General features: G+C 41.3%; 808 protein-coding genes, 11 tRNA genes, 2 other RNA genes, 7 pseudogenes and 1 riboswitch (2 of these 829 cut by a window edge). Of the genes and pseudogenes, 331 read left to right on the forward strand and 497 right to left on the reverse strand.

From position 1 onward, the window contains the following. The 3 genes from QQK00_RS06470 to QQK00_RS06480 all read left to right on the forward strand — a co-directional run. Positions 1 to 1,386, forward strand: the 3' portion of a protein-coding gene (locus QQK00_RS06470; protein WP_284216665.1) for a response regulator. The gene continues 237 nt to the left of window position 1, outside the view; 1,386 of the gene's 1,623 nt are visible here — the last part of the coding sequence; its start codon lies off the left edge, out of view; the stop codon is at positions 1,384 to 1,386. 106 nt (positions 1,387 to 1,492) lie between these two features. After that, the gene (locus QQK00_RS06475) at positions 1,493 to 1,846 is read left to right on the forward strand and encodes a PadR family transcriptional regulator (protein WP_284216666.1); all 354 of its coding nucleotides are present in this window, start codon (positions 1,493 to 1,495) and stop codon (positions 1,844 to 1,846) included. Continuing rightward, positions 1,846 to 2,535, forward strand: coding sequence for a MotA/TolQ/ExbB proton channel family protein (locus QQK00_RS06480; RefSeq protein ID WP_284216667.1), 690 nt, complete (start codon positions 1,846 to 1,848; stop codon positions 2,533 to 2,535). The genes QQK00_RS06475 and QQK00_RS06480 overlap by 1 nt, the downstream gene beginning before the upstream one ends. Positions 2,536 to 2,741: 206 nt before the next feature. On the opposite strand, the gene QQK00_RS06485 is transcribed toward QQK00_RS06480, so the two are convergent. Further along, a complete protein-coding gene (locus QQK00_RS06485; protein WP_284216668.1) occupies positions 2,742 to 3,422 on the reverse strand; it encodes an AraC family transcriptional regulator in 681 nt (226 codons plus the stop codon). Between the two features lie 189 nt (positions 3,423 to 3,611). Between QQK00_RS06485 and QQK00_RS06490 the strand changes: the two genes are divergently transcribed. Beyond that, on the forward strand, positions 3,612 to 4,412 hold the full coding sequence (locus QQK00_RS06490) for a sulfite exporter TauE/SafE family protein (protein WP_284216669.1): 801 nt from the start codon (positions 3,612 to 3,614) through the stop codon (positions 4,410 to 4,412). 228 nt (positions 4,413 to 4,640) lie between these two features. Here QQK00_RS06490 and QQK00_RS06495 read toward each other — a convergent pair whose 3' ends face one another. Continuing rightward, on the reverse strand, positions 4,641 to 6,749 hold the full coding sequence (locus QQK00_RS06495) for a peptidase domain-containing ABC transporter (protein ID WP_284216670.1): 2,109 nt from the start codon (positions 6,747 to 6,749) through the stop codon (positions 4,641 to 4,643). Positions 6,750 to 6,790: 41 nt separating this feature from the next. Then, a complete protein-coding gene (locus QQK00_RS06500; RefSeq protein ID WP_284216671.1) occupies positions 6,791 to 7,972 on the reverse strand; it encodes an HlyD family secretion protein in 1,182 nt (393 codons plus the stop codon). 363 nt (positions 7,973 to 8,335) lie between these two features. Between QQK00_RS06500 and QQK00_RS06505 the strand changes: the two genes are divergently transcribed. Continuing rightward, a complete protein-coding gene (locus QQK00_RS06505) occupies positions 8,336 to 9,292 on the forward strand; it encodes a hypothetical protein (protein WP_284216672.1) in 957 nt (318 codons plus the stop codon). A 127-nt stretch (positions 9,293 to 9,419) separates the two neighbouring features. On the opposite strand, the gene QQK00_RS06510 is transcribed toward QQK00_RS06505, so the two are convergent. Then, the gene (locus QQK00_RS06510) at positions 9,420 to 12,134 is read right to left on the reverse strand and encodes a TonB-dependent receptor plug domain-containing protein (protein WP_284216673.1); all 2,715 of its coding nucleotides are present in this window, start codon (positions 12,132 to 12,134) and stop codon (positions 9,420 to 9,422) included. Positions 12,135 to 12,431: 297 nt separating this feature from the next. On the opposite strand from QQK00_RS06510, the gene glpQ reads away from it, so the two are divergent. After that, entirely contained in the window at positions 12,432 to 13,421 is a 990-nt protein-coding gene (gene glpQ / locus QQK00_RS06515; protein WP_284216674.1) for a glycerophosphodiester phosphodiesterase, read from the forward strand. A gap of 16 nt (positions 13,422 to 13,437) precedes the next feature. Here glpQ and QQK00_RS06520 read toward each other — a convergent pair whose 3' ends face one another. Then, a complete protein-coding gene (locus QQK00_RS06520; RefSeq protein ID WP_284217573.1) occupies positions 13,438 to 14,244 on the reverse strand; it encodes a flagellar protein MotY in 807 nt (268 codons plus the stop codon). Positions 14,245 to 14,463: 219 nt separating this feature from the next. On the opposite strand from QQK00_RS06520, the gene rnt reads away from it, so the two are divergent. Then, positions 14,464 to 15,114 carry a ribonuclease T gene (rnt, locus tag QQK00_RS06525; RefSeq protein ID WP_284217574.1) on the forward strand — a complete coding sequence of 217 codons (651 nt, stop codon included), beginning with the start codon at positions 14,464 to 14,466 and terminating at the stop codon, positions 15,112 to 15,114. A gap of 117 nt (positions 15,115 to 15,231) precedes the next feature. Next, a complete protein-coding gene (locus QQK00_RS06530; protein ID WP_284216676.1) occupies positions 15,232 to 15,426 on the forward strand; it encodes a (2Fe-2S)-binding protein in 195 nt (64 codons plus the stop codon). A 125-nt stretch (positions 15,427 to 15,551) separates the two neighbouring features. Here the strand turns inward: QQK00_RS06530 and QQK00_RS06535 are convergent, their stop codons facing one another. Further along, a complete protein-coding gene (locus tag QQK00_RS06535) occupies positions 15,552 to 15,875 on the reverse strand; it encodes a Grx4 family monothiol glutaredoxin (RefSeq protein WP_284216677.1) in 324 nt (107 codons plus the stop codon). A gap of 229 nt (positions 15,876 to 16,104) precedes the next feature. Between QQK00_RS06535 and sodB the strand changes: the two genes are divergently transcribed. The 3 genes from sodB (at position 16,105) to QQK00_RS06550 (ending at position 18,865) form a co-directional block, all read left to right on the forward strand. After that, positions 16,105 to 16,689, forward strand: a complete 585-nt coding sequence (gene sodB / locus QQK00_RS06540; RefSeq protein ID WP_284216678.1) for a superoxide dismutase [Fe] — start codon at positions 16,105 to 16,107, stop codon at positions 16,687 to 16,689. 106 nt (positions 16,690 to 16,795) lie between these two features. After that, the gene (locus QQK00_RS06545) at positions 16,796 to 17,929 is read left to right on the forward strand and encodes a Kelch repeat-containing protein (protein WP_284216679.1); all 1,134 of its coding nucleotides are present in this window, start codon (positions 16,796 to 16,798) and stop codon (positions 17,927 to 17,929) included. 81 nt (positions 17,930 to 18,010) lie between these two features. Then, a complete protein-coding gene (locus QQK00_RS06550) occupies positions 18,011 to 18,865 on the forward strand; it encodes an SDR family oxidoreductase (protein WP_284216680.1) in 855 nt (284 codons plus the stop codon). A gap of 36 nt (positions 18,866 to 18,901) precedes the next feature. Here QQK00_RS06550 and QQK00_RS06555 read toward each other — a convergent pair whose 3' ends face one another. Further along, a complete protein-coding gene (locus QQK00_RS06555; protein ID WP_284216681.1) occupies positions 18,902 to 19,396 on the reverse strand; it encodes a GNAT family N-acetyltransferase in 495 nt (164 codons plus the stop codon). A gap of 77 nt (positions 19,397 to 19,473) precedes the next feature. On the opposite strand from QQK00_RS06555, the gene QQK00_RS06560 reads away from it, so the two are divergent. From QQK00_RS06560 to QQK00_RS06580, 5 genes are all read left to right on the forward strand, one after another. Further along, positions 19,474 to 20,019: a pseudouridine synthase gene (locus QQK00_RS06560; RefSeq protein WP_284216682.1), complete on the forward strand. Its 546-nt coding sequence runs from the start codon at positions 19,474 to 19,476 to the stop codon at positions 20,017 to 20,019. Between the two features lie 185 nt (positions 20,020 to 20,204). Further along, complete coding sequence (gene mnmA, locus QQK00_RS06565; RefSeq protein WP_284216683.1) at positions 20,205 to 21,416, forward strand: tRNA 2-thiouridine(34) synthase MnmA; 1,212 nt, start codon at positions 20,205 to 20,207, stop codon at positions 21,414 to 21,416. Further along, entirely contained in the window at positions 21,413 to 22,036 is a 624-nt protein-coding gene (gene hflD, locus QQK00_RS06570; RefSeq protein ID WP_284216684.1) for a high frequency lysogenization protein HflD, read from the forward strand. Before mnmA ends, hflD begins: the two co-directional genes overlap by 4 nt. Before the next feature lie 15 nt (positions 22,037 to 22,051). After that, complete coding sequence (purB, locus tag QQK00_RS06575; protein WP_284216685.1) at positions 22,052 to 23,434, forward strand: adenylosuccinate lyase; 1,383 nt, start codon at positions 22,052 to 22,054, stop codon at positions 23,432 to 23,434. Between the two features lie 27 nt (positions 23,435 to 23,461). Continuing rightward, positions 23,462 to 24,706 (forward strand): adenylate/guanylate cyclase domain-containing protein, encoded by a 1,245-nt coding sequence (locus QQK00_RS06580; protein WP_284216686.1) that lies wholly within the window; start codon positions 23,462 to 23,464, stop codon positions 24,704 to 24,706. A gap of 86 nt (positions 24,707 to 24,792) precedes the next feature. Here the strand turns inward: QQK00_RS06580 and kdsA are convergent, their stop codons facing one another. Genes kdsA through hemA form a run of 5 tightly spaced genes read right to left on the reverse strand, consistent with a single transcriptional unit; the run spans position 24,793 to position 29,350 of the window. Beyond that, positions 24,793 to 25,638 (reverse strand): 3-deoxy-8-phosphooctulonate synthase, encoded by an 846-nt coding sequence (gene kdsA / locus QQK00_RS06585; RefSeq protein WP_284216687.1) that lies wholly within the window; start codon positions 25,636 to 25,638, stop codon positions 24,793 to 24,795. Between the two features lie 13 nt (positions 25,639 to 25,651). Then, positions 25,652 to 26,011, reverse strand: a complete 360-nt coding sequence (locus tag QQK00_RS06590) for a SirB2 family protein (protein WP_284216688.1) — start codon at positions 26,009 to 26,011, stop codon at positions 25,652 to 25,654. Positions 26,012 to 26,071: 60 nt separating this feature from the next. Then, positions 26,072 to 26,950: a peptide chain release factor N(5)-glutamine methyltransferase gene (gene prmC / locus QQK00_RS06595; protein WP_284216689.1), complete on the reverse strand. Its 879-nt coding sequence runs from the start codon at positions 26,948 to 26,950 to the stop codon at positions 26,072 to 26,074. Positions 26,951 to 26,971: 21 nt separating this feature from the next. Continuing rightward, a complete protein-coding gene (gene prfA, locus QQK00_RS06600; RefSeq protein ID WP_284216690.1) occupies positions 26,972 to 28,063 on the reverse strand; it encodes a peptide chain release factor 1 in 1,092 nt (363 codons plus the stop codon). Between the two features lie 15 nt (positions 28,064 to 28,078). Continuing rightward, entirely contained in the window at positions 28,079 to 29,350 is a 1,272-nt protein-coding gene (gene hemA, locus QQK00_RS06605) for a glutamyl-tRNA reductase (RefSeq protein WP_284216691.1), read from the reverse strand. Positions 29,351 to 29,551: 201 nt separating this feature from the next. Between hemA and lolB the strand changes: the two genes are divergently transcribed. From lolB to QQK00_RS06635, 6 genes are all read left to right on the forward strand, one after another. Next, positions 29,552 to 30,163: a lipoprotein insertase outer membrane protein LolB gene (lolB, locus tag QQK00_RS06610; protein ID WP_284216692.1), complete on the forward strand. Its 612-nt coding sequence runs from the start codon at positions 29,552 to 29,554 to the stop codon at positions 30,161 to 30,163. A 4-nt stretch (positions 30,164 to 30,167) separates the two neighbouring features. Further along, positions 30,168 to 31,016: a 4-(cytidine 5'-diphospho)-2-C-methyl-D-erythritol kinase gene (gene ispE, locus QQK00_RS06615; RefSeq protein ID WP_284216693.1), complete on the forward strand. Its 849-nt coding sequence runs from the start codon at positions 30,168 to 30,170 to the stop codon at positions 31,014 to 31,016. 93 nt (positions 31,017 to 31,109) lie between these two features. Next, a complete protein-coding gene (locus tag QQK00_RS06620; RefSeq protein WP_284216694.1) occupies positions 31,110 to 32,057 on the forward strand; it encodes a ribose-phosphate pyrophosphokinase in 948 nt (315 codons plus the stop codon). Positions 32,058 to 32,212: 155 nt separating this feature from the next. Then, positions 32,213 to 32,608, forward strand: coding sequence for a hypothetical protein (locus tag QQK00_RS06625; protein ID WP_284216695.1), 396 nt, complete (start codon positions 32,213 to 32,215; stop codon positions 32,606 to 32,608). A gap of 143 nt (positions 32,609 to 32,751) precedes the next feature. Then, positions 32,752 to 33,750, forward strand: coding sequence for a glucosamine-6-phosphate deaminase NagB-II (gene nagB-II / locus QQK00_RS06630; RefSeq protein WP_284216696.1), 999 nt, complete (start codon positions 32,752 to 32,754; stop codon positions 33,748 to 33,750). A 59-nt stretch (positions 33,751 to 33,809) separates the two neighbouring features. Beyond that, positions 33,810 to 35,084 (forward strand): sugar MFS transporter, encoded by a 1,275-nt coding sequence (locus QQK00_RS06635; protein ID WP_284216697.1) that lies wholly within the window; start codon positions 33,810 to 33,812, stop codon positions 35,082 to 35,084. 2 nt (positions 35,085 to 35,086) lie between these two features. Here the strand turns inward: QQK00_RS06635 and QQK00_RS06640 are convergent, their stop codons facing one another. The 8 genes from QQK00_RS06640 to QQK00_RS06675 all read right to left on the reverse strand — a co-directional run bounded on the left by QQK00_RS06640 (position 35,087) and on the right by QQK00_RS06675 (position 51,728). Then, positions 35,087 to 37,372: a GH92 family glycosyl hydrolase gene (locus QQK00_RS06640; protein WP_284216698.1), complete on the reverse strand. Its 2,286-nt coding sequence runs from the start codon at positions 37,370 to 37,372 to the stop codon at positions 35,087 to 35,089. Positions 37,373 to 37,377: 5 nt separating this feature from the next. Further along, the gene (locus QQK00_RS06645; RefSeq protein ID WP_284216699.1) at positions 37,378 to 39,165 is read right to left on the reverse strand and encodes a sodium:solute symporter family protein; all 1,788 of its coding nucleotides are present in this window, start codon (positions 39,163 to 39,165) and stop codon (positions 37,378 to 37,380) included. Positions 39,166 to 39,173: 8 nt separating this feature from the next. Next, the gene (locus tag QQK00_RS06650) at positions 39,174 to 41,702 is read right to left on the reverse strand and encodes a beta-mannosidase (protein ID WP_284216700.1); all 2,529 of its coding nucleotides are present in this window, start codon (positions 41,700 to 41,702) and stop codon (positions 39,174 to 39,176) included. 43 nt (positions 41,703 to 41,745) lie between these two features. Beyond that, positions 41,746 to 43,539 carry an endo-beta-N-acetylglucosaminidase gene (locus QQK00_RS06655; protein WP_284216701.1) on the reverse strand — a complete coding sequence of 598 codons (1,794 nt, stop codon included), beginning with the start codon at positions 43,537 to 43,539 and terminating at the stop codon, positions 41,746 to 41,748. Continuing rightward, the gene (locus tag QQK00_RS06660; RefSeq protein ID WP_284216702.1) at positions 43,532 to 44,494 is read right to left on the reverse strand and encodes a glycosylasparaginase; all 963 of its coding nucleotides are present in this window, start codon (positions 44,492 to 44,494) and stop codon (positions 43,532 to 43,534) included. Before QQK00_RS06660 ends, QQK00_RS06655 begins: the two co-directional genes overlap by 8 nt. A gap of 65 nt (positions 44,495 to 44,559) precedes the next feature. Next, positions 44,560 to 47,385, reverse strand: a complete 2,826-nt coding sequence (locus QQK00_RS06665; protein ID WP_284216703.1) for a discoidin domain-containing protein — start codon at positions 47,383 to 47,385, stop codon at positions 44,560 to 44,562. Between the two features lie 44 nt (positions 47,386 to 47,429). Beyond that, entirely contained in the window at positions 47,430 to 50,369 is a 2,940-nt protein-coding gene (locus QQK00_RS06670) for a TonB-dependent receptor (RefSeq protein WP_284216704.1), read from the reverse strand. Positions 50,370 to 50,720: 351 nt separating this feature from the next. Next, the gene (locus QQK00_RS06675; RefSeq protein WP_284216705.1) at positions 50,721 to 51,728 is read right to left on the reverse strand and encodes a LacI family DNA-binding transcriptional regulator; all 1,008 of its coding nucleotides are present in this window, start codon (positions 51,726 to 51,728) and stop codon (positions 50,721 to 50,723) included. A 224-nt stretch (positions 51,729 to 51,952) separates the two neighbouring features. On the opposite strand from QQK00_RS06675, the gene QQK00_RS06680 reads away from it, so the two are divergent. From QQK00_RS06680 to ychF, 10 genes are all read left to right on the forward strand, one after another. Beyond that, complete coding sequence (locus QQK00_RS06680; RefSeq protein WP_284216706.1) at positions 51,953 to 54,325, forward strand: GH92 family glycosyl hydrolase; 2,373 nt, start codon at positions 51,953 to 51,955, stop codon at positions 54,323 to 54,325. Between the two features lie 2 nt (positions 54,326 to 54,327). Further along, entirely contained in the window at positions 54,328 to 55,584 is a 1,257-nt protein-coding gene (locus QQK00_RS06685; protein WP_284216707.1) for a sugar MFS transporter, read from the forward strand. Next, on the forward strand, positions 55,581 to 56,588 hold the full coding sequence (locus QQK00_RS06690) for a carbohydrate kinase family protein (protein WP_284216708.1): 1,008 nt from the start codon (positions 55,581 to 55,583) through the stop codon (positions 56,586 to 56,588). Before QQK00_RS06685 ends, QQK00_RS06690 begins: the two co-directional genes overlap by 4 nt. Positions 56,589 to 56,596: 8 nt before the next feature. Next, the gene (locus QQK00_RS06695) at positions 56,597 to 57,811 is read left to right on the forward strand and encodes an AGE family epimerase/isomerase (protein ID WP_284216709.1); all 1,215 of its coding nucleotides are present in this window, start codon (positions 56,597 to 56,599) and stop codon (positions 57,809 to 57,811) included. Between the two features lie 28 nt (positions 57,812 to 57,839). After that, positions 57,840 to 60,062, forward strand: coding sequence for a GH92 family glycosyl hydrolase (locus QQK00_RS06700; protein ID WP_348521140.1), 2,223 nt, complete (start codon positions 57,840 to 57,842; stop codon positions 60,060 to 60,062). Then, entirely contained in the window at positions 60,052 to 62,490 is a 2,439-nt protein-coding gene (locus QQK00_RS06705) for a GH92 family glycosyl hydrolase (protein ID WP_284216710.1), read from the forward strand. Before QQK00_RS06700 ends, QQK00_RS06705 begins: the two co-directional genes overlap by 11 nt. Before the next feature lie 21 nt (positions 62,491 to 62,511). Then, a complete protein-coding gene (locus QQK00_RS06710; protein WP_284216711.1) occupies positions 62,512 to 63,267 on the forward strand; it encodes a copper homeostasis protein CutC in 756 nt (251 codons plus the stop codon). Between the two features lie 264 nt (positions 63,268 to 63,531). Beyond that, entirely contained in the window at positions 63,532 to 64,167 is a 636-nt protein-coding gene (locus QQK00_RS06715; RefSeq protein ID WP_284216712.1) for a 50S ribosomal protein L25/general stress protein Ctc, read from the forward strand. A gap of 3 nt (positions 64,168 to 64,170) precedes the next feature. Beyond that, positions 64,171 to 64,764, forward strand: coding sequence for an aminoacyl-tRNA hydrolase (gene pth / locus QQK00_RS06720; protein WP_284216713.1), 594 nt, complete (start codon positions 64,171 to 64,173; stop codon positions 64,762 to 64,764). A 9-nt stretch (positions 64,765 to 64,773) separates the two neighbouring features. Continuing rightward, on the forward strand, positions 64,774 to 65,865 hold the full coding sequence (ychF, locus tag QQK00_RS06725) for a redox-regulated ATPase YchF (protein WP_284216714.1): 1,092 nt from the start codon (positions 64,774 to 64,776) through the stop codon (positions 65,863 to 65,865). Positions 65,866 to 65,925: 60 nt separating this feature from the next. Here ychF and QQK00_RS06730 read toward each other — a convergent pair whose 3' ends face one another. Both QQK00_RS06730 and QQK00_RS06735 read right to left on the reverse strand, forming a co-directional pair. After that, positions 65,926 to 66,690 (reverse strand): helix-turn-helix transcriptional regulator, encoded by a 765-nt coding sequence (locus QQK00_RS06730; RefSeq protein WP_348521141.1) that lies wholly within the window; start codon positions 66,688 to 66,690, stop codon positions 65,926 to 65,928. Next, positions 66,614 to 66,940 (reverse strand): hypothetical protein, encoded by a 327-nt coding sequence (locus QQK00_RS06735; protein WP_284216715.1) that lies wholly within the window; start codon positions 66,938 to 66,940, stop codon positions 66,614 to 66,616. Before QQK00_RS06735 ends, QQK00_RS06730 begins: the two co-directional genes overlap by 77 nt. Positions 66,941 to 67,168: 228 nt before the next feature. Between QQK00_RS06735 and QQK00_RS06740 the strand changes: the two genes are divergently transcribed. From QQK00_RS06740 to QQK00_RS06785, 10 genes are all read left to right on the forward strand, one after another. Next, positions 67,169 to 69,139, forward strand: a complete 1,971-nt coding sequence (locus QQK00_RS06740) for a choice-of-anchor Q domain-containing protein (RefSeq protein ID WP_284216716.1) — start codon at positions 67,169 to 67,171, stop codon at positions 69,137 to 69,139. A 191-nt stretch (positions 69,140 to 69,330) separates the two neighbouring features. Further along, positions 69,331 to 70,332, forward strand: coding sequence for a hypothetical protein (locus tag QQK00_RS06745; RefSeq protein ID WP_284216717.1), 1,002 nt, complete (start codon positions 69,331 to 69,333; stop codon positions 70,330 to 70,332). Between the two features lie 105 nt (positions 70,333 to 70,437). After that, positions 70,438 to 70,514, forward strand: a tRNA-Met gene (locus QQK00_RS06750). Positions 70,515 to 70,539: 25 nt separating this feature from the next. Then, a tRNA-Leu gene (locus QQK00_RS06755) sits at positions 70,540 to 70,624 on the forward strand. A gap of 5 nt (positions 70,625 to 70,629) precedes the next feature. Further along, a tRNA-Gln gene (locus QQK00_RS06760) sits at positions 70,630 to 70,705 on the forward strand. 40 nt (positions 70,706 to 70,745) lie between these two features. Continuing rightward, positions 70,746 to 70,821, forward strand: a tRNA-Gln gene (locus QQK00_RS06765). A 270-nt stretch (positions 70,822 to 71,091) separates the two neighbouring features. Continuing rightward, on the forward strand, positions 71,092 to 72,498 hold the full coding sequence (locus QQK00_RS06770; protein WP_284216718.1) for an alpha/beta hydrolase: 1,407 nt from the start codon (positions 71,092 to 71,094) through the stop codon (positions 72,496 to 72,498). Positions 72,499 to 72,593: 95 nt separating this feature from the next. Further along, positions 72,594 to 73,709, forward strand: coding sequence for a sensor histidine kinase (locus tag QQK00_RS06775; RefSeq protein ID WP_284216719.1), 1,116 nt, complete (start codon positions 72,594 to 72,596; stop codon positions 73,707 to 73,709). Beyond that, positions 73,706 to 74,431: a LytR/AlgR family response regulator transcription factor gene (locus QQK00_RS06780; protein WP_284216720.1), complete on the forward strand. Its 726-nt coding sequence runs from the start codon at positions 73,706 to 73,708 to the stop codon at positions 74,429 to 74,431. The genes QQK00_RS06775 and QQK00_RS06780 overlap by 4 nt, the downstream gene beginning before the upstream one ends. A 466-nt stretch (positions 74,432 to 74,897) precedes the next feature. After that, positions 74,898 to 76,313: an alanine/glycine:cation symporter family protein gene (locus tag QQK00_RS06785; protein WP_284216721.1), complete on the forward strand. Its 1,416-nt coding sequence runs from the start codon at positions 74,898 to 74,900 to the stop codon at positions 76,311 to 76,313. Positions 76,314 to 76,415: 102 nt separating this feature from the next. On the opposite strand, the gene QQK00_RS06790 is transcribed toward QQK00_RS06785, so the two are convergent. After that, positions 76,416 to 76,904: a hypothetical protein gene (locus QQK00_RS06790; protein WP_284216722.1), complete on the reverse strand. Its 489-nt coding sequence runs from the start codon at positions 76,902 to 76,904 to the stop codon at positions 76,416 to 76,418. Positions 76,905 to 76,934: 30 nt separating this feature from the next. Continuing rightward, positions 76,935 to 78,158: a hypothetical protein gene (locus tag QQK00_RS06795; protein WP_284216723.1), complete on the reverse strand. Its 1,224-nt coding sequence runs from the start codon at positions 78,156 to 78,158 to the stop codon at positions 76,935 to 76,937. Between the two features lie 326 nt (positions 78,159 to 78,484). On the opposite strand from QQK00_RS06795, the gene QQK00_RS06800 reads away from it, so the two are divergent. Further along, the gene (locus tag QQK00_RS06800; RefSeq protein ID WP_284216724.1) at positions 78,485 to 78,832 is read left to right on the forward strand and encodes a PadR family transcriptional regulator; all 348 of its coding nucleotides are present in this window, start codon (positions 78,485 to 78,487) and stop codon (positions 78,830 to 78,832) included. Beyond that, positions 78,829 to 79,497, forward strand: a complete 669-nt coding sequence (locus QQK00_RS06805; protein ID WP_284216725.1) for a hypothetical protein — start codon at positions 78,829 to 78,831, stop codon at positions 79,495 to 79,497. The genes QQK00_RS06800 and QQK00_RS06805 overlap by 4 nt, the downstream gene beginning before the upstream one ends. Positions 79,498 to 79,616: 119 nt before the next feature. Here QQK00_RS06805 and QQK00_RS06810 read toward each other — a convergent pair whose 3' ends face one another. Then, positions 79,617 to 80,378: an exodeoxyribonuclease III gene (locus QQK00_RS06810; protein WP_284216726.1), complete on the reverse strand. Its 762-nt coding sequence runs from the start codon at positions 80,376 to 80,378 to the stop codon at positions 79,617 to 79,619. A gap of 243 nt (positions 80,379 to 80,621) precedes the next feature. On the opposite strand from QQK00_RS06810, the gene QQK00_RS06815 reads away from it, so the two are divergent. Then, on the forward strand, positions 80,622 to 81,914 hold the full coding sequence (locus tag QQK00_RS06815) for a Xaa-Pro dipeptidase (protein ID WP_284216727.1): 1,293 nt from the start codon (positions 80,622 to 80,624) through the stop codon (positions 81,912 to 81,914). Positions 81,915 to 81,941: 27 nt separating this feature from the next. On the opposite strand, the gene bla is transcribed toward QQK00_RS06815, so the two are convergent. Further along, complete coding sequence (gene bla, locus QQK00_RS06820) at positions 81,942 to 82,856, reverse strand: subclass B3 metallo-beta-lactamase (protein ID WP_284216728.1); 915 nt, start codon at positions 82,854 to 82,856, stop codon at positions 81,942 to 81,944. Positions 82,857 to 83,091: 235 nt separating this feature from the next. Between bla and QQK00_RS06825 the strand changes: the two genes are divergently transcribed. Then, the gene (locus QQK00_RS06825) at positions 83,092 to 83,637 is read left to right on the forward strand and encodes a heme NO-binding domain-containing protein (RefSeq protein ID WP_284216729.1); all 546 of its coding nucleotides are present in this window, start codon (positions 83,092 to 83,094) and stop codon (positions 83,635 to 83,637) included. Positions 83,638 to 83,640: 3 nt separating this feature from the next. Continuing rightward, positions 83,641 to 84,597, forward strand: coding sequence for a sensor histidine kinase (locus QQK00_RS06830; protein WP_284216730.1), 957 nt, complete (start codon positions 83,641 to 83,643; stop codon positions 84,595 to 84,597). Here QQK00_RS06830 and QQK00_RS06835 read toward each other — a convergent pair whose 3' ends face one another. Together QQK00_RS06835 and QQK00_RS06840 are read right to left on the reverse strand one after the other, a co-directional pair. Next, positions 84,598 to 85,497 carry a pirin family protein gene (locus QQK00_RS06835; RefSeq protein WP_284216731.1) on the reverse strand — a complete coding sequence of 300 codons (900 nt, stop codon included), beginning with the start codon at positions 85,495 to 85,497 and terminating at the stop codon, positions 84,598 to 84,600. It lies immediately after the preceding gene. Between the two features lie 4 nt (positions 85,498 to 85,501). After that, complete coding sequence (locus QQK00_RS06840; protein WP_284216732.1) at positions 85,502 to 86,458, reverse strand: glutathione S-transferase family protein; 957 nt, start codon at positions 86,456 to 86,458, stop codon at positions 85,502 to 85,504. 108 nt (positions 86,459 to 86,566) lie between these two features. Between QQK00_RS06840 and tcdA the strand changes: the two genes are divergently transcribed. Continuing rightward, positions 86,567 to 87,346: a tRNA cyclic N6-threonylcarbamoyladenosine(37) synthase TcdA gene (gene tcdA, locus QQK00_RS06845; RefSeq protein WP_284216733.1), complete on the forward strand. Its 780-nt coding sequence runs from the start codon at positions 86,567 to 86,569 to the stop codon at positions 87,344 to 87,346. 73 nt (positions 87,347 to 87,419) lie between these two features. Here tcdA and QQK00_RS06850 read toward each other — a convergent pair whose 3' ends face one another. Then, entirely contained in the window at positions 87,420 to 88,064 is a 645-nt protein-coding gene (locus QQK00_RS06850; protein WP_284216734.1) for a hypothetical protein, read from the reverse strand. Positions 88,065 to 88,202: 138 nt separating this feature from the next. Here QQK00_RS06850 and QQK00_RS06855 point away from each other — a divergent pair, with 138 nt between their 5' ends. Both QQK00_RS06855 and QQK00_RS06860 read left to right on the forward strand, forming a co-directional pair. After that, positions 88,203 to 89,114, forward strand: coding sequence for a LysR family transcriptional regulator (locus QQK00_RS06855; protein WP_284216735.1), 912 nt, complete (start codon positions 88,203 to 88,205; stop codon positions 89,112 to 89,114). A gap of 13 nt (positions 89,115 to 89,127) precedes the next feature. Next, complete coding sequence (locus QQK00_RS06860) at positions 89,128 to 89,535, forward strand: hypothetical protein (protein WP_284216736.1); 408 nt, start codon at positions 89,128 to 89,130, stop codon at positions 89,533 to 89,535. 72 nt (positions 89,536 to 89,607) lie between these two features. On the opposite strand, the gene QQK00_RS06865 is transcribed toward QQK00_RS06860, so the two are convergent. Next, on the reverse strand, positions 89,608 to 90,087 hold the full coding sequence (locus tag QQK00_RS06865; RefSeq protein ID WP_284216737.1) for a DUF2919 family protein: 480 nt from the start codon (positions 90,085 to 90,087) through the stop codon (positions 89,608 to 89,610). Between the two features lie 170 nt (positions 90,088 to 90,257). Continuing rightward, on the reverse strand, positions 90,258 to 91,148 hold the full coding sequence (locus QQK00_RS06870) for a class I SAM-dependent methyltransferase (protein WP_284216738.1): 891 nt from the start codon (positions 91,146 to 91,148) through the stop codon (positions 90,258 to 90,260). A gap of 226 nt (positions 91,149 to 91,374) precedes the next feature. On the opposite strand from QQK00_RS06870, the gene QQK00_RS06875 reads away from it, so the two are divergent. Next, on the forward strand, positions 91,375 to 92,022 hold the full coding sequence (locus QQK00_RS06875) for a substrate-binding periplasmic protein (RefSeq protein ID WP_284216739.1): 648 nt from the start codon (positions 91,375 to 91,377) through the stop codon (positions 92,020 to 92,022). Between the two features lie 36 nt (positions 92,023 to 92,058). Here QQK00_RS06875 and QQK00_RS06880 read toward each other — a convergent pair whose 3' ends face one another. Beyond that, complete coding sequence (locus QQK00_RS06880; RefSeq protein ID WP_284216740.1) at positions 92,059 to 93,033, reverse strand: 5'-methylthioadenosine/S-adenosylhomocysteine nucleosidase; 975 nt, start codon at positions 93,031 to 93,033, stop codon at positions 92,059 to 92,061. Between the two features lie 152 nt (positions 93,034 to 93,185). Between QQK00_RS06880 and QQK00_RS06885 the strand changes: the two genes are divergently transcribed. The 8 genes from QQK00_RS06885 (at position 93,186) to QQK00_RS06915 (ending at position 97,900) form a co-directional block, all read left to right on the forward strand. Next, positions 93,186 to 93,518, forward strand: coding sequence for a DUF3392 domain-containing protein (locus QQK00_RS06885; RefSeq protein WP_284216741.1), 333 nt, complete (start codon positions 93,186 to 93,188; stop codon positions 93,516 to 93,518). A gap of 81 nt (positions 93,519 to 93,599) precedes the next feature. Then, entirely contained in the window at positions 93,600 to 94,193 is a 594-nt protein-coding gene (locus QQK00_RS06890) for a Crp/Fnr family transcriptional regulator (RefSeq protein WP_284216742.1), read from the forward strand. Positions 94,194 to 94,287: 94 nt separating this feature from the next. Beyond that, complete coding sequence (locus tag QQK00_RS06895; RefSeq protein WP_284216743.1) at positions 94,288 to 94,914, forward strand: NAD(P)H-dependent oxidoreductase; 627 nt, start codon at positions 94,288 to 94,290, stop codon at positions 94,912 to 94,914. 1 nt (position 94,915) lies between these two features. Beyond that, positions 94,916 to 95,374 (forward strand): DMT family transporter, encoded by a 459-nt coding sequence (locus QQK00_RS06900; protein WP_284216744.1) that lies wholly within the window; start codon positions 94,916 to 94,918, stop codon positions 95,372 to 95,374. Beyond that, complete coding sequence (locus tag QQK00_RS06905; protein WP_284216745.1) at positions 95,364 to 96,113, forward strand: GNAT family N-acetyltransferase; 750 nt, start codon at positions 95,364 to 95,366, stop codon at positions 96,111 to 96,113. Before QQK00_RS06900 ends, QQK00_RS06905 begins: the two co-directional genes overlap by 11 nt. A 200-nt stretch (positions 96,114 to 96,313) precedes the next feature. After that, positions 96,314 to 96,940, forward strand: a complete 627-nt coding sequence (locus tag QQK00_RS06910; RefSeq protein ID WP_284216746.1) for a LysE family translocator — start codon at positions 96,314 to 96,316, stop codon at positions 96,938 to 96,940. A 501-nt stretch (positions 96,941 to 97,441) separates the two neighbouring features. Continuing rightward, the gene (locus QQK00_RS20445; RefSeq protein WP_348521142.1) at positions 97,442 to 97,567 is read left to right on the forward strand and encodes a hypothetical protein; all 126 of its coding nucleotides are present in this window, start codon (positions 97,442 to 97,444) and stop codon (positions 97,565 to 97,567) included. Positions 97,568 to 97,570: 3 nt separating this feature from the next. Next, entirely contained in the window at positions 97,571 to 97,900 is a 330-nt protein-coding gene (locus QQK00_RS06915) for a hypothetical protein (protein WP_348521143.1), read from the forward strand. 85 nt (positions 97,901 to 97,985) lie between these two features. Here the strand turns inward: QQK00_RS06915 and QQK00_RS06920 are convergent, their stop codons facing one another. Next, positions 97,986 to 98,501, reverse strand: coding sequence for a rhodanese-like domain-containing protein (locus tag QQK00_RS06920; protein WP_284216747.1), 516 nt, complete (start codon positions 98,499 to 98,501; stop codon positions 97,986 to 97,988). A 36-nt stretch (positions 98,502 to 98,537) separates the two neighbouring features. After that, positions 98,538 to 98,819, reverse strand: coding sequence for an ArsR/SmtB family transcription factor (locus QQK00_RS06925; RefSeq protein WP_284216748.1), 282 nt, complete (start codon positions 98,817 to 98,819; stop codon positions 98,538 to 98,540). Between the two features lie 132 nt (positions 98,820 to 98,951). On the opposite strand from QQK00_RS06925, the gene QQK00_RS06930 reads away from it, so the two are divergent. The 3 genes from QQK00_RS06930 to QQK00_RS06935 all read left to right on the forward strand — a co-directional run bounded on the left by QQK00_RS06930 (position 98,952) and on the right by QQK00_RS06935 (position 100,124). After that, positions 98,952 to 99,608 (forward strand): Crp/Fnr family transcriptional regulator, encoded by a 657-nt coding sequence (locus QQK00_RS06930; RefSeq protein WP_284216749.1) that lies wholly within the window; start codon positions 98,952 to 98,954, stop codon positions 99,606 to 99,608. Between the two features lie 74 nt (positions 99,609 to 99,682). Continuing rightward, positions 99,683 to 99,871, forward strand: coding sequence for a YgaP family membrane protein (locus tag QQK00_RS20495; RefSeq protein WP_431307723.1), 189 nt, complete (start codon positions 99,683 to 99,685; stop codon positions 99,869 to 99,871). A gap of 124 nt (positions 99,872 to 99,995) precedes the next feature. Further along, positions 99,996 to 100,124: a hypothetical protein gene (locus tag QQK00_RS06935; RefSeq protein WP_284216750.1), complete on the forward strand. Its 129-nt coding sequence runs from the start codon at positions 99,996 to 99,998 to the stop codon at positions 100,122 to 100,124. A gap of 112 nt (positions 100,125 to 100,236) precedes the next feature. On the opposite strand, the gene QQK00_RS20500 is transcribed toward QQK00_RS06935, so the two are convergent. Next, on the reverse strand, positions 100,237 to 100,641 hold the full coding sequence (locus QQK00_RS20500; RefSeq protein ID WP_431307724.1) for an MAPEG family protein: 405 nt from the start codon (positions 100,639 to 100,641) through the stop codon (positions 100,237 to 100,239). Between the two features lie 77 nt (positions 100,642 to 100,718). Continuing rightward, entirely contained in the window at positions 100,719 to 101,180 is a 462-nt protein-coding gene (locus QQK00_RS06940; RefSeq protein WP_284216751.1) for an SRPBCC family protein, read from the reverse strand. Positions 101,181 to 101,316: 136 nt separating this feature from the next. Here QQK00_RS06940 and QQK00_RS06945 point away from each other — a divergent pair, with 136 nt between their 5' ends. Beyond that, the gene (locus QQK00_RS06945) at positions 101,317 to 102,102 is read left to right on the forward strand and encodes a helix-turn-helix domain-containing protein (protein WP_284216752.1); all 786 of its coding nucleotides are present in this window, start codon (positions 101,317 to 101,319) and stop codon (positions 102,100 to 102,102) included. Between the two features lie 204 nt (positions 102,103 to 102,306). Beyond that, the gene (rimO, locus tag QQK00_RS06950; RefSeq protein ID WP_284216753.1) at positions 102,307 to 103,752 is read left to right on the forward strand and encodes a 30S ribosomal protein S12 methylthiotransferase RimO; all 1,446 of its coding nucleotides are present in this window, start codon (positions 102,307 to 102,309) and stop codon (positions 103,750 to 103,752) included. Positions 103,753 to 103,758: 6 nt separating this feature from the next. On the opposite strand, the gene QQK00_RS06955 is transcribed toward rimO, so the two are convergent. Continuing rightward, positions 103,759 to 104,127 (reverse strand): VOC family protein, encoded by a 369-nt coding sequence (locus QQK00_RS06955; RefSeq protein ID WP_284216754.1) that lies wholly within the window; start codon positions 104,125 to 104,127, stop codon positions 103,759 to 103,761. An 88-nt stretch (positions 104,128 to 104,215) separates the two neighbouring features. On the opposite strand from QQK00_RS06955, the gene QQK00_RS06960 reads away from it, so the two are divergent. Next, the gene (locus QQK00_RS06960; protein WP_284216755.1) at positions 104,216 to 105,112 is read left to right on the forward strand and encodes a LysR family transcriptional regulator; all 897 of its coding nucleotides are present in this window, start codon (positions 104,216 to 104,218) and stop codon (positions 105,110 to 105,112) included. Between the two features lie 16 nt (positions 105,113 to 105,128). Here the strand turns inward: QQK00_RS06960 and kdsB are convergent, their stop codons facing one another. From kdsB to QQK00_RS06985, 5 genes are all read right to left on the reverse strand, one after another. After that, on the reverse strand, positions 105,129 to 105,881 hold the full coding sequence (gene kdsB / locus QQK00_RS06965; RefSeq protein ID WP_284216756.1) for a 3-deoxy-manno-octulosonate cytidylyltransferase: 753 nt from the start codon (positions 105,879 to 105,881) through the stop codon (positions 105,129 to 105,131). Then, positions 105,881 to 106,081 carry a Trm112 family protein gene (locus QQK00_RS06970; protein ID WP_284216757.1) on the reverse strand — a complete coding sequence of 67 codons (201 nt, stop codon included), beginning with the start codon at positions 106,079 to 106,081 and terminating at the stop codon, positions 105,881 to 105,883. The genes kdsB and QQK00_RS06970 overlap by 1 nt, the downstream gene beginning before the upstream one ends. Further along, positions 106,071 to 107,099, reverse strand: a complete 1,029-nt coding sequence (gene lpxK / locus QQK00_RS06975; RefSeq protein WP_284216758.1) for a tetraacyldisaccharide 4'-kinase — start codon at positions 107,097 to 107,099, stop codon at positions 106,071 to 106,073. Before lpxK ends, QQK00_RS06970 begins: the two co-directional genes overlap by 11 nt. A 12-nt stretch (positions 107,100 to 107,111) precedes the next feature. Beyond that, the gene (gene msbA, locus QQK00_RS06980; RefSeq protein ID WP_284216759.1) at positions 107,112 to 108,866 is read right to left on the reverse strand and encodes a lipid A export permease/ATP-binding protein MsbA; all 1,755 of its coding nucleotides are present in this window, start codon (positions 108,864 to 108,866) and stop codon (positions 107,112 to 107,114) included. Positions 108,867 to 108,930: 64 nt separating this feature from the next. Next, complete coding sequence (locus QQK00_RS06985) at positions 108,931 to 111,285, reverse strand: DNA internalization-related competence protein ComEC/Rec2 (RefSeq protein ID WP_284216760.1); 2,355 nt, start codon at positions 111,283 to 111,285, stop codon at positions 108,931 to 108,933. Positions 111,286 to 111,334: 49 nt separating this feature from the next. Between QQK00_RS06985 and QQK00_RS06990 the strand changes: the two genes are divergently transcribed. After that, positions 111,335 to 111,856: a DUF2062 domain-containing protein gene (locus tag QQK00_RS06990; RefSeq protein WP_284216761.1), complete on the forward strand. Its 522-nt coding sequence runs from the start codon at positions 111,335 to 111,337 to the stop codon at positions 111,854 to 111,856. 39 nt (positions 111,857 to 111,895) lie between these two features. Here QQK00_RS06990 and ligA read toward each other — a convergent pair whose 3' ends face one another. From ligA to smc, 3 genes are all read right to left on the reverse strand, one after another. Further along, entirely contained in the window at positions 111,896 to 113,926 is a 2,031-nt protein-coding gene (gene ligA / locus QQK00_RS06995; RefSeq protein ID WP_284216762.1) for an NAD-dependent DNA ligase LigA, read from the reverse strand. A 170-nt stretch (positions 113,927 to 114,096) separates the two neighbouring features. Then, complete coding sequence (gene zipA / locus QQK00_RS07000) at positions 114,097 to 115,644, reverse strand: cell division protein ZipA (RefSeq protein ID WP_284216763.1); 1,548 nt, start codon at positions 115,642 to 115,644, stop codon at positions 114,097 to 114,099. Positions 115,645 to 115,666: 22 nt separating this feature from the next. Further along, positions 115,667 to 119,116: a chromosome segregation protein SMC gene (gene smc, locus QQK00_RS07005; RefSeq protein ID WP_284216764.1), complete on the reverse strand. Its 3,450-nt coding sequence runs from the start codon at positions 119,114 to 119,116 to the stop codon at positions 115,667 to 115,669. Between the two features lie 294 nt (positions 119,117 to 119,410). On the opposite strand from smc, the gene cysZ reads away from it, so the two are divergent. Then, positions 119,411 to 120,145, forward strand: coding sequence for a sulfate transporter CysZ (cysZ, locus tag QQK00_RS07010; RefSeq protein ID WP_284216765.1), 735 nt, complete (start codon positions 119,411 to 119,413; stop codon positions 120,143 to 120,145). Between the two features lie 29 nt (positions 120,146 to 120,174). On the opposite strand, the gene QQK00_RS07015 is transcribed toward cysZ, so the two are convergent. The 4 genes from QQK00_RS07015 to pnp all read right to left on the reverse strand — a co-directional run bounded on the left by QQK00_RS07015 (position 120,175) and on the right by pnp (position 125,497). Further along, positions 120,175 to 121,812, reverse strand: coding sequence for a tetratricopeptide repeat protein (locus QQK00_RS07015; RefSeq protein ID WP_284216766.1), 1,638 nt, complete (start codon positions 121,810 to 121,812; stop codon positions 120,175 to 120,177). An 8-nt stretch (positions 121,813 to 121,820) separates the two neighbouring features. Further along, positions 121,821 to 122,708, reverse strand: a complete 888-nt coding sequence (gene nlpI, locus QQK00_RS07020) for a lipoprotein NlpI (RefSeq protein ID WP_284216767.1) — start codon at positions 122,706 to 122,708, stop codon at positions 121,821 to 121,823. A 147-nt stretch (positions 122,709 to 122,855) separates the two neighbouring features. Continuing rightward, a complete protein-coding gene (locus QQK00_RS07025; RefSeq protein ID WP_284216768.1) occupies positions 122,856 to 123,161 on the reverse strand; it encodes a DUF1244 domain-containing protein in 306 nt (101 codons plus the stop codon). A 215-nt stretch (positions 123,162 to 123,376) separates the two neighbouring features. Continuing rightward, entirely contained in the window at positions 123,377 to 125,497 is a 2,121-nt protein-coding gene (gene pnp, locus QQK00_RS07030; RefSeq protein WP_284216769.1) for a polyribonucleotide nucleotidyltransferase, read from the reverse strand. Positions 125,498 to 125,834: 337 nt separating this feature from the next. On the opposite strand from pnp, the gene QQK00_RS07035 reads away from it, so the two are divergent. Further along, positions 125,835 to 126,212 carry a hypothetical protein gene (locus QQK00_RS07035; protein ID WP_284216770.1) on the forward strand — a complete coding sequence of 126 codons (378 nt, stop codon included), beginning with the start codon at positions 125,835 to 125,837 and terminating at the stop codon, positions 126,210 to 126,212. 66 nt (positions 126,213 to 126,278) lie between these two features. Here the strand turns inward: QQK00_RS07035 and nhaR are convergent, their stop codons facing one another. Further along, positions 126,279 to 127,181, reverse strand: coding sequence for a transcriptional activator NhaR (nhaR, locus tag QQK00_RS07040; RefSeq protein WP_284216771.1), 903 nt, complete (start codon positions 127,179 to 127,181; stop codon positions 126,279 to 126,281). Positions 127,182 to 127,305: 124 nt separating this feature from the next. On the opposite strand from nhaR, the gene QQK00_RS07045 reads away from it, so the two are divergent. Further along, the gene (locus tag QQK00_RS07045) at positions 127,306 to 127,644 is read left to right on the forward strand and encodes a hypothetical protein (protein ID WP_284216772.1); all 339 of its coding nucleotides are present in this window, start codon (positions 127,306 to 127,308) and stop codon (positions 127,642 to 127,644) included. Between the two features lie 64 nt (positions 127,645 to 127,708). Here the strand turns inward: QQK00_RS07045 and QQK00_RS07050 are convergent. The 6 genes from QQK00_RS07050 to ftsH all read right to left on the reverse strand — a co-directional run bounded on the left by QQK00_RS07050 (position 127,709) and on the right by ftsH (position 133,305). Further along, a tRNA-Leu gene (locus QQK00_RS07050) sits at positions 127,709 to 127,794 on the reverse strand. Between the two features lie 16 nt (positions 127,795 to 127,810). Next, positions 127,811 to 128,179 carry a preprotein translocase subunit SecG gene (secG, locus tag QQK00_RS07055; protein WP_284216773.1) on the reverse strand — a complete coding sequence of 123 codons (369 nt, stop codon included), beginning with the start codon at positions 128,177 to 128,179 and terminating at the stop codon, positions 127,811 to 127,813. Then, the gene (tpiA, locus tag QQK00_RS07060) at positions 128,180 to 128,920 is read right to left on the reverse strand and encodes a triose-phosphate isomerase (RefSeq protein ID WP_284216774.1); all 741 of its coding nucleotides are present in this window, start codon (positions 128,918 to 128,920) and stop codon (positions 128,180 to 128,182) included. It abuts the gene before it with no gap. A 93-nt stretch (positions 128,921 to 129,013) separates the two neighbouring features. Continuing rightward, a complete protein-coding gene (glmM, locus tag QQK00_RS07065) occupies positions 129,014 to 130,354 on the reverse strand; it encodes a phosphoglucosamine mutase (RefSeq protein ID WP_284216775.1) in 1,341 nt (446 codons plus the stop codon). An 11-nt stretch (positions 130,355 to 130,365) separates the two neighbouring features. After that, complete coding sequence (gene folP, locus QQK00_RS07070) at positions 130,366 to 131,202, reverse strand: dihydropteroate synthase (protein ID WP_284217577.1); 837 nt, start codon at positions 131,200 to 131,202, stop codon at positions 130,366 to 130,368. A 171-nt stretch (positions 131,203 to 131,373) separates the two neighbouring features. Continuing rightward, complete coding sequence (gene ftsH, locus QQK00_RS07075; RefSeq protein WP_284216776.1) at positions 131,374 to 133,305, reverse strand: ATP-dependent zinc metalloprotease FtsH; 1,932 nt, start codon at positions 133,303 to 133,305, stop codon at positions 131,374 to 131,376. A 673-nt stretch (positions 133,306 to 133,978) separates the two neighbouring features. Between ftsH and yhbY the strand changes: the two genes are divergently transcribed. Then, positions 133,979 to 134,275: a ribosome assembly RNA-binding protein YhbY gene (gene yhbY, locus QQK00_RS07080; RefSeq protein WP_284216777.1), complete on the forward strand. Its 297-nt coding sequence runs from the start codon at positions 133,979 to 133,981 to the stop codon at positions 134,273 to 134,275. A 49-nt stretch (positions 134,276 to 134,324) separates the two neighbouring features. On the opposite strand, the gene QQK00_RS07085 is transcribed toward yhbY, so the two are convergent. Continuing rightward, positions 134,325 to 136,727, reverse strand: a complete 2,403-nt coding sequence (locus QQK00_RS07085; RefSeq protein WP_284216778.1) for a Lon protease family protein — start codon at positions 136,725 to 136,727, stop codon at positions 134,325 to 134,327. A 185-nt stretch (positions 136,728 to 136,912) separates the two neighbouring features. On the opposite strand from QQK00_RS07085, the gene leuS reads away from it, so the two are divergent. From leuS to lipA, 13 genes are all read left to right on the forward strand, one after another. Further along, entirely contained in the window at positions 136,913 to 139,537 is a 2,625-nt protein-coding gene (leuS, locus tag QQK00_RS07090; protein WP_284216779.1) for a leucine--tRNA ligase, read from the forward strand. Beyond that, entirely contained in the window at positions 139,537 to 140,124 is a 588-nt protein-coding gene (locus QQK00_RS07095) for an LPS-assembly lipoprotein LptE (protein ID WP_284216780.1), read from the forward strand. Before leuS ends, QQK00_RS07095 begins: the two co-directional genes overlap by 1 nt. Before the next feature lie 7 nt (positions 140,125 to 140,131). Further along, the gene (holA, locus tag QQK00_RS07100; protein WP_284216781.1) at positions 140,132 to 141,160 is read left to right on the forward strand and encodes a DNA polymerase III subunit delta; all 1,029 of its coding nucleotides are present in this window, start codon (positions 140,132 to 140,134) and stop codon (positions 141,158 to 141,160) included. Positions 141,161 to 141,172: 12 nt separating this feature from the next. Continuing rightward, complete coding sequence (nadD, locus tag QQK00_RS07105; protein WP_284216782.1) at positions 141,173 to 141,931, forward strand: nicotinate (nicotinamide) nucleotide adenylyltransferase; 759 nt, start codon at positions 141,173 to 141,175, stop codon at positions 141,929 to 141,931. Then, positions 141,928 to 142,245 carry a ribosome silencing factor gene (gene rsfS, locus QQK00_RS07110; RefSeq protein ID WP_284216783.1) on the forward strand — a complete coding sequence of 106 codons (318 nt, stop codon included), beginning with the start codon at positions 141,928 to 141,930 and terminating at the stop codon, positions 142,243 to 142,245. Before nadD ends, rsfS begins: the two co-directional genes overlap by 4 nt. Before the next feature lie 34 nt (positions 142,246 to 142,279). Then, the gene (gene rlmH, locus QQK00_RS07115) at positions 142,280 to 142,750 is read left to right on the forward strand and encodes a 23S rRNA (pseudouridine(1915)-N(3))-methyltransferase RlmH (protein WP_284216784.1); all 471 of its coding nucleotides are present in this window, start codon (positions 142,280 to 142,282) and stop codon (positions 142,748 to 142,750) included. Positions 142,751 to 142,759: 9 nt separating this feature from the next. Continuing rightward, entirely contained in the window at positions 142,760 to 144,697 is a 1,938-nt protein-coding gene (gene mrdA, locus QQK00_RS07120; RefSeq protein WP_284216785.1) for a penicillin-binding protein 2, read from the forward strand. Beyond that, positions 144,684 to 145,814, forward strand: a complete 1,131-nt coding sequence (rodA, locus tag QQK00_RS07125) for a rod shape-determining protein RodA (protein ID WP_284216786.1) — start codon at positions 144,684 to 144,686, stop codon at positions 145,812 to 145,814. Before mrdA ends, rodA begins: the two co-directional genes overlap by 14 nt. Before the next feature lie 29 nt (positions 145,815 to 145,843). Continuing rightward, positions 145,844 to 146,773 (forward strand): septal ring lytic transglycosylase RlpA family protein, encoded by a 930-nt coding sequence (locus QQK00_RS07130; protein ID WP_284216787.1) that lies wholly within the window; start codon positions 145,844 to 145,846, stop codon positions 146,771 to 146,773. Between the two features lie 162 nt (positions 146,774 to 146,935). Next, complete coding sequence (locus QQK00_RS07135; protein WP_284216788.1) at positions 146,936 to 148,081, forward strand: D-alanyl-D-alanine carboxypeptidase family protein; 1,146 nt, start codon at positions 146,936 to 146,938, stop codon at positions 148,079 to 148,081. Next, the gene (gene ybeD, locus QQK00_RS07140; protein WP_284216789.1) at positions 148,081 to 148,344 is read left to right on the forward strand and encodes a DUF493 family protein YbeD; all 264 of its coding nucleotides are present in this window, start codon (positions 148,081 to 148,083) and stop codon (positions 148,342 to 148,344) included. The genes QQK00_RS07135 and ybeD overlap by 1 nt, the downstream gene beginning before the upstream one ends. 27 nt (positions 148,345 to 148,371) lie before the next feature. Then, positions 148,372 to 149,019 (forward strand): lipoyl(octanoyl) transferase LipB, encoded by a 648-nt coding sequence (gene lipB, locus QQK00_RS07145; protein ID WP_284216790.1) that lies wholly within the window; start codon positions 148,372 to 148,374, stop codon positions 149,017 to 149,019. Next, the gene (gene lipA, locus QQK00_RS07150; protein WP_284216791.1) at positions 149,012 to 149,974 is read left to right on the forward strand and encodes a lipoyl synthase; all 963 of its coding nucleotides are present in this window, start codon (positions 149,012 to 149,014) and stop codon (positions 149,972 to 149,974) included. Before lipB ends, lipA begins: the two co-directional genes overlap by 8 nt. A 67-nt stretch (positions 149,975 to 150,041) precedes the next feature. Here lipA and QQK00_RS07155 read toward each other — a convergent pair whose 3' ends face one another. The 4 genes and pseudogenes from QQK00_RS07155 to QQK00_RS20505 all read right to left on the reverse strand — a co-directional run. Continuing rightward, positions 150,042 to 151,268, reverse strand: a complete 1,227-nt coding sequence (locus tag QQK00_RS07155) for a threonine/serine exporter family protein (RefSeq protein WP_284216792.1) — start codon at positions 151,266 to 151,268, stop codon at positions 150,042 to 150,044. 616 nt (positions 151,269 to 151,884) lie between these two features. After that, on the reverse strand, positions 151,885 to 152,916 hold the full coding sequence (locus QQK00_RS07160; protein WP_284216793.1) for a Kelch repeat-containing protein: 1,032 nt from the start codon (positions 152,914 to 152,916) through the stop codon (positions 151,885 to 151,887). A 294-nt stretch (positions 152,917 to 153,210) separates the two neighbouring features. Further along, entirely contained in the window at positions 153,211 to 153,582 is a 372-nt protein-coding gene (locus tag QQK00_RS07165; RefSeq protein ID WP_284216794.1) for a hypothetical protein, read from the reverse strand. Positions 153,583 to 153,710: 128 nt separating this feature from the next. Next, positions 153,711 to 153,935: pseudogene (locus QQK00_RS20505) on the reverse strand (transposase); the annotation flags it as partial. 279 nt (positions 153,936 to 154,214) lie between these two features. On the opposite strand from QQK00_RS20505, the gene QQK00_RS07175 reads away from it, so the two are divergent. Together QQK00_RS07175 and QQK00_RS07180 are read left to right on the forward strand one after the other, a co-directional pair. Next, positions 154,215 to 154,502 carry a hypothetical protein gene (locus QQK00_RS07175; protein ID WP_284216795.1) on the forward strand — a complete coding sequence of 96 codons (288 nt, stop codon included), beginning with the start codon at positions 154,215 to 154,217 and terminating at the stop codon, positions 154,500 to 154,502. 74 nt (positions 154,503 to 154,576) lie between these two features. Next, positions 154,577 to 155,776 (forward strand): cupin domain-containing protein, encoded by a 1,200-nt coding sequence (locus QQK00_RS07180; protein ID WP_284216796.1) that lies wholly within the window; start codon positions 154,577 to 154,579, stop codon positions 155,774 to 155,776. A 75-nt stretch (positions 155,777 to 155,851) separates the two neighbouring features. On the opposite strand, the gene QQK00_RS07185 is transcribed toward QQK00_RS07180, so the two are convergent. From QQK00_RS07185 to fdhD, 4 genes are all read right to left on the reverse strand, one after another. Beyond that, the gene (locus tag QQK00_RS07185; protein ID WP_284216797.1) at positions 155,852 to 157,138 is read right to left on the reverse strand and encodes an anhydro-N-acetylmuramic acid kinase; all 1,287 of its coding nucleotides are present in this window, start codon (positions 157,136 to 157,138) and stop codon (positions 155,852 to 155,854) included. A gap of 58 nt (positions 157,139 to 157,196) precedes the next feature. Continuing rightward, a complete protein-coding gene (locus tag QQK00_RS07190; protein WP_284216798.1) occupies positions 157,197 to 158,846 on the reverse strand; it encodes a flagellar assembly protein A in 1,650 nt (549 codons plus the stop codon). A 103-nt stretch (positions 158,847 to 158,949) separates the two neighbouring features. Further along, entirely contained in the window at positions 158,950 to 161,271 is a 2,322-nt protein-coding gene (locus QQK00_RS07195; protein WP_284216799.1) for an FdhF/YdeP family oxidoreductase, read from the reverse strand. Positions 161,272 to 161,304: 33 nt separating this feature from the next. Further along, on the reverse strand, positions 161,305 to 162,096 hold the full coding sequence (gene fdhD, locus QQK00_RS07200) for a formate dehydrogenase accessory sulfurtransferase FdhD (protein ID WP_284216800.1): 792 nt from the start codon (positions 162,094 to 162,096) through the stop codon (positions 161,305 to 161,307). Between the two features lie 262 nt (positions 162,097 to 162,358). Here fdhD and QQK00_RS07205 point away from each other — a divergent pair, with 262 nt between their 5' ends. Then, the gene (locus tag QQK00_RS07205; protein WP_284216801.1) at positions 162,359 to 163,279 is read left to right on the forward strand and encodes a 2-dehydro-3-deoxygalactonokinase; all 921 of its coding nucleotides are present in this window, start codon (positions 162,359 to 162,361) and stop codon (positions 163,277 to 163,279) included. 52 nt (positions 163,280 to 163,331) lie between these two features. On the opposite strand, the gene QQK00_RS07210 is transcribed toward QQK00_RS07205, so the two are convergent. The 4 genes from QQK00_RS07210 to QQK00_RS07225 form a co-directional block, all read right to left on the reverse strand. Continuing rightward, entirely contained in the window at positions 163,332 to 164,330 is a 999-nt protein-coding gene (locus QQK00_RS07210) for an SMP-30/gluconolactonase/LRE family protein (RefSeq protein ID WP_284216802.1), read from the reverse strand. 9 nt (positions 164,331 to 164,339) lie between these two features. Continuing rightward, on the reverse strand, positions 164,340 to 164,984 hold the full coding sequence (locus QQK00_RS07215) for a bifunctional 4-hydroxy-2-oxoglutarate aldolase/2-dehydro-3-deoxy-phosphogluconate aldolase (protein ID WP_284216803.1): 645 nt from the start codon (positions 164,982 to 164,984) through the stop codon (positions 164,340 to 164,342). 27 nt (positions 164,985 to 165,011) lie between these two features. After that, positions 165,012 to 166,244: an MFS transporter gene (locus tag QQK00_RS07220; RefSeq protein ID WP_431307732.1), complete on the reverse strand. Its 1,233-nt coding sequence runs from the start codon at positions 166,242 to 166,244 to the stop codon at positions 165,012 to 165,014. Positions 166,245 to 166,361: 117 nt separating this feature from the next. Further along, positions 166,362 to 167,516, reverse strand: coding sequence for a mandelate racemase/muconate lactonizing enzyme family protein (locus QQK00_RS07225; RefSeq protein WP_284216805.1), 1,155 nt, complete (start codon positions 167,514 to 167,516; stop codon positions 166,362 to 166,364). 462 nt (positions 167,517 to 167,978) lie between these two features. Between QQK00_RS07225 and QQK00_RS07230 the strand changes: the two genes are divergently transcribed. Further along, positions 167,979 to 170,327 carry an agarase gene (locus QQK00_RS07230; RefSeq protein WP_284216806.1) on the forward strand — a complete coding sequence of 783 codons (2,349 nt, stop codon included), beginning with the start codon at positions 167,979 to 167,981 and terminating at the stop codon, positions 170,325 to 170,327. Positions 170,328 to 170,375: 48 nt separating this feature from the next. On the opposite strand, the gene QQK00_RS07235 is transcribed toward QQK00_RS07230, so the two are convergent. The 3 genes from QQK00_RS07235 to QQK00_RS07245 form a co-directional block, all read right to left on the reverse strand. Beyond that, positions 170,376 to 170,585 (reverse strand): hypothetical protein, encoded by a 210-nt coding sequence (locus QQK00_RS07235; RefSeq protein ID WP_284216807.1) that lies wholly within the window; start codon positions 170,583 to 170,585, stop codon positions 170,376 to 170,378. Between the two features lie 104 nt (positions 170,586 to 170,689). Further along, positions 170,690 to 171,502 (reverse strand): alpha/beta hydrolase, encoded by an 813-nt coding sequence (locus QQK00_RS07240; protein WP_284216808.1) that lies wholly within the window; start codon positions 171,500 to 171,502, stop codon positions 170,690 to 170,692. A gap of 30 nt (positions 171,503 to 171,532) precedes the next feature. Continuing rightward, positions 171,533 to 172,639 (reverse strand): Zn-dependent alcohol dehydrogenase, encoded by a 1,107-nt coding sequence (locus QQK00_RS07245; protein WP_284216809.1) that lies wholly within the window; start codon positions 172,637 to 172,639, stop codon positions 171,533 to 171,535. Positions 172,640 to 172,686: 47 nt separating this feature from the next. On the opposite strand from QQK00_RS07245, the gene QQK00_RS07250 reads away from it, so the two are divergent. Next, the gene (locus tag QQK00_RS07250; protein WP_284216810.1) at positions 172,687 to 173,547 is read left to right on the forward strand and encodes a helix-turn-helix transcriptional regulator; all 861 of its coding nucleotides are present in this window, start codon (positions 172,687 to 172,689) and stop codon (positions 173,545 to 173,547) included. A gap of 27 nt (positions 173,548 to 173,574) precedes the next feature. Here the strand turns inward: QQK00_RS07250 and QQK00_RS07255 are convergent, their stop codons facing one another. The 5 genes from QQK00_RS07255 to QQK00_RS07275 form a co-directional block, all read right to left on the reverse strand. Next, complete coding sequence (locus QQK00_RS07255; RefSeq protein ID WP_284216811.1) at positions 173,575 to 174,828, reverse strand: NAD(P)/FAD-dependent oxidoreductase; 1,254 nt, start codon at positions 174,826 to 174,828, stop codon at positions 173,575 to 173,577. Positions 174,829 to 174,845: 17 nt separating this feature from the next. Next, complete coding sequence (locus QQK00_RS07260; protein ID WP_284216812.1) at positions 174,846 to 175,154, reverse strand: 2Fe-2S iron-sulfur cluster-binding protein; 309 nt, start codon at positions 175,152 to 175,154, stop codon at positions 174,846 to 174,848. Positions 175,155 to 175,178: 24 nt separating this feature from the next. Continuing rightward, a complete protein-coding gene (locus QQK00_RS07265; RefSeq protein ID WP_284216813.1) occupies positions 175,179 to 176,351 on the reverse strand; it encodes a cytochrome P450 in 1,173 nt (390 codons plus the stop codon). Between the two features lie 243 nt (positions 176,352 to 176,594). Beyond that, positions 176,595 to 177,677 (reverse strand): glycoside hydrolase family 117 protein, encoded by a 1,083-nt coding sequence (locus QQK00_RS07270; protein ID WP_284216815.1) that lies wholly within the window; start codon positions 177,675 to 177,677, stop codon positions 176,595 to 176,597. Between the two features lie 11 nt (positions 177,678 to 177,688). Next, the gene (locus tag QQK00_RS07275; protein ID WP_284216816.1) at positions 177,689 to 178,633 is read right to left on the reverse strand and encodes a sugar kinase; all 945 of its coding nucleotides are present in this window, start codon (positions 178,631 to 178,633) and stop codon (positions 177,689 to 177,691) included. Between the two features lie 367 nt (positions 178,634 to 179,000). Here QQK00_RS07275 and QQK00_RS07280 point away from each other — a divergent pair, with 367 nt between their 5' ends. Continuing rightward, a complete protein-coding gene (locus QQK00_RS07280) occupies positions 179,001 to 179,861 on the forward strand; it encodes a sugar phosphate isomerase/epimerase family protein (protein ID WP_284216817.1) in 861 nt (286 codons plus the stop codon). Positions 179,862 to 179,923: 62 nt separating this feature from the next. On the opposite strand, the gene QQK00_RS07285 is transcribed toward QQK00_RS07280, so the two are convergent. Beyond that, positions 179,924 to 180,676, reverse strand: coding sequence for an IclR family transcriptional regulator (locus QQK00_RS07285; protein WP_284216818.1), 753 nt, complete (start codon positions 180,674 to 180,676; stop codon positions 179,924 to 179,926). A gap of 146 nt (positions 180,677 to 180,822) precedes the next feature. Between QQK00_RS07285 and QQK00_RS07290 the strand changes: the two genes are divergently transcribed. After that, positions 180,823 to 181,581: a phytanoyl-CoA dioxygenase family protein gene (locus QQK00_RS07290; protein WP_284216819.1), complete on the forward strand. Its 759-nt coding sequence runs from the start codon at positions 180,823 to 180,825 to the stop codon at positions 181,579 to 181,581. 238 nt (positions 181,582 to 181,819) lie between these two features. Next, positions 181,820 to 182,668, forward strand: a complete 849-nt coding sequence (locus QQK00_RS07295; RefSeq protein ID WP_284216820.1) for a substrate-binding periplasmic protein — start codon at positions 181,820 to 181,822, stop codon at positions 182,666 to 182,668. Positions 182,669 to 182,770: 102 nt separating this feature from the next. Here QQK00_RS07295 and aldA read toward each other — a convergent pair whose 3' ends face one another. Genes aldA through QQK00_RS07315 form a run of 4 tightly spaced genes read right to left on the reverse strand, consistent with a single transcriptional unit; the run spans position 182,771 to position 187,160 of the window. After that, positions 182,771 to 184,219, reverse strand: a complete 1,449-nt coding sequence (gene aldA / locus QQK00_RS07300; RefSeq protein WP_284216821.1) for an aldehyde dehydrogenase — start codon at positions 184,217 to 184,219, stop codon at positions 182,771 to 182,773. Positions 184,220 to 184,221: 2 nt separating this feature from the next. Then, a complete protein-coding gene (locus QQK00_RS07305; RefSeq protein WP_284216822.1) occupies positions 184,222 to 184,989 on the reverse strand; it encodes an SDR family NAD(P)-dependent oxidoreductase in 768 nt (255 codons plus the stop codon). Further along, a complete protein-coding gene (locus QQK00_RS07310; RefSeq protein ID WP_284216823.1) occupies positions 184,986 to 186,017 on the reverse strand; it encodes a zinc-dependent alcohol dehydrogenase in 1,032 nt (343 codons plus the stop codon). The genes QQK00_RS07305 and QQK00_RS07310 overlap by 4 nt, the downstream gene beginning before the upstream one ends. 9 nt (positions 186,018 to 186,026) lie before the next feature. After that, positions 186,027 to 187,160, reverse strand: a complete 1,134-nt coding sequence (locus QQK00_RS07315; protein WP_284217578.1) for a mandelate racemase/muconate lactonizing enzyme family protein — start codon at positions 187,158 to 187,160, stop codon at positions 186,027 to 186,029. A gap of 197 nt (positions 187,161 to 187,357) precedes the next feature. On the opposite strand from QQK00_RS07315, the gene QQK00_RS07320 reads away from it, so the two are divergent. Further along, positions 187,358 to 187,966, forward strand: a complete 609-nt coding sequence (locus tag QQK00_RS07320; RefSeq protein WP_284216824.1) for a GntR family transcriptional regulator — start codon at positions 187,358 to 187,360, stop codon at positions 187,964 to 187,966. 171 nt (positions 187,967 to 188,137) lie between these two features. On the opposite strand, the gene QQK00_RS07325 is transcribed toward QQK00_RS07320, so the two are convergent. The 4 genes from QQK00_RS07325 to QQK00_RS07340 all read right to left on the reverse strand — a co-directional run bounded on the left by QQK00_RS07325 (position 188,138) and on the right by QQK00_RS07340 (position 192,524). After that, on the reverse strand, positions 188,138 to 188,956 hold the full coding sequence (locus QQK00_RS07325; RefSeq protein WP_284216825.1) for a sugar phosphate isomerase/epimerase family protein: 819 nt from the start codon (positions 188,954 to 188,956) through the stop codon (positions 188,138 to 188,140). Positions 188,957 to 189,033: 77 nt separating this feature from the next. Further along, a complete protein-coding gene (locus QQK00_RS07330; RefSeq protein WP_284216826.1) occupies positions 189,034 to 190,272 on the reverse strand; it encodes an MFS transporter in 1,239 nt (412 codons plus the stop codon). Between the two features lie 15 nt (positions 190,273 to 190,287). After that, positions 190,288 to 191,340 carry a sugar phosphate isomerase/epimerase family protein gene (locus QQK00_RS07335; RefSeq protein WP_284216827.1) on the reverse strand — a complete coding sequence of 351 codons (1,053 nt, stop codon included), beginning with the start codon at positions 191,338 to 191,340 and terminating at the stop codon, positions 190,288 to 190,290. A gap of 11 nt (positions 191,341 to 191,351) precedes the next feature. Further along, positions 191,352 to 192,524, reverse strand: coding sequence for a Gfo/Idh/MocA family protein (locus QQK00_RS07340; RefSeq protein ID WP_284216828.1), 1,173 nt, complete (start codon positions 192,522 to 192,524; stop codon positions 191,352 to 191,354). A 149-nt stretch (positions 192,525 to 192,673) separates the two neighbouring features. Between QQK00_RS07340 and QQK00_RS07345 the strand changes: the two genes are divergently transcribed. Together QQK00_RS07345 and QQK00_RS07350 are read left to right on the forward strand one after the other, a co-directional pair. After that, the gene (locus tag QQK00_RS07345; protein ID WP_284216829.1) at positions 192,674 to 193,405 is read left to right on the forward strand and encodes a helix-turn-helix domain-containing protein; all 732 of its coding nucleotides are present in this window, start codon (positions 192,674 to 192,676) and stop codon (positions 193,403 to 193,405) included. A 56-nt stretch (positions 193,406 to 193,461) separates the two neighbouring features. After that, the gene (locus QQK00_RS07350) at positions 193,462 to 194,691 is read left to right on the forward strand and encodes a DUF6786 family protein (RefSeq protein WP_284216830.1); all 1,230 of its coding nucleotides are present in this window, start codon (positions 193,462 to 193,464) and stop codon (positions 194,689 to 194,691) included. Between the two features lie 491 nt (positions 194,692 to 195,182). On the opposite strand, the gene QQK00_RS07355 is transcribed toward QQK00_RS07350, so the two are convergent. After that, positions 195,183 to 195,851 (reverse strand): GntR family transcriptional regulator, encoded by a 669-nt coding sequence (locus tag QQK00_RS07355; protein ID WP_284216831.1) that lies wholly within the window; start codon positions 195,849 to 195,851, stop codon positions 195,183 to 195,185. A gap of 161 nt (positions 195,852 to 196,012) precedes the next feature. Between QQK00_RS07355 and QQK00_RS07360 the strand changes: the two genes are divergently transcribed. Then, positions 196,013 to 196,708, forward strand: coding sequence for an SDR family NAD(P)-dependent oxidoreductase (locus QQK00_RS07360; protein ID WP_284216832.1), 696 nt, complete (start codon positions 196,013 to 196,015; stop codon positions 196,706 to 196,708). A gap of 38 nt (positions 196,709 to 196,746) precedes the next feature. Here QQK00_RS07360 and QQK00_RS07365 read toward each other — a convergent pair whose 3' ends face one another. Further along, positions 196,747 to 197,649, reverse strand: coding sequence for a LamG domain-containing protein (locus tag QQK00_RS07365; protein WP_284216833.1), 903 nt, complete (start codon positions 197,647 to 197,649; stop codon positions 196,747 to 196,749). Positions 197,650 to 197,721: 72 nt separating this feature from the next. Here QQK00_RS07365 and QQK00_RS07370 point away from each other — a divergent pair, with 72 nt between their 5' ends. Next, on the forward strand, positions 197,722 to 199,224 hold the full coding sequence (locus QQK00_RS07370; RefSeq protein WP_284216834.1) for an alpha-L-fucosidase: 1,503 nt from the start codon (positions 197,722 to 197,724) through the stop codon (positions 199,222 to 199,224). Positions 199,225 to 199,323: 99 nt separating this feature from the next. Here QQK00_RS07370 and QQK00_RS07375 read toward each other — a convergent pair whose 3' ends face one another. Beyond that, on the reverse strand, positions 199,324 to 199,956 hold the full coding sequence (locus tag QQK00_RS07375) for a hypothetical protein (protein WP_284216835.1): 633 nt from the start codon (positions 199,954 to 199,956) through the stop codon (positions 199,324 to 199,326). Positions 199,957 to 200,383: 427 nt separating this feature from the next. On the opposite strand from QQK00_RS07375, the gene QQK00_RS07380 reads away from it, so the two are divergent. Together QQK00_RS07380 and QQK00_RS07385 are read left to right on the forward strand one after the other, a co-directional pair. Then, positions 200,384 to 202,156, forward strand: coding sequence for a ricin-type beta-trefoil lectin domain protein (locus QQK00_RS07380; protein ID WP_284216836.1), 1,773 nt, complete (start codon positions 200,384 to 200,386; stop codon positions 202,154 to 202,156). A 208-nt stretch (positions 202,157 to 202,364) separates the two neighbouring features. After that, complete coding sequence (locus QQK00_RS07385) at positions 202,365 to 203,150, forward strand: lipase family protein (protein ID WP_284216837.1); 786 nt, start codon at positions 202,365 to 202,367, stop codon at positions 203,148 to 203,150. A 9-nt stretch (positions 203,151 to 203,159) separates the two neighbouring features. Here QQK00_RS07385 and QQK00_RS07390 read toward each other — a convergent pair whose 3' ends face one another. The 3 genes from QQK00_RS07390 to QQK00_RS07400 form a co-directional block, all read right to left on the reverse strand. Then, complete coding sequence (locus QQK00_RS07390) at positions 203,160 to 204,314, reverse strand: DUF1501 domain-containing protein (RefSeq protein ID WP_284216838.1); 1,155 nt, start codon at positions 204,312 to 204,314, stop codon at positions 203,160 to 203,162. Beyond that, positions 204,314 to 205,693 (reverse strand): DUF1800 domain-containing protein, encoded by a 1,380-nt coding sequence (locus tag QQK00_RS07395; RefSeq protein WP_284216839.1) that lies wholly within the window; start codon positions 205,691 to 205,693, stop codon positions 204,314 to 204,316. Before QQK00_RS07395 ends, QQK00_RS07390 begins: the two co-directional genes overlap by 1 nt. Before the next feature lie 175 nt (positions 205,694 to 205,868). Then, entirely contained in the window at positions 205,869 to 207,233 is a 1,365-nt protein-coding gene (locus QQK00_RS07400; RefSeq protein ID WP_284216840.1) for a serine hydrolase domain-containing protein, read from the reverse strand. A gap of 149 nt (positions 207,234 to 207,382) precedes the next feature. On the opposite strand from QQK00_RS07400, the gene QQK00_RS07405 reads away from it, so the two are divergent. Beyond that, positions 207,383 to 209,539, forward strand: a complete 2,157-nt coding sequence (locus tag QQK00_RS07405) for a sulfatase family protein (protein ID WP_284216841.1) — start codon at positions 207,383 to 207,385, stop codon at positions 209,537 to 209,539. Between the two features lie 417 nt (positions 209,540 to 209,956). Beyond that, positions 209,957 to 212,323, forward strand: coding sequence for a beta-galactosidase (locus tag QQK00_RS07410; protein ID WP_284216842.1), 2,367 nt, complete (start codon positions 209,957 to 209,959; stop codon positions 212,321 to 212,323). 15 nt (positions 212,324 to 212,338) lie between these two features. Here the strand turns inward: QQK00_RS07410 and QQK00_RS07415 are convergent, their stop codons facing one another. The 3 genes from QQK00_RS07415 to soxR all read right to left on the reverse strand — a co-directional run bounded on the left by QQK00_RS07415 (position 212,339) and on the right by soxR (position 216,657). After that, positions 212,339 to 212,845, reverse strand: a complete 507-nt coding sequence (locus QQK00_RS07415) for a DUF3087 domain-containing protein (RefSeq protein WP_284216843.1) — start codon at positions 212,843 to 212,845, stop codon at positions 212,339 to 212,341. 224 nt (positions 212,846 to 213,069) lie between these two features. Beyond that, entirely contained in the window at positions 213,070 to 215,937 is a 2,868-nt protein-coding gene (locus QQK00_RS07420; RefSeq protein ID WP_284216844.1) for a TonB-dependent receptor, read from the reverse strand. A gap of 252 nt (positions 215,938 to 216,189) precedes the next feature. Continuing rightward, the gene (gene soxR, locus QQK00_RS07425; protein WP_348521145.1) at positions 216,190 to 216,657 is read right to left on the reverse strand and encodes a redox-sensitive transcriptional activator SoxR; all 468 of its coding nucleotides are present in this window, start codon (positions 216,655 to 216,657) and stop codon (positions 216,190 to 216,192) included. Positions 216,658 to 216,769: 112 nt separating this feature from the next. On the opposite strand from soxR, the gene QQK00_RS07430 reads away from it, so the two are divergent. Both QQK00_RS07430 and QQK00_RS07435 read left to right on the forward strand, forming a co-directional pair. Then, entirely contained in the window at positions 216,770 to 217,186 is a 417-nt protein-coding gene (locus QQK00_RS07430) for a VOC family protein (RefSeq protein ID WP_284216846.1), read from the forward strand. Continuing rightward, on the forward strand, positions 217,179 to 217,730 hold the full coding sequence (locus QQK00_RS07435) for a flavodoxin family protein (RefSeq protein ID WP_284216847.1): 552 nt from the start codon (positions 217,179 to 217,181) through the stop codon (positions 217,728 to 217,730). Before QQK00_RS07430 ends, QQK00_RS07435 begins: the two co-directional genes overlap by 8 nt. A gap of 35 nt (positions 217,731 to 217,765) precedes the next feature. Here QQK00_RS07435 and QQK00_RS07440 read toward each other — a convergent pair whose 3' ends face one another. After that, complete coding sequence (locus QQK00_RS07440; protein WP_284216848.1) at positions 217,766 to 218,320, reverse strand: acyloxyacyl hydrolase; 555 nt, start codon at positions 218,318 to 218,320, stop codon at positions 217,766 to 217,768. Between the two features lie 179 nt (positions 218,321 to 218,499). Between QQK00_RS07440 and QQK00_RS07445 the strand changes: the two genes are divergently transcribed. After that, positions 218,500 to 219,330 carry an AraC family transcriptional regulator gene (locus QQK00_RS07445; RefSeq protein ID WP_284216849.1) on the forward strand — a complete coding sequence of 277 codons (831 nt, stop codon included), beginning with the start codon at positions 218,500 to 218,502 and terminating at the stop codon, positions 219,328 to 219,330. A 143-nt stretch (positions 219,331 to 219,473) separates the two neighbouring features. Further along, positions 219,474 to 219,908, forward strand: a complete 435-nt coding sequence (locus tag QQK00_RS07450) for a hypothetical protein (RefSeq protein WP_284216850.1) — start codon at positions 219,474 to 219,476, stop codon at positions 219,906 to 219,908. A gap of 75 nt (positions 219,909 to 219,983) precedes the next feature. Here the strand turns inward: QQK00_RS07450 and QQK00_RS07455 are convergent, their stop codons facing one another. Beyond that, the gene (locus tag QQK00_RS07455) at positions 219,984 to 220,904 is read right to left on the reverse strand and encodes a LysR family transcriptional regulator (protein WP_284216851.1); all 921 of its coding nucleotides are present in this window, start codon (positions 220,902 to 220,904) and stop codon (positions 219,984 to 219,986) included. 166 nt (positions 220,905 to 221,070) lie between these two features. On the opposite strand from QQK00_RS07455, the gene QQK00_RS07460 reads away from it, so the two are divergent. The 5 genes from QQK00_RS07460 to QQK00_RS07480 all read left to right on the forward strand — a co-directional run bounded on the left by QQK00_RS07460 (position 221,071) and on the right by QQK00_RS07480 (position 225,226). Continuing rightward, complete coding sequence (locus tag QQK00_RS07460; RefSeq protein ID WP_284216852.1) at positions 221,071 to 221,388, forward strand: DUF1330 domain-containing protein; 318 nt, start codon at positions 221,071 to 221,073, stop codon at positions 221,386 to 221,388. An 11-nt stretch (positions 221,389 to 221,399) separates the two neighbouring features. After that, positions 221,400 to 222,092, forward strand: coding sequence for a hypothetical protein (locus QQK00_RS07465; RefSeq protein ID WP_284216853.1), 693 nt, complete (start codon positions 221,400 to 221,402; stop codon positions 222,090 to 222,092). A gap of 106 nt (positions 222,093 to 222,198) precedes the next feature. Continuing rightward, a complete protein-coding gene (locus QQK00_RS07470) occupies positions 222,199 to 223,083 on the forward strand; it encodes an NAD(P)-dependent oxidoreductase (protein ID WP_284216854.1) in 885 nt (294 codons plus the stop codon). An 89-nt stretch (positions 223,084 to 223,172) separates the two neighbouring features. Next, positions 223,173 to 223,775, forward strand: a complete 603-nt coding sequence (locus QQK00_RS07475; protein WP_284216855.1) for a DUF2239 family protein — start codon at positions 223,173 to 223,175, stop codon at positions 223,773 to 223,775. A gap of 17 nt (positions 223,776 to 223,792) precedes the next feature. Next, the gene (locus QQK00_RS07480) at positions 223,793 to 225,226 is read left to right on the forward strand and encodes an MATE family efflux transporter (protein ID WP_284216856.1); all 1,434 of its coding nucleotides are present in this window, start codon (positions 223,793 to 223,795) and stop codon (positions 225,224 to 225,226) included. Between the two features lie 15 nt (positions 225,227 to 225,241). Here QQK00_RS07480 and QQK00_RS07485 read toward each other — a convergent pair whose 3' ends face one another. Together QQK00_RS07485 and QQK00_RS07490 are read right to left on the reverse strand one after the other, a co-directional pair. After that, positions 225,242 to 229,633, reverse strand: coding sequence for a hypothetical protein (locus QQK00_RS07485; protein WP_284216857.1), 4,392 nt, complete (start codon positions 229,631 to 229,633; stop codon positions 225,242 to 225,244). Positions 229,634 to 229,752: 119 nt separating this feature from the next. Next, the gene (locus tag QQK00_RS07490; RefSeq protein WP_284216858.1) at positions 229,753 to 229,962 is read right to left on the reverse strand and encodes a hypothetical protein; all 210 of its coding nucleotides are present in this window, start codon (positions 229,960 to 229,962) and stop codon (positions 229,753 to 229,755) included. A gap of 403 nt (positions 229,963 to 230,365) precedes the next feature. Here QQK00_RS07490 and QQK00_RS07495 point away from each other — a divergent pair, with 403 nt between their 5' ends. The 3 genes from QQK00_RS07495 (at position 230,366) to QQK00_RS07505 (ending at position 235,207) form a co-directional block, all read left to right on the forward strand. Then, positions 230,366 to 233,056, forward strand: a complete 2,691-nt coding sequence (locus QQK00_RS07495; protein ID WP_284216859.1) for a TonB-dependent receptor — start codon at positions 230,366 to 230,368, stop codon at positions 233,054 to 233,056. Positions 233,057 to 233,110: 54 nt separating this feature from the next. Beyond that, positions 233,111 to 234,217: a hypothetical protein gene (locus QQK00_RS07500; RefSeq protein WP_284216860.1), complete on the forward strand. Its 1,107-nt coding sequence runs from the start codon at positions 233,111 to 233,113 to the stop codon at positions 234,215 to 234,217. Between the two features lie 84 nt (positions 234,218 to 234,301). Beyond that, a complete protein-coding gene (locus tag QQK00_RS07505) occupies positions 234,302 to 235,207 on the forward strand; it encodes a metallophosphoesterase (protein ID WP_284216861.1) in 906 nt (301 codons plus the stop codon). Positions 235,208 to 235,217: 10 nt separating this feature from the next. Here QQK00_RS07505 and QQK00_RS07510 read toward each other — a convergent pair whose 3' ends face one another. Beyond that, entirely contained in the window at positions 235,218 to 238,181 is a 2,964-nt protein-coding gene (locus QQK00_RS07510; RefSeq protein ID WP_284216862.1) for a TonB-dependent receptor, read from the reverse strand. Between the two features lie 132 nt (positions 238,182 to 238,313). Beyond that, entirely contained in the window at positions 238,314 to 239,192 is an 879-nt protein-coding gene (locus QQK00_RS07515; RefSeq protein WP_284216863.1) for a LysR family transcriptional regulator, read from the reverse strand. Between the two features lie 106 nt (positions 239,193 to 239,298). Between QQK00_RS07515 and trxA the strand changes: the two genes are divergently transcribed. Further along, positions 239,299 to 239,619: a thioredoxin gene (gene trxA, locus QQK00_RS07520; RefSeq protein ID WP_284216864.1), complete on the forward strand. Its 321-nt coding sequence runs from the start codon at positions 239,299 to 239,301 to the stop codon at positions 239,617 to 239,619. A gap of 168 nt (positions 239,620 to 239,787) precedes the next feature. Here the strand turns inward: trxA and QQK00_RS07525 are convergent, their stop codons facing one another. From QQK00_RS07525 to QQK00_RS07545, 5 genes are all read right to left on the reverse strand, one after another. Beyond that, the gene (locus tag QQK00_RS07525) at positions 239,788 to 240,627 is read right to left on the reverse strand and encodes a LirA/MavJ family T4SS effector (protein WP_284216865.1); all 840 of its coding nucleotides are present in this window, start codon (positions 240,625 to 240,627) and stop codon (positions 239,788 to 239,790) included. A 198-nt stretch (positions 240,628 to 240,825) separates the two neighbouring features. Next, complete coding sequence (locus QQK00_RS07530; protein ID WP_284216866.1) at positions 240,826 to 241,665, reverse strand: hypothetical protein; 840 nt, start codon at positions 241,663 to 241,665, stop codon at positions 240,826 to 240,828. Positions 241,666 to 241,674: 9 nt separating this feature from the next. Further along, positions 241,675 to 242,052, reverse strand: a complete 378-nt coding sequence (locus QQK00_RS07535; protein ID WP_284216867.1) for a GntR family transcriptional regulator — start codon at positions 242,050 to 242,052, stop codon at positions 241,675 to 241,677. Positions 242,053 to 242,382: 330 nt separating this feature from the next. After that, a complete protein-coding gene (locus QQK00_RS07540) occupies positions 242,383 to 243,360 on the reverse strand; it encodes a FecR family protein (protein WP_284216868.1) in 978 nt (325 codons plus the stop codon). A gap of 11 nt (positions 243,361 to 243,371) precedes the next feature. Further along, the gene (locus QQK00_RS07545) at positions 243,372 to 243,908 is read right to left on the reverse strand and encodes an RNA polymerase sigma factor (RefSeq protein WP_284216869.1); all 537 of its coding nucleotides are present in this window, start codon (positions 243,906 to 243,908) and stop codon (positions 243,372 to 243,374) included. A 230-nt stretch (positions 243,909 to 244,138) separates the two neighbouring features. On the opposite strand from QQK00_RS07545, the gene QQK00_RS07550 reads away from it, so the two are divergent. Beyond that, a complete protein-coding gene (locus tag QQK00_RS07550) occupies positions 244,139 to 244,969 on the forward strand; it encodes an HAD family hydrolase (protein WP_284216870.1) in 831 nt (276 codons plus the stop codon). Between the two features lie 122 nt (positions 244,970 to 245,091). On the opposite strand, the gene QQK00_RS20510 is transcribed toward QQK00_RS07550, so the two are convergent. After that, positions 245,092 to 245,238, reverse strand: coding sequence for a DUF2059 domain-containing protein (locus QQK00_RS20510; RefSeq protein WP_431307733.1), 147 nt, complete (start codon positions 245,236 to 245,238; stop codon positions 245,092 to 245,094). A gap of 128 nt (positions 245,239 to 245,366) precedes the next feature. After that, positions 245,367 to 245,966, reverse strand: coding sequence for a hypothetical protein (locus QQK00_RS07555; RefSeq protein WP_284216871.1), 600 nt, complete (start codon positions 245,964 to 245,966; stop codon positions 245,367 to 245,369). 278 nt (positions 245,967 to 246,244) lie between these two features. Between QQK00_RS07555 and QQK00_RS07560 the strand changes: the two genes are divergently transcribed. Further along, the gene (locus tag QQK00_RS07560; RefSeq protein WP_284216872.1) at positions 246,245 to 247,195 is read left to right on the forward strand and encodes an alpha/beta fold hydrolase; all 951 of its coding nucleotides are present in this window, start codon (positions 246,245 to 246,247) and stop codon (positions 247,193 to 247,195) included. A 185-nt stretch (positions 247,196 to 247,380) separates the two neighbouring features. On the opposite strand, the gene QQK00_RS07565 is transcribed toward QQK00_RS07560, so the two are convergent. From QQK00_RS07565 to dapB, 7 genes are all read right to left on the reverse strand, one after another. Continuing rightward, on the reverse strand, positions 247,381 to 247,956 hold the full coding sequence (locus QQK00_RS07565) for an ATPase (protein WP_284216873.1): 576 nt from the start codon (positions 247,954 to 247,956) through the stop codon (positions 247,381 to 247,383). Between the two features lie 12 nt (positions 247,957 to 247,968). Then, positions 247,969 to 248,385 carry a hypothetical protein gene (locus QQK00_RS07570; protein ID WP_284216874.1) on the reverse strand — a complete coding sequence of 139 codons (417 nt, stop codon included), beginning with the start codon at positions 248,383 to 248,385 and terminating at the stop codon, positions 247,969 to 247,971. 194 nt (positions 248,386 to 248,579) lie between these two features. Next, positions 248,580 to 248,656: transfer RNA gene (locus QQK00_RS07575), tRNA-Pro, on the reverse strand. 170 nt (positions 248,657 to 248,826) lie between these two features. Further along, positions 248,827 to 249,303, reverse strand: coding sequence for a transcription elongation factor GreA (gene greA / locus QQK00_RS07580; protein WP_284216875.1), 477 nt, complete (start codon positions 249,301 to 249,303; stop codon positions 248,827 to 248,829). Positions 249,304 to 249,502: 199 nt separating this feature from the next. Continuing rightward, positions 249,503 to 252,730 (reverse strand): carbamoyl-phosphate synthase large subunit, encoded by a 3,228-nt coding sequence (gene carB / locus QQK00_RS07585; protein ID WP_284216876.1) that lies wholly within the window; start codon positions 252,728 to 252,730, stop codon positions 249,503 to 249,505. A gap of 9 nt (positions 252,731 to 252,739) precedes the next feature. Then, complete coding sequence (gene carA / locus QQK00_RS07590) at positions 252,740 to 253,891, reverse strand: glutamine-hydrolyzing carbamoyl-phosphate synthase small subunit (RefSeq protein WP_284216877.1); 1,152 nt, start codon at positions 253,889 to 253,891, stop codon at positions 252,740 to 252,742. Positions 253,892 to 254,214: 323 nt separating this feature from the next. Beyond that, positions 254,215 to 255,018 carry a 4-hydroxy-tetrahydrodipicolinate reductase gene (dapB, locus tag QQK00_RS07595; protein WP_284216878.1) on the reverse strand — a complete coding sequence of 268 codons (804 nt, stop codon included), beginning with the start codon at positions 255,016 to 255,018 and terminating at the stop codon, positions 254,215 to 254,217. Between the two features lie 163 nt (positions 255,019 to 255,181). Here dapB and QQK00_RS07600 point away from each other — a divergent pair, with 163 nt between their 5' ends. After that, complete coding sequence (locus QQK00_RS07600; protein ID WP_284216879.1) at positions 255,182 to 255,862, forward strand: cytochrome b/b6 domain-containing protein; 681 nt, start codon at positions 255,182 to 255,184, stop codon at positions 255,860 to 255,862. 37 nt (positions 255,863 to 255,899) lie between these two features. Here QQK00_RS07600 and ahr read toward each other — a convergent pair whose 3' ends face one another. Together ahr and QQK00_RS07610 are read right to left on the reverse strand one after the other, a co-directional pair. Then, positions 255,900 to 256,907 (reverse strand): NADPH-dependent aldehyde reductase Ahr, encoded by a 1,008-nt coding sequence (gene ahr, locus QQK00_RS07605; RefSeq protein ID WP_284216880.1) that lies wholly within the window; start codon positions 256,905 to 256,907, stop codon positions 255,900 to 255,902. Between the two features lie 84 nt (positions 256,908 to 256,991). After that, entirely contained in the window at positions 256,992 to 257,468 is a 477-nt protein-coding gene (locus QQK00_RS07610; RefSeq protein ID WP_284216881.1) for a c-type cytochrome, read from the reverse strand. Between the two features lie 299 nt (positions 257,469 to 257,767). Here QQK00_RS07610 and QQK00_RS07615 point away from each other — a divergent pair, with 299 nt between their 5' ends. From QQK00_RS07615 to QQK00_RS07635, 5 genes are read left to right on the forward strand one after another with little or no spacing between them, the layout of a single operon-like run. Next, on the forward strand, positions 257,768 to 258,928 hold the full coding sequence (locus QQK00_RS07615; RefSeq protein WP_284216882.1) for an extracellular solute-binding protein: 1,161 nt from the start codon (positions 257,768 to 257,770) through the stop codon (positions 258,926 to 258,928). A gap of 57 nt (positions 258,929 to 258,985) precedes the next feature. Next, a complete protein-coding gene (locus QQK00_RS07620) occupies positions 258,986 to 260,128 on the forward strand; it encodes a CaiB/BaiF CoA transferase family protein (protein WP_284216883.1) in 1,143 nt (380 codons plus the stop codon). Continuing rightward, positions 260,125 to 261,270, forward strand: a complete 1,146-nt coding sequence (locus tag QQK00_RS07625; RefSeq protein ID WP_284216884.1) for a CaiB/BaiF CoA transferase family protein — start codon at positions 260,125 to 260,127, stop codon at positions 261,268 to 261,270. The genes QQK00_RS07620 and QQK00_RS07625 overlap by 4 nt, the downstream gene beginning before the upstream one ends. A gap of 15 nt (positions 261,271 to 261,285) precedes the next feature. Beyond that, positions 261,286 to 262,068 carry an enoyl-CoA hydratase/isomerase family protein gene (locus QQK00_RS07630; protein WP_284216885.1) on the forward strand — a complete coding sequence of 261 codons (783 nt, stop codon included), beginning with the start codon at positions 261,286 to 261,288 and terminating at the stop codon, positions 262,066 to 262,068. Positions 262,069 to 262,087: 19 nt separating this feature from the next. Beyond that, entirely contained in the window at positions 262,088 to 263,536 is a 1,449-nt protein-coding gene (locus QQK00_RS07635) for an aldehyde dehydrogenase family protein (RefSeq protein WP_284216886.1), read from the forward strand. A 179-nt stretch (positions 263,537 to 263,715) separates the two neighbouring features. On the opposite strand, the gene dnaJ is transcribed toward QQK00_RS07635, so the two are convergent. The 3 genes from dnaJ to grpE all read right to left on the reverse strand — a co-directional run bounded on the left by dnaJ (position 263,716) and on the right by grpE (position 267,662). After that, on the reverse strand, positions 263,716 to 264,855 hold the full coding sequence (dnaJ, locus tag QQK00_RS07640) for a molecular chaperone DnaJ (RefSeq protein ID WP_284216887.1): 1,140 nt from the start codon (positions 264,853 to 264,855) through the stop codon (positions 263,716 to 263,718). A gap of 110 nt (positions 264,856 to 264,965) precedes the next feature. Further along, complete coding sequence (dnaK, locus tag QQK00_RS07645; protein ID WP_284216888.1) at positions 264,966 to 266,894, reverse strand: molecular chaperone DnaK; 1,929 nt, start codon at positions 266,892 to 266,894, stop codon at positions 264,966 to 264,968. 129 nt (positions 266,895 to 267,023) lie between these two features. Then, positions 267,024 to 267,662, reverse strand: coding sequence for a nucleotide exchange factor GrpE (gene grpE / locus QQK00_RS07650; RefSeq protein WP_284216889.1), 639 nt, complete (start codon positions 267,660 to 267,662; stop codon positions 267,024 to 267,026). Between the two features lie 213 nt (positions 267,663 to 267,875). Here grpE and QQK00_RS07655 point away from each other — a divergent pair, with 213 nt between their 5' ends. From QQK00_RS07655 to QQK00_RS07670, 4 genes are all read left to right on the forward strand, one after another. Next, positions 267,876 to 268,955: a GGDEF domain-containing protein gene (locus QQK00_RS07655; protein WP_284216890.1), complete on the forward strand. Its 1,080-nt coding sequence runs from the start codon at positions 267,876 to 267,878 to the stop codon at positions 268,953 to 268,955. A 112-nt stretch (positions 268,956 to 269,067) separates the two neighbouring features. Beyond that, entirely contained in the window at positions 269,068 to 269,940 is an 873-nt protein-coding gene (gene nadK, locus QQK00_RS07660; RefSeq protein WP_284216891.1) for an NAD(+) kinase, read from the forward strand. Positions 269,941 to 270,024: 84 nt separating this feature from the next. Further along, positions 270,025 to 271,701: a DNA repair protein RecN gene (gene recN / locus QQK00_RS07665; protein WP_284216892.1), complete on the forward strand. Its 1,677-nt coding sequence runs from the start codon at positions 270,025 to 270,027 to the stop codon at positions 271,699 to 271,701. Between the two features lie 125 nt (positions 271,702 to 271,826). Then, positions 271,827 to 272,174 (forward strand): outer membrane protein assembly factor BamE, encoded by a 348-nt coding sequence (locus QQK00_RS07670; protein ID WP_284216893.1) that lies wholly within the window; start codon positions 271,827 to 271,829, stop codon positions 272,172 to 272,174. A 55-nt stretch (positions 272,175 to 272,229) separates the two neighbouring features. Here the strand turns inward: QQK00_RS07670 and QQK00_RS07675 are convergent, their stop codons facing one another. From QQK00_RS07675 to prmB, 4 genes are read right to left on the reverse strand one after another with little or no spacing between them, the layout of a single operon-like run. After that, positions 272,230 to 273,216 carry a TolB-like translocation protein gene (locus QQK00_RS07675; RefSeq protein ID WP_284216894.1) on the reverse strand — a complete coding sequence of 329 codons (987 nt, stop codon included), beginning with the start codon at positions 273,214 to 273,216 and terminating at the stop codon, positions 272,230 to 272,232. Between the two features lie 2 nt (positions 273,217 to 273,218). Then, positions 273,219 to 274,424 (reverse strand): MFS transporter, encoded by a 1,206-nt coding sequence (locus QQK00_RS07680; RefSeq protein WP_284216895.1) that lies wholly within the window; start codon positions 274,422 to 274,424, stop codon positions 273,219 to 273,221. Between the two features lie 19 nt (positions 274,425 to 274,443). Beyond that, a complete protein-coding gene (gene aroC / locus QQK00_RS07685; protein WP_284216896.1) occupies positions 274,444 to 275,544 on the reverse strand; it encodes a chorismate synthase in 1,101 nt (366 codons plus the stop codon). 8 nt (positions 275,545 to 275,552) lie between these two features. Beyond that, on the reverse strand, positions 275,553 to 276,536 hold the full coding sequence (prmB, locus tag QQK00_RS07690; protein WP_284216897.1) for a 50S ribosomal protein L3 N(5)-glutamine methyltransferase: 984 nt from the start codon (positions 276,534 to 276,536) through the stop codon (positions 275,553 to 275,555). A 90-nt stretch (positions 276,537 to 276,626) separates the two neighbouring features. Here prmB and smrB point away from each other — a divergent pair, with 90 nt between their 5' ends. Further along, positions 276,627 to 277,178, forward strand: a complete 552-nt coding sequence (gene smrB, locus QQK00_RS07695; protein ID WP_284216898.1) for an endonuclease SmrB — start codon at positions 276,627 to 276,629, stop codon at positions 277,176 to 277,178. Between the two features lie 30 nt (positions 277,179 to 277,208). Here smrB and QQK00_RS07700 read toward each other — a convergent pair whose 3' ends face one another. Next, positions 277,209 to 277,331, reverse strand: a complete 123-nt coding sequence (locus tag QQK00_RS07700; protein WP_284216899.1) for a DUF3149 domain-containing protein — start codon at positions 277,329 to 277,331, stop codon at positions 277,209 to 277,211. Between the two features lie 479 nt (positions 277,332 to 277,810). Between QQK00_RS07700 and QQK00_RS07705 the strand changes: the two genes are divergently transcribed. From QQK00_RS07705 to QQK00_RS07715, 3 genes are all read left to right on the forward strand, one after another. Further along, on the forward strand, positions 277,811 to 280,597 hold the full coding sequence (locus QQK00_RS07705) for a TonB-dependent receptor (protein WP_284216900.1): 2,787 nt from the start codon (positions 277,811 to 277,813) through the stop codon (positions 280,595 to 280,597). A gap of 124 nt (positions 280,598 to 280,721) precedes the next feature. Then, complete coding sequence (locus QQK00_RS07710; protein ID WP_284216901.1) at positions 280,722 to 282,275, forward strand: tryptophan halogenase family protein; 1,554 nt, start codon at positions 280,722 to 280,724, stop codon at positions 282,273 to 282,275. Between the two features lie 10 nt (positions 282,276 to 282,285). Further along, positions 282,286 to 283,008 (forward strand): SapC family protein, encoded by a 723-nt coding sequence (locus tag QQK00_RS07715; RefSeq protein WP_284216902.1) that lies wholly within the window; start codon positions 282,286 to 282,288, stop codon positions 283,006 to 283,008. A 60-nt stretch (positions 283,009 to 283,068) separates the two neighbouring features. On the opposite strand, the gene QQK00_RS07720 is transcribed toward QQK00_RS07715, so the two are convergent. Together QQK00_RS07720 and gshA are read right to left on the reverse strand one after the other, a co-directional pair. Beyond that, positions 283,069 to 283,692, reverse strand: a complete 624-nt coding sequence (locus QQK00_RS07720; protein WP_284216903.1) for a transglycosylase SLT domain-containing protein — start codon at positions 283,690 to 283,692, stop codon at positions 283,069 to 283,071. A 97-nt stretch (positions 283,693 to 283,789) separates the two neighbouring features. Next, positions 283,790 to 285,382 (reverse strand): glutamate--cysteine ligase, encoded by a 1,593-nt coding sequence (gene gshA / locus QQK00_RS07725; RefSeq protein ID WP_284216904.1) that lies wholly within the window; start codon positions 285,380 to 285,382, stop codon positions 283,790 to 283,792. 311 nt (positions 285,383 to 285,693) lie between these two features. Between gshA and QQK00_RS07730 the strand changes: the two genes are divergently transcribed. The 4 genes from QQK00_RS07730 to QQK00_RS07745 are packed head-to-tail and all read left to right on the forward strand — an operon-like array spanning position 285,694 to position 289,499. Continuing rightward, entirely contained in the window at positions 285,694 to 286,257 is a 564-nt protein-coding gene (locus QQK00_RS07730) for an Hpt domain-containing protein (RefSeq protein ID WP_284216905.1), read from the forward strand. Beyond that, positions 286,258 to 286,974 (forward strand): TIGR01621 family pseudouridine synthase, encoded by a 717-nt coding sequence (locus tag QQK00_RS07735; RefSeq protein ID WP_284216906.1) that lies wholly within the window; start codon positions 286,258 to 286,260, stop codon positions 286,972 to 286,974. Then, on the forward strand, positions 286,967 to 287,872 hold the full coding sequence (locus QQK00_RS07740; protein WP_284216907.1) for a ketopantoate reductase family protein: 906 nt from the start codon (positions 286,967 to 286,969) through the stop codon (positions 287,870 to 287,872). Before QQK00_RS07735 ends, QQK00_RS07740 begins: the two co-directional genes overlap by 8 nt. A gap of 58 nt (positions 287,873 to 287,930) precedes the next feature. Next, positions 287,931 to 289,499, forward strand: coding sequence for a sodium:solute symporter family transporter (locus tag QQK00_RS07745; protein ID WP_284216908.1), 1,569 nt, complete (start codon positions 287,931 to 287,933; stop codon positions 289,497 to 289,499). A gap of 182 nt (positions 289,500 to 289,681) precedes the next feature. Here the strand turns inward: QQK00_RS07745 and lysS are convergent, their stop codons facing one another. Both lysS and prfB read right to left on the reverse strand, forming a co-directional pair. Beyond that, the gene (gene lysS / locus QQK00_RS07750) at positions 289,682 to 291,235 is read right to left on the reverse strand and encodes a lysine--tRNA ligase (protein ID WP_284216909.1); all 1,554 of its coding nucleotides are present in this window, start codon (positions 291,233 to 291,235) and stop codon (positions 289,682 to 289,684) included. 210 nt (positions 291,236 to 291,445) lie between these two features. Next, a protein-coding gene (gene prfB / locus QQK00_RS07755; protein WP_284217579.1) for a peptide chain release factor 2 occupies positions 291,446 to 292,544 on the reverse strand; the annotation gives its coding sequence in 2 pieces (ribosomal slippage) (positions 291,446 to 292,468 and positions 292,470 to 292,544; 1,098 coding nt in all). Positions 292,545 to 292,681: 137 nt separating this feature from the next. Here prfB and QQK00_RS07760 point away from each other — a divergent pair. Next, on the forward strand, positions 292,682 to 293,524 hold the full coding sequence (locus QQK00_RS07760) for a DMT family transporter (protein ID WP_284216910.1): 843 nt from the start codon (positions 292,682 to 292,684) through the stop codon (positions 293,522 to 293,524). A 47-nt stretch (positions 293,525 to 293,571) separates the two neighbouring features. Here QQK00_RS07760 and argS read toward each other — a convergent pair whose 3' ends face one another. The 5 genes and pseudogenes from argS to QQK00_RS07785 all read right to left on the reverse strand — a co-directional run. Continuing rightward, positions 293,572 to 295,305, reverse strand: a complete 1,734-nt coding sequence (argS, locus tag QQK00_RS07765) for an arginine--tRNA ligase (RefSeq protein WP_284216911.1) — start codon at positions 295,303 to 295,305, stop codon at positions 293,572 to 293,574. Between the two features lie 12 nt (positions 295,306 to 295,317). After that, positions 295,318 to 296,904 carry a peptide chain release factor 3 gene (gene prfC, locus QQK00_RS07770; protein WP_284216912.1) on the reverse strand — a complete coding sequence of 529 codons (1,587 nt, stop codon included), beginning with the start codon at positions 296,902 to 296,904 and terminating at the stop codon, positions 295,318 to 295,320. 99 nt (positions 296,905 to 297,003) lie between these two features. After that, on the reverse strand, positions 297,004 to 297,597 hold the full coding sequence (locus QQK00_RS07775) for a mobile mystery protein B (RefSeq protein ID WP_284216913.1): 594 nt from the start codon (positions 297,595 to 297,597) through the stop codon (positions 297,004 to 297,006). Further along, a complete protein-coding gene (locus tag QQK00_RS07780) occupies positions 297,590 to 298,051 on the reverse strand; it encodes a mobile mystery protein A (protein ID WP_284216914.1) in 462 nt (153 codons plus the stop codon). Before QQK00_RS07780 ends, QQK00_RS07775 begins: the two co-directional genes overlap by 8 nt. A gap of 161 nt (positions 298,052 to 298,212) precedes the next feature. Then, positions 298,213 to 298,503, reverse strand: a pseudogene (locus tag QQK00_RS07785) (antirestriction protein ArdA); the annotation flags it as partial. A 78-nt stretch (positions 298,504 to 298,581) separates the two neighbouring features. Between QQK00_RS07785 and QQK00_RS07790 the strand changes: the two are divergent. The 3 genes and pseudogenes from QQK00_RS07790 to QQK00_RS07800 all read left to right on the forward strand — a co-directional run bounded on the left by QQK00_RS07790 (position 298,582) and on the right by QQK00_RS07800 (position 300,940). Further along, positions 298,582 to 298,959: a transposase gene (locus QQK00_RS07790; RefSeq protein ID WP_284216915.1), complete on the forward strand. Its 378-nt coding sequence runs from the start codon at positions 298,582 to 298,584 to the stop codon at positions 298,957 to 298,959. Next, positions 298,907 to 300,067 (forward strand): annotated as a pseudogene (locus tag QQK00_RS07795) (IS30 family transposase). Before QQK00_RS07790 ends, QQK00_RS07795 begins: the two are co-directional and overlap by 53 nt. A gap of 45 nt (positions 300,068 to 300,112) precedes the next feature. After that, entirely contained in the window at positions 300,113 to 300,940 is an 828-nt protein-coding gene (locus QQK00_RS07800) for an IS3 family transposase (RefSeq protein ID WP_284217581.1), read from the forward strand. A gap of 214 nt (positions 300,941 to 301,154) precedes the next feature. On the opposite strand, the gene QQK00_RS07805 is transcribed toward QQK00_RS07800, so the two are convergent. The 10 genes from QQK00_RS07805 to QQK00_RS07850 all read right to left on the reverse strand — a co-directional run bounded on the left by QQK00_RS07805 (position 301,155) and on the right by QQK00_RS07850 (position 313,915). Then, positions 301,155 to 303,269: a GumC family protein gene (locus tag QQK00_RS07805; protein WP_284216916.1), complete on the reverse strand. Its 2,115-nt coding sequence runs from the start codon at positions 303,267 to 303,269 to the stop codon at positions 301,155 to 301,157. Positions 303,270 to 303,502: 233 nt separating this feature from the next. Then, entirely contained in the window at positions 303,503 to 304,681 is a 1,179-nt protein-coding gene (locus QQK00_RS07810; RefSeq protein WP_284216917.1) for a glycosyltransferase family 4 protein, read from the reverse strand. Position 304,682: 1 nt separating this feature from the next. Further along, positions 304,683 to 306,053 (reverse strand): O-antigen polysaccharide polymerase Wzy, encoded by a 1,371-nt coding sequence (gene wzy, locus QQK00_RS07815; RefSeq protein WP_284216918.1) that lies wholly within the window; start codon positions 306,051 to 306,053, stop codon positions 304,683 to 304,685. Further along, a complete protein-coding gene (locus QQK00_RS07820; protein WP_284216919.1) occupies positions 306,019 to 307,122 on the reverse strand; it encodes a glycosyltransferase in 1,104 nt (367 codons plus the stop codon). The genes wzy and QQK00_RS07820 overlap by 35 nt, the downstream gene beginning before the upstream one ends. Next, on the reverse strand, positions 307,123 to 308,484 hold the full coding sequence (locus tag QQK00_RS07825; protein WP_284216920.1) for a lipopolysaccharide biosynthesis protein: 1,362 nt from the start codon (positions 308,482 to 308,484) through the stop codon (positions 307,123 to 307,125). It abuts the gene before it with no gap. Next, complete coding sequence (locus QQK00_RS07830; RefSeq protein ID WP_284216921.1) at positions 308,481 to 310,352, reverse strand: polysaccharide biosynthesis protein; 1,872 nt, start codon at positions 310,350 to 310,352, stop codon at positions 308,481 to 308,483. Before QQK00_RS07830 ends, QQK00_RS07825 begins: the two co-directional genes overlap by 4 nt. After that, entirely contained in the window at positions 310,327 to 311,523 is a 1,197-nt protein-coding gene (locus QQK00_RS07835; RefSeq protein ID WP_284216922.1) for a DegT/DnrJ/EryC1/StrS family aminotransferase, read from the reverse strand. The genes QQK00_RS07830 and QQK00_RS07835 overlap by 26 nt, the downstream gene beginning before the upstream one ends. A gap of 14 nt (positions 311,524 to 311,537) precedes the next feature. After that, a complete protein-coding gene (locus QQK00_RS07840; RefSeq protein WP_284216923.1) occupies positions 311,538 to 312,170 on the reverse strand; it encodes an acetyltransferase in 633 nt (210 codons plus the stop codon). Then, entirely contained in the window at positions 312,160 to 312,759 is a 600-nt protein-coding gene (locus QQK00_RS07845) for a sugar transferase (protein ID WP_284216924.1), read from the reverse strand. Before QQK00_RS07845 ends, QQK00_RS07840 begins: the two co-directional genes overlap by 11 nt. Then, positions 312,743 to 313,915, reverse strand: coding sequence for a glycosyltransferase (locus QQK00_RS07850; RefSeq protein ID WP_284216925.1), 1,173 nt, complete (start codon positions 313,913 to 313,915; stop codon positions 312,743 to 312,745). The genes QQK00_RS07845 and QQK00_RS07850 overlap by 17 nt, the downstream gene beginning before the upstream one ends. 341 nt (positions 313,916 to 314,256) lie before the next feature. Between QQK00_RS07850 and QQK00_RS07855 the strand changes: the two genes are divergently transcribed. Further along, entirely contained in the window at positions 314,257 to 314,625 is a 369-nt protein-coding gene (locus QQK00_RS07855; protein ID WP_284216926.1) for an EamA family transporter, read from the forward strand. 54 nt (positions 314,626 to 314,679) lie between these two features. On the opposite strand, the gene rimI is transcribed toward QQK00_RS07855, so the two are convergent. The 8 genes from rimI to QQK00_RS07895 form a co-directional block, all read right to left on the reverse strand. Then, complete coding sequence (gene rimI, locus QQK00_RS07860; protein WP_284216927.1) at positions 314,680 to 315,126, reverse strand: ribosomal protein S18-alanine N-acetyltransferase; 447 nt, start codon at positions 315,124 to 315,126, stop codon at positions 314,680 to 314,682. Then, the gene (locus tag QQK00_RS07865) at positions 315,113 to 315,400 is read right to left on the reverse strand and encodes a hypothetical protein (protein ID WP_284216928.1); all 288 of its coding nucleotides are present in this window, start codon (positions 315,398 to 315,400) and stop codon (positions 315,113 to 315,115) included. The genes rimI and QQK00_RS07865 overlap by 14 nt, the downstream gene beginning before the upstream one ends. A 21-nt stretch (positions 315,401 to 315,421) precedes the next feature. Further along, positions 315,422 to 315,498 (reverse strand) — tRNA-Trp (locus tag QQK00_RS07870). A gap of 48 nt (positions 315,499 to 315,546) precedes the next feature. Beyond that, on the reverse strand, positions 315,547 to 316,437 hold the full coding sequence (locus QQK00_RS07875; protein ID WP_284216929.1) for a phosphotransferase: 891 nt from the start codon (positions 316,435 to 316,437) through the stop codon (positions 315,547 to 315,549). Further along, positions 316,427 to 317,050, reverse strand: coding sequence for a nicotinamide riboside transporter PnuC (gene pnuC, locus QQK00_RS07880; RefSeq protein ID WP_284216930.1), 624 nt, complete (start codon positions 317,048 to 317,050; stop codon positions 316,427 to 316,429). The genes QQK00_RS07875 and pnuC overlap by 11 nt, the downstream gene beginning before the upstream one ends. Further along, positions 317,047 to 317,304 (reverse strand): YkoF family thiamine/hydroxymethylpyrimidine-binding protein, encoded by a 258-nt coding sequence (locus tag QQK00_RS07885; RefSeq protein ID WP_284216931.1) that lies wholly within the window; start codon positions 317,302 to 317,304, stop codon positions 317,047 to 317,049. The genes pnuC and QQK00_RS07885 overlap by 4 nt, the downstream gene beginning before the upstream one ends. Positions 317,305 to 317,336: 32 nt before the next feature. Next, entirely contained in the window at positions 317,337 to 319,403 is a 2,067-nt protein-coding gene (locus QQK00_RS07890; RefSeq protein WP_284216932.1) for a TonB-dependent receptor, read from the reverse strand. Between the two features lie 48 nt (positions 319,404 to 319,451). After that, positions 319,452 to 319,554: riboswitch (TPP riboswitch) on the reverse strand. A gap of 74 nt (positions 319,555 to 319,628) precedes the next feature. Beyond that, positions 319,629 to 320,054, reverse strand: coding sequence for an acyl-CoA thioesterase (locus QQK00_RS07895; protein ID WP_284216933.1), 426 nt, complete (start codon positions 320,052 to 320,054; stop codon positions 319,629 to 319,631). 57 nt (positions 320,055 to 320,111) lie between these two features. Between QQK00_RS07895 and QQK00_RS07900 the strand changes: the two genes are divergently transcribed. Next, positions 320,112 to 322,247 carry a tRNA(Met) cytidine acetyltransferase TmcA domain-containing protein gene (locus tag QQK00_RS07900; protein ID WP_284216934.1) on the forward strand — a complete coding sequence of 712 codons (2,136 nt, stop codon included), beginning with the start codon at positions 320,112 to 320,114 and terminating at the stop codon, positions 322,245 to 322,247. A gap of 35 nt (positions 322,248 to 322,282) precedes the next feature. On the opposite strand, the gene QQK00_RS07905 is transcribed toward QQK00_RS07900, so the two are convergent. The 7 genes from QQK00_RS07905 to QQK00_RS07935 all read right to left on the reverse strand — a co-directional run bounded on the left by QQK00_RS07905 (position 322,283) and on the right by QQK00_RS07935 (position 330,693). Beyond that, complete coding sequence (locus QQK00_RS07905; RefSeq protein ID WP_284216935.1) at positions 322,283 to 323,545, reverse strand: tetratricopeptide repeat protein; 1,263 nt, start codon at positions 323,543 to 323,545, stop codon at positions 322,283 to 322,285. A 2-nt stretch (positions 323,546 to 323,547) separates the two neighbouring features. After that, positions 323,548 to 324,162, reverse strand: a complete 615-nt coding sequence (locus tag QQK00_RS07910; protein ID WP_284216936.1) for an energy transducer TonB — start codon at positions 324,160 to 324,162, stop codon at positions 323,548 to 323,550. Between the two features lie 2 nt (positions 324,163 to 324,164). Next, complete coding sequence (locus QQK00_RS07915; RefSeq protein WP_284216937.1) at positions 324,165 to 324,563, reverse strand: ExbD/TolR family protein; 399 nt, start codon at positions 324,561 to 324,563, stop codon at positions 324,165 to 324,167. A gap of 11 nt (positions 324,564 to 324,574) precedes the next feature. Beyond that, positions 324,575 to 325,099, reverse strand: a complete 525-nt coding sequence (locus QQK00_RS07920; RefSeq protein ID WP_284216938.1) for a MotA/TolQ/ExbB proton channel family protein — start codon at positions 325,097 to 325,099, stop codon at positions 324,575 to 324,577. A 1-nt stretch (position 325,100) separates the two neighbouring features. Further along, positions 325,101 to 326,459 (reverse strand): MotA/TolQ/ExbB proton channel family protein, encoded by a 1,359-nt coding sequence (locus QQK00_RS07925; protein ID WP_284216939.1) that lies wholly within the window; start codon positions 326,457 to 326,459, stop codon positions 325,101 to 325,103. A 6-nt stretch (positions 326,460 to 326,465) separates the two neighbouring features. Further along, positions 326,466 to 327,230 carry a DUF3450 domain-containing protein gene (locus tag QQK00_RS07930; RefSeq protein WP_284216940.1) on the reverse strand — a complete coding sequence of 255 codons (765 nt, stop codon included), beginning with the start codon at positions 327,228 to 327,230 and terminating at the stop codon, positions 326,466 to 326,468. 508 nt (positions 327,231 to 327,738) lie between these two features. Continuing rightward, positions 327,739 to 330,693, reverse strand: coding sequence for a TonB-dependent receptor (locus QQK00_RS07935; protein ID WP_284216941.1), 2,955 nt, complete (start codon positions 330,691 to 330,693; stop codon positions 327,739 to 327,741). 248 nt (positions 330,694 to 330,941) lie between these two features. On the opposite strand from QQK00_RS07935, the gene QQK00_RS07940 reads away from it, so the two are divergent. Beyond that, a complete protein-coding gene (locus QQK00_RS07940; RefSeq protein ID WP_284216942.1) occupies positions 330,942 to 331,208 on the forward strand; it encodes a late competence development ComFB family protein in 267 nt (88 codons plus the stop codon). Positions 331,209 to 331,440: 232 nt separating this feature from the next. Here the strand turns inward: QQK00_RS07940 and QQK00_RS07945 are convergent, their stop codons facing one another. Next, positions 331,441 to 334,377: a TonB-dependent receptor domain-containing protein gene (locus tag QQK00_RS07945; protein ID WP_284216943.1), complete on the reverse strand. Its 2,937-nt coding sequence runs from the start codon at positions 334,375 to 334,377 to the stop codon at positions 331,441 to 331,443. A 237-nt stretch (positions 334,378 to 334,614) separates the two neighbouring features. Further along, positions 334,615 to 334,711: signal recognition particle sRNA small type (gene ffs, locus QQK00_RS07950), an RNA gene on the reverse strand. 240 nt (positions 334,712 to 334,951) lie between these two features. Between ffs and QQK00_RS07955 the strand changes: the two genes are divergently transcribed. After that, complete coding sequence (locus QQK00_RS07955) at positions 334,952 to 335,428, forward strand: Lrp/AsnC family transcriptional regulator (protein WP_284216944.1); 477 nt, start codon at positions 334,952 to 334,954, stop codon at positions 335,426 to 335,428. A gap of 7 nt (positions 335,429 to 335,435) precedes the next feature. Here the strand turns inward: QQK00_RS07955 and maiA are convergent, their stop codons facing one another. The 6 genes from maiA to pspA form a co-directional block, all read right to left on the reverse strand. Further along, complete coding sequence (gene maiA, locus QQK00_RS07960) at positions 335,436 to 336,101, reverse strand: maleylacetoacetate isomerase (protein ID WP_284216945.1); 666 nt, start codon at positions 336,099 to 336,101, stop codon at positions 335,436 to 335,438. A gap of 24 nt (positions 336,102 to 336,125) precedes the next feature. Continuing rightward, positions 336,126 to 337,679 carry a transcriptional regulator TyrR gene (gene tyrR / locus QQK00_RS07965; RefSeq protein ID WP_284216946.1) on the reverse strand — a complete coding sequence of 518 codons (1,554 nt, stop codon included), beginning with the start codon at positions 337,677 to 337,679 and terminating at the stop codon, positions 336,126 to 336,128. A 122-nt stretch (positions 337,680 to 337,801) separates the two neighbouring features. Further along, positions 337,802 to 338,587: a phenylalanine 4-monooxygenase gene (gene phhA, locus QQK00_RS07970; protein ID WP_284217582.1), complete on the reverse strand. Its 786-nt coding sequence runs from the start codon at positions 338,585 to 338,587 to the stop codon at positions 337,802 to 337,804. 202 nt (positions 338,588 to 338,789) lie between these two features. Continuing rightward, positions 338,790 to 339,254, reverse strand: a complete 465-nt coding sequence (gene pspC / locus QQK00_RS07975) for an envelope stress response membrane protein PspC (protein WP_284216947.1) — start codon at positions 339,252 to 339,254, stop codon at positions 338,790 to 338,792. Next, positions 339,251 to 339,490, reverse strand: a complete 240-nt coding sequence (pspB, locus tag QQK00_RS07980) for an envelope stress response membrane protein PspB (protein ID WP_284216948.1) — start codon at positions 339,488 to 339,490, stop codon at positions 339,251 to 339,253. The genes pspC and pspB overlap by 4 nt, the downstream gene beginning before the upstream one ends. A 71-nt stretch (positions 339,491 to 339,561) precedes the next feature. Beyond that, a complete protein-coding gene (gene pspA / locus QQK00_RS07985) occupies positions 339,562 to 340,269 on the reverse strand; it encodes a phage shock protein PspA (protein ID WP_284216949.1) in 708 nt (235 codons plus the stop codon). A gap of 222 nt (positions 340,270 to 340,491) precedes the next feature. On the opposite strand from pspA, the gene pspF reads away from it, so the two are divergent. From pspF to QQK00_RS08015, 6 genes are read left to right on the forward strand one after another with little or no spacing between them, the layout of a single operon-like run. Next, positions 340,492 to 341,643 (forward strand): phage shock protein operon transcriptional activator, encoded by a 1,152-nt coding sequence (gene pspF, locus QQK00_RS07990; protein ID WP_284216950.1) that lies wholly within the window; start codon positions 340,492 to 340,494, stop codon positions 341,641 to 341,643. Between the two features lie 58 nt (positions 341,644 to 341,701). Then, positions 341,702 to 343,288: an ABC transporter substrate-binding protein gene (locus QQK00_RS07995; RefSeq protein WP_284217583.1), complete on the forward strand. Its 1,587-nt coding sequence runs from the start codon at positions 341,702 to 341,704 to the stop codon at positions 343,286 to 343,288. Then, positions 343,281 to 344,312: an ABC transporter permease gene (locus QQK00_RS08000; protein ID WP_284216951.1), complete on the forward strand. Its 1,032-nt coding sequence runs from the start codon at positions 343,281 to 343,283 to the stop codon at positions 344,310 to 344,312. Before QQK00_RS07995 ends, QQK00_RS08000 begins: the two co-directional genes overlap by 8 nt. Further along, positions 344,299 to 345,192 carry an ABC transporter permease subunit gene (locus QQK00_RS08005; RefSeq protein WP_284216952.1) on the forward strand — a complete coding sequence of 298 codons (894 nt, stop codon included), beginning with the start codon at positions 344,299 to 344,301 and terminating at the stop codon, positions 345,190 to 345,192. The genes QQK00_RS08000 and QQK00_RS08005 overlap by 14 nt, the downstream gene beginning before the upstream one ends. Next, positions 345,192 to 346,220, forward strand: coding sequence for an oligopeptide/dipeptide ABC transporter ATP-binding protein (locus QQK00_RS08010; protein ID WP_284216953.1), 1,029 nt, complete (start codon positions 345,192 to 345,194; stop codon positions 346,218 to 346,220). The genes QQK00_RS08005 and QQK00_RS08010 overlap by 1 nt, the downstream gene beginning before the upstream one ends. Beyond that, positions 346,217 to 347,005 (forward strand): ATP-binding cassette domain-containing protein, encoded by a 789-nt coding sequence (locus QQK00_RS08015; protein ID WP_284216954.1) that lies wholly within the window; start codon positions 346,217 to 346,219, stop codon positions 347,003 to 347,005. The genes QQK00_RS08010 and QQK00_RS08015 overlap by 4 nt, the downstream gene beginning before the upstream one ends. Before the next feature lie 91 nt (positions 347,006 to 347,096). Here the strand turns inward: QQK00_RS08015 and QQK00_RS08020 are convergent, their stop codons facing one another. From QQK00_RS08020 to QQK00_RS08090, 15 genes are all read right to left on the reverse strand, one after another. Next, positions 347,097 to 347,708: a DUF4402 domain-containing protein gene (locus tag QQK00_RS08020; RefSeq protein WP_284216955.1), complete on the reverse strand. Its 612-nt coding sequence runs from the start codon at positions 347,706 to 347,708 to the stop codon at positions 347,097 to 347,099. A 147-nt stretch (positions 347,709 to 347,855) separates the two neighbouring features. Further along, entirely contained in the window at positions 347,856 to 348,668 is an 813-nt protein-coding gene (locus QQK00_RS08025; protein WP_284216956.1) for a fimbrial biogenesis chaperone, read from the reverse strand. Positions 348,669 to 348,684: 16 nt separating this feature from the next. Beyond that, on the reverse strand, positions 348,685 to 349,161 hold the full coding sequence (locus QQK00_RS08030; RefSeq protein ID WP_284216957.1) for a DUF4402 domain-containing protein: 477 nt from the start codon (positions 349,159 to 349,161) through the stop codon (positions 348,685 to 348,687). Between the two features lie 5 nt (positions 349,162 to 349,166). Then, the gene (locus QQK00_RS08035) at positions 349,167 to 350,117 is read right to left on the reverse strand and encodes an SPOR domain-containing protein (protein ID WP_284216958.1); all 951 of its coding nucleotides are present in this window, start codon (positions 350,115 to 350,117) and stop codon (positions 349,167 to 349,169) included. Positions 350,118 to 350,186: 69 nt separating this feature from the next. Next, entirely contained in the window at positions 350,187 to 353,183 is a 2,997-nt protein-coding gene (locus tag QQK00_RS08040) for a hypothetical protein (protein ID WP_284216959.1), read from the reverse strand. A gap of 98 nt (positions 353,184 to 353,281) precedes the next feature. After that, positions 353,282 to 354,415, reverse strand: a complete 1,134-nt coding sequence (locus QQK00_RS08045) for a sodium ion-translocating decarboxylase subunit beta (RefSeq protein WP_284216960.1) — start codon at positions 354,413 to 354,415, stop codon at positions 353,282 to 353,284. A 5-nt stretch (positions 354,416 to 354,420) separates the two neighbouring features. Then, positions 354,421 to 356,223, reverse strand: coding sequence for a sodium-extruding oxaloacetate decarboxylase subunit alpha (gene oadA / locus QQK00_RS08050; RefSeq protein WP_284216961.1), 1,803 nt, complete (start codon positions 356,221 to 356,223; stop codon positions 354,421 to 354,423). A gap of 9 nt (positions 356,224 to 356,232) precedes the next feature. Then, positions 356,233 to 356,481 carry an OadG family protein gene (locus QQK00_RS08055; RefSeq protein WP_284216962.1) on the reverse strand — a complete coding sequence of 83 codons (249 nt, stop codon included), beginning with the start codon at positions 356,479 to 356,481 and terminating at the stop codon, positions 356,233 to 356,235. A gap of 159 nt (positions 356,482 to 356,640) precedes the next feature. Continuing rightward, positions 356,641 to 357,189 carry a hypothetical protein gene (locus QQK00_RS08060; protein ID WP_284216963.1) on the reverse strand — a complete coding sequence of 183 codons (549 nt, stop codon included), beginning with the start codon at positions 357,187 to 357,189 and terminating at the stop codon, positions 356,641 to 356,643. A 126-nt stretch (positions 357,190 to 357,315) separates the two neighbouring features. Then, positions 357,316 to 357,392: transfer RNA gene (locus QQK00_RS08065), tRNA-Arg, on the reverse strand. A 143-nt stretch (positions 357,393 to 357,535) separates the two neighbouring features. Beyond that, positions 357,536 to 357,612 (reverse strand) — tRNA-Arg (locus QQK00_RS08070). 88 nt (positions 357,613 to 357,700) lie between these two features. Beyond that, a tRNA-Ser gene (locus tag QQK00_RS08075) sits at positions 357,701 to 357,793 on the reverse strand. 179 nt (positions 357,794 to 357,972) lie between these two features. Then, positions 357,973 to 358,161, reverse strand: coding sequence for a carbon storage regulator CsrA (gene csrA, locus QQK00_RS08080; RefSeq protein ID WP_284216964.1), 189 nt, complete (start codon positions 358,159 to 358,161; stop codon positions 357,973 to 357,975). 175 nt (positions 358,162 to 358,336) lie between these two features. Next, on the reverse strand, positions 358,337 to 360,934 hold the full coding sequence (gene alaS / locus QQK00_RS08085) for an alanine--tRNA ligase (protein WP_284216965.1): 2,598 nt from the start codon (positions 360,932 to 360,934) through the stop codon (positions 358,337 to 358,339). Positions 360,935 to 361,063: 129 nt separating this feature from the next. After that, complete coding sequence (locus tag QQK00_RS08090) at positions 361,064 to 361,522, reverse strand: regulatory protein RecX (protein WP_284216966.1); 459 nt, start codon at positions 361,520 to 361,522, stop codon at positions 361,064 to 361,066. Positions 361,523 to 361,623: 101 nt separating this feature from the next. On the opposite strand from QQK00_RS08090, the gene QQK00_RS08095 reads away from it, so the two are divergent. From QQK00_RS08095 to QQK00_RS08120, 6 genes are all read left to right on the forward strand, one after another. After that, complete coding sequence (locus QQK00_RS08095; RefSeq protein WP_284216967.1) at positions 361,624 to 362,841, forward strand: GNAT family N-acetyltransferase; 1,218 nt, start codon at positions 361,624 to 361,626, stop codon at positions 362,839 to 362,841. Positions 362,842 to 362,920: 79 nt separating this feature from the next. Continuing rightward, positions 362,921 to 364,993 (forward strand): M13 family metallopeptidase, encoded by a 2,073-nt coding sequence (locus QQK00_RS08100; protein ID WP_284216968.1) that lies wholly within the window; start codon positions 362,921 to 362,923, stop codon positions 364,991 to 364,993. A gap of 202 nt (positions 364,994 to 365,195) precedes the next feature. Then, positions 365,196 to 366,167, forward strand: a complete 972-nt coding sequence (locus QQK00_RS08105; protein ID WP_284216969.1) for an ABC transporter ATP-binding protein — start codon at positions 365,196 to 365,198, stop codon at positions 366,165 to 366,167. Beyond that, positions 366,164 to 366,940, forward strand: a complete 777-nt coding sequence (locus QQK00_RS08110) for an ABC transporter permease (RefSeq protein WP_284216970.1) — start codon at positions 366,164 to 366,166, stop codon at positions 366,938 to 366,940. The genes QQK00_RS08105 and QQK00_RS08110 overlap by 4 nt, the downstream gene beginning before the upstream one ends. A gap of 17 nt (positions 366,941 to 366,957) precedes the next feature. Beyond that, positions 366,958 to 368,091: a sensor histidine kinase gene (locus QQK00_RS08115; protein WP_284216971.1), complete on the forward strand. Its 1,134-nt coding sequence runs from the start codon at positions 366,958 to 366,960 to the stop codon at positions 368,089 to 368,091. After that, positions 368,084 to 368,686 (forward strand): response regulator transcription factor, encoded by a 603-nt coding sequence (locus QQK00_RS08120; RefSeq protein ID WP_284216972.1) that lies wholly within the window; start codon positions 368,084 to 368,086, stop codon positions 368,684 to 368,686. The genes QQK00_RS08115 and QQK00_RS08120 overlap by 8 nt, the downstream gene beginning before the upstream one ends. Positions 368,687 to 368,796: 110 nt before the next feature. Here QQK00_RS08120 and QQK00_RS08125 read toward each other — a convergent pair whose 3' ends face one another. The 5 genes from QQK00_RS08125 to QQK00_RS08145 form a co-directional block, all read right to left on the reverse strand. Then, positions 368,797 to 371,616: a hypothetical protein gene (locus QQK00_RS08125; RefSeq protein ID WP_284216973.1), complete on the reverse strand. Its 2,820-nt coding sequence runs from the start codon at positions 371,614 to 371,616 to the stop codon at positions 368,797 to 368,799. Positions 371,617 to 371,896: 280 nt separating this feature from the next. After that, entirely contained in the window at positions 371,897 to 372,478 is a 582-nt protein-coding gene (locus QQK00_RS08130; RefSeq protein ID WP_348521146.1) for a DUF938 domain-containing protein, read from the reverse strand. Positions 372,479 to 372,547: 69 nt separating this feature from the next. Beyond that, entirely contained in the window at positions 372,548 to 375,175 is a 2,628-nt protein-coding gene (gene metH / locus QQK00_RS08135) for a methionine synthase (RefSeq protein WP_284216975.1), read from the reverse strand. Positions 375,176 to 375,196: 21 nt separating this feature from the next. Beyond that, positions 375,197 to 376,246, reverse strand: a complete 1,050-nt coding sequence (locus QQK00_RS08140; protein WP_284216976.1) for a homocysteine S-methyltransferase family protein — start codon at positions 376,244 to 376,246, stop codon at positions 375,197 to 375,199. A 16-nt stretch (positions 376,247 to 376,262) separates the two neighbouring features. After that, positions 376,263 to 377,183 carry a homoserine O-succinyltransferase gene (locus QQK00_RS08145; protein WP_284216977.1) on the reverse strand — a complete coding sequence of 307 codons (921 nt, stop codon included), beginning with the start codon at positions 377,181 to 377,183 and terminating at the stop codon, positions 376,263 to 376,265. A gap of 339 nt (positions 377,184 to 377,522) precedes the next feature. Here QQK00_RS08145 and QQK00_RS08150 point away from each other — a divergent pair, with 339 nt between their 5' ends. Genes QQK00_RS08150 through QQK00_RS08160 form a run of 3 tightly spaced genes read left to right on the forward strand, consistent with a single transcriptional unit; the run spans position 377,523 to position 380,162 of the window. Continuing rightward, the gene (locus QQK00_RS08150; protein ID WP_284216978.1) at positions 377,523 to 377,987 is read left to right on the forward strand and encodes a hypothetical protein; all 465 of its coding nucleotides are present in this window, start codon (positions 377,523 to 377,525) and stop codon (positions 377,985 to 377,987) included. Positions 377,988 to 378,029: 42 nt separating this feature from the next. Further along, on the forward strand, positions 378,030 to 378,461 hold the full coding sequence (locus QQK00_RS08155; RefSeq protein ID WP_284216979.1) for a BLUF domain-containing protein: 432 nt from the start codon (positions 378,030 to 378,032) through the stop codon (positions 378,459 to 378,461). A 15-nt stretch (positions 378,462 to 378,476) separates the two neighbouring features. Then, positions 378,477 to 380,162: a methyl-accepting chemotaxis protein gene (locus tag QQK00_RS08160; protein ID WP_284216980.1), complete on the forward strand. Its 1,686-nt coding sequence runs from the start codon at positions 378,477 to 378,479 to the stop codon at positions 380,160 to 380,162. A gap of 198 nt (positions 380,163 to 380,360) precedes the next feature. Here QQK00_RS08160 and QQK00_RS08165 read toward each other — a convergent pair whose 3' ends face one another. Then, positions 380,361 to 381,959: an NHL repeat-containing protein gene (locus QQK00_RS08165; RefSeq protein WP_284216981.1), complete on the reverse strand. Its 1,599-nt coding sequence runs from the start codon at positions 381,957 to 381,959 to the stop codon at positions 380,361 to 380,363. Between the two features lie 451 nt (positions 381,960 to 382,410). On the opposite strand from QQK00_RS08165, the gene QQK00_RS08170 reads away from it, so the two are divergent. Together QQK00_RS08170 and QQK00_RS08175 are read left to right on the forward strand one after the other, a co-directional pair. Continuing rightward, positions 382,411 to 382,890 carry a hypothetical protein gene (locus QQK00_RS08170; protein WP_284216982.1) on the forward strand — a complete coding sequence of 160 codons (480 nt, stop codon included), beginning with the start codon at positions 382,411 to 382,413 and terminating at the stop codon, positions 382,888 to 382,890. Then, positions 382,877 to 384,100, forward strand: coding sequence for a helix-turn-helix domain-containing protein (locus tag QQK00_RS08175; protein ID WP_284216983.1), 1,224 nt, complete (start codon positions 382,877 to 382,879; stop codon positions 384,098 to 384,100). Before QQK00_RS08170 ends, QQK00_RS08175 begins: the two co-directional genes overlap by 14 nt. A gap of 49 nt (positions 384,101 to 384,149) precedes the next feature. On the opposite strand, the gene QQK00_RS08180 is transcribed toward QQK00_RS08175, so the two are convergent. Both QQK00_RS08180 and QQK00_RS08185 read right to left on the reverse strand, forming a co-directional pair. After that, positions 384,150 to 384,785 (reverse strand): sulfatase-like hydrolase/transferase, encoded by a 636-nt coding sequence (locus QQK00_RS08180; protein ID WP_348521147.1) that lies wholly within the window; start codon positions 384,783 to 384,785, stop codon positions 384,150 to 384,152. 77 nt (positions 384,786 to 384,862) lie between these two features. Beyond that, complete coding sequence (locus QQK00_RS08185; RefSeq protein WP_284216984.1) at positions 384,863 to 385,321, reverse strand: sulfatase-like hydrolase/transferase; 459 nt, start codon at positions 385,319 to 385,321, stop codon at positions 384,863 to 384,865. A gap of 330 nt (positions 385,322 to 385,651) precedes the next feature. Between QQK00_RS08185 and QQK00_RS08190 the strand changes: the two are divergent. Then, positions 385,652 to 387,721: pseudogene (locus tag QQK00_RS08190) on the forward strand (S9 family peptidase). A gap of 69 nt (positions 387,722 to 387,790) precedes the next feature. On the opposite strand, the gene QQK00_RS08195 reads toward QQK00_RS08190, so the two are convergent. The 13 genes from QQK00_RS08195 to flhA form a co-directional block, all read right to left on the reverse strand. Next, positions 387,791 to 389,137, reverse strand: coding sequence for a M24 family metallopeptidase (locus QQK00_RS08195; RefSeq protein WP_284216985.1), 1,347 nt, complete (start codon positions 389,135 to 389,137; stop codon positions 387,791 to 387,793). A gap of 103 nt (positions 389,138 to 389,240) precedes the next feature. After that, on the reverse strand, positions 389,241 to 391,112 hold the full coding sequence (locus QQK00_RS08200; protein WP_284216986.1) for a sulfatase-like hydrolase/transferase: 1,872 nt from the start codon (positions 391,110 to 391,112) through the stop codon (positions 389,241 to 389,243). 90 nt (positions 391,113 to 391,202) lie between these two features. Then, positions 391,203 to 391,646, reverse strand: a complete 444-nt coding sequence (locus QQK00_RS08205) for a DUF2802 domain-containing protein (RefSeq protein ID WP_284216987.1) — start codon at positions 391,644 to 391,646, stop codon at positions 391,203 to 391,205. A gap of 182 nt (positions 391,647 to 391,828) precedes the next feature. Beyond that, the gene (locus tag QQK00_RS08210; RefSeq protein WP_284216988.1) at positions 391,829 to 392,320 is read right to left on the reverse strand and encodes a chemotaxis protein CheW; all 492 of its coding nucleotides are present in this window, start codon (positions 392,318 to 392,320) and stop codon (positions 391,829 to 391,831) included. A gap of 90 nt (positions 392,321 to 392,410) precedes the next feature. Then, positions 392,411 to 393,085 carry a chemotaxis protein CheW gene (locus tag QQK00_RS08215; RefSeq protein WP_284216989.1) on the reverse strand — a complete coding sequence of 225 codons (675 nt, stop codon included), beginning with the start codon at positions 393,083 to 393,085 and terminating at the stop codon, positions 392,411 to 392,413. An 11-nt stretch (positions 393,086 to 393,096) separates the two neighbouring features. After that, positions 393,097 to 393,852 carry a ParA family protein gene (locus tag QQK00_RS08220; protein WP_284216990.1) on the reverse strand — a complete coding sequence of 252 codons (756 nt, stop codon included), beginning with the start codon at positions 393,850 to 393,852 and terminating at the stop codon, positions 393,097 to 393,099. A gap of 179 nt (positions 393,853 to 394,031) precedes the next feature. Next, complete coding sequence (locus QQK00_RS08225; RefSeq protein WP_284216991.1) at positions 394,032 to 396,293, reverse strand: chemotaxis protein CheA; 2,262 nt, start codon at positions 396,291 to 396,293, stop codon at positions 394,032 to 394,034. 12 nt (positions 396,294 to 396,305) lie between these two features. Further along, entirely contained in the window at positions 396,306 to 397,067 is a 762-nt protein-coding gene (locus QQK00_RS08230) for a protein phosphatase CheZ (protein WP_284216992.1), read from the reverse strand. Between the two features lie 27 nt (positions 397,068 to 397,094). Further along, on the reverse strand, positions 397,095 to 397,478 hold the full coding sequence (cheY, locus tag QQK00_RS08235; protein ID WP_284216993.1) for a chemotaxis response regulator CheY: 384 nt from the start codon (positions 397,476 to 397,478) through the stop codon (positions 397,095 to 397,097). Positions 397,479 to 397,516: 38 nt separating this feature from the next. Further along, positions 397,517 to 398,245 (reverse strand): RNA polymerase sigma factor FliA, encoded by a 729-nt coding sequence (locus QQK00_RS08240; protein WP_284216994.1) that lies wholly within the window; start codon positions 398,243 to 398,245, stop codon positions 397,517 to 397,519. 10 nt (positions 398,246 to 398,255) lie between these two features. Beyond that, positions 398,256 to 399,107: a MinD/ParA family ATP-binding protein gene (locus QQK00_RS08245; protein WP_284216995.1), complete on the reverse strand. Its 852-nt coding sequence runs from the start codon at positions 399,105 to 399,107 to the stop codon at positions 398,256 to 398,258. Continuing rightward, positions 399,104 to 400,615: a flagellar biosynthesis GTPase FlhF gene (gene flhF / locus QQK00_RS08250; protein WP_284216996.1), complete on the reverse strand. Its 1,512-nt coding sequence runs from the start codon at positions 400,613 to 400,615 to the stop codon at positions 399,104 to 399,106. The genes QQK00_RS08245 and flhF overlap by 4 nt, the downstream gene beginning before the upstream one ends. Positions 400,616 to 400,647: 32 nt before the next feature. Next, positions 400,648 to 402,747 carry a flagellar biosynthesis protein FlhA gene (gene flhA, locus QQK00_RS08255; protein ID WP_284216997.1) on the reverse strand — a complete coding sequence of 700 codons (2,100 nt, stop codon included), beginning with the start codon at positions 402,745 to 402,747 and terminating at the stop codon, positions 400,648 to 400,650. 199 nt (positions 402,748 to 402,946) lie between these two features. Between flhA and QQK00_RS08260 the strand changes: the two genes are divergently transcribed. Both QQK00_RS08260 and QQK00_RS08265 read left to right on the forward strand, forming a co-directional pair. Beyond that, positions 402,947 to 403,450 (forward strand): hypothetical protein, encoded by a 504-nt coding sequence (locus tag QQK00_RS08260; RefSeq protein WP_284216998.1) that lies wholly within the window; start codon positions 402,947 to 402,949, stop codon positions 403,448 to 403,450. Between the two features lie 289 nt (positions 403,451 to 403,739). Next, complete coding sequence (locus tag QQK00_RS08265; protein ID WP_284216999.1) at positions 403,740 to 406,580, forward strand: TonB-dependent receptor; 2,841 nt, start codon at positions 403,740 to 403,742, stop codon at positions 406,578 to 406,580. Positions 406,581 to 406,678: 98 nt separating this feature from the next. Here the strand turns inward: QQK00_RS08265 and flhB are convergent, their stop codons facing one another. From flhB to QQK00_RS08310, 9 genes are all read right to left on the reverse strand, one after another. Then, positions 406,679 to 407,809: a flagellar biosynthesis protein FlhB gene (gene flhB, locus QQK00_RS08270; RefSeq protein ID WP_284217000.1), complete on the reverse strand. Its 1,131-nt coding sequence runs from the start codon at positions 407,807 to 407,809 to the stop codon at positions 406,679 to 406,681. 15 nt (positions 407,810 to 407,824) lie between these two features. Further along, on the reverse strand, positions 407,825 to 408,622 hold the full coding sequence (gene fliR / locus QQK00_RS08275) for a flagellar biosynthetic protein FliR (protein WP_284217001.1): 798 nt from the start codon (positions 408,620 to 408,622) through the stop codon (positions 407,825 to 407,827). Positions 408,623 to 408,630: 8 nt separating this feature from the next. Continuing rightward, on the reverse strand, positions 408,631 to 408,900 hold the full coding sequence (gene fliQ, locus QQK00_RS08280) for a flagellar biosynthesis protein FliQ (RefSeq protein WP_284217002.1): 270 nt from the start codon (positions 408,898 to 408,900) through the stop codon (positions 408,631 to 408,633). 3 nt (positions 408,901 to 408,903) lie between these two features. Continuing rightward, positions 408,904 to 409,668, reverse strand: a complete 765-nt coding sequence (gene fliP / locus QQK00_RS08285; RefSeq protein ID WP_284217003.1) for a flagellar type III secretion system pore protein FliP — start codon at positions 409,666 to 409,668, stop codon at positions 408,904 to 408,906. Beyond that, positions 409,661 to 410,179 carry a flagellar biosynthetic protein FliO gene (gene fliO, locus QQK00_RS08290; protein WP_284217004.1) on the reverse strand — a complete coding sequence of 173 codons (519 nt, stop codon included), beginning with the start codon at positions 410,177 to 410,179 and terminating at the stop codon, positions 409,661 to 409,663. The genes fliP and fliO overlap by 8 nt, the downstream gene beginning before the upstream one ends. Continuing rightward, positions 410,139 to 410,552, reverse strand: coding sequence for a flagellar motor switch protein FliN (fliN, locus tag QQK00_RS08295; RefSeq protein ID WP_284217005.1), 414 nt, complete (start codon positions 410,550 to 410,552; stop codon positions 410,139 to 410,141). The genes fliO and fliN overlap by 41 nt, the downstream gene beginning before the upstream one ends. A gap of 2 nt (positions 410,553 to 410,554) precedes the next feature. Next, the gene (fliM, locus tag QQK00_RS08300; protein WP_284217006.1) at positions 410,555 to 411,634 is read right to left on the reverse strand and encodes a flagellar motor switch protein FliM; all 1,080 of its coding nucleotides are present in this window, start codon (positions 411,632 to 411,634) and stop codon (positions 410,555 to 410,557) included. A gap of 30 nt (positions 411,635 to 411,664) precedes the next feature. Further along, positions 411,665 to 412,186: a flagellar basal body-associated protein FliL gene (gene fliL / locus QQK00_RS08305; protein ID WP_284217007.1), complete on the reverse strand. Its 522-nt coding sequence runs from the start codon at positions 412,184 to 412,186 to the stop codon at positions 411,665 to 411,667. Between the two features lie 92 nt (positions 412,187 to 412,278). After that, positions 412,279 to 414,435, reverse strand: coding sequence for a flagellar hook-length control protein FliK (locus QQK00_RS08310; protein WP_284217008.1), 2,157 nt, complete (start codon positions 414,433 to 414,435; stop codon positions 412,279 to 412,281). Between the two features lie 280 nt (positions 414,436 to 414,715). Between QQK00_RS08310 and QQK00_RS08315 the strand changes: the two genes are divergently transcribed. After that, the gene (locus QQK00_RS08315; RefSeq protein WP_284217009.1) at positions 414,716 to 415,375 is read left to right on the forward strand and encodes a DUF642 domain-containing protein; all 660 of its coding nucleotides are present in this window, start codon (positions 414,716 to 414,718) and stop codon (positions 415,373 to 415,375) included. A 28-nt stretch (positions 415,376 to 415,403) separates the two neighbouring features. Here the strand turns inward: QQK00_RS08315 and QQK00_RS08320 are convergent, their stop codons facing one another. The 27 genes from QQK00_RS08320 to QQK00_RS08450 form a co-directional block, all read right to left on the reverse strand. Beyond that, entirely contained in the window at positions 415,404 to 415,586 is a 183-nt protein-coding gene (locus QQK00_RS08320) for a hypothetical protein (RefSeq protein ID WP_284217010.1), read from the reverse strand. 165 nt (positions 415,587 to 415,751) lie between these two features. Beyond that, on the reverse strand, positions 415,752 to 416,201 hold the full coding sequence (gene fliJ / locus QQK00_RS08325) for a flagellar export protein FliJ (RefSeq protein ID WP_284217011.1): 450 nt from the start codon (positions 416,199 to 416,201) through the stop codon (positions 415,752 to 415,754). Positions 416,202 to 416,240: 39 nt separating this feature from the next. Then, a complete protein-coding gene (gene fliI / locus QQK00_RS08330; RefSeq protein WP_284217012.1) occupies positions 416,241 to 417,581 on the reverse strand; it encodes a flagellar protein export ATPase FliI in 1,341 nt (446 codons plus the stop codon). Beyond that, entirely contained in the window at positions 417,562 to 418,389 is an 828-nt protein-coding gene (locus tag QQK00_RS08335) for a FliH/SctL family protein (RefSeq protein WP_284217013.1), read from the reverse strand. Before QQK00_RS08335 ends, fliI begins: the two co-directional genes overlap by 20 nt. A gap of 12 nt (positions 418,390 to 418,401) precedes the next feature. After that, a complete protein-coding gene (gene fliG / locus QQK00_RS08340) occupies positions 418,402 to 419,445 on the reverse strand; it encodes a flagellar motor switch protein FliG (protein WP_284217014.1) in 1,044 nt (347 codons plus the stop codon). Positions 419,446 to 419,453: 8 nt separating this feature from the next. Further along, positions 419,454 to 421,151 carry a flagellar basal-body MS-ring/collar protein FliF gene (gene fliF, locus QQK00_RS08345; protein ID WP_284217015.1) on the reverse strand — a complete coding sequence of 566 codons (1,698 nt, stop codon included), beginning with the start codon at positions 421,149 to 421,151 and terminating at the stop codon, positions 419,454 to 419,456. A 15-nt stretch (positions 421,152 to 421,166) separates the two neighbouring features. After that, a complete protein-coding gene (gene fliE / locus QQK00_RS08350; protein ID WP_284217016.1) occupies positions 421,167 to 421,493 on the reverse strand; it encodes a flagellar hook-basal body complex protein FliE in 327 nt (108 codons plus the stop codon). A 213-nt stretch (positions 421,494 to 421,706) separates the two neighbouring features. Further along, positions 421,707 to 423,083, reverse strand: coding sequence for a sigma-54-dependent transcriptional regulator (locus tag QQK00_RS08355; RefSeq protein WP_284217017.1), 1,377 nt, complete (start codon positions 423,081 to 423,083; stop codon positions 421,707 to 421,709). Further along, the gene (locus QQK00_RS08360) at positions 423,080 to 424,312 is read right to left on the reverse strand and encodes a sensor histidine kinase (RefSeq protein ID WP_284217018.1); all 1,233 of its coding nucleotides are present in this window, start codon (positions 424,310 to 424,312) and stop codon (positions 423,080 to 423,082) included. The genes QQK00_RS08355 and QQK00_RS08360 overlap by 4 nt, the downstream gene beginning before the upstream one ends. A 147-nt stretch (positions 424,313 to 424,459) precedes the next feature. Next, positions 424,460 to 425,941 (reverse strand): sigma-54 dependent transcriptional regulator, encoded by a 1,482-nt coding sequence (locus QQK00_RS08365; protein ID WP_284217019.1) that lies wholly within the window; start codon positions 425,939 to 425,941, stop codon positions 424,460 to 424,462. Between the two features lie 161 nt (positions 425,942 to 426,102). Beyond that, entirely contained in the window at positions 426,103 to 427,335 is a 1,233-nt protein-coding gene (locus QQK00_RS08370) for a beta-ketoacyl-ACP synthase (RefSeq protein ID WP_284217020.1), read from the reverse strand. Then, positions 427,335 to 428,063, reverse strand: a complete 729-nt coding sequence (locus tag QQK00_RS08375) for a 3-ketoacyl-ACP reductase FabG2 (protein WP_284217021.1) — start codon at positions 428,061 to 428,063, stop codon at positions 427,335 to 427,337. The genes QQK00_RS08370 and QQK00_RS08375 overlap by 1 nt, the downstream gene beginning before the upstream one ends. Before the next feature lie 3 nt (positions 428,064 to 428,066). Further along, a complete protein-coding gene (locus QQK00_RS08380) occupies positions 428,067 to 428,525 on the reverse strand; it encodes a hotdog family protein (RefSeq protein WP_284217022.1) in 459 nt (152 codons plus the stop codon). Then, positions 428,522 to 429,721 carry a beta-ketoacyl-[acyl-carrier-protein] synthase family protein gene (locus tag QQK00_RS08385; RefSeq protein WP_284217023.1) on the reverse strand — a complete coding sequence of 400 codons (1,200 nt, stop codon included), beginning with the start codon at positions 429,719 to 429,721 and terminating at the stop codon, positions 428,522 to 428,524. The genes QQK00_RS08380 and QQK00_RS08385 overlap by 4 nt, the downstream gene beginning before the upstream one ends. Further along, complete coding sequence (locus QQK00_RS08390) at positions 429,718 to 430,257, reverse strand: DUF3261 domain-containing protein (RefSeq protein WP_284217024.1); 540 nt, start codon at positions 430,255 to 430,257, stop codon at positions 429,718 to 429,720. Before QQK00_RS08390 ends, QQK00_RS08385 begins: the two co-directional genes overlap by 4 nt. Next, complete coding sequence (locus tag QQK00_RS08395; RefSeq protein ID WP_284217025.1) at positions 430,242 to 431,507, reverse strand: NAD(P)/FAD-dependent oxidoreductase; 1,266 nt, start codon at positions 431,505 to 431,507, stop codon at positions 430,242 to 430,244. The genes QQK00_RS08390 and QQK00_RS08395 overlap by 16 nt, the downstream gene beginning before the upstream one ends. Beyond that, entirely contained in the window at positions 431,504 to 433,903 is a 2,400-nt protein-coding gene (locus QQK00_RS08400; RefSeq protein WP_284217026.1) for an MMPL family transporter, read from the reverse strand. Before QQK00_RS08400 ends, QQK00_RS08395 begins: the two co-directional genes overlap by 4 nt. Further along, positions 433,903 to 434,715, reverse strand: coding sequence for an outer membrane lipoprotein carrier protein LolA (locus QQK00_RS08405; protein ID WP_284217027.1), 813 nt, complete (start codon positions 434,713 to 434,715; stop codon positions 433,903 to 433,905). The genes QQK00_RS08400 and QQK00_RS08405 overlap by 1 nt, the downstream gene beginning before the upstream one ends. Further along, a complete protein-coding gene (locus QQK00_RS08410) occupies positions 434,715 to 435,131 on the reverse strand; it encodes an acyl-CoA thioesterase (RefSeq protein WP_348521148.1) in 417 nt (138 codons plus the stop codon). The genes QQK00_RS08405 and QQK00_RS08410 overlap by 1 nt, the downstream gene beginning before the upstream one ends. A 28-nt stretch (positions 435,132 to 435,159) precedes the next feature. After that, positions 435,160 to 436,143 (reverse strand): lysophospholipid acyltransferase family protein, encoded by a 984-nt coding sequence (locus QQK00_RS08415; protein WP_284217028.1) that lies wholly within the window; start codon positions 436,141 to 436,143, stop codon positions 435,160 to 435,162. Continuing rightward, on the reverse strand, positions 436,133 to 436,909 hold the full coding sequence (locus tag QQK00_RS08420; RefSeq protein ID WP_284217029.1) for a glycosyltransferase family 2 protein: 777 nt from the start codon (positions 436,907 to 436,909) through the stop codon (positions 436,133 to 436,135). Before QQK00_RS08420 ends, QQK00_RS08415 begins: the two co-directional genes overlap by 11 nt. Beyond that, positions 436,902 to 438,623, reverse strand: coding sequence for an ApeI family dehydratase (locus QQK00_RS08425; protein WP_284217030.1), 1,722 nt, complete (start codon positions 438,621 to 438,623; stop codon positions 436,902 to 436,904). Before QQK00_RS08425 ends, QQK00_RS08420 begins: the two co-directional genes overlap by 8 nt. Before the next feature lie 14 nt (positions 438,624 to 438,637). Next, positions 438,638 to 439,204 carry a COG4648 family protein gene (locus QQK00_RS08430; protein WP_284217031.1) on the reverse strand — a complete coding sequence of 189 codons (567 nt, stop codon included), beginning with the start codon at positions 439,202 to 439,204 and terminating at the stop codon, positions 438,638 to 438,640. A gap of 7 nt (positions 439,205 to 439,211) precedes the next feature. Beyond that, entirely contained in the window at positions 439,212 to 439,457 is a 246-nt protein-coding gene (locus tag QQK00_RS08435) for an acyl carrier protein (protein ID WP_284217032.1), read from the reverse strand. A gap of 11 nt (positions 439,458 to 439,468) precedes the next feature. Beyond that, positions 439,469 to 439,729 (reverse strand): phosphopantetheine-binding protein, encoded by a 261-nt coding sequence (locus tag QQK00_RS08440; RefSeq protein ID WP_284217033.1) that lies wholly within the window; start codon positions 439,727 to 439,729, stop codon positions 439,469 to 439,471. Further along, complete coding sequence (locus tag QQK00_RS08445; protein WP_284217034.1) at positions 439,710 to 440,495, reverse strand: lysophospholipid acyltransferase family protein; 786 nt, start codon at positions 440,493 to 440,495, stop codon at positions 439,710 to 439,712. The genes QQK00_RS08440 and QQK00_RS08445 overlap by 20 nt, the downstream gene beginning before the upstream one ends. Continuing rightward, a complete protein-coding gene (locus QQK00_RS08450) occupies positions 440,485 to 441,216 on the reverse strand; it encodes a beta-ketoacyl synthase chain length factor (RefSeq protein ID WP_284217035.1) in 732 nt (243 codons plus the stop codon). The genes QQK00_RS08445 and QQK00_RS08450 overlap by 11 nt, the downstream gene beginning before the upstream one ends. 228 nt (positions 441,217 to 441,444) lie before the next feature. On the opposite strand from QQK00_RS08450, the gene QQK00_RS08455 reads away from it, so the two are divergent. Then, positions 441,445 to 441,888, forward strand: coding sequence for an excinuclease ATPase subunit (locus tag QQK00_RS08455; protein ID WP_284217036.1), 444 nt, complete (start codon positions 441,445 to 441,447; stop codon positions 441,886 to 441,888). Beyond that, on the forward strand, positions 441,878 to 442,519 hold the full coding sequence (locus QQK00_RS08460; RefSeq protein ID WP_284217037.1) for a 4'-phosphopantetheinyl transferase family protein: 642 nt from the start codon (positions 441,878 to 441,880) through the stop codon (positions 442,517 to 442,519). Before QQK00_RS08455 ends, QQK00_RS08460 begins: the two co-directional genes overlap by 11 nt. 72 nt (positions 442,520 to 442,591) lie before the next feature. Here the strand turns inward: QQK00_RS08460 and QQK00_RS08465 are convergent, their stop codons facing one another. The 4 genes from QQK00_RS08465 to QQK00_RS08480 all read right to left on the reverse strand — a co-directional run bounded on the left by QQK00_RS08465 (position 442,592) and on the right by QQK00_RS08480 (position 445,389). Then, entirely contained in the window at positions 442,592 to 443,287 is a 696-nt protein-coding gene (locus QQK00_RS08465; RefSeq protein ID WP_284217038.1) for a 2'-5' RNA ligase family protein, read from the reverse strand. A gap of 217 nt (positions 443,288 to 443,504) precedes the next feature. After that, positions 443,505 to 443,894, reverse strand: a complete 390-nt coding sequence (locus QQK00_RS08470) for a GFA family protein (protein WP_284217039.1) — start codon at positions 443,892 to 443,894, stop codon at positions 443,505 to 443,507. A gap of 113 nt (positions 443,895 to 444,007) precedes the next feature. Then, the gene (locus QQK00_RS08475; RefSeq protein WP_348521149.1) at positions 444,008 to 444,997 is read right to left on the reverse strand and encodes a serine hydrolase domain-containing protein; all 990 of its coding nucleotides are present in this window, start codon (positions 444,995 to 444,997) and stop codon (positions 444,008 to 444,010) included. Between the two features lie 83 nt (positions 444,998 to 445,080). Beyond that, a complete protein-coding gene (locus QQK00_RS08480; protein ID WP_284217041.1) occupies positions 445,081 to 445,389 on the reverse strand; it encodes an ArsR/SmtB family transcription factor in 309 nt (102 codons plus the stop codon). A gap of 84 nt (positions 445,390 to 445,473) precedes the next feature. Between QQK00_RS08480 and QQK00_RS08485 the strand changes: the two genes are divergently transcribed. Continuing rightward, positions 445,474 to 446,529, forward strand: a complete 1,056-nt coding sequence (locus QQK00_RS08485) for an SDR family oxidoreductase (protein WP_284217042.1) — start codon at positions 445,474 to 445,476, stop codon at positions 446,527 to 446,529. A 120-nt stretch (positions 446,530 to 446,649) separates the two neighbouring features. Here the strand turns inward: QQK00_RS08485 and QQK00_RS08490 are convergent, their stop codons facing one another. The 5 genes from QQK00_RS08490 to QQK00_RS08510 form a co-directional block, all read right to left on the reverse strand. Next, positions 446,650 to 448,581: a CRTAC1 family protein gene (locus tag QQK00_RS08490; RefSeq protein WP_284217043.1), complete on the reverse strand. Its 1,932-nt coding sequence runs from the start codon at positions 448,579 to 448,581 to the stop codon at positions 446,650 to 446,652. Between the two features lie 189 nt (positions 448,582 to 448,770). Then, positions 448,771 to 449,259, reverse strand: a complete 489-nt coding sequence (locus QQK00_RS08495; RefSeq protein WP_284217044.1) for a DUF6265 family protein — start codon at positions 449,257 to 449,259, stop codon at positions 448,771 to 448,773. 201 nt (positions 449,260 to 449,460) lie between these two features. After that, positions 449,461 to 450,378 (reverse strand): DUF6624 domain-containing protein, encoded by a 918-nt coding sequence (locus tag QQK00_RS08500; RefSeq protein WP_284217045.1) that lies wholly within the window; start codon positions 450,376 to 450,378, stop codon positions 449,461 to 449,463. A 435-nt stretch (positions 450,379 to 450,813) separates the two neighbouring features. Next, positions 450,814 to 451,212, reverse strand: coding sequence for a hypothetical protein (locus QQK00_RS08505; RefSeq protein ID WP_284217046.1), 399 nt, complete (start codon positions 451,210 to 451,212; stop codon positions 450,814 to 450,816). A 77-nt stretch (positions 451,213 to 451,289) separates the two neighbouring features. Continuing rightward, entirely contained in the window at positions 451,290 to 451,739 is a 450-nt protein-coding gene (locus QQK00_RS08510; protein WP_284217047.1) for a hypothetical protein, read from the reverse strand. 688 nt (positions 451,740 to 452,427) lie between these two features. Between QQK00_RS08510 and QQK00_RS20515 the strand changes: the two are divergent. The 4 genes and pseudogenes from QQK00_RS20515 to QQK00_RS08525 all read left to right on the forward strand — a co-directional run. Continuing rightward, positions 452,428 to 452,562: pseudogene (locus QQK00_RS20515) on the forward strand (transposase); the annotation flags it as partial. Positions 452,563 to 452,877: 315 nt separating this feature from the next. After that, positions 452,878 to 453,120 (forward strand): type II toxin-antitoxin system ParD family antitoxin, encoded by a 243-nt coding sequence (locus tag QQK00_RS08515; RefSeq protein ID WP_284217048.1) that lies wholly within the window; start codon positions 452,878 to 452,880, stop codon positions 453,118 to 453,120. After that, on the forward strand, positions 453,117 to 453,416 hold the full coding sequence (locus tag QQK00_RS08520; protein ID WP_284217049.1) for a type II toxin-antitoxin system RelE/ParE family toxin: 300 nt from the start codon (positions 453,117 to 453,119) through the stop codon (positions 453,414 to 453,416). Before QQK00_RS08515 ends, QQK00_RS08520 begins: the two co-directional genes overlap by 4 nt. Before the next feature lie 179 nt (positions 453,417 to 453,595). Then, positions 453,596 to 454,632: pseudogene (locus tag QQK00_RS08525) on the forward strand (IS110 family RNA-guided transposase). Here QQK00_RS08525 and QQK00_RS08530 read toward each other — a convergent pair. From QQK00_RS08530 to QQK00_RS08695, 34 genes are all read right to left on the reverse strand, one after another. Then, entirely contained in the window at positions 454,586 to 454,735 is a 150-nt protein-coding gene (locus QQK00_RS08530) for a hypothetical protein (protein ID WP_284217601.1), read from the reverse strand. The pseudogene QQK00_RS08525 and the gene QQK00_RS08530 overlap by 47 nt on opposite strands. A gap of 333 nt (positions 454,736 to 455,068) precedes the next feature. Further along, positions 455,069 to 455,530, reverse strand: coding sequence for a hypothetical protein (locus QQK00_RS08535; protein ID WP_284217050.1), 462 nt, complete (start codon positions 455,528 to 455,530; stop codon positions 455,069 to 455,071). Between the two features lie 275 nt (positions 455,531 to 455,805). Continuing rightward, complete coding sequence (locus QQK00_RS08540) at positions 455,806 to 456,354, reverse strand: IS110 family RNA-guided transposase (RefSeq protein WP_284217051.1); 549 nt, start codon at positions 456,352 to 456,354, stop codon at positions 455,806 to 455,808. Positions 456,355 to 456,499: 145 nt separating this feature from the next. Next, positions 456,500 to 456,901 carry a type II toxin-antitoxin system tRNA(fMet)-specific endonuclease VapC gene (gene vapC, locus QQK00_RS08545; protein ID WP_284217052.1) on the reverse strand — a complete coding sequence of 134 codons (402 nt, stop codon included), beginning with the start codon at positions 456,899 to 456,901 and terminating at the stop codon, positions 456,500 to 456,502. Next, positions 456,901 to 457,137, reverse strand: coding sequence for a type II toxin-antitoxin system VapB family antitoxin (vapB, locus tag QQK00_RS08550; protein WP_284217053.1), 237 nt, complete (start codon positions 457,135 to 457,137; stop codon positions 456,901 to 456,903). Before vapB ends, vapC begins: the two co-directional genes overlap by 1 nt. Positions 457,138 to 457,228: 91 nt before the next feature. Further along, the gene (pseI, locus tag QQK00_RS08555) at positions 457,229 to 458,323 is read right to left on the reverse strand and encodes a pseudaminic acid synthase (RefSeq protein WP_284217054.1); all 1,095 of its coding nucleotides are present in this window, start codon (positions 458,321 to 458,323) and stop codon (positions 457,229 to 457,231) included. Between the two features lie 47 nt (positions 458,324 to 458,370). Further along, positions 458,371 to 459,111 (reverse strand): pseudaminic acid cytidylyltransferase, encoded by a 741-nt coding sequence (gene pseF / locus QQK00_RS08560; RefSeq protein ID WP_284217055.1) that lies wholly within the window; start codon positions 459,109 to 459,111, stop codon positions 458,371 to 458,373. Positions 459,112 to 459,168: 57 nt separating this feature from the next. Next, positions 459,169 to 460,353: a UDP-4-amino-4,6-dideoxy-N-acetyl-beta-L-altrosamine transaminase gene (pseC, locus tag QQK00_RS08565; protein WP_284217056.1), complete on the reverse strand. Its 1,185-nt coding sequence runs from the start codon at positions 460,351 to 460,353 to the stop codon at positions 459,169 to 459,171. After that, complete coding sequence (pseB, locus tag QQK00_RS08570; RefSeq protein WP_284217057.1) at positions 460,350 to 461,348, reverse strand: UDP-N-acetylglucosamine 4,6-dehydratase (inverting); 999 nt, start codon at positions 461,346 to 461,348, stop codon at positions 460,350 to 460,352. Before pseB ends, pseC begins: the two co-directional genes overlap by 4 nt. Next, positions 461,341 to 464,979 (reverse strand): motility associated factor glycosyltransferase family protein, encoded by a 3,639-nt coding sequence (locus QQK00_RS08575; protein WP_284217058.1) that lies wholly within the window; start codon positions 464,977 to 464,979, stop codon positions 461,341 to 461,343. Before QQK00_RS08575 ends, pseB begins: the two co-directional genes overlap by 8 nt. A gap of 408 nt (positions 464,980 to 465,387) precedes the next feature. Then, on the reverse strand, positions 465,388 to 465,723 hold the full coding sequence (locus QQK00_RS08580) for a hypothetical protein (RefSeq protein ID WP_284217059.1): 336 nt from the start codon (positions 465,721 to 465,723) through the stop codon (positions 465,388 to 465,390). Continuing rightward, a complete protein-coding gene (gene fliS / locus QQK00_RS08585; protein ID WP_284217060.1) occupies positions 465,704 to 466,117 on the reverse strand; it encodes a flagellar export chaperone FliS in 414 nt (137 codons plus the stop codon). The genes QQK00_RS08580 and fliS overlap by 20 nt, the downstream gene beginning before the upstream one ends. Next, a complete protein-coding gene (gene fliD / locus QQK00_RS08590; protein WP_284217061.1) occupies positions 466,118 to 467,575 on the reverse strand; it encodes a flagellar filament capping protein FliD in 1,458 nt (485 codons plus the stop codon). A gap of 13 nt (positions 467,576 to 467,588) precedes the next feature. Next, positions 467,589 to 468,089: a flagellar protein FlaG gene (locus QQK00_RS08595; protein ID WP_284217062.1), complete on the reverse strand. Its 501-nt coding sequence runs from the start codon at positions 468,087 to 468,089 to the stop codon at positions 467,589 to 467,591. A gap of 103 nt (positions 468,090 to 468,192) precedes the next feature. Further along, positions 468,193 to 469,029, reverse strand: coding sequence for a flagellin N-terminal helical domain-containing protein (locus QQK00_RS08600; protein WP_284217064.1), 837 nt, complete (start codon positions 469,027 to 469,029; stop codon positions 468,193 to 468,195). A gap of 1,017 nt (positions 469,030 to 470,046) precedes the next feature. Then, entirely contained in the window at positions 470,047 to 470,877 is an 831-nt protein-coding gene (locus QQK00_RS08605; RefSeq protein WP_284217065.1) for a flagellin N-terminal helical domain-containing protein, read from the reverse strand. A gap of 801 nt (positions 470,878 to 471,678) precedes the next feature. Then, a complete protein-coding gene (locus QQK00_RS08610) occupies positions 471,679 to 472,497 on the reverse strand; it encodes a flagellin N-terminal helical domain-containing protein (RefSeq protein WP_284217066.1) in 819 nt (272 codons plus the stop codon). A 572-nt stretch (positions 472,498 to 473,069) separates the two neighbouring features. Further along, complete coding sequence (locus QQK00_RS08615) at positions 473,070 to 473,516, reverse strand: hypothetical protein (RefSeq protein ID WP_284217067.1); 447 nt, start codon at positions 473,514 to 473,516, stop codon at positions 473,070 to 473,072. Positions 473,517 to 473,607: 91 nt separating this feature from the next. Then, positions 473,608 to 474,666 carry an SPFH domain-containing protein gene (locus tag QQK00_RS08620; protein ID WP_284217068.1) on the reverse strand — a complete coding sequence of 353 codons (1,059 nt, stop codon included), beginning with the start codon at positions 474,664 to 474,666 and terminating at the stop codon, positions 473,608 to 473,610. Between the two features lie 219 nt (positions 474,667 to 474,885). Then, positions 474,886 to 475,977, reverse strand: a complete 1,092-nt coding sequence (locus QQK00_RS08625) for a hypothetical protein (protein ID WP_284217069.1) — start codon at positions 475,975 to 475,977, stop codon at positions 474,886 to 474,888. A 16-nt stretch (positions 475,978 to 475,993) separates the two neighbouring features. Next, positions 475,994 to 476,566 carry a hypothetical protein gene (locus QQK00_RS08630; protein ID WP_284217070.1) on the reverse strand — a complete coding sequence of 191 codons (573 nt, stop codon included), beginning with the start codon at positions 476,564 to 476,566 and terminating at the stop codon, positions 475,994 to 475,996. 280 nt (positions 476,567 to 476,846) lie between these two features. Next, on the reverse strand, positions 476,847 to 478,070 hold the full coding sequence (gene flgL, locus QQK00_RS08635) for a flagellar hook-associated protein FlgL (RefSeq protein WP_284217071.1): 1,224 nt from the start codon (positions 478,068 to 478,070) through the stop codon (positions 476,847 to 476,849). Positions 478,071 to 478,087: 17 nt separating this feature from the next. Further along, the gene (gene flgK, locus QQK00_RS08640; protein ID WP_284217072.1) at positions 478,088 to 480,235 is read right to left on the reverse strand and encodes a flagellar hook-associated protein FlgK; all 2,148 of its coding nucleotides are present in this window, start codon (positions 480,233 to 480,235) and stop codon (positions 478,088 to 478,090) included. Continuing rightward, the gene (gene flgJ / locus QQK00_RS08645) at positions 480,232 to 481,191 is read right to left on the reverse strand and encodes a flagellar assembly peptidoglycan hydrolase FlgJ (protein ID WP_284217073.1); all 960 of its coding nucleotides are present in this window, start codon (positions 481,189 to 481,191) and stop codon (positions 480,232 to 480,234) included. The genes flgK and flgJ overlap by 4 nt, the downstream gene beginning before the upstream one ends. Before the next feature lie 183 nt (positions 481,192 to 481,374). Continuing rightward, on the reverse strand, positions 481,375 to 482,499 hold the full coding sequence (locus tag QQK00_RS08650) for a flagellar basal body P-ring protein FlgI (RefSeq protein ID WP_284217074.1): 1,125 nt from the start codon (positions 482,497 to 482,499) through the stop codon (positions 481,375 to 481,377). After that, positions 482,496 to 483,176, reverse strand: a complete 681-nt coding sequence (flgH, locus tag QQK00_RS08655; RefSeq protein ID WP_284217586.1) for a flagellar basal body L-ring protein FlgH — start codon at positions 483,174 to 483,176, stop codon at positions 482,496 to 482,498. Before flgH ends, QQK00_RS08650 begins: the two co-directional genes overlap by 4 nt. Positions 483,177 to 483,223: 47 nt before the next feature. Continuing rightward, entirely contained in the window at positions 483,224 to 484,012 is a 789-nt protein-coding gene (flgG, locus tag QQK00_RS08660) for a flagellar basal-body rod protein FlgG (RefSeq protein ID WP_284217075.1), read from the reverse strand. Between the two features lie 54 nt (positions 484,013 to 484,066). Then, positions 484,067 to 484,810, reverse strand: a complete 744-nt coding sequence (gene flgF / locus QQK00_RS08665; protein WP_284217076.1) for a flagellar basal-body rod protein FlgF — start codon at positions 484,808 to 484,810, stop codon at positions 484,067 to 484,069. Positions 484,811 to 485,051: 241 nt separating this feature from the next. Next, a complete protein-coding gene (gene flgE, locus QQK00_RS08670; protein ID WP_284217077.1) occupies positions 485,052 to 486,437 on the reverse strand; it encodes a flagellar hook protein FlgE in 1,386 nt (461 codons plus the stop codon). Between the two features lie 10 nt (positions 486,438 to 486,447). After that, complete coding sequence (locus QQK00_RS08675) at positions 486,448 to 487,140, reverse strand: flagellar hook assembly protein FlgD (RefSeq protein ID WP_284217078.1); 693 nt, start codon at positions 487,138 to 487,140, stop codon at positions 486,448 to 486,450. A 27-nt stretch (positions 487,141 to 487,167) separates the two neighbouring features. Then, positions 487,168 to 487,590, reverse strand: a complete 423-nt coding sequence (gene flgC / locus QQK00_RS08680) for a flagellar basal body rod protein FlgC (RefSeq protein ID WP_284217079.1) — start codon at positions 487,588 to 487,590, stop codon at positions 487,168 to 487,170. Between the two features lie 2 nt (positions 487,591 to 487,592). Then, a complete protein-coding gene (gene flgB / locus QQK00_RS08685; RefSeq protein WP_284217080.1) occupies positions 487,593 to 487,991 on the reverse strand; it encodes a flagellar basal body rod protein FlgB in 399 nt (132 codons plus the stop codon). A gap of 104 nt (positions 487,992 to 488,095) precedes the next feature. Further along, positions 488,096 to 488,923, reverse strand: coding sequence for a CheR family methyltransferase (locus tag QQK00_RS08690; protein ID WP_284217081.1), 828 nt, complete (start codon positions 488,921 to 488,923; stop codon positions 488,096 to 488,098). 1 nt (position 488,924) lies between these two features. Then, complete coding sequence (locus QQK00_RS08695; RefSeq protein WP_284217082.1) at positions 488,925 to 489,860, reverse strand: chemotaxis protein CheV; 936 nt, start codon at positions 489,858 to 489,860, stop codon at positions 488,925 to 488,927. Between the two features lie 200 nt (positions 489,861 to 490,060). Between QQK00_RS08695 and flgA the strand changes: the two genes are divergently transcribed. From flgA to QQK00_RS08715, 4 genes are all read left to right on the forward strand, one after another. After that, on the forward strand, positions 490,061 to 490,765 hold the full coding sequence (gene flgA, locus QQK00_RS08700; RefSeq protein ID WP_284217083.1) for a flagellar basal body P-ring formation chaperone FlgA: 705 nt from the start codon (positions 490,061 to 490,063) through the stop codon (positions 490,763 to 490,765). 297 nt (positions 490,766 to 491,062) lie between these two features. Continuing rightward, positions 491,063 to 491,389 (forward strand): flagellar biosynthesis anti-sigma factor FlgM, encoded by a 327-nt coding sequence (flgM, locus tag QQK00_RS08705; protein ID WP_284217084.1) that lies wholly within the window; start codon positions 491,063 to 491,065, stop codon positions 491,387 to 491,389. Between the two features lie 38 nt (positions 491,390 to 491,427). After that, positions 491,428 to 491,862 (forward strand): flagellar export chaperone FlgN, encoded by a 435-nt coding sequence (gene flgN / locus QQK00_RS08710; protein ID WP_284217085.1) that lies wholly within the window; start codon positions 491,428 to 491,430, stop codon positions 491,860 to 491,862. Positions 491,863 to 492,128: 266 nt separating this feature from the next. After that, positions 492,129 to 495,227 (forward strand): ligand-binding sensor domain-containing diguanylate cyclase, encoded by a 3,099-nt coding sequence (locus QQK00_RS08715; protein WP_284217086.1) that lies wholly within the window; start codon positions 492,129 to 492,131, stop codon positions 495,225 to 495,227. Positions 495,228 to 495,264: 37 nt separating this feature from the next. Here the strand turns inward: QQK00_RS08715 and QQK00_RS08720 are convergent, their stop codons facing one another. Then, positions 495,265 to 495,666: an LPP20 family lipoprotein gene (locus QQK00_RS08720; RefSeq protein WP_284217087.1), complete on the reverse strand. Its 402-nt coding sequence runs from the start codon at positions 495,664 to 495,666 to the stop codon at positions 495,265 to 495,267. Between the two features lie 404 nt (positions 495,667 to 496,070). Between QQK00_RS08720 and QQK00_RS08725 the strand changes: the two genes are divergently transcribed. The 3 genes from QQK00_RS08725 (at position 496,071) to smrA (ending at position 498,129) form a co-directional block, all read left to right on the forward strand. Further along, entirely contained in the window at positions 496,071 to 497,246 is a 1,176-nt protein-coding gene (locus tag QQK00_RS08725; protein WP_284217088.1) for a flagella assembly protein FlgT, read from the forward strand. A gap of 106 nt (positions 497,247 to 497,352) precedes the next feature. Further along, positions 497,353 to 497,425, forward strand: a tRNA-Arg gene (locus QQK00_RS08730). Between the two features lie 122 nt (positions 497,426 to 497,547). Then, complete coding sequence (gene smrA, locus QQK00_RS08735; RefSeq protein ID WP_284217089.1) at positions 497,548 to 498,129, forward strand: DNA endonuclease SmrA; 582 nt, start codon at positions 497,548 to 497,550, stop codon at positions 498,127 to 498,129. Positions 498,130 to 498,186: 57 nt separating this feature from the next. On the opposite strand, the gene QQK00_RS08740 is transcribed toward smrA, so the two are convergent. Together QQK00_RS08740 and purL are read right to left on the reverse strand one after the other, a co-directional pair. After that, on the reverse strand, positions 498,187 to 498,960 hold the full coding sequence (locus QQK00_RS08740) for a hypothetical protein (protein ID WP_284217090.1): 774 nt from the start codon (positions 498,958 to 498,960) through the stop codon (positions 498,187 to 498,189). 25 nt (positions 498,961 to 498,985) lie between these two features. After that, on the reverse strand, positions 498,986 to 502,870 hold the full coding sequence (gene purL, locus QQK00_RS08745; protein WP_284217091.1) for a phosphoribosylformylglycinamidine synthase: 3,885 nt from the start codon (positions 502,868 to 502,870) through the stop codon (positions 498,986 to 498,988). Between the two features lie 163 nt (positions 502,871 to 503,033). Here purL and mltF point away from each other — a divergent pair, with 163 nt between their 5' ends. Continuing rightward, a complete protein-coding gene (gene mltF, locus QQK00_RS08750) occupies positions 503,034 to 504,602 on the forward strand; it encodes a membrane-bound lytic murein transglycosylase MltF (RefSeq protein WP_284217092.1) in 1,569 nt (522 codons plus the stop codon). A gap of 446 nt (positions 504,603 to 505,048) precedes the next feature. Here the strand turns inward: mltF and tadA are convergent, their stop codons facing one another. Then, complete coding sequence (gene tadA, locus QQK00_RS08755; RefSeq protein WP_284217093.1) at positions 505,049 to 505,534, reverse strand: tRNA adenosine(34) deaminase TadA; 486 nt, start codon at positions 505,532 to 505,534, stop codon at positions 505,049 to 505,051. A 253-nt stretch (positions 505,535 to 505,787) separates the two neighbouring features. On the opposite strand from tadA, the gene QQK00_RS08760 reads away from it, so the two are divergent. Next, positions 505,788 to 506,024 (forward strand): hypothetical protein, encoded by a 237-nt coding sequence (locus QQK00_RS08760; RefSeq protein ID WP_284217094.1) that lies wholly within the window; start codon positions 505,788 to 505,790, stop codon positions 506,022 to 506,024. Between the two features lie 121 nt (positions 506,025 to 506,145). After that, entirely contained in the window at positions 506,146 to 506,343 is a 198-nt protein-coding gene (locus QQK00_RS08765; protein ID WP_284217095.1) for a hypothetical protein, read from the forward strand. A 107-nt stretch (positions 506,344 to 506,450) separates the two neighbouring features. Here QQK00_RS08765 and QQK00_RS08770 read toward each other — a convergent pair whose 3' ends face one another. Continuing rightward, on the reverse strand, positions 506,451 to 508,415 hold the full coding sequence (locus QQK00_RS08770; RefSeq protein WP_284217096.1) for a monovalent cation:proton antiporter family protein: 1,965 nt from the start codon (positions 508,413 to 508,415) through the stop codon (positions 506,451 to 506,453). Positions 508,416 to 508,631: 216 nt separating this feature from the next. Here QQK00_RS08770 and QQK00_RS08775 point away from each other — a divergent pair, with 216 nt between their 5' ends. Next, positions 508,632 to 509,534, forward strand: coding sequence for a GGDEF domain-containing protein (locus QQK00_RS08775; RefSeq protein WP_284217097.1), 903 nt, complete (start codon positions 508,632 to 508,634; stop codon positions 509,532 to 509,534). A 1-nt stretch (position 509,535) separates the two neighbouring features. Here QQK00_RS08775 and tilS read toward each other — a convergent pair whose 3' ends face one another. The 17 genes from tilS to rpsB form a co-directional block, all read right to left on the reverse strand. Then, positions 509,536 to 510,936 carry a tRNA lysidine(34) synthetase TilS gene (tilS, locus tag QQK00_RS08780; RefSeq protein ID WP_284217098.1) on the reverse strand — a complete coding sequence of 467 codons (1,401 nt, stop codon included), beginning with the start codon at positions 510,934 to 510,936 and terminating at the stop codon, positions 509,536 to 509,538. A gap of 25 nt (positions 510,937 to 510,961) precedes the next feature. Next, positions 510,962 to 511,918, reverse strand: a complete 957-nt coding sequence (gene accA, locus QQK00_RS08785) for an acetyl-CoA carboxylase carboxyl transferase subunit alpha (RefSeq protein ID WP_284217099.1) — start codon at positions 511,916 to 511,918, stop codon at positions 510,962 to 510,964. A 34-nt stretch (positions 511,919 to 511,952) separates the two neighbouring features. Further along, a complete protein-coding gene (dnaE, locus tag QQK00_RS08790; protein ID WP_284217100.1) occupies positions 511,953 to 515,414 on the reverse strand; it encodes a DNA polymerase III subunit alpha in 3,462 nt (1,153 codons plus the stop codon). 22 nt (positions 515,415 to 515,436) lie between these two features. Further along, positions 515,437 to 516,000, reverse strand: coding sequence for a ribonuclease HII (gene rnhB / locus QQK00_RS08795; protein ID WP_284217101.1), 564 nt, complete (start codon positions 515,998 to 516,000; stop codon positions 515,437 to 515,439). After that, positions 516,000 to 517,136, reverse strand: coding sequence for a lipid-A-disaccharide synthase (gene lpxB / locus QQK00_RS08800; RefSeq protein WP_284217102.1), 1,137 nt, complete (start codon positions 517,134 to 517,136; stop codon positions 516,000 to 516,002). The genes rnhB and lpxB overlap by 1 nt, the downstream gene beginning before the upstream one ends. Positions 517,137 to 517,145: 9 nt before the next feature. Further along, positions 517,146 to 517,916 (reverse strand): acyl-ACP--UDP-N-acetylglucosamine O-acyltransferase, encoded by a 771-nt coding sequence (gene lpxA / locus QQK00_RS08805; RefSeq protein WP_284217103.1) that lies wholly within the window; start codon positions 517,914 to 517,916, stop codon positions 517,146 to 517,148. Position 517,917: 1 nt separating this feature from the next. Next, complete coding sequence (fabZ, locus tag QQK00_RS08810) at positions 517,918 to 518,364, reverse strand: 3-hydroxyacyl-ACP dehydratase FabZ (RefSeq protein ID WP_284217104.1); 447 nt, start codon at positions 518,362 to 518,364, stop codon at positions 517,918 to 517,920. 121 nt (positions 518,365 to 518,485) lie between these two features. Then, positions 518,486 to 519,001, reverse strand: coding sequence for an OmpH/Skp family outer membrane protein (locus tag QQK00_RS08815; RefSeq protein WP_284217105.1), 516 nt, complete (start codon positions 518,999 to 519,001; stop codon positions 518,486 to 518,488). 63 nt (positions 519,002 to 519,064) lie between these two features. Beyond that, entirely contained in the window at positions 519,065 to 521,542 is a 2,478-nt protein-coding gene (bamA, locus tag QQK00_RS08820; protein WP_284217106.1) for an outer membrane protein assembly factor BamA, read from the reverse strand. Positions 521,543 to 521,585: 43 nt separating this feature from the next. After that, on the reverse strand, positions 521,586 to 522,932 hold the full coding sequence (gene rseP, locus QQK00_RS08825; RefSeq protein ID WP_284217107.1) for an RIP metalloprotease RseP: 1,347 nt from the start codon (positions 522,930 to 522,932) through the stop codon (positions 521,586 to 521,588). After that, entirely contained in the window at positions 522,932 to 524,125 is a 1,194-nt protein-coding gene (gene ispC / locus QQK00_RS08830) for a 1-deoxy-D-xylulose-5-phosphate reductoisomerase (RefSeq protein ID WP_284217108.1), read from the reverse strand. The genes rseP and ispC overlap by 1 nt, the downstream gene beginning before the upstream one ends. Positions 524,126 to 524,129: 4 nt before the next feature. After that, on the reverse strand, positions 524,130 to 524,993 hold the full coding sequence (locus tag QQK00_RS08835) for a phosphatidate cytidylyltransferase (RefSeq protein WP_284217109.1): 864 nt from the start codon (positions 524,991 to 524,993) through the stop codon (positions 524,130 to 524,132). Further along, a complete protein-coding gene (gene uppS / locus QQK00_RS08840) occupies positions 524,987 to 525,778 on the reverse strand; it encodes a polyprenyl diphosphate synthase (RefSeq protein ID WP_284217110.1) in 792 nt (263 codons plus the stop codon). Before uppS ends, QQK00_RS08835 begins: the two co-directional genes overlap by 7 nt. Positions 525,779 to 525,788: 10 nt before the next feature. Then, positions 525,789 to 526,346, reverse strand: coding sequence for a ribosome recycling factor (gene frr, locus QQK00_RS08845; protein WP_284217111.1), 558 nt, complete (start codon positions 526,344 to 526,346; stop codon positions 525,789 to 525,791). A gap of 12 nt (positions 526,347 to 526,358) precedes the next feature. Continuing rightward, positions 526,359 to 527,099, reverse strand: a complete 741-nt coding sequence (pyrH, locus tag QQK00_RS08850) for a UMP kinase (RefSeq protein WP_284217112.1) — start codon at positions 527,097 to 527,099, stop codon at positions 526,359 to 526,361. A 139-nt stretch (positions 527,100 to 527,238) separates the two neighbouring features. After that, on the reverse strand, positions 527,239 to 528,111 hold the full coding sequence (gene tsf, locus QQK00_RS08855) for a translation elongation factor Ts (RefSeq protein WP_284217113.1): 873 nt from the start codon (positions 528,109 to 528,111) through the stop codon (positions 527,239 to 527,241). 71 nt (positions 528,112 to 528,182) lie between these two features. Then, on the reverse strand, positions 528,183 to 528,911 hold the full coding sequence (gene rpsB, locus QQK00_RS08860; protein ID WP_284217114.1) for a 30S ribosomal protein S2: 729 nt from the start codon (positions 528,909 to 528,911) through the stop codon (positions 528,183 to 528,185). A 380-nt stretch (positions 528,912 to 529,291) separates the two neighbouring features. Between rpsB and map the strand changes: the two genes are divergently transcribed. The 3 genes from map to dapD are packed head-to-tail and all read left to right on the forward strand — an operon-like array spanning position 529,292 to position 533,601. Then, positions 529,292 to 530,083, forward strand: coding sequence for a type I methionyl aminopeptidase (gene map, locus QQK00_RS08865; RefSeq protein ID WP_284217115.1), 792 nt, complete (start codon positions 529,292 to 529,294; stop codon positions 530,081 to 530,083). Between the two features lie 60 nt (positions 530,084 to 530,143). Next, positions 530,144 to 532,780 (forward strand): [protein-PII] uridylyltransferase, encoded by a 2,637-nt coding sequence (gene glnD, locus QQK00_RS08870; protein ID WP_284217116.1) that lies wholly within the window; start codon positions 530,144 to 530,146, stop codon positions 532,778 to 532,780. Then, on the forward strand, positions 532,777 to 533,601 hold the full coding sequence (dapD, locus tag QQK00_RS08875; RefSeq protein WP_284217117.1) for a 2,3,4,5-tetrahydropyridine-2,6-dicarboxylate N-succinyltransferase: 825 nt from the start codon (positions 532,777 to 532,779) through the stop codon (positions 533,599 to 533,601). Before glnD ends, dapD begins: the two co-directional genes overlap by 4 nt. 67 nt (positions 533,602 to 533,668) lie before the next feature. Here the strand turns inward: dapD and QQK00_RS08880 are convergent, their stop codons facing one another. Both QQK00_RS08880 and truC read right to left on the reverse strand, forming a co-directional pair. Continuing rightward, entirely contained in the window at positions 533,669 to 534,121 is a 453-nt protein-coding gene (locus QQK00_RS08880) for a flavodoxin (protein WP_284217118.1), read from the reverse strand. Positions 534,122 to 534,227: 106 nt separating this feature from the next. Further along, entirely contained in the window at positions 534,228 to 535,031 is an 804-nt protein-coding gene (truC, locus tag QQK00_RS08885; protein WP_284217119.1) for a tRNA pseudouridine(65) synthase TruC, read from the reverse strand. A gap of 125 nt (positions 535,032 to 535,156) precedes the next feature. Here truC and QQK00_RS08890 point away from each other — a divergent pair, with 125 nt between their 5' ends. Both QQK00_RS08890 and QQK00_RS08895 read left to right on the forward strand, forming a co-directional pair. Further along, on the forward strand, positions 535,157 to 536,206 hold the full coding sequence (locus tag QQK00_RS08890; protein ID WP_284217120.1) for a DUF3549 family protein: 1,050 nt from the start codon (positions 535,157 to 535,159) through the stop codon (positions 536,204 to 536,206). After that, entirely contained in the window at positions 536,203 to 536,508 is a 306-nt protein-coding gene (locus QQK00_RS08895) for a DUF3301 domain-containing protein (RefSeq protein ID WP_284217121.1), read from the forward strand. Before QQK00_RS08890 ends, QQK00_RS08895 begins: the two co-directional genes overlap by 4 nt. A 659-nt stretch (positions 536,509 to 537,167) precedes the next feature. Here the strand turns inward: QQK00_RS08895 and QQK00_RS08900 are convergent. Beyond that, positions 537,168 to 537,818 (reverse strand): GNAT family N-acetyltransferase, encoded by a 651-nt coding sequence (locus tag QQK00_RS08900; protein ID WP_284217122.1) that lies wholly within the window; start codon positions 537,816 to 537,818, stop codon positions 537,168 to 537,170. A 116-nt stretch (positions 537,819 to 537,934) separates the two neighbouring features. Next, the gene (locus tag QQK00_RS08905; RefSeq protein ID WP_284217123.1) at positions 537,935 to 538,300 is read right to left on the reverse strand and encodes a DUF3192 domain-containing protein; all 366 of its coding nucleotides are present in this window, start codon (positions 538,298 to 538,300) and stop codon (positions 537,935 to 537,937) included. 291 nt (positions 538,301 to 538,591) lie between these two features. Between QQK00_RS08905 and QQK00_RS08910 the strand changes: the two genes are divergently transcribed. Continuing rightward, positions 538,592 to 538,876: a hypothetical protein gene (locus QQK00_RS08910; RefSeq protein WP_284217124.1), complete on the forward strand. Its 285-nt coding sequence runs from the start codon at positions 538,592 to 538,594 to the stop codon at positions 538,874 to 538,876. 22 nt (positions 538,877 to 538,898) lie between these two features. Here QQK00_RS08910 and syd read toward each other — a convergent pair whose 3' ends face one another. Further along, on the reverse strand, positions 538,899 to 539,474 hold the full coding sequence (gene syd, locus QQK00_RS08915; protein ID WP_284217125.1) for a SecY-interacting protein: 576 nt from the start codon (positions 539,472 to 539,474) through the stop codon (positions 538,899 to 538,901). A 124-nt stretch (positions 539,475 to 539,598) separates the two neighbouring features. On the opposite strand from syd, the gene queF reads away from it, so the two are divergent. The 4 genes from queF (at position 539,599) to QQK00_RS08935 (ending at position 543,731) form a co-directional block, all read left to right on the forward strand. Next, on the forward strand, positions 539,599 to 540,408 hold the full coding sequence (gene queF / locus QQK00_RS08920; RefSeq protein WP_284217126.1) for an NADPH-dependent 7-cyano-7-deazaguanine reductase QueF: 810 nt from the start codon (positions 539,599 to 539,601) through the stop codon (positions 540,406 to 540,408). Between the two features lie 3 nt (positions 540,409 to 540,411). Further along, on the forward strand, positions 540,412 to 541,926 hold the full coding sequence (locus tag QQK00_RS08925; protein WP_284217127.1) for a GGDEF domain-containing protein: 1,515 nt from the start codon (positions 540,412 to 540,414) through the stop codon (positions 541,924 to 541,926). Further along, positions 541,923 to 543,281, forward strand: a complete 1,359-nt coding sequence (ppnN, locus tag QQK00_RS08930; RefSeq protein WP_284217128.1) for a nucleotide 5'-monophosphate nucleosidase PpnN — start codon at positions 541,923 to 541,925, stop codon at positions 543,279 to 543,281. The genes QQK00_RS08925 and ppnN overlap by 4 nt, the downstream gene beginning before the upstream one ends. 150 nt (positions 543,282 to 543,431) lie before the next feature. Next, positions 543,432 to 543,731, forward strand: coding sequence for a ComEA family DNA-binding protein (locus QQK00_RS08935; RefSeq protein WP_284217129.1), 300 nt, complete (start codon positions 543,432 to 543,434; stop codon positions 543,729 to 543,731). Positions 543,732 to 543,783: 52 nt separating this feature from the next. Here QQK00_RS08935 and galU read toward each other — a convergent pair whose 3' ends face one another. The 10 genes from galU to QQK00_RS08985 all read right to left on the reverse strand — a co-directional run bounded on the left by galU (position 543,784) and on the right by QQK00_RS08985 (position 555,890). Next, on the reverse strand, positions 543,784 to 544,680 hold the full coding sequence (gene galU, locus QQK00_RS08940) for a UTP--glucose-1-phosphate uridylyltransferase GalU (protein ID WP_284217130.1): 897 nt from the start codon (positions 544,678 to 544,680) through the stop codon (positions 543,784 to 543,786). A 9-nt stretch (positions 544,681 to 544,689) separates the two neighbouring features. Further along, a complete protein-coding gene (locus QQK00_RS08945; protein ID WP_284217131.1) occupies positions 544,690 to 546,030 on the reverse strand; it encodes a UDP-glucose dehydrogenase family protein in 1,341 nt (446 codons plus the stop codon). Positions 546,031 to 546,131: 101 nt separating this feature from the next. Beyond that, the gene (locus QQK00_RS08950) at positions 546,132 to 547,004 is read right to left on the reverse strand and encodes a glycosyltransferase family 2 protein (RefSeq protein WP_284217132.1); all 873 of its coding nucleotides are present in this window, start codon (positions 547,002 to 547,004) and stop codon (positions 546,132 to 546,134) included. Beyond that, positions 547,005 to 547,877, reverse strand: a complete 873-nt coding sequence (locus QQK00_RS08955; RefSeq protein ID WP_284217133.1) for a glycosyltransferase — start codon at positions 547,875 to 547,877, stop codon at positions 547,005 to 547,007. A gap of 41 nt (positions 547,878 to 547,918) precedes the next feature. Continuing rightward, a complete protein-coding gene (locus QQK00_RS08960; RefSeq protein ID WP_284217134.1) occupies positions 547,919 to 549,631 on the reverse strand; it encodes a glycosyltransferase family 2 protein in 1,713 nt (570 codons plus the stop codon). A 93-nt stretch (positions 549,632 to 549,724) separates the two neighbouring features. Then, positions 549,725 to 550,642, reverse strand: coding sequence for a glycosyltransferase family protein (locus QQK00_RS08965; RefSeq protein ID WP_284217135.1), 918 nt, complete (start codon positions 550,640 to 550,642; stop codon positions 549,725 to 549,727). Further along, positions 550,639 to 551,826: a glycosyltransferase family 2 protein gene (locus QQK00_RS08970; protein WP_284217136.1), complete on the reverse strand. Its 1,188-nt coding sequence runs from the start codon at positions 551,824 to 551,826 to the stop codon at positions 550,639 to 550,641. Before QQK00_RS08970 ends, QQK00_RS08965 begins: the two co-directional genes overlap by 4 nt. Further along, positions 551,813 to 552,823, reverse strand: coding sequence for a hypothetical protein (locus tag QQK00_RS08975; protein ID WP_284217137.1), 1,011 nt, complete (start codon positions 552,821 to 552,823; stop codon positions 551,813 to 551,815). Before QQK00_RS08975 ends, QQK00_RS08970 begins: the two co-directional genes overlap by 14 nt. Positions 552,824 to 552,826: 3 nt before the next feature. Further along, a complete protein-coding gene (locus QQK00_RS08980) occupies positions 552,827 to 554,818 on the reverse strand; it encodes a rhamnan synthesis F family protein (protein ID WP_284217138.1) in 1,992 nt (663 codons plus the stop codon). 7 nt (positions 554,819 to 554,825) lie between these two features. Next, on the reverse strand, positions 554,826 to 555,890 hold the full coding sequence (locus tag QQK00_RS08985) for an HAD family hydrolase (protein WP_284217139.1): 1,065 nt from the start codon (positions 555,888 to 555,890) through the stop codon (positions 554,826 to 554,828). A gap of 205 nt (positions 555,891 to 556,095) precedes the next feature. Here QQK00_RS08985 and QQK00_RS08990 point away from each other — a divergent pair, with 205 nt between their 5' ends. Genes QQK00_RS08990 through QQK00_RS09000 form a run of 3 tightly spaced genes read left to right on the forward strand, consistent with a single transcriptional unit; the run spans position 556,096 to position 558,599 of the window. Further along, the gene (locus QQK00_RS08990) at positions 556,096 to 557,139 is read left to right on the forward strand and encodes a GSCFA domain-containing protein (RefSeq protein WP_284217140.1); all 1,044 of its coding nucleotides are present in this window, start codon (positions 556,096 to 556,098) and stop codon (positions 557,137 to 557,139) included. Next, positions 557,140 to 557,847: a hypothetical protein gene (locus tag QQK00_RS08995; protein WP_284217141.1), complete on the forward strand. Its 708-nt coding sequence runs from the start codon at positions 557,140 to 557,142 to the stop codon at positions 557,845 to 557,847. Then, a complete protein-coding gene (locus tag QQK00_RS09000) occupies positions 557,844 to 558,599 on the forward strand; it encodes a DUF1796 family putative cysteine peptidase (protein ID WP_284217142.1) in 756 nt (251 codons plus the stop codon). The genes QQK00_RS08995 and QQK00_RS09000 overlap by 4 nt, the downstream gene beginning before the upstream one ends. Before the next feature lie 8 nt (positions 558,600 to 558,607). Here QQK00_RS09000 and QQK00_RS09005 read toward each other — a convergent pair whose 3' ends face one another. Then, entirely contained in the window at positions 558,608 to 559,537 is a 930-nt protein-coding gene (locus QQK00_RS09005) for a hypothetical protein (protein WP_284217143.1), read from the reverse strand. Positions 559,538 to 559,639: 102 nt separating this feature from the next. On the opposite strand from QQK00_RS09005, the gene QQK00_RS09010 reads away from it, so the two are divergent. Next, complete coding sequence (locus tag QQK00_RS09010; RefSeq protein WP_284217144.1) at positions 559,640 to 560,431, forward strand: sulfotransferase family protein; 792 nt, start codon at positions 559,640 to 559,642, stop codon at positions 560,429 to 560,431. Here the strand turns inward: QQK00_RS09010 and QQK00_RS09015 are convergent. The 10 genes from QQK00_RS09015 to QQK00_RS09060 all read right to left on the reverse strand — a co-directional run bounded on the left by QQK00_RS09015 (position 560,391) and on the right by QQK00_RS09060 (position 571,485). Next, positions 560,391 to 563,051, reverse strand: a complete 2,661-nt coding sequence (locus QQK00_RS09015) for a hypothetical protein (protein ID WP_284217145.1) — start codon at positions 563,049 to 563,051, stop codon at positions 560,391 to 560,393. The two genes, QQK00_RS09010 and QQK00_RS09015, sit on opposite strands and share 41 nt — an antisense overlap. An 18-nt stretch (positions 563,052 to 563,069) precedes the next feature. Then, positions 563,070 to 563,906 carry a sulfotransferase domain-containing protein gene (locus QQK00_RS09020; RefSeq protein WP_284217146.1) on the reverse strand — a complete coding sequence of 279 codons (837 nt, stop codon included), beginning with the start codon at positions 563,904 to 563,906 and terminating at the stop codon, positions 563,070 to 563,072. 55 nt (positions 563,907 to 563,961) lie between these two features. Next, entirely contained in the window at positions 563,962 to 565,377 is a 1,416-nt protein-coding gene (locus QQK00_RS09025; protein WP_284217147.1) for a hypothetical protein, read from the reverse strand. 307 nt (positions 565,378 to 565,684) lie between these two features. Next, complete coding sequence (locus QQK00_RS09030; protein WP_284217148.1) at positions 565,685 to 566,632, reverse strand: type II secretion system protein GspK; 948 nt, start codon at positions 566,630 to 566,632, stop codon at positions 565,685 to 565,687. Continuing rightward, positions 566,622 to 567,317: a prepilin-type N-terminal cleavage/methylation domain-containing protein gene (locus QQK00_RS09035; RefSeq protein ID WP_284217149.1), complete on the reverse strand. Its 696-nt coding sequence runs from the start codon at positions 567,315 to 567,317 to the stop codon at positions 566,622 to 566,624. Before QQK00_RS09035 ends, QQK00_RS09030 begins: the two co-directional genes overlap by 11 nt. Next, positions 567,296 to 567,715, reverse strand: coding sequence for a type II secretion system protein (locus QQK00_RS09040; protein WP_284217150.1), 420 nt, complete (start codon positions 567,713 to 567,715; stop codon positions 567,296 to 567,298). Before QQK00_RS09040 ends, QQK00_RS09035 begins: the two co-directional genes overlap by 22 nt. Before the next feature lie 17 nt (positions 567,716 to 567,732). Continuing rightward, positions 567,733 to 568,164 carry a prepilin-type N-terminal cleavage/methylation domain-containing protein gene (locus QQK00_RS09045; protein WP_284217151.1) on the reverse strand — a complete coding sequence of 144 codons (432 nt, stop codon included), beginning with the start codon at positions 568,162 to 568,164 and terminating at the stop codon, positions 567,733 to 567,735. Further along, complete coding sequence (gspG, locus tag QQK00_RS09050) at positions 568,133 to 568,564, reverse strand: type II secretion system major pseudopilin GspG (RefSeq protein WP_284217152.1); 432 nt, start codon at positions 568,562 to 568,564, stop codon at positions 568,133 to 568,135. The genes QQK00_RS09045 and gspG overlap by 32 nt, the downstream gene beginning before the upstream one ends. A gap of 36 nt (positions 568,565 to 568,600) precedes the next feature. Further along, positions 568,601 to 569,791, reverse strand: a complete 1,191-nt coding sequence (locus tag QQK00_RS09055; RefSeq protein ID WP_284217153.1) for a type II secretion system F family protein — start codon at positions 569,789 to 569,791, stop codon at positions 568,601 to 568,603. Further along, positions 569,788 to 571,485, reverse strand: coding sequence for a GspE/PulE family protein (locus QQK00_RS09060; protein WP_284217154.1), 1,698 nt, complete (start codon positions 571,483 to 571,485; stop codon positions 569,788 to 569,790). Before QQK00_RS09060 ends, QQK00_RS09055 begins: the two co-directional genes overlap by 4 nt. A 103-nt stretch (positions 571,486 to 571,588) precedes the next feature. Between QQK00_RS09060 and QQK00_RS09065 the strand changes: the two genes are divergently transcribed. Genes QQK00_RS09065 through QQK00_RS09085 form a run of 5 tightly spaced genes read left to right on the forward strand, consistent with a single transcriptional unit; the run spans position 571,589 to position 576,288 of the window. After that, positions 571,589 to 572,524 carry a hypothetical protein gene (locus QQK00_RS09065; RefSeq protein ID WP_284217155.1) on the forward strand — a complete coding sequence of 312 codons (936 nt, stop codon included), beginning with the start codon at positions 571,589 to 571,591 and terminating at the stop codon, positions 572,522 to 572,524. Further along, positions 572,515 to 573,096, forward strand: a complete 582-nt coding sequence (locus QQK00_RS09070; RefSeq protein ID WP_284217156.1) for a hypothetical protein — start codon at positions 572,515 to 572,517, stop codon at positions 573,094 to 573,096. The genes QQK00_RS09065 and QQK00_RS09070 overlap by 10 nt, the downstream gene beginning before the upstream one ends. Position 573,097: 1 nt before the next feature. After that, positions 573,098 to 573,604, forward strand: a complete 507-nt coding sequence (locus QQK00_RS09075) for a hypothetical protein (protein WP_284217157.1) — start codon at positions 573,098 to 573,100, stop codon at positions 573,602 to 573,604. 4 nt (positions 573,605 to 573,608) lie between these two features. Continuing rightward, positions 573,609 to 575,735, forward strand: a complete 2,127-nt coding sequence (locus QQK00_RS09080) for a type II secretion system protein D (protein WP_284217158.1) — start codon at positions 573,609 to 573,611, stop codon at positions 575,733 to 575,735. Positions 575,736 to 575,745: 10 nt separating this feature from the next. Further along, entirely contained in the window at positions 575,746 to 576,288 is a 543-nt protein-coding gene (locus QQK00_RS09085; RefSeq protein ID WP_284217159.1) for a hypothetical protein, read from the forward strand. A gap of 19 nt (positions 576,289 to 576,307) precedes the next feature. Here QQK00_RS09085 and rfbB read toward each other — a convergent pair whose 3' ends face one another. From rfbB to wecA, 10 genes are read right to left on the reverse strand one after another with little or no spacing between them, the layout of a single operon-like run. After that, entirely contained in the window at positions 576,308 to 577,372 is a 1,065-nt protein-coding gene (gene rfbB / locus QQK00_RS09090) for a dTDP-glucose 4,6-dehydratase (protein ID WP_284217160.1), read from the reverse strand. Between the two features lie 14 nt (positions 577,373 to 577,386). Beyond that, positions 577,387 to 578,247, reverse strand: coding sequence for a dTDP-4-dehydrorhamnose reductase (gene rfbD, locus QQK00_RS09095; protein ID WP_284217161.1), 861 nt, complete (start codon positions 578,245 to 578,247; stop codon positions 577,387 to 577,389). Positions 578,248 to 578,259: 12 nt separating this feature from the next. Continuing rightward, positions 578,260 to 578,802, reverse strand: coding sequence for a dTDP-4-dehydrorhamnose 3,5-epimerase (gene rfbC / locus QQK00_RS09100; RefSeq protein WP_284217162.1), 543 nt, complete (start codon positions 578,800 to 578,802; stop codon positions 578,260 to 578,262). 2 nt (positions 578,803 to 578,804) lie between these two features. Further along, complete coding sequence (gene rfbA / locus QQK00_RS09105; RefSeq protein ID WP_284217163.1) at positions 578,805 to 579,686, reverse strand: glucose-1-phosphate thymidylyltransferase RfbA; 882 nt, start codon at positions 579,684 to 579,686, stop codon at positions 578,805 to 578,807. A 9-nt stretch (positions 579,687 to 579,695) separates the two neighbouring features. Then, the gene (locus QQK00_RS09110) at positions 579,696 to 581,174 is read right to left on the reverse strand and encodes a KpsE/RkpR family capsule polysaccharide export protein (RefSeq protein WP_284217164.1); all 1,479 of its coding nucleotides are present in this window, start codon (positions 581,172 to 581,174) and stop codon (positions 579,696 to 579,698) included. Next, entirely contained in the window at positions 581,171 to 581,821 is a 651-nt protein-coding gene (locus QQK00_RS09115; RefSeq protein WP_284217165.1) for an ABC transporter ATP-binding protein, read from the reverse strand. The genes QQK00_RS09110 and QQK00_RS09115 overlap by 4 nt, the downstream gene beginning before the upstream one ends. Next, complete coding sequence (locus QQK00_RS09120) at positions 581,818 to 582,603, reverse strand: ABC transporter permease (RefSeq protein WP_284217166.1); 786 nt, start codon at positions 582,601 to 582,603, stop codon at positions 581,818 to 581,820. Before QQK00_RS09120 ends, QQK00_RS09115 begins: the two co-directional genes overlap by 4 nt. Before the next feature lie 3 nt (positions 582,604 to 582,606). Beyond that, positions 582,607 to 584,313, reverse strand: coding sequence for a polysaccharide biosynthesis/export family protein (locus QQK00_RS09125; protein WP_284217167.1), 1,707 nt, complete (start codon positions 584,311 to 584,313; stop codon positions 582,607 to 582,609). Continuing rightward, entirely contained in the window at positions 584,310 to 584,612 is a 303-nt protein-coding gene (locus tag QQK00_RS09130; protein ID WP_284217168.1) for a hypothetical protein, read from the reverse strand. Before QQK00_RS09130 ends, QQK00_RS09125 begins: the two co-directional genes overlap by 4 nt. Next, positions 584,612 to 585,679, reverse strand: a complete 1,068-nt coding sequence (gene wecA, locus QQK00_RS09135) for a UDP-N-acetylglucosamine--undecaprenyl-phosphate N-acetylglucosaminephosphotransferase (RefSeq protein WP_284217169.1) — start codon at positions 585,677 to 585,679, stop codon at positions 584,612 to 584,614. Before wecA ends, QQK00_RS09130 begins: the two co-directional genes overlap by 1 nt. Positions 585,680 to 586,025: 346 nt before the next feature. On the opposite strand from wecA, the gene QQK00_RS09140 reads away from it, so the two are divergent. The 3 genes from QQK00_RS09140 (at position 586,026) to galE (ending at position 588,936) form a co-directional block, all read left to right on the forward strand. After that, positions 586,026 to 587,534, forward strand: coding sequence for a peptide MFS transporter (locus QQK00_RS09140; RefSeq protein ID WP_284217170.1), 1,509 nt, complete (start codon positions 586,026 to 586,028; stop codon positions 587,532 to 587,534). Between the two features lie 83 nt (positions 587,535 to 587,617). Then, positions 587,618 to 587,920: a DUF6170 family protein gene (locus QQK00_RS09145; RefSeq protein ID WP_284217171.1), complete on the forward strand. Its 303-nt coding sequence runs from the start codon at positions 587,618 to 587,620 to the stop codon at positions 587,918 to 587,920. Further along, the gene (galE, locus tag QQK00_RS09150) at positions 587,917 to 588,936 is read left to right on the forward strand and encodes a UDP-glucose 4-epimerase GalE (protein ID WP_284217172.1); all 1,020 of its coding nucleotides are present in this window, start codon (positions 587,917 to 587,919) and stop codon (positions 588,934 to 588,936) included. Before QQK00_RS09145 ends, galE begins: the two co-directional genes overlap by 4 nt. Before the next feature lie 85 nt (positions 588,937 to 589,021). On the opposite strand, the gene QQK00_RS09155 is transcribed toward galE, so the two are convergent. The 10 genes and pseudogenes from QQK00_RS09155 to ccmA all read right to left on the reverse strand — a co-directional run bounded on the left by QQK00_RS09155 (position 589,022) and on the right by ccmA (position 597,160). After that, positions 589,022 to 589,855, reverse strand: coding sequence for an MlaA family lipoprotein (locus QQK00_RS09155; RefSeq protein WP_284217173.1), 834 nt, complete (start codon positions 589,853 to 589,855; stop codon positions 589,022 to 589,024). Next, positions 589,856 to 591,166, reverse strand: a complete 1,311-nt coding sequence (ccmI, locus tag QQK00_RS09160; RefSeq protein ID WP_284217174.1) for a c-type cytochrome biogenesis protein CcmI — start codon at positions 591,164 to 591,166, stop codon at positions 589,856 to 589,858. 34 nt (positions 591,167 to 591,200) lie between these two features. Further along, a complete protein-coding gene (locus QQK00_RS09165) occupies positions 591,201 to 591,689 on the reverse strand; it encodes a cytochrome c-type biogenesis protein (protein ID WP_284217175.1) in 489 nt (162 codons plus the stop codon). After that, complete coding sequence (locus tag QQK00_RS09170; protein WP_284217176.1) at positions 591,686 to 592,312, reverse strand: redoxin family protein; 627 nt, start codon at positions 592,310 to 592,312, stop codon at positions 591,686 to 591,688. The genes QQK00_RS09165 and QQK00_RS09170 overlap by 4 nt, the downstream gene beginning before the upstream one ends. Next, a complete protein-coding gene (locus QQK00_RS09175; RefSeq protein ID WP_284217177.1) occupies positions 592,309 to 594,333 on the reverse strand; it encodes a heme lyase CcmF/NrfE family subunit in 2,025 nt (674 codons plus the stop codon). Before QQK00_RS09175 ends, QQK00_RS09170 begins: the two co-directional genes overlap by 4 nt. Beyond that, positions 594,333 to 594,821 carry a cytochrome c maturation protein CcmE gene (gene ccmE, locus QQK00_RS09180; RefSeq protein ID WP_284217178.1) on the reverse strand — a complete coding sequence of 163 codons (489 nt, stop codon included), beginning with the start codon at positions 594,819 to 594,821 and terminating at the stop codon, positions 594,333 to 594,335. The genes QQK00_RS09175 and ccmE overlap by 1 nt, the downstream gene beginning before the upstream one ends. Then, positions 594,805 to 595,104, reverse strand: a complete 300-nt coding sequence (gene ccmD / locus QQK00_RS09185) for a heme exporter protein CcmD (RefSeq protein WP_348521151.1) — start codon at positions 595,102 to 595,104, stop codon at positions 594,805 to 594,807. Before ccmD ends, ccmE begins: the two co-directional genes overlap by 17 nt. A 21-nt stretch (positions 595,105 to 595,125) precedes the next feature. Further along, positions 595,126 to 595,869 (reverse strand): annotated as a pseudogene (ccmC, locus tag QQK00_RS09190) (heme ABC transporter permease CcmC); the annotation flags it as partial. Continuing rightward, the gene (gene ccmB / locus QQK00_RS09195; RefSeq protein ID WP_284217179.1) at positions 595,869 to 596,573 is read right to left on the reverse strand and encodes a heme exporter protein CcmB; all 705 of its coding nucleotides are present in this window, start codon (positions 596,571 to 596,573) and stop codon (positions 595,869 to 595,871) included. The gene ccmB and the pseudogene ccmC, both read right to left, overlap by 1 nt. Further along, the gene (gene ccmA, locus QQK00_RS09200) at positions 596,534 to 597,160 is read right to left on the reverse strand and encodes a cytochrome c biogenesis heme-transporting ATPase CcmA (protein ID WP_284217180.1); all 627 of its coding nucleotides are present in this window, start codon (positions 597,158 to 597,160) and stop codon (positions 596,534 to 596,536) included. Before ccmA ends, ccmB begins: the two co-directional genes overlap by 40 nt. A 160-nt stretch (positions 597,161 to 597,320) precedes the next feature. Between ccmA and QQK00_RS09205 the strand changes: the two genes are divergently transcribed. After that, positions 597,321 to 599,633: a hypothetical protein gene (locus QQK00_RS09205; protein ID WP_284217181.1), complete on the forward strand. Its 2,313-nt coding sequence runs from the start codon at positions 597,321 to 597,323 to the stop codon at positions 599,631 to 599,633. Between the two features lie 76 nt (positions 599,634 to 599,709). Further along, complete coding sequence (locus QQK00_RS09210) at positions 599,710 to 600,039, forward strand: EscU/YscU/HrcU family type III secretion system export apparatus switch protein (RefSeq protein ID WP_284217182.1); 330 nt, start codon at positions 599,710 to 599,712, stop codon at positions 600,037 to 600,039. An 81-nt stretch (positions 600,040 to 600,120) separates the two neighbouring features. Here the strand turns inward: QQK00_RS09210 and recA are convergent, their stop codons facing one another. Together recA and QQK00_RS09220 are read right to left on the reverse strand one after the other, a co-directional pair. Next, on the reverse strand, positions 600,121 to 601,155 hold the full coding sequence (recA, locus tag QQK00_RS09215; protein ID WP_284217183.1) for a recombinase RecA: 1,035 nt from the start codon (positions 601,153 to 601,155) through the stop codon (positions 600,121 to 600,123). A gap of 315 nt (positions 601,156 to 601,470) precedes the next feature. Then, positions 601,471 to 601,980 carry a CinA family protein gene (locus QQK00_RS09220; protein WP_284217184.1) on the reverse strand — a complete coding sequence of 170 codons (510 nt, stop codon included), beginning with the start codon at positions 601,978 to 601,980 and terminating at the stop codon, positions 601,471 to 601,473. Positions 601,981 to 602,094: 114 nt separating this feature from the next. On the opposite strand from QQK00_RS09220, the gene mutS reads away from it, so the two are divergent. The 6 genes from mutS (at position 602,095) to QQK00_RS09250 (ending at position 613,157) form a co-directional block, all read left to right on the forward strand. Beyond that, a complete protein-coding gene (gene mutS / locus QQK00_RS09225; RefSeq protein ID WP_284217185.1) occupies positions 602,095 to 604,722 on the forward strand; it encodes a DNA mismatch repair protein MutS in 2,628 nt (875 codons plus the stop codon). A gap of 136 nt (positions 604,723 to 604,858) precedes the next feature. After that, on the forward strand, positions 604,859 to 606,490 hold the full coding sequence (gene pyrG / locus QQK00_RS09230; protein WP_284217186.1) for a CTP synthase: 1,632 nt from the start codon (positions 604,859 to 604,861) through the stop codon (positions 606,488 to 606,490). Between the two features lie 30 nt (positions 606,491 to 606,520). After that, complete coding sequence (gene eno, locus QQK00_RS09235; RefSeq protein WP_284217187.1) at positions 606,521 to 607,813, forward strand: phosphopyruvate hydratase; 1,293 nt, start codon at positions 606,521 to 606,523, stop codon at positions 607,811 to 607,813. Positions 607,814 to 607,833: 20 nt separating this feature from the next. Next, positions 607,834 to 608,619: a hypothetical protein gene (locus QQK00_RS09240; protein ID WP_284217188.1), complete on the forward strand. Its 786-nt coding sequence runs from the start codon at positions 607,834 to 607,836 to the stop codon at positions 608,617 to 608,619. Between the two features lie 42 nt (positions 608,620 to 608,661). Next, on the forward strand, positions 608,662 to 610,428 hold the full coding sequence (locus QQK00_RS09245) for an ABC transporter transmembrane domain-containing protein (protein ID WP_284217588.1): 1,767 nt from the start codon (positions 608,662 to 608,664) through the stop codon (positions 610,426 to 610,428). Positions 610,429 to 610,586: 158 nt separating this feature from the next. Further along, on the forward strand, positions 610,587 to 613,157 hold the full coding sequence (locus tag QQK00_RS09250; protein WP_284217189.1) for a zinc-dependent metalloprotease: 2,571 nt from the start codon (positions 610,587 to 610,589) through the stop codon (positions 613,155 to 613,157). A 62-nt stretch (positions 613,158 to 613,219) separates the two neighbouring features. Here QQK00_RS09250 and QQK00_RS09255 read toward each other — a convergent pair whose 3' ends face one another. The 7 genes from QQK00_RS09255 to QQK00_RS09285 all read right to left on the reverse strand — a co-directional run bounded on the left by QQK00_RS09255 (position 613,220) and on the right by QQK00_RS09285 (position 619,006). Then, positions 613,220 to 614,362, reverse strand: coding sequence for a nucleotidyltransferase family protein (locus QQK00_RS09255; protein WP_284217190.1), 1,143 nt, complete (start codon positions 614,360 to 614,362; stop codon positions 613,220 to 613,222). Continuing rightward, entirely contained in the window at positions 614,359 to 615,243 is an 885-nt protein-coding gene (locus tag QQK00_RS09260) for an HprK-related kinase A (RefSeq protein ID WP_284217191.1), read from the reverse strand. The genes QQK00_RS09255 and QQK00_RS09260 overlap by 4 nt, the downstream gene beginning before the upstream one ends. Continuing rightward, positions 615,233 to 615,448: a hypothetical protein gene (locus QQK00_RS09265; protein ID WP_284217192.1), complete on the reverse strand. Its 216-nt coding sequence runs from the start codon at positions 615,446 to 615,448 to the stop codon at positions 615,233 to 615,235. The genes QQK00_RS09260 and QQK00_RS09265 overlap by 11 nt, the downstream gene beginning before the upstream one ends. Positions 615,449 to 615,462: 14 nt before the next feature. Then, a complete protein-coding gene (locus tag QQK00_RS09270) occupies positions 615,463 to 616,059 on the reverse strand; it encodes a hypothetical protein (RefSeq protein ID WP_284217193.1) in 597 nt (198 codons plus the stop codon). 205 nt (positions 616,060 to 616,264) lie between these two features. Beyond that, positions 616,265 to 617,152, reverse strand: coding sequence for a S1 family peptidase (locus QQK00_RS09275; protein ID WP_284217194.1), 888 nt, complete (start codon positions 617,150 to 617,152; stop codon positions 616,265 to 616,267). Beyond that, on the reverse strand, positions 617,142 to 618,377 hold the full coding sequence (locus QQK00_RS09280; RefSeq protein WP_284217195.1) for an acyltransferase family protein: 1,236 nt from the start codon (positions 618,375 to 618,377) through the stop codon (positions 617,142 to 617,144). Before QQK00_RS09280 ends, QQK00_RS09275 begins: the two co-directional genes overlap by 11 nt. After that, positions 618,344 to 619,006: an SGNH/GDSL hydrolase family protein gene (locus QQK00_RS09285; RefSeq protein ID WP_284217196.1), complete on the reverse strand. Its 663-nt coding sequence runs from the start codon at positions 619,004 to 619,006 to the stop codon at positions 618,344 to 618,346. Before QQK00_RS09285 ends, QQK00_RS09280 begins: the two co-directional genes overlap by 34 nt. A 106-nt stretch (positions 619,007 to 619,112) precedes the next feature. Here QQK00_RS09285 and QQK00_RS09290 point away from each other — a divergent pair, with 106 nt between their 5' ends. The 11 genes from QQK00_RS09290 to QQK00_RS09340 are packed head-to-tail and all read left to right on the forward strand — an operon-like array spanning position 619,113 to position 633,421. Continuing rightward, complete coding sequence (locus tag QQK00_RS09290; RefSeq protein WP_284217197.1) at positions 619,113 to 620,204, forward strand: GNAT family N-acetyltransferase; 1,092 nt, start codon at positions 619,113 to 619,115, stop codon at positions 620,202 to 620,204. 3 nt (positions 620,205 to 620,207) lie between these two features. Next, a complete protein-coding gene (locus QQK00_RS09295) occupies positions 620,208 to 622,928 on the forward strand; it encodes a hypothetical protein (RefSeq protein ID WP_284217198.1) in 2,721 nt (906 codons plus the stop codon). Further along, complete coding sequence (locus tag QQK00_RS09300) at positions 622,925 to 623,899, forward strand: glycosyltransferase family 2 protein (protein WP_284217199.1); 975 nt, start codon at positions 622,925 to 622,927, stop codon at positions 623,897 to 623,899. The genes QQK00_RS09295 and QQK00_RS09300 overlap by 4 nt, the downstream gene beginning before the upstream one ends. Before the next feature lie 42 nt (positions 623,900 to 623,941). Beyond that, a complete protein-coding gene (locus QQK00_RS09305) occupies positions 623,942 to 625,069 on the forward strand; it encodes a glycosyltransferase (RefSeq protein WP_284217589.1) in 1,128 nt (375 codons plus the stop codon). Then, positions 625,059 to 626,060 (forward strand): polysaccharide deacetylase family protein, encoded by a 1,002-nt coding sequence (locus QQK00_RS09310; RefSeq protein ID WP_284217200.1) that lies wholly within the window; start codon positions 625,059 to 625,061, stop codon positions 626,058 to 626,060. The genes QQK00_RS09305 and QQK00_RS09310 overlap by 11 nt, the downstream gene beginning before the upstream one ends. Next, on the forward strand, positions 626,057 to 627,115 hold the full coding sequence (locus tag QQK00_RS09315; RefSeq protein WP_284217201.1) for a FemAB family XrtA/PEP-CTERM system-associated protein: 1,059 nt from the start codon (positions 626,057 to 626,059) through the stop codon (positions 627,113 to 627,115). Before QQK00_RS09310 ends, QQK00_RS09315 begins: the two co-directional genes overlap by 4 nt. A 12-nt stretch (positions 627,116 to 627,127) precedes the next feature. Further along, a complete protein-coding gene (gene asnB / locus QQK00_RS09320; RefSeq protein WP_284217202.1) occupies positions 627,128 to 629,017 on the forward strand; it encodes an asparagine synthase (glutamine-hydrolyzing) in 1,890 nt (629 codons plus the stop codon). Further along, positions 629,007 to 630,140, forward strand: coding sequence for a glycosyltransferase (locus tag QQK00_RS09325; RefSeq protein WP_284217203.1), 1,134 nt, complete (start codon positions 629,007 to 629,009; stop codon positions 630,138 to 630,140). Before asnB ends, QQK00_RS09325 begins: the two co-directional genes overlap by 11 nt. 3 nt (positions 630,141 to 630,143) lie before the next feature. After that, a complete protein-coding gene (locus QQK00_RS09330) occupies positions 630,144 to 631,052 on the forward strand; it encodes a glycosyltransferase family 2 protein (RefSeq protein WP_284217204.1) in 909 nt (302 codons plus the stop codon). 47 nt (positions 631,053 to 631,099) lie between these two features. Beyond that, entirely contained in the window at positions 631,100 to 632,137 is a 1,038-nt protein-coding gene (locus QQK00_RS09335; protein WP_284217205.1) for an acyltransferase family protein, read from the forward strand. A 30-nt stretch (positions 632,138 to 632,167) separates the two neighbouring features. Beyond that, positions 632,168 to 633,421 (forward strand): hypothetical protein, encoded by a 1,254-nt coding sequence (locus QQK00_RS09340; RefSeq protein ID WP_284217206.1) that lies wholly within the window; start codon positions 632,168 to 632,170, stop codon positions 633,419 to 633,421. Here the strand turns inward: QQK00_RS09340 and QQK00_RS09345 are convergent. From QQK00_RS09345 to QQK00_RS09390, 10 genes are all read right to left on the reverse strand, one after another. Beyond that, complete coding sequence (locus QQK00_RS09345; protein WP_284217207.1) at positions 633,418 to 634,896, reverse strand: oligosaccharide flippase family protein; 1,479 nt, start codon at positions 634,894 to 634,896, stop codon at positions 633,418 to 633,420. The genes QQK00_RS09340 and QQK00_RS09345 overlap by 4 nt on opposite strands. 1 nt (position 634,897) lies before the next feature. Next, positions 634,898 to 635,965, reverse strand: coding sequence for a polysaccharide pyruvyl transferase family protein (locus QQK00_RS09350; protein ID WP_284217208.1), 1,068 nt, complete (start codon positions 635,963 to 635,965; stop codon positions 634,898 to 634,900). Beyond that, the gene (locus QQK00_RS09355) at positions 635,962 to 637,134 is read right to left on the reverse strand and encodes a glycosyltransferase family 4 protein (RefSeq protein WP_284217209.1); all 1,173 of its coding nucleotides are present in this window, start codon (positions 637,132 to 637,134) and stop codon (positions 635,962 to 635,964) included. Before QQK00_RS09355 ends, QQK00_RS09350 begins: the two co-directional genes overlap by 4 nt. Then, positions 637,131 to 638,201: an acyltransferase family protein gene (locus QQK00_RS09360; RefSeq protein ID WP_284217210.1), complete on the reverse strand. Its 1,071-nt coding sequence runs from the start codon at positions 638,199 to 638,201 to the stop codon at positions 637,131 to 637,133. Before QQK00_RS09360 ends, QQK00_RS09355 begins: the two co-directional genes overlap by 4 nt. After that, a complete protein-coding gene (locus QQK00_RS09365; RefSeq protein WP_284217211.1) occupies positions 638,198 to 639,583 on the reverse strand; it encodes a putative O-glycosylation ligase, exosortase A system-associated in 1,386 nt (461 codons plus the stop codon). The genes QQK00_RS09360 and QQK00_RS09365 overlap by 4 nt, the downstream gene beginning before the upstream one ends. Before the next feature lie 144 nt (positions 639,584 to 639,727). Beyond that, positions 639,728 to 640,219, reverse strand: coding sequence for an acyltransferase (locus tag QQK00_RS09370; protein ID WP_284217212.1), 492 nt, complete (start codon positions 640,217 to 640,219; stop codon positions 639,728 to 639,730). A gap of 89 nt (positions 640,220 to 640,308) precedes the next feature. After that, a complete protein-coding gene (locus tag QQK00_RS09375) occupies positions 640,309 to 641,526 on the reverse strand; it encodes a TIGR03087 family PEP-CTERM/XrtA system glycosyltransferase (RefSeq protein ID WP_284217213.1) in 1,218 nt (405 codons plus the stop codon). Beyond that, complete coding sequence (gene xrtA, locus QQK00_RS09380) at positions 641,523 to 643,043, reverse strand: exosortase A (RefSeq protein ID WP_284217214.1); 1,521 nt, start codon at positions 643,041 to 643,043, stop codon at positions 641,523 to 641,525. Before xrtA ends, QQK00_RS09375 begins: the two co-directional genes overlap by 4 nt. Positions 643,044 to 643,046: 3 nt before the next feature. Next, positions 643,047 to 643,868 (reverse strand): XrtA system polysaccharide deacetylase, encoded by an 822-nt coding sequence (locus tag QQK00_RS09385; protein WP_284217590.1) that lies wholly within the window; start codon positions 643,866 to 643,868, stop codon positions 643,047 to 643,049. A gap of 36 nt (positions 643,869 to 643,904) precedes the next feature. Next, positions 643,905 to 645,314, reverse strand: coding sequence for a TIGR03013 family XrtA/PEP-CTERM system glycosyltransferase (locus QQK00_RS09390; protein WP_284217215.1), 1,410 nt, complete (start codon positions 645,312 to 645,314; stop codon positions 643,905 to 643,907). A 242-nt stretch (positions 645,315 to 645,556) separates the two neighbouring features. Between QQK00_RS09390 and QQK00_RS09395 the strand changes: the two genes are divergently transcribed. The 4 genes from QQK00_RS09395 to QQK00_RS09410 are packed head-to-tail and all read left to right on the forward strand — an operon-like array spanning position 645,557 to position 650,382. Beyond that, positions 645,557 to 646,189, forward strand: coding sequence for an XrtA/PEP-CTERM system exopolysaccharide export protein (locus QQK00_RS09395; RefSeq protein ID WP_284217216.1), 633 nt, complete (start codon positions 645,557 to 645,559; stop codon positions 646,187 to 646,189). Between the two features lie 21 nt (positions 646,190 to 646,210). Continuing rightward, entirely contained in the window at positions 646,211 to 647,788 is a 1,578-nt protein-coding gene (locus QQK00_RS09400) for an XrtA system polysaccharide chain length determinant (RefSeq protein WP_284217217.1), read from the forward strand. Then, positions 647,785 to 648,705 carry an XrtA-associated tyrosine autokinase gene (locus QQK00_RS09405; RefSeq protein WP_284217218.1) on the forward strand — a complete coding sequence of 307 codons (921 nt, stop codon included), beginning with the start codon at positions 647,785 to 647,787 and terminating at the stop codon, positions 648,703 to 648,705. Before QQK00_RS09400 ends, QQK00_RS09405 begins: the two co-directional genes overlap by 4 nt. 12 nt (positions 648,706 to 648,717) lie before the next feature. Next, positions 648,718 to 650,382 carry a hypothetical protein gene (locus QQK00_RS09410; RefSeq protein ID WP_284217219.1) on the forward strand — a complete coding sequence of 555 codons (1,665 nt, stop codon included), beginning with the start codon at positions 648,718 to 648,720 and terminating at the stop codon, positions 650,380 to 650,382. 87 nt (positions 650,383 to 650,469) lie between these two features. Here the strand turns inward: QQK00_RS09410 and QQK00_RS09415 are convergent, their stop codons facing one another. Then, a complete protein-coding gene (locus QQK00_RS09415; protein WP_284217220.1) occupies positions 650,470 to 651,579 on the reverse strand; it encodes an XrtA/PEP-CTERM system-associated ATPase in 1,110 nt (369 codons plus the stop codon). Positions 651,580 to 651,690: 111 nt separating this feature from the next. Continuing rightward, entirely contained in the window at positions 651,691 to 653,112 is a 1,422-nt protein-coding gene (gene hldE, locus QQK00_RS09420) for a bifunctional D-glycero-beta-D-manno-heptose-7-phosphate kinase/D-glycero-beta-D-manno-heptose 1-phosphate adenylyltransferase HldE (RefSeq protein ID WP_284217221.1), read from the reverse strand. Positions 653,113 to 653,159: 47 nt separating this feature from the next. On the opposite strand from hldE, the gene QQK00_RS09425 reads away from it, so the two are divergent. Next, on the forward strand, positions 653,160 to 653,489 hold the full coding sequence (locus tag QQK00_RS09425) for a GIY-YIG nuclease family protein (RefSeq protein ID WP_284217222.1): 330 nt from the start codon (positions 653,160 to 653,162) through the stop codon (positions 653,487 to 653,489). 14 nt (positions 653,490 to 653,503) lie between these two features. Here QQK00_RS09425 and QQK00_RS09430 read toward each other — a convergent pair whose 3' ends face one another. After that, a complete protein-coding gene (locus tag QQK00_RS09430) occupies positions 653,504 to 654,412 on the reverse strand; it encodes a DUF350 domain-containing protein (protein ID WP_284217223.1) in 909 nt (302 codons plus the stop codon). A gap of 137 nt (positions 654,413 to 654,549) precedes the next feature. Here QQK00_RS09430 and glnE point away from each other — a divergent pair, with 137 nt between their 5' ends. Then, complete coding sequence (gene glnE, locus QQK00_RS09435) at positions 654,550 to 657,486, forward strand: bifunctional [glutamate--ammonia ligase]-adenylyl-L-tyrosine phosphorylase/[glutamate--ammonia-ligase] adenylyltransferase (protein ID WP_284217224.1); 2,937 nt, start codon at positions 654,550 to 654,552, stop codon at positions 657,484 to 657,486. Positions 657,487 to 657,488: 2 nt separating this feature from the next. Here the strand turns inward: glnE and QQK00_RS09440 are convergent, their stop codons facing one another. The 7 genes from QQK00_RS09440 to QQK00_RS09470 all read right to left on the reverse strand — a co-directional run bounded on the left by QQK00_RS09440 (position 657,489) and on the right by QQK00_RS09470 (position 662,948). Beyond that, entirely contained in the window at positions 657,489 to 658,202 is a 714-nt protein-coding gene (locus QQK00_RS09440) for a YdcF family protein (protein ID WP_284217225.1), read from the reverse strand. A gap of 137 nt (positions 658,203 to 658,339) precedes the next feature. After that, on the reverse strand, positions 658,340 to 658,921 hold the full coding sequence (locus QQK00_RS09445; RefSeq protein WP_284217226.1) for a TcpQ domain-containing protein: 582 nt from the start codon (positions 658,919 to 658,921) through the stop codon (positions 658,340 to 658,342). A gap of 31 nt (positions 658,922 to 658,952) precedes the next feature. After that, on the reverse strand, positions 658,953 to 659,894 hold the full coding sequence (gene lpxL / locus QQK00_RS09450) for an LpxL/LpxP family Kdo(2)-lipid IV(A) lauroyl/palmitoleoyl acyltransferase (protein ID WP_284217227.1): 942 nt from the start codon (positions 659,892 to 659,894) through the stop codon (positions 658,953 to 658,955). A 104-nt stretch (positions 659,895 to 659,998) separates the two neighbouring features. After that, on the reverse strand, positions 659,999 to 660,256 hold the full coding sequence (locus tag QQK00_RS09455; RefSeq protein WP_284217228.1) for a DUF3081 family protein: 258 nt from the start codon (positions 660,254 to 660,256) through the stop codon (positions 659,999 to 660,001). Between the two features lie 77 nt (positions 660,257 to 660,333). Then, positions 660,334 to 660,915 (reverse strand): hypothetical protein, encoded by a 582-nt coding sequence (locus QQK00_RS09460; RefSeq protein WP_284217229.1) that lies wholly within the window; start codon positions 660,913 to 660,915, stop codon positions 660,334 to 660,336. Between the two features lie 8 nt (positions 660,916 to 660,923). Beyond that, a complete protein-coding gene (locus QQK00_RS09465) occupies positions 660,924 to 662,153 on the reverse strand; it encodes a hypothetical protein (protein WP_284217230.1) in 1,230 nt (409 codons plus the stop codon). Between the two features lie 3 nt (positions 662,154 to 662,156). Next, on the reverse strand, positions 662,157 to 662,948 hold the full coding sequence (locus QQK00_RS09470; RefSeq protein ID WP_284217231.1) for an outer membrane lipoprotein-sorting protein: 792 nt from the start codon (positions 662,946 to 662,948) through the stop codon (positions 662,157 to 662,159). Positions 662,949 to 663,311: 363 nt separating this feature from the next. On the opposite strand from QQK00_RS09470, the gene QQK00_RS09475 reads away from it, so the two are divergent. From QQK00_RS09475 to QQK00_RS09505, 7 genes are all read left to right on the forward strand, one after another. Further along, the gene (locus QQK00_RS09475) at positions 663,312 to 665,555 is read left to right on the forward strand and encodes an acyl-CoA dehydrogenase (protein ID WP_284217232.1); all 2,244 of its coding nucleotides are present in this window, start codon (positions 663,312 to 663,314) and stop codon (positions 665,553 to 665,555) included. 287 nt (positions 665,556 to 665,842) lie between these two features. Then, entirely contained in the window at positions 665,843 to 666,424 is a 582-nt protein-coding gene (locus QQK00_RS09480; RefSeq protein WP_284217233.1) for a thymidine kinase, read from the forward strand. A 32-nt stretch (positions 666,425 to 666,456) separates the two neighbouring features. After that, on the forward strand, positions 666,457 to 667,203 hold the full coding sequence (locus QQK00_RS09485; RefSeq protein ID WP_284217234.1) for an SDR family oxidoreductase: 747 nt from the start codon (positions 666,457 to 666,459) through the stop codon (positions 667,201 to 667,203). Positions 667,204 to 667,277: 74 nt separating this feature from the next. Then, positions 667,278 to 668,144, forward strand: a complete 867-nt coding sequence (locus QQK00_RS09490) for a bile acid:sodium symporter family protein (RefSeq protein ID WP_284217235.1) — start codon at positions 667,278 to 667,280, stop codon at positions 668,142 to 668,144. A gap of 46 nt (positions 668,145 to 668,190) precedes the next feature. Beyond that, entirely contained in the window at positions 668,191 to 669,867 is a 1,677-nt protein-coding gene (locus QQK00_RS09495) for a serine hydrolase (protein WP_284217236.1), read from the forward strand. Next, positions 669,864 to 672,401 (forward strand): PHP domain-containing protein, encoded by a 2,538-nt coding sequence (locus QQK00_RS09500; protein ID WP_284217237.1) that lies wholly within the window; start codon positions 669,864 to 669,866, stop codon positions 672,399 to 672,401. The genes QQK00_RS09495 and QQK00_RS09500 overlap by 4 nt, the downstream gene beginning before the upstream one ends. Continuing rightward, entirely contained in the window at positions 672,398 to 673,642 is a 1,245-nt protein-coding gene (locus tag QQK00_RS09505; protein WP_284217238.1) for a ligand-binding sensor domain-containing protein, read from the forward strand. The genes QQK00_RS09500 and QQK00_RS09505 overlap by 4 nt, the downstream gene beginning before the upstream one ends. Positions 673,643 to 673,669: 27 nt before the next feature. Here the strand turns inward: QQK00_RS09505 and QQK00_RS09510 are convergent, their stop codons facing one another. From QQK00_RS09510 to QQK00_RS09535, 6 genes are all read right to left on the reverse strand, one after another. Beyond that, positions 673,670 to 674,101: a DoxX family protein gene (locus tag QQK00_RS09510; RefSeq protein WP_284217239.1), complete on the reverse strand. Its 432-nt coding sequence runs from the start codon at positions 674,099 to 674,101 to the stop codon at positions 673,670 to 673,672. Positions 674,102 to 674,163: 62 nt separating this feature from the next. Further along, positions 674,164 to 674,976, reverse strand: coding sequence for an HvfC/BufC family peptide modification chaperone (locus tag QQK00_RS09515; protein WP_284217240.1), 813 nt, complete (start codon positions 674,974 to 674,976; stop codon positions 674,164 to 674,166). Positions 674,977 to 674,979: 3 nt separating this feature from the next. Further along, on the reverse strand, positions 674,980 to 675,870 hold the full coding sequence (locus tag QQK00_RS09520; RefSeq protein WP_284217241.1) for an MbnB/TglH/ChrH family RiPP precursor modification enzyme: 891 nt from the start codon (positions 675,868 to 675,870) through the stop codon (positions 674,980 to 674,982). 6 nt (positions 675,871 to 675,876) lie between these two features. Further along, on the reverse strand, positions 675,877 to 676,167 hold the full coding sequence (locus tag QQK00_RS09525) for a BufA1 family periplasmic bufferin-type metallophore (RefSeq protein WP_284217242.1): 291 nt from the start codon (positions 676,165 to 676,167) through the stop codon (positions 675,877 to 675,879). A gap of 149 nt (positions 676,168 to 676,316) precedes the next feature. After that, positions 676,317 to 676,802: a YHS domain-containing (seleno)protein gene (locus QQK00_RS09530; RefSeq protein ID WP_284217243.1), complete on the reverse strand. Its 486-nt coding sequence runs from the start codon at positions 676,800 to 676,802 to the stop codon at positions 676,317 to 676,319. 185 nt (positions 676,803 to 676,987) lie between these two features. Continuing rightward, positions 676,988 to 677,365, reverse strand: a complete 378-nt coding sequence (locus QQK00_RS09535) for an MGMT family protein (RefSeq protein WP_284217244.1) — start codon at positions 677,363 to 677,365, stop codon at positions 676,988 to 676,990. A gap of 104 nt (positions 677,366 to 677,469) precedes the next feature. Here QQK00_RS09535 and QQK00_RS09540 point away from each other — a divergent pair, with 104 nt between their 5' ends. Then, a complete protein-coding gene (locus tag QQK00_RS09540) occupies positions 677,470 to 677,880 on the forward strand; it encodes a secondary thiamine-phosphate synthase enzyme YjbQ (RefSeq protein WP_284217245.1) in 411 nt (136 codons plus the stop codon). 2 nt (positions 677,881 to 677,882) lie between these two features. Here QQK00_RS09540 and QQK00_RS09545 read toward each other — a convergent pair whose 3' ends face one another. Then, complete coding sequence (locus QQK00_RS09545; protein ID WP_284217246.1) at positions 677,883 to 678,449, reverse strand: DUF2780 domain-containing protein; 567 nt, start codon at positions 678,447 to 678,449, stop codon at positions 677,883 to 677,885. 129 nt (positions 678,450 to 678,578) lie between these two features. Here QQK00_RS09545 and QQK00_RS09550 point away from each other — a divergent pair, with 129 nt between their 5' ends. From QQK00_RS09550 to QQK00_RS09560, 3 genes are all read left to right on the forward strand, one after another. Next, positions 678,579 to 679,799 carry a winged helix-turn-helix domain-containing protein gene (locus tag QQK00_RS09550; RefSeq protein ID WP_284217247.1) on the forward strand — a complete coding sequence of 407 codons (1,221 nt, stop codon included), beginning with the start codon at positions 678,579 to 678,581 and terminating at the stop codon, positions 679,797 to 679,799. A gap of 78 nt (positions 679,800 to 679,877) precedes the next feature. Then, on the forward strand, positions 679,878 to 682,571 hold the full coding sequence (locus tag QQK00_RS09555; protein ID WP_284217248.1) for an MGH1-like glycoside hydrolase domain-containing protein: 2,694 nt from the start codon (positions 679,878 to 679,880) through the stop codon (positions 682,569 to 682,571). Positions 682,572 to 682,735: 164 nt separating this feature from the next. Next, positions 682,736 to 685,309, forward strand: a complete 2,574-nt coding sequence (locus tag QQK00_RS09560; protein ID WP_284217249.1) for a glycoside hydrolase family 2 TIM barrel-domain containing protein — start codon at positions 682,736 to 682,738, stop codon at positions 685,307 to 685,309. 55 nt (positions 685,310 to 685,364) lie between these two features. Here QQK00_RS09560 and QQK00_RS09565 read toward each other — a convergent pair whose 3' ends face one another. Beyond that, positions 685,365 to 685,865, reverse strand: a complete 501-nt coding sequence (locus QQK00_RS09565) for a YchJ family protein (RefSeq protein WP_284217250.1) — start codon at positions 685,863 to 685,865, stop codon at positions 685,365 to 685,367. 379 nt (positions 685,866 to 686,244) lie between these two features. On the opposite strand from QQK00_RS09565, the gene nirB reads away from it, so the two are divergent. The 11 genes from nirB to QQK00_RS09620 all read left to right on the forward strand — a co-directional run bounded on the left by nirB (position 686,245) and on the right by QQK00_RS09620 (position 700,610). Next, positions 686,245 to 688,803, forward strand: a complete 2,559-nt coding sequence (gene nirB, locus QQK00_RS09570; RefSeq protein WP_284217251.1) for a nitrite reductase large subunit NirB — start codon at positions 686,245 to 686,247, stop codon at positions 688,801 to 688,803. A gap of 10 nt (positions 688,804 to 688,813) precedes the next feature. Continuing rightward, a complete protein-coding gene (nirD, locus tag QQK00_RS09575; protein ID WP_284217252.1) occupies positions 688,814 to 689,158 on the forward strand; it encodes a nitrite reductase small subunit NirD in 345 nt (114 codons plus the stop codon). Then, positions 689,158 to 691,923 (forward strand): nitrate reductase, encoded by a 2,766-nt coding sequence (locus tag QQK00_RS09580; protein WP_284217253.1) that lies wholly within the window; start codon positions 689,158 to 689,160, stop codon positions 691,921 to 691,923. The genes nirD and QQK00_RS09580 overlap by 1 nt, the downstream gene beginning before the upstream one ends. Continuing rightward, positions 691,923 to 692,804: a uroporphyrinogen-III C-methyltransferase gene (gene cobA / locus QQK00_RS09585; protein WP_284217254.1), complete on the forward strand. Its 882-nt coding sequence runs from the start codon at positions 691,923 to 691,925 to the stop codon at positions 692,802 to 692,804. The genes QQK00_RS09580 and cobA overlap by 1 nt, the downstream gene beginning before the upstream one ends. Next, positions 692,801 to 693,847 (forward strand): glycosyl transferase family protein, encoded by a 1,047-nt coding sequence (locus tag QQK00_RS09590; RefSeq protein WP_284217255.1) that lies wholly within the window; start codon positions 692,801 to 692,803, stop codon positions 693,845 to 693,847. The genes cobA and QQK00_RS09590 overlap by 4 nt, the downstream gene beginning before the upstream one ends. 161 nt (positions 693,848 to 694,008) lie before the next feature. Continuing rightward, positions 694,009 to 694,614, forward strand: a complete 606-nt coding sequence (locus tag QQK00_RS09595; RefSeq protein WP_284217256.1) for an ANTAR domain-containing response regulator — start codon at positions 694,009 to 694,011, stop codon at positions 694,612 to 694,614. A gap of 3 nt (positions 694,615 to 694,617) precedes the next feature. After that, positions 694,618 to 695,655 (forward strand): CmpA/NrtA family ABC transporter substrate-binding protein, encoded by a 1,038-nt coding sequence (locus tag QQK00_RS09600; protein WP_284217257.1) that lies wholly within the window; start codon positions 694,618 to 694,620, stop codon positions 695,653 to 695,655. Between the two features lie 305 nt (positions 695,656 to 695,960). After that, positions 695,961 to 697,364 carry a CmpA/NrtA family ABC transporter substrate-binding protein gene (locus QQK00_RS09605; RefSeq protein WP_284217260.1) on the forward strand — a complete coding sequence of 468 codons (1,404 nt, stop codon included), beginning with the start codon at positions 695,961 to 695,963 and terminating at the stop codon, positions 697,362 to 697,364. Positions 697,365 to 697,466: 102 nt separating this feature from the next. Continuing rightward, entirely contained in the window at positions 697,467 to 698,393 is a 927-nt protein-coding gene (locus QQK00_RS09610) for an ABC transporter permease (RefSeq protein WP_284217591.1), read from the forward strand. A gap of 28 nt (positions 698,394 to 698,421) precedes the next feature. Continuing rightward, complete coding sequence (locus QQK00_RS09615; RefSeq protein WP_284217261.1) at positions 698,422 to 699,285, forward strand: ABC transporter ATP-binding protein; 864 nt, start codon at positions 698,422 to 698,424, stop codon at positions 699,283 to 699,285. A gap of 107 nt (positions 699,286 to 699,392) precedes the next feature. Beyond that, positions 699,393 to 700,610, forward strand: a complete 1,218-nt coding sequence (locus QQK00_RS09620) for an alginate export family protein (protein WP_284217262.1) — start codon at positions 699,393 to 699,395, stop codon at positions 700,608 to 700,610. A 92-nt stretch (positions 700,611 to 700,702) separates the two neighbouring features. On the opposite strand, the gene QQK00_RS09625 is transcribed toward QQK00_RS09620, so the two are convergent. Both QQK00_RS09625 and QQK00_RS09630 read right to left on the reverse strand, forming a co-directional pair. Beyond that, positions 700,703 to 701,356: a class I SAM-dependent methyltransferase gene (locus QQK00_RS09625; RefSeq protein ID WP_284217263.1), complete on the reverse strand. Its 654-nt coding sequence runs from the start codon at positions 701,354 to 701,356 to the stop codon at positions 700,703 to 700,705. Between the two features lie 108 nt (positions 701,357 to 701,464). Continuing rightward, complete coding sequence (locus tag QQK00_RS09630; RefSeq protein WP_284217264.1) at positions 701,465 to 703,570, reverse strand: TonB-dependent receptor plug domain-containing protein; 2,106 nt, start codon at positions 703,568 to 703,570, stop codon at positions 701,465 to 701,467. Positions 703,571 to 703,942: 372 nt separating this feature from the next. On the opposite strand from QQK00_RS09630, the gene QQK00_RS09635 reads away from it, so the two are divergent. The 4 genes from QQK00_RS09635 (at position 703,943) to QQK00_RS09650 (ending at position 707,156) form a co-directional block, all read left to right on the forward strand. After that, positions 703,943 to 704,668: a MipA/OmpV family protein gene (locus QQK00_RS09635; protein ID WP_284217265.1), complete on the forward strand. Its 726-nt coding sequence runs from the start codon at positions 703,943 to 703,945 to the stop codon at positions 704,666 to 704,668. Between the two features lie 61 nt (positions 704,669 to 704,729). Beyond that, on the forward strand, positions 704,730 to 705,098 hold the full coding sequence (locus QQK00_RS09640; protein ID WP_284217267.1) for a DUF3019 domain-containing protein: 369 nt from the start codon (positions 704,730 to 704,732) through the stop codon (positions 705,096 to 705,098). Between the two features lie 12 nt (positions 705,099 to 705,110). After that, positions 705,111 to 705,821, forward strand: a complete 711-nt coding sequence (locus QQK00_RS09645) for a response regulator (RefSeq protein ID WP_284217269.1) — start codon at positions 705,111 to 705,113, stop codon at positions 705,819 to 705,821. 30 nt (positions 705,822 to 705,851) lie between these two features. Then, the gene (locus QQK00_RS09650; RefSeq protein WP_284217270.1) at positions 705,852 to 707,156 is read left to right on the forward strand and encodes a HAMP domain-containing sensor histidine kinase; all 1,305 of its coding nucleotides are present in this window, start codon (positions 705,852 to 705,854) and stop codon (positions 707,154 to 707,156) included. Between the two features lie 55 nt (positions 707,157 to 707,211). On the opposite strand, the gene QQK00_RS09655 is transcribed toward QQK00_RS09650, so the two are convergent. Together QQK00_RS09655 and QQK00_RS09660 are read right to left on the reverse strand one after the other, a co-directional pair. Beyond that, positions 707,212 to 707,682 carry a DUF3718 domain-containing protein gene (locus QQK00_RS09655; RefSeq protein WP_284217272.1) on the reverse strand — a complete coding sequence of 157 codons (471 nt, stop codon included), beginning with the start codon at positions 707,680 to 707,682 and terminating at the stop codon, positions 707,212 to 707,214. 416 nt (positions 707,683 to 708,098) lie between these two features. Then, positions 708,099 to 709,031, reverse strand: a complete 933-nt coding sequence (locus tag QQK00_RS09660) for an SRPBCC family protein (protein WP_284217274.1) — start codon at positions 709,029 to 709,031, stop codon at positions 708,099 to 708,101. Positions 709,032 to 709,324: 293 nt separating this feature from the next. Between QQK00_RS09660 and QQK00_RS09665 the strand changes: the two genes are divergently transcribed. Beyond that, positions 709,325 to 712,108, forward strand: coding sequence for an EAL domain-containing protein (locus QQK00_RS09665; RefSeq protein ID WP_284217276.1), 2,784 nt, complete (start codon positions 709,325 to 709,327; stop codon positions 712,106 to 712,108). Between the two features lie 13 nt (positions 712,109 to 712,121). On the opposite strand, the gene QQK00_RS09670 is transcribed toward QQK00_RS09665, so the two are convergent. Further along, entirely contained in the window at positions 712,122 to 712,547 is a 426-nt protein-coding gene (locus QQK00_RS09670; protein ID WP_284217279.1) for a cupin domain-containing protein, read from the reverse strand. A gap of 164 nt (positions 712,548 to 712,711) precedes the next feature. Here QQK00_RS09670 and QQK00_RS09675 point away from each other — a divergent pair, with 164 nt between their 5' ends. Beyond that, positions 712,712 to 714,292 (forward strand): sugar porter family MFS transporter, encoded by a 1,581-nt coding sequence (locus QQK00_RS09675; protein WP_284217281.1) that lies wholly within the window; start codon positions 712,712 to 712,714, stop codon positions 714,290 to 714,292. 62 nt (positions 714,293 to 714,354) lie between these two features. Here QQK00_RS09675 and QQK00_RS09680 read toward each other — a convergent pair whose 3' ends face one another. Both QQK00_RS09680 and QQK00_RS09685 read right to left on the reverse strand, forming a co-directional pair. After that, positions 714,355 to 715,359: a S41 family peptidase gene (locus QQK00_RS09680; RefSeq protein WP_284217283.1), complete on the reverse strand. Its 1,005-nt coding sequence runs from the start codon at positions 715,357 to 715,359 to the stop codon at positions 714,355 to 714,357. Then, a complete protein-coding gene (locus tag QQK00_RS09685; RefSeq protein WP_284217285.1) occupies positions 715,356 to 715,808 on the reverse strand; it encodes a MarR family winged helix-turn-helix transcriptional regulator in 453 nt (150 codons plus the stop codon). The genes QQK00_RS09680 and QQK00_RS09685 overlap by 4 nt, the downstream gene beginning before the upstream one ends. Positions 715,809 to 716,119: 311 nt before the next feature. Here QQK00_RS09685 and QQK00_RS09690 point away from each other — a divergent pair, with 311 nt between their 5' ends. Further along, positions 716,120 to 716,449, forward strand: coding sequence for a hypothetical protein (locus tag QQK00_RS09690; RefSeq protein WP_284217286.1), 330 nt, complete (start codon positions 716,120 to 716,122; stop codon positions 716,447 to 716,449). 135 nt (positions 716,450 to 716,584) lie between these two features. Here QQK00_RS09690 and QQK00_RS09695 read toward each other — a convergent pair whose 3' ends face one another. Next, entirely contained in the window at positions 716,585 to 717,520 is a 936-nt protein-coding gene (locus tag QQK00_RS09695; RefSeq protein ID WP_284217287.1) for a LysR family transcriptional regulator, read from the reverse strand. A gap of 126 nt (positions 717,521 to 717,646) precedes the next feature. Here QQK00_RS09695 and QQK00_RS09700 point away from each other — a divergent pair, with 126 nt between their 5' ends. From QQK00_RS09700 to QQK00_RS09710, 3 genes are read left to right on the forward strand one after another with little or no spacing between them, the layout of a single operon-like run. Continuing rightward, positions 717,647 to 718,900, forward strand: a complete 1,254-nt coding sequence (locus QQK00_RS09700) for an efflux RND transporter periplasmic adaptor subunit (protein WP_284217289.1) — start codon at positions 717,647 to 717,649, stop codon at positions 718,898 to 718,900. Between the two features lies 1 nt (position 718,901). After that, on the forward strand, positions 718,902 to 722,081 hold the full coding sequence (locus tag QQK00_RS09705) for an efflux RND transporter permease subunit (protein WP_284217291.1): 3,180 nt from the start codon (positions 718,902 to 718,904) through the stop codon (positions 722,079 to 722,081). Continuing rightward, on the forward strand, positions 722,081 to 723,487 hold the full coding sequence (locus QQK00_RS09710) for an efflux transporter outer membrane subunit (RefSeq protein ID WP_284217293.1): 1,407 nt from the start codon (positions 722,081 to 722,083) through the stop codon (positions 723,485 to 723,487). Before QQK00_RS09705 ends, QQK00_RS09710 begins: the two co-directional genes overlap by 1 nt. 191 nt (positions 723,488 to 723,678) lie before the next feature. Here QQK00_RS09710 and QQK00_RS09715 read toward each other — a convergent pair whose 3' ends face one another. Further along, positions 723,679 to 725,163 (reverse strand): DUF7482 domain-containing protein, encoded by a 1,485-nt coding sequence (locus QQK00_RS09715; protein WP_284217295.1) that lies wholly within the window; start codon positions 725,161 to 725,163, stop codon positions 723,679 to 723,681. Between the two features lie 35 nt (positions 725,164 to 725,198). Continuing rightward, positions 725,199 to 726,404 carry a hypothetical protein gene (locus tag QQK00_RS09720; protein WP_284217298.1) on the reverse strand — a complete coding sequence of 402 codons (1,206 nt, stop codon included), beginning with the start codon at positions 726,402 to 726,404 and terminating at the stop codon, positions 725,199 to 725,201. 749 nt (positions 726,405 to 727,153) lie between these two features. On the opposite strand from QQK00_RS09720, the gene QQK00_RS09725 reads away from it, so the two are divergent. From QQK00_RS09725 to QQK00_RS09750, 6 genes are all read left to right on the forward strand, one after another. Beyond that, positions 727,154 to 727,654 carry a metal-dependent hydrolase gene (locus tag QQK00_RS09725; protein WP_284217300.1) on the forward strand — a complete coding sequence of 167 codons (501 nt, stop codon included), beginning with the start codon at positions 727,154 to 727,156 and terminating at the stop codon, positions 727,652 to 727,654. Then, the gene (locus QQK00_RS09730; protein WP_284217305.1) at positions 727,651 to 728,340 is read left to right on the forward strand and encodes a penicillin-insensitive murein endopeptidase; all 690 of its coding nucleotides are present in this window, start codon (positions 727,651 to 727,653) and stop codon (positions 728,338 to 728,340) included. The genes QQK00_RS09725 and QQK00_RS09730 overlap by 4 nt, the downstream gene beginning before the upstream one ends. Continuing rightward, positions 728,337 to 729,452, forward strand: coding sequence for a saccharopine dehydrogenase family protein (locus tag QQK00_RS09735; RefSeq protein ID WP_284217308.1), 1,116 nt, complete (start codon positions 728,337 to 728,339; stop codon positions 729,450 to 729,452). The genes QQK00_RS09730 and QQK00_RS09735 overlap by 4 nt, the downstream gene beginning before the upstream one ends. An 8-nt stretch (positions 729,453 to 729,460) precedes the next feature. Continuing rightward, positions 729,461 to 729,934, forward strand: a complete 474-nt coding sequence (locus QQK00_RS09740) for a DUF2269 family protein (protein WP_284217310.1) — start codon at positions 729,461 to 729,463, stop codon at positions 729,932 to 729,934. 9 nt (positions 729,935 to 729,943) lie between these two features. Beyond that, a complete protein-coding gene (locus QQK00_RS09745; RefSeq protein ID WP_284217311.1) occupies positions 729,944 to 730,330 on the forward strand; it encodes a DoxX-like family protein in 387 nt (128 codons plus the stop codon). 157 nt (positions 730,331 to 730,487) lie between these two features. Next, on the forward strand, positions 730,488 to 731,138 hold the full coding sequence (locus QQK00_RS09750) for a hypothetical protein (RefSeq protein ID WP_284217312.1): 651 nt from the start codon (positions 730,488 to 730,490) through the stop codon (positions 731,136 to 731,138). A gap of 105 nt (positions 731,139 to 731,243) precedes the next feature. Here QQK00_RS09750 and QQK00_RS09755 read toward each other — a convergent pair whose 3' ends face one another. Beyond that, positions 731,244 to 731,894, reverse strand: a complete 651-nt coding sequence (locus QQK00_RS09755; RefSeq protein WP_284217313.1) for a glutathione S-transferase family protein — start codon at positions 731,892 to 731,894, stop codon at positions 731,244 to 731,246. A gap of 113 nt (positions 731,895 to 732,007) precedes the next feature. On the opposite strand from QQK00_RS09755, the gene QQK00_RS09760 reads away from it, so the two are divergent. Next, complete coding sequence (locus QQK00_RS09760) at positions 732,008 to 732,412, forward strand: winged helix-turn-helix transcriptional regulator (protein ID WP_284217314.1); 405 nt, start codon at positions 732,008 to 732,010, stop codon at positions 732,410 to 732,412. Between the two features lie 477 nt (positions 732,413 to 732,889). Then, positions 732,890 to 733,921: a haloalkane dehalogenase gene (locus QQK00_RS09765; RefSeq protein WP_284217315.1), complete on the forward strand. Its 1,032-nt coding sequence runs from the start codon at positions 732,890 to 732,892 to the stop codon at positions 733,919 to 733,921. A 265-nt stretch (positions 733,922 to 734,186) separates the two neighbouring features. Here the strand turns inward: QQK00_RS09765 and QQK00_RS09770 are convergent, their stop codons facing one another. Next, complete coding sequence (locus QQK00_RS09770) at positions 734,187 to 734,582, reverse strand: group I intron-associated PD-(D/E)XK endonuclease (protein ID WP_284217316.1); 396 nt, start codon at positions 734,580 to 734,582, stop codon at positions 734,187 to 734,189. Between the two features lie 727 nt (positions 734,583 to 735,309). On the opposite strand from QQK00_RS09770, the gene QQK00_RS09775 reads away from it, so the two are divergent. The 3 genes from QQK00_RS09775 to QQK00_RS09785 all read left to right on the forward strand — a co-directional run bounded on the left by QQK00_RS09775 (position 735,310) and on the right by QQK00_RS09785 (position 739,473). Next, positions 735,310 to 735,465, forward strand: a complete 156-nt coding sequence (locus QQK00_RS09775) for a hypothetical protein (RefSeq protein ID WP_284217317.1) — start codon at positions 735,310 to 735,312, stop codon at positions 735,463 to 735,465. Between the two features lie 367 nt (positions 735,466 to 735,832). Further along, positions 735,833 to 738,814 carry a YobI family P-loop NTPase gene (locus QQK00_RS09780; protein ID WP_284217319.1) on the forward strand — a complete coding sequence of 994 codons (2,982 nt, stop codon included), beginning with the start codon at positions 735,833 to 735,835 and terminating at the stop codon, positions 738,812 to 738,814. A gap of 74 nt (positions 738,815 to 738,888) precedes the next feature. After that, complete coding sequence (locus QQK00_RS09785; protein WP_284217320.1) at positions 738,889 to 739,473, forward strand: hypothetical protein; 585 nt, start codon at positions 738,889 to 738,891, stop codon at positions 739,471 to 739,473. 144 nt (positions 739,474 to 739,617) lie between these two features. Here the strand turns inward: QQK00_RS09785 and gcvP are convergent, their stop codons facing one another. The 3 genes from gcvP to gcvT form a co-directional block, all read right to left on the reverse strand. Next, positions 739,618 to 742,548, reverse strand: coding sequence for an aminomethyl-transferring glycine dehydrogenase (gcvP, locus tag QQK00_RS09790; RefSeq protein WP_284217321.1), 2,931 nt, complete (start codon positions 742,546 to 742,548; stop codon positions 739,618 to 739,620). A gap of 119 nt (positions 742,549 to 742,667) precedes the next feature. Beyond that, positions 742,668 to 743,060 (reverse strand): glycine cleavage system protein GcvH, encoded by a 393-nt coding sequence (gcvH, locus tag QQK00_RS09795; RefSeq protein ID WP_284217322.1) that lies wholly within the window; start codon positions 743,058 to 743,060, stop codon positions 742,668 to 742,670. Between the two features lie 89 nt (positions 743,061 to 743,149). Further along, a complete protein-coding gene (gcvT, locus tag QQK00_RS09800; RefSeq protein WP_284217323.1) occupies positions 743,150 to 744,262 on the reverse strand; it encodes a glycine cleavage system aminomethyltransferase GcvT in 1,113 nt (370 codons plus the stop codon). Positions 744,263 to 744,423: 161 nt separating this feature from the next. On the opposite strand from gcvT, the gene QQK00_RS09805 reads away from it, so the two are divergent. Both QQK00_RS09805 and QQK00_RS09810 read left to right on the forward strand, forming a co-directional pair. After that, positions 744,424 to 745,269 carry a LysR family transcriptional regulator gene (locus tag QQK00_RS09805; protein WP_284217324.1) on the forward strand — a complete coding sequence of 282 codons (846 nt, stop codon included), beginning with the start codon at positions 744,424 to 744,426 and terminating at the stop codon, positions 745,267 to 745,269. Between the two features lie 170 nt (positions 745,270 to 745,439). Further along, positions 745,440 to 745,622: a hypothetical protein gene (locus QQK00_RS09810; RefSeq protein ID WP_284217325.1), complete on the forward strand. Its 183-nt coding sequence runs from the start codon at positions 745,440 to 745,442 to the stop codon at positions 745,620 to 745,622. A 178-nt stretch (positions 745,623 to 745,800) separates the two neighbouring features. Here the strand turns inward: QQK00_RS09810 and QQK00_RS09815 are convergent, their stop codons facing one another. The 4 genes from QQK00_RS09815 to QQK00_RS09830 are packed head-to-tail and all read right to left on the reverse strand — an operon-like array spanning position 745,801 to position 750,083. Continuing rightward, positions 745,801 to 747,027 carry a UbiH/UbiF/VisC/COQ6 family ubiquinone biosynthesis hydroxylase gene (locus QQK00_RS09815; protein WP_284217326.1) on the reverse strand — a complete coding sequence of 409 codons (1,227 nt, stop codon included), beginning with the start codon at positions 747,025 to 747,027 and terminating at the stop codon, positions 745,801 to 745,803. Further along, entirely contained in the window at positions 747,027 to 748,211 is a 1,185-nt protein-coding gene (locus QQK00_RS09820; protein WP_284217327.1) for an FAD-dependent monooxygenase, read from the reverse strand. The genes QQK00_RS09815 and QQK00_RS09820 overlap by 1 nt, the downstream gene beginning before the upstream one ends. After that, the gene (pepP, locus tag QQK00_RS09825) at positions 748,201 to 749,514 is read right to left on the reverse strand and encodes a Xaa-Pro aminopeptidase (RefSeq protein ID WP_284217328.1); all 1,314 of its coding nucleotides are present in this window, start codon (positions 749,512 to 749,514) and stop codon (positions 748,201 to 748,203) included. The genes QQK00_RS09820 and pepP overlap by 11 nt, the downstream gene beginning before the upstream one ends. Beyond that, complete coding sequence (locus QQK00_RS09830; RefSeq protein ID WP_284217329.1) at positions 749,511 to 750,083, reverse strand: UPF0149 family protein; 573 nt, start codon at positions 750,081 to 750,083, stop codon at positions 749,511 to 749,513. Before QQK00_RS09830 ends, pepP begins: the two co-directional genes overlap by 4 nt. Positions 750,084 to 750,321: 238 nt before the next feature. Here QQK00_RS09830 and ssrS point away from each other — a divergent pair. The 6 genes from ssrS (at position 750,322) to serA (ending at position 755,129) form a co-directional block, all read left to right on the forward strand. Continuing rightward, positions 750,322 to 750,505, forward strand: a non-coding RNA gene (ssrS, locus tag QQK00_RS09835) — 6S RNA. A 22-nt stretch (positions 750,506 to 750,527) separates the two neighbouring features. After that, positions 750,528 to 751,424, forward strand: a complete 897-nt coding sequence (locus QQK00_RS09840; RefSeq protein WP_284217330.1) for a ribokinase — start codon at positions 750,528 to 750,530, stop codon at positions 751,422 to 751,424. A 53-nt stretch (positions 751,425 to 751,477) separates the two neighbouring features. Then, entirely contained in the window at positions 751,478 to 752,419 is a 942-nt protein-coding gene (locus tag QQK00_RS09845; protein ID WP_284217331.1) for a nucleoside hydrolase, read from the forward strand. A gap of 17 nt (positions 752,420 to 752,436) precedes the next feature. Continuing rightward, positions 752,437 to 753,036, forward strand: coding sequence for a 5-formyltetrahydrofolate cyclo-ligase (locus QQK00_RS09850; protein ID WP_284217332.1), 600 nt, complete (start codon positions 752,437 to 752,439; stop codon positions 753,034 to 753,036). A 51-nt stretch (positions 753,037 to 753,087) separates the two neighbouring features. Beyond that, complete coding sequence (gene rpiA / locus QQK00_RS09855) at positions 753,088 to 753,741, forward strand: ribose-5-phosphate isomerase RpiA (RefSeq protein WP_284217333.1); 654 nt, start codon at positions 753,088 to 753,090, stop codon at positions 753,739 to 753,741. A gap of 158 nt (positions 753,742 to 753,899) precedes the next feature. Continuing rightward, positions 753,900 to 755,129 (forward strand): phosphoglycerate dehydrogenase, encoded by a 1,230-nt coding sequence (gene serA, locus QQK00_RS09860; RefSeq protein ID WP_284217334.1) that lies wholly within the window; start codon positions 753,900 to 753,902, stop codon positions 755,127 to 755,129. A gap of 103 nt (positions 755,130 to 755,232) precedes the next feature. Here serA and QQK00_RS09865 read toward each other — a convergent pair whose 3' ends face one another. The 4 genes from QQK00_RS09865 to QQK00_RS09880 form a co-directional block, all read right to left on the reverse strand. Next, entirely contained in the window at positions 755,233 to 755,976 is a 744-nt protein-coding gene (locus QQK00_RS09865; RefSeq protein WP_284217335.1) for a DUF481 domain-containing protein, read from the reverse strand. Positions 755,977 to 756,085: 109 nt separating this feature from the next. Next, positions 756,086 to 756,919, reverse strand: coding sequence for a DUF481 domain-containing protein (locus QQK00_RS09870; protein WP_284217336.1), 834 nt, complete (start codon positions 756,917 to 756,919; stop codon positions 756,086 to 756,088). 46 nt (positions 756,920 to 756,965) lie between these two features. Next, positions 756,966 to 757,790 carry an HDOD domain-containing protein gene (locus QQK00_RS09875; RefSeq protein WP_284217337.1) on the reverse strand — a complete coding sequence of 275 codons (825 nt, stop codon included), beginning with the start codon at positions 757,788 to 757,790 and terminating at the stop codon, positions 756,966 to 756,968. A 120-nt stretch (positions 757,791 to 757,910) separates the two neighbouring features. Then, the gene (locus QQK00_RS09880; protein ID WP_284217338.1) at positions 757,911 to 758,153 is read right to left on the reverse strand and encodes a DUF1289 domain-containing protein; all 243 of its coding nucleotides are present in this window, start codon (positions 758,151 to 758,153) and stop codon (positions 757,911 to 757,913) included. Between the two features lie 223 nt (positions 758,154 to 758,376). On the opposite strand from QQK00_RS09880, the gene QQK00_RS09885 reads away from it, so the two are divergent. Continuing rightward, positions 758,377 to 758,814 (forward strand): hypothetical protein, encoded by a 438-nt coding sequence (locus QQK00_RS09885; RefSeq protein WP_284217339.1) that lies wholly within the window; start codon positions 758,377 to 758,379, stop codon positions 758,812 to 758,814. An 89-nt stretch (positions 758,815 to 758,903) separates the two neighbouring features. Here QQK00_RS09885 and lpdA read toward each other — a convergent pair whose 3' ends face one another. The 5 genes from lpdA to ampE form a co-directional block, all read right to left on the reverse strand. Continuing rightward, positions 758,904 to 760,325 carry a dihydrolipoyl dehydrogenase gene (lpdA, locus tag QQK00_RS09890; RefSeq protein ID WP_284217340.1) on the reverse strand — a complete coding sequence of 474 codons (1,422 nt, stop codon included), beginning with the start codon at positions 760,323 to 760,325 and terminating at the stop codon, positions 758,904 to 758,906. 110 nt (positions 760,326 to 760,435) lie between these two features. Further along, positions 760,436 to 762,379 carry a pyruvate dehydrogenase complex dihydrolipoyllysine-residue acetyltransferase gene (aceF, locus tag QQK00_RS09895; protein ID WP_284217341.1) on the reverse strand — a complete coding sequence of 648 codons (1,944 nt, stop codon included), beginning with the start codon at positions 762,377 to 762,379 and terminating at the stop codon, positions 760,436 to 760,438. Positions 762,380 to 762,390: 11 nt separating this feature from the next. Continuing rightward, entirely contained in the window at positions 762,391 to 765,063 is a 2,673-nt protein-coding gene (gene aceE / locus QQK00_RS09900) for a pyruvate dehydrogenase (acetyl-transferring), homodimeric type (protein WP_284217342.1), read from the reverse strand. Positions 765,064 to 765,140: 77 nt separating this feature from the next. Continuing rightward, positions 765,141 to 765,899, reverse strand: a complete 759-nt coding sequence (locus QQK00_RS09905; protein ID WP_284217343.1) for a GntR family transcriptional regulator — start codon at positions 765,897 to 765,899, stop codon at positions 765,141 to 765,143. A gap of 71 nt (positions 765,900 to 765,970) precedes the next feature. Next, a complete protein-coding gene (ampE, locus tag QQK00_RS09910) occupies positions 765,971 to 766,852 on the reverse strand; it encodes a regulatory signaling modulator protein AmpE (protein WP_284217344.1) in 882 nt (293 codons plus the stop codon). A 79-nt stretch (positions 766,853 to 766,931) separates the two neighbouring features. Between ampE and nadC the strand changes: the two genes are divergently transcribed. From nadC to QQK00_RS09950, 8 genes are all read left to right on the forward strand, one after another. Further along, complete coding sequence (gene nadC / locus QQK00_RS09915) at positions 766,932 to 767,780, forward strand: carboxylating nicotinate-nucleotide diphosphorylase (RefSeq protein ID WP_284217345.1); 849 nt, start codon at positions 766,932 to 766,934, stop codon at positions 767,778 to 767,780. 207 nt (positions 767,781 to 767,987) lie between these two features. Beyond that, positions 767,988 to 768,413: a pilin gene (locus tag QQK00_RS09920; RefSeq protein WP_284217346.1), complete on the forward strand. Its 426-nt coding sequence runs from the start codon at positions 767,988 to 767,990 to the stop codon at positions 768,411 to 768,413. A gap of 84 nt (positions 768,414 to 768,497) precedes the next feature. After that, on the forward strand, positions 768,498 to 769,706 hold the full coding sequence (locus QQK00_RS09925; RefSeq protein ID WP_284217347.1) for a type II secretion system F family protein: 1,209 nt from the start codon (positions 768,498 to 768,500) through the stop codon (positions 769,704 to 769,706). A 128-nt stretch (positions 769,707 to 769,834) separates the two neighbouring features. Then, positions 769,835 to 770,707 (forward strand): prepilin peptidase, encoded by an 873-nt coding sequence (locus QQK00_RS09930; protein ID WP_284217348.1) that lies wholly within the window; start codon positions 769,835 to 769,837, stop codon positions 770,705 to 770,707. A 3-nt stretch (positions 770,708 to 770,710) separates the two neighbouring features. After that, entirely contained in the window at positions 770,711 to 771,316 is a 606-nt protein-coding gene (gene coaE / locus QQK00_RS09935; protein ID WP_284217349.1) for a dephospho-CoA kinase, read from the forward strand. Positions 771,317 to 771,358: 42 nt separating this feature from the next. Then, a complete protein-coding gene (gene zapD, locus QQK00_RS09940) occupies positions 771,359 to 772,111 on the forward strand; it encodes a cell division protein ZapD (RefSeq protein ID WP_284217350.1) in 753 nt (250 codons plus the stop codon). A gap of 7 nt (positions 772,112 to 772,118) precedes the next feature. Then, positions 772,119 to 772,355, forward strand: coding sequence for a DNA gyrase inhibitor YacG (yacG, locus tag QQK00_RS09945; RefSeq protein WP_284217351.1), 237 nt, complete (start codon positions 772,119 to 772,121; stop codon positions 772,353 to 772,355). Beyond that, on the forward strand, positions 772,352 to 773,251 hold the full coding sequence (locus QQK00_RS09950) for an aspartoacylase (RefSeq protein WP_284217352.1): 900 nt from the start codon (positions 772,352 to 772,354) through the stop codon (positions 773,249 to 773,251). Before yacG ends, QQK00_RS09950 begins: the two co-directional genes overlap by 4 nt. A gap of 28 nt (positions 773,252 to 773,279) precedes the next feature. Here the strand turns inward: QQK00_RS09950 and mutT are convergent, their stop codons facing one another. The 31 genes from mutT to QQK00_RS10105 all read right to left on the reverse strand — a co-directional run bounded on the left by mutT (position 773,280) and on the right by QQK00_RS10105 (position 811,734). Further along, on the reverse strand, positions 773,280 to 773,675 hold the full coding sequence (mutT, locus tag QQK00_RS09955) for an 8-oxo-dGTP diphosphatase MutT (RefSeq protein ID WP_348521152.1): 396 nt from the start codon (positions 773,673 to 773,675) through the stop codon (positions 773,280 to 773,282). Positions 773,676 to 773,701: 26 nt separating this feature from the next. Beyond that, on the reverse strand, positions 773,702 to 776,407 hold the full coding sequence (gene secA / locus QQK00_RS09960; protein ID WP_284217354.1) for a preprotein translocase subunit SecA: 2,706 nt from the start codon (positions 776,405 to 776,407) through the stop codon (positions 773,702 to 773,704). 131 nt (positions 776,408 to 776,538) lie between these two features. Beyond that, the gene (locus tag QQK00_RS09965) at positions 776,539 to 777,411 is read right to left on the reverse strand and encodes a M23 family metallopeptidase (protein WP_284217355.1); all 873 of its coding nucleotides are present in this window, start codon (positions 777,409 to 777,411) and stop codon (positions 776,539 to 776,541) included. A 301-nt stretch (positions 777,412 to 777,712) separates the two neighbouring features. Continuing rightward, a complete protein-coding gene (lpxC, locus tag QQK00_RS09970; protein ID WP_284217356.1) occupies positions 777,713 to 778,642 on the reverse strand; it encodes a UDP-3-O-acyl-N-acetylglucosamine deacetylase in 930 nt (309 codons plus the stop codon). A 103-nt stretch (positions 778,643 to 778,745) separates the two neighbouring features. Then, positions 778,746 to 779,882, reverse strand: a complete 1,137-nt coding sequence (ftsZ, locus tag QQK00_RS09975; protein ID WP_284217357.1) for a cell division protein FtsZ — start codon at positions 779,880 to 779,882, stop codon at positions 778,746 to 778,748. A gap of 69 nt (positions 779,883 to 779,951) precedes the next feature. Beyond that, a complete protein-coding gene (gene ftsA / locus QQK00_RS09980) occupies positions 779,952 to 781,181 on the reverse strand; it encodes a cell division protein FtsA (RefSeq protein ID WP_284217358.1) in 1,230 nt (409 codons plus the stop codon). A gap of 16 nt (positions 781,182 to 781,197) precedes the next feature. Beyond that, positions 781,198 to 781,962 (reverse strand): cell division protein FtsQ/DivIB, encoded by a 765-nt coding sequence (locus QQK00_RS09985; RefSeq protein ID WP_284217359.1) that lies wholly within the window; start codon positions 781,960 to 781,962, stop codon positions 781,198 to 781,200. Between the two features lie 5 nt (positions 781,963 to 781,967). Then, entirely contained in the window at positions 781,968 to 782,915 is a 948-nt protein-coding gene (locus QQK00_RS09990) for a D-alanine--D-alanine ligase (protein ID WP_284217360.1), read from the reverse strand. Beyond that, a complete protein-coding gene (gene murC, locus QQK00_RS09995; RefSeq protein ID WP_284217361.1) occupies positions 782,915 to 784,414 on the reverse strand; it encodes a UDP-N-acetylmuramate--L-alanine ligase in 1,500 nt (499 codons plus the stop codon). The genes QQK00_RS09990 and murC overlap by 1 nt, the downstream gene beginning before the upstream one ends. Further along, on the reverse strand, positions 784,411 to 785,517 hold the full coding sequence (gene murG, locus QQK00_RS10000; protein ID WP_284217362.1) for an undecaprenyldiphospho-muramoylpentapeptide beta-N-acetylglucosaminyltransferase: 1,107 nt from the start codon (positions 785,515 to 785,517) through the stop codon (positions 784,411 to 784,413). The genes murC and murG overlap by 4 nt, the downstream gene beginning before the upstream one ends. Then, complete coding sequence (gene ftsW / locus QQK00_RS10005) at positions 785,510 to 786,745, reverse strand: cell division protein FtsW (protein ID WP_284217363.1); 1,236 nt, start codon at positions 786,743 to 786,745, stop codon at positions 785,510 to 785,512. Before ftsW ends, murG begins: the two co-directional genes overlap by 8 nt. Next, positions 786,742 to 788,169, reverse strand: coding sequence for a UDP-N-acetylmuramoyl-L-alanine--D-glutamate ligase (murD, locus tag QQK00_RS10010; RefSeq protein WP_284217364.1), 1,428 nt, complete (start codon positions 788,167 to 788,169; stop codon positions 786,742 to 786,744). The genes ftsW and murD overlap by 4 nt, the downstream gene beginning before the upstream one ends. A gap of 9 nt (positions 788,170 to 788,178) precedes the next feature. Then, a complete protein-coding gene (gene mraY, locus QQK00_RS10015) occupies positions 788,179 to 789,261 on the reverse strand; it encodes a phospho-N-acetylmuramoyl-pentapeptide-transferase (RefSeq protein ID WP_284217365.1) in 1,083 nt (360 codons plus the stop codon). Next, positions 789,255 to 790,676: a UDP-N-acetylmuramoyl-tripeptide--D-alanyl-D-alanine ligase gene (locus tag QQK00_RS10020; RefSeq protein ID WP_284217366.1), complete on the reverse strand. Its 1,422-nt coding sequence runs from the start codon at positions 790,674 to 790,676 to the stop codon at positions 789,255 to 789,257. Before QQK00_RS10020 ends, mraY begins: the two co-directional genes overlap by 7 nt. Beyond that, positions 790,673 to 792,256, reverse strand: a complete 1,584-nt coding sequence (locus QQK00_RS10025; protein ID WP_284217367.1) for a UDP-N-acetylmuramoyl-L-alanyl-D-glutamate--2,6-diaminopimelate ligase — start codon at positions 792,254 to 792,256, stop codon at positions 790,673 to 790,675. Before QQK00_RS10025 ends, QQK00_RS10020 begins: the two co-directional genes overlap by 4 nt. Continuing rightward, entirely contained in the window at positions 792,243 to 794,024 is a 1,782-nt protein-coding gene (locus tag QQK00_RS10030) for a penicillin-binding transpeptidase domain-containing protein (protein ID WP_284217368.1), read from the reverse strand. The genes QQK00_RS10025 and QQK00_RS10030 overlap by 14 nt, the downstream gene beginning before the upstream one ends. Before the next feature lies 1 nt (position 794,025). Beyond that, the gene (ftsL, locus tag QQK00_RS10035) at positions 794,026 to 794,349 is read right to left on the reverse strand and encodes a cell division protein FtsL (RefSeq protein ID WP_284217369.1); all 324 of its coding nucleotides are present in this window, start codon (positions 794,347 to 794,349) and stop codon (positions 794,026 to 794,028) included. Beyond that, positions 794,346 to 795,296 (reverse strand): 16S rRNA (cytosine(1402)-N(4))-methyltransferase RsmH, encoded by a 951-nt coding sequence (gene rsmH, locus QQK00_RS10040; protein WP_284217370.1) that lies wholly within the window; start codon positions 795,294 to 795,296, stop codon positions 794,346 to 794,348. The genes ftsL and rsmH overlap by 4 nt, the downstream gene beginning before the upstream one ends. Continuing rightward, positions 795,293 to 795,751 (reverse strand): division/cell wall cluster transcriptional repressor MraZ, encoded by a 459-nt coding sequence (gene mraZ / locus QQK00_RS10045; protein WP_284217371.1) that lies wholly within the window; start codon positions 795,749 to 795,751, stop codon positions 795,293 to 795,295. The genes rsmH and mraZ overlap by 4 nt, the downstream gene beginning before the upstream one ends. 367 nt (positions 795,752 to 796,118) lie before the next feature. Next, a complete protein-coding gene (locus QQK00_RS10050; protein WP_284217372.1) occupies positions 796,119 to 796,892 on the reverse strand; it encodes a SapC family protein in 774 nt (257 codons plus the stop codon). A gap of 327 nt (positions 796,893 to 797,219) precedes the next feature. After that, positions 797,220 to 798,290 (reverse strand): alpha/beta hydrolase, encoded by a 1,071-nt coding sequence (locus QQK00_RS10055; protein WP_284217373.1) that lies wholly within the window; start codon positions 798,288 to 798,290, stop codon positions 797,220 to 797,222. A 163-nt stretch (positions 798,291 to 798,453) separates the two neighbouring features. Next, positions 798,454 to 799,203, reverse strand: coding sequence for a glutathione peroxidase (locus QQK00_RS10060; RefSeq protein WP_284217374.1), 750 nt, complete (start codon positions 799,201 to 799,203; stop codon positions 798,454 to 798,456). 88 nt (positions 799,204 to 799,291) lie between these two features. Then, positions 799,292 to 800,650 carry a PEP-CTERM-box response regulator transcription factor gene (gene prsR / locus QQK00_RS10065; protein ID WP_284217375.1) on the reverse strand — a complete coding sequence of 453 codons (1,359 nt, stop codon included), beginning with the start codon at positions 800,648 to 800,650 and terminating at the stop codon, positions 799,292 to 799,294. A gap of 88 nt (positions 800,651 to 800,738) precedes the next feature. Next, a complete protein-coding gene (prsK, locus tag QQK00_RS10070) occupies positions 800,739 to 802,760 on the reverse strand; it encodes an XrtA/PEP-CTERM system histidine kinase PrsK (RefSeq protein ID WP_284217376.1) in 2,022 nt (673 codons plus the stop codon). Positions 802,761 to 802,766: 6 nt separating this feature from the next. After that, the gene (locus QQK00_RS10075) at positions 802,767 to 803,918 is read right to left on the reverse strand and encodes a beta-ketoacyl-ACP synthase III (RefSeq protein ID WP_284217377.1); all 1,152 of its coding nucleotides are present in this window, start codon (positions 803,916 to 803,918) and stop codon (positions 802,767 to 802,769) included. Between the two features lie 144 nt (positions 803,919 to 804,062). After that, entirely contained in the window at positions 804,063 to 804,974 is a 912-nt protein-coding gene (locus tag QQK00_RS10080; RefSeq protein WP_284217378.1) for a hydrogen peroxide-inducible genes activator, read from the reverse strand. 62 nt (positions 804,975 to 805,036) lie between these two features. Then, positions 805,037 to 806,329 (reverse strand): inorganic phosphate transporter, encoded by a 1,293-nt coding sequence (locus QQK00_RS10085; protein ID WP_284217379.1) that lies wholly within the window; start codon positions 806,327 to 806,329, stop codon positions 805,037 to 805,039. 170 nt (positions 806,330 to 806,499) lie between these two features. Then, the gene (phoU, locus tag QQK00_RS10090) at positions 806,500 to 807,213 is read right to left on the reverse strand and encodes a phosphate signaling complex protein PhoU (protein WP_284217380.1); all 714 of its coding nucleotides are present in this window, start codon (positions 807,211 to 807,213) and stop codon (positions 806,500 to 806,502) included. A gap of 5 nt (positions 807,214 to 807,218) precedes the next feature. Then, a complete protein-coding gene (gene pstB, locus QQK00_RS10095) occupies positions 807,219 to 808,025 on the reverse strand; it encodes a phosphate ABC transporter ATP-binding protein PstB (protein WP_284217381.1) in 807 nt (268 codons plus the stop codon). Next, a complete protein-coding gene (gene pstA / locus QQK00_RS10100) occupies positions 808,026 to 809,570 on the reverse strand; it encodes a phosphate ABC transporter permease PstA (protein ID WP_284217382.1) in 1,545 nt (514 codons plus the stop codon). Then, positions 809,563 to 811,734, reverse strand: coding sequence for an ABC transporter permease subunit (locus tag QQK00_RS10105; protein WP_284217383.1), 2,172 nt, complete (start codon positions 811,732 to 811,734; stop codon positions 809,563 to 809,565). Before QQK00_RS10105 ends, pstA begins: the two co-directional genes overlap by 8 nt. 92 nt (positions 811,735 to 811,826) lie before the next feature. Here QQK00_RS10105 and QQK00_RS10110 point away from each other — a divergent pair, with 92 nt between their 5' ends. The 3 genes from QQK00_RS10110 to QQK00_RS10120 are packed head-to-tail and all read left to right on the forward strand — an operon-like array spanning position 811,827 to position 815,980. Beyond that, positions 811,827 to 812,366, forward strand: coding sequence for a glycine cleavage system transcriptional repressor (locus QQK00_RS10110; RefSeq protein ID WP_284217384.1), 540 nt, complete (start codon positions 811,827 to 811,829; stop codon positions 812,364 to 812,366). Between the two features lie 11 nt (positions 812,367 to 812,377). Then, positions 812,378 to 814,441: a polyphosphate kinase 1 gene (gene ppk1, locus QQK00_RS10115; protein ID WP_284217385.1), complete on the forward strand. Its 2,064-nt coding sequence runs from the start codon at positions 812,378 to 812,380 to the stop codon at positions 814,439 to 814,441. Further along, entirely contained in the window at positions 814,442 to 815,980 is a 1,539-nt protein-coding gene (locus QQK00_RS10120; RefSeq protein WP_284217386.1) for a Ppx/GppA phosphatase family protein, read from the forward strand. It begins immediately after the preceding gene. On the opposite strand, the gene QQK00_RS10125 is transcribed toward QQK00_RS10120, so the two are convergent. Together QQK00_RS10125 and QQK00_RS10130 are read right to left on the reverse strand one after the other, a co-directional pair. Further along, positions 815,973 to 816,308 (reverse strand): hypothetical protein, encoded by a 336-nt coding sequence (locus QQK00_RS10125; protein WP_284217387.1) that lies wholly within the window; start codon positions 816,306 to 816,308, stop codon positions 815,973 to 815,975. The two genes, QQK00_RS10120 and QQK00_RS10125, sit on opposite strands and share 8 nt — an antisense overlap. Positions 816,309 to 816,343: 35 nt before the next feature. Continuing rightward, a complete protein-coding gene (locus QQK00_RS10130) occupies positions 816,344 to 818,023 on the reverse strand; it encodes a hypothetical protein (protein WP_284217388.1) in 1,680 nt (559 codons plus the stop codon). 213 nt (positions 818,024 to 818,236) lie between these two features. Between QQK00_RS10130 and QQK00_RS10135 the strand changes: the two genes are divergently transcribed. Then, entirely contained in the window at positions 818,237 to 819,025 is a 789-nt protein-coding gene (locus tag QQK00_RS10135) for a sulfotransferase family protein (protein ID WP_284217389.1), read from the forward strand. Between the two features lie 64 nt (positions 819,026 to 819,089). Continuing rightward, positions 819,090 to 820,745 carry a tryptophan halogenase family protein gene (locus tag QQK00_RS10140; RefSeq protein ID WP_284217390.1) on the forward strand — a complete coding sequence of 552 codons (1,656 nt, stop codon included), beginning with the start codon at positions 819,090 to 819,092 and terminating at the stop codon, positions 820,743 to 820,745. Between the two features lie 91 nt (positions 820,746 to 820,836). Here QQK00_RS10140 and QQK00_RS10145 read toward each other — a convergent pair whose 3' ends face one another. Beyond that, complete coding sequence (locus QQK00_RS10145) at positions 820,837 to 823,821, reverse strand: TonB-dependent receptor domain-containing protein (RefSeq protein WP_284217391.1); 2,985 nt, start codon at positions 823,819 to 823,821, stop codon at positions 820,837 to 820,839. A 494-nt stretch (positions 823,822 to 824,315) separates the two neighbouring features. Here QQK00_RS10145 and QQK00_RS10150 point away from each other — a divergent pair, with 494 nt between their 5' ends. Both QQK00_RS10150 and QQK00_RS10155 read left to right on the forward strand, forming a co-directional pair. Beyond that, positions 824,316 to 825,044: a hypothetical protein gene (locus QQK00_RS10150; protein ID WP_284217392.1), complete on the forward strand. Its 729-nt coding sequence runs from the start codon at positions 824,316 to 824,318 to the stop codon at positions 825,042 to 825,044. Between the two features lie 8 nt (positions 825,045 to 825,052). After that, entirely contained in the window at positions 825,053 to 825,367 is a 315-nt protein-coding gene (locus QQK00_RS10155; protein ID WP_284217393.1) for a hypothetical protein, read from the forward strand. 58 nt (positions 825,368 to 825,425) lie between these two features. Here QQK00_RS10155 and QQK00_RS10160 read toward each other — a convergent pair whose 3' ends face one another. From QQK00_RS10160 to tkt, 4 genes are all read right to left on the reverse strand, one after another. Further along, positions 825,426 to 826,325, reverse strand: coding sequence for a fructose bisphosphate aldolase (locus QQK00_RS10160; RefSeq protein WP_284217394.1), 900 nt, complete (start codon positions 826,323 to 826,325; stop codon positions 825,426 to 825,428). Between the two features lie 367 nt (positions 826,326 to 826,692). Beyond that, positions 826,693 to 827,865 (reverse strand): phosphoglycerate kinase, encoded by a 1,173-nt coding sequence (locus QQK00_RS10165; RefSeq protein WP_284217395.1) that lies wholly within the window; start codon positions 827,863 to 827,865, stop codon positions 826,693 to 826,695. A gap of 41 nt (positions 827,866 to 827,906) precedes the next feature. Further along, positions 827,907 to 828,914, reverse strand: coding sequence for an erythrose-4-phosphate dehydrogenase (gene epd, locus QQK00_RS10170; protein ID WP_284217396.1), 1,008 nt, complete (start codon positions 828,912 to 828,914; stop codon positions 827,907 to 827,909). Positions 828,915 to 828,951: 37 nt separating this feature from the next. Next, positions 828,952 to 830,943, reverse strand: coding sequence for a transketolase (tkt, locus tag QQK00_RS10175; RefSeq protein ID WP_284217397.1), 1,992 nt, complete (start codon positions 830,941 to 830,943; stop codon positions 828,952 to 828,954). Positions 830,944 to 831,316: 373 nt separating this feature from the next. On the opposite strand from tkt, the gene metK reads away from it, so the two are divergent. Further along, the gene (gene metK / locus QQK00_RS10180) at positions 831,317 to 832,468 is read left to right on the forward strand and encodes a methionine adenosyltransferase (protein WP_284217398.1); all 1,152 of its coding nucleotides are present in this window, start codon (positions 831,317 to 831,319) and stop codon (positions 832,466 to 832,468) included. Positions 832,469 to 832,591: 123 nt separating this feature from the next. Further along, positions 832,592 to 833,389 carry a M48 family metallopeptidase gene (locus QQK00_RS10185; protein ID WP_284217399.1) on the forward strand — a complete coding sequence of 266 codons (798 nt, stop codon included), beginning with the start codon at positions 832,592 to 832,594 and terminating at the stop codon, positions 833,387 to 833,389. A gap of 143 nt (positions 833,390 to 833,532) precedes the next feature. Here QQK00_RS10185 and QQK00_RS10190 read toward each other — a convergent pair whose 3' ends face one another. Then, a complete protein-coding gene (locus QQK00_RS10190) occupies positions 833,533 to 834,360 on the reverse strand; it encodes a mechanosensitive ion channel family protein (protein ID WP_284217400.1) in 828 nt (275 codons plus the stop codon). A 288-nt stretch (positions 834,361 to 834,648) separates the two neighbouring features. Here QQK00_RS10190 and QQK00_RS10195 point away from each other — a divergent pair, with 288 nt between their 5' ends. The 5 genes from QQK00_RS10195 to ruvX all read left to right on the forward strand — a co-directional run bounded on the left by QQK00_RS10195 (position 834,649) and on the right by ruvX (position 837,834). Then, the gene (locus QQK00_RS10195; protein WP_284217401.1) at positions 834,649 to 834,846 is read left to right on the forward strand and encodes a hypothetical protein; all 198 of its coding nucleotides are present in this window, start codon (positions 834,649 to 834,651) and stop codon (positions 834,844 to 834,846) included. Positions 834,847 to 834,954: 108 nt separating this feature from the next. Then, positions 834,955 to 835,683 carry a 16S rRNA (uracil(1498)-N(3))-methyltransferase gene (locus QQK00_RS10200; protein WP_284217402.1) on the forward strand — a complete coding sequence of 243 codons (729 nt, stop codon included), beginning with the start codon at positions 834,955 to 834,957 and terminating at the stop codon, positions 835,681 to 835,683. Positions 835,684 to 835,811: 128 nt separating this feature from the next. Beyond that, positions 835,812 to 836,762 (forward strand): glutathione synthase, encoded by a 951-nt coding sequence (gene gshB, locus QQK00_RS10205; protein WP_284217403.1) that lies wholly within the window; start codon positions 835,812 to 835,814, stop codon positions 836,760 to 836,762. Between the two features lie 25 nt (positions 836,763 to 836,787). Further along, positions 836,788 to 837,363: a YqgE/AlgH family protein gene (locus QQK00_RS10210; RefSeq protein WP_284217404.1), complete on the forward strand. Its 576-nt coding sequence runs from the start codon at positions 836,788 to 836,790 to the stop codon at positions 837,361 to 837,363. 57 nt (positions 837,364 to 837,420) lie between these two features. Continuing rightward, on the forward strand, positions 837,421 to 837,834 hold the full coding sequence (gene ruvX / locus QQK00_RS10215; RefSeq protein ID WP_284217405.1) for a Holliday junction resolvase RuvX: 414 nt from the start codon (positions 837,421 to 837,423) through the stop codon (positions 837,832 to 837,834). A gap of 7 nt (positions 837,835 to 837,841) precedes the next feature. On the opposite strand, the gene QQK00_RS10220 is transcribed toward ruvX, so the two are convergent. Next, a complete protein-coding gene (locus tag QQK00_RS10220) occupies positions 837,842 to 838,159 on the reverse strand; it encodes a putative signal transducing protein (protein ID WP_284217406.1) in 318 nt (105 codons plus the stop codon). A gap of 202 nt (positions 838,160 to 838,361) precedes the next feature. Between QQK00_RS10220 and QQK00_RS10225 the strand changes: the two genes are divergently transcribed. Then, on the forward strand, positions 838,362 to 838,508 hold the full coding sequence (locus QQK00_RS10225) for a hypothetical protein (protein ID WP_284217407.1): 147 nt from the start codon (positions 838,362 to 838,364) through the stop codon (positions 838,506 to 838,508). Here the strand turns inward: QQK00_RS10225 and QQK00_RS10230 are convergent. Both QQK00_RS10230 and QQK00_RS10235 read right to left on the reverse strand, forming a co-directional pair. Beyond that, positions 838,505 to 839,623 (reverse strand): PilT/PilU family type 4a pilus ATPase, encoded by a 1,119-nt coding sequence (locus QQK00_RS10230; RefSeq protein ID WP_284217408.1) that lies wholly within the window; start codon positions 839,621 to 839,623, stop codon positions 838,505 to 838,507. The genes QQK00_RS10225 and QQK00_RS10230 overlap by 4 nt on opposite strands. Positions 839,624 to 839,635: 12 nt before the next feature. Beyond that, positions 839,636 to 840,679, reverse strand: coding sequence for a type IV pilus twitching motility protein PilT (locus QQK00_RS10235; protein ID WP_284217409.1), 1,044 nt, complete (start codon positions 840,677 to 840,679; stop codon positions 839,636 to 839,638). Positions 840,680 to 840,718: 39 nt separating this feature from the next. Between QQK00_RS10235 and QQK00_RS10240 the strand changes: the two genes are divergently transcribed. The 4 genes from QQK00_RS10240 (at position 840,719) to QQK00_RS10255 (ending at position 843,326) form a co-directional block, all read left to right on the forward strand. Beyond that, entirely contained in the window at positions 840,719 to 841,426 is a 708-nt protein-coding gene (locus tag QQK00_RS10240) for a YggS family pyridoxal phosphate-dependent enzyme (RefSeq protein ID WP_284217411.1), read from the forward strand. A 20-nt stretch (positions 841,427 to 841,446) separates the two neighbouring features. Beyond that, positions 841,447 to 842,268: a pyrroline-5-carboxylate reductase gene (gene proC, locus QQK00_RS10245; RefSeq protein WP_284217412.1), complete on the forward strand. Its 822-nt coding sequence runs from the start codon at positions 841,447 to 841,449 to the stop codon at positions 842,266 to 842,268. A gap of 15 nt (positions 842,269 to 842,283) precedes the next feature. Continuing rightward, positions 842,284 to 842,829 (forward strand): YggT family protein, encoded by a 546-nt coding sequence (locus QQK00_RS10250; protein ID WP_284217413.1) that lies wholly within the window; start codon positions 842,284 to 842,286, stop codon positions 842,827 to 842,829. Positions 842,830 to 842,891: 62 nt separating this feature from the next. After that, positions 842,892 to 843,326 carry a DUF4426 domain-containing protein gene (locus tag QQK00_RS10255; protein ID WP_284217414.1) on the forward strand — a complete coding sequence of 145 codons (435 nt, stop codon included), beginning with the start codon at positions 842,892 to 842,894 and terminating at the stop codon, positions 843,324 to 843,326. A 29-nt stretch (positions 843,327 to 843,355) separates the two neighbouring features. On the opposite strand, the gene yaaA is transcribed toward QQK00_RS10255, so the two are convergent. Further along, on the reverse strand, positions 843,356 to 844,135 hold the full coding sequence (yaaA, locus tag QQK00_RS10260) for a peroxide stress protein YaaA (RefSeq protein WP_284217416.1): 780 nt from the start codon (positions 844,133 to 844,135) through the stop codon (positions 843,356 to 843,358). A gap of 412 nt (positions 844,136 to 844,547) precedes the next feature. Here yaaA and tal point away from each other — a divergent pair, with 412 nt between their 5' ends. From tal to QQK00_RS10275, 3 genes are all read left to right on the forward strand, one after another. Beyond that, positions 844,548 to 845,501: a transaldolase gene (gene tal, locus QQK00_RS10265; protein ID WP_284217417.1), complete on the forward strand. Its 954-nt coding sequence runs from the start codon at positions 844,548 to 844,550 to the stop codon at positions 845,499 to 845,501. A gap of 37 nt (positions 845,502 to 845,538) precedes the next feature. Beyond that, positions 845,539 to 847,173, forward strand: coding sequence for a glucose-6-phosphate isomerase (gene pgi, locus QQK00_RS10270; RefSeq protein WP_284217418.1), 1,635 nt, complete (start codon positions 845,539 to 845,541; stop codon positions 847,171 to 847,173). 202 nt (positions 847,174 to 847,375) lie between these two features. Further along, positions 847,376 to 847,552, forward strand: coding sequence for a DUF3545 family protein (locus QQK00_RS10275; RefSeq protein WP_284217419.1), 177 nt, complete (start codon positions 847,376 to 847,378; stop codon positions 847,550 to 847,552). Positions 847,553 to 847,652: 100 nt separating this feature from the next. Here the strand turns inward: QQK00_RS10275 and ung are convergent, their stop codons facing one another. Genes ung through thrA form a run of 4 tightly spaced genes read right to left on the reverse strand, consistent with a single transcriptional unit; the run spans position 847,653 to position 853,043 of the window. Next, positions 847,653 to 848,318: a uracil-DNA glycosylase gene (ung, locus tag QQK00_RS10280; RefSeq protein ID WP_284217420.1), complete on the reverse strand. Its 666-nt coding sequence runs from the start codon at positions 848,316 to 848,318 to the stop codon at positions 847,653 to 847,655. Between the two features lie 13 nt (positions 848,319 to 848,331). After that, on the reverse strand, positions 848,332 to 849,615 hold the full coding sequence (gene thrC, locus QQK00_RS10285; RefSeq protein ID WP_284217421.1) for a threonine synthase: 1,284 nt from the start codon (positions 849,613 to 849,615) through the stop codon (positions 848,332 to 848,334). Between the two features lie 11 nt (positions 849,616 to 849,626). Next, the gene (gene thrB, locus QQK00_RS10290; protein WP_284217422.1) at positions 849,627 to 850,577 is read right to left on the reverse strand and encodes a homoserine kinase; all 951 of its coding nucleotides are present in this window, start codon (positions 850,575 to 850,577) and stop codon (positions 849,627 to 849,629) included. Continuing rightward, entirely contained in the window at positions 850,578 to 853,043 is a 2,466-nt protein-coding gene (thrA, locus tag QQK00_RS10295) for a bifunctional aspartate kinase/homoserine dehydrogenase I (RefSeq protein ID WP_284217423.1), read from the reverse strand. Between the two features lie 468 nt (positions 853,044 to 853,511). On the opposite strand from thrA, the gene QQK00_RS10300 reads away from it, so the two are divergent. Continuing rightward, positions 853,512 to 854,042: a PEP-CTERM sorting domain-containing protein gene (locus QQK00_RS10300; protein ID WP_284217424.1), complete on the forward strand. Its 531-nt coding sequence runs from the start codon at positions 853,512 to 853,514 to the stop codon at positions 854,040 to 854,042. 105 nt (positions 854,043 to 854,147) lie between these two features. Here QQK00_RS10300 and QQK00_RS10305 read toward each other — a convergent pair whose 3' ends face one another. The 4 genes from QQK00_RS10305 to QQK00_RS10320 are packed head-to-tail and all read right to left on the reverse strand — an operon-like array spanning position 854,148 to position 858,035. Further along, complete coding sequence (locus QQK00_RS10305) at positions 854,148 to 856,250, reverse strand: YjbH domain-containing protein (RefSeq protein ID WP_284217425.1); 2,103 nt, start codon at positions 856,248 to 856,250, stop codon at positions 854,148 to 854,150. After that, complete coding sequence (locus QQK00_RS10310) at positions 856,247 to 856,960, reverse strand: capsule biosynthesis GfcC family protein (RefSeq protein ID WP_284217426.1); 714 nt, start codon at positions 856,958 to 856,960, stop codon at positions 856,247 to 856,249. Before QQK00_RS10310 ends, QQK00_RS10305 begins: the two co-directional genes overlap by 4 nt. 1 nt (position 856,961) lies before the next feature. After that, entirely contained in the window at positions 856,962 to 857,636 is a 675-nt protein-coding gene (locus tag QQK00_RS10315) for a YjbF family lipoprotein (RefSeq protein WP_284217427.1), read from the reverse strand. Positions 857,637 to 857,642: 6 nt separating this feature from the next. Beyond that, positions 857,643 to 858,035, reverse strand: coding sequence for a hypothetical protein (locus QQK00_RS10320; protein ID WP_284217428.1), 393 nt, complete (start codon positions 858,033 to 858,035; stop codon positions 857,643 to 857,645). A 161-nt stretch (positions 858,036 to 858,196) separates the two neighbouring features. Here QQK00_RS10320 and cobB point away from each other — a divergent pair, with 161 nt between their 5' ends. From cobB to QQK00_RS10350, 6 genes are all read left to right on the forward strand, one after another. Then, positions 858,197 to 858,973: a Sir2 family NAD+-dependent deacetylase gene (gene cobB, locus QQK00_RS10325; RefSeq protein WP_284217429.1), complete on the forward strand. Its 777-nt coding sequence runs from the start codon at positions 858,197 to 858,199 to the stop codon at positions 858,971 to 858,973. A gap of 274 nt (positions 858,974 to 859,247) precedes the next feature. Continuing rightward, the gene (gene katG / locus QQK00_RS10330) at positions 859,248 to 861,461 is read left to right on the forward strand and encodes a catalase/peroxidase HPI (protein ID WP_284217592.1); all 2,214 of its coding nucleotides are present in this window, start codon (positions 859,248 to 859,250) and stop codon (positions 861,459 to 861,461) included. Between the two features lie 137 nt (positions 861,462 to 861,598). Continuing rightward, a complete protein-coding gene (locus QQK00_RS10335) occupies positions 861,599 to 862,108 on the forward strand; it encodes a hypothetical protein (RefSeq protein WP_284217430.1) in 510 nt (169 codons plus the stop codon). Between the two features lie 3 nt (positions 862,109 to 862,111). Then, a complete protein-coding gene (locus QQK00_RS10340; RefSeq protein ID WP_284217431.1) occupies positions 862,112 to 863,809 on the forward strand; it encodes a GMC oxidoreductase in 1,698 nt (565 codons plus the stop codon). 15 nt (positions 863,810 to 863,824) lie between these two features. Further along, a complete protein-coding gene (locus QQK00_RS10345; RefSeq protein ID WP_284217432.1) occupies positions 863,825 to 864,883 on the forward strand; it encodes a ferritin-like domain-containing protein in 1,059 nt (352 codons plus the stop codon). A 46-nt stretch (positions 864,884 to 864,929) separates the two neighbouring features. Continuing rightward, a complete protein-coding gene (locus tag QQK00_RS10350; RefSeq protein WP_284217433.1) occupies positions 864,930 to 865,547 on the forward strand; it encodes a DUF952 domain-containing protein in 618 nt (205 codons plus the stop codon). Between the two features lie 63 nt (positions 865,548 to 865,610). On the opposite strand, the gene QQK00_RS10355 is transcribed toward QQK00_RS10350, so the two are convergent. Both QQK00_RS10355 and QQK00_RS10360 read right to left on the reverse strand, forming a co-directional pair. Further along, positions 865,611 to 866,510, reverse strand: coding sequence for a GGDEF domain-containing response regulator (locus tag QQK00_RS10355; protein WP_284217434.1), 900 nt, complete (start codon positions 866,508 to 866,510; stop codon positions 865,611 to 865,613). A gap of 11 nt (positions 866,511 to 866,521) precedes the next feature. Next, positions 866,522 to 869,179, reverse strand: a complete 2,658-nt coding sequence (locus QQK00_RS10360) for a PAS domain-containing hybrid sensor histidine kinase/response regulator (RefSeq protein WP_284217435.1) — start codon at positions 869,177 to 869,179, stop codon at positions 866,522 to 866,524. Between the two features lie 513 nt (positions 869,180 to 869,692). Here QQK00_RS10360 and QQK00_RS10365 point away from each other — a divergent pair. From QQK00_RS10365 to QQK00_RS10380, 4 genes are all read left to right on the forward strand, one after another. Continuing rightward, positions 869,693 to 870,376: a response regulator transcription factor gene (locus QQK00_RS10365; protein WP_284217436.1), complete on the forward strand. Its 684-nt coding sequence runs from the start codon at positions 869,693 to 869,695 to the stop codon at positions 870,374 to 870,376. Continuing rightward, positions 870,377 to 871,753, forward strand: a complete 1,377-nt coding sequence (locus QQK00_RS10370; RefSeq protein WP_284217438.1) for a sensor histidine kinase — start codon at positions 870,377 to 870,379, stop codon at positions 871,751 to 871,753. A 228-nt stretch (positions 871,754 to 871,981) separates the two neighbouring features. Further along, entirely contained in the window at positions 871,982 to 872,887 is a 906-nt protein-coding gene (locus tag QQK00_RS10375; RefSeq protein ID WP_284217439.1) for a helix-turn-helix domain-containing protein, read from the forward strand. Between the two features lie 108 nt (positions 872,888 to 872,995). Beyond that, a complete protein-coding gene (locus QQK00_RS10380) occupies positions 872,996 to 874,534 on the forward strand; it encodes a serine hydrolase domain-containing protein (protein ID WP_284217440.1) in 1,539 nt (512 codons plus the stop codon). 116 nt (positions 874,535 to 874,650) lie between these two features. Here the strand turns inward: QQK00_RS10380 and QQK00_RS10385 are convergent, their stop codons facing one another. Further along, positions 874,651 to 875,208, reverse strand: coding sequence for a DUF3833 domain-containing protein (locus QQK00_RS10385; RefSeq protein ID WP_431307726.1), 558 nt, complete (start codon positions 875,206 to 875,208; stop codon positions 874,651 to 874,653). Positions 875,209 to 875,220: 12 nt separating this feature from the next. Further along, positions 875,221 to 875,727 carry a chalcone isomerase family protein gene (locus tag QQK00_RS10390; protein WP_284217441.1) on the reverse strand — a complete coding sequence of 169 codons (507 nt, stop codon included), beginning with the start codon at positions 875,725 to 875,727 and terminating at the stop codon, positions 875,221 to 875,223. 120 nt (positions 875,728 to 875,847) lie between these two features. On the opposite strand from QQK00_RS10390, the gene QQK00_RS10395 reads away from it, so the two are divergent. The 3 genes from QQK00_RS10395 (at position 875,848) to QQK00_RS10405 (ending at position 878,650) form a co-directional block, all read left to right on the forward strand. Beyond that, a complete protein-coding gene (locus QQK00_RS10395) occupies positions 875,848 to 876,819 on the forward strand; it encodes a 1-aminocyclopropane-1-carboxylate deaminase/D-cysteine desulfhydrase (protein ID WP_284217442.1) in 972 nt (323 codons plus the stop codon). A gap of 74 nt (positions 876,820 to 876,893) precedes the next feature. Continuing rightward, on the forward strand, positions 876,894 to 877,310 hold the full coding sequence (locus QQK00_RS10400) for a hypothetical protein (RefSeq protein ID WP_284217443.1): 417 nt from the start codon (positions 876,894 to 876,896) through the stop codon (positions 877,308 to 877,310). Positions 877,311 to 877,447: 137 nt separating this feature from the next. Beyond that, positions 877,448 to 878,650 carry a saccharopine dehydrogenase family protein gene (locus QQK00_RS10405; RefSeq protein WP_284217444.1) on the forward strand — a complete coding sequence of 401 codons (1,203 nt, stop codon included), beginning with the start codon at positions 877,448 to 877,450 and terminating at the stop codon, positions 878,648 to 878,650. A 51-nt stretch (positions 878,651 to 878,701) separates the two neighbouring features. Here QQK00_RS10405 and QQK00_RS10410 read toward each other — a convergent pair whose 3' ends face one another. Further along, complete coding sequence (locus QQK00_RS10410) at positions 878,702 to 881,461, reverse strand: PQQ-dependent sugar dehydrogenase (RefSeq protein WP_284217445.1); 2,760 nt, start codon at positions 881,459 to 881,461, stop codon at positions 878,702 to 878,704. Positions 881,462 to 881,778: 317 nt separating this feature from the next. On the opposite strand from QQK00_RS10410, the gene nspC reads away from it, so the two are divergent. Further along, positions 881,779 to 882,918, forward strand: coding sequence for a carboxynorspermidine decarboxylase (gene nspC / locus QQK00_RS10415; RefSeq protein ID WP_284217594.1), 1,140 nt, complete (start codon positions 881,779 to 881,781; stop codon positions 882,916 to 882,918). 85 nt (positions 882,919 to 883,003) lie between these two features. On the opposite strand, the gene QQK00_RS10420 is transcribed toward nspC, so the two are convergent. Further along, complete coding sequence (locus tag QQK00_RS10420; RefSeq protein ID WP_284217446.1) at positions 883,004 to 886,252, reverse strand: TonB-dependent receptor; 3,249 nt, start codon at positions 886,250 to 886,252, stop codon at positions 883,004 to 883,006. A gap of 399 nt (positions 886,253 to 886,651) precedes the next feature. Then, positions 886,652 to 889,771 carry a TonB-dependent receptor gene (locus tag QQK00_RS10425; RefSeq protein ID WP_284217447.1) on the reverse strand — a complete coding sequence of 1,040 codons (3,120 nt, stop codon included), beginning with the start codon at positions 889,769 to 889,771 and terminating at the stop codon, positions 886,652 to 886,654. A gap of 273 nt (positions 889,772 to 890,044) precedes the next feature. Between QQK00_RS10425 and udk the strand changes: the two genes are divergently transcribed. Genes udk through QQK00_RS10440 form a run of 3 tightly spaced genes read left to right on the forward strand, consistent with a single transcriptional unit; the run spans position 890,045 to position 892,764 of the window. Further along, positions 890,045 to 890,686 (forward strand): uridine kinase, encoded by a 642-nt coding sequence (gene udk, locus QQK00_RS10430; RefSeq protein WP_284217448.1) that lies wholly within the window; start codon positions 890,045 to 890,047, stop codon positions 890,684 to 890,686. After that, positions 890,679 to 891,890 carry a NupC/NupG family nucleoside CNT transporter gene (locus tag QQK00_RS10435; protein WP_284217449.1) on the forward strand — a complete coding sequence of 404 codons (1,212 nt, stop codon included), beginning with the start codon at positions 890,679 to 890,681 and terminating at the stop codon, positions 891,888 to 891,890. Before udk ends, QQK00_RS10435 begins: the two co-directional genes overlap by 8 nt. A 34-nt stretch (positions 891,891 to 891,924) precedes the next feature. Then, a complete protein-coding gene (locus QQK00_RS10440) occupies positions 891,925 to 892,764 on the forward strand; it encodes a 2OG-Fe(II) oxygenase family protein (RefSeq protein ID WP_284217450.1) in 840 nt (279 codons plus the stop codon). A gap of 14 nt (positions 892,765 to 892,778) precedes the next feature. Here QQK00_RS10440 and QQK00_RS10445 read toward each other — a convergent pair whose 3' ends face one another. The 5 genes from QQK00_RS10445 to QQK00_RS10465 form a co-directional block, all read right to left on the reverse strand. After that, positions 892,779 to 893,930 (reverse strand): tetratricopeptide repeat protein, encoded by a 1,152-nt coding sequence (locus QQK00_RS10445; protein WP_284217451.1) that lies wholly within the window; start codon positions 893,928 to 893,930, stop codon positions 892,779 to 892,781. Between the two features lie 153 nt (positions 893,931 to 894,083). Then, positions 894,084 to 894,734, reverse strand: coding sequence for a response regulator transcription factor (locus QQK00_RS10450; protein ID WP_284217452.1), 651 nt, complete (start codon positions 894,732 to 894,734; stop codon positions 894,084 to 894,086). A gap of 110 nt (positions 894,735 to 894,844) precedes the next feature. Next, positions 894,845 to 896,791 carry an acetate--CoA ligase gene (acs, locus tag QQK00_RS10455; RefSeq protein WP_284217453.1) on the reverse strand — a complete coding sequence of 649 codons (1,947 nt, stop codon included), beginning with the start codon at positions 896,789 to 896,791 and terminating at the stop codon, positions 894,845 to 894,847. Between the two features lie 201 nt (positions 896,792 to 896,992). After that, on the reverse strand, positions 896,993 to 898,108 hold the full coding sequence (locus QQK00_RS10460) for a Na/Pi symporter (RefSeq protein WP_284217595.1): 1,116 nt from the start codon (positions 898,106 to 898,108) through the stop codon (positions 896,993 to 896,995). 96 nt (positions 898,109 to 898,204) lie between these two features. After that, positions 898,205 to 899,257 (reverse strand): aldo/keto reductase, encoded by a 1,053-nt coding sequence (locus QQK00_RS10465; protein ID WP_284217454.1) that lies wholly within the window; start codon positions 899,255 to 899,257, stop codon positions 898,205 to 898,207. A gap of 115 nt (positions 899,258 to 899,372) precedes the next feature. On the opposite strand from QQK00_RS10465, the gene QQK00_RS10470 reads away from it, so the two are divergent. Beyond that, on the forward strand, positions 899,373 to 899,813 hold the full coding sequence (locus QQK00_RS10470; protein ID WP_284217455.1) for a VOC family protein: 441 nt from the start codon (positions 899,373 to 899,375) through the stop codon (positions 899,811 to 899,813). A 30-nt stretch (positions 899,814 to 899,843) separates the two neighbouring features. Here the strand turns inward: QQK00_RS10470 and QQK00_RS10475 are convergent, their stop codons facing one another. Continuing rightward, positions 899,844 to 900,824, reverse strand: coding sequence for an aldo/keto reductase (locus QQK00_RS10475; RefSeq protein WP_284217456.1), 981 nt, complete (start codon positions 900,822 to 900,824; stop codon positions 899,844 to 899,846). Between the two features lie 36 nt (positions 900,825 to 900,860). Then, positions 900,861 to 903,110: a beta-galactosidase gene (locus QQK00_RS10480; protein WP_284217457.1), complete on the reverse strand. Its 2,250-nt coding sequence runs from the start codon at positions 903,108 to 903,110 to the stop codon at positions 900,861 to 900,863. Between the two features lie 128 nt (positions 903,111 to 903,238). Here QQK00_RS10480 and QQK00_RS10485 point away from each other — a divergent pair, with 128 nt between their 5' ends. Continuing rightward, entirely contained in the window at positions 903,239 to 904,135 is an 897-nt protein-coding gene (locus QQK00_RS10485) for a LysR family transcriptional regulator (protein ID WP_284217458.1), read from the forward strand. Between the two features lie 82 nt (positions 904,136 to 904,217). On the opposite strand, the gene QQK00_RS10490 is transcribed toward QQK00_RS10485, so the two are convergent. From QQK00_RS10490 to QQK00_RS10515, 6 genes are read right to left on the reverse strand one after another with little or no spacing between them, the layout of a single operon-like run. Then, entirely contained in the window at positions 904,218 to 905,552 is a 1,335-nt protein-coding gene (locus QQK00_RS10490) for a tetratricopeptide repeat protein (RefSeq protein ID WP_284217459.1), read from the reverse strand. Between the two features lie 16 nt (positions 905,553 to 905,568). Then, on the reverse strand, positions 905,569 to 906,174 hold the full coding sequence (locus tag QQK00_RS10495; protein ID WP_284217460.1) for an energy transducer TonB: 606 nt from the start codon (positions 906,172 to 906,174) through the stop codon (positions 905,569 to 905,571). Positions 906,175 to 906,177: 3 nt separating this feature from the next. Continuing rightward, a complete protein-coding gene (locus QQK00_RS10500) occupies positions 906,178 to 906,585 on the reverse strand; it encodes an ExbD/TolR family protein (RefSeq protein WP_284217461.1) in 408 nt (135 codons plus the stop codon). A 24-nt stretch (positions 906,586 to 906,609) separates the two neighbouring features. Beyond that, positions 906,610 to 907,137 (reverse strand): MotA/TolQ/ExbB proton channel family protein, encoded by a 528-nt coding sequence (locus QQK00_RS10505; protein WP_284217462.1) that lies wholly within the window; start codon positions 907,135 to 907,137, stop codon positions 906,610 to 906,612. Between the two features lie 12 nt (positions 907,138 to 907,149). Next, positions 907,150 to 908,532: a MotA/TolQ/ExbB proton channel family protein gene (locus tag QQK00_RS10510; protein ID WP_431307734.1), complete on the reverse strand. Its 1,383-nt coding sequence runs from the start codon at positions 908,530 to 908,532 to the stop codon at positions 907,150 to 907,152. A gap of 17 nt (positions 908,533 to 908,549) precedes the next feature. Continuing rightward, positions 908,550 to 909,314, reverse strand: coding sequence for a DUF3450 domain-containing protein (locus QQK00_RS10515; protein ID WP_284217463.1), 765 nt, complete (start codon positions 909,312 to 909,314; stop codon positions 908,550 to 908,552). A 221-nt stretch (positions 909,315 to 909,535) separates the two neighbouring features. On the opposite strand from QQK00_RS10515, the gene QQK00_RS10520 reads away from it, so the two are divergent. Further along, positions 909,536 to 910,312 (forward strand): hypothetical protein, encoded by a 777-nt coding sequence (locus QQK00_RS10520; RefSeq protein WP_284217464.1) that lies wholly within the window; start codon positions 909,536 to 909,538, stop codon positions 910,310 to 910,312. Positions 910,313 to 910,382: 70 nt separating this feature from the next. On the opposite strand, the gene QQK00_RS10525 is transcribed toward QQK00_RS10520, so the two are convergent. From QQK00_RS10525 to phoB, 6 genes are all read right to left on the reverse strand, one after another. Further along, positions 910,383 to 910,829, reverse strand: coding sequence for a hypothetical protein (locus QQK00_RS10525; RefSeq protein WP_284217465.1), 447 nt, complete (start codon positions 910,827 to 910,829; stop codon positions 910,383 to 910,385). Positions 910,830 to 911,016: 187 nt separating this feature from the next. Beyond that, a complete protein-coding gene (locus tag QQK00_RS10530) occupies positions 911,017 to 913,701 on the reverse strand; it encodes a TonB-dependent receptor domain-containing protein (RefSeq protein ID WP_284217466.1) in 2,685 nt (894 codons plus the stop codon). Between the two features lie 68 nt (positions 913,702 to 913,769). Beyond that, complete coding sequence (locus QQK00_RS10535; protein WP_284217467.1) at positions 913,770 to 915,371, reverse strand: hypothetical protein; 1,602 nt, start codon at positions 915,369 to 915,371, stop codon at positions 913,770 to 913,772. Between the two features lie 283 nt (positions 915,372 to 915,654). After that, on the reverse strand, positions 915,655 to 916,749 hold the full coding sequence (locus QQK00_RS10540; protein ID WP_284217468.1) for a PstS family phosphate ABC transporter substrate-binding protein: 1,095 nt from the start codon (positions 916,747 to 916,749) through the stop codon (positions 915,655 to 915,657). Then, positions 916,694 to 918,004 carry a phosphate regulon sensor histidine kinase PhoR gene (gene phoR / locus QQK00_RS10545; RefSeq protein ID WP_284217469.1) on the reverse strand — a complete coding sequence of 437 codons (1,311 nt, stop codon included), beginning with the start codon at positions 918,002 to 918,004 and terminating at the stop codon, positions 916,694 to 916,696. The genes QQK00_RS10540 and phoR overlap by 56 nt, the downstream gene beginning before the upstream one ends. Before the next feature lie 22 nt (positions 918,005 to 918,026). Next, positions 918,027 to 918,716 (reverse strand): phosphate regulon transcriptional regulator PhoB, encoded by a 690-nt coding sequence (phoB, locus tag QQK00_RS10550; protein ID WP_284217470.1) that lies wholly within the window; start codon positions 918,714 to 918,716, stop codon positions 918,027 to 918,029. Positions 918,717 to 918,992: 276 nt separating this feature from the next. Here phoB and rdgC point away from each other — a divergent pair, with 276 nt between their 5' ends. Continuing rightward, the gene (gene rdgC, locus QQK00_RS10555; protein ID WP_284217471.1) at positions 918,993 to 919,883 is read left to right on the forward strand and encodes a recombination-associated protein RdgC; all 891 of its coding nucleotides are present in this window, start codon (positions 918,993 to 918,995) and stop codon (positions 919,881 to 919,883) included. 80 nt (positions 919,884 to 919,963) lie between these two features. Here rdgC and QQK00_RS10560 read toward each other — a convergent pair whose 3' ends face one another. The 5 genes from QQK00_RS10560 to folB form a co-directional block, all read right to left on the reverse strand. Next, positions 919,964 to 920,797: an HDOD domain-containing protein gene (locus tag QQK00_RS10560; RefSeq protein WP_284217472.1), complete on the reverse strand. Its 834-nt coding sequence runs from the start codon at positions 920,795 to 920,797 to the stop codon at positions 919,964 to 919,966. 136 nt (positions 920,798 to 920,933) lie between these two features. After that, complete coding sequence (locus QQK00_RS10565; RefSeq protein ID WP_284217473.1) at positions 920,934 to 921,299, reverse strand: histidine triad nucleotide-binding protein; 366 nt, start codon at positions 921,297 to 921,299, stop codon at positions 920,934 to 920,936. 27 nt (positions 921,300 to 921,326) lie between these two features. Beyond that, on the reverse strand, positions 921,327 to 922,127 hold the full coding sequence (locus QQK00_RS10570; RefSeq protein WP_284217474.1) for an undecaprenyl-diphosphate phosphatase: 801 nt from the start codon (positions 922,125 to 922,127) through the stop codon (positions 921,327 to 921,329). Beyond that, positions 922,124 to 922,636 carry a 2-amino-4-hydroxy-6-hydroxymethyldihydropteridine diphosphokinase gene (folK, locus tag QQK00_RS10575; RefSeq protein ID WP_284217475.1) on the reverse strand — a complete coding sequence of 171 codons (513 nt, stop codon included), beginning with the start codon at positions 922,634 to 922,636 and terminating at the stop codon, positions 922,124 to 922,126. Before folK ends, QQK00_RS10570 begins: the two co-directional genes overlap by 4 nt. Further along, positions 922,633 to 922,746, reverse strand: the final stretch of a protein-coding gene (folB, locus tag QQK00_RS10580; protein WP_284217476.1) for a dihydroneopterin aldolase. The gene runs 348 nt beyond the window's last position; the window shows 114 of its 462 coding nt (coding positions 349-462); its start codon lies beyond the right edge, outside the window; its stop codon occupies positions 922,633 to 922,635. The genes folK and folB overlap by 4 nt, the downstream gene beginning before the upstream one ends.

Consider the following 922,746-nt stretch of genomic DNA (forward strand, 5'->3'; position numbering starts at 1 on the left):
CTCAAAGCATCTACCGGTATTATTTTTGTAACATCTGACTCCATGCCAAATACTATCGGCCAGATACTCGATATGTATCCTGACCTTATTATCATAAAGCCTTACACGATTAGAAACCTGCTTTCTTCATTTACACATTACGAAAAAGTGCGAGACAAAATAAAACCAGCACTCGACTACCTAAATAAAAAATCATATGAACTTGCCTTAGATTTTATTGATGACAAGCTAAACAACGGCATAGAAAACCGCTTTAGGTCTGATTTCATTAAGCTAAAAGGCAGAGTTTTATTACAAGCACAAAAATACGAAAGCGCAGCAGACTTATACAACAAGGTACTCAATAGGTCGCAAAATGTAATGTGGGCACATTGGGGATTGATCAAAAGTGAATTTTTTATCGGCAAATGGAATCATTGCCAAGACATGCTCGACCGTTTAATTGAACAAAGTTTAACAAAAGACAAGGCCTATGAATGGCTTGCCAGCGTCGAATTGGGTAAAAAGAACTACCAAAAAGCAGAAGCGCTCTTAGACAAAATAAAAGAAAGTGAACTGAGTATTCAAGCAACAAGATTAAAAACCATGTGTTTCAAAATGCAGGGCAAAACAGACGCGGCAATAAAGTTACTTGAGCGCAAAATCCAAGGGAATTTAAGCATCAGAGAGCGAATGGTGGACTACACCATGGAGTTAGCAAGATACCACCTTCACTTAGCTGATCAAGTAGCAAAAAATCACCATAAACAAGATGAATTAAACGAAGCCAAGAAGCTTATTGGTCGTGCGAGTAGAAACATTTTAGATAGACACGCAGAAATGCAAAAAGACTATATGCTCGCCCTCGCGCATCTGATGGAAGATGATGCGCAAAAAGCACATAAAATTATGTTAGCCAATGAACAACACCATCGAATGGAAGACGCCAGTATTGTCACTAAAATTGATGCAGTAAAAGTATGGTTTGGTCTTGGTGAAAAAGGCAAAGCAAATGAACTACTGGAATCTTGTGACGAAACCCTTATGTCCCAAGTAAATCACATTGACAGTATTGTCAGTACAGAACTCATATCAAGCACAGAAAAATCCTTGGGTATTGAAAAGAACCGCGCCTTAGCGATTAACGAAAAAGGCATGGCGCACTTCCAGAAGAGTCAACAGACAAAAGCACTACAGTGCTTCCACAGAGCTTACGTTATGTTTCCTGGTGTGCCGGCGTTTGCATTAAACTTGTTACAGAGCCTTTATGAGTGCGGCCAGTACGAATACAAAGGCGTAAACGCAGACACCATCATTAATGATCTTCAAAATCTTGCATTAAATGACAAAAATCAACATAGATTCAATATGTTAGCCGATGCACTCTCTCATAGGGTGCGGGCATAGCGGCTCAAATTGGTCAATATATATTACAATGTACATAAAATAATACCCGCATAACTTATACATTGTATACTATATATTTACTCACTCTCTCATCAGATGATAAAAAATGTCAATTTCGAATCCGAATAAAAATTTAGGCGAATTTGAACAACTCATACTCCTTGCGATTCTGCGCGTTAATAACAAGTCGCACGGCTCCGAAATTGCCGACACAATAGAACAATACGGCAATAGAAATACTAATTTTGGGGCACTCTACACCGTACTTTCAAGGTTAGAGCAGAAGGGCTTAGTCGTGTCTGAGGTAGGAGAAGCTACGGCGAAAAGAGGTGGCCGCGCAAAGAAATATTTCAAGGTCACTGGTGCTGGTGAAATTGCGGTAAAGCAAAGCGTAAATACTATTTTAAATATGTCGAAGGGCTTGAACTTGCTCTTAGATAAAACCATGAGCATTCAATAGTGAAGAAGAATAAATCAAGCTCAAACTCGCAAAACTATCGGATACCTCCAATCGTTATTTCAATTGTCGACTGGTGCGTACCATTTGAACTAAAAGAAATAATTAAGGGGGATATATCTGAAGGTTTATTCAACCGCATGACAAATACAAAACTGACCGCTTACGTTTGGCTATTCAAGCAAATGATCGGGATTTTAAGGCATTTTTCTCCAATAAATCAAAGAGGATCAATTATGTTTATTTTTAGTTTCTTAGTCGTTTCAAGCATAGTAATAATGACATTTTGGTTAGGTGGCTCGCCAAGCATGTACTTCAACCTTCCAAGTATAATCATTGTAGTTATACCCGCATTGCTAGCGCCATTTATGATGCAGCATAAAAGTGATGTTTTTGACGCGTTTAAAGCCTTAGTGGACAACAATTCTGCAATAGACAGCATCGAAAAATATATAAGAACATTTCAGGCAATTGACAAGGTAGCCATGATGATGGGTTGGTTTGGTGTTATTAGTGGCGCTGTCGCAATGGCCAATAATATTGAACCTGAAGTATTTCCCCAAGTATTTGGGCCCGCATTTGCCGTAATGTCTTTAACTTTAATGTATGCCCTGATAGTAAAAGTACTTTGTCATTTAGCGGTATTAAGATTAAGTGGTATGCAGTCAACTAATTTCGTCAATATGGATTGAAATTCAGAATGTTTATACTAGGTTTTGGCGTAATATCGAGTAGCATCTTAATGGTATTCCCCCCTTGTTTACCGAACTCTGACTCAGGTACAGATATCCGGTTGAATCCAAATGAGGAATATACCTATCAGATACTCGTAAAGTGGCCCCTGAAAAGCTTAAAACGGTATTGCGATTTCAGGCTACACGTGCATGAGCAGATTAAGCTACGAACAATAGTAGAATGAGGGAGTTACTCCAGTATTTTGTCTAAACATATAAATAAATGAAGAAGTTGATTGGTAACCTAGATTCAACGAAACATTAGCTACCGAAACACCAATAGACAGCTGAGATATAGCAATCTGTATACTCAAGCGCTGCTTCCATTCAATGAAAGTTAGCCCTGTATCTCTTTTGAACAATCGTGTAAGCGTTCTCGATGATGCGCCACATGACTGCCCCCATTGCTTCAGTGTTATATTACTTGATGGGTTGACTTGCATCGCTTTTATCAAACCTTTTAATCGTCTGTCTCTTGGATAGGGCAGTTGCAATTTTTCAGTTGGCGCGCCATGCAATCTATCTAGAATAAGTCTCAACAACCGACCATCAGTGCCTTTCCATTCAAAATCTTGACTAATTTTATCAGCTTCAATAATGAGTGATTTCAAAAACATACTAACTTGTAAAACACAGCAGTTATCTGGCAAATCTTTCAATAGTGAACTAGCAATATAGAAACTGGTGAGTTTCAAATCCGTTATGGCTTCAACTTCGTGAACAGTAGTTGGCGTTATCCATACCCCTTGCTCTGGAGGAACTATAAACCTAAACGATGGAGTTGAAACAGCGAGTACACCTTTATGTGCATAAACGAATTGCGCCCACTCATGACTGTGCTTCATAACAATTGACCCCATGGAAATGTCGCGACTAACTAATGTCACAGGGTTTTTCAGCTTTTGTTCACTTTCTTTCGAAGGAGGTATGATTTTCAATATTGGCGTAACATCTACATTTAATGGCTATTTGTCGACATATTACCAAACCACAACAAGTATACAATCCATATTCATGTTTGAATTGGAGTTAGTATGTTTGAGGTTGATTTAGTTATTTATTTTATAATTTTGGGCGTAACTGTCGGCTTTTTTGCCGGACTACTGGGCGTGGGAGGCGGCGGGATTATGGTTCCAGTATTAAGCTTTATTTTTACATACAATGAAGTAACAACATCAAATGTGATGCATTTGGCATTAGGCACTTCAATGGCAGCAATTATTGCTACATCATTTTCAAGTTTAATGGCACATCATAGAGCTAAAAATGTCGATTGGAAGCTAGTAAAGATAATGACGATATGGGTTTTGCTTGGTACTTATTTATCTACATTTATTGCAGTTGAGTTGTCATCTGTTTATTTGGCAGTATTCTTTAGTTTGTTTATGCTCTCTGTTGGGGTAAAAATGTTTATTGGAAAAAGCGATGCCTCGTTAAAAAACAAAATCAATAAAGTACATTTAAGAGTTACTTCGACATTCATAGGCGGAATATCAGCATTGGTTTCTATCGGAGGAGGTTCTTTAACTGTCCCTTATTTGTCAAGCAAAGGGGTTGATATAAGGAAAGCAATTGGCACTTCAGCCGCAATTGGTTTTCCCATTTCGCTAGGGGGGACGTTGGGCTATGCGGTTCATGGGTTAAGTATGCCATCGCAAAACGGAATATTTACCAACATTCATTTACCGGCAGTAATCATTATATCGATACTGAGCTATTCGACAGCCCCTTTGGGAGCGAGATGCGCAAAGGCAATACCAGTTAACATAATGAAAAAAGTATTCAGTTGTATGTTAATACTACTGAGTCTCAATATGCTTTTTACTATGCTTTAGAACCAGAGTATTATCTCAAATTTAACTAATGTGCTGTGTCCATCCATTTGCTCTCAAAACTAGCAAGAGACTATTGAATTTGGTTAAGTTCGTCATTCAAAGTCATTGAACTAAGTCAAAGCCAATACAATTGGGTTTTGTTAACACCAAACGACTTTGTCGCATCTTTATTGCCAAAGTAAACTGTCGGTCCATTTTTAGTAATTTTCTTTAATCGATACCATTCTACTAACCAAGTTTAATTTCTCTGTCCGCGGTGGCGATTGTTTCTTGGCGGTGAGCCACGCTAATTCGTGTGATTTTCATCTCACTTAGTGTCGCAACCACTTTCTTTTCCATGTCAGGATCAAGTGCCGACGTAGCTTCGTCCATAAATAGAATCGACGGATTGGCATATAAAGCACGTGCAATTAGTATTCTCTGCACTTGGCCGCCACTAAGCGAACTACTGTGACTACCGGCAACTACCGTATGAAATTGCATTGGCATCGCCATAACTTCATCGAACACGTGGGCACGTTTTGCCGCTTCATATACGCGCTGTTCATCAATCACCATATCGGCAAACGCTATATTCATGTAGAGCGTACCCGATATCAAACCTTCTTGCTGACTAATAATAGCTACGTGTTTACGGTAATGACGTTTTCCAATGGCAGGTAACGGAATATCGTCGACTAAGATTTCTCCATCATTTGGGTCAATGACACCAGCTAAAAGCTTTATCAATGTGGTTTTACCCACACCAGAAGGGCCGGTAATAACTACATGTTCCCCTTCTTTAACGTTTATATCTAGGTCTTTGAATACGGGAACTCGTGAACCATCAAACGCAAAGCTCAGTTTTTCTGTTTTAACGCCACCTCGAATTGGTCGTTTAATTGCGCTGTCACCCAACATATTCTGCTCAACATCTTCCATTTCAATGTCAGACAAACGGTCTAAATCTACTTTCAATATCTTAAAAGTTAACACATTGTCGAGTAACGACTTACTTTGTTCAGAAAAAATCTCTCGATAAGCAATATACGCAAAAAGCATTCCCAAGGTAATTTCTTGCTGAATGACTGCCAATGCCCCGATGTATAAAATCACCAAACGCTCAGCATGGCCCAATAACTCATTGCTACTGGTGTACCAAAGCTTCAATTTAGATTGCACAACATTTGCGTTCATTTTTCGCAGATAAAACGCTTTCCATTGCTGATAACGCGCGCCTTCACGCCCATACAATTTTACGGCAAGCATATTGCTAATCGTTTCAAAAAACGTATGCGATTCTTTAACGCTTTCCGTAAAAAATGTCCCCGCAAACTGCACTTCCTTGCGCACAAGATAAATACGAATTAACGAATAAATAAGGAAGAATCCTGCGGATATCATTGCCATGATTGGCATATAAATAAACATTACAACAATGGTGACCAAGGACATCATGCCGTCAATAAAACCGTCGACCAACTGCTCTGTAAAGCTCTCTTTTAATTGGTCAAGAACTCTAAATTTAGTGTTAATATCTGCAATATTACGTGATTCAAAATACGTAATTGGCAACCTAATCAAACGCTGAAAAAAATATGATGAGAAGCCAGAGTGCCAGTGATAACCAATCACAATTGACGACCAGCCTCTAAATAAACGAACAACAAACACAAAAAGGGTTAAGCCAATCCCACCCGCAATGACAGGTAACAAGTATCGTTGTTCACCAGCCCCAACGAAATCATCAATAACCACTTGCGTTATTAAGGGAATACACATTACCAGCAGTTGCGCGATGAGTGTCAACGCGATTAAATTAAATAAGCCTTTACCCAAGCCATGTGAACGTGAAAATAGTTCTGTAAAGGTAAGGAGTTTCTTACTCTTTTCATTTGCACTTTCCCAACTGGTTTTAGCGACAGCAAAAGCCTCAGGTTGACCAATTTCTAACATCATTGCATAACCGGTAAAGTGCTTTGACACCTCATCTTCGGTCAAAACTAGTTTACCCACTGCTGGGTCGTGGATAGTGTACTTTTTGCCTCGTATTTTTTTTAGCACGACAAAATGCGATAAATCCCAATGCAAGATAGCAGGTAAGATTAATTCGGGCATATGCTCCATACCCAACTCATACACATCACCAATCATGCCTTCGCTTTCGCAGATACTCGATAGGTCGGCGATAGACATTCCATCCTTGCCAAAACGGTATTTACTGCGCAATTGATGAAGAGATACATCTAAACCATGATGTTGAAAACACATCACAAGAGAGGCTAAACCACATTCAGCAACTTCATTTTGGAGCACAACAGGCAGCTTATTGCCATTACCAAAAAACGAAATATCCATGTACTAATATATCTCCAGAGGGCTAAAGCGGACGGTCATGGCTAAGCTTCAAAATTAAACATTAGGTCAAACAACGACGTTCTATCTACAACGATGTCTGAATCGACTGCCATACCTGTCACCAACGTCACGTCACGCGGCACATTATCAATTTCGGCTTTAACGACAAAGTACGTAGTGTCTCCCAAGCCCTGCCCTTTTTTGTTTATCATATTTCCAGGCACTGGCGAGTTAGAGACTGATGTTACCGTGGCGTTTAGTGCACCATACTTATTCGATGGATAAGCCGCCACTTTCACTTGAATATGATTGCCGATTTTTATCTCTCTGTATTGTTTGGCAGGTACGTACAAAATCAAAGACGAAGTATCTCTGGCTTGCGACAATGTCAAAACAGACTGGCCAGATATAATCGGTAAACCTTTTTCAGTGAACAAGTTATCAACAATGCAGTTGCAAGGCGACAGCACTTGCAAACCATTTGTTAATCTCTCTTTACTTAAGGTCAGCCTTTCTATTTGCGTATTACCAGTGCTTTGCTGTTGTTTAAAGTTTTCTTCAACATTAAGCATGCGTAGTTCCAAACTGGTAATATGGCTTTTTTCTTTTATTAAATTCCCTTCGATTTGCGCCACTATTCTTTTTTGGTCATCTTCGAGTGTAGCTGCAGTTAAGCCTTGAGCAACATTCTGTTTGTATCGTTTAAGCACTTTTTTTTCGTTAACCAAAGCGTTTTCTATTTGGTTTATAACTGAGTCTTGTTCGACTAATTGCAAATCTATATTTTGCACCGTATTTAAATAGTAACGCCTTGATTCACTTAGTTGTTGTTCAATCGCTTGGATTTGTAAGCTAATATCTCTTAACTCGGTTTCTAACGACACCTTATTGCGACTTTCCAAATGCAATAAAGATTGCCCCTCACGCACTTCGTCGCCTTCGGTAACATGTATATTAGCAACAATTTGGTCATCTTCATTGATAACAATTTGATGATAATCTTTGCCAGCAATCACTTCACCAACCGCTAAAATATGAATCGGCAATTTAATAAAATAAAGAGATGTAAAAACAAACGCCAACAACACTAAAAATGCAAACGTATAAGCCGTGAGCGTTGGCGGCGACTGCACAAAAAATGGCTTTCTACCCTGTGAAAACACATTGTCTACAGATTCTTGGCGAAATGATACTTGCTCATCCGGTGACTCGGGATTACTCATCAATGGTACTCATAATAATTTTCGTATTAACAGGCGCTAAATAAATGAACTGCATATAAAGTACGAAAAACTGCAAAAAAATCATATCAATAGCGTAAAGACGGTAGAAAAGAGAATAAACGCTATATACCTGTAATTCAACCAAGGCTTACATTTGCCCTCATCATGGCTTGTTATGTGTGATTCATCATACGTGATTCATCATGCGTTAAGCACAGTCTGTTTAGCCAATGCGACACACTATTGTGATAATTCCGCTTAATTATCACACGCTTACATTGTATTGTTTACAAATTGTGAATATTTAATTTACATATCCATCTTATACTTTATTTACATTATTAGTTACCTGCTTGCTATGCCATGTATAAAACATTAAAAAAAATAATTGTTGCCGTGTCTCTCGTTACAACATTTGTCACAATATCAACTGCTGCTTTTGCGTTTGAATGGAACATCACCTCACTTCGAACGACCGTATCGAAACCAGATACCAGCCACACCTTGATTTTTGAGCCACCAAACAGCACAGACCAAAAAACAGCTTTTTTGTTGACACCTGTAAACAACGAAAGGCTCGGTTTTTTTGTAGATGTAAATGGTATTGAGATAGGCTATGCAGTGGACGTATTTCATGACGAAGTAGAAACCAAAACTCAAAACTTCTTATTCTCATACCGAAAGTTAAAACACGCCAAAATCACCTTAAATTATCAAATACTAAAAGGCCTGAATACCGAGATTGAAGACTTAAGTATTGGCAATACGAATGTGGGCTTTGAAAGCCAATTTCTTGAAAATACTAAATCTACAAAAATCGAGCTATTTGGCCAACACAACTTGTATACATTTAATGATAAAGCGTCGGTATTTGAACATTTTTTTTTGAACCGACCAAAGCTAAGCAATCATTTTGATTGGTCTGTCAGTATTGTTGGCGGTTGGTCGTTTAAACATTTGTCATTAGAAAGTCCAGAATCTATTTTAACGCAACCTAGCTTTTTAAACGATGCAGTACCTACAGTTGGTAACTTAGAGTCAAACTCGTTTAACGTAAATGTGGGGCCATTTCTTTCAGTAAATTTACCAAACAACTTTAACGCCTTTGCCGAATATAAAGTAGGCAGAGGCCATATTCGCAATACCAGCGCAGAAAACGGGTTAAAAGAGTCAGGGGACGAAAAAGCCAATGCGATAGGCGCAGGTATTTCTTGGACATCCAAAGACCAAAAAACCTTAATACTCTTACGCGGCTGGAACCAAAAAGGGCGTCATATTGAAACGTCATTTGGCGATTTATCAATAGTACGGTTTTTCTAAACAGCAGTAGCTAAAACACAAATAACTTGCAAAGGGCCAATAAAAAAGCCAACCGAAGTTTCGGTTGGCTTTTTGCATTTTTAAAGTACATCAGGATACATATTAATATCCGTGAGTAACCATGCGCTTAGTAAGTATACTTCGCTTGTAAGTACCACGTTCCACCATTAAATCCGAATGGGCTTGCTTCAGAATACAATTGACCGCTGCCGCCAGCACCTGGGTTCTCTTCTGGATACGCATCGAATAAGTTATCAACACCTAACACAAACTCAACTTGATCAGAATATTGATAAGCGACTTGTGCATCAACTAGCACTTCAGCACCTATACCATTCACGCCATTACCTGTATCGTCCCAACCACCATAGTAATTAGCACGTAAAAGCGTTCGTATGTTGCCATCAGTATGGCTCCAAGATACGTTAGCTCGAGTATTTGGTAGCAAATCTTCAATAGCATTTACGCGTCCAGCACTAATTGGGTTTACATCACCAACGCTGTCCACTTCAGTTTTATTGTAGTTAGCAGCAACAGTGATTCGAGAATCTCCACCCATGAAATCAAAGTTAATATTACCTACGATATCTATACCCGTGGTTGTGGTATCAAAACTGTTTGAAAAGAATCTAAACTGCGATAAATCATCTAAGCCAATAAAATCTTGGCGATTGATAGTACCTTGTGCGTCTAAGCTAGTTAATGCTTCGGATACGGTACCAAAATTAGCACCACCACCAGCAAAATTAAGTGCATCGAGGAAATCTACGTTAGCTCCTAACGCGACGCGATCAGTCAATTCAATATTGTAGTAATCTACTGTCCAATTAGTACCCGCTACTTCAAAACCGATACCAAACGAAAAGTTAACGGCCTCCTCAGGACCTAATTCAGGACGCCCATTACCCGCACTTTCAACAAAGTCAGCAGCTAATTGACCGGCAACCGAAGACAATGGCAATGTGCCTTGGTCAATCAACACCCCCCCAACGTTTTGCGTTGTCACGTTAGTGATGTTTGCTTGGCCAGCAGTCGGCGCGTGGAAGCCAGTAGAATAAGCTGCACGTAGCCTTACTTCATCTGTTAGATGATAAATACCAGCTAATTTAAAATCGGTCGTGTTACCAAACTCACTAAAATCTTCTGCACGAATTGCCGTTTGGAGCGTCAGGTTTTCTGTAACATCCGCCTCTAAATCGATATAAAATGCAGTACTGTCTTGAGACGCCGTTGTTGTTTCAGGGAAGCCACCGAAACCGTTGGAACTTGACGCAAAACCTTGGCTTGCCAGAGGCCCTAAAGCAAATGAAGCCGCATCACCGGCGTACAAATCAAACTCTTCCTCTCTGTATTCAGCACCAAACGCAATATTTAAGTCAGAGTACAAGCCAACATCTTGGGTATATACAAAGTTAGCATTAAACAATGTTTCCGATTGTTTTTGCCCACCAGGTACAAAATTTCTAGGCGTATCTGGGCCTAGTGACGCGTTAATCGAGTTGTTGATGAAGAAATCTGTTCTATTTGACCCTTGCTGTGCACTAACATCATAATACAAGCCATTCCCGATGCGTAAGTCGCCTTTAACACCAATCGTAATAGCTGTGTCTTCATTCGTTCCGCCAAAACGCGGTACAAACCCCGCAGGAATGGTTTCAATGAAAGAGAAACAATTTGCATCAGCAGTGACTTGCGCAAGGAAGGCAGGATCAGGGTTAACCCCGCCTTGACCACCAAGAGGAATGCCATCTATACAAGCGCCACCAGCGCCCAAACCATCTAAATCACCGACTAATACAGACGGTACACCATCGTCAGCTCTAAGGCCTGTTGTGGGATCAACTAGAGGACCTCTATAAACACCGCCGCGCTGACCAGATGGACCACCGACAACATTACGGTAAAAGAAACCACCCGTTACCATACGTTCGCCATAGTTACCAAATAAGTAAGCCGTCGCTTGCTCACTAATATCAAATTCAGAGTTGACAAAAAACTTAATGTCATCCTCTACATCAGGCTGTCCCCAATATTGCGGCACTTCGTTGGTGTAAGTATTGATTAGTTCAAAATCAGACACAGCGGTATAACCGTTAGCAATTTGGAATGCTACATCATCTCTCACGACAGAGCGTATTGTACCGTCAACTTCTCGCATTTCTGCAGTTATATTTACGAAACCGGCATCACCTAAGGGTAATCCTCCATTCGCTGATATAATAAAGTTATCTCCATCTCCTTCATAGGTAGACCCATATCTCGCTTGAACTTCAAAGCCTTCAGCATCATCCTTAAGAATAAAGTTCAACACACCGGCAATGGCATCAGAACCATATTGAGAAGAGGCACCATCTCTTAATACTTCAACTTGCTTAAGTGCCATCGACGGGATAGCAGAGATATCTACGCCTTGTGCGCCGTCAGATATACCACCTCCCAAGAAAGAAATAATGGAGCCACGGTGACGTCTTTTGCCGTTAAGAAGAACCAATACGTTATCTGGCGATAGACCACGTAAGTTAGCAGGCCTAACGATCGTAGCGGCATCACTGATAGGTTGAGAATTTATGTCAAACGATGGTACGGCAGTACGCAGCATATCCTGAACATCAGCAGATGAGTTTTGTCGAAACTCTTCACCACTAATGACATCAACAGGTACAGGAGAATCTGCCGCAGATCGGTTTGTCATTCGAGTACCAGTGACAATAATTTTTTCTGCTTTTAATTCTTCAGCATTTTCTTGAGCAAGGGCTGGAAGCGTTATCGCAATTGTGCTTACTGCAGACGCAGCAATGGCGCAACTAATTGCTTTAGTCAATTTAGACATGGAGGTTTTCATTGTATTTTCCCGGTTATTATTTTTTTATGATGTTGTAATTTATTTTTGTTTACACTTATTTTACAACTATCTATTTATTTTAGTTTTGAAGGTGCTAATTTTTTATTAGCACTTATCTTTATATACATCAAATAGTTAAAAAACAAATGATTTATATGATAAATGTCATTTTTACGATGAATCGAACAAAATTCGCGGTAAAATGTCATCCATTGGTAATATACGCTTCTTATTATTTGTCACATTATTTGATAGGTAACGAAATGTTAATTGCTATTAACATCAGGAAAGAACTACGTGCAAAAAACAATCAAATTAACTGTCATTTTAATATGCCTGTTTACCACAACATTTATTTACGCTTTTGACATCATTGCGCATCGCGGCGCGTCTGGTTTTTTGCCTGAACATACGAAAGAAGCGCTAGTTTTAAGCTATATGCAAGGTGCGGACTATATAGAACAAGACTTAGTCGCCACTAAAGACGCTAAATTAGTTGTGCTACACGACATCCATTTAGAAACGGTAACAAATGTAGAGCAACGCTTCCCTGACAGAAAACGCACCGATGGTCGATATTACGTGATTGACTTTACCTTCGAAGAACTTCAGACACTCAGCATTCATGAACGTGAGAACGCTGATGGTACAAGGGTATTTATTGATCGCTATTCAGGCTATGGAAATTTTAGCATTGCCAGCTTTGAAGAACACATAGAATTACTGCAGGAGTTAAATATGCGCTTTAATAGCGATACGGGGTTTTACCCTGAAATTAAGTCCCCTGAGTTTCATCTTCGTGAAGGCATAGATATTACAAAACTAACCATGGATGTGTTATCTACATATGGCTTAAACGCCAGAAATGCGAAAATTTACGTACAATCCTTTTATCCCCCTACGTTACGGCGAATCAGAACTGAATTCAAAAGTGACGTTAAGTTGGTTCAGCTACTAGCCGACAACGACTGGAATGAGTCTTCAGCCGATTATACTTGGCTCAAATCGATAGAAGGAATAAAGGATATTGCCACATACGCTGACGGTATTGGCCCATGGTTACCTCATATCTTAGAGGATGGGTATGGCAAACCAACAGCGTTGATTAAACATGCAAAATCCCAGAATTTGAAAATACACCCCTATACGTATCGAAAAGATGCAATGTTCGGTGACTTAAGCCCTGAACTTTTTTTTGAAACAATAAAGAACAGTGGGGTAGACGGCCTTTTTACAGACCATATTTTGCCGTTTATGGTAATAGACAAATCACAGGTAACTAATTAACCCGGATTCTGGTTACTTAAGACTTCGCCATACGAATAACTACACGCCTATTCTTTGCGCGATCAAGCTGATTGTCGTTAGGCGCAATATGACGCTTTTCACCGTAACCGTTAACTTCAATGCGTTCGCCGTCGACGCCCATTGATGCAAAATAATCTCTGATTTCATTTGCCCGCTTTATGGACAATTGCTCGTTTGCCCAACTACCACCGTAACTGTCAGTGTAGCCGGCCATTAAAACAAGTTCTAATGCCAAGTCTTCTTTTAAATAATCGCCAATCATATCAAGCCGACGTTGCGAATATTTAGTGAGTTCTGCACTATTTTTTTTGTAACTCAATACAGTATACGCAATGTCTTCGAAACTATACGGCAGCAAGTTGCTGATACAATTTGAGAACGTGCTATATTGGCTGTCAAAATTGCTCGCATTTAAACCAACTGCAACTTGATCATTTGGATTTAACCAGTCTTGATAAAGAATCGTCGGAAAGAATCCCTTCTCTAACTCAGTTAGCATTTGCCATGTCGCATCTTCCGGCAAATCTGCACTGTATTGCTTACGCAAATCCATACTTGCTAAGCGACGAGTTGCTACGCCAGGCATCCATTTGGGCGGTTTAGAATACAAGGTTGCAATATCGTACCTAGACGGTAATCGCTTCATATCAAGTGTAAATTCTACATTCAGTTGCTTTGACGCTTCAGACACAAATAATGCTTGGCCATATCCAGGTATTTCATGACTAAGTTCACAGGTTAACCGTGTTTGCTGCGACATTGACCAAGTCGAATCTTCCACATTTGCTTGATATTCGCGCATATTAGCATCCGCTGAACTCACTTTTAGTACTAAAACTAAACAAGTAGTCAGTAATGTCAGTTTTGGGAATAGCGTAGCAATGCTTTTTGTCATAATCTTTGTAATAATATGCGACTGTTTATCTGAACAGGTTATCGGCTTGAGACGCAAAAACTTAATGCCAATATTGTTGTCTTAGCACTGAATATGCTCTTAGTAAAAAAGGATGAATTACCCCTTATGTCGCTTCCCGATTTCCAAATTAAAGATAGATTTAGAGGCTACTTTCCGGTCATTATCGATTTAGAAACCGCTGGTTTTAACGCAAACACGGATGCAATCTTGGAAATCGCTGCAATTACCTTGGGCATCAAAGATAATTGCTTTGTTATCGACGAGTGTTTTCATGAACATGTGATGCCATTTGACGGCGCGAACATAGAACGCGCCGCCATTGAGTTTAACGGTATTGACCCTTTTTGTGCTTTAAGAGGCGCTAAAGCTGAAGACGAAGTATTTAAGTCACTCTGTAAGTTTATACGTAAAGCACAAAAAAAATCTGACTGTCAGCGCAGCGTTATTGTTGCTCACAATGCGGCGTTTGACCAAAGCTTTGTAAACGCCGCGATAGAGCGACATGATATTAAACGCACTCCCTTTCATCCTTTTGTGTCATTTGACACAACATCGTTAGCTGCAATGAGCCTTGGACAGACGGTTTTAGTTAGAGCGTGTGAAGCCGCGGGCATTAAGTTTGACCAAAATGAAGCACACTCGGCTTTATACGATACACAAAAGACTGCCGAATTGTTTTGCCACATGATAAATAACTACCATGCGCTTGGTGGTTGGCCTGTCGCAAAGCCACAAGATAAAAGTGCGAATACCTAACTAAGTCATTGCAAAAACAAGCAAATAAGAATTATTCGCAAAAAAGAACAGTTTTCACTTGCAATGAAACTGAATAACAACTATTATCATTTGCAATGAAATTAATAGGAAGTTTTAATGTTTGTTTGCATGTGCTACGGCATCACAGATTCACAAATTGAAGAAGCAGTACGTGACGGTGGTATTGGCAATATGCGTGAACTTAAAAGCAAGCTTGGTGTTGGTAGTCAATGTGGTTCTTGCGTACAAATGGCGCAACAAATTATCGACACCACCATTGTAGACGAATCTTTGTTCAAAGACGTCGGATAGTAACGAGGCATTTATAAACGATAGCGTCAATGGATTTCATAACGGATTAGACATAAAAAAAGTGGCGATGCCACTTTTTTTATGTCTACCCTATATATTTACGCCCTTTAGAAAAAGCTAACTACTTACTCGCTTTCTCCAACCGCTTCTTTAATTAGCGGCTGTAATTCACCTTGTTGAAACATTTCTAAAATAATATCGCAACCGCCTACTAACTCACCTTTTACCCATAGCTGTGGGAACGTTGGCCAATCCGCGTATTTAGGCAACTCAGCGCGAATATCAGGGTTTTGCAAAATATCAACATACGCAAACTGCTCGCCACAAGACATTAATGCTTGCGATGCTTGTGAAGAAAAACCACAACTTGGCAATTTAGGTGATCCTTTCATATATAATAAAATTGGATTTTCACTAATTTGCTCTTTAATTTTATCAATCGTTTCCATAATCATCGCTCTGTAATTTCATTAGCGTAAAGGTAAGGCCGAATGCCTCGAATATCAAGATGTATGAATAAATTTATCGCTATATCTCATAATAGGTGATCTAGATGATAAGAAAAACAGAAAAAACAGTACTAGATTAAAAACTTATAAGCGTAAGGGTTTAAAAATTCGATACAAACCCCTACTCTTTAGTTGCTTAGAAAACACATTTATTTAATGGAGAAAACACATGGCTTTTGAGTTACCAGCGTTACCGTACGAAAAAAATGCATTGGAACCACATATTTCTGCTGAAACTTTGGAATTCCACCACGGTAAACACCACGCAACTTATGTAACTAAACTTAACGGTTTAATTGAGGGCACTGAATTTGCGGGTAAGTCTTTAGAAGATATCGTAAAATCAAGTGATGGCGGTGTGTTTAACAATGCAGCTCAAATCTGGAATCACACCTTCTATTGGAACAGTTTAAGTCCAAATGGCGGTGGTGAACCAACTGGCGCTGTGGCAGATGCTATCAACGCTAAATGGGGTTCATTTGCTGACTTTAAGGCAGCTTTCAACGACAAAGCGGTTAATAACTTTGGCTCTAGTTGGACTTGGTTAGTAAAAACAGCTGATGGCAGTCTTGATATTGTGAATACTAGCAACGCTGGTACGCCAATTACTGAAGCAGGTGTTGTACCACTAATCACTGTAGATTTATGGGAACATGCATACTATATTGATTATCGCAATGTTCGTCCTAATTACTTAGAAGGCTTCTGGTCACTAGTAAACTGGGAATTCGCTGCAGAAAACTTAGGTGCGTAATCAACAAAATATGAATATTTTGCTCCTTGTAATATGAGCTTATATATTTCTCAAAGGCGGCCAATTGGCTGCCTTTTTTATTTATCTTTTAACTAGGGCTAAACTATTGCCGTATATAAAACATACACTGACCTTCTTGTTTGTTATGTTAATTGCAGGTACCGCGGCCGCAGCATTAACTGACTTAATTACACAGAAAAGCGTCGCGCCTATACCAGAAGCCGTCAGCAATAACGCAGTTACCTCCGTTGTTGTTGGTGATCAACAGTATATTTTGTCTTTTTCTGGCTTGGGCAAAGGTAAAAAAGCCCCTAATGTACACAACAGAACGTATATTTTTAACGTTCAAGACAACACATGGAAAAGAGGAAAAGATGTACCCATTCAAGCACCAGTGATATCTATTGATGATTCGGGTGAAGAGCACCGACTATTTGGTCGTTTGGCGAGCGTTGCGACAAGTATTGGTAAACATGCATATGTGTTTGGCGGCTATACAGTTGGCTATGACCATACCGAAGTATCCATACCAGATGTCTACAAATACGCAGTAGACACTGACACATTCACGCAGATGTCGCCTATGCCAGTCCCCGTAGACGATAGCATTGCACTTACGTATCAGTCTCGCTACATTTATTTGTTTAGCGGTTGGCACAACGATGGCAATGTTAACCTTGTTCAAGTGTTCGATACACAGCGCGATACATGGCAACAAGCATCTCCTTTCCCCGGGAGGCCCGTGTTTGGCCATGCCGGCGGTATTGTGGATGACACCATCGTTATTTGCGATGGCGTGAGTGTTAAATACTATGCCAATAAGCGACGAAGTTTTACCGCTGAACCTGCCTGCTTTATAGGAAAAATATCAACAGACAATCCAAATAAAATTGATTGGCGAACCTTGGCTCACCCAACCGGTAAGGCTAGATATCGAATGGCCGCCTACGGCGATGTCGAGCGTCAACAGCTTATGTTTGTCGGTGGCAGTGACAATCCGTATAACTATAATGGCATTGGGTATAACGGTGAACCATCAACCGCCGACGGCAGCGTTTGGATTTATGATATACACAAAAACACTTGGTCAGTTAAGGCCGGAAATCTTGAAACGATGGATCATCGCGGACTAATCAAGTTATCACAAAAGGACAAAAACAACTTCGCCACCATTGGTGGAATGAACAGCCAGCAAGAAGTATTAAATACCGTCAACATTCATTTTGAGCAATCAAAATGACGTAACGTTTAAATATAGATAAATTGAACTGTCTCATTAACTAATACTCAAATCAGATACAAATATAAGTAGGATTAATTCATGCACAAAATTGCGCTAATTACTGGCACTTCAACGGGTTTAGGGTATTCACTTACAATAAAACTTGCAGCGCTTGGCTACCAAGTATTTGCCACCATGAGAAACCTCAGTAAGGCTGAAAAGCTACGAAGTGAAATATCTGATAAAGGTCTACCGGTTGAAATATTGCCGCTCGACGTTCAAGACGAGCAAAGCGTTAAAACGTGTATTGCTAGCGTTATAGCAAAAACAGGAAAAATTGACGTACTCATAAATAACGCAGGCGCAGGATTCGTAAAAACAACGGAACATGCAACACCCGAAGAGATTGATTGGGTAATGGACGTTAACTTTCATGGGGTTGTACGCTGCACCAAAGCGGTATTGCCACATATGCGAGAAGCACGACGCGGGCATATTATTAATATTACGTCTGTTGGCGGTTTAGTTGGTCAACCGTTTAATGAATTTTACTGCGCGGCTAAATTCGCCGTCGAAGGGTACACAGAGTCACTTGCAAGCTACGTACAACCAACCTTTGGTATTCACTTTTCTGTCGTTGAGCCCGGCGGCATAAGTTCAGAGTTTGCAAACTCTGTATTGACACAACTAGAGCAAACTGGTGGCATGCCTCAAGGTGATTATTTACCTGTATTGCAACAATATATAAGCAATGCACAGAGCAGAGCTGCAAATAATGGCGCTTACCAAAGTGCCGACGAAGTCGCAGACAAAGTCATCGAAGTGCTAACAAACGATAATCCCCCCATTAGAGTAAGAACATCGGAATGGGCTGAAAACTTTGCCAAACTCAAAACACAAGCAGATCCTGATGGTAAAAAGATTCAACAGCAAATTGTTGAAACTATTTTGTGAATGATTCATTCATTGCCAAATTAAACGGCTACTGCGTTAAGACTGACTAAAGTCAACAAGGGTATCTCCTGCTAGTTGATACCCTATCCATTCGCTTTTTGGCTTGGCACCTATTGATTCGTAGAACTCGATAGATGGCGTATTCCAATCAAGTACACTCCATTCAAAACGTCCGCAACCTTTACTTACCGCTATTTTGGCCAGTTGTTTTAACAAGGCTTTCCCGGCACCCAGACCACGATATCCAGGTGAAACGTAAAGATCCTCTAAATACAAACCGTTTTTTCCTAGCCAGGTTGAGTAATTATAAAAGTAGACAGCAAAGCCAATTGCTTCAACGCTACCCTTATCTTCCTTTTCACATATGAGTGCTGAAACAGTAGACTCTTCGCCAAATATTGAGCGCTTTATATCGTCTACACTAGCGATTACTTCATGTTCTGCTTTTTCATATATTGCGAGTTCAGTAATGAAATGGTGAATTTGCGCAGCGTCATTAACGCTCGCTTCACGGATTATAATATTCGACATTGCGTATGCTTACCTTAGTGTTTCGCCAAAATTTTGGTGTATAATTTCAAATGGTTAAGTAAACAAGATAGCACTTAGTGAATACAAAAAAACGAAAAATAGTACTTTTTAATAAACCATTTATGGTACTGACACAATTTACCGACCAAGAAGGTCGAGCGACTCTCAAAGACTATATCGATATTCCCAATGTATATGCGGCAGGACGTTTAGATAGGGACAGCGAAGGTCTTCTTGTACTTACTGACGATGGAAAGCTAGCAAATCAACTTACAAGTCCGAAAAAAAACACAAGTAAAACCTATTGGGTGCAAGTAGAAGGCATACCAAACGCACAAAAACTCGCAAAGCTAAGTGAAGGCGTACGTCTTAAAGACGGTATGACACTCCCTGCCAAAATTAAGATAATAGACGAACCACAAATATGGCCGCGTACCCCACCTATTCGAGAGCGCCGAGAAATTCCAACGAGTTGGTTGTCAATCACAATCACCGAAGGGCGTAATCGTCAAGTGAGACGCATGACTGCGCATATTGGACACCCTACGCTACGTTTAATCCGTTACCGAGTAGGCAGTTGGACAATTGATGGTATTGCAAACGGCGAGTACACCGTTATTTAATACCATAAATGCACATAAAAAATGCATAATAGATAGCCTAGAGCAATATCCAAAAAACACATTATCTGCTATACTCCGCGCTCGAAAAATTTACGTAAATTTATTTATTAATTTCTTAGGTTGATTTGTCTAGCATTTATGTATCGTAAGCATTACAGCCTCAGCTAAAGAGTACCCATTACTGAATGAATACCTCAGTCACAACAAGCACAAATTCTGCCACAACAGGCAACGCCAACATTAAGGTTATTGTTGGTATGTCAGGTGGTGTTGATTCCTCCGTATCTGCCCTGTTATTGCAACAGCAAGGCTACCAAGTGGAAGGCTTGTTCATGAAAAATTGGGAAGAAGACGACAACGATGAATATTGCGCCGCCGCTGAAGACTTAGCGGATGCACAAGCAATTGCAGACAAACTCGGGATTAAATTACATCGCATAAATTTTGCAGCGGAATATTGGGACAATGTATTCGAGTATTTTTTAGAAGAGTACAAAGCTGGTCGCACACCAAACCCCGATATCATGTGCAACAAAGAGATCAAGTTTAAGGCTTTTTTGGAGTTTGCCGCTGAAGATTTAGGGGCAGATTACATTGCCACCGGGCATTATGTGCAACGCCGCTTGCATGATGGGAAATGGCAGATGATCCGGGGCTTAGATCAAAACAAAGACCAAAGCTATTTTTTGTATACCCTTAACCATGAGCAAGTGGGCAAAACGTTATTCCCTATTGGCCATTTAGAAAAGCCGGACGTACGCAAAATTGCGGAAGAAAACGGATTAGTGACGCACAATAAAAAGGACAGTACCGGTATTTGTTTCATTGGCGAACGTAAATTTAAAGATTTTTTGAGTCAATATTTACCCGCGCAACCCGGTATTATCGAAACCGTGGACGGTGAAGAAATAGGCAAACACGAAGGGCTCATGTATCACACGCTTGGGCAACGCAAAGGCTTGTACATTGGCGGCACAAAAGACCATGGTGAAGATCCATGGTACGTTGTCGGCAAAAATCTTGAGCAAAATGTACTTGTTGTCGCACAAGGCGCCAATCACCCCTCGCTTTACTCAAACGGATTAATTGCCTCTCAGCTACATTGGGTTGACCGCACTAACTTTAACGAACCAACGAGAATGGTCGTTAAAACTCGTTATCGACAGAGTGACATTGCTTGCATACTTTACCCAAATGGTGAAGATTGCATCAAAGTAATATTTGATGAACCACAAAAAGCCGTCACCCCCGGGCAATCAGCCGTATTTTACATGAACGATATATGTCTTGGTGGCGGTATTATTGATGCCTTTCTTAAAGATTCAGACAAACAAAGCGTCGAAAATGACGGTATGAGCACTCACTATTCAAGCGCCGCTGTAGAAGAAAATAAATGATAACAAAAGACCAAGAAAGACAACTTGCGCTAGCGGGAGCATGCCAAGCAGCCGCATTGGTAAAATCCATTGCAAGGCGCGGCGTAGTAGATGCTGATGCGCTTGAAGCGAGCATTTCAAGTATTTTAGTCACCTCCCCTGAGAACACCCAACAAGTGTATGGCGCAAATTCTAATTTGCGTGTTGGCTTTGTAACACTCGTAGCACAGTTAGATAATAGCGGGCAAAAAGATGCAGAACTCACACGGTATATCGCCTCAATTCTTAGTTTAGAACGTAAACTGGCGAAAAATAAGAATGCACTCAACGAGTTGGCGCAGCGCGTATCGCATGTGCAGCGTCAATTAGCACATGTCGACTTTGAGCATCAACAAATTATCTCCTCTCTAGCGAGTATATATTCAGATATTGTTAGCCCGTTGGCACCTAAAATTCAGGTAGCCGGTAACCCGGAACATTTAGGTATTGAATCAAATCAGAAAAAAGTACGCGCCTTACTGCTTGCAGGTATTCGATCGACGGTGCTGTGGCGACAGTTAGGTGGGCGACGCAGAGATATACTTTTTTCACGCAAAAAAATTGTTGCATCGGCTCGCGAAGCCATGCGTCTTGTGAATTAACTTCTAGGAAATCTAATGGATTTATCAAGCTTAACCGCGCTTTCTCCCGTTGATGGTCGTTACGGTAGTAAAGCCGCCGATTTACGTCCTTTTTTCAGTGAATTCGGACTCATTAAACACCGCGTTGAGGTAGAGGTGCGCTGGCTTCAAACGTTGTCTGAGCAGGCAGAAATTATTGAAGTACCCGCCTTTAGCGACGACGCAAATGCCCTACTAAATAGCATCGTTGATAACTTCAGTGAATTAGATGCACAACGTATTAAAGATATAGAACGCACAACTAACCATGATGTCAAAGCCGTTGAATATTTTTTAAAAGAAAAAGTAGAAGGCCTAGAAGAACTTAATGCCGTCAATGAATTTATTCATTTTGCGTGTACTTCCGAGGACATTAATAATTTGTCCCACGCGTTAATGTTAACCAACGGCTTGCAGGCAGTTGTCATTCCTCAGTGTCAACAAGTTATTGATGCAATTGTCGCATTGGCAAAAGAATATCGCAGTATGCCGATGATGTCGCGCACCCACGGACAGCCAGCTTCACCATCTACGATGGGTAAAGAAATGGCAAATGTTGCCGTGCGTTTACACAGACAGTTAGTACAAATTAAACAAGTCGAAATATTAGGTAAAATCAACGGCGCTGTTGGCAATTATAATGCGCACCTCAGTGCATACCCTAATTTGGATTGGCATGCGTTCTCACAAAATTTCGTTGCGAGTTTAGGCCTCACACATAATCCATTTACAACACAAATCGAACCACATGATTACATCGCCGAACTTTATGACGCAATTGCACGTTTTAATACCATCATCATCGATTTCGATCGCGATGTATGGGGTTATATCGCACTAGGGTTATTTAAACAAAAAACCATTGCCGGCGAAATTGGCTCGTCGACAATGCCGCATAAAGTTAATCCAATTGACTTCGAAAACTCAGAGGGCAACTTAGGTATTGCAAACGCAATACTGAACCATTTGAGCGCAAAATTGCCCGTGAGCAGATGGCAGCGAGACTTAACAGATTCGACTGTATTACGTAATCTTGGTGTTGGCCTTGGTTACGCTGTGATTGCTTATCAAGCGACATTGAAAGGCATCAGCAAACTACAAGTAAATGAACAGGCCTTGCTTGATGATCTTGACAATAATTGGGAATTGTTGGCTGAACCAATTCAAACCGTCATGCGACGCTACGGTATCGAAAAGCCATATGAAAAATTGAAAGAACTCACGCGAGGTAAAAAAGTAAACGCCGAGATCATGGCTGATTTTATAGACAACCTTGAGCTAAGTACTGAAGTAAAAGCAGAACTTAAAACACTGACACCTGCTAATTATATTGGTGATGCAATCCGTCTGGTAGATCAGTTGGAAGACGCACTCAAATAAGCCACACTATGCTCACATTTGGTCATCATGGAAGAGACGAATGTGAGCAATCGCGTCGCACACTCCCCTTCTCAATACACACAATTTACGCGTCACCAAATACTTTCTAGAATCATACTAATTCTATGTTCGATTGTTTCAATTCAATCACTTAAATTAGCATGGTTTAATGAACACCATACGCACTTGGTCAACATGCTAATACATCTTGTCGGCTTTTTAGCTTGTTGGGCATTATTACAACAAGGGCTATTTAAGATAGCTCGCACTCTATTGTTTTCTTTATATATCAGTTATATAGGTGTTGCCTGTTACCTCTGGCAATTAAACCTCAACTTACAGTACTTCTACCTATTGGCAATATTCATTGCAAGTTTACTTTATAAAAAGCATGAATCGAACGAGTTTTACTGTGTGTTAGCGCTGCTCTTAAGCTGCTTTGTTTATTTTCATTTAAGTGTCGATCCCCTTTCAACTAACAAACCTAATTTAGTGCATTTAGCCGCAATCAATAGTTTCACTCTCATGCTATCTTGCGTCGCTTGTGCATTTCATTTGCGCTTTATGATTAACGCCAATTGGCAATCATTGCAACAACACAACAATCAACGGAAATACATTGTCGACAAACTTATTCCAATAAGTTTTCAATCGGGTTTATCTGAATTAAGCGGCGCTGCTAAGCCAAGCTTAGACGCCCCGACGACGAGCAATATGCAGGCGAACTATTGTAGTGTCGGATATATCGACTTTGTAAACTCGACAAATTTAATTCACAGTATTGGAGAACAAAAAGCACTCACACATTTTCAGCAACTATTTGTCGCTTTTGACCATGAAACACAAAAATACAACGCGCACCGAGTAAAAACCAATGGAGACCAATACATATTCGTTATCGGCCTAAACCAAAATATTGACGACGGGACGAATTGTAAAACACAGGCAATAGATGCTTGCAAACTCAGTGCAGCCCTGCAAGGTATTGTAAATTCATCGCCATACTATCCTGACCTGAATTGCAGAATAGGTATTGGCAGCGGTATCATTTACGCAGGTGTTATTAATCCCGCTCATCCAAATTTCGATATCTGGGGAGAGACGGTTATTCGAGCCGCTAGATTAGAAGCCTATGCCCAAGCTGGAGAGGTTTTAGTGGATAAAAACACACATCAATTGAGTGAAAGTGATATTAAATTTAATGCCTTAAATAAAGTTGAACTTAAAGGCTTAGGGTTGACTGAGTTTTCATCTTTTGCTCATTCGGAGTGAGTGAGCAAATGCTTAGTTATGAGCTTATACACGAAGATTTACAATATTCGCCCAGATCATATACTGGGCGTAGATAACGCCATGTGTTATTGAATATCCAAAGGCTCAAAACTCTTCACTAATTCATCAATAGATTTCATCTGTCGCAGGTAAGGTTCAAGTTTATCTAATGGCAAGGCACAAGGTCCATCACATTTAGCGTCGTCGGGGTTTGGATGAGATTCAATAAACAAACCCGCTAAGCCTAAGGCCATGCCACTTCGTGCTAGTTCTGCAGCTTGGCGTCTGCGACCATCCGCAGAGTCGCTTCTACCACCTGGTTTCTGCAGGGCATGCGTTGCATCAAAAATCACCGGTGCCATTGGCTTCATTTCGTCCATACCGAGCATATCGACCACAAGATTGTTGTAACCATAACAGCTGCCGCGCTCACACAAGATAATTTTCTCGTTTCCACCCTCTGCAAACTTTTTAATGATATGACGCATTTCATGAGGCGCTAAAAACTGCGGCTTCTTCACATTAATAACAGCATCAGTTTTTGCCATAGCCGCCACAAGGTCAGTTTGTCTAGCCAAGAACGCGGGCAATTGAATAACATCTGCAATCTCAGCTACGGGTGCAGCCTGATGTGGTTCATGCACATCGGTAATAACAGCCACACCAAAGGTATTTTTTATTTCTTCAAAAATCTTTAGGCCGTCGTCCATACCCGGGCCGCGATAAGAATACATTGATGAACGATTGGCTTTATCGAATGAGGCCTTAAACACATAAGGAATATTTAATTTTTGCGTCACTTCAACATACGCTTCGGCGATTCGCATAGCAAGATCACGTGATTCCAATACATTCATTCCACCAAATAAAACAAACTGCTTATCGTTGGCAACGTGAATATTACCGATGTTCACTTGCGTGATCGTACTCATAAAATTTCCTTAATTAAAATAAACTGTTTTTTGAAATAGCGACGCTTGCTGTAACGGCTAGCCATACGATAGCGCTGATTAAGCCCACTACTCGCATCATGTTGTTTCTTGCCCATTTAAGCGCAAACGACACAGACAGCACATACAACACAAAACCTAAGGCTTTTGATGCCAGCCATTTATGATCATACGCCCCTACTTGGACAATCATAGTTACCGCCGTGATGATGGCGATGGTGTATAGAATGTGTGGAAGTATTTTTAGCCACTTTTTTTGAGCAAACGGTAATTTGAACATTATTGCTGCAAACGCCACAAAAAAGATCACTAAAGACAAAACCATGGACGTTTGGTGAAGGTGTTTCAACATCATGTACATTGTAAATCCTTATTTTTATATTTCTTATATATTCAATGTATAAATACTAGCATTTTAAATAAGTAGACCACCAGTCACTCGGGGCTGAAGATTTAAATCACATTTGGTTTCAATTGACGAAAAACCATGTTTAGAGAAGAGTGTTTGCACTGCATGTGCTTGTTCAAAGCCATGTTCAATCAACAGCCAACCTTTTGAATTCAAGTGCAAAGGCGCTTGTTCGACGATTTTTTGAATATCAGCCATACCATTGTTTTCTGCTATCAATGCCGAATGTGGTTCAAAACGCAAATCTCCTTGCCTTAGATATTTGCTATCAGGCTCGACATAAGGCGGGTTGCTCACTATCAGATCAAATGCCTTTGGTGTTTCGGTTTCTAGTACAGAAAACCAGTCACTCTGCACAAAACTGACGGACAGTTTGTTCATTGCAGCATTTTGCTTAGCTAAGGCAACGGCTCCCTCGATACGGTCGAGACCTGTTACCTGCCAACGAGGTCGCTCTTTGGCAATAGCTAGCGCAATTGCACCAGTGCCAGTACCTAAATCTAATACTTGTGGCTGCTCAGCTATATTGAGGTTAATCGCCCACTCGACCAATGTTTCCGTATCCGCTCGGGGAATCAGTGTATGTTCGTTGGACAATAAATCTAAGGTCCAAAATCCTGTTTTGCCAAGTATATAGGCGACTGGCCTACCCTCACTACGCTGTTGAATGAAAGAAAAGTAGGTATCCTGAAGCGCATCAGGCAATAAATCATCCGACGCAAGTATGTATTGTGCCGGGCTAATATCGAGCAAGGACTGCATTAGCAATTTTGCTTCAAATACTGCATCTTGCAATGCGACCGAGTGCTCGCCTTGTGCTTGCGGCATTTGTTGCGCCTTTAACAGAATATCTTTGCCGCGCGCGACAGCTTCTCTAATTAGCATCGAGCGTACGCCCCCTGCTTCTTATTGCCCATCGCCTGAAAGTGCGGCTAGTAAGTCCGCTTGATGCTCTTGACGAATTGGATCAGCTAAGGCTGCCAAGTCACCCGCAATCACGTCATCTAATTTATACAGGGTTAAGTTAATTCTATGGTCAGTCACACGACCTTGCGGAAAATTATACGTGCGAATACGCTCTGAGCGGTCACCGCTTCCAACGAGTGAACGGCGTGTACTTGCTTCTTCAGCGTCACGCTTGTCTTGCTCTAGTTGGTTTAAGCGCGCTTGCAGCACTGACATCGCCTTAGCGCGGTTTTTGTGCTGACTACGTTCATCTTGACATTCAACAACCAAGCCGGTTGGTAAGTGGGTTAAACGAATCGCAGAATCGGTTTTGTTAACGTGCTGCCCACCAGCCCCAGAAGCTCTAAACGTATCTATACGCAAGTCACCAGAATTTATTTCGATTGCCTCTGATTCAGGAATTTCGGGCAAAACGGCAACCGTACATGCTGACGTATGAATACGCCCCTGAGACTCTGTTTCAGGCACGCGCTGTACCCGGTGACCGCCGGATTCAAATTTCAAAATACCATATGCGCCATCGCCAGAAACATTGGCAATAACCTCTTTGTATCCTCCATGTTCACCTTCATTAGCGCTCATAAGCTCTACGCGCCAGCCTTTACTTTCAGCATAACGTGAATACATTCTAAATAAATCACCGGCAAAAATACCTGCTTCATCGCCACCTGCCCCCGCCCGAATTTCAAGAAAACAACTGTTATCGTCATTCGGGTCTTTTGGCAACAATAAGACTTGTAAGGACGTATCCAAGTTTTCAAGGTTTGCTTTTGCTACCTTTAATTCTTCTTGCGCCATTTCACGCATTTCAGCATCGTCTTCTTGTAACATTTCATTCGCAGACTCAAGGTCTTCCTGCGCCTGTTTATACTCACCAAATTGTTTGACGACTTCTTCTAGCTGCGAATATTCTTTTGACAAAGCCTTAAATCGATTTTGATCACCAATAACGTCTGGATCACCTAATAGTGCCTGTACTTCTTCAAAACGCTCAACCAATGTTTCAAGTTTGTATATAACAGAGTCTTTCATTTATATCCTGTTTGTCTATTCGTCATTATTGACGTTTTTATCATCAAGCATTAATCCGTTTTTTAATACGTCGATTGCGTCCATATTCTTCGATTGAATGCCTAACTGTATGGCTTTTGTTGGGCCATGCATTAACTGTTTAGATAACTTATTTGCCAGATTAGATAGCACCTCTGATGGGTTCTCTCCCTGCAAAAGCAAACTTTGGCTTTTTGCCAATAATTCTTCTGTCAGCAATTCTGCCTGTGTTCGGTAACTGCGAATTAAATCAACATGCTTAGCATGCTCTAGCCATTGCAAAAATTCCGCGGCCTTTTCATCAACAAGTGCGCTCGCATGGGCTGCCGCTTGCTCTCTATTTGCTAAATTTTGAGAAATGATATCTTGTAAATCGTCTACCGTATACAAATACGCGTCATCTAAGGCTTCGACTTCCGTCTCAATATCACGTGGCACCGCTAAATCAATCAGTAACATTGGTTTATGTTTGCGTTGCTTCAGTGCAGTACTTACCATGCCGGTGCCAATCAAAGGTAGTGAGCTTGCAGTAGAGCTAATCACGACATCCGCACCAGCCAAATGTGAAGGTATCTGACTAATAGTAATAGCTTCACCATTGAGTTCGTTAGCGAGGCGTTGTGCATTTTCAAGTGTCCGGTTAGCCACCACAATACGCTTAACGCGTTGTTCTGACAGATGCCGACCAACTAATTCAATGGTTTCTCCCGCACCGACTAACAACACACTACTTTTTTCGATGGAAGAAAATATCTGCTTAGTAAGTTGTACGGCAGCAAAAGCAACAGACACGGCATTGGCTCCAATGTCCGTTTGCGTGCGAACTTGTTTGGCCACTGCAAAGGTTGTTTGAAATAGTTTATTTAATTGCGTACCGACAGTACCTGCGCGCTTTGCTTCACCATATGCTTGCTTTACTTGCCCTAAAATCTGGGGCTCACCCAATATTAGAGAATCAAGGCCGGACGCTACCTGCATTAAATGCGTGATCGTGCCTTCTGTATCATGCTTGTATACATGTGGTAGCAAAGCATCTTTATCAACGCTATGAAAATCTGCTAACCAATTTTGCAGCGCATTTTCGTCTAAACCATTAGCAGCATATATTTCTGTACGATTGCATGTAGACAAAATAACAATTTCTTGCTCACTGCCAGTATTCACAAAACTAGATAATGCCCGCATTAATTTATCGGGCGTAAACGCTACACGCTCCCGCAACGCGACAGAAGCAGAGTTATGATTAATCCCGATAGAAACGAACGGCATGGAACTGATTGAAGGTACCTTTATCTAAAATCGTCGCATTGTAGTAAAATACTGGGTATTTTAAAATAAAAGATTAACAAATGCTTGATAATGGAACATATTTTTTGTCATAAACACTATGTCTTTTGTCGTAAACGTTACACCTTACATTAAACGAGAGAAAATGCAGAAACAACAAACAACAATAGTAAAGGAAGGCCAATGACGAATAACACTGCATTGCGCAGTCTTTGTATATTAGTATGCGTTTGGACGTTAGGTGCATGTGTGAGCAAACCAGATCTTAGTCAGCAGAGCATTGTTAGCAATCAACAGTCACTCCCAGCAAAGTGGCAATTGTCCGGCAAGCTTGCCGTCATAACCCCTGAGGAAAGAAAAAGCGGTTATTTAAGTTGGCAGCAAGAAAATGCAACTTACACTATGTCACTCAACACCATTGTTGGCTCAACCGTTGCGCGATTGGCGTATGATGGTCAAATAGCTACATTAGAAGCAGACGGCAAAGAATGGCAAGACACGTCGCCTAATCGATTGATTGTAGATATCACCGGGTGGTCAATTCCGGTCTCCTCCTTAGCTGTTTGGATGTCAGGCCAAGCTCAAATAAATGATACTATTTCGCGCTACGACAATGGTTTAATTAAAACACTCACCCCCAGTTGTTCGGGATGTGAAGTATGGCAAATAAGTTATGGCAGCTACGGTGAATTTGCATTAGCACAAGAGTCGTTGGTATTACCTAGCAAATTAACGCTAAAAAATAGCATAGACGGCACACGCCTGATTATCCGAATAGATAAATGGAAAGGGTAGTAAATTGAACGTAACATGGTTGCCCTCACCGGCCAAAATTAACCTTTTCTTGCATATTTGCGGCCGTTATGAAAATGGCTATCACCAATTGCAAACTTTGTTTCAACTTTTAGATGTGGGTGATGAAATCGGTATTGAAGTCAATTCAACAGGCAAACTATCGATGACCACCCTGATGCCTGGTATCCCAGAAGACGATAATCTTATAATAAAAGCCGCTAAGACATTACAAAACTATACCAAGGTGTCGCAAGGTGCGTCTTTTCATGTCAAAAAACAGTTACCAATGGGAGGGGGTATTGGTGGTGGCTCATCTAACGCAGCCACGGTGTTACTTGGCTTAAATAAGTTATGGCGACTTAATTTACCTATAGATACTCTACTCCCGATTGCCGCCTCATTAGGTGCAGATGTACCGGTATTTATAAAAGGGCAAACCGGCTTTGCAGAAGGTATTGGCGAAAAAATCATCCCGGTAAAGACATCCGACAAGTGGTTTTTAGTCGCCAATCCCGGCGTACATGTAAGCACGTCAGAAGTGTTTCAACATCCTGATTTACCTAGGAATACTCCGCTTATCTCTTACGACAAATATACGTACAAGCACACTCAGAATGATTGCCAGGAACTAGTGTGTAATCTGCAACCTAAGGTTGCAAAATTATTACAGTGGTTGGTACACTACGCACCGTCGAGAATGACGGGTACGGGAGCGAGTGTTTTTGCAATGTTTTCGACAGAAGCAGAAGCCCATCATGTACTCCGACAACTACCAGATGAATTTACAGGTTTTGTCGCAAAAGGCACTCAACAGTCTATTTTGCATACACAACTTGAAGGTATTCTTAGGTAATAGTCAACACCTAAAGACGTTACATTAATTTTCAATGTTTGCCTTACGCCAAATCAGACAACATTGATTCAATATTGCACTGAGGAATATCTTGTGCCAGATATGAAGCTATTTGCAGGAAATGCTGTTCCTGAACTTGCTCAAAAAGTCGCCGAACGTCTATACACTAAACTTGGAAATGCCAGTGTAGGTCGCTTTAGTGACGGCGAAATTTGTGTTGAAATCCATGAAAACGTGCGTGGTTCTGACGTTTTCATTATCCAATCAACATGTGCCCCCACAAACGATAACTTAATGGAACTGATTGTCATGATAGATGCTTTTAGACGCGCATCTGCTGGCAGGATTACCGCTGTTATCCCTTATTTTGGCTATGCCAGACAAGACCGTCGTGTTCGTAGTGCCCGTGTACCAATCACCGCACGTGTTGTTGCTGATTTCTTATCAAGCGTCGGTGTGGACAGAGTACTTACCGTTGATTTACATGCTGAACAGATCCAAGGATTCTTTGATGTACCGGTAGACAATGCCTTTGGTACGCCAATCTTACTTGACGATATGTTTAAGCGTGACTTTACGTCACCCGTAGTAGTATCGCCAGATATTGGCGGTGTTGTTAGGGCGCGTGCCACAGCTAAATTATTGAATGACGCTGATCTTGCCATTATCGATAAACGTCGCCCTAAAGCAAACGTTGCTCAGGTAATGAACATTATTGGGGATGTAAATGACCGCGACTGTATCATTGTAGACGATATGATTGATACGGGTGGTACACTTGCAAAAGCGGCGGAAGCACTTAAAGAACATGGCGCAAAACGGGTGTATGCATATGCAACCCATGCAATATTTTCGGGAGATGCCGCGAAGAATTTGGAAGAATCTGTTATTGATGAAATTATCGTCACCGACAGTATTCCGTTCTGTAAAGAAATCCAAAAGCTTGAGAAAGTAAAGATGTTAACGCTGTCGGAAATGTTGGCCGAGACAATACGTCGTATCAGTAATGAAGAATCTATCTCTGCAATGTTTGAATACTAAATGTATTGGTAACTAACAGAGACTAATAGAACCGCATGGGGTATTTGAACTTATGCGGTTTTTTTATGCCTGATGTAATACAACTTAGCCTAGGTGGACATATATTAGCACTTGAATATATAGCCCTTATTTTAGCCAAATTAAGTGACTGAAAGATGAATAAATGTTTTGTAGCAATGTTGATACTGCTTTTTTCAGTGATGATAAATGCCTGTGGTTCAAGTACAAAAAATAATGAAAACAATACCGACGAAAATCATACGGATATAGCAATGCAGCTGCCCTCTATAGATATAATCAAACTAAAAGGCAAGATTGAATATAAACACTTTGAAGGCGGATTTTACGCATTTATTGATAGCAAAGGCAGTAAATATACCCCTATCAACCTCGATAAATCATTTAAAAAAGATGGCTTAAAAGTGCATATTGTCGCGCAGAGAAATTTAGACATTTATACGACGACGCAATTTGGTGAAGCGATAAAAATCATACAAATTGATTTAATAGATAGCGATGACGAAAGAATTAATACAACTAAGGATCGCTAAATTTACTAATCGTATAACGCTCCCTCCAACAAATGATATGTCAGGCAAATTAGTACCCATTTTATGACACATTTTTGTTCATAAAAAACACTATTGCTGCTACCTTAGTAAGCCAATATATTTTATTTGATCGTGGAACATGAATGACTAAAAGTATGATGGCACAAGAATCTGCTGAAAGCAGTGTTGCCATAAGCAACTTGCTTACACAAAATCAGCAAACGTTTACTCAACTCGCCCAATACCTCCAAGAAAATCCGCCGCTGGGAATCGTTATGATTGGCAGAGGGACTTCGGATCATGCGGGTGTATTCGCCAAATACCTATTTGAAACTCAATGCGGTATCCCCGTATCCGCCGCAGCTCCCTCGGTAGCGAGTGTATTTGGTAAAACACTTTCATTACATGGTTTTTTGGCCATTGCGATTTCACAATCTGGGCAAAGTCCTGATATTGTTTCACAACTATCTGAAGCTAAAAAAGGCGGCGCATATTGTATTGCCATCGTCAATGATGATAGTTCCCCCTTAGCTAAGGTGTCAGATATAACGCTGTCGATGCATGCGGGAAAAGAGAAAGCGGTCGCAGCCACCAAAAGCTACCTATGCTCATTGGCTATGTTATTAGGCATAAACGCGTACTGGCAAAATGATACACAACTGCTGAAGGCACTTACCGGTCTTCCTGAACTATTGTGTAGTGCTGTTCTCGATGCGCAGCCATTACTTACCAATGATAGTTTTACACCACCAAATAGATGTATTGTGATCGGCAGAGGGTTTGGCTATGCAATTGCAAGAGAAGTCGCCCTAAAACTAAAAGAAGTGCTAGGTATTCAGGCTGAAGCATTTAGCAGTGCAGAATTCTTGCATGGACCGGTTACCTTGGCAGCTCAAAAACTTTTCGTTGTTTCTATTTCGCTCGACGATGCAACCGGTTACATCCATAAAAAAATTGTTAGAGACGTCGCGGAACGAGGCGCAAACGTCCTCACCTTATCTGCGGATACTGCGCCGCATTGCTTACTGCAACCACTATTAATAATGCAGCGCTTTTATTTAGATTTGGCGCAATTGGCGTCTACCAGAGGATTGAACCCAGACCAGCCGCCTGGCTTAAAAAAAATCACCGAAACTAAATAGCGCCCGCTTTACGGGCGTTTATTAAAGAATATGTAGTAAGAATTTAAGGAAATAGAGAAATGCTTCCCATCATAATTATTGGCGTGCTGTTTTTTATATTTGGCTTTATCACTTGGTTAAATGGCGCACTTATTCCATTTTTGCAGATTGTCAGTGACTTAAATGAGTTTCAAGCATTGCTCATTGCCTTTAGCTTTTACATTGCATATACGGTAATGGCATTACCAATGTCATGGATACTTGAAAAAACAGGCTACAAACTCGGTATTGTCTATGGCTTGAGCTTAGTAGGAATGGGCAGTTTTTTATTTATCCCTGCCGCAAAAACACAAATTTTTGCCGTATTTTTATTTGCACAATTTACCATGGGAGCGGGATTAACCCTATTACAAACCGCTGCGAATCCATACATTGTAAAATTAGGCCCAAGCGAATCAGCCGCAGCACGTATCGCTGTTATGGGAATATTAAACAAATTGGCTGGCGTGCTCGCGCCACTAGCATTTACCGCCCTAGTACTTGCCGAATTTGCTGGAGTAAATGCTGCAAGCATAGCAGCATTACCCGCCCTTGAAAGAAAGATACAAATTACAAATATGGCCAACAACTTGATCATGCCCTATTTTGCAATGGGCCTGTCACTTTGTTGCTTAGCGCTAATCATGTGGCGTATTCAAATGCCAACAACTGACGACAACGCCGGCGCTGATACCAATGATAAAACGACCGTGTGGCGTCACCCTCAGTTAATTTGGGGGGCAATTTCTCTATTTTTCTATGTCGGTGTAGAAGTCATTGCAGGCGACACAATCGGTTTGTACGGCTCTTCACTGGGCTTAGATAATGTCACTGCGCTAACCTCGTATACCATGGCTGCGATGGTGCTTGGGTATTTCATTGGCTTAGCTGTTATTCCAAGGTTTGTGCAACAACACACAGTATTGGTGCTTTCTGCGATTGTTGGCGTACTGTTAAGTGTCGGTATTGTTCTTAGCTCGGACACCAGTACGACGGTTGCCGACGTTTTGTGGGGGTGGAGCAACATTCCAGTATTACCAAACTCTGTCACGCTAATTGCGCTATTGGGCATAGCTAATGCCATGGTATGGCCCGCAATTTGGCCGCTGGCTTTGGCGGATTTAGGTAAACACACGGCAAAAGGCTCGGCATTGCTAATAATGGGGATTGCCGGAGGCGCAATACTCCCACTCGTATACGGGGGATTAGCAGAATTGACAAACCCAAAGCAAGCGTATTTATTCTTACTTTCAGGCTACCTGCTTATTGGTTGGTATGGCCTGAAAGGATACAAATTACGCATTAAAGCATCGTGACTTTAATCTTCAGTAACGAACAACAAATCGCCACCAGTGACTAAGGTAGTATGGTGAATTTGATGTTGAGTAAGCACCTTACCATTGAAAAGAATGCGTTTAACTGGATTGTCGAGTGGACCTTGTACCCGAATAGACAGCGGCTTACCGCCTACATCAAGCGTCATATGCGCAAACTCAGGGATGCCAAATACATAATCACCGCTGGCAGGGTTCACAGGATAGAAGCCCAGCGAACTCATTACATACCACGCCGACATTTGACCAACGTCGTCATTGCCGGCCAAACCGTCAGGTTGGTCAGTGTACATAGTATCGCGAATTTCTCGAATCTTCTGCTCGCCCTTGTAAGACTCACCTGCCAAGGCATACAAATAAGGCACATGATGCACAGGTTCATTGCCATGCGCATACTGCCCAATTAACCCTGAAATATCTGGCGACACATCTGCCCCTTGCATTTCTGAACTGATAGAAAACAATGTATCAAGCTTATCAACAAAGGCTTTTTTACTGCCAAAAAGTTGAATCAATCCATCCACATCATGTGGCACAAACCACGTATATTGCCAAGCGTTCGCCTCGGTGTAATCTGTGTTTCTATGCTCAACGTAGGTCGGATTAAAGGGTTCTACCCAATGTCCGCCCTTGTCTTTCCCTCGCATAAATTGCAGTTCTGCATCAAATAAGGTTTTATAAGCGTTCGCCCGATGAGAGAAGTAATCAGCGTCAGCCTTTGCATCCATGCTTTTTGCTAAACGCGCAATCGCCCAGTCGTCAAATGCGTACTCTAATGTTTTAGAAACGGCTTCAACTTCTAACTCAGAGGGGATATATCCATAGTCTTTAAAATAGTTAATACCAAACTTATCTTGCATAGCAGATGCCTTACTTGCCGCTAAGATACGCTCAGGCGCTACACTCGTTAAGCCTTTAAAATATGCATCTACCAGCACAGGCACCGCATGATAGCCAATCATTACGTCCGTTTCATTGGCCATTAAATCCCACGTGGGTAATAGGCCAGTTTCGTCGTAAAATGACAGCATTGAATGCATCATTGGATCAACAAGTGTTGGGTGGGTAATGGTCAATAAAGGGTGTAAAGTGCGAAACGTGTCCCATAACGAAAACAAGGTATAGCGCGGCAGTTTTTCTGGCGCTGTGTAGCGCTTCCCATCGGCACCAATATATTGTCCTAATGCATCGCTATACAAATGAGGTGCAATCATCGAATGATAGAATGCAGTATAAAATTTAGTTTTTTTGGTGGTATCTGTACTTTCTACCTGAATGATGTTTAATTGTTCACGCCAAACGTCTTGCGTGTCTTTTTTCACTTGATCAAAATCGAAACTTGGTACCTCTTGCACTATGTTTGCTTGCGCCCCGTCTATACTCGCATAAGAAATACCCACCTTAACGACTAAGGCATCGCTCAAAACACCGAAATCTAACACCGCTTCGGATAGCACTCCTTGATGAACGTCCCCAGGTTGTTCAGTCTTATTTTCATAATATTGGTGCGTAAATGGATGACTAAACTCTGCAACAAAATACACTTTTTGACGTTTTGCCCATCCAGTAGATTCTCGGTAGCCGACTAATTTTGTATCGCTAATTTTAGTAAAGGACGTCTTTGTCGCTTCATCATAATTTTGCGCATAGCCTAAGTTAAATATGAGTTTGGCATTGCTGGCACTATCAAATTGATACCGGTGCACGCCAACGCGTGGCGTCGCAGTTAACTCCGCCTGAATACCAGACGATGACATCAATACCTTATAATATCCGGCTTCAGCATATTCATTTTCTTTAGTATAGGTGTCGTACAACAGCGGCGTGTTTTTAGAATATTTGGTAAAAATCGAATTATCTTGGCGATTGAGCTTTTCTAAATAGTCGCCTTGAAATGGCAACACAAGGATATCTAAAAGATCACCAACACCAGTACCCGATAGGTGAGTGTGACTAAAGCCTAACAGGGTGTCATCTGAATAATGATACCCAGAAGTCCAATCCCATCCTTTTGAGGGGTTATCGGGGCTTAGTTGTACCATGCCAAATGGCGTCGTTGCACCAGGAAACGTATGACCATGCCCACCTGTACCAATAAAGGGGTCAACATAATTGAGCACGTCGTCATTTTCATTTATTTGTGTATTATTCTTTATATGTTCGACAGGCATATGAGCACACGCACTTAACATTAAAAACGCGGTACAGCTTGTCAAAAACTGAGGCAAATTCTTCATCATTTTCTCTATATTTATTACTATATTCTTCACTACACCTATGCCTCTAATTTGTCATACCAAGTACGTTTTAATATATAACTTGTCAGTGCACATGTAAGTACAGACAAGGCTAAAGGTAAATAAGCTTGTAAAATCAAGTACATTGCAATTAACACTAAGCTCGTTTGCCAAACGATGCCAATCGCGACGTTAAACAAATCTCGTGAAGGCGCTGACGCTACGAATGCAGGGTTTTGTGCTTGCACATGCGCTTTGATTGGTCCCCAGACACCCCAAGGACGAACCGTTTCATAAAACTTACTAAGCACGCGAATATCATCAGCAGGTGTCAATATCGATCCCAAGATTGAACCAAGTGCGCCTGCCAATAACAAATATGGAAAAGCGTACAAGGGATGCAATGCTGGAAAAAGTATCGGCAAAGCTAAGGAAGCCACTAAGCCGCTAGTCATACCGCCAAAGTAGCCATAACCATTAAATCGCCACCAGTGCCACTTCAGTACATTCGCCGCCGCATAGCCACCAAAAAGTGCAGCAAACACCCATTGCATAATGTCATTAATAGAATCTAATACCCAACCAAAACCAACCCCCGTCATCACCAATATTAATGAGACTACGTAACTTAACTTCACGTAATGGCGCTCGTTTTCATTTGGCTTTAAGTAGCGTCGATAGATATCATTTACAAAATACGCTGGCGCTGCGTTTACGGTCGCGGCAAATGTGGACATAAATGCGGCAAGCAAACCCGCGATCAACAAGCCGACTAACCCAACGGGAATAAAATGACTAATGGCATAAGGCAATACTTGTTCAAAATCAAACGATTTGTTAGACGCTTGAATTTCTGGCCCCATGAAAACCAAGGCCATGACAGCCAAGCCAACTACCATCATATAGCGTGGGATTAACATAACCAGTGAGACAACACCGCTCATTTTAGCGGCATCTTTAGCATCTTTACACGCAAGTATGCGCTGCATATCATAACCAGGTACAGGGCCAGCCATACTTGCCAATATCCCCTTAAACAACATCATCATGAAAAACAGGCCAAATAGGCTAAAACCATCGGCATCTATCTTCTCGTTTACACTGTCGATAAGCCCCGTCCAGTCCAAATCTAATTCCCAAGCAAAGCCCAATGACAACCATCCCTCTGGCACCGCATTTTCAATCATACTAGGAGTCACAAGAGACAAAGCAATTAAACCGACAGCAATTGCTGCAATCGTCATTAGCACAAACTGGATAATTTCTGTGACAACGACACTGATCATTCCCCCTTTCACCACGTACGCAGTGGTTAAGACGAAAATAGCTAAGGCATAGGTATTTGGCGACCAATCCCAAGGTAAGAAGACTTCTGCAAATTTACCAATGCCTTTAAAGGCGTAAGCAATAAAGCCGATCGCACTGATGAGTGCAAAAATAACAATAATTGCATGAGACAACTGCGTGCCTTTTCCTTCACCAAAACGGCTTGCAAGCCATTCTGCACCTGTCATCGCATTTGAACGCCGAAGCCAAGCCGACAAATACATCATCAAAAATATTTGGTTAAAAACGGGCCAAATCCAAGGCAACCATGCGCTCTTTACACCATAGACAAACATCATAGAGACGAGCCACATTGTACCTGCAATATCAAACATTCCGGACGCATTTGAGACACCTAAGGCCCACCATGGTATGCGTTTACCGCCAAGGAAGTAATCTCGCATATTGGCACCGCTGCGCCTTGAAACCCAAATGCCAATCACTAATGTGCAAAGCAAATACAGACCAATAATAAGGCCGTCCAAAAAAGATAACTGCATATTTATATCTAATCCGTATTGTAGGTATCGTACAACGACACGATACGCAAAGATTCCGCAATTAATTCAACGCCTTGACTTGCTAATGTAGCATCTACTAGCGATACCGTTTTTGGGATATTAGGCACCAAGTCAAAGAAATTATCGCTGAAGTTTTCATCACATATGGGAAACTCCACGTGCACGTAACGTGCTAATGAATTTGCTGTAAGTGTAACGTAAATCACATCACCATCAACGTCTATATCTGGATGAATGCGAGGCTTTGACAAAGACAAAGATTTATTTTCAGTAAAGTAACTTGTATGTATTTCTCTATCATTTTCACCTTGCCATTCTACTGCAAGAAAAACATTCTCCGCACGGCGGCCATCGAGCAGGTCATTAACCCCCATACTTAAGACTTTGTTGCTCGTATTGTCTCCGGCAATATAGGTATGTTCGGAGCAAAGCAGTATTTCTCCGGCTATCGACATTAGTTTGATTGCAATATTGAATATACATGCGCGCGGCGTGTCATTAATAGCATAAACACATACCTCATTGTCGTTAACATCAGCCGCGACCAAGGTATTTTGAAACAATCGTTTAGCGGCATAGTGGGACGCTTTATATTTGCCATAATAGTCAATACTCGACCAAGAGGTGACTGGCCAGCAATCGTTAAACTGCCAATACAAGGTACCCATGCAAAAAGGCCGAGCGGCTCTATGCGCTAAGAATGCAGTACCCAATGCTTGCGCTTGCAATAATTGACTCAGGAATAAAAAGCTCTCAAAATCTTTAGGCAGATTAAATTCAGCGTCAATATGTTTTTTAATGATGTTGTTGCCACGGGGATGCTTTTGGTGACTTAACATCGTAATAGAATTCAGGTCATAATCGTTTTCTGGACAAAATCGGCGTATAGATGACAATAATGGAAACGCTTGAAAGCCATATTCTGACATAAAGCGAGGAACACGGGTTTTAAATTCAGAAAACGGCAGTTCTCCATGCCAAACTCCCCAGTAATGGTTGTCACCAACAGCGTCTTCTTCTGGACGCTCCCAAAAACTAATCGGCGAAGAGGCAATATACGCAATATCAGGCTGTAAGGCTTTTACAGTACTCGGCAGCAACTGATGAAATAATGTATGGTAATCTTGTTTCAACTCGGCATATTGGCTGTCTGAATAAGCAAATTTTTCAGGCCATTCCCAACAATCAATGCCCATTTCTATTTCGTTGTTTCCACACCAAAGGGCAATACAGGGATGAGAACGAAGTCGTTTAATATTACATTCGGCCTCATTTCTCACATTTTCTAAAAACGCCTCATTTGCTGGATATAGCGTGCACGCAAACATAAAATCTTGCCAAATCAAAATGCCATACTTATCAGCCAATTCATAAAAATAATCATCTTCGTATACGCCACCGCCCCAAACTCGCAACATATTCATGTTGGCTGCAAGCGCATCTTTAAAGATTTTCTCGTATTTATGCTTAGTGACCTTCGGTAAAAAGCTGTCACTTGGAATATAGTTAGCGCCTTTCGCAAACACCGCCCGCCCATTCACATTAAAATAAAATGACTCGCCATGGGCATCTGGTTCTTGCACTAATTCGATAGTGCGTAAACCAACTTTTTGTTGATGCGTAAGGTAGCGGTGGTCATCGTCAAGTAAACTCAATGAGAAATCATATAGAAACGGTGTGCCCTGCCCAACCGGCCACCAAAGAACAGGATGTTCTATCTCAATACTTAACTCGACTACCAGACGACTATCTGCATCCACTTTTACATGCTTTATTGATTGCGGCACCTGCGCGTTGTGACAATTGATGACAGCCGTTAGCTCAGTGGACACAAATGCATCCACTGAAACAAAAAAGGTAACAGTCACACGCTCTGCCTGATGTGTTTGGCTTACATAGACATCAGCAAGACTAATACCCTCTACTGGCATCAATCGAATCGGCCGCCAAATACCACTAGTGACAAACCTAGGGCCCCAATCCCACCCATAGTGATACGGCGCTTTTCTCGTATATACACTTAATTTATCCGATGATTTGTCATTTTCTGCAGGGTAAATAAATCCGTTTTTTTCGGGTAAATGGCTTGTTTTATTTATGGGTGAATAAAACACAATGCGAAGGGTATTTTCACCTTTTACTAAGTAATCTTTACAACGAACTCGATGACTGACGAACATATTCTCAGAGCTAAACAATGGTTTATTGTTGAGATAAACATCACAATATGTATCCAGCCCATCGCACAGCAATTCCCACTCAGTACACTGTAAATCTTTATCACTTAGTTCAAATGTGCACTGATATTCCCAATCTTTGTGCTCAATCCATTGTAAACGAGCCTCTTCATCAGCATAAAATGGGTCAGAGATTAATCCATGATTAAGTAAATCGGTGTGATTGCAACCGGGTACCTTGGCATCTAACCAAGTACTGCTGCCCGACTGCTTAAAACGCCACTGGCATTCAGATAATTTATCTACCATCGTGTGCTCAGATTTTGTTGTATTTTTCATTGAGTCACCTGCAGTAGGGGTTGAAGACGATAGCCTACGAAATTCATTCAATATGCAACCCTCCTAGTAGGAACGTTTTCTTTTTGTTGCCAGCATTTACCTGAAGACTAATTCGCGTCAGCGTTTGACCAATATTCGCTGACAATACTTGCGAAGAGCTTGACCACTCACCAGTAGAAAAGGCCGAATTGGCAGCAAGTGGCACGCGCGTTTGATTGCCATCACTGAATGAGAGCAGCAAATACACTTCACTTGCACTTGCTTCCTCTGACTTAACGTTTGCAATTAAACGCGTATTATTTGACAGCAGGAGCTGAGTCTTAAACAACGGGATTTCAATATGCTCGTCCGCAAAAGGCGCGATCGTAAACCGTAGCGATGACCCACCGTTGTACGCGTCACTAAAATCATACTGAATATCGACCAAACCTTTAGTCATAGTATTTTGAACGGCAAACTGCCAAGTCGGTAAAATGTCCTGTTGCGCGATGTCATGCCAATCATCAGCACTCACTTTTTGGCCGCCCTTCATGCGCAATCGGCCATGCCCGGTATTAAAGTACGTTGAAAACGGCAGTGATGAGATGACACTTCGCGCGGCTACGTGCGCACCAATGCCCGGCCATTCTTCATAGTCTTTAATAGCGACATTTAAATCGTTGCCCGCAAATAGACGTTGTTCGGTTTCATAAAACCGCTCGACGTCATTTGGATCTTGCTGATATCGACTATATGCAGGGAGCTTATCTGTGCCGGAAAAGTTAAAATTCACGTTGTTAGCAAACAATGCTAGCGATGTCTTTGCTGGCGCATTTTTAGGAAAAATTGCATCCAACCATGTATATGTACTAAACGCTCGTTGCGCCTTTCTTTCTGGCCAAAGGTCGGCCCCAAAATATACGTCATAGGGTGAACGCCCCTTTTGCTTAGCTAACTCGGCAGAGTCATTAAGCATTTCGCCATTCCACCAATAATTGACAAACATTGCATCTGCACTGCGCGGACTGTCTTTGTCTTCCTGAAAAAACGGTAAGTTTTTCTCGTTAAGTGCATTTTGCCATCGAACGCGACCGTCCATAATCATCGAATCGTACCAATGAATTTCGATATGTGGTGGGGCTAAATTGGTTAAGTAGCGCATAAAATCTTGCATTTTTAGTGCAAGCTTTGCAGCACGTTCTTTGTCTATCTCGCCTGGAATAATATTACCGTGCTCATCCTTTACTGCTTGTAAGTTGGTTTCTTGATTAATTAGCCAACCATCAAAGCCATAATACTCAGCCATTGCGACGAGTTTGTGAGCGGCAATAAACCTGCCTGCATCGTCTTGCACAAGCAATCGCTCAACGGTATCTGCACTCCCGCCCCACTGTGCGATGCCCAGAAACACAGTGCCTAATACACGCACACCGTTTTTGTGTGCAGCTTCTACCCATGGCCTCGCAGGGACATTTACTGTTTGATCGGCTGTACCCGCAAACCAGTTAAGGGTGTCTATATACGCCCAATTGGTAAAATTGTATAAGTTGAATGAATCTTGTTCGTGTAAATAGTTGCCAAAATTATTCATGCCATCTGGCGCAAGTAATATACGTGCATGACTGTCCAAATTTGCCTGCAATGCGCCTATACGCGGATCGATACGCGTTGCTAATGGAATACGACTCACGTTATCCTTTGTGGCAAATTCAGATGTTTCGTGCCAATCCAAGGCCTGCGACAAGGTAAGTGAAAACGGCGGTTGGCTATGTTTTATTTCGGCATGTAAAGCACCAGAACAGAGCGCCGCAAGCACTATAAACACGGCAACATATTTCGAAAAAATGGATTTACGCAAGCTTACTCCGTGAATCAATAAGTTGCGCGCCAGACTTGTCCTGTACGGCATAGTTAAAGCCAGATTGAATTGCATATGCACCAACGTCACCCTGTTTATTGATCGCCAAGAAACCGACTTGGTATTGGCGATAATCGTCTAATTTAGAGGCGATCCGCTCTACTGCTTCTTTACATGCTTCTTGAGGCGAGGCACCTTGACGCATGATTTCAACGACCGAAAAACAGCCCACTGTTTTCATCATTAACTCACCCATGCCCGTCGCTGTGGCTGCACCAATATCATTGTCAACAAATAATCCTGCGCCAATAATAGGCGAGTCACCCACACGACCACGCAACTTAAATGAGGCGCCGCTAGTGGTGCATGCACCCGACAAATCACCGCGCTCATCAACGGCCAACATGCCTATTGTGTCGTGATTTTCTATATTGATTTGCGGAGGCCAGGTCGGATTTTTTCGCCATGTTTGCCATAACTTTTTAGCTTTGTCAGTTAGCAGATTCTCTTCACTAAATCCCTGAGATTTAGCAAAGTTTAACGCGCCTTCACCGACTAGCATCACATGTGGCGTTTTATCCATTACCTTTCTGGCTACAGCGATTGGATGTTTTATATTTTCAAGAAAAGCGACCGAACCACAATTTTGCTTGTGGTCCATAATGCAGGCATCCAGCGTCACCTTGCCTTCGCTGTCGGGATAGCCACCATACCCAACGGTCATCACATTTGGGTCAGCTTCCGGTATCATGACGCCTTGCTCTACTGCATCAATTGCCTTGCCACCAGAAGATAATACTTTCCAAGCGGCTAGATTTGCTGGACCACCGTGTTCCCAGGTAGACACTACAAGCGGCCTATTTGCTACTTTATCTTTAGCAAACGCGGTTTTACCTAACGTGGGTAAGGCAGCCAGCATGCCTGAGACCTTTAAAAAATGTCGTCTACTATGCATTTTTATAACCTTTATTGTAGAAATTTGGATGCACAGGAGGGAGTGCCCCCCTGTGTAAAACTTGACTAATCGTTGTCTATACCAATTAGCTCAATTTCTGCAATTTGCATGAGGTTACTGTCACCAAAATTCTTGGTAATATTGAAACGATACGTCGTATATGCAAACCCATTTGCAATCGCAAATGATCGGCGTTCGAATCGATTATCAAAACTCTCACCAATCCACGTACCAACAACTTCCCATGTATCACCGCCGTCGTTAGAGCCCCATAATTCAAAGTTTTCAGGATCTCTTTCAGGCGCGTCATTCGCACTAGTAATGGCAAGTGCACTCACTACTTTTGCGACAGGCAAGTCCACCTGCACCCATGCTGGGTTCTCTGCCGACGGCACGCTGGCGTTATCTAACCATTTAGTACTGCTGTCGTCATCAAACACCCTATCTTCGTTTTCCCCTTCACTAATGCTCGCTCTTGCGCTATACGTCGCGCCGTCTGCACTGGAGTGATCAACACCGATATATTGCGGGCCAACAAAACCAATTTCAGCAATTTGCATGAGGTTACTGTCACCAAAGTTCTTGGTGATGTTAAAGCGGTAGGTACTGAACGGTAAAAGGTTACTAAAGACAAAATTGCGCTGTTGGAAACGCGCATCAAATGACTCACCAATCCAACTACCTAGTTCAATCCAGGTTGCACCTGCATCATTTGAACCCCAAACGTTAAAGTTTTCTGGATCTCTTTCTGGGGCATCATTAGCACTGGTAAGTGACAATGTATTTACCGTTTTTGCCGTTGGCAGATCTACTTGAATCCACGCTGGGTCTTCTACCGACGGTACACTTGCATTGTCTAACCATTTGGTGTTTGCATCACCATCAAACGCTCTATCTTGGTTTTCGCCTTCGGATATAAAGGCTCTGGCCACATATGTAGCGCCATCGGTCATTGCGTGATTTGCGCCAGCGACTTCAGGGCCAATTAACTCAATTTCGGCAACTTGCATTAACGAGTCATTCCCAAAATTCTTAGTGATGTTTACGCGATAAATGCTGTATGCCAATTGATTTTGAAAACTAAATGACTTGCGCTCAAACCGTTCGTCAAAGGACTCACCCAATACAGTACCAATTTCCACCCATGCATCAGTATCAGCATTTCTGGCCCATAGATTAAAGTTCTCAGGATCACGAGACGGTGCATCATTCGCACTCGTAATTGCCAAGGTATTCACCGCGACAGGCGTATCAAAAGTAACTTCTACCCATGAAGGATCTTCGACAGATGGAACACCTGCGTTATCTAACCACTTAGTCTGCGGGTTGTTGTCGAACACCATGTCTTGATTTTCGCCGTCACTGATAAAGGCACGTGCAACAATGGTTTTTTCGTCAACATCTGAATGCTCAACATCTGTAAATACAGGGCCTAAATAATCGAATTCGGCCACTTGCGTGAGTCCAACATCACCAAAGTTTTTAGTGATATTGAGTCGATAAACCGGAAATTTTAAGCCGTTACTAAATGAAAATGACTGTCGTTCAAATCGCTCGTCGAAAGACAAGCCGACAAACTCTCCCAAGGTAATAAAATTCACGCCATCAAGAGACGCCGTAATATTGAAATTCTCTATATCTCTTTCTGGTGCGTCGTTAGCACTTGTTATAGCAACGGTATTTATTGCTTTTGCTTCGTTAAACTCAACTTGAATCCAAGAAGGGTCGTCCACCGAAGGGGCTGGCCCAAAGTCGTTGTGATCCAGCCATTTGGTTTGAGCATCTCCATCAAACGCCATTGTTTCAGCTTCTGCGTCACTGATACGGTTTCTTGCCGTAATCGTAGCACTGGCAATGTTAGCGTCTGTTGTTATCTCTTGAATTGGCCCGCTGCTTACACTCTCTTCAATAAACGCAAGTTCCAGATCAATCACCTCTTCCGCATTGAGGCCAAGTTGCGTTAAAAACGGCACGGCGGAAACACTAGTAAGCAATCTTTCGCGCAACGTATCTAAAGGGACAGTGTCACCATCGATTGCGGTTTGAATCGATGTTGATGCTAGGTTCATCATATCGTTAAATGATTCGCCTTCAGCAATGTTTGCAAATGCTGCATTGGCTAACGATGCTTTTATTAATGATGGCGAAACTAATTCGTCTGTACATGTTTCGATGTCATTTTCAGTTACGCATGTTTGTCCAACAACAAAGTTATCGTATGATTCAGCACTGATGAGTTTTGTTGTGAAAGCATTCACGCCCGGCGCAAATACCCCTAGACCTTTCAATGTCGTTTCAGAAAACTCCAGCATCGCCGCTTCAAACAGTTCTCTTACGCCTACGTTTCTTCCAGCCGCGGCAGCATTATCAATTAACACAGCTGCCACTGTTGTCAGCGCGTTCGCCTGGAACGAGGCATCTTCAGTACCATCTGCGGCACTAGCATAAGGTACACCGACATAAGTAAAACTGCGCAGGCTAGTACCTTCAAGGGCACTACCGTTTACCGTCTCACCCATTGCTGCGTTCCCGCACATCGGCGCATCACAAACCATACTGGCATCTGCGTCAGCCGTGATAACTACCTGCATCATACTGTTTAGGCCAAAACCGGCGTCACCTTGCACTTCTATATTAATACTGCCGTCATCAGCAGTCTGATTGTCGTTTGTAATGCTGATGTTGGCACCATTTAACTGTGTGATAACCACCTCAGCGTTGGCAAGCGTGCCTTTAGTCGCGCCGCCAATGACATCCGCCGATGTGAAGGTGGATACTGGCGCCCGTGCCGGTAATTCTTCAGAGTTTGGGTCATCCGCACTGCAACCTACTAAGCTTGTTATTGCCACTGCGATAGCCGCAGACAATTTAAGTTTTGTAAACTTTTTCATAATTATTCCTCTATTCAAATCCGTAGTTCTATTCAGCGCCATGATTAAAAACGATAGTTCAGACCAACAAAGAAGCGGCGACCGCCGTACCCATTGCTCAAGAATCTGTCTTTTGTATCATTGCCAACATGGGCATAACTTTCAGACTTGGTTAGATTAATTACAGATGCAGTTGCCGTTAACTGCTCGGTAATGTTGTAGCTAGCATTAACATCAATTTGATCATAAGTATCAGTATAAAAATTGAGAGTTTCTCCGCTAGACAGTGTCAGTAAAGATTGTCCGCCGACCGTTGGGCCAGTTTCTACATAAGATGCTCTGACACTAAAATCTTCATTCTCATAAAACGCAGACAAGTTAAATGAGTAATCGGCCGAGCCAACAAACGGTCGTTCGCCAACAATTTCACCGTCTTGCTCTACCTCTGCAGAACTTGCTTCATTGTCGGTATAATTGGTATATATACCAAAGCCATTTTCAAAGAAGTGCTGCCACGCTATTTCAAATCCTTTTGATGTCGCATTGCCACCGTTACCGGTCGTACCAAAATCAGTCACTACAATGTCTCCGCCTGGCGCAATAGTGTTGCCATTCTGCAATGTAAATTCACGTACCGGAACATTTCGTTGTACGTCAAGCTGCAAAGGTACGCTAAAGCCGTCAACCTCTTTATAAAAATAGGCAAAACTCAATCCCGAACCTTCGCCATAGTAATACTCAAGTGAAAAATCAAACTGATCTGAAGTTTCTGGTTTTAACGTAGAATTACCGCCAGAGCCAGTCCACCCTTCTCTATCAATCAGCGGGTTAAAATCTGGCCTTGAACTAGAGTCCGCCGCCCATTCTGCCGACCGGTATACAAGCGATTGAAATCTGCCCAGCGCATTGTATGACGGTCTCGCAAGTGTTCTAGCTAGCGCTACACGCGCTACCCAATCATCACTGAAATCCCAAACAATGTTGAAACTAGGTAAAATTTCGGTATCGGTTTGCTCTTTGTCAACAATCACCGTATCTCTTTGAATAGCAACGCTTACGGGTTGCGGGTTACCTTGATCATCACTTCTATCTAAAGCATAAACAAATCGGTCGCTAGCTGAGGTAGTGGTAGTGGTATCAACAAAGCGCACACCAAAGTTCCCTCGAAAGTCGCCCCACTGATAATCAGCTTGCACGTAAGCGGCAAATATTTCTTCTTCTACTTCGTATACAAAATCATCTTCAAAACGTGTATATCGCACAAAATTTTGATTAAGAATTTCTGCATATCGATGCCAGTTGACCGCAGGGAAGATATTTGTGTTGATTGCACCAGATATATTGCCTAAAGGTTGGTCTGCAATTACGTCCGTAAGTAACGGAATACCACCATTTCTTGAGTAATCATCGTCTAAATCTATACTCCCTTCGGCTTCTCCCGCCGCAATATCAAAATCTGGAGATAAATAGAAGGTATTACGTGTATCGCGCCTGATCCCGTTTTTACGGTATTTGGCACCAAAACGAATCGCTTCAATAACGCCTAAGTCAGCAAACCAGTCAACATCAAATTGCGCATAATCTTCTTCTTGAGTCCCCGTTTCAAAGCTTGAGTCAGTGGCGCCAATATCAGCTTGACCGCCAATGCCGCTCAATAAGTTTTGGTGCATGGCCGGGTCAATGTAGGTAATTAAGGACTTATCTTCAAAACGCCACCCATAAAAGCGAGATGCATTAGTATTGCTCACATTCGACCCTGAGTAGTAGGCAGAACGGTATTTTTCCGTTGGTCCCCCTTCAGATTCCGTATGCCCAGCTACCGCTCTAATCTCAAATGAGTCGGCTTCATAGGTCGCAAAAAAATCGAAGGTATCTGAGGTAGACTCTTCTCGAACAAATTCACCATTAATACGCGGTATTTGAGCAATAGCTTCCGTACCGCCTGCCCCCACAGAATAATCAATGCCAACTACATACTCTGCTTCGGCGTTTACGCTTACATCAGTCCAATAATTCGGGTTGTTATGCCACTCAGGGTATTCTAACTGGTGTAAAATAGAATCAAGGCCTAAGGTAAATTGAAAGTAATTGACACCTAATTCCAAATTATCAGTCGGTCGCCACTGTGTGGTAAATTGAATACCAGTTCTTTCGCGATCCTCTTCAATTACATTTTGTACAAAGCTTTGTGGGGAAAACCCTGTGGCGCCGCCTTCAACTGGCTGTCCGTCGCGCAACTCTGAATATCTAAAGTTACTGTTCAATATATTTACTACTGAGGATTGGGAGCGATTCAAGCGGTCTTGTTTTACGTAGCCCACTAATACGCCAAAGTCTTCTGCTTCGTTTTTCCAAGAATAAATACCGCTTAACTGCGGTTCATACTTATCTGTGACGTCCGCGTAGGTATACTCCAAATTAACCGCGCCAGAGTTACGCTCCATATCAAGTGGTTTGCGGCTATGCACAACAATTGTTCCGCCAATGCCGCCTTCATCAATTCGCGCTTCTGGTGTTTTAAATACTTCTACTTGGCCGACTAGATTTGAAGGCAATAATTCAAACGAAAATGAACGTGATGGCGCACCAGGGCTCGACGCAATATAGTTGCCGTTTAGTTGGGTCAGGGTTAATCTGGGGCCCAAACCACGAATACTTACTGTAGACCCTTCGCCGCCATTACGGGTAATCAAAACGCCAGGTACCCGCTGCAGTGCATCTGCAACATTTTTATCAGGAAACTTACCAATGTCTTCGGCAGTAATTGCGTCAACAATTGCGTTCGACAGGCGCTTAGTCGCTAAGTTTTCTGCTGAAGAAGCGCGAATACCTCTTATTTCAATTTGTTCAACAACCTCTCCATCTTCTTCTGCGTCATCGTCTGGGGACGTTTGTTGGGCGTTCACAGTGCCAATAGAAGACAGTATTGCCGCAGCTAGGAGTGTGCGTCTATATCGTGTTTTTTGATTGCCTAAATGTGAGTAAACCTTGTTGTAAGCTGTCATTGTGTTTCCTCTGTTTAAATTTTGTCCATCATTTTTTACTGTAAAATAGTAAAACCAAGACCCAGTAAAAGATGATTGAGAAACGCTTTATTGTTCTGCTTTGGCATCGTTTCTCATTTGCATATGCATACAATCTTGCATTAATAAAACATTGACGCGTTAATCTCACGTCTAGAACATCCTTAATCCCAACCCTTTGTAACCGGTTGCAATCCATTTTAAGTTTTCACCCATGCAACCGGTTACATTTACAATTACGTTAAGTGGGTTATTTTTTAATCTATATCGCTAAATTAAATTTCGCAAGCCTAAATTCACATAAATTTAATATTTAGACGTTTTTATCACTATTTATTTCGGCGCCAGCCCAGTGCTGTCACGGACTAGCAAAGTATAAGGTTTAAATTCCGTAATATGCTGAATAGCGTCGCCATTGATCAACTGGTAAAGTATTTGCATTGCTCGCTGCCCCATTTCTACCGCTGGCTGGTCAACCGTTGTCAGCGGCGGATCTATGTATTCACATATATCAATGTTATCAAAACCAACAATTGAAATGTCTTGCGGTATTCGCAATCCTGCATCTTTGATAGCCTTAATGGCACCGATTGCAATTTCGTCGCTAAAACAATATACCGCAGTGGGGTACTCGCCCATAGAAAGCAGCGCCTCCATCGACTCCTTTCCGCATTGCTTAGTATAGCCGCCACGCATAAACCAGTCGTCATTAAACGGGATATTGTGTTCTTGCAATACGCGTTGTAATCCACCTAAGCGGTCGCTCGTCACTAAGCTATCATCTTTACCAGCAATGGCACCAATTTTCGTATGTCCTAACGAAATCAAATGTTTAGCAACATCCCTACTCGCCGCAAAATTATCAATCGTAATATATGGATACTCATAATCACCGTCGATAGCATCACACACACTGACCATCGGCACTGTTTTGGCAATTTCTTTGTCTTTGTCTTCAAAAGGGAACAAATGGTCTAGTTGAATAAGCCCGTCGGCTTTATTGTTAAGCACCATTTCTGCGTATACGCGTTCTCGATTAATGTCATCATTAGTATCCCCGAGTAACACTGAGTAGCCTAGTTTTTGTGCTTCTTCCTCTACACCTTGCACGATGCGCGAGAAAAATGGGTTGGTGAGATCGGTAACAATCACTACCACTGTCTGCGTTTTTCCCGAAGAAAAGTTTTTCGCTAGAATATTTGGCCGATAACCCAGCGTTTCGACAGCTTTCAAAACCTTTTCGCGCGTTTCTGGCAATACCATCTCAGGGTTTTTAAGCGCCCTTGATACAGTCGCAGTAGATACACCAACCAGTTGAGAAATTTTACGCATTGTTGTCATGCACAGATCCCTTTACTCTCAAAATTTCAGCCAGTAATACAATAAAAATCTTTATACTACCTATACTTACTTATCATACCGAAGTTTTTACATTCGCCAATTAAAATAATTTAACAAAATTCATTTGACGAATGCAATCGGTTACATTAGGTTTATAGCAGGTGATGAGATTTTGTCCAACTAAAGATTAATAAATATTTAAGAAATATCCAAGGGGAACTTGTATGTATTTTAAGACAGGCGCAATATTACTGGGTTTAAGTTGCCTCATGGGATGCTCCCAAGCACCTGCCTTATCTGACGAAGCATCTCAGGCGAATAGCTCGTCTGGCACAACCATTAACCTCGTAGATAAAGACAATCTAGTCCAATATGTTAATCCATTGGTGGGTAGTGACTCCGAATTTATATTGTCAAACGGAAATACTTATCCTGCCATTGCACTGCCATGGGGGATGAATTTTTGGACACCAATGACCTCAAAGATGGGGGATGGTTGGACGTACAAGTACGACGAATACAAAATACGGGGATTCAAACAAACGCATCAACCAAGCCCGTGGTTAAATGATTACGCAGCATTTTCGTTTATGCCAGTGGTTGGTGAGCTAAAATTTGAAGAAGAATCCCGTGCATCATGGTTTTCTCATAAAGCAGAAACGTCACTACCTCATTATTACTCGGTATACCTTGCAGATTACGATGTTGTCACCGAAATAACCCCCACGCAACGCGCCGCACAATTTCAGTTTACGTTTCCCGAAACCAATGACGCCTATATTCTCTTAGATGCATTTCACAAGGGCTCCATGGTAAAGATACTGCCGAAAGAACGAAAAATAATTGGCTATGCTAGGAATAATCATGGCGGAGTGCCTGATAACTTCCACAATTATTTTGTTGCTTATTTTGATAAGGACTTTGAGCTAGCCCAAACATGGACAGATGGTTGGAAGCTTACGGCTAATAGCACCGAGCAAACTGGCGATCATGTCGGTGCCATCATAAAGTTCGCGACTTCTCGCGGCGAAAAAGTGAATGTAAAAGTAGCCTCTTCATTTATTAGCTTGGAACAAGCCGAAATTAACTTAGCGCGAGAGCTTGGTAAAGACAGTTTTGAAGTGACTAAACAAAAAGGCTTTGAGGCTTGGCAAAAAGAACTGAGCCGCATTCAAATAGAAAGCGCCAACATTGACCAAGTAAAAACCTTCTATTCCTCACTTTACCGATTACTGCTGTTTCCACGTTCATTTTATGAATATGACAGTAACAACGACATTGTTCATTACAGTCCCTATAACGGGCAAGTGCTGCCGGGCTATATGTATACCGACAATGGCTTTTGGGATACCTTCAGAGCCGTATTCCCATTTTTCACGCTTATGTATCCGAGCCTTGATACGCAAATCATGCAAGGGTTGGTCAATACATATGAAGAGTCGGGTTGGCTACCAGAGTGGGCTAGCCCTGGTCACCGAGGGGTCATGATAGGATCAAATTCGGCGATTAATATTGCCGATGCCTACATTAAAAACATTCGTGACTACGACGCCAATACACTCTTGGAAGCCATGTTAAAAAATGCCACCGTGGAAGAAGGTAGGCCGGTATCTTCGGTTGGGCGCGAAGGGGTAGACTACTACAACGACCTAGGATATGTGCCGTATGACGTTGGCATTCACGAAAATGCTGCGCGCACGCTTGAATATGCGTTTGCAGATTTTAACATTGCGCAAATGGCAACCTCGATGGGCAAACATGAGTTAGCCGCAAAATATTACAAAAAATCGCTTAACTACCAACACTTATTTGATCCAGAAACGGGTTGGATGCGCGGAAAGAATAAAGACGGAAACTTCCAGTCTCCCTTTAACCCATTGAAATGGGGCGACGCGTTTACAGAAGGGAATGCGCTGCATTATACATGGTCAGTTTTTCATGATGTGCAGGGCTTAATTGAACTAATGGGTGGAGAGACAGGTTTTATCAACAAATTAGACGAAGTGTTTACGATGCCGCCACTCTTCGATGACTCATATTATGGCTTTACCATCCACGAAATTCGTGAAATGCAAATTGTAAATATGGGTAACTACGCCCATGGCAATCAGCCTATTCAACATATGATTTATTTATACAATCACGCGCGCCAGCCTTACAAAGCGCAAGCTAAACTTCGCGACGTAATGACTAAACTGTATCAACCAACACCTGACGGTTATGCAGGTGATGAAGATAACGGGCAAACGTCAGCGTGGTATGTATTCAGTGCACTTGGCTTATACTCAGTGACACCGGGGGTTCCGCAATATGTTGTAGGTAGCCCGCTATTTGATAAAGCCACCCTCACCTTAGAAAACGGCAACACAGTACAAATTACCGCACATAATAACAAACCTGAGAATGTCTACATCGACAGCATGAAATTTAACGCGCAAACACATAATAAAAGTTGGGTAGATCATCATGCATTGATGCAAGGCGCTAACATAGATTTTTATATGTCGAATGTACCCAACAAGCACTGGGCGATTGAAGATGACTCCGTGCCGTATTCTATGTCGTTACACCTCAATAATGACGACAACAAGGAATAGTCATGCATATTAATCCAACAAACCCGCCAACCGAACATAATGATAAAAAATCCATGGCGCTATTTGCGCTGAGCGCTTTATTTTCATTATTCTTCATTTGGGGATTTATTACTGCGCTAAACGACATTTTACTTCCCTTTTTAAAAGCGGCTTTCGATTTATCATATTTAGAAGCTGGATTAGTGCAATTCTGCTTTTTTATCGCCTACTTTGTTGTGTCTCCATTTGCCGGGCGGCTGCTCGATGACATTGGCTACAAAAAAGGTATTATTGTTGGCTTGCTCACCATTGCTGCTGGGTGTTGCTTATTTTACCCTGCCGCGGCACTAGAAATTTATGCCCTATTTTTATTTGCCTTATTTGTATTGGCAAGTGGTATCGCTTTTTTGCAAGTCAGCGCAAACCCATATGTTGCCGTACTCGGCCCTGAAAAAACGGCAGCAAGTAGACTAAACCTCGCGCAAGCAACCAATTCGGTTGGGCATACTATTGGCCCCTACTTTGGCGCGACACTCATTTTGGCCAATATGTCTGAACAAGGCGAAAACGCAGCAACCGCGGTACAAATGCCATATATATTAATCGCGGTGTTCGCGATTGTCATCGCCTTAGTATTTTCGCGCTTAAAGCTCCCCAACATCGGAGAACATTTAAAACAAGTTGAATCAAGTGGCGCGCTGACCATTAAAAGCCACCCCCATCTTACGTTTGGTGTTGTCGGCATATTTTTATATGTAGGAGCAGAAGTCGCGGTTGGCAGCTACTTAGTCAATTACTTTATGCAAATGGACGGTATTGAGATGGACAACGTCACGGCTGGGAAAATGGTCTCGTATTATTGGCTATCAGCCATGGCTGGACGATTCATTGGCGCTGCGCTGACTCGATACATATCTGCGACCTACGTATTAGCTTTCAATAGCGTATTTGCCATCATCATGATCGTATTTTCCATTAATACCACTGGTAATACAGCAATATGGAGTATTTTGTTAGTAGGATTATTTAACTCCATTATGTTTCCAACCATATTTGCCCTTGCTATTCGCGGACTTGGAGAACACACAGGTAAAGGATCTGGTTTTTTGTGCCAAGCAATTGTCGGCGGGGCTATTGTGCCAATGTTACAAGGGTTTGCGGCTGATGCTATTTCGTTAAAACTCAGCTTTATCGTGCCCGCGGCATGTTACGGCTATATTCTTTGGTATGCGCTAAAAGGTGCAAATTATTCTCAAGCTGATACGCGCGGTGATGCATGAAAAAGCTAGTCTGTTTTGGAGAAGCACTCATCGACTTCTTACATGCTGAACAAGAGATGCATGGTGGTCTTAACATACCCATATTTAAGCAATTTCCTGGTGGCGCTCCCGCTAACGCTGCAGTGGCAGTCGCTAAGCTTGGCGGGAACGCTTTTTTTGCAGGTCAAGTAGGTGATGACACCTTCGGTCATTTTTTACGGAATGCACTAGCTTATTATGGCGTAAACACGACACATACATTAATGCACCCTGAGGCACAAACTGCACTTGCATTTGTAAGCCTAGATCATGAAGGTGAACGGTCTTTTTCGTTTTATCGACAAAATACTGCTGATGTCATTGTCAATGAAGACCAATTCCCTCAAACAATATTTAGCGATGGCGACATACTTCATGTATGTAGCAATACCCTAACCTCTAAAGATATTGCTAATACAACTCTATCTCTGGCATCTCGCGCTAAAAGCAATCATGCAATTGTGAGTGTTGATGTAAACCTGCGTCATAACTTGTGGGACACGGGTAATGCAGATATACAAGTCGTGAATGCATTACTTTCACTTGCAAATATCATTAAATTTTCAAAAGAAGAACTCGGCTATTTATCCGATGAAAACGATGATGCTTATATAGACAAGCTACTCCAAGAAAATAAGGACTGTTTATTAATCGTCGTCACTGACGGCGCAAAGTCTGTGCGTTACTTCACCCCTACGTTTAGCACTTCGCTCGATGTTCCTTGCGTTGACGTCGTCGATACGACTTGTGGGGGCGACAGCTTTATTGGCGGCTTACTTTACTGTTTGCTGGAAGAGTATACACCTGAACAAGTCATCGCCAGCGACGATAGATTGCAACACATTATTCGCTTTGCCATTGCATGTGGTGCACACACAGTGTCTAGACAAGGCGCCTTCCCAGCCCTGCCAACATTGAATGACGTGTCTACATTTTTACCCATTTATCAGAATCAACAAGATTCCGCGCAACATAAATATATATAGGTAGCTCTATGCTAAACATGCCAGCGTTTACAGAAAAACAATTTGTCACTGACCACATAAAAAGTATTTTAGCTTTTTACGACGCTAAAGTAGATGATGAGAGTGGCGGTTACTTTCAAAACTACAAAGATGACGGCAGCATATTTAACCCTGAATTCAAACAGCTGGTAAGCAGTACACGTATTGTCGTTAACTACGCGGTTGCATTCAAACTGTTTGGTAAAGAAGAGTATAAAGCGCGCGCCGTTCGTGGCATTCGCTTCGTTGAAGATATCCATTGGCAGCCTGAACAAAACGCCTATGCCTGGACATTACATAACAACCAAGCACAAGACATGACGCAACAGGCTTACGGCTATGCCTTTGTTTTATTGGCATACGCCGCCCTACACAAATATCAGATTCTGGATTGTAGAGACAACATGCAAACGGTATTTGCTCAACTTGAGACGTCCTTTTGGCAAACAGACTACGGACTCTACGCCGACGAAATCAGTGCAGACGGTGTGTTAAGTGATTATCGCGGACAAAACGCAAATATGCACCTGTGTGAAGCAATGCTGATGGCTTACGAGGCTTCTGGCGATATTCAATATTTAGACAAAGCCGAAACAATTGCGAATAACATTTGTTTTCGCCAAGCAGAACTGACCAATGGACTCGTGTGGGAACATTACACAAAAACATTTTTACCTGATTGGGAATATAATAAAGACGATCCCAAAAATTTGTATCGTCCTTGGGGGTTTCAGCCAGGCCATCAAACTGAGTGGACCAAGTTATTACTGTCCTTACACAGACATCGTCCATCCGCAAAGTATGAAAATAAAGCGATTGAGCTTTTCGACATTGCTTACGGTACCGCTTGGGATAACGAATACGGCGGTCTGGTGTATGGTTTCTCACCCGATGGGAAATGGTGTGACGAAGACAAATATTTTTGGGTGCAAGCAGAGAGTATCGCTGCCGCTGCAATGATTTACGAGCTTACAGGTAACAACGACTATTTAGATGCCTATCAGGCACTCTGGGCGTACTGTTGGAAACACATGATTGACCATGAATATGGTGCGTGGTTTAGATTACTTACACGCGAAAATGGCAAAACAAGTGACGAAAAAAGTAGCGCTGGAGCTAAGTGTGATTATCATTCATTATGTGCTTGTGCGGAAGTGCTAAGGGTTATTGGTGACAATGAAAAACTTAGCCCTTTTGCCAAGTAATACCTAGTATCAAACGACGGTATTTAAGATGAAACAATATGTAAAGTACACACTCATTGTTGGGCTAATTGGCATAGCAATGGGTTGTAGTAATCAGGAAGTTTCTGCGCCTACGCCTGCCGCGTCACACGATGCGTTTGACCCCGTGCAATATGTTGACCCTTTCATTGGTACTGCGGGAAAAGGTAAAACGTACCCAGGAGCGACCGTGCCATACGGCCGTGTGCAACTTAGTCCAAACAATGGTAGAAATGGTTGGGATTGGATTTCTGGTTATTTTCACCCTGATGATGTGATCGCCGGATTTGCTCACCAACATTTAAGCGGCACCGGCGCAGGTGATCTCTACGACATATTGTTTATGCCATTGACCCTGCCGACTAAGCAAAAAATACTCGATGACGTATTAAACCAACCGGTCATTCATTCGGCATTTAGTCATGTGCAAGAACAGGCTTCTCCGGGGTATTATCAGGTACATTTAGCCGATTATAATATTGATGTGGAACTCACATCCGCCTTACGCACAGGTGTGCAGCGATACACATATAATGATACCAATAAACCTGCTTGGGTAAGATTAGATCTGTCATACAGCAGAAACTGGGACAAAACGAAAGAGACACATATTGAAGTTGTTGACCCATACACCATACAAGGTTACCGCTTGTCGAGTGGCTGGGCAGAAGATCAACGCGTATATTTTTATACGCGATTTTCGGCGCCCATAAAAACACATGACATCGTCAAAGATGAAAATGGCGACGTCGGCATGTTTTCATTTGATGTTCACACGTCAAATCAGCATCAATTAGAAGTAAAAACGGCGTTGAGTTCTGTTAGCGTGACAAACGCTAAACAGAATTTTTTATCTGATATTCAAACGACTGACGACTTTAGTTCACTGAGACTTGCCGCAAAACAGGCATGGCAAAAACAATTGGGTAAAATTGAAATTGCTGCGTCGCCTGACAACATGGTGCAGTTTTATACTGCACTTTATCACGCGTCGCTAGCGCCTCGGGTATTTTCTGACGTGAATGGTCAGTATAAAGGGCCAGATGGTAGTATTCACTCAACGCAAGACGATACTCGATATTCATTTTTTTCGTTGTGGGATACATTCCGGGCATTGCACCCTTGGAATACCTTATATGCGCCCAAAGTAAACGCGGAAATGATGCTATCGCTAATGTCTCACTATGAAGTCACCGGCCTTTTACCCGTGTGGAATTTTCAGGGCAACGAAACCAATATGATGATGGGGTACCACTCAGTGCCTGTGCTCGTCGATGCTTATTTAAAAGGTGATTTAGAGCTTTCTGGCGAATCGATACTTAATGCTGCGCTTACCAGCGCGAGCCAGCAACAATTTGGCATCGGCAGTTATCAAACGCTAGGGTTTGTTCCATTTACTGAAACCAAATGGAACGTATCTAAAACCTTAGAATATGCCTATGATGACTGGGCGATTGCACAACTTGCAAAAGCCTTGGACAAAGACGCCATTTATCAAACCTTCCTCAAGCGGTCTAAAAACTATCAACATCATTTCGATCGTGAAACTGGTTTTATGCGAGCAAAAAATGTCGATGGCGAATACCGAGTCCCGTTTGACCCAATGGCTTATCGCCCTACAGAAGATTATTGCGAAGCCAATGCGTGGCAATATACCTTCTTTGTTCCGCATGACATAAACGGTTTGGTTGAGCTATACGGGTCTGCGCTCGCGTTTGATGCTAAATTAGATGAAATGTTTTCGACTGAACAAGCGGAAGATCAACTGCCAGAGTGGATATCTGGTTACATTGGACAATATGTACATGGCAATGAACCAGCGCATCACGTGCCCTACTTGTACCAGTATGTCAATCAAGGTCATAAAACCCAAGCCCGTGTTCGGCAAATTATGGACACCTTGTATACCACCGCGCCTGACGGCCTCTGTGGAAACGAAGATGCAGGACAAATGTCGGCGTGGTATTTATTTAGTGCGCTGGGGTTTTATCCGGTCGATCCGGTATCGGGTGAATATGTACTTGGCAGCCCTGAAATAAACAGTGCCAAGTGGCAACTGGACAATGGAAATACATTTACCATAAAGGCGAACAATCAGTCACCCGACAATGTATACGTAAAATCAGCCATGCTAAATGGCAAACCATTGCTGGGCTTCACTGTATCTCACGAGCAAATCATGCAGGGTGGAGAATTAATTTTTAATATGAGTAATACACCAAATGAAAACTAATGGACAGATAGCTAGTATTTGCGGGCCATTCTTGCGCAAATCACTGCGCTTAGTTACTCATCGCTATTTTGCCATGCCACTAATTGCACTTTTACTTGTCAATGCTTGCAATGCAAAACATACGGCCGATGAAAATGCAATTGAAGCCAAACCCAATCTGCAAAATCTAACACAATATGTAAATCCATTTATTGGCACAAGTAACTTCGGCGCGACGCACCCCGGCGCACAGTACCCTCATGGCATGGCGTCTGTCGTGCCCTTCAATGTTGCTCATGGTGAACGACAAGGCAATACATTTGAAAAAGATGCTAGCTGGCATTCTCGTCCATATGTACATGAAAACACGTTTTTAACCGGGTTCAGTCACGTTAATTTAAGCGGTGTGGGCTGTCCTGAATTGGGCACGCTACTTTTAATGCCAAGCGCCGGTGATTTAGTACTCGACCCCGCAGTGTATGGTAGCACCTACACGGACGAAGTCGCTTCACCAGGTTACTACAGTAACAAATTAACGAAATACAACATTAAAACAGAAGTGACAAGTAGCTTACGCACAGGTATTAGCCGATACCATTTTCCAGCAGGGAATAATCACGTTTTGTTTAATATTGGTTTAGGGCTCACTAACGAAACTGGCGGAATGATTCAACGTGTTTCGGATACTGAAATTGAGGGCTTTCGTACCATTGGTACCTTTTGTTATCGACCCGAAGATGTTCGCCCTGTTTACTTTGTTGTGAAGCTAAATAAAACACCAGACCGTTCAGGTGTTTTTAAGAAAATGCCCGCGTTTAAAAACGTAGAAGCGGATTGGGTAAGTTATAACGATACATATAAAACATATGAAAATTATCACTCGCCTATGGCGGGTGACGACATTGGCGCTTACTTTTCTTTTACGCATGATGCCCCTAACACCGTTGAAGTAAAAGTTGGTATATCGTATGTGAGCATGGAAAATGCGCGAGAAAACTTGCATGCTGAGCAAGCAAATTTTGCGTTTAATGACACCAAAATAAAAGCCGAAACTGCATGGAACAAGTTGTTAAATCGAATTAAGGTGGAAGGCAGTCGACACAATAAACGCCTGTTTTACTCCGCACTTTACCACATGCTGATTCATCCCAATATACTTCAAGATGTTAACGGTGAGTACCCTAAAATGGGCGCTCATGAAATAGGTAATACAGGGGGTAAAAATCGATACACCACTTTTTCACTATGGGACACCAGCCGGAATGTTCACCCGTTTTTAAGTTTAGTTTACCCTGAATTGCAGTCTGACATGGTCAAGAGCATGTTAAATATGGCGGTAGAAAGCGGTTGGATGCCTAAGTGGGAACTCCTAAGTATGGAAACCGATGTCATGGTCGGCGATCCTGCCGCGGCCGTCATCGCTGATACTTATTTGCGCGGGATACAAGACTTTGATATTGAATCTGCCTATGCGTTTTTGACAAAAGCGAGCGATACCGTTGCGAACAACCCCATTAGAAAAGAGAATCCGGACTACAGTGCACTTGGCTATGTGCCAATAGACGATGAAGATACATGGGGCGGCAGTGTATCGACAAGTTTGGAATATTATGTCGCTGATTACAGTATTTCACAACTTGCAAAGGCCTTGAATAAACAAGACGATGCAAAGCGTTATTACGCCAAATCATTAGGGTATAAGCATCTGCTTGATACTCAAACGGGCATGTTACGTCCTAAATGGCGAGATGGCCGTTGGTACTCGCCTTATGACCCCGAATTAGGACGTAACTTTGAACCTGCACCTGGTTACGTTGAAGGCAACGCATGGAATTATCGGTTCTATGTACCGCATGATATACCGGGGTTAATCGAGGCACTCGGAGGGAGTAAAGTTTTTTTACAGCAACTTCAAATGTGTTTTGATACGGACAACTATGACATGGCAAATGAGCCAGATATTACCTACCCCTTTTTGTTTAATTATGTAGCGGGTGAAGCATGGCGCAGTCAACAAAAGGTCGCTGAACTGATCGACAAGTATTTTCTGGATACGCCAGCGGGACTGCCCGGAAATGACGACGCAGGCACGATGTCAGCCTGGTTAGCATTTAGCATGCTAGGGCTTTATCCAGTGTCGCCAGCACATATGGACTATGCTATTGTGACGCCGCAATTTGATCGCATCGAAATTGCCCTCTCTGACAAATATTATCAAGGGAAAAGCTTAGTCATTAAAACTGACTCTCGGACAAATGAGTCTCAGACAAGTGCTAGGCCTCAGTATATTCAATCCGTCAGCTTCAAAGACCAGACTATTACCAACTACTTTGTAGACCACCACACACTCGTGACAGGTGGCACGCTTAATGTTGTTTTGTCTGACACTCCTGTCAAAAAACAATATGACAATCGAAATGACAACGAAGGCAACTCATATGTTAAATAAACTGAGTGTTAGGTGAACTAGATGCGTAATATTGAAGTGTGTCTAGACACGACAAACGCTCGCCAGTTTATTGAAAACCTGTCAGTAGCAATTGATTGCGGCGTAAAACGCTTTGAACTCTGTACGAACATGCATAAAGACGGTTTAACACCTGACATGTCTACGGTAGAAAGTGCATGTAACTTAATTGCTCGTCAATACAGTTTTTCGTCAGCCAATGCGCCTGAAATTGGGGTAATGATTCGCTTGCACAATAATAATTTCACAGTCACGAACAAGCAGCTTATTACTATGGGAACACAACTGCAGAATGCCAGTGACGCAGGTGCACAAGGCGTAGTTTTTGGTGTGCTAGACAAACACGGTACGATTGATATTGACGCAATGAAGTACCTATGTCACGAAGCGAAAGTACACAGTCTTAACATCGGTATCCATAGAGCATTTGATGTCTTAAAAAATAGCCCAGAGAGAGTAACTTCATTACTTGAATTAGGTGTTCAACGAATTTTATCCAGTGGCTCTTCATGGCTAAACAAACAAGAGGCAACGATGGGCTTAGCTAACTTAACCGATACGCTGTCAAGGCTACCTATCGGTGCTCAACTTGTTGTTGCCGGAGGGGTAAATGCCGACAATGCATGTATTATAGAGAGCAATCTAATTAAAGCTGCGCGCAATACTCATCAGCTTTGGTTACACGCTTATTCTGGTGTATTGTCAAACCATAAACTCTGCCCAATACTTACACGAAAACTTGTTAATCCGCTGTGCTAACTGAACAAATATTTAGCTTGCGTTAATGATCGAACAGTAAGATAAATAATGCGTTTAATGGCTAAGAATAATTTGTATCCAAACATACCCAATGATAGAATGTGCCGCCGCATAAATCTGCGGTGGAAATTAACGACGTTTATACCGGTACCAATGCATATATTCACGATTAATTTAAATAAAAGCATAAACAGAGTAGCGGGTAAGCAAAACAATATGTGATTTGGTCGCAAAATCACATTCACATTTTACTTGGAGACAATTATGTCTGATGCAATTTTTACTTTGGACGCAGAAGTCCGTACTGATTTAGGGAAAGGTGCGAGCCGCCGCCTACGTCATACAGGAAAGGTACCTGCGATCATTTATGGTGCTGGCAAAGAGCCTGTAGCACTTACACTTGAACACAACAAAGTTATTCAAGCACAAGAGTTTGAAGCTTTTTATTCTCACGTACTGACTATCAATATCGACGGCAAGCCTGTTGAAGCGTTAGTAAAAGATATGCAACGTCACCCGTTTAAACCAAAAGTAACACACATTGATTTTCAACGTATTGTTGCAGGTGAAAAACTTCACACTAATGTACCCGTGCATTTTATTAACGAAGATGCATGTAAAGGTATTAAGTTAGAAGGCGGTCACGCTGAACATCACGTGAATGATATTGAAGTCACATGTTTACCAAAAGACTTACCTGAGTTTATCGAAGTAGACTTAGCTGAGGTTGCTTTAGGCCAAACGCTTCACCTTTCTGACATCACCTTGCCTAGTGGCGTTGAGTCTGTAGAGCTTTCTAAAGGCGAAGACCATGACCTAGCGGTTGTAACGGTTAAAGCAGCTAAAGGCGGCGCAGCAGAAAGCGACGACGAAGCTGATGCAGAGGGTACTGAGGACTAATCAGTGTCGACTTTGCAGTTGATTGTGGGTCTGGGTAATCCAGGCCCCGAATATAAAGATACGAGGCACAACGCGGGTGCCATTTTTGTAGAAAACTTAGCCTCACGCTTCAACGTACCAATGAAGTTCGACGCTAAGTTTTTTGGTTTTACTGGCCGCTTTACTTTGCATGGTCAAGATATTCGACTGCTTATTCCTACGACCTATATGAATAAAAGTGGTCAAGCCGTAGGGGCAATGTGTCGTTTTTATAAAATTCCCAAAGAGTCGATACTGGTCGCCTTTGATGAATTAGACTTTGAGCCTGGCGTAGCTAAATTTAAAATAGGCGGCAGCTCTAGTCAGAACGGTATTAGAGATATTGTAAAATCTTTAGCGAATGAAAAAGACTTTCTTCGATTACGCATTGGTATTGGCCATCCTGGGCATAAATCAAAAGTCACAGGGCATGTATTAAGCAAAGCACCAGTCAAAGAACACGAAAACATACTCGCCGCCATCGATGAAGCCATGCGGTGCGTAGAAATACTTTTAACACAAGATTTAGTGAAAGCGCAGCAGCGCTTACATTCATTTAAAGCAGAATACAATATATAGGGTCCAAACATGGGATTTAAATGTGGCATTGTCGGCCTTCCTAACGTCGGTAAATCAACTCTTTTTAATGCACTTACAAAAGCGGGCATTGAAGCAGCTAACTTTCCATTTTGTACCATCGAACCCAATACAGGTGTCGTTCCCGTACCGGACACTCGTTTAGATAAACTTTCGGCTATTGTAAATCCGCAAAAAGTAATACCAACGTCAATGGAGTTTGTTGATATTGCAGGATTAGTCGCCGGCGCATCAAAAGGCGAAGGTCTAGGGAATAAGTTCTTAGCGAATATCCGCGAGACAGACGCTATCGGGCATGTTGTGCGTTGCTTTGATGACCCGAATATTGTACACGTTGCTGGTAAGGTTAACCCTGCCGAAGACATTGACGTAATAAACACCGAGCTTGCGTTAGCCGATTTAGAAACTACCGAAAAAGCGATGATACGTGTAGGTAAACGCGCAAAAGGCGGCGATGCCGAGGCTAAGTTTGAATTAAAAGTATTAGAGAAGCTTTTGCCGCACCTTAACGAGGGAGGTCTACTTCGCGCAGTTGACCTGACAAAAGAAGAACATGCAGCCATCAGCTACATGAACTTTTTAACCCTTAAACCAACAATGTATGTTGCCAACGTTAACGAAGAAGGCTTTGAAAACAATCCTTATCTCGACCAAGTAAAAGCCATTGCAGCGGCTGAAAATGCCGTGGTCGTTAGCGTTTGTGCAGCAATAGAATCAGACATTGCAGAATTAGACGAAGAAGACAAAGCTGACTTTATGGAAGAGCTTGGCTTAGAAGAGCCGGGCCTAAATAGAGTTATCCGTGCAGGTTACGAGTTACTAACCCTGCAAACCTATTTTACTGCTGGCGTTAAAGAAGTGCGTGCTTGGACCTACCCTACTGGTGCAACTGCGCCTCAAGCAGCAGGAAAAATACATACAGATTTCGAAAAAGGCTTCATCCGAGCTGAAATCGTAGGTTATGACGATTACATTGAGTTTAACGGAGAGCAAGGCGCAAAAGACGCCGGAAAATGGCGTTTAGAAGGTAAAGAATATATCGTTAAAGATGGCGATGTGATTCATTTTAGGTTCAATGTATAAACCATTATAGTTTTCCGTTAGATAAAACATTAAGAAAAATATGTAGTAAAACAAAAAGTGTTAAAGCTTTAGTTGCGCTACATATGCTTCTAGACTAATTTCATTGTTCTCAGCAGGTAAGTGAGGGAGATGGTCTGAGCTAATACATGTTAGACCTTGAATGCGGTCTAAGCGAAACTCTCGATAATCATTCCGCATAAAACACCATGCAACAAGTGTCCATGTTTTCCCCCAATGTACTAAGCCGAGCGGAATAACCATGCGTGTAGATTGTGTTGTATCAGCCCTCTCATATACCATGTTAAGCCCACACTTATTCGCAATTGCCTCACGTATTACAATGGAGTGCTGCGCAGAAATCGACTCTATGTAGTATTCTGGTATCAGCACAGTATGCTGCATTCGTGTTTGTTTTAATCGCTCAGGAAGCACAGCCTCAATTTTAACCCGAGCTTGTTCTGCAGCGATAGCTAAGGCCTTGTCCGTCCACCCTTTAACCATCTTCAAACCTAATTGAATCGCTAAAAGCTCTTCCGACGTAAACATGATGGGCGGTATATCTGCACCTGATTTCAGCATATAGCCCACACCGGCTTCTCCCTCAATAGGTAAACCCGTATCAATAAGTAACTGAATATCTCGGTAAACCGTTCGCTCAGATATTTCTAGCGTCTCGGCAAGTTGGCGCGCTGTGATCACAGTGCGCCTTCCTTTTAAAAGAGAAATTAATGTTAATAGGCGGTCAGCTTTAGCCACAATTTTCCATTTCACTGAATGGAGAATCAAGCAAAACATCTGCATGCAACATGCTCGTTGAGCTTTCATCTATCAATGACATAAGCATCTGACAGCAAGGTAAGGTCATAAATTTTTCTTGCGCATTTTTTGCCGCAAGCGCGTTTTCCCAATAAACAATATCTAACCACTGCTTTGACTCCTTTTGAAAACAAAGCGATCGATAAACAAATCCGTCAAAATGCTTAATTTCCTGCATCACTTTGTCATTCGCCTCGATGACTTGCGCTTGAGTAACCCCTTCTTTGGACGTAAAAGTAACAAGTTCTAATGTTTGCATTGTGTAATCCTTATTTAATTATATAACACTTCTGTTGTTTCAGAAGTGAGTATTATTAAATAGGCCTCCTGACAACCAATGTCAGGAGTAGCATCGTGGACAACATATTTTCAATATTTCTAACATCTAGTATAAAAATTAACACCTTTATTTTTGCTGTCATCGTCTACACTTATTTGCGCTTGTAAGCACTTTGGCCTAACAACGCATCTAACTTGGAGTTTTGATATGAACCTCTCTATTTTGTCAACGGGGCTTGTAGTAACGACACTTACTATTTTGCCTAACGCTACAACACTTGCCGCATCTGATACCTTAGCTTGTACACTGACCGAAAATACTTGTGACCAGATTTTATCCGCGCAAGAAGACCAATTCCTAGTATTAATGAATCAAGAGCTTGCAGGTGCACGTATATGCTTAGCTGCGGGCCGTTATAAAGGCTTGTATGTCTATAATGTTCAAGGTAGTGCAGAAGAACCTGTCACAATAACGAATTGTGGCGGCAAAGTAACACTCGATGGTAAAAGTGAAACTGGCAGTGGTGCAGGTATCATGAACTCTCGTTACATTCGACTAACCGGTAGCGGCGTTGACAACATCGAATACGGAATACGTATTATAGATTCAGGCGCACATGGCGTGAATGCAGATTTAGGCACACGAGACTTTGACGTAGACCGAGTTGAAGTTTCTGGTGGATATTCAGGTATTTCAGTAAGAACTTACCCACAATGTGACGGAAGCTTTACCCGAGAAAACTGGTCACTCGAAAATGTAAAAGTTAACAACAACTACGTGCATGACGTTAGCGGCGAAGGTTTATACATTGGGACGTCTCACTATCATATGTCCCCTACCCCCATATGCCCAGATTCAAACTATCTGGAGGCAGCAAGCAAAAATATTACTGTACATAACAACAAGATTGAGGATGTAGGGCGTGACGGTATACAAATCGGAGGCGGAATAGAAGGCGTTAATGTATTTAACAATACCATTGAACGCTATGCCTTATCAGGCGATTATGGTCACATCGGCGGCATTCAGATTAATCCTGGAACAGTCGGTAGTTTTCATTCCAATTGGATTGAAGCGTTAAGCGGCGATACCAAAGCAAACGCCATACAATATGCTGGAGGAGACGCAAGCGATGTTAATATATACAACAACGTTATGATCGGTGCTGAAACGGCCTTCTTATCATTAGGTAGAATGAGTAACCCTAATCATGAAGTAAGCGTAATAAACAACACCATTGTTAACTCATCAAAGCTATTTTATTTATTCTGTCCCGAAAGCACCATTGAAAATTTTACGTTTAAAAATAACATTTTTGCGGGTTACCAAACCATTGGCGATAATTACTGGGCAGACTATCAAAAAATTGTTGGGAACGACAAACTTGAAAACTGTTGGGTCAATGGACAAATTCCTTTTCCAACAAATAACGAAACAGATTACCACTTTTCCGCCAATCTATTTTTTGCTGATGCAAACAGCGCACAATTTATGCACTTAGACGACTACGATTTTCGTTTATCAGACGATTCACCGGCAATTAATGCGGGAGAAGACTATTCATGGCTAATAGAATACGACTATGTTGGTGAACCAAGAAATTCAGCATCAATCGATATGGGTGCTTACGCATATCAAGCGGAAGTGATATCCCTCACTTATAAAGTTAATTTTGAAGGTGAAGACTCCGAAGATGGATGGAATGCGCTACCGCTGACTTTTTATGATACGTCTGTTGTCTCAATATGGGATGAAACAGGCACTAGTAACATTGGCGTAGCAATAACATCGCATTTTTGTGGAGGAAAAAGCGCTTGGGGATATATAGTCACGCCAGAAGACCCGATCGTTATGCCAAACGACGTATTAAACTCTTTTTGGTATACCTGCTCAGATCAAGTAGGTGAAATCACGCTTTCTGGATTAGTCCCAAACACTCAATACACCTTGTCGCTTATTGGCAGCCGCTTAGCTAGTGATACTCGGATTACCCGATACAGCGTAAATCAACACCAACAAGACATTGTCGTTTCAAATAATAACGACACTGTTGCAGTTTTTGAAGATATGAGTTCACATGATGGTGTTATTAAAATAACCGTAGAGAATCAAGACAATGATAGCGGCAACGCATATGGCTATATCAACGGTTTAGTTATTCATTCAACAGTCGAATAATCATATAGAAATAGGCGTTTAAAGGGTTGAGGTCACACTCAACCCTTTCTGTTTCAGGCCAGAAAATAAATATGAAACTTTAGTTAAATTTTTACATTTAGGTGAACTAGAACAACATTAATGCGTATGCTCATGAAATAAATTAAAAAGTATTCGGGTCGAATACGACATGTACACAGTTAATTCTTAATATGAGCAAAGTAATTTCTTTATTACCGGGTGAACAACCCATGCCCAAAGCACCAAAAATAGCGATTGATGATGCGCTTAACTGCATTCCACAACATTACCTTACTTACCAACATGATGTAAGTTCGGTGCAGCACATTGCATCTTTTTTAGATTTTGATCCCGCCTACTTATTTTTTGTCGATCAAGACAACGCTGGTATCTTTATTCAGATAGGTATTATTGGCGCAGACAACTACACGCCATACAACGAACAAGAACCAAAAATTGTCTATGGGAGAAAATGGCGCATAGAATCCAATCAGCCGTCATCAGAAGTCATTCAAACGGCATTTCTAGCAGTACAAAAAGCACGTGAACATGAAATTAGAGAGCTAATAAAGTGGCGCTATAATGACGTAGTTACCACGCCTTTTAGTTGCCATCATGACTTGCCATTGATGGCAATGTCAAAAAATACCCACGTAGAAAGTCAACACGAAGCATTAAGCGAATGTGAACTCGAATCGCTATTGTTTCAAATTCGGTATGACTTCGCTTGTTTTCGTCTAATAAACGTCGTTACATTATCAAATGGAGAGTCGATTGTAGAGGTGAAACTAACACCCGCCAAAAACAGCCATTTGCCCGAACTTATCAAACCAATACAACTAAACGTAATGTGCGAATCATTATCTGTAGACAACTTTTTGTATGCGCTGGTAGATAGCATAATTTCATTGAGTAATAAGATGGTAGAAGAAAACTTTACGTTCAAAGGTTTTCCAAGATTCTCTCGCGCTAACAGCATAGTGTCGATTGCAGAGCTATCAGCGAAAACGCGACATTTAGGGCATATGTCGATGATAGATGGCTTTGAAAACACGCTGACAATGGCAAATTATGAAACAGATTTAGCGCGCGTACCTGCCATGCCTAACGGCGTACTTGGCGATAAAATTAAGTCACAAATGTCTGCCTTTAAAATCACCAAGGGCATCATGCCACTTACAGACAAAACCTAAGCTGTATAGATATTATGCACTCAATTCGAGGGCTTGCAAAAAAGAGTTGACGCCTCCCATTCATATCAGCATAATACGCGCCACTCTGGAAACACAGATAATTATGGCTACGTAGCTCAGCTGGTTAGAGCACATCACTCATAATGATGGGGTCGCAGGTTCGAGTCCCGCCGTAGCCACCATTTGTTATGTGATAAAGAGTAAAATGCGGAAGTGGTGGAATTGGTAGACACGCTGGATTTAGGTTCCAGTGCTTCACGGCGTGAGAGTTCAAGTCTCTCCTTCCGCACCAAAAGTTGGGGTATAGCCAAGTTGGTAAGGCAGCGGGTTTTGATCCCGCCATTCGTAGGTTCGAGTCCTGCTACCCCAGCCACTTTTGGATTTCTAATACTGTCGTCTTATATGACCTCAACTGGGGTATAGCCAAGTTGGTAAGGCAGCGGGTTTTGATCCCGCCATTCGTAGGTTCGAGTCCTGCTACCCCAGCCATTTTCATTCTCTTTTTTTGCTGTCATACCAAGGCAAAGACAAACTTTACTGCCTAAATAAGTTCAACTATCCGTTCATTAATACAGCAATCTTTCACCTACATTTCACTGCGGCTATCTGTATTTTACTGGTTTTAATTAGAGTGAAAAAATGTCGTTAACACCTAAAATAACGCCTTTCATCCGAATATAACGCCATTTGGCATTTATTTACCGATCCAACTTCTTTGTTTGCCACACTCAGCACAGATAAATACAAAGAGGAATTATTATGAAACGATTAGTGAGTTTGTTACTTATTTTCTGTTGTCAATTTACGCTGACAGCGGCTGAGCATAAATTGGCAGGAGATTGGGTCGGTAAAATAACAACGCCAATGGGAGAACTCCGTTTAGTTTTCCATTTACAACATGACGGACAAGAGTGGAAAGCTTGGTTTGACAGCCCTGACCAAGGCGTGAATGGTATTCTAGCGAATATAATTACATTAAATGAGGAAAATATTAAAACAGAAACACCGCAAATAGGCGCCACTTTTCAAGCCACGCTAATAAACGCTAAGCTCAGTGCGACGTGGAGTCAAGCTGGGATAGCTAACACCATGGAAATGTTGCAAATGGAAGCACCACTGGCAGGACCAAACCGACCGCAAACGCCCAAAGCGCCTTATAAATATGCCATAGAAGAAGTCTCCTTTATTAACGAAAACGCCGCAATAAAACTTGTGGGTACATTAACCAAGCCCCAAACAGGCGATATCAAAGGGAAGATCTTATTGGTATCGGGCTCGGGCCCACAAGACCGTGACTCTGATATCTTAGGCCATAAATTCTTTCATGTCATTGCTGACTACTTAACTAATCAGGGCTTCGCTGTTTTGCGTTACGACGAACGCGGTGTTGGCCAGTCTGGCGGGGACTTTTCACAAGCACATTTTCAAGATTTGCAGCTAGATACAGAAGCTGCAATAACGTTCTTAAATAACCATGCTGAACTCAAAGATTTGCCATTGGGACTCATAGGCCACAGCGAAGGAGGGTTTATGGTCGGCAAGCTTGCGAGTGAACTACCTCTAATTGATTTTATTGTTATGATGGCCGCTCCTGGTATAGATGGCGATAAATTATTTTTAGAGCAAACAGCCGCAATATTAAGCGCAGAAGGTTATTCTAAATCATATATCGATGAACGCATGGGTATTCAGCGACGTGCTGTAAAACTACTGTTAACATCTCCCCCTAATATAGATCTAATTAATCAAATTAAGGGCCTAGCAAAAGAAATGTTATCTTTGGAAGTTGGACACAACGAAATTACGGATGAAGCGATTAAGAATGTTGTCGCTATGCTTGCAAGCAATACAATAAGAGACATTATTAAATTTGAACCAGAACATGCCTATAAAAACATTAACGTTCCAACGTTAGCATTATATGCTGAATTAGATTTACAGGTTTTAGCTGATAGTAATATGACAGGCATTGAAAAGATATTTAGTAAAAAACCCAAACTACTAACCGCTAAAAAATACAAACAATTTAACCATTTATTTCAACCGACCGAGACAGGACGACCGTCTGAGTACGCTATGATTTCGCAAACCATCTCGCCTATTGTATTGCAAGACATATCCAATTGGTTAGACAAGATTTTGATAGCCGGTTCAGTCCAAAAATGAGTGATTATGCATGACCGATGCATCTTAATGTTACTTTAGGTAATCATTGCAAATTTTTCATTGTTTTTTCGCCATTAATTTTCATGGAGTTTTTAATGAAAATCGACTTTTATCCAAAAAATAAGACATTCTGGCGTTACAACATTGTTTGCTGGGGCATTGTCTTTGTCGCACTATTATTGCAAACAATTGTGTTTGCACAAGATCCATTGCAGTTAACCGTGGAAATAATTGCAGGCTTAATCTTTATCGTATTAGGCGTGCACGCAGGCTTTTTATTTCGCTTTATCTTTAGTAAAAAAGATATCCAAAATAATAGGATAGGCAGCCTGATTTTAATTGGTTTTACCTTAGCAACAACAAGTTCCATCATTATCGGGTTAATCTTAGGTGGGTTTGGTTATCTAAGTTACAGCCAATTACTCCCAGAGACCTATGACGAGGTAAGAGGGAAATATGATGGTTTACAGTTTCTTTTATTAATAGCAACTCGTAATGCAGTAACCATGTTTTTCTATCTTACCGTTTGGCATTTTATTTATATTGCAGTCACGGTTCATCGTCGCACATTAAAGGCTGAACTGGCCTCTTTGCAACTAAAAAATAGCCTTAAAGAAACCCAATTAAACAGCTTAACAGGACAGTTAAACCCGCATTTTCTATTTAATGCAATGAATAATATTCGTTTTAGTATTAGAAAAAATGCTGATAAAGCGGAGGAAATGTTGTTGAATCTCTCTGATATTTTACGCTATTCGTTAGATGCAACAAAACACAATAAAACTATGTTGATTCAAGAACTTGATATTACTAAACGATATCTAGCACTCGTTAAGTTGCAACTACGTGATCGGTTAAATTTTAATTTAAATGTCGCACAAGAATCAGAGGCAAGTTTAGTCCCCCCTTTGATTTTACAGACCTTAGTCGAAAATGCCATTAAACACGGCATAGAACAACTAGCGGAGGGTGGCTCACTAACCGTCGATATTAGATTGGTTGACGTCCGAGTTCACATCCTCATTGTTAATGATATGCCATTGATAAAGAGCAAGTTGACACAAGGAAGCACGGGCTTAGGGCTTGAAAACGTAAGAACCCGTTTAAAACTGCTGTATGGCAACGACGCAAGTTTTACGGTGAATAAACGAGAAAAACTATTTATGGCTGAATTAACATTACCTCTTGAGCGAAAGGAGCTCCGCCAATGAAAGCAATTGTCATTGAAGACTCTGCACTTGCACGTGAAGGATTAATCGAATTATTAAGCGAATTTCCCTCTGTTGAATTAGTTGGTGACGCAGCGGATGCAAAAAATGGGCTAACAATAATTGAGGCAGAGAAACCTGACGTGTTATTTCTTGATATTCACTTACCGGGTGATAGCGGTTTTGATTTGTTGTCTCAGCTTTCGAGCGAACCCAAAATAATTTTTACTACCGCGTATTCTGAATATGCCATTCAGTCTTTCGATTTTGACACCATCGACTATTTATTAAAACCCATTAGTAAAGAAAGACTGACGGTCGCTGTCAACAAAGCGTTAAAAGCGATAGAAAAACAAAAAAATGAAGAGTTAGCGCGTAAAACCGACAAGCTTGCGGAAGATCATCGTTTGTTTGTGAAAGATGGGGATGACTGTTTTTTAGTGGCCCTATCAGATATTCGTTATATTGAAAGTTGTAAAAATCATGTCAGATTATTCTTCAATCAAGATAAAGCATTTCTGCGTAAGTCAATGTCGACAATAGAAGCTCGCTTACCTGAAAGATTATTTTTCCGAGCCAATCGGCAATTTATCATCAATTTAAAACATATCATAAATATCGAAGAGTGGGTCAATGATGGTTTTAGGGTAACGTTGTCTGACGGGGCTGAAATTGACATTTCTCGACGCCATGCCACAAGGCTAAAAGAATCATTAAGTCTTTAAAATAATTATAGGTATAAAAATGCTAGATGCCTTGTTTAGTTTAGCACTCTTTAGTCAACTCTGTTTAATGAGCATAGTGATACCAAAGAAGGTAATTAAACTGGCACATGCAGATAAATTCTCTCTAAGTTTGAAGCACTATAAAATTGCCAACATGGTTACGATAATTTTAACGATAACTTTGACCATTTTATTGCTGTTTTTGAAGGCGGATTTAACAGGATAGGAATAGAACCTATTGACCTATATGGTGTCGCAACTTGTTTCCCATCCCAGGCTCTGCTTATTAATATCTGTAGCAAAGGGGCTCTTGCCTTTGCTATTATTCAACAGCCTTGTAATTCACACTACACCTATTTTACATCCTGTGGTATTTTGTTTTAGTGTTAATGGTACACCTCACTCGGGCTTGTTGACCTTAGCAAACACATACCCCTTATAAAAATAATAATAACAGGAATTTTCCGTGATAAATGATGTAGTTGCCTTTGTAAATAATATTCTTTGGGGTCAAGGACAAGTATTGATTTATATGCTCTTAATTTGTGGCATATGGTTTACCGTTAAACTCAAATTTGTCCAACTGCTTGATTTTAAGCATATGTTTAGTTTGCTTAAGAACAGTAAAGAAGACGACGAAGCAGGTATCAGCTCATTCCAAGCCCTATGCACAAGTTTATCTGCTCGCGTAGGCACCGGTAATTTAGCCGGCGTTGCAGTTGCTATATCCTTAGGGGGCGCAGGCGCTATTTTTTGGATGTGGGTCATTGCGTTTTTAGGGATGGCGACCGGCTATGCCGAAAGCGTACTAGGGCAAACCTATAAAATACGAGATGCTAATGGCCAATACCGTGGTGGTCCTGCATATTACATAAAACAAGGCTTAAAAAACTCTTGGTTTTCTATTCTTTTCGCGCTTTGTTTATTTTTCGGCTATGGCTTCGTATTTAGCGCAGTTCAAGCGAACACAATTACCGATGCAATTAACAATAGTTATGGCATACCCACCCACTACACCGGTATTGTCATTGCCGTCGTTGCTGGGCTTATCGTTATTGGCGGCCTGCGCGCCATTGCGAAGTTTGCAGAATGGGTGGTGCCTTTTATGGGGATTGCCTATGTACTCGTCGCTCTCACCATCACAATCATCAATATTCAGTTGTTACCTGGTGTACTATCAGACATTTTTATGTCGGCGTTTGGTTTACAGGAAGCGGCGGCAGGCGCATTCGCCGCCGCGGTTAAAAATGGTATTCAACGCGGTTTATATTCTAATGAGGCGGGTTCAGGTAGTGTGCCCCAAGCCGCTGCTAGTGCGTCTCCTGCGCCTAATCACCCAGTATCTCAAGGCTATATCCAAATGCTAGGTGTGTTCTTCGACACAATGATTCTGTGTACTGCAACAGCCTTCATTATCCTATTGGGTACAGACACTTCAATTGGCGAAATGCAAGGGATTCAGCTAACGCAACTCGCGATGGAAAATCACTTAGGCAGCATGGGCGCTGATTTTGTGGCCGCAGCCATCGGCTTTTTTGCCTTTACGTCAGTCGTCGCGAATTACGCATATGGTGAGAGTAACCTGCATTTATTTAAACTTGATAACAAAGTTGGAAAATCAGTGTTTACTGCAGGCTATTTAATGATGATTGTATGGGGCTCAATGGCGGAACTTCCCGTGGTATGGGCGATGGCCGACATGGCCTTGGGTTTGATGACAGTAGTAAATGTTATTGCCATTCTATTGCTAACCCCTACCGTGATAGCCGTCACTAAAGATTATCAAGAAAAACGCAAAGCACAAAAAACAATTACTTTCGATGAAAATGACTGTGAGATCCAAGGAGAATTAGAAGAGACGATTTGGAAAGGCAAGGTGTAAGTCAAACAACCAAGTATGGAAGCGTGATGGATGACCACTATCATGAGTGAAATGACGCCCGGTTTCATTGTATGTAATAAACTACATTTTCTTAGTGATCGGCTAATTTAACTTCAACAACTTTTGTTGTTGAAGCTTTAAATAAGGTAAGTACTCGTTTATTTTATCTAAACATTTGACCTCTGCGAGGGCAACTTTTTTCATATCCTGAAGCAATACTGTTTCAGCCTTTTCACATTTTTCCCTAAATGAATTATATGCATTGAGTCCGTCACGTAAAATTTCGACGCCATCTACAAACTTAATTACCATACCTTGTTTAAATGCATTGCAACTTTTAATGGGATACGTTTTTATATAGTCATCACGGTTGCTATAGCTAATAGTATTACAATGTGACTCCATCAGCTTTTTAATAACTTGCTTCCCCCAATGTCTAACTACTGATTCGGAGTAATCTTCTGAATATATTATTGACATGTTTGATTGTTTAAACCACGACGCAATTTCTACATGATTGTTCAGCTCACTGCTCCTGCTAAATTTTTCAAACGCGTTGGATACCCACTTTGATCCTGTCAGCTGACTCAATGCATCAAAGTAATCCTGTTGGTTATATGTTCAATCTTCAAGGTTGGCACTAAAAATATGCTTCCAAACATCAAAAATAGATTTATTCTCATCGTTCTTTTTCACAGCGACATGACTTGCCAAGCCCATAACTGCTCCACAAGTATAATAGTTGCGGTAGCGCCAAAGCTTCGCTGATTGCTCCAACGATTCTTCACCTTTGTTTAAAACACAACTATTTACAGCGTTCTCAAATTTTTGAACCACCTGCCCCGGACTTATCAATCCGAATTCCAACATGGCAAAATTAGCGAATGTGTCAGCCCCTCCCTCATGCATCCAGGCATGTTCTTGTTCTTCGTTAGAGAACATTTGTCCATTCCAAAAATGAGCAGATTCATGCGCTAAAAAATGAAACAACTTATTAAATTGCGTTACATTTTCAGACTGCCAACGTTGACCATTAATCGTCAGTTGCACTAACCCATCCAATGTTCCACCACTATAATTTGAGTAATCGCCATTCACCTGATCATAGTTAAAAAATACAACCGGTTTGAAGCTCAATGATTGCCCAGTTTTGGACGTGTAAAAATCAAAAAGTTTTGGAAAATATGTCTTAGTATTTTGCCAAACCCATTTAGGTAAGGAGGGATCTACAATGGCAATCATATTTTCATTTTCAATGGGTTTTATGTTACCGAAATATATATAAGTACCCTGGCCTTCTGAGAGCCAATCTGCCTCACCTTTATAGCTTTTTCCGAGAAAAGTAATATGTTGTTCAGGACTATAGAAATGGAATACTGTGCCCCTAAATGATAGACCAATAGGGCTAACAGTTTCATTTTCAATTATATTGGGGCCTAGCGTAAAATGATTGGTATACAGCAACACACTGCCATCTGTATATTTAATATTGTGAGTATAATCTTTTTGAATAACGTCATAGTAAGAAGAAAAGTTAATCGTTAGCGAATTAAATTTACTGCCATCCACACTTCTGATCAGCAGCACATCTCCGTTTTTGTCCCACATGAATTTTGACTCATCTATTTTATATAATTCCCTTCGGTCAAAATTACTACGTCTATTAAATGCGATATGATCTACCTGAAAAGGTAATGCATATCGAACTTTCCATGCATCTGAATCCTGCTGATAATGTACATGAATATGCAACTGATAATCGTTGACAGATGCGGCAGCACTAGCAGCTAAAAAGGGTACCAAACTCCAAAAAAGCACATACATTAGTTTATGCTTGTTCCCCATTATTACTTCCTTTTAATGTCAACTTAACTAATTGATATCATAATAGATTATTTAGCAAGATAATTTCAACTTTCAACACTTCACCCGAAGATATTCACGCTTGAAAAAGAATACGATAAACACTCTCAAGTTGAGTATCCATATAATTCAAATCAAGATAAGTCAAATCAAGCGCAGCTTGATAGCTTACATTGCTTAGTATATTTGGCTCTATCCCCTTAAACCAATTTACTCTACAAAATAAAATATATTGACATTACAAAAATATCCTCTACATTGTAGTTATTAATTCTAAATATCATCATTGACTAAATTTTAGGTAAGGCATGTCAGATAAAGAAAAATTCTTGGGTGAGTTTGAACAGTTTGTTTTGCTATCAATTTTAAAATTAGGCGAAAACGCTTATGGCAGCGCTATTCGTATACTATTAGCTGAGGCGGTAAGCAGGGATGTAACCATAGGTGCATTATATACCACCCTTGAACGACTCGAGAAAAAAGGCCTTCTTACTAGCAAAATGGGCGAAGTAACGCCAGAGCGAGGTGGCAGAGCAAAGAAGTACTTTACGCTTACTGCACAGGGCAATCGGGCACTCAAACGCAGTAAAGATGCACTTACCAATATGTGGCAAGGCTTGAGCATATGCAATCAGCATGGAGTTAGTAGCCGATGAATTCAGTCAATCCAATCAGACGAGTAGGTCCTCCTAAATTAATTGAAAAATTTTTACATTGGAGTTTACCTCCAGAACTGAAAGACCCTGTATTAGGAGATTTAGCAGAAGAATACCTGCAGCTAGTAGCCATCCAACCATTAAAGGCTAATTATTGGTACACACGCCAAGCAATGTGCACCAGTTTGCAATTTTTAACCAAAACCAAAAGGGGTTTGATTATGTTTTTACTCGGAATTTTAGTATTCATTGGGATATCACTTTTAGCAATGATTCTAGGGGGTGAAATAAGCATGTATAGCAACGTCCCCTCATTTCTAATGGTTATTCCTCCTGCATTAATAATTACCATAGCGGCTACGTCAAAAGAGTCACGAAAAAATGCTTTTGCATTGCTAATAAATGAAGACTTGTCTCTTGTGAAAATCGAACTAAGAGCGGCAAAACATGTTTTCTTAACGTTTGGGAATTTGTCCTTACTGATGGGTTGGATAGGCGTACTAATAGGCGCTATTGCTATGGCCTCAAATATCGATGATCTATCTTACTTTGGTCCAGCCTTTGCTGTTTGTATTTTAACAATTTTTTATGGTTTTTTTATTAAAGGCTTATGTTACGCCGCAGAATCAAAAATCCAGTTTAAAATTATTAGTCAGGGCGAATAAGCCCTGATAGATCTAGATAATATTTTCTAAACGTGTGGTTGAATGTCGCTCACACGCCGAGGGTAACTCGTTAGAGTAGACCTAAATAGTTGAAGAAAGCACTAAAATTAGTGCCCCTCTCAAGCAAGTGAAACACTCACAGGGCAGTGATCCGAACCATAGATATCATTGTGAATATCAGCATTTGCGATACTGTCTTTTAACTGTGGTGATACCAAAAAGTAATCAATTCTCCAGCCTACGTTGCGCTCTCGCGCGCCTGCGCGATAGCTCCACCACGTATATTTAGCCTCCTCTGGATGCAACATGCGAAATGAGTCGATAAATCCTGCCTGAGTAAGGTTATCAATACCATCGATCTCTTCCTGCATGTAGCCGGCACTTTTATTATAATTAGGCTTAGGACGTGCCAAATCAATATCCTTGTGAGCCACATTTAAATCACCGCAAACTACAACAGGTTTAGTTTGTTCAAGTACTTTAAGATACTGCAAGAACGCTACGTCCCACTGTTGACGATAAGCCAAACGTTTCAACGCACTGCCCGAATTTGGTGTATATACAGTGACTAGGTAAAAGTTATCAAATTCTGCACACAGTACTCTACCTTCTTGATCGTGTTCTTCTATTTGAATGTCTCGGGTAACATTCAACGGTTTTTTGCGCGTAATAATCGCAGTGCCTGAATAGCCTTTTTTTACCGCAGAATTAGTAAAGATGTCATATCCTTGTAGGTCAACTAATGCCTCTAGTACTTGATCATCTTGCGCTTTGGTTTCTTGTAGACAAAGTACATCACAATCGAGTTGAGCAAACGACGCCAAAAAATCCTTTTTCATTACAGCCCTTACGCCATTTACGTTCCATGACACCATTTTCATTCTGTTTTCCCCTTTCATGACTCTTAAGTATTCAATAAATAATCTAATCATGAAAGGGTAGCAAATCAAACGCTAAACTACGACCAAGATCGAATACCAATCGTACGAAACATACCGAGACACGCAAGCAAATCGACACGCTATCAATTTATTGAGTGGTTGATATACTATTTAATCCGAATTCGGGAAATTTAAGCAATTTCTACATTCCATATAAAAATAACAATAAACCGGCAGGTAAAAATGAAAACCAAGACTTCCTACTTAAAGAGAACCTTAACAACTCTTTTAATCATAGCAACTACCTATACGATTGCCGCTTCTGCTAGCGCAGAAACAACGCAGGTTTATGCAGATGCTATGCTTGACGTTAACTCTGGCAAGCTGCTCAAGCGACCGTTAATTACCATTAAAGACGGTATCATTACCAACATCGACACAAAACAGTCAAGCGTACCGGAAGGCACCATTGATTTGTCAGGACACACTATAATGCCGGGCTTGATGGATATGCATGTGCACTTAACCTCTGACGCCGAACAACACGGGTACAAGCGACTTGCGTCTTCCCTACCCCGCGTAACGTTAACCGGCGTTAAACATGCCAAACGTACCTTAATGGCGGGCTTTACTACTGTACGAAATGTAGGTGCGCCAGGCTTTGCCGATGTCGCCCTGCGTGACGCAATTGCCGACGGCGATATTCTAGGCCCACGAATGTTTGTCGCTGGACGCTCGATAGGTGTTACTGGCGGGCATTGTGACAATAATTTATTGCCACACCTTTACAAAGTAAAATCAGGCGGTGTTGCAGATGGCCCTTGGGCAATGCGGGAAAAAGTCAGGGAGAACATTAAATATGGCGCAAATGTTATTAAATTTTGCGCCACAGGCGGTGTGTTGTCTAAGGGCACTAAAGTCGGTGTACAACAACTCGCTTTTGAAGAAATGCAAGCACTGATTGAAGAAGCGCATATGCGCGGACTTACCGTAGCCGCCCATGCTCACGGTACTGAGGGTATCCTCACCGCGATTAAAGCTGGGGTCGATTCAATTGAACATGCAAGTTTTCTCAATGATGAAGCAATAAAACTGGCGAAAAAAATGGGGACGTATTTTTCGATGGATGTATATGTGACTGAATACATTCTGGGCGAAGGTGAAAAAGCCGGGATACTGGAAGAAAGTTTGGCCAAAGAACGAACCGTGGGTAAAAAGCAACGAGATAACTTTCGCAAAGCGGTAAAAGCAGGCGTTAACATGGTATTTGGTAGTGACGCAGGGGTTTACCCACATGGTGACAACCCTAAGCAATTTTCACGTATGGTTAAATTTGGCATGACACCTTTGCAGGCCATTCAAGCGGCCACAATAAACCCAGCAAAATTATTAAAACAAAGCAAATCACTGGGCTCAATTGAGGTCGGGAAAATGGCTGATATTGTCGCAGTAAAAGGGAATCCACTGGACAATATCGAAATACTCGAAGACGTTAAATTTGTAATGAAACAAGGTGCCGTTTTCAAAGCCTTATAGCGTTGTCTACGTATGCAAATTTAGGTGCTATTTTTGCTCATCGTCGAGACGACGCATTAACATTTTTGACACCTTTTTTGCATATGAAGGGCAACCATCAACCCTAAGTAGATTACCTTCATTTACTAGACGTTTACGCATCTGAGATGACGAAGGATGCGTAGACAACAAGATGTCACAATCCAGCGTAGCAAGTTTATCGAAACTTTGTTTAAAAAAAGATACGTAGATCGGGTGGTCACTAAAGCGATATTCATGACTGCTAACGGCAGACAAACTGTCTGCAAAGACCAACGACAAACAATCTTCGCCCTGACATGATTCCCACTGCCAACTCACCGCGCCAGGCGTGTGTCCTGGCGTAAAAATTGGTATTAGCGACAAATTCCCAAGTGTAACAGCTTCCCATTCGTTTAAAATACCATCCACGTTTACCGCAGGAAAAGGGTCATGCATACCAAACTGGGGGTCGGCTTCGGCAATAACGCCAGTTCGAAGCACTGGCGCAGCCTTAGACGAAGACAAAAGTTTAGCGCCGCTGAGCTGTTGCAATTTTGCTAAGCCAGCAGCATGATCAAAATGCTCATGAGTATTCAATAAAATTTTAATATCTTTGAGCGCAAAACCAAGCGCTTCGATGTTATTTGCGATGACATCTGCACCCGCTTCAGTAGCCCCATCAATAAGTATGTGGCCTTCTTTACCGACAACTAAAATGGCGGTAATACCACATGTGCCCACATAGTAACTATTGCCATATATACGAAATGGTGGCCCTTGCTTGTCCCAATCATCCCAATCTGTGCAGTCATTAACCCACTGAGAAGATGGAGCAGGCGGCATAACGACATTTGTTGGCGCAGAGCACCCCCAACCAGCGAGTACAAATATAACGCAAATAACGCGGCTAAAATTCGTCATTTTAAAAGAACATTTGTGCAAGATATTTCCTTATGCAAACTTCACTATTTAATTCAAAGAATAACCTCGTCCTTAAGTTTATTCAACGAAAGACACGTCAATTATCTATTGTGAAAATCAAAATTTAAGGAGATTGTCATTTGGGACGATATATGATTATCGAAACGTTAAAATAATCCAATAGACGGGCGTATTTGGAACGAAAAACGATGCTACGTTATATGTAAGCATGACCAACTAATTAAGAGGATACACCATGCAAGGCTCAATATTTACAGCTTTTTCAGACATGATAATTGAAAAAATGGGAATGGAGCAATGGAATGAACTACTCGAAAAAACTGAACCCGCGTCACAAGGGTTTTATACCACTGGTGAGCAATACGAAGATAGCGAACTCGTAAACATGGTTGTGGCGCTTTCAGAAAAAACAGGCATTGAAGCTCCCAAGTTAATTCAAGCGTTTGGACAATATTTATTCGATTCGCTATATGAAAACTGCCCCACAGACGTATCCAATATCACAGAACTTCGCGAATTCTTATTGTCAATTCATGACGTTATTCACGTAGAAGTCAAACGCCTACACCCCACCGCTTACTTACCCAAGTTTGAATACGAAGACGGCGACAACAACGATCTCATTATGTACTACAGCTCTAAGCGTAAACTGTGCCATGCCAGCATAGGCTTAATATATGGCGCAGCCAATAAATTTAAAGAGAAAGTCGACGTAATGCACCCCGAATGTATGCATGATGGCAAGGACCGCTGTAAGCTAATCGTCAAATTCAAGGGGTAGGCTTTGGCCAACACTGATGCATACAAAGTCGCATATGAGCGCGAGCGTTTTGCTCGAAAAAACGCGGAGAAACTACTGGATGAAAAATCTCGTAGCTTGTACAACAGCGTTGTAAAGTTGCAAGATACGGTAGCCGCATTAGAAGAGACTCAAGATCAGCTTGTACAATCCGAGAAAATGGCTTCTATTGGTCAATTAGCGGCTGGCGTCGCACATGAAATCAACAACCCTATTGGTTTTTCCTTAAGTAATTTAACCACGTTAACTGAGTATGTGGCGTCATTTATAAAACTCAACGAACTTGTTACTGATAACCTCGCTGAACTCAAAACACATAATTTTGCCCAAGAATACGAACTACTGCGAGAGTCAGAAGGCTTTGATTTTATTACTGATGACGTAAAAGAGCTCCTTTCTGAAACTGTACAAGGATTAAACCGGGTTAGTGCCATTGTCGCCAACTTGAAGAAGGTCACACACGCGGGCGAACTCAATATGGAGCCTGCTGACATAAACAATATTATCGAAGACTCAATTAAAGTCGTTTGGAACGAACTTAAATATAATATGGAAATAGAGAAACAACTCTCTCCTATGCCGCAAGTAACTTGCCATAGCGGTGAAATACATCAAGTGTTCATGAATCTCTTTTTAAACGCCTCACACGCATGTGGCGATAAAGGCATATTAAGCCTAAAAACGTCGACACTAGAAAAAGAAGGCAAGCAATGGGTAGCCATTACCGTTAGCGATAACGGCAAGGGCATGCCTGAAGACGTAAGAAAAAAAATATTCGACCCATTTTTTACTACTAAGCCTGTGGGCGTTGGCACAGGCTTAGGTTTGTCAGTGTCTTTTGGTATCATTGAAAAACATCAAGGCACCATAAAAGTTAAAAGTGAAGAAGGCAAAGGCACCACGTTCATCGTTTGTTTGCCTATAGAAGCTGAAACAAATTAGTTATAATGCTACGGTTCTAGCCAAAGTACCTTGCTGATAGTCTTTTAGGGCTTGTTGTATTTCAGCCTCTGTATTCATCACAAATGGACCATACTGTGCGACAGGCTCATTCAACGGTAAACCACTCACAAAAATAGCTTTTGCATCACCAGCACTTTGATTATGTAAGACAAGTTCATCACTCATGGCTAATACCCCTAAATCCCCTGAGTTTAGGCTATGATCTCCGACGTTTAAGACCCCTTCGTAAACGTATACAAATCCCTGATGCTCATGCGAAGTTTTAAACGCCACGTTAGCATCACCCTTTAGGTGAAAATCTAAAAAATGTGGCGATACTGCATGTGTTTTTATCGGCCCGTTGACGCCATTGTACTCACCGGCAAGCACTCTTACTTTACTCGGCTCATGCATAATTTTTGGCGGCTCAAGACTGTTATTATCAACAGAATCAATGAATAGTTCCGGCACCTGCTTGCTCTGGATATCTTCATACCCAGGCGCCGACATTTTTTCATCAGCGGGCAAGTTTACCCATAGCTGAAACCCTCTGAGTTTCCCCTCAGTTTGTTGTGGCATTTCTTCATGAATGATGCCACTACCAGCATTCATCCATTGCAGCCCCCCATCTTCAATCACGCCCTGATTACCCACAGAGTCTTTATGCCCCATTTTGCCCTGTAGCATGTAAGTCACCGTTTGAAAGCCTCGATGCGGGTGAGGCGGAAATCCGGCTATGTAATCGTCCGCATGATCTGAGCCAAATTCATCTAACATCAAAAACGGGTCTAAACGGCGCAATTGTCGCTGGCCAATAATGCGTTTCAACTTTACACCAGCACCGTCAGATTGTTCTACGCCCCTAACAACTTGTATTACCTTACTCTGTTGACGTCTCATGGCGTTACGCCCCCCTATTGTGTGGCTTATCTAAATCGACTAGTGGTCCTTGAGGGACGACTTGAGTTGGGTTGATAGTGGTATGACTAAAATAATAGTGCCGCTTAATGTGGTCAAAATTAGTCGTTTCAGCAATACCATCGACCTGATATAACTCTTTCATATATTCAAATATATTTGGATAGTCCTGAATGCGTCGAATGTTGCACTTAAAGTGGCCAACATAAACCGGATCAAAACGAATGAGAGTTGTGAATATACGCCAATCTGCTTCTGTCAACCTATCACCAGTTAAATAACGTTGTGTTGACAAAATACCTTCAATTTTATCTAAGGCGTCGAACAATGAAACAACCGCCTCATTGTATGCATCCTGAGTTGTCGCAAAACCTGCTCGATAAACACCATTGTTAATGTTCGGATACACAAAATCATTTATTTCATCTATTTGCGCCTGTAAGCTTTCTGGATAGTAATCATCGTGATTACCAGTTAATTCATTAAATGCTGAATTAAACATCCGAATAATCTCTGCTGACTCATTACTCACAATTGAATTACTTTGCTTATCCCATAATACTGGCACCGTTACACGCGTGGTTACATCTGATTTAGCTTTTGTATACACTTGATGCATATAGTTAACGCCAAATAGGTCATCTGCAGTTGCGCCCGGATAATCACCAAACTCCCATCCGTTACTTAACATGTCAGGACTTACCACTGAAACACTAATATGCGTTTCTAAGTTTTTTAACTTGCGAAAAATAAGCGTGCGATGCGCCCATGGGCACGCCAACGATACATAAAGATGATAACGTCCAGATTCTGGCGGGTACACCGCCCCTTCTTCGCCGCTGATTGTATTTCTAAACATTGAATCTTGACGAACAAATTTGCCATTACTGCTTTTTGTGTCGTACCATTGGTCTTTCCAAGCACCTTCAACTAATAATCCCATAAGTATCTCCGCGTTAAATGTTGTTTTACTTAAGTTGCGTGCATTTAAACATCTAATTACCCGATAAAAAATGTCAATAAATTGCTTTAACCTTTCGAAAAAATAGAAATGTCATATCAAACTAGATTTGCAGGTATTGCACGCTTATACGGCGACATAGGTGCAAACCGACTAAAAAACGCTCACGTAGCCGTTATTGGCTTAGGCGGGGTGGGTTCATGGACGGTTGAGGCACTCGCACGAACAGGCGTGGGTAGCCTTACACTCATTGACTTAGATGACATTGCAGAATCAAATGTCAATCGTCAACTCCATGCCTTAAGTAGTACTTTTTCGCAGACAAAAGTCGATGTATTGGCCGAGCGAGTATTACAAATAAACCCAGATTGCATAGTCCACCGAATAGAAGATTTTGTTACAAAAGATAACATCGCTGATTACGTAAATAGTCAGCACAACGTGGTAATTGACGCTATTGATGCTGTGGCAGCAAAAGCCGCACTGATCGCATTTAGCAAACGACAAAAAATCAAAATTATTACCGTTGGTGGCGCTGGTGGACAAACTGATCCTTTATTGATTACCAAAGGTGATTTGGCGAAAACCATTCAAGATCCCTTATCCGCAAAAGTCAGAAGTGAGCTTCGGCGGGTGTATAACTTCAGTAAAAATACCAAACGCCGATTTGGTATAGAATGTATTTATAGTACTGAACAACTAAAGTTCCCGACGGCTGACGGCGGCGTGAGTCAACAAAAACAACAAGCCCAAGGCAGCGGAAAAATGGATTGCGCAACAGGCTTTGGTTCATTTGTTGGCGTCACCTCTACCTTTGGCATGCTAGCAGCAAGTCGCGCTATCGATTACATTGTGAACCGTGAATCATGAGCCGGGAATCATGAATCATGAGTCGCGAATCGTAAGTTGTGAAAACTAATAAACGATGTATCTGAACACATTGTCATATTTGCGCCGTCTCTTTAGTAACATATGCCCTGTAATCCAACACTGCCGCAATTATTAACCAAATAGAAATGGCAGTGAATAAAACGTATGCGTTCTCAGCCATCGCCATGACATGCTCACTCAACACCGCAGTGCCGATGATTAACAATAAATAGTAGGGCAAGTTGAGTACCCCTGCCAACCAAACGACCTTTGCATTTTTGTTTGCAGCGCCCTGCGAAAACATAAAAAACGCCAGTGAATTTATATGAATCATAGCAATGAGTAGATGCTTCAGTTTAGTTTCATTTTGTTCTTTATCTTTGTCACCAACGCGTTTACCCAACTGAAAATTAAAAAATGAACCGAGCGTTGCAGCCGCCACCATGGCCAAGGTCAAATAGACAATAGACGATATACTTGGGTTTGCGCCAACCACCAAAATGACAGCAAAGAATTGTCCAGGGAAATAAAAACCAACATACAAAATCGATTCCAACAAAATAATCACGAATATGATGATGTAAAAACTTGCGTCTAGCCTATCTTTCAAACCATCTAATAACGCCTGTCCGGGCGGAATGATCTCGAGATTCACTAACACGGTGACTATCGTTAGCGCTACCAGTGCGCTAAGCGGCAAAAAAACGTTATATTTCATTAGCGCCTTAGTTTCTTACATAAGTTGTTAAAATACACTATGCTTTACTTTTAAGATACTTACGTAAAATTAGATTAATCATTAAGTTTTTTTCATACACATTTGCTAAGTGTTAGAAAACATTTTAAGGAGGGTATTTTGTACAGACCCAAAAGTACCTTAGAACAATGGCGAATATTGCAAGCCGTTATCGATTGTGGTGGTTATGCACAGGCCGCTAGTGCACTAAATAAATCTCAATCCTCCCTAAATCATGCGGTGTCTAAATTACAAGCTATGCTAGATGTGCAACTGCTTGAGGTCGTTGGTAGAAAAGCAGTATTAACAGATGCTGGAGAAGTTCTATTAAGGCGTTCAAGAGACCTCACACAAACAGTCGCTTCGCTTGAACAACTTGCCGTCAACATTAATCAAGATTGGGAGCCCGAAATCACACTTGCGGTAGATTTGGCCTTTCCTCGCGATATATTATACAAGGCACTAGTGCCTTTTTTACCGAACAGCCGAGCTAGCCGTTTGCGTATAATCGATACTGTTTTAACTGGCACATCAGACGCCATTGTCGATAAAACTGCCGACCTAGTAATTAGCTTAAACGTCCCTAAAGGATTTTTAGGAGAGCCACTTACTAACATTGCATTTGTATTGGTGTGCAGCCCCAAGCACGAACTGGCTAGTACGCCTCATGCTATTTCTCCTGATACACTGTCTCAGCATTTACAGTTAGTCATTGCCGACACTTCCCCTACCCCCGAAGAAACCCAAGGTTGGTTAAAGTCTGAAAATAGATGGACGCTTAGCCAGTTTGATTCAGCCATCGATTTACTGCTTCAGAACATTGGGTTTTGCTGGTTACCCGTGCACAAAGTAGAGGATTTACTGACAACTAAACGCTTACAAAGACTCACTATCGAAGGCAGTGAGTTTAAGCAGTCTTCTTCTTTTTTAGTGGTCACGCAACCTGAATCAAAAGGACCAGGAGTACGTTTGTTAGAAAAACTTATTTTACAACAGCGTCAGATTGATTTACCGTGCTATGAAAACCTATGATTAATAACAACTTATGAATGAAGCTGAACTAGATCAATTGATGAAAGACAGTGCCAAAGACGCTGTTTCAACAGCAAAAGTCGAATTTGATATCCAGCTCGACTACTCCCCTGAAAGCATCCAAAATGTCGATAGTGCCATTCTTAGTTTCTTAGAAAAATATGCGCATGTTGCGCTCGAAGATAAAGCAGTATTTACCATCTGCAATATATTTGGCGCATACGTAGGCGAAGTTTACAAATCGATTTCTGACGGGCATTGGATTTATGATGTAAGTGAATCAGACGCACCATCTATATACATGAAGTTAAATGATTTAACCTTTGCGTTTGCAGGTGTGTGTTTTGAGAAACTTGTTCGAAATCAAGATATTAGTATTGAAGAATACTTTGTTAATGCGGTAAGCAAATCAAAAGCATAAATCGAATGCACACATTGTGCATCGAGGTGGAAGCATAAGATAAGAGCCAATTACTAGGTACTAGGTACACTATCACTCCGTTACATTCGGTGTCGGCCAATCTTTTTTCAAATGCTTGACATGCTTACTTTTTAACAAATACATTATGCCAATAAGCGCAAAGGTTAAGGTAGAGGCTCGAGATATTGCAAAGGTGTATTCGAGCTTATTTAGAACATATAACTGTAGCGCTATATCAAGTAATAAGGCAGTCCCTAACAGATAGCTAATGCCAACAAATATCATTTGCTTGCCTTTTTTCCAAATTGCCTGTCGTCTAGAAAACATTGCCAAAATCAAGAACGCTGGAATGGCCGGCAATAAAGACAAGTAAAAATCATATTTTTCGGGATAAAACAGCGTCATCATTCTCTCACTATCATCCCGCATAGATAAAGCGACAACAAAAACTAACAAACCTCGACATAAGAAAAACAGCAATACATACAAAAATAGTGGTGGCTTTAAGCGCCCAGATTCATCGTAGTGCCCTAGGGGAAATTCTAATTGCATTATTCAATGTTGGCGAACGGGACATCTTTAGGATATGGCGTCATGATTTGATAATTAAAGGGCGACCAAACAAGAAAGTGATTTTCTGATTAACAAGTATCACTATTGCTCTTAATGTTGATGCGCCCTGACGTAATTCGATCTATATCTGCTGACGCTACAGCGTCATTCTAGTGACGAACCTTAGCCCCTTTCTTTTTAAACAAAAGGGTCATACGATCACTTTCACCAATGGCATCAATAGCAGCTTTCTTCTCTGAATCTTCCCCAACACCGTGATACGTGGGTTTTAAACGCCAAACGATATCTGAAGTTGTCGGCTTGTCTTTTTTATTTGCATTTACTTCGCTAGTCATCATTAATTCAAACCCTGCATCTTCAAACGCTTGAATTACATGTGATTGTTTCAGATAACCGCTGCTACCGTCTGCCCAATCATCAGGCGAAGATTCTGGCGCTCGGTGTTGTACGACACCTACTAATCCATCTTCTTTTAATAACTGATGAGCAACTTGAAGTGCTTGTGACATAGTGCCCGTTTTATCTTCAAAACGATTTAAATTATGCAACGCTCTTATGAATAATACGCGGTCTAATGTGCCAAATGCGCTCTTGGGCGCAGATGCAAAGGTAAAACCAGAAGACGCGATATTGTTGTCAGTAAACTCAGCGACTTTTTCTGGAAATTTAGTAGTATTTGCCACCATTTCTTTAATACGGTCTTCACTAAAGAAACCAAACAACGCCCACATATCATCATTGTAATTAATGCCATGCAATGCCCCGTTTTTTCCTAAATATGGTGCAAGTATTCTGGAATACCAACCACCACCTGGCAACGCTTCAGCGACTTTCATTCCAGGTTCAACATGGAAAAAAGACAAGGTTTGCACCGGATGTCTATCAATATCGCGGGTTCGTTGCTCTGCATTTCTGTCCAGTACAACTTTGGCTAAGGGTTCATTCCCTCCATGTGCAACAGCGGCACTAAGTGGTAGCAAAAAACAACTCAAGCTAAATACGGTAAGAAGAGACTTCATCAATTTGTTGTGAGCAAGCATAGTAATTTCCGTTTATTTAGTGATATGGTAAACATTAGCAAGCAAATTCATCGATTAATATAGCGCGGAAACATTTAGTTACGTATTAATAATCGCAATAAAAGTAACGCAAAGGAAAAGGGATCTCTCCTTGTACATCAACAATTTAACCAGAAAGAATAATTTAAGCGTAACGAGTCAATTAAATATCGGCAAATATATCGCATATTTACTTTTGTTTAGTTGTATGAGTTTCACGGTATTGGGAAAGGAAAATCAGCTTATTACCGTTGGCTATACTGTATCCTCACATATGTACAAGCAAAGTGGCGAAATTAGAGGCCCACTAGCCGATTTACATCAATGTCTGTTTAAAGATTTCAATAATGTGGTGTATATTGAAGTCGCTACCCCCGACAGGTTAGTAATGATGCTAGACGCCAATAGAGTAGACGTTGGTGTCCTTTTAGACCGCTCGGAAGAGCGCGACAAATATGCGTCTTTCATTGGCGATTATATTGCTTCTAGTGTGATAGAAGTAAGTAAGAAACAACCATCTTCAAATTTACATGTATTAGGGATTAGGCTTGGCACTAACCTAGATGCATATTTAGCAAAAATGAAAAGTGCAGAAATAGTATACGCGAAAACCCTACCCCAACTGATTGAAATGTTTGAAAGGGGTCGCCTAAGCCATTTCATAGAAGCCGCTCCACTAATAAAAGACTACATAAGCGCCAATGCGAATTTAAATGTACGGGAAATAGGAAAGAGTGCTATAGGCATGTATAGCACACATAGCTTACGGGAAAAATCTAAGCACATAATTGATTTATTGCGAGACAGCGCAAGCTTCTGCATCACTCAATTACCAAAGCACCTTAGGCCACAATAAGTATGTATTTTTTGAGTCCTAAGGCGCCATACAAACTTATTTAACGGTCAATTCATCTAAGGTCGCAAATAAGACTTTTGCACCAACGATAGACGCGGCCTTATCGTAAACATCTTCTTCGTTTACTCCTTCTTGACCACCCGCTAAATCGCTGACCGCTCGAATGATCACCCAGTCAATTTCATTCACATAGGCGACTTGGCCAACCGCTGCTGACTCCATTTCGGTGACTTCGGCATTAAACACCTTACGTACCCATTTTCTATATTCGCGGTTATCCATGAACACCGAGCCAGTCACCCCATTTCCACCAACATATAGCGCAGCGTTTCGTTTATCGCTTACCGCTTGCGGCGGCATATTATTTATCGCAGTGCGTGCGGCATCTAAAAGGCGCGGCGTGGCGGCAAAATATGCATGATCTTCGGGTTCAGACAAACCGTCTTTAATTACAACGACTTCATCGGGGTGGATAAAAGCAAAAGGTTCATATTTTGGCGTATGAGGGTCGACCTTACGACGCTCATCTTGTTCTTTCAAAAATTTTGCGTAGTAATTAGGTGGAATATACTGACCAGGGTTTTCAGGGTCAGGATTCACGTAAACACTCTCGTCATGGTAGTACCAGCGCTCAGCGACCACTACATCACCGGGATGTAATTGAGGGTTTACTGCGCCAGCAATCCCCATATATAGCACTTGTTTAATAGGGAAATAATCAAAGGCCATCTGCATGGTCATCGCAGCATTAGCGATACTCATCCCCGTGGCAAACAAGACGATAGGCTCCCCGTTGTACTCCCCAAAATGATAGGTCACACCTTTACGCGTTTCTTTTCTCAGTATTTTAGCGTCAGGCAATTCATCAATAGTCCGCATAACGCCGTCCATTTCTGGTGCAAACGCAACTACCAATGCCGTATATTCGGGCATTTCGTCAAACGACGAATTTGGCGTAACTGCGCTACAGCCCTTTAAAAATATAATAAGTACAAAGAGAAGTCGTTTCATTTATTCGGTTCCTTAAATAACGTTTTTTGCACTGAGCAATTACCGCACCAAATATTGTCCATTTGGTCAGGAATATAAAACGCGTAGATTATCTCGCATAGACAAGTGCAGATTGTTATTATCCCGCAGTCTAGCTTTATTTGGAAATCAGATTGGACGTTTTAACTAATTTTTTACTTCAAGTCACCCATTGGATTCATCCGTACTCTAGCGAAATTTCGTTAACGATATTGGCGACTGTTTTAGTGGTGTATGGTGATGTATTGAACAAAAAAATCAAACGAATGATCAGGCCATATCATTTTATAATACGTACAGGTGTGTTCATATTCATTTGTGCATTCGGCTATGGCTTACTTATTGTTTACTCTGCCCCGTTAGTTAAACAACTACTTCATACCATTCCAAGTCTATATCGAGGCATAACCATCATTTTTGTCTTTTTGCTACTAGGCTACCTGGCAGAGCGTCGGCGTTACATTTAGTAGGCTTTGATCAATGTGCAAATTAACCCGCGGTACTTTAGACTTGAAGACAGATTTAATTAGCTACACAGGCCGAGCCAGTTGACACAAGCAATAGCATTTAAGCAACTAAAAAAAACGATGGATAGTTATTCTCATTTAAGTGACGAAACGTGGCAGACATTTCAATCATTTAGTAAATTTCGCTACGTTAAAAAGCATAGCTTAATATATCAGCCTGGCTTGATTCCAGATTCATTCTCTTTTGTAGTTAAAGGCCTAGTTAGGGCGTTTGCGGTGGGTATAAACGGGCAAGAGTACAATAAAAATTTTTTCGCTGAAAACACGTTTCCAGGCTCAATGACAGCGTTGCTTACCTCTTCCCCATCTCTTCTTGGATTTGAAAGCTTAGAACAAACGGTCCTCATTGAAATCGACTTTCGTCGATTTAGGCACTTACTTTTCCAAAAATCAGATCTAATGGCATTCCAAATCCAATACCTAGAAAAAAACTGGTTGTTACACAAAGATGCTCGTGAAATAAAGCTAGTTCAAGACGAAGCGACCGCGCGTTACATGCAGTTTAAAGTTGAGCACCCGGAATTACTTGAACGTATACCGCTGTATCATGTAGCGTCTCATCTGGGGATTACCCCCACCCAACTAAGCAGAATTAGAAAATCCCTAGCAAAGTAAATTTTTGACCTTTCTCAACCTATGTAAAGGAATTGGATTACCGCGTCACTTAAACTTACCTCGACTTAATCAACTGTTAATATCGAGGTCCCAAATGAATTTACTCAAAGCCTTAAATTGGCGATATGCCGTAAACACTTTTACTCAGCAAACTATCGAACAACCTCTATTAGATGAGTTACTTGAAGCAACACGACTCTCGCCCTCTTCTTTTGGCTTGCAACCATACAGAATTCTTGTCACACGTTCCGAGCAACTTCGCCGTAAACTCACCCCTTACTCATATGGCCAGGAAAAAGTACTACATTGTTCCCATTTAGTTATATTTGCAGCACAAACTGATGTAAGTGAAAACACGGTAGACAACTACATTCAACAAGTAGCGTCAGCGCAGAATGTTACACCTACATCATTGAACGACTATGCTGACAAAATTAAGCAAGCAATAAACACTATGAGCAGGCAACAAAAGCAACAATGGGCACATCAGCAGGCGTATATAGCGCTAGGAAACATGCTAACCAGTGCTGCTATTCTAAATATTGATACGTGCCCAATAGGAGGATTTGACCAACGTGGCTTTGATGACGTTTTGCAATTAACGTCTATGGGGTTGACTACAACTGTTATATGCTCCATCGGGGTTAGGCACCCTGAGGACAAAAACAGCCAACGACCGAAAGTACGGATGAATCTGCAAGATTTAGTAACGGAACTTTAGCATGTGGGTACTTTTTCCAGCACTTGCAATTATGGCAGGCGCTATCATCGCTGTTCAGGCTGCTATGAACGCTAAATTAGGTGAACTACTCAAAAACTCAATATTAGCAACTAGTATTGCCTTTTTACTGGCGTGCTTAGTTACTCTGCTATGTCTGTTTATTACTGCAAAGGAATTTCCCAAATATGAGGATATTAGCTCCATCCCAACATATTTGTGGTTTGGCGGTGTACTGAGCGCATTTGGTGTCGGCAGTTTCTACTTTTTGATCCCAAAGATGGGCGTTGGCATAATGATGTCCTTTGCGTTAACTGGGCAGTTAATATTAGCGGTTATTGCCAGCCATTTTGGCTGGTTTGATCAACCTGTAAAACCTATGAACATAAAAACTCTTATAGGGATAATCTTGATGATATTCGGTATCATCTTAATTAACTGGAGTAATGAAAATGGATATTAATCAAGCCAATATCGATAACTTGACCAATCTATGGAAAAAATACGGTGCACTGCCACTGACAGTTGATGAACGCACTATTGGCTACGCAAATGAAAATTGGCCTTACCGAAGTTGGTTAGAAGATGGCAAAGATATTAAACATCTTTTGAGTGCAATACCCAGCAATCATGTGCTTTCACTTTGGCCATTTACGTGTAAACATCAATACAAAGCAAACGGGCGCTGCGATGATTACCAAACAACCGAAACGTTACTAGACAAAGGGTGGCGTGTGGACGTTGAACAAACCGCTATGTACATGAATTTTGATACAGTCGCGCCAAACGTAGCGCCTCCTCAAACGTCTCTTAAACTACTAACTGTTTCATCGCAGCAACAGCTACAAGATTGGTTGCGCATAGGTAGTGAAGCATTTGGATACCAAATCAGTGAATCCGTGTTCAACACGCTAATCGAGGATAGTCAAATTTCTTTGTTTCTGGGGCAAGTTGCCGATCAACCTGTAGTGAGCGCGCTTGTTTTTACTCACAACGGTATCAGCGGATTGCATCAGTTCGGCGTTTTACCAGCTTTTCAGGGACAAGGGCTATCTATCCCTGCTATGCGAGAAATCATATATAGATGTAAACAAAAACACGCCTCAACTATGGTGTTGCAGGCATCTGAGGCCGGCTATCCTCTTTACGAAAAACTTGGTTTCTCTGCGCAGTTTAAAATCAAACATTTCAAACGTATTTAGTACTCGCAGCTAGTTTGAAGTTTATCGTTGATAATTAATCAACAAAGTAACTCAATTATGCAATGAATAAGTTATGTATTCGACGATGAACGTGGTTTCGTCGCTAGTATTCTTATGTAAAATACAAATATTAACAACACCTTTAAAACTTGCTATGTTTGTATCGTTCATGAAAAAGCTAGTTATACACCGGAGTACATATGAGTATCGAACTATGGATTACATTTGTCGTAGCATCAATCGTTTTGCTACTCATTCCAGGACCAACCACTTTGACAGTAATTAGCTATTCAATGTCTCATGGATATAAAGCTAAGATGCCGCTTATTGCAGCTGTTGCGCTTGGCGACTCAACAGCGCTAGCTCTATCGTTATTTGGTTTAGGAGTATTATTAGCAGAGTCTGCCTTTTGGTTCCAAATGGTGAAATGGATTGGAGGCCTATACTTAGTTTTCCTTGGCATAAAATTATTCGTTGCCGGAATCAAACCGACGACCACAATTTCAAATGAGATTAAGACACCTAGTTGGACGTTATTTGTGAACACCTATTTGGTGACAGCATTGAACCCTAAAGGTATTATTTTCTTTGTTGCATTTTTACCTCAATTCATAAACACCGAAGCCACAGTAGCGACTCAATTAGTAATTCTCGCAATTACGTTTGTGGCACTAGCGACATTAAATGCAACAATATATGCAACATTTGCAAGTAAAGCTCAACTGGTTTTATCGTCATTAAAAGCTCAGCGTATATTTAATGCTTTAGGTGGCTCCCTACTTTCAATGGCTGGAATTTGGACCTTATCAGCGAAGCAATCACCATAAAGCAAGAGCATGATTTCGTTTTTTTACGACTAGGCTAAATAACTAAACGTCAAGCCTTAACTCTGGGTCTTGATAAATTTTCACATTCAACATTAAATTTTCGATTCTAGCGAGTTGCTCAACAATAGGCACGAACTTAGGCTTTGTAGCACCAAGTCATACAAATTTAATACGTCGGAAAACCAAAACATACAGAGAAAACAAATACCGGCTTAAATGAACGGGTAAGTAAATGTTTTCATAAATAAACAACAGATGCCACTAAACAAAGGTTCTTCTGCGAGCAATTCGTTTAAGCGAACTTGTTCGACGCATAAATGCGTTTAAAAATACGTTATATCCGATTGGCCTTATACAAATTATTCGGCAATGCCAGTTCAAGTATTCTGCGCACTCACACTGGCGCCGCTCCTACATTATAAAAAGTAACTCTAAAATAGTGTTGCCTTTGCATAATCTACAGGTATCTTAAGCGTCGACATCTAATTAGAGACAATAAACATGTTTAATACGTACGAAAATAAATATTTAGTCGTTGCTGGATATTACAATTGGTTAGCAGCGCTAACGCATGTTTTTATCATTGTCGGCGGACCCGATTGGTATCGATTTTTTGGTGCAGGCTAAGCAATGGCGCAAGCGGCTGAACAAGGAAGTATAAGACCAGATATAACCACAGGGATCATCGCAATGCTTCTCACCTTTTTAGGTGTCATCGCCATGTCTGGCGCAGATAAACTGCCTCGCTTGCCCTTATTAAAAACGGCATTGTGCTTAATTACATTCGTGTATTTAAGTCGTGGAATCGCCGGTTTGGTTTTACCTATTATTTCACAGCATCCACTGATTCAGCAAAACTCAACAACATTCTGGCTAGTGAGTTCTAGTATATGCTTATTTATTGGAATGCTGCACTTAATCGGTACGATAAAACTCTGGAATGGTAATACACTGAAATGAAGTAAATAACCATCTGCTTTTACATGTCGACATTAACGCTAGTATCAACATAACAAAAGTTGATTAAACGCTCTTCAGAGTATCTCTACTGATTCCAGGGCAGCTTTGCTAGTAACACCGCCAGACCGCATGTACCGGATAGTCCTGCAAATATTAGTCCAGCGCCTAAAAAGGCGGGAATCAGCAAAAACGCTGGCGAAATAAAGTGCCCGGCAATGCTTCCTGTAAGTGCTAGTAGACCAATCGTCAGTTGAACTTGTCGGTCGATTGGTAGCACTTTCGACTCTCCTTTTATTGTATGAAAGCCTGCATCTACCCAAGATTGTATGCCGCCTTCCAAATTGTAAACTGTCGCCTCGTTACTTTGCTTGGTGACCTTGGCACATGCAGAGTTGCCCCTCAACCCTTTTTGACAATAGATGATTATCTTTTTATTTGTACTAGGCAGGTCTTTTGCACTGATTTTCCCTAGAGGAATCAACTTAGCCCCTTCAATATGCTTATTCGCAAACTCAGCGGGTTCACGTACATCGATGAATACTGCCTCGCCGTTACTCAACCACTGTTGAGCATCTCTTGCCGAAATATTTTGATAACCCAAAACGTCACCTTAAAACACGAAATACATTAGTAAAATCTAATCCTTACAATAAATCAGATACAAAGTAGAAAGAATCGCATTGACTTCTACGCTTGCTAGTTTATAAAAAACCATTTGCCCTCTTTTATCGGCCATCACAATCTTTGCATCTCGTAACTTTGCTAAATGTTGAGACATAGCAGACTGAGATAAACCGGAAAACTCCTCCAATTCACCAACACTTCTCTCACCTTCAGTAAGCGAACATAGAATGCTGAGTCGATGCTTATTCGCTAACAATTTCAGCAAGCGTTCAGCCTTCTCAGAACTTCTAGCCATGTTGGATTTTTGTATTTTACTAAGCATTTACTTTTAAAAAAATATTAGATTTTACTAATATATATGATATTTTTTATCCGTCAATGATTAATGACCCTATAGGAAAGAATTGAATCTACAATGCCTAGCACTATGAATACATCAGAACGCAAAATATGCGAAGCCGTCGGGCTAACACCGTCACTAATCGATACATTAAATATTGATGTTTCTACTATTAATATGAGACAAAGTTCGGTCATATTTACACCTGGAGATAGTTGCAAAGCATTTCTAATATTATGTAGCGGCTCGGTACGGGTTGAATTGACGGCAAAGTCTGGCAGAGAGGTAATGCTGTATCGCATACAGCCAACAGAAGGGTGCATATTAACCACATCAGCACTTTTGAATAACGAGCTTTATTACGCACAAGGCGTAACTGAGTCTGATATTTCTGCAATTGCCGTAAGTACCGAGGGTTTTTATAAAGCTATTCAATATTCTCAAAAATTTGCTAACTTCGTACTCGTTGATTACGCCAAAAGAGTTTCATCGATCGTTCGCTTGGTAGATAGAATGGCCACTAGAAACGCGATGCAAGATGTCTGTGAATACCTCACGATACATGCCGATCGCAATAACATGGTTATGACAACTCAAAATCATATTGCTAGCGAAATTGGCACCGCACGGGAAGTTGTCGGACGTAAGTTAAGACACTTAGTAAATGAAGATGTGATCAGCGTAAAAAGAGGTAAAATTTTCATTGAAAAACCTGAAAAATTAAATGCGTTTATAAACGAATGAGACTAAGTCTCACGACTTCAATCATGTGATTTGAGACGCTAACCATGAATTAACTAATCACAGGATATTCTTTCATGTTCACTCCCAACCTCAATTCGATAGATCGTATACTTAGGCTAATCATTGGTATCGCCATTTTGAGCTTAGCGTTTTTTGGACCTCAATCGCCTTGGGCCTATATTGGTATCATCTTGATTTTGACGGCATTCATTAACTTTTGTCCGCTATATAGGATCTTTGGACTTAGCACTCGGGCTAAATAACCAATGAAATAAACGCTAACCAGACACAAAGTTCACTGCGACAGCTTACTGTTATAAAGACTTTTAACAGGTAACACGTTATAATATGCGCCTTAAAATTCACCTCGATTTACTAAGGCGCAGCATGATAGTAAAACAGTTTGCCCCTAAACAAACGACGATGAAAACCACTTCTGTTTCTGTTTCTGTTTCTGTTTCTGTTTCTGTTTCAGAATATTTCGATGAAATTCATTTCCAAAAACAAAGTTCTTAAGAGACTTTGGATCACCCCCATACAGATAGATTTAACGATATATTGGGGTCATCAAACGCGTTAATGTCTAAGGCGTTTTTGTCAAGGACATAGATAATCTCCTTTTAGTAATTTACATATTGAACAACTCCACTACTACCTTGCCGATGAGGTAGAGTGCACAAAAGTTTGTACCAAATGAGCCTAATGTTCTAGCCCAATTTGGCCTTGCCATCGTTTTAGGGATGCATATCCCCATAATAATCAACAACCTCGATGCCGTTAATATTAAAATCATGAACTCATCTACAGATGTTATACCCACAAGATTCACTAAATAGAAAATTACGCAAACTACTGGGACATATTCTGTGGAGTTGGCATGTGCCCGGACCAATTTATATAATATCTGATCGGGCTCGTTAGGATAGGCATATAAAACGTTTAATTTGGTTCTTACAATCGAAACCATGGCTCCTAAAATCAAGGTTAATACCAGAAGAAAAGCACTACAATATATTATCAATGAATTTGTCATTACATTTATCCAAAAGTGGTAAGGTTAGTTGCATATCTTTAAACAAAGCTGCTTCCAGCGAAAACTAATTAAAACGTCTACGCTGCTTCAGTGAGTTTTTTATGACATTCTCTCTGCCAATTGACCATTAGCTGATCGCATATAGACTGGTATTTTCTTTTCATTAGGGGATAAACAAAAAACTCCATCAATTTATATTTAAAAGAGATATTAATAGTTAAATTTATCTCAACTTTTCCAGAAGATATCTCAACAGTCTTCCATGTAGCATCTAGCGCCTTAAATGGATATGGATAGTTATCTCCTTCAGTTAATACCTTGTATGAATATGAATCTAGATTTGACCAATTTGTGCAAACCTCTAACCAACTCCCCTCTTTAGATGAGCACTTTCTAACTGAGTTGACGCCGTCCCCCCTTACATATACTGATTCTGTTATATTTGGTGCGTATAAATGATAATTATAAACATCCGCCACAACTTGCCATACTATTGATAGTGGAGCATTTACTTCTGCAGTTACACTCAGTGTTTTCATACCTGTTTTCCGTCGTCGTAAGTTAAGTATCTTCAATGTCCATCTTATTGATTCTTATGTCGGGTAAACAATTACCTATCAGGTAATGTTTTGGGGGAACGGCATGTGATAAGGTTCGCGGAAAGGAGCTTCAGATATGAATAATTTTGGTGCCGCTATAAGAGAATGGCGAAATATTAGGAAAATGAGTCAACTTGAATTAAGTATGATGGCCAATGTCTCGAGCAAGCATATTAGCTTTTTGGAAAATGGCCGCTCAAACCCTAGCAAAGACATAGTGATTAAGTTATCAAATTTCTTAAACATCCCAACAACAGAAAGAAACTACTTACTCAAGTTAGCAGGCTTTGCTGAGGCATACAGTACCCAAGCAATTAACTTTTCAACGAATGGACCAATCCAAAATGCAGTTATTCTAATGCTTGAAAAACATTCTCCATTTCCAGGGGTCGTTTTTGATAAGAAATGGAATGTACTCCTTGCGAATAAAGGTTTTAACAACCTTCTATATACATTAAATGTAGCGAACCCAAGCTTTAAACTATCTTCAAATATACTAGATCTGATTTTCGATCCAGAAAGTCTTAAACCCAACATCGTAAATTGGGAAGAAGTTAGTTCATTAATTTTAAAAAGGCTTAATAGAGAGGAATTAATCAACCCCACCTTAGGAGAATCACTAATAGATAGTTTGTCTCAAAAGTATTCATTTCCAGAAGATTGGCAAATGAAAGACAACTTATCTTCTCCTTTACCCGTCATACCAGTTAAACTAAAAATAGCTGATTCAGAAATTAATCTATTTTCAATAGTTAGTACTATAGGAACCGCTATTGATGCATATGCGCAAGAGTTAACAATAGAGCTGTATTACCCAGTAGACGAAAAATCAAAAAAAATTATAGAGGGCTTAAATTGTTAAATCGACAATGCCTAAATCTAAACGGTTTCTTGATTTGTTTTGTAATCTGAGACTCACTTGAAACGTCCAACCTACTGAATATACACAACTGCCTGTATAATTAGCTTAAGGAAGACGAGCTGACGAAGACAATAGACTAATTTTCTTGTATAATCCGCGCACTCAAAATCACCTGTGATTTTTATTGATTTGTAAAGGCGCACTATGACAGTTGAACAATTCGACCCAAAGCAAACAACTACGCTTGATACTCCTAAAAAGGTGTTAGAGGAACAAGCTGCAGAAGTTCAACAGGCTAAATCAGCGTCAAATACCGCTCAAAATAGCAATGAACGCGCTGCAAAGGTGGGTTTTGTGAGTCTTGGTTGCCCTAAAAACTTGGTTGATAGCGAACGTATTCTTACTCAGTTGCGCACTGAAGGGTACGACGTCGTAAATTCATACGATGATGCAGAAATGGTCATTGTAAATACCTGTGGTTTTATTGATTCCGCGGTGCAAGAATCATTAGATACCATCGGCGAAGCCTTAGACGAAAATGGCAAAGTATTAGTCACTGGCTGCTTAGGTGCAAAGAAAGACGAAATAATTGAATTACACCCGAATGTACTAGGTGTTACTGGCCCCCATGCCTATGATGAAGTCATTAAGCAAGTGCATGAACATGTCGCCAAGCCAAAATACAATCCTCACATCGATTTAGTGCCTGACCATGGGGTTAAACTTACCCCTAAACATTATGCTTATTTAAAAATATCTGAAGGGTGTAATCATCGATGTACGTTTTGCATTATTCCTTCAATGCGTGGTGATTTAGATTCTCGCCCCGTTGGTGACGTGTTGGGTGAAGCAAAACGCTTAGTTAATGCGGGAGTGAAAGAGCTTTTAGTGATTTCACAAGACACGTCTGCTTATGGCGTTGATGTAAAGCATAAATTGGACTTTTATGAAGGTATGCCGGTTAAAACGCATATGCAACAACTATGCGAAGCACTGGCGAAGGAAGGTGTTTGGGTGAGGTTGCATTACGTTTACCCCTACCCACATGTCGATAAACTCATTCCATTAATGGCAGAAGGTAAAATACTGCCCTATTTAGATATTCCATTTCAGCATGCTAATAAGCGTATTCTTAAACTGATGAAACGCCCAGGCAGTTCAGACCGCGTATTAGAACGTATTAAACACTGGCGTGAAATATGTCCAGAACTTGTTATCCGTTCCACGTTTATTGTTGGCTTTCCGGGAGAAACAGAAGACGAGTTTCAAGAGCTACTCAACTTTTTAGAAGAAGCGCAGCTCGATAGAGTTGGCTGTTTTAAATACTCTGACGTAGAGGGTGCCACAGCGAATGACTTACCCGACCATGTGAATGAAGAAATTAAAGAAGAACGATTGCAGCGCTTTATGGCTGTGCAAGCTAAAATAAGCGCCGCTAAGTTACAGGCCCGTATTGGTCAAGAGTATCTTGTTTTGGTTGACGAAGTGAATGATCTTGGCATTGTAGGCCGGTCGTACATGGACGCACCAGAAATAGACGGGAATGTTTACCTGTCTGATGATTTTGATGCCGAACCTGGCGACCTTATTTGGGCACAGATCATTCATGCTGACGAACATGATGTTTGGGGCGTAAGAGTAGACGATTAGCTTTTTTTACATGCAATAAATATTGAGTTTATTGCCATCTAAATCGCGAAAATAGGCCGCATAAAAACCTGAATCACCTCTTGGTCCAGGCTTCCCTTCATCTGTCGCTCCTAGCGTCATTGCTTGATTATAAATTTCATCAACTTGTGCCCTGTTTTTGGCAACAAGTGCAATCATCACTCCATTACCTGTAGTCGCCGTTTGGCCGTTGGCTGGAATATGAACAGAAAACATTGGCGAATCTTCAGCTTTGACCCACGCTATAAATTTGTCATCTTGCATTGCTCTTTTCGCACCAAGGTTCGCAAACAATGCGTCATAAAATTTACCTGCGCGAGCTAAGTTGTCAGTTCCAACAGTGGTGTATCCAATCATTACTTATATTCCTATTTATTAAATTCAGCGGTGAGTTTTTATACACAATTATAGTAGATGTTTGCAAATATGAATTCAATGTGAAAATATGAAAATCGAATTATCATATTTGCAAACGTTGAATATTATGGATTGGAATGCACTAAAAATTTTTTTAACCATTGCTGAAAAACGAAATCTGATTGACGCGGCTAAAACACTTAATATGAGTCATTCAACAGTATATCGCCGAATCAATAGCTTTGAAGAACAACTCGGTCGACTATTCGAACGCTTAAATGGTCGTTATGAATTAACGGAATTAGGGGAAAAAGTATTAACGCAAGGCCGCAGTATACGTGACTCTTTTGATAACATTGAACGCCAAGTTGCAGGTCAAGATACTCAACCAAAGGGCCTTGTAAGAATTACTGCCCCGACCAGCTTTTCATATAGTAACTTGCCGCAGTATCTATCAGAATGCAAGGTACTCTATCCTGAAATACAACTAGAACTATTGGTCACTCCGCTAGAGCTGAATATGAATAGTCGCCAGGCAGATATTGCGTTAAGGGTAACATCCACACCTCCCGAATACCTGATAGGTCGAGAGGTTCGTCGAATTAAGTGGGGAGTTTATGCTCACTCAGATTATATTAAAAAACGTGGCAAACCTAAAAATCTAAGCGAATTGGCTAATCACAGCTTAATAGGCGCTGCAGGCACATTGCGTAATCATCCTGTTTTCATTTGGCAGGACAACAACTTTGCATCCAATGTTAGTACGCGAACCGACGACTTTATTGCAATGGCCTGTTTAGCCGCTAAATCACATGGTGTAGCAGTTCTGCCTGATGATCTAAGACAGCCGGAGTTAGTGCGCTTGTTCACTTTCACACCAGCAAAAGAAAATCAATTATGGATTTTAACCCACCCTGACCTAAGAAAAGTTGAACGAATAAAATTAGTGATGAAATTTTTGACTGATGCTTTTAGTACCGACTAGTGCTGCCTGTTTAGCATTAACTTAAACGGGCCAAATCTTCAGGTGTATCAACGCCATGTGGTGGTGCAGCTTTACTGGCTTCAATATGAATGGGAAAGCCATTTGCCAATACGCGCAGTTGTTCTAAAGATTCAGTTGTTTCAAGTGGTGCCGCAGACATGCTTGCGTACTTTTTAACAAAGCCAGCCCTGTATGCATAAATGCCAATATGACGATAGAATGTCATCGGGATCTGTGAGAGAGCAACCGTCAACTTTCCATCGCTCATATATTTAGCAGGGAATGGAATGGGAGAGCGTGAAAAGTATAAGGCACTCCCTGCTTCACTCTGAACCACTTTGACCACATTTGGATTTAATAAATCGTCGGTTTCAGCAATAGGGTAACAAAGTGTCGCCATAGGATAATCATCGAACTTAGATAGGTTTGACGCGACTTGCCTTATGTTTTCAGCCGGTATAAAAGGTTCATCACCCTGCACATTCACAACTATTTCATTTTCACTAATGTTGCAGTTTTGAATAACTTCACTAATGCGTGTTGTGCCGCTGACGTGATGCGCCCCCGTCATACATAGTTCGCCGCCGAATTGTTGAACTAAGCTCGCAATCCTGTCATCATCAGTCGCAACAATAATTCGACTAGCCCCGGACTCAATAGCACGATCATGTACATGTGCCAACATTGCCTTACCACGAATTTGAGCTAACGGCTTGCCCGGAAAACGAGTACTAGCGTAACGCGCAGGAATAACCACAGTAAACTGCATTATTTTAACGTCTCCATAACATCTAAAGAGAGCTCAGAACTTTCTGTTTCAAGCAAGACCGGAATATTGTCTTTTATGGGATAGGCCAATCTATCAAATTTACATACTAATACTTCTTTTTCTTCTATTGTCGCCAGTACTAGTTTTCCTTTACAAACTGGACAAGCCACGATATCTAAAAGTTGCTTATTAAACGCCATGTTGTTTTTCTCCAATGAGGTTTATCATTTTTTCATCTAGGGCATTGTAAAATGCTGCTGGAATGTCAGCATTTACGCGCAAATACCAGCAGTCAGAATGCGCAAATATTTTGCACTTTACCGCGTCTTTTTCAGTCATTAACACTAGCGTATTTTGAGGAATGTCATTTTTGGAAAAGTGCTTATGATCGGCGAATGCTTTTGTATCATTTATTGCTAGACCCATATTCGTTAGCGCAGTAAAGTAACGCTGCGGATCGCCAATACCCGCCATCGCTAGCAGCGATTTTCCAGCAAAATAGTCTATACCTTCCTGTATCGATAATTCTTTTTCGTTACTCACGTTAACCCACGCATTTGGTGCTAAAGAAAAGCTAGCAATATCAGTATCTATATTATTCAAGCAAGACAAGGTTGAATAGTCTTTACCGTTAAACAATACGTAGTCAACTAGGTCTATTCGGTCTGAGGTTTCACGCATCGGCCCCATTGGCAGCAAATACCCGTTTCCAATGCCTCGTTCATCCATCACACAAATTTCCATATCCCGTTCTAAGGGATAGTGTTGCAGACCATCATCACAAATAATGACTTCTGCATTAGTTAAGGACGATATAAATTTAGCGCCACGCGCACGATCCGGGTCTATGACCACTGGAATGTCGTAACGCTGGCGAATTAAACACGGCTCGTCACCAACCAATGACGCAATGCATTCTTTTGACACCAAATGAGGGAAACTCGTTTGATTACCGCCATATCCTCTAGATAACACGGCAGGTGTCACCCCCTGCGCAATATAGTACTCGACTAAGGCCAATACGACGGGTGTTTTGCCATTGCCACCCGCGGTAATGTTACCCACAATCACAACAGGTAATTTACTACGATAGCGAGCAAATATATTCAACGTAAACGCTGTTCTTCGAAATAATTGCACCGCCCAAAATAACGCAGAAAATGGCGCTAACAACCATAACCAGGTTGGCTTTTTATATAGTGATTGACTAATTGACATTACCAGACCAAATTAAGAAAATTGCATTGCATGCAACTGCGCATACATTCCCTGCTTTTCCAACAAATTGGCGTGACTGCCCAATTCAACTATTTCACCTTGTTCTACTACCAGTATTAAATCAGCTGCTTCGATGGTTGATAAGCGATGAGCAACCACGATGCTAGTGCGCGTTTTTTGTAATTCTTCTAAGGCTTGTTGAATGAATTTTTCAGATTCTGTATCAAGTGCTGACGTTGCTTCATCGAGTATGAGAATCGGCGCATCCGCAAGGATAGCTCTTGCAATCGCTATACGTTGACGTTGACCACCAGACAACATCAAGCCGTTCTCACCAATAACGGTGTCGAAGCCGTCAGATTGCTCTGCCACAAATTCAGAAACATGCGCAATGTTAGCGGCATCAACAATATCCTCACGAGTAACAAGCGATTGTCGACCATAGGCAATATTGTTAGCAATAGTGTCGTTGAACAAGGTAACCTGTTGCGAAACTAAAGCAAATTGCCTCCGAAGGCTTCTTAGTTTAAGCGACGATATATCAAAACCGTCGATACAAATACGCCCGTTATCAGCTTGATAGAAACGCGTAAGCAAACTTGAAATCGTAGATTTCCCACTACCCGAGCGACCGACCAACGCGATGGTTTGCCCCGGTTTTGCTTCAAAACTAATGTTTTTTAGTGCCGGTTGGTCTTTTGTGGGATAAGTAAATGTTACGTCTTTAAACTCAATATGCCCTTTTGCCCGCTCAACTACTTTTGTCCCCGTATCTTCTTCATTTTCTTCATCAAGAATGCTGAATATACTGGCACATGCCGTCATACCTTTTTGAAACTCGGTATTCACTGTGGTGAGCTGTTTTAAGGGTTTAAGCAACATGACCATATAAACCACCACAGATACAAATACACCCGCCGTTAAATTATCAATCATGCCCGGCACGCTGCTGATAAAAAGGACCACCGCTAACGCGACTGAAGCAATAACTTGAATAGTGGAAACGCTCAACAATTGTGACGACACGAGTTTCATTGACTGTTGACGATTGTAGTTATTCTTTTCAGAAAAACGTTCACTTTCAAGCGTTTGTCCGTCAAACATCAATACCACTTTATGGCCTTTTACTGCCTGCTCAATATTAGATGTAAGTGAGCCCATTGCGTTCTGAATAGCTTTGCTGACTTTTCTAAAACGCTTACTTACTACTGACACAACAACCGCAACCGCAGGGCCAATAAGTAAAAAAATCAATGACAACTGCCACGAGTAATAAAACATCAGACCCAACAAACCAACGACGAACATACCTTCTCTAACAATGGTCAACATCGCTTTACCGGCGGCATATCTGACTTGTTCAGTGTCATATAATATTTTAGACATGAGGCTACCAGTGGAATTATGGTCATGAAATTCGACTGGCAAATGAATGTATTTCTCGAAAAGTTCCTGACGTATTTTCATCACGACTTTGGTCGCAACATATTCCAGTGTGTAGGTGCCGACAAAATTACTAATACCACGTAAAATAAATAAAGGAACGACAACATATGCTGCTATCTGTAGGTAGTAGTAATTTCCATTGTGCAAACTTTCATCAATAATTGGTTTTAACTGTGAAAAGAAAAACACATCTATCGACGCATAACCAATCATGCCCAATATCGCAACGAATAGTAGTAATTTATGCGGTGCTACGTAAGTCAAAAAACGCGTAAAATTAGGTGATTTACTTTTTTCTATTTTGTCGTCTGATGTCGCCATATATGCAACATTTTCCTTTTATTGTCTTTTATTTTTGTCGTCTAGATTTTCAAAGCACGGGATATTATTGTTCTAATGCAGCCCAAGACTTGAAGTACCATCGATTATACAGGTGTTCACGATAAGTGCTTAGCTTAATTTGAGGTTCACTCAGGTCAAATTCAATAGCACCTAGCTGTCCAACATGCAGTATTTTACTTTCCACTCTCAAATAACGTGAGACGACCTCACTATGTGGGTGCCCCCACCTACTTGGATTCGAAGTCGCAAAAATAACAAAGTCGGGCCTAATTTTTTGTACGAATGCTAGAGAAGACGAACTTCGACTTCCATGGTGTGGTGCAATCAGAATATTAATATCCAGTTTGTCTAAGGCACCTGACGCAAGTAAGTGCTCTTCCGCGCTTTTTTCAATGTCACCTGCGAGTAAGATATTTGCATTTTTTGTCTCTATCATTAATACACAACTTTCATTGTTATGATTACCTGAACTGGGCCTTAACGGCCAGAGCGCCTTAATGAAGATTTGCTCAGTGCTGGTATTATTATCTTCGCTTATTTCCCAGTGATTACCTTTGACACAGGTCTGTTGAGGTGTATGAAGTTGTTCAAAGTCTATTTTCTGATGCAATGCAAACAAGCCACCTGCATGGTCTTGATCAAAATGGCTAATGAATACATGTTTAAGTTTTTTAACACGCTTTGCTCGTAGAAAAGGCTGTAATACTTGTTCTACATGACTATATTCATGTGCTTTGCCTGCTCCCGTGTCGAATAGTAAGGCACTCTGTCCAACACGCAGTAATGATGCGTTACCATGCCCAACATCAAACACGTTAAAAGTAACGTTTTTTGCACCTTTACCAATATCAAATTCATTGTCGGCAAAAATATACAAATAAACTAGCCATACACTAACACCACCAAGTAAGCTAAGTGTTTTAGGCGACCAAATTGGTAGTAGTATTAAAAGACCGAGGCTAAAAGTGAGTAACGTCGATACTACGCTGACATCCCCAGAATATTTAATGGCAGGTAGGCACAAATCAAAAAAGCCTAAAGATGTAACGACCATCTGCATTAAAAAATCAACAAGGTAGAATAAACTTGGCATATTTACGTCTAACATTAACCCAACCAGTAAGATGACGCATAGGGGCAATACAATAAAGCTAACAAAGGGCACCAATAGCAAATTTGCCAATATTGCACTTACGGAAATAGTACCAAATACTGAAAACGTAATTGGAATCGTAGACAGACTCAAAAAACTCTGTAGTTTAACAAATGCAAGGCACTTATCTTTAAATGCGCTTAACTCCCCCACTGGAAAGCGCCACATATAAAAAAGAATTAGCAATACAGCAGTAAAACTGAGCCAAAAACTAATCCCTAAAACACTGTATGGAAACAACAAGCAAAACATAAATAATAAGCAGATAAATTTTGTTCTTATTGCCCAGTTTCGTTGAAATATTGCAAGGAACGACAATACCAATACCGCGATCAATGCCCTTATAACAGGCACTTCCATACCCGATAACCATGCATATGTAGCACTCGATATAACGACGAAACACAGATTAGCAGACGTCATGCTAGTATTATGTAACCGAAATAAAGAGAATATAAGACCGAAGACGTATTTACCCAAAACGGCGCAATATGCAGCAACTAAGGCTAAATGCATACCTGAGATGGAAAACAAATGTGCAGTACCCGTCGATTGTAACAATGCCCAATCTTGCTTACTTAATTTGTCACGATATCCTAAAGACAAAGCGGCTATCCAAGGCATGTAAAAAAGTGAACCCTCTACTGTGTTTTTACCTAATAACTTATCCAATAAAACTTGCCGTTGACTGGCTGAATGACGAACAATAGTGTTTGAGGGGCTGTCGATAACACTGCCGGTTGCAACAATATTCCGGCTAACTAGCCACTCTTGGTAGTTGAACGTATAGGGATTAGCGTTACCAGCAGTGTCTTTAACAGACACATAAAGCTTGACGACATCGCCTTGTTTTATTTGAAAGCTGGGCTTGCGCCAAGAAACCAATATTTCTGGTGGGTTGATGAAGCTTTTTATGACACCATAACGATTTACTTTTAATAAAAACTTAATTTGCGTAAAAGGAGCCTCTTCTATTATTATGCTGCCAACGCTCGCTTCTATCAGCACTTGCTGGTGAATTTTGCTTCTATCCAATTGTCCGTATAAATACCAATTGGCGCTGATACACACCCAAGAAAAACCGAGTAAAGCGCCAGCGATCGGCGTCGATAAAGTAATATACGGTCTAAAAGTACGAGCCAACATGCATGGAAAAGCGATGAATATGGCAATAAATGAAAGTGAAATATGCGGTATACTAGGCCATAATGTCCCGGTCAGGAAAATTGCGATAAATGCAATCATGAATGTATCTAGTCTTGTTAGCATGAGCGTTAAGTGAGTAGTCCGTTTTATGCCTAAAAAATTTATAAACCGATTTTTACCCAGTCATGAGCAGGTGAAGTCTCAAAAAGCACTAAAAATGTTTGGTGCACTGTTACATGATCCCAATTTATGGCACCTAAATCGTCGCTCCGCAAAAGGCGCATTTGGTATCGGCTTGTTTTTCGCATTTTGGCCAGTCCCATTTCAAATGTTTTTATCCGCAGGTCTGGCTATTCCGCTTCGAGTTAATTTGCCGCTTTCTATCGCCACAGTATGGATAACAAACCCCTTAACAATGCCACCTATATTCTATTCTGCTTATTTAGTAGGGAGTACTGTACTTGGGACCGAAATGACAGCCTTCCAGTTTGAATTAAGTTGGTCTTGGGTAATTGAATCACTCAATACGATTGGGCCTGCATTTTTGCTTGGCTGTTTTATTTGCTCGGTCGTCGCGGGATTAATTGGCTACTTCGGATTAGATTGGGTATGGTGTTGGTCAGTTAGAAATGCGTGGAAAAATCGTAAAAATATGGAAGACGTAAAATAGGCCCAAAATATTGCTTGGGCATACATTGATGTTTTGCTTTTAAGTATCAAGACGTCGTAAAAAATCTACAAACTGTTGTTCATCCCATGTTTCTATCCCTAACTGTTCAGCTTTATTAAGCTTAGAGCCAGCTTTATCCCCGGCAATCAGCAAGTCAGTTTTCGCTGAGACACTCCCTGTGACTTTTGCGCCGAGTGATTGTAACTTTGCTTTTGCCTCACTGCGGCCCATTTGTGTAAGCGTTCCTGTAAGGACGATTGCTTTGCCGTTAAACGGCTGTTCGTCTTCGTTTGGCGTTTCAATATCAGGCCAGTTCACACCAAACTCAATGAGTTTTTGAATAATATTGACATTAGCCTCTTCACGCATGAAATTCACGATGTGCTTAGCAACCACATTGCCTACATCGCTAACTTCAATCAGCGCTTCTAGGTTTGCCGAAATTACAGCATCAAGGGTTGTAAAGTGTAAAGCCAAATTCCGTGCAGTTGCCTCACCCACCTCACGAATACCTAATGCGTATATAAACTTAGGCAAGGTCGTTGTTTTTGATGTATCAATAGCGCGCAACAGATTCACCGCGGATTTATCCCCCATTCGCTCTAATGCAACTAGCGGAGGTAAGGTCAATTGGAAAATGTCGGCTGGTGTATTAATAAGATTATTGTCAACGAGTTGCTCAACGACCTTGTCACCTAGCCCTTCGATATCAAAGGCTTTACGAGACGCAAAGTGTTTTATCGCCTCTTTACGCTGTGCTTGACACACTAAACCACCAGTACAACGAGCAACAGCCTCGCCTTCGAGCTTTTCGATATGAGATTCGCATATCGGGCAGTTGACCGGAAATACAATATCGGAGGCAGTTTCAGGTCGGCGTTCTTCGACTACCGATACAATTTGCGGGATCACGTCGCCCGCTCGACGAATAATTACAGTATCGCCGACCTTAACATTGAGACGCTCAATCTCATCTTGATTGTGCAAGGTTGCATTCGAGACAGTCACGCCGCCAACAAAAACGGGCTCAAGCCTTGCTACTGGCGTAATTGCGCCAGTACGCCCAACTTGAAACTCCACGTCATTTAATACGGTGAGTTCCTCTTGTGCTGGAAACTTCTGCGCCATAGCCCAACGAGGAGCTTTAGATACAAACCCTAAGCGTTGCTGCAAAACAAGGTCATTTACTTTAAATACAACACCATCTATGTCATAACTTAGCTTGGCACGCATACTTCCAATTTTATTGAAGTATTCTACCGTTTGCTCTGCGCCAATAACTTTTCCGCTCTCTGCGCAAATGGGTAACCCTAGGTCAGCTAACGCGGAAAGGCGAGCGCTATGTGTGGTTTCATTAGCAATATCGCCACCTTCCAACACGCCAACAGAATAGGCATACAAACGTAAAGGTCGTTTTGCTGTTATTTTAGAGTCCAACTGCCGCAGTGCGCCAGCTGCCGCGTTTCTTGGATTAACAAATAGTTTTCCACCGGATGCACGCTGTTGCTCATTTAAGGCCTCAAATCCGGCTTTTGGCATAAAGACTTCACCACGAACTTCAAGGCGCTGGGGCAAATTATCCCCTCTTAGGCGCAATGGCACATTCGCGATTGTCTTTACGTTTTCAGTAATATTTTCTCCCGTTTGACCATCTCCGCGAGTGGCTGCTTGGACTAGCAGACCATTTTCATAAAGAATGGAGACCGCTAAACCATCTAATTTGGGTTCACATGCAAATTCAATATCGCCAACGGCGTTTAAGCGGTCCTTAACACGTTGTTCAAACGAAAATAGATCGGCGTCGTCAAAACCGTTGTCAAGAGACAACATAGGTATTTCGTGGGTGACTTGCTCAAACTTAGTGAGTGCTCGGCCACCGACTTTTTGCGAGGGCGAATCAGGTGTTTTTAATGCTGGAAATTCTTTCTCAATTGCAATTAAGGCAAGCATTAACCTGTCATACTCAGCGTCGGGTACACTCGGGTTATCTAACACATAATACTGATGTGCAAATTCTTCTAACTGGTGTTTAATGCTAGTGTATTCAGTTCGCTTTTGTTCAAGTGTCATTATTTTATTAACTTAAGCCTGTGATCATTTATATAAATTTGTGATGGGATTTAATAATATTTTTGCGTCGCCTATGAGCGCTATTCATGTGGTCATACCGTAACGCGATAATAACGCCATACACCGAGGCAACCTTGCAAACATGCAACGTTCTTAGATGATTTAGCGACTTATTGCGACAACTTTCGTCGTTCAAATTCGCGGATACGCTCAGCATACTGTTGTAAACTTTGTTTGCTAATAGGGACTTTATTACCATCCAAAATTTTACCGCCAAACTCTTCAGATATCTTACGTGCAGCGTTGTGCATCATATTAAACACTTGCTGCGCGTCGCCATCAATAGGCAACATCATAAACAATGCGACGCCTTGCGTTGAGAAATTCTCCATATTATCGATATCAAACACACCGGGTTTAAACATGTTTGTCAGGCTAAACAAAATGGGCCCTTTACCATTTGTATTGACATGACGGTGGAAAATATCATGCTCGCCAAACTTAAACCCTAACGTTAGTAACATCGGTAACAACGCAGCTCCAGCAATAGGATTGTCGCTAGGCGTTTGCACATTTAAAATGAGCACATCAGACGCTGGCGCAGTTTTTTCAGATGCTCCATTTGTTGTAGCACGTTCATTTTCCACGGGCTTTTCTTCTGCAGACCTTGAACGTTCAGTAGAAAAACCTCGATTGGCGGATGGGCTTTCATCAAAGTCTATTCTCATCTGATCGTCAGTGCTCTTCTTCGTATCAATCACCGGATCCTTACGTATCTTGTCCGCGACTGTTTTTTTGTTGCGACGCACAAACCGTTTTGCCTGTTCTGCTAAACTAAGATCCTTCTTAGGTTTATCATTTTCAGTCATTTTAACTGTTTTTGTAGTCTGCACGGTAGGTTGTTCGAATGACTCAGCATCTAAACTAAAATCAGGTCTAGGTGCTTCTGGTTTTTTTGGCTTGTCAGTGGCTAACTCATCATCGATTCGCTTGTCACTTAAGTCAGAGTCTGAGGTATCGTCAATTTTCACGTCGCCGGCCTTTTTTAATAAAAAACCAGGCGGTTCAGGTATGCTCTCGTCTTGAACGTTTGCTTCAACTTTGTTTTTGACAAACTCTGGTTTTGGCTGTGTAACCACACCAGAATATATTGGCGCATCTTGATTTTGTTGTGTATCCGCTTGCTCAAGTTCGGTCGTTAATGCCCCAACATCAGCATTTGAATAATCTGAAGAGAACGTTTCATCCGCATTTTCTGTATTGCCTGTCTTTTCAGTAAGGTGATCTTCATCCAACGTAAGCGAATCTTCCGACAATACCTCATCGCTGACAAAGGAGTCCTTATCATCAGTGTGTGCAGATAAAGCGCTTGGCCCGCTATCGTCTGCCGAAGCACTCTCTAAACTGTCAGGTTCAGAAGGTTTTGATGTCGGTAGTTCAATATTCACCAAGGTCTCTTCGGTACCCGTTGTCGCTGCGCTAGGCGTACTTTTTTTAACTGGATCATCAATAACACGTGCCGAACTAATGACTACGTCATCGTATTCGATTTCTTCGTCGTCCTCACTAAATGTTGGCTCCCAGTTTTTACGCGTCTCGTAATTTGACTGATGCAGTCGTTTATTATTCTTGCGAATAGACCAAAAGCCGTGAGCAAGCACGCCTATAATGAATAATCCACCAATGATAAGTAGTGTAATTTGCAGCTCTTGTTGCATGCCAACCCTTTTATTTTACTTCTTATTCAGCAATCGCTAAGGCTTCTTCCATATCCACTGAGACCATTCTTGAAACGCCAGGTTCCGCCATGGTCACACCGGTCAAATGGGTCGCCATCTCCATTGCAACTTTATTGTGTGTTATGTAAATAAACTGCACAGTTTTTGACATTTCTGCGACGAGTTTACAAAAGCGCCCGACATTCGCATCATCCAGTGGCGCATCTACTTCATCCAGCAGACAAAACGGCGCAGGATTCAGTCTAAAGATAGCAAATACCAATGATAATGCGGTTAGCGCTTTTTCTCCACCAGATAGTAACTGAATTGTACTATTTTTCTTACCCGGTGGCCTTGCCATTATAGTAACACCCGTATCCAGTAAGTCATCATCTGTTAAAGCGAGATACGCCGAACCACCACCAAATACTTTAGGAAATAACGATTTTAGATCTTCATTCACTTTATCGTAAGTAGATTTAAATCGACTTTTCGTTTCTTTATCAATCTTACGCATGGCATTTTCAAGCGTTTCTAGCGCACTCGTTAAATCTTCGTTTTGGGTATCCAGATGCTTTTTGCGTTCTGACTGTTCTTCAAACTCTTGCACAGCGGCTAAGTTGACTGCGCCTAAACGCTGTAGTGACGCACTAACTTTTTCTAATCTAGATTGATAATTTTGTTCATCAGCATCTTCAGGTAATAAGGCCAATACGTCTTTTATGGCTTGCTTCATTTCAGCTAATTGCTCAATAAAAGATTGTGCCCTGACGCGCGCAGTTTCTCCATGCAGCCTTTCACTCTCAATCTCAGCTTTTACGGCGTCTACTCGTGCATTTACACCGGCCTGCCCCTTCTCTATATCGCTGATTTGTTGTTCTACTTTTGCAAGCGCTTGTGCCTGTGTTTGTTGCTCGTCCGCCAAACTTTCTTTTTCAAGCAACATCTCTTGCAGTATTTCCGCCTGTTCTTCAGAAGGCATGAGTAAGGTTTCCGCTTCGTCGCGCAATAAATTTAACTTGTCAGCATAATCTTCCATTTGCTGTGTTTTAGTGCGTTTTTGTTCATTCAGTATCTGGTATGAATTCTGTAAACGCTGGGCTTGCATCGCATGCTCATGAGCCCGCGCTTGTACTTGCGCATATTGGGTATTAATATCTTGAATCTGTCGAGTACGCCGCTCTTTTGCAATATCCTGCTCTTGTCGCTCTTCTTCAAGTATTGCAACTTGCACACTTAACTCTTCAATTTCCTCATTAAGTAAGGCTAAACTTTCTTCTTCTTCAACGAGTGTACTTTGTTGCTTTTGCAATTCACTTTGTACCTTTTGCTTTCGTTGTTTGTCTTGCGCTTGACGCATTTGAGAAAATTGCCACTGGTTCTCAAGTTGTTGTACTTGCTGTGAGTGTTGTAATTGTATGGTCTTAACATTCTGCACCTCACCTTCCACCTTATCAACGTTGACGCGACTATCCGCTAAGACTTGTGCAGCATCACTTAATTCGACGTCTAGCGTATACAATTGCCCTCTAATTTTGCGCATGGACGCTGCGCGCTCCACTTTACTGTCTTGCTCCAACGCGCTAGATATAACCGCACTAGAAAAAATCCATGTACCCTCTTTGGTAAGAATACTTTGAAATCCAGATAAATCAGCGACCTTATGTTGTGCATCAAGCACATCCTCTACCACAGTAATGGTGTTAAATAGTGCTGGCACCTCAGCTTGCAAGACGATGCTTGCCAGCGTACCTTCAACTTTTTCAGTGACAAAGCGCTGACTAAATAGGACGCCTTGAATCAGAGGTAGTGACAGGTCCATCGACTGGTCCTTGCCACAAACCAAGGCATCACCAAACAACCTTAATGCCGCTTCCAAGGCTTTTTCGTAGCCTTCAGCAATCGAAAACGCTTGCCAAATTGGAGTCGAATTACCCACTAACCACTCTGGTATGTTTTTGTTAGTTTGGACCTGCATTGCCGAAAGCGCGTCAAACTGCGCTTGCAGAGTAAGCTGTTTTTTTTCAAGTTCCCGATGAGCCGTATCTTTATCAACAAACAAGTTTTTTGCCTGATTAAGTCCAGCCTGTTTTTCTTCAAGCGTTTCTTCGCAGCTCAATAAATCCATTTTAGCGTCTTCGAGTTGCGCTTGAAGCAAAGACAAATCTTCATCATGATTGTCCAGAAATTCATCCAGTTCCAATGTCAATTCAGCTATTCTTGATTCTGTTCGTTGCTGTAAACTCAACGTTTGCTGCATTTTTCCATGTTTTTGCTGTAACTGCTGCTTCTGTTGAAGATACTGGTCATCTTGACGTTTATACTCTCTGCTTAATGCTTCCAACGTTGCTTCTGCGTCTTGCTTACGCAGTGCAATATCTTCTAGTTGCGCTTCAATAGTCAGTTGTTCAGGCTCTGCCGCCATAATAAGTTGTTCAGTATCGTCCAGCTCTGTTTCAACACTCGTCAATGCATGTTTAGCTTCTGAGGATTGCTGGGAGATTTGATCGATTTCAATTTGAATTTGAGAACCGCGCTTTTTCGCAAAGAGTTGAGACTGTTCAACTTTGGTGATCTCGTTACCAAGGCGATATATTTGCTGTTGAATATCATTGACCGTTTGCTTAAACATGGTTTGTTCATTCTTGAGCGCTTGCAGACCCGATTCATCCTGCTGTTTACCCGCCATCAAATTATTGAGCTGTTCACGATGTTGTAAAATAACTTTGTCTGATTGCTTAACCAGTTCAGTCTGTGCTAACCAGCGTAAGGTCGCTAACTGCGCTTTTAAGGTACGGTCTTCTTCCTTAAGTTCTTTGTACCGAGTGGCTGCCACCGCTTGACGTTTTAACTTCGCAAGCTGATCTCCGAGTTCAGCTCTTACATCTTCTAATCGCTCAAGGTTATCTTTCGTGTGTTTAATTCTCGTTTGGGTTTCTTTTCGGCGTTCTTTATATTTAGAAACACCTGCGGCTTCCTCAATAAAAACACGAAGTTCTTGAGGTTTTGATTCAATCAGTTTGGATATCATGCCCTGTTCAATAATGGCATAACTGCGTGGGCCAAGCCCAGTGCCTAAAAACAAGTCCGTTATATCACGACGCCTGCATTTTGCACTGTTTAGCAAATATGTAGAAATAGCCTCTTTAGTAACAACCCGTTTTATAGAGAGTTCATTGTATGACGCATATTCGCCCGCTATTCTGCCGGATGTATTGTCAAAGACTAATTCTACGGAACATTGAGATACGGGCTTGCGGGCGCTAGAACCATTGAAGATAACATCAGTCATAGCATCACCGCGCAAGTTTTTTGCTGAGCTTTCACCTAAGACCCATCTTACTGCGTCAATAACATTAGACTTTCCACACCCATTTGGCCCAAGTATCGCCGTCATATCGCCAGGGAAAGGAATAGTGGTCGGATCGACAAAAGATTTGAAGCCCGCGAGTCTAATTCGTTTTAACCGCATAGTTGTGTTAAGTGCTTAATTTCTCTTCTAAATTAGATAGTTACTTTGATAGCATGCAGCGTAAAGTGCTTTGCTAGTGTAGGCTATACTTCTTGCAGGAACAACAACTATAGATTAAGAAATCTTATTAAACGTCAGTTGATAGACAAGATTAGTAACAATTGTTCGTATCGGTTCGTATCCAAACGCGTATAATTTTGTTGTTGATAGTTATTTTGCTGTTGATGGTTATTTAGTTGTAGTTTTTTGGAATGTAGCTATATAAGTATGCAAAAAAGAGAATTAGGAGACATAATGCCAAATACAAGTGGTGCGCGATACTTCCTTAATGGGTTTGACCTCATTACTACGAAAGGAATTAAGCGTTTTGTATTCATACCGTTTATCGTTAATTTAGTGCTATTTTCGGTGTCATTGTACTTCATCGTTGATTACATCAATGACGGAGTTACGTACATACTTGAGTTATTACCCGCTTTTTTAAGCTGGCTTAGCTATGTGCTATTCCCTATAGCAATTATTGCTATCTTGTTGGTTTTCGCCTTGCTATTTGGGACGTTATCAAATTGGATTGCAGCACCATTTAATGGCATTTTAAGTGAAAAAATTGAGTTACATTTACGAAATGAACCGATGGGTAACGAGGGGTTTTCCGCTGTAGTTAAAGACATTCCTCGCACACTGGGTCGTGAATTAGCAAAACTTGGTTACTTTCTGCCGAGAGCACTTGTATTTTTAATTGCGTTTTTCTTACTCCCGGTGATAGGCCAAATTTTGTGGTTTCTGTTTGGCGCGTGGATGATGGCTATTCAATATTGCGACTACCCTTTCGATAATCATAAAATCGGATTTAAACCAATGCGTCAGCAACTAGCAGAAGATAAGGGTAGAAGTTTTAGTTTCGGTATAATGGTGAATATATTTTCTCTTATCCCTATACTCAATTTTATCGTCATGCCAGTGGCAATATGCGGCGCAACGCAGATGTGGGTTGAACAATTGAGAGACAATGCCTTGTCGCGCAGATAGTACATCACTCAGACTCCTGACAAGTATCCTTATAGGGAATAATAAACATCTGCCCAATGGTCAATTAAATCGGCATTTTTACTTTGATTGGCCGCATTAAATAGTGCTTTAATTAGTGGCTTTTCATCTGTTTTTTCTTCGAGCATAGCTTGCCACATATGAATATATAGCGCTGGAATATTTTCAGTGTCGTGATGTTCTAAAAAGGTAATTTCAGATGTCGGTTTAAATGACTTTATATCCAGACTATCGCACGCTCTGCTTGATGAAATACTCAAACTAGGTTGAGGCTCTGGTTCAATCAACGATGGCCCTTCGACATTTATACTATCTACTGCTACCCCTTCTCCTGCTCCAGTATTATCAATAGGCGCAGCCTTTTGCGCCTTACTTTGACCCAGTGCATTCTCACCGGCCAATATCGTTGCCACGCTTTTTTTACCCTCGATATCATCAGGCATATTGATCCGGAGTTGCGTTTTATCAAACAGTTCGTTCCACCACGCTAGCTTTTTTCGCGCTTCTGGCGCCGAAGGTTCATAGAAGAGTAAGTTTGGTACACTGTCAGGCATACAGTAGTTATTGGCCGTCGCTTCAGTCAACTTATACTCATCGACAAATCCAACAAAATGTGCAAGCTCATGCACAAATACAGAGTATTCATCAGCCAAATCCACATACATAATGCCATTTTGAACATAAGCTTTTCCGCGCTCTACAAAAAACACCATATGGCTAAAAGGGAGATTTTTCTTATACGATGCCAATTCAATCAAATCACAAGTATTCCTACCAGTGCTTGTGTCAAAATGACATTTCATTTCATTCTCAGGTAACCAACGCGGCACTAGCAAGCACATGTCCAGCGATGCCAAACGCTCGTCCTTTTTAAAGTCATTGTACATTGATACCGCCTGCACCATTGATTCTAAAGACCGCGCAATGGGCTGTATTGTCTGCAAACAATTCACGTCTGTGCCCGTTTCCGCATTGTCAAATAATGCGTTTAGTGTTTGTTCATTATAATTTTGCAACACGTTAATATATGCTGATGCTCTCGAATTGCCCATACTTTTGGCATGTTCGAAGTACTTAATCGCGTCCTTTTTGTTATGATTAAGCCAAAAACGCTTTGCCAACTTAATCGCACTTTCGGCGTCAAGTTTTGAAGCTTTATCCAACCAATATAATATATCAGCTTCATTTGCATCTAGTTTTGCGTGAAGGAATTTAGCATAAGCAATAACCGCTGGCGGGTAACCTTGTTCGGCCGACAAGGTCAAAAACCGTTGCATTTCGCTTAGGTCTGCGTCTTGCAGCAGGGCATACTCGAATTGCGCATTGGCATCGCCTTGCTCAGCAGCCAATCTGTAGTAGTGGGTTTGGGTGCCTTTATGAATCGTATTGTCAGCTAGGTATTTTGCAGCGTCAATATTGCCATTCAGAGCCAATACGTCATACCAAAGTACTTTAGACGTGTCAGACAATTTAAGGTTAAGAAGTGCCGCGCTAGCGTCGGATTCGCCTAAAACAAACGCTTGCCAAATAAGGTAAGGGTTTTGCTTTTCAATACCAACATTAAGTAGATAGCTAGCATTTTTATAGCCGCTACCAGAAAATAGCAGCACTATACCTAATGCGAACCACTTTACTTTTTGAGTCAACATGGAATGTATTAAGGCGTATTCGTCGACTGAGACCGTAAATTGCCCAGTTCAATTCTGGCGTACTTGTGCTCAACATACTCATGCACATTGGTACTTAAAGACAATTTAAAGTAATTAGCTGCTATCATTTGATTTCCTCTAGCAGCATGATATTTACCAAGATAAAAGTAGGCTTCACATAGCCTATTATTCAGTTCTGCTTGAGAATTTACTTCTTTTAGCAAAGATGCGATAACCGTTTTCTCATCAATGTTTCCAAGGTAAAAATCGACAATACTCGTTGCCCAATTTGATTCATCAAGGCGCTGTCGATGTGCGGCAAGTTCACTCGCAGCGGCCACTGGGTCAACTTTATTTTCGGTAATAAAGTTCCATAACACTCGATAAGGATCAGACTTGTCTTTCTCTAAAAACGCTGCTGTGTCTGCTGATGCCAATTCTGCTCGGCCAGCATAATAAAGCGCAATACCTCGGTTCAACAAGGCAAAATGATATTCGGGATTGATATCAAGCGTGGAATCAAACGCTTCATAAGCTTGTAAGTAGTTACCTTGTTGAATATGGTGAACACCTACAGAATTATACGCGGCGGCCATATCTGGCTTAAGTTTTAACGCTTCGACATAATCTAAGCGAGCCAAACTAGTTAGCCCAATCGCATCGTAAGCAATGCCGCGTTGAAATAACAGCTCTGCTTTTTCATCATCACTTAAGGGCGCTTTATAAAGAATATGTGTATACCGCGCAATCACCATTTGAGAGCGCTGGCTTGTGGGTTCAGGTTCTGCGAGTAAAAGACTATTGGTAAATGAAGGCTTTGTCGCAGTTGATTGACAAGCACTCACACCAAGAATAATTAGTAATAGCCAAATTACCTTAATACGGCCTAGCGTCACACACGCTCCTTTATTTGATTTTTAACCCAATCTCATCATCTCAATTACGGCAGTAAAATGCGCCTTAGCATGGATAACTAAACAGGATGTACTACCAACTAGTCTACTTAAAAAGGCCCAGTATTCAAAGAACAATACGTCATTAATTTATGCTTTGCCTTCACGCCTTTTTTCAAAAGCAGCCATTTGCTCAGGAGTCGCAGGTAGTTGATGATTCTCTTTCCATTCTGAATATGGCATGCCGTAAATGGCTTCTCGGGCTTCATCGTAGTCCATTTCAACGCCTTGTGCCTTAGCTTCGGCCATATACCACTTTGATAAGCAGTTTCTGCAAAAATCTGCGGTAATCATTAAATCGATATTTTGTACTTGCTTGTTGTCATCCAAATGTTTTAGCAAACGTCTAAAAGCGGCAGCTTCAAGTTTCTCAGTATTTGCTTGATTATCAGACATTGTTTATTCCTAAGACTAAAATTTTAAATATCAGATAGTAAGACTAGTGCGTACTCTAGCTATCTTTCGGTTTGGCTCAATTCTAACAAATTTCGCTGTAAATTGTAGTGACATGTAGGTAGCGATCACTTGAAAAGCATGCGCAAGAAATTTGAGTATCCAAAGAACAAAAAAGGAGCCAAAAGGCTCCTTCCAAATTAGATGCGAAGATTTGACTATTCTTCGTTTGCGTCGTCTTGAGGCGCTTGAGCTGGCTTTTCAATCAACTCTTTCATACTCAACCTAACGCGATTCTGTCTATCAATATCCATGACTTTTACGTCAACCATTTGACCTTCAGACAAATAATCCGTCACTTTCGCCACTCGCTCGTGAGCAATTTGAGAAATATGCACTAAACCATCTTTACCAGGAAGTACTTCTACAAACGCACCAAAGTCTGCGATGCGAGATACTTTACCGTGGTATACCTTGCCAATTTCAACTTCAGCAGTAACAGCTTCAATCTTAGAGATTGCAATATCAGCTTTCGCTTTTTCAGTCGCAAAAATCTTAATCGTACCATCATCTTCAATTTCAATATTGGTATCAGACTCTTCAGTAATGGCACGAATCGTTGCACCACCTTTACCAATCACATCTCTGATTTTGTCTTGATCAACCTTCATTTGATATATGCGTGGCGCGAATTCAGACATTTCATCTCTGTGGCCAGAAATTGCTTGGTCCATTACACCCAAAATATGTAAGCGCGCTTCTTTTGCTTGCTTAAGCGCTATTTGCATAATCTCTGTGGTAATACCTTCAATCTTAATGTCCATTTGCAGTGCAGTAATACCATTAGTAGTACCTGCCACTTTAAAGTCCATGTCTCCTAAGTGATCTTCATCACCAAGAATATCTGACAATACCACAAAGTTTTCATCAGACTTCACAAGGCCCATCGCAATACCTGCAACGGACGCTTTGATTGGCACACCTGCATCCATTAACGCTAAAGACGTACCACAAACAGATGCCATAGACGAAGAACCATTCGATTCAGTAATTTCTGATACGACGCGAACAACATAAGGAAAGTCTTTTTCAGACGGCATTACCGCTTGAATTCCACGTTTTGCCAACTTACCGTGACCAATTTCACGACGTTTTGGCGAACCAATCATGCCAGTTTCACCTACACAATACGGAGGGAAGTTGTAGTGCAACATAAAGCGACTATTTGATGTACCACTTAACTCATCAATCATCTGTGCATCACGCTCATTACCAAGCGTTGCCACAACTAATGCTTGCGTCTCACCACGTGTAAACAATGCTGAACCATGCGTTCTAGGTAAGGCGCCGGTGGCTACATGTAGCGCACGGATTGTTTCAGGGTCACGACCGTCAATACGCTTTTCACCCGATAAAATACGTGAACGAACGACGTCACTTTCTAGCTCGTGAGTTAAGTCGGCAATTTCAGCAGCATCAAGCGTTTCATCTTCCGCAACTAAGGTTTCTACTGTTTTCTCAGTGATTGCTGTTACAGCATCTTTACGCGCTAACTTGTCTGAAATTTGATAAGCAGCTGTCATTTCAGCTTCAGCAATTGCCTTGATCTTATCTTTAAGTGCCGTATTTTCTTCAGGTGCAACCCAGTCCCAAGGCGTAGTGTTCACTTCACTTGCAAATTCGCTCACCGCATTAATAACAGTTTGCGATTGCTCATGACCGTATACAACGGCGCCCAACATGACATCTTCAGGTAAGATATCAGCTTCAGACTCAACCATCAATACTGCGCTTTGCGTACCTGCGACAACTAAATCAAGTTGGCTATTTTCAGTTTCGCTTGTACGGGTATTCAGTACAAACTCGTTATTGATATAGCCAACTCTTGCAGCGCCAATTGGTCCGTTAAATGGAATACCTGAAATCGCAAGCGCAGCGGATGTACCAATCATCGAAATAATATCAGTAGGGATCTCTGGGTTAGCAGATACAACTGTGATGACCACCTGAACGTCATTCATGAATCCATCAGGGAATAGTGGACGAATGGGTCTGTCGATTAAACGTGCAATAAGCGTTTCGCTTTCTGAAGGACGACCTTCACGTTTAAAGAAACCACCAGGTATTTTACCTGCGGCATATGTTTTTTCTTGATAATTTACAGTAAGAGGAAAAAAGCTTTGACCAGCTTTTGCTTCTTTTTTACCAACAACAGTCACTAAAACTGATGTATCGTCCATGCTCGCAAGTACTGCGGCAGATGCTTGCCTGGCGATTACACCAGTCTCAAGCGTTACAGTATGCTGACCATACTGGAATGTTTTTGTAATAGGAGTCACTATTTATCCTTTAAAATTAATAACTATTTGCTTTTAAACGCGCGCATATTATAGCTGCATATATATAGCAATACCATCAAACTAAATACTTAATGAGTAAAAAACCTCGCTAAAGCAAGCTTTTATATTCAAAGATTACCAATACGGCCTTTTGTTTATTCAAATCCACTTACTCTTTTATTGCCACACCTGAATACAAAGGTATGAAAAACAAAACCTAATTCATGTAATTTGAGACGATACTGTAATTATGAGAAGGGGTTTTACCACTTTTCTAGTTACCAGAAATAAAAATATTAGGGCAATTAACAATAGCAGTACGCTTAAGGCCTATACCATGCTTATATATAAAAGAATAACTGATTTTCTCCCAGCAAACGGTATCGCAGAGTATTTATCTCTATACTTATCTAGTTCAATCACAATCGTTGTGTGTAGCTCTGCGATTTTTGGACATACACCTAAAGAATTAGCAATCGCTTGTTTCTTGATATTCTCAATAGTTTTTAGCTCGATGACTTTAGCTTACATTCAACGAAAAAAACGCGCTGTCGCGTTTTATACTGAATGGCTTCAGTCATTATCGAAAGACGAAATAGAACAATTGAGTAATCGCCTGAAACCCAATTGTGCAGAACATATGTTAATAGCAAAGCTTACCGGTACATATCAGCAAAGCAAAAAGCCTGAGTTTAAGACCTTCGGCTCTGCGTAACTTCAGCGCCTAGAACAACGACAATATGACTAGGTGCAGATAATCATTTGTCTGCAAGAATAAAACTTATTTAAAAATAATATCTCGAGCGGCACTACATACTGCAGCAACCGCAGGGTGCGTGACTTTGCGTTCAGCAGATATCGCATAGAATTTTTGCGTTATTTCGCTCAAATTACCAATAATGTCAACGTTGAAACCTTTTTCTACCTCGTCTTCAATTATGCTAGGCATAAAGAACACGCCAAACCCTGCTTTTCCGAAACTTTTCATCAAAGCACTGTCGTCATATTGGCCTCTAATTAGTGGGAAGATACCGGCATCGTGACTCCATTTATCAAAGAGCTGGCGAATAGCGTACTGTTTAGTAGGCAACAACATTGGCGCATTATTCAAACAGTCAGGAAAGCTTCCTTTGAGTTGACCCGCTAGCTCTGGTGCGGCAAAAAATGTCAAATCTGATTGCCCAAGGTAGTGGTTATAAGCCTTAACACTAAATGCGCTAGACAGCGGCGTATCGGTAAGTACCATATCGACTTCGTGTACAGCTAACTCACCTAAGATAGTTTCGACTGGTCCTTCTTTACATAATAAACTGACATCTTCAGAGAGGCTTAGTGCTGGCTCCAAAATTTTATAAACAATTGTCTTAGGCAATGCGCTTGCCGCACTAATGATGAATTCGGAGGTGCCGACTAAAGGCGCGCCTCTAAGCACATCCGTAAGCTCTTTACCTAGCTCAAAAATTTCATCCGCATAGCGGAGCACCAATCGCCCGGTTTCAGTCAATCTTAGTCGTCGCCCGACTCGATCAAACAAGGGCTGACCAATACGCTCTTCTAGCATACTTAGTTGACCACTAATTGTTTGAGGCGTAATAAACAGCTTCTCAGCAGCCCTAGCAATGCTGCCTTCAGTAGCCACAACCCAAAAATAATGCAGGTGTTTATAGTTAAAATTATCTGCCATTTACTGCGTTCCGAAAGAATCCATCATTTTTTTCGACTAATTCTTATACTTTTAATCGAATTTTTTCGTTCACTTTTTATTGTTAAATTACAATATATGGTAATTTTTAATTGATGATTAAGAAATGCAATACAAAATAAATTGCAAAGATTTAAAAATTTCAGATGCCGAAAAAACGATGATAGATACTCGGTTAGGTTTAAATTTATCGCGATTCGTTACTGTGGTCGATAATTACACAATTACCATTGAGGAAGCATCCAGCGCAGACAACACTAAATTGGTAATGACTTCAGCTACATTCACTTTGCCTGGCACTAACAAAATTAGCCTAGAAGCTAGGGCAGACAAATTAGATAACGCCGTTTTACTACTTGTTGGCAAATCTAAGCGTATTATTGATAGACATCTAAAACATCGACAGCTTAATCGTATTTCTACGGACTCTGTCCGGCGTTTATAAGAGTATGCTGTGAACAAACAATACAATTAGAAAAAAACGGCAAGCTAATGCTGCCGTTTTTATTTGGTGCGGAAAGCGGGACTTGAACCCGCACGAGCATAGCTCACCACCCCCTCAAGATGGCGTGTCTACCAATTCCACCACTTCCGCATAATCTTTATTTTTACTATTCAGGGTCTGCTGCTGGGACGTCAGTTGTTTCGCTTGAATCACTCACAGGAACATCTGAATCGTTGACTGGAACGACAGGAACGTCAACAGGGACATCAATATTCTGGAACTCACCTTCCTGTTCACTTGAACCTGCGGTAATACTTCCGATAATTAAGCTAATAAGGAAAAACAAGGTCGCTAAAATAGCGGTTGTTCTGGTCATGAAGTTACCAGATCCACTTGAACCAAATACTGTATTTGAACCACCAGCGCCAAAAGATGCACCCGCTTCAGCACCCTTTCCTTGTTGTATTAATACGAATCCAATCAGCATTAATGCAACGATCAGATAAGCAACCAATAAAATTTCGTATAAAGACATCTAATTCCTCTTATTTGCGTGTTCGCAAATTATTTTAAAACTGTCTACTTTTAAACTTGCTCCGCCTACTAAGGCACCATCTATATCATGCTGAGCAAACAATTCGGCCGCATTAACATCCGTTACGCTACCACCGTATAAAATACTTATTTGTGAGTATAGCTCACTACTCTTTTTTAACTCGCTTCTAATAAATGCATGCACTTCTTGCGCTTGCTCTGGTGAAGCAGTCTTGCCAGTACCAATGGCCCAAATAGGTTCGTAGGCAATGACCAATTTGTCCAATTGTTGCTTGCAACGATTTAAGATTGCAGCTAGCTGTTCCCCTACGAATTCAAAAACGTTTCCGCTTTCTCTTACTTCTAAGGGCTCGCCTACACAAACAATAGGCACAAAACCGTTTTCTAAGGCTTTTTCGGCTTTTATAGCCACTCGTTCATTTGTTTCGCTATATGCTTGACGGCGTTCAGAGTGACCAATAATAACATGCTCAGCCCCTAACTCTGCAAGCATACTTAGGGAAATATCACCAGTATACGCGCCACTTTCATGTTCGCTACAATCTTGAGCGCCAACAGAAAAGTTTGCACCTACAGCTTCTTTAATGTAAACAGAAGGAACGCATAGAACCACATCGATGTTTTCAAATACTGGAAGTGAAGATTTGAAATGGCTTAACATTTCTAGATTGCCATTCATCTTCCAATTTCCGGCAACCATCATACGTTTACTATTTTGCATATTTCCACCTTATGAAGTGCCGCATCACAAAGCGGCGAAGATATTAACGAAGAGCGTAATAAATAACAAGTAACTAGCGTAAAAATTTAGCGATTAGTTGGCGTTTTCTACTTCGTTAGCTATTTTTTGTGCACATTTCTGCGCCATCTCACCTTCTTCTGCTTCGACCATGACTCTAATTAATGGCTCAGTACCACTTTTTCTTAATAATACCCTACCAGTATTCCCCAATGTTTTTTCAACCTCAACTACCGATTTTTGTACCAAGGCATTATCTAAGGGGTTTCCAGCACTCGCCTCGTATTTAACATTTATCAGCGTTTGAGGGAATTTGGTATAACCCGAAGCTAAAGAACTTAGTGGAATGTTTGCTCTAATCATCGCTGCAATGACTTGCAAACCAGCAACTATACCATCTCCTGTCGACGCATATTCTAAATTAAGTACGTGACCAGAGTTCTCACCACCGATGCACCACCCATTCTTAAGTAGAAGTTCCATTACATATCGATCTCCTACATCAGCTCTAACAAAAGGTACACCAAGATTTTCAACGGCCAATTGCATCCCTAAATTTGACATTTTGGTACCAACAACACCGCCTTTTAACTTTCCGGAACGGAGTGCATCTCTTGCAATAATAAAAATAATTTGGTCACCATCAACCACATTACCTTTCTCGTCCACCATCATTACTCGGTCACCGTCACCATCTAAGGCTAAACCAAAGTCAGCTTTATGTTCTTTTACGGCATCGGTAATTGCCTTCAGCGACGTAGCACCCACTTTTCTGTTGATGTTTAAGCCGTCAGGCGATGTACCAATTTCAATGACTTTTGCCCCCAGTTCACTGAGTACATTTGGTGCAATGTGATAGGTTGCGCCATGTGCACAATCAACAACTACCTTTAAACCATTTAAAGATAGTTCAGATGGGAAAGTACCTTTGCAATACTCAATATACCGGCCAGCGGCATCGTTTATTCTAATTGCTTTACCCAATTTGTCAGAGTCAACACAGGTCATTGGCAAATCCATTTGCGCTTCAATTGCCGCTTCAATCTCATCAGGTAATTTTCTACCATTGGAAGAAAAGAACTTAATTCCGTTGTCATAATATGGATTGTGAGAAGCACTGATGACTATGCCTGCTTCTGAGCGAAAGGTCTTAGTTAAATATGCGATGGCGGGTGTCGGCATAGGCCCAAGTAGGCCAATATTGATACCTGCCGCTGACAAACCAGCTTCCAATGCAGACTCAAGCATATAACCCGAAATCCTTGTGTCTTTGCCTATTAATACTTTGTTGGTACCGTGACCGGCAAGTACTTTACCAGCAGCCCAACCTAACTTTGTCACAAACTCTGGGTTAATAACATTCTGCCCTACACGTCCGCGAATTCCATCTGTTCCAAAGTATTGTCTTTCAGACATATATTATCCTATTAGCTAACGCTATTAATTTTATCGATAATTTTTACTACATCCACAATGGCCTCTACATCATGGACACGTAAAACACTGGCACCATAAAGTGCCGCTATTGTATGTGTAGATATATCGCCAGTCAGGCGATTTTCAACATCTTTATTCAATAAATTTCCGATCATACGTTTGCGCGACATACCGGCCAATACAGGCAAATCAAACTCAGTAAATTGAAGGAAGTGTTTAAGCAGTTGATAATTATCTTCCAAATTTTTACCAAACCCAAAGCCTGGATCAATCATAATTTGTTTATACTTAAAACCTGCATCCACAAGCGTATCAATTCTCTCTCTGAAAAATGCGAGGACTTCGTCGACCACAGAATCATACTTGGGGTTATTCTGCATAGTCAGCGGACTCCCTTGCATATGCATGATACAACTTGGGATATTCTTTTCCTTTGCTAATTTTGTCGCTACGTCTAACGCTCCATCTAGGCGCAAAGCCCTAACGTCATTAATTAATCGCGCACCGACAGCGGTAGCTTCAAGCATGACTTGAGGTTTGCTAGTATCTATCGAAATAATAGTGTCAAAACGTGCGTGAATGGCCTCAATTACTGGAATAACACGATTAAGCTCTTCATCGACAAGCACCTCTGTTGCGCCAGGGCGAGTTGACTCTCCCCCGATATCGACAAAGGTCGCTCCCTTTTTAACCATCTCTGCGGCTTGATCAATCGCCTTATTGACATCTTTATATTTTCCACCGTCTGAAAATGAGTCTGGCGTGACATTTAAAATTCCCATCACCTTAGGACCATCAAAAACAACTGTTTTATTACCGAATTCCATCATGATATGTTTGTGCTCAAAGTTGTCTCGTCAAACTGTGACCCACTACCGGGTTCTATCACTGCGATAGAAACTAACAATTTAATTATCATACAAAATAACACTTAGTATTTAAATCAAATACAAACAAAAACACCGGCAGCGCCGGTGTTTTTTCTTTCCATTTTTCAATTAATTAGACGAAGTAGTCGTTTCACCATCGTCAGAAGGTTTGTCTTCTTTTCCTACATCCATCGACGCGCCACCACTGGGCTTGTCTGAATTTGAATCGCTATCTTTTTGCCAATCAGCAGGCGGTCTAACGTCTACTCGCTCCATCAAGTCATCTATTTGCTTAGCATCAATCGTTTCATATTTCATTAAAGCATCTTTCATGGAGTGCAGAATATCCATATTCTCCTGCAAAATTTTGTATGCACGTTGATAGTTCTTATTAATGACTTCTTTAATTTCACTGTCGATGGTTCTGGCGGTTTCATCAGATACATTGGCCGATTTACTCATGGAACGACCTAAAAACACTTCGCCTTCTTCTTCAGCGTAAAGTTGAGGGCCAAGTTTTGCAGACAAGCCCCATTGCGTCACCATCTTCTTCGCAATATCTGTGGCACGTTCAATGTCGTTTGACGCGCCTGTCGTGACAGAGTCTTCTCCATAGATAACTTCTTCTGCAATACGTCCCCCAAACAAACTCGAAATCATACTTTCAAGATGACGTTTAGTGTAACTTACGCGATCTTGTTCAGGTAAATACATTGTCACCCCTAACGCTCGCCCTCTAGGAATGATAGACACCTTATATACTGGATCATGATCTGGCACTAAACGGCCTACAATGGCATGCCCAGCTTCGTGATAAGCCGTCATTGCTTTTTCTTCTTCAGACATAACCATTGAGCGTCGTTCTGTACCCATCATGATTTTGTCTTTTGCTTTTTCAAATTCTTCCATCGCCACAAGGCGTCGATTAGAGCGAGCGGCAAATAAGGCAGCTTCGTTTACTAAGTTAGCTAAATCTGCACCAGAAAAACCCGGTGTACCACGAGCAATAACAGATGCTTCGACATCGTCAGCAATGGGTACCTTGCGCATGTGTACTTTCAATATCTGCTCACGGCCACGAATGTCTGGTAAACCAACAACGACTTGTCTATCAAATCGTCCAGGACGTAGTAAGGCTGGATCAAGTACGTCAGGGCGGTTAGTCGCCGCAATAACAATTATACCTTCATGCCCCTCAAAACCATCCATTTCAACCAACATTTGGTTTAATGTTTGCTCTCTTTCATCATGCCCGCCGCCAAGACCAGCGCCACGTTGACGTCCAACCGCGTCGATCTCATCAATGAAAATTATGCATGGTGACGACTTTTTGGCTTGCTCAAACATGTCTCTAACGCGAGATGCACCTACACCAACAAACATTTCAACAAAGTCAGAACCAGAAATTGTAAAGAATGGCACTTTTGCTTCGCCAGCAATCGCTTTTGCTAATAAGGTTTTACCTGTGCCTGGAGGACCAACCATCAACACGCCTTTAGGAATTTTTCCACCCAACTTCTGGAATTTTGTCGGATCTCTCAAGAAATCAACTAGTTCGGAGACTTCTTCCTTGGCTTCATCACAACCAGCAACGTCGGCAAAGGTTGTTTTAATTTGATCTTCACTCAGTAGGCGTGCCTTACTCTTCCCAAATGACATAGCGCCTCTACCGCCACCGCCTTGCATCTGGCGCATGAAGAATATCCAGACACCGATAAGTAGCAGCATCGGGAACCAAGACACCAGAATTTGCATAAACCAATTGGGTTGCTCTGGTGGTTTACCAAACACTTTAACGTTGTTCTTAACTAAATCGTCAATCAGCTTCTCATCGTGCACTGGAATATATGTAGTGAATGATTCGTTCGCACGACTAAAACCACGAATTTCTCGACCGTCGATTGTCACTTCTCTCACATCACCTCGTTGCACATCTTGTATAAACGACGTGTAGTCTGTGGTTGTGCCTGTAGTTTCAGAACCAGAAAAATTTTTGAAAACCATCATCAGTACAACGGCAATGAACAGCCACAGAATGAGATTTTTTGCCATATCGCTCAAAGCTACTTACCCCTAAAAAACAAATTAATTACGCGATAACTCACACGTATATACTCAAAGATTACTATACTTTATGGCCTTTAGCCACCATATCGGCTTGTCTACAACAAGCACTAAATGAATCTAGTTCAAGGCCCATAACACTTATAAACACCCGTGACACAGCATGAAAATAATCAAAAAACATATGTCACTGACAATTTTTATTACAAATTTGCTATCTATTTCATATCAAATAGCGGGTATTTAGTTCTCATTCATATCGACACATACACTTAGTCAATTGAATGGCTTACACACTCGTAAAACGATATATCGGACAATACAATAGTTACGTTGTTCACGTTGATTTTGGTCAATAAAAGCGTGTAAAGTTTTTCGCCCGTCAAATCAACTGACTCAAAAGCATATCTGTCAAAGAATTTACTATCACAATATCAACCGCAATAAAGATACCATTTTGGCAGACGTTAAAGATAAATCGCACTACGTACCATTTTAACCAAGCATCGACTATAACTGTGACCTAGTTAACTTTCTAAATCTTCCGCGAATCGCAACGGACGTCTTTTTTTGCCTTTCAAGTGTTTCGTTTGTCGCAATGAATATAAAGTAGAGGTAGAATAGTGAAATTCAAGACTTTACTTACAGTTAATAGATAAATATTTTATATATGCACTTATCAAACAAACAAAAGCAATATTTAAAAGGCTTAGCCCACAATTTAAAACCCGTCGTTCAGTTAGGCGGAAATGGTCTCACTGAAGGTGTGGTCGCTGAGATAGAAAATGCGCTTAGCCACCACGAACTCATTAAAGTGAAAGTACCGAGTGATGATCGCGAAGAAAAAGCACTCATCATGGATGCCATCGTAGGAGAAACCAAATCCACGAAAGTGCAAACGATTGGACACGTGCTAGTAATCTACAAAGCGAGTGAAGACGCAAAAATAAGCCTACCTAAAAAATAGGCTTTATTGTTTATACTGTTGTTTAAACTGCCCCTTCCTATACGAACGCTTACTCGCCATCACCACCGTTGACGACGTCAGCAATAGCATGCAAACGTTGAACAGCCATCGAATGTACAGATTTTTTTGGATATCTCCCCTGACTGCTTAGCGTACCGGCGATTTTTCCCGTTAAAATTTCAATGGCTTGATCAACATTTGCAACGGAATAGATATGAAAGGCATTTGCTTCAACAGCCGCAATAACAGTTTGGCTTAGCACTAAGTTAACACAATTGGAGCGCGGGATAATAACGCCTTGTTCACCAGAAAGTCCGCGCGTTGCGCACAATTCAAAAAAACCTTCTATTTTTTCATTCACTCCACCGACAGCCTGCACTTCACCCAACTGATTAATGGAGCCTGTAACGGCAATCCCTTGATGAATAGGTGTGTCAGTTAACGCGGAAATAAGCGCGACGAGTTCAGCCAACGACGCACTGTCTCCATCGATATAGCCATAGGATTGCTCCAGTGCAATATTTGCACTTAGCGTAAGCGGAAAGCTCTGTGCGTATTTATTGCCTAAATACCCACTTAGCAACATCACCCCTTTAGAATGTATTGATTGCCCTAACTCTACTTCTCTCTCAATGTCGATTATGCCATTAGATCCGGCATAAACGGTTGCGGTAATTCTCGCTGGCGTACCAAAAGCAGTGTCGCCAATGTCAAGTACAGTAAGGCCGTTTAATGTTCCACACGCCGATCCCGCAGTACGAATAATGACATGTCCTTCCTGCATATCTTCCAAAAACTGGGATGACACCCGCCCTGTTCGATACTTTTTAGCCTGTAGTGCACGTTGGACAATATTTACATTAATTGTGTTACTTTTTTCTTGATGGCAAAAATAGGCAGCTTCATGCAATAACTCTATGATTTCAGCAAATCGTGCACTCAGTTTTTCTTGATGCTCAGCCGTTCGTAAACTAAACGTAAGCAAGGCTTTCAGCGCATTATTGTCTATGCTTTCAATATTTAGTTTTTGCACTTCAAGTTTAATGCGCTTAATGAATTGCGATTGTGTTTCTGGCGTTAAAGGAATTTCGTCATCAAAATCGACTAATACTCTGCATAGCTCAGGGAATTCATGATCATAGTCTTGCAGCGCATAATATAAACTGCGTGAGCCAAGAAGAATCAGTTTTACATCCAACTTTATTGGTTCAGGAGACAGCGTAATAGAATTTACCATGCCAGGTTCATGTTGTGGAATATCAAGACGGATATTCCCAAATTTCAACGCCAATTTTAATGCGTCCCACACCTGAGGGTTTGCCAATAACTTATCGGCTTCAACAACCAAATAACCGCCATTTGCTTTGTGCAATGCGCCAGCGGTGATCATCCTGTAACTTGTGTATACACTCCCCTGCACACTGGTGTATTCAATTTTGCCAAACAAATTTTGATATGTAGGGTTCGCCTCATACACTAATGGTACTGACGCATCGACTTTACTCGCAACTAATACATTGGGTACATAAGTTTCAACAAATATGTCACGATGATCGTATTCGTCTTGCTTTTCATCTTTCCCGGTAGTACCTAGGTGCTCAATGACAGCGTCTATTAAATTAGGCTTAAGTGAGGTGATATATCGCTGTACTTGCAGATTGCCTGAATACTTATGCTGAAGCTCTTTTATTAATGGACGAATAGCCTGTTCAGTCACATCTTTTTTTAACTGTTTAAGTTTTTCGGTACTTTCACGTTGCCATCCAGGTAACTCTAAAAGTGCCTCCGTTAATGCTTCTTCAAGAGAATCTATTAACGCATAATAATCCTTTCTCACGTCATCTGGATAGCTGGTAAATTCGGCATCCGAAACCGGTTTACCATCAACAATAGGTGAAAAACTGATGCTTGAACCATCTTCAATTAAAGCGACACTTTTGCTCAACGCATAAGCTTCTACTTGATCAATTGCATGGTCATATTTTTGTTCATAGTGACGAGCAATCGCGGCTTTTCTGCGCTGATAGCCGGGGTTCTCATATGCCGTTGGGAAAGTTGCTAAGACCTCATCAACCAAAGCATTCATATCATTTACTAAGGATTTACTTGCGCCAGCGGGTAATTTCAACACTAGCGGTTCGCGCTCGTTTTCAAAATTATTCAAATAACACCAATCAAATATTTCTGGTGTGCGCCTAATTTCATTCTGAATGTAATCAGTAATAAGGGTAAATCTGCCTGTCGCCTGCTCCCCCATTACATAAATATTGTATCCTGTCGACTTTACACCTAAGCCAAACGCTAATGCTTGTTTAGCGCGCTCTTGGCCAATCAAAAAATGACTGTCAACTTGACTATCATCGTCTTCGCCAATAGATATTTCGGGCGTAAGTGCACTTGCTAAAATCTTGCACTCCTTGTACGCGTTTAAAGTATTCGTTTTTATCGTCATTATTCCCAGTCGTCGTATTGTGTTTTCTTTCTTGATTTCTCCGCGAGGGAGGCAAATGCGTACATAAAATCTTGTCACGTGGTAAAAGTGAGTTAAAAAGCTCGCAAAGTGATTGTCGAGAACCCAAGTTACACGTTATTCTATAGGGCTATAGCGTAAACTAATTAACAGAGAATAAAAACCAGATGTCCAACCCTGATGTCTCTACGTCGGTAGAACAGAATAATTACGACCCAAAATCCATCGAAAACCGCGTTCAAGCACATTGGCAGAACAACGCCACGTTTAATGCAGATTTAGCGGAAGATAAGGAAAAATTTTATTGCCTCAGTATGTTTCCTTATCCCAGTGGTCGTCTGCATATGGGACACGTCAGAAACTATACAATCGGTGACGTAATTAGTCGTTTTCAGCGTATGCAAGGTAAAAACGTGCTACAACCAATTGGTTGGGATGCATTCGGTTTACCTGCAGAAAACGCAGCCATAGAAAATAAAACGGCACCGGCTAAATGGACAATGAAAAACATTGATTACATGAAAGGCCAACTGAATGCACTCGGCTTTGGTTATGATTGGCGCAGAGAACTTGCCACCTGTAAGCCCGATTATTATCGCTGGGAGCAATGGTTTTTCACTCAATTGTTTGACAAAGGTTTAGTGTATAAAAAAAATGCAACGGTTAATTGGGATCCGATAGACCAAACCGTACTTGCGAATGAACAAGTGATCGACGGGAAAGGCTGGCGCTCAGGGGCAACAGTAGAGCGTAAAGAAATTCCACAGTGGTTTATAAAGATTACCGACTATGCCGAAGAACTATTAAACGATTTAGAGAAACTAGAAAATTGGCCTAGCCAAGTAAAGTTAGCACAAAAAAATTGGATTGGACGTTCGGAAGGCGTCGATCTTAGTTTCGACTTAACAGAAGCAATCGCTGGTTATTCTGAGCTAGAAGTCTATACAACTCGGCCTGACACCCTGTATGGCGTGAGTTACTTGGCGCTTGCACCGCAACATCCTATTTCTTTAGAGTTAAGCAAAACCTCACCTGCGTTAGCCGAGTTTATTGAAAAATGTAAGCAAACCAAAACGTCTGAAGCAGACATGGCAACAATGGAAAAGCTAGGTCTACCACTAAACATTTCGGTTACTCATCCGCTCACTGGCGAAAAGCTGCCTGTATGGGTCGCCAATTTTGTATTGATGGACTATGGTTCTGGTGCCGTAATGTCTGTGCCTGCACATGACCAACGAGACTGGGAATTTGCGACAAAATATACACTGCCGATTTTACAAGTAGTCGACGCCAAAGAAGGTGATACCGTAGACTTATCAACTAGCGCTTATGCAGAAAAGAACACGCTAATAAATTCCGGCGACTATACCGGCTTATCTTTTCAGGAAGCCTTTGATGGGATTGCTGAAAAATTAAAAACAATGGGCAAAGGTAGCAAAACGGTCAATTATCGTTTAAGAGACTGGGGTGTATCTCGCCAACGTTATTGGGGTTCTCCAATTCCAATTGTAAATGACGAAGATGGGAACTCATATCCTGTCAATGCCGACGATTTGCCCGTATTATTGCCTGAAGATGTCGTTATGGACGGTGTTACGTCACCGATAAAATCAGACCCAGAATGGGCAAAAACAACACATGATGGCAAAGCGGTAACACGAGAAACGGATACCTTCGACACCTTTATGGAGTCATCTTGGTACTACGCTCGTTACGCCTCTGCGCCGGACAACGCAATGCTAGATCCAACTGAAGCTAACTATTGGTTACCCGTTGACCAATATGTGGGTGGCATCGAGCATGCCACATTGCATTTGTTATATGCGCGCTTTTTTCATAAATTGTTGCGCGATCAGGGCATGGTAAAAAGTGACGAACCTTTTACGCGCTTATTATGCCAAGGCATGGTGCTAGCCAACGCATTTTTTAGTAAAAATGAAAGCGGAAAAGACATTTGGCATTCCCCGGCAGATGTAGAAGTTGAACGCGACGACAAAGGCAGAATTGCTAAAGCCTGGCTTAAATCAAATGGTGAAACAGTTGAATTTGCTGGCATGATCAAAATGTCTAAATCAAAGAATAACGGCATAGACCCACAAACTATGATTGATGTCTATGGTGCTGATACAATTCGGCTCTATACTATGTTTGCTGCGCCACCTGAGCAGGATTTAGAATGGATCGAATCAGGAGTAGAGGGTGCAAACAGATTCTTAAGGCGCTTATGGCGACTTGTCCAAGAGCATGCAACGTCGGCGGATGATCTTGTCGAGATTACCCCGTCTTCATTGTCGAAAAAGCAAAAAGAACTGCGTAAAGAAATACACCAGACGATCGCTAAGGTTTCTGATGATATTGGTCGTAGGCAAACATTTAACACTGCCATCGCTAAGTTAATGGAATTATTAAATGCTTTAAACAAATACACGGTCGAAGATGCTCAAGATAAAGCGATTTTCCAGCATGGTTTAAGTGCACTAGTACAAATGCTAAATCCCGTTACGCCCCACATCTGTGAAGCGCTATGGGAAGTACTTGAGTGCAAAGGAGAATTACAAACGTCCACATGGCCTACTGCAGATGAATCTGCCTTGATAGACGACGAAAAACTGATCATAGTACAGGTAAACGGTAAACTTAGGGCCAAAATTACAGTGCCAGCCGACATCGATAAAGCGACGCTTGAAAACTTAGCGTTAACACAAGAAAATGTTAAAAGTTTTACTGATGGTAAAACAGTACGCAAGGTAATTGTCGTACCGAACAAACTTGTCAATATAGTGGCTAATTAATGTCATTAACGTTAAATATGTCAGTAAATAGCGCATGCAAGTATTGCCTACAAGTAGTCATAGTATTACTTGTGTGTACTATACTTGCTGCTTGCGGGTTTACTTTGCGTGGTTCTCAGACCCTACCAAACAATATTGACACAATAGTTGTATCAAGTGCTTTACAATACTCTCCACTGTCGAGAAGTTTAAGTAAACGCTTGCCTATCTATCAGTTAAAAAGTCTGAGCCCTTCACAGGCCAGCACCGCCTTACTTGAAGAAGGCAAAGTCATGAGTATCAGCTTGCAACCAGAAAACTTAGAAAGGCGTTTATTGTCAATGTTCAGTTCTGGTCAAGTCGCGGAATACGAACTGATTTATACAGTTGAATATGAAGTGTATTTCCCCTACATGGCCCCCATCCAAAATACGATGACCGTAGCCCGCGAATACCAAGAGGATCCTGATCGCATTCTGGCAAAATCAAGAGAACTAGAATTAATCATGGATGAAATGCGTACGGAAACCGCAGATAGAATTATTCGTCTGCTATCCAGTCAATACGCAACAGCCAAACCCATCGAAATTGCTGCAAAAGAAGAGTAAACGACAATTGATTCAGGTAAATCCACAACAATTTACTCAACAACTTCAGCGTGACACTCTGCCTCCTATAGTCTTGGTGTTTGGCGATGAGCCGCAACAAAAATTAGACGTTATCGATGCCCTGCGCAAACAAGCCATTGCCAATGGGTTTACCGAACGTCAACAATTGAATGTTGATAGTGACTTTAGTTGGCACCAATTGACTGAAGCAACGCAGACTATGTCATTATTTGCCGACAAACAATACATAGAGCTCTATTTACCGACAGGGAAACCAGGCACACAGGGAGCAAAGGCACTCTCTGAATTTGCGGCCAGCAACATTCAAGATGTTGTATTACTTGTTCATGGCGGTCAAATAGGCAAAGACGTAAAAAATGCTAAATGGTTTAAACTACTCTCTCAAAATGCGTGGTTTTGTCCAATCTATGAACTTAAAGGAAGACAACTACACGGCTGGATACAAAACAAGGCTGCAGAATTGCGTTTACGCTTATCAACTGAAGTCATTTCTTTTGTTGCAGATATGAGCGAAGGCAATTTATTAGCAACGCGGCAAGAACTCGAAAAACTCGCCTTAATCTACTCAGAAGAAACTATTGACCTTGAAAGAGTGCAACGTGCTTTGGTAGATCAATCTCGCTTCAACGTATTTCAATTTATCGATGAAGTACTTGAAGGAAATATACAAAAAGCTGTCAAAATTTTACTTCGGCTAGAGAGTGAAGGAGTAGAACCTAACATTATTTTATGGTCACTGATTAATGAAAACAGGAAACTTCTCGCCTGTAAAAGTCAACTTCAGCAACATGGAAAAATAAACTTCATGGCGTTACGAATCTGGCAAACGAAGCAGTCCATGTATCAAAATGCGTTGCGCAGACTAGATATTCTAACGCTTGAAAATATGCAACGAGATTTGATGCAAGCCGATAGTTTGCTGAAGTCTGAGACACAACAAAAACCTTTTGTACTGCTTAGTCACTTAGCCATGCTGTTTATGCCGCTCTCGCTTGATAAGCTTCGTCTTTCTTAACCGGAAAGCAGCATGATTAAAGCGTTTTTTGGCGGCACTTTCGACCCTCCGCATTTAGGGCACTTTCAATCGATCGACTATATACAAACTACCTTAGCGATACGGCATATAGACGTATTACCCTGCCATATTCCGCCTCACAAAGTGAGTATCGCTAACGAAGCTGCTCGCTTAGCTATGTGTGAATTGTTCATAAAAACACGTGCTAATTTATCTATAAATACCTTTGAATTAGAACAAAATGCACCCAGCTATACCTTCGATACTTTGCAGTATTTACGTAGGCAGTTTCCTAGTGATTGCTTGATTTTCATTGTCGGCGAAGACTCATGGCAAAACTTCACAACGTGGTACCGTTGGCAAGACATTTTGTCGATGTGCCACTTGTTGGTTATGCCGAGAAAGGCGCAACAAACAATGCGCAAGAACAATCTACTAACGCTCCCTGAAAAAGGTTCCTCCTTACCAATCAGCATAAATTCGGCCAATATTTACGATATCTTGCCGCCTAATTCTGGGAATTTTCCGAAAAATCGTAAAAAAACGCATAATTTGGATAAATTTAAACAGGTATCAATTGAACAAATGCACCAAATCCTTAACAATACGACGCATGGGTCTGTATTTATGACCAATGGTAGTTATCACGATATTTCGTCAACTGAAATTCGCAGAGCTATTCAAGCAAAGCAAGATGTTTCTGAATGGATTCCCGAGCCAGTGCTCAACTACATCAAAACAAACAACCTTTATCAAATAGGTGATGATTGAATCAAGAAAAATTGACGCAGTTTGTACAAGACAAACTCGAAGACATGAAGGCAAGAGATATTATCGTTATCGATGTCGTTGGAAAATCAAGTGTTACAGATACTTTGGTCATTTGTTCCGGTACGTCTAAAAGGCACGTATCGTCAATTGCCAATAATCTCATTGTAGAATGCAAACAAATCGAAAAGCCCCCTCTGTCAGTCGAAGGCAAAGATACGGGTGAGTGGGTTTTGGTAGATCTTGGTGATATTGTGGCACATATTATGCTAGACGACACAAGAGACTTTTATCAGCTAGAAAAACTCTGGCAATAGAATAGAATTACCCTAAACCGGGATAAGATAACAAATGCAAGTGCAAATTATTGCTGTTGGGAACAAAATGCCAAAATGGGTAGTCGAAGGCAGCAATGAGTATTTAAAACGATTCCCTTCAGATTTTCGCGTAGAATTTACCGAAATTTCGCCAGGCAAACGGTCCAAAAGTGTGAATATTCAAAATATTATCGACGCTGAAGGAAAAAAATGCCTGGACGCCATCCCAAAGGGCAATAAAATCATTGCGCTTGAGGTAAAAGGAAAAGCATGGGATACACCGCAACTCGCCAAACAACTAGATAGCTGGAAAATGGATGGACGAAATGTATCCTTGCTCATAGGTGGGCCAGAGGGCTTATCGCAAGACTGTAAGAATGCAGCAGAGCAATGGTGGAGTTTATCGCCATTAACCTTGCCCCACCCTATGGTGAGAATTATTGTTTCGGAAGCTCTATATAGAGCATGGTCTGTTACACAAAATCATCCCTATCACCGAGAATAACAGACTGGTATGGCAAAACAACGACAAACGATTAGAGATCATACAGCTGAGGCCAACCTATTTACTAGCCGAGCCCTAATCTCTGTAGTGGTTGTTACGTCATTTATGCTGCTGATTTTAGGTAACTTGTATGACCTGCAAGTGCGTCAATTCGAAGATTACCAAACTCGCTCAAATGGCAATCGAATAAAACTACTCCCAGTAGCACCAAACAGAGGCCTAGTCTACGACAGAAACGGTACAATTTTGGCTGAAAACCGACCAGTATTCAGTCTTGAAATCATACCCGAAGAAGTGAGTGACCTTGAAGCAACACTGGTAGCTTTAGGCGAGTTGATGACACTTACGGACAGTGAAATTAAACGTTTCCAGAAAGAGCGTAAAAGACAACGTCGTTTTAAACCGGTAGCACTTAGAAGCCAACTAACACATGACGACGTGGCATTATTCTCAGCCAATCAACATCGTTTTCCCGGTGTCACTATTGAAGCAAGACTGTCTCGTTTTTACCCTTTCAGAGACACCCTTACTCACATGCTTGGCTATGTTTCAAAGATCAATAAACGCGATCTGGAAAAGCTACAGGACAGTGGGCAAGAAGCCAATTATGCTGCTACTCATGATATTGGAAAACAAGGCGTTGAAAAATATCACGAAAAAATTCTTCATGGACAAGTAGGTTATCAGCAAGTAGAAGTCAACAGTCAGGGGCGTATCATTCGAGTATTAGATTTTCAGCCTCCCACGCCTGGCTCAGATATCGTTTTAAACATCGATATTGAACTTCAAAAAAAGGCGCAGGAAGAACTCGCTGGTCGTCCGGGCGCGATAGTGATTACAGATACAAGAGACGGCGGTGTTTTAGCCTTATACAGTAGTCCAAGCTATGATCCCAATCTTTTTGTTCATGGTATCAGCCAAAAAAATTATTCTGCGTTATTAAATTCGCGCAGAAGTCCACTGCTAAATAGGACAACACAAGGGCGATACCCGCCAGCTTCCACGATAAAACCGCATTTAGCCCTACTCGGTTTAGAGGAAGAAATCATTGACGAGAAAACTAAAATTCGCGACAGAGGTGTATACAAGCTTCGAAATGTCGCCCACCGCTGGCGTGACTGGAAAAAAGGCGGCCATGGCATTGTCGATGTAACTAAATCAGTGGAAATATCCTGCGACACTTTTTATTACGACCTAGCCTACCGTTTAGGCATTGATAGAATTCACGAGTCAATGACAATGTTTGGTTTTGGCGAATATAGCGGTATCGATTTACACGAAGAATCAGCCGCAAATTTGCCATCAAGAGGTTGGAAACGCGCAAGATTTAATGAACCCTGGTATATCGGCGACACTATTTCAGTGGGCATTGGTCAGGGTTATTGGAATGCAACCCCACTGCAAATTGCCCAATCAATAAATACGCTAGTCAACAAAGGGGTAAGATACACACCTCGCCTACTTAAGGGGTATTTGGTTGAAGATCAGGTAATTGACGAACCGGTAATTATGAAAGAACCTGTTGTTGTAAAAAATGAAAAAAACTGGGACGTGGTGCTCGATTCACTCTACGGCACGGTCAACAGAGAGCATGGTACTGCTTATCGTGCATTTAGGAAAACTGAATATATCTCAGCAGGAAAAACAGGTACCGCTCAATTATTTACCGTCGCTCAAGATGCTGAATACGAAGAAGAAAACGTTGCTAAAGAGCTTCGCGACAATGCTATGTACGTAGGTTATGCTCCTTATGATGCGCCTGAAATCAGCATTGCTGTTACCATTGAAAACGCAGGAGGAGGCAGTGCAAATGCAGCCCCGTTAGCGCGAAATGTGATGGATTTTTATTTTTCTCAGAAAAAAGGCATAGTTGCATCATCTCACATCGAGCAAGTAAAAACGGATGTTCAAAATCGTACGATAGAGGCCATAAGTGGCGGCGAATAATAAAAGTAAAATAAAATCCAATAAAGCCACCTTTTTAGAGCGAATTCATATTGACGGCTTCCTGCTATTTTCTCTTATGAGTTTGATGGTTGTGGGCCTACTTACTATCTATTCATCCGGTGGGCAAGAGCAAGAATTAGTTAACCGGCAACTTGTAAGACTAGGGTTAGCCGTTGGCGTTATGATTGGCTTAGCGCAAGTACCTATAATGTTCTACCGACGAATCGCTATTTACGCTTATTCCTTAGGCGTTTTTATGCTTATAGCCGTACTGTTATTCGGTGACATAGGGAAAGGCGCGCAGCGATGGCTAGATTTAGGGTTCATTCGTTTTCAACCATCAGAAATTATGAAACTAGCCGTCCCATTGATGTTAGCGATGTTTATTAGTAGAAAAACTCTTCCGCCTAATTTTGGCAATATCGCCATTGGCTTTGCATTAGTGTTTGTACCAACCATATTAATCGCAAAACAACCAGACTTGGGAACATCGCTACTTGTCGCGAGTTCGGGTATTTTTGTACTGTTCTTAGCAGGCATGTCGTGGCGGCTAATAGGTTTTATCGGTGCGCTTGGCGTAACGTTTGCCCCAATAATGTGGTTCTTTTTAATGAAGGAATACCAAAAGCAACGTGTCATCACGTTTTTAAACCCAGAGAGCGATCCGCTGGGTTCTGGCTATCACATTATCCAGTCAAAAATAGCGATTGGCAGTGGTGGTGTTGAAGGAAAAGGCTGGTTACAAGGCACGCAATCCCAGTTAGAGTTTTTGCCAGAACGACACACAGATTTCATTTTTGCCGTGTTTAGTGAAGAATTTGGCCTCATTGGTGTGTTCGGTTTACTTATAATGTATATGTGCATTATTTTACGCGGATTACATATTGCTAATCGCGCACAAGATGCCTTTAGTAAATTATTAGCGGGCAGTATTACCTTAACCTTTTTTGTATATGTGTTTGTAAATATGGGGATGGTGTCTGGCTTACTGCCTGTGGTAGGTGTCCCACTCCCTTTAATTAGCTATGGCGGCACTTCCATGGTTACATTGCTCGCTGGGTTTGGTATTTTAATGTCTATAAGTACGCAAAGACGCTTGTTGTCGAGAGCGACATAGTTAAAAATAAATGTAAACGGAATAACTAAATGCGAAACAATAACTACTCATCGCGTTGTTTGATAATCAGCTTTTTCGCAATCTCTATTTTGCAAGCTTGTAGCTCTTCCCCGACTAACAGTCGCTACAATCAAACGCAAGATTCCGCACCTACGTTTAAATACGACGCAATTAATGCAGAAGAACCAACCCCAACGTACGTAGAGTATAATGTTTGGACAAGTCGCCCTTATGAAATTCGAGGGCAATATTATACGCCAATGCAAACAGGTAAAGGCTATCAAGCCAACGGCAATGCTTCTTGGTATGGACAAAAATTTCATGGGCACAAAACGGCCAATGGCGAAGTGTTTGATATGTTCGAGCTGACGGCTGCACACAAAACACTCCCACTTCCGTCATTTGTTAGGGTGACAAATAAGCAAAATAACAAAACAATTGTGGTGAGGGTAAATGATCGCGGCCCCTTTCATGACAATCGGATCATTGATTTATCTTATGCCGCTGCAAAAAAGTTAGATTTTAGAGATAACGGTGTCGCGCCTGTTCATATCGAAGTGATACATGTGGACGAGAGTGGCTTAGTCACGATTGGAAACAAGACGCAAACACAGGATAAAAAGAACGCAAGTGTAATGGTTGCAAGCGCGCCAAGCTTACCTAAAGTAGCAAAAACGATACTCCCGGTAAAAAAACCAAACGCTGATCCTTCAGCGTATGAACGAGCGAGTGGTTTGTTCGTGCAAGTCATGGCCATGGCCGATGGCGATAAAGCAAAAGATTTAGCAAAAGGCATTGGGGATTTGTTGCAACAGCCTACCCATATTCCCAAAATAGAAAATTTGTATCGACTTCGCATTGGGCCATTAGAAAATGAACAAAGTGCGACAAAGGTCATCAAAGATTTGAAAAACATTGGATTTGATAAGGCCTTTGCCATCGACCTATCGCCAAAATAGTAGTTGTTTTGTGTGCAATAAGCGGTATTTACCTTTAGTCAGATTAAATCTATCAAGTCCTTCGTTATTTCGTGGGTGAGTTATGCTGCGCGTTGATGTAAAATACGCGCGAACTCAAATCTTATAATAAGAATTAAAGGTTATTTAAATATAATGCGCTTAATGAGAAAGCTTATTTTAACACCATTGTTACTTGCCAATATAGCGCATGCAGCAATTGTCATTCCGCCGGCGCCATCTGTAGAAGCCAGTGGTTTTTTACTTGTGGATCATTCAAATGGGCATGTGATTGCGTCAAAAAACGGCGAGCAACGCCTAAACCCAGCCAGCCTAACAAAAATTATGACGGTTTATGTCGTAGGTAAAGAAATCCAAGCGGGTAATATTAGCTTAGAAGACGAAGTCACTATATCCGAAAATGCTTGGGCAAAAAACTTTCCTGATTCTTCAAAGATGTTTATTGAAGTGGGCACAAAAGTTACTGTAAATGAGCTGTTACAAGGCATTATTGTGCAGTCTGGCAATGATGCTTGCGTTGCAATTGCAGAGCATATAGCGGGTTCTGAATCTGCATTTGCAAGTATGATGAATGCACACGCAGCGAGTTTAGGTATGACACAAAGCAATTTTGTAAATAGTCATGGCTTGCATGACGCGGAACATTACACCTCGCCTCGCGATATGTCTTTACTGTCCAGTGCATTAATCGAAGAATTGCCGGATATGTATGCCTATTACAGCCAAAAAGAATTTTCGTACAATGGCATTAAACAATTTAATCGTAACAGCCTGCTGTGGGATAAGAGCTTAAATGTCGATGGTATCAAGACGGGCCACACCTCTGACGCAGGATATAGCTTGATTACGTCTGCTACGCAGGGCGATATGCGCCTAGTGTCTGTGGTAATGGGCACAGAAAGCCAGCGAGCACGCAAGGCAGAAAATAAAAAGCTACTTCGGTACGGATTTAGGTTTTTTGAGTCAGTAAGTCCATATAAAGCGGGTGACAGTTTTGTTGCGCACCGCATTTACATGGGAGACAAGGATACCGTTGAGTTAGGCATTAATAACGATACTCATCTTACGATACCTCGTGGTCAAGCGGATAAACTTAAAGCACACTTTGAAATCAGCGAACAACTTCAAGCGCCAATGGATAAAGGCCAAGAAGTGGGTATTTTGCAGCTTAAGCTAGATGACAAAGTAGTTGCCACGTATCCACTTGTTACACTTGAAGAAGTTCAAGAAGGTGGACTTATTGATAAGGCAATGGACTACATTAGTTTAAAAATTGGCTTGGAGGACTGATGGATACTCACTTTGACGAGTTGCTAGACTTTCCATGTATGCAAACCTTTAAAGTAATGGGCTTAGCAAAACCTGAGTTACCAAGTGTTGTTGTAGAATGCTTGCAAGCACACGCGCCAGGCGATTATTCACCAACAGTAAAACCCAGCAGTAAAGGCAACTACCACGCAGTCAGCGTTGGCGTGCGAGTTACGAGTAAAGAACATATGGAAACTATTTATACGGAACTGGCAAAAATTGATATTGTGCGCGTTGTACTGTAGCAATACTCAAAATAGATGCTTATATAAATGGCAACATCGATAGTTATACGTCAATTAGGTAAGCAAGAATACTTGCCTATTTGGCAAAAGATGCAAGCATTTACGGATGCCAGAGATATAAATACCTTAGACGAACTTTGGCTTTGTGAGCACGAACCAGTATTTACGCAAGGGCAAGCGGGAAAAGCAGAGCACCTATTGAATCCCGGTAATATTCCGGTTGTGCCAGTCGATCGTGGTGGACAAATAACCTATCACGGACCCGGACAGCTTATGTTATATGTGCTACTTGACGTAAGGCGCGGCAAGTGGGGCGTCAGAGACCTAGTGTCAGCACTAGAGGACTGCATAATAAATACGCTGGGTGATTTTAATACCGAAGCTTATGCTAAAAAAGATGCACCCGGCGTTTATGTCGCTGAAAAAAAAATATGTTCTGTAGGGCTTCGAATACGAAAAGGCGCGTCCTTCCACGGTTTGGCGTTTAATGTAGATATGGATTTGTCACCTTTTTTACGCATTAACCCATGCGGTTACGCTGGCTTAGAAATGATCGATTGCACTGACATCGACGGGCCCGCTAACATGGCTGAGGCAAGTGACAAGGTGGTTAAACACTTTTGTGACTTGCTGAATATTAAAAATTTAACTTATACAGAAGGTTTTGATGACTAACTCTAGACCGCAAGCAGGTGTGAAGCTGCGTGATGATGATAAAGTAAAGCATATCCCAGTGACAATTGTCCCCACCGAAAAAGAAGAAATGCTGCGAAAGCCGTCTTGGATTAAGATTAAATTACCTCGCACTACCGCGCGCATAGACGAAATAAAACAAACTTTACGCAAAAATAAACTTCACAGTGTTTGCGAGGAAGCCAGTTGCCCTAACCTATCAGAATGCTTTAATAAAGGGACGGCAACATTCATGATTTTAGGTGATATTTGTACTCGCCGCTGCCCGTTTTGTGATGTTGCTCACGGTAAACCACTACCACCAAGTGCAGAAGAGCCTGAAAAGCTAGCCAAAACAATTGCTGAAATGAAGCTCCGTTATGTCGTAATTACCTCTGTAGATAGAGATGACCTACGAGACGGCGGCGCTCAACATTTTGTTGATTGTATTAATGCCATTAGAGAGCATAGCCCAAACACAACCATAGAAGTACTTGTACCTGACTTTCGCGGTAGAATGGACCGCGCCTTAGAAATATTTAAAAATGGGCCGCCAGACGTCTTTAACCATAACTTGGAAACAATCCCTCGACTTTATAGAGAATGTCGTCCAGGTGCCAATTACAAATGGTCTTTAGAACTACTGCGTAAATTTAAAGAACAACACCCAAATATTCCGACTAAATCAGGCTTAATGATGGGTATGGGCGAAACCAATGAAGAAATGGCAGGCGTGCTATCTGATTTGCGTGAACACAAGGTAGAAATGTTAACACTTGGACAATATTTGCAGCCAAGTAAATTTCATTTTCCCGTAAAGCGTTATGTACCACCTGCTGAGTTCGATGAATTAGGCGAACATGCAAAGGCCATTGGCTTTAGTCATGCAGCGTGTGGTCCAATGGTACGTTCCAGCTATCACGCTGACAAACAAGCGGCTGGTGAAGAGGTTAAGTAACGCCTACTTTACCATTTTATCGCGCAATTTAAGAAAGAGGCAAAATGCCTCTTTCTTAAATTGCCATTCACAACGCTTTTTTTGTTGGCGCAACCACATTCGCAAATATTAAGCCTGCGACAAGCGACATTAAAATGAAGAAAGTTTCTTGTCCAATATGATCAGCCTGCACAAAATCCTGCCCCGAAATCATAGAATTGAGTCCTATGTATGTTTTAGAACCTGGCACAAGTACAATTAAACCGTGCATCGCAATGATGGTAGATGGTTTGTTTGCTACTCTTGCAAACACATTCGCATAAACACCTAATACAAAAGCACCGATAAATGCCCCTAAACCCTGTTCTAAATACATCGAGCTCATCTTAGTTGACGCATATGCAATAACCGTCGCTAATACTGCCCAAGGGATATCTTTAATTCGCGTTCTAAAAATAGCGACAAGACCCAAACTCAAAACAATCACTCCCACCCATTGAATCCACCATGGCATAGCCTGCGGTTGCTCTACACTGTATTGTGACAAAAGAGCTACGCTTAGATATATACCCAAAAAGGCACCAAAATATAGTTTAAATAGCTGCATGATTGCATCCATGACTCGTGCGGTACCTGACACTAAATTGCGTGAAGACAATTCAGCTAACCCCATCGAGAGTGCCAAGCCCGGCACCAAGATAATGAGTGACGACAAGATAATCAGCCAAATATTGATTCCAGGCAGCAAGAAATGCGAAATAACACCCGCTAAAAATGCCGTAGTAAAAGAGGCAACTGGCTCAAGCATTAGCTTTACACGTTTGCTTCTTTCAGACCAAATTGTCCAAAGATAAACCAATAAACCTAAAAATGACGATATAAAAATTTCCTTAAAACCAGCCCCCATTAGGGTAGCGAATGCGCCAGTTGACGCCGCAAACGCAATACCGGTTGTCACACGTCCATATGGGCTGTTTAATGCATCGATTTCATCGAGTCGAACATCAGCATCTTTTAACGCAATATCACCAGCAATAAGCTTCACAGCTAATTCATCAGTCAGTGCTAGCGAATTTAAATCGAGCTCACCGGGCAGCAACCTTGCTGCATGTGTGTATTCATCTTCGTGCCTGTCACTCCAGATGACAAAGGTGAGTGATGTTGGTGTCGAAATAAACGATGCATGCACACCAAAATAGGCCGCGACTTCCATTAAGTATGCTTCTAGACGAAACGCAGGCGTGCCGTACTTATGCAACATCTTGCCAAGTTTCACAATAAAACGTCTAATTTGAGTAAATTCAGTTTTATCCATTGCCGCTCATATCTATTTTAATGGAAGGTCTTTAATGGCCCGCATATTAGGCGGTGTTCAGCGCAGAGTAAAGTATATTTTTTAAGCTTAATCAGATTAGTTTTATTAATGCATAACACGACAGCACTACTTTTATTAACGGCTACTCTAGCTACGCTTTTGTCCTACTTTAATTGAATTCGATAATGCTAGTTCAAAATTGAAAGCGGTCATTTGAATTTCAATAAAATGCATCTATTTCCTTGGACTAATCCTTAATTGCTAACGGGTAATAAACTTGCGTTAAAATGCGTCAGCACCACAATGTTACTGTCCCGGTGACCGAAGGGAACAAGTTAAGCGCCTTGTCATGTATCACTGCTTGTCCCAGATGTTCATTTCGTATTTTTTTGCCGTAAAAACTTTAAGACAAACATCTGGAACAGACATATTGACCCCATACTTCGGAGAGGATTAGATTAAAGATCGGAATTGCTCGGCAACTTTACCTTTGGAAAATGAAAACTCTTCTGATTTATGTGCTGCGATATTCCTAAATTTCGCGAGCTTTTTGAGATAATCTCTGTTCATTGACTTGTCATGCGAGACTGTGCATACAACCTTGAATGTAAATAATTTAATCTTTAACCAAAATTAAAGTTGTAGCTAGTGTTTCCTGTGGCCCCACTTTTGCAGCCCCTCCCATGATATACAACTTATTATTAAGTGTAACAGAGCCATGGCCATGACGAGCTGAGGGCATAGTTAATATTTCACTCCATTTATCAGTTTCAGGATCAAAAGCCCAAACTTGATTATATGCTTTGCCTTCTTTCCAATTGCCATTTGGACCAAATGCTTCACCACCAGCAACAATTATCTTACCGTTTAAAGTCGAGGCTGACATACCTGCTAACGCGACAGGGAGGGGTTGAATAGCAGTCCATTTATCGCTTTCTATATCATACACCTCAGCAAATTGTTTATTACCTGATTGAACCCCTGCTTGTCTGCCACCTATAACATAGATTTTATTATTTAGTACTGCACTGGCTGCTGAATTTCTTACTATACTAGGCTGTGCTGCTTCTACCCATTGTTTGTTGTCCAATAGAATATAATGCTTTTTAGTGTCTACATGCTTACCTGTTTCAGGAGATAGCGTTTTACCTCCTATCACATGAATATTATTTCCTACTGATGCATAAACTGACTCTGCTAATGGTATTGGCAATTTGGGGCCATTTAGCCAAGTATTTGCTGTTTTATCCAAACGATACACTGTATTTTTTATTTGCCACGCCTTACCTTTTTGACCGTAAAAACCACCGATACCATATAAATAAGTTGAGTTACTAACTAAGCCAAGGTGGTGCCTTTCTTCTGGCAATTTTGCCCCTTCCCTCCATTGTTGAGATTCAGTGTTAAAAATAAAGGTTAACTTAGATGGAGATAAGCCAAAAAAAATCGGCGTATTACTTGGAACAAACCCACCAGATATATAGATTTCCTTATTAAAAATTGCAGGATATATTTCTTGAATCGGCGTTTTTATTGATGGCGCTTCTGACCAGTTATAAATATTATCTATGGTCTGTGCTTTTGTATGGATTACACTGAAACTAACAAGAGAAAGTGCCCCAATGAGTTTAATTAAATTAGTTTTCATAAAATATGAACCTTGTTATTTTATATACTTACACATTTGAAAATTAACAGATTAAAAGTAAACACTTAAAAGTGTGATGGTTTATAAGAGAATGTCGCTCCATTTAAATCTTAGACACTAAATTTAATTACCCCACGGTACACGGAAAAGTCGCATAGTTAACTATTTCAATAGCACATAACCCGTTAAATAAACGGCAACTATACATGCGCGACGATCGCGCAGCGGCGCATGTACAGTTGTCCTTCGCGACCAAAGGGAGATTTGATACTTTTTTTGGGTGTTTTCATAGATTTAAGAAACATACAAGAACGTGACTCCATTCGCTTTTTCCCAATTTCTATTTGTTAGGTGATTGATGAGTTTTTCCAATTCTGAAAACTGCATGGACTCGTAAGTGCGGTCTTCTCTGCGGATATCTGAGTCGCTCCAAAAGTGATGAAGATTGGCAAATACATTACTAATATCCTTTAACTTATCTGTCTTCATTTTTTTGATATTTAATTGCGCACTATCCATATCCAACGTTCTGTGATTTACATCACTTAACAAGCGGATAAGTCTTTGTAACTCGTCTTTATCCATATAGACACCTAACGAGGCTGTAGAAAAAGCCAATATTCCATCATCATTTCCTACCACCGTGTGTGTTTTCCTAGTGAACACTACTTTGCCTCGATAAAATGGATTTTGCAATCATTTGACTTTTTGTGAGTACTTTTTAAAAAGTGAGGCGCTATACCTTGTGGATTGTGGTATGTAAGGGCGTTTTCTTGCGGATGCCCTATATGGGTTTACCCTAATTCAAGTAGCCAACTGCCCGTAATGGTGCAACTTTCGATATTGTGTATAAGACAAAACAGATGCCACTGTCCTTGTACTTTATCTTTTGCCTCGTAAGCTAAATCGATTGAGTCGTTTATGGTTCCTATGTTGCCAAACACCGGCTTTACCACACTCATGCGATGACTGTAAATTTATTTGCCTTTGTTGCTGTACACTCGTTGCTTCATACAGTCTGCCATCCGCCCATTTGCGGTTGGGCGACGCAATTAGTTGTTCAGCGATACCTCCAAAGGCGCTCATGCCTCGGCGGCTTTTTACTTTCTGATTGAAACGGCAAAAGCAAACCATCTATTGTTAGGAGGCCAAATTAACTATGCCACTACACTTTAGATCGTTAGAACAAGCAGATAAAAGCCTGCTCTACGTTTATACGTTTACTCAACAAATTATTCGCTAGTTCACAAATAATCAGCTATGGTATTTGTGTACATATAAACAAACGAGTGATTCTCATGGTATTCACGAAGCCTAGTAACAAACACTTAGGCATATCTTTATTCGCTATGTCCCTTCTTTTCTTGACCGGATGTGCGCACAATGACGAGTTAGCGTACAATGAGCGCGAACGTGCGCTTATTTGCAGCTACACGTCTGAACAAGTGTTTACCTGTCAAAGCAGGCGCGATTGGCTGGACGAGGGCATTACCCCTGATTTTGAATTTGAACAACAACGCCTTCCCATTCATCAGCGTGTTGAAGTCATAGAAGATGAGCTGGAAGAATTAGAAAGCAAAAAGTAATTTTTTATAAGCGGCTATATTTAAGGCGTGTTTGTGCTACTTTAGCGTCAATTTAATTCATATATATATAAAGCATGCCAATTATTAACTCTCAAGCGTTTATTGCCGATTATTGGCAAAAGAAACCTTGCGTCATCAGAAATTTCATTCCAAATTTTAGTGACCCAATCGATGAACATGAACTTGCAGGTCTAGCCCAACTAGAAGAAATTGACGCGCGCTTAATGTCACAAAAAAACGGCCGTTGGACAGTAACACAAGGCCCCATTGACGATTTTGAACCGCTATGTGTCAACGACTGGACCCTGCTGGTGCAAGGTGTTGATCGCTACATAGATGATATTGATGCGCTTTTCCGTCATGTCGATTTTTTACCTACTTGGCGCACTGACGACGTAATGGTGAGCTATTCTGTTAAAAATGCGGGTGTAGGTGCGCATATCGACGAATACGACGTTTTTATTGTTCAGGGAAAAGGGAAGCGTCAATGGCAAGTCGGCCTGCCCGGAACATTTGAAACTGACATTCCACATCCACTACTGCGCCTTATCAAAGGTTTTACGCCAATAATTGATGTTGAGCTGTCTTCTGGCGACGCCATTTACATTCCTCCTTTTCATCCACATAGTGGCATTACTATAGAGGATAGCCTAAATTATTCACTTGGTTTTAGAGCGCCAAATACAATTGAACTACTCTCTGGGCTGGCGGATGAATGCATAGCCAATGACAAAGGCGATGGTAAAAATGCCTCCATTTCGTCTACCTGCCGCCTATCCCATCTACTAAACACGCGATATTCTGATCCTGATATTCACAAAAAACGCCACAACAATCCTCAGGGTGAAGTTTCATTTGAAGAAATAGATGCACTTAAATCACACTTAAAAACACTAATAGACGCGAAAGAAGCTACGCCAATGTTAATGAGGTTTTTAAGTTTACAAGCATTACCATCTGAAGAAATTGTCGAGCTATCCGTAATCGAATTAGAGCAACTCTTAGTACTAGGTAACGCAATACGTAAAACAAGTGGTGTAAAACCTATTTATTTACAAAAGGATAAAGAAGAAAAAGAGGATTTCAATTTCTATATAGATGGCCATTCGTTTCAAGTAGACGCAAGTGTAGGTAGTTTATTTAGAGAACTGTTCGAAACCTCAATGCTAGTCATATCTAAAGATGATATTCACCTTATTCGCAATAACCAAGAAGCCAAACAGACGCTTTTGCAGCTGATTAACCTTGGTTTTTATTACATAGATAACGAATAAATGATAGGTAACAAATAAAAAACGGCTTTGAAACGCCCTCAATCTGCGTTACATCAGATTGGTTAAAGACTGAGCTTAGACCGGAAAGCAAATTTTGCCCATTGAGGTTTGAGGTACGTTAGTCTGTATCGCAATGTTTTGATTCGGATTATTTGAGGACTGTATATTTTGGTGCGAAGTGTTCTGCGCTATACATTCGTTTGCCAACAATGCGAATAGCGCCGCTTCTTTTGCATCAGGTGATACACCCAACGCTTCAGTAGATTGGATCTGTATATTAGGCAGTAAGGATGCAATATTCTGCAACAAAAGTGGATTGTGCACGCCCCCGCCACTCAAATAAACTTCAATATCATTAATATCAACGTTCTTATCGATATTCTTTAAGCATTCAAGCACATGCATGGCTATGCATTTTGCCGTAAACATATTAAGCGTTGCCAATACATCAAAATGATATGAACCCGTCTTTTCAATATCACTATTGAGGTCAACATTGTCTTTTACGTAGGCGGCAATACAAGTATCTACAAATTTCAAATCGAAGGCTTCTGGCCCCGTCGTCTTTGGCATGTGTAAATGCAAAAAATCATGGGAAAGCAAAGCATTTAACATCGATGTATTCACTTTGCCTTTTTTGGCAAAGGACGAATTTTTATCATACCTCATGGGCGAAAAATGCTCCCTCACATATGCATCCATGAGCGTATTACCCGGTCCAACGTCAGTAGATATCACTTGATTCAAGTTAGCCGTTTTTGGCATAAACGTAAGGTTGGCTATGCCACCAATATTGATAAGAATACGCGTTTTGTCTTTTGAGGCAAAAAGCAAATGATCACCATAAGTAACTAAGGGGGCTCCTTCACCACCAGCAGCCAAATGTCGCTGACGAAAATCAGCAACCGTGATAATTCCCGACTCTCGGGCGACATGATCACCATCGCCAATTTGTAAACTTGCGTTTGGTCTATTCACCTGCTTATGAAAAGACGCAGGTGCATGAAAAATAGTTTGTCCGTGACTCGCAACTAAATCGATATCTTTAACATCGATGTTCCATTTTAACAGTTGTTCTCGAACCGCTTGTCCATGAAAAATGCCAACTTCTTCGTTCAATATTGCTAACGCTTCCAAATGCACTTGCTGCTTTGAAAATACCTTTTGAATGTTGGCAACCATATTTTCAGAATAAGAAACAGTAGTAAATGCTTGGACGATTAACTGTGTGCTCAGGCCACTCCCGGTTATTTTACACAGGGCAATGTCGAGACCATCTAAAGATGTGCCGCTCATTAGGCCAATGATTCGTCTATGGTCTTTCTTACTAATTTCGTAAAGGCGGGAAATATTGTCTAGCATGTCGCTCGTTAATTCGTTTTGAACTTTGAGCTTACAATGGTTTGGCGTCAAGTGCTAATCATGCACGAGTTTTTGTCACTTTCCATTCATGATCATGCCAAAACAGGCAAGCTCTAGTGTTCTCTTTATCTGATGTATAGGATTGTTTATTAAGTTTTACAGATACGCCAGGATAAAGTGTTTGCGTTGCAATGACTTTTACCTCGTCTTTGTAGGCCGACAAGTTATCCATGTTATCTTGTTCAACAGTTTGTAGCCATTGCAACAACTCGCGCTCTTCTTCCAATGCTTGTTCCAAGGTCTTCACTTTTTGTTGAACTTCTGCACTATGCACTCTATTTTTAAATTGTGCGTACTGAATTTCATGATCGGCATTCGTCTTTGCAAGCTCTTTTCGCATCTCTCGCAGGCCTTCTAAACGCTGGCTTATTTTATTAAAACCTTCCGAAAAATCGATATCCAATTTACTGCCAGATACAGCACCAACACTACCTGCTTCAATAGCACTATAAGCGTTAATAACACAGCCAAATATGCTGCCATTTGGTTTATCACCTCTGCCAACAAAAATTTTACTAAAGCAAGTAATATCGCTATGCGCAATTTGTTTCATGACACGGACTTCGCCACATGCTTCTATATTAACGCCTTGCGCATGCGCGACAGCAACGTCGCCTTTTGCGATTAGTTTGCAGCTTTTTCCGCCGTCAGGTTTTCCTAATACTCCCTGCGTAATGACAATATCACCTTGCGCGATAATTGTGGCAGATTCTACAAAACCGTTAATAGTCACATCACCACTGGCGGTTATTTTCATATTTTCAGTAACATCACCATTCACGATAACCGCGCCATCAAAATCTACATTACCCGTCCTTACATTTACCCCTTTTGATACAAAGGTGTCGTCAACGGCCATTACGCCTTCTGCAAACTTAGGCAGACCATCGATACAAGCAACCACTAGGCGCTTATTCATTTTGTCGAAAGTCGTATTCGCACCTAGTTTAAGCTCAAGGTCATCCCCAGGCTCTGGTTTTATAGGCATATTTGTGACGGTAAAACCAGAGCGTCCAGGGGATGGTGGCAATACCTCCGCAACAGGTTCGCCCTTTTTCACACAAATGATTTCGCCGAGATCGCGCATGTCAACTTTGTCATCTTCGGTTTTTTTAGGCTGTAATACTCTTTCGAGGGCATTTTCTACGAGTGGTTTAATCCGGGAGTTTCGCCCCTTGCGAGGAGGTAGGCCTTTGGCTATCACTTCTTTATGTATCCGACCGGGCGCTAGCTTGTCTGCTTTTTCGACTAAGGCGCTTATGCGCTTTGAACTCCAACCTCGAATAACACCATTGGTAGCTAGTGCTTGCTGAAAATTTGCTAATTTAAGCGGCTTCCCTGAATATGCGCCAACAACAATGACACTTGCCTCCATTGCGTCGTTGCTTACCTGAACTTTGACTTCTGCATCTTTGATTTCTGCAACAGTTGCAGTAAAGGGCGCAGTTTTACCCGCACCAGACGCATTTTTTGCCATGACAACTAAACTATTGATGGCATCTTCTTTTATGTAATATTTGCTAAATTCAGATTTTAGAATGGCTTTTTTGACAAGTTCGGCTTCTAGCGTTGCGTCACAATCACCGGGACTCACGGTGGCTATAACTGTATTATTTTCTTCCAAAAAAGAGAACTCTACACCATTCATCGTAAGCCTATAGTTGCGGTTAAATAAAAACGTTAGTACGTAATAGGCATATCGGCAGACAACGTATTTTTTATACTAAAGTTTTACACCCTATTGCTCGAGCTTACTTCTGGCTTACAGGAATAGCGTGTTCAGTAGCTTTCTCAATCACGACAGGAACAGATTTAGATGTCGGTGTAAAAGACTCACAACCGACACTATCAAACGCCACTAACGGATTTAGTTCAGGATAATAACCGGCAACATTTCCCCTTGGAATATCATAAAAATGCACGGTAAACCCAACTAGTTTGCGTTCCTGTTTATCTTCCCATATAGACGTAATGTTAATACTATCCATATCTTGTAAGCCAAGTTTTTTACCATCCTTTGGATGCATGAATAAAACCTCTCTGTCTCCCTTAACGCCTCGATAGCGATCATCCATGCCATAGATAGTCGTATTATATTGATCGTGAGAACGCATCGTTTGCAAGGTAAAAATGGGGACTTTCTTTTCTTGAAGTAAGGCCTCGGTCTCATCAGAAAACAAAGATAACGGCAAGGTAGCATTAGAGAAGTTCGCGCGCCGGTTGGCTGTATTCCATTGCAGTTCTGCAGCTGAATTAGCTAAATGAAATCCTCCTGGTTGAGATAACTTTTCATTAAAATTGGCAAAGCCATCAATCGTATTCGCAATTAAATCACGAATACCGTCGTAATCAGATGCTAATTCAAGCCAATTGACAGGTTTGTTGCCTAGCGTTGAAAAAGCAATATTTGCCACGATCGCTGTTTCAGACATACACATCGCAGATATAGGTGGCGTATTGCCAGCCGAGGCGTGCACCATGCTAAAGGTATCTTCAACAGTAATATTTTGCTTACCAGCGCTTTGCTCGTCAACTTCTGTCCGACCTAAGCAGGGCAAAATTAGGGCGTCGTCTTCGACTAATAAGTGCGTTCGATTCAGTTTAGTGCTGATTTGTACATTTAGCTCAGCATTGCTTATCGCCTGATGTGTAAATTTGGTATCAGGCGCAGCAGCAGCTAAGTTACCGCCTAACGCGATAAGCACCTTACTTTCTTTATTGTCCAACGCTTTGAGCGCAGAAAAAACATTGTGTCCACTTTCTTGTGGCATCGCATGGTCGAAAAACTGACTAAACTTATCTAACATACCTTTGTTGGGCTTCTCGTTGATGCCCATTGTACGATTGCCTTGCACATTGCTATGCCCCCGTACCGGACACAAACCGGCGCCAGCTTGACCTAATTGCCCAGTCAATAAGTGTATATTGCTTATTTCACGAATAGTTGCCACAGAATGTTTATGTTGTGTCAGTCCCATTGCCCATGTCGTTATTACACGTTTACTGTGCGCAAATACATTTGCGGCCTGCATAATTTGGGCTTGATCAATGCCTGACTGTTCGACAATATTCACCCAAGGGGTTTGTTTTACTTCACGGGCGTAATCTTCGAAACCTTGAGTGTGCGTCTGAATAAAATCAGCACTAATACTATTTGGGTAACGCTCAAAAATGGTTTTTGCAATACCACGAATGAACGCCATATCACCACCCAGTTTTGGCATTAAATATAGGTGGCTGATATCCACTGATTTTGACGTCAGCAATTCCATAGGGCTTTGTGGGCTGGCAAATTTTTCAAGTGCCACTTCACGTAAATTGTTAACGGTGACAATTTTACACCCACCCTTCACAGCTTTTCTCAGGGCATTCATCATACGAGGGTGATTTGTTCCAGGATTTTGTCCAAAGACAAATATTGCGTCTGCAACATAAAAATCATCTAGTACGACGGTGCCTTTCCCAACACCGACGGATTGTGAAAGCGCGATTCCACTCGCTTCGTGGCACATATTGGAACAATCAGGAAAATTATTTGTGCCAAAGCAACGACCAAATAACTGATACAAATACGATGCCTCGTTACTTGCTCGACCAGAAGTATAAAACTCAACTTCATTCGGAGATGTAAGAGAATTAAGCTTGTCTGCGATAAGCTGAAAAGCATCATGCCAGGATATTTCTTCATAGTGACCAGATGTTTTTGAGTATCGCATTGGGTGTGTAATTCTGCCCTGATATTCAAGCCAATAATCACTCTGTTTCTTCAGCTTTTTTACGCTGAATTTCTTAAAAAATGCTGGTCCAACGGTTTGTTCCGTCGATTCCCATGCAATCGCTTTTGCACCATTCTCGCAAAAATGCAACATACCTTCACGGCTGTCTCCCCAGGCACACCCCGGGCAATCAAAGCCACCAGCCTTATTGACTCTAAGTAAGTTTTTAATATTACTTTTTACGCGTTTACTTTGTACCAACTGTTTAAACGTCGATGTAACAGAGGGCATCCCCCCGGCTTTATTAGGCTTGTTATCTTTAGTATTTTTATTTAAAGCCGAGTCATTATTTTTCATTTCCATTCTCTTTTTGCTTATTCGCCTGTCAACTCATCCATAGATACGTGGTTGATCGGTCTTTGGAATATGGATAAGCCGAACACCGTATTGGCTTGCCATCTCTAAGGCTAACGTACTGGGTGATGCTAAACTAATGAGCGTTGCCACGCCATAGCGCACAACCTTATGCACTAACTCAGCGCCACACCGACTTGTAATGAGTATTGCGCCAGTCGATACGTCTGTTTGACGTTGTCGTAGCAAACCGATCAGTTTATCTAAGGCGTTGTGTCGGCCGATATCTTCTTGGCAGTATAACACTCTATACATGTCGTCTAACCAAAACGCCGCATGCATTGCACCACTCAATTGTGCTTTGTCTTGAAATTCGTCTAGTCGTGACCTAAGCCCATGTAAACTATGGTTAATTTGATGACCGGATTTTGCAGGTACAGTGGTTTTGTTTGAAGATATGTGAGTGTTAACGGCCATCACAGAAGAAAGCGTCGGAAAAACCTGTTCTAAGGCCTGCGTGCCACAAATACCGCATCCACCGGCCCCCTTAAGTGCTCGAACACGAAGTTGAAGTCGTTGAACACAGCGATTCGCCAATTCACATTCCACAGTAACCCCTAGCTTACTGGTTTTTACATCAATACCATGAATGTCATGAATATTGTCTACAATGCCTTCAGTAAACAAAAACCCATGCACAAAATTTTCGAAGTCATGGGGACTTAGCATCATCACTGCAAAGCTAATACCGTTAATTTCTATGGCTGTGGGTACTTCTTCAGCTAAGGTAATGTTTGCGGCAGTATTTATCGCATTATCTTTTTGCATGTGAGTTGAACGTTCGGATTTTCGCACAAATAATCAGATCCAATTAAGAGTATTCGCTACAGCAGCGACTTTATCTGGATATGTTAACCGATACTGGCACATTCGTTAACGCAATATTCCTCACTACCCACATTAAACACAATCAACGACTTCATTATGTGTAATGCTATGAATTGAAAATAACCATGTGATATCCTGTACACAAGAAATGGGCACTGCGAATAAGACCTTGCTAGGACCCAAACGGTATAAGGAGAAGTAAATGATACATTCAGACTCAAACGTTATTGTCGTCGATTGGGGAACCACCAACTTTCGTGCATTCTTACTCGATGGGGCTAACTCATTAATTGATAGCGTCGAAGCAAACGTTGGCCTGTTGTCAGTTACAGATGGTAATTTTGCTAGCGCGCTTGAATCTGTGCTTAAAAAATGGCTGCCTGAATATATGAATTTCCCAATAGTATTTGCTGGCATGGTCGGCTCCGCTAAAGGTTGGCATAACGTTGACTATATTCCGAGTCCTGCAAGTGCATCTGACTTAAGTAAGGAATTATTTGTATTCAATCTTCCATGGGAGCAAATGGCCGCTATTGTGCCAGGAGTTTGCCATACGTCTGCCGTGGGAAAAGACGTTATGCGTGGCGAAGAAATTCAGATATTTGGTTTATCCCAAGTATTAAGTAGTGATAATTTTGACGCGGTATTCCCTGGTACTCACAGTAAACATGTAACGTACCAAAACAATAGAATTGTACAATTTGGCACATACATGACGGGTGAAATATTTTCATTGTTAGTCGACCACAGTATATTAGGAAAAGGGATAGAATCATCTGCAACATTCAAAGAAGCCGCTTTTTTAAAAGGCGCAGATGATGCGCTGGATGGTCAGCTAAGCAATAGATTATTTTTAGCTCGCACGCACATGTTGTTCAATAGTATATCCAATGATGAAGTGGCGGATTACTTATCAGGGATGTTGATTGCTCATGAACTACAATCCAAAATTGGCAAAAACCTAGTATTCGTTGGTTCAGAAAATTTGAATCGTCGATATGAAATCGCAAGTCATCACCTAGATATTCAATCTACTAGTGTTGATGGCAATGCTTGTTTTGTCGCCGGCATAAGCGAAATTGTGAATCAATTGCGTCAAAAAGGATCTACATCGTTAGTCTAAAAAAAACGCCAACTACTCGTTGGCGTTTTTGCATTTTTACAAACGCTAAATGTTACTTAATAGGGAACGAGTAAACTACATCGTGCGCAGTTAAAAATAGTGTTTTCTCGTCAGCTGACAACGCGCAATTTGCGGTTGCCTTACCAGTCAAAATTCTTGCAAGCAACTTTCCTTCAGGTGTAAATACCCAAACGCCACCTGGCCCCGTACCAAAAATAGTACCGTTTGAATGTACAGCCATGCCATCGGGGTAGCCCGGTTGTTCTGTTTTCTTTTTATAATCTAATGCGTCATACAAGACTTGCTTGTTACTCGCATTTCCATCTTTATCTAAATCAAAGGAATACCAACGAGGCATTTTGTTATCAGATACACCAACATACATTTTTTTGTTGTCTGGCGATAAGCCAATACCATTAGGAAACTTGATAGAGTCGTCGATTAGCCTTGTTTTCCCATTTGGCGACGTCGCGTAAATTCCCATGACATCCAATTCACGATTTGGGCTATCAGCGCCTCCTGTCAAACCATAAGGAGGGTCGGTAAAATAAAGATCACCATTTTGATGATAAACAGCGTCATTTGGACTATTAAAACGCTTTCCATCAATCTCACCAGCTAAGGTAATGAACGTCGATTTCGGCGCAGACAAGGGCGCATCCATCACTGCAACACGACGGTCACCTTGCTGTAATAAGACTAAACGACCTTTATCGTCAAGAAGTAAGCCATTTGAGCCCTGTTTAGAGTCATGAGGCTCTATGCCAGTTGCACCAGAAGGCTCTAGAAAAACCGACAAACCGTCTTTATCACTATATTTTAATACTTGATTATTCGGGATATCTGAAAACAAAAGATAACCGCCATCTTCAACCCACAAAGGGCCTTCAGTCCATTTAAACCCATCAGCTAGTTGCGTCAACTTACTGTCAGCAGAGATAATAGACAACGCTTGGTCATCCAAAATTTCCACTTGCGGATTAGCGCATGCTGCTATTGATGTAAACATCGCCAAACCAGCGATTGAATTTAGTAGTGTCTTTAGTTTCATATTTTTTGTCTATTGTTGTGTTGTTTGTTTTACGAGTCTCATAAAATCACGCACAAATTCTGTGTGTGCAATTTTATCACTCTCATCTTTAACTGCGCGGCACAATTGACTTCCAATACCAATACCTGCCATGCCAATTGATAGCCACTCTACGACGTTTTCTTTGCTAATACCACCAACAGCCATAAGCGGCACATTATTAAACGGCCCCATAATACCCTTGCAGTAGTTAAGCCCAATGTCACCCGCAGGGAAAAGTTTTACGATATCCGCGCCAATTTCTACTGCAAGGTTAATTTCAGTCGGCGTAAGGGCACCCATTAATACCGGGATACCAGCCTTGTGCGCGATAAGCACAACTTCTTCATTCACATTTGGCGTAACCAAGAACTGCGCACCAGCAGCAACGGCAACATTAGCTTTATCGGCATTTGTCACCGTGCCGGCGCCAACTAAGATATTGGGGTATCGCTCACGCGCGTTTTTTATTTCTTCAGCATAACCCGGTGTATTAGACGTGATTTCTAAACACCCCATGCCACCATCAACTAAACACTGCAAGCAATCAGCTACCTCACCTTGTTCTTTTAAGCGAACGATACCGACAACACGTTCATGTAAAATTTTATCTAATATTGCTTGTCTAGTTAACACCTTGCCTCTCACTTTGATATTTAACAATTAATCCAGTTTTACTTCTTCTATTTTTCCAATTAAGAACAAATAAGAGCACATGCCCGCAGCCGCTAATGCACAAATAAAGACTAAGGCTGGTTTAAAATCGCCATCGCTGACCAAGAATCCAATAATAACCGGCACTGATACTGCCGACAGAGCGCCAATAAAGTTCATTGCACCACCAACAAGTCCTAAGTAACGCTTTGGCGAGAGCAAAGAAACAAATATCCACGCAATCGACGCTAAACCGTTTCCGAAAAAGGCAATGGATAAAAAGGTAACAATCCAAAAAGTATCCTCGGTATAATTCGCACCAATAATACTCGTTGTTAGTAGCATACCTAAGATAATCGGCGCTTTTCTCGCAACCTCTTTTGAAACGCCCCATCTGCGCGTTAAGGCGTCAGAAAAGAAACCAGACACTAACACGCCACAAAACGCAGCTAAGAATGGAATTGACGCAAGAAAGCCTGATTTAATAAAATCTAAACCACGGTATTCTACCAAGTATGTCGGGAACCAAGTTAAGAAAAACATCAGTACGCCACCTAGACAAAACTGACCTATGTATACACCCCATAGTTTTTTTACACCAAAGACTTTCACAACATCCTTCACTGTAAACTTAGTATCTTCGACTACCGCTATGCTAGCCTCTTTACCGTCAGATTTATCTTTTGCCGCTTGAGCCATTGCTTCTTTAGTATCTTGAGGATCACGGTAAAAAATATACCAAATAACAGCCCAAACAATACCTACCAACCCAGAAATGATAAATAACCCGCGCCAGCCGTAGTATTCTTGGATAATAGCCAATACGGGGAATAAAAAGGCCAAACCAATAAACTGCCCAGAGGTATAAACGGCAATAGCGCCTGCACGCTCATCTTCATTAAACCATTGCGTGACGACCTTATTGTTACAAGGAAAAGACGGCGCTTCGAAGACTCCGATTGCCATTCGACAGCCTATTAAGGCTGCAAATGAACTTACAAAGCCTTGAACAATTGTCGCAATAGACCATGCGGTAAGAATGAAAGGATACAAAATACGGATTTTGATTAAATCTACGGTTATACCGCCTGGGATTTGGAAAATAGAGTAAGTCCAACCAAATGCAGAAAATATCAAGCCCATCTGCACAGTAGAAAGTTCTAGTTCATCGCTAAGTGCTGTTGCCGCCACTGAAATATTTGTGCGGTCCATGTAATTGATAACAACGGTGATAAAAACCATTGCTAAAATGCCATAACGACCTTTTTTAGCCACTTCTTGCTGTGTGGTTTGGCCTGACTCCTGCGTCGAATTATCGGCGTCTTGCATAACTCTACTCTCTTATTTTTATTTATCTGCTTACCAGTTTGTATAGCTACCGTCATCTTTATGCAAACGAGGCGCTTCCCAAAACTTGAAAGACTGTTCTTTCACTAACTCTTCATTAATGTCAATTCCTAATCCAGGTGTAGACAATACATTGAGCATGTTATTTTCTATCACTGGACTATTAATGAAGTAACGGTCGTAATCGCCGTTATTGTCGGTATATTCAAGAATTTCTAACCAAGACAAGTTATTGATTGCGGCACAGAAATGAATAGATGCAGCTGTACATAGCGGACTCAAGGGATTGTGGGGCATCATATCAATGTAATGTGCTTCACACATGGCGGCTATTTTCATGGACTCAGTAAAGCCCCCAGCGTTACACACATCAATCCGTGCAAAATTGGTTAAGTTAGATTCAACAAAAGGTGCAAAATGCCATTTACTTGTAAATTCTTCGCCAATAGCGAAAGGCACGTTCGTCATTTGACGCAACATTTTATAGGCTTCTGGCGATTCTGCGCGAATAGGCTCTTCAATAAAGTCTAAAGTGCCCGGGTTGAGCTTTTCCATAAATGATACGGTTTCTGGTAATGACAAACGATGATGATAATCTATACCAAGTATCACATCAGATCCCAACTCTTCACGGATACTATTTAGACTATCCGCCGCTACAGCAATCGTTTCTCGAGGCTCGTATCGAGTAGATTTTGTTGGGTTGCCATGCTCGCCGGTTGTCAAGCGAATGCACTGCCAACCTTCTTTATACAAACGAATAACGTCATCAACCACTGCCTGACCATGGGGTTTTATACTTGTCGCAAATAAAGGAATTTGATCTCGCTGTTTACCGCCTAGTAACTGATAAACTGGTACACCCAATGCCTTCCCTTTTATATCGTATAAAGCGACGTCAATTGCTGCAATAGCAGCACTTAGCACACGGCCACCTTCAAAATACTGACTACGATACATTTCTTGCCAAATACCGCCGATGTTTGTCGCGTCTTGGCCAATTAAAAACTCTCTGAAATGTTCAACTGCCCCCATGACCGCTCGTTCGCGGCTGGACAGTCCTGACTCACCCCATCCGTAGATCCCTTCATCGGTTTCTACTTTTACAACACATACATTTCTAAAACCCGCCCAAAACGCATAGGCTTTTACGTCCGTTATTTTCACTTGTTATCCGCCGTGTTTCGTAAACAACGCTAATTTTGTAATATAAATACGCCTTGCGCTGCTTGAACCATTTTTGTATGAGGCACGTTAAAATAAATAACACTGCACTCGACTTCGGTTTTATTTTCACTCGTTAGAGTAGTTAATGCAAATCTATAACACATTGAAAAAATCATATTACACATAATTTAAAAAAATTAATACAACGGATTTTAACAAAACGTTTGACTTGTTACATATAATCCAATTACTGTTTGTATATTGTTAACAAAACATTGATAACAATCAACGCTTTTAGCTATAATTGTCATTGAATAACGCAATGTTAAGTGGCAATACAAAAACAGAAACGCGACGCGTATATAAATAAAGACCTTACAAACAATGCCTTATGAATGAGTAAACACAGTATTCACTACTAATAGTCACACAACAAAGCCCAGAAAATAGGAATTATGGAAAATGTTTTACAAAATATCTAAGTTATCTCTAAGCGTTGGACTTATATGTGGTAGCGCGCTTTTTTTGAGCGCATGCCAAAATGAGACTGGGTCGAATACTCAGCGTCAAAATGACAGCGAGAATGCAGCAATAGCTGTTTATGATGAGGCACTCACAGATCTCATTTCATTTACCGAAAGCGGCACTAAACATGACGTAACGTTGGATGGCGTAACGACAAGTTTTCAAGGCGCATCGAATAAAATGCAAGTCACATTTTCTAAAGATACTAGTATTCCTACAATGAGTATCACGCCAGATACCCCATGGGATTTATCGGCCTTACCGGCTCACAACATTGCATTGGACGTGAAAAATTTAAGCAATGGCTCTGCGCACCTATATATGGCGCTTGTTAATCCAAAAGGCAAAAATCAACGACGCTCATTAAGTATTCCTAAAGGCTTCGAAGGTACTATATTTGTGCCACTTACCGGAAAAGAAGCTGAGACTGAAACAGGCTTTTGGGGAGATGCCCCGGTTTGGCCTGACGCTGGTACGATGATGGTGTGGCGATCTTGGCGAAGTGAACAAGTTGATTTATCAAAAATCGCGAAAATTAACTTTTTCATGATTGGCACTTTAGAAGACAAAATCATAGAATTAAATAACGTTCGGATTAGAAAAAACCCACCGTCTGATCCAAATTGGATGAAAGGTATCGTAGACAAATTTGGGCAGAATGCACAGCGTGAATTCCCTGGAAAAGTCCAATCTGAAGAACATCTAAAGCAACTAGCTAATGAAGAGCTGGCGGCTTTAGCTGCATCAAAAGGCCCTGAAAACAGATCGCGTTTTGGCGGTTATACTAAAGGACCACAGTTAGAGGCAACTGGCTATTTCCGTACCGAAAAAGTCGATGGTAAATGGTGGATGGTTGACCCTGAGGGTTATATATTTTTCTCTCATGGCCCGGCAAATGTCCGTATGGCAAACATGACTACGCTAACAGGCGTAGATTATGACGCACCAGAGATAAGAGAACGCCGAGCCGAAGAAGTCACGCCGGAAGATTCAATGGGTATCATTAAGATACCTAATAATATAAAAGAACAGAAGTACACTATTTCCCCACTTCGCAATGGCATGTTTGAATGGTTGCCGGATTACAATGATCCTCTAGCAGAACACTATAGTTACCGACGCTCTACGCATAAAGGGGCTATTCCATATGGCGAGACCTATAGTTTCTACCGAGCAAATTTAGACAGACGTTACGGCAACGATGGCAATGAATCATTCCTTCGAAAATGGGAAGAAGTCACCATTGATCGCATGCATGATTGGGGGTTCACCTCATTTGGTAACTGGGTAGATCCGGCATTCTATGCTGCAAAACAAGTACCCTACTTCGCAAATGGGTGGATCATTGGTGACTTTAAAACACTATCTGGCTACAAAAACCATTGGGGCTTAATGCCTGACCCATTCGATCCAGTATTTGCTGAACGAGCACAACATACCATTGATGTGCTAAAGAGAAAGGTAAAAGGTTCACCTTGGTGCGCTGGTATATTCATTGACAACGAAAAGAGTTGGGGCGAACGCACTGGTACAGTGCCTCAACGCTACGGTGTTATTTTGGATGCACTATCCAAATCTGCAGAAGAAAGCCCAGCGAAAGCCGCCTTTAGTCAACGCTTAAAAGACAAATATACCAATATTGATGCATTAAATGCCGCTTGGAATACATCTTTAGCTAGCTGGTCATCATTAGAATCAGGTGTCGAATTCACTGAATTTTCCGACGCCTTAGTCGCCGATTTATCAAGCCTACTTGAAGCACTAGGTGAACAATACTTTGTCGTTGTGCACAACACCTTGGAGGAAGCACTACCAAATCACTTGTACATGGGCGCTAGAATGGCAAATTGGGGCATGCCTGACGAAATTATAAAGGCATCATTAAAGTATTCTGATGTGCTTAGCTTCAATATTTATGAAGAAGGCGTGCAAGCGCATGCGTGGGATTTCCTAGAAAAGGTTGATTTACCGACAGTAATTGGCGAGTTCCACATTGGCACTGCCACTGACTCTGGTCTATTTAACCCAGGTATCGTGCATGCATCAGACCAAAAAGATCGCGCGTTGATGTATAAAGAATACATGGCAAGTGTGCTTTCAAAGCCTTATATGGTCGGTGCGCATTGGTTCCAGTATGCTGATGAACCTATTACTGGCCGTGCATTTGATGGCGAAAATGCAAACATTGGCTTTGTAAATGTTGCTGATGTCCCCTACCCAGAGCTAATTAACGCGGTAAAAGACGTCACCTATAACATGTATGAAACACGCCTTGAAGACAAATAAAAGCTAAGTTGTAATTCGCGTCGGCCGTATTGATTGTGGCCGGCAGACTTAAAACATGTCCATGTTTGCGTCAGTCATAAAAGTTTCCAAAAACGTAGCGCTAAAAGGAAACAGGTGCGAACATTGGCTTTTACTGACTAACGCAATCAAACCCGTGTCTGGGCTTTCAGAAGCAGCAACTTCGATATGTTGAACCAACGGCTCTTCTAATAAAATGGCGCTAAACGCCACTAATGGTACTAAGAATGGCTTGTTCATATTTTACCTCATTGAATATATTCAATGAGGTAAGTGACACGTAAAGCAAATACCTCCCACTATACGTTATGCATGGAGCAGTGCGCTGTAATTAACGATGCAGACTACTTTGGTAATTTTTTTGCTTCAATATCAGCAAAAAATTGCAGGGATTTTGCAACATGCTCATGCCAATACTCCCAGGCATGTTCACCGGGGAAGCTATCAAATGAAAATGAAACGCCTGTTTTTTCCAATTTATCTACTAAGGTTAAATTTGCATCAAAGAGTACATCATCTTTACCGCAATCAATACGCAATGGCGGTAATTGTTCTTTTTGTGCACACAAAGTATCAAAAACGTCGCCATTAAACTCATCACTGTTATTTCTCATCGGCTCAAGTGTTTTTTCACAGACAAAGTGAACAAAATCATCTAACTTAGTAATTGAAGAGTGCGCAGAGATGCCAGAGAAAACACTGGGATACTTTGCACCTAATCTCATTGCACCATAGCCTCCCATCGAAAGCCCCGTGATATATTTACTTGATCTAGAAGAACACTGTGGCTGAGTTTGAATTACAGCATCGACAACGTCTTCTACAACCCATTTCTCATAGTTGGCGTTTTCTAAAGGCAAATAGCCACTGCCTTCTTGGTGTCCCCCATCTGACGGCATTACTAAAATACATTCTGGCAAACCCGCTTTGCGCAGGGTTTCATAGACATCATGTACACCACCTAGCTGACTCCATACCCAGTGACTACCATAAACACCATGCAGTAAGACGACAATAGGTAAATCTTTAGCGTTTGTTTCCTCTCTGTATACAGAAACATCAGCTCTGCCATTTAAGTGACTACTGTATACTGTCAGAGTAACAAAGTTTTTCGGCGAAAAGTTATCACCGGACACTTCTAAACGTTGTACAGCCATTAACGACTCCTTACTTAACTGGGCGTGTTGTTAATCGAAAACGATGACGCCTTTGGCAATTTTGCCCGCTAACATATCATCAAAGCCATCTTGTAAATCTTCCAACTTATAGGTTTTTGATACCAATTCATCGAGCTTTAATTTGCCCGCACCATACAACTGTAAAATGCGATCAAAATCTCGATTTGGATTACATTGCCCGTAAAGTGGATTTATATAAATTTTATCCCACTCAAACAACTCACAGTCAAAATCAATCTTTTGCTCTATACCACTTACTTGCACGGCAGTACCTGCACTGCGTACTAATGCCAGTGGCGCAGAACCGAGCGCTGGCACAGCGGTGCATTCAAACGCATAGTCAGCGCCACGTCCGTCAGTCAGCGCTTTTACTTCAGCAACCATGTGCACTAAGTCAGGGTCATCTTTCTTTGCCAACACTGTATGCGTTGCGCCAAACGTTTTTGCTTGAGCTAAGCGCTCCTCAGACAAGTCAATTGCAATAATTTTTGCAGCGCCTGACACGGCAGCCCCTTGAATAACATTTAGGCCAACTCCACCGCAACCAAGTACAGCCACAGAAGACCCAGCCTGTACCTTTGCCGCGTTAACTGCGGAACCGTATCCAGTCATCACGCCGCAACCAACAATACTTGCACTTGGGAAAGGAATGTCTTGGGTAATTTTGATAACAGCGGACGATTTAACAACCGTATACTCACTCATAGTCCCTAAATGGAATGAACGCTCTAAAGCATCGCCACCATGCTGACAGGCTTTTTGACTTGCATGGCCACATAAGCCTTTACCGGTTACCGGGCTATTTACTTCACATATATGTAAATTACCTTCTTGACATTGAAAGCACTCACCGCAAGGGATTGCCCAATTCAAAATGACCTTATCTCCCGGCACTAAGTCAGTGACTTTGTCGCCAACTTCAACGATTACACCAGCACCTTCATGACCAATAACAAAACGTTTATTCCATGTTTTAATGGAGTCCCAGTCCGTATGGCAAATACCTGATGCTTTTATCTTTACTTTTACTTCGCCTTCAGCAGGTATACCTACATCAACTGTATCGAAGAAAAAACCACCTTTACCATCTGCAATTGCAGCTTTTGCCTTGTGCATGTAGACTCCTCAATCTAATGTTAATTCTGTACTTTGATTAATTGTTGATGAAGCAACCAACGATATATTGCGAACCTTTTAGTATTAAAGACGGTTACGACTTTGAAATACATCATGTTAGTTATCTTCAGCACGATAGTTATTCATGCTTTGTGCACTTTCATCAAGTGCACGAGTTCATATTTTTTGAACGAATTGATGGCACCTACTACTACCATCAAGGGGAATCCGCACTGTCTGATTTTGACGCCGTATACACGCCCGCGATGGAAACCCACAATTTTGAGCTAAGTCCAAGGCCAAAATCTTGGTATATTGTGCAATTCGTGCCTGAACGAATAAACTCACCCGATTTATCTCAATTTCTCGAATTGCTTAAAACTGGCTTACACTTGCAATTTAATGCTGAAACACAAAAACGTATCCACGAATTGCTACCTTGGATGCTGAGTGAATTCAATTCAAACCCTGGCAGCGAAACATGTAAACAGCTACTTAATACATTGATTACATTGGTTTGCGAATATGGTAGAAGCAGCATAAACCCATCTCAAAAACACTTATCGGCATCTGCTACTTTCAAAAAGCTCTCGCCAATTATCGACGAATTCAAAACGCACTCAACGATCAACTATTCACTGGAGCAAGCCGCGCAAACATGCCATTTATCCCCCTCATACTTTTCGAGGGTATTTAAAAAGCATTTTCGTGTTCCCTACTCTGACTACTTAATTCAACACAAACTATACAGCGCCGCACGAACGTTAAGCCAAACAAACGTATCGGTCACTGACATTTCTTACGATCTCAACTTTTCAAGTCCTTCATACTTCATTCGCCAATTTAAACGTCACTTTAACCTCACGCCTCATCAGTACAGACAACAAGCAAGAGAGCAAAGTCATTAGGACGAAACAAAAATACGGGTTATATACTTAAACCAATAGCTCTTTTGATAAGGGAGTACTCGTATCAGCAATCAACTGCTTATTCACACGTAAATCTTTTTTGATTATTTGTGTACCTAATACGTAAGACTTTGTATGGTTAACGGCTTCTACGCACAATAAACGTTCGCCTTGGAAATACCATACTGAAAACTGCCCTTCATCCTCATTACGTACAACTAAATCATCATATCCTTGGGACAATCCAACAATTTGTAGCTTATATTCATATTGATCAGACCAAAACCATGGCACGACGGGTGCAGGCGTCACACCTTTAGTTAAATACTGTGCAGCGCCTTTGGCTTGGTCCACAGCATTCTGTACCGATTCTAATCTAATCCAACGATCGTAAACGGTACTGAAATGCTTGGTACAATCGCCAATCGCAAAAATATCGGGGTCAGAGGTTTGGCAAACACCATTCACTTTAATGCCCTCTTCCACAATCAATCCTGCATTTATGGCTAGTTGTGTATTTAAACGAACCCCCACTCCCACTAGAATGAAATCAGCGAGATATTCTGTTCCGTCACCACATACAACAACTTGTTTATTCCCACGTTGCTTGACCCCAACGACATCTTTAGTGGTTTCAAGAGATATTCCTTTATTGATATGAAGCGTCGACAAAAATTCAGACATCACTGGTGACGTTACTCGAGAGAGAATTTTTTCTTGCTTTTCAATGACGGTAACGTTGGCACCAAGGGACTTAAATGAAGCGGCCGATTCCAAACCAATATAGCCACCACCAATAATCACGACATCTTTATCACTACTTTGGCTCAGCGCAGACTGAATCGCTTTTACGTCAGCGTAGGTACGCATTGCAAAGTATTTACTTTGACTAAGTAAACCCGGAATAGGTGGAATAAAAGGCGAGCAACCTGTAGCAATGACTAGTTTGTCGAATCCAATTATGTCGCCTGCCGCCAATTTAATTTGCTTGTTTTCCCTATCAATGTCGTCAACAGTTTGACCTAAACGTAATTGAATATTGCTGTCAGCATACGCTTTCTCAGCTTTGAGTGGTGTAGGTACGCATTCGGTCGTCTGTAATGTCTTTTTAGATAGTGGCGGACGGTGGTAAGGCAATTCAGGGTCACTATCGACTACCGTGATTGTACCTTGCCAGCCTTGTTGACGAAGATTGAAAGCAAAGTTAACTCCGGCATGACTTGCACCAATAACTACTGCGTTCATCGAAAGTGTCTCTACACCTGATTCAGTACCTTGCATTTAAGTGCCTCGCTTTGTTAACCGGCAACCGTAAAGGTCATACCGTCGATTTCGTCGGATACCGGGATTTGGCAACATAGTCGGCTGTATTCAGTCGCATTGTCATCAAGCTCTAGCATGTCACTTTCGGTTTCAGCAGGCGCCCCCACTTTGTCAAAATCTTCGGGGCTAAGATGAATGTGACAAGTTGCACACGAGCATACACCACCACAATCGCCATCAATGCCATAAACACCATTTTGAACGGCTAGTTCCATTAACGATCCGCTATCACCTTCAACTTCTACGGATTCATTTGCTTGCGTGATAAAAATTACTTTTGCCATCTTTGATATTCCTAATATTAAGCGTTACTTTGCGGTAAAACGTGCTTGCAAACGATTAAAACCTACCTTGCGAGAAAATTCGCCAAGGCGCTCTACGTTTTCATCTGCATCGATTGTATCCAATTGACCAACTTTATCAGCTAAAGATACTACTAATTGACGTAATATTTGGCGCGCATGCGTTGCTCCCAAGCAATTGTGCGTACTAAAACCAAAACTCACATGGGGATTAACCTTTCTGTCAAAATCTACTTTATTTGGCTCTTCAAATGTTTTCTCATCTCTGTTCGCTGATGCCCAGCACAATGAGATACGTGAATCTGCTTTTACAGCATGCTCACAAACCACTGTATCTTGTGTCGCTACTCGCCCCATTTGTGTGAGTGGCGCAAAATAGCGAATAAGTTCTTCAACGGCTCGATTCACGATCTCAGGCTCATCATGAAGTCGTTGTAAATCACTAGCGTTTTCAGAGAAATAAGCAATTGAGTTAGTAATCGCATTAATTACAGTATCTCTGCCACCCGCAAAGGTTAAGATCATGACGCCTTTCACTTCTTCCTTCGTCATTTTCTTACCATCAACTTCTGATGCTAGCAGCACCGAATATAAGTCTTCACCTGGTGACACCATTGCTTTGTCAATTTCAGCATCAATGTAGTCATACAAAATATTTGCTTTGTCACCATCCAAATCACTATCATCACTGCGGAATACGTGAGTCCCCCAATCTATCCAAGTTTGCGCCTTATCCATCGACGTATTTAGCAACAGCGTAAGTGCTTTTGACTGTAAAGGCAGCGCAAATTCTGAGACGACATCCAAGCTATCCGTTTTCAATGCACTATCAATGATGTCATCAATAATCGCTTGAAGCTTTTGCTGGTAACTTTCATCAAGTGGACGTTTAAACCATGGATTGAGTAAATCACGATAACTTTTGTGCTCTGGAGGATCGACTTCAAAAGGTATTTGTCGCGTATCTCGAATAGCGACTTCTGAAGGGATGACGATTCGACCTGGTGCAGCCCCTGACTGAAATGTTGCGGCACTGTGCGCCGCTTTACGCACGTCTTTAAGACGCAATAACATGTCAACCGGGTCTTGTTGGTCGTCCATATAACCGACGCCAGTTTCTGCACGTTTATCTGCAAAAGCATCTGGAAAATCGCTTACTGAAGTCGTTTTTAAAGTCATCTGAAATCTCTGCACATTATAGATTGTTAATTTAATGTGAGATGCTAATAGTAATTTAACATTAAAAATACACAAATATTGCCCATAAATGGTATTTTCATGTCATTTCTTAATGATTATATACAAAAAAATCAACAAATCGCACTGAAAGCACATCCCAAAAGATACACATAAAAAAACTCAATAGCCGTAAACTATTGAGTTTCAAAATAAGTTTTTTGCTTACTAAAGGGTATTACACCCTTAGTTACTGTTTTGATAGGTACCTGAATCTAAGATTTGACGACGGATTTTATATTTACAAATAAAGTTCCAGTTCCAAGATGCGTCATATTTGTGGCACAAGCCCCAAGATAAGCCTGGTCTTTGAGACGTTTCAGCTTCCGGGTCTCTGAACAAACCAATTGCCTCTGGTGCACCTTTGATATGTGCTTTGATATCAAAGTTAAGGCCATCTTCCGCAAATTGAACAGTATTCTTTTCAGGGCCATCGGTAGTTAATAAACTAGCAACACCACCTTCAAAGTTCCATACGACGACTTCATGGCCACTATTAGAAATTGGATTCAGTGGTGATTTAGTATAGGGCCCGAGCGGGTTGTCAGCAATCGCAACACCATGCTTGATTTCACGACCACCAAAGTTCATTTCTTCACCCATTGTTTCCCCTTTGTAATACAAGAAGAACTTGCCTTTTACAACAAGCAAGCATGGATCGTGCACTTTGTGGCTATCGAAGCTACCTTTGCTCTTGACGGCAAACCGACTATCCACATCACCGTCCCATTCACCATCACGGCTAGGGCTTAATATAGGTGCGTCAGATTTATTCCAAGGACCATAAGGTGAATCAGCCCATGCAATAGCAACTTCTTCATACTGACGGTTTACGTATGGTGTTTGAACTGTTTGATATAGTAAGTAATATTTACCTTCGTGTGCCAACACCTCAGGTGTAAAAACCGCGCGGTCATCAAAACGACCAGCTTCACCAGGTTTGACGGCAGGGCCTTCTTCTTTCCAAGTTTCGCCGTCATCAGACGTTGCATGCCATACTTCGGTTAAATCCCATGGAAAAACTTTATCAGTAATTTTACCGCCAAAACCAAATGTTTCGCCCTCACCTTTAGTGTAGTAAACATGATACTTACCATCGACTGATATAACAGATGATGGGTCTCTGCGAATAACACCTTCTTCAAACGCAAAATCGCCTTTTAGAGGAGAAACATCAAACTCAATCATCCAATCAGAATTAGTAGAATCGTAACCTCTTTCAATTGCTCTTTTTGAAGCTAAACTCAACGGTTTTTCACTATTACTCATTACCTGAATACCTATTTTAACGCATTATTTTTTAAGTAAGCACAAATATCATGGGCGATAATTGCACCTTGGTGTTGAACGACAGTGCCCGCAGTTTCACGAGCATTGTGCAGTGCCGCATCGTAATCAGCGCCAACTAGCTTGGAGCCTAAATATGCACCTGCAAAAGAATCGCCGGCTGCGGTGCTATCGATCTGTTTCGCAGCTGGCACAAATGGTTTGTGTAGTATCTGTTCGTTATTTACGTATATAAAGTTACCATCATCATCTGCTTTATATACGACTTCCTCAATATCAAATTTGGACAACAAGTCATTGCAAGTCTCTACACCGTTGATATCAAACAGAAGCTCAAGTTCGTCAACCCCAGGCAACAAAATGTTAGCGACAGTAAATGCTTTTTCCATCCACCATTTCGCTACAGACTGGCTTTCCCAAAGAATTGGACGGTAATTTGGATCAAATGCGACTTTCGTCCCTTTGTTTGATAATTCGGATAAAACCGCTAACAACTTTTCTCGGCTGGTATTATCTAAGATTGCAAGTGTAATACCTGAAAATAAACAATACTTAGGTGGCTGTTGTATCAAGGCTGCAAACGTGTCTTCGTGAACTTCAACCATGCGTTTTGCTGCTGCGCTGTTACGCCAATATGTGAAACTACGCTCACCTGTATCAGACAATTCAATACCATATAAACCGAGAGTTGCGTTCTCTAGTACCTTAACACAGTCAGCATTTACGCATTCTTCACGTAGAAGTTCGCTGAGGTTTTCACTAAAACGGTCAGTACCAATCGCAGTAAACAGCCCTACATTTAACTCAGAGAAAAGTCGTTTTGCATAAATGGCAGTATTAAACACGTCACCAGCAAACTTAACATTAATATGATGTTTATCGGCCCACTGGAGTTCGCCTAATGGTTCCCCTATTACGAGTAAATCTAACGCTTGCATATATCTTTATATGTCCTAATTAATAACGAATAACGAAAGTCTTGATATACTTAGGTTACTAACGATAACGCTACCCGAGTAAGAGCAAGTATTTCAAATCTTACAAATTTCAATAATCATACTACAATTATGCTGTTTGTGTGATTCCAATTGTTATAAGAAAACACTCTGAAATAGACAAAATTTTTACTCTACGTCAGGCTTACCCATTAGGTTGAAAATTCACAATCATAACTAAAACGAACAGTGACTCTACAAATTCGCCCGCTAATTTGTATAAAAATGGTCAACATGTCAATAAGTTTTTGTTAACAATTTACACATATTGCACTATACTTCTTCGCCGTTCAAATAAGTAGCCATTTATTTGAAATTAACTGCAAATCAAAAATTGAATGGGATAGACGTGAAACTAGAGTTTTATACGCCGCTGTGGGGCTTTGATAATCTTGATTTTGATACATTTATCCAAAAAGCGATTGATGGTGGCTTTGACGGTATAGAAATTCCATTTCATATGGGTTTAACATTAGAAGCATCTCATTTAGAGACAATCAGTAAAATTAAGGCAGCCGGCTTAAAATATATTGCGCAGCATTATGAAACTGTTTGCTCTGACATATCTCAATACAAACAGGAGATACGCACTAGATTGGAGCTCCTCGCGTCTACGCAACCAGAATTTATTAATAGTCAAACTGGACGAGATTTCTTTACATTTGAAGACAACCTATCAATCATAGATGTGTGTGAAGCTGTCAGTAAAGAAACCGGCGTCAAAATCTATCACGAAACTCACCGCGGTCGGTTTAGTTTTGCTAGCCATGTGACCGAACAATACCTAAAAGCACGCCCTAATTTGCGCCTTAATGGCGATTTAAGTCATTGGTGTTGCGTTGCTGGCACCTTACTTGAAGATCAAGACAAACGCCTAGATGCAATGTTCAAAAACATGCATCACATACATTCGCGTGTAGGATTTTCTGAAGGCCCACAAGTGTCAGATCCAACTGCCCCAGAATTTGAAGCAACGGTTGAGCGTTTTCTTTCTTGGTGGTTCAAAATATTCGACAATGCAAAAGCGCGAGGTGACACAAGCTTTCCGATTACTACCGAATTCGGCCCGGCACCTTACATGCCTTTAGAGCCGCATACGCAGCGCCCATTGTGCGACCAATGGGAAGCCAACATGTACATAAAGCATTTGATCAAGACAGGTTATGAATAACGTTTAAAGTAAGTAAATGCACTAAAAACGGTATAAAAATAGATGGGGTGTGGGTATAAGGACTACAATAGACTGAGCTCGGAAGAAATTTTACGAGTACATTCAGTCAGTGCCGCTTTTATCGCTTGCTCCTTTTCATCAGTCAATCCCAATACCATGACTGACAACGCTGCGATTATTTTGCCGTCACTTTGACCAATTAAGCTAGACAATTCAATTAGCCCAGGCAAATTACTGCTCACATGTTTACAGAATTTTGTCTGCCTGAGCAGTACCACCTCATTGGTGATGATATCAACGCTGTCAGTTGAATCATTGTTAAGTACGTCGTCGCGTTCAATCAACATTCGCTGCACTTCAGGGTTGCTATTCGCAAGTAGTAACTTACCTGCGCCAGATGCCGACAAATCAAAAAGCGTTCCTTCCATAATTTGCATCGACACCTCACTATTGCTAGAAGCTTGTAAAGTCATCATTGCTTTACTCTTATACAACGTGAATAGATGGCAAGAAACACCATAATCGAATGCAAATTCTTCCATCACAGGTAAGGCAGTCTGTGATATCTGCGCCATTGGGTTAACGCGACGCGTTAACGTAAAAAGCTTCAGAGACATCTTATACCGAGACGAACTAGGGTCTTGTATTAAATAACCTTTTGATTCTAAATTAATCAAGACTCTATATATTTCGTTGATGTTGCGATTAATGCCAGTTGCAATCTCCGCTTTAGTTAGCGCATTGTTTTGTTCAGACAGAAACTCTAAAATTTCAAACGCTTTATCAACGGCAGGCACTGAATACTTATCAGCCATGCTTACTCCCAAAAAAATCGCGTTAATAATGAGTTATTTAAGAACAAAGTCAATATTTTTATAAATGAATACTATTTTCATATTCAAATATTGTGATATATTGACAACCTATTTGTTAAATAACATTCTTTATAAGGTAAATTTCGATGGCTAATTTATTAACAAATGAGCAAATTGCCGAATTTCATGGAAATGGCTATGTAATCGCGCGTGGTTTCTATTCAGATGAAGAAGTGGCTAAGCTACAGGAAAAAGCATTTTCTGACGACAGTTTATATAAAAATGCTTGGGATAAAAAAGATGCCTCTGGCACAGTTAGTAAAGTAAGTTTGTGGCAAGATTTAGGTGACGACCTATATAGCCTTTTCCCTCGTGGCGAACGTATGGCGAAATCCGCCGAATTGCTATTAGATGAACCAGTATTTCACACGACAACTAAAATCATGATGAAAGAACCTCTTGTCGGGGGGGCTTGGGAATGGCATCAGGACTACGGTTATTGGTGTTACGACAACTTCCACCTTTATCCAAAATTATTGAGTGTCATGATTGCAATAAATGAAGCTACGGAAGAAAATGGTTGCTTAGAGGTGTTAAAAGGCTCTCATCATATTGGCCGAATCGACCACTCAAAAACCGGTGATCAAAAAGGGGCAGATTTACGTTCTGTGGAAGAAGCTTTGAAGTACCACGAGCTTGTTAAAGTAGAGCTAAAGCCCGGTGATACCTTGTTCTTCCATTGCAACCTGTTGCATAAGTCAAATCAGAATCGTTCTGAAAACCCAAGATGGGCGATGATCAGTGCGTACTGTGCAGAGAGCAACAAGCCCTACAAAGAAAACTCCCTTATTTATAGACCGCTTGAAACAGTTTCTGACGAAGCAATACTTGCGTATACAGAATAAAAATAATCTTTTAGCTCAATTGTGCTTTCTCGTTTTTTTACCTATTGCACTCAGGTGAAATAGGTAAAAAAACGAGAGTATTAAGAAAACACTATTCGCACCTCAATTCATCAAAACGATAAATTTAGCTTGTATGAATCTCATTTAAAATATACTTTAGTATTAGATGTGCTTTATTGTGAGAATTAGACATCCTAAGATGTATCCGTAACCTTGATAATTTGAGGAAGTGTAGTAGGTGACTTTTTTTGTTAGAGTGATTTGTATCTGTTGTCTTCTATCAATTTTACTTATTGCTTCACAACCGATTGCTGCTCAGCAGAAACTAACATTATATACGGAAGAATTCCCTCCTTATAATTATATGCTTTCAAATGGTGACATAGGTGGAATTAACGCCGATATTTCAATAGAAATTTGTAGGCAAGAGAACATAAATTGTACTTTTGATCTAAACCCGTGGAATCGTTCCTATAGGAAAGCGAAATACAATGTCAATAGCGGTATCGTATCTACTGCTAAACGGGCGGGTAGAGAGCCATTTTTTCATTGGATTGGCCCCTTAGTTTCGGGGAAAGCTTGCATTTTTAAACTAACGTCAAGGGATGATATAAAGATAGCCAATAAGTCTGATTTGGCGACTTACACCATTGGTCGTTCAAAAGACATGTCTTACGATCAAGTCTTGCTAAATTTAGGTTTTACACCCGATAAAAACATTATTCTGTACCCTCAGATTTATGGTGAAGTTAACGCGTTAGCAAGGGGGCGAGTCGATTTCATATTGGGCTCGAGTAGCGTTTTGAGTTATCAATTAGCAGGGAAAGAAATTTCCGCATCAGATATCCAGCCGGTATGGTTAATTGAAGATAACGTGATAAAAGGCAATTTTTTGGCCTTAAACAAGGCTATTCCTAGCTCTCTAGCGCGCCGTCTTCAACATCGTCTAAATACACTCAAGAAAAACGGTACCGTTAACCGCATCAAGCGAAAATACTTACAGCAAGTCTCATCAGATTTGTTGTCGACAAACCCCGACTTACAAGCATGCCTTAATTTGCCAAAAATGAACATAAACACCAACTAATCACTTGGCGTTCAACAGGAAAATTTGCTACAAAAAAAACCGGTGTAGGTTACCCTACACCGGCTGTTGTATCCTGAACTTTCGCTCAGTACACAGGGGGTCTTAAAATTCTTTCCAATAAACAGTTTTCTTTTCAAGATACTGTTCTAGACCGTAGTGACCATCTTCGCCACCCATACCACTCATTTTCCAACCATTGTGGAAGCCTTGATGTTGCTCACCGATACCACGGTTAACATATACTTCACCCACTTCCATATGCTTGATTGACTGGTGCACATACTTCATGTTCTCTGTATATAAGTAAGCTGACAAGCCGTACTCAGAGTCATTAGTGTATGCAATAGCTTCATCAATACTGTTGATTTTAATAATCGGAACGATAGGTCCAAATGTTTCTTCATGAACCAAGTGATTGTCTTGTTGGACATCCGTTACAACAGTCGGTGCAAACCAGTTTCCACCTTCAAAACCATCAACGCTAATTTCTTCGCCACCTAGTGCAACCTTAGCGCCTTCTTCAACCGACTTTGCAAGGATAGCTTTGATATTAGCAATTTCAGATTTGTTAACCTTAGGTCCCATTTGTGACGCAGGGTTCATCGGGTCGCCAACAACGATTGCTTTGGCTTTTTCAATGTATGCCGCAGTAAACTTGTCATACACATCAGCATGCACATAAATACGCTCAGCACAGGTACATACTTGGCCACAGTTAGCAAAACGCGCATCAATAGCATCTTGTACTGCTTTATCTAGGTCAGCGTCTTCCATCACGATAAGCGGTGCTTTTCCACCCAACTCAAGCATCACAGGTGTTAAGTGCTTACCCGCTGCTTGATAGATAATTTGTCCGGCACGAGTACTACCTGTCATTGTGATAAGCTTAGTAATTGGACTTTCGCAAAGCGTTTGGCCAACAACAGATCCAGTACCGTTAATTACGTTCATCACGCCAGCAGGAATACCAGCTTCAATCGCTAGTTGACCAAGAGCAACCGTTGCTAACGGAGTTTCTTGTGTCGGCTTAATAACAATCGTATTACCAGTAATCAAGGCAGGGCCAATCTTACGACCGGCTAACGCAAGTGGAAAGTTCCAAGCAGTAATTGCCACGACAACGCCACGAGGTACTTTATGGATAAAGATTTTTTCGTCTTCAAAATCAGAAGGCATAATATCGCCTTTGATCTGAAGTGCATGGTCACATGCGTAGTCGATAAAGGTCGCCGTAACATCAACTTCCATTTCTGCTACGCCGATTAATTTGCCTTGTTCAGAGACAAGTAATTCGGATAAAAACGTTCTATTTTCACGAATTAAGTTGGCAAATTTACGCAAAATGTTCGCGCGCTCTCTAGCGGTCTTTTGCGCCCACGCCGGCTGTGCAGCATTGGCGGTTTCAAGCGCTAACTCAGCGTCTTCTTTTGTTCCCTTTGGGATAACAGCAACAAGTTTACCCGTAGAAGGTGACAAAACATCAATTGTCTCAGACGAACTAGAACTTACGTATTCGCCATTGATAAAATTTTGATTGCTAATTAATTCCATGGTTATCTTCCCATCCATCCGCCGTCGACCAATACAACAGCGCCGTTCATATAATCTGATGCCTTAGACGACAAGAACACCGTTGGTCCTTTAAAGTCTTCAGCTTCACCCCAACGACCTTGAGGAATACGGGCGAGTATTGATGTCGCACGCTCTTGGTCATCTCTAAGTGCTTCAGTGTTGTCTGTCGCAATATATCCAGGCGCAATCGCATTCACGTTTACACCATGAGGTGCCCATTCGTTTGCAAGCGCTTTAGTTAACTGGCCAATTGCACCTTTACTCGCCGCATAACCAGGTACGGTAATACCACCTTGGAATGTTAGTAATGAAGCAGTAAAGATAATTTTACCTGATTTTCTTTCTACCATACCTTTACCTATTTCACGGCTAAGGATGAACTGAGAATTCAAGTTAATTTCGATTATTTTATCCCAGTATTCATCTGGGTGCTCAGTGGCAGGTGCACGTAAAATGTTACCTGCGTTATTCACCATGATATCAATGACTGGGTGCTCAGCATTAAGTGTATCTGCCAACGCTTTAACATCTTCTCGATTAGAAAAATCACATTTATATGCTGTGAATTTTTTGCCTAGTGCAGTGACACGTTTCTCTACTTCAGACCCTGAAGCCGGTAGTGATGCAGATACGCCAATAACGTCAGCGCCAGCTTCTGCTAAACCTTCTGCCATTGCCAAACCAATGCCACGTGAACAACCAGTAACTAGAGCAACTTTGCCCGTTAAATCAAACATGCCGTTACTCATATTTCTGCCTTAACCTCACAATTAACTAATGCTTTCATACCTGATGGGTTTCCATCTAGGCCACCAAACGCGTCTTGAATACTATCAAGTGCCGTTACAGATGTAACAAATGCGCTAATATCAATCTTGCTATCAGCAAGTAATTCAATCGCCATTTCAAAATCCTGCGCTTCGTATACACGTGCGCCTACTAATTCAAGCTCCTTCCAGAAAAACTTAAATAAATCTACTTGTGGTTTCTGCGTATGGATTGCCACCATACAAATACGTCCACGAACTGCTGCAATTTCGCCCATAACGTCAACAGCTGGTTGAACACCAGACACTTCAAAGACAGCCTCTGCGCCTTTTCCGTCTGTCCATTCATTAACCACTTCAACAATGTCTTCTTGCATCGGATCGACTGTTTTCAAACCATATTTTTCAGCAAACTCTCGACGTTGAGCATTTACTTCAGAAACAAGCACTTCTGCACCGATCGCTTTAGCGACTAACGCCACTAACTGGCCAATTGGGCCACCACCAAGTACGACAACATTTTCACCTGCTTTCACTTTCGCACGGTTAATATCATGGCAAGCAACAGCTAAAGGCTCAACTAGTGCTCCTTGTTGTTGATTTACGTTTTCAGGTAACTTATGAAGCGTTCTTGATTTTACTGTCCATGAAGATTGGAAAGCTCCAGGCGTGTCAATACCCATAAATTTAAGGTTTTGACATACGTGTGTGTTGCCTGCTTTACATGCATGACACTCGCCACACCAATCAAGTGGACGAACAACGACACGGTCACCGATTTTAAAATCAGTAACGCCGTCACCAAGTTCAGCTACAACACCTGACATCTCGTGTCCAATGACACTAGGCGGACCAACGCGCTGGTCCATTGCACCGTGATAGATATGCATGTCTGTGCCACAAATACCAACATAACTAACTGAAAGTCTTACTTCTCCGGTTTCGGGTGCTTGAGAGCTTCCTTCACGAAGACTAAATGATTTATTACCAATGTATTCTGCTGCTAACATAAATGACTCTTATAACTTAACGTAATGTGGTTTAAGGAGAGATTCGTCAAACTCAACGCCAATCCCCGGGAGATCGGGCGCAACAGCTCGTCCATCGACAAGTTGCAACGGGCTAGTCGTATATTCATCTATAGGAAATGAATGTACTTCCATGTTGCCAGCGTTAGGTTGAGAAGCCATCAAGGACACATGTAACTCATGCATACCATGCGTACAAATGGGCATATTATTCACATACGCCAAATTTGCAACTTTTAACCAACCGGTAATACCACCAATATTTGAAGCATCCGGTTGTAAATAACTCAGTCCGGCATGCCTAACTGCATGATTAAATTCATAAACTGTGTGTAAATTTTCACCCATTGATAGTGGGATATTCTGTTTTTCACTAATCTGCTTGTATCCATACAAGTCATCGGGATTAGTCGGTTCTTCAAACCAATCGATATTCACGTCTTCTACAGCTCGTCCAAGTTTAATTGCTTGCGGCACTGTTAGTGAATAGTTTGCATCGATCATAAAACTGATGTCGTTACCAATCAGCTCTCTGACTGCACGAATCCGATCGATGTCGTCCTGCATATTCGGCTGCCCAACTTTTATCTTCACGGATTTAAAACCGCGATCAAGGTAGCCTTGTATGTTTGAAAGTAATTTTTCTTTACTAAAATTAAGGTCAATGCCACCTGCGTAGCACCGAGTAGAATTACTATGACCGCCCGCAACTTGCCAAAGAGGCTGATTGAGACGCTTACAACGGATATCCCAAAGTGCAATATCGACAGCGGAGATGGCAAAACTTAATATGCCGCCTCGCCCAACATAATGAAGCACTTCATTCATTTTATGCCAATGCGCTTCAACGCGACGAGAATCTTTACCCTGAACGTAAGGGATTAACTCTTTCTCAATTAAGCTGACGATTGCTTCGCCACCTTTACCGCCGGTATAAGTATATCCGACACCTTCATAACCGTCTTCTGTATATAACTTACATACAATCACATCAAAATGCGTGTGATCACCGTGCATAGCATCGCTTAATACTTCCTTTAATGGAATCTTGTATAAGCCAACTTCCCCAGCACGAATGTTGAATGTACCAGCGTTTGTGATACTCTTGGTTGCAACAACAGACATATTGTTTGAACCCATAAAATTTACCATCCCCATAGTGTACATTGTTAACAATTAAATGCCAACTTTTATAGTTGAACAAATGGTGAATATTGCATACAATTTGTTAACAATACTTTATAATTTTTACATCTTCGTAATATACGTAACTATGTAACGAACTAGAAAACCAATACCGATATTAAGAATAAGAGACAAAGATGTCACAGCCACAAAAGATACTATCCGTAAGGGAACAAATTGCTGACGTACTACGTTCAGACATTATTTCCGGCGAGTTAAAACCAAACACAAAACTTAACGAACAACAGCTAGCTGAGCGATTTGGTACATCTCGCGGTCCTATACGGGACGTGTTACTAAAGTTAACAAAAGAAGGGCTGCTTGTTAGTCGCAACAATGTTGGCTCCTCTGTCAGCAGTCCATTAAATCCTGATGTTCAAAAGCTAAGTATTGGCATTCGTCGAAAAATCGAGGAATTTGCTGTTAAACAACTCGAAGGCCGTTTAACCATCGACCACTTTAGGCAGCTCGAAGACATTATCGAAGAAATGCATGATCACTTCGAAGGCGGACGCTATACGGAGTTAACTAAAACGGATATTGCGTTTCATCAGTATTTAGTTGAGCTTGCTGGCGGTGAAGATCTTGTCAACATTTGGTATCCGATCGTCATACGTATGCGTATGAACTATAAGCGAATCACCACATCAATAAAACTTGTCGAAGAACACCGCGATATTGTTAACGCACTTAAAATTGATGATACAAAAGCCGCAATTAATGCTATTAGGCGTAACATAAAATAAGCTAAATCCCACAGAATTAAGTGCGATGATTCGCACTCAATTCTATCTTAGATGTTCTTCTTTCATCCGAATACAACAAAATCACCTAGCAACTTTCATTAAATAATTTTATTTAAATTCACTAAGTTATTACGTTTATTAGTTGTTGTTATCTACTCTTTGGCCATATTTTTAAAAATTGATTGATTCTAGATATTCAATACTTTTTGGTACTTGTTTCATTACCCTATCTGACTCATCTTCAATAAAAAAGTACTTTACACCATACTCTTTCCCTTTCTTAACGATTTCCTCAATACCAACATCACCTTGACCAAGCACAACCATTGTATCCTTATCGGCTTTACCGTCCTGCGAATACGGAGAGCCCACTGCGCGATCTTTCAGGTGCATAGAGGTAAATTTATTTGGATACTTGTTTAACAGCGCTAAAGGGTCTTGAGCTGCTTGTTTTACCCAAAAAACATCCATTTCAAAACTCGCATGTGTTGTATTTTGAATAATATAATCCAATAAAGTGCCATCCTGCCATTTATCAAACTCATATCCATGTGGGTGATACTGTAAGGTAATACCATGCTTGGCGAGTATAGCTCCTCCTTTATTGAGTACCTCGACGGTATGTTTAGCATCTTCTAGCGTAAACTTACCCTCATGAGGCGCCCAATAAATCGTCGCCAATTTAGCACCATAAAAATGCGCCTTATATACCGCAGCCATTGGGTTATCCCGTATTTCTTCGAAAGAAGAATCTGCACTCACGACTTTAAAACCATTGAGATCTAGCAAGGCTTTAAACTCATGCAGCGAATACCCATGAAGATTCCCTCCAGCTTCCAAATTAACAATCCCCCACTCACTTACTTTAGCCAAGGTACTGGGTGCATCTTCCTGCATTTGATTTCGAACGCTGTATAGTTGTAAACCCATATCATGCGCTAAGGTACTTAAAGAGACACCCATGCTAAGCATGAGTGTCGTTATTTTCAAAACGTTTCGTTTCTTAAGCGGCATAATTGCCCTCATAAATTTTAATGTTTCTAGCCAATAGTACTTAAGTATTAACGCTAGTTTGCTTCACTTGCTATATTTGTTTTTTGTCCACGCTTATATAAGTAAAAATATAGACCTACAAATGCAACAATTAAAATTGCAGGTAATATCACTAAACTACTTAATACGGCTTGACCTGACGCAAGTGCCATTTCATTTTCGGTCAGGTTTTGTGTTAAAGCTTGCGCTTTGGCTTCATCCATCCAGCCGCCGATAATTGGTGTCCATATACTTACGGCAAACATACCAGCACCACCAATCATAGACATACCAATAGCGCCTGTTTTAGGTGTATATTCACCTACGCAACCTAACATCGTCGGCCAAAAATACGTCACACCTAATGCAAAAACTACGGCTGCAAAATACACCGGCGTTCCTTGCAATTGGCTCATTAGGTACAAACCAAGCGTAGATAAAACGGCTGATGCGACTAATACGCCAACTGGATTTATAGAATGTACGATAGGTCCCGCAAAATAACGACCAACAGCCATTATGCCGGTAACAAGCGCTAGTGTTAGCATAGGATGGGCACCAGAAGCCCCAAGGATTTCATTGATCCACTGTCCTGTCGCCAATTCCGTCGTAGCGGTCAACGTCATACAAAAAATTAAAAATATGTACAATGGTGACAACATATTCTTAATGTTTTCTTTAGAGGAGGTAATCAGAGGGTTAAGTTTAGGGAAGTTACTTTTCATCAACATGTAACCGTATATGGCAGTAGGGATTAGCATCACAGCGATCTGCAACTCCCAACCATACGACATTTCAGTCATACCTGTCGATACCAACGCACCGATAACAATGCCACCAGGGAACCAAACATGGAACTTGTTCAACATCGTCGTCTTGTTGTCTTCATGGGTTTCTGCAATCAAAGGATTACATGCCGCTTCCACCATACCATTCGCAAAGCCAATTAAAAACGTCGAAATGATTAAACCCCAAAAGCCGTTAGAATAAATCGTTAATACAAGGCCCAGCGCATGACCAATGAAGGCTATCCACAATAGCATTCTAGGACCAAACATATTGTAAAGAATACCACCAACCATTGTAGCGATAGGAAAGCCTAAGAAGGCCATTGAACTAATTATTCCCAATTCAGTGCCAGATAACCCATATTGAGCACCTAAATCACCCAATATGCCTGCTCGGATTGCAAACGTCATTGCCGTTACGGTTAATGCGATGCAGCTGAGAATAAATAATCTAGACTGATCTTGCTGTGTATATTGCGTGTCCATGATAGTACCTTTTTGTTAGAGTCCTAGGATTTGCTTGTTGAGTGCTTCATCAGCACCACCATCAGCAAAGTCATCAAACGCTTTTTCTGTAGGACGAATAAGATGTTGCTTAATAAAATCAACACCCTCTTTAGCGCCGTCCTCCGGATGTTTAATACAACATTCCCACTCAAGTGTTGCCCATCCATCAAACCCATAGGCGGTTAACTTTGAGAAAATTGCTTTAAAATCAATTTGTCCATCGCCAAGTGAACGGAAGCGACCAGGGCGATTAACCCAAGACTGATAGCCCCCATAAACCCCCATTTTCCCTGATGGATTAAACTCGGCATCTTTTACATGAAAGGCTTTAATTCGCTCATGATAAATATCAATAAATGCCAAATAATCTAGTTGTTGCAATACAAAATGGCTTGGGTCATAAAGGATATTAGCTCTTGGATGGTCACCAGTAGCCGCTAAAAACATTTCAAAAGTGATGCCATCGTGTAAGTCTTCACCAGGGTGAAGTTCATAACAAATATCGCAATCAGCGTCATCGAACGCATCTAAAATTGGCAACCATCTTTGACCTAGTGCTTCAAACCCCTGCTCAACTAAACCTTGTGGACGCTGAGGCCACGGATAAAAAGTATGCCAAAGTAACGCACCTGAAAAGCTAGCATGCGTCTTAAGCCCCATATGCTTACTTGCCGTAGCGGCATACTTCATTTGCTGTATAGCCCATTCTGTTCGTTCGCTAGGATTGCCATGGTACTGACTCGGCGCGAAGCCATCGAACATAACATCATACGCCGGGTTAACTGCCACTAACTGGCCTTGAAGATGCGTTGATAACTCGGTCATTGATAAACCGTATTTATCTAGCGTAGCCAACACGTCGTTACAATAATCAGCGCTTTTGGCCGCTTTTTCCAAGTCAAATAAACGCCCATCCCAAGATGGCATTTGAATACCTTTATAACCCAATCCAGATGCCCATTTACAAATACTATCTAATGAATTAAAAGGTGCTTCGTCACCTGCGAACTGAGCTAAAAATATTGACGGTCCCTTAATCTCTTTCATTAATTTTTTCCTTATTTTAGTGCTTCAGCGTTAAGCACGACTGTATGCCATTTTTCAGAAGACTTACTTGCTACAACTACATTTTCGATAAACGCCATGCCTCTTACGGCATCTTCAATACCAGGGACATGAGCATTAACATTGGTGTCATCACCAAAGCTGCAAACTTGCTTAGCGAAATCTTTATATATATTTGCGAAAGCTTCTATGTAGCCTTCAGGATGTCCGGCAGGTGTTCGAATCGCTGCACTCGCTTCAGAGGACAATTCACCGACCCCGACTCTAATTAATTGTGAAGGAGCATTTTGATATTTAATCCAAAGAGAGTTTGGTTCTTCCTGTCGCCACGCTAAACTAGCTTTGTCACCGTAGACTTTAATACTAAGATCGTTTTCGTCACCGACACATATCTGACTCGCAGAAATAACGCCTTTAGCACCTCTTTCTGTTTTAAAAATAACGCAGCCATCGTCATCCAACACTCTGCCTTCTACTGTAGATGTAAGGTCTGCGCATATTTCAGTGATCGTATCTTGCGTAATATATTCAACAAGGTTTGCTGCGTGAACACCAATGTCGCCCATACAACAGCTGACACCTGCAGTCTTTGGATCTAATCGCCACTCCGCCTGCTTGTTGTCTTCTGTTGGCGGTGTTGCTAACCACCCTTGATGATACTGGCTGACAACTTTTGTCACCTTGCCGAGCACGCCATCTGCAACTAGTTGTTTAGCATGTTTGACTAAAGGATAGCCTAAATATGTATGCGTCAATCCGTACAATAGGCCAGTAGACAAAACGATTTTTTCTAGCGCATTTGCTTCAGCTAAGGTAAAAGTAGCGGGTTTGTCACTTAATACATGAAAACCAGATTCCAGTGCTTGCTTAGCGACATCAAAATGCAAGTGGTTAGGTGTCACCACCGCAACAAATTCCATGCGTTCTTCAGGCGCTAAAACTTGTTCTTTTTCAAACATTTCGGCATAATTTGAGTAGCAACGTTCAGGCGATAAAAATAATGCCTGACCAGTTCGTTTACAGTTTTCAGCGTCTCGACTAAATGCACCGCAAACTAACTCTATCTCGCCATCCAAACTCGCGGCTAAGCGATGAACCACACCAATGAAAGCGCCTTCACCACCACCAACCATTCCCATTCTGATTTTACGTACCTGTCCTGACATACATTCCCATTTGAAACACTATTACCATTGAAATCAATTTACAATTAAATAACATTTTGTGTTAACTGATATTCGGAGTAAAATGCAACATAATCGGCGCAATAGACTATTAGGCATTGGCGACTTACAATTGAAAAAAGCATATCTGCATGATTAATAAAGAAAATATTTATTTAGATGAAATAACCTCAGAACAATTTTTGTCAATGTTTGATTTGTTACCTGGCGTATTTTTTTGGATTAAAGATAAACAGGGTTGTTTCATGCATGTAAACCAAGCCCTCATTGAACACATTGGCGGGAAGAATAAACTCGCCTTTGTTGGTAAAAAAGATGATGCATTTTTCCCTCCGCATTTAGCCAAACAATATATGAATGACGACATACGGGTAATTAAAGGTAATCATATTTCTAATCGTCTAGAGTTAAACATGCTTAAGAGCGGCGACGTTGCTTGGTTCTCAACGTCTAAACGCCCGCTTATAGATAAAAATGAAAATATCGTGGGAACGTATGGCTATACCTTCCCGTTAGAGCAATCCCATATTCTTAATCATGCTGACTTACTTAAACAGCCCATTGCATTTATTAAAGATAATTTTCAGCGTGAATTTACAGTTGAAGAACTTGCACAAAAATGCTTTTTATCTGTGAGTGCACTAGAGAGAAGGTTCAAAAAACACTTATCAAAAACCCCTAAACAGTTTATTAACGAATTCAGGTTAGAAAAAGCACGTCGTCTGTTAATTGAAAGTACCTTACCGATCGCTGACGTTGCAGAGGCAACAGGGTTTCAAGATCACAGTTACTTTTCAAAGCAATTTTCAAAAATGTTTGGTGTGCTTCCCTCTAAATGTCGACAGATGCATTACGATGACTAAGATAAAATATTCGTGATAGCATAAAAACTATTGCCAATTTTTATAGCCAAATAACGATGAAGAAAACTAGGTATCCCTTTTTAATCGCCCTCAGCCTTTTTCATGTGGTAGGACTCAAAGCAAACGACAACACGACATTAGTGAACACTCAGCCCAGCTTTAATAATGACAAAGTACTCTTAGAAACACAGTTTACGCCTGTTGTGCTTGAAAACTTGCAAGGTAAGCTAATTGTGCTCCCTGAATTGCAAGGTAGAGCAATGGTTGGCACTTTCAAGGTCGCCAAAGAAGATCCGTTTCATGACAAAAGTCTTGGTTGGATAAACCGCCGTTACCTTCAAAACAAACACACCGACCCTGGCGCCGCGGTTGGGGGGTCAACCCGGCTTTGGTTTGGTTCAGAAAAAGGCCCCTATGCAATATTTTTTGCACCTGGCAAACCTCAAACGGTACCAAACATCCGAGTACCAGATGCTATATCGATGGATGAATATAAAATAGTACGCAGAAGTACGTCTTCTGTGCATATGCAAGCAACCGCAGATATTCTGAACTACAGTAAGTTTGTGTTTGAAGTAGATATTCAACGTAGTATCTCATTAATCAACGAAGGTGACTTACTCAAGGCGCTCTCAATTTCGTCATTAGATACCGTAAATGCGTTTGCGTATGAAGCTCACACAAAAATAAAGAATGTTGGTAGCGCTGATTGGACCGCCAAAACAGGCATGTTGTCAATTTGGGACTTAAGTGCTTTTGACCCGAGCGACAACAACACCGTGGTAATGCCAATTCGCGGCTCGCTCACAGAGCCGACGGCCTATTTCAATGAAAATTCGACATCTCATTACCGAATAATGGACGATATCGTTTATTACCGAGCAAACGCCAAGTACATGAATAAAATCGGTATACCTATCGAGAATACCAAACCTGTGCTTGGCAGTTATGATAGTGAAAATAATTTACTAACTATTATCACCTTCAGTTTTAATCCAGCGGATAAATACTATAATAACGCAGTTTGGTTTGAGGATGGTTACGAAGCGCACAAGGGCGAAGCGATCAATGTGTTCAATGATGGCTCTGTGGGTGGAAAACCTCCTTTTGGCCCGTTTTATGAGTTAGAAACATCATCAAGCGCCAGACCGCTAAAAGCAGGAGAAACGCACTCACATACGCATAAAGTTTTTCATGTAACAGGTGAACGTCATACCTTAAATCAAATCTCGGAAAATTTATTTGGCGTTGATTTAGCTACGATAGAAAACGTATTTAAAGACTAGTCCAGTTGCCCTAAGACAATGTAAATAAATGCAAAAAAGCCGTCAAAGAATGACGGCTTTTTCACTGCTCAACCAGCACAAGTTGAGCACGGCACACACATTTGAACTAGGGTTTTAACACCCTAAAGTAATTCTACACGTTTAAGCCCAAACAGAATCACAGTACATCGTTCTGACACACAGATTCACACACATTAAACTCTATTTCAACCTATTTTATTATTTATTTTACGTCTCATAGTTATTTTATTATGTGTAATAAAGAATGAATGTCAAAATTATAGAATTAAGTAGCCGAAAAATTAAGAATTTGCTCTCACCACGTTACGGTTACTGTTTTCCAAATAAGCAGTATCTGAGCGGGAGCTAGTATGAGTCAGGAGACGTAAAGAATAAGTATGTTTAAGTAACAGAAAGTTATACAGTAGCCCTTTTTATGAATAAGGGCTACGTACGTAATCATTCATTTTCGAATTAAGTTCGCGATGTAATCAAAATCGATAGTGACGGGACCAAAAACTACCACTGCCGCTAATGTGAGCGCGTAACACGCCTAACGCTTCATCAGAATCACGATTACTAATCGCGTTAAGCAAAGCGCGATGCTCAACAATACTTTGCTTAATTCGAATCAAGTTTATTGGCAAATTCACATGCATTGCATGCAAAATGAGTCGATTCCTTTTCCATAAGTCTATCGCTTGCTTATTGTAATGGTGCTTGTAAATAGACCAATGAAACTCAGTATCCCAATACCTGAATTCCATAAGCTCATCATCAGACATGTTCTCGAGCTTGTCTTGGATGCTTTGCGTTTCCGCCATCTGTTCAGATGTATAAGTTTCGACAAAATATTGTAATAAGTAGGGGTCAAGTAATTGCAATATTTCAAACACGTTGCGCATTGTTTCAAATTCAAACTTTGAAACGCTTGCGCCACTATTTGGTGAAATTGAAACGAATCCTTCGCCTTGCAACTGCTTGAGCGCTTCCCTTATTGGATTAATACTTGTATCGTACCGCTTCGCCAATTGCGTTGTAACCAGTCTATCACCACTTACAAATACACCATCTGCGATATCATTCATGATTTTTGCATAAACAGAATCTGCATCAGACAATAAAGGGGATTGACCTATACTTTTTTCTTCTTTTGGCATGTTACCCTAAGTAAAACTTTTTATGTGCTATTCAAACAATAATACCTTAACTTTTGCGACTGGCAATGGCTGATTGCAATATGTTATCAAAAAACAATAAAATTTTACTTGACCTGTGCTAATAAATAGTTACTGGTAACAAACCTAATAAAGAGATAAAAATGTTAAAAAACAACAATAGAGTTTTAATAACTGGCGCTAATCGTGGCATAGGATTGGGCCTAGCCGAACAGTATTTGTTAAATGGCTACCATGTAATTGCAGCTTGCAGAAGTGCACAAAATATAAGCAACGAAATGGTCGAAAAATGGGGAGAACAACTGTTAATACTTGAAGTAGATCTTGCCTCAGATGATTCTATTCAACAATTTTCGTCGGTATTAAAAAGCCTCGAAATTAAGATCGACATCTTAATTAATAATGCCGGCATTACGGATAAGGAGCGCTTTGGCGAATGGTCATACAAGGCTTTTTCGACGTCTCTTGCGATTAACGCGATTGGGCCAGCAATACTCGTACAAAGCATTAAGCAACAGCTTACCAAATTCTCAAAAATTATTAATGTATCATCTGGATTAGCAAGCATCGCCGGTATACAAGACGGCCAAGATATCTATACCTCTTATGCTATGTCGAAAGTAGCGATAAATATGTTAAACAAACAACTGTCTCTCACGTTGCCCTCCTCAACAGTTATTGCTTTGAATCCTGGCTGGGTTCGCACCGAAATGGGTGGACCAGAGGCAACCGATTCTATCGAAGATGCATGTTCAAAAATGTTTACACACATTGAATCTTTAAATTCAAACGATTCAGGCAAGTTCATTGATTATGATGGTAACGCTATCGATTACTAATGCTGAATCATTGCTGATCGTGAATTGTTGAACGGGTGCTAGTTATCACTTAATTTCCAAACTCGCACCCAGTCATATGAAGTAATACGTTCATGCTCAGGGGCTTTTGCTACTCTTCCTCCGTCTTTTGGTACAGGATTCCAATCGTAAGTTTCCACCACCATGTGCAACCACATTGGCACGTCAAATTCAGTACTAGGATTTATAGTATATGCATATTTTCCATCAAGAAAGAATTGAATTTCAGTAGGTGACTTCCACCAAGCGGCATATACAAAGTAACGTTGCCAATTTTCTTCATCTAAGAGCAATTGCCCTTGTTTCTGGACCGGTTCTTTCTGGCATTTGGTATGACGATGAATGGCATTTGAATGGAATATGCGATGCCATTGCTTAGCCCATTCTTCAGCTAGATCACTAACCACGCCAATATTTTCTTGAATGTCCAATTCGACTTTTTTAGTACAATCCGTATTTTTACTCATCAACCAAAAAGTAGATGACATCTCTGTTCGATTTGCCTTCATTTTGGCTTCAAAATACCAACCGTGCCGCGCTGGCTTTATTGAACGCACTGCCGCGCCTTGATACAAAAATGTTTTCCCTTTCCTTTCAACTGGTTTTGGTAATACAGAAGCTGTAATATGCAACTTTCCATCTTTAACGACAACAGCATCCTTACTAAACAAGCCAGGAGGACGGCCTATCCACCCCCAACCGTTACCAACTGGATCCTGCTGCCATTTATTCGTATTTAACGCATCGCCATTAAATTCATCAGAATAATCCTCTAACAGTTGCCAATGCATGCCTTCAGGCTTAGGATCTTGTCCTGCTTTAAACGCTGGCCCATCGACCTCTGCCCGTGACACAAGAGAGATTATTAGTAGGGTAGTACTGACGACAATGCTGTTCTTAGTTTTTTTTAAAAAATTTTGCATGTTATAGTCCCTTGACAATTCACTTATTTAGCATACGCTACGCGGTTCTAATATAAAATACATTTTTCATATATGAATAAAAATTCACCATTCTGTAGATTAATAACTATTTTGGCGCTAGCGTTATTTGTCAACACCGCATGCACGTCTTCAGTTCCCGACAATTCAAGTGAATATCAAGCCAACTGGTCGTCTGTAAAACAGCATGAAACTCCACGTTGGTTTTTAGATGCAAAGTTTGGTATTTATTTTCATTGGGGTCCTTATAGCGTACCTGCGCATGAAACAGAGTGGTATTCAATGCTTATGTATAACGAAGGCCATCCAATCAGGCAACACCATGAAAAGACCTATGGCAGTGTAGACTCTTTCGGATATAAAGATTTTATACCTATGTTTACAGGTGAAAATTTCGACCCTACTGAGTGGGCAAGTTTGATCAAGCAATCAGGTGCTGAATTTGCAGGCCCTGTATCATTGCATGCCGACGGTTTTGCAATGTGGGACAGTGATATTACGCGATGGAATGCCAAAGATATGGGACCAAAACGCGACATAGTTGGAGAAATGGCTAACGCGTTACGTAATGAAGGATTGAAATTCATCGCTACCTTTCATCATCAATGGAAATATGCGTGGTACCCAACGTGGGATGAGAATACGGATGCATCCAATCACGAATATGCTGATTTATATGGCCCTAAAGTACCGAAAGGGACCTTTGTGCTTGCTGACAAACCAACGACTCCATTGCCTGATGAGGCGTTTAATCAACAATGGTTAGATAAAATAATAGAGGTCGTTGATAAATATAATCCTGATTTAGTCTACTTTGATAACAAGATGGATATTATTAAAGAAGACAAACGCTTAGAATTCTTAAGTTATTACTACAATCATGCGCAATCTCGCGAACAAGATGTTGTTGTGACATACAAATTTGAAGATCTAGAAAAAGGCTCAGCCGTTTTAGATCTTGAAAGAGCAAGAATGAGCGAACTAATGCCCTTCCCTTGGTTAACTGATGATTCTATTGATTGGGACTCATGGAGCCACACTAACAATCCAAATTATAAATCCACTAACCGAATAATCGACTTTTTAGTCGATGTCGTTAGCAAAAATGGCCGGGTATTACTAAACATTACGCCAACAGCCTCGGGCGATATTCCAACTGAAGTTCGGCATCGCTTAAAAGAAATTGGAGAATGGTTCCAAATCAACGGCGAAGCAATTTATGGCACTCAACCATGGAAAGTATATGGACAAGGTCCAACTAAAATTATTGAAGGGCATTTGTCAGAACAACAGAATGCCGAAAAAACAGAAAGAGATATTCGATTTACACAGAAAAGAAACAACATTTACGCCTTCGTCATGGATTGGCCCACCAAACCAATTGAAATTACAAAAATACAAACAGATGATAGTGCGATTAAAAACGTTTCATTTGTCGGTAGTGATGAAAAACTTGCTTGGTCATGGGTAAACAATGTTTTAACAATCGAACCGCCCATGAATAAAGTCGGACATTCAGCATTCGCATTTAAAATTGAGCTGAGAAAAGACGTATGAAGTTGCTAGTTTTACATTTGCTATAAGTAACCCCAATATTAATGTAGATCAATTTGGGGTTTATCTATTCTAACAAAAGTAAGGTGTAGCGTAGTTGATTTAAAATCCGCTAGAAAAGCGCAATCCATAGATATTATCTAAGCCATCGCCACCTAAGAATTGTTGTGCAAAAATGCCAACAGTGACAGTGCCAAAATCTTTATCTGCGCTCAACTTAACAAATGCACCGCCATCCACATCAATATCTTCAGACCGACAGTTGCTACAATTGCTGATAGAGCGTTCAGAATACACTACGGCACCAAAACCTCCCTGCGCGCGCAATGCGATAGTCCCTCCTTCATCAGCAATCCATTGATAACCTGTACCAATGGAAATAAATCCACCAGTGGCAGATGAAGATGCTCTTGAGCGCTCACCATCATTAAATAGACCAGTCCCCTCTACTTCTTGAGAAAATTTAGCATTGTCGTCGTATACAAGTATGTCTAACGTAAAGGTAGTTACCCAATTTGATTTCGTATAATCTACATCGAGACCGACGATATATGCAGACTCGTCAATACCTTCACTGCGTGCAGTTAGGTCATCAATGGATGTAATGCCTAATCGTAAACCATAGTCCCAATATCCATAGGCGTCTATTTCTTCCACAGATTTTTCTGTTTCTTGCGCACACAAATTAAATGAAAGCGCAGCCAAAGCGACTGAGATGATCCCAAATTTTTTCATCAAAGATATTCCTAATCTTAAAAATTGAGCGCGGGAGTATATTTAAATTTGATAGGTTTACAAGTAGGCAGTAGTTTGCCAATTAAGAACACCTAAATAGAAAACACAATTTATTACATCTTCTATGGGCAAGAAAAAACATATTATGTGTAATCCAGCATATTTCATGCCATTTTAGTATGTATTTACGATTTTTTGTTGCGTTTTTACTAATTTTTGTTGAATATTGTTCTCGCTTTGTTAAATTAACGTTAACACCAAACAGTTAATTGTAAACAATCGGTGTTGAAGTTTAATATGTATGGACACAATACTTTTAATAAACGGACACATTGCACACACAATAATAAGCGAGTAAGCAACAATGAAGTACCCTATTTTAGGTTCAACCCTATGCACACTTTTTTGTGTAATTAGCACTAGTTCAATGGCTCAGACCGTAGAGCACTCTTCAGGAAAATGTTTAAGAACACAGAATAACTCTGCCTCTCCGGCAAATGGCACACTAGTTGTTGTCAGCAGCAACTGCTCTGGTGGCGCATCTAACTTCTCCTGGACACCCGGCGGCAGCGTTAAACATGTCCCATCAAATAAATGTATTCATCCGGGTGGAAGTGTTAACCCTGCAAACGGAACTGAATTAGTCCTTTGGGATGGCTGTGATTTTGCTGATAGAGTTCGCTTTGACAGAACCGCAGGCGGCAGTATGCAACAGGTATCTAGCAATAAATGTGTGCATCCAAATGGTGGAGCGGCAAATCCATCGAACGGGACAACATTGGTAATGTGGCAAGGATGTAATGAAACTCGCTTGGCATTTACACCAGAAAATGACAATAATTCTAACGACAACACACCGCCAGCAAACGGCTTAACTGCCGCAAATGCGTCTCAGCTTGTCAGCGCAATCGCTAGCGCGAATAGCGGAGATGTCATTACACTGTCGACTAACTTTTCAATGAATCAAGCGATTACAATCGACAAAAGTGTGATCATCGAGGGTAACGGTAAACAGATAAACCACTCAGTACCTACATCAGGTGCATTTGCTGAATTCACACCAGCGCTTATTGTCGCAGCAAATAATGTCATTGTGCGTAACTTGACGATTGTTGGTGACAATCGAAATGGCGCTAACACACTTATAGAGTTGAACAACAAGGACAATACACGTGCAAACAATTTAAGTATTTTCAATGTCACCTTGAAGAATGCAACTGCCGGCGTTCGTAACCAAGGCATTATTCCATCTAACCTGTCAATTGAAAACTCGACGTTTGTTAACCTTAACAAGTCGATTGATTTAACCAGAGATGCACTTTTATCGAATTTTTCTCGCGTTTCAACTAACTTCTTTAATACCAATGGCGAAAGAATTTTCTTCCAGAATGCAGGGAGTTTACGTATCCGAAATAACAGCTTTTATGTAGAAGCAGGTCAACCTGCCATGCAAGTTGGTATTCAAATTGATGGTGGAAACGATGGCTACAACCCAAATGTAGACCAAGCCCCTGGATTCAATAACAATACATTTGCAGCACGTGGTAATTTCGACAACTTGGTCATTAAATTTAATGACGGTGTTATCGAAAATAACTCTGGACGCTTAAATAGTGATCCAATGAGAGCATCAGAATTCCCTATTGCGCTTGCCAAAGTTGCGGACGTTACTATTGAAGATAACTTTGTTGAAACGGTTGGTAACAGCACAGACGAATTCGATTTTTCCAGTGGTATTAATGTAGAGCATATGTCTCGTGACGTCACGGTTATCGACAATGCCATTGCGGTGAATAGAGTGGTGAATGCGGCTCAAAACAACCAAGGCATAAGCATACTTCCTTATCAAGATCACAAAAACAACGCAGAAAGTGAAGAAGCATCCGTTAACATTAGAATCCTTAACAATGCATTTTACGGTTCGGGTAGAAGTGGGATATTTGGCCTCGCATTCCGCAACTTAACGATTGATGGCAATAACTTTAACAACTACACGTCATCTAGAGCCAATTCAGCAACAATCAATTTATTCAATACGGATGACAATCAAAATGGAAGATTAGATGCCGCCGAACGCGCTACGCTTACCGGTGATTTCACTAACTTCAATGCGACAACTAACTTAGGGACAAGTGGTTTGGTTGAAGCAACAATATTTAATACAGCCGATCCATCAGACCTTCCACCTGATCAACGCTAGGAAATAACAACAACTACAATTGCACACACAAACTTAGGCCCGGTAATTCATTTACTGGGCTTTTTTCTGTCTGGCCACAATGTAGATACATGCAAACCATTCAGTAACAACATGTGCAGTGTCACCCGCTTGTCATATTCTGTCACTAGTGTAATGGCAGAATTTGTGACTAATCATCTGTTTTATTGTATCTAGCGGAGCTTGTTCATTGAAGAAACTAAAACGCTATCAATATGAGCGTTATGCCATCCTTTGTCAGTTATCCTATCCAGACACGCCAAGTATTTACCAAGACGTTATTTCACCATTTAAACAAATACAGCTAACAGATAAGTACAACCGAATGAGTGTAAGACTATTGTGGCAAGACGATAAAAAAGAAGTAATTGTCGTATTTAGAGGGTCCTTGGGTTTACGCGACTGGTTAGGTAATTGTTGTATTTTCCCTACAAAATTAAACGTCTTGAACGACAGTTACTATGTACATTGGGGATTTAAGCGCCTTTTAGATTATCCGCTTTATCCAGATTCTACGACGGGTGGTCTGCAATCATTGAGACAATTACTATATAGTGTACTCACGCCATTACTTAGGCAAGGTAAACGCTTTTCATTTATCGGACACTCATCAGGTGGTGCAGTCGCATTGTTGATGGCGGATTACTACGAGCGAATGCATCCGAAAAAAGTAAAGCGTGTTGTTACCTTTGGACAACCTGCCGCCGGCAGCTTGTCATTCAGGCGTAAATATTTGCTCCACAACAAAACGTATCGTGTATGCTGTGATTTAGATATGATCACCTATTTACCCCCAATCCCGTACTATTTTTGGCACGTGGGTAAAATGCTTTGGTTACATGATGATCAAATCTATGAAAACACTCCCACACTTAAACGCTTATGGATGTCATTGAGAAGCTGGTTATTGCGGCCAATCACTTATCACTACATGCGCAAATACATTCGAAATAAAACACTCTTTGACGACCATTAGTCATATTTTTTATAAGGTAATATCTGGAAAAACACGGTTAATTTGACGGATATTTAAGTCCCAATGCGCTTGCAACCCTTTGGCGATCCAATACCTGAGATCTGAGGTCGCGTTCAAATCCCGATCTTGATATAGATTCGATAGACCAGGCCACTCACCGTATATATTGCCGCCTGACATATACGGGCTTTCTTTTTTAAGTGCACCACCTAACATAAACATAGTAGACGCTGTGCCATGATCGGTACCGTTTGTTCCGTTAATCGCGACTGTTCGACCAAATTCTGTTGTGACAAAAACTAATGTATCCTCCCAGTTTTTGCCAAGTGATGATTTTAGCGCTTTAAGGCCATCATTTAACTGTGTAAATTGACGTGAAAGCCGCCCTCGCTGATTGTTGTGGGTATCCCACCCGCCCATCTCCAACATACCGCAATTTATAACAGTTTCATTGTTGTCTGCATTTCCTGAGAGCAAACGACCGCACTCAGATGCCAAATTGACAAAGCTAGCCCCTTGCCTTTTGCCCATCATCATTTCATTGTTAGATTGCATGATTGCAGTGTTTAAAGTGTCTTTTAGCAACACATCATGTTCATACATATCTGACAAACGCGCCAATAGATCGTCATCAACGCTATCAAGAGTCGACGGATACCAAGTTTGCGCTTGAATATCGCCTTTCAAGGCAATAGGCGTGGTTCGAGAGATTGCTAACGGCATACCGCCTACAATAGCCAGTGCTCGTGCTAACCAACCGTTATCATGCTCAGTTTTATCTAAACCAGATTCCATTTGATCCTGTGCATCAAAATGAGACCGTTTCCGATATGCTGACGCAACGGCTACGCCGATTGATAATTCTTTTTGCTGATACAAGTTATGTAAAAAGCTAAGCTTCGAATCAAATGCAAAAAAATCACTAATTGGTAGTAGTGGCGCAGAATCTTTACGCTGATATTGCGCTCTAAACTTTTTATAACTAGGGTCACCCACAGGCACAACTGCAGAAAGTCCGTCCATAGCTCCCCGCAAAAATACCCAAATGACTTTCTTTTGCCTAGTGGCGCCATTTAGCACGCCATAGGCAGGAAAAAAAGACAACGCAGGCAAGATCACTAAACTCGCACCAGCTGATTTAATAAAGTCTCTTCGTTGCACCATTATCTCCTTTGAAACTCTGGACTCATAAGCATCAACGCATACGCTTGTTGCATACTTTCTGCACGCCTCAAATGTGTGAGCGTTTTTTCACTTAAACGAGAACCTAGAATATTCTTTGCATGTGCGTCCGCAGACGGCATTTTGTTTCGTATTAGTTGCTTTGAAAAATGATTGGCCCACTCAACTCTCCCCATCAACGCACTGGCGCCAGACCATTCTTGCGCTGTATCAGGGTATCCAGCAGGTGATCCTGCATTATTTATCCCCTGTCCTAAGATCTCTAAACTTCTGAATATACCTGGCCATTTTGGTATTTCTCCAAAGCTTCGGTAAGCGCTTATTAAAAACTCCCGAGGCGCCTTAAACTTATCAAAGCGGCCGTGCCAACTTTCAGGGTGCATAATAAGTGTTTCCATTACTTTTGGAATATCGCCAGATGTAGAACGCCAAGTCGCCACCATCGATTTAACTATTTGCTCATCAGGAGTATCTGATACAAAATGCCTGGCGAGCTTTTCGCATATATGCGTTGCGGTGGATGGGTGATTGGCCAAATTTTTTAGGATCGACTCGCCTTGTACAGGAAGCTTAATATTGTCTTGAGGATAGTGATTGCCGAACACTTGTCTACTTCCGGGTTCATGGGCACCAACTCTATACAAAAATCCAAGGGGTTCTTTTTTACGCCCTCTCCCAACCGACCATCCAGTTATCGCTTTTGCCAGTTCGATGACATCGTTTTGCGTATATCCCGCATCTACCCCAAGTGTATGCAACTCCAATATTTCTCGTGCTAGGTTCTCATTTAAGCCTCTTCCCTTCCGACTTTTTTTAGCAAACTGGCTGTTCGGGCCAATAGAATATTCATTATTGAGATAAACAAGCATTGCCGGGTGTTTGACAACGGCGAGTAACAAATCTGAAAATTTACGGTGCAAATTAGGGTGAATAGCTTCAGGTTCAAGTGTTGGCGCGAGCATTGTTACTAAAGGATTCCCGCGACTCACACTAAAATGATTTGCAAAAAAATCTGACAATCGAGCCTGCAAGGATTGCTGCGTAGTAATTGCATTTCGAACAATGTCCTCAGCTAAATGTCTTGCTAAGTTAAAATTGTGCCTTCTAGCACTCTTCGCGTTTTCAAGTAGCTTTTCATCATTCTTAGCATTCGTTCTTAACCCCCGATACTTAATAAACGCCGCTATTGCGGATTGACTAGTCCAGTCGGCGTCGGTGCTAATGGTATAGCGGCTAAGCTGTTGAATTAACCACCCTTGTACCTGTTCTAATTGCCCGAGCTGACTCAAGCTAGCCAATGAAGCACTATCTGCTCCGTAAGAAAACCGGTGCATAGCAATATACGCAAAATTTACTGGCATTTAAGACACACTTTTTGATTTATTTTTAATCAATATAAGCAATGCAAATGGACGCGACAAGCCAAATTACATTATCTTTACAATTGCCTTTACAATTGCCTTTACAATTACCGTTACAATTGCACGCTCCATACTAATCAAACATATAGATCTGTTTTTTAACCCGAGATTCAAACTAATCCAAAGATAACAATCTCGCAAATTTCTCATTCGAAGGATAGCGACCAGGTGTCCACCCCAAACGAACAACTACCGTCGACAATGATGGAATGACCAAGACAAGCTGAGAACGATTGCCGTTCATCATATAAGCGTCTGCTGGCAAATTTGGCCAACGTAAATTCGTATCCTCCTTGCCTATACCATCACTATTTAGCCATAGTTGAAACCCATAACGAGCCTCATTTTGGCTTGCATTCGCCTCCTGCATCTTTGTAACATAGCCGTCAGCAAGAATACGCTGACCAAACCAGTCACCATTGTTAAGCAACAACAAACCAAACTTTGCCCAATCCCTTGCACTAGCGTAAATATAAGAACTACCAACAAAGACACCACTGGCGTCAACCTCAAATATAGTATTCTGCAATGACAAGGGTGTTAATATCTGTTTAGCGAAATAATCATGATTAGCCTGCGGTGTATTCCCTGCACGTTGAAAAACTAATCGTGACAATAAATTCGTTGTGCCAGACGAATACGCGAAATACTCACTGGGCGGTTTCACCAATGGCGACGTTAACGCCACACTAGACGCGCTATGTGCTGCAAACAACATACGTGTAGAATCACTACCTGGCATATAGGTCTCATCAAACCCCAAACCACTGGTCATTGTAAGCAAGTCCTCAACACGAATATTTGCTCTTTCATCGTTATCCCATGCTGCAAATAAGTTAGCGTCATTCAGCGTTAGCTTTCCTTGATGTATCATACTTCCAATCAAAATAGATGTGATGCTCTTACCCATTGACCATCCGAGAAATTTCGTATTTTCGTCGTATTCAGCAGCGTATGCTTCTGCCACTATAGCACCACTCTTAACCACCAATAGTGCCCGCGTATCTAAGTTTTCGGTATTGTCCTGTTTGAGAAGCTTGTCCGTTATTTTTTGTTGCTCAACGACAACATCGCTTATGCGATTACCTCGAGGCCATTCGGCATTATTGTCATCTATAGAATGAAGGGCTATGGCGTCTAAGGCTGAACTATCACCAATATCAAGCGTACACCCAAGACCTTCTCGGTATTTGGCAGAAGTGCTTCCCATGCCATACAAACTGACGTCAACGCTACTTTGCTCATCGTCAAATGTTAAATCAAGCGAACGTGTAATTGGCGAATATACGGCTAAATCATCAAAAATACGCTGATCACTAAAACCGGAGACATATCGGCCTGAGCACGCAACTTTAGCTCCCAGACCTGTTGCCGTTTCCACTGCCGACCCTAAATACCAAGGTGGAATTTTAATCACAAAAGTAGAAAATGCTGTAAAACCAAGCGCGAGAAAAATGGAAATAAAAACAAATTTTTTCATGGTATTATTCTTTTTAATGACCAAGTAAATGAGACTGCAAACCTAGTCGCTAACAAGGACGAAAATCTTATTCGGTCGCAAGCGCTGCCTAGCGGCAGAAGATGCAATACTATAATTATTTGATTCTACGGCAGATTTATAAAGAAAACATGAAATATTTATTACTCATATCCACTGTGACAAGCATGTTTTTTAGCAATGCCAATGCACAAGAAATTCTCGGGTTTGCACAAGAATCCAGAGGTAATCACCAATCACTCTCTTTCGCTGGCTGGGCCTGTGAAAAATCCAACCCAAATCCTCTTAAGCTAGCTTTATACGCAGGGCATACATTTGAAGAATCGACGTTTGTAGCGTCAATTAACGCAAATGAACGCTCATTTACCACAATTAGAGGGCTTTGCGATACCAATAGTAATCATGGTTTCTTTATCTCCGTTGACCAAGATACTATACAACGCCACGCAGGCAAACGCGCTTTCCTCGTGCATGAAAAAGATGGCATACGCACGCGCTTGAGAAATGCCAAACCGTCATTTCCTGATTTTCCCGCGACAAGACTGCGTGGTGTACTTGACGGTATAGTTGAAGTAAATAATGCATATTTTGCCATGGGCTGGGCATGTCAAACAGATGTAAAGGAACCCGTCAGTGTTGATTTAGCAGTAAGGGGAGAAAATAACGAACTCATCATTATTGTAGACAACGCAAATACGGAAACAATTAGCGGCAATGCCGTGGCAGAACGTTGCAATACCCCGAAAGGGAAGCATCGCTTCAGAACACGCATCCCTGATGACATTATTGAAACACACGGCGGGAAACAGGTTTTTGCAAGAGTGAAATCAAGGTATGGTGCCCGTACGCAACGGCTAGTAAACTCGGGGAAGTTTTCTTTACCCACTTCATTACCAAATGCACAGCAACGCTCGAAACCTAATATTATTGTTTTCTTTACCGACGACCAAGGGTATGCAGACTTAAGCATTCAGCAATCGCTGGATGATATTAAAACCCCAAATATCGATAAGCTAGCAAACAATGGTGTTCGATTCACCAATGGCTATGTAACCGCTCCGCAATGCTCCCCTTCAAGGGCGGCAATGCTCACTGGACTTTATCAAGCTCGTTTTCGCTTAGATGAAAACAGGCATATTCCAATGTCATTAGACGTTAAAACCCTTGCAGATAGGCTCAAATCAAATAACTACAAAACTGGTATGGCGGGCAAATGGCATTTGGAAATATTGGGAAACTCAACTGAATGGGGCAAACAGTTTTACCCTGACCTAGTGCCATTTAGAGCTAGTGAAGTCCCAGTAGATGTCAGACGAAGTTATATGCCACATCGCCGAGGATTTGACGATATTTTTGCAGGCTATACTAATTCATACTTAAGGACATTTAACGAGCAAGGAAGGACTATTCCAGTGGAGGCGTATCGAAGTCGTGAATTTCGAGTAGATTTGGCCAGCGATGCGTCTTTAACCTTAATTGATAAACACTGGCAAACACCGTTTTTTCTCTATTTATCTCATTATGCGCCCCATGTGCCACTTGAGGCCACACAAAAATATTTAGATCAATTTCCAGGCGATATGCCTGAACGTAGACGTTACGCCCTAGCGATGATGGCTGCGCTTGATGATGGTGTGGGTCGAGTGCTAGACAAACTAGAGAACTATAATTTATTAGAAAACACCTTGATATTCTTTATTAGTGATAACGGCGCTCCCATCGGTACAACCCCAGAAGACAAGCCTATAACAAAAGGGGGAACATGGAATGGGTCTCTCAACTCTCCATTTACGGGCGAAAAAGGCATGCTCACCGAGGGTGCGCTGCGCGTCCCTTATATAATGCATTGGCCTAAGCAGATTGCAGCAGGGCAAGTGATTGATACCCCAGTATCTTCGCTAGACGCTGCCTACACAGTGCTTAAGGCTGGGGGTGTCGAAGATTTAGCTAATTTGGACGGTATGGATCTATTGCCACTAGTAAAAGGCGAAGATGTTGTAGAAGACTTCATGCAACGCCCCTTGTTCTGGCGTTTTTATTTCCAACGTGCGGTAAGGCAAGGAAATTGGAAGTATATGCAAGCAGGTATTGAACGAGAATACTTATTTGATATGACCTTAGTAGAACCAGAGAGTGTGAACTACATTAATGAATATCCAGAAATTGCAGAAGAATTGAGGCTCCGTTATTGGCAATGGGCAGATCAAATGCCAAGACCGGAGCCATTAGTAGAAATCCCGATTCCTTTTGCGAGACGGGTTGACCACCATTTACCGATTTCCCAGTAAGCCTATTTGTCGAGCAAATGGTCACGTTGGGTAAGGTATAAAGTTGTTTCAAAAGTGTTTCTGTATCACAAATTATCGAAGTTATTGATTAAGTGATGCTGAAACACTTGTCTCATTTGTAAAAGTCTATGTAAGTTTTTATGAAAAATCGCCAATCAACGTGCAGTCTTACTTTTCAAACATTTATGATTTAAAAAGATGAAGGCGTATATCGAAATTTAAAAATTAACGTTAATATCAAATAGTTAACTTACTTTTAGTGCCACTACAAAGTAATTTCATCGCCACCAAAAAGACAAAAATTGCAAGCTATTTTCCGTATTGTCCTTGCCTTAAAACACGCCAAATAGCGTACTTGCTGAAAACGTGGAAGTAAATTATCGTGCTGGCTTTCTTAGTTATGTATGTAGGCAACAAATGACAAAAAGAAGTCCTGTTAGATACTTTCGGCAACTCATGTTTTTTACCGGTGTTGGACTTGTCGCGTCTTGTTCACAACCTTCGGACATGGTGGACAGCCAAGGCAAATTAACTCAAGAAGTAGTCATCGAAGATTTCGAAGGAATTTTTGTACCACTCAATGTATTCAAGTTTAATGGTGAGATGGATTTAGTTGATGCGCCTAAGGGGATGAACGGAAAAGCCTTACAAGTAAAGCTGCATACTCAGGAAAACGAATCTGCGGGTATCGCTATGGTGACGCTTACATCATATGACTGGGGTGAATATAGCGATTTCAATTTAGCATTTGATATAGCGAATCCGGGCAATGAGTCCGTCCAAATAAACCTAATTATTGAAGATAAAAGTGGCGCAGCGTATACACGGGGTTTTGTGGTACCTGTGGGTGATACAACTACTGTGTACGCAAAAATGGATGGTCACGACCAAGTCGATCCTGAAAACGCACGACCAAATGAATTCAATTTTTCTTCAGGTTTGCGTTCAAACCCCGCAACTTGGCAATCAACGGATCGTCAGGCACATAGCTTCTGGGGGAAGAAGCGCCTAGATATATCAAACATTAGCCGTATCATTTTTATGACCGATGGCAATCTTAGCGATAGGACCATTACACTCGATAATATTAGACTAAGGCCAAACCCTGAAATGGACCCACTCTTTCTTAAGGGATTGGTTGACGAATTTGGACAAAATGCGAAAGTAGACTACCCGAACAAAGTGAAATCATTAGCCCAACTCAAAGACATAACGGCTAAAGAGCTGAACTCGTTGAAAGGCGATTTAATGCAAGATAGGTCTGCATATAGTGGCTGGAAAGATGGCCCTAAGTTAAAAGCTACTGGGTATTTTAGGACGGAAAAAATAGACAATAAATGGACATTAGTTGACCCAGAGGGTTATCTATATTTTTCGACGGGTATCGATATTATCAGGCTCAGTAACTCCTCAACTATCACTGGTTACGATTTTGACCAAAACACGATACCAATGCGCAGTGCCGAAGAACTGTTGGGAGAAGACGATATGCCGCTTAGACCCGTTAATCTTGATGCCCAAAAAACAAGATATGTCGCTTCAGAAGTGAGAAAAAGCCTCTTTGAGTGGTTACCCACATACGAGGACGCGTTGGGTAACCACTATGGATACAGACGAGAAACACAATCTGGGCCACTAGCACATGGTGAAACATTTAGTTTTTACAGTGCAAACCTAGAGCGTAAATATGGCGAAACGACACCAGAATCATACCTGACGACGTGGCGAGAAGTAACAATCGATCGAATGAAAGACTGGGGGTTTACGTCCTTAGGTAATTGGGCCCAAAGTGAATTCTATAAGAATAAAGAAATTCCGTTTGTTGCTTATGCAGATATTATTGGTGATTTTGACACCATCTCCAGTGGCTTCGATTTTTGGCACCCGGTGCCAGATCCTTATGATCCAAAGTTTCAAGAACGGGCGCTTGCTGCCGCACAACATGTTGCTGAGCAAATACAGTCATCTCGATGGACAATGGGTGTATTTTTTGACAATGAACAAAGCTTTGGACGCTTAGACAGCGATGAGTCTCATTATGGGCTAGTGTTGTCCGCACTTTCGATGGATGCGAGTAAATCGAAAGGCAAAGCGGCATTTTCAAAAATCCTCAAAGATAAATACAACACCATCGAATCGCTAAATGACGCTTGGGATAAAGACTATGTATCTTGGGAGTACTTCGACAAAACGGCAGACCCATCAATTAATAATGATGAACAACTCGCTGATTACAGCATACTGCTTGAAGATTATGGCAATCAATATTTTGACACCATCAATCAAGCAATGAAGTCCGTTTTACCAAATCACCTTTATTTGGGTTCTCGACTGCCAAGTTGGGGCATGCCGATGGAGATTTTGCGTGCTGCTGCCGAACATGTAGACGTAATTACCTATAATCTTTACGAAGAAGGTCTTGTCCCTAGTAAGTGGGCCTTTTTAGAAGAAATCGATAAACCGGCATTGATCGGCGAGTTTAGCGTTGGCGCAGATGATGCTGGACACGTTCACCCTGGTATTGTTATTTCTGCTGACCAAGAAGACCGTGGTCGTATGTTCAAAAACTACATGTACAGCGTGATAGACAACCCCTACTTTGTCGGCGCACATATGTTTCAGTACATGGATGGCCCAATAACAGGTCGAGCCTATGACGGCGAAAATTACAACAGTGGTATTGTATCGGTGACTGATACGCCTTATAAACCCTTGGTGGATGCCGCACGGGAATTAAACGCGGAATTGTACGAGCGACGATTTGGCGTACTTAACGATAAATAACTCGAAAACGAAACCTCAAAAATGCAATAGGTTCGCTTCATCGTATTCATCAGCATTGAGCTGAACATTAAACTGCTGGGCAAGGCTATCTAGCTCAGCTTGTTTAATGATAAGTTCGTCCATAAGAATAGTATTGTCATCAAGTTGCCATAGTTGCTTTGAACCGGCATAACTATATTGAAGTACTAACATTGCCTGGGTATTGCCTTGTTTGGCAAGGGCTTCGACCTTTCGTATCTTGCGGTTTATTTTATTCAATGATTGTTTGAGATCCCACACATAGGTTACCTCTACCATGTAACTATGTTTACGATAGTGCCTGAGCGTGATACCAATTAAAACAACAGCAACAACTACGCCGAATAAATTCCAATGAAAATGACTACCGCTTTCATCAGGGAAAAGTGCTATCAGCGTTTGTGATATCGCTAAACTAACAATCACTAAGGTAGCAATACAAGCAGCAATCACTCGGTTCAAATGTTTTCGATAACGTGTTTTATCTATGTCTATTAGTTTCATTTAGTGACCGTTACTTATTAGGCGGTTTCGAACAACGGATGATGGCATATTTTGCGGCAAACAATAACATTAGTTTTCGCATCGTTTAGTGCAATAATTAGGGCGTCTTGAATTGGGTCAGACAAAATATTCTGGCAAGGGACTCTTACATTCATTCAAATGGTAAGTTTTAGCGATAAAAAAAGGGCCTTTCGAAAAAGACCCTTTTAACACTGAGAATAGACTTAGAACGTTGCTCTTACACCTAAGGCGTAGCGACTACCAAAGTCTTCAGCCGCTAGGAACTGGTTGCTGAAACGGCCATGACGGCGGGTCGTTTCTTCCGTCACATTCAAACCTTCAAAAGTAATGACTAAGTACTCATTTATGTCATAGCTAATACTTAAATCAAGCTGACCATATGCCTCAGTAAATTGCGGCTCATTTGGGCTATGGAATTGATTTGTATTCAACAAGAAGTCATCGCGCCAGTTGTAAGCAACCCGCACTTGAATACCATCTTTGTCATAAAAGCCGACCAAGTTGGCTGAATCACTTAAACCCGTTAGCGCAACGGTTTGATCGAATGAATTTACATCATATTCAACACTGCCATTTACGGCGGTATAGTTGACTTGTGTACCAAAACCAGACTCACCAAACATATGTTGTAGTGCTATCTCGACACCATCAACGGTAGCATCTTCAAGGTTCTTAGGCACTTCAACGTTAAAAATAACGTCGGGGTCACTTGCCATGCCTAAACACGCAGGATTAGGCGGGTTCTGATTAGAATCAGGGCATTGTGGCCTTGGGTTAAACGATGGATCTTTTAATGGAGTACCGTCAGCGCCATTTATGGTTCTAGATTCATTGGTAATACCAATAAAATTAGACACGTACTTTTTAAAATATCCACCTGAAATATAGCTCCCTTCGTCATAATACCATTCAAGTGAGAGATCGATATTATTGGAAGAGTATGGCAGAAGGTTAGGATCACCTTGCGTCGCATTGAACGGACCACCAGGGCGTAAGTTAGTAATAGAAGTAGAGGGCGCAATTGCTGTTACGTCACTACGCGTAAGTGTCCGACTATATGAAAACCTCGCGAACAAATCTTCTTTTAATTCTAAGTTCACATCAAAATTAGGTAAAAATTCAGTATAACCACCTTCAAGTGTATCGGTCACAGCGCCGGTACTACCTTGGAACACGGTCCTAATTTCTTCATCACTAATATAAAGTAAATTTGTCGGTAAGGTCGTGTTTGATGACGCCGTTACGTCAGTATCTTCGTAGCGTATACCGACGTTAATGTTAATTGGAATTTCGTTGAATTCCGTTTCAAAATCCATCGCTAAATACGCATGAAGGGTTTCTTCTTGCACTGTATCTAAACTAACAGGGTTTTCACCAACCAAATTTCCGTCAACGATGGCTTGGTTTACACGGCCTGCATCTGCATTATATTGCACTGGAAACAGCGAATCACCGCCACTGAAATTACTGCCGATAGTTGATGGCGTAAATGAGAGTCCTAAATCTGGGATGTCAAGCACATTGTAAATGACACTAAATCCAAACCTTCGCTTAATATCAAACTGATAATCTGTACTTCCAACACCAAATCTGATGTTTGAAAGCGCACTGTCGCTATCATTTACCCAATCTCCACTGAACGCCCATTCTTGAATATTATTTTCAATTTCGTGACCCCGAATGACAACTACGTCACCGTCGATGCTTTCTAATCCGTATGGATCATAATTAGCTGGTAATGGCGCTGGTGCATTCTCATCAAAGGTATTTGTGACTTCCGCGAAAACAGCTGGCACATCGTTATCTGTAAAATCTAAACCAATGTCCACATAACGCTGATCAGGTGGCGTACTTATTACTGTCGTAAATTCACTGATTTGGCCACCAGGCTGCGTTTGTGACGTTGAATCGTGGATATCAAATTCGAGCGTTAGGGTATCTGATACAGTCCAATCAACGTTTAAACCAAAAGAGTCATTTTCTGTTTCAACTAACTGACGAATGGATGTAAAGTTTAGGCGATGATTGTTATGACGCGGGTTAATTACTGTGCCATTTGTATCGACGCTCCCCACCGTATTTGCATCTGAATCAAACCAAAAACCTGTTTGTATTCTGTCGATTTCTTCCTCAAAGCGCGATCCGGTATAGTCTAAAGAAATTGTAATATCTTCATTGGGTGCAAACTGTGCGACTGCTTGAAAGTTTTCTCTCTCGCGTTCATGATCGCCGTACTCAACGGCAAAGTTCCTCGGTACCCAATAGAAACCACCCGGATTGTCAGGATTAGTTAAATTTGAACTATCTATCCCCGTGTAAACGCTTCCATTGTCGCGAATCCAACCATCGTTAACTACTGCTTCCTTTCGGCTGTCGCGTTGAGAGTTGGCATATGCCACTAAAATACCTAATTTACCATCTGCAAATACATTGCTGTACAAGCCAGAAAACTCAGGGGTGATATCGCTGCCGGTAACATTCGTTGTATCAGCAATTCCCTTCAGTCCAAAGGTAATCTTTTGATCACCTAATTGAAGTGGTTTCGCAGTACTAAGGTTTACTGTTGCCCCTATACCACCGCTGGCCATATCTGCTTTACCAGTTTTGAAGACTTGGACACCCGATACAACTTCAGAAGCGATATGTTGAAAATTAAATGCACGGTTTATACCGACATCAGTAGATAGAGTCGAAGACGTTGGCATAGCACGTCCATTCAGCGTAACCATGTTAAAGGTCGGCCCAAAACCACGCACAGATACCTGATTACCTTCGTTATTAGAGCGATCTATTGATACACCAGTTATTCGCTGTAAAGACTCAGCTAGGTTGGTATCAGGAAACTTACCGATATCTTCAGCAGTAATCGCGTCAACAACACCACTTGATTCTCTTTTTATATTTGCTGAACTAAGTAACGATCCTCTAATGCCAGATACAGCAATAACCTCTACATCACCCGCACCCGCTTCCTGCGCGAGTGCGATGTGTGTTGAACCGACGCCAACTAACGCTAATGCGATTGCACTAGAAAGGATATTCCGGTGGTAATCAAAGTTAGATTTTTTCATGTGATTTTCCAAATAATTGAAGTGAGTGTGCAATAAATAAATATTTATTTAGCCATACAACATTCAAAACACTGGCCAATTAACAACCAATAAACATTTATATTTCAATATTTACACAATAATTTTACTGGATCAATCATACCAAAACATTAATTTAACTTTTATTTGTAATATTTTATGTGTAATAAAGAGATAATTTATATGTAACTAAGCGCTTTCAACGTATATTAATGCGTAAAGCAGTTGTATCAATTACTCAGGAAGTATTCTCTTATCGTCATTTTGCTCTAATATCACAGCACCTGATCCCTGAGTTGATAGAATATCTTCAGGGTTATACATCGGACATCGACTCATTGACAAACAGCCGCAACCAATACAACCGGTCAACAAGTCGCGCAAGTTGGTTAAGTAATTTATGCGTTTATTTAAATCTTGTTGCCATATATTCGACAACTTTTGCCAATCATCCTTGTCAGGCGTTCGATTATTAGGTAAGGACGCAAAAGCAGCATTGATACTCGCCAAGCTAACCCCTAGTTTTTGTGCAGCCTTAATAATAGAGATGCGTCGAAGTACCTCTGGATGATAGCGACGCTGATTGCCTTTATTTCGCCAACTATAAATAAGGCCTTTCTCCTCATAAAAATGCAACGTAGATACTTTTACCCCACTTCGTTTAGCCACTGCGCCAACCCCTAGTTCTTTAATCTTTTGCATCATCTATTCCCACTGAATTCATAGGTTTTTCAATATTAGTGAAAAAAACACTTTACCTCAACTTAGCTTGAGGTTTTATAGTGCACTAGAATTTACAACACAAGGAAACAGTATGATTTTAGAGCACCTAAATATAGTCGTAAGTCAATTAGACGAAACATTGGCCTTTTACAAGGTTGCTTTTCCGCATTGGCGAGTACGAGGACAAGGCACGCAAACGTGGTACGGTACCAAAAGGCGTTGGATGCATTTTGGTGACGACGATCAATACATCACCTTCAATGACAGCGGCACAGGATTCAATAGAGATTTGCAAACAAATGACCTAGGCTTATCTCATTTTGGTTACATCACTCACAATATAGAGGCGCTAATTGAACGCCTTGATAAGGCTGGTTTTCCTATTGCAAAAAGTGGAAATAACACACCTTTTAGAAGAAATGTGTATTTCATTGACCCAAATGGTTTTGAAATTGAGTTCATTCAGTATTTGTCTGATTTACCTAAGGAGCGCAACCAATATGAGTAATGTGATCATTTTAGGGAGTAGCCGAGATAATGGTAATACTGCAGGGCTAGCGAATCATCTTGCCACGACGATAAACGCGGAGATTGTCAATTTAAATAACTACCGTATTTTGCCGTACGACTACGCACACAAAAATCAAGAGGACGACTTCTCAGGCTTAATCGACCATTTAATCACTTACAAACGACTAATATTTGCATCCCCAATTTATTGGTATTCTCCCTCAGCGACCATGAAACTATTTATAGATCGCCTGTGTGACTTAACGGAAATTGATAAAACCAGAGGCCGAAACCTTCGTCTAAAATCTGCCGCAGTCATATCTACTGGTGCAGCAGTGGAGGTTGATAGTTGTTTTGAACAAATATTCAGAAAAACCTTTGACTATTTCAGCATAAAATATGATGGCATGCTGTATTGTCAGTGCGAAGACGATTATGTAAAAACACATCACAATAAGGCAGTCGACCTGTTTGCCACTCAGTTCAGAAGTGGCAATGATATGCGTGACGTTGAATCACGCATGATGTTGGAAAATAATTGACCATCACGTCCGGTTAACTAGGAGGTCTCGTTAACTTAAAACGCATAAGCATACGATACATTTAAAAAATCTACCCCTGGATTTTTACTATTCAATCCACCATTGCTGTAATGCATATAACGCAAAGCTAAGGACTGCTTATGTTGCTCGCCAAAATCTAGCGCGATACCTAAGCGGTCCTCAAATTGATAGTGAGAACCAATGTCTTTGCCTGCAAATCGAGTGTCTTCGACAAGTGAAACACCGATACCAAACTCCCATCTTAAGGGGTACTTATTTTTAACGCGATAAAAGGTCTTTCCAACCACTGGCGAAAGCGCAACAACGTAATTTGTTTCATGCTGATTGGATTCCCCAAACTCCCAGAAATTAACGCTGACTTCCCAATAGATATCCAGTTGATCAAAATATGGGACATTATTAAGTTCATATACATGTGGACGATAAGCTAAGCGCACGCCGGTAATATCGTCTGAGCCAATGAGCACATCTACAGCAACGGCTTGCGACACAGTATGTTCATATGCACGGCTAGAAGATGACGCAAAAAATGCAATAACAAATAGCGTGGCCAAAAATATCGTTTTCATTAAGTTCTCCAATCCAATAACTAATTCTGTAAAATAGAGCACTTACTAACACTCCGAATAATCTGTGGATTATTCAAAAATCGGCTCCCCTTTCGATGAGAGATAATGTATCCTTAAATTAAAGTTTATATGCACCTAATCGTGCAAATTTCCATACAAATCGTCCAAAGGAGAGACTATTGGATCTTTTATCTAGTGTTTTTAGACACTTTTCACTTAACGCTAACGTATATTTTGGCGGGAATTTGTGTGGTTCAAGCAGCTTAAATGAAGAAACGCAAAATCACGGCCATCTTCACCTACTTCGTTCTGGCAACATTGTAATACGTTGCTCAAATGGGTTTGAAACAACACTGAGTGAGCCATCCGTATTGTATTTCCCCCAACCAACGCCACACAGTTTGGTTGCAGATAAAACAACAGGTGCAGATTTAGTGTGCGCCCGCATTCATTATCAAGATGGCAAACGAAGCCCGCTTTTACGGGCTTTGCCACCTTGCCTACGATATGAATTGAAGGGTTCTGGTTTGCTTGGACAGTCTGCAAATTGGATATTTGATGAAGCCTTTCAAGAAAAAAGCGGGCAACGTATCGTATTAAATAGATTGTGCGATATTTTTATTATTAATGTGCTTCGTAAAGTGCTTGACGACGGCTTGTTAAACGAAGGCATGATGGCAGGCCTAGCTCACCCGCAATTGTCAAAAATGCTCGTCGAATTGCACAACACACCAGAGAAAAATTGGTCTTTACACACAATGGCCGACATGTGTGCAATGTCACGTTCGAAGTTCACTGAAGTATTTAAGCAAGTTGTCGGGCAAACGCCTGCAGACTACTTAACTGATTGGCGTATATCCGTGGCTCAAAATTTAATCGCCAGACATCAAAATATGGATCTTGTCGCCAACCAAGTGGGTTACGAAAATGGTTCAGCGTTAGCACGCGTATTTCGTAAAAAGACAGGCCAGTCACCCAAAGCATGGTTGGCTTCTCAACACACGGAATAAAAGCAAAGCACTAAACCACATCATATTTTGTAACATTTATACCCCTGTGTTTTCGCCTAACAGGGTAAATATGTCGAAAGATACACATATTTTTATGGTCTGCTTAAGCAATATTTTTTATTAACTTAACGCGGATTTACAAAATGACAACAACGCAAACAAAAAACATTAATTGGTATTATATTGGTTTAGTGGTTTTTTATATAGTGTTTGGCACCTATGGGCATGGTGTTCTTGGTCAAGAAGACTTATTTAACGCTGAAGTAATGAAAACATCAGAAATGTATGTATTCATCTCGAATTTTTCTAGTTGGCACATGCATACGCTGCAAAACGCATGTTTCGGCCTGTATTTTATATATGCGGCACGCACGTCCAAACCGCATCTGACAATTCACGCCGTTTGGTTGGCTGCTGCTATTTCAATTACTCGCCCACTTGCCATCACCATTGGCATACTGATTTACGCCCCAAGCGATTTAATTTATGTATCATTCCCATTGCTCCTAAATGTTATAGCATTGATCTTGATGTGGTTTGGTGTAAGAAAAGTAAAAAGAGATTTGGTGGCAAGCTAGCATACATTTTTTGCTTAAGGCTCCATACATGGAGCCTTAATACTTTCGCGATACAAGGGCCGACAGCGTTAAACATTAACGCATCCAACGAGATTTCTGTTCATACATTGAAGTCAAAAATTGTAAGTGCACAAAACCTAGCGCGTGTTTGCGTTTATAGGTAACATCAATATCAACGTAAATATCTTCGTAAGTTATGCCATTCTTAAATATTACTGGTATTAAATCTCCGTTAGCTAACTCATCCACTATCGCGTCTAGATGCAGAAAGCCAAAGCCCATACTGCCTAATACTAATTGCTTTAGCACAACATTATTCGTCGTCGCGACGGACTTAATCTTTTTCTTTGAAAGGGGAAGCATTTCTCGCGCATTTTTCTTAATCCAAGCATTAAATGCTGAGTATGGCGAATGATAATCAACTAACGGCAGTGTTAAGCAATCATGGATGTTTTCGGGTTGTTGATGTTGCAACCAAAATGCCTTTGATGCAACGGGTAAAAGAGGCTGTCGATAAACAGTTTCTTGTTTAAGTATTTTTTTCTCACTGCAAAATACTTGCAAACCAAAATCCACTTTGTTGTGGAGTAAAAGGGTTTCAATTTCGTCATCATTCGCAATCATCAAATCAAAATCTACTTTAGGAAACACTTGTTTAAACGTTTGTATAATCGCAGGTAAATAACCCACCGCTTGCTCCATCCAACACCCAATTCGAATAGTACCGGTTGCTTGTGATTTATCTGATTTTACAGTAGCAACTGCATTTTCCATTGCTAACAACTGAGTTTTAAATAAGGCGTAGAGCTTTTCGCCGTGCTCAGTTAATCGAATCGCAGGCCCATGCCTATCAAATAAATTAAGCCCCAAGCCCTGTTCAAATTGACACATTTGTGCCGACACCGCTTGCTGTGTTAGACACAAACGATTCGCTGCTTGAGTAATGCCGCCTTCGTCCACTACTGATACAAACGTTTTAGCTTTATTGAAATCCACGTGCGACGTCCTTTATGGAGTGATTTTAAAAAACATTACCACAAATATTTTTTAATTTTATTTATATTTTTACTGTTTTTATTTGTGAATAAGCATCGTTAACATTTAATCAACTAAACACACGCGAAAATATTCAAAACACAATAAGTAACTACAGGAACATGACGTGAAAAAAAAAAAGGCAATTGTCATCATAAGCGCAACCTTTCGCCCCCAAGGAATGCATACGCCAGAATTCAAAGAATATAGTCGCCGCTCAAATGCAAATGGTAAAGCACATGGCGGCAAAGTACTTCAAAAATTTAAGGTACTTAAAAATTTGGGCGGTGGCGCATTACCTCACATGGTCATGGTGGTGGAATATCCAAGCCTTGAGCATGCAGAAAGTACCTTTAACAGCAAAGAATATAAAGCAATTCTCCCCTTGCGAGACGCTGCATTGAGTGACGTAAATATTCTGACAACCGAGTCAATAAACAAATAAAGGATACAACAATGAAAAATATAGTTTTTAAAAGCGCGCTATTTTTATCTAGCCTTGTTGTAAGCCATGTATCTGTCGCCAATGGCATAGGAATATTTGGTCTACATAACCCAACATCGCCTGAACAGCATCAGGTAGTGTTGAAACAAATCAAACATAATGAGCAAATGAGAGACTGCAATTTGCTGAGGCATGGAAAAACAAACGGCGCGCAAGGCAATCTAAACGTTGCTGAGAATAACCATTATTTCATGTTGGAGTGCCCAACAACTATATTGTCACTTGCGGGCATATCTAAAACACTTGAATCCATTAACAAAAACACGCGCAATTTAATGCTGCTAGAAGGCAATTTCAGCGATATTAACCGTGAAGGGCTCTCGCAAGATAGCAGTAAACGCGCGTACATTCTCAAAATAAGTCATTTCAATAATAAACAACCTGCACAACGAACAAGAGAATTGGCAGCCTTTAAGAAAGAAGCGTACGCCTTAGACAATCATTATTATCGAGAGGCGTTCATTAATGTGCAACACGCGTATGGCGTCAAGCGGCCTGATGAGCTAGCAATTATTTACTATGACACACAGGAAAGCGGAGACAAATTTAGGCAAAACAATCCCAAGTTCATTGAAAAAATAGGACAATTCAATATGAAACACTTAACCGAGTTTACCTATATTTTTGCATCGGCAAATAATTAATTAAGGAAGTATCTAAATTCGTAAGTCGTTGGCGACGATATCTTTGTTACTCTACACGTATAAAAATAGAGACCTTGTCGTCCTCTAACATTAATTTGGATAAAACATGAAGAATAAAAAAATTGGATTTATCGGTTTAGGGTTAATGGGTGCTGCCATGGTGGAGCGCTTAATTGCAGTTGGGTATGAAGTAAACGTATTAGGCAACAAATCTCGGACTCGGATTGATGCCGCGATTGCTCAAGGCGCAACAGAGGCCACATCAGCCAAAGCGCTAGCTCAAAACAGTGATATCATCATGCTATGTATGGATACTTCAGCATCTGTCGAATCACGTATGTACGGCAACGACGGTGTAATTGAGGGCTTAAGTACAGAAAAGGCCGTCATTGATTTTGGTACCTCATTACCTAGTTCGACTACTGCGATTGGTGCTGAAGTAAGCAAACTCGGTGCTTATTATCTCGACGCCCCTCTAGGCAGAACGCCTTCCCATGCCAAAGACGGCAAGCTAAATATCATGGCTTCTGGCGACGAAACAGGCTTTAACATTGCCAAACCCGTACTTGAAAGCTTAGCTGAAAATCTCTTTTACTTAGGCACCTTAGCCACTGGACACACAATAAAATTAATCAACAACTTCTTTGCCATGACTACCGCTTCGGCAATGTCTGAAGCATTTGTAATGGCGGATAAAGCGGGAGTGGACCGTCAAACCTTATATGATGTAATGTCAGCAGGCCCATTACACTCAGGCATGATGGATTTCGTCAAACGTTTTGCTATCGAAAATAATCCAAATGATCTGGCATTTAGCATAAAAAATGCCGCGAAGGACGTAGGGTATTATCAACAAATGGCCAATGACTTAGGCGTCGACAGCCTCATGTCGACAGCAGCACAGAACACGCTTCAACAAGCGTTAACACAAGGTTTCGCTGACAATATGGTGCCCGAACTAGTGTCGTTCTTTGAGAAAAAACTTAGCTAAAGTCAATTTCAAATCAAAAATAAGCATTGCTTTTAATTATTATCCGGGTAATAATTAATTTAACCCGGAACTTATGGATGTAAAAAGCAATGCATTATTCAGCCTTTATTAATCACAGACTGTACGCACAAGGTGACTTGAAAGACCTGATTACCAAAGTAAAGCAGGCGTTCCCTGAGCAAGAAGCCTTACTTATTGAAACAGACACTTGCGCCAGACTGGATATAAATTGGCAAGGTTCGCTTGATGACGTATTAGCGCGTCTAAAACTAAGCACACCCAAGAGCAGTCCAACGGATGCAATACCATCTGAATCGACAAAAGCCCCCACTAAAAGAGGAAGGCCCAAATTAGGCGTCGTCGCAAAAGAGGTTACATTGTTACCCCGTCATTGGGAATGGCTATCCAAACAATCTGGCGGTGCATCTGTCACACTCAGACGCTTAGTAGAACTCGCTCGGCAAGAAAACAGTGTTGAAGATGAAATAAAACGCCGACAAGACCAACTATATAAATTCATTAGTATTTTTGCGGAACAATTGCCCAATGTGGAAGAAACGCTGAGAGCGTTATATCGTCAGGAAAATACATTGTTCGAACAATCAATAAAACAGTGGCCGAATGACATTCGCCAATTTTGTGAAGGTAAATATGCGCAAATACCTTCCTTGACACAAAAGCATCAAAATTAAGCATAAGGTCATCTTAAATGAACAATGGTCGTGATATTAACGAAGACGCGTCATCGAAGGCTGAGGTCAGTACTAATCAATCAGATAGACTTGGTGACGCGCCTATTCGTCCCTTATTTTTATCTATGTCGATGCCAATTATATTCGGTTTGTTGGTAGGCGGCCTATACAATGTTGTTGATGCATTCTTTGTCACTAGAGCGTTGGGCGCAAATGCCATTGGTGGTATTTCAATTGTATTCCCACTACAAATGATCATCATTGCCATTGCCAGTCTAATTGGCACAGGCACTGCATCAGTAGTGGCAAGAAAACTGGGGGAAAAACATCTTATTTCCGCTGAAAAAGCCGCTGGCTGCGCCATTGCTATTGCACTGTTTTTGGGTTTGTTGCTATCTGCGTCAGGCATAATATTTACTCAGAACATCTTATCTGCAATGGGCGTAACGACAGCGCTCATGCCATATTCACTTGATTACTTGCAACCCATATTATTGGCCGCACCCATAACACTATTGAGTTCTGCGCTCGGAGATATTGTAAGAGCCGAAGGTAAAATGCATATTGTGATGTTTTCTATGCTGCTTTCTTCAATTGCTAATATTATTCTTGATCCAATTGCTATTTATGTATTGGAGTGGGGCGTTTACGGCGTAGCATTAGCCACAGTATTTGCACAGATGCTTTCTTTTATGTTGATGTTTTTCATCTTTTTTACAAATAAAACTGAGGTAAAAATAAGGATACGCTACGTAAAAATCAAATGGCAAACTGCAAAGGAAATTGTCGCCTTAGGGGCACCAGTATTTATTAACTATTTTGGCGTCTCTGCGGTAATTGGATTAGTGAATTTTTCCATTGCCAATGCCGCGTTACCTGAATCAGACTATATGATTAGCGCCTATGGCCTGTTAGGCCGTATATTCATGTTCTTATTCTTTCCACTACTCGGCATGATGATCGCGTACCAAACTATTTGTAGTTATAACTTTGGTGCCAAACACTACGACAGAGTAAAAGCAATATCGGTTTTATCGGTAAAAGTGAGTACGCTCTATTGTCTCATTTGTACACTTGCTATGACACTGTTCCCTCATTTCATTTTGAAAATATTTACAAACGATGAAATGTTAATTAACCAAGGCGTCATTATTGCGCAATACATTTTTATTGGTTTTGTCGTTGCAGGCGCCGCAAATATTTGGGGAATTTACTTTCAAGCGATTGGCAAAGCTGCACCAGCACTTTTCTTATCAAGTATTCGAGTATACTTTCTGCAGTTACCTTTATTACTAGTTTTGCCTCTTTTCGTTAGTATTCATTACATTTGGCTTATTTTCCCGATTGCAGATCTTATCACTGTTATAGTTTCTTTCTTGGTAATCAAAGTCGCCTATAAACAACTAGATGAATGGATTAAAGGCGCTACCTTATCATCCGATGAATATTGATTGTGCATTATTAAGCTATTCCTGCAAATGACCACGTAACATGTTCGCGCTACTTGCGACACTTGCGATAGTGCCAAGAATACCGGCCATTGACGCCGCAATAATGTAAATCGACTCTCCTGATGTAAGTGCGATACCGCCGATAACCAACACAATTAATACACCGAGTGGTAGTTTATAATTCTTCCATACGCCCGCTTCTCCATGAGCGATAAGACGATTGAGTGTTTCTGCCGTTTCTGCATGTAATACAAAGTGCGCAAAACTTCGATTAATAATGTCAAGATTGCCTCTACGGACTGTTATCAGTCCATTTAATGCAAGATGCTCAATCATTTGCGTATTGGCAGGATTAATTCGTTGCTGTTTTGCTAAATTAATCAGTGCAATTTTTTCTGCACTTGAGCATGACTCCCACTTAAACCGATAAAGTGCCTCGGCATTCAGCAATATATAGTTTATTGTTGCCCACCTGCTGTCTAACAGTAAGTCATCATCTTGTTTAAATACAGTCTCTCCCCCCATCGGCGCACTGCCCTCTTTCACCTCATCAACAATAAACGACAACTCAGGAAAACACGCGATCTCTTCTTTTAGTAAGGCTAAATCTAAATCCTTTGTGAAACTATTTGGCACACTTACCACAAAGTCCATTAGGCACTCGGCCCAAGACAAATACTCAGCGTGATCTAAAAGCGTACTTTGGTCGAGCATTAGTGGATCTTTTATTTTAACCCGCTGCAAACTATGAAAACCGGTAAAAATGGTAAAACTTGCGAGTTGTTTAGACAGGGTGAGTGACTTCAACTCTAAAATGAGGTCTAACAATAACTGTCTAAATTTACTTTTTTCGAGACAAGTTTCGATATCCCATAATTCAATACCCAGTTGCTCACTGCCTTTGTGTTTAACGACGTTCAATTTAAGGTTGGGTAAAAAACAGCCATCTTCGCTAAATTTCTGTAAACAGGGGCTTAAGGCATACAGTTCGTCAAAACCATCTAATAAATTATTCGCATGCTGCGCTTTACCAAGTGACATCGTTCTAAGCAGCAACGCTAAACCAATGCCATTTAGCTTTACGGTGTCGCACTCAATAATGAGATTAGTGGCCCGCGTTTCAAAGTTTTTCTCGTTCGCAGATTGCGTTAAATTTTGAATGTGTTGTAAAAAGCGTTCTGGACAATATAATTTCTTCCAAACCACTTTTGTGTTAAACCTAAACCATATCAACGCGATGAGAAACAAAACTACGGCGAAAAATAACGTTTGACCAACGAGTGTCGACATTACGCCATTTGTGAAATGGTTCTTTGTGAAGGTAGTATTTAAGGTGGAATAATTTGCATCAAAATCGTTATCTAAAATATAAATACTTACCCACCGCCACAAATAGGTCGCACCAAATACGGAGTGTAAACTAGGGTAATCATCAGGATGTACTTGGGTTGAATGATTTGAGCAATAATTGTTACGCTGCACCGAAGTGCTATCACTTGAATCAACGCGCTGCATACTATCTTCATTTTTGAGCTGCGCACGCCAATTGTTATCAAGGGGTAACAAATCTAAGGGCGAAATACGGCCCGACGTAATACTATTTGGATAACGGCTGAGGCCGATAGATGTAAGCTCCTCCTTTTCGTAATTTATCCAATTACACGCAAGTTGCTGATAGTGAAAATCAAGGCTTTTATGGGGTGCATCAGCGGTTTGTTGTAAATAAAAAACATGCACGACAACAGCAACTAAAATCATAGTAATCAGCGCAACTGCCCCTTGCTTGGCAGTGCGTTCAACATTACCCTGTAAATCAGTAGGTGTTGATGCTGATGGTTGTATTGATGTTGCAGAAGAACAAAAATGTTTATAGCAGCTAGTATAAATAATGTAGGTAGCAATGGCTAACCCCAAGCCAGGGATAATTAACGACAGCGGTATGCTTGTAGCGGAAAAGACTAATGCCTCTAAAGTATAACCAACAATGTAAAAACAATAGCCCGCGGCAAATAATAGTGAGCTTACCAAGGTGATTAGACGAATATTCAATTTACTGGGTAAACGTAATTTTTGTTTAAGTGCGTTTGTCCAAACGTAATGACGAACAGTATAAATACCCGCGACCACAATAAGAATAATGGCAACAAATGTAGTGGCAATATACAAAAATTGATTGGTCATAAATGTTTGCAAGCTTTCATTCGGGTAAAATACAACAACAGCCCATTTATCAACAATGGTTTTAGATACAGCAAAACGCCCGTCTTGACCGTGATAAACGCCTTTTATTAAACCATCAGATAAGTCTTTATAATGGTCTAAACCCGCTTTAAGCCATTTGCTTAATGGCGAACGTGTATCGCCTGAAAAATACAGGTTTTCCACAAGACTACGATTACTGTCATTATGAAAAAGTACCTCCCCTGAACTCCTATCAACGACCATGTAGACAAAATCATAAGGCGGCGCTTTGCCCAACGACAACGACGGCATAAGAACATCTGCACCGAGTATATAATCCAAATTAGATGCATCTGTGTTAACCGAAGATATGCTAAATGCAGATGGTTCGACTATTGGCATCGAGATAGTGGTACCACGAGTACCATTGTTCACGTTAAGTAAACGTTGCATGTACACATTGCCGAAACTTAGATCTTGCCCTTGTCCATGTGTATGTTCAGAGCCCCCCGCCTCATCGACGATGTATTTTGCGGGTATTGTAATGTCCCAACCCTTTTGATCTCGCACCATTTTATAATAATCACGGTGAGACAAATTAAACGTTTCAGGCAGCGAGTTAGCTTCTTGAAAATTAACGGACGGTAAGACGGAGCTTCCCTCTCGATTTAAGGCAAATACCGATAATATTTTATTGGGCGTTTGGCGATCGAAATCAGCTTGAATTGAGGTTTCTAACGACGTGTCGCTGACTAAGTTAAGTTGTTGATTATTGGCATAGAAATCGAGCGTTGGTTCAGCATCTTTAGTCGACTTGCTTGCGCTAATAATAGTTGCAATGGCATGTTCATCGAGCGCAACCGTGATAAAGCCATCATCATTAGTATTCAACTCGCAATTGTAGCGAATACCATATTGCGCAAATGCGGTACCCGCAGTACCGGGCATACTATCAACTATCTTTTTATCCTGATTATGATCATTTGCACATGGCGAATGTTTAATACTTAGTAATGCTCGCTTTACCGCCGCATTAAATGCATCAATCTGCTCAACAGAAAACTTCCCACTTTTTTCCTGCTCATCTGGAATAGCGCGAATGCCGTCAATTAGTACTTGGTAAAAACTGCGATAACTTGCCAATTCTGAGAATATGTCATGTATGTCATTCGCCAAATCAGCTTCAATACTTTTAGCATACTCAAGTGCCACATTGTCTTTTTTAGTTTGCAGTACCGTTTTTTGAAAATAAGACAATACTAGTGCAAGAATAACAATGAAAAACAAATAACTGGCACCAGCAACTAAGGCTCTAAAGCTTTTTGTGATCGACTGATTTTTTGGCAGTAGATACAGGCGCAACATGCACCACATAAAAAATAAACTCGCAAACGACACAATAAATAAAGAGATATTCCAATCACCGCTGTCTCGACTTGCTAATTTACTTTGAGGTAACAATCCGACAAGATATAAGCGCTCTAAGGCGCCCGACGCGTTATCCGTTTGACCTTGATGGAGCGGCGTTTTTAAGGTGAAAGGAAAAATATATACCCTGAATTCACCATAAGAAATCTTCATATCGACATGGTTACTGTATGTAGGTAGTGGCGCTTTTTTACCTAACGCAGCATTTGCCTTCGAGTCCGTAAAATTTAACTGAAATTGCTTATTTTTAAGTTGTATTTGTTTGTTGATACTATCTAACTCAACAATAGAGATCGTGCGCTCATCGCCCACCATGGCAAGCACGTCGTTTTCATTCGCAAACAAATACTGGCTAAACCCATTCTTTGGCTCAGGTAATATATCATCAATCGCTAACTGTGCTTTAAACCCGTTTGCTTCTGGCGATGTCACAAATAAAGAGGTGCCAATCACTTCATAGCGGAAGGTTTCGGCGGCATCAACGTTATTGCTTAAACCGTTATTGCCATCACCACTAGATTTAGCCTGCCACACGCGAGAATAACTGGGCAACAGCGAACGAATGGACGACACACTTTCTTTGTAGCGATGCATGCTATCGAGCTTAATAAGGTTTTCATTAAAGGTATTCGATGCCTCATACAAAATACGATAGTAGTCATGATTGATTGAACGGTCTTTTTCAGACAACAGACCAAAATAAGTAAATCCGACCAAAACGGTGGCGATAAGGAGGCCATACACCCAAAGCTTTCGATTGGGTGCGGCATAAGCGGAATTTTTTGCTTCCGACTGCATTTTGTTTTCCTACCGTGGATGAAAAGGTAATAAAAACAACAATACTACGAGATTTGTGAGTTTTATATATTGAGTATTATTCAAACAAAACGATGAGGAATGCAAGTTTTATTAACAGCTTAAAACCGGTAGGCAATCCCGCACCCAAGTGTATCAGTCACAATATTATCCCCCATATCCAAATGCCGATAATTAATCAGTAAAGACATTGCAGAGAATCTATATTCAATCCCGACGCTTGGATAGTATGAAAACCCATCCTCTTCTAGGATGAGTTCATTGTCATCTAACAGTTTGTAGTGATAGCGTTGCAAACCTGTTTTGTGCATCTTTTTCTGCCGCGCCTGCTAGTTGAGAAAATAGGCAAATACAGAGTCCCCATAATTTTATCCCACGTAAGTTTCGTGTCATTTCATATCCTTTCATGTCAATAATTTTTAATTGTGGTGGTTGTTAATTGCCGTGAATAAACTACATGACAAGCCAAAAGGCTAGATGACAGACGCATGAATGAGAACGTTTTTAATTGTAAGAAAGTTTGTTGGAACTAGGAAATCGTTGCAACTAAAACACGTATTTATATGAAGCTTTTGTTAAACCTATCTAAATCCTGAAAAAAATACTGCCCGACTTTGTCTTGTGTGTGTTTTCAAAATATATAGCGTCGTTTGAATAATAGAGACGCGTTGAAAAACACACTTACACAACTAACAACACAATAGGTTTGGGATTATGAAAGGATTTAAGTTAAACACATTAGCATCAACTGTTGCAGTTCTCTGCGGTACCTTATTGTTGCCCACAACGCATGCGCAAGCGGAAGACGCTGCCACAACAGGTGTAGAAAAAATTGAAATTACTGGGTTTAGATCAAATCTTGCCCGCAACAAGTCACTCAAAAAAGAAGCCGTAGGCTCTCAAGATAGTATTTTTGCGGAAGACATTGGAGAATTTCCTGACGCAAATCTAGCGGAGTCACTTCAAAGGATCCCAGGTGTATCTATTTCAAGAGATTCAGGCGAAGGGCGACAAATATCACTAAGGGGCTTAGGACCAAATTTTACGCGTACTAGAGTTAATGGCATGGAGGCGTTGTTCACCACTGACTCAGGTATTGACCAGCGCGGCAGTGCTTCCCGTACGCGAGATTTTGACTTCAGCGTTTTTGCATCTGAGTTATTTAATAGAATAGATGTAAAAAAATCATACGACGCCTCGTTAGATGAAGGCGGTATTGCCGGCACCGTCGATTTATTTACCGCCAAACCATTTGATTATGCTAATGAAGGCGTACATGGCGCGGTTAACCTTAAGGGAATTTACAATGATAAAACGGAAAACACCGACCCAAGAATTGCTGCACTAGTCGCCAACACTTGGGATAACTTTGGGGCACTAGTATCCGTCGCTTATTCTGAAGTAGATACTATTGAAGAAGGTTACCATGTGTGGTCATGGCGCCAAGCAAGTTTTGGCGCGGATAACGTCGCCGATAGCGTCGATTCATCTGTTCGTGATCGACTAGTAAATTCAACTGGCAAAAACCGTGTTTTTGTACCCCGTGCAAACAATATTGCGTCGTGGGCGAACACGAGAGAGCGCCTCGGAATCACAGGCGCGTTTCAATGGCAGGCATCAGACACTGTGTCATTTGATTTGGATGTGCTTTACGGGAAGTTGTCCAATGATCGCATCGAAAATCAAATTTCTACCGCAGGTACAAATGCTTTTACTGGTGATGTCAACAAATCTCAATTACTAGTGGATGCCGCTATTGAAGGGAATGATTTAGTCTTTGCATCATTTGAAAATCTCGACTTACGCACTGAATCAAAAGTAAGCGTTGGAGAAACAACGTTTTACCAAGCAACGCTAACAAGTAATATCGAGCTGACAGACAATTTCTTTGCAAGCCTATTATTAGGTACCTCTGATTCTGAGTTTGACCAACCCATTCACGACAAAGTCTTTAGCGAAGCGGAAAACCATGCCTTCTCAGTCGATTGGCGCAACGCCGACTTTGGCCAGAATACCTACGATTTCGATATCACCGATTTTAACGAATGGTCACTGATGCGTACCGACGTCAGAGAAGATCAAATTACAAACAATTACACAACGTTTCAAGCCGACTTTGATTACCAAGTAAATGATGAGCACGCGGTCAAGTTTGGTATCCAATCAAAGTCTTATGAATCCAGTGGATTTGAACGTCGAAATCGCGTTGATTGGGAAAACAATGCCGACGCACCCGATGCCGTTTTTCAATTGACAGACATTCCTATTTTACGCCCCTACGCTATCGCCAACAATCAAGCTACATTCGAGCGTGTTGTCGCTACTGGTTTAATATCTCGAACGCTTGATGCTTCGTTTAATCGCCCTGGTACAGTGTATGAAATCGAAGAAGATACATTAGGTATTTACGGGCAGTACCTATGGGAAACAGATATTAACGGCATGCGCTTTAGAGGCAATGCAGGGCTTCGCTGGTATGAAACAGACCAAGTGTCTAGTGGGCAAGTGAACACCGGAAATGGCTTTGAACAAGCCGTATTTACACGTTCATATTCTGACGTTTTGCCAAGCCTCGCTGTTGTGCTAGATATTACCGATAATTGGCTAATTCGCGCAGGCGCTAATCGCAACATTTCGCGTCCTAACTTAAGTCAGCTTAGAGCAGCTGGTCAAGTGGCTGTTGCCGACCAATTTATTAACGCAGGAAACCCAAACCTGAAGCGCTTTATTGCGGACTCATTCGAAACATCTTTGGAATACTATGGCGATTCGTCCAGTGTTGCCTTAGCGTTTTTTATGAAAGACATGGATTCTTTTATTGTTCAGCAATCGCAAACGCTTCCATACAACCAAACTGGGTATCCACTTGAGTTCTTGACCTTTGATCCTCGCGTGACCGAAACATCTGAATTTAACGTATCTCAGCCTATCAATGGAGATAAAGCCGACGTTTCAGGGATTGAATTTGCGTTTCAGTCAGACTTTACATTTTTGCCAGCGCCCTTTAACCAGTTAGGCGCACTGGGCAATATTACCTTAGCTGATGGTGAAACTACCTTATTCAATGAGGGGCAAGCGATAAAGGTTACCCCGCCAGGATTATCAGAAACTTCATACAACTTCACACTCTATTTTGAAACTGACATATGGGGAGCAAGGATCTCTACCTCATACCGTGATGACTTTATTACTGGCGAAGGATCGGAGCAAAATATAGTTGCAGGGTTTGATGATACGACGTTTGTTGATTTTAAAACATTTTACAACCTGAACGACGCGACCAAACTTACATTTGAGGCAAGCAACTTGACGGATGAACGTATCCGCCAATTCCTCGACCACAGAACACAATCATTTACCGAGAGCGGTCGAAATTTTGCTGTCGGAATTTCATTCCAATTTTAACCCAACCAACACCGACGTTTATGTCGGTGTTTTTTTACCACTAAGGAAATAGCAATGAAAGTAAGTTTTAAATCTGTAGGATTGTGCGGCCTGTTGTTGTGCACACCTTTGATAACACACGCAAACAATTTTTACGTGCAACCAAAATTAAACAAACCTATTGGCCAAGTGCTGTCAAGCTTGGGCAATAGTTGTCAAGACTTTAAAGCCGATACTGAAAGTGACCACGCCTTAGAAATCAGTGATCATCATCAATCATTCGAACTTTCGCATGAATGGAGTGATGGTTCGCACACGGCATTTATTGCGCATTCAGAAACACAAGGAAATGATAAAGGACAAATCCTTTCGTTTAAAATGGGCAGTAACATGTTTAATAGCGGCCAAGATATTGTGTCATCTAATAAAACCATGTCCTTGACCAACAAACTTAGAATAACTGAACAGCACCCTTCAGGCATGGCATGGTTACCTGCGCCTACAAACAGTGGTAGAGACAGAGGCTACTTATTTATTGCCTCAGAAAATCAACGCAAAGTGCGAGTCAATGAGTATTCACGCACAGGGCACCTAGGTCTGGCTGGCGAAATCACACAAAACGACTTAAATAAAATAACGGACGTTTGGTTAGCGCAAGTTGGTAACTTTACATGGCTAGTGCTTCATCACATGGGAGAAGACAAAGGGATTGCGTACAAAGCACGTACCTCTGACTTGTTCCAAGTGGGTACTAACAACGAAGGTGATATAGATCTAAATGCGTTTAACTGGACGAACCGATACAGCACCCCAAGTGATACTGGTTGTGGGCAAAGTGTCGGACAAAATGCGCAGTTGGTTAAAGATAGTACTAACAAATGGTACGTTGTCCATTCTTACACTGGTGGCACAATATGTGGCGCAAATATTGGCAGCAATCGTGTTAAGGCTTACCCAGCATTTTTTACCGGGAATCAAACATTTACGGTATCTACAAACACTAATCCAGCGGCACAAACGACAATAGGAAGCTCATCAGGTGTGACAGATGAAGGGGCTGATGGCGCAAGTGGCTTCAGAGTAAATAAGCACGGTAAGTTGGTTGCTTATTTAGGTGGGCAATATGCCTACAATTCGTTCTTCAACTGGAAAACAGCAGTAAAAGAATGCCGCTCAAACTAATGCGCGACGTGTGTAACTAATTTCACCCAAATAGCCTATATCTCAGGATATAGGCTTTCAACTTTTAAATAGCGAATATTACAAATGGACAGATTATCATTTTCGGGTAAATTACCTTTTTCAATTTATGCGGTAGGTTTCTTAGCTATGCTAATGACTTCACTAAGCGCAGACGCAAGCCCCCTTGAGTTTGGGGTAATTGCGGATTGCCAATATGCAAATATAGAGAATAAGGGCGCGCGTTTGTATCGCTCATGTCCGCAAAAATTGGCAGATGCAGTCAACAATTTCAATGATAGCAATGTTGAAGGCGTATTTCATTTGGGGGACTTCATAGACATTCACTATGAGAGTTTTCAAACACTCTTTTCCATCAGCAAAAAGCTCAATGTCCCCTTATACCATGTGTTAGGTAATCACGATTACTCGGTTGCCAATAAGTACAAGGCTGATATACACCGCCTTTTAGGCATGCCCGCGCGTTATTATAGTTTTACGCGAAAAAATTGGCGTTTTGTCGTCGTCGATGGCAACGATGTGAGCACATTTGGTTGGCCAAAAGAAAGCGAAGAACATCGACGCAACATGCATTTGTATAAAGAAAAGTATCAAAACGAAGAAACATGGAATGGAGGTATTGGTGAAATTCAACTTAAATGGCTTGCTAGTGAACTTCAAATCGCCGACGATTTAAAACAACATGTTGTCATACTTAGCCATTTTCCAGTATATCCAGAAGATCGCCACAACTTATGGAACGCCGATGATGTGTTAGATTTATTGACGAATTATAAAAGCGTAAGAGCTTGGTTTAACGGTCACAATCATTCAGGAAACTACGCTAAATTCAGCGGCATACACTTTGTGACCTTCAATGCCATGCTTGATACAGAAGAAACTGCCTTTAGCAGAGTAAAATTTAATGATACCAACATTGAAATAATTGGCACGGGCAAACAAGGCTCAATGAGCTTAGAAATACTGGATTAGAAATAAAGAACTAAAAGTGCAGTTTAAACCCGGCGAGAAACTGTCTACCACTGCGAAGATAAATAAGAGGTCTAGTATCTTGAAACTGTTTAAGCGTTTCGTCGGTAAGGTTCTTTGCCGTAAAATTCAAACTCAACACGGGAGAGACATCATAGTCTGCACTAAAATCCCAGAAGAGCATGTCGTCAAAGCCTTCGCTGGTATTTTGTGTTTGACCGATTTGCCTGACATAGCTACTACGGTAACTCGCAAGAATTTGTAAGCGCCAAGCATCCGATGCATATTCAAGTGTCGCGTTTATTACGCGTTTTGATAAACCAGGCACTTGAATATTTAGCCTTTCTCCATTTTTTACAATAGGCGTACTGCCCCGATTGAAGCTAGCATTGCCATATACCGCAAATGCGTTGAAAGGTGCAGGTAATGACCAAGTACCCGCAATTTCAAGACCGTTGATAGTAGTTGTTTCTCCATTTATTGGGCTACTAACGGTAAATTCACTTTGAGGCGTTAGTCGAATATCAGGGTTTAGCAACGCGTCAGGTAAACCCGTATTTAGGTATTCCGTCGTAAACGACCGTTCGGTAATAAAGTGCCGAAAAGACTTATTGAACATGGTCACTTCAAATGAACCATGACTAGACACATAGTTCAAATATATATCTGCTGACGTAAGTTCTACTGGGCGAAGTGCCGGATTACCCAATTGAATAAAAGCGTCAGCAACATTTACATCTGCGGTAGGTTTCAACTCATTGATATTTGCTCTTGCGACACTCTTGGATAAAGCAGCGCGCAACCCCCACGCATCGTCAATCGCAAATTTAACATTAAGGCTTGGTAACCAATAGTCATATTCACGCGTCACTTCACTGTTTGCTTGCTCAAAAAAATCACCCCTTGCCGTTTGTTTAGTCTTAAAATACTTTAGACCAATTTGTGAGGTGACTGGCCTATCTAACAAATGATAGCTAGAAATTAGCTGCGCATATGATGATTGTGTATTCTCATCAAGGTGATAATCTGTGCCCAATCTCACATCTAGGTCGCTTAAATCGCGATGCTGAATGCCACTCGCTTCAATAGATGCAAATGTCGCGGAATGTTGCGCAACAACATAGGGCTGTTGAAGTGGTAAATCAGTAAGCGTAAATAATACTTCTGGTACTTTCGTTTCTTGCAACCAATTTACACTTGACCGCCGCTCCCATCCGCTAGACGTAAAATGCTTTAACTGACTGCCTATTTCAAGCCTTACCTGCTCATTTATATGATACGCAGTATCCAATTTAATTATATTGTGTATGTTAGCAATTTTATCTTCGCGTACGTCAGAGCGCATTAATCGCCAGTTGTTGGGAGCATCAACTGAGAATCCATATGAAAACGTCGCATCTTCAGGTTTTCGCCAATCGATAGTCAGCGGTTTATCTGTGGCTTCAAGGAAGATTTTCTCGTTTTCTGGCACTTCAAATATTGATTGAGACCGACCAAGTGTCATAGCGCTTGAAAAACGTGGTGACACACGCCAAGTGAATTCACTCGATATTTGATAATAATTTGTATATGAGCGCTGCCGCTGATGCTCCGTTCTTAAATCTATGTTACTAAATGCCGCATAGACTAAACTATCTTGTTTGATTTGTGCTTCGCGCAGCCGTTGCGAGCCATCAACATTCGGTCTTAAACCATTTGTACCTGCCGTTGCCAACTGAAAGTGCCGACGAGTATTGGTTAATTTGCCAAACAACCCCTTAACTAATAGTGACGATTCTGGGTTTAACTGCCAAGCGGCATCAGCCACTGCACTTAGTCGTTGCCTAGCGTTCCCCCACGCAGAAATACTATTGCCTTCAGGAATAAACACTCTGTTATCGTCTTTTGCATGCACAAGACGATCATATACCCCTATATTAATTGCGTTTTCGAGGGTATGCTTTGCAAAATTTGATTTTGACCAACGCCAATTGTGAACACCATGCTCAACCGAGTTGATGTCGGAATACTGGAGGTTTGCAGACAACGCAAACGTATTCCAACGCCTATTGCCAGACATAGTAAAACTCGGCGTCAGTCTGCTGTCGAGTGTGTTATTTTTCAATACAATACTGACATCACCGCTGGCAGAGTTAATGTCATACTCTAAGGGGTTTGACGTGAGAAGGTTGACGTTTCCGGCAACGCCTCCCTCGCTTGTTTTTGCATCTGGACTCTTTGACACCACAATTGCATCAAACATATTTGGTGGAAACAAATTGAAATCAAAACCGCGTGAGCGGGCAGCACCGCCTCGTTGGTCAATCGCGGAATCACTGGTAAATAAAATATCTAAACCATTAATCTGGGTATTCACAAAATGTGCTGGTAAGCCTCTTAAAAAAAGTTGCCGCCCCTCACCAGAATCTCTAGAAATTGCTGCGCCAGGCACTAATGTAAGTGACTCGACAAGGTTAAGTGAAGGGTATTCATCAAGTACATCTCTCGTCAGTAAATTAGCAATTGTATAGTTGTTTTTTTTGAACGCCTGCTGTGCTGGATAACTCTGATGTTGTCGACGTGTAACTACCTCATCAATATTATTTTTCACCGTGCTATCAGCACGCGAGTCTGCCAATATGTCTTCTCGATAAACCTTGTCTGCTTTGGCAGGCTTTTCAACGACAACACTAATAATGCCGTTACTATCTATTTCAGCCCGTAGTCCAGTATTGAGTAACATTTTGTTCAACGCATTGATCGGTGCGAGGTAGCCATACAAGGGGTTTGAGATTTTGTTCGCAGTTAATAAACTCGGGGCGACTACCGTCAATTCGGTATTCTTGGCAAATTCTACTAACGCCGTATTTAAAGGCTGACGCTCAATAGAAAAAAGGTAATGGTTAGAATGTCGCGTGTTCGATTGAGCCTGTGTTACCTTCCATGAAAACACAGTAGAAAGCGCTACTACGTATACAATCAGCCTAATACTATTCATAAATGACAACGACGACGAACATAGCTGTCATTCTATGTGCTAACTATTGCAGTTATTTGTCAGACAGGTAAATCCCCTAGTAAACATCAATCCACGCTGAAATGCTGCGGTAGCAAAAGACAATTCGTAGCATTAATCATTTGATAAGCGGCCTAGATGGCTTTGGAAAAAATCTAAAAACACGCGTGTTTTAATGGGAATGTCACGACTTTGATATAATACGCTTAGCTGCATGGCGACAGGCTGTTTAACCAATCGTAAACGCTGTAAATCACATGCTTCCTGGCAGGTATAATCAGGTAATTTAGCAACGCCTAGGTTCTGCATCACCGCCTGTAATCGCATACTTGGACTTGAAAAGCTAGCCCTCCCTTTTACTGATACCGATTGAATGTCGGTTCCATCCCTGAACAACCACTGTTCCTGCTGCTCACTCAGAATACAAGGGAGTTCTTTTAATGCATTTAGTTCAAGCTCTTCGTTATTTTCAAAATCACGCCCAGCAAAAATTGATTGAGGAAAACTCAAAAGTGCCTTTGCTATCCAGTTGGAAGCAGGTAAGTCAGTTTCATGCAGTACAAAGGTCAAGTCATAGAGATGATCGTTGTCTGGCAATGAACCTGAATAGTGACTGCAATTAAGTTTAATTTTGGGGTAGTTTTTAGCAAACTCAGTTATTAGGCTACTAATGACCTGATTGAAAAACTCAAGTGGCAACAAAATGGTGAGCTGCCCTTTAGGCTCGTTAATAAACGACCCTATTTCTTCTTCAACCCCCCTCAAAGCATCAATATGAGTCTTGCTGGCTTGATACAATAAATAGCCACTCTCGGTTAATTGTTGACTGCGTGTAGTCCGTATTAGTAGCTGACTGCCTATTGTTTGCTCTAACTGCACTAAATGGCGACTTAATTTTGATTTGGGAATATTCAACTGCTTAGCCGCAAGCGTAAAGGAGCCCGCTTCAACGAGGGATACAAACATCGATAAATCATCTAAACGTGTATTCATTTCCTACTGTTCCATTTTTGCAACAAACAATTCTATTTAACCTATCTAATCAACAAAGGTCAACTTGGCTACACTCATTTCACTAATTAATCTGAAGGAAAAACAAATGACGAATGTACAAGAGATAATGGCAAATGATTTTGCAGAACAAGTTGAAGCGCATCAAGGCACGGTATTAGTCGATTTCTTTGCGCAGTGGTGTGGCCCATGTAAGGTGATTGCACCAATTGTTGAAGAGGTAGCGACGGAGTTTGATACATTAAAAGTGGTTAAAGTGGATGCTGATAACGCACAGGAGCTGATGCAAAAATATGGTATCCGCAGTATTCCAACGCTGGTAATGTTTAAAGACGGTGAACTGGAAGCATCTAACGTAGGAGCGGTATCACTACCAAAACTGCGTGAGTTCGTTTCTGAAAACCTATAAACCTCAAGTTAGGGAAATTGATTGGTGGAGCCAAGATTTGTAGAAAGTCGCAGGCCCCGGAAAATATTGAATTCCGATAGGAAAGGCATTTGATTTTGGCGTCCTCAAACGTCCCGTGCAGGGACTAAGTTATGCCGCATAGTATTAAAGCACTAGCAGTTGCAGCGCTTACATGTAAACATCACTTAGCGGGTATATTCTAGCAAGCCGAGTAATTGTCTGCGTAATGCATTCAGGTGCGGTAAAATTCCAAGGACTGTTAGCTGAAGCTGGAGCACCTATGGCGGCAGTCTCACAATCAACCACATCATCCCATAGGTATTTCGTCCCCCCGCCCACTTTTTTGTCAACCATGTTTTTGCATCTAAGGTCATCGGCTAAACTAGAATATAGAGCAATGGGCGTCGTATTTTGAAAATATGTTTTGTCACTATGATATTTAAACATAATAATGAACCACTGAATCCTGTGCGCATCCCAACCGTGTTCAAAGCCTGCCCCTGTATCCACAAACAAGGCCTTTTTTCTTAATTGGCTAAAAAACTCATCATCAGCAGCCAAATTTCCCAGAGTTTCAGCCGCTTTAAAATTATTAAATTTTTCTGTTCGGTCTAAAACGGATAAATATACCAAGCGTGCTAATGACAGTTTTGGGTTCACAGCCTTGTCAGAATTGTATACTTTGCGTTTGTTTGAATAACCGCCCATATTCAAGTTTGCACTAAAATCAACATCAGTAATTGATTTCCCATTCATTTGCTTCGCGATTTTATCGCCGATTGTAAGTTGTTTCTCAACGGGTATTGAAGACTTACCTACAATTGCCGCATTTTCACCTAAGCCCAAGGAAATTTGCTCCAACACTAAACTATTTAACTCTAACAGTATTTCGCTACATTGTTGCTGGTCAACCAATAAGTTTTGGATGGCTTGATATGGACCTATGTTGGGAGCGTTCGGATATTTCGCTGGGTCGGCTATGTCGACTATATTCTGATTCCATTGCATCACTGAAATTCCTTTGTTATTGGCCGTCCATAAAACCATAGTCAATAGATGTTGTTTTCGCAATTTTAATTGAACGCATGGCGAAAATAGTTAGGAATTCAAACTAACGCGCTTTGACGCAAGAATCCTACAAGCCAGACTCTCATGCTTAACAGCCTGAATCAGTTCATAAAATATTCAATGAAAACAATACTTTTTTCATGCAATAGTGTCTGTTTGAAACATCTCTTTGGGTAGTGTCAATGTAGCCGCTGTTATCACTAAAACCAACTGCAGAAAAAGGGATTGTGTCAACAGCTTATACTCTCTTAAATCAGTACCTGCTACCCATATACTTAGTGAGATATGAAACAATGCGAGCGCAAGAATTAGCATGTTGATATGAATAGCTTTTCGTTTAAACGCATCCCTCTGCTCAGGTTTTGCGAAAGCCCCTGATTTATTATCTTTAAACACAACAACAATAATCACAGTAAATAGGATGTCTAACACGATTAGCCCAACAAGATTAGCGTAACCAGCGAAACCATCAAATGGATGCTGCACAAAATATAGTACCGTAATAACAAACAGAAGGTTTGCCGCAACAATCATTGCTAAAAGAGGGCGCGATACAAAGTCCTTTAACAATCGAGGTCTTAATGAGGCTGTGCGTTTGCTTCCGCTATAAGCTTTTAGTACCTTAAACAAACGTCTATGCATAAGGCTCATAGTAATAATGGGGAGCATCGACAGCAAATAAAGTACCATCAAACCACTTTGGTTGTCCCAGTTTAGTAATTCGGTATTATTAACCATCGCGTGAATCACTAAAGCACACGAAAAACAGAAAATAAATACGACAAGCGTCCAAAATACTTTTTTCGCTGAAACTAAGAATGCCTTCAATTCAGCTGAAGCGTCTGGAAAGGTTTTTAAGCCGTAGTTAAATGTGATGCTTGTTAACAATCTGCTGCTCATAATTGGCACAATAAGCATAGTTACTAGCACTTGCATGCTGATAATAAAATATTGATTTTGTGTTAGCCACTCAAACATATTTTCTCCTTAATTTCCTAATTTGGAAATCACTTGACTAAATGTATTTCGAATTTCAGAGTCTGTTGCGCCAGCAAGACGATATTTATCTATATCTGAGATGAGCTCGGATATAAGCCACTGCTGAATATCAAATGCGAGATGGTCTAATGCATCAGTTCTGACAAAACTGCCTTTTGCACCTTTTGATTCAAGTATTCGGTCTCTTTCTAACAGTCGATATGCCTTGGCGACTGTTTTCGCATTGACATCTAAGTCGGACGCCAGTTGACGAATACTTGGCAGAGCATCACCGGGTGCAAGTAGTGACTTATCTATCGCTAGCTTAATTTGCACAATCAGCTGCTTAAATAATGGAGTCGCAGATTCTAAATCAATCGTGATCATAGTTATTACCTTGTATTGTACCCCTCAATAAAGGGGTACAATACAAGCTTGACATACTTGTACCATCATATCAACTGGTACAAGATGAATTTATTTTAGAGGATATTTCAAATGAATATAAAATTGAGCTTTGAATTTAATGCTAGTTGCTCATACTTTAAAAAACGGTGTAGCGTTTTCTGCAAAGCTACCAGCGCTTGTGGGCGTCTGCCGCTAACTTGATGTCCCAATCTGCGCCAGTTTCAAACCCACACATATTATCTTTGCAAGTTTGCGCATTGAATGGCCCAACAAGAGGCACAGTGTCATGCTATGTGCCAACTATCGCAGTTACTTATCAGAGAGGTAAACACCGTCAGACGCGTACTTAATTTGCACTTCGTAATGATTTGTAAGTGCTGTTAATAACTTTTCACTTTCCTCAATATTAAACGACGTAGTAATGCGCATGTCCTTAAGAGAATCACTATCAATTTTTATCGGCATATTTCTGTAGCGATTAGCATCTTCAATAACGACAAACAGCGGCGTATCAACATAAGTTAATCTACCATCTTTCCATGTCGCAATTTTATCTAACGCAACCGTATCTTTGGTTAGTTGGCTATTTTCGGAAACCCATACTCTGTCACCTGCGCCTAAAACACCGAGGTTTTGCATATTTTCGTCGGCTAAATTACTGAGCTGAACACTTCCCTCAGCGACGATCAAACGTACATTTTGCTTACCTACTCTTACTTCAAACTCAGTCCCTACCACAGAGATTACAGCGTTGTTAGCAACTACCTCAAAGGGGGCATTTACGTCTTTCTTGATATCAAAATATGCCGTACCATATTGCAGATTGACTTGTCGTAAAGCATCAGTCATATCAACACTTATTGCTGATGCAGCACCAAGGGTAACTTCGCTTCCATCGCGCAAGTTAACCAGTTTACTTTCTCCAATGCTTGTCTGCCAAATACTGGGTTGAAGATGCTCTTGCGGCCAAAATATATAAGTAATAGCGACGAGTAGAATAGAGGCAGCTGCGCCTAACCAAGCATACCGTTGCGATTTTTGTACTGGCGCAGATGTCGATGTACGTTCTTCAACTTGTCTATTTAATGCATTCACTGAACGAGTTTGCAAAAATGGCGCATCGTCAAGTGCGATATCGCGCCACTGTTGTTCTATTTTTTTATACGCTTTAGCGTTTTCTTTAGATGCTTTTAACCACTGCACAAAGTTCAGCTTATCTAAGTCACTTGGCTCACCTTTATAAAGTTGCGTCAACCATGCTACGGCTTGTTGTTCTGAATTATTCATAACCATCATCTCTACGATTCCTCTGATGCAGACGCATCAGCAAGAATAGACATTGCGCTTTTTAGTTGTCGACTAATATCCGCTAGGCTCCAACCTGTATTATTCCGAATTTGTTCATATGTTTCGCCATGAATACGGCACCGTATAACTATTTCCCTTTGTTTATCTGATAACATATTCATGGCCTCAGATACCGAAGCGACACGCTCATTCAGTGAGTAAATATCTTCGGGACTATCTTCTGTGACAAGCGTTTCTCCAACGCTCTCCAATGCACTGTCAATAAATGATTCTGTTTGCTTGTACTTGGTGCAATGATTTAACCCCATGTTCACTGCTGCCCTTGTGAGGTAAGCTTTGGGATGCTGAATATCATCAACATTTTTATGAGTAAGTAACTTGCTAAAAGCCTCTTGTACCAGATCTTCCGGATCAGGTGGGCCAGAGCCGAATATTCCTCGTAAATTTCTAACTAAATCAACTTTGTAGGTTCTAAAAAGTTGATGAACTTGTTGCGTTGTGGATAACGGTTTGGCATTGTTTGACATATTACACTTAGCTAAAGCTGAGGTGCCCAAGGCGATGATAAAAGTATACTTACTTGCTAGCGTATAGCAATCCTATCCGACAACCGCATTGGCATTATTTTCGCCAAAATAAAGACCAAGGCCTTCACTTAAACGCAAGAATAATATCGTCCGAAGGTGGTGTTTACATTTAAACAAATAAGGCTCAGACTGCGTACTGACATTTATCAATTTTTTCTAACTTGTATTTTATGGATTTAATATTCTTCGATTTAGACGGCACGCTATTAAATAAGTCCTCTGAAATCTCGCCTCTCACCAAAGAAACCTTAATGTTGCTCAGTGATACGGGGATCGCGCACACGGTTGCCACAGGCAGAACCATGCTTTCAGCTCAACGAATAATTGGTGGGTATAACTTTAGCTTGCCGCATATTTATAGTAACGGCGTGACAGTATGGGATCCTAACAGTCGCACGATGACGCTTGAAAATATACTCGAATGGAACGAAGTCTCCACGATATTGTCGCACGCACACGCTGAAAACGTCACACCATTTGTGCATAGCGTGGAAGAGCAGAACGATCGTGAAGTGCATGTTATTTATCACTCTACGCCAAAGTACGCCATAGAAAACGACTTACTTGAAAATTATTATGCGCAAACTGATGCAATGCTACTGCCACTGTCGTCGTTGCCTACACAAGCTAGAATTACCAATGTTAGTATGATTGGCGATGAAAAGATAACCCATAAAATATGGGAGCAACTTAATAAACAAAAAAGTCTAATTGCTTATTGTGGCCCAGCTATCGAAGGAAATGGTAACAGCTGGCTAGACGTACACCATCGTTTAGCGAACAAAGGCAGTGCCGTGCAAAACCTAAAGATTCAACTTGGCGCAAGCAATGTTATTTGTTTTGGCGACGGCGATAACGACTTAAGTATGTTTGAACTGGCCGACGAAAGTTACGCGATGAACAATGCAAAAGACATTGTTAAACAATCAGCCACTGATGTTATAGGCCATCACCATGAAGATGGCGTGGCCCATTTTTTACGGGAACGCTTTTCGCTTTAAACGAGGTGAAGGTAAACGATGCATTGTGCTTGTATCAACCTTAACCTACCCTTAGGAGTTGTAATGAATGACGATTCAACAGCACCATGCCTTAACCGTAAGAACTAGGAGTGCCTGAATAGTTAACTTGTCGGCATGGCTTGCATTGCAATTTGTTGCCCTATCGCCATTGATTCTTGAGTTATAGCCGGTATCTTTTCAATGTATGACCTACCCACTGGGCTCTCATAAAACTCAATCAGCGCAGCTATCTCCGCACAGAAGGTAATTTTTTATCTCGTTCAAGCGCAGTCTATCTGTCGCTGATTACCAATAATACCAATCCGCATGCAGAGTTATTGCAAACAAAAAAATGCCCACTACAGTGGGCACGGGCTGAACGTATTTTAGCGTCTAACTAAAACTTTCGACGCAGTAGGGTTACAAGGCCAATTAAAAATAACATTGCCATTGAGGATTCAGGCACCTTAACGGTCGTCAAATTAAGATTGTCGATCAGCAGTGCATTCCTACCATCTCTGGTTATCGTTAATGTTAACTGATCTAACGCGCCTCCAAACCCTGCGATGTTGGTAAAATTTTCGTTAGCCCCATCAAGAACTAATGAATCGACAAGCGCTCCACCCAAAAAGCCTTGGAAAATAACAAAATCGTTAGTACCACTATCATTAATCGTTCTCCAGTCAACTGACCCAAACGAAAATAAGTCTCCATTGTTATTGAAGAATGTGATTTCATCACCCACATCTCCACCTTGGCGATTAAAAAACGTTGTCAATGAAGCGCCTGGATTTCCAAACACATCTTGTAGTTCCCATCCATCTCCGAATGCGCTGTAAGAAAAATCGTTTTCGCTTTGGACACCCGCCAAATCTAGTCGATCAACATTATTATCTCCAAAGGTAATAATTGTGGCATTGACTGAAGTAACGGTAAAAATAAGAGCGGCACATGTTAGAAACTTCGAGACTATTTTTTGGGAGCGGATGAATTGCATTTATATTTCCATAATTTTGTTCGTTAAAAAATTAGTGAGGCAGTATCTGTGCCAAAAAAAATAATATTTAAAAACAACAAGATACAAGTAATCTAAAACGGATGGTGGTGATATTGTAAAGAAACATGACCATTAATTTTTTAACGCTATCATTCTTTCCTCAATCCAAACGCGTTAGCATAGAGCTTTGGGTCTTGTCTCGTATCGCCGTCTTTGTCGATTGTCTTTTGTAAATAAGTACTGAAATATTGATTGTGGGATATAAAAAGAAGTGTTAAATGCCTAAACTCTTTAAGATTATTTTATCTACAATTACCGCGATCTTACTTATCGGCTTAGTCTATCAACAAACTTGTGCCTATATCGATTCGCAGACTTTCAAGCCCAATGGTAAATTCAGCCAAGTTGGCAACATTGAAATGTATTCTGAAACCGTAGGCGACGGACCAGTCACAGTAGTGTTTGATAGTGGAATGGGGCACTCTTTGCTTGTTTGGAGAGACGTTATCAATGGGCTTTCCTCTTCTTTTAAAACCTTTGCTTATGATCGTGCGGGATTAGGGTATAGTGGCAAGAGTCAAAAGCCTCGAACTAGCCAAATAATGGTTAACGAATTGCATGCTCTGCTACAAGCTCAGTCTATTGAAGGGCCCCTTATTTTAGTTGGACATTCATTTGGTGGCTTAAACGTACAATTATTTGCTAAAACCTATCCTGAGCAAGTAAAAGGCTTAGTATTAGTTGAATCTATTCACCCCGATTACTTATCATACATACCGCCACAGCCAAGTTGGCGACGTAAGAGACTAACTATTGGTAAATGGCTAGCCCCCTTCGGTGTTCCTAGGCTGTATCTCTCTGGTAATGATGCGCACCATAAAGCGGTAATGACGACAGTTAAGCACCAATATACTAGTTTAGATGAAGCTAAGCATCTTGAAGAAAGCACAAATCAGGTCGCTAGCTTGGTAAATAATCTTGGAAGTTTACCTATTATAATTTTGGCAAGGAATACCGCCTCAGCACAACTAAAAAGTACGCTCTCAGCTCAAAACCAAAATGTTAAATGGGCAGAGTTGCAAGAGCGCTTCTTGGGCCTGTCTAATAATGCGACGATCATATACTCGCAAGAAAGGAGGCATAGTATTCATCGCTTGCAACCGGCACTTGTAATTAAAGCGGTAGAACACATAAGTGAATCGATTCATCATAAAAACGGTTTATTTTAAGCTCCAATACTCACCACTATCCAAAGCGTTAACTATATCCTGTGTCAATTTACTTTATGCGTCCAAGGCGGTTTTGACGCGTAGTCGATTGCTGCATGGCCAATAAAATACTTCCGATATGCCTTGAATGAGCGCTTCCAAGAACAATAACTCAAAATTCCAAAATGGTAACTTCTTTATCAATGTTAATATTGCTCACCAATGATGTTTTTTACCCAATTTGGAAGAACTCTAAACGTTTTAATTTGGTTCATCTGCAAAATTGCGACACACTTATGTGTTTCTTTTTCATCAGTATTGTCATAAAAAGAGACTGTGTCGCACAAGGGAATGGCAAGTTTTACATTATTGAGCATACGAGGAATGCGCTCAGATATTTTTTGTTCAGGGACGCTATGACCACCTTGATGAATGCGATTATTTACGCGAGCAATATTTGTTTCAGGCGAACTATCAATATGAATAACATACAGGTTGATGGTAAAGTTTCTCGCTTTGGCATCGGCAATAAAATCCACTTTAGAGGGATGAGAAAAAACGGTTTCAAAGCAAAAACTTTGATGGCTAGCAAGTAACTGTTGTCTTATCTTTTCGACCTCTTTGGCGGCTTCATAGCTGTGTTTTTCAGGCACATCAGGCCATGTAAGCTTGGCGTACTCATCTGCATTCAAAAAAGGTAGGTTGTACTGACTTAGATAGCGATAGTAAAACGTTGTTTTCCCACTGCCGTTGCCGCCTACAATAATATTAAGTTGCGGCAAATTATTTCCTTACTATTTGGATTTAGCGCGCTGCGCAACAAACTCGCCATTTACAAAGTTACCAAATTTCACATCACCATTCGGGAAGGTAGCTTTTAATGTACCTACGTGCGTTATATCGGTATTAGGCGAATAAAGCACATTTCCTTGACTAAGTAAGTCTTGCGAGAGAGACATATCGGCATTCACTTCATTTGCAACATCAAAAGGATTAATTTCTTGTTCGTGAGGCGCTTCTATTCTAATTGACGCACTACCGTGAAATAAACTGATGACTTGTGCAGGTGAGAGATTAGCACTCACGCGCTTGCCGATTTCTGACCAGTACTCGATTTGCTCTGCGGTAGTCCTGTTTAAAGTAGAGCCTATGATTTGTGCGTCTTTAACTAATTGTTCGTTAAGGCGCATAGGACTTGTATGTTTAGCCATGATTTTGCCTTTTTTCGTGTTTACAATAACAAATGTAGCAAATAGCTACATGAAAATAAAGACTTTTTATCTCGCTTTAAAAACACAGAATAAGGGATGCAGCTTCCATCCCAAATATAAACGGGATACTCTTTACTGTAGGTACTTAACGTTTAAATGTTAGTGAATACTCTTGAAGAGGGTGTTGGATTAGTTGGTCGGTGTGAGAGGATTTGAACCTCCGACCCCTGACACCCCATGACAGTGCGCTACCAGGCTGCGCTACACACCGACCGAAGGCGTGAATTATATTGAATTTTAGGGCTATAGCAAGAAATTTGTTGCAGATTATTCAATACCTTAAGCTTTTTTCTAAGTATGTTTAAAATTTCTACGCTTTAACAAAAAATCCAACACAGCGGTTGGATTTTCTATCGATAATTATGCATATTCATCTATCGGCTATTTGTACTCGACTTCACTAATTTCTACTTCAACAACACCCGCGGGTGTGTGTATAGACACAATATCGTCAAGCTCTTTTCCGATTAATCCACGTGCAATCGGCGAATTTACAGATATTAGGCCTTTTTTAATGTTTGCTTCGTCATCACCAACGATGCGGTAAGTCGTTTCCTCATCCGAATCTACATTAATAAACGTTACCGTTGTGCCAAATACTACTTTTCCAGTATTTTGCAACTTGGTAACGTCGATGATTTGCGCATTCGAAAGTTTACCTTCAATATCTTGAATACGGCCTTCACAAAAACTTTGTTGTTCGCGTGCCGCATGGTATTCAGCATTCTCTTTTAAATCGCCATGTTCTCTTGCTTCAGCAATAGCATTAATAATACGAGGGCGATCTACAGTTTTTAGTTGTTCAAGCTCTTCGCGCAAAGTTTTTGCGCCTTCCGCTGTCATAGGATAGGTTGTCATACTTCTTCTCTTTTTATTCGACTGCGATGTTTAACGATGTCTCTTACTAATTTATCTACGGGACATAAATTAACAATACAAACATCTAACGAATCAAGATTCGCCAGACGTAAAAGCAAAACGAATGCGCTAGGCATTCGTTTTATATAAGTTTTTGCAAAGTATAGTGCAAAATCAGATAGGTATCATCTAATTTACATTATTTTGCTAAAGCAACTCGCTTATGTAGCTCTTGAACAGATTGCACATTCGATAACGCATCGGAGCTATTTGACTTTAATGTCGCAAATGCAGCATTTAATGTCGTTGTATAAGCACATTTGCTTAGCAAAGCTTCCCGTCGGATATACACAGAATCATTAATTGCCTGACGCCCTTCTGTCGTATTCACGACGTAACAATATTCACCGTTTTTAATCGCATCAACAATGTTTGGACGACCTTCACTTAGCTTATTCACTTCTTTACAGTTAATACCTGCAAGCTCAAGTGCTTCGGCGGTACCTTTGGTCGCTTCTAATACAAACCCTTTGTCGAGCATCAAGTTAGCAAGCTCAATTAAGCGAACTTTATCCGTATTTCTTACAGATAGAAGTACTTTACCTGCTTCAGGCAATGGCGCTGATGCGCCAAGGTTTGCTTTAGCATAAGCTTCTTCAAAGTCTTCCCCAACACCCATTACTTCGCCAGTAGAGCGCATCTCCGGGCCAAGTAAAGGATCAACACCTTGGAACTTAGCAAACGGCAGCACTACTTCTTTCACAGAGTAAAACGGCGGCAGTATTTCACCACTAATGCCCTGCTCTTTTAAGCTAGTGCCAGCCATTACGCGAGCAGCAACTTTTGCTAATTGAACGCCTGTTGCTTTCGATACAAATGGCACCGTGCGCGCTGCTCTTGGATTAACTTCAATCAAATATACTTCATTGTCTTTAATCGCAAACTGCGTATTCATCAAGCCATTTACACCAAGCTCCAATGCCATTTGTTTCACTTGCTCACGCATGACGTCTTGAATGTCAGAAGACAAGGAATACGGCGGCAAACTACACGCTGAGTCACCCGAGTGAACGCCCGCTTGTTCAATGTGTTCCATAATGCCGCCAATGATGACATCTTCGCCATCGCAAATGGCATCAATATCAACTTCAATTGCATCATCCAAGAAGCGATCAAGCAATACTGGCGAATCGTTTGACACTTTTACTGCTTCGTTAAGATAGCGCTGTAAGTCTTTAATGTCGTATACAATTTCCATCGCTCGACCGCCAAGCACATAAGATGGACGTACCACTAACGGAAAGCCAATTTCTTCAGCTCTATCGAGGGCTTCTTGCATATTGCTAACAGTAGCGTTTGCAGGCTGCTTTAAGCCAAGCTTATTCACCATTTGTTGGAAGCGTTCGCGGTCTTCTGCTTTGTCAATTGCATCTGGCGACGTACCAATGATTGGTACACCATTTTTTTGTAATTCGCGTGCAAGTTTCAGCGGTGTTTGCCCACCGTACTGCACAATGACACCTGTCGGTTTTTCAACTCTTACGATTTCTAGCACATCTTCCAGCGTGACTGGCTCAAAGTACAAACGATCTGAAGTATCGTAATCAGTAGACACGGTTTCAGGATTACAGTTAACCATAATCGTCTCGTAACCGTCGTCTCGCATTGCAAGAGCCGCATGAACACAGCAATAATCAAACTCGATACCTTGACCAATACGATTGGGTCCGCCACCCAACACCATTATTTTCTTTTTATCCGATGGCGCAGCTTCGCACTCTTCGTCATAACTAGAATACATATATGCCGTTGAGGTTGAAAACTCTGCTGCACATGTATCTACACGCTTATAAACAGGCAATACGGCAAGTTTTTCACGGTGATCACGCAGGTCATCCTCCGCAACCTGTGTTAATACTGCCAAGCGAGTATCAGAAAAACCTTTGCGCTTCAAATTACGCATTAATGTTTCGTCAATACCCGTCAAACCTAAGCGCTGAACTAAGCTTTCAAGCTCAATGAGTTCTTGAATCTGGACTAAATACCATGGGTCAATATTGGTCAAACCAAATATTTCATCAACAGACATACCCATTCTGAAAGCATCACCAATATACCAAATACGCTCTGCGCCCGGCTCACGTAATTCATAGATGAGCTTGTTCTTTGCTTCAGGGTCATCTAAATCCAGTATTGGATCTAAACCTGATACACCAACTTCCAAGCCACGAAGGGCTTTTTGCAATGATTCTTGTTGGTTACGGCCAATCGCCATAACTTCACCCACCGATTTCATCTGTGTGGTTAAGCGGTCGTTCGCACCGGCAAATTTTTCAAAGTTAAAGCGTGGGATCTTAGTAACGACATAATCAATCGACGGCTCAAATGATGCAGGTGTCAATCCACCGGTAATATCATTTGCTAACTCATCTAACGTATATCCGATAGCGAGTTTTGCCGCAATTTTTGCAATCGGGAAACCTGTCGCCTTAGATGCTAAGGCGGATGAGCGAGATACGCGCGGATTCATTTCGATAATGACCATACGGCCATCTTTCGGGTTAATCCCAAATTGAACGTTAGAGCCGCCCGTTTCTACACCAATTTCTCGTAAAACCGCCATTGCAGCATTACGCATGATTTGGAACTCTTTGTCCGTTAAGGTTTGTGCAGGTGCTACAGTGATAGAGTCGCCGGTATGCACACCCATTGGGTCAAAGTTTTCGATGGTACACACAATGATACAGTTGTCGGCTTTATCTCGCACAACTTCCATTTCGTACTCTTTCCAACCAATGAGTGATTCGTCTATTAACAATTCTGATGTCGGTGATAAATCTAAGCCACGCGCACAAATTTCATTGAATTCATCTTTATTGTAAGCAATGCCGCCGCCCGTGCCACCCATCGTAAATGACGGACGAATGATACAAGGAAACCCAATACGCGTTAACACGTCATGTGCTTGTTCCATAGTATGCGCAATTTCTGCCCTTGGGCACTCTAGGCCAATAGATTTCATCGCCTTATCGAAGCGCTCTCTGTCTTCCGCTTTATCGATAGCGTCAGCCGTAGCGCCAATTAATTCGACATTAAATTCTTCTAGCACGCCGTGCTTGTTTAAATCTAAGGCACAGTTCAATGCAGTTTGCCCACCCATGGTTGGCAAAATAACATCCGGTTTTTCTTTGGCAATAATATTGCGAACAACTTCCCACTGAATTGGCTCAATGTAGGTCGCATCAGCCATTTCTGGGTCTGTCATGATGGTAGCTGGGTTAGAGTTAACCAATATAACTCGATAACCTTCTTCACGCAGTGCTTTACAAGCTTGCGCGCCAGAGTAATCAAACTCACAGGCTTGACCTATTACAATAGGGCCAGCCCCTAAAATCAAAATACTTTTGACGTCGGTACGTTTTGGCATACTCTATTCCTATTGCTTAGACTGTTTAATTAGTTCGATAAAGTGGTCAAATAAACCTTCTGCATCATGCGGGCCTGGGCTAGCCTCTGGGTGCCCTTGGAAACTAAATGCTGGCCTGTCAGTAAGTTCAATCCCTTGTAATGACTTATCAAATAAGCTGACATGCGTTACTTCAACGTTATCTGGCAATGTTGACTCATCTGCAGCGAAGCCATGATTTTGGCTGGTAATCATTACCACATTTTTGCGTAAGTCTTTTACAGGGTGGTTGGCGCCATGGTGACCAAACTTCATTTTGACGGTCTGCGCGCCAGTAGCTAACGCTAATAATTGGTGACCTAGGCAAATGCCAAACATTGGGATCTTTTTCTCTAAGAATACCTTTATTGCAGCAATTGCATACTCGCATGGTTCTGGGTCACCAGGTCCATTAGATAAGAAGATGCCATCTGGATTTAGAGAGAGTACTTCCTCAGCAGACGTTTGCGCGGGCACTACAGTAAGCTTACATCCGCGGTCAACTAACATACGTAAGATGTTGTTTTTTGCCCCAAAGTCATAAGCAACTACATGGAATTCAACGTCAGACTTATTCTGTTCATATCCATTGCCTAGGGCCCAAACGCCATCGCTCCAATCGTGTGTATTCTCGCAAGTAACGACTTTAGCCAGATCCATGCCCTTTAATCCAGGGAAGGCTTTCGCTTTATCAAGTGCATTGGCGATTGCACTATCAAGCGTTTCATTTTCGTTATCAAAGGTAGTAATACAACCGTTCTGTGCGCCTTTGTCACGTAAAATACGCGTTAATCGGCGCGTGTCGATATCGGCAATACCAACGATTTTATTTTCGTTTAGATAATCAGATAAGCTTTGTTGACTTCGGAAGTTGCTTGCAATTAATGGCAAATCGCGTATCACCAACCCTTTTGCCCAAATGTTGTCAGATTCAACATCTTCCTCATTGATACCAGTATTTCCAATATGGGGATAAGTAAGAGTAACAATTTGTTCAGCGTAAGATGGGTCTGTGAGAATTTCTTGATAGCCTGTCATCGAAGTATTAAAAACCACTTCACCAACAGCGCTTCCTTGAGCGCCAATTGACGTTCCTTTGAAAACGGAACCATCGGCAAGTACTAATAGGGCAGAAACAGCCAAGTCAACCTCCAAAAATGAGAGATAACTGAGATAAACTTACCTTAAGTAAGAAAATCTATAGTATTGTCCTTTTTTCTTACAAAAAGAGGATAATGCGTCTCCACCAAAATATACAGCATGTTGAAAAAAAAGGCGCTGAAGGCCTTATATTTACTGGATATTCAAGATTAACCTTGGCTACCCAAACAACACTCAATAATTATTTTTGGCAAATTCCGCGCATTATATACAACAAACTTAATCTGGTCTACCGCTTTTTAATAATTAGATAAATATAGTAAAATAAGCGTTAACCTAAATTATTGCTCGATAATAGGTATAAATTACACTAAACCAAGTACATCCTGCATTGAATACAGGCCTTTCGCTTGTTCTTTTATCCAGCACGATGCAGTCAATGCACCATTTGCAAAGGTCAGACGAGATGATGCTTTATGCGTAATTTCAAGCCTTTCCCCCAATGTTGCAAACAACGCCGTATGGTCACCTACAATATCACCTGCACGTACAGTAGCGAAACCAATTGTTTCTCGACGTCTCTCATCACTGACGCCTTCTCTGCCATAAATCGCACATTTATCCAAATCACGGCCTAGACTGTCCGCAATCGAATGGCCAATTGCCATCGCAGTGCCAGAGGGTGAGTCTTTTTTAAAGCGATGATGTCCCTCAATTATTTCGATATCTGCGTCGTTCCCCATCACTGTAGCGGCTTGTTTTACGAGGTTAAGCATTAAATTGATACCCACGCTGTAGTTGGCGGCAAATACGACGGGAATGTATTTAGCCGCCTCATCTATCATGTTTAGCTGATCTTTGTTCAGACCGGTTGTACCAATAACAATGGGTTTTTGTGCGTCAACGGCTAAGCGAAGGTTTTGTCCTAAGGCTTCAGGCAAGGTAAAGTCAATTAACACGTCAGCATGTTCAATAGTATCGCTAGATATTTCTGACACAGAAATATGTTGACGCGCAATGCCAGCCAGCTCACCAGCATCCATTCCAATAAAACTTGAATTAGCACGGACGCTAGCAAAACCTAACGCAGTTTTATTATGCGCATGTGCCGCCTCAATTAATACTCTCCCCATGCGTCCATTTGCACCTAATATTCCGACTTTAATCATTACCTAACCATAGAAAAACATATTTTGTATATTGTGCATCATGCAAGCGCGAATGATAAGTCCATTAAGTTATTGAATATTGTTTCAGCAATAAAGTTTGATAAACTAGGATAAAAGCATTTTAAATTTACCCCCCCTGTTACTTCAACTTTTGGATGACTGAATGCATCAAGTTATTGTTTGGGATTTCCCAACTCGCGCGTTTCATTGGCTACTAGTGATGGCACTTATTTTTCAATATGTGTCTGGTGATATATTGGATGATGCAATGCAATGGCATTTTTATGTCGGGTACTTTACCTTAGGGTTGCTCGTTTTTCGTGTGGTATGGGGCGTCGTAGGGCATACTTATTCAAGGTTTACTTATTTTGTTTGCTCTCCTAAAACAGTATTTAATTATCTACAAGGCCAAGATACGCGAGAATATTTGACGCATAACCCAGTCGGTGCACTGTCTACCATTGCATTACTCACCTTGTTCTTAACACAAGCTGTCAGTGGTTTGTTTATTTCTGATGATATTTTTTATGAAGGGCCTTGGCATAGCGCGGCAAGCGACGCCATGATAGATACGGCTAATTTTTTACATGGACAAATGTATATCTTATTAATGTCAATAGCCCTAATACATGTATTAGCGGTGCTATTTTACCAATTTAAGAAAAAGCAGCCATTGGTCCAGAGTATGGTGCATGGCAAAAAACCTAGTGTTAAAGCAGGGCATAAACCCAAACCATTAAACCTCTTATTCGCATTAATGGTTGTTGCACTTTCTGCCGGCGCGCTATACCTCATTGTAGAGGTATTGCCGCCCCCTGTTGAAGATAGCTTCTATGATTACTAAGGCGCTATTGAATCACTAAAAAGGCACTAGTGAATCATTAAAAATCCGCTTGAAGCACAACGCGATATCGCGCCTTCCCGGCTCTGAGATGTGTTAATGCATCGTTGATTTGGCTCATATCGAACATTTCCACCAACGGTTTAATATTATGCTGTGCGCTAAAGTCTAACATTGTTTTAATTACCGCCGGGCTACCGACTGGCGAACCTGAAATAGACTTTTGACCGCCAATCAAATTAAACGCACCAATATCAAGTGGCTCTAGGGTTGCACCAACGAAATGTAGCCTCCCCTTTGGTTTTAGCGTCGACAAATACAAGTTCCAATCTAGCTTAACGTTAACCGTTGAAATAATTAAATCAAACTGACTTGCAGCGGCCTCAAGTTGCTCGGGATCACGAGAATTTATAACATGATCGGCACCTAAATGCTTTGCCTCATCAGCCTTATTGTCACTCGACGTGAAGGCGGTCACTTCACAGCCCCACGCAGTTAAAAACTGCAAGGCCAAATGGCCTAAACCGCCAATGCCAATCACTGCAACTTTATCAGTTGGTTTGATTTGATATTGAACTAGCGGGTTAAACACGGTAATACCGCCACAAAACAACGGCCCCGCAGTTTTAATATCAATACCTACAGGTAACGCCACCACACTTGTCTCATTTGCTTGTACGAATTCCGCAAATCCGCCATGACGCCCCACAATTGTGCTACTCGCGCTAGCACATAAATTATGCTCAGCATGACTACAACTTTCACATGAGTGGCAGTAATCACTGTGCCACCCTAAACCAACGACGTTACCTAATTTCCCACTATCAACGCCCTTGCCTACTTCGACAATTTCGCCCACCACTTCATGGCCAGCAACGATAGGGTAATTCGTTATGCCCCACTCATTGTCGATCATCGACAAATCTGAGTGACACACACCACAAAACGCGACTTTAATCTTTACATCATGGTCACCCAAAGGCGGTAATTCCGTATCGATCAGTTCAAGCGCTTTGCCAGCATCATTCGCTGCATAAGCTTTAGTCATACCTTCTCCTACTGTTCATTCTGTCGCTAAGATATTACTTCAAGGTCTTACCGCTTTTTAGCTTTTTAGCTGTTTGCGCCAAAATTAATCTTTTTTATAATCGTCATGGCACGCTTTACAGGTACCGCCAACACCACCAATTGCTTTTCGGTAATTGTCTTCATCTTTTGCAGCGGCAACGTTTTGCAAATTTTGCGCAGCAGCGATGAAATCTTCCGATTTTGCGATGAAATCTGCTTTATTTGTCCAAACGCTGTCTTTGGCATCTGATGGCACCTTAAAGCTTGAAGTATCTGCATGAAAATAGTCGCCAATCATCATGCCTAACTGCACCATTCTCTCACCATTTTCTTCCATTAACGCAGGATCATATGGAATATTGCCTTTTGCCATTGCGCCCAAAGGTCCCATATTTGAACGAATAAGTTGAAACACAGCTTTTCTAAACTGAATAGCTGTTTTAGCTTGTTTTTCACTTTTTACGCCATGTTCGTCTGAATGAGCAAACGTCGAGACTGAAAGTGCCAACACACAACATATACTTAGTCCGATTTTTTTCATAATTTTAGCTCCTACACTGAAAGTTGAGTATTTTTATAGTTATACGGTCGTTCTTTAACAATAGCGCAATGCGCCGGATACTTTTATGCCACAATTTTTCCGATCAAACTACGTAGTATATGTAAATAAGTAAAATTTAACCCGATTGATATACTAATTTAATATTTATCCAACAACTTTAACATCTTGCCTTTACACATAATAGCTATACAATTAACCAGCATTTAAAAATTGAAAGTTATTTTTATATATAAATATAGAAGTATTCTTGTTCAAACTAAACAGTTATAGAGGTAAAAATGAGCCAGTCACCGATTGAATTAAAAGGCATTACGTGGAGTCATACGCGTGGGTATGTGCCAATGACGGCAACGGCTCAACGTTTTGAAGAGCTGCATCCTGAGGTACGTATTTCATGGAATAAACGCTCACTACAAGCATTTGCCGATGAACCAATCGATGTACTTGCGCAACAATATGATTTACTCGTTATTGACCACCCGTGGGCGGGTTTTGCGGCAAAAACAGGGGTTATCGTTCCCTTAAATTCATACTTACCCAAAGCATTTATGGAAGATCAGGCCACTAACTCTGTCGGTCGTTCGCATGAAAGTTATTTATACGAAGGCAAACAAGTTGCCCTTGCCATAGATGCTGCAACACCAGTTGCCTCTGCGCGCATGGATTTACTTGAAGCAGAAGGCATGGCGTTCCCACAAACGTGGGATGAACTAATGATCTTAGCCACGCGCGGTAAAGTTGCTGTGCCCTCTATTCCCCAAGATACACTAATGAATTTTTATATGTTGTGCTCGACACTTGGTGAAGACGTTTGTGTAAATGACAACTATGTAGTGAGTGACGATATTGGAATACAGGCGTTGCAAATGCTACACGCACTCAGCAAAAATTTACACAAAGACTGTTTTAATTGGAACCCATTCCAAGTATATGAGGCAATGACACAAACCAATGAATTCGCGTATTGTCCCTTTGCCTATGGTTATTCGAATTACTCAAAAACAAACTACGTTGCAAATCCCTTAAAATTTGGCGATACCGTTGCACTAACTAATCAGCAACGTCTTTGTACAACCCTTGGTGGTACCGGTTTAGCAATTTCTGCCAACTCAAAACATAAAGAAATTGCCGCCAAATATGCCCAGTTCGTCGCCAACGCTAACATGCAATCGTCATTCTTTGTTGAATTCGGTGGGCAACCAGGGCATCGAAAAGCTTGGACATCAACATATGCAAATGCCACGACTAACGACTACTTCAAAGATACCTTACCAACTTTAGACAGAGCGTACTTGCGTCCACGCTATCATGGTCATATGTATTTCCAAGACAATAGCGGTGCGCCAATACGAGAATATTTGATGAACGGCGGGGATGAAAAAGCCCTACTTAGTCGCCTTAATGCGCTATACATAGCGTCACGCGCAATGACAATCTAACATTAACTATATTGACCTTGACTAAAGAGTATTTAACAAAATGAACGTACAACAAGTATGAAGCGCCCATTAGAAGGTATTACAGTACTCGAGTTTAGTCAGTATTTAGCTGGCCCATACGCAGGGCTGCGCCTCGCTGATTTGGGCGCAAGGGTAATTAAAATCGAGCGACCAGTAAAAGGGGATGCTTGTCGTCAACTCGCCACAAAAAATATGTGGTCAGATGGCGATAGCGTGTTGTTTCACACCATTAATCGAAATAAAGAGAGCTTTACCGCGAATCTAAAAAACACTGAAGATGTGGCTACCGTTAAGACGCTGATTGCTCACGCAGATGTTATCACGCATAACTTTCGTCCGGGTATTATGCTTCGACTTGGATTAGATTTTGAAAGTGTAAAAGCAATAAATCCGAGCATTGTTTATGGCGAAGTCAGCGGTTATGGTGAAGTCGGGCCGTGGAAAGATAAACCCGGTCAAGACTTACTTGCACAGTCGGTCTCTGGCCTAACATGGATGAGTGGTAATGACGAATCAGCACCCACGCCATTTGGCATTGCCGTCGCAGATATGATCTGCGGCACACATTTAGCACAAGGTTTATTAGCGGCGCTGGTCCAACAAAAACGAAAAGGCATAGGGGCAAAGGTATCCGTTAGCTTATTAGAGTCCATTTTAGATTTTCAGTTTGAAGGTTTTACCGAATTTTTAAATAGCGGTAAGCTACCTAAAAGAAGCGCAATAGCCAATGCTCACCCATACCTTGGCGCACCTTATGGCATATACCAAACCGCCGATAGTGCGATTGCCATTAGCATGGGGGACTTGGCAGTACTATGTGAAAGCTCTGGTTTAAAAGGAATGACGGATTTTTACTCGACAGAAACACAATATGAAAATAGAGATCACATAAAGGCTCGCTTAGTCGAACATTTCAAAACCCAAACTACCACTGTTTGGCTTGAGATACTGTCACCCCTTAACTACTGGTGTTCATCAGTATTAGGCTATGAGCAGCTCACCCAGCATGACGCATACAAAATACTTGAAATGGAACAAACGCTCAAACGCGGTGAAAACTCATCTATTACCACAACCCGCTGTCCAATTAGAATAAATGGCCGCAAACTTCATTCAGCAACACCCGCTCCCGTGATTGGTAGCGCCAACGAGCAACTAATAAAGGAGTTTAATTTATGAGTAAACCCTTGAGTGGTATTTTAGTACTCGATTTTACGCAATTCTTATCTGGGCCTTCAGCCACGCTTCGCCTCCATGACCTTGGGGCGCGCGTGATTAAAGTTGAACATCACAAAAATGGCGACTTATCTCGCAGTATTTATGCCAATGCGTTTGATATCGAAAACGAATCTGCTTTTTTTCAAGCGATCAATCGTGGCAAAGAAAGCCTTAGGGCAAATCTAAAAGATGAAAAAGACTTAGCTCTCATTACACAAATCATCAAGCATGCTGACGTTGTTGTTAATAATTTTAGGCCGGGTGTAATGACTCGCTTAGGATTAAGCTTTGAAGATGTAGCGGCGGTCAACCCAACCATTATATATGCAGAAATTACAGGATATGGCAAAGAAGGTCCTTGGGCTAATATGCCAGGGCAAGATTTACTGTTGCAGGCAGTGTCAGGCTTATCGCAACTCAGCGGTGCTGACAGTGATGGTCACGTGCCAATGGGCTTGGCGATAGCGGACTATTTAGCTGGCGCGCAATTGGTTCAAGGGATCCTTGCGGCGTTGCTCAATGACGAAGCGACGCAAGTAGAAGTGAGTATGCTTGAAGCTATTTTGGATTTTCAATTTGAGCCTCTCACCTTGTATTATCAGGATAAACAAGCCGTTGTGCGTGGCGAAAACAACACAGCTCACTCTCTCGTGGGTGCCCCCTATGGCCTATATAAAACCGCAGATGGTTATATCGCGTTAGCCATGGGGGCAATCGTTACCTTAGGTGAATTGTTGGACTGCAAACCATTATTGGCATTTACTGATCCAAGTACTTGGTTCTCAAAACGCGACTCAATCAAAACAATACTCGCAGAACATTTAGTAGCGCAAACCTCAGCTTATTGGCTCAACATTTTAGAGCCCGCTGATATTTGGTGTGCCGACGTGCTAAATTGGCAGGACTTGTTGGCGCACGATGGCTTCAAGGTGTTAAACATGGTGCAAACAGTAAGCAATATACACAATGGAAAACAAGTCAATTATAAGACCTTGCGGTGCCCTATTCGCATTGATGACAAACTATTGAAGTCCACGCTTGCTGCGCCTAGTTTTGGCCAACATTCAGTTGACATAGCAGCTGAATTTTCTAGCCATTCATAAATCATAGAGACAGATATGAGTTCAGAGCAAATACTATATTCAGTAAAAGAAAAAGTTGCCTACATCTCGTTTAATCGAGCCCCTGCAAATGCTTACAATCTGCACTTCTATGAACAATTTCACACCTATGTAGCACAGGCGAACCAAGATGATAAAGTAGGTGCAGTCGTCATAAATAGCACGTCAGAAAGGTTTTTTTGTGCCGGCGCAGATATTAAAGAGTTTCAACAAAATAGTACTGCCGAAAATAAAAAAATGGTTATGCGAGCCAGAAAAGCATTAGCGGCAATAGAGGCTTCAAGCAAAATTTTCATTGCACAAATAGCCGGGCATTGCCTTGGCGGTGGATTAGAAATTGCCATGGCATGTGACATTCGGTTCGCCTCAACAGGCAGTTATCAGTTTGGCTTACCTGAAGTAAAACTTGGTCTAATGCCTGGCAACGGCGGTACACAACGCTTACTTAAGTTGGTAGGTTACAGCAAAGCCATCGAAATCCTTTCACTAGGCAATACCTTTGATGCGGAAGAGGCATACCGTTGGGGCTTACTAAATCGTTTAAGCGACGTGGAAAATTTACACACGCAAACCTTTGAATTTGCGACATCAGTTGCAAACGGCCCACTTTTAGCCGTAGCAGCGACAAAAAAGGCGCTTAGTCGCGGAACTGAATTGCCATTGACGGAAGGTTTGCAACTTGAAAAAGAATTATGCGATTCACTATACGATACTCATGACGGCAAAGAAGGTTTTTTGGCCTTTGTAGAAAAACGTAATCCAGTGTTTACGGGTAACTAAAAACGACGAGGAAACTAACATGCGCGCAACTCAGCACTACCCCTGTTTTATTGACAACGAATGGATAGACTCTTCTTCCGGTAAAGTTTTTAATGTTGAAAACCCTGCGACTGAAGAAGTTTGGGCGACCGTGCCTGATTGTACAAAGGAAGATGCAGATGCAGCGATTGAAAGTGCTAGACTAGCGCAAATTTCTTGGCAGCAGCTACCGGCAATAGCGCGAGCACGTTGGTTATTCAAATTGTGTGACGCCTTGGAAACTAAACGCGAACATTTTTCAAAACTATTAGTTATCGAACAAGGCAAAACGCTCGCAGAAGCTTACGGTGAATTTGATGACACGCTCAACTACATGCGATACGCTGCTGAAGCGGCTAGGCGCATTGAAGGCAATATATATCCCTCAGAAAATCCAAATGAACAACTCTGGATTCAAAAAGTGCCTTATGGGGTCACGCTTGGACTATGTGCATACAATTACCCTCTTGCATTGATTGGACGTAAAATTGGCCCTGCGCTAGTTACAGGCAACACAATGGTGCTAAAAGCGCACGAAGCGACCCCCGTCACTGCATCAGAGTTTTGTAAAGTAGTGAAAGAGGTCGGTTTTCCCAAAGGTGTTATCAACTTGGTCAGTGGTACTGGTATTGAAGTAAGTTCTGCGCTAGTCACCAACCCGCACACCCGTTTGGTGTCTTTAACAGGCAGTACCCGTGCGGGCCAAGCCATTTTTAAGTCTTCGGGTGACAATGTAAGTGGCTTAGTACTTGAGTTAGGTGGTAAAGCATCATTTATAGTCCTAAATGATGCCGATTTGGACAAGGCTGTAGAAGCAGCCGTTATTTCTCGCTACGCTAATTCAGGGCAAGTATGCATCTGTAACGAGCTGGTATTGGTAGAAGACGGTATCGCAGATGAATTTACCGCACGAGTAATAGAGCGCGTAAAACAAATTAGCTATGGTGATCCAATGTCGGATGTCAATATGGGCCCAAGCGTGACAAGGGATAGTATTGCTCGAATTCACGCGATGCTTGAACAAAGTGTAAAGATGGGTGCAAAAGTCGAAATTGGCGGCGGTAAACCCGAAGGGCAGACGTTTGCAAAGGGGCACTGGTATAAACCAACGGTGGTGTCAGGTGTTACTAGCGACATGCCCTTGGCTAAGAATGAGATTTTTGGCCCTATAATGCCGATTATCAAAGTAAAAAATTATCAAGAAGCCTTAGCTATCTGCAATGACAGAGAAGACGCTTTATCTTCTTATATTTTCACAAAAGATATTAAAACAGCCTTCCACGCCATCAATCATATGCAAGTAGGCACCGTATTTGTGAATAAAATGATTTGCGGATACATCCAAGGATATCATAGCGGTCATAAGCGCAGCGGTACTGGCGGTGAAGACGGTATATATGGTATTGAAAACTATCTACAAAAACGTGCAGTGTATTTTAACTACGATTAATTGATTGGTTGACCGGTGACTGGCAAAGTGTATCGAAACGCATGCAATCGTATTTTCAAATAAAATCAAATTAGGAATACATAAAAAAGCGCTTTGTCTATATTACTCAATCAGTAACTAGGCAAAACGCTTAAGATTTGAATTTGGAGATTGGTATTTGGACTACGTGACGTCGTCGATTAATTCGTTAAATCATCGAAGAATTTTTTAACGCCGTCAAAAAAACCTTTTTCTTTTGGGCTATGTTTAGCAGCAGAACCTGTGATAGAAGCATCAAACTCCTGTAAAATGGCTTTCTGCTTAGACGACAAGTTAACTGGCGTCTCTAGCACTACCTTACAAATCAAATCGCCCACAGCACCTGTACGAACAGATTTCACACCTTTACTGCGCATACGGAACATCTTACCGGTTTGTGTTTCAGGCGTAATTTTTAATTTCACCTTACCATCAAGCGTCGGTACTTCTATTTCGCCACCTAGCGCAGCTGTACTGAAACTAAGGGGGACTTCACAAAACAAATTGTTACCGTCTCGCGTAAAAATATCGTGATCGCGCACATGTACTTGCACATATAAATCGCCTGCAGGTGCGCCATTTTCACCAGCTTCACCTTCACCAGATAAACGAATACGATCACCTGTGTCTACACCAGCAGGTACTTTAACCGAGAGAGTTTTCGTTTTTTCTATTCTGCCTTGGCCTCGGCATGGGCTACAAGGATCAGAGATTATTTGGCCTTTACCCGAACATGTCGGGCAGCTTTGCTGCACAGCAAAGAAGCCTTGGCGCATTTGTACCTGACCGTTACCTTTACATGTCGGGCAAGTAGTTGGAGAAGAACCTTTTTTAGCGCCTGAACCGTCGCAAGTATCACACTCTACAAGTGTAGGCACTCGGATTTCAACATCCTTACCACGCACAGCTTCTTCAAGTGTCATTTCTAGGTTATAACGTAAATCTGCACCTTGACGTGCGCGAGATTGACGGCTGCCACCTCGACCACCACCGAATATATCGCCAAACACATCACCAAATATGTCGCCAAAATCAGCGCCACCGCCACCACCAAATCCACCAGCACCTCGGTTTGGATCAACACCGGCATGGCCATACTGATCGTAAGCCGCGCGTTTGCGAGTATCCGTTAGAACTTCGTAAGCCTCTTGTATTTCTTTGAATTTTTCCTCCAAAGACTTATCTCCCTGCGTTCTGTCAGGGTGATATTTCATCGCAAGCTTTTTATAGGCTTTTTTAATATCGCGTTCACCGGCACTTTTGCCAACGCCTAATACTTCGTAATAGTCTCTTTTGGACATACACTCAACATCCTAGGGTTTACCACCAATTTTTCATGGTGTTTACAACACAACAGGCGCTAACTAGTAAAAGCTGCGCCTGTCGAAGGTCTTACAAAATGTAATGACGATTATTTCTTATCGTCGTTAACTTCTTCAAATTCAGCGTCAACAACATCATCATCAGGTGCGGCATTTGCCTGTTCAGCACCGGCAGCACTAGGGTCAGCTTGGCCTGCTTGAGCTTTAGCTTGCGCAATTTCAACTAACTTCTGTGAGGCCTGAATAAGTGCTTGGCTTTTAGCTTCAATGGCTTCAACGTCGTCGTCTTTGCGTGCCGCTTCTAAATCAGCAATAGCCGCATCAATCACTTCTTTATCAGAAGCATCTAACGCATCACCCGCTTCTTCAATTTGTGTTTTAGTCGCGTGTACTAAGCCATCAGCTTGATTTTTTGCAGCCACTAATTTTTCAAATTTTTCGTCCGCTTCTTTGTTCGCTTCAGCATCTTGAACCATTTGTTCAATTTCATCGTCGCTCAAACCGGAAGACGCTTGAATCGTAATTTTCTGCTCTTTACCTGTATCTTTATCTTTTGCCGATACGTGTAAAATACCATCAGCATCAATATCAAAGGTTACTTCGATTTGAGGCGTACCACGCGGCGCAGGACGAATACCTTCAAGGTTAAACTGACCTAAAGATTTATTGCCAGATGCTTGCTTACGCTCACCTTGCAGCACATGCACGGTTACTGCCGCTTGGTTATCATCAGCCGTTGAGAAGGTTTGCGATTTCTTAGTTGGAATCGTTGTATTCTTCTCGATTACCGCGGTCATTACACCGCCCATGGTTTCGATACCTAATGACAATGGAGAAACGTCTAATAATAATACGTCTTTAACATCACCCGCTAACACACCACCTTGAATTGCCGCGCCAGTAGCAACAGCCTCATCAGGATTTACATCTTTACGCGGTTCTTTTCCGAAAAACTCTGCCACATACTTTTGCACTAATGGCATACGTGTTTGACCACCAACAAGGATAATGTCGTTTACGTCGCTTACAGATAAATCGGCGTCAGCTAGTGCTTGCTTAACTGGCTCAAGCGATTGCTTAACCATATCTTCAACAAGCGCTTCTAACTTAGCTCTTGTCACTTTAATCGCCAAATGTTTTGGTCCACTAGCATCAGCGGTAATGTAAGGTAAATTAACTTCCGTTTGCTGAGCAGAAGAAAGTTCGATTTTCGCCTTTTCACCCGCTTCTTTTAAACGCTGCATAGCAAGTGGGTCTTGACGCAAGTCAAAGCCCTGCTCTTTCTTAAACTCTTCTACAAGATAGTTGATCATGCGGTTATCAAAATCTTCACCACCTAAGTGAGTATCACCATTCGTCGCTAATACTTCAAAGGTGTGCTCGCCGTCCGCTTCGTCGATTTCAATAATAGAGATATCAAAAGTACCACCACCTAAATCGTACACAGCAACGACACTATCGCCTTTCTTCTTGTCCATGCCGTAGGCAAGCGCCGCAGCAGTTGGCTCATTGATAATCCGTTTAACTTCAAGCCCAGCAATACGACCAGCGTCTTTAGTCGCCTGACGTTGAGAATCATTAAAATAAGCAGGAACAGTAATTACCGCAGCGGTGACTTCTTCGCCTAAATAATCTTCTGCTGTCTTTTTCATTTTCTTTAAGACTTCAGCAGAAATCTGCGGCGCAGCCATTTTTTGGCCATTAGCTTCAACCCAAGCGTCACCATTGTCCGCTTTAACAATATTAAACGGCATAATATCGATATCGCGCTGCACTTCTTTATCTTCAAAGCGGCGACCAATTAGGCGCTTAATTGCAAATAATGTATTTTTTGGGTTAGTCACTGCTTGGCGTTTTGCAGGTTGGCCAACTAAGGTTTCACCGTCTTCCGCGTATGCAATAATTGACGGAGTGGTGCGTTCACCCTCTGCATTTTCTATAACTTTAGCTTTGTCACCGTCAAGTACGGCAACACATGAATTAGTTGTACCTAAATCGATACCAATAATCTTACCCATGTTTTAATCTCCAGAATCTTTTTTCGTGTAACAATGTCTTATTACAACAATAAGTGGGGCTAATAACCCCTATTTCAATATGTGAATTTCACTTTTATGACAAAAAAAGCTATTTATTTTTGTCAAGAATTACGCTGTAGTATCAACACCTTCGCTTGGTACTCTAGATACCATTACCATAGCTGGTCGAAGCAAACGCCCGTTTAACAAGTAGCCTTTCTGCATTACGGCTAACACTGTATTGGCAGGCACATCTGCCGACTCTTGCATAGACATCGCTTGATGGTGCTCAGGATTAAATGTTTCGCCTTGTGGATCAACAACACTTAAACCAAACTTTTCCAAGGTTGAAATAAAGCTCTTCTGCGTTAATTCAACCCCTTCAAACAACGGTTTAACAATTTCATTTTCAACATCTGCAGACTGCATCGCGCGTTCAAGGTTGTCAGCAACAGGCAACAGTTCACCGGCAAATTTCTCTAATGCAAATTTGCGCGCTTTATCAACGTCTGCTTCGGCACGTTTGCGAATGTTGTCTACTTCAGCTTTTGCACGAATTACGCTATCTTTTTGACCAGCAATCGTTTGATTTGCGATTGCTAGCTCTTCTTCAAGGCTTTGAATTTGTGCTTGTTCAACTGTTAGGCCATCAACACTTTCAGCATCATTTTCTTCAGCACTTGCCTCGTCAACATGTAGTTCTTCAACTAGATCCTCGTCTACAAGGGTATTTTCTGCTTTGTTTTCTGTTTTTTGATCGTTGCTCATCAATTTTCTCCGAACGTCAAGTACGCGCTATGGCGCCGGTTTTAGTCTCTAATGCTCGGTATAATGGGGATGGTTCTGTAAGCTTCAAGCCAGACGCTACAATTATTATCAATATTTTTTGCAGGGTTAATTTCTTCCTTTCCAAAAATACCGTATGATGGTTGAAAGATGTGCAACGAAGGCATCGTTATTTTGGTCATTAGTAGGTAGTAAATGGATCACAATACACTGCATTCTCGGCGCGGTATAGATGAAAGCTTCATCGCGCTTGAAAAACAAAGTATGTTACTCAGCGCTGAGCGACTACTCCGCGCTTTGTGTAATACAGGTGCTTTTGCGCATTTAGGTTTTTTATTTTTCTTTTTACTCATTGATGCATATTGGTTAGCCGCGGTCAATGTGGTTAGCGTTATTATTTGGCTAATCGCAGCCATACAAAACGTACGTCAGAGGCATCAATTGTGCGTGCGGCTAATTGTTCTTGAAATGGTTGGGCATGCGCTTATAGTTACGATAGCTATGGGTACGCATCTAGGATTTCACTATTATCTCTGGCCACTGGCCGCACTTATTTTAGCAAGCCCAGTAAAGTCAGTAAAAAAAGCCATCATTATATGCCTCGTAATTGCAGTAAGCTTTATTTGCGCATATCTGCTGTCTCGAAATGTCGAGTATACATATGCATTACCTGAACTGATTCCCTATGTTTATTCAATCAATGTAATTTTGGCGATAGTGCCTTTTATTATTGTAATGCTTTACTTAAAACGTATCAGTACTAGCAGCGCCAAACGCTTCTTTATTGAAGCTAATACGGATGCAATGACCGGGGCATACAATCGCAGATATATAGAACAATTATTCTCATCAGGGACCTCAGAAAGAAGACGTCATTTTGAACAGTATATGGTACTTATTTGTGATATTGAAAAATTGAGCGATTTAAATGGTAGATTTGGCCATGAGGTAACAGACCAAGTCATTAACTCAGTGCACGACGCTATTAAGAGTAATATTCGAGATACAGATGTACTCGCTCGCTGGAGTGGAGAAGAGTTCTTGATTCTTTTAACTAATGCCAACTATGAAAGCACACAAATGCTTGCGGAAAAAATACAACGCTCTGTCGAACAAGAATATGTGGTAAAAGACATTTCAAATTTACCAGTGATGCTATCATTTGGTATCGGCGCTTCGTCAACGGCAAGGGATTTTAGCGACGTAGTTCGCATGGCCGACTTAGATATGTATCAAGCTAAGGCTAAAAAGCTAGCTGAAAAAGAGTTCGACTAGATCATATTGTCTTCACTTATAAGACACCAAAATGCGCCCTCCATTAAAATTTACTTGCAAGTCTACATAGCTTCTGTACCCTAGCCTGAAGAGACATTAACTGGATTTTCAGATGGCATATCGCACGGTTGGGTTGATTGGCAAAGCCAGTCACAAAGCAACCTTCGATAGTATCGAATTGTTGATTAACGAACTACTTGCACGTGGCTGCAATATACTCGTAGAAAACAAGATACAAATAGACTCAAAATTTGATGTTGAATCAGTGTCAATGCTTGAAATTGGACGACGCGCCGATTTGGCTATCGTGGTTGGTGGCGACGGAAATATGCTGGGCGCCGCCCGTGTGCTAGCAGAGTTTGATATCGACGTGGTTGGTGTAAATAGAGGGAATTTAGGGTTTCTGACTGACATCTCGCCAGATGATATTACTGAACAACTTGAACATCTATTTACTGGCAATATTGCCAGAGAAAAACGTTTCCTTATCGAAGCGCTTGTGTATAGCGGAGATACGCTTGTAGACTCCCACAATGCAGTAAATGAGATAGTACTTCACCATAGCAAAGTTGCGCATATGATGGAGTTTGAGCTGTATATCGAAGATAGATTCGTTTTTTCACAGCGTTCTGACGGTTTAATTATTGCTACACCGACGGGCTCTACTGCATATTCGTTATCTGGCGGTGGTCCTATACTGACGCCACATTTAGACGTCCTCACCCTAGTACCTATGTTCCCACATACATTAAGTAGCAGACCAATCGTTGTAGATGCTAACAATGAGATGACCTTAAAAATTTCTAATAATAATTCTGACAACGTGCAAGTTAGTTGTGATAGCCATGTTGTTATTTCGGTTAACCCGGGTGATCACGTAATCATTCGTAAAAACTTTAAGCACCTAACCCTTATACACCCGCCAGACTACAATTATTTTAATGTATTGCGCAAAAAACTGAACTGGGGCAGTAAACTTTACTAGCGGTCAGCAAACAGCTTTAATTCACTGTTTACATTTCCAATACTACTGTATATATTATCAGTATAAAGTTATTGGAATAGTATTATGCTCGTACATCTAGACATCAAAAACTTAACCGTCGTAAAACAAGTGGCCATGGCTGTGCAAAGTGGCCTTACGGCAATCACTGGCGAAACAGGGGCAGGTAAATCAATTGCCCTAGATGCTTTAGGTTTATGCTTAGGTGAACGAGCTGACTCCGGTATTGTCCGCTTAGGTGCAGACAAAAGCGAAATAATTGCACATTTTGATGTAAACGAATTGCCTCACGTACAAACTTGGTTAAATGAACATGAACTAAATCAAGACGACAATAAAGACGAATGCTTCATTCGTCGTGTAGTGAGTATTGAAGGTCGATCAAAAGCGTTTGTCAATGGTATCCCGGTTAACTTAAATCAACTTAAATCACTTGGAAAAATGTTAGTGAATATTCATGGCCAGCATGATAACCACTCATTTTTGAAGGCAGAAAACCAACTATTAATACTTGATGCTTATGCAAAACACCCTGACTTATTGAAACAAATGACGTCGGCGTATCAACAATACAAAACATTAAACAACACGTTAAACGAGTTACAAAACGCCCAAAAACAACGGACAGATAGAGTTAGTTTACTTGGTTATCAGGTCAGTGAACTAGATGAATTTTCGACATCAGAAGACGAATTCACACAACTAGAAACTGAATTTAAAAAATTAAGTAGTATGCAAACACTCATCGAGTCTAGCGACAAAGCATGTTATTTATTAAAAGATGGGGAACCTGCCAGTGCGCTTGACTTATTAAATCATGGCGCTCGTGAAATACAAGCGCAATTAGACGTAGATAGTGGGCTTTCGGATGCGTATGAGATGTTACAGAATGCAATTATTCAAGCGCAAGAAGCGTACAGCGAATTAGATCATTATCGAAATAGTCAGCAAAGTGATCCGCAACTCATTGCTGAAATAGAAGCTAGATATGGTAAATATCTAGAACTTTCTCGTAAACACAATGTGCCGCCTGAACAGCTTTACAGCGTGCATGAAGCCCTATCTATGGAACTAAAGGCGCTAAATCAAGAAGAAGCCAGTCTGGAATCCATTGTCGATGAAACAAAAGCGGCGTTAAACACGTATTGGGATATTGCAAATAAGCTACATAAGTCGCGTGAAAAAGCCGCTAAGAAATTATCTAGCGAAGTTGAAACAAATGTAAAACTATTAAACATGCCTTATGCAGTAGTCAATATTGAAGTACACTTTAACTCAGCAAATCCTCCAAGCAGTCACGGTAACGATCATGTCAACTTCATGGTGTCTGTCAATCCTGGGCAAGTACCAGACAACTTAGAAAAAGTGGTTTCCGGCGGCGAACTTTCTCGCTTCGGTCTAGTACTTCAAGTCATTTATTCTCGTGATCATCAAATTCCTACCCTAATTTTTGATGAAGTTGATACAGGTATTAGCGGACAAACGGCGACTGTTGTTGGACGCTTGCTTCATCAGTTAGGTGAAAAAAACCAAGTAGTCTGTGTCACACATTTACCACAAGTCGCCGCACAAGCCCACAACCAGTTGTTTGTAAATAAGATCACCGATGGCAAAACCACCGAAACGCAAGTACTTAAATTAAGCTCTGAAGATCGTATTAATGAAATCGCTAGGCTACTTGCAGGTGATGAATTGTCTGATAAAGCAATTGAAAATGCTAAAGATTTATTGCAACTAAACTGAGTTACAAGTATCAGATACTGTGTACGTGATATAGCCATGAACTAATATCTTGTTGAATGGTCTTAAGCATAAGGTTAATATCCTCATCGAAAAATTTAAAAGACCGACTTGAATACAGGTAAAAAATGAAATTAGCTGCAGTATTGTTTGCCATAATATTAATGACTGGCTGTTCCAATTGGATATACAGAATAGATATTCCACAAGGCAACTTCTTAGATCAGAAAGACGTTAACCAACTGCGTATAGCCATGACGCAAGAACAAGTTAGATTTGTTCTTGGCAATCCAGTTGTAGAAGATAGTTTTGATAACAACACGTGGTATTACGTGTACGACATGAAACGCGGCATGAGAAAACGCGGAAAAGACTTTAGAAAAGAACTGGTACTAAAGTTTGATAGTGGTCGTCTCAGCTCTATGACTGGCGATTTTGAAAAGCCAGAAGAGTTTGATACCCCATTAGAAGGCTAAATTAATAGCCTATAGCCTTATTTTGTTTAGCTTAAGTAGGATGTAATTACTTAAGCTAGCGAACACATACTAATGCAATTTTTTCATCGTACGGTGATACAGCTAATCGGCTGATACCTTTTTTACAAGCCTTTCCTTCTATTTCCACTTCTGAAAATACTGTACTTTCGACAGGCAACCCAGAGCGTTTATTTCGATTGACTAAAAAAGGCATAGCTAGCAATTTGTTTTCTACAGTGCTTAGAAGTTCTGAATTTGGTGTCCAAGCATAGTAAGTAGCGCCAACAGGTAAATTGGTTAGTGCTTGTTTTTTACCTGTCAATGGAGAATACAGCCATAAAGATGCCCCCTGCCCCTTAGTCATTTTATGTGTTGCCTTACTATGATCATGACTATTGCTGTTCGAGTTCTCCGCTGCTTCAACAGTATATGTGTAACCTTGGGTATGTGGCATTCTATGTAACGACGGACCAATACTTTCAGCAATAACATGCCCTGCATCGTCTGGATTAAATGGGTCTACCATGCGCAGTGCGTGCGGTTCGCCCAGCACAAATAACAATACTTTGTCATCTTGCATCCAGACCTGATAGCCAACCGGTTCAATTGCGTTTGCCAATTGCTGTATAGGTTGACCAGAAAACGTAATTTGCCATAGTTCCTGCTTGTTAGCAGAATTAACCTTAATAACAGAAAAACCAACACCGTCTGGTGTCGGAGTTGCAGAATATTCACTGTCGCTTGAATTTGTAAGATTCGTAGATTGATTCGAGCTAACATCATAGCGAAAAATATCCATTTGACTTGCTTGCCCATCAACGCCTTTAACTTCTTGCGTAAAATATAAATGCTTGTCATCAAAAAAATATGGCTGATTAGTGTATTCGACGTTATCCGTCACTTGCTTGAGATTAACCACACTCAAACCATTAGCACTACGCTTAATTTCGCCAATAAAAATATCAGAGGCGGACGGTGACTGGGCATACAAATCAATGCTAAACCCGTGAAAAATGATAAATAACATAACTCTATATTTCATATCTAGACCTCTTTCAATGACACCTTTTCATCATGCTTAAGTGTTTTATCGTCCGTAATAAATAGTGCCGCAAAAGTAGCGACTATTGCAATAAGCGCACAGTATACATAACTCGATACAGCACCGATGCCATCAGACCACCATATGCCCGCAAAGTAACTGCCTATAGCGGTACCTAGGCCAAAGCATATACTGACATAAATAGCCTGCGCCCTACTGTGATATCGTTCAGAAAATCGTTTATGTAAATAATGGATTGATACAGAATGCGTCAAACCAAAACTAAATGCATGCATTAATTGGCTAAGTAATATGAACCACCAAGAATGTGCCAAAAACGCCAACATTAGCCAACGAACTGCCGTCATTGCCAAACTAAACACAAACAATCCACTTACCGAAAATCGCTTGATTAAGCGTGCAGCAAACACGAAAATAATAATTTCAGCGACAACACCAACAGCCATAAAGATGCCCGTTTGCCACCCTTGATAATCCAATTGCCGCATGTACAAGGTGAAAAAGCTATAAAAACTACCGAAACTTACCTGCAGTAAAGTATTAGCAACAATGAATGCGATAAACCCCTTGGTTAATACCTCAGGTAGTATACTGCCTCCTTCATGATGAATTGCATTTGCCTTTTTAGGCGCAGTAATGAGCAAGGTACAAATAAAAATCCCAAAAAGTGTAAATGAGGCTGAAATAATCACTGCTTGAGACGAAAACACATCAAGAAGAGCGCCAACAATAATAGTCGCCAGTATAAAGCCAATACTTCCCCACATTCTAATCGCACCATACCCCCCTTTTGAAGTGCCACAAGCATTGACCGCTGTAACTTCTAGTTGGGGGATTATGGCAGTCCAAAACATCATCATGACTGAAAATATGAGCACAATAAGCAAATAGCTTTCTGCGATAAAGATGAATAAGAATGTGCTTAACGAAAGTAAACTACCGATACGCATGACCAAACCAACTTTGCCCGTGCGATCGGCAACACCTGCCCACAAATTTGGTCCTATAATACGGGCGACCGCCACAATGGCAAACAATGTCCCAATTTGCTGAGAGGTGAAACCTTTGTCATCCAAAAATACACTGACGTAGGACACAAAGACCCCAATTTGGGCAAAATAGAATAGATAGGTAAAAGATAAAAGCCCGCGATTTTGCGGGCTTGATAACGGAAAATTAAATAGCATTTTATGTCAAATTTATGCCTTAGGGCCTAGATGCAGGGATCACAGGGGTAATCGAATTCACGTCCTTATTTTGGGCATTGTGCCGTAACACGTGGTCCATCAACACCAAGGCAAGCATTGCTTCTGCTATTGGCACAGCACGAATACCAACACACGGATCGTGACGTCCTTTCGTAATAATATCAGTAGACTTACCGTGAATATCAACGCTTTCACCAGAAATGCTAATGCTTGACGTCGGTTTTAACGCCATGTGCACGAGTAGTTCCTGTCCGGTTGAAATACCACCAAGCACACCACCCGCATGATTTGAATGAAAGCCTTCAGGCGATATTTCATCTCTATGATCTGTGCCTTTTTGATTGACGACATCAAAACCGTCACCTATCTCGACACCTTTAACAGCATTTATTCCCATCATTGCATGGGCAATATCGGCATCTAGCCTATCAAAAACTGGCTCACCTAGGCCTACCGGCATATTCGTCGCAGACACACTGATTTTTGCGCCGATGGAGTTCCCTTCTTTTTTCAAATCTCGCATGTAAGCATCAAGCGCTTCGAGTTTAGTATCATCAGGACAAAAAAACGGATTTGTATTTGTTACATCATGATCTACTTTATCAATCGCGACAGGCCCTAGTTGAGATAAGTAACCTCGAATTTCAATGCCATAAATCTGCTTAAGGAACTTTTTAGCAATGCCGCCAGCAGCTACTCTGACAGCGGTTTCACGCGCAGATGAACGACCACCACCACGATAATCACGAAAACCGTACTTTTGCTGGTAAGTGTAGTCAGCATGACCCGGCCTAAAACTTTCTTTGATTTTAGAATAATCTTGACTACGTTGATCAGTATTATTAATCAGTAAACCAATACTGGTACCGGTTGTTTTGCCTTCAAATATACCAGACAGAATTTTTACTTCGTCCTCTTCTCTGCGGGCTGTTGTATAGCGAGAAGTGCCTGGCTTACGACGATCTAAATCGTGTTGCAAGTCGTCTTCGTTTAACAATAAACCAGGGGGGCAGCCATCTACCACGCCACCAATTGCAATGCCATGACTCTCACCAAAGGTTGTAACAGTAAATAATTTACCAAAGGTATTACCCGACATAGGTCGTATTACTCCAATTCATCTAATATTTCTTGCTGAGCCATTAACTCAGCCTTGCTAATGGCAAAAATGCCACTTCCACCGTGCGCTAATTTGCACCACGAAACATTCAATCGATTCATTCGTCTTTCAAAGTTAACTTCGCTGTTACCCACTTCAACAAACAACCAACCATCGTCTCGCAAAAACTGCGTCGCTTTTGTCAAAATTTGTACGGTTAAATCTAGACCATCAAACCCGGATGCTAGCGCGTGTTCTGGTTCATGATGATATTCACTGGGTAAATCAGCCATATCTTCAGCGTCAACGTACGGAGGATTAGCAACAATCAGATCATATTGCTGGCCCGTTAAGCTTTCGAACACATCTGATAGCAGCGGGTAGACACGTTCCTCCAATTGATAATTGGCAATATTTACCGACGCTACGTCTAAGGCATCTGTATCTATGTCAACTGCATCGACCATGGCAAGTGGAAATTTATGCGCTAAAGCAATCGCGATACATGCACTGCCAGTACACATATCAAGTATATGCAAAGGCTCTTCTTTTTCTGATAGATAACCTGTAAACCTGTTGTTTATGAGCTCAGCAAAAGGTGAACGCGGCACCAACACCCTCTCGTCCACATAAAAAGGCATGTTCGCAAACCACGATGTATTGCTTATATAAGGTAATGGCAATTCATCTTTGGTGCGCTTTTCTATCCAATCAACCGTTTTACACTTTTCTTGATTCGTAAGCTTGGCCGCATATAAGGCTTGCTTTTGTTCGAGGGATAACACAAGCGGTAAGTCCAAGCTAAGAAACACAAGGTGTTCCGCCTCATCCCACACATTGTCAGTCCCATGACCAAAATAAACACCGTAACGTTGCAATTCGCTCATTGCATAGCGGATCCAATCAATAACACATGAAAGTTCTGAGACTATCTCTGATTTTTCCTCAGATACCATTGCATAGGCATTTTCAAATTGTTCAGCTGATTCCATTATTACCTGTGTTAAACCTTGGTGTCAGGGCGAAAGTGGCAGTATAATAATATGTATTCGAGATAATTTCGCTTAAATAACGCCTTAAATGTGAAAAAAAGTCCCAATAACGATGATTTAGATAGCTTTGCGAGTTTGTTCAAGGACGTGAAGCGCGTAAAAAGTGATAAATATTTACCGCCTCAAATTCACAAACGTAAAAAAGTAGACACGTTAGCAGAAAAAAAACGACTGTTATCGAGCAAACGTCACGCGGCAAGCTTTGAGTTTTCTGATGGCTTTGAAGCCCACTTCGAAGCTAACACAGCCATGTCATTTAGCCGAGACTTTGAATCAAAAAACAAAGTAAAAGCATTGCGCCGAGGCGAGTTTGTGCCAGAGCTCATATTGGACTTGCATGGCTTAAATCGACAAGACGCAAAACTCGAATTAGCCGCCGTGATACAAGAGGCATTTGATAAGCATCATGAATGTATCAATATCATCCATGGTGTAAGTGGCGGTGTATTAAAACAAAATGTACCTAGCTGGCTTGTGCAGCATCCATATGTGATTGGATTTCATCAAGCGCCACTAGAATGGGGAGGTAAAGGCGCGCTCTTAGTGATAATACAAACACGCCAAGACGAAAAACCCTTCTAGGGTAAAGGCAAAGAATACCGCTAAATACACTTATGCGTCATCTCTCACATTTGTTAAAAATAACCAAACGTAATAACTACACAACGCAACAACAACAAAAATTCCCAAAATTGAGCCCCATGCGACTGGATCGCTAATAATTAGGTCTAACATTCTAATCTCCTTAATTGCACAAGTCTGTCTGCTACTGATGACGATTAAACACACCGTCAATACTGAAAAACTGTATTAATTATGAATGCTACAGAAGATGTAAATCATGACCTAGATCAAACGTTCATTTGTCTAAATAACCCGTGCCTACAAAATTTGAGATAGATCAATAAACTGTTTCCGTTGATGTCTATTTATTTCAAACTGTAAATAAACGCTTGTTTTTTGCGCACTTAAGTGAATATATTTAACTCTTTGTTAAATTTTTTAACAAAAGACTGGAAATCTGTACAAAAAAAGTTAAGAATTACACATAGATTGTAAACAATAAACATTTTACAGGTTAACAATCTGTTGGTGATTTTAGCTATGAGGTACTAGCAATACCATTTTGCACATTCAATAAAGCATAGATTTAGCTGAACCCACTGCACACTAAAATACACATTTCCAGCCATTTAAGGGCTACGGGGACGCATATGAAAAACAATAGATTTAAACTAAACGCCATTGCCGCTTCATTATTAGTTGCAGGCGCAGGCCTATCAACCTCTGCCATTGCGCAGGACAATGCTGGTGCAAACGACAACGTGGAAGTCATCAACGTATCAGGTATCAGAGGATCATTGGCAAGTTCTGCTAATATCAAACGCGAATCAGCTGGTGTAGTAGATGCCATCACAGCAGAAGATATTGGTAAATTTCCAGACACAAACCTTGCAGAATCCTTGCAGCGTATAACCGGTGTATCAATCGACCGCTCAAACAATGAAGGTAATTCTGTAAGTGTACGTGGTTTCGGCCCTGGCTTTAACCTTGTTACCTTAAACGGTAGACAAATGCCAACATCATCTGTAACAGGACCCGCTAGAAGCTTTAACTTCCGCGAAATTGCAGCGGAAGCGGTTAAAGGTGTTCAAGTATACAAAACAGGTAAGGCAAACGTTACGGGCGGCGGCATCGGTGCGTCGATAAATATTCAAACTGCAAAACCGTTTGACTATGGCGAGTTTAAAGCGTTTGCAAGTGCTCAAGGCGTAATTGATACCAGCGTCGATTTAGGTGACAGTATTACGCCTGAACTATCGGGAATGGTAAGCAACGTGTTTATGGATGGTAAATTTGGCGTCTTGCTTTCTGCCTCACTTTCAGAACGTCATTCAGGTAGAGACCGCGTAGGTACTGACGGATGGGTAAGAAATCGCGGTAACCGTTCTCAAATCGACACGACTGCTATTAATACAAGCAATAATCAAGAACAAAACTTCTGGACGCCATGGACAGCAGTAAGTGAGCGTTTTGACAGCGAACGAGATCGTCTAAACGCTCAACTAGTCCTTCAAGCTGCGCCAACGGATGATATCGTAGTCACAGCAGACTATACTTTAACCCGCTTTGAAGAAACTAGCATTACTAACCGTTCGGCTTATTGGTTCGACGACCCATTTGGCACAACAGATGAAAATGGCACATTAGTTAACATATTTGATCCTGATGACGAACTTAACTTTTGGGCATGGCAGTATTTAGAGAAAAAAGAAAATGACTCTTTTGGCCTTAACATAGAATGGCAAGCCAGCGAATCATTGAAGTTTACATTAGACGTCCATGACTCAGAATCAAAATCAAACCCTGACGAAAACGATATATATGAGCATATCGCCAATTTAAAAAATCCTAAATTCGATGGATTAGGTGTCGATATTGGAGCAAACTTCACTGGCGAAATCCCTTCTATTTTTGTAGATGACAGCAAGATCCCAGGTTCAGCATATGACAAAGCAAATCTAGTTTCAGACTTGTATCAACGACGCGGCTTCAAAATGGATAATGGTATCCAACAACTTCGTTTAGATGGTATTTGGGAGAACCTTGAAGATGGTGCGCTTACCAGCATTAACTTTGGATTTCAGAGCACTAAAGTTGAAGTGGACTCAGCAAGACGTGGAGAGTTTAACTTTGTTAACATTCCATTAAGCGGTCTAGATGTTACGACCCGCCCATTGGGCAGTGCATCTGACCAATTCCCAGGTCAAGAAAACTTGTTCCCTCTCTTTCTTAATTACTCCGCAAGACAATTTATTGATATCGTAACTGCAGAGAACCAACTCATCACGCCCAATATTTCTGAAAATGGCGTGACAGAAGAAACTGATTCTCTTTACGTAAGCTTTGACTTTGAAACTGAGTTTAATCAACTACCAGTAAATTTAAATGTTGGCGTGAGGTATGAGGATACTGACGTTACTTCTTATACGGTACAAGAAGGTATTCAGTCTTTAAACTACAGAAACGTGGAAGAACTCCAAGTTGTATTCGACGGTGTAGAAGCAAGACAGTCAATCGGTGGTGGTTACACACGTATATTACCTAATTTTGACTTCAGCATGGAAGTTACGGAAGATTTGATTACTCGCTTCTCATACAGCAGTACTATTGGCAAACCTGGTTTGGGCTTCCTATTCCCTGGTACGAACCTAAACGCACCGCGACCTGAAGGTCCGTTCAGGGCGAGTCAAGGCAATCCAAACTTATTACCTCTTACTTCAGACAACTTTGATATCGCATTAGAATGGTACGGTGAAAATGGAAGCACGGCGTCAGTAACATACTTTAGAAAATACGTTGAAAATTTCATTGTACAATCAGAGCAGCTTAGAGAGCTTAGTTTTGTCGATGGTACGCCAATCACCGATCCAAGCGCTGCGAGCGTGGCTCGGGATGCCTGTCCGGATTCGTCTACTGTACCAAACTCTGCATGTCTAAGCCGTCCAACAGACCCTGTAATCACTTGGGAAGTTAATACTCCAATAAACCTAGAAGATAGAGAAGTAGATGGCTGGGAATTCAATGCCCAATATTTCTTTGGCGAAACTGGTTTTGGTGCTGTCGCTAACTATACGCTAGTAAACGTTAATCAGGATTTCGACCCATTCCAAACTAATCAGGCGTTTTCGTTACCCGGCTTAAGCGATTCTGGTAACCTCGTTGGATTTTACGAAAACGATCAATTGCAGGTGCGTTTAGCCTACAACTGGCGAGATGAGTTTATTCAGTCTGCTGGCGCTGAGCCAGTAATCGTCGAGTCATATGGCCAATGGGATTTAAGTGCTAGTTATGATATCAACGATACGGTATCCGTATTCGTAGACGCAATAAACTTAACTGATGAAACTACGCGACGTTTTGCAAGATTCCAGCGTCAACTATTGGATGCAGAGCAATATGGTCCTCGTTTCAATATCGGTGTAAGAGCTAAGTTCTAAAAACTTTACACCCTACCAATGTTGAAGTGTTAAAAGCCGCCATAATGGCGGCTTTTTTATTTAACCTTTCGAGCAAATAACATAAAATATTCTTGTTTTATCGAGTATATAGGTCGCTAAGTAAATGAATCAGCTTATAAAAAATATAGTCATTGTCGGTGGCGGCACTGCGGGTTGGCTGACGGCAGGCACCATTGCAGCCAAGCTAAAAAAAGATAAGAAGTCAGGGTTTACCATTACCCTCATCGAATCACCTGATGTACCAATCATTGGCGTAGGCGAAGGCACTTGGCCTACAATGCGCAGAACACTACTGAATATGAGCATCCGTGAAACCGATTTTATCAAAGAATGTAACGTTTCATTTAAACAAGGTGCCAAATTTGCAAAATGGGTTACCGGTAATGAAGATGACTTTTATTACCACCCATTAGTATTACCTCAAGACTTTGATCATACAAATTTAGCAGAGCATTGGCTGTCACGAGATACAGACGTATCTTTTTCTGAAGCAGTCTGCACTCAGGAATACCTGTGTGAACATGGCTTAGCGCCAAAAAAAATAGCAACTGCCGAGTATGCCAGCATAGCAAATTATGCATATCATTTAGATGCAGGTGCATTTTCGCAGTTTATTCAAAAACACTGCGTGTCAACGCTTAACGTCAATCATGTGCTAGATCATGTAGTAAAAATCAATAATAAAGAAAACGGCGATATTGAATCCGTTTCTACGAAAGAAAATGGCGACCTAAGCGGTGATTTATTTATTGATTGTACAGGGTTTAAATCGCTATTACTTGGTGAGAATCAACAAGTCCCCTTTAGGTCTTGTCAGGATGTGCTTTTTGTCGATAAAGCACTGGCTGTTCACGTACCCTATGACAATGAATCAAGCCCAATTGCGTCTCATACAATTTCTACTGCACAATCTGCAGGTTGGATCTGGGACATTGGTCTGTCAACTCGTCGAGGAGTGGGCCATGTGTACGCTAGTAAATATATTGATGTAGATACGGCAAAACAACAGCTAAAAGACTACATTCGTCCCAGTTTTGACGACGTAGATAGCCTGAGTATTCGTGAAATAGACATTAAAGCTGGCCATAGAGAAATATTCTGGAAGCGAAATTGTGTGGCGGTCGGCTTATCAGCGGGGTTTTTAGAACCCTTGGAGGCATCTGCCATTCTATTAGTTGAAATTTCGGCTGAAATGATTTCAGAACAAATGCCGGCAAATCGAGCTTCAATGGACATTGTAGCCAAACGTTTTAATAAAACATTCTTATATCGCTGGGCTTGTATCATAGACTTCTTAAAACTGCACTACATGCTTAATAAGCGAGATGATAACCAATTTTGGATAGATCACAGAGACCCCGCGACAATACCTGACAGCCTCAAAGAACTGCTTACGCTTTGGAAGAACAAAACACCTTGGCATGAAGATTTTGAATATGCCAAAGAAGTCTTTCCCGCAGCCAGTTACCAGTACGTACTCTATGGCATGGGCTTCGAAACAGAGCTGAGTCATTTAGGAATATCAGATAAAAGCGCAGACCGCGCCATAAAATTATTTAAAAAGAATGCCGAAGAAAGTAAAAAACTAGTATCCTCTATGCCTACCAATAGAGAATTATTGAATAAAATTTATCAATACGGACTACAACCGATATAAGGAGTTCCCGTTGTTAGCTCAAACTATTTTAAGCCCAAACGAACATAAAGACATCTGCGTAATTACAACACGCGGAGAAAAATATGGTGAAAATGTCAATACAGTCCCCGTCATTGCCGATGAACTTCGTTCATTAGTCACTGAATATCCCGTCTGTTTGTTAAAAGATCCAAATACTGGGCGATTTGCTCTACATGCGCTAACCGGCTTTGATGCTGGCGAAAATTTATTTTTGGAGGGTGACATTTGGCAAGCGAGTTATGTACCTCTTCACATTCTTCGCCAACCATTTATGATAGGCATTAAAGACAAAGAAGGTGCAGAACCTACACCAGACAATACTGTTGTCACCATTCAACTTGAGCACAAACGCGTAACAGACAAAGGTGGTGAAGCGTTATTCGACAAAGAGGGTAATGCAACTAATTATTTAAACAAAACCAGTGAATTGCTTGCTGCTTTACTTCAAGGTTTGCCAAGAACCAGTTCTTTTGTTGACGCCTTGGTAAAGGAAGAACTTGTTGAACAAATGCAGTTGAATGTTAAATTAAAAAATGGTGAACAAAAAAGCTTCCAAGGCTTTTATAGCATCAATGAAGATAAATTAAGCGAATTAAAAGGCGATGTGCTAGAAAAATTCCACAGCTTGGGGTATTTACAAGCCTGCCATATGTTGATTGCGTCTTTTGGAAATATTCAAAAACTGATCAATAAGAAAAATGCATCGCTTTAAAGTTCTGAATAAAATAGAGCGGTCGGTGAGGACATTGTTCTCACCCTTTTATGCTCATATTCATGTAAACAATCTCATAAACCAACCTTTTTGTAAGTCTTTCTCACACGTTTTTAGCTGAGCGGCGTAACGCTTTGAACGATTATCTACCTTTATCGCCACTTTTTGTAGCCAGGCTTTTTTACGGTAAGACTTACGCTTATACCCGCCCCACCCTTCATGATAATTAAGATACTGAGTACCCGCATCCCATTTTGATATCTTATTAATTTTATGCGTTTTTGTAATAAACCAACCCATAAAGTCTATTGCGTCATCAAAATCGTCTCTGTCGGCTGAGCGATTGCCCGTTTCAGTTTTATAATCTTGCCAGGTCATTGTTTTAGCTTGCGCATACCCATATGCACTGCTTATTCTGCCCCAAGGTATTAAACCAAAGAACACATAATCTCTGGGAGGTTTGGCATCATGTCGAAAAGAGCTTTCTTGATACATCATGGCCATTGGTACATGTATGGGTACACCATACTTGTCACGCATATCTTCCGCCGCATCATACCAATGACGCTTTTCTTCAAATATTTTGCAAAGATTCTCACGTTGCGCTGGCGGTGTCGTACTGCATGCGTTGACTACAAGCAGTGATAGGCATACCAAAAATAATGTTTTAAATTTTTTTAACATTTTTTTGAACTTTACCGCCCCATATATGCTCTTACTTGTACATATTTTATGTTTCCCTAAGTGTGTTTTAGCCCGTTACTAAATGTAACGGGTTTTTTTATGCACACGCCATAGAGAAATATTCCCTGACAAAAGTATCGAAGTCACAATCGTCTTGTTTTTCAATACTTTCTCGCTTTTCGTTAGACAGTGTTGTCTGAGACTCAAACGCCTGTTTTTCAAAAAACTGATATGTTTCTGGCGTAAAAATCTGATTGTAGTCTTTTGCCAATTCTATACCTAACGCACTATTATCCACATCATTTTCTAACAAAATATCTAGCAAACGTCCCGAAAATGTTAACGCTGGATTATCGACTTTTTGCGACTCTTGTTTAACCGCTTCGGTATACAAAGCAGTCTCGTTAACCTCGTCTAATACTTCAGCAATCTTCATAATGTCGCACATGATACTTTGTGCATGTAATTTAAGCGATACGCTACCTTCTGCGGTTTCAATCGTTGCGACAGGGCTTCTTCCATTTAATACAACGCTGCCTAAATTCTGCTTACTGAAGCGATGATCATCATTGGACAGTTCCGGTGATGGCAATATTAAACAATAGAGTAAGAATGCATCAATGAATCTAATTTGTTGAGCATCTATGCCTACAGGAGAAAATGGGTTTACATCTAAGCCCCTAACTTCCAAATAACTTACTCCCCGACGTTCAAGAGCGTCCGTTGGTTTTTCAAGATATTCTGCGACTTGTTTAGGTCTAATTGGCGCATAGAGCTCATTTTCGATTTGTAATACATTTGCATTGAGTTGTTGCCAATTGCCATCTTCGCCAGTCGGAATATGTTCATATTGCGCTGCGGGCAAATTGATTGCCGCTCTCAAGGACTCTACATAATTGACCAAACTATCTGAACATATTTTAAGATCCGCCTGAGCAGAACTTGTATAGCCTAAATCACTCATACGTAAAGAGGTTGCGTAAGGCAAGTATAAAGTGCCGTTACCCAGAGTACTAAAATTATGCGTAGGCTTCTTGTGTGCTACAAAGGAGCTACATAGGGCCGGTGATGCGCCGAATAAATAAGGGACCATCCAAGCCATACGCCTAAAATTACGCACCAATGCAAAATACTGCTCGGAAATGGTGTGTTTGTTGATCTCTAAGCCTAAGGCAGGGCACCAGTGCTGCCAAAATTCATCAGATAATGAAAAGTTTAAATGTACGCCTGAAATTATCTGCATCATACTACCGTATCGATTGTGCAAGCCTTTACGATATGTCTCTTTCATCTTCGCAATGTTAGAGCTACCATATTTTGCAATAGGAATTCTGGTATTTGCATCCACAAAGCACGGCATGCTGAGAGGCCATAAGTATTCATCATCTAAAGACTCATTCACAAACTTATGAATATCTGATAATTGGCCAATGGTTTTATCAACGTCGGTTTCTGGTGGCGTAATAAACTCCATTAACGATTCAGAGAAATCTGTTGTAATCCATTCATGCGTTAAGGCACTGCCAAACACCTTAGGGTGGGACGTTACAGCCAAATTACCGCTGTTTGACACACGGAGCGCTTCTCTCTCAACGCCATGTTTAATTCCCTTAAGAGAGTGTGATAGCGTTGGTTGCTTTAGTAATGACAAGCGTAGTGCAAAATCACCATTTTTATATTTATCTGTCATGCTCAATTCCAAATGAGAACTTCTCGGGAAGTGCGAATAATGCTTGTTTCATATATATGTATGGTAGCAAGCATTACAAGATGAATCTCTAGCTAATTTGAAACAAATACTTACAAACTGCAAAACTTGCTAGTTAAAACCGTCCTGAGCATAGATGTGAAGTGTCATATGTCACCTGTAATACAAGCAAACATTGAGAAAATGCAAGCTCGAACATTAAGTCTTTGTAATTAACCAATTATGTCTTTGTTATATATGGCATTTTGTAATAAGCTAGCTCACTAGAAAGAATATTTTGATGGTAAACTCGCATGGATGAATCTATACCGATAATTGACGTGACATTTGGCATTTCACAATTGGGTGGTGACGAAAGTCTATTCCATCGAATGTTGTTCAAATTCAGTCATGAATTCGCCGAAACACCTAGCACCGTGAAGCAAGCAATTTCATCTAATAATTTTGAAGAAGCAAAAATTCAAGTACATACCACGAAAGGAATTTCGGGCAACCTCGGGCTCGCTGCATTGTATGAATGCAGTAAAGTACTGGACAAGCAAATAAAAGACAAGGCAATCAGTGACGCTACATTAAACGAATTCGACACTGTAATGCAGGAAACCTGCGAAGCAATAGAGCATTTAGATATTGTTGAGTCTCCCACTGCGGATCTTAGTGGAGAAGCGACGCAAGAAGCTTTTTATAGCTTATCTCAAAAACTCGAACGTCATGAGTTCATTGATGACGCTGAATTGCACACCTTGGTTTCTGGGTTGGCCTTAAGCGATGACGATAAAACAAAAGTGGTTGAGCTAATTGAAGAGTTACAATACGAAAAGGCATTAGTGCTACTTGAGCGCTGTAAAGACGAATAAATGTTGGCCCCAGAAATACTTTTCGAAAATGTCGATTTTATGGTTATCTACAAACCCTGCCAGGTTGAGATGCATAGTGCTGAAAACGGCATTATACCAAAAACTAAAGCAATTTCGGGGAATACGTCTACGCTATTTTTGGTTCACCGATTGGACAAAGGTACCAGTGGGCTCTTAATACTTGCCAAAAATAAGCCAGCGGCAGCGGTGTTATCGCAAAACTTTGCTGAACGAAAGGTAAATAAATACTACATCGCACTTACATCGGGAAAACCTAAAAAGAAACAAGGCCTCATTAAAGGGGATATGCAAAAAAGTCGCAATGGTAGTTACAAGTTAGTAAAAACGCACCAAAACCCTGCCATCACACAATTTTTTACGAACAGCTTTGCTCCCAACATTCGTCTTTACATATTAAAACCCTATACTGGTAAAACACATCAATTAAGAGTCGCTTTACAATCGAATAGCACGCCAATACTAGGCGATACAAGATATAGTCCACAAAATACCGGCGCAAATGAGGACAGAATGTATTTGCATGCGTGCTATTTATCGTTTGAGTTTGATGGAATAGAATATACATTTATCTGCCCGCCAAAAGAAGGCGAGCGTTGGCAAGACCAATTTGATGAAGACGACATCTCCGCATTCACCTCAAAACCGTTGCCAAAAATTAATTGGCATAAAGAGCACATCGAGCAAAATCGTGACTAATCATAGTATTGGTATAATTGGTTTAGGCTGTATCGGCAGTTATATATGTCATTTATTAGATAACGATTCTACACATGTTTATACCAGAGATGGAATACCCCGCCATTCTCCAGACATTATTGTGGACAATCAAACAACGCCACTACGCGCGCAAATCAAACAAATTTCAGCGCTTACCTTACAGGCTATCGATTTACTTATTATCCCAGTTAAAAGTTATCAAAACGCGGCGCTAATCGCACAGTTAAAACATACACTACCTGACAGTACAGCCATGTTAATACTGCAAAATGGGATTGCCGGCTTAGATGACTTTTGCCTAGCGTTGCCCGACCATACAATTTATTGGGGTATATCAACCGATGGCCTATTTCGAAATACTGATGGATATGTGGAACTCGCAGGAAACGGTCACTTGTTGATTGGTAATATTCAGCGTGGAAAAAATGCTGTCAACGGAGAACACGCAATACAAAAGATCATTAGCCAACATCCTCACGGCCAATGGACGAAGAATATACGCCCCAATATATATAAAAAACTGCTTGTCAACAGTGTGATTAATCCACTCACCTTTATTTACGAATGTAAAAATGGCGAATTAATTACATATCACGACACATGCACACAAATTATCCAAGAAGTACTGAATGTATTTAGATGTGAAAATATAGATTTTAGCGATGCTGAGTGGTCTCAAGCAGTATATGACGTAATAACTACAACCGCAGAAAACACATCGTCCATGTTACAAGACAAACTGAGTAAAAAACCAACTGAAATAGATGCTATTTTGCGCCCACTAATAAAAAAAGCAGCGCTTTATGAAGTTGAAACACCAATTATGCAGCAATTGTATATTCGAATTAAGCAGCAGGAAGCGACTTACCTAACATAAACTACAGCGACATTGCTGTCTGCCATTTTTGCGTTTTAACTAAGGAAAACGAATACATATGAACTTTTTGGACTATGCAATTATTGTCGTGTATTTAGTGGGTTTGCTATTCATGGGGTTCTTACTTAAAAATCAAAACGATAAGCAAGATTATTTTTTAGGCGGCAGAACCTTAGGTTGGAAGCCCTTATCCCTGTCAATTATGGCAACGCAACTTTCGGCCATCAGCTTTGTGTCGGCTCCTGCATTCGTTGGGCTTAGAGAAGGTGGCGGACTTATTTGGCTGTCATACGAGCTTGCTGTCCCCATTGCCATGCTTTTACTACTGTGGAAGGTACTACCACGCCTATACAATGCTGGGGTGGTAAGTGTGTATGACTACCTTGAAGGACGCTTCAATCGCTCAACACGCCTGCTATTAAGTTTTGTATTTCAAATGAGCCGTTCCTTTGCCACTGCCATTATGATTTACGCAGTATCTATCATATTGCAAGGTACTATAGGCTTGGCGTATTGGCAAAGTATCTTGCTGATCGGCTGCGTTACCGTCGTATATTCTCTGCAAGGTGGCATGAAAGCGGTTGTCTATGGGGATGCCTTACAAATGGTGCTCATTGTCTTGGGCACAGCCGCATGCCTTGGTTTTGCTCTCTATCACATCGGCGGTGTCCAGATATTTTTAGATGGTGTTGACCCAGCTAGATTGCAAGCTGTGAATTTTTCATCGTTTGGTATAAATGGCGAAGGCTTTGGTTTTTGGCCAATGTTATTTGGCGGCGTTGTCCTTTATGCATCTTATTACGGTTGCGACCAATCAGAGGCACAACGCTTATTATCTGCTAAAAACCAACATGACCTGAAAAAAATGGTAATGGCAGCGACATTCATGCGCTTTCCCGTGACCTTACTTTACTGTATGTCAGGACTGGTCATCGGCACCCTTGTGCTCACAACACCAAGCTTGCTAGCGCAAATTCCGGCAGATAAACCGGATTGGATGATGCCCATTTTCATTGTCAATTATATGCCCAACGGTGTAATTGGTTTGTTGTTAGTTGCCATTCTTGCAGCAGCAATGTCGTCTCTAAGCTCAGCAGTGAACAGCTTGTCAGCAGTATCTGTTGAAGATTATTGCCGGCTGAAAGACGCGAAATTGTCTAACGAACAGTACCTAGTTGCCGCAAGGTACATGGGTATTTTTTGGGGAGTAGTCACACTCGGTTTGTCTTTTTTTGCAGGAAATATCGCGCCGACAGTAATCGAAGCGATCAATAAAATTGGCTCCCTATTTTACGGACCGATTCTTGCGATTTTCACGCTCGGCTTATTAATAAAACGCGTCAATGGCACGCATGCGAGTATCGGCTTGGTTTCAGGTGTTTTTATCAATGTATGCGTGTGGCAATTTGCGCCAAATATCTTTTGGTTTTGGTGGAATTTAATTGGATTTTTATCTACCGCAGGAGTGGGAATTTTAACATCATTCACATTCAACCTTGAGGCAGCTAAACAAGACTCAGATGACACTAAAGCGCTCCGCTCTTTGTCGTTGCGAGATGCCAGCCTTATGATACTTTGGTTTATATTTATTGTGGCAATAGCCGTGACGATACCGTTTGTATTGTAGCGCTATTTAGGGTATTTAATTTAACGCATGATCTCGATGGTAGAAGTCGAATATTTGTGGGTGTTGAGTTAGTCGTCCGACAATCTACAGGTGTTCCAAAATTATCATTGTAGGTACAAAAAAACCTGAACTCACATCTGCCAGTTCAGGTTTTGGTTCAGTTAAGTAATTTATACAAATACTTATTCAGCGCCTTCTGCACTAGCAATTGGCTTCATATGCGGGAACAAGATCACGTCTTTTATTGTTGGGCTGTCTGAGAACAACATGACCAAACGATCGATCCCAATCCCCTCACCTGCGGTTGGCGGTAAACCGTATTCAAGTGCTGCAATGTAGTCTTCGTCGAAGTGCATTGCTTCGTCGTCACCCGCGTCTTTTTCTTCCACTTGTTTTTGAAAACGTGCGGCTTGGTCTTCTGAGTCATTAAGCTCTGAGAAGCCGTTGGCTAGTTCGCGACCGCCAACAAAAAACTCAAAACGATCGGTAACAAACGGATTTTCATCGTTTCGTCTAGCAAGTGGTGACACTTCCCAAGGGTATTCGGTAATAAAGGTCGGTTGATCTAGCTGTTCTTCCGCAGTTGCCTCAAAGATTTCACATAAATATTTACCTGGACCCCAAATACCATCAACTTCAGGCTCTTTAATGTGAAGTTGTTTTGCCATTGCTTTTAAGGCGTCGAGATTGTTCTCTGGATCTTTTATCGCGTCGGCATTGGCTTCTGGCCAATATTTAATAACAGCATCAGCCATACTTAAACGTGTAAAAGGCTTACCAAAATCGTATTGCTTCTCTTCAACTACTTCGCCTTCTGCATTTTTAACGGTATTGACCACCGTCGTCGTGCCAAGTACATCTTGTGCAACTTCGCGGAGCATTTCTTCTGTGAGATTCATCAAGTCGTTATAATCTGCATACGCTTGGTAAAACTCAAGCATGGTGAACTCTGGGTTGTGGCGAGTAGACAGTCCTTCATTACGGAAATTACGGTTAATCTCAAATACACGCTCAAAACCACCAACAACTAAACGCTTTAAGTACAACTCTGGCGCGATACGTAAATACATATCGATATCCATAGCATTGTGGTGAGTCACAAACGGCTTAGCCGTTGCGCCACCGGGTATAACTTGTAGCATTGGCGTTTCAACTTCCATAAAACGACGATCAATTAAGAACTTGCGAATACCGCTCACTACTTTACTGCGAATTTGAAAGGTATGACGCGTATCAGGATTAGTTATCAAATCCACATAACGCTGGCGGTACTTTGTTTCTTGATCTGCCAAGCCGTGAAATTTTTCAGGTAGAGGACGCAAGGCTTTCGTGAGTAATTCATAGCTTTCCATGTTTACATACAAGTCACCTTTACCGGACTTATGCAAGGCCCCTTTTACGCCAATGATATCACCAATATCTAGGCTGCCATATTTTGCTTTAATGGCTTTTTGCACGCCCTTGTCTGCATACGCTTGAATATGCCCAGTCATGTCTTGCAATAACAAGAAAGGTCCACGTTTAGCCATTACACGTCCGGCGATAGACACAATATTGTTTTGTTCTGCTAAATCATCTTTTTCGAATGCAGCAAACTTGTCTTGAATATCTTGCGCATAATGCTCGCGTCTAAATTGATTTGGAAAACCATTTGAATTGCATTGCTGACGAATGCTGTTGAGCTTGGCACGTCTTTCGGCAATTAACTTGTTTTCATCTTGTTGCTGCGTTGTCATCTTTTTTCCTGAATGGTGTTGCTAATAACGGTGTTTGTTTTGAGACGCTGGCTAGGCACAGGAGGAAATAAGTTGTGCTAAAAATAAAGTCGCCATAAACCCATCCATGGGGGCTCCTCAAAGGCATCCATGCCTTTGAGGCTTTATTTTTAGCACAACTTATTTCCTCCTGTCCTTATTCAACGCTTACAATATTCTACTCTTAAATTACTACAAGCCAGACTGAAGACTAGCGACGATAAATTTATTTAAATCACCGTCTAATACTGCTTGGGTATTACGTGTTTCTACCCCAGTCCTTAAGTCTTTAATCCGCGAATCGTCAAGCACATAAGAGCGTATTTGGCTGCCCCAGCCGATATCTGATTTTGTGTCTTCAAGGGCTTGCTTTTCAGCGTTTTGCTTTTGCATTTCTAATTCATAAAGCTTGGCTTTTAACTGCTTCATGGCTTGATCTTTATTTTTATGCTGCGAGCGATCATTCTGGCACTGTACCACAGTATTTGTCGGTAAGTGAGTAATACGCACAGCAGAATCTGTTCGGTTTACATGCTGACCACCAGCGCCCGAAGCACGGTAAGTATCAATGCGTAAATCCGCTGGGTTAATGTCGATATCAATGTCATCATTTACTTCAGGGTAAGCAAAGGCTGACGCGAAGGATGTGTGCCTACGATTACCAGAATCAAAAGGCGACTTTCTAACCAAACGATGAACACCAGTTTCAGTGCGCAACCAACCAAACGCGTACTCTCCCTGAAAACGAATCGTCGCACTCTTAATCCCTGCAACATCCCCATCAGATACTTCGATTAGCTCAGTTTTGAAACCTTGCTCTTCCCCCCAGCGTAAGTACATTCTTAGCAACATATTTGCCCAATCCTGTGCTTCTGTGCCGCCAGAACCCGATTGAATATCAATATAGGCATCATTGGCGTCGTTCGCGCCTGAAAACATACGCCTAAATTCAAGTAACTCTAGTGCCTTGAGTAATTCGGCTAATTCAGCTTCAGCTTCTTGAAACGTTTCTTCGTCTTCCGCTTCAAGCGCTAACTCAAGTAAACCTTCAATATCTTCTGTTCCTAGATCGAGTTGTTTAATCGTATCGACTACTTGTTCTAAGGCGACCTTCTCTTTCCCTAATTTTTGTGCGTTTTCGGGGTCATTCCAAACATCTGCTGATTCAAGCTCTCTTGATACTTCCTCTAAACGCTCAACTTTGACATCATAGTCAAAGATACCCCCTAAGCGCTTCGCTACGAGTGCGGATATCTGCAATGGCGTTATTTATTGGATTAACTTCAAACATATTCAATAATTTTATTTTCACAAAGTGCGCGAAGTTTACAGAAAAATGCCAATTATTGATATACTTGAGAAAAGAATTAGCACTTATTCCGGTCAAGTATTGTAGGCACAAAGGCCATAGTCATATAAGGACATCTCTTGCATTTTTATTCGTTGTCGCTTGCAGTTTTTTTTGCGCTATTTGCCTTTGCTGGAAACTCACTACTGTGCAGAATGGCGTTACTTCATACGGCGATAGACCCGTCAAGCTTTACATTTATTCGTTTACTTTCAGGCGCCCTAGTACTAGCAATCATTGTTTTACTGCGAAAACAACGCTTTATTGGCTCAGGAAATTGGTTGTCTGCGTTTGCCTTATTTGTTTATGCCAGCGCATTCTCTTGGTCTTACATTGCGTTAGACACAGGCACAGGCGCTTTCATTTTATTTGCGAGTGTACAAATTTGCATGCTGTTGATTGCGTTTAGCAAAGGCGATAAGTTTTCATTAAATCAGTGGTTAGGTTTTGGTCTAGCCGTTACTGGGCTAAGTTTATTGCTTTCGCCCTCACAAGTACCATCAATGCTTTATGCTATATTAATGGTCTTCGCGGGTATAGCGTGGGCAATATATACAATTCGGGGGAAATCAAATAACGCACCGTTACTTGTTACTGCTGACAATTTTCTAAAATCACTGCCGTTTGGCGCCTTGTTATTACTTGTTACCTGGCAAGATATATCAGTGCCTAGTGACGGTGTCATTTACGCGATTGCCTCAGGCGCGATTACATCGGGCGTAGGCTATACGATTTGGTATTTATGTTTACCTCACATAAAATCTTCCAGCGCGGCCGTTTTACAGCTGTCTGTGCCGGTCATTGCCACGCTGGCAGGCATATTATTGTTAGATGAAACAATGACTTCAATAATGATGATTGCGTCTGTCGTCATTATTGCAGGTATATTAATCGCGCTAAAACAAAAGAAAGAGCACGCATGACCCACATTTAATTGGTGGTTAAATATGGGGGCGTATATTTTTTGTTCTTACATTTGTTCTAACGTCTCTATACCTAACATGTCTAAACCCTGTTTAAGGGTTTTAGCAGATATTGCCGCAAGGCTCAAGCGACTGCCTTTTTGCTCTGGCAACACGCCATCTTTTAAAATTGGTGAATCCTCATAAAAACGCATAAATAAACTGGCAAGTTCGTATAGATACGTACACAAGGTATGTGGCGTGGCATCTTTAGCAACAGACAACAACGTTTCTTCAAATTGCAGAACTTTAACGGCCAAGGCCATTTCACTGTTGTTTTCAAGCGAAATATTCGCCTCATGGGAGTCTGCATTAATGCCCGCTTTTCTAAAGATGCTGCGTATTCTGGTGTAAGCATATTGCAAATAAGGCGCAGTATTGCCTTCAAAAGACAACATAGTGTCCCAATCAAACACATAATCTGTTGTTCTATTTTTGCTTAAATCTGCGTATTTAACAGCACCTATGCCCACCGTTTTTGCAATATTAGTCAACTCACTTTCGCTGTGCGCTAGGTCTCGCGCGCTCAGTAATTCTGTTGCGCGGTCTATTGCTTCATCTAGTAAATCCGATAACTTAACTGTACCACCGGTGCGCGTTTTAAACGGTTTGCCATCTTTGCCTAACATCATACCAAAGGGACAATGTTGGTAAGCTTGGGTTTCTTCTAAGTACCCTGCTTTTCTGGCAACAATTTCTGTTTGCTTAAAATGAAGCGCTTGGCGTGCGTCAGTAAAAATAAGCGTACGTTGAGTATTTAGTTTACCGCACCTATAACGTATTGCAGCTAAATCTGTTGTCGCATACAAATAACCGCCACCCGATTTTTGTATGATATAGACGGCCGGCTTTCCCTCTTTGTCAGCAAGTTCTGGGATAAATACGACCTTAGCGCCTTGATCTTCTTCAGCAATTCCTCGTGTTAATAAGTCGTCAACTAAAGGCGCCAAATCATCATTATAGGCACTCTCACCCATAATATGCGCATTTGCTAGGGTAACGTTGAGTTTTTCATATACTTCTTCACTGTGGGATACGGATACTTTAATGAACTGTTCCCACAGCACCAAACATTGTTCATCACCGCCTTGCAGCTTAACAACGTAGTCTCTTGCTCTATCAGCAAAACCATCTTCGTTGTCGAACCTTACTTTAGCTTCACGATAAAAATCTTCTAAATCTGACAACGCAGTGCTTGCTACTTGATTATCTGCTAACTTGTCACTTAGGTGCGCGAGCAACATGCCAAACTGTGTTCCCCAATCACCCATATGGTTTTGACGCAACACCTCATGGCCCAAAAACTCTAATACACGCACCACGGCATCACCAATAATCGTGCTTCGCAAATGCCCTACATGCATTTCTTTAGCTAAATTGGGCGCTGAATAGTCAACCACAATTTTTTCAGGTAATTGTCGTCCAACACACAGGCGCGAATCTGTATTAGCAAGTTGCAGTTGTTTCGCTAACCAAGAGGTAGACAAATGGATATTGATAAATCCAGGGCCTGCAATTTCACACTTATCGGCTATGTCATCAATAACAACCTTGTCCAATATCATCTGGGCGATGTCACGGGGGCTTTTTTTAAGTTGTTTTGCAAGTGCCATGGCACCATTAAATTGATAATCACCAAAGCCAGCCTTTGTGCTTTTACTTAAAGGCACGGGCGCGTTCTCGACACCAAGTTGCTTAACCGCTTGGCTAAATCTTTCTACTAATAAGGATTGTACTAACATGTGTTGATTCTCTTATTGTTCTCTGGTGGCGGCAAACGTAATGTCGGGATGACGCTCTTGCGCTAGGGACAAATTCACCATTGTAGGCGCAATGTAAGTTAAGTTGTTTGCCCCATCTATTGCAATATTCACTTCTGCCTTACGACGTATTTCATCTACTTTTTTGTCGTCGCCATATATCCAGCGCGCGGTCGCTACATTTACATGTTCATATATCGCCTCTACGTTGTATTCCGCCTTTAAACGCGCCACAACTACGTCAAACTGCAAAACACCCACCGCGCCAACGATTAAATCATTATTTATCAGCGGCCTGAATACTTGGACTGCGCCCTCTTCCGACAATTGAATTAACCCTTTTTGCAGCTGTTTTTGCTTTAAAGGGTCTTTTAAACGAATACGTTTAAATAATTCAGGCGCAAAGTTCGGTATCCCCGAAAAGGTAAAATCCTCACCTTGCGTAAAGGTATCACCTATGCGCATTGACCCATGATTATGCAAACCAATAATGTCACCCGCATATGCTTCTTCAAGCAATGCTCTATCGCCAGCGAGAAAAGTAAGCGCATCAGATATGCGCACATCCTTGCCAATACGCGTATGGCGCATTTTCATGCCTTTTTGATATTTACCTGACACAATGCGACAAAAAGCGATTCTGTCTCGGTGTTTTGGGTCCATATTTGCTTGAATCTTAAATACAAAGCCGCTGAACTTGCTTTCCAAGGGCTCCACTTTTCGCGCTTGCGTTTCGCGACCTTGTGGCGCAGGTGCCCATTCAGTTAAACCATCTAGCATATGATCAACGCCAAAATTACCCAAGGCAGTACCAAAATAGACAGGCGTAATTTGTCCGTCGAGAAATAGTTCCAAATCAAATTCATTCGAGGCACCAATCACGAGTTCAAGCTCGTCTCGTAATTGCCCCGCCAAATCACTGCCGACGGCGTCGTCTAATTCTGGATTACTTAAGCCTTTGATGATACGGACATCTTGAATCATGTGGCCTAATCCGCTTTGATATAAAATCGTTTCATCACGATGCAAATGGTAAACGCCCTTAAACAATTTGCCGCAACCAATTGGCCAAGTAATAGGCGCGCATGCGATATTTAACTCGGTTTCAACCTCGTCCAACAATTCTAAAGGATCACGAATATCGCGATCTAACTTGTTCATAAAAGTAATAATTGGCGTATCGCGCAGACGCGTGACTTCCATAAGTTTACGCGTTCTGTCTTCGACACCTTTTGCCGCATCAATAACCATTAGGCATGAGTCAACGGCAGTTAATGTGCGGTAGGTATCTTCAGAGAAATCTTCGTGCCCAGGGGTATCTAACAAATTAACCAAATGATCACGATAAGGAAACTGCATAACCGATGTAGTAACAGAGATACCACGTTCTTTTTCCATTTCCATCCAGTCAGATTTAGCATGTTGACCAGACTTTTTACCTTTGACTGTACCAGCCACTTGTAAAGCTTGCCCAAACAGCAACACTTTTTCGGTAATCGTGGTTTTACCTGCATCCGGGTGAGAGATGATAGCAAACGTGCGTCGCTTATTGATTTCATTGACAAAATTGCTATCGTTCATACTCATTAGACCCTTATTTACACCTAAATTTACACCCAATTATTTGTACCGCTTTCGCATAAGTGAAAGCGGCGCGATATTCTATCGAAAATTGCCTTCTTATGCTTCGATAAATTCCATTAATGGTTCAAAATTATGTCCATCAGCTTGCCTAAGTGCCGTTATGTATTGCGTTCGCCGTTCATTGATTTTTTCCAACTGATAGCCCCCTGCCCAATCAATAGGTGGTTCACCTAAAATTTTGGTTAAAATAGCGTCAGCCATAATACGAGAATGGCGCCCATTGCCGTTCGGAAATAAATGTATATAAACCAACTTATGATGAAAACGAGCTGCTAGCTCTTTAGCAGAATACGTTTCATTCTCTATCCAATAAGCGGCATCGCCTAAAAGTTGTCTCAATTGAATACTGATTTGTATTGGATCAATGCCAATACTTTTTTCAGTTTTCCTGAATGTACCAGCCCATATCCAAACTTCACCAAACAGCTTTTTATGCAGTTCTCTAACGAAACCTTCACTAAGGACGTCAGGTGACTTTTGCTTACCCAACCATTTCAGCCCATTTTGTATATTGGCCTGTTCAAGCTCGTCTAATTGTCCACGCGTTTGAATATGTTTAAAACGTAAGCCTTCCATTTCGTCAGGGTCAAGTGGCGTTGCGCCGTCAGGCTCTTTAAATATATCACTCATCATCATTCCATAAATCTGAAGGCGAAGTCTCAATCATTTCTTGTGCAAGACGTTCAACTTCTGCAACAAGTTTTCCTTCGGCTACCAATTGGTTTTCGAGTGCCATGTGAACACTTGCATTTCTAACTTGCTTCGTTGCTTTTAATCTAGCTCGCTTCATAAGAATATCTTCAACGTCAGTTTCTGGCACAACAGCATATACGAAGCGGCACCCCATGCTCTCAGCCATTTGTTGCATAGTCTTAATCGTGATGCCTCCTGAAAGCTCAGCCTTTTCATTGATTGAGACTGCCCCTCTAGTAACCTCTAGCTTTCGCCCAAGTTGAGCGCCAGACATTCCAAGCGCCTTTCTTACTGTTCGTAACCACCCTTCCGAAGGTGTAGCAAGACCTTCAAGCTTTTTACGTGCTAGATTCACATTTTCTCTATACTGTTTAGCAACGATATGTTTCATGTTTTAATTCTTTCTAGAGTGTTAAGAATATCCATTTGTATAGTTATTAATATACAAATTAACACTAAATGTCAAGCCAAACCTATACACCAAGGAGATTATAGTATAGCTATGACTTGACATTATTGGTGTTTAGTACCAAAGCCGCTTACACTAACTTCCTAATGGTTCCAAAATATATGAACTTCTCTGTAACCCGTCTCAATGGTGAAAATATCCCCGCTTAACTCCATGTCACGCCCCATTTTTTCATAGTCGATATAGTAAGCAAGGCTTTCAGGGATCTCGGTGGTATCTGTTGTTAGCTCTTCGGCAAAGTCGGCCACACTATAATGACAACCTGCATAACTTTCTTCCATGGCCTTTTGAGCATCAGCCAAATCTGAAAAATGCCCTAATAGCTCAGCGGCTAGTTCGCCATGCTCAGAAATAAAGCATGCTATTTCATGAGCTGATTCAAACCCTGTAACGGTCTACTTTTCCTAGACACCTTGTTAGAGGTACACTAACCTATAACTAATGAGGTAAATATGAGCCGTAAAACGTTCTCAGCAGAGTTTAAACAAGAATGTGTTGAACTCGTTGTTCGACAAGGTTATCAAGTCAAACAAGCGGCACTCGCGATGAATATTGGCTTTTCCACACTCCAACGTTGGATTCGGCAGTATCGAGAAGAGCAACAGGGACTTACGCCAACAGCCTCTGCGATTACGCCAGAGCAACAACGTATTCAAGCGCTTGAAAAGCAGGTAAAACAACTCCAAAGTGACAATGACCTGTTAAAAAAAGCGTCTGTAGATTCAAGTGTTCATCGCAACAGTTATATTAAAATACTGATTTGCGTGAGGACATTTGATGAAGCAACTAAAACGGACATTTACCCAGGACGAACGAGAGCTGGTTTTTGATTTATGGAAACAAGGTGCAGGGTTTAGTGATATTGGCCGAGTAATTGAAGCTAAGCCAGGCTCTGTTTTTACAATATTAAAAAGTTCTGGCGGTATTAAACCACCCCCTAGAAAACGTAATATTACTCATTTGACCATGAGAGAGCGTGAAGAAATTCGGGTCGCACTTTCCGCTAAAAAAAGTATTAGAGCTATAGCGGAGCAACTCAATCGGTCTCCTTCAACGATTTCCAGAGAAGTATCTAGAAATCGAGGGCGTAGATATTATCAAGCGGTAGATGCAGATAATCGAGCTAAACGTATGGCAAAGCGACCAAAGCTTGGCTTGCTTCAATTACACCCAGAACTTAAGCAGTTAGTGTTGGATAAACTTCAATTAAAATGGTCTCCCGAGCAGATATCCGGTTGGTTACGTGTTGAATATGCACGACGTAAAAAGATGCAGGTTTCGCACGAAACTATCTATAAGTCACTCTATGTCCGCTCAAAAAAAATTATTCACCATTCATTTTGTGAACACCTGAGAAGGAAGCGCCCAATGCGCCATAGTCGATTTCATTCGAAAAAAGGTGATAGGGGCTCAATTAATATAGTGAATGGCGTTTCGATTCACGAACGCTCTAAACATATCGACAATAGGCGCTCACTAGGGCATTGGGAAGGTGATTTAGTGTCCGGCTCTAAGAATACGCATATAGCCACCTTGGTCGACCGAAAATCTCGTTTCACCATTATTCTGAAATTAGTTGGAAAAGATGCAGACTCTGTAAACGAAGCACTATGTGAAACGTTTAGTAAAATGCCTGCTAAGTATCGCCAGTCACTAACTTGGGACAGAGGTATGGAGTTGGCGAAGCATAGTGTCATTACTGAAGAGTTCGGTATGCCGGTATATTTTTGTGACCCTCAGTGCCCATGGCAGCGTGGCACAAATGAGAATACGAATAGCCTTATTAGACAATACTTCCCTAAAAAGACGGATTTGTCCCCACATTCACAAGCGAGACTTAATGAGGTTGCAGCTCAATTAAACGAATGACCTAGAAAAACATTGAAATTCAAAACACCATCACACATGATTGAAAAGAGTGTTGCGATGATCACTTGAATCTACATCAGCCTTTTTCGCCATGGAAATGAACGGCAGCAGCAAATCGCGCAGAACTTGAAAAAGGCTGGATATCCCGTTAAACAAATATGCCGTTGTTTGCCTGTGGCTAGGAGTAGCTTCTATGCACGCTGCAAACCTAAAGCCATTAAGCCTGAGACACTGTGTTTACTCGCCGCTATACGCCAGACCCATAAGGATATGGATGCCACTTATGGCACTCGACGTATGGTTGTAGAATTACGTGAATTAGGTTTTGGTGTTGGACGTTACAAAGTGAGTCGACTTATGAAAAAACTTAAGTTAGTCGCCAAGCGTCCCAAACAGCATCGATACCCTCTCTATGGACAATCATCGTTGCTTGCCCCTAATAGCCTAAATAGGCAATTTAATCCTGAAACGGCTAATCGCTATTGGTCTGGCGACATTACCTATATCCGCACTAGCCAAGGGTGGCTGTACTTAGCGATTGTCATGGATTTGTACTCTCGAAGGGTGATTAGTTGGGCGTTTTCAGATAAACCTAATAGCGAGTTAACGACACGAGCACTTAGGTTAGCAGTGAACAAACGACAGCCTAATCAAGCAGAGGTTTTCCACTCGGCTCATGGAGGGCAATACACAAGTACGGCGTTTCAACAATGTATGGAGGAACACAACATTGAGTCAAGTATGAGTAGAAAAGGAAATTGCTTAGACAATGCCGTGACGGAACGTTTCTTTAGAAGCTTAAAATCAGAGCGAGTGAATTATAGAAGATATAAAACACGCCAAGCAGCTAAAGCAGATATCATAGACTATATTGAACCGTTCTATAATCAAAAAAGGCGCCATGCTACGCTGGGCAATATATCGCCAGCGGATATGAGCTAAACTATTTAAAAACAGCCTAACTGGGTGTCTAAGATCATTAGACCGTTACAAAACCACACGGTTAAAAAAAAGCGGATATTGGTACTGATAGTACCGATAGACTGTAACGCTCTTACTCTTGAACAATTGCGAGTTCAAGCTTCGGAAATGAAACGACTTGGACTGATTTCTAAGCAACCTAAACAGGTCTCCAAGAAAAGTTCAAAGTTACAACTCATTGGTGATATTGGTATTTACTTAACTTGTCATTCGTTTGATTTAATACCAAACCAAGAATATTCGCATTCACTTGATGCAGCAACCGTATCCCGTTTTTGACATGTTCTCTCGACGTGCTTTCGGCCTGAGTAACAAAAAGTACACCATCGACGGATTTTGATATCGCTTGTGCATCAGAGACTAAATTGATCGGTGCGGTCTCAACAATGACTCTATCATAATGTTTAGACAGACCTTTAAGCAATCGAGCAAAGTTCCTTGATAATAGTAATTTACTTGGATTATCGGGCAAGTGACCCGCGCACATAATGTCGTAATTTTGCGATGTAGATCTTTGCAAACATTGACCTAGTTTATATTTTCCGCTCATCAGCTCAACAAGGCCTGCTTGCATACTATCAAGTCCTAATTTATCAGCCATGGAAGGCTTGTGCAGATCAGCATCTATGACCAGTACGCGCTCTAACTCAGAAAATGCTTCGGCAAGGTTAAGCGTGGTCGATGACTTACCTTCGCCAGACATAGCCGACGTTACTGCTAATATGCTGCACGAATTTTCATTCACTTTTAACTTAGTACGTAGATTTCGCATCGTCTCTAAGTAATGCGGATTTTTCACTAGTTGGTCACATGGCTTAGTGCAAACACGTTTATGAGCCTTTAATTTTTTATTTACTTTCGGCAATTCGCTCAATACTGCTAATGACGTTATTCTAGCCGCCTCTTCAGCATTGAGTATTCCCTTTCGACTAAACTCAAGCACCAGTATCAATAAAACGCCGAGACAGGCGCATAACATAATTGATACCGCCATTATCAACACCTTTTTAGGACCTGACGGAAACTTCGGCGGATATGCATAATCCAGTATTCTTGCAAAAGACTTTTGTAAATTTTTAGTGGCTTTAGTTTCCTGTAAGCGTGTGAGAAAGGTGTCATATAACTCTTGATTCGACTCGACTTCTCTTTGCAGGCGATGAAATTCGCTTTGCTGCATACTCAAATGATGGTATTCGGCCTTACTCTTCTCAAAGCTTTTTTGGGCGCTTGCTAAGTCGCTCTGTACCGCTAAAAAGGAATCATCAACGCTCGATAAGGCTGAATCAATATGCGATTGAAGGGTACTTTCGACACTCGATATTTCCTCAACTATTGATTGGTGTTTTGGGTGCTTTGGCCCATAAACCAAAGAAATATTAGCGAATTCTTGCTGCAAATGTGACAAGGTTTTTTTTGTAGATGCTATTAGGCTACTGATACTCGCCATATTGGCATTCAATAGCGCCAGAGGGTCATTTGTGTTTTTTAATCGGCCAAAACGGGCTTTAAGTTGTTCAAGCGTTTTTTGGTAGTCCAACACTTGCTGCGCATAGGTTTCTATTTCATTCGCTTTGAGACTCAGTACACCTTCTATATCTATTAGATCGTGCGCCATTTTATATTTTTGAAGCCCCGCTTCCGCAGAATTAAGTTTGTTTTTTAACTTCTCTATTTCTTCAATGAGCCAAGTGGATGCATTTTCGTTTACTTCACTGCGACTAGTACTGTGATATTCCATGTAGATATCCGCAAGAGTGTTTGCAATGTTTGCTGCTAACTCTGCCGAATGCGCAGTAACCTTAATTTTTATAAATTCACTGCTTTTAATTTGCGAAACGCTCAGCATCGATTGAATACTTATCGCAAGCTCAGACGTGCTTTTGCTCTGAATAGGTTTATTAAACCAATCACTTAGTATAGGCAGGTATTCAACAATAGGTGGTGTGGGCTTTTCATACAACTCTTGCGCAGTAAGACCAAGTTTTTCGACAACTTTTTTAAGTACTTGTCGAGATTTAAGCAGTTCAATTTGCGTGTTGTAATGTTCTTCTGTTCGCGCTTCTAAAACATACAGCTCGTCTATCGAAACAATATTTCCTTGCTCAATACCAACTTGTAAAGTCGTTGACGCGGTGAATACACTTGGCAACGTCTTCACGTAAACAAAAGTAAATACAAAACCAATCAAAACAAAGGCAATCGGAATCGACTTTTGTCGCCAAAGCAACAAAAGTAAATACACTATATCTATATCACCATTACTTTGGCTGTTTTGATCGTCGGTATTCAACAAAAATTCCGTTTATATCAGCTTCTTCCTAGAAAAAACTATTTGATGTAACCAATTACAACAAGCCCTTGGGCAACTTGTCCTATTTCAGAATGCATTCAGCTTACAAGGATATAAGCGACAGGTTTTGCGCTTTCGGGACGCTTACACAATATGTATGCAACTCTGATTGTTTAATATCGACCGCACGAAGGTTTAGCTTTAATGCAGTTGTCAAAGATAAGCGGTTGAATTTACGCCTTCTCCAATAACGTCATTTTGTACCGATGATAAAAGTCTTGGCGTTTTTGCTGCAATTTGTCGTTCTCGTATTGATGGGCGACCGCTAGGTTTCTCGCGCTCGCAGCATTTAGCGCGTTGGTATCTTGAGAAAGACGCCCGAGTTTATCAGCAAATGTCATGTAGTCTTCAGCATCAAACAAACAAGACGCTTGAACAAGTTCTGGAATGCCGCCAACATTCGAAGCTAAGCAAGGTAGTCCCCTCGCCATTGCCTCTATCAGCGCTCTCGGTAATCCTTCGGTTCGAGAAGGCATCACAAAAATGTCAGCCTGATCAAGATACGATTTTACCTCTTGCTGTGATACCTCACCCACAAAATTAACGCTGTCACTCAAACCCAATGCCGACGCCATTTCTTGTATTTCAGGCAAGTACACACCACCGCCGAGCATGTTTAAGGTAAAATAAATATTTTTACTTTTTAATTCCTTTAGAGCTTTAAGTAATGTATCTGGCCCTTTGTAAAGCTGGCTTAGCGACCCAACAAATACTAGATTAGTCGCGGGAGAATTAAAGCTCCTAGGTTTATCTACAAAGTCGTCAGGATAAAGTTCTATGTCCGAACAGCCAACCGAAATTGCACCTGACATGTCATCAACCGGATATAGTCTCTGCAAATATGTGTTGGTGACGTAACACGCCGCTGCTGCAGAATCTGCTAGTGAGCGAAGCGCCCATCTACTCACTTTCGCCATAAACTTATCTAAAAGAGAATGCGTAACGCCAGCATTAAACACTTGATAGGGGTCGCCAACGACTTCTATCGCGTAATTTGCAATAGTATTGGGCCCCAGTGTGGCTAACATGACGGACTGTGATGGCACGCGAAAAATAATAGCGTCGTCTTCATTGCAGACGTTTTGCAGTAGTGAGCGAATGGTCAAGCTATGCTTGAGCAGGCCAACAACACCGATGTAGTATGGCAATGGAACAAAGGTAACAAGGGGGCCTGAAGAAAGCACCCAAGCGGCTTCGCTAGAAGAAACCTCCTTTACTCTGGCCACCACCTTAACAGTATCGAATGATTGGAGGTAACGCTGCCAAAATTGATATTGGAAGGCGCTAGAGGTCCACACCTTGCCATCTGGTGTCCGAAAAAACCGAAACTCGCATGTTATTACCACATTCACTTTACATGCTCCTATTTCTTTTGGCTAAGAACAAACAGCCTGCCACTAACACCACGCCTAAAACAATCTGGATAGGGACATGGGCAAAACTGTTTCTTATCATGACAAATACTGGGACTAAGGCCACGCCAATGTATACATCAGTAGAAAGTGTCGAGGGTTTGTTATCTAATTTTGCGAACAAATAAGCAAATATCATGGCGATGATGAAAACCCCAGTACCACCAAAATTAATGTAGGCTTCTGCTACTAGAGAGAACCCAATCGGCCCTGACACCCTAATCACTTTTACATTGAGTAAACGATCATCCTCAAGTGCAGGTAAGCGACTCATTTGTGGTAAAACCAAGGCCACTTGTCGTTCTATGGGCGCCCAATAACTCGCGCCCAACAATAGATCGTCACCGGTATCCCGCCATTTCACCACTTCTGTCACGGCGCGCAAACTGGACCCCAATTCGGCTACGGTGTTCATTGGATTGAGTGACATATCGCCAGAAAAATCGCCGGAAACGCGAGCATTTTTCACGATACTTGCGGCAACTAAAAATACCGTGATTAACACGACCATTAACGCACCATTAATTGGCTTTCCCCTTCTAGCGAGTAATGCTAGTGCCACAGCACTGGGAAACATTACCTCACCTCGAAGCCCTAAGCGAAACGCCATCGCGCTCCACACAAAGAATGCTAAAAAGTAGTACACACCAAAACCCGGTCGATAACTCACTACCACTAACACCAGCGTCAATCCAATCAACAAATAAATGTAGGTAAATAAAATGCCCACGATAGGAATACTGTCTACGACAGACAGATACGCGCCATAAGAACTCGCCGCGCCGGTACTAAAGGCAATCGCAAAAAAGATAAATATACTACCAATTAGCCCTATACCGCCGATATGAAATGCGCGTCGGCAATAAGCTACATCCTCCTTCTGCGTTCCCAAGGACACGTTGTCTGAGAATAAAATAGATGCGAATGCATACCCAATAAAAGCAAGATTAATTAACACAATGGCGTGGGTATTGTAATGGGTGTCAAACCAAAAACTGATTTGATAAACAATGTCGTCATCAGTAATTCCCCCCATTGCACTGGCTAGAATTAAGCCCGCATGAAACACCCCAAATGTGACGTAAAAAATAAACGAAATTGACCAAATACCACGGGGCAATACTTGCGCTAGCACTGCCGCTAAAGCCAAAAAATTTAATGCAGTGAGCAACTCCAGATGTGGTCTGCTAATGTCAAACGCGCCGATAACTATCGACAATACACTGATGCTACAAAGCAGTACCAGAGACAAGCCGACTAGTTTTCTAAATACGGCCTTATTGAGCGTAGAGTGTGAATAGCTGCTTAACATTATTTTCCAGTTGAAACTCGCTTTCGATAAATGCTTGTCGATACGTATTTGTTTGTGGTTTTTCAGCAAGCACTCGCGTGATTTGGTCAGCCCATTCCTTGGGTGTCTTTTCAAGTGGCAATGCTTGTACACAAGGCAGTTTTTCAGATACCTCTTCAATAGGTGGAATCTTTGACCCAAGCACTCTAAGCCCAACTCTTGCAGACTCCATAACTGCGCCGGGTAAGCCTTCCCATTTTGACGGGAATAACATTAAGTCGGCGTGCAGCATAAAAGGTAATACCTCGGCTTGCTCCCCAGTAAAAATGACATTTTCTTCAGCACCAAACTCCGCAATAGTGTGCAAGAGTTCTCGTTTTATAGCAGGGTCTTCTTTACCCACCATCACTAATGTCGCATGGGATGCTTGTTTAAGGTACTCACAAAAAACTCGCATCAAAAAGATTTGGTTCTTTTGTTCATGCATTCTAGCCACGTGCAGAATACGTGGGCCATGGCAGGGTTTAGCGCACACTGATTGCCAAAAATCAGGTGTTTGTGAAAACTTCACATGTGGAAAGCCGTTGTATATCACCTTAAACTTAGTGTTGTGTGGCCATTCTCTATGCCAAAAAGCGTCTAACGTTGCCTTTGACACGCCTACAATACTGGTGGCAAACCTACGCAGTAAAAAACGTAGTATATGATCACGTAAACGCCGAAAAATAGACGGCGTTTCGACATCATGCGTGCTTCTAAAATGTGCAATCCGTACTTTTATGCCACACATCCAAGCGATAAGTAACATCAAGCCTGACACCAGTGACACGTGCGAATGCACAACATCATAGTCATTGTGTCGAAGTATTTTTACGTATTTAGACAAAAACATCGGGCCCAATTTGCAGTAGTGGATCACTGAGCCACTGGCTTTAATCGAGTCGTCTAAAACCCCCTTCTGCCCACTCAGCACCAGGTAATCGTATGTTACCTTTCGCGATGTCATTTCAGGCACAGTGGATAAGGTCCTAAGCTCCGCGCCACCTCGATTCATAATGCCAAATATATGCAGTACTTTTTTCTTTTTCATTTAACTCGCCAACCTTTTCGGTAAGGCGAATATCTTAAAACTCGCATGTATAAACAAGATAAGCTCGACGGTCGTGGCCACGACAAAGCTCCAACCAACACCTAGCAGTCCGTAGGCCGGAATCAAATACAGACCAGCAAAAAACAAAGTAAACAGTCCAGCAAGATAGATGTTTGTTTGTACGCCAAATTGATGCAATACAGACAAAGAGGTACCAATGAAAATGTAGATATACCGTATTAGCGCAGCAAGCATGACTAAGGTCAATGTCGTTGAATATTTAGCCACTTCAGGGGTATAAAACAGTTCGAGAAAAAAGGCGCCGAAAAAATAGGAAATGACTACCCCAATCACACCCAATCCCGCCCCCATAAGACAAAGCTTTAGCGTAAGCTTGGAAAACGCTTCGTACGAATGGCTCGTAATATAGCGAGTTAATGTTGGCGTTGCCGCTTGAGACAAACTGTTAATAACAATGCCACCAGCAACCAAAAAGTAACTAATGGAGGCAAAGATCCCTGCAGATGCCAGGGAGTCTAACTTCGTTAGCATAAAATTGGGCAAATACACGAACAAGGCGCTCACAACCAGTCCAATAGCAATCGTTTTATGCCTTGAGAAAATACCAAACGATTCGTCTACGGCACGCCTGCTCATAAACCTTGACCACGTAAAGCTGTCTGTCGAGTGATGCTGCAGCAATTTTCTAATGAATAACATATCATACAGCGCAAAAACAAACACAACGCACAGCCATGACAGTAGTAAGATAAACAGGGAAAAATTGAAAATACTAAATAATGCAATTGTAATAATTGAAACGACTGATTTGAAAACAAGCACCTTCGTCACGTAATCGAAATGGTCGTTTCTTCTTGCATAGCTGTGACAAAACTCTGAGGCTGAATCCACCAGTTTATAGGCCAACACACTAAAAAAAATACCTCCAGATATTTCCGAAAACCACAAACTTGCGACGGTGACGCATAACAAAGTGACTACGCTGTTAGCCAACACGCGTGACATTGCATAACTTTCGATAGAATATTTCCACTCCACATCAACAATAAGTAGCGTGCGAAGTTTAAAACTTGAAAGGAGCAAGCCGGTAGATGCTATCGATAGCGCTAAAACGAAACTGCCAAGCGCCTCTGACGAATAATGTTTTGCAATGAGGATAAACATACTCCAGTTACTGAGTGCCAAGGCAGCGTTAGCAACCAGTGTGAGCACTGAATTTAGCCGTATATTGCGTCTTGTGTGCAAGGTGTCTTGCCCTTGCTTCAAGGTAGTGTCGAACAAGGCGTTGTCTGACAAATTTTTGTCTGCCAAGGTGTTGCTCTCTCTCGCCTCATACTTCACGCTGATTTCGCCAAGGGAGTCAATGGTTGATAAGCAAGGGGTGCATCTATCAACATACGCTGCAATAGTTCGTCGTCATTTGCTGCCATCGCTTTTTCTAATGCTTTTAACAATGAAGTCACTTCACTAAACGACATACTAAATTCGTTCGCCGCAAGGATACGAGGATGCATAGTTTCAATGTCAGCATCGCCTATCAGCAGTTCTTCATATAACTTTTCACCTGGACGCAATCCAGTGTAGACAATGTCAACATCCCCGTCATCGGTGTCGGTGTCGATACCAGTGACGCTAAACCCTAGAAGGTGCGCCATCTTAACCGCGAGGTCCGCAATTTTTATGGGTGCTCCCATATCAAGCACGAATACTTCGCCGCGCGCACCTAAGGCCCCCGCTTGCACAACCAATTGAGCGGCTTCTGGAATGGTCATAAAATAACGAATCATATCTCGATGCGTGACAGTCAAAGGCCCACCTGCTCTCAACTGGCGTTCAAATAAGGGCACAACTGAGCCAGATGAGCCAAGGACGTTCCCAAAACGCACGATCGCAAAATCAGTGCTGGGATACTCTTTGGCAATGCCTTGCACGTATAACTCGCAAAGGCGCTTAGTAGCACCCATAATGTTTGTTGGTCTAACCGCTTTATCCGTAGACACTAACACAAATTTCTCTACGCCTAGTTCAGCAGCGACTCTTGCTGTACTTGCCGTCCCAAACACATTATTTCTGATGCCTGCTTCGCAATTTGCTTCCACTATAGGGACATGTTTGTATGCTGCTGCATGATAGATAGTTTGTATGCCGTGAGAAACTATCACGCGTTTGAGCGCTTTTTCATCTTGCACACTCGTCAGGATCACCTCTATGTCTAGTTCTGGGAAATTGACGCTAAGATCTTGCTCGATTTGGTAAATATTAAACTCACTGAGTTCAAGTAATACTAGGCGTGACGGTTTGGTCTTTGCTACCTGTCGACATAACTCACTACCAATAGAGCCACCAGCGCCTGTCACCATAACAACTTTCCCGAGGGTATTTTTATTGAGGAGATGATCTATTGGCGGAACAGGCTCACGGCCCAAAAGTTCCTCAATCTTTACTTCGCGAATATCATTAATCTTGCGCTTTCCCGAGGCAATTTCAGACACCTCTGGGACAGCAAGTAATTCAATTGCATAGGGCTCTAATTGCTTAAGGATTTCTTGGCGACGTTTTGCCGAGGTGTTGTTTACTGCAAGTAACACTTTCGAAATGTCGTACTTTTCTACTAAATGTTTAATGCTTGAAACATGCATGACAGGTATGCCGAGCACCATACTACCAACGTATTTTCGTTTTGCATCAACAAATGCTACCGGGTGGAGATCTTGCCCCTGCATAAGTGCCAGAGCAAGTGAGCGGCCTGCGCGTTCTGCACCGAAAATCAAACATTTTTCTTTGTGCTTGTAATTATCGCTATGAATCGACAGCATAATGAGCATTCTTGGCGCCGCAAGTAAGACAAACGCAAATGCAAAGTGCAAAATTGGTACGCTGCCAGGAATAAAGGCAGCAAACGCGACTTTTAATAGATAAAGAAATACAACAGAAAACGCCAAGCCCGAGGCGAGCACCGAAAATGATGACAACACCAGATATCGAGATATTTGACGATAATGACCTAACATATAAAGTACGACAATTGTGCAGCCGCTTGTAAGTAGAATTGGATAAAGCACCTCATTACTAGGCCTGACACTTTCAATACCAAGTCGACCAATATAAGCAAGCGCCATCGCTATACTAAGCGAAAACGAATCCCATATGAGTTGGATAAGCCGTTTTAACCATGTTGGCCATTCATATGCGACTTTGAGTATATTCATGAGATGCCTCCTGCATAACCTTACAAATAACGTCTTGTGTATGCGCGATTTCTTTCTGGGTAAGCGTGGGATGCACCAAAAACATAATGGATGTTTTCCCCAGTATGTGCGCATTTTTCAACGCGTGTTTGGGCCGAAACCCAGTCCCATCAAATGCTTTTTCGAGATATATTTCTGAGCACGAGCCGGAAAAACATGGTACACCCTCATCAGAGATTTCGGCGACTATGCTGTCACGCGACCATGACCCCTTTAGTAAGGATTCATCTATAAACGCATAAAATTTGTAATATGCATGGCGGACGTAATGAGGTATTTCAGGCACTCGCAATGCCGGAAAATGTCGACAAGCTTCTGCAATTGCATTGGCATTTAATGTTCGTTTAGTGTGCCAATCTGGCATTTGCGTCAGTTGATAGCGACCAACCGCCGATTGCATTTCAGTAATGCGCCAATTGGTGCCAAAGGATTCGTGAAGCCATCTAAAACCAGGAGAGTGCTCTCTATCGTACACCGCTTCGTAGCTTTTCCCATGATCTTTGAAAGACCACGCCGCTGACCATAAACGCTCGTCATTCGTGGTCACCATGCCCCCCTCACCTGCAGTAGTCATTATCTTATCTTGGCAAAATGACCACGCGGCAATATCGCCCCAACTGCCAACCGAGCGACCTCTATACTGCGCGCCATGGGCTTGTGCACAATCTTCGACTACCTTTATTGAATGCCTTTTTGCGAGCGCTAGTATGGGTTCCATTTCGCATGGCCAACCTGCAAGGTGCACACACAAAATTGCGCTGGTATTTTTATTGATAAGGGGTGCAATTGTCTCAGGCGACAAATTTTGTGAATCTAGGTCGATATCGGCAAACACTGGCGTGAGACCCGCCATAACAATGGATGAAACAGATGCCATAAACGAACGTGAAGTTACGATAACTTCACTGCCATGAGGCAAAGACAAGGCTTTCCATGCAAGGTCTAAAGCAACGGTGCCGTTAGCGACGGCTACGGCAAACTGGCAGTCAGAAAACGCAGCGAACTCTTTTTCAAATTCTCGCCCTTCGTTTCCAGTCCAATAGTTAACTTTATTGCTTTGAAGAACGTTTAAAACGGCGTCCTGCTCTTCCTTGTTATAGGCTGGCCAAGCCGAAAACGGTCCATTTAACATCTCAAATTCCCTTTCTATCTTATTGATACAGCTGGCGACCCGGCAACGACAATATTCGCATTAATATCTCGAATTACCGTCGAACCACCACCCACAACAGCGTGTTTACCTATTTTGCATCCAGGCAATACGCTACTTCCAACACCTATTAACGCTTTCTCGCCAATTTTTACGCCACCGCAGAGGTTTACACCTGGCGCAATATGCGCACATTCAGCTACGACACAGTCATGATCAACAGTAGCTGCGGTATTTATGATGCTGCCGTCAGAAATTACGGCATCAGCATTTACAATCGCTCCAGCGACTATGATGACACCCGCGCCAATTGTGGCTGATTGACTAACCATTGCAGACGGATCAATGAGTGTTGCGATACATCTTGATTGCTTATGCAACTTAGCAATCAATTCACTGCGAATGTCATTATTCCCAATAGCCACGAAAAACTCAGACCCGCACCAATCTTTACTTAGTGCGTCATCACACTTGCCTGCTATTGAGCAATTTAAAACTCTGCTTGCTCTACTGTTATCGTCAAAAATATGAAAATCTGAATACTTGTTAGTGCGCTTGGCTGTCTCTATGACGACTTTGGCATGTCCGCCTGCACCCAGAATCACTAAACTTGGCAATTCAATACTCATTTTTATTTCCCGTAAAGTGCGTCATCGTTGATGAAACATCATCGCTTATTCCCTCTCTTTTTAGCACCGTCAAAATAGTCAGACAGATGATTTTTATGTCGAGCAAAAATGATTTGTTTTCAACATACCAAACATCAAGTTCAAACTTTTCTTCCCAATCTAACGCGTTTCTACCGTTGACTTGTGCCCAGCCTGTGATGCCCGGACGTACTTCGTGCCGCTTCATTTGTCGCTCAGAATAAAGGGGTAAATATGACGTAAGCAGTGGCCTAGGCCCAACGACACTCATATCGCCGCGCAGCACGTTGATGAATTCGGGCAATTCATCGAGACTTGAGGCTCTAAGGAATGATCCAAATTTGGTGAGTCTTTCCTCATCGTTTAGTAACGCGCCTGTTGCATCGCACTTATCCGTCATCGAACGAAACTTAATCATGGTAAATGGTTTGCCATTTAGTCCTGGCCGTTGCTGAGTAAAAAAGACGGGGCGCCCAATGAACACCACTACAAGTAGCACCACAGCAATCAACAGCGGAGACAACAAAACAAGCGCCATCAACGCCCACACAATATCAAGAAGCCTTTTCATACAAGGCCTCCCTATGATGTTTGATTACGTGTTCATAAAAGCTACTCACTTCCAGTCCATTTTTCGATACATCCATGATTTTCGACACTTTCTCCAGCCCTCGTTGTGCCATCAACACCATTTCAGGCCTATTTGTATATGCATACTCAATCTGTTCAGCAAGTGAGTGCGGGTTCTTAGCCTCGGCCATTAGACCAGTAACACCCTGTTCAATGAGGTCAGGGAAACCACCGACATTTGTCGTCAAAGTAGGTACTTGGGAATACAACGACTCGACGGCACCGCCAACATTTTCTGAATGAGAAGGATGCACCGCCAAATCTATTTGTGGATACAACGCAGGTACATCTTTACGTGTACCTAAAAACGAGCAGTGGTCGCCCAGGCGCTCAGCCGCATAGTGTTTAACAGATTCGAAGTACTGATTTGCGTTGCCCCACGGGCCGCCAATAAATACGCAGCGAAGGTTTTTATATTTTTTACGCACAAGAGCAATAGCATCGATTAGATCTTCATGCCCTTTTAAGCCCCTTTTTTGACCAAGAAAGCGTTTGGGCGCATAAAAATACGCCACCATGCCGACAATAAAATCATCGTTGTTTGCGTTTATAAGTGTGCGTAAATTTACTGTGCGAGTGACTTCTTTTTTCTGAAATTCGTTTGCAGTTACGCCGTAATATGCAAGACCGACTCTATTTTCTTCCATGCCGAATCGCATCAGCGCATTTTGTGTCCATTTGCACGACGCTAAGTAGTAGTCATCTCTATTCGCGGTCTTTATGTCGATAGCACGATACAGGTTATGCTCAAGGTGCAATGGCCCAGGGATATGAAATATACGAGGAATTCGCTTGTTTCGCAGCGCTAGTCGCATAAGCAAGGTCGACGACACAAAATGGCTATGTACTATGTCAGGGGAAACAGTCTCAACAAGGCGTGATAAAGCATTTGCGCGATGCAGTGTTTCATGCGGGCGCAGTGGCGCTAGTTCAGGGGATAGCCTATGGCACTTAACACCGACACGCTTATACGCTTGTCGCATTGGCCCACAGGGCATGGCTACATGAACCTCAATGCCCTGACGGACAAGTTCCCTCATCTGACGCACAGCCCAAGAGGCACCAACAGCCGTTTTTACTAAATGCAGCACTTTCATATGCGACCGTCACTTAGGTCTAAGAACAACTTAGCACATGAGAAAGAGGTACTACTCCAAAGTATCGAGAAATCCTTATCCAATTGAAATCCATTGCTTTTATAGTTGATTACGTTTTGTGTATCTTAAAATATGGAAAACAACAATTCATTTTAGGATACCCGCTATCTGTTATATCGGCATGTACAGGGAGAAATGTAGGGTTAGCGGTACTGAGAGTTTTGGCTATAGCGGTAGTGTGCCTAAATAGAGGAGCACCCACTATTTTCTTATTAGCTAATAGGTGAGAGTATAGGCATATACGTTTTTAATACGTATTATCTCTAAAAGGAACTCATTCATTGAATACCGCCGCACTTACTCTAACTCTCATCAGTGTTTGCTTGTCCGTTACCGGACAAGTGCTATTTAAACATGGTATGGATAACATAACTAAGCAAACAAATATTCAAGTCGAATTTTTTACGTGGGTAACAGCTTTATTGACCAATGTGTCCATAGTCGCTGGCCTATTTGCATATGTTGCAAGCACTGGCGTGTGGTTATTGGTACTGACAAAAACAGAATTAAGTAAAGCATACCCATTTATTGGGTTAGGTGTTGTCGGCACGATGCTATTTGGATATTGGCTGTTTAACGAGCCATTGACTACCCAAAAGTTGGCCGGCACGGCGATGGTCGTTGCAGGTATTATTCTATTGGCTAAGTAACCAAAACTCCGGATGAGTAGTTCTCTGCACCTTACCACTAACAAAAATAACGCATTATAAAGAGAGGCACATAACCAAGGCATTGGAACAATTGCCGGCTGAATCCTGATAGTAATTCTTGCGTATATCTATTGTTCGAAAGTCATATTTTTCATACAAGCCAATCGCGGCTGCATTGAATTCATCGACTTCTAAGATCAGTTTTTCTATTTTTTTAGATTGAAAACATTCGATCACAGCATTCATTAACGCGCTGCCAATACCAAGGTTTTGAACGTTTTTTTGTACGCTAATATCTAACACTTCGGCAGTTTCAAATATAACAGAACACAGGATGTACCCCTGTAACTGCCCTTCTATCTCAGCAACTAAACACACGCCACTGTTGACAGACTGAGTAAAACTTTCGATAGACCAAGGGAGCGCTCTATTTGTACTAAAAATGTTGTAAGCAAGCGGAATGTCACTGTCGCCAATCGGTCTTATTTTATACGTTTTCAAAAGGCGAGATATAATTTTTGCACGATGCCCATAATTGACGTTTAAGCAAAGCGTCTTCGAGGTTTAGTGATGAAGGTACATGAAGTTGCTGCGTTTGCGCGTTAAATTCGGCATGTTCAATGTCTTCAATAAGGCAATCGTCTTCAGATATATTGAGCAATGAGAGTAAGTCGTTTACCCAAGGCTTTGAAAAAAATGGGTGTTTGTCAATAGAGGCATATAGGTCGATGCCCATCGCTTGTAGTGTTGCTTTTTGATGTTGACTTAATGCCATATTATCCACCTAAAAAGGAAGTGGCAGGGGTGGAGGGACTCGAACCCCCAACCATCGGTTTTGGAGACCGCTGTTCTACCAATTCGAACTACACCCCTACAAGCACGTGCATTATAGCGACCAAGAAAAATTAATAAAGGACTAATTTACCCATTTGTATCTTTTGTAAGCAACCACCATAACTTATTTGTAAAATTCACTAACTCCATTGCATTACCCGTGCATTTTTTAATCACCGAAACCTCTAAACCGGAAGCTGCTGCATAGGTTTCAATGAGCGAATTTGACTGCGTCGCTGAGAATTCATTACTTTTAATCGTGCAGGCTAAATCAAAATATCTGCTCGATGCCGCAGCATACTCCCAATCAAAACAGATACTGTGATTACCACTTACATGAGACAAATGTAAATCGTGATGGCACAGCACAAGATCATGTTGATGTTCATGCTGATAAGCGCCTAACACTGGCAAAATGTCTTTGTGTTCTTGGCGTAAGTTCTCTTTCTCTTCCTTATTCAAATGAAGATAGCAATCATCAAAAATAAATGCCATGTAATGTTGCCAGTCTGCAGATAAATCGAGTTGATGAAGGAGGGTGGGGTCTAACGCTGTTGAGTGAATTTTATTTAGCAGTGTTGCAAGATAGGCTATAGTTATTTGTCGCTTTTCAGTGCCTAAACTATTGAGCGCAGGCACCCACTCCTCAATATATACCGTCTGATCTTGGGATAAAAAGATGGGTTTAGGCGCTAAACCTTGTTTTGAAAGTGATGCTTGCAAACGAAACTGTCGCCTTCTATTGACCGGCAGTTTTTCGTTGTTAGCAAAAAACTTCGCTAAAAATCGTTTTTCAGATACTTCGGCACGTTTATCATCAAGGACCGTCTTTGTGGTAGCCAAGACATGAAAGTTGCGATTAATCGCACCTTCATTTATGGGTGTTATTTTCAAATGCTCGTGCGTGATAGCACTATGAAATAGTGCGTCAGAAATTAACTGACTAAGCTCGCCAAACCGTTGCTCGCTAATATGCACTGTCTCCCGCAGACTCAGCAGCTTGCATACTCAAACTCCATTGCCAATACCCCTTAATGGCAATGACGACGTAAATAACCATCAATATGGCTGTTAAATACAAATCAGTACTTAACACTAAATAAATAGTCGCAATATTTATGATTGTCCAATACATCCATGACGCCCGCTTTTTCCTCACGGTCAATACGGTCGTTAATAGGGAAAACACAGTAATACTGGCGTCTAAAAGGAGCTGTTCGTAGCTTAACCAGTGCGCCGCAAATTGGTAAATTAGCGCACTAATAGCAATACCACTAAAAATATAAATAAGATGGTATTGCAACGGCATAGTCGATACTCGTAGCGTATTTTCTGTGCTTGCTCGTCGCCAAGTTAACCAGCCAACTATCGCCATCACGGCATAATATACATTTAACAAGACCTGAAAGACTAAGCTTACATCCCAAAATATATAAGTAAATAGACAGGTAGAAACAAGTGCAGCAGGCCAGCACCAAATAGATTCTTCAGTCGCTAGCCAGACATACGCAATCGCCAGCACTACGGCTAGCACTTCGAGTATACTTTGTGCTTGCCACTGAGTAACAGTGGCCTGCCACACCTCATTCATTTAGCGATATCCATGTTATTTGCATTTAAGAATTTGCAAACAAACGCCGCTTGCCCTACTTGCTCATAAGTCGTCTTGAATTCACGCTGCAATACCGACATCACCAAGTCATAATCGCCTGCCACAAGGGTACAAGTATGCGTGGTATTTACAAACAAACCAGATTCAGTATTTAGTCTATCAATAAAATCCTGAATAAACGGGACATAGGATTGATCCAAGGGATACAAGGTTATCTCTACCGCTAATTTCATATTCGTTCCTTATTCTATTGGTCTTAGCTACTTTAAAAGCTATAACGGTAACTCGCACCGATTTGACGTTCTTGCCCAAACTGAAAATACGGTTCAGTCACATAATCTTTACGAGGATCGTTACCAAAGCCGCCAAAACCACGGGTAAATAATTCTCTATCAAATAGGTTTTTGACCCATAGGCTCACCTCGCTACTGCCGATGGTATAGCTCAAGCGTGAATTTACAACATAGTTAAATGGTGAACGCTCATCATGCCCAATAGATAAACGATACTCGTCTTTAGCATCTACATCGAGATACCACGAAAGTTGTTCACTAATGAGGTAATTTGAAGAGACAAATGCCGTAAATTTAGGTGCTTGCGCCTGTTCTTGTTCTGGTACAAAACTGCCATCTAGTCGTGTGTAGTTACCGAAGGTTGCCCGTAAAAAGCCAACATTAGCTTTTACCGTCCACGCGTCACTTAAATACCAATCAGAACTAAGTTCTATCCCTCTGTTCTTTCCAGTATCGGTATTTCGAACCGCATCTGCAAACGAAGGTACCGACGTACCATCATCAAGTACGTTTTGAAACACAGCAAAATCACTGACCTGAGCATCTTCACGCTTCATGTAAAATACTGACGCGCTAATATTTGCCATGCCATCAAACGCTTGGCCTTTTACACCAAACTCCACGTTCCAGTTAAACTCAGGATCAAAGGTTCTATCGTTGCCAGATAAACGCTGATCTATGTTAAATCCACCCGCTTTATAACCGCGAGATAAGGTACTGTATACAAGCGAATTTTGTAGTGTGTATTCAAGTGAAATGGCAGCGGCAAATAAAGTATCGTCTAATGTTTCAGTAAAGCCATCGCTGTCGCTGTAATCGGCAGTAAAACTCTCAATCCTTGCAGAGCCTGTTAAACGAAAGTTTTCACCTACTAGCGCAGAATATTGTCCAAACACTGCCGCAGACTCGGGATTATAGTCACTTGTAAAATCGCCACTGTTAAACGTATATTCTCGCAACAACGATTCATCGTTGTTGTAAACATTTAAACCAACAAGCCAATTGTTCTCAGTCGACCAAAGTGATCCTAGTTTAATATCTAAAGACGCACGGTTTACGTCACGCACGTATCTGTCGAATGAGGTATAACCATCAGGATGAATACCGGTAAATGTCCAATCTTCGTCATATGCATAGTCAAACTCACCTGACAAATTGGTAACGCTCGCTTGAAGTTGCATCGCATCAAATTCTTTTACAAACTTTACGCTAACCGCGTTAGCGTCTGTGTGATCTCTACCAGGTTCATCAGATAACGTGACATTGTCGTTGTTTAATGTAAACGCATCGTATCCGTTATTGATATTAAAGTGATAAAAACGAAAATCTAAAGATGAATCTTCAGATGTATTCCAATTTAAAAATAACGAAGCACTTAATTCGTCTACGCCGTTTGTATCATCACGACCAAGAAAGTCATTTTCAACAAACCCGTCCGAAGATGTTTTTTGAACACTCGCACGATAGCTCAGGTCCTCACTAATCGCATTGCCATGCGCTGCGCCTAATTGCCACTCACCAAATTCTGCAACGGTTGCAGTAGCAAAACCTGCAGAATCACCGTTAGCTGGTTGACTTACTAACTTAACAACACCTGCAAGGCTATTGACACCCGACGCGACAGATTGCGGCCCAGACAGTAACTCAACTTGCTGTAAGTCGAATGTAGTGGCTAAGCTCCCCAAGCCTGAAATGTCAATCTCATCAAGCAATAATCCAACAGAAGGGTTGGTTGGTTCAGAAAATTGACCGCGTTCGCCAATACCTCTGATTTGAATGAACTTTCCTCGCGTCGCGCCCGCAGAAAAATTCACATTAGGTAACGCAGAAATAATATCCTGCAAATGCCTAGACTCTCTCTCTTCCAGCACGTCGTTGTCTAATACAATGACTGAGCTAGGTAACTCAGATAAGTCTCTTTCAACTAAACTGGCTGTGACCTTAATCCGTTCTACAGCCGTTTCGTCGTCGGCAATGGATAAGGTAGTTTTTGCAGCTAAAACGCTGACTACAGATAAAGCAATTATTGATTTTTTCATCGAATCTCTTCTTATAGAAAAGACCCGGTATTACGGCAGGTATTGGGACAATAAATTGTTAACCATTCCTACGCCGGTATTAACCGGATCAGGTAAATAAGGGTTCTCATTTGAATCTCAGCAGTTCTCGACTGCACCCCTTGGTTTTTATATTTCAACATGTGTCCTTTCAGACGGCGCGCATGGTATCAAGACTTACTATGTGATGGAAGCACTATATAAAATTTATGTCTTAGAACTAAGTAAATTCAATGTTTTCAGCTCTTCTTGCATTTGTGCGTCGAGTAAGGCCATTGTTTTACCATGTGGTGTCGATTGCCTTGTCTCTGGATCAACAGCAACAAACACGATGTCGTCCGCCAAACAAATTGTCGACTTTGTTGCTTTGTTTCTAACCAAGCAAGTGACCGTAATTGACGTACGCCCTACTTTTTTTGTGACTAAACCAAACTCTAATACTTCGCCAACCAAGGCTGGTGCCTCAAAACTAATTTCACCTATATGCTTTGTCACCAAACAATTTGAACCAAGTTGGCATATAGCATAAATGGCTGCTTCTTCATCAATCCATTCCAACACACGGCCACCAAATAATGAATTTGCGTAGTTAAGATCACTCGGCATAACTAAACGTCTTGATAAAAATTGCATTAATTCACCTTGTTTTCGATGTAGACTAGCCGTTTACAACATTATATTGGTTTTACTGTGTTTCGAGCAAACATAGATTTAATTCAAGCATTTAGACAATGGTTAAATAACAGAAAAGGCCCTGATTACCATAGAAACATGGTAGTTATCAGTGCCAATCGGCCAACCATAAATAATTTATGCTGTGAGCTTGAAGCTAACAGTGCGACATTTTTGTTAATCAGCGAACGTATTTATATTGAAGGAAAGTCAGCTTTACCTCGCAATATAAATTCTCAATTGGGGAATGAGTGCACCAATGTAGTTTTTGACGCTCGACATGATTTTTCAGCGTCATCGCTATATGCCGCATCAGGTTTGGTGAAAAAGTCGGGTAATTTTATTCTACTTACACCTCTAATAACTCGCTGGCCGGCGCAAAGTGCCAAATATGATAAACAAATGAGCTATGGCCAACGCAACGCCAACAGCTTGTTTGTCGTTAAGCTGATTCAAGTGTTACAAGCTTCACACGCCATTTCATGGTTAAGTCCAGGCAAGATTGAATTAAGTCCGCCACAACGCGTAATGCGCACAGTGAAGCCGAATGATGAGAAGCGCTCTACGTGCGCCAGTTCGCAAGCCGACAATGACTCGCTCACGTTAAGCGTCGATCAACATACAATTTATAAAAACATACTAGACACATTGCAAACCGGCTTGCACACAAAACATATTGTATTAGGCAAAAGAGGAAGAGGAAAATCAACACTACTCGCACATATCGCTGTATATGCGAGATCAAAAAATTTGCGCGTGCGCTACACCGCAAATGTACAACAAAACTGCAATGCAATTGCTGCATTGCTGCAGGCTAATAATCTACTAAATGCATCGGCGGCGTTTAATTCTCCAGATCAAGCAGCTTTTAACACAGATACGTGCAACACAATTGATGTGTTATTGATAGATGAAGTAGCCTCAATAGCACCCGACTTAATTAAGGTGATGTTAGATAAATATAAATTTGTGGTAATGGCTGGCACTTACGACGGATATGAAGGCACAGGAAGAGGCTTAGTGCAAAGACTCATTCCATCGATAGCCGACCTTAAACATTATGAATTATTGACGCCTATGCGATGGTATGAAAGCGACCCAATTGAGGCATTATTCACGCGACTATTTTCGCCGGGATCGCCTAATACATTACACCATACGAGTATCACGCCAGACCATGACTTTACACATAATGACGATCCAGGAGATTCTCTGCAGATTCGTCTACTTGAAAAAGAAACATTAATAAAAAACCACAGGTGCTACAAAGAAGTCGTGCACTTATTAACAAATGCACACTATCAGACAACCCCAAACGACATAAAACGCATACTGGATGAAAGCAGTTACCAATTGGTCGTGGCAAGCAAGAAAATTGGAAACACTTCGGTCATCGTAGGACTTGCTGTGTGTATTGAAGAGGGAAATTTTGACGAGCAGCACTTATCAGCAAAAATTGCAGAAGGTAAACGCAGAGTTAAAGGCCATTTGTTCGCGCAGAATATGGCACTTTACATACATTGCCCTTCTCTTTTGACATTTAAATATCTCAGAGTCCAGCGCATAGCCGTAGTAGACAGCCTTAGACGTAAAGGCATAGCTAGTATTTTATTGACATTCATTGGCAAACACGCGGGTAAACATGGGCAAATACTTTGTACAAACTTTGGTTTAACAGACCCGTTAGTAACATTCTGGCTTAAAAACAAATTTGAATTAGTTAAAGTAGGCCAAAAAATCGATGGTGCCAGCGGCACACTATCAGGCTTTTTTGTGCAAAAACAAAGAGCAAACGAGGCCTCTTACCCAATATCTTCGTTACTCCTAAAACTTAATTTAGAGTTAGCATTCATTAAGGCGTTTAAACCGAATCTCCTAAATAGAATCCCACAACAAATAAACACTCGTTTAGCTTCTGAACAATTCATGCATGAACAAATAGATACTTACCTAAAAAATAGATTTCACCGCCTCATCAATGGCAACTTACAGGTCGAACAGCTATTGCCGGAATGTTACTACTTGATTAACTTTTGTAAATTGACTGAATATGAACAAGATATCGTAACATTGGTGAGTAAGGGGATTTCTCAAGAGGACAAATATAAATCAAGAAAAAGGCTCATGGACTGGATAAAAAAAACCCGCTATTAACAGCGGGTTTTTTATCTTGTTAAGCTGTATACACCTTACAGTGTTATACCACTATTTTTGGCTTTGGTTTTTATGTGCGCAATCCATGCGTTAGCACTGCGTCTTTGGCTAGGATCACCCCTAGATTCCAAAGCATGTTTATGAGCTTCTCTAAAGTCACCAATCCAAAGATTAGCCAAAGCTAGTGACATGTGAACTTTTGCTGGATTCTCTACACCCGACTCAATGGCTTTTTCAAGTGCATTAATAGCACCTTTGTAATCTTCCGCATTAATTAGCAACTCACCTTGCTTTTGGAAGTATTCAGGCTTTGCCTCCTTTCCAGCTGCTTTTGCATAATACTGCGCTGCAGACTTGTACTCTTTTGCTTGGTGATAAGTTCTAGCTAAAGCAGCAAGCTCAGCAGCCGTCTCTTCAAATAACCCGGCTTCTAAATGTTTTTTATACAATCGAGCGGATTGAATAGGCGCATCTGACGCAGAATACAATTGAATGAGCGCTTTTATCTCTGATTTTTTACTTAAAAAACCTTGTCTGTATGCAGAAGCAAAAGTTGCCAGAGCACTAGAATAGTCTTCAAGCATCATGTAGAAAAAGCCCGTTTGCGTCCACCAAAGCTTATCGTCTGGAAAAAGCTGTACTAATGTTTCAGATACCTTAACGGCTTCTTTAAACATTTTCCTTTCCATATAAGAATTAACTTTAAGCACATAAGGGTCTTTACTTGGCTCTTCAAGCAATCCAATTGCCTTATCAGCTGGCGCAATCACCTCATCAAACTTCTTCATTTGCGTGTAAGCTTGCCCAATGAATAAGTACGCTTGCGAGGTTTCTTTACAAGTGAAATCCATCCACTTACCAAACCAATCAATTGAATCTTGATACTTTTCCATTTGCAAAGACAACTGTGCGACAAGATACAACACGTCAGCATGATCCTTGTCATTCAACGTTTTTACATTGATTGACTCAATCAAGGTTTTTAAGGCTTCTTCTTCTTTGTCGTCTTCCGACACCAAAAGTTGCCCTAAAAACTTATTAACCGTTGCTTGATCGAAGGGGTCTTTCGCTTCAATCTCACCCAGTAAACGAATAGCTTCGGGCGTATTATCTTGATTATACGCCTCGAATGCCGCTGTCAATTTTTTACCTGCGCGCTCACCAATTAGTTGCGTTTTTGCCGGTACATATCCCGCACACGCTACAGGTGGCGCCTGCTGTGCTAAAGCACTACTTGTATAAGTACCAATAGTCAGCACAGAGAAAGTTAATAAAATTTTATTGAATCGCTTAATCATAATTAACCTCCTTCAAGCGTAAAGTCTAGTTGAACCGTTAACCCCGGTTGTCTAACCGCTTTACCATCAACAATTTTAGGATTGTAACGCCACTTCCGTAACGCTCTTTTGGCCTCACGGTCAAAGATACGTTTTGGCTGCGCGTCAAGTACCTCAACATCTTCAACACCACCAATTTCATTAATAGTAAAAGACATTAATACCCAACCTTCTTTACCATCACGAGCGGCTTCTGGTGGATACTTTGGATCTTGCCTAAAAATGGGGGTAGCATCGCCGTCTTGGATTTGACCACCAAATCCACCAATACTCACGCCAACACCGCCTGTATCGATACCAGGTACTGACAAACTAAATGCGTTTGCATCCGGTTCAGCAGCTTCTGGCTCCACTACTTGAACCTTTGGCGGTTCTTGAGGTGGCGGCGGTGGCGGTGGCGGTTGACGTACTCTAGTTTGAGTAGTGTCATCCGGTTCACTCATCAAAATATCAATGACTGGTGGCGGGTCAAGCGGCTCTGAGCGCTCACCCGTGTTTTCCACCAATTTTGCCATAATGACAAAAAGGGCGAAAACAATACCAGCACCAATGAAAATAGAAGCAATTATTCTAACCATATTTACTCCCTCACTGCGACTGCTACACGGTCAATACCGGCAGCTTTGACCTGATCCATTACTTCTATTACAAGACCGTGTTTGGTTTTTTCATCCGCTTGGATGAACACAACTTCGGTCGGTTGTTCTAAGAGTAACTTCTCTACATTTGCTCTTACTGCTTCAGATGATATTTCGCGTCTGTCAATCCAGACATCACCATCTTCAGTAATCGCGATAAAAATGTTGGCATTTTTATATTGAACTGCCGTCTCACCTTCAGGTTTGTTTACTTCCATACCTGCTTGTTTAACAAAAACGGTAGTTACAATGAAGAAGATCAGCATGATAAACACGATGTCTAACATCGGTGTCATATCAATTTGCGCTTCCTCATCTGGTTCTCTTGTTTTACGTGCCATAACTACCTCTACTAATGATGTGGCAAGCTATCTATCAATGACTCTTTATGCATTTTAGCTTTGGCTTCTAACCGAGAGCTAAAGAAAAGTCCTGATAGCGCGGCCACCATCCCAGCCATTGTAGGAATAGTTGCCATTGATATACCTGCGGCCATCAATCTTGCGTTACCCGTACCTTGCGTAGACATTGTTTCGAATACGTTAATCATACCGGTCACTGTACCTAATAAACCTATTAGAGGGCACATTGCAACTAAAGTTCTAATAATCAACAAGCGCGCTTGTAAATTGTCAGATGCTCGTGAAATCCATGCGTCGCGAATTCGATGCGCATACCATGATGTTGTATCTTTTCTGGCATCCCAGTCCGCAATAATTTGCTTGCGCACTTTTGGGAAGACAGCAGAAAGATACCAATAACGCTCAATCATTAAAACCCACATTAGAAAGAGCGCGGCAGCGACGAAATAAAGTACGTCACCACCGGTAGCGATGAATTCCCTAACAGATTCCCATAATCCAATTAGGGTCAACATATTATGCTTTCTCCGCTTCTGCGTGTTCTGCAATAATGCCAGCGGTCTGTTCGTCTAAGATATGTACGATAGACTTACTGCGTGCAGCAACAATACTATGCATCAGAATTAGTGGTAGTGCTGCAATAATACCTTGAGCAGTAGTTACTAGCGCCATTGAAATTGAACCAGCCATAATACGTGGGTCACCCGTACCGAACAAAGTAATTTGCTGGAAGGTCGCAATCATACCAAGTACTGTACCTAGTAGACCAAGTAACGGAGCAATAGCTGAGAAAATCTTAATGATGTTGATACCTGCATCAACGGTCGGCAGCTCTTTAAGAATTGCTTCGTCAAGTTTAAGTTCTAATGTTTCTGTATCAACAGACTTGTTCTCTTTGTATATGCTTAAGATACGTCCTAGCGCGTTACCTGTAGACGGGTTATCGATATTATTAAGCTGTGACTTCATCTTACTAGCCATTAGACTTAATTGAATGAGTTTGAATACGCCAATTAGAAGACCAATTATAAGCATCACAGTAATGATATAACCAACTATACCGCCCGCGTGATAACGCTCAGATAATGTTGCTTTTTGTTTGAACAAATTAAGAATAGCACCACGTGAAGGGTCTATATAAACTGGTATGATGCCGCTTGAAGCGTCACGTAAATCCTGAGTAGATGCAACTTGGTAACCTTCAGGTTGGCGGCCCAAAGGCTGAATCTTATTAGCTGAATCGTTATACACAAGATAACCTTGTTCACCAATAAGGTTAAACGTACCTACACGCACAACTTCTTGTGTTGTAGAGCCGCCTTCAAGGTCAACAACTTCGGCTTGGAATTTAACAACTTGACCAGATGCCGTCATTTCTTGTTGTAAAGATAACCATAATTCTTCTAACTCTTGAATGTTAGGTAAACCTTTAGAGTCCTGTGACATTTCTTGTAAAAACGTTTCACGACCAGTAAGTTGCGCACTTACAATAGACGTTGAAATATTACCGTATGCATCAGCAGAGGCTTGACGTACCACACCAAACATTTCACCTAAGGTACCGGTTGCTTGGTCTAGTTCTTCTTCTTTTGCGATAATTGCTTTTTCGTTATCCGCAAATTGTTGCGTAAGTCTGTCACCACGTGCTTCTTCTGCGGTAAACGTTGCTTGCGCCTTTCTTAGCAATGCTTGCTTGTCTGCTCTATCGCTCGTGAACTCTCTTTCGCGATCAGCATTTATTTTTGCTTCAGATACTCTGTCTTTTTTTACTTGCTCAAGCAAATCTTCTAGCGAATTTGCCGTTTGAGCGGATGCGGTACCCATTACCAGCGCAACCGATGCAGTTGCCAATAGTGTTTTAATCATTGTTTTCATTGACGCTTACTCCGCCGCTTTAATTGGAAGTTTAACTAGGTCTTCAGGTTCTAAGCCCTGAGCGATACGAACGGCTGTAACAACAGAACCGAGGTAAGAGTCGTCTAGCGACTGCCATTCTCTCGCACCATTGTCCCAAACATAAGCAGCTGATTGGTCTAATGTAAGCGCAACTAGAGACGTACGTCCTAAATTAAAGAAATCTACTGGAACCGAACTACCACCAACGCTAATAGAACCTTCGTTAGTTGAAATTCTGCGGCCGTATTCATTCTCAATTGAGTAAGCGTCTAGCACCTGACGGAATTGTTCAGATACTGTCACGTTTGACTGCGTCATTAAGTCACGAAGGCGCTCAACACGGTCTAAACGTTCTTGTAGATTGATTGGAACATCTAACTTGATAAATTGCTCAAGGCTATCAATCATTTTATACATCAACGGCACAATGTTTTGTTTCGTTTCTTCAATAGAATCAATCTGGCGCTGTAATGAGTCAATACCGCGTTGTTGATCTGCAACTAAACCAGCAAGGTAATCATTGTAAATTTTTAAATTTTCTGTCTGGTCGACAACACTTCTATATTCGGCTAAAAGCTCTTGTGATTGTTCAAGTAAACCGTCTATTTTTTCTTGTGATTTTGCTGCATCCCTCACAATCTTTTGCTCTTCTTTTTGAACATCTTGAAGAGGGTTTGCAAAAGCGATTGACGTAGATGCTAACGCAATAGCACCAACAACACTCGCCGCAATTTGAGTTCTCTTGCTCATTTTGGACATATTCCCAACCATTAATTCTGGTGTCGGCTCACGGATGTGGCTATCGACATGATTATATTTAAAGTTCTGCCTTTAATACACAATAAAGGCAATCACGTAAATAGTCACAGGATGTTACATAAATGTCAAGGTTGGTTGGACTAAGTTATTACAAATAAATAGAAATGCGACGTGTGGTAAGACTTCTTAGTAATGTGTTGTTACAACTGAAATTTTAATGGCTTGAGTTGGTTGTTTAAATTATATTCATATTTATCATATAAATATAAACTCATAACAAGTATTCTCGCTTAAATTTACTTTCCTGCAAACGAGGTTTGCGACAGATCAATTTATGTTAAACAGCACGAATGAATACATTCAAAAAATGAGTGTTAGAGACAAAGCGAGTATACAAAAGACTGCATAAAGACGATAGAAAAAGCATCGGCTATATAAAAAGACCCTCAACACTTGTTGAGGGTCTTTGTTTAAACTTCTACTTATTTAGATATAACGTTTAGAATGTGTAATCAACACTGAAATAAGCGGTACGTCCGAACACATCAAAGTAACGAGGATCAAAGCCTTCTTGGTGACCACCATTCTCGCCCAATGCAAGAGGCGGTTGTTTATCAAACAAGTTATTGATACCAAACGAAGCAGATAAATGGTCGTTATAGTTAAACCTAGTTACGTAGTCAACAGTGGTATAAGACGGCACTTGTAGTTGAACACCGCCAGCGTAGAAGGTATTCAAATCACTCGCTAAACGAATACTCGAGTCTCCTCCAGCAAAGTTTTCATCAGTCCAACCGCTTTGATAGTTTATCGCAACAGAATGAGAGAAATTACCGTGCTCAAGCTCGTTCACAATACGCACTCTGTTATTAAATACCACAGCATCATCTGGTCCTTTGCGTCCCAAGCTAGTATCAAAGACTGCAGCAACATCTCCAGTGCCAGTACCGGCCCGTAAGTAGTTGCTTTCAATCATATAGGTACCAGATACTGTAGTAAGTAAACTAGCTGAGCCAAGTTCATTCGTAAATCCGAAGGTATAATCAATACCTTCTATATTAGCCTTACCTACGTTAACAGACGCAGTGATCATCGCTAACTCTTGGTCACCTGTACCAGGGTTAACTTGGGTGGTAAACAACTCTCGAAATTGCTCTGGATTTCCGAAAATTTGCCCTTCAGTAGCTGGTAACACCTGATTTGTCAGCTCAAGTTTCCAGTAGTCTACACTGAAGTTGAAGTCACCATCATCATATACTGCACCAACAGAAAATTGCTCAGATTCTTCTGGCTCTAAGAATTCATTACCTTGTCTAACAACATCATACTGTGAACTAGGCGCTAAACAAAAAGCGGCTAATGGGTCGGATCCAGTAAATGGGCAATCGTAAGTATTGCCTGTTACTCCAAATGGGATACGAGGCTCAGCTATTTGACGCATAGTAGGTGCTTTCACACCTGTGGCATTCGATGCACGAATCAACCATTCGTCAGTAGGTCGATACGCTAGACTAACCTTGTATGTAACATCGTCCATATCAATACCGCTAGTGCCTGATTGAGTAGCGCCAGTGTTAACGCCATCCCCATCTGGATCTGTCCATAAGACTGAAGTAGCAGCAATGTCACTTATTTCATCGTAACGCACCGCACCGGTCACTTCTAAGTTTTCCGTTACTGGCACTGCCGCTTCTAAATATGCTCCAAATGTTTCACGGGATAAATCAAACTCAGGATCAGGTCGTGTAAACAAGATAACCGCTTGCTGATTCGCTGCTGACGTAGGTCTCTTATAAGACATATCGCGATAATCGAAACCACCTGCTAAGTATACTTCACCAGCTGGTAATTCAAATACTGGTGCAGAGAACTTGGCTTCAAGTACGGTTAGTTCGGTTTCAGTTTTTGTGTCTAAACCGTTGAATATGGTACCTGATATTGCACTTCTTTCTTCATCAGTCAGGTCACTTGGTTGAGCGAATACATTGACCTCACCAGATGATACCAGTGGTATAAACAAAGACGTTATTGGGTAACCAGTCAGAATTGTGTCGTCACGGTCAACGCTAGAATGCGTTAATGAAACGTCATACGATATATCACCAAACTCACCTCGAACACCGAAGTTAGTCCAAAGAGAATCGGTTGAAAATTCGTTTGTACGATTACCACCTGGTAAGGCCCGCCACGCGCCAGCAACATCGAAAATATTTGCTAGTATCTCGTCGCCAGTAAAGTTTAAGACACTACCATCAGTTTGTGTGAAATCAACACCATTCGGTAAAAATGGCAAAACTTCTGTTTGTACGAGTGGTGATGTTGTTGGTATGGTAAACGTACCTGTAGGATAAGGGGCGATACGAGCTATCTGTTCAAATTTTGAATAGTTTATTGTGGCATAAGCTTCAGCTGATTCACCCAAACTTACCAAACCACCCAAAATAACATTGTCTCTGGTAGATTCAGGGTAAATCTCTAGAGTTGACGTAAAATCAAATACACAGCGGTCAGTTAATACAGTGGCAGTAGCAGCTTGTGACGGTACGTTATTTGGGCCACAACCATTGTTTGCCGCGGCAAAAGGATTGAATTGGTAGCTGTAAGTATCTCGTGAGTTAACAACTCCGTCGCCATTTCTATCTTGATTATTGGGGTCCAAGAAACGCACACGAGCATTACCAGGAATAGCGTTAGACGAAGAGGCAACGAACATTAGATCATCACCATTATGAGTAAATGGAATAAAACCTGTTTTGGCGAATTCACGTTCCCTACTCGCTAATTGGGTTTGGTCTTCATGAGAAACGGACAAAAAGACATTGAAACCATCTGAGCTTACATCACCATAACCAGTAGTTAAACTCAGTGAGAAATTGTCACCACCGGACTCTTGAGGGGCATCATAACGAGCACTTACCGTCGTTTCCTGAATATCACTTTTTAGTATGAAGTTGATAACCCCAGCGATTGCATCCGCGCCGTATATAGCCGAAGCGCCATCAGTCAGCACATCTACCCTTTCGATTGCAGATAAAGGAATCGAGTTAACGTCAATTGAGCCGCCAGAATCGGCAGACGCTAAGCGACGTCCGTTTAGTAACACAAGAGTATACTCGCCGCCGAGACCACGAATAGAGGCTGTGGATATACCGCCGCCGCCGCCACCAACACTTTGTGATGGTGTTTGAAAACCTTGCATTGCAGGTATTTGCGCAATTAAGTCAGGAATAGACGTAACGCCGGATTTGGCAATGTCTTCTTGAGTCAAGGTTGTAACAGGTAGTGAACCTTCCATATCGGTTCTTTTAATACTTGAACCAGTGATAGAAATACGCTCAACTACTTCTCCGTCAGGAGTTTGCGCTAATGCTAAATTAGAAAATGAGATTGTTGAGGCCGCACCAACGGCGCACGCAAACTTGACAGCTCGCGCTATTTTGTTATTTGTAAACATTCTGTCTCCCTAGACATCAATATTATTTTGATTATTTATTGTTTGAGTTATATTTTTAATTCGTGATCTTTTCGCCACATCTTGATAATAAACCTGAATGAAAGGCTTCGTCAAATAAATGGCACATACGGATTGCTTGCTTCAAAATTCACAGATTGCAAGTTGCTGTTAATTTATTGCCATAATTGCAGATACATACATTATGTGCGTACAAATAGTTTAAAACATCCTATCTGGAGGGAATAACATTGAAATTAGATAACGATATTCACAATTATTACGAGCACCTTGTTTTAGAGACCTTAGATAAAATGGAAGTTTGTTCAATTAAATCAGATGATTACCTTGCGGATCTAACCTGCTTAGTCCTGAATCAATTACAACCTCGATACATTCGATACGAAGTCGATATGGCGTTTTACCTGCCTAATTCAGAAAGGCTACAAATGCAAATGAATGTAGAAAACGCTATTAGAAAGGGAATTGAGTACCTCGACAGTACAAAGCGAAAGTAAACTGATTTGATATCGTGTCATGGATACCTTTTTGCTTTCAGGCTAAAAAAAGCATTTTCTATTTACTCCCTTTTTTGAAAATCGTAAATACTGCAGAGTTGTCTATTCATTTATTCCTACAAAATCGACGAGACAATATATTCGCAAGCAGAAATGATACACCCTCTGTAAAACAGAGGGTGTATCATAGCTAGAAAAAACTTATTTAAACTTTTAACAACTCACAGCATAACTACAGAGAAATTTTTATACCTGCGTATACACGTCTTCCTAAGAAGTCAAAGATGTTGTCATTAATACCATCACCCAGCAAATTAGTAGGAGGAAGTCGATTTCCAACATTTCTGACTCCGCCATTTACAATTATATGATCACCTAAATCATAACTAAAATTTAAATCATGCGTCATATACGACCCAGTGAATGCGGGGCTTCTATCTTCAGGGATATCCTCATCTGGCCCCAAGGCAATTAATGCTTGACTGTCTAGGAATCTTCCTCTCCAGCCGACAGTCCAACCTTCACCGATGTAATCAACATTTGTAATAAATGATACTTTAGGGTCTCCTCGCTCACCTCTTTCAACATTTACCTCGTCAGGTACATTTTGAAATTCAAAGCGATTCAGTTCATCCAAATAATTACCTTGTAATCTAAATCTTAAGGATCCATTTGCCCCAAAGTCATACTGAGAAATATCATGCAAATAAGCAACTTCAAAATCTACACCCTTCGTCGTTAGTTTTGAAGTATTAATGAAAGTTGATTGAACTGTATCTACATCGAATGTGTTCGGGTCGCGTTCAATTAGATCACAAAACCCTGCATCTGGACCGGAAGCCGAATCTACGCAGTTATCAACAATACGCTGGACAAGGACTTGGTCAATCGCATCAACAATTTCAATATCATAGAAATCTAAAGTAATTGAAAAATCATTTATAAATGACGGAGTGTATACAACGCCATATGTAAGGGATTCTGACGACTCAGGCAACAAATCAGGGTTACCGCCTGTTATCGTTCCTACAGATACATTATCATTTGCTTGAAAATTAGTCGGTGCACCTATTGCTGCACAGTTGGCTCGGCGATTCGGGTTATCATCAATGTTATCTTCATCACAAGGATCCGCTACGCGACCGAACCCAGGAGATTGAGGCCGAAATGCTTCGTCAATGTTTGGAGCTCTAACAGCTTCAGATAACGTAGCTCTGAAACGAACATCTTCAATTGGTGAGTAAATCAAGCCAACTTTCCAAGCTGTTGCACTACCCGAGTGGGAGTAATCTGCTTCACGTACAGCAGCATCTAGTGACAATTCTTCGGCAAAAGACTCGCCCATTAAAATAGGTACGAATACTTCTGCAAACACTTCTTCAACATCAAACTCACCACCCTGGTCGGGGGATGCGGCTTGTTGTGTAAAACCGGCTTGAGCAATTCTATCGAATGTGCTGAACGAAGTTTCTTTTCTGTATTCATAACCGCCAGCAAAGCCTATTGCACCGCCAGGTAACTCAAAAAATTCACCAGTATCAAAATTGAAAGAACCGCCAAATACTTCTTGGGTTACTTCTTCAGTTGACAGGCTAGTATTATAAACATAATCCAATACTTCGCGAGAGTTTTGGTTCCCAAATGGATTATATGGCAAACATGCTCTTCCTGTTCTGCTGACAGTCTCAGGGCTCTCATAACCTTCACCTTGCGCACTAGGTACATCTTGTCGGCAAGCAGCTAACCCCGTATTTGGGTCGATCACTGAATCAACTGCTGCAGAAAGATTTCCGAGGATAATAGCATTTTGTTGGCCAATAGTATTATTAGTTTCTCCATATATGTAATACGTTTCCCACTCAACGAAGGTACCACCTAGGTCAAACAAACCTTCAAAACCAGATGTAAGCCTAAATGTAGTTCTGCGGTTGTCAGCATTACGTCCTTCGCCACGTTCATCTGCCAAGAAGCGGTTAACACCAACAGATGAAGCACCTTGCTCAATTAATTCTTGCCTGAGAACTGGATCTAGGAATGGGTTATCCTGCACATTTACACTTATTCCACCACCACCAGTGAACCTAAATGCAGGTTGGAAGCTTTGCTCTATATTTGAAAGTACATATTTTACAGAGGAATTAAACGAAACATTGTCTGTAATATCATAATTAAATGTTCCAAATGCGGTGACTCTATTTTGCTCTGGGAGTACATCTACATAATTATCACCGAAGAAGCATGTTTCACAGCCATTAGGAAAATTACCAAAAGCAAAACTATTCGTAAACTCTCTTGATTGTTGACGAACTGGCGTCCCGTCGTCATTAAAACCATATTGCGGACCATTATTAATCAATACACCATTTCTGTGTATCCACTCAGACCCAACATTAGGCACGAAAAGTAAATCTGGAATGCCATCTTCCTCACCTATACTCTCAGGATTATTTACCGTTCCATAAAATCCCGATTGCTGCAAATCAGTTGATCGAGTTCGTCCAGTGCGAGCATGAGATAAAGAGAATGTAGCATTACCTTTATCATCAGCAAAATTTCCGCCGCCTAATATACTGAACGAGTGATTTTTCCCGAAGCCACCTTGAGTAGATGTCTGCCCTCTTGCATCAAACTCTAAGCCTTCAAAATCTTTTTTAAGAATAACATTGACTACACCGGATACCGCGTCAGAACCGTATATAGCTGACGCACCACCAGTTATTATGTCAACTGATTGAACTAAACCTGCAGGAATGCTATTCAAATCTACAACTGATGTACCAGCATCAGAGCCAACATGCCGCTTCCCATCTACCAAAGTTAATGTTCTAGATGAATCTAAACGCCTTAAGTCAGCTAAACTTAGACCTGCTAAACCGTTATTGTTAGCGTTCCCGGATGCGGTACTTGTCCCGCCAATTGCGGGCAACTCGGCTAATACCGTACCCAAGTCAAAAGTACCTGACTTTTCAATATCATCGGCACTAACAGATGTCACCGGAGTTGCTTGGACTAGATTTGCTCTGGCAATACGCGAACCAGTTACTGATATTTTTTCTACTTCTTCAGTATCAGAACTAGTTTGGTCTTGAGCAAATGCGCTCATTGTCGGCATATTCAAGCAAAATGATGCCGAAATTAGGATTGCTATTTTAGTTTTATTAAAGCTCATGTTTCTCCCTTATTTTTTATTTTTTATTTTTTATTTTTTATTTTTTATTTTTTATTTTTTATTTTTTATTTCAACTTAACTGATAAAAGTTAAAGTTTTGATTTTTATATTACTCTTACAATGACATTAAGACAAATTGAACAATAGGTCAAATTACGAGTACACTTCCTTTGAACGAGCTTTGAGAACAATCGTCAATATGTAAAGAATAATTCTTAGTAAGTTTGAATTGGTGGTAAACCCCAGCTACATCTCGGCACATGAGTCCCTTGGTACGGCTGCTCCCTTCCGGGCCTGACCGGGTTCCCAAATTATCATTGCGAGAGAACCGGAGTTCACCATAGAAATGTTGAACGAATCCTCATCCAACAGGGCGCGAATTATGACGATTTACGAAAGCTGATGCAAGTACAACCTGCTCTTTACTTAATCTTTTGCCTATTCTTTAAACAAATCATCATTTTTATATTTTACCTATTCCAAATTGTGTTCGATATTTTAGAATGTTCATCCTATAATTCTTAATAATTTAAGATGGCTATATCAATAATAACAATAAATGGCTGAAAAAAAGATGAAACTAGACAAATTTGATATCGAGATCCTTAAAGTACTACAACGAGATGCCACCGTCTCGATGGCAGAGTTAAGTCAACATGTTGGCCTCTCCCATACGCCATGCTGGCGACGAGTCAAACGCATGGAAACAGACGGTGTAATAACAAACAGAGTTACTTTACTAGATGCCAAAAAACTGAACCTCGGTGTATCTGTGTTCATTTATGTCACGCTAAAAAACCATGACGGCAATTCGTTAACAAGCTTTGAAAATGCAGTTCAGGATATCGACGAAATCGTGGAATGTCATACGACTAGTGGGGACAAAGACTATCTACTCAAAGTTATCGTGCGCAGTATTGAAGAATATGAGCACCTACTTAAATCGACTTTAACTAATTTGCCACTCGTGGATCATCTCAGTTCGACCTTCGCATTAAAACAAGTCAAAAACACAACCGAATTACCTCTAAACAATGGCGCAGTGAATTAGTCAAACCCTATTTTGCATCAACCTGCCGCTCTGGAGATGCGTCTTTAAACGCGTCTAAGGTTAAGCAGTTGCGATTAATTTTTTGCAACAAAGGAAATTCATCCATATTAATACCCAAACGCTCCGCATTATATACCTGAGGCACGAGGCACACATCCACAAGCGTTATATCGTATCCGTAACAATATTCACCACTTCTACCCGCCAACTTTTTTGAAAGTGCAGTAAAACCTTTAGATATCCAGTAACGAGACCAAGCAGCTGTTTGCTCATCATTCGCATTAAAGAGCGTCTGAGATTTTTTGATAACGCCTGAATTTGCCAAGGGCTGTACATCACATGCGATATCTTGTGCATACATTCTAACCCTTGCTCGGTCGAGTGTATGCTTGGGCATTAATTGCGTACCTGATGCGTACTTTTCATCCAAATATTCAATAATTGCTAATGATTGGTATAGCGTAATGTCTTTATCGGTGTCGACGAAGGTCGGCACGAGCATCGATGGGTTGATGTTCTGGTATTCAGCCGTTTTATGTTGACCGCCATCAGCGACAAGGCTGATGGGCACATATTCATAAGGAAGCGCTTTTAAATTAAGTGCAATACGCACTCTGTAAGTCGCTGATGATCGCCAATAGCCATAAAGTTTTAAATCAACTTGTTCGCTCATTCATTTACTTCCTCAAAACACGCACTAGTGTTTAATAGTCACCTTGTTTATGCCATATTCTCTCAGTTTATTCGCTATTGCAGTATGACTCAAACCGAGCTTTCTCGCCAGTTGCCTTGTACTTGGATAAGATGGATAGAGTCGTTTAAGCATATCTTTTTCGAATTTTTTAACTTCATCTTCCAAACTGCCCTCAAAGTTTTCATCAATGTAAGTCACCGTTGCACTGCAGGACGGCAGCTGAATAGCGTCATGAGATATTTCTCTACCATCGGACAAGGATATTGCTCGATACAAGGCATTTTTAAGTTGGCGTATATTGCCCGGCCAAGGGTAGCCTTGTAAATATTCAATGCATGATTTACTGAGTTTTGGTGGGTCAATACCCAGTTTTTTGCTATGAATAATTAACAAGCGATTCGCTAATGCAATAATATCCGCTTTTCTTTCACGAAGCGGTGGTACAAACACCGATAACACGTTCAGCCGATAATATAAGTCTTCACGAAATTTACCAGCATCAACGCAATCAACCAAATCTTTACAACTAGTACAGATAATTCGGCAATCGATAGAACGTACTCTACTATCACCGACTTGATGATAAGTACCGTATTCCAATACGCGCAACAATTTAGATTGCAAAATTGACGACATTTCACTCACTTCATCAAACAACAATGTGCCGCCCGACGCTTGTTCAAATAGGCCCATTTTCGCCTCATCTCGGTTGAATGCACCGGCTGCATAGCCAAATAGCTCAGTTTCTGCAACGTCGTCGGGTAAGGATGCACAATTAAGCGTCACAAATTCGCCGTCATTGCGTGAACTATTGTCGTGACATGCTTTAGCGATTTGCTCTTTCCCGCTCCCTGTCTCACCAATAATTAACATATTCCCGTCTAATTCTGACATCCGTTTTACTTCACGTATTACTTTACGCATTGCTGTGGAGTGCGCGTCAAACCCATTAAAACTGTCCCCGGTGGTTTGATTAATTATAGTCAACTGCCTTCCTAGTCGCGTTTCAGATTTGAGCATCACGACTGCGCCAGCATTTATCTGTTTGTCATTGTCAGGTACACATACCGGTAACAAATCACAAATATAGTCTTGCTCAATAAAGCGGACTTTGTGTGCTTGCGCATTTACTTCTTTTCCATCTAACCACTTACTAATATTAAAACCACAAACAACATCATCTATATTTAATGACAAAATTTGTTCATCTGTCATTTCTAGTGACCGTTTAACGGCATCATTGACCAGTATCACTCGACCATCGGTATCTACAGAAAACACGGGATCAGGAAGTGTTTGTAAAAGCGCTCTCAACTGATTTCGTTCTCGTTGTATTGGCATGAATAAGGTAGTTTTTACGTCGGTAATGCCCTCAACTCGTCGTAGTTTAGGCATTAGGGTCTGAAAGTCTGTGAACTCAATCGTGGGGAAATCGAGAAAAACTTTGCCTTTAGACTCTATTTCAATACCACGTAAATCAATATGATAATCCGTCAAAATGTTTAGTACGTCCTGTGTTATCCCAACTCTATCCTCGCAGCTTATTTCTAGCCTCATCCAATATCACCATACTTAGTCTTGGGTGTGCGTTGCACCTGTGTGTGTAACATCTATTACGGCAGGATATACTTACGGATCAAGGATTAAAATTTGTTAATAATTGAACGAAATCAAAAAAATTAATCTAGTACACGCACTCCCTTGTCTCTAGCTTCATCAACTAAAGACATGAGATCTGAGTTAGCCATTTTGTAAAGTTGTTCAAAGCTACTTATGACAAAATATGTCGTTTGAATTTGGTCTATTTTATAGGGTGTACGCAGCATTTCGATTAACTCTGCGGCCTTTCTTTTTGGTATTGTGCTTTCGACAGCGTAAATAGTTTCATTGGGAGAAGATAAGATGCCACCACCGTATATACGCAACCCGTCATCGGTTTGTATCAAACCAAATTCAACGGTAAACCAATATAATCTCGCTAAAAACTCGCGCTCTTCTTTGTTCGCCGCCAATCCTAACTTGCCGTACATATGTGTAAAATGTGCAAACGACGGGTTTGTTAGCAAAGGACAGTGACCGAATAGCTCATGAAAAATGTCCGGCTCTTGCAAATAATCAAAGTCACTCTCGCGTCTAATAAAAGTGGCTACTGGAAATTGCTTATTTGATAGCAATGTAAAAAACTCGGTAAAATTGATCAGTGAGGCCACTGCAGCGGTTTGCCAACCTGTAGTTTGCTGCAACACGCGATCGACATCTTGCAGTTGAGGAATATGATTCATAGACATTGAGAGTAGATCAAGCCCTCGCATATACTCTTTACATGCTCGGTTTGATAGCAAACTCAGTTGACGCGCGCACAAACGCGACCAACGTAAATGTTCATCATCATTCCAATGGATAAAACCACTATTGTCTGGCGTTCTCGCGGTATAGGGTGTTTTCTTTACGTTTGATTTTTGCATCATCTTCAACCATTAAATTGAAAGCTGATACTAATAAAACTGCACTATGTAAATAAATTTTTACTGATTAAAACAAACTGGTAATACCAGATAAAAATGTAAACATTTTAATCCAAAAAGTTATTTTAATTGTATTAACGGCGGGCTTAAACAAAAAACCAACATTGTCTAATGTCGGTTTTTTATGAAAGTGAAGTTATTGCTATAGCTTATTCAGCTCTCGATTAATTTGAAACTCATTTGATGTTACAAACCCTTCTAACTTTCTTAATCTATTTTCAGTTCGAATAAACTTTTGTTGAATCTGCTTAAACGCTTCTTTTGGTGCCTGGCCAGCTTGCCAAACGGCTTGCTTTACCTCAACCTTTGCGTCAGTTGCACGATTAACATAACCTTTGCTTTCAAATGTAGCGCTATTTGAACCGCCGGGCTTATAGCTTTTGGTGGTATACACTTCACTTTGTTGAACATTAGATTTTTTGTCTAAAACCGCCCAAAGTACGATATATCCAAGAAAGATGAATGGGCCCGTCATCAACAAAAACGCGGCAACAGTCAATATTCTAACTAGCCAGATTTCAATGCCAAAAAACTCTGCTATACCGACACATACACCTGCAATTTTACCTTGTTTTGGGTCACGATAAAGCTTCTTGCCATTATTCATGCTCTTTCCCTCCAACTTGGTGATTCTGCGTCAAGTATTGCTTCAAGTGTTTTGATACGCTCTGACATCTGCTCTTCTCTTGCGACTAAGTCTTGCAATATATGTCTTTCTTGGTCAGATAAACCCTCTGAAATAGACTTTTTGCTTCTATAGTGAAAAAACAGCCAAAGCGGTGCCACAAACAACATGAACAATATGAGGGGTACGCCTGTGAATATAACAATTAACTCGTCCATTAAAATTCTCCCAAGCCCTTATGTAAAAGGAGTGAGCTTACAATTATGTAAGCTCAAACAAAATATATCAACTACGCTTTTTTCGCTTTTGGCTTAACTTGCGTTACCTCTGCAGGCGCAGACTTACTTTGCATTTTTTTCTTCAATGCCGCCAATTCGTCATCAATTTTGCCATCAGACTCTAAGTCAGCAAACTCGTCTTTTAAGGTTTTCTTACCAATGTCGTAAGCTTCAACCTGTGATTCTAAATCATCAATTTTGCGTTCAAATTGATCGAAGCGCCCCATCGCAGCATCGACGACCGTAGAATCCAAGCGCTTTTTTACTTGTAAGCGAGAGCTCACCGTCTTTTGACGCATAATAATTGTCTTTTGGCGGCTTTTTGCATCAGCTAGTTTTTCTTGCAATTGGCCGGTTTCACTCTGTAGTTTAGCTAATTCATCTTCAATGATTTTTAGCTCATTTTGCAAACCTTCAGCCGCTTCATTGGCTTTTTGCTTTTCTTGCAATGCTGCTCTAGCTAAATCTTCGCGATCTTTGCTAATAGCAAGTTCTGCTTTAGCTTCCCACTCATTTGCTTCGCTTTGATATTTGTTAATTTGGTGCGTAACTTCTTTTTTGCTAGCAATAGTTTTTGCCGACGCGCTACGCACTTCTACCAAGGTGTCTTCCATCTCTTGGATGATAAGACGTACCATCTTTTCAGGATCTTCAGCTTTATCCAACAAAGCGTTGATATTTGAATTGATGATATCAGTAAAACGTGAAAAAATTCCCATGGTTGTCACCTCTTTAGTGTAAAGCCCGGTTATTGGGTTATGAACTTACTTACTGTTAAGTTAACTACTCTTATTCAAATAGCTTGCCAACTCCAAAGCTGTATATAACCCACTGTTTTATATAAACTTTTGTAAAAATAAAAAATTCCTACCTAGTTTTTTGCTTTTAAAGTAGACTATATTTTAGTGAAATTGACCAACAATTAAGGAAAAAGTGTGGGGATGTTCTCTAAGACTGATAATTTAATCGGTCAAGCCAACAGCTTTTTAGAAATACTTGAGCAAATTTCTCAATTAGCGCCATTGAATAAACCTGTACTCGTCATTGGTGAACGAGGCACGGGTAAAGAGCTAATCGCCGCGCGCTTGCATTACCTGTCTAAGCGTTGGGAGCAGAATTACGTAAAACTAAACTGTGCAGCATTAAATGACAATTTACTTGAAAGTGAATTGTTTGGCTATGAGGCTGGCGCTTTTACTGGTGCAGGCAAACGTAAAGAAGGTCGATTTGAATATGCACATGATGGCACACTTTTTTTAGACGAGCTCGCGAATACTTCCGCATTAATTCAAGAAAAATTGCTCAGAGTAATTGAATATGGCGAGTTTGAACGTGTTGGTGGCACGCGCACGGTAAAAGTTGATGTGCGTTTAATTGCTGCAACAAACGAAGACTTACCCAGCCTAGCTGAACAAGGTGACTTTAGAGCCGATCTACTTGATAGGTTAGCATTTGATGTTGTCACCATTCCGCCGTTACGAGAACGTCAGGAAGATATAATGACCCTAGCTGAGCACTTTGCGATTAACATGACTAGAGAGTTGTCTAACGAATACTTTAGCGGCTTTAGCCAAAAAGCAAAACAAACACTCCTTGATTACCATTGGCCCGGCAACATACGTGAATTAAAAAATGTCGTTGAGCGCGCCGTTTACAGAAGCTCTCCAAATATCCCCGTACACGACATAGTGCTCGACCCTTTTGAATCCAAGTTTCGGCCCAAACAACGTATTCGGAAATCAGATACAGCGCCCCAGCAAATTATTCGACGTGAAGACTATGGAGAAAATGACGCGGCGGTGAACTCGAACAACATGGCGAATAACACCTTAATTGGCGGCGAAAACACTACATCCTCGCATGAGAATGAAACAACGGCACTTGCGCAACTAAATACGGTCGATGCAATTACATTCCCTGTTGATTTAAAACAAGCGTCACAAACATTTGAGATTGATATGATTAAACAAGCATTGGCTGATTCTCAATTTAATCAGAAAAAAACTGCAGAAAAACTTTCTTTGACGTATCATCAACTTAGAGGCTATCTAAAGAAATATAATTTGCTTGAAAACGGCGAAAGTTCAACTTAACTATTGGCAATCTGTTGTGAATAAACCTTGGCTACTTTGCATATTTATCTCTTGCGGCATGTTATCTGCCTGTGAGAAGCAAATGGTTTATGACAGTATCGATGCATTAACTTACTGCTCAGAAAGTAATCCAGGTAGCTTCAACCCTCAACTAGACACCTCAAGCACAACAGCGGATGCAACAGCCCACCAAGTATATGATCGCCTACTTGAATTTAACCCTGAGAATGGACGAATCATTCCTGGACTGGCAAGCAGTTGGTTGGTGAGTGCGGATGGTTTAACCTATACGTTTCAATTACGTCGTGGTGTAAAATTTCATACCACGCACTACTTTACGCCTAATCGAAACTTTAATGCAGACGACGTTATTTTTAGCATCGATAGGTGGCGGAGCGACAAACATCCATACCACGAGATTGGTGGTGGCGTATATCCATACTTCGATAGCTTGGGTTTATATCAGAAAATAAAACACGTAAAACGCATTAACGGCTACAGGGTAGAAATCGCGTTGTTTGCGCCTGATAGTTCTTTTTTGGCCAATCTTGCGACGGACTTTGCGGTTATTCTGTCAGCCGAATACGCAAACTTATTAATGAAAGATGGGCGTCCAAGTTGGTTAGACAAATTCCCGATTGGCACTGGGCCATACAAGTTTGTCAATTATCGCCAAAACCAATTCATTCGTTTCATTCAAAATGAAGAACACTTTTTACCTCCGTCGGGACCTAAACAAATAGTATTTGATATCACCTTACGTAGTTCACTGCGCATGGCAAAATTAATCACTGGTGAATGTGACGCCATTGCTTTTCCATCGCAAAGTGATTTATCGGTCATTGAAGAGAGAAGTGATTTGAAACTGCTAGAGAAGCCCGGCCTAAATGTGGGTTATTGGGGCTTTAACACTAGTAAACCTCCTTTTGACAATCCCAATGTACGCCAAGCATTAGCATTAGCAGTAGATAAAACATCGCTAATTGATGCCGTGTATCTTGGTCAAGCAGTGAGAGCAAAAGGTTTAGTACCGTCAGCCTCTTGGGCCTACGAATCAAGTGGAAGAGAATTGGGCTACAACCCGGTAAGAGCGAAAGAATTACTGGAACAGGCGGGTGTACCAAATAACTTTTCAATGGATATTTGGGCAATGCCAGTGCAGCGGGCATACAACCCAAATGCGATGAAGATGGCGCAACTTATTAAACGATATTTAGCAGACATTGGTATAGAAGCCAACATCGTTACCCAAGATTGGAACATATTTAGACAAAGCTTACGCAGTGGTATTCACGATACAGTGCTCATTGGTTGGAACGCAGACAATGGTGATCCTGACAACTTTTACCGCCCCTTATTAAGTTGCGAAGCTATCCCCTCCGGGACAAATCGAACCATGTGGTGTAACCCAGAGTATGATGCGCTAGTTGATCAAGCATTACTCACTGACGTTGTAGAAACTAGGCGGCAAATCTACCATCAAGCAAACAGCCTAATTTTTAATGAAACCCCCTTAATGCCTATAGCTCACGCCTTTCAATATCAAGCGACGCGAGCAGAAATATCTGGACTACGCATTAACCCTTACGGCGGTATACGCTTTGAAAATGTGTCTCGTACCGCGAAGGAAAACTTGAATGATTAGGTTATGTATTCGCTATCTAAACCTAATTGTACTCACGATACTCGCCCTCATCGGCTTATCATTTTTATTGCCGTTTTTATTTCCCGGCGATTTACTCACCAACATATCAGGCATTACACCAGATTCCAATCAGCAGCGAGAGGCACTAGAGCGGGCCTTTAAGTTAGATAAGTCGTTGTTTTCACAGTTCATACACTATTTGGAAAATTTATTTGCTGGCAATTGGGGGGTAAGTAATCGCACCCAACTCGACCTTTTTGATGAAATCGCCCTTACCTTTCCCGCAACAATTGAGCTTGTTGTATATGCATCGGTAGTTTCAGTCACCATCGGTATTCCGCTGGGCTTCATCTCAGGGCTCAAACATCACAACCCATTTGATTTTTCTGTCGTCACATTCTCAATCGTCGCATATTCCTTTCCCGTATTTTGGCTTGCCCTTATCTTTATTACAGTATTTAGTTTGCAATTAGAATGGCTGCCAACATCTGGACGAATTGACTTGCTCTTCGAAGTACCTTCCGTAACCGGTTTTATATTGGTTGATATTTGGCTATCAGACATTCCGAACAAAGGATATGCCTTTAAGGACGCATTGCAGCACCTTATATTGCCAACAATATCAGTTGCCATCGTTACCACGGCGCTTTTTGTAAGGTTTGTGCGTAGAAGTATTATGGATGTTATGGAAAAGGAATACATTATTGCCGCGAAGAGCCGAGGCTTTACTCAGCGACAAATATTTTTTAAGCACGGCCTTAAGAATGCCATTATTCCAATATTACCAATATTAGCACTTCAGGTCTCAACATTGATAACAAACGTTATGATAGTCGAAACTATCTTTTCATGGCCCGGCATTGGTAAATGGCTAATTGAAGCAATTTACCAAAGAGATTACCCTGCGATTAGAATGGGTATGTTAATTGTGTCTTTGTTTGTAATGATATTGACAATTTCTACAGAATTTCTAACGCGGGCGATTGATCCTGCTCGCGAGCGAGGTGTTAATGCAACGCTTTAACCTATATCAGGAAGAGTACTACCCTTCTCCTTTGATGCATGTATGGCTAGAATTCAAACGCAGCCACATAGCACTCGTTGGTTTTATTCTTTTACTGATTTTTTGTGGTATCGCACTGCTTGCGCCGTTAATTTCTCCTTTCGATCCCAATCTACAAAATACCAATGCCATACTATTACCTCCTTCTTGGGAGCCCAACGGTACCATTAACCATTTATTTGGCACGGATAGTTTAGGTAGAGATGTATTTTCTCGTTTGCTATTTGCCTGTCGCACGACCTTTGGTAGCAGTATCATTATTGTCTTTGTTTCTGTCATCATTGGGGTTGGTTTAGGAGCGCTTGCCGGCGTATTGAGTGGCGTGCGTTCCAGTATCGTCAATCATTTGCTTGATTCGATAATGTCCATTCCCACTTTGCTTATCGCCATCGTGATCGTGGCCATATTGGGTACCGGATTGTTTAACAGTATGATGGCAATAACCTTAGCGCTTATTCCTCAATTTGTGCATCAAACTCGCACTTTCGTAAAAAAACAACTCCAAAAAGATTATGTTTTGTTAGATAAACTAGATGGCGCTGGGCCTACCCGAATATTCTTTCGCTCTATTTTACCCGGCATGGTAGAACTCATTGTTATTCAGGCGACATTAGCGCTGTCTATCGCAATCATTGATGTATCTGCTTTAGGCTTTTTAAGCTTAGGGGCACAAGATCCCAATATTGAGTTAGGGGTTGTATTGTCTCAAAGCTTAGACGTAGCCTATGTTGCCCCTTGGCTAGTTTTCATACCTGGACTGTGTATATTCCTCATGGTCCTCAGCGTGAATATTGTAGGCGAAGGTTTTCGCTCCGCCTTACGAAATAGGCTATCGCGCTAATGGCATTATTAGAGATCAAAAACCTGACCCTATTTATCGATGCAGGTGACGAAACTGTAAAAGCGCTGGAAAAAGTTAACCTTACATTGAATGAAGGTGAAATTCGTGCCTTGGTGGGCGAATCTGGCTCAGGGAAAACACTTATCGTTAGAGCAATATTGGGGGCGATACCCGACAACTGGTCGATAAAAGCTGACCGTATTACATATCAAGGTAAAAGCTTATTAGATATGTCGGGAGAGCAGCGCAGACAAATCATGCGACGAGAAATTGCCGTTGTGTTTCAAGAGCCAGCGTCGGCACTAGACCCCTCAGTCAAAATTAAAGAGCAAATAAAAGAAAGCATTCCTGATGAGTTTATCACTAAGGCGTGGCCATGGAAGCAAAATAAACAACGTGAAGAACTAACCGTTAATTTACTTCATCGTGTGGGTATAAAAAACCATAAACGCTATATGGAATGTTACCCGCACGAAATACCTACGGATATTAGCCAAAAAATCATGATTGCAATGGCCTTGGCCTCAGAGCCTAAAATATTGATTGCAGATGACTCAACTCGGGGAATGGAAAGTGCTACTAAAACCCAAATATTGCGGCTATTGCTAAAATTTAACGAAACCAAAAAGTTGGCAATTTTGTTTGTAAGCCATGATTTATTGGCCATTACCAGTATGGCACACTCCATGACTGTACTGTATTGCGGTCAAACAGTGGAATCTGGGAAAGTAAAATCGCTATTAAAGAGGCCATTGCACCCTTATACAAAAGCACTCTTAGACAGTGCCCCCAGTTTTCAGGTATCTCTACCGCCAAAATCTAAACTTGTGACCTTAGAAGGCACAATACCGACCTTACAGCACTTACCTACCGGTTGCAGACTAGGGCCTCGCTGTCCTAATGCCAGAAAAGAATGTGTAATGGTGCCAGTACCGCGAAACATTCAAGACCATTTGTATAGCTGCCACTTTCCATTACATTTACCTAAAAATACAAAACACAAAGTGTATAAAGAGGTTAAGTTGTGAGCGCTATTCTCGATGTTAAAAACATTGAATATACGTATATTCAAAAAGGCAAATTGTTTGCCAAAGACCAGACCTTTCATCTAGGCCCAGTTAGCTTTTCGATGCAAGCGGGTGAAACCATTGCGATTGTAGGGAACAATGGCTCGGGCAAATCGCTATTAGCTAAAGCGCTTGCAGGCGCTTTAAACATAGAAAAAGGCGAGATCTTAATTGCCAACAAAGAAGACGGGCGAGAACGGCATAACACGATTCGCATGATATTGCAGCATAGCGCCGATGCCTTTAACCCAGCCCTATCCATCGGCAGTATTTTGTCACAAACGCTTAGGCTCAATACGGATTTAAACGAAAATCAGCGACGTGAAAAAATAGAAGAAACCCTCGTTAATGTGGGTTTATTGCGAGAACATTTCCATTTTTATCGGCATATGCTGTCCGACGGACAACAGCAGCGCGTTGCATTAGCCAGAGCCCTCATTCTTGACCCAGAAATTATTGTCGCTGACGAGCCCTTTGCAGCACTTGACCCATCGGTAAGGTCGCAGACAGTAAACTTAATACTTAAGCTCCAAGATGAACTCGGCTTAGGTTTTGTGTTTATATCCCACAATATTGGCATTGTCAGACACATAAGTGACCGCGTGTTGGTAATGGATAAGGGCGTAATAATTGAACAAGGTAAAACACATGATGTGTTTACACATCCGAGAACGATACTGACACAAAAGTTAGTGCAAGCTCATACGAACCTCGTAGAAAAGCACTTTGTGCAAAAATATGCTTGACGTGTTTGTAGTTTGTTTAACGTAAAAAAGCCAGCTTATGCTGGCTTTTGAATGACGTCGTTACAAACGCATTTAAACGTTTAAATGCGGATTAGTAGGCTACTTGAAGGGTAAAAGTTCCAGTATAAGCACCATCGATATAGTTTGTACGAGTTGCAGCGTTATCATCTGTAGATAAACTAGCCCCCATAGTGAAATTGATTTCACCATTTATATCTGTTGTTACCGCCGTGCCATCAGCAACAGCACCAGTTTCCCTAAATGTAAACGTCCCAACTCCAAAAACAGCTGTCGTTGGTGAGCCGCTGCCGTTGACTAGGTCAAATGCTGCAGGAGCCGTAATATTGATTGCAGTGAAAGGTGCAGCATTTGTAATCGCGAATTCACCTGCCGCGCCTGTGGCCAACACAGTGATTGACGACGTAGTCGTAGCACCACCTGCGGTGGTAATTGTACCGTGAGCACCTTGTGTATCTAACGGTAATGTAGATACGTGAACTGAACCCGCGTCATCTGTAGCGTCTGAGTCCACAGTGGCCCTTACAGTACCAAAGTCAATGCCAGACACTTGAGCGATATCAAAGGTGTTTTGAACAGTTACAGTAGCATCACCTGGTGCGGTTTCTTGCGCCATCACTGACACTGAACCTAGTAACATAGAAGTCGCAAAAAGTGATACATACAATTGATTGCGTTTGAACATGGATATTCTCCGTTTGCTTTAAATTAAATCAATGACACAGTACGCAAGAATACTCGCGACAACTCTGCCCAGTCTCTCTCGAGACCCGATAGGTTTTCTACCTACAAACAGTTTATCGACGCTACAATTGAAAACTTAATGTTTTTTTTAATTTATTTTTGTCAAGTTGTTGTTTAAAAACTCTTCAAAGAAAATATCTCCGAAGTGTTCTTTTTCGCCATGATAGACTACGTTCAATGGTTGAGATAAATCTAAAGCATCTTTGTTGGGAATTCTCACCTTTAAAAATGCTTGATCTAATTCCTGATATACGTGTACGTTATTTAGTATACCAACTTGGGTTTGTTTCTCTCGTACTCCATTATAAATTTCTATTCTTCCAAAACTAGATATGTCGCCACTTCTCTTCAGCGTTAATGCAAGATCAACTCCATTGTCGTGACGGGATACAAAGCCATAGTTGGCTAGTGATATGCTGACGTTTCCTTTTCGAGGATGAAAAAGGACAGGGATACTGTAATTTATCATCACTTGCGCTCTGAGCCTTATTCCATCGCCAGAATTTTCGCCATCATCTCCAATGGGTAACGCTGAAAAAACCAAATGCGAACGATACTCGGACGCTGACATATTTGACTTTTTCCTTAGTTGTAACTTTATTGTTTGTCTTTCCCCGGGCGCAAGTCTTACTTGCCGAGGCGAGAATCGCATGAAAGGGCTCAATGCGTTGACTTCATTAGATTCATCTACAATTTCTTCATATCCACCTTGAGCTAGCGCTTTTTTCTCTGTCCATGAAATTCTGTATGTACGCGGTTGATTTCCATTATTAACTAATAACACTTCTTTTACTCTGTCGTTGCTATCAAAATTAATTCTAGTAGGTGCGATCAATAAGCTTGCATTTGCATTGATAGAGGTAAATACACAACTAACACACAAAATAATATACCACTTCATTTTTTTTCCTTATCATTTAAAAATTTACAGTAATTGAAAAACGACTACTATAATCGGTGTCCCCAAAAATGAGATTGCCAGAGCCAGAAGTTTGGATTGTCCCACCTACGATGATGTCAGCTTCTCCGAGACTATCCACCCGTATACTGGGGACTATGTTTATTGAAATTAGTGTAAACTGCTCAGGTGAAAACTGCGTTGATTGCGTCTGAGGTTGAATAATCGCAGAAGATAAAAACAGCCTAACGTTGGCAGGGTATCCAGATATTCTATATACCCCATGCAACGGAGGATCAATCACTAAAAATTCGTCGTCGACAGCTATGTTGCCATTCTGATCAATCAATATCTGATGCTGCGCTGAATTATCAGTCACAGAGATTGTACCAAACGAAATTTCTCTAGTTTGTTCGATTGTTTGGGAATAAGCTGGAAAAATATAAGCAGCAGTGAAGTATATTCCTATTATATTGGCTGGCGTTAAAATTCGCATAACAATTATAAATTACTGCCGGTAAAGACAGCACTTGCACAGTAATCTCCTGTTGCACGTATTAAATTACAGAGTTTATCAACCTTAGATTTGTCATTTAGAGGGCCTGCACGTAAACTTAAATATTTGACTCCGTTTACGCTTACGTTTTCTAGTTTAGGAATCAAATTACAAACTGTTGCAGCATGTTTATATTGTAATTTTTCCCAACCTGCCCTAGCGGAAGCTTTGTTCTTATATGAAGCTAAATGCAAAGAGTATTTTCCATCAACGCTATTATGAGCTTCGCATTCATCCTGACTATTATTTAGATAAGTATTGTTTCTAGCGCTGCTTTCTTTTGTTACCATTAAACTTTTCGTATGTCGTTTACTAATGCTCATATCAGAAAATTTGCGATCTATTTCCTCGTTCGATGCTACCCCCTTTTTATTTTGCAAAACATCCATTATTTTTGGTGCTGCCCCTACAGCAACTGAGCCTACCTTTTTAGTAGCAAACTTACCCTCACTAACACCCGACTGACCAGCTTGTAAATCTAGTTTTTGTGATTCTGCACTTTTCTGGAATACAAGCTCGCTCGAGAAGGTTGAACTCTCTTTTTTAACTAAATCCTCGAAACTTGGTAAATCACCACTTTCACTTTTTCGAGAAGAATCTAAAGAATCACTAATCGAGCTATTTTTTTGCTTGAGTGATTCCGTCAAATACATTAAATCACTCTCTAGTTTGATTAAGCGTCTCAATCCAGGTTTTAGCTGCTCAAATTCTTTCACATTCTTTTGAATATCAAGGTTGGTATATTGTTCGTCAAGGTTCTCAATTCTTTCCTTAATTTTTTCGAACTCATAATTTTCAACTTGGTTATCTTTGTAGTCATCAGTAAGTAAACAACCTTTTAACAAAGTAATGACTAAAAACACGATAAAACAAATTTTCGATTTTGCGGTTTTCATAATAATTCTCTGACTTATTCGTACATCAATTTTTTGGCACACAATTCATCTATGAAAGCTATAAGCAAATTACGAACCATTAACACTCAAAAACTTTTCTACCGTTTCCACTGTACATTGACCGCCCATTTTGAGGCAAAATGCATCTGCCTCAAACTGAGTATTTGAAACAACTAACCCCAGAGAGTACTTTCCTGAAGACAAGGTAAATTTGAATGGTGTTTCATCGTAGTCCACAGGTAGGTGATCATTTGCTAACAACAATCGATAGTAAGATGTTAAAAGGGACGGTGTATTAAACTCACCAACTCGTGCAACATAATGTATGGATTTATTCTTCTTAGAGAGCGTTATTTGAATGTCGGACTCTATTTGAGCTTGCTCATGAATATTGACACTGATAGTTTCTAATTGCTCTAACTCAAATTTCTCCAAATACTGCTTATCCACCTCTAATGTATAGCGGTGAGGTACAAGTCCTGAATAATAAAAGTATCCGTCAAAACCCGTTTTAATCGTTGAGATCACGTTATTGCTACTATCCTTAATATGAATAGGCGCATTCGACATATATTTAGTCCTTGCATATTCATCTAAGTATTTTACTTGCCCATCAACTTCCGCGCCTTCTACAAGAGGATAGTTGACTAACATTACTAACCCTGGACGCGGCGTTATTGATGTTTTTAATGTCGAATGAACTAAATACGGATTACTCAGCGACTCACTATCCAAGAGTAAATCGGTAGCTTCAAAATTTCTAAGGCTATCCAATTGCGCAATACCTATTGCATCGGTCATGGCATGCCTTCTGGATTGAGGCGCTTCAACTTTTGCTCCCTTTATCGGTTTATCGTGAGCATCATAGACTCCATTATTGTTACGATCATGGAAAACTCGAACAAGCGCAACACCTCTGTTAGTTAGCGAATGCCGATTTTGAATATAACCAAATTCAGTTGGCGCTTCAGATAAGCTCATCCTAGCGCTAAGGCTTATAGAAGTACCACTAAGTTCGGAATGAGTTAACTTCGCATTTAGTGCGTATAACTTAGTCTGCCAATCAGCACTAAATGAATATTGTGTCAAATCGGCGTCAAAGTTATGGTTAAACTCATTCCTGAAAGACAATTTGTCAATTATCCGCCAATCCAATGATAAAAAGGCTGAGTCTAACTCAAACCCATCGCTCTCTTTATAGACAAGGCCCGACCGTGTAAATACATTGCCGAACGATTTAACCACTCCCAAATTACCAGTTATGAACTCTTTTACTTCGTTACGAATCTTATTTTTTACTTTTTGATAATTGACAGAGTGGTTAACCGAGAATGACGGTAAATTAGCGGATACTCTGTTGATAATAGTTAATTCAGATGTATCAGAAAAATCCTCGATATATAACACTTCAGATTGTTGATAGAGTTTTACGTTTTTTATGTTAGCAAGCTGCCCTGACAGGCTGAAGCTTGTATTAAGAAAGGCTTCTCCTTTTGATTCGTCTAGTAAACTCTCTATATATGTCACCGAAGAATTTATGCTCTGCCCAATAGCAAAAGTGCGTGCGCTGAGGTTTATTGATTGTGAGCTATTCTGTTCATATTTTAAAGCAGCGTTTAAAAACAATCGATCTGTCGCTCGAGAAGACAATCCTAACCCATATAGATTATTGGCTTCATTCCCCAGATTAATCGCGTGACTAGCAATCAATTGAGTATTGTTGTTAATGTTAACCCCATAGCGCCCAGAGAATAACCAATTATCATCTATGTTAGAACTTGGTTTTTGAACACCTAGTAAGGACGAATTGTTTTGCGTTAATGAAACCGAATATAAAGGCTCAAATTTTTGGCCAAACTGTCGATCCACGAATTTAGAGACGCTTTCTCGCTCAATTTGACCTTGAGGGCCATACTTAACGACCTCAAACTCATTTAACCCGATATTTAAAGGAATATCCAAGAACTCATATTTGCCATCAATAGTCCCAAACTTTTGCTTTATGAGGACATCATTTTGGTAAAGCTCTATATCCCAGCCATTTTGCACTTGCCCTTCAATATTGAAAAACTGCTGGTCAATTTGTCGGTTCAAACTCTCGTTACTTAATGATAAACCTCTATTTAGTGAGCTAGACTGTGTCCCAGTTCGAACAGCTCTAATATCACCAAAACTCAATTGTCGAATGCCAAGTAGTCCTGTGTCCTCTCCAAGCCAAAACTTTGAGAAGTCTAAATTGCCGGAATTCAACGCATCATTGCTATTACCTGAAAAGTAAAACCTGGCGGATAGCCCCAGAATATCTTGACGCCCTAATGCACTATAAAATCCATTAAAATCCTCATTTTCTTTTCCGAGCTGTCTTGCATTCATCCCTGCAACTACATCAATTGTTTGGTCAGACTTTAAAAAATATCCGAAATCATAGTGAGGCTCTGAAGCAGCTTGAGTTGCTCCTCTTTTATAAAGCTTTTTGTTTTTTCGCTTAATTGAAGCTTCAAAAGGCCACATATCTTTCGTAGCAAACTCAATATGTAGCTTTTCCTCATCTATTGTAACTTTTGACTTAAAAAATTCACCCAACTTATTTTGTCGGATGAATAAATCTTCACCAAAAAAATATACATCAGTGCTATCCAGGCCGTATTTAGCCGCAGACTCCGAAATAATTGCGATAGCATCCTCACTAAAAGCACTCAATTCTTCAGGGCTAGCTAAAAATTCAACTTTAAAATGGTCGTTATCGTTGAGTCGCCAGCCAGAATAAACTAACCGGTCTTCAAATTTTTCTTTAGAAATACTGAAATTTGACGCATTTAAAAAATCGTCGAAACTTATGAAATAGTCCGAATCATGTACAACAGAGTATAGTTCTCCGAGCATATACCCATTTACAATGAGCGAAAAAAGCAGCTCCTCTCCGTCGTCATATCGAATAGCAGGCTGGGCAATTGGAGTATTACTTATTTCAGATACAGCTGTTTGAGCATTAACATTTAGGACAAATAGACATATAAGCGCCAAGTAAATCGGCTTACTAATGGCTATTTTGTTATTTGCTTTCATCGACACCTTGCTCTTACAACAGATTAATCAAATGTTGTTAGAGCAAGATGTATTCCAAAGTTACATGCTTGATTAACTCAATGAAAAAGAGTATTTGCTTAGCCAACCAGCGCCAACAAGATGCCAGCGGCAACTGCTGAACCTAGTACACCGGCAACATTTGGCCCCATGGCATGCATAAGGAGGAAGTTATGCGGATTTGCCTCAAGACCCACTTTATTTACGACACGGGCTGCCATAGGCACCGCAGATACGCCAGCAGCGCCTATGAGTGGATTAATGTTTTCGGTGCTAAATCTATTCAAGACTTTTGCCATGATGACACCAGCAGCCGTGCCAATTGAAAACGCCACTGCGCCAAGTGCCAAAATTCCAAGGGTTTCAACCGTCAAAAATGCTTCAGACGACAATTTTGAACCCACGGCTAAACCTAAGAAAATAGTCACAGTGTTAATCAGTGAGTTTTGTACAGTATCGCTTAATCTGTCTACTACACCACTTTCTTTTAATAGATTACCAAAACAAAACATGCCCACTAACGGCGTAGCGGCAGGTAGGAATAGCATGGTTAAAATGATCACTGCGATAGGAAAGATAATTTTTTCCCGCTTTGACACTACACGTAGCTGTTTCATCTCAATCTTACGCTCTTCTGGCGTAGTGAGAGCTTTCATAATAGGCGGTTGAATGATTGGTACCAATGCCATATATGAATATGCGGCAACAGCAATAGCACCGAGTAGCTCAGGCGCTAACTTAGAGGCAAGAAATATTGCCGTAGGGCCGTCAGCCCCGCCAATGATCGCGATGGCAGATGCATCTTGTAAGGTAAAATTAAACCCAGGCAAACCATTTAGTAAAATAGCGCCAAACAAGGTCGCGAAAATACCAAATTGCGCAGCCGCACCCAACAACAACATGCGCGGATTAGCGATAAGCGCGCCAAAGTCCGTCATCGCTCCTACGCCCATAAAAATGAGTAAAGGAAATAAGGGTGTTTCCGCAATACCCGCTTTATACAGGAAGTACAATAAACCACCTACTTCTGAAAAGCCTGCAAGTGGAATATTAGTTAACAAGGCACCAAAACCAATTGGCAATAATAATAGTGGTTCAAATTTTTTGACTATCGCCAAGTACAACAAAATTAAACCAACAGCCATCATGATGAGCTGGCCGGGTTCAAAATGGGGAATAGACGTGCTTTCCCACAAAACCATTAACTTTTCCATGCGTACTACCCTATCGTCATTAGCAATTGGCCAGACTGCACCGCATCGCCTTCTTTCACAGAAAGCTGCTGTACTGCACCTGATAAAGTACTGCGCACTTCGGTTTCCATTTTCATGGCTTCAAGAATAAGTATAACATCGCCTTCGTTGATTTGCTGCCCAGGCGATACCATCACTTTAAAAATATTACCCGCCAGCGGCGCATTGACTGGTTGCGCGTTTGCCGCCGGTGCGACTGATGACGCTGGCGCAGCGGTATTATTTTGAACACTTAGCGCACCTGTGGCAGGTTGGATAGAGGCGATTTCACCACTGCCAGCTACTTCAACACGGTATACTTTGTCTTCTACACGAATGTCATAACTGGCCGGCTCGCCAGCTATTGGCGACATTGCATTTGCGTCAATTTCGCTATCGGCTAAACCCGGTGCGGGTTCAAAGGCACTTGGATTGTCGCGATTTTCAATAAACTTAAGGCCGATTTGCGGAAACAATGCGTAGGTCAGTACATCATCAATTTTACTGTCTGCAATGCGCAATGACTTTTCTCGCGTTAAAGTGTCTAGCGTTTGTTCTAACTCAGCGAGTTCTGGCTTAATGTTATCAGCAGGGCGGCAAGTTATTGGCTCTTTGCCTTCAAGGACGCGCGCCTGCAACTCAGCGTTAACTGGTGCAGCTGTGGCGCCATATTCGCCGCGCAATACGCCTGCGGTTTCTTTTGATATAGATTTGTAGCGCTCACCTGTTAACACATTAATCACCGATTGCGTACCAACGATTTGAGATGTAGGTGTCACTAAGGGAATAAAACCAAGGTCTTCACGTACACGCGGAATTTCTTTTAATACTTGGTCAAATTTGTCGGCGGCACCTTGCTCTTTTAATTGGCTTTCCATGTTGGTTAACATACCACCTGGTACTTGCGCCGTTAATATTCTTGCGTCAACGCCTTTTAAGCTACCTTCAAACGCCGCATATTTGATACGAATATCTCTAAAATAAGTGGCAATATCTTCAAGGCCTTCTAAATCAATCCCAGTATCGCGCGCTGTGCCTTCGACAATCGACACCAAGGTTTCGGTTGCGCTGTGACCATAGGTCATCGACATAGGTGATATGGCACTGTCTAGCATATCTATACCAGCATCAATTGCCTTTTGGTAGGTTGCTGTGCTTAAACCAGTTGTTGCATGACATTGCATAGCAATCGGCACGTTTACCGTATTTTTAAGTTCCGTCACCAGCTCTTCACAGGCATAGGGTTTAAGCAAACCGGCCATGTCTTTAATACAAATGGAATGAACACCCATGTCTTCAAGCTTTTTCGCCATATCGAGCCAAAATGACAATGAATGTACGGGGCTAATCGTGTAAGCCAACGTACCTTGGGCGTGCGCGCCAACTTTTACAGTGCTTGCAATTGCTGTTTCTAAATTACGTACATCGTTCATTGCGTCGAAAATACGGAATACATCAACACCGTTTACGTGAGCGCGTTCAACAAATTTTTCAACCACGTCGTCAGCATAATGACGATAACCTAATAAATTTTGGCCACGTAATAACATTTGTTGCTTGGTATTGGGCATTGCCGCTTTGAGTGCACGAATACGCTCCCAAGGATCTTCGCCTAAATAACGAATGCAGGCGTCGAACGTTGCGCCGCCCCATGATTCCACTGACCAATAACCAACTTCGTCTAAGCGTTTGGCAATTGGCAGCATGTCTTCTAAACGCAGACGAGTTGCTAAAATAGATTGATGGGCATCACGAAGCACAAGTTCCGTTAACTTCAATGGATTTGACATAGATATTCCCTACTTGTTTGTGTGTCGATGGGCGTGAACTGCAGCGCTTATCGCGGCCACTAGGTCAGGACGTAATTCTGTCGTCGAAGGTGAAGCTGGCGTATTTGTAGTATTATTTTGCTCTGCGCTTTCACCAGGAAATGCTCTAACATAAGCTGCTATCACTTGAATACCGCCAATTAAAAGCACTAGGAAGGCAAATACTACCGCCATCCCAACACCCAGCAATAATGCCGCTTCTGTGAGTTGTTCAGCCATGTTAAATCCTTTACTGATTATAGTGTCAAAAAAGTGACACGTTAAATAGCATGAAGGAGTTGCAAACACAATAAAAAGATAGGATTTTATGCATTATTACGCACATACTGCGCATAAAAACCCAGTAATTCATACTGGGTCAATTCAAGGAATATGATTTTAATCAGCGTATTTGATTCTTAATCCATAAATACGAGTTTCATCTGTATAATATCCAGTATTACATTCTAACACGCCTGAACTAAGCTTGCCGTTCCCGTTATTTTGCATAGATGGGTTTGTTACTAGCAAGCGATTGTAATGACCCCACGGCACGCTTTTACTAGGAATTAGGTCAATAAAATCATTGCCGCCTGGATTGTAGTGCACTATCAATTTACACTTCGGAGCATAATTCAACAAATTTGGGTCATTCTGTGCAAGACTTACGCTAGCTGCTTTGGCAGCTGAATCCATTGCAAAGTCTAACTTTATCTCTTCTATGAATTTATCAGCAAACATAGTAACGAAACATGAAAATTTAAGTGAGCTATTAACATCGCTAAGAACAGTAAATCCATTTCGAGTATATCTATCGGACTCTTTCACTTCACCCGTCGAATATTGACTCTCATGTTCATAACAAGATCCCATATTAGCCGTTAGAGTTTGAGATGCATACGATAAAGATGTGGCTAATAGTAACGCACATAAAATTAGAAACTTCATATTGATTTCCTTTTTGTAGTTGGAAAGGTTTAAAGGTACTGCAAAAAGGTTATCGAAGACGAAACAATAAACTAAAGGCTAATCTTTAGAACAAAAAAACCACCCAATTGGGTGGTTTCTTATAAGTGGCGCGTGCGGAAGGATTCGAACCTCCGACCGCCTGGTTCGTAGCCAGGTACTCTATCCAGCTGAGCTACGCACGCGCTGTAAACTTGCCATGTTGAGGATTCACACCTCAGAGACCGTATGGTTCGTATTCAGGTCTCTATTCTAGCGCGTTGTGCAGCAATGAGCTACGCATGCGCTGTAAACTTTTAAATCTTTTTATTACATCTCAGTATTAAGTTGGCGCGTGCGGAAGGATTCGAACCTCCGACCGCCTGGTTCGTAGCCAGGTACTCTATCCAGCTGAGCTACGCACGCGCTGTGACAACTTAAACGTATTTCTAAGAGTGTTAACTCTTAATCCACAATTTGCAGATTTAAGGTGCAAATTGTTTCCCCAAATAAATGGCGGAGAGGGAGGGATTCGAACCCTCGGTACAGCTATAAACTGTACGGTCCCTTAGCAGGGGACTGGTTTCAGCCACTCACCCACCTCTCCTAAATGTGGAGCGCAAGTTTACTGAATCATAAGAGTAAGTCAATGGTTTTTTAGTGAGATTTATTTGTTTGATATTTTTTTGAACAACTGCCGAATAGAAACATGCAAATTTTAGTTTTACAAATGCCATAAAACAAAAAACTCAGTGAATTCACTGAGTTTCTTTCTGTTTCAACAAACTAACTAGCGGACTGAACGTTGCCTTTTTCAGCCTGAATTCGCATGTATATTTCTTCTCGATGAACAGAAACATCTTTCGGTGCGTTTACGCCAATCCGAACTTGATTACCTTTCACGCCAAGGACTGTTACCGTAACATTGTCCCCAACCATCAGTGTTTCACCTACTCTGCGAGTCAAAATAAGCATTCATAGCTCCTTTTAAATGTTGGCCTTTTGTCGTGTATGTGCGGCGGCCATCTCTACCTTGTAACATAACTATAATATATTGTGCGTGTTTTAACCACGAAATACGCTAACAATCTATATTTCTATGTTGTTATACGCAAAAACGTCAAAAATAGTGCGCTCGATTACTACTACTTTAGTCTAAGCAACTTTCAAGCCAATCATTAACTGAATGTAAGGCCTTAGCAAGGTTTTCCGGTTGACTTCCACCGGCTTGCGCCATATCTGGTCGCCCGCCCCCTTTTCCACCCACCTGAGCAGCTAGATGATTGACTAAAGCGCCAGCTTTTACATTCGCGGTCAAATCTTTTGTAACGCCCGTTATCAAATTCACCTTATCGCCATTTTTTAAGCCCAAGGCAATGACGCCACTGCCGATTTGATTTTTTAAATCATCTAACATTGCGCGTAACGATTTTGACTCAACACCCTCTAGTTCAGCAACCAAAAGCTTCACACCTTTAATCTCTACAATATTATCAAGTAAGCCTTTGGATTTCTGCCCAGCCATTTGCTGCTTAAGCGTATTTAATTCTTTCTCAAGCAACTTAGTATTTTGTATTTGCTGTTGTAACTTGTTTACCAGCGACTTCTTGTCAGACTTTAACAAACTTGCCGCTGAATATAGCAAATCGCTGTCTTGACGAATAAAGTCTAATGCAGCTTCACCTGTAATTGCTTCGACTCTGCGCACACCTGCCGAAATTCCCGCTTCAGAGACAATTTTAAATACACCGATATCACCTGTTCTTTCTACATGCGTACCGCCACAAAGCTCCGTGGAAAAGTCTCCCATTTTTACTACGCGAACGTCGTCATCGTACTTTTCACCGAACAAGGCCATTGCGCCAGAGGCCTTTGCTGCCTCTAAATCCATTAACTGAGTGTCAAGCGCATGATTAGCGCGAATTTGTGCATTCACTAAGTTTTCAATCATGGTTAGCTGTTGACTACTGATACTTTCAAAGTGAGAAAAATCGAACCTGAGTTTCTCTTCATCTACCAAGGAACCTTTTTGCGTGACATGCTCCCCGAGTAACTTCCTTAGTGCAGCATGCAGTAAGTGAGTAGCAGTGTGATTTAACTTAATAGCATCGCGCCTTTTGCCGTCAACACTGCCCTTGACTTCATCACCAACATAAATAACACCCGTTATTTTTGCCTTATGTACAAATGCCTTTCCCACTTTTTGCGTGTCAAACACCGTCGCTGTTCCGCTCGCGCTGACTAACTCGCCAGTATCGCCTACCTGACCACCTGATTCAGCATAAAATGGGGTGTTCGCCAAAATAATTATGGCTTCAGCATCTTTCACACTATCCACGCTTGCACCGTCGACAACAATTTGTGCAACCTTGTCTTCGCCGGTAACCGCGGTATACCCGATAAATGCTGTTTCTACCTCTGTTTTAATTACCTTGTTATAATCAGCACCAAACTTACCAGCTGCCTGCGCCATTTCGCGTTGTTTTTGCATCGCGACTTCAAAGCCGTCCTGATCTACTTCAAACCCATGCTCTCTAGCAACATCATTCGTTAAATCGACAGGAAAACCATAAGTATCATATAACTTGAATGCTACATCGCCAGGGATTTTCTTTCCCTCCAATCCTTTCAAAGCATCCGTTAACATCCCCATACCACGTGACAAGGTATTAGAAAACTGCTCTTCTTCTAACTTGAGTACTTTTTCTATTAGGGCTTTTTGTTCAACTAACTCAGGATAAGCGTTGCCCATTTCATCAGCTAATGTAGACACAAGTTTGTAAAAGAAAATATCTTCACAGCCAAGCATATAGCCGTGACGAACTGCCCTGCGAATAATGCGGCGTAACACATACCCACGCCCTTCATTTGACGGCATCACGCCATCAGCAATCAAAAAGCTACACGAACGAATATGGTCTGCAATCACACGTAGACTCTTATTGTCGAGGTCACTTGTCGACAAAATATTAGCTGCGCTTTTAATTAAGCTTTGAAAAAGGTCTATTTCATAGTTACTGTGGACGTTTTGTAAAATTGCTGAAATCCGCTCCAACCCCATACCAGTGTCGATAGACGGTTTAGGTAATGGCAACATTTCGCCGTCTGCTTGACGATTAAATTGCATGAAGACCAAGTTCCATATTTCAATAAAACGATCACCGTCTTCTTCCGGAGAACCTGGCGGGCCTCCCCAAATATGCTCACCATGGTCATAAAATATTTCAGAACATGGGCCACAAGGACCTGTGTCGCCCATGGACCAAAAGTTATCCGAGGTATCTATACGAATAATTTTCTCTTCAGGCAGACCAATTATTTTGTGCCATATATCAAAGGCATCATTGTCTGTATGGTATATCGTTACTAGCAACTTATCTTTATTAAGCGCCAATTCTTCAGTTAAAAATGACCACGCAAATTTAATGGCATCTTCTTTAAAATAGTCACCAAAACTAAAGTTACCTAACATTTCAAAAAAAGTATGGTGCCTAGCGGTATAACCAACATTTTCAAGATCGTTGTGTTTTCCACCAGCTCTAACACAACGCTGTGAAGATACGGCGCGCGAATAATCACGCTTATCTGCACCCAAAAACACGTCTTTAAACTGATTCATGCCTGCGTTAGTGAACAACAAGGTAGGATCGTCGTGAGGTACAAGCGATGAACTTTGCACAGCTTGATGCTGATTGGCCTGAAAAAACTTAAAAAAGGCACTTCTAATGTCAGCGGTAGAACGTGTCATGTAACTTCCTATGAAAATTAATTAATAATGTATAGATGATAAACCGCGCAACGATAGCATGATGCTGAGTACATTTTAAGTGCTTATAAGGGCAAATCATGCCTTTTGCTCAGCGATAAGCATTTACAACTATTCTAACGATGAAAATGCAGCCTCTATGTGCGCTGCTTCAAACCCTCTTTGCGCTAAAAAGCGCTTTTGTTTTTGAAGCACTTTCCAATCGTTTGGTATCTCGTTACCAAAGCGTTTACATCTGACTTTTAACGCTAGAGAGAACCAATCAAAGTTGTCGTCTCTTATTTGACTGCTTACTAACGCATATTCTATATCGTTGGCCTGCAACTTATGCTGAATGTGCAACGGCCCCTTCCCTTTATTGTAAGCACTATTTACGACACTTTCTGCAAATCGTAAGTCTGACTGTAAATTCTTTTCACTAAATTGAGCGAGTACATCACTTGCAATATCAACAGGAATATCATCACTCACTAACTTCTGAAGTAATTCTTTTTGTGAATACTCTCGGCGTGACAACAAATACGTCAACTTATGCCGCGCTTTTTTTGCGAATTCCTCTTGTGTTAACACGATTAAAATCTCTTTTCTATGAATCTCTTTTTAATTGTAATTTGTATAATACAATACCGGTCAATGTGATTGTTACTGTAGTGCTTCGATGAGTATATTCAATGGATGAGATGATAAATTATAGTTGGTGTGTACTGAATGAAGCAACAACACTTGTAAAAAGTGCTGAGGACTTAAGACCGATTGATAATGCTTCGCCCTTTTCAACCCTAAAATTCTTAAGCCTGTTAGAGCAAAGTGCTAGCGTTGGTAATGATACAGGGTGGGTGCCACATCATTTCTGTTTATACGAACATTCTGAGAGCAGCTATGCCGATAGTAATGGTGGTAGCATCGAGTCAAATATGCCAAACGGTAAGTTGATTGCTTTTATTCCGTGTTATCAAAAATCCCACAGTTACGGTGAGTACGTCTTTGATCATGCATGGGCCAATGCATTTCATCAACATGGTATATCCTATTATCCAAAGCTGCTGTGTGCTATTCCATTCACCCCCGTTAGTACGAGCAAGGTCCTCGTAAGTCAAGATAGTCAACTCACTGAAAGTGAAATAGTTGCTCACTGGTGGCAGCACAACCAATCAATCATTAAAAAATACTCGTCTGTTCATGCACTGTTTTTAACGCAGAATAGTAGAGATACCCTCGAGCAGTTGCAGTTTCATGAACGACTAAATGTACAATTTGTGTTTTATAATAGTGGCTATCAATCATTCGATGATTTTTTAACCGCATTAAAATCGCGGAAACGTAAAACGATAAACAAGGAACGTAAGGCCTTAACAAGACAAGATATTACCATTAAGCGATTGTCTTCCGGAGACATTAATTCGCAAATAATGGCGGATTTTTATAAATGTTACCAAGTCACTTATATCAAACGCTCTGGACATCATGGATATTTGACGGAAGCATTTTTTAGCCAACTGTTAAAAGAATTTGCTGAAAACATTCTCATCGTCGCTGCTTTTAAAAATACCACCATGATTGCAAGCGCCCTATTCTTTTACGACGACAATTCACTCTTTGGACGATATTGGGGCGCGTTAGAAGATGTCTCTGGATTGCATTTTGAATGTTGCTATTATCAAGGAATAGAATTTGCGATAGAACGCCAGCATAAAATATTTAACCCCGGCACCCAAGGCGAGCACAAAATATTACGAGGTTTTACACCAACATTATGCCATTCAATGCATAAAATACAGCATGTACAATTTGATGAAGCTGTCGGCGATTTTGTACGTAGGGAGCGCCCTCATATGCTTGAGTACTTAGAAAACACTAAATCTTTATTGCCATTTAGAGCTGAAAAGTAATAGGGTATATACTCAACATGGAGTGCTGTACGTATAACTGTTTACGATATAATAAAAACCAATAAACGATGGAAGAAACATGAAAAAACAACTCTTTGCAGTAGCTGTTGCAAGTGTCTTTACGCTTGCAGCCTGCTCACAACCTGAAACAACAACAAACGATACAAAGACGATGGAACCTGCGCCGAAGCAAGCCGCAGAACTTGGTAGCTTCGGTGTTGATTTAAGCGCTCGCGACGTAAACGTTAAACCGGGTGATGACTTTTTTAGATATGCCAGTGGTACTTGGTATGACAACTTCGAAATGCCTGCCGACAAAACACGATTTGGCGCATTTGATGGGTTAAGAGAGCGAAGTGAAGAGCGCGTAAAAGACATTATTGACGACGTAGTAAAAATTGAAAATAAAACGAAAGAACAAGCACTCATCGATAAATTTTATAGTGCTTACATGGACACCGAAAGCCTAAATGAAAAAGGCATTAGGCCGCTTAAATCGATGCTAGACGAGATTGCAAATATCGAAAATACGCAAGATTTAAGTGCTGCCTTTGGAAACGTTTGGCTAACAAACACCAACTCACCCATTACTGCCGGGTTAGCTTTTAATCGACTAGACCCTAACGAATATCAGTTGTCTGTCGGTGTTGGCGGTTTGGGACTACCTGACCGTTCATACTATTTAACTGACGGCGAGCGATTTGAGAATATCCGCACGTCTTACATCGAAAACATATCGACCATGCTAACGTTTGCGGGCATAGACAATACCGAAGAAAAAGCACAAGCCATTTTCGAACTGGAAAAACAAATTGCTGAAATACAATGGCCTAGAGAAAAACGTAGAAACAGAGATTTAACGCTTAACCCCGTCGAACGTTCCGAGTTATCTGATCGCTACCCCCGTTTTGATTGGGATGCGTTCTTTAAACCTGGTGGCTTTAAAGCCCCGCAATTGAATATGAGCCACCCAGAACCCGTTCAACAAGTCATCCGCTTAATTAACGACAGTCCAATCGACACATGGAAAGACTATCTCATTTATCACCTAATTGTTGGTAATGCTAATTTGTTATCCGAAGATATTTTTAACGCAAACTTTGCATTTTACGGCAAAACCTTAGTAGGGCAACAGGCGCCTAGACCTCGCTGGAAACGCGCAGTATCCGCAATGTCGGCCACAACATCACTAGGGTTTGCCATTGGTCAGGTTTATGTAGACAAATACTTTCCGGCGTCGTCAAAAGCGCAAATGAGTGAGTTGGTTGAAAACTTGCGGACGGCACTCGGTGAACGGATCGCTAACTTAGACTGGATGGGCGACGATACCAAAGTGAATGCGCTTGAAAAGTTAAAGGCATTTAACCCCAAAATAGGCTATCCAGATGAGTGGGAGAGTTTTGATAGTTTGTCATTAAGTAAAGACGATTTACTTGGCAATATTCACGCGCTACGCAAGTTTTTTAGAGCAAAAGCGGTTGAAGATGAATTGAGACCAACCAACAAGAAAGATTGGTTTATGACGCCGCAAACTGTAAACGCCTATTACAATCCATCATTTAACGAGATTGTGTTTCCTGCGGCAATTTTACAACCGCCGTTCTTTGACCCAAATGCAGACCCTGCGGTCAACTATGGCGCGATTGGTGCGGTTATTGGACACGAGATGGGACATGGGTTTGATGATCAAGGCTCCAAATCAGATGCCAAAGGGATTCAACAGAATTGGTGGAGTGAGGCTGACCGAACGGCATTTGAAGTAAAAACGCAGCAACTGGTTAAGCAATATAGTGCGTATGAACCTATCGAAGGTAATTTTGTAAATGGCGCGAATAGTTTGGGTGAAAACATTGGCGATGTCGGCGGTTTAGCGATGGCGTATCATGCATACAAATTAAGTTTAGATGGTAATGAGGCGCCGGTGATTGATGGTATAACAGGTGACCAACGCTTCTTTTTAGCGTGGGCACAAGTATGGCGAGAGCAACGGACGGAAGAAAGTATGCTGAACCAACTTAAGGCTGGCACACATTCACCAGGCAAGTTTAGAGCCCTTGCACCACGTAATCACGACGCGTGGTATGATGCCTTTGACGTAAAAGAAGGTGATGCTTTGTATTTGGCTCCAGAGGATAGAGTCCGCATTTGGTAGAGTTCATTTACTCAACATACTCCTTGTTCAAGCCACTAAACATTCTGATTTAGTGGCTTCTCAGTTTTTCCGTAAAACACATATTCTTCATACTCATTTATGACAAATGTCATCGCATATTTGTGACAATGCGCACATGTGCAAGGCTATCAAATGCTGCAAACTTATTTCATCCATTAGCAACCTTGGAATATCCCATACCATGCAGTTATCGCAAACAATATTTATTGATATTGATAAAGTGTCTGTTAATTATGACGACGTCGTAGCAATCAATCAGTTGTCTTTAAAAATAAAGAAAGGAGAAGTCGTATCCCTCCTTGGCGAAAATGGCGCAGGTAAAAGCACACTCATCAATACCATTTTAGGCAGGTGCCAAGTAAATACAGGCAGTATAAAGATATTTGGTGAACAACCGGGTAGTCAAGCCGCAAAGGTGCGTATTGGTACTATATTGCAAGACGCCAATCTACCCGACAATGTTACAGTAAAAGAGCAACTCAATCTTTTTCGCCACTATTATCCGCACGCTCGCTCATTGGAAGACTTGCTCAATATCGCAATGTTAAAAGGCATCGAAGAAAAACGCATGAACAAGCTCTCTGGAGGCCAGAAACAACGAGTGTTCTTCGCACTAGCCATTTGTGGCAATCCTGACATTGTTTTTTTAGATGAACCCACCGTGGGTTTAGACACGAGTGCTCGCAAGGAGTTTTGGCAATGCATTGAAAACATTAAACACCAAGGTGCAAGTATTATCCTGACAACGCATTATCTAGAAGAAGCGGAAGCACTATCCGATCGAATATTACTCTTAAATCAAGGGAACCTGATTTGGCAAGGAACGCCAACAGAAATAAAAAACAATATGACGGGTAAAAAAGTGAGTTTTCACACTTCAGCACCTAAACAAACAATAGTGGCGTTTTTTGATTCCCTTGGTTCTAGTGACGTTCATACTAACGATACAAACATCGAAGCCTGTGACATAAACATTCAGGCCGGTAAGGTCGAATGTACCTCACAAACGCCTGAAGTACTATTAGCGCGCTTGTTTGCGCAAAAAGTACCATTGCACAATTTATTAGTCGAACCAAGCAAGTTTGAGGATGCGGTGTTAGCAATGAATGAACAGATGAGCAACAAAGCAGTAGCGAAGGAGAACGTGGCATGAACACAAGCGTTAACAAGCTGAGTAATAGTCAACTATTTGCTTTATTTGTCATTGAAGCTAAAACAGAATTGTTAAAAACATTTCGCACCCCAGGTTTTGTATTGCCGAGCGTGCTTTTCCCAGTCATGTTCTACCTGTTCTTTGGTGTTATTTTTGCGATGAATACAAATACTCAAGTGTCTGCTTATTTACTGGCTACTTACGGAGTGTTTGGCGTTATGGGGCCAGCATTGTTTTCATTTGGCGCGGCGGTCGCGGTTGAAAAAGATCGAGGAATGCTTGCTATAAAACAAATAAGCCCGATGCCAATTTTGGCATACTTTTTTGCTAAGGTTGTAACCGCATTAAGCTTTGCTATCATTATCATGACAATACTCTTCTCCGTTGCCCTTACATTGGGTAATGTAGAACTGAGCTTGACACAATGGTTAGCTAGCTTTGCAATCTTGATGGTTGGCGTATTGCCGTTCTGCGCTATCGGGCTTTCAATAGGTTTAAAAGTGAAAGCGCAAGCTGCAGCCGCCGTGGTTAACCTGATTTACCTCCCCATGTCATTCTTGTCTGGCTTATGGATACCTGTCACTCAGTTTCCTGAATTCTTGCAGCAATTCGCAGCATTCTTACCACCGTTTCATTTTGCGCAGTTAGTGCTTAAAGTTCAAGGCATGGATACCGGTATCGCCTGGTGGATTCATATTCTGGCACTATTGGCATACACTGTAATTTTCACCGTATTCGCATCGCGCGCATATAAAGCTAGCGACTCTCGCTAAGGATAGACTAATACTACATGTATCGTTTTATTCGTATTGTTAAAAAAGTCCACGCCATAATCTTGCCTAAAGACACTGGTGTGGGGTTGTTTCCTTATGCATGGTTAATTTACTTATTGATGTATATCGTGCCAGTGTTTTTTCATGAACGTCCACTATGGCACTACGTGGCTACCATAAGCTCTGTACTCGTATTTCTGGTACTTTACTTTCGTGCTTTTTGGGTGTCTGGTAGCGCGATATTGTGGTACGTCGCTGGCATCTTATGCATTGGCGTTGTTGGCACGTTTTTCAACACCGCCTCTTCTGTATTTTTTGTCTACGCCGCGGCATTTGCGGTTAACTTACGACGGCCGCGCATGGGCATGTTATTGGTGCTGAGCATCTCATGTTTTGCGGCGTTGATTAGCGTACTTTTTGCATTATCCCCATTCTTTTATTTACCGGCCACTGTGATTACCTTGCTGATCGGTTTTCTAAATATTTATGAAGGGGAAATAAAAAAGAAAAACCGCCTATTAAAAATGTCACAGGAAGAGCTTCGCGTAGCTGCAGCTGCAACCGAACGAGAGCGTATTGCCCGCGATTTACATGACTTAATTGGTCACACTTTCTCCGTCATTACAATGAAGTCTCAATTGGCAAACAAACTCATCGACCGTGATTTAGCTCTAGCTAAAGTAGAATTAAAAGACTTGGAACAAATTAGCAGAAAAGCGCTATCAGAAGTGCGCGAAGCAGTCACTGGTTATAAGCAAAGCAACGTCGAAGCAGAAATTAGCAAAGCAAAAATAGTCACTCAATCTGCCGACATTAAGCTGCATTGTAATATTGAAACATTCCCAACATCAGAAAAGATTAATAGTGTGCTGGGTTTTATGATAAAAGAAGCCATGACAAACTTAATCAGACATTCAGACGCGAATGAATGCTGGATAGCATATACATTAAAAAATGATGTACATCGCCTGAAAATAAAAGACAATGGCCTTATCTCTCCTAGTAGTAACGTGACGAATACGATAAATGAGAGTAACGGTATTATTGGCATGCGAGAAAGAATAGAATCTTTGGGGGGGCAACTCATCATCGAATCAAATAGTAATTTCACCCTCATTGCTGAGATCCCTGAAAATGAAAAAAATGATTAATTTAGTTGTTGCAGAAGACCAAGGCATGCTGCTTGGTGCTGTGGCTGCCTTACTGAATTTAGAAGACGACTTTACTGTTGTCGGTAAAGCAAGCGATGGTAAAATTGCCTTAGAAATGTGCCGCAACCTCCAACCTGACATCGTACTAACAGACATTGAAATGCCACATATGTCAGGCATTGAGTTAGCTGAACAACTAAACAATGACCACTTCGCTGGCAAATTAATTGTACTTACTACCTTTGCGAGAGCTGGGTACCTCAGACGCGCAATGGACGCAGGTGTAAGAGGCTATTTGCTTAAAGACAGCCCAAGTGAGGAATTAGCACTTGCCATTCGACGCGTAATGAATGGCAGAAAGGTGATTGACCCAGAACTTGTCGTAGATGCCTTCGAAGAACAAGACCCACTATCTGAAAAAGAACGTAAAACCCTTAAATTAGCCGCCGACGGGTTAACTACCGAACAAATCGCCGAAGCAATGTTTTTGTCGGCAGGCACCGTCAGAAATTACCTGTCAAATGCTGCTTCAAAACTCCATGCGCAAAATCGCATTGAAGCCGCTCGAATTGCAAGGCAAAAAGGATGGCTGTAGTAACTCAATCGAAAGTAACTCTGTCGAAAGTTACTCAGTCAAAAGTAACCCAGTCAAAAGAAAAAGGCAACATCGACTGCATGCTGCCTATTGCTCCTTTTTAACATCGTTTATTGCGCTTCAATGTTAATTTCGAATGCTAATATGAGCGGCGGACGGCTATATCTTCCAACCGTATCACCATTTGGAATAGAAACATAAAGCAGGTTGTTATTTGCGTCAAAGGCGCCACCGTTTATACCCACTTGATGAAACTGTATAGGCAGCGGAAACTCCCCATAACTATATGGTCTTAGGTTATGCGCTTCTTCAAACCCTAACTTTACTTTTACTAGGTCATTAACATCCCAGAGCCAATAATAACTTGCATAGTCATCACTTGCATATGGACAAGGACCACCACATACTCGGCCATCATCTTGTGTTATTTTGTAACCGATGCCAGAGGCATGCCCACCAGAACGCCCTACAGTGACATAAGTACTAGTGCCGGGCATAATAAAACCATACCCCGCACCTGAAACATAAGTCCATAAATCGTTTAGCCCATCAGCATTGTTTAGTATGTGCTCACGGTCAGTATCTTCATCGTAATGCGTTTTGTCGTAAAGAATATTCGATAAGGGGAAATCCATTAACCTAACAGCATCGACCGCTCCAGCACTATTCCCAACAACACTGTCGGAGGGGGTTATCGCAAATGCAGACGGCCCAACAGACAATCGCGATGATATTGCAGCCCCAGCTTGCGCGCCGCTAATATGAGTGCCTCCTAAGATATCTATCCATTCTGCCGGCACTTTTGACAACCAACCTGACGAATGTGCAGCGCCATGAAGCTGATAAGGTCCTTTAATACTGCTAGTAGACAACGCATCTGCGTCATCAAAAAAAACAGATGTATCAGTCTCAGTGCCGTTCGCGTCATACCAATTAATGTAGTTGACCATAAGACCACCATCGATAACCTCGAGGCCAGTCACACGGAAATAATTATTAATGCCAGTGTCAACCCGACTTGTTTCATGAAACTTTGTAAACGGCTGAATTAAGGTATCTGCAAGATTAAATTCATAGATATTGTCACTGTTTACAAGCGGTGGTATTGCCATTTCAGCCACCATGCTATCGCGAGGATGTCCAACAATGAAGAATGAATTATTGTCTGGGTGCAGTGTGAAAATACCTTGCGAGAAGTCAGTTGAAGAAAACGGCGATTCACCAAATTGTTTTGAAGATAAACGAAAGCCACCTTTGTATTCAAAGTTATCCATAGACAACAGTGGTAAATCATTGACACCCGAAAAATCAGGGAGCACTTGGCAGGTGTTGTGCTCATAACTGCCTGACCATCCATCAAACGCACCGTTGTTACACATATTTGTTTGCACTTCCGTTTCGCACAGTTGACCGAAATCAACAAATTTGTTTTCAAATTTAATGCGTTCGATATTTTCACCGTGAGGCGTGCCATTACAATATGCGTTTACAACCGTCGAACCAATTAGGCTGCGCAACTGATACACAAAAAACACTGGCGGACGAGCAAACGTAGGTGTTGTGTCCGCATTTGCTGAAGACAAATACAATAACCCTTTACTTGCATCATATGCGCCACCAGACACTTGCGTGCCAAATGGCAATTGAAATGCACCCGTTTTATAAGGGCGAACCATAGATGGCGCTAATGTTCCCGCATAAACATCTGCCAATTGATTTAAATCCCATAACCAATAATAAGCATAGGTATCATCAGCGCCGTAAGCACAATCGTTTGCACATACACTACCGCCAGTTCTTTCAACCCGGTAACCGACGCCCGTATAGTGCCCCGCTGATGTACCAATAGTCACATAGGTGCTTGTGTCAGGAATAATAAAACCAAAGGCTGCGTTCGATAACATCGTCCACATATCATTATGCAAGTTCGTATTTTTAATGCGTTCCATTGGCGAATCATCAATGAAACTTACGCTGGTATCATGGAGAGGTTCATTGAATGAAAAACCTAAAAGCTTGCTCGTTTCCACCTCTTCATTAGTAGCGCCGTTTAACACATCTTGCACATTAAAAGCGTAAGCAGTTGGCCCTTGGGAATCATGCCAGATAAAGTTTTTACTGGGTACGCCTGCCAAAAAGTCTCCACCCAATTCACTTTGCCAAACCTCTGGAATAGGAAACAACCACCCAGAAGCATGCAAACCGCCTGACAATTTATATGGTCCATACACACGAGTATCGCTTAAATCATTTGCATCTTCCAATACGATGCTTGTTTCCGTGTTGGTATTAGACGTATCACTACGATCAGAATAATTTACAAGTAATTGACCATCGACAAATGCTAAACCGTTGATTGTCGGTTTTCTCGCTACACTGTTTACGCGTTCAGTGCGAAATATCTTGGTAAAATCTTGTACCGGACTACCAACATCAAACTCATCTAAGGCATCAGTAAAATTTATATTTGGTATACTAAATTCTGCTATTTGTTGCTCATGGTTTGAGCCAACAATAAAAATAGAGTGCCGTTCCGAGTTATAGGTAAATACTGCCTTCGATGAATTCAAAGACGCGTGGATAGAGTCGCCTAGTTGCGTATGCGGCAATCTAAAGCCACCAAGATATGTAAATTCTTCAAAGTCAAACAATGGAAGGCCTAACGCAGCATCTTGTTCATTAAGTATTTTGCATGAATTAAATTGATATGACCCACTCCATCCAGTTAATTCTCCGTTTGCGCAGTTTCTAACTTGTTTTTCAGATAAACAAGACTCTGGCGAGACGACTTCAGGCGCTAAAAATCGAGTACGTTCAATACTGCCTGCGTCAGCGCAAGCCGCTACGTTTGCATGAGAAAACGGCGCAATAATGCCAATTGATAAACTGATAAATAAAAGGGGAAACTTAATAAGTATACGACGAGCCATGGACTATTACCTAAAAACATTTGATATTGACGATGATAAATTGGGTATTTCGGCATCTGAGTGCAATTCACTCTTTTGACTACTACCTCTAACGACACAAAAAAAGAAATAATTAATATTGTCGGCAAGTTAAACATAAAACATTAGGTTGGACGGTATATAAATATGTACCTTTGTACTTACATTCCTTTAACATGCAGTATACAAGACGAGCAAAAACACCTTCATCAGCGGGCAACGAATAGATATCGCTAGTCACTTAATACTAAATTTGAGCAAATCACTTAATCCAAACTAACAGTAAATTATTTGCAGGCATTTCATGAATATGAGACAAGGATAAATTTGGCGCCCAAGCGACAAGTTCATCCACGTCACGATAACCACCTCGACCTGAGTCCAGCAATTTATGGTGAAAATCTAGATTGCTTTGAGAGCTAAATTTACCATCAACGATAAATGGACCATACTGACAAAACACACCGCTTTTCGGTAGCATGTTATCTATCAGTGTCATCATAGCTTGTACTTCCTGTTTCAACATGATGTGTGCGGTATTTGCTGTAAAAACACCGTCTATTTCTGAGGAAGGCCAGATAGCATCTGGAAAAATAAATTCGATTGGCGCAAGTAAGTTACTACTGGGTTGTTCAGCCATCCATGCATGAATGCCAGTATGATATTCTGCTTGGTCCGCGGTTTGCCATCTTAAATGGGGCAAACGCGGCGCAAAGTGAACGGCATGCTGCCCAGTACCAGAGCCAATTTCTAACACATAGCGAGTATGTTTAAATTCTGTCGACAAAATATCTACTATGGGTTGTTTATTGTTTTCACACGGCTGACTAAAAGGTTTTTCCAATGGCGTCTCCATTCATTAATTCACTATGCTATCTCAATCAACACTAGATTAACCGAGCATGTACACCGATTAATCCTGTAAATTAGGCATTAACCATTTTTCAGCGGTGGCTGCATCCCAGCCCTTACGTGTGGCATAGTCTTCTAACTGATCTTGTTGAATTTTCGCCACTGCAAAGTAACGTGATTCAGGGTGCGCAAAATACCAACCCGATACCGCGGCTCCCGGCCACATTGCATAGGAGGAAGTAAGCTTCATGCCTATTTCTTCTTCAACATTTAACAAATCCCAAATTACTTGTTTTTCAGTATGCTCAGGGCATGCGGCATACCCCGGTGCCGGACGAATGCCTTGATACTTTTCGCGAATAAGCGCTTCATTGTCTAAGGCTTCATCAGGGGCATATCCCCAAAGCGCTTTTCGGACAGTTTCATGCAAATATTCGGCGAAAGCCTCAGCTAATCGATCGGCTATCGCTTTTATCATAATCGAGTTGTAGTCGTCGCCATCTTTTTCGTAAGCAGTTGCCAATGCGTCTTCACCAAAACCAGCAGTCACCGCAAAAGCGCCAATGTAATCTCGTTTATTTGCATCGAGCGGCGTCACAAAATCGCTTAAACAATTATTAGCGCCTTTAGGCTTTTGCGTCTGTTGGCGTAAATGATGTGCGGTGGCAATTTGTTTGTCAGGGGTTTGCGGATCAAATACCAATACGTCTTCATTTTGACTGTTCGCTGGAAATAAGCCTACACGCCCTATGGCATTCAACTCTTTCGATTTGGTTAATGCATCTAGCATGTCATTGGCATCTTTAAATATGCTCTTAGCTTCTGCCCCTACTACTTCATCTTCCAAAATTCTAGGGTACTTGCCTGCCAATGACCACGTTAAAAAGAACGGCGTCCAATCAATGTAATTACGCAACGTAGCAATATCAGCAGTGACCGTTTGGCTACCTAAGAATCGAGGTTTAACGGGCGCATAAGCAGACCAATCACACGTAAAACGATTTGCTCGGGCTTGCTCAAAACTAATCGACTTTGTTCTTGGGCGTTTACGCGCATGTTGATCACGTACTTTTATATATTCCGCTTTAATATCAGCAATATATTTAGGCTTTGCATCATCCGAAATTAGCTTTTGGCAAACACCCACAGCACGACTAGCATTCGGCACATAAACCACAGGGTAACCCGTCGCTGGTTCTATTTTAACCGCGGTGTGCGCTTTAGATGTTGTCGCGCCACCAATTAACAGCGGTAAATCGACACCTAAACGTTGCATTTCAGCGGCTACATGTACCATTTCATCTAATGACGGTGTAATTAAGCCAGATAATCCAATCATATCTGCTTTTTCATGAATCGCGGTTTGGATGATCTTAGCAGCAGGCACCATGACACCTAAATCGATAACGTCGAAATTGTTACACTGCAATACAACACCAACAATATTTTTACCTATATCATGCACATCACCTTTTACAGTCGCCATGATGATTTTACCGTTAGAACGTGAATCCGCCGTTTTTTCTTCTTCAATGAAAGGTTGTAAATGCGCGACTGCTTTTTTCATAACCCGCGCAGATTTGACCACTTGTGGCAAAAACATTTTACCTTCGCCAAACAAGTCACCAACAACATTCATGCCATCCATTAATGGCCCTTCGATAACATGCAAAGGACGCTCAGCCTGCTGCCTCGCCTCTTCTGTGTCATCGATAATGTATTCGGTAATGCCTTTGACTAAGGCATGTTCTAAGCGTTTATTTACATCTTGTTCGCGCCAACTTAAGTCCTCCGCTTGGGCTACTTTACCGCCCCCTTGATACTTTGGTGCTAGCTCTAATAGACGGTCGGTAGCATCATCTCTTCGATTTAAGATCACATCTTCTACAGCATCACGTAACTCTACTGGAATTTCGTCATACACTTCCAGTTGGCCAGCATTAACAATGCCCATGTCCATACCAGCACGAATGGCATAATATAAAAACACGGAATGCATCGCTTCGCGAACAGGGTTATTTCCGCGAAAAGAGAAAGAGATATTAGATAAGCCACCAGAAACATGACAATGCGGCAGTTCACGTCGAATCTGGCGAGTCGCTTCAATAAAATCGACAGCATAGTTGTTGTGCTCTTCGATCCCCGTGGCAACAGCAAATATATTGGGGTCAAAAATAATGTCTTCGGGCGGAAAGTTAATTTCATTCACAAGTACATCGTAACTGCGCTTACAAATTTCAAACTTACGTGCCTGCGTGTCTGCTTGACCCGTTTCGTCAAAGGCCATTACGACGGCGGCGGCGCCATAACGTTTTATTTTTTTGGCTTGCTCGATAAACTGCGCTTTACCTTCCTTAAGGCTAATAGAGTTAACAATCGCTTTACCCTGAACACACTTCAAACCCGCTTCAATCACCGTCCATTTTGAAGAGTCAATCATTACTGGTACGCGAGAAATATCAGGCTCAGAGGCTATGAGATTTAAAAAACGTACCATTGCTGCTTCTGAATCCAACATGGCTTCATCCATGTTGATATCAATAATTTGTGCACCGTTTTCGACTTGCTGACGCGCTACGTCTAACGCGGCTTCGTAATCTTCGGATAAAATCAGTCGCTTAAATGCCGCGGAGCCAGTAACATTAGTCCGTTCACCGACATTGACAAAAGATGCTATTTGATTCGTCACTTGCGAAATTCCTAATATTTATTAATGCGTAAATGGCTCTAAACCAGACAATCGCATACGCGTGTCGAGCTTAGGCAATACTCTAGGTTTAAGACCGTTGACGGCATCTGCAATCGCTTTAATATGATCTGGTGTGCTGCCACAACAGCCACCCACAATATTGACAAGACCCGATTCTGCCCATTCTTTAATATGGGTAGCCATTTCATCCGCTTCCATGTCGTACTCGCCAAACTCATTGGGCAGCCCCGCATTAGGGTGTGCAGACACGAAGCCTTCAGATACTCTAGATAAATCAGCTACGTATTGCCGAAGCAAATCAGGCCCTAGGGCACAATTTAGGCCAAAAGAATACGGCGAAACATGCCGCATAGAATTGTAAAATGCTTCCGTTGTTTGACCCGATAATGTGCGACCCGAAGCGTCAGTAATCGTACCCGAAATCATCATCGGCAACTCAAACCCAAGTTCATCAAACACTTGCCCTACAGCGAACGCGGCCGCTTTTGCATTCAATGTATCAAATATCGTCTCTAACATAATTAGGTCAACTTGCCCCTCAATCAAAGCATGTGTTGCTTCTACATAGGTTTCGACTAAAGCATCAAAGGTCACATTGCGCATACCAGGGTCATTTACATCAGGAGAGATTGAGGCGGTGCGACTAGTCGGGCCAAGTACGCCGGCCACAAACCGCGGTTTATTTGGCGTAAGCGCTGTCATTTGATCTGCGGCTTCTCGCGCTAGCTTAGCAGCGGCACTATTTATTTTAACCACTTCGGCTTGCATATCATAATCAGCCATCGAGATAGCCGTCGCGTTAAACGTGTTCGTTTCGAGGATATCGGCGCCCGCATTTAAATAGGCCAAATGAATATTTTTAATAATTTCAGGTTGCGTAATGGCGAGCAAATCATTGTTGCCTTTAACATCGCAATGCCAGTCTTTATATTCTTCACCACGATAATCTGCTTCAGACAGCTTATGCTGTTGAATCATGGTACCCATTGCACCATCTAACAATAATATACGTGACTTTGCAGCCTGAGTGAGTTGAGCTAACTTATTCAATCAAATGTCCTACTACTTATTCCGCTAATTCGTTTAAATCGAACGGCGTAATTTGGTAAACACAATAATTTAACCAGTTGGTAAATAGCAAATTACCGTGTGATTTCCAGCGCACTAATATATCACATGCTGGATTGTCATCTTGGAAATAATTCACAGGTACTTTTGGTGCTAAGCCTTGGCCTATATCGCGAGAATATTCACCAGCAAGGGTTTGTGAGTCGTACTCAGGATGCCCTGTAATAAAAATCATACGCTTGTCATGTGTGGCAGACAAGTACACACCAGCTTGGGAAGAAAGCCCCAATATTTTTATTCCCTCAGCTTGTTCATAATCGCTCACTGGAATATCACCAACGCGCGAATGAGGCGCCCAAAACATTGGGTCAAAACCACGCATTAGCGAGTCTTTCTCATCCATGACTTTATGCTCAAATACACCCGATAACTTTTCGGCGCGCACTTTTCGTTGCAAGCCAAAAAAGTGATATAGCGCTGCATTTGCTGCCCAACACAGATAAATTGTAGATTGCACATTGCGCTTCGCCCAATCCATCAAATCGATCATTTTGTCCCAGTACTTCACATCTTCATATTCAAGGTTGCCCAACGGTGCACCAGTAACAATCAAGCCGTCATACTTTTTTTCTCGAATATCGTTAAAGGTATGATAAAACGCATTCATGTGAGCTATGGGCGTATTTTTTGGCGCAGAATCATCAATGCGAATAAGATCGATGTCAATCTGCAATGGTGTGTTAGACAACAAACGTAAAATCTGAAGCTCGGTTTCAATTTTATTAGGCATCAAATTTAGGATACCAACATTCATAGGGCGAATGTTTTGACTAAGCGCTCGCTCATTGTCCATGGCAAAAATGTTCTCATTTAAGAGACCATCTAAGGCGGGTAATTCGGAGGGTACTTTAATTGGCATGAGATCCCCTAGCACTAGTTTCCAAGCTAACAATGGCTGCTATTGTGAGGAAACCAATACAAATGTCAAGAATTTACGTCTAGACGTCTATACGTTTATTCGAAAATGGCAAAATGAAAGCGTTCCAAAGATAAATAATCAGTTTTATCCGAACCAAAGCATCAAACTTTTTCTCTTTTGGTATAAATTTTCTGCAAATCTGTCCGATAGCAAATTAAAGGTTAATTTTCTCTCTTCCCAGAATTTTATCTCTATGGATGGAAATTAAATTTAAGTGGGCTCTGAATTGACACCTAGATATTTTTACATGAAAGCAGAATTCCAACCATGAGGTCACAGATGAAATCGTTTTTAAAATTTGCACTTTACCTATCAATTGCACTAAATACGACAGGCGTTTTCGCCGCAGGCAATTCGCACCATTTTCCGGGTGTATTTGTTGGTTATACCCATGCACAGAGCGAAACAGAGTTCACTTATGGATTTGAGTACGAATACAAGTTCAACCAGTCGTGGGGCGTTGGGGCAATATACGAAAAGGTTGATGATGCGCATCACGGAGACGGTGTTTCCGTTAAAGTAGCAAAACTGTTCTATCACCCAACAAGCAATCTGCGTTTTGGTATTGGTTTTGGGGAAGAGAAGATTGGCGGTTATCACCCGCATACAGAAGACCTATACCGCATAAGTGCAAGCTATGAGCATCATGTTGGTCAATTTGGTATTGCACCAACTATTGCAGTCGATTTTATCGATGGTGAAGAAGCATATGTATTCGGTATCGCGCTAGTTAGACCTTTTTAGCAGCCTTATCATGCGTCAAATCATAGCCTTGAGGCCTCTTAAATGATTGAACTAGTCTATATAAGCCGTGCTGCCAAGCGTTTTAAAGATGAAGAGCTAGTCGACATGTTAGCCACATTCAGGAAAAATAATGCCGAGGCGTCTATAAGCGGTATGCTCTTATACGACGGGCATGGCACATTTATTCAGGCAATTGAAGGGTCTGCAGAGAAGATAAAAACCTTATACAACAAAATTACACACGATACACGGCACACATCCGTTGTTTTACTCAGTGAAAAAACTGTATCTGCTCGCAAGTTTGCATCATGGCAAATGGGATTTTCGCTCATTGATCAGAGTGTCGTTTCGAAGCTCAACGGCTATTCGGACTTCATGATTAGTGAACTACCTAATGTTGACAATGAACGGCGGTCATCCATTGCACATGAGCTACTGTTTTACTTTAGAGAAAAACATAATATAAACAAATAGATAAGGAATATTTTAGTGTTATCTAAATTAAGAGTTTTACAGAAAATCTATTTATTAGGATTCATACAACTAAGCTTCATGTTGCTCATCGCAGGCATATCTATTATTCAAATGCAGAGCATCGGCAATGAGCTAGCAGATATAGCAGAAGAAGACATACCACTGAGTAACATTGTCACCAAAATCACTGAACACCAATTAGAACAGAGTGTTCTTTTTGAACGGATGTTATTTAAAGCAACACTTCAGCAAATGAACGTAGATACGCTTGAAGAAGTCAAACATTTGACTGTTGAAGTAAATCACATGTCAAAAAAAATTAAGACTGAATTTATTCAAGCAGATACGTTTATAGAGAACGCATTAGTACACAGCAAATTAGCCTCGACAACAAAAAAATTAAGGAGTGTACGTAACAAAATGGCGCCTATCCGCAAAAAATATGATGAACTTGAGCTTCATATCAACACAACAATATCGGCACAACAATCCTTTGAATCATTGCTGAAATCAGCAAAAAAAGCGGAATCTATGGAAGATGAAATGGGCAAATCCCTTGTAAGCTTGCTAGATGAAATTCAAGCCTTTACCTTAGAAGCATCGCAAAAGGCAGAAGCACATGAAAAAAGTGCCATCAAATGGATCATATGGCTCTCGATCGTTGCATTGATATTTAGTATTTTATTGCCTATTTTCACTGGGAAATCTATTGTTTCGCCTATTAAGTACTTAGCGATTCGCCTGACAGAAATTGCGAGTGGAGACGGCGATTTGACCAAAAGCATTGACATTAAATCTAAGGATGAAATTGGCGATGTTGCCTTAGCATTTAATCACTTTTTGGAGATGCTACGTACATTAATAAAAAATACTCATAAAGATGCGGATGAACTTGGTTTATCTTCACAATCTGCGCTGACAGCTATGCGTTTAACAACTCAGAATGTTGAACAGCAGAAGACCGAAACCCAGTCGATTACAGATAGTATTCAGCAAATGAGTACATCAACAGTAGACGTCGCGAATACCACAGAACAAGCGGCTGAATATACTAGCACAGTAAAACAAACAGTTACGGCTAGCAAAAACGCTTCGCTTGAAGCACAACAAATTATTCAACAACTGTCAGCTGAAATTTCTGAAGCGTCGTCTGTGATTAGTAACTTAAAAGAAGAAACAAACAGCATTGGCGTCGTATTGGAATCTATTCAGTCGATTGCATCTCAAACCAATTTACTAGCACTCAATGCGGCAATCGAAGCCGCAAGAGCTGGCGATACAGGCAGAGGCTTTGCGGTTGTCGCTGATGAGGTGCGTACACTATCGCAACGCACTCAAACATCAACTGAAGATATCCAGGCATTATTGTTAAGATTACAATCCGAGACAGAAAATGCTGTCATTACCATGAATAAAAGCAATATTAGTGCACAAAATTGTTTAACTAAGAGTACAGAAACAAATGAAACTTTGTCCGTGGCATATAAGTCTGTAAACGATATTAGCGACTTAAATCTTCAAATTGCAACTGCTACAAAAGAACAATCTGGCATTGCCAGCGCTGTCAGCAAAAGCCTCTCGACAATTACCCATTTAGCCGACGAAACATCGATTGCAAGCAACAAAACTGCAACGGCTAACGACGAAATATCAAAGCGGCTGATAGATTTGCATACTAACTTAAATCGATTCGTCGTGTAGTAATGTGTATTCATGTTCTGGCATATTTGAATTAAAATGCGCAATCAGATAACGCACTCGCAAAGACATCCTAATAAGCTTGTGCGCCTTGCAAGGAAATAACTTCGTCCTTGCAAGGACTTGTGCCTAAATATCATTCACCTAGATTCAATAAGTCTCAGAGTTAATAATTATCCGTATCAATAATCATCAACATACCTATTCGTCTGAAAACGTAATACTTCGAACATTTCCTGTCGCCGCATCATAGACATACAAGATATTCCCGTTTGGTGAAAATGCTACCGCACTTGGTCGACTAAATTCAGCATCTCCAATTAAGCCGTCAATTTCAGCCTGGGTGCCAGAGCCGCTCACGGTTTCTTCACTGCCGTCTAAGCTAACACGTGTTATTCGTCCTCGGGTTGCGACGTATATGTACCCTCTGGAATAATCAATCATATTGACGTTTACCGACAGATCCGCAAGTAAGCTTACCTCACCGTTTGTCACGCGGAATAAACGCCCCGTATTAAAGTTACCCGCATATATTTCGCCATTTTCGTCCCCGACAACACCAATCACATCTAACAATCCACCGCCGTTGGCAAGCACACTAACAACACCCCCAGGCGTGATACTAAGCACAGTGGCCGCAGTACCAGAAAAATTCGCACCATAAAGGCTTACAAGGACATTATCGTTTTGGTCGACATACACGCCAGCAGGGCCATCTAGCTCGCTCGCAAATACGCTTTGCGAACCATTAGTATCGACTTTATACACCGCGTTTCCCTGATAATCAGCCACATAAAAGTTGCCCTGTGAATCAAAGTCAGAACCATTTGCTGTCCTCAAACCCGATGCGTAAACTGTGACGTCTCCCGCTTGAGAAATTTTGTTTACCTGGCCACTTCCTGAGCCTCCAGACACAAAAACATCGCCCTCAGGTGATACTGAAATGCCGTCTCCATTCGTTAGGCCAGCATTAGCAAAAGTGCTAACTTGCTGAAGAGGAGATTCAATCCATTCAAGCTTATCTATCTGTAATTCGCTATTCTCATTGGACGAAGTAAGCGATATCCTATCGGTAGACACAAGGTCCATCTCAACAATCGTGTTAAAAAACGTGTTCTCGACAGTCGGAGATAGAACTACTTCGGCCGCTTCGGTATCATTTACCCACACAGTAAGCGCAGTTTCTAGACTGGCTCTATACGTGACTCTAAGCGCCACCGACTTTACGACTTCCGTAAAGCTAATGCCATCATCTGGTTGCAAAAAACCCGTAACGACCTGTCCCTGCGATGCACCTTCATAGTCTTGAATGCTTGTATTGCCCAATAAGGTCAAAGATTCCGCCTCATGCACTAGCGGGCTGGCAGGGATATTTGTGATGGCGTCGAAACTCGTTGAGTAATCCCCTACCGTCACTGTCACGCTTGCAATCTCACCGGGCTCTGTATGGCTTGTTACGCGAAGCACCAAAGAGTCGTTTACACTAATTGTGCTCGCTTCCGATGTAAAATCTGCCCCGTTAATAGAAAACTCACCACCTTCGACAGAGACTGGTGTTGCATCGTCTATCCCTGTCACCGTAATAGCTTCAGACGTTATTGGTGCTTCTGGCGCAACATCAATTTGCTCAGTGAAACTAAAGGTATCGGGTGAGGTATCAGCGCTGGGCGCAGGTGCCGGTGCCGGTGATGGTGGTGCGGGTTCGTTTGGTGGATTATCGTTCGACCCGCTGCAAGCAGCCATCGCCGTCACTAGCAAAAGAATGCTTAGATGTCCTTTCACTTTTTTGAAATTACTCATATTGTTCTCCATGTCGTCTCGTCTGATTATTGGTTGTGCAATGATAAAATGCGCCGACGTGGCGCGGACTTCACTCATTAACATCGAAAGACTACGGTATTCAATAAGGAATTTCGTCTGACAACATGTAAATAGACCATAAAAAACAATACTAAATAAAATCATTTAAAAACAAAAGCTTAACAATTTATTATGTGGATTTATTGTCCGTATACATCCTTTCGGACGCGGATAACAATCGACATGTGCTACATTGGCACCCATGGATTTGTCTATAGCTTTGTTTGTTAAGGAAGGTAAACATATGCACTTGTTCAAGAGCTTATCAAGCATTTCGGCAGGAGTTATCTTATACGCTTTTGTGTCAAGCAATGCGTCAGCGGAGACATTTTGCACCCACTCTTCAAGTAAATGCCTTGAGGTTGAAAGTACACTTCAAGGAAAATGGCAAATGGTCAAGTGGCGTACGGATAATGCAAGCAGTGAATACAAGCCTGTCTTACCGCCTATCACCATCACCAAGATATACCGCGCTAACGAATTTTATCAATTTGTTAGTACTACTCACGGTCAAATAAACGAAACGATTGTAGGTACATATACAGTCATTGATGAACACTCTATTGAGGAGACCATCACGCTGTTTTCCCCTTTTCATGAAAAAAAGCCCTTTCGTGGTGCTAACAACCAAGTGACCATCAGTAGCGGAGAAAGTATGGTTGGTTCACACACCAAACTATCGATTGAGATTGAGGGCGAGCTGATGACGCATAAAGGACTCATCACGCAAGTCATACCTCAAGGAGAAAACGCGGACATGTACTCACCTCGCTACGTCGATGTCGTGTTCAAAAAAGTGAGTAACAAAAAAATAGGCGACGAAAACCACACCACAAATGCAAATGCAGGCGATACCAATGCCAGCCATTGATCCGTTGATAGCGTTTGCTATTTTTTTGCTCATTTTTAGCATCGGACAAACCATGTTTGCGAGTCTACTGCTTTTAGTCTCAAAAAGAGGTCATAAACCAGCCAATCGCTACATGGCCGCTTTCATGCTTTGTATGTGCTGCACGCTAAGTTTATTTGCACTATTCGATTTTTGGCGAATAGATTTACCGCACACTACTTTAGTTTACCAACCATTTGTGTTTTTGATGCCGCCCCTATTGTGGTGCTACTTGGTTTCTATTACGAGTAGCCAACACTCACCAGACATTAAGGCGTTCTTACCTCATAGTATTCCAGCCATCGTCGTTTGCGTGTTACTAGCGCCCTTTTATCAACTGCCTGCTATCGAAAAAATTGAATGGGTATACATTCTCAACACCAACGATCCGTATATTGTTCTCAGTGATGTGCAAGCATGGGTCGCAAGTATTAACCCCTTGATAAAATGGGCTGTGGCTCTACAAGGCTTCATATATTCCTTAGCCGCTTACTTGAAATTGCGAAAACATCGTAAAAACATTGAAAATGAATTTTCGTATATGCAAGACATTGACTTGCGATGGTTTGTCTACTTACTGCTTTCATGCGCACTGTTGTACGCTGCATACGCGATTACTCTTGCTGCAAACCATCTTGGGTATCAAGGATTCACGCCTTGGATAGTAACGTTCTGCAGCGGCGGTTTACTCTTGTCAGTATTTGGTTACTTTGGCGTGCGCCAAGAGTCGATTTTTGTAAGCCCGCAGCCCGAGAAGACGGATGAATTGGCCCCTAAGTTAGTATCAATAGTCTTTTCACCCGAAGGAGTAGAACAAAAATACAAAAGCTCAGCATTGAGTGAAGAAAACGTTGATGAATGCTACGCAGAACTTCTCAACTATATGTCTGCCAGTAAACCCTACACTAACTGCGAATTGTCCATCCGTATGCTAGCAGAAAAATTACAATTACCTGCCAGAGAATTATCTAGAGTGATCAACGAAAAATCTGGCAAGAATTTCATGGAGTTTATAAATATGTATCGTATTGATGAAGCAAAGAAAACACTTAAAGCTGACAATGACTTGAAAATTTTGGACATTTCGCTAATGTCTGGTTTCAATTCTAAAAGTTCGTTCTACGACGCTTTTAAAAAATTTACAAGCATGACGCCATCAGAGTACAAAAAAAACAAACTGCTAAAAAATTAGGCCGTTCGAAGTATAAATCGAATGCTAGTGCCAACTGACCTAAATAGCGTTAGATAGTTGGCACTCTTGTTTGCCGAATATCGAGATAGCGTCCAAGTAACTCAGCTACGCGTTTTTTATGTTGCGGGTGATAAATTAAATTGTCGCCCTCTTTCTCAGTAATATTATCGGTCAGATTGAATAGTGCAACCGGCTCAAATTTACTCAGCGTCTTGTCACTTTGGATAATAAGCTTCCAATCACCTTGCCGATATATAATCTCGTTTCTCGAGCCTCCCTGTAACATCAAGTATTCCCTCGATTTAAATTCAGCCGTGTTATCAAAAAGCAACGGCAATAAATTATTGGAGTCTGGCGCCTGTTCAACACTAAGTTTATTGCCGGAAGCAGCACTAATCGTGGATAAAATATCTTGTACGAGAACGGGTTCATTACTGATTATTGTCGCAGGCTTCTTATTTGCCCAACTCATTATAAAGGGTACTCTATGACCACCCTCATAAGGGTCATTTTTGCTCCCACGGTAGATACCGCTTGGGGTGTGTCCTGACGCTAAGGTGCCTGGCACCTTCCATGTCAATCCGCCATTATCTGATGTAAAGATGATAAGCGTATTCTCATACACACCTTTGGCTTTTAATGCAGAGATAATTCTTCCTACTTGTAAATCTAACTCATACACCATATCTAAATGGGCTGATGGTGTGCTTCCAGCTACCTGTTTGCCGTCGAAATTTTCTGGCGGAAGGTGAGGAAGATGTGCTATTTTCCAATAAAGCCCGTGTTGTAACCCTGCATTTTTAGCACATTGCCAAGCGTTGGTTCCTCAGCAGATATAGCATTTGGCTGAAAACTGCCCCAAACGCCCCATGGCGCATAAGAACGGTAATTATTTTTACCAGTCATAACAGCGTAACGTGTTGGCGCACAAAGGGCTGTAGCCGAATGAGCATCGGCAAACCAAACACCTTGTTGGGCCAATGCATCAATATTGGCAGTACTAACGACAGGTTTACGCTTAGAAAACCTATTGCGATAAAAACTAATATCCCCAACACCAATATCATCTGCCAGTATCACCACTATATTGGGTGGCTGGGGAAGCAGCTGTTCCCTATCACCAAATTGGGGAACATTTTGAGCTGAACTATCACTAGGTAAAGCAATACTGCACATCATGATCAGAATTTTCAGCTGCATCAATGAAAGGTTACTTGCCATATTTTTTGAATTCCTACGCCAGCCAAACGGTGCTGTATTCACAATTATTAAGACCTTAAAGCCATGCAAACTACAACTTCACAAATAATTTATTATTTTTATATTTGAATTTAAGTGGTTTTTTGAGGCTTACTTTGTATATTCTAAATTCAGTCATATTGTTAGCTAATTAGGGTAGTTAGCAAAGAGGATGTTTAGCTTTGTCACCTAGCAATTTTCCACAAATGCCAAGCGAAATTGCTGGCTTTTTTACAAATAATCATTAGAACCCAATCAAATTCTCGACTTGTTACGTATTCAAAAGCTTTATTAAACCGCTAAATTAGATTTATGAATAAAATAACAATAACTACGACAGCAATATCTCTTTTGTTTTCAGTAGCCATATTTGCCGAAAGCAAAAACCATCAGAATGAAAAATCAAACCTAAATGTTTTTCAGCCAGAAGATATCTTTCACCTCGAAGTCGCTACCGCCCCTCAGGTATCGCCAAACGGTGAACAGATTGTCTATGTTCGGCGCGCTAACGACATCATGACAGACTCGACGCGCACTAGTATTTGGATAGTTGATGTAAAGGGTAAAAGCCATCGTCCACTGCTCTCATCAACAAAAAATTACTATTCTCCTCAGTGATCACCGGATGGTTCACGTCTAGCGTATTTGTCGAACGCTGAAGGTAAGCCACAGTTGTATGTTCGCTGGATGGACTCTGGTCAAACCGCGCTTGTCACCAATGTGGCTGCATCGCCGTCGTCTATTACATGGTCACTCGATGGAAACACCATTGCATTTACCATGAGCGTTGATGCCGATGAAACACCCTTTAAAGTAAACATGCCCAGTAAGCCAAAAGGCGCAATGTGGTCCGAAAGTTTCCAATACATTACCAAAGCACGGTATCAAGCGGATGGACGTGGCGTATTGGAGCCAGCATACACACACATTTTCACTGTACCCGCAGACGGCGGCACGGCAAGGCAACTGAGCGCTGGAAACTATCATCATCGAGGTCCTCTTAGTTTTACCGCTGACAGCCAATCGATTTATTTTTCGGCCAATCGCTCAGACAATTGGGAGTACGAGCCGGGAGAAGCTGACATATTTAAGGTCGATATGGCCGGTGAGATCTCGCAGATAACCTCCTATCCTGGCAGCGAGTCAAGCCCAGTGGTGTCGCCAAATGGCAAGTTGATTGCGTACTCTCGCCGCGACGATAAAAAATTGGCCTATCGCAATAGCTATTTACACATAATGGATGCTGACGGTAGCAACGACAGAAATTTGAGTGCGGATATCGACAATACCGTATCCAATTTTATTTGGAATGACACCCAAGGTATTTATTATCAACAAATGTTGCGTGGTGTCACGCAGATAGATTATGTCACCATTGAAGGTAAGCACAGCAATGTAGCAGGTGGTTTAAGTGGTCTCTCGCTTGGTCGGCCATACACGAGTGGTACCTTTCATGCAGCGGATAATGTTGTGGCGTATACAAAAGGCAGAACGGACAGGCCTGCCGACTTGTTTGTGCGCCGAGGCAGCAATGAATACCAACTCACATCACTCAATGAAGACCTATTAGGACATAAGACCTTAGGAGAAGTGAAAGAGATAATTTACACCTCTTCCGTCGACGATGAAGAAATTCAGGGTTGGTACATATTGCCACCCGATTACGACGCAGCAAAGAAATATCCGTTGATTACCGAAATTCACGGCGGCCCTCACCTAGCCTATGGCCCTGTGTTTAGCGCAGAGCTTCAACGCATGGCAGCACAAGGCTATATTGTGTTTTACAATAACCATCGAGGAAGCACAGGGTATGGCGAACGTTTTGCGCTGTTACTACAAAACAAATATTCCTCGAAATATGACTTTGCTGACCATATGTCTGGCATCGATGCACTGATTGCAAAAGGCATCGTTGATCCAGAAGAATTATTTATAGCGGGTGGCTCCGCCGGTGGTATTGCGGCAGCATACGCGATTGGATTGAGCGATCGATTTAATGCCGCAGCAGTCACTAAACCGGTAATCAACTGGCTATCAAAAGTACTTACTGCTGACAGTGGTTTATATCAAATCCCTTATCAGTTCCCCGGCATGCCTTGGGAAGAAGTTGAACATTATTGGCAACGCTCGCCCTTATCGTTGGTTGGAAATGTAACCACGCCCACCTTATTGATGACTGGTGTGGAAGATAAGCGCACGCCGATGTCCGAAACAGAACAGTTTTATCAGGCATTAAAGCTGCAAAAAGTGGATACAATACTTATAAAAGTACCTGGCGCTTCACACGGCATTGCGTCTAAACCCTCGCGCATGATTGGTAAAGTTGAGAATATTATTGCGTGGTTTGACAAGTACCGACACGGCGAAAACGACGAGGAATAGTGTTAGTTTAATGCGTTTGCTCGGCGCAAGGTAGGTGCCGCCGAGCAATACATTTAGCGAACTAAATGTTTAGCGAATTAAATGCCAGCTTGTCTGACGCCCGGCCAAATACCAAACAGTAGTGCCATCATACACCGCACTTTGCTCTAACTTAATTTGTACCCATTGGTCGTCCCATTCTGGCAATTGCGTTTTAATACTGCCTTCTATGGCATACGCGGTATTCGGGTATAGTTGCCAGTCGCCTTGAACAGGTGTTGGGCCTTGATTGTCCCACATACCAATGGTTGGGCCGCTAGCATGTCCGACAAAACCTAGGGGGTGAGTGTAAGTACTGCTTATAATGCCTTTGGCTTCACTTGTTTTAATGGTATTCGCCAAAATTTGATTACCGGTATGCCCGGTTTTAAAGTGACTGGTTAAGATATCTTGCCATTGATTGCCAATACCCATCGCGTCTTTTAAGCCTTGCGGTACATCTGTTTCATGTAGTTTAAGCACATAGGCCATTTCTTGTGTGTCCGTGCATAAATTCAAATAGCAAATACCCACGTCCGTATGCAGCACGTCACCGGGTTTAACAATTCTATCGTCTTTGCCCATAAAAACATCGTCTTGGCTGGTATCGTCTCCCTGACGTTGAATATTTACGTAAGGCTGAAACCACGGCCTTAGTTGCAGTGCTTCAAAACGTTCGCGTATATACCATGCAATATCGTCAGTGCTTGTCACCCCTGGCGTAATGACTTTATTAGAGAAGGCTTCAGCTATCACGCCTCTGGCGAGCAATACTACCTGTGGGTACACCTCAAGTTCCATCTTACTGCGGGTTTCTAACCAACGCACGACAAGTGACTCTGCACTGACCAACCGTTGTTGATACTTGCTAGGTAGATAGGAAATCAACTGTTGGTGTAGACCGACACTTAAGCCATCGGCCAAGGCCCAGTCTTTACTTGTATTTATGCCAATCGTTTTGGGATCACGCTCAGCTATGACCTCTGCCAAACGCTGCCACTGTTGCGCTTTTGTACCACCGTCCCACACTGTTGGATAAAGCTCACCAATGGGATAGCGGCTTACACTAAAGCGCTCAACCGTGCCATCGTCCTGTTTTGCAAACACTAATATCGTCGTGCGGCGCGCGGCAAACGTCGGCTGAGGAACAAGAGTGTAAAACAATCTGTCTTCCCCGTATTCACGGTTGATAACTAACCACATATCTATGTTGGCTTCGGCCATCAACTGCGGTAACAAATTATCTAGGCGGTCTAAGACCATTGTATTTAGCGGTTTGACGCGCTCTTTAAAAGATAAGACATCGGGCAGTTGTTTAATTTCTCTTCCTTGCGAGTATGGGTTCGCTAAGGATTGAAATGACACAATGAATAAGATAAATAATAACGTCGTTCGCATAGTAAATTCTAGTTGGGTAGTGGCAAATTCAGTATGCCAGTGTTTCACAAAATTAACAGACGGCGGCATTGAAAAAAACTACTTAGCCAAAATTTTAAACACCTTAGTAATTTGGTCGCTGAATGTCTTTAATCCCTTTAGGCGGAATCAATTCTTTAGGAATATCCAATGTCTTATCATCTGCCCCATCTGCAAAATTACTGATGTTATAGCTATTTTTGGTAGACCAATCCATTTCAACACGACCATCACCCAATACAATATTGCCAAGCTTTTGGCGAAACCATTGCGCTAAAGCTAGATATTCTTTGGTATAGGCGAGGTTGTTTCGCTCTAATGGATCGTTGCGTAAATCATACAACGCCATATCTACTTTCAAAGGTGCGGCAGTTAACGCCCACGTAATGTTGTCATTGAGATATGGAGTTTGTGCGGTGGTTCTTTTGTCACGCGTGCGCATCGAGAAAGCAAAATCATGGCTTCTCAAATAGGCTCTATGACCAGACACTAAGTTCATCTCCCCTAGAATGTAATCGCGCTCAAGGTCAGGATTGTTGACTACGAGTGCGAGATCTTTACCGTCAAGATAATCATACTCCATACTTTCAACCTGAATATCCGCTGCAGCCATCATTGTGGGTGCAAAGTCGACATATTCTACTAACTTGTCTATGACTTTACCTGCAGGAAATGTTTGCTTGTCCGACGAAACCACAATAACAGCCCCGTTTAGCGACTCTTTCCACGAGCCAAACTTCGCCATAATCCCCTGCTCTCCCAAATGCCAACCATGATCGCCTATGGTGAAAACAATCAAGTACTCACGGCCTTGCTTGTTCGAATAATCTTTAAATGCCTTCACAGCCTTGCCTATGAGATGGTCACCAAATGCAGAAAAAGCATAATAATCGCGGATCGCTTGTTGTTGTTCTTCAGGTTTCATCGCGTGAGTTTTAGATTCATTATAAATCTGCATTTGTTGAGGCACGAAAGTGGCTAGTTCTTCGGTATCAAATTCAGGTAAGTGATACATTTTATCTTTGAATTGATCGCGAAATTCTTTTGGCGGCAACACAGGAGTATGAGGTAGGTGAAAACCTAAGTTAACAAACACCGGCTTGTTGGTATCTGCCCCTTGAAACTGCGCCCCCCAAGACGACGAGTAGGTTTTATCTGCGTTGTCTAAATAACGAATAAACTCCTTGGTTATGTAAGCGTCTACGGTTTTGTCAGCCGGTTGCGGGTTAACACCGCCTAAAATCAAGCCTTTATTAATCCGAGTATATGCACGGAGAATATCGAACTCTTCTTCTACACTCGCTTTCACGGCCTGCTCTTCTGCGTTTAGCAGTCTGTCTGCTTTTGAAAGAGTGATCACTTTCTTGGTGCCATCTGCATACATGATGGTTTCGGTCGCATCTCTGCGCAACAATACGCCATCTGTTAACCCATAAGCACCGGTAGAATACCAGCCACCAAAACCGTTTCTATGCAAATCGCGATTGAACTCAATTTCCAAATCGAAAATGTCACTTTTGCCGTTGAAATGCTTGCGAATGCCGTGATGAGTTTTACCAATAATCGCAGTGCCGTAGCCTGCATCACGCAAGCTTTCTGATACCGCTGGCGTCATAAAGTCTGCGTCTTGATGGACTTGCTCCCACGCATATTTACCTGTTCTGAAGGGATAGCGCCCAGAATGCATAGACGTTCTGGAGGTGCCACATGCAGGCGCTTGATTAAATGCCTTTGTAAATAAAACGCCTTCTTTAGCTAAGGCATCGATATTGGGAGAGGACACGTAACCTAAATAGCTTTCGTTCGTGCCACGAGTCGCCTGATTGTAAGCGCTGATAGCATCAGGTCTGTGGTCGTCTGTAATAATCCAGAGAATATTCGGTTGTTTGCTCCAACTAACAAAAGACAACAAACTTGCTGCTAACGCCATTGCCAACGGGACACTTATATTTTTCATTTGATAGCCACCATCATTGAACATGTATTTACATTTCTATCACAGTCACCGTGACAAAATAAATGTAAACCTGTTAATAAGGCTTGCTTGTTATCGTCTATGCAAAGAATACAGCACTTCTACTTCTGCACGAGGCAAGCCACTGGCTTCAATAATATCGTCGATCGATTCACCTGACGCAACTAATTTATTGGCTTTTGAGTACATTTTTAGCTCAGGATCTTGTTCAGATAGTTGCTCGACTTTGTCACCGTATAAAGAAAATTCTTGTGCTAACTTATTGGTCTTTTCTATCTGTTCCGACATTTCATTTTTAAGATTTTCGATGGCCGTTGATTGTGTAGCAATAAGCGCTGTTTGTCCCTTAATTAGCTTGTCATTTTGCTGCTGTAACTTATGCAAATTATCAATCAAGCCAATACTTTGAAGTAATTTAGCACGTGTACTTCTGCTATAGAGAAACGTGACAACCGCAATAGCGATGAGTAACAAAATAACGGATGAAAAAACGATTAACCAGACACTATCATTCATCAAAGGGCACGAAAAAAGTTGAACATACTGCTGAGTATACTGCTAAGTACCTGATCTCGCCATAAAAATTGAGAAACAAAAAACCGGCATGCACAAAGCAAATGCCGGTTTTTTTGTGTATGTTTAGCGTGTATGTTTAGCGCATCGGTAGCGCTAAACTTGAGCAAGTACATCAATCAAAATTACATAGTTAGTACGTCATCCCACTCTTCATCAGTCAACAACTTATTTAAATCAACTAAAATAAGTAACTCTTCGCCACGATTAGATACGCCTTGAATAAATTTGGCGCTCTCTTCCGTGCCAACATTCGGTGCACTATCGATTTCAGATGAGCGTAAATAAACGACTTCAGCAACACTATCAACAAGAATACCGACCACATGTTCATCAGATTCAATAATTACAATACGGGAATTGTCCGTAATTTCCGATGATGGTAACCCGAATCGTGCACGCGTATCGATAACGGTGACCACGTTACCGCGCAAATTGATAATACCTAATACATAATTGGGCGCACCAGGCACAGGGGCAATTTCAGTGTATCGAAGCACTTCTTGCACCTGCATCACGTTTATACCATAGGTCTCATCATCGAGTCGATAAGTTACCCATTGAAGAACCTCATCATTAGGATCTGATGCAGTTGCAGTGGCTCTTTCTTCTGACATTTGAGTTACTCCGTAATAACAATTACCGTAATATTCATATTCTAGCGACTATCATATGCGTCGCTTACTTGTACATTTGTTTCGTCAAAACTAGTGTTTATGATTCAAAAGCCACACTAGCTTTTCAGCATCAATTAATGCACACATTTTCTCTTTTACCATGCCGGCTAACCAAGGACGACTGCCTGCTTGATCACGCCATTTAATATCAGCTAACGACAATTCTTCAGTGTCTTTCAGCGCTTCACACGCCAACACCCAAGATGTTTTCCCTAACTGAACAGCATAACTATATTGTAATGAATCGGCTAACTTTTGCGTATACTTTTCAGGCATTACCCATTTTGCCGTATCGATACAATTTAATTTTTCATCACCTTTTATCAGTACACCTAAAACCCAATCAGCTTTTCCCGGCAAGGGTGTCAACTTCTTCATTTCATGGATCCCCCCCAGCTCAACTAAGGGGATGGCTAGCTTTATACCAGCGACTTCAAAAAACAGTGCTTGAAACTTACTTGGTAATCGCTGTCTGAGAGATTCATCAGGTTCAGAAACTACATGTATATTCAGTGTTTCGGCAGCTTCGTCATTTTCTTTATCGACATTCGAATCTTCTGCTAAAAAGTTTTGTGAATCCGCGTGTTTTAACAATTTTTCAGCACGAGAGAGTGCGTCGGCTTCAGTGTCAGCCTTCGGCACTTCATTATTAGTCAGTGCAGCAAAGTAACTCGATAATAAATCTGTTTCTTTTTTATCAGGCATAATTAAAATCTTTAAGCTCTCATTAAATCGTTAGTTAACTTTTCATACGCAAAACTGCCTCTGCTACTTTCGCCAAGTTGTCCTATCGATATCCCTCGCTGGCTGGCTTCTCTGAACTTGGTATCGGTAGGCACGTAGCCTTGCCACAACGAAGACCTAAACTCTTGTCTCAGCGACTTGTAGGCTGCTTGACAAGCATTTAGCCTACGGTCGAACATCGTTGCTACAATGGTCACTTTTGGTTTTTCAATCATCATAGGGCCTAATAGCTCTATCGTTTGCAACATTTTTTTTAAGCCTCGAATAGCCAAATGTTCTGTTTGGGTAGGAATAACGATTTTATTGCACGCCATCAGTCCATTCACCATTAACACACCCAATACCGGAGGACAGTCTACTATGGCAAAATCATATTTACCTTTTAATTCATTAAGGCAGTTTTTGACGACCAAACCTTTGCCATCTGCTTGTCCTAGTTGCCGATCTAAGGTTGCCATTGCACCGCATGCTGGAATAATGGCACACTTCGCTTGTTTGGTATTTTTTACCAGTCGCATCACGTCAATGTTTTGATCCGCCAAAAAATAGTCGTACAAACTTGGCGTCGAATTCTCTTCAACATTGTAGTAATAACTAAGCGATGCATGGGGGTCTAAGTCAATCAACAATACCGAGTAGCCTTGCGCATTCAAACTGCCCGCAAGTGACACTGCGGTCGTCGTTTTGCCCACACCACCTTTTTGATTTACCACCGTCCATATTTGCATTAATGCTCATTTCCCACATCAAACACTCTTATCTCTTGTTTTATTCAGCGTACTGTATAAAACAAAAAAAGCGTTAACAGTATTTACTGTTAACGCTTTTTAAATACTCAGTGTACCTATGCGAAAATCAGACCAATATTAATATATGTACTAAAAAGACATTCTATATCAGTCAACAGCTACATCTTCGACGCGTATCGCTTCAATAAGCTTGGTATGTCAAGGATCAAAGCAATACCACCGTCAGATGTAATCGTTGCTCCAGCCATACCCGGCGTACCTTGGAGTAGCGCATCGAGCGGCTTAATCACCACCTCTTCTTGACCAATTAAGCTGTCAACCACAAAACCCACCTGTTGCGTGCCAATTTGCACAACAACGACATGACCAAGTGCCCTGTCCTTGCCTGGCTTATGGGGATTTAGCCAATCATTTAGGTAAAACAATGGAATGGCCTTGGAACGTACAATCATTGTTAATTGACCATCAACCGTATTCGTTTTACTTAAATCCATGTTAATAATCTCATTAACTGAACCTAACGGTAAGGCAAAGGTTTGGTCGCCTACAACTATCATTAAGGTTGGAAGTATCGCCAGTGTTAATGGTACTTTGATCTCTAACGTCGTCCCCACACCTAACTTGGAATCTATGCTGACTGTGCCGTTGAGCTGGTTGATTTTGGTTTTCACCACATCCATACCAACGCCACGTCCAGAAATATCACTGATTTCAGTCTTCGTTGAGAATCCCGGCGCAAAAATTAAGTTAAACGCTTCTACATCAGACATTCTAGCTGCTGAATCTGCATCTAAGACACCACGACTAATCGCAATCTCTTTGAGTTTATCAGCGTCCATACCTTTACCGTCATCCGCAATGGTCAACAGTATATGGTCACCTTCTTGCGATGCGGCAAGTTTTACCGTACCCATACGCGGCTTGCCCGATTGTTCACGGTCGTCCGGCATTTCTACACCATGGTCGACGGAGTTTCTAACTAAGTGAACCAAGGGATCTGCTAGTGCTTCAACAAGGTTTTTATCTAAATCTGTATCTTCACCTTCAAGTACTAAGGTGATTTCTTTTTTCAAGGTGCGAGCCAAATCTCGAACGACTCGAGGGAAGCGACCAAATACTTTCTTAATTGGTTGCATACGAGTTTTCATTACCGCACCCTGCAAATCACCTGTTACTACATCAAGGTTTGCAATCGCTTTCGACATACTTTCATCATTAAGATTGATGCCTAAGCTAAGTAAGCGGTTTCTTACTAATACCAGTTCACCGACCATATTCATGATTTGATCAAGGCGCTTAGTATCAACGCGAACAGTTGTTTCTGCCTGTGCGGGTGCAGGTTTATTTTCTGCTTTTTTAGCTGCTGCGGGCGCCGCTGGCTTCTGGGCTGGCGCTTTAGCGGCGGACGTTGACTTCGCCGCTTTTTCATCTTTCTTCGCAGCTGGCTTCTTGACTTCTTGCTTCTCTGTACCAGCCGATTTTTTATCTTTTTCTTGTGCAGACGACGGCGGGCTTACTTCAGATTCTTTCTTCGTTTCTAGAGCAGGCCCTTTACCCGAACCATGTAAATCATCGAGTAGTGCTTCAAACTCTTCGTCAGTGATTTCGTCATCACCGCCGGTTTTAGGTGTTTCTTTAGCCGTGTCTTTCGGCGCTTTATCATCAGTTGCCTTAAAGCTACCTTCACCATGTAATTCGTCTAAAAGTGCCTCAAACTCATCATCTGTTATGTCGTCACCGGCAGCAGCAGCTTTTGGCGCCTCAGGTGTTGGTTTGTCGTCTTTAACAGCGGTATCTTTGGCCGCTTTATCATTACCTGGCGCACTTTCACCATGTAATTCATCTAGCAAAGCTTCAAACTCATCTTCAGTGATCTCTTCAAGTGCTTCGGGATCACTAGATGCATCACTTTTAGCCTCAGTTTCGGGTGCTTCTGCCGCTGGATTCGGCGTGAGTTCTTCAGCAGATGTTGCTTCTGCTGCAGTGTTGTCTTCAGCCTCTTCACTTGCAAAGATATTTTCGCCTTCAACCTCAGGGCTACTTAGCTTGTGTAATACGTCAATCAGTTGAGCTGGCGCTGCCTCTAACGGCTCCCTAGACTTAACATTCTCGAACATATCCACAACAACATCTGTTGCTTGCAGAATGACGTCCATCAATTCTGGTGTTAATGTGCGCTGTCCGTTGCGCATGATATCAAATACGTTTTCAGCGCCATGGCATATATCGACTAATTCGGTCAACGATAAAAATCCTGCGCCGCCTTTTACGGTGTGATATCCACGGAAAATCGCATTTAACAAGTCAGCATCTTCTGGATTATTTTCGAGATCTACCAATTGTTCTTGGAGTTGCTCAAGAATCTCCCCAGCTTCCACTAGAAAATCTTGTAAAATATCCTCGTCGACCTCAAATGACATTGAATGGCTCCCCTAAAATCCTAAACTAGATAACAAGTCGTCAACGTCATCTTGATTCTGCGCAACATCGTCGCGCTCTTTGGCGTTGAGAATTGGCCCTTCGGCTTTTACGTTATCGTCAGATTTCTGAGAAGGTTGAGCTTTATCTTTTTTCGGCTCAGCACTCGCATCATTGTCTTCGCTAAACGTGGCCAACATGTCAACCAATCCCTCTTCTACTTCACTGACAAGCTCAATTACGCGGCGTATCACTTGACCCGTTAGGTCTTGATACCCTTGCGCCATCAACACTTCTGTCAGCATAGAGTTTAGCGACGCTGAATCTTTTTGAGCGTCACTTAATAAATCATCTAACTCGTAACACAAGGATTTAAACTCGCCCAACTCAATTTGACGGTTCATTAACTTTTTCCAATTTGGAATCAAGCCGGTTAGCCTGTCATTAAGCTGCTCAGCAAGCGGCATACTTCTTTCCACCGCATCCATCGTTGAATTAGCTGCTTTCTCAGTTTCTTCTATGACATATTCTAATCGTGATTGAGCATCTGGAATGGCAGTATTGGTAAGTTGCGAGAGTTTCTCGTCTAATTGAAAATTTACCAAAGAGTCATGTAATTGACGGGTGAGCTTGCCGACTTCTGAAAACAATTCAGTTGATTCTCGCAACGTTGCACTGTGTACAATATCATTTGCAGAATCCACGTCACCATTTTCCAAATAAGCAACAAGCTCTTTCGCTTCTTCAAGCGAAATCAAGGCAGTTTCGTTTGTCATCAGCCTAAACCTCGAATAGTTAGTTGGTTAGCCGAGACGTTCGAAAATCTTGTCTAATTTCTCTTTCAGCGTTGCAGCAGTGAATGGCTTTACTACATAGCCGTTCACGCCAGCTTGCGCGGCCGCGACAATTTGCTCTTTCTTTGCTTCAGCAGTTACCATTAAAACAGGTAAATGTTTTAACTTATCATCTGATCGAATCGCGCGAAGCAGGTCAATGCCCTGCATACCGGGCATGTTCCAATCTGTGACAACAAAATCAAAGTCGCCTTGTTGTAACATCGGCAATGCAGTATTGCCGTCATCTGCTTCCTGGATATTAGTAAACCCTAAATCTTTCAATAGGTTTTTAATGATTCGCCGCATTGTTGAGAAATCATCAACAACGAGGATTTTCATATTCTTATCCAAAACTACCTCCAATGTGGAATAATATTATCAAAATAATTTTACTCAGCCGTACGCCACGATTGCATTTTAGCTTTCAGCTTCAACATCGCTTGACTGTGAATTTGACTCACTCTTGACTCACTTACTTCAAGTACTTCACCAATTTCACGTAAATTTAACTCTTCGTCGTAATACAACGATAAAACGATTGCTTCACGCTCTGGTAATGTAGTTATCGCCCGCGCGAGCGCTTTCTGAAATGATCCTTGCATCATTTCTTCAAAAGGACGGTCAGATCCTTTCGTTTCTTCGTTGGTTAACACATCCTCAGATACGCCAAGGTCTTCAATTCCAACGAGTTTTCCTGCATTTACTTCATTCAACATCTGATGATAACTTTGTAGAGAAACATTTAATTTATCTGCTACTTCATTATCTCGCGCATCTCGACCGGTTTCTCTCTCTACATTATTAATCGCTTCTGTAATTGCCCGAGAGTTTTTATGTACGGAGCGCGGTGTCCAATCACCTTTACGTATTTCATCTAGCATTGCACCACGAATACGGATACCGGCAAAGGTCTCAAAGCTAGCCCCTTTAGAGCCATCAAAGTTTCTTGCGGCTTCTAATAGGCCAATCATGCCAGATTGAATTAGATCATCAATTAACACACTCGCAGGTAGCCTTGCCATCAAGTGGTGTGCAATCCTTTTAACCAGCGGGGCATGTCTTTCGACAAGCTGGTTTTTGTCTATTTGCTGTTGATATACTGTCACTTTATTACTCACTTTTGCTTACCTAGTCTTGCAAAGACACTAAATTCTCAATAAAGAACTCTAAATGCCCACCGGCTTGAATCGGCACAGGCCAAGAAACGACTTTATCCGCGAGTTTATTGATGGCTTTCGCCGCCCCAGAACTAGGATAAGCATCGATAATGGCTGTTTGCTTGCGTATTGATTTACGAACATTTTCATCGAATGGCACGATACTGACGAGCTCTAAGGCGACATCAAGAAACCTACCTGTTACTTTCGATAATTTACTGAATAATTCTTGACCTTCACGTTCACTTCTCACCATATTGGCAACAACTTTGAAGTTAAACACACCGTGCTCACGGTTTAATATCTTGATCAGTGCATACGCGTCAGTGAGCGATGTTGGCTCATCGCAAACCACAATGATTACATCTTGCGCTGCTCTGGAAAAACTCACGACCATATCTGAAATACCCGCGGCTGTATCCACCAAAAGCATTTCAATTGGCGTTTGTAATTCACCAAATGCACGAATAAGTCCAGCGTGCTCTCGTGGGCCTAACTCTGCCATTGATTGCGTACCTGATGTGGCTGGCGCAATCTTAATGCCATGCGGACCAGTCACTAATATTTCATCGAGCGTACAATCACCAGATAGCACATGCGATAGGTTTCGCTCAACTCTTAAGCCAAGCATAACGTCTACATTTGCTAAACCTAAGTCGGCATCCAATACCATCACTCGCGAGCCTTTTTTGGCAGCAGCGATGGCTAAATTTAACGTGAGGTTTGTTTTGCCAACGCCACCTTTGCCACCGGTGACAGCAATTACTTTTATTTGTTTGGACCGATTCATTCGTCTTAAGCTACTCGCTTGATCTTCCATCATAACCCACCAGCATGTGCTATTGAATTACGAGGTTGCTGAGGCAATCCGTACTTTTTATACAGTTTAGCCGCCACAAGCGTAAGGTTACCTGAATCAGCTAATTTGATGTCTTCCGGGACACGTTGACCATCCGTAACATAGCTCAATGACAAGTCGTTTTCAATAACAACGCTAAGGGCTTCACCTAAGCTATAACACTCATCTAATTTAGAAAAAATACACCCACGAATGTCTGTGTCATGGTATGTTTTGACGGTTTCATTTAGCACTCTGTATTGCGCACCTGCAGGCAAAACAAGGTACTTTTTAATATCCACTGACAGGCCATTTTCATATTGTTTCAGTTGCTCAATCAATCGCGCATCACGTTGACTAAATCCTGCAGTATCAATTAATACTAGTCGCTTATTACGCATTTGGTAAAGAATTTGATTCAATTCTTCTGCGTTTTGTGCTTTTTTAACATTACAACCTATGATTCGGCCATAGGTCGCAAGCTGCTCGTATGCGGCAATACGGTAGGTGTCGATAGTAACCAGCGCGACTTGATCTGCACCATATTTTTGCGCATATTTGGCTGCTAATTTGGCTAGAGTAGTAGTTTTCCCGGTGCCTGTTGGACCAACGAGCGCAACGACTCCCGCTTGGTTAAGAATATCGTTGCCGCCAACAGCGAGTCGATTCGAAAGCAAATTCAATAGATACTTCCAACCGTCTTTTTCATCAATTTTATGTGGTAGAAAGTTAATAAACTGTTGGCATAAATTTTCACTCACGCCCATACCACTTAGTTGCTCGTGCAAATAGTGATGAACCGGGTTATTTTTGCGTTTACGCTCTTCTGACAATTCAGATACTTGGAACTTAAGCACATTCTTAATCGACTCTAACTCAGCCCTAATGTTATCTAATTGCTCAGGTTCTAAAACACTTGGCGGCGGTGTCAAATTTGCTGCTTGTGTATTGCCAAAATCTTCATTTGTATCTATGTCAGCGAACGCTGGTGACCGCACCATACTCTCGTCAGCTCGCAATTGTTCTCTGCGTTGCCGGCCTTGCATTTCGGTATCTACGGTGAACACATTCTGATCATTAACAGGTGTTTCGGCCTTAGAAAATGACTTATTACCTGCTCCGGTCTTTACTGTTGACGTATTATATGACCGAAAATCTGCCGTTTCTTTGTTGCTTGTTTTTACTTGCTTAGCCATAGTTTGTGTATGACTGGCAGCAGGTCTTGCACTCGCTTGATGCTCTGATGTTTGGCGTTCAAGTAAGGCACGTAAACTGTCATTTTCTTCATTGCCAATGATTTCGCTAAAACTTGGTTTAGCTGTGACGGGCGGTGCCGGATCTGGATTAGCACTCGAAGGGTCAACGGCTGCCACTAATTCGACACCATTTGCCATCTTCTTATTAGACATAATAACTGCATCACCGCCAAGTTCATCTTTGACTTGCTTGAGCGCTTCTCGCATATCTTTGCCAAAAAAACGTCTAATTTTCATAACTTCCTCTTAAGTATGTATGGCGCGTCACTTTATTGACCTACCGAAGACACAATTTTTATCTGTTTATCATCAGGAATTTCCTGATAGGACAACACATGTAATCCGCTTACGGACTGCTTGAAGAACCTTGCTAATACTGGCCTCAGCAAGCCTGATGTCAGTAATACTGCGGGTTCTCCGGCAACCTCTTGTTGCTGTGTTGCATTTAATAAAGACTGTTGTAGCTTTTCCGCCAATCCAGGCTCGATACCCGCGCCGTCTTCACCACCTGCTTGAAGTGACTGATGCAACATCTGTTCCAATTCTGGTGCCAAGGTAATAACGGGCACCTCATGCTCGCCATTGTTTATCTCTTGAACAATCAATCGTTTAAGTGCAATACGACACGCAGACACTAAAACATCTGGATCTTGGCTTTTAGGACCGAATTCACTTAAGGTTTGCACAATCGTGCGCATATCTCGAATAGGTACACCTTCAAACAGTAAAGTTTGAAGTACTTTAACGACGGCACTCAGTGGCAGAACGTCCGGCACTAGGCCTTCCACAAGTTTCGGGTGTGTTTTCTCTAGCATGTCAAGCAGTTGCTGTACTTCTTCATGGCCAAGTAGTTGATGCGCATGATTTGTTAACAGCTGACTTAAATGTGTTGCAACAACTGTCGCGGTATCCACGACGGTGTAACCCATCGTTTGCGCATGATCGCGTTGGCTTGCGGGGATCCAAACCGCATCTAGGCCAAACGCGGGATCTTTTGTCGGCGTACCTTCCAATGTACCAAACACTTGACCTGGATTAATCGCAAGCTCGTTGTCGTGGCTAATTTCTGCATCGCCCACAGTAACGCCCATCATAGAGATGGTGTAGCTGCTCGGCGCAAAATCTAAATTGTCTCTTATGTGTACGGCAGGCACTAAAAAGCCCAACTCCTGAGACAGTTTCTTACGCACACCTTTAATTCGATTGAGTAACTCTCCTCCTTGTGATTTGTCTACAAGCGGAATCAGGCGATAACCCACTTCTAAGCCAATCACGTCAACAGGTTGTACGTCGTCCCAACTCAGATCTTTTACATCCTGCATCCCTGCATTTTCATCGGGTAGCGTTTGCACTTTTGCCGCGTCTTCTGCCAGTTTTTTGCGCTGCCAATCACGGTAAAACGCGTATCCCCCAGTTGCCGCCGAAAAGCTCAAGAAGGCAACATGTGGCATGCCAGGTACAACGCCCATCACAAAAAGTATTGCGGAGGTAATATACAACGCTTGTTTATTTGAAAGTTGCTCTTTAATTTCATCGCCCATTTCCTGTGAATCATTTTCACGCGTCACAATAATGGCAGTAGCAACAGAAAGTAATAACGACGGTATTTGTGCGACCAAGCCATCCCCAATGGTAAGCACAGTATATACTTCCATCGCGTTGCCAAAATTGAGGTCATGCTGGTACATACCGATAAACAAACCACCCACTATGTTGATTAACATAATGAATAAGCCAGCAATCGCATCGCCTTTTACAAATTTTGACGCACCATCCATCGATCCATAAAAATCAGCTTCTGAGGTTATTTCTTCACGGCGTTTACGAGCTTCATCTTGATCAATGTAACCCGCGTTTAAATCTGCATCAATCGCCATTTGCTTGCCTGGCATTGCGTCTAAGGTAAATCTTGCACTCACTTCAGAAATACGCCCTGCACCTTCGGTCACCACCTTAAAATTAATAATCAAAAGTATTGTGAAGACAACAATACCAACTGCGTAGTTACCTCCAATGACGACTTCACCAAATGCCTGAATGACTTTGCCTGCTGAATCTCCGCCTTCATGTCCCTCGAGAAGAACAACACGTGTTGACGCTACATTTAATGCGAGTCGTAAAACCGTCGCAACAAGCAAAACAAGGGGGAAAATACCAAAATCAATAGGGCGTTGTGTAAAGACACAAACAAGAATTATGACAAGCGATAACGCAATATTGAAACTAAAAAGTACGTCCAACAAAAATGCTGGCATGGGTAGTATAACCATACCCATTAAGGCCAAGACGACAATAGGTGCACCTAATCCACTGGTGAACTTCTTGATACTATTTTTATCGACTTGCTGAAAAACACTGGCTAACTGCATACAACAATTTTTTGACTACCGCTTAAGAATACTGACGATACTTCAACAAGCGTGCCAGAAGTACTTTCACCTTTGATTTTTTACCGCTATCAAAGTGTTTCTACCTAAACTAAACTTGCGTCAAATAAGGAACAAAGGCGATTTAAACAGATTCAAGCAATATCAAATTCTGCCGACAATAAACAGAAGACTTTTTTTCATGGAAGAAATAAACACAATGCAATTTACAACTAAGTTCAAATCATTAAGTACTATATTACTTTTATGGACAACTTGGTTCGTAAATGCTCAACAACCTTCGGACATTATTGAAATAACGCCACTAAATTTCGGTGATATCACCGCTGAATCTGGCAGTATTTGCACCTTAAATATGAATGGCGACATTAGCGGTAGCTGCGATGCTTCAAGTGCCGATATTAGTGTAGGGCGTATTCAAATTGAAAACCTACCTAAGAATAGTGAGTTTTTCTTGACGATTTCTGGTAATAATTCGTCGGCACTCTCTTTAAATGTATCAGGCCAAGTCACAGCGGCCTCTGTTACAACAGCTTTTACCGATAGCGAGCAGCTGTCAATACGTTCCCGCGGAAGCAATAACGTGGCAGACATTATCATTGCGGGCGAACTCACCACTACCCAAGGACTTAGCAATGGACAAAACTATCAAGTAGGTTACACCATTTCTATCGAGATCCAATGAATCACTCTAATAACCCAAAAGTATCTAGCAGTTATTCAACGCCATCAGCTATGGTACCCAACTCTTCCGAAACTTAAAAACTACCTTTTAGTCTAAATAAAAGACTAATTCATATTCAACTATTCATTTTTAACAAATTTTTACACATTATTTTTATTAAATAATAAATTGATTTGCTACTGTTGACGTGCAAATATTACAAATAAATTACAAAATCAAAACATAACCACCTCATTTATTACAATTCACTCGCAAGAAAATACTTTTATCAACACAACAAGGACACAACATGTTTTCAATTGCACGTAAGTTCAAACCTAGCATAATTGCTGGCGCTATAGGTGCGGCAATACTACAAACAAGCGCTATTTCTTCGGTCCAAGCACAAACAACAGACAGTAATGACGACGTAGAAGTAATTTCGGTATCTGGCATTCGCGGTTCGTTAATGAGCTCTGCCAATATAAAAAGGGAATCTAGTGGTGTAGTCGATGCCATTACTGCAGAAGATATTGGTAAATTTCCGGATACCAACTTAGCTGAATCGTTGCAGCGTATTACTGGCGTATCGATTGACCGCGCAAATAACGAAGGAAACCAAGTCTCCGTCAGAGGGTTTGGCCCTAGTTTCAATTTAGTTACCTTGAATAATCGCCAAATGCCTACCTCAAGCACGCTAATAGAGGACGGACTTAACCGGAGCTTTAACTTCAGAGAAATCGCAGCGGAAAGTGTTTCGGGCGTAGAAGTTTACAAAACCGGTAAAGCCAATATTACCTCTGGTGGGATCGGCTCTACAATTAATGTAAAAACGGCCAAACCCTTCGATTTCGAAGGTTTCAAAGCTGTCGCAAGCGCAAAAGCTGTCATTGATACCAGCAACCAAAACGGTGACGACGTTACTCCAGAGTTATCTGGCATGATTAGTCACACATTTGCTGACGGCAAAGTCGGTCTATTACTTTCAGCATCTCACGCAGAACGAGACAGCGGTAGAGAAAGAGTCGGCGCACAAGGCTGGTCACCTAATCGCGGGACGAATGTCGATAAAAGTGGCATTAACACCTCCCTAAATCCAAGCCAAACACACTGGGCGCCTTTGACGATTGATGTAGATCGCCACTCAACGCAACGAGAGCGTCAAAATGCACAAGTCGTCTTGCAGTTTGCCCCTATTGATACGCTAACAGCAACCGTAGACTATACGCTCTCACGCTTTAAAGAAACCAACAAATTGGACAGAACAAGCTTTTGGTTTGACACAGATCTGGGTGGTAATGCAGATAGCAACGGCACAGTTACCAACCCAATGCGCCCCAACGACGAACTAAACTTTTGGGGCTTCGATATTTTATTCGAAACAGAGAACGATTCTGTTGGTCTCAACTTAGAATGGAAAGCGACGGACACACTGAGTTTTACCTTGGACTATCATGACTCAACATCACATGCTCAACCTAATGGCGAAGAGTCAGAAACCATCATCAACCTCAAAAACCCAAGAGTCCTCGATACAAACGGTGACGGGTCGCCAGACAGAGGTGGCGTCGATGTCGCCTACATTACTAGCCCTTCAGGTCGCCCTGATGTTAGTTTCAACGCCGCAAACTTGCCCGGTGGTGACCCCTTTAGCCCAAATGCTATTCAGTTTGATTTATTCCAAACCCGAGGCTTGCAGGTAGAAAACAATATTAAACAATTCCAATTGGATGGGAAGTGGGAAAACCACGGCGATGGCGCACTTGATACTATCCACTTTGGTATTGCGAACACTGAGTATCAAATGGATACAAATAGACGCAGAACAGTGTCGTTTGTGCCGGTAGATATATCCAACTTAAATCTAACATTTGACTCAATTGAAGGATTTGGCAGTGACATCGGTGGTTCTAACAACCTATTCCCTGTCACCGCAAATTATAGCGCGACAGAAGCCATGCAACTCGTAAGAGACCAGGGCTTCTTCTCTCGCAATGATCCCACGTTTAACGGAGTCAATGAAGAAACCCTAGCACTATACGTATCTTTTGATTTTGAAACAGAATTTAACGACCTCCCTGTTAATATTAATATGGGTGTTCGCTGGGAAGATACTGACGTAAACTCAGTATCCGCACAGCCTGGCGTTGTCACGCTCAATTACATTAATACAGCAGGCCGATTTGGTGAAATATTTACACCAGAATTAACCAATGTGGAACTTGAGGGAGGTTATACGCAAGTATTGCCAAACCTCGATGCAAGTGTAGAGATTACCGACGATATCGTGGGTCGCTTCTCATACAGTAAAACACTTGCGCGCCCTGATTTGTCATCACTCTTCCCCTCAGTAACCTTTGATGCGAGACCAGGCGGGCCATTCAACGCCTCTCGCGGTAACGCTGGTTTACTACCACTAGAGTCTGATAATTTCGACATTTCGGTTGAATGGTATTACGACGAAGGCAGTTATGCCTCCGTTGGCTTGTTTAAGAAATATGTCAAAAACTTTATTGGCACAACTGTTGAAGCTACCACCCTGCCCGACGTGAACGGAAATCCGCTAAGCGATCCAAGTATTAACCCTCGCCCAGGATGCCCTGACGAAGTTGTAGGTGGTAATCCAGCCTGTTTTGGTAACGCAGACGACCCGGCAATATTGTTTGACTTAGAGAGTCCGAGTAACTTAGACACCGCAGAAATAGACGGTATAGAGCTAAATGTGCAACATATGTTTGGTGACACAGGTTTCGGGACCGTGGTAAATGCAACCTTTGTGGATGGCAACGTAGAATACGATGTATTTGACATAGACCAAACACTCGCGCTCACGGGTCTTAGCGATTCAGCGAACATGGTCGCATTTTATGAAAAAGATCAATTCCAAGTACGCCTAGCCTACAACTGGCGCGATGATTTCTTATTAGACTTATCGCAACCACAAGTAAACGGCGAACCAGAATTTGTGGAAGCATATGGCCAGTGGGATATTAATTTTAGATATGACATCAACGAATCTATATCTGTATTCCTAGAAGGCTTGAACATTACCGAAGAAACCGTAAGGCGTCATGGTAGATTCACCGATCAATTAATTACGCTAGAGCAATATGGCGCTCGCTATAATTTAGGTTTGTCTGTACAGTTCTAAAAAAATACTGAATAAGCAATGGATGCCTTTTTGAGCGCCACGGATGGCGCAAAACAACATTTAAATTCGATACTCCGTCTATTCTCAAACAAGAAAAGCTAACGACGTAATTCAGGCGGTATCGGCATGTCTTTCTTAAGAGGTTTAGGCTTAGCGCCCTTACCTTTTTTGTGCGCTTTTAACTGATAAACATATGCAAGAATTTGTGCAACAGCCATAAATAGCTTTTGTGGCACTTCATGATTAACTTCCGTTGAATAATAAATGGCCCGCGCAAGTGCCGGAGACGCAACCAGCGGCACGTCATTAGCAGTACCAATTTTTCGGATATGCATCGCTAGCTCATCAATACCTTTTGCCACAACTACTGGTGCTCGCTCACCGTTTTGGTCATATTGCACTGCGACAGAATAATGCGTCGGGTTAGTAATGATTACGTCCGCTTTAGGAATATCTTGCATCATTCGGTTCGCAGCAGACTGATACTGTAACTTCCGTACACGGCTTTTTACAGCAGGGTCACCTTCAGCATTTTTACGTTCATCTTTTACTTCCTGCAAGGTCATCTTTAACTCTTTATTGTGCTTGTGACTTTGATATGGCACATCAATCAAGGCAATAGGTATCATCCCGCAACACAATAAAAAAAACGCCCATTCGATCATGTCTAGCGCGTGAAACAAGTTCATTGGGTATTGCTCAAGATCAAGGTGCAGCGCCTCGTCTTTAAATATCAACAATGAAATATAAGCCATGCCAATGATCACAGATACCTTACCAATGGCTTTCAACAATTCGACCAGTGCATCAGTACCAAACATGCGCTTAAACCCAGCCTTTGGGCTCAGTCGATTCGCTTTTGGTGCGGCTGACGACCACGTAAAATTGTAACCTCCCAAGGCTACAGAGCCATAAATTCCCCCTACCATTGCAATGATCATAAAAGCAATTAGCGGGAATGCACTCTCCGTTACTGACATCTGTAAAATTTGAAACATATGAGTGTAGTCATACGTTTCATCACGCGACAAGGTAAACGAGCGTTTAGTAATGGTAAACATCGCAGATGCAATAATAGACCCAATGGCAATTAACGCGATTGCACTGGCAATTAGCACCAATGTAGTGGCTAGCTCTTTGGACCGAGCTACCTGCCCTTTCTCTCGGGCATCTTTGATTTTTTTTGGTGTGGGTTCTTCCGTTTTTTCGTAGGAATCAGTATCAGCCATTGCTACCTAACCCTCCTAGTTTATGGCAGGCGTTGTCGGACAAATTGCCAACAATCCACACATTAAGTCTTGCGCTCGCATCCACTGTTTTTCAAAATGCAAGGCTTGGTTACTTAACGTTATCCAAATTATGATTAACCCCATGATTTGCGCAATCGCAAATCCCAAACTAAAAATGTTTAACTGCGGTGCAGCTTTGGTCATTACGCCAAAGGCCAAATTCACAATAAGCAAAGAGACGATAGGTGCCAACGCGATTGTTACAGCAGAAACAAACATCCAGCCCGCCCAATGCGCAATCTGTTTAAACTGCTCAGGTGTCCACCACGCATCCCCGACAGGAAATGCTTCAAAGCTATGAATGATCATTTGTAGCATCAGCAAATGGCCATCTACCGTCCAAAAAATTAAGGTAGCTAAAATGAGATAAAACTGACCAACCGCTGGCACATTAATCCCGTTAATCGGATCAACAATTGAAGCAAAACCTAAACCCGTTTGCATCGCAATTATTTGTCCTGCCAGCACAAAGGTGTTGATTACCATCATCGAAATGAAACCAATGCCAATACCAATCACTAGTTGTTTGAAGACTTCAACAAACGTTGCAACGCTTACAATCTCTGGGACGGTTACCGGCGCTAAGGTAGGCAGTACCATGATGGTGATCACTATCGCTAGCAAATTTCTGACAGGTGTCGGAATGGTTCTAGCACTAATACCCGCCATCGAAATAAACATGCCAGTTATACGCATAAATGCGAGTAGGTAATCGGCCAAAAAGCCCATGATTGTGCTGCTGAGTATTTCCACTCTTCGTATTAACCTAAAACAGAGGGAATGCTGCTAACGAGGTTGTTGGTGTAATCCATCATCTTGGTTACTAACCAATTCCCTCCCCAACTTAATGCAAGCAACGTAACTATTAGGCGGGGTAAAAAGCTCATTGTTTGTTCGTTGATAGACGTTGCGGCTTGAAATACTGCCACTAAAAGCCCTACCAATAAGCCAGGTAAAATGACCGCAGAAACAATCACGATAATGAGTAACATGGCTTCACGAAGTATCTCTACAAATGTTTCAGGGCTCATTGGTCAGACTCCCATACCGAAACTTGTGGCAAGGGTGCCAAAAATCAGATTCCAGCCATCTACAAGCACAAATAACATCAACTTAAATGGCAGTGACACGATCATTGGCGACAACATCATCATCCCCATTGCCATTAATATTGACGCGACAACTAAGTCGAGGATTAAGAAAGGCAAAAACAACATAAAACCTATTTGAAACGCGGTTTTCAATTCGCTGGTCACAAATGCAGGAATCAGCACCGTAAGTGGTACTTCTGAAGGGTCTGCAAACTGACCTTCGTACCCGCCAATTTTTACAAAGGTTTCTAAATCAGTCATACGTGTTTGACCAAGCATAAACTCGCGCATTGGCGCCTTCGCATTTTCAAAAGCTTGCTTCGAGGTCATTGTTTCATTTAAGTATGGTTGCAAGGCAGTTTCATTAATTTCTTCAAACACCGGTGCCATGATAAACATCGACAGGAACAAGCTAACGCCAATCAGTATTTGGTTTGACGGCGACTGTTGTAAGCCAATCGCTTGTCGCAATATCGATAAAACAACAATAATCCGCGTAAATGAGGTCATCATCATCACAAACGCTGGTATTAAGCTTAGCGCCGTCATAATGAATAGCGCTTGTAAGGTCATCGAATAGTCGGTTGTACCGTCATCATTGGTGGTCACCGTTACCGCTTGTAAGCCCCCTTGCTGTTGTGCAAATACATCCAAGCTACACAGGGATATGATGCATAAAACAACAAGTGAAAAGAATCCTTTATGCATCAGTGTTTCCTTTATTATTTTTGTTTACTTTGCCAGAAATGCCTTGCGCCATTGCTTGCACTAGTTTTTGTTGAAAGCCTTGCTGTCCGTTATCTTGATTAACCGGGTTTTGCTTGTTTGTGTTGAGTGGTGTATCCAAGGTCGCAAGATGATTGATGTTGTGTGCAGTCACGCCAAGCAAATGCTGCTCGTCGCCGACCTCAATCACCATCACTTTTTCTTTTGCGCCAGCCATCATGCTCGCGACGACGCGCATTTGACCATTCCCGGCTTGAGTGACATTAAACCGACGCATTAAATACGCGAGCGCAAAAATAATGGCGATCACGAACAACAGCGACAAAAATATCGAAATGAAAGTACTGGTTGAGCTGAGCTCATTACCAGTATCTTGTGCATAAGAAAGGGGAGATAAAAGCGTTAAAAATGCAGCGTAAGAAGCTGTTAAATAACGCTTTTTGTTATTTTTTCTATTTAAGTTTTTTAATTCTTTCGACTTGACTAATAACATCCGTTAACCGAATACCAAATTTATCGTTAATCACTACTACTTCCCCATGAGCAATCAACGTGCCATTTACTAATACATCTAATGGCTCTCCGGCAACGCGGTCTAATTCAACAACTGAACCTTGGTTCAATTGCAGTAAATTTCTGATACTTATATTGGTTCTACCAACTTCCATCGAAATCGTCACAGGAATGTCTAGAATCGTATCTAGTTTTTTTGAATCCGTACCTGTGATGACATCTTCAGACAATTCGTCGAGTTCTGCTGCTTCTGCAGCCTCAACTTCAGCGGCAGCTTCCTCTTCGGCTTCAGCATCCGCTTGTTCGGCCATCGCAGCGCCCCAATCATCCAAGCCTTCGTCTTCTTCACTCATCGTTATATCCTCTTTAAAATTCCTGCTAAATCTTCTTCCAAGACCTGCAGTTCGGCGTCACTATCAATCACTTTTCCGTTTTTGGTGAAAGAGTTTAATTCTGATTTGACCGATACTGGCCTTGGGATTTTATCTGTTATTTTGAGCGCTACCGCGTCTCTGGATTTTCCTAACTTCGCCCTAAATGTGGGTAACTCTTCAACAGAGACGGTGACGACTTCAGGCATATTAATTGGAATAATATCGCCGTCTTTATAATTGACTAAATCGTCCAAGTTAATATTTATGTCCATAAAATGTGCCGTAATACCCACTTGCACATCCATGATTTCGTCTCGTAATGCTTTACTCCATCTAAAATCGGTATCTTCTTTGTCAGTTTGTACACCAGCATCCAACATGTCTCTTATGGGCTCTAACATGGAATAAGGTAGAGATACATGAAAATCCCCCCCACCGCCGTCTAACTCAATATGGAATGAACTGATCACCACGACTTCCGTCGGACTTACAATATTTGCCATTGCTGGGTTTACTTCAGAATCGAGATATTCAAACGAAACGTCCATTACCGGCGCCCATGCTTCTTTGTAATCTTCAAAGATTAGCTTTAAAAGCATTTGAATGATTCGACGCTCTGTTGGCGTAAATTCCCGTCCTTCAATTTTTGCATGGTAGCGACCATCACCACCAAAAAAGTTATCTACCATGATAAATACCAGCCGCGCTTCCATGGTAATCAGGCCGGTACCTTTTAAAGGGCGAAATCTCACCATGTTCAAACTGGTTGGTACAAACAAGGTATGTATGTATTCACCAAACTTAATCATTTGAATACCGTTAATCGATACCTCAGCTGACCGCCGCATCATATTAAAAAGACTTACGCGCATGTGCCGTGCAAAGCGTTCGTTCACAAGTTCCAAGGTAGGCATTCGCCCACGTACGATGCGGTCTTGAGAAGAAAAGTCATATTCGAGCGCCGAACCATCATGTTCAACCTCTTCAATTTCTTCCTCTTCGACATCGTCTACTCCATGGAGTAGCGCGTCAATCTCGTCTTGTGATAATAAATCGCTCACGTTTTGACTACCCTGTTTTAATCAACTTACTTATTGAATCACGAACCCAGTGAACAGTACTTGTTCTACCAATGGGTTCCCTTCTAGATCATTCATCACTTGTCTTACTTGCGCGGTAGATTTTTCACGCAAATTCTTTTTACCTTGTTCGGTCACTAAGTCGTCCGCACTTGCCGCACTAAACACTTGTAACAAATTGCTTTCAATCATTGGAATATGTGATTTAGCTCTATCAGAGTTTTCTAAACCCCGTACCATCAGTTGTACTTCTATTTGCACAAGCCTTTCACGGGCAACACCAGGCGAATTAAACTGAAATGGTCTGGGCATCGCTACATATATCGCCTGTCCTTTATTTTCAGGCATCGAACCATCTGCGCTAGCCGATGACGCCGCCTCACCTTCGGCCGCACTCTCCTCCCCACCCATTAGAAAGAAATATGCACCAGCACCACCACCTAAAAGCACTACGACCGCGATAATAATGATCAGCATCAGCTTGCTTTTTTTCTTACCGCCTTCTTCATCAGTTTTTAAGTCTTCTTCAGCCATGAGCTTGCCTTTTGTGTTCAATTAAGTTGTGTGCTTAAACGCGGTGTCTTAAGCGCTTCGTACTAACCCTTACGTATTAACTGTTGCGTGCACTAGGCATAATAATCAATGCCACCTAAGGTATTACCAGCCACTCGTTGTTCAATGACGTGCGAGTCTGTCACAGATTCGTCAGCCGACGTATCGCTGACGCTACTGCCGCCAGAACCCTGACTACTGGCGTTCTCTTGTTGGCCATCACTCTGCCCACGTGAATCTTGTTGTACCGAAGACTGACCAAGTTCAATGCCTTGTTCTTGCAGCATGTCTCTCAAACGAGGGACTGCTTGATCCAACGCTTCTTTTGCTTGAATCGACTGTACGGTAAAACTCACAGCAGCGGCGTCTCCGCTAAGATTTACTTTAATCTGCATTGCACCTAATTCAGGCGGATCTAATCGTATTTCCGCCGCAGTATTCCTACCGTTTATCATCCAACGTACTTTTTCTACAAGTTGTTGCTGTCCATCAGGTTTGAAAATATTTACCGCTTTATCTAAGGCGCTCGCTTGCTGCGCAGACAATTTAGTACTTCCTGACGCACTTTCCATGCTCTGTGCAAAACTCTGACCAACTTTTTCAAGTGTGATTGATTCAGAAGGTGTGAGTAAGCCTTGTGCATGTAAATTTTGCGCTTGTACACTGCTGGCAAGATTCAGCATCGCGCTAAATTGATTTAAGTTTGGCTCAAGTTTCACTTGTGCTGCAGGGGTAAAATCAATGTCACTTTTTTGCATTGCCTCCGCGACAAGTGACTTTAAATCCAAACCGGGTTCACGGCCTTGCTTTATTTGCTCTTTAAATTCCTTAATACCGCTTTGTAACGCGGCGATAAATTCATTGCCTTTGGCGTCTTGTTTGATCTCTGGCACAATTGATTCGAGACGTTGCTTTAAATTTTCCAACGCTTTGTTTATACGCTCTTCATCTAGACCTGCTAGCTTCTCAATTGTATTTTGGTTTTGATTCGTCGATGGGTTCACTTTTATCTGAACATCTGCGTTATTTTTTAACTGCTCACCGTTTTGTTGCAACGAGTGATGTTCAGCAGCGCCAGCAAACGCAATATCTTTGACACTTAACTCTGAACCGTCACCTTGCACTTGCGCTGCTGGTGTCAGAAGTTCGTCACTAGCAATTTCGGCAATTTGCGCACTTGCGTCTTTCATTTGCTTGATGTTCTGCTGCTCATTGTTTACAGCATCAAGCTTATGGTTTTGTTCCGTTGTTTGTCCTGCAGATACTGCTTGAGCCAATGCGTCTAATACTTCATCTGACGCATCAACTGGCTGCTGCAGCAGCTCTGTCATTAAGCTTGCATCTAGCTTTTTTTCAGTTTCAGTTGAAGTTGATACATTTTTTTGATCCGCAAGTTGAGAAAGCAGTTTATTAACCGCTTCTTCAAGGCGCTTTAATTCTTCAGAAGACAAACTTGCTTGCTCGCGATTACCTTGTTGCGCTAACAAAATGGCTTGCAGTTCTTCTTGAGTAATATGTACTAACGCAAAATCTGCTAATGCATCATCAATAGAATCAAGCGGCACATCCTGAATATCTGTACTTTTACTGTCCGCTTCTGTTTGGGCAATACTTTCATTCAGTGCTAACTGCAGCGCGGCAAATTTTTCTTCATCCTCGGTCAACGAATGCTGCGCATCGGCGTCCTCAGCACTCAATTCTTTTATTAAGGACACATAGTTTATGTAGTCAAATTCAGCGTTATCTTCAGCCAAAATTTGGTCTAACTTTTCCCTGTTTTCTTGTGTCACTGCAAAATCACTTTCAACGCTATCATCACTGGAATCATTGGCATTAGAACGATTGGCCGAGCTGTCTTCTGCATTTGATATTCCTGCTGAAGATTTGTTGTTATTTTCATCTGTGGCAGGTTCAGCATCATGTTTGCCCGCATCGGCCGAATTTGACGTCTTACTACTTTGCTTATCCAATGGCGTATTTGCGGCCTGCGAGCCATTGTCGTTTGCTTGTTTATAGCCCGATGCCTCATCGTGTTTACTTTCAGTGCGATTTGGTGCATCACCTTGCATTTTTTCGGCACGCACTTTTGCATTTTCAAATGCTGACGTTGTGTCACGTGACTGCTGTAAAACTAGCGCAAAATCAGTGCCATTCGCCGGCTCTACTTTTACATCAAACGGCAATGTAGACGTGGCAACATCTGATGTTTTAGTGGCAATTTGTTGCATCATACTGAATGTATCCTGTAGCAATTAAATAACGTTAACATGTTGAAATATATAGCTTTTTGTAAATTACCCATGTCTGTTATAGTAGATTTTGCAAACGCCATACCACTTTTAGTTACCTGAACGCGCAGCTTGCAACGCAGACCACTAACAGACTCACAATGATTAAATATCGGTATACAAGCATTTAATTTCATCACTGCGTATAAATTAACGCACGCACATCACAACTAGGCTTAGTATTGTGTCTAGATAAAGTACCTGACTAGTTCGTCGAAATAATATGAAAAATAAAGCCTTAATATTTCTCACTACTTTCATTCTAATCACATGTCTATGCGAACGTAGCTTTGCAAACCTAGTTATCAATGGAGACTTTGAGTCGTCGGATGTAAGAACAAACACTTGGCGCTGGTTTACCGCAGACAATGTTGACGGTTGGGAGGGCAGTAATGTTGAAGTATGGGATTCATTTAGAGGCATTGATGCATATAGCGGCACTCAATTTGCCGAGCTCAACGCACATGCAAACCGGGGACAAGCATTTACGATTTTTCAGTCCTTGCAAACAGAAATAGACAACCTTTATGATCTAACGTTTGCTTATAGAGCAAGGCGAAACAATAGTGAAGCGTTCTCTGTATCATTATCAACGGATAGTACCTTACTTTTCTCAAACACCCTCACAGATCATACAACATCAAATTGGAGTATCTTTAGGCATCAATTCGTTGCAACAAGTGAACTAACGCGTATTTCGTTCACGTCTATTTTCCCGCGAAAAGGCACTGTCGGTAATTTTTTGGATGATATACAGGTCGTTGAGCACCCGACACTGACAACGCAAAGTGCGCTAGTATCTGGCCCAACAACTGCAGGTTTGTTTGCATTATCATTTGTACTGATCACTGCGTTTTTTTATCGAAGAAAACGTCAAGCGTAAAAAATAAATTGTTGGCCTATCTTTTGATTTATTCATGTGGATCACTTCGCATATCTTCTACAACGCCCTCATCTTCCCAAAATAAAGCGACAAGCAAAACAGCAATTTGAAGCACATAAAACCATGACGGGTTTAACACGATTGTGTTAGTACCAAATGATAGTAATGTAATTGTCATTACATAGAGCAATACGAGTCCGAAGTATTTCATTTATTGAAATCTCAAAATTTTGTCTGTTAGCTGAAATTACGACGTTAATTTGAGAAAGTTGCGATTTTTTCCACTACGCAGTTATCTTCAACGTATTATTCGTCGATACACTGTTCTTCAACGCAGGGGACCCTGAAGAAGAAGCAACGCTTATACGGTTGAACATTAGGAGCTATGGGTTTTTCGATAAAACTGTTGTAATGAAAATTCATCAAACAATTTTTGCTCTTGACGGGTTTGGGTTAAATGACGTTTTGCTTTTGATTTATCAATCAATTTGTCTATGGCTTTCGCTTTTGCTTCTTGCGCCAACCATTGTGTTTTACGTTGATCACTCACGAGTACTGCTTGATTTATAATTTGTACTTGCTGCTGACACGCTTTATCTAGTTTTCCAACAAAATTCTGATGTTGAATAAGTGCTTTTGCACCCACACCATTCGCTACCTTTTGTTTTATTTGTTGCAAATAATCTAAACGATATTGCTCAAGGCCAGCGAGTTTTTGCTGGTTTTCAAACAAATATTGCTTCGCCTGTTGGTATTGTTGCAACAAGGACTTAGACTTTTTATCCTCTAGCGTTGCCACCAAACCCAATTGCTCAATACTTGCCATAACTTACATTTCCGCTCGGCATTACATGTATAAAATACATCATCGACCAGTCGCCTTTAACCCACTGGCTAAGGTAGTCATTGTCTCGGTTGATTGCTCAAAACCGATCACTTGCAAGGTTTGTTGCTGTAAAAATGCATTAATGGCAGGCGCCGCTGCAATAGACAAATCAATCACAGGATCGCTTCCTTTAGCATACGCCCCAAGGTTAATTAAATCTTTATTTTGCTGATAAGCAGAATAAACACGTTTAATATCACGTGCAGCAATTTGATGCTCTGGTGACACTACTTGTGGCATAACACGCGATATAGAGGATTCAATATCTATCGCCGGATAATGCCCTGATTCCGCCAATTGACGGGACAACACGATGTGTCCGTCTAATATAGCCCGAGCCGCATCCGCGATAGGGTCTTGAAGGTCATCACCTTCAGTTAATACCGTATAAAATGCGGTAATAGACCCTTGATATTCGTTCCCGTTTCCTGCGCGTTCGACCAACGCAGGTAATTTAGCAAATACCGACGGTGGATACCCTTTTGTTGCCGGGGGTTCTCCCACAGCCAAGGCAATTTCGCGCTGCGCCATCGCATAGCGTGTAAGAGAATCGATCAACAGCAACACATTCTTGCCTTGATCACGGAAATATTCTGCAATTGTGACAGCCGTCTCACTTCCCTTCAAGCGCATTAAAGGCGAGGTATCTGCGGGTGCAGCAACTACCACAGCTTTTTTTCGTTCTTCTTCAGACAAAATGTCTTCAATAAATTCTTTTACTTCTCGACCACGCTCACCAATTAAGCCAACTACGACAACATCCGCCGTCGTTCCTCTGGTCATCATACCCATTAGCACACTTTTACCCACGCCACTGCCGGCAAACAAGCCCATTCGTTGACCTTTGCCGACGGTAATAACGCTGTTAATTGCTCTTACACCAACGTCTAAAGGTTCGCTGACGGGTTTTCGTTGCAAAGGGTTAATTGGCGGTGGCGACGTTGACGCTCTTAATTTGGTCTTAATTGGTCCCTTTTCATCTAGCGGATGACCATTTGCATCAATCACTCTGCCTAATAAATTTTCGCCCACGGGTAAACCAGCGTCACGCGCCAATGGCTCAACCATTGAACCTGGCACAATACCTTGGATAGATTCGACAGGCATTAGGTAGGTCACATTGTTTGCAAATCCAACGACTTCAGCTTCTACCTTGCCGTTAACAGTCCTCACTAAACAACGTCCGCCGATAGGAATATGACAGCCTACCGCTTCTAAGGTAAGGCCAACGCCACGCACCAATTTACCTGACGTAATTGGCGCAGGCTCAATTAGGTTTTCTCGTAATTCCCGAAAAGAATTAATCAGCTCTTGGGTCATTAGCAATACCTTGTGCTTGTAACACTTGGCTAAACACTTGGTGCGTGCGCCGTTCAATCGACATATCTACCGCATTATTTTCAGTCGTTATTTTGCAGCCGCCTTTCGCGACGTCATCGGCAACCTGTAAGATTGAAGACTTGAGTTTAGCACCTAACTCTTGAGATTCTGCTTGTGTATCCTCTTGCCTTGACGCCAGATAGGTTTCTACCGTCGCCATATCTTCACGATTCAAATAAATTTTATATTCAATTTCATGCATCGGTAGCGCAGACAAACCTTTGTTAATTGCCTCGATGATAATCGATTCATCTTCTTCTATGGTTTTTAATACAATAGACTTTGCCAGTGCAGTAGCGAGTAAAGCCACTTCTTTTTGAACATCCGTTGTGACTTTTTGCAATGGCGTAGACAACTGTTGAATGATGTTTTCGAAATTCGCTAATTGCGCATTTGTGTCAGTACTGGCGTCAGTTAAGCCAACTTGATAACCTTCTTCTTTCCCAGATAAAAGACCTTCTTCTTTTCCTTTTTCAAAGCCTTCGGTTTTGCCTGCGTCAAAACCCTCTTTGTGACCAGCAGTAAGCCCATCTTGATAAGCGGCTTGGCGAATTTCTTCAATTTGCTCAGCGGTGAGTGGTTTAGCGTCTTCATCTTGCCCTTCAGGAGGTTCAAATTGCCATCTGTTTACTGGGCGATTAAATGCATCTGTTTTTTCTTCATGCTTCGCAAGCGCATCGTCTACTGAAGGTAAATTCCATACCTTAGCCCCAGTAAAATCAATATCTTCTTCTATCTCTTCACTCATAACAGCGGTGCTCTATACAAACTCTTCACCGCCACCACCACTTAGCATAATTTCGCCTGAGTCGGCCAATTTACGCGCAACAGACAAAATCTCTTTTTGCGCTGTTTCAACTTCACTTAAACGCACGGGCCCCATTGCTTCGATATCATCAAGTAACATATCTGCTGCACGCTTCGACATGTTATTGGTAATTTTATCTTTAAGTTCGACGTCTGCACCTTTGATTGCTTTCATTAAACTTTCTTGTTGTACTTCGCGCAGAATAGCCTGAATGCCTCTGTCATCTACGTCAATTAAGTTGTCAAACACAAACATAAGATCTTGTATTTGTTGACTCATTTCTTCGTCTTGCTCACGAATTGCATCCATTAACTGATTTTCAATGCCAGTATCGAGGTAGTTCATAATATTTGCAGCTGACTTTAAACCACCCATTTTGGCTGCTTGCGCGCCTGCTTGACCTGCAAATTGTTTTTCCATTATTTCATTTAACTCTTGTAGTGCTGCCGGTTGTACTTCTTCCAAATTAGCGACACGCATAAGTAAATCAAGACGCACTTTCTCTGGGAACTGAGCAAGTATTTCAGCAGACTGTTCAGGTTCAAGGTAAGACATAACAATTGTTTGAATCTGCGGGTGCTCATTTCGAATAATGTTGGCCACTTGTTTTGAGTCCATCCATTTAAGTGATTCAAGGCCTTTCGCCCCACTACCAGCCATGATTTGGTCAAGTAAATGCGCAGCTTTATCTTCACCCAAGGCCGCAACAAGCGCTCGACGAACAAAGTCTTCACTCTTAAAGCCTATCGTGGAGTAATTCTGAATTTCTTCGATAAAGTGTTTATGCACTGCACTTATTTTTTGCTGTGTCATGTCATCCATGCCAGCCATCGCAGTCCCCAGAATTTGCACCTGTTTAGGCTCCATAAACTTGAGGATTTGCGCCGCATCGTCTTCAGATAAACTAAGTAATAATATTGACGCTTTTTCTAAACCATCTAGCTTACTAACGTCATAATCTTGTTCTGCTATTTCTTGACCTTCTTCAACCGGCACAATAACACCTACTCATCTTCTAATAGCCATCCACGCACAACTTGCGCAGACAATTCAGGCTCATTTGATACTAATGCTCTTACTGCTTTGAGCACATCTTCATCTTTATGTAAATTAGGCAGCATCAGCGACCCGTCAGCGGCAAACCCGACTTGACTCTCGTCGAACTCATCGCTAAGCATATCAATGGTTTCATCACCTAAATCAAGCTCCATATCGCCCAACTCTTCTGCAACCGGCACATCAGCTTCTGGGAACAGCAGTTTCTTAAGCATTGGGCGCACTACTGCAAGAATTAATACAATAATGACCGCTGCGCCAACCACTAACTTAAGTACTGGCATGAAAAATGGCTTTTCCCAAAAGGGCATGTCTTTAATCTCGCCGAGATCCATTCGATTAAATGGAATACTCACTACTTCGAGCGAGTCACCTCGAGTTACGTCGAAGCCAATGCCGCCTTGCAGCAGTCGCCGAATATTCATGAGTTCTTGTTGTGGCATAGCCGTCGATGTGGTCTCTCCCTCTGCCGAGGTCGTAGATACATGATCAACTGCTACTGACACACTTAAGCGACGAATAACGCCAGACTGTTGTTTGGTATGGCTTATTGTAGTATCTAGTTCGAAATTACGGGTTTGTTCTTTACTGCTATTGCCTGGCACCGGGCGCTCACTGCCATCGCCAATTGCATCTTCAGGAATGTCAGAATCTAGTGGCGGCTGATTTGTCAATGCGCCGGGAATGCCTGCGATGACATTACCCACACTATTTGTTTCAGATATCATTTCACTGCGCACAGCAGGTAAATCCGGGTTGTACCGTCGTTGCGTTTGTTCCACGGCGGTAAAATCCATGCTAACGTCAACTTGTGCAGTATAATTTCCTAAACCTAAGACAGGGATGAGAATCGAATCAATTTTTTGTCTATATTCGTCTTCACGCTTTTTTTCTAATTCATATTCTTTACGCGCACGTGCGCTTACCGAGTTCTGTGAACCTGAATTCAATAAGCGACCGTTGTTGTCTGTAACAGTGACATTTGCAGGCTCCATTCCCTGCACTGCTGATGCCACAATATCAACAATGGCGTCAACTTCTTCACCGCCTAGTACTGCACCGCGGCTAGCCGTAACAACCACTGTCGCTGTTGCATTCTTCTTACGGCGTGAAAATACATTTTCTTTCGGTAAGGCTAATAGTACCCGAGCTTTCCCGACCGCATTTATGTCTTCAATTGTTCTGGCAATTTGTTGTTCTCTGGCATGTTTTAAACGTTCTAACTCTAATCGTTGACTAACACCAAAGCCCATGTCTTGCATGATGATATCTGTACCTGAGTCATCTTTTTGTTGAATACCAGAACGTACCATACCAAGTTGAATATCTTTGTACTCTTTATCCACCACATAAATGGTGTTGCCTTCTATTTTGTAGTCCACTTGGTTTTGATCTAAGTAGTCCAAAGTTTCAATCATCTCTTGCGGCTGCATTTGCGCTAAAGGACGATAGTTTGGCTCCTTTGACCACAAAAAGATAAAGAAAGCGATTGCCACACAAATTACAAGCGTGACTATCATGGTAATTTGACGAATAGTCTCCGTATTACTTAAGGTATCAAGCAATACATTTTTAGGTGTTTGCTCTGCGTCGTTACCCATTAAATCATCGGATAACGCTAATTCTGTACTAGAAGACTCTGCCACAACAATAATTCCTTATTAAACCGGCATATTCATGATTGTTTTATATGCTTCAAGTACTTTATTTCGTACCTGTACCGTAGCTTCAAAGGCAATACCAGATTTCTCTTTGGCAACCATGACGTCGACCAAACTCAAATCAGGATCACCCATATCAAAGCGCTGTTGCAAAGTACGAGACTCTTGTTGCATGCCATTTACATTTTCGATAGCTTGCGACAATAAATCGCCGAATTCTGACGCTGATGAGTTTATTTCGAGTCTTTGAACAGGCGCAGGATTTGTAGTGGCTAACGCAGCCATTGACTGCATTTCCTGATACAACGAATTTGCTTTGATATCCATCAGAAAACTCCAAGTGTCATTTTTTTGATTATGTATTGATGATACTTAGCGTTTTAGCAAGGAAAGTGCCAGCTTGGTTAAATATGGCCAGAGAAAGGCAAAAAGAGGCAAAAAAATTCCGCCCAAAGTGGGCGGAAAAGGAAATCGACATCCGTTGTCATTTGCTTACACATAACACTGAGAAAGGTGTTTTAGGTGTTCATTTGTAACATTTTAGCAGGGCAACTCGATCCCCGACTCTCGCATTTTAGCGAGCTTGTATCGCAAGGTCCGCGGGCTTATACCTAGCTTTTCAGCAACGTCTTTTCGTTTACCATGGCACTGCTGCAAGGCATCCAAAATAATTTGATGCTCTTGAAATCGTAATTCTGACCCAAGTAACTTGTTATCGGCTTCAACGTCAAATTCATTAGGCATTTGGCTTGTTTGGACTGGGGCATATTGTTTCGCACTTACTGAAGGTTGTAGCACTTCAATCAACAAGTCTGCAGTATCAATTCGCCCCTCTTCAGCTAAGATCAACGCACGCTGAACAACGTTCTCTAGCTCTCGCACATTTCCGGTCCAAGTATGGTTCATGAGTTTGTGCGCGGCGCCCGCGGTTAACTCAGGAATAGCGGTGTTATTTTGCTGCGAATGTCGTGCAATTAAATGATTTGCTAACGGAATAATATCGCCTGGTCGTTGACTCAAGGGTAACCACGTAATCGGAAAAACATTGAGTCGATAATACAAATCTTCTCTGAACTGACCTTGAGCTACAGCTTCCTTTAAATCCCTATTACTCGTGGCGACAACTCTAACGTTAAGAGAAATAGTTTTGCGTCCGCCTAAACGCTCCACCTCGCGTTCTTGCAAAACACGCAGCAACTTCGCTTGCAATGACAAATCCATTTCCGTAATTTCATCAAGTAATATTGTACCTTCCTGCGCTTGCTCAAATTTGCCGGGGCACGCTTGCACAGCGCCTGTAAATGCGCCTTTTTCATAGCCAAATAGTGTCGCTTCTAGCATGTTCTCTGGGATTGCAGCACAATTAATTGCAACAAAAGGACAATCACTTCTTTTAGACTGGTCGTGTATGTAACGTGAAAGTACTTCTTTACCACTACCGCTAGGCCCTAATACCATCACTGTCGCATCCGACTTTGCTACTTTGCGGGCCAACGCAAGAAGGTTCTTACTCGATTCATCTCCAACAATAGGATCTGTCGACTCAACACGTTGTGCAGGTGCATATCTACCGACCAGATTTAACAGTACTTGCGGCGCAAACGGTTTGGACAAGTAATCCGTCGCACCATCTCTCATTGCTTGAATGGCATCATTAATATTTGCATAAGCCGTCATTAAAATAACGGGCACTTTGGGAAACTTGCTTTTAATATTCTTCAGCAACGACAAACCATCCATGCCCTGCATCTGTATATCACTCACTACCAAGTCAAAGTTCGCTTCAGACAATTTCACAATGGCTGTTTCTGCGCTCTCAACCGGCGTTACTTGGTAACCGCCAAGTAATAAGGTGTCAACCAACGCCTCTCGTAAGCCATGATCGTCTTCAACTATTAATATCTTGGTTTTACTCATGCGCTAGCTCCCATTTCGTGATTTTGAATGTCGTTCATGTTGGTAGTGTTAACACCGTCGTTAGCAATATTGCTTTGTGAATAAATCGGTAAGTAAAGACTAAACCATGCGCCTTGCAGCTCGTTATTACCACAATCGACAAAGCCTTTGTGTGATTTTGCCACTGTATTTACAACCGCGAGGCCAAGCCCCGTACCTTGTGTTTTTGTTGTAAAAAAGGGTTCAAATAGCTGTTGAGGTGTTTTATCCCCCAAACCTTCACCGTTATCTGTTACACAAATTTGCATGTACTGTTTGTTCTGAACAGTAACTTCTACAAATGATAAGGTGACTGATTTTGCATCAATGTTATGCAATGCATGCAAGGCGTTACTCAATAAGTTTCCGACAGCGCCAGCAATTGACGTCAAGTTACCCAAGGTCAAGGTTTGCTTGCATTGATTTTCAATCTTTAGCCTTGCGCCAGCCTGCACAAATTGCGTATCGACTTGCTCAGTACACAAGGTTTGAATAGCTTCACCACTCAATGGTTTGACTATCTGTGAATCACCACTCTTGGCAAATAGAAGCATGTCATTTACTTGTGTTTCTAAATCATATAAACGGCTGATAAGGCGCTCAGAAAAGCGTTCAGCCAGTTCATTATTGGCGGTAATACTTTTTAAATTTTCGGCATACAATAATGCTGAGCTTAATGGTGTTCTTACTTGGTGAGCCAAAGAAGCAACCATTTTACCTAGAGACGACAAGCGCTGCATATGACTTACACGATTTTGTAGTGCGCGAGTTTCGGTCAAATCAGTAATCACTACTAGCTGACCTTTTTCTTCGGTTAGTGGCGAAATATCAATTTTTACCCGCTTACCATTGCGCATAGACACTTCATGACCATCATCTGCCTTAGGGCTAAAAGCACGTTGAATTACCTTGCGCCACAATTCACCAATAAGTGGTTCTTGTAAAAGGGATTTGGCTTGATTATTGGCAAGTGACACCTTACCTTTTTGGTCAATTACAAGCACACCCGCAGGCATAATGGCTAATAAATGAGACAGTCGATTTTGATCTTTAGAAGGCTTTATTGCAGATTGATTTATTACAGAAGACTCTACAGCGAAAGGCGCAATATTAAATGGCGCTTTATCTACGTCGGTATCAAAGGCATGCATCGTTACATCAGATGATTTACTTCCTGATACAACATCAGATTTTTGAATACTCAGAGACATAAAACACTACCTTTAAACTATGATAGTGAGAGTAATGCATCGACTATGCCATATTTTTTATTCTTTATATTTCAATAAGTTGCTAAATTTAGACAACATAATTGACGAAAAATAGACGTCAAAAAGTCGTCAACGCAAAATGGCTATTTATCCGTTATCGGTTTCTTTTTGACGACTGATTTCGTACTTACGCATTTTTTCGACTAAGGTAGTTCTGCGCATTCCCAGTTGATCCGCTGCTCTGGCAACAACCCAGTCTTGAGCATCGAGCGCTTGTCTAATTAAACTTATTTCTAGATCTGATAAGTATTCTTTGAGATTTACCCCATCACTCGGTAGTGCCGTTTCTACCGCGGTAACGGGTGCATCGCTATGAGAATCGCTAGATACCTCAATAACGGGGTTGGCTTCAGCATATCGGAACATGGCGTTAATCGCATCTCTCTCGGCAGCTTCATCGGCAGGTGCATTTTCATGTTGCACCTGACCTGTTTCATCATACTGGTACTTATGAGGCAAATGCTGCAAATCAATCACATGGCTAGGGTGAAGAATAGATAAACGCTCAACCAAATTTGAAAGTTCACGCACGTTCCCTGGCCATGTATGCAGCATAAGAGATTTCATTGCATTTTGAGTAAACTTCACGCTCGCTTGACGCGCACCTTCTAAACGCGAAGCTAGTTCTTGCAATAATAAGGGAATGTCTTGTGCACGCTCTCTTAACGCTGGCGTTTCGATGGGGAAAACATTTAAACGATAAAATAAATCTTCCCTAAATGTACCCTCTTCAATCATTTTTTCTAAATTTCGATGGGTTGCCGCAATAATTCTGACATTACATTTGAGTGTTTTTGCGCCACCGACACGTTCAAAAATTCGCTCTTGTAATACACGTAGCAATTTCACTTGCATTTGGAGTGGCATGTCACCAATTTCATCTAAAAATAGCGTGCCACCTTCAGCCATTTCGAAACGCCCCTTACGGGCAGAAATAGCGCCGGTAAATGCGCCTTTCTCATGTCCAAAGAGTTCACTCTCTAATAAATCGCCTGGAATGGCGCCACAATTCACTGGGACAAAAGGCCCTTTTTGGCGTTTAGACATATAGTGAATATTACGCGCAACGACTTCTTTACCCGTACCTGATTCACCCAAAATAATGACATTAGCTTCGACTGGCGCGACTTGCTCGATTAATTCACGCACTTCAGTGATTCCACGGCTATTACCTACAAGCGAACGGAATAACTTCGTTTTACCACTAACTAAAGAAGAAATGGGTCTATTAGCCGTGTAATAGTCATCGCTCTTACGAAGCAACTCAGTCAGGCTTGGATAAGTGATTGGCTCATACAACGAACCAATTAAATTTTTAAATTCACGATCGCCACTAAGCTGAAAACCAATATTGATAAACGGACTTTCGGGGAATTTTTCTATGGTTTCTTCAGCAATTTCAGGTGTTTCGCCATCAATCAAAACAGCTGAAATAGACTGACTTTTATTGATTGAGTCAAAACAATCTGAATAACTAGTGCTACGGCAACTTTCGCCTAAAAAAGTCAAAATTATTTTTAATGTATCAGTACGAGATTGGTTATCACTAACAATCAGAATTTCACTCATGGGCGCTTTAGCTATTCACTGTTTTGCTTATATAGCGCTAGATACTATCAAAACGTCAGTTTAATGGCACTGTTTATTCGTCAAGATATTGTCTAATAAGTAAGCAAACTAACCGTTTACCAAGGTAATCGTCAATGTTTAGGATAAATAAGCGAACAAATTTATACCGAAGGCCAACGCTTAAATATGAGCGATGTATTTAGACCACCAAACGCAAAGTTATTACTCATGACATAATCAACATGTAGTTCACGACCTTCGTTTCTTATGTAATCTAGTGGCGCACACGCATCATCAACCTCAAGTAAATTAGCCGTTGGATGAAACCAGTTGTTTCGCATAGATTCAATTGCAACCCAAGCTTCCAGTGCTCCACACGCGCCTAAGGTATGACCGGTGTAGCTCTTTAATGCGCTAATCGGAATATTTCGACCAAAGACTTTTTCGGTAGCATGCGTTTCAGCTATATCACCGCGGTCAGTCGCCGTGCCGTGTGCACTCACATAACCTATTTGTTCTGAGGATAAGTCAGCATCTTGCAGCGCTAAGCGAATAACTTTTTCCATGTTTTCAGACGACGGTTGAGTAATGTGGCGACCGTCAGAGTTAGCACCAAAACCCACAAGTTCAGCATAAATATTAGCACCGCGCGACAGCGCATATTCTAGCTCTTCTAAAACCAATGTACCTGCGCCTTCACCAATAACGAGTCCATCCCTATCTTTGTCAAATGGGCGAGGCGTTAGCTCCGGTGAACCATTCATAGTACTTGTGGCATACAGCGTATCAAAGACCGCCGCTTCAGTGGCACATAAATGTTCGCATCCACCGGCTAACATAACCGTTTGCTGTCCAAACTTTATTGCCTCATATGCTTGTCCGATACCTTGGCTGGCAGAAGTACAAGCACTCGAGGTCGTATAAACTCTGCCTTGCAGCCCAAAGTAAATGCCAATATTAACCGGCGCTGTGTGCGCCATCATTTTAATATACGTATTGGCATTCAAACCTTCGCAGTTGTCGTGCAATAACATGTTTCCAAAATCACCGATTGCCCCAGTATCACCGGCAGAAGATCCATAAGAAACACCTGTCTGGCCACTTTTTAGAATATCATTGCCCAGTAAACCTGCGTCAACTAAGGCATTTTCAGCACTTACTACCGCTAACTGTGCAACTCTTCCCATGCTTCTGAGGTCTTTTCTAGAATAATGGGAAGGCACTTCAAATTTATCAACGGGTGCACCTAAGCGAGTATTTAATCCGTCATACCTATCCCACTCAGGCATGGCAACTACGCCTGTATTTCCCAATCGTAAATTATTCGCTATTGTTTCCCAGTTACTGCCTATTGGTGAAAAACCGGCTATACCAGTGACGACCACTCTTTTCATTAATACATTCCACCGTTCACAGAAATCACTTGACGTGTGACATAACCAGCGTCTTCAGACATCAAAAACCCAACAGTCGCGGCTACTTCTTCCGATTTCCCCATGCGTTGCATAGGAATCAACTTCATCGCTTCATCGACATGCGTTAATTCTTCAGTCATCTCTGTTTCAATCATTCCGGGCGCAACGCAGTTTACTGTAATTTTGCGCTTCGCCAGCTCTACTGCTAAGGCTTTTGTCGCCCCAATGATCCCAGCTTTTGATGCGCTATAATTTACTTGACCTCGATTACCCATTACACCCGAAACAGAAGACAACGTCACAATTCGTCCAGGCTTTCGGCGCCTTATCATTGGCATCATAACCGGGTGTAGCACATTGTAAAAACCGTCTAGGTTAGTATGGACCACCAAATCCCATTCGTCTGCGGGAATCGCAGGAAACGCATTGTCGCGCGCGATACCAGCATTGCATACAACACCATAATAGGCCCCATATTCTTCTATATCTGCTTCCAATACTTCTCGGGTTTGCTCACGATTAGCAATATCAAAGCAAAGTACTCTTGTTTTTTGACCTTCACGTTCAATTTGCGCGCGTACTTCTTCAGCTTTAGCCACTGAACTTCTGCAATGTAAGACAATATCGAAGCCCTGCTTCGCCAAACGAACAGCAATTGCCGCACCGATCCCTCTACTGGAACCGGTTACCAATATTGTTTGACTCAAAATTTATGCTCCTTCAAGAAATGCTTTTGCGTCTTCAGGTTGAAATACATTTAGCTTTGCCACTACCTCAATATTCAAATTGGTGTCGGCCCCTTTTATTGTGCCATTGAAAACATTTAGACCGTTTTCCGCTTCCATTTCTAACACAACTTTAATCTTTAGCACACTCCCTAATGGAAAATAATCCACGGAAGTCTCATACCTTCTAGTCCCTAATAAAAACCCGAGTTTAGGAGGATTTCCCTGCGCTCGCTCCTGACTACCCGCATAGGCGGCAATAGATTGTGCTAGATATTCAATACCTACTTCGGCAGAAACACCCTTGGTATCAGAAAACGTTGAATCTTCACTTATTGTCACTTCAGATTCAAGCCAACCATCACCAAAATCGATTATTTTTGTCAATAAGCTCATCTTTCCTGAGTGAGGTACGAAATCGTCTACATCATACTTTTCGGTCATTTGTTGCGCCCTAAAACCAAAGAAATGTTATTCCCACCGAATGCGAATGAATTACTCAACACGTATTTAATATCCGAAACATCGACTGATTCGCATTTTTCATTACTTGCTAAATTTATTTTCGCTAATGACGGATCCAATGTCGGCGTGTTTATTTGCACTGGGATATATGATGGCTTCCCACTTCCGCCAAGTACGGAATAACAAATACCGGCTTCAATTGCGCCTGCAGCCCCTAAGGTGTGCCCGGTAAAAGGTTTTGTAGAGCTGCATAGCACATGTTCTCCAAATACAGTATTTACTGCCGTGGACTCCATTTGGTCATTCAATTGTGTGGCCGTACCATGAAGATTTATATAGGCTATTTGTTCGGGTGATAATTCAGCCATTTTTAACGACTCCCGCATACATTGTATCGCACCAACCCCCTTTGGCTCGGGCGCGGAGATGTGATGCGCGTCACTACTTTCTCCGTAGCCTAATAATGCAATAGTTGCCTGTTTTTTACTCACGACAAATAAGGCAGCACCTTCGCCAATGTTAATCCCTTTTCGGTCAGCACTAAACGGCGCGCATAGTTCATTACTCACTGCCTGCAATGCACTAAAACCTTGAACGGTCAATTTACACATGGTATCGACGCCACCAGCAATTACGGCGTCACAAATACCAGCCTCAATAAGCCGTTTAGCTGACGCTAGTGCTTTAGCACCAGAAGAACAAGCGGTCGAAATACCGTAGGCTGGCCCAGTTAATTTAGCGACCTCGGCAATAAATTGTGCTGGCGCGCCCATTTCTTGCTGACCATAGTCAAAGGTATCTGGCATCTCACCACTCGCCATTTTGCAACTTATGGCGCGTTCTGTGCCGTCTATTCCAGATGTACTGGTACCAATAACGACGCCCACCCTAGCACGACCATATAACGATACCATCTCGTCAACAGTTTTCACTATTTGCTGAAAAGCGAATAACGCCATTTGATTGTTTCGGCTTTGCCATTTGTTATGCGTTAACGGTATTTTAGGCAGCTCAAGATCTACAATACCAATAGGCAGAGGCTCACCTTGATGGAAAGCGCGACTATATGTCATCTTAGTATTAGAAGAAACTAAGTTGTTACGAACTTCATCAACTGAAGTGCCCACGGCACAGATAATACCAAGATCATTTAAATAAATGTCAGTTGAAGTCATAGTGGCAAATACTCCAACGTGTGTATGTCTATGTTATAGTTATGCATAAAATGAGTGAACGCAATGTGCGTAGCGCTAATGTATTCGACCTCCAGCACTTGCGTGTTTTTTCGCGATAATATCCTTTTGCCTTCAGACATATCTAGATCCCAACCATTTATTTTTGAATAGGATGTTTCAACCGCTTTGGTCGGCCATAACGCAAACTGCATCATGGCAAGCATGTCATGAGTAGGTAATGGAATATTCATTAAATTATCTTCGACGACGGTTGTTCCATCATAACGTAATGAATAAATAAATTGTCCTGTCGGTAGCAGGCCATTCATTTTGACTTCCGAACCAGTCAACTTAATCGCTACTAACAACTCCTTTGTTTGGTCGTTCGTAGTAAAGGTGAGTTTTTGTTGCAACACCGCCCTTGGTCCGTCAGAAGGCGCCAATAAGTGCAAACTTATGCGCGGTTCTTCACTGTTTCTGTTCGCGCATCCAAACAACATCAATAGATATAAAAGTACAACTACGCGCTTTTGCATATTTCAGATAACGTTGAGAGTCTCGAAGGTGTTTTTACATATGGATTCTCTTTATCCCATGCATACCCTGCCAAAATAGAACTGATCATCTTAGTAATGCCTTCACTTTTTTGTTTTGAAAACACGACTTGTTGAAAACGTTGATCATACCAACCTTCAACAAATTCTTTAAAGGTTTTCACACCGACTTTTAGCGCGTCTGCATATTCGCTTTCCCAATCAGGAGATTGCCCTGACAATTCTTTATGTACCGCAGCGGCAGCCAAACTTGCAGATGTCATAGCAATAGTCACACCTGACGAAAATATCGGATCTAAAAATTCACCCGCGTTGCCAAGCAATGCATAACGTTTACCATACAAACTTGTCACATCACATGAATAACTACCTAATGACCTTACTTGTGTGTCGTAAACCGCATGTTCAAGAATGTTGGCTAAACGACCACCTTCACTGACCAGTTGCTGTAAGCATGCAAGCGGTTCTGTGCCTATTTCATCGATAACTTCAGTTGGCGCGACAACCCCAAGCGAGCATCGCCCGTTAGAAAACGGGATCAACCAATACCATACTTCTGGAAGCTTGGGGTGCACAGTAATTAATATTTTATCTCTATCGTATTGTGGACAAACAATATTGTCCTCAATATGCGTGAATATTGATTTTCTGGGTGCCAAAGACGAATCTTTTTCGAGTTTTAGCATTTTAGGCAATACTCGCCCAAAACCACTCGCATCAAGCACAAACTTTGCAGAAACTTGGTATTGCTGATTATCTTCATCAAGTGCAGTAAGCAATCGAGCATTAGGTATCTCTTCGCATGCTACCAACGCATGCCCAAACCGTATTTGTACACCCTGTTTTTGTGATTCATCCGCTAAAATTTTATCAAAACAATCTCGCTGGACTTGAAAAGTAGTTCCCCAACCTGGTGAGAATTTCTCTCTAAAATCAAAATATTCGTACTCATCTCCACGGCTAAAAGCCGCGCCGTTCTTATATTGGAATGTCCCTTTCTTTACTGCATCAAGCATATTCGCTTGCTCTAAATACTCCATGCATTGAGGAAGTAAACTTTCACCAATTGAAAAGCGAGGAAAATATTCTTTTTCGAGTACAAGTACTTTGTAACCATTTTGCCGTAATAATGCCGAAGACACTGAACCCGCAGGCCCTGCCCCAATCACCACGACATCAAAAGATTCAATAGGTGTTTTTTCTTGCATTCGAGCACTGTGTGTCGCGGTCATAGTTCATGCTCCTTAAATAGCTTAGTAGACGCTTTAGGGGGATTAATATGTAAATGTTGTTCGCCTTCTGACTTGCTTGGTCTCATGAGCGCGGTAATCAGCCAAACCAAAGTTAGGCCAATCAACACAGTGATTCCAAAATGATACAACACTGGCGTTGCACTTAACGCAAGCAGACCAAACGCTAACAAACTTGTCAGGCTAGATAAAGAAACAGCTAGCCAAGTATGGCCTTCATGATCTGACTCATGCATGAATATTCCCATATCTAGACCAATACCTAACACTAAAATTGATGCAAGCAAGTGAAACATGTTTATGCCACCAGCTATGAACGTTACTGCCGCTAATGCAATTATTGTCGCCATGAATGTAGGTAAAGCAATTGAGACAAAAGCAGCTTTGTAACGAAGTAGTAGAACACCACTTAAAAGTAAGTAGGCAAATATAATAAGACGCGAAACCTGCGCAGCGTACTCGGCCATCAAATCAGAAATATCTTTTACTTGGTCAACATATAAAATGTCGTTTTGCGTAGACACGATCCTCTGAATCATTGTCACCTGCTCTTCATTTAAAGGTTGAGTAAACCTGAGCATACTTGCACTGCTAGCTTCTTTGGTACTTACCAATAAATCTCGCCAACCGTCACTTATCGCCAAATTTGCCCATTGCTCAGGCCTTATAAAATTACTCGCTTGCGCTTTTAATGCATTATATGCCTTGTTGCTAAATGCTTGATCAATACCAAGCATTCCATAAAACGTTGACAGTTGCTGATCGTACAAAGCATTGACCAAGCTAAATTGCGCCTTTTGAGTATCAATAGAAGGAACATGTTGTGATAAAGATTGAAATTTGGGCAGATCGCCATTTTCGACTTTTGCTGATATCGCTGGCAATATTGCTTCTTCTTTTCGCAGTACATCTTGAATACTATGTCCAGTAAACAATAAAAACTGCGTGTTGTTTGTACTGCCCAGTAGCGTTTGAATATGCTTTTCTTGCGCCATCAACTCCGGTGGTGATGTTTGCAATAAACGAATATCGCTCACAGACTTCCCCATAAGTATAGTTACCACACCAATGCACGCACATGCGCCTAAGAAGAACGTTAGCTTGGCATTACCTGCGACCCTCGGTAAAAAATTAGTATATCGACTAAGCACCTCAGCAAGTGGCAATTCAGATAAAGAATCTTTGCGAGTGAACATGGGCAGAATCAATACCACACTCAGCCAAGATGACACTAAGCCAATGATAGAAAACACTGCCATTTGTTGAATGCCGGGGAAAGGTGCAAATAGCTGTACAGAGTATGCCATCACACTCGAAAATAGCCCTAAAGATAAACCTGAAACAATGCGTTTTAAGGTATTACTGTTACTTGATTGCTGCCTTTCACATAAATAGTGAAGCGAATAGTCAATCGATACACCAACCAACCCGGCGCCAAAAGCAATGGTTATCAAGTGCAATTCACCAAATATCAACAAGGCACCTGAAATTGCATTCAAAATACCCACAGACAACGGTACAAACACTAACAACAAAGGTTTAACGCGGCGAAAAACAAACAGTAATAACACCAGAACCCCGAGTAAGGATCCAATACCAATGGTACTGATTTCATTTTTTGCCTGACGAGCACCTGCGGCAGCGTGCACAATCATGCCTGAAATGCTTAGCTCAATATTGCCTTTGCTTAATGTTTCATCCAGCGAAGACAAAAAACGCATAATTGTGTCTTGAACATCTAGTGAAAATGGCGAATCATTCAAGTTGAGTAACAGCATGTATGTAGGCTTGTCAGCACCGGTGACTTTTAAATACGAATGCTCAACTTGAATATTTAAGTCTGAGGTTTGTCGTAAACCTAATTTTATGAAAAAACCAAATGGATCGCTTACCAAATCTGCACGCACCCCAACTGGACTTAACACGTTAGACACACTTTCTTGTACCAATGCGCTCGTATCATTTTGTGCTAAACGCGTTTGCAAGTCCTTATCAAGCGTAACAAATCGATAACCAAACATTTCTTCTTCAAAGTTGTCTAAGGCGTTTGCATCTACTTGATATTGAACATTGTCAATATATACAATGTCTTGCGCTAATTTCGCTGTCTGTTCCACCGCCTCTAATAACTGTTTTTGATCATCGCCACTGACTAACAACAGCACGCGCTTTGAAAATCGAGAAGAAGATTGCTCGGTCGCCTGTTGAACTAAGGGTATTTGTTGCGAGTGCGGTAAGAGCGACATAATGCTGGAATCAAACGTTGGCTTTGAGCTGAACGCAAATATCGAAATAGTCACAATGCTGACAAGCCAAAAGGTAGCTAAAAGTCCGCTGTACTTTAAAAACAGACCTGTTGGCAACGCTCGCTTTATCATTATTTTGCTATTTCCCCGCGGCTTGTACTGCTTTGTTTATCGCCACTGTTATCAAATAGATTTTGCGATGATGAATCAAATGCGATACGTTCAGTCCCAATATTTTGAAAACGAATCGTTGTTTTATCACCATTTTGTTCAAACAATCTTAATGATTGAATATACTGACTTCCTTCTGTTTCAATGTGTGTAAATACTTGCTGAAAGCTTTCGTCTGTCGGGGTTAGCAATAAAAACCAGTCACCACCTACTACTCTCCCTTGAATATCAAAATACTTGTCTAATTGATGCCACTGAGCGGTAAGAACAGACAAAAAGACTTCACTTAATATCGCTACCACAGGATTTTCGTCAGCATTTAGCTGCATTATTGCTTGATCATTTTGCTGACTCACGATTTGTGTCGCCGAAATAGAAATCTTATTTTCTATAGGTTTTATCGTTATCCAGTGAATTTTTTCACCGTTTAGAAACTCAAAACGCCCCTCGGATTTTACAGAAATACCAAAATCAGAAAGGAGTTTACTTTGCCTGAAATCGCCAAATAAGGTATTTGGCGAAACAGAAAGTACAGATAATTGAGACGTATCAAAATCTTTTGTTAACGACATTTTCATGCTAGTTTCTTGCTCATCAATTACTTTTGATTCAATGGCTTGCGTATATTTGCTCAAGACTAACAAACACAAAACAAGGACAGGCATTGCCGTGTGAGTACGCCACACATTGCAATTTAGTATGTGACTAAGTTCCAAAGAGCGTAAGCACATCAGACTGGCTACATTAATACCTTGTAAAAAGCGTCCAAACATCAATTTTCTATCTTCTCAATACCAAGCTTTTCAAATAAAACAGCCGGGGATTCAAACAACATCTCATGTGTTTTTATGTCCACGGCGACTTGCACTGTTGTTGCTTTAGTCAAACGCTTTCCGGTTACCTTGTCGCAGATTTTGTATTCAACTTTTAAACGATTTTCCCACTCAACAAGCTTCGCAAAAACGACAAGCACTTGATTATATGTAAGGGGCCCAGCATACCGTATATGTAAATCAATGACGGGCCACGCATAACCTGAAGTCTGCATTTCCGGTACGTCGTAATTAATAGTCTCAAACAACGCGCAGCGCGCAATTTCTAGATATTTAGCATAATGCCCATGCCAAGCAACTTGCATAACATCTATGTCATGAAATGGAATTTGTATTTCAACACTGTTTTCAATCATATTTGCGTTCAATCATGTTTTGGCTCTATCATTTTAAAACACTCATCGTCTTCTTTTCTTTACCTTCAAGTTTTGTCACTGACCAAAATGGAAAAAAATTAAACCATTGCAGTGGCGCAATTTGACAATAATGCGCTAGTCTATCAGCAAACTCCTGCACAACCATATCAAGCGACGCTTCTCTAGTTTTTCGCGCAAATTTTAATTGCTCAGAAAAAACGTCAACATAAATATGGTACTTTCTACCTTGTTTTAGGCAAAACAGTAAATGTACCGGGCACTTCAACAAGCTGGCCAATATAAAAGGGCCTTGAGGCAGTGATGTTTGATGCCCCAAAAACTCAACGTTGGATACGCGTTCATTTTTCTCTGGTGTCCGGTCACCCGCAATCACGATCATTTCGCCACGGTCAATTCGCTCAGACAAAAGCATTGCTGTCGCTGGAGATAAATCATTCACCTGCAATAATTCAGCTTGGCTTTCGTTATTTAGCTGTTTCATTAAGGAGTTAAACTTTTGCGCATGTTGCGTATTCACAATAATAGTAAGTTTAACCGCATCCAACTTTTGGCGAAGTGCGTTGCACACTTCGATATTACCTAAATGCGATACTATTATCACAGTGCCACGTGTTTGGCGCTTGATGTTATCCACGACGGATGGCGTTTGAAATACGATATCATTAGCATCGATTTTACCCATCCAAACCAGCAGTTTGTCGAGCATCATTTGACCAAACTGCATAAAATGTTTAAACGTACTTAGTTCTTTTGCTTGATTGGGACTAAGGTAAGGCGTGATATATTTTATATACTGTTTAGATGCGTTTCGTGCCACGCTGCTTGCAAAGTAATAATAGGCCATAACAGGCGCAAGAATTAGTGTAAAAATGGTTCGGCCAAACACGCTGTATATAGCAAGTAAAATCTTTATACCCAATACCGTGCCGTTTTCTTGCACTTGCGTCCAATGCGTTTGATTACCTGACGCTTCACCATTTTTACTTGCCATGTTGCCCTCCAAACGTTTGGCGCAACTGTCGACGTATTAATGTTGGTAAGCGACGTAACATCCCAAAGAATAAGCGAGTATGCATCCAACTAATGAGCGCATTGTCTTTGTACAATAAGAAATGAGAAACACCATCACTTGGATAATTCACTTGAGTTGGGATATGTTTGATTGCGCCACCTACCCATAACCACCTCACAATAACTTCAGGATCAAAATCCATTCGGTTGCCACAAGGGGCTGTTTCTAGTAAGCGATTAAACTGCAGAATTGGATACAACCTAAAGCCGCACATGCTATCTTTAATCGTAAATGACAATGTATTGATCCACACCCACACATGCGTTAAATAACGTCCGTACAATCGCCCTTTAGAAATGCTGCTATCATAGACAGGGTAGCCTGCAATCAACGCGCTAGCTGCTTTTTTTCCTTCCATAATAAACTGCGGAATATCGGTTAAATTATGCTGTCCATCTGCGTCCACCTGCAAGGCATGTGTATAGCCTTTCGTCTCAAGTACATTGAGACCCGACTTAACTGCATGCCCTTTACCTCCATTTTGATTTAATATCAAAAGGCTCACGCGATCTTTATATTTATCGGCAAGGGACGCTAGTACGTGCCTACATTGCTCTGTGCTGCCATCGTCAACCAATAAAACATCCAGTTTATATTCAAGGACGTCCATTAATGTAGCAGCAATAGCATGCTCATGGTTGTAAACAGGAATCAAAACAGCTGGACGAAATAAGCGGTTACTCAAAACAAATCCGCCCACTAGCATGCAAACCTTTTGCAGACCGATAATTAAATGTCACCTTATTTTTCCCTGCATCAAAGCTAAGTTGAATATCAATTAACTCGTTGGGTTGAATTACTTTGGAAAATTTAACCACTTCAAGCCGTAAAAATTTTGATGAGATATCAAAGTAATAACGGGCCCATTTGTGCGCCCAATGCAGTTGCGCAACGCCGGGCAATATTGGGCTCCCTTCAAAATGTCCATCAAAATATATTAAGTTTGACGGTATTGTCGATTTAACAAGCACGTCGTTATCGGTCTGACTGACATCAATAACATTTGGCCATTCAGCAAATATTGGCTCGCTCACTATTTTCTCCAAAGATGCTAATGGTAGCTTCCCTTGTTTATTTACAGGTAGACTGTCTACAAATCGCCATTTGCGTGGCAGCGCAATTTTATCTACATATGCGGTCAGGATGTGTTTAAAGCTCGAGACTAAGTTTTTACGCCCGAACGCCATCATATGCCCCTTACCCAAATCTGATAACACAAGCACGATTGCTACTTCAGTGCGACGACTGGATACTACCAGTGCTTTAATGTCGCTGACTCGTGCGTCTTTGAGCAAGGCATTCTCGATAGTATTTAGTGAAACTCGCTTACCTTCTATTTTAACGATTTGGTCACGCCTTCCGCGTAGGTCAAATTGTCCATTGTCGTACATATATAGTTCGTCACTGAGAACATTCACTAAATCAGAAGAAAACGGTGAATTGACTTCCCATGACTGTTCATCATTTTGAACGATGGTAACACTAGGTAAGCATGACCAAGCAGCGTTACTATTCGTTGAAAGGTCTTGTTGTCGCCAAGCAATCACACCTGTTTCAGAACTACCGTATACTTCCCAAACAGGCGCATTTACCAGTGTTGTCATATTGATTGCATCAGATTTTTTTAAGGGTGCAGCCGCTGAAAAAACGTTCAAACAGTTAATCGTAGACCAGTCCAAAACATTATTGATTCGAGAAATATGTGATGGACTAGAAACAAACACCACAGCGTCATGGTCCTTTGCCGCAAGCAGCAACTCTTCTGTGTATTCACACAATGATGCATATATAATTTGCCCAGCACAAAACGGTCGAAATAACCAAAATGTTAATCCGTACAGATGCTGATGACTGACTGTCGATAGCACGACTGAGTCGGCACGAGGCACCCATTGTTTTTTTAAACAATGCAATTCTTCATCTATATCAGCAATAGTTTTACCTATAGCTTTTGGCGCGCCGGTTGAACCTGAAGTATATATTTCAAGCACGACTTGCTTAGGTGGAATAGCCTGCCAAATGATGTTATCGGCGTTAATATGCTTACAATCGTCACTTGGGGTAACGGCGTTTGGAAACTCACCAATAAAATGGTCAAAAACATGTGGGCAAGCATCAACCGTTGCTTGTCGATTGTCTCCAAGTACGCAAGCAATTCTCCCCAGTTGCCATAATGCTAAACATATACAAAGAAATTCGATAGGATCAGTTTCATAAACTGCGTACCGATTGCCGTCGACACATAACAGTGTGGCATGCCATTGTGCTACACGTTCAACCAATACTTTTGTTGACAGCGACATATGGCTAGGCATAGAAAGAGGTTTGCCGATTGAAATAGTGCGTTCTGGTTGCACCACCATCCAAGACGACAACGGCACATACGTCATATTTGACATTTAAACCATCATCCTCATAGTAGTTCCCCATCCTTTTTGGCTTTTTGTTTTACATATTGACGAACAAGCCACTCACTACCGCCCAACACTCCCATCAAAACGTATGCAATGATGCCATTGTACAAGGTCCATATTTCGGTTGATGCAAACAAAGCGGTGTAAGCAGCAACTGAGCCATTTAACACAAAAAACACGCACCACATTTTTGTCACATTGCGCGTATATACAACGCCAGAAGCAGGCAAATTTGGTTCTTTTAATCTTGCTAACTTTTCGACAAACGTTTGCGAGCTAAAAAGGCTTGACGCAAATAGAAACAAAAACCCCGCATTCATCACCACAGGATAGAATTTTAAGCCAGAGGCATGCCCAATAAATAACGTTAACAAGATCAGAATAAACGCACTAACTAGCAGCAGCTTCTTTTCAGATGTTTGACCAATGGCAAACCAACGAGCAGCTAGCAAAAATATCAGCAGAGGTAATAACCACTTGGCTTCAAAATTTTGTAACCCCCAATAAACAAGAAGAGGATAACATATGCTTGCAATAATAATGGCAGCCGTAAATACAGCCCTCATCTATCTTTTACGCAGCAAGTTTATCAATTTGTTCTACAATGTCGTTTACCGTTCGAACTGACTTAAAGTCTTCAGGTTTTATTTTTATGCCAGTCATTTTTCGAAGCTCTACAACTAAATCAACAGCATCAATACTGTCAATATCAAGGTCTTCATACAAATTAGATTCAGGTTTAATGTCTGATGGGTCTATTTCAAATAGATCTTCAAACAAATACGAAATTTTTTGGAATGTCTCTTTTTCAGTGCTCATAATTGATCTTACTATTTAGTTCTGTGGTTATTTACTAGTTCTACTAAAGCATTTACATTTGCAAAATGCGCGCGCGTTTCATCCGAATTTGAGTCCAATTTAATGCCGTAATTCTTCTGCAGAGCTAAGCCTATCTCCAATGCGTCTATTGAATCCAAACCTAATCCGTCAACAAATAACGGCGCGTCGTCTTCAATTTCTTCTATTTCAATGTCTTCCAAATCGAGACATTTAATAATCATTTCTTTTAATTCACTTTGTAACACTGTCATTCACAGCAACCTCAGCATTGAAATATTTTGTTAAAAATTCAGTTAGTGCTCTCGCACCCAACGAATTACTCGCTTCCTGTTTAAATCTATCGGCTCGAATCAGCGACTTCGTTGTGATAGTAAAATGCATAGGTCTTTCTGGGATGTTGTACCATTTAGCATGTTTTGTTAAAGATATCGGTTCGCATGTAATTGTCACAGGCGTAATATCTACATCGGCACGCAACGCAATATTTGCAGCGCCGCGCTTTAATTTTAAAGATTCTCCAGGAATACTTCGCGTACCTTCTGGAAAAACAATCATTACTTGTCCTTTGTCAAACGCCTCTTTTGCTTGCTCAATAACATCATCAGCACAGCCGCTATTAATAGTGTAACCCGCTGATTTTATTGCAAAACGCATACATGGATTTTTGAGCAAAGCACCTTTTACAACGCAGTTGGCATTTGGAATCAAACCAATTAAAAATACAACATCTAACAAGGTCGGATGATTTGCGAGTACTAGTTGCGAATTACGCAGTGCTTCTATTCCCTTCACGTCATAGCTCAATACACGCAGTAAACGCATCAATTCAATAAAGGACTTAAACCCCAAATGAATACACTTTTGCCCTCTTTTTTCCCGTACTAAACTATCCCCAGGTAAAATGTATAATATCGGTACAGCAATAATCGGAATGATGACACCCCCCACTCCAAATACTGCAAAACCAAATGCTGTTGCAACTAACCGCCACACAAAATTAACTTTATTAAGCAACATTGGGGTACTCGTCAATTGCCCACGTTGCACCGTTCAAAATACAGCGCACACCTTCAGTACTTCCCAACAAAAATGAAATAAACGCTGGGATTTCAAATACCTGTTCGGACGCCGGGTACATATTATTGGATTCAATTTGCTGCAACGAAATTTGACGCCCTTTGTGTCGATTGAAAACCATCGAGATGGCATAAGGAAATGGCAATGTTCGTGAATATGGCGAATAGACTTCTGGTAACGGCACATCATACAGTACGCACAATACCCTATCATGCACTTGAAGTTGTCCAGCAACTTCTATCAAAGCACTGACCAAATGCCCATTAGATGCAGATATCGCCGTAATTGCTTGTTTATTTTTACACGCAATTGAGTATAAGCCACTGACTGCGTTATGCACGGCCAAACTAAACCCTGTCGGCGACATATCTTCATCTTGGGCAATACTTTCTAATAAAGACAGCGTAAGCACCGTATCTCCGTGTTGAGATGCAAACACACAAGGCAAATTTTGCTCTTCAAATGGTAAGGCTGAAATGGCACCCATCGCACCTTTTCCCAATTGATTAAAACGACGTCTTAACATCATCGGAACATGCTTTAGATTTGGGGCAAGTTTATCATTCGAGATATCTTGTCGCCCTGTTAACCATTTTGCCCAATCGGCTTCACTTTCCAAGGTAGGTGCCAAAGCGCTCCATGCTTCTAAGTGTAAATCCACCAAAAACTGACTCCATCCAAACATACAGATTATGGTACTAATTAAGCCAGTATAATAATTTTATTGATCCATTAATGCAATCTAGACGTTTAAGATTTTTGCTCGCTTTTTATTGACTAAATTTTGCGATGTATTACTCTTTTCTTACCATCGCCATGGAAGTTTTACACGTCGGTGATTTAAACATGTCACTGAAAAAGTACTACGTACAATAAAATGGAGCACAGAATGAAATTTTTAATCGCCATAAGCACTATCACCCTTTTGTTAGTTACATATCAAGCAAACGCCAGAGATTCTAAGTATATGTACCCAATTAAAGAGGCATTTGAGTCGGGGCAATTTCAAAATAGACTAGATCCAAACATCAAATTTTATTGGGGAGAGCAAAAGCCAACTCAAAAAATTGAACGTTCCTTTGGTAAATATACAAGTAACAAAAAAACCAATGCGTTTAATAAAAGCGACCGTGAAGCATGTGAATGGGTGCTGCTATCTGCACTACTTTCCCTTGAAGAGCGTGCCAAGCGAGAAGGTGGTAATGCAGTAATAAATATCGCCAGTTATTACAAGAAAAATACAGTCGTTAGTGAAACAAACTACGAATGCCATGCAGGTACATTTATCGCAGGCGTAGCGTTGAACGGAGAAGTCGTTAAACTTGCTGAATAAGCTAACGATATCCCCTAGCCTTCAATTGTGGGAAACGACTATTGAAGGCCCTACCATTGAATCCGCTCTCGGTATACAAGAGCACTTTAGTCAATCTGAATATCAACAATTTTCGAACATTAAAAGCCCGAAGCGAGCAAACGAATACCTTGTGAGTCGGTGGTTAATACGACAAGCATTGTCTCAGACCTTTAATGTTAATAATGACTATTGGGAGATTGAAGATTACCCTAAATCGCTCCCGCATATAAAAAACATGCCCATACCACTTTTTTATAGCCTATCTCATAGTAAAGAGAGGGTCAGTTTTGCCATATCTGAAAATAGAGTAGGCCTCGACTTAGAAAAAGTTGTTGTCAAAAAAAAGTTAGTCCCTCTGGCGGAGCAGTTTATGCACTCAGATGAAATACAAGAATTAATTTCTAAAGATGCGCACGAACAACTGCGTTATTTCTATTTCATTTGGAGTGCAAAAGAAGCTTATTACAAGATGTTGCGAAAGAACGAGCAAGTAGGCCATGTATTTAGTGAGTATATGATTACGCCGCTTGTGCTAAATAATAAGAATTTGTCCATACATGACTTGAGCAATGACAGCTTTGCTAAAATTGTTATCCAATATGCAATTTAGTCAATACAAGTGAAAATGGTTTAGAGCTAGATTTTAAAGTGTCATAGATTTCGTTAATCATACACATCGTCGCTATATTGCCATTGCCGAATACTTTGAAAGTCGTATCGTATTGCCTAGTGATTGATACCAATCATTGTATACCAAGTCGAAGCTACTCAACTCAACACGACCAAAATCACGCTCCCTATTTTCTTGGCAGAATTTTAGTAGCTGAGGACAATTATTTATTTCATTGCTAAATCGTACAACCGTGCTGTGCGCTGTCGTAAGTTTATATCTCGTATCAAACGTATAGTGCAGCCCAGCATCACGGAAATTGTTACGCAGACTATCTCTTAATTCATTTAACCTGTCTTTATCTGAGTATCCTTGAATGACAATACAAGAAGGTGATGCACTAATACCTTTAAATTGAATTGTTATTGGCTCCGCAGTTCTCATGGACTCTTGAAAGACTTCCATATATCTGTTTTCATCAATGCTAGATAGTGTAAAGCCATCAACGCATGAAATGATGGATAAGATTGTCAGATGAATTTCGTTTACCGGTTGAACATATAGACTCGGTTCAATCTCTTTGATTTCTTCGGTGAAGGCGCAAATTTTCTCAGTGGTTTTGAGGGAGTTTTCATTCAAATATGAGAGTGCCGTAATCCCTCTACGTAAATCTCTACTAGAATTAATATTCTTATCTATTTCATATTGATTGCTTACAATAGATTTTTCAAATCGCTCCCACATCTCGTCATAAATTGCTTGGATCATAGTATTTCTCTGCTAAATACGGCGCGTATCACGTATTTCATGAGTGACGCTTGTGCCTACCCTTACCTTTATAATCGTTGACTGACGTGTGAGCGTCTAGTTGAGCTACAACTGGAACAGCAGCACCTTTCGCATATTTAATCGCAAAGCCGCGCATGTATGAATAGTTGTCCATTGCCGGTGACAATTGTGACCCAAGAGCGCTTACATTCTGTCGTTAGGTGCCATTGTCAACTTGAATATTCCACCACTTTGGTTTTTTAGACACGTACGAATGCGCCACAGGTTTTAACTCCTTGCGATTTGGCGAGTCAAATGACCCCAGCACCAAGGCCACTATAGGGTCATCATCTATTGCTCCGAGTGTGCTTCCGCAAATTTCACAAAAACTCCTTGATGAATAGTCGGATGTTCGCCAAAGTCTTGGTTCACCTCCTGGCCCATTCCAAGTGACGCACTGCTTCTCAAATTCAACCCACGCTAGCGTTAACGAGCCAGAATGACGTTGGCAAAGTTTGCACGAGCAAGTATGAGGTTTATTTGGACTACCTGTCGCGGTATACCTAATGTTTCCGCACAAACAACCACCGTTATAAGTTTTTGTCATCTTGTTCCCTTACAATTTACGATCATTGCGCATAAGACGGCACATAGCGGGTTAGTTTATATAATGACACTTTAAACGAATGAAACTCGCAAGTAAATTTGTTCCAGCGACCTCTAGATTGCTTGCTTTAGCAACTGTTCAAACATTGCTGATTCCAGCTCTCTTGTCCATTTTCCGCCAGATGAGGTCAATAAAATTAGGCCAACGTTAGCTTCGGGTGAAAACCGGTAATTGCTCGCAAAACCATCTAAGTCGCCACCGTGGCTATAGTCTATACTTTTTGGTAATACCCTTTTAACTAGCCCGTAACCATAAGTCGTGTTTTCCCCATAAAAATCATTGGTAAGCTCTGTTAGAAAAAGGTCACTATTGTTCTTTGTGTTTTTGTACGCACTCAATTGCGCCAACATTAACCTTGATAGATCTTCAATATTGCTAAATAAACCGCCCGCTGGTGTTATTTTTCCCATTTCCCAAGGTTGAGTCGCAATAGCTCTATTGTCTTTGCGGTAAGGCGTTGCCACTCGCTGTTGTTGCGCTTTATTGAGACTGACCTTGGTGTTGTTTAAATCATAAGGTTGGCTGATGTATTTTGTCACCAATTGCGCATAACTTTGTCCACTTACACGTTCGCAAATATAGCCTAAAATGGCATAACCGGAATTAGAATAGGCAAGTTTACTGCCCGGCGGGAACTTTAATTGGATATTATCTAAACCTGCTAGTAGTTGCATTTCTGAGTAGCCGCCCAGCATAGAGTCACCATCAATACGACCATTGTTAAGGGCCCAACCTGGGATACCTGACCGATGATGAATGAGATCTTGAATCGTTATATGCTGTAATGTTTGAGCTGCTTGTGAAGAAATAGTTTCGGGTAAATAACTCACAATACGGGCATCTAATACGAGCTTGCCTTCATCAACCAAGTGCTTAACTACAATACCGGTAAACATTTTGGTTAATGAACCTATTTGAAACATGGTTTCATTATCAATCGCAATGTGCGTTTTTCTATTTTGTTTGCCAAACCCTGTAATATTAACCACTTTACCATCGCGAATAATGGCAACCGCTAATGCAGGAATGTTATTGTCGCGCACGGCCTTTTCAGCCACATTCAATAAGTCAGAATTTAAGCTGCCACTATTATTGAGAGATAGATGACCCGCGCAAGCACCGGAACCTATTTTTTTATATTTTCCAATAGAGTATTTAGTAGGTTTGGAAATTTCATATTGAGTTCTTTTAGGCGTAAGAGATTAAAATGCTCTTTACCCTCAACAGTTGTTTCAATTATGCCCGCTTCTCTAAGAATTTTAAAATGATGCGACATACTTGATTTAGGCCTATCTACACCGAGCTCACCACAAGTCATAGGCCGGGAACTTTCTTTAAGCTGACGAACAATATCAATACGCGTTGAATCTGAAAAAGCATACATGATGTCTACTAGTTCAATTTGCTCAATTAAAGGATGCTTTATATTTCTCATATTTTTTATTTTAACTTATCTCTTGAACAAGTTCTATTGTTCGATTATATTCGAACAATAGAACTTAATAAAAGAGTATAAAGCATGAACATAAACAAAAAAGTAGCGCTGGTTGTTGGAGATCAAGGAGTTATAGGTAAAAACTTAGTTAAACATTTATTATCATTGCCTGATTGGGAAATTGTCGGGTTGTCTAGACGCGAAGCTAACGAACATCCCAGAATTAGGCATATTGCTGTAGATTTGCTCAATCATGGCGATAGCGTAAAAAAACTAAGTGGCTTAACGCATATCACACATATTTTTTATGCCGCATTTCAAGATCGCCCCACATGGTCGGAATTAGTTGCTCCTAACCTTACAATGTTAGTTAATGTCGTTGAAATAATTGAAAAATCTTCGAGAAATTTAAAACACGTTAGCTTGATGCAAGGTTATAAAGTTTATGGTGCTCATCTTGGTCCATTTAAAACTCCAGCAAAAGAATCTGATCCAAATCATATGCCGCCAGAATTTAACATTGATCAACAAAACTTTTTAGAACATAAACAAGCAGGTAAAGCATGGGGCTGGTCTGCTATTCGTCCATCTGTTGTTTGTGGCTTTTCAGTAGGAAGTCCTATGAATTTAGCGATGGTAATAGCTATTTATGCCTCGATAACAAAAGAACTTGATTTACCACTTCGCTTTCCTGGGAAAGCCACGGCCTATCACAATTTGTTAGAAATGACAGATGCTTCTCTTTTAGCTAAAGCAACAGTATGGGCCGCGACGGATGAAAAATGTGAGAATCAAGCATTCAATATTAGTAATGGGGATCTCTTTAGATGGGACGATCTTTGGCCTAAAATAGCAAATTATTTTGATTTAGACGTAGCCCCTCCCCTACAAATGTCACTTAACACAGTCATGAATGACAAAGATAACGTATGGGAAAATATGGTTAAAAAATACGATCTTCACTATTCCTATGATCAAGTATCATCGTGGGGATTCGGTGATGCTGTTTTCTCGTGGGACTATGATTTTATCGCAGATGGAACAAAAGCTCGTCGCCTTGGTTTTCATGAATTTATCGAAACAGAATCTATGTTTTTTGATATTTTTGATAGTTTCAGAAATAAAAAAGTCATTCCTTAAATATCTGGAAACAACTGTTATGACATTCACATAACGCTCAAATTAGGACAGATAATAGTTGGATTATATTCCATTATCAACCTGTCCTATCTAATTTAACCAGATCAACCTATCACTGCACTACCGTTCGGCACTAGGAAACACACCAACCGAGAACAGTCGGTTAGCGTCAATATTTGAATATGTCTTGACGTTGCCATCTCGCCATCTAACAGTGAGATTTTTAATAGTGCTGACGTCAGCCAACCCGAAATGCGCGATACTTAGCGTACTTTGAGAGAAAGAAGCGCCTGCAGAACCAACAGTTTTGGTCAAGGTAAATGTGTCTGTTTCTACTGTGATTTTAGCTGCCAGTGGATCCACACCTTCATCTGAGTAACCTACACGGACAAGTAAATACTGGTTAGTATCGCCAATCGCCATCGTATTTTTAAACATGTGCCATCTGCCCTCGTCATCACCACTTAAAATGTCAATCGCACCGTCCATGTTGTAGTCAAATGCAGCGCCCATGTCACCATGTGCACCGTGTTCGAACGCATTGGCACCATGATTAAGTTCGGCGCTAAAGCTACCATCACCTTGATTGACAAATAGCGCATCAGGTAAACGAGTGTTTAATTTCCCAAATCGATAAATAAATAAGTCGGTTAAGCCGTCATTGTTGAAATCACCATGAGTTACTCCCCAATTATTGTATATTGATTCAGCGGGAAGTGTTTGGGATACATCGACAAAGCGACCGCCCTCATTTTTAAGCAGGATGTCTGGCACATTGTTGTAGTCAACTGGCGCCCAACGAGGTAGAACTTCAGACACTCCCTCGACTGAGCCTCGCATATCCCACGCTAAGTTGCCAAATAACTTCCATTCTAAACGCCATTTTCCATCACCTAAATAGCCTAAAAACCAGCCAAACTCTTCTATTTCTTCGGGAAACCCTGCAGCGTCTGAAGGAGAAAACTGCCTTTCTATTTCAACACTATCAAAACGCACCTTCTCGGCTCCGACATAGAGTGGCATCGGATCTTTTTGCTTCCAAGGAAAATGACCAAAATCCAATAGTTTGATATTGCCGCCTGCAACAAACTCTATACCGTCATGTCCATTTCGGCCCGAATCACGTAAGTCGAATCGTTTTTTATCGGGTGTGAAATCAAGCGCGTTATTCGCTATTTTAGAATAAACTTTGCCTCGGGCAAGATACAAGTCGATATCACCATCGTTATCAATATCAGGCGCCGCCGCTGCCAGAATCAATTCAGCATGTCGGTGCTCGGGGGGCAATACTTCGTTGCTTACGTCAGTAAAAGTAAAGTCATTATTGCCCTGCCAAATAGACAAAGGTGAAAACAGAATTACATCTATAATGTCATCGTTGTTGTAGTCTGTAAGTAATGCTCTTTCAGCGTTAGCATGTTCAAAATTCGGGCTCTTTCGGTATTGAAACTTACCATCGCCGATATTCTCGAACACGACATTGCGAGGTTTTTCTCGGTTTACAAACTGAATAGCGTTGATCTCGAAAAAATCTAAATCACCGTCAGAATCAAGATCAACCCATTTGACCGAGCGCCCTCTAGCGCCGTAATCCTCTATTCCTGAGTTTTTGGTGATATCGATAAATGTTCCATTTTGATTAAGAAAGAGATGTGGTGGTTTGGGTTGAGTGCCAGTGCCGCCGCCAACCGATACAAGTAAATCCATATCTCCATCTAGGTCCAGGTCACCCGGAGCCATACCATGAACATCCGCTTTTTTGAAGAAATTTTCTTTGTCGAACGTATAGTCTGCATTGCCCCAAAATAAATGAGGAGCATTTGTGTCGTGGTCAGTGAGTAATAAATCGTAGAATCCATCATGATTCATGTCGGCAACCGCCGGACCGCCGTACTTCATCCCTGAAGGGGTAGCGAGACCAACTTCATCTGTTACATTTTCGAACTGCGTTTGTGTCTCAGTTACTGATGTATTGCTTGCGCTTTGGCACCCAGACAAAATAAACAATGTGATTGGGAAAATAACGCTGTACTTGCTTACTTGAAAAGACATAGACAATTCCATTAATTTAAAACAGTGTTAACGTATTGTGTTGAGTGTAGGGAAATAACACATTTATTTGCTTAACATTCTGAGCACAAGTAAAATGTTAGTTGCTTTAAATATACTCTACTTCATTTCAGCATCACTTTGGGACAGGTTCGTCACTCTTTCGATGTGATTGCGACGAACAGCAACGGTCTATTTTTCTATTGACAATGAGTTATCGTTTTCACCAATAAATTCAATTGAGAAACCTTTACCGTTTTCTCCTGAAACAAAGACAGTAATACTTTTCTCTTTGTTCAATTGATATCTAATCTTCTTAGGGAAATCATGTAGTGAGTTTTCGAATATCGCAGATTTAGCTGAGCAACTTGTTAATTTGAAAGCAATGGGTAAATCATTACTAGCAACTTTGGCTAAATAAAAAACCTCTCCGGACATTTCAACCAAACGTAAAGTTTCCGAACTTACGGTTTTATTTTTTTTGATTGAATACGTAAAACCAGAGCCTTCAAATGTTTTTCCACTTAGTCGTTTCCACGACTCATTAATTTTCAATTTGCTGTTTTCAGAATTCCAATTACCGACAAGCCAATTCAATGATTCGATCGTATTACAGTCCTTCGCTTGAACCGATGATTGAAAAACTAAACACAGTAACACCAAACTTAAAACTTTCGACATGGCACTAAACTCCATAAAACAATTTCATTGTACGACTCTTTCAGTTCAGATGCTGCAACGAGAATCGCGATTGTATCTAAAATTTATTGATAACGTTCTGGCCAAGAATCTTTATCAATAGATCACTTACAATCAAGTAACTCTTCAATTGTATACATAGAAAAATCTGGTTTGTTAAAAAAGCCCCCTTGCAGATAACGTTCAAAGCAAAGGCACGCCGACAGGCGAGTCCTGCTGGCTTTTCTTGTTAGCTAATGGGTCAATTTCAACAAAGTTTTCATTTGCCCAAACTTTTATCGGTGGCAAGCCAATCTCACTTCGACGTATATCAACGTTTTCGGGATCAAATATTTGGTAAAACATCTTCTTTCCGTTTTCCCTGATAATAGCCATCCCGTATATCTGTGAGCTTCCAGTATTCCGCGCTATCCTATCCGTTAGCTCAGCGAAGTAAACAGGGTCAATTTTGTCATCCAATGTCAAATTTTTAAGATAACCTAAACACATCTTCTGAAACTCAATATCATGCGAATGTTGTGTTATCGCCCATGCAAGCCACTCACCGTCTCGACCCACCTTTGACTTCGTTGGCCAACCTATGTCAGCTATTATTTTCTTCAATTCTATTGAGTTTGACTTAATTACATTCAGCTGCTCTTTTCGACCGACAAAATTCTGATCTTTTTCCCACATTGTTTTAAGCTGGCTTCTAAGTTCGGGGTGCGTTATCTTGGCTCGACTAAGGTATCGATTTTCTTCTGTCTTTATACTTTCAATTAGATCATTCCACCTTTTGTCTTGCCTTATATTCTGCAAGCGAGAATTTCGTTCTAATCTGTGTATATCCCACATGCCTGACCTGATAGATTTATTCAGCAATTTGAATGCCTCATCGGAATTATCTAGTCTTGCTGCTAGTATCCCTGCATATAAGTATAGCTCATGATTATTGGTTCGTTTTTTATCTGCCGCTGCTGAAAGGAATTGAACAGCTTTAGCCAAGTTTCCTTCTTCTCGGTACTTCTTACCTTGGTACGCTAATTCATCCCACGACGATTCTGCTGTAGCTGTGAATGAATATAAAATAATTGAAATTACTAAAATATTAAAATGTTTCATATTCGTATCTTTTTCGTTTAGCTAACACCTTACATTAGCGGTCATTTACCGCTCTTGTGACAAATCGGTCTTCATCTTTTTGTTATCCCGCGACTAGTCATAGTCAATACGTTTTATCAACTTTTTATAAATCGCATCTTTGTCTCGCTTTCCGATAACTAAAATGTAAAAGCTCCTTATTTAGCGCTCAATCAACAACTCCTTTTTAAAGGGTAACAATTAAGTTAAGCGGCGCACGATTTGTTTTTGGAATAATGTAGTCCGGTTCCTTTTCCTTCTTTTTGAGTGGCAACATACTTTCTCCCTAGGCCCTTTTGGTCCGCAAAGCGAACCGAAATTTACTTTGATGTTATTGTTATGTGAGCCATAAAATCTATATATAAAAAATTCTACATTAGATGCAACTTCTGCGTCTTCCTGCACAAGCTGTCATTACTATTGTTTGGCTCTTTCTTTTTTAAGGTGATCAGACACAATATCATCCCTTACAAACCTGACAGATTTAATTAGCCCATTCTTAACTTGGTAAATAGTAATCGATACCTCACTATTTATATCGTAGATATTTTTTGTTTCAGTGATGACATAACTATCAGATACCAGCAGGTTCAAGAGATCTACCTTAGCCTTCCCTTTTTTAATCATTGGGGCAAATATTTTTCGGAGTCTACTTCTGCCCTTTCCGAGTAAACGGTCTGGATATACATACACTTCGACATCAGATGAGTAAGTGGATAAAAATCGATCTAAATTTCCATCATTTAGGTAAGTTATTCGATTCCGTACTACTTCTTCGGGATGAACTTCTTCACCAAAGCAAATATTCGGTATCATAATTAAACTTATAATTAACAAAATTAACTTCATTTTTTACCCCTTCGACTAAATTGCGATTTGGACACATAACCTCGTTATAAAAGGCCTGAGTTATTTTGTACTATTAAAGCACAAAACGTGCGACGCAACAGGAATTCAGACTGCTTACAGGCGATTTTTGATTGGATTGTTAGCATTTTTTCTAGAACGGTAGTCCACATATAAAACAATATCGTCATCAAAGGTACCCGATGCGTGATATTATGTGTGTAATATTCGTTTCCGTTTATATCTGAGTCGTTTCGCTTTTCAATATAACCAACGCGCTCTAGGCGAATTACAGATAGATCTACTTTGTGGGATTGCTCTTTCAAGTTATGTTTTACTTGGTATAGCAAGTGGCCTTCCGGATCGGACGTAGCAGTACCCAAAAGTTGCGCAAGGACTAAGTAATCGAAATCCTTAACATTGGCAGCATCGATATTAATCTTTGGTGGAGCGACTGCAGCGACCACCAGATAGCTCTCTAGGGAAATTAAATTCATTAATAGTTCGAATTGTCGAAATGTCTATATTCCCTCTTGAACTCTAACTGTTAAATAAACGGCAACTATACGTGCGCGACAATCGCGCAGCGGCGCGCGTGCAGTTGTCCCTTGCGAGCGCAGCGAAGTTTGATTTTGTTGTTAGAATGCCCACCCGAAAATATCCATTCATTTGTTATTTTCCTTAGACAAGCGCGCTCGTCTTATTTTAAAGACTTCGAGAATATTATAAATCGTTAAGACAAAACAAACTGCAGCTACAAATGTGCACGCGATAAATAACTGGATAATTTCTTTATAGCTTACGTATGCAAAACCCGCACAAATAACTCCTGCACTGAACTCTAAGGGTGCCATCTCATAAAAATTCTTAATATCAGTTTTGATTGGTTGGGCAAAGTGCTTAAATTTATATGACAATGCGTAACCTCCAATAGCGCTCTAACAATCTTATTAACTGTACATTTAGTAATAATAACCATAATACTCTTTTGCTTCGTTGCAAACGTAAACTTACCGTCAAGCCAGTCAACGAATATTAGCGCATCACATTGGACAAGATACACAAGGGGAAGGCTTACTCGCTCAAGAAGAAAAGCATAAGCAAACCCTAGATGACACCGCACAGCGCATTGAAGCCTTCTTAGAGGATGACGCCAACCGGGAACGCTTTGGCACAAACAAAAGGCCAATTAAAAGTAATATCACCAAGAATAAAAAGATGGATTACTTTACCTGACGAGGCAAAACTAAAGTCGATGCACAGTGGCTGATGTATTGTTTAGTGCATAATATTGAAAAGCTGAGAGACCATGTTGTCTAGGAAGAAAACACGCATAATCCAACGAAAATTCACTTCGTCAAATTCTTATTTTTCAGTCGTCAATCGCATGTAATTGAACAAATCCGTTGAACCCAACATATGTCACTCTAAAGATCCGCGTCCTCAAATAATGAAAAGCGCACTTAAACTCCACAAAATAAGTTTGAAAATGATTAATTCTATAGTCTCAACGCCCGCTTTAACGGTGAAAATTGCTCGTGTTTTTGTCCGTCTTCAACTTTTTGTTATCCATTAACTTGACTTATTCATTACGGTTACCATAATTAGGTATATATTGGTATAAAAGGTAGCGTTATGGCTAAAAATACAAGTATAACTTTAGGTGACCATTTCGATGGTTTTATATCAAATCAAGTCCAAACTGGTCGATATGGATCTGTTAGTGAAGTTGTTCGAACTGCATTACGACTATTAGAAACACAAGAAACTAAATTAAACGCTCTGCGTCAAGCCTTGCAAGAAGGTGAGCAAAGTGGCATTGCTGAGTACAATCTGGATTCACTAATTTCAGAATTAGATGATGAATTTGGTAAGTGAATCAATTCAAATTATCTGTTATAGCAAAGCAAGACCTAAAAAATATTGCCGTTTACACTCAGTCGAAATGGGGAGCTGAGCAACGTAATATTTATCTAACTCAATTTGACCAAGTATTTCAATTACTTGCAAACAAACCATCTATAGGTAGGCCTTGTGACGATATCGCAAAAGACTATTTCAAATATCCCCAAGATAGCCATGTGATTTTCTTCAAAAAGATCAATTCTAGCAATATTCTGATTGTAAGAATTTTGCATAGAAGGATGGACTACAGATCTAACCTGCATGTATAACGCTTAACATAAGGGGCGACTATCTTGCTGCTTATACTTGGGCGAAGCCCCAAGCAGCAAGTAGTTGTCCCAGTGAGGGTACCGAACAACTTGATGTTCTTGATACTCATTGAGCCTCCTCCTAATTAGCATAAACAGAGTTTATCCTAATAGGCGACTAAACCAACGGAGAAAACTCAATGAATTTCTATACTAATACACATCCCTACTATTGTGGAATCGATTTACACACTCGCCTACTTTATGTCTGCATTATTGACAATGAAAACAACGTGCTTGTGCATGAGAAAATAAATGATTCGCCCGAAAAACTCATAAGGCTGCTACAACCATATCTTGGGGCGGTAGTGGTCGGTGTTGAGTGCATGCACTGTTGGTATTGGGTAAGTGACTTCTGTCAAGAGAATGGTATTGATTTCATCCTTGGCCACGCACTTTACATGAAAGCCATTCATGCAGGTAAAACTAAGAATGATAGAATCGATGCCCTTAAAATCGCTAAACTCATTCGCGGAGGTAACTTCCCTCTTGCCCATGCTTACCCCAAAGAGCATCGTTCTATCAGAGATGCATTAAGAAGGCGCACTCACATCATGCGCATGAGTGCTCAACTCAAGGCACATGTGTCCAGTACCGTCAGTCAATATAATCTACCTGCGCCTGAAACACGATTAAACCTGCAAAACTCACCTGCGAGGCAGCATATGCACCACTTCTTTCCTGACGAAGCGGTGCAAAAGAGTATGGACTTAAATCTCAACATCATCAATACCATGGTGCATGAAATGTATAAAATCGAGCATTACGTGAAGCTCAAAGCCCAATATCACAAGGGTAGCGACTTCCATATTCTAAAGTCCTTTCCTGGCATTGGTAAAATACTTGCGCTCACTATTTTATACGAAGTGGGTGATATACAACGCTTCGGCCGTGTTCAGCAATTTGCGTCTTATGCTCGACTAGTTAAATGTAAAGCAGAGTCGGCGGGTAAAACCTACGGTACTCAAGGCAACAAAATAGGGAATGGGCATTCAGCGAAGCCGCCGTTCTGTACTTAAAAGGCAACGATAATGCTAAGCGTTACCTTGAAACTCTCCAAAAACGCATGAGCAAAGCCAAAGCGCTATCCGCTTTGGCACATAAAATAGGACGCTGCGTTTATTTCATGCTTAAGAACCAACAGGTATTTGATGAAGACAAGTTTTTAAACGGGTAAGCCGCGCAATGGCATGAGCTTCATCGTCTAACTGGGAAATGGCGAGTACCTTGTTATCGCACATCAATCTGCCTTTAGCTGCTTCGATAACTATACCACGCAAGCCTTAACCAAGTCGCTTTGATTAGACATGCCATTGTCGCGCAACATCGCCTTTTATCAGATTTTGCTTACACCTTCGCTGAGCCCGACACTAACTGGATCTAAAAACCATGTAACTTTGAATAGGACAGATGAAGGTTAACCGATGAATGTCTAGTGACCCAATAATGCATAGGGAGATGCAAGATATTGGCAGCAGATATGCGTAAGACGATCCTCTATATGTGTTTGACGTAAGCAACCTGCTTAACATCGATCATGACAGACGAAGTAAACAAACCTGATACTAGGAATCAGATTGATCTTGAAAAAGTGATCAAAGGGTATTCTTTTGTTATTGACAGGCTGGAGGCTCATATGTGTTAGGCATGCTATTGCGATACCTCAATAACTTACCATGCTCCTTAACAAGTTCTCGAGCCTTCATTTCTTGGGACAACCAAACAAATTCAAAAAGCAATATGGGTGTCCCCATGATAAGGCCGAATAGCATAGATTGCTCAATTAAAGCATTAACCTTTGAGGATAAAATTATTGCACTCAAGAAGAAAAAGCACATCATGATAAATGAAATGTAGTGCGCATTTGCGCTTGAGATTAAATATGTAACTTCCATAGGATTCTGTCGTTTAGCACGCAATACCATAAGCTTTTTCAACTTTCTACTTCTATTTTTTACTTTCGTTAATTTAACGAGAAAATTAAATGATTTGTAGACAAGTATCGTGGCCAGCCCAAAAGTAATTCCACTTATCCACTTGCTAGGGTAATACAGGTCACCCAATAATTGTTCCATAACTAAATACTTCCTTAAAATGCCTAACATCTATGGACGCCTCCCATTAAGCAAGCGATTTTTTGCAATTTCAAATAAAGATTACTCTCATCTATTCGGATTATTTATCAGCTTTTTACGCTGTATCCCTGATGAAATTCGCAGACTGAATACTTATCAACTTATCGCTATCTTATTAGCTATGTTAGGAACAGTTTTATTCAGCCTAGATTTTATCTTATTTGTCATCACTTTAATTTGCCTGCGTAACCTCGGCCTGTTTTAAAAAATTACATCTACCTTATCAGGTGAATGTCATCATAATCTACTTTCTTATGCATTACCGCCCATACAATGCGAGCAATTTTGTTGGCGACTGCTACTATCACTTTATTTTTATGGGCACGACTTAATAACCTTCGGATCCAACTACTGATCGGTCTTCTAGGGTTTAGGTGCCTTACCATCGCACGTGCACCATGGATCAGCAGGGTTCGCAGATAAACATCACCTCGTTTACTTATGCCATACAGTTGTTGCTTACCCCCACTAGAGTGTTGTCTAGGGACTAAACCGAGCCAAGCAGCTAGTTGTCTGCCATTTTTAAAAGAAGACACATTCCCAACGGTAGCAACCAATGCAGATGCCGTCAGCGTACCTACACCAGGTATTTTCATCAATCTTTCATAATTTTCGTCTTCAACACTATGACGCGATATTTCTTGCTCTAGTTCGTTTATCTCGTTGTCTAAAAGCCTTAACCTTTTAGATAAACGCATTGAATGGCACCGCACGGATGCCGGCAACATCTCTTCAAAGGCACCAGAGCGAATGAAGTTGCCCATGGCCTTGCTTTATGACAGTGGTATAAGGCTAATAGAATCCATTCATTTACGTTGCCAAGGTGTTGATTTTATTCGCAAAAGCCAGGTGCTATCACTTATCCTATTGCACGTAAACCTTGCAAATACCTGCTCTTTTTATGCTCAGTTACATTATCCAATTTTCGGTACGTAAAGCGTCTACACGCATGAATTCTTTCAAGTTATTACTCACGAGAATCAGCCCTTCACTACGAGTATGAGCAGCGATGTGTAAGTCATTCACGCCGATAACTTGACCCTTTTTTTCTAAACCTGCGCGAATAGAACCGTAATGTGCGGCGGCTTTTTCACTGTAACTTAGTACGTCCAAACGAGAGCAAAAATCCTCTACGGTACGAAGATTGCGTTCAACAAATTCACTTTTTTCAGCACCATGAATCAATTCAGCCAATGTTATTGACGAAATAGCTAATTGACCTGAATGTTCGTTAAATTTGCTCAGTACTTCCAAGGGTTTTCGTTTGATCACGTAAATACAGATGTTGGTATCGAGCATGTACTTCAGCATTAAAAAGATTCTCTATCTTGCTGCTTTTGCGATGCACGCTCAGTCATAAAGTCCTCAGATACGCCTTCTGACGACATAAAAAAGCTATCCCAAACATTATCTACAGGGGATAATACACGTTCATTCCCAACGACTCTTACGACTACCTTTTTAACGCTTTCAGGGAAACGCGTTTCTGCTGGAAGTCTAACCGCTTGCGTTCTATTGTTTACAAAAACAGTACCTTTTTGCAGCATGAAAACCTCTTGATAAATTGCTATATACAAATTGTATATACAAGATAAGGATATAGCAAATGTATATAGCTACTCTGACCTTATGCTTAGCTTAATCAATTAGCTCCCAAGAAATAGGCGTGCCAACACTTAAGGCGCTTTTCGCTGTTTTACCCATAACCGAATCATAATGCTTGGGTGCTAATCCATAACCCGGTCGAATCACCTTTACATTGTTTGGTGTAAGCATTTCGCCCGCGGTAATTGATTCACTCACGTATAACGAACGCCTAAATTGTTTCGATTTCTGCTCATTGTCAGTCCCCCCAAAATGCACCTGCCCGAGCGCATCAAAGGCGCGCTTACATTCTTCACTTAGCAGAGAGAATTCTTGCGGTTCAAGCGAAAAATCAGCGTCGACGCCACCGGCGCTTCGATCCAACACAAAATGTTTTTCAATCACGCAGGCACCTAAAGCCACACTCGCCACCGACACGCCTATGCCTTTAGTATGATCAGACAAGCCGACTGCACAACCAAATGTTGCCTCAATGGCGGGAATGGTAAGTAAATTAGTATCCGTCGCCTCCGCAGGATAGGTGCTTGTACATTTTAACAAAATAATATCTTCACACCCTGCACTACGCGCGGTGTTTACGGCCAGCTCAATCTCGCTCAAACTTGCCATGCCGGTCGACATAATCATTGGCTTACCGGTACTCGCCACTTTTCGAACCAATGGCACGTCGGTAAGTTCGAACGAGGCAACTTTATAGCATGGCACATTTAAGCGCTCTAAAAAGTCGACGGCGCTAGCGTCAAACGGCGAACTAAAGGCCAGCATGCCCAAGGCTTTAGCGCGTTCAAAAATAACGGTATGCCAATCGTAAGGGGTACTTGCTTTCTCATACAAAGCATATAGATTTTCGCCGCACCACAGGCTGTTTTTGTCTTCGATAACAAAGCCTTTCGCTTTTGTATTCAAGGTCATTGTATCTGCTGTGTAGGTTTGTAGCTTTATTGCATCTGCACCCGCTTTTGCGGCTTCATCCACTAAGGCAAGTGCCGTCTCTAGACTTTGATTGTGGTTACCACTGAGCTCTGCAATTATAAAAGGCGCTTGGCCATCGCCGATTAATTTATGCCCTATGCTGATAGGTTTTGCCGGTCTAGTTGGCTTTATCATCGGCGTTAGTGTCTTACTCATAAAATTTGTCCTTGCCTTGTCCTTACCCTTAACAAAAACACGTCCACTTAACCTGCGTTTTCGCTGTGCGCCGGCATACTAGACATTAAGGCTTTGTGTAAAAATTCAGCTTGTATCCAGTCTTCGCTCGTATCAATGTCTTGCACTAAATAACGCGGCAAATTCATTGGCACCGAACGCTCGGTAAATACAGGCGCCTTTGCCAGCCAAGTATTGCCGCCGGCAAAATAAAACTGCCCCGCATCATGAAACACCTCACTTAAATCTTGCGAGCGTGTTTGCATACATTCAGGAAACAACATACTTAACTTACCATCATTTATCGTAAACCCACGTTGCACTGGGAACGCAAAGCCCGTAGCACTGAAAATATAAGCCAAGGATGCATCTGCTGCTTTCATCTCCTTAAACATACTCGCCGCGCGACTCAAATACGCCGCCTGTAATAAGGGAGCTGTTGCATACAAACAGCAAACTAGCGATAGTAAGTCTTTAGTATCTTCGCGTACCGTTAATTGTTGCAGTGCATCTTGCATCACGTCCCCCGTGGTGGCGTAATCATCCGCTAAAGTACTGTTCGAGCGGCGGAGAATATCGTCTGCGCCATACTGCATGGCGGTATTCGCAATCGCATCATCGTCGGTCGACACAAACACGCGCGTAAAGGCACGAGAGGCTTTTGCCGCCGCTAAAGAATAGGCAATCAAGGGCTTGCCATTAAAGTCCTTAATATTTTTTTTAGGTATACGCTTACTGCCGCCCCGCGCAGGGATAATCGCAATGCTCACAGCCGACTATTGCCTCTGTCATCCGTTCTCCGGTATCGATTACGCAGGCACATAAGCTTACTTGCCCTGTTTGGCTGGTAGGTATTTACGCAAAGCCATCGTGAGTGTATTTACCACTGTTTTTTGTGCGTCATCGCTTAACCCCACATATAAAGGCAAGGTAATCGCGCCTTCATAAAAATGCTCAGCATTGGCAAACATTGCCTTGCTAAATCCTAAGCTTTGGTAATACGGGTGCCAATGAATGGGAATGTAATGCACATTCACACCAACATCATGCGCGCGTAATTCATCAAAAATAGCTTGTCTTGCCTCGGCGGGAACTTCAATCATATACAAATGCCAAGCAGACGTGTCTGCGCCAGTGCGCGTTGGTAAACGAATGTCATAGGAATTAGGTAACTCACGCAGCAACGCATCATATTGCTCGGCCAATGCTCGGCGCTCTGCAATAAAACTGTCTACACGCTTTAGTTGGCTGATGCCCAAGGCCGCTTGTAAATCACTTAAGCGATAATTATAGCCAAGGGCAAGTTGTTGATAATACCAAGCGCCTTGATCATGCCGTGTTTGCCATTCTGCGCGGCGTGTTATGCCATGTTTCGCGTACAGTTCACATTGCTTTGCCAAGGCGTCATCATTAGTGAGTACAGCACCACCCTCGGCAGTCGTGATTGACTTTACCGGGTGAAAACTAAGTACCGCTAAATCAGAATATTCACAACAGCCAATGGGTTTGCCATTGTAAGTCCCGCCTAAACCATGTGCCGCATCTTCAATAATCGCAACATTGTGTGCTTGGCAAAGTTTGCTGATACGCTGCATATCGCAACTCAAACCGGAAAAATGCACGACGACAATGGCCTTTGGTAATCTGTTTTGTGCGTTAGCGCCTTGTAATTTTGCGGCCAATATCTCAGGGCAAATATTACGAGTAATAGGATCGATATCCACAAAATCGACATCCGCGCCGCAATACAAGGCACAATTTGCCGATGCGGCGAACGAGTTCGGCGAGGTCCAGACTATATCGCCTTTACCAATGCCCAAGGCCAAACAAGCCACGTGTAAGCCTGAGGTGCCAGAGTTAACCGCAACACAATAAGTAGCTGATGTATAGTCACAAAGTGCCTGCTCGAATGCTGGCACTCTATCCCCTTGGGTCAAAAATTTATTCGCAAGCACATCTACAACACTGGCAATGTCATCATCGTTTATGTTGTGCTTACCATAGGGGATCATTCTGTTTCTTTATCCAATGCTTTTAGTTCGTCTACACTTAAAAAATGCGGGTTAGTGCCTGAGTGGTACTCAAACTTTTCACTCACAGAACGCCCTGTTTCTAAGAGCTTATTTTGCTGATAATTCACATTAGTATCAAAAAAGGTTATCGCAGGGGTGATCACAAAGTGATCATCAAATTCTACCGAATGATGCGCCATTTCTTCCGGCACCATAATTTCATGCAGCTTTTCACCTGGGCGAATACCCACACACTCGTGCTCTCGCGTACCGCTCATGGCTTCAACTAAATCGAGTATGTGAATAGAGGGGATTTTAGGCACAAAAATCTCTCCTCCTTGCATACGTGCAAAGTTTTTCACCACAAACGACACACCATCATCTAAGGTAATCCAAAAGCGTGTCATTTCGGTGTGCGTTACTGGGAGTTGCGTTACGCCGTCCGCAATCAGTTTACGGAAAAACGGTACCACCGACCCGCGCGAGCCCACGACATTGCCATAGCGTACCACCGCAAAACGCGGCCCATGTGCGCCGGCAATGTTATTTGCCGCAACAAACAACTTATCAGACGCTAGCTTAGTCGCACCGTACAAGTTGACTGGATTCGCCGCTTTGTCGGTAGACAAGGCAATCACTTTAGACACATCGTTAGCAATGCACGCATCAATTACGTTTTGTGCGCCGTTAATGTTTGTTTTAATACACTCATTGGGGTTGTATTCTGCCGCAGGCACTTGTTTTAATGCCGCCGCATGCACCACGAAATCAACGTTTTTTGTTGCAGTTAATAAGCGTTCTTTGTCTCGCACGTCACCCAAAAAATATCGCAGTGATGGGTGGTTAAACTGCTGTTGCATCTCAAATTGCTTTAATTCGTCACGCGAAAACACAATTAAACGAGACGGCTTATAGTGCGCGAGTATGTGCGAAATAAATCGCTTACCAAACGACCCTGTGCCGCCCGTTAACAAAATGCTTTTATTATCAAACACGCTTTTGTAGCTCCTCTAAGCGTTCGGTGACTTGACTGACATTCACTGAATAATAACCATAGTCCGATAAATCGCCAGAATAAAGGGGACGATTTATCAAGACGCCTCTGTTGTCATAGCAATCAAGAACTGTGCCGCTTTCGATTTCTTTTCTGCTAACAGCCACAAAGTGTTTAAATAACAATACATTGCTAGTGCTATTGAGCGTTTGCGTTAACTCGCTAAACACTGGAAAGTGGTTTGGATGTTTTTCATCTGACGAGCGGGTGCGAATATACGGCGTCATGTTAAATCGTGGTTTTATTGCCATGCCGCAATACTGCGCACGCTGCGCGAAGCGCGCAAGTATTTCGTGCCCCACAAGTTGAGGATCTGGCAATGCCAGTTGCCCTTGTTTAAACAAGGGTAATGCGTCTTTTAGGTGTAAAAGGGATAAATAATCGTAGTATAAACATGATAGGCCTTGAGACCTTTGGCAACGCGCAAGTAATACCGAAAACAAACGAGGACTAGACGTCAAAATTAGTGCGGTACTTGTCACTATGTCTGTAAATGCGTCAAACAACTGGCTCATTTCATCTTCTGACTGAATCACAATAATTGCGTTATTTAAATCAGGCGTGTCGATTTCATCGGCAAACCTAAACATAGATTGTAACGCGCATTCATGCTCATCAGCGGTTCGAATGGACACCGTTTGCTCCGCCTTTTCTTGCGTTAGCTGAATTAACAAGCGTAGTTGATGATCAAAACTAAACAAAATTGGTCTATCTGCCATGTTAGCGTCGACATTTGCGCTCTGCAGCCTGTTGATATGTATTTCTTCACGCAATTCGGGGAACGCGACACTTATATCAAATACCGGTGCGGGGAGTTCAAATAAAGATTTTGCCCGCAAGAGTAAATCACGCCAAGCGGCTAATATAAAATTTGCAGAAGCGAGCACTTTAGCGTCTTCTTGCTGCGAAATTACCTTTCCTAATGCCGCTAAAAAACAGCTTTTTGTAGAAGAAAACAAGACGTGAAAAAAGATTTCACCGGCTTGTGAGTCAAACAGTTTGTCACTTGTATAGCTAACGATTAAATCCTCAATCTCGTTTGTTTTAACAAAGTCTGTAGGTAAGGTGTTAATGAGAGAACTTAGCACATCAGAAAAGTTTTCTGGCTCAAAGCGCTGACTAAACGCATCGATGAATGCGGGCGCGATTGGCAAAAAACATTGCCTAAATGCCGCTAAGGCTTTTTCTTTTTGCTCGGCACTTTTCACAATAAACACATCGTCCACCGGCAGCGGAATGGTTTTCTCTACTTTTGCACCATCTGAGCAGTTATAGCAATCAACTGCAAATTGATCGGTTAACTGCTCAAGCATGGTTTTAGACAGTCTAAATTCAAACTTTGTATATACTTGCGGGCAAAAATTACCCGGTACCACTAGCGACTGTTGCTCTTCGTTGTTACTTGCACGTTTAAATAGCGATTTACCTTTATTGTAGTAACCAGAGGCTTTACTGTGATGCACGTCAGGGTCTTTAAACCCTAAATCCACACCAAATAGATAAATCTCGCCAAACCCTGCATGACAAAACAGACTCAATGCAAAGTTAGCGACCGTTGGATAGGCAGCCTGCAAGGATCTGAAAGGAAAGTCTTCTAACAAGAACTTACTGATTGAGGTTGACGCCTCTCCGTTTTTGAACGCTAACAAGGTGTCTTTAAACAAGGCTGTGTTATCGGGATGAATGCCATCAACACTGATGAGCGTAATATTTTTTAAATACGCGCTGTCATCCACCCTCGATATCCAGTCAAAATTTGCACGATACAACTCAATTTCTGCATGAAAATCCGGTGTAATACCATGAGAGTGAAGTGTTTTAAGCGCAGTACCACAACTCACGACGATGGCTTCACCGCTGCACGCTTTAATTTGTTCAACGCATTGATCTAGCGATGGGCCATTGCCTACAATAAAGACAGGGTGCTGTGCATATGCACCTTTATGCTCATCTATGGTCTTACTCAAATAAGGAATTTGTGCTTCCACCGAATACTTAAAGTGAGATAAGCCATAAAAAGAATGATCAAAATTATCCGAAATCGCAAATAAGGTACTCAATGTGTTACGCAATTCCACCAACTTTTCCTGAATTTGCGCACTCTCGTAACCTTGCAACATGTAAGAGTTGGTAATTAAATGATTGCCAATCAGGGCAAATTGATAGGTGTACTGCGAAATCAAATTGGCATCTAGCTGACCAATATTCAAATAAATATGATGTTCGTTTTCATCAATATGGGTAAAAATACTTGCCCAGTCCGACACTAATAAGGACCAGTAAAAAAACTCGGGGTTCGGCTCGTTCAACAATACATTTTGCACGGTATGTGCACCAAACATCGCCTCGGGCAAATAACCGTTACCAATACCGAATAATATCAATACAGGTATTTCATCTGGCAGTTGTGACTTTTCTTCCGCCTGCGCGGCTAATACCGCACCGCATTCGTTGTAAAACTGATTAAAATAAAAGTGATTCAGCTTGTTACCCGCGTACCCCATAATCAATGACTCCCGATTAGGGAATCGCGAAAACTCTTCGACTTGCGCATTGGCAGCATCTTTCGCATTTGGTGAGTACAAACACAAATGAATACGATTAAACAGGCTAATTTGTTTGCTATATTTATGCTGTACCGGCAACCAAATATTCGGCTCGTAGGTAGCAAATACCTCATGTAAATCAGGGTAGTATTTTTTTAACGCCGCGAGGTTTTGCGTTAAAGCCTCACTGCCATTTTCTAGTGTTTCCCACTCACTCAAATCGCAGGCATTCGTCCAAAAAGGTGTATTTGATAAATAGCGATTAGCACTCGTGTCGACTTGCTTTGGGTTACGCAACAAGCGCATTATTTCATTAAAGGTTTCGGTGCGGGTATGCTGAAATACCAATACGTCCGATACCTTACGGCCCTGACTCGCGAGATGTTGTCTTAACTCCTCCAAGTCATCCTGAAGAGAGCTTCCGTCATGAGGCACCTGCATAAAAATCATCGCGCCATCGTCGTGTAAACGAGTCAAAAAACCTTGCCAGTCAAAACTAATCGCCGAACAATACAGCTGATGCAAGTCGGTTTCATACACAATAATTTGCGTTGGTCTTAAGCGTTCATATAGCAGCGCAAGATGTTCACCTTTACCTAAACCAAGAATGGCAAGCGTATCAATGTGCTCTGCCTTCGCTTCAATCTTACTTATGTAATTAGTCGCGGAGTCAAGGGTAGCCGCGTCATCCAATGTTAAATAACTTATGTGTTCATCATACTTCAGGTATGCAGCATGTAATGCCCAATGTTCCACTTGCTGTTTAATTTGTGCATCTACATCGAGCGGATACAGCACTTTTCCAGTAGAAAAATTGACGATATTCTGTTTAGCATGTTTATTTAAAAATACACTGGTCGTTTTTGGCGAAAAACGCCGAAGAAATGCCGCTAAATTTGGCAAAAACTTATCAAAGGCCACTAAGCTCCATTGTAAATTTTGCTGTAACGCCTCACCATGCGACGCTTCTATTGATTGTTGTACCTCTTCATCATCATGGAGGTGATACCGAATATAATCTAACATTTAATCTCACTGAGTGTATTTAAGCATATCTATGCATGTATAAAAGCGCGTGTTTGTTGGCCTAACTGTTTTACTGACACCGCAAATCGCAATTGCCTCAAGGCCTGCGATATATCACAAATACCGCCGATTAATTGACAACCTCGTCATACATCGCCGTTTAATTGCGTATTTACGTACAGTTTTCACTATGTAATGAGCTGTATTTGCAAGTTTTTGACCAACACGCACAACAGTCGAAAGAGAATGGCTTGAGAGAGCGACTGACTGTCGCGTGCGGGTAATAGTAGAGTACAGCTGAAGTTAGCGTGCGATTGATAAGGTATATATGGTCAAGGATAAGGTGTGATAGAGACTAGCGCATGGGTAAGGACAACAAGCGCTTAAATGAAGGCGCGAATTTGCGGCTTACCCTATATACTTACTTACAGCGTTCTTGCCTTTTGTTACGCCTAAAATTTCTTTTTTTACCGACTGCTGTAAGACTAAAAAATACGCTTCTAGTTGGCGGTTAATCGAGAGTTCAGCGCGTGCAAACGCTTGTCGCTGTTCTTCCGGCAACTCTGTTAACAAACCCTCAACCGTAAGCGCTCGGTGATGCGCCATTTCTGATAGCTTATCTACATCAAGCTCATCAGCAGACGCCATAGTGGCTAAGTGCGTATTTATCTCGGTCAATGCAGACGGCGAATGCGCATGCATCAATGACGGAAAAGCCACAATATCAGGCTTGTCGTTGGGCATAAGCAAGTTGCTTGTCTTGCTCTGGAATTTGTTGCCAAGCCTCTTTAATAGGATAAAACAATTGAATCACCTCATCGAGCTGCGAGATTGTATTTTCCTGATTTACCGTAATAAGTTTATCAATCATGTAGTCATACAAGTCATGAAGATTATCCGCAAACTCCCCGCCTGCTTTTGTATCTAGGGTGTCACGTAGATTAATAAATATTGCCGTCGCTTTAGAAATAAATTGTGCACGAGCTGTCACATCATTTCTATCATGCGCACCTTTTGCAAAAGACAAACGGTCTAAGGCACCTTGCATCAACATCAAGGTTAATTGATGGGGATCAGCCGTCGCAATACGTTGCTTCAAACTATCTTTTTGATAGGCGTTAATCGCTCTTAATGACATTTAGTTTAACCCTCCTAGTGCAGCAAATAATGCATTGCCTGTACTTTGTAATTGAGCAACCGTGCTATCTAAACTTAAATAGCGTGCGCGCAGTGTTTGCTCAAAGCTCTGCATCCTAATTTCAAAACGTTCGCGATCATCCACGACGTTATCTTGCTGTGTTTTTATGCTGTCTTCGCGTGAAGATAAAATCCCTGAAGACTGTGTAAATTCTTCTGTAAAACTCAATAGCTTGTTGGCAATGCCATTTTCCGAATTAAATAACACGGCAATGTCATCAAAGTTGTCCTGAAGCGCCGTTTCTAAACGCTCTGCACCTGTTCCTAATCCAAAGTCCGTGGAACCAATTTCCAAACGTCCTTCAATCGTTAACTCAATCCCTAAAGAAAACAAGCCGCCAAGTTCTGATTCGGCAACATTACTCCCTAGCAAATTACTCAAACCTGACAAAATACCTCGCACCGTTGAGTCGCCAGCCAATGGGCCATCGGGATCATCATCCGTCGCGCCATAACTGCTCAAACGATCCAATTCGTCATAAAGCTCGTTGTACTTGTCAACAAAGGTACGAATATTTTCTTCCAAGCCTTCGACATCAAAGCCCACGGTCAGTTTCGACGCAATTGGGTTGTCATCAGTATCTCTTTCAGACAACTGGCTAACGTCAAAGCGAATACTTTGTAGGGCGTTTTCAAAGGCATTGGTATCGCTCTGTACTTCAATACCATCCACCGTAGCAATTGCATTTTTTGCACTGACCACCGACGTCAAATAGGTACTAGATTCAGACGAATCAGTCGTGCTAATACGATTTAATTCAGCGTTGTCGTTACTATTAATAACTTTTAAGTCATTGCCATCGCCAGTAACATCTGACGAGAACACTAGCCGAGTGCCGCCATCTACCGTGCCCGTGTTTATTACATTCACGTTTACGCCAAAGTTATTCTCATCCGCATTAATTTGATCTCGTAACTCAGATAAGGTCGTTCCGGCGGCAATAGATATTGTAAATTCGTCGCCGCTATCACCAATTTTGAATGTCAAATCCGCAGTACCTGCTGATAACACAACATCATCGCTACTCGCAAAACCGCCATCCACCGCTTGAGCCGTTTCAATACGACTGCCACTGGCAAGTTGTGTCACTGCAATTTGATAATTACCAGGTACAGCATCATTCGCTGGACTCGCTGTAAAAGGTGAAATGTTTTCAGACGGGTTTTCGATAGTCGGTTCGCGGCCTGACAAGTTGTTAGTATCTTGCAGTGCTTTTAAGGCATCTTCAAACTCAGAAAGCTTTGATTTTACTTGACCTACCGCCGAGATTTCGGCTTCGAGGGTAGACTCTTGTCGATTCAACCTTTGCAACTTGGGGCCGCGTTCGGCCGCCAACAGCTGTTGTACTAATGACTCAAGGTCTAAACCAGACCCTACGCCCAAAGATTGAATCGACATAAATCACCTCATATTATGCACGCCCATTTATAATGATACCTACCGTGTTGGTAGGATCGGCGGCTAGTTCTTGAACTCTTGCGGCAAAATCAAGTACCTCTTCGGAAGGTATTTGCCGGATAACGTCACCAGATTGTTTGTCTCTGACCGTTACCACTTGCTTTGACGTGTCGCTGTCAACTGAAAACGCAAGTTCTGTGCCTGTTGTTCGCAAAAATTCACTGACACCTCCGATTGCCTCAGAAATGTCGATATTTTCCTCTCTCGCATTTGTATCGGCGGAGCCTAAATTTTCTTTAAGCTTTTTTTCGATAGCTTGTTTTTGAGGAAGTTCTGCGACAGACTTATCAACAAATTTCACTTGCTGCATAGCGACAGGGTTTTCTCCTGCACTATGAATACTCGCCCCTGTCTTAAAACCTACGAGATTACTGTTAACAAATGATTTTTCGTTAATTGACGTCGCTGCATCCCTTGCAAACGCTTGTCCAATTTTAGTGTTTACGATATCCATAATACACTCCTACTGAAAAAAATGAGGAGCGGTGTCACCAAAACTGCTAGTGACCCGCCCGTTCAACGCAACTATTGCAATACCCTAGCCTTCTCTACTCAACTTAACCGAGAAGAGACAATGCTATTTGAGGACGTTGATTTGCTTGACTGAGTACAGATAAAGACGCTTGTTGTAATATCTGATTCTTGGTTAAGTTAGCCGTTTCTGACGCAAAGTCAGTATCTTGAATACGCGAACGTGCAGCAGACAAGTTTTCACTCACGTTACTAATATTACGAATACTGGATTGAAATCTATTTTCCACAGCACCTAAACCTGCGCGTATAGAGCCAACAGCAGAAATCGCATTGTCGATTGTTGTTAAGGCACCAGATGCCGCAGCTGACGTTGCTACAGATACAGCATTTACACCTAAGCCTGTCGCGCTAAAGCCGGCGGTAGGGATTGCTGCCGCTCTTAAGTCAACGTTGACCTTTTGGCCAGCGTTGGCACCCACTAAGAAACTTGAATTGTACGTACCATCAAAAATGTTAGTGCCGTTGAATTCAGTCGTGGTTGCAATACGTGAAATTTCTAACAGTAAGCTAGACACTTCATTGTTAAGTGCCGTTCTATCTGCCGCCGTATTAATACCATTTTGTGACTGCACAGCGAGTTGGCGAATACGCTGAAGCGCGTTAGTTGTTTCGCCTAAAGCACCTTCTGCTGTTTGGGTTAACGAAATACCATCATTGGCGTTTCGGACAGCCTCATTTAAACCGTTAATTTGAGCTGTTAATTTATCTGAGATTTGCAGACCGGCAGCATCATCCGCTGCACTGTTGATACGAAATCCAGACGATAAACGCTCGAATGACTTGTTTAAAGAGTTACTTGAATCAAAAAGTTGACGTTGTGCGTTAATCGCACTGATATTTGTATTTACAGTTAAAGCCATACTACCTCCGAAAGCCAGAAATTTGTGAGAGAGCCGCCAATTTGCGACAAATTTCTGACTACTTTTCTTTATTTAAGGTTTTAGGTTCACTACGCCTAAAACTTTGACCTCATTTAGATAAATCGTTTTTTAAATGATTTATCCCTCAACTATAGTTATCGACCCTGGCTAAAGAACCTTTAGGAAAATAATTAAAAAAATTAGAATTATTTTTAAATGATTGTTTTTAAATGATTTTAAACAATAAAAAAGTGCTAAAGATATTATTTAGCTGACTATATTTGCACTGTTTTAAATGAAAAATAGCGCCGTAAGCAACGAATCACTGGAGGCCTTACACTAGGCTTTTTTGAAAAATTGAAAATAAGCGATCAATCGCCAATATTTTCATAGAAAGTATATTCAACAACAGACAGCAGCATCTTAACGACTGAATTTTGACAGATTGTTACTATTAAACATAAATGTGTTTTTATTTTTTAGAACTATTGAAATGCCTAAGCGGAAATTGCAAGGATGCAATCGTAGAGCCCCCACGGATGGGTTTACGGCGCTTTTATTCCGCAAAGGCCTTGAGTTACACTGGTCCGAGAGAATATATGCTGTGGCTGTGGAATAAAACTTCGATTGCAAGGATGCAATCGTAGAGCCCCCATGGATGGGTTTACGGCGCTTTTATTCCACAGCCACGGCATATATAGGAAAGATAAAAAAGTTAAAGTTGGTACAAGCTTTGCTTTAGGAAAAGGGAAGAATTGAAAAAAGGCTGAGCCATGGGGCGGCCCAGCCAACTTGCTCACGTTAGGAGATGGAGCAAACTCTTTTCGTCGACTGGCAGGATTGTAGAACGTATACTGGCCTCTCAACCAAATCCTACACTCTCGGTCTTGTTAGTCGACTTTTTACTACTTACACTTCTAAAGTAAGTGCCTTCCCTGGCACGGAGAGGGCCTCTCAAGCCTTCAAAACCTTATAATTATTAATCACTTAGAAGCTACTACTTACTGTTATTGTTCTCTATCCCTGTAACAAACTCAATGCCGCTTGCGGTCTTTGGTTTGCTTGAGTCAATATTGTTGTACTCGCTTGCTGAATTATTTGCAGACGAGTCAAACTTGCCGTTTCAGCGGCAAAATCTGTATCTCTTATGCGCGATCTTGCCGCAGATACATTTTCACTGATGTTCGACAGATTTCGAATTGTCGATTGGAATCGATTTTGAATCGCACCTAAATCAGCGCGCTTACCGTCTACCACACCAATCGCATCATCAATTTCTTGTAATGAAGCAGATGCCGCGCCTGGCGTTGACACCGTCAAGTTAAACGCACCAAACAAACCACTGTACCCAAAGCCGTCAACACGACTTACATTTATACTAATGGTTTGCCCAGCATTCGCGCCCACCAAAAACTTTGCAGAATAAGTACCGTCTAATACGTCTACGCCAGCAAATTGTGTGGTGGTGGCAATTCTCGAAATTTCGACCTTTAATGCAGACACTTCTTTCTGTAAAGCTTGTCGGTCTTGGTCAGTATTTATACCGTTTTGACTCTGAATTGCCAAAACACGTATTCTTTGTAAAGCATTTGTTGTCTCTTGCAGCGCCCCTTCAACAGTTTGGGCAAGAGAAATGCCGTCGTTCGCGTTTCGAACCGCTTGATCTAAGCCCATAATCTGCGACGTCATTCGGTTAGAAATCTGTAAACCTGCGGCATCATCTTTCGCACTGTTAATGCGCAAGCCTGAAGATAATCTTTCAAATGCAGTATTTAAATTTGTGGTTGTGTCTGTCATATAGCGTCTTGCACTCAATGACGAGACATTAGTATTTACAAAAAGTGACATAATTAACTCCTAACGATTTTCTAATGTTTGCTCTTATTATTATTGTATTGAGCTCTTTTTTTCAAAAACTGGCACGTAACATGCTTTATTAAATTCGAATCATGGACCGATTCGTTCGTTATCAACACTAGATAACGGAGCATGCATGCTGTAACTAAGAGCGAAAGCTCTATGCTGACGGGCAGGTATGGTGTTCCAGACCTCATACCTCTCACTACCTCCTGGCGTCATTCCTGTCAGTCGGCAGTTTAGTTGCATTCCCATCAACTACATTCTTTTCTTACTTCAAATGTTAATTTCATTGTTAAGAGGCAAAGTTTGACCGTCGCCAGTGGCGAGCACTAGTGAGGTTTGAATTGAACTCCTAACGATTTAATTCTTTATTGTTATACACGCTGAATAGTTGGCTACTTAGTTCTCTACTTGAATGATATCTGTAATAATTTGGCCTTAAAGGCTGCGTTATCTTTGCGTTAATCCGTGAATAAATTCGCGGCGCTTTTGTTGTTATAAACATCACTTAAGTTGAGCATAGCTTTTATTATTGTTTTAAATATTGCTTAGTATCAGCTTGCTTAATTTAGTTATCGAACAGATACGGAAAAACCTTTAGAAATTTTCTAAATTATTTGAAAAGTGCTTATTTGGCAGGGACTTACTTATTAAAAAAATTTAAGTGGCCAGGCTATTGCCTGGCCGACCGCTCATTTTTGAAAGAGTGAGCAAACTCTTTTCTGTTTGGCTAGTGAAAGCGAGTACTACCTCCTGGCTTCATTCCCCAAACAGTAGGGTCAGTTAGGCTTAACCAAGAAGCTGAAGCGCGGCCTGAGGACGCTGATTCGCTTGTGATAGTACGGTTGTGCTTGCCTGCTGAAGGATCTGGTTACGTGTCAAGTTTGCAGTCTCTGAAGCAAAGTCAGTATCTTGGATACGTGAACGTGCAGCTGAAACGTTCTCTGAAACGTTAGACAAATTACGAATGGTTGATTGGAAACGGTTAGTAAGCGCACCTAAATCGGCACGGTTGGCACCAACAGTCGAAAGTGCAGCATCAATTGACGCAATCGCCGCACTAGCATCGCCAGAGGTACCCACAGTTAAGGCAGCAATACCTAAACCTGCAGAATCAAAGTCGGTCGCTAGCGTAACATCAATTTTTTGGCCGGCATTAGAACCTACCAAGAAAGATGCGTCTAACGTGCCATCTAAAATGTTTCTATCGTTAAATTGAGTAGTATCTGAAATACGCGTGATTTCCGTTTTAAGTGCAGACACTTCTTCTTGAAGGGCTGTACGGTCATCGGCAGTATTAATACCGTTTTGTGACTGAATGGCTAATTGACGAATACGTTGAAGCGCATTAGTTGTTTCACCTAACGCACCCTCTGCAGTTTGCGTCAATGAAATAGCATCGTTCGCATTACGAACTGCTTGGTTAAGGCCGTTGATTTGAGACGTCATACGATCAGAAATCTGCAAACCCGCAGCATCATCCGATGCACGGTTAATACGCATACCTGAAGACAAACGCTCGAAAGACGTGCCCAATGAATTCTGTGAATTGAATAGCTGACGTTGGGCATTTAACGCCGACACGTTTGTATTTACATAAAGTGACATAAGTCTCTCCTAACACTCTCAGTCCAGCGCTTGCTGGCAGCCGGACGAACTCCGGTGATTTGTTACAAATTGTAGAACATCACTTTCTAATAATTAAAAAGTGTATGTACTGGCTCTCTCGTAAAAGGTTATCGACAAGCTTCAAAATCCCTTTAAACAAAAAAGCAAAAAAAATAAAAAAAGCGGCAAAAAATTGCCGCTTTTAAAATATGAACATGTGTGTGATTGACTAAAAGCTGTTACACACAAAGTAGTTAGCGAATAAATCTACAGTAAAGTAGTCATTTTTTTAGTTAGAAAAAAATTTTAAATATTTTTTAGGTAAAGTAGACAATGCTGACAGTAGTGTAATTGTTTGTCATTGCACTGGATATTTGGTATCCGCATCGGCATCGTTGAAATAATAAGGATAATATAGATAGTGCTAATAAATCATCTGTTTCAGCGAGTGCTGAAAGATCGTTTACGTCTATTTCTTGATATGGTGCGCATGAAAATAATTACAGATATTTTAATGTTCTTGAGAATTGTTTGTAAACAAATAGCAATTATTTAAGTAACCAAGCGCCAGTTTAATTTGCATAAAACCATGATGAGGGTATACCTTTCACTAATAGTAAAATACAAAGCACCAGTCCAACAATAGAAACAACTATAGCAAAAGTTATAATTTTAACCGCGTGGTAAGTAAGTGCCCATTTGATAAAAAATGGAAAGACTAAAGACAAGAACTCAAGTACTGACCAAAGAATAAGCATGTAAATAAACCAATTAACCGCATTTGCAATGTGTTCTATTAAAGTGGTGCGTTCGTAATCAAAATAGATACCACTAACGTAATCACCTATAAACATAACACCAGACATCAAAATACTAAAGTAAAGTGCAGCCCCAAGCGCGTTGGCAAAATATAGCGAGTAACCTGACAAAGAGCAACCCGTAATAGCTTGTAGCATTTTTACGAGAAAGTTGTTGCGTAATTTATTATTTGGAGGAAGAGAAAAATGCCTTTTATCCATATTTACTAAATCCTTCTAAAAAAACTGTATACCTAGCCTTTCAAAGACACTTGTGGTTAGCATGAGTTCGAAAAACAAGCAACTTTTTCAACTACTGGTTTTCTATCTTAACTAGCCTTTCAATATGCCTTTCTGTACATGGAGAAACACTCAAATCTGCAGATGATATAGTTTTAAAATCATTGAGTTGCTCGATCACATTTCGGTCTGAACGATAAAAACTAGCAAGTACTCTAGAAAACAGCTGCTTTACTTCCGGTGGAGCTCTTTCGACATCTATACCGTTGTTTTCACGCTTTCTAGCAATATTATCAGTGAGCTCTTTATATCTTTGACTAATTTCATCATCAAATCCTTGGAGAAGCCATTGAGGATTTAATTGTTCACTAAGCAATTCGTCACTAGACACATTAGCTACGTACGTTACTAGAGCAAGGTCATTGTAGTCCTCAAGTGCAATAAACAAGTAAGCTACAGCATCAATAAGATGCTCTCTACTTAATTTCACATCCTTTGTTTTCCTATACGCTGCTTTTGCCGAGACGAGCTTGTCTCTAATAAGAAAGTTCAACGCATGATAAGAAGCCCCAGATACTAACAATTCGTTCGCGACATGTCTCATACTATCGATTTGAAAAAAGCTACCTAACTGGATAAAAGCTATTTTTGCCCATTTATCATCACCTTTTGCCCTACTTTCCAACTCTTCTTCGGATAGCTCTTGATATGGACTCACGAATTCGTTGTTTTCAAAGTGATAATTGTCTTCAAATATAACAGCAGTAGATTTAGCATAGGCTCGACCAGTATATTCAGACCAATCAGCAACTAATTGCTTCATAAAGTCATGGTCAGACTGGCCTAAATCCTCGTCGGGAAAACACCAACCGATTTCATACTCTGTCTTCTCAACACTGACGTCTTGGTTTTCTCGTGATTCACTTTGTGTATTGATATTATTTCCAATAGCACTGTTTGCTGCATAACTAGTATCACTTATCTTTGAATCAAGACGCATATTAGCGTTATCAATAACAACTTCATTCTTAGTATCATTTACAATGTCAGTACCTCCACCGCCAACAACTACGCGTATCAATATGAATACAACAATAATTACAGCGAGGGGGGAGAATATATTTTTAATCATATGTGAGTTGACCGTGTTAGCATTAAGGACAAAGTTTTGTTTCTGACTATAAATTGCAAAACCTATCGTCTGTAACGCTACTGTGCGAAACATCGTAATTTCACAGGTGCTTTGTTTACTTTAACACGTCAACGCGGTATTGAAGAATAACTTAAAAATTGCGACACACAACTAAGATGATAGGAGATGGTAAACTACGCATAATTTACCATCTTATTTTTATTTTAGACTAGCCATTTGCTCTTTAATTATCCGCAAATTATTGATGTGTCTATCTACACACTCAGTATTGTCTGTACTTAAATGAGAAGGCGCTAGGGCGGTATAAAGCTGTTCCATAGCTTCTTTTCGTCTAAATTTAAAGCTTGCTATGTCTCTTGCGAAAAGCTTTTTTACTTCCTCAGGAGGATCTTGAGGACTAATACCTTGTGCCTGCCTAGCTTCTTTAATATCACGTAAAAGAGTTTCATATCGAATTGATATGTCGCCTTGCGCATCAGCTAGGGTAAGTGACGGATTAAGTACGCCTTGAAAAAGTTCGTCTTGTGATATATTACCCGCGTACGCTGTTAATGCGCTAATGTTCAATTCATTTAAACCATAAATAGTGTAGGCGACAGCGTTTATCATATGCTCACGACTTTTATCTAATGTTTTAGTGCGTCGAAAACTCGTCTTAGCAGACGCTAGCTCGGAAATAATTAAGTATTCGATTGCATGATACGATGCTCCAATGGCTAGTAAATTCATGGCAGCGGCATATTGCTCATCTCTATAATCCATCGTTGATTTTTGCAAAAATGCAATCATTGCCCATTTATCACCTAGAAGAGTTAAATCCTTAATTTCTTCTATCGGCATTTCTTGATACGGAGCCACAAAAACGTTGTTTGGGTGATTTTGGTCATCATCATAAACCGCATCATTTTGCTTTATGTATGCTACGCCGCTGTATTCCATCCAATCATTCTGCAGAGCAGCAACGAAGTCTTGATCTTCAATTCGAAGATCATCCGACGGGATACACCATGCGTCCTCCAAATCAACAAAGTCTTTTTTATCAGCCACTATTGGAAGTTTGGTAGGTAAGTCCTCGTGCCCAAGAATATGTGACTCGATTGGTTTGTGAGATTGGTTTTCAACAATATCACTATCTAAGGTTGATGCAGTTTTGTTCACAAGCGGAAATTTACTTTCAACCACTTGAAACTCTAAGTTATCTTTAGCTATGGGGGCATTCCAATAGAAAAACCAAAAGCACACAATAACCAAAACTGAAACCGATACAATTGCAATCGCTTTACTACTCATGTTTATTACTCCGGTTCTATTGCGGGCAGATTTTTATAGCTCTCTCAAAGATGACATCGCAGCTGTCATAAGCATTTTGTAGCTTAGAATCTTCTATATCTTTGCATGCAGTATACTGATCAAACGTCACACCTACCGTAATAAATTCGCTCCCTGCTTGTATAGAAATCTGTCCACCTTTTAAACAATCGTTTTTTAAATTATTTGTATGTGTAGATGAGCCGGTGGCGCGACATTCGGTGCGATTTTGTTTGGCCGTTTGATTTTTTTCAAGGCAAATCTGTCTTTCTGTTTTTGGTTTCGGCTGCTCAGGCTTTGGCGGCGGTGGCGGATTAACTGGTGGAGGAGGCGGCAATGGTGGAGTAGGTCTAGGGGTGGGTGCATCCCCATTAGAGCCGGGAAAAGTACCACCTCCTGGAGGGGGATCTTTACATTCAGTGAACCTTACTGTGGTGTCACCCGTCGGACCAGTTTTAAAATCTGTACACTCTTGACTAGCGTGGGATAGACTTGTTATTGCCGCGAATCCTAAAATTAAACAATTTAAGCAGTGTTTGATACACCTAAGGTTGGACTTGTGGTTTGTCATAATTGCAATTCCTATTTGCAGATTATTATATTTTGATTTTATTGAGTTTGCGCTAATTCCTGCGCTAACGTTTTTATCATACGTGCACTATTTGTCTTCAGTCAAGACTAATATCGCTTCATCTGAAAATTTTTATAACACGCTGTTTTTGAATTTATACGCAACTACTATTAGTGACTATATTTAACATGACAGCGAAATAAATTAACGGTGCTCCCCATTACTATGGCCACATTTCCCTAAGAAGAGTCAATATCATAGGGAGGTTACGCTGATACTGCTATATAAAATCAAACAAAGACAATCCCGCCACACGCGGAAATGACGCAAAAGCGGCACTTAATGCCGTTTCTTGTTTCGAAAATTCGGCAGATGCTTCTGCATAATCCACGTCTTGAATCGTCGATCGTGCTTTTTGATTCGCCACATCTGTATCAAGCAATGAGCCAAGGACCGACTCAGCAATATTTAAACGCGCACCAACCGATGAATTCTCTCTGGCCATTTTGTCCAGTCCGTTGTCAATCCCAACCAATGCATTCCTGATTTCTCGTTGATATTGATAGTCAGAAATGGAGCTGTCATTCAAGGCCAATGACATATTATGTAAGGTTTCTGCAAGGTTTTGTTTGTCCGGTCGCTTCAATTCGAAATCGAAGGTGCTGCCCACGCCCCCTTGAATATCCACTGTGAGTCCAGCAAATACGGTCGGCTGCCCTGCAATGTATGGAATAGTATCGACAACACTACCAGTACCAAGGTTGGTGACTTGTATTTCGTTGCTTGCCAACAATTCCATTTGGTATTGGTTGTTTGCCGGTGACACCGCAGAAAAATTCAATTCATGAAACACGTCAAAATCATCTTGGCTTTGCATATCATAGCCTCCAAAGGCAAATCCCGCGGCGCTTACGTTGGTGATATCGAGTCGAGCTTTCACATCTTCAAACAAGGTTTTACCTGACACAGTTGTTTGAATAGATACGCTGTCAGACAACTGCATCGAATTTATACCGTCATCCCCCTGAAACTGAATGGGATTAATGCTATTGCCTGGATTGAAATTAAACGCCTGCTCTCTTGATTGATACCCCGCAAAAATGTATTCACCGCTGGCATTTTGCGTATTCATTAAATCGATGACCTGATTTCTGATTTGATCCAATTCTGATGCAAGCGCGCGTCTGTCTTCTGTTGAAATAATCCCATTGCCTGACTGCACAACTAGCACACGCCCACGATTTACGATTTCGTTAATGCTTCGCATTGTCGTATCTTGCAACTCTAAATTGTTTGTCGCTAAATCAATGTTACGCCGATATTGCACTGTTTTATCTATTTCTTCGGTCAAACGTATAACCTGCACTGCGCCGACTGGGTCATCTGATGGCCTCAGTAATTTACGACCACTCGCCAACTGAGTTTGAATATCCGACAGCTTTCCCTGACTGTTATTTATTGCCCGAAAGTTTTGGTCAAAAATTAAATTAGTAGTTACACGCATTTTACACCCTCACCTGACTATCGAGCGACTTGTAGAATTGTTTGGAACATCTCTTGCGCCGAGCTTAAAATTCTCGCCGCAGCGGCATAACTTTGTTGAAATTGAATTAAATTTGCCGCCTCTTCATCCAAACTGACACCAGAGCTTGATTCAAACCACTCACTCGACTGCACTTGCATCACTTTTGCCGCTTCTAAATCGATTTTTGAGGATGATGTTGCCGATCCTACTTGTCCAACAATGGTGGCGTAGGCTTCATTAAAACTCACTAAATTGCCAATAGTTGAGTTACTTTGCCTAACAAAACCGTTTTGTTGCAATTCAGCGAGTTCTAGTGCATTTCGGTTATCGTTTACGCCATTGGTGTTGTAGCTAATAAAAAACTCATCCCCTGCCTTGGGGTTACCTTGCAAGTTAAAGTCATAGCCGGGGTAATCACTTAATGCAGCAAATTCAGCCGGCCAAGCAGGTACGCCACTTGATTTTGCTTGTGTAATAAGGTTATTCAAATTTGTAGTGCCTGACACCGTACTAATAACATTGTCGTTACTGTCTAGCACTTCATATTCGTTATCGGCGGTAAACCTTATCCCCACAGGCGCACCAAATATTGGCGACGGCGACGTTGTCACGTCTTGAATACCACCATTGCCATCAAAGGCTGAGGCAAATTGGCTTGTAAACGTTAAGTCAACGTTTGAATTCGATATTCTCGTTTGACTCAGAACGCCAGTACCTAAATTACCGATGCTCGCATCAACGCGAAGTGGTTTCGCAAACGCCAAGTCTTCGCCGCGCGACGTGGCTAAGCTAATACTTGATGCGGCAAACCGAGCAGGTTGAAGCAAAAATGCATCCCCAACCGCGTAACTATTACCACTCGCTAATTCTACTTGTATACCGCCAATAATGTCATTAAACGCTCCTGGAGCAGCTGTCACTGTGGTTGTTTGTGTTATGGGGTTGCCGTTTTCGTCAATTTCAGGACGTCCATCACTTGTCAGTGCATCTACTTGAATATCAAAGGTAGCAGGCACGCCAGCAGGTACTGTTAATACCGTGATTTTGTAATCATTGTTGGTAATCTCTTGCGAATTCCATTGGGCAAAGCGCCCTTCTATATCCAACGCTAAATCACTATTGTCGGGGTAATTTAAGCCCCTAAAATTCTCAATAGAAAAGATATCTCGCCCTAGTTGCTGATCTAAATCCATGCCTTCTCGGTTTTGACGGTTAATCACACTTGCCATTACCGCAGCCATTTTTCCTAGGTTGCGCTCGGCAGGCTCAAGCACCTGTTCTCGGTAGGTAAAAATACCACCAAGCGCTCCCCCTAAATTTTGTTCAAGCACATTTATTTTTGTATCGTTTTTACTAAACTGCGCAAAATCAGTAGAGAGTTCTAACTGACGATTGGTGTAGTCTGGCTCCCCACCTATACTAAATATATTAAAATTACCGTCTGCCAATACTAGTGATTCGCCTGTTCTCAAATTGACGACAACGCCTTCATCACGGTTAGAACTGCGCCTAACATCTATTGCAACTAATTCAGCTAAGCCCAATATTGCTTCGTCACGCTGATTGAGTAAGGCTGTTGGTGTATCTACATTACTATTGCCTTGCGCAACTTGGATGGCTTCGTTCAAATCCCCTATTTGGCGAATTAACCCGTTTGCGACAGACACAGACGCTTCAATTTGTTGCTCTACTTCGGTTTCTTTGATTTTGAAAAAATCACCTAACTGATTTATACGATTAAGCATGCCTTGCGCTTCGCCAATGACAGAATCACGCGATGGCATGTTTGTTGGGTCATCGGTAGCGGTTTGTATCGCGTCAAAAAAACGGGTAATAGAGGCCGAAATGCTGTTTGCTTCACTTGCTAGCACATTGTCGAGGCTTTCTGCGCGGTCAAAAAAGGCTTGAGTTTCTCCCACTTGGCTGGTGTCTCTGCGAAGTTGGTTTTGTGCAAATACATCCAATACCCGATCCGTAAAACCAAAATCGACGCCACCATTCAAACGCGAGGTAAACTCAGTACGCTCTCTGACATACCCTTCGCTATTTACATTCGCAATGTTATTACTCGTCGTTGCCAATAGTTTTGCACTAGCATTAAGGCCTGAAGTCGCCAATGTATATAAACTTGCGTCTCTGATCATGGAAGTAACTCATTCATTGTATTATTTAACGTAGCGCCTTGATACACCGACATTATTTTATTTGCGTAATTAGGGTCGGTCGCATACCCCGCAGCTTGCAAGGCTTCAAAATAGGCTTGCGGGTTGTCGGTTTTGCTTAAGGCGTCTTTATAACGTGGATTGTCAGACACAAAATCCACGTAGTCTTGTAAGGAAGCTTCGAAGTTTTGGTAGCTTCTAAACGATGCTTGTTGTTTTTGCGGGATGTTGCCGTTGAATTCCAGCGTATCTACTACGACCTTTTCACCACCCCAGCGTTTGTCCGCTTTAATGCCAAATAGATTATGAGCATTTTGACCGTCATGCTGATGCATTACGTATTTTCCCCAGCCCGTTTCAACGGCTGCTTGTGCAAGTAATGCTTTAGGATCAATACCCAAGCGCTCTGCTGCCGCTTGCGCTTGCGGAAAGAGTGTTTGTACAAAAGTCTCAGGGGTGTCAAATGCTGCTTGTTTGCTAGCACTTGCATTAACACTGCCAGCCGATAGCATGCGTTCTTCTGACGCCTCTCGTATCATTACATGGTGACGATTTAACACCGACAAGTTGCCATCACTGCGCACTGCCCCTGCTGGCATAACAGAACCATCTAAACTCATCTGTTGTACGATTATCTCAGCCAAACCCAAGCTGCCATTTGTCGACATATCTGTCGCCAATTGTTGATCATGCATATCGCGGTAAAATTTGACTTGCTCAGAATTAAACGGGCTATCTTTATCAGCAAGGGCTTCTTGTCCCTTACGCATGGATTTAAGTAACATTTGCACAAAAATCGCTTCAAACTGTTTTGCCGCTTCTTCAAGTGCGCCTTTGTCACCTTTTTGAGCAGCCGCACGCAGCCCATCAAGACCACTTAGGTCGTGGACACTACGAGACATCTCTAGCTGTGACTTTACGTTGTTAGTTAAATCCATACTCATTTACCATCTAAGTTAAGACCTCACGCATTTGGAGGGTAAGCCACTATTGCAAAATGTATTTTTCATGGATGAAAAATTCAAGCGTCCATGGATGGACTCGCAGCGGTTTTGCAATAGTGGCTTACCCTCCAAATGCGTGAGATCCTGCCAAATTTTGGTCTTGCTCTTTTTTTGTTACTAAATGACAATTAATTCACCCTGAAGCGCGCCTGCTTGTCTAAGCGCCTCAAGAATTGCCATTAAATCACCTGGCGCTGCGCCTATTTCATTTACTGCACGCACTAGCGTTTCTAAACTAACACCAGGATCGAAGGTAAACATGCGGCTATCGCCTAAATCAACATCCACGATTGAGCGCGCCGCGACGACTGTCTCGCCGCCACCCAACGGGTTAGGCTGGTTTACATCAACATTTTCACTAATCGTTACCGTAAGGCCACCATGCGTAATGGCAGCTGGCAATAAACGCACATCTTGACCAACAACAATGGTGCCTGTGCGGCTATTAATCACTATTCGGGCGGGCGCTTTGGCAGGCGTAAATTCAAAGTTTTCAATCGTGGCTAAAAAGCCAATACGTTGACCAACATCGCGCGGCGCCGAGACTTTTACCGATGCAGCATCAAGCGGCGTTGCTATTGCGTAGCCTTTCGAAGGATCAGCACCCAAACGACGGTTAATCTCGTCAGACATCGCTTGCGCAGTCGAAAAGTCAGGATTGTTTAAATTCAGCGTCAAATAGTCATTTTGCATAAAGCCACTTGGCACACTGCGTTCAACCACGGCGCCATTAGCAATTGTACCCACTGTCGGCGTATTGGATACAATCCGTGAACCATCATTACCTTGCGCACCAAAACCAGATACAACTAATGACCCCTGCGCTACCGCATAAATCTCGCCATCAAGGCCTTTCATAAACGTTTGCAACAATGTCCCACCCTGCAAACTGGCGGCTTCGCCAATAGAAGACACCGTTATGTCGATGGTTTGCCCGGGTTTTGCAAATGCTGGTAAATCCGCATGTACGGCTACCGCAGCAACGTTCTTAATTTTGGGTTTTACATTGCTTGGCAAACTAATACCAAAATTACTTAACATGGTCCGAAAAGACTGTTCGGTAAACGGACTAGTTTCGCCAGTACCAGGTAATCCCACCACCAGTCCATAGCCGACTAGTTGGTTAGAACGTACGCCCTGCACGGTCGCTAAGTCTTTAATTCGCTGTGCGTTTGCCAGCGGCGTCGCACACAAAATACAAGCACTTAAGACCAGGTACGTAAATAATGTTTGAAGTTTCATAGCGGCCACCACTCTGAGGCAAAGAACTTGGTTAACCAACCTTTTTCTTGCGCTCTAGCAAAACTGCCTGTACCGCTATATTGGATACGGGCGTTGGCAATTTTTGTGGATTGAATTTCGTTCGTCGGAGACACATCAGCGGGGCGAATGACACCAGTTAAACGGATATACTCGTCTCCGCTATTTAAGGTCAGCCACTTTTCTCCGCGTATGACTAAGTTTTGATTGGGCAATACTTCCACAACAGACACCGATATATTGCCTTGTAAGCTGTTGCTTTGATTGGCTTGTGCATCACCTGTAAATTCATTGCTAGAGTTCATTCCAAGTTGGATACTTTCTTTACCAATCCTAATGGGATTGGCGCCCAAACCAATGATTGGGTTGACGTCCATGGTTGATTCTTTCGATGAGGTCGTGCCCGCACTTTTACTCGCGTTGGTATTTTCTCGAAGCGTTACCGTAATAATATCACCTACACGACGCGCTTTTACATCTGAATACAAACTATTTGCCAAGGTCGCAGAGAACAAACTACCGTTTTCAGCAATTTCCGCGCGTTTATATACGGGCGATGCAGGCGCATAGAAAGGGTCGTCAGCGCGCGGTGAGTGGCTACTCGTGCTATTGCATGCCGTTAACACCGCAACCATACAGGTCACAAATATAGCCTTCATCACGATTTTGTCAGGAAAATACTGCATCATTATTTCTCCAAAGGCCTTTAAAGCTGTTGAATAACTTGCCCAAGCATTTGGTCAACTGACGAAATAACTTTTGAGTTCATCTCATACAAACGCTGGCTTTCTATCAAGTTCACCAACTCTTCTGTCACATTGACATTTGATGTTTCGAGCGTACCTTGTGACAAGCCACCTAAACCTTCAAGACCTGGTACACCCTGCAAAGGCGCGCCAGACACAGCGGTCTCTACGTACAAGTTTTGACCAATGGGTTGTAGTCCAACTGGGTTGATAAAATCAGTCGTGTTAATTTGCCCAAGAACCTGCGGCTCAGCTTCCCCCCGCAATTGCGCGGCAACCTGTCCATCTTGCGAAATCGTAATTTGTTGCGCATCAGGCGGTAAGGTAATAACGGGTTGCAATAAATAACCGGCGCCGGGCGTAACCATTTGCCCCTGATCATTTAAAGTAAATTGACCGTTTCGGGTATATGACAAACTACCATCTGGCATTTGCACTTCAAAGAAACCCCTGCCCTGAATAGACAAGTCTAGTGCATTATCTGTCGTTAACAGGTTACCCTGCGTATGTGTTTTTTGCGTGGCGACCACTTTTGAACCAGACCCTAGCATTAAGCCAGAAGGCAGTTCTGTATCTGCTGATGAGCGTCCACCGGGTTGATTAATATTTTGATAAAGCAAGTCTTCAAATACCGCGCGGTCTTTTTTAAAGCCAACGGTACTGGCGTTAGCCAAATTGTTCGACACTGTTGCCACGTCTGTTTGCGCAGCATCAAGTCCTGTTTTACTGATCCATAAAGCCGGATGCATATTGAGTACCTCCGCGAGATTATCTCGCTGTAGTGATAGTCGTAAAAATCGTAATTAAAATATTCTGAGTAATTGGTTTCCGCGCATTGACAACTGATCCGCCTTTTTCATCAATTTCACTTGCATTTCGTAGTGTCGCTGTAATGAGATCATTTCTACCATCTCCTCAACAGCATTAACGTTTGAACCTTCTAGCATGCCTGAGCGCACACCTACGGTAATGTCTTGGTCGGCAATCGCGCCGGATTTAAGGTCAAATAAGCCATCTTCGCGCCGTTTTATTTGATCGTTACCGGGTTTCGCCAATTTTAAGCGCCCCACTTCTTCCACTGCATTTTCAGGTGCGCCTTGTAATCGCGCAGAAATAGTACCGTCGTTAGCAATAGTGACATTGGCAAGTGGTACTGGTAGAAAAAGCGGACCGTTCTCCCCCATGACTAAATTGCCTGACGCATCTTGCAACGCTCCATTTGCGGCAATATTAAAACTACCACTGCGGGTAAGCGCTTCTTCGCCCTCTGGGGTTTGCACACTAAACCAACCCTCGCCCTGCACGGCTACATCTAAAGGGCGGTCGGTGGTGATCATCGAACCACCTTCGTAGTTGTTAGTCGGGCTTTCAGTCATGCTGAATACACGAGACGGCAAACCCTCGCCGTATGCCGGCATTGCTCTTGCCTGCTCGAGTTGGGCTTTAAAACCGTTTGTTTGCGCGTTCGCCAGATTATTGGCTCTTACTGACGTAGCCACTAAATCTTGTTTGGCACCACTTGCCGCGATGTATAGGAACTTGTCCATACTACTTGCCTCAAAGGTCAATTATTTTGACGTTATTGAGGAACTAGCAAATAAAGTGCCAAGGTTGGGGGAGGATGACTAAAGGGGTCGAAAAGGGGTCAGTGTAAGTTAGTGGGTTGCGAATATAAAAAACGCGTAAACCCATCCATGGGGCTCTGCGATTGCATCCATGCAATCGAAGTTTTTATATTCGCAACCCACTAACTTACACTAACCCTTATATTTACTTTCTTAGCTAGTCTTATCTAATGTTCAAGATAGTCTGGTTTAGCTGATTATTGACTTCTAGCGCTCTTGAGTTGGCTTGGAAGTTTCGCTGCGCAATAATCATATCAATAAGCTCTGTCGTTAAGTTGACGTTTGCTTGCTCTAATGCAGACGAGTTGATGTCGCCAAAAGTACCTGTGGTGGCTTCACCTGCTAATGCTTCACCTGATTCGATACTTTCTTTCCACTGAGTACCACTTTGTTGCGTTAAACCTTGTTCATTGGCAAACCTAACTAATGCAACTCGCACTATAGGCTCGGAAGTACCATTGGAAAATGTAGCCCGAACCAACCCGTCGGCTGCAATATCAATACCTGTCAATCGCCCTACAGGCAAACCGTTTTGTTCTAGAGACGTGACTTCAAAAGCTGATGCAAATTGGGTAGGTTCATTTGGATCGGCACCTGCTAAGTCAAGATTGAAATCAACGTCGATCGTTTGATTTGCATCCGAACCATTGGCTAATATAATTGGTCCTAAGGCTTCAGTAACAAACTTGTTATCCGCTTGAGCAACGTTGTCAGCAGAAAAAATTCCTATAAAGTCTCCGCCTTCACTAAATCTCATCTTTGCTGCTGCGACAGGATTTCCAGATGCCGTACCCAAAGTATTAACAGTGGCAGGATTAGTCGGGTCTACCGGGTTACCAGCACTGTCGGTAACATCAACCAATTGATCATCGACTGATGTCGCGACATACCATTCATTTGTGGCATTGTTATCTTTGACAAAATAATATGTCATCACGTGGCTATCGCCCAACGAATCGTAAATGGTCACCGATGTAGCCGCATTATAGGTAAGAGGATCGTTCGGATCGAAATCAGCAGCCACTTTGCCTTGATCGCCCGCAGGTAAGTTGAACCGCATATCGACTTCAGTAGTTCTTGTTGGTGAACCAGAAGAATCAGGAATTCTTACAGGTTCCGTTGTACTCAATGCCACTGAAGCAGATGTACCATCAGGGTTTACTGGAAAACCAAGTAAGTTGTCACCCACCGAATTCACCACAAAGTTATTGCTGTCTAGCTTAAACTGCCCCGCACGGGTAAATGAAAAGTCTCTAGAGGTTATCTCTGGTACTGTGGCAAAAAAGCCATTACCAGTAATTGCCATATCTAAAGCATTGTTCGTAAAGCTCAATGAGCCTTGTGAAAACTGTTGCGAGACTTCTTGTGTCAACACACCGTCACCGACTTTTGTTCTGCCTGCCGCTAATAGTGACGCGGCGTATACATCCCCAAACTCAGCACGTGATTCTTTAAAGCCAACTGTATTTACGTTCGCTATATTATTCGCTGTTGTATCTAAATCCTTCTGAGACGCTGATACACCGCTTAGCGCTATATTAAAAGACATGCCTTATCTCCTATGAATTACCGATTTCGATAACGTCATCAAGTTTTATGCTGACATCACCATCTAAATTAAGAACTACACCTTGACCAGAACCGGTCAAGCTAACACTATCAACATGACGGTTAATAGCCGTGGGTAATGCTGTTGCTTCGCCAAACACATTGCCCTGTACTTGAATGGCATAATCACCCGGCGGCAAAATATTGCCTTGGTTATCTGTGCCATCCCAATTAAATGAAATATTACCTGGCGGTTGTGTACCAATATCAATGGTTCTAACAACAGCACCTACTGAATCTAATACCTGAATTTGTGTATCTTGCGATGTGTCCTCGTTAATAATGACACCTGAAATACCGTCTGTTTCGTTGCCTCTATGGCCAATGTTACCGGTCACGAGTACGCTTTGACCAATCAAGCTAGACGCTTGCAATGCCTGATTTGATGTCATTGATGCGGCAAACGACGTAAATTGTTCATTTAACTGTGAAATACCATCGGCCGTCGTGAAAGAAGTCATCTGTGCTACCATTTGGTCATTATCCACTGGCTTGGTTGGATCTTGATTGGCCAACTGCTCCGTTAACAAGGCAAAAAAGTCTTCTTGCTTCAGGGTTTGCTCAGTACCGTCAGATACAGGTACTTCTGGCTCCGTATTCCAGTATAAGTCTTTACCAATACTGCGCTGTTCAAGTACGTTCATTTTTCTATCCTCTAATCAGCAAAGTGCTTATCTAGACTGACCAAGTTGCAATACACGCTGGAAAATACGCTTTGTAGTGTCTGCAATCTGTACATTTGTTTCGTAGGCTTTTGACGCCGACATCATATCTGCCATTTCCTCAACAATGTTTACATTTGGCTTGTAAATGTAACCATTGTCATCCGCTTTTGGATTGTGCGGTGCGTATTCAATTTGTAACGGTCGATCACTTTCTACGACACCAAGTACGTCCACACCAACCCCTTTAGACATATCATTAGAGGCTTTATCTAAAGCCGCAGCAAATACTGGATGCCTTGCTTTATATGTATCTTCATAGCTACTACTAACACTATTGGCGTTGGCAATATTACTGGCAGTTGTATTTAAGCGGACATTTTCTGCCGCCATACCAGTCGAAGAGATGTTCATTACATTAAAAAGGCTCATGGTTATTGACCTCCACTGCTAAGGGCTTTTTTCATGCCGCTAAATTTACCGCTTAATAAGGTTAGGCCTGATTGATATCGCATGCCGGTTTCCAAAAATGCATTACGCTCTTTTTGTACATCAACCGTGTTGCCATCTCCGGTATCAGGTTGTTCAGGTATTCTGTAATCAATATCAAATTGCGACTGCTTACTTGCTTCGATGTGCTTGTCGTGGGTGGTGGTAAGCTTAGTTTGACCATACTGTGCAGATTTCATTGCCTGCTGAAAATTAATATCTCGCGCTTTATACCCTGGCGTATTTGCATTAGCCAAATTTCCGGCGATCACTTCCATCTTGTCCGAACGTATTTGTAACGCCTTATGATGAAAGCCTACTAGTCTGTCTAAGCTAATTGCCACATTGCCACCTACTGATTACTTCGCTATTGACGAGATATCAGCAAAGGGTGTGCCAGAACTAAGGTAAATGAATAAAAATTAGGAAAGGAATGTAAGCGTATTCTCTACTGCTTAACGTAGTAAAGGCCTTGCGGCAATTTTACCATCTTGAAATTACTTTGCGTACTTGGAATGGACTCGGCAGCGCCAAGGATAACGATTCCATCTTTTGGCAGTTGGGCGGAAATTTTTTGCAGGATGTTTGCCTTATCTTTGTCGTCAAAATAAATAAGGACATTGCGACAAAATACGACATCAAAAGTACCATGACTGCTGTAGCTTTCTAATAAATTTTGTTTCGTGAAACTCACTAAACGTTTTACTTCAGGCTTCACTGACCATGTTTTATCGGAATCATGAATAAAGTATCGTTGCTTCATTTCCTGAGAAAGACCACGCGATACAGACAGTTCGTCGTAACATCCGGCACTAGCGCTGGCGAGCACCGGTTCAGATACATCAGAGGCAATCACTTCGCAATGAGAAAAACTATTGCCTCTACTCAGGCGATTGTACTCTAGCATCATCATGGCAATACTATAGGCTTCCTGCCCATGCGAGCATGCCGCACTCCATATTCTTACTTTGCGTTGCCTTTTGGCTAGCTCGGGTAAAATAATATTGCGCAGATTATCAAAGGGGTACACGTCACGAAACCAAAACGTCTCATTTGTCGTCATGGACTCTAAGGCATGCACAATCATTTTGTTGTCTCTACCGCGCAACACTGCTTCAATAAACTGATTGACATCATCAAAGCCAAAGTCGCGCATGGCAATCGACAAGCGACTTTTTGCTAAATATTGTTTATTGCAACCGAGCGTAATACCTACTCGCGCCTTTAAAAAAATAGCAAAATCGTCGTAAGCTTGTTGTGTCAGCTCATTACGCAATTTATTTGGCCTTCAAATCTGTTTGTAACCACTTTTGTACAGAGCCGGCAAGCTCATCTGGGTGAAATTTTGCAATAAAGTCGTCTGCACCGACTTTTTGCACCATTGCTTGGTTAAAAACACCGCTCAATGACGTATGCAAAATCACATGTAATCTTGCTAACTCAGGCGTGTTCTTAATTTCCGCAGTAAGGGTATATCCATCCATTTCAGGCATTTCAATGTCTGAAACCAATACACCAACGGTGTCAGTAACATCGCCAGTTTTTTCAGCTATTTCTTTTAAACGTTTAAGTGCTTCTAATCCATTTTTAGCGGATTCAATTTCTAGGCCTAAGGTTGTTAAGGCCTTTTTAACTTGATTCCGTGCAACAGATGAATCATCAGCAATAAAAATAATCTTACCATCACTTTTAGACACATCAACATTTTCAGCAAGTTCGTCACTCACATCTGCTGACAAGGGAGAAATCTCATTCAGAATTTTTTCAACATCTAAAATTTCAATCAGCTCTTTGTCAACTTCTGTTACTGCAGTCAAATAACTAGCCTTACCTGTGCCTTGAGGTGGCGGCATTATGGCGTCCCAGTTTGTATTAATGATTCTCTCAACCGAACCAACCAGAAAACCTTGTACTGAACGATTATATTCAGCAATGATAATGAAGGCTGATGCTAAATCTTCTATCGGCGCGCCGCCTGTGGCCATCGACAAATCAATGACCGAAATGGTTTGCCCTCGAATATGTGCCACGCCTCTAACGAGTGTATTCAGTTTTGGAATGGAAGTAAGCGCCGGGCACTGCAACACCTCTCTTACCTTAAACACATTAATGCCAAAGCGTTGTTTTGTACTTAGCCTAAATAATAATAGCTCTAGTCTATTCTGTCCGACCAACTGTGTGCGTTGGTTAACCGAATCCATTATACCCGACATATTACCCCCGAAAATTAATACGGCATGAATGTTGCCTTTTGATTAATAAGAAACAAAAGCCAACGTAAATTCTGTTGTTATAGCCAAAATTTTGGCTATATATCGAAATTCGTAGCGACTAAAACATTCGTTAGTTACTCGAATCGAGTTACGCAAACTGAAAAAACACTGAGGATTTTTCAATGCACTTGCACCTTTGTATGAAGTTATCGACATCAAGTCTCATTGTCTTTACTTTATTTTCATTATTTATCTCAAACGCTCACGCCAATGAAGACAATGCGAAACGCATACAAGAAAATGTGCAAGCCTACGTGATGCAACAACTAATGCCAGAGAGTTTATTCGGCGCCAATGAAGACGTAAAAGTAACGGTAAAGAATATTGATCCACGCATCCCGATCCCACAATGTAATGAGAAATATACGTTTTCGGCGCCAAACTATGATAAACGGCTAAGTTCTGTGCCAATCAAAGTATCTTGTACTACACTAAACTGGTTTACTTATGTCCACGTGAACATTATGAGGCACCAGCGTGTAGTCGTGGCGACAGACATTTTGAGCCCAGGCGCAATTTTATCTGAAAATAACTTATCGCTTGCCGATATAAATAAAAGTCGCTTAAGAGGGTCAACTTACGCAGACTATGCAACCTTAGTCGGTGCTCGTTTAAAACGCCGAGTAAGAGAAGGAACGATCATTACAAGTAACATGCTTTGTTTTATATGCAAAGGTGATCGAATAACGATAATAGCAAGGGCTGGCGGCTTAGCAATTAAAACTAGCGCTATTGCGTTAGAGGACGGGACACTTGGCGAAACCATACGTGTCGAAAATACCGCCTCAGAACGCACGATTAGTGGTCGAGTAGTCAATAGTAGCCAAATAGAAATTAACATTTAAGTTTGGCACACATAATGCTTCGTTGTACTTGCCATAAGAAGTAGTGTTTAATTAGTCAATCGACTGACGCTAAACTTTATAAGTGGCGCGATGTACCAATAGGGCATCTGATCATCAAGGTTTATAAGGGGATTAACTAAGTATTAACCCACTGTTTTATATAGTGCAGTTTATGCCAATTAATGTGTTTTTTAATTAATTTGGAAAAACGACAAAAAAATGTCAGGTTTAGCCCTAAAGATTTCCAGAGCTGCGCCGATACAGTAATCAGAGGTAATATTTGGTGGTGAATTTATTATGTCAATAAATAATGTAAACAATACAAACAAACCGCAGTTAGAAGCGCAAAAACTTGCTCAACAACAAGCGCAAGGACAAACTTCGACTGCATCGACTACAACGACAAATCAGGCTGCTGCGCCTAAGCAAGACTCTGTGTCATTAACCCAATCTGCTCAGCAATTGGCAAATGTACAGAAAAAAGGCTCAGAGGCTCCTGTGAATCAAGAAAAAGTTGAACGCCTTAAAAAAGCGATTTCTGATGGCGAATACAGAGTAAATCCTGAAGCGCTAGCTAAGAAAATAGCCGTTCTTGAAGCACAAATATTAGGTGTAAAAGCTTAATTAGCCGCAGTAGCTAAATTAACGCTAGGAAGGATATCATGGCAAGTAGTTTAGAAAGTGCAATAAGTAAGCAGCTTGAACTCTTATTAGAGCTCAAAGCGATACTTGAACAAGAGCTTCACTTGATTTCATCGAGGGAGCCAGAAACACTTATGCAACTCTTGTCGGATAAAGAAGCGGTACTGAGCCAAATTGAGTCACAAGACCAAGCAGTCGAAATATTGTACAAACGTGCTAGTGACACGGGAATTACAATTGACGATAGCTGTACTGACTTACTGGATCAATGCAAGAGTGTGCTTGGTGAATGCAAGTACCTCACGCAAATTAACGCTAAGTCTGTAGAGCAAGGTCAACTAAAATTAGTTCACCTGCGTAATACTATGCTTGAACTTCGAGCGCGGGAAAGCATGACATACGATAAAGCTGGGCGTACTACCGGTGAGTCCTCAGGTAAAGGCATTAGCGTCTAATCACACAGCGCTGGTATTAGGCCGCGCATTTGCTGTAACCAATTTTATCTCAACTATTATAGAAATCTTAAAAAGCGCGTTAATTCGCGTTTTTTATTGCACGCCATTTTTTCCTTATTTAATAAAGATATAGTAGACAAACCTTGTACTCCGCAGCGTTTCCCCGTAGTATCAAAACGTGTATATTTTTTAAGCAAAAACTCCATCAGCAACCAATAATGTAAATACGAACACATTTTTTGATTGCTGTGATGAAGGATTATTTATTGATATTCCCAACAGTGTTTTATCATAAAGTACCCACTTTAAACGTTTGTATCCTTGCAATTCAGTCCATTACACTCGCCCTGATATTAACTGCGTATATTCCTGAAACAAATGCTTATCAAGTGCTTAAATCTCGAAACGTAGGCATTGAAGACGGCTTATCACAAATCTCTGTTACTAGCATGGTACAAGACCAAAACGGTAATTTGTGGTTAGGCACACAGGCTGGTGTAGACAAATTTAATGGCTATGATTTTGTTAATTTAACTAAATTAGCGCATCTTAAAAATCAATTGTCTGGGAACTTGATATACGACTTAGCGCTTGATCCAATCAGCCACAACTTGTGGATAGCAACCATAGGGGGACTCGATAAATTAAACGCGCAGACCAGTCAACTTGAGAACATACCATTACTGCTTCCTAAGGGGGTAAATAGCAATTTAATTGTTAGAAAAATTTTATTCACGTCAAGTGGTATGCAATGGATTGGCACGAATCATGGCGTATATTTCAAACATCCACAGGATGATGAATTTGCACTTTTATCACAATCTGAAATTAAGATAAATGCCACAGATCTGTTGCTCCACAAGGACGGAATGTTAATTGTAGCCACAAAATCTGGGCTACGAAGATATGATCTAAATCAGAATAAATGGTTGAGTACCCTACTTCCAAAAAATGAGATAACAAGTATAACAATAGACAATAAGGGAAGACTCTGGACCGGCACTAATAGTCATGGCGTATTTGTTTTGTCTTTCGACAACGACAACGTACTTACCAGCACAGTAAACATATCGGTGAATGATGGACTGCTAAGCTCTTTGGTTAACGATTTGATTCAACTAAAAGACATGTCGATGTGGATCGCAACAGCAAAGGGCATTAACGTATTCGAAATACACAATGATTCAAGTAGCAATGATTCAAGTACAAACGACACATTTAGTGTAAAACAATCAGCGCAACTTGAGTCAAATCAAAATGTAATTTCAATATTAGAAGGCACCGATGGGACCGTATTTTACGGTACATTCGAAAGTGGTTTAAATATTATTAATCCGAGACAACTAATATTTGATCGCGCAGTGATTGCCGATGCTACAGCCGTTTACGACGTAGAAATCATCAATGACACACACATTGTGGTGTCAACAAATAAGGGACTTTGGCAGCTAGATAAACACCTAAATGTAGTCACACCGTATAACTTTCTGAGGACCAAAGACCTTGATATTTCCTACTATACCGTTACCTCAATGCTCTATTCTAAAGCCGAAAATGTTACTTATTTAGCCTCAAAAGCTGGACTCGGTTCAATAGATCACGTATCAAACACTATCAAAATTTACGATTTAGAAGACTTAAATATTTACACGCTTGCAAACGCCACCAATGGCAACATTTGGCTTGGTACATATGACAAGGGTTTAATGCTCTACGATCCTCGTCAAAAAAGTGTATTAGTCACATATGAAATGCCACTCATATCGACTATTGCAACGCGCGACGAATCAGTATTGGTGGCTACAATAGATGGCTTATACGTCTTGGATTTACCTAGTAATACGATTAAATCGTATAAGAAAAACAACAATCAAGACAAGGCTGTTTCGGACTTATCAAAAGATGAAGACACTAGTTCTTGGCCAGATGCAAAAGTCATTACATGGATTTCCGAACTATCTAAGACCGAAGTTAACAACAATGAACCCGCAAAATTTTTACTCGGCACCTTAGGCGGCGGTTTAATCTTAATGTCTTTTGATGATAGCGCAACGCCAACTTTCACAACACTCTTCAAGGATACTAAGCTAGCATCATTGTCTGTTGGAGCAACGATAGAGGACATAAATGGCGATATATGGGTGAGCACTAACAATAGTTTAGCTAAAATTGACGCCAACCTAAAAAACATCACCTTTTTCGATAAGCATTCTGGTGTCAACCCTTCAGGTTACTTCATTGGCGCACAAGCGTCAGACAGCAATGGCAGAATTTTCTTCCCGGGCGTAGCAGGCTTAACGTATTTCCACCCCAATGATATTCAAAAACCTGAGAAAAAAACCAAGCTCCAAATTACAAAAATCAGCACCATCAAACGAAGTGATCCAAGTACGCCAAACGAAAACAGTCATGCTAAAAGCACTCTCCTGAAAGCACCAAATAGCGTCGAATTGTTTGCGGATGTTATTTTAGTATCCGTTCACTTTGCAGCCATTGAATATACTGGCCCCGAAAAGATAGCGTATGCTTATCGCCTCTTAGGTTTCGACGACAGATGGCAAACACTTAATCCTGGCGAGCGCTCCGTCACATTCACAAATTTATCAGCGGGGCAATATCAGTTACAACTGAAATCAACCAATCGTTACGATGATTGGTCTGATTCTCAACTTGAACTAAACATAAATGTTATCCCACCATGGTGGCAAACCAAATATTTCATCGCGTTTTTCTCGCTAGCATGCATATTGTTAATATATCTAGTATTTAGATGGCGAACCTATCACTTAAAGCAGCAATCGGAGCATCTCGCACATATTATTGCCGAAAAAACAAACGAGTTAGCCGCTGCAAATAAACAGTTAAGTAAACTCGTCACCTTAGACCCATTAACTGGTATATTAAATCGTCGAGGATTTAACGACGCCGCAAAACGAGAGTTTGCTAAATTTAAACGTTCACAGCAGACTTTTTCTATCGTACTCATCGATATCGATTTTTTTAAACAGGTGAATGATTCACATGGCCATGAGATTGGCGATTGTGTCTTAAAAAAAATGGCACAACTAATTCAAAAACATCTACGTTCTTTAGATATTTTTTCGCGCTGGGGCGGAGAAGAATTTATTATTTTGATGCCAAATACACCGCTTAGCGTAAGCGCAGAAGTCTCGGAAAAACTGCGTGAATTTATATCCGACACGACCTTTGATATTGGCAATACGGCAATATCGCTGACGATTACCAGCGGTATTGCGCAAGTCAATGAATATGACACTTTGGAAGACACTGTTCGACGAGCAGACAAGTGTTTATACCAAGGCAAACGTCTTGGTCGAAATATGGTAGTGACAGAAACGCTATGAAACGTCGAGTTGGTCTACCCGTGTTTATTTATCCGTTTTAATAGTAACTTACTTTGCGTATTTTTTTGGGTTTAGCGGTAGACAAATATATGTCATAAACAGTCGCCATATTCAATTCCAATTCTGTCGCATAAGTGTCACTGCCGACGGGGTAAGTCTTTACTACTCTAGCCCCACGAATAACGCCTTCTACCGACGATCGAAGTTGATTGTCAGTAAGCACTAAATTTGCAAGCGATTGCTCACCGTCAACTTTTTGTCCATAAACTTGCTCCGCGAGTTCTCTGTATGCGTCAAGTTTCGATGCCTTTATCGCCTGCAAACGCTTAATTGAGGCATCTAAACCAAGTTGCGCATTAATCGGCGCATACCCTACAGCAGATAAAATGGGATAACTATCAGGTTCAATCGTTTCCCATTCAACATGCTTGGTAAACATAGATTGACAGCCTGTTAGCATACTCAACATCGCAGTGACAACGCATATGTTTACGAAGCGCACTATGGGCTTTGATATCTGTATATTCACTATTTTTTGTATTGCTATCATATTCTCTAATAATTGGAGCTTGTTACACTTCACTGCCAAGTTACCTCATCTACAAATAAAGGTTTAGCATTAAGTGTAGCAATCCATGTGCCACTCATAAGCCACTTGTTCAGAAATATAAATACGCCAACGAATAAAAATAATGCAATATATCGCCTCTCTAACCGCGATAAAGCCTAAAGTGGCACAGTAGTTGTATGCAGTTAATTTATATAGTAACCCACTATCAAGTCGTTAAATTTTATGCCGCGGCACGCTTTATACATATAGCATAAGCGCATGGAGTACCATAAATGAGAATAGCAAAAACATCACACCATTCAATCGGCTTATACCTTGTGTACTTGTTGATGTATTTAATTTGCGTGAGCACATCACATGCAGCATGGTTTTCTGCTACAGGACAAGCGGTTGTTGTTGACGGAAATCGCGATCAGGCAAAACAACAAGCGACCCAAGAGGCCATTAAACAAGCATTATTATTTGCTGGCGCAAGCGTGCGCAGTGTTCAACAAATGACCAATGGTTTGTTAATGGATGATCACATAGAAATACGTTCAAGTGGCGAAGTCAATACCATCGAACTAATGGACGAAATGTATAAAGATGGCGTTGTGTCTGTATCGATTAGAGCCGACATATTTGCTCAGAAAAACCAATGCAGCGCCGCAGACTATACTAAGAAAGTAGCAACGACATTTTTCCCTATTCGATATGAAGGCCAAGCGTCTGTTGGTGGTATTCGACATTTAGGCCGGGAAGTTGCTTTGCAAATGCAAGAAATGATAAATACTTTTACGCCAAGCATGCAGCTTTCACACCTAGAACCTTATGTCTTTGATTGGCATCAAGCAGATGTCGCTCATCACGCCAAATTTTTGGCAAATAAAACCAATACACAATATGTATTGGTCGTTACCTTGGATGATATTTCGATGGATGAGCGAAAACCATCTGCATTTGAATTCTATCGCCAAACACAATATGTAAGAGCATTTAACTTTACCCTGAGCTTAATCAATGGCGCGACCGGGGACAACTTGTATAGCAAACAATACCGCTCTAGAGCACCATGGATGTTTGATACTCATAGCAATTTAGATGTTGGTTCACAGGATTTTTGGTTAAGTCAGTACGGTCAAAATATTAAAGAAAAACTGCAATCTAGTATCGCTGATCTAGAAGAATTTGCGCTTTGCCAGCCAACAATGGGAAGAGTGTTAGCAGTTGCCAATAACCAATTGCAAATTAACCTTGGACGAACACACCAAGTACAAGCTGGCGACCAATTAACGTTATTTAACGTCAAGCAAATTACTGATCCATTTGGACAAGAATACCGCCAATTTATATTACATCCGACAACCTTAATCGTGCGAAATGTATTTAACGACACCGCGACCGTATCGGCCATTGACAACGGTTTATTGGGTAACGTACAGCCAAATGATTACGTCGCAAGGCAGTAAGATACAACGATTTATTGCTAATGGCGTTTGCTTAAATAACCTATATCAACATGACACTTAACTTGTTTTTAAGTGAACTTTAGAGCAAAATATAAAGGTAATCAGGCGGCCCTTAGTTCAACCGGATAGAACGGATCCCTCCTAAGGTTCAAATGGGGGTTCGAGTCCCTCAGGGCCGGTATGCTGTATAAGTTATGCGCTAAGTAATGGTTAAAGTATTTGCGCGTACCCCACAAATTATTTTCACTTGTTAGGTCTCGATTTTAAAGCACTTATTCGTAGTTAATATTGGAGAAGTCTGATGAAAAATAACGCGCAAGACTTGAATTTTTTTGAAGCGATGGCAGATGTAAAACCACTCCAGAATCAGAACAAAATTTCTGTCATACAGAGAGATACTCCCTCATTAGCACAACAATTAAAGCGAGAGTCAATAGAAAGACGTATTGCACTAGATGATAATGGATTGAGTATCGAATACGTCAATCCAATTGACCCTTTAGATTTCATCGCATATAAAAAAGATGGTATCCAGGAAGGAGTGTTCAAAAACCTGCGCTTGGGAAAGTATCAAATCGATAGCCGCTTGGTGCTCAAGCATTTATCTTTCGACGACGCTCGACTCAGTATTTATCAAACGGTGACAGAGTGTCATGAGCGTGGCATACGTGCAATTCTCATTGACCACGGTATTGGACTAAATAGTAAACCATTTAAAGGCTTCCTTAAGAGTTATGTGAATCAGTGGTTACGGGAAATGAACGCTGTCATAGCCTTTCATACCGCACTTAAACAACACGGCGGCCTTGGCTCGGTTTATGTGCTACTAAAAAAACACCCGAACCAAAAACTTATTAATCGGGAAATGCATCAAAAGCGATAATTAAGGTTTATCGCTTTTTCAAATTTGCCTCCATGCTATGCATTTCAAGCCTTATGTTCAGGACTTAAGAATTTTCTTTGCATGACGCCGTATTTTGTAATCCACCGACTTATCATTTATTAACCCTTTCAGTAAATCAGCGTATTTTGCTTTATTCACAGTACCCAACACTTTGGCGTACCAAGCAAATGTATCAATCTCCAATTTATCGTCTAACTGATGCACTCTGCTTGCAAGTCGTTGGGCAAGCCATTCTTGAACTACAGTATCGGCCTTACCTTCTCGCACAAGTTCTTCAGCAGCGAAACGACTCATAATAAGATTTTCGTGCTTCAGTAGATTTAAGATGCGTGTTGTGTGCAAGCTCTGCCCATCGACATGCTGAGACAAGTCTTGCATTATCTTATTTCGGTCTCGATAAAAATCAATTTTAGTAATGACGTGCTTGGCTCTATTTCTGACGGCCCTATTCTTACTTTCAGACATTACTTTAGTTAATGTACTAACGTACTCCTTATTGCCCGACGACGCGAGCGTACGAAGCATAGTAACTACCTGATGTATAATAATTTTATCTTTACTAGCAATCCCCATTAAGGCCTGATGCTTACTATTTAACAAGGCTCTGACATTGTCAAAAAGCGTATCATCGCTTAAACCAGAACTCGTAATTTTACCTAAGTGCTCGGCTAGCTCATTTCCCGTTTTGTTATTCAGCCCCTCGATATAAGCGTCAAGTTCTTGTTGAAGTGGCAAGGTCAAGTCAAGTGCCCAACTAGGAGATGAAACTAATATACAAACCACAAACGCTAGCGCTACACGTACATTCATCAAAATATGTCCTTTTACTAATTGTTTACGCCAGCGCTTTGCTTGCATTTCTAAATATTCTCATCCATGGGCTATCTTCTTGCCATTCATCCGCACGCCACGAATTTGATACAGTGCGAAATACTCGCTCAGGGTGTGGCATCATGATAGTTGCACGGCCATCCTTACTGGTTAAGCCTGTAATACCTAATGGAGAACCGTTGGGGTTAGCAGGATACTGTTCAGTCACATTGCCGTAATTATTAACATATTGAAGTGCAACTTGATTACTATCTATTAGCGTCTGCGCCGCAGATTGATGAGCAAACTCTGCCCTGCCTTCACCATGTGATACCGCAATTGGCATTCTCGAGCCTTGCATCCCTTCAAAGAACGCTGAGTTAGATTTGCCAACTTCAACCATCGCCACTCTTGCTTCAAAGCGCTCGGACACATTATTTACAAAGTGTGGCCAATTTTCAGCGCCAGGGATAAGGTTTTTAAGGTTAGACATCATCTGACAACCATTACATACGCCCAAGCTTATCGTATTTTTACGAGCAAAGAATTCAGCAAACTGTGTTTTTACTTTCTCTTGATAAAGAATTGATTTTGCCCAACCTTCACCAGCACCTAATACATCGCCGTATGAAAAACCACCGCATGCAACTAAGGCTTCAAAGTCACTTAGGTCTTGTCGCCCATGAGATAAGTCACTCATGTGCACATCTATGGCTTCAAAGCCCGCTCGATGAAATGCAGCCGCCATTTCAACATGAGAGTTAACGCCCTGCTCTCTCAAAATAGCGATCTTTGGTTTGTGACCTTTAATAATATAAGGCGCAGCTACGTCCTCATTGATATCAAAGTTTAATGAAGCATGTAAACCTGGATCGTTGATGTCAAATTTAGCCTTGTGTTCTTGTTTCGCACATGCCGGATTATCACGAAGTGATTGCATAGCAAAAGTAGTCGATGCCCAAAGCGTCCGATAATGCACTCGAGTATTGTCGATAAGCTTTTGGCCGTTGTGCGACACAATCACGCGATCGTTGTTATTTAACGAGCCCACATCATAAATAGCGTTGCTTAGTCCAGCATCATCAAAAACGTCGATAAGTGCTTGTACGTTTTCTTCCGCAACCTGCACCACTGCGCCAATTTCTTCATTGTATAAGCTATTAATTGCAGAATCACCTAATGCAGAAATATCAACTTCAATACCTGTTTTTCCTGCAAACGCCATTTCAACAAGTGTTGTAAATAATCCACCATCAGAGCGGTCATGATAAGCCAATAAAAGACCATTTTCATTAGCTGTTTGTACGCCATTAAAAAAGGCCAATAAGCACTCAGGAGAATCGACATCAGGCACTTCATTGCCTAATTGATTGAATACTTGCGCTAAACAACTAGCGCCCATTCGTTGTTGACCATTTGCACCGTCAATAAAGAGCAATCGAGTACGCCCGACTTTTGTTTTCAACTCTGGCGTTAGTGTTTTACGCACATCTTTAACCGCAGCAAAGCTAGTAATGACCAACGACAATGGTGCAATTACAGACTTGTCTTCACCATTGTCATTCCATGTGGTTTTCATAGACATAGAGTCTTTACCTACGGGAATAGCCAGTCCCAATGCAGGGCACAATTCTTCACCGATTGCCTTTACCGCTTCGTATAAGCCAGCATCCTCACCTTCGTGACCGGCAGCAGCCATCCAATTCGCAGATAACTTAATACGTTTAATATCACCAATATTTGACGCTGCAATATTTGTTAATGACTCAGCCACGGCCATACGCGCAGACGCACCATGGTTTAAAAGCGCGATAGGCGTTCTTTCACCCATTGCCATGGCTTCACCAGTGTATGTGTCAAAGGCTGTTGTCGTTACGCCAACATCTGCCACAGGCACTTGCCATGGTCCAACCATTTGGTCGCGAGACACCATACCAGTAACAGTGCGGTCACCAATGGTCACCAAAAACGTTTTTTCAGCAATAGTGGGGAGTTGCATTAAACGTTCTGCGGCGTCAACAACATCAACGCTATCAAAGTTAAAAGTATCACCTGCTGCACTGGAGGATGTAACATCTCTGTGCATTTTAGGTGGCTTACCGAGCAGTACATCTAAGGGTAAATCGACCGGCTTATTGCCAAAGAGTTTGTCGCTAACCGTAAGGTGTTGTTCTTTAGTTGCATGACCAACCACTGCAAATGGCGCCCTTTCTCGTTCACAAATATCAGTAAATAAGGCTAAATTTTCAGGAGAAACCGATAATACATAGCGCTCTTGCGACTCGTTACACCAAATTTCTAAAGGCGACATGCCCGCCTCATCACTATGTACGTTTCTAAGTTCGAATATCGCGCCCATACCGCCATCATTTACCAACTCAGGAAACGCATTGGATAAACCACCAGCACCAACATCATGAATAAATTGAATAGGATTGTTTTCTCCCATCTGCCAACATTTGTCGATAACTTCCTGACAACGTCGCTCCATTTCAGGGTTTTCACGCTGAACTGACGCAAAATCTAAGTCTTGATTGCTCTGCCCTGAGGTCACTGAAGATGCGGCACCTCCGCCTAAGCCAATGTTCATAGCAGGCCCACCCAACGCAATCAATTTGGCGCCTTCAGTAATAACGCCTTTTTCGATATGTTCACGGCGAATATTACCTAAACCTCCAGCCAACATGATAGGTTTGTGATAACCGCGAATTTCTTCACCATTAAAACTATTTACTTTTTGCTCATACGTTCTGAAATAACCTAAAATTGCCGGGCGACCAAACTCGTTGTTAAATGCTGCACCACCTAGAGGGCCATAGGTCATAATATCGAGCGCACTTACAATACGTTCAGGTTTACCAAAATCTGTTTCCCAAGGTTGGACTTGGTTGGGCAATTTCAAATTTGACACACTAAAACCAACCAAACCCGCTTTAGGTTTAGAGCCAATACCGGTCGCCCCCTCATCCCGAATCTCTCCACCTGACCCTGTCGCAGCCCCCGGAAAAGGAGAAATTGCGGTTGGATGATTATGCGTCTCGACTTTCATCAAAATATCAATATCTTCATGGTGATAGCTATATTGATTAGATTCGCTATTTGGGAAAAAACGCCCAGCTCGCCAACCTTCCATAACAGCTGCGTTGTCTTTGTATGCTGAAAACACATATTCGGGGGTTATCTCGAAGGTATTTTTGATCATTTTGAACAGTGATTTAGGCTGTTCTTTACCGTCTATCGTCCAATCAGCATTAAATATTTTGTGGCGGCAGTGCTCAGAGTTTGCCTGTGCGAACATATAGAGTTCGATGTCATTTGGATTGCGTTCCAAGGCTTTAAAATTGTCAACCAAATAGTCAATTTCGTCATCCGCTAATGCGAGACCAAGTTCGATATTAGCGCTCACCAGCGCTTCTTTACCTTGATTCAGAATATCAACTGCACTCAACGCTTTTGCGTCTGTCTGTTGAAACAGCTTGCTAGCTTGCTCTACCGAATCTAAGACAGCTTGTGTCATTCTGTCATGAACCAGTTCAGCGATGATTGCACGCTGTGCTACTGTTACCTCGGGGAAACTATAAACCACACCACGCTCAATGCGGCTGACTTGATGTAAACCACAATTTTTCGCGATATTGCTTGCCTTACTTGACCATGGCGAAATAGTGCCTGCTCTTGGCACAATAACTAGACTTTGTGGATAATCTTCGAGCGTGTCAATAGAAGGCCCATATGTTAGCAAATTATCTAATGTGGCTTGTTCATCGAGCGTTAAGTCAGCATCATGCGCTACAACATGCACATAACGAGCAGAGATACCCGCAATGTCTACGCCTCTTGATTTTAACTGAGCCAACAATTTTGATTGATTAAACGAAGATAAAGCAGAAGATCCAAACAGTACGAGCATGTCAAAAAGTCCGAAAATACGAGGGGCACACTAGCGCGTGCTACGGGTCAAAAGTGCTGCGGATTATAGTGGAAATGATAGGTTTTGATAAGCTATGTTTGCGTATTTATTTGTTTTTTGCCAATATCAACTTTGCGAGACACAACGGAGTCACTTTGCAACTATGCGTATAATTGCGCGCCACTATAAAAAATGTGTAAACTTTACGTCATATAAGCTGCTATACGTCGCTTTTTGCTTCCCAATATTAATAAGCTGCGCGGACTACAAATATGGCTCGACATTATCTCGCATTTTAAATGACGGGGTGCTTAAAGTTGGCAGTATATACAGTAGTACGTCTTACTTTAATGGCGCTACCTCTGCCGAAGGCTTCGAATATGAGTTATCTTTAGGTTTCGCCGAATACCTAGGCGTGAAATTAGAAGTCTACCCCTATTATTCATATGCCCAACTTACCGATCAACTCGATGTCGGGCGCATTGACTTAATTGCAGCCAATGTCACTATTACAGAACAACGCAAGGCACAATACAAATTTGGTCCTGCCTACCAACATACAAATTTTGAACTCGTATACAAAAAAGGGGAAAACCGTCCACGAGATTTTTCTCAATTAGATGGTAATCTCACAATCGTTGCCAACGATTTTTATCGCGAACCACTGCAAAATAATGACGCGGTTGCGACTATTAATTGGCAAGAGACCAATGAAAAAGACATTGAAGAGTTATTAGAGATGGTATCAAATGGTGAACTCGACTACACCGTCTCTGACGCCAACATTCTCAACATCGCAAGGCGACGCTTTCCAAATTTAGGCATTGGTTTTTCATTAACCGATACCCTGCAAATTGCTTGGATGCTGAACAAAGACACCGACGATTCACTGCGTGCGGCATTGTTAGAATACTTTGGCACCATCAAAAGCAGTGGCGCCCTGTCGGCATTAGAAGACAAATATTTTGGGCATGTAAGGCAATTTGATTTCGTGGATACACGTGCGTTTATGCGCGCCGTTGACAAAAAACTACCTAAATATCGAAGCATGTTTGAAGCGTATGCGGCAGACATTGACTGGCGTTTACTGGCTGCGATGGCCTATCAAGAAAGCCACTGGAATCCCAAAGCGGTGTCTCCCACCGGCGTGCGTGGTATGATGATGTTAACTCGAGCGACGGCAAAAGATATGGGTATTGAGTCGCGCATTGATGCTGAACAAAGCATCAGTGGTGGCGCCAGATACTTTGCAAGCTTACTCCGCCGTATTCCTGCAAGAATCCAAGAACCAGACCGATTGTGGATGGCGATGGCAGCATACAATGTTGGCTTGGGTCACTTAGAAGATGCAAGGCGAATTACAGAAGCGCTAGGGTACAACCCGGACTTGTGGATTGATGTAAAAAAACATCTGCCTTTGCTGCGTCAAAAGAAGTACTACAAACATACAAGGTACGGTTACGCACGAGGCAATGAAGCGGTTAATTATGTTGAAAACATAAGACGCTATTACGACAGTTTAGTTTGGCTTGAATCACAAACAAGTTTGCCAGAAGTGAACGAACCTATCGACAAAGACGAGGCATCTGAGTCAAATAACTCAGAGACTGACAATAGCGTACGTGATATACTCGATAACGCTTCCGCTGATTTAAATGCAGATCAGTCAAATTCAGATGACAATGGCGTAAACGATAACGGCGTAAACGATAGCCATGCGGGGCCGTTGTAACCGCTATCAAAACTTCATAAATCTGAAACCTAAGTGTCACATTTCTGGTTCAATAATTGCTTATATTATGCATATACAAGTAATGCGTTTGTTTTCTGCAGAGATTCAAGAAACGAGCATCGCCACTAATAGAATACTGTTTTATTTGAACTAGTGCGCAATAAAGGTATCAAACGCTTGGTCTTGTAATACGGGAAGTAACTAGCCAGCTGTAAAAATATATGACAGTAAACTTTGCATATTTTGCGTAACTTAGTTTGAAAAAGACAATATTGACGAAAAGCCTAAAAATAAAAGAATAGAGAAACAAATGAAACGACAAAAATTATTTAAAAGTAACAGCAAACGACGAATGATGTTAAAAAAGGTTCACCAACGGGTGTTATTAAGAAGAAAGCAATACACCTTAAATGAGACTGAGGCAGATTTTCAAGAAGTATTCTAACTCACAATTCAGTGTTTCGATTTTTGAATGCTTTCTTTTCCGCTCTTCGCCGGGCGAAAAAATCGGACACTAACGCACTGCACGTTTCACCAAGTACACCACCAATAACCGAGATATTGTGATTTAATAACGCATGGTTAGTTAGATCCATGATACTGCCACACGCGCCTGTTTTTAGGTCTGATGCGCCAAACACCAGTGTTTTAATACGACTATGTACAAGTAAACCCGCACACATTGGGCACGGTTCCAAGGTGACATATAACGTGGCGTCAACCAAACGATAATTTGATAATTCTTTTCCCGCCGCACGAATAGCAAGCATTTCTGCATGAGCTGATGGGTCGTGTGCAGTAATACTCAAGTTATGACCTTTGCCTATGATTTTACCGTCACTAACTACCACAGCACCGACAGGCACCTCATTTTTTTCTTCAGCTAGCTTTGCCTGCTGAATTGCCTGCGCCATAAAATATTCATGATTCATGTAAAACAACCTTCACTAATGTTTAGTCAAATTATCCATTTTTTAGTTTTTTAAACCACAACTTTCTAATTATAATTTGACTAAACATAATAAAAGTCAATAAAAACAAAAGCTTGAATACTGGCAAGCCATTTGCTAATACTATTTCAAGCACATTATTTGACTTGTAATCAGGCCTTAATAAGACAAATGACCGATAGTCAAAGTGTAAACTCTCTGCTTAAATTACTAAAAACATAACTAGGAGATATTCATGAGTGGGACCACAGTGGCAGTCGTCGCAATTATTTGTTGGGCATTAGTCAGTATATTTAGAGGCGGTCAAACTTCAGGGAAAAAGGAAAAACTGTTTAAGCAACGTATGGACGACGAATCAATAAAGATTGAAGAACAACTAGCAAATATGAGTGAAAGAATTGCGGTACTTGAAAAAATCGTCACTGACGAAAAGTACTCGCTTAATAAAGAATTCGAAAATTTAAAAAAATAGACGCTCTCCCGCGCAAACGATACGCCTAGGTTTAAAGGTTTAACTTTTGAATTATTTTTACCTAGGCATTTTTTCACTCACGGTTTTAACACTCGACCTAAGGGTCTATTTGGAGAATACAATGGAAATTATCGCATTAATTGTTGGTGGCCTTTTTCTTTTTATCATTTGGCTGGTACCTATTGTCGCTATTGCAGCATCCCATAGAACGAGAGGCGGTGAAAAACTTGCTTGGCTAATACTGACCATTTTCGTCTTTTGGTTTGCGTGGATATTTTATTTGTTACTTGCGCCCCTAAAGCAACCCAAATACGCCTAATACAACGAAGTGTTAATATACCAAACTAGGTAAACTTTCAGAGCCCTTTTACATTTAAAGGGCTTTTTTGCAGGGTTAATAAAATTGTACTGCAGAGCTAAACTCGCTTAGCTGCCATCTAGAATATGTTTTTCAACCCTTTCAACCCGCCTAGGCTTACCTGAAATAATAAGAACGTCATTTTCAGCCAATACAGTGGCCATACTAGGATTATCAAAATCTTGATTGTCGCGTCGAAGTGAAACTACCTGAACCCGTTTTTTAACGATATCTAACATATGCAATTGCTTCCCTACTGCGTATGCGCCTTCCGCAATAACAACAGCATGTTTAAATTCCAACTTATCTTTACTATCAAAGGTGATTTCAGTTGTTTCCCCAGGAAAAAAGCCATGCATATGCACATACCCTTTTTTACGCTCATTCCGGATACGTTTTAGTATTCGTGACATAGGTAAACCAGAGTAGTGTAAGACCTGCGAAATCAACATTAAGCTGCCTTCTTGGACCTCAGGCACAACTTGCAAGGCTCCAGCATCATATAGTGCTTTCGCATTGTAATCTTTTCTCGTTCTTACTATCACCTGCATGTCGGCATTGAGATGTTTAATGGCGCTAATGACCGAAATAGCCTTTGTATGTTCGTCAAAAGTCACAATGGTAAGTGAAACATCATGAATGTGTGCTTTTTCCAAAATGGCTTTGTTACCAGCATCACCAAAGAAGATGCTCTCACCGGCAGCACGAGTCTCATGCACCCTAACTGGGTCACTATCAATGACGCTATAACCCAAGCCTTCGAGTTTTAGCATCCTGCCAATAGACTGACCTACCCTGCCATAACCTAAAATCAACACATTGGGTTTGTTGCCATGAGCAGTAAATATGGGCTCTACATTGGGTTCAACCTGCATCGTCAGCTTCATGGCAAGCCAGTCGCTTTTATCAATTAACCAAGGCGTAATCGCCATACTAACTAAGCCTATACTGATCAGCATGCTTGATAAGTATTCACTAATGACACCGTTCTCAAACGCTAGTGCAGCAAGCACAAAACTAAACTCACCAATTTGTGCTAATTTGACACCCGCCGCCCAAGCATCCGCCTTATTAGCGTGGTAAAAATAAGCGGCTGCTTTCACTAAAAGTACTTTCACCACAATGATTATAAGCAAACACAAAAGTATCCAATGCCAATTTTGCGTCACTACCGTTAAATTTACTTGCATACCGACAGTAATGAAAAATAAGCCCATCAAAATATCTCTAAATGGCCTTATGTCAGCTTCGATTTGATGTCGGTATTGTGATTCGCTTAGCATCATACCAGCAAGAAAAGCGCCTAAGGCCATCGATAGACCCGCGGCATATGTTACCCCCGCGGCTAACAGCGCGACAACTATAGTAGTTTGCACAAACAGCTCATCAGTCTTCGCACTGGCAATTTCGTTGAATAACCGGGGTAAGAGCCATCTACCCGCCGCAAGTAAGACCGCAATAACAACAACCCCCTTCAGTAGCGCAAGTAATATAGCTATTGTGATAGAGGTATCGCCCGAGCTCGCGAGCAAGGGAATTACAATCAAGAATGGAACGACTGCCACATCCTGAAAGAGCAATACACTAATCGCAAGTTGCGAACGGCTAGTGTTTAACCTACCTTGCTCATTAATTGTTTTTATAACGATGGCCGTCGAAGATAGTGCTAGCATAGCCCCCATGACGATTGCAGCGGAAATATTTTGCCCCAAGAACATGGCAATAGCGGCAAAAAAAGTAGTCGTTAGCAGCATTTGACCAGCACCTACACCAAACACGAGGTGTCGCATGGCAAGCATTTTCGCTAATGAAAATTCCAAACCTAATGTAAACAATAAAAAAACAATACCTACTTCGCCAGCCAAATGCATTGCATCAATATTGTTGCTGAAAAAATTGAGTAGTTCAGGCCCAATTAGGATACCAGCGACCAGATAAGCCAGTATCGGCGGGAGACTTAAACGTTTAAATATCCAGATAAGTCCGGTGGATATAATCATAAGCACTAAGATACTAACAAAGGTCTGATTCAAGCGCGTATTCCCTTTAGAAAACCATCATTATATTTCCGACTTAAGCCACGATTAAAGAATGGGCATACTTTATGCTTTACAGCTAACTATACAATACGCCTGTCGCTAAATAGACAGAAAACCGACACCCTTTGTTGCTAGCATACAGATAGTAAAGTATTCCAGCGGCAAATACCAAAACGTCGATTTTATGACATTACATAGTTGGAGTCATTGATGGAAATTAGTCTTATGTCACCCGAAGAGAATACTATAGCATCAGTTGTGCATGAATCTGCAGATATGCCAGTATTAACAATGTCTGAATCGGCAAACATCATGAGAACGATGTTATCTTCCATTGACTTAGAAGAACTAACAAACGATTATTTTTTAATATTATCGGAAAAATTACCTTGTACATCGCTCAAATTAAGTTTTGCTGACCAAGTATTACGGACGGGTAAATCTAAGCTTCGTTCTCGTATCATGAAAATATCTATTTATTATGGTCACCCTTTTGGTACTCCACAGCATGCGCAACTAGCATACTCATTTAGCAAAGTACTGACGCCCGTCCAACGCAAGCTTTTATCGGAAATTCACGGTATTTTTGCGATGAGCTTACGTCATGCTCTGGAGTACTACCGTATTAGTCAGTTAGCCACAAAAGATATGTTAACTGGCTTAGGTAACCGTGCAAGCTATAACGAATCTGTGTCTAAATTAATTAGCATGTGCAATAGGAATCATGAAAGCTTTGGTTTGCTAGTATTTGATTTAGATAACTTTAAGTCTGTAAATGATAAATATGGTCATCAAGAAGGTGACCATGTATTAACTGAATTTGCTAAGTTACTGATTAAGGGATTACGAGATACTGACCACGCATTTAGGTTTGGTGGTGATGAGTTCTGCTGCTTATTAACTGACAGCAGTCCAAGCGCAAATACCATGGTGGCGCAGCGAATCACACAGTCGGTAAACAATCATACCTTGTTCAAAGAGCATGCTGTATCTTGCAGCGTAGGCGCTACATCATTTTTGATAAAAGATACACCTCAGAGCATTTTTGAACGCGCGGACACCGCATTATACAAGGCTAAGCATACTGGTAAGAATAACATCATTGCTGCATAAACTAGTTTGTGTCGGTACTCTGATTGACGATTGATAACTCTGCAATAAAAAGCGATTTACTTTGATCTATTGATCTTTCTGAGGACCAAATAATAGTAGCGTTGTTGTTAACCATACCTATAAGAGAGTCATCAGCGAATATTAACGCCAGTCGCTTTCGTTGCCATGGTGGAATCTCCCATTCCTTGCACCAAGACTTGATTTTTTTTGCTGGGCGATTGGCATACGGCTTAAAACGTTCGGTTAACTTTCCAAAGGCTATTTTTATCGACGTAACGTCACTTGCGCTAAACGCGTTAGTTGATATGACATTTTCACCCGTTTGCTGCAAACTTATATGTAGTGACGCAAACTCACCGGACGCAACAAACAACTTATCGAGTCGCACGCGCTTATCGGACTCATCTATGTCAATTAAAGGGCATTGTGACGCTCTAATGTTCTCGCAAGTGTTCTCATCAGTATCAACATAAAGCGCTTGCATATATCGTCTGATTTTCACTTTGCCGACAACGACAGTAGGATTTGCGTCATCTTTTGCGGCATGCATATTCAGGATTTCATCTAATACTCTTTCCGACGGCATTAATACATTATGGATGTCTAGCCAATAGCGTACAAAACTTGCTTTCGTGTGCTTAGCGAGCTTTTCTAAGGGACTTAACAGCAAGATATTGTTCTTGCCTAACAAGTCCTTGCTTAAGAGTTCCATATACTCATTTAGCACACGCATTTCTGATGCACACATTCTTGCACTCTTAACAACTGAGCTAGAAAATGATGGCCATCTCTTTTGAATGCGTGGTAATACTTCGTTACGAATATAGTTGCGATCAAAATCAGTATTTTGATTAGATTCATCTTCGACCCACGACAAATGATGAGTCTGTGCATACGCTAGAATATCGGTCTGAGATACGTTTAAAAGCGGCCGAATGAGCGATTTTCCTTGAAGCGAATGATACTGCCCCATGGCACTTAGGCCTTTAGGCCCAGCGCCTCTTGCCGTTTGCAACAAAAAGGTCTCAGCTTGATCATCACTATGTTGTCCAAGCAAGATACTTGCGCCATGTGGGCAATTAGACAATAAGGCATCATAGCGCGCTTTTCGCGCAGCACCTTCTACACCCATCTGCAGATTGCCTTTAATATCGACCGAATGGCATTCAAAGGGAATGCGCATGTTGTCACACACGTTTTTACAATGCTGCGCCCAAGTGCTCGAATTAGTGCTTATTTGATGATTAATATGCACAGCACTAATACGCACAGATGGATTTAGTTGCCTATATTTTTGAGCTAAATGAAGTAAAACAGTTGAATCAACGCCTCCACTGAAAGCGACGACTAGGTTAGATACCTTACCTAGGCTTTGTGAAAAGGATTCAAATAGGGGTGACATGTCTCATGCCATCCCTAATATGGACTTAGCAGTAACCAAAAGACATGAGTCTCTCATATCGCTCTTGCATCAATGTTTCTGTGCTTAATGAAGACAACTGAGAAAGTTGTTGCTTGATAGTCGCTTTTAAATTTGCGGCCATCGCGACATGATCTCTATGTGCACCGCCTAAAGGCTCATCAATAATGGCGTTAATTAACCCGAGTTCTTTAATTTTAGGCGCGCTTACACCCATCGCTTCAGCCGCAGTCGATGCTTTTTCAGCGCTTTTCCATAAAATAGACGCACAACCTTCAGGTGATATCACTGAGTATGTTGAATATTGCAACATATTCACCCTATCGCCGACACCAATGGCAAGCGCTCCACCCGAGCCACCTTCTCCGATGACCGTACAGATAATTGGCACTTTTAGTTCAGCCATTACTTTTAAATTTGTTGCAATAGCTTCACTTTGACCACGTTCCTCTGCGCCAACACCAGGATATGCGCCCGGCGTGTCGATAAAGGTAACGATTGGCAAGTTAAAACGTTCAGCCATCTTCATTAAGCGCAATGCTTTACGGTAACCTTCCGGTTTTGGCATACCAAAATTGCGTTTAATTTTTTCCTGAGTATCACGGCCTTTTTGATGACCAATGATCATCACCGGTATTTCATCCAACATTGCTAAACCGCCGACAATTGCCTTATCATCAGCAAAGGCGCGATCGCCTGCTAACTCATCAAACTCAGTTAACATGTGCTTAATGTAATCTTGCGTGTATGGTCTCATCGGGTGACGAGCAACTTGCGATATTTGCCATGCGCCTAAACCAGAAAAAATCTTGCGCGTTAACTCCGCGTTCTTTTCACGTAACTTGGTAATCTCTTCTTCGATACCAACATCAAACTCTCCGCCTTGATTCACAAGTCGAAGTTCTTCTATTTTGGCTTCAAGCTCTGCTATGGGTTGCTCAAAATCTAAAAAATGTAACCCCATTATTATTCCCAAATTGAATATTTGTTGTTATTTACTAAAAGCGTAAGTTGACATTTTCATGCCCTAACTCAAGCCCCAAGTCTGTTATAAGTTCATCATCTGGCGTAATGTACCAGCTACCATCAGCAGAAAGCCCAACGGCTACATCAGGGTGCTCTACCTGTATGTGCAAGGGGCAGCTGCCGCCGCGATATTGCTGTAGTATATCCTGAATTTTAGCCACTGACGACACAGTGCAATCTGAAGTATTTAAAAATAACTCTAAATGAGATGCATATCGACTTCTTGCTTCTGCTAACGTCATCACTTCTGAGCCAGACATTGTATTGCCGCCTGAGTACTCATCAAAGCTGACCTGTCCTCTAATCCAAAGCAAATTGTCTGTTACCAAAACATCTTCATACTGCTCATATGCATCAGGGAAAAAACGAGCTTCCAAACGAGCCGATTTATCGTCTAATGTCACTAAGGCCCATCGTCGACCCTTTTTGTTAGTCATCACTCGAACACCGATAACTAACCCTAATACGCTAACCGGGTTATCTTTATTCGTGGGTTTTACATCCACTAGTTTTGTATCAGTATAATGGCGTATTTCCTTTAAGTACTGATTAATAGGATGACCCGTTAAATAAAGGCCCAAGGTTTCCTTCTCGCCATTCAACCAAATGCGGTCAGACCAAGGCGGCACATTTTTAAAGGCGCTGGCAACTTGCTCTTCACCTTTAACTTCTGTGCCAAATAAATCGCCTTGTCCAGATAACGCGGCCTTAGCGTGCTGTGCAGCTGTATCGAGCGCATCTTTTAAGGTCGCCATCAATGCTGCACGATGAGGCCCCAAATTGTCCATAGCGCCAGACAAAACTAACTTTTCCATGACGCGTTTATTAATTTTTTTCAAGTCTACTTTTGCACAAAAATCGAAGAGATCAGTAAATAAGCCTTCTGTTTTTCGTGCGTCTATTATGGCGTCTACTGGACCTTCACCAACACCTTTAATAGCGCCTATTCCATAAACGATTTGCCCTTGCGGGTTTACTGTAAATTTATATTCACCCGTATTTAAATCTGGCGGCAAAATATCAATACCCATGCGATTACATTCATCAATCAATGTAACTATCTTATCGGTATTGTCCATATCCGCTGACAATACCGCAGCCATAAATTCGGCGGGATAATGTACCTTCATCCATAAGGTTTGATACGACACCAACGCATATGCAGCAGAATGCGACTTGTTAAACCCATAACCTGCAAATTTTTCTACTAGGTCAAAGATTTTCATGGCTAATTCTGGGTCGATGTTATTGTCTTTTGCACCACTTTCAAAACTAGAGCGTTGCTTCTGCATTTCTTCCGGCTTTTTCTTACCCATGGCACGACGAAGTAAATCAGCACCACCAAGCGAATAACCCGACATTTCCTGCGCAATCTGCATTACCTGTTCTTGATACAAAATAATGCCATACGTTGGTTCTAAAATTTCCCTAAGGCATTCATGCTGCCAAGTGGCATCTGGGTAAGATACCTCTTCTCTTCCATGTTTTCTGTCAATAAAGTTATCAACCATGCCAGATTGCAGAGGCCCTGGCCTAAACAAAGCCACGAGAGCAATGATATCTTCAAAACAATCAGGTTGAAGACGTTTAATCAAATCCTTCATGCCTCGTGATTCCAGCTGGAAAACCGCCGTAGTTTCGGCGCGCATTAAGGACTTAAATGATTTTTTATCTTCTAACGGAATCGCCGTTATATCAATCTCTTCGCCGCGTACCTGTTTAACCATATCCACTGCCCACTGGATAATAGTTAGGGTACGTAAACCCAAGAAATCAAACTTCACTAACCCTGCCGTTTCGACATCATTTTTGTCATACTGAGTCACGGGGTTTGCACCAGTATCATCACAGTACAACGGAGAAAAATCAGTAATCGTTGTGGGAGAAATAACCACGCCACCGGCATGTTTACCGGCATTTCGAGTAACACCTTCGAGAATGCGTGCCATATCAATGAGGTCTTTAACTTCCTCATCGTTATCATAGGCTTCGTGTAAGCGAGGTTCTGCCTCAAACGCTTTTTTAAGCGTCATCCCAGGCTCTGGTGGAATAAGTTTAGATATTCTGTCTACAAATCCATAAGGGTGACCTAATACGCGTCCAACATCACGAATAACGGCTTTGGCAGCCATGGTGCCAAATGTAATGATTTGAGAAACGGCATCTCGGCCGTACATTTCGGCGACATGATCAATAACTTCGTCTCGACGATCCATGCAAAAATCGATATCAAAATCTGGCATGGATACCCGTTCAGGGTTTAAGAATCGCTCGAAGAGTAAATCAAATTCCAATGGGTCAAGGTCAGTAATATCAAGTGCATACGCTACCAATGAGCCTGCACCAGAGCCTCTGCCCGGCCCGACTGGAATATTATTGTCTTTACTCCACTGAATAAATTCCATAACAATTAAGAAATAGCCAGGGAAGCCCATTTGGTTAATGACTTCTAACTCAATTTGGAGACGTTCATCATACTCAGGCCGCCTATTTTGTTTTTCTTCTTCGCTCGGAAAAAGTTTATTTAAGCGACGCTCTAAGCCTTCTTGAGACACCTTAACCAAAAAGTCTTCAATGCTCATATCGCCCGTAGGAAACTGCGGCAAGAAATATTTGCCTAAGGTCAGTTCCACATTACAACGTTTCGCTATTTCAAGCGTATTTTCTATTGCTTCTGGTATATCGTCAAAAAGTTCAACCATTTCTTCTTGGCTGCGCAAATACTGTTGCTCAGTGTAATTTTTTGGGCGCCGAGGGTCTTCCAATGTAAAGCCATCAGAAATAGCTGTTCTAATCTCATGTGCCTCAAAATCTTGCGGCTTGAGGAAACGAACGTTATTTGTCGCTACCACTGGAAGATTCAATTCTGACGCTAACGTTACAGCTTGCTGTATATAGGTGTTTTCACCATTGTGCCCAGTACGATGTAATTCAATATAAAATCGGTCGGGATAAATCTTCTGATATTCCAAGGCTAAGGACTTCGCCTGCTCATACTTTTCTTCTCTGAGCAAAACGCCTAGATCACTATTCATCCCACCAGAAAGGACAATCACCCCAGCAGAGTATTTGGGTAGCCATTCTTTTTGAGCCACCACCTGATGCAGAACGTGCCCTTGTAAATACGCGTCTGAAATAAGGCAGGTAATATTTTTGTAGCCCTGATTATCCATTGCCAGCATCGTCATACTGCCAACATGGTTATCTAGCTCAGCATTGAGTAAATTGACATCGCATCCAACTATAGGTTTTATCCCTCGACCATATGCTCCAGAATAAAACCGCACTAAACCACACATGTTCATTTGATCAGTTATTGCTAAAGAGGGCATATCAGACTCAGCAACTTTGTCTAAAATAGGATTGACCTTATTTAGCCCATCAACCATTGAGAAGTCACTATGGATACGCAAATGTACAAAACTAGCCGTCACTTCTTATTATTCTCCATATGTTTTAGGCTTTTAATGCAAGCTGGACAGGTTTAAAGCTCTTTCTATATTCAGTCAAAGGGCCAAGTGCACTAAGTACTTCTAAGTGCATTTTCGTTGGATAACCTTTGTGTTGAGCAAATCCGTACTCAGGGTGTTTTTTGTCTAGTTCGATCATATCATGATCCCGCGCTACCTTGGCTATAATCGACGCAGCGGCAATTTCAGCATGCTTATCATCGCCCTTTACAACGGCCTTAGCCTTATAAGGCCAATTGGGTAGTCGATTGCCATCAACTATCACAAAATCGGGGCATACCGAAAGCCCTTCTACCGCTCTCTTCATGGCCAACATAGTCGCGTGCAATATGTTCAATTTATCAATTTCTAGAGGTGATGCTCGGCCAATTGACCAAGCGAGTGCATCGCGCTGAATAATTGGTGCGAGTATATTTCGCTTTTTCTCACTCAATTTTTTTGAATCAGCTAGGCCTTCAATAGGCCTATTTGGATCTAATATTACTGCCGCAGTAACAACATCCCCCACGAGAGGTCCCCGACCAACTTCATCTACACCGGCGATTAACATTAATTAAGCGCCAAATTAAGCACGGCTTGCGCAGATTTTTCATCAGCATTACATCTTAGTATATTGTGAATCCGTTCAAAGGTTGGAATATAAGTATTTTTATCGACCTCACGCTGCGCTAATAAATGTTTGCACAAGGTCTGAGGATTAACATCATCTTGTAAAAGCTCTGGTACTAACAACTCGTCGGCCAAAATATTCGGCAATGCAAAATAGTCAGGTATATATAGCCGTTGCATCATTTTATAGGTCAATGACGACATTTTATAGGCAACTACCATCGGTCGTTTACAGAGCATGGCTTCTAAACTCGCGGTACCGGACGTCAGTAAGACAATATCAGATGCGATCATAATCTCTCTTGCGTCGCCATCTAGAACATCGACACTATAGTCTAGTCGTTTGCGGCTAACGATTGCATTTATCTGATCAAGTAAAGATTGATTTGCAGCTGGGATAATAACGCGGCACTTTTGCACTGCGTTATAAGCTTGTGCAGTATCTAAAAATATATCCAGCATCGACGCTATTTCTTTTCGTCGTGAACCAGGCAACAAGGCCAGTATGTGCTCATTTTGAGGCAAATTCAGGCGCTCTCTTGAAGACGCTTGATTAACTTGGAGCGGGATCTCTTCTGCAAGAGTATGACCTACATACTCGTAAGCATAACCATATTTTTGATAACATAGATGTTCGAAAGGAAATATACCAAGCACCAAATTCGTTGCCTTAGCAATTTTGTGAATTCGCGCTTCACGCCAAGCCCAAACAGTAGGACTAACATAATGGACTGTTTTTATGCCTGCTTGTTTTAGTTTCTTTTCGATCGGTAGATTAAAATCTGGCGCATCAATGCCAACAAAGACGTCAGGAGGGTTATCAATAAAATGTTTAACCACTTTACGGCGTATTTTAAGTAGTTCTGGAAGATGTTTAAGGACTTCAACTAAGCCCATCACCGAAAGTTTGTCCATGTCATCTAAGGATGACACCCCCTGAGCTTTCATATGCTGACCACCAATACCTTGTATTATAGCATCCGGGTATTGACGTTTAATTGCTTTAAGCATACCTGCGCCAAGTACATCACCAGATGCTTCGCCAGCAATCACGCCTATTTTTATTGGCTTTGGCATATAATTCGACTATCTGGCAATGCCGCGAGTTGAGTCTTTAAAAAACTGTGCAATTACCACTAATTCATCGTTAGATTTTGCTTTTTCAGCAATCAGTAATTCAGCTTCTTCTAGGGTATTGTTTTGGCGATAAATGGTCTTATATGCCTGCTTGATATTCGATACAGCCTGAGCGGAAAAGCCTCTGCGTTTTAAACCTTCGTTGTTAATTCCTTGAGGCACATGCTTTGTACCGCTATACATTACGTATGGTGGTAAGTCTTTCAGCAGAATAGCTCCCCCACCGGTAAACGCATGAGAACCTATTTTACAAAACTGATGAACTGCAGTCATACCACCAAGAATAACAAAGTCACCTACATGCACATGCCCAGCAAGTGTCGCGTTATTTGCTAATACGTTATCATTGCCAATAACACAATCGTGGGCAATGTGTGTATTTACCATGAACAAACTACGTGAACCGATTTTGGTTACGCTGTTGTCTTGAGTAGTGCCTCTATGAATCGTGCAAGACTCTCTAAATATATTGTCATCACCAATTTCCAAGTATGTATCTTCTCCTGCATACTTTTTATCTTGGCAGTCTTCGCCAACTGAACAGAATTGAAAAAATTCGTTGTTCTTTCCTATTTTAGAATGTCCATTAATAACAACATGGCTTCGAAGGACACATCCATCTCCAATTTCTACATTGTCACCAATATAACAAAAAGGACCTATCTTTACGTCTTTGCCTATTTTTGCATTGTCTGATATCACTGAAGATGGGTGTATCATATTAAAAATCTCTCATAGCACACATAAACTCGGCATTGCATACTTCTTTGCCATCAACGCTAGCAATCCCTTCAAACTTCCAAATGCCCCGACGCTCTTTAAGTAATTTAACCTCAAAATCTAAGCGGTCTCCTGGCACTACAGGTTGTTTAAACCTAGCTTTGTCAATGCCAGCATACAAATATAGTTTGTCAGAATTCCCCATGGTTTTAAAACCTAATATACCTGCGGCTTGCGCTAGTGCTTCTAAAATCATTACGCCAGGAAAGATCGGTTGACCAGGGAAGTGGCCATTAAAGATATCTTCATTGATAGAAATATTTTTATAAGCACTTATAGACTCACCTAAGGTGTAGTCGGTTACGCGGTCAATCAAAAGCATAGGGTATCGATGCGGTAACAACGACATAATTTCTTTGATATCAATAATGTTGAGAGAGTTTGCCAAGAATATCTCCTACTGAAGGCTAAATTTATACTTATGGAAAGGCATTGAGGCGCAATAAGATAAGGCTTTGAGGGCGAAAAACAAATCAGACCAACAGATGTTGGCCTGATTTTTAAACACTTTAGTTGGCTTTACTTACTTGGTCCAATATTTTTGACGAAATATCGTACTCTGGCTTAGCAAAAGAAACGGCAGAAGCATCAACAATTAAGTCATAACCTTCCGCTTCAGCGATTGACGCAATAGCCTGTCTAATAAGAATAATCAGCTTTTGGCGCTCTTCGTTAGTACGACGCTGAATACTTTGTTGCAAAGGCTGCCCTTTCTGCTGCAATTGCTGACTAAGCTCTTGAATTTGCGTTTGTAATTTAACTTTTTCATCTTCACTCATTGTTGCTGCTTCGCGTTGGAGCTTTTCCATCATGAAGTTGCCGTCTGACTGAAGTTTTTGGAGTTCTTGTCTTTGATCCTTAAATTCTTCGTTGATAGCCTGCTCTACTGCGGCTACCTGTGGTAATGATTGAATGATAAGCTGCATGTTAACAACGGCAATCTTCTCCGCCGCGTTCGCAGCAACTGACATTACTGAAAATCCAACTAATGCAAAAAATGCCAGTCCTTTATTCAATGTTTTCAAAATAACACTCCTTGGGTTTGTTATTATTTGTGATAGTTAAAAAGTTGTAAAATTATAACCTTTCTAGAAGGTCGATCCAATATTGAATGTAAAGAATTTAGCATCATCGCCTTCTCTTTCTTTCAATGCACGAGAGAAACTAAATACCATTGGCCCCATCGGAGATATCCATTGCACAGATAAACCGGCTGAACTTCTGTAATATTTCCAGTCACTAAAATCAGCTAATACCTGAGAACTCTGTGTTTGTACGAGCCTTAGATCTTTCACAGCATCGTAATCAAACTCAGTGTCCCATACGTTACCTACGTCATAGAAAAGACTTGTTCTAACGGAGTTGTCGAACTCAGTTTCGACAAATGGCGTAGGAACAATGAGCTCAATACCACCAATAGCCATCGCATTTCCACCTAAACTTCGGCTTGACAGCGTTAGTGTATCTTGACTCGGATCGTTAATGACTGGCACTCCATTTGGAGTAGTGAGTGCTTGGCTACTTATTCGTCTCACACCTCGCGGACCTACAGTATTGTTTTCAAATCCACGTAAAGTATCTGCACCACCTGCTGTAAAGTTTTCTGTAAATGGTAATACTTGCTCAATCCCATCAACATCACCGTAACCATTACCATAACCCAACCTTATTCGCCCGAGCACAGTCCAGCGCTGATTCCTACTTAAGGGGTAATACCATTTGTTGTCAGAAACAAACTTAAAGTAATTAACATCAGAATTTGGTGTCGTAATACTAAACGACGCGCGTTGTGATGATCCACTGGAGGGGAATAAGCCTCGGTTAAGCGTATTACGGCTCCATGTAACTGAGCCTAACAAACTGGCATAATCAATTGGTGCTTCAGGGTCATTAGGATCTTCAAACTGGCGATAAAACTGTCTTGTCTGCTCAAATTGCGTGTTGTCAGAGGTCAATTCAACATCAGAATAGGTTAAACCAAAACTAATTCTGTTCACTTCATTTATTGGGTACCCAATATTTCCGCCCAAAGACCAGCGCTTAGTATTAAACCTAACGGTACCAAAGTCGCCACCATCGAATTCGCTATATGAAAGGCTTCCGCCCAGACTAATACCATCAATTGTAAAATAAGGGTCTAAGTAGGTTAACTGCGCAGTAGATTGATAAGATACTGTCGAGATATTTGCACCCACCCGTTTACCAGTACCCAAAAAATTGTCCTGTTGAATGCCCGCCTGCAAACTTAATCGTGTTGCATCACCGTATCCAATTCCTGCATTAAATTGTCCAGAAGCCTGTTCTTTAACTTTAAATTCAATGTCAACTTTATCATCCTCTCCCGGTAATCTAACCGTTTCATATTCCACTTCTTCCATATAGGTCAAACGAGATAACTGAGATTTAGAGGTCTCTAACAAGCCTTCAGACAACCAGGTACCTTCTAGCTGTACAACATTCTGACGGAGTACTTCGTCTGCCGTCGTTTGGTTACCTTCTATATTTACCCGACGCACGTAAATACGTTTACCCGGGTCAACAGAAATAGTAAGTTTAACCGTTTTATCTTCTTCATTAATTTCGGGAATAGTAGTAACCGTAGGGTATGCATACCCGTATCGACCGAGGTATTTCGACACAAATTCTTCGGCGTATGTGACTTGCGCTTGACTATATAAAAGGCCTGTTCTTATCGGTAACAATTGACGAACAAATTCCTCATACCCTAATAAATCACCTACCAGTTCGATATCTGAAACTGTGTAGGTTTCGCCCTCTGACAAATTTAAGGTAATATAGATACCGTCTTTTTCTGGGGACATCGAAACCTGAGTAGACGTGATACCAAATTGCAAATAGCCACGATCTTTATAGTAACTGGTAATCGTTTCCATGTCGCCAGATAGCGTTTGCTGTTGATACCGGGTTTCTGATGTAAAGTCCCACCATGGGGTGTCAAACTTCAATTCCATCTGACCAAACAGTTCAGTATCGTCATAGACTTCGTTACCGACAATATTGATCTGTTTAATTTTAGCCGCGTCTCCTTCTTCAAAGGTCAGTTTCAAGTCAACTCGATTCCGTGGAAGAGGCGTCACTATTGCATTAACCGTCGCGTTGTATTTGCCGATGCTATAAAAGAAGTCTTTCAGGCCGTTTTCTATTGAAGTGATGACTGTTCTATCTAATGGTTCGCCAATTCTGATATTCGCGCCGTCCAAACTTTCTTGCAGCTGTTCGTCTTTAATATCATCGTTACCGTCAAATATTATACTCGAAATGGTCGGGCGCTCTTCGACTTCGACCACCAGTACTGAACCATCTCTGTAAATTTTTACACTCTCAAAATGTGTCGAAGAATACAACGATCGAATAAGTTGCGTCACACGAAACTTATTCATAGCATCTCCGCGTTGCACCGGAAGATACGTTAACGCGGCACCGAGAGCAACACGTTGTAAGCCTTCAACTCGTATATCCTCAACCACAAAATCATAATTAGTTTGTGCAAAGGAAGAGGAAGAAACAGCGAGTAATGCGGCAAGAATAATTTTATTAAACTTCATCTACTATCTTAAATCCAGTACGTTGTGTCAGATCTTATTATGTTTATATATTGCGTAAGATATCGTTAAAAATCGCGGTTCCCATTACGACAAAAAGTAATGCGGCTCCGATACGAAATCCTATGTCCTGAACAGCCTCTGACACTGGCTTTCCAGTTAACCATTCCACCGTAAAGTACATTAAATGACCACCATCTAATATTGGCAACGGCAAAAGGTTAATAATACCAAGATTCACGCTAATAAGCGCTAAAAAACTCAAAAATGCTACTAAGCCAACACTCGCGCTTGTTCCTGCGCCTTGTGCTATAGATATGGGACCGCTTAAGTTCTTAACAGAAATATCACCTGTTAACAATTTCCCCAACATCTCAAATGTTACTGAAACCAAACGCCATGTTTCATTTAGGCCATATAAAAACGCGTCTACAACACCTAACTCTATTTCCTGAACGAATTCTTCAGGCCATGCTCCCTGATAGGGAACTACACCTAAATACCCCTTTGTACTATCTTCAGGGTGCACGCCAAATGTCACATCAAGCACAACATTTGTTCCCTGCCTAAGCACGTTCAACTTAACTTTTTGCTTCGGACTTTGTTCGATAAAGTCGACTATTTGGCTCCAATTATTAAAAGTAGTTCCATCTATTCCCAATATTTCATCATCTAATTGCAATCCGCCATCACTAGCTGGCGAGTTTTCGGAGACTAAGCCTAAGGTCTTAGTCAACGCTGGACGAAAAGGTGTAAAACCTAGGGCATCAAATAGGCTTTGACTATCTGGGTCTACCTTCCAACCATTTAACGTTATAAAAAGTTGACGTTGCCGACTATCTGCATCAATGACAGTTAGGGGCATCGTTTGTTCACCACTATATGTAGCGATTTCAATACTGACGTCGCGCCAATTGTTGGTTTCTCTACCACCAATACTGATGATTTGATCGCCCTGCGAAACCCCACTGCCATCGACCAAAGATCCGGCTTGCACTTCACCAATAATTGGCTTTATTGTTTGCTGACCAATCATGCCGATAGCCATGAGAATAAAAACCGCAAAAATGATATTTATTAATGGACCAGCAGCAACAATTGCAAAGCGCTGATATAGGGGTTTGTGGTTAAACGCAAGGTCTTGTTGCACTTCAGACACGTCATCTACTCGCCCGTCTAGCATGCGGACATACCCTCCCATGGGGATTGCCGCAATCACAAATTCCATGCCTGACGATGTGACTCGCTTGTACAATGGTTTACCAAAACCAATGGAAAAACGCAGAATTTTAACCTTACAAAGCTTCGCGACGTAATAGTGCCCCCATTCGTGCACCGCAACCAAAATACTCAATGCAATAACAAAAAAGAAAATGTTGTTAATAATCGACATTAGTCTGAGAGTTCCTGTACTTTATATGCAGCGTATTCCCTGCACAGCAAATCATGCTGGATAACTTGTGAAATATCTGCGAGCGCTTGTTCAGAAAAGTGCTCGACAACTATGCGGTTAAGCTTATAGATATCAGTAAAACGAATTTGTTCATTTAAAAATGCGTCCACCGCAATTTCATTCGCTGCGTTTAATGCAGTTGTCGCGGCTTGCCCTTTTTCACAGGCTTGCATCGCCAGAAATAAATTTGGAAAACGTTTTGGACAAGCCGCTTCAAAACTAAAATCAGTTAAATTGAAAAAATCTAAGGCTTTCACACCAGATGTAACACGTTTTGGATAACCCAACGCATGCGCAATAGGTGTTCGCATGTCAGGGTTACCCATTTGAGCAATTACGCTACCATCTACATATTGCACCATTGAATGAATAGTGCTTTGTGGGTGCACTACCACTTTAATGTTCTCAGCATTTAAACCAAACAACCATCGAGCCTCAATAAACTCTAGCCCTTTGTTCATCATAGATGCAGAATCAACAGAGATTTTTTTACCCATATCCCAATTGGGATGAGCGCATGCTTGCTCAGGACTGACGTCATCAAGCAAATTAATAGGCATTGTGCGAAAAGGGCCGCCTGAGGCAGTTAACAGTAGATGTGATATGCCACTCGACGCCTTGTCACCATAACAATAGTCATCAGGCAAACATTGAAAAATGGCGTTATGCTCACTATCAACCGGTATTAACGTTGCATTGTGTTGCTTTACCGCTCGCATAAATAGCTCGCCTGACATTACTAAGGACTCTTTATTCGCCAGTAAAATTCGTTTGCTAGCGCGAATAGCAGACATTATGGGTTTAAGGCCCGCCGCACCAACAATAGCGGCCATTACTGTGTCTGTCTTTGGATGAGATGCGATAAATTCCAATCCTTCCACGCCAAATTTGATTTGACAACTATGTTTATGGCTATCAGGTAAGGCTTGAAATAATTTAGAGGCTAACGATTTGTCAGCAGTAACAATATATTCTGGCGAAAATTGACATGCTATCTCAACTAACTTTTCTATTTGAGAATAACCGGAAACGGCAAATACCTTGTATTGCTCAGCATTGCGCGAAATCACATCGAGGGTACTTGTACCTATGGAGCCAGTAGCACCCAGTATCGTTATATTTTGAGGCTGCATGTAATTAGGCCATCCAGACCACATAACAAAAAGCAAAGACAGGAAATGCAGCGGTTAAACTATCAATACGGTCCATTACACCGCCGTGACCAGGGAGTAACTTTCCGCTGTCCTTCATACCTGCGCAGCGCTTAAACATCGATTCATTAAGATCGCCGAGAGCAGAAACACCAACCGTAATACCACCAATCACCACGTGCAACCATATTCTAGAGGGATCAACCTGATAATGCAGCGCAGCAAATGCAATAATCGCTAATGAGGCCATTACCCCACCCAGGAGACCTTCGAGTGTTTTACCAGGCGACACATTTGGGCGCAATTTATGCTTACCAAACTTCACGCCAACGAAAAATGCACCGATGTCAGCGGCCCATACAATCCCCAATACGTAAAATAATAAAGATGCACCATAAAACGGATCTACATCGTAAAGGCTTGTACGTAAACTTACGACTGCTACCCAAGTGGGAATCAAGGTTAGCACACCGAAAGCCGCCCGAATGGGTTTACTTGTTTTCCAAAAGCCACTGTACTTTGGGTAAACGATGATCATCAATAGGCTTAATGTCCACCATACCGATGCAATGAGTAGAATAAATGAGAAGAGTGGATTCAATTCTCCTTGAACCCATATATCCTCTGCATCAACAAAGTAAATTAATAAGCCACAAAGCACCGCGATAAATGCTGCAAACCACCCCTTAAAAATACGGATTGTAATCCCGGACATGTTGGCCCATTCGTATGCCCCTAAAAAAACAACCCCAGCAACTGCGACTTTAAAATATTCTATAGGTAAAAACAGAATCGCGAATAACGCTAGCGGCGCAAGAATTATTGCCGTTATTATTCGCTGCTTTAACATGGTTTATGCTCTGGATCTTGCGTCATTATTTGTTCTCCAGTCAAACCAAATCTTCGTTGACGAGATGAGAAGTCTTCTACTGCCGCTTTGAACGCATCTTCATTAAAGTCAGGCCAAAGTATATCAGTAAAGTAAAACTCTGCGTACGCACATTGCCACAACAAAAAGTTACTCACTCGATGATCTCCACCGGTACGAATCAGTAGATCTAATTCTGGTAAGCGAGCTGTACTCATGTGTTGATCAAACACTTCTTCAGTGATAGCTGAGCTGTCAATTTCTGCGCTCTGGACTTTGGAAATCAACTGTTTCGCCGCATTAACAATGTCCCAACGACCACCATAATTCGCAGCAATATTAACCGTTAACGCTGAATTATTTGCCGTTAAGGCTTCTGCCTTGTGAATTTTTTTCTGCAATGACTCACTGAAAGATGAAAGATCCCCGATAACTTTCAAACGAATATCGTTCTTATGCAAACGTTTGACTTCACTTTTAAGGACAAGGCCGAACAAGTCCATCAGTACGCCGACTTCTTCTTTTGGCCGTTTCCAATTTTCACTAGAAAAAGCAAACAATGTAAGCGACTGAATACCAGACTGCCTTGCATATTTTACCGACGCTCTAACAGCATCGACACCAGCTTTGTGCCCAAAAGTCCGGCGTTTTCCCCTTACTTGCGCCCACCGACCATTACCGTCCATGATAATAGCGACATGTTTTGGTATTTTAGTACAGCCAAGCGCCTCATCAATTACATCATTTGCTAATTTATCTACACCCATAATAAAAGAACTATACTTCCATCAATTCTTTTTCTTTATCAGCTAACATCTGGTCAACTTTCTTGATAAATTCATTGGTAATAGATTGGATATTCTCTTCACCCGCGCGACTTTCGTCTTCACTAATTTCTTTTTCTTTTAACAATTCTTTAATGTCGCTGTTCGCATCTCGGCGAATGTTACGGATAGCCACTCGGCCCTGTTCAGCTTCAGATCGAACGACTTTAATTAAATCCTTTCGACGTTCTTCTGTCAGTGCAGGCATAGGGATACGAATAGCAGCACCTGCTGACATAGGATTCAAACCAAGATCAGATTGCATTATTGCCTTTTCAACCGCTTGAATAGAGCTCTTATCAAAAACAGATAATGCTAAGGTACGAGAATCTTCAGCGATAATATTCGCCAGTTGTTTAAGCGGCGTATCAGTACCGTAGTAAGGCACCATGATACTATCTAATAAACTTGGGTGCGCGCGACCAGTCCTAATTTTACTTAATTGACCTTTTAGTGCGGTTAGGCTTTTTTCCATACGCTCGCTGGCGTCTAATTCGATTTCATCAATCATATTTTTAACCTTTTATTGTTCTTGTGCTGTGTGCGTAATAAGCGTTCCTTCAGGGTCGCCCAATACCACTCGTTTTAAGCAACCTGGCGTATTCATATTGAATACTCGTATTGGCATATTATGGTCTCTAGCCAAGGTAAATGCTGATAAATCCATCACTTTTAGCTCTTTTTCTAACACTTCTTGGTACGACAGCGTTTTCATCAATACTGCATCAGGGTTTTTCACAGGGTCCGCATTATAGACACCGTCGACTTTAGTGGCTTTGAACACAGCGTCCGCTTCTATTTCGATACCACGTAAACATGCTGCTGAATCAGTCGTAAAAAATGGATTGCCGGTACCCGCAGAGAAAATAACCACTTTACCAGACTTCAATAAACTAATTGCATCTGTCCAGTGATAGGAGTCACAAACGCCATTAAGTGGAATAGCTGACATCAAACGAGCATTTACAAACGCACGATGTAAGGCGTCGCGCATCGCTAAACCATTCATCACCGTAGCTAGCATGCCCATATGATCACCAACTACACGATTCATACCGGCCTTGGCTAGACCTTCACCTCTAAACAGGTTCCCCCCGCCAATAACGAGACCAACTTCAACGCCTAACTCAACGATTTCTTTTATCTCTTGAGCCATGCGATCTAGTACTTTGGCATCAATGCCAAACTCTTCATCCCCCATGAGGGCTTCACCCGAAAGTTTCAATAAAATACGTCGGTATGCTGGTTTTGTTGAGTTACTCATGAAAAGTGTCCTTTTGTTCTACAAGATATATGTGCGGCGTACGTTTTGTACATATTATCAACACTATAAAAAAGCACCTCAATTGAGGTGCTTCGTAGTGTATATTAACATTGCTTTTAGCAAAAGCTTGGAAAGCGTTTTATTTCTTTGCCGCTTCCATTTGAGCTGCGACTTCTGCGGCAAAATCTTCTGATTTTTTCTCAATACCTTCGCCAACTTCAAAACGAATGAAGTTAACTACATCGGCACTTTTTGACTTAAGTAAGTCACCAACGCTAGTTTTCGGCTCTTTAATAAAAGGCTGACCGGTCAAACTAATTTCGCCGGTGAATTTTTTCATACGCCCAGAAACCATTTTTTCCGCGATTTCCGCAGGTTTACCTTCTTTCATCGCAATTTCGACTTGGATTTCTTTTTCTTTCTCAACAACTTCAGCTGGTACGTCCGTCGGTTTAACAAATTGAGGATTAGCTGCCGCAACATGCATTGCGATATCCTTTGCTAACTCTTCGTCACCACCATTAAGAATAGCGATTACACCAATACGCCCACCATGCACATATGCACCAAGGTTGTCGCCTTCAACTGTGATAACACGTCGAGGAGAAATATTTTCACCTATTTTCGCGACTAATGTATCGCGTGCATCAGCAACTGTTGCGCCATCAACGTCAGCAGCATTTAGAGCATCCATGTCATTGATTCCATTTGCAGATGCAACGTCAACCAATTTGCTACCAAAAGCTAAAAAGCCATCATCACGTGCAACGAAGTCTGTTTCGCAGTTTAATTCAAGCATAGTTGCTTTGTTGCCATCGACCTTTGTTAAAATAACACCTTCTGCGGCGATACGACCAGCCTTCTTAGCGGCTTTCGCTTGACCTGATTTACGCATATTTTCAATTGCTTGCTCGATATCGCCATCAGTCTCAACTAAGGCTTTCTTACAATCAAGCATGCCAGCGCCAGTGCGCTCACGTAATTCTTTAACCAGTGCTGCAGTCACTGCCATCGTTCTATTCCTCAATATTTAAATTTAAAAAAAGGAGACCGCAGCCTCCTTCAAAACTGTTAACTTGCGAATTACTCGCCTTCTACGACAAACTCGTCTTCAGTCGCTGGCACAGCGTCGCCGTTACGACCTTGAGTTACAGAATCAGCAGCAGCATTTGTATAAAGCTGGATCGCACGGATTGCATCATCATTCCCAGGTACGATGTAATCAACACCATCCGGGTTAGAGTTTGTATCAACGACAGCAACCACTGGAATACCCAAGTTACGTGCTTCAGTAATAGCAATGTGCTCGTGATCTGCATCAATGACAAAAATACAATCAGGAAGACCGCCCATATCTTTGATACCACCAAGACTGTTCTCTAGCTTGGTCATTTCACGTTGAAGAAGTAAAACTTCCTTCTTCGTTAGCTTTTCAAACGTACCGTCTTGGCTTTGAGCTTCCAATTCTTTTAAACGGTTAATCGATTGACGAACTGTTTTCCAGTTAGTCAACATGCCACCTAACCAACGTTTATTAACGTAGTATTGGCCGCACTTCTGTGCAGCTTCTTTAACAGCATCTGACGCAGCACGCTTGGTGCCAACAAAAAGAATTTTTCCTTTTTTAGCAGACACGCCACTTAAGTATGACAATGCGTCATTAAATAAAGGTACTGTTTTTTCTAAGTTAATGATATGAACCTTGTTACGCGCGCCGAAAATAAACGGAGCCATTTTTGGGTTCCAGTAACGAGTTTGGTGACCAAAGTGCACGCCTGCTTGAAGCATGTCACGCATAGAAACATTTGACATTTAATTTATATCCTAATTAGGGGTTAAGCCTCCACATACCCTTACTTTCGATCGTAATTACAGTGCTTTATTACAGCCGAATAACGACACCCCGAAACCAAGTCTTAGTATGTGTGTGTATTAAAGTTAATTTGCTGTATTAAAAACAGCGGGCGCTTTATACCATCCAACGCGCAACCACACAAGCTTTTTCTCTGAGTATTTGGAAAACTCCCCCTAAAGCAAGTGCTACTTGCCAACAAATATTAGCAGTTGAGTTTTTTAATATCGATGCGTCAAACTGGTTATAAGCAAAAGCAATGAATAATTTTGATTTTTTATGGGTGTGATATACTCTGCCGCAAAATTTCTGCAACTGGAATTAGAACTGGAGTAACGGTTTGGCTATTACAATAAAAACGCCTGAAGAAATAGAAAAAATGCGTGTCGCTGGAAAATTAGCATCAGATGTACTGATGATGATTGGTGAGCATGTTAAAAAAGGCGTAACAACAGACGAACTCAATACAATTTGCCACAACTATATAGTAGACGTACAAGATAGTATCCCTGCGCCATTAAATTATGGTCACCCACCTTTCCCGAAATCAATATGTACGTCTGTTAATCATGTAATTTGCCATGGTATACCTGGTGATAAAAAACTTAAGGATGGTGACATTGTAAACATCGATGTTACGGTTATAAAAGACGGGTTTCATGGTGATACATCCAAAATGTTTGTTGTTGGCAAGCCATCTATTTTAGCTGAGCGCTTAATTCGCATTACACAAGAATGTCTATACAAAGCGATTAAAATTGTTAAACCAGGCATTAAACTAGGTGATATCGGGCATGTTATTCAGCATCATGCCGAAGGCAATAACTACTCGGTTGTTAGAGAGTATTGTGGTCATGGTATAGGCGCGGTCTTCCATGAAGACCCGCAGGTAGTTCACTATGGGCGACCAAATACTGGCGACGAATTACAAGCCGGCATGTGCTTAACCATTGAACCAATGATCAATGCCGGTAAACGATACTCCAAAGTCTTGCCTGATCAATGGACAGTTGTGACAAAAGATCGCAGCTTAAGCGCACAATGGGAACACACACTTTTAGTGACAGATTCAGGTGTTGAAATATTAACCCATCGTGGCGAAGAAAATATTCCTCAAATTATCAGTCATTAAACAAAATGGCATTGACGTGGTGTAAAATATTGAAATCTGTTGATTGTAGAGGTATGGCAAATGGCTGTTGATGCATTTATCGATGACGTAAAAGAAATTACTTCATTAAATGATCTAAAGGCGTTCAAAGAAGCTGTACAGGCTAATTATACATGGCTTGAGAACAGTTTTACTGGCAAGAACGCAGATGAATTAGTCGTCGCTCGCTCTAATTTCACAGACGAGTTACTTTGCCATGCATGGAAATTACTGTCGTTACATACTTGCTCTAATTTGTCATTATGTGCAGTGGGAGGCTATGGTCGAGGCCAATTGCAACCATACTCAGACATAGACCTACTTGTATTGAGTAAAAAAGTGCTATCCGCTTCACAGCAAGAAACGGTAAGTCAATTTATTACATTTTTGTGGGACATTAAGTTAGAAATTGGACAATCTGTTCGTACTATAAAAGAAACTATTCAACTGGCCAAAGCAGACATTACCATCGCAACAAACCTTGTAGAGGCTAGACTACTATGCGGTTGCAGTGACACTTTCGATGCACTGATGAAAAAGGCGATTGGGCCGCGGACATGGTCAAGTAAGTTGTTTTTCAAAGCTAAACTAGATGAGCAAATCAATCGTCACCGAAAATTTGATGATACTTCATACAACTTAGAACCAAATATAAAAGAAAACCCAGGGTGCTTAAGAGACATTCAGAGTATCGGTTGGGTAGCCAAAAAGCATTTTCAAGAATACGACGGTACAACACTTATTGGGCATGGGTATTTTACCAAATTAGAACACGCCGAACTGATTGAATGCCGTTCAGAACTATGGCAAATAAGATTTGCGTTGCATATTATCGCCGGGCGTTCCGAAAATAGATTATTGTTTGACTATCAACCTCAAGTCGCTGAACGTTTGGGTTATGGTGAAAATAAGGCTGCCGTTGAAAAACTTATGAAACACTTGTTTCGTATTGTACAACGTGTATCGGAGCTAAACTCAATGTTATTGCAGCGATTTAGCAGTGATATTTTGGGACAAAGTCGGAAAAAGTTATATTGTTTTAACCAAGACTTCTGCATGCAAGATGGCAAACTAATTCCACAGCATGACAATTGCTTTCCCTCGCCTATTTCGATATTGAACTTCTTAGGCCTACTTGCGCAAAATCCTGAGATAAAAGGACTCGATGGCAGCTGTATTCGACAATTACGAAATGCTAGACGGCAGTTTCAATCCGCCTATTATCACGAGTATGAAGATTGTCGCGAAAAATTCATCGAACTAGTATCCACCCCTGATTTTTTTGATTTGGGCTGGGATATTATGCATCTGCATGGAATTTTGCGCGCCTACCTGCCCCAATGGGATAATATTGTTGGCATGATGCAATTTGATTTATTCCATGCCTACACAGTAGACGAGCATACGCACCGATTAGTAAAGTATGTGCGTCGCTATTATAAAGAAAAAGAAGAGTTTCCAAGGTGTAGCAGAATTGTACACGAACTTGATGAGCCACAAATTTTATTCATCGCTGCAATTTTCCACGATATAGCCAAAGGTCGCGGCGGCGATCATTCGAAATTAGGCGCAAAAGACGTATTTGTATTTTGTGAACAGCACAATATCTCTGAAAAAAATACTAATATGATTGCGTGGTTGGTGGAGAACCACTTGCTGATGTCGGTGGTCGCACAACGACGTGATATATATGATCCGGATGTGGTCAAAGAGTTTGCCTCAGAAGTAAAAAGCCAGCTACATCTAGAATTGCTATATGCGCTGACCTTAGCGGATATCAGAGCAACAAATAACAACTTATGGAATGATTGGAAAGCGAGCTTGTTGAGAGAGTTATATCTGTTGACTAAAAAAGCCCTCGATAACGGCTTACAATGCCAAAACACGCTAGAAGAACGCATAGTTACGCACAAAAGTGAAGCGGCTATAGTACTCGAACAGCTCGAGGTAAATGAAGAAGATTATTTGCCTTTTTGGTCAAGAATGAATGACAACTACTTTGCTCGTTTCAAGCCTGCTCAGATCGCTTGGCACTCTCAAGTCATTACATCAAGGGGACATCAGTTGCTAGAAAAAGACGTAATAGTGGCTGCAAGCAACTTTACGTCACGCGCAGGAACAGAACTGCTAATTTATTGCCATGATAGACCTGCACTTTTCGCGCAAATCGCCTCAGTCTTAGATAGTCGAAATTGTTCCATACATGATGCACAAATTGTTGTTACCAGTGATGGGTACGTATTTGATAGCATGATTATATTGGACGAAAATTCAGAGCGAATAAGCACACAACCTAGAGCTGATAACATAGCCAAGGCTGTGCATCAGCAATTGGTCAAACCAGGGCGCTCACATAGCAATAAACGCAGAATGTCTAGGCAAATGCGACAACTTGATGTGCCTACAAAAGTACGCTTTTTTGATATTCAAGATGGCTCAACATTAATTGAATTAGAAGCCTTAGACGCACCTGGCCTATTGGCCAAAATAGGACATTTGTTTGTCGACTTAAATATTACTTTAAAAATGGCGAAAATAACCACCATTGGTGAACGTGCAGAAGATGTATTTATTATCAGCAATGCAGATGGTGAAACCCTTACTCAAGAACAAAAAATCTTGTTACGTAAACAACTCAAAATCAAACTAGATCAACCGGAAGTGAATACAGCAATATGAATAATTTAGCCAATGTGATTGAACAAGCCTTCGATAACCGCAATTCATTTACTGCAGAAACAGCATCAGTAGAAATTAAGGATGCAGTGACACAAGCAATCGAATCATTGAATGCGGGTACTGCACGAGTGGCAGAAAAAATTGATGGAAAATGGCAAGTAAACGAATGGCTTAAAAAAGCCGTTTTACTTTATTTTAAGTTGCATGACAATAAAGTAATCGAAGGCGCAGAGTCAACGTTCTTCGACAAAGTACCCTTGAAATTTTCGGGTTATGATGAAGCTAGATTTAAAGCAGAAGGTATGCGTGTTGTCCCACCTGCGGCCGTTAGAACGGGTTCTTTTATCGGTAAAAACGTGGTTGTCATGCCTTCTTACGTGAACATTGGTGCCTTTGTAGATGAAGGCACGATGGTTGACACGTGGGCAACAGTAGGTTCATGTGCGCAAATTGGTAAAAATGTGCACTTATCTGGTGGTGTGGGTATTGGTGGAGTACTAGAACCCTTGCAAGCAAGCCCAACGATTATCGAAAATAATTGTTTCATTGGCGCCCGTTCAGAGATCGTAGAAGGCGTGATTGTAGAAGAAGGTTCGGTTATTTCGATGGGCGTATATATCGGTCAAAGTACGAAGATATATGACCGCGAAAGTGGCGAAATACACTATGGTAGAGTGCCTGCGGGCTCTGTAGTAGTACCGGGCAATTTACCAAGTAAATGTGGAAAGTACTCATTGTATGCAGCCGTCATCGTTAAGCGTGTTGATGCTAAAACTTTATCAAAAACAGGCATAAACGATATACTACGCAATGCAGAATAAACGCTAAAATTTGTCCCGTCCTAAAAACCGTTAACTTATTTTAGGACGGGACATCACAAGAAAGACCTTAGTCTTTCGCCAACGCAGAGACAAGCGTTTTCACCCAAGGCGTAACTTCATCTTCAGGAGACAATGTTTCGATAGCATCGACTTCGAGCAAATCAGCTACAGGCTTACCTTCTAGTGTCGTCAGCAATTTAAAAAATTGCTTGCCTGCGCCACAAAAACTATCGGCATAGCTACTATCTCCCAAGGCAGCGACAGCAAACGCTTTTTGACCCATTGGTGGTAACTGCGCTTTCAAATCATCATAAAAAAGCTCAAGATTTGGCGGAACGTCGCCCTGGCCAGTCGTCGACGTCACGACAAGTACTGCTTCCGCATCAGTAAAATCACTCACACTTGGATCGGCAAACACTTCGGCGTCAACACCTTCTGATTCAAGCATAATTTGGACTTCTTCCGCGACTTGTTGTGCGTTTCCATAAACTGATCCTGCAAAAATACTCACTTTACGCATATGTTTATCTACCTTTTTTACTCTCGTCAGCGCCTATTCTCTTATCCATCGCAACACTTCATGGGAACGGCAATTTGTTAATCAAATGGAGGCTACTTGATTGAAATCAAGCGTCTTGAATCGATTTATCAGAAATTAAATCCAACAAACACGCCCCAGCATAAATTTTCCTTTCTACGTCGCTATGGATACTTACGTGAGTATTTCTCGAAAATTGTCTAAGTAAACAAGTAAAAGCATCATCGAATTTGCACTTTACATGTACCATCTTAGAATGTACCGGATGAAAAAACGAAATACTATGTGCATGTAGGGCTAACCTAGGGAAACTTAGCTGCTCTCTTGCGAATCGGTTCTGCTTACCATCACCGTGGGTCGTATCACCAATAATGGGGTGTCGTATGTGTGCCATATGCCTACGAAGTTGATGTTTCCGGCCCGTAATTGGACTTAATTTCAGCAATGAAAACCGCGCACTCGGATATCGCGAAACGGGCAAAGGAATTTGAATACTAGCGATTGGCGCTAGCTTCGTAATCGCGTCTTTTTTGTCGTTCACTTTGGCCAAGTTATCGGTCATCTTATCCAATTTTTCAGCAAGCGGATAATCGATAAGCATCGGCACTTCTACAAAACCTCTAACCACTGCAACATAATGTTTTTCAACACGATGTTCTGCAAATTGCGGCTGCACTTGTTTTGCCACATCAGACGATGTTGCGAATAACAACGCGCCAGATGTAGGTTTATCTAAACGATGCAAGGGGTATACATGCATTCCGATTTGGTCGCGTAATTTCTGCATAACAAACTCGGTCTCATACCTATCAACCATACTGCGATGCACCAGCATATTTGCAGGTTTGTTCACAACGATTAAGTGTTCATCGCGATACGCCAAGTCTAACATTGAAACATTTCCTGATAGACAAATAAAATTTGCATGGATTATCGCATTTCGTGCCTTTGAATACCTTAGGTAAATGTTAGAATATTATTTGTATATACCTAACATAAAATAAGTAAGTGACATTAATGCAAGAAGCCAGATCAATTTCCACCATCAGTGAGTTTCTCCTTCATGCTGGTACAGAATATATTGTACTCGATGTTAGTAGAGGAATTCGCATAGTTGACAATCAACGCTTCTTTGAATATGAAAATTGCACCCACGCGTTTCCTCATCCGCGTCAAACACATGCTTGGCTCTGCATCATGTTTTGGAACAAAAAACTAAATTCAGAACATTACATATGGTACGTTAAGCTGCCAGTGGATGAAAACAGCTTAATAGTTGCCGCTGCTCGAGACCAATTTTTGCAGATTGTTGTAGATTCGCTTGGCAAATCTATTGACGATGAACAACGCCTAAAACATGGTTTACCCGAGAACCCCTGCGTGTTTACGCCAAGTCAGCAAATGAGAGCTGACTGCAATGCGAAATTTAAGAAATACTTAGCGGACAATGATGTCGAAGATGCATTTAAACCACTAGATGACTCATCTACGTGGACCTATTTGCAAGCGCCTTCTGTACAGCGTTGGGAAACGTTGAGTGTGCAAAATATTGCAGATATTATCGTATTTGCCGACCAAACAGACATAGAAGAGTGCCTGCTAAAACACCTTGAACAATATCCAGGGCCAGTACTCAATTGTATATTGAGCACACTTGAAGGTATATCGATCTCCGAAAAACTAAGTAAATACCTTGGTTCTTTGTTTTATAAATATACTCAGGAGCAAGCTTTAATTTTAAGAGCATTAACAAACGGAAATCTAAATATTAAAACTCAATTAATCGATGATATTTTGGCAACCAATGATAAGCTCGACGTTGAACTATTAGTCGTTATCGCAGGTCGTCATTGGCATTTACTACGTGATAGCGAACGGCTATCACGGTATATGAAAAAGGTTGCTGAAGCCATGCCAGATTTTACATTGTTTAAAGGCATATATAGTGATTTGGTGCAAATACCAAGTGTAAGGGATCATTTGCTCGATTTCTTAAGAAACCCGGAACGCTCAGACGTCGTTGCGAGCGCAATAGGTGACTTACTGTCAAGTACGGGGCATGTATGACACTTTTAGATATTTTAATTTTGGCGATATTAATCCCCGTGTGTATTCAATTTTGGCGTATTCGAGGTATCGCAGAATATGCGGTTGCTTATAGTAAACAATATTGTGAAAGAGAGAACTTACAGTATATTTCATTAGCAAGAACGTCGACAAAACTAGGGATTCATCGGGGCAAGCTTGACTGGAAAAACTCATATGAGCTGGCATTTAGCAGCGACGGAGAAACGGCATATATCGGTACAGTAAAAACGGTAGGGAAAAAGGTTATAGAAGTTAATCTTCCCGTATATCGAGTGGTGTAGTGTATCATCTGCATCTAGCAATATGATAAATTTAAGTCTTTTGGCGAGTTAAAACGTTTTTCTGAAAAGAATGTATCCAAGAAAAAAGCAGACCTAAGTCTGCTTTCTTTTTGAATTTTGAGCTTCCTTCTCGGCGTTCCTTTGCTAATACATCGTCCAGATAGAATCCATTACGCCCCTTTCCATTTTCTCCCACTCATCCTAAGCAGGCAACACATCCGTTGTGAAGGTCCCTTTCCATTTTATCCATTTTCACATCACATCCAAATGATAAGAATCTTCGTCCCGAAGTTGTCCTTTAGCTTCCCTACTAACGGTTGTCCTAACCGATTATGTTTCTTACGTCGTCCTGAAGTTCCCTGAAACAAATTAACTTCATCCTGAAGTTGTCCTTAGTATCCGTACTACGATTATCCTTAATCGCTACTGCCTCATACTTCTTCCTGAAGTTCCGTAAGGCAGGATTAGAATACCCAATCGAATACTGTATCGGTAAGTTATTTTAATTATTTAGCATTAACATGATCTATACTTAAGTATAGAATACCTGGTAAATGTATGTTTTATATAGAAATAGACATTTTTACTGAGAAAAAATTGTAAACAATTTACAGATATATTAGACAGCGTTGTAAGACATTTCTTACAACGCTTTGCGGCTATTTGGAAGTTAGCTTTCTAGGACGAAACATAACATTACCTGTGATATTACCAACAGAGATATTTGCAACGCCGCTAAAGGCTGCATCAACAAAAAATGACTTACATTTATCAACAGTAACGAGTACACCAATCCCTTCAGATGACGGGTCATCTTCCAATACGCCAAGGATTGCACTCATAAGCATATGACCTAGTCCAATATCCTGATAATCAGGGTGAACGCCTATCAAAGACAACATGTGGTAATTCTCAGCAGGTATTTGCTCTCTGACTTTTTCTTCTTTGGCTATCATTTGCTTAGTACCAAAATACCCTGCCGTTAGTAGCATCTTCAAACGCCAATGCCAAAAGCGACCAGCGCCAAAAGCGGCATCAGGGCTAATTAAGCAACTGACTGCCAGTAGACGGTCATCTTCATATAATCCAACCAAGGGCTGCTGAGCATCCCAAAAAGTATTCACTTCTTCACGAATTGCAGAGCGCAAGCGTGCTTCATAACCTTCTTTATCAGCGTTAAAAATATCAGTGAATAACGGGTCATCAAAATAAGCGTTATACAGTATTGATGCTGCAACACTCAAATCTTCAGCGGAAAGATAAGAAAAAGTTATATGCTCTACATCTGGTTGATAAACTGAAGTGGCCATTCTACTGTCCAATTGTTGTTTGTTGCACAAAATTGCAATTAAGAATGACCAGTGTAGTAGATAAATGAAGCACTTGTAAATTGTTTTACATTTTTTTTACATTTGCAGGGCTCAATTTATAAGTGCTGAATAGCCGTATCACCGTAACCTACCAACTCTCCATTATTGAATACTAGCGGTGTGCATTCGTCTTTACTCGTATTCCCATCACTATGCACATGCTGTGTACGATAAAAGAGTACTTTATATTCTTTGTCCTCTTTCATAAGCATTTCACTAAAATCTGGTGTGCCTAAAGCACTTTTTACTAGACTAATGTCTGTACCAGCGCTTAAGGTTGCAATATAACTCTTATTCTTCTGCTCTCGCTTTTTTTCGCTATGATAATAATTCCCACGATCATGATCGTCATCATTCACTGAAATGACACACCCTTGAAGTATAAAAAGAGAAGCTAAACCTGCAAAGACTAATTTTGACATACTAACGTTCCTACTAAAGTTAAACTCAGCTCAATTTCATGTCGAGCTGAAAGCTGATTATTGTATTTGGTGCAACTTTAGTTTCGAAAACTCACCATTTCAAACGACAAAGTGTTTCAAAATCTAAATGTTCCAAATTTTGTAGTGCTAAAATGTCTAACTATCAATAATCAGACCAAATAATATAATTCATATATATCAAATAGATAGCTATATTAGTAAGGCTCTCACATTGTAATTCTCACTAAATTTTGGCAAATTTGCGCAAAATGTTTAAATATTGGAAATAAAGTGCATCCAGAGATTAGTTTAGTGATTGAGTGCTGTTTAGACTTGTACGAGCAAGGCAAAAAACCTTCAGTAGCGCTGGTTAAAGCAAGATTGGGGAAACAAGTATCATTACCGGCAATTGTTACTGGCTTAAAAAAATGGCCTAATGCACCTAAAAAAGAAGCCCCACTTAGTAATATTGCGGTTGACTGTCCACCAACAGAAACACTATCGACGGAAGAGAGAATAGCTAACCTTGAGACAAAAGTATTGCAGCTTGAAACGCTTATCCAAAAGCTTCTGTAAACTCGACACAGGTTTAACGGTGCTACAAGGTAACGAACGTTGGAAGTGGCACCCACTCATCTAAGAAATCACCAAGTGTGTGAGCCAATACTTCTTGGGGAGGTTTACCAACCAATTCAAGTACGACTTCTCCGCTACTGGGCACAAGCGAAATGATATAATCCTCTTCATCGGTCAATGCAAAAAACAGCGTATCTTGCTGTTTTAATTTACGCTTCATTAGCACGTGTGCAATCAAGTTTTTTTGTAAGCGCTCAAAATCATGTGCATTCCATGCTTGCAGGAGCGTTAATTTACCTCGTTCAGTTTGCGCATTCAGATCCAAACTGAAGTATCGCCCCAACAAGATGGATAACTCTTCAGGTATCGTCATGTCTAGGGCATCTGCGATGTTCTGAAAAGAAGCATTGGGACTTCTAAGCGTTGGAATCCAATCAACCTCACTTTCATTCACCAATAGATTATCCACTTTAGCCTCAATACAAGGTGACTTCCAATCATCATCATAAAGCGTAATTAAGCCTCTATTGTCTTGAGTAGATTGGTCGATATAAGAATGAACGAATTGATCGAATTTTTGAGTAAACAGTGTTTGCATTAGATTATGTCTTTACGTTTTGCTAGGGATGAAAGTTCTGACGATTAGGTTTAGTATAACTTTCTCACTTTTAGCGTCTAGTTATTGTTTGTAACTAACAAGCACAATTTAATTAAGGGAAGTGTTGGAAAATTTAAGTTTAGGTAAAATTGTTGAATATCCAGAAAATTATTCATCAGACATATTGCAAGCAGTGCCACGTAGTATTGGTCGCAATAACATTGAGCTCACCGGAGAGTTACCTTTTCACGGCGTCGATATATGGAATGCATATGAAGTTTCTTGGTTAAATCCTAAAGGAAAACCCATTGTCGCTATTCTCCGCTGTGATGTGCCTATAACATCACCCAACTTAATTGAATCAAAATCCTTTAAGCTTTACCTAAATAGTTTAAATCAAACAGTCTTCGCCTCTAAGTTAGTAGTCGAAAATACCGTAAAAACTGACCTATCTGCATGCGCAGGCAGCCAAGTCAATGTAGAACTTTATTCATCAGGTGAATTTAGTCAGATGAACATCGGTAGCTTAGACGGATATGTCATCGACGACATTGACGTTAATATTTCAACCGGCGATATAACGCCATCACTTCTTTGCACCAATACTAACGATAGTGACGAAACTTTAGTGAGTCACTTACTAAAATCTAATTGCCTCATTACTAATCAACCTGATTGGGGTAGCGTGATAATTAGATATGTCGGCAAACAAATTGATAGGGCTGGGCTACTCAAGTATCTAATATCTTTTAGGCAACACAACGAATTTCATGAGCAATGCGTGGAGCGAATATTCAAGGACATAATGCAGCAATGTTCACCGACTAAATTGACAGTTTATGCTCGATACACTCGTAGGGGTGGTATAGATATCAACCCATTTCGATCCAACTTCGAAGCAACTTACCCAAACATTCGACTGGCAAGGCAGTAATTCATGAGTGATGACAGCGCAAAACGAAAACTAATGGTTGCTAAACAGCAACTCGATAAATTGTCTATATTTATCGCTAGCATGGCTGATTTCTTTCAAGGCACAAATCCCAAAATTGACAAGGAATTATCGGCGATTAAAAAGTTGCTATCTGGTAAACCAGATTACGAAACTGCCGCTGAATTGTCTGTCAAAATTAATAGTGAATTAAAAAATGAGGCTAAATACCTAAAGCAACAACAATTAAATACTCTTTCGCAGATTGAAAATTCGCTTAGGAAACTAAATGAAATTGATGCCATTGATGAAAAAGTAAAAAGTGAGATCAAGCTATTTTTACAAAACTTATCCCCCTCAGAGAGTAATATTTCTTCTCCTGTTAATACATTTGAGCAAGCCTTAGGTTTATTTAGAAAAGCCTTAAGCAACAACCAAGTCAGTAAAAGTCACAGTGAAAAGAAACACCAAAAACAATTGCATCTTCAAATCGCTCAAGAGCTAAAAGAGCTACTTTCACCATACATAAAGAACAATCCTGGCGATAAGGCAATTGTGGAAATTCGTGAAAAATTGGATGAAGGCCTTAATCCAAGCGAGTTACTCGAATGTTGTCTGACACTCATTCGTTTTGTAATTAAAGACGTCATCAAAGAATCCGGTTCAGCCAACAAACTGATTCATGATATCCATCAATCCTTGACTAAAGTAAATCAAGGTATAAAGAAAACGATTGAAAAGTCTAAAATTAGAATAGAAAAGCGCGAAAAACAAACCGCTGACATGAAGGCGCAAATCGATGCTATCGAAACAGCACTGACCGACAGCAACAAAGTAGAAGATTTAAAGAAACAGGCACAACACTATTTAACAAAAATGCAATCCTCCCTGACAAAATCTGAGGCGGATGAACGTGCCGAACAAGAAAAAATGATCGCCTTACTACAGTCAATGCAAAAGCGTTTAACAGAATTAGAAGATAAAGCGTCTGGATATAAACAAAAACTGCTTGAGCAGCGACTTGAGGCACTTACCGATGGCTTGACGAAACTACCGAATAGAGTCGCATATGAAGAAAAGGCGCAAATAGAATTAGATACTGCGAAAAAGACTAAGTCGCCAATTTGCATCGCAATTGCCGATATTGATCATTTTAAGTCGATAAATGATAAATATGGACATTCTGTAGGCGACAAAACTCTTCAAGTTATCGCCACGCAAATAAAGAACAATTTACTTAAAAGCGATTTCGTTGCTCGCTGGGGCGGCGAAGAATTTGTTGCTCTACTGCCTAATAGCAATGCAGAAGATGCACATAAACGACTAGATCTTATGCGAGAAAAAATATCAAAACTTCCGTTCATGTTTAAAGGTAACCGCGTTAGCGTCACCATATCGATTGGCATGGTACTTGTTCTAAACGACATGACCTTAGCGGAAGCTTTTGAAATTGCTGATAAACGACTATACGTCGCCAAAGAAAACGGTAGAAATCAAATTCAACATGAGGATTCGGAATGACGAAGACTGTACAGCTAAACCCTGTCGGCTGGATGAGCCAACTTTCGCAACTTGAAGTAAATCAACTGGCCACCTCCACGTCGGCCGAACTTTACAAAGTTTTCCGGAATTGCTGTTTGGCGGTACTGAATTCAGGTATCGAACAAGATGATTCCGAGGCGTTATTTGAAACCTATAAAGACTTTGACGTTCGCCTTATTCGGAGAGAACGAGGTGTAAAAATAGAACTTATTAATCCACCTGAAGTGGCATTTGTAGACGGAAAATTAATTGCGGGCGTTCACGAGCACTTGTTTGCAGTATTACGCGACATGCTTTACATGAGCAGTAAACACCGTTCTTTTGAACAAGATGTAGAAGAAACAAACATAATTACACATATGGTATTTGACATGATGCGTCATGCAAATGCGTTAAGTAATTCAGAACCCGCAAATTTGGTTGTTTGCTGGGGGGGCCATTCAATTAAAAAAGACGAATATAAATATACCAAGGAAGTTGGATACCAATTGGGTTTAAGAGGCTTCAACATCTGTACAGGCTGTGGACCAGGCGCAATGAAAGGTCCAATGAAAGGCGCAGCCATTGGACATGCAAAACAGCGAATAAAACATGGTCGATATGTTGGCATATCAGAACCGTCAATTATTGCTGCAGAACCGCCAAATGCGATAGTTAATGAACTAATCATCATGCCAGACATTGAAAAGCGCCTTGAGGCGTTTGTAAGAGCTTCTCACGCCATTGTCATTTTCCCTGGAGGTGTTGGTACAGCAGAAGAGCTACTTTACTTATTGGGCCTTTTGCTACAAGCAGAAAATAGAGATCAAGTTATTCCGTTAATACTTACAGGGCCAGCTGACAAGGCTGATTATTTTCATGCTATCGACCAATTTATTGGTGATACGCTTGGTGCTGAAGCTCAGGGCATGTACAAAATTGTGGTCGGTGATGCGCAAGAAGTTGCTTCTGAACTGGTAGATGCAAAAAATAAAGTTTTGCAGTATCGAAAACTACAAGGGGACTCATTTAACTTCAACTGGCGCTTAAAAATACCAGATGATTTTCAACGCCCATTTGAACCGACACATGAAACGATGGCAGCTTTGAACCTGTACTTAGACCAACCAGCAAGCCAATTAGCAGCTAATCTGCGTAAGTGTTTTTCTGGCATTGTTGCAGGTAACGTAAAAGCTGAAGGTGTTAAGCAAATCCAAGATAAAGGCCCATTTACAATATCTGGAGACGAAGGTTTAATGCAACATATGGATAAATTGCTCAAATCATTTGTTGATCAAGGCAGAATGAAGCTCCCAGGTAGCACTTATAACCCTTGTTATCGAGTAGATTTATAGTCGGTATTTATCAAGCCAGTAACGCCCATTGAAAAAGCGTTAATTCTCGGCTCTAGTACAGTTATTTAGCCGTTCAAAAATATTTACTATTCCTTGGGTGGAACAACACAAACACTAAAATTTGAACTTAAACACCCAAGGATATTTGAAATGAAACTAACCACATGGATAACACTACTCATATTTGCTAGCTCTGCATTAATTTTCTCTCAAGCGGTCGCTTTTGAAAAAAATGAATCCGGTATTATTGAGCGAGTGCAATTTATTGATATCAACAAAGCAGATGCTGACACACTGATGTCTTTACCCGGTATAGGCCGAAAGAAAGCTGAAGCGATTGTTGCTTACCGAGAATTGAATGGCGCATTTACGTCCAAAGAAGAACTAGTAAACGTCAAAGGTATCGGTAAAAAAATGATGCAAAAGGTTTCAGATAAAATTAGAATTTAAACCGTTTTGAGGTTTTAATTAGGTACTAAAAAGGGAGCAAAGCTCCCTTTTTTTATGCACTAAGTAACTTACGTGCACTCTCAGTAAATTCTTCACCCAATTCAGGATGGCGCATCGCATACTCTACATTCGCCATCATATAGCCGAGTTTACTGCCACAATCATGGCTTTTACCTTTCATATAATATGCATCAACTTGCTCATGCTCCATCAAAGTATCAATAGCATCAGTGAGCTGAACCTCATCACCAGCCCCTGGCGGTGTTTTAGCAATGATATCCCAGATTTTCTCCGACAACACATAGCGTCCTACAACCGCTAAATTCGAAGGCGCTTCGTCTAATGGCGGTTTTTCAACCATTTTATGGATTTTTCCAGATTCACCTTGCGCTAACTTCTTCCCTTCTAGATCTACGATACCAAATTTAGAAACGTCTTCGTCAGCTACCTGCTCAACCATTACTTGGCTAACTCTAGTAGTGTTGAAAGTAGCTACCATATCTGCCAAATTATCTTTCTTAGGATTACAACAATTATCATCAATAATTACGTCTGGTAGCACGACGGCAAAAGGACTATCTCCCACTAACGGCAAAGCACACATTACCGCATGGCCTAAGCCATTAGCAACACCTTGCCTAACGTGCATAATTGTCACGTCTTTTGGGCAAATTTGTTGAACAGCTTCCAATAACTGTCTTTTAACCCGCTTTTCAAGCGTTGCTTCTAACTCAAAGGAGGTATCGAAGTGATTTTCAATACTATTTTTACTTGCATGTGTAACTAGAATAATTTCTTTTAGTCCAGCTGCAATACACTCCTGTACAACATATTGAATCAACGGCTTGTCGACCACCGGTAGCATTTCTTTTGGAATAGCCTTAGTAGCAGGCAACATTCTAGTTCCTAGGCCAGCCACTGGAATGACGGCTTTTTTTACTTGACTCATAAATTTTCCTTAACTTCCTTTAACTGATAAACCTCGACCAATACCATAGTATTGCAAACCGTATTCCGACATTAAAGATGGCTCAAATAAATTTCTACCATCAAAAATGACTTGATCTTTGATCGTACTTTTTATTGCATCGAAATCAGGCGCTTTAAACGCTTGCCATTCCGTACAAATGACTAAACAATCAGCGCCATTCATTGTCGCTTCTTTAGTCCCCATCAACGATAAATCACTACGAGTTCCATATATGCGCTGCGTCTCTTCCATAGCCTCAGGGTCATACGCCTGAACATTAGCGCCTTGCTCCCATAACTTTTCCATTAACACTCTACTAGATGCTTCTCGCATATCGTCTGTGTTAGGTTTAAACGATAATCCCCAAAGGGCAATCGTCTTACCTTTAAGATCGTTATTGTAATGTTGCATCAAATAGTCGAATAATTTTTCTTTCTGACGGTAGTTAACGGCTTCAACCGCTTCAAGCACTTTTGCATTATAGCCAACACCTGTCGCACTACGAACGAGCGCTTGCACATCTTTAGGGAAACAAGATCCACCATAACCACAGCCTGGATAGATGAACTGATAGCCAATTCTTGGGTCACTACCAATACCTTTACGCACATTCTCCACATCAGCACCAAACAGCTCGGCTAAGTTAGAGATTTCATTCATGAAACTAATTTTAGTGGCTAACATGCAATTTGCTGCATATTTAGTTAATTCAGCACTTCTCACATCCATTACTATGATTTTGTCATGGTTGCGATTGAATGGCGCGTATAGCTCTCGTAATTTCTTCTCCGAAACGTCACTTGTAGTGCCTAAAATAATACGGTCAGGTTTTAAGCAATCGTTTACGGCGGCGCCCTCTTTCAAAAATTCAGGGTTTGAAACTACATCGAAACTGACATCTTTATCATTGGCAGTTTGTACCTCTAATATTTTTGCTCTTACTTTGTCCGCCGTGCCAACTGGCACGGTAGATTTATTGATAACTATCTTATGCGAGTCCATATTTTCGGCAATAGTGCTAGCCACCGCTAGCACGTATTTCAAGTCAGCAGAACCATCTTCGTCTGGCGGTGTGCCTACCGCGATAAATATCAACTCGCCATGCTTAATTGCTGACGCAGCATCCGTCGTATAAGTAATCCTGCCTGCTTCAAAGTTTGATGTCACCAAGGGCGTCAAACCTGGTTCATAGATCGGAATCATGCCTTTTTTTAAATTGTCGACCTTTGTTTGATCAACATCAACACAATGCACGTCATGACCGACTTCTGCTAAAACAGCAGCTTGTACTAATCCAACATACCCAATACCAAAAACAGTTACCTTCATTTTGTCTTCCTATAAATCAAAATGTTCCCTGATGCGGGATTTACTTAATAATAATCTATTAACTATAACTCAATAAATGCAGCCAATACAAAAAGCAATATTTAGACCGGCTTTTTGTATTGGCCTAATTTGCCCTTTTTTCCCTTTAAGCCATCCATAAAGCCCAAAAACATGTATTTTAACCTAGCTGCTTTATTTTCGCCCTGCAATATTACAAGAATGAGTCTAAGCACGATCATCGCAGAATTTCTCAATTTCCAATACATCGGCACATAGGGCCTTCTCATCAATAATAAAATGTTTCGTACTTGATAATAGTGGCGAATAGCTTGCCCAACTTTATACGAAATACCAAGGAAGTTCTTCCTTTCAATTCCCATTTGATGATTCATCTCTACTTTTGAGGTAATCGCAACCGAATAATCTAGCGTTGCAGCCCGCCAGCACCATTCATGATCGACGCCATCAATAAAAAGGTCTTCTTCTTTCATCCCTACCTTTTTCAACTTATCTAAATCGATTAACATCCCAGAAGAGATGATTTGTCTAACATATTGAAAATTCCCGACATGACGATAAGGTTTCTGTAATTTTGGTTGCTCATTTTTACCAATATAGTTACAAACAACCTGAGGTCCAATAGCCGCAAGAGTTTCATCAGTAGAACTAAAAAAAGCATTTAGCATATCCCTTATAAAATTAACCGAAATAGTACTATCTTGATCGAAGAGAAATGCATAATCACATGACAGTTCTAATAAGCGCTTAAGCCCACGATTTTGCGCAGCCGCAATACCAACGTTGCTTCCCATATGCATATAATAAGCATTAGGGCAAAGATTCAGTTGAGACGCTGTTTCCGAGTTGTCTACTAAAATCATATAGTCAACGCTATCGCGCAAAGCAATCAGCATCCTAGCTACGTGCTCACAATCAGGGTAATAAAGCACAATAATGGCGCCAACAGAATGCATTTAATGTCTCAAAATAAGTCGGTCAATTGAATAAGCTAGTCTAACCAGCGGAGATGGTAACATTCGAATAAAAAGCACCGACAAAGCATAAACAAAATACCTAAGTCGATATTTTTGCAACTCACGCATGGCCGCCCTTCTCGCACGAAATTCGTTAATAGATTTGCTAACGCCTCGCCGTTTATAAAAATTATTCACACGGCGGAAGCTCAGTAGCGGCTTCCGCAGGTTAGCAAATTTGTAATTGGCTTTCATTAATGTAATCCACAAAAAATAATCCTGTGTATTCATCAAATTTTCTGAGTACCTTATTCCAGAATTAAACACGTCATATCTAATACATACTGTGGGGTGATTAAGCGGGCAGCGCGTAAAAATCATCTTCCGAATTTTCTCGTGGCTTTTTGGCAATACTCGCTTGCCAACTTGACGACCCGTCTCATCAATTTCAAATAGCGACGAACCTAGCACATGGACACCGTTATGTTTCATCATGAAATCATATTGCGTCTGAATACGGTGAGAGTGGGATATGTCATCCGCATCCATTCTAAAAAATAAACGCGGATTTACAGACTTTGACCAATCTACCGCGAAATTCATCGCTGCACTAAGTCCTCGATTGACTTCAGACTTGAAAATACCAATACGTGTATCAGCTTCAACAGCGTTGAAAACTGCACCTTGTAACTTCTCGCTTATTGGACCATCAATAACGATTAACAGAATAAAGTCACTAAATGATTGCAGCTTTATACTGTCAATAGCTTCTTTGACCCAATCAGGGTTATCCCCTCTATATACTGACATAGCAACCACACATTCCGTGCGCTTTTGTTCGGGTGCTTTGATACATTCAATCAAATCCGACAAGACTTCTCCATGACTCCAGTTAAACGGTTGTATTGTCGCCTTTATTTATCTAATTTAATAGAGAAATTTTCATACTTAAGTGTCAGGTTCGGGTTATAGGCTGGATCATGAGCAATATACTTGGACCAAGTCTTCTGCAAATAAACAACTTCTTTCAAAAATCTCGCTTGCTTTTCTGGCGTATCTTCGTGACCACGGGAAATAGACTCATGATGATATAGTAGCGCTTCTGCACACAGCAGATTGCGTCTTCCAAGATTTAATATACGTAAACAAAAGTCGACATCATTAAACGCAACGGTCAAATCGACCTCATTCAACCCACCGACTGCTTCAAAGTCATCTTTCGTTACCAATAAACACGCTGCTGTTACCGCGCTGAAATTTTGTGTAGATTTAGCTCTAGCCAAATATCCAGGATGTTCTCGAGGAAAGAACTTATGAGCATGTCCTGCACCGCCTCCATAACCAAGCACAACGCCTGCATGTTGAACTAACTCATTCGGGTACAACAATTTTGCACCAACACAACCAATATCCGGCCTTTGAACATGAGCCACCATTTTTGACAGCCAATCTGGTGAGATCACTTCAATATCGTTATTGATTAGGCCAAGTATGCTACCTTTAGCATGCATAGCGGCAAAGTTATTGATTGCTGAGTAGTTAAAAGGTTTAGGGTAACGAATAACAGATATTTTCGAGTGTTCTTGAATGCTATCTAAATACGCTAATGTCTTTGGATCATTTGAATTATTGTCGATAATAACAATTTCATAATTCTCATATAAGGTTTTCTCTAGAATTGAACTGATACAGACGGACAGTACGTCAAGACCATTATAAGTCGGTATAATCAACGAGACTAATTTTTCATCACTATAGTGAAAATGCTCGCTGGTATCTTCTCCCGAATCAATTGTTCTCAGGGTATCAATATGGCGATGAATGAGCACAAAAGGGATATGTTCAATGTGAAACTGATTATTGCTCAAGTATTCTTGTTTTAAACTTGACGAAATCTCATCAAAACCATTTGACATGACTTTGAAAGTTGCTCCTTTGGGTATCAAGACTCCGGTTCTTATATATGAAGTCGAGAGTAACAAATCTGGATTCCAATCAGAATAGAAATGAGGTAAGGTACGTTCGTTATCTATCACTATGTCTGTATCACAATATGTGACGGTATTAATGTGATTTTCCATTGAATATACATACGGTAACGCAAATTCATGCAACTGTTCACCGCAATAGATCAACAAACGTAAGTACTCAGAAATACCTATGATAGAAACGTCTGAAACGACAAATAAGTCTATACCGGTCAAGTGATACGCTTCTAACATCCATTTGTTTGTGAGCACGTTTTCATCAGAGACAATATAAATTTCAGCTACATATTCTTGCTGTACAAGGACTGAATCAATAGTTAATTTTAACTTGGCAAAACTGAATTCTGGCATCAAAATCACCAATGAAACGGATCTACTTTTTTCTGACGTAGAGATAGCCAACTTTAATGTTTTAGTTTGGCGTTCCATATTGATATTGTAATCATCGTCACTTGGAAAATATCCATATTCAGGTACTTCAGAAGGCGGTAAATAATTAGGATCTATATACTGTCTATTTGCTTGAATAAGCGCAGCATATTTAGCAAGAAAAAAATTGGAGCGACGCAAAAAAATTCTTAAAGAATTAGGTAATATTTTATTCAATTTGTGAGCGGCAACTGCCAACATACGACTCATAGAAATTCCCAATTTTACTTTGCAAAAAATACTTCACAATATAAGTTAAAAAGAAGCTCACTCCAGATAAAAAACCTTTTACTTCAATGTAACTTAAGAAGTAAATTTTCTAGCAAGATCCTTTGCGGCATGCTCTGTCGTTAACGACGCTACAATATCCAATTGCTCACGACGCTTACCTTCTCGTTTATTAGCATCATTAAGATATTCCATCACTAAGGCCTCCAACTCCTTTGCATTTCGATATACAATGCCGTTGTAGTTTTTCTTAGCATCTATATTTTCATCACATATCACAAACCCACCGGCAGCAATCAAGTCCACATATTTGTGACTCACCATACCCTGTTTTTTCATACTATCATGATGATCAACCAAATTAATCTTTGCACCGTTGGCGACAAAAGGTAAATCATAGTAAGGTACGCTAGATGTAACGCAATATGCCTTTGCTTTGGGGTGACCTGCATAATTTTGCCATGACGGACCAATTATTTGAAAATCTAAACGATGCTTTTCAACGATTGGCAAAATATCCTCTACAATCGGCCGTATTCTAGGCACGCCAATAAAGCATAAATCACAAAAAAATTGTTCTCTAGCGCTTGTAGACGGAGATAGTGAAGAAAAGGGCTTAATGATTTCAATAGGCGTTGCGGGCGAAAAAGGCGAATTGAATTTACCTTTTATCCAGTCCTGATACTTGCGTCTCTGAAAAAATGCTTTTGCAAAATCACTCGCAACAAATACATGTTGGAATTCTCTCAAAGAGTGAATTTTTTGCAAGTGACAATAAATCAATGCAATATTATTTGCATCTTGGTCAAATTGCCCAACTTTTGGATAGTGTTTCTTTAGCGGTGCGCCTAAAAAGTATATACGATTCTTTGCACCTGCCTCATGCACATACCCTAGCTTAGCTAAAGACTCCCTAAGATTTTCATACAATCTAAAATCATACCAGCTATCATCTTTATGAGGAGACGCAATGCAGTATTTTACTTTATTCAAGGCTGTGCTGCCTTCTGCTGAGCAATGAATTTATCTTTCAGCTTATTAATCAATGGGCCTGACGGCCTTAAAGAATGTGCTAGCTTAATCAACAACACTGCTTCATCTATGCTTTGATGAATCGCTTGTTGAGCAAGCTCTCGTATTTTGTCTACGTCTTGATGACATTCCTTTAATCTTTGTTGGCGGTAATTAATAAAAGGAAGTACTGTTTCATAAATACGAACGCCTTTAAACATTTTATACATCACGTCGTACTTGTCTTCAACAAACAGTTCAATATGTTCTACTGACAAACGATAACGCTCTGTTACAAAATTTTTAGCATTTTCAAGTGCTGAACTACCGCAGGCATCAAGTACCTCATTTAGAATGGTGGTTCTTTGTTCACAAAATGTTTCGTCTAGCGCGAGATCAACCGTATGTTCATACCGAACAGGAATTCCTTTTCGATTTCGTTTATACGGAAATGAATCACTGGGCCGCCCTCTATACAACAAAGAAACGTATTCCATTTCACTGCGGGTAGCCCTATGAAAAATAATAGCACGATTTAACTTTCGCTGTTCTTCAACAACAGCTTGATTAGCATTTTCATCAAAAATGACCTCGTCGCCGTTCGGCAATATCCAAGACTGATCCCCAACTACATCTGACTTATGCAAATGTAGATACGAAAAATCCGTTGCTAACGGGTAGATACACTTCCCTAATACCGATAAGTTACCGGACAAATGATTCCGGATATGGTTAAATGGATTTTCATCTGGCAAATCATTTACCCACAAGTTGTAAATGATATTACCCTGTCCCAATTCAGTAATATAATCGTTAATCTTTTGACAGGCCTCAAGGTCAAACCAAAATTCGTCAATATCCAAAAAACAAATATGGCTGCATTGACCATCAGTTCTGGCCTGCTCTATCGCAAGGGCTTGAGAAACGAACTGAATATTTTTACTAACAAGGTCTGAGCAAATATCAATCCAATCCATAGATTGATAACTTACTTGCGAATATTTTTCACAAATATTATTTAGAATTTCGAGTGTATTGTCAGTAGTCCTATTTACATGAATTTCAATTTCGTCAAAACCAACAAATAAATGATGCGCTATCCACTCTGGTAAATAGAGAGCTTCATCTTTAGCAATCGCCACAAGCTTTGTTTTAATTGCTGACATCTTCTTGTTCTTCAGTATTCAGTTGATTGAGCTTACTGGCTAAATTTGAAAGTAAATCATGCACTGGCAAAGCGCTTAACCACCTTGAAGACGCGAGACGTAAAAGCTTAGTCGAGTTATTTACCTGATGGTTCAGTATGTTCGCACCAAAACGCTGCATCATTACTTTCTCAGCTCGTGTATCTACAAAATAATTCCCCACGATTTTCGTCGACGTGTGACTATCAATAATACTCACTAATTCAGAAGTTGTATCTGCCGGTAAGGCATCTTTAAAACGACTATAAGCAAGTCTAACTTTACTGCCTTGATACCCGTATTTATAGCCCATTAGGTTATTGAGCGCTCTCACAATTTCGATATCATATAATTTCATAGACTCATTCTTCGCTGTCTTATCAATTTTTTTTATCGAAAAATTGTCACTCCAAACTAAATCACAGGCATTAATAAAATCTTGATAGAGGGTATTACTATTGCTACTTGCATCATAGTCGATAACTTTAACATTTTGTTTACCAAATACTTTGGCTAGTGTATTCAGTTTAAGATCCGGCGACAACATTTGACTAGTGCCGGGTCTTGCGACATGATCATGATAATACTCAAAAAAATCAACGGTGCCGCCATGCTTTATCACTTCTTGCCATATTGAGTAAAGTTTAAAACTCGCTCGTCGCCATGAGAATATTATCTTAATGTCAAAATTATCTAAGGACTGGCGTAAATACTGAAAATCAGCTTCATCAAGAGAAATAAAGTCTTCACTAGACAATAAAAAATCATTTTGATTTTCAGAGAAAAATTCTAGGTCTTCCGCTCGGAGCTGCCGTTCTTTTAGAATTTCTCTAAAATGATGATGACCAAAAATATGCAGATATCTCTTGGGATAAACTAAATTTTGCTGAAAACAAGGTTTAGTGTTGTCCACCAAAAATTTTTGAATGGCGGTGGTCCCCGTCTTATGCGGCCCCACATGCAAAAACAATTTTTTCAAACTCTACTCTCCAAAAAATGGGTAGCGACCAAAACGACTAACTAAAGGCCCCCATTTATTTACATCCTGTAAATCTAATTCGTCCACACAAACGCGGTTATCCGGCAAGTTTTTTGCTTGCCATTTGTCCACTGGGTGAAGTATGTGCATATTAGTTAATCCGTAATCCCCACATATCTGCGCATCTGAGCGTACGTTATCTCCAATGTGCATATAGGTTTTTTTCTTATTCTTTATCAATTCACTTATATACTGCCACATTGTACCAGCATCTTTTCTTAATCCTAATTCACTGCTTATGAACAATTTATGCGGAATCGTAATACCAATTGCCTGCAACAAGGTCGCTATTTGGCGCTCAGTATAATAGGTATCACTAATAAACCAAATATCTCTATCCAGCTCATGCAATCGATAAACCAAATCAACAACTTCGGGTTTTGGTTTAATTGACTCCAGGTCGAACTCAAATTCTAATTCAGCCCAATTCTGTGCTTGACTTTTTTCGCATTGAAACAGTTCAGACATTCTATCGTATACCTGAACAATACTAACGTCGCCACTAAATCCATTATCTATTCGTAATTGATGCTCAATATCATTCCTAGTTTTGACAAACTGCCCTGCCGTTGGCACCAAATCCTGAGAAGCCAACACTTGCCCTAATTTCAATTTAGCTAAATCACTGACCTGAAATTCTCGTCGTAATACTGTATCAAATATATCAAAAGACACTATTTCGAAATTACGGACTTCGTTAAAAAACTGCCTTACTGGCTTATGGTAATTCATATAAATATACGACTTATCTGTGGTAAATTTAGCGCTTGCAGGGTGATAGAAGAATTGCTTATATTCATTTTTTTCAACCAACAAACCAATGGCTCGTTCTAGTGCATGTAAATATGAACCATCGTTTGGCAAAGGCTCTTGCGGAAAATCACTGTACACATAAGATTTACCTAACCATTGTTTAACAGCCTTAGGTCTAACCCAAAACATACCGCTAGCAGGGTAGTTTAAAAAATTACTTTTTAACTCTATCCCCCAATCATTTATGAACGTTGAAGCATGCGGTTTATTGCATGTCCAATGATTTACCCAACTTGGCATCATCCAAAAGGAGGTTGGATAAAAAATACCAAGTTCCTGATGCTCGTCGAATAATCTCAGTAAACAAGACACAACATGCGTATCATTCAATATGTACTCATGCACATAATCAAACCATTGTGTTTGCGCTCGACCAGAATAAAGTGATTTTTTAGAATGCAGATGACACATAAGATCGTAATCAAGTAACTCATCGGAAAACTCAACTAAAAAGGGTCCAAAATTACGCCCTCTATTTTCAGCCACTGCAACTTTTAACTTATTAACATTATCTAACCCCCTGTACTTTAGGGAAGCCAAATCGGCTAATTCAGGTGTAGCGACCGTAACAAACACATCTACCGTGATGGGGAATTTAGCAATACTCTCAGCGAATTTTTCTACAAAATCCTCGTAGAATATATGTAATACAATTGCAACCTTCTGGGACTGCCAACCCATGGTCTCAGTTGCAACCAATGCGCTCGCTGGCGTCCAACGTTGCATTGCTGGCATTGCTTTTCGTTTATCTTCTGCCCCATGACAAATATAGTGAGCCAATGCACTTGTATTCTCATGGTAAACATCGAGATTCATGCGCATATACGCTTCTGTATCAAAACTTGGCGACGGGTTTGTATTAGAAAAACGTGTTTTTCTAATGGCATCTTTGAACGCCGCTAATTCTGATTCAAATTTACCGCAGTGGGCTTCATAGTATTCACGATCAAATACATCGAGGGCTTTAGCTGCTTCAAGCATTTCTAAATAATTTTTCATGGTATATCCGTATACATGTCGTTCTTCCGATTTTACACCGGACTGAGAATCATCCTTTAAATGTATATCGTCATGCTCTATTGACGTTGACTCTGTCATTTTTGACTTAACTTCTTCATTCATTTTTAAACTAAATGCCAAATAACTGCAGTGGATTTACGTTTTTGTTACCCGATATGGCGTCATCGACGTCAAATAAAGGGCGCATTGCACAAGGGATCATGTGCGGCGACGATGTAAACGTTTCATACAGTGTTTCTATGTCTGTTCTCGAAAACCTTACACCTGTGCGAAAATAATGCGACACAGCCGCCTTCACTCCACCAAACACAGCGCTTAGCTCCTCACTATTCGCTTGTGCGTATGAAACTCTGCCATATACAGGTTTAAAGGCCTCGTTTTTAAGTAGAGGATTACATAACTTGTGAATATCAAGAAATTGACCATCGGGCGACGTCAGTAATGACTCTAAAAACAATGATCTATCAAGCATTGGGTACCCGTCACCCATTTGAACATCATTCTTAAACACCGGCGTCATTGTCGCTTTACTTTTACCAATCGAGTACTCACCTTGCTTTGTCGTAATAAAATATAAGCCTAAGGTATTTTTGCCAATTAATCGCGTCAGCAGCTTTTGAATAGTACCCGAATACCCTACGTCAACGAATATAGGCGCCCCACCTGACAATACATTTAGGCTACCAATATAATCTCTATAATTCCCTCTGCTTGTCGCGACCGCAGAGTTGAGTACATCTAGATGCTTGTAAAAAATAGTAGTCAAATGAGCATAGTCATCAGGTAGTGATATTGTCTTATTCAAAACATCGTTTGAGAAAATCGTTTTAGTCACCGCATGAGGAAAACCAAAACGTGCACTCATTAGCGCATCGATGGTGCCATCAAACTTATGCTTACAACTGTATTCCCAAGAAAACGGGTCTGCTATACAAATGCGAAACAAGAAGGTCCGAGATGCAAGTAAGTATACAGATTCTTGATTGTCAATTAATTGATTCTCGGTTAATTCTTCATAAATTTCTTTTAAAAAGTATCCTTCGCGCGCAAGAAAAACTATTGGCGAATCAGGGTTTTCCAATATGCAATCCCTTAAAGAGTGCATATACTCACTGCAAATAGGGCCTAAAAATTGAAACCCAAAATCTGCGAGTCCGGTAGTTTTATGAAGCATGCTACATTACAATTCTTCTTATTGTTATTAACCCAAAAGCATAACACACCTAGCACCTTGAGCACAGATAGCGTTAAAAAATATTAACCATGGGGTACATTCGAGATTACATGTAAGTTGCATAGTTTAAATTTTGACTCTATGCTTCCCAACAAATTTACTATCGGCTATCAAACATAACGTTAACTTAAAAGGGATTTCACTCATGAACCCATACAATAATCAGCCAACTAGGGCTTTTTGGAAGCCAGCGGTGGCATCACGAAGTATGTATGAAATCAACGACGATATATGGAAACCCAAGTTCAATATTATTCCATCTAATCGGGTATCCACATATGGCTCTTGTTTTGCCCAACATATAGGGAGAGCGTTAAAAAGCAGAGGGTTTGGTTGGTATATTACGGAACCCCCCCCATTCGGTCTCAACCCTAAAAATGCAAACGCATTTAACTACGGTATTTTTTCATCTAGAACTGGCAACATTTATACTTCATCACTCCTTCGTCAGTGGACAGAGTGGGCATTTGGATTCAAAACACCACCTGAAGAAGTATGGGAAAAAAACAATCGTTTTTTTGATCCCTTTAGGCCTAACATTGAACCAGAAGGGTTTGAGTCTGACACGGAGTTGCTTAGGTCTAGAGCCCACACTATCCAAATGTTCAAAAAAAGTGTTATGAATTCGAATTATTTCGTCTTTACTTTAGGGCTTACAGAGTGTTGGGTTAACGAGGAAAAAACATACGAATACCCCATTTGCCCAGGCGTTGCAGCGGGTGACTTTGATGAAAAAAAACACAAATTTAAGAATCAACAGTTCCAATCAATCTTAAAAAACCTCTCAGAAGTCTTCAATATAATGAGGAAATTTAACGCTAACTTAAAATTCATATTAACTGTTTCACCAGTTCCTCTAACAGCCACTTATTCAGCCAATCACGTGTGCGTCGCAACAATGGAGTCGAAATCTATACTGCGCACGGTTGCTGGCCAGTTGGCAGCAAATAGGCCTTACGTAGACTACTTTCCATCATATGAAATGATAAATAGTCCAGTGTATAAAGGATCATTTTTCGAACCCAATCAAAGAACCGTTAGTAAATTTGGAGTGAAATATGTCATGGACACATTTTTTCAATCAATTAGCAACAAATTTGGCACTCACCAAAAAAACCAGACCAACCTTGAAGACATAGACGATGACATGATCTGTGAAGAGCAATTGTTAGAGGCATTCGGGCAATAGATGAATATTCTGATAATTGGAAACAGTCACGTAATAGCACTAGAAGCCGTATTAAAACATATAAATATATCGGACTATGCAAACTTAGATTTTATAGCAGCAGCGGGCGGACAAGTGATTGAGCATTATGATTTCACGTCGATGACCGTCAAAGCTAAAGACAAAAATGCTTTGGCATTCGATATTAAAAATTTGGATGAATACGACGTAATTTTCGTCTATGGGCTTAGGCTTAGATCGTGGGCTGACGGAACAAAAAATTGGTTAAGATTGCTAACAGAAGCCAGTGCAGAGTATTTAAGTGCAGCGGTTAAACAGCAAATGTTCAAAGATTATGTGACTGACTCCGCTCACTGTAGGGCACTCCAACTACTTGGTAAATTAAATTTGTTGGACCGAGTAATAAGCGTGCCTTCACCATTGCCAATTGAACGTGAAAGCAACTTTCAATTCAAAAATAATGACTTACGTCTCTACGAAAGTTCAATGGCAAAAGAAATACAAAAGTTAGGTGTTAAATTTCTCAATACACCTAGCGAGCTAAATTGTGACAATGGTATTTTTACTAAGCGGCTATATAAAACATCTCGTGACGATGACTTCAATCATATTGACGAAGTTGGTGGGAAAATTGTACTGAAGCTTTTTGTAGAAAACGCATATGAGCTAAAAGGAAGAGATTTAGATAAAAAATGGAGTGAACTATGAAGCGTAACGATATGACTGAAAGTTACTCAAGCCAAAAAGTGAATGAAGTAATTAATGTATCCAACAGTATTCGGAGCACCTTGTCAAAATTCGTTGGCACTTCAAATAAACCAAACACATTTGTTTCTTTAGGCCAAAATTGTAGTTCTGCTTGGTACTTGAAACAAGTAGGTTTAAAAACAGCGTCCTATCCATTCGATTGGATATTTAGCTCAACTGAAATAGTATACGACTGCATTCAAACGCGTTTTTCGCGTTTTTTAGACCGCACATATTACATACAAAAAACAGAAAAGTCTGCAGGGCACTACCTATACCATTCCAGTTTATTTAATCACCGCAACCCTCTGTCTAACGACAAGGATTACAACTATTACGAGAGAACTTGTAAACGATTTTTAGAAATAATTGATTCGCAAGAGGAAGTAATATACGTCTTAACACTTGTAAATGAACCAACTAAACGACCGGGGTGGGCAAATGGATTCACAAACCACTTTCCCATGCCAGAGAATCAATCAGTTCAATCTGCGGATAAACTTATTAGTGAATTGAGTGATAAAAATCCAAAAGCTAAATTCATTGTCATAGACCACTACACAACAAGCAATAAACGCTCTCATTGTGAGCTCACGAAAAAAAACATGTGTTTTATAGAGTTCAACGCATTAGGGCGTAGCACTGGCGTAAACTATGTTTCCCCCCTAGATGACTTCAGTTTTAAACTGATGCTCAGCGGCTTAACACTCTAAAAACCATCCTACTTTCCTTCGCCTTCAATGAGATTAGTCAGTATTTTTTGGTATTGTATTCGCTCGTGCTCAAGGCTATATCTTTGCTTAATGGTGCTTTTTTCCTTTGAACGAATATTTTTATCGAAAGCATTTTTGACGTTTGTTTCAGCATAAAATTTTTCCAGTGCAGAAAAAATATCCGCTAATGGATAATTGCAAATAGTTATATTGGAAGACACATCAGCGTATTCAAAATTCGCAATACAATTCGTCATTAACACGCGCTCGCTATAATATGCAGCTTCGATTCCTGGTAAATAAAAGCCTTCCGTCTTGTGTGGTAAAAGCACACTTAGGGACGCTGAAGCCATCGCCTGGAGTACCGTATTTTTAGTTTGTAACTCATCATGAAGAATAAACGTTAAACCTTTTTTTTCAGCCCACTCAGCTATCTTTACTCCAACGCCCGGTCTCTTCTTCGCCAGAATATAGATATCGACCTTTTTACCATCAGTGATAATTTCCGGTAAGTGATGACCCATTGGCACATGCACACACGGACCATTTGCATATGGTTCGATTGCACCTCTCACGGATTCAGACACACATATTCTGATAGCGTAGTATTGAAGATAGTAAAACTGTTCATGCGCTGGGTCAGCATGCCGTAAATGTTGAATCAGGTTAATCTTTGTTTGTAGTGGGTCAAAATATGGTAAATACGCCTTCCAATCTAAACCAGCTAAAAATACAAAATCAGATTGGTCTGGCCTGTATTCTTGCTGATAATTAACGCCTTCGCAATTAGCAAAAATATTTGAATCGTCGCAAGTGGAGGTAAGATACAAATCGCAGCATAGTTTTTGGTACAACAATGAGTGTTCTAGGTAATCTCTTACTTTTTGATGACCACCTGTGTATCCTGTAAAATCTCGATAAAAACTTATATTCCGCAAATCGTTAACTAATAGTTTTGTTATATAGGTTTAGATTAACATGCAAGAATTTTTGGCCCAAGTATAAATAATCCAAAAAACTTGAAAACAAGACCTTGGACAATGACGAAACAAAAACTCGTAAACTTACATATTGTTGGTGCGCAAAAATGTGGGACATCAGCATTAGCCCACTTTTTAAATCTACATGAAGATATTTATGTGGTAGATGGTAAAGAGGCACATGTTTTTGATTCTCCGGAGTTTTTGCGCTCCAGTCAAAAGATGTTATGTGCTAAAAGTATTTACGCTTCAAAATTAAGTAGGTATAAACACCAAGAATATATTTGTGATGCAACCCCAATTACTTGGACTGACACAAAATTTTTGCAACACTGTTATGCGTATAACAAAAAAGCTAAATTTATCATTTTGTTGCGACATCCTGTTGCAAGAGCGTTTAGCCAATTCAAGATGTCGTCAGTCCGCAAGCAAGAAAATAAATCATTTCTTTATGCTGTGCTTTTGGAAAAACGGCGACTAGCAAAGCATGAAAACGATTTGAGTTTCTCTTCACCTTGGCGACATCAAAACTATCTAAAAAGGGGGGTATATACGCAACAACTTGAACAAATTTATGCATTAATTCCTTCCAACCAAGTTATTGTGCTGTATCAAGAGGAGCTAATGCGGTCCCATCAAGCTACCTTGAATAGAGTATTTTCATTTTTAAACGTTAAAGAAAAAGAAATCCCCCAAGAGACAATATTTACAGGGACAAGCCAAAGTGCAAGCTTCCTTGACAGTCTAGGTCGAGCATATGCTTATATATACTATTGGCTAAAAGGGGAAAACAGAAAAAATTGGGACAAAATTATACAAAGCGCTCAAGAAAGCGTTGATGAACGAAACTAATTGAATTCTCCGTCCGCTTGAACTCATTTATTAGTTTAGTCAACCATCTATGGTCAATGACTTCTGTTCTCATGGATGCCAATTCTAACCCCTTTTTATTGATACAAAACATCTTATCCAAAGGGTAGAAACGAGGTTTGTCCTGAATATCTGGTAAAACCCAAGGAGGGTACGATGGCAACGCCAAATGTGGAGAATGTTCGAATTCGCCCATACCTGAATACAAAGAGTAGAAGGCGTGCTGCCCTCCTAACATAGAATACCATGCCAATACTAATCTTTGTCGTGATAGTTCAGACTCACTGCATCTGCAATGCATCAAAGCAGTCCACTCACATTGCGCTATGCCATCATTATCCTTTTTAACGCTAAGTATTGATTTAATTAAACTAGGATAGGTTACTTTGTCGATGATGTGCACATCTATTGCAACATTGTTATATGAATTTAATTTAGATCCGTACTTGATATGGTCAAGTTTTTCTAGAAATATGCTCACCTTATATAAGCCAGCTTGCTGTGAGATTAACGTAATAAGAGCATCAAATGCTTTTGGCTCAAAATCATACACACAGATGTGAATTGCGCTTTTATTAATTAACGTATTTTCTTTAGACGGTACATTTACGTTTTTATCAACGCCTCGGCACTCATTATCGTCATTCACGCCATTAAAAATAAATTGGAGAATTTGTTTAGGCCACAAGGCTCGCCAATGAAAATCAATAACATATGATAAACACTCCCTCGCTTCCGTTGAGTAAATAGCGTTCAACCCTTTATTAAGCCATAGTGTATTGTCTTTCGCTAAAAAGCTAAGACGATTATTTAACTTGTCAAAAAGCTTACCATTTTCAATATCATCATAGCCAATAGATAGGATTCTTTTGTAATCAATATTGTGAGGCAATAATGCAAAACGATGACTTAAAGGTTTGTGATCGCGCTCGCTACTGACGACCAGTTTATCTTCTCTTGTATCTTCACATTTTTTGAATACATTTTTAGTGAATTCATCGCCAGACTTATCTGCAAAATCGTACACAAAAGATAGAAATTGGTCATTTTCAAGATATATATATGTCTCTTCGAGTACTAAAAGTGCTTTAGAAATAGTACGATAATTTCTTGTTTTATTCCCAAGCCGTAGAATATGAAAACCAACAAATTCACTTATGTTAAATAAGCCATTTCTACTAGCCTCCTCTGCTATGCAGATATAGTCGCATAATGAAAGTTGTTTAGTTAGCAGAATAAAAGACAAATACAATGATAGTGTTTCATCTTTATATTCTGCCGCCTGTGCTAACAACCAATCGATTGATGATACTTGTGACGTTGACATACCTAGTAGGACTAAGTTGAAGTTATCGGGTAAATCCTCTTGGCGCCTAAGTGAGAATGGGTTTGCATAAGGCAAATCGGTCAATTCCGCTTTATACCACACAGAATTTCCCTCGAAAAATCTATCCCACAACCCCATATCCAATGGTAATTCTTTTTTTCTACATTTGTCGAGTAGATGTAGAATACTAGACCGAATTTTGAGTACTCTAGCGATCACCCACTGCCCTTGCATATGCCCAACTTTTGCTAGTTCACAATAATCTTCTGCATTGCCCCCATCCCTATGTAAGACATTTTTGAAGTTAGAAAAATGATATCGAGCTTGAGGAATTCGAATTAGCGCTCCTCTCAATTCAGACCAAGCTAGCTGAGAAAAATCGAATTTTACATCTGCAAAAATGCTACTTTGTAATGTACCTACTTCAGGGAGTAGAATAGAGGCTTGTTGATACGCAAGATTTGGGAGATCTGACAAGCGTTCTAAACGCTCAAAACATGCGTTGAGTTGTTCAACTTTAGAGGCGTCCAGCATTTTTTCACCACACTCTGGCGCTGATTTAGTTAAGATATCATCTTGATAAGTGGATAGTTCTAAGTACGTCGAATCCAAACCAATCTTAGTACAAATAGACGCAGGAGGCTTGGCACCAGACACTAAGGACTCTTGGGATACCAAAAGGCACTTATCTTTGTTTGCATCAACAAAGTCACAAATTCTGTTATTTGCAGAAAGCCACATGTCATAGGCCAGACTTTGTTGCTGCCAGAAACTCAAATTTTCTACATGTTTTTCAATGTCATGAGCACTACTAATAAAATGTCTACTGTGCCTTTTAAGTAGTGAATACGACGCCGTTTTCCAGTCTCGATAAATGAAGACAAAGCGTATATCTTCTCCACCAGCCACATTCCAATCTTTGAGAAAATGTACAGCTCTTGGATCTTTAACACCTAATAACTTGTGTGAGTCAGTATTAGCTAACACAGTTCTACGTTGTTTAATGTAGCTTTCAATGTAATTTGGCAACCATATTGGCTTTATAAGCGGAGAAGAATCGTGATAACGCCAATCTGAACCATTCAAGTGATAAATTTTATCATGCAGTCGAACAACGGGCATATCTTCAACATGACCTAATGGGTTACTAAACGTAGCCCCCATTAACTCCTCTCCCATGCTCACGCCATTTGCAAGTAAAGTTTGAGCAAGAAGAGACGTGCCACTTCGATGAAAGCCACTGATTAAATAAAAATATTGCGTAACATTCTTCATTTTGTTTTTATTGAAACATTATCCATTCAACACGTCCTTAATTCGCTCAGCTATTTGTCTAGGCGAATAGTAACCACTGGTATTCAATCGCAGAATATCTGACTCGTGCATCTCTAGCCTTTCAAGAATATGCTGTGGAAACACACGTTCTTGAAAACTCAAGGGCTGAGGTTTTGTGTGGTTTAACTGCATTTTCTCAAATAGACATACGCCGTCAGACTTTACGATTTCTTCATAGGCAATTACATCTGCATTATTTGTAAAGTAACGTTCGCAAAACCATTCATAAATTAATAACTGGCGCTTTATCACTGATACATTTTGGAGGCGTCTTTTTAGTTTTTCATCGTTATTTTCACCAGCAGGAATATGCCCACGCCCAATGGGTAAATCTACGGTCCACCAAGACAGCAACACATCAACAGGGTTTCGGACAATACAAACAACATTAAAACTCGCTAACAATTTATCCAAATATGCGGTAAACAATGCGTTTTGTTTTATTACTAATAAAAAGTCTTTACCAATATAGTCCGCAACGCAAATCCTTCCTCTTTGCGCCGTTTGTTGCCGCCGACCACTATTCACATCTCTTTCTTGACCAATTGGGTTGGAAATATTTAGGCCGCAAATATCTCCATGCTCAAAGGGTAAACCATGTCGAACAGCGCCATACAGTTTTCTCGCTTCAAACGAAATAACAGCTGCTGCATTATCATCATAAATATTGATAGATTTTGGATTTAGGGGTTCATGAAGTGCAACAACATGCTGTTGCTTGTTAAGTAGGTGACAACAAAGCGTGGTACCAGAACGAGGGACACCGCTAATCAAGGTTATTTTATCAATAGTCATATATTTTAGACGAAAAAAAAGCCACTGTTGAGTGGCTTCTTAAAATCACCAAATATTAGTTATTTTCTGGAGTAAGAATAACTGTATCTGTTGAACCGTCATTTTTGTTAACGATTTGAGTCGTTACTTCAATATCATCCAGTTCTGACTCTATTTCAATAGTTGCAGTAGTTCTAGTACCACTTCCAGTGATTGTCACGATGTCAGACGCTTTAAGCATTAGCACACCATTCTGTGGAATAGTACCTGATGCTGCAGTACCAGGAGTCGCAGTGATACCATCCTCAGACTTAAAGGTAAATGAGTAGTCTGCAGCAACGCCAGAATTAATGAAATATATACGCTGATTAACTTTATCAAATGTGCTGATATAAGGAACAGAAACAGATGTTGTGTCATAAGTAATTGAACCAACACCGCCACTGAATCCATTGTCAGACGCAGATACACTATAGCTACCGCGTAAAATCACATCCTTCTCATCACCATTATCGAGACATAAAAATGCCGCAGTAGTAACAAGGTTAATGTCATCTTTAGACGTTGCGCTACCAGAATCATCAGCTATCACTAATTCACCTGCAGTACCACCACAAGCAGCAGCGTCGTTAACTGTCCACTCACCAAAACTGAAGTTACCAGTAAATGTTGGCTTTTCAGCAGTATCCAAAATGACGTCAGAAACTACAACACCCGCACCAGTTGCTGCAAGCAAATCAGTGTCAAGCATATCTGCATCGCTAGCATCGATACCACCAAGGCTACCTTCAGTAGCATCACCGGTTAAGGTAGTGAAACCATCTTTAACAATCGCTTCCAAGTTAGATGATTGGATAGCCGCACCCAATGTAACAGCACTATCAACAGAAGCGATAGTAGCTGTTTTAGACGTTATAGGAGCAGTACCTTGCGCAGCTAAAGTTAGTGTTTCAAAGATGCCAAATTTAATTGTGGCATCATTGCTCAAACTAATGCGAAGGCTATCCGGCGTAAAGGTCATTTTATCGCCTTGGTCCAAATCATCAACATTCCCCGCATCTGCAGTGTGAGGTATAACTCTATAAATAACACTACTTTGACCCGCGTTACCATCTAGTCTTATGTCAATAGCAGGAGCGTTTGTCGCAGCTTCACCTGCAGTATCATGCACTAGGTCGTTATCAGCTAATGCATTTGCAAATGCCGCATTAGTCAAATCGACTCTGATAAAAATCTCATCGCCTTCCGCAGCAGGAAAGTCAAGTTCGAAGTCAACATCAAGAGCAGCATCTTCAGGGTCTGCACCGTCGTCGATCACTAGTGGGTATAAGCCGTCAACCAAATCAGCATTTAGTGCCTCTGATGCAAATACCGGAAAAGCAATAGCGTTACCAGTAGCATCCGCATTAATTGGCCCTACAAATGGAGCAGCATTGGCTGTCGCTGCAAAAAGTGCTGCAACAGATGCAGCAAGTAATTTTTTATTTAGCATTTAAAACTCCTGAGAGTGTAGATTAAGTTTTTTGTTTGTCTTGGCGCACTGCCAACATAGTAATCTGGATGACTTTGCACCAGACATCCCCTATAAGGTACAACACCAACTTGTCGCATTCAACTTTTTTTATTTTATAACTCTTTGTTTTTTTAAAATAAGAGTCAAAAGCAGTATCCATATCGGCGCGATCCTTCAGATATTTAACTACTTTACGCTTTTATAGCACGAAACCTAGTGATTGCAAGCTTTTCATTCAAATTTTATTTAATACTCAGTGTTTTTAAAAATATTCTGTGGATATCGTTCATTTTGCAATCATTTGGGTGAAAGGCTTAGCCACACCTCGGCCTAATTTAATACGTCGAGAAAGCGCTGCATCCTCGGTATATAAACGCACTACAAATTGATTACCACCATTAGCTGAATACAGCTCTTCTGGCATAGTCAAAATACTTGGTTCAACTAATGCAGCATCTGTCTCAATAACAAACCAGTTTCCGTTATCTCGCTGATTTATTAGCTTGTCAGCACTACCACCGAAAATATCCCGCCAAAGCTTAACTGGCATGGCATTCAAATTAATCGTTGGCGTTCGATTTAAATTACAGTTATGCATGAGGTACGAATCTCTTTCAAGGTAAGCTTGCCAGCCATATACTAGCGCTAATTCAGAACAAGCCTGCAGTAAGTAGTTTTTAGGGTGGTACTGTTGAAATTGCTCTTTCCCAAGCGGTTTTTGTAGCCTATCTTCGTCGGCATAATCGTTCAACGAATCTAACAGTATACCTAAACTATAGGTACTTAACGCTTGCTTACGTAGGAATAGCTTTAGCCAGTTTTGGCCAGGTGTATTAATTGGAATTAAGCCATCCGTGTTTTGAATATAAAAATTGATACCCTCGTGCTTATATACATAACTATCTACTCTCAATTCGTCGCCTGTCACCGTATTTTCAAAAAAACCATCACTGTTTTTAACAAATCTATTAATTGCCGTTCCTTGGCTAAGGCCAGCAATAGTGCTTCGCTGAGTGGCTAATAAATAGATTATTTCGTTTAGCTTTGCATGCATAGTTGCTAAGGCATATGCATTGTCTTGTGCTTTTTTTGCAATGTTCAATCGACGTTCCATTAAACCACTGGCCCCCGCAATCAGAACACTTGTAATCAGTAAAAATACGATAACCGCCACCAAAACCACACCCGATTGAGATTTGTGCCAAATACTATCATTCATATCATCAGAACTCATACTCCCCAAACACCGCCATTTCTGGTGGTGTTTCTGCTACTCCCGCATGTAAAGGATGTGCTACCATCATCGTATTACACCATTCAGTCACACATGTTTGTGCATCGCTAAGTTTATTCAACGTTACTGTTTTGGGTAACTCCGCATGGGCTTCGTTAAACAATAGCGACAACTGGCCACTTGTTTTTTCATAGGAAAACCAAACCTCCTGCTCAAAATTCAAAACTAGCACTTCAAGGCCAGTTCGCTTATTGGTATACCACAACTCTGTCGCATAGGCCTCTTGAGTATTTTGACGAATATTCCATTCAATCTTTGTTGGTCCAACGTTGCTATCATCAATGGGGTAGACAGTCGTTAAGCGGATACGTTTGCTATCTCCGAAAAACATGGGGATATCAGGGTGGTGTTGAATTGCCCCTTCTATCGACCGCCTAAACCAAGCCCCTCCGATATTCGCCGCATTATTTAATTGACGTTGCTCTAGTTTTTCAAAACTTCGCCATATTACCGATAATGACGACACCAGTAATGCAGTTGCCAAGGACAAAATCACTAACACTACCAATAGTTCCATGATGGTAAACCCATTGGCCCCCATCTCATTTACGTGAGGAGTTGTCTTATCGCTATTGAGCGTTAAGGGGTTAACTTTGAGTTTATTTATTGACTTATTATTTGCCACTGTTTAACCAGTTTAGTATCAAGTTCAGCAACGAGTTCAGCCTTGTAATAAAATTGGAGTTCAACTTTAAACAGAACAACTTCCCATTCGGGTTGCCTCACAAAAGGTTCATCCTGAGAGTTTTTAAGGGGGGTGGCTTGCCATAGAACACGCATTTCACCTATATAAATTTCACCATCTTGCTCATTTTCAAATGACGTATTTTGTAGGTGAGCTATGGTTTCATCAAATATTTGCTCGAGCATTAGGTTCTTTTGAATCTTCTCCGATGCGACTTGTGCAGAGCCTAGCCATTCACTGAGTACACCAATTGAAATTGATAAAACTACCAAGGCTACAATGGCTTCTATTAATGTAAATCCTCTTTGACATCGTTGTAGACTAATAATCCTACTCATATGTTAGCAGCTACCCTCTAATCTACAATCCGTAAAGAGCAATATGGAGCCTGAATTTCATATGTACTCAAGAGCGTTCTGCCTTCAAAAACTTCTAAGGTGCTGTTATGACAAAAACCATTTGAATTGACTCTTAACTGCGGCTCAAAAAGAAAAGTAAGTCCTGAAAACTCTGACAATTCCGCTGTGCTATATTCAGATAGGGTTCTGGCGGAGATCACTTCAACTTCCGTTTGAGATAGTTTCGCATTTAAGGGCAAGCTCATTATAGCCCCCCTAAGTTCCCTTTCCATTGACGTTTTGTTTGCCGAATTCAACATACTAAATACGTTAGGTGCTACAACAGCGCTAATTAACCCAACGATTACTAGCACTACAAGTACTTCTATAATCGTAAAACCACATGTGTTAAATACACTATACTTGCGGTACATATCCCACATCTGCATTTAGATCGTCACCACCATCTTGACCATCAGCACCTTTACTGTATAAATAAAAACCTTGAGGAGCCGACGCGTCACGCTTGTATACATAATCATTGTGCCAAGGATCTAATGGAAGCTCATCATCCAAATACGGTCCTGCCCAGTATTTATTACGCTCACTTGGCTTAGTATTCAAATACTTGAGTTCATCTGGATAAGCACCAACATCTAATCGATATGTTTGTAACGCCATTTTAAGCACTTTTATTTGGGTTTCAGCCGCTGGCACTTTCGAAGACTCAGCTTTGCCGATAAACTGTTGCCCTACAATGCCGGCCAATAACCCTAGTATCACTAATACCACCAAAAGTTCAATAATACTAAAACCAGTATTTTTCGATTTGTGCCTGTGTATCTTCATAAAAATTTACCCTTTTAAAATATGGTTGTGTTTCACTTAAATATTAATATTGGTAGATGCGGTAATCGCCAGCACAATACCAACGATCATCGTACCAATTAACACACCGACTATTAATATGGCAATTGGTTCCATTAGGGTAAGCACCTGTTTCATCCGTCGTTTACAAGATTTGTCATGTAACGTAGCAACCGCAGATAACATTTCACCCAATTGTCCTGTCTTGTCACCAACATTAATTAAATTCATAGAGGTCGCCGGAATTAACCTCGCTTGCGACAACGCTTCACTAAACGTCATTCCACTCTCTATCGCTTTAACCATGTTTTTTGCTCTAGCTCTTCGATTAGTAAAATTCGACGCCTCAGCAGCAAGTTCAAGCGCCGCGACTAAACTCACGCGCGCCTGCAACATTGCAGCGGCAAGCGCAGCCCAACGAGCAGCATCTTGCTCAGATAACCAAGGGCCTATTACTGGTACATCAATCACCTTATTTAGCACAAACATTCGGACACTAGCTTGCTTGAAAGTCATGAGTAATAACGTTAAAACAGATATTACAATCCCTGCAACAACATAAGGGTGTTGATTTACCGTTTTACCGAGTGTTAACACGGCGTAAGCTAGCCAAGGTAAAGGGTTGTCGCCATCCAACATATGGCTAAATTTTGGCACTACAGAAAAAAAGATGATCAACATTGCCCCCAAACCAGATCCTATAAGTACGATGGGATATGTTAGCGCACTTCTGATATCTGCTCGTACCGATTCGTCGTATTGCATTTGAGTAGAAGCACTATTCAAAGCAATAGATAGTGTTCCCCCTAATTCACCAGCTCTAACTAACGGCGGAATAAACGACGGAAAAGGCAAATTGGATTGAACGATAGCATCAGAGAATTTACTGCCCCCTTCGACTTTTGCCGCAATATGCCGAAACCCATCTGCTAATTTTGGATGCTCGTCATTTTCGGCAATAGCGTAAACAGCATCGATGAGTGAAACACCTGATTCACTCAAAGTAGCCAACTCTTGAATGGGTAGAACCAAATCTTTCTCTCTGACAACTCTGCCTCGAACTTGATGCTTTTTGTGTTCATGCAAATCGAACGCTTGGATGTTTTGATTACTTAACTCTTTAAACGCTTCTTGCTTAGAGCTTGCTTCAATTCTACCCACTATTCGCTGATTAGTTTGTGTCTCTATACCTTTGTAATCGAACTTCATTGTTCAACGCCTTCCGTACTGCACACGCGAAGTATTTCTTCGACGCTCGTTATGCCTGTCGAAGCCTTTAAAATCCCATCAGCAAATAGGCTCCTTGCACCATCCAATTTAGCCTGCTTACGGAGTTCAGCCAAGCTTGCACCTTTTGTAATAAGCGTTCTTAATGATGAGCTAACTTCAACCAACTCATAAATACCTACTCTCCCCTTATACCCTCGGCCTTGGCATTTCGGACATCCAACTGCGTTTTTCCAAAGACCATCCATGATAGTAAAATTTTCTTTAATATAGGCTGGCTGTTCAGTCTTCACAGCACAATGTACACAAAGCTTTCGGACAAGACGTTGTGCTTGCACCCCTTGAATTGTTGCCGCTATCAAAAAGGGTTCAACCCCCATATCAGCCAAGCGCGGAAACACTGAACAAGCATCATTTGTATGCAAAGTAGACAACACTAAATGTCCAGTCAATGACGATTGTACAGCAATATCTGCCGTCTCTTTATCACGTATTTCGCCTACCATAATCACGTCAGGGTCTTGGCGCAAAAAAGTCCTTAAAGCTTTAGCAAACGTGTAGCCAATTTCTGGTTTCGCTTGAACTTGCGTTACCCCCTCAACTTGAAACTCTACAGGGTCTTCTACAGTTACAATTTTTTCAGCACCGGTTTTAACATCTTGCAACAATCCATACAAAGTGGTTGATTTGCCAGAACCAGTAGGGCCAGTGACCAAGACAATACCATTTGAGAGCTTCCCCCATCTCCGTATCGTATCTAAATGATCCGGTTCAAACCCTAATTTAGACAAGGATAATTGCTCGCGCTTTTTTGGTAACAAACGCATTACAATAGACTCACCATGCACATCAGGTGCCGTAGACACGCGCACATCAAACTCTTGCCCTGCTTGCCTCGTAGAAAAGCGACCATCTTGAGGCAGTCGCCGCTCAGCAATATCTAAGTCAGCGATTAGTTTAATACGAGACGCTATTGCTGGAAATCGAGATATAGGTTGCTGCATATATTCAACCAACGTTCCATCGATACGAAATCGGACGAGCATATTTTTGCTACCAGCTTCAATATGAACATCCGACGCTTCAGTTTGCACAGCCTTTTCGAGAAAGCTGTTCACAAGATTGATCACGGGAGCTTCTTCTGCGAGCGCTGCAACATTTGAAATCGCACTGCCAAAAAGCTCAGATACCGCTCGCTCTCGTGACACATCATCGACGACATTTGCCAGCATAGCTTGAGACAAAATGGCGAAAGCGATGTCGTCATTGCTATGGAAGCTTGCACACAACGCTGATAAAGCAAATCTATTAGACAAGTCAGACAAAAAAACGTCAACTGACGTTTCATCTTTTCTAATTGCAAATAAACCTTGTTCTACACACCAGTCGAGAGACAAATCAGAGTCACTAATAAATGCCACAATATCCGCGACTGAAGGACAATCAGATACTTTACTCACATACCGCCATCCAATATGTTCGGCCAGAGCCTCAGTTATAACGTCTTCACTTAAAATAGCTAACCGGCTTATAGCCTGAATGTTGGAACAATCTAGCTCCTTAACAGTGTCAGAAATTAACGTCATTTGAATTGGGGAGAACTCAAAATTTTTGCTTAGCTTATCTAACAAAACATTATCGATGTCTCTAAAATCTAGCTCGAGTGGATCTATCACTTTCTAAATATGCCTTAACACACTAATTATGTTATTTATTTACTGCATCGCAATAGTGTATATTAGGCGGCTAATACAATAAATAAAAATATCGGTGAATTAAGTGAAGTCCTCCGCAACGATTCAATCCGCAACGACAACTATACTTGATTTCATCGAGCAGTTGTTCTGGACTCAAGATCGTGATATCGACATTGAGTCCCACTGTTTTTATGTTTTCAAACTCTTCCCTCAAGGAATGACTAAGGAAGAGCTAAATAAATGGTGTGAACTTCAATGCGATATATTGGCACCATTTAAACAACGTTTTTTTTATAGCTACATTAGCAAAGTAGGAATTCATATTTGGTACTCAAAGTATACGCTTAAAGGTATACCTGAAACAGCGATACAAAAAAAAATGACGAATGGCGATCACTCACTCGTTGGTCAAACATTCCAATATAAGCAAACTTGGAAAAATGGCGTTATGACAAGCTGCATTGCAATTCATTTGAATGACGAAAAGCCGGGAAGATTATTAGAATCCATAGTTATTAATAAGCAAAATGCGTGGGCAGTCAAACGACATGTCGAAAGCGCGCTGAAAGCTCCGTTGACGTGGTTAAAAGTCAGTATTGCTCTATGGTTGGTAGTCATGATTGGTTTATCATCAGCTTGGTTCACACAAGTTTATCAGCAGCGTTACCTACTGAGTACTAATGAAAAACTCACTGAAGCAATTGGTCCAAAATTAGATAAACGAAGCGAGCTAATTGAAGCGACCTCAATAATTAACTCTTTGCAAGGATGGAAACTCGAATACTATACACTTCCTGATGCCTTAGGTAAGGTTTTGTTCGAACTTAATGCGCTATCTAGCGTCGCAGTAAACCGATTGCAATGGCAAAATAAACAGCTTGCTATCGAATTTGTAGCGAACAATATAGACATTGCATCGCTTGTTGAGAACACACAAGAGATCAGTGGGGTACAAAACGCTAACATAGTACCTCATAACAGCACAGATACGTGGGTATTGGAAGTACAATGGAACTGATGTCCAAAGGAGAAATAATTAAGAATAAACTGATTGAAGAAGTAAGTAATCAACCACGACTTCAATGGCTACTTTTAGTTGTGGTAATTATTCTCTTGATATCTGTTACGAAAAGCTATTTTGATTTAGTTTACAACGAACGTGAAAACACTCAATCTGAAGTTAGAATTCATGAAAAACTGCTCGATGTGCAAAGTACTGATTTTTCTGAAAGTACATTAACCAACAATAAGGAACTGGCATATTCTTTACTTAACAAACTTCCATCAGCTAGCTCAAATAGTACAGCAGAAGCGAGTGCACTTGCCACGCTAGAAGCTGACCTACAAGGTATTATTGAGAGAAGCCGGTTCAATCTTTTAGGGTCAGAAGAAATAATTGTGGCTAATGAAAAACTCTGGTCAATTAGAATTGAGGTCAACGGTCGGCTCCCGCCTAAACAACTGATTAAGTTTTTCACACTATTTGAAACAGAAAAGAGCAATAAACGAATCGCTTCAATACAATACTCCCCGACGACTGCGAATACAGCAGTTATTGCCGTCGATTTTCTTTATCGAGAACGGAAATAATATGAACCCTGTGGTTAAAATATTTACAGTAGCCTTATTTGTCGCGGCTGGTGCCGGTGTGTTACTATCATTTAATAAAATTGACGTCTCTTCAAAAAACATGGTATCCGAAGTTGCAGCAACGTTACTCCCATCTAAAAGCGATTGGCGTAGAGTGCTTGAGAGCACTGCGCAATTTAACGGGTTACAAGACACGTTATCTGAAGAAGATACGCCCAGGCTGATTAAGGACGACGAAAAAAAAATGGATCCAAATGATATTAATGCGTCCAAACTTATTGGCTTAATGTCTGATGGCAAAGGAATGGCAATATTGCAAATACCAAAAGTAGATGAACACAAACAGTTTATTTCATATGAAACTACCAATGTCCTTGTAGGAGAAACTATTTTAAATGGATGGTCATTGGGCAGTGTTGACGCTACTAGTGCTCATTGGCTTCATAAAGAAGCAAATCAAGAGCATGTGCAATTTATTTTTAAACCACATCACGATAAAAGAATGTAAATTGATGTTAATGATTTCAAAAAGAATAATCGCTATTCTGGCTTTTTCTGCCGTTGTAGTAGGTTGCGCTCAACTTAAAGGGCCAGGCTACAAATTGTCGCAAAAAGACAATGAAACATTCACCAAACCTATCAGAGGCCCCAAGAGTAAAATTGTACAAGACGACGAAGCGGCAATCGAAGTGGGGGAAGCAGAGGATAAGGTGCAGCCCACACTATTTAAGAACGCGCCAACGCTAAGTGTAGAACAAAAAGCAGAGGTAGCAAGTGATTCAATATTGCCAAAACTCAATAATCAAACCAAGGTAAGTAGACTCAGTTTTAACAATATGCCAGTGAGTACGTTTATCAATGAAATTTTTGGTAATCAGTTGGGCTTAAGTTTCGTTATTGAACCTCAAGTGGCAGAAGCGACAGATCTGGTCACAATGCGTTTGGCTAGCCCCTTAACCCCAAACGACCTATACAGAATAGCGACGAGAACACTTGCTCCATATGGTGTTACAACGTCACTACAAGACGAGTTACTAGTGTTCAGCTATTCGGAAGACGCGAGTGCGGAAGATACACCACTACTGATTAGTGGGAGAGCCTTACCCGATGTCCCCCCTTCCAATCGCCCATTATTTTATGTATATCCTGTTAAATCTGTAAATGCAAACAACGTAGAAAACTATCTCCGACAGCTGTTCAAGTCAAGTGAGTTGAATGTAGTTCATGACTTTGTTAGCAATTCAATAATACTCAAGGGACAACGCTTAAAAGTTGAACAAGCCATCGCAGCCACAAAATTATTCGATGTGCCAGAAATGGCTGGTATGTATAGTCGAATTGTCGTTCCAGAGATAAGTAACGTACTGGAATTAGCAACGAACTTACAGAAAATTCTTGAGGCAGAAGGTTTTTTCGTCGCGCAAAACGGCAATTCAGGCTCTCCAATTAGGTTGCTCCCCTTAGAAAGTACCGGGCAACTTATAGTGTTTTCAAAGTCAAAAGAATTACTGATACATATAGAGGATTGGATCAATACAATTGAAATCAAACGCCAAAATGAGATCGAAGAGGGCTTCTTTAGCTATGTTGTACAAAGTACATTAGCAACTCATGTGGTGGATGTTCTTGGTCAATTAGGAGTCGCTGATTACGTCGCGCCTAACAATGACGAAAACGAAACTCGCGATGCCCCTAGAAATAATTCAACTACCAATTCACGCGCAAATAGACGAAGTGAAAATAATAACTCATCAAATTCAAGTGACCTAGGAACTTATACCGTAGATGAACAAAGTAATACGATATTTTTTAGGGGTTCGGGTAAAACTTGGCTTGATATTCTTCCAGTAATAAAGCGTCTTGACAAACCCGCACCATCGGTGATGATTGAAGCCGTTCTTGTTGAAATTTCGTTAAGTGATAAGGAAGAAACTGGCGTTCAATGGCTGGCGAATTCGAGTATAGACAAATACAACGGAAGTTTACGCACTAACTTTCCGTTGGAAAACGCATCGAATGGCTTTGCCTTTACACTAGACAGCGCTGGGATTACAAGAGCAACGATTAACGCGTTTTATCAAAATGACAAAGCTAATATTCGTTCACGACCCAGAATTATGGTGAAAAGTGGTGAAGAAGCAAACTTTAATGCTCTGACTAGAATTCCTGTCGTATCTTCTTCAGTTCAAAGTGTCGAAACACCTGACGCACCAACAGTTCAAAATGTAACCTACCTAGATACAGGCGTGGTATTAGATATAAAACCAACCGTTCATGCATCAGGTTTTGTTGATTTAGAAATAAGTCAAACACTCAGTCAAGCCAGTACTTCAGTTGGTGCAGCAGGAAACCCTCGTATAATAGAACGTAAAGTAAATACAAAAGTTACATTGCGTGATGGCGGCTCGGTATTAATCGGCGGATTGATATCTTCATCTACATCCGACGGTACTCAGGGTATTCCTTTACTCGGACGTCTTCCCATAATAGGAAAGTTATTCAGTACTGATATAGAAAAGCAAGACCGGACTGAACTTATGATCATGATTATTCCCTACGTATCTAACTCCCCATCTGAATCTGAATCTTTAACAGATGAATTTCAGTTAGAACGAATTAGAGCTTTATCCATTAACTAGTGAAAAAAGAATGAATATCTTAAAAAAGTCAGCATTTATCTTATTTAGCTTATCATCAGCATGCAGTCAGGCAGAACAGCCCGAAAATATAAACAATTCTTCAGGTGATGTTAGAGCACTGGACAGTCAACTTCCTGAATTGGGCAGTTTTGAGTGTATAGGTGAATTTAGACCCCAGGTAAGTATGCTAGGACGAGGTGACGATTATCCAAACTTTATTGCTAAAGACATTACTGATGAGTTATTAAAACAAGACTATGCCTCTAGACTTATCTCCGCAACATGTACAAATGAAGCGCAATTTGGGATTAAGACGGCGACCATTACTAAAAATGGAGAAAACCAACAAGTATTAGATTATTTAGAAGCAACATTTCCACTCGACTTAGTGGTCTTCAACGGCGAGGAAAATTGGCGGCTTGATGCAGATATCAAATATGAAGTAAGTGGTTTAGTCACAAAGGAACAGCCTGAATTAGTTAAACACTTTATCGTAAACCAAAGTTACGATATGGATGGCAAAGTGCTGAAAAAAATATTCGTTAAAGAATAAAGACATTTATGAAGCGCTGCTAAAGCAGCGCTTTCCACCATCCATCATTTTGTAAGTACCAGTCAATCGTTTTATCGATACCTGATTCAAATGTTTCTTTCGGCTTATAAGCCAGCTCGTTCGTAGACTTTGTCGCATCAATGGCATAGCGCCTATCATGCCCCGCTCTATCGGTCACATACGTAATTAGTGAGGATGACTGCCCAACTGAAGCTTTTTGAGCCAAAGGATACTTATCAATTAGAGTGGGCGTTTTTGTAAATGCAGCGTCTACTTTTTCGCATATCAATTTAACAATATCAATATTCGCCCACTCATTGTGGCCACCAATATTGTAGTTTTCACCTAGCTTCCCTTCGTTAATTACCAACTCGATACCACGTGCATGGTCTTCAACGTACAGCCAATCACGAATTTGTTGGCCATCGCCATAAATAGGTAATGGTTTATTCTGCAAAATATTAGTGAGTACTAATGGAATCAGCTTCTCAGGAAAGTGATACGGTCCATAATTATTAGAGCAATTACTCGTTGTTACATTTAAGCCGTAGGTATGATGATATGCCCTAACTAGGTGATCACTTGCCGCTTTGCTCGCTGAATATGGCGAATTTGGTGCATACGCAGTGTCTTCCGTAAACGCTGGGTCGGTGGGAGATAACGTTCCGTACACTTCATCCGTACTCACGTGGTGAAACCGGTGCTCGATTAGTTTGTCAGGAGCATCTAGCCAAACAGCCTTTGCCGCTTTAAGTAAAGAATAAGTTCCAATAATATTTGTTTCAATAAACGCGTCAGGGCCAGTTATTGAGCGGTCTACATGAGATTCAGCGGCAAAATGCACAATCGTATTAATGGCATGTTTGTCTAAGAGTTCTGCCACCAAATTTGTATCACATATATCCCCTTTAACAAAGGTGAAGTTAGGATCATCCATCACCGGTGACAGACTTTCTATATTGCCTGCATAGGTAAGCGCGTCCAAAACAACCACGATATCACTTGGGTTGTTTTTCAACCAATAATGAACAAAATTTACGCCTATAAAGCCGGCACCACCCGTTACGAGCAATCGTTTCGACATCTACAATATCCTATCTAATTCGGTGTATTTAATTCTTGAAGCACTTTTAATAAGGGTTTTCGCCAATGTTCAAGTGCGATGTAAGGTATGATTTCTTTTAATGACGCTTTACTCAGCACACTGTAAGTAGGCCGTTTAGCTGGTGTCGGATACGCAATTGTCGGTACAGGTTTTATAGGTATTTGCTTCTCCAACATACCAAGTGTCAATCCCAATTCTTGAATAGCCATAGCAAAATCATACCATGTCGTTACGCCTTCATCTGTCACATGGTGAGCACCTGTTAATTTTTCGTTAAAGGCGGCCAAACAAGTTTTCGCTAAGGTATGAGCCGATGTTGGTGATCCCACTTGATCGTCAATGACCTGTAATTCTGGTTTTTCTGCCATCAATCTGAGCATGGTTTTAACAAAGTTATTCCCATATTCAGAATAAACCCAACTGGTACGTAAAATACAACTGCAATCAGCAAACTCTGACAACAAAATTGACTCACCTGCTGCTTTGCTCGCGCCATAAGCGTTAAGAGGCTGATGACTATCATTTGGCAAATAGGGAGAACCTTTGCTTCCTGAAAAAACATAATCTGTAGAAACGTGTACTAAATGGGCATTCATTTTTGACGCCGCATTGGCGATATTTTTTACTGCAAGCTCATTTAATGCAAAGGCATTTTTAGGTTCCGACTCAGCTAAATCGACAGCAGTATACGCAGAAGCATTTATCACACCAATAGGGTTTAGTGCTGTAATCTTCTCAGTACAAGCTTGTGAATCAAAGACATCAATCTCTTCACGCCCTAAACATAGCACATCAGGGTTTGTATTCTTTATTGCCTTAGCAAGCTGGCCATTTTTACCAATAACAACTATCACTAATACTACTCACTAAAATTTAGGGGCGTCTGAAAACGACATTCCGTCTTTATCTTTTGCCGATAATTGCGGCGTTCCAGCGAGCAAAGGCCACTGAATACCAAGCGTAGCATCATCATATTTAATCGACACTTCAGACTCAGGGTGATAATAGTCTGTGCACTTATAGACAAATTCAGCACTTTCACTCGTTACATAAAAGCCGTGCGCAAAGCCTGCAGGTACCCAAAGCTGACGTTTATTTTGTGCGGATAACTCATAACCAACCCATTGACCAAAGGTGCTACTGGACTGACGTAAATCTACCGCCACATCAAATACCGAGCCTTGCGTAACACGCACAAGCTTTCCTTGGGTTTGTGTTAACTGATAATGCAAGCCTCTTAAAATACCTTGAGAAGATTTACTGTGATTATCCTGAACGAAGCTAACATCTGCACAGTGTTGACGAAACCAATCATCTCTAAAAGTCTCTAAAAAGAATCCTCTTTCATCGCCAAATACCTTAGGCTCAATCAATTTAACATCGGGAATACTGGTTTCAATTACTTGCATAATTACTTTATTTTCTCATCTAAAATTTTAATTAAATATTGTCCATAGCCACTCTTCACCAGTGGTTGTGCCAAGGCGGCTAAGGCCTCCTTGTCGATGTATCCTTTACGAAACGCAATTTCTTCAGGACAACAAATCTTTAAGCCCTGTCGCTTTTCAATATTAGCGATAAAGTTTGCAGCATCTAACAGGCTATCAATCGTACCGGTATCTAACCAAGCAGACCCTCGACCAATAAGTTCGACACTCAAATTACCGTTCGCCAAATACATATTGTTCAAGTCGGTAATCTCTAGCTCACCCCGTACAGACGGTTTTACTTGTTTCGCATAATCAACCACGTGATTATCATAAAAGTACAAACCCGTAACGGCATAATTTGATTTAGGCGAGCGTGGTTTTTCTTCAATAGACAAAGCCTTCCAACTATCGTCAAAATCCACAACACCATAGCGCTCAGGATCATTTACATGATACCCAAATACAGTCGCGCCTTGCGTTTTTCGACTAACTGCCTCTAACGATTTTTGTAGATCGTGCCCGTAAAATAAATTGTCTCCTAACACCAGAGCACAGGGTTCATTACCTATAAATGATTCGCCCAATAGAAACGCTTGAGCTAAGCCATCGGGCGAAGGCTGCACAGTGTACTGAAGTGTTACTCCCCATTTCTCACCATTACCCAACAAGTCCTGAAAGCGATGCAATTCTGAAGGTGTCGTAATAATTAGAATTTCGCGAATACCAGCGAGCATTAAGGTCGCAAGAGGATAATAAATCATCGGTTTATCATAAACAGGCATTAACTGTTTACTCACCACCTGAGTGAGTGGATGCAGTCGCGTGCCAGAGCCTCCAGCTAATATTATTCCTTTTCGTGCCATCGCTATCTCCTACTTCAGCTCATCCACAGTGGCAATGATTAACTTAGCGATGCCGAACAGCAACGTAAGCAATATAAAAACCAAAAATGTGCTATAGAACACCTTTGGATATGTGTTGTCTTCTGGCAAAAACGCAGCGTCAACCACAACCAAATACTTTAGTTGCCTATAGGCTTCTATTCTTGACTTCTCTAGAGAAATCTTAGACGCAGAATATGATTGTAATGCAAACTCTAAATCAATTTTATAATCAGTAAATTGATTTAAAATATGGTTGACGGCTGGAACATCAGTCTCACTAGCGTTATCTCCAGAAGAACTAGTAAGGCGTCCTCTCTCTTCTTTTAATTGTGTCTCTAGGCTAGATAGTTGTTCAGACACCTGCACGACCGCAGGCGCTGATTCGCTCATACTTCCTCGTAATGCATTCAACTCCGCCTTTTTAGCCGCAATTTGTCCCTCTAAGCCAAAGGTTATTTGTTGTAAAGCGGCCAACTCAGCCTCAGGGTCGATTAAATTATATTGCCGCTGAAAAGCGAGTAATCTGTTTTGTGCTTCTTGTAATTTTTCTTCGACTCTATCATGTTCAGTTTGCACAAACGACAATTGCGCCTTCGCCAAGTCGCGTCCAACTTGATTAATATACCACTCAGCCCGACTGGCAATTGCACGGGCTAAAACCTGCGCATACTCAGGAGAGTAAGCTTGCACACTAACAGAAATAATGCCACTTGTAGCATCAACTTCTGCGGATACTCGCTCTGCAAAATAATTGATTTTTTTCTCCAAAGAGGCTTTATCTTGCAATCTACTCAATACATCATAGTCATTAGAAGAAAAGTGCTGTGAAAACGAAAAGTTTTCTTCTAGATACTGCAACATATCATTAGAATAAATATAAGCTTTAACCAATTCATTGTCATTTGTCGCGCCGCCACCAGACATTGAAGATAAAAAGGCCAGTTCAGGTGATAAGGTAGACCCTGCATCGGGTTGCTTCACCATTAACGCACTAGCACTTTCATATCGAGGACTCGACAGTAAGCTAAGGTACAAAAATACCAATAGCGCAGGTGCAAGTACCAAGAGCTTGTATCCATGAGCATTCAGAATGCGTTTGATGTCGCCAATAAATTTCAACATAACATCATTTTTTACTGATGCTGTGGTGCTTAATTGCTCGGGTAAACCGCCACTTTTATGATTGGATTTATCAATGATTGTCATATCACTCGGTGTGCTGCGAAGTTCCCATTGCATTTGTGCTGCGTCTATTCGTTCTAATACCTTGGTATCTTTCTTATTAAGATTTTTTAAACGTACAAAAACACGTTTCACTACCGGGTTATTGAGATTAGTTAACCGCACTACTTCTGTTAACAAAAATTCAGTATCATCTCTTTGACTAGGAGACAAAGAACGAATGTATTCATCGGGTGACATGGAAGCATCATTCGGTTCATTCTCAATTGCAGCAGTTTTACTCACAACGCTTCATACCTTTCTATCGCTTCTTCTAATTCATCATAATATACAAGTTTGCCATCATCCAAAATTATAGCGCTGTCGCAAAATAGCCTTAACTCACTTGTTTGGTGACTTACCATGATAACACTCGCATTATTTGACCGATCGTACAACGCGCGCCTAGCCTTTTTCTTAAAGCTAGCATCGCCTACTGAGGTAACCTCATCTATTAAGTATACATCGAAATCTAATGCAATCGAACAAGCGAACGCTAAACGTGGCTTCATACCAGAAGAATATGTGCCAACTGGCAAATCATATTTCCGACCCAACTCTGAAAAACTCCTGACTCGCCGTTCATACTCAACGAGATCGGCCACTCCGTTTATTCTGCCAATAAATCGCGTATTTTCTCTACCCGTCATGGCGGGGTGAATGCCTGTAGTGAGTGCCACTGGCCATGAAATAGTCTTATCAGAAGTAATTTTGCCAGCATTCGGAAACTCGCTCGCAGCCAGCAAGCGAAAGAGCGTCGATTTTCCCGCGCCATTTTTACCAAGTAAGGCCACATTTTTGTCAGTGGGAATAGAAAAATTAAGATCTTTAAAAATATATTGATTACCAAGCGCAGACGGAAAAAACTTAGTCACATTCACTAAATTTATCATCGAGAAATCGCTCCTTTCCACGTTGCTCGATAAAAAAGCAACGAAAATGCGACTAAAACCAATAACAGTTCGAAAACAAATATTTGAGAAACGCCGACTTTTCCATACGACGAATACGAATAAAATCTCGATAATTCAGTAGCATGCAAGAGAGGATTCCAGTCAAGTAACCACCAATATTCCTGAGGGATGTCTCGTAATGAAAAGAAAATTCCTGAGATAAAAAACAAGGGCCGCGTCATCATATTTCTAAATTTGTTTAACTCAGGAATATATAACTGCGCAATACCAAAAGTTAAACCCATGAATATTCCGATAAGCCATACATTGATAAAACTCGCAATCACGCCCAATGGATTGTCAATCCTAATTTCCATTGTAAGAAAATACATAACCAACGCTATTCCTGCCATAACGACGACTTTCACAATACCTTCAAAAATACCACTGGCTATCACTGGACTAATTGGCTGCACCTGTCGAAAAGCAAATAACGGTTTTGAGCGTTTAATAGAAGAAGTGCAAGCGTTAAACGTCTGCAGAAACAATTGAAAAATAAGGAGCCCATACGCCATGAAGACAAAAGTTGGCATAGAGTAAGTTTCACCGCCATCTAAACGACCGCGAACGAAAGAAAGTACAAATATAAAAGCGATAGGATTAATGACAGCCCAACTTAGGCCAAGTTTGTCACCAAAACCTGTTTTCACTTCTCTGACAATCAAAGAATATATAACGTCGCGCCAAACACGCCACTTGCTTCGTTTTCGAGCAATCGCCATAATTTAGTCTAACGCGACGTTAGCAGCTACTGCAATTTGAAAAATTATCTGCGTAATATCCTTAACAGACTGCATTAGTTTTTCATCAACTTTCGGTAATATCAAAACTTGATCACCAGCTTGAAGCTTGTAATCACTGGCAGCCGAAAACCAGCCATTTCGACTCAATTTAATCACGCTAGTCGCACCATTTGCATGAATAACAACGACATCATCTTGATTTGCTCTATCGGTAAAGCCCCCTGCCCAACTAACATAGTCGTCAATACTGGCATCATTTGCAAAAACGACGGCCTGAGGCAACATCACTTCACCTGAGATATTTACTAAATCAGATTTAGCAGGAATAACGACAGTATCACTCTGCTCCAATCTAATATTGGCAGGCTTTCCGTTTAAAGAAACAACCACTTTGCCAACTGGCTCTATTTGCCTAGCACGTTCAATAAACTGCGCTACTAGCTGTGCTTCTTGAGACCGTAATCTTGCTTCACCATCTGATGACGCCGGCGCCGTGTAGACACTTCGTTCCAAACGAGAGAGAGAGGCTTCCAGTAACGCCTGCTGTTGTTCTTTAACGCTTTCCCTTATGATATAAACTGACGAAACATCGGCTTGCTCAGGATTAACCTCTACGTGATCTAACAATTCAACAAGCTTTGTAGATGAAGACACCGCATGATAGGAAGGGCCTAAATAACTCCCAGAAAGCTCAACACTGATCACTTGTGGCCGCAAATCCTCATTAAATAGTAACTCATCGCCATCGGCCAAAACTAACCGAGAAAACGCTTCACGCGTCACGTACTGAGACATTGGTTTTCTATTTCTTACGCCTTTAACGGCGATGTGGCTTACACTTACGTCAGGTTTGGACAGCATTAACATTTGCTGACCTGTAATGGTGTCATGAGAAAATTCATACATTGTGTTACCCAAATCACTTCTTACGGTGATGGTAGAGCCTCTAGGCGATACAAGCACAACATCGCCATCTTTAAACGAGTGAGAAGCTAGCCTACCTTTGGTCAAAAATTCGTATAAATCAACCTGCTGCACTACATTACCTTGGCGTATAATCTTTACATCTCTATACGAGCCCCGTGCTGCGTCAATACCGCCCGCTCTTTTAAGGAAGTGTAAAACAGAGTCATTTGATGTCCCTGCATACTCGCCCGGTATCATAACGCCGCCTGACACTAAAACACCTACCGGAGTAGAGGCTAATAAGTTGACATAAATGTTCACGTTATCGGTGTAAACTTGCTTTATTTTTTGAGAAACAACACCGTTCAAATCACTTGCCAAAGTATTTTCTAACTTTATAGGACCAACATTAGGAATGAAAAGATTATATTGATTGTCTACTATATGGACTGCCGATTGGTTTACCGCCCCCCACAATTGAACAGACACTTTGTCTCCAGGTGCTAATTGATAATTTGGATTATTTGCGCTACGTCGTTGATTTAAACTTGCGTGGCTAAAAAGGCTAGCGCCAAACGGTAAAATTGACTCTTCTTGCTCTGCAACACTCAATGTTTGTCCAGGAGCATTTTGAACGCTGCCAGAATTGATAAAATTGTCTAATTCTGGGGGCGGCTGCACATTGCCATTTGCAGCATTCGAAGAGGCTAGACTAACGTTGTTATCTTGTGGAAATACGAGGAACGACACGAACAGTAAACAGAAAATGAATGCAAACTTCATTGCGAAACCTCATTAACTAAAGATCTAGGCAAAAGTGTAAGCTTTTCTTTAAAAAAACACACTTTACTTTGTTCTATTTGGTTATCAATTCTGGTTACAATAGCGCACTTTTTGCCACCCGCAGAAAAATAGACTCTAACGACCTGATATTGTTGCTTTTCTATATTTACTATTTGATCTTGACTAAAATCAAAGGGATATGAAACCGTCGCTTCAACATTAGATTTCTCTTGGAGACTCAACTGAGAATTAGCGCAACCAACAACCATCGCGGCTACAAGCAATACTAAAAATTTCATTACGGTTTGAGAATACCCAAACGTCTTATTACTCTGAGAATTTTCCATATATTCAGTAGGATAGTCGTAAACACAGCAAGCGTAAAAATAAAAGCATAAAACATAATGTATTCGGGTACTTGATTTATCTCGCTGATAACAGCAACTGCACAAAACGCAACGCCCATTAACAATATAGACAATAACGCAGCAAACGGACTAAAACCAGCACGAATAAATATATTGTGAAGATGGTGCTTATCTGGTTGAAGTACCGAACGTCCTTTTCTAGCGCGCCTAATCATAATTGCCGCCATATCCATTAATGGTAATCCAATCAACCAAACAGCCGTAATCGGCCTAAACGTCGAATCGACATTTCCAGCATTCTCAACCAATAACCAAACGATAGCTAAACCAATAAACATACTGCCAGCGTCGCCCATGAATATCTTGTTGCCTTTGAAACCTTTAATACTCAAATTGAAGGCCAAGAATGGAACAATTGCAGCGGCAATAACTAGTGGGGCAGTAATGCCAGAAAGATTGCCTTGAATGTACATTAGCACGATGACTGAGAATAAGACGACCAAACTCATGCCACCTGCCAAGCCGTCAATACCGTCTATCATATTAAAGGCATTAATTACACCAACCACACAAACCATTGTAAATAGGTATCCAAACGTAGGGATGTGCATGTCACCGAAACTAAATAAATCACCTAAATTTACAATATAATTGTCAGCAACCCACACCATCAAACCAGAAACTATGAATTGGCAAAAAAGACGCCCTTTAGCGCTTAAGTTAAATCTATCATCTAACATACCTAGCAGCACAATAAATGCAGCTGATGTCAAGAACATAGGGTTATTCTGAAACACCACATCGGTAATGAGACTCGCAATAAGTATTCCCATAAACATGGCAAAACCACCAGTTAATGGTACGTTACCGGAATGATTTTTGCGATAGGAAGGTATATCAACTAACCCTAAAAAATGGGCTACAGGAGTCATTACAACCAAAAAAACAGAGGTTATCAACGCAGTTATTATTATTGGCGCGTAGTGTATATACGTCATTAAGACTAAAAAACCTTAGGCAAATTATGAGCTTTAGATGCAGATTTTTATTATTCTAGGTAGCATATTATAATCCATAACCTACATTGCTACCCATATATTCTGTATCGTCCATATAGATTGGGTAAGATTACGTTGATATCTTTAAAAGTGCAATACAAATGCGCGTAAATGTTTGATTGGGTTTTAATTGATTACATTTTTTTACAATTAGAGAATTTATCTGGGCAAATATGTCGCTTTTCTGCGACTAAACACTTGAAAATGTTTACAATTTGTTAAATCTCTCATAACAAATGTTCGACGTACAAAAATCTTAAAAACAATAAAAACAACAGGAAATAAAATGACAATAGACAGAAGCACCGACCGACGATTTTTTGGTCATCCTTTGGCACTAACTACCGTCGCCGTAACGGAATTGTGGGAACGCATGAGCTTTTATGGCATGCGAGCACTTTTGATAATATTCATGACAGCTGCGATACAGGAGGGGGGCTTAGGCTTAACTGTCGCTGCAGCTGGTGCTATTTATGGGCTTTATACCGGTTCAGTATACTTTTTTGGCTTACCAGGTGGTTGGATTGCTGACCGCTTAATTGGTGGCCAAAAAGCCGTCTGGTACGGTGGCATCATTATAATGATCGGACACATTATTCTAGCAATTCCTTTTAAATCAACGTTTTTCATTGGCTTAATTTTCGTTGTATTAGGCACTGGCTTACTCAAACCAAACGTGGGTGCGATGGTTGGTGAGTTATACTCGACGGAAGATAAGCGCAGAGACAGTGCATATACGATTTATTACATGGGCATAAACATCGGTTCGGTCATCGGATATATGATTTGTGGTTACCTACAAACGACTTACGGATATCACTATGCATTTGGTGCCGCGGCTGTCGGCATGGGGTTAGGACTTGTTTTCTACAAATACTCTGGCCACCTCATTGACGGTGTCTCCGACAAACCTAAAACACCGCTTTCTGATAAGGGCATTAGGCTTGCTTGGCTGATTATTGGCACTTTTTTAGTCATACTTACCCTAGTTTCAAGCGTAATATATACTGGCACAATTACCTTTGACCCATCGGTTGTTGGTGAGAACGTTGCATACATTTTTGCGGTAGTTTTCGTTGCTTACTTTGCGTATATATTCTTCAACGGAAACCTTAACTACAATGAGAAGCGTGCGATGGGCGCTTTGTTTTTGATTTGTATCGCATCTACTTGCTTTTGGTCTGGCTTTGAACAGGCGGGTTCATCACTAAATCTATTTGGACGCGATTATACGCAACGTATGTGGGGAGATTTTGAAGTACCAACAGGCTGGTTACAGTCAATTAATTCATACATTCTTATTGGCCTATCGCCATTTTTCGCTGCCCTATGGATTAATTTGGCGAAGCGAATGATTGAACCAAGTTATAGTATTAAATGCGCTATCGGCTTAGTCATCATGGCTTCTGGTTTCATTGTGATGTTTTTTGCTTCTCAATACGCGGCTTCTGGGCTCAAAGTATCGATGAACTGGTTAGTAGCGACATACTTCTTGCATACTGTTGGCGAACTTTGCCTTAGCCCCGTTGCATTGAGTGCGGTAAGCAAACTATCCCCCAAACGATTTGCAGGCCAAATGATGGGCTTATTTGTACTGACTTACTCGATGGGCAACATTATTGCCGGCCTATTGGCGGGTCAGTTTGATCCGAGTAACGTAAAACAAATGCCAAATCTTTATCTACAAATTGCCATATTCTGTATTGTCGTCGGTGTTGTATTGATTATTCTTTCAGTTAAAACAGGAAAATGGGAAAAGTTAGCAGGGAAAGCACCCGGCACTGTTTCTCCCTAAGCAGTTAAACATAAAGTAAATAAAAAGGCGAATTTCTTCGCCTTTTTTTGTACAATATGATAAAAATTCAGTAGCTAGACGCTGTGAAAATATATACGTCAACCAGAAAAATTCCAGGTCTTGAGACCCTCTCTTTAACGGAAAGAATGGCCTTACTCGAAATGGCATCCAAAAAAATGCCTATCCCCCAAAAAACCATTTTAAACATATTGAAGTTATTAGTGATTGTTCCAGTATTTGTCTTGCTCCTTAGAATAGCCGATAACTGGTGGTCATTAGCATGGGCGGCATTAATATTATTACTTTATCCCCTAGTGGTTAAACCATTACAATATTCAATGAGCGTACAATACTTACCCAAGCACATAAAAAAGGACAATGAATGAAAACAATTTTAGTCACCGGTGGTAGTGGATACATTGGTAGCCACACTGTTTTACAGTTACTAGAAAACGACTACAAGGTAGTTGTTCTTGATAACTTATCAAATTCGTCACCTGAAAGTCTAAAACGTGTCGAAGAAATAACAGGTAAAAAGGCAACATTTATTGAAGGTGATATCTTAGACAGCAATTGCCTAAATACCTTGTTTTCTGACCACGACATTGACTCAGTCATCCACTTCGCCGGTCTGAAAGCCGTTGGAGAGTCTGTAGAAAAACCAATGCACTACTACGAAAATAATGTATATGGTACGCTTAATTTGTGTAAAGCAATGAAAGCACATAACTGCAAAAACATCGTATTTAGTTCTTCTGCCACCGTGTATGGCGACCCAGTCGAATTGCCCTTGCATGAAAACTTACCAACTGGTAGGCCCACCAACCCTTATGGTCAATCAAAATTAATGGTTGAACTAATGTTGGCTGACATATTTGCATCAGACAACACTTGGAATATCGTATTATTAAGGTATTTTAATCCAGCAGGTGCACACCCGTCAGGCAGAATTGGTGAAGACCCAAATGGCATTCCAAACAACCTGATGCCTTTTATCACGCAAGTAGCAACGGGCAAACGGGAATTTCTAAGCGTATTCGGCGACGACTATGATACCGTCGATGGCACGGGAGTTAGAGACTATATTCATGTTGAAGATTTAGCTAATGGACACCTAAAAGCACTCGCTAAAATAGATAGTGAATCAGGCTTATTCACATGCAACCTAGGTACCGGTCAGGGCTATAGTGTATTAGAAATGGTAAAGGCCTTTGAAAAAGCGAGTGGAAAACCTCTCCCCTATAAGCTAGCGCCACGCCGAGAAGGAGATGTCGCGTCATGCTATGCAGACCCTAAGCTTGCGGCAACAGAGTTGAATTGGCAAGCCGAGAAAGGTTTATCAGAAATGTGTGAAGATTCATGGCGTTGGCAGTCAAATAACCCTGACGGTTATCCCAAGTAAGCGCAGCGTTAGATTAAGTGAGCACTGGAATTAATTAAAAGGTGGCGACCAGCCACCTTTTATCTTTTATCAAAACAACCGTCGATTATAAGCCTTCTAACATACTCTCGAAATCTGAAAAGTCATCGGCTTCTTGCTCCAGTTCTTCTTCACTTTGCTGTTTAATCTCCCCATCACTCACTTCAAAGGCTAAACGCTGAAAATAAACGTCTCTAACGAATAAGTATTGATCAATCGCTCTAGTTAAGTTTTCTTCTTGTTCTAATAATGAAGCGCGAGTTTCAAGTAAATTGACGACAGCAGCTCCAATCACAATGGGGTCCTCTAATATCGTCGATGGCCAATAAAAATTATCGACGATGTCCCCAGTAAAGCTCCTCACATCACTCGGCCCTAAGGCGGGCAACATAAGATAAGGACCTGTGCCTACTCCCCAAACGCCAAGCACTTGACCGAAATCTTCCTCTTGACGCGCTAAGCCCATGCTTGACGCCACATCAAAGATACCAAGTAAACCCACGGTAGAATTAATCAAAAAACGGCCTAAACTGGCAAATGAATCGTCGGGCTTCCCTTGCAACATGTTATTGATAGTGTTCGCAGGCTCTTCTAAGTTATTAGCCGCATTTAACAACCCAGTTCTAACTGGTTGAGGTGTTATTGCGATGTAACCTTGCGTCACTGGTTTAACAAGAAAACGATCAAGTACGTCATAATTAAAGTCCCACACCACTCTATTCACTGACTCCAGTGGGTCACTAATTTTATTTGCTTTGCCAGACGTATCATTCGTATCTAATTGGCTATTATCTGCGTTATTGCTTAGCTGCTGGTTTGCCGCCTGTTCTTGCGAACTATTGGCTGCACAAGCCCCTAAACTGAGACATATCAAAAGCCCAAATATATGTTGTATCTTCACTTAAATTTCCTTATTGATCAGTAAGGACGTAGAAACCACGTCACCCAATTTGAGGGGTAGAGTATCAATTTGCCCTTGAAGTTCCCCGGCAGACGGCATTACATCAGAATCTTTTGAAATACGAGCAATAACTCGCACACGTCCAACAGTATTTAGCGTGCGGTCTGGCAACATTGCATCCTCAGTAGACAGTGTGACACTTATTGGAAAAGTACTAAACGGCATACGTTTAACCGCTAACGGCACTCGCATATCGCTATCTGCATCTTGAGCAAACACGATCAAAAAGCCTTGTTTTGGTAGCTTCTGCGCTACCTCCTCACTCAAATCAATATTAATACTTACACTGGTGATCTTTTGATTCAGGTTACTAGCTTCTTGTGTTTCGAGTTCAGAACTACTTTGCAGTGCATTTGTCCCTGAATTTTCTGATACTAAATATTGTTCACTCACACCTATACGTCTTAGTTGAGTGATTAAAGATTGATAAAAATTACTCTCGGTAGACATCATACTATTAATCATGGCAAAGTTCTGCCCCGCGAGCTCAGCATTACCTAGTTGAGTAGCGATTACTGTCAGGAGCAAACGATATTCTTTGTTGGTGTTATCTTTAGCAACTAAATATTCCATTTGATTGACTGCCCGCATCAATGATTCTTCAGTACCTGCTGCCATTAATGCATTTGCGTATTTATACCTAAGTTCAGCATCTTCCGGTGACAAATCTAACGCCTTTTGATATGCAGCAATGGATTCTTCAATACGACCAATTGCCAACTGTACTTGTCCCAAAATTCGCCAACCTACTGGGTCTTCTGGCTCTTCTCTTAGACGATGTCGAATGATGAGTGCATATTTTGCATAATCATCTGGTGTTACCTGATCTTCACCTTTGTTAAACACACGTTGCGTGAGCGATTCCGTGCTATTAATCACATCGATATATTCCTGCAACCCCGTCAATTGGTTTGATTCGAAATATACCGATATACCAATAACAACTGCAGGCACCGCTAATACTCCGAGTAATATTGGATGAGATAAGCGCTTGGCTGTCTCTTGGGGGCTTTCTTCAGCGATACTTTCGTCGTACAAAGCAAGCTTTAGCTCTTTCAGCGCGATGCTTTTATACTTTTCAGACATCAAGCCTTGAGCTACTTCGTCTTCTAACTCCGACATGCGCTGTTTGACGACATTCGCATTACTTACTTGATATTCTCTCGCGCGGTTTCGCAACAGCAAAGGCACTGCCACAAATAGACTTGCAGCAAATATTAAACCAATGGCATAAAGGTAAAACTCAGTCACTCACTTTCCTTTTGAAAAAATGTGTCAAATTACGTTAGTCGTCTTTTAGCATTGCATCAGCTTTCGCGAGTTTTTCATCGATGTTAGTTTCGTCAGCTGATTTACGCCTAACAACAAACAGTATAGACATGACAATGATGAATAGCAGTGGGATTAGCCATAGCCAAATCGTCACCGTATTTACGGGGGGTTGATAATAAACAAAATCTCCGTAACGTTGCTTCATGAAATCTACAACATCGCTTTCGCTCTTACCTTCTTGCATCAATTGGTAAACTTTTCGGCGCATATCATGAGCAATCATTGCGTCAGAATCCGCGATATTTTGGTTCTGACACATAGGGCAGCGCAGCTCTTTCGTTAGCCGAATAAATACTTGTCGTTGTTCAGGGTCGTCAAACGCATAATTTTCAGCATAGCCTTGAGGCGCCGCACGCTCAGCCTTGTCGTCAGCGAAAGCAGGTAATATATGGCTTAAAGACAAAAACAACATGAGTAAAGCGACACGTTGAAATATCTTCATTGCTTTAGCCCAGTCAATTGATGTTCGGTACTTAATTGACTAAGTACTGGATATTCACGTTGTATTGCTTCAATAACCGGTAAAAACTTTCCCGTCCAGACACGTTCATTTATATCCCCCAAATGATGCAAACGAATTACACCTGCCGGATCAACTAAGAAGGTTTCAGGCGCACCAGTAACCCCTAAGTCAAGACTAGTGTCTCTGTATACATCGAAAATATTAAAGGCAAAAGGGTTTCCAAAACGCCGAGTCGTTTCTATCACTTCAGCACGCACTCGATTGATGGTTTTACTGCCAAAATCGGGGTCAAGATCTTGATCATAATACAAACCGACAAAGCGATAACCTTTTTGACTAAGTTCGGTCAAGTAGGGCAACTCAATTGCGCACGTAACACACCATACACCCCATACATTCACGAACGTCATTTGACCATCAAAGATGTCATTCGTGTGGGTAATAGCTTCGTCCGCTAAATCAGGCAATGAGAAGGCTGGAAATTCATTTTCGATGAGAGACGACTCTCTCGCTGAAGGATCTGAAAATAGCCCGTTATACAAAAAAACGGTGAGTAACAAGAATAAAATTAACGGGATTAAAAACCATGTTAACCGACTCATAATGTACTTTCCTTTGCCACAGAAGGCTCAAGATTAGCTGCGGACGTTGTTTTACTTTTCGTTCTGCGTGTAAACTGCGCAATTTTTTTAATACGATACCGTTTATCCGATATTGAAAAAGCCGCCCCAATGCTCATGATAAAAGCGCCGCCCCAAATCCACACGACAAAGGGCTTATAGTAAAGTTGTATTGCCCAATCACCTCCCTTGAGAGGCTCGCCCATAGCGATAAACAAATCTCGGGTTAACGTAGTGTGAATACCGGCTTCCGTCATTGGCATTTGCTGCACAGTGTAAAAGCGTTTTTCAGGCTCCAAGTGATTAATCAGTATTCCATGTTTGTAGATGTCGAAAATGCCTCTGTCAGCGGTATAATTGGGGCCCTTGATAGATTCAACACCAATAAACTTAATGTCATAGTCAGCCATTTGCAATGTCTGCCCAATTTTCACTCTTACATCCATTTCTTTTTCGTAATTGCTGACTAGCGTAATACCAATCAAACAAACTGCAAACCCAACGTGACCAAACACCATGCCCCAATGACTAGGTGTTAATTTTTTTAATGTTTGATAAGTGGTTTCGTCTTTAAGCGGGGAAGCTACTCGCTGACGCACTTCTAAAACAGTCGCCACAAGGATCCAAAAACTCATTGTTATACCCAGCAGCGCCAATTGTGAATATTCATCATAACTAAATATCACCACAACCCCTGCTGAAAACGCCAAAAAGAAAGCAAGTAACAACTGATGCTTTAATGCTGATGGCTTTTGCTTTTTCCAACGAGTGAGCGGCCCTACCCCCAAAAAGAAAACGAAAGGTACAACAAGTAAGGTAAACATCTGATTAAAGAAAGGCGCACCAATAGAAATACTGCCTAAGCCAATTTCTTTATGGACTAACGGAAACAACGTGCCTAATAATACAACAACCGTAGCAGCACAAAGTAGAACATTGTTACCCATTAACATCATTTCTCTAGAAAAAAGATCGTAACGGCCCACAGACTTTAGTTGAGATGCGCGCAAGGCATATAAAAGTAGTGAACCACCTATAACAACGACAAGTAATCCCAATATAAATAAGCCACGGGCTGGATCAGACGCAAATGAATGTACCGATACGAGCACACCGGATCTCACGAGAAAAGTGCCTAACAAACTTAGCGAAAATGCTGCAATCGCTAACAACACTGTCCAGGACTTAAATACTTTACGTTTTTCAGTGACCGCTAATGAATGCATTAATGCAGTACCGGCTAACCATGGCATAAATGCAGCGTTCTCTACAGGATCCCAGAACCACCAGCCGCCCCAACCGAGTTCATAATATGCCCACCAACTCCCTAAAGCTAAGCCGAGTGTTAAGAATGCCCAAGCAGCAATAGTCCAAGGTCTAGACCAGCGTGCCCAAGTAGAATCTAATTGCCCGCCGATAAGTGCAGCAATCGCAAAGGCAAAGGCAACAGAAAAGCCAACATACCCCATATACAACATAGGCGGGTGAATTATCATGCCAAAATCTTGCAACAAGGGATTTAAATCACGACCATCCACGGGAAAAAATGGCAACATGCTGTCAAATGGGTTGGAAGTAATTAACATGAACAAATAAAACGAAATACTTACCATGCCCAAAACTGACAACACCCTAGCAAGCATTTTTTCGGGTATACCATTTGAAAACAATGCGACGGCCACTGTCCAAATGGCAAATATTAATACCCAAAGTAAAAATGACCCTTCGTGACCTCCCCAAACGGCTGTTATTTTGTAGTAAATAGGCAATTTACTATTTGAATTTTGGGCGACGTAGGATAGTGAAAAATCATCCACTATAAAGGAATGAGTCAGTGCTATATAGGCAATTAACGTAAAAACAAATAGACCAATCGCAAGGGGCCTTGCGAGTGACATTAATGTCGGGTTATTGGTTTGTGCACCCCACAATGGATATATGGCCAGTAATATTGACAATACAAGCGCGATAACAAGCGTGACATTTCCTAATTCAGCAATCATTAGTATTGCCCAGCCTTTGTATCTTTCGCATTAGCGGGCTTAAACTGATTCATTCCTTTTAATTGTTCTGCTAATTCAGGGGGCATATATTCTTCGTCGTGCTTAGCCAATACTTCATGTGCGACAATCAACGTTGGCGTTTTTAGTTCACCTGTCGCAATAATACCCTGCCCCTCTCGAAATAGGTCAGGTAGTATACCGTTATATTCGACTTTCACTTTAGGGCCTGTATCCACGAGGTCGAAGCTTACATTTAATGAATCATTCGCCCTATTGATACTCCCCGGCACAACTAAACCACCAATACGAAGCCGCTGACCGACAATTGGTTTGTTACCTGTCGCCTCTTTTCCATTATGAATCTCACTGGGCGTATAAAACACATCAATACTGTCATTTAAGCTATACAACATAACGCCTATTGCAGCCGCTAATAATACGAACGCTGCACTCACTGCAAATAAACGTTGTTTACGTCGACGATTCATTCATTACCTCTTTTTGTTGCTGCCGCTTTTTTCTAGCATCAAGAATTCGCTGAGCACGTTTATGTTGACTTTTGACCGTTTGTCTTACCCATCGGTTCATCAAGATCGAATGAAGTAAAAGTGTTGCCATTGCTAATACACCAATACCAAACGACAACCAGACAAAAAAGCCTCTTCCGCCCATGTCCAAAAAGTTACCAACGCTCTCAAACTTAACACCTTGTTGCAGCATGAAGTAGGCGCCCACACTGCCGAATAACCCGACCAGCGATATTGCTAGCATTTTGTTAGGTATCACATTGAGTTTGTGATTTTTATTGCCTACCAGCTCGGCTACCCATGGCCGGTGAGCATCAGCTTTAATTAGTTCATTCTTTAATCGTAAGACGACACATGTTGCAATAAAGCCCAACATGCCCAACATTGATAGCAGCAATGGGATCAACATTTCAGGTGGCATATCAGGTTTGTCAATCTTACTAATAGAGGCCGGTTGATGAAGCGTATTCCACCACTCAACGGAGTATTTAATTATTGGTACGTTTATCGCCCCGATAATAGCAAGTACTGCCGCAGCTTTGCCACCCTGTAATTTATCTTCAAACGATACGTATAATGCCATCACACCGATATACAAAAATAACTGAATAAGCTGTGACGTGAGCCTTGCGTCCCAAATCCAATATGTCCCCCATGTGGGTTTCCCCCAAACGGCACCGGTAAATAAAGAAACAAATGTAATAACCGCGCCCACAGGCGCTATTGCAACGACCGTAATTAGCGCGGTCCGCCACTGCCACACTAAGCCAACAAAGCCTGCTACAGCCATAGCCATATAAGCGCTTAACGACAGCGTTGCTGTTGGTACGTGAATGTAAATAATACGATACACATCAAATTGTTGATAATCTGTTGGTGAAAAAACCAGCCCCCACACCACACCCAACGGCAGAGCAACGAGTAAAATGCCGACAAACCATGGGAACAGCTGATTACATAGCAAGTAGGTACGTTCAGGTTTTGCAAGTTGATTAAACCACTTCCACATTAGTTAAGACTCACCCTCAATGAATAAGCAATAGCAGCTGGCGCTAAGGCTAAAGTAAACAACAAAATTGCCAACATAATACCAATTTGGAACCCATAGGGTAATTGTAATGACACAGATTCAATCGCAGATGTGGAAAAAATTAATAACGGAATAAATAAGGGTAATAAAATAAGGGGCAGTAATACACCACTCCGTTGCAAACTGACCGTGAGTGACACCCCTATTGCACCGATCAAACTTATTGTCGGTGTCCCCAAGAGTAAAGTATACAACAAGACCCAATACATATCCCAAGTCATATTTAAAAACATCGCAAGTAATGGCGATAGGAGCACTAATGGCAAAATGCTGACGAGCCAATGGGCAAAGACTTTGACTAAGACAATCAAATAGGCAGGCGTCGACGACAATAAGTATTGCTCCATACTACCGTCAGTAAAATCATCACGGAATAAGCGCTCCATACCTAAGAGCAATGAAAGAATTGCCGCAACCCAAATCACGCCGCCAGAAACTCGCTGTAATATTTCAGCGCCGGGACCTATAGCCAAAGGAAATAAACTAATCACAATAAGAAAAAACATGACCGGTTGCATCAATTCAGACCGTTGTCGAAACGAAAGCGCGAGTTCTCTGTGAAAAACGGCAACCAAGGCACCCACTATATTTGATACTCCAAAATATAATTCCGTTGTGGGCATGAAAATTTTGCTTGTTGATGAGACGTCAACACCACGCTACCACCATTTACTACAAATTCACTAATTTTAGATTCTAGCAATGAAATTGTTTGTGTATCTAGCGCTGTAAAGGGTTCGTCCAGCACCCATAGTATCGCTTTTTCGTTCAACCACAATCTAGCAAGCGCGACTCTTCGTTGTTGTCCTGCCGACAGGTATTTTAGCGCTAAATCTTCCATCCCTACCAAGCTAAGTAAAGACAGTACTCGCTCTATATCCGGTATCGTTACAGTTTGTTTGTGAGTTTTCGCCCAATATACCAAGTTTTCAACGGCACTTAGCGCACTATTAAGCCCGAGTTTGTGTCCACAATAGACCAGATTATCTAGTTGATTAGTATCATCGCTAACATTATTGCCGCAAAACACTACCTGTCCTGTCGCAGGGCGACTTAAGCCAGTCAGTATTCTTAACAAACTAGTCTTACCGGCACCGTTTTCTCCTTTTAAAAAAAACAGTTCTCCCGCATCGATATTGATATCAAGATTCGAAAACAACAGGCGGTCTTGTTTTTCACAACTAATGTTAATTAAACGCAGAATGCTCAAGCTTTTAACTCACTAAATTTAAACAAGTAAATATTATCATAAAAACAAGGTATTAGGATATTAAGAACGTGCACATTACGTTCGAAAAAAATGACTATTTGATACCGATCAAAACGAAGTAAAAACTTTACATATTTTAATTTTTACCGATATTAAGAGTATGACTAATTCACCTATACCATCAGCTAAGTCAGTCAGCGCTTTACAAGATACAGTAACCGGCGGTGCTAAACTTACTGTGTCCGAGCATGCCGCAAATGTAGTTACGCAAAGTACAACACTTACGCTTACTGTTGTGAATATCAATCCAACTGTCGTCACACTGCAAATTCAAAGCAGCCGACAAAAAATCCAAATACCTTTGGAAGCGATAAATTCGAGCGGTCAACTGCATAAAGGTGACGTATTAACCCTCACTGCAGTCAAAGGTGAGCAAGCGAAGTTACTCTCGCAGAACCCAGTATCGTTAAAAAACCAAGTATTGCCTGAACAAATGTCTCGTATGCTATCTAAAACCTGGCACGACATTAATATGCGTGACGTTGCAAAAGCCCACCTCTATCCTAATGCTAGTATAAAACTAGAAAGCGGTTCAATTCACGGAAACACTGCATCACAATTAAAGTTGGCAAATAATATTCTTAAATATGGAGAGCTAAGTCTGCATGACTCTCCTTTAGTAAAAGTAACTGCGTCGGTTAAAAATATTCTAAATAACGGGTTAGCGCTGCAGATAACTGGTGCGCCGAACACGCAACTCACGCTTACGTCAAAGGTATTGAGTGAATATCAATTATTGCCAAAAGACAAGGTTGTCTTGAGCATAAGGCAAGAAAAAGGCAGCGCGTTACTTGAGTCAATAAAGGGAGTAAGTGTTTTAGGTGACTTTAAAGTTAACCAAAAACATTTAGCGCAAATCAATACCGCATTGCCGCCGTCAAGCCAAATCAGTCTAGACAATATAGTAAAACGCAACATGCTTGCGACTAATAACACGGTAAATAGACAAGACACGTTTTTACTTCCTGGAAAGGCCGAGATTACAAAGAACGTAGCAGGCCTTGAGCAGTTTACGGAAATAGTTAAACAACACGCACAAAATAAACATAACAACGAAAGCAATATACTTTTTAGCCGGATAAAAAATGGTGATAGGAAAGAGCATCTGATTCAGTTTGTGGTGAAGCCAAGTGTGCTATCCATTGACTTAAAGTTTTTGCACAGCGACTCTACTGCACCAATAAGGCAACAAATGGCTAACTTAGAAAATAACGTCGATGTTCAATTGTCACGCCAAGGGAGTGGCGACGTAAAACCAAATAATACCAAACAAGCGCATTTACAAAACTTACCTAACGTAAAGCCGTTGAAGCTATTGGCGGAGTCTTTGCTCTCAAAACTAACGTCTGCGTCTGTTCCCAATAAACATGAAATCATTTCGAGTAAACTTCAAAACGAAATTAGGGCATTGTTGGGCAAGGCAGACAATATTACTCAAGGCAGTCTAAATGAATTGAATACGGCGTTAACAGGTATAAGTGGTAAAGCTCCCAAAATACTTAACACGCAGATACACGACGCACTTCAAAAATTTGGTAAATTGCATTTACCTAACCCTTATGATGGTTCCGCAGAAAAAATAGGCACCGATATAAGGTCTGGTGCGCCGACAGAACCCAAGTCCTCAGGGAATACGCAAACAACAGATGGGCATATTGATGCAGCGTTGTTGGAAATTGAACCACATGATATAAAGAGTCATCAATCATCGTTATTGACAGATAAACTAGTCAATCAAGCTATCAATGCGCCCAAGCCACCATCGACAATGATGGATGCCTTAATAAATTTACTCGTATTAAGACTTCTTCCACAAACCAACGCGCCGGTTAATATTCAACAACATATCGCACAAATGATGATGGTTAAAACACCTATACAACAAACGGCCAAGGCATCTGCTCAGAACAGTAACAGGCAAAATACCGACTTAGAATCGCTTGATACCAATAAAGCCTTACTTAAAGGCTTAAGTAATGTGCTCAACCAAAAGAGTTTAAACGCCTTAAGAAGTGCAGAGACCTCAATTCAATCTCAGGACAGCTTGTATTTCACTCTTCCTAACCTGCTTAATCCCTCAGGAAAAGATATTGAGTTAAAGATATACAGAGAAGGCAAGGACAACCCAAATAAGGATGTAAAAACGAATCAACATTGGAAATTAGATATGAAACTCGATATTGGTAAGCAAGGTGAGATATTGGCTAAAACAAATCTCAGTGAACAGCATATGAAGTTGTCATTCTACGCCTCCAGTGAGCCGCTAGAAAATACCGTTAAAAAGCATCTACCGCAGTTATTGAGGAGACTAAATTCACTTGGTATCTCTGTTGCTGAGTCAAATACTTATGTCGCAAAGATCCCTAAAACACTTATGCATACGCAACTAAGTACAATGAAAACATATGCCTAATTCAAGCACATTTGAATGTTCATGCATTTGTAATAATGCAATCTACAATTGACTGTATAGAAATCGGAAACAATTCGTGAAAAGTAATGAAAAAAATAAAAGCGATAGTTTAAAAGCGGTAGCACTACAATACCAAAATGAATCTAAAAAAGACGCGCCACAAATTATTGCAAAAGGATCAGGCGACTTAGCCAATGAGATTATTCAAATAGCAAAGAATCATGGAATTTATGTGCATGAAGACCAGCAGTTAAGCGAAATCTTAAACCATTTAGATTTGGGACAAGAGATTCCTGAACAACTCTACGTCGTGATAGCAGAACTGATATCCTTTTCATACTTACTACAAGGTAAATTCCCTACTCGTTGGAAGAATCAACATCAACACATCGACTTTAAAGAATAGTTGTGAACTAGGAATGCTGGATGAGTAAATATATCGAATTACTAAAAAGGTGCAGACTGCTACCTGCACCTACTATATGTTTTATTCGGCTGCGACGCCCTCTTTTACAGCATCGTCTTCAACTTTCTTGCTCAGTAGAAGCTCAGCGCGTATTTTGGTTTCAATATCATTAGCCATTGCGGTATTTTCTTTCAAATATTTAACGACATTTGCTTTGCCTTGACCAATACGGTCACCATTATAGCTGTACCAAGCGCCAGCCTTTTCGACGAGCTTTTGTTTGACACCTAGGTCGATAAGCTCAGCTTCTTTACTGATGCCCTGACCATACATAATTTGGAATTCAGCTTGCTTGAACGGCGGTGCAACCTTATTTTTGACAACTTTCACCCTTGTCTCATTACCTACCACTTCATCACCATCTTTAATCGCACCAATACGGCGAATATCTAAACGAACTGATGAATAGAACTTAAGCGCATTACCGCCAGTCGTAGTTTCAGGATTTCCAAACATCACCCCAATTTTCATACGAATTTGGTTAATGAATATACACAGCGTATTCGAGCGTTTGATGTTCCCAGTTAATTTCCGTAAGGCTTGTGACATTAAACGGGCTTGCAAACCTACATGAGAATCCCCCATGTCACCTTCAATCTCCGCTTTTGGAGTTAAGGCAGCAACCGAATCCACAATCACCACATCTACTGCGCCAGAACGAACTAACATATCGCAAATCTCAAGCGCTTGTTCACCAGTATCTGGTTGAGATACCAATAAGTCGTCGATATTAACACCCAATTTTTCTGCGTAAACAGGGTCAAGCGCATGCTCTGCATCCACGAATGCGCAGGTTTTACCAACCTTCTGCGCTTCAGCGATTACTTGTAAGGTAAGCGTTGTCTTACCTGATGACTCTGGACCGTATATTTCTACTACTCTGCCACATGGCAAACCGCCTATACCAAGTGCGATATCAATTGTTAATGAGCCAGTGGAAATAGCTTCAATATCCATTGCTTGAGTATCACCTAAACGCATAATAGCGCCTTTGCCGAACTGTTTTTCAATTTGGCTTAACGCTGCAGTGAGCGCTTGATTTTTATTGTCTTTCACAATGATATCCTTGGTTCTTTTTTAGTATCTATTCTTAGTAGATATTAATGATGGATAGTAATGGTGGATAGATAGTAACGATAGCGTTTTGCTATTCATCAAATCGACCGCCAAATAACGTTTAAGCCAACTTATCAAGTTAAGCTAGCCATATTTTGCAGTTAATTCCGCTTCATGTATTGCGTAACTATACTGTATAACCATACAGTTTCAATCATTAAATGTAAAAATTCAATAACTGTATGAATTTACATGTAAATTAAATGTACCCGCAAGCACATCTATATTTCTGAACAACATGATACAGCTAATTTTTTAGTGTGTAACCGCCACTTGGATCAGTTTTTCTAACGCAAAAACAATAGCTTGCTCCCTTACCGATTTCCGATCACCAGCAAACACATGATGAAAAGTATAGACACTATCGGTCATTGCGATCGCAAACCATACGGTGCCCACTGGCTTTTCTTTCGAGCCGCCCGTTGGACCCGCAATACCGCTAACAGCAATGCAATAATCAGCATTCGCGCGAGTTAATCCTCCAACAGCCATTTCTTTTACTGTTTGCTCAGAAACGGCCCCAAAGTTAACCAATGTCTCGGGCTGCACGCCAACTAACTCAACTTTCGCGCTATTTGCATACGTTACCCACGATTGGTTTATCCACGCCGAGGAACCGGCAATATCCGTAATTGCTACCGCTATTCCTCCACCAGTGCATGATTCAACCGTGGTAATGGTTTGTTTTTTCCCCTGTAAGGTATGCCCTAACTGTTCTGCTAACGCTTCTTTTCTATTTTTTTCCAGTTTCAATGAATCCAACATATTTTTTCACCATGATGAGGGTTCTTATTGTGCCGCGTTTGATTTAAAATCGTAATTCGTACACAGGGCGTGTTCGTCTCCCAATAATATTTCCCAACAATAAAAATAAGAAGCATGTCAAAAACATCAACGAAACATACGCCAATGATGGCACAGTATCTAAATATTAAAGCTGATCACCCTGAGATTTTGTTATTTTACAGGATGGGAGATTTTTATGAGCTATTTTTTGATGATGCAAAAAAGGCGGCTAATCTACTTAACATTTCACTTACAGCGCGTGGAAAATCTGGCGGTGAACCGATTCCAATGGCTGGCGTCCCCTATCATGCCGCCGAAAATTATCTTGCAAAACTAGTTAAAATGGGCGAGTCAGTCGCCATTTGTGAACAAGTTGGCGATCCAGCTACTAGTAAGGGACCGGTTGAACGAAAAGTTGTCCGTATCGTCACCCCCGGCACAGTAACTGACGAGGCCCTCCAAGAAGAAAAGAAAGAAGCGGTACTCGCATCGGTATACGAGCACAAGGGGCTTTTTGGTTTTGCTTATTTAGACTTAGCGAGTGGTCGGTTTGTCATAACTGATTGTGCAGACAAAGATGATTTATTAGCGTCAATGCATCGAATCAATATTGCGGAACTTTTGTATCCAGATGACTTTGCGCATGCAGATATCCTTGACCAATTTACAGGTAGTCGACGACGCCCTATATGGGAATTCGATACACAAACAGCATTAAGTAAACTCAACCAACAATTCAACACAATCAACCTAGACGGTTTTGGTATTGATAAACACTTATTAGCTATTAAGTGTGCGGGCTGTCTCTTACAATATGTACAAGAAACACAACGCACTCAACTTTTACATATCACGAAAATAGCGTACGAGAGTCCAAATGAGACCTTACAAATGGATGCCGCTACGCAAAGGAACCTAGAATTAACACGCAACTTGTCTGGTGGCACCGAAAACACATTACTGAGTATTCTCGATACAACCTCAACGGCCATGGGATCTCGCTTATTACAACGAATACTGCATGCCCCTTCTCGTTCAGAAACAGAAATCAAACATCGCCAAGATAGTATTGAATGCTTGCTAGACTTCAATAATCAATCCGATGCTAATACGCTAAGAGACATACTAAAAAACATAGGTGATCTTGAGCGTGTGCTTTCTCGTGTTGGATTAAGAAACGCTCGCCCTAGAGATTTTTCACGCCTTTCAAATGCGCTCTATTTGCTGCCTGAAGTGCAAAGTTTATTGTCTTCTATCGTGAATAATACATTGCCGGAAACGAATACTAGTGAGCATCCACTGTCTACATATATCAAACATATCAATACGTACCCAGAATTAAGCAATTTATTGCTGGACGCCATTGTCGATAATCCTCCCGTAGTCCTTAGGGACGGTGGTGTGATTCGTCCGGGGTATAGCCCAGAACTAGACTCGCTTAGAGATTTGGCGACAGGAGCAACCGACTACCTTCACCAATTAGAAACGCGCGAACGTGAGCGGACAGGTATTGCTACACTTAAAGTAAATTACAACAAAGTTCACGGATTTTACATCGAAGTAAGCAGAGCGAATAGTCAGCTAGTACCTGCAGACTACATTAGACGCCAGACACTTAAAAATAACGAGCGTTTTATTATTCCTGAACTTAAAGAGCACGAAGATAAAGTACTCACTAGCCAAAGCAGGGCCTTAGCACTCGAAAAGCGCTTATACGAAGCATTGTTTGACCAAATCATTCCGCATCTATCTGCGCTATTGGACTCAGCGCATCACCTTGCTAAGTTGGACGTAATTTGCACCTTGGCTGAGCGGGCTGAAAATCTGAACTGGGTCCGCCCTGAACTCACAACATATGCAAATATAGAATACGCTGATGGCAGACACCCCGTGGTTGAAGATGTCATGTCCAGTCCATTTATCGCAAACCCATTGCTAGCCAATAACGAGATAAAAATGTTAATGGTAACTGGCCCCAATATGGGGGGTAAATCAACCTATATGAGACAAACAGCGTTAATCGTACTACTGACTTACATAGGCTCTTATGTACCTGCATCTTTTTGTCGCGTCGGGCCTATAGATAGAATATTCACTCGCATTGGTGCATCGGACGATCTTGCATCTGGGCGCTCTACCTTCATGGTAGAGATGACAGAAACCGCTAATATTCTAAATAATGCAAGCGCTAATAGTCTGGTGCTAATGGATGAAATTGGCAGAGGAACCAGCACGTATGATGGCATGTCACTCGCATGGGCCTGCGCTACTCATTTGGCAAATAGCACACATTGCTTCACATTGTTTGCAACACATTACTTCGAATTAACCGCGCTGGCAGAACAATATTCGCAAATTAGTAATGTTCATTTAAGTGCTATAGAACACAACGATGACATCAAATTCATGCATCAAGTACAACAAGGCGCAGCGAACAAAAGCTATGGTTTACAAGTAGCGAAATTAGCCGGTGTCCCCCCAAAAGTACTTAAACTCGCGTCTGCGAAACTTACTGAATTGGAGTCTGCCACGAATAACAAGACAACGTCGAACACTGGTGATAATGCACTCACGCCGCACAACGAGCAGATACAAATGGAAATTGATACGCCTCACTGGTTAGAAGAGAAATTACGTCATGTAGATCTTGATGCACTGAGTCCTAGAGAGGCGCAAGCCCTTTTGTATGAATGGCGAGCACAAGTGCGTAAACATGAATAAATTCATTTACTCTGGTGCGTAAAAACCGCTATACTATGCGCCCAGCAGTAGAGGGCTTTCTCTCCCTCTATGTCGTATTAAGATAGTGTTCACATCTTGATGCTTCCATAAACATTTTCTTTACATCAGGCCTAACATGACAAAGTATATTTTCGTCACTGGTGGTGTTGTTTCATCACTTGGAAAGGGCATTGCTGCGGCCTCATTAGCAGCAATACTGGAAGCCCGCGGTCTTAAAGTGACCATGCTTAAACTTGACCCTTATATAAATGTCGACCCAGGCACAATGAGTCCAATCCAACATGGGGAAGTATTCGTTACCGACGATGGTGCCGAAACTGACTTGGATTTAGGGCATTACGAGCGATTTATTCGTACCCGCATGACGCAGCGCAATAACTTTACGACCGGTAAGGTTTATGAAGAAGTATTACGCAGAGAAAGACGTGGCGACTACTTAGGCGCAACTATTCAAGTTATCCCACATATCACGAATGAAATTAAAAAGCGTGTAATTGCGGGCGGAGAAGGTAATGAAGTCGCTATTGTAGAAATTGGCGGTACTGTAGGTGATATCGAGTCGCAACCCTTTATAGAAGCAATTAGGCAAATGGGTGCAGAACTCGGTCGCGAGCGCACCATGTTTATGCACCTGACACTTGTGCCTTATCTTGCAGCCTCTGGAGAAGTTAAAACTAAACCGACCCAACACTCCGTTAAAGAACTGCGCTCCATTGGTATTCAGCCAGATATCTTGGTATGCCGTTCAGAGTGTGCATTACCCAATAACGAACGTTCAAAAATCGCGCTATTTACTAATGTAAATGAAAAAGCCGTTATTTCATTACGTGATGCTGACAGTATTTATCGTATTCCAGCTGCGCTCAAAGCACAAGGAATGGACGAGCTTGTAGTGCAACGTTTTGGATTCGATTGCCCTGATGCAGATTTATCTGAGTGGGAGCAAGTGTTATATGCCGAATCTAATCCTCACAATGAAGTAAATGTCGGCATGATCGGTAAATACGTCGAATTGCCTGATGCATATAAATCAGTCAATGAAGCGCTTAAACATGCTGGCTTGAAAAATCGTGTAACGGTTAATATAAAGTATATTGACTCCCAAGACATCGAGAGCAAAGGTGTCACGGTATTGAAAGACTTAGATGCTATTTTAGTCCCTGGTGGATTCGGCGAACGTGGCATCGAGGGTAAAATTGCTGCGGCAAAACATGCCAGAGAAAATGATATTCCGTATCTCGGTATTTGTTTGGGGATGCAAGTCGCTTACATCGAATTTGCGCGTCATGTCGCCGGTATGGAAAATGCCAACAGTACCGAATTTGATAGCGAAACACCCTATCCTGTCGTTGGTCTAATTACTGAATGGTTAGATGCCGATGGCTCAACAGAGATCAGAGATGTTTCTGGTGATTTAGGTGGTACTATGCGCTTGGGAAGTCAGCTGTGCCATTTAATTAAAGGCAGTAAAGTTGCGGATGTTTATGGCGGTACAGAAATCTATGAACGCCACAGACATCGTTATGAAGTAAATAACAATTTGCGTCCTGAACTAGAAGCTGCAGGTTTAAAAATTAGTGGTTTGTCGACTGACAAACGACTTGTAGAGGTGATTGAATTGGAAGATCACCCCTGGTTTATTGCGGGGCAGTTTCACCCCGAGTTCAACTCTACTCCCAGAGATGGACACCCATTGTTTGAAGGCTTTATCGCCGCAGCCAATGAGTTCAATAAGAAACACAATTAATCAAAATTTGGAATAGAGGAATCACCTATAATGGCCAAGATTAGCCGAATTGTTGGAAGAGAAATATTAGATTCACGCGGAAACCCTACAGTTGAAGCAGATGTGTATTTGGCGTGTGGTGCAATGGGACGTGCTGCAGCACCTTCAGGCGCATCAACTGGTTCACGCGAGGCACTCGAACTTCGCGATGGCGACAAAGCTCGTTACCTTGGTAAAGGCGTACTGAAAGCAGTCGGTGCAGTAAACGATAAAATCGCACCAGCACTACTTGGCCAAGAAGCCGCTGAACAGGCAAAATTAGATCAAATCATGATTGATTTAGATGGCACTGAAAATAAGGAAGTGTTGGGTGCAAATGCTATTCTTGCCGTGTCATTAGCGATTGCAAAAGCACAAGCAATTAGTGCAGGAAAACCATTATATGCGCATATCGCTGAGCTAAATGGCACAGCGGGTCAATTCTCAATGCCAGTGCCGATGATGAACATTATCAACGGTGGTGAACACGCTGATAACAACGTCGATATTCAAGAGTTCATGGTTCAACCAGTCGGTGCGTCTAGCTTCAGTGAAGCATTGCGTATGGGCGCCGAAATATTCCACGCGCTTAAAAAAGTATTATCAGCGAAGGGCTTGAACACAGCAGTTGGCGATGAAGGTGGTTTTGCACCAAACCTTAGTTCAAATGCAGAAGCACTAGCCGTAATTACTCAAGCTGTTGAAAACGCTGGCTACAAAATGAATGAAGATATTACGTTAGCGCTTGATTGTGCGGCATCTGAATTCTACAAAGAAGGCAAATATGTGCTTGGCGGAGAAGACAAGTCTTTTGACTCAGAAGGTTTCAGTAACTACTTAGCTGACTTGTCTGAGCAATATCCGATTGTATCGATTGAAGATGGCCTTGACGAAAGCGACTGGGACGGCTGGGCTTATTTAACTAGCAAGTTGGGTGATAAGATTCAGCTAGTCGGTGACGATTTATTCGTTACTAACACTAAAATCCTTAAACGCGGTATCGACAATGGTGTTGGTAACTCTATCCTCATTAAATTCAATCAAATCGGATCACTTACTGAAACATTGAATGCAATCAAAATGGCGAAAGATGCAGGTTTCACTGCTGTCATCTCTCACCGTAGCGGCGAGACTGAAGATGCAACAATTGCTGATTTAGCAGTGGGTACTGCTGCAGGACAAATCAAAACAGGCTCTTTATGTCGTTCTGACCGTGTCGCTAAGTACAACCAACTACTTCGCATCGAAAGTGAATTAGGCGCAGATGCGCCATATAAAGGTCGCTCTGAGATTAAAGGCCAGTAAGCACTTTTCACGAACGTTAGTTGCCACGTATAAAAAGCGAGAGTGCTATCACTCTCGCTTTTTTGTACATGGGTGTTTATCAACAGACTTTTAACAAATTTATAGATACCCTGTTGGGCTTAAGCCTTGCTAATGTTATGATTCTTGGGTTTTATAATCACGCTAGTATTTTTGCATTGACCTCAAACACCCAATCTCAAACTGATATCTTTCATTTATCAGCAAAATATCCTAATTTTGCTGAACTGAGTAATGCGCTATATGAAAGAGAAATCGAGAGAATTGCGAGTAGTAATATTTCAGACCCGTCACTGATTAAACGCAAATTGAAAGGGCTGACTTACCATATAAAAAACGCAACAACACATCTGTTGGAAGATTACGCACCAATGAATGTAGATGTTCACAATGGGACTTGGCAAGCTAAACAAGCTGGAAAGTGTCCTATTGCTACCCAGGATACGGACAGAACTATCCAGTGGTTTGGTCAAAACGCACGATATGGAGCAGTAGTAGCAGTATATATCGAACATCTAGGCGAAGAACATATTGAACTCGACAGTATCGACAGAATTGCCTCAGATCGCCTTCACTTAAATCAATTTGGTTGGTTTTCTAAAACCGGCGAATATTTTGATATCGTTCCCAAGCAGACGCGCTACCAACTATTAAAACCAACCAAAAATGTGTTAATTGCAGCTTGTGGGGGCCACCGCTGGACGCCAAAAGGTAAAGCTGTACCTAGAGCGCTTTCTTTAAGAGAATTACTCTTATCTACAGATATTGATTGGAAAACCTTTAAATAACCCCATCTCACTAAGTATCACTTTTTTAACGAGACGTTTCCTATTAAACAGTCTGTCACTACCTGGCTTTTTAGCTTTTTATCACTCTATAAAAAACAAGTCTTTATTGCTGTCGTGGCCCTCGCAATAAGTGCGTCTACGTGGTTGCTGCTCGGTCAAGGTATTCGACACATTGTCGATTCTGGCTTTTATGAAAATGACACCGAATTTTTAACACAGGCACTTATCGCAATATTAACAATTGTGATCGTTGGCAGTATTGCTACTTTCGTAAGGTTTTTCTATATGGTTTGGCTAGGAGAACGAGTATCAGCGGATATTCGAAAAACCCTATTCAATCATTTACTAACACTTACACCTCGCTTCTATGAAACCGAACGCACAGGCGAAATCATTTCTCGCTTCACTAGTGATACAACACTATTACAAACTGTTATTGGCACTAGTATATCTATGGCATTACGCTCAAGTGTAACGTTTATTGGAGCAATAATATTAATGGCAGTAACGAGCATACAGCTTACTGCATATGTTTTCTTAGCCATCCCTTTCATTCTAGTACCAGTAAAAGTTCTAGGAAAAAAAGTCAGAAAATACAGCAAAGAAAGCCAAGACAAAGTGGCCAATATCGGGAGTATTGTCGATGAGAGTTTGCATGAATTAAAAACCGTGCAGGCCTTTAACGCCCAGCATACGTTGTCGTCCCGTTTTGATGATATTACTGATGCTGTCATGAAAAGTGCTTCAAATCGAATCAAATACCGCGCTATGCTCATTTCTGGCGTGATGCTAATCAGTATGTCGGCAATTATTATTGTTGCATGGTTAGGCATGTTGGCAGTACTAAACTCGGCGCTTTCAGTGGGTCAACTGGTTGCTTTTATGTTTTACGCGGTGCTTGCTGGCGGCGCAATTGCCACCGTCAGCGAAGTAATAGGAGAGATCCAAAAAGCTGCCGGTGCTAGTGAGAGGATATTAGAACTGCTAAATACTTCGCCAGATATTCTTGTACAAACAAGTACAGATGTGGGCAACACCAAAGCGGCGCAAAAAAATAAAACCATCTTATCCATAAAAGATTTACAATTCTCATACACCGACACCCTTGTTATCAACGGTGTCACTTTTGATGTATATCCGGGGCAAAAAATAGCCTTAGTAGGTGAAAGTGGTGCAGGCAAAAGTACGATATTTGACCTACTACTTCGTTTTTACAATATCCAAAACGGTGAAATATTAGTTAATGGCTCGAATCATCAACATATGTCACTAGCATCGCTTCGGGAGAATTTTGCACTTGTTCCACAAGATCCAGTTATCTTTGCTGGCACGGTGGCAGAAAACATAGCATTTGGAAATCAAGGCTTGGTCGATGGTCTGCATAACGAAGATACAAGTGCATATACCAAGATAGAAGCGGCTGCTAGACTGGCTTATGCTCATGATTTTGTATCTGTACTGTCAGATGGCTACGACAGTGAATTAGGCGAACGTGGTGTCAAATTATCTGGTGGCCAAAAACAGCGCATCGCCATTGCTAGAGCAATTGCAGCTGACAGGCCGATTCTTCTTTTGGATGAAGCCACCAGCGCGTTAGACGCAAAGAGTGAACGAGAAATTAAGCAGGGCCTAGACTCCTTAATGAAAGACAAAACAACACTTATCATTGCTCATCGCTTATCCACCGTAGTCAATGCGGACTTAATACTTGTGTTGGATAATGGAAGATTAACTGCCAAAGGCTCTCATGCAGAATTGTATGCTTCAGATGCGAGCTACAAGGAATTCGTTGATTTGCAGCTTTTGTAACATTCTGAAACACAATTCAGCACTAATATTATCTTTTCGGGATATCCACCGTAGTAACATATCGATGCAAAAACGATAGTGATATTGAAATACAATAAATATTCACAACTGATAATAATGTTAAATATAAAAAAAATAATATCTGACGAGGGAAAATGATGAAATTCAAACTGAGTAAAGTAATGCTTGCTGCGTCTTTTCTTAGCCTACAAACCACTGCATGGGCCGAAGACAAAAAGGAAGATAGTAAAAAAGATGAGGATAAGCCTAGCCTAAGCGAGACCTTAGAAAAACAGACCGCATACGAAGGCTTTCTAGATATATACAGAGACAAAAAAGACGGCTCAGGATTGGTCGTCATCGATGAAAGTGATTTGAACAAACCCTTCCTGCATATCGTATCGACTGCAGATGGCGTTGTGCCTGCTGGCACATTTAGAGGACACTATCGAGACACCAGTTTGGTTGAATTTAGACGTTACTTCAATCGTATAGAGGTAGTCTCAAAAACGCCTCGTTTTTACTTTGATGATAACAATGCCATCAGCAAGGCATCTGAGGCTAATACAAGCGAATCGGTCTTAGTGTCTGCTGAAATTAAACACGAAGAAGACGGAAAACTCGCATTTTCTTTACAATCTTTAGTCAAAAATGAAGATTTACATCGCGTCGCCCCCATGCCCTTTGATGACCCTAAAGCAGATAAGAAGCGCTTTAAGCTCGGTAAATTCTCTAAAGACAAATCGAAAATAACAGATGTTTCAAATTTTCCACAAAATACACATGTTGTTGTAGATTATGTATACGAAAATGCGACGCCTAGTGTGTATGGTGGCGAAGAAATAGCAGATCAGCGTTACACCACTTTGAGTATTCAACATGCTTTTGTAAAATCACCTGAAAATGATTTTTCTCCACGACGCGATGACCCACGCGTGGGGTATTTCGCACAACAATTCGATGATTTAACCAGCGCTGAGACTGCAAACTATAGAGATGTAATCAATCGCTGGCATTTAGTGAAAAAAGATCCAGATGCCGCAGTATCGGATCCCATTGAACCGATTGTTTGGTGGATTGAAAATACCACGCCAGTTGAGTGGCGAGATACGATAAAAAATGCCGCGCTTGCTTGGAACCAATCCTTTGAAAAAGCAGGTATTAGCAATGCCATTGAAGTAAAAGTTCAACCTGATGATGCTGATTGGTCAGCGGATGATATTCGCTACAATGTTTTGCGCTGGACGTCCTCTCCTCAACCGCCCTTCGGTGGTTATGGGCCAAGCGTTGCACATCCAGAAACTGGGCAAATAATTGCTGCTGACATCATGCTTGAGTATAGTTTTATGACAGGCCGTTGGTTAGCGAGTGAGATGTTTACAGATGGCGCATCTTCATTGACCGAATCACTTCCCACACATGCCGCAGACAACAACCACGGTGCACATTGTTCTTTAGGCCATAGTTTGCAAATGGGGCAAGCTTTTGCAAACTATGCTGGCTTAACGCAAGGCATGGGAGATATTGAAAAAGATCGTCTCTTACGTCAGTCAATGCATTACCTCATACTACATGAAATTGGCCATACACTAGGCTTAAATCACAATATGATGGCAACTCAACTTCACAGCCCTAAAGAGGCGCATGATATTGAAGTAACACAAGGTATCTTAGCAGGCTCGGTCATGGATTACCCATCAGTTAACTACGCACCGGTAGGCGTGACGCAGGGAGATTTTTATACAGAAAAACCGGGACCATATGATGATTGGGTCATTAATTACGGCTATTCAACTGCACTTAGCAACGCCGAAGCAGAAGAAGCACGCTTAAACAAGATTTTGGCTCGTTCTACTGAACCGCAATTAGCTTTTGGTAATGACGCGGATGATATGAGAGCACCCGGACGCCACGTCGACCCGCGTATTAACATTTTCGATATGTCCAGCGATGCTATTGCCTATGCAGATGAGCGTATAACTCTTATAGAGGACGTGGCAACAAAACTAAAAGATAAACTCTTGGTAGATGGGCGTACGCACAATGATTTAGTTGTTGGCGCAAACATCTTGTTTAACGAGTTATCTAGACAAGCATCCGTCGTTAGTCGTTACATTGGCGGCGTCTATCTAAATAGAGCATTTGTTGGACAAGAGGGTTATACACAACCACTAACGCCAGTACCCGTCGATGACCAGAAGCGTGCAATGAAGCTAATAAATGAAGAATTATTCGCGCCTGACGCCTTAGTAGAGATGGAAAATATTTATGCCTTTTTACAGCGCCAACGCAGAGGCTTCGACGGCTGGGGACGTGATGAATCACCCAAAATTCACGCCATGTTGCTCGGAGCGCAAAAACGCGCATTAGACCATATTCTTCATCCAAACGTCACCATGCGGATCACTGATACAGGGTTATACGGGAACGAGTATTCTGTCGACCTTATGATGCAAGATCTAACAAATGGTATTTTCCAGAAAGATGCCAAGTCAGCCATTAATACTTACCGCAAAAACCTACAGGTAGAATACGTCAATCGTTTGGTAAACATCTCTGGACTAGAAAAACCAAGCAGCCACGACTATATAACCCAAGGGACTGCCGTAAATGAGTTACGTCGCATTGAAGATATGATGGATAATCGTCGAGGAGACAATGCTAGTAAAATACACAAGGCATTTATTCGTGATCTCATTAACCGCGCTTTTCACAAGAGTAAGAGTTAGTTGAATGCTTAAAGCCTAAATCTTGAATGAAAAGGCACTTTCGCCTTTTCATTCATTTTTGATTAGTTTGTTTTTTGATTTTCTTCAGTAGGCGTAAAAAAATGCTTTCCTGCAACGCTCTCAACAATCCATCGACCAAATTTAACCGTCAAATGATACGTTAAAATATGTATCGGCATCTTTAGCAAATGCCCGCGTATTAATGCACAAAACTGTTGTATCGGCGTAATCGACCCGTCCAATAAAGCATGTTGGGGGAAAAGTACTTTGCTAAAGATGTATTTTTCTATTGATGTCGGACCGTGTGTATCTATTAGTTCGTCTATATCATCCATATTTTCGAAAAGTGACTTGTCTAACGATCTCAGAAAATACAAAGCTAAATATACCTCTTTTGCAAAGTTAATCTCTGAAGCGATAGCAATCACCTCTCTAACAAATTTTTCACACGTATTCTCAAGCAAATTTTGCTTCATAAAAATATGTAAATCGGTTAAGTCTCGAAACCCTGAAGAAAACTCTTCATTTCTAAATAAATGAATAGCTGAATGCACAAATTGTGCAGGTTGCGATAACACCCAAATATCATCACCTAACAATACCCTATGATTAATCAGAAGCTGGATATTAGGAGCCGCCCCAGAAATGAGTGGTACGATATTATGATGAATATCAATAATAGTACCTCTTGTACCATGACACATCGGTGGAATCTCATGCGCCCATTGACGATAGTATTTATCATCATAGTTATTTATTTCTTGCGCAATCCATCCTTTAATAGCCAAGACCTGTTCGCACTCATTGATTGAACGCTTGTCCACCAAGATATCTATATCGCTGTAGTACCTGCCTTCAGCCACTTTATTCGATGCCAACGAATCAGCTAAAGAATATGCAGCCCCTTTCAAAAATATTAAATACGCAGATGCGCTAGATAACTGACTAACTAAAAGTTTGGCCTCTTCCCACACTTGTAACTTCTGTTTACTCGCCATGAGATAAGCATTCTTAAAATGACGCTGCGCCTTCACATGTAAATCAGGCAATAAATTTAAGCTTATAAGGTTTGCCGCCACTCTAGCCAACATCTTTTGTTGCCTAAGTACAATAATTAATGTGCTAAGCTGATTAGGTTCAAGCGCAGTGATTTTTTCTGGGTGCAAATAACAATCAATGACCTGTTCTACGTCAAGCTCAATCAATCTATTACATCCTCACTCAAAAACGCTTCTACATCTTTTAGATCATTATAGAAGATTTCAAAAGAACGTACCTGTTCAATTATGCGTGTAATTGTCGAAAATGCCGGCTCACCAATTGCAGTAAAATTAAACGCATTGTCAACTAGTTGCATATAACTTTCGGCCATGTTTAGTTGATAAATTTCAAGTGACTTCGTTGTGTCATAATTTGGAAAAACGACCCCCACTATTTCTGCCGTTTGCTGTTTTCCTAACATTGCTGATTTGTTTGGTGCCATGTGAATCACATCCCCCTTGTGGGTATCTTTAGCTATGGATGAAAATACACTATCTGGAAACCATTGTTTAGCAAGCGGAATACTCGCGTTTTTTAAACAAATAGGGCGTACAAAAGGCGTCACCGTTTTTGAATTCGGCGTGATTAAAGCCATTTCATCAGACATTAAGCGCCACCCATTATTTGCCAAAAATGCAGTTAACGTACTTTTCCCAGACCCCGGTGGCGCAGGGAAAAGAATGGCCTTTCCGTCTTTTTCAAGTACTGCGCTGTGAATAATAACATATGAAAATTCATGTGCCGCAACCGTCCAATTCATACCCCACTCAAGCATTGCATATGCTTGTGAATGGGTTAAGGGCTTAAAGGGTTCTTTTTCATCACATAGAAAACGAGCCTGAGGCTTAAAAATCTTCCTTAAACCCCCACCGTCATTTATAGACAAAGTAAAATCTATAAATTCATCGCCAGCGAGCTGTTCGCTACACGCTTCGCCATACATGGCACAAGCATTTTCAAAAACAAATTTTATATTGTTTTTTACTTTAAAAACAAACGGCGGAAGGGATAGTACAAAATCGTAAGTCAATGCTTTAGTCTTCAATTAACTGCTGAGATAGTAGTTGAGATAATACATCACTTTCTTCATCAGTTAAGGATTTATGCCCTCCAAGAATATCATTCAAATCATCAATATTTACATTAATCGATGAGATGACATTGGTTGTCGGGTCGTAAAATGCCGTCCCAGAACCATCTGAAAAAGGGTGCCGTAGCACCCTTTGTTTAATTCTATATTGCGTTGGCATTACAAGCTACCGCTTTATCGTAAACGCGCTGCCAGTGCCACTGGATCTTTATGTAGTTCTTGAAGCTCTGTACCCATTACTGAGGGATTTGCTATCGCCATCGCATAAAGCTTTTGACCAAACATTTGCTGAGTTTTGAATGCTCTTTTGGGGCCAACAACTGGAAAATGCACACTGAAGGTAGCGCTGTCACTATACATCGCGGATAAGTAAGCAGAGATCATTAAACGGTTGACATTCTTTGGCCCACCATAAACTCCTGATTTAGATGCTTCACCAATTAACACTTGTTTAACGGTTAAATTACCATCGAATTTTTTCGTCGCACTTTTGAAAGGCTTACCGCCAAAAACAGTACTAAATTTACTATTAAGCGTACTCTTATCAACAAAACTTATGTTTTTTACCCAATAACTGGGCCATTTAACAACCAGTCTTTTGCCGCCAGCCATATCTGATCCATGACCAGAGGCAACCATTGAGCCAGTTACGCCAGTGGCCCAAACAGACTTAGCAGGAAGACTTGCTAATGCGACACCTGTTGCAGAGCGCGTTAAAAACTTACGTCGACTGCTATCGCTTGATAGCTTTTGTTGATTTTGTTTGTTCATATTATTACCTATGTTCAATCCTGTGAGACCTGTCCATATTGCGACAGCACGACTCCATCGGAAAAATGACACAACTATATTACTTTATAGCAAAAAACATTCCAAAATGTTAAATGTCGTAGAGTCAATAACTTAGCGCCAGCACGCTAAAAAAAGTAAAAAAATTGGCAAATATCCTGACACTATTTTAGTATACCTCATGCTATCACTGTAAGCTAACCTTGTGTGTTTTAGCCAATGCGTACACGTGTTTTATTGGAATTGCATAAGTAATCCCGCTCGGTTTTTGTATTGCTGACTCTTTACCGGCACTCACAAACACTTTATTTATCACAGCAATAGCATTACCTGAAACCCTGTCAAATACTGGGCTTCCGCTATTTCCGGGATAAGCTGTCGCGTCCAACTGGTAAATTAAAAACGGATTTTTCAGGCGTGATAGCATATCAATCGTTAGTTGATTAGCATTCTTTGACGGATTAATGTCTGGCGCTATCGCAGAAATAATTCCTCGATGTGTTGCAGGGTACAATCCCAACACTGCACCAATCGGAAAGCCGGTAAAGAATATACTTGACCCCGCATCGATGAAGGCTTCACTCCCAAGACGCAGTGGTGTCAGCTTGTTTTTCATTTTTAACAATGCCAAATCATGCACCGGGTCAACTCCGATGACTTCAAGCACTTCTGTTCTTACAAGGGTGCCTTTTCCTTCTAGCGCGACATAATTTTGAACAACCTTAGTATCTAACTCTTTTGAGACTACGTGATAATTAGTCACAACATAGCTGCCATCACCGATGACAAACCCCGTTCCCAATAATTGAGACTTACGAGATTCAATTGGAGTCAATAAACCAATGCCGACGACGGATTTTTCGACTTTCTTGACCTGTTCAACTAGCGAAGGAACGTCATTGTGGGCAGCAGCAATACTTGAAATACTTGCTAGCATTAATACGATGATTAGTTGCAAATAACTGGCTAATTTGCACGACGGTAGAAACATGCCTTTTCCATAAAATAAATAAAACGCTTTAAATAGCATATCAAGATAACTATAGAATTTATGTAATTGAATTTTATTTTCCATTAAAAAACATCCTTATTAACGCTATTCTTTTTACGATTAACGCGTGAAACGCATAGCTAAGAATAAACACAACAACCATGCAACAAACAAACAAAGCGAATGGGTTAACATTTGAGCTCGCACGAGCAAAATAATAATTAGCAACTAATACAAATGCCACGACTAAACAGTGATGGATCAGATAAATAGAATACGACGCATCTGCGAGTTTTGTTAACCAAACATTATGTTTTGCCAATATGTGCATACTGCCCCCCCAAAGACACAAACATAGGCATAGAACATTGAATAGATCGATATAAGCCAACGCTAGCGTAATAATGAATCCCTCAGGCATCATATTCATGTAATGTTTCATAACAAACGACAGAACATATAGAAAACCCCACAGCGGTAAAGATCGCTGGAGTAGATCTAGCCATGCAGTTTGCCTTTGGAGTAGTAGACCGAAGACAAAAAAACAAAAGTAAAAATACAGATAATAAGGCATTCCGACAACTGGTATATTCTGGTAAATGGGAACACCTATTTGACCAAGAACCAATATTGGAAAAACAAAGAATGGAAAACTTGCAATGATTACGAAGAAACACTTTTTAGAAGAGAAAGCCTTAACTTTCAACGTATCGTGGCTAAACATAGGGACACAGATAAACAACAAAAAAGAATAGACAATCAAATTAACCAGAAACCATAGGTGCGAAATGGCCTGCTGCTGGTAAAGCGCAACGAAGGCGCTTTGTTCGTATATGGATAAAATCCAGCTTTGAAAAGCATTAAACGTTAACATACAGACCAATAGCGGTAAGGCAATCCTCAACAATCGCTGTTGTATAAACATTTTACCGCCCACTTTACCAATCACAAGCATGGCAAAATAACCGGCAACCATAAAAAAAAGCGGCATTCGAAAACTATGAATACCAGCATTTATGCCATTTAAAAATGTCGACGTTTGAAAGTCTGATGGATAATTAATCAACCAACCACTATTGGAAGAAAAACCTGCAGCAGCATGCAAAACAATCCCCATTACCATCAAGATGCCGCGCAAATTATCTAAATAGCACTCCCTAGTATTTCGTTTGTGACGCGGGTGTTTGGCATACGTATTTTTTGATGACGCATGAGCTCCTCCGGTACTGCTTGATATAGTACTGGTTGATAAGGAATTCGCACCTGTTGCAGGGCTCATTGCTGTTTCGCTTGGTATTTTACGTGGCAAAATTCATTTATCCAGTTGTTCAATACGCCATACCCCGGAGAGTTAAGGTGGATGCCATCAGACAAAAAATACGTGCTTGCTTTCAATGAAGCTAACGGTATGAGGTGAAGATTCGTATATTTATGCTGAATTTTTTCGAGCTCTACATTAAATTGTTCGAATTGATGATGATATATTGGCCGCTGCGGTGAATTTTTTATCGTTAAAAGTGCAATAGACACTTTTTCAGCCGTAACATCACTTTTCGCACTTTCAAGGTACGAAAGCACATATTCAAGCTCCTTTAAAGCATCTACATATGAAAGGCCATGGGCAATATCGTTTTCTCCAACATATAGAACCAAAGATTTTACTTTATCCAAGGGTAGTGTTTTTAAGTAACGCAATACATCCGACGTATGTCCATTCTCAAATCCCCGAATACGCAATGGTTCACAATGCCCCAATGCACTTTGAGTCAAGCGGGCTATCGTCGAACTCCCGACAAAAATTGTCGCACCAGCGTCTAATGACAAATAGTCTTCCCAATAGTATTGAATCAATAATTTGGTATTGCGTTCTAGATTCAAGATTGCAACACTAACGACGATAAGTAACAGAGCCGCTGCAGAAATGAATATTCTAATCATATTAAGTGATTGATAATTATTGCTTTGTAATGCTTTACCAAAGGTAAGCTATTCAAGACTTGTTGCATATGTTAACACTTTACCTAAAAACAATAAGAAGCACTTTTTGAAAAAAAACGACGACGTAAGTATTTCACTAATTCAACAGTATTCTTTAGAAGAAGCGAAATTACACTTAACACTTGTACAAGAAAATGTGATGTCGGACAATATATTTCTATCCTCACATTGGCTTTATTCGTGGCTAGAGAGTCTGTCCTCGTTGCCTCAAATGTGCCTTTTTAACATCGACAATAAATTAATTGGTATTGCATTTTTAGGTAAACAGCATTGTCCCTATGGCGACATTTACTATCTAAACCAAACCGGTCGTCAGGCTGATGATCAAGTTTGGATTGAACACAATGACGTCTTCTGCATGCATGAAAAATTAGTAGCATGTCGTGAAGCATTGCTTGAGTACTTAAGTCGACAACCCAAATTTCATAAGCTCATCGTTTCTCTTTGTAAAGATGAAAACTGGCGCCATAAGAAGATATTTTTGTGGGAAACAGACATGCACCCCACGCAATATGTTGATATCGCGGCCCTTAGAAAACAAGCGAAAACCCACCTTGAATCTACGTCAAAAAATTCGAGATCATCTATAAAACGAAGTCAGAAATACATCGAAAGCAAATATGGACCAATTTCGATGCACAAAATAACTGATAGCCTTGACGCACTTATACCGTCTGAAATTGCACCGCTGCATATTGAACAATGGGGAGAGACAGAATATGGCAGTGGTTTTGCCAATCCAAGGTTTGTAAATTTCCATAAAATATTTTGCAGTCAAGCGCCCGCACACATAAATATTGAAGTGTTAAAATTTTCTGCGGGCGAATTTGTACTAGGTTATTTGTATTTCATAAATAAAGGAAATAGTGCCAACTTCTACCTATCTGCTATTAATTATTCAGATAAAAATAATAAATACAAACCCGGTTTGGTGATGCATACAATGGCCATTTCTGACTATGCAGCAAAACAATATGATGCGTATGATTTCTTAGCAGGTGAAGCCCGCTATAAAGAATCATTGAGTAATGGCCGATATAATATGTATACTCTGCACCTCGCAAATAAACGCCCTCTTCAGCGGATTCTGTTTAATATTAAGGTGTTAAAACAGAAGCTTGGTAATATCAAAGGATAGAAATTGAAACAGGCTCATCTTAAATCAATATCGCCAATACACGTTCTATCCATTGAAGGAAAACAGAAAAGAAACGAGCACTTTACGCTCAGTGTACCGTTTGCACCAGGTGAATTACTATCGCATGAAGATGTAAAATTTTTCGACAATCATGATAAAGAAGTTTTAGCATACGCCACACCTTTATCGTATTGGCAAGACAAAAGCGTGAGATGGCTAAATGTTAAGGGATATCTCCCCTTGTCATGCGCTAACGACAGCGCACAAAATAAAATTTACCTCAAAAAGTCGACTTATCAGCACGTAAAAATAAAAGAAGAATGCGTGCAAAACACTACTGATACCATGCATATCAAGGTTATTGAAAACAAGCTTTCTTTAAGTAAAACGAAGTTTTTAGACCTAATTATCACGCCTTTGAATGTTAAATTGGCATTTGCGGTTAAGGGTAAGTCAACAATCACGCAGACTAAAATCCAACACACGTTTGAAACGGAATATACAACAGATAATACTCCCTACGGTTGTCTTATTAAGCAAAGCGCAGCGCTGTTAACGGAGGGAGAGCGTGTTGGAAGTCTCAATGCTAGAATCGCCGTGAATTTTGCCTCGGCGTCTATTGATATCCAAGTAGATGTGCATAACTGCCAAGCGCAAGTGCCAGAACAAGGTAAGTGGGACTTAGGGAACCCTAATAGCCTATCTCTTAAATCCATGGGTTTTGAGCTCACTACGCCCCAAGATTATCAACGTTCTATTTATATCAGCAATGATGCAATACTAGACGAAAAAAATAACGACGCAAGTAACACCAATAAGTGTTTATATAATCAAGCATCATACAACGATACCAATATTACGCTAGTCCAGCATAGTAGTGGTGGGAAGCACTGGAACAGTCCCAATCACAAGGGAGCCGACAATAAAGTAACACTGTCTCATAAAGGCGCTAGCTTTTTTGATGGCGCTAGCAATAAAATTATCGAGCGAGCCAACCCAATATTGTTAACTGGCTCAGAAGAGCAAACGCTGAGCATTACGCCAAGACACTTTTGGCAGAAATTTCCCGCGTCAATTGAGTTAAATGCGCATTGTTGTTCGATTAATTATGTAGACATACAAACCCCTGATACGATAGAAATTCAGCCCGGAGAAACAAAGTCACACTCAATATCTTTGGCACTGCATGCAACTGGCGAGGCGACACCGTATTCAGATGTTGCAATACATGGTAAAGGTAATAAGAATGATAAAGAATTCCAGGTATTCATACCGCCCTCAAGAATCGACGTGGCAAAAACACTTCCGTGGTTTTCAAATGCAGCGAAACACGAAAAACTACATAGCATTGTTGAATTAGGCTTAAGTAGCGAATCAAACTTCTATGAAAAACGAGAGGCGCTCGATGAATTTGGCTGGCGTCATTTTGGTGATATTTACGCTGACCATGAAGCAGACACATATGATGGCGACCTACCTTTCGTATCACACTATAACAATCAATATGACCCGTTATATGGTTTGCTAAAACAATGGTTATTAGACGGCAACAGGAAATGGCGTGAATTGGCCGACGACTTATTTGACCATTTGATTAATATTGATATCTATCGCACAGAACACGACAAGCCCGAATATAACAACGGTTTATTTTGGCATACAGACCATTACGTACAAGCTGAAACGGCTACTCATAGGACTTATTCTCGCCATCAAGCAAGTGATGTGTATATGGATCACGCTGGCGGCGGAGGCCCAGGCGCACATCATTGCTATTCTAGCGGTATTGCGCTCTATTACTTTTTAACCGGAGACGAGAGAGCAGCAAGTACGGTCTTAGGTATGGCAAATTGGATGAAACATATCTATGAAGGCGACGGCACGCTATTGGGCAAATTTTTACAACTCAAAAACGCTAATCATTTAACAATACCTTTTGGTGCAAAGTTGTTGCTTGGCGCTGGAACCGGCATCGTCAGAAATCCTATCACCAATAATTACCCGCTGGACAGAGGCACTGGCAATTACGTCAACGTACTTTTGGATGCCTTTGAATTAACCCAAGAACCAAGTTACTTAGATGACATAGAGCGCGTTATCCTCAATACGATCAAAGAAGATGACAATTTTAAAGACAGGCACTTCGAAGATATTGAAAACACATGGTTTTACACCGTATTCTTGCAGGCCACTGCAAAATATTTGTACTTCGTTTCGACATTTAACTTAACCCGCGCAGCTTGCAAACCAATTTTAAGTGCCTTAGTGCATTACGTCGATTACATTGCGCAACATGAACAGCCGGCGCTAAAAAGTGCTGAAGTATTGGAATACCCAAATGATACGTGGACAGGGCAGGATATTCGCAAAGTCCAACTATTGTGCATAGGCAGCTTACTAGTAAACGAGCCACAAAAAACCATTTACCTTAACAAAGCAGCTGAACTAAACGACTGGATTAGCCAAAAACTATTCACAAGCAATGAACGTTTCTACACACGTATTTTGGCTTTAACGATGCAAAATTACGGAAGCATTGAACTCGTCAATGACAAGCAGTACAAACTACCATTAGATTTATCAGATACAAAATTTGACAAGCATGTATGCCCCTCCACAACAGCTCGTATTCGCGCGTTTATTAATACCTATTCGTTCAAAAAGGAACGGCGACTATTACTAACAAGAATTCCGAAATTGCAAAAGATACTGGGTAAACCATGAGTAATTCGGACGAGCTTCAGGCAAATGCTAATATAGACATCAGCTTTATCATCCCTCATATGGGACGAGAAGAAATGCTGATAGATACGCTGTCGTCCATAAGCGCTCAGCAGTTTGATTTATCTTGTATTGAGATCTGGATCGTAACTAAAAATAAGCAACTACAAGATGAAACATTTAACGCAGCTGACACCGTTCAATTGAACGTTATTTATGCGGATACAAACATTACGATATCGCATCAACGAAACATTGGTGCTAAACACGCTAAAGGTGAATTTTTAGCCTTTTTAGATGCAGATATTGGACTCGCCGATAATTGGATTCAAGCGATGCTTGAAAAACTCAGTTCTGACAAAAACATCAAGTTAGTTAGCGCTATTCAAAAAAATAGTGAAAATGCTCCGCCATTAGAACGACTGCGGACGGCACTCAGCAATGCAGACGTTGATTGTAAGGTCGAGTTTTTACCCGGGCGAAACTTATTACTACATAAAACAACTTTTGCGGCCGTCGGCGGATTCCCAGAACACCTGGAAACATGCGAAGACTATGTTTTTACACAAGCAGTCTCTGAAATCGGTCAGCTATTTTACTCAGCAGATAGCCACTATGTGCATATTGGTGAAGATAAAGCATTTTCTCAAATGGCCGAAAAAGAAGTATGGCGAGGCTTATCAAACATTGCGTCTGTAAAAGGTAGAACCGTACCATTGTCGGAGTGGCCAAGCTTTTTTGCGCCTCCGCTGTTTACTTTCGGCATTATATTCTTGTGCTTATTAAGTATAGGCGGCTGGTTCATATTCGCCGCTATTGCTGCTATAGGCGCATTTAGTATTCTTGCTTTATATAGCGTAAGGTTGTCGCGAATCGCAAAAGGTGACCCAACATTCGCAACTATTTTGAAATTTTACAGTATATATTTCCCAGCGAGAACATGGGGAACAATTAAAGGACTATTTCAGCGTTAGTGCCTGATCATGATTAGGCAAATGTTGTAAAACTAAATGACTATGAAAAAAACACCGCACATATTGCAGTTTATTTGCTCTACGGGATTCTACGGCGCAGAACGCTGGATTCTGGCACTTTGTAAAAATACGCCAAAGCAAGATGCTAAACATTCATTAGCCGTGACCTTAGAAGACAACTCTAAAGACCTAGAGCTGGTTAAACAATTCAGAAAAGACTGTGGTGACGCCGTAGAAGTGCCGATGAATAACCGTTTTGATTTAGCGGTTATCAACAAATTGGTTCAATATATTCACGACAATAACATCGACATTATTCATACTCATGGTTATAAATCAGACATACTAGGGGTGATAGCAGCAAAAAAAGCCGGTATTCCCGTTGTTGTCACACCACATGGCTTTGAAAATGCAGAAGACTTTAAACTTCGCACTTTTATCTGGCTAGGTTGTCAAGCCATGCGCTTTGCAAATAAAGTTGTGCCCTTGTCGCCACAACTTGTCAAGGATGTGAAGGGGTTTGGAGTTAAAGAACCGAAACTAGTGTACATTCAAAACGGTGTCGATTTATCAGAAGTTGAAACCGTGAGAGACGCCGTTCCGCGCCTTGAAAAAACAAAAAAACGCATTGGCTTTATTGGGCAAATGATTAGTCGAAAAAATATCAAAGACATATTGGATATTTTTGACAGTCTTTCTGCTAAACGAAATGACATCGAATTGGTCTTACTTGGCGATGGCGATGACAGGGCTTCACTGGAGGCCTACTCAACAAATTTAAGTAGCAAAGAAGATATGCATTTTTTAGGGTATCGAGATGACCGACTAGACTATTTGCGCAGTTTTGATTTATTCGTAATGACGTCAACTTTGGAAGGTATTCCACGTTGCTTGATGGAAGCATGTGCGATGGGTACACCAATTGCGGCTTATGATATACCGGGTATTGATCAGTTGGTTCAACACAATGAAACTGGGATGCTTGCTAAACTAGGCGACAAAGCAACATTGAGCGAGTATTGGGCGCGTCTACTCGATGATGATATTTTTGCACAAACATGTGGTAAAAATGCGATAAACTATGTAAATCAACATTATGCTGCCAAACGAATGGCGGATGAGTACCTAGAGCTATTCAACGACTTGTTAGTATGTGAGCATGACAAATAAAACGGATTTAGTATTCATATTGAGCGTAGACACAGAGGAAGAATGGGACTGGAACGGCCCCTTTCCTGAAAAGGACTTTTCTGTAGAAAACCTACATGCCTTACCGCAATTTCAACAATTTTGCATGCGCTTGGGTATACGTCCATGTTATTTTGTAGACTATGCTGCCGCTAAAGGCTTGGATCCATCAAGCGAATTTATGCAACTTGTCCAAAAAAATACCTGCGAACTTGGCGCCCACCTTCATCCATGGGCAAACCCGCCTATTTTTGAAAAACCGACCGAAGAAAATTCACATGTCGTCAATTTGCCATTGACGCAAGTTGAACAGAAACTAGATGCTTTAATGCAAGTTTTCGCAGAGAAGTTCGAGTACCGACCTAGAGCTTTTAGAACCGGGCGTTGGGGAATTTCAGCGGAAATAATGGACTTACTTTGGTCAAGAGGGTTTACTGTCGACTCAAGTGTTTACCCATTTTATGAAAATGAATATTTTTCCTGTCAGGGTAGCCCAACACTCCCTTATTGGCCAGCAACTAGCGATGTGTTAAGTTGCGGTGAACAGCGTAACATATTAGAAATGCCAGTCACCGTCGGGTTTAATAGACAACCTTTTGAACTTGCGAATAAAATTAATAGAACACTAGATTCACCAAATTTACAGAAGGTGAAGGCTAATGCCATTTTATGGCACAGTAAACTGTTACGTAAAATTTACATGAGCCCAGAAGTGACGTCGTCGAGCAATATGATAAGCCTCTGTGATTCTGTTGATACTCAAAAACAACCAATTATTCATATGTACTTACACAGTTCTAATCTCATACAAAGTGGTACGGGAGTAATGGATAGTGAAGAACCCTATGCGCTAATAACACGTCGTATTAAAAATGTGATTGAACACCTTAAAAAACAACATAATGTAACCTTTATGACTTTATCGGAAGCTAAAGTGCACTTTCAAACGAACCCAAGATTTATTGCCGCATGACAATTGAAGTAATAGTAGATAACCAAATAAGCCGAGAACATTGGGATGAATATGTCAGTACTCAACCAAGTGCGACACCCTATCATTTGTTTGCTTGGGGCGAAGCGGTTGAACGTGCTTATGGTTTTAAATGTCACCGCTTTGCAGTGACTGAAAACCGACAATATGTCGGTATATTGCCTGTCGTTGAAATGCGCACAATGACTGGCAAAAAACACTTCTGTGCCTTGCCGTATTGTGACGTAGGCGCCCATATTTCCAACTCTGATGCGATTGCACTTACTTTAAAAGATGCACTTTTTAAAGCGGCTAAAAAGCTAGCGATCACTGACATAGAGTTAAGAGCCAGTGAATATGAACTATTAACACTGGATGCAGTGAGACCGGGTGAAAAAGTCAGGATGCAACTGTCCCTGCCCGATTCCGAAGATGCGCTCATGGCCCAATTTAAATCCAAACTTCGCAGCCAAATTAGAAAGGCTGAAAAAAATGGTTTAACGTACAAAACGATTCAATGTAATGAATCCAATGACGGACATGTATCCGACTTTTATGACATTATTGCGAAAAATATGCGAGCACTCGGTTCGCCAGTGCATGCTAAGCAATGGTATCAGGCCATATGCAGCAAATATGGGAAGAACGCTTACATTGCGTTGGTTTACTCTGAAGACGTCGCTGTGGGTGCAGCCATCGTCCTAAAAGCAGGCAACAAAGCGAGTATTCCTTGGGCCTCTACATTAGCAGATTACAATAGGTTAGCCCCTAATATGTTGTTGTATTGGGCAGTGCTATCTGAGGCAACAAAACAAGAAATAGCAATATTTGATTTTGGGCGTTCAACCGTGAGCGAAGGTACATACAATTTTAAAAAACAATGGGGGTGTCAACCTATGCGTCTTGACTGGCAGTCCTTTGAAAACGAAGAACAATGTGTGACCGCCCATGTCAATAAATCAAAATCGCGCGAGCGAATTGAAAATGTATGGCGAAAGTTACCACTACAGATGACCAATTTCCTTGGTCCTAAAATACGCAAACATATTAGTTTATAAAGGAAATGACGCATGTGCGGTATCGCAGGATTTTTACATAAAAATTTCGTTAAACTGGATAAATCTCACCTCGTCAACATGGGCAATGCCATAGCACACAGAGGTCCCGACGCACACGATGAATATATAGATGATTACGTTGGGCTTTGTCACCGCCGTTTGAGTATTCTCGATTTATCTGAAGCAGGTATCCAACCGATGTTTTCACCTGACAAGCAGGTGATAATTGTATTCAATGGCGAAATCTATAACTTTCCTGAACTAAAAGAAGAGCTAATCGGCGACGGTATTGTGTTCAACACCGGCACTGATACAGAGGTTATCATTCACCTTTACATTAAGTACGGAAATGCATGCGTCGCAAAACTAAATGGTATGTTTGCTTTCACCATATGGGATAAACGAGACAATTCGATGCTGATTGCCCGTGATCGCCTGGGTAAAAAACCTCTCTATTACTTAGAACACGACGGTAGATTCGCGTTTGCATCCGAAATTAAAGCCTTGTTGACACTACCTGATGTGCCTCGAGAGATTCGCTATGATGCGGTAAGAGACTTTTTTACCTACCAATATGTGCCGGACCCCAAAAGCATATTCAAGCATATTCATAAATTGCCCGCAGCTCACTATATGATAATCACAGGTGGGAACGTCAGTCTGCATAAATATTGGGAACTTGATTTTTCGTCACCAAGTACACAATCAGAAGCGTACTTAAAACAGGAGTTACAGACGCTTGCCAATGCATGCACTAAACGTCGTATGTTGAGTGACGTACCATTAGGCGCATTTTTAAGCGGTGGTGTGGATTCAAGTGGTGTAGTCGCCATGATGGCAAAGCAGTCAGATGCACCGGTTACCACCTGCACAATTGCGTTTGACGATAAAAAATATAACGAAGCTGAATTCGCTAAAACAGTGGCAGAGCAGTATGAGACAGCACACCATGAATTTTTGGTCAGTCAAAACGTAACGGACACCTTAGAACACATTGTAAGTTTTTTTGATGAGCCATTTGCTGATCCCTCTTTAGTACCCACGTTCTTTGTTTCAGAGCTTGCACGTCAAGCTGTGACTGTCGCCATCGCTGGGGATGGTGGTGACGAAGTATTTGCTGGTTACGAAAAGTATACAACGGATGACATTGAGAATCGATTGAGGGAAAAGTTTCCGCTATGGATGCGAAAAAACATATTTCCTAGCATGGCGAAGATATTTGCCATCTCTGAAAACTCACTTTTCCGTAAGGCAAAATCACTCTTAACCAGTTTGAGTGTTAGCCCGGAAATCGGGTTTTATATGACCAACGCGCAAATGCAAGACAGTCAATGGGAATCGCTCGCAAATGAACATATAAGCGACGCGTTGGGTCACTACCACCCTTCTGAAATCACAACAAAGTTTTACGATGAAGCCAACGGCCCAGACCACTTATCAAAAATACTGTATACCGACATTAAAACCTATTTGTGCGGTGGTATTCTGGTCAAAGTAGATCGAATGAGCATGGCAAACTCTCTTGAAGTTAGAGCACCTATCCTTGATAAAGAGATAATGGAATTTGCCGCCAAAGTCCCATCAAAGTTTAAGTTCAACAATGGTGAAAAGAAGTATCTCTTAAAAGAGGCGTTTAAAGACTATTTACCTGACGACATTCTGTATCGTAAAAAAATGGGCTTTTCTGTGCCACTTGCGAAGTGGTTTAGAGAAGAAATTAAACTGATTGCAGAAAAATTCTTAATTAAAAACGCCAAAGGCCTACCCACTATTTTTAACATGGCTCGCGTAAATGATTATTGGCAACAACATCAAACAAATAAAGCAGACCACAGTGCTATTTTATGGTCAATGTTGATGTTTGAGATGTGGTGGCAACGGTACATGCCTGATGAACAATAATAACACCAGCGCTCCCTCCATGAATGTAATGCATGTGACGTATGATATGCGCATAGGCGGCACAGAAATGGTGATTAAAAGCATTGTTGAAGGCATTTCCACCAATAAAGTATCTCAATCCATCTTTTGTATTGAAGAACCCTTAGGGCCTTGGGGACAAAGCATGCAAACCGACGGCCTGCCAATTTTTACAGCAAATCGGCGTCCAGGATTTGACATGGCACTCATCAAAGCTATTCGTCAAGAAATACGCCTAAAGGACATTGATATTGTGCACTGTCATCAATATACCCCGTGGGTATACGGTACGATAGCGGCGCTGTTTACCTCCGCTAAGGTGATATTTACAGAGCATGGGCGGTTTTACCCAGACTATAAATCGCCAAAGCGTCGTTGGATTAACCCAATGCTAAACGCGTTAACCAAACAAGTAACCTCTATTTCAACAGCAACTGCGCAAGCACTTGAAGATTTCGAGTACTTATCAAAAAACAAGATCCAAGTCCTATACAATGGCATTTCAGATGTTATACCGACGACCAAAAGAGATTTACATACAGATTTATCACTATCATCAGACACAACAATACTAGGTTGTATTGCTCGTTTTGACCCAATAAAAAATCATCTGATGATGCTCGAAGGTTTACACTTCGCTATGCAAGATGGCCTAAAAGCGCACTTAGTGATCGTTGGCGACGGCGAAATGCGTCAACCGATAGAAGATAAAATCGATGAGCTACACCTTCAATCTCACGTAACCTTAACGGGATATCAATCTGAACCATTTAATTACTTAAATGCAATGGATATTTTCTTGTTAACGTCATTTAGTGAAGGCACATCAATGACATTACTTGAGGCCATGCGTGCATCAAAGCCTTGTATAGTAACGAATGTCGGTGGAAATCCAGAAGTAATTAAAGACGGGGAAACCGGTATTGTGATTCCAAATGACGACGCTGATGCCCTCGCAAAGGCGATATCATCACTTGTCAAAGACAAAACAAAATATGATGCAATGTCCGCGGCTGCCCAAAAGCGATTTGGCGCATTGTTTAGTGCTGACATAATGTGCGCCCAATATTTGTCTTTATACACAACGATTACAGGCAACGAATAACTAATGTCAACGCAAGAGAAATCCACACTCCCCTTAGTCTCAGTCATTATGCCAGCGTATAACGCGGCGAGATTTGTGCGAGCATCTATTGATGCTGTTTTATCGCAGTCACATTCAAACGTAGAGCTTATTGTTATCAATGACGGATCTAGTGATGAAACCCCTAACATTCTTGCAGAATACTCAGATAAGATCATCGCAATAAATATTGATAATAGTGGCGTGTCTGCCGCCAGAAACATAGGAATAGCAAACGCTAAGGGCGAATGGCTAGCGTTTTGCGATGCCGATGATATCTGGTTTAAGGATAAACTGGCTCAACAACTTGGTAGCATTAACGATAATGTATGGTCGTATACAGACTCATTTTATTTTGGTGAAGACTACCCATATGCTGACGATAGCCCAACTAACACTAAGCGATCTGATCTGAGCAACTTGTATTCGGGCAAAGTATTCGACCACTTAATTCTTGAAAACTTTATTACTACGTCCAGTTTATTAATTAAAAAAAGTGTGCTTGAAAAATTTGGCGGTTTTGACAAAAATTTAAGTAGCATGGAAGACTGGTCACTTTGGCTGAATATTGCCACGGAATACCCTATAGCCTTGGTGCCACAAACCTTACTTAAATATCGTGTTTATAGTGGTTCTACTTCAAGAAAAGCAAGAGAGGCCCTACCCTTGCATTTATCCGTTATAGACAATGCGATAGCGGGCTTAACAATAGAGAAACGTGACCAATATAAAAAATTTGCACATCGTAAGTCCTATACAATTACGTCCTATATTGCGGAACAAGCTAATGATTATCCGTTCGCAATTTACTGTGCCTGGAAGGCACTGTTACTGTCACCATCCATATCTACACTGAAGCGCTTTTTGGCTACCTTGGTAGGCAGGTTTAGGTAATATGATTGAAACAACTAAGATTCTTACTCTCTTGAGTTAACTAATATATGCAACGCTTCTATTATATCGATTTACTGCGTGCGCTAGCCATTATGATGGTATTTGTAGCCCACTCAATATTAAGCTTTGGCCCTGCACCATGGAATTTTGGTTTTCAATTTGGCGGCACCGGTGTTGAATTGTTTTTCTTATTGTCAGGATGGCTGATTGGCTCACAATTGTATAAGGAACAACAAAAATTTGGCTCTATTGACATAAAACGGTTTTGGTTTAGGCGATGGATGCGCACTTTCCCAGCATACTTTGCTGTTCTATTTTTCACGTTAGGACAGCTTTACCTCACAAAAGAGTCAGTACCTAATCCAACAGCCTATTTTTTCTTTCTACAGAATTACTTAACGGATTTACCTTTTTTTTATGTCAGTTGGTCGTTATCTGTTGAGGAACAATTTTACCTTATGATTGCGCCAACCTTGGTTTTACTAAGTCGCTCGAAAAGTATTAATTTCCAATTTGGAATATTGCTTCTCATATTACTATCACCAAGCTTGTTTAGGTTCATGGATTTATATACAAAAAGTACGCAAACACATGTTCGCTGGGACTGCTGTGTGATGGGTGTTTTACTAGCATTTATACATTTCAAAAAACCCAAACTATGGGCTAATATTAGCAAACGTGCATTTGCTGTTTGTGCAATTTGCGTATGTATTTATATGAGCTTCTATGCATTTCAATGGTTTAAACCGTACACCCAATATCAAGGGCCTTCTAACCTAGTATTGGCATTTGTGTTCAGTGGAATGCTCATTTTTGCTATTCAAAAATCAGTAAACAAACTACCCGTTTGCCACGCAGTAATAATGCACATATCAACACGCTCATATTCAATGTACTTATTGCACCCAGATGCACTCGCAGTATGTAAAAAGTTCTTCCCAATTAGCAATTATTTCGTTTTTTTTACTTGCTCATTTATCATCACCATGCTCGCATCGGAAATTCTGTATAGAGTTATTGAACTACCGTTTATTGGACTGCGTGAAAAATACAAATTTTCCGCAAAACGCACAAGGTCATGCTGACCTCTTCTCACTATCAAAATAAGTATTTTAATGTCACTAAAACTGAATAATGCATTACTAACCTTGCTTGTACTTGTCGTACTGACGCCATTGCGTGTGTCTGGTGCGCAACAACCATTAATGAACGTAGAACAATTTACTTACGAGGGAGGTTTTAGAGTAAGCACTAAAGCCTTTGGTCAAACCCAATTCCACAGTTCTCAATATGCCTACGGTATTTTTACTATAGATAAAAAACGAAATTCAATGTTTCTCATTGGTCACCCACGAATGAGTAACATTGCAGAGTTTGCTCTGCCTGAAATTAAGCGTACAGCGAATATTTCTGCGTTCGATATAGCGGCGAATATAAAACAAGGGTTCAGCCAGTTTCACAATACATCACGAGTTGATACTGGTATAAACAATTACTTCAGGGTGACAGGTATAGGGACCTACAAGGAAGGTCTCATCGTAAACTACATAAATTGGTATGATGCCGGCGGGACTGAAACAGATACAACGGTGTTTATTGAAGATCGTACACAACTGGCTCAAAGCGAAATACAAGGGCCATATCAACTTGACGGCGCTGCACACAGCTCAGGCTGGATAACGGAGGTTCCGAACGAATGGCAAGACAAGTTCAATGCCTCACATATATTTGGAAACCATGCATACTCCTCGATTATTTCTCGCTCTTCCGTGGGGCCTAGTTTTTTTGCCGTGGATCTCAAAACATCACCGTTTATCAGCGCTACATCGGGGCGAATACATACAAAAGCGCTATTGGACTTTCCACTAAAGCACCTATTACGCAAACCACATTATAAAATTAACAACAACCGAGATGCTATTTTATATAATGAAGACGGAAAAAATGATTTGTGGACCTTCGTGTCTGGTGCAGCTTATGGTTTTATAGTGCCCGGCACGAGAACTTACTTAACCATTGGTAAATCGGGTGGCCATGAATCAAAAATCGGATATAAAATAAAAAGAACAGACGGCTCAAAATGTGGCGGAATGTGCGTAAAAGATAGAGAAGATGCGTATGCTTACTACTGGGCATGGGATGTAAACGACTTACTTGAAGTAAAGAATGAAGAGCGTCTCCCCCATCAGATACAACCCTATGAGTATGGAAAATGGCCAATCCCAAAATCACTCGGCGTAACAGAAATTTCATATGGGTATTTTGATAACGAAGAGAACAAGCTTTACCTTTCCGTCAAAGACGGTGACAACATTGCCAAGTATTCAAGAAGCCCGATATTTCTAGTGTATAACTACAAAAGCCCTTAAGACCGCTTGACCTTTGCAGTGAATCTGGAGAGCTGCTGGCTCAATAATTGTGTAATCCACTCAACGGTTTTATCTACATCACGATTGATGAACTTCATCAAGAAAAAGCTTATGCATAACGTAATTATGTATAGCGCGCCATAAATTGCACTGAGAATAAGCAAGTTCAAAAATGCCAATTCAGAGAAAAACAAATATTGTGAGAATGACGCAAGGTAATTTGCAAAAACTATTGGAATAAGCAAACCTGCAAATGCAAATAGGGAGAAACTAAAATAAAACCATACCACTGCGACAATCAATAGCAGACTAACGGCTGCAATGATTATTCGCCACTCAGCAAACACAACTAAATCGCCCGAGAAAAACAACAAAAACGCGGCAAGCATCGCAGCAAAGGTAATCAGATCATAATAAAACAAAAGCTTTACCTTAGAAACACTGGTTAAGGCCTGTTGAAAAATAGCAACAATCGAATAGTTTATGATAAAGAATGACAAAATTCCGAGAATCGGCGCGAATACCTGCCATTTTTCATCAAATAAAGTACTCACTAGATATTCATCATATAAAAATAATATGCCCGCAATTGGCGATGTAATAGATAGTAACAAGGTGACAGAGGTCAATATTTGAAAATTAATACTCCTTTTGTCACCCTTCACTTTTGCAAATGTCGCTAGCAAAGGCTCAGACAGCGGTTGAATAACTTCCCTACCTGGTAGCGTTGAAATATTTTTCATCATGTTGTAACCACCTAGATCGCCAGTAGAAAACGACTTTGATATGAAGATAGTATCAAATTCTGACTTAATATAACCCAGTACAGCTTTTAACAGCATCCACTTAGAAAATGACCATTGGTTTAGCAACTTACTTAGGGTAAATCTAGGACTGTATTTCGCAATAACATATGAATAAGACGCTTTGATTACGTAGGACGCAACAACGCCAATTATCATCGCCCAATAGCTCTTTAGTGCATAAGCCAAACTCAACGTGATAACGAAACTACCCAATTTATCAACAATGGCTAATCTCACCAAGGGTTGGTAATTGAGTTCTCTTTTTTGCAAGAGAATACCTGGACTGATGAACGCACTGATCGGCAAAATTGAAGAAATAACAATAAGTGGCCAAAACAACTTAGGTTGCTCAAAAAATAATGCTAATGGCCAAGCACACGCAATAAGAATCACGGCAAGGCCTGTCTTTAACAAAATACCTAAAGTCCAAGCAGTATTTAAGTCATCGTCATCTACTTCGTCTTTTTGCACGATGTACTGCTGCGCACCAGAATCTGACAAAACGTCGCATAAGAATACTAACATCGTCGCAATAGCGACCAAACCAAAGTCTTCAGGCGTTAGTAGCCTGGCCAGTATTAAAAGGCTTACGATCCCGATACTTCGCTGTATTCCCCTTATTATGAGAATAAAGAATGAGCTATCGAGTGTTTTTTGTGCGAGAGACATATTAGGCGTCTTGTCCTGTTTGACTTATTGTTTGGCGTAACTTTTGACCTAAGGCTAGGTTGTCGGCCAATTGCGTTGCAATAATACCTGAGTCGTTTTCAGTCTCGCTTAATTTTATGTTAAGCGCTTTTCGTAATACATCGATATCCATTGCACTTGCAGCATCAATGCCTTCCTTGTTGGTGTGCGAGCGTAAAAATGCAGCCATTTTGTTGTCACATAGCAAGGCTAAAAAACGCGTTTGAAGGCCATAACTCATAATACAACCGTGTAAACGGCTACTAACCACCAACGACGCTTGCGCGATCATACGAATCGGTTTTTCGTGATTAGCACAAATATTCGTATGCGCCTGATATTCTAGGTTGAATTCGCTTGCTAAGGTACGTAAATGGCTCGAGATAACATGTTCTTCAGCCCCAGCTAAACGCAGATCAGAAGGATGTATCATGTGCAACAGAACGGGTTTACGCGCTGTCTTGGATGTAAATATAGGAGAAAAATAATTTATAGACGGACAAATCGACATCGCTAACTTCTCCGGCGCGCACCCATGTCGCGTAAACTCTTGTTCGGTAAAATCATCTCTTACACCACAAAATGTTGCGCCTTGAATGATTTTTTCTATTTCCGTTGCAGGCATTTGCGCCCGTCCTTCCATGTAATTGATACCAATACCCAAAACGGAGTATCGTAAACTACTCTGCAAGATTGCATCCCAGACAGGAGAAAATACGGGCTGTAACAAGCCCCCACCGCCGATGACCAAATGAGTATCCACAGGCGCTTTAGCGAGTCTACTTCTTATCGTACTAATCGCAATAGGTGTACAAAAAAGTAACTGACCGTCTAAGCCAACAATATGTTTAACGCCGAGATGAGAAATATAATCACCAACATTTCCTTTGTTAGCAAACATATAAATAACTTTCGATTTCTTTACATGTTTCATGACGAAATTATGCCAGTGGTACTTCACAAAAAAACTTAAACTACCGTATAGATCAACATGTTCTGAAAGGTAGAGTTCATACCGCCACCTCAAAAATTCGGGCAATAGCTTTTTCATTTCGTTTCTAATACCTGTTTATATGCCGCTGCAACCGCTTTTGCCGCAGTTGACCAAGTAAATCCTTGAGTGCGTTTTTTACCTGCGGCACTTAGTTCATGCCAGCACGTATCGTCCGTTAACAATGCATGGGTTGCGCGCATAAGCGCCTCGCTATCCTCCGCATCCGCTGAGAAGACAGCTTCCTCGCCAATTTCTATCAATACTTTTGCATTTGAAACAACAGCGGGGGTCTCTCTCGCCATGGCCTGCAATAGCGGAAATCCAAACCCTTCTTCTCTAGAGGCAAACAATAACACCCTTACTTTGCTAAAAAGTGATAGTAACAATTGTTCATCTATCCACCCATGAATCTCGCAATAATCTTCCATGCCAGTCGAGCGAATATACTTAACGATTTCACCATCAGTGGTATTAGCAATACCAGCTATGTATAGCTTGTTGGCGAGCTTTACGTGTTCCGGCAGCTTGCGATACGCATCAAGCATGTTTTGCCAGTTTTTTTGGTAGCTTTCTCCACCAAGCATTAACACGCCTGCACGTTCTGATAAATCATATCGAGTTTTATCAAGGAGATAGTTTTCTGGCACCCCATGATATACGTATGAGATCTTATTGCTGACATTTGGAAATGTCGACAAAATCGATGATTGGGCATAATTGGAAATGGTAAGCACATGGTCTGCATGTTTCAATCCCAGGCGATACATAGCCCAGCGGTACAATTTACGCTTTAAGCAATAGATAAAATGTGAAAATGACTGCCCTTTTTCGGGGAAAGAAAATAAGTTTAAATGCTTCCATTCCATTACGTCGTGGTAAGTCACTATTTGCTTAGTTTTCGCTCTAAGCGAGGTTCGATTACACGGGAGATGAATTAAATCTAAATGAAACTCACTGACTTTTTTCGGCAAATAAGATTGTTCCCACTTTACATCCTCATCACTCAGCACATCAACAAACGTAACATTGTCGCGCTTACACGCGTCAATCCTATGTTGATAGTCACTGGGGTGCTCATTGTGTTCAAACGCCGTATTTATAAAAAAGTAAAAATCAGCATCCATAAGGTCAGGTAAATACTGACATAAATAAAAAACATAGGTCGGCATACCGCGTTGCTTGTAACATAAACTTCTGGCATCGATGCCTATTTTTAACCTAGTCAAGCGTTTACACTCCTTGATGACCAACGTTTGACAGTATAGCGACGCATGGGTCGCTCAATATATTGATACGTAAAGTGAGACATCACAATACAGCTGACAATGATTGCAGTAAGATCAAATACGGAAGCGTAAGACGCATCAGCTAAAAACAACATCTTATAAAACGCGATAACAAAAATATGATTGAGGTAAAGCGAGTAAGAAATTTCGCCGAAATATACCATGCCTTTATGGTTTAACAGGGTGTGTAGGGGTGTTTTAGAACAAAGAAACGCAAATAACATTAGCGCAAATAAGCTAGGAACAAAAAAGTGATTCGCTGTAAAATTAAAACCCAGTACAACACAACTTGTGCATGCGAAAACTAACAAAGACACAGCCCCTCGATTGCTAATTTTATCTTTAAACTTTACAAAAAATACGTGTAAACATACACCGCAATAGAAAGTAACGACGCATCTAAATAGCCCTAAGGTGCTAATACCTTCACCTAATGATACAAAGCCAAAAAAGTCATACATAATAGCGATTGATAGCACTAATACACAAAAAAGGATAAACACCCCTGTTGATTTTTTCGGGAATACCAACAGAACAAATGGCAGTAAAAGATAGGCAAATAATTCACCGCTTATCGTCCAAGAGGGCATGTTCCAAGTATTCCAATACTCCCCAGTGATTATCCAAATGTCGACGAGTAAAATTTTAAAAAAAAGTGCAACTAACGAATACTGTTTTGCATCAATTGATCTGTCTGTTATCAAAAAAGCGAGAGGAAATAGTAGAAATAACGCTAGAACGAATACATGTAATGGATATATACGCGCGATGCGCTTTATGATAAAAGTTTGAATCTCAGAAAAATTCAACTTATTACTAAATGTTTCAGCATAATTGTAGGCCAAAATAAAACCGCTAAGTAAAAAGAAAAAGTCCACTGCCAAATAGCCTTTGTTGTATAAAAAGCTAAGTGCATTTGAAAAATCATGTTGGTGTAAAAAATATTTTAAGTGGTATAAAACAACGCAAAATGCCGCAATACCACGTAACGATGTTAAATAATTCATACGCGATGCGAGCCTACATTTCCTCTAATCTTTATCTGAGGTTCATGTTGACGAGTAAACGCAGATACTTTCTTCTTACTTGATTCTTCTGTATTTTCTTGCTCATCAGATTCTAATGCTTCAATGCCTTTTATAGCAATAGAAACGCAGTACAGATAATACATCCAGGGATAGAACGCTACGCCAATGAACATCCCGCCACTGATATAAATAATAAGAGACGCCCTAATCGCGCGCTTACCATCAGAGTATAATGGCTCGGTGTTATTCATCATATTCTTTGAACGCAACAACGACAAACCATGAAGAATAATACCAAGAAATAGTATCAGCCCTCCGTAACCGGTTTCACCAAGCACTTCAAAATAAATATTATGGAAGGCTTTTCCGCCTCGTTGGTTAATCTCAACTTCCTGACCTTGTTGGTATTTGTGTAATTGCCCGGCATTTGCATTGTATGAATAAAAGCCACCACCAAAAAATGGCCGTTCTTTAACATAGTCAATCGTCCAGCGCCATACGACTAATCGTCCTATTGCGGATTTTTCATCTGTTTTTGCGTTGTCAATTGTACTCATCCGTTGGAACCAGGCATCTGTCGCGATAAACATAAAGGCAGTGCCAAAAATACCCAAGGCTAGGAAGTATTTAAATTTCTTTTTACTTTGAAAAAATTGAATAAAGACAAGAACAGCAAGTGCGACTAAGCCCGTCCGGGCTTGCGTGCCAACAAGTACTGCGAGAGAGCATAAAACTAAGAACAAAAACAAATACCCTACGGGAGGTATTTGCTTCACTAATAGCGAGTGCTTTCTGATATATAGAAAAATTGGGATAAGTGATATGGAAAGCGCGGATAGCGTGCTTCCCTCTGCATACATGAACCCCCCCAAGCCGATGAGAGATACGCCGTAGCCACCACCGCCAAGTAAAGACTTCACGCCCCCCATAAAAATAAAATAGGACAATGCCGAGGCACTTACCAAAACAAAAAACTCAATATGCTTTTTGCTCGTCAACGCAAAGGGGATAAAGTATGCAAATATTAAGGTCTTAATCGTGAAGTCATACTTTAACCAAGCCACTAACTGGAATTCAGCGCGTACGGTAGATATCGTAATCCAAAGCATGAATGTCAACATTAAGAAATGATACAAACCACTTCTAGGTATACGTACTTTTTTATTTTGAAGCACTATCACCATGAAGAAGAACAAGGTAAAAAGTAATGATAGTTTCTGACCTGCCAAAAATGAGAATGATGTTGATTGAGGCTGGACAATATTTACCCAAACAGCTGAGCACAGCGCCACATGTGGTCGAGTAAATCCAAAGATCACAAAACCGAGAAGAATGAACGAAAGAAATAAATCAGTGAGCATAGTAGTATCTAATCGTCTTTGTTTTTAACGCAGTACACAAAAAAGACAAGCATCATAAGCCCAAAATGCACAAGCACTGACAAACTATCTACACCTAACATATAATGACCTCTGTCCCACTTATTCGGTTCACGAACAACAAACCTATCGACTACGAATGAGTTTAGCAGGGTTTCCGCCCACTATACTGCCTGCGGGGAACGCCTTAGTCACAACGCTACCTGCTGCTACTATACTGTTATCGCCCAAATCAGCCATAATTATAGCGCCATTTCCAATCCAGCAATTTTTACCAATCTGTACTTTCGTTAACTCGCCCTTTTGGTCTTTTATCGGAACGTCGATCTCATTGAAGCCATGCTGATTTTTCCCACTCAAGACATGCACACCACTGCCAAGGAGACAATTCTCACCGATATAGCAACTGCCGATATTCGACTGTGGTCCAATATAGACGCCGTCGGAAATATCCATATTCCGCTGTGACAGTAACACACCGAAGCCAATGTATATGTCTATGCTCACGTCATTGCACAACCATCGATGCAAACACACCCTAAAAAAACTACCAAACTTGCCCGGTAGCATACTCAAGAGTTGGCTAAATGCTTGGAACAACGCATCCTTATCCCGCACCGCGAAACTCATCAACCAATATAAACATAAGAGGGGTAACAAAATAATTGTGCAACTAAAAAAAATCGCTCTTTTAACGAAATGCATAGTCATTTCTCATCGACAATTGCTTGTTTCAGTGGCAATAAATTACCTTCCCACGAATACTCATTAATAATTCGTCTCCGAGAGGCATTTGCGATACTTTGCGTGTGGCTGTCAATTGCCAAGTAATCTATCTGCTGCATGAAACTGTCAGCATCATCGGCAATCAATATGTCTTCTTTATCCGAACAATTGATACCTTCAGCACCTTTAGTGGTAGTAATTACAGGCAGACCACACGCCATTGCTTGAAGAATTTTATTCTGCACGCCACGCGCAATAGTAAAAGGCGCAACAAAAATATCCGCTTGTTGGAAAAACTCAGTCACATCGTCTACTTTCCCTGTTACCTCTACTCCCTGTATACTTGATAACGCCATTATTTTTGCATTAGGAGACATGCCGACAACCTTAAACCTTGCAGAGGGCGTCTTCTTAATAATCATCGGCCAAACGTTATTCACAAACCAAAGGACGGCATCAACATTTGGTTTATAGTCCATTACGCCAACAAAAAGAAAAGATTTAGTGCCTGTCAACTCAGAGCTAACATGGTGCTTAGTGGAGATAGGGAAGAATTCCTCAGTATCAATCCCATTGCCAATGGCCAACGGCACTTTTGCATCTTCAGGTAAAAAAGTCGCCATGAGCTCAACTTCTTTGTCTGCAATTAAAAAGCACCGCTCGAATTTTCGGCAGCTTTTAACTTCAATATGTTCAATTAATCGCGCTTCTCTTCGATATACCAAGCGCATTGGAAATGATGCATTTTCAGCATATTGATGCCATTTATTAGAGTCAACATCCATAAAGTCACAGAATAAGCGAATATTGTGAGTTAAATTCCCTTTTTTCTTCCACCAGTATGGCGTAAGGCTTGACGCAGTAAACACCACATTTCGATACTTCTGAGTCTCTATAAGCGCATCAAAAAACGCTTGAATTTTGTTGTGGTAAAACTTCGCGACACTTAACGCCTCACCTTTAAACAAGCCCGCTATTAAGGTTAAAGGTGACGCCGATACCTTAATTGCATGCACAGGAATATTTAAACGCTGGGCTAGTTGGTCAGCATCTCGCATGTCATCATCCGTTTCAGCGGGTGACAACACCGTAATATCTACACCTTGTTCTACTAAAAATTTCAGCTGATGAAACGTACGTAGTTTTTCACCTTTATTTGGTGGGTACGGCACTCTTTGACAGACAAAAAGAACACTCATGATTTGCCATCTTTCATCGCTTCTTGGACTTTATCAACGAAATTGATGATGTGCTCCTTCTGCTCATCAGACAACTCGCCTTGCTTGCCATCTCTTATTACGGCAACTGCCAACAGCGCGCCAGACGCACTTCCATTTTTGAGTTTCGCCCACGTTTCATATAACTTCGCTTTCGCTTTGCTTGTGAATAAACGATTGTCAATTAGGTAGGCTGAATAAATTTCCATCGATGCATTCGTCACAGATACAACGTTATCCACATTGAACAGAAGACCATCATGTAATTGAACAGAACGCTTTGACGCTATTGTCCAGCGTTCTTGATTATATAAACGATCTTGATTTCTAACTATTTCACCGTCTGATGTCGAAAATAACGCCACATAATTGACAACTTCAGTACCATTTAACATATATGACTGTTGATATTTCGCCATTGCCTTGTCGTAATCAGGCTCCCAAAGCACACGACTTCTGCCATTATGCTTTGTTTGATTCATTTCAAACATATAGGAAGAATAATGCTTCGCGTTGTTTTGCGGTTCATCCAATGAATGAATTTTTATTAAGCCACTGGCAAAAAACAAAATTAACAACACACATGACGTAGGCCCTAAAGAAGAACCGGAATATGGACTACCCTGCAAAGTACTAGGCTTTGATGGAGGATCAGGTAGCTTCGATAATTTTTTAAGTTCTACTTTTCTTATCGCTTCACCAATTAAAAATAAAACGACCAACACAAACGCAAAGAAGAACCAGCCATAAATAAGATGATCTGCGCCAACCGCATGCTCCATGTCAGATAAATGACCAATCATGATGATGCCGTACACCCTGATGACATTTGCGACGACCGGAAAGACAATACTTAATGCAACAAATAACAGGCGCGTTTTTAATCGCTTTAAATTCAGGTATGCGTACAAATTTCCTAAAACAATAGATGCAATTAGAAAACTAATACCTGAACACGCTTCTGCAACTAAAAATTTACCTTCTGGGATTTCAATATACAGCCCGTTTTTAAATACAGGGACGCCTGACGCTTCCAATAGCATCACCGAAAAATCAGCAGCAATCTCTTGAAGATATGGCACCAATTCCTCGCCTACAGGAATACTGAAAAGAATAAAGAAGAGTGGGAACACCATATGCTTCGCTACGATATTTCCCAATAAGAACCACGTTATGGTAAGGAGCATGGAAAAGGTAGCGACATGCATGAACAGATTGATATCACCAGCATACCCAAACAGATACAATAGTAGTTGCATAAGAATTACAGGTAATAACCACCACTCAATTCTTGCGCAATGCCATGGAATTTCTTTACGCTTTTCCCAAACTAAATAGAGACATGCTGGTAAGACAATAAAACAATGATTGAATATTTCTGATATGTACCAGATTTCAATTGCAGTGGTTAACCCTTTCCACGTGAAAACAACCCAGAGGATACTAATTAGGGCTGCGAGCACGTATATCCATTTATTACTACCTAATCGTAATGGCATTTTTTATTCCCTTAGTAAATCCTCATAAACCTTATTCATGCTTGACCACTTGTAATCACGCATCAATTTAACCAGTTTATTCTCCATAGCCCCCAAATTGATATAGTGACGCAACTTCGATTTAAACGGTGCATTGTCAACGCGAGGCTGCTCTGGATCAATTTCCCAAGGGTGAAAATAGAAATTGTAAGGGTGCTCAATACTATTTACATAACGTTCAATGCGACGCTTTGACAACCAATATGGGAACAATCTAAAGTATCCACCACCGCCAATACCCTTGTTTATTCCCTTATGCTGAATCGTCGGAATAGGAATTTCGATAAGACCTTCTTGGCGTTTATGTGCAAATCTTGGCCAATGCGGTACGCCATACAAATCATGACTGATAGGATATGTGCTTGAAGAGTATTTGAAGCCAAACTCTACAAGCAATTCAAATACATATTCATTCGACTCATCAATTGAAAAACTAGGCGCCCGATAGCCTTGAATGGCCCGCCCTGTGATATCTTCCAATATAGCCTTACTATCACCAATATCTGTTCTAACTTGTGCGCGCGACATCGACGTGTTCCGACGATGATTCAATCCATGACTCGCAATTTCATGCCCTTCATTTACGATTCGCTTTACCAATTCAGGGCAACGTTTTGCAACCCAACCCAATGTAAAAAACGTCGCCTTAACGTCATTCTCATTGAACAAATCAATTAATCGATTGGTATTGTCTGCGACGCGTAAAGAAATACTATCCCAATCATTTGGTGAGATGACAGATTCGAAGGCAGACACATGAAAGTAGTCTTCAACATCTACTGTCATTGCATGTGTTTTGGTCTTACTTGAGTTACTCAAAAATTACCGTCCTTTGCCAAATAGTACGATTTCAACTGTTCTCACAAGTATCAATAGATCAAGCAAAAGACTTTGATGTTTTACATAGTACAAGTCGAACTTCAGTTTTTCTAGCGAATCCAACACACTCGCGCCATAAGGATAATTCAATTGTGCCCAACCGGCTAAGCCTGGTTTAACATTGTGTCGTTGTGCATAGTAAGGTACTTCTTTAATAAGCTGCTCGACAAACTGAGGACGTTCCGGTCGCGGACCAATGAACGACATTTCACCTCTAATCACGTTAAATAATTGAGGAAGTTCGTCAACGCGATATTTACGTATAAAGCCACCAATGGCGGTAACTCTAGAATCGTTTTTAGATGCCCACTTCGCACCATCTTTTTCAGCATCGGGCCTCATACTTCTAAATTTGAGGATATTAAATGACTTTCCGTCTTTGCCTATTCGCTCTTGTTTATACAACACGGATGTTTTTGTACGGTAACCATCATCCACATATATACATATTGCAGTTATCAACATGATTGGCCACGTAACAGATAATATAATTAGAGCAAGCGTGATATTTATCCAAAAATCGGCTAGCTGCCTGAAGTAGTTTTGAGACTGAAAGCCATTAGAATAAATAACCCAGCTTGGATACATTAAATCAACAGCGATTTGACCTGTTTCCCGCTCCATAAAATCAAGCAAGTCAGTCACTGTAATCCCTTTTAATCTGGCATCAAACAGCGTCGACACTGGCAATGTACCTCTGCGTTGATCGCTGGCTATAACAATTTCAGCGACCTCATTGTCAGCTAAAAAACGTTGCAATTCTTCATTTACATCGATATGTAAAAGGGTCTCGTTTTTAATACCGTTTTCGTTATCATCACCCGGCATTGGCACAAAGCCGATCAAGTCGAAATTAGCCCTATCGACGTCTCTGCGCATACGCTTTTCTATAACTGACGCCCTAACGCCTACGCCTAGCACAATAATTCTTGGCTTACTATAAAACGTGTCTGTCGTATGAATGTGGTAACGGAAAATCACCAACGACAAAATAATCAGCGGCACCGCCGTTGGCGCATATAATGGGTGAGGAGAAAATTCAGTAAACAAGACCCCTGAAAACATCGCAACGACAAAAAACGATAAAATCGCACTGACAAAAATACGTCGAATAATTCCTCTAAAAGGCTCTCTTAATTTGGCTTCATATAAACCGACGGATAAATTTATTATTACAACTGAAATGGTAAAAACCATAACATTTGCAAACGTAACAGACGTATTCGCAAGTTCAATTATATCTAACCACTTCAAACTCAAAGCAGCGAAATAAGCCACATATCCAATAATAGCAGCTTCACTTGCCACTAATTTATATGATCTGCGACTAGGAGATTGCTTTGATTTTGTCATATGAAGAAATAAAATCCTTGTATTAATAAGCTACCAAAGTTCTGATAAAACATACGGTTTGACCATCACATCCAAAACTGTTTTGCATTATAGTGGAATATATCGGTTGGTAAACCCAAGATTTTAATACATTATGGTGAAAATTATTTAGTCATAGTGCATAATCCTCAACTTAATAGCTGTTAGAGTTGAAAAACTCAGCATCTAATTGTGTTTTCGGGGTACTTATTAAGGAAAATAGCATGAAACCGTTGTCATTATTAGTTTCTATTTTAAGTGTATTAACAATCAGCACATTTTTGTCTGGTTGTGCAACATCTGAGTTACCTAGCGCTTCATCTCGGGCGTCACTAACAACCGATGTCAATGATTACCAATATCTTATTGGTCCGGGCGACCAATTGACCATATTTGTCTGGCGTAACCCTGAAATATCTGGGTCCTTTATCGTCAGGCCTGACGGTAAAGTCACAACGTCGTTAGTCGAAGACGTTGAGGTTGCAGGCCGCACTCCCAGTATGCTCGCAAGAGAATTGGAAGAGCAATTATCAACCTATATTAACAACCCAAGAGTGACCGTTTCTGTGGGTGGTTTTCAGGGTCCCTATAGCGAACAAGTCAGAGTCATCGGTGAAGCGTCTAACCCCAGAGCAATCAACTATACACAATACATGACCTTACTGGATTTAATGATTTCTGTCGGTGGCCTTACCGAATTTGCCGACGGCAACGACGCAAAGTTAGTTAGAGTAGTTGATGGTAAACAAGTGACTTATAACGTTTTTATTGAAGATCTCATAAAAGAAGGCGATATAACTAAGAATGTGGATATGCTTCCGGGTGATATCGTAATTATTCCTGAAGCCTGGTTCTAAATTAGGAATTTATAGAAATTTATGCAGGATTTACAACAAACTATCCAAATAGTGCTCGACTATATACGTGGTATTTGGATAAAGAAGCGTTACTTAATTATTTGTTCTTGGCTTGTTTGCCCTATTGGTTTTGTCTACGTCGCTAACATGCCTGATGTATATAAATCAGAAGCGCAAGTATATGTAGACACACGCTCAATGCTTGCGCCACTGCTTGCAGGCATATCAATATATACCAACCCTGAACAAGAAGTTCAGATGATGGCGAAAACACTGAAAAGCCGTTCAAATATTGAGGAAATTGCGAGGGAGTCCGATTTAGATATTACTGTTACAACTGACGCAGACTATGATCGCTTAATAGAGGAGCTTACCCAAGGTATTAGACTGCAGACGACCGGTAGAGAAAATATTTATACCATTTGGTATGAGCATCGACGTCCAGAGATGTCTAGAACTGTAGTACAAGAAACATTAGATATATTTGTTGAAGGTTCACTTGGTGGTAACCGGCGAGATACAGATAACGCATCTAGATTCTTAGATGAGCAAATAGCGGAATATGAATCAAGGTTGTCAGACGCTGAACAACAAAAAGCAGATTTTCAGCGGCAACACAGTGACATATTGCCGCTGCAAGGCAGCTTCCATAGTAATTTATCAACCATAAATGAGCAGCTTTCCTCCACAAGGCTTCAAATGAAAGAAGCCGAACAACAGATTGTATCACTTAAGACGAGACTTACCGGAAAACAAAAAGCATCTGACAGTTTTTCTGTAAGAAGTGATGGCGAAGCGCCGGTGATAACAACTCGCTTTGATTCAAGAATTTTGGCTCAAGAGGCAAAATTAGATGAACTAAAGTTACGTTTTACACCCAAACACCCCGACGTTATCGAAACCCAAAACTTACTGGATGCGCTAAAGTCATCTCGTGACAAAGAAATAGAGGCTTATCTAAACCAAGATTCATCTGAAGACGCCCCTGTGTTAAATCAATTGAATCAAGAGATAACGCTCGAAATTAGTCGGCTCGAAAGTCAAATTGCGTCATTAAAAGTACGTGAGACCGACTACGTCGCAAAAGTCGAAGACTTGCAGAATAAAATTGACTTAGTGCCTCAAATAGAAGCAGAAGGTCTGGCAAAAAATAGAAACTACGACATCATAAAAGGGAAATATGAAGAGCTACTTTCCCGGAAAGAAGCCGCTGATATCAGCGAACGAGCTGCTATCTCCTCTGAAGAGTTACAGTTTAGAATTATTAAACCACCTCTGGTGCCCAATGCACCTACTGGACCGAACCGTGTGATATTTTACACTGGTATTCTTTTTGTTGGCTTTGGTTTAGGTATCGCATTGGCCTTTTTAATGTCCCAATTAAACCCAGTGCTAGTTCGAGGGCATCAGTTAACGTTAATGACTGGATTCCCAGTACTTGGCGCAGTAACACACCTTGAAATAGATAAAATAATCGGACGTAATAGATTGAGATTATTGGTGTTTATTGCATCATCAGGAACAATAGTATTTATGTATGGTGTATTAGTTGCTGCTGATGTAATGAATATAAACCTGTTAAGCAAGGTGATGTCATGAAAAGTACTATAGAAAAAGCGCTTCAGAGGCAACAGCAAGCCAAAAAAAGTGACAATTCTCAAGCTAAAAATACCGAGACGGCGGCGCTTGCACAAGACGTAAAAAGTGAAATTGCGGATCATGTCGCAGAACCTCAAGCTGGAAAAAGTAGTAGCTTTACACCTGAAGAGAATTTTTTAGAAATTGATCTCGAACGTTTAGAGTCACTTGGTTTCGTTACTACGTCTGACCCTAGAAGACGAATTAACGAAGAATACAGAGAAATCAAACGAAAGTTGATACAAAATGCGTTTGGTCCACTGTCTAAAACGCTATCCAATAGCAATATTATTATGGTAACAAGTGCAAGGCCATCTGAAGGCAAGACGTTTACTGCGGTAAACTTGGCACTTAGCATAGCAGCAGAACAAGATAAAACAGTTTTGTTAGTAGATGCCGATGTGTTAAAACCCAATGTGCTAAAGACGCTAGATTTACGAGCAAAAAAAGGGTTAATGGATTACCTTTTGAGTGATAGCGAACCTCTCAGCCAATATATTTACCGCACAAATGTAGACAAACTCCGCATTATTCCTGCTGGAAGCTCTCATCACCTTTCAACAGAACTACTTGCTAGCGCTATAATGCATGAAACCGTAAATGAGTTTTCCACTCGTTACCCTGACAGAATAGTCATTATTGATACGCCGCCTATCATAGGTATAAATGAGTCAGCAATATTAGCGAGCTTTGCTGGGCAAGCAGTAGTTGTTGTTGAAGAGGGTAAATCAAAACTACCTGATATCGAAAGTTCCGTTGAACGTTTAAATCCAGATATGGCCGTAGGTTTTGTTGTCAATAAATCAATCAATATGACCGAAGCTGGCGGTTATTATGGCTACTACTATGGTCATGAACCGAAACCTGATAAAGAGTAATACGGTAAAGCAATGGATGCACTAAACGGAAATAAAAAATATTACTTTACGATTGCCTCTTTTATGTTCGTATTTGGCGCATCTGCTGCTGAAATTCATGTGAATGCTGGCGTCGAGAGTGAATACATCAATCAAACCATTGATGACTATACAAACAACTCGCAAATCGATTCTGACAACTTGATCTTCTCCCCATATTTGTCAGCTATTTACAATGCAAAACGGGTAAACTTCAATCTTAGAGCTGAACACAACCACGTTAGTCGCTCACTTGAAAGCAATACAGTTAAAAATAATTACACTAATTATAGTGGTAGATTTGGACTGAATTTAATTGATAACTTCTTACGGGTAACTGGCGACGCAAATCAAGGATATAGAGGACTCGCCGCCAATAGCTTTATTGTTGATGACTTTCTGTTAAATGCTGAGAATCTTGCAAAAACAAATTCGTACAGAGGTGCAGTTGAACTTTCGCTTCCTGCGAAGACGTATTTTGGTATTGACTCCACGCTGTCTTATTCAAATTTCACATCTGACAATCAACAAGGTAGTGACGCATTAGCCTTCGATAACGAAAGATACTTAGGGCGGGTAAATTTGTTTAGTGGACGTGACTTTAGGCCCTTCACAATGCAAATTCAGGGGACAAGCTCTGTCACCAAACGTTCAGAGCGTGAAGACTTTTTATCTAGTAACGTTGACGCCGATTTTCGTGCACCGTTGTTTACATCAGACCTGATGTTTACCGTTGTACTAAATTACGAAAATAATGAAATCGAAAACGATTTCAGTGAAATGAGCTCGCTAAGAGAGTTTTATTCTTACGGCGCAGGTTTGACTTGGCAAGTTTCCAGGAACAAACTGCTGCAGCTGACTTGGAATAATTCCAAAAAGGATGCCAGAGCTGGGGAAGACGATGAAACAGAGAGTTTTCTTGGGGGACGAATTAACTGGCAATTTTCACCAAGAACAGATTTACAAGCTCAGTTTACAAAACGCTTTTTTGGCGATGCTGCAAGCGTCTCTTTCAGTCATAACACGCGACATTGGCGCAACAACGTCAGCTACTCAGAAACGGTAACCACCAGTTCACAATTGCTCCAGAACGACCTTACCAGTTTTTTTGCATGTACCAATGGCAGCACAAGCATAGCGGATTGTGAATTATTGGACTCTCTGGATCCTGCATCCCTTCCACCTGACGCGATTTTTGTACCCTTCGTTGAAACGAACTTTGAACTAAGTGATAGCGTTATTATTCGTAAAAATGCTCAATATACCAGCGCCGTTCAAAGACGTAGAACTAACATTTCGTTTAGCGTTGCGCAAAGTATAGATGAAGATATAGAAAGAAGTTTAGAAACCACAACAGACTCAATTCAACTTACATCGTCTATAGGGTTTAGCCCTCGTACAACAATGAGAGCAACCTTAAGGTATGCTGATGTTAACAGAGTTAGGGCTGACGAAGACCTAAATTCTAGAATTAATGAATTTAGTCTAAACATTGAAAGGCGCTTTTCAAAAAGTTTATTTGCATCAATTGGCTATAACTATCTAGATAGAAGCGGTGACGCCATTGGTAGCATAGGAGGTAACTTTGGCGGAATTGATGGGCCACTTACTGACAATCGAATTACGGCATCAATACGCTACCAGTTGAGTAAACGCTAACACATCAATTAGCTTATTTAGTTGTTAACCGGTTGGCGTGTTTATCTCCAATAAATACAGATTTAAAAGAGATAAACACTTCATCGATTATTTATCATCATCCGTTTTTAAACGAACATATGTTTGGTATTTCTTTTTCAGAAGTTTGTCGATATATTGCGTTAGTTTAATTTTATGCTTAATAGCATCGTCAAGCGCATCGACTAACTCTTCCAACATCGCTTTATAATAGGCAGCTTCTTGAATTTTATTGCCATTGGGCGTAATGAGTTCAGGAATTTCCTGAACATTATCAGAATGATTGGGCGTTGTCCCTTGACTTGCAGGTGTGTGTATTGCGTCGTGCTGCTGGGTCTCGTTCATTTCCGGTTTATCGTCATCGGACACAAACATTTCGGCCTTAACTTCTTGAATAACTTGTGATGCCGCTTCTTCGTCAATATTATCTAGTTCTTCTAAGAAACCAAACAATAATACACGATCCATCAAGGTATTTACTTTTCTTGGCACGCCATTAGTAAATTTAAAAATTGCATCAAAGGCATCGTTAGAAATAAGCTTCGTTTGTGTTGAACCTGCATGCTCTAAACGATATTGAATATACTCTTGCATTTCTTCCCTGTTCAACGGCGTTAAATGACAAGATGCCACGATTCGTTGCCTAAACTGTTCCATATTCGGCGCACGAAGAATGGGTTGAAGCTCAGCCTGTCCCAACAAAAAACTCTGTAACAATGGTTTTCCAGCTTCTTGAAAGTTAGACAGCATTCTAAGTTCTTCAATCGTTTCTAAGGGTAAATTTTGTGCTTCATCAACCAATAAAAGCGCACGCTTTCCTTGAGCAGCCAAGGACTGAAGAAAACCTTGAATGGCTTCAAGCAAATCAGATTTTGTCTTTCCCTCTACTGGCAACATTAACTTAGATGCGACCATTTTGATGAGTTCATCTGGACTTAGCTTGGGTGTCACTATTTGTACAGCGTAGATATCATTTTCAATATCATTTAATAAGCTATTGGCAATCGTTGTTTTTCCAGTGCCTATATCACCCGTTATAACGATAAAACCTTCAGCTTGAGAAAGCCCATATTGAAGATAAGACATGGCTCTTTTATGTAGCTTACTTGCGTAAAAAAACTCAGGATCAGGTGTAAGCTGAAACGGTTTTGAATCTAGTCCATAATAACTTTCGTACATTTTATTTCTAATCCCAATGTATAAATTTGACGGTAATATCCTCTATTTCCATCATCCTAAGTGTTTACAGCGCTAACTATCTTACCTACAGAACAGCTTATTTTACCTCTGTTACTGCTGCTTATCTATAATTTGCGTAATGATAGCACTTGTCGATACACCATCTTCAAATGTTAGTGCTTTTACTTCACCGCCGTTCTCAATGACTTCAGCACCGCCTACGATGTCTTCTAATTTATAATCACCACCTTTTACCAGGACATCGGGCAGAAGCGCAGATATTATTCTTTGTGGGGTATCTTCAGTAAATTCAACAACCCAATCAACCGATTGCAATCCAGCCAACACAGCCATACGTCGATTACAAGGGTTTACGGGTCTACCAATGCCTTTCAAGCGCGTCACCGAATCATCGCCGTTAACGGCGACTATTAATCTATCGCCCAACGCCGCTGCTTCCTTTAGGTAGCTCACATGCCCTGCATGCAAAATATCAAAACATCCGTTCGTAAATACAATTTTTTCACCGCGCAATTTTGCCTGTTTAAGCGCCTGAATCAGTTGAAGCTCTGACATTACGCCACCATCAAGCGCTTTATGAGAGTTCATTGCTAACGCAAGTTCTGTGCTGGTAACAGTACTTGTGCCTAATTTTCCAACAACGACACCTGCTGCATGGTTAGCCAACTGACAGGCTAAGGGCATACTACACCCCGTAGCAATGGTACAAGCAAGAGTAGAAACGACTGTATCTCCCGCGCCTGTCACGTCAAACACCTCTTTTGCAAGCGCCGGCGAGTGATATACTTCAGGGGGAGCGTACAGGGTCATCCCATTTTCAGAACGTGTGAGCAATATGTTATCTACACCAATCTCTTTACATGCGCCTAATGCCACCTGTTTCAGTGACTCTTCGTCGGCGTATGTGCCGAACACCGTGGCAAACTCATTCATATTTGGTGTGATTAGCGTCGCACCCGCATATTTTCTGAAATCATGTCCTTTAGGGTCCACAATCACCGGCACGGCGCGCTCGTTAGCATATTTGATTAAATCACTGACGTGACTTAAGGAACCTTTGCTATAATCTGAGAGTACGACTACATCTATTTCATTTAACACAGCGCAGAATCGGTGAAACAACTCAGACTTATCAATTTCGGCAAATGACTTTTCAAAATCCAAACGCAGCAATTGCTGGTTACGGCTCATAATGCGAAGTTTAGTAATAGTATCGAACTCATTCACTCGAATTAAATCAGCGTCAATACCATAAGCTGAGAGTTTAGTTTCTAGAATATCCGCACACTCATCATTGCCTGTAAACCCCATGATCTTGACCTGCGCTCCCAAAGTTGCGGCATTTACGGCAACATTAGCGGCACCACCTGGACGGTCTTCAATATCTTTAACATTTACGACTGGCACAGGTGCCTCAGGCGAGATACGCCCAGTGGCACCCGTCCAATACCGATCAAGCATAAGATCGCCGACAATGAGTAAACGTGCTTGACTAAAATCTGGTAATTGCATTGTGAATGAGTATTATCGCTAAATAAGAATGTTTGGCGAGTATACCAGTGAATCAAAAAAAAGCAGCAAGACCTTGGTTTATCTACCTTATAAAAACCGTCCAAGATACCTTATATTGTGGCGTGACAACCTGTATAGAACGAAGGTTAAAAGAGCATCGTAATCAATCCATTAAAACCGCTAAAGCACTTAGGGGAAAGGCGCCACTGACCTTGGTTTACGCCGCGAGCATTGACAACAAGTCGGACGCACTAAAGACCGAAATTTGGGTCAAAAAACAAAAAAGAACACAAAAATTATCACTCATCCGCGGCGATATACTACTACCAATCGCGCACTGCCGGATAGAGGCAAATGTGTTTAATCCGCCCGACTAATGCCGACAACCTTTTTACACACCGACAAATACGTTCGTAAATAACAACGCAATCCCAATGGATAGCACAGCCTCTATGCTGGCAATACCAATATTATGCTGCAGTGCAACTTCTGACTTCCAATTTACGCCCAACAAAACTACGCGTTTAGCGAGCGACGTTAATCCCATCAATACAAATGCTAGGCCTAAACCAACAATCAACCACCCTGTAACGTTGCTCACATAAGCAATGGGGTCAAACGCCAATAAACGAGATGCAGAAGACACCGCTATTGCGATACCAATTAAATTTCCGCTGTGTTGAATAGCTAAGGCTATTTGACCGTTGCATAGCGTTTCTTGAAACGAATTATTTTGATTGTTTTCTGCATAACGATATTCATATAGCCGTGTCGCAAAAAGTAACACCGCTAACACCACCAATGCACCAGAGAATACTGCTATGAAGGCATTAATGTCTGCCCCCTGCGCCCAGTCAATAATACTCTTTGTAATGATCGCGGCAGAAATGGCGCTTGAGGCGTCGACAAGCGCGACCGACACATTTTTTTCACTTATCATCAAGTCTTTGTCTAAGCGATTTAGCACTAACTTGTCGTGCGCAAAGCGACCAATTTTTACCAACAAAATCCCCATACCACCAAACAACAACATCCCAATGGCTGCCGCTTCATACCCCATACCGATGTGCCGCCCTACAACCGCTGACAAAACAATAGTAAGAGACAACATCCGTCCGGCAATACTAATGCCGAAGGCAAAATTATCTTTTTCTCCTAATTCTTGGCGAACACTAATTTTTGTAAACACGCCCGACAAGGAGCGGATCGCAAATAATAAAAGTACCGCTATACCAATATCGATAGCCAAATATATGGGCGTATCACTAGCGATTGGAAGAAATTTTACCAATTGTTCCATAATAAAAAATAGATCCCTACTTGGGCATATTACCCTAGCGCATGTTCAACATTGCTAGCGTAAAAATACCCCTCAAGTTGCGGTGGCATGTTGTATTCTTATAGTATGGTCAAAACCATGTAAATACAAAGATATTGATGTTAAGAGCTTCCCAAAATCAAACGCAACTTGCAGATGAGATATTCGACTATTGGCTCACGCAAACTGACCAAACAAGCACAATATCTGTCCATACTGATGAAAAAACTAAACTCATCAAAATATTTACCCTGAGTGACTTTGTAAGCAGAATAGCGGCGCAATTCAAGGAGGAGTTTAGCCTTCGTTTTTTTTATTTGATCACCGAAAATGGTATTGATGATCCTAACTATGACCAATCAAGACTTTCATTTGACCAACGCTGCAAATATCTTTTAGAAAATAGTGAATCCGAGAGTGAGCTATTTAACAATATTCGAATATTCAGGCAAATAGAAATGAGCATGATTGCATGCGCTGATTTACTCGCCCTGCATGATATCGAGTCTTCTATGCAAAAAGTATCGGATTTGGCAGACACAATAATTATTCACACCTACCAATGGCTGTATAAGCACCTAACGCACCGTTACGGAGAAGTACTAGGGTGTGACGGTAACAAACAACATCTGCAAATTATGGCGATGGGAAAGTTGGGGGGAAGAGAACTAAATTTTTCATCCGATATTGATCTAATCTTTGCTTACCCAATGGTTGGAGAAACAGAACACCCACGCAAGCCCACTGAGTATCAAGTATTTTTTACCAAATTGGCACAAAAACTCATCGCGGCACTTGACCAGATCAATCAGTACGGTCGCGCATACAGAGTAGATATGCGCTTGCGACCACTAGGTGATAGCGGCCCCTTAGTCATGCCTTTTAGCGCCTTTGAAAATTATTATCAAGAACAAGGTCGAGAATGGGAACGCTTTGCGATGCAAAAAATGCGGATCATCAATGATGAACTCGAAGAAAATAAAGAATATTCCGCCGACCTATACGCTATTGTGAAACCCTTTGTGTATCGCAAGTACCTAGATTTTACGACAGTTGATTCGATTAGAGAGATGAAAACGCTCATCGAAAATGAAGTTCGCAGAAAGCAAATTACTTACAATATAAAATTGGGTAAGGGCGGCATAAGAGAAATAGAGTTTTTTGTTCAAAGTTTGCAGCTAATTCATGCCGGTCGCCATACCCAATGTCAGCAAAGACCTTTATTAAAATCCTTACAAGCGCTTACCGCCGAAGCATTCATTACATGTGAAACTCAAAATCAACTAAAGGTACATTATTTGAGGCTTCGAGAAATCGAACAGTATCTTCAAATATTCAATGATGCGCAAACGCAAACGCTGCCAGACAATGCCACTGACCAAGCGCGATTAAGTGAGCTTATGGGACATACATCATACAATGCATGCATCCAAGAAATCGACGAAATAATGCACAGTGTTCATCAATTTTTTAGGCTCGTTATTGACAACCCTAATCATGAAGAGGACACAGAAAGTCAGGCCAATACAGTTTGTAAAGAACTGTGGTCATTGAGGCTTAGTGAAGCCGAACAGTCGACATTGCTGAAAGACGTGTTTCCCGAAGCGGTAGACCCGGCATTATTTACCGAGCTCAATACATTTAGAGAGAAAGTTAAAAAGACGCCAATATCAGAAAAGGGCCGCCGTTCACTCGATAAATTGATGCCGTTAATACTGACCGAGCTACTTGAGTACACTGGCAATAGTTTCTCTCCAAGAGTATCGGGGTGTTTTAAAATTTTGAGTACAATTTTGGGGCGCACAACCTACATTGACTTGTTAGAAGAGACGCCTGCAGTGCGGGAACGATTACTGCTCCTTTGTGAAAAAAGTACATGGGTGGCGAGTCAAATTGCAAATTTCCCAATCTTACTAGACGAATTGCTACACCCAAGTTATCTAATACCAGAAAATCTTTCGTTAGAAGCGTTCAAAACAAAGTGTAAAGCCGAATTGCGAGAATTCTTGCTGAGAGTCCCCGAAGATGATGAAGAAGCCCAAATGGATGCACTTCGTCAGTTTAAACACACACAGCAACTTCGTATTGCCGCAGCAGACATCAGCGGAACACTCGCAATTACAAAAGTCAGCGACCACCTAAGCATGTTAGCAGAAGTATTACTTGACGAAGTTGTTGCTCAAGCTTGGCGGCAAATTTCCCATAAATTTGGTCGACCCAATAACCTATATAGTCCAGGAAATTTCGCCATAGTAGGGTATGGGAAATTCGGTGGATATGAACTCAGTTACGGATCGGATTTAGATATTGTATGCATTTACGACGCTGTTAGAGATAAAACGACTGACGGCAGTGGCACGAGAAAACCCATCACTATCCAAGAATTTTATGTCAAACTCGTGCAACGAATTTCCCACCTGTGTATTACCCAAACTTATCAAGGTATCTTGTATGAAATTGATTTAAGGCTCCGCCCAGCCGGTAACTCAGGCTTACTAATAAGTCATATAGACAGCTTTAGTGACTATCAGCATTCAGACGCATGGACATGGGAACACCAAGCACTAGTTCGCTCACGTCTAGTATATGGAAGTGAAGATTTAAATAGCGCTTTTAATGCCATCAAACGCAAAATATTAACGCAAGAACGAAACGCTAGCGATTTAGCAAACGATATTTTAACGATGCGAAATAAGATGCGCTCGCACCTGGACAAAAGTACAGAAGACAATATTGACATTAAGCAGGCACTCGGCGGAATAGTGGATATCGAATTTGGCGTACAATTTTTAGTATTACTTAACGCATCCAAGTTCCCGCAATTGGCAAAATGGTCGGACAATTTACGTTTACTTGATGAAATACAAAATACGGAATTATTAAGTGAAAAAGCGTGTAATGATTTGAGAGAAGCCTTCTTAGGTCTGCGACACTTAGGTCATCACATGCAGCTCGCAGAAAAAAGCTTACATGAGCCAACACAAGAATTATCTTTTTTAATGCAAAAAGTAATAGTATCAAGTCCGGTGTTTAATTTGGATACACTAATAAATTAGCGTCATTCGTTTATTGCAGATTTGATCTGAGCGCCATATTCATAAAATGCGCGCTCAGTCCTAATCAAGTTAAAATGATTCAAACCAAATGCATAAGACCAATCAAATTCTCCGTTCATATGCCCTACCGAGAAAAATTTAAAATTCGTAAAACCTGCCTGTAAAACAAGCTTATGCAGGCGCTCAGTATGTGTGGTACTGGAAACAAGCGCAAGTTTAGCTTTATTGGACAATCGTCGCTTGATTGCCAGCACTTCTTCTTTCGTATTTGTACCAACCGACAACGCTATAATTTTGTCTTCGTCAACACCTAGTTCGAGCAAAAGAGCGTATGCTTTTTCGGCGTAAACCACATCGGATTCAGGAATAAAACGGCCACCAGTAAGTACTATCGTTGCCCCTGATTTTTTATGCAATAGTACAGCTTGGACTAACCTTTTTAGTGAACAATCAGACCACCGGCTGATCATTGGAATATCACTATTGTCTTGATAATAACAAGCCAACACGTGAATGTAGTAGTCATCACTTACTTCCATATATTGACTTTGAACAGCCTTACTATAGCTCTCCAGCGGCTGAGTAACTAAATAGCTAAACCAGGTTTGCGAACAAAGCATTATCCAACTGAAAGCAAAAATAGGTGCACTCACAACTATCTTTTTAACACTGTGTTTTTTGACTTTACGTAAACAAGCGAACAATAAGCCAATCACGAAAATTAAAATGGCCTGATTAATCGGACTAATTAGAAATTTGGCAATGCCGTCGATCATCTGAAAATAAGAAAGTTAGGTATGTAAAACCAGAAGAATACCACATTTGCCTTCTAGGTATGTGGAATCACTAAAGTTTAATAAAAACTCTGGTAGCGTTGGCAATTTAACTCTAAATACTCAGTCGCATTGTCGGTAATAATGATCGTCCTTTTTTTACCGCAAAAATATACACGTACTTGCTTTTCAAAATTGGCATCGATAGCACCGGCTATTTCATACAACATGCCGGCAACAGAGTTCTCGGAAGTAAATCGTTTTTTTATGACAAAATCTTGATTCAAATCCCAAATCAAGGTCATTCCTCCATCCATTGCATGTTGTTTTGCTTCTTTTTTGAGTGTACTCCCACTGCCAAACGCGCGTTGCTTATATGCCCCTTCCCAATTGTCTAGTGGTGGAAAATTTACTTTTGTCACAGACTTTATTTGTTGGTCAATAGGTGTATCGTCTTTTTCATTGGGGATAACATAGTCGCCATATTTCTCTTTGATTGGGTCGCGAGAGGTTTGCCGAAACTTAGAATAAAACCGACTGACACTATCTTGAAGGGAATTGCTCGAGGGCCTTGTTTTTGGCGCTGAAGCACTTTCTGGAGAGCCTGTATCTTCTGGCATGAATAGCAAAAACGCAATAGCACCAGCAATTACCACTAGCATGACTATGATTCTCGTAAACCAAAATTTAAAATTACTCGAGCTGCTCATATAAAGATTCAGGTGCCTCTGGTGGACGCGTTTTAAACCGTTTATGCATCCATAAATAACTGTCTGGCTGTAACTCCACTAAAGACAAAATATCTTTATTCAGCAGAGTTAGCGCTTCATGTTTATCTTTATCGGCAAAATACTCAATCGCTGGAAGAAATTTTATCTTGTAACCACGACGAGTGTACATTGACGATACCAACAAAGGTTCACAATTTGCGCGTTCAGCAAACATTAAGGTGGCGGTTGTTGTAGCCGTATGACTCACGCCGCCAAACGGTACAAAAATACTTTGCGCCGCGCCATAATCTTGGTCAGGCAAATACAGGCAAAATTCACCATTATTTAGTGCTTGAATAAACGCTTTTGCATTACGCTTGTCCACCATGTATTTATTTGCTCGATTTCTGCCATGGTATTGCAAGTAATCCACTAAAGGATTGTTGTGTTTTCGGTAAAAACCAATGCTAGGATGAATGTAACCGACAGATCTGCAGCCAAATTCTAAATTGACGTTGTGTAAGGCTAAACCAAATACCCCTTTCCCAGACGCGAGTATTTTTTCAACATGCTCGAAGCCTTCATATTCAACATGTTTTTGCACTCGCCACGCAGGCCACCACCAGCCCATGGCAGTTTCAAACAATGCCATACCTGTCCGGTCAATATTTGCCTGAAAGACGTCTTGTTGCTTACGCGTTGACCAATGGGGAAACGTTAATGCAATATTTCGCTTAGCAACGGCTACTCGTTTAGGCGCAATCCGACCTAACAAACGACCAAAGCCTTTACCTAGTATACGAATGAGTGAAAATGGCAACCATGAAATAATGTATAGAATCAATACTCCCAGCCAAACATGCCAATAATTAGGAAGCAAAAAACGAAGGGTAAATCGAGGAGCAGAAACAGATTTTACGGCCACAAAAATTTCTCAGACACATATCACTAAAGTAACGAATACCGGCAATGTTAACATTATGTATGTTTGCCAGAAAGCTTAGTCGATACTTTATACAAGGCTTCTTGCTAATACTGATTATCTATATAAGCTATTTTCTTTTCAAAAGCTTCCAATTGAGATTTGTCTTGATAATCGTAATGGTATTGATTGTGAAATCCAAAAGATAGTTTTACTAGGGCATCCTCAATAAATACAGTGTAGCCGTCAAAGTCAGTATAAGCTTTAACCCCTTCAAGTGCATGGTGCTCTGATGTGTGCTCGCCATGTCGTCGAATTTTGTCAAACACACGCAATAGCATCTTGGCGTCTAGTTCGTTTTTCATTATTTTAAGCTTGTATGACTATTTTTATATTTATTCGTGCGTAAAATGAATAAGATCAACATGCCATAAAATTCAACTTAAAAATTTAAGCGAATCCCAGTGTAAATAGCGGCAGCAGAATACCCCTGCTCGCCTTTCACCCACTCTATTTCAGTTCTAAAGATTGTAGAGTGATGTATGTAAAAATCAAAACCTAGCCCAATTTGCCCCGCTAAGATTGTCTCATCAAATGCGCATAAGTCACCTAGGGGTCTTGCAGTATTTACAAGTGGTGCATTGCATGCATCCGACGTTGGCATTGACTCTAACGTTGTATCTATGGATAAGGCACCAAGTCGATAAAATAGTTCACCATACTTGCCTTGTGCCTTCCCTAAAAATGAGAGGAATAAGGCTGAATATTCGGTATTGGGTTCCCCATTAAGGTCAGGGACCTTTCCCGCGTTGTCTTCACCTAAAGACTGAAAACCAGCTTCAAGATACCAACTCGAACTAAGTTCGTAACCTAAGGCAAATTTATACGACGCACTATCAAGCTCAATATTTTCTAGCTCATTTTGAGAGTAGCCTACAGATACTACGGTATAAAATGCTTCATCAGCATGTGCAATGACCGTAGAAACCAAGAACAAAACGACTGCAAAGAAGTGAGTTTTCATATTAAATCCTAGAAAAAGTATTCTAACTGAATACTAAGATGGTCATCCCGTCGAATCGCATACGTCGGGTCATTTGGCGTATCACTGGAAAAAAAGTAGCCGTTGACTTCTAAACGCCAGTTCTGACTGAAGCGTGTAGAGCCTTCTATAAAAGCCGAATAACTATCGCTTTCATCTAAATCCTGCACAAAACCAAATAAAAACTCCGTACCTGAAAAATCGTTCATGAGAAAACGTGCGCCAAGCATCAAATCGTTTTGTCCGAATACCGCGGGGTTGTTTTCGCGTTCATCAAATTGGTGTTCCATCAGAATACCTAAATCGTAACCGCTACTAAAAATATCTACCAATGTATACTCAAACCCTGCAACATATGCAGAGTATTCCTCCTCTAAACGTTTCGCTGACAGCGCTTCTAGTTTAAATAACCAGCCATTCGCTACGTATAATGCATCAATACTCGCCTGCTGCAATTGAGGATAAAAACTGGCTAATGATGTTTGCATACTAACAACAGCATCTTCTTCTGGCCTAAAAAATACGTCGGGCACCCTGTCTGTGCCGTCAAAATAGGAGACACCTAGTTCTAATGAGCCGATACTCTGCTGCCACCGGACTGCATAGTCGACATTCGTTTCTTCGTCATCAGATTCGTACTGCACAAAGTCGGTATCCATCGGAAATGGCGCACGTAAACGGCCTTCAACACCAGAAAAGGTACGCTCTCTAAAGTAAGGCAACACGTAAACACTAATATAACCAGAATCAAGCAAATAGCGAACATCAAGCATCGGCTGTCCAAGCTTGTCTTCAGTATCAATCGATTCGACGAGGTCAGTCTGATTGATAATATCTACCAAATGCAAAGATTCAGTTTGTCCCCAAAATACTTTTCCAATGCCGGCTCTTACTTCAAACTTATCAAAATACGCGGCATACATTGCCTCACGGATATCCGCATGACTGCGTTCTGCGTCTCGTTGATCGATGCGAGCAAATGGCGAAAAAGTAAATACACCATTCTCTCCCACACTTGTTTCTAATTGCGGTGCAAGTGCAATAGATAGCTGGCTTTGGGTTTGAAATGGATACAATGCATCTTGGAAAAAATAACGCTGTTGTAAGCTAGCACTGCCAGAGTATGTAATATCAGCGGATGCATGTATGCTAAACACTGAACTGAGTAAACTTGCACCAACGCCAAAATACGTGGCCAAGCGAGTAACATTCTGCTTCATAACTTAACGCGCCCTTCTTAATGCATTTTTATCAAAATCCTGCTCATCCAAGCCCGTTTTAAACGTTATCTCACTAGTAAGAAGTGTTGTACTTTTGCCGGTTTGTTCATTATCCATATCTGCTCTTAATGCTCGCCAATATTTACCTTCGTATTGTTCGTATTCATCCATCGTCAATACTTTAAGCAATGCATCTTTTCTGTCATAGAATTCTATTTTATGCACACGGTAGTGTTCTTTATCTACCCATGCAATTTGCTTTTTGTAGCCTGAATACTTATCTACTGGAACTTGCTCTACCACAAAGCACTCGATGTCATTAAATGTATCGTCTTCTAAATAAGCAAACGTGAATTTTTCGATTTCGAAAGATGCCATATCCTCATATGCAAATTCACTTCCCATAAAAGGACCTGACTTGTTTCTCGTTGCAATACGTTTTACTCGCTTAATCGCGGGTAAGTAAATCCATTGGTCGTCAGGACCAACAGCATGAGAAAAACTTAAGAATGCTGTGCCTGCAACGTCTCTAGGTTGGTCAAAAATGGTGAGGGACTTATCACCATCATCCAAGACCTCTAAGGTCTTGACTCGAATGTCTCGTACGGATTCACGACCATCTGGCGACCGCAAAATCATTTGCGTATTAGCTAAAGTGTCTATCCACCCTTCATCACGCTTTTTCATTTCTTTTGCTATTTCTAGCCCTTTCTCCGCATCACGGGCGCTTACATGTTCGCTTGCCAACACAACACAACATAGTAAAACCGTTTTAACAACCCAATTGACGTTCATAAAATTTCTCATTATTTATTTGATTAACACGAAAACATCGCCCAATGGCGTCAGCTACTGCTTGTCTAGTTCACACAGTTGTTAACGGCATATTGGAAAAAACGTTAAGGGTTCTATTACTAAGATTATTTACGTCTGATGAATCTTTGCCATACGCGCGCAACAAAACCTTATATGACACGTCTGTTATGCCCTCAATGATTTACCAACTTTGGATACCTTGGTATCTATTTTCATACGAAAAAATGAATATCACAGGCTTACACTTGATGAACAATTTTTAAGCAGTATTTTTTGACCTGCTGTTAATTTTATGTTTATATGTACGAAACCAACTGGTCAGATGAGCGGATAAGTTAAATTATGAGTATTAGAACTAGCCTTAAAAAAGTATTACCCCCAATTTCGGTGACTGAACAAGAAGCCCTAGATGCTGGTGATGTATGGATTGAGTCTTCTATCTATCAAGGCAAGCCAGATATGCATGCATTACGCCAAATACCACAAGGAAAGTTATCCGCTGACGAACAAGCTTTTATTGAAGGCCCCGTGCAAAAGCTACTCGAAATGATTGATGATTTTGAGTTACAAAATAGTCAACATATTCCCGATGAAATACTACAATTTATTGGTAACGAAAAATTCTTCTCCATGATCATTCCAAAGAAATTTGGTGGATTAGAGTTTAGCCCTTATGCAAACTCTACAATTGTTGCAACAATCGCGGCAAAGAGTTCAGCAATTGCTGTGACAGTAATGGTGCCGAATAGCCTTGGTCCAGGTGAGTTACTTATGCACTACGGTACTGAGGAACAGCAAAATCAGTGGCTCCCCAAGCTAGCCATTGGCAAGGATATCCCTTGTTTTGCGTTGACTAGCCCTGAAGCTGGCTCTGATGCAGGTGCCATTCCTGACGCAGGCATTGTCACCAAAGGTAAATGGGAAGGCCAAGAAGTTATCGGCCTTAGAGTCTCATGGGATAAGCGCTATATTACCTTAGCGCCAATCGCGACAGTATTAGGCTTAGCCTTTAAAGTTTTCGATCCTGACCAACTACTGGGAGAAAAACTTGAGCTGGGTATCACTTGCGCACTCTTACCTAAATCACACCCTGGTGTAGAGCTCGGTAATCGTCACGACCCGATGGGCGCGACTTTCTACAATGGCACTACCCGAGGTAAGGACGTATTCATTCCAATGGACTTCATCATCGGTGGCCAGAAGAATATTGGCAAAGGTTGGCAAATGTTAGTGAGCTGTCTTGGTGCAGGTCGCGGTATATCGTTACCTGCGATGGGCGTGGCTTCGGCACAATCAGCATTTAAGTCAACTGCCGAGTACTCATTTGTGCGCGAGCAATTTGGCGTACCAATTGGTCGTTTTGAAGGCATTCAAGAAAAGTTAGCTGATATTGCGGGAAAAACGTTCTTAGTCGAATCCATGCGAGTACTTACCACTGAAGGCCTTGGTGAAGGTATTAAACCATCTGTCGTAACAGCGATTGCAAAGTACCATATGACGGAAATAGGCAGAGACGTATGTAACTCGGCCATGGACGTTCAAGCAGGTAAAGCAATTCAACGCGGCCCGCAAAATACACTAGCGAATTGTTATACTGCTCAGCCAATTGCGATTACTGTAGAAGGTGCAAACATCCTTACCCGAAATCTAATGATTTTTGGTCAAGGTGCCATGCGTTGTCACCCATACTTGAAGCAAATGGTAGATTTAATACATAGCGATGACTCATCTGCGGACGAAGCATTTAATAAAGTATTAGCTAAAACAGTCAAATTCAGTGTGAAAAACGCATTGCGCAGTTTGGTAAACAGCTATTTGCCGTTCATGCGAAATACTGATTCTAGTTTATTAGAAGTGCGGCCTTATGAGCGCAGATTAAACGCAATGTCCGCAAAATTAGCGCCGTTAGCAGATTTGTCTTTACTGGTACTAGGTGGCGATTTGAAAAAAGCAGAATTATTGTCCGCCCGATTAGGAGACGTAATAAGTCATGTGTACGGTGGTATGGCGGCTATTCGCTATTACGAACAAAAAGTAGAAAACCGACAAGAAGCATTACCTTACTTTAAATATGCAATGGAGTGGTCGCTATCCCAAGCAGAGCAAGCAATTAGTAATTTTGTCGCAAATTTCCCGCATATGCCGACGCGTTTATTAATGAAAGTACTCACAAATAATTATACTGGCGCAAGCAGAAAAATCAGTGACGACCTCATCAGAGAATTGTCTACCGCGGCACTACAAGATTCCAGTATTAAGCAACAATTGTCTCATTTAATTCGAAAAGTAGCAGGCGATGGAAACGATATTAATGAGCAAGCATTTAAGGCAAAGCATGCAGCAATGCCACTACTATCTAAAGTGCAAAAAGCTCTGAAAGCAGCACCGGTAATACCATTTTTGTCTTTCGAAAATGCAGTAAATAAACTTCAAGAACGCGGCGCGTTAAATGAGACTGAAGTAACGACTTTACTGGAGTACAACGAAAAACGTAAGTTGGCGGTCAGAGTGGACGAATTTACCTTTGACCTTGAACCTTTAATTACGCAGGATGGTACGGAACAAAACCCAGCTGACGCCGCTTAGTTGTCAGTACTATTATTTAGCCACGTATTGTTTAAACCACGTATTATTTAAACCAAGGGTATGTTTAACGACATACCCTTTTTTATTGAAGCCTGATCATATACGATTAACGTAACTTATGGCGGCTAAACACCTTCACTACGCCTAGATTACACTTACTTCAAGTCTGAAGTGTTTGATGCCCCGGTAGTTTTTACTGTAGGCTTAGTATGTATAAACATATCGAAATCAGCTCAATCTATTAAGTAACATAGTGTTGGGAACGAAATACGTAGGCAAAATGGTCAATGGCGCAGTTATATTTTTATTATTCAGCAATGAATGCAGGAAAATCGACATCACTCCTTCAATCCGCATACAATTATCAAGAGCGAGGCATGGCAGTAAAGTTATTCACAGCTGCTTTTGACGATAGGTTTGGAAAAGGGAAAATTGCGTCTAGAATTGGGTTATCAGCGCCCGCTGAATTATACGAAAATACGAGTGACTTGTACGAAATTACCAAACGCAGTCACCAGACAAAACCACTTGGTTGTGTATTTATAGACGAAGCACAATTTTTAACTAGATCACAAGTAAAACAGTGCTTAAATATTGTCGATCAATTGAATATTCCAGTACTCGCTTACGGACTGCGCACAGACTTTAAAGGGGAAACCTTTGAAGGCAGCCACTACCTCCTTGCATGGGCCGACAAACTTACCGAACTGAAAACGGTCTGTCATTGCGGCAGAAAAGCTAATTTTGTTGCCCGCACCGACCAAGATGGCAATGCCATCAACGACGGTGACCAAGTTGATATTGGCGGGAATGACAAATATGTTTCTCTCTGTAGACGGCATTATGCAGAACAAACAAACTTCTATTAAGACAATATGTCGACAAATGGCAAAACCTTGTAATGCGTAAAAACATTATTATTACCGGCGCAAGTTCGGGCTTAGGCGAAGGCATGGCAAAAGCGTTTGCCAAACGCGGCAGAAATTTAGGTCTATGTGCCAGAAGATTAGACCGTTTAGAGGTCCTCAAAGCGGATTTATTGCAGATAAACCCTGACATCATCGTACATACACAAGCCCTAGACGTTAACAATCATGACGCTGTATTTAGGGTATTTAATCAATTTCGGAAAGATTTCGGTGTAGTAGACAGAGTATTTGTTAACGCCGGCATCGGCAAAGGTGGTGCTATTGGTGCCGGTCATTTCAAAGAAAATAAAGAAACCTTTTTAACGAATGCGGTATCTGCACTTGCACAGTGCGAAGCAGCGGTTGAAATTTTCAGGGCACAAAATCATGGTCATTTAGTCACAATATCATCGGTCGGTGCAGTACGAGGCTTTCCCGGACTAATGAACGTGTACGCTGCCAGTAAAGCTGCGCTATCATCTTTAAGTGAAGGTTTGCAAATAGAGCTACTACACACGCCTATTCAAGTGAGCACCATCCACCCAGGCTTTATTCGAACCCCAATGAATGAAGAGGCGAAAAGTCTGCCTTTTGCGGTCAATATAGAAACCGGCTGCAATGCCATAGTAAACGCGATAGAAAAGGAAATAAAAAATGCTTACGTACCGTTTTGGCCATGGGCCTTATTACATTACTTATTACGTATTGCACCACTAAATATATTGAGAAAACTAAGCTAAGCTGTTTATTGTCGTGTTATCTTATTGCAGCGTTATGCATCTGAGCACTTAAACAAACGAATGGTTAATATTTAATGCAAAGTTCCATATTTACCGAATTGCTATTACCTGCCCTACTCGCGTTTATTATGTTTGGCATGGGCTTAAGTTTAAAGCCTGAAGATTTTTCACGCTTATTTAAAGCCCCAAAAGCTGTTGCGCTCGGTTTAATTGGGCAAATGCTGCTGCTTCCACTGATGGCATTTTGCTTAGCTATCTATTTAGACGCGTCTCCAGAAACAGCTATAGGCATGATGATTCTAGCCGCCTGTCCAGGCGGCACTTCATCTAATCTATTTAGTCACATAGCAAAAGCAAACTTAGCACTATCAGTATCACTGACCGCAATTACTACTGTCATCTGTGTCGTTTCAACCCCTTGGTTAATTAAATTTGCTATAGAATACTTCTCTCAAGGTGAACCAATACAATTTTCTTTACTCAGCACATCCTTAAGTCTCATTATGATTTCATTGGTGCCTGTCAGTGTTGGCATGCTGGTGAGGAACAAAAAACCCAAATTTGCGGCAATGGCAGAACCTAAATTTCGTGTCTTTTCTCTAGTATTCATGGTGGTCATCATTGGTTTAGTTGCTTGGAAAGAAAGAGCCGTAATACAGCTAGCCTTTCCAGATATTTTTTTCTATGCCTTAATCCTCAATCTGTCTGCAACTTTGCTTGGTGTCATTATCGCTAGACTGGGCAAACTAAACAGTAAAGATGGCATAACGCTGGGGATTGAAATTGGCACACAAAACGGCACGATGGCGATTTTAATTGCGCTTAGTTTTATTCAAGAACCGGCCTACTCCGTCGCACCGGCTGTGTACGGCATACTAATGTATATTGGGGCCATATCGCTCGTCTTGTATTCGAAGAAATTTGCTATTGAAAAAGCCTGACGATTAACACAGACTAGAAGCACTTACAGTCAGCCAATAGCGTTTCATGCGTTCTTCATATAGCCAGTTATTTCGATGTTTACTTGTATTTTCAATATGCATTGGCGCAAATGCCACTGCCAATATTGACAAAAATGCCCTTAAAAATACGGTTGAACAAGCACTAAAAGCGTTTCATACACCTGGTATGTCTATCACAATCGTACAAAATGATGCAGTGGTATTGTCACAAGGATATGGATTTAGTCAGATTGATGAAAACATCCCGGTCACATCAAGAACTTATTTTCGTTTAGCGAGTGTCAGTAAGGCATTTACTGCAGCCGGTGTCGCTATACTTGTTGATGAAGGTCGACTTGGTTGGGATGATTTAGTGATAGACCACCTACCAGACTTTCGTTTACAAGATAACTATGCCACGCAAAATTTTACGGTAAAAGACTTACTAACACATAACTCGGGACTCATCAGTGGCGCAGGTGACAGTATGATTTGGCCTGAGCCTAGTGGCTTTAACCGAGATGAAGTAGTTCAGAATTTACGTTATTTTAGTGCGGAGTATGCCTTCAAATCACGCTACGCATACAGCAATGTAATGTATATCACTGCCGGAGTGCTTATTGAAAAATTAAGTAAAATACCCTTTGAACGCTTTATAGATGAACGAATTTTTTCGGCACTCGATATTCCTTGTTATAGTGGCGCTCACCCGACTGACGTAGCAAATGCCAGCGCCATGGGATATGCCCATAGCGATGCACGTGGCATATATCCGGTGCCTCGAAATGCGATTACAGGCGATGCGTTAATGTCTGCAGCAGCTGGCGGAATGATTTGCAACGCAGATGGCATGTCAAAATGGTTAAACGCACTACTATCGATTGAGTCCTTGCCTTTTAGTAAAAAACAATTAGATTTAATGTGGCAAGGTCACACTATCCTCAATGTACCCAACATCGATAAACAATGGAACGACACGCATTTTAAAGAATATGGACTCGGTTGGCGTCTTTCAAATATCGGGGAATACAAGGTCATTTCACATACAGGCACATTATCAGGTTATCAAGCGTATGTTGCCTTAATCCCAGAATTGTCGCTTGGCGTGAGTATCTTTAACAATGGATCAAATTACGGCGCCAGAGGTGCGGTAATGCAGACTATCCTCAAGCATTATATTAATGCAGCAGATGCTAATACTGATGAAAATAACACTGAGAGTGGCCAAGCAAGAGATAATAGCGCAGCTAACAATACAACTTATATCGATAGTGAACGAGCACAAACAGCGATCGATTGGACGCAAAAATACATTGACTATCAAGCCATTCGTGAAAAACGCTGGTTACAAAATAATGCGCCGCCTGTCGCTAATTCAGATACCATTGTCAACGTCAGTGATATAGTCGGCACATACAAAGACGATTGGTTTGGCGACCTCGTTATCTACGTAGCGCCTAAAGGCAATAACGACGAAAAGCTCCGAATACGTTCATCACGAATGAAGACACTTAAGGGAACTCTCAGTCCTTTTCAAGATGCGACTTACAAGATTGATTGGGACAATGAAAACGCACAGGGCGATGCTTTTATTCATTTTGACTTAAATGTTGAACGAACAGTAACAGGCGCAAGTTTACATCCATTTACAAAACGAAAGAAACGTAACCATGCATATCGAGACATGTACTTTAATAAATTGGATCCAGAATCGACGGAATGAAACTTAAAAAACGCCTCTTTATCCCACTAAGCTTAATACTTGTTTGTATTATTTTGATATTCGAAATATCGCCGTTAGTGGAAAACTCAAAAGGTATTCAACCCCAACAAGTTAGACAAGCAAAGCAGCGAATAAAATTGTTTGCTGACGGCTTGGCGGCTGATACAACAACCGTTCGACTAACGATTTCTCCAGAACAGGCCAGTGCCATAGGAGCAGCGGTCTCAAGTATCATACCTAAAACCGCCACTGATTTTGGCTTTAGCCCAACTGCGATAGAAACATACACGTCAACAACACTCATTCCTCGATGGTTATTTTTAAATACTACGTGCTATATTGAGTTACACCAAACAAGCAGCAATGTATCTCATTGCTTTGTAGGAGATTTACCCCTACCTGGCGCGCTTGTCAGCGCATTAAGTTATGGCGCAACATCGCTATTGTTTGACAGTGAAGTTGCCAAGACAATAGACAACATTTTATCTGGGTGGACACTTAAACAAGGCAGTTTGCATTTAATCGCAAGCAAACCTCGAGATTTCAAACAACGCATAAACAAATCATTAGATTCTGCAAAACAAGTTGCAAGAGTGGCAATTAGCCAGTCTATCCCTTCTCCAGATAAGATCCAAGCTTACATCGATAGCCTAGAAAACCAGAACTTTTCATCGATGTCATTGGCTTTGCCCATTAAACATTTGTCGCTACAAGCGACAGTGGAATCCTTGGATAGCGACCCAGTGGAAGAAAACAAAGCCTTTATCTGGGCACTCGCCGTTAAATATGCCGGTTCGCGCTTTGCTAAATTGGCAGGCGTGACGCCGGTAACTGTCGAACCCTACCAATTGAGGGGTAGACGAGATCTTGCACTTCACTTCATTTATTCAGCAATCTTGCAGCAAATTGGTGATAATCAGGTGAGTTTTGCAATAGGCGAGCTAAAAGAACTAGACGATACAAATGTGGGCGGCAGTGGTTTTAGCTTTGCCGATTTAGCGGCAGACAAAGCAGGCACACTTTTCGCGGATACGCTAACTAAATCCACAAAAAGTGCGCTAGTATCGCAAAATTTACTCAACTTGATTTCAGATGAACGCACATTCATGCCATTCGTTCATGATTTACCTGAAGGTTTACATCAACGTGACTTTGAACAATTGTTTCGACATACGCAATCCGACACTTACTTACAATATGAACACTCTATTTTAGACAGAGTTACTCAATTAGCGTTACATTCAACGAAGCGTAATAAAAGAACGCCTACATCCATATACTCGCAGGTAGCGCCTGTCACCAATGGGCAATGGTATGCAATAGATACTCACATACACAGTAAATACTCTGACGGTGCACATTCTATTGATGAAATTGCCAAAAAATCCATTGAACATGGCTGCGATGTTATAGCCATCACCGACCATGGAGACAAGAATTTAACGCGCGTATTATCTGACGCTTGGTTTAATGATGTTTCCGCGGCAAATCGTAAGTACCAACAATTAACGGTAATACCCGGACTAGAATGGAACATACCGCCTTTTAATGGCCGAGAACATGCTACCGTATTGTTCCCCAATTCAAAAGGTACTCAGCAACGACTTCGAGAGTTTAGAAACAACTTCGATCACTATGGTGAAATCAATCAGCGTTTATTGTCGTCTAACGACGCGTTTGAATGGATGAACAATCAATCATGGGGTGCCTCACGCCAACCCGTGATTATCTATAATCATCCAAGCAGAAAAGATAACAACGCCTCTGAAAATCATTTTGATCTTTCGAATTGGATGCATCAGTCCAAGGCTGTTATTGGCATGTCAGCTGCACCAGGACACCAAAAGAAACGGGGGTTGTATAATGGTTCTTACGAAAAAATACTCCGCACTATTCATGGGTTTGACCCCGTATCCGGTGTAATCGGTGGAGAATGGGATAAACTGCTGCAAGATGGAAAACGTGTGTTGTCTGCTAGAGCCGCTTCAGACTTTCACAATACGTCTATGGATTATTGGCCTTGCGAGTTCTCAAGTACACATGTTTACGCCGCCTCACCGTCTCAAAATGATATATTGAACGCCTTACATGCTGGCAGAACATGGGCACAACATGGAAAATTTATTCAAGCACTTGAATTCAAAATAACGACCCTGTCAGACACATTCTACGCGGGCGACATTGCGCATAGTGCAACACTCACTCAAGATGAAACGGCGTCAATAGAAATACGCTTAACACTCAATCATGCTGATTGGCAAGCACTGCCCACAAGTATTGATGAGCTGCAGTTAGTTGTTATATTTGATGACTTTGTTAAACCCATCAACCTTATTCCTTTGCTAAGATCAGCGTCAGACACTAGTCCCCAAACAAGGTCATCATCGAGCAACAAAATTTTTTATGTCAACCTCCCCCTTGGTAACATGGCTGGCGCAAATGCAATTCGTCTACAAGGGCGCAGTATGCAACCAGAATTACATCATTATCAATTTGTCAGCAATCCTATTTTTATTGTGAGAAATACCAAATGAAGCAATACAGGGCAGTTATAGTGTCGGTGTTAGTCGTCTTAATGGCTGCATGCAATAATGCAAAAGAACTAGATCCAAATAGTGTCAATTTAGGTGACGCTGGCGCTAAATTCAAAACACTCAATGACAAACACTTCAAGCCGCCGAGTTTATCAACCATTTCTGGAGACTATGTCAACACTGGCGCTTCAGTTTGGGGAGCGCATGGGAGAGATCGATTAGGACGAATTTATTTTGCGGTATCTAATTACAAGGACTACAACGCATCCTCTTTTTTGTATCAATACGATCCTAGAAGCAACCAAATTACGCCACAAAGTGATGCTCTGACTGAATTAAAACGGAACAATCAATTTATGGACGATATGTCGCAAAATAAATTGCACTCTAAATTGTTTCAAGCAGAAGATGGCTATTTGTATTTTTCGAGCTTTGATGAAACAGGCGAATCGAATACTAAAAATCCGACATGGGGCGGTGTGTTTTGGCGAAAAAAGCCTGAGAGCATCGAATGGGAATATTTATTTTCCACCGAAGAGGCGCTCATTGCGGTAAATTCTAACGGTCGATTTGTTTACGCCCTTGGCTATTGGGGACATGTACTTTACCAATATGACACACAAAAAGATGCCGTCAGAAAAATTAAAGTCGGCAGTGTACCCGGACACATTTCACGTAATTTTTTGGTCACCAACAATGGCCATGTTTTCGTACCTAAAATATCAGGGCCAACCGATTTAATGGTTGAATTAATCGAATATGATGAAAAACTGTTTCAGGTAAATACCTTTACACTAAACGAATACTGGAATACCAACGCGAATGACAATCACGGTATCGTGAGCTACGTTCAGTTAAAGAATGGCAGCACCCTATTCTTGACGTCTACAGGCAATTTATATGAAATTGTACAAATGGAAAGTGACAGAAGTAAAGTCAACAGTCTAGGTCCAATAAGTGATACAGGAGAGAAAGCTTATGTATCTTCGCTTTTTTCGCCCGACGGCGAAGAGATGCTTGTCGGTCTAGGCAGAAATGAGGGGGCAGCTCAATATCAGTGGTATCTATACAATATCCCGAGTAAAACCCTTGTAAGCTATCCAGTTAAGGACATCGATTTAAATAAACACTTGCTGTACGGCTCTCTCACTTCAGACAATGACGGTAACTTCTACATCGTTGGGTCAAATAGGCAAAACAGTGAGAAGCATCGCCCAATTGTGCTGAAGGCCTCATATTGAGGCCTTCAAGCTTAATTTTAAATGGATTTATTTGATTTTTGCAAACTGGTCAATACCAAGTTTCCCAGCGCCCCAAATAATATTTCCAAGTAATGCAATGCCCCAAACATAATGCAAATATAAAGCAGCAGGTGCAATATCTTCCAAACTAATCACCGCTATGTAATTAACGATGAATAAACCAATCGCCGCTTTACGGGTGAACAAACCAATGGCAAGCAAGACCGGCAATACTAATTCACCAAATGTGGCTAAATAAGCGGCTAATTCAAAATTTAATACTGGTACAGCATATTCATATTCAAACAATAACAAAGTGCTTTCCCAATCATTGATTTTAGTCAAACCAGACTTAAAGAATACCCATGCAACATATAGCCTAGCGATTAACAACGCTGGGTGTTCGAGATGAATGAGCCAGCCAAAAACTTGGTTATAAAGTGAAATGATCTTTTTCATTGGTTTGTCCTTTACGCTTACCTATTTAAAGTATAGGGATTATTGTTGAGTTAAATTATGTATTAACAGGGCGTTATGTCTTCAACAGCACAAATAAGTCGCTTAGCTATACAATCTTCTATCCAAGTCGCCATTTGCTCAGTAGATTCACCAAAACAACTAAGTACTTGCTCTACCGATTGTCTATTTAACATAGCATTAAACGCATTGTTAGAACGTACATCTATCGGTTCTATTTCAGCTTTGTACTCTGCTTTCCATACAACATAAGACCGTGGCTCATCTAGATTAATTGCATCATTTATTGCATTTTTTAATGCATTTAATATTTCTTTTCTCTCTTCCATATACTCATTTGTTTCTGGAATCGTCGAGAGTTTCAGAAATAAAGGCATTGGAAAATAATAAGAAACAAGTTTAGCACTCTCGTTTACTTTAAACCTCACTTTGCTGGGTGCAACAGAAGAAAGCTTCATAAAGCTATCCGTGTCAAAGAGAGTATCTTTCGAGCGCTCAGACATTTGTCGACACCAATCGAAATCAGCAATCTCACTCAAGTAGGGTAAGTCCTGCGAAACTTCAGAGGAGAGAATAAAGTCACTCATTTGTGCACCGAAATCTGCCCAATCAAATTCTATTTTTGTCACACTGGCCAAATAACTTGCCGCTAAACGCCTAAAATCTGACTCACCAAGTACATTAAGTAGCGTCGGGTAACTTATTGAAAGTGCTCGAATACCGTTTTCAATGAAATTATTTTTGTAGACTTCAACCGCTGGTAACTTAGCACCTGTGTTGTCAGGTTGGACAATATGCGCAATAAGTTTATTTTGAAAATCAACCAAGGCATTGGTCATAACATGAATTTCCTTCATTTGTCATATTGACGCCTTTGACCTTGCAATTTCTGTCTGCGCAACTAACTCGTACCAATCAGGCAATTGAGTATCCCACTCAATTAAGGTCGGTTTATTGCCAAACAAGGCAATCGTCTCAGTATACAAATCCCAACACTGATTCGAGACTGCAGCTCCATGATCATCAACAATAAAGCCGTTTACACCTTGCTCTGTATATCCCGCCAAATGTATCTCGCCAACATAGTCAGACGGAAGCTGTCTAATATTAGATAAAATATGTTCAATGGGCATCGCGATATCTTGATTTAAAGCATTTACTATTAAGTTATTCAAATCCAACAATAAACCACAGCCTGCACGCGAGCACATTTCAACTAAAAACTCGACTTCGCTCATAGAATCTAAAGATTCCGGCGATATTTGCTCGGGTGATAAATACGCCGACAAGTTTTCTATAAGGATAGGCCGACGAATCTTGTCTTGTACCTGTTGAATATGTGAAACAATGTTTTTCAACGATTCTATATTATAAGGTATTGGCAGCAAATCCCCTGTATGCACGACTTTTTCATTTAACCTTGCCCGGTTAAAACATAAATGTTCCGACACAAACGCCGGCTGTGAAATCTGGATGAGCCTAGCAAACTTTTCAAGTACTTCATTTGGTACCGCTACCGCAGAACCGAGACCAAGGGAAGTACCATGAACACTCAACGCGTATTTTTCACAAACATCCTCTAAAAGTGCAATGGATATACCGCCATCTGCAAAAAAGTTTTCTGCGTGTATTTCAACAAAATCTATTGGTGTTTCTGCGGTGTTATGGGAGAGTGATTGTTCGTAATGGGGGTGGCGCAGCCCAACACCTATAAATGGGTTGGGCATTGCTTGAGAAACAAATTGCTTCAAAACAACTTAGCTTTCTTTTTTCTGCATTTTCTTCCAGATTTTCTTAGCTTCTTTTTTGTTATAGCCGCCAAGCTCTTTACATGTGCCGCTCTCAACAAGTTTCCATTCGCCGATATCATTGTCTACTTCAGACTGACCAGCACAGCTATGAGTACCCGCTAAATTACCACAATCGTTTTGACCTGCAGCAGCAACACCATAACATTTTTCTTTTTTCTTCTTAGCTTCAGCCATGTCAGCAACACCCATAGTCATGACAGTAGCAATAGCAGCAGCAACAGCGATATTCGTTTTCATAATAATTCCTCAAATGGTTCTTGGTAGTTTATTCAGTTATTTAGTTTAAAACAGTTATACAAATTACATCGTTAAATTTAGTTAGGTGTATCAATTATTCAGAAATATAAACCGGTGAAATCCATAAATAATTTCACCGATTACTTATTTTATAACTCTGATACCGGTGTATTTTCGATCTCAGTCCAAATATCATTCGCTTCAACAATCAACTCTTCTTTGTTCAATACCCAACGACCTTGAACCTTTTCATTTAAGTTCAAATATAGCTTATCGTCAACTATCGCCCAAGCCATTGGATCTGTATCGTACTTTTTCTCCTTAGATACACCAAACGCACAGTAACCGCCATATTGTGGCGCATATTTCATTGGATTGCCTGTAAACAGAGACTGATGCTTTGCAGATGCAAAATGATACGTCGCGCCATTATATTGTGCAGTATATTGTGCATTACCTAGGACAGGCTTTGCTTCAGTAAAATAAGCAACTGGATCATAGCCTTTTATCGCTAATCGACTTTTATCAACGTTAACAGCTTCGATAGACGATTTTGCTTGAGTAGGAATGAGACCACAAGAGGTCACAGTGAACGCTATAACTACAGCGAAAAGAGTTAGTAACTTAGAAGGCATATTGGTTTGCTCCGTTAGTAGGTTAATATGTTTATCTGCTAAAACGGTAAGACCTAAAGACCAAACCAAACAGAATGTTAAACAAGAAGTACGCTCATAAGACCTCGCTTAATTTCAGTTAATTTCGCGGCAAATATAAAGAAAACATAACAAATTATCACAATTGTATGTCATGTCGTAGACAGCTATTTTTCCAAGTCATAAAGCAAGGTATAAAGGTCAGGCTCCCATTGGAAATCACGCATTTTTACCTTGTTATTAAATACTGCCACATTTTCTTCTTGTAGCAGCGCAGTTTGCCGTAACGCTTGTTCTGAGTTAACTGGAAAGGCTAAATACCCGTTGCTTCGGAGCACCCTATGCCAAGCTACCTGCATTCCATCAGGAATATTGCCTAAACATTTTCCAACCAAACGCGCTCGGCCTGGGAGTCCGGCCAAATCTGCCACTTGCCCGTAAGATGCGACGCTTCCTGGAGGAATCATGTTTACAACGTGCCAAATTGCGCCATGTTTATCTGTCGCGTTTTTCCCTTCTGATACACTATCTGATGACATTTTCATACGGTCGACGATTGAAAAAAGAATGTATTGAAAGAAAGGTAAGTCCTAATTATTTGTATATAATGGTCAGAAATAGCTACCAAAAATAAAACCTCCACAAAAAAATGATTAAACACTACTCGCTTACATTACCGACCTTTACACGTGGATTTCACCTAATTACACATGAAATTGTTAAGGCCATAGATAGTTTACCCGAACAAGGTCTACTGCACATATTTATTCACCACACTTCGGCATCGTTATCAATTAACGAAAATGCCGACGCGACAGTGCGCGCAGACTTCGAGAGACACTTTAACAAAATGGTGCCCGAAAATGCCCCGTATTATGAGCATACGTATGAGGGCAGCGATGATATGCCAGCGCATCTCAAATCGTCGATATTAGGCAGTAGCGTCAGCATGCCAATTATAAATGGGCGGCTTGGATTAGGGACTTGGCAAGGAATTTACCTAGGAGAACATCGTGACCACGGCGGGTCACGACAACTTACAATAACTGTCTATATGTAAACTTATTCCTGACCTAATTTAAGATTCTGCAATGCATTGCTTAGCATTTGCTTTGCTTGCTGACCTTCTTCAGTATCAAGATATGCTTGTGCCTGTTTAACAAAACCCATAATCATCTCAGTATCTAAGCCTAATGACTCAAATTGTTTGCGAAGATCATTTAGTGCCGCAAGCGATTCATTGTAATTAGCAGCAGCATCCAATATCCCGCTTAAATTTCCGCCCGCTGCATCACTGACTTCTGGAAGTGCGCTACTTAAGCCATCCAGTCCAGGAATTTGTTTCGCTAACGCCGAAAAATCATCAGTAGATATATTTTGCTTGGCGTAATTTAAAAGCGCAGCCATTCCGCCTTCGGCCTGTGGCTTAGTTACATCTAGATTCGAGGTAAGATGCGTAAGTAGTCCCTGCGCCGATGGAAGCACTTGCTCCACCTCGTCAGATGCACTGTCGCCTAAACCAACAGCATTCAACAACGAATTAAACCAACTTTCTTCCGCTACAGCGTTAGTAGACAATGCTAAATTAGATAATAATAGTGTGGCACAAAAAATAAATGTTTTACGCATGTGTAAATCCTTTTTATGTAAATTAATGTTGTGTGTATTCTTATTATACCAATAAACTGAGATACGCTATTAAGTATTTAGCCTAAAAAGACAACAACAAGAAAATGGATAACAATGACTAAGGTGAACATGATTAAAACAAAGCCTTCAAATACTCGTTTGCGACGCTTAGCAATAATCTCACAAGGCCTACATAATACATCACCATTTGGCAAAGGTGAATCCGGCACATTGAATACCATTAAACACCTTGGTTATGTCCAGCTAGATAGCATATCAGTGATTCAAAGAGCCCATCACCACGTCTTATCTTCTCGAATACCCAATTATACACCCGAATTCTGCGACAACTTACTTGCCCACAGATGTATTTTCGAATATTGGGCACATGCTGCTGCTTTTTTGCCAATAGATGCATTCCGTTACTCACTGCCATATAAACATGCGATTAAAAGTGGCCAAAAGCATTGGTATAAAAATCCAGACCGCAAACTAATGCAAGAACTACTGGCACGCATAAAAATCGATGGCCCGCTGCGCGCCAGAGACATCAGTAAAGACATAAATACTGGCGATACAAAACAAACCGGATGGTGGGATTGGAAACCAGCAAAAAAAGCGTTGGAGCAACTGTACATGGAAGGCGACTTGATGGTTAGCAGTCGCGATGGTTTTCAAAAATCCTACGACCTAACCGAACGGGTGCTACCTGACTCAATTAACACAAACATGCCAACCGATGAAGAAATGGCGAGCTACTTACTCAATCAACAGCTCAATGCTTACGGCTTTACAACGTTAAAAGGTATTACCTATCTTCGCCGCAATCCAGCGCTTCGCAAAGCAGCAAAAACACTAGTGTTAGATAAACTTAACACGGGTGAACTCATAGAGATTAACGTGGGTAACGACGATAGCTTTTTTGTCAATGCAGACGCCTTCGAACAATCAGCTAATCGTATCAGTCATCGTATGCGTTTTTTATCGCCCTTTGACAATCTGGTCATTCAACGAGAAAGACTCAAAAACGCGTTTAACTACCACTTTCAGTTGGAATGTTATCTACCAGAAGATAAGCGCAAGTACGGCTACTTTTCTTTACCTATTTTGTACAAGGATGCGTTTATTGGCCGAATGGACTGCAAAGCGCATCGAAAAATTAAGTTATTAGAGATCAAAGCATTACATGTTGAAAATCTAGATTTTGATCTACAAGAAATGCTTGACGCTTTCGTTAAGGCAATACGTCCGTTTATCGACTTCCAAGCATGTAACTCACTAATATTAAATCAAGTATACCCGCACACCCTCGAACAAGCGTTTCAAGATGCAATAAAAGTAATTACCTAAGCTTGACAGACACTTACGGTAGTTTAACTTATAAGTAACTGCTTAAGGCAAACCTAACTTATAAAAGGTAAACGCTGAATGTCATCAAATAATTCAAAAGAAGCCAAAACGCTAGACAATGAAAAAATCGTTGAAAAATATCGGCTTGCTGAGCACGAAAATGGCAACGAGCAGTGGAAAAAATGGGGGCCTTATCTTAGCGAGCGTCAGTGGGGCACAGTACGTGAGGACTACAGCGCAGAGGGCAATGCTTGGGACTACTTACCACACGATCATGCGCGCAGTCGCGCATATCGATGGGGCGAAGATGGTCTAGCAGGCTTTAGCGATTTTCGTCAACGTATATGTATGTCCTTAGCCTTATGGAATGGAAACGACCCTATTTTAAAGGAACGCTTGTTTGGCCTAGCAAATGAACAAGGTAATCATGGCGAAGATGTCAAAGAGCTCTATTACTACCTAGATGCAAGCCCTAGCCACTCTTATGTAAAAATGCTGTACAAATACCCCCACGCAGCGTTTCCATATGCCGAGATAATTGAGCAAAATAAACATCGCAGTAAGCAAGAAATGGAGTTTGAACTACTAGATACAGATGCGTTTGAAAATAACGCATATTTCGATGTATTTGTAGAATACGCGCAGGTAACTCCCGACGATATATTAATGCGAGTGCATGCGCACAACCGCGGAGAACATGCCGCGACGTTGCATTTATTACCCCAAATTACACTCCGAAATACTTGGTCATGGGCGTGTGATGCAGTAATGCCTTACTGTCAGGGTGAAACGATAGGTGACAATACAAAAAAGCCCTCTCACGTGAATATCTATCATCCGGATTTAGGCGCCTATTTCTTATATGCCAAAGGCGCTGACGACTTTTTATTTACCAATAATGAAACCAATACGCAAAAACTATTTAATAAAGCCAACGATAGCGCATGTGTAAAAGATGCATTCCATGAGTATTTCATCAGCAAAAACGAAAATGCGATATCACAAACGCAAAGCGGCACAAAGACGTGTGCGGTGTTTAAACGTGAGATACCAGCGCATGGTGACGTGGAAATATGTATAAGACTATCAAAAAATCAAATCAGCCAGCCATTTGCAAAATTTGATGAGTGGCTGGCTGAACGTAAACAAGATACAGATGACTTTTATACGTCTATACAAGGTGACATGGGCAATGAAGAAAAGCTCGTTCAGCGACAAGCGTTTGCAGGCCTAATCTGGAGTAAGCAATTTTATTGCTTTGACGTAAATCGATGGCTCAAGGGAGATGAAACTCAGCCTACGCCTGTTAGGCAACGTGAGGACATTCGCAATGGTGAGTGGAAACATTTGTTCAACGCTGACATTATCTCAATGCCTGATAAATGGGAGTACCCTTGGTACGCGGTGTGGGATTTAGCTTTTCATTGTATCCCATTCGCGCTCATCGATGCCGACTTTGCAAAGCGCCAGATGTTGCTATTTACACGCGAATGGTACATGCACCCTAACGGCCAAATCCCGGCTTATGAATGGAACTTTAGTGATGTGAATCCGCCAGTGCATGCTTGGGGCGCGTGGCGCGTATATCAAATTGATAAAAAACAAACTGGAAAAGGCGATCGCGTATTTTTAGAAAGTATTTTTCACAAGTTAATGCTTAATTTTACTTGGTGGGTCAACAGGAAAGACAACGATGGTTTAAATATCTTTCAAGGGGGGTTTTTAGGTTTAGATAACATTGGCGTCTTTGATAGGAGCAAACCCTTGCCAACGGGTGGCTACATTAATCAAGCCGACGGCACGAGCTGGATGGCAATGTACAGCTTAAACTTAATGCGCATTGCGCTTGAATTGGCAAAGGAGAATCCAGTGTACGAAGACATTGCCTCTAAGTTTTTCGAGCACTTCCTTCACATCGCCAGCGCAATGACAAACATTGGTGATAGTGACATTTCGTTGTGGGACGAAGACGATAATTTTTTCTATGACGAATTGCGCCTGCCCAATGGCGACCTAATGCCATTAAAAGTCAGATCTATGGTGGGCCTTATTCCGTTGTTTGCGATTGAAGTCCTGGACTCAGATTTGCTAAACCGCTTTCCTGGTTTTAAAAAGCGACTAAATTGGTTTTTAGAACACCGCCCCGAATTAAATAAACTAGTGCCAAAATGGAGTGAACCAGGTAAAAAAGATCGCCGTTTATTCGCACTTGTGTCCGAACGCAAAATACGCTGCATACTCGAACGCGTGTTGAACGAAGAAGAGTTTTTATCTGACTACGGCGTACGTGGCATGTCTAAAGCGCATGACAAAGAGCCCTACGCATTTAAGTACAATGGCATAGAGGTGAACGTAGCATATGAACCAGCAGAATCTCAGAGTGGATTGTTTGGTGGAAACTCTAATTGGCGCGGCCCTATATGGTTTCCGATGAACTATTTATTGATCGAATCCTTGCAAAAATTTCACCATTACTTCGGTGATGATTTTACCGTAGAGTGTCCAATCGGTTCAGGGCAACAATTAAATTTAAACCAAGTCGCCCAATTTATAAGTGAAAGACTTTCTCAGATATTCTTACGAGGTGAAGATGGAGACCGCGCGGTTTATGGGCACCGCCCGTTAATGGACCAAGACCCTCACTTTAAAAACCATATCTTGTTTTATGAATTCTTCGATGGCGATACAGGCAGAGGTGTTGGCGCTAGCCACCAAACGGGTTGGACGGCGCTGATAGCCAAACTCATGCATCCAAAATCAAAAATTCAGTAGGTCTGCCATATGTATTCGATATCCGCCTGCACTCAGCAGGCGCTATTCCATGCAGAAAAACAGATATCGAATGCAATGTAAATATTTTACCACCAACACTTCATTCAATAGTGAATTAATGTAATCATATATAAATTATACCATACCAATATTGGTGAAAATCTATGACTTTACTGTCAAGAACAATACTTGCTTGTAGCATCTTTTTAATCGCAAGTTGCAGCGAAAATACGCTCACGCACCAATACTCGAAAAGGCCTGAAAGCACAGTCATTGAACGACAAGATCTAGACTTCAATTTTGACTGGAAGTTTTCGCAAACTGAAAATACAGCGGCCTTTCAAGTTGACTTCAATGACCAAGACTGGCGTTCACTGCGGCTGCCACATGACTGGAGCATAGAAAAAGAATACTCTCAAACCTTAACTGCCGGTGCTACAGGGTATTTACCCGGCGGTATAGGCTGGTACCGAAAACATTTTGCAACACCCAAGGGAAATGGTAAAACGCAGATTTTATTCGATGGTGTTTACAATCATTCAAAGGTTTGGATTAACGGTAATTTATTAGGTGAGAGACCTTATGGTTACTCTCCATTTTTTTACGATTTAACACCCTACCTAAATAAAAATGGCAAAGACAACGTCATCGCGGTATACGTGGATAGAACGCGCTATGTTGATTCACGCTGGTACACAGGGTCAGGCATTTATCGCCATGTTAGGCTCATTACCACAAACCACACCCACATTCCCATTTGGGGGAACTATATAACCACCCCAAAAGTAACACATGATAAAGCAAGCATTTCTGTTGCCACGACGATTAACAATGAAACAAATATGCAACGCCAGCTAACATTGATAACCGAGGTGATTTCTCCAAAGGGTGAGGTTGTTGCATCAACGTCAACCTCTACTACTTTGTCAGCAAACGAGCAGAAAGTATTAACGCCTACATTGCAAGTAAATTCACCGATGCTTTGGGACACTGACACGCCCCACTTATATCGAGCTAAAACATCTGTATATAAAGAACAAACACTCGTCGATACCAGCAGCACTCGTTTTGGCATCCGAACACTGCGAAACGACGCTAAGTTAGGCTTTTTCTTAAACAACAAGAATATCAAACTCAAAGGGGTTAATTTACATCATGACGCTGGCTTAGTGGGTGTTGCTGTACCTAAAGGTGTTTGGAAAAGGCGATTACAACGTTTAAAAGAAGCGGGAGTAAATGCCATTCGAACATCGCACAATCCACCGTCGGCTGAATTCTTAGATTTATGTGACGAAATGGGCTTTTTGGTGCAAAACGAAGCGTTTGATGAATGGGACAACCCAAAAGATAAACGTAAGAATTTTGCGCAAAAAGGCACGGTGGATTACATCACCGAAAGCTACAGTAAATATTTTCCTGAATGGGCCGAGCGTGACATTAAAGCAATGCTTATGCGTGACAGAAATCACCCATCCATTATCCAATGGAGCATTGGTAATGAAATAGAATGGACTTACCCTCGGTATACCAGTGCAGTGGGATACTGGAACAATGACGATACTGAAAAACATAATTACTATTGGGATGAACCTCCACGTAGTATAGCGGAAATCAAAAGCGCTTTTGACAAGAGCCCAGTGAAAGGCGCAGAGTTAGTTAATACTGCCAAAAAATTAAGCCAATGGGTAAAAGAACTAGATACAACCCGCCCAGTCACAGCAAACTTAGTGATTCCGTCCGTCAGTCATTTATCTGGATACACTGATGCGCTGGATATTGTTGGTTACAGCTATCGACAAGCGATCTACGATTATGGTCATAAACACTATCCGGAAAAAATGATTTTGGGCACTGAAAATTGGGTGCAATGGCATGAATGGAAGCACGTAATAGAGCGCCCTTTTATTCCTGGTATGTTTGTTTGGACCGGTATTTATTACTTAGGGGAGTCGAATGGCGCTTGGCCTAAAAAAGGGTCAAGTTCAGGGATGTTAGATTTTGCAGCGTTTAAACAGCCAATTTACCATTTAATGAAATCTGTATGGCGTGATGAAGCAGTGCTACATATTACATCGCAAACCACTGAAAAATCTCTATATAAACAAGACAACGACAAGATTGTTGAAAAAACACCTGGTGCTTGGGAAAAAGGTAAATGGGGATGGCGCGATGTTAACGAGCATTGGAACTACCAAGAAAACGACACAGTGATTGTTGAGGTATATAGTAACCTTGAGGAAGTAGAACTCTTTTTAAATAATAAGTCACAGGGTACGCAATATTTAAGTGAAAACCCGGAGCGCATATTCAAATGGTTAGTCCCGTTTGAAGCCGGTAAACTTACCGCAAAGGCTGTCATAAATGGCAACACTATCGAAACATCAGTAAACACCGCAAATGAACCAGTTGCTGTAAAACTGATAACTGATAAAGCCTTGCTTATGAATGACGGTTATGATGTTGCCCATATTGAAGCTCAACTAGTGGATGAACATGGTATACCCGTAAAACACCTTGATAGAGAAATTCAATTTGATATCACGGGTGATATTAAACGCTTGGGTGTAGACAACGGCTCAGAGAGAAATATTCAAAAACATAAAAGTAATAAAATTGTCACTCATAACGGCCGGGCCTTATTTATTGTGCAAAGTAATACAAACGAAGGAAGGGCCACGATAAATGCTAGCGGTAACGCGCTAACATCAAACACCATCAAATTAAACATACGAAATTAGACGCATCTAACGTGTCTGAGTAAATAAAATTTAATTTCTCGCGGCTTAACCGCAGCTAAAGACAACAACGTTTGTACTTCTTGCCACTGCCGCATAAACAAATGTCATTTCGACTCAACTTAACGACACCTGAATCTTCATGTATGGTGCCACTCGCATATCGCCACTGAGCGTTTTCTTTTAAGAAAGATGAGCGCTCGTGCATTAAATAAAAATCACGCTTGTAACGATACCATGCCTTAAATTCAACGGTGTCTGTCGTACTTTTTACAACATCCAAAGCTAACCATTCAACACCTTCATCAGATTGTTGGATACCTGCCGCTGAGAGCTTGTTAGCTTCGGCACTACAGTATGTTTGGACAATATAGTCATACGCTTTTATTGCATAGGCCGTGTAACGCGAACGCATTAAGCCTTCAGCCGTTGCAGGCGTTTTTATGTCTCGTATATTGTCAGCAGATACTGAAACTATATAAGGTAAACAGCAGCGTTCCAGGGTTTTCCCTGAACCACAGGGGCATGCGCCTGTCGCCTGAGACTCATTATTCAACATAATCTACCTTCCAAACAACTAATAACTAACCCGATTTCCGGCTAAATATTACCATATATTAACGCGTGATGGTGATGGCGTTCTCTGCACCAAAATAACACAAAAGCACCATTTAAGTGCTGAAATATTCTATTCGCTTTGAACCTTAAAAGTACAAACATATAAAATACAATAACTTAACTGTTGGTATACTATGTGCTTAATTTAAATTGTAAAATCCACATTTAAAGTACGGTAACAGCTAATAGGCCTGTTTCTGGTAACAAATTTATCGAAGTAGCAATGTAGCTATTTCAAACGGCATCGAAGCCCGCGACAAAGCACAATTGTGCAAATATGTCTGCGGGTTTTTTTATGTCTGATACACAAGGGTATATGCATGACATCTTCAAACACACCTTCACAAATAGTGGTAGTTGGCAACGGCATGGTTGGACATCACTTTGTTGAACAACTTCATCAAGCGCTACCGTCAGCAAAAATTATCGTATTGAGTGGCGAGCCGCGCTTAGCGTATGACCGCGTTCACTTATCAGAATATTTCTCTGGTAAAAGTGCTGAAGAATTGGCAATGACAACGCCTGAGTTATACGACAGCTGGGGCGTCGAACATCACTGCAATGCATATGTTGATAACATCGACAAAGCGGCAAAGGTGGTTACCACTAAATCAGGCGAAACCTATAGTTACGACAAACTAGTTTTAGCCACCGGTAGCTACCCATTCGTGCCCCCTATTCCTGGCCACGATCAAGAACATTGTCTTGTTTATCGTACCATTGAAGATCTTGAAGGCATTGAAGCAAGCGCAAAAGAAAGTAAGGTTGGGGTCGTTGTTGGTGGCGGCTTACTAGGGCTTGAAGCAGCAAATGCGCTAAAAGAAGCAGGTCTAGAAACGCATGTCGTTGAGTTTGCGCCGCAACTCATGGCAGTACAATTAGACGAAGGCGGTGGCCGCTTACTGAAAAATAAAATTGAAGATTTAGGTGTTAAAGTTCACACAAGTAAAGCGACCTCTGAAATTGTCGCAGGAGAAAACTGCCGTTTCCGTATGAACTTCCAAGGTGACGACTACCTAGAAACCGACATGATTCTGTTCTCCGCCGGTATTCGCCCAAGCGACCAATTAGCGCGTAGCTTTGATTTAGAAATTGGTGAACGTGGCGGTATTGTTATTGACAACCAGTGTAAAACCTCCGACCCAGATATTTACGCCATAGGTGAGTGTGCCTTGTGGCAAAACCGTATATTTGGTTTAGTGGCGCCGGGTTATACAATGGCACGTGCAGCTGTTAGCCATTTGATTGGCGGTGATACTGAGTTTGAAGGTGCGGACATGAGCACCAAACTAAAATTATTAGGCGTTGAAGTAGGTTCAATTGGCGATAGTCATGCTAAAACACCTGGTGCGCAAAGTTACACCTATGAAAATCAGCCGCAAGGTATCTACAAAAAAATTGTTGTCGACGAGCAAAGTAACACACTATTAGGTGCGGTACTCGTCGGAGACTCAAGTGAATTCGATACCTTATTGCAGTATTCTCTGAATAGCATCGCATTGCCTGAATTCCCTGAAACCTTAATCTTACCGTCAACCGAAGGTGCCGCCCCTACTTTAGGTGCGGATGCATTACCTGATTCTGCAAGTATCTGTTCATGTCACAATGTGACAAAGGGCGATATCATTGCGACGATTGACGCTGGCACAACCGATTTTGCAGGTATCAAGTCTTGTACCAAAGCAAGTACAGGATGTGGTGGTTGTACAGCATTACTTAAAAATGTTGTAGATGCTGAACTAGAAAAGCGCGGCGTTGAGGTCAAAAAAGACATTTGTGAACACTTCGCCTATTCTCGTCAAGAGTTGTTTCACCTTATTAAAGTCAACAAAATAAAAACCTTTGACGATTTACTCGCACAATATGGAAAAGGTCTAGGTTGTGATATTTGTAAGCCTGCAGTGGGATCTATTTTAGCCTCCACTTGGAATGACTATATTCTTGAGAAAGACCACGTTAGCCTGCAAGACACCAACGATACATACCTTGGGAACATGCAAAAAGACGGTACATATTCGATAGTACCGCGTATGGCCGGTGGTGAGGTCAAGCCTGAAGGTTTAATTCTCATTGGTGAAATAGCACGTGATTATAAACTGTACACCAAAGTAACTGGTGGCCAACGTATCGATTTATTTGGTGCAAAAGTAAATCAACTGCCTGAAATTTGGGAAAAACTTATTGCAGGTGGTTTTGAAACTGGCCACGCATACGCAAAAGCACTCAGAACCGTAAAATCCTGCGTAGGTAGCACATGGTGCCGATATGGTGTTCAAGATTCTGTTGGCGCAGCCATTGAAGTTGAAAATCGTTACAAAGGCCTTCGTGCGCCACACAAAATGAAGATGGCAGTATCTGGCTGTACGCGTGAGTGCGCCGAAGCACAAAGCAAAGATGTGGGGATTATTGCTACTGAAAATGGTTGGAATCTCTATGTGTGTGGTAACGGTGGTATGAAGCCTCGTCACGCTGACCTTTTTGCAACAGACCTCGACAAAGAAACACTTATCAAATACATCGACCGTTTCTGGATGTTCTACATTCGTACTGCTGACAGACTGCAACGCACAGCAACGTGGATGGACAACCTTGAAGGTGGTTTAGATTACCTGAAAGATGTGATCATCAACGATTCACTCGGTATTGCAGAAGAACTAGAAGCACAAATGCAACACGTAGTAGACACCTACCAATGTGAATGGAAAACCGCCGTTGAAGATGAAAAGTCTCGTAAACGCTTTAGACGCTTTGTTAACTCAGAACTTGATGACAACAGCGTAGTATTTGTGGAAGAACGCGGACAAATTCGTCCAGCCACTGAAGCAGAAAAACTAAGCGACATCAACATTATTGATGCGACTGAAACGAGCGAAGCGTAAGGAGTTTATGATGAGTATTGAATGGCACAATGTGTGTGGAACAGACGATTTAGTGATTAATAGTGGTGTATGTGCACTCCTAAATGGACAGCAAATAGCGATATTTAAAGTCGGTACGGCGCCAGACGCAGGTATTTATGCAGTAGACAACTTTGACCCACAAGGTAAAGCGCAAGTAATCTACCGCGGAATTATCGGAAGCATCGGTGATAAGACAGTCGTTGCATCGCCTCTATATAAGCAACACTTTGATTTAGCCAGTGGCGAATGTATCGAATCACCTGATCAAAAGCTACAAGTATGGCCTGTGCGTGTGCAAGGTAATAGTGTTCAAATAGGTACTGGCGCTAACTAATGAATGCACGTGTAAGCAATACTATTACCTCCGAAAAAATATGCCACACCACCTGCCCATATTGCGGTGTTGGTTGTGGTGTCGAGGTCACAGTAAATGAAACAACTGACGGTAAAAAAGCGCTTTCTAAATTAGAAGGTAACCGTCAACACCCAGCTAACTTTGGACAACTTTGTGTTAAAGGCAGTAATTTGCTGGAAACCAATGATTTATCAAATAGGTTGCTACACCCAAGTATTGATGGAAAGAGAGCCAGTTGGCCAGATGCTTACCAGCATATCGCCGATAAACTCTCGACTATCATAAAAGAGCATGGACCTGACGCAGTAGCATTTTATGTATCAGGTCAATTGCTTACTGAAGATTACTATGTTGTCAATAAGCTAGCAAAAGGCTACCTTGGAACGGCCAACGTCGACACTAACTCTCGCCTATGTATGTCGTCAGCAGTCAGTGCATACAAACGTGCATTTGGAGAGGACATAGTTCCTTGTGACTACCAAGATTTAGAAAATACTGACTTGCTAGTGCTTATCGGCTCTAATGCTGCATGGACACATCCAATCTTATTTCAACGCATGGAGAAAGCAAAAAAGCTGAATCCAAGCATGAAAATCGTACATGTCGACCCGAGAGCAAATGCCACTACCTCATTAGCAGATTTACATTTAGCCATTAAACCGGGTTCTGACGCATATTTATTTAATGGTCTACTGGCGTATATCGCTGACAATAATGCCTTAGATAACTCGTTTATTGAAACGCATACAGATGGTTTTAACGATGCATTAGCTTGTGCCACCTTGTCCGTTGAAGAAGTCGCACAATTATGCGACGTGCCTATCGACAATATACGTACTTTTTATTCACTTTTTGTATCATCTCCCAGAGCCATTAGTTTTTATAGTATGGGGATAAACCAATCAAATTCAGGCGTAGATAAGGCAAATAGCATCATTAATTGTCATCTTGCTAGCGGAAAAATTGGTAAAGAAGGCTCAGGGCCGTTTTCAATTACTGGACAACCAAATGCCATGGGCGGGCGTGAAGTTGGTGGCTTAGCTAACATGCTTGCAGCGCATATGGATATTGAAAACCCCAAACATCGTGAAAAAGTTAAAAATTACTGGCAGTCCCCTACTATTGCCACCAACGGCGGGTTAAAAGCCGTTGATTTATTTGATGCCATCGAAAACGGTAAAGTAAAAGCCGTATGGATAATGGCAACAAACCCACTTGTTAGCATGCCCAATAGAAATAAGATTGAACGTGCATTAGCTAAAGCAGAACTAGTCGTTGTGTCAGATGTTGTTGAAAAAAACGATACCCTCGCGTTTGCTGATGTAAAATTACCAGCAACCGCTTGGTCTGAAAAAGACGGCACCGTCACTAATTCTGAGCGCAGAGTGTCCAGACAACAGGGTTTACTAATTCCACCCGGTGAAGCTAAACACGATTGGCAAATTATCAGTGAGTTTGCTCAAACGATGGGTTTCAACGAAGGGTTTAACTTTTCTCACCCATCAGAAGTGTACGCTGAACATGCGGGCCTATCTGGTCACGATAATCATGACGAGCGATATTTTAATATCTCAGCACACCAACATATTAGTAAACATCAATATAACACCCTACGGCCTTTCAGATGGCCTCTCACAGGCGATGACACTAAAGACAATGCACGTGTATTTTCAGACGGTAAATTTTATACTGACAATGGGCGTGCTAAATTTATGCCTATATTGCCTAGGTTACCTGAACAGGCGACTTCCGACGCATTTCCTTTTGTATTGAACACGGGTCGCTTACGCGACCAATGGCACACAATGACGCGCACCGGCAAAGCGGGCAAACTGACACAACATATTGCCGAATCATGTTTATACATAAACGCTAACGATGCTGACGCATTAGGTGTAATTGAAGGAGAAGCCGTATACCTTAGTTCACAAGTGAGTGAGGCACCCCAGATTTGCCTACCCGTCAAAATTGATAACAAATTACGGGAAAAAACGTGTTTCGCGCCCATTCATTGGAATCAAACGTTTGCATCATCCGCGTCCATTGCGCGTCTATTTACCGATGCAAGGGATCCTTTATCAGGTCAACCCGAATTAAAGCATGCAGCCATTCAAATTACCAAGGTACCAGCGTTAACCCACATACAAGTCATTCAATCCAAACTTGATGCCCTTGATTTAACGCATCACTTTGATCATTGGCAAAAAATAGTCAGAGATGATGTAGATTGTATTCGTGCGTTAATGACTCAAGAAAAAGTGACCGCAAATAGCCTAATCAACAAAATCGTTTGTGATTACAGCGCACTAGACTGCCAAGTATTTTCTCGCATTACAGATGATTTAAGTGTTGTTGTACTAACAAAGGACGACATTGTAAAAACGGTTATTGTACTTAGCAATACTGTTATTGAAATAGAACAAGACTGGTTAGCTCAGCAAGTATACAAACAACTAGATGATGTAGATTTGGGCACCCTACTTCGTGGCATTCCAGATGAAAGCTTTACCTTAGGGCGTCAGGTTTGTAGCTGTTTTAATGTCAGAGAAAAAACCATTGTAGAGGCTATTTCAAACGGTTGCTCAAGCGTAAGTGCCTTAGGCGACGCCCTGCAATGCGGCACAAATTGTGGATCGTGTAAGTCTGAGTTAGCCGAACTAGTGCAAACACACACAACAGATATTCCGATTAAGTTAGTACCTACCTTAACAGCAACGGTTGCCGATCGTGAGGACGTAGTCTAATGAAAGCTTTAGCGCCATCAAAAACCAAATTCATTAATTTATTTAGCGGCTTAGACAAAGTCATTTCAAAATTCACCGTTAAGGCAAATACTAACAAATCCCTTACTAATAACAGTGCTGGTAAAGTCTTTATAGTTGGTGCTGGCCCCGGCGATGCTGAATTGTTAACACTAAAAGCTGCGCGCTTAATTCAGCATGCTGATGTCGTTTTATATGATGCGCTAGTAAACCCTGAGATTTTATCACTCGCGGGTAAGAAGACACTTTGCCAATATGTTGGGAAGCGCGCGGGTCAGCACAGTATGCGCCAAAAGAATATTTCTGAATTAATGGCAGAGCATGCACTTAAGGGTAAAACGGTTGTTAGAATTAAGGGCGGCGATCCTGGTTTGTTTGCGCGCAGTTCTGAAGAGTGTCTTATACTTGCACAAAACAATATTCCATTTGCAATTGTCCCTGGTGTTACTGCGGCTTCAGGCATGTCAGCTTATACCGGCGTAATGTTAACGGACAGAGATTTTTCTCAATCCGTGCAATACATTACTGCGCGTTTTCAGAACGAAAGCGACGAACCTAATTGGCAACATATCGTTGCTAATGCTGAAAGCCAAACCACTGTATTTTATATGGGTGTTAAACGTATCGGTTTAATATGTCAGCGCCTACTTAATGCAGGTATGCCTTCTGATATGCCTATGATGCTTTGTGAACGTGCAACGTATCACGATCAAACACTTGTTACCGGTACTGTATCTAACCTCGCTGATAGGGTAAAAAACACGACAATTGAAGGCCCGGGCATTATTGTACTAGGCCGCACCTGCCAAAGAAGGCATAATGTGGAACAATTGCTTATGGAGAACGACACTTTATATCTATGATAAAAGACTACATCAAGAAAATTGGCAGAGGAAAAGGTGCAGGACAATATTTAACGCTTGAAGAAGCTGAAAGTGCAATGAACCATATATTGTCAGGCGATGCCAGTGAAGCGCAAATCAGTGCATTTTTGATGTTACTAAGATATAGAGAAGAATCGGTGGAAGAAATTGCGGGCTTTGTTAAGGCTTGCCGAAGACACAATCCACACAAAGACCAAATAAGTACAACGATTGATTTAGACCTACCCGTTTATGCAGGTAAAAGGCGTCACATTCCTTGGATGTTACTCGCAGTTTTCGTGCTTGCACAGCAAGGCAAAAAGATATTCTTACATGGTACACAAGAACCCGACTCTAAACGCCTTTATGTTGAAGACGTCTTGCAGCAATTTGGTTTTAAACCAGCAACGACCGCAAAACAGATAGATTCACAGCTACAAATGTTTGGTTTTTCATATGCCAACTTGCATTATTTGAATCCAAATTTAGATAAGTTAATTCAAATGCGTTCCTTTTTAGGGCTTCGCTCTTGTGCCAATACCTTAGCGCGCATGATAAATCCATTAGCGGCGTCAGTAAGCGTGCAAGGTGTATATCATAAAGGTTTAGATACTCGACATAGCAAGGTTGCTTGTACTTTAGCAGACCCTAGAATTGCAGTATTTAGAGGCGAAGGTGGTGAAAACGAGTGCAACCCTGAGCGCCCATTCACACTTATTACGACCAAAACTGAGTCGATGGACATGCTTGAATGTCCGGCGCTATTAGGGCAATGGGCAATAAAACCAAAATCCATGAATGTACAAGAACTTAAACGTTTTTGGTGTGAGGATGACACAGGTAACTTAAAGTGCACTGGCAATATTGAAGGCATAGGCAAGGCTGAAGAAAGTGTGCCAAACACTGAATATGCGTTTGCAGCGGTCATTGGCACCTTAACCATTTTACTCATAGCGCTCGACAATATCACGTTTGATGACGCGAAAGAAAAAGCGATTAACTTGTGGCATTCACGCAACAAGGCGTGGCCATTGCACAATTGATGTGCAAGTAGTGATCGCTTGACGGCTAAACTGTTTGACCCTATGGCAGATAGAAGCGATAATTCAGCCTATTAAGAGCACTGGCGTTTTGGTAAAGATATTGCTTTATTTTTAACCAACCCTTTTTGCTCAACGCTTCAAAATCGGATTTTTTTGACGAAATGGCTTCTAATCCTGCACAGTTTGAACTTTCAATCCTATTAATAGATGACAATCAAGCGCGCGCTGAATCTATTCAATCGGCCTTGGATAATTCTCGGTATTGCATAAAACATATCACCAGCCCGAAATTTGGTCTACTCAAATTGGTGGATGAGTTTCAACCCGATATGATTGTTATCGATATTGAATCCCCCAGCCGAGACATGCTTGAGAGCTTGCATACTATTTCTGCCTTTAACCCCAAACCAGTGGTCATGTTTTCTGAAAAAGAAGACACAGAAACCATTAATTTATCAGTCAAGTCTGGCGTAAGTGCTTATGTTGCTGGCGATACAGATCCAGCAAGAGTCAGAGCCATACTTGATGCAGCTGTAGCGCGCTTCGATGCTTTTCAGCAACTTCGACAAGAACTTGATGATACAAAACAAGCCCTTGAGGCCAGAAAAGTCATCGATCAAGCTAAGCGCTTACTAATGGAACAAAGTGGAATGAGTGAGCAAGACGCATACAAACGCATGCGGAAAATGGCGATGGATGCCGGGCAAAAACTTGAAGAAGTAGCAAAAACACTTATTGCTGTAATGCAAAATATGAAATTAGGATAAACGATGTCTAGCCCCGATTTAAACATTGGCTATATGCCACTTAATGATGCAGCGCCTCTCATCATCGCAAAAGAACTAGGTTTTTTTGAAAAGGCAGGCCTCGATGTTCAACTCAGAAAGCAAAATTCATGGGCTACGCTGCGGGACAAGTTGCATGTAGGCTTGTTAGATGCCGCGCATATGTTAGCACCAATGCCCATTGCCAGCTCTCTCGGCCTGGGTTGCCAACCTACGGCAGTGATTGCTCCACTCATCATGAGCCAAAATGGCAATGCCATTACTTTATCCAATAACCTGGTCGATGACATTGTTGCCGAGAATGGATTATCCGAAATCTCATTCCCTCTCTCAGCTAAATTACTGGCCCCAATTATAGAAAGTAGAAAGTCATCTGGAAAATCGAAACTACAATTAGCGCATGTCTTTCCCTATAGTTGCCACTACTACCAACTCTTAGATTGGCTGAAACAAGGCGGGATTCAGATGGAAGATGTGGATATTCACGTTATCACGCCTGCAGATATGGTTGATGCCATGTTAAACAACGACATCGATGGTTTTTGTGTTGGGAGTCCATGGAACGCCAAAGCAGTCCGCGCTGGCGTCGGTATAACGGTAACTACCTCTTTTGATATCTGGGGCAATGCACCAGAAAAAGTACTAGGTATCTTAAAGTCGCGCTTTGACGAAACCCCTGAATTATTTGAGCGCATCATTTCCGCAATAAAAGAAACTTGTCAGTGGTTAAGTATTTTGCCAAATAGATTTGAGGCCGCTTTAATACTTTCTAAAACGGCTTATTTAGATACACCTTTAGAAGTCGTTGCACCGTCTTTGCTCGGTAGTTGCCTGACTAAACCTAATACTGCGCCGCGAGAGCTGCCTTTATATAACGTTTTTGGTGCACTAGATGTAAATAGTATGGAAAATTCTATTGTTGAAGATTTTATTTTACTTCAAAAGCATATGTTGAGTGCAAAACAGATACATAACGAAGTGCCCAAAGCGCATTTATTAGAAATCTTAAACGCAAACGCATGAGCAAATCTTGTCTAACGTTAACAAAAGGTTAATTTATCACCGTTGTTGTGCGCCCTGCACCATTATCAACAGTGTCAATACATCCCATTATTAGTATGAATGAGCTATCTATCTGATTTTAATAACTTTTAAAGAATGGCACGTTTGATGCTATCAGTTAGATGAGTTTACACCCCTGTGTAAATCTAATAACTAAAATTTAGGTTGTATCTGCAAAGATGCTTTTACAACCACGGCATTGTAGCCCATCAAGATATCCTGAGATGTCTTGCTGGGCTTTTTTTTTGGCTTTAGAGGATTGAAACATGAAATTGCACAAACGACTTTCCAACAACTTATTATCAGTTGGGTCGAAAGTATCAACATTACTTATCTCCTGTACCGCAGCACTTTCTCTTTCGGTGTCTGTTAATGCAGAAGAATTGGGCTGGCCAGAAAAAGAAGAACTGAAGTTTGGTTTTATCAAGCTTACAGATATGGCACCACTTGCAGTTGCCTATGAAAAAGGTTACTTCGAAGATGAAGGGCTTTATGTCACATTAGAAGCGCAAGCAAACTGGAAAGTACTACTCGATCGCGTTATTGACGGTCAACTTGATGGTGCACATATGTTGGCAGGTCAGCCACTAGGTGCAACAATTGGTTTTGGTACTCAAGCACACATTATCACTGCGTTTAGTATGGATCTAAATGGTAACGGCATCACCGTATCAAATGACGTATGGGCCGAAATGAAGAAGAATATTCCTCATGAAAATGGTAAGCCCGTGCACCCAATTAAAGCAGATGCACTCAAACCTGTTGTAGAAAAATATCAATCCGAAGGCAAGCCTTTTAATATGGGAATGGTTTTCCCAGTATCTACCCATAACTATGAGCTACGTTACTGGTTAGCTGCAGGTGGTATTCACCCTGGTTATTACGCACCGCATAAAGGCGACACAAGTGGTCAAATTGATGCTGACGCATTGTTATCCGTTACACCTCCACCGCAAATGCCTGCGACGATGGAAGCTGGCACAATCTATGGTTATTGCGTAGGTGAACCTTGGAACCAACAAGCAGTATTTAAAGGCATTGGTGTACCAGTTATCACTGACTACCAAATCTGGAAAAATAACCCTGAAAAAGTATTCGGTGTAAGCAGTGATTGGGCGAAGAAAAATCCAAATACACATATTCGCGTTGTTAAAGCGATGATTCGTGCGGCAATGTGGTTAGATGAAAATAACAATGCTAATCGCCCAGAAGCAGTAAAAATCCTTGCCAAAAGCCAGTATGTTGGTGCTAACGAAGAAGTTATCGCAAACAGTATGACCGGTACCTTTGAGTTTGAAAAGGGTGACAAGCGTGAAATCCCTGATTTCAACGTGTTTTTCCGTCACAACGCAACTTACCCTTACTACAGTGACGCTATTTGGTATTTGACTCAAATGCGCCGTTGGGGACAAATCGCTGACAATAAATCTGACGATTGGTACATGGAGACGGCTAAACGCGTTTATCGTCCAGACATATACTCTATTGCCGCAAAAGCGCTTATCAAAGAAGGCAAAGCGAAAGCTGCTGACTTCCCTGATTTTGGCACTGAGACAGGCTTTAAAGCACCGCAAACTGAGTTTATTGACAACATTACGTTTGACGGTTCAAAACCAAATGCATATTTAGAACAGTTTGCGATTGGTTTAAAAGGCGACGACAAAATTTAATCTGATGACAGCAATAGGAGTCATCCAATGATAGATTCAACTAACACAAGCAACGTAAGCTCTATTTTTAGCAACGTTAAAAGCAAATTTTCGGGTGAAAAAATGAATAAATTGGCAATGAGTTTTATTCTACCTGCGCTCGGATTAGCCTTCTTCGTATTGCTATGGAGTTTAGTAGCCAAGAATATCGATACGTCACTCGGCCAGTTCCCTGGCCCGAGTCAAGTAGCCAGCCAGGCGAGTGCTTTATGGCAAGAACACAAGGCCGAATCTGAAAAAGCGGAAGCCTTTTACAAACGCCAAGAAGACCGCAATGCCAAACGGCTTGCTCAAGATCCTAGTTACGAGCCCAAAGTGCGTGTATATACAGGTGCTCCGACCTTCTTTGCACAAATTTGGACAAGTCTCTACACAGTATCAGTCGGTTTTGTTTTAGCATCTATTATTGCGGTGCCTCTGGGTATAGCTTGTGGGCTTAGTAAGTCAGTCTATGCAGCTTTGAATCCTATCATTCAAATATTCAAGCCGGTGTCACCACTGGCTTGGTTACCACTAGTTACCATGGTAGTTAGTGCTGTATATGTAAGTGATGACCCGCTGTTTTCTAAATCATTTGTTACGTCCGCCTTTACAGTTGCCTTATGTTGTTTATGGCCCACGTTAATCAATACTGCGGTAGGTGTATCGAGTATCGATAAAGATCTTATCAACGTATCAAAAGTCCTTAGACTAAAGCCACTAGCCCACGTAATTACCATCGTATTACCGTCCTCTATTCCAATGATTTTTACTGGACTTAGATTGTCGCTCGGTATTGGTTGGATGGTATTGATTGCCGCAGAAATGTTGGCGCAAAACCCTGGTTTAGGTAAGTTCGTTTGGGACGAATTCCAGAACGGTAGCTCTAACTCACTGGCACGTATTATGGTCGCAGTAATTACCATCGGTATCATTGGATTCTTACTTGACCGTTTAATGTTACTTTTACAACAAAAAGTTAGTTGGGACAAAAGCGTAGAATTACGCTAGTACTCACAGCACTGCTTAAGGAAAAATTATGGATATTGACAATCATTTAGAACTTACGCAAGTGGGTATGAAATTCCCAACACCAAAAGGCGATTTCGTAGCACTTACTGACGTAAACTTAAGAATAAAGAAAGGCGAGTTTATTTCACTTATTGGTCACTCTGGGTGTGGTAAGTCTACGGTGTTAAACGTCGTCGCGGGGCTATACAAAGCGACTGATGGCGGCGTTATCCTTGACAATACTGAAGTAAATGAACCTGGTCCTGAGCGCGCAGTTGTGTTTCAGAACCATTCTCTTTTACCTTGGTTAAGCGTATACAAAAACGTTGAGCTCGCGGTTAAACAAACTCGCCAAGGTCGCAATAAAGCAGAAATGCGTGCATGGGTTGAACACAATCTTGAACTTGTGCACATGACACACGCAAAAGATAAATTGCCGTCTGAGATATCTGGTGGTATGAAACAACGCGTGGGTATCGCGCGGGCACTTGCTATGGAACCCAAAGTACTACTCATGGACGAACCATTTGGCGCACTAGATGCGCTAACACGTGCTCACCTTCAAGATTCGTTAATGGAAATTCATGCTGAGCTGGGCAATACAGTAATAATGATTACCCACGATGTAGACGAAGCCGTGTTATTGTCAGATCGTATTGTAATGATGACAAATGGGCCATCTGCAACCATTGGTGAAATCCTTGACGTCGATTTACCACGGCCGCGAAATCGTATTACGCTTGCCGATGATCCAGCCTATAATCATTGTAGACACGAAGTGTTGAGCTTCTTATACGAAAAACAACGCAAAGTAGAAAACGTGGCTGATCACCAAAAAAAGCGTGAAAGCGCCACTGAAGAAAAAGCAAAAGATGCATCTTCAGCAGCGTAATAGTAAATAGATACAAACTTACACATACATTCAACATTAATAGAAACACACTGCCCTGCGACATAACAATATGACAAGGGGCGATTAATATTTCATTGAGGACAATTATGAACACATTTTCAAAACGCGCGTTAGCTGTTTGTGTAACTACAGCTCTTCTTGGTGGCATTCAGTCTGCCCAAGCTAACGAAACTGTCTATGATGCACTGATCAGTGGTAAAGCATTTGGTAACGTTAATTTGCGTTATGAAGGAGTAGAACAAGACAACGCGCTTAGCGACGCTACTGCATTAACCCTTCGAACGCGTTTAGGCTATAAAACGGGTGAAATCGGCGGGTTTTCAGCACTTGTAGAGTTTGAAGACAACCGCATTGTGTTGGGTCAAAGCGATTACTCAGTGCCTCCTACTGGCTTTAAGCCGGGAGAGTATTCGGTCATTGCCGACCCTGAGCACACAGAATTAGACCAAGGTTTCGTGCAGTACAAAAACGACAAATATTCTGTAAAAGTTGGTCGCCAGGTCATCACGCATGACGGACATAGATTTATTGGTCACGTTGGTTGGAGGCAAGACAGACAAACCTTTGATGGTGTGCGTTTTCAATACTCTGCCACAAAAGATTTATCTTTTGAGTATTCTTACTTAACGCAACGTAACCGTATTTTTGCAGAACAACGTGACCTTGATTCATCTGACCATTTGTTCAGAGCGAGCTATAAATTAGGCTCAGGTTCATTAGTTGGTTACGGATACTTGTTAGAAGTAGACAATCCTGGTGAAAACACTAATGCCTTAGACACTTTTGGTCTGAAATACGCAGGTAGCAGCAAAGCTGGCGATACTAAAATTATTTATCACGCGGAGTATGCTAAGCAATCTAGTGAAAGCGGTGCGAACGAGTTTGATACGGATTACCTTTTCTTAGAAGGTGGCGCGGTATTTTCTGGTATCACGGCTAAAGTAGGTTACGAAGTACTAGGCTCTGACAATGGGCAAGCAGGATTTGCTACGCCACTAGCTACATTGCACAAATTTAACGGTTGGTCTGACCAATTCTTAGGCACACCTGCACAAGGCTTGAAGGACTTAACCTTTACACTAGCCGGTAAAGTTGCCGGTGGTAAATGGCTAGCGGCTTACCATAAATTTGACGCAGACAGTGCAACAGAAGGCCTAGACGATTTTGGTAGCGAAATTAACCTTCAGTACGTCACTAAAGTTGCTAAAAATTATACATTAGCCGTAAAATATGCTGCGTTTTCTGCTGAAGACAGAGGCGTAGATACGGATAAGCTATGGGTTTGGTTAAGCACTAAATTCTAATCATACAATTTAGCATTCTCTAATTGTAATCGATCTTAGCTTATAAACAGCGGTGTAACATTTACACCGCTTTTTTGTGTCCAATACGCAAATTACCCATTAACAAATAGGATCACGTCACTACCAATAAATTCGACGGCAACTTTGTGCTGCAGTGCTATGAATTCAAACGTTTCTTTTGAGTAAAAGCACACATGAGTAGGGTCATTCTTATAGTGCCATGACGCAAACCTTTCTTTATTGATGACCAACTTAGTCATTACTATCAAGACCGCGGGCTCTGCAAGCAATGAAAATAGTTGTGCAATATCAATTGCCGGTTCATTAAAATGTTCGACTACCTCGGTGCATGTCACGAAATCATACTTCCTTTGTATGGCCTCGTGATCCGGAAAGTAATAAGGATCATAAATAGACATATCGTACCCCTGCCGCCTGACTTCATGCGCAAGTGCTGGTGCTGGCCCGCAGCCAAAATCTATCCCTTTTTTATAAACACTAGGCGAAGTATTTATGATGCTTAATAATGGCGAAATACATCGGGATAAAAATCGCAAATACCCTTCATCATCTATTGCGTTTTCGTGTTTATCATATTCCGCTTTTTCTTCTGCTTTCGATAGGTGGAAGCACCGAGGAACAAAAATCAACTTACATGTTTCACATTGGAAATATTCGCGTTTTTTATCTTTGAAATAAAAAACGCAAACCGTTGCAGCGCATAATGGACAAGGTTGTTTTAACATTAGCGGTAAAATTGCTCATTGTATTTTCGGCGATTATTTCAATAGTCAATCAACAAAGCAATGAGCAGATAATTTATTGACGTCTCATACTACCTAAATCAGCACATGCTAAAAGGTTACTGAAAATCCAATGGACGGAAAGACACCAATCCCTTCTTCTGGCGTTATCTTGTAGTTAGAGAGCGTGTCGTCTTCCTTTGGCTCGTAATAATAGCCAAAGGTATTTTGTTGTCCTAGTGCATTTATTAAAGCAAACGTCCAGGACGCTTCTTTTCCAAAAAAGGTTGTCGCATAATCTGCTTGAATGTCTAAACGGCTATAATTAGGCAGTTGCTCTGAATTCAGCTCACCATATACTGGCACGAAATTTTCAGGGTAATCTGGATTTGGCTTTATGCCTACAATGGGCGAATACCGAGCCCCGCTTCTAAATGTATAACGCAAACCAAAAGACCACTTTTCAGATATATCCATGTTGTAAACCCAATTAACGACAACAGGCGTGTCCAACCTGTAAGGTGTGGTCACGTTCGTTACGCCATCTGTTCGGTCACTTGTAGACCAACTTAATGACAACCATGAGTGCCAATTTTCGTTACCTCTTGCTTTTTCGAGCAACAATTCTATCCCCTTCGTTTCGCCCGACACTTCATTTGTATACCGAAGATTCAGTGGATCATTTTCAATATCGAGCGAACGGGGTAACTTCTCGAGTTCCTTATAGTAAACTTCGCCAGACAATGACCACAAGTCAACGATAGACCAATCAGAGCCAAGAGCAACTTGCGACGACTCAATAGGATCTAAATCAGGGTTACCTAAAATTCTTACCGTATATTCTGCATCTTGCAATTGGCTATATTTTCCAGCGCGCATATGAAACGCAAGCTTATTTGTGGGCATCCAATCCAAACGAACGCGAGGATGAACAAAACTTGAATCAGAATAATCCTCCTTCTCTGCACGCAGTCCACTTGTTAACTGCCAATCACTATTAATTGTCCAAATATCTTCCAAGTATAAAGCCATCACCTTTACGTCAAGCGCGTCTTTATCGTTGATACGCTCGCCTTTTTGGTCGACACAATTATTTGTTTGCTCGGTACAAAAGTACGGGATTAAATCGATGGCATAGTCAATCGCTCGATTCTCTACATCTACACCAGCTTTCAGGCTATGGCTTGGAAACCTATTCGTTTGTGCGAATGCACGAAGCACCCAAGCATCCTCATCCACCTTAACAAATTGCTCATCACCGAAGTATTCATTTTGCTGTTCAGCAAGATGCGATACAAGTAGCGAATACTGATCCGTGCGATTCGGAAAGTAATCCCAAGTAAGACTTTGATTGTCGAATGATGTTTTTGCAAACGCATCTCCAACAATGTCTGGGTCGCTTCTTCCCTCTTCACTCTGCTCTGAAATACTTAAGCCTAATTTGTCACTTGCACCGCCCACCGCAAAAGTCACTTTATGGTCATCTCCTACTAACCACTGGTACTTGCCTTGGTAGTCATCACTTATTGGTGCCTCGAAAACCTTTACGCCGTCTTCTTCTTTACCTTCAGGAAAGAAAAACTGCAATAAACTATGTCGATAAGAAAAATAGAATGCTTGATTCTCAGCTAACGAGCCTTCCGTAAACACACCCACTTTCAGAAAACTTGCGTCAAACGTGGTTTTAATTGGTTGTTTTCGAGGGTCTCGTAATTTTACGTCAAACACGCCACCGGTAGCATCGGAATATGCACTGCCATATGCTGCTGAATGCAAGTCAAATGTACGCACGATATTTTTGTTAAAAATGCTATCGCCAAACAAATGAAAAATGTAATCGACCGGCACGTTGTCGACGAAAAAACTGTTATCGTCTGGAGAGGAACCACGGATGGCTGGTTCACCACCAAAATCGCCACCGCCGTAAATCACACCTGGCAAACTAAAGGCGGCAGCAAGCGGATCGCTATCTATACCTGCAATTGCAAGCAATTGCTGCGTTTGTTCTGTTGGTTCACTATTTGGCCGGTTTCGATTGCCAGTAATATTGATTTTTTCAACTTTTTTAGTACTTGGATTAGGTCTTGCACTTTGCGCCGCGTGATCAGGCTTAACGACGTTCACTTCTTCAGCATTTACCACTCCAGAAGAGACCGCTAATAAGGTAGATATTGAAAATGTCGTCATAACAATAAGTGAAATAGCTGAATAACGCATGAGACTCCTTTCTAAATATATTGAACGAAATATGTGGAGCACAGTCTATCTTCTTGCTTATTACTTAACTGTTGTTCAAATGTTTTGGCTTTGTAAGTGTTTTAGCGATTTGCTCGTCCAATGTGTGTGCTGTCGATCATTTTGTAGGATTTGGTAAGATTTCTTACAAAATGTGTACATTTTGGAGGGTTAACTATATATATATGTGCTAGCGATATTGCTAACATATTAAAGATAGGTAAAAACGAGCGAATCAACATCAAAGCGAAACTAAGCACATTTCTCACAGCAGTCGCAATATTACTGTTTGCGAGTGTATCGAACGCAGAAGTAATAAAAGACGACGGATTTCAATGGAACGTAGAAATCGCTGTGGCGATTATCTCTGATCCATCAAATCTCGTTGGCGCTGAACAAAAAGAAACATCTGATTACTTTGGCGGTTCCTTAATTTTAGACCTTTATTACAAAGGCTTTTTTATTGAATCTAACCGACATCGCCTTAATTACCAATTGCAATCCTCTGATTTTGGTTATGAACTAGTGTCTGAAGACACCTACGACATTGATTTATTAGCCCGCTCGTATATTAATCCGTTTGATGAAAACAACGCGGGTGTCATTTTCGAAGAATTAAATGAAGAACTAGAGGGTATCGAACCCCGTGATGCATACTTACTTCAAGGGGTAAGATATACCGGATACCGCAACAATGACGTTTATTGGTTTAGTGTTGGGGTAGACATATTAGATGGCGTGCACCATGGTTGGGTACTCGATGGCTTTTATACATCAACCTATCACTTAAGAAATTGGGATTTACAACTTGGCGCTGGCGCAACATTATTTTCTGCTAACATGAACCAATACTATTTTGGTATTGAACAAGGTGAATCTTCAGACAGCAGACCAATTTATACCCCTAGTGCAGGCTACAGAGGGGAATTCGAGATCAGTGGACGATACCCGGTAAATGAACATTGGCTTTTAACCACTGGCCTCACACTCAGTCATTACTCAAAAAGCATTGACGACAGTCCGATTACGGCACGTCAAAATGTCTTGCGCTATGTACTAAGTGTGAGCTATGTTTTTTAAGCGCCGTTGGTTACACCTCAATAAATTTTTTACTTGCTTAATGTTATTCGCAGGTAATTTTGTGGCAAGCACAGCGCTTGCACAAGGCAATGTAGCGTTGGAGCCTTCAACGATATTAGATGTAAAACCTAATAAGTGTGTCGCACTCAATGAAGGTCGTTCTTGTTTTGCCAGCGTTAATATATCTTGGCGATTAAAAGCCGAACAAAGCTATTGCCTTGTCGCAGTAAATTCAGTCGACGAAGCTGATGAATTAGGTTGCTGGCGACAAAGTAAAGTGGGTAATATTAATCTAGACTTGGAACTAACTCGAAGTGTTGATCTAAAATTGGTCACCCTTGATGGTAAAAAGGTGCTCGCGTCTTCCGTTTTTCAAGTCAGTTGGTTGTATGAGTCAAGCCCCCGCAAAAGGCGATGGCGCTTATTTTAATCTAGGTGTTGTATGCAAGAATATGCAAGAATTTTGCTTGTTGAGGATGACTCCTCACTGGCCCAATGGGTACAAGAATACCTTCAGCAACATGGCTTTCTAGTAGAGCATTTATCATCTGGCGATGTTGTAGTTGAACACCTAAAATCGACTAGCTACGATTTGATTCTACTTGATGTCATGCTGCCAGGCCTAGACGGTATTGAGGTATGTAAACAAGTGCGCAGCTTTTCATCTATTCCCATTATCATGATGACCGCGCGCGCAGATGAATTTGACGAAGTCATAGGCATCGAAGTAGGTGCAAACGATTATGTCATAAAACCCGTTAGACCCCGCGCATTACTCGCTCGAATTAAATCGATGCTAAGAAACGCTGAAAACCAAAGCACTGACAAAGATACCCTGCAAGAATTAAGCTTTGGTAATCTAGCACTCAACTGGGACTTTAAACGTGTTGACTACAAAGGTGAACGCATTGATTTATCGATGAGCCTTTTTTCGCTACTTTGGTTACTGGCCTCAAATGCAGGTAAAGTAGTCGATAGAGATTTAGTATTTCAAGAACTAAAAGGCAGAGAATATGATGGTCTTGATAGGCGATTTGATGTCATGATTTCAACGCTCAGAAGAACGTTCAACGACAATCCGCAAAAGCCAGAAAAGATAAAAACAGTATGGGGTAAAGGCTATCTGTTTGTGCCCGACATGTGGAACGATTAAGCTACCCTGCGACCATAATTGTAGCAACGTATGAAAAAAATTTATTTAGGCATTGTTTTCACCGTCGTCATGTCACTGTTTTTCGTCGGCTGGGTAATAGACCAATTTGCTGAGTCAAACATGGATGAAAAAGACAGTGAATCGGCTATTTACGACAGTATGATGATGTCAGTCGCCCATGGACTAACTCACGTCCAAGTGTCCGACTTTAACCAATATCTCACCAAAATTTCTACTGACACAGGGCTCGACTTTACGCTTGAACAATCAGATAGTATTGCCTTACCTAGCTCGTTATTGGACAAATTGAATGAACAAGATGTACTAAGCTTACAAACTGAAAAAAGTATATTCTACCTATATAAGTTACCAAAATACCCCCACCTTTTATTGAGTTTAACAGTAACTCACGATGCGACAGAAGCAAACTCCGTTAATCTAGTGCTCACCTTGGCACTTTACATCGGGATTTCTATTGCCTTAATTGCCTGGTTACTTCCACTTACTCGCCGCTTATCAACGTTAGATGCTACTGCTGATGCGTTCGGCAAAGGCCAATTAGATAGCCGCATTAAGCCAGTATCTTGGTCGTACATTTCTAGTCTAGAAAATAATTTTAATCGTATGGCAACGCAAATTGAAAAACTAGTAGCGGATAACAAAATGTTGGCCGGCAGTTTATCCCATGATTTACGCACGCCACTGTCATGTTTACGTTTTGGTATTGAAGCGGCAAAAGACTGCGAGAGCATCGACGAACAATCTATCATTTTCCATCGCCTAGATGATGAACTCACGCGTATGGAAGCAATGTTGGATGCATTTTTAAATTACGCATCGATGGAGCGTCAGGGCATAAAGTTGAATGCTACGCCAACAAATATTGCAGAACTCGTGCATGATCTCAAAGACGAACAACAAGCGATTGCCGGTGCAAATAATATTAATATAAAAACCACATGTGACGTTTTACATCCAGTAAGCCTTGATAGGCACTGGATAGGGCGCGCTTTGATGAACTTAATTAGTAATGCGATTGATTACGCAAAATCCGAAATCATCATCGAAGCTAACGTGCATGATGGTCAATTACTTATTAAAGTGTCAGACGATGGCATTGGCATCGATGAAACAGCGCTAAAAAGTATATTTGAGCCTTTTACCAAAGGAGATAGCGCGAGGGATCGTAGTAAAAATCAATTTGGTTTAGGTTTAGCCATTGTTAAACGCGTGGTTGAATGGCACGACGGTAAGGTACGAGCAAGTAACCTACCCGAAAGACAAGGTGCTTGTTTTTGCTTACACATCCCAACTGAAAAACAAAAAAGCAGCTAAACTCCAAGGAAGAATAGCTGCCCAAGTTAAACTTAAAAAAGTTTAAACGCTAAATTTAGTCAGCAGATGGACGAATAACTACATCGCGGTTTGCATACTGCTTAACGAACTTTTTCAGCGGCTTATAGTTGCAAGATACTGCATCTGTTAATACACCATGTTTTTCGCGAGCGGCGTCTTCGCCCATTACGACAGCATCTAAACAAAGTTTAGATTCAACATTCGTGTTTTCTGCAACTAGCGTAATTACTTCTGGCGCTTCTTGTTCATCGTTTTCAACGTTATAACGCTTGGCAAACGATGTAATAGACATACCATTACAAAATGTAGATACAACAAAGCGCTTGTAGTTTTCGTCGTGGCTTTCAATAAAGTCCTTTGCAGCATCGATACCATCAACCGCGGCAATCTTGCACGCTTTAGTTTCGAAGTTGTCGTTAACCGCTTTAAATACAACATTTGATGCAGAAGCGCTTAATGAAGCAAAAGATAGTACAGCTACTGTAGCAATAGTAGATAATTTCATAGGGTGGCTCCTAAAATGTAATAACTAATAATATTTAATCAACTGATTTTAATTATCGACAAAAATTGCGACTACTCAAGCTTTTTTTGTAATTAAATTACAAAATTTGTATTTTTTATCATCAAATCCACATTTAGATGTAATTTTACAACATTATTTAACATTCGCGTAATTTATAGTTACATTTATTAACATGAATAGTGCAAAACACCCTGAAAACAAAGTATTTACAAGCGATTGACATAAATTTTCTCGACGAAGTCTACTTGATACCAAACTATTAATGTTCAATAAATAATCATTTTTGTCATAAAACAATAATTGTGCTCCGTTGACATACGCCAAGGAGCACAATGATTTATGAAATAAAATTACAGTTTAATTGCATAAATCACTAAATAGGCAAGTTCATTGGCCTATTTTGTAGGAAAACAGACATGGGTAATAAGGGATCCTGCCGAGACTTCATCAGGTGAGGTTTCATAGATTTCAAACGGATGCATTGCCTTATTACACTTAATTTCTTTATTTCTTTCCATTGTATATAAGGTAGTCCAAGCATTCCCGAGGTGCTTGTAATCACCAGTATGCGTAATCTGATAAACCGAGGTATGTGGTATCGTCGAGTAAACAATGTCATTTGGTAAATTCGAGGGCGCTTTTGATACTGCGATTGCGGCGGTGTATTCAGCCTTCCCTTTTACTATATCCCACTTGTGATAAATCGAGAGGCCATGACCGACAGAATTGTCTTCAGCGTCCTTCAAAAAATCTTTTAGTTTTGTAAAGTCACGCGCCATGCATGTACTAATGTCTTCTACATCACACGTGGTTTTTATACCAACATAGCTTGTTTCAGGAAAATTAGTCTCGCCAACAAAGCTCAATGAAGACTTTATACTGCCATCCTCTATTTGTTCTTTAAGCATATTTAAACCTCGCTGGTAATCCATGCCTACAAATGCTTCTGTAGGCTTTTTCATCCAAAATAGAAAAAATGGCAATGAACTGTCCATTGTCCAACTTACCTTTGTGCCATTTTCAGTCGGAGACAGCACAAATGAAACATCAGCATATGACTTCCAGGGCTTTAAAAAATTGAGCGCGTACTTTATGACTTTTGCCGAACCTTCATCACTTTCACTCAAGACCGTCATGTTGCCGGCACCGACACGATTCCCCTCCCAACGATAGTGTTTGCCGTCTTCATCTACGTTTACATCAGCATTTACTTCCATTAATAGCCATGGTGACCACGCTTGCCATTTGTGAAAGTTACTCAGTGTTTCATAGATATCATTGATGGGGGCATTTATAAGCGTCGATTTTTCAATGTTTAATTTAGGCATGCCATTTATCTCCTTATTTAGTTGAGGTCAGTCTAGCGCTACTTACTTTGCTTATTCTTCAAAAACATATACGATACAACTCTAATTACACATAAAACTTTGCAAAGACATGCACGCGTTACATTAAGTAAAATATTAATGCGCAGTGGTCAACAGAGTGATTTAATTTTATACAAAAGTGTCGGTGTAATTTGACGTTTTGTCCATTAGTTTTATTAAATATCAATAATAAAAACGACTCGCCACGTATTACCCCAAAAATACTTGGATATACAAATAATAAGGATGTAGGAATGCGATTAACAAGTATGTGTTTGTTTATGCTGTTAATCTCTTTATGCAGCGCAGCGGCTCATGCAAAGTACAATATATTGTTTATCCATTCGTACGATACTCAACACAAATGGACGCAGTTTATAACCGAAGGCTTTGAAGCGCGTATTAGTACAAGAAGCGATATCGTTGTATTTAATGAATACATGGACGCGAAACGCTTTCCAAGAAGTGAGTACCAAAACCAGTTTTATAGTTATTTGTCAGAAAAGTACGAAAACCACAACATTGACTACATTGTTACATCAGACGATCCCGCCTTAAACTTGGTTCTGCGCAATAGTGGTGAAGCGTTCCACAAAGTCCCGATTATCTTCATGGGCGTCAATTTGGTTACGCAAACATTGCTCAACCGAGACGGCGTTACGGGTGTATTTGAAAATAGAGACCTTGAAAGCACCGTTTTAGATATTAAGCAAACCTTCAATACAGATGATTTAATTGTTATCACGGACAATTCGTCTTCAGGAAAATCGAACTTAGAGAAAATAAATAAGGCCTTGCGCAATCCAAGTGCACCTAGCAATGTAAAAATCATTACTAAAATGAACGTAAGCGAGGTATCTACAAAATTTGCTGCGCTGCCCGCTGACACACCAATTTTACTCGTTGGGCAATTATTTGATGACTTAGACAACAATCAATTAATGACCTGGACAGGTGGAGTAAGATTGCTATCTGATACACTAGAGAACCCTGTGATTAGCATCGCAATTATTACCTTAGAGTATGGCGCGACTGCCGCGCACGAATTAAATGGTCAGCGTCACGCAGGAGAAGCCGCAAATTTGTTACTCCGTTTAATCAACGGCGAAAATATTAATGACATAAACGAAATCACCAAGCAAAAAAGCATTTGGTATTTTAATTGGCAACAGATGAAAACTCACCGTTTATCTTCAGATGCATTACCAAAAGACACAATACTTATGTTTGAAGATATCTCGTTCTTTGACGAGAACCGAAAGTTAATTGTTGGCTTCTCTTCCGCCTTACTCATCGCACTTATCATTATCGGTTTATTGCTTGAAATTGTGCGTCGTTCAAAAAATGAAAAAATGATGCTGGCTGACAATGAGACCCGCTATCGAGACCTCGCCTTAGAAGGCGCGAATATTTTTTGGGAAACCGACAGCAACGAACATATTAGCTATATGTCGGGTGATATCAGCAGCATTTTAAATATCGAACTGAAAGTTGATACTAATAACAGTATTGGCGACAAAACGACTATTAAGCAGCTTCTTAAAAAGACGGATTTGGTAGAGTTTCCGTGGTCTGCATACAATCAATGCCTAGTTAATCAGCAATCTATCCCGCCGATGATTGCTAAATATAAACTCGCGGATAAATCTATTGCAGTGATCTCAATTAGCGCCAAAGCGAGGTTCGACAACAATAACAACTTTGTTGGCCACCGAGGTATCATCAAAGAAATTACCGGCGAATATGAGCTAACAGAAAAGATAGCCTTTGAAGCCAGTCATGACTCACTCACAGGCCTATATAATCGACGAGTATTTAACGATCGCTTCAAAGAAATCGCTTCTTCGGCAAATATCTCCTCCAATGATGTATATGTTTGCTACTTAGATTTAGACAACTTTAAAGCAGTAAATGACTCAATTGGTCATTTAGCAGGGGACGGCATGCTGGCCGATATTGCTGAGTTAATCAGCAACAATATATCAAGAAACGATATTTTAGCCCGACTTGGCGGAGATGAGTTTGGACTGCTCATCATGGCAGATAAAAGGGATGACGCAATCAAGGTATGCGAACGACTGATTAAAGAGGTGAAAGCCTACAAACTTAGATGGAACCAAAGCTATTACAGCGTGGGTTTAAGTATTGGGATTGTCCCTGTCTCAAATAAGTTAACGCATGAAGAATTACTCAGTCACGCCGATATCGCTTGCTACAAAGCCAAAGAACGTGGCCGGGGCAGCGTATATTATTCGTCCATTGAAGACACCGAAATAACCGACGAGCAGGCGCGCTTAGGGTATATTGCAAACATCAATCATGCCTTAGAGAGCAATCAATTTTTCTTTGCTAAACAGTTGATTAAACCTCTTTACGAAGCGAGTGAAATACCTCACTACGAAATCCTACTCAGATACAGAGATCAATATGGCAAACTTGTCCCACCAGGCTTATTTATACCGACTGCAGAAAAACATGGCGTTATTACACTGATTGATAAATGGGTAATAAAACACGTCATTCACCATTACAAGGACTTATTTCCGAACGAAAACCCCGTTGTTTCAGTCAACGTATCCGGTATTAGCCTAAGCACGACAGAGTTCTTAAATGAAGTCAAAAGCTTGCTTGCAACAACAAATTTTGATGTAAGTAAGTTGTGTATTGAGATTACAGAAACCGCCGTAGTGTCCCATATCTCTAAAGCCATTGATTTTATAGGCCAATTAAAACCTTTAGGCTGCAAATTTTCATTGGATGACTTTGGCAGCGGTTCAAGCTCTTATGGCTATTTAAAGCAACTGCCAGTGGATTATCTTAAGATTGATGGCAGTTTAATTAAATCAATAGAGAATGAATTCATCGACAAAGCGATTGTAAAATCAATTAATGAAATTGCGCACAAAATGAATATAAAAACAGTGGCCGAGTACATCGAAAATGACAATATAATGCAAATCGTCAAAGAGATAGGTATCGACTACGGCCAAGGTTACGGTATTCACAAACCAGAAAACTGTATTGGCAATAACACGTAAACGGGATCGCTATTTATTCAATGTTTTTTGACTGTGAAGCTGTCCATTGCGCAGGGGCATCCGATAACTTTATGTGCAGCGCACTAAAATCATTATTACCAATCACGCGCGCTTTGTGGCCAGCGTTTTCAGCTTGATCAAGGGCTTCAGGCAGATAATCCGCTGCAACAAACTGCTCACCTACGGAAAAGGTTTTAGCCTCCCCAGTCTTAAGCCTCAATTCAATACTACCTTGTTGAACAATAATCAACGTAGGATCACCAGCAAGATGCCAATTGCTCTCATAGCCAACAGCACTCCAGCGGTGACGAAAATTCAACGCTTCCTGCCGCTCACTGATGAACATGCCATTATAATCATTCAAACTCAGTATTAGCGCTTTAAACACTGACTCTCCTTTTGAGTTAACAGTGAGTATCGGAATAGAAAGCGTGTGCATAAAAATCCTTATTAGTTTGACGATTTTAGCTATTAATCGATTATTAGATAAGATAAAACAGATCTTACTAGAACCTTTTGTTAAAAACCTCTACTATTGGCATCAAATTGTTAACAATTTGATGTTATTTTTAAAATAATAATCGATATTTTGAGTAATCTGTAATGAATCAACCCCAACGTAATGCCTTGTATTATGCGTTCATTGTTGCACTAGGCGGCTTTATCTTTGGCCTAGATATAATGTTAATATCAGGGACACACGAGTACACTACCGCTGAATTTAACCTTACCTCACTTCAACTCGGTAATATTGCTGCTGGCCCTGGTTATGGCGCATTGATTGCGCTGTTATTTGCAGGTTATTTTAGCGACAAATTTGGCCGTAAAAATACCCTTATCGTGATAGCGTGTTTATATACAGTATCGGCGATTGGTTCTGCCTTTGCACCTAGCTACTTTTGGCTGTTCATTGCCCGTTTAATTGGCGGCTTGGCGTTTACATCATTAAGTTTAGCCAGTATCTATATTGGTGAAATTGCCCCCGCTAGAATGCGCGGTAAACTTGTAAGTATGAACCAATTAAATATCGTTATTGGTATTTTTGTTGCAACATTAATCAACTACTTTTTAGTGAATACTGCGCAAGATGCACCCGCTTGGGCACAAGCAATATTGCTTGACGAAGAGCACGTATGGCGTTGGATGTTAGGCATAGAAATCATTCCTGCGGCAATATGGGTAGTATTGTTGTTCATGATCCCTAAAAGCCCTCACTGGTTGATGTTAAATGGTAAACAACAAGAAGCCGAATCTGTGATGGAAACGATTCGAGAGCCAGAAGAAGCTATTCAAGAAATAAGAGACATTAAAACAAGCCTGAACGAAACCGATCACACGCCATCAATGATACAGCAGGCTCAACTTATCTTTAGCAAGCCAATGCGAATAGCGCTACTTATTGGTGTATTCATGGCCTTGGTGCAACCACTCACTGGCATGAACGCAATGCTTGCCTTCCAGCCAATGATATTCCAACAAGTTGGTGGTGATAGTTCGCCATTTGCGCAATCGGTTGTCGTAAACCTTGTAGGTATCTCCTTTACCGTATTGGCGATGTTACTTATCGATAAATTAGGTCGTCGCTTTATCTTATTAGGTGGGCTAAGCGTCGGTGCAATTGCCATGGCTATCGTCGCGTTTGCCTTTTTCAACGCGGTATACGTGATCACGCCTGAAACATTAAGCGCAATGGGTGTTTCAGCATCAGACGCGATGAAGTTTGCACCCATTCTAAACACCGAATTCTTTAGTGACGTAGCGATTAGAGAAGCGGTATTAGGCACCGTCGGTGAAGATTTATACAATAGTGTGGCCGGCAATCTGATCATCTCAACAGCCAGTATGAACGGTACCTTGGTTTTCATCGGTATCGTCACTTTTGTATGTGCATACAACTTCTCTATTGGGCCAATTCTTTGGATATTATTCTCAGAGGTATTCCCAACAAAAGTGCGTGCATTAGCCATTACTGGCTGCGCATTCATAACCTCAGTGTTTGGCGGTGTCGTTGTACCTACTTTCTTCCCGTGGCAACTAGAAAACATGGGAGCGGCGATTACCTTCACTATATATGGTTCAATGTGCGTTATTGGCTTAGTTGCCATGGCAAGCGTACTGCCTGAAACAAAAGGTAAGTCGATTGAAGAAATCGAAGAAGCATTAAAAGCAAAAAGCCTCAGTTAATAAGGCTTCTTTATCTTTGCTTATCGTTGCAAAAGGGCACTAAACGGTGCCCTTTTTTGATCTTAATTAAGCTGTGACAAACGTGCATTGGCCAAATCGATGGCCTCGCTCAATGCACGATCGTTTTTCACCAAGACGTCCGGCTGCACGCCAACACCTTGCCAGTTTGATTTGGTAATAGGGTTAATTGAGCGAGCCTCTGCTAAAGATAAAAAGAACTCGTGATCAACCTCATGATATTCAAAAGGGTGCGCCCCACCACCGGTTACTTCACCGACAATGGTGGCACGCTTTAAGGCTTGTAAATCATACGCGAAGGCTTCAGCAGCCGAAAAAGTGCGTTTTGAGGTCAAAATGTAAAGTGGCTTTTTACCGCCAAAACGACGTTTAGGCAGTTTGTTTGGCGTTTTGTGTGTTGTTAACGTATCACTAGGGCGGTGATATATGTTACTCAACGGTAGTGATGTTTCATCGAATAAATATCCCATCATGATGTGGCCAAGTTCTCCCATGCCTCCCCCATTGTTCCGTAAATCGAAAATCAAGGCGTCAAATTGTGCACACAATGTCATTGCCGCATGCGCTAAGTCTTCAGCCATATTAGGGGGAGCAAATACCGTCAAATCAATATATCCGATATTGTTATTAAGCCGCTGAATACCGTTAAAACCGTGATTAATATGGGCACCGTAATACTTCTCCATTTCACTTTCTATGTAGTCAGATTTTTCTGACGCAACATCCCTGCTACGTTCTTCCCTTAACGCGTTCGGCTTATATTCCAAAAATAAATGACCATCCTTTGTTTGTTCCATCAGAAACGTCGACATATGTTCTGCTAGTGCTTGCTTACTAGTAATAGACTGAAACTTCCCCTCTAATAACTGTCGCCTCAGCACGTTTGCCACTTCGCTGCCTTGTGATAAATACACGTAGCGTCGCTCCATCAGATCGGCAACCCCCTCAACAACGGCACGCTTTTGAGTCACAGAAATGTCGCCTTGTGCCGCATGGGTTGAAAAAATTACAACACTCACCAGCCAAAAAAATATTGTTATGCTTTTCATTTCTCTAACCCCTTATTTATCCTTGAATAAAAACTATTGTCTTCTAGCAATTCACCGGCTTTTAAAATGCTCGAAAAAAGTGAATTGTCTAAATCATTGTCTAAAGACGTAGCTGCTTTTGCCACTGCCAACCAAATACGTTCTAATTGACCTAACTCACTTTGCATCAATGCGCTTAAACTAATTAGTTTCTCACGCCTATCATCACCTGAAATTGATGCTAGCCAACCGTCTCGTTTCATTGCTGCTACCGTTTGGCTCACTGCTGAATGACTAACACCCGTTTTCTCAGCTAGCCGCTTAATTGACATAGCGCCGTCTTCGAGCAAGGCTGTCGCTATCGGAAAATAGCGAGGTTTAAATGGTATGCCTTGATCCCGATATACCTGTTCGACGGCTAAATCTAGTTGTTCACTGAGTGAACGAAGTAAGGTGCCTAAATTTTTCATTTTTAATTATATAAGCGCTGTTATATTTATACTTAATATATAAGCCCTGTTACATTAGGTCAAGGATTATGTTTTACTAACCCAATTATTGTTGACAACAATAATTTATCCTTATATTTATCATATAGTTAAATCCATTTTGGCAGTAAAAAATATTAACCACTAACTTTTCTTCTTAATTTTCACTTTGCACTTATGAATTATAGTATTCATATTTAATATACAATTTATTGAACTAGAGTTTACAAGTCCCTCGTTGTTTGGGTGACATAGTGGTTGTAAATCGTTTTAAAAAATAAAGGAAATTTAGAATGAAATTAATCAAATCTACAGTGTCATGCAGTTTAATCATCACTGCAGCAGTAATCTCCGCCCCCGTCTCTGCGTATTCTTCAGACATTTTTAATAACCCTACCAGTGTGTATGGACTATCAATTAGCGCAGGCGGTGCACATCAGTGGTGCGTTGACAAAGGGTATACCTATGGCAGTGTTACCAGTTATGTAATGCGCGATATGTCGTTTGGGGGAAGCGGACCGTACGCCAAATATAGCTATCAGTATGGATGGGAAGCAGCGTATGCACCGCCATCTAATCCTATGGTAGCAATTGCGAAGATTGTCGAATGTATTAATGTTTAGCAATATATAAATAGCCTTGGGGTTAGGTAAATATCTATCCCCAAGGATACGTCGCTCAACTAGTTAATTGGCCTCACACAACACGTATATTATCAACCTGATGTTAGTACTATCAACCTGACGTTAGTACTTTGATTAACACAGACATTCTTTAAGCTTTTTGTAATGGTTTATTGCATGTTCTTTTATGATTTGATTTACATGCGTTCTCAACCAAGTCAAGCCACCATCATTTTGTTGGCGTTTATGCCAATAGCTTGTGACATGGTCCCCCGTTATCTTTAGTGGCGGACAGGTAACCGCAATTCGTTTGCTAAAAATCGCTTCTTCAAGCGCAGTAGGCGGTACTACAGCGATAAGATTACTGGTTTCTATGATACTCGGAATAGCTGAAAAATGATTTACTGACATCGCTATACGACGCTTCAAGCCTTGTTGAGCCAATACCTGATCGGTATATCCGACGGTATCGCCAGAAAGCGATACAAGCAAATGCGGCGCGTCAGTAAACTCTTTTATTGTCAGTTGTTTTTTTGCCAACGGATGCCCATGTCGCATAATGCAAACGAACTCTGGTTGAAACAAAAATTCACTATGAATGACACTAGTGATCGGAATTCCAGCGCCAATGACTAAATCTACTTCTGCATCAATTAGTACTTTTTCGCCATTGTCGATAGTATACGGCACTGCGTGAATATTCACTAAGGGGGCTTCTGTTTCTATGATTTTTCTTAATTTATACCACGCAATATCAACCACGGCACTGGGAATAGCTAAACGAAAGGCGCGTGTCGACGTTAGCGGATCAAAAGCATTGGGCTCTACAGCATCGCCTAGCATTTGCAATGGTTCTTTAATTTGAGACCAAAGATTCCGTGCAAACAAAGTCGGTTGTATTTGGCGTCCATCCTTAACAAATAACTCATCTTTCCATACAAGTCTCATCCTAGACACTGCGTTTGAAACCGCGGGCTGAGTCATTGCTAAACGCTCTGCCGCTCTGGTGATAGAACCTTCGGTCATAATTGCGTCAAACGTTACTAATAAGTTTAACTCTTGTGTTTTCATTTACTCGCCCCTCAATTCATTCAATAAAATGATGCATCACATACAATTATATAATTATTATTATATTAAACTAGCCGCCATACTTCGCTTAGTCAAATGAAAAAAATTTTGTTGAGGAGCAAAGTTATGAAACTAACAACGACGATAAAAGGCTCTCTAGTCGCACTGATTGCTGCAGCAATCAGTGCTTGTGGTACTGGGGAAACAAATGAAAGTACTCAAATAAGTCAGGTACAAGCACCGCAAGTTACCGTTGCCCAAGTCGTAAATGAACGTCTGACAGAATGGGATACATTTACTGGCCGCTTGGAAGCACCTGAGACCGTAAATTTACGTCCTCGTGTCTCGGGTTATATAGACCAAATTACCTTTGAAGAAGGCGCATATGTTGAAGCTGGCCAAACCCTAATTTTAATTGATGACCGCCCGTTTAAGGCCGAAGTGAAGCGCTTTGAAGCGTCACTTGCATCCGCTCATGCGCAACTTAGACTTGCGACATCAGAATTTGAACGCGCGTCTAACTTAATTACACAAAAGGCCATTTCGGCTGAGTTGCTTGATAGCCGTGCGGCGCAGTTAGCCAACGCAAAAGCGCAAGTTGCTTCTGTTAGCGCCTCGCTAGAACTTGCGCAACTACAACTAAGTTATACGCGTATTGACGCACCGATTTCTGGCAGAGTATCAAATGCGCTGGTCACAAAAGGAAATTACGTAAATGCAGGCCAATCCACATTAACTACCTTAGTGTCTACTGAAAAAGTATATGCATATTTTGATGCCGATGAGCAAACCTATTTAAACTATGTAAAACTCAGTTGTGAAGGCAGTCGCCCAAGCTCTCGAACGCATGAGAATCCCGTAGTAATGAGCTTAGCTAATGAAAATGACTTTCCGCATCAAGGCTACATTGATTTTGTTGATAATCAGTTAAACCCAAGATCAGGCACTATTCGCGGACGAGCAGTATTCGACAATAGCAATGACACATTTATTCCTGGTTTATTTGCACGCATTAAATTGATCGGCAGTGCAACCTATGAAGGCATATTGATAGACGATAAAGCCATTGGCACCGATTTAAACAACAAGTTTGTCTTAGTATTAAATGACCAAAATACTGTTGAATATCGCGCTGTCACTTTAGGTGAAAAAGTTAACGGCCTTCGCATCATTAAATCTGGCCTACAGCCTAAAGAATACATTGTCGTCAATGGCTTGCAGCGCGTTCGTCCTGGCACGCCAGTGACTCCTCGCAAAGTAGACATGGCGTCAAAAGCAACAATCACTGCACTTAAACATACTCAACACACAATAGATGAGAGCTTCAAGCGGGCGGCTTTATCTAAAATGCATAACAGCACTGAAGTGGTAGGAGGGTAGCATGAACTTCTCTCACTTTTTTATTAAACGCCCAATTTTTGCTGGCGTACTTTCGTTAATGATTTTCATCGCGGGTTTACTCGCCTTAGGGAAATTACCCATTACCGAATATCCAAATGTTGTGCCGCCAACGGTTGTTGTAACTGCAAATTACCCCGGCGCAAACCCTAAAGTCATCGCTGATACGGTTGCATCACCGCTTGAACAAGAGATCAATGGAGTTGAAGACATGCTATATATGTCCTCACAGGCCACGGGGGATGGCCGCATGACCCTAACCTTGACCTTTGCGATTGGCACCGACCCCGATCAAGCCACGACATTGGTTCAAAACCGCGTCAATCGAGCCTTGCCCAGGCTGCCGCAAGAAGTGCAGCGCTTGGGTGTTGTCACCCAAAAATCGTCACCCGACCTTACCATGGTTGTGCATATTACATCGCCAAATGATCAATACGATATGTTGTACCTATCTAACTATGCCCGTTTAAACGTAAAGGATGAATTAGCTAGAATAGAGGGTGTAGGTGACGTTCGGCTGTTTGGCGCAGGTGAGTTTTCGATGCGCATTTGGCTAAACCCTGAAAAAGTTGCCGCATTGGGCCTAAACCCAAGTGATATTGCCGCATCAATTCGCGAACAAAATCAACAAGCTGCCGCTGGCGCCTTGGGCGCTCAACCCACCGGCAACAACGATTTCCAACTTCTCATAAATGTTAAAGGCCGTTTAACAAGCGAAGAAGAGTTTGAGAACATCATTATTAAGGTTGATGAAAACGGGGCGATTTCACGCTTAAAAGATGTTGCCCGGATAGAGTTAGGCTCTAACGCCTATGCGCTTCGCTCACTCTTAGACAACAAACCAGCAGTTGCACTACCTATATTTCAAGCACCCAATTCAAATGCGATTCAAATCTCTGATGATGTGCGCGCGCGAATGGCAGAGCTAAAAACCTTATTTCCCGCAGGAATCGACTACAGTATTGTTTACGACCCAACGGTATTTGTGCGTGGCTCAATTGACGCTGTTATCACCACCCTATTAGAAGCAGTGGCACTGGTGGTATTGGTAGTCGTCTTGTTTCTTCAAACATGGCGCGCATCAGTCATTCCTTTGGTGGCAGTACCCGTATCATTGGTAGGTACCTTAGCCGTCATGCACCTATTGGGCTTCTCGCTTAATGCCTTATCTTTATTTGGCTTAGTCCTTGCCATCGGTATTGTAGTAGACGATGCAATCGTTGTAGTAGAAAACGTTGAACGTAACATCCATGAAGGCCTAGCACCGGTTGAGGCAACCCAAAAGGCAATGTCAGAAGTTACCGGCCCTATCATCGCAATTACCTTAGTTTTAATAGCAGTGTTTGTACCTACCGCATTTATGTCAGGACTAACAGGTCAATTTTATAAGCAGTTTGCATTAACGATCACAATATCTACGGTTATTTCAGCGATTAATTCTTTAACACTTAGCCCTGCCCTCTCTGCCTTGCTACTAAAAGGGAAAGATGCACCCAAAGATCGCTTAACGCGCGCTATTGATAAGCTTTTTGGTCGTATAGTCTTCGCCCCTTTCAATCGACTATTTAGCCGCGCGGCAAACGGTTACCAAAATGGTATTGCTAAACTGGTGCGCATGGGCGGTATTGTCGTCGTGCTATATGTCGGTTTGATGGGATTAACGTATCACCAGTTTGAGTCAACACCAAGTGGATATGTGCCAGGACAAGATAAAATGTATCTCGTGTCATTTGCGCAGCTGCCTGACGCCGCTTCATTAGATAGAACAGAAGGTGTCATGCGCCGTATGTCAGACATTGCACTTGAACACCCCGGCGTTGAATCAGCGGTAGCCTTTCCTGGCTTAAATATTAATGGTTTCACTAATAGTTCGAGTAGCGGCATTGTATTTGTTACGCTTTCGCCCTTCGATGAGCGTACAAGCGATAAGCTATCTGCAAATGCCATAGCGCAATCTCTTAATCAACAATTTGCTAGCATTCAAGATGCATTTATCGCTATTTTTCCACCGCCGCCTGTGCAAGGCTTAGGAACGATAGGTGGTTTTAGATTGCAAATTCAGGATAAAGGAAATCTAGGCCACGAAGCGTTGTACGGGGTAACTCAACAGGTTATTCAAAAAGCATGGCAAACACCAGAACTCACTGGCGTATTTAGCAGTTATCAGGTAAACGTGCCGCAAATCGATATTGACCTTGATCGTACCAAAGCAAAATCGCAATCGGTAAATATAGACGACGTGTTTACCACCATGCAAGCATACTTAGGCTCACTATATGTAAATGACTACAACCAATTTGGCCGTACTTATCAAGTAAATTTGCAAGCAGATGAGCAATTTCGTCAAGAACCTGAACAAATTACAGAAATTAAAGTGCGTAATGCTAACGGCGACATGGTGCCAATTGGATCATTCATGCACGTTACCCAAAGTGCGGGCCCCGATCGCGTCATGCACTATAACGGTTACACTACCGCAGAAGTCAACGGCGCTCCGGCACCGGGCTTCAGTTCAGGACAAGCCGAAGCCGCAATTACCAAAATATTGGATGAAACACTCCCAATTGGTATGAGTTACGAGTGGACCGAGTTAACGTATCAGCAAATTCTTGCGGGAAATGCGTCGTTATTGGTCTTCCCGCTTGTTGTCGTGCTGGTATTTTTAGTACTTGCCGCACAGTATGAAAGCCTTTCTTTACCCGTTGCAATTATCTTAATTGTACCAATGACGCTGTTGTCTGCCATGACAGGGGTTATTTTGACAGGCGGCGACAACAACGTATTCACCCAAATTGGCTTTATCGTATTGGTAGGCCTTGCCATGAAGAACGCCATACTAATTGTCGAATTCGCGAAAGAGCTTGAAGATAAAGGCATGAGCGCAATTGAGGCAATAAAAGAAGCTGGTCGTTTACGCTTACGGCCAATACTAATGACCTCCTTTGCCTTCATCATGGGTGTATTGCCAATGGCCATATCATCAGGTGCTGGCTCTGAAATGCGCCAAGCAATGGGAATCGCGGTCTTTTCAGGCATGATAGGCGTCACCATTTTTGGCTTGATTTTAACCCCGGTGTTTTACCACATGTTACGTAAAAAGCGAGTAAACAAGCAGTTAAACGCAACGCCTGAACTATCACCCCCTTTGGTAGAGGCAAAATAATGAACACCACGATTAGCACTTTGTCCTCAAGTCTTATGGCATCTATCTTGTTAGTTGGTTGCGCAACGGTAGGTCCCGACTATCAAGCACCTAGTATGGAAACAACAGCCTCTGCAACCAGCGAACCGTTGCGGTTAGAAACAAAAGTCGCACAACAGTGGTGGCTGCAGTTTAACGATCAAAGCTTAAATGCACTTATCGCGATTGCTGACCGCCATAACCCTTCGATTGCGATCGCAAAAGCAAATATTGCAAAAGCGTATGCGATTTTTGATGACATCGAAGACAATGACTGGCCAAGTATTGGTACTAGCGCTACCTATAATGCACAGCGACAAGTTGTTCCTAGCGCACAAAATACGCATGAACGCATGACCTTACGCTCACGTCAGCTAGGGCTGACTGCAGATTGGGAATTAGACATCGTTGGCAAGTTTGAACGTGCGGAGCAAGCAGCTATAGCAGATGCTGAAGCCGCTTATTACGCATGGCAAGACGCACGCTTAGCCTTGTTAGCCAATATTGCAAACACCTATGTGCAATATCGTGGACTGCAAGCTCAACTAGCAGTTGCAAAAGATACATTGGATAGCTTGTTGCGCACAGAATCTATTGTACATAGCCAGGTTCAGGCCGGCTTCGCTACCGAATTGGACGAACTGCGCATAAAAAGCCAAATCGCCAGTGTAAAAGCAGATATTCCATCAATTAGTGCATCTACTGAAGCCGCACGCCAAATGCTTATTGCTTTCGCTGGCGGAACACAAACATTAATTGGTTTTGATTGGGAATCTCAACAGATACCGACGCTTGCTGCGCCGGTCCCTCTGCACCACAGCAAAGGGTTTCTGAAGCAACGTCCAGATGTGCAAGCAGCAGAACGCCGTTTGGCAGCTTCTTCTGCAAATATTGGCGTTGTAAGTGCTGATTTGTATCCATCTATATCCCTTAGTGGTTTTTTAGGCTTCTTCTCGACACAAGGCAAAATATTGTCAAGTAATGCTAAAGCGTGGTCAATTGCCCCTGAGGTTAGTTGGCAAGCCTTTGATTTAGACTCAGTCAGAGCAAGAATACGGGCCGCCGATGCAGACCACCAAGCAAACTTTGCACGTTTTGAACAAACCGTCATAAGCGCTATAGCTGAAACCAAAACAGCCCTGTCTAACTACACCCAGTTGCAACACAGAGTAAATGCATTAATCGAGGAAGAAAGCGCCAACAAAAAAGCGCTATCGCTAGCACAATATCAATATGAAAACGGCAGTATTGACTTACTTGGCCTATTGGATGTTGAAAGACAGTGGCTAGCGTCACGGCAACGGCAAGTAGATGCGCGCACTCAAATGACAAATTCATTGATTACAATTTATACTGCGTTAGGAGGAGGGCTACTGATGGAGTCATAACGCAAAGCTATAAAGGTACCCAAGCGCTAGCGAGTTTAGTTAGCATTGTCTCCTCAACAATATTGGGTACCTTTTCTTTAATTTACAAAACAATACTCCATGCTAAGCAACCCCACAGAACTAAGGTGCGTAACAAATAAAAAGGGCTGGCACTATGGCCAACCCTAATCGTTAATGTATTGAAATGTTGCTTAGAGCAAACGTTGGACAATTGGACAGTTAATAATAATGCCATTTGATCCGTATGGACTGCCACCAGGTCCGGTTAAGAACCCTCGCTCGACCATGCCAAGTATGGCAAATTCTTCAGTCATTCTAGCACGGTAGCCGTTATCAATCGCTTCTTGTGTCCACTCACCTAAGTTTAAATCCCAAAGTGGTGAATAGTCAGTTGCAACTGTGGGAATACCACCAAGTACCTGTAACGGACCGCCTTCGCCAAGAATTGCACTGTTAAAACCTTGTCGTTGAGGGTGAACCATACCGTCAGGATCATTGGTTGCGCCATTGGTAAATCCAAATATACGCTCAATTCCGCTAAAGAGTGAGTCATCACGGCCTACGGGAATATTTGCAAGCGCCGGTGCAAACACTGCGCCTTCAAGTGCAGCAGGTAAATCTACAGAGGCATCTGTCGATAAGTAAAGCACAGGCCGTCCAAAACTAAAGCCAACCGCAAGTTCTAAGGTCACCGTGCCTGGCTCACCGTCTTCACCGGGGCAAATACTCACTACACTGTCATGCAAAATTGCGCGTGCGGCTTCTTCCTCATCTTCTGAAATACCATCGCAATACGGCGACAAGTCATCTTCGTCAGTGTTGAATGAAATCATTGGGGCATTGTAAATATGATCCCTTGCGTTAGAAATTCTGACCAAGGGGCTATAGAAGCCATCTGCATCGCCTACATCCGTCCCAATTGCGCCAGGTGTGATTGTTAACGCCGAAATTAGATTATTTGTTCCCGATGTATCGGTTGAACTAGATTCAATGCTTCTCACAGAAGAAAAATCTACAGCACCACCGGTGGTCACCAACACACCATCTTCATCATAAAAGCCGCGACGCACTGCTGACGGCGCAAAGGTATCTCCGGGCGCAGCGACATCAGTAAAAGCAAGTTTTTCACTGAAGTTTAAGCCCAATGCAGCCGCGTTATCTCTGTCAGAAGTATCGGTTACGATATACCAAAAACGTTGTCCGTCTTTAGGCCCTCCCGACGCTAGCCTACCTTCATACAAAGGAATGGTTGTAGTGGCCATTTCGCCCGATGTATCGACCGTACCAGATTTCAGTAACTGCACAGGCCCAATTAATCTAGGGTTGCTGTCTGATGGCGCTGGACCAAAATACGTCACAGGAATATCAGCCCCTACAGAAGGAGGACCCGGTGCAACATCGTCTTCGTCAGCTTCAAATTCAGCTGGCGAACCTGCTACAAGTTCAAAGGCATTGGTAATGGCAGCGGTTCTGTCAGCAAAGTCCTGAGCTAAACGTCCACCTGCGACAGTAATATCTGACTCGGGTGGTACTTCAGCTACAGGGCCTTGCGGACCCGCTGGCCCTTGTTCACCCTGTGGCCCTTGTGGCCCAGTTGCGCCATCGTCGCCACTACAAGCGGTTAATATCATGCTAACGAAGGTAGCGGTGAGTAATTTTTTGTATTTAATCGTCATTTTTCTTTCCTCAAATCTTTTAGTGTGGCGTCGGTTTACAAGAAACGGTGAACTATTGGACAGTTAATAATGTTACCGGTTGACCCATACAGTGAACCGCCGGGACCCGTAATAAGCCCGCGTTCTACCAAGCCTAGGATTTGAAACTCTTCGGTTAAACGTGAAACATAACCACGATCTACGGCATCTTGTGTCCACTCACCTAAGTTGAGATCCCACAGAGGGCTATAGTCTGTGGCGACTGTTGGAATACCACCTAATACATTTAACGGCGCACCTTCGCCAGACAGTGCACTAAAAAACCCTTGGCGCTGCGGGTTAATTTGACCGTCGACGTGATTCGTTGGACCATTCGTAAAACCAAAAATACGTTCAACCGCACTAAATAAAGAGTCATCTGAGCCTACCGCAACGTCACGTAAACCTGGCGCAAAAATGGCGCCTTCAAGTGCTGCTGGTAACTCGTTGTTTGCGTCTGTCGTAAGATATAAAACAGGCTTTGCAAAGCTAAACCCTGGGGTTAAACGCATCGTCACAGTGCCCTCTTCTGGACAGATATTGACGACTTGATCGTGTACTAATGAGTAGTCTGGTGTGGTGTCACAATAATCGAGCTGTTCAGCACTCACGTTGTAAGCCACCATTGGTGCATTGTATATGTGATCGCCTGCAGTAATAATTTTGACTAGGGGAGAATATAATTCATCACCTACTGCCCCAGGTTGAAAGGCTGCGGGAGGGAATGGGTTGTCGTCTGGATTTTCTGCGTTACCCGGAGTAACGATACGTTCGGGTGAAAAGTCGACTGAACCCCAATGAAATTCTAAAGTGCCATCAAAGCTGGTTTCTGCAATACGCACTGCACGTATGTTATCGGCAAAGGCTAATTTTGCCGCATGGTTTACACCAAGCGCTTTAGCAACGTCAGCATCTGTTGTATCAGTAATAATGTACCAAATGGATTCACCCGTTTCTTTTAGTCTGCCTTCATACAACGGTAAGGTGATAGTGCCGGCGTCTTCATCTAATTCGCCAGAACGAAGCAACTGCACAGGGCCAATTAATTCGGGTTCAACTGTAGACGGCGGTGGACCAAAATATGTAACGGGCACATCTGCGCCAATGGACGGTGGTGATGGTCTTACATCGTCATCAGTATCTGCTTCTTGGGCAAACGTTAAACTGGACAACATGGTGGCTGTAAACAATGTCGTGAGCGACAAAGAAGATAAGGTCTTCATAATTTATCCTTGATAGTAGTTGCAACGACCCTGAGTAGCGCTTAGGCGTATCACTACACAGAGTATCTTGGGCGACCGTTTGTTTTATTGCTATATGGCCGTGGGATAAAGACTACTGTTTGGATGTCACAAAAAACCTGCATAAGAATACTAATTTACTACTAGTTTTCTCACAGGTTTGGGATAGAAATAACAGATAAATCACAGAGTTAACGAAAAAGCACCCGCTTTACAGAGTTGTTACATTTGCGTATGAAATCGTTGATTTCGCGAGGAGTTTATCGCGTAATGAGGCAAGGGGATCTGGTGGCAGAGAAAGCGCAAGCGAGAAATACTCGCCACACTTATTTGCTTTTATTATCTATTAGGAAATTATGCCGAAATAAGCACTGACTGATTGCTTAATAATTTCAATTAATTCTTCATCCATATACTGGTATTCATCTGGAATATCGAGCACTTGTATGTCCTTGTAATTTAAAAGTCGGTTAAATTTTACCTTCAAAGGGAATGAGTAAATAGCTTCCTGCTACTTATCGGACAAGACCTGCAAAGGATAATGATGTAAATGTCATGATGTTTACTCCTTTACAGTTAGTTAATGATTTCAGTTTGCCTAAATAATAGGCGGGCGCACAATAATCAGTTTATTTAAATAAAGCAAATAGTGAGTACATATTTGTTTTTATTAATAATTGCGGCAGAATGAAGTACTGCTAGAAGGAATTTCAAATAAGGTTAGCTGACTAATGCCATTTACACCACTACATATGGGCTCAGGAATACTGATTAAATCGCTGTTGCAAGGCGGCTTCAGTTTAATGGTATTTGGCTGGACCCAGATTGTAATGGATATACAACCGTTAATTGTATTGATAACGGGTGAAGGACATTTACATGGATTTACCCATACTTATGTAGGCGCGGTATTAGTTGCTATTTTTGCCGCGCTAACCGGAAAGCATTTATCAGAACTCGGTTTAAAATTGCTCAAAATTACCGAGAATAATCTACCAATATCAATCACTTGGAGCGTTGTTTTACTAAGTGCATTTGTTGGTAGTTTCAGCCACGTTCTACTCGATAGTATAATGCACGCTGACGTCGAACCGTTCTTTCCATTCACGCAAGACAATCTGTTCTTAGGCATCATCTCTGTTTCAACGTTACACAAAGTATGCATATATAGTGGTTTGATTGGCACGGCGATTTATTTTGGTGTCTCTTGGAAGCTTAAAAAAGACACATGAATTTCGTAAAATACTTACCACTTGCATTAAGTCTCTTATCTTGCGTCGCGTCAGCACAAGAAAGCATATGCTATGGAACCACATCGAATGGAAAGTTGGAAAATGGCGTCAATTTACCTAGCTCTGGCAAGAATTACGTTGAATACAGCACTGTTGCGCGTCTTGCAGGACGCACCTACGTTCACTCGCAAGTAAAAAATATCATCGTTAATGCATATCAATCATTAGAAATAGAACAACCTAGTAAAATATTCAAATATGCTGAGACAGGTTTCGAAAATGGGGGGCAGTTTAAGCCTCATAAAACGCACCGCAATGGATTATCCGTTGACTTTATGACTCCTGTCATTGATGAAGCGGGACAATCCGTTCATCTGCCGACACACCCACTAAATAAATTTGGCTATGATATCGAATTTGACGCTAACGACAAATATGAAGAATATGCTATAGATTACGTTGCCCTAGCGGCTCATATCGTTGTTTTACATAGAGAAGCTAGTGCGCAAGGAGTAGGCTTGTGGCGAGTTATATTCGATCCAAAACTTCAACCAAAGTTATTTGAAACAAAATACGCTAGTTACTTAAAAGAGCACATTCAGTTCTCTAAAAAACGTTCATGGGTAAGGCACGATGAGCATTACCACGTTGATTTTGATATACCTTGCAAGGAACTGGTTAGATGAGGAAAGTATTAATACTCGGCGGATATGGAAATTTCGGCAAGCGTATCGTTGAAAACCTTGCCAAGATTGAAAATATCATCATATATGTTGCGGGTAGAAACCGAGACAAGGCAACTGCCTGTATTAATCAATTAAAGGCCAATTCAGCCGCAAATCTAGTACCCTTGACGATTGACATTTTTGCGTCTGATTTTGAGGAGCGGCTAAAAACACTTTCACCTTACTTGGTTATTCATACAAGTGGGCCATTTCAAGGCCAAGATTATCGTGTACCTAAGGCCTGCATTGAAGCCAATGCGCATTACATTGACCTAGCTGACGACCGTCGTTTTGTTTGTGATATTGCTAAGCTAAATACGCACGCCAAAGAAAAAGAAGTATTGGTCGTTAGCGGCGCGAGCTCCGTCCCCGGATTATCTTCAGCTGTTGTCGAGCATTATCAAGCGCAATTTAAATCATTGACATCTATTGATTTAGCTATTGCACCGGGCAATAAAGCAGAGCGAGGGTTAGCGACGGTAGAAGCCATTCTTTCATACACTGGCCACCCGCTACATGCCTTTAAGGATGGTCGCTGGCAAGATGTATTTGGTTGGATGGACTCAAACGTAAATGACTTTGGCGGGATTGTTGGTAAACGGCATTTAGCTAATGTTGATGTACCTGATTTGGAGTTATTTCCTGAACGGTACAGCGTCACTGAACGAGTGACTTTTCAAGCTGGCTTAGAATTGTCTATTTTGCATAAAACAATGGTGGGCATGGCTACTTTGGCAAAAAAAGGGTTCGTGAAAAACTGGGCACCAATGGCAAAGTCGATTGTAACAGCTAGTAAGCTGTTTTTGCCATTTGGCACGGACAACGGCGCAATGGAGGTTTTACTGAAAGGTATTGACCAAAATGACAACGAGAAGAGCATTAAATGGCGCTTATACGCACCCAACGGAAATGGGCCATATATTCCTACTTTATCCACGATAATTCTGGCAAAAAAACTATTAGAAACTAACACCACGGACGCTGGCGCTAAGCCCTGTGTCGGCCTATTTAAACTAAGTGATTTTGCGCCATATTTTGATGTGCTAGACATCCATTCTGAAACGCAATTGTAAGGAGTCTAATGGAATATTATTTAACCCTAAAACTGATTCACATATTAGCTGCGGTAGTGGTGACTGGCACGGGTGCCGGTATTGCCTTTTTTATGTTCATGGCCAATCGTTCCAATAATCCCCAAGCCATCTATGTTACTGCGCAACACGTTATCCTTGGGGATTGGTTTTTTACTACACCCGCAGTGATCACCCAAATAACAACAGGAATATTACTGATGAACTTACGAGGCTATTCTTATAGCTCTCCTTGGTTTTACTGGGTAATTGGCCTATTCGCTTTTATTGGTATTTGTTGGTTACCGGTCCTTCGTATTCAGTACCGATTACGAGCATTGGCAAAAATATCCGTTGATTCCAATAACGTCATACCTGAATTCAAATCCTTAATGAGAACTTGGACATTACTTGGTATTCCTGCATTTAGCGCTATTTTAGCGATCTTCTGGCTAATGGTATTTAAACCATTTCCAGTTGCTTAAGGAGAGTTAATGAAACCAATTACCCAAGAAGTTTTGCATCGTGCAGCAATATATTCATTGGCAATGTTATGGATATTTACGGGGCTTACATCACTATTTTTTTCACCTGACATTGGCTATCAGATATTAGCTAGCGCCGGCCTATTTGGCACTTTAGCTGATATATCTGTAATTGGTGGTGGTGCGCTGGATATCGCGCTTGGCTTGTGGCTGCTAACGTCATTCAGAATCAAGTTATGTTGTTTGATACAAGTCGCAGTAATAGTGTTTTATATGGTGTTATTAACATTTATTGATGCAGCCTTTTGGTTGCATCCATTTGGACCAGTAACCAAGAACTTTCCAATTCTAGTCCTGATTATATTTGTATATAGTTGGCATCAAGACAAGGGATGAATACTTAACGTGACACAAGGAATATAAAATAAAAAAGGCCTACCTAAATATCCAAACTGCCTAGAAAGCAACAGCGCCTATAAGTTTATTTATTATACAAGTGGTACACATTTAGCATGGTTACTTTAACTCTTCCATTCAAATAACGTGTATAAACATGACTGCTATCAATAACGCTGTGCTAAATACCGATTTTTCTCATTCAAACGGTGTCGCTGTGACAGAGCAAACATCAGATGGGAGCAACAAAAAAAACATCTCGTCGGGCAATAAAAGTGGAGCTGATTCAGTAGCAATTTCAAGTAGAGCTCAGAACATTCAAAAATTGAACGAAGAGTTTTTTGCACAAGGTTTTGCGTCCTTTAGTATAACGACGGATTTTGTTACGAGACTAGAAGAATATGGTCTTGTTACTGCTGAAGAGGCTAGTGGATTGATTAACCGTGTGGGAGGAAGCGAAAATGAGGCTAAATCGGCTAACTCACCAACCATTAACGAATTCATCGATTTTATTAATGACTATTCTGCTTCATTAGAAAATGATGACCCACAACACTCATTGATTGATATTTTACAACAAGCCAAAGAGGCACTTGAAAATTTAAGTGGAAACAACAAAGCCATAAATATTTCGAGTGTTACTGGACAGCTTCAGTCATATATTGATACCCATAGCGACGAAATTAAAGATACCGACAAAAAAACATTTGAACAAATAGTTTCCGCACTAGAACTTGCCGATATTTTGACACCAAGTAAAAATGCGACTAAGCAGGTAGAGAATTATCTTTCCATTACAAAGTTCTAACGTTTAGAGCAAACGTATATTGGCCTATTGATAATTCGTGTATCCATGCCTTACCAGGCTGGTTGTACCTAACTATTGTAATAGGCCTATATTCGCGGAAAGTTATTACGAATTGCTGGGTTTTCGTCCTACCTCTTCTGGAATCGCTTGAGTGGATGCCCAATAAGGGTTTTCTCGCATGCGCTCATAAAAACGCACAATATTTGGAAAACGTTGCCAATCGATAGGCATTGCTGGTTGAAACATTTCTACAAGAGCGAGCGCATAATCTGCTAGTGTCCAGTCATCGCCAACAACAAATTTGCGATTCTCAAGGTGAGCCTCTAGGACTGGGCCATAGCGATCAAACTCTTCTTTATAAAAATCGATCACTGCTTGATTGCTTTCGCCTAGACCAAACGCGGGCTTTGCCACTGCTTGAAAGGCAATAACGCCAAGCGCTTTGTTAAAGTGCGCAAGATCCCAACATAGCCATTTCAGTACTTGAGCCTTATCAGCGGCATTTGTTGGCAGAAGGCTTTGATTGGCTGCGACTTCACAAAGATACGTATTAATTGCATTTGACTCCCAAAGTACAAGCTCTCCGTCTACCAATGTAGGAGATTGTCCATTTGGATTGAGCTTGAGATATTCAGGGTCTCGCGTCGCGCCTTCAAACATATCAAGCCATATCAGTTCTGGCTCTAATCCTAGATGGCGGACAACAGAGAGTACTTTTCTACCATTGGGCGAACCGTTGATGAGATAGAGTTTCATTGGGTATTCCTTATAGATATATGAGGCCATTAGTTAACCACTTGCAAAAAGCAAGTAATTAAAGCTTAAGTTAACTACTTTCTTTTTGCAAGTTAATTAACTATGATATTTCCATGAAAAAGAAATCACGCTCATCCTGCCCAATAAATTTTGGGCTTGAAATTTTTGGTGACCAATGGAGCTTGATGATTGTTCGAGACATCGCGTTCAATCAAAAAAGCACCTATGGCGACTTTTTAGACGCTGCCGAAGGCATTTCGACAAACATATTAGCCAAGCGCTTGGCATATTTAGTGGCGTCAGGTGTACTGACAAAACGTAAATGCCCTGAGAATGGCCGAATTATTCACTATGGCCTGACGGACAAGGGAAAATCATTGATACCTATCTTGCTCGAAATGATTGTCTGGGGAGCAGATCATGGTGAACAAAACCCTGAATTGCTTGCTTGGGCAGCATCTATTCGTACTGACAGAGAGCAAGCTTTAAAGGAAGTACTGGCAATGATTGGTGATTAAGGGAAAAGAACGCTTGGCTGCTCTCAAGTGATGAATATAAAGGGATGCGCAATCCGCCAATTTCATTTTCATAGCCGTACGTTTAGCCTCGATAAGTTTGCCCAGGTTTGCTGAATCAAGGATTATGTGCGTTTCGGGCATATTCGATTATGCCATTTGTTTACCCATACCATTTACTCATAATCACCACTATCGGTGTATTTTATACTTCCACATAAATGAAGAATGGAGGATCTACTAGTTACTAGTATTAGCTGCGTGAAAATTTCAAGCTTATTAATGTAGCCTCGTTACCCTTTCGTAAATCGCGATATTCTGCAAAATTTATATTTAATTTAGAAAAATATTGGAACAAATTCAGCATTGTTTTCACTTTTTCACATACTGTTGCTTTGCGCACAGGCGCTTCTCAAAAACAAGCTCAACTCATTGTACTTGAGTTGACTAAGATTGCTTTGTTAATTAAAAGGAAGATGTATGAAATATTTAGCGGTATTGGGCTTATTCTGGGTGATCATTTTGTCTCTACCATCAGTAAATGCAATGGATAACAAATTAGACAAGGATGTCGAATTAGCTCGTCACGACTTTCCCTACCCATCAAAATACGTAAAAGTAAAAGGTGCTAACATGCACTATGTTGATACTGGTAGCACCGGTTCGACTATCGTGATGTTGCACGGTCAGCCATCGTGGTCATATTTGTGGCGAAATGTTATTCCTCATCTAGAAGATAAGCATAGAGTTATTGCCCTAGACCTAATAGGTTTTGGTAAGTCAGATAAGCCCGATATTGGCTATACAGTGCCAGAACACGCAGAGTATCTTCAGGGATTTATGGATGCGCTAAAACTCAAAGACGTGACCTTAGTTATTCATGATTGGGGGTCTGTGCTTGGCTTCGACTATGCAGCAAATAATCCAGACAATGTGAAAGGTATTGCATTCATGGAGGCACTAGTACCTGTGCCACCGGCTGAAGCGCCCTTCTCTCCAGAAAAACCCAAATTAAGTAACCATTCTCCGTCATTATTTGAGCAATTCTTTCCTATCATGGGGCAAATCAAATCAGGTGACATGGAATTAGCAAAAAAGCTCATCTTCGAAGAAAATGTATTTTTGGAAAAAGCGATGCTGCCAAGTATACAAGACTGGCTGACTGAAGATGAATTGAATGCTTATCGCGAACCTTTCGCCAATGGTAAAAGCCGCCTACCGATGCTTCAGTTTGCTTTGGATGCGCCTGTCGATGGAAAAAACCCAAAATATGTCATGGATATGGTTCACAAGTACACACAATACTTACATACTCAAAAAGACCTCCCCAAATTATTACTCCATTTAGATAAAGGCTGGGTTGTCCAACGATGGGCTGTTGAGTGGCAGAGACAAAACCTTAAGGACATCACAATTTACAATATGGGTTCAGGCGGCCACTTCATGCAAGAGCACAACCCAGATGGCATTGGGTCTGCCATTGCGCTGTGGATGGACAACAACAATTTATAGCCGATTAACCCTATTCTATTTGTCCGAGAGCAATAGCGCTCGGGCATTTGTAGCTTTTACTACACATATTTTATGAGTATACGCCGCTGACGTGGGTTGCCCACCAGCCATTGTGCGAGTGCCGATAGACCATCAAAGCCCATGTGCATATCAGTATTTCCCGCACACAGCAACACTGTAACGGCCTAATGATCTTGATCACCTCGTCATCTTCTTGAAATAACATTTATTGATAATTCGTCATCGAATTCTTGCAGAAACCATACTAAATACGTGTAAACGCTTTAACAAAGTTTTTTGGGGTTTTATGAAAGCGAATATGGCTATTCGAATTTAGACGTTTTCGATTTTGCCTAAATGGTCGAATGACATAACCCCAATTTCCAGTTTTTGAGAAGTAAATGACATAATCAATGTTGGCATCGCCCCATTTATTTTCAACGAAAATGTTTTCGTCATGAGAACCTGTCGTTTTCACTTGAATCCGATAAAACGTTTCGCTATCCGAGATTACAAAATCTGTTTTAAGGCCGTGATCTATCATAGGAATAAAGACATCCCATCCATCATTTAACAACCAACTTGCCGCTAAGGTTTCATAAGATAGGTTTTTGTAATGTTTAAGAGATTCGGTTTTGGGACATGAGTTTTTTATAGGCATAGTGTATCCAATAAATAATTGATGTCGCACGCCAGATAATGGCTGTCTGTTTGCGAACAGAGTATCCTTAAAGAATTACTCCCAATTAATTATCACCGTATATCCTTTGCAGATCATACCTAATAGAAAGGCTGCCAGCCTCACGCTTCCTCTTACTGAATTACACGCGTTAATACTATTATCAGACATATTTGCCTGTGACAAAGCTTGTGCTTAAAATAACAATATAAAATCATGATGGCAACTAACTATAAATAAAAAAGGAACATACGCCGCTAAAGAATCTAGCGATGACTAAACAGCCATCAGTGTCAACGATTAGACCTTGTTATAGACTAGTTACTGCTGACTAGCATGCCTGAACTGGCAACCATTTAAAGGTGTGTTGGCTGCACGGTTACTATTGGTTATTGGTTATTGGTTATTGGTTATTGGTTATTGGTTATTGGTTATTGGTTATTGCTTTTTGCTATGCAAGTAATCTTGCAGTACGGCAAGGGCAATAATTACCATTAATGCACTAAAGAAAACAAAGAATAACCTATTTTTTAAAAAAAACAGGGCGTTTTATAGACGCTTTCTATCATACATTACCTTGAAGTACTGGCCTGCTATTGATACTAATAGTTAACAGTAAATGCTTCAGCATAAAAAATCTTCTCTACATCAGATACATATTGTTATAGGATAATTTTAAAAAGTAGATCTATATCAAAGAACTAACATTATGCAGAAACGATACTCTATTCTTCGTGGTACGTTAGTCTTTACATTAGCTACTTCAATTTCCCATGCAGAAAACATTGTTGAAGCATCCGCAATGCAAATATTCGATAATGGAGAAGGCAACCCAGACATCGATAACTTTTTAGGCCATTACTAACTAGGTATGGTCCACAAATAGAATGACATGGAATTTAGTATCGGCGACCGTCACAATTATTCCACGAGCAAAGACTCTGCTGAGTTTGGGCTCACCTTTCCGTTAAGGGGTAAATTGAGAGGGTATGCCAAGCCTAAAAGATTACAATCTTAGTAAAACATGCTTTTGCTTAGGTATCGCCCTAAATAACGCGCTTTAAGCACGACGAGGAAAATCTGTAGTGGAGATAATGTCGCAACTCTTTACCTATTATATATTGCTTGTTGTTGGGGACTTATTCTCATACCGAATTAGAACACTGCCATTCACCTCAACAATGATTCGCTAACGTCGAGTCACAATATAATATTTTTGTCATGAGGGTTTCATGGAAGAGAAAAATAAAAGCAAAAACTTATTTATTGACCTAGCGCCGGTATCCCGTAACCTCAAAGATAGTATTTATCAAAAAGCTTTTGATTTTTGTATCGGTCAAAAAGGAATAAATAACATAGCACTAACTGGCCCTTACGGTTCCGGGAAAAGCAGTATCCTGAGAGGAATAACCGAAGAAAGAGAAAGTAGCCATGCGAATACAACTTTAGAGATTTCTCTCGCATCTTTTGAGTCAGAAACGGAGCCCAGCGATGCTCAGATCGAACTGAGCATTCTTCAACAAATGATATACAGCTCCTCGTCAGATAAGCTTCAGTCTTCACGCTTTAAAAGAATACGGACACCCAAACAGCCAACAATTGTCGCTTGGTTGGTCTTTCTTTGGCTTTTAGGCCTATTAATAGCTTTTAGCCACTGGAAAGAGATATTTAGCTTGCCTATGTGGACAACGGAGTTCTGGATGGCCTTTTTATTAATCTTAAGTGTCGTATTAGGTACGAGAGGCTTGATCGAGTCTATTTATAAGGCATTTTTTGGCATCCCGCTAAAGAAAATATCCTTGAAAAACTTGGAACTCGAAAAAAGTGAAGATGAAAGCTCTATTCTCAATAAATATCTAGATGAAATCTTATACTTCTTTGAGCAAACCAATTATAACTTGGTTGTATTCGAAGATATTGACAGGTTTAACTCCCCTTCCATATTTATAAAGCTTCGTGAGTTAAATACCTTAATCAATCAAAATGAAGATATAAATTCAAAACGACAAATACAGTTTTTATACGCGCTAAAAGATTCCATGTTTAGCGAAAGAGAGCGAACAAAGTTCTTTGAATTCATCATCCCTGTAATACCCATAATAGGATTGTCTAACTCCTCCGATTTAATTAAAAAGAGAGTGATAGCAATACCTGGTTTAGAGCAAAAATTAGATACTTCTTTTATTCGTGATGTGTCTGAATTTCTTAATGATGCAAGATTGCTCAACAACATATTTAATGAGTTCTTGATTTACCTTGAAGAAATTAACGACCAAAACCTCAATGTTAATTCCTTGCTCGCCACAATGATATATAAAAATGTCTACGGGATTGACTTTGAAGCACTCCATGATTCGCAAGGTGTATTATTTAATATTGTAAATCAACAAAATGCCTTGATTCAAAGAAAAAAAGAATCTCTACGTGAAAAAGTTCAAATAATAAAAAATAGAATTATCGCAGCCAATTTAAGCAATGCAAGATCTGAAAAAGAACTCGTATCCGCATTCGTAGGAACGATAATTAAAAGCGCTATACAGCCCTCTATTGCTGTGCACGTTGAAGGAAAACATATAACTTTCTCTGGAATGAAACTAGCTAAAGATCTGGAACCACTGAAATCCGTCAGTACAATTTATACTACCGACTCCCCTAACCGCCAACCTGGCTGGTCTACCGGCAAATCATTTAATGATATTGAAAAAGAAATTGATCCGGAATATTCATTTGAAGAACGACTTAAGCAAATCAATGACCGTACGGCGGAGCAAAAAACGTTATTGCAGAGAAAAATTATAATACTGGAAAAGGAAATAATTCAAGCAGAAGGGCTTCCTTTACACCATTTACTGAAAAACAACCCTCAACTGATTGATAGCTGTATCCAAAACGAAAAGTTAAATACTAAGCTGTTTCAAGAGGACTTAGGATTATTCCGCTTTCTCTTGTTCAGCGGCTACTTGGGCGAACATTATTACTTGTATACATCGATTTTCAGAGAAGATGATAATTGGAGCGCTAACGATCGCAGATTCTTTACAACGCTTAAAGGCCGCTTAACACCGGAAATTGATATGCCTTTAGATAACCCTAAGGAAGTGTGTGACAGGCTTCAACTAAGTGATTTCAGCGATAAATATATTCTGAACTTAGATTTATTTGAATACCTGCTTGGATACGACAATGTCGATTTAAAATATTTGGATCTTGTCTTAAGCTGTTTGGTAGAGTACTACGAGAGTGCGTATGGTGAATCATTTATGTTGCAATACTTACTTAATAAACCAAATCATAAAAGGTTTTTCGAAGTACTAATTGAGCACTGGCCAGACTACTTGAAAACCTGCTTGTTCTCGAATAATTCTGACTTCGAGATATCTAAACTCTTGGATTGTGTCGACTACCTAACAATAAAAGAGCAGGAGGGATTAAAGTATTTAATCAAGCATATTGAAAGGTCAACAGCGGCTATATTTTCAAATAGTGAATCACCTGCGCCCAGTTCAAATAGCTACGAATTGTTAAAATCACTTCAGGTTAAAATATCAAATTTAACATCCGTGGATACCAATAGTGACTTGATAAATTTCACAATAGAAGAGTCATTATACGAGATAAATCTAAATAACATATTGTATATTTTAGGACGAAAGGGGATAAACTCGCAAGAAGCTCGCAACAGTACTCTCTCTATGATTATGAAAAATAATCATCATGCCCTATCAATCTACATACGTGAAAATGAAGCCGAATATGTGGAAAAGGTTATGTTGGATAACCCTGACAACACTCAGGAGACAAAAGATACGATCAAAAGCCTTTTGCGCAGTGATAAGCTATCAACTGAGCTGATAAAAAATGTTATTTCACATCAAGATTATATTTTTAAATCCCTAGAAGAACTCTCAGAGCACCTATGGGCACATGTACTTAGGACCAATAAAATTTCGCCCACATGGCAGACGATGTACCAATGTTATAAATCAAAAATAACAGCAAATGAAAATATTGATATCTATCTAGATGTCAAAGCCAATAGTGAAAAGCTTGCTACTTTAGATTACAACTTAGACAGTTTTGAAATCGAATTCCGGCAATATATTTTCAACAACTCGAATATCAACGATGAGTCTTATATACAACTTAACACCAAAATAGGAGGTGACTGGACAAACTTTCCTTCAGAAATTTCAGAAGAAAAAAACTGCTGTTAGCAAAGAATAACTTAGTTACTCTTAACAAAGAGTCTTACCAAGTTGCCGGAGACCGAGAAGATCTTCAAATAGCGTTGATTGAAAGTAACCACCATCTTTTCAAGAAAAATATACTTGATTATCAAGGTACGATTTATTCTGGTATTGCATTTAAGTTACTTAAATCTAACTTATCAGACGACTTTAAAATACAGCTTTGTAGAATAATTGACGATAATACAGTTGCCAATGAATCTTTTTGCGAGTTATCTGCTCCTTATTTTTTGAAACTGGGCTTTTCGTCCATCGAGAGAGATGTTGCAGAAACACTCATTCACTTCCTATTGAATGAAGAATTAAGTCTAAAACTTTTTGGTAAATACTATGCTCAATATAGTTTTGACCATAGTTTAAATTTACTCACTCAAAAGTTAAAGGTTCTGAAAGACGAACCACGGCAAGAGAAACAAACTTGGAATGAAAAAATTGTGATGCAAGCACTGCAGCTCTTTCCGCCCCCCATATCAACTATATCTGAGTACGGTAAAAAACCTTTAATTCCATTTACGGAGAAAAATCGACTTCTCCTAAACATTCTTAAAGAACGAATGATGATAAGCTCATATAAACAAGAGGTTGATTCACTGCGAGTATTCACGAAAAAGAGCAAACGACAATAAAAAGAGCATACGCCCCTAATGAACCTAGCGATGGCTAAACAGTCATCAACGTCATTTGATTATTTTAATTGAGTTATTTCTTGTATATTCAGCTCTGTTTTCTTTTGTAAAATGTGCGTTTTTATTTATTGCAATAAACAACCCTCAATCCCGATATGCCTCCAAATCCGGACAAGAACACACCAAATTCCTATCGCCAAACACATCATCAATGCGATTTACCGTTGGCCAAAACTTATCTTTAGTAACCGCAGCCACCGGATATGCGGCTAATTCTCTGCTGTATGCCCTATCCCACTTGTCGTCGGTAATATCTGCTAAGGTATGGGGTGCGTTGTGTAATGGATTATCTGTATTGTTCCACTCGCCGTTTTCCACTTTGGCGATTTCGAGGCGTATACAAATCATTGCTTCGATAAAACGGTCAAGCTCTGCCTTTGCTTCAGACTCTGTTGGCTCTATCATGAGCGTACCAGCTACCGGAAAACTCATCGTCGGTGCGTGAAACCCATAGTCATTTAGGCGCTTAGCCACGTCCATTTCGGTCACACCGCTGGCTTCTTTAAGTGGCCGTAAATCAATAATACACTCGTGCGCTATTCGCCCGTTTATACCTTTGTATAAAACGGGGTAATGCCCTTCGAGCTTTTTGGCAACGTAATTGGCATTTAATATGGCAACTTCGGTCGCACGTTTTAGCCCCTCGCTCCCCATCATTTTGATGTACATATAACTAATTGGCAAAATGGAGGCACTGCCCCATGGCGCTGCCGAAACCGCACTATTGCTGCCAAGTGTATCGTTTGTGCCAGCGGCTTGTAAGGTTATCATGCTGTGGCTGGGTAAAAATGGCGCTAAATGCGCTTTAACACCAATGGGTCCCATGCCTGGGCCACCGCCACCATGAGGAATACAAAAGGTTTTATGCAAATTTAGGTGTGATACGTCTGAACCTATCAAGCCGGGTGATGTAATGCCGACTTGTGCATTCATGTTTGCGCCATCCATGTAAACTTGCCCACCAAATTCGTGCACTATGTCGCAAATTTCTTTTACGGTTTCTTCATACACGCCGTGAGTCGACGGGTAAGTTATCATGGCACAACTTAAGTTGTCTTTTACTTCCTCGGCTTTGCTACGCAAGTCGTCTAAATCGACATTGCCTTTGGCATCACAATTAACCACAACCACTTTTAAGCTTACCATTTGTGCCGACGCCGGGTTTGTCCCATGAGCCGACTGTGGTATCAGACAGACATTACGGTGCCCTTCGTCGCGACTTTGATGATAACGCTGAATAGCCAACAAACCCGCGTACTCGCCTTGAGCGCCAGAGTTAGGTTGCATCGACAACGCGTCGTAACCAGTAATGTCAATCAGCCAATCGCTCAGTTCATCTATCATCAATTTATATCCCGTGGCCTGTTCGATAGGCGCAAAGGGATGTAATTGACCAAACTCAGGCCACGTGACGGGTATCATTTCTGCGGTGGCGTTAAGCTTCATGGTGCATGAGCCTAATGAGATCATCGAATGATTCAGCGCTAAATCTTTATTCTCTAACGATTTAATGTAACGCAGCATCTCAGTTTCAGAATGATAGCGATTAAAAACTTCATGCGTTAAGAATGATGAACTACGGAGCAAACTAGCCGGAATAGACGCACTACCGTCCGTTAGTAATTGTTTGTCTAAGGCCAAAAGGTCTGTGCCGTGGGTCTCTCCTAAAAACAGGCTAAATAAGTCATTTATATCGTCTCGGGTAGTGGTTTCATCAAGACTAATGCCAACGGCACCTTCAATATCCGCGCGTAGATTAATTCCTTTCTCATAGGCCTGTGCAAGTATTTCGTCTTTGTTGTCCAAAATCACCGACAAGGTATCAAACCACGTATTGTGCCTCAAGTGCAGGCCGTTATTTTGCAAGCCTAAGGCGAGTATATCGGTCAGTCGATGAATCCTATTTGCGATTGCCAACAAACCTTTTGGCCCATGATACACCGCATAAAAGCTCGCCATATTCGCCAATAACACTTGGGCTGTACAAATATTCGAGTTGGCTTTTTCGCGTCGAATATGTTGTTCACGTGTTTGCAATGCCATACGCAATGCAGGTCTGCCTCGCGTGTCTTTACTCACGCCAATAATACGCCCAGGTAACGAACGCTTATACGCGTCTTTTGTCGCAAAAAATGCGGCATGTGGCCCGCCGTAACCCATCGGTACGCCAAACCGTTGTGCACTGCCTAGCGCCACATCTGCGCCTAACTCACCTGGAGGCGTCAACATAGTTAAGCCGAGTAAATCCGTCGCTAAAGCAACCACCGCTTTGCTTGCTTTTAATGTGTCTATTAGCTCACGTAAATCAAGTAACTCACCGCTCGACGTAGGGTATTGCAATAGCGCACCAAACACATCATGCCGAGTCGCTTGCTCTACATCATCAACGATTAAGGCAAAGCCAAACATATCGGCGCGAGTTTTTAACACATCAATAGTTTGCGGGTGCACTGAGTTGGCCACAAAAAACGCATTTGCCTTTTTGTTTTTTGATACGCGTTTAGCCAATGCCATGGCTTCTGCTGCTGCCGTCGCTTCATCTAACAAAGAGGCAGACGCCAAGGGCAAGCCTGTTAAATCAATCGTCGCTTGCTGAAAATTAAGTATTGCCTCTAAACGCCCTTGTGCAATTTCAGGCTGATATGGTGTATACGCTGTATACCAACCAGGATTTTCTAACACATTGCGTAAAATAACATTGGGCGTTAGCGTATTGTAATAGCCCATACCAATGTAAGAGCGGTTTACCTTATTTTGCGCCGCTACCTGCTTTAAGGCTAACAAGGCTTCTTCTTCGCGCACGCCTTGGCCAATATTTAATCCCTCAGAACGAATGGATGATGGCACGGTTTGCAAAATTAAGTCGTCTAAAGAATCCACACCAATATCTGCAAGCATGTCACTTACTTCGCCTTGACCCGGTCCAATATGACGACGAATAAATTCGTCTTTGTTTTCTAGACTTTCGAGGCTAGCCGAAGAAAGACTAACAGGCACCTTACTGGCAACATTCATGACTTATAACCTTTGTATTTGTAATTACGTATCTTTTTTGATGACAAATGGCGAGCAACATCACTCACCATCGTTTATGGGCGTATAGGTAGTTTATGGTCGTACGTATAATTGAATAACTACTCGTCTTCGTCGATAAGGTTGGCATAGCCTTCTGCGTCTAAAAGGCCGTTAACTTCGTCTGGATCTTCAGCGTTTACTTTAAACAACCAACCATCACCAAATGCGTCGGCGTTAACTAGCTCTGGGCTATCTTCTAAATCTTCATTTACTTCGACAATTTCACCTGACAAGGGCGCGTAAATATCGGATGCAGCTTTTACAGATTCAGCAACCGCACAATCATCACCGGTTGCGATTGCATCGCCTACATCCGGCAAATCTAAAAACACCATATCACCAAGTAAGCCTTGCGCATGTTCAGTAATACCTACTGTAAATATGCCGTCGCCTTCTGCTCTAATCCATTCGTGGGTATTTGTGTATTTCAGCTCTTGAGGGATATTGCTCATAATCGTTCCTAGTGTATATTTGCTAAATAAAATGTCGTATAAATGCTATGTATTAAAACGTAAATTTATATGCTAGCTAAGCTTATAAATTAATCAATTACGCTTTTACCATTTCGCACAAAGCTCGGCTTTACAATTTTTACTGGCATAGACTTTTTGCGCATTTCTACATCAACGATGTTACCTATGTCTGTGCTTTTACCCATGGGCACCCTTGCAAACGCAATACTGTGACCTAAGGTAGGAGAAAAGGTACCAGAGGTAATAATACCGTCGCCATCAGGCGTGTTTACTTTTAGGCCTGTGCGCAATATGCCTTTTTCCGTCATAATTAAGCCAACCAGCTTATCAGTGCGGCTAGTACGCAGTGTTTCTAGTGCTTCGCGCCCTATAAAATTGCGCGTTGTTGGTTCCCAAGCAATTGTCCACGCCATATTGGCTGACAGCGGCGAAATGGATTCATCCATGTCTTGCCCATAAAGGTTCATACCCGCTTCTAGTCTAAGCGTATCTCTGGCGCCAAGACCACAAGGTTTTACACCGCTGTTTAACAACGCATGCCATAGGTCTTCAGCTTTTGCTTTAGGTACCATAATCTCGTAGCCGGATTCACCTGTGTAACCCGTGGTGGCAATAAACAAATCTTCGGCTTGTACACCAAAAAAGGGCTTCATCCCTTTTACGGCTTCATTCTGCGCTGGTGAAAACACAGCCGACGCCTTATCTTTTGCATTTGGACCTTGTACTGCCAGCATGCAAAACTCATCTCGAAGCACAATGTTTACGTCGCTTGCATCACGGCTGCTATCAAATTTAGCGAGTATGTTATGCAGCCAATGCAAATCTTTTTCTTTGGTTGCACTGTTAACGACTAAGCGATAATTTGTGACATCAAAATGATAAACAATTAAATCATCTACAACACCGCCCGCGTCATTCAACATACCTGAATATAGAGCCTTACCTTTATCTGTTAACTTATCTACATCGTTGGCAAGCAAATATTGAAGATACGCCTTTGCAGACTTACCTGTAATATCAACAATCGTCATATGAGACACATCAAACATGCCAGCGTCTTGTCGTACTGCATGGTGCTCTTCGATTTGCGAACCATAATTAATTGGCATTTCCCAGCCAAAAAAATCCACCATTTTTGCATTAGCGGCAATGTGAGCTGCGTGTAGATAGGTTTTAGTCATGGAATGCTAGCGCTCTTCAAATGCGTAAATTATGGGAAAAGTATAGAAACATGTGTACAAGCAAACAAATTAAAACTTCATATCTATAGATAAATATAATTTATATACATTCACATTATGATAAATTAATATTATCTAAAATTACCAACAAACACCTTGTTTTGAAGCAATTATCACTGGATATATTACGCACGTTTGTGACTATCGTTGAATTAGGTAGCTTTAAAAAAGCAGGGGAATCCTTGGGTAGAACGCAACCTGCCATAAGCTTGCAAATAAAGCGTTTGGAGCAACAAATAGGCAAACGTATATTTGAAAAACGCGGACAGAGCTATCAGTTAAATAAAGATGGCGACTGGCTTTACGCAAAGGCAAAGCAAATGCTTGCACTAAATGACAGTATATTTAGGGATCTTGAAGAAAACGCATTACGTGGGCAATTGCGCTTAGGGATTCCAAGTGAGTTTGCAACAACGCTATTACCCAATATTATTGGAGAGTTTAGTCAGCGTTACCCGGATGTCACGCTTGACGTTACGTCTGCTTTAAGTCGTCACTTGCTAAGTGAGCAATATAGAACGCAGTTTGACTTAATCTTAGCCTTAGTGCGACCAGATATAACGACCGATGCCGAATTGTTAAAAAATGATGAATTGGTATGGGTGGGCGACGCGGCTATGCCCATAGCGCAACATAGTATTTCATTGGTGCTCGCGCCAGAAGGCTGTGTTTACAGAAGTAGAGTTATTCACAAGCTTAAGCAGCAAACCCATGCATGGAAAATCACCTATACAAACGCCGACTTATATGGCCTCATCGCCGCGATTAAACAAGGTTTAGGCCTGACTGCGCTGGCAAAGTCGAGCCTACCAAAAGAACTCAATATTATTAAGGATAGTCGCCTACCAACCCTTGGTAACATTGACGTTTGTTTGTTTAAACAGCAAACGCAACACCCTCAAGTTGCCGAAGCACTAGCGTCTTATATTCGAACGAGAATAAATTGATTATTTTTCAAACAAATTAAAAAATTGTAATAAAAAAGATCTTATTAAGAAACAATAAGATAAGTTTTTTATGTCAATTAATTGTATAAAATACTAAAGTTTTGTTAACAAACATCGTTCTTATTAGATATAATTCACCTGTTCTTAAACTCGCAAAGTAAGACACTACCATGTATAAACAAAATTATTTCTTTATCACTCGCTTAATGCGCTTCGTACTTTTGGGCGTAATGTTATCTGCATTGATTGCTGGCGCAAGAGCTGTTGCATCTGTTGACGAAACTGTTCAACAAGAAGCAAAAACAGCCGAACAGCTTTTAACATCAGAGACTATTGCTAGAAGAAACGCTTAAGCTAACACGGACAAAGAAGTAAAAGGATTTACATAAAAAGAGTAAAACGCTTTAGTTAACACATAGGGCATAACACAACAATAAAAAGCCCGGTGTTAGTTGTGTAAAGCGTGCATTACTCCTTAAGCAATGGCTTAGCTACAGTAAGGTCTAAAGTAAGGTATTGGTTGTTAAACAACTACGCCTTAGATGCTTGCTGAATAAAAAACTGCTTGAGCGGTCGTATATTATTGGCGCTTTTTAAGCCAATGTTTCTGACAAGCTTTTGTAACGGTTGATTGCCGCCGAATAAACGCTTAAACCCTTCCATTGTCGCGATACTAATCATCGCTTCTGATTTTCGTGTGCGCTCATATTGCCTCAAACAATGGTAATCATTCACAATACCGCGTGTAGATTTTGATTTTTGGATACATGCTGCCAATGTTATCACATCGGCAATTCCTAAATTTGCGCCCTGTCCTGCTAAAGGATGAATTGTATGTGCAGCATCTCCTACCAATACCACTGAATCCCCAAACCATTGGCGTGAATAACGCATTCTAAGTGGAAAGCTTGAACGTTCAGATGTAAGCTCACACAGCCCAAGTTGACCATCAATATCTTCATAAAGTGCTTTACAGAATGCAGGGGTATCCAATGCCATTAAGTGTTTGGCTCTTTGAGTAGATTGCGACCACACAATTGAACACTGATGTGCATCGGGAAGCGGTAAAAACGCTAGTGGCCCTAGCGGCGTAAAAGCTTGCCGAGCAATATTGCCGTGAGGTTTTTGAGTCTTAATATTTGCAACGATGGCAGTATGCTCATAATCCCAGAAGGTTTCAGTAAACCCCATCATTTTTTTCACATAAGAATTGGCACCATCAGCGCCCACTAATAGAGATGATAAAACCGTTTGCTGATTGTCCAAGGTAATTTGGTATTGTGCGCTAGCATCGTCACCCGCGTGCAATTGTCTGTGTTCGGCATTTAATAACGCGGTACCTTGCAATACTTGTATATTGTCGTCTTGGTGTACACGGTCAAGCAATGCCGATATCAACACACTGTTTTCAATAATATGGCCTAAAGCATCACGATTTATCTCATCGCTGGTAAATTGGATGTGACCAAACCCATCTTTATCCCACACTTCCATGCCGACATATGCTTGCTTTCGCTGTATGTTGTGCCAAATGCCTAAGTCAGAAAATACCCTTTCGCTCGCATGGCTTATTGCGCTTACTCTCGACGAAAACGTGTGTGCAGCCATGGTGCCTGCATCAGCGAGTTCATGCGGTTGCGCCTTATCTACAACGAGTACCGACACATCGTGTTGAGCAATGGCCAATGCCAACGTTAAACCAACAACTCCGCCGCCGATAATGGTCACGTCAGCATGCAAGGTTAGCGGATTACTCATTACTTGACTCCCATTGCTAAGGTCGCTAAATACGACTTCATAGACTGTGATCCATTTAACAGCTTTAAGCCCAAATTTCGGCCTAAAACCAAGGGTAAATGATGATTTGAAAACACGCTCACCAAACTATCCGTCGCGTTAATCGTAAGATCTTTGTCTTGCTCGCTAATAGTTTTGTATTTAGCAATATGCTCAAAACTGCCTAATGCAACAGACGGTAAAAAAGAGTGAATTAGCCTATCAATATCACGAATGCCTAAATTAAAACCTTGCCCAGCGATGGGATGAAGGCTTTGCGCCGCATTGGCAATGCATATTACGCGGTGACTCGCATAGTCGTGCGTTTGTTTTAATAGTAAGGGGTATGAGAACCGGGGGGACGCAGACCCTATCTTACCTAAACGATACCCAAATAGGGTTTGTAGTTCTGCACAAAATTTGTCATCTGATAGGTTCAACACATCCGGCGCTTTGTGCGTTGGCATTGTCCACACGACCGACATTAAGTTTTCGTTATTAGCCATTCCGGCTTTGTGCAAGGGTAAAAATGCTAGTGGACCATATTTTGTGAAACGCTCAAATGCTTGGTTTTGATGCGCCAATTGCAGCTCGACGTTGCTTACAATAGCGGTTTGTTGATAATCATATTGATGAACGGGAATATTTAAGCGTTGGCGCGTGGGAGAATTGGCCCCTTCAGCAACAACGAGTAGTTTTGCACTAATGTGTGCTTTTTCCGTCATTATCTCGACAGATTCTACCTTTCGTTCAAGGGCATTTATCGAGTCTGGTGCAATGTAATCGATACCCGCATTTTTAACCTGCTCATATATCGAAAAACCAAGTTGCTCTAATCTTACTACCTTACCAAAATAATCAACACCAAGTTGTTTCGCATCTAGCAGCGTTTGACCAATATGTTTTCGGTCTGACACATGAATCTTTTCAATCGTAGCAGTATCGACATTAGCAACAGAAATACCAAAGCGTTTTAACAATGTAAGGCTTTGCTTGGCTAGTGCAATCACTTTAGCGTCAAAACTTGGATGCTGCGTATTTTCCGACGGCGGAGACTTCTCTATAATCGCAACTGAATAATTACTTAACTGTTTAATTGCTAGTGCAGCAACGCAACCGGCTACGCCTCCCCCCGCAATCAATACATCAACATCCTTAGTTTGCAATGAGCGCCTCTATTTCATCTATGGTCTTGGGCACTTTATCGCTTAGCACTTTGTTCCCCTCTGGCGTAATGACTATGTTGTCTTCAATACGTACTCCAATCCCTTTGTATTGATCAGGTACCGTTGCATCAGCGGCGATGTAAATACCGGGTTCGACGGTCATAACAATGCCAGCTTTTAGAGGTACATCTGCACCATTTTGTTTATAAATACCGACATCATGCACATCTAAGCCAAGATAATGCCCTAAGCCATGCATAAAGTAACGACGCCACGTTTTGTTTTCGATAGCGTCTTCAAACGTTTCGAGAATGATTCCCAAGTTGATCAGACCATGCGTTATTACCTCAACGGCTTTATCCATCGCCTCAGTAATAGTGCTATCAGGTCTAAGCAACGGTATGCTGGCAAGCTGCGCGTCAAGCACGAGTTGGTAAATTTGTGCTTGCGCAGGCGTAAACTTTCCATTTACGGGAAACGTGCGTGTAATATCTGCCGCATACCCATATAGCTCACAACCGGCATCAATCAGCACGAGTTCACCGTCGGCTATTTGTTGATTGTTTTCAACATAATGCAAAATACAGGCATTTCCCCCCCCGCCAACAATTGTATTGTACGCAGCAAACTTTGCACCGTGATGAGCAAAGGTATGCAGAATATCAGCTTCTAGTTGGTATTCCCAAACACCGGCTTTTGCTGCTTGCATAGCGCGACAATGTGCTTGCGCAGAAATGTCAGCCGCACGTTGCATTATTGCAATTTCATTGTCAGATTTAATGCGTCGCATTCGGTGAATTAGCTGGTTAACGTCATGCACGCATCGCGGTGGCATCAAACTTTGTTTAGGCGCCGATTTACAACTATTAATTGCGTCGAGCACAACGGTATCGGCAAAGGGGTTTTCACTTGACGAAAAATACACGTGCTCATGCCCATTAATCATTTCTGGGAGTAAGTCTTCAATGTTATCTAAGTCGTAGCAAGCATCTAACCCTAATTCGCTCGGCGCTGCGTCAACGCCTAAACGTCTACCGTGCCAAATTTCGGCATGAGGATCTTTAGGGCGAACAAACATAAAGCAAGTGTATGTAGACGAGGCTGCGCGATTTGATATCAAAAAAAAGGCGTCAGGCTCATTAAATCCCGTAAAATACCAAAAATCGCTGTTTTGTCTAAAATGATACTCTGTGTCGTTGCTTCTAGTGACAGCGGTTGCAGCAGGCACGATCACCAAACTATTCGGTAGGCATTCAGCAATTAATTGCGCTCTTCTTTTGTCAAATTCTATTTGTTTAATCAATGCATTACCGACTTATTTGATTGCCGACTATCCAACAAAGACTTGCCCAGCTCGTTAAAGCTCAACATTGCACTAATACGCACATATTCAACGACTTCAAAAAGTGCCTGTTCGTTCTCTTCGCCCTCGGTCATGTCTTCATCCATGCGGGAGATTTGGCTGAAATCTTCCAATGCTTCTTTGACATCGTCTGAACAAGCCGTCAAATCCGCCTGATGTAAACCAAACCCTAGCAAAAACCCTTGTACCCAAACAATCAATGCCTGTCCACGGTCGTTGATTGGCGTAGAGTCATCAGGCAAACAAAGTGCTAAAGCAAAATCTGGCTCGATGAACTCCTGACACACTTGGTTGTACATCTCAATAACGTTCTTTTTCACTAACGCTGAAAATTTATCACCTTGGTTGATAACGTCTTCCAGTGCTTCAATCCAACTTTGATCGTCAACTGTCATGCCGCCTGCAAGCATACCGCAAATGATGCCATGGATTTCAGAGGCATCGACGACAATCTTTTCCTGACTAAGAATGTTACTCAATTCGTCATAACTTAACTTATTTTGGGTCACAAAAATTTCTCATTTGTTGTTTATGCGCATGTTGCGCTTACTCTAATGCTAGCAAATACCTGTGGTTTAGAACAGCCAGTTATCCGCAGATTTACCCTGAAACAACCTCAAATCGTGGAATATTTCTGCACATAAATTTTTTGTGCTTTCAACCCACCAGTGAATACGTTAGTATTTGCAATCCCTGCAGCGCAGCAGTCGCTTGGTGCGTTGAAGGCAAAAATAATAATAGCTTCAATGCTTCCTGAAATGTTTGCAGTTATGCTTCATGTTCCTGGCCGATGCTATAACCTTAGGATCTTGACTCTATTACTATTGTGCAAGCTCGACATGTATCGAGAAGCCTACGGTAATGATGATACTTCCACCGTGTCCTTTTCGGCGCACGGACGAAAAGCATACAGCGGCATTTTGGGAGGCACCTAAAAATGCGAGCAATTTATAATGGCAGTTTTTAATTTTGGCTCTATCAATATCGATTATGTCTATAAAGTAGATCACTTTGTTGCACCCGGAGAAACGCTATCTTCAGATGGCTATAGGGCTGTATTAGGCGGAAAAGGGGCGAACCAATCCATCGCTTGTGCAAAAGCAGGCGCTCCAACATTCCATATTGGTGCTATTGGCGCATTAGATGCGCAAATGCTTACGCCAATGATTGACGCCAACGTAGACCTATCACTAGTGAGTAAACTTGATGACGTTGCTAGCGGACACGCTATCATTCAAGTCACGCCCGATGCCGAAAACTCAATAATTTTGTTTGGCGGTGCGAATCAAACGCTAACATCGCAGCATATTGATAATGCGCTGGCAAAAGCCTCAGTCGATGATTGGGTGTTACTGCAAAATGAAACAAATGCGATTGCGCAGATCATTGATTCTGCAAGCGAAAAAGGCTTAAAAATTGCGTTTAATCCTGCGCCAATGACAAACAGTATTCAATCCTTACCAATAGATAAAATTGATTTACTGGTGGTGAACGAAATCGAAGCCATGCAGTTGACCGAAACGGCATCAGAACATGCGGCGAAAGTTGCACTGAAAGCACAATATCCAAATACCAATGTATTGCTCACACTGGGCAAGCAAGGCGTCATGTTTTTACATGACCAAAAAGAAATAAAAGTAGACGCATTTAAGGTTGACGCGAAAGATACAACGGCGGCTGGCGACACATTTATTGGTTACTTTTTAGCTTGCTATACTACGCTGGAAAATGTGGAATCTGCCATGCGTACTGCATGTGCTGCATCCGCAATAGCTGTTACTCGTGAAGGTGCGGCACCCTCAATACCAAAAATGGATGAGGTTAGCACTTTTCTGTCTCAACGCACTTAGCACTAGATAACAAGCACTAATATGCAAGTGCCCTAACTTGGTAGACGCAATTAATGACACACAAAATTATTCTTGATACGGATCCTGGCATCGACGACGCGATGGCAATTTTCTTTGCCTTTCAAGCACCCGAGATTGAGGTATTAGGCCTAACAACGGTTTTTGGTAACGTGCCTGCAACCATGGCAGCTAAAAACGGTTTGTCTCTTGTCGAACTTGCTGGTTTGGACGTTCCAGTTACGCAAGGCGCAGGTATGCCCCATGTCGGCCCAGAATCAACTTACGCACACTTTGTCCATGGCGATGACGGCTTTGGGAATATCAACCATCCGGCACCGAAAGGAAAAATAGATCCTCGCAGTTCTGCGGAATTCATCGTCGAAATGGCGCGTAAACACCCCGGTGAGATTACCATAGTTGCCGTCGGGCCTTTAACCAATTTAGCGCTGGCGCTCAGATTAGAGCCTCAACTGCCAAGTTTAATTAAAGCCGTCAATATTATGGGCGGTGCGGCCTTTGTACCTGGTAACGTTACGCCTGTCGCAGAAGCAAATATTTGGAACGACGCCTTTGCTGCCGAAATCGTATTTTCAGCCAAGTGGCGTGTAAATATGTTTGGTCTAGACGTAACATATGACCTACCTTTTCCACCAAACTTTGTCGATATTCTTGCTGAAAAGAACCCTACACTAGGCGGTTTTGTGGCAAAGTCCGCACAATTTTATATGGACTTCTATTCGCAAGGATTAGATGAGCGCAGATGTTTTTTCCATGATGCATTTCCGTTAGCTTACTTGCTAGACGACAGCCTGTTTGAAATGACAGAAGGACAAATGCGTATAGGAACAGACCCCTTGCATATTGGGCAAACAAGTTTTGCACCAATTGGCTCGACAATGAGCGAACATTGGACAAGCATGCCTAAAGTATATGTAGCAACTAAGGTCGATCATCCTCGACTAACTCAATTGTTCATTGATACTTACGATAAATAAATAACATACACGACACGATGCAAGAGCCATCAACCGTTCAACTTCGAAACAGCTTGCGCCAAACATTTAGAGAGCGGCGCAAAGCTTTATCTGTCATTGAGCAATCCGACGCAGCTAAAAAGCTAGTGCAACAATGTATAGACTTAAAACTATTTGAGCACAAAAAGCGTGTCGCCGTTTATTTAACAAATGATGGTGAGTTAAGCACGCTGCCGCTAATTGAATATTTATGGTCAATTGATATAGAAGTATACCTCCCAGTATTGCACCCTTTTTGTGATGGCTATTTACTGTTTTTGCGCTACACCGAAAACTCACTGATGCTAGCAAATAACTTTGGCATCCTTGAACCTAAATTAGAGTGTCACAAAATATGCCCCGTACAAGCGCTGGACGTTATATTTACGCCACTGGTTGCGTTTGACGACAAGGGCAATCGATTGGGTATGGGCGGTGGTTTTTATGACAGAACTTTGCAGGCGATTCACAAAGAAAACCCTGTTCGACTCATTGGGCTCGCCCACGATATTCAACAAACCTTAGCGTTGCCAATAGAAGTATGGGATATACCTCTCCCAAATATCATTACGCCTACTCGATATTTTCATTTTAAATAATTAGAATACCCCCTGCTTTTATCATTAACCCAAACATAGCGAATAGAACCAATGGATCAAAATACAAAGAAAAAACGGGTTGCTCAAGCGGCGCTTGAATTTATAACTCCCGGCAGTATTGTGGGCGTTGGTACTGGCTCTACGGTGAATTATTTTATCGATGCACTTGCTGAAAATAAGCTGGATATAGAAGGTGCTGTATCTAGCTCAGATGCGTCAAGCGCTAGACTAAAAGCGCTAGGAATAGACGTATACGACTTAAATGAAGTCTCTAGTTACGAAGTATATGTTGATGGTGCGGATGAGGTGACACAACATAAACATATGATCAAAGGTGGTGGTGCAGCGTTAACTCGAGAAAAAATAGTCGCAGCTGTGGCAAAAACGTTCGTTTGTATTGTGGACGATAGCAAAAAGGTAGATGTTTTAGGTCGTTTTCCCTTACCCGTTGAAGTTATTCCATTGGCGAGATCATATGTTGCCAGGGAAATAGTAAAATTAGGTGGCGACCCTGTCTATCGACAAGGCGTAGTAACTGATAATGGCAATGTTATTTTGGACGTCCACAATTTATCCATTATTGAACCATCAGAACTAGAAACGCAATTAAATCAACTAGCTGGCGTTGTCTGCAATGGTATATTTGCGCACAGAAATGCTGACATAGTGCTATCAGCCACTGATAACGGCGTTGAACGCTGGTAAATACATTAGAATAAGTAATGGATTTACGGCAGATAAGCAATTGACTAACGCGTAAAGTCTGGTATCTTTGCAGCACTTTTAGACGTCTAGATGTCTTAACAAAAGATTTACATTGCTACGATTGCTATTAATATCGCTACTAAGGGCTGCTTTTTCTCATGAACAAACCTTCGCTCGCTAAAGATAAAATTAAGATTCTTTTATTAGAAGGCTTACACAATAGTGCATTAGAAACGCTTCAAAATGCTGGTTATAACAATATTGAAGCGTTAAAAACCTCACTTCCTGAAGATGAATTAATTGAAAAGATTAAGGATGCGCACTTTGTTGGCATTCGTTCCCGTACTCAGCTAACGGAGAATGTAATTGAACACGCTAAAAAATTAGTCGCGGTGGGTTGTTTTTGCATCGGTACCAATCAAGTCAATCTATCAGCAACGCAAATACGCGGTATTCCAGTCTTTAATGCGCCATTCTCAAATACTCGCTCTGTTGCTGAGCTTGTATTGGGTCAAATTATCTTATTGCTTCGCGGCATACCTAGAAAGAACGCAATGGCGCACCGAGGCGAGTGGGAAAAAAGTGCAATTAATTCTTATGAAGCTCGAGGGAAAACACTCGGGATCATTGGTTACGGCCATATAGGAACACAATTAAGTATTCTTGCCGAACACTTAGGCATGCGCGTACAGTTTTTTGACGTCGAAGACAAATTAGTATTGGGTAATTCAACTCAAGTGAGTAGCTTAAAAGCGCTATTAAACACGTCAGACGTGGTTAGTCTTCATGTACCTGAAACACCGCATACCAAAAACATGATTGGGCGAGAAGAATTAGCGCAAATGAAAGACGGTGCAATTTTAATTAACGCCGCGCGTGGCACAGTGATTGACATTGATGCACTTGCCGAGGCGATGGAAACCAATAAGTTGAATGGCGCGGCCATCGACGTATTCCCAGTAGAGCCAAAGTCAAATACGGAAGAATTTGAATCACCCTTGCGTAAATTCGACAATGTTATCCTGACACCTCACGTAGGTGGCAGCACACAAGAAGCGCAACAAAACATTGGTATTGAGGTTGCTGGAAAACTCATTAAATATTCTGACAATGGGTCTACCTTGTCAGCGGTAAACTTCCCTGAAGTTTCTCTACCAGAATATACCAATCGTTCACGTTTGTTGCATATTCATAGCAACCGCCCCGGTGTACTCACACAAATTAACCAAGCCTTTGCCGACAAAGGTATTAATATCGCGGCGCAGTACTTACAAACAGACGAAAATATCGGTTATGTTGTTATTGATGTTGATAAGGTAAATGCTGAAGAAGCTTTGAATGAGCTAAAAGCGATCGAAGGGACGATTAAAACTAGAGTGCTTCACTAAACGCCGAATAACCTTCACGACATTCAAATATCTGTCTTTAACTAAAGAAAAGGGCGAACTGATAACAGTTCGCCCTTTTTACATACGTTTTTAAGTACTTCGTTTAAAAGAAGCTATACACCAATGTAGCGGCAGTTTCTGTGTCTAGCTTTTCAATACCTGGATTTACATCAGTATTGTGGTCAAACTTAATAGAAAACTTCATTGATAAGTTACCTGCAATTTGTGCAGTAAGGGCCGTTTCCGCTCTAGACTTGGTATTGTCTGAACCGATTTCAGTTGAGAACGCTTGAGTAAACTTAGCCGTTTCAGAAATATTCCACTGATAACCTAACGACGCACGAGCGATTGCGTTATTCTGGCTCTCGTCATCTTGTGTTTTAGCGAAGCTGTAACCTGGACCGATACTGTATTCGAAAGAACTAACGTCATCTTCCCACACCTTTTGGTTCCAACCAGCGGCAAGTGTCGACTGATATTTAAAGTTGCTAAATCTATCATCTTCATATGATGCAAAAGCAAACAAACGATGGTCTGGATTTTCAAGTTTGTAGTTACCTTGACCTGACGCAAAGAATTTCTGCGCGGTAGTGCGCTCAACTTCTTCACCTTCATCTTCGATGGTATCTTGCTTATACAGCCCTTTAATTACGTAAGTATTGCTCCAAGACTCTAATTCTTGCGTTGCGTTTAATGCGGCACTTGCTGAGGAAGTTTCAGTGTTACCTGTTGTAACGATAAAGCCAAATTCTCCATCCATAGTGAAGTCTTTCTTTTCTTCGGCAAAAGCGATAGAACCGCCAACTAAACTTAGTGCAATGGCAGAGGTAAGCGCGCGTAATTTCATGATACGTCCTTCTTGGAATATATTATTGTGTCCGAGCTAATGACTGCGAGCAGAGTGCTCTATTAGCAATTTGGCGCTATATTACAAAAAATGCGTATTTAATGCCAATTTAAAAAAATTGATAGACTAAAGAAACACTGGTTTGTGTAGTAAATTCATCAACGTTGACTGAAACGTTTTCATCTAAAGTCATTTCAAAAGACAACTTCATGGCCAGTTTTTCAAACACTTTTGCAGTAACAGAAGTAACAGAACGAGCCTTTGTGTTTTCTTCACTCATTTCTGCAGATAAGTTATGCCTAAATTTCGCATTATTCTTAAACTGGTAACTAAAATCAGCGGTAGTTCTTACAATGAAGTCATAAAAACTTTCGCCTGTATTCCCTCGACGAAAAGCCACATAGCCTGGCCCAACACTATAACCAAAACTCGATTTTTCTTTTTTCCAAGCAATTTGCCGCCAGCCAAATACAGCAGTAATTTGGTCTCTCAAGCGCAAAAACTCATTGTCATCATATTCGGCATACACAAAAAGCCTGTTTGTATCTTTTAACAGTTTATAATCTAGTTGTGTCGAAAGTTGCATTCTATTATTTTCAACAGAATCACCTTTCACCTCACTTGCACGTCGCAGGGCTTGAAAAGAATATTGATTGCTCCAAGATTTCAGCTCATGTTGTGTATCTAAAGCCATTTTTAATACACTAGTTTTAGTATTGCCGGATGTCGTCAAAAAACCGAACTCGCCACTCATCGCAAGTTGGTTTTCTTCCATTTTGGATTTTTTATGCTTTTCATTTAGCATACGCATCATATTGCGCTTTTTTTTGTGAGCGTTTTTAAAGAAGTCAGAGGCTTTTTGTTGATGTAAAGAAGATATGTCCGCCGAAAATGCTTTAAGCGGAAGAAATAATAAAACTATAAATAATGCGAGTATCTTCATTTGTGCGAATCTTAATATTAAACATTCGCACAAATAATAGTTATTTTTAGCTTAATACTGAGGCAATTTTAATGGACTCAGACTGTGCGAACTCGAAAATAATATCATATTCATAATCATTTAATCCAATTGTCTCAATTATGATATTTGATAATTCATCTTTTTCGAATATTTCGCGCCCAATTTCGAAGTGTGCCATTGCCGCACTAATATAAATAACAGCTTGTTCAAATTGAGATATTACGTCTGTGTTTAACTCTGTTGTTAGCAAAGGTTCGGTGATTGACTCTGGTAAATTCCAAGACTGCAAAATAAAACCACTGCACTTTGCAAAAGTAAAACCAAATACCGCTTGTTGTTCATGCATTGGCAGAATGTGGTCGCCCAATCGACTCTTATAAATCGAGTACTTTTCCGGCAATTTTGTCGCACAAACTAGCTCGCTCAAATGATGCAGGATTCCCACAACAAAATAGCGTTCACTCCCTCTAATGTTCTTTTGCTGCACAAGCGATTGGGCAATTAACCCCGTCATAATCGCCTTATGCCAAAATTGCTTAAAATCAATATTGCTCGATGCAAATGATTTAAATGCTAAATTTGCCGTCTCAGCCATTGAAATATTGTAGGCCGCTTCCCCACCAATAATACTTAGGGCTTTTGGTACACTAGACACTTGAGACGGAAACCTAAACAAAGCACTATTGGCCAGTTTTAGTACTTTCGCGCTAAGTGAAGGGTCTACCGACATTACTTTTGCCATATCATCAATCGATGACATAGGATCATCAAGCATACTTCTTAACCTAACGCAGGTATCAGGTAAGGTAAAAGACTTTGTCGCGTACTTAACAATTGGCGTGATAGACATGGGAATTCTCTAGTATGCTTAAACTAAAGAAATACTATCTCATTTTAGCTATTTAGTGGGTGAGCTTAATTATACCCATTCCTATTTGAGCATACCTTAAGTATCCCAAGCTGCGAAAACCTAAAATAAAGCACCTTGATTAAAGTGCGTTGGATCGTTGGGGTTTTGTTTATTGCGTTTAATATGGGCTTGTTTTCGTCTGTTGCAAGCACGAACAATAATGCGTTTCGTCTGATCATCAATACCATGCCAATGCTGTCGCTCTTCCCTACTGCGAAAACAGCCCAAGCAATATCCTCTAGGGCCTGATTCGCAGACACCTATACATGGACTTGGAATATCAAAGAACTCTAACTGTTGCATTTACGCGCGATATATTGAGCAAACCTTGTACATTATAAACACGATTTGCAATTACTCTCTTCTGAGTATTTGTACAGTGGATTACATTAGTTGGGGCATGTCTGCGTTTTGAAAAGTGCTTAATTCCCTATTATACTGAATTGCAACGGTCAAAATTTAACCTCTCAGTTACCACTAGAGACTACTTTTAAATAATACGTTTGGTCTACAAAAAGGACTTACCATGAAATACGACACAACTGTGCCTCTCACAAGTAAAGAAAATTTGGACTTTGAAATAGCTAAACTAACATTGTTGCCGAATGAGTTTTCAATAAGAGATTTATCTGAAACAACAATCACTTTTGCGGGAAAAGGGATGAACTCTACCAATCAACCGGCTGTGCGCGGCGCAACGTTTATCAATATTGAATACACAATGGGTGCCTTACGCTTAAACGCAAAACTCGGCGGTGTGTTTTTCATGGCAATATTTACCCTGTTGCTCCCTATCTCCCTTATGATTTGTATACCCTTATTTGTTGGCTCCCCCATTAATTATCCGATAATTATCATATGGTTGTGTATATCGCCAGTGGTCATTTATTGGCTGAGATATAGGACGGTTAAGGCACTTGATGAACTCTTAGAATCTGTTATTTGTGATAACAACGCAACCTAATAAGTAATCATAAGTTGACTTCAATATAGCTCGTCGGCTTTCCAACAAAAAAAGGCGCCGAAGCGCCTTTTCATTGTAAATAAGTAAATTTATTTCTTTTTGGCTTTAGGATTTGGAAGGTCAGTAATACTGCCTTCAAAAATCTCTGCCGCTAGACCGATAGACTCATTTAGCGTTGGGTGAGCATGAATGGTTAAACCAACGTCCTCAGCATCAGCTCCCATCTCAATGGCTAAACCGATTTCACCAAGCATTTCACCGGCATTAGTGCCGACAAGCGCACCACCGATAACACGACCGGTGTCTTTTTCAAAGATCATCTTAGTCATTCCGTCAGTCGCATCAGAAGCAATTGCACGTCCAGACGCTGCCCACGGGAAGCTCGCTGTTTCGTAGTTAACGCCTTGCTCTTTTGCTTCCTTCTCTGTTAATCCAACCCAAGCCATCTCTGGCTCAGTATAAGCAACAGATGGAATACATTTAGGGTCAAAGTAATGCTTCTTACCCGCAATCACTTCTGCCGCCACATGTCCTTCATGGACACCTTTGTGCGCTAGCATCGGTTGGCCCACCACATCACCAATTGCATAGATATGAGGTACGTTTGTGCGCATCTGCTTGTCAACATTGATAAAGCCACGCTCATCAACGTTTACACCGGCTTTTTCTGCGCTAATTTTAGCGCCATTCGGGCGACGCCCAACAGCCACAAGCACTTTATCGTAGCGAACGGGCTCAGCCGGCGCTTGTTTGCCTTCGAAGCTCACATACAAACCATCATCTTTTGCTTCTACCGCCGTTACTTTTGTTTCAAGCATGACATTAAACTTGTCTTTAATTGTCTTCATGTAAACTTTAACAATGTCTTTGTCGGCGGCAGGCACTAACTGGTCTAAAAACTCGACTACATCAATTTCAGAACCAAGTGTCTTATACACGGTGCCCATTTCTAGGCCAATGATACCGCCCCCTAGCACAAGCATTTTGCCTGGGATGTCTTTCATCTCCAGCGCACCAGTTGAGTCAATTACGCGCTCATCATCATGCGGAATAAAAGGCAATGTGACAGGTTCTGAACCAGCGGCAATAATAGCGTTATCAAAGGTAATGGTCGTTTTACCGTCATTTCCTTCAACTTCTAGGGTATTTGCGCCAGTAAAGTTACCGTAACCTTGTACGTGTTTTACTTTGCGCATTTTTGACATGCCCGCTAAGCCGTTGGTTAGCTGAGAAACAACGCCATCTTTATAGGCTCTAATTTTATCTAAATCAAAGCTTGGTTCACCAAAGCTTACACCGTTACTTGATAAATGTTTCGCTTCTTCGACTACCTTAGACACATGAAGGAGTGCTTTCGAAGGAATACATCCAACATTCAAACATACACCGCCCAGTGTTTCGCGGGCGTCAACTAATATAGTGTCAATACCAAGGTCAGCTGCTCTAAAAGCTGCTGAATAACCGCCAGGGCCAGCACCTAGAACCACCAACTGTGTTTTGATTTCGCTCATTTTGACCTCAATTTATGTATTTGAGTAGGGTTTGCCACCATGTTAGCGACAAACCTAAATTTTTTAAACACCCCAAACAACGAGTATTAGGGTACATATACAATCGAAAATTATAATAAAATTCGACGGATATCCGACAATGCATCGCTTAAGTGCACAGCAAATTTACACGCTAATGCACCATCTATCACACGGTGATCATATGATAGTGATAACGGCAACATTAGACGAGGCTGAAACTCTTTTCCATCCCACTTAGGCTTCATTTCACTTTTCGATACACCAAGAATGGCGACATCAGGCGCGTTTACGATTGGCGTAAACGCTGTTCCACCGATTCCGCCTAGGCTAGAGATAGTAAAACAACTGCCTTGCATGTCTTGTGATTTAAGCTTGCCATCGCGTGCTTTAACACTAATATCCATAAGTTCTTTAGAAAGCTCAATAATTCCTTTCTGATCCACATCACGGACAACTGGCACAACTAAGCCCCCAGGAGTGTCCACTGCAATACCAATGTGATAATACTTCTTCTGAATCAGGGCTTCACCGTCTGCAGATAAACTAGTATTAAAGGTAGGGTAAGCTTTGAGTGCATCGGCAACCGCTTTCATCATAAAGACTAGCGGAGTGATTTTCACACCAAGCTTACGTTTTTCAGCAATCACGTTTTGCTGCTTACGGAAAGCTTCTAGTTCAGTGATATCCGCTTCTTCAAACTGCGTCACATGAGGAATCGTCACCCAGTTTCTGTGTAAGTTTGGACCAGACAGCTTTTGAATGCGCGTAAGCGGCTTTTCTTCAATTTCGCCAAATTTACTGAAATCGACTTTCGGTTGAGCAAGTACTTGCAATCCACCGCCGCTTGCAGCCGGTGCCGCGCTGCCACGCGGTTTAGCCAACTCGGCTTTAACGTATGCTTGCACATCTTCTTTTATTATACGACCTTTACGTCCAGAGCCAGCAACAAGGCTCAAATCGACACCAAATTCTCGTGCAACACGTCTAACTGATGGCGAGGCATAAACTTTGCCGGAGCTTTTAGTTGCTCTTGTGGGTGCAGGTGTTGACTTTGCAGGTGCTGGCGCAGAAGGGGCGGCAACTGGCGCACTTGGTGTAGAAGGTACAGTCGACGCAGCAGCAGATGCAGCAGGCACAGCACCGGCCACTTCTAAGGTAAGTACTAAAGAGCCTTCAGATACTTTATCACCAACACTGACCTTTAAATCTATAATTTTACCGGCTTGCGGCGCAGGTACATCCATCGTTGCCTTGTCAGTTTCGAGGGTAATTAAACCATCTTCTTCTTCAACGCTATCGCCAACGCTTACAAGCACGTCGATGATTTCGACATCACTTGCATCGCCAATATCCGGTACAGTAACGTCAATGATTTTACTTTCGGTAGCTGTGGCAACGGGCGCAGGCACGGATTCTGGTGCTTGAGCGACTGCTGGCGCATCTGAAGCACCACCAGATGTTTCTAGTATTAGTACTAGAGACCCTTGTGAAACCTTATCACCCACAGCAACCTTCAATTCAATTACTTTACCAGCTTGAGGCGCGGGTACATCCATGGTTGCTTTATCAGTCTCAAGTGTAATTAAACCATCTTCTTCTTCAACGGTGTCACCAACGCTTACCAAAAGTTCGATGATTTCAACACCTTCGGCATCACCAATATCAGGCACAGTGACTTCAACCGTCGTGCTACCTCCAGAAACGGGGGTAGCTGTTTCAACAGGCGCGGCAGGTTCAACTGGTGCAGGCGCAGCAGTTGGTGCAGCTTCGGCAACTGGCGCATCACTAGCTTCCGCCGCTTCTTCTGCCTTACCTAACACATCACCCTCTTTGATTTTATCGCCCACTGCAACGCTAATCTCTTTTATCACGCCATCAAATGGGATAGGAATATCCATGCTTGCTTTGTCGCTTTCAACAGTCACAATTGATGCTTCTGCTTCAACTTCGTCACCAATGGCGACGCAAATTTCAATAATTTCTACTTCATCCCCACCAACGTCAGGAACTAAAATATCAACTAAATTTGCCATTTTTCGTCTCTCTATGCGTATAGTGGGTTAAGTTTATCGCCATCAATGGCTAGGTCTGCGCGCGCTTTTTCAAGCGTTTTGGCATCAACATCACCTGCTTTAAATAGCTCATAGAGTGCAGCGTAAGCAACGTTATTAGCATCCACTTCAAAATGGCTACGCAAGTTTTCACGGCTATCTGAACGACCAAAGCCGTCAGTACCTAATACGCGATACTCTCCGGGTACATAGTTACGCACTTGCTCAGCGTATGACTTAATATAGTCAGTCGCCGCAACGGTTGGTGCGTCAAAGCCTTTAGCTAACAATTCAGTAATGTATGGAGTCTTTTGTTCAGCGCTTGGATTACGCATATTGTAACGGTCACAATCTAAACCGTCTCGTCCCAATTCATTGAAAGACGGTACGCTATATACTTGCGACGTAACACCATAGTTTTCAGCAAGCAATGTAGCGGCTTCACGGACCTGTACTAAAATTGTGCCAGAACCAAGTAGCTTAACTTGTTTCTTAGATTTAGCGTCACCTACTGTATCCAACAAGTAAATACCTTTTAAGATACCTTCTTCACTGCCTTCGGGCATTGCAGGTTGTGCATAGTTTTCGTTCATTACCGTAAGGTAATAAAAGATGTTTTCTTGGTTAGTCAACATACGGCGAATACCGTCTTGTACAATAACCGCCACTTCATAACCATAGGTTGGATCATAGCTGACACAGTTTGGAATAAGACCGGCTTGTACATGTGAATGACCATCTTGGTGTTGTAAGCCTTCACCGTTTAGTGTTGTACGGCCAGCCGTACCACCTACTAAGAAACCACGACATTGTGAATCACCCGCAGCCCAAGCCATATCACCCACACGTTGGAAACCAAACATAGAGTAATAAATGTATACAGGTAACATCGGCAAATCATTTAAGGAGTATGATGTACCTGCCGCAACAAACGATGACATTGCACCTAGTTCGTTGATGCCTTCTTGAAGTACCTGACCTTTTTTGTCTTCGCGGTAATAAGCCACTTGGTCTTTGTCTTGAGGAATATATTTTTGTCCTTCATTTGAGTAAATACCCACTTGACGGAACAAACCTTCCATACCAAAGGTACGCGCTTCATCCGGAATAATCGGTACTACGCGTTTACCCATTTGCTTATCTTTTAGCATAACGGTAAGTACGCGAACAAACGCCATTGTTGTTGAAATTTCACGTTCACCAGAGCCTTTAGTAATAGCTTCGAAGGCCTTTAAATCTGGCGCAGGTAAGGTTTCACTACTTTGCGGAAGACGTTTAGGCATATAGCCTTTAAGTGCTTCACGCTTTTCACGTAGATACTTAAGTTCAGGACTGTCTTCTTCAAACTTGTAGTAGCTCAAGTTTTCTGCTTCTTCGTCAGACAATGGAATGTTGAAACGATCACGGTACTGCTTAACCGATTCAGCTTCCATTTTCTTCACGTTATGTGCAATGTTTTTACCTTCACCGGCATCACCTAGACCGTAACCTTTAACCGTTTTAGCTAAGATAACCTGCGGACGGCCTTGCGTTTCAGAGGCTTTTTTATAGGCTGCATATACTTTAACTGGATCATGACCCCCACGGTTTAAACGCCAAATGTCTTCGTCAGACATATTTGCAACCATTTCTTTAAGTTCAGGGTATTTACCAAAGAAGTTTTCTCGCGTGAATGCTCCACCTTTGGCCTTAAAGTTTTGGTATTCACCGTCAACTGTCTCGGTCATGACATCAAGTAATTTACCTGAACTGTCTTTTGCTAATAATGAATCCCAGTAACGTCCCCAAATAACTTTGATAACTTCCCAGCCTGCGCCACGGAAGGTCCCTTCTAATTCTTGGATAATTTTACCGTTACCGCGCACAGGTCCATCTAGGCGTTGCAAGTTACAATTGATTACAAATGTTAGGTTGTCTAACTTCTCGCGAGACGCAAGACCGATTGCACCTAAACTTTCCGGCTCATCGACTTCGCCATCGCCCATAAAACACCATACACGTTGATCTGAGCAGTCTTTTAGGCCGCGATTGGTGAGGTACTTCAAGAAGCGGGCAAGGTAAATTGCCTGCATTGGCCCAAGGCCCATTGATACGGTAGGGAACTGCCAAAAATCAGGCATTAGTTTAGGGTGAGGATAAGAAGAAAGGCCTTTGCCATCGACTTCTTGTCTAAACATATCAAGTTGATCTTCGCTTAAACGGCCTTCGATATACGCACGAGAATAAATCCCCGGAGATACATGGCCTTGAACAAAGAGATAGTCGCCGCCATTGTCTTCGGTTGGTGCTTTAAAAAAGTGGTTAAAACCCACATCGTAAAGCATCGCTGACGAAGCAAAACTTGAAATATGACCACCTAATTCTAAATCTTTCTTAGAACCACGTAGCACCATCATCAATGCATTCCAACGAATAGCGTTGCGAATTTTTTTCTCTATGGTCTGGTCGCCGGGCATGGTGGGCTCTTGACCAACAGGGATGGTATTGATATATGCAGTTGTGGCGTCATATGGCAAGTGCGCGCCGCTACGACGTGCCTTTTCTATCATCGACTCTAAAAGATAATGTGCGCGATCAACGCCCTCTTCTTCTAAAACTGCTTCTAATGCATCTAACCATTCCTGTGTTTCAATTGGATCCACATCCGGTTGTTTCATTTCAGCCATAGTTATTTCCTATTCTTTTGTTCAAATAAACCCGGCAAGCATCACTTGCCGGGTTTGTTAAAAAGTCACCTTTCGGCTTATTCGGTAGTAATTATTCGTCTTAACGAACGCTGCACATTGGCGTCTCGTTTATTAATATCTAACAGTGTTTTTTCGACAAACGCTAAGTGTTGATGACTAGCATTTCTTGCTTTAACAGGGTCACCACTAACAATAGCTAACACGATGCCTTTTCGTTGCTCTGCTATCTGAGATTCTACGTTAGTTTCACTACGAAGCATCGCGAGATTGCGTTTTATGTTGTCCACTAGCATTTCTTGCATCGCACGCATTACATGCAGTAACACCATATTGTGCGCCGCTTTTGCCATTGCAAGATAAAAGTCTCCTAAGGCTTGCGCTTCCTCATCCGCACTAATATCAGCGCCATAAGTAGGCAATGCATCTAAAGCCACTTGCAAGGCTTTATAATCATTCGGCTGACCTCGCAAGGCCGCATAAAATGCTGCCATCCCCTCTAAAGAGTGGCGAAATTCTAAAAGGTCAAATTGTGTTTCTGGGCGTGATGCAACGAGGGCTAAGAGAGGGTCAGTCATGCGGCTACTTAAACTAATAGAAACAAATGTGCCGCCGCCTTGTTTTCGCTCTATGAGCCCCTTAGCGGTAAGGTTTTGAATAGCCTCACGTAAAGAGGGTCTTGATACTTGAAACTTCTCAGCTAGTAGTCGCTCAGGCAGGAGTTTTTCGCCAGCAACAAAAGTACCGTCTAGAATCATTGATTCTAAACGTTCCGTGATTACATCGGACAATTTCGGCTGCTTAATTAGGCTTGACATCCTATCCTGTTGTCAATGGTAATACCAATTAACCAAGCAGTTTAGGCGATATTGAAATTAAGGTAAAGCTTTTATCGTACTAATCCGACCATAGTGGCTACTGCAACCGCCATTAGTACAAAGACAATATTGCGTTTTACTAACTTTACTAATTGAAGCGGCTCACTTAAGTGACTATCGCAATTTGATACGTCTTCCGCCGCTTTTGAGACTTTGGCCAATGCGTCATAGGTATTTATTTTAGGCTCCGTGACGACATGCATCCATGCGGTTAGGGCATTTGAGAAATGACCAACAATGAGAAAACCCAATGTTGTCATTCGTACTGGTATCCAATCTAACGCAAATAGTATCTTATCTGCCGGTGTTTCATCGAGCACTCGGTTATTTTTCTGCTTACACTGAAGGCTCAATTCCTTGATTATTGAGTAAAAAACTAAACCCGGCACGCCGAGCAAAACAAAAAACAACATAACAGATGCATACTGACGGTAATTAACCAATACTAACTGTTTACCGACATTGCTCAATTCTCCACCTTGGTTACCAAAATTCATACTGTGTAAAACACAGGCCTGAAAATCTTCTCTATTGGCTGCAGCAAGATATTGTTTATAAGTATTTCGAGTAATAGGGCAGCCTAAACAAATCCAGAGAACAAAAAGGCTGACAACAAACTCAAAAACTAGAGGAAGCCAAGCGAATAACAGCACAAATAAAAGTGCAGGGATACCCGCTAGTAACAGACTAGAAACGTATGATGGTTTGTCGCTTGTCTGTTGATTATCATTTTTTTCGTCGCTTTTTTCGTCGCTTTTTTCGTCGCTAGTAGTAAAACCCTTATTGCCCGCCCAGTCAAAATATTGCTGGGTTAATGTGCCAATATGGAATGTCTTTGACTTAGATGTCACTCGCTCGAGGGCCATCACAATAAGTAATGCAAATAAAGTCACGCGCTTGCTCTTAAGAATTTTTATAAAGTGAGTATAATTGCCAGCCATAAAGGTGCAATCGGTTTTTCACAAAATAATAATGAACGTAGATTACAAAATAAATATAAAAGCAGACGTAACAAGCGCGCTCTCTGAAGACCTTGGTGGGTCTGTAGCCCTTGAAAATGATATTACTGCACAACTAGTTGATGACAACGCCATTGTGACTGCGGTAATTATTGCCCGTGAACAAGGTATTGTTTGTGGCATTGATTGGGCAAGTGAAGCCTTTATTCAACTAGACCCAACTATACAGCTTAATTGGCAAGTGAAGGATGGCGATCTGGTAAAAGAGAACCAAACATTGGTAAGTATTAAAGGCAATGGACAAGCAATATTAACGGGGGAACGCACTGCGTTAAATTTTTTACAGACACTCAGTGGCACAGCAACAACAACCTACCAATACGTAAAACTATTAGGTAGCAGTAAAACTCGTTTGCTTGATACACGAAAAACTCTCCCTAATTTGCGCTTAGCGCAAAAATACGCGGTAAAATGTGGCGGTGGACAAAACCATAGAATTGGCTTGTTCGACGCCTTCCTCATAAAAGAAAACCACATCAGTGCTTGCGGTAGTATAAAGGCAGCAATAAATAAAGCGCGCTCAATGCAGGCAGATAAGCCGATTGAAGTAGAGGTTGAAAACTTAAATGAGCTTCAACAAGCGATTGATGCGAAAGCAGACATTGTTATGCTCGATAATTTCAACACAAAACAGATCCTAGCGGCAGTAGAGCTCAACAAACAAGCCTGTAAACTTGAAGTCTCTGGCAATATAACTGACGCTAGACTTCAAGAATTAGCAAATTTAGGCGTAGATTTTGTGTCTTCTGGCGCATTGACCAAACATGTCCATGCATTAGACCTGTCTTTACTTATTAAATAATTTCAATAAGTTAAAAAAATAAAATCCAACACTTTAGCTATTCTCGGTGTCAAAACCAACACTTAGGTATGCCCCTACATACTTCACAGTGAGGTCGTCAGATCTATACTGCTTACCAAGTTGAGAGAGACAACACACACATTACGTCTCTCCCAATTCATTTAACTTGTAACTGTGAACGCGTATCAGCGCAAAGAGGAATCTATCATGTCTAACGTTAACCAACAAAAAGGTTTTACCCTAATCGAATTGATGATCGTTGTTGCGATCATCGGTATTCTAGCCGCGATTGCTTTACCGGCTTATCAAACATATACAAACAAAGCGAGAATGACAGAAGTTGTAAACGCAACGGCATCTGCAAAATCTGCTGTTGAAGTTTGTGCGCAAGTAAATAATGGCGTAGCAAACTGCGAGGCTGACAACAATGGCGTGCCTTCTGACATCCCAGTGACAGATCCACTTCCTGGTGTAGCGACTGCAGCAAACGGCATTATAACGGCCACTGCATCTAACGACTCTAACTTAGAAAACGCCGCTGGGACTGCCAATGCCACGATTACGATGACACCTGACTTTAATAATGGCCAAGTAACTTGGCTTACTGTATGTGACCCAACAGAGTTCTGCTAATACATTAGTTTAAATACTTATTTTAAAGCCCAGCTAGTCTGGGCTTTACTCTTTAAATAGTTGTTTGTTCTGAGGTACGAAAAGATGGCAAAAGCTCTAGAGATATATACATACAGCGGCGCAGATCGAAAAGGCGCAAGCAGAAGTGGAGAAATCTCTGCCAGCAACCTAACTGAAGCGAAAAGCCTCCTTCGCCGAAAAGGTATTTCAGCAACTAAAGTACGCAAACAAGCAAAACCACTATTTACTAAAAAAGAAAAGATTAAAGCAGCGGATATCTGCGTTGTGTCTCGGCAAATTGCGACAATGCTGGGTGCTGGCGTAACGTTAATTCAAAGCTTAGAAATGATTGGCCAAGGCCATGCAAATGGCAGTGTTCGCAAACTAATGGCAGAAATCACTGAAGAAGTAAAAGCAGGTAACCCCTTATCAAGTGCACTTCGCAAACATCCACTGTATTTTGATGACTTATATTGCGATTTAGTTGAAACAGGTGAACAATCAGGCGCCTTAGAAACCATATATGACAGAATTGCGCTCTATAAAGAAAAAGCTGAAGCACTAAAATCAAAAATCAAAAAAGCAATGTTTTATCCCATTGCCGTTTTGGTAGTTGCTTTTATTGTTACAACCATCTTGCTCGTCTTTGTTGTACCACAATTTGAAGAGATTTTCGCAGGATTTGGCGCGGAACTGCCTGCGTTTACACAAATGGTATTGGCACTGTCCAATTTTGTGCAAAACTATGGCGTGTTTATTCTTGCTGGCATGATCGGCGCCGGTATTGCATTTGTTCGCGCGCACCGGAAATCACAAAAACTTCGCGACACGGTTGACAAAAATATTCTAAGAATACCGGTGATTGGTGAGATTTTGAAAAAAGCATCGATTGCGAGGTTTGCAAGAACATTGTCCACAACATTTGCCGCAGGTGTACCTCTCATTGGTGCGCTTGACTCTGCCGCCGGAGCCTCAGGCAATGCTGTATTTAGAGACGCAATTTTATTTATTCGAAAAGAAGTCGCAGGCGGCACACAAATGAACACGGCGATGCGAGCCACTGGCGTTTTTCCTGATATGGTAACGCAAATGATAGCCATTGGTGAGGAGTCAGGTGCCGTTGACGACATGCTAGCTAAAATCGCGACCATTTATGAAGCTGAGGTTGACGATATGGTAGATGGCCTAACCAGTCTACTAGAACCGCTCATTATGGCCGTGCTTGGCGTTGTTATTGGTGGATTGATCATCGCCATGTACTTACCTATCTTCCAGATGGGCGCGATTGTTTAATTAACACGAATTCTGGACAAATAATTCAATACCATATTTGGCTTATGTCAATTTTTCTATTAGGCTTGGCAATCTGCTAAGCCTTTTTAGGTTTAAACACAAGATTATCTCTTAGGAACAAGCCAGTCATGACAGACATTTTCGATTTGATGGCAACATCAAGTACGGCATTTATATCAATCACATTTGTCGTCAGTTTGTTGGTCGGTAGCTTTTTGAACGTTGTTATTTATCGACTCCCCGTAATGATGAAAAGAGACTGGGAAGATGAACTTTTTTACCATCAACATCCCGATAAGCCCCTGCCAAAACGCGATACATTCAACTTAGTAAAACCAGATTCAACTTGCCCCAAATGCGGACATAAAATTCGAGCATGGGAGAACATTCCTGTCATTAGTTGGTTATTTTTAAAGGCAAAGTGCAGTCAATGCGACACCTCAATATCAGCGAGGTATCCGGCAATCGAATTGCTTACGGCAATTTTATCCGCCATCGCCGCGTGGCAGCTAGGCTATACACCGATTGGCTTAGCCTTTGTTGTCGGGGTGTGGTTATTGGTCGCGATGACCTTTATTGATTTAGATGAAATGTTGCTGCCCGATACACTTACGTTATCACTTTTATGGCTTGGCCTACTGATACACGCGTTGTTTTTGCCTGAAGCGCTAAAAGACGCGGTGTTAGGAGGTATATTTGGTTACTTGAGCCTATTTACGGTTTATTGGGGATTTAAGCTCATCACCGGAAAAGAAGGCATGGGATATGGCGATTTCAAATTACTCGCTGCACTGGGTGTATGGGTTGGGTGGCAACATCTACCTATCATCATATTACTATCTTCTGTGGTCGGCGCTATCGTTGGCATCACGCTTATGTTAAAACAGAATAAGGATGGCAATTTAGCTATCCCGTTTGGCCCTTATCTTGCGGCGGCAGGCTATCTTACTGTCTTATTTGGCGATATCATTGCTACATCGTATTTGGATATGTTGTTGTAATGAATGAGCGAATTTATTGTCGGCCTAACAGGCGGTATCGCTAGCGGTAAAACCACTGTAAGCGACCACTTTGGCGCACTTGGCGTTAACATCATTGATGCTGACATTATCGCGAGGCAAGTAGTAGCAGTTGGCACTCCAACCTTAAAGGCCATTCAAGACCATTTTGGGAATCAGGCTATTTTAGACAATGGCCAATTAAACAGAGAATGGCTTCGAAACACTATCTTTGCCCACAATGAGTCAAAACAGTGGCTAAATGAACTCATGCATCCAATAATTAGAGAAGAAATGTTGCTTCAATGTCAACAAGCAAGCTCTATTTACTGTATCCTCTCGGTGCCATTACTTATTGAAAATAAATTAAACGCATTAGTTGATCGCATATTAGTCGTCGACGTTGATCCAAAGGTTCAATTAGCGCGAGCAATGATAAGAGACGGTAGTCAACAATCGATTATTGAAGGCATTATTCATAGTCAATGCGATCGGCAAACGAGACTTGCAGCCGCGCATAATGTTATTGATAATAGTAAAGGGCTACACCAACTCAACTCGCAAATCGCTAAGTTACATGAGCAATATATACAACTTGCTCGACGTAGTTAGTACAAAGATAATAATTATTAAAAGAATATTAGGGAGAATTAGATGACGGTCGCTTTATACGAATTCCCACTTTGCGAGAAAGTGAGAAATTACTTGCGACTAGAGCAGTTGTTCTTGCAACTCCACGAAGCGAGCGAACCAGAAAGTAGCTTTCAAGCACTTCAATTTTTTGAGTTATTATTTGATTTAATCGAACTTGTAGAACGTCTTGATTTACGCGTTGATTTTATTAGAGACATTGACAGCCAAGAAAAAAACCTTATCCATTGGTCACAACACCCTGAAATTGATAGTGGTGCATTGGACCAAACCTTATTGCAACTAAAAAATTTGTTGACCCAAATAAAATTAACTAAAAAACTTGGGGCTAGCATAAAAGAAGAACGATTTTTATCTAGCATCCGTCAGCGTTTTGCTATTCCTGGCGGCGCAACGAGTTTTGATCTTCCAAGTTTATTTTGTTGGATAAAGCAAAATAGTGAAACTAAACAAACCGATATTCAGCGATGGATAAAGCACCTTAGCTTGGTCAATGACAGCATAAAGATCATTATGGCGTTTTTACGCGAGCGAGGTCGCTTCCATCAAGTAGTAGGCAAAAATGGCTTCTACCAAGGCAATGTTGAAGACAAGGTAGAACTAGTTCGGGTTAAATGCAGCAACGATCATGCATACTACCCAGTATTGAGCGGAAATACATACAGATACGGTATCAAGTTCATGCAGTTACGCCCGACAGAAGGCAGTACGGGCGCTATTGCTGAAGACATATCGTTCGAAATAGCTAGGTGCTAATAAATTTATGACGACAAAAGTAAAATGTCCCACGTGCAGCAAAAATGTCATTTGGTCATCTGACAGTATTTATCGCCCTTTTTGTTCTAAGCGCTGTCAATTGATTGATTTAGGGCAATGGGCAAACGAAGAAAATCGTTTAGCGACTGAAACTGACATCACTGATCAAACTAGTCAAGATATAGACATTGAAGAAATAGAAGCAATGCTTGCTGAGCAACAAGAAGACTTTTTTAAATCATGAGCAATATATCCACAGTTAATAAAATCCTGGTCTCAGGCGGTACCCACGGAAATGAATTGTCAGGTGTACAGGCCGTTAAATATTGGCAGAATAATAACGAAGAATTACGTAAACACTGTCCATCTGCGTTAGTTGACCTAGCACTTATCAATGAAAAGGCAATTGAAAAACGGATGCGTTATGTTGACGAAGATCTCAATCGGCAATTTACCTTTGAACGTTTAGCTAAAAACGGCGGTGCTGAGCATAATGCACTTAACCATGAACAGCAATTAGCTCAATCGATAAATACAACTTACGGGCCAAAGCACGACCCAAAATATGATTTGGTTATCGATATTCACAATACAACAAGTAATATGGGGCCATCTGTTATTCTATTGTCCTCTGACAATTTCCACATTCAAATCGCGAGATTTATTAAACAGTCGATGCCTGAAGCCGTCATCCTAGTCGAAGACCAAATTGACTATCAGGCTCACCCTTACTTTTGTACCATAGGAAAACGAGGCGTAATGTTAGAGCTTGGTCCACAGGCCCATGGCACATTAAAAGCAGCGCTTTTCTTACAAACAAAACAACTCACCGAAATCATTCTTAGATTCATTCAAACTTGGAATACCAAAGCACTCGAACCAATGCCTGAAACTACCGGATTCCGTCTTGATAAAGAAGTCCCCTATCCGACACGCAATGGCCTAAAGTCTGCAATGATCCATCCGTCCATTGATGGTGAGGATTTTAACGCACTAGCCACTGGTAGCCCTTGTTTTTTGGGCTTTGACGGCAATGATATACATTGGGAAGAAGATACAACCTATCCCCACTTTATTGGTGAGGCTGCATATCATCACTTAGACATTGCGTTTGCGACAGCCAAAAAGATTGATATTTAAAGGTTTGATGAACAAATAGATTAAATGCTTAATTAGACTGCAAATGAGAAATTATCGCGGCATTCGCTTCAGGAAACTCCAAACTGGACAAGGTTGGTAGGTTGACCCACTTAGCTTCTTGACCTTCATTGCCAGTCGCTTCACCTTTAAAAGCGTCGACAGTGAAGATATATAAGTTTACGTGTTTATCTGGGTATTTATGATTTATTTCAAACTCGAGGACTGGATCGCCTTGAACGTCAATGCCGACTTCTTCTTTAAGTTCTCTTTTTAGTGCTTCCCTTGGCGTTTCCCCAGTATCGACTTTACCCCCTGGAAACTCCCATTTGTTACCTTGGTGCTGATGAGCTGCGCGGCGACAAACAAAATATTTATCGCCATCCATTGAGTCACGCTTAATAATAATGCCAACGGCAACGTTCACTACTTTCAAAGCTAAACCTACTAAACCTAACTAAGCTTACCGTGGCACTGTTTATATTTTTTACCCGAACCGCAAGGACAAGGGTCATTTCTTCCTACTTTAGGGCCCTGCCTACTTACCGTTTTGGCTTTACTTTGCTCTTGGGCGCCGACTGGCGTAGCGCTTTTATGCTCTGCAATTTGCTCAGCTTCAGCTCTTCTGCGCTGCGCTTCTACGCGCTCCACATCAGACTCTTCCTTGACTTGCACGCGGCTGAGAATACTAATCACATCGACTTTAAGGTTGTCCAGCATTTCTGAGAATAATTCAAATGACTCTCTTTTATATTCTTGTTTTGGATTCTTTTGCGCATATGAACGTAAGTTAATGCCTTGTCGTAAGAAGTCCATCGCCGCTAAATGCTCTTTCCAATGCTGATCCAATGATTGAAGCATGATTGCCTTCTCAAACTGACGAACAACTTGGTCGCCAACAGCTTCTTCTTTCGCTTTATAAGCATTCTCAGCTTCTGCTAATACAAACTCTCTTATTTTCTCTTCATATAGTTTGTCATCATCATCTAGCATCTTTTGAATCGGCAAGTCTAGCGAGAAATCACTCTTTAGTCTTTCCTCTAAACCAGTTACATCCCACATCTCTTCTAAAGATTGTGGAGGAATGTACTGATCAATCACACCATTAATGACGTCTACGCGAATATTTGCGACAGTATCAGCTACATCACCTTCATCTAACAATTCATTACGTTGTTCATAAATGACACGACGCTGGTCGTTTGCCACATCATCATATTCAAGTAGGGCTTTACGCATATCGAAATTACGGCCTTCAACCTTGCGCTGTGCATTTTCGATAGCTCTCGATACCCATGGGTGTTCAATTGACTCGCCACGCTCCATACCAAGGCGTTTCATCATATTACCCATTTTTTCAGATGCAAATATACGCATCAACGGGTCTTCTAACGACAGATAAAAACGCGATGATCCGGCATCTCCCTGACGACCCGAGCGCCCTCTAAGTTGATTATCAATACGACGTGATTCATGACGCTCAGTACCAATAATATGTAAACCGCCAGAGGCAAGTACAGCATCATGGCGTTTTTCCCATTCCGCTTTTACCTGCTCGAGCTTTTCGTCGCTCGGCGACTTCAACTTATCAATTTCGGATTGCAGATTGCCACCTAACACAATATCTGTTCCACGCCCAGCCATATTCGTTGCAATGGTTACAGCACCAGGTAGGCCTGCTTCGGCGACAATATCAGCTTCCTGTGAGTGAAATTTTGCATTTAATACTTGGTGTTTAATTTTCTCTTTCTTCAAGATAGAAGAGAGTAATTCAGAATTTTCGATGGAGATCGTACCGACTAACGAGGGCTGCCCGCGTTCAACACAGGCCTTAATATCCGTAACAATCGCTTCATACTTTTCTTCAGCAGTAAGATAAATTTTATCTGCCATGTCGTTTCTAACCATCGGGCGGTTAGTCGGCACAACAACGGTTTCTAAGCCGTAAATATGATTAAATTCAAATGCTTCGGTATCAGCTGTTCCTGTCATACCTGCAAGTTTTTCGTATATCCGGAAATAGTTTTGGAAAGTAATCGATGCAAGCGTTTGGTTTTCATTGTTAATCTTGACGCCTTCTTTAGCTTCTATCGCTTGGTGAAGCCCTTCAGACCAACGACGCCCTTCCATCGTTCGACCAGTATGCTCATCAACAATAACGATATCGTCGCCTTTGACAATGTAATCTACATCTTTCTCAAATAGCTTGTGCGCACGAAGTGCCGCATTAACATGATGAAGTAGCGGAATATTTGCTGCGGAAAACAAGGATGTACCTTCGTCAAGAAGACCTTCTTTTGCTAACAGTTCCTCAACAAACTCTTGACCATTTTCAGTCAAGTGAACCTGTTTTGCTTTTTCATCTACGGTAAAGTGACCATCACCACGTTGGCCTTCTTCATCCTCTTTTTCCTGCACGGTAAGGTTTGGAATAATAACGTTAATACGTTTGTACAGTTCCGAACTATCTTCGGCAGCACCCGATATAATAAGCGGTGTACGTGCTTCATCAATTAAGATTGAATCTACTTCATCTACTACAGCATAATGGAGTGGCTGTTGAACCCTCTCAGCAGGGCTAAACGCCATATTGTCCCGTAGATAATCAAAACCAAACTCATTGTTTGTACCGTAAGTGATATCACAAGCATATGCTTGCTTTTTATCATTTTGATTCATACCGGGAATATTACACCCAACGGTCATGCCCAAAAATTCAAATAGGTCTCTTGCCCAGTCAGCGTCACGTTTCGCCAAGTAATCATTTACTGTAACAACGTGAACTCCTTTACCTGAAAGTGCATTCACATATGTAGGTAAAGTCGCGGTAAGGGTTTTACCTTCACCTGTGCGCATTTCGGATATTTTGCCTTGATGTAATACAATACCACCCAGCATTTGTACATCAAAATGCCGCATACCATAAACGCGTTTACTGGCCTCTCGAACTACCGCAAAGGCTTCGGGTAAAAGTGAGTCTACAGACGCACCGTCAACCATTTTTTGCTTGAACTCAGCGGTTTTTGCTTTTAGTTCTTCATCGCTAAGTTTCTCAAAAACCGTTTCAAACTCATTGATTTGATTAACAGTCTTGCGTAATTTCTTAAGTAAGCGATCATTTCGCGTACCAAAAACCTTTTTAAAAATACTTCCAAACATGCTGAGGAGTTATCCGGATTCGATTGACATTAAAAACGCGCCATAATAGCACTGATGTGGCAGTTATGACCAGTATTGAGAGAGAATTATTATGGGTAGTAGAATAGTGCTACGCCACCTACAAAGTTTGCTTATTTATAGATATATGGTAACGGGTCTACTTGTTTACCATGTTTGATGACTTCATAGTGCACATGCGCCCCTGTCGAACGACCAGTATTACCCATTTTAGCAACAACTTGGCCTTTAGTAACAACATCACCAATACTTACCGTAAGTGTATCATTATGACCATATCTTGTTTTCAGACCATTTCCGTGATCAATTTCAACTAAATTGCCATAACCATATCGACTGCCTGACCAAGTGACTACGCCGGCACCTGTCGCAACAACGCCACTGCCAGGTTTACCTGCAAAATCAATCCCTTTGTGCATGGCTGGTTTGCCAGTAAAAGGGTCTTTTCTAATGCCGTAATATGATGACAACCAACCTTTATCAACAGGTCTTCCCGCTAATTTGCTCTCTTGTTCTATATTGAGGCCAATCAGAATAGATTCAAGAGCATTTAGTTGCTGAATTTTAAATTCTAATGCGTCTGAAAGCTTTTCAATTTTTTTCGTTAAGCGATGTTCAGCGGCGATCTCTTGGGCAGTATCAACCGGCAAGACAAAATCGTCTACTGACAAACCAGCCTGTTCAGCTAGGTTCTTACCAATGATATCCAGTCTTTCTAACTGTACCTGCATGCTCGCTAACTGCCCAACCATGCCATCAACTTGTTGCTCAGTGTCAACTTTCAATTGATTGACAACTTTAGTCTGCTCTTGCAAACCGGTTTTAATCACGTTTAGCCTTACTTGATTCTCATAAACAGATTCGGTTGTTCTACTCGAAACCAGCATCACTAACGATACTAGTACAAGACCACTAATTAGCTTGCGCATTGAAAAGCGCGTCGCATAGCGTGTCTCTTTTCCTTTTACCAGTATGGTTATCTTCATGGTTTAATCTCAAATACGTCTGAATTGGGAAATTTATTATTATTTTTAAGTAATTACGTTAAAAGTAATTATATTGCTGTCGTCCATCCCCTTAAAGGGGGCTCAAACAACAACATTATCTTTTTTCATACCTTATTTATCGGCAAAACTCAAAAAACTTCATATAAATAATGTATTTATCGTGTATTTTTTTATACCAAACTTTTTGCTTCCGGTATATCTATAATCTCAATTAAAAATAAAACGTTGTTATTCTTTTAGAAGCACCGGCTTTTGACAGTTTACGTAACTACACCGTCTTTTAAGCAAATTTGATGCCCAATGTATTTCCTGTCTCGATATATTTTATTGGCATTTTTTCTTCGCTCTCAAACTCGACATACTCCCAAGCATGCGTCGCATCTAAAATTGCATTTAACAACTTGTTATTTAGTCCGTGGCCCGTTTTATAGGCGACTAACTCACCTAACAGGCTGTGACCACCTAAGTACAAATCTCCAATGGCATCAAGAATCTTATGCTTAAGAAACTCATCACGATATCGCAGACCTTCAGGGTTCAATACGCGAAATTCATCTAGTGCCACGGCGTTATCCATACTTCCACCAAGCGCTAGATTCATTGCGTTCATTGTTTCGAGATCTCGCATAAAACCGAATGTTCTGGCACGAGAGACTTGGTCAACATAACTGTCTTTAGAAAAATCCAAAATGACATGCTGGCGCGTTTGCGATATAGCTGGATGATCAAAATCAATCGCAAAATCGACTTTAAAGCCATCGTATGGCCTAAATTCAGCCCATTTATCACCGTCTTCAACGCGAATGGTTTGATTAACTTTGATGAATTTTTTAGCTTGCTCTTGTTCTTGAATACCCGCGCTTTGCAGCAGAAATATAAACGGACTAGCACTACCATCTAAAATAGGCAATTCATGACTATCGACTTCAACAATTATGTTGTCGATTCCCAAGCCAGATAAGGCAGATGCTAAGTGCTCCACCGTATGAATTGAGTGACCAGTATCATTCGTAATGCACGTACAGAGCATGGTATCACCAACATCTCTCGCATCCGCGTTGATATCTACTGGCGGCTGTAGATCTACTCTACGAAATATTATTCCGGTATTTTCTGGTGCAGGCTTGAGTGTCATCCGTACTTTACGGCCTTTATGCAAACCAATCCCAGTTTCAGTAACGGTCGTTTTTATAGTTCGTTGTTTTAACATTCCGCTCTCATTTGTTCAACATAACAGCGCACATTACGAAAAAACCCCTTTTATGTCAAGGGGTTTTAGCATTTCAAGTAATTTATAACTGTTCAGACCAGTCTTAATCAGCCTGTCTTCTTAAAAATGCTGGAATATCTAAATATTCCAACTCACCAGGTTGCGCCTCTTCCTCTGCTTTTGGTGTTGCTGCAGTATCTGGCGATAAACCAGCAAAGTTATCAGTACCCGTTGCCTTCTGACGATTACCTTCGTTGTTAACAAGTGTAATATCTGGCTTACGCTCTGCACCTATACCGGTGGCGACGACCGTCACTCGCACTTCATCCTGCATTTCAGGATCAATTACGGTACCCACAACCACTGTTGCGTTTTCAGACGCAAATGCCTTAACGGCATTACCAATAGTTTCATACTCGTCAATCGCAAAATCCATACCGGCGGTAATGTTAACGAGTATGCCGCGTGCACCAGAAAGATCAATATCTTCAAGTAGTGGACAGGCAATAGCGGCTTCCGCAGCTTCTTCTGCACGGTCTTCACCCGTGCCAGCGCCACTCCCCATCATTGCAGTGCCCATTTCAGACATCACAGTTTTGACATCTGCAAAGTCAACGTTAACCAAACCAGTTTTAGTAATCAGTTCCGCGATACCCTGCACTGAGCCACGTAATACGTCGTTGGCTGCACTAAATGCCTGTAGCAACGGCGTTCCTTTACCCATAACTTTTAACAGTTTTTCGTTGGGAATGGTAATCAATGAGTCAACATATTTTGATAACTCCGTAATACCTTGATTAGCAAACTCTGCTCTCTTTTTCCCTTCAAAAGGGAAAGGCTTAGTGACGACTGCGACCGTTAGTATGCCCATATCTTTCGCCAACTTCGCGACTTCAGGTGCAGCCCCAGTACCAGTGCCACCACCCATACCGGCAGTAATAAACACCATGTCGGCACCATCAAGTGCTTGGCGTATTTTTTCACGATCTTCATGCGCAGCCTCTCGGCCGACATTCGGATCAGCGCCAGCACCTAAGCCTTTAGTCAGCTCAGTACCAATCTGAATTTTTACTGTCGCAGTTGAATTGTGTAACGCCTGGGCGTCGGTATTCATGGCGATAAAATCAACGCCTTCAATTATGTGTGTAACCATGTGTTGGACGGCGTTTCCGCCACCACCACCGACACCAACCACCTTAATAATGGCTTCGTCGGTCGTATTATCCATCAGTTCGAACATGATAAGTCTCCGATACTGTCAAACCAGCGCGCACCGGTTTGTATTATTTTATTAGCGCCTAAAGGTCCCCTAAAACTCACCTTTAAACCAACTCTGTATGCGTTTAATCATACTCTCTTCGCCAGTTCGACCTGGCTTGTTTTTATTATTTGAACTCTGTTTACCGTATTGTAACAAACCAACCGCTGTTGCATATGCAGGATCGTCCACATATTCCACTAATCCCTTAACGGAATGAGGAGCGCCTACTCTGACGGGCATTTGAAAAACTTCTTCAGCAAATTCAACAGCACCTTCCATTTTGGCGGTACCACCGGTAATTACCAAGCCTGCCGCTATTTGTTCTTCTAATCCGCTGGCTTTGATTTGTTCATATGCAATTTCAAGCAACTCATGAAATCGCGGTTCAATTACTTCAGCAAGCGTATGCCTAGACATTGCCCTAGAGGGTCTTCCTCCAACGCTCGGCACTTCTATGGTTTCTTCCATACTCACCATATCTTTGAGCGCGCATGCATAATTAACTTTTATTTGTTCAGCATTATTCATTGGCGTACGGAATATTTTAGCAATATCACTCGTAATTTGGCTTCCCGCCAATGGTATAACAGCAGTATGGCGTATTGCGCCGTCTGTGTAAATAACGATATCAATGGTTCCACCACCTATATCCACGACTGCCACGCCTAATTCTTTTTCGTCTTCAGTCAAAACGGCATAACTCGATGCTAAAGCACTAAAAATAGTCTGATCAACTATAAGATCACAATTTTCCACGCATTTCACTAAGTTTTTTGCCATGTCGTCAGCACAGGTAATAATATGCGCTGCCGCAATCATTCTGACACCGGACATACCAATCGGGTTTTTTATACCTTCTTGCACGTCAATAACAAATTCTTGCGGCAGCACATGGAGTAATTTCCGTTCAGCAGCCATAGGTACTGAACGAGCAGCATGGATCACGTTATCAACGTCTTCCTGTGTAACTTCTTGATTATTTATAGGCACCATACCAGATTCATTTTGACACTGTACGTGCCTGCCACTTATCGACATAAACACAGAACTCACGTGGCAATCAGCCATTAGTTCCATTTGTTGGACAGCTTGCTGTACAGACTGTAAGACCAAATTTAAATCGTTGACCCCACCTTTTTCCATACCGCGAGACTTATGTTCTCCAACACCTAAAATACTTAGATCACCGTCAGGTAGGACTTCACCAACAACTGCCTTTACGGTGCTTGTGCCAATATCTAATCCAACTATTAGGTCTTTATCTGTCGCTTTAGACACTTACTTTTCCGCCTTGTTATTCTTGTTCAGGAGCTGTTTGTTGTTGTGCTAAAAGCCAACCTACAGCCAATCCTGTATCATACCGCAAATCAATGTAATCTATGGGCTTATTTTTCTCTTTTAACAAAGGATAAATATCAATAAATCGCTGAAGTCTATCAATATATTCTTGACGCCCTAAATTTAACACAATGTTATTCTTAAGGCGCAATTTCCATGCAAAACGTTCACTGAGCACAAGTTCTGAAATATTCTGTCCCGTACCAAATAGCAAAGACCGCATATGGTTGTAACCCACTAACGCTGTTTTCTCACTGCCATTGGGTCCGAACAATACCGGCAGTGTTCTTTCATAAGGTAAGCCGGCAAAGCTATCACCATATTTATTTAACAGTAAGTCTGAATTCCAGACGGCAACAGCCTCTTGCTCAACAATATGAATGTACAGCTTACTCGGCCAACGCTTCCTGATAGATGCCTTATACACCCAAGCTTGCGTTTCCACTAAATCATGTACGTCATTCACATCTATTGCAAAAAAGCTGCCTGCATTTTCTTTTCTAATCAACGCTTCTAGCGCTGGCTTATCTACTTGCTTGATATCACCCGTAAAAACAACGTCCTGTACTGGCAGTTTTTGTTCATCTTTGAGCCATTCATTTGCACTCAAGCCAGCAAAAATCAGCAGGCACAATACAATCACAAAAACAGTTAAACCGACGGGTACTGAGACTTTCTCTCTGGGTACCTCTGGCTCTGTTTTTATAAGTGCCTTACTCATGATTTCTAATTCTCACTCAAGGTTTGAGATAGTATGCGAACAACCAAATCTTGAAAACTCATTCCCGCCTGTTTAGCCGCTTTGGGTACCAAGCTTGTTTCTGTCATACCAGGCGCAGTGTTTGATTCTAGTAAATAGAATTTCCCATGTTTGTCCCGCATTAGGTCAACTCGTCCCCACCCTGCGCCTGAAAGCATTTCGAAAGCGGTAAGTGCTAGACGAGATAACTCTTGCTCTTGAGCTGCAGGCAAACCACTCGGGCAAAAATACTCCGTCGTATTACTGCCATATTTTGCGTCATAATCATAAAAATCGTGCGGTGACGTCATTCGAATCGACGGTAACGCCTTTCCATTAACAATTGCGACGGTGTACTCAGGGCCATCGATATATGCTTCAACGAGCACATCATCATCGAAGGTAAACGCAGTTTCAATTGCCTTTTGCAGTACCTTGGGTTCATTTGCTTTCGCCATGCCGATGCTAGATCCTTCTCTTGAAGGCTTTACCATCACAGTACCGCCAAGATCTGCAAGTATGAGCGCACATTCATCGGCATTAAAGGTGGCTTTTTCAAGTACTCGATAGTCCGCAGTTGGCATATTTCGCGCTGACCAAACCAATTTGCTCAGCACTTTATCCATCGCAAGTGCACTGCCTAACACACCGGTTCCCGTATATCTAATTTTAAGTTGCTGCAACGCACCTTGTATTACGCCATCTTCACCACCTCGACCGTGGAGCATAATAAATGCACGGTCGAAAGATTCAGAAATCAGTTCGTGAATAGAGCGATGCGCTGGATCAAACCCGTGTGCATCAATGCCGGCGTCATGTAAGGTTTTCAAAACAGCAGAGCCCGACGCTAAACTCACTTCTCTTTCAGCTGACTCGCCCCCAAGTAGCACCGCGACTTTACCAAATGATTCAGGCGAATATTTTCCTAGTAGCATTATTCGCAATCTCCCTTATTTTGAATGAGTTCAGCAAAATCACAATTTTTCTCATACATTCTTTGTGCAAGGTTGCCGATATTTCCTGCCCCCTGCATAAACAAAATATCACCGTCTTGCAAAATATCTGGCAATACATTAAATAGGTTTTCACCCTCTCCCACAAAGATAGGATCAACTTTGCCACGTTGTCTGATTGAGCGACACAGGCTAGTACTATCTACGCCGTCAATGGGCGTTTCACTCGCCGCATAAACATCCAATAAAAGTAAACAATCCACTTTTGAAAGCGTCGCTACAAATGACTCATATAAATCTCTTGTCCGGGTATATCGATGCGGCTGGTATACCATAACTAGTCGCCTGTCCGGCCAATTGCTTCGCGCAGCAGCAATTGTCATATCCACTTCAGTTGGGTGATGCCCATAGTCGTCTACCAACGTAATATTGCAATGCGAGTTTTGAGAAGGTTGGTTACATTGTTGGCGAATTTCGTAGTCACCTAGTATTTGAAAACGACGGCCAATGCCCTGAAATGTTGATAAGGCCTTTTGTATATGCTCATCGCTGATGCCTTCATCCGTTGCAATGGCGATGGCTGCAGTCGCATTAAGCACGTTATGAATGCCGGTAACATTCAAATGCACTCTAACATCAGGTTTATTTAGCCTAACAACGGTAAAATCGCTCCTATTAACACCATAGGAAATGTCTTTAGCAATATAGTCATTCGCCGCATTTTGCCCATACGTTAAATATTTACGCTCTAAATTTGGTAGCAAGGATTGAATAACGTCATCATCTCCGCAAACAACAGCCAAACCATAAAATGGCAGGTTATGTAAAAACTCCAAATAAGCACTTTGCATCTTACCAAAATCACCGTCGTAAGCTTCGAGGTGGTCAGCTTCTATGTTTGTCACAACAGACACTGTTGGTTGTAAATGTAAAAACGACGCATCACTTTCATCAGCTTCAGCTATCAAATATTTACTGGCGCCCAATTTGGCATTTGTACCCGCGCTATTTAGCAAACCACCAATCACAAAGGTTGGGTCGAGTTCTGCCTGCGAAAAAATGGTAGCGAGCAAACTTGTCGTCGTCGTTTTACCGTGTGTGCCAGCAACCGCGATGCCGTATCGAAAACGCATGAGCTCAGCTAACATCTGGGCGCGTCGAATAACCGGAATTCTATTTTCGTGCGCAGCATTGATTTCTGGGTTTAGCTTATTTATCGCCGTCGATACAACCACTAAATCGGTGTTTGCAATATTGTCGGCATGATGACCAATATGAATTTCAGCACCCAACGACGCCAAACGTTGAGTCATTGCGCCGGATGCCAAATCTGAACCACTCACGTGGTAGCCTAGGTTTATCATCACTTCTGCAATCCCACCCATACCTGCACCACCGATGCCAACAAAATGAATATTGTCCACGCTACGCATTTTGTGATCATTTACTGGTCTTCGCTGCTTACCTTTCACGTCACTCATTGATATTTATCTCCTACTACTTGCTGACAATATTCGGCGAGTTGTTTGGCTGCATTTTTTTTTGATTGTATTCGCGCCATTTTGGCCATTGTCTGCCTCATATGTGTCGATGACAGGATTTCTTTCAAATACTTTGATAATAAGGTTGGGATATCATTCTGATTTACGATGAATGCTGCGCCAGCATTAACCAAAATCGATGCATTTTTTGTTTGGTGATCGTCTACCGCAATCGGTAATGGGACGAAAATAGCCGGTCGCCCCGAGGCACTTACTTCAGCAACCGTTAGTGCGCCAGCACGACAAATGATAATATCAGCCCACGCATACGCTATAGCAGTATCATTAATAAACTCTTCGCTTCTAACATCTAAGGTCGTCGAATATTTTCCTTCAACATCAGTCAATTTTCCTTTTCCTGTTTGATGCCAAACTGACATAGGAAACGTTTCAGATAAATCACTGAGGACGTGCGGCACTTGCTGATTTAACGCTTGTGCACCAAGACTACCGCCAGTAATCAAGACCTTGATAGGCGCTTGTTCTACATTTTTATCGGTGTTTTCGGTGACGCTATCGGAATAAGTTTCAAAGAACTCAGCACGCACAGGATTACCCACCCAAATACAATGTTTCGGCGCTTTACTGTCGTCTGTGTTCTTAGATACATCAAAGCCTGTAAATACTTTATCAGCAAATTTTGCCAATAACCGGTTAGTCAGGCCAAATACTGCGTTTTGCTCATGGATAAAGAGTGGAATATTCAGCATCCTTGCAGCTAAACCGCCCGGGCCGCTCGCATAACCGCCCATACCTAATACAAGATCTGGCGAAATCGATGTCAATATTTTGCGCGCGGACAACACGGCAGAGAATAGATGAAAAGGCGAAAGCAGTTTACGCATAAGACCCTTTCCTCGCACACCCGCAATATCGAGGAAATGAATAGGAAAACCATACTTAGGCACGGTATCCGCTTCCATTCGGTCTTTTGTACCAAACCATTCGACTGTCCACCCTAACTGTTTAAGCTCAGCTGCAACGGCCAAACCGGGGAAAACGTGCCCACCCGTGCCGCCAGCCATGATCACTATTTTAGGCATGTTCGGCCTCCATATCAGTAGGCGGCTTAACAGTTCTTTTTCGCTTTTTGGGAATAGCTTGTACACCAGCTACACGCATTTCAAAATCAATTCTGACAAGTATAGCGACAGCAACACTCATAATAATTAAAGAAGAGCCACCGTAACTGACGAGAGGAAGTGTTAGGCCTTTAGTCGGCAAAATCCCTGACGCTGCGCCTAAATTTACAGCGGTTTGAAAACTAAACCACACGCCAATCCCATAAGCGACAAAAGCATCGAAGGGACGTTCGTTAGTCAACGCTTTATTACCAATGCGTAACGCAATGACGACCATCCACAGAATCAATACCAAAATAGTGAGGATGCCCATAAATCCTAATTCTTCAGCTAAGATTGCCATAATAAAATCAGTGTGCGCCTCTGGCAGAAAATTAAGTTTTTGCACGCTATTACCTAAGCCCTGACCAAACCAAGAACCACGCCCGAATGCCATGAGTGATTGCGTTAACTGATAGCCACTGCCAAATGGGTCGGCCCAAGGATCTAAAAATGCGGTAATTCTTTTCATACGGTAGTCGGAGTAGACAATCAAACTCACCACCGCAGCAATCCCGGTAAACCCTAGTGCGAAAAACTGCCAGAGTTTAGCGCCAGCTAAAAACAGCAAGGCGAGCGTTGTGGCAAACATCACTATGACCGTACCCAAATCCGGTTGCATGAGAAGTAATATTGCCAATACAAAAAAGACTAAAAGAGGTTTTAGAAAACCCTTAAGGTTCTCAGTCACTTGTTCATAACGACGAACGAGATATCCGGCAAGATAGCAAAAGAAAAATAATTTGGCTGGTTCCGCGGCCTGAATAGTAATAGGCCCAACAACCAACCAGCGAGTACTTCCATTTACTTCTCTGCCAATAATTAACACCGAAACTAGCAGACCGACCGCCAGAAACAACAAATATGGATTCATAAACCGCCAAAATTGCATTGGGATATTCAGGGTAATCATCGCCGCAATAAGCGCTAAACCAATATAAATGCCGTGACGAATGGCAAAATGAAACGGGTTGTCGTGAATACGAACGGCTTCAGGAATTGAGGCGGAAGTAACAATGACAAAGCTTATCGAAAGTAAAGTAATAGAAATAAGTACTAACCATAAATTGTATGGTCTGGCACTCTGCGCATCATGTTTACTCGAAAACAAATCCGCTAACGATGTTTGCTTCGGCGCGGTTTGACTCATACCACCTCCACTCGCAAAACAGCTTGTTCAAATTGCTTGCCACGTTCTTGATAATTTTTAAACATGTCAATGCTTGCACAAGCAGGAGACAACAAAACGTAAGTATTTTGTTGAGTGGCATGACTAAACTCATTTGCTAGCAATACTGCATCATCTATTGTCTCTACGAAACTAGTATCTGCACAGCAGTTTGAAAAACGTTTTGCGTCTTTCCCTAATACAATAAGTTTAGCGACGCGCCTACGAATTAGCTCACGTAATTCCCTTAGATCAGTGCCTTTACTATCACCACCAACCAACATCACCAATATCGCGTCATCAGGAATACATTTGATAGCCGCGATGGCTGCTCCCGGGTTCGTCGCTTTTGAGTCATTCACCCAATGAATCGTTTTCCCGTTGCTCATTTGCTCGACATGCACTAATGCAAACCTATGCGCCAATCCGCTGTAATTGATGACTGATTCAATAAAACACTGCATTTCTTCAACAGTGTTCAATATTGATTTGGCGCACAATAGAGCGACTTGTGCGTTCAATACATTGTGATTAGCAAGATGACGAATCTTTTCCTGAGCAACAATTAGCTCGTCACCGATACTTATGCCTAAGTCGCTTGAATAGATATCTCGGCTATCATTTGCGTTGTGCGAAGGGTTATTGTTAAACCCTGATTTGACGCCAGATACTTTTAACGAATGAAAAGAACCAAATGAATTCAGCCGATGTGTATCGCCTTCACTGAATGTTCGAGGGTCATCTCGATTTACAATGCATATGTCTGCGTGCTTAAAAATACGCTGCTTTGCGCGCGCATATCCAATAATGTCGCCGTGGCGATCAATATGATCTTCTGTAACATTAAGAATTGCAGCAATTCTTAGATGCAGAGAAAACGTTAGCTCTAACTGAAAGCTAGATAACTCTAAAATAATTAAATCGTATGGTTCATCAAGAAATGCCAATATAGAATTACCAAAATTGCCACCGACCCCTACCTTTAAGCCGGTTGCACTGAAGCCTTTATGTAACATATCTACGACAGTACTTTTGCCATTCGAACCCGTAATACCGATGGCCGGTACGGAGTTGTGGCGAGCAAACAGCTCAATATCGCTAATCAGCGGAAGCCCTTCTGACAACGCGTTTTGAATCGCCGGTAATTGCGTATTCACACCCGGACTCACAACCACTGTATCGAAACCTTTGAAGCAACTATCGTCATTAAATGGGATTATATTGACGCCTTTAAGTAAGGGTTCATTTCCTACACTTTTACGCAACTCGTCGTGTTTGACATCAAACAAACTTACCTGCGCGCCGTGCCTACGCATAAATTCGACACAAGCGCGCCCAGTCACACCAAAACCAATCACAGCGATTGGTTTATGTTGATAAATGGATGTAAAACACGCGTGTACCATGTATTTCCTTTACCTAAGTTTCAAGGTTGCTAAACCCACTAGCACTAATATCAATGAGATAATCCAAAACCGCACAATAACTTTTGGTTCTGGCCAACCTTTGAGTTCATAGTGATGATGAATAGGCGCCATGCGAAATATACGCTTTCCTCTTAACTTGTAGCTACCCACCTGCAATATCACAGACAAGGTCTCCACTACAAAAATGCCGCCCATGATTATTAACACTATCTCTTGCCTGACTAACACTGCCAATATTCCTAGCGTCCCTCCCAATGCAAGCGAACCCACATCTCCCATAAATACTTGCGCCGGATAGGTGTTAAACCACAAGAAACCTAAACCCGCCCCCACAATGGCCGTGCACACAATCACAAGTTCACTGGTAAGTGGGATAAAGGGAATGTTTAAATACTCAGAAAAATTTACATTGCCTGTCACGTAGGCAAAAATCGCAAATGCACCTGCAACCAAAATGGTTGGCACTATCGCCAAACCGTCTAACCCATCGGTAAGGTTTACAGCGTTACTTGTCCCTACAATGGTAAAATAAACCACTACGATGTAAAAAATGCCAAGCTGGGGCAGTACATCTTTAAAAAACGGTACAATCAGTGAAGTTTCGGCTTCAATATTGGCGTGCGTATACAAAAAGATAGCAACCGCAATAGCAATAACGGACTGCCAAAAATATTTCCAACGGGCAATTAGGCCATTAGGGTCTTTACGCACCACTTTGCGATAATCATCGACAAAACCTAAGATACCTAAGCTTGCAATCACAAAAAGTGTAACAAGCACATATCGGTTACTTAAGTCAGCCCACAAAAGACTACTCGTAAGTACCGCAGCAAGTATAAGTACGCCGCCCATGGTTGGCGTGCCTGATTTTGCAAGATGTGATTCAGGGCCGTCATTGCGAACCGTTTGCCCTATTTGCATTATTTGTAACCAACGAATCATTGCTGGACCAATTAAAATTGCAATCGACAATGCGGTCAGTGTGCTTAGAATGGCGCGCATCGTTAAATAGGAAAAAACGTTGAACGCACTTTCAAATTGCGTTAGCCATTCTGCCAACCAAATTAACATAAATTAGACTCCTCAGACTGATTCACTTGGAATCCATGATATTCTTGAATGGCTTGCGTAACGCGCTCCATTTTTGCGCTTCGAGAGCCCTTTATGAGAATACTTACAGGTAACTTAGCGGCTTTTTCAGCGGCCTGAACTAAGGCAGTTATTTGCACTAAAATGTCATCGACTGAATCGCAGTGTGTCCCTTGTTTACCCATGACCTGACTAGCATGAACACTCAATTCGCCCATCGTAATTACGGCATCTACATCATGCGTTTTCGCATATTCGCCTATCTGCTGGTGATACGTTGGCGCTTGATCACCTAGCTCACCCATATCGCCAAATACTAATATTCGAGGGCCTTTAAAGTTAACAAGTAGATCGATGGCCGCCTTTACAGATGCAACATTTGCGTTGTACGTATCATCCAATACACGAATATTTTTACTCACATTAATAACAGTCAATCTGCCTTTGACCGAGCGCATATCAAATAGGCCTGATTGAATGTGCTTCAAGTCAGCCCCCACTTGCATAGTTAGTGCAGCAGCCAATACCGCATTGCCAATGTTGTGAGCGCCCGGCACGCGCAAGCGAACTGGAATACTCCCACTTGGCGTAACTAATTCAAATTCTGCACATCCGTCGGCGTTAATACTGGTGTTCTTCGCATGAAAATCGCCCTTAGCAGAACTAGGCGAAAACGTAATTTTGTTAATGTGGTCACACTTACCTTGCCAAAATTCAAAAAATTGACTGTCGGTATTGATGACCGCAGAGCCATATTCAGAAATTCCTGCAAATATTTCACTCTTTGCTCTAGCAACGCCGAATAAACTGCCAAACCCCTGTAAGTGAGACGGTTCTGCATTGACAATGGTCGCTACATCGGGTTTTACAAGCGACGCAGTGTAGTCTATTTCACCTTGATGATTAGCCCCCATTTCAATGACCGCAAACTCATGCTGCTCTGTTAAACGCAGTAACGTAAGAGGAACACCAATATCATTGTTAAAATTGCCTGCGGTGGCTAGGGTCTTGCCGCAATGCTGTAAAATAGATGATGTCATTTCCTTTACGGTGGTTTTGCCGCTACTTCCCGTAATCCCAATCGTTTTAGGCGCTACTTTTTCTTTCACAGCATTCGCTAACTTACCCAAAGCCACTCGTGTATCCTCAACGAGAATCATCGGCAAAGGCGAAAGCACTTTTTTACTCACAACTAAGGCGGCAGCACCTTTTTCAAGCGCATTTAAGGCGTATTCGTGGCCATCAAAGTTTTCACCGATAAGTGCAAAAAATACGTTGCCAGACGATATGGTTCTTGTATCAGTCGCCACCTCATCTATCAGCATGTCAGCAACGCTATTGGTACTGAGTTGACCGCCTATTTGTTTTGCTATCCAACCTAACGTGACTGATATCATAAAAACTCTCCTGCTAATGTTTTTACATAAGCACGTTCATCATAATGAATTTTTTGACCTTGAATATCGAGGTAGTCTTCATGACCTTTGCCTGCCACTAAGATAAGATCGTTATTTTCAGCATTACTTAACGCAAATTTAATTGCCGATTGACGTTCGACAATACGTATCACACTTTTACTATCCACATTACCTTCGTTACTTATGCCTTGGCATATTTCATCAATAATTTTGTCTGTATGCTCAAATCTTGAATTATCTTGAGTGAGCACAATTTTATCCGCATGGCTCGCCGCTATTTTTCCCATCTCAGGCCGCTTGGCTTTATCCCTATCACCACCACAACCAAACACTATCCATAGTTGATTTGCGGTATGTTTACGCGCAGCAACTAGTGCTTGCTTAAGTGCATCAGGCGTATGAGCGAAGTCCACAATAATACTGGCAGAGTGCGTTTTAATTAGCTCCATTCTGCCTTTTACGCCAACCAGCTTATCTGCGTATTTAATTAGCGTAGCTAACTCGATGCCAGCCATCGTTAGAGCACCCAATGCCGCTAAATAGTTAGCGACGTTAAATTGTCCTATCAGTGACAGTGTCATATGATGTTTTTCGGATAATGTATTTAAGCGGAACTGAATTCCGCTGTCTAAATATTCGATGCAATCCGCATAAAGCGCATCAGCCCCTTGCGCCTGAGTCTGGTTGCGATCATCTACACTAAAACTTAGGATTTGTTGTCCACTATTGACAGCGTTTCGCCAACGTTCAGATTCTGGATCATCTGCATTTATCACAATACTTCTTATTCGAGGGTTATTGAGTAGTTTTCTTTTAGCCGCACCATATGCGCTCATGCTGCCATGATAATCTAGGTGGTCTTGCGTTAGGTTTGTAAACACTGCGACATCAATGGGTAAACCAAATGTGCGGCCTTGCTCAATGCCATGAGAAGACGCTTCAAGTGCAACGTAGTAAACGTCTTGGTCCGCAAACCATGCCAAATAACCAAATAGCGAGACATTATCAGGAGTGGTGTTATATGTTTTAGCAACATTCGTCGTTGTGCCATCGCAATGATATTGCATACAACCCAAAGTACCAATAGTTGCAGCACTTCTCCCAGTATGACTAAGCATTTGTGCATACAAACTTGCCACTGAGGTTTTGCCATTTGTGCCCGTTATTGCGAGTACTTGCTTTAATTTTGCGATTTGTGGATACAGTGTTTTGAAGAATTCGACCAATTTGCTAGCCAAGTTAGCTATTTGAATAACGACGCAACCACGCTCTGATGTGTCATCGCTTACCGGTATCAATTTAGCTTGGCATGTTGATCCTTGTTGAATGTCTTCGAGGATTAATTTGCCGCCGTTCTCAATAGCACTTGGAATATATATACTGCCATGTGCAGACACACCTTGTAATGCAATAAAGGCTGTCGTGGCATTTACTTGCCTGCTATCCACTGTAAACCCATCAATTTTAGCAAATTGATGCTGCCACGCCGCTGGTAGTTCAATGCCCAAAGTGATAATTGCCTGCAATAAGTCGGCAAATTTAAAGTTACCGGCTAGCATGAAGTTTCCTTTCTACAGTATGACTGACGGCAATTGCGTCTGGTGGAACATTCAGCATGTGTAAAGTGCCAGACACTACTGACGAAAATACAGGGGCCGCGGTGTCACCCGCATGATATAAATCACCCGCGGGCTCATTGATCAAGACAACGACCGCTATTTGAGGATTAGACACCGGCGCGATACCCGCAAAAATGTTGACATATTCTTCACCATAACCACCTGCTACCGCCTTTTGACTTGTGCCTGTTTTTCCTGCTATCCGATAACCCGGTACGCTCGCCTTCTTACCTGAACCACCGTCTTGCGTAACACTTTCCATCATTTCCAGAATAGCAAACGCGTTTTCTTCGCTAATTACACGCACTGGCGCCTCTTTTGGTGCAATATCTTTTACAATGGACAATGGATATTGCATACCGCCATTCGCAATGGTGGCGTACATTCGTGCAAGCTGAGCAGACGTTACCGCTATGCTGTAACCGAAAGACAATGTAGATATTTCGTGCTGAGACCAACGTGTACGTTCATGAAAAATCCCGCTAGATTCACCTACCATGTTCAAGCCGGTATCGCTCATCAAGCCCATATTAAAATAGACGTCCATCAGAAATTCTTTAGGAATACCAAGGGCTAATTTTGATGTGCCCATGTTGCTCGAGCGTTTAATAATTTCAGTTAAGGATAACTTGCCATAATTTCGTGGGTCGCTCACTCTACTCCCGCCTAAATACATCCAACCGGGAGAAGTATCTACAATGCTATCTTTTTGTACTGAACCAAATTCAAGTGCAGCCAGCACCGCCAAAGGCTTAACGGAAGAACCAGGCTCAAATGCATCAGTAATGGCTCGGTTACGTACTTTGTGACTTGCCACTGTGCTTCTGTTGTTTGGATTATATGAAGGGGTATTTGCCATCGCTAAGACTTCACCTGAATGCACATCAACGACAACAACTGACGCCGAAGCCGCTTTGTATAATAAGGTAGCTTCCTTGATTTCACGATAAGCTAATGCTTGAATACGTTGATCTATTGTTAATTGAAGATTTTCAGCCGCTTTACCTTTTTTTTGTTCAATGATTTCAATTTGCCTACCTTCGGCATCACGTCGAATCCTGCGTTTGTCAGGCGTTCCCGTTAAATATTGATTATATAAACGCTCTAGCCCTTCTAACCCCTTGTCATCCACATCAGTAAAGCCAACGACGTGAGCAGACACTTCGCCGGAAGGGTAATAGCGTTTGGATTCATCACGCAAGTACACGCCGGGAATATTCAAGTTTTCAACAAACTCTGCCATCGCAGGTGTTACTTGCCGTTGCAAATACACAAAGCGGCGCTTGGGATTGCTTACTCTAGCGGTGAGTTTTTTTACATCTTGCTCAAGTACTTCAGCCAATGCTCTCCAGCGACGTTTGTCTATTAACGCATTGTTACTATGAACAATTTTAGGGTCTGCGTATATCGCCTGCGCTGGGACAGAAACAGCAAGTTGCTGACCATGGCGGTCAGTAATGAGGCCTCGGTAGTTAGCATTGTCCCTTACTCGAATAGTGCGGTTGTCCCCATGCTTTATTAGTACATCAGGTTCAATCACCTGAATATATGCCGCACGAACGGCTAAACCAGCAAATACAAAAATCACCGCGCCCAACACCACACCAAACCGCCAATGTACAAGTATTGGTGATACTTTAGGTTTTGCTTGCCCAGTCTTTTTTGGTCTTTTTCGACGGGGCTTTTGTATTGTTGCCGTAACCGTCATCTTAATTTTCTCTTACTAATACTTCATCGGCTTTTTCGGGTCGACGCATGTTTAGTTTGTCAGCTACAAGACGCTCAATTCGGTTGTGCTCAGTGAGCGCATTTTGTTCAATCACCAAGTGCCGCCACTCAATGTCCAACTCATCTTTGTTTTGAATCAGTTCTTCATGGGCAATCAACAAATCTCTATTTTTGTGCGTGCTCAGTACAACTGCGACGGCACTGCCTACAACAGCTAAATACAAGACCAAAAGAAAAGTATGCCGACTTAAGTCGGCGGTTATGAGTAGCAACAAATTGAAATTGGTCGTATTTGATTTGCTCATAACTTTTCCGCAACCCTGAGTACCGCACTCCTCGATCGTGGATTTGAATCCACCTCATCTTTGCTTGCTTTTATCGCTCTGCTCAGTGCTTTAAGCTCCTTACCTTTATCAAGCTCTGATTGCATAACAGGTAAACGGCTAGGCAATTTTTGCCCTTGGCTTTTAGTCTTAATGAAGCGTTTTACGATCCGATCTTCTAAAGAATGAAAACTGATTACTGCAAGCCTCCCGCCTGGTTTAAGCATTTGACAAGCAGATTCCAAAGCAGTTTCAAGTTGTGACAACTCACCATTGATAAATATTCTTACGCCCTGAAAGCTGCGGGTAGCTGGATGTTTAAATTTATCTTTTACAGGGACAGCTTCATCAATGATTTTGACAAAATCTTGGGTAGTAGCAAGTGGTTGGCTTTCTCTTTTTTCTACTACTGCGGTGGCTATGCGGCGACCAAATTTTTCTTCGCCATATACTTTTAACACGTGAGTAATGTCTTCAAGGTCTGCTGTATTTAGCCATTCAGCAGCACTTACGCCTTGAGTAGTATCCATTCGCATGTCCAAGGGCCCGTCTTGCATAAAGCTGAACCCTCGCTCAGCGTTGTCAAGTTGAGGGGATGATACGCCGATGTCCAAGAATATACCGTCGAACTTGCCAACTAGACCGAGTGATTCAGCTACGCTTAACATGTCTGCAAATGCAGTATGATAAATACTAAAACGTTTATCATTTTCAAATGATTTAGCCGCACTTATTGCATCAGGATCTCGATCGAGCGCAATGAGTCGTCCGTCTTGAGACAATTTATTAAGAATACCTTTACTATGTCCGCCGCGTCCAAAAGTACCGTCCAGATATACGCCAGCCGGTAAGATGTTTAAGGCATTGATAGATTCATCAAAAAGAACAGATAAATGCGACGAAGAAGACTGCTCACCGAGCGCACTCATAATGAAAAGTCCTGTAAATTATCGGTAAGCTCAAACCCGCCAGCTTGCTCAGTTTCTATATCAATAGAGATTTGTTTTTGCCAAACGTCAGCGTTCCAAATTTCAAACTTATTTATTTGGCCTACAAGCATGATTGGTTTATCTAAGTCAGCATGAGCGCGTAAAGTAGGGGCGACTAATACTCTCCCACTTTTATCCATTTCAACTTCAGATGCATAACCCAACAATAAACGCACTAAACGACGTTCTTGCGGGTTTGTAGATGATAAACGAGAAAGTTTTAGTTCAATCTCTTCCCATTCGGGAAGTGGGTAAAGTAACAAGCATTTTTGAGAAATATCGATGGTACACACCAGCTGTCCCTGGCAATCATCCAACAGGCTTTGCCGATACTTCGTCGGTATCGTTAGTCTACCTTTAGTGTCAAGATTAATTGCGTTAGCGCCGCGGAACATATCCCCTAGCCTATTTTTTATTGTTAGTAGCTCGTTTCTATTTTTTCGTAACTGGTTGCCCCTTACAAAAACCCTTTTACGCCACTTTATCCCACTTTTTTGCAATTCTTGACCTATTCACCCCACATGTCAAGTTTTTTTACAGAAAATAATGAAAATCACACAAAAAACCCTGGCACTGAGAGAAGCGTAAAAAATGATGTCGCCATACTCCGACGCGTCAAACATAAGGAAGACCTTTGGCGAGCGGACAAGAATGACATAAAAAGGTGTTTCAGAATGTCTACCTACTTTTACCTATTACCTAAGGAACAGGCAAAAAAAAGCCACCTGTAAAAACAGATGGCTTTATATGGAAATTTGAGTTTTACGCTGGCGTAGCGTCTTCAGCTTTTTGCCCTTCAGGCTGTTCTGCAGGAACAATCTGTAGTGACTGAATCGGATTATCCGTTTTATTAGATAATTCAACCAAACGATTTAATTGACCTAGCGACAACATAGCAGAATAACATGCCCCTAAGAAACCGGCTTTATGCATTGCCAACACTTTATCATCAGGTAAATCTAGCAAGGTTTTTTCGTTTACCGTTAATATACCCGTTACATTTCTCACTTGACCGGACGAATAACGCACACGAATTTGAATTTCTTCTAATAAGTCATTTGCTTGTAATTCTTTAATAAAGCGTTGATTCTGCACTTCACTATTAGCAAGATCAGCCAAGAACTGTTGACGAGCTTTAAGTGCTTCAGAAGGTTCGCCCTCTTCTGTGAATAAAGCATCACCTTCATCACCAAATAACTCAGAGTTCTCGTCAATATATACGCCCAACTTATCGCCGTCAGGACGAATATCAAACGGATAACGTTGAATATTGAGTGGGACATGTGGCGCCAACCAACTTTCACCGTCCCAAAAGAGATTATTGCCTTGCTCTAAACCTAGCATTGCCACCGAATGCACATTGCTAGTATTAGGATCTTTAATAAACACGACTGGCATAGTACCAGACAGTTGCGCATACTCACGAATAGTCGCTGCTGCTAAATGCGTTTTTGCAGCAAAAGAAAAATCTGTTCTTGGCGCGACCTTCAGTGCGCCGTGCTTGGCTTTATCAAGCGGAATATAGTTAATCGCCATTATTACTTCTCTAGTTTGTATTAAGCGTAAAAAGCTGAATCACCTGCGGTGTTCGACATAATGATGGTCATCGAATAGCGAGTAGCATCCAACTGCTAAAAGTACTGATACCAATATCTGATGCAGATAAAAGTATCTCCTCAGTTACCATCCATATGGGCATAAGATTATTATACAAGTGCCTTTAAAAGTCACTTATTAACCTAAATTTAACAGAACAAAATATTATTGTTTGCTTAATCTAAAGAATATAGATAACTATCAACTAGTTAATTGAGTATTCATATTCAAATTGACGCGCGAAAGCATCCAAATAAGTTTTACTATTTACATGCCCTTATTCGTTGCTTTGTTTGTTTGAGTAGCCAAATAATGAGCAAAAGTATTCAACATTTGTTTGTGCAGGGGGTTAGCCTTTGGCACTGCACAACGCTCATGCTCTTTCACTTGGCTCTTATCAAATTGCATTTGCACAATTTGAACTTGATTGACAACTAAATCGGCATGGCATACGTCATAAGTCTCGTCAATCTTAAACACCGTATGTTCACCTTTTATAGCCTTGGTGGTATTCTCTATCCCTTCAAACTTAGTCACATTATCTGCTAGAGAATGCGCAGCAAAAATAGACTTCTCGACAGTGTTGTCTTCCAATAACTTACGTATATCTTTTATCACGTCCATTAGCACTAAGCCTGAATAACTCGCCACGCTAGGATATTTATAAGGATTAGGGCCTATGGCTGCATATTTTCCATCAAGCCAACTTGCCAGGGTTTTCATTCCCCATATTTTACTCATGCTTTCGGCACCACTAGTTAACTGCAATGCGCCAGAAAAGAGTATTAAACCGTCAACTTCATTGGGGTTATTTAGGGTGTACCAGGTAGCAAAAGCCCCCCCGGTTGAAAACCCACCCACAAACACGGGTAAGGATTCATGTTTGGCCATTTCCATAATATCGATAACATGTTTATACCAACGCGCCTTAAGCTCAGGATCTTGCATATCTTTGTCCGCATCTAGTTTCCCATGCCCTGGGGTTAGCGGCACTATCACGCTATACCCCTTTTCATTGGCGAACTCTGCAATGGATCGCATGTAAAAGGGTGAATCACTTAAGCCATGAAAAAGAACCAAAACTCCCTTGGCGCTCGCTACGGGGATGATATAAGGCGCATTTCCTTCATTTTTTAGTGTCGCCGAGCACACACGAATTTCTGCGTCTGATTTTCGAATATTTGGTGCTGAGCAAGGAGTTAACGAGCTGAGTTCACGTTGGTATATTTGCGTAAACGTCGCAATATCTTTATCTGAAATGCCAGTATCGGCCAAAGACACAAGTGAGCAACTTACAATAGCGCAAAGTAGAATGAATTTATGGAAAATTGGCTTCATGGATTACCTTCGTTTTTTTGATTGTTCTTACAAGCTAAATTTACGCTACTGGCAATAATTCTACGTAGAATAAAAAAAGAGTGTAATTGTATACACTCTTTTTACAGGAAAGATTTGAATAAGGGTAGAAGAACTGTGTCTTTGTGAACTATGCCTTAACTAGCTATGCCTTAGCAAACCATGCTTCAAGATCATCGCTACCACCGATATGTTCACCACCAATAAATACTTGCGGTACAGTTTCACGCCCAGTGACCGCTTTTAACGACGCAAGTGTTGCATCTTTACCAAGTAGTAGCTCTTCATACTCATATCCGTTTTCTGTCAGCATTGTCTTTGCCTTCGCGCAGAATGGGCAACCTGGTTTTGTAAACAGAGCGACTTCACTAGGCGCTTGAGCACTAGGATCTAAATAACTCAGCATAGTATCAGCATCTGACACTTCAAACGGGTCACCCGGAACATCTGGCTCAATAAACATTTTTTCAATAGTACCGTCATTCACAAACATCGAATAACGCCAACTTCTCTCACCAAAACCTAAGTCTTGCTTCCCTACAAGCAAGCCCATCGCCTTGGTAAACTCACCGTTCCCATCTGGGATTACCGTAATATTTTCTGCTTCTTGGTCTGCTAACCAAGAGTTCATCACAAAAGTATCGTTTACCGAAACACACAAAATTTCATCTACGCCCAACTTTTTAAAAACACCAGCGAGCTGATTAAAGCGTGGTAAGTGAGTAGATGAACACGTTGGTGTGAACGCCCCCGGCAAAGAAAAAACAATGACCTTACGGCCATCAAAAATTGCCTTAGAATCTATCTTTTTCCAAGACTCTCCATCAATAGCGGGCCAAACGACTTCAGGTACTTTTTGACCTTCTTTATTCTCAAATTTAGTTTGTTCTGACATAAGCTACCTTAATATCCTATTGTGCATTAGTGTTTAAATATTGATATGTTCTTTGTCTAAAAGCAACGCGAGTTATCACATAAATAGCTTAGCTCTTAGATTTTAATTCGTCTAACCGATACTTATCAATTAGTGAGTATAATGTAGGGCGAGTCACGCCTAAAAGTTCAGCTGTTTTAGAAATATTTTGTTCAGCTTGCATATATGCTTGTCTAATCGCTTTAGTTTCGGCAATTTCGCGTACTTCGCGTAAATTGAAAACACGCGGCTCATTGTCGTTATCGTTAACAAATAAGCCTAAATCATCTGCTGTCACTAATGTTCCTTCAGCGAGAACGACTGAAGATTTTAATTTGTTCTGAAGCTCTCGGATGTTACCTTTCCAAGGATGGGAGCGCATTGCACTAACAGCGTCATCACTAAACCCTTTCACTTTTGCGCCATATTCTTCTTTGTATTGGTTTAGAAACGTTTTCGCTAAAAGAATAATGTCATCATCTCTATCTCGTAACGGCGGTATAATGATGCTTATTTCACCAACGCGATAAAACAAATCCTCTCTGAATGTTTCCTGTTTTACCATGTCATGCAAATCACGGTGAGTAGCACAAACGACTCTAACGTCCACCGGGATTTCTTGCCTTCCACCAACGCGTTCAATCACACGCTCTTGCAAGAAACGCAGCATTTTTGCCTGCAAACCAATGGGCATATCACCAATTTCGTCAAGAAAAAGCGTACCACCCTGAGCCAATTCAATTTTACCAAGTGTTGTTTTATTCGCGCCAGTAAAAGCGCCTTTTTCATAGCCAAAAAGCTCAGATTCTAATAGGTTTTCAGGAATAGAAGCACAGTTTATCGCCACAAATTTATTATCTTTGCGATTACTCGAATCATGAATACTCCGCGCAAAGACTTCTTTACCAGTGCCGCTTTCACCCAACAACAACGCACTAATATCTGTTTGAGCAATCTTTTCAGCTTTCCGTGCTGCCCCAAGAATTGACTCGCTGTTGCCAATAATTCGCCCCATAGATGCGCTTACTTTTGATAGGGATCTATTTTCTTTTTCTAAGGCGGATAAGTTGAGAGCCCGTTGAATGATTAGGTTGATAGTATCGGTATCAATCGGTTTTTGGTAATAGTCATACGCACCCAACTCTACTGCGCGAAGTGCATTTTCTTTATCGTCATTACCTGTAACCACAACCACTTTTGTATTCGGCGCTAACTGTAATATTTCGGTGAGAGCAAGCAAGCCCTCAGACGCATTTGTCGGATCAGGCGGCAACCCTAAATCAAGGGTAACAACGCTTGGTTCAAAGCGACGCAACTGCGCAATCGCCGCGTTGCGGTCACCAGCGAAAACAACTTCGACGCCTTTTAAAGCCCACTTAAGTTGCTTCTGAATACCTAAATCGTCATCAACGACTAAAATCTTTTCCATACTGTGCGAGCCTTTTTAATTTCCGTAAGTGTTATTTACGTGCGTTTAATATCAGCGTTTAAATATCGATTTTTTAGAACGTGTTAATCTAGTTTTTTGGCAGCGTAATTGAGAATGTTGACCCGTCACCTAAGGTACTATTTACCGTAAGTGAACCACCACATTCTTCAATATAGTTTTTTGCATCATAAGCGCCAATCCCCATACCAGCATTTCCTTTTGTAGTATCAAATGGCTTAAAAAGTCTGCTTTTTATAAACTCATCGCTCATCCCTTCACCATTATCGGCTATAGAAATATTTACTTCAGTAGAACTCTGCGAAATGTTAATAATAACAAAGCCTTGCTCTGAGGTCGCTTGTTGCGCGTTATTGATCAGATGATACAATACGTTGGCTATCTTATCTGGATCTACATGCAATGTAACCGCTTTATCTCCTTCTAGGCTTGGAATAGGCGTAAGTCCTAAGCACTTCTTTTCAACCAATTGCTGCGTTGCCTCAAAAATATTTATTTGCTGAATGGCTTTGTTGTCTTCCGATGTTTTCTGCATCAGTTGTTTGAGCATTTTATCCATACGCTCTTGGGTATACTCAAGCGTCTCAAAAGTATCATCAATGAATTCAGGATTATCTTTATGCTCTTTGGCATTAGAAAGTATTAGGTTTATTTGCGCTAACACATTTTTCAGATCGTGAACCACAAATGCCGACATGCGATTAAACGCTGCAAACTGGGCATTTTCGGTCAATGTAACACTGTTTTCAGCATTAATGATAAATGAGCCAATTTGATCAGAAAGTGCCGTCAAATAATCTCGAAGCTCCCAATTGAGAGTGCGTTTGTTGGTTTGGTTTGCACCCAACGCGACAAAACCCCAGTGCTCATCATGAATGGCGATAGGCAAGAGGAGATGAAAAGAACAATGCTTCATGAAAGAAGACTTTTCTTCGAGAATATCGTAGACCTCAGGTTTTATCGACAGCTCGTCAGTGTCAATTACCCAAGATTTAGTATTGAAAAAACTTGAAAGTGCATTCAACTGCGCTTCAGATAAAGATGCAACATCAAAATCGCCCGTTTCACCGACGCGTTGGTAACTGCCATGACTTTTTTTATATAGTACACCATAATCATAGCCAATCCCCTCTATCCATCCTTTAATTGCCGCTTGATAGGCTTGCTGCAATTCCATAGACGATTGTGACAGGGTATTGGTTAACTTTACCCATTCCGCTCGATAATCATATTGGTTTGCGTAAAAATGTTTGGTTATAAAGACTTTAATCGTTGCGCGTATCTGGTGAGACATGAATAGCGCAATTAGCATGGCAAATGACACAACCACCAGTGCCATTTGAATAGTAAAGCTCCAGTTACCGCCAATAAACTTCACGAGGTATCCAAGTAAGGCCATTACCATTAAATAGATGCCGGCCAGCAAAAGCAGTGTGCTATGCATGACTATTTCTCGGCTAACGAATATGTCGATACCCCAGTGTTTAACCCGTCGAATAGCGACAACAAGCAGCGGCATCAACCCGACAAAGATGTACCCCCGCGCGGCAAAAAACTCCCAACTAAGGGTATTAAGCATCAATGCATTCGCATAGATAACGAAATCCATTACGCCAATAATGCCTAAAAAGATAACTAAAGGTTTAAATGCCCAACGTTGCTTGCCTGATTGTCGAAACACTAGCTCAGTCATCACTAATGCTTGAATGGCCAATAAAGTATGTAAAGCAAATTGCCATATGCCCGGCAGCAAAGAAAATGCAGCACAAACAATGGTTATAACTGGCAATATGATTGAAAATAAAGTCGTGGGTTGTGTAAAGAACGCCATGCTGTTACTGAACTTATTGCGTAGACATGCGGCAATAAAAAGTATCCAAGCCCCTTGACGAATCCCGTCATAAAGTAAAATGTTTTCTCGCCCTAAATCTGGTCGTAAATAGCTAATATGGCCGAGAGACCACAACACAATAGTTACTGTCGCAAACAACAGAAGATGCCGAGCATACCCCGCGTTTTTTACCGTTAAAAGTAACAATACGAGCAAGGTATAACTCGCTGTAGTTAATCCATAACCTAGGTCAAAAACCAATCTATATTACCTTTTTTGTACTAACAAACTACCAATTGAATACCCAGCGCCGAATGAACACAGGATGCCGTAGTCACCAGTATTCATGTCCTGGTGGTGTAAGTTAAATGCAATAACTGAACCTGCTGACGCCGTATTTGCATACTCGTCTAAAACAATAGGGGCTTCATCTTTATTAGCGTCTCGACCAAGTAAGCGCTTACTGATCAATACATTCATATTGATGTTCGCCTGATGTAGCCACCAACGTCTCAAGTCATTCGGCACTAAATCATGCGCAGTAAGGTGCTCAGTAATATGTTCCGCCGCCATTGGGCATACTTCTTTGAATACTTTTCGCCCTTCTTGATGAAAAAGTTTATCCGCAGCGTAAGGGTCTTCATCGGTGGCATGGGTCATATACCCAAAATTCGACCGAATGTTGTTTGAGTATTTGGTCACCGCTTTGGTGGATAAAACGTCGAAGGCATGCTCACTGTTTACAGTATTTGCAGACTCAAATACTGTAGCAGTTGCTACATCACCGAAAATAAAGTGGCTGTCGCGGTCTTTATAGTTTACTTGCGGTGAAACCAACTCTGGATTAATAACAAGTACAGTATTTGCCGTACCGGCAGCAATCATTTCGTAAGCTCTATGCATACCAAACGTGGCGGCTGAACATGCAACTAACATGTCAAACGCAAACCCATTAATACCTAATGCCGCTTGCACCTCAATCGCGATTGCTGGGTATGACCGCTGCGTATAAGCGCATGACACAATAACTACATCAACATCTGACGCTGATTTATTTGCGGACGCTAACGCTTTTGTCGCCGCGTTAACTGCAATTTCGGCTTGATGCGACAGTTCATTGTCACCACGAGTAGGAATATTCGGGCGCATTCGATTTACGTCCAAGATACCCTCTTTACAATACACATACCGCTGTTTAATACCTGAGGCCTTTTGTACAAAATCCGCCGAAGAATGAGGCTTTGCACTAATATTCCCGTCGTCTATATCGGCTTTATGGTGCTCGTTATACCAATCAGCATAGTTGTTGTATGCGTTTACGAGTTCTTCGTTAGATATTTTATATTCAGGCGTCCAAAGGCCCGAACCACTAAGCACGACCTGCCTTGAGACAGCTTGTTTAAGAACTACTTCAGACATACTATTTCTTCTATTATTTTAGCCATATATTCATTTAAGCCCCGCAAATTTAAGTATCTTCACGTGCTTAGAGCCTTTTTACGTGTTGTGTTTGGTATATATGTTTAATGGTAGTATGCGCGTAAACTTACATCAATACCGTGATTAAAGTATGTGCTCACTATTGGGCATTAAAGGCGCAAGCAGTTTTGCAAGGTGCCTAAACAATTGCACTCTTGTAGTCCCATTTCGCCATGCTAGGCCGATTTCCCTAAAGGCGTCTTGTTCTGCGGGTAATGAAACTACGTCGGTTCCTTCTAGGATACCCTTTTTAAGGGCCATTGCGGGCATAAAGCTATAGCCCATTTTACTATTTACCAATGAAACTAAGGTATGCAAACTGCTCGCCGTTAACGAACTCACTTGGGATTTATGCGCTAAACCACACGCAGACACCGCATGTTCTGTTAAACAGTGTTCTTTTTGTAATAAAAATATACTGTCATTGGGTAAGTCGTCGATATCAACTGACGTGCCAAGATCGCCAGTATTCGTGGTATGCGCGACTAAATGAAAAGGGTCAGTACCTAGCAAGAGTTGCTTGCATCCGGGGGTATTCATCGGTAATGCTAACACCAGCAAATCAAGCTTGCCATCCATTAGCTGTTCCAGCAGATTGTCTGTTGTATCTTCGACTAGTTGTAAGCTAAGCTTTGGCAAATCTTCATGAATAGTGTTAATCAGTTGCTCAAAAATAAAGGGGGCAATTGTCGGTATTACACCAAGTTTTAACACGCCAGATGTCCAGTCACCGGCAGAGTCTGCAAAATCAACCCAATCTTGCGTATGCGCCAACAAGTCTTTTGAACGCTCAACCATTGCCTCACCAAATTCAGTGAAGACGAACGTTTTATGTTCGCGCTCTAATAGTTGATGTCCTAATACTTCTTCCAAATTCTGAATAGCAGTGCTTAATGTGGACTGACTGACATTGCATTTTTGAGCGGCGCGCAAAAAGTGCTGCTCTTTATGCAGCACAACCAAGTAATACAAATGTTTTAAATTAGGAAATCTCAATGACCTAACACTATGTTATTGTTTTAATTAACTTATAACACACTTGTCAGTATCGGGACAACCTAAGCACCAAAAGAGAACTTTAATACGAAGAATATAATAATCGAAAGCAAGGCGCCTGCAGGTAAAGTGACTACCCAAGACGTTACAATAGTACGAATTGTTCTGCCGTCTACCGCTGAAATCCCTTGTGCAATACCAACACCTAGCACTGCTCCCACTAAGGTTTGTGTTGTAGAGATAGGCAAGCCTGTCCCTGAAGCAACCAACACAGTCGTTGCTGCGGCAAGCTCAGCAGCAAAGCCTCTAGAGGGCGTTAAATGCGTAATTTTGTGGCCAATCGTTTTCATGACGCGGTGACCAAAAAAGGCTAAGCCCATCACAATACCGATACCGCCAAGAGGCAATATCCACCACGCTAGCGGCGAATTGTCGAGTATTTGGCCGTTGTTGCTCACAACGCTAACAACAGCAGCAAGTGGGCCAATTGCATTAGCAACATCGTTTGAACCATGCGCAAAAGCCATACAACAAGCAGTTAACACCATAAGTACCGCGAATACCTTTTCAACGCGCACTTGTTGTTGCTCGGGCGTCATAGCATCTATTCCAGTGTTCGACGGTAGTTTTCCTCGATTTAATCTTCGAATAACCACTGAACCAATTATGGCGACAATGACACCAATGACACATGCCAATAAGTATCCTTGAGCGGCCGGCAGATCTAAACCAACATGCTTCAAGCCCTTTTTTATCGTCACTAACGACATAATAAAGCCAGCCAAGCCCATATAAATCGGTACATATTTATTGGCGTAAGCCAATGGATGGTCTCGGTCAAAGATAAGTTTTTTCGCGCTGGTGAATATTAGAATGGCAATAATACCGGAGATTGCAGGGGTCACTACCCAGCTACCAACAATACCTCCCACTTTATTCCAAGAAACAGCATCAGCACTGACGCCTACAGCGGTAAAGCCCACAATTGCACCGATAATCGAATGCGTCGTCGACACAGGCCAACCGTAATATGATGCAATGACCAGCCACGTACCAGCAGCAAGCAATGAAGATATCATGCCAATGACAAGCAGCTCAGGCACCTCTTGAAAATAGGCGCTGTCGATAATGCCTTTGCGGATTGTGGATGTCACTTCGCCACCGGCTAAATATGCACCGGCAAATTCAAATACCATTGCAATTAGAATGGCCTGCTTGAGTGTGATGGCTTTTGCGCCAACCGAGGTACCCATTGCATTGGCAACGTCGTTAGCCCCAATACCCCACGCCATAATGAAGCCAAATACAGCAGCAAGAGTAACAAGAATCAAGCTATAGCTTGTTAAAATATCCATTAAAAATCAGGGCCTTTTTTTGCATCCTAATGCACCAAGAATAAGCATAATTTGCATCTTAGAGGAGTGCGTAAAAATTTGAAGCGAAATATAAACCTTTAGTGGATTGATATCAACATGCAGAAAACACTTTATCGTGTGTTTCTCCGACAATCAAAACCGTTTATTTCTTATTTCAACAATTTCTTGACCGTTTTCTTCATTGAAGAGCTTTTCAAATTTCGCCCATAAGTCAAATAAATTACGTATTCGCAAATATTTTTACACCTATCCCCCACTCGTTCAAATGCTCTTACTGCCCAAAGAACATCTAACCAATTATTTATGTCTTCTGGGTTAGATTGTATTTCCGACGCCGTTTGTTCAAGTACTTTTTTGTACACCCTATCGATATCATTGTCTAGTTGATGCGCCAATATCGCTGCTTTATCGTCCTGACGGGCAAATGCGTCCAAGGTTGCTCTCATCATACTGACAATCCGATTGCCAATATCTAATATACCTGACGTCACCAAGTCAGAATTTGGCATCTGTCCTGAGGACACAAGTCGAGCAACACGTGCAATTTCATCACCAATACGCTCTAAATCTGTTGCCGTTTTCGCCACCGTCATTACCAGCCGTAGATCACCCGCTGTTGGATTGCGTTTGGCAATAATACGCATACATTCTTGCTCTACCTGAGATTCCATTGCGTCAACTTTACTATCATTCAAACTCACGCGTTCAGCAAGGTTAGGGATTTTTTCTTGCATCGCAACAAGGGTGTTGACTAATTGTTGCTCAATTAGCCCTCCCATAGTTAAAACAGAATGTTTTAACGCCTCTAACTCTTGATTGTACCTAGCGGAGATATGTGTATTGAGTTGTAGCTGTCTACGCATAATAGTTATCCATATCGCCCAGTAATATAGTCTTCAGTCTGTTGTTTTTCTGGCATGGTGAAAAGTGAATCACTATCAGAAAATTCAATTAATTCACCGTGGTGCATAAACGCCGCGTAATCAGATACTCTCGCAGCCTGTTGCATATTGTGTGTCACAATAACGATAGTACATTGTTTTTTTAACTCATTAATGAGTTCTTCGATATGCAATGTGGTGAGCGGATCTAAGGCTGATGTCGGTTCGTCCAATAGCAAAATTTCAGGTGATAGCGCCAGCGCTCGTGCAATCATCAAACGTTGTTGCTGTCCGCCAGACAATAACAACGCGGAGTCAAATAACCGGTCTCTAACGTCACTCCACAAAGCAGCTTGTTTAAGCGAGCGTTCAACAGCATCATCTAAGACTCGTCGGTTTTTTTCTCCCTTAATTTTTAGGCCAAAACACACGTTCTCGTATATGCTCATGGGGAAAGGATTTGGTCGCTGAAAGACCATACCAATTTGAGTCCTCAGTGTCGCCACTCGTTCTTTACGGTCATAAATATTGCGTTCATTAATCCAAACCTCGCCGTCACATTTATGGTAACGATTTAAATCATTCATTCGATTGAAGCTATTAAGCAAGGTAGTCTTACCACACCCACTTTGGCCAATAAGCGCAGTAATTCGATTTTTCGGAATGCGAATAGATATATCGTTCAATACTACTTTGCGGTTCAGCCATACATTTAAATGCCTAACATCAATGCCCGTTTGCGCTTGTGATATTTCATCGACCGCTAAGGTTTCTCGTTCAAACAATTTAAACATTTACATATGACTCCTTTCGTACTTATCACGCAAACGCTTCCTAAACAAAATGGCTGAAATATTCAATAAAAACACCATGAGCAAAAGTAACATACAAGACGCAAACATCATTGAGGAACTTGGGCTTTCAATTTGATTGTGAAATGCGCCATCATAAATGAATACACCTAAATGCATGAATTGACGCTCCAAATGGACATAAGGAAACTCGCTGTCAATAGGCAAGTTTGGCGCAAATTTAACCGCCCCCACAAGAATCAAAGGAGCGACCTCTCCCGCCGCTCGCGCAATAGCCAAGATTATACCGGTTAACATACCAGGGCTTGCCATCGGCAAAACCACTTTTTGTATTGTTTCTAACTTAGTTGCACCGAGTGCATAGCTACCTTCTCTGAGTCCACTGGGTACCCTACGTAAGCCTTCTTCAGCCGACACAATAACGACAGGTAAGGTAAGCAAACCCATCGTTAGCGACGCCCACAATAAACCCGGCGTACCAAACGTCGGTGAAGGCAGGTTGTTAGAATACAACAACTGATCAATCGAACCACCCAATGTATAAACAAAGAAACCAAGACCAAATACGCCGTAAACAACTGATGGCACTGCCGCCATATTGCTTATGCCGATGCGAATAAGTTCAGTCGTTCGATTCGCTGGCGCGTACTCATGGAGGTAAATCGCCGCAATCATGCCAAATGGCGCAACGACTATCGTCATCAATAGCACCATTAATAACGTACCAAATATTGCGGGAAAAACACCACCGGCAGTAGCTGCTTGCTTGGGCTCATTACTTAAAAACTGCCAAATGTTGCTTACCACCATAATTGCAGTGTCAATGCCCCCTAATTTGTTTGGCTGCGTTAAATCTCGAACGGTAGATAACTCAACATGAAACAGTTCACCGTTTGCGTCAAGCAAAGCTATTTTATAGTCACTTAGTTGTTTGCCAATGCTGTCTGCATAAGATTGCCAGCGATAAAACTCTGCATACGCTTTTTCTAGGGCTGGACTGTTTTCCCCCACTTTTTCCGCATACATTTTGGCGATTGCTCGATGCAATGGCATAAGCTTTTGTGATTGAATTTCATTTAGCTCAGAATTAAGTATTTGCGTTGTTACAAGTAAATTGTCCAATTGTTCAAGCGCGACATTATTTTCTAGTGGCGAAATTAGCTCAACAAAATCACCAAAGTAAACATTCCCCCCCAAGGAGTCTATTTGTATTACGTCGTGACGATTTTCTACGCTGACAACGGGTATCAACGACGGTTGTCGCTCAAACTGTTTTGAAAATCGCTTTTTTAGAATATTTTCAAGTGCCGTCGCTGTACTACTGGTCGGTTGAAAATGTCGTTCTGCAACGCCAGATGTATTTTTAATGGTGACCAAATGCACATTTGCAGGTACAAAATGGCGTCCACCTTGGTAACTAATAAAAATCACCATCGCCACCAAAAAAATAAACAGTATTGATATGCACACAATACTTAAGCTCTCGGCGAATGACTGGCGCCAATGAATGTTCGGCAATTTATTCATGGTCAACTTTTGCCCGTAAGCTACGCTTAATGAAAGCTGCAACAGTATTTATTACGAAGGTAAATGCAAACAATATCGCGGCGGTTAAAAATAAAATATTGTAGTGCTTACTGCCTTGTGATGACTCTTGCAGTTCAATCGTTAAATTTGAGGTCAACGAACGTAAACCCGACAGTAAATCCCAATCTGCAATCGGCGTATTGCCCGTCACCATAAGGACAATCATTGTTTCACCAAAAGCTCTGCCAAACCCCAACATCACCGCAGATATGATACTTGGGAGAGCCACAAGCAAAACAACTCTCAATAAGGTTTGGATTTCGGTGGCACCAAGCGCAAAAGCGGCTTGCTTCACGCCATCCGGCACTTCATACAGGGCATCATCAACAAGCGTATATATTGTCGGCGTAATTGCTACCCCCAAAGCCAAAGCCACCACAATAGATGTTTTAGTGAGGGTTAAATTACCGAGATAGTTAACTAAAAAGTTACCGCCATTACTGAGCAATGCTTCTTGCACGACAGTTGTGGTCAAAAATAGTATTAAAGACGCTATGGTAAGAGCCAAGCACAACAACGGTAAATAAGATACTCTTGCAGCGATGTTAGGGTACTTGTTACGAATATGCCCATGCAGCGCCACAACACCAAGCAAGACTACGGGTAATAGCGCAATGAGTAATACAATCGCAATCAGCGACCTTTCAGCAAATGGCGCCAACCAGACGGCAGCAATAAAACCAATAATAACGGAAGGAATAGCCTCAATCATTTCGATGCCAGGCTTAATCCAAGTCCTCGCTTCGTTTGTTGCAAAGTAAGCAGTATAGATCGCTGCTCCTAAGGCCAACGGGACAGCAACAAATAACGCTAAAAATGAAGCTTTGAGACTACCGAGTATTAAAGGTACCAAGCTAAATTTCTGTTGAGCTTCATTACTTGCCGTGCTCGTTTGCCATATGTGCGATGGCGCTAGATACCCCAAATATTGAATAGGCGAAAATAAGCTTTTCCATGTGGTTACTCCCTGCAAATCAATAGATGCATAGTAGAATAATTTATCTTTGTTTTGCAGATAAACCGAATTACCGATGACAAAAAGTGCTTCAGACGCCATTCTAAGTGGCTGCTCATTCACAACTTCAAACGTCGCATTATTGATAATCAGCACTCTAGATTTTTCTGTTAAAGCAAAAATCACTGCACTTTGCCGGTCAAACGTTAATGATAAGATCCTGCCAGAAAGCAAATTTTCATAACTGGCAATTGCTTGAAACTCAAAAACACCCTGCTTATTAACCCCTCCCCATACTTTATACGCATTGTCTTCTGAAACTAAAAAACCATATTCGTTCGGCAATAAGTGGACATTTGCGTTGTTTTTTATGTCTATCGTTTGTACTGGAAGATCTTGGCTATTGTGAATGACAATACGCTCTTCATTCACGTACAAATGCTGCGAAAAATTGACTAACGGCATGTAATCAACGATTTGTTTTTTTTCAAACAAAATGGCGGGAGCGTAATTATTAAGTGTTTTTGTTATACGAATCAGTTGATTATCTGAAGTAATTGACCAAAGATAAAAGACATTGTCATGAATTTTACTTTGCCATTTTAATGGATATTCGCTGTTCTTTTCGGCCTCGTAAATTCGGTGTATCGTGCTTTCAGGCATGTCGAATGAACCAAACAAAAGTGCACGAATATCATTACCACTCACTTCTATACGCCTTAACTCAATGGTGCCTGAGTCGCTTATGCGCGCATAGGCATGTTGAAAGTCCATGTCATTTTCGATGACTGCAAAATTGTTGTTGCAATCATATTTGGAAAACGATAATTGTTTACCCAAAACAGAGGACAGTTCATATAAACCAACACCACATTTGTTCTGTTCAATATGATTAACGCGGCTAATAAAAATAGCCTCTTCGCTGCCATGCCGTATTGAAACTAAGTGCTCGGATTTTGGAAGTTGTATAGAAGATTGATATTCAATTTTTGGTGTTTTTAGTAACGGCAGTGAATTGCCAACAATATGGGCAATGAGTAAAAAAAACGTCACTAAGACGAGCCACCCAAATGAGGTAACCACTCGCTTTGCAAGCAAATCTTTTCGAAAACGAGCGTTTTCATTTGAACGTTTTAAGTGGTGCTGCATATTATTTTTGTAATAAATTTCATAAAGATGCAATCTTTCTGCGATAATAACACACTACTTCTATGACATTACAATGAAAAAAGGTAAGAAGTATGCAAGCGATGATACTCACAGTAATCGGTAAAGACAAAGTTGGTCTGGTTAACGAAATCGCCCAATGTATTAAAGACGCACAAGGCAACTGGCTAAAAAGTAGCTTTTGCCACCTAGCTGGCCAGTTCGCAGGTTTCGTTCAGGTAATGTTACCGCAAAGTAAACATCAGCAACTGATTACAGCCTGCAACAATATAAGCAATTTGCACATCACCCTTACACCTGTAGCACTGAATCCTGCCGAAAATGACTGTCTATTAAGCACAAAAAATAGCACCGGCAACGCTGCACTTGTAGAAACACAAATAAAAGTCACAGGAAATGACCGACAAGGCATTGTTAGCGATATTACATCTACGCTGAACACCTTTAATATCAACATAATGACACTGAATACGACGTGCGAAAGCGCGCCAAACTGGGGTAACAGTTTGTTCATTGCCAACTTGAGTATTCAGTGTCAACCTGATGTAGAGCCAAGCCAACTAAAAGAATCAATTGAAGCATTAGCTGACGATTTAATCGTGGAATTTGAATAGGAAGAGAGCGCATGAGTAGTTTATATTTCCCGAAAGAACTCAGTTGGCTATCGTTCAATGAGCGCGTATTGCAGGAAGCAGCAGATCCGAATACTCCCGTTGTTGAGCGTATCCGATTTTTGGGTATTTACAGTAATAATCTAGACGAGTTTTATCGTGTACGGGTAGCCGATGTTAAGCGTATGATCGCCATTTGCCAAAGCGATGGTGAAATGACACTCGTGGAAGAATACACAAACCTATTACGAGAAATTCAACGCAAGGTAAAAAAGTTATCTCGAAAATTCGATCAATTACATAAACAAGTTACCAAGGACTTAAGACGCTACAACATTCACATATTGCATTATCAGCAGCTAACTGAAGCGCAAGTGAAGTGGGCAGAAAAATATTTCCGCGAAAAAATATTAATGCACGTTGCGCCAATCCTCTTAGACAACAAAGTTCAACTGCTGCAACGACTCAATGACAGTTCGGTTTATCTTCATGTAGCACTTTATCGCCCAGGGAAAAACCCTAAATACGCGGTGGTAGAAATTCCAACCAATGCGATGTCTCGCTTCGTTGTATTGCCTCCCGATGGCTCACGCGTTAAAAAGCAAATCATCTTAATCGACGATATCATTAAACTGTGCGTTGAAGAGATATTCCGGGGTTTTGTACGATTTGATACCGCAAAAGCCTTTTCATTTAAAATTACCCGAGACGCCGAATACTCCATCAACGATGAAATTGACGAAAGCTACGTTGAAAAAATGTCTGAGAGTATGAAACAACGTTTAATCGCAGAACCCGTGCGAATTATTCACGACCAAGGCGTACCTGAAGAGATGATTGATGATTTGCGCAAGCGCTTAAAAATATCAACCATTGATACTATACAATCCGCGGGGCACTACCGTAACTTTAAAGACTTTATCGGTTTTCCAAACCCCGGCAGAGCATATCTAGAGCATACAAAGCTGCCCGTAATCCGCAGTAAGGCATTTGGGCAACACAATACCGTATTTGACGCGATAACCAATGGCGATATTTTACTTTATTACCCATACCATGACTTTACACATTTTACTGAATTTGTGCGCCAAGCAGCATTTGACCCGCAAGTAAGGCATATTCGTTTAAATATATACCGTGTTGCCTCTCATTCTAGGATCATATCGTCCCTTGTAGATGCGGTTGATAACGGTAAAAAAGTAACCGTTGTTGTTGAGCTTAGGGCGCGCTTTGACGAGGAAAACAACATTGCGTGGTCTAAACGGATGACCGATGCTGGGATAAAAGTTGTATTAGGTAATCCGAACGTAAAAATACACAGCAAACTATGTATTGTGACGCGTGAAGAACGCGGCAAAGTTAAACATTACGCACACTTTGGTACAGGAAACTTCAACGAAAAAACCGCAAAAATTTATACTGATTTGTCATTATTTACTTGTGACGACATGCTTGCAACCGAAGCAGTACAAGTGTTCGAAATGATTCAGAACCCCTACAAAAAAGTCCGATTTAACCAACTACAGGTATCACCCGTAAACGCCCGTAGTAAAATTCAATCGCTAATACGACAAGAGATTCAGCGCTGCACTGAAGGCCATTTTGCGCAGATCACCTTAAAAATTAATAACTTAGTTGACAACGAGTTAATAGACGATCTCTATCGAGCATCACAATCCGGTGTAAAAGTACGCGCAATCATTCGAGGGATGTGTTCGTTGATTCCGGGCGTCGCAGGCTTAAGCGAGAATATCGAAATCATCAGTGTTGTCGATAGATTTTTGGAGCACCCGCGCATAATGGTATTTGAAAATGGCGGCGACCCTAAATACTTCATTTCGTCTGCGGATTGGATGACCAGAAACATGGATTATCGAATCGAAGTTGGTTGCCCAGTAAAGTCACCAGAAGCAAGAGAGCTAATTGATGCCTTGCTAGATTTCCAATTCAAGGATACGCTGAAATCAAGGGTAATAGACGAACATCAAGTTAATGAGTACGTAAAGCGCGGAAATCGTAAAAAACTGCGTTCACAAATACAAATCCATCAATATTTGACTGAGCGTGAGGAGAGTTAAGTGCCGGACGATACTAACTTATACCAAGTCTTCAATACTATCGACGAGAGTGAATATGAACATTACGCCGCTTTAGACATTGGCTCAAATAGTTTTCACTTAGTTGTGGTAAGAGTAGTCGAAGGCTCATTACAGTTAGTAAATAAAGTAAAGCACAAAGTAAGGCTTGCTGAAGGACTCGATAGTAAAAATCGCTTATCGCAAGAATATATTGATTTAGGTACGCAGGCATTACAAGCAATGGCAAGCACGTTGCAAGGCCTGCCTCATCAAAAAGTAAGAGTGGTCGCGACCTATACATTAAGAAAGGCGGTTAACTCAAAAGACTTCTTGCGAGCGGCCAAAAAAGTGTTCCCTTATCAGATTGATATAGTGGCAGGGGCAGAAGAGGCACGTTTGATTTACGTGGGCGTTACCAGCTCATTAAGAGGTAACGCGCCTCACCTGGTGTTTGATATTGGCGGCGGCTCGACAGAGTTTGCTATTGGAGAGGGTTTAATACCCGATATCTGTCGCAGCTTAAACATGGGCTGCGTGAGTTTTCATTCGCGCTTTTTTGCGGACGACAAAATCACGCAAAAAGGCTGTAAAGATGCCATTACCGCGGCAAAACGCGAACTGGAATTACCCTCGATAAGCCTTTGCCGATTTAAATGGGAAAAGGTATATGCCAGCTCAGGCACCGCCAAAGCGATTGCAAATGTCATTCACTATGAAGAAAGCGGTGAACCAACACATCCTTTCACGCAGCACGAACTGCAACTGTTACTAGCAAGATGCATCGAAAAAGGCCACTCAGACAACTTAGACTTCCCCGGGTTAACAGATGAGCGAAAGCCCGTATTTGTAGCAGGTTTGTGCATTATGTTGGGCATTTTTCAGTCCCTACAGATTGAAAACGTTGAGTACACGCCACCCGCCCTGCGTGAAGGTGTGCTATACGAATTGCAACCTGAACAATTGACCCAAAACGTGTGTTTACGCACTGCGCAAAGTATGGCAAAACGGTATCATGTAGATACTGCATTCGCTCACAATGTGTTGCAAACGAGCATGCATCTATACGCTCAAGTCAAAGCTGATTGGCACCTAGATAGCCCCCAGTTTAGGTTTATCTTAGGCTGGGCAAGCTTGCTACATGAAGTCGGTTTACAAATTAATTCAAAAGGGATTCAAAAGCATTCTGCATACATATTGCAACAATCCGAAATGCCAGGGTTTCACCAAGAACAGCAAATGCTCATTAGTGTATTGGTAAGGTTTCACCGAAAGCGTATTCGCTTGGCAGAATTGCCAGAATTTGTGAATTACGATAAGCAACAAGTCATTCATTTACTATTAATTCTGCGACTATCCATTCTACTGAACCTGACAAGGGCTGGTGCTGTAGTGCCAGACTCGATATCAGCAACTACCACGGAACAATTACAATTGTCGTTTGATCATACAACACTTGCAGAGCATCCTTTATTAGCGACAGATCTGCATGCTGAAGCAAGCTATTGGAATGATATTGAGTTTAACTTAGCCCTTATTTAAGCTCGTTGTCTGAGTGATTTTTGTCTAAACGAGCCATACCTGTCGTTTTCGCATTCACAATAGAAACAATCGATACAATAGAAATAATAACCGCTAACGGGATAAAGAGTATCATTTCTAGCATCCACGTCGCTCGTCCTATTAGCTTTGATATAACAATAATTAACAATATAACTGTCCAGCTACCACCGGAGATAATGGAATACCAAACCGCCTTTTTAGCTTGGTAGCTTTTTGAGGTGTCTTTCCACCTCAATATACCCCACCTGAAAAAGAAAATAATGGGTAACAACAATATGACAGGGAACACAATAATAAAGTTAATCAATACTATCTCCGGTATACATATACAACTATTTGCAATTATTCCAAGTCGAGCGAAGCAACTAACGCCATATATTTTTCATGTTCATATTCTTTATAAATTTGCAAAATGGCCTTATGATGTTTAGTCAATGGTCTATTTTTTAAAAGGTATTTTAAAATATCTACATAATCTAAAACATATGGTGAGCTTAGAATAGTATGTACAGCGTCAGTCCCATGACCATCTATTTTTATACCAAACTCTTTTTCCAACATTTTAAGCGTATCAATCTGTTGATAAGTTGCCGCGACGTAAGCTAGGCTCTTTCCATGTTGCAACATACCAAAATCACGATCTGTTGCTTTCATGATAGACAGCATGTATTCCTTGGTATCAGCTTCATTTAGGTAATAAATTAATCTGGGATATCCAATATAATATCCTTTGTCGATTAGGCGAGTTACTAAACTAGCGTCGGCTTCAATAGAAATAAGATAGTCGACAAAATGTAGCTCTTTCGTTATGTATTTATCTGTTATTACAACATAGTCATGCTTACCTACTCGGCTGATGAATTCCTTATCGGCCGCATTACTTTCAGCGACATCATGAACGTCATAGGTTAATTTATCCTTCTGCCGTATAAAATAAAGATCTACATAAAATGGATGAATGTCAGCAGTAACTATGCTCTTTTCATCGAAACTTTCTAAGATGCTATCCACTACCATATTGGTTTCAACATCAATGACTCTGACTTTGCTGGAGTTTGAGCAGATTCTTACTGGGTATAATTGAAAATTAGAGTACGCTTTTAGTTTACTGTTCCTTAACGCTAGCATATCTTCAGGCGGATCAGCATTGTCATGGTTATCGATTTTGCTTTCCAACTCTCGAACAACATTTTCCCTCAAAGCCGCAATATTCACATCAAGCGTGCCATTCTGGATTAAGGCATTTGAATCTATTGCATCAACTAAATTACGTAATACGTCAATAGACAGTTCATCTAGGTTTGCGTTGACCCCTTTAGACACCCAATAATCATAAGCATTAATATTTCTATTTTTAAGAGAATAAGTTGCAAAATTATACATCTCTCCATTCTCGATGATTGTATAAGAAATATCAGGAATATAAAAAGAATCTAGCCAGTGTAAATCTTGATTCGAATAAATCCATTGAGTCTTTGAAAACTTTTGAAAAAGCCTCATCGACGGGGAAAAGCCCATACTGACCAATTCTGTTAAGGTCTCGTCAGGCGCGTCCATCATCACAACCAAATCAAACAAATGTTGTCCTTTCGCAGTAAGCGCAGAAACATCTATCTCACCACTTCCAACTTTATTCAATAAACCGTCCCAGTTTGACTCGGATTTAGCAGCGTTGAGCTCTACAAGAAGTATTTTTAGTTGGCTCCCCCATTCTAATACTGCCTGCGTATCAGATTCGTATGCGTACTTAACCATCGAATAATAATCTTCGGCGTCAAAATTTGTCTGGTCAGATGCGCCTAACGCTCGATATAGTGATTCAGAACAAGTATTTGGCTCAGTCGCATTCATCAGGTCATTACGTTCAATCTTCACACTAACTGAACCTTGCGTACCTCCTTCAAGAGAAAGTTCAGCAGAATGAGGCACTCTACGTGTTTCAGTGTCGTAGAGCTTATCTGCGTATAGGAACCAGCCAATAACAAATATAACGATAGCTACAATTGGAATAACGGTTTTCATTAGTATCATCCTTGAGTTATTTTTTTGTCGTCTTACTCCATCGACATTTTTGACGCTAGCATAGGCACATGAACAGTTTAACACTCTGTAAATACATACCGCTTGCAATACTTTAAGGAAAAACGGAACTGATATAGAAAAACATCACGTACAAGTTTCTTTCATGCAATAATAGTATAAAACGAATTTAAGTGAGCGAGACTAAACAAGACTATGCCTAGCGTCACTCTCAAAAAAGACAATTTAGACCAACTTAATAAAAACTATGAGCAAGCTACACTGCCACATCCGGTGTTTTTGAATTCTGTTCCAAAATGCGGTACGCATTTGATTAAAAACATATGCCGCATGTTTGTGCCTGTTGAACAGCAATATCATGACGCCTTTGTGCAAATCCCGATTTTACGCCAACATTTAGGTGCATTTGATGTAAACACTCCGAAGTTAAGCTGGGGGCATTTATTGTTTTCAGATGATTCTGCAAAAGCGCTCAAAGACGTTACTCAAATTATCATTGTACGTGATCCATTTGACTGGGTATTGGCGAGAGCTAGATTCTTTTTATCTGATTCATTTAAAGGTTCTTTGGATCACTTAAAGAATGGTGCGGTTAGCATTGAGCAGTTTTTAAATATGATGATTTTTGGCATACACGGCAAAGCGCCAACGCTAAACGAAATATATACACACAACGCCGTTTCGTGGCTGGGCACTGGTGTCACCCTAATAAAATACGAAGACATTATTCACCACGTAAAAAATATCGACACTGCAGCTTCAGAGGCATTTTTTGCAACGTTATTGTCACATTTTGGTTATGATTCTTTGCCTGACGATTGGCAAGCCCGTATCCAAATTGGTGCAGATAGAGAACAAAGTGGTACCGCACGAGAAAACCTTTCAGGTACCGTGATTGAGTTACCAAGTGAGTTACCTATTGCGCAAAAGCAACTCGTTGAATACGCGGCGCCTGGCTTGCGTCACATATTAGGTTACGTCTAGTTAAAAACACCGATTAGTGGCAAGCAATCCTTAAAACATTGATAGTAGAGGCATAGTTTTCGGCATGAAAAAAAGAAAAGTGGTCATCGTTGGTGGTGGCTCAGCAGGCTGGATGACTGCGGCATATTTAAACGGAGCCCTAAACAACAAAGGCAAAAAACAGGTCGTCGATATCACGCTCGTTGAGTCGCCAGATATTCCACGAATCTCCGTTGGTGAAGCCACTATTCCCTCAATGCGCCATCTATTAGCCGTTGTCGGCGTTGATGAAATCGACTTTATGCGAGCGACACAGGCCAGCTTCAAGCAGTCCATAAAGTATGTCAACTGGGTAAATAATGACCATAGCTATTATCACCATCCGTTTTCTAGACTCACACCGCAACCCATAGATAACAGTGCAGACTTGTGGTTGCAAAGCGACCAAAAAATTCCTTTTATGGAAACCTGTTCAATACAACCTTTGGTCTGTGAAATGGGCCTAGCGCCACGTGCAATTGGCCAACTCGGTAACAAAGCACCGTTGCAATATGCCTATCATATGAACGCGCAAAAATTTGCCGACTACCTGACAGATTTTTCAATAAAGCGTGGCGTCCATCATGTTCTTGCGAATCTCGTCAACGTCGATATGCATGATAAAAACACTATTGGATCCATTCATTTGGATAACGGTGACAGTATTAGCGCGGATTTATTTATTGACTGTACTGGCTTTAAAGCCAAACTCATCGAGGAAAAGCTGAATGTTGGCTTTGAAGATTGCAGTCAATGGTTGCTGTGCGACCGAGCAATTACGATGCACGTGCCTTACGATACGCACTACCCTGGTATGGTTCGTCCTTATACCACCGCCACTGCACTGAACAATGGTTGGGTATGGGACATTCCTATGCGAGACAGACGTTCTATTGGCTATGTGCATAGCAGCAAGTTTACCAATGAAAATGACGCCAAAGCCGAGTTATTTAACTACCAAGGACCTGGTTGCGAAGAGATACCAACACGTACAGTGAACTTTAAAGTCGGAAGACGCCACGAACCGTGGAAGGGCAATTGCGTAGCTATTGGTCTGTCGGCAGGGTTTATTGAGCCACTAGAATCGACTGGCTTATACTTAAGTGATTTGGGTGTAGTAACACTGGCTGAACATTTTTCGTTTGACGACTCGCATAACGCGCTTATGGCGACTCGCTATAACAGAATCATGGCAAATAGATATTATGAAATTCTTGATTTCATTAATATGCATTACTGCATGACAAATCGCACCGATACCCCCTTTTGGCAAGAAGTCCAAAAACCTGAACGCATTAACCCCCGACTTGCTGCCAAACTAGCGTACTGGCAAATAAAGCCGCCCACGCACTCCGACTTTGAAGACGGCTGTTTTGACGTTGCATTAAACCAGTATTTAGATACTAACCAACATGGCGCAGACAACCGCCCGCCGGTCGATTCTGGGCAGCTATGGAATCACCAAAGTTACCAGTGCATATTATACGGAATGGGGTTTTGGAAAGAACAAAGTAAGCAGCGTTATGGCGATACACGCCCGCCATTAGCAATGCATCCTGCCATCATTGAAGGCTTAAAAGGCGCTAAAGCAAACCTTCCGTCACATGCGGCTTGGTTACAGCAACATTTAGGCATGTCGAGTTATCCGACAACAGCGTTGCCTGATGGCTGGACTAAAGAAAAGCAGCCTACTAGAAAATAACTGTCTTGAGAACCTAATGCGTGACTACGCTAGAAAGGCAAAAAAAAGGGTGGACCAAAGTCCACCCGTTCTAATCTAAGCAAGAATATGCTTAAAACTCATAGCTAGCATTAACGAACAAACTACGTCCTCTAGCCAAGTATTGACTGTAAAACGCTGAATTACCTTGAGAATTCAACTCACCTAAATTCAAGGTAGTTACACGAGGCGGCTCTTTATCAAACACGTTTGATAAACCTATTCGAACAAGAATGCCTTCATCATCAAATGAATATGCACCAGAAAAGTTATGGTACATCACACTTTCAGCGCCAAGCACGATATCTACTTCTTGTCCGCGATACGTTGCCGTATTTCTACCAACTCGGTCAAAGTAACTTTGAACATTACTCACAGCACCCACATAGTTTACTGCCCAGTCTAAGCTCCAGTTATTCTTAAGATAAGATAAACTGTAACTCGCAACATGTTTAGGCTCACCAAATTCGCCGTTCTCATCTTCTAAAGTATCAGCAAATAACGCACGTTGCGCTTCTTTTTGGAAGGTATGTTCGGTATAGAACTCAACTTCACCACCAGCGGCTTCAAAGGTATAACTGAATTTAACGTCGTAACCACGGTTTCTTTGTGATGCTATGTTAATAAAGCTATCTCTTACATCCACAATACGTTGGTCAGCAGGATCTCTATCAAACTGATCACAAAGCGGTTCACCAGACCCAAAGAACTCAGATGAATAACAACGGCGTACAAGGTTAGCGCCACCTAATTGCGTCACTTCACCTGAAATTTCAATATCGAACCAATCGACAGAAAAAGAAATATCTGCAAAATCGGGGGTCCAAACAATGGCCGCATTTCGAGATACTGACGTTTCAGCCTCTAGTACACCGGCGCCACCACCAGTAAATACAGTCGCAGAAATTGCGCCACCAACGTAGTCAGAAGCTATACCGTCTGCGGCACAGTTATTTGCGATAGTTTCAGTAATCGCGCCTGTTTCTAAGTTAGCGCCCCAATTGATACAAGGGTCGACTGCACGCTGACCTAAGAAACTAGATTGATCAGCCAAATACAGCTCAAACAATGCTGGCGAACGGAAGGATGTGCCTTTTGATGCGCGCACACGCCATTCTTCAGTTAAACCCCAATTTAAGCCAATTTTATATGTCGAATCACTACCAAAAGACTTAACATCGGTATATCTACCAGATATTTCTAAATCTAAAAACTCAACCATCGGCAAATCATCGAGTAAAGGCACACTAAACTCGGTAAATACAGCAACCGTTTCGTCCTTACCTTGGGTAATACCGGCCGCAGACGCACCCCAAACGTTACTTAACAAGGTTTGCTCTCCAGGGGTGTCAACAATTTCATCTTCTTGGTAAGACGCGCCAATCGCCATGCCCACGGTACCTGCAGGCATTTCAAACAATGAACCTGAAACAAAGGCTTCCACAGTCGTTTGCGTATATTCAGTGTTACCGAAATCGCGACCAAATAAAAATTGTCTCACGTCGTCTGACACAACCCCATTCAGTAGATCAGGGGATAACCAAGGTACGTCTACGCAAGCCACTTCTCTGACAGACGTGGTTTGTCCCACACAAGAGCCTGACGCAAAGTTTTGGTCAACAATAGAATCATTGTAAATGATGTCATTGTAGTAATCGCCGTCACTCTTAGACGTTTGCACGTAGGCGTCAAAGTACCAGTCATCATTGATATCACCAGTAATACCAGCAACAAAACGCGTATAGTCTACTGTTTGTCCAGAGTCATTGTGATCAGTAATCGCCGTCGGACTCAACCACTGTGACCCTGTCCAGCCTTCACTTAGTGAATCAGTGGCAAAAAAGGTCTCATTGTACTTATAAGACCAAAATTGACGGTAACCATTCGCCGAAGATTCTCTTCGGTTAAGCAAGGTTTCTGCGTACACTTCAATATTGTCAGTAATACTATAGTCCGCTTGTAAAAATACCGTCGTTGTCTCAATTTCAGGAATAAACGATTCTTGGTCTTGGAATGGGTGATCAGCATTTGTTACACCGTCAGATGCACGATCATAATTGACCAAAAACCAACCTGGTGGCATTCTTAACTGCGCGTCATTGCCAGGCTCGTTCGCCAACGGTGGTAAATAGTTACCTAAATCACCATCGTAATCAAACTGAGCTTTTGCACCCGTAGGCACGTTGTCGCTGTCGCCATCCTGATAATCATAAAGCCACACGTGGCCCCATAGTAAATCATTACACCACGCACTACCCGTTCTTGGGTCGATTGTGTCGGCACGTTCGCCTGTGTCTTGGTCAAAGATGTATTGCTCACCACAATTGTAAAAATCTCTGTCGCCTTTGACTAACTCAGATTGCTTCCGGTAATCAACCGTCGCACTGAATGACCCATTATCAAATGTTTTACCATACGTCGCATTAACTCTAAACTCTTCACCACCTGACTCAGTCGGCAATGATGAGAATACCGCCACTTCACCGCCGTCTTCTTTTTTGGTAATCACGTTAATTACACCGGCAACGGCGTCTGAACCATATAAAGACGACGCGCCATCTTTAAGAATATCTAGACGTTCAACAGCAGCCAATGGAAGAATATTAAAATCGAATGACGATACGCCACCACGAGTACCTGCTGGGCCAGTACGACGGCCATTTATTAACACGAGTGTTCTATTTGGTCCCAAACCACGCAATCCGATAGTTTGCGCGCCTTCCCCACCGTTTTGGACAAACGCTGTAGATGATGCAGGTGTTACCTGACTAGAACCAGCAATTGAGCTTGAATTACGTAATAAGCCGCCTAAGTCGCCGATGCCTTGTTTAAGCGCACTTTCAGTCAACACAATATCAAGTGGACTGGCGGAATCGAAACCACCTTTACGAATACGAGACCCAAGCACCGAAATTTTTTCAGTCGTTTCGGCTTCTTCAGCTTCAGTGATGTCAGTATTTTCTTGAGCATAGAGCGAGGTAGCAGTGGTTGCTGTCAACGCTACGGCCACAGCAGAACCCAATGCATGGCGTGTAAACCATTTATTTTCGGTTTTCATTTTTCCCTACCTAAGTGTTTAAAGTCTTATTTATTTTTTAATTATCTCTTCAGCAACCGGTCAGTACGTGCATATTTATCTTGCACGTAAACATCAGCCTTTTGCTTGACAAGTTACACAATTATTAAAAAGTTCTTTTTATTTGTATAACTCTTAATTTGGTTTTATCACAAAATGTGATATGAATCCATCCGCAAATGTCTAGTGGCCTTTTGGATAGCTTTTATCTATAACCAAAGTGCAAGAATTTTCAATCATTTAAACAAGTATAATATTGACGTATTACCTTCTTTAAAATAACTAATCGCTCAAAAAACAAACAAAATTCTGTAGTGTTAAAACCCTTACGTAACTTAAGTTTTACTTGAATTACATTCATACCGACTCTAGTATAAAAAATGCACCAAACTCTTGATGCATTCTTAACAACATATTGTGCATATTCATGCAGTGATTTGAGAATTTACTGGTTTTAAAACTATATAAGGATATATATGTTTACCTATAATCTAAAAAGGTCATTTTTAATTTTAACGAATTTTGCGGCATTCAATCTAGCGGTTCCAAAAGAAGTCATAGCAGAGCACGCCATAACCTTCGTTCACGTTTGCGGACTAAATGCTCAAACACCCAGTTGCAAGCAAATTGACGAAAATTTTCTTATAAGTAAGGTACAAGCATACCTAGAATATAAGAACAACAGTCGATGTCAAAGGCCTAACAACCCTTCATGTGGTGCTCTAATTAAATCTGCAACTTCTTATCATGTTATATATGACACGACTTCTGAACAAGTTAAAAAAAAGAAGCTCCACGTAGAACTTACTGATAGGGGCCATGTTACAGAATACAACGTAAGTTCAGTCTCACCTACGTATCAAGAAAAAAATGCTCTTCAACCAATGCTTGTATACAAAAACGAACTAGCAACTGTTGGAAAGAGGTTCTCGTTTTCAGTAAATGATAGTGGGAAAATGATGAATTTGCTTGGCGAGACTCTGAGTGATGTAGCGTCATTATACGGGCGCTCATCATCTACACACACTGATGGGCAGTCTATAGGCAATTGCAGAACTATGCTAGATTATGTGAATAACACTCGAATTAATTCGAGTCTACCGAGTTGTCAAAATCAATTGAACACATTTCTTGATAACGCAATGGATGCAGCTCAAAATGATTTACAGCATTTAGATTTGAAGATGACTCCAAATTGGTTTTAAAGATCACAATGCAAGGGCAAGGTGTTGGAATTGAGATTAAAACAAACAAGAATGCTAGCCGAACATCTGAAAACTCTACTTTAGCTCAACTTGAACATGCACTTTCGGACCCTAGACAACGTTCTAGAGACTATAGTGCAGGCGAAGGATTCGCATTGTTTGGCCAAGTAAGTTTGCAGTGCTCCACTCAGTTGAGAACAACAGGATACAACCAAAAAGTGAGGATTGAGGTGGTAGAGCAAGATGCTCAAGGACGACCAACAAAACTTAGAATAACGCTGCTTTCTCAGCAGCAAAACATCGAAAAAACAGTGACCTGTTAACCTCAAAAAATAAGAGGCTGGAAAACGTTTCCCAGCCTAAAAAAACCATCACTCAACCTTATGTTGAAGAGGCCTTATATATACTCGCGATGGTATACTCAAGCGTCGCATTGAAGTCTTCGTCCGACATACCTGCACTTAACCCTTCAGACAAAGCTCTTGAAAAACTCGCGATCATCCCTGTATTTTCAGTTAATTTTTGATTTGCTACATCTCTACTGTACCCGCCAGACAACGCAACGACTTTAATCACTCGAGGATGCGCTATTAACGCTTTATAAAAATTAGCCGTTTCGGGAATAGTTACTTTAAGCATCACCTCTTGCTCAGCTGACAGTTGATCGAGTGCCAACAATAGTGCATCTTGAAGAAGCGCTTCAGCTTTGGCTTTTGTCGCGCTATTAATATCAACTTCAGGCTCAAGTATAGGGACTAAACCAGCCGCCATAATTTGAAGTCCAAGGCTAACTTGTTGCTCAACAATGGCTTTAATACCATCGGGGTTTGCCGATTTAATCACTGAACGCATTTTGGTGCCAAACACGTTCTGCTTATTTGCTTTAACTAATAAAGCATCTAATCCAGGGATTGGTTTCATTAGTTGCACCCCATCGGTTTCGCTTTCCAAGCCTTTATCAACCTTCAGGAAAGGCACAACATGTTTGTTTTCCCACAAAAATACCGCGCTGTTTTTGCCTTCAATCTCTCTATCTAAGGTATTTTCGAATAATATGGCGCCCAGTACTCTATCACCATCAAATGCTTCGCAAGTAATAATGCGTGTGCGCATCGCGTGTACAAGGTCAAACATTTCTTCGTCAGAGCTAAACTGATTTTCATCAATACCATAAAGACGTAGAGCCTTTGGCGTGCTGCCACCACTTTGGTCTAATGCAGCGATAAACCCAATATTTGTTTTTACTTTCTCAAGCATCGCTTGTTGAACTTCAGTCGCCATAAAATATTTCCTTGTCTATAAATAAATCAAATACACCAACACCTAATTAAACATACAACACAAAAATTACGATTGAACGACATGCCCAAATTGATCAGAGGATGCCCCGTTCATTAGCACTTACACGCTAATACATACAATGACTCATTTGTAATTCGTTGGTCAAGATTTAAATAATAGAAGGAAAACAAAAAGACTAAGGTTTCGTTGTCGCTAATGTCATAGTCGAAAAACCAATAATTGTGAAGTTTTGAAAGCTGTATTCTGAATAAAAAACACCGCTAAAACAGGGAAAGTAAAGCGGTGTTATATAGTTAATTTCAAGGCTTATAAATATCGACTCAGTGCCAAAAACTGATATCAATACTTACTTATCTAAAATCGCCACGGCCGGTAGCGTTTTTCCTTCTAAAAATTCGAGAAAGGCACCACCACCAGTAGAAATATATGAAACCTTATCAGCGATATCAAACTTGTCGACTGCGGCCAACGTGTCTCCACCACCCGCAATTGAAAATGCTTCGCTTTCGGCAATGGCTTGTGCGATAGCCTTTGTACCTGATGCAAATTGATCGAATTCGAATACACCTACAGGCCCATTCCAAACAATGGTGCCTGCTGATTTAAGTATTTGTGCTAAATGTGCTGCCGAATCAGGCCCAATATCAAAAATCATATCGTCTTGTGCAACGGCGTCGGCCGCTTTCGTGGTAGCTTCCGTCTCTTCAGAAAAAGCCTTGCCAACAATAACGTCACTTGGTATTGGAATATCGCCGCCTTTCGCTTTTGCTTCAGCCACAAGCCGGTTAGCTTCATCTATTAAGTCTTCTTCAAACAATGATTTACCAACGTTGTTGCCTTGCGCGGCTACGAACGTATTGGCAATACCACCACCTACGATTAATTGGTCCACTTTACTCGCCAAACTAGCCAACACAGTTAACTTTGTGCTGACTTTTGAGCCACCAACTATTGCCACTAAAGGCCTAGCAGGATTGTCCAGAGCTTTACCCAAGGCGTCTAGCTCAGCGCTTAACAATGGACCTGCACAAGCGTTTGCTGCATATTTTGCCACCCCGTGCGTACTCGCTTGCGCTCGGTGAGCAGTGCCGAATGCATCCATAACGAATACATCGCATAACGCCGCATATTGTTTTGCTAATGCCGCATCATCTTTTTTCTCACCCACATTAAAACGCACATTTTCGAGCAAGGTAACTTCACCCGCTCGCGCAGGCACGCTCACGTCACCTAAATATTCTTTTGCAAAATTTACTTTACAATCTAGGTGCTCCGCCAAATATTGGGCGATAGGCTCTAACGAATAAATCGCGTCATATTGACCTTCAGTAGGTCGCCCTAAATGCGACATTATCAATACCGCAGCCCCCATTTCTATTGCCATTTTAATGGTTGGCATTGATGCTTTTAAACGCGCATCAGAAGTAATTTGGCCGTCTTTCAAAGGTACATTTAAATCTTGGCGAATAAGTACTCGTTTACCTGTTAAATCGAGTTCACTCATTGATGTGATCGGCATAATTTTCTCCTGTTTTAAAGTCTATTAATCTTAATTCGTTATTAAATTTGGGACATATGAAGTGATGTATCTAGCATTCGATTTGCAAACCCCCACTCGTTGTCACACCATACCAGTGTTTTAACTAAGCGCTTATGACTAACGCGGGTTTGCGTACCATCAACAATGCAAGAATGGGGATCATGGTTAAAATCCACGGAAACAAGGGGGAGTTCTGTATAATCGATAATATTTGCCGGAAACCAATCGCTTGCATGCTGAAGCACTTGATTTACGTCACTCACGCAAACGTCTTGATGTAATGTTACGCTCAAATCCATTGCCGTCACATTAATCGTAGGCACTCGTACAGCAATCGCTTCAAACTTATTTGCAAACTTAGGTAAAATGCGCTCAATACCGCGAGCTAAGCGTGTATCGACTGGAATAATAGACTGGCTAGCCGCGCGGGTTCGACGCAAATCTGGATGAAAAGCGTCGATCACTTGTTGATCGTGCATCGACGCATGAATTGTAGTAATCGTGCCACTGTCTATGCCAAACGCATCATCTAATGTTTGAATAATAGGTACGATGCAATTTGTAGTGCAAGACCCATTTGAAATCACGGTATCTGAGGGTTTTAATGTTAAATGATTAACGCCGTATATAACTGTCGCATCCATATCTTGACCACATGGCTGCGAAAATAGTACTTTGCCGGCACCATTTTTAATATGTATAAAGGCATCGTCCCGCGTGCTAAAACAACCGGTACATTCTAGCACAATGTCTACATCAAAAGGTCGCCAGTCAATGTCTGACAAAGAGGCATGATGCAATAAGGCAATTTCATCGTCACTTACGATAAGGTTCGTCCCGACAATATCGACTTTTCTAGAAAATCTGCCATGCGACGTATCGTATTGAAGCAGATGAGCAATGCCGGCGGGCTCCGCTATTTCATTAATAGCGACAACTTGCATATGTTCCCTGTATCCCTGCTCATATAACGCGCGCAGCACGTTGCGCCCAATTCTACCGAAACCATTAATTGCAAGTCGTAGCATTTTCCGCTTAGGTGACCCCTTTACTGAACTAACGCACTTAAAGTGCGTTAGCTGCCTCTACAACCGCTTCAACGGTAATATTGAAGTGCTTGAATAACTCCCCAGCAGGTGCAGATTCACCAAAAGAGTCCATGCCAATTACTGCACCATTCAAACCAACATATTTATACCAACTATCTTTTGCAAGCGCTTCAACGGCTACTCGCTTACTTACTGTAGCAGGTAAAACTTGCTCTTTATACGCCGAAGATTGACGATCGAATACATCCGTCGACGGCATTGATACAACTCTTACCGCTTTTCCTTGCGCGCTTAATTGAGTAGCGGCGTCAACGGCGAGTTGAACTTCAGAACCCGTCGCAATAAGAATCAGCTCAGGTGCTCCGTCGCAATCAATTAGCGTATAACCACCACGTTCTGCATCTGCTAGTTGTTGACTAGTTCTTTCTTGCTGTACCAAACCTTGTCGAGTAAATATCAAGGTAGTTGGGCCATCAGTGCGCTCAATAGCCGCTTTCCACGCAATCGCGGATTCTACTTGGTCGCAAGGGCGCCAATTGTCTAGGTTCGGGGTAGCTCGTAATGCAACAACCTGCTCTACCGGTTGATGAGTAGGTCCGTCTTCTCCCAATCCAATAGAATCATGCGTGTAAACAAATATCGCGGGTTGCTTCATAATGGCAGCCATACGGACTGCGTTTCTAGCATATTCCATGAACATTAAGAAAGTTGCGCCGTACGCTTTAAATCCGCCATATAGACATAAACCGTTCATCATTGCTGACATACCAAACTCGCGTACACCATAATAAATATAGTTGCCGCTAGCATCATCAGCAGATACGCCTTTTGAGCCATCCCATATGGTTAAGTTTGAACCGGCTAAATCAGCACTGCCACCAAGAAGCTCTGGTAACATCGGCCCAAAAGCATTTAATGCATTTTGAGACGCTTTACGAGTTGCTACCGTTTGCGGGTTGGCTTGCAACGCGTGAATATATTTAGTTGCGTCTTTTTCCCAATTGTCTGGCAATACATTCGTTTTACGACGAACAAATTCTTTTGCTAATGCTGGATATGCGCTCTGATAAGCAGCAAACTTGTCATTCCAGGCAGCCTCAGCAGCGGCACCTTTTTCGCTAGCATCCCATTCGCTATAAACATCAGCGGGGATTTCGAAAGGACCATATGACCAATCAAGGGCTTTACGCGTTAACGCAATTTCTTCGTCACCTAATGGTGCTCCGTGGCACGATTCGGTACCTTGCTTATTTGGCGAACCAAAACCGATTGTTGTTTTGCAACATATCAGCGTTGGCTTATCCGTTTGCGCTTTTGCCGCTTCAATGGCTGTTGCTAGTGCATCGGGATCGTGACCATCAACGCCAGAAATAACCTGCCAACCATATGCTTCAAAACGCTTAGGCGTATCATCGCTAAACCAACCTTCTACTTCACCATCAATAGAAATGCCATTGTCATCCCAAAAAGCAATAAGTTTACCTAGTCCAAGGGTACCTGCCAGTGAACATGCTTCATGTGAAATACCTTCCATTAAACACCCATCACCTAAAAAGGCATACGTTTGGTGATTCACAATATCAAAGTCGTCACGATTAAACTGAGCGGCAAGCACTTTTTCGGCAATTGCCATACCCACTGCGTTAGTAATACCTTGACCTAAAGGCCCTGTGGTAGTCTCAACACCAGGTGCATAACCATACTCTGGGTGCCCGGGCGTTTTAGAATGCAGTTGTCTGAAATTCTTTAATTCATTGATGTCTAACTCATAGCCAGAAAGATGTAGGAGTGAATACAACAGCATTGACCCATGGCCATTCGACAATACGAATCGGTCACGATTTGCCCAATTTGGGTTTTTAGGGTTGTGAGAGAGATAATCACCCCACAGAATTTGTGCAATATCTGCCATGCCCATGGGCGCGCCGGGGTGACCAGATTTAGCTTGTTGAACTGCATCCATACTGAGTGCGCGAATGGCGTTTGCCAGATGACGACGTGAAGGCATTAATCTCTCCTGTTTTTTAGCTACTCAAATTGTGTGTATTACGCAATTAAGTACGTTATTAAGCAATTGCTAGATATATAACGAGTCCGACCTAATTTGCAATAGGACGGCTATTGTGGACTAGGGATCGGGCTTGTTCAATCATTTATTCACTAATAGTGCAGGTTAAAAGGGTATAAATTATTGCAAATCAATTAACATCGAATTTCAAACAAGTTAAATTTATTAAACTCTTACCGATAATTATACGTATTGCTTCAAATAGACTTTTAGACGTCTAGAAGTAAATATTGGTAAAATTTGTTTTTACTATTACAATATGCCCATTGCACATAATACAGTGTGCCAAAAAATAAATCGTTCAGGAATATCAATGACAACTCGACTATTTACCTCTGAATCTGTATCAGAAGGACATCCAGATAAAATTGCAGATCAAATTTCTGATGCTGTACTAGACGCGATTCTCACCATTGACCCTAAGGCGAGAGTTGCATGCGAAACATTCGTAAAAACAGGCATGGTGCTAGTAGGTGGTGAAATTAACACTTCCGCTTGGGTAGACATTGAAGAACTCACCCGCAATACCGTGAAAGAGATTGGTTACGTACATTCTGATATGGGCTTTGACGGCGAATCATGTGCCGTCCTTAATGCAATTGGTAAGCAATCTTCAGACATTAATCAGGGCGTCGATAGACAAGCCCCTGAAGAACAAGGCGCGGGTGACCAAGGCTTAATGTTTGGTTACGCAAGCAATGAAACCGACGTACTAATGCCCGCTCCTATAACCTATGCCCATCGCTTAGTGCAACGTCAAGCGGAAATGCGCAGAAACGGCACGCTCGATTGGTTGCGCCCTGATGCAAAGAGCCAAGTTACCTTTGTATATGATAATGGAAAACCCGTAGGCATCGATGCCATTGTATTATCAACTCAACATTGTGACAGTGTTGACAACGATACGATTCAAGAAGCCGTGATGGAAGAAATCATTAAACCAGTACTACCGAGCGAATGGTTAAGCACCTCAACACAGTACCACATTAACCCAACCGGCAGATTTGTTATTGGTGGTCCAATGGGTGACTGCGGTTTAACCGGACGTAAAATCATCGTAGATACATATGGCGGTATGGCGAGACACGGCGGCGGTGCATTTTCTGGAAAAGATCCATCGAAAGTAGATCGTTCTGCTGCATACGCTGGTCGTTATGTTGCCAAAAATATTGTTGCCGCAGGTCTTGCGGATAAATGCGAGATCCAAGTGTCTTACGCTATTGGTGTCGCCGAACCCACATCTATCAGCATAGAAACATTTGGCACGGCAAAAGTTAACGAAGCCTTACTAGTAAACTTAGTGAAAAAGCATTTCGATTTGCGTCCATACGGTCTAATAAAAATGCTTGATTTAGAGCGTCCGATATACAAACAAACTGCGGCCTATGGGCATTTTGGTCGAGAAGAGTTTCCGTGGGAAGCTACTGACAAGGCAAATATTCTTAAAGATGAAGCAGGCTTATAGCCTGCTTTCAATGCTTTTATCTTGTCTAGTTTTCCTCTTGCCACTTATCCATTTTTCTAGGATGTTTAAATAGTGGGATTGCTTATATACTAAAAGCAGTTTTCCCGTTAAAAAGGTATTTTTGTGTTCAGACGATTCAAAATTTCAGTCATTTCCCTAGCCGTTCTTATTTTAGTTGCTGCTTGTGCTACGTCACCCACTGGCAGAAAACAAATATTACTGTTTTCTGAAGGCCAATTAGCTAACGCTGGCGTTCAATCTTTTGACGCCATGAAATCGAAGCAAAAAGTGTCTAAAAAGCGCACAACAAACAATTACGTTCAGTGTATCACCAACGCAATAACGGCAAATGTACCTGACGGTATTTTTGCCGGTGAATGGGAGGTTGTTGTGTTTGACGAGCCTCAAGCAAATGCGTTTGCGCTGCCTGGCGGTAAAATTGGTGTCTACACTGGCCTGCTAGAAGTGGCGCAGTCGCAAGCACAAGTTGCTGCTGTCATCGGTCATGAAGTGGGTCACGTGATCGCACAACACGGTAACGAACGAATGAGTCAAAGCCAACTCATTGGTGTTGGGCAACAAGTTGTCAACCAAGTACTTGAAGCTAATCAGGTATCTGGCTCACAAGCAATTATGTCAGCCTTAGGCTTGGGTGTGCAATTTGGTATCGCTCTACCCTACAGCAGAACACACGAAAGTGAAGCTGATATAATTGGTTTAGATTTAATGTCACGCGCAGGGTTTGATCCTCAAGAATCAGTTAAGTTATGGGAAAACATGAGCGCAAATTCTGGCGATAGCCGCCAACCGGAGTTTATGTCAACTCACCCCTTACCCCAAACACGTATTCAGCAACTGCGCAACAACATGAATTCCGCACTGGCTCTATACAGAGAAGCGCCAAGCAAGCCAAAATGTTAAAAACTCTTTAGCTTAAATAAGGCGTACCTTTTAATAGAAAAGCTTCTATGAAAAAAGTACTCGCTGGGTGAAAATAGCAAAAAAAACCACTCGACAATAGAGTGGTTTTTTTGTGTTTCTTAAATCACTGTAGATTCAAGTTTTTATTCACCTTGTTTGTGAACATGCACATCCATTTGAGGATATGGAATACTAATTCCCTCAGCGTCAAAACGTAGTTTAACGGCTTCTGTAAAATCAAATTTTAAGCCCCAAAAGTCTGCTGAGTTAACCCATGGTCTAACGACAAAGTTAACACTGCTGTCACCTAGTTCAGAAAGTGCTACCTGCGGCGCAGGGTCTTTTAATACACGATCATCGGCGTTAATCATCTCAGTAAGGATTTCTTTCGCTTTCTTCAGATCATCGTCGTAGCCGATACCAAACACCATGTCTACTCGACGAGTGTCCATTGCAGAGAAGTTAGTGATGTTGCCAGAATAAATTGAGCCGTTAGGTACAATAATTAGCTTATTGTCGACTGAGTTCATGGTAGTTGTAAATATGCTGATATTCTTGACAACACCCGTTGCTCCACCAGCATCAACAAAGTCACCTGCCTTAAACGGCCTAAACACCAATAGCATTACGCCTGCAGCAAAGTTAGACAAAGAACCTTGCAGCGACAAGCCAATAGCCAAACCAGCAGCAGCTAAAATTGCAACCAAAGAACTAGTATCAATACCCAGTTCGTTCAACGCAGCAATTATAACAAACAGCATTAATACGGCATTGGCAATGGCTTTCAGAAAATCAACTAACATATCGTCGTACTTAGCTTTCTTAAGCAACTTTCCAACGATATTGACAATTATCTTCACCACAAATTTACCAACGACATAGATGACGATGGCTAGTGCTAAATTAATTGCAAAAGGAATTATATAGGTATCTAGATACTTAGAAGCATCTTCAGCTGTGAAATCAAACATGGCGACATGTCCTTTGTAATAAAATTGTTTTATATCCACGGTAACATGCGTGCCGTTTGTGATTGCAATGTGTCGTTTGTCACAATTATTTTAGTCACGAACACAATACGCATGCTTTCTTACACTTAAGTTGTAGGAACTTGTCAGATTTGCAATAAAATGACAAATCCCTATATATACTTATAAAAAAGCATACAACTTACAAGCCTTTTCAATTTAAGTTTAACTTGAATTTGTGAGGTAAAAAGTGTATAAATTCCTGACACTGGCACAGAAGGTAGTAACAGTATGGACGCTCTATTAGTCATTGTAATTTCATTGTTCGTTATAGTAATTGCATTATTGGCATTCTGTTTAACAGAATCTAAAGGTGCGCACACAAAATACGCCCGCCGTCACAACAGCGTGACACCTATTGACCAAACAGCTAGCAAAACTGAAAAACAAGCCATTGATATTGATCAAAACTCTCGAGAAGTTGCTTAAATTATTTAGATCTTAATGTTTGCCTTTAATGTATGATCGAAGGCTTGACTAGTTAGCTTATTCATACTTATTTTAAGAGTTCGATATCAAAAGCGTTATTTATCATCCATGAGAATTTCTAGATTTTACTTAAATGACACAATTTCAGTAGACGCTGAAGTGTCTCTTCCCCAAGAATTATCACATTATTTATGTAACGTACTTCGCGTAAAAGTAGGTCAACCAATCGTATTGTTCAATGGCGACGGCTGTGATTACCCAAGCGAAGTAATAGATGTTCATAAAAAACACACGAAGGCACTGGTTAACTCACAACTAAACATTAATGTTGAATCCTCGCTTACATTGCATCTGGCACAAGGTGTATCTAAGGGAGATCGCATGGACTACGCTATCCAAAAAGCTGTCGAATTAGGTGTCACCGAGATCACTCCGGTATTAACTAAAAATTGCAATGTAAAACTATCCGAAACTCGCTGGGAGAAAAAGGTAGAGCAATGGCAAAAAATAGTCATCAGCGCCTGCGAACAGAGTCAAAGAAATGTTATTCCCCGTATAAATACACCGTTAACGTTTAGTCAATTGATAGCTAAAAACTCTACGTTAAGTAAACTAATTTTAGCACCAGGAGCAAATCAGTATTTAAGCGGCCTCAAAAAACCGAATAAAGGCTTTTTGTTAGCCATTGGGCCAGAGGGCGGATTTACCGAGCAAGAGGTGTATACAGCTGAGCAATGTGGCTTCGTCAAAACAAATGTAGGCCCAAGAATATTGCGAACTGAAACGGCTACCGTCGTCAGCCTATCTATTTTACAAAGTCTATATGGCGACCTCTGATTAACCTAAGCGCTCATGTTCTCGTTAGCGTCCATCATACGTTCATCGTCACTTGCCTGTCATGACTCCCTTGCAAAATAAGCAAAAAACACCATATTTACACTTATATAGAATTTCGAGGACTACAAATGCCACTTAAGATTGGTTTTGTGATGGATGACATTAATGTCATCAACACCAAAAAAGACACTAGCTTTGCAATGATGCTTGAGGCACAACGCAGAGGCCACGAAGTGTATTATATGCTGATAGAAGATTTGAGTATCAATAATGGGCAGCCGTTAGCGCTCGCCACGCAAATTAGCGTAACAGATACGTCAGAAAATTTTTATCAGGTAGTCACTCGTAAAGATATTACACTTGATTCGCTAGATGCTATATTGATGCGAAAAGACCCGCCATTTGATAGCCAGTTTCTTTATGCGACACAAATTTTGGAGCTGGCAGAAAACAAAGGCACAGTTGTCGTCAACAAACCCTCAGCACTGCGTGATTTTAATGAAAAATTGTTCACGTCTCTTTACCCAGAATACATACCTGATACTTTAGTAAGTGCAGATAAAAAACAGATTAAGGCGTTTCAGGCATTGCACGGAGACATCATATGTAAGCCGCTTGATGGTATGGGCGGGACGTCAATCTATCGTATCAAGCAAGATGGCTTAAATCTCGGCGTAATTACTGAAGTGTTGACTGATAATGGAAAACAACATGCGATGTTTCAGCGCTACATGCCTCAAATTGTCGACGGTGACAAACGTATTTTGTTGATTGATGGCGAAGTTGTCCCTTATTGTTTAGCACGTTTACCAGCACAAAATGAAACGCGGGGCAATTTAGCGGCAGGTGGTAGTGGCAGACCTCAAGAAGTCACCGACGAAGAGCTGCAAATTGCACAAGCAATTGCCAACGACATGCCCAGCCGAGGGATTATTTTTGTCGGTCTAGATATGATTGGTGATAAAGTAACTGAAATTAATATCACATCACCTACCTGTGTGAGAGAAATTGAAGCTGCATACCCTATCAATATTTGTGGCAAACTCTTTGACGCAATAGAAAAAAGAGTTGCGCAATAACTATTGGCAAACAGGACTTATTTGTATGGCAAAAATACCGTCGATAGATAGCTTACAAAATCACTTTTTGATTGCTATGCCTTCATTGACTGACAAATATTTTTCGCGCTCAGTGACGTACATCCTTGAGCACAACGACGAAGGTGCAATGGGTATAGTCATCAATCAACCGTCTCCGATGACCTTTCGCGAACTTGTCTCGCAAACCGATGAAAAAGCAATTGTGGACGATGAAAAAAGTGAAAAAATTGTCGTTTGTGGTGGACCTGTTCACCAAGACCGAGGTTTTGTATTACATTCTTCTCAAGCTGGCTGGTCGTCAAGTGTAGAGTTAACTTCTGAAATAATGATAACAACCTCAAAAGACATACTTTCTGTCATCGGTAATAATAATGGACCTGATAAATCACTTGTAGCACTAGGGTATGCAGGTTGGAGCCCCGGTCAGCTAGAACAAGAGATACAAGAAAATTCATGGCTTACATTAGCACTAGACGAAGAAATACTGTTTGATACACCCGTCCATCAAAAGTGGCAAACTGCGGTTAACCGCCTAGGTATAGACGTATGGCAACTCTCACATCAAGCAGGACAAGCGTAGTATGTTGCAATATATTCAAACGATTGGAGCTTTTAATTACAGAGTGAGTGTTCCTTTTTGAGTTCTGTTTTAGCATTTGATTTTGGTACAAAAAGCATAGGTGTTGCCGTCGGCCAGAAGATTACTGGCACAGCATCCCCGTTATCCGCTTTAAAAGCACGTGATGGTATTCCTGATTGGGACAAAATAACTGCGCTTTGCGAACAATGGCAACCTGAATGCTTAGTCGTTGGTTTACCATTAAATATGGACGGCACGGAACAGCCTCTAACTGGCAGAGCAAAGAAATTTGGAAACCGCATAGCCAATTTAACTCGATTGCCAGTGCATCATCAAGATGAACGACTCTCCACGGTAGACGCTAAAGCTAGGCTATTTGAATTAGGTGGCTACAAAAAACTGACGAAGGACAAAGTAGATAGCGTCTCAGCGTGCCTAATATTTGAGAGTTGGTCAGAAACGCAATATTAGGCTTGGTCTATTCGCTCGCCTCACTGCAATTCCAGCAAACACCGAACTCTGCATCGTTGTGCTCCAAGCAACTTTTACAGACCCAATCCCCCTTGTCCTTTGTTAAGCCCAGTTCTTGTTCAAATTTTTCGAGTAGCGTTTCGGCTTTTGCCTGCCATTCGGCATCCAACAACCACACTTCGGGCATCGCTTCATGCACTGGAATCTCCCCCCCTGCACCACTCAACATTTCATTTTTTATAACACAAGGAATCCCAGCCTCTTCCAATACATGCTGTACTTGATATACGCGGAAGCGATTGTAATCTTGATAAAAGCGTTTCATCATTTTTCCCCGTTCCAGTGTATTAAGCCTGAATACGTTCATGATTGTAAGGTTAGTCGACTAATCTGACGATGCCCATAAGACGAAGGGTTAGTTTTATGTCAGTCTTAATCGATTTCATCAATATTACTGATAGTTTTTTACCGATTTTCAAAAGGAACTGCCCGCACTAAAATATCCACTCTATTAAAAGGAGAACGAGATGAAGTCTAAAATATTTCCAATTTTACGCCAATGGGTAGTCGTCAGAAAACCAAATAATGTTGTAAAGATTTGTAACTTTGCAAACAATTACTATGGCGACCAACAATGTTTTGTCGCCAAAACTGACAATATAAAAGACGCTTAATCCATATCTATTGATACGTTGGACAATGAGCCCAGGGATGAGCCAGCATTCTGGCTATCTAACTTAATCATTAAGCGTAAATCGTTCGGCGAATCAGCATGATGGAGCGCCTGTTCTTGGCTAATTTTGCCTGTTTTATATAATTCTAAGAGTGCCATGTCGAAAGTTTGCATCCCCATTTCTTTACCTTTGATCATGGCTTCTTTTAAGCCACCGATCTCATTTCGTTGGATAAGATCTGAAATTAATGGTGAATTTAATAAAATTTCGATAGCCGCGACACGTCCTTTGCCGTCAACAGTCGGTACCAATTGCTGAGCAACAATCGCGCGGATATTTAAACTCAAGTCAAAACGTAATTTTGCGTGAAGGTCTTTTGGTGCTAAATGCATTATCCTTTCAATGGCTTGGTTTGCGTTATTGGCATGAAGTGTTGCCACGCATAGGTGGCCTGTATCTGCGAACGACATTGCATACTCCATCGTTTCCATGGAGCGAATTTCACCGATAAGAATAACATCCGGTGCCTGGCGCAAAGAGCTTTTCAACGCATCATCAAATGACAATGTATCTAAACCGACTTCTCGCTGAGTTACGACGCAATTTTGGTGCTCATGCACGTATTCAATAGGATCTTCAATGGTAAGTATATGACCATACGAATGTTGATTCCGATGTCCGATTAGCGCTGCCAATGAAGTAGATTTACCTGTACCTGTCCCCCCGACAAATAATACCAGGCCTTTTTTTGCCATCATAATATCTTTCAATACAGGAGGCAGTCCTAAATCTTCAGCGCGCGGAATATCAGTTACAATTCGACGCACCACCATGCCAGCGTTGTCTCGTTGCCAAAAAGCACTACAACGAAAGCGACCTATCTGATCTCTAACAATGGCGAAATTGCATTCTTTATCTTTAGCAAAACTCTCGCGCTGTTGCTCGCTCATCGCTTGATGCACTAGACCAAGCGCATCATGCTCCGTCAGTTTCATCGTGGTTAAAGGTTCAAGTTTACCGTTAATCTTTGCACTCACTGGCATTCCTACGGTAACAAATAAATCTGACGCTTCGTGCGCGACCATGTCGGCTAAGCATTGGTCTAAAGTCATCATAAAACAGTCTCCTTAAAACGCATTGTTGCTAGGTTTATCGACAGACTTTGCATTAGCATCCTGTTGAGTAATTAGGCCTTGTGCAACTAACTTGGCTAAACACTGGTCCATCGTCTGCATACCATGTGCCTGTCCGGTTTGGATAACTGAGTACATTTGCGGTACCTTGTCCTCACGGATGAGGTTTCTGATCGCAGGAATACCTAACATGATTTCGTGAGCAGCGATTCGCCCCCCTCCAATCTTCTTCAGCAAGGTTTGTGAAATCACAGCTCTCAACGACTCTGACAACATTGAACGTACCATGGCTTTTTCTTCAGCGGGAAACACATCAATAATACGGTCTATGGTTTTAGGCGCAGAGTTAGTATGCAATGTACCAAATACCAAATGCCCTGTTTCAGCCGCTGAGATTGCCAAACGAATGGTTTCTAAGTCGCGCAACTCACCCACAAGAATAACATCAGGATCTTCACGCAATGCGCTGCGTAGGGCATTATTGAAACTATGAGTATCTCTATGTACTTCACGTTGGTTTAACACACTCAGTTTATTCTCATGGACAAATTCGATGGGATCTTCAATGGTCAAAATGTGGTCACGTTTATGTGCGTTAATATGGTCGACCATCGCCGCAAGCGTAGTACTTTTGCCCGAACCTGTTGCCCCTGTAACCAGCACAATACCGGTGGGTTGATCAATCACAGATTTAAATATACTCGGTGCGCCAAGGTCATCTAAGCTAAGAATTTTACTCGGAATCGTACGCAATACGGCCGCTGCACCACGGTTTTGCATAAATGCATTCACACGAAAACGGGATAAATCAGTTATTTCAAAAGAAAAATCTACTTCTAGATTTTCTTCGTATTCTTTGCGTTGACGATCATTCATTATATCGTAGATTAACCCGTGCACATCTTTATGCGATAATTCGGGTACGTTCAAACGTCGCATTTCGCCATCAACACGAATAATTGGTGGTAAACCCGCAGAAAGATGTAAATCAGACGCGCCATTTTGCACGCTAAACGCTAATAGTTCGTTAATATCCACAGTATAATCTCCAACAGGTATTAGGTTTTATAAACACAAATGTCAAACAACAACCATATCGCCCAAAATTTAAAACAGGTAAACATTGCTCTCGCTGAAGCTGCAATCGCCTATTCGCGTGACCCAAACGATATTCATTTACTCGCTGTAAGTAAAACCAAACCGGTATCCGATATAATCCTCGCGTATGAAGCAGGACACCGAAACTTTGGCGAAAACTATGTGCAAGAAGGCGTCGAAAAAATTCAGCAAATGAAACACTTTTCTGACATCATTTGGCACTTTATCGGCCCCTTACAATCAAACAAAAGTAAATTAGTGGCAGAAAATTTTGATTGGATGCATTCATTAGCTCGCTTGAAAATTGCTAAACGGCTGAATGAACAACGAAGTATTGATAAATTACCGCTCAACGTATGCGTTCAGGTCAATATAGATAAAGATCCAAATAAAGCTGGGGTCTTATTACAAGACGCAAAAGCATTTGTCGAAGAAATTCAGGATTTGCCGAATTTGCGTTGCAGGGGGTTAATGACTATTCCACAAGCCAAGCAAAGTGCAGCGCAACTTAAACAAAGTTTTGCTAATATGCAGGCTTTATTTGACGAGTGTAAAGGTCAATTCGAACATTTTGATACACTGTCAATGGGAATGAGCGCTGACCTTAGCCTTGCAATTTCGCAAGGCAGCACCATGGTAAGGGTTGGAACAGGTATTTTTGGCGCACGAAAACCCATGAGTAAGTAACGCCAGTAATTAGGAAGAATATGCTTTATAAAAACATCACGTTTATTGGTGCGGGTAATATGACCTCAGCAATTATTCGTGGACTGATCGCAGATGGATATCCATCAGATAAAATAATGGCGACAAACCCAAGCCAAGCCAAGTTAGATATACTGATTGCCGACTGTGATATTTGTACATCCAATAGTAACGACGACGGTATCGCATTTGGCGATGTCATCATTCTTGCGGTTAAACCGCAACTAATGTCCAAGGTGTGTGCCGCGTTCAAATCCAAAGAGCGCTTATCTAATAAGTGTTTCGTGTCTATTGCTGCAGGAATACCCACTGATAGACTGAGTGAAATGCTTAACGGTGTTAAGAACATTGTAAGGGTGATGCCCAATACGCCATCGGCTATCGGACAGGGCATGTCTGGCGTTTATGCTCACGACGTTGTTGCCCAAGAAAACGTGCAATTTGTGTTAGATATCATGCGAAAAGTCGGCGATACTGTACTTGTAGATAACGAAGATCATATAAATACTGTGATTGCCGCCGCCGGTAGTAGCCCAGCCTATTTCTTTTTAATCGCGGAAGCCATGCAAGCAGAAGCTATAAACATGGGCTTAAACAAGGCCCAGGCGAGAAAACTGGTTCAACAGGCCATGTTTGGTAGTGCAAAAATGCTGAAAGAAAATGAAGATCTTGAGCCTTCACAGCTTAGAGCAAATGTAACATCAAAAGGTGGTACAACGCATCAAGCAGTGCTTAGCTTGCAAAACGATAATATTGAGCAAACCTTCGCACGTGCAATGCAAGCAGCTGTTGCTCGTGCGAATGAAATGTCGAAAGAATTTTAAGGACACCAAGAACATATGAATGCCACTGTATTTTTAATTGATACGATTTTTAACTTGTATTTAATGGTAATAATATTGCGTATTTGGCTTCAAGTAGCGCGAGCGGATTTCTACAATCCGTTTAGCCAGTTTGTCGTCAAGGCAACACAACCGGTTATAGGTCCCTTGCGCAGAGTAGTTCCCTCCCTAGGGCGATTAGACACTGCGTCTTTGCTTTTTGCATTCGTCGTTGCAGGGATAAAAATAGTACTCTTGAATGCGATGTTCGGTTCTGGCTTCCCGCCAGTCGTTAGCCTATTACTCACGGCAGCCTTAACAGTGCTGAGTGAATTCCTTTCTTTATTATTTTTTGTATTGATTATTCGGGCAATTTTAAGCTGGGTCAGCCAAGGCGGAAACCCAATTGAGTATGTGATGCAGCAACTCACCGAGCCAATGCTTGGGCCTATACGTCGCGTACTCCCATCGATGGGTGGTCTGGACTTGTCGGTATTGGTATTGATCATTGCCTTGCAATTTGTCCGAATACTATTGTCGGATATCTTCGGACCAATTTTTTAGGCTCCAAGTGTATATATGTTATATCTAGGTTAGTAAAGACGAGTATTAAGGGCTAAGCAATTATGTGTAAACAACTATACAAAGCCACCATAATGTTTGGGGTTTTATTTGTATTAGCCTTTCCGTCTGCTGCTGAACAGAAAAAGGTTCTCGGCGCATGGGATGTGCATTACATTGCCATACCAAGTACTTTTTTAAGTCCAGAAGTAGCTAAAAAAAATGGCATTATAAGAAGCAAATATAACGCGTTACTCAATATATCTATATTAGATAAAACAACGAAAAAAGCTCAAAGTGTTTCAGTAAGAGGGAATGCTAGAAACTTAATTGGCACCACTAAACAACTTGCCTTCAAGCAAGTAAAAGAAGGCAAAGCAATTTACTACTTATCGACGGTTAACTTTTCAGACCAAGAAACATTAAGATTTACTATCGATATTCAGCTAGGCAATGAGATCCAACAATTAAAGTTTCAGCAAAAAATGTATGCTGAATGATCACTCTGTCCATATTATACAACGAAAACTTATTTGATTTGCTCTTTACGCTTAAACACTAGATCCTTATCCGTACTTTCTTCTACTGAAAATACATATCCATCAACATCGAACTTTTCTAACTGTGAAACCGTGGTCAATTTATTTTGTATGATGTACCTTGCCATTAGCCCCCTCGCCTTTTTCGCGTAAAAACTAATAATTTTGTATTTCCCGTTTTTCTCATCTTTAAAGTGTGGTGTCACAATATTGCCGTCGAGGGTACTTTTCTTGACTGAAGCAAAATACTCATTGGACGCTAAATTCACAATAATCTTATCGCCTTGTGCAGCAAGGTCTTCATTTAGCAATGAAGTAATTTTTTCTCCCCAAAATTCATAAAGATTTTTAGCACCAGCGACATCTAATTTTGTTCCCATTTCCAAGCGATAAGCTTGCATTAAATCTAGTGGGCGTAACACACCATATAAGCCAGACAAAATTCTTAGATGCGATTGCGCAAATTCGAGATCACTTTGCTCCAAAGACTTAGCATCCAAGCCTGCGTAAACATCACCATTAAAAGCAAATAAGGCCGCACGGGAATTCTTTTCTGTAAATAAAGGTTCAAAGCTATTAAACCGTTCCGCGTTCAGGGTCGCCAATTTGTCACTAATTTTCATTAAAGAACTTAAATCTGCGGGGGAAAGGTCTTTACATCGGGTGACCAAGGTTTCAATTTGTTTAGTCAACCTAGGTTCTGTCGTACTTAATGATGGGATATCAGATGTATAGTCAAGGTTTTTTGCTGGAGAAACAACAATAAGCATAAATTTTAGTTCCGGTCATAATGTTTTATCGTAATTAATTTGAATAGATCACTAGTACACTAAAAAGCGCATCTGCATACATGCATGAATTTATCATATTTATACCAATCAACCCATCTAATGTATGGAAATTTTGCCCAATGCCCATATATCACCAATATATGCAATCAAGTAAAAAAAAGTAAACGACGAAAGATAAAGTCTATTCGCTTAATTTTACATGTTTGTCATACTTATGATCATATAATATAACGCCTTTAACATAGCAACTACGCTGTGTTTTTTGTATCCTAAAGAAATAACTTGAGCCATAACGCAAAGTTATCAACGCTTGTTTGTTCATAACAACCTAGTATTCGATATTGCGTTTGACTCATTTAAGTTGAACTTAATCACAAATTATGGGAATAACATGTCTAATCAGTTAGCTTCATTACGCGCACTTACCACTGTAGTAGCAGATACCGGCGACATCGATGCAATCAAAAAATACACGCCTGTAGACGCCACGACCAATCCTTCATTACTGCTAAAAGCTGCTGGTTTACCGCAATATAAATCGTTGTTAGAAGCCGCTGTTGGCTACGCAAAAGAGCAAACAAATGATGCTGAACAACAGATCGTAGAAGCGGGTGATAAGCTATCGGTATTAATAGGAAAAGAAATCGTAAATGTGGTGCCAGGAAAGGTGTCCACTGAAGTAGATGCACGCTTGTCATTTAATACAAGTGCGACAGTTGAAAAAGCGAGAAAACTCATCAAAATGTACGACGATTTAGGTGTCGACAAATCTCGCATTTTGATAAAAATTGCGTCAACTTGGGAAGGTATTAAAGCCGCCGAAATTTTGGAAAAAGAAGGCATTGAATGTAATCTTACATTATTGTTCAACTTTGCTCAGGCTCGTGCTTGCGCGGAAGCAGGTGTATTTTTGATTTCGCCATTTGTCGGCAGAATTCTTGATTGGTACAAAGCGAATACCGATGAAACAGACTTTGAAGGCGTCAACGACCCAGGAGTTCAGTCTGTAACTAAGATTTATCAATATTACAAATCACACGGATATAAGACTATTGTAATGGGTGCCAGCTTTAGAAACACGGGTGAAATTATTGCACTAGCGGGTTGCGACCGTTTAACGATTAGCCCTCAATTGCTTGAACAACTCGAAACTACAGATGGCGAATTAACGCCAATGCTAGTTGACAGTGGCAAAACTAAATCAGCGGATTCTCAATTAAGTGAGACTGAATTTAGATGGGATATGAATGAAGACCCCATGGCCACTCAAAAACTGTCTGAAGGCATCAGAAATTTCGCAGCAGACCAAGTGAAATTAGAAGCGCAATTAAAAGAATTGTTTTAATCAATCACTTATCTAACGCAAAACAGCGAGCAGAATCATGGAAAAACTTACAAACGCTAACGCTTGGGCTGAATTAGAAAAACTAGCGCCCTTAATCAAACGCAAGCACATGCGCGACATGTTTGAACAAGACGACACTCGCGCCCAACGCTACAGCTTAGAAATAGGCGGCATCTTTCTAGATTACTCTAAAAACAGGGTAACCGACGAAGTACTAACTCAATTGTTCTCTTTAGCCACGCAACGTGGCTTAAAAGAAAAAATAGCTGCTATGTTTAGCGGCGACGCAATAAATACCACGGAAGACCGCGCAGTGCTCCATACAGCATTGCGTAATTTTAGCAAGAAGTCAGTATATGTAGGCGGCCACGACGTAATGCCTGAGGTGAAAACCACTTTGGACAAAGTTGAGGCTTTTACAACGTCAGTGCATTCTGGCGCGCACAAAGGGTATACAGGCAAATCGATTGATACTATTGTAAGTATTGGCATTGGTGGTTCATTCTTAGGGCCTAAGATTGTTACGGAATCACTAAAACCGTATCAACGAGACAATATAAAAGTGCACTTCGTTGCAAATGTTGATGGGTGTCATATACATGATGTGTTGGCGACTGTAGATGTAGAGACAACATTGTTCGTCATGTCGTCAAAGTCGTTTAGTACGCAAGAAACCCTGCAAAATACCTTAACAGCTAAAGATTGGTTTTTGTCGAAAAACACGTCTCAAGCAGACATTGCAAAGCATTTCGTCGCAGTGTCTTCTAACGTCAAAGCGGCCGTTGAATTTGGCATGGCAAAAGAAAACGTATTTCCGATGGCTGACTGGGTAGGCGGGCGCTATTCACTTTGGTCAGCTATTGGCTTACCTATTTCATTGGCGTTGGGTTTTGAGCACTTCAAAGCCATACTCGAAGGCGCTTTTGAAATGGATGAACATTTCCAGAGTGCACCGTTTGAAGAGAATATGCCTGTAATACTAGCGATGCTAGGCGTGTGGTATCGCAACTTCATGGGCGCTCAGTCACATGCTTTATTGCCTTATTATCACTACTTGCGCGGTTTTCCTGCTTACGTCCAGCAACTTGATATGGAAAGCAACGGTAAATCAACGACACTGAATGGTTTAACCGTAGACTATGGCACTGGGCCTATCATTTGGGGTAGTGAAGGAACAAATGGGCAACACTCTTTTTACCAACTAATTCATCAATCAAACCTACCAATCCCTGTAGATTTTCTGTTTCCTACAACAGTACCAAATCAAAACACAACGCACCACAATATGCTTGCATCGAACTGTTTTGGACAAGCACAAGCACTAATGCAGGGCAAAACCTTTGAAGAGTGCCTACAAGATTTACAGAATAGCGGCTTATCTCAAGAAGAAAAGCAAGTACTTGCTAACCACAAAACCATGCCCGGTAATAACCCAAGCAACACTTTAGTGTTTAATCAATTGGATCCGAAAACACTTGGTGCACTTATTGCTCTATACGAACATAAGGTGTTGGTGCAAGGGTGTATTTGGGGGCTGAACTCATTCGATCAATGGGGTGTTGAATTAGGTAAAGTACTTGGAAATCAAGTACTAGACATGATTGAAGGCAACACTGAGCTCTCATCCGCTGATAGCTCAACACAACAATTGATTGAACGTTTCACAAACTAAACAACTCCTCGTGTAAACATAGAAGGGTCACATGCCCTTTTATGTTTAACTCTCTTCACCTTTAATCATACTGACATATAATTTTAACAATTCTTTAACTTTATTGTTTTATTTTTAGGTCAGTTATGATAAAAAGTTACCTTGTGGCAAAAAAATAATAAATAGGCCGCTTGAGCATGAAGTAGCTGATAGGAGCATCCTAATGGAATCAGTAGATATTCTCTCTATAATAGACAACGAAACTCGTCCGACTAAAACCAAAAGTAAAAAGCGTAAATGGCGCGAAATTGAAGCTATCAAAGAAAAATATAGACTTCAACGCGAGTTGACGGATATGGATGTCTCTTTAGAGATTGAGTTAGAACAACTCGTAAGGTAAGTGTTTACATTAACGGACACTAGCTACATCTGGGTATCTGTGGCTTTGTATCAGTGACAGTGAAATGCTAACACTTTCTCAAATGAGACTTTGCAATAGGTTAGTGCTTGTGTAAGTGCCAATTTATGGGGTCACGGTCTGTTTTAGTGAGTATTTCATTTGTTTGGCTAAAGTGTTTGCAACCAAAAAAACCTCGATGGGCAGATAATGGTGAAGGGTGGACAGATCTTAAAACATGGTGTTTATTGCCATCGATCAACGCTGCTTTTTTTTGTGCTGGGCTTCCCCACAATAGGAACACGAGATTGTCAAAGTTGCGACTTAATTTAGATATTACGCTGTCAGTAAACACTTCCCAACCTCTACCTTTGTGAGAGTTTGCTTCACCTTGCCTAACCGTCATGACTGAATTTAAAAGTAAAACTCCCTGATTTGCCCAGGATGTTAACTCGCCATGATTAGGTATTGAAAAACCGTCAATATCAGTGGCTAATTCTTTGTATATATTCCTAAGAGACGGCGGCACTTTGTTGCCTTTTAATACTGAAAAGCATAGGCCATGTGCTTGATTAGGGCCGTGATACGGGTCCTGACCCAAGATAACAACCTTGAGGTTTTGAGGTGTCGTATATTTAAACGCATTAAACACGTCAGTATTAGGTGGATAAACTATCTTTCCAGATACCCGTTCTTGCTCAATAAAACGAAGTAAATCGACGAAGTAAGTTTGCCGCTTTTCTTCGCCGATAATATCTTGCCACTGCACGCTCAATACCTAACTACTTTAGTAGAGCCAACATATGTTGCTTTAAGGCCTCGTAACTACTTGGAAGTTCAGCTTCAAATGATTCCTTGCCACTCGCCTCAACTAACGCTTCAGGCAAACTTAAGGGCTGACCAAGCACGTTTTCTACCACTTCCTTAAATTTAGCCGGATGTGCAGTGCCCAAGAAAATCCCAACTTCATCCTCAACAAGCTGCTTAGTTAAACATCTGTAACCAATCGCTGCATGGGGCTCAGAAGTGTAACCTTCTTGCAGCAATTGACGCATTGCGACCTGCGTATATTCTTCATCAACCGCTTCGCCGGTCAATAACGCCTTATCAAAATAGCCTTGCTCAACCAAGGCTTCTATTCTTGGCCAATTATTTGGTTGTGATACATCCATAGCATTTGACATCGTAGCGACAGTCGGTTTAGGTGACCATTCACCAGATACTAAATAACGTGGTACGGTGTCATTACTGTTAGTTCCTGCAATAAAACGTTTAATGGGCAAACCTAAGGTTTTAGCAATAATACCTGCAGTTAAGTTGCCAAAATTTCCGCTTGGTACCGCAAATACGGCCCTATTTCGCTCATCTTCCGGTAATTGCGCTATTGCTTCAAAGTAATAACAAATTTGCGCAAGTAAACGACTGATATTAATTGAGTTTGCCGAATTTAGATGCAAACCATCACGCACATCAGGGTCATCAAATGCTGTTTTTACCAATTGTTGGCAAGCATCAAAGTCGGCATCAATTGCAACTGTATGGATGTTATCGCCAAGCGTCGTAAATAACTTCTCTTGCAACGGGCTAATTTTTCCCTTTGGAAATAAGATGACCACGTTAATGTTTTCAATACCATGGAAAGCATGAGCAACTGCCGCACCTGTATCGCCTGACGTAGCGGTTAAAATGGTTACTGGCGCTCCTTCGCTAATGTCTGATAAGCATTGCGCCATAAAACGCCCACCAAAGTCTTTAAATGCTAGCGTAGGACCATGGAACAATTCTAAACAGTAAATCCCATCCTTCACTTTTGCCATAGGCGCAGGAAAGGTAAATGCGCGTTGAATTAAATCAGCGACCAAATCGTTACCTAATTCGTCACCAACTAAATGTTGAATGATCTTTGTACTTCGCTCTACCAAAGGTAATGCTAGCAAGCCTTCAATATCATCCATCGGCTTAATATCTTTAGGGAAGTACAAGCCTTGATGCTTACCCAAACCCTTTTTAACCGCTTGCGCAAACGATACTGTATCACTTGCGTCTTTAAGATTTACTAATTCCACAGACTTATCCTTTACTCAGAAACCACACGGGTTCCGGCTTTATCAATCTTACATACGTGACTAAAACCGTCTTCATTCTGTATGTAATTGTCGTTTAACCATGTTTGTATCGCCTGAGCAGATGCTAAGTCATCAGCTACGGCAAACACGGTTGGGCCTGAACCCGATATTCCAAACGCCAGACCATTTTGGGCGTTGGCAAAATCTCTCGCTTCATCAAAGTGAGGCAACAATGACTTTCGATGTTGCTCTGCTATAACGTCAGTCATTACAGAAGCTGCAAGCGTCTTATCCCCACGATACAAGGCATCAACAAACACCCCCATCTGGCGCCCAAACGTTAGGCATGTAGCCATGTCAAAATGCTGAGGTAGTATACTACGAGCTGCTGCTGTAGACACCGATAAACCCGAATAGCATGCCACCCAATACCAATCATCAAATGAGGGTAAAATGAGTGCAACCGGTGAAGCTTGCCCAGTCATTAGGGTCATTCCCCCCAAATAGCTTGGCGCTACATTGTCATAATGAATGCTGCCGCTAATTTGGCCTTCCAGTTCCCCCATCATCAACAGCAAGCTATCCTTATCAAACGGCGAACCAGCGTGTTCATTTAAAGCATAAAACGCAGCAACAATGGAGCTAGCACTTGAACCTAAACCGCTACCAATTGGTAGTGCTTTATGTAAATGCATGCTAATACTAAGTTTGGTTTTACCTTCTTTTGCCAGCGCATCTTGAAAAAAATTGTAACATCGCGTCACGATGTTGTTTTCAGTGCCAGCAGGCAACCTATCGGCAAACCTTCCATCAACACTTAACTGAAATTCTTCAGCATCACTAATAGATACCCAATCACCTAACAAACAGCCATCTATTGGCGCCAAGGCAGCACCTAAAATATCAAACCCTAAACTAACATTACCAATAGATGCGGGCGCATATGCTTTTGTTGTTGCCATTTATCGATACTCCGCTGCACTCGGTAAGGTTCGGAGTAAATCCGCAAATACCCCTGCAGCCGTCACAGTAGCGCCAGCACCGTAACCACGAATAACATAAGGTATTGGAGAATAATATTTTGAATTGATCGCCAGCGCATTTTCACCGTCTTTAACCGCCGCAAGTGGATGCGCTAACGCGACCGCTTGTACACTCACTTTGCATTTCCCTTCGCTAATAGACCCAACATAACGCAAGACTTTACCCGCTAGTTTAGCTTCATCTACTTGCGCTGCAATTTGTGAATCAAGCGATGGTAAGTTAGCCATAAACGCTGCTACGTCGCCGCTTGCGTCAAAGTTTTCTGGCAGTACCGATTCGATGACAATATCGTCTAACTCGAGAGATAAACCTGATTCTCTCGCCATGATAAGCAACTTACGGGCAACATCCATACCGCTTAAATCGTCACGAGGATCAGGCTCTGTAAAGCCATTTTCTTTTGCAATTTTTGTTGCTTCTGAAAGACTCAAACCTTCATCTAATTTACCAAAGACAAACGATAATGAACCAGACAATATCCCTTCAAATGTTTCAAGTTTATCACCCGCAATCACGAGTTTTTGCAAATTGTCAATCACTGGCAAGCCTGCACCTACTGTCGTTTCATACAAATATTGGCGACGAGACTGTTGTGCAGTATTTTGTAATTTTTCGTAATATTCGATGGACGAAGTATTTGCTTTCTTATTGGGTGTAACCACGTGAAAGCCAGCTTCCAGCATGTCGCAATACTGTTCTGCAATACTCTGGTTGCTTGTGCAGTCAATAATAACCGGATTAGTTAAACTATTTGTACGAACAAAGTCAACTAACCCGTCTAACGAGAATGGGCTATTCGCATTGGCAAGATCAGACTGCCAATCAACGCTAAGATCGATACCAGTAGCATTAAGTAAATTTGCTTTACTATTGGCAATGCCATAAACACTTAACTTTATATCTTTTTCATGTAGCGTTGTTTGCTGTTCTTTAATTTGGCGCAATAACTCTTCGCCAACGGTACCACAGCCAATAAAAAATACGTCGATAGGCTTTAAATTAGAAAAGAAATTTTGATGAATCACTTTTACTGCTTTCTTCGCCTTACTGTTTTCAATCACTGTCGATATTGAACGTTCGGACGACCCTTGGGCAATCGCTACATTGTTCACTCTTGCCTGTGCTAAGGCATCAAAGAACTTAGCTGCCATGCCTTTAGACTCACGCATACCATCCCCCACAAGCGTCACAATCGCGAGGTCCTTACGCACTTCTATTGGCTCTAATAACTGATTACTCAACTCTAATGCAAAACTTTCCTCAAGTAACTCTAGCGCTTTATCTGCGTCTTTATTCGGAATACAAAAACTAATGCTATACTCTGACGAGCTCTGAGTAATCAAAGAAATCGAGATACTGCCTTTGGATATGACATCAAATATTCGACTAGCCATTCCAACCATGCCTTTCATACCTGGACCGGATACATTAAACATCACAATGTCTTCTAGATGAGATATCCCTTTAACACTTGTCCAGCGAGTACTTGGCTCTTTGCTTATTAACGTACCAGGTGCCGCTGGGTTTAGCGTATTACGGATAAGACAAGGAATACCAAACTGTGCAATAGGGCCGATAGTTTTTGGATGTAGCACCTTAGCGCCGAAGTAAGATAATTCCATTGCTTCTTGATAGGTCAATTTATCAAGTAAAACCGCACCTTCGACTTGGTTAGGATCAGCATTATATACGCCATCGACATCGGTCCAAATTTCGCAACAACTCGCGTTAATGCATGCGGCAAGAATAGCAGCTGAATAATCTGAGCCATTTCGCCCTAGCGTTACCTTTTCTCCGGCCTCATTCACTGCAACAAAGCCAGGCATAATAAGTAGTTCAGAGCCATCAGATCTTACTTCACTAAAACGAGCCCTGCTTTCTGACAAAAGCGCTAAACTATCAAGATAGTCGCCTTCAGCCACAACATACTCGACAGGGTCGATAATTCGATTAGCGATGCCTTTAGCTGTCAGTATAGCGCTAAATATATTCACACTGACATATTCGCCAAGACTCAAAATAGTCGCAGTAACTTGATCAGGACAACTGCCCAGCAGTTGAATACCAGAAAGCTGTTTTTCTAAAATATCCAGTTTTTCCGAAATGAACACTGATAGTTGGTCATACTCAAAATTAGGCAAAGTGTCATTCAGTTCAGACGCAATACCGTTTAATGTCATCTTAAGTTTGGCAAACAACTCACCACAATCAACACCATTTTGTGCCTGTTCGCACAACAGAGACAAGGCATTTGTGACCCCTTTAGGTGCCGACAATACTACCGCTGCACCTTCTGTTTGGTGTGTTTGTTGGCTAATGTTAAACACTCGCATATAACGCTGCGCATCAGCTAACGACGAACCACCAAACTTCAACACTTTCATCCAAGACTCCTTGCTTAATTTTACTTCGACTCACCGCTCTAGATACAAAAAAGCCCGCTTATTCTGCGGGCTTTCGTTAACTAGAAACAGGTACTGGCTAACGACCGCCCTCGATAGAGGTGGTAATAATAATCATGTCGTTAGTCATTAGAATTGTTTTCATGCCGCCAATTTGCCGTATAGACGTCTAAATGTCAACAGTAGAGCTTAAAAATATCCAAGAAGACTTGGTAATAAAGTCATTTTTTATCACAAAAGAGAAATACTACTTAATGCGCTTTCTTGTTAACAAAAACATTCTAAACCTCAATATTTTTGTATATTTTTCAACCAGTTAATGTCATATATTTTTACACCGATTAGTATTTTGAATAAGATAAGTTGTTAAACACAATAAATATCAATAAGTTATACTTTGGCTTGTTTCCTGCTTAGAGACTGTGAACTCTTTAATATTTTATGGAAAAAATGATGTACAAAAGTCTAATCGCTCTACTCTTTCTAGTCACAGGAACGGCAAATGCCACGTTGTTATCGTTCGACTATACGTTCACTAACGGCTCCGTTTTAACAGGTATCTTGGAAGGTACAATTCAAGCTGATAGCGATACCGTCGTCATCGACGCATTTGGTGACGTTAGTTTCGACGGCGTACTGCTACCTTCAATTGAAAACGTTGATTTTGTATCAATAAGTGATTTCCCAGCAGGTGGGCTGGATCCAAAAATAAGCTTTTCAGGTGATGTAATGGATTTGTTTGTATGTGCAAACGGCTTTATTGTTGGGAACTGTGGTTTTAATGCAGGTGGTTTCTTTTTTGATTCAGTATCGTTCGGTGCTGGAGCTGGCGTAGCAGCAGCGGGTACAGTGTTTGATCCTAGTTTCAACTCAGTAAACTGGAATCTATCAGTGGCAGAAGTGCCTGCTCCACTATCAATAGTGCTATTTGTTTTAGGCCTAGCATTCGTTGGATTGACGAAGAGAAAACAAACAGCTTAACATCCATTGATGTTCCGCAAGTAGCTAATATTACTACAAAAAATCCAAGGCTAGTCCTTGGATTTTTTGAAAGAAACTATTCCGGCACGCAATAACAAACAATTTTCAACGATAAAATGTACCACGCATATTTGTTTGAGTATGAAGTTGACTTGGGCGATTTAACATTTGCCCACCATCTCTAGCGATAGGCGCCCAAGGAATGTAACCTCCGCCTTTAGAGGGTCTAGTTGTGAAAAGGTCAAACGGAATAGTAATGTAAAACCCTTTGGTAAAACTACCTTCACCATATTCCTCAGCAGACACATTTGTAATAGCAGCATATACACCGACCGTAATACCACTATCAAATCGTTTTTCAAGGTCAATATTGATTCCGCGATCTTTAGCGAGAAATTGGCCAATATTAAATGTTACATGAATATCATTTAAGAATTCAGGTTGCCAATACATGTTTACATGCCCAGTAAGCGCTTCGTAATCTAAAAAGTCTAGAAAATTTACAAAATCTCTTTGCTGTACATAATTGATGTCAAACCCATACGAAAAATTGCTATTTACAGGTTGATAGAGAAATTCAGCTCCAAAGCCACCAAACATAGTTTCCAAATAGCCAGCATAAACTTGGGCATACCAGTTTGGCGCAATTCTGTTCTGCCAATGAGCAAATAGGGAATCCAAAGATACTGAATTTTGAGATACGTACTCCCTAATTTGTGTGCGAACACGAGGTAAACTTGCTACTTCATTGTCTTGAGTAAAATTAAAGTCCTCATAGTTATCTATCAATGTCGCTTCTAAATTAGCCTCAATACTAAAATGTTCGTTAAAAACGTAGCCAGTACTGTAAATGAGGCCTCCTTGATAAAAATAGAACTTCTCTGGGCTACCAAATGTTTGCGCCCAATACGACTCCAAGTTGCTATAAAAGCCTGAAGTGCTTACCGGTTTATATTCATTTAAAGTATCCTCACTAGTATCGGATCGAACATAACTCTCTCGGATATCCGTTTCCAAACGTTCATAGTTTGCTGCTTGAATGAATAATGGCACGTCAATTTGCGTTTCAAGCATAGGTAAATCGTTCACATTCTCAACTATTTTTATTCTATCGATATCGTTAGGCAATGTATCAATTAAGACCCTTGCTACCCTTTGAATCGACTCATCATGATCGCGATACGCGACTTGCGTGCCATAAATAGTAAATTGTTCATCGTTTAATGCAGAGCTTTTGGTAACAAAGCCAGCTTCGTTGTATAAATTCTTTACTAACTCAGGACCATCGATATTTGATACAGGAAAATTCCGCCTATCTTGATTTACTTCTCTAGGTGGACTTGACAACTTCTTTTGCCTTAAATCATGCAAATTAAACTTATAATTCATAGACAAGCCGAAGGTATTCCCTCTGATATAACTGAGGCTGAAATCAAAATCATTGTACGAGTATGTTGCCGCTAAGTTCCATGCACTCTCTTGGACGATGCTTTGGTCTTGATCGTTTGAGTAGTCATTTCCTTCATATTCAAGTTTTAGTCTAAGGAAGTCCCATGGCGTTTGATACTCTATCCCACCAAAAAATGCCGCAGGCCCTTTGAAAAAATGCCCAAACTCAATGCTTCCACCTCTTCCTGAAAAACCTTCAGGTCGATTACAAAATTCACTAGAAAGACGACAAATAGGATTGGTAACATTACCGGATGTTCCCAAATATCCCCATCCAATACCTAAATTGATATCAAAGTCACCAAATTTTTTGCTTACGCCTACGAATTCGCTTTCAAAAAAGCCTGTTCCCCCAAAATCACGAAAACCGATCGCTGTTTCGGGTATATATCTAGTTTCTTCAAACAATCGAAATTTTACATCGATTCCTTTATCTTTTAGCGTTTGATCGCCACTAAACTCAAACTCATTGCTAAACAATCTTGAACGAACGTCGGTATATCTTATGGTTGATTCCATCCACGGGAACAATTGTAAATTAACGGACCAAAATCGATATTGCTCTATATCGGAATAATTGAAAAACATGTCGCCTTCACGCCCCATACGGGCCGTAGGTGTCTGTATAAGCCCAATACCGCCTGAGGTCATTTGAGATGTGTGATGACCGAATACCCCAAGAAATTCCTGTGCCGCTATGCTTTTTACTTGAGCGACAGATAAAATTAAGGAAAGGCTAAAATAAATTGAACGCTTCAATGCAATACTCGATGTTCAGATAGTTCCAATAAAAGGTGGTTCAACAATGCTATATTATTATTTCTTGATTCATTAAATGGTATAAAAACAAGACTTCCAGGCATGGGTTCAAATGCAAGCGTCGACAAGTAATTTGATAGCAATTTCTTATCACCATTTGGTGCAATTACGACGATTCCTTTTACATACGCATCTTTTGGTATATTCAACTGTTTAAAGTATTCATCAATTGCAGTTTCATTCTCGTAAGGTAGGAGCGTTTCTGACAGCGCCCCGAAAAATAAAATATGATTTGGCCTTGTACTCAATAGAAGTTTATAACTGCCATTTTCGAACCTTGGATTATATTCATTCATCAACCTAGACAGTTCAAAATCTATAGGAGTATTTACTCTAGAAAGAACATACCAATCTCGTAATTCTTGCTTTAACCTTTCAAGCTCTCCGCTGAAGCTTTGCTCTTCAAGCAGTGAAGACAAAACTCGTAGCGCTTCTTTTTTTTGTTCTACCTGAATTACATTATCCAAACGAAATAACTTTGATGCATTCCAATACCATGATTGCTCCAACGCCACAGGCTCCAAAACTTCGGCCATTCGTGGATTAGAAGTGTAATCATAAACCGTGTTATTAACATTTATTGTTACATTTGCGGCAGACTGTAATGATACAAATAAAAACAATGCAAGGGGGATGCGTTTGTAATACAAGTTACTCTACCTTATTTAAAGCTCTTGCAACTCGACTTGCATAAACAGATGTTATGTTATCGCCATCAGGATGGAACTTCTGAGAACTTTTGACCAATTCACCTGACACCGTATGGAACCAGTATATATTGGTCCAACCTCTATCAGTAAACAAAAGGGTTTCTTCAGAGCCCAGATGAATATCCTCAAAGACAACAAAAACATCAAGATGATTGTCAAAAAGCTCGATTGAAGCCCCTGGTTCCAATCTAAATGTAGAAAGTAACTCAAGACCGTACTGCCCATTGTCGACGTCAACTCTGCGGTGCCACTTAGTTAGACTGCTTATAGATTGAGGGTCAATTAGTGGATCTTTTTGAGGTGAAAACGAATGTACTAATGAAATACTAAACCCGATAGTCCTCACTAATCGGCCATTTTCCTCAATAAGCAAAACACCATCATTAGACATCCATTTCCTTTTAGATTGCTCAATAAAAGCTAATGCAACATTCGAAAAAGGCCGGTCGTCTATTAGGACTGATAGTAGATCTACTTCTGAAGATTTTACAACATCAAGAGAAAGTGGCTCTTGCTCTTTGAACAAAGCCCCTACCGCATCAACATGAATGAGATAGGAACTCGAACAAGACAAGGTGCTAAGCGCTAGAGCAGCGCAAGCAAACTGTTTTAACATCTTTGACTATGGAACTGTAGTAGTCACCGTAGGTGGTACGTAACGCCCAGGTAAAAAGCCTCCACCCAAGCACAAACCTTCAATCAATTGACCACCACATAAGGTTAACGTAGGTTGAGAACTGTTACTAATACTAGCTTTATTTGAAGATTTATCACTTTTAGCTTCTAGTTCAAGGTTTGACGAACCTCGTCCATTTGAAACTATTGAGGCGACAATCCCTTTACCTACCGCACTTGGTCGTACGATATTGCTTACTTTTACTGTACTTGATACACTTTTCGCTATTGAAGCGCCTTTAGCTACATCAGCTGCATTGGCGGTGGAAACCACGAAACATAACGTACAAAATGCTAGAACAGACGATATTTTGTTTTTGAGGTTTAAAATTTTGGTCATTGTACAACTCCATTACCCGTTATTTGTCTAGTAGATGCTTACACTAAACCACTTAAATCCTTACCCATGCTCTTCGAAAGCATTACAAAATTTTAAACGATAATATGAAAATCTCAAAGACTTATTTGCATATTTTGCGAACAATTAACTGTTGACTTTTTATGGACACTACTAACCCTAATCATGTTAAAAAATTCCGCTATTTAGAAGTAGTTAAGGCGATACCTAAACCTAAAATCGTCATCCTCACCGGTGCAGGTATATCTGCGGAATCGGGTTTAAAAACCTTTCGTGACAACAATGGCTTATGGGAAAATCATTCCATTGAAGAAGTGGCGACACCAGAAGGATTTGCGAAGAATCCGGATTTAGTTTACCGCTTTTATAACGAACGTAGAACACAACTCTTAAGCAAAGACGTCAAACCAAACGCCGCACACATCGCTTTAGGTAAATTAGAAGCTCAGCTCGGCAATCACTGCATCGTCGTAACGCAAAATGTAGATAATTTACATGAAAGGGGTGGCAGTATAAATGTACTTCATATGCACGGTGAGCTCACCTCAGCTAAATGCATTACCACCGGAAAAGCAGTCAATACAAGTGAAACTATTGATGCCAATACTTTGTGCTCGTGTTGCCAACCCGCAAACGCGATGCGACCCGATATTGTTTGGTTTGGTGAGATGCCATATCACATGGATGCAATTGAATCTCATATCTATAATTGTGATCTGTTTGTCTCAATCGGCACGTCAGGGAATGTATACCCTGCCGCAGGATTTGTAAGTTTTGCAAATCAATGTGGCGCACATACCCTAGAACTTAACTTAGAGCCCAGTAATGTAAATACTGAGTTTGCTGAGAGCTACTATGGTAAAGCATCAGAAATCGTTTGCGAATTTGTCAGCCAAGTACAAAGCTGTATTTCGACTTAAATAGTTCAATCTAACAAACCGATTGAATTGATAGGATTTATCAATTTTAACACCTCCCCCCTCTTAACTAAGCTGTAAATGTGGCCAATCGACACTGAAGCCACATTACATTTACTGGTTAATTTTCCTAAGTCGGCGTTTGCCGTTCTATCAGCTGACGGTAAATTTACCCCTTTTTTCTTGTACAGGATGCCAAACAAGAAAAAACAAGAGGAGCTATAAAGTGAAAACGCATAACAAACAATTAATTTCTAGTTTAGTCGCAGTCATAAGTATGTCTTTCTTGGGCGCTTCAGGCCATGCGTCTGATGAAATATCAAAGCCTTCAGGTGCCAAAGGTAGCGGCAAGTATGTCGTTGGGCATGCAAAATCTAATCAATTCTGGTGGCCAGATCAATTAGATCTCTCCCCATTAAGAGATCATGATCACCGCTCAAACCCTTATGGGGCTGACTTCAACTACGCAGAGGCATTTAAGTCTCTCGATTTGGACGCAGCAAAAAAAGACATTAATGAACTGTTAACCACATCGCAAGATTGGTGGCCAGCAGACTTCGGCAATTATGGCCCTTTCTTTATTCGTATGACTTGGCATTCGGCTGGTACATATCGAACACTCGACGGTAGAGGCGGCGCTGGCGGCGGACAACAACGCTTTGATCCATTAAATAGCTGGCCGGACAATGGTAACTTAGATAAGGCTCGCCGATTGCTTTGGCCAATTAAGCAAAAATATGGCGAGGCGCTATCCTGGTCTGATTTGATCGTGCTAGCAGGAAACGTTGCCTTAGAAAATATGGGATTCAAAACCTATGGTTTTGCCGGCGGGCGCGCAGATGATTGGGAACCAGATATGGTGTACTGGGGACCTGAAGTAGAAATGCTTGCGAGCGACAGGCATGAAAAAGACGGTAAATTACAACGACCTTTGGGCGCGACCCATATGGGTTTAATTTATGTCAACCCAGAAGGCCCTCGCGGCGTTCCTGACCCAATTGGCTCAGCAAAAAACATTCGTATTGCTTTTGGGCGCATGGCAATGAATGACGAAGAAACCTTAGCACTCATTGCAGGCGGTCACACCTTCGGAAAAATGCATGGTGCACATAAGCCTAAAGACTGTGTCGGGCCAGAGCCTGGTGCAGCAAGTATTGAAAAACAAGGACTGGGCTGGGAAAATACCTGCGGTAAAGGTCATTCAGAAGACACCGTTACTAGTGGTTTGGAAGGCGCGTGGACTCAAGCCCCAACTAGGTGGACTTCGTTGTATCTAAGCAATCTACTTAACTTTGAGTGGCAACAATCAAAAAGTCCTGCCGGTGCAACTCAATGGATCCCAACCGATGAGTCGCTGCACAAAGTAGTTCCGGACGCACACGTTGAAGGTAAATATAACCCACCAGTCATGACAACCGCTGATTTGGCACTCAAATTCGACCCTGAATACAAAAAAATTGCCGAACGTTTTTTGGCCGAGCCAGCGGCATATAGGTTGGCATTTGCCAAAGCATGGTACAAACTAACGCACCGAGATATGGGACCAATAACTAATTACCTAGGCAATGACATACCTAACGATATTCACATCTGGCAAGACCCAGTGCCAGCACTTGACTATGAATTAGTCGATGAACGAGATATTCAGGGGCTTAAGCAAAATATATTGGCCACTGGCTTAAGTGTTCCCGAATTGGTCAGAACAGCATGGGCGTCAGCAGGCAGCTATCGAGACTCAGACATGCGTGGCGGTGCCAATGGCGCAAGGCTTGCCTTAGCGCCTCAAAAAGATTGGGCAGTTAATAACCCTAAGGAATTAGCAAAAGTACTTGATGTTTTACGCAACATACAATCGAAGACAAATAAGAATCTCGGTTCAAGCAAACAGGTATCTTTGGCTGACGTCATTGTCTTAGGAGGTATCGTCGCCATTGAAAAAGCCGCAGAAAACGCTGGGTATAAAATAGAGGTGCCATTTATACCAGGAAGAACTGACGCTAAACAGTCACAAACAGATATTAATTCGTTTAATTTATTGAAGCTTAATGCCGATGGTTTCCGCAACTATTTTGACACTAAAAATAATTACAAAGGCCCGACAGAAATGTTAATTGATAAAGCAGACCAATTGGATCTAAGTGTGCCGGAAATGACTGTCCTGATCGGGGGGATGCGCGTCTTAAATGCAAATCATGGCGGGCTTCAGCATGGTGTACTTACGACCAATCCGGGAGTGTTGTCTAATGATTTTTTTGTTAATCTCTTGGATATGTCTACGCGTTGGGAGAAGTCTTCAACTGATGGCGTATATTTTGGTTTCGAACGTAAAACCGGTAAACAAATCTGGTCAGCCAGTGCCGTAGATCTTATCTTTGGCTCTAACTCGGAATTACGCGCCATTGCAGAAGTATATGCTTTCGACAATTCGGGTGAAAAATTTATCAACGACTTCACCGCCGCGTGGACAAAAGTGATGAACTTAGATAGATAAATATAAATCTATTGTGCAGAAGTACCTTTTAGTAAGTAAAAGGTACTTCACATCTTACACAGCGCCTTCCAATTAGGCATAAGTTTTGCCTAGGGCACTTATAGTAATGTTGATTTGACAACTATAAGTGAGTTCACATGGATACATCCGAAACCTACGATATCGAAACCCCGTACCCTTATATTGAAGAAAGCCTGAACTTAGATGCCGACACTTTCGAAACAATGTGGCAATTGCTTTCGTGTATTTTCGACTATTGGGAGCTAGCAATGCCCACGTCTGGCGCTAAATCTCAGCTACTCGTGTTTATGCAAAATAGGATGAAAATAAACTTAAATTACTACGCTGAATACAAAAATGCAGCCTGCGTTATTCATGAACTAAATCAAAAGTTTGGCAAGCACAACGGCACAATTCACCTATTAACGTCCCCTGAAGCGGCAATAAAACCGGCAAACACTCGCCTCGCAAGAGCTAGGCAAATGGTATCAAACGAATTCATCACCTTAGCCTTATCTATTGGCGGATTTAAGTCATTTGGCGCAAAAAACGCATTAGGTTACATCAATGGCGGCAACGTTGAAGGCAAAGCACCTTATCGCATATTTTCAGATCACACCGACGAAGACAGCAAAAAGGACATATAAATCATGACATCAAACAACACGCCTAATGACATTTTGATAATAGGCTCTGGTGTTGCAGGCGCGGCCATTGCTCAAAAAATACTAGAACAACATCCTAACGCGAAAATAACGATGCTCGAAGCGGGTGGAAAAATGAAAATGCGAGACTTTGCGCTGCATCAAGACTACTTAGTTACTGGAAATATGCCCTACGACTACTATCATGATTTTGCTTATCCTAACCGTGATACTGCAGGTGAAAACGAAAGTCTTGGAAAAACAATGTTACCCATGCAAGGTTCTCGCTTATTGATGTATGGCGGCTCAACTGTTCACTGGGGCGGGTGGAGTTTTCGACTAAAACCCGAAGATTTTGAACTCAAAACACGTATTGCCAAAACATCGCAACACCTATCAGGAAACTACGACCTAATCGATTGGCCTATCTCTTATTCTGACCTAGAGCCGTTTTACTGTGAGGCAGAGCACTACATCGGTGTATCTGGTGATTCAAATGATACCACGAGCCCAAGAAGCGCAGCGTATCCATACCCTGCTTTCCCTTATACTCTGGAAGATAAACCCAGCATAGAGGCTATGCAGTCGCTAGGTATAAAATATAGCCACATGCCAATTGCGCGTCACGGTCTAACAGCTTCTGAATCTACCCACCCGCCATGTCAAACCACAGGCACTTGTAAATATTGTCCTTTTGGCGCGCGCTATGCGGCAGCAAACTATTTAGATGACATTCAAACGTTTTATGATTACCCCAACTTTTCTATCATTACCAATGCCGCGGTTGAATCGTTGATAATGACAAACAAACACAAGGTCTCAGGGGTACATTATATCGATAAGAATATTGATCAGCACGCAACTCAGACCTTGCATGCCGATTTGGTTATTTTAGCCGCCGGCGCAATAGAATCGTCCAAAATACTGTTGCGTTCCCAAAATGACTTTTGGCCCAAGGGGCTAGGAAATGATAAGGATTTAGTCGGTCGTAACTTAATCACCCACCCTTATCTCATGTTTGAAGCAGAGCTGCCTGAAAACCCGCTTGGCTTAATACCCGAAATGGACTTTCCAACCATGGTGTCTCGTCATTTCGATAGCCCTGAAGAACAAAGCGAAGGCAAGTACATTATTGTAAACCCGCCTTCCAGTATCGGCGTAAAGCTAGCGCAAGAGATGCAAAATGGTAAACCCTTAAACGTGATAAGAGACGAATTGACAGGTAAGACTAAACTGCAACTTCATGCACTCGTCGAAATATTCAGTCAGCGAGACAATCGATTAAGCAACGTGAGTAAGCGCAATCATATTGGCCTACAAGAAACAGCAATCAACTTTGATCAAGGACCTGATTTTGAAGTTCGCATTGCGCAAATCCAAACAGAGATTGATAAAATTTTTACAGCGATGGGCGCACACAATACAAAACTAAAGACAATTTCATGGCGCGCTGACCATGCGGCTTGTACTACCCGTATGGCACATTCTTCAAGTGAAGGCGTAGTAGATAAGAACCTGAAAGTATTTGACGTAGAAAACTTATTTATTTGCTCAAACAGCTCATTTTCAAGTTTGGGCGCTGTCAATCCAACATTGACGCTCACTAGTCTGGCCCTACGATTAGCGCATCACATAAATGAAAACGTGTTACCCAATCGACAAGCAGAAGCAGGTAACAACATCGCTATTCATGAAGCAAATTAAACAGGACGTAAATCAATGAGCAAAACTAAGATCCAAAGCGCTCGTGACGCGCTTCATGCAAAATTACAAACGGCAATTACACTTGAACTAAGTACATTGCCGCCTTATTTAACGGCATATTTTTCAATTTGCCCAAAGACCAATATAAAAGCCGTAAATGCTATTCGTAGCGTATTTATGGAAGAAATGTTGCATCTATGTTTAGCTGCAAATGTATTGGTTGCCATCGGTGGTAAAGTAACATTTACCAAAGATAACCTCCCAAAATACCCTTGCGCGTTGGGGTTTAAAGGTCGAGAGTTTTATATCGATTTAGCAAGGTTCTCAAAACAATCAGTCAACACATTCAGGCGGATTGAGTTGCCAGACTATATGCCGCCATTAGATGAAAGCCTGCATGTAAAAGAAGATGTAAACGTCGCAGGTTATAGCATCGGTGAATTCTATAACACCATTTTGGCAGAACTAGATGCACTGCATGAACTATGTGAAACGCACGACGAACCGCTATTTGTTAAAGACGCAAGCCAGCAAATTACTGAAACGTATTTTTGGCGAGGCGGCGGCAAACCTGTCGCAGTGACCGACCTGACGAGCGCACACAAAGCGCTAAATGAAATCATCGAACAAGGCGAAGGGGCTGGCGTCAGCCTGTATGATGAAGATGATGTTGAATTTGGTCAAACACGAGAATTAGCGCACTTCTTTAAATTCAACGAAATATATTATGAACAAGAATATAATGACGACGACGACCCCTTAAAACCACCGACAGGCAAACGCTTTGCTGTTAGTTACGGTGAGGTCTACCCAGTAAAATCAAACTGTAAACAGGATGACTTTGTTAACAACAAAGATTTAGCTTTGTTAAATATAAAATTTAATTCAGCTTATACCTTAATGTTGCAACAAATAGAAGACGCATATGCCGGTAACCCCCATGTACTTTACAATGCCATAATGAATGGTATGCATGATTTAACACCAATAGCGCAAACAATGGCAAAGATGAAGATAAACCCAGAAGACCCTCAAAGTGAAACAGGCGCGCCTTCATTTGAATGGGTAGAGTAACAAAAGACCACACGTACTTCAGTGTTTAATTTTAAAAGGAACGGCAATGGGCTTTAGAGTAGAATTCAATTCGATATTACGCAGTGACAGTTACAGTGAACTAAACGTCGGTAGTACTTACAGTTTTAGCAAAGATGGAAGTCGCATCTTTTTCGATGATATTCCCGTATGGCTAACGACGTCAAGCTGGTTGGTACAGGCAGAAATAAGCATTATTTCTCAAACGCGCATGAATGGAAAGCTGGAAGGTGAATTCAGAGTAGACTATTTGTATAGCGGTGACGAACAACAAGCAATAAGCAAAATGTTCGTTCGCATGTATGACGGCATTTTAAACCCATTCATTTACTTGCTTTCATCACAAGCTGAAATTAACCACGCAAATGAAACAGGTGAACTCATTAGAGACAGTCTCGACACTGAAGGTTTTATTCACGCCAGTCCCAGAGCACAACTAAACCGAGTAGCAAACAAATATTACAAAACAGTAGAATCTCCCCTAGTCGTCGTGCTTGCAGTAGATAAAATTAGCGTACCGGTAAAATGGGAGCCTGCGACAGGCGGGCTTTATCCACACATCTTTGGTCCACTCAATATGAGCGCTGTTGAAAAAATAGTTCCCATCGCCAAAAATGCAGACGGTAATTTCAACATTTCAATTTAGTCGTATCCACTATGTACTTCAGATGAGCATTTGCAAAAGCTCATCTGGAGACATCAATAGGCGCTAATCATTCCAACAGACTTTGTCTCGTCCAGACGCTTTCGCCTTATATAACAAATCGTCCGCTTGTTTGATAGCAGCTTTAGGCAGTTGTTGTTCTGGTTCGATCACAAGTGCGCCAACGCTAATAGTCACAACACTATGATGACTAGATTTGTGTTCCAATTCCAGCGCCCGCACAGCGTTACAACAATTGTCAATAACGGTACGTGCGCCCGTAATGTTTGTGTCGGCAATCACTATCATAAACTCTTCACCACCATAACGAGCAACAAAATCGCCTGAACGATGCAGCTGTTCGCTTAACGCCTTCGCAACCAAAGAAAGCGCATTGTCACCGCGGTCATGGCCATATTCATCGTTATATAGTTTGAATTCGTCCACATCTACCATGGCAATCAATATGCTAGATTGCTTACGATAAGCCGCAGTCCATTGTGCCAGCACATGCTGATCACACTTGCGTCGGTTAGCTATCGCCGTTAATGGATCAACATTTGCTAGTTCTTCAAGCATTATTCGTTGACGCGCTAAGGTTAAATGCAATTTCACCCGAGCTTTTACAATTCCCAAATGAAAAGGCTTATGAATATAATCGCAAGCGCCAAGATCGAAGCCTTTTTCTTCGCTAGACACATCCCCTAAACCAGTGATAAACATGACTGGGATCGCGTGAGTTGCCTTACTAGCTTTAAGCTCTTTTATCACGTCAAAACCATTTTGATCAGGCAATACGATATCTAAAAGAATCAGGTCAGGTTTAAGGCTTCTAGCTTTTTCAAGTGCGCTTTGCCCATTCGTTGCTAAACTAATTTGCGCCTCCGATTTTAAAAGGCTACTCAGCACCATTAAATTCGGTTTTTCGTCATCTACAATTAATATTCGCAAGGTTCGATTTATCATTATGTTACCTACTACTTATTCGTAACTTGGGATATTACTTGAAGGCATAAGTCGTGTGCTTTTTCAAACTCAATGTCTTCAACTAATTTCGCGATTTTCAACATTGACTCAGCATAATCAGTATTTACACTCTTTTTAACAATACGAGACAATACTTCTTCAGCTAGAAAGTCAGAGTTCTCCAACAAGGACAAAAGTTCTTTTATTAATTCTGGCATACTCTCTTCGACGGATTGCGCTTTGTCGCCGAACTCACTTGCATCTAAAATATGTGCGATCGCCTTGTTTAACTTAACTAGTTCATCGACCAGTTGTTTGAGTTCTTTGGTAAAATCGGAATGCTTACTAATAAGACGCTCTAATACCGCACATTGTCTCGACATCGAGAATGCGCCTATGTATGCTAGACTCGCTTTTAGACTATGCACTTTTAAAAACAGCAAACTCATATCTTTTTCGTTGTAAGCTTTGTTAAGTTCGAGCACTATTTGATCGTTTTCAACACTAAAATCTCTAACTAGCTTACAGTACAACTTCTGGTTATATTGACAACGATCCAGCGCTTTTTGGACACTTAATTGCGGTATCCAATCTAACTGTTGAATAAATTGAGAGTTTTCATCCCTTGGTAGCTTTTCCACAACGGGGGCGCGCACACTAGCTCCGTCAATCCATTGAACCAGCGTACTTGTTAGTTCATACGCATCAATTGGTTTAGGTAAATGACCATTCATACCAGCATTTAAACAACGTTCACGATCCGACTCCATTGCATGCGCTGTCATAGCAATAATGGGTAATTTATCAAAGCGAGCTTGCTCTCTAATTATTTTAGTAGCGGTGTACCCATCCATTTTGGGCATTTGAATATCCATCAAGACTAGATCATATTGATTTTGATAAATTTTTTCGAGCGCTTGCTCGCCGTCCAGGGCTTCATCAATGGACACATTAGTATCAGCTAAAAATCCACACACTACTTTGCGATTAATACTGTTGTCATCTACTAATAAAATATTGGCTGCTGAAAGATCAAATTGCTCAGCATCCCAAGGAGAATGACCTTGTGGCTGCCAACTATCATCAACGACTGCTGCGTCATTGGTATTTTTGTCTAAACTGACTAAAACGGTGTCGACTAAGGTTTGAGGCGTAATAGGTTTTTCTAAATAGGCGTCAATATGGAAAGGACCAGCTTGCTCTTTCGCATCATCTAAATCATATGCAGACAACAATAAAATTGCAGGTACATGCTTATCACCTAAGTGCTGTTTAATTCGCTTTGCAGCGTCAATACCGTCCATCTCTGGCATGCGCCAATCCATCAGAATTAATTCATACCCGTTCGCATTTTGACTCGCTTGCTCAACCAAAGCCAGTGCTTCGATGCCTGAACCAGCCGCATCAACTTGCATACCCAATTCGGCTAATTGCTCAGTCAAAATATTTCTGGCCACAAGGCTATCATCAACAACCAAGGCCTTAATACTTGACAAATCGATATCTCTAGGTTCTTTGCAATGCCCCAACTCAACCACATCTAATGTAATATCAAATGAAAATACGGAACCTTGACCTTTTTCACTACTGACCGTTATTTGACTCCCCATCATTTCTACGATTTGCTTGCAAATGACCAAGCCAAGTCCAGAACCTTCATAATTTCGCGTTAATGAGTTATCTATTTGTTCAAAGGCAACAAACAGCCGTTGCACCTCATCTGGCGACATCCCAATCCCGCTGTCTATAACGGAAAAACGCAATAAACATTGCTCACCATTACTTTCAATCACTGCCAATTTAATGACCACATGCCCAAACTCAGTAAACTTAATAGCATTATTTGCTAAGTTCACTAAAACCTGTTGCAAACGATTAGGATCTCCCATAACGCAACTAGGTAAATCGCTTGGGATATCTAAGACAAATTCTAACTTTTTCTCGATTGCTTTTAATTCACACAAGGTGATTGTTCGATTCAACACCTTGCACAAATTGAATGGCTCGCGCTCGAGCACTAATTTTTCGGCTTCGATTTTAGAAAAATCGAGAATGTCATTAATAAGACTAAGCAGTACTTCTGCAGAATTCAGAATTTTATTAACATGATCTCGTTGCTCTACATCTAGATGACTTTTCCGAAGCAACTGACTAAGTCCGATAACAGCATTCATTGGTGTTCTGATCTCATGGCTCATTTTTGCCAGAAAATCTGACTTAGCCTGATTAGCGGCCTCCGCCTTATCTCGCGCAACACTCAAGGCCTCTTCTGTTTCAACACGCTTAGTAACATCTCGCGAAATACCAATTAACCCGAGCATTTCGCCTGCATCATTGTAAAAAGGCGCTTTTAGCGTATCTACCTTTGCGACTTTGCCGTCAGGTGCCACTGTTGTTTCTTGATTACAGATTGTTTCACCAGAATCCAATATACGCTGATCTGCCGCTCGTATGCGTTGCACAGACTCATCATTTGAAAATATCTCATCATCCGACTTACCAGTCAGATCTTGGCTTGAACATCCGACTAAACTGGCAAACGCCTTATTGTGGACGATATATTTGAAGTCTTTATCTTTGGCGAAAATCAGATCTGGTGTCGCATCAATTATTGCGTTTAATAAAAACTCGAGCTTTTCAGTTTGCTCGCCATCAGGTCGACTAGTCATTGTTGTTCCATTATTTTGTAATGTTTTTCATATCCAAATCTGAGTATTCGCTAGCCCATGTAGCTATGCTCCCGCATCCTATTTATCGGAACGCTTCTAAAAAATCTGTATGGATACAGACATAGATACTAAAAAATTGATATGGCAATAGCGACAAGTATGTCACCGCCAGCATATTGCATCAAGCAAAGGAGTTTAGCGGTAAGAGAGAAAATGGCGGCTTAATTAGCAATTCGATAAACGAATACGACCAATACGATAAGCATCACAATCAGTAGCGAAAGACGAAGAATTTTGCTAACCCCTTTTAGCACGATGTAGCTCCATAATTCAGCTCCAATATAGAGGGTATGAATTTTCTTTAATACGAGGCGTTAATCTTAGCGCGTGAACTTGAACATATTGTGACATTGGCATGACGTTTTTCATGCTTTCATTTTATGATTGTTCCTTTTTTGAATAATTACAGTATTTTAACCTGACAATTCAGAATTACTTAGCTATCGTTGCACTATGAAAACCTTATTGATTGAAGATGAACCTACCGTAGCGGACTTTATTGTAAAAAGCATACAAAAAGCCGGACACGCTTGTGATCATAAAAGCGACGGAGAAAGTGGTTTACACGCTGCGCTTAACGGGCAGTACGACGTTATTATTTTGGATAGAATGCTGCCTAAAATGGAAGGGATAGCAGTATTAGATGAATTAAAAGCGCATGATTTACCCACACCCGTTTTGTTTTTAAGCGCAAAGAATACAGTTGAAGATAGAGTAACAGGGCTACGAGCTGGCGCTGACGACTATTTAACCAAGCCATTCGCATTTGAAGAACTACTTGCGCGAATTGAAATTTTGGCGAGCCGTGGCCCTAATGAAACACAAACAACGACAGAGTTAGTCGCAGGTGATTTAACACTTGATCTCATAGAGCGGACTGCCAAAAGAGGCAATATGAAGATAGATCTTCAATCAAAAGAATTTAAGTTACTTGAGTATTTAATGTTGAATGAAGGAAAAGTTATCACACGCGCAATGCTGTTAGAGAAAGTGTGGGAATACAATTTCGACCCGCAAACCAACGTTATTGATGTGCATATAAGCCGCCTAAGAAACAAAATTGATAAAGGCTTTGACCAACACATGATTTCAACCATTAGAGGCGCAGGCTATCGATTCACCGTAAGCGATACGTAAATGCGCGCTATTCAAGCATATTCGAAGAGTTCTAGCTTTCTTGTTAGCTTCGTTTTTACCTTCTTATTGTCAATTGGCGTGGCATTCAATACCTACGTGTTAACAGTGGCGAACGATGACTTACTGATACGAGAAACTGAAGCCGCTATATTAGCGGATATAGGTGGTTTTAGAAGTTTATACAATTCTGCAGGACAAGATGCCGTCATTTATGCTTTAGAGGAAAGGCTAGGCGATCGAAACAATGACTTTTTGTATTATTTAAAAAGTGGCGATGGCGAGTTTGTTTCGGGAAACCTTCAGCATTGGCCGGCATCGGATGTAGAAAAAATAAGAAATGGTCTCTTAGAAATTGAAGTAAGTGTGCGACAATCGCATTTAACAGACAGTAAAAATAGTAAACAAACCGCCCTTGCCATGATCATGGCGTTTTCCAATCAAGATAACTTGCTAATCGCACGAAGCGTTCAAGAATATGAATTTGCCGTATGGTTAGCACAGGCGTCTTCGTGGGTCATGATAATCATTGTGTGTATTATATCGATACTCAGTATTGGCGTTGCATATTATGTGGTGAGTCGCATCAATAAAATATCTGATACCGCAGACGAGATTATTTCATCAGGTAAGCTGAGCGAACGCTTATACGTAGAAAGCGAGTGGGATGATTTAAGTAAATTAACCCTTTCATTAAACCACATGCTCGACAAATTAGAGCAGTCAGTGAATGGTATACGCTCACTATCTGATAACATTGCTCATGATTTAAGAACGCCGCTAACCCGTTTAAAAACACACTTAGAAGATTTACAGGAACAAGATGTAAAACATCACCTTATTGCAGAATGTGACAACATATTAGCAATCTTTAATTCTTTACTTCGAATCACTTACATCGAAAACAACGCACAACGTAGCGGCTTCAAATTAGGCGACGTGAGTATTGTGTTAGAAGATGCTATTGACCTCTATCATCCAATATTAGAAGACAAGCGCATAGAATTGGTCTCTAATATAGATGCTGAAGTATTTGCGTTTTGCGATAGAAGCTTAATTTTTCAAGTATTTGCCAACCTTATTGATAATGCGAGTAAATTTACACCTCAGGGCGGCCGTATAACCGTCGAACTTAGCAAGCACAAGACATTAGTAAACTTTATTATATCCGATACGGGTATCGGCGTTGACGATACGGCGCTAGCAAAATTGACACGTCGATTTTACCGAGAAGACAAAAGCAGAAGTAGCTCAGGCAATGGCCTAGGTTTATCGCTTGTGTCAGCGGTTGTCTCGTTGCATTTAGGAGAAATGCATTTTGCTAAATCTCATATTGCCGACTCAGGCTTATACTGCAAAATTACGATTCCGTGTGAATAACTCGAATGATATCAAGGCTCGATTTGACTATTCTGCATTGCCTGTATAGACGGCTAAATACCATACTAGACCGCAAATTATATGCTTAACCTAGTATACACAATCACCGTGGTAACAATTACTCTCCTATGCGTAATGGCGGCGCTTACATTTAAGACAAAGATAACAAGTTCTTCCAAATATTTGCTGATCATATTGATTGTTTGCGCGATTGGAAATCGTATTGATATGCTGCCGCAACAATTGCCGCCAGATCGGTCCTTTGAACTTGTTGGACAATTTTTTGGCGCTTTTAGTGCAGGCGTTACTTGGCTATTTGCGATGTCGTTAATGCGCGATAAATATAGATTTAATCTCACGAGTGTACTTGTTCTTTTAGTTTCATCCGCAATACCTTTGATGTACTTCTTAACACACGTCGATGTCCTCCCCCATATCTCTTCATTCTATTGGCATTTTCATATGCCAATCATGGTAGTCATTGTGTTACATGTAATCTGGACAGGTATAGCTGGATTTAAAGATGACCTCATAGACTTAAGACGACAAGCGCGCATTTGGCTTTGTGCCCTACCCATTTTTTTAATATCAGTAAATGTTGTCGCTGAATATACCGTTAATGAAGAGAGGCAAGTTGTTGTTTATTTATTCGCCGAATTCTTGGGCGTGTCTGTATTGCTTTTCTTATTAGCTAATTTTAATGAAGAGGTTCTTAAGTTTTCTTCTGACGTGAAACTAGACAATCAGCCAAGTAAAAACAATGCATTGAATATTCATGACAAAGATAAAGCTGCTTACCGTCGTTTAATGACGTTAATAGAAGAAGAGCAGATTTATCTAAATGATAACTTGTCGATGAGCGCACTAGCTGAAAATGTGGGCATTCCAGAACATCAGCTACGAGTGATCATCAACCAAGGTTTGGGGCATAAGAACTTTTCTACATTCTTGGCTGGTTATAGAATCGCTCATGTCAAACTCGCCTTGTCAGATCCACAACAGGCACGTGTCCCAATAATGACAATTGCGTTAAATAACGGATTTTCTTCTCTCGCTACGTTTAATCGACTGTTTAAACTAGAGACCGGTATGGCGGCCGGAGAATTCAGAAAACGAGTATTACGTAACCTTTAAAAAAATATGCTCATTTTTGAAATTGAGCATCATTATTAGATTTTGATACGCCTGCACTCACTTAAATCATATATTGTTCTGGGACGTCAACAAACAGTGCGAATTAAGATGTTCAAATTCAAATCAACGTTTTTACCCCTTGCGATCGTAGCAGTAATACAATTTTCCGCTTGCTCTTCTACTCAACTACATAAGCAAATCCCCCAGAGCAAACATCAAACGGTCGAGGAAAACATTGTCTTAGCAATGCAAAAAATCCCGGAAGTGCCTGGAATTGCTGTCTCTGTATACGCTGAAGATTTTGTCTTTTCAAAAGGGTTTGGGATCACAAGCGTCAATACTCGAGAGGTTACATCAGGCGATACGGCGTTTTACATAGCGTCATCGACAAAATCGATCACCGCTTTAGCGATGGCAAACTTACACGAAAAAGGCGTCATTGACTTGGATACGAGCATAGCATCTTTTGCACCAGACGCACCTTTTAAGCCGGAAATTGAAACACATGAAATCACACTTAGACACTTGTTGGCTCAGTCTTCTGGCATCAAGAATGCACCGATTGCGCACCGGCTAGCGTTCACAGGAAACCATACGCCTTCACAACTTTGGGATGCCTTGGCATTCACTGAGAATAACCAAGATGAGCCGCGTGGTTCTTTTAAGTACTCAAACTATAACTTCAACATACTCACGCTTTTGACAGATAAAAAGCTACGCCGCTCCTGGAAAGATATTGTCGCAAAAGAAATCTTCGATAAAGCAGGTATGACTCGAACCACGGCTTACGTATCAATAGCAAACGCTAACGGATGGTCAATGGCAAGACCACATCAGCTTAATGTAGGTGGTGTATCGCAAATTAAACTAGAGAAGCAAGACAATACAATGCAATCTGCTGGTGGCGTGCTCATGAGTGCCAATGATGCCGCACTGTGGTTAGAACTATTAATAGAACAAGGCAAAGTCGGTATGCGACAAGTGCTGCCAGCCAAGGCTGTACTAGCAACGCAAAAATTTGAAACTGAAGTCGACAAAACATTTCTTGGCTTTAAGCGTAAATATTACGGCTTGGGGTTCTATGGTGGACAATATGGAGAAAAAAACGATCTAATGCTCCACCATTTTGGTAGTTTTGCTGGCAGTAGTTCACACATATCGTACCTACCGCTTAAAAAAGTAGGTGTTGCAATATTCACGAATGAAGACGCCATAGGTATTCGCTTAGCCTCCGTATTGTCGCGCTATATTTATAGCGAACTGGCCAATGACGCTAATGCCTCAAATACACTTAAGAAAGACATTAGGCAGCTCGCCGAGCAAATTGTAAAACGACGAGAACAGCTGCAACACGCAAAAAAGCGTCAAGCAGAAAGACAGTATCAACTCACTCAGCCCTTAGCGAACTATATGGGCACATACAGTAACCAATTGTATGGCAAGATAACCGTAGGTAAAAGCAATGAGCACCTTTTAGTGTCGAGTGGAAATTTAAGTGCTGTATCAACCGCATACCCTAAAAAGGACAGCGTTAGGATTGAAATGACGCCGGGAACTGGACAAATTCTCTCGTTCAAATTAGATGAGGGTAAAGAAATTGAAAGCCTGAACGTGTCTGACGTAGTTTATATCAAAGTCATCGAATAGCATACATGTCTAAGTTCTCTTTATTTACAAAGAGTTCACCTAAATTACCTAAAACACCCCACTGAGTTCCTTGGTGGAAGTTTTTAGTGCCTATAAAATAATATTTTACTAGCGTTTTATTGTTTCTGCATAAAAATGGTGACTTCTGCCATGACAATACCAAACTTTTTTATATAGGAGCGGTTCATCATAGTTGACGAATCAAACGCCCAAAACCAATCATCAAAGTTAACCTTGTACGTTGTATCGTCTACAGGCAGGTCCATTTCGTACACGAAATTAAACGCGTTACCGTATGACCTGCCAATGGCGATACCCGATATATCACCTGCGCCGCCAGTGTATGTGCCATCTTCGGCCTTAGTCAATGTCCATACTCGCGATGCGGGGCCTTCACCTAATCCATAGTCGAATACTTCGTCTAGTATCAGTTTGTCGTCATCTTTGTATGCGTTAATGTTCACAGTAAAGCGCTGAACAACGTTGCCGCGTCGATTCTGAACTATGCCCCAGGCTTTGACATTACCGTCAAAAAACGCTTCTAGTTCAAAGGTAGGAGCCATGTTCTGGTAACCTTCACCTTTTATCGATACCGAACATGCACTTAAAAAAGTAAGCAAGAAACCAACGATGCCACCCATTATCAAAGTATGCAAATGACGCGTTTCTTTCATCCCTGTCTCCAATTACTTGATACCGAGTAGCTGTTTGCGCATCTTAGGTTCAGAACTTTGTTCTGATAACCAAATATCAAAAAACCATTTAGAAAATTCTGGATCTTCAACAACGCCTACCTTTTCGTCATCAAAGTAAAACACACTATGTTGGCTTTCATTGTATATGCCGGTAATCGAATTCCCCTCTTTTACATCCGGAAAAATACGCTGCATTTGTTGAAACCACTTAGCGAGTTTACGTTCGTCTTGCATACCAAGTTCTCGCATTTCATCGACTGAACGACTCGCTATATCTTTACCTTCAAAATCACGCAAGTAAGTAAGCCTTAATGCAAAAGGCTTCTCTGTCGACCAATCACCACTGGGTGCGATTAATTCAGCGTCATAAATATCCCAAAATAACACCTCTAATCGCGTTTTCCCGACAGTTTGTGGCGCTTCGATATATTTAACGTAAGCTTTTGCATCTGCACCTTGAGAGAATAGAAGAATAAAAACGATGAAAATGTAACGCATGAGTAGTACCTCTTAGAAAATCTCTACTATTAACGCATGAAAAGGGGATAATAGATCATTAAAGTTAATTAACCTTTACTCACTATCACCAACACTGGGTAAAAATTTAATAAGTGATTAATGAAACGTCATTCTCTTCAAACAGAAATAGAAACCGCACTTAACATATCCTTACCATCTAAAACACAAAAAATCGTGTGGCCAAGGTATAACGATGACGAGCACAACAACACCCACCATCGAAATAGAGAGGTTTGGGTAAAACGAGATGACTTAATTCATCCCATCATATCCGGCAATAAATGGCGTAAGTTATCGCCAATCATTACCCAGGCTATAAAAGAAAACTGGCGACACGTCGCGAGTTTTGGCGGCGGCTATTCAAACCACCTCCATGCACTGGGGTATGTAAGCAACAAACTTAACATACAGTGCACTGCAATTATTCGAGGCGACTATTCAAAACACACAACACCAATGATTGATGATTTATTACGTTGGAACAGTCACATAATCTACGTAAATAAATTGGAATATGCGCGTCGCAATGAGCATGAATATATACAAACACTTAAAAACAAACTTCATGCAAATGCCGTCATTCCAGAGGGTGGCACATCGGCTGATACCTTGTCAGGCGTGGCTAGCATTATTGGCGAACTGCAAAGCATAGCGAATATAAGTAATTTGCTATTACCGGTGGGTAGCGGCGGTACAATGGCCGGTTTAATACACGCAATCAATCACAAATACACAAAAGCAGGAAATCTCATGCATGTGCACGGCATCAGTGTCTTAAAAGGAAAGGGTTATCACGATGAATTGATTCGATCCTTGCTTCACAATGACAAGCATTCTAACTTTTGGCGTGTTCATGAAGAATTTCATCATGGCGGCTACGCAAAAGTATCGGAAACACTTTTAAATTTCTCGGAGTTTTTTACACAAAAAACAGGTATTGATTTAGACAGTGTTTACAATGCAAAGAGCTTTTATGCGCTGAATCAATTACTTAAAGACGATACCTTCAAAGATAATACTAAAGTTTGTATTTTGCATACCGGTGGAATGCAAGGAAACAGAAAAAAATAGCAAAAAAACACTGAACTTTTTGTACTAAGCTGCCGTTATTTTAGGAAAGCCATACAGTAATTAGGTGTATTTACGTGAAGCAAAATATGATGCTAAAAGAAAACATTCCTTACGCAAATCTTATTTATTCTGCACTAGATTTATGCAAAATCATGCTTGCTAAATCCGCCCAGTTATTTCCGTTTGCGGTCGTGTCTATAGATAACGATGTACAATGCGTATTTAGTCAGTTTGAGGGAGAAAGTGCCCAAGCGGGTATGATTGAAGAGTTGCAAGACCAAATATCTAACGTTCGATTAACGGCATCCAACACAATAGGTATACTTGTATATGCAGCTACAGTATCCAACCCAAACGGCAATGAAAGTGATGCCTTGGTAATCAGTATTACGGACTCTTCTGGCAATAACACCATCACACTGTATCCATATACACTCAGAGATAACACCGTAGAACTAAGCTCACCATTTACTTGTAATTTTTTAGATTAACGCTTATTCGCCGTGGACTAATTCGACAAATACATAAAATCTCACTGTACACAAAAAGCGGTACACTGGTATTATCTGCCCGATAATCGCCAGCGACATTAGCTCGCCATTCATATTGCGTTAGAAGGAAAATTTACATGTCTCGAGTATTGATCATAGGTGCAGGTGGCGTTGCCTCTGTCACCATCAAAAAATGCGCCCGCTTAACCGAATTCTTTGATGAAATATACTTAGCAAGCCGCACATTATCGAAATGTGAAGCGCTACAGAAAGACGTTGGCAACGACCGCGTAAAAGCGGTGTTTTCTGTAGACGCCGATAACGCTGATGAAGTTGAAGCACTTATTGTTCAAGTACAACCTAACTTAGTCATCAATTTAGCCTTGCCCTATCAAGACCTACCCATTATGGATGCCTGTTTAGCGACTAAAACTGACTATTTGGATACTGCAAACTACGAACCCAAAGACGTAGCGAAATTTGAGTATTCTTGGCAGTGGGCGTATCAAGAACGGTTTCAAGAAGCTGGCATAATGGCATTGCTTGGCAGCGGTTTTGATCCCGGCGTAACCAACGTATACACCGCATACGCTGCCAAACACTATTTTGATGAAATTCTCTATTTAGATATTGTCGATTGCAATGGTGGCGACCATGGTCAGGCCTTTGCGACTAACTTTAACCCTGAAATAAACATCCGCGAAATCACTCAGCGTGGCCGTTATTTTGAAAATGGTGAATGGAAAGAAACTGACCCGCTTAGCGTAAGAGAAGATTTGGATTACCAAAACATTGGGGTACGCGCATCTTACTTAATGTTCCATGAAGAGCTAGAATCTTTAGTGAAACACTTCCCTACGCTCAAACGCGCGCGGTTTTGGATGACCTTTGGTGATGCCTACCTAAACCACTTAAAGGTGCTAGAGGGTATCGGCATGACCAGTATTGAACCCGTTGAATTCCAAGGTCAGCAAATTGTACCGCTAGAGTTCTTGAAGGCAGTGTTACCTAATCCTGGTTCATTGGCTGACGGCTATACAGGCAAAACCTGTATTGGCACCTACATTACCGGTATAAAAGACGGAAAAGAGAAAACAATTTTTATCTATAACAATTGCGATCATGCCGCTTGCTTTGAAGAAGTTGGTGCCCAAGCGGTTTCGTACACCACAGGGGTGCCGGCAATGATCGGCGCTGCACTTATGCTCAATAAAACGTGGCACAAAGCGGGTGTGTGGAATATGGAGCAATTTGACCCAGACCCGTTTATGAATATGTTAAACGAGCACGGTTTACCTTGGCATGTGATCGAGTGTGAAGAGAGTCCGTTTACTAAGTAAACGCTTACACCACAAGATTTAGTTCCGCCTTTATCATAAGACGGAACTCATTCACTTTGGCATATTCTGTTCTGCGACTGAAGCACACGCACCGGCCTCGATTAAGTGCCAATTTTTTACCAGCTCAACAAACTCTTCATCGATACGCTCTCTTCCAACCGGCGGCATTTTTCCGTTTCCATTAGTATTTACTCTCCAATAGACAACCGAATTAGTAAAGTCGCTGGTATCGATGACTTTTGAAACACTGGGATGATCTTGTAGCATAATCTCCGCATTTACGTTACAAACATTCATATCCACTAAGGGCGTCGCATATCTAAAGTCTATGTCTGATGAAGCTGGCCCATTAGGTTGATGACAAAACGAACAATTTGCGTCTACGTAGCTCTTAAAACGCTCAGTCAATGATTTGGAAGTATCTGATATATTCGAAAGCATGTTATTAGGCATGCTAATTGATTCCGAGTCTAAAATGCCTTCGTTAATTAAATGATTCAACTGATTGTTACCGTCTTCAGTACGTTTGCTCAACTGCATAGGCTCAAATCCAAGCACGCGATTTGCAACACTTGTATGGCATTGAAAGCACGTACTTCTAGAAGGGTAACTCCAAGTTAAATCATCTTCCAATTTTTCTGTAAATCCATCATATAACAAATTGGCTTCATACTTATCCCAATCCCAGCGATACGTATATCCTCCCCAGCCTTCACCATGCTTTACCATTAGTCGAGTTTCGTGGGGTTTACCGCCAAATGAAAAGGTTTTAACTAAGACGCTGCCATTGGGGTAACTGTATTGCCCAGCAACTTCTTTGACACTAGTCGCTTCAGGTAGACTAATAAACCGATGCTTGTCAGCATTGTCAGACCAAAGTGGAGCATTGACATCGTAAGCGTATACTTGCCCAAATTCATCAAAAGGGGACAACATGTTGACGCATCCAGAATCTGATAAAAATGCAGGTATCTGTTTTTCGCTCAGAGCAGTTTCAGCACCTTGAACTAATTTGAAAATATTTGAGTTTCTTTGAACGAAGAAAAGCTCCTTGTCCGGCCCTGCTGAAAAAGAAGCTGGCCCCAGCCCTGGGCCTTGGCCTGCAATAGCTTCTATTTCGTATTCACCTCCCAAACCACGCTTAAGCGCATAAATTGTTTTGCTCACATAGTCGCCAAATATATAGCTACCATACAGCTCAGGAATCGCCTCCCCTCGATACACCAAACCGCCAATAATTGCTACGCCAAGATCTCTTGAATACTGGTGTTCGGGAAATTCTACGCTGTTCTCGTCACAGCCAGAATCTGGACACAAAAACTCTTCTCTTCCTTCGTAAAAAGGCCAACCATAATTTGCGCCAGCCTTAAGCACGTTAATCTCTTCCCACTTCGACGAACCAACGTCCCCAATCCAAATCTCGTTTGTCAGACTATCAACACTAAATCTCCATGGATTTCTTAGCCCATACGCAAAAATTTCTTGTTTGACATTCATACCAACAAATGGATTGTCGGATGGAATTTTGTAAGGCAATTCAGAAACATCGATGCGGAGAATACTACCTCGTAAATCGTTTAAATCTTGCGCTCCTTGCCCATATTTATCCCCTACTCGCGCGCCACCATCACCCAAACCTACGTAAAGATAACCGTCCGAGCCAAACAGTAATTTACCCATGTGATGCCAAACCGTCGTTTGTTTAACTTCTAATACAAGCTGCCGACTATCGACAACGATAGAGTCTCCAGTATACTCGTATCTAACAACCCGACTCGATACTTCATCAGACCCGGAGTCTCGACCATTTACTGCAACAAATATATAATTCCCGATGTAAGTAGGGGCAAGCGCAATTGAAGTAATCCCAGCCTGCTGAGATCCTTCCAAATCATTTATACTTATTACACCTAGCTCACTGCTTAAACGGCCTAAGAGTTTACCCGAGCCATCCTCAAAAACTTTTACAATGTTTCCATTCCTAGAAGCAATAATTGCATCTCTGCCATCAAAAACCAATTCAGTCGGTACGCCAAATTTGCGATCATCAAAAGCATTTTCAAGCGTCAAATTCTTGGAAATAGAAGGAAGGCCAAATGAATGACATTGCGCAGCCTCATCTATGGATAAAGTAAATTCTTGAGTGGCAGTTTTACCAGCTTGATCAGTCGCTTTAATCAATACCTTATATATTCCCTCTGAAGTTGGTTCGAACGTATAATGTGAACCGTCTACTTGGGATATTTTTAATTCCGGACTTACTTCCACACTGTAGGTAAGTTGTTCGTTGTCAGCATCAAAAAACACCGTATTGTCTTGTGACACATCAAGTGTAAAAGAGGCACCTACGAAGGTGTTTAGATTAGAAATAGGAGAGGCAACTACTGGAGCACTATTTGGCAAAATTGAAAGCGTGAACATGTCTGAAACAGTTAAGCCGCCGTCGTCTGTTGCCGAAAGTGTAATATCGAAGGACGATGCTGAAGGTACCGCTCCAGATAATACGCCATCAGAGAATTGAATATAGTCTACTTCAGGCGATATTTTTACGTCGAAGGTCAAAGTTTGATTTTCAGGATCTGTAAACTTACCTTCTTGCGCAAACGGTTGAATAGAAAATTCAGTGTCTACATAATATGAAAGATCTTCGCTTTTAATATTCAAAACAGGCACTTGATTTACAACAGATGGTAATTCAGGTGCGGCAGTTTGTGAAACTGAATTCTTCTCAGAGTTGCCACAAGATTGTAATAATAGAATTCCTAAAAGTAATAGAAAAGCAAAGTTTCGAGCAGTAGTTAATTTGTTCAATATACACCTTAAAAATTAAACGTATGTTATCGATATAACATCAGTTACGTATAAGTACACTATTCTAAAAATATCCTAGACTGGTTGCTTCTCTAATAGGTGTGTTGATTCCGAGCATTGTATTTGTTACGGCAGATAAACAGAGCGCCTACATATATCAACAAACCGTCGAGGCTAAACTTTTACATCAAGATAGTATCCCTAAAATTTAGCTTAGTATTTTATCACACACCTTATCAATATTTATACTAGCAACCTGTTATACGCAAAAATCAATGGTAGAATTTAATAATGCGATACTAATGTATTTTCAATTCATGACTTACAACACACTTTATGACGACCTTCCATCGCCTTGTTACGTCTGCGAAGAAGAAAAACTAGAGGCCAATTTAAAGCTACTCGACTATGTGCAAAAACAAGCAGGGGTTGATATTATTTTGGCCTTAAAAGCCTTTTCGACTTGGTCTACCTTCCCCCTAGTAAAGCAGTACCTAAAAGGCGCTACATCGAGTGGCGTTTGGGAAGCCAAACTAGCCCGTGAGGAAATAGGCAGTGATGTGCATGTATACTCCCCTGCCTATAAGCAACAAGACATAGACGAGTTAGTGGATCTTGTTGACCACATCTCGTTTAACTCCTTACGGCAATGGCAGCGATATCAGGCGCAAATTAAAAAGGCAGGCGTATCTGCGGGTTTGCGCATTAACCCAGAAAATCAAGAAGCAGATACTCCCTTGTATGACCCATGTGCGCCAGGGTCGCGTTTAGGCATACTTGCTGAAGACCTTGAAAATATAGATTTATCTGGTATTGACGGGTTTCATTGCCATAACCTGTGTGAATGCGACTCTTATGCAGCAGAGAGAACACTACTAGCCATTGAAAATAAATTTGGCAAATATTTACCCACTTTAAAATGGCTAAATCTAGGTGGTGGGCATTTAATTACTCGAGAGGGCTATGATGTCGAGCATTTAATTCACACCCTAAAAGCCTTCAAAGCACGCTACCCCAACTTACATATTATCCTAGAACCCGGCTCGGCAGTGGCTTGGCAAACTGGTGTGTTGGTATCTGAAGTCGTTGATATTGTTGAAAACCAAGGCAACATTGCGATTTTAGATATCTCAGCAACGGCCCATATGCCAGACGTATTGGAAATGCCTTATCGGCCTACGGTTACAGGTGCCGGTTTACCGCAAGAAAAGTCATATACCTATCGTTTTGGCGGCAACTCTTGCCTAGCAGGCGACATGCTAGAAGCCTACAGTTTTGACAAACCTCTCAACATTGGTGACAAAGTCATTTTCGAAGACATGATTCACTACACTATGGTAAAGACAACATTTTTTAACGGCGTACAACATCCTGCAATTTATGTGATTAAAAAAAATGGTAATGTCGAAATAGTGCGTGAATTCGCATATAAAGATTTTAAGGATAAGTTGTCTTAAATTTATCAGTAGCGAAGTAAGCATTAAGACATAAAAAAAAGCCGGAGAAACATCTCCGGCTTTTAATCAACTTAATTGCATCAAATTAGAATTTATAGTTGATGCCAAACTGAACCTGCCAAACAGATTGAGCTAATAATTCAAGGTTTTCTATGCGGTCTTGATTATTAAATCTAAGGTACCTGTACTGTCCATTGTCGATAACGGCAGAAGCAACATTACGGTCAAAGTCTGCTCTGGTGCGCTCTACACGACCCCAGTCATCATTCAAAAGATTACCGAAGTTCTCAATATCTAGTGTCACGACTAAACTATGGTCTTCATGGAATGCTGGCAACTCTTGCTGGAATCTTACATTTACCAATGTAGTCCAACTTGAATTATCACCGTTACGTGGCGCGATACCACCAGCGTATTGAGCTAGCTCAGAATTATTGATGTAATCAAAGAACGCTTGTTGCGTAGCTGCATCGCCACCAAATGAAGCTGACGAGAACAAGGGATCATTTGGACCAGAAGGTACATAGAACAAGTGACCCGCGTTGTCATGACGACTTTCGCGAGCACAACGTCCTTGGCGGCCGCGACTGTCAATACCACCAAAAACGCCGCCTTCAAATTCAAGCACACAGGCGTTGTTTTCATCAAACGTATAGCTGTATGGCTGACCCGAACGACGAGTGGCAAACATAGATACTTTGCTTTCGTAACCACTGAAGAATTCTTTAGACCAGTTGAAACGCAACTTAAAGAGGTGTTCTGTTTGGAAGTTTGAAATGCCTTCACTTGGTTGTTGACGGTCGAAAGCTGCAAAATCAGAGTAGTTGGATGTTGCCGTTGCTTCTGTGCCATAACCAATATCTTGTACATCAGCATTGGTATAGCTGAAGAACATATCAAAGTTACCAGCCTCTGTTTCCCAGTCATTTGTTGCCGACAAGGCAATAAGCTGACCTTTACCACCATCGTCAAATGAGCCAATCACAATGGCTTCAGGTGCCCCTGCACAGTCATACACACCGCGACCATCTGGCGCCGTCACATTTGGTAACGGGCTAACACAACGTTGGTCAAACCAATACGATGAGTTCTCTAACTTGTTGTACAAGAAGTCTGCTGAGAACAACCAACCGTCACCCAGTACTGGTAAGTCAACATAATAAGCCGCACCTAAACTGAACTTCCATGTGGTAGGAATCTCAAAGTCAGGGCTAAGTGCATTTACAGAACCATCAGTAGCTTTAGTTGCAAGCGTATTAAGAACATCTTGAGGAATATACTGCCCTGTAGAAGCGTCTGGCGTAGTAGGTACATTAATCACACCAGAAGCATTAGAGCTATCCGAAATTACACCGTCATTAGAGTAACTATTCGAAATCCATACAGCTGGTGAACCACCAGAGAAACGCCCGATACCACCACGAACAGTGATGTCATCAGTCGCTAACCATTCGAATGAAAATCTAGGGAGTACTAAATCTAAACCATCAATATCAGTAGTATTTGAATAACCATAACGGTTAACAAAGTTCTGATTTTCTCTAATTGAGCCTTCTGATTCAAACCAGTCATAACGTAAACCAAAATCAAGCACTAAATACGGATTTACATCCCAAGAATCTTGTACGTACAAGGAGTTTGAGTTATATCCCCAAATCGCTCTAAGGTCGTTTTCATTATTGGTTACGGCATTGTTATATAGTAACTCTGATGCTGTGGCGTTGCGCAAGTCTTCAATACTATCAAAAGCATAAGAGCCTTCTGAGTTTTGCGCAAACAAGTTGTTTACGTCCACTTCTTCACGTTCAAAACCTGCTTTAAGGATATGATCACCAACAACGTATTCTGCTGCAAACTTAACCGTTAAAAAGTCTTGACTTAACTCGTTACCATGACGGAACCGATCAGGGCCAATCGACAAATAGGTTGAATCTCCATCTACTTCACGTAAGAAAACAGCAAAATTAGGAAACTCTGCGCCATTCAAAGAGTTTTGACCCGTTTTTTGACTTGTGCTAGCAATCTTAAATTGTGTCGAAAAGTCTGCTGTCCAATCAGAAAATACGTGTGCAATATAGCTCTCAATTTTTTCAGAACGGTCATACCACGCAGATGACGCACCCAGCGTATCACCGAAGACGGTAAAGTTGTTACCGCGTTGCTCACGAATGGTATTACCATCAGTCGATAGATAAGTAAACTTCGCACGGTGGTCATCATTGATGTTCCAATCGATATTCGCGAGAATTTTCTCATCTTCCGCTGGCGCTTTTTCGAACCCACCGATATCGAAACCCCATACATCAGACACGATTTGTCTGACCTGAGCTACGTCATCAAGGGTTATATTAGGTTCGATGTTTAGTGCACCAGAACCCACAGGGCCATCGCGAAGTGGTGCAGTTTCTTCATACGTATCGTAAGCTACAAAGAAGAATAATTTATCTTTGATGATTGGACCGCCAAGGGTAGCAACAAAAGTTTCTTCCTCAAATGTAAAATCTAGGTTATCATCACGGCTTTTATCACCAATGAGTGAATCGTCAGTGGTAAAGTAGCTGAATGAACCATGAAATTCATTAGTACCTGATTTTGTTACTGCATTTACAGTACCGCCAGTAAAACCATTATACTCAACGTCAAACGGTGCCGTCAGGATAGACAAAGACTCGATCGCGTCAAAAGAAATTGGCGAGCGCTGCGTAGGGAAACCATTGTCATTCAAACCAAAACGGTCATTTAACGCTACACCGTCAACTGTCAATGAGTTGAAACGGTTGTTTGCACCTGCAATCGTTAAGGCTTTCGCGTCGTTCGCGAAGTTAACCGCCGCAAAAGGGTTTTGCGCCGCTGCATCAGTTATGTCACGGTCAATTGACGCCACTTGATTTAATGCTTCAAGACCAAGGCTAGTACTTAATCCATCGTTTGAAAAGCCTGCTGTCGCCGTTGCAGAACCAATAACCGCAATTACTTCTGTTTGCGTACTTGATTCAACGGTAACTGGTAAAGACAAGGCTTGGTCAAGTGACAAATAAACGTCATCCACTTGTACCGGTGCAAAACCGTCGCCTGTAACAACAATCGTATATGGACCACCAACACGTAAACCACGTGCTGAGAAAGAGCCATTTTCGTTAGTTGTTGCCGTCGAAGCAGTACCAGACGGTGTATGAATAATAGTGATTGTCGCATTTGAATAGATAGTGCCTGATTCAGTTGCAACACTACCTTTAATTGAGGAGGTGGTTGATTGTGCCATTGCAGCGGTTGATAGCCCCACTGACAAAGCAACAGCAACAGCTATTTTGCTGAATGTGTTCTTCGCACGCATGTTTGTTTCCCTATTTGTTTATTAATGTGTTTATCAATCAGTTATAGATTATTTTTTTTACGGGCAGATTGTCCTCGCATAATATGACACTTTTATTACAGAATTACTATATTCACGTTTATGTAACTTAACCAAATGGTCTAGTTTTCATATTTGCAAACAATCACCATAAAACTGTCAATCTATGCGACAAATGTGCACAACAAATATAGTAGCTGATTTAGAATAACGGAAATTATGTTTACTTTCTATTCCCATGCGTGCTGGTGCTATTTCGAATATCTGCAGTCCATCGAATGGGTATCCACACCGTAATGATGCAAAATTATATAATGCACGAAAAAAAAGCGGCTTCTCAAAAGAGAAGCCGCCTAACTTACATCGTATAAATTCGATTTTCTAGAACGTATACTTCACACCGATTTTTAATCGCCATGCTGACTCTTCAACATTAAACTGATTAAAGTTACGGGTATCAGTACCTCTGAAGCGCTCTTGATAAACGTATTGACCTGCATCATTGACATCATAATCCACGATAATTTGTTGCGGAAATCTAAAGTCATAAAATTTACCCCAATCATCGTTCAAGAAATTTGCAAAATTTGCAATGGTAAAATATACAAGCCCTTTGTGCTCTTCTGTAAAGCCAGGAATTTCTTGCGAAACGTATAAGTCACTCGTGGTTACCCACGGTTGAGTTGAATCATACTTGCCACCAAATCCACCAGGAGTGCCGGTTAAGCCAGCTTGCTCAAACACCGCTGCGATTTCTTCGTAACTTAAACCTGCAGAAAAGTCGACAGCAGGATCGTTTGGACCCGTAGGAATATAAGGTAAATAAACATCAGAATCATCTAAGTCTGACTGATCGCCAAGATCACCATCTCTAAATGCGCCAAGTGTCCACGAAAATGGACGCCCTGAACGTCTTTCAAAAAACAAGTTAACGTTGGTCTCATAGCCAGCAAACAACTCGGTTTTATAGCCAAAATTAAACACGAGTCTATGCTCAATTTCATAAAATGCCGTATCTACTAAAGGCGTGTTTCTGTTTTCTACCACTTCAAACTGATAGTTTGAAATCGCACGTGAACTAGTGCCTGGATTTGCTTCAGTGATATCTTGGTTGGTATACGATCCTGAAAATGAGATCCCATTGTCCCAAATCTTGCTCAAGGACGTTGTAAAAATTAAACTTTCACCAGCATCATCAGAGTTGGTTAACTGAATGTCATGGTTTCCGGCGAAATCGGTGTTGTCATAAACGTTATCCCAGATAATCCGTCCACCATCGACCGTGCGTCTCCCGTTATCTACACGAGACAAATCAATCCAGTAAGCGCCATCCTGCTTATCCACGTAGATAAACTCCGTTGACCATGCGAAATCCTCACCCAATGACGGAATGTCAAATACAACGTCGGTGGCAATTTGATAACGCCAATCTGACGGCATTTCAAAGTCGGGATCTATTGAGTTAGTATTGCCTGCACCTTGAACTAAAGCGTCTACAGCACGTTGTGGAATTGCGTTAAAGTTGACATCAGCGCCGCTTACATCATCAAATTCAACGCTATCAATGGTAACTCCGTCAACTGTATACGCATTCGCCACCCACACCAATGGGAAACCACCACTAAAGCGGCCTACACCACCTCGCACTGTAACATTTTCACTAGCATCCCATTCAAAACCGATACGCGGGAGCAATATATCAAACCCGTCTAAGTTTTCAGTGTTTTCGAAGCCATAGGTGTTAACAAAGTTGGCGTTTAAATTAGGAGAGCCGTCGGCTGAAAGATGCTCGTAACGTAAACCTGCAGTAACAGTGAAATCCTCAAAAAGGTCAAATGTGGCATCCGCATATAGTACCGTTTGCATAGTTTCTACATCGTAAGAAGCGTCATTGGGGTTATTTGTGAAGGCGTTGCCATAAACAAACTCTTCTGGCGTTCTATTCTCAAAACTTGCCAATGAATCAAATCCCCAAACGCCATCAGAATCTTCAACAAACAAGTTAAAGTTGTTCGTTTTCTCTACTTCAACACCAAAGTTGTATTCAACTTCATTGGGAAAATAGTTTGCATGAAACCCGATACTCAATACTTCATTGCCTAATTCATTTGCATGACGAAACTCATCTTGCCCAATGATAAAGTCAACACCACTCTCCCCCCTCACATTAACTTCACCGAGAGAAGAATTTGTAATTGACGCTTGTTCAAACTCTTTATATGACAGGCTAAACTCCGAAGAAAAAACATCTGTCCAATCAGAATACAAATGCGCCGTGTAAAATGTATTGGTTTGCTCTCTTGTCCACGCATTAGACGCAAACCTTACTTCATCTGGGTCGTCATTGAATGCTTCAGCGCTGCTTCCATCCTGATCGCTATAGGTAAAGTCAGCACGGTGATTTTCGCTTATGTTCCAATCCAATTTTATAAGTAACTTAGTGTCCTCATCCGGCGCAGGTGCACCACCGATTGCATCCGAAATCCCGTAGGTTGAGTTTAAAATATCTGCCACTCTGTTTACTTCTTCAATAACTTCAGCAGGATAAGTTGACGGATTGAAATCAAGTACGATGTCTTCTTCAAATTTCTCATAGGATGCAAAAACGAATAGCTTGTCTTTTATGATTGGTGCGCCAAAAGTGAAGCCATAAGACTCTTCTTTATTGTCAACCTCAAACTCATTCTCTGAAATTCTGTCATCAACGGCATCGCCTGCAGTGGGGAACTGTTCGTAAAACACAGAACCACTAATTTCGTTAGTACCGGATTTAGTAACCACGTTTATATTACCGCCACTAAATTCACCCGCTCGAGCTTTGAACGGTGCAAATTCAACGGATACTTGCTCAACAGCATCAAGCGATATTGGCGGCCTATTGGTTGGATAACCGTTTCCTTGCAAACCAAAGGTATCATTGATGCCCACACCGTCAATTGTCACCGCATTGAATTTTGGGTTACTACCCGCGATGCTCAAGGTTTCACCGGATGGATCCACAACAGCAAGCGGGTTGGCGCGAATAACATCCTTTAAGTCGCGATTCACAGTAGCTACACTATTAATATAGTCTTCCCCAAAGCTGGAGTTTGCGCCGCTATTTGCAAAAAAGTCTCTAGATCCCACAACCGTTATTTTTTCTAGACTTTGTTTTGGCGTTAACTGAGTGTTTAGTTCGAATGTATCATTTAGGCTAACAAACACGTCATCAATGACCTGCCCTTGAAACGTATCTGAAGAAATTGTAATCGTGTAAGGGCCACCTACACGAAGCCCTCTGGCTGAAAAGGCGCCATCGCTGTTCGCGTTAACTGTCTTAACCGTACCTGAAGCGTTGTGAATTATGGTTATTGTGGCATCGGGTGCTGGATTACCGCTGGGTCCGACAACAACACCGCGCATTGCGGAAGACTGTCCACTATTAGCTATGGCGGTCGTCGACAAACCGACAGATAAAGCAACAGCAACAGCCAGTTTGCTGAGTTTGGTCTTTGATAACATGATTTTCCCTATGAATTTTAAATATATTTATTGTTTTCGTTGTCTGAATTATTTTAGTTTTTCAGTTTTGGTGGGCAGATTGTCCACGCACAATATGACATTTTTATTGCAAAATTACCATCTTCATATTTATGTAACTTAACCAAATGGTCCACTTTAATTTGACTGTTTATTGAACAGAATTACGCTAATAAAGCACAATGCGCCGCATGTATTTGCTTGCGCAAGCAGTAAGTTGTAAAGTTGGTCTAACCACATGAAGAATAGAAATCTATGCAAAAGCCAATAATAATAGCTATATCAGGCGCTTCAGGTTCTGGTAAGTCTTTGTTTACCCAAAACCTTTGTTTAAAACTAGGACAGAACAATCAAGAGATTCTTGTACTTCAAGAAGATCACTATTACAAAGCGCAAGATCATATATCTGTCGAAAAACGCGCAGATACTAATTACGATCACCCCGATGCATTTGAACACGACCTGCTCGCTGACCACTTATCACAATTATTAGGCAATAAGCCGATTCAATATCCGTCTTACTGTTACAAAACGCATACCCGCTTGAAAGAATTTGAAACAATTAAACAAGCGCCGATCATTATTATTGAAGGAATTATGCTGCTAACTCAAGTGCACTTATTTGACTATTTTGATCTTAAGGTGTTTGTTGATACGGCACCCGACGTATGTTTGATGCGCAGAATGCTGCGCGATACTCAAGAACGTGGCAGAACAATTGAGTCGGTGGCTAAGCAATACGAAACGACTGTTAAACCGATGTATCACAAATTTATCGAACCCAGTAAAAATTTCGCAGACCTTATCATTCCTCACGGCGGTGAAAATCATTTAGCCGTCGACGTTGTAAGTGCGTTCTTACTCAACCCACAAAATGGAAGTCTTATACATGGTTAGTATCTTAGGTATTATTGTTTTATTTGGCCTAGCCATCCTGATGTCAAAAAATAAGAAAGCGATTAGCTGGCGTGCGGTCGGTGGTGCATTTGCGCTGCAAGCAGTTATTGGTGGCTTTGTGCTTTATACGAGCATCGGGGTAAATGTATTAAATAGCATTACTGTTTTTGTACAGAATGTGATTGATTACAGTAAAGCCGGTATCGAGTTTGTATTCGGCCCTTTAGGTAACTTTTCACTAGGGTTTGTATTTGCGGTCAATGTGCTCCCTGTCATCATTTTCTTTTCAGCCCTTATTTCAGTATTGTACTACTTAGGGATCATGGGATTTGTCATTAAAATCATTGGTGGTGGCCTAAAAAAATTGCTTGGCACCAGTAACCCTGAATCGATGTCTGCGGCGGCAAATATCTTTGTTGGGCAAACCGAAGCACCGCTAATTGTCAAGCCGTTCATTCCCACAATGACTCGCTCTGAATTATTTGCTGTGATGGTTGGTGGGCTTGCGTCGGTAGCGGGTTCTATAATGGCTGGTTATTCGGGTATGGGTGTTGAACTAAAATACCTGCTCGCTGCAAGTTTTATGGCAGCCCCTGCTGGTTTAATGATGGCCAAAATTCTTGAACCCGAAACAGACACACCTAATCAATCTTTGTCCGACGTTACGTCTGAATCTGATGACTACGCAAACGTGTTCGATGCTGCAGCCAGTGGCGCGGCGTCAGGGATGAAATTAGCGGTAAATGTGGGGGCAATGCTATTAGCTTTTATCGCGCTAATTGCCATGCTCAACGGTATTTTAGGCTATTTTGGCGGTTTATTTGGATATGATGACCTGACGATCCAACAGTTGCTTGGATATGTATTTCAGCCCTTAGCATGGTTAATTGGTATACCTTGGCATGAGGCGCAATTGGCTGGCGGATTTATTGGACAAAAAATTGTGTTAAATGAGTTTGTTGCCTACTCTGACTTTGTTACTTATAAAGATCAATTATCTGAGGGCACACAAGCCATTATTACCTTTGCGCTTTGCGGGTTTGCCAACTTATCATCTATCGCGATATTGATGGGTGGCATTGGTGCAATGGCACCGAGTAGACGAAAAGACATTGCCAATTTAGGCTTAAAAGCAGTATTTGCCGCAACGCTAGCAAATCTGATGAGTGCGGCGCTTGCTGGCATTTTCCTGTCCTTAGCGTAAACGAAAGATACATAAAAATAGGGAGGTAACACCTATGAAATTAGAAGCGGTTGATTTTAACTCACCCAACGCAGCAAAAGAATTTGTCGAATCGTTACGCCAAACCGGTTTTGGCGTACTAAAAAATCATCCCATTTCACAGCAGCGTGTAAGTGATATATATACTCACTGGGAAACATTCTTTAATAGTGAAAACAAAGATTCATACTTATATAACAAAGGCACTCAAGACGGCTTTTTTCCGCAAACCGTCTCTGAAGTCGCCAAGGGATTCAAGAAAAAGGACATAAAAGAGTATTATCACTATTACCCTTGGGGCCAATGCCCAGATGAATTAAAAGCTGAAATTGATGGATATTACAAAGATACCTTAACATTAGCTGCACAATTGTTAAATTGGATTGAAGCGCATTCTCCAAAGAACGTTAGTACGCATTATAGAGAACCCTTATCTAATATGATCAACGGCAGTGAACAAACACTGTTGCGTATTTTACATTACCCGCCGCTGTCAGGCGATGAAGAGCCTGATGCGATAAGAGCCGCTGCTCATGAAGACATTAATTTAATTACTATTTTACCAGCTGCAAATGAACCGGGCTTACAAGTTAAAGCGAAGGATGGCACATGGCTAGATGTGCCGTCTGATTTTGGTAATTTAATCGTTAATATTGGTGATATGTTGCAAGAAGCATCGGGAAGTTATTTTCCGTCTACCACCCACAGAGTGATTAACCCTGTAGGTACTGACGTCACTAAAGCACGCATTTCGTTGCCATTGTTTCTGCACCCTCGGCCAGATGTCGTGCTTTCAGACAACTACACCGCTGAAAGCTATTTACAGGAGCGACTGCGCGAATTAGGCGTACTCTAAAGTACTCGTAAAAATTAATGGTTATAGGCGAGCAACGATATCTTACGAGAGTATTGCTCGCTAGTACGCCTGTCATTTGACCGCATTCTGGCTTTTTTCAATGCATCGCTAGAGCGACTAAAATCACCAATCGCATAATAGGCTTTTGCTAAACCAAAATAAAATTCATGAGGGCGGTTATTTAGTTTAATCGCCTGTTTGTAGTGAACGATTGCATCGCTCGGCTTCTCTTCGATAAGCGCATGTTCAGCTAACATAGAATGATAGTAGGGGTTTTTTAATCGTTTCTTATGTAGCCGTGCCTCTAGTGACTTAGACGCTTCAAGTCGATCGGTTCTCTTATATATATTGGCCAAATTTTCTAGCGCTGATAAGTAATTAGACTTTAATGATGTAGCATGTAAATACGCTTCTTCAGCGTGTTCCAACATATCATTACGACTATATAGTACACCTAAGTTTAACCAGGCACCTTCATTCTTGGGATCCGCTTCTAAAGCAGCTTTGTAATAGGCGAAAGCTTTGGCAGACTCACCGTTAATCAAGTGTTCCGCACCTTTGTTATTGTAAAAATACGAAACAATTTGGCGTTTAGTCAATTCAACAGAGTCGAACTTTTTTGCATTGCGAGAGGGGTCAAAATCGACAATTAGGTCTCCATTAACCATAGAAGGAATAAATCGCCTAGCTGGCTTCTTTACTCTTAAATTGATGTGCCTGTTAATGATAGATTCGCCTTGCCGAAACGTCCAAAACTCAGGTATTTGAACGTCTTGGAAACGTGCATCAATATGCAAGTAATCCGCCATAGAATAAGCCATGACAGTTAAAGACAAGCAATTAGCAGCGCCATTGGCAAAGGTATCCGATGCAACAGTATTTGCTTCTGCAGAATAACCCAAATCAAGGTCTGCACGATCAAAAATAGCAAACACTAATGCTGACATTTTACCAAAATCAGTGGTTTCACTTTGCGTGACTCGCTTGACAAAATTTACCGCATCATCAGAAAGAGCAAATATTTCTTCAGGCGTTTCGACGTTAAAATCGCTAGCTGTTTCAAACGCTTTATCATTTAAGATGGGTGATTTTTTACTTAAGAATGATGTAGACGTGCATGCGGAAAGGAACAAAATACTACTTAAAACAAGTAACAAACGTGTCATATGCTTACCTCATTAACAACGCTATGTTAATTAAGCATAGTTAAAGAATCATGTAAATTCAAATCGATTTTTGTTGCTAATATGTAACAAATGATTTATTTCAGAAAGCGAAAATACGAATGGATAAGATAGATATCAAGGCTCAATTTGCAATCAAGCTTTAAGCGGTGGCATTTCAAGATTAAGTTTTGATGCAATCATGACGGCTTGAGTACGATTGTTTATCCCTAACTTTTTGAATGTCGCCGTTACGTGCGCTTTTACCGTAGCCTCGGCAATGTTCAATTGATATCCAATCTGTTTATTCAATAGCCCTCCTCTCATGCAACATAGAACGTTGTATTGGGCGGGCGTTAGCTCTGCGACCTTGTCCACAAGCTCAGTGAACTCTTTGTCTAATAGCGCAGTTTGTTTTGAAATCTCCTTGGGCAACCAAATCTGTCCCTTAAAAATTGTATCAATTGCATCCACAATGTCCTCAACTTTAGACGTTTTCGGGATAAACCCTCGTGCACCAAAACGCATTACTTTAGAGATAAGTAAAATATCGTCGACGGCTGAAACTACCACAATTGGCAGATCAGGATATTCTTTTTGAATACGCAAAAAACCATGTAAATCAGTACTATCAGGCATATATAAATCAAGTAGTAACAAACTAACCGAGGCGCCATCCAACAATTCAAGTGTGTTTTTTACGTTTACCGATTCAATAATATGTAACGATGAATATTCGTTTAGTAGAGTATTTTTCATCGCTTCTCGATACAAGGGATGATCATCAGCGATAAGCAGAGTTCTCATTAAATGTTTGCCTAGTATCCATCGTTATAAAATTTGGACTTATACTAGCTAATATTTGGAACAAGGCATATGAGACAAAGGTGGGTAGTTCCCCACCTTTTGACGGAATTTTAACCTTTATTTAGGCGTTCCTCGATAAGAGAGTCAACGACAGATGGATCTGCAAGCGTCGACGTGTCGCCCAATTGTTGATGCTCATTCGCCGCGATTTTACGTAATATTCGACGCATGATTTTACCAGATCGGGTTTTTGGTAAGCCCGTGGTCCACTGGATTAGATCTGGCATGGCAATTGGACTCAGTTCTTTTCTGACCCAATCACGTAATTCAATGCTTAATTCATCGCTGGCTTCAATGCCTTCGTTTGCCATGACATAAACATAAATACCCTGCCCTTTTAAATCATGGGGATAACCGACGACTGCGGCTTCAGCAATATTTTTATGTGCCACCAGAGCAGATTCAATTTCTGCAGTACCTAGACGATGCCCTGAAACATTAAGCACATCGTCAACACGGCCAGTAATCCAATAGTAGCCATCTTCATCTCTGCGGGCACCGTCACCCGTAAAATAGACATTTGGATAAGCACTGAAGTAGGTCTCAATAAAGCGCTGATGATTGCCATACACAGTTCTCGCTTGACTGGGCCAGCTATCTTTGACTACTAAATTTCCTTCACTTACACCTTCAAGCTCATTGCCGTCAGCGTCGAATAGAGCAGGTATAATGCCAAACAAGGGGCGCGTTGCAGAGCCAGGCTTTAGCGCGGTTGCTGTGGGGAGTGGTGAAATCATAATGCCGCCCGTTTCTGTTTGCCACCATGTATCAACAATAGGACAGCGAGATTGCCCAATCACACGATAATACCATTCCCATGCTTCTGGATTTATTGGCTCTCCAACCGACCCCAAAATACGAAGAGAAGATAAGTCACAGCCTTCAGCGGGTTTATCACCGTGTGCCATCAATGCACGAATGGCGGTCGGCGCAGTATAGAGTTGATTTACCTTATATTTTTCAACTACTTGAGCAATACGCCTAATATCAGGATAAGTCGGTACACCTTCAAAAAATACTTGTGATACGCCGTTAGACAACGGGCCGTAAACCATGTAGCTATGACCAGTTATCCAACCAACATCTGCCCCACACCAAAATACGTCATCAGGTTTATAGTCAAATACATATTTAAATGTAAGCGTAGCGTTTAGCAGGTACCCACCCGTTGTGTGTACAACACCTTTTGGCTGTCCAGTGGACCCAGACGTGTAAAGAATGAACAGCGGGTCTTCTGCATTCATTTTTTCTGGCGTGCACGTACTAGACTGCGATTCAGTAAGCGTTACCCAATCGACATCATAAGTATCGTCCCAATTAACGTCAGCATTTGTCAGCTTATAACACAGTACAGCACTAATACTTGGACAGGCATTATCTGCTAAAGCTTCATCAACGTTTTCTTTTAATGGGATGATACGACCCGCTCTACGACCTTCATCGCAAGTAATAATGACTTTTGCATCGCTATCGTTAATTCGGTCGGCAATAGCATTAGGTGAAAACCCGCCAAAAATAACTGAATGAATAGCGCCAACTCTTGCGCATGCAAGCATTGCATATGCTGCTTGAGGTACCATCGGCATATATATCGCAACGCAATCACCTTTCTTTACACCGAGTGATTTTAAGCCATTGGCTAACTTACACACTTCGTCATGTAATGTTTGATAGCTTATCTTTTGGGCGTTACCGGGTTCATCTCCCTCCCAATATAAAGCAACCTTATTGGCGTTGCTCTCTAAATGTCTATCAATGCAATTGTAGCTTGCATTTAACTCGCCATCTTCAAACCATTTGATTTGACAAGCATCTGCACTAAAATTTGTGTTTTTAATTTTTGTGGGCCGTGTAAACCAATCAAGCCTATCCAACTGTTCCGTCCAAAATTGCTCTGGATTCTCAATTGACGCGTTATACATTGCTTGATAGTCCGCGTCACTTACGTAAGTTCCCTGCTGCAATGCAGAAGGTACAGGATATATTTTAGCGCTCAAATCTGATCTCCAAGTAAAAACTTTAAGGACTACATTAAGTCCTAGGCATACTTGCCTAGTTGTTGTCGCTTATTTTTACATAAACAAGTCCATTGCTTAACTAGGTTTTTACAGATATTTCTATTTTTTTAACGGAATTTTAAAATTTGAAGACTTTTCGCCTAATTAAAGGCGGACATACTCATATTCTTTATTGTTGCGTTAGGCCAAAAAAATTACCGCGGCCAAAGGAACAACGAAAAACACGCCAACAATATAAGCCAATCCATAGGCTTTTTGTTCGGCGACTTTAAGGGAGAGTTGATACGACAAATTAGGTGGCCATTCTCTAATAAACGCTAAGCCATAAATAACCAAAACAGCTAGTACGTTATAGCAAAAATGCACAAATGCAATCTGGAGCGCTAAACCAGCATTTGGTCCTGTGATCGATAGCGCCGCTATAAGTGCAGTTATGCAGGTGCCTATATTAGCACCTAATGTAAAAGGATAAATGGCTCTAGCTGTCACAATACCGTTACCCACTAGTGGTACCATTAACGATGTTGTAGTTGAGCTAGACTGCACAAGTACAGTCACAAACGTACCCGAAGTAATACCTGACACAGCCCCACGTCCTAGGCTATTTTGGAGAATTTCACGTGCACGCCCTACCATCAGAGACTTCATGATTTTACCCATCCATGTGATAGATAAAACAATTAATGCTAAGCCAATCAAGATACGCGCTATACCGTCATAAATAGTCGGTAGCTGTGTAGTAACATACGTTATTAACCCAATAATTGGTCCTGTGACTGCCTTTATCGGATTAAAACCGTCGACGCCTGCAGTGGCGCCAGTAGAAAAGATAGCCACTAACATTGCACTTAATGACTCTAACATGCCGAATGTCATTTCGAGAGGCAGGAAAATCAGTACCGCGAAAATATTAAAAAAGTCATGAATAGTCGCCGCGTTAAATGCGCGCTGAAACTCTTCCTTGTTTCCAATGTGACCAAGGCTCACAATTGTATTTGTAATACTCGTGCCGATATTTGCCCCCATCATCATTGGGATTGCAATTTCTATAGGCAAACCACCCGCTACCATTGCGACAATAACAGACGATACCGTACTAGAAGATTGAATGAGAGCCGTAGCTACCATCCCAATGATTAAACCTAGAAAAGGATTAGACGCAAAGTCGAAAAGTTGATTTGCATGTTCTTGAGTGGCAGTTTTAAAACCGCCGCCAATTAAGCTAACTGCCGTCAACATTGCAAATACTAATATGAATAGCAAAGCCCAACGCATAGGCTTGGGCAACGTTTGCATCAATATATTTGGATTTGCTTCTTGTAAGGACGAGCTCATAACTTTACTACCTGTAAGTTGATGAACTTGTTTTACCCTTAAATTATGACGCTTTTATTAAAATGGCACCGGAAATTGTTTAAAAACGTCGTGTATATCCTGAAGACAATCTTCGGATAATTCGATGTCAAATGCCGCAATGTTTTCCCGCAGTTGAGTCACTGTTGTCGCGCCAATGATTGTGGATGTTACTCCGTCCACTTGGTCACACCAAGCCAGTGCTAATTGGCTTGGAGTCATTTTATGTTTTTGCGCCACTTGGCAGTATGCCGCAACCGCTGCTTGTGATTGCTCAGTATCTCTAAATAAACCATGGCGGTGACCTAAGGTCCAGCGACTACCCTTTGGACGCCCCCCATTAAGATATTTACCCGACAACAAACCCGTTGCTAATGGTGACCAAGGTAAATAGGCAATGTTCTCAAATACACAACTTTCAATTAAATATGGGCTATCTTTAGCATGGGCCAAACTAAATTCATTTTGAATGGATACTGGCAATGGCACGTCGAGTTCTTTACAAAGGTTTATGTAGGTATGTATTCCCCAGGTTGTGTCGTCAGAAAGGCCCCAATGACGAATTTTTCCTGACTTTATGGCCTTTCCAATCGCCACAACAATGTCTCTCATTGTATCTCGTTCAAGCGCTGTATTTACAGCTGTTGGCTTTAGATCATTTGGCCAATGCGTCCCAAAATGCGGTGTGCTTCTACTCGGCCAATGTAGCTGATAAACATCGATGTAATCGGTTTGCAGCCGAAGTAAAGAGTCATCAAGTGCCTTAGGAATGGTATTACCGGATATTTCAGACCCACCACGAATATACTCAAAACCGGGTCCCGCAATTTTAGATGCTAAAACAATATCTTTACGTTTACTTGCATTTCGACTCAACCAATCGCCAATAATTCGCTCTGTATCACCATAGGTTTCGTCGTTTGGCGGAATAGGATACATCTCCGCTGTATCAATAAAATTAACACCGCACTCAAGCGCATACGCTATTTGCTGATCAGCATCGGATTGTGTATTTTGAATCCCCCAGGTCATTGAACCTAAACAAACGCGAGAAACATCTAAACCCGAGCTTCCTAGTGTTGAATATTTCATTATTTTATTTATTCCTGTTGATTTGTTTATAAAACGTCTTTTTCATTTTGCTTTGAACTTATTTATACTCTTAGACCATCTGGATAGAAAAATAAATTCAACGCAAGGAATAAATATGCGCTTTCTCCATACGATGGTACGAGTAAAAGATCTTCATGCTTCTCTACACTTTTATTGCGATTTACTAAGGTTAAAAGAAGTTAAACGCTATGAAAGTGAGCAAGGAAAATTTAGTTTGATATACCTTGCAGCCCCAGACGATGCCGAGCAATCAAAGGCGACAGAATCTCCTCTACTGGAATTAACATACAACTGGGACACCGAAGACTACGACGACGGCCGAAATTTCGGTCATCTTGCCTATGAGGTCACCAATATATATGACACTTGTACGTTTTTACAAGACAATGGCATAACAATAAACCGCCCCCCAAGAGACGGTCATATGGCATTTATTCGCTCGCCTGACGGTATTTCAATCGAGTTATTGCAAAAAGGAGACGCGTTAGCGCCTCGTTCGCCTTGGCAAGAAATGGAGAATACTGGTACTTGGTAAACGTCCACGCCATAACGTATAGAACTAGTGTTATATACTGCCTCTTATATGTAGGCGAACCTTCTCAAAATAGAAACTCGATAATGCATGAAGCATTACATCTGAAAATTGAGGAAGGCTTGCCGCCGCAGCATTTTGAGCCACCTGTTTTGCACTGCTTGCACCTGCAATTACGGTAGTCACCTGCGGGTGGTCCAAAATCCAGCGTAACGCTAGTTGTGCAAGCGGAATATCAAAGGGAAGCATGCTTTTCAACTCTTCAACTAAACAAAGCGCGGTGTCAAAGGGTAAGCCCGAAAATGTCTCACCAACATTAAAAAACTCTCCGTCTTTGTTGTAGTTACGATGATCTTTGTCTTCAAAAACGGTGCTACTACTGAACTTCCCACTCAATAAGCCGCTCGCAAGGGGCAAGCGAACAATAATACCCACACCTGCGTCAGCGGCTTGCGGCAGCAATTTTTGCACGGCATCTTGTCGAAACAAATTAAAAATTATCTGCAAAGATGTTAGTCCAGGTTTATCCAAACACAACAAACCTTCGCTGATATTTTCTACGCTCGCGCCGTAATGCTTGATTAACCCTTCAGATCTGAAGTCTTCAAGATGCTGCCATATTGAATCACCTTGCATATGTTCAGGCGGTACACAATGTAACTGCACCAAATCTAAACAATCTACTTGTAAACGCTCAAGCGAGCCTTCAATGCTTCTTTTCATATTATCAGACGAGTAACAATTTGGGTAAAGCGAGCTATCTCGGCCTAACTTAGTTACAATTTGGCGAGGCGCCTTATTGGCTTGTGTCCAATCGCCGATAGCTGATTCACTTTGCCCCGCACCATAGACGTCAGCGGTATCCCAAAATGAAATACCCGCGTCATCAGCCGCGGCCAAGATGTCCGTTGAGTTGTCAACGCCTGAGCTACCAAAATCACCACCTAACTGCCAGCAACCTAAACCAATAACGGATGCCTCCAGCCCGCTCTTACCTAATACACGTTTTTCCATATCTTATCCTTTCATTACTACTAAGGTACTACTCATCTATTTAAAACGTCTTTGATATAATTCTGTATTCATTTCTTTTGCGGCATTCACCATTTCTGCATATGGCGTATCTGTCACCGAAATAAACCCAATGTTATAGTTTTCACCGTCATATACTCGACCCGTTAATGGACCATCTGCATATTGAAAATAATGTGCGCCAATGTAATTAGGGTTATCAATCACAGAATACATGTAGTCTTTAAACATTTTGGCTCGGTCATCTTGATCTGAGGCCATAATGATACCTGGATGGAACATACGATTGTCCATCGCTCCCATATGAAACTCGCCAATGATGGCAGGCATATCTAAGTCTTGCAAAAACGCCCATTGTCTTGGAATGATACCTTCCTTATATACATTGAAGCTGATGACATCTACATGTTTTGATGACGCTTCGACGACTTCTTCGGGCATTCCCCACACTGGAAATCTAGCGCCGAGATAAAGGTGATTAGGCATATGCTTTTCCATCGCTTCGTTGACTATGCGGAAGTATTGATTAGCAAACGCGTACAACATATCGCCGTAGTCCTTGTCCAAGGCCTCGGTTGTCATCGTTGAGTCAATACCTGCGTCAAACGCTTCCCAACTAGCAATATCTTTATCCCATGCCTTGTTTAGCGCTTCTATCGTCTTATATTTTGCTTTCATCATTTGCGTGAAATGCGCTTTGGTTGGCACTTCAGCGCCGTTCTTAGGCAATGTGGTAAGAATAATGCCTAATTTGCTGGCTCTAGTTTCTGAGCGTCCAAAGCTTTTCTCGTTGTCTATAAATACACCCACGCACCATGGGTTATCTTGTACTTCTTGCGCGACACGCTGAACCGTAGCATCTGCGCTCGCTGCAAACACGGGATCAAATACGTCAGGCAGAGCACCCCAAAAATCTTGACCACTAGATACTGTTTTATAATCCCCAGTTATCCAACCGTTGGCAAAATATGGCACCTTATTGTTATCGTACAGCTTAGGCGATGTCCAATTGCCGAGAGACGTAAAACCCCAATTCATCATGCGACGAACCGTAGTATCAAGCCACATATTTTCGTAATTGTTGCCATACTTACGTTGTAAGTTTGCGCGTTGAAAATTAAAAGATTCTCCTTTTAATAGCGCACCAGAGTGAGTGTATCCTGCGTAACTATAATGTTGACCCAAATCGCCATCCAGCGGCGGTAACCACTCAAACATGTCGACTCGACTCTGCAATTCTACATGGCGCGTTGACCTGTCATTCGGTTCATCATAATCATACCCAGTCATTGTCGCGGCATCACCAAGGCGAATGATATCAAGGCCAGTGGCAAAATAAGGATAGCCTTCAGGGTCAATAAATGCCCATTTATCACCTACCTTACCCGTGCGAAAGTAACCTGTGGCTTCTTGCTTTTCGCCGTTTTTCCAGCCGCCAAACTTACTACGGTCAGAAAATAGCTCGCCCGTTAATTCAGCTTGTTCGGTTTTTTTCTGTGCGATAAGCTCTTCTTGAGAATGGACTTTATCAGCAAAATCTACAGTGGCATTTTGTCCGAACTGATCAACAGTATTGGCGAGGAAATCTTCGTTTTTAGGTGGGTTTTGTCTAAGTCTAATGTTGTCGATGGTTATCTCTTTGTCAAATAAAGAGTATTGAACGCTTAGCTCTACTTGTGTAATCGCTTTAGTATCTAAATTCTTTTTTCCCCACAAGGAAATAAACTGAATATCATCAGATGCCCAGGTAGGTGGGTTGTTTCGCAATCCGGACAAGAAATTAAGCTCAATATCACCCCGACCTTCAGGTGTTGCAAGGTCATGCCCGGCTAACTTAGCGTAATATGTTTTCACACCGCCACGCGCCACACTAACACTGCGAGTATAGTTGTTGCCGTGCACATCTGACACATCCAAGAAAATATTCACGGAGTGTTCACCATCATTGGCTATATCAAACGCGATATTGAAGTCGTCATACTCGCTCCAATCATAAGGCGTGTCAGGTTTTATCAATAGCGACGAAAAGTAATTGCTTTGTGAAGCAAACTTCACATTAAGTGCGGTTGAGTCACTTTTTACTAGTTCGCCATTTGAAGCAACAAACTTTACGTCACCATTAATGTTTCCATCTTCAAAGTCATGTAACACTTTAATCACTTGGTCAGTGTTAACGTCAGCATTCGTTGTTTGTTCTGTAGCGACTTGTTCACATGCGCTCACTAAAATTGATGCTGCCAATACTGGCAATACTGAGAACTTATTCATTGTGTTAGAAATACCTGTTTATTAATCTTTAGTTAAAGTTTGTTGCCAAAATGTAGTGTACAACATAAGCTATTGTTAATAATTATCCTCTTAATTAACTATACGTTAAATATTACTAAACAAAGCCCATGTTACAAGCAAATGTTATTGCCTTACTTACTGTAGTTGAAACTGGCTCGTTTACAAAAGCGGCAGAGAAACTATCTGTATCCAAGGCGCGTGTATCGCAACAAGTTTCCACCTTGGAAAAAACCTTGGGTGCAGCTTTGATTCACCGCTCTACCCGAAAAATAAGACTTACCCAAGCTGGCGAATCTTACTATGAAGAATGTCGCAGAGCCGCAAATATTCTTTCGTCTGCTGAACAACAAATAAAAGACGGGCAAAACGCATATGAAGGGTTAATAAGAATAAACTCTGTTGGTGGTATATTTGCTGAATCTTTGCTCACGCCAGCAATTACAGAGTTTATGCTCACCTATCCCAAAATCTCCATTCATTTGGACTTGAGCAGCAATAAAGTTGATATATTGACTCAACGGTTTGATTTAGTGATGCGTGTCGGTCAACTAGAAGATTCCGCCCTTATTGGTAGAGAGCTGATTCGATTGCGCACAATGATTGTGGCAAGCCCAGAGTATCTAGAACAAAATGGAAGACCTGAACATCCGCATGAATTAAGTAAACATCGCTGTTTATGCGGCAGTATAAAAAAATGGCAGTTTCTATGCAGGGACAATAATAAAGATATTGAAGTCATGGTTGACGGACACTTTTCTGCACCAAATGGCCATGTTATCTGTGAAGCCGCGAGAAAGGGGCTTGGCATCGCGAGAACTAATGAGCTATATACAACGGAAATGTTAAAAAACGGTGATTTAGTCGAGCTTTTCACGGACTGGAATATCTTACCTCAGCCACTCTCGCTGATTTATCCCAAAGCAAGATACAAAACCATGAGAATGAAATTGTTCATAGAATTTTTAGTGGATTGGTTTGGGCGATATAAAATGCCTATCAAATAGTGGGGATTTATATCTACCTTGCGCCTGACTAACAAGGTAGATAAACGATCGGACCGTCTAGATAAACGCACTAATAATCGACTTAAGGCGCTGCCTCTATACTCTGAAGCACTTCATAATTCGTTTTTTCTTTTTCGACGTATTGCTGCCATTGTCTAGAAGAGGCTCTTGTTGCAGGAAATTGCTCAGCTTTAGCCAAGGTATCAAGTGCGTCAACAAACAATCGTTTATTATACAATGATAAACCCAGCACCAAATAAGTATTACCAGGTGAGCGCAAACTCCCCTTTTCAATCGCTTTATTCGCTGAGGCAATGGCGTCATCAAATCGGTCAGCATTGAAATAAATTAACGCAAGTTGGGCGTCTAAGACGCCATCCTCAGATAAATCTGCCGCCTTAGCAAAGACCGGAATGGCTTTCTCATTTTCTTTCGCTGATTGCCACGCCTGCGCTAAAAAGCGCAAGTTACGTAGATTTTCATCTAAGACATTGTCGCTAATTGCTTGTTCCATCAATGCCGCACCTTTGTAGGGTACACCATTGAAATAATACAATTGAGCCAAATTAAATGTATCATTTGCACTAGTGACAAATCCGCGTTGATAAGCAATTTCCATTGTTGCAAGTTGCTTCTTCGGTTGCTCTAGTTCACCATACATGCCAGCTAACTGCACCCAGTACTTAGGTTCATCATACAAGCGAATAAGCTTTGCAATAATCTCTTTTACCTTCTCAGGCTGCTTCAGCTCAAAGTAGATAGCACGTTGCAAAACTAACCAGTTCTCGTCAGGTAGATACCCCTCAGCCTCATGACCAGCAATTGCTTGCTCAATATATCCTCTAGCTTCTTCAAATTTTTTACCTTGGTACAGTGCCTGCGCCTTGAGTATATAATTTTTGGGTGGGATATTGCCGTTATTGAGGGACTCCCAGCGCTCCAAGTACTCAACCACTTTATCAAAGTTACCTTGCGCCATATTTAATTGTGCGAGGCTGTACAAGGCTGTTTGTTCGAAACCTACAGGAATCGGGCTTTGTTCTATGGCTTTTTCAAATGACGCGATAGTCTCATCAAAGCGTTCTTCATTATAGTAAATGAATCCATAGAAATTATACATTGTTGCAATTTCGTAGGCATTCATACTATTCATCTTAGACTTTACTTCGTCCAAAATAGCTAATGCGCCGTTAATATTATCAGCATCGCTTTCCGTTTGTGCGCGAGACAATTGCTCATAAACTTTTGCCCGAAGTGTCGGTACTCTGCGTGTCTTTACTTCCGACTCTTGCATTGCCTTTACTTGCGCACTATAAAATACGCTAGACGTGCCAAGTACTAATGAACCAAAACATATTGATACTGTAAGCAAGCGACTGACGAATGATGAATTAAAAAATGTATTTCGTTTTTGCATCTTCAAATTCTCCAAACTAGTTCAACTCGAACGTTACTTGCGTTTGCACGCCAGCAACATCTACGGGCTCACCATTGATCACCCGCGCTTTATATTTATAGCTCAGCACTGAGTTAATGGCCGCTTGTTCAAAAATCCCTTCCGGTTCGGCTTTAATCACCACAGGGTCTTTAACGGTGCCTAGTTTTGAAACCGTGAACTCGACAATTACGTAACCTTGAATGCCACGTTGCATTGCACGTCGTGGATACACCGCCTGCGAACGAGCGATAGGCACAAAATCTCCGTCACCACCACCTAGCGATACACCACCTTCAAGGCCAACATCCGCGCTAACATCAGCAGAAAAATCCATACCACCAGCAGCCGCATCAGGAGAGCTTGATTCCATTGGCGGTGCTTCCATTGCTGGAGGCGGCTCTTCTGGCTTTGGCGGCTTGCGCGGTTTGCGGTCTTTTTGCTCAACCTGTTCTTCTTGTTTTACACGCACAAAGTCCAATACTTTACCTTGTGGCGGTTCACCCATTTCGCCACCGCCGGTTTTTATTAGATATTGCATCAAAAAGAACAAACCAAGTGTTATCGCTGCGGCACAGAATAATGCGATTACAAATCTAATCATGATTTACGGCTCTTGTGCAGCAATAGAAACGTCTTCAATACCAGCAGCTCTAGCCGAGTCCATTACTTTAATAAGGACCTCAGTCGTTGCTTTTTTATCTGCTTGAATAACAACAGTGCCTTGCGGGTTTTCAGCATATAGTCGCTCAATATTTGCTTGTACAGCACGCACGTCTACCTTGCGCTTATTGATCCAAACTTCGCCTTTATCGCTAATTGCCACAAGTATACTTGCACGATCTTTTTTCACAGCCGTTGCCGCATCTGGACGATTTACATCGATACCCGCTTCTTTTACAAAAGATGCCGTAACTATAAAGAAGATTAACATAATGAATACAACGTCTAGCATAGGCGTCATATCGATATTGGCTTCTTCTTCGTCAACTAAATTTTGAAAATGTTGTTTCATTGTCTTATTCCTTACTGCTAACTCTTAGCCAATCTCGCGTTCAAGCTGCAATTCATCTTCAAGATGCATGCGCTCTGTTTTACTAGTCTTTGCTAACCATGTGGAGGCAAAAACGCCTGACAATGCACCAACCATTCCAGCCATTGTCGGAATAGTTGCCTTCGATACACCTGATGCCATCGAACGGGCGTTGCCTGACCCAGTCATTGCCATTACATCAAATACTTCAATCATGCCCGTCACGGTACCCATCAAGCCCAACAAAGGACAAAGTGCCACAAGCGCTTGGATAATAGGCACACCCGCATTTAGCTTAAGACTAACCCGCGAAATATACGCTGAACGAATTTGCTCAGCATTCCAAGAGCGGCGCTCTTTACGGGCATTCCATTCAGCAATAAGACTTTTCTTATATTTAACGTGGGTCGTATTAATGTAAAACACGCGTTCAAGGATGAGCAGCCACATCACGAAGATCAGAGCGCCGATGTAAATTAATACATAACCACCTGTCTCTGTAAAATCGCGAATTGCTTCTAAAAACTCAATCATCGTAGCGCCCTATTATTTACTAGCTGTCTTCTCAGCGCGCTCAGCAATTACACCAGACGCTTGCTCTTGTAGGATATATACAATGTTTTTGTTACGCGTATTTAAAATTGCGTATAAGAGTGTTGTCGGAATGGCAACAACCAATCCAAGTACAGTTGTTACAAGCGCAGTTGAAATCCCACCAGCCATTAACTTGGGGTCACCAGTACCAAACAAGGTAATCTGCTGGAAGGTAATAATCATACCTGTTACCGTCCCGAGTAATCCCATTAACGGCGCAACCACAGAGATGATTTTAATAATCGTAAGGAAGCTACCCAACTTTGGTAGTTCACCTAAAATCGCTTCGGTTAAGTGAAGTTCAAGTGATTCAGTATCAGCATGTGGGTACTTGTCACGCACCTGCATAACACGGCCTAGCGGGTTGTTACTACTAAAACTATCCGATTTAAGCTGTTTGTTCACTTTAGCTTGAGTGATACTTAAGGCGATAAGACGATAAATTGCCAATACAAAGCCAATAGCACCAACGATAAGAATGATGTAGCCAACTAATCCACCTTGTTCTACACGTTCTTTCAAACTTGGTGCCTGGACTAGCAAGCCTAAAATAGATCCACCCGTTGGGTCTAAACCAAAACCAATTAAGTCACCGTTAGAAGACTCTAAATCATCGATTGACGATAAAAAACGGTCTTGTGGCTGGCGCACTAGCTCTGACACAGTCTCTGTTACGCTGTCGTAATCTAAGTATTTTCCATCTGCAACCAATGCAAAAGGGCCTACACGGGTAACTTCTTTAGATACTTTGCTACCGTCAGCTTCAACCACTTCGGTTGTAAATTTTGTGACTTTGCCAGATTCAGTCATTTCACGTTGTATTTCAAACCATACACGTTCAATTTCTTCAATTGACGCAAGCTTAGATGAGTTCCCCATAGATTGGGCCATTTCATCCAAAAACTCGGCACGCCCAGAAATTTGAGCAGAGATAACCGAGTTATAAAACTTATTCTTGGTATCACCAGCCACTTGTTGTAAAACACCGAAGAGTTCTTTTAGTGAGCCTAAGCGATTGTCTAACGCACCGTTTAAATCGGCCAACTTAAACTCGTTTTGTTCAAACTCAGTTTCAAGCGTTTCTGAATCACGTAACATCGCATCTCTGCGAGCAAGAGTGTCACGCAAGATTTGTGTTTGCTCCGCACTGCGAGCTGCAAAGTCTGCTTCACGTTGTTTATTTTGTTCAGACTGCGCAAACTTTCCATCTTCAAGTTGCTTTAAAAGTGCGTCTAAGTCGATTGCGCGCTCATTGTCTTGCGCGTTTACACTGCATGCCATTAGCACAGCTGCCGCAGTTGCGATGGCCTTACCGACCAATGAATTAAACTTCATTTTCATTTTTATGTTCCTTAGTCAGTAATCGCTACTGGCACCATTAATAAATCTGGCGCTAGTTGTTTTTTGGCAATTCGAAGTGCTTTTGTTACCTGAGTACGGTAGCTAGATTCAAGTTCTTCCCATTGACGAGTTTGTTTATTCCAAACACCTTGACGGCTTTGATCGCGAGTCTGGTAAAGTAACGCTGTACGACCAATACGCAGAAAATCAACTGCCGTTTCGTCGCCGTCGATATCAATCAAACCACCATATGACTCAATTGTGCGGCCATAATCCATTTCAATTTGAAACGCTTCCATTACCCGGCGAAACTTCTCAGAAGGGGCCACACTAGCTTGATCCATCAAGTTATTTAAATCGGCTACACGGTTGGCACGCTCTTCTGGCAAAAAAGGCATATCCAATTTAATAAACTGACCTAAGCCTTCAATCATATTTATCATCAACGGTGTTATTTGACGCTCTACGACACTTACTTCGTCGATAGCCGCATTTAGGTCAAGCATCTCTTGCTCTTGGTTACCAATCTGCTTTTTCAGTTGCCCATTGTATACGTCCAAACCTTCAATCTCTTTTAGCAAGGCTTTGTATTGCTGAAGTTTGCTACCGATTTGTTCAGATATACCATCGATTTTATTTTGGGTTGTTTCTGCAGACGCATTAATTTCTGTTGCAATTTCATTCGCAGAGTCAAGATACTGATCCTCTTGAGCGATGGCCGAAAACGACAAAACACCGGTCAATAAAATCGCACCTAATGGAGCTAACACCTTCATACAATTTCCTACTTAGATTTTGGGACTATATAAATTTACCGCGCAGAGGATAGGAATTTTCTATGACATTTTTATTACAAATCTAAAGTAAAACTTAGGCATAACAAATAATTCATATAGTTAACAGTGCTATGCGGTAACAAGCTTACTAAAATTAATTTTGTAAAACGCTGATTTTGTTATGATCTAACCAAGCATTTTATTGTATAAAGGCGATCATGATGAATTATCGCAATGACCACAGAATGCTTGTTTTAAAATCAATATTTAGATGTTCCGCTGCACTAAGCGCACTAATCTTTCTTCAAAACACACTGTTTTTTCATGACGCTCTGGCGAGTGTCGGAGGGGTTCATGGCCCAGGTGTTAAACCAAATGATAAGACATTAGAGTTTCGCTCCTCTCTCGCAGCAGCCGATGAGAGTACTCAACAGGATGTGTGGACACATCGCTTGCATTATCAGCATTCACTTAATAGCCAACTCCGAGCAAGGCTAGTATTGCAATATCGTGACCTTGAAAGTTTTGAATATGATTCACTGCGTGCCGAACTCTTGTATAACTTCAAGAAGAAAGACCCTAACGGTCGTTGGTCTAGCGCGCTGCGCTTTGATGTGCGCACAAATAGAGGTAATAGGCCAGAAGACTACTTTGTAAATTGGACAAACCAATGGGACTTTAAAGATGGCTGGCGCGCACGCGGCTTAGTCATATTAAGTCGTCAGTTTAATAGTGAACAAGCGTCGTCTAAAACCGCATTTGGAACAAGAGCCAGTATCAGTAAATCTCTCGACAATAGCCTTAGAGTAGGCATAGATTTATTTGATACTTATGGCGAATTTGGCGAATTTGGCAATTTTAATGACCAAAGGCATCTTATTGGGCCTAAGCTAGTTGGGAAGTTAGCCGGTTTCAGTTTTCAAGCAAGGTATTTAGCAGGTGTCACATCTCGCACTAGGGATAACAATTTTTCGTTGTTTGTGAGCCGGTCTTTTTAAATATGTAAGTATTATTAGTATCCCAGCCGCTGTTTAAGTTGCGACTGGGCCTCTATGCTAAATCACCGATTTAGTTGGGTAAACAAACTCTTCGTGTTCTAGTTTCAGTTCTGACACCGGACTCTTCGATAGTACCTTGGACATTTTCAGCTTCTCGCCACCAATAGTCGCAAGCCACTCCACCGACGTTTGTCGTGCCATTCCAATCATAAGATATCCTTAGCGAGCCGCAAGCCGGAGGAGAACCAACCTGAGTTTTAACTCTCACCTTCGTTATATCTTTTTCTAAAGATACTTTTCTCCAGTTTTCAGTTGGGCAAGAAGAACTTCCATTAGGGTAAGTATTGTAATTTGGTATACCAAAGTATTCCAAACTAGCTTCATACTCGCATTCAACTACGTGAACTTGAACCTCATAAGTTTCGTAAAAGCAATCTACATCTGGTGCAGCGTGAAGAAAAGTGATAGGTGAAAAAAATGCAAAGAGTGTAGCAATTTTGGATATCTTAAATTTCATAGCGTTCGTTCCTTTTTATTTTGAACAATAAATGAACTGCTTAACTGCTTGCAGCTAAGATAAACTAGCGCTTTTAAATTACGATTCCATGATGCTTTTCTTACACTTTTTTTCTCTTATAAAAAAACGCCAGCATGTGCCAGCGTTCTATATTGGACTTAAACAAATTCATCAAAACATAAGGAGTTTAAAACTGATACTGATAGCTTAAACTGAATCCCATTCCTTGTTCTGTCTCTCTAACCGCAATATCCGACTGAGTCACCTCTTGACTTTCATCCAGTATATTTTGCATTTTGACCGAAACTGTAGAGTTGAAGTCCGGATAGTACTTGTACACTAAATCTAAAGAATGAAATGGCTGTTCAAACGCATCTTCTCGCCCACCGAGACCAGCAGCTAGAATACGCTCTCCAAACACATTGTAGACAAGCGACGCAGAATGCTCCCCGTTGGCTGAATCGTAACTCAACTGCAAATTAACCACATATTGAGAATGACCAGTAATACGCTTAGTGGGATTTGTTAAGTTGCCAGCAAATGCAGGGTCAATAACAGCTTCAGAGTCACTTAAAGTAATGTTTCCAGAAGTAAAGAACCCAGATGCCATATCTCCTAAGTCTCTTAACCATTCAACCTCTATGCCATATACTTCAGCAGTCTCGCCATTCACAAACGTCGCAGAATAGTCTTCATCGCCTATGCGTAAAACTGTCTCTATCGGAGAACTTATATCCTTATAAAATGCAGCTACCGACAAATTGTCGCCACCTTCACCATAATATTCATACCTAAGGTCATAGTTCTTAATTGGGCTACTCAATAAACCCACTCTACCAAAGGTTCTTATATCAGTAAGAGGATCAAAATACGTTACCGGTACAACTTCACGTAAATCTGGCCGAACGATTGTTTCACCATAACTGGCACGAACTTGGTAATTTGTATTACTCAAAAACGTTACTGCCAATGAGGGAAAGATGTCATCTTCAGATACACTACCAGCTTCAATTCTTTCTTCTGAAAATATGAGATTTAGATCGTCGCCGGTAAAAATGAGACTCGAAGTACCTATTGACGATTGACTAAACGATTCCCAACGTGCACCACCACTTAAACGCCAATTGGTATTCAGAAAAACATCGAACGACCCGTAACCGGCGTTAACTTTTTGCGCAGCTAGATAATCATCCGCATCAGGAATTTCAGGTTCATTAAATAACAGTGACAAGTTGCCACTTTGAATTAACGAATCGGTCAAAAATCCACTGTTTTCAAGGGGGTCTCGATTTCCATCATTTACTTGAAGCGGCGCACTACCAAGATTACTCACTTGGAAGCTCGACGTTGTATAGGTTCTCGCCCTATCAAAACCATCAAAACCAGCCCTAAGCTCGACATCGATTCCATCAATGACGACGGGATAAGATATATTGCCACCAAAACTGTTTAAGCGATCATCCAAATTGGTATACGAATAGATTGCTCGGTTGTTGTCTCCGGAAACAGAAGAACCACTGTATACACCACTGTCGTCATAAGCATCAACAAATCTAAAGGTTGAATCAACAGGTATATCAGTTTCTGCACGTGATCTAGTATATTGCCAATCTACCCCTATTCCGCCGAAATCAAGGAATGTATGCTTACCGAGAAATTGTGTAACTTGGAGCTTTCTCTCTTCAAAACGGAGTTCATGCGTGCGGTTCGCTCTACCGTCACCGACAATACTAAAGACTGTGCTTCCAGCGGGACTTTGAAGAAGACCGATATCACTTTCTTCTTCATTGTCCTCTAAATATAGATTGTTTATCGTCAATTCATGAGCATCTAACCGATAACCTACATTCAATACAGCATTTAGTCTTTCGTTTTGCGTTGTCACTTCTGAATCGGTAAGCGTATTGAAGCACGAATTAGACAAATCGTCTTGTGACTCAAGTGTGATTGAACAATCAGGTTGTGCATCTTGAGACAACACGGCTGTTTTTCGTTCAGCGAAATCGCTTTCTTTATCATATGACACTGAGGCTAAGAACCCAAAAGTGCCACCAAAGAATTCGTCTTCAATACTATTTCCGATAAACGCTTGCGCACTATAATTTGGATCAAGCGACTCTTTGGTAAGCGAATAATCTCTGGGAAGAGATAGCAATAATTCGCGATTAAGGACACGTGCTTGCTCACCAGCAGACTGTGTGTCGTTCGATTGTAATTTTAACCTGTCGACTATACCGTTAATCGAAAAGTCACCTCTAAACCTCGGAATAGCACTCTCGAGAGCTGTAGGTGTGCCACTATCGACTTTGTTGAACGTGTTACCTTCACCAGCCGATGTATCATAGCCAAGGCCAAACTGTATACCGGCAGTAAATTCACTAGGAACAGACTTCGTTCGAATGTCGATGCTACCGCCACCAAACGCCGCAGGCATTGCAGGTGAAAACGCTTTTTGTACCGCCAAGCTCTCAATAATACTCGCAGGTATTATATCAAGTGGAATCACATTTCTAGTCAAATCAGGACTAGGTATTGCTGCTCCATTCAATCGGGCACTCGAATATCTTTCCCCAAGTCCCCTGACGTAAATAAATTTGCCGTCAACCAACGTTAATCCTGTCACCCGACGCAATGCAGATGCTGCATCACTGTCTCCAGTTCGAGACAACTGCTCTGCACCCAATATGTCTGCTACAAATGCTTGGTTCTTACGCTCTTCAATAACCGCAGCAGCCGTGCCTTGCAGTCTAGTTCCCGATGTAACAACTTCATCTATTGTTTCTTGCTCTTGCGCTAGTGCGTTTGCCGCACTAACCATCAAACACAGGCTAACGGCGTAGCTGACTCTATTCAGTCTTTGTTGATATTTCATTTTCAACTCCTGCCATTTATCCAAAAAATAGGCGCATTAATGCGCCTATCTGTGGAAACTTTACCTAATTAGTCCGCGTCTGCTGCTGCTAGCGCAGTTTCAACCCATTTGTACCATGCAGAATCTGAAGCTTGGTCAGAAACTGCACCTACATATGCAGCAGAGTCAAAGAAGCTTGAATCTAAACCTGAAAGGTCATTTGGCGTAATTGTGATATCACTAGAAGACGTTAATGTAGCGAATCCATTGTCTGCTAATACAGAAGCAGTAGAGGCAACACGTTCATTCGAACCATCGTTATCAAACCATTCTGTTAAGGAAGTACCATTTAAAGGTCCTCCATCGAACTGGCCGTTGTCATCATTAAACTCTTCTGCACATGCCATTACTGAACCATTAAATACAATATTGTCTGCACCAAGTTCTCCATCCGAAGAGAAGCTAACGCATTGTGATTGAGTTGCGTCAGTCTTAATCATTAACACGTTGTAAAGTGATGCATTAAATTGATCATCAAATTTGAAAGCTATCGACGGATCCTCATCACGCACAGATAAAGCATCTGAGGTAATAACTGTAACATTAGCAATCGTAGGGTTAGAAGAAGGACCGTCATTTTTACGACCGTCTGACTCAAAACCACCATTCCCCATACTTACGTTAACACCATCGCGATTTTCAACGGTACCATGTTTAACAAACAGGAATTGCGCAGAACCTTGCCAGCCGGCATCGAAATCGAATGAATCATCTTGGGTATCTGTAACGACAATATACTTAAGCGTAGTAGCACCGCCAAATATTTCTACGCCATCGTCAAACCCTTGGTGAATATGAATAAATTCAAATTCTGAACCAGAACCTACTGCATTTAGGGTTAATGAGTTTAAGTCATCTCCTTCACCACCTGCACGAGGACCAGAGCCTGCATACCAAACTTTAGTCCATTTGATGTTACCGCTAGAATCTGAGTTATCATTCCCGCCATAAAAACTTGTAATACCTTCCGAAGGAACATTACAAGTACCCGCACCACGCTCAGTGTCATTACATTGGTCTGTTACGCCATTACCGTTGATGATAATACCACCCCAATCCGCAAACAAAGGACCGGTACCGGCGTTGTCAAATCTGTCAAACGCATTTGCTGAAGTAAAGGTAATAGGCTTTGCTTGAGTCCCTACCGCTTGAATTTTCGCACCTCTAGCAATTCGAATAATCGCTTCACCAGACTGGAACGCTAAAGTTGCGCCAGGTAAGACTGTCATAGTTGGTCCATTTTCCGGGATTGCGAATCCTTCCGTCGTATCTCCGTCTTCGCCAATAAGAAGTGCGTCTTCAAAGAAATGAACACCATCATTTGGAAGTTCTTCAAACGTGATGTTTGAAGTAATAGAAAAACTACGACTCGCGAATGAATCATTGTAAATACAGTCGTTCCCGCTAACTACGCCCGTGACAGTACCAGCCGAACCTTCGTAGCTAGCACAAGTTACATCATCACCGGAATTGCCGCCACCACCATCGGTGTTATTTGAATTATTGACACTGTTGTCAGTTATGCTGCTATTGTCATTGACAGTCGGTTGAATTTTAATGTCGCCGCCGCAACCAGCAAGAATCAAAGCCGCAGTTATTGCACTTGCTTTGAATAACGTTTTGAATTCCATGTTGTTCTCCAGACGAGTTAGATATGTTGTTTTTAAAACTGCGGGAAGACTACTGAAATGAGATTACACTTTTATTACATCCAAAAGTCGTAATAAAAGTTTCATATTTAAGGGCGCGGCATTAGGACTTATAAGTTTTCCCCCAATTATCCAGCACCAACCATCATCGCAAGCCAAAAAGCAGATTCAAAAACAAACCTGAACATTACTGACGCGGTGTATGAAGTGTAGATTTCACAAAATTGTACTTGTTATAAGTAGTTAAACTGACAACTAAACGAACTTACTTAACATTACCTTTGGAAGAGATAAGGTTCAATTGACGTTGCAGTAAACGCCCTGTGACCGGGTAATAATTGGTATCACTCACCACTTTTTGACCATCTGCGGATAACATATAGCGTAAAAAGGTTCTTTCTAATAAGGGTAGGTCCTGCCCCGGCGCCTTATTCACAACGATATATAGATAACGCGAAAACGGGTATTTGCCCAATTCAATATTTTCTGCATTTGGCATCACATACTCTTTGCCATCTGCACTTAATGCTAACGCTCTGACATCACGATTACTGTGTCCAAGGGCGGCATAACCAATTCCGCCGATACTAGCAGCAATAGACTGCACAACTGATGAGGAACTTGGCATTTCATTTACCGTAATTAAAAAGTCTCCACCACACAATGCCAGCTTTTTAAATAAATCATATGTACCAGAGGCTGAATTTCTGCCGAACACTTGAATATTTTTTGTTACACCAAATTTGCTAACGCCAAGTTGTGACCAATCGTTCAACGCTGCTTTATGTCCGCAAAAACGCGTGGCAGAAAAAATACCATCGACTTCATCAATCGTGAGCTGCGTTAGCGGATTGTTCTTTTCGACATATATACTGATGGCGTCAAGTGCAACCACTAGGGCTGTCGGAGGATAGCCATGCTTGCGGATAAAACGGTCAATTTCCACCGCACTTAAGGCACGACTCATCGGTCCAATACTCGCCGTACCTTGGGTGAGCGCTTGGGACGCAGTGGCAGAACCAGTTGCTTGAATTTGAAACTTAACATGTGGGTACAAACGCTGAAACTCTTCTGCCCATAAGGCCATTAAGTTAGCCAAACTGTCAGAGCCTACTGAACTAATACTGCCGTAAACACCTGGCGTTGCCCGGTAGTTTGTTTGAGAGCTTAGCGCCGAGTAAGTCGAAGCAGCACCAATTGGATCCGTGTTTTGTGAATGCGCACTAGGAGTTAATACAACGCCAAAAAAAAATACCAATAGAGAACACAAAACCAGGGCACTAGAGAAACCTTGCGACTTACCTCTACGCACCGTCGTGTTGCTTAATAAGTTCCTGCGGAAGTAAAAATGAGAACTCACTGCCTTTTCCGACCTTACTTTCAATTTCTAGGGTCGAATTATGATGATGAAGCACATGTTTTACAATAGAAAGACCTAAACCAGAGCCACCTGTTTTTCGACTTCTTGCTTTATCTACTCGATAAAAGCGTTCAGTCAATCGGCGTAAGTGCTTGTCTTCAATCCCATCACCGTTGTCAATAACAGCAAAATAAGCACCGTTAGCTCGACTCTTCCACACTACCTCAATTTTGCCGTGTTGTGGCGTATAATGAATCGCATTAAATATTAAGTTGGAACAAGCACTACGTAACTCTGTTTCTACACCGTAGACAACAAGCTCAGAGTCAACATTAAATGATATGTGATGTTGCTTCTCTTTATTTAATGCTTCAGCTTCAATACTAATTTGTTTGAACATCGCCTGCATATCAACGGTATTTTCGAAAATACGTTCAGCGCTAGATTCAATACGTGACAATATTAACAAATCCTCAATGAGGCTTTGCATACGATGCGTTTGCGTACCCATTTCGGAAATAGCCTTCGATACAATCGGTGGCGCTTCGCCATAACTAGAATCCAACACTTCTAAATAACCATTAATTACCGTTAGTGGTGTTTTTAATTCGTGCGACACGTTAGCAACAAAGTCTTTACGCATTTCTTCTAGGTGTGACACGCGTGAAACGTCACGCACAATAAGTAATAATTGGTCTTCACCATATTGCATGATTCGGTATTCGAAGGTTTTTAACGGGTTAGTCGGCGCGGGAATTTCAATCGGATACTGAAAGTCACTGCCTTCTAAATACTCGATAAACTTGGGGTGGCGGATTAGATTGTCGATTCTGCGCCCATTGTCATCTGGCCATCGAAGCCCTAATTCAATTCTGGCATTGCGGTTACACCACACAATACGTGCATTTCGGTCAATAACAACGACTGCATCAGGCAGTGCTTCAGATCCCTCTCTAAAGCGTTTGACCAATTCTCCTAAATTTTTACGTTTGTTTCTATTGCGGCGTTGAAGGTGATAAATGCCCTCGTATATGTGATGCCAAATACCCGGTGCGCTAGGCGGTGACATTGTTCTACTTTGCCATAGCCACTTTGTTAAACGATACAAATGCACATAATTTGACGCCAATAACGCGCCAAACGCCAGTAAAATAGCTAAAGCGATATTGTCTAAGTATATACCCACAATTAGACTGCCACCGAGATACACGGAAAATCGTATTACAGTGCGCGACCATGATTGTGGGTAATACATAAGTTAGTTTGCTCGGTGGATACTAAACTTTTGCCGAGAATCTATACCCCGAACCTCGTACCGTTTGAATCATCGCGTCATGACCATTTTCGGATATGGCTTTTCTTAAGCGACGAATATGTACATCTACCGTGCGGTCTTCAACATAGACGTTGGTTCCCCACACGTTATCAAGTAACTGTTCGCGACTATAGACTCGTTCAGGGTGAGTCATGAAAAAATGCAGCAACTTGAATTCAGTAGGCCCCATGTCTATTGGTTCGCCACCGCTAGTTACTCGGTGAGAAACAGGTTCTAAAATCAGTCCACTGAACTCAATAGGCTCCTCTTTAGAGGTTGGCGTTACTCTGCGCATGACCGCTTTTATTCTTGCGACAAGCTCCTTCGGAGAGAAGGGTTTAGTAACGTAGTCATCAGCACCGGCTTCTAAGCCACGGATTTTGTCATCCTCTTCGCTGCGTGCTGTCAGCATAATCACAGGAATGTCCTTTGCAAACTCATGCTGCTTAAGCTTTTTGGCTAATTGAACGCCACTTCCGCCTGGCAACATCCAATCAAGTAGAATCAGATCCGGATAGGGCTCACAGATTTTATCCAGACCAACATCAAAATCTTCGGCTTCATCTACATTAAAACCAGCTTGTTCTAAGACAAAACTCAGCATGTCCCTAATAGGTGCTTCGTCTTCAACTAACAAAATGGTACGCGACATTTTTTTCACTCGAGTCATTAAATTCGACCGTATTATTAGAGTGCTCTGTGACAGTTTTATGAAACAAAGCACAAAAGATGTCAAGTAAAGACCACAGATTGGTCAATTTATGACATATTAATGAATTGAAATTAAGAATATTTAGGCATTACGCCATTAATTGCACAATATTCCATCAATAGAAAGCCAAAGCCCACAAAATCTTAAAATCGGTTTGTCACCGCGACGTAAGATTGGTAGTCTCTGTCGCCCTAAAATTAGCCTGAGCAAAATATCATGTGGTTTAAAAATTTAAAAATATTCCGATTTACATCAGAGTTTTCATTGAATACGGACACATTGCAATCGCAACTTGAGCGCATGGTATTTAAACCTTGCAGCTCACAAGAAATCCAAACCATGGGATTTATCAATCCGGTACCCAATGGCGAGCTACTGTTTCATGCCGCCAATAATGCTGTCGGCATCTGCTTAAAACGTGAAGAAAAAATATTACCTGCAAGTGTCGTTAACGGTGAACTATCAGAAAAAGTGAAAAAGATAGAGCAAGACACCGGTTCTCCTGTGGGCAAAAAAGCACAAAAAGATTTGAAAGAAGATATTATTCAAAGCTTACTTCCAAGAGCCTTCAGTAAAACCTCACACACAAACGCAGTTATATTACTTGATCGACAAGTCGTAGTAGTAGACGCGAGCAGTGATGGTGCTGCAGAAGTGGTCTTGTCTTGCTTACGCAAATGTATTGAAAGCCTGCCCGTTGTGCCATTTGTAAAATCTCAGCAACAACATGTGCTTACCGATTGGTTAAAGCATGACGCGCCAGATTGCATCGAACTATTAGATGAAGCAGAGTTTAAATCGACCGCAGATGACGGTGCAATTGCTCGCGTCAAAAAACAAGACCTTGATGCTGATGAAGTATTAGCGCATATTCAGGCGGGTAAACTGGTTGAAAAAATTGCCGTAAGTTACAAGGATCGCTTAACCTGTATTATTGCCGAAGATCTAGGCATAAAACGACTTAAATTTACCGACATTGTCATGCAAGAAAATGAAGACATCCCAAAAGATGAAGTTGCTGCAAAATTTGATGCCGACTTCAGTTTGTTCAGTGCAGAAGTAAGTGAATTCATTGACGATTTAGACAAAATATTTGCTGAAGAATAGCCGCTATAAAATAATACTGACAGATACAAAAGCGGAGGCTTTAGTAGCCTCCGTCGTAAAATGCTTCGTTAAAATAAAGGTTACGAAAATATCGCTTTCGCGTTTTCCCTTAGCTCTACAAACTCTTCAGACTGCAATTCTTCAATATCACTAAATACACCGCGAGTTTGTGCTTGCGCTAGCACTTCGTCAGGCTTATCAATTTGCTTAGCCAACGCCGCACCCGCTCTAACAAAATCAAGGTATCCAACTTGAGCAGTATTAAATTCGACATCTCGCCAATGCTCAGCGCACTCAATGAATACATCGTTAAACTGCCATTCGCGCATAATGCTTCCGCCTATGCGGCCCGCGAGTTTATCAATCGCAACATCTAAAAATGCAGGGTTAGCAAACACACTGTCGTGACGCTCCGCTTCAGTCAGAACGGGTAATCCCCCAATGTCAGCAACTAGCGCACACAATGCCATGGTATCGAGGCTAAGGTTGTTGTCTTTATTACTACGTTGATAAATAGTCAATGCCGCCATAGAATTGGCAACTACATTGATTATTTGCCCCCATTTTTCTGTCATGTACTTTTTGACGATTTCATTCTTAGATACAAATAACTGCTCCATTGCCAGCGCTGTCGCAATGTTTTTAACTTGCGATAAACCAATTCTAGTGACTGCTTGGGTAGTTGATGTGACTTTAACGGTGCGGCCAAGATAAGCACTGTTACTAATTTTAATCATTCTGGCACTAAGTGATGGATCTTGACCAACGACTTCAGCCATACCATTCAGATTGATATTGGGGTCATCTGCGGCTTTTCGTACTTTCAAAGCAATCGCTGGGAGTGTAGGAAGCACCAGCGTGTCATTATTTATTTTTTCAACTAGGATCGTGAGCAAAGCGTTTTGTGTTGACATGTAAGAGCCTTTAATTTCAGTTATACAAGTAACGAATATCCTTACACTAATACCTACAATATGTCGTAGATAAATCCCTTAAGTAAGTGTAGTCAAATCGCACGCAAAAGCGAGCTAAATCACTATGTGTATACTACTATTCAATTTTTAATCTTTCTTGATAAGGCGGCCATCCTAGCGGCTTACCAGCGAGCACATGCAGATGAATATGGTACACAGTTTGACCACCATCTGGATTGCAATTCATAACCGTTCGAAACCCTTGTTCTGCTACCCCCAAGTCTGCACATAATTTGGCGGCAACTCGGTGCATGTAGCCTACAACTGCGTCATCTTCAGGCGCAATTTCATTCGTTGTAGCAATTGGCTTTTTCGGGATAACTAAAAAATGGATGGGTGCTTGCGGGTTTATGTCTTTGAACGCAAGCACTTGATCATCTTCAAATAATATATCGGCAGGAATCTCTTTATTTATAATTTTTGTGAAGATAGTTTCTGACATTTTTTCTTCCCCAGTAATTAAATTCGACTACGCAAAAACGAAGATAAGCAGTATCACGCCTAATAACAAACGGTATATTACAAATGGCAACATGCCAATTCTCGAAATCCAACTTAGGAATAAATAAATACACGCATAAGCAGCAACAAAAGAAAAAGCGGCACCATACAAAAGTGCAGACCAATCGATGGCTTCTGGAGACTCAACAAGATCTAGTGTTGAAAACAAGCCGGCAGCTAAAATAATTGGAATAGAAAGTAAAAACGAAAAACGCGCAGCGGCGTCCCTAGTCAACCCCAGCATAAGGCCTGCGGTCATTGTAATACCGGAGCGAGACGTACCAGGAATAACGGCTATAGCTTGGGCAATGCCAATAAAAATTGTTTCTTTTAGACCTATGTGCTCAATTTTTTTTATTTGCTTTGCTTTTGCATCTGCGTACCAAAGTAATAAGCCAAATACGATAGTGGTAGTCGCTATGACCAATGCAGAACGAGCATATACTTCAATAAAATCTTTCATCAAAAAGCCAAAAGCACCGGCGGGTATCGTTCCGATAATTACCCACCAAGCTAAACGACTGTCTGTCGATTGTTGCTTACTGAAACCTTGGCCAAACCACGCTAAGCTCAATCGCCAAATATCTTCTCGGAAATAAATCATAACAGCGAGTAAACTGCCCACATGCACCGCTACATCAAACGCTAACCCTTGGTTGTTCCACCCAAGCACCTCAGATGGCAAGATTAGATGTGCCGAACTTGATATAGGTAAAAACTCAGTAAGTCCTTGAATAATGGCTAATATAATAATTTCAAATAATGTCATTTAACTTTATTGCTCCATGTAAATTGCGACGGCCATAACCGTTGTTTTGACTTATCATATTCATGCCATAATTGGGCATATGTGGTATTTGTTTGGGGATGTAAGGCATTTGGCGCAAGATCTGCCATCGGCCTTAGCACAAAGGCATTGTACAATATTTCATCTCGAGGCAGTGTGACAGGTGAGTCACAAACTACATCATCATAAGTAAGTAAATCAAGGTCTAAGGTGCGATCAGAAAACTTTTCACTATTTTTTATTCGACCACACACCACTTCAATATTTTTAAGTGTTTGAATGACTTCACCCACTGTAGCTACTGTAGACGCGCCAACCACCAAATTTAAAAAAGTATTGCCTGTAAAACCAACGGCGTCACTCTCATAAAAAACAGACAACGCTAGTTGACCAAAAGCCTGTTGCAATAAATCTAGCCCTTTACTGACATTGGTCTCTTTTTCAATATTGGAACCAACACTAATTAAGATTGAATGCGTCACAAGACTCAATTAGAACCTTCTTCTGAATCGGTTTTGTCAGCAGTATCGGGCGGCGACAAATTTTCTGCATCCGGCGTTACGTGTTGATTCCCTTGTTCACTATTACTCTGCAGCGTGCG

Source organism: Agaribacter marinus (assembly GCF_030160655.1).
Lineage (GTDB): Bacteria > Pseudomonadota > Gammaproteobacteria > Enterobacterales > Alteromonadaceae > Glaciecola > Glaciecola marina.

What these genes read in the sequence shown, in the direction of transcription:
- QQK00_RS07320 (WP_284216824.1), top strand. Translation starts at nt 187,358, where the DNA reads ATGTCACAGCCACAAAAGATACTATCCGTAAGGGAACAAATTGCTGAC.
- lipB (WP_284216790.1), top strand. Translation starts at nt 148,372, where the DNA reads ATGGCAACATCGATAGTTATACGTCAATTAGGTAAGCAAGAATACTTG.
- QQK00_RS06815 (WP_284216727.1), top strand. Translation starts at nt 80,622, where the DNA reads ATGAAAACCAAGACTTCCTACTTAAAGAGAACCTTAACAACTCTTTTA.
- QQK00_RS08400 (WP_284217026.1), bottom strand. Translation starts at nt 433,903, where the DNA reads ATGATAAAGCGAGCGTTGCCAACAGGTCTGTTTTTAAAGTACAGCGGA.
- gshA (WP_284216904.1), bottom strand. Translation starts at nt 285,382, where the DNA reads ATGACAGATAAATATAAAAATGGTGATTTTGCACTACGCTTGTCATTA.
- galE (WP_284217172.1), top strand. Translation starts at nt 587,917, where the DNA reads ATGAAAACAATTTTAGTCACCGGTGGTAGTGGATACATTGGTAGCCAC.
- QQK00_RS10385 (WP_431307726.1), bottom strand. Translation starts at nt 875,208, where the DNA reads ATGAAAGAAACGCGTCATTTGCATACTTTGATAATGGGTGGCATCGTT.
- QQK00_RS06520 (WP_284217573.1), bottom strand. Translation starts at nt 14,244, where the DNA reads ATGCGCGAATATCAAGCAAATGTGGAAGATTCGACTTGGTCAATGTCG.
- QQK00_RS07600 (WP_284216879.1), top strand. Translation starts at nt 255,182, where the DNA reads ATGCATCAAGTTATTGTTTGGGATTTCCCAACTCGCGCGTTTCATTGG.
- QQK00_RS10220 (WP_284217406.1), bottom strand. Translation starts at nt 838,159, where the DNA reads ATGAAACGCTTTTATCAAGATTACAATCGCTTCCGCGTATATCAAGTA.
- fliL (WP_284217007.1), bottom strand. Translation starts at nt 412,186, where the DNA reads ATGGCTGAAGAAGACTTAAAAACTGATGAAGAAGGCGGTAAGAAAAAA.
- QQK00_RS06590 (WP_284216688.1), bottom strand. Translation starts at nt 26,011, where the DNA reads ATGATGTTGAAACACCTTCACCAAACGTCCATGGTTTTGTCTTTAGTG.
- QQK00_RS08035 (WP_284216958.1), bottom strand. Translation starts at nt 350,117, where the DNA reads ATGAAAACCGCAAAATCGAAAATTTGTTTTATCGTGTTTTTAGTCATT.
- glnE (WP_284217224.1), top strand. Translation starts at nt 654,550, where the DNA reads ATGTTAAGAGCTTCCCAAAATCAAACGCAACTTGCAGATGAGATATTC.
- QQK00_RS08030 (WP_284216957.1), bottom strand. Translation starts at nt 349,161, where the DNA reads ATGCGAATTTTAACGCCAGCCAATATAATAGGAATATACTTCACTGCT.
- rseP (WP_284217107.1), bottom strand. Translation starts at nt 522,932, where the DNA reads ATGTCGATTATTAACAACATTTTCTTTTTTGTTATTGCATTGAGTATT.
- QQK00_RS09595 (WP_284217256.1), top strand. Translation starts at nt 694,009, where the DNA reads ATGGCTTCTAATCCTGCACAGTTTGAACTTTCAATCCTATTAATAGAT.
- QQK00_RS08215 (WP_284216989.1), bottom strand. Translation starts at nt 393,085, where the DNA reads ATGCCTGATAAAAAAGAAACAGATTTATTATCGAGTTACTTTGCTGCA.
- QQK00_RS09905 (WP_284217343.1), bottom strand. Translation starts at nt 765,899, where the DNA reads ATGTCAAGCCTAATTAAGCAGCCGAAATTGTCCGATGTAATCACGGAA.
- QQK00_RS10240 (WP_284217411.1), top strand. Translation starts at nt 840,719, where the DNA reads ATGTCAAACAACAACCATATCGCCCAAAATTTAAAACAGGTAAACATT.
- QQK00_RS07345 (WP_284216829.1), top strand. Translation starts at nt 192,674, where the DNA reads ATGATTAATAAAGAAAATATTTATTTAGATGAAATAACCTCAGAACAA.
- QQK00_RS10460 (WP_284217595.1), bottom strand. Translation starts at nt 898,108, where the DNA reads ATGCAAACGTTGCCCAAGCCTATGCGTTGGGCTTTGCTATTCATATTA.
- QQK00_RS10450 (WP_284217452.1), bottom strand. Translation starts at nt 894,734, where the DNA reads ATGAGAACTCTGCTTATCGCTGATGATCATCCCTTGTATCGAGAAGCG.
- QQK00_RS08260 (WP_284216998.1), top strand. Translation starts at nt 402,947, where the DNA reads ATGGAAGAAATAAACACAATGCAATTTACAACTAAGTTCAAATCATTA.
- QQK00_RS08465 (WP_284217038.1), bottom strand. Translation starts at nt 443,287, where the DNA reads ATGATCCAAGCAATTTATGACGAGATGTGGGAGCGATTTGAAAAATCT.
- dnaJ (WP_284216887.1), bottom strand. Translation starts at nt 264,855, where the DNA reads ATGTCCAAAAGAGACTATTACGAAGTATTAGGCGTTGGCAAAAGTGCC.
- phoB (WP_284217470.1), bottom strand. Translation starts at nt 918,716, where the DNA reads ATGTCGCGTACCATTTTGTTAGTTGAAGACGAAGCACCTATTAGGGAC.
- mraY (WP_284217365.1), bottom strand. Translation starts at nt 789,261, where the DNA reads ATGTTAATTTGGTTGGCAGAATGGCTAACGCAATTTGAAAGTGCGTTC.
- QQK00_RS07530 (WP_284216866.1), bottom strand. Translation starts at nt 241,665, where the DNA reads ATGTTTGAGTGGCTAACACAAAATCAATATTTTATTATCAGCATGCAA.
- cobB (WP_284217429.1), top strand. Translation starts at nt 858,197, where the DNA reads ATGGACACTACTAACCCTAATCATGTTAAAAAATTCCGCTATTTAGAA.
- QQK00_RS09650 (WP_284217270.1), top strand. Translation starts at nt 705,852, where the DNA reads ATGAAAAAAATTTATTTAGGCATTGTTTTCACCGTCGTCATGTCACTG.
- carB (WP_284216876.1), bottom strand. Translation starts at nt 252,730, where the DNA reads ATGCCAAAACGTACCGACGTCAAAAGTATTTTGATTTTAGGGGCTGGC.
- QQK00_RS06970 (WP_284216757.1), bottom strand. Translation starts at nt 106,081, where the DNA reads ATGGCGTTTAATAAGCAACTTTTAGATATCGTGGCTTGTCCAGTTTGT.
- QQK00_RS09645 (WP_284217269.1), top strand. Translation starts at nt 705,111, where the DNA reads ATGCAAGAATATGCAAGAATTTTGCTTGTTGAGGATGACTCCTCACTG.
- murD (WP_284217364.1), bottom strand. Translation starts at nt 788,169, where the DNA reads ATGGTACACGCGTGTTTTACATCCATTTATCAACATAAACCAATCGCT.
- tyrR (WP_284216946.1), bottom strand. Translation starts at nt 337,679, where the DNA reads ATGAGGCTAGAAATAAGCTGCGAGGATAGAGTTGGGATAACACAGGAC.
- QQK00_RS06880 (WP_284216740.1), bottom strand. Translation starts at nt 93,033, where the DNA reads ATGAAACGACTTCTCTTTGTACTTATTATATTTTTAAAGGGCTGTAGC.
- flgN (WP_284217085.1), top strand. Translation starts at nt 491,428, where the DNA reads ATGGCAAGTAGTTTAGAAAGTGCAATAAGTAAGCAGCTTGAACTCTTA.
- QQK00_RS08200 (WP_284216986.1), bottom strand. Translation starts at nt 391,112, where the DNA reads ATGAAAAATATAAGTGTCCCGTTGGCAATGGCGTTAGCAGCAAGTTTG.
- QQK00_RS07625 (WP_284216884.1), top strand. Translation starts at nt 260,125, where the DNA reads ATGAGTAAACCCTTGAGTGGTATTTTAGTACTCGATTTTACGCAATTC.
- prsR (WP_284217375.1), bottom strand. Translation starts at nt 800,650, where the DNA reads ATGGAAAAGATTTTAGTCGTTGATGACGATTTAGGTATTCAGAAGCAA.
- rsmH (WP_284217370.1), bottom strand. Translation starts at nt 795,296, where the DNA reads ATGAGTGCGCTCGGTGAGCAGTCTTCTTCGTCGCATTTATCTGTTCTT.
- QQK00_RS10155 (WP_284217393.1), top strand. Translation starts at nt 825,053, where the DNA reads ATGCAAGGGCAAGGTGTTGGAATTGAGATTAAAACAAACAAGAATGCT.
- QQK00_RS06840 (WP_284216732.1), bottom strand. Translation starts at nt 86,458, where the DNA reads ATGGGATTATTAGTTGAAGGTGCTTGGAAAGACCAATGGTACGACACA.
- ychF (WP_284216714.1), top strand. Translation starts at nt 64,774, where the DNA reads ATGGGATTTAAATGTGGCATTGTCGGCCTTCCTAACGTCGGTAAATCA.
- QQK00_RS09310 (WP_284217200.1), top strand. Translation starts at nt 625,059, where the DNA reads ATGACAAATAAAACGGATTTAGTATTCATATTGAGCGTAGACACAGAG.
- asnB (WP_284217202.1), top strand. Translation starts at nt 627,128, where the DNA reads ATGTGCGGTATCGCAGGATTTTTACATAAAAATTTCGTTAAACTGGAT.
- QQK00_RS07195 (WP_284216799.1), bottom strand. Translation starts at nt 161,271, where the DNA reads ATGAAAAATAATGACTCGGCTTTAAATAAAAATACTAAAGATAACAAG.
- QQK00_RS08435 (WP_284217032.1), bottom strand. Translation starts at nt 439,457, where the DNA reads ATGAGCACTGAAAAAGAGACATTCCAAAAAATTTCGTATTTGTTTGAA.
- QQK00_RS06935 (WP_284216750.1), top strand. Translation starts at nt 99,996, where the DNA reads ATGATAGTAAAACAGTTTGCCCCTAAACAAACGACGATGAAAACCACT.
- fliS (WP_284217060.1), bottom strand. Translation starts at nt 466,117, where the DNA reads ATGTCATTAAGAGCGATTAACGCCTATCAAAAAGATAGTTTGAAGCAA.
- QQK00_RS07400 (WP_284216840.1), bottom strand. Translation starts at nt 207,233, where the DNA reads ATGAAAAAATTTGTTTTTATTTCCATTTTTCTCGCGCTTGGTTTTACA.
- QQK00_RS09480 (WP_284217233.1), top strand. Translation starts at nt 665,843, where the DNA reads ATGGCGCAGTTATATTTTTATTATTCAGCAATGAATGCAGGAAAATCG.
- QQK00_RS06535 (WP_284216677.1), bottom strand. Translation starts at nt 15,875, where the DNA reads ATGGAAACGATTGATAAAATTAAAGAGCAAATTAGTGAAAATCCAATT.
- QQK00_RS09250 (WP_284217189.1), top strand. Translation starts at nt 610,587, where the DNA reads ATGAAATTCAAACTGAGTAAAGTAATGCTTGCTGCGTCTTTTCTTAGC.
- QQK00_RS06475 (WP_284216666.1), top strand. Translation starts at nt 1,493, where the DNA reads ATGTCAATTTCGAATCCGAATAAAAATTTAGGCGAATTTGAACAACTC.
- QQK00_RS07490 (WP_284216858.1), bottom strand. Translation starts at nt 229,962, where the DNA reads ATGCACAAAACAGGTTTGCAACGCTATCACTACAAACTGTTAGATGAC.
- QQK00_RS08310 (WP_284217008.1), bottom strand. Translation starts at nt 414,435, where the DNA reads ATGATGCAACAAATTGCCACTAAAACATCAGATGTTGCCACGTCTACA.
- QQK00_RS07180 (WP_284216796.1), top strand. Translation starts at nt 154,577, where the DNA reads ATGCCAATTATTAACTCTCAAGCGTTTATTGCCGATTATTGGCAAAAG.
- QQK00_RS09000 (WP_284217142.1), top strand. Translation starts at nt 557,844, where the DNA reads ATGAAGCGTAACGATATGACTGAAAGTTACTCAAGCCAAAAAGTGAAT.
- QQK00_RS10225 (WP_284217407.1), top strand. Translation starts at nt 838,362, where the DNA reads ATGAAGTCTAAAATATTTCCAATTTTACGCCAATGGGTAGTCGTCAGA.
- QQK00_RS06715 (WP_284216712.1), top strand. Translation starts at nt 63,532, where the DNA reads ATGTCTGATGCAATTTTTACTTTGGACGCAGAAGTCCGTACTGATTTA.
- QQK00_RS07635 (WP_284216886.1), top strand. Translation starts at nt 262,088, where the DNA reads ATGCGCGCAACTCAGCACTACCCCTGTTTTATTGACAACGAATGGATA.
- QQK00_RS08150 (WP_284216978.1), top strand. Translation starts at nt 377,523, where the DNA reads ATGAAATCGTTTTTAAAATTTGCACTTTACCTATCAATTGCACTAAAT.
- QQK00_RS06700 (WP_348521140.1), top strand. Translation starts at nt 57,840, where the DNA reads ATGAAACAATATGTAAAGTACACACTCATTGTTGGGCTAATTGGCATA.
- QQK00_RS06660 (WP_284216702.1), bottom strand. Translation starts at nt 44,494, where the DNA reads ATGCATAGTAGACGACATTTTTTAAAGGTCTCAGGCATGCTGGCTGCC.
- QQK00_RS09815 (WP_284217326.1), bottom strand. Translation starts at nt 747,027, where the DNA reads ATGAGTAATCCGCTAACCTTGCATGCTGACGTGACCATTATCGGCGGC.
- QQK00_RS08390 (WP_284217024.1), bottom strand. Translation starts at nt 430,257, where the DNA reads ATGCAAAAGCGCGTAGTTGTACTTTTATATCTATTGATGTTGTTTGGA.
- flgG (WP_284217075.1), bottom strand. Translation starts at nt 484,012, where the DNA reads ATGCATCCGGCTTTATGGATCAGTAAAACAGGACTTGATGCTGCGCAA.
- QQK00_RS08985 (WP_284217139.1), bottom strand. Translation starts at nt 555,890, where the DNA reads ATGCTTCATAAAACTACCGGACTCGCAGATTTTGGGTTTCAATTTTTA.
- QQK00_RS07915 (WP_284216937.1), bottom strand. Translation starts at nt 324,563, where the DNA reads ATGGCACGTAAAACAAGAGAACCAGATGAGGAAGCGCAAATTGATATG.
- QQK00_RS08315 (WP_284217009.1), top strand. Translation starts at nt 414,716, where the DNA reads ATGAAAAATAAAGCCTTAATATTTCTCACTACTTTCATTCTAATCACA.
- QQK00_RS09475 (WP_284217232.1), top strand. Translation starts at nt 663,312, where the DNA reads ATGAGTATTAGAACTAGCCTTAAAAAAGTATTACCCCCAATTTCGGTG.
- QQK00_RS08335 (WP_284217013.1), bottom strand. Translation starts at nt 418,389, where the DNA reads ATGAGTGAAGAGATAGAAGAAGATATTGATTTTACTGGGGCTAAGGTA.
- QQK00_RS06990 (WP_284216761.1), top strand. Translation starts at nt 111,335, where the DNA reads ATGCCTAAAAAATTTATAAACCGATTTTTACCCAGTCATGAGCAGGTG.
- fliQ (WP_284217002.1), bottom strand. Translation starts at nt 408,900, where the DNA reads ATGAGCCCTGAAACATTTGTAGAGATACTTCGTGAAGCCATGTTACTC.
- QQK00_RS08945 (WP_284217131.1), bottom strand. Translation starts at nt 546,030, where the DNA reads ATGAAGGTAACTGTTTTTGGTATTGGGTATGTTGGATTAGTACAAGCT.
- bamA (WP_284217106.1), bottom strand. Translation starts at nt 521,542, where the DNA reads ATGAAGTTTAATAAAATTATTCTTGCCGCATTACTCGCTGTTTCTTCC.
- katG (WP_284217592.1), top strand. Translation starts at nt 859,248, where the DNA reads ATGTCTTTCTTGGGCGCTTCAGGCCATGCGTCTGATGAAATATCAAAG.
- pseI (WP_284217054.1), bottom strand. Translation starts at nt 458,323, where the DNA reads ATGAGTAAGACACTAACGCCGATGATAAAGCCAACTAGACCGGCAAAA.
- glnD (WP_284217116.1), top strand. Translation starts at nt 530,144, where the DNA reads ATGGCTGTTGATGCATTTATCGATGACGTAAAAGAAATTACTTCATTA.
- QQK00_RS06960 (WP_284216755.1), top strand. Translation starts at nt 104,216, where the DNA reads ATGAAAATCGAATTATCATATTTGCAAACGTTGAATATTATGGATTGG.
- gcvT (WP_284217323.1), bottom strand. Translation starts at nt 744,262, where the DNA reads ATGACTAAAACCTATCTACACGCAGCTCACATTGCCGCTAATGCAAAA.
- QQK00_RS07235 (WP_284216807.1), bottom strand. Translation starts at nt 170,585, where the DNA reads ATGAACAAGCCATTCTTAGTACCATTAGTGGCGTTTAGCGCCATTTTA.
- QQK00_RS08995 (WP_284217141.1), top strand. Translation starts at nt 557,140, where the DNA reads ATGAATATTCTGATAATTGGAAACAGTCACGTAATAGCACTAGAAGCC.
- QQK00_RS09920 (WP_284217346.1), top strand. Translation starts at nt 767,988, where the DNA reads ATGTCTAACGTTAACCAACAAAAAGGTTTTACCCTAATCGAATTGATG.
- QQK00_RS08470 (WP_284217039.1), bottom strand. Translation starts at nt 443,894, where the DNA reads ATGACAAAAACTTATAACGGTGGTTGTTTGTGCGGAAACATTAGGTAT.
- yaaA (WP_284217416.1), bottom strand. Translation starts at nt 844,135, where the DNA reads ATGCTTATTGTTGTTTCTCCAGCAAAAAACCTTGACTATACATCTGAT.
- QQK00_RS07930 (WP_284216940.1), bottom strand. Translation starts at nt 327,230, where the DNA reads ATGAGCAAGAGAACTCAAATTGCGGCGAGTGTTGTTGGTGCTATTGCG.
- flgC (WP_284217079.1), bottom strand. Translation starts at nt 487,590, where the DNA reads ATGAGCCTTTTTAATGTAATGAACATCTCTTCGACTGGTATGGCGGCA.
- maiA (WP_284216945.1), bottom strand. Translation starts at nt 336,101, where the DNA reads ATGAGCGAACAAGTTGATTTAAAACTTTATGGCTATTGGCGATCATCA.
- QQK00_RS09620 (WP_284217262.1), top strand. Translation starts at nt 699,393, where the DNA reads ATGAACACATTTTCAAAACGCGCGTTAGCTGTTTGTGTAACTACAGCT.
- QQK00_RS09950 (WP_284217352.1), top strand. Translation starts at nt 772,352, where the DNA reads ATGAGCAATATATCCACAGTTAATAAAATCCTGGTCTCAGGCGGTACC.
- QQK00_RS10445 (WP_284217451.1), bottom strand. Translation starts at nt 893,930, where the DNA reads ATGACACGTTTGTTACTTGTTTTAAGTAGTATTTTGTTCCTTTCCGCA.
- QQK00_RS08110 (WP_284216970.1), top strand. Translation starts at nt 366,164, where the DNA reads ATGAACACAAGCGTTAACAAGCTGAGTAATAGTCAACTATTTGCTTTA.
- phoR (WP_284217469.1), bottom strand. Translation starts at nt 918,004, where the DNA reads ATGTATTACCCACAATCATGGTCGCGCACTGTAATACGATTTTCCGTG.
- tal (WP_284217417.1), top strand. Translation starts at nt 844,548, where the DNA reads ATGTCTAATCAGTTAGCTTCATTACGCGCACTTACCACTGTAGTAGCA.
- QQK00_RS09755 (WP_284217313.1), bottom strand. Translation starts at nt 731,894, where the DNA reads ATGAAACTCTATCTCATCAACGGTTCGCCCAATGGTAGAAAAGTACTC.
- QQK00_RS08380 (WP_284217022.1), bottom strand. Translation starts at nt 428,525, where the DNA reads ATGACCGAAAAGTATGATGTAGACGATTTCGTACCTCACTCAGGAAAG.
- QQK00_RS08220 (WP_284216990.1), bottom strand. Translation starts at nt 393,852, where the DNA reads ATGCAAATATGGACGGTGGTAAATCAAAAAGGTGGTGTGGGCAAAACG.
- QQK00_RS06895 (WP_284216743.1), top strand. Translation starts at nt 94,288, where the DNA reads ATGAATTTACTCAAAGCCTTAAATTGGCGATATGCCGTAAACACTTTT.
- QQK00_RS07270 (WP_284216815.1), bottom strand. Translation starts at nt 177,677, where the DNA reads ATGAGTAATAGTGAAAAACCGTTGAGTTTAGCTTCAAAAAGAGCAATT.
- QQK00_RS07260 (WP_284216812.1), bottom strand. Translation starts at nt 175,154, where the DNA reads ATGGCAAAAGTAATTTTTATCACGCAAGCAAATGAATCCGTAGAAGTT.
- lysS (WP_284216909.1), bottom strand. Translation starts at nt 291,235, where the DNA reads ATGACAACGCAGCAACAAGATGAAAACAAGTTAATTGCCGAAAGACGT.
- QQK00_RS09410 (WP_284217219.1), top strand. Translation starts at nt 648,718, where the DNA reads ATGGATGCACTAAACGGAAATAAAAAATATTACTTTACGATTGCCTCT.
- QQK00_RS07330 (WP_284216826.1), bottom strand. Translation starts at nt 190,272, where the DNA reads ATGGACACGCAATATACACAGCAAGATCAGTCTAGATTATTTATTCTC.
- QQK00_RS09360 (WP_284217210.1), bottom strand. Translation starts at nt 638,201, where the DNA reads ATGAATTATTTAACATCGTTACGTGGTATTGCGGCATTTTGCGTTGTT.
- QQK00_RS08615 (WP_284217067.1), bottom strand. Translation starts at nt 473,516, where the DNA reads ATGGATAAAAGGCATTTTTCTCTTCCTCCAAATAATAAATTACGCAAC.
- QQK00_RS07420 (WP_284216844.1), bottom strand. Translation starts at nt 215,937, where the DNA reads ATGAAAAAATCTAACTTTGATTACCACCGGAATATCCTTTCTAGTGCA.
- QQK00_RS08060 (WP_284216963.1), bottom strand. Translation starts at nt 357,189, where the DNA reads ATGAAGTTTCTAATTTTATGTGCGTTACTATTAGCCACATCTTTATCG.
- QQK00_RS10465 (WP_284217454.1), bottom strand. Translation starts at nt 899,257, where the DNA reads ATGAAATATTCAACACTAGGAAGCTCGGGTTTAGATGTTTCTCGCGTT.
- greA (WP_284216875.1), bottom strand. Translation starts at nt 249,303, where the DNA reads ATGACAACCTATCCTATGACAGCGGAAGGCGCAAAAACTTTGCGCGAA.
- QQK00_RS08125 (WP_284216973.1), bottom strand. Translation starts at nt 371,616, where the DNA reads ATGGCTCGTCGTATACTTATTAAGTTTCCCCTTTTATTTATCAGTTTA.
- QQK00_RS09485 (WP_284217234.1), top strand. Translation starts at nt 666,457, where the DNA reads ATGCGTAAAAACATTATTATTACCGGCGCAAGTTCGGGCTTAGGCGAA.
- tkt (WP_284217397.1), bottom strand. Translation starts at nt 830,943, where the DNA reads ATGCCTTCACGTCGTCATCTGGCAAACGCCATTCGCGCACTCAGTATG.
- QQK00_RS08500 (WP_284217045.1), bottom strand. Translation starts at nt 450,378, where the DNA reads ATGAAACATTTTAATATTTTAGTAATTTCAATTATTTTATATTCATTC.
- QQK00_RS08000 (WP_284216951.1), top strand. Translation starts at nt 343,281, where the DNA reads ATGATTAGGTTATGTATTCGCTATCTAAACCTAATTGTACTCACGATA.
- dapD (WP_284217117.1), top strand. Translation starts at nt 532,777, where the DNA reads ATGAATAATTTAGCCAATGTGATTGAACAAGCCTTCGATAACCGCAAT.
- QQK00_RS06670 (WP_284216704.1), bottom strand. Translation starts at nt 50,369, where the DNA reads ATGACAGCTTACAACAAGGTTTACTCACATTTAGGCAATCAAAAAACA.
- ftsW (WP_284217363.1), bottom strand. Translation starts at nt 786,745, where the DNA reads ATGAGTCAAACCGCGCCGAAGCAAACATCGTTAGCGGATTTGTTTTCG.
- QQK00_RS10030 (WP_284217368.1), bottom strand. Translation starts at nt 794,024, where the DNA reads ATGACGGTTACGGCAACAATACAAAAGCCCCGTCGAAAAAGACCAAAA.
- QQK00_RS08935 (WP_284217129.1), top strand. Translation starts at nt 543,432, where the DNA reads ATGAAACTAACCACATGGATAACACTACTCATATTTGCTAGCTCTGCA.
- zapD (WP_284217350.1), top strand. Translation starts at nt 771,359, where the DNA reads ATGACGGTCGCTTTATACGAATTCCCACTTTGCGAGAAAGTGAGAAAT.
- trxA (WP_284216864.1), top strand. Translation starts at nt 239,299, where the DNA reads ATGACGAATGTACAAGAGATAATGGCAAATGATTTTGCAGAACAAGTT.
- QQK00_RS07630 (WP_284216885.1), top strand. Translation starts at nt 261,286, where the DNA reads ATGAGTTCAGAGCAAATACTATATTCAGTAAAAGAAAAAGTTGCCTAC.
- QQK00_RS09850 (WP_284217332.1), top strand. Translation starts at nt 752,437, where the DNA reads ATGCAAGAGCCATCAACCGTTCAACTTCGAAACAGCTTGCGCCAAACA.
- QQK00_RS08205 (WP_284216987.1), bottom strand. Translation starts at nt 391,646, where the DNA reads ATGAATGATAGTGTCTGGTTAATCGTTTTTTCATCCGTTATTTTGTTA.
- QQK00_RS06775 (WP_284216719.1), top strand. Translation starts at nt 72,594, where the DNA reads ATGAAAATCGACTTTTATCCAAAAAATAAGACATTCTGGCGTTACAAC.
- QQK00_RS09865 (WP_284217335.1), bottom strand. Translation starts at nt 755,976, where the DNA reads ATGAAATTACGCGCGCTTACCTCTGCCATTGCACTAAGTTTAGTTGGC.
- QQK00_RS07610 (WP_284216881.1), bottom strand. Translation starts at nt 257,468, where the DNA reads ATGAAAAAAATCGGACTAAGTATATGTTGTGTGTTGGCACTTTCAGTC.
- lipA (WP_284216791.1), top strand. Translation starts at nt 149,012, where the DNA reads ATGACTAACTCTAGACCGCAAGCAGGTGTGAAGCTGCGTGATGATGAT.
- mutS (WP_284217185.1), top strand. Translation starts at nt 602,095, where the DNA reads ATGTCAAAAACATCAACGAAACATACGCCAATGATGGCACAGTATCTA.
- QQK00_RS08010 (WP_284216953.1), top strand. Translation starts at nt 345,192, where the DNA reads ATGGCATTATTAGAGATCAAAAACCTGACCCTATTTATCGATGCAGGT.
- QQK00_RS09770 (WP_284217316.1), bottom strand. Translation starts at nt 734,582, where the DNA reads ATGCCTATAAAAAACTCATGTCCCAAAACCGAATCTCTTAAACATTAC.
- ccmD (WP_348521151.1), bottom strand. Translation starts at nt 595,104, where the DNA reads ATGCTAGCAATATCGCTGGTCGGGTTATTCGGCAGTGTGGGCGCCTAC.
- QQK00_RS06930 (WP_284216749.1), top strand. Translation starts at nt 98,952, where the DNA reads ATGAATACATCAGAACGCAAAATATGCGAAGCCGTCGGGCTAACACCG.
- QQK00_RS08515 (WP_284217048.1), top strand. Translation starts at nt 452,878, where the DNA reads ATGGCTAAAAATACAAGTATAACTTTAGGTGACCATTTCGATGGTTTT.
- QQK00_RS09680 (WP_284217283.1), bottom strand. Translation starts at nt 715,359, where the DNA reads ATGAAAAGCATAACAATATTTTTTTGGCTGGTGAGTGTTGTAATTTTT.
- ftsL (WP_284217369.1), bottom strand. Translation starts at nt 794,349, where the DNA reads ATGAGCAAATCAAATACGACCAATTTCAATTTGTTGCTACTCATAACC.
- QQK00_RS07680 (WP_284216895.1), bottom strand. Translation starts at nt 274,424, where the DNA reads ATGCTATTTAATTTTCCGTTATCAAGCCCGCAAAATCGCGGGCTTTTA.
- QQK00_RS08620 (WP_284217068.1), bottom strand. Translation starts at nt 474,666, where the DNA reads ATGATTAAAAATATATTCTCCCCCCTCGCTGTAATTATTGTTGTATTC.
- phhA (WP_284217582.1), bottom strand. Translation starts at nt 338,587, where the DNA reads ATGCAAAAATCAAACGTAAAGAAAACACCCTATACCGCGAGAACGCCA.
- QQK00_RS09625 (WP_284217263.1), bottom strand. Translation starts at nt 701,356, where the DNA reads ATGTTAAAACAACCTTGTCCATTATGCGCTGCAACGGTTTGCGTTTTT.
- QQK00_RS09415 (WP_284217220.1), bottom strand. Translation starts at nt 651,579, where the DNA reads ATGTACGAAAGTTATTATGGACTAGATTCAAAACCGTTTCAGCTTACA.
- QQK00_RS08900 (WP_284217122.1), bottom strand. Translation starts at nt 537,818, where the DNA reads ATGGCCACTTCAGTTTATCAACCAGATGTAGAGCATATAACTTTTTCT.
- QQK00_RS06690 (WP_284216708.1), top strand. Translation starts at nt 55,581, where the DNA reads ATGAAAAAGCTAGTCTGTTTTGGAGAAGCACTCATCGACTTCTTACAT.
- QQK00_RS08210 (WP_284216988.1), bottom strand. Translation starts at nt 392,320, where the DNA reads ATGTCAGAAGAAAGAGCCACTGCAACTGCATCAGATCCTAATGATGAG.
- QQK00_RS07705 (WP_284216900.1), top strand. Translation starts at nt 277,811, where the DNA reads ATGAAAAACAATAGATTTAAACTAAACGCCATTGCCGCTTCATTATTA.
- QQK00_RS10475 (WP_284217456.1), bottom strand. Translation starts at nt 900,824, where the DNA reads ATGGAAAAACGTGTATTAGGTAAGAGCGGGCTGGAGGCATCCGTTATT.
- rnhB (WP_284217101.1), bottom strand. Translation starts at nt 516,000, where the DNA reads ATGTTAATCGCCGGTGTAGATGAAGTTGGTCGGGGACCTCTCGTGGGG.
- QQK00_RS08020 (WP_284216955.1), bottom strand. Translation starts at nt 347,708, where the DNA reads ATGTTCAAACGCAATCAATTGTATGTATCACTTTTTGCGACTTCTATG.
- QQK00_RS10055 (WP_284217373.1), bottom strand. Translation starts at nt 798,290, where the DNA reads ATGAAGCCAATTTTCCATAAATTCATTCTACTTTGCGCTATTGTAAGT.
- QQK00_RS08535 (WP_284217050.1), bottom strand. Translation starts at nt 455,530, where the DNA reads ATGGAACAATTATTGGGTGACCTGTATTACCCTAGCAAGTGGATAAGT.
- QQK00_RS09780 (WP_284217319.1), top strand. Translation starts at nt 735,833, where the DNA reads ATGGAAGAGAAAAATAAAAGCAAAAACTTATTTATTGACCTAGCGCCG.
- QQK00_RS09115 (WP_284217165.1), bottom strand. Translation starts at nt 581,821, where the DNA reads ATGATAAATTTAGTGAATGTGACTAAGTTTTTTCCGTCTGCGCTTGGT.
- QQK00_RS06580 (WP_284216686.1), top strand. Translation starts at nt 23,462, where the DNA reads ATGGAAGAGACGAATGTGAGCAATCGCGTCGCACACTCCCCTTCTCAA.
- QQK00_RS08355 (WP_284217017.1), bottom strand. Translation starts at nt 423,083, where the DNA reads ATGAGTAAAACCAAGATATTAATAGTTGAAGACGATCATGGCTTACGA.
- QQK00_RS07720 (WP_284216903.1), bottom strand. Translation starts at nt 283,692, where the DNA reads ATGTTAAAAAAATTTAAAACATTATTTTTGGTATGCCTATCACTGCTT.
- QQK00_RS07130 (WP_284216787.1), top strand. Translation starts at nt 145,844, where the DNA reads ATGCGAAACAATAACTACTCATCGCGTTGTTTGATAATCAGCTTTTTC.
- hldE (WP_284217221.1), bottom strand. Translation starts at nt 653,112, where the DNA reads ATGCAATTACCAGATTTTAGTCAAGCACGTTTACTCATTGTCGGCGAT.
- QQK00_RS10075 (WP_284217377.1), bottom strand. Translation starts at nt 803,918, where the DNA reads ATGTCTGAAGTAGTTCTTAAACAAGCTGTCTCAAGGCAGGTCGTGCTT.
- folP (WP_284217577.1), bottom strand. Translation starts at nt 131,202, where the DNA reads ATGGAATTCGGTAATAAAACAGTTGTTTTTGATGGTCCTAAGGTGATG.
- QQK00_RS10525 (WP_284217465.1), bottom strand. Translation starts at nt 910,829, where the DNA reads ATGAAATTTAAGATATCCAAAATTGCTACACTCTTTGCATTTTTTTCA.
- QQK00_RS09490 (WP_284217235.1), top strand. Translation starts at nt 667,278, where the DNA reads ATGCAAAGTTCCATATTTACCGAATTGCTATTACCTGCCCTACTCGCG.
- QQK00_RS06510 (WP_284216673.1), bottom strand. Translation starts at nt 12,134, where the DNA reads ATGAAAACCTCCATGTCTAAATTGACTAAAGCAATTAGTTGCGCCATT.
- lpdA (WP_284217340.1), bottom strand. Translation starts at nt 760,325, where the DNA reads ATGAGCGAAATCAAAACACAGTTGGTGGTTCTAGGTGCTGGCCCTGGC.
- QQK00_RS07775 (WP_284216913.1), bottom strand. Translation starts at nt 297,597, where the DNA reads ATGAGTGATATATTTAAAGAGCCTGACGGCGCAACGCCACTTGACCCT.
- QQK00_RS07230 (WP_284216806.1), top strand. Translation starts at nt 167,979, where the DNA reads ATGTTTTACAAAATATCTAAGTTATCTCTAAGCGTTGGACTTATATGT.
- QQK00_RS07450 (WP_284216850.1), top strand. Translation starts at nt 219,474, where the DNA reads ATGACAACAACGCAAACAAAAAACATTAATTGGTATTATATTGGTTTA.
- QQK00_RS09270 (WP_284217193.1), bottom strand. Translation starts at nt 616,059, where the DNA reads ATGAACAAACAAAATCAACAAAAGCTATCAAGCGATAGCAGTCGACGT.
- QQK00_RS06835 (WP_284216731.1), bottom strand. Translation starts at nt 85,497, where the DNA reads ATGAGACGTCAACAGAGTAAGGTAATACAAGTTGTTAGGGGCGTAGAA.
- QQK00_RS09315 (WP_284217201.1), top strand. Translation starts at nt 626,057, where the DNA reads ATGACAATTGAAGTAATAGTAGATAACCAAATAAGCCGAGAACATTGG.
- QQK00_RS09120 (WP_284217166.1), bottom strand. Translation starts at nt 582,603, where the DNA reads ATGGCGATTGCTCGAAAACGAAGCAAGTGGCGTGTTTGGCGCGACGTT.
- QQK00_RS07160 (WP_284216793.1), bottom strand. Translation starts at nt 152,916, where the DNA reads ATGAAAACTAATTTAATTAAACTCATTGGGGCACTTTCTCTTGTTAGT.
- QQK00_RS08610 (WP_284217066.1), bottom strand. Translation starts at nt 472,497, where the DNA reads ATGTCACTTTATGTAAATACAAACGTGTCGGCGTTAAATGCCCAACGT.
- QQK00_RS09730 (WP_284217305.1), top strand. Translation starts at nt 727,651, where the DNA reads ATGAATTTCGTAAAATACTTACCACTTGCATTAAGTCTCTTATCTTGC.
- tadA (WP_284217093.1), bottom strand. Translation starts at nt 505,534, where the DNA reads ATGAATCATGAATATTTTATGGCGCAGGCAATTCAGCAGGCAAAGCTA.
- QQK00_RS07250 (WP_284216810.1), top strand. Translation starts at nt 172,687, where the DNA reads ATGAAGCAACCAACGATATATTGCGAACCTTTTAGTATTAAAGACGGT.
- QQK00_RS07505 (WP_284216861.1), top strand. Translation starts at nt 234,302, where the DNA reads ATGGACAGATTATCATTTTCGGGTAAATTACCTTTTTCAATTTATGCG.
- mrdA (WP_284216785.1), top strand. Translation starts at nt 142,760, where the DNA reads ATGGCAAAACAACGACAAACGATTAGAGATCATACAGCTGAGGCCAAC.
- QQK00_RS07655 (WP_284216890.1), top strand. Translation starts at nt 267,876, where the DNA reads ATGGATCACAATACACTGCATTCTCGGCGCGGTATAGATGAAAGCTTC.
- QQK00_RS09810 (WP_284217325.1), top strand. Translation starts at nt 745,440, where the DNA reads ATGTATAAACAAAATTATTTCTTTATCACTCGCTTAATGCGCTTCGTA.
- flgE (WP_284217077.1), bottom strand. Translation starts at nt 486,437, where the DNA reads ATGTCTTTTAATATAGCGCTAAGCGGTGTATCAGCGTCTCAGAAGGAT.
- QQK00_RS08245 (WP_284216995.1), bottom strand. Translation starts at nt 399,107, where the DNA reads ATGATGGAAGATCAAGCGAGTAGCTTAAGACGAATGAATCGGTCCAAA.
- QQK00_RS09695 (WP_284217287.1), bottom strand. Translation starts at nt 717,520, where the DNA reads ATGAAAACACAAGAGTTAAACTTATTAGTAACGTTTGACGCAATTATG.
- QQK00_RS09265 (WP_284217192.1), bottom strand. Translation starts at nt 615,448, where the DNA reads ATGCCAACGCAATATAGAATTAAACAAAGGGTGCTACGGCACCCTTTT.
- QQK00_RS08980 (WP_284217138.1), bottom strand. Translation starts at nt 554,818, where the DNA reads ATGAATGAAGAAGTTAAGTCAAAAATGACAGAGTCAACGTCAATAGAG.
- QQK00_RS09690 (WP_284217286.1), top strand. Translation starts at nt 716,120, where the DNA reads ATGAAATTAATCAAATCTACAGTGTCATGCAGTTTAATCATCACTGCA.
- flgK (WP_284217072.1), bottom strand. Translation starts at nt 480,235, where the DNA reads ATGATCAGAGACGCAAGTTTATATACATTGGCGACTTCAGGCCTTAAT.
- QQK00_RS09400 (WP_284217217.1), top strand. Translation starts at nt 646,211, where the DNA reads ATGCAGGATTTACAACAAACTATCCAAATAGTGCTCGACTATATACGT.
- QQK00_RS06870 (WP_284216738.1), bottom strand. Translation starts at nt 91,148, where the DNA reads ATGCTTGCTCACAACAAATTGATGAAGTCTCTTCTTACCGTATTTAGC.
- QQK00_RS06705 (WP_284216710.1), top strand. Translation starts at nt 60,052, where the DNA reads ATGAAAACTAATGGACAGATAGCTAGTATTTGCGGGCCATTCTTGCGC.
- lpxA (WP_284217103.1), bottom strand. Translation starts at nt 517,916, where the DNA reads ATGATACACCCATCTTCAGTGATATCAGACAATGCAAAAATAGGCAAA.
- QQK00_RS08265 (WP_284216999.1), top strand. Translation starts at nt 403,740, where the DNA reads ATGTTTTCAATTGCACGTAAGTTCAAACCTAGCATAATTGCTGGCGCT.
- rdgC (WP_284217471.1), top strand. Translation starts at nt 918,993, where the DNA reads ATGTGGTTTAAAAATTTAAAAATATTCCGATTTACATCAGAGTTTTCA.
- QQK00_RS08950 (WP_284217132.1), bottom strand. Translation starts at nt 547,004, where the DNA reads ATGCATTCTGTTGGCGCCATTATTGTGCTTTATTACCCTGATTGTGAG.
- hemA (WP_284216691.1), bottom strand. Translation starts at nt 29,350, where the DNA reads ATGCCGTTCGTTTCTATCGGGATTAATCATAACTCTGCTTCTGTCGCG.
- pspC (WP_284216947.1), bottom strand. Translation starts at nt 339,254, where the DNA reads ATGAATAATGGCAAGAAGCTTTATCGTGACCCAAAACAAGGTAAAATT.
- QQK00_RS08170 (WP_284216982.1), top strand. Translation starts at nt 382,411, where the DNA reads ATGGTCAAGTGGCGTACGGATAATGCAAGCAGTGAATACAAGCCTGTC.
- epd (WP_284217396.1), bottom strand. Translation starts at nt 828,914, where the DNA reads ATGCTACGACTTGCAATTAATGGTTTCGGTAGAATTGGGCGCAACGTG.
- csrA (WP_284216964.1), bottom strand. Translation starts at nt 358,161, where the DNA reads ATGCTTATTTTGACTCGCAGAGTAGGTGAAACACTGATGGTTGGGGAC.
- QQK00_RS09845 (WP_284217331.1), top strand. Translation starts at nt 751,478, where the DNA reads ATGACACACAAAATTATTCTTGATACGGATCCTGGCATCGACGACGCG.
- QQK00_RS07175 (WP_284216795.1), top strand. Translation starts at nt 154,215, where the DNA reads ATGGTATTCACGAAGCCTAGTAACAAACACTTAGGCATATCTTTATTC.
- cysZ (WP_284216765.1), top strand. Translation starts at nt 119,411, where the DNA reads ATGCCAAATACAAGTGGTGCGCGATACTTCCTTAATGGGTTTGACCTC.
- QQK00_RS06915 (WP_348521143.1), top strand. Translation starts at nt 97,571, where the DNA reads ATGGCGCAAGCGGCTGAACAAGGAAGTATAAGACCAGATATAACCACA.
- QQK00_RS08105 (WP_284216969.1), top strand. Translation starts at nt 365,196, where the DNA reads ATGCAGTTATCGCAAACAATATTTATTGATATTGATAAAGTGTCTGTT.
- QQK00_RS07895 (WP_284216933.1), bottom strand. Translation starts at nt 320,054, where the DNA reads ATGCAATTTTTATCAAGACGTTTAGTTATGCCGAGTGATCTTAACTAC.
- wzy (WP_284216918.1), bottom strand. Translation starts at nt 306,053, where the DNA reads ATGTTAAGCAGCTATTCACACTCTACGCTCAATAAGGCCGTATTTAGA.
- QQK00_RS10425 (WP_284217447.1), bottom strand. Translation starts at nt 889,771, where the DNA reads ATGTTATCAAAGACCAAACTCAGCAAACTGGCTGTTGCTGTTGCTTTA.
- argS (WP_284216911.1), bottom strand. Translation starts at nt 295,305, where the DNA reads ATGTTAGTACAATCCTTATTAGTAGAAAGATTTAGCCAAGCGGTTAAG.
- QQK00_RS09010 (WP_284217144.1), top strand. Translation starts at nt 559,640, where the DNA reads ATGACGAAACAAAAACTCGTAAACTTACATATTGTTGGTGCGCAAAAA.
- fliJ (WP_284217011.1), bottom strand. Translation starts at nt 416,201, where the DNA reads ATGGCAAGTATTGAGCAATTGGGTTTGGTGGCAACGCTAGAGGATAAA.
- QQK00_RS07220 (WP_431307732.1), bottom strand. Translation starts at nt 166,244, where the DNA reads ATGGTTTTTATCACCGTTGTTATCAATTACATGGACCGCACAAATATT.
- rimO (WP_284216753.1), top strand. Translation starts at nt 102,307, where the DNA reads ATGACAGTTGAACAATTCGACCCAAAGCAAACAACTACGCTTGATACT.
- QQK00_RS09750 (WP_284217312.1), top strand. Translation starts at nt 730,488, where the DNA reads ATGACTGCTATCAATAACGCTGTGCTAAATACCGATTTTTCTCATTCA.
- mraZ (WP_284217371.1), bottom strand. Translation starts at nt 795,751, where the DNA reads ATGTTCCGCGGCGCTAACGCAATTAATCTTGACACTAAAGGTAGACTA.
- QQK00_RS10435 (WP_284217449.1), top strand. Translation starts at nt 890,679, where the DNA reads ATGGTTAGTATCTTAGGTATTATTGTTTTATTTGGCCTAGCCATCCTG.
- aceE (WP_284217342.1), bottom strand. Translation starts at nt 765,063, where the DNA reads ATGGCTGAAATGAAACAACCGGATGTGGATCCAATTGAAACACAGGAA.
- wecA (WP_284217169.1), bottom strand. Translation starts at nt 585,679, where the DNA reads ATGACGTATATACACTACGCGCCAATAATAATAACTGCGTTGATAACC.
- QQK00_RS08580 (WP_284217059.1), bottom strand. Translation starts at nt 465,723, where the DNA reads ATGCCCAACGACAAGCCTGATATTGTGGCTTTTCCGTCATTGATGCAT.
- QQK00_RS08115 (WP_284216971.1), top strand. Translation starts at nt 366,958, where the DNA reads ATGTATCGTTTTATTCGTATTGTTAAAAAAGTCCACGCCATAATCTTG.
- QQK00_RS10345 (WP_284217432.1), top strand. Translation starts at nt 863,825, where the DNA reads ATGAGCAAAACTAAGATCCAAAGCGCTCGTGACGCGCTTCATGCAAAA.
- QQK00_RS10350 (WP_284217433.1), top strand. Translation starts at nt 864,930, where the DNA reads ATGGGCTTTAGAGTAGAATTCAATTCGATATTACGCAGTGACAGTTAC.
- flhB (WP_284217000.1), bottom strand. Translation starts at nt 407,809, where the DNA reads ATGGCTGATACTGATTCCTACGAAAAAACGGAAGAACCCACACCAAAA.
- QQK00_RS08195 (WP_284216985.1), bottom strand. Translation starts at nt 389,137, where the DNA reads ATGCGAACGACGTTATTATTTATCTTATTCATTGTGTCATTTCAATCC.
- gspG (WP_284217152.1), bottom strand. Translation starts at nt 568,564, where the DNA reads ATGAAGATACACAGGCACAAATCGAAAAATACTGGTTTTAGTATTATT.
- QQK00_RS10050 (WP_284217372.1), bottom strand. Translation starts at nt 796,892, where the DNA reads ATGGCGATTAACTATATTCCGCTTGATAAAGCCAAGCACGGCGCACTG.
- QQK00_RS06645 (WP_284216699.1), bottom strand. Translation starts at nt 39,165, where the DNA reads ATGCAGTTATCTTTTTTGGACGGCCTTATTATTGGTCTGTATTTGCTT.
- QQK00_RS07995 (WP_284217583.1), top strand. Translation starts at nt 341,702, where the DNA reads ATGTTATCTGCCTGTGAGAAGCAAATGGTTTATGACAGTATCGATGCA.
- cobA (WP_284217254.1), top strand. Translation starts at nt 691,923, where the DNA reads ATGAAAGCTTTAGCGCCATCAAAAACCAAATTCATTAATTTATTTAGC.
- QQK00_RS07395 (WP_284216839.1), bottom strand. Translation starts at nt 205,693, where the DNA reads ATGCCAGTAAATTTTGCGTATATTGCTATGCACCGGTTTTCTTACGGA.
- fdhD (WP_284216800.1), bottom strand. Translation starts at nt 162,096, where the DNA reads ATGCAAAAAGATAATGCGATAAATACTGCCGCAAACATTACCTTAGCT.
- flgM (WP_284217084.1), top strand. Translation starts at nt 491,063, where the DNA reads ATGTCAATAAATAATGTAAACAATACAAACAAACCGCAGTTAGAAGCG.
- QQK00_RS07265 (WP_284216813.1), bottom strand. Translation starts at nt 176,351, where the DNA reads ATGACTTTAAAAACGACTTCAGTAAGCGATTTTCCAGATGCTTTTGCA.
- QQK00_RS07495 (WP_284216859.1), top strand. Translation starts at nt 230,366, where the DNA reads ATGAAAGGATTTAAGTTAAACACATTAGCATCAACTGTTGCAGTTCTC.
- oadA (WP_284216961.1), bottom strand. Translation starts at nt 356,223, where the DNA reads ATGTCAAATCCATTGAAGTTAACGGAACTTGTGCTTCGTGATGCCCAT.
- tcdA (WP_284216733.1), top strand. Translation starts at nt 86,567, where the DNA reads ATGTCATATCAAACTAGATTTGCAGGTATTGCACGCTTATACGGCGAC.
- QQK00_RS09615 (WP_284217261.1), top strand. Translation starts at nt 698,422, where the DNA reads ATGGATATTGACAATCATTTAGAACTTACGCAAGTGGGTATGAAATTC.
- alaS (WP_284216965.1), bottom strand. Translation starts at nt 360,934, where the DNA reads ATGACACGTTCTACCGCTGACATTAGAAGTGCCTTTTTTAAGTTTTTT.
- QQK00_RS09545 (WP_284217246.1), bottom strand. Translation starts at nt 678,449, where the DNA reads ATGCGTAAAACATTTATTTTTTGTGCCACACTATTATTATCTAATTTA.
- QQK00_RS09655 (WP_284217272.1), bottom strand. Translation starts at nt 707,682, where the DNA reads ATGAAATTATCTACTATTGCTACAGTAGCTGTACTATCTTTTGCTTCA.
- QQK00_RS09885 (WP_284217339.1), top strand. Translation starts at nt 758,377, where the DNA reads ATGAAATACGACACAACTGTGCCTCTCACAAGTAAAGAAAATTTGGAC.
- dnaK (WP_284216888.1), bottom strand. Translation starts at nt 266,894, where the DNA reads ATGGGTAAGATTATTGGTATCGATTTAGGTACAACTAATTCATGTGTT.
- QQK00_RS07710 (WP_284216901.1), top strand. Translation starts at nt 280,722, where the DNA reads ATGAATCAGCTTATAAAAAATATAGTCATTGTCGGTGGCGGCACTGCG.
- QQK00_RS08740 (WP_284217090.1), bottom strand. Translation starts at nt 498,960, where the DNA reads ATGAATGTACGTGTAGCGCTAGCGTTTGTGGTTTGTATATTAGTTTCA.
- QQK00_RS08120 (WP_284216972.1), top strand. Translation starts at nt 368,084, where the DNA reads ATGATTAATTTAGTTGTTGCAGAAGACCAAGGCATGCTGCTTGGTGCT.
- QQK00_RS07095 (WP_284216780.1), top strand. Translation starts at nt 139,537, where the DNA reads ATGTCATTAACGTTAAATATGTCAGTAAATAGCGCATGCAAGTATTGC.
- QQK00_RS07410 (WP_284216842.1), top strand. Translation starts at nt 209,957, where the DNA reads ATGACAAAAAGAAGTCCTGTTAGATACTTTCGGCAACTCATGTTTTTT.
- QQK00_RS10085 (WP_284217379.1), bottom strand. Translation starts at nt 806,329, where the DNA reads ATGGATATTTTAACAAGCTATAGCTTGATTCTTGTTACTCTTGCTGCT.
- QQK00_RS08145 (WP_284216977.1), bottom strand. Translation starts at nt 377,183, where the DNA reads ATGCCAATTAAAGTACCCTCCGAATTACCCGCCTTAGATGGTCTCTTA.
- QQK00_RS09405 (WP_284217218.1), top strand. Translation starts at nt 647,785, where the DNA reads ATGAAAAGTACTATAGAAAAAGCGCTTCAGAGGCAACAGCAAGCCAAA.
- QQK00_RS06955 (WP_284216754.1), bottom strand. Translation starts at nt 104,127, where the DNA reads ATGATTGGATACACCACTGTTGGAACTGACAACTTAGCTCGCGCAGGT.
- QQK00_RS08600 (WP_284217064.1), bottom strand. Translation starts at nt 469,029, where the DNA reads ATGGCTTTAACTGTAAATACAAATATCAGTGCGATTAACGCACAACGT.
- nirD (WP_284217252.1), top strand. Translation starts at nt 688,814, where the DNA reads ATGAGTATTGAATGGCACAATGTGTGTGGAACAGACGATTTAGTGATT.
- QQK00_RS07850 (WP_284216925.1), bottom strand. Translation starts at nt 313,915, where the DNA reads ATGAAAGTGCTGCATTTAGTAAAAACGGCTGTTGGTGCCTCTTGGGCT.
- QQK00_RS10195 (WP_284217401.1), top strand. Translation starts at nt 834,649, where the DNA reads ATGGACGCTCTATTAGTCATTGTAATTTCATTGTTCGTTATAGTAATT.
- QQK00_RS06850 (WP_284216734.1), bottom strand. Translation starts at nt 88,064, where the DNA reads ATGAAATATAACGTTTTTTTGCCGCTTAGCGCACTGGTAGCGCTAACG.
- QQK00_RS10255 (WP_284217414.1), top strand. Translation starts at nt 842,892, where the DNA reads ATGTGTAAACAACTATACAAAGCCACCATAATGTTTGGGGTTTTATTT.
- QQK00_RS10500 (WP_284217461.1), bottom strand. Translation starts at nt 906,585, where the DNA reads ATGAAACAACATTTTCAAAATTTAGTTGACGAAGAAGAAGCCAATATC.
- QQK00_RS09870 (WP_284217336.1), bottom strand. Translation starts at nt 756,919, where the DNA reads ATGAAGATACTCGCATTATTTATAGTTTTATTATTTCTTCCGCTTAAA.
- coaE (WP_284217349.1), top strand. Translation starts at nt 770,711, where the DNA reads ATGAGCGAATTTATTGTCGGCCTAACAGGCGGTATCGCTAGCGGTAAA.
- QQK00_RS06945 (WP_284216752.1), top strand. Translation starts at nt 101,317, where the DNA reads ATGAATAATTTTGGTGCCGCTATAAGAGAATGGCGAAATATTAGGAAA.
- QQK00_RS09675 (WP_284217281.1), top strand. Translation starts at nt 712,712, where the DNA reads ATGAATCAACCCCAACGTAATGCCTTGTATTATGCGTTCATTGTTGCA.
- thrB (WP_284217422.1), bottom strand. Translation starts at nt 850,577, where the DNA reads ATGGCAACAACAAAAGCATATGCGCCCGCATCTATTGGTAATGTTAGT.
- QQK00_RS10340 (WP_284217431.1), top strand. Translation starts at nt 862,112, where the DNA reads ATGACATCAAACAACACGCCTAATGACATTTTGATAATAGGCTCTGGT.
- flhF (WP_284216996.1), bottom strand. Translation starts at nt 400,615, where the DNA reads ATGAAAATTAGACGTTTTTTTGGCAAAGATATGCGAGAAGCGCTCAAG.
- QQK00_RS08385 (WP_284217023.1), bottom strand. Translation starts at nt 429,721, where the DNA reads ATGACTTCAACTGACATTTATTTAAATGATCTTGGTATTATCTGTGCC.
- nadC (WP_284217345.1), top strand. Translation starts at nt 766,932, where the DNA reads ATGAACGTAGATTACAAAATAAATATAAAAGCAGACGTAACAAGCGCG.
- QQK00_RS08990 (WP_284217140.1), top strand. Translation starts at nt 556,096, where the DNA reads ATGAACCCATACAATAATCAGCCAACTAGGGCTTTTTGGAAGCCAGCG.
- QQK00_RS08890 (WP_284217120.1), top strand. Translation starts at nt 535,157, where the DNA reads ATGCAAGAAGCCAGATCAATTTCCACCATCAGTGAGTTTCTCCTTCAT.
- QQK00_RS07500 (WP_284216860.1), top strand. Translation starts at nt 233,111, where the DNA reads ATGAAAGTAAGTTTTAAATCTGTAGGATTGTGCGGCCTGTTGTTGTGC.
- QQK00_RS08230 (WP_284216992.1), bottom strand. Translation starts at nt 397,067, where the DNA reads ATGACAAACGAAACTGCCTTGATTTCGCTTGAAGAAGCGAAAGAGCTT.
- QQK00_RS07045 (WP_284216772.1), top strand. Translation starts at nt 127,306, where the DNA reads ATGCAATACAAAATAAATTGCAAAGATTTAAAAATTTCAGATGCCGAA.
- QQK00_RS08055 (WP_284216962.1), bottom strand. Translation starts at nt 356,481, where the DNA reads ATGGCTGAACAACTCACAGAAGCGGCATTATTGCTGGGTGTTGGGATG.
- QQK00_RS07310 (WP_284216823.1), bottom strand. Translation starts at nt 186,017, where the DNA reads ATGTTAGCAGCAGAATACATTGGTAATAAATCATTTAGTCTTCGTGAA.
- QQK00_RS07920 (WP_284216938.1), bottom strand. Translation starts at nt 325,099, where the DNA reads ATGTTGACCCTAATTGGATTATGGGAATCTGTTAGGGAATTCATCGCT.
- QQK00_RS09555 (WP_284217248.1), top strand. Translation starts at nt 679,878, where the DNA reads ATGTCATCAAATAATTCAAAAGAAGCCAAAACGCTAGACAATGAAAAA.
- QQK00_RS10320 (WP_284217428.1), bottom strand. Translation starts at nt 858,035, where the DNA reads ATGACCAAAATTTTAAACCTCAAAAACAAAATATCGTCTGTTCTAGCA.
- QQK00_RS07335 (WP_284216827.1), bottom strand. Translation starts at nt 191,340, where the DNA reads ATGAAAGAGATTAAGGGACCGTCAATATTTTTAGCTCAGTTCGCAGGT.
- QQK00_RS07780 (WP_284216914.1), bottom strand. Translation starts at nt 298,051, where the DNA reads ATGAAACATATCGTTGCTAAACAGTATAGAGAAAATGTGAATCTAGCA.
- QQK00_RS06860 (WP_284216736.1), top strand. Translation starts at nt 89,128, where the DNA reads ATGAATGAAGCTGAACTAGATCAATTGATGAAAGACAGTGCCAAAGAC.
- QQK00_RS07835 (WP_284216922.1), bottom strand. Translation starts at nt 311,523, where the DNA reads ATGTTAAATGGACCGTTTTCGGCTTGGCCAGCCTATAACAAGGAAGAG.
- QQK00_RS07190 (WP_284216798.1), bottom strand. Translation starts at nt 158,846, where the DNA reads ATGAATGGTGTAGAGTTCTCTTTTTTGGAAGAAAATAATACAGTTATA.
- QQK00_RS09085 (WP_284217159.1), top strand. Translation starts at nt 575,746, where the DNA reads ATGAATATCTTAAAAAAGTCAGCATTTATCTTATTTAGCTTATCATCA.
- QQK00_RS09550 (WP_284217247.1), top strand. Translation starts at nt 678,579, where the DNA reads ATGATTAAAACAAAGCCTTCAAATACTCGTTTGCGACGCTTAGCAATA.
- QQK00_RS06490 (WP_284216669.1), top strand. Translation starts at nt 3,612, where the DNA reads ATGTTTGAGGTTGATTTAGTTATTTATTTTATAATTTTGGGCGTAACT.
- QQK00_RS06940 (WP_284216751.1), bottom strand. Translation starts at nt 101,180, where the DNA reads ATGAAAACACTGAGTGTAACTGCAGAAGTAAATGCTCCACTATCAATA.
- QQK00_RS06710 (WP_284216711.1), top strand. Translation starts at nt 62,512, where the DNA reads ATGCGTAATATTGAAGTGTGTCTAGACACGACAAACGCTCGCCAGTTT.
- ppnN (WP_284217128.1), top strand. Translation starts at nt 541,923, where the DNA reads ATGACGAAGACTGTACAGCTAAACCCTGTCGGCTGGATGAGCCAACTT.
- flgF (WP_284217076.1), bottom strand. Translation starts at nt 484,810, where the DNA reads ATGGACAAGTTCCTATACATCGCGGCAAGTGGTGCCAAACAAGATTTA.
- QQK00_RS08925 (WP_284217127.1), top strand. Translation starts at nt 540,412, where the DNA reads ATGAGTGATGACAGCGCAAAACGAAAACTAATGGTTGCTAAACAGCAA.
- QQK00_RS07550 (WP_284216870.1), top strand. Translation starts at nt 244,139, where the DNA reads ATGGATTTAATATTCTTCGATTTAGACGGCACGCTATTAAATAAGTCC.
- QQK00_RS06875 (WP_284216739.1), top strand. Translation starts at nt 91,375, where the DNA reads ATGAGTTTCACGGTATTGGGAAAGGAAAATCAGCTTATTACCGTTGGC.
- QQK00_RS07840 (WP_284216923.1), bottom strand. Translation starts at nt 312,170, where the DNA reads ATGAGTATTGAATTGCCAAGTTTAGTGATTCTGGGTGCAGGCGGACAT.
- ispC (WP_284217108.1), bottom strand. Translation starts at nt 524,125, where the DNA reads ATGCAGCCTCAAAATATAACGATACTGGGTGCTACTGGCTCCATAGGT.
- QQK00_RS09020 (WP_284217146.1), bottom strand. Translation starts at nt 563,906, where the DNA reads ATGACTATTGATAAAATAACCTTGATTAGCGGTGTCCCTCGTTCTGGT.
- QQK00_RS10490 (WP_284217459.1), bottom strand. Translation starts at nt 905,552, where the DNA reads ATGCAAAAACGAAATACATTTTTTAATTCATCATTCGTCAGTCGCTTG.
- QQK00_RS08225 (WP_284216991.1), bottom strand. Translation starts at nt 396,293, where the DNA reads ATGTCATTTGAGGTCGACGAGGATATTTTACAAGATTTTCTAGTGGAA.
- phoU (WP_284217380.1), bottom strand. Translation starts at nt 807,213, where the DNA reads ATGCGTAGACAGCTACAACTCAATACACATATCTCCGCTAGGTACAAT.
- QQK00_RS09700 (WP_284217289.1), top strand. Translation starts at nt 717,647, where the DNA reads ATGAAACTAACAACGACGATAAAAGGCTCTCTAGTCGCACTGATTGCT.
- QQK00_RS09525 (WP_284217242.1), bottom strand. Translation starts at nt 676,167, where the DNA reads ATGAAAACGAATATCGCTGTTGCTGCTGCTATTGCTACTGTCATGACT.
- QQK00_RS07340 (WP_284216828.1), bottom strand. Translation starts at nt 192,524, where the DNA reads ATGTCAGGACAGGTACGTAAAATCAGAATGGGAATGGTTGGTGGTGGT.
- galU (WP_284217130.1), bottom strand. Translation starts at nt 544,680, where the DNA reads ATGAGTCAAGTAAAAAAAGCCGTCATTCCAGTGGCTGGCCTAGGAACT.
- soxR (WP_348521145.1), bottom strand. Translation starts at nt 216,657, where the DNA reads ATGCAAAAGATTAAAGAACTAGGGGTTGGCGCAGTGGCTAAACGAAGT.
- QQK00_RS09565 (WP_284217250.1), bottom strand. Translation starts at nt 685,865, where the DNA reads ATGTTGAATAATGAGTCTCAGGCGACAGGCGCATGCCCCTGTGGTTCA.
- QQK00_RS08575 (WP_284217058.1), bottom strand. Translation starts at nt 464,979, where the DNA reads ATGTTAGATTATATTCGGTATCACCTCCATGATGATGAAGAGGTACAA.
- QQK00_RS10375 (WP_284217439.1), top strand. Translation starts at nt 871,982, where the DNA reads ATGCTGCCGCAACAATTGCCGCCAGATCGGTCCTTTGAACTTGTTGGA.
- QQK00_RS06825 (WP_284216729.1), top strand. Translation starts at nt 83,092, where the DNA reads ATGCAAGGCTCAATATTTACAGCTTTTTCAGACATGATAATTGAAAAA.
- QQK00_RS09075 (WP_284217157.1), top strand. Translation starts at nt 573,098, where the DNA reads ATGAACCCTGTGGTTAAAATATTTACAGTAGCCTTATTTGTCGCGGCT.
- QQK00_RS10165 (WP_284217395.1), bottom strand. Translation starts at nt 827,865, where the DNA reads ATGCCGATCACATCAATGAGTGAACTCGATTTAACAGGTAAACGAGTA.
- QQK00_RS07790 (WP_284216915.1), top strand. Translation starts at nt 298,582, where the DNA reads ATGAGCCGTAAAACGTTCTCAGCAGAGTTTAAACAAGAATGTGTTGAA.
- QQK00_RS10110 (WP_284217384.1), top strand. Translation starts at nt 811,827, where the DNA reads ATGCAAGCGATGATACTCACAGTAATCGGTAAAGACAAAGTTGGTCTG.
- QQK00_RS08485 (WP_284217042.1), top strand. Translation starts at nt 445,474, where the DNA reads ATGAACATAAACAAAAAAGTAGCGCTGGTTGTTGGAGATCAAGGAGTT.
- QQK00_RS06910 (WP_284216746.1), top strand. Translation starts at nt 96,314, where the DNA reads ATGAGTATCGAACTATGGATTACATTTGTCGTAGCATCAATCGTTTTG.
- QQK00_RS09925 (WP_284217347.1), top strand. Translation starts at nt 768,498, where the DNA reads ATGGCAAAAGCTCTAGAGATATATACATACAGCGGCGCAGATCGAAAA.
- QQK00_RS06505 (WP_284216672.1), top strand. Translation starts at nt 8,336, where the DNA reads ATGTATAAAACATTAAAAAAAATAATTGTTGCCGTGTCTCTCGTTACA.
- pstA (WP_284217382.1), bottom strand. Translation starts at nt 809,570, where the DNA reads ATGAATAAATTGCCGAACATTCATTGGCGCCAGTCATTCGCCGAGAGC.
- purL (WP_284217091.1), bottom strand. Translation starts at nt 502,870, where the DNA reads ATGCTCGTACTGTTTGGATCTTCTGCTTTATCTTCGTTTAATCAATCA.
- QQK00_RS07085 (WP_284216778.1), bottom strand. Translation starts at nt 136,727, where the DNA reads ATGACGATAAAAACGAATACTTTAAACGCGTACAAGGAGTGCAAGATT.
- QQK00_RS07290 (WP_284216819.1), top strand. Translation starts at nt 180,823, where the DNA reads ATGGCTAATTTATTAACAAATGAGCAAATTGCCGAATTTCATGGAAAT.
- QQK00_RS08165 (WP_284216981.1), bottom strand. Translation starts at nt 381,959, where the DNA reads ATGAGTAATTTCAAAAAAGTGAAAGGACATCTAAGCATTCTTTTGCTA.
- QQK00_RS09705 (WP_284217291.1), top strand. Translation starts at nt 718,902, where the DNA reads ATGAACTTCTCTCACTTTTTTATTAAACGCCCAATTTTTGCTGGCGTA.
- QQK00_RS06800 (WP_284216724.1), top strand. Translation starts at nt 78,485, where the DNA reads ATGTCAGATAAAGAAAAATTCTTGGGTGAGTTTGAACAGTTTGTTTTG.
- QQK00_RS07440 (WP_284216848.1), bottom strand. Translation starts at nt 218,320, where the DNA reads ATGAAAACGATATTTTTGGCCACGCTATTTGTTATTGCATTTTTTGCG.
- QQK00_RS06530 (WP_284216676.1), top strand. Translation starts at nt 15,232, where the DNA reads ATGTTTGTTTGCATGTGCTACGGCATCACAGATTCACAAATTGAAGAA.
- QQK00_RS10565 (WP_284217473.1), bottom strand. Translation starts at nt 921,299, where the DNA reads ATGTCAGAAACTATCTTCACAAAAATTATAAATAAAGAGATTCCTGCC.
- QQK00_RS10420 (WP_284217446.1), bottom strand. Translation starts at nt 886,252, where the DNA reads ATGCGTGCGAAGAACACATTCAGCAAAATAGCTGTTGCTGTTGCTTTG.
- mltF (WP_284217092.1), top strand. Translation starts at nt 503,034, where the DNA reads ATGCGTATAATTGCGCGCCACTATAAAAAATGTGTAAACTTTACGTCA.
- QQK00_RS06740 (WP_284216716.1), top strand. Translation starts at nt 67,169, where the DNA reads ATGAACCTCTCTATTTTGTCAACGGGGCTTGTAGTAACGACACTTACT.
- QQK00_RS10470 (WP_284217455.1), top strand. Translation starts at nt 899,373, where the DNA reads ATGCGCTTTCTCCATACGATGGTACGAGTAAAAGATCTTCATGCTTCT.
- QQK00_RS10535 (WP_284217467.1), bottom strand. Translation starts at nt 915,371, where the DNA reads ATGGAATTCAAAACGTTATTCAAAGCAAGTGCAATAACTGCGGCTTTG.
- QQK00_RS08095 (WP_284216967.1), top strand. Translation starts at nt 361,624, where the DNA reads ATGGATGAGATGATAAATTATAGTTGGTGTGTACTGAATGAAGCAACA.
- QQK00_RS09325 (WP_284217203.1), top strand. Translation starts at nt 629,007, where the DNA reads ATGAACAATAATAACACCAGCGCTCCCTCCATGAATGTAATGCATGTG.
- rlmH (WP_284216784.1), top strand. Translation starts at nt 142,280, where the DNA reads ATGCAAGTGCAAATTATTGCTGTTGGGAACAAAATGCCAAAATGGGTA.
- xrtA (WP_284217214.1), bottom strand. Translation starts at nt 643,043, where the DNA reads ATGCCATTACGATTAGGTAGTAATAAATGGATATACGTGCTCGCAGCC.
- QQK00_RS08605 (WP_284217065.1), bottom strand. Translation starts at nt 470,877, where the DNA reads ATGTCACTTTTTGTAAATACTAATGTCTCGTCATTGAGTGCAAGACGC.
- hflD (WP_284216684.1), top strand. Translation starts at nt 21,413, where the DNA reads ATGATAACAAAAGACCAAGAAAGACAACTTGCGCTAGCGGGAGCATGC.
- QQK00_RS09530 (WP_284217243.1), bottom strand. Translation starts at nt 676,802, where the DNA reads ATGCCTTCTAAGTTACTAACTCTTTTCGCTGTAGTTATAGCGTTCACT.
- QQK00_RS09465 (WP_284217230.1), bottom strand. Translation starts at nt 662,153, where the DNA reads ATGAAGCAGAATGTTACTCGCTTGGCCACGTATTTTGGCGTTGGTGCA.
- QQK00_RS09140 (WP_284217170.1), top strand. Translation starts at nt 586,026, where the DNA reads ATGACAATAGACAGAAGCACCGACCGACGATTTTTTGGTCATCCTTTG.
- QQK00_RS08100 (WP_284216968.1), top strand. Translation starts at nt 362,921, where the DNA reads ATGAAAAAACAACTCTTTGCAGTAGCTGTTGCAAGTGTCTTTACGCTT.
- mnmA (WP_284216683.1), top strand. Translation starts at nt 20,205, where the DNA reads ATGAATACCTCAGTCACAACAAGCACAAATTCTGCCACAACAGGCAAC.
- pgi (WP_284217418.1), top strand. Translation starts at nt 845,539, where the DNA reads ATGGAAAAACTTACAAACGCTAACGCTTGGGCTGAATTAGAAAAACTA.
- rfbA (WP_284217163.1), bottom strand. Translation starts at nt 579,686, where the DNA reads ATGGCACGAAAAGGAATAATATTAGCTGGAGGCTCTGGCACGCGACTG.
- QQK00_RS09840 (WP_284217330.1), top strand. Translation starts at nt 750,528, where the DNA reads ATGGCAGTTTTTAATTTTGGCTCTATCAATATCGATTATGTCTATAAA.
- yacG (WP_284217351.1), top strand. Translation starts at nt 772,119, where the DNA reads ATGACGACAAAAGTAAAATGTCCCACGTGCAGCAAAAATGTCATTTGG.
- QQK00_RS10360 (WP_284217435.1), bottom strand. Translation starts at nt 869,179, where the DNA reads ATGACTAGTCGACCTGATGGCGAGCAAACTGAAAAGCTCGAGTTTTTA.
- QQK00_RS10145 (WP_284217391.1), bottom strand. Translation starts at nt 823,821, where the DNA reads ATGAAAACCGAAAATAAATGGTTTACACGCCATGCATTGGGTTCTGCT.
- QQK00_RS07255 (WP_284216811.1), bottom strand. Translation starts at nt 174,828, where the DNA reads ATGCAAGGTACTGAATCAGGTGTAGAGACACTTTCGATGAACGCAGTA.
- QQK00_RS10365 (WP_284217436.1), top strand. Translation starts at nt 869,693, where the DNA reads ATGAAAACCTTATTGATTGAAGATGAACCTACCGTAGCGGACTTTATT.
- pyrH (WP_284217112.1), bottom strand. Translation starts at nt 527,099, where the DNA reads ATGAGTAACTCAACAAAACCAGCATACCGACGTATTTTATTGAAACTT.
- QQK00_RS09340 (WP_284217206.1), top strand. Translation starts at nt 632,168, where the DNA reads ATGTCACTAAAACTGAATAATGCATTACTAACCTTGCTTGTACTTGTC.
- eno (WP_284217187.1), top strand. Translation starts at nt 606,521, where the DNA reads ATGGCCAAGATTAGCCGAATTGTTGGAAGAGAAATATTAGATTCACGC.
- QQK00_RS08405 (WP_284217027.1), bottom strand. Translation starts at nt 434,715, where the DNA reads ATGTTTGGACGCTTTTTACAAGGTATTAATGTAGCCAGTCTGATGTGC.
- QQK00_RS08175 (WP_284216983.1), top strand. Translation starts at nt 382,877, where the DNA reads ATGCCAGCCATTGATCCGTTGATAGCGTTTGCTATTTTTTTGCTCATT.
- fliE (WP_284217016.1), bottom strand. Translation starts at nt 421,493, where the DNA reads ATGGATATCAAAGCAAATTCGTTGTATCAGGAAATGCAGTCAATGGCT.
- QQK00_RS09025 (WP_284217147.1), bottom strand. Translation starts at nt 565,377, where the DNA reads ATGCTAAATAAAAAATTACTTGCTGCATCTGTTGCAGCACTTTTTGCA.
- fliO (WP_284217004.1), bottom strand. Translation starts at nt 410,179, where the DNA reads ATGTTATTAGTCAAGTCGAAAGAATTAAAAAACTTAAATAGAAAAAAT.
- QQK00_RS06680 (WP_284216706.1), top strand. Translation starts at nt 51,953, where the DNA reads ATGTATTTTAAGACAGGCGCAATATTACTGGGTTTAAGTTGCCTCATG.
- QQK00_RS08440 (WP_284217033.1), bottom strand. Translation starts at nt 439,729, where the DNA reads ATGACAGTGTTACAAAGTGAATTAAAAGAAATGATTATTAAATGTCTC.
- QQK00_RS07315 (WP_284217578.1), bottom strand. Translation starts at nt 187,160, where the DNA reads ATGTCTGTTGTTGCAACCAAGAGTATCACAAACGCTGGTACATTCAAC.
- QQK00_RS09535 (WP_284217244.1), bottom strand. Translation starts at nt 677,365, where the DNA reads ATGAAAATGTCATCAGATAGTGTATCAGAAGGGAAAAACGCGACAGAT.
- QQK00_RS07620 (WP_284216883.1), top strand. Translation starts at nt 258,986, where the DNA reads ATGAAGCGCCCATTAGAAGGTATTACAGTACTCGAGTTTAGTCAGTAT.
- QQK00_RS07485 (WP_284216857.1), bottom strand. Translation starts at nt 229,633, where the DNA reads ATGCAGTCGGAAGCAAAAAATTCCGCTTATGCCGCACCCAATCGAAAG.
- nirB (WP_284217251.1), top strand. Translation starts at nt 686,245, where the DNA reads ATGACATCTTCAAACACACCTTCACAAATAGTGGTAGTTGGCAACGGC.
- QQK00_RS06695 (WP_284216709.1), top strand. Translation starts at nt 56,597, where the DNA reads ATGCTAAACATGCCAGCGTTTACAGAAAAACAATTTGTCACTGACCAC.
- fliN (WP_284217005.1), bottom strand. Translation starts at nt 410,552, where the DNA reads ATGAGTGAAGAAGACGAAGGCTTGGATGATTGGGGCGCTGCGATGGCC.
- QQK00_RS09015 (WP_284217145.1), bottom strand. Translation starts at nt 563,051, where the DNA reads ATGAAGAATGTTACGCAATATTTTTATTTAATCAGTGGCTTTCATCGA.
- QQK00_RS07845 (WP_284216924.1), bottom strand. Translation starts at nt 312,759, where the DNA reads ATGAAAAGGCTTCTTGATATTGTGTGGGCGTTGATGGCGCTTGTTTTG.
- QQK00_RS08495 (WP_284217044.1), bottom strand. Translation starts at nt 449,259, where the DNA reads ATGTCGAAAGTTTTAAGTTTGGTGTTACTGTGTTTAGTTTTTCAATCA.
- QQK00_RS07615 (WP_284216882.1), top strand. Translation starts at nt 257,768, where the DNA reads ATGAGCCAGTCACCGATTGAATTAAAAGGCATTACGTGGAGTCATACG.
- QQK00_RS07390 (WP_284216838.1), bottom strand. Translation starts at nt 204,314, where the DNA reads ATGGTGCAACGAAGAGACTTTATTAAATCAGCTGGTGCGAGTTTAGTG.
- pspB (WP_284216948.1), bottom strand. Translation starts at nt 339,490, where the DNA reads ATGGACGAGTTAATTGTTATATTCACAGGCGTACCCCTCATATTGTTC.
- QQK00_RS08365 (WP_284217019.1), bottom strand. Translation starts at nt 425,941, where the DNA reads ATGAGTGAAATTCTGATTGTTAGTGATAACCAATCTCGTACTGATACA.
- grpE (WP_284216889.1), bottom strand. Translation starts at nt 267,662, where the DNA reads ATGAGCAACGATCAAAAAACAGAAAACAAAGCAGAAAATACCCTTGTA.
- flhA (WP_284216997.1), bottom strand. Translation starts at nt 402,747, where the DNA reads ATGCAGTTAGCCAGTGTTTTTCAGCAAGTCGATAAAAATAGTATCAAG.
- prfC (WP_284216912.1), bottom strand. Translation starts at nt 296,904, where the DNA reads ATGAACGATAGCAATTTTGTCAATGAAATCAATAAGCGACGCACGTTT.
- QQK00_RS06780 (WP_284216720.1), top strand. Translation starts at nt 73,706, where the DNA reads ATGAAAGCAATTGTCATTGAAGACTCTGCACTTGCACGTGAAGGATTA.
- QQK00_RS08005 (WP_284216952.1), top strand. Translation starts at nt 344,299, where the DNA reads ATGCAACGCTTTAACCTATATCAGGAAGAGTACTACCCTTCTCCTTTG.
- QQK00_RS07830 (WP_284216921.1), bottom strand. Translation starts at nt 310,352, where the DNA reads ATGAATATACTCAAAGTCGCATATGAATGGCCAACATGGTTAAAACGG.
- QQK00_RS07240 (WP_284216808.1), bottom strand. Translation starts at nt 171,502, where the DNA reads ATGGCTGTACAACGTTTAGAAGTGTCCGGTGATAACTTTTCGCCGAAA.
- QQK00_RS08720 (WP_284217087.1), bottom strand. Translation starts at nt 495,666, where the DNA reads ATGTTTACCAAGCATGTTGAATGGGAAACGATTGAACCTGATAGTTAT.
- QQK00_RS08675 (WP_284217078.1), bottom strand. Translation starts at nt 487,140, where the DNA reads ATGAACGTACTTGAACAGCGCAGTATTGGTAAAGACTTATACTGGAAT.
- QQK00_RS08895 (WP_284217121.1), top strand. Translation starts at nt 536,203, where the DNA reads ATGACACTTTTAGATATTTTAATTTTGGCGATATTAATCCCCGTGTGT.
- QQK00_RS08650 (WP_284217074.1), bottom strand. Translation starts at nt 482,499, where the DNA reads ATGAAACTTCAAACATTATTTACGTACCTGGTCTTAAGTGCTTGTATT.
- QQK00_RS09130 (WP_284217168.1), bottom strand. Translation starts at nt 584,612, where the DNA reads ATGAAATTTTTAGTATTGCTTGTAGCCGCGATGGTTGTTGGTTGCGCT.
- QQK00_RS09205 (WP_284217181.1), top strand. Translation starts at nt 597,321, where the DNA reads ATGACTAATTCACCTATACCATCAGCTAAGTCAGTCAGCGCTTTACAA.
- QQK00_RS07515 (WP_284216863.1), bottom strand. Translation starts at nt 239,192, where the DNA reads ATGAATACACGTTTAGATGATTTATCGATGTTTGTATCCCTCGTTGAA.
- QQK00_RS07470 (WP_284216854.1), top strand. Translation starts at nt 222,199, where the DNA reads ATGAAGAATAAAAAAATTGGATTTATCGGTTTAGGGTTAATGGGTGCT.
- QQK00_RS08725 (WP_284217088.1), top strand. Translation starts at nt 496,071, where the DNA reads ATGAGAATAGCAAAAACATCACACCATTCAATCGGCTTATACCTTGTG.
- rfbC (WP_284217162.1), bottom strand. Translation starts at nt 578,802, where the DNA reads ATGCAAGTAATTGAAACCAGTATTCCCGATGTTAAATTGATTGAGCCT.
- uppS (WP_284217110.1), bottom strand. Translation starts at nt 525,778, where the DNA reads ATGGGTGTAGATAAATTAGCAAATGATGTAATTGATGAGGCGCTTGGC.
- QQK00_RS06745 (WP_284216717.1), top strand. Translation starts at nt 69,331, where the DNA reads ATGAGCAAAGTAATTTCTTTATTACCGGGTGAACAACCCATGCCCAAA.
- ybeD (WP_284216789.1), top strand. Translation starts at nt 148,081, where the DNA reads ATGGATACTCACTTTGACGAGTTGCTAGACTTTCCATGTATGCAAACC.
- accA (WP_284217099.1), bottom strand. Translation starts at nt 511,918, where the DNA reads ATGGGGTTACATTTTTTAGATTTTGAGCAACCCATAGCAGAGCTTGAA.
- yhbY (WP_284216777.1), top strand. Translation starts at nt 133,979, where the DNA reads ATGCACTTATCAAACAAACAAAAGCAATATTTAAAAGGCTTAGCCCAC.
- QQK00_RS09665 (WP_284217276.1), top strand. Translation starts at nt 709,325, where the DNA reads ATGCGATTAACAAGTATGTGTTTGTTTATGCTGTTAATCTCTTTATGC.
- QQK00_RS06770 (WP_284216718.1), top strand. Translation starts at nt 71,092, where the DNA reads ATGAAACGATTAGTGAGTTTGTTACTTATTTTCTGTTGTCAATTTACG.
- QQK00_RS20500 (WP_431307724.1), bottom strand. Translation starts at nt 100,641, where the DNA reads ATGACAAATTCATTGATAATATATTGTAGTGCTTTTCTTCTGGTATTA.
- QQK00_RS10505 (WP_284217462.1), bottom strand. Translation starts at nt 907,137, where the DNA reads ATGATTGAGTTTTTAGAAGCAATTCGCGATTTTACAGAGACAGGTGGT.
- zipA (WP_284216763.1), bottom strand. Translation starts at nt 115,644, where the DNA reads ATGCAACAAGAGCTGCAAATTACACTACTTATCATTGGTGGATTATTC.
- QQK00_RS09350 (WP_284217208.1), bottom strand. Translation starts at nt 635,965, where the DNA reads ATGAAAAAGCTATTGCCCGAATTTTTGAGGTGGCGGTATGAACTCTAC.
- QQK00_RS07910 (WP_284216936.1), bottom strand. Translation starts at nt 324,162, where the DNA reads ATGGTTAGAATAATTGCTTCTATTTTCATTGGTGCTGGTATTGTTTTC.
- QQK00_RS09880 (WP_284217338.1), bottom strand. Translation starts at nt 758,153, where the DNA reads ATGCAACAGTTAGAGTTCTTTGATATTCCAAGTCCATGTATAGGTGTC.
- QQK00_RS09745 (WP_284217311.1), top strand. Translation starts at nt 729,944, where the DNA reads ATGAAACCAATTACCCAAGAAGTTTTGCATCGTGCAGCAATATATTCA.
- msbA (WP_284216759.1), bottom strand. Translation starts at nt 108,866, where the DNA reads ATGGCGACATCAGACGACAAAATAGAAAAAAGTAAATCACCTAATTTT.
- QQK00_RS07865 (WP_284216928.1), bottom strand. Translation starts at nt 315,400, where the DNA reads ATGGCATTAAGTCAACATCAAAAAGCAACACTACAAGCGATGGGCATC.
- QQK00_RS09430 (WP_284217223.1), bottom strand. Translation starts at nt 654,412, where the DNA reads ATGGAACAATTGGTAAAATTTCTTCCAATCGCTAGTGATACGCCCATA.
- tsf (WP_284217113.1), bottom strand. Translation starts at nt 528,111, where the DNA reads ATGGCAGTGACTGCAGCACTGGTTAAAGAATTACGTGAGCGCACTGGC.
- QQK00_RS09930 (WP_284217348.1), top strand. Translation starts at nt 769,835, where the DNA reads ATGACAGACATTTTCGATTTGATGGCAACATCAAGTACGGCATTTATA.
- QQK00_RS07035 (WP_284216770.1), top strand. Translation starts at nt 125,835, where the DNA reads ATGCTTATATATAAAAGAATAACTGATTTTCTCCCAGCAAACGGTATC.
- QQK00_RS08835 (WP_284217109.1), bottom strand. Translation starts at nt 524,993, where the DNA reads ATGTTAAAGCAGCGAATAATAACGGCAATAATTCTTGCGCCGCTAGCG.
- smc (WP_284216764.1), bottom strand. Translation starts at nt 119,116, where the DNA reads ATGCGGTTAAAACGAATTAGACTCGCGGGCTTCAAATCTTTTGTCGAT.
- QQK00_RS08595 (WP_284217062.1), bottom strand. Translation starts at nt 468,089, where the DNA reads ATGGATATCGTAAACACTAAAATTGGACAAGCGTTTGCAAGGGATGCA.
- QQK00_RS07540 (WP_284216868.1), bottom strand. Translation starts at nt 243,360, where the DNA reads ATGAATAATTCAGAACAACAAGCCGTAGCATGGTTGACGCAACTTTAT.
- aceF (WP_284217341.1), bottom strand. Translation starts at nt 762,379, where the DNA reads ATGGCAAATTTAGTTGATATTTTAGTTCCTGACGTTGGTGGGGATGAA.
- recN (WP_284216892.1), top strand. Translation starts at nt 270,025, where the DNA reads ATGCTCGTACATCTAGACATCAAAAACTTAACCGTCGTAAAACAAGTG.
- QQK00_RS09460 (WP_284217229.1), bottom strand. Translation starts at nt 660,915, where the DNA reads ATGAAAACTCACTTCTTTGCAGTCGTTTTGTTCTTGGTTTCTACGGTC.
- QQK00_RS09710 (WP_284217293.1), top strand. Translation starts at nt 722,081, where the DNA reads ATGAACACCACGATTAGCACTTTGTCCTCAAGTCTTATGGCATCTATC.
- syd (WP_284217125.1), bottom strand. Translation starts at nt 539,474, where the DNA reads ATGCAAACACTGTTTACTCAAAAATTCGATCAATTCGTTCATTCTTAT.
- QQK00_RS07890 (WP_284216932.1), bottom strand. Translation starts at nt 319,403, where the DNA reads ATGAAAAAATCAATAATTGCTTTATCTGTAGTCAGCGTTTTAGCTGCA.
- QQK00_RS08445 (WP_284217034.1), bottom strand. Translation starts at nt 440,495, where the DNA reads ATGTTGCTTAATAAAGTTAATTTTGTGTGGCGGTTAGTTGCAACAGCA.
- QQK00_RS10515 (WP_284217463.1), bottom strand. Translation starts at nt 909,314, where the DNA reads ATGAAGGTGTTAGCTCCATTAGGTGCGATTTTATTGACCGGTGTTTTG.
- QQK00_RS07135 (WP_284216788.1), top strand. Translation starts at nt 146,936, where the DNA reads ATGAGAAAGCTTATTTTAACACCATTGTTACTTGCCAATATAGCGCAT.
- QQK00_RS09040 (WP_284217150.1), bottom strand. Translation starts at nt 567,715, where the DNA reads ATGAGTAGGATTATTAGTCTACAACGATGTCAAAGAGGATTTACATTA.
- thrA (WP_284217423.1), bottom strand. Translation starts at nt 853,043, where the DNA reads ATGAAAGTGTTGAAGTTTGGTGGTTCGTCGTTAGCTGATGCGCAGCGT.
- QQK00_RS08185 (WP_284216984.1), bottom strand. Translation starts at nt 385,321, where the DNA reads ATGGCAAGTAACCTTTCATTGATGCAGCTGAAAATTCTGATCATGATG.
- QQK00_RS07730 (WP_284216905.1), top strand. Translation starts at nt 285,694, where the DNA reads ATGGATGAATCTATACCGATAATTGACGTGACATTTGGCATTTCACAA.
- QQK00_RS07435 (WP_284216847.1), top strand. Translation starts at nt 217,179, where the DNA reads ATGAGTAATGTGATCATTTTAGGGAGTAGCCGAGATAATGGTAATACT.
- QQK00_RS07905 (WP_284216935.1), bottom strand. Translation starts at nt 323,545, where the DNA reads ATGATTAAGCGATTCAATAAAATTTTATTAACTTTCTCTGTGCTGACT.
- ccmB (WP_284217179.1), bottom strand. Translation starts at nt 596,573, where the DNA reads ATGCCCACAACGGAATTATATTTTGGAGTATCAAATATAGTGGGTGCC.
- QQK00_RS10485 (WP_284217458.1), top strand. Translation starts at nt 903,239, where the DNA reads ATGTTACAAGCAAATGTTATTGCCTTACTTACTGTAGTTGAAACTGGC.
- QQK00_RS09305 (WP_284217589.1), top strand. Translation starts at nt 623,942, where the DNA reads ATGAAAAAAACACCGCACATATTGCAGTTTATTTGCTCTACGGGATTC.
- QQK00_RS07465 (WP_284216853.1), top strand. Translation starts at nt 221,400, where the DNA reads ATGAAAAATATAGTTTTTAAAAGCGCGCTATTTTTATCTAGCCTTGTT.
- QQK00_RS10395 (WP_284217442.1), top strand. Translation starts at nt 875,848, where the DNA reads ATGAAACGTCATTCTCTTCAAACAGAAATAGAAACCGCACTTAACATA.
- rfbB (WP_284217160.1), bottom strand. Translation starts at nt 577,372, where the DNA reads ATGTCGAAACGATTGCTCGTAACGGGTGGTGCCGGCTTTATAGGCGTA.
- QQK00_RS06810 (WP_284216726.1), bottom strand. Translation starts at nt 80,378, where the DNA reads ATGAAAATGGTGTCATGGAACGTAAATGGCGTAAGGGCTGTAATGAAA.
- QQK00_RS08370 (WP_284217020.1), bottom strand. Translation starts at nt 427,335, where the DNA reads ATGAAAAGAGTGGTCGTCACTGGTATAGCCGGTTTTTCACCAATAGGC.
- QQK00_RS08045 (WP_284216960.1), bottom strand. Translation starts at nt 354,415, where the DNA reads ATGGAAAAGTTAATGGTTTTGTGGGAAAGCACGTCTATTCCCCATTTT.
- gcvP (WP_284217321.1), bottom strand. Translation starts at nt 742,548, where the DNA reads ATGAATGTTGCCAGTAAGGTGCCTGTTAGTCTTTCTTCGGCTAGCCTC.
- QQK00_RS06665 (WP_284216703.1), bottom strand. Translation starts at nt 47,385, where the DNA reads ATGAAAAAGTTTACAAAACTTAAATTGTCTGCGGCTATCGCAGTGGCA.
- rnt (WP_284217574.1), top strand. Translation starts at nt 14,464, where the DNA reads ATGTCGCTTCCCGATTTCCAAATTAAAGATAGATTTAGAGGCTACTTT.
- QQK00_RS09220 (WP_284217184.1), bottom strand. Translation starts at nt 601,980, where the DNA reads ATGTTGGATTCATTGAAACTGGAAAAAAATAGAAAAGAAGCGTTAGCA.
- QQK00_RS08540 (WP_284217051.1), bottom strand. Translation starts at nt 456,354, where the DNA reads ATGGGCAACTTCATTCGCTCTGGTGCCTTTGAAGAGATGTTGCCGGCA.
- QQK00_RS08360 (WP_284217018.1), bottom strand. Translation starts at nt 424,312, where the DNA reads ATGTCTCTGAGTATTCAAAAATCTGATGTTGTATCAGGAAGTAAATCA.
- smrA (WP_284217089.1), top strand. Translation starts at nt 497,548, where the DNA reads ATGAAAAATAACGCGCAAGACTTGAATTTTTTTGAAGCGATGGCAGAT.
- QQK00_RS07350 (WP_284216830.1), top strand. Translation starts at nt 193,462, where the DNA reads ATGAAGAAAACTAGGTATCCCTTTTTAATCGCCCTCAGCCTTTTTCAT.
- QQK00_RS07570 (WP_284216874.1), bottom strand. Translation starts at nt 248,385, where the DNA reads ATGGCTAAACATACAAGTCCTATGCGCCTTAACGAACAATTAGTTAAA.
- QQK00_RS08180 (WP_348521147.1), bottom strand. Translation starts at nt 384,785, where the DNA reads ATGGTGTATGAGTTAGATTTACAAGTAGGAAGAATTATCTCTGCATTA.
- QQK00_RS07535 (WP_284216867.1), bottom strand. Translation starts at nt 242,052, where the DNA reads ATGATCACGATTGATTTAGAATCTGCGACTCCATTATTTAAGCAGCTG.
- purB (WP_284216685.1), top strand. Translation starts at nt 22,052, where the DNA reads ATGGATTTATCAAGCTTAACCGCGCTTTCTCCCGTTGATGGTCGTTAC.
- QQK00_RS07015 (WP_284216766.1), bottom strand. Translation starts at nt 121,812, where the DNA reads ATGTTGACTCAAAAAGTAAAGTGGTTCGCATTAGGTATAGTGCTGCTA.
- QQK00_RS09580 (WP_284217253.1), top strand. Translation starts at nt 689,158, where the DNA reads ATGAATGCACGTGTAAGCAATACTATTACCTCCGAAAAAATATGCCAC.
- QQK00_RS09740 (WP_284217310.1), top strand. Translation starts at nt 729,461, where the DNA reads ATGGAATATTATTTAACCCTAAAACTGATTCACATATTAGCTGCGGTA.
- QQK00_RS09540 (WP_284217245.1), top strand. Translation starts at nt 677,470, where the DNA reads ATGATTAAACACTACTCGCTTACATTACCGACCTTTACACGTGGATTT.
- QQK00_RS09765 (WP_284217315.1), top strand. Translation starts at nt 732,890, where the DNA reads ATGAAATATTTAGCGGTATTGGGCTTATTCTGGGTGATCATTTTGTCT.
- QQK00_RS06675 (WP_284216705.1), bottom strand. Translation starts at nt 51,728, where the DNA reads ATGACAACAATGCGTAAAATTTCTCAACTGGTTGGTGTATCTACTGCG.
- QQK00_RS09080 (WP_284217158.1), top strand. Translation starts at nt 573,609, where the DNA reads ATGTTAATGATTTCAAAAAGAATAATCGCTATTCTGGCTTTTTCTGCC.
- QQK00_RS08480 (WP_284217041.1), bottom strand. Translation starts at nt 445,389, where the DNA reads ATGAGAAATATAAAGCATCCTTTAATTGAGCAAATTGAACTAGTAGAC.
- QQK00_RS07955 (WP_284216944.1), top strand. Translation starts at nt 334,952, where the DNA reads ATGAAACTAGACAAATTTGATATCGAGATCCTTAAAGTACTACAACGA.
- QQK00_RS10150 (WP_284217392.1), top strand. Translation starts at nt 824,316, where the DNA reads ATGTTTACCTATAATCTAAAAAGGTCATTTTTAATTTTAACGAATTTT.
- QQK00_RS08430 (WP_284217031.1), bottom strand. Translation starts at nt 439,204, where the DNA reads ATGAGGGCTGTATTTACGGCTGCCATTATTATTGCAAGCATATGTTAT.
- flgH (WP_284217586.1), bottom strand. Translation starts at nt 483,176, where the DNA reads ATGAAGGCTATATTTGTGACCTGTATGGTTGCGGTGTTAACGGCATGC.
- QQK00_RS09630 (WP_284217264.1), bottom strand. Translation starts at nt 703,570, where the DNA reads ATGCGTTATTCAGCTATTTCACTTATTGTTATGACGACATTTTCAATA.
- QQK00_RS09395 (WP_284217216.1), top strand. Translation starts at nt 645,557, where the DNA reads ATGAAACCGTTGTCATTATTAGTTTCTATTTTAAGTGTATTAACAATC.
- QQK00_RS07925 (WP_284216939.1), bottom strand. Translation starts at nt 326,459, where the DNA reads ATGAAAACAATGATTAAAACACTATTGGCAACTGCATCGGTTGCGCTG.
- fliD (WP_284217061.1), bottom strand. Translation starts at nt 467,575, where the DNA reads ATGTCGATTCAATCTTTGGGCGTAGGGTCTGGTTTAGACCTTGAGTCA.
- QQK00_RS08395 (WP_284217025.1), bottom strand. Translation starts at nt 431,507, where the DNA reads ATGACCGCGACACACAGTGCTCGAATGCAAGAAAAAACACCTATTGAA.
- QQK00_RS07820 (WP_284216919.1), bottom strand. Translation starts at nt 307,122, where the DNA reads ATGAAAAAGAAAAAAGTACTGCATATATTTGGCATTATGAATCGAGGT.
- QQK00_RS07935 (WP_284216941.1), bottom strand. Translation starts at nt 330,693, where the DNA reads ATGTTTACAAATAACAAAATAGCGCGAGCTGTCAAGTTTGCGTGCGCC.
- nagB-II (WP_284216696.1), top strand. Translation starts at nt 32,752, where the DNA reads ATGACTAAAAGTATGATGGCACAAGAATCTGCTGAAAGCAGTGTTGCC.
- QQK00_RS08455 (WP_284217036.1), top strand. Translation starts at nt 441,445, where the DNA reads ATGAAATTTTTAATCGCCATAAGCACTATCACCCTTTTGTTAGTTACA.
- frr (WP_284217111.1), bottom strand. Translation starts at nt 526,346, where the DNA reads ATGATTGATGAAATCGAATTAGACGCCAGCGAGCGTATGGAAAAAAGC.
- flgA (WP_284217083.1), top strand. Translation starts at nt 490,061, where the DNA reads ATGAAGTTATCGACATCAAGTCTCATTGTCTTTACTTTATTTTCATTA.
- QQK00_RS07430 (WP_284216846.1), top strand. Translation starts at nt 216,770, where the DNA reads ATGATTTTAGAGCACCTAAATATAGTCGTAAGTCAATTAGACGAAACA.
- QQK00_RS06555 (WP_284216681.1), bottom strand. Translation starts at nt 19,396, where the DNA reads ATGTCGAATATTATAATCCGTGAAGCGAGCGTTAATGACGCTGCGCAA.
- QQK00_RS08040 (WP_284216959.1), bottom strand. Translation starts at nt 353,183, where the DNA reads ATGAAAGCAAATAACAAAATAGCCATTAGTAAGCCGATTTACTTGGCG.
- QQK00_RS10510 (WP_431307734.1), bottom strand. Translation starts at nt 908,532, where the DNA reads ATGAAGTTTAATTCATTGGTCGGTAAGGCCATCGCAACTGCGGCAGCT.
- QQK00_RS09560 (WP_284217249.1), top strand. Translation starts at nt 682,736, where the DNA reads ATGACTTTACTGTCAAGAACAATACTTGCTTGTAGCATCTTTTTAATC.
- vapC (WP_284217052.1), bottom strand. Translation starts at nt 456,901, where the DNA reads ATGCTGAAGTACATGCTCGATACCAACATCTGTATTTACGTGATCAAA.
- QQK00_RS10520 (WP_284217464.1), top strand. Translation starts at nt 909,536, where the DNA reads ATGAATTATCGCAATGACCACAGAATGCTTGTTTTAAAATCAATATTT.
- secA (WP_284217354.1), bottom strand. Translation starts at nt 776,407, where the DNA reads ATGTTTGGAAGTATTTTTAAAAAGGTTTTTGGTACGCGAAATGATCGC.
- leuS (WP_284216779.1), top strand. Translation starts at nt 136,913, where the DNA reads ATGTCCAACCCTGATGTCTCTACGTCGGTAGAACAGAATAATTACGAC.
- QQK00_RS20495 (WP_431307723.1), top strand. Translation starts at nt 99,683, where the DNA reads ATGTTCACTCCCAACCTCAATTCGATAGATCGTATACTTAGGCTAATC.
- QQK00_RS06495 (WP_284216670.1), bottom strand. Translation starts at nt 6,749, where the DNA reads ATGGATATTTCGTTTTTTGGTAATGGCAATAAGCTGCCTGTTGTGCTC.
- QQK00_RS08695 (WP_284217082.1), bottom strand. Translation starts at nt 489,860, where the DNA reads ATGTCGGGTATAATGGATTCGGTTAACCAACGCACACAGTTGGTCGGA.
- QQK00_RS06985 (WP_284216760.1), bottom strand. Translation starts at nt 111,285, where the DNA reads ATGATTGCATTTATCGCAATTTTCCTGACCGGGACATTATGGCCTAGT.
- QQK00_RS09660 (WP_284217274.1), bottom strand. Translation starts at nt 709,031, where the DNA reads ATGCCTAAATTAAACATTGAAAAATCGACGCTTATAAATGCCCCCATC.
- proC (WP_284217412.1), top strand. Translation starts at nt 841,447, where the DNA reads ATGCTTTATAAAAACATCACGTTTATTGGTGCGGGTAATATGACCTCA.
- ahr (WP_284216880.1), bottom strand. Translation starts at nt 256,907, where the DNA reads ATGACTAAAGCTTATGCAGCGAATGATGCTGGCAAAGCGCTTGAACTG.
- QQK00_RS07675 (WP_284216894.1), bottom strand. Translation starts at nt 273,216, where the DNA reads ATGAAATATAGAGTTATGTTATTTATCATTTTTCACGGGTTTAGCATT.
- pseC (WP_284217056.1), bottom strand. Translation starts at nt 460,353, where the DNA reads ATGATCCCCTATGGTAAGCACAACATAAACGATGATGACATTGCCAGT.
- QQK00_RS06635 (WP_284216697.1), top strand. Translation starts at nt 33,810, where the DNA reads ATGCTTCCCATCATAATTATTGGCGTGCTGTTTTTTATATTTGGCTTT.
- QQK00_RS10390 (WP_284217441.1), bottom strand. Translation starts at nt 875,727, where the DNA reads ATGCGTTACATTTTCATCGTTTTTATTCTTCTATTCTCTCAAGGTGCA.
- QQK00_RS07370 (WP_284216834.1), top strand. Translation starts at nt 197,722, where the DNA reads ATGAATAAAAATTCACCATTCTGTAGATTAATAACTATTTTGGCGCTA.
- ligA (WP_284216762.1), bottom strand. Translation starts at nt 113,926, where the DNA reads ATGACACTTGAACAAAAGCGAACTGAATACACTAGCATTAAACACCAG.
- QQK00_RS07210 (WP_284216802.1), bottom strand. Translation starts at nt 164,330, where the DNA reads ATGAAACTAAAGACACTACTAAATTCAATCGCTGGTTTGGCGATGTTT.
- QQK00_RS09600 (WP_284217257.1), top strand. Translation starts at nt 694,618, where the DNA reads ATGTCTAGCCCCGATTTAAACATTGGCTATATGCCACTTAATGATGCA.
- QQK00_RS06865 (WP_284216737.1), bottom strand. Translation starts at nt 90,087, where the DNA reads ATGCAATTAGAATTTCCCCTAGGGCACTACGATGAATCTGGGCGCTTA.
- ppk1 (WP_284217385.1), top strand. Translation starts at nt 812,378, where the DNA reads ATGAGTAGTTTATATTTCCCGAAAGAACTCAGTTGGCTATCGTTCAAT.
- QQK00_RS10105 (WP_284217383.1), bottom strand. Translation starts at nt 811,734, where the DNA reads ATGCAGCACCACTTAAAACGTTCAAATGAAAACGCTCGTTTTCGAAAA.
- QQK00_RS08765 (WP_284217095.1), top strand. Translation starts at nt 506,146, where the DNA reads ATGGAAATTATCGCATTAATTGTTGGTGGCCTTTTTCTTTTTATCATT.
- QQK00_RS09985 (WP_284217359.1), bottom strand. Translation starts at nt 781,962, where the DNA reads ATGAGTAAGGCACTTATAAAAACAGAGCCAGAGGTACCCAGAGAGAAA.
- QQK00_RS06650 (WP_284216700.1), bottom strand. Translation starts at nt 41,702, where the DNA reads ATGAAAAATACAACAAAATCTGAGCACACGATGGTAGATAAATTATCT.
- QQK00_RS06805 (WP_284216725.1), top strand. Translation starts at nt 78,829, where the DNA reads ATGAATTCAGTCAATCCAATCAGACGAGTAGGTCCTCCTAAATTAATT.
- QQK00_RS06735 (WP_284216715.1), bottom strand. Translation starts at nt 66,940, where the DNA reads ATGCAAACATTAGAACTTGTTACTTTTACGTCCAAAGAAGGGGTTACT.
- QQK00_RS09510 (WP_284217239.1), bottom strand. Translation starts at nt 674,101, where the DNA reads ATGAAAAAGATCATTTCACTTTATAACCAAGTTTTTGGCTGGCTCATT.
- QQK00_RS07745 (WP_284216908.1), top strand. Translation starts at nt 287,931, where the DNA reads ATGAACTTTTTGGACTATGCAATTATTGTCGTGTATTTAGTGGGTTTG.
- rpsB (WP_284217114.1), bottom strand. Translation starts at nt 528,911, where the DNA reads ATGTCAAATGTTTCTATGCGTGACATGCTTCAAGCAGGCGTGCACTTT.
- QQK00_RS07555 (WP_284216871.1), bottom strand. Translation starts at nt 245,966, where the DNA reads ATGCAATTCATCCGCTCCCAAAAAATAGTCTCGAAGTTTCTAACATGT.
- QQK00_RS10300 (WP_284217424.1), top strand. Translation starts at nt 853,512, where the DNA reads ATGATGTACAAAAGTCTAATCGCTCTACTCTTTCTAGTCACAGGAACG.
- QQK00_RS06625 (WP_284216695.1), top strand. Translation starts at nt 32,213, where the DNA reads ATGAATAAATGTTTTGTAGCAATGTTGATACTGCTTTTTTCAGTGATG.
- QQK00_RS07185 (WP_284216797.1), bottom strand. Translation starts at nt 157,138, where the DNA reads ATGCTAGACAATATTTCCCGCCTTTACGAAATTAGTAAGAAAGACCAT.
- fliP (WP_284217003.1), bottom strand. Translation starts at nt 409,668, where the DNA reads ATGCATAAAGGATTCTTTTCACTTGTTGTTTTATGCATCATATCCCTG.
- QQK00_RS10160 (WP_284217394.1), bottom strand. Translation starts at nt 826,325, where the DNA reads ATGGCGACTGAAGTTCAACAAGCGATGCTTGAGAAAGTAAAAACAAAT.
- QQK00_RS08025 (WP_284216956.1), bottom strand. Translation starts at nt 348,668, where the DNA reads ATGAAGTGGTATATTATTTTGTGTGTTAGTTGTGTATTTACCTCTATC.
- QQK00_RS07670 (WP_284216893.1), top strand. Translation starts at nt 271,827, where the DNA reads ATGAAATTAGCTGCAGTATTGTTTGCCATAATATTAATGACTGGCTGT.
- QQK00_RS10135 (WP_284217389.1), top strand. Translation starts at nt 818,237, where the DNA reads ATGCCTAGCGTCACTCTCAAAAAAGACAATTTAGACCAACTTAATAAA.
- QQK00_RS07510 (WP_284216862.1), bottom strand. Translation starts at nt 238,181, where the DNA reads ATGAATAGTATTAGGCTGATTGTATACGTAGTAGCGCTTTCTACTGTG.
- vapB (WP_284217053.1), bottom strand. Translation starts at nt 457,137, where the DNA reads ATGCTGCAAAAAGGTACTGTTTTTGTAAACAATAGAACGCAAGCGGTT.
- QQK00_RS07155 (WP_284216792.1), bottom strand. Translation starts at nt 151,268, where the DNA reads ATGGATAAAACTGAATTTACTCAAATTAGACGTTTTATTGTGAAACTT.
- pspA (WP_284216949.1), bottom strand. Translation starts at nt 340,269, where the DNA reads ATGGGAATTTTTTCACGTTTTACTGATATCATCAATTCAAATATCAAC.
- sodB (WP_284216678.1), top strand. Translation starts at nt 16,105, where the DNA reads ATGGCTTTTGAGTTACCAGCGTTACCGTACGAAAAAAATGCATTGGAA.
- QQK00_RS07735 (WP_284216906.1), top strand. Translation starts at nt 286,258, where the DNA reads ATGTTGGCCCCAGAAATACTTTTCGAAAATGTCGATTTTATGGTTATC.
- lpxK (WP_284216758.1), bottom strand. Translation starts at nt 107,099, where the DNA reads ATGTCAATTAGTCAATCACTATATAAAAAGCCAACCTGGTTATGGTTG.
- QQK00_RS09300 (WP_284217199.1), top strand. Translation starts at nt 622,925, where the DNA reads ATGAGTAATTCGGACGAGCTTCAGGCAAATGCTAATATAGACATCAGC.
- QQK00_RS08775 (WP_284217097.1), top strand. Translation starts at nt 508,632, where the DNA reads ATGGAAATTAGTCTTATGTCACCCGAAGAGAATACTATAGCATCAGTT.
- QQK00_RS10335 (WP_284217430.1), top strand. Translation starts at nt 861,599, where the DNA reads ATGGATACATCCGAAACCTACGATATCGAAACCCCGTACCCTTATATT.
- truC (WP_284217119.1), bottom strand. Translation starts at nt 535,031, where the DNA reads ATGTTAGACTTGGCGTATCGCGATGAACACTTAATCGTTGTGAACAAA.
- QQK00_RS09330 (WP_284217204.1), top strand. Translation starts at nt 630,144, where the DNA reads ATGTCAACGCAAGAGAAATCCACACTCCCCTTAGTCTCAGTCATTATG.
- QQK00_RS09365 (WP_284217211.1), bottom strand. Translation starts at nt 639,583, where the DNA reads ATGCTCACTGATTTATTTCTTTCGTTCATTCTTCTCGGTTTTGTGATC.
- QQK00_RS07475 (WP_284216855.1), top strand. Translation starts at nt 223,173, where the DNA reads ATGCATTATTCAGCCTTTATTAATCACAGACTGTACGCACAAGGTGAC.
- QQK00_RS10230 (WP_284217408.1), bottom strand. Translation starts at nt 839,623, where the DNA reads ATGATGACTTTAGACCAATGCTTAGCCGACATGGTCGCGCACGAAGCG.
- kdsA (WP_284216687.1), bottom strand. Translation starts at nt 25,638, where the DNA reads ATGAGTACGATCACGCAAGTGAACATCGGTAATATTCACGTTGCCAAC.
- QQK00_RS09175 (WP_284217177.1), bottom strand. Translation starts at nt 594,333, where the DNA reads ATGATTGCTGAATTAGGAAATGTCACGCTTGTTATCGCGCTTGTATTG.
- prfA (WP_284216690.1), bottom strand. Translation starts at nt 28,063, where the DNA reads ATGAAAGACTCTGTTATATACAAACTTGAAACATTGGTTGAGCGTTTT.
- QQK00_RS09500 (WP_284217237.1), top strand. Translation starts at nt 669,864, where the DNA reads ATGAAACTTAAAAAACGCCTCTTTATCCCACTAAGCTTAATACTTGTT.
- ccmE (WP_284217178.1), bottom strand. Translation starts at nt 594,821, where the DNA reads ATGAATCGTCGACGTAAACAACGTTTATTTGCAGTGAGTGCAGCGTTC.
- lpxC (WP_284217356.1), bottom strand. Translation starts at nt 778,642, where the DNA reads ATGTTAAAACAACGAACTATAAAAACGACCGTTACTGAAACTGGGATT.
- QQK00_RS07355 (WP_284216831.1), bottom strand. Translation starts at nt 195,851, where the DNA reads ATGCCAAAAGAAGAAAAAAGTATAGGTCAATCCCCTTTATTGTCTGAT.
- pnuC (WP_284216930.1), bottom strand. Translation starts at nt 317,050, where the DNA reads ATGAATGAGGTGTGGCAGGCCACTGTTACTCAGTGGCAAGCACAAAGT.
- QQK00_RS09670 (WP_284217279.1), bottom strand. Translation starts at nt 712,547, where the DNA reads ATGCACACGCTTTCTATTCCGATACTCACTGTTAACTCAAAAGGAGAG.
- QQK00_RS07480 (WP_284216856.1), top strand. Translation starts at nt 223,793, where the DNA reads ATGAACAATGGTCGTGATATTAACGAAGACGCGTCATCGAAGGCTGAG.
- ftsZ (WP_284217357.1), bottom strand. Translation starts at nt 779,882, where the DNA reads ATGTTCGAACTGATGGATAATACGACCGACGAAGCCATTATTAAGGTG.
- QQK00_RS07305 (WP_284216822.1), bottom strand. Translation starts at nt 184,989, where the DNA reads ATGAGTAACGGCATGTTTGATTTAACGGGCAAAGTTGCTCTAGTTACT.
- QQK00_RS07415 (WP_284216843.1), bottom strand. Translation starts at nt 212,845, where the DNA reads ATGAAACTAATAGACATAGATAAAACACGTTATCGAAAACATTTGAAC.
- QQK00_RS06795 (WP_284216723.1), bottom strand. Translation starts at nt 78,158, where the DNA reads ATGGGGAACAAGCATAAACTAATGTATGTGCTTTTTTGGAGTTTGGTA.
- QQK00_RS10140 (WP_284217390.1), top strand. Translation starts at nt 819,090, where the DNA reads ATGAAAAAAAGAAAAGTGGTCATCGTTGGTGGTGGCTCAGCAGGCTGG.
- QQK00_RS08410 (WP_348521148.1), bottom strand. Translation starts at nt 435,131, where the DNA reads ATGATTGAAAACAGTGTTGAAATACAAATTCCATTTCATGACATAGAT.
- QQK00_RS07365 (WP_284216833.1), bottom strand. Translation starts at nt 197,649, where the DNA reads ATGCAAAATTTTTTAAAAAAAACTAAGAACAGCATTGTCGTCAGTACT.
- QQK00_RS09725 (WP_284217300.1), top strand. Translation starts at nt 727,154, where the DNA reads ATGCCATTTACACCACTACATATGGGCTCAGGAATACTGATTAAATCG.
- QQK00_RS10315 (WP_284217427.1), bottom strand. Translation starts at nt 857,636, where the DNA reads ATGTTAAAACAGTTTGCTTGCGCTGCTCTAGCGCTTAGCACCTTGTCT.
- nhaR (WP_284216771.1), bottom strand. Translation starts at nt 127,181, where the DNA reads ATGGCAGATAATTTTAACTATAAACACCTGCATTATTTTTGGGTTGTG.
- QQK00_RS06730 (WP_348521141.1), bottom strand. Translation starts at nt 66,690, where the DNA reads ATGAAAGCTCAACGAGCATGTTGCATGCAGATGTTTTGCTTGATTCTC.
- QQK00_RS09505 (WP_284217238.1), top strand. Translation starts at nt 672,398, where the DNA reads ATGAAGCAATACAGGGCAGTTATAGTGTCGGTGTTAGTCGTCTTAATG.
- QQK00_RS10480 (WP_284217457.1), bottom strand. Translation starts at nt 903,110, where the DNA reads ATGAATAAGTTCTCAGTATTGCCAGTATTGGCAGCATCAATTTTAGTG.
- QQK00_RS10380 (WP_284217440.1), top strand. Translation starts at nt 872,996, where the DNA reads ATGTTCAAATTCAAATCAACGTTTTTACCCCTTGCGATCGTAGCAGTA.
- QQK00_RS08510 (WP_284217047.1), bottom strand. Translation starts at nt 451,739, where the DNA reads ATGAATTTAATTTCCCTAGAGAGCTATCTGGTGGTCGCTGCAGTCGCT.
- QQK00_RS07405 (WP_284216841.1), top strand. Translation starts at nt 207,383, where the DNA reads ATGAAATATTTATTACTCATATCCACTGTGACAAGCATGTTTTTTAGC.
- QQK00_RS10275 (WP_284217419.1), top strand. Translation starts at nt 847,376, where the DNA reads ATGGAATCAGTAGATATTCTCTCTATAATAGACAACGAAACTCGTCCG.
- QQK00_RS10570 (WP_284217474.1), bottom strand. Translation starts at nt 922,127, where the DNA reads ATGACATTATTTGAAATTATTATATTAGCCATTATTCAAGGACTTACT.
- QQK00_RS10440 (WP_284217450.1), top strand. Translation starts at nt 891,925, where the DNA reads ATGAAATTAGAAGCGGTTGATTTTAACTCACCCAACGCAGCAAAAGAA.
- QQK00_RS10370 (WP_284217438.1), top strand. Translation starts at nt 870,377, where the DNA reads ATGCGCGCTATTCAAGCATATTCGAAGAGTTCTAGCTTTCTTGTTAGC.
- rpiA (WP_284217333.1), top strand. Translation starts at nt 753,088, where the DNA reads ATGGATCAAAATACAAAGAAAAAACGGGTTGCTCAAGCGGCGCTTGAA.
- QQK00_RS06925 (WP_284216748.1), bottom strand. Translation starts at nt 98,819, where the DNA reads ATGGCTAGAAGTTCTGAGAAGGCTGAACGCTTGCTGAAATTGTTAGCG.
- QQK00_RS08415 (WP_284217028.1), bottom strand. Translation starts at nt 436,143, where the DNA reads ATGGCAAGTAAAAATGGTGAAGCGTCAGGTAATCAAACGCATTGGACG.
- QQK00_RS09685 (WP_284217285.1), bottom strand. Translation starts at nt 715,808, where the DNA reads ATGAAAAATTTAGGCACCTTACTTCGTTCACTCAGTGAACAACTAGAT.
- QQK00_RS09990 (WP_284217360.1), bottom strand. Translation starts at nt 782,915, where the DNA reads ATGCTACTAGGAAAATATTCGCCTGAATCATTTGGTAAAGTCGCGGTG.
- QQK00_RS08425 (WP_284217030.1), bottom strand. Translation starts at nt 438,623, where the DNA reads ATGTCAAATATGACGTATGTGCCGTTGTCGTCTTGGATGGTGGTGCAA.
- QQK00_RS09610 (WP_284217591.1), top strand. Translation starts at nt 697,467, where the DNA reads ATGAATAAATTGGCAATGAGTTTTATTCTACCTGCGCTCGGATTAGCC.
- QQK00_RS10025 (WP_284217367.1), bottom strand. Translation starts at nt 792,256, where the DNA reads ATGCTAGCCGGTAACTTTAAATTTGCCGACTTATTGCAGGCAATTATC.
- QQK00_RS06905 (WP_284216745.1), top strand. Translation starts at nt 95,364, where the DNA reads ATGGATATTAATCAAGCCAATATCGATAACTTGACCAATCTATGGAAA.
- QQK00_RS06500 (WP_284216671.1), bottom strand. Translation starts at nt 7,972, where the DNA reads ATGAGTAATCCCGAGTCACCGGATGAGCAAGTATCATTTCGCCAAGAA.
- QQK00_RS09735 (WP_284217308.1), top strand. Translation starts at nt 728,337, where the DNA reads ATGAGGAAAGTATTAATACTCGGCGGATATGGAAATTTCGGCAAGCGT.
- QQK00_RS08155 (WP_284216979.1), top strand. Translation starts at nt 378,030, where the DNA reads ATGATTGAACTAGTCTATATAAGCCGTGCTGCCAAGCGTTTTAAAGAT.
- QQK00_RS09715 (WP_284217295.1), bottom strand. Translation starts at nt 725,163, where the DNA reads ATGACGATTAAATACAAAAAATTACTCACCGCTACCTTCGTTAGCATG.
- QQK00_RS07885 (WP_284216931.1), bottom strand. Translation starts at nt 317,304, where the DNA reads ATGAAATTAGCGGTAGAGATAACCTTGTATCCCTTGGATCAATCCTAT.
- murG (WP_284217362.1), bottom strand. Translation starts at nt 785,517, where the DNA reads ATGCCTAAAATAGTGATCATGGCTGGCGGCACGGGTGGGCACGTTTTC.
- QQK00_RS07025 (WP_284216768.1), bottom strand. Translation starts at nt 123,161, where the DNA reads ATGTCTGATAATCAAGCAAATACTGAGAAACTTGAAGCTGCCGCTTTT.
- QQK00_RS08760 (WP_284217094.1), top strand. Translation starts at nt 505,788, where the DNA reads ATGAGTGGGACCACAGTGGCAGTCGTCGCAATTATTTGTTGGGCATTA.
- QQK00_RS10530 (WP_284217466.1), bottom strand. Translation starts at nt 913,701, where the DNA reads ATGAAATATCAACAAAGACTGAATAGAGTCAGCTACGCCGTTAGCCTG.
- murC (WP_284217361.1), bottom strand. Translation starts at nt 784,414, where the DNA reads ATGAGTGACGTGAAAGGTAAGCAGCGAAGACCAGTAAATGATCACAAA.
- QQK00_RS07380 (WP_284216836.1), top strand. Translation starts at nt 200,384, where the DNA reads ATGGCTCAGACCGTAGAGCACTCTTCAGGAAAATGTTTAAGAACACAG.
- QQK00_RS08625 (WP_284217069.1), bottom strand. Translation starts at nt 475,977, where the DNA reads ATGAGTAGTAAAGCGATTGCAATTGTATCGGTTTCAGTTTTGGTTATT.
- kdsB (WP_284216756.1), bottom strand. Translation starts at nt 105,881, where the DNA reads ATGCAGTTTACTGTGGTTATTCCTGCGCGTTACGCTAGTACTCGTTTT.
- QQK00_RS06900 (WP_284216744.1), top strand. Translation starts at nt 94,916, where the DNA reads ATGTGGGTACTTTTTCCAGCACTTGCAATTATGGCAGGCGCTATCATC.
- udk (WP_284217448.1), top strand. Translation starts at nt 890,045, where the DNA reads ATGCAAAAGCCAATAATAATAGCTATATCAGGCGCTTCAGGTTCTGGT.
- aldA (WP_284216821.1), bottom strand. Translation starts at nt 184,219, where the DNA reads ATGGAATTAATTAGCAATCAAAATTTTATCAATGGCGAATACGTAAGT.
- QQK00_RS20445 (WP_348521142.1), top strand. Translation starts at nt 97,442, where the DNA reads ATGTTTAATACGTACGAAAATAAATATTTAGTCGTTGCTGGATATTAC.
- prmB (WP_284216897.1), bottom strand. Translation starts at nt 276,536, where the DNA reads ATGGAATCAGCTGAACAATTTGAAAATGCCTATGCAATGGTATCTGAG.
- nspC (WP_284217594.1), top strand. Translation starts at nt 881,779, where the DNA reads ATGACTTACAACACACTTTATGACGACCTTCCATCGCCTTGTTACGTC.
- QQK00_RS08320 (WP_284217010.1), bottom strand. Translation starts at nt 415,586, where the DNA reads ATGAAATACTTCGGACTCGTATTGCTCTATGTAATGACAATTACATTA.
- QQK00_RS07525 (WP_284216865.1), bottom strand. Translation starts at nt 240,627, where the DNA reads ATGCAATGGAATCAGAATATAGTCGACATAGCCGACCCAGCGAAATAT.
- QQK00_RS09495 (WP_284217236.1), top strand. Translation starts at nt 668,191, where the DNA reads ATGCGTTCTTCATATAGCCAGTTATTTCGATGTTTACTTGTATTTTCA.
- QQK00_RS10210 (WP_284217404.1), top strand. Translation starts at nt 836,788, where the DNA reads ATGGCAAAAATACCGTCGATAGATAGCTTACAAAATCACTTTTTGATT.
- serA (WP_284217334.1), top strand. Translation starts at nt 753,900, where the DNA reads ATGAACAAACCTTCGCTCGCTAAAGATAAAATTAAGATTCTTTTATTA.
- QQK00_RS08905 (WP_284217123.1), bottom strand. Translation starts at nt 538,300, where the DNA reads ATGTCAAAATTAGTCTTTGCAGGTTTAGCTTCTCTTTTTATACTTCAA.
- QQK00_RS10560 (WP_284217472.1), bottom strand. Translation starts at nt 920,797, where the DNA reads ATGTCAACACAAAACGCTTTGCTCACGATCCTAGTTGAAAAAATAAAT.
- pspF (WP_284216950.1), top strand. Translation starts at nt 340,492, where the DNA reads ATGTTCTCTAAGACTGATAATTTAATCGGTCAAGCCAACAGCTTTTTA.
- prmC (WP_284216689.1), bottom strand. Translation starts at nt 26,950, where the DNA reads ATGCTAATTAGAGAAGCTGTCGCGCGCGGCAAAGATATTCTGTTAAAG.
- nadK (WP_284216891.1), top strand. Translation starts at nt 269,068, where the DNA reads ATGGCATATCGCACGGTTGGGTTGATTGGCAAAGCCAGTCACAAAGCA.
- QQK00_RS07700 (WP_284216899.1), bottom strand. Translation starts at nt 277,331, where the DNA reads ATGTTAGACCTAATTATTAGCGATCCAGTCGCATGGGGCTCAATTTTG.
- QQK00_RS09390 (WP_284217215.1), bottom strand. Translation starts at nt 645,314, where the DNA reads ATGACAAAATCAAAGCAATCTCCTAGTCGCAGATCATATAAATTAGTG.
- QQK00_RS08970 (WP_284217136.1), bottom strand. Translation starts at nt 551,826, where the DNA reads ATGTCAGCAATTAAAACAAAGCTTGTGGCGATTGCTAAAGATGAAGCT.
- QQK00_RS08880 (WP_284217118.1), bottom strand. Translation starts at nt 534,121, where the DNA reads ATGCGTAAAGTGAGTATTTTTGCAGGATCAGTTTATGGAAACGCACAA.
- QQK00_RS07205 (WP_284216801.1), top strand. Translation starts at nt 162,359, where the DNA reads ATGATACATTCAGACTCAAACGTTATTGTCGTCGATTGGGGAACCACC.
- tpiA (WP_284216774.1), bottom strand. Translation starts at nt 128,920, where the DNA reads ATGCAAAATAGTAAACGTATGATGGTTGCCGGAAATTGGAAGATGAAT.
- QQK00_RS09375 (WP_284217213.1), bottom strand. Translation starts at nt 641,526, where the DNA reads ATGAGTGTTCTTTTTGTCTGTCAAAGAGTGCCGTACCCACCAAATAAA.
- QQK00_RS10250 (WP_284217413.1), top strand. Translation starts at nt 842,284, where the DNA reads ATGAATGCCACTGTATTTTTAATTGATACGATTTTTAACTTGTATTTA.
- secG (WP_284216773.1), bottom strand. Translation starts at nt 128,179, where the DNA reads ATGTCTTTATACGAAATTTTATTGGTTGCTTATCTGATCGTTGCATTA.
- QQK00_RS10020 (WP_284217366.1), bottom strand. Translation starts at nt 790,676, where the DNA reads ATGATATCAGTCACGTTAGGTTGGATAGCAAAACAAATAGGCGGTCAA.
- QQK00_RS09070 (WP_284217156.1), top strand. Translation starts at nt 572,515, where the DNA reads ATGGAACTGATGTCCAAAGGAGAAATAATTAAGAATAAACTGATTGAA.
- QQK00_RS09455 (WP_284217228.1), bottom strand. Translation starts at nt 660,256, where the DNA reads ATGAAAAACGAACTAGACGCCAAGATGCTATTGCGTGTGTTTGACAAA.
- QQK00_RS10130 (WP_284217388.1), bottom strand. Translation starts at nt 818,023, where the DNA reads ATGAAAACCGTTATTCCAATTGTAGCTATCGTTATATTTGTTATTGGC.
- QQK00_RS07545 (WP_284216869.1), bottom strand. Translation starts at nt 243,908, where the DNA reads ATGTCAAACAATGCCAAACCGTTATCCACAACGCAACAAGTTCATCAA.
- glmM (WP_284216775.1), bottom strand. Translation starts at nt 130,354, where the DNA reads ATGTCTGAAAGACAATACTTTGGAACAGATGGAATTCGCGGACGTGTA.
- pyrG (WP_284217186.1), top strand. Translation starts at nt 604,859, where the DNA reads ATGACAAAGTATATTTTCGTCACTGGTGGTGTTGTTTCATCACTTGGA.
- QQK00_RS08960 (WP_284217134.1), bottom strand. Translation starts at nt 549,631, where the DNA reads ATGAGTCGTATGTTGGCAGTTGCCGCTCACAAATTGAATAAAATATTA.
- gshB (WP_284217403.1), top strand. Translation starts at nt 835,812, where the DNA reads ATGCCACTTAAGATTGGTTTTGTGATGGATGACATTAATGTCATCAAC.
- dapB (WP_284216878.1), bottom strand. Translation starts at nt 255,018, where the DNA reads ATGATTAAAGTCGGAATATTAGGTGCAAATGGACGCATGGGGAGAGTA.
- QQK00_RS09965 (WP_284217355.1), bottom strand. Translation starts at nt 777,411, where the DNA reads ATGAAGATAACCATACTGGTAAAAGGAAAAGAGACACGCTATGCGACG.
- QQK00_RS09285 (WP_284217196.1), bottom strand. Translation starts at nt 619,006, where the DNA reads ATGATTAGAATATTCATTTCTGCAGCGGCTCTGTTACTTATCGTCGTT.
- aroC (WP_284216896.1), bottom strand. Translation starts at nt 275,544, where the DNA reads ATGTCGGGTAATACCTTTGGTAAATTATTTACTGTTACAACCTTTGGT.
- QQK00_RS06685 (WP_284216707.1), top strand. Translation starts at nt 54,328, where the DNA reads ATGCATATTAATCCAACAAACCCGCCAACCGAACATAATGATAAAAAA.
- QQK00_RS07285 (WP_284216818.1), bottom strand. Translation starts at nt 180,676, where the DNA reads ATGGCTGATAAGTATTCAGTGCCTGCCGTTGATAAAGCGTTTGAAATT.
- QQK00_RS09030 (WP_284217148.1), bottom strand. Translation starts at nt 566,632, where the DNA reads ATGAGTTCTGATGATATGAATGATAGTATTTGGCACAAATCTCAATCG.
- tilS (WP_284217098.1), bottom strand. Translation starts at nt 510,936, where the DNA reads ATGTCACCCCTATTTGAATCCTTTTCACAAAGCCTAGGTAAGGTATCT.
- fliI (WP_284217012.1), bottom strand. Translation starts at nt 417,581, where the DNA reads ATGACCCAAGAGCTGATTAATTCTTTTCGGGAATTACGAGAAAACCTA.
- QQK00_RS10190 (WP_284217400.1), bottom strand. Translation starts at nt 834,360, where the DNA reads ATGTTTGATTTCACAGCTGAAGATGCTTCTAAGTATCTAGATACCTAT.
- QQK00_RS09590 (WP_284217255.1), top strand. Translation starts at nt 692,801, where the DNA reads ATGATAAAAGACTACATCAAGAAAATTGGCAGAGGAAAAGGTGCAGGA.
- QQK00_RS09335 (WP_284217205.1), top strand. Translation starts at nt 631,100, where the DNA reads ATGCAACGCTTCTATTATATCGATTTACTGCGTGCGCTAGCCATTATG.
- QQK00_RS10200 (WP_284217402.1), top strand. Translation starts at nt 834,955, where the DNA reads ATGAGAATTTCTAGATTTTACTTAAATGACACAATTTCAGTAGACGCT.
- QQK00_RS08505 (WP_284217046.1), bottom strand. Translation starts at nt 451,212, where the DNA reads ATGATACCGAATATTTGCTTTGGTGAAGAAGTTCATCCCGAAGAAGTA.
- QQK00_RS10355 (WP_284217434.1), bottom strand. Translation starts at nt 866,510, where the DNA reads ATGATAAATCGAACCTTGCGAATATTAATTGTAGATGACGAAAAACCG.
- pstB (WP_284217381.1), bottom strand. Translation starts at nt 808,025, where the DNA reads ATGTTTAAATTGTTTGAACGAGAAACCTTAGCGGTCGATGAAATATCA.
- QQK00_RS08630 (WP_284217070.1), bottom strand. Translation starts at nt 476,566, where the DNA reads ATGACAAACCACAAGTCCAACCTTAGGTGTATCAAACACTGCTTAAAT.
- metK (WP_284217398.1), top strand. Translation starts at nt 831,317, where the DNA reads ATGACAACTCGACTATTTACCTCTGAATCTGTATCAGAAGGACATCCA.
- QQK00_RS07375 (WP_284216835.1), bottom strand. Translation starts at nt 199,956, where the DNA reads ATGAAAAAATTTGGGATCATCTCAGTCGCTTTGGCTGCGCTTTCATTT.
- QQK00_RS10060 (WP_284217374.1), bottom strand. Translation starts at nt 799,203, where the DNA reads ATGTCAGAACAAACTAAATTTGAGAATAAAGAAGGTCAAAAAGTACCT.
- gcvH (WP_284217322.1), bottom strand. Translation starts at nt 743,060, where the DNA reads ATGAGCAATATCCCTCAAGAGCTGAAATACACAAATACCCACGAATGG.
- QQK00_RS09775 (WP_284217317.1), top strand. Translation starts at nt 735,310, where the DNA reads ATGCAGAAACGATACTCTATTCTTCGTGGTACGTTAGTCTTTACATTA.
- QQK00_RS07560 (WP_284216872.1), top strand. Translation starts at nt 246,245, where the DNA reads ATGCCTAAACTCTTTAAGATTATTTTATCTACAATTACCGCGATCTTA.
- QQK00_RS07245 (WP_284216809.1), bottom strand. Translation starts at nt 172,639, where the DNA reads ATGCACAAGGCAAAAGCTGCAATTGCAGATGGTAAAGGTGGTTTTTTC.
- QQK00_RS09875 (WP_284217337.1), bottom strand. Translation starts at nt 757,790, where the DNA reads ATGTCTATCACGCCAATTGTTAAGTACGCGACAAAGTCTTTTACCTTA.
- flgL (WP_284217071.1), bottom strand. Translation starts at nt 478,070, where the DNA reads ATGCGTGTAACTACTAATTTAATTTTTGACCAAAACTTTCGGGCAATA.
- QQK00_RS09345 (WP_284217207.1), bottom strand. Translation starts at nt 634,896, where the DNA reads ATGTCTCTCGCACAAAAAACACTCGATAGCTCATTCTTTATTCTCATA.
- QQK00_RS06550 (WP_284216680.1), top strand. Translation starts at nt 18,011, where the DNA reads ATGCACAAAATTGCGCTAATTACTGGCACTTCAACGGGTTTAGGGTAT.
- QQK00_RS09445 (WP_284217226.1), bottom strand. Translation starts at nt 658,921, where the DNA reads ATGCTAGTGGTAATTGCTGGTGCTATTGCGTTTTTGCTATTCATGCCA.
- QQK00_RS09470 (WP_284217231.1), bottom strand. Translation starts at nt 662,948, where the DNA reads ATGAACGTCAATTGGGTTGTTAAAACGGTTTTACTATGTTGTGTTGTG.
- QQK00_RS09275 (WP_284217194.1), bottom strand. Translation starts at nt 617,152, where the DNA reads ATGGAAAATAAAATTCAATTACATAAATTCTATAGTTATCTTGATATG.
- flgJ (WP_284217073.1), bottom strand. Translation starts at nt 481,191, where the DNA reads ATGGATTTAACTAACAACGTAAAGTCACAGCTAGAGATGTCTCGTAGT.
- QQK00_RS09385 (WP_284217590.1), bottom strand. Translation starts at nt 643,868, where the DNA reads ATGACAGTAGATGTTGAAGACTACTTTCATGTGTCTGCCTTCGAATCT.
- nadD (WP_284216782.1), top strand. Translation starts at nt 141,173, where the DNA reads ATGATTAAAGCGTTTTTTGGCGGCACTTTCGACCCTCCGCATTTAGGG.
- QQK00_RS09165 (WP_284217175.1), bottom strand. Translation starts at nt 591,689, where the DNA reads ATGAAGATATTTCAACGTGTCGCTTTACTCATGTTGTTTTTGTCTTTA.
- QQK00_RS09045 (WP_284217151.1), bottom strand. Translation starts at nt 568,164, where the DNA reads ATGCAGATGTGGGATATGTACCGCAAGTATAGTGTATTTAACACATGT.
- QQK00_RS07275 (WP_284216816.1), bottom strand. Translation starts at nt 178,633, where the DNA reads ATGCAAGCGTTAGATTTACTCGTAATAGGGGAACCATTAGGCGAACTC.
- QQK00_RS07360 (WP_284216832.1), top strand. Translation starts at nt 196,013, where the DNA reads ATGTTAAAAAACAACAATAGAGTTTTAATAACTGGCGCTAATCGTGGC.
- lpxB (WP_284217102.1), bottom strand. Translation starts at nt 517,136, where the DNA reads ATGCCAAAGCCAATAAAAATAGGCGTGATTGCTGGCGAAGCATCTGGT.
- QQK00_RS10495 (WP_284217460.1), bottom strand. Translation starts at nt 906,174, where the DNA reads ATGATTAGATTTGTAATCGCATTATTCTGTGCCGCAGCGATAACACTT.
- QQK00_RS06485 (WP_284216668.1), bottom strand. Translation starts at nt 3,422, where the DNA reads ATGAAGCACAGTCATGAGTGGGCGCAATTCGTTTATGCACATAAAGGT.
- QQK00_RS09720 (WP_284217298.1), bottom strand. Translation starts at nt 726,404, where the DNA reads ATGAAGACCTTATCTTCTTTGTCGCTCACGACATTGTTTACAGCCACC.
- QQK00_RS09605 (WP_284217260.1), top strand. Translation starts at nt 695,961, where the DNA reads ATGAAATTGCACAAACGACTTTCCAACAACTTATTATCAGTTGGGTCG.
- QQK00_RS09125 (WP_284217167.1), bottom strand. Translation starts at nt 584,313, where the DNA reads ATGAAGTTTGCATTCATTTTCTGTTTACTGTTCGTGTCGTTCCTCGTA.
- QQK00_RS09515 (WP_284217240.1), bottom strand. Translation starts at nt 674,976, where the DNA reads ATGAAGGAAATTCATGTTATGACCAATGCCTTGGTTGATTTTCAAAAT.
- lolB (WP_284216692.1), top strand. Translation starts at nt 29,552, where the DNA reads ATGACGAATAACACTGCATTGCGCAGTCTTTGTATATTAGTATGCGTT.
- QQK00_RS09055 (WP_284217153.1), bottom strand. Translation starts at nt 569,791, where the DNA reads ATGAAGTTCGATTACAAAGGTATAGAGACACAAACTAATCAGCGAATA.
- QQK00_RS10405 (WP_284217444.1), top strand. Translation starts at nt 877,448, where the DNA reads ATGTCTCGAGTATTGATCATAGGTGCAGGTGGCGTTGCCTCTGTCACC.
- QQK00_RS09170 (WP_284217176.1), bottom strand. Translation starts at nt 592,312, where the DNA reads ATGAGTCGGTTAACATGGTTTTTAATCCCGTTAATTTTATTCTTGTTA.
- QQK00_RS07945 (WP_284216943.1), bottom strand. Translation starts at nt 334,377, where the DNA reads ATGAGCTTTAATAAAACTAAAATAGCAATCCTAATTTCGGCATCATTT.
- QQK00_RS08490 (WP_284217043.1), bottom strand. Translation starts at nt 448,581, where the DNA reads ATGTCTTTTCAAGTAAGCAAGTACAGCGTTATTTTCCCAATCACATTG.
- QQK00_RS09760 (WP_284217314.1), top strand. Translation starts at nt 732,008, where the DNA reads ATGAAAAAGAAATCACGCTCATCCTGCCCAATAAATTTTGGGCTTGAA.